General features: G+C 64.1%; 822 protein-coding genes, 16 tRNA genes, 2 other RNA genes, 3 pseudogenes, 1 CRISPR repeat array and 1 riboswitch (2 of these 845 only partly in view). Of the genes and pseudogenes, 417 read left to right on the top strand and 426 right to left on the bottom strand.

The window, feature by feature from the left end; all coding sequences use genetic code 11:
• On the top strand, positions 1-1,082 hold the 3' end of the coding sequence (gene ppsA, locus BXY53_RS05395) for a phosphoenolpyruvate synthase (RefSeq protein WP_119060847.1). It extends 1,342 nt beyond the left edge of the window; only the last 1,082 of its 2,424 coding nucleotides appear in the window; its start codon lies beyond the left edge, outside the window; its stop codon occupies positions 1,080-1,082.
• Between the two features lie 118 nt (positions 1,083-1,200).
• On the opposite strand, the gene BXY53_RS05390 is transcribed toward ppsA, so the two are convergent.
• A complete protein-coding gene (locus tag BXY53_RS05390; protein ID WP_119060846.1) occupies positions 1,201-2,364 on the bottom strand; it encodes an acyl-CoA dehydrogenase family protein in 1,164 nt (387 codons plus the stop codon).
• Between the two features lie 154 nt (positions 2,365-2,518).
• Between BXY53_RS05390 and BXY53_RS05385 the strand changes: the two genes are divergently transcribed.
• Both BXY53_RS05385 and ald read left to right on the top strand, forming a co-directional pair.
• The gene (locus BXY53_RS05385) at positions 2,519-3,472 is read left to right on the top strand and encodes a LysR family transcriptional regulator (protein ID WP_119060845.1); all 954 of its coding nucleotides are present in this window, start codon (positions 2,519-2,521) and stop codon (positions 3,470-3,472) included.
• A 102-nt stretch (positions 3,473-3,574) separates the two neighbouring features.
• Positions 3,575-4,699 (top strand): alanine dehydrogenase, encoded by a 1,125-nt coding sequence (ald, locus tag BXY53_RS05380; protein ID WP_119060844.1) that lies wholly within the window; start codon positions 3,575-3,577, stop codon positions 4,697-4,699.
• On the opposite strand, the gene BXY53_RS05375 is transcribed toward ald, so the two are convergent.
• Both BXY53_RS05375 and BXY53_RS05370 read right to left on the bottom strand, forming a co-directional pair.
• The gene (locus BXY53_RS05375) at positions 4,696-5,565 is read right to left on the bottom strand and encodes a hypothetical protein (RefSeq protein ID WP_119060843.1); all 870 of its coding nucleotides are present in this window, start codon (positions 5,563-5,565) and stop codon (positions 4,696-4,698) included. The genes ald and BXY53_RS05375 overlap by 4 nt on opposite strands.
• Positions 5,562-7,994 (bottom strand): Lon protease family protein, encoded by a 2,433-nt coding sequence (locus BXY53_RS05370; RefSeq protein WP_119060842.1) that lies wholly within the window; start codon positions 7,992-7,994, stop codon positions 5,562-5,564. Before BXY53_RS05370 ends, BXY53_RS05375 begins: the two co-directional genes overlap by 4 nt.
• A gap of 235 nt (positions 7,995-8,229) precedes the next feature.
• Here BXY53_RS05370 and ypfJ point away from each other — a divergent pair, with 235 nt between their 5' ends.
• Positions 8,230-9,237 (top strand): KPN_02809 family neutral zinc metallopeptidase, encoded by a 1,008-nt coding sequence (gene ypfJ / locus BXY53_RS05365; RefSeq protein ID WP_119060841.1) that lies wholly within the window; start codon positions 8,230-8,232, stop codon positions 9,235-9,237.
• Positions 9,238-9,242: 5 nt separating this feature from the next.
• Here the strand turns inward: ypfJ and BXY53_RS05360 are convergent, their stop codons facing one another.
• The 3 genes from BXY53_RS05360 to BXY53_RS05350 all read right to left on the bottom strand — a co-directional run bounded on the left by BXY53_RS05360 (position 9,243) and on the right by BXY53_RS05350 (position 10,661).
• Positions 9,243-10,097: a copper resistance D family protein gene (locus BXY53_RS05360; protein WP_119060840.1), complete on the bottom strand. Its 855-nt coding sequence runs from the start codon at positions 10,095-10,097 to the stop codon at positions 9,243-9,245.
• 1 nt (position 10,098) lies between these two features.
• Positions 10,099-10,413 carry a copper resistance CopC family protein gene (locus BXY53_RS05355; protein ID WP_245410424.1) on the bottom strand — a complete coding sequence of 105 codons (315 nt, stop codon included), beginning with the start codon at positions 10,411-10,413 and terminating at the stop codon, positions 10,099-10,101.
• Positions 10,414-10,584: 171 nt separating this feature from the next.
• Positions 10,585-10,661 (bottom strand) — tRNA-Pro (locus BXY53_RS05350).
• Between the two features lie 144 nt (positions 10,662-10,805).
• Here BXY53_RS05350 and BXY53_RS05345 point away from each other — a divergent pair.
• Positions 10,806-10,880: transfer RNA gene (locus BXY53_RS05345), tRNA-Gln, on the top strand.
• 15 nt (positions 10,881-10,895) lie between these two features.
• Here BXY53_RS05345 and BXY53_RS05340 read toward each other — a convergent pair.
• From BXY53_RS05340 to BXY53_RS05320, 5 genes are all read right to left on the bottom strand, one after another.
• Complete coding sequence (locus BXY53_RS05340; protein WP_119060838.1) at positions 10,896-11,630, bottom strand: DUF6969 family protein; 735 nt, start codon at positions 11,628-11,630, stop codon at positions 10,896-10,898.
• 66 nt (positions 11,631-11,696) lie between these two features.
• Positions 11,697-12,440: a protein tyrosine phosphatase family protein gene (locus BXY53_RS05335; protein WP_119060837.1), complete on the bottom strand. Its 744-nt coding sequence runs from the start codon at positions 12,438-12,440 to the stop codon at positions 11,697-11,699.
• Positions 12,441-12,482: 42 nt separating this feature from the next.
• Entirely contained in the window at positions 12,483-13,115 is a 633-nt protein-coding gene (locus BXY53_RS05330) for a DUF6691 family protein (protein WP_119060836.1), read from the bottom strand.
• A complete protein-coding gene (locus BXY53_RS05325) occupies positions 13,115-13,633 on the bottom strand; it encodes a YeeE/YedE thiosulfate transporter family protein (protein WP_119060835.1) in 519 nt (172 codons plus the stop codon). Before BXY53_RS05325 ends, BXY53_RS05330 begins: the two co-directional genes overlap by 1 nt.
• A gap of 135 nt (positions 13,634-13,768) precedes the next feature.
• Positions 13,769-13,969 (bottom strand): CsbD family protein, encoded by a 201-nt coding sequence (locus tag BXY53_RS05320; protein ID WP_119060834.1) that lies wholly within the window; start codon positions 13,967-13,969, stop codon positions 13,769-13,771.
• Positions 13,970-14,194: 225 nt separating this feature from the next.
• Here BXY53_RS05320 and BXY53_RS05315 point away from each other — a divergent pair, with 225 nt between their 5' ends.
• A complete protein-coding gene (locus BXY53_RS05315) occupies positions 14,195-14,542 on the top strand; it encodes a c-type cytochrome (protein ID WP_245410366.1) in 348 nt (115 codons plus the stop codon).
• Between the two features lie 62 nt (positions 14,543-14,604).
• Here the strand turns inward: BXY53_RS05315 and BXY53_RS05310 are convergent, their stop codons facing one another.
• Positions 14,605-17,190 (bottom strand): autotransporter domain-containing protein, encoded by a 2,586-nt coding sequence (locus BXY53_RS05310; protein WP_170144349.1) that lies wholly within the window; start codon positions 17,188-17,190, stop codon positions 14,605-14,607.
• 674 nt (positions 17,191-17,864) lie between these two features.
• On the opposite strand from BXY53_RS05310, the gene BXY53_RS05305 reads away from it, so the two are divergent.
• Complete coding sequence (locus BXY53_RS05305) at positions 17,865-18,914, top strand: hypothetical protein (protein ID WP_119060831.1); 1,050 nt, start codon at positions 17,865-17,867, stop codon at positions 18,912-18,914.
• Here the strand turns inward: BXY53_RS05305 and BXY53_RS05300 are convergent.
• Entirely contained in the window at positions 18,911-19,528 is a 618-nt protein-coding gene (locus BXY53_RS05300; RefSeq protein ID WP_170144348.1) for a TetR/AcrR family transcriptional regulator, read from the bottom strand. The genes BXY53_RS05305 and BXY53_RS05300 overlap by 4 nt on opposite strands.
• A 123-nt stretch (positions 19,529-19,651) precedes the next feature.
• On the opposite strand from BXY53_RS05300, the gene hlyD reads away from it, so the two are divergent.
• From hlyD to BXY53_RS05280, 4 genes are read left to right on the top strand one after another with little or no spacing between them, the layout of a single operon-like run.
• The gene (gene hlyD, locus BXY53_RS05295) at positions 19,652-20,659 is read left to right on the top strand and encodes a secretion protein HlyD (RefSeq protein WP_119060829.1); all 1,008 of its coding nucleotides are present in this window, start codon (positions 19,652-19,654) and stop codon (positions 20,657-20,659) included.
• Between the two features lie 5 nt (positions 20,660-20,664).
• Positions 20,665-22,404 carry an ATP-binding cassette domain-containing protein gene (locus tag BXY53_RS05290; protein ID WP_119060828.1) on the top strand — a complete coding sequence of 580 codons (1,740 nt, stop codon included), beginning with the start codon at positions 20,665-20,667 and terminating at the stop codon, positions 22,402-22,404.
• The gene (locus tag BXY53_RS05285; protein ID WP_119060827.1) at positions 22,401-23,534 is read left to right on the top strand and encodes an ABC transporter permease; all 1,134 of its coding nucleotides are present in this window, start codon (positions 22,401-22,403) and stop codon (positions 23,532-23,534) included. The genes BXY53_RS05290 and BXY53_RS05285 overlap by 4 nt, the downstream gene beginning before the upstream one ends.
• On the top strand, positions 23,534-24,658 hold the full coding sequence (locus tag BXY53_RS05280; protein ID WP_119060826.1) for an ABC transporter permease: 1,125 nt from the start codon (positions 23,534-23,536) through the stop codon (positions 24,656-24,658). Before BXY53_RS05285 ends, BXY53_RS05280 begins: the two co-directional genes overlap by 1 nt.
• 2 nt (positions 24,659-24,660) lie before the next feature.
• On the opposite strand, the gene BXY53_RS05275 is transcribed toward BXY53_RS05280, so the two are convergent.
• A complete protein-coding gene (locus BXY53_RS05275) occupies positions 24,661-25,467 on the bottom strand; it encodes a YdcF family protein (RefSeq protein WP_245410365.1) in 807 nt (268 codons plus the stop codon).
• A gap of 171 nt (positions 25,468-25,638) precedes the next feature.
• On the opposite strand from BXY53_RS05275, the gene BXY53_RS05270 reads away from it, so the two are divergent.
• Together BXY53_RS05270 and sseA are read left to right on the top strand one after the other, a co-directional pair.
• The gene (locus BXY53_RS05270; protein ID WP_119060825.1) at positions 25,639-26,679 is read left to right on the top strand and encodes a cysteine synthase A; all 1,041 of its coding nucleotides are present in this window, start codon (positions 25,639-25,641) and stop codon (positions 26,677-26,679) included.
• A gap of 32 nt (positions 26,680-26,711) precedes the next feature.
• Positions 26,712-27,578, top strand: coding sequence for a 3-mercaptopyruvate sulfurtransferase (sseA, locus tag BXY53_RS05265; protein ID WP_119060824.1), 867 nt, complete (start codon positions 26,712-26,714; stop codon positions 27,576-27,578).
• Positions 27,579-27,588: 10 nt separating this feature from the next.
• Here the strand turns inward: sseA and BXY53_RS13995 are convergent, their stop codons facing one another.
• The 3 genes from BXY53_RS13995 to BXY53_RS05255 all read right to left on the bottom strand — a co-directional run bounded on the left by BXY53_RS13995 (position 27,589) and on the right by BXY53_RS05255 (position 29,012).
• On the bottom strand, positions 27,589-27,789 hold the full coding sequence (locus BXY53_RS13995) for a hypothetical protein (protein WP_147361502.1): 201 nt from the start codon (positions 27,787-27,789) through the stop codon (positions 27,589-27,591).
• Between the two features lie 102 nt (positions 27,790-27,891).
• Positions 27,892-28,413, bottom strand: a complete 522-nt coding sequence (locus BXY53_RS05260) for a disulfide bond formation protein B (protein ID WP_119060823.1) — start codon at positions 28,411-28,413, stop codon at positions 27,892-27,894.
• 20 nt (positions 28,414-28,433) lie between these two features.
• Positions 28,434-29,012, bottom strand: coding sequence for a YqaA family protein (locus tag BXY53_RS05255; RefSeq protein ID WP_119060822.1), 579 nt, complete (start codon positions 29,010-29,012; stop codon positions 28,434-28,436).
• A gap of 155 nt (positions 29,013-29,167) precedes the next feature.
• Here BXY53_RS05255 and BXY53_RS05250 point away from each other — a divergent pair.
• Both BXY53_RS05250 and BXY53_RS05245 read left to right on the top strand, forming a co-directional pair.
• Positions 29,168-29,254, top strand: a tRNA-Leu gene (locus BXY53_RS05250).
• A gap of 47 nt (positions 29,255-29,301) precedes the next feature.
• Positions 29,302-30,258 carry a D-alanyl-D-alanine carboxypeptidase family protein gene (locus BXY53_RS05245; protein ID WP_119060821.1) on the top strand — a complete coding sequence of 319 codons (957 nt, stop codon included), beginning with the start codon at positions 29,302-29,304 and terminating at the stop codon, positions 30,256-30,258.
• A gap of 5 nt (positions 30,259-30,263) precedes the next feature.
• Here the strand turns inward: BXY53_RS05245 and metH are convergent, their stop codons facing one another.
• The 5 genes from metH to BXY53_RS05220 all read right to left on the bottom strand — a co-directional run bounded on the left by metH (position 30,264) and on the right by BXY53_RS05220 (position 36,175).
• A complete protein-coding gene (metH, locus tag BXY53_RS05240) occupies positions 30,264-32,960 on the bottom strand; it encodes a methionine synthase (protein WP_280985260.1) in 2,697 nt (898 codons plus the stop codon).
• A gap of 131 nt (positions 32,961-33,091) precedes the next feature.
• Positions 33,092-33,709 (bottom strand): tetratricopeptide repeat protein, encoded by a 618-nt coding sequence (locus BXY53_RS05235; RefSeq protein WP_170144347.1) that lies wholly within the window; start codon positions 33,707-33,709, stop codon positions 33,092-33,094.
• Positions 33,710-33,800: 91 nt separating this feature from the next.
• The gene (ykgO, locus tag BXY53_RS05230; RefSeq protein WP_119060818.1) at positions 33,801-33,926 is read right to left on the bottom strand and encodes a type B 50S ribosomal protein L36; all 126 of its coding nucleotides are present in this window, start codon (positions 33,924-33,926) and stop codon (positions 33,801-33,803) included.
• A gap of 128 nt (positions 33,927-34,054) precedes the next feature.
• Positions 34,055-34,981 (bottom strand): SEL1-like repeat protein, encoded by a 927-nt coding sequence (locus BXY53_RS05225; RefSeq protein WP_147361501.1) that lies wholly within the window; start codon positions 34,979-34,981, stop codon positions 34,055-34,057.
• 60 nt (positions 34,982-35,041) lie between these two features.
• Complete coding sequence (locus tag BXY53_RS05220; protein ID WP_119060816.1) at positions 35,042-36,175, bottom strand: TAXI family TRAP transporter solute-binding subunit; 1,134 nt, start codon at positions 36,173-36,175, stop codon at positions 35,042-35,044.
• Positions 36,176-36,549: 374 nt separating this feature from the next.
• Between BXY53_RS05220 and BXY53_RS05215 the strand changes: the two genes are divergently transcribed.
• Both BXY53_RS05215 and BXY53_RS05210 read left to right on the top strand, forming a co-directional pair.
• On the top strand, positions 36,550-36,948 hold the full coding sequence (locus tag BXY53_RS05215; RefSeq protein WP_119060815.1) for a hypothetical protein: 399 nt from the start codon (positions 36,550-36,552) through the stop codon (positions 36,946-36,948).
• Between the two features lie 131 nt (positions 36,949-37,079).
• Positions 37,080-37,553, top strand: a complete 474-nt coding sequence (locus BXY53_RS05210; RefSeq protein WP_119060814.1) for a copper chaperone PCu(A)C — start codon at positions 37,080-37,082, stop codon at positions 37,551-37,553.
• A 29-nt stretch (positions 37,554-37,582) separates the two neighbouring features.
• On the opposite strand, the gene BXY53_RS05205 is transcribed toward BXY53_RS05210, so the two are convergent.
• From BXY53_RS05205 to BXY53_RS05190, 4 genes are all read right to left on the bottom strand, one after another.
• Positions 37,583-38,488: a LolA family protein gene (locus tag BXY53_RS05205; RefSeq protein WP_170144346.1), complete on the bottom strand. Its 906-nt coding sequence runs from the start codon at positions 38,486-38,488 to the stop codon at positions 37,583-37,585.
• Positions 38,489-38,635: 147 nt separating this feature from the next.
• The gene (locus tag BXY53_RS05200) at positions 38,636-41,197 is read right to left on the bottom strand and encodes an FtsK/SpoIIIE family DNA translocase (protein WP_119060812.1); all 2,562 of its coding nucleotides are present in this window, start codon (positions 41,195-41,197) and stop codon (positions 38,636-38,638) included.
• A gap of 120 nt (positions 41,198-41,317) precedes the next feature.
• Positions 41,318-42,499 (bottom strand): aminotransferase class I/II-fold pyridoxal phosphate-dependent enzyme, encoded by a 1,182-nt coding sequence (locus BXY53_RS05195; protein WP_119060811.1) that lies wholly within the window; start codon positions 42,497-42,499, stop codon positions 41,318-41,320.
• Complete coding sequence (locus BXY53_RS05190) at positions 42,499-44,079, bottom strand: ATP-dependent DNA helicase (protein WP_245410364.1); 1,581 nt, start codon at positions 44,077-44,079, stop codon at positions 42,499-42,501. The genes BXY53_RS05195 and BXY53_RS05190 overlap by 1 nt, the downstream gene beginning before the upstream one ends.
• Positions 44,080-44,459: 380 nt before the next feature.
• On the opposite strand from BXY53_RS05190, the gene BXY53_RS05185 reads away from it, so the two are divergent.
• Positions 44,460-45,272, top strand: coding sequence for an exodeoxyribonuclease III (locus BXY53_RS05185; RefSeq protein WP_119060809.1), 813 nt, complete (start codon positions 44,460-44,462; stop codon positions 45,270-45,272).
• 1 nt (position 45,273) lies between these two features.
• On the opposite strand, the gene BXY53_RS05180 is transcribed toward BXY53_RS05185, so the two are convergent.
• Positions 45,274-45,759 (bottom strand): Crp/Fnr family transcriptional regulator, encoded by a 486-nt coding sequence (locus BXY53_RS05180; RefSeq protein WP_170144345.1) that lies wholly within the window; start codon positions 45,757-45,759, stop codon positions 45,274-45,276.
• A gap of 65 nt (positions 45,760-45,824) precedes the next feature.
• Positions 45,825-46,511, bottom strand: coding sequence for a response regulator transcription factor (locus BXY53_RS05175; protein ID WP_119060807.1), 687 nt, complete (start codon positions 46,509-46,511; stop codon positions 45,825-45,827).
• A 122-nt stretch (positions 46,512-46,633) separates the two neighbouring features.
• Between BXY53_RS05175 and BXY53_RS05170 the strand changes: the two genes are divergently transcribed.
• Positions 46,634-47,143 (top strand): L,D-transpeptidase family protein, encoded by a 510-nt coding sequence (locus tag BXY53_RS05170; RefSeq protein WP_342634963.1) that lies wholly within the window; start codon positions 46,634-46,636, stop codon positions 47,141-47,143.
• A 4-nt stretch (positions 47,144-47,147) separates the two neighbouring features.
• On the opposite strand, the gene BXY53_RS05165 is transcribed toward BXY53_RS05170, so the two are convergent.
• Positions 47,148-47,960 (bottom strand): hypothetical protein, encoded by an 813-nt coding sequence (locus BXY53_RS05165; protein ID WP_245410363.1) that lies wholly within the window; start codon positions 47,958-47,960, stop codon positions 47,148-47,150.
• Between the two features lie 210 nt (positions 47,961-48,170).
• Between BXY53_RS05165 and BXY53_RS05160 the strand changes: the two genes are divergently transcribed.
• Genes BXY53_RS05160 through BXY53_RS05150 form a run of 3 tightly spaced genes read left to right on the top strand, consistent with a single transcriptional unit; the run spans position 48,171 to position 50,714 of the window.
• Complete coding sequence (locus tag BXY53_RS05160; protein ID WP_119061782.1) at positions 48,171-48,836, top strand: SDR family oxidoreductase; 666 nt, start codon at positions 48,171-48,173, stop codon at positions 48,834-48,836.
• A 43-nt stretch (positions 48,837-48,879) separates the two neighbouring features.
• On the top strand, positions 48,880-49,662 hold the full coding sequence (locus BXY53_RS05155; protein ID WP_119060805.1) for a 3-hydroxybutyrate dehydrogenase: 783 nt from the start codon (positions 48,880-48,882) through the stop codon (positions 49,660-49,662).
• Positions 49,659-50,714 carry a patatin-like phospholipase family protein gene (locus BXY53_RS05150; protein ID WP_119060804.1) on the top strand — a complete coding sequence of 352 codons (1,056 nt, stop codon included), beginning with the start codon at positions 49,659-49,661 and terminating at the stop codon, positions 50,712-50,714. The genes BXY53_RS05155 and BXY53_RS05150 overlap by 4 nt, the downstream gene beginning before the upstream one ends.
• A gap of 165 nt (positions 50,715-50,879) precedes the next feature.
• On the opposite strand, the gene BXY53_RS05145 is transcribed toward BXY53_RS05150, so the two are convergent.
• Complete coding sequence (locus BXY53_RS05145; protein WP_119060803.1) at positions 50,880-52,454, bottom strand: 2-isopropylmalate synthase; 1,575 nt, start codon at positions 52,452-52,454, stop codon at positions 50,880-50,882.
• Between the two features lie 481 nt (positions 52,455-52,935).
• On the opposite strand from BXY53_RS05145, the gene BXY53_RS05140 reads away from it, so the two are divergent.
• From BXY53_RS05140 to BXY53_RS14090, 3 genes are all read left to right on the top strand, one after another.
• Positions 52,936-53,385, top strand: coding sequence for a curlin (locus tag BXY53_RS05140; RefSeq protein ID WP_119060802.1), 450 nt, complete (start codon positions 52,936-52,938; stop codon positions 53,383-53,385).
• Positions 53,386-53,450: 65 nt separating this feature from the next.
• A complete protein-coding gene (gene csgH, locus BXY53_RS14095) occupies positions 53,451-53,867 on the top strand; it encodes a curli-like amyloid fiber formation chaperone CsgH (RefSeq protein WP_170144344.1) in 417 nt (138 codons plus the stop codon).
• Between the two features lie 23 nt (positions 53,868-53,890).
• On the top strand, positions 53,891-54,292 hold the full coding sequence (locus BXY53_RS14090; RefSeq protein ID WP_170144343.1) for a curlin repeat-containing protein: 402 nt from the start codon (positions 53,891-53,893) through the stop codon (positions 54,290-54,292).
• Positions 54,293-54,313: 21 nt separating this feature from the next.
• Here BXY53_RS14090 and BXY53_RS05130 read toward each other — a convergent pair whose 3' ends face one another.
• Entirely contained in the window at positions 54,314-55,675 is a 1,362-nt protein-coding gene (locus BXY53_RS05130) for a cytochrome P450 (protein ID WP_119060800.1), read from the bottom strand.
• Positions 55,676-56,017: 342 nt separating this feature from the next.
• Here BXY53_RS05130 and BXY53_RS05125 point away from each other — a divergent pair, with 342 nt between their 5' ends.
• Entirely contained in the window at positions 56,018-57,307 is a 1,290-nt protein-coding gene (locus BXY53_RS05125; protein ID WP_147361500.1) for a hypothetical protein, read from the top strand.
• Positions 57,308-57,439: 132 nt separating this feature from the next.
• Here the strand turns inward: BXY53_RS05125 and BXY53_RS05120 are convergent, their stop codons facing one another.
• On the bottom strand, positions 57,440-57,988 hold the full coding sequence (locus BXY53_RS05120) for a tyrosine phosphatase family protein (protein ID WP_119060798.1): 549 nt from the start codon (positions 57,986-57,988) through the stop codon (positions 57,440-57,442).
• A 174-nt stretch (positions 57,989-58,162) separates the two neighbouring features.
• Between BXY53_RS05120 and acs the strand changes: the two genes are divergently transcribed.
• From acs to BXY53_RS05100, 4 genes are all read left to right on the top strand, one after another.
• Positions 58,163-60,112: an acetate--CoA ligase gene (gene acs, locus BXY53_RS05115; protein ID WP_119060797.1), complete on the top strand. Its 1,950-nt coding sequence runs from the start codon at positions 58,163-58,165 to the stop codon at positions 60,110-60,112.
• Between the two features lie 142 nt (positions 60,113-60,254).
• Positions 60,255-61,406, top strand: coding sequence for a site-2 protease family protein (locus tag BXY53_RS05110; RefSeq protein WP_119060796.1), 1,152 nt, complete (start codon positions 60,255-60,257; stop codon positions 61,404-61,406).
• A 79-nt stretch (positions 61,407-61,485) separates the two neighbouring features.
• Positions 61,486-61,560, top strand: a tRNA-Gly gene (locus BXY53_RS05105).
• Between the two features lie 210 nt (positions 61,561-61,770).
• On the top strand, positions 61,771-62,238 hold the full coding sequence (locus tag BXY53_RS05100) for a VOC family protein (protein ID WP_119060795.1): 468 nt from the start codon (positions 61,771-61,773) through the stop codon (positions 62,236-62,238).
• Here BXY53_RS05100 and BXY53_RS05095 read toward each other — a convergent pair.
• The gene (locus BXY53_RS05095) at positions 62,235-62,648 is read right to left on the bottom strand and encodes a hypothetical protein (protein ID WP_147361499.1); all 414 of its coding nucleotides are present in this window, start codon (positions 62,646-62,648) and stop codon (positions 62,235-62,237) included. The genes BXY53_RS05100 and BXY53_RS05095 overlap by 4 nt on opposite strands.
• A 255-nt stretch (positions 62,649-62,903) precedes the next feature.
• Between BXY53_RS05095 and BXY53_RS05090 the strand changes: the two genes are divergently transcribed.
• Positions 62,904-63,179 (top strand): hypothetical protein, encoded by a 276-nt coding sequence (locus tag BXY53_RS05090; RefSeq protein ID WP_119060793.1) that lies wholly within the window; start codon positions 62,904-62,906, stop codon positions 63,177-63,179.
• A 201-nt stretch (positions 63,180-63,380) separates the two neighbouring features.
• Positions 63,381-63,785 carry a RidA family protein gene (locus tag BXY53_RS05085; protein WP_119060792.1) on the top strand — a complete coding sequence of 135 codons (405 nt, stop codon included), beginning with the start codon at positions 63,381-63,383 and terminating at the stop codon, positions 63,783-63,785.
• A 55-nt stretch (positions 63,786-63,840) separates the two neighbouring features.
• Here BXY53_RS05085 and treY read toward each other — a convergent pair whose 3' ends face one another.
• The 8 genes from treY to BXY53_RS05045 all read right to left on the bottom strand — a co-directional run bounded on the left by treY (position 63,841) and on the right by BXY53_RS05045 (position 80,766).
• On the bottom strand, positions 63,841-66,525 hold the full coding sequence (gene treY, locus BXY53_RS05080) for a malto-oligosyltrehalose synthase (protein ID WP_119060791.1): 2,685 nt from the start codon (positions 66,523-66,525) through the stop codon (positions 63,841-63,843).
• Complete coding sequence (malQ, locus tag BXY53_RS05075; RefSeq protein WP_119060790.1) at positions 66,522-68,375, bottom strand: 4-alpha-glucanotransferase; 1,854 nt, start codon at positions 68,373-68,375, stop codon at positions 66,522-66,524. Before malQ ends, treY begins: the two co-directional genes overlap by 4 nt.
• Complete coding sequence (treZ, locus tag BXY53_RS05070; RefSeq protein WP_119060789.1) at positions 68,372-70,201, bottom strand: malto-oligosyltrehalose trehalohydrolase; 1,830 nt, start codon at positions 70,199-70,201, stop codon at positions 68,372-68,374. The genes malQ and treZ overlap by 4 nt, the downstream gene beginning before the upstream one ends.
• Positions 70,198-72,312, bottom strand: coding sequence for a glycogen debranching protein GlgX (gene glgX / locus BXY53_RS05065; protein ID WP_245410362.1), 2,115 nt, complete (start codon positions 72,310-72,312; stop codon positions 70,198-70,200). Before glgX ends, treZ begins: the two co-directional genes overlap by 4 nt.
• Before the next feature lie 13 nt (positions 72,313-72,325).
• Positions 72,326-74,524: a 1,4-alpha-glucan branching protein GlgB gene (gene glgB, locus BXY53_RS05060; RefSeq protein ID WP_210209150.1), complete on the bottom strand. Its 2,199-nt coding sequence runs from the start codon at positions 74,522-74,524 to the stop codon at positions 72,326-72,328.
• A 31-nt stretch (positions 74,525-74,555) separates the two neighbouring features.
• On the bottom strand, positions 74,556-77,819 hold the full coding sequence (treS, locus tag BXY53_RS05055; protein ID WP_210209198.1) for a maltose alpha-D-glucosyltransferase: 3,264 nt from the start codon (positions 77,817-77,819) through the stop codon (positions 74,556-74,558).
• Positions 77,820-77,890: 71 nt separating this feature from the next.
• A complete protein-coding gene (locus BXY53_RS05050; protein ID WP_245410361.1) occupies positions 77,891-79,909 on the bottom strand; it encodes an alpha-1,4-glucan--maltose-1-phosphate maltosyltransferase in 2,019 nt (672 codons plus the stop codon).
• A gap of 341 nt (positions 79,910-80,250) precedes the next feature.
• The gene (locus BXY53_RS05045) at positions 80,251-80,766 is read right to left on the bottom strand and encodes a helix-turn-helix transcriptional regulator (RefSeq protein WP_119060786.1); all 516 of its coding nucleotides are present in this window, start codon (positions 80,764-80,766) and stop codon (positions 80,251-80,253) included.
• A gap of 295 nt (positions 80,767-81,061) precedes the next feature.
• On the opposite strand from BXY53_RS05045, the gene BXY53_RS05040 reads away from it, so the two are divergent.
• Complete coding sequence (locus BXY53_RS05040) at positions 81,062-82,090, top strand: histone deacetylase family protein (RefSeq protein ID WP_245410360.1); 1,029 nt, start codon at positions 81,062-81,064, stop codon at positions 82,088-82,090.
• Here the strand turns inward: BXY53_RS05040 and dapE are convergent.
• Entirely contained in the window at positions 82,047-83,204 is a 1,158-nt protein-coding gene (gene dapE, locus BXY53_RS05035) for a succinyl-diaminopimelate desuccinylase (RefSeq protein ID WP_119060784.1), read from the bottom strand. The genes BXY53_RS05040 and dapE overlap by 44 nt on opposite strands.
• Positions 83,205-83,404: 200 nt before the next feature.
• Between dapE and BXY53_RS05030 the strand changes: the two genes are divergently transcribed.
• Positions 83,405-83,920: a hypothetical protein gene (locus tag BXY53_RS05030; protein ID WP_147361498.1), complete on the top strand. Its 516-nt coding sequence runs from the start codon at positions 83,405-83,407 to the stop codon at positions 83,918-83,920.
• Positions 83,921-83,922: 2 nt separating this feature from the next.
• On the top strand, positions 83,923-84,396 hold the full coding sequence (locus tag BXY53_RS05025) for a Dps family protein (RefSeq protein WP_119060782.1): 474 nt from the start codon (positions 83,923-83,925) through the stop codon (positions 84,394-84,396).
• Between the two features lie 178 nt (positions 84,397-84,574).
• Here the strand turns inward: BXY53_RS05025 and rpsI are convergent, their stop codons facing one another.
• From rpsI to BXY53_RS05010, 3 genes are all read right to left on the bottom strand, one after another.
• Entirely contained in the window at positions 84,575-85,072 is a 498-nt protein-coding gene (rpsI, locus tag BXY53_RS05020) for a 30S ribosomal protein S9 (RefSeq protein ID WP_119060781.1), read from the bottom strand.
• A 5-nt stretch (positions 85,073-85,077) separates the two neighbouring features.
• The gene (rplM, locus tag BXY53_RS05015; protein WP_119060780.1) at positions 85,078-85,542 is read right to left on the bottom strand and encodes a 50S ribosomal protein L13; all 465 of its coding nucleotides are present in this window, start codon (positions 85,540-85,542) and stop codon (positions 85,078-85,080) included.
• 161 nt (positions 85,543-85,703) lie between these two features.
• Complete coding sequence (locus tag BXY53_RS05010) at positions 85,704-86,153, bottom strand: PaaI family thioesterase (RefSeq protein ID WP_342634962.1); 450 nt, start codon at positions 86,151-86,153, stop codon at positions 85,704-85,706.
• A gap of 81 nt (positions 86,154-86,234) precedes the next feature.
• On the opposite strand from BXY53_RS05010, the gene BXY53_RS05005 reads away from it, so the two are divergent.
• Together BXY53_RS05005 and BXY53_RS05000 are read left to right on the top strand one after the other, a co-directional pair.
• Positions 86,235-87,068 carry an enoyl-CoA hydratase gene (locus BXY53_RS05005; protein ID WP_119060778.1) on the top strand — a complete coding sequence of 278 codons (834 nt, stop codon included), beginning with the start codon at positions 86,235-86,237 and terminating at the stop codon, positions 87,066-87,068.
• A gap of 5 nt (positions 87,069-87,073) precedes the next feature.
• Positions 87,074-87,493 (top strand): CoA-binding protein, encoded by a 420-nt coding sequence (locus tag BXY53_RS05000; RefSeq protein WP_119060777.1) that lies wholly within the window; start codon positions 87,074-87,076, stop codon positions 87,491-87,493.
• Here BXY53_RS05000 and BXY53_RS04995 read toward each other — a convergent pair.
• From BXY53_RS04995 to BXY53_RS04950, 10 genes are all read right to left on the bottom strand, one after another.
• Complete coding sequence (locus BXY53_RS04995) at positions 87,490-88,413, bottom strand: ABC transporter ATP-binding protein (protein WP_210209149.1); 924 nt, start codon at positions 88,411-88,413, stop codon at positions 87,490-87,492. The genes BXY53_RS05000 and BXY53_RS04995 overlap by 4 nt on opposite strands.
• Entirely contained in the window at positions 88,413-89,159 is a 747-nt protein-coding gene (locus BXY53_RS04990; protein ID WP_119060776.1) for an ABC transporter ATP-binding protein, read from the bottom strand. The genes BXY53_RS04995 and BXY53_RS04990 overlap by 1 nt, the downstream gene beginning before the upstream one ends.
• On the bottom strand, positions 89,156-90,223 hold the full coding sequence (locus tag BXY53_RS04985; protein WP_119060775.1) for a branched-chain amino acid ABC transporter permease: 1,068 nt from the start codon (positions 90,221-90,223) through the stop codon (positions 89,156-89,158). The genes BXY53_RS04990 and BXY53_RS04985 overlap by 4 nt, the downstream gene beginning before the upstream one ends.
• 18 nt (positions 90,224-90,241) lie before the next feature.
• On the bottom strand, positions 90,242-91,165 hold the full coding sequence (locus tag BXY53_RS04980) for a branched-chain amino acid ABC transporter permease (protein ID WP_210209148.1): 924 nt from the start codon (positions 91,163-91,165) through the stop codon (positions 90,242-90,244).
• 110 nt (positions 91,166-91,275) lie between these two features.
• Positions 91,276-92,508 carry an amino acid ABC transporter substrate-binding protein gene (locus BXY53_RS04975; protein ID WP_119060774.1) on the bottom strand — a complete coding sequence of 411 codons (1,233 nt, stop codon included), beginning with the start codon at positions 92,506-92,508 and terminating at the stop codon, positions 91,276-91,278.
• A 170-nt stretch (positions 92,509-92,678) separates the two neighbouring features.
• Entirely contained in the window at positions 92,679-93,863 is a 1,185-nt protein-coding gene (locus BXY53_RS04970; protein WP_119060773.1) for an acyl-CoA dehydrogenase, read from the bottom strand.
• 116 nt (positions 93,864-93,979) lie between these two features.
• Positions 93,980-94,831 carry an ABC transporter permease gene (locus BXY53_RS04965; RefSeq protein WP_119060772.1) on the bottom strand — a complete coding sequence of 284 codons (852 nt, stop codon included), beginning with the start codon at positions 94,829-94,831 and terminating at the stop codon, positions 93,980-93,982.
• Between the two features lie 30 nt (positions 94,832-94,861).
• Positions 94,862-96,127, bottom strand: a complete 1,266-nt coding sequence (locus BXY53_RS04960) for an ABC transporter permease (RefSeq protein ID WP_119060771.1) — start codon at positions 96,125-96,127, stop codon at positions 94,862-94,864.
• Between the two features lie 80 nt (positions 96,128-96,207).
• Entirely contained in the window at positions 96,208-97,305 is a 1,098-nt protein-coding gene (locus BXY53_RS04955; protein WP_170144342.1) for an extracellular solute-binding protein, read from the bottom strand.
• Between the two features lie 234 nt (positions 97,306-97,539).
• Positions 97,540-98,679, bottom strand: coding sequence for an ABC transporter ATP-binding protein (locus BXY53_RS04950; protein ID WP_245410423.1), 1,140 nt, complete (start codon positions 98,677-98,679; stop codon positions 97,540-97,542).
• A 245-nt stretch (positions 98,680-98,924) separates the two neighbouring features.
• Here BXY53_RS04950 and BXY53_RS04945 point away from each other — a divergent pair, with 245 nt between their 5' ends.
• Positions 98,925-99,788 (top strand): urea carboxylase-associated family protein, encoded by an 864-nt coding sequence (locus BXY53_RS04945; protein ID WP_119060769.1) that lies wholly within the window; start codon positions 98,925-98,927, stop codon positions 99,786-99,788.
• Positions 99,789-99,874: 86 nt separating this feature from the next.
• On the opposite strand, the gene BXY53_RS04940 is transcribed toward BXY53_RS04945, so the two are convergent.
• Positions 99,875-100,909: a glycosyltransferase gene (locus BXY53_RS04940; RefSeq protein ID WP_119060768.1), complete on the bottom strand. Its 1,035-nt coding sequence runs from the start codon at positions 100,907-100,909 to the stop codon at positions 99,875-99,877.
• Positions 100,910-101,126: 217 nt separating this feature from the next.
• Here BXY53_RS04940 and BXY53_RS04935 point away from each other — a divergent pair, with 217 nt between their 5' ends.
• Positions 101,127-101,861: a hypothetical protein gene (locus tag BXY53_RS04935; protein ID WP_210209147.1), complete on the top strand. Its 735-nt coding sequence runs from the start codon at positions 101,127-101,129 to the stop codon at positions 101,859-101,861.
• 64 nt (positions 101,862-101,925) lie between these two features.
• On the opposite strand, the gene BXY53_RS04930 is transcribed toward BXY53_RS04935, so the two are convergent.
• The 4 genes from BXY53_RS04930 to hslV form a co-directional block, all read right to left on the bottom strand.
• Entirely contained in the window at positions 101,926-102,597 is a 672-nt protein-coding gene (locus tag BXY53_RS04930) for a hypothetical protein (protein ID WP_119060766.1), read from the bottom strand.
• Positions 102,598-102,667: 70 nt separating this feature from the next.
• Positions 102,668-103,975 carry an ATP-dependent protease ATPase subunit HslU gene (hslU, locus tag BXY53_RS04925; protein ID WP_119060765.1) on the bottom strand — a complete coding sequence of 436 codons (1,308 nt, stop codon included), beginning with the start codon at positions 103,973-103,975 and terminating at the stop codon, positions 102,668-102,670.
• Entirely contained in the window at positions 103,972-105,048 is a 1,077-nt protein-coding gene (locus tag BXY53_RS04920) for a hypothetical protein (RefSeq protein ID WP_119060764.1), read from the bottom strand. Before BXY53_RS04920 ends, hslU begins: the two co-directional genes overlap by 4 nt.
• The gene (gene hslV / locus BXY53_RS04915; protein WP_119061776.1) at positions 105,038-105,598 is read right to left on the bottom strand and encodes an ATP-dependent protease subunit HslV; all 561 of its coding nucleotides are present in this window, start codon (positions 105,596-105,598) and stop codon (positions 105,038-105,040) included. The genes BXY53_RS04920 and hslV overlap by 11 nt, the downstream gene beginning before the upstream one ends.
• A 128-nt stretch (positions 105,599-105,726) precedes the next feature.
• On the opposite strand from hslV, the gene hisB reads away from it, so the two are divergent.
• A complete protein-coding gene (gene hisB / locus BXY53_RS04910) occupies positions 105,727-106,338 on the top strand; it encodes an imidazoleglycerol-phosphate dehydratase HisB (protein ID WP_245410359.1) in 612 nt (203 codons plus the stop codon).
• 173 nt (positions 106,339-106,511) lie between these two features.
• On the opposite strand, the gene BXY53_RS04905 is transcribed toward hisB, so the two are convergent.
• Entirely contained in the window at positions 106,512-107,264 is a 753-nt protein-coding gene (locus BXY53_RS04905; protein ID WP_119060763.1) for an MOSC domain-containing protein, read from the bottom strand.
• 265 nt (positions 107,265-107,529) lie between these two features.
• Here BXY53_RS04905 and clpB point away from each other — a divergent pair, with 265 nt between their 5' ends.
• Complete coding sequence (gene clpB / locus BXY53_RS04900; RefSeq protein WP_119060762.1) at positions 107,530-110,127, top strand: ATP-dependent chaperone ClpB; 2,598 nt, start codon at positions 107,530-107,532, stop codon at positions 110,125-110,127.
• A 3-nt stretch (positions 110,128-110,130) separates the two neighbouring features.
• On the opposite strand, the gene BXY53_RS04895 is transcribed toward clpB, so the two are convergent.
• Positions 110,131-110,727 (bottom strand): TetR/AcrR family transcriptional regulator, encoded by a 597-nt coding sequence (locus tag BXY53_RS04895; protein ID WP_119060761.1) that lies wholly within the window; start codon positions 110,725-110,727, stop codon positions 110,131-110,133.
• An 88-nt stretch (positions 110,728-110,815) separates the two neighbouring features.
• Between BXY53_RS04895 and BXY53_RS04890 the strand changes: the two genes are divergently transcribed.
• Together BXY53_RS04890 and BXY53_RS04885 are read left to right on the top strand one after the other, a co-directional pair.
• Positions 110,816-111,607 (top strand): crotonase/enoyl-CoA hydratase family protein, encoded by a 792-nt coding sequence (locus BXY53_RS04890; protein WP_119061774.1) that lies wholly within the window; start codon positions 110,816-110,818, stop codon positions 111,605-111,607.
• Positions 111,608-111,623: 16 nt separating this feature from the next.
• A complete protein-coding gene (locus BXY53_RS04885; RefSeq protein WP_119060760.1) occupies positions 111,624-112,085 on the top strand; it encodes an OsmC family protein in 462 nt (153 codons plus the stop codon).
• Here BXY53_RS04885 and BXY53_RS04880 read toward each other — a convergent pair.
• Positions 112,082-113,725: a glycosyltransferase family 2 protein gene (locus BXY53_RS04880; RefSeq protein ID WP_170144341.1), complete on the bottom strand. Its 1,644-nt coding sequence runs from the start codon at positions 113,723-113,725 to the stop codon at positions 112,082-112,084. The genes BXY53_RS04885 and BXY53_RS04880 overlap by 4 nt on opposite strands.
• A gap of 358 nt (positions 113,726-114,083) precedes the next feature.
• On the opposite strand from BXY53_RS04880, the gene BXY53_RS04875 reads away from it, so the two are divergent.
• Positions 114,084-114,938, top strand: coding sequence for a transporter substrate-binding domain-containing protein (locus BXY53_RS04875; RefSeq protein WP_170144340.1), 855 nt, complete (start codon positions 114,084-114,086; stop codon positions 114,936-114,938).
• Here the strand turns inward: BXY53_RS04875 and BXY53_RS04870 are convergent.
• Together BXY53_RS04870 and BXY53_RS04865 are read right to left on the bottom strand one after the other, a co-directional pair.
• Positions 114,903-115,760 (bottom strand): sterol desaturase family protein, encoded by an 858-nt coding sequence (locus tag BXY53_RS04870; protein WP_119060757.1) that lies wholly within the window; start codon positions 115,758-115,760, stop codon positions 114,903-114,905. The two genes, BXY53_RS04875 and BXY53_RS04870, sit on opposite strands and share 36 nt — an antisense overlap.
• A gap of 75 nt (positions 115,761-115,835) precedes the next feature.
• Positions 115,836-116,276 (bottom strand): tellurite resistance TerB family protein, encoded by a 441-nt coding sequence (locus BXY53_RS04865; protein WP_119060756.1) that lies wholly within the window; start codon positions 116,274-116,276, stop codon positions 115,836-115,838.
• A 182-nt stretch (positions 116,277-116,458) separates the two neighbouring features.
• Here BXY53_RS04865 and BXY53_RS04860 point away from each other — a divergent pair, with 182 nt between their 5' ends.
• Positions 116,459-118,099 carry a lysine--tRNA ligase gene (locus tag BXY53_RS04860; RefSeq protein WP_119060755.1) on the top strand — a complete coding sequence of 547 codons (1,641 nt, stop codon included), beginning with the start codon at positions 116,459-116,461 and terminating at the stop codon, positions 118,097-118,099.
• A gap of 130 nt (positions 118,100-118,229) precedes the next feature.
• Complete coding sequence (locus tag BXY53_RS04855) at positions 118,230-119,162, top strand: polyphosphate kinase 2 family protein (RefSeq protein ID WP_119060754.1); 933 nt, start codon at positions 118,230-118,232, stop codon at positions 119,160-119,162.
• 49 nt (positions 119,163-119,211) lie between these two features.
• Here BXY53_RS04855 and BXY53_RS04850 read toward each other — a convergent pair.
• Positions 119,212-119,288, bottom strand: a tRNA-Ile gene (locus tag BXY53_RS04850).
• Positions 119,289-119,430: 142 nt separating this feature from the next.
• Between BXY53_RS04850 and BXY53_RS04845 the strand changes: the two genes are divergently transcribed.
• The 3 genes from BXY53_RS04845 to ettA all read left to right on the top strand — a co-directional run bounded on the left by BXY53_RS04845 (position 119,431) and on the right by ettA (position 125,560).
• Positions 119,431-120,165, top strand: a complete 735-nt coding sequence (locus BXY53_RS04845) for an SIMPL domain-containing protein (protein WP_119060753.1) — start codon at positions 119,431-119,433, stop codon at positions 120,163-120,165.
• Between the two features lie 117 nt (positions 120,166-120,282).
• Positions 120,283-123,807 carry a hybrid sensor histidine kinase/response regulator gene (locus BXY53_RS04840; protein ID WP_119060752.1) on the top strand — a complete coding sequence of 1,175 codons (3,525 nt, stop codon included), beginning with the start codon at positions 120,283-120,285 and terminating at the stop codon, positions 123,805-123,807.
• A 97-nt stretch (positions 123,808-123,904) separates the two neighbouring features.
• Positions 123,905-125,560, top strand: coding sequence for an energy-dependent translational throttle protein EttA (gene ettA, locus BXY53_RS04835; protein ID WP_119060751.1), 1,656 nt, complete (start codon positions 123,905-123,907; stop codon positions 125,558-125,560).
• Between the two features lie 49 nt (positions 125,561-125,609).
• Here the strand turns inward: ettA and BXY53_RS04830 are convergent, their stop codons facing one another.
• From BXY53_RS04830 to metC, 5 genes are all read right to left on the bottom strand, one after another.
• The gene (locus BXY53_RS04830; protein ID WP_119060750.1) at positions 125,610-127,094 is read right to left on the bottom strand and encodes an ATP-dependent nuclease; all 1,485 of its coding nucleotides are present in this window, start codon (positions 127,092-127,094) and stop codon (positions 125,610-125,612) included.
• Between the two features lie 125 nt (positions 127,095-127,219).
• A complete protein-coding gene (lepA, locus tag BXY53_RS04825; protein ID WP_119060749.1) occupies positions 127,220-129,109 on the bottom strand; it encodes a translation elongation factor 4 in 1,890 nt (629 codons plus the stop codon).
• Between the two features lie 88 nt (positions 129,110-129,197).
• Positions 129,198-129,890: an NnrU family protein gene (locus BXY53_RS04820; protein ID WP_119060748.1), complete on the bottom strand. Its 693-nt coding sequence runs from the start codon at positions 129,888-129,890 to the stop codon at positions 129,198-129,200.
• Between the two features lie 100 nt (positions 129,891-129,990).
• A complete protein-coding gene (locus BXY53_RS04815) occupies positions 129,991-130,272 on the bottom strand; it encodes a YrhK family protein (protein WP_119060747.1) in 282 nt (93 codons plus the stop codon).
• 59 nt (positions 130,273-130,331) lie between these two features.
• Positions 130,332-131,528: a cystathionine beta-lyase gene (metC, locus tag BXY53_RS04810; protein WP_119060746.1), complete on the bottom strand. Its 1,197-nt coding sequence runs from the start codon at positions 131,526-131,528 to the stop codon at positions 130,332-130,334.
• Between the two features lie 208 nt (positions 131,529-131,736).
• On the opposite strand from metC, the gene BXY53_RS04805 reads away from it, so the two are divergent.
• On the top strand, positions 131,737-132,741 hold the full coding sequence (locus BXY53_RS04805) for a transporter substrate-binding domain-containing protein (RefSeq protein WP_245410358.1): 1,005 nt from the start codon (positions 131,737-131,739) through the stop codon (positions 132,739-132,741).
• Positions 132,742-132,766: 25 nt separating this feature from the next.
• Here the strand turns inward: BXY53_RS04805 and BXY53_RS04800 are convergent, their stop codons facing one another.
• Positions 132,767-135,994, bottom strand: a complete 3,228-nt coding sequence (locus tag BXY53_RS04800) for a hypothetical protein (RefSeq protein ID WP_119060744.1) — start codon at positions 135,992-135,994, stop codon at positions 132,767-132,769.
• An 828-nt stretch (positions 135,995-136,822) separates the two neighbouring features.
• Between BXY53_RS04800 and BXY53_RS04790 the strand changes: the two genes are divergently transcribed.
• Positions 136,823-137,143 carry a 2Fe-2S iron-sulfur cluster-binding protein gene (locus tag BXY53_RS04790; RefSeq protein ID WP_119060742.1) on the top strand — a complete coding sequence of 107 codons (321 nt, stop codon included), beginning with the start codon at positions 136,823-136,825 and terminating at the stop codon, positions 137,141-137,143.
• A gap of 59 nt (positions 137,144-137,202) precedes the next feature.
• Entirely contained in the window at positions 137,203-138,264 is a 1,062-nt protein-coding gene (locus BXY53_RS04785; protein ID WP_119060741.1) for an NAD(P)/FAD-dependent oxidoreductase, read from the top strand.
• Positions 138,265-138,269: 5 nt separating this feature from the next.
• Here the strand turns inward: BXY53_RS04785 and BXY53_RS04780 are convergent, their stop codons facing one another.
• From BXY53_RS04780 to BXY53_RS04755, 6 genes are all read right to left on the bottom strand, one after another.
• Positions 138,270-139,157: a 4-(cytidine 5'-diphospho)-2-C-methyl-D-erythritol kinase gene (locus BXY53_RS04780; RefSeq protein ID WP_119060740.1), complete on the bottom strand. Its 888-nt coding sequence runs from the start codon at positions 139,155-139,157 to the stop codon at positions 138,270-138,272.
• 28 nt (positions 139,158-139,185) lie between these two features.
• Positions 139,186-140,958: a tetratricopeptide repeat protein gene (locus BXY53_RS04775; protein WP_170144339.1), complete on the bottom strand. Its 1,773-nt coding sequence runs from the start codon at positions 140,956-140,958 to the stop codon at positions 139,186-139,188.
• 201 nt (positions 140,959-141,159) lie between these two features.
• Complete coding sequence (locus tag BXY53_RS04770) at positions 141,160-142,260, bottom strand: L,D-transpeptidase family protein (RefSeq protein WP_119060738.1); 1,101 nt, start codon at positions 142,258-142,260, stop codon at positions 141,160-141,162.
• Between the two features lie 168 nt (positions 142,261-142,428).
• Complete coding sequence (locus tag BXY53_RS04765) at positions 142,429-143,382, bottom strand: acetyl-CoA carboxylase carboxyltransferase subunit alpha (RefSeq protein ID WP_119060737.1); 954 nt, start codon at positions 143,380-143,382, stop codon at positions 142,429-142,431.
• Between the two features lie 101 nt (positions 143,383-143,483).
• Positions 143,484-144,515, bottom strand: a complete 1,032-nt coding sequence (locus BXY53_RS04760) for a site-specific tyrosine recombinase XerD (protein WP_245410357.1) — start codon at positions 144,513-144,515, stop codon at positions 143,484-143,486.
• Between the two features lie 52 nt (positions 144,516-144,567).
• Complete coding sequence (locus BXY53_RS04755; protein WP_119060735.1) at positions 144,568-144,708, bottom strand: histidine kinase; 141 nt, start codon at positions 144,706-144,708, stop codon at positions 144,568-144,570.
• Positions 144,709-144,872: 164 nt separating this feature from the next.
• Between BXY53_RS04755 and BXY53_RS04750 the strand changes: the two genes are divergently transcribed.
• The 3 genes from BXY53_RS04750 to BXY53_RS04740 are packed head-to-tail and all read left to right on the top strand — an operon-like array spanning position 144,873 to position 147,968.
• Positions 144,873-145,511: a shikimate kinase gene (locus tag BXY53_RS04750; RefSeq protein WP_119060734.1), complete on the top strand. Its 639-nt coding sequence runs from the start codon at positions 144,873-144,875 to the stop codon at positions 145,509-145,511.
• A gap of 19 nt (positions 145,512-145,530) precedes the next feature.
• A complete protein-coding gene (gene aroB, locus BXY53_RS04745) occupies positions 145,531-146,691 on the top strand; it encodes a 3-dehydroquinate synthase (RefSeq protein ID WP_119060733.1) in 1,161 nt (386 codons plus the stop codon).
• A complete protein-coding gene (locus tag BXY53_RS04740) occupies positions 146,688-147,968 on the top strand; it encodes an HlyC/CorC family transporter (protein ID WP_119060732.1) in 1,281 nt (426 codons plus the stop codon). The genes aroB and BXY53_RS04740 overlap by 4 nt, the downstream gene beginning before the upstream one ends.
• 113 nt (positions 147,969-148,081) lie before the next feature.
• Here BXY53_RS04740 and rimK read toward each other — a convergent pair whose 3' ends face one another.
• From rimK to BXY53_RS04705, 7 genes are all read right to left on the bottom strand, one after another.
• The gene (gene rimK, locus BXY53_RS04735) at positions 148,082-149,476 is read right to left on the bottom strand and encodes a 30S ribosomal protein S6--L-glutamate ligase (protein WP_119060731.1); all 1,395 of its coding nucleotides are present in this window, start codon (positions 149,474-149,476) and stop codon (positions 148,082-148,084) included.
• A 411-nt stretch (positions 149,477-149,887) separates the two neighbouring features.
• Complete coding sequence (locus BXY53_RS04730) at positions 149,888-151,048, bottom strand: thiolase family protein (protein WP_119060730.1); 1,161 nt, start codon at positions 151,046-151,048, stop codon at positions 149,888-149,890.
• Entirely contained in the window at positions 151,045-152,445 is a 1,401-nt protein-coding gene (locus BXY53_RS04725) for a class I adenylate-forming enzyme family protein (RefSeq protein WP_119060729.1), read from the bottom strand. Before BXY53_RS04725 ends, BXY53_RS04730 begins: the two co-directional genes overlap by 4 nt.
• The gene (locus tag BXY53_RS04720) at positions 152,446-153,000 is read right to left on the bottom strand and encodes a biotin transporter BioY (RefSeq protein ID WP_119060728.1); all 555 of its coding nucleotides are present in this window, start codon (positions 152,998-153,000) and stop codon (positions 152,446-152,448) included.
• A gap of 9 nt (positions 153,001-153,009) precedes the next feature.
• Positions 153,010-153,612: an energy-coupling factor transporter transmembrane component T family protein gene (locus BXY53_RS04715; protein WP_119060727.1), complete on the bottom strand. Its 603-nt coding sequence runs from the start codon at positions 153,610-153,612 to the stop codon at positions 153,010-153,012.
• Complete coding sequence (locus BXY53_RS04710; protein WP_342634961.1) at positions 153,609-154,301, bottom strand: energy-coupling factor ABC transporter ATP-binding protein; 693 nt, start codon at positions 154,299-154,301, stop codon at positions 153,609-153,611. The genes BXY53_RS04715 and BXY53_RS04710 overlap by 4 nt, the downstream gene beginning before the upstream one ends.
• On the bottom strand, positions 154,298-156,076 hold the full coding sequence (locus BXY53_RS04705; protein WP_119060726.1) for an SLC13 family permease: 1,779 nt from the start codon (positions 156,074-156,076) through the stop codon (positions 154,298-154,300). Before BXY53_RS04705 ends, BXY53_RS04710 begins: the two co-directional genes overlap by 4 nt.
• Before the next feature lie 161 nt (positions 156,077-156,237).
• Here BXY53_RS04705 and BXY53_RS04700 point away from each other — a divergent pair, with 161 nt between their 5' ends.
• Positions 156,238-157,197 carry an L-threonylcarbamoyladenylate synthase gene (locus BXY53_RS04700; RefSeq protein ID WP_245410356.1) on the top strand — a complete coding sequence of 320 codons (960 nt, stop codon included), beginning with the start codon at positions 156,238-156,240 and terminating at the stop codon, positions 157,195-157,197.
• A 75-nt stretch (positions 157,198-157,272) separates the two neighbouring features.
• On the top strand, positions 157,273-158,709 hold the full coding sequence (locus tag BXY53_RS04695) for an FAD-binding oxidoreductase (protein ID WP_119060724.1): 1,437 nt from the start codon (positions 157,273-157,275) through the stop codon (positions 158,707-158,709).
• A 244-nt stretch (positions 158,710-158,953) separates the two neighbouring features.
• Here the strand turns inward: BXY53_RS04695 and BXY53_RS04690 are convergent, their stop codons facing one another.
• From BXY53_RS04690 to coxB, 10 genes are all read right to left on the bottom strand, one after another.
• Entirely contained in the window at positions 158,954-159,901 is a 948-nt protein-coding gene (locus BXY53_RS04690) for a DMT family transporter (RefSeq protein WP_119060723.1), read from the bottom strand.
• A gap of 65 nt (positions 159,902-159,966) precedes the next feature.
• On the bottom strand, positions 159,967-160,818 hold the full coding sequence (speE, locus tag BXY53_RS04685; RefSeq protein WP_119061772.1) for a polyamine aminopropyltransferase: 852 nt from the start codon (positions 160,816-160,818) through the stop codon (positions 159,967-159,969).
• Positions 160,819-160,922: 104 nt separating this feature from the next.
• Complete coding sequence (gene speD / locus BXY53_RS04680) at positions 160,923-161,432, bottom strand: adenosylmethionine decarboxylase (RefSeq protein ID WP_119060722.1); 510 nt, start codon at positions 161,430-161,432, stop codon at positions 160,923-160,925.
• A gap of 189 nt (positions 161,433-161,621) precedes the next feature.
• Positions 161,622-161,987: a DUF983 domain-containing protein gene (locus BXY53_RS04675; protein ID WP_119060721.1), complete on the bottom strand. Its 366-nt coding sequence runs from the start codon at positions 161,985-161,987 to the stop codon at positions 161,622-161,624.
• A gap of 39 nt (positions 161,988-162,026) precedes the next feature.
• Positions 162,027-162,932, bottom strand: coding sequence for a cytochrome c oxidase subunit 3 (locus BXY53_RS04670; protein WP_119060720.1), 906 nt, complete (start codon positions 162,930-162,932; stop codon positions 162,027-162,029).
• Between the two features lie 74 nt (positions 162,933-163,006).
• The gene (locus tag BXY53_RS04665) at positions 163,007-163,651 is read right to left on the bottom strand and encodes a cytochrome c oxidase assembly protein (protein ID WP_119060719.1); all 645 of its coding nucleotides are present in this window, start codon (positions 163,649-163,651) and stop codon (positions 163,007-163,009) included.
• A gap of 25 nt (positions 163,652-163,676) precedes the next feature.
• On the bottom strand, positions 163,677-163,880 hold the full coding sequence (locus tag BXY53_RS04660) for a hypothetical protein (RefSeq protein ID WP_119060718.1): 204 nt from the start codon (positions 163,878-163,880) through the stop codon (positions 163,677-163,679).
• A gap of 13 nt (positions 163,881-163,893) precedes the next feature.
• Entirely contained in the window at positions 163,894-164,877 is a 984-nt protein-coding gene (locus BXY53_RS04655; protein ID WP_119060717.1) for a heme o synthase, read from the bottom strand.
• A gap of 68 nt (positions 164,878-164,945) precedes the next feature.
• Positions 164,946-166,544, bottom strand: a complete 1,599-nt coding sequence (gene ctaD / locus BXY53_RS04650) for a cytochrome c oxidase subunit I (RefSeq protein WP_210209146.1) — start codon at positions 166,542-166,544, stop codon at positions 164,946-164,948.
• Between the two features lie 40 nt (positions 166,545-166,584).
• Positions 166,585-167,484: a cytochrome c oxidase subunit II gene (coxB, locus tag BXY53_RS04645; protein ID WP_119060715.1), complete on the bottom strand. Its 900-nt coding sequence runs from the start codon at positions 167,482-167,484 to the stop codon at positions 166,585-166,587.
• 390 nt (positions 167,485-167,874) lie between these two features.
• On the opposite strand from coxB, the gene BXY53_RS04640 reads away from it, so the two are divergent.
• From BXY53_RS04640 to hisH, 9 genes are all read left to right on the top strand, one after another.
• Positions 167,875-168,423 carry an invasion associated locus B family protein gene (locus BXY53_RS04640; protein WP_119060714.1) on the top strand — a complete coding sequence of 183 codons (549 nt, stop codon included), beginning with the start codon at positions 167,875-167,877 and terminating at the stop codon, positions 168,421-168,423.
• A gap of 128 nt (positions 168,424-168,551) precedes the next feature.
• Positions 168,552-169,868, top strand: coding sequence for a serine hydroxymethyltransferase (glyA, locus tag BXY53_RS04635; protein ID WP_119060713.1), 1,317 nt, complete (start codon positions 168,552-168,554; stop codon positions 169,866-169,868).
• A 123-nt stretch (positions 169,869-169,991) separates the two neighbouring features.
• Positions 169,992-170,480, top strand: a complete 489-nt coding sequence (nrdR, locus tag BXY53_RS04630; protein ID WP_119060712.1) for a transcriptional regulator NrdR — start codon at positions 169,992-169,994, stop codon at positions 170,478-170,480.
• Positions 170,470-171,660 carry a bifunctional diaminohydroxyphosphoribosylaminopyrimidine deaminase/5-amino-6-(5-phosphoribosylamino)uracil reductase RibD gene (gene ribD, locus BXY53_RS04625; protein ID WP_119060711.1) on the top strand — a complete coding sequence of 397 codons (1,191 nt, stop codon included), beginning with the start codon at positions 170,470-170,472 and terminating at the stop codon, positions 171,658-171,660. Before nrdR ends, ribD begins: the two co-directional genes overlap by 11 nt.
• Positions 171,638-172,255 (top strand): riboflavin synthase, encoded by a 618-nt coding sequence (locus BXY53_RS04620; RefSeq protein ID WP_119060710.1) that lies wholly within the window; start codon positions 171,638-171,640, stop codon positions 172,253-172,255. The genes ribD and BXY53_RS04620 overlap by 23 nt, the downstream gene beginning before the upstream one ends.
• Before the next feature lie 52 nt (positions 172,256-172,307).
• Entirely contained in the window at positions 172,308-172,799 is a 492-nt protein-coding gene (ribH, locus tag BXY53_RS04615) for a 6,7-dimethyl-8-ribityllumazine synthase (RefSeq protein WP_119060709.1), read from the top strand.
• A gap of 20 nt (positions 172,800-172,819) precedes the next feature.
• Positions 172,820-173,317 (top strand): transcription antitermination factor NusB, encoded by a 498-nt coding sequence (gene nusB, locus BXY53_RS04610; protein WP_119060708.1) that lies wholly within the window; start codon positions 172,820-172,822, stop codon positions 173,315-173,317.
• 19 nt (positions 173,318-173,336) lie between these two features.
• Complete coding sequence (locus BXY53_RS04605) at positions 173,337-173,801, top strand: DUF2628 domain-containing protein (protein ID WP_170144338.1); 465 nt, start codon at positions 173,337-173,339, stop codon at positions 173,799-173,801.
• Positions 173,798-174,445 (top strand): imidazole glycerol phosphate synthase subunit HisH, encoded by a 648-nt coding sequence (gene hisH, locus BXY53_RS04600; RefSeq protein ID WP_119060706.1) that lies wholly within the window; start codon positions 173,798-173,800, stop codon positions 174,443-174,445. The genes BXY53_RS04605 and hisH overlap by 4 nt, the downstream gene beginning before the upstream one ends.
• 33 nt (positions 174,446-174,478) lie before the next feature.
• Here the strand turns inward: hisH and BXY53_RS04595 are convergent, their stop codons facing one another.
• Positions 174,479-174,646, bottom strand: coding sequence for a hypothetical protein (locus BXY53_RS04595; RefSeq protein WP_119060705.1), 168 nt, complete (start codon positions 174,644-174,646; stop codon positions 174,479-174,481).
• A gap of 269 nt (positions 174,647-174,915) precedes the next feature.
• On the opposite strand from BXY53_RS04595, the gene hisA reads away from it, so the two are divergent.
• The 4 genes from hisA to coaA are packed head-to-tail and all read left to right on the top strand — an operon-like array spanning position 174,916 to position 177,766.
• Positions 174,916-175,662: a 1-(5-phosphoribosyl)-5-[(5-phosphoribosylamino)methylideneamino]imidazole-4-carboxamide isomerase gene (gene hisA, locus BXY53_RS04590; protein WP_119060704.1), complete on the top strand. Its 747-nt coding sequence runs from the start codon at positions 174,916-174,918 to the stop codon at positions 175,660-175,662.
• Positions 175,662-176,438 carry an imidazole glycerol phosphate synthase subunit HisF gene (gene hisF, locus BXY53_RS04585; protein WP_119060703.1) on the top strand — a complete coding sequence of 259 codons (777 nt, stop codon included), beginning with the start codon at positions 175,662-175,664 and terminating at the stop codon, positions 176,436-176,438. Before hisA ends, hisF begins: the two co-directional genes overlap by 1 nt.
• Positions 176,439-176,470: 32 nt before the next feature.
• Positions 176,471-176,782 (top strand): phosphoribosyl-ATP diphosphatase, encoded by a 312-nt coding sequence (gene hisE, locus BXY53_RS04580; RefSeq protein ID WP_119060702.1) that lies wholly within the window; start codon positions 176,471-176,473, stop codon positions 176,780-176,782.
• A 30-nt stretch (positions 176,783-176,812) separates the two neighbouring features.
• Complete coding sequence (gene coaA, locus BXY53_RS04575) at positions 176,813-177,766, top strand: type I pantothenate kinase (RefSeq protein ID WP_119060701.1); 954 nt, start codon at positions 176,813-176,815, stop codon at positions 177,764-177,766.
• A gap of 153 nt (positions 177,767-177,919) precedes the next feature.
• Here the strand turns inward: coaA and BXY53_RS04570 are convergent, their stop codons facing one another.
• Both BXY53_RS04570 and nth read right to left on the bottom strand, forming a co-directional pair.
• Positions 177,920-178,915, bottom strand: a complete 996-nt coding sequence (locus tag BXY53_RS04570) for an adenosine kinase (protein ID WP_210209145.1) — start codon at positions 178,913-178,915, stop codon at positions 177,920-177,922.
• Between the two features lie 39 nt (positions 178,916-178,954).
• Positions 178,955-179,641, bottom strand: a complete 687-nt coding sequence (gene nth / locus BXY53_RS04565; RefSeq protein WP_119060699.1) for an endonuclease III — start codon at positions 179,639-179,641, stop codon at positions 178,955-178,957.
• A 94-nt stretch (positions 179,642-179,735) separates the two neighbouring features.
• Between nth and hisI the strand changes: the two genes are divergently transcribed.
• Positions 179,736-180,206 (top strand): phosphoribosyl-AMP cyclohydrolase, encoded by a 471-nt coding sequence (gene hisI, locus BXY53_RS04560; RefSeq protein ID WP_119060698.1) that lies wholly within the window; start codon positions 179,736-179,738, stop codon positions 180,204-180,206.
• Here hisI and BXY53_RS04555 read toward each other — a convergent pair.
• From BXY53_RS04555 to BXY53_RS04545, 3 genes are all read right to left on the bottom strand, one after another.
• Complete coding sequence (locus BXY53_RS04555) at positions 180,203-180,634, bottom strand: CBS domain-containing protein (RefSeq protein WP_119060697.1); 432 nt, start codon at positions 180,632-180,634, stop codon at positions 180,203-180,205. The genes hisI and BXY53_RS04555 overlap by 4 nt on opposite strands.
• Positions 180,635-180,809: 175 nt before the next feature.
• A complete protein-coding gene (locus BXY53_RS04550; RefSeq protein ID WP_119060696.1) occupies positions 180,810-181,175 on the bottom strand; it encodes a response regulator in 366 nt (121 codons plus the stop codon).
• A gap of 175 nt (positions 181,176-181,350) precedes the next feature.
• On the bottom strand, positions 181,351-181,995 hold the full coding sequence (locus BXY53_RS04545) for a histidine phosphotransferase family protein (protein ID WP_119060695.1): 645 nt from the start codon (positions 181,993-181,995) through the stop codon (positions 181,351-181,353).
• A gap of 312 nt (positions 181,996-182,307) precedes the next feature.
• Between BXY53_RS04545 and cysQ the strand changes: the two genes are divergently transcribed.
• The 5 genes from cysQ to BXY53_RS04520 all read left to right on the top strand — a co-directional run bounded on the left by cysQ (position 182,308) and on the right by BXY53_RS04520 (position 188,105).
• Positions 182,308-183,186 carry a 3'(2'),5'-bisphosphate nucleotidase CysQ gene (cysQ, locus tag BXY53_RS04540; RefSeq protein ID WP_245410421.1) on the top strand — a complete coding sequence of 293 codons (879 nt, stop codon included), beginning with the start codon at positions 182,308-182,310 and terminating at the stop codon, positions 183,184-183,186.
• Between the two features lie 135 nt (positions 183,187-183,321).
• Positions 183,322-184,125, top strand: a complete 804-nt coding sequence (locus BXY53_RS04535; protein WP_245410355.1) for a DUF1134 domain-containing protein — start codon at positions 183,322-183,324, stop codon at positions 184,123-184,125.
• Between the two features lie 143 nt (positions 184,126-184,268).
• On the top strand, positions 184,269-185,990 hold the full coding sequence (locus tag BXY53_RS04530; protein ID WP_119060692.1) for a hypothetical protein: 1,722 nt from the start codon (positions 184,269-184,271) through the stop codon (positions 185,988-185,990).
• 447 nt (positions 185,991-186,437) lie between these two features.
• Complete coding sequence (locus tag BXY53_RS04525; protein WP_119060691.1) at positions 186,438-187,589, top strand: hypothetical protein; 1,152 nt, start codon at positions 186,438-186,440, stop codon at positions 187,587-187,589.
• Between the two features lie 117 nt (positions 187,590-187,706).
• Positions 187,707-188,105, top strand: coding sequence for a DUF1489 family protein (locus tag BXY53_RS04520; protein WP_119060690.1), 399 nt, complete (start codon positions 187,707-187,709; stop codon positions 188,103-188,105).
• 57 nt (positions 188,106-188,162) lie between these two features.
• On the opposite strand, the gene panC is transcribed toward BXY53_RS04520, so the two are convergent.
• Entirely contained in the window at positions 188,163-189,029 is an 867-nt protein-coding gene (gene panC, locus BXY53_RS04515; RefSeq protein ID WP_342634960.1) for a pantoate--beta-alanine ligase, read from the bottom strand.
• A gap of 164 nt (positions 189,030-189,193) precedes the next feature.
• On the opposite strand from panC, the gene BXY53_RS04510 reads away from it, so the two are divergent.
• Complete coding sequence (locus BXY53_RS04510; protein WP_119060689.1) at positions 189,194-189,946, top strand: VWA domain-containing protein; 753 nt, start codon at positions 189,194-189,196, stop codon at positions 189,944-189,946.
• Positions 189,947-189,956: 10 nt separating this feature from the next.
• Entirely contained in the window at positions 189,957-190,694 is a 738-nt protein-coding gene (locus tag BXY53_RS04505) for a DnaJ domain-containing protein (protein ID WP_119060688.1), read from the top strand.
• A 3-nt stretch (positions 190,695-190,697) separates the two neighbouring features.
• Here the strand turns inward: BXY53_RS04505 and dut are convergent, their stop codons facing one another.
• The 3 genes from dut to BXY53_RS04490 all read right to left on the bottom strand — a co-directional run bounded on the left by dut (position 190,698) and on the right by BXY53_RS04490 (position 192,722).
• Positions 190,698-191,159: a dUTP diphosphatase gene (gene dut / locus BXY53_RS04500; RefSeq protein ID WP_119060687.1), complete on the bottom strand. Its 462-nt coding sequence runs from the start codon at positions 191,157-191,159 to the stop codon at positions 190,698-190,700.
• Positions 191,149-192,387 carry a bifunctional phosphopantothenoylcysteine decarboxylase/phosphopantothenate--cysteine ligase CoaBC gene (coaBC, locus tag BXY53_RS04495; protein ID WP_119060686.1) on the bottom strand — a complete coding sequence of 413 codons (1,239 nt, stop codon included), beginning with the start codon at positions 192,385-192,387 and terminating at the stop codon, positions 191,149-191,151. Before coaBC ends, dut begins: the two co-directional genes overlap by 11 nt.
• A gap of 98 nt (positions 192,388-192,485) precedes the next feature.
• Positions 192,486-192,722: a hypothetical protein gene (locus BXY53_RS04490; RefSeq protein WP_119060685.1), complete on the bottom strand. Its 237-nt coding sequence runs from the start codon at positions 192,720-192,722 to the stop codon at positions 192,486-192,488.
• Between the two features lie 381 nt (positions 192,723-193,103).
• Between BXY53_RS04490 and BXY53_RS04485 the strand changes: the two genes are divergently transcribed.
• The 8 genes from BXY53_RS04485 (at position 193,104) to lpxC (ending at position 201,190) form a co-directional block, all read left to right on the top strand.
• On the top strand, positions 193,104-193,712 hold the full coding sequence (locus tag BXY53_RS04485) for a DUF2062 domain-containing protein (RefSeq protein WP_170144337.1): 609 nt from the start codon (positions 193,104-193,106) through the stop codon (positions 193,710-193,712).
• Positions 193,713-193,824: 112 nt separating this feature from the next.
• The gene (locus BXY53_RS04480) at positions 193,825-194,094 is read left to right on the top strand and encodes a hypothetical protein (RefSeq protein ID WP_119060683.1); all 270 of its coding nucleotides are present in this window, start codon (positions 193,825-193,827) and stop codon (positions 194,092-194,094) included.
• A gap of 83 nt (positions 194,095-194,177) precedes the next feature.
• Positions 194,178-194,582: RNase P RNA component class A (gene rnpB, locus BXY53_RS04475), an RNA gene on the top strand.
• Positions 194,583-194,865: 283 nt separating this feature from the next.
• A complete protein-coding gene (locus tag BXY53_RS04470) occupies positions 194,866-195,465 on the top strand; it encodes a superoxide dismutase (RefSeq protein WP_119060682.1) in 600 nt (199 codons plus the stop codon).
• A gap of 318 nt (positions 195,466-195,783) precedes the next feature.
• Positions 195,784-196,677, top strand: a complete 894-nt coding sequence (locus tag BXY53_RS04465; protein WP_119060681.1) for a cell division protein FtsQ/DivIB — start codon at positions 195,784-195,786, stop codon at positions 196,675-196,677.
• 19 nt (positions 196,678-196,696) lie between these two features.
• The gene (ftsA, locus tag BXY53_RS04460) at positions 196,697-198,010 is read left to right on the top strand and encodes a cell division protein FtsA (RefSeq protein ID WP_170144335.1); all 1,314 of its coding nucleotides are present in this window, start codon (positions 196,697-196,699) and stop codon (positions 198,008-198,010) included.
• Positions 198,011-198,129: 119 nt separating this feature from the next.
• A complete protein-coding gene (gene ftsZ, locus BXY53_RS04455) occupies positions 198,130-199,746 on the top strand; it encodes a cell division protein FtsZ (RefSeq protein WP_119060679.1) in 1,617 nt (538 codons plus the stop codon).
• A 478-nt stretch (positions 199,747-200,224) separates the two neighbouring features.
• On the top strand, positions 200,225-201,190 hold the full coding sequence (lpxC, locus tag BXY53_RS04450; RefSeq protein ID WP_119060678.1) for a UDP-3-O-acyl-N-acetylglucosamine deacetylase: 966 nt from the start codon (positions 200,225-200,227) through the stop codon (positions 201,188-201,190).
• A gap of 179 nt (positions 201,191-201,369) precedes the next feature.
• On the opposite strand, the gene BXY53_RS04445 is transcribed toward lpxC, so the two are convergent.
• A tRNA-Leu gene (locus BXY53_RS04445) sits at positions 201,370-201,455 on the bottom strand.
• Between the two features lie 138 nt (positions 201,456-201,593).
• Here BXY53_RS04445 and lipB point away from each other — a divergent pair.
• A complete protein-coding gene (gene lipB, locus BXY53_RS04440) occupies positions 201,594-202,331 on the top strand; it encodes a lipoyl(octanoyl) transferase LipB (protein ID WP_119060677.1) in 738 nt (245 codons plus the stop codon).
• On the opposite strand, the gene BXY53_RS04435 is transcribed toward lipB, so the two are convergent.
• Positions 202,285-204,837, bottom strand: coding sequence for a hybrid sensor histidine kinase/response regulator (locus tag BXY53_RS04435; RefSeq protein ID WP_119060676.1), 2,553 nt, complete (start codon positions 204,835-204,837; stop codon positions 202,285-202,287). The genes lipB and BXY53_RS04435 overlap by 47 nt on opposite strands.
• Positions 204,838-205,142: 305 nt before the next feature.
• Here BXY53_RS04435 and BXY53_RS04430 point away from each other — a divergent pair, with 305 nt between their 5' ends.
• Positions 205,143-205,517, top strand: coding sequence for a flagellar biosynthetic protein FliO (locus BXY53_RS04430; protein ID WP_245410354.1), 375 nt, complete (start codon positions 205,143-205,145; stop codon positions 205,515-205,517).
• Positions 205,518-205,562: 45 nt separating this feature from the next.
• Entirely contained in the window at positions 205,563-208,160 is a 2,598-nt protein-coding gene (locus tag BXY53_RS04425; RefSeq protein ID WP_119060675.1) for a DUF3772 domain-containing protein, read from the top strand.
• Between the two features lie 5 nt (positions 208,161-208,165).
• On the opposite strand, the gene BXY53_RS04420 is transcribed toward BXY53_RS04425, so the two are convergent.
• Both BXY53_RS04420 and BXY53_RS04415 read right to left on the bottom strand, forming a co-directional pair.
• Positions 208,166-209,962 carry an NADPH-dependent assimilatory sulfite reductase hemoprotein subunit gene (locus BXY53_RS04420; protein ID WP_119060674.1) on the bottom strand — a complete coding sequence of 599 codons (1,797 nt, stop codon included), beginning with the start codon at positions 209,960-209,962 and terminating at the stop codon, positions 208,166-208,168.
• A 180-nt stretch (positions 209,963-210,142) separates the two neighbouring features.
• Positions 210,143-211,996 carry an assimilatory sulfite reductase (NADPH) flavoprotein subunit gene (locus BXY53_RS04415; protein WP_245410353.1) on the bottom strand — a complete coding sequence of 618 codons (1,854 nt, stop codon included), beginning with the start codon at positions 211,994-211,996 and terminating at the stop codon, positions 210,143-210,145.
• Between the two features lie 247 nt (positions 211,997-212,243).
• Here BXY53_RS04415 and BXY53_RS04410 point away from each other — a divergent pair, with 247 nt between their 5' ends.
• The gene (locus tag BXY53_RS04410; protein ID WP_119060673.1) at positions 212,244-213,200 is read left to right on the top strand and encodes an alpha/beta fold hydrolase; all 957 of its coding nucleotides are present in this window, start codon (positions 212,244-212,246) and stop codon (positions 213,198-213,200) included.
• 10 nt (positions 213,201-213,210) lie between these two features.
• Here the strand turns inward: BXY53_RS04410 and BXY53_RS04405 are convergent, their stop codons facing one another.
• The 3 genes from BXY53_RS04405 to BXY53_RS04395 all read right to left on the bottom strand — a co-directional run bounded on the left by BXY53_RS04405 (position 213,211) and on the right by BXY53_RS04395 (position 215,995).
• Positions 213,211-214,032 (bottom strand): IclR family transcriptional regulator, encoded by an 822-nt coding sequence (locus BXY53_RS04405; RefSeq protein WP_119060672.1) that lies wholly within the window; start codon positions 214,030-214,032, stop codon positions 213,211-213,213.
• Between the two features lie 324 nt (positions 214,033-214,356).
• Complete coding sequence (locus BXY53_RS04400; protein ID WP_119060671.1) at positions 214,357-215,481, bottom strand: zinc-dependent alcohol dehydrogenase family protein; 1,125 nt, start codon at positions 215,479-215,481, stop codon at positions 214,357-214,359.
• Between the two features lie 124 nt (positions 215,482-215,605).
• The gene (locus tag BXY53_RS04395) at positions 215,606-215,995 is read right to left on the bottom strand and encodes a c-type cytochrome (protein WP_119060670.1); all 390 of its coding nucleotides are present in this window, start codon (positions 215,993-215,995) and stop codon (positions 215,606-215,608) included.
• Between the two features lie 475 nt (positions 215,996-216,470).
• Between BXY53_RS04395 and BXY53_RS04390 the strand changes: the two genes are divergently transcribed.
• The 6 genes from BXY53_RS04390 to BXY53_RS04365 all read left to right on the top strand — a co-directional run bounded on the left by BXY53_RS04390 (position 216,471) and on the right by BXY53_RS04365 (position 221,195).
• Positions 216,471-217,487 carry an amino acid ABC transporter substrate-binding protein gene (locus BXY53_RS04390; protein ID WP_119060669.1) on the top strand — a complete coding sequence of 339 codons (1,017 nt, stop codon included), beginning with the start codon at positions 216,471-216,473 and terminating at the stop codon, positions 217,485-217,487.
• 102 nt (positions 217,488-217,589) lie between these two features.
• Entirely contained in the window at positions 217,590-218,774 is a 1,185-nt protein-coding gene (locus tag BXY53_RS04385; protein ID WP_245410351.1) for an amino acid ABC transporter permease, read from the top strand.
• A 3-nt stretch (positions 218,775-218,777) separates the two neighbouring features.
• Entirely contained in the window at positions 218,778-219,899 is a 1,122-nt protein-coding gene (locus tag BXY53_RS04380; protein ID WP_119060667.1) for an amino acid ABC transporter permease, read from the top strand.
• A gap of 11 nt (positions 219,900-219,910) precedes the next feature.
• Positions 219,911-220,705, top strand: coding sequence for an amino acid ABC transporter ATP-binding protein (locus BXY53_RS04375; protein WP_119060666.1), 795 nt, complete (start codon positions 219,911-219,913; stop codon positions 220,703-220,705).
• A gap of 29 nt (positions 220,706-220,734) precedes the next feature.
• A complete protein-coding gene (locus tag BXY53_RS04370; protein WP_119060665.1) occupies positions 220,735-221,010 on the top strand; it encodes a DUF6460 domain-containing protein in 276 nt (91 codons plus the stop codon).
• Between the two features lie 111 nt (positions 221,011-221,121).
• Positions 221,122-221,195 (top strand) — tRNA-Gln (locus BXY53_RS04365).
• Between the two features lie 222 nt (positions 221,196-221,417).
• On the opposite strand, the gene BXY53_RS04360 is transcribed toward BXY53_RS04365, so the two are convergent.
• The 3 genes from BXY53_RS04360 to BXY53_RS04350 form a co-directional block, all read right to left on the bottom strand.
• Positions 221,418-222,098 (bottom strand): aminotransferase class IV family protein, encoded by a 681-nt coding sequence (locus tag BXY53_RS04360; RefSeq protein ID WP_119060664.1) that lies wholly within the window; start codon positions 222,096-222,098, stop codon positions 221,418-221,420.
• The gene (locus tag BXY53_RS04355; protein WP_119060663.1) at positions 222,059-223,201 is read right to left on the bottom strand and encodes an aminodeoxychorismate synthase component I; all 1,143 of its coding nucleotides are present in this window, start codon (positions 223,199-223,201) and stop codon (positions 222,059-222,061) included. Before BXY53_RS04355 ends, BXY53_RS04360 begins: the two co-directional genes overlap by 40 nt.
• Before the next feature lie 333 nt (positions 223,202-223,534).
• On the bottom strand, positions 223,535-228,610 hold the full coding sequence (locus BXY53_RS04350; RefSeq protein WP_119060662.1) for a hypothetical protein: 5,076 nt from the start codon (positions 228,608-228,610) through the stop codon (positions 223,535-223,537).
• A gap of 342 nt (positions 228,611-228,952) precedes the next feature.
• On the opposite strand from BXY53_RS04350, the gene BXY53_RS04345 reads away from it, so the two are divergent.
• On the top strand, positions 228,953-229,438 hold the full coding sequence (locus BXY53_RS04345) for a fascin domain-containing protein (RefSeq protein WP_119060661.1): 486 nt from the start codon (positions 228,953-228,955) through the stop codon (positions 229,436-229,438).
• Positions 229,439-229,605: 167 nt separating this feature from the next.
• Here BXY53_RS04345 and BXY53_RS04340 read toward each other — a convergent pair whose 3' ends face one another.
• Positions 229,606-230,235, bottom strand: a complete 630-nt coding sequence (locus tag BXY53_RS04340; protein WP_119060660.1) for a hypothetical protein — start codon at positions 230,233-230,235, stop codon at positions 229,606-229,608.
• Positions 230,236-230,928: 693 nt separating this feature from the next.
• Between BXY53_RS04340 and BXY53_RS04335 the strand changes: the two genes are divergently transcribed.
• Complete coding sequence (locus BXY53_RS04335) at positions 230,929-232,083, top strand: tyrosine-type recombinase/integrase (protein WP_119060659.1); 1,155 nt, start codon at positions 230,929-230,931, stop codon at positions 232,081-232,083.
• Positions 232,084-232,553: 470 nt separating this feature from the next.
• Here BXY53_RS04335 and BXY53_RS14225 read toward each other — a convergent pair whose 3' ends face one another.
• Positions 232,554-234,077: a LysR substrate-binding domain-containing protein gene (locus tag BXY53_RS14225; RefSeq protein WP_280985259.1), complete on the bottom strand. Its 1,524-nt coding sequence runs from the start codon at positions 234,075-234,077 to the stop codon at positions 232,554-232,556.
• 164 nt (positions 234,078-234,241) lie between these two features.
• Positions 234,242-234,394, bottom strand: a complete 153-nt coding sequence (locus BXY53_RS14220; RefSeq protein WP_210209143.1) for a helix-turn-helix domain-containing protein — start codon at positions 234,392-234,394, stop codon at positions 234,242-234,244.
• A 184-nt stretch (positions 234,395-234,578) separates the two neighbouring features.
• Between BXY53_RS14220 and ugpB the strand changes: the two genes are divergently transcribed.
• The 15 genes from ugpB to cas2e all read left to right on the top strand — a co-directional run bounded on the left by ugpB (position 234,579) and on the right by cas2e (position 250,811).
• Entirely contained in the window at positions 234,579-235,889 is a 1,311-nt protein-coding gene (ugpB, locus tag BXY53_RS04320) for a sn-glycerol-3-phosphate ABC transporter substrate-binding protein UgpB (protein ID WP_119060658.1), read from the top strand.
• Between the two features lie 69 nt (positions 235,890-235,958).
• Positions 235,959-236,837: a sn-glycerol-3-phosphate ABC transporter permease UgpA gene (gene ugpA / locus BXY53_RS04315; protein ID WP_210209196.1), complete on the top strand. Its 879-nt coding sequence runs from the start codon at positions 235,959-235,961 to the stop codon at positions 236,835-236,837.
• On the top strand, positions 236,837-237,682 hold the full coding sequence (gene ugpE / locus BXY53_RS04310) for a sn-glycerol-3-phosphate ABC transporter permease UgpE (protein WP_119060656.1): 846 nt from the start codon (positions 236,837-236,839) through the stop codon (positions 237,680-237,682). Before ugpA ends, ugpE begins: the two co-directional genes overlap by 1 nt.
• Positions 237,683-237,689: 7 nt before the next feature.
• Positions 237,690-238,727, top strand: coding sequence for a sn-glycerol-3-phosphate ABC transporter ATP-binding protein UgpC (ugpC, locus tag BXY53_RS04305; RefSeq protein WP_119060655.1), 1,038 nt, complete (start codon positions 237,690-237,692; stop codon positions 238,725-238,727).
• A complete protein-coding gene (locus BXY53_RS04300; RefSeq protein WP_119060654.1) occupies positions 238,724-239,629 on the top strand; it encodes a glycerophosphodiester phosphodiesterase family protein in 906 nt (301 codons plus the stop codon). Before ugpC ends, BXY53_RS04300 begins: the two co-directional genes overlap by 4 nt.
• A 71-nt stretch (positions 239,630-239,700) precedes the next feature.
• Positions 239,701-240,458, top strand: a protein-coding gene (locus BXY53_RS04295) for an IS5 family transposase (protein WP_119060653.1) whose coding sequence is annotated in 2 segments (ribosomal slippage) — positions 239,701-240,037 and positions 240,037-240,458 — 759 coding nt in all. Because the reading frame shifts where the segments join, the coding sequence is not laid out codon by codon here.
• Positions 240,459-240,489: 31 nt separating this feature from the next.
• The gene (cas3, locus tag BXY53_RS04290) at positions 240,490-243,033 is read left to right on the top strand and encodes a CRISPR-associated helicase Cas3' (RefSeq protein ID WP_342634959.1); all 2,544 of its coding nucleotides are present in this window, start codon (positions 240,490-240,492) and stop codon (positions 243,031-243,033) included.
• A gap of 240 nt (positions 243,034-243,273) precedes the next feature.
• Positions 243,274-244,758: a type I-E CRISPR-associated protein Cse1/CasA gene (gene casA / locus BXY53_RS04285; protein ID WP_119060652.1), complete on the top strand. Its 1,485-nt coding sequence runs from the start codon at positions 243,274-243,276 to the stop codon at positions 244,756-244,758.
• Positions 244,755-245,273 (top strand): type I-E CRISPR-associated protein Cse2/CasB, encoded by a 519-nt coding sequence (gene casB / locus BXY53_RS04280; protein WP_119060651.1) that lies wholly within the window; start codon positions 244,755-244,757, stop codon positions 245,271-245,273. The genes casA and casB overlap by 4 nt, the downstream gene beginning before the upstream one ends.
• On the top strand, positions 245,270-246,358 hold the full coding sequence (cas7e, locus tag BXY53_RS04275) for a type I-E CRISPR-associated protein Cas7/Cse4/CasC (RefSeq protein WP_119060650.1): 1,089 nt from the start codon (positions 245,270-245,272) through the stop codon (positions 246,356-246,358). Before casB ends, cas7e begins: the two co-directional genes overlap by 4 nt.
• Positions 246,351-247,055, top strand: a complete 705-nt coding sequence (gene cas5e / locus BXY53_RS04270) for a type I-E CRISPR-associated protein Cas5/CasD (RefSeq protein ID WP_119060649.1) — start codon at positions 246,351-246,353, stop codon at positions 247,053-247,055. Before cas7e ends, cas5e begins: the two co-directional genes overlap by 8 nt.
• Positions 247,052-248,929 carry a DUF262 domain-containing protein gene (locus tag BXY53_RS04265; protein ID WP_119060648.1) on the top strand — a complete coding sequence of 626 codons (1,878 nt, stop codon included), beginning with the start codon at positions 247,052-247,054 and terminating at the stop codon, positions 248,927-248,929. Before cas5e ends, BXY53_RS04265 begins: the two co-directional genes overlap by 4 nt.
• Entirely contained in the window at positions 248,929-249,585 is a 657-nt protein-coding gene (gene cas6e, locus BXY53_RS04260; protein ID WP_210209142.1) for a type I-E CRISPR-associated protein Cas6/Cse3/CasE, read from the top strand. The genes BXY53_RS04265 and cas6e overlap by 1 nt, the downstream gene beginning before the upstream one ends.
• A 3-nt stretch (positions 249,586-249,588) precedes the next feature.
• Positions 249,589-250,512 carry a type I-E CRISPR-associated endonuclease Cas1e gene (cas1e, locus tag BXY53_RS04255; RefSeq protein WP_119060646.1) on the top strand — a complete coding sequence of 308 codons (924 nt, stop codon included), beginning with the start codon at positions 249,589-249,591 and terminating at the stop codon, positions 250,510-250,512.
• Positions 250,509-250,811, top strand: a complete 303-nt coding sequence (gene cas2e, locus BXY53_RS04250; protein WP_119060645.1) for a type I-E CRISPR-associated endoribonuclease Cas2e — start codon at positions 250,509-250,511, stop codon at positions 250,809-250,811. Before cas1e ends, cas2e begins: the two co-directional genes overlap by 4 nt.
• Positions 250,812-250,869: 58 nt before the next feature.
• A CRISPR array of direct repeats spans positions 250,870-253,461; the repeat unit is 29 nt; unit sequence GTGCTCCCCGCGCGAGCGGGGATGAACCG.
• A gap of 161 nt (positions 253,462-253,622) precedes the next feature.
• Here cas2e and BXY53_RS04245 read toward each other — a convergent pair.
• The 8 genes from BXY53_RS04245 to hisC form a co-directional block, all read right to left on the bottom strand.
• Positions 253,623-253,699 (bottom strand) — tRNA-Arg (locus tag BXY53_RS04245).
• A 19-nt stretch (positions 253,700-253,718) separates the two neighbouring features.
• Positions 253,719-254,021, bottom strand: a complete 303-nt coding sequence (locus BXY53_RS04240) for an ETC complex I subunit (protein WP_119060644.1) — start codon at positions 254,019-254,021, stop codon at positions 253,719-253,721.
• 29 nt (positions 254,022-254,050) lie between these two features.
• A tRNA-Pro gene (locus tag BXY53_RS04235) sits at positions 254,051-254,127 on the bottom strand.
• Between the two features lie 85 nt (positions 254,128-254,212).
• Positions 254,213-254,569, bottom strand: a complete 357-nt coding sequence (locus tag BXY53_RS04230) for a tRNA-binding protein (protein WP_119060643.1) — start codon at positions 254,567-254,569, stop codon at positions 254,213-254,215.
• Positions 254,570-254,584: 15 nt separating this feature from the next.
• On the bottom strand, positions 254,585-255,346 hold the full coding sequence (locus BXY53_RS04225) for a TetR/AcrR family transcriptional regulator (RefSeq protein ID WP_119060642.1): 762 nt from the start codon (positions 255,344-255,346) through the stop codon (positions 254,585-254,587).
• A 125-nt stretch (positions 255,347-255,471) separates the two neighbouring features.
• On the bottom strand, positions 255,472-256,047 hold the full coding sequence (locus BXY53_RS04220) for a gamma-glutamylcyclotransferase (RefSeq protein ID WP_119060641.1): 576 nt from the start codon (positions 256,045-256,047) through the stop codon (positions 255,472-255,474).
• Between the two features lie 3 nt (positions 256,048-256,050).
• Complete coding sequence (locus BXY53_RS04215; protein WP_119060640.1) at positions 256,051-257,004, bottom strand: prephenate/arogenate dehydrogenase family protein; 954 nt, start codon at positions 257,002-257,004, stop codon at positions 256,051-256,053.
• 4 nt (positions 257,005-257,008) lie between these two features.
• A complete protein-coding gene (gene hisC, locus BXY53_RS04210) occupies positions 257,009-258,130 on the bottom strand; it encodes a histidinol-phosphate transaminase (protein WP_119060639.1) in 1,122 nt (373 codons plus the stop codon).
• Between the two features lie 122 nt (positions 258,131-258,252).
• Positions 258,253-258,330, top strand: a riboswitch (SAM riboswitch).
• 117 nt (positions 258,331-258,447) lie between these two features.
• On the opposite strand from hisC, the gene metX reads away from it, so the two are divergent.
• Together metX and metW are read left to right on the top strand one after the other, a co-directional pair.
• Positions 258,448-259,566: a homoserine O-acetyltransferase MetX gene (gene metX / locus BXY53_RS04205; RefSeq protein WP_425359183.1), complete on the top strand. Its 1,119-nt coding sequence runs from the start codon at positions 258,448-258,450 to the stop codon at positions 259,564-259,566.
• 11 nt (positions 259,567-259,577) lie between these two features.
• Positions 259,578-260,204, top strand: a complete 627-nt coding sequence (gene metW, locus BXY53_RS04200) for a methionine biosynthesis protein MetW (RefSeq protein WP_119060637.1) — start codon at positions 259,578-259,580, stop codon at positions 260,202-260,204.
• A gap of 9 nt (positions 260,205-260,213) precedes the next feature.
• On the opposite strand, the gene BXY53_RS04195 is transcribed toward metW, so the two are convergent.
• Complete coding sequence (locus BXY53_RS04195; protein ID WP_170144333.1) at positions 260,214-260,954, bottom strand: class I SAM-dependent methyltransferase; 741 nt, start codon at positions 260,952-260,954, stop codon at positions 260,214-260,216.
• A gap of 135 nt (positions 260,955-261,089) precedes the next feature.
• Here BXY53_RS04195 and gloB point away from each other — a divergent pair, with 135 nt between their 5' ends.
• The 3 genes from gloB to BXY53_RS04180 all read left to right on the top strand — a co-directional run bounded on the left by gloB (position 261,090) and on the right by BXY53_RS04180 (position 264,028).
• Positions 261,090-261,848, top strand: coding sequence for a hydroxyacylglutathione hydrolase (gene gloB / locus BXY53_RS04190; protein WP_119060635.1), 759 nt, complete (start codon positions 261,090-261,092; stop codon positions 261,846-261,848).
• Positions 261,849-262,175: 327 nt separating this feature from the next.
• Positions 262,176-263,843 (top strand): NYN domain-containing protein, encoded by a 1,668-nt coding sequence (locus tag BXY53_RS04185; protein ID WP_119060634.1) that lies wholly within the window; start codon positions 262,176-262,178, stop codon positions 263,841-263,843.
• A gap of 109 nt (positions 263,844-263,952) precedes the next feature.
• Positions 263,953-264,028, top strand: a tRNA-Lys gene (locus BXY53_RS04180).
• A 269-nt stretch (positions 264,029-264,297) separates the two neighbouring features.
• Here BXY53_RS04180 and proX read toward each other — a convergent pair.
• On the bottom strand, positions 264,298-265,317 hold the full coding sequence (gene proX / locus BXY53_RS04175) for a glycine betaine/L-proline ABC transporter substrate-binding protein ProX (protein WP_119060633.1): 1,020 nt from the start codon (positions 265,315-265,317) through the stop codon (positions 264,298-264,300).
• A 685-nt stretch (positions 265,318-266,002) separates the two neighbouring features.
• Between proX and BXY53_RS04165 the strand changes: the two genes are divergently transcribed.
• The 3 genes from BXY53_RS04165 to BXY53_RS04155 all read left to right on the top strand — a co-directional run bounded on the left by BXY53_RS04165 (position 266,003) and on the right by BXY53_RS04155 (position 269,831).
• Positions 266,003-267,517, top strand: coding sequence for a BCCT family transporter (locus tag BXY53_RS04165; protein WP_119060631.1), 1,515 nt, complete (start codon positions 266,003-266,005; stop codon positions 267,515-267,517).
• A 333-nt stretch (positions 267,518-267,850) separates the two neighbouring features.
• Positions 267,851-268,321: a M20/M25/M40 family metallo-hydrolase gene (locus tag BXY53_RS04160; RefSeq protein WP_147361495.1), complete on the top strand. Its 471-nt coding sequence runs from the start codon at positions 267,851-267,853 to the stop codon at positions 268,319-268,321.
• Between the two features lie 778 nt (positions 268,322-269,099).
• On the top strand, positions 269,100-269,831 hold the full coding sequence (locus BXY53_RS04155; RefSeq protein ID WP_342634971.1) for a DUF1989 domain-containing protein: 732 nt from the start codon (positions 269,100-269,102) through the stop codon (positions 269,829-269,831).
• Positions 269,832-270,144: 313 nt separating this feature from the next.
• Here BXY53_RS04155 and BXY53_RS04150 read toward each other — a convergent pair whose 3' ends face one another.
• Both BXY53_RS04150 and BXY53_RS04145 read right to left on the bottom strand, forming a co-directional pair.
• Entirely contained in the window at positions 270,145-271,962 is a 1,818-nt protein-coding gene (locus BXY53_RS04150) for an ABC transporter ATP-binding protein (protein WP_170144332.1), read from the bottom strand.
• Positions 271,963-272,120: 158 nt separating this feature from the next.
• Positions 272,121-272,969: an ROK family protein gene (locus tag BXY53_RS04145; protein WP_119060627.1), complete on the bottom strand. Its 849-nt coding sequence runs from the start codon at positions 272,967-272,969 to the stop codon at positions 272,121-272,123.
• On the opposite strand from BXY53_RS04145, the gene BXY53_RS04140 reads away from it, so the two are divergent.
• A complete protein-coding gene (locus BXY53_RS04140; protein ID WP_170144330.1) occupies positions 272,949-274,037 on the top strand; it encodes a molybdopterin-containing oxidoreductase family protein in 1,089 nt (362 codons plus the stop codon). The genes BXY53_RS04145 and BXY53_RS04140 overlap by 21 nt on opposite strands.
• Positions 274,038-274,050: 13 nt before the next feature.
• On the opposite strand, the gene BXY53_RS04135 is transcribed toward BXY53_RS04140, so the two are convergent.
• Both BXY53_RS04135 and BXY53_RS04130 read right to left on the bottom strand, forming a co-directional pair.
• Positions 274,051-277,173 (bottom strand): efflux RND transporter permease subunit, encoded by a 3,123-nt coding sequence (locus BXY53_RS04135; RefSeq protein ID WP_119060625.1) that lies wholly within the window; start codon positions 277,171-277,173, stop codon positions 274,051-274,053.
• Positions 277,170-278,426: an efflux RND transporter periplasmic adaptor subunit gene (locus BXY53_RS04130; protein ID WP_119060624.1), complete on the bottom strand. Its 1,257-nt coding sequence runs from the start codon at positions 278,424-278,426 to the stop codon at positions 277,170-277,172. Before BXY53_RS04130 ends, BXY53_RS04135 begins: the two co-directional genes overlap by 4 nt.
• A 302-nt stretch (positions 278,427-278,728) precedes the next feature.
• Here BXY53_RS04130 and budC point away from each other — a divergent pair, with 302 nt between their 5' ends.
• Both budC and BXY53_RS04120 read left to right on the top strand, forming a co-directional pair.
• The gene (gene budC, locus BXY53_RS04125; protein WP_119060623.1) at positions 278,729-279,496 is read left to right on the top strand and encodes a meso-2,3-butanediol dehydrogenase; all 768 of its coding nucleotides are present in this window, start codon (positions 278,729-278,731) and stop codon (positions 279,494-279,496) included.
• Between the two features lie 143 nt (positions 279,497-279,639).
• Complete coding sequence (locus BXY53_RS04120) at positions 279,640-282,399, top strand: cation-transporting P-type ATPase (RefSeq protein ID WP_119060622.1); 2,760 nt, start codon at positions 279,640-279,642, stop codon at positions 282,397-282,399.
• Positions 282,400-282,429: 30 nt separating this feature from the next.
• Here BXY53_RS04120 and BXY53_RS04115 read toward each other — a convergent pair whose 3' ends face one another.
• Positions 282,430-284,739 carry a PHP domain-containing protein gene (locus BXY53_RS04115; protein ID WP_210209141.1) on the bottom strand — a complete coding sequence of 770 codons (2,310 nt, stop codon included), beginning with the start codon at positions 284,737-284,739 and terminating at the stop codon, positions 282,430-282,432.
• A 145-nt stretch (positions 284,740-284,884) separates the two neighbouring features.
• On the opposite strand from BXY53_RS04115, the gene BXY53_RS04110 reads away from it, so the two are divergent.
• Complete coding sequence (locus BXY53_RS04110) at positions 284,885-286,117, top strand: aconitase X (protein ID WP_119060621.1); 1,233 nt, start codon at positions 284,885-284,887, stop codon at positions 286,115-286,117.
• Positions 286,117-286,524 (top strand): aconitase X swivel domain-containing protein, encoded by a 408-nt coding sequence (locus BXY53_RS04105; RefSeq protein ID WP_119060620.1) that lies wholly within the window; start codon positions 286,117-286,119, stop codon positions 286,522-286,524. Before BXY53_RS04110 ends, BXY53_RS04105 begins: the two co-directional genes overlap by 1 nt.
• Before the next feature lie 62 nt (positions 286,525-286,586).
• Here the strand turns inward: BXY53_RS04105 and BXY53_RS04100 are convergent, their stop codons facing one another.
• From BXY53_RS04100 to BXY53_RS04075, 6 genes are all read right to left on the bottom strand, one after another.
• Positions 286,587-287,711, bottom strand: a complete 1,125-nt coding sequence (locus BXY53_RS04100) for a hypothetical protein (protein ID WP_147361494.1) — start codon at positions 287,709-287,711, stop codon at positions 286,587-286,589.
• Between the two features lie 51 nt (positions 287,712-287,762).
• Entirely contained in the window at positions 287,763-288,233 is a 471-nt protein-coding gene (locus BXY53_RS04095) for an invasion associated locus B family protein (RefSeq protein WP_170144329.1), read from the bottom strand.
• Positions 288,234-288,326: 93 nt separating this feature from the next.
• Positions 288,327-289,718, bottom strand: coding sequence for a beta strand repeat-containing protein (locus tag BXY53_RS04090; protein ID WP_147361493.1), 1,392 nt, complete (start codon positions 289,716-289,718; stop codon positions 288,327-288,329).
• 100 nt (positions 289,719-289,818) lie between these two features.
• Positions 289,819-290,610 (bottom strand): hypothetical protein, encoded by a 792-nt coding sequence (locus BXY53_RS04085; protein WP_119060616.1) that lies wholly within the window; start codon positions 290,608-290,610, stop codon positions 289,819-289,821.
• Between the two features lie 36 nt (positions 290,611-290,646).
• Complete coding sequence (locus tag BXY53_RS04080) at positions 290,647-291,039, bottom strand: hypothetical protein (protein ID WP_119060615.1); 393 nt, start codon at positions 291,037-291,039, stop codon at positions 290,647-290,649.
• Positions 291,040-292,842: 1,803 nt separating this feature from the next.
• The gene (locus BXY53_RS04075) at positions 292,843-294,285 is read right to left on the bottom strand and encodes a dihydrolipoyl dehydrogenase (protein ID WP_119060614.1); all 1,443 of its coding nucleotides are present in this window, start codon (positions 294,283-294,285) and stop codon (positions 292,843-292,845) included.
• 274 nt (positions 294,286-294,559) lie between these two features.
• On the opposite strand from BXY53_RS04075, the gene BXY53_RS04070 reads away from it, so the two are divergent.
• Both BXY53_RS04070 and BXY53_RS04065 read left to right on the top strand, forming a co-directional pair.
• Positions 294,560-297,595, top strand: coding sequence for a cation-translocating P-type ATPase (locus BXY53_RS04070; RefSeq protein ID WP_119060613.1), 3,036 nt, complete (start codon positions 294,560-294,562; stop codon positions 297,593-297,595).
• Positions 297,588-298,742: a methionine adenosyltransferase gene (locus tag BXY53_RS04065; RefSeq protein ID WP_119060612.1), complete on the top strand. Its 1,155-nt coding sequence runs from the start codon at positions 297,588-297,590 to the stop codon at positions 298,740-298,742. Before BXY53_RS04070 ends, BXY53_RS04065 begins: the two co-directional genes overlap by 8 nt.
• Before the next feature lie 29 nt (positions 298,743-298,771).
• Here the strand turns inward: BXY53_RS04065 and BXY53_RS13990 are convergent, their stop codons facing one another.
• From BXY53_RS13990 to BXY53_RS04030, 8 genes are all read right to left on the bottom strand, one after another.
• Positions 298,772-299,362, bottom strand: coding sequence for a hypothetical protein (locus tag BXY53_RS13990; protein ID WP_147361492.1), 591 nt, complete (start codon positions 299,360-299,362; stop codon positions 298,772-298,774).
• Between the two features lie 149 nt (positions 299,363-299,511).
• Positions 299,512-300,003 (bottom strand): hypothetical protein, encoded by a 492-nt coding sequence (locus BXY53_RS04060; protein WP_147361491.1) that lies wholly within the window; start codon positions 300,001-300,003, stop codon positions 299,512-299,514.
• Positions 299,996-300,328, bottom strand: coding sequence for a DUF5132 domain-containing protein (locus BXY53_RS04055; protein WP_119060610.1), 333 nt, complete (start codon positions 300,326-300,328; stop codon positions 299,996-299,998). The genes BXY53_RS04060 and BXY53_RS04055 overlap by 8 nt, the downstream gene beginning before the upstream one ends.
• A 33-nt stretch (positions 300,329-300,361) precedes the next feature.
• Entirely contained in the window at positions 300,362-301,897 is a 1,536-nt protein-coding gene (locus BXY53_RS04050; protein ID WP_119060609.1) for a phytoene desaturase family protein, read from the bottom strand.
• A gap of 95 nt (positions 301,898-301,992) precedes the next feature.
• Positions 301,993-302,625 carry a nucleotidyltransferase family protein gene (locus BXY53_RS04045; RefSeq protein WP_210209140.1) on the bottom strand — a complete coding sequence of 211 codons (633 nt, stop codon included), beginning with the start codon at positions 302,623-302,625 and terminating at the stop codon, positions 301,993-301,995.
• Between the two features lie 7 nt (positions 302,626-302,632).
• Positions 302,633-303,289: a hypothetical protein gene (locus BXY53_RS04040; protein WP_119060608.1), complete on the bottom strand. Its 657-nt coding sequence runs from the start codon at positions 303,287-303,289 to the stop codon at positions 302,633-302,635.
• Positions 303,286-304,194, bottom strand: coding sequence for a formate dehydrogenase subunit gamma (locus BXY53_RS04035; RefSeq protein ID WP_119060607.1), 909 nt, complete (start codon positions 304,192-304,194; stop codon positions 303,286-303,288). Before BXY53_RS04035 ends, BXY53_RS04040 begins: the two co-directional genes overlap by 4 nt.
• A 279-nt stretch (positions 304,195-304,473) precedes the next feature.
• Positions 304,474-304,758: an EF-hand domain-containing protein gene (locus BXY53_RS04030; protein ID WP_210209195.1), complete on the bottom strand. Its 285-nt coding sequence runs from the start codon at positions 304,756-304,758 to the stop codon at positions 304,474-304,476.
• Positions 304,759-305,015: 257 nt separating this feature from the next.
• On the opposite strand from BXY53_RS04030, the gene BXY53_RS04025 reads away from it, so the two are divergent.
• Positions 305,016-305,261: a hypothetical protein gene (locus BXY53_RS04025; RefSeq protein WP_119060606.1), complete on the top strand. Its 246-nt coding sequence runs from the start codon at positions 305,016-305,018 to the stop codon at positions 305,259-305,261.
• Between the two features lie 67 nt (positions 305,262-305,328).
• Here the strand turns inward: BXY53_RS04025 and BXY53_RS04020 are convergent, their stop codons facing one another.
• On the bottom strand, positions 305,329-305,910 hold the full coding sequence (locus tag BXY53_RS04020) for an OsmC family protein (protein WP_119060605.1): 582 nt from the start codon (positions 305,908-305,910) through the stop codon (positions 305,329-305,331).
• 145 nt (positions 305,911-306,055) lie between these two features.
• Here BXY53_RS04020 and BXY53_RS04015 point away from each other — a divergent pair, with 145 nt between their 5' ends.
• Positions 306,056-307,114 carry a GlxA family transcriptional regulator gene (locus BXY53_RS04015; RefSeq protein ID WP_119060604.1) on the top strand — a complete coding sequence of 353 codons (1,059 nt, stop codon included), beginning with the start codon at positions 306,056-306,058 and terminating at the stop codon, positions 307,112-307,114.
• A 1-nt stretch (position 307,115) separates the two neighbouring features.
• Here BXY53_RS04015 and BXY53_RS04010 read toward each other — a convergent pair whose 3' ends face one another.
• Positions 307,116-307,628 (bottom strand): MgtC/SapB family protein, encoded by a 513-nt coding sequence (locus BXY53_RS04010; protein WP_119060603.1) that lies wholly within the window; start codon positions 307,626-307,628, stop codon positions 307,116-307,118.
• An 85-nt stretch (positions 307,629-307,713) separates the two neighbouring features.
• A complete protein-coding gene (locus BXY53_RS04005) occupies positions 307,714-308,259 on the bottom strand; it encodes an SRPBCC family protein (RefSeq protein WP_119061764.1) in 546 nt (181 codons plus the stop codon).
• 267 nt (positions 308,260-308,526) lie between these two features.
• On the opposite strand from BXY53_RS04005, the gene BXY53_RS04000 reads away from it, so the two are divergent.
• Entirely contained in the window at positions 308,527-309,351 is an 825-nt protein-coding gene (locus BXY53_RS04000; RefSeq protein WP_119060602.1) for a cyclase family protein, read from the top strand.
• 50 nt (positions 309,352-309,401) lie between these two features.
• On the opposite strand, the gene BXY53_RS03995 is transcribed toward BXY53_RS04000, so the two are convergent.
• From BXY53_RS03995 to BXY53_RS03965, 7 genes are all read right to left on the bottom strand, one after another.
• Entirely contained in the window at positions 309,402-310,229 is an 828-nt protein-coding gene (locus tag BXY53_RS03995) for a DUF429 domain-containing protein (RefSeq protein ID WP_119060601.1), read from the bottom strand.
• Positions 310,230-310,245: 16 nt separating this feature from the next.
• Positions 310,246-311,082, bottom strand: a complete 837-nt coding sequence (locus BXY53_RS03990) for an MBL fold metallo-hydrolase (RefSeq protein ID WP_119061763.1) — start codon at positions 311,080-311,082, stop codon at positions 310,246-310,248.
• Positions 311,083-311,152: 70 nt separating this feature from the next.
• Positions 311,153-311,821, bottom strand: coding sequence for a thiaminase II (gene tenA, locus BXY53_RS03985; RefSeq protein WP_210209139.1), 669 nt, complete (start codon positions 311,819-311,821; stop codon positions 311,153-311,155).
• Positions 311,822-311,928: 107 nt separating this feature from the next.
• Positions 311,929-312,306: a DUF5368 family protein gene (locus BXY53_RS03980; RefSeq protein WP_119060600.1), complete on the bottom strand. Its 378-nt coding sequence runs from the start codon at positions 312,304-312,306 to the stop codon at positions 311,929-311,931.
• Between the two features lie 12 nt (positions 312,307-312,318).
• Positions 312,319-313,662 (bottom strand): NAD(P)/FAD-dependent oxidoreductase, encoded by a 1,344-nt coding sequence (locus BXY53_RS03975; RefSeq protein WP_119060599.1) that lies wholly within the window; start codon positions 313,660-313,662, stop codon positions 312,319-312,321.
• A gap of 160 nt (positions 313,663-313,822) precedes the next feature.
• Entirely contained in the window at positions 313,823-316,909 is a 3,087-nt protein-coding gene (locus BXY53_RS03970; protein ID WP_119060598.1) for an efflux RND transporter permease subunit, read from the bottom strand.
• A gap of 18 nt (positions 316,910-316,927) precedes the next feature.
• Positions 316,928-317,980: an efflux RND transporter periplasmic adaptor subunit gene (locus tag BXY53_RS03965; RefSeq protein ID WP_119060597.1), complete on the bottom strand. Its 1,053-nt coding sequence runs from the start codon at positions 317,978-317,980 to the stop codon at positions 316,928-316,930.
• 303 nt (positions 317,981-318,283) lie between these two features.
• Between BXY53_RS03965 and BXY53_RS03960 the strand changes: the two genes are divergently transcribed.
• The 3 genes from BXY53_RS03960 (at position 318,284) to BXY53_RS03950 (ending at position 323,667) form a co-directional block, all read left to right on the top strand.
• The gene (locus BXY53_RS03960; protein ID WP_119060596.1) at positions 318,284-319,411 is read left to right on the top strand and encodes an efflux RND transporter periplasmic adaptor subunit; all 1,128 of its coding nucleotides are present in this window, start codon (positions 318,284-318,286) and stop codon (positions 319,409-319,411) included.
• Positions 319,408-322,503, top strand: coding sequence for an efflux RND transporter permease subunit (locus BXY53_RS03955; RefSeq protein ID WP_119060595.1), 3,096 nt, complete (start codon positions 319,408-319,410; stop codon positions 322,501-322,503). The genes BXY53_RS03960 and BXY53_RS03955 overlap by 4 nt, the downstream gene beginning before the upstream one ends.
• 78 nt (positions 322,504-322,581) lie before the next feature.
• A complete protein-coding gene (locus tag BXY53_RS03950; RefSeq protein ID WP_119060594.1) occupies positions 322,582-323,667 on the top strand; it encodes a CapA family protein in 1,086 nt (361 codons plus the stop codon).
• A gap of 146 nt (positions 323,668-323,813) precedes the next feature.
• Here the strand turns inward: BXY53_RS03950 and BXY53_RS03945 are convergent, their stop codons facing one another.
• From BXY53_RS03945 to BXY53_RS03935, 3 genes are all read right to left on the bottom strand, one after another.
• Positions 323,814-324,467 (bottom strand): phosphoribosyltransferase, encoded by a 654-nt coding sequence (locus tag BXY53_RS03945; RefSeq protein WP_119060593.1) that lies wholly within the window; start codon positions 324,465-324,467, stop codon positions 323,814-323,816.
• Positions 324,464-325,162, bottom strand: a complete 699-nt coding sequence (locus BXY53_RS03940; protein WP_245410348.1) for a dienelactone hydrolase family protein — start codon at positions 325,160-325,162, stop codon at positions 324,464-324,466. Before BXY53_RS03940 ends, BXY53_RS03945 begins: the two co-directional genes overlap by 4 nt.
• Before the next feature lie 77 nt (positions 325,163-325,239).
• On the bottom strand, positions 325,240-326,124 hold the full coding sequence (locus BXY53_RS03935) for a helix-hairpin-helix domain-containing protein (RefSeq protein ID WP_119060592.1): 885 nt from the start codon (positions 326,122-326,124) through the stop codon (positions 325,240-325,242).
• Positions 326,125-326,231: 107 nt separating this feature from the next.
• Here BXY53_RS03935 and BXY53_RS03930 point away from each other — a divergent pair, with 107 nt between their 5' ends.
• Positions 326,232-327,206, top strand: coding sequence for a ribose-phosphate diphosphokinase (locus BXY53_RS03930; protein WP_119060591.1), 975 nt, complete (start codon positions 326,232-326,234; stop codon positions 327,204-327,206).
• Here BXY53_RS03930 and BXY53_RS03925 read toward each other — a convergent pair.
• The 6 genes from BXY53_RS03925 to BXY53_RS13985 form a co-directional block, all read right to left on the bottom strand.
• On the bottom strand, positions 327,151-328,185 hold the full coding sequence (locus BXY53_RS03925; RefSeq protein ID WP_210209138.1) for a hypothetical protein: 1,035 nt from the start codon (positions 328,183-328,185) through the stop codon (positions 327,151-327,153). The genes BXY53_RS03930 and BXY53_RS03925 overlap by 56 nt on opposite strands.
• Positions 328,186-328,252: 67 nt before the next feature.
• The gene (ggt, locus tag BXY53_RS03920; protein ID WP_119060590.1) at positions 328,253-329,992 is read right to left on the bottom strand and encodes a gamma-glutamyltransferase; all 1,740 of its coding nucleotides are present in this window, start codon (positions 329,990-329,992) and stop codon (positions 328,253-328,255) included.
• A gap of 19 nt (positions 329,993-330,011) precedes the next feature.
• Complete coding sequence (locus BXY53_RS03915; RefSeq protein ID WP_119060589.1) at positions 330,012-330,392, bottom strand: carboxymuconolactone decarboxylase family protein; 381 nt, start codon at positions 330,390-330,392, stop codon at positions 330,012-330,014.
• A 280-nt stretch (positions 330,393-330,672) separates the two neighbouring features.
• Positions 330,673-330,981 (bottom strand): hypothetical protein, encoded by a 309-nt coding sequence (locus tag BXY53_RS03910; RefSeq protein WP_119060588.1) that lies wholly within the window; start codon positions 330,979-330,981, stop codon positions 330,673-330,675.
• Positions 330,982-330,995: 14 nt separating this feature from the next.
• On the bottom strand, positions 330,996-332,222 hold the full coding sequence (locus tag BXY53_RS03905; protein WP_119060587.1) for a CaiB/BaiF CoA transferase family protein: 1,227 nt from the start codon (positions 332,220-332,222) through the stop codon (positions 330,996-330,998).
• Between the two features lie 82 nt (positions 332,223-332,304).
• Complete coding sequence (locus BXY53_RS13985; protein WP_147361490.1) at positions 332,305-332,508, bottom strand: hypothetical protein; 204 nt, start codon at positions 332,506-332,508, stop codon at positions 332,305-332,307.
• Positions 332,509-332,669: 161 nt separating this feature from the next.
• On the opposite strand from BXY53_RS13985, the gene polX reads away from it, so the two are divergent.
• Positions 332,670-334,388 carry a DNA polymerase/3'-5' exonuclease PolX gene (polX, locus tag BXY53_RS03900; RefSeq protein WP_119060586.1) on the top strand — a complete coding sequence of 573 codons (1,719 nt, stop codon included), beginning with the start codon at positions 332,670-332,672 and terminating at the stop codon, positions 334,386-334,388.
• A gap of 2 nt (positions 334,389-334,390) precedes the next feature.
• Positions 334,391-336,412: an NAD-dependent DNA ligase LigA gene (gene ligA, locus BXY53_RS03895; protein WP_119060585.1), complete on the top strand. Its 2,022-nt coding sequence runs from the start codon at positions 334,391-334,393 to the stop codon at positions 336,410-336,412.
• 715 nt (positions 336,413-337,127) lie between these two features.
• Here the strand turns inward: ligA and BXY53_RS13980 are convergent.
• The 6 genes from BXY53_RS13980 to BXY53_RS03860 all read right to left on the bottom strand — a co-directional run bounded on the left by BXY53_RS13980 (position 337,128) and on the right by BXY53_RS03860 (position 343,631).
• Entirely contained in the window at positions 337,128-337,478 is a 351-nt protein-coding gene (locus BXY53_RS13980; RefSeq protein ID WP_147361489.1) for a hypothetical protein, read from the bottom strand.
• Positions 337,479-337,949: 471 nt separating this feature from the next.
• Entirely contained in the window at positions 337,950-339,338 is a 1,389-nt protein-coding gene (ftsZ, locus tag BXY53_RS03885; protein ID WP_119061759.1) for a cell division protein FtsZ, read from the bottom strand.
• A 588-nt stretch (positions 339,339-339,926) separates the two neighbouring features.
• A complete protein-coding gene (locus BXY53_RS03875) occupies positions 339,927-340,127 on the bottom strand; it encodes a hypothetical protein (protein ID WP_119060583.1) in 201 nt (66 codons plus the stop codon).
• Complete coding sequence (locus tag BXY53_RS03870) at positions 340,094-340,486, bottom strand: cytochrome P450 (RefSeq protein WP_210209137.1); 393 nt, start codon at positions 340,484-340,486, stop codon at positions 340,094-340,096. Before BXY53_RS03870 ends, BXY53_RS03875 begins: the two co-directional genes overlap by 34 nt.
• Positions 340,487-340,891: 405 nt before the next feature.
• Positions 340,892-341,299 (bottom strand): hypothetical protein, encoded by a 408-nt coding sequence (locus tag BXY53_RS03865; protein WP_119060581.1) that lies wholly within the window; start codon positions 341,297-341,299, stop codon positions 340,892-340,894.
• Positions 341,300-341,312: 13 nt separating this feature from the next.
• Positions 341,313-343,631, bottom strand: coding sequence for an efflux RND transporter permease subunit (locus tag BXY53_RS03860; RefSeq protein ID WP_119060580.1), 2,319 nt, complete (start codon positions 343,629-343,631; stop codon positions 341,313-341,315).
• Positions 343,632-344,725: 1,094 nt separating this feature from the next.
• Between BXY53_RS03860 and BXY53_RS03855 the strand changes: the two genes are divergently transcribed.
• A complete protein-coding gene (locus BXY53_RS03855) occupies positions 344,726-347,059 on the top strand; it encodes an ABC transporter substrate-binding protein (RefSeq protein WP_245410419.1) in 2,334 nt (777 codons plus the stop codon).
• Positions 347,060-347,195: 136 nt separating this feature from the next.
• On the opposite strand, the gene BXY53_RS14085 is transcribed toward BXY53_RS03855, so the two are convergent.
• Together BXY53_RS14085 and BXY53_RS03850 are read right to left on the bottom strand one after the other, a co-directional pair.
• Positions 347,196-347,345 carry a hypothetical protein gene (locus BXY53_RS14085; RefSeq protein ID WP_170144328.1) on the bottom strand — a complete coding sequence of 50 codons (150 nt, stop codon included), beginning with the start codon at positions 347,343-347,345 and terminating at the stop codon, positions 347,196-347,198.
• Positions 347,346-347,576: 231 nt separating this feature from the next.
• A protein-coding gene (locus tag BXY53_RS03850) for an IS630 family transposase (RefSeq protein WP_119060578.1) occupies positions 347,577-348,523 on the bottom strand; the annotation gives its coding sequence in 2 pieces (ribosomal slippage) (positions 347,577-348,184 and positions 348,184-348,523; 948 coding nt in all).
• 46 nt (positions 348,524-348,569) lie between these two features.
• On the opposite strand from BXY53_RS03850, the gene BXY53_RS03845 reads away from it, so the two are divergent.
• From BXY53_RS03845 to BXY53_RS03805, 9 genes and pseudogenes are all read left to right on the top strand, one after another.
• A complete protein-coding gene (locus tag BXY53_RS03845) occupies positions 348,570-348,881 on the top strand; it encodes an Arm DNA-binding domain-containing protein (protein WP_210209136.1) in 312 nt (103 codons plus the stop codon).
• A 473-nt stretch (positions 348,882-349,354) separates the two neighbouring features.
• Positions 349,355-349,879, top strand: a pseudogene (locus BXY53_RS03840) (DUF1269 domain-containing protein).
• 46 nt (positions 349,880-349,925) lie between these two features.
• Positions 349,926-350,423, top strand: a complete 498-nt coding sequence (locus tag BXY53_RS03835; protein ID WP_119060576.1) for a Na+/H+ antiporter subunit E — start codon at positions 349,926-349,928, stop codon at positions 350,421-350,423.
• Complete coding sequence (locus BXY53_RS03830; RefSeq protein WP_119060575.1) at positions 350,416-350,676, top strand: MrpF/PhaF family protein; 261 nt, start codon at positions 350,416-350,418, stop codon at positions 350,674-350,676. Before BXY53_RS03835 ends, BXY53_RS03830 begins: the two co-directional genes overlap by 8 nt.
• Positions 350,677-350,922, top strand: coding sequence for a Na(+)/H(+) antiporter subunit B (locus BXY53_RS03825; RefSeq protein WP_119060574.1), 246 nt, complete (start codon positions 350,677-350,679; stop codon positions 350,920-350,922). It begins immediately after the preceding gene.
• Positions 350,919-351,260 (top strand): monovalent cation/H(+) antiporter subunit G, encoded by a 342-nt coding sequence (gene mnhG / locus BXY53_RS03820; RefSeq protein WP_119060573.1) that lies wholly within the window; start codon positions 350,919-350,921, stop codon positions 351,258-351,260. The genes BXY53_RS03825 and mnhG overlap by 4 nt, the downstream gene beginning before the upstream one ends.
• On the top strand, positions 351,257-351,946 hold the full coding sequence (mbhE, locus tag BXY53_RS03815; RefSeq protein WP_119060572.1) for a hydrogen gas-evolving membrane-bound hydrogenase subunit E: 690 nt from the start codon (positions 351,257-351,259) through the stop codon (positions 351,944-351,946). The genes mnhG and mbhE overlap by 4 nt, the downstream gene beginning before the upstream one ends.
• Positions 351,947-351,961: 15 nt before the next feature.
• On the top strand, positions 351,962-352,327 hold the full coding sequence (locus BXY53_RS03810; protein ID WP_119060571.1) for a sodium:proton antiporter: 366 nt from the start codon (positions 351,962-351,964) through the stop codon (positions 352,325-352,327).
• A complete protein-coding gene (locus BXY53_RS03805) occupies positions 352,324-355,401 on the top strand; it encodes a proton-conducting transporter transmembrane domain-containing protein (RefSeq protein WP_119060570.1) in 3,078 nt (1,025 codons plus the stop codon). Before BXY53_RS03810 ends, BXY53_RS03805 begins: the two co-directional genes overlap by 4 nt.
• On the opposite strand, the gene BXY53_RS03800 is transcribed toward BXY53_RS03805, so the two are convergent.
• Positions 355,398-356,000, bottom strand: coding sequence for a response regulator transcription factor (locus tag BXY53_RS03800; protein WP_119060569.1), 603 nt, complete (start codon positions 355,998-356,000; stop codon positions 355,398-355,400). The two genes, BXY53_RS03805 and BXY53_RS03800, sit on opposite strands and share 4 nt — an antisense overlap.
• A gap of 218 nt (positions 356,001-356,218) precedes the next feature.
• On the opposite strand from BXY53_RS03800, the gene BXY53_RS03795 reads away from it, so the two are divergent.
• Positions 356,219-356,926 carry a Crp/Fnr family transcriptional regulator gene (locus tag BXY53_RS03795; RefSeq protein ID WP_210209135.1) on the top strand — a complete coding sequence of 236 codons (708 nt, stop codon included), beginning with the start codon at positions 356,219-356,221 and terminating at the stop codon, positions 356,924-356,926.
• Positions 356,927-356,996: 70 nt separating this feature from the next.
• Here BXY53_RS03795 and BXY53_RS03790 read toward each other — a convergent pair whose 3' ends face one another.
• Complete coding sequence (locus BXY53_RS03790; RefSeq protein WP_245410347.1) at positions 356,997-358,688, bottom strand: MFS transporter; 1,692 nt, start codon at positions 358,686-358,688, stop codon at positions 356,997-356,999.
• A gap of 61 nt (positions 358,689-358,749) precedes the next feature.
• Positions 358,750-359,772 (bottom strand): glutaminase A, encoded by a 1,023-nt coding sequence (glsA, locus tag BXY53_RS03785; protein ID WP_245410346.1) that lies wholly within the window; start codon positions 359,770-359,772, stop codon positions 358,750-358,752.
• A 779-nt stretch (positions 359,773-360,551) separates the two neighbouring features.
• Here glsA and BXY53_RS03780 point away from each other — a divergent pair.
• The 3 genes from BXY53_RS03780 to BXY53_RS03775 all read left to right on the top strand — a co-directional run bounded on the left by BXY53_RS03780 (position 360,552) and on the right by BXY53_RS03775 (position 364,526).
• Positions 360,552-362,651, top strand: coding sequence for an alkyl/aryl-sulfatase (locus BXY53_RS03780; RefSeq protein WP_119060567.1), 2,100 nt, complete (start codon positions 360,552-360,554; stop codon positions 362,649-362,651).
• Positions 362,652-362,818: 167 nt separating this feature from the next.
• The gene (locus tag BXY53_RS14080) at positions 362,819-362,971 is read left to right on the top strand and encodes a hypothetical protein (RefSeq protein ID WP_170144327.1); all 153 of its coding nucleotides are present in this window, start codon (positions 362,819-362,821) and stop codon (positions 362,969-362,971) included.
• Positions 362,972-363,635: 664 nt separating this feature from the next.
• Complete coding sequence (locus BXY53_RS03775) at positions 363,636-364,526, top strand: patatin-like phospholipase family protein (RefSeq protein WP_170144326.1); 891 nt, start codon at positions 363,636-363,638, stop codon at positions 364,524-364,526.
• Between the two features lie 17 nt (positions 364,527-364,543).
• On the opposite strand, the gene BXY53_RS03770 is transcribed toward BXY53_RS03775, so the two are convergent.
• Positions 364,544-366,166 (bottom strand): alpha/beta hydrolase, encoded by a 1,623-nt coding sequence (locus BXY53_RS03770; RefSeq protein WP_119060565.1) that lies wholly within the window; start codon positions 366,164-366,166, stop codon positions 364,544-364,546.
• Positions 366,167-366,879: 713 nt separating this feature from the next.
• Between BXY53_RS03770 and BXY53_RS03765 the strand changes: the two genes are divergently transcribed.
• Positions 366,880-367,140, top strand: a complete 261-nt coding sequence (locus BXY53_RS03765; RefSeq protein ID WP_119060564.1) for a glutaminase — start codon at positions 366,880-366,882, stop codon at positions 367,138-367,140.
• 200 nt (positions 367,141-367,340) lie between these two features.
• On the opposite strand, the pseudogene BXY53_RS03760 reads toward BXY53_RS03765, so the two are convergent.
• A pseudogene (locus BXY53_RS03760) lies at positions 367,341-367,865 on the bottom strand (DUF1269 domain-containing protein).
• A 660-nt stretch (positions 367,866-368,525) separates the two neighbouring features.
• Here BXY53_RS03760 and BXY53_RS03755 point away from each other — a divergent pair.
• The 5 genes from BXY53_RS03755 to BXY53_RS03735 all read left to right on the top strand — a co-directional run bounded on the left by BXY53_RS03755 (position 368,526) and on the right by BXY53_RS03735 (position 375,452).
• A complete protein-coding gene (locus tag BXY53_RS03755; RefSeq protein ID WP_245410345.1) occupies positions 368,526-369,449 on the top strand; it encodes a substrate-binding domain-containing protein in 924 nt (307 codons plus the stop codon).
• Positions 369,450-369,641: 192 nt separating this feature from the next.
• Positions 369,642-370,904 carry a sensor histidine kinase gene (locus BXY53_RS03750; protein ID WP_170144325.1) on the top strand — a complete coding sequence of 421 codons (1,263 nt, stop codon included), beginning with the start codon at positions 369,642-369,644 and terminating at the stop codon, positions 370,902-370,904.
• Entirely contained in the window at positions 370,891-372,216 is a 1,326-nt protein-coding gene (locus tag BXY53_RS03745) for a sigma-54-dependent transcriptional regulator (RefSeq protein WP_119060562.1), read from the top strand. Before BXY53_RS03750 ends, BXY53_RS03745 begins: the two co-directional genes overlap by 14 nt.
• Positions 372,217-372,394: 178 nt before the next feature.
• The gene (locus BXY53_RS03740) at positions 372,395-372,919 is read left to right on the top strand and encodes an arsenate reductase (azurin) small subunit (RefSeq protein ID WP_119060561.1); all 525 of its coding nucleotides are present in this window, start codon (positions 372,395-372,397) and stop codon (positions 372,917-372,919) included.
• A 13-nt stretch (positions 372,920-372,932) separates the two neighbouring features.
• Complete coding sequence (locus tag BXY53_RS03735; protein ID WP_119060560.1) at positions 372,933-375,452, top strand: arsenate reductase (azurin) large subunit; 2,520 nt, start codon at positions 372,933-372,935, stop codon at positions 375,450-375,452.
• Between the two features lie 47 nt (positions 375,453-375,499).
• Here the strand turns inward: BXY53_RS03735 and arsH are convergent, their stop codons facing one another.
• On the bottom strand, positions 375,500-376,222 hold the full coding sequence (gene arsH, locus BXY53_RS03730; protein ID WP_119060559.1) for an arsenical resistance protein ArsH: 723 nt from the start codon (positions 376,220-376,222) through the stop codon (positions 375,500-375,502).
• Entirely contained in the window at positions 376,215-376,637 is a 423-nt protein-coding gene (arsC, locus tag BXY53_RS03725) for an arsenate reductase (glutaredoxin) (RefSeq protein WP_119060558.1), read from the bottom strand. Before arsC ends, arsH begins: the two co-directional genes overlap by 8 nt.
• A 66-nt stretch (positions 376,638-376,703) precedes the next feature.
• Here arsC and BXY53_RS03720 point away from each other — a divergent pair, with 66 nt between their 5' ends.
• The 3 genes from BXY53_RS03720 (at position 376,704) to BXY53_RS03710 (ending at position 378,905) form a co-directional block, all read left to right on the top strand.
• Complete coding sequence (locus BXY53_RS03720) at positions 376,704-377,030, top strand: ArsR/SmtB family transcription factor (protein WP_119060557.1); 327 nt, start codon at positions 376,704-376,706, stop codon at positions 377,028-377,030.
• Between the two features lies 1 nt (position 377,031).
• On the top strand, positions 377,032-378,063 hold the full coding sequence (locus tag BXY53_RS03715; protein WP_119060556.1) for a permease: 1,032 nt from the start codon (positions 377,032-377,034) through the stop codon (positions 378,061-378,063).
• Positions 378,064-378,287: 224 nt separating this feature from the next.
• Entirely contained in the window at positions 378,288-378,905 is a 618-nt protein-coding gene (locus BXY53_RS03710; RefSeq protein WP_119060555.1) for a tyrosine-type recombinase/integrase, read from the top strand.
• A 199-nt stretch (positions 378,906-379,104) separates the two neighbouring features.
• Here the strand turns inward: BXY53_RS03710 and BXY53_RS03705 are convergent.
• From BXY53_RS03705 to phaR, 3 genes are all read right to left on the bottom strand, one after another.
• Positions 379,105-379,195, bottom strand: a tRNA-Ser gene (locus BXY53_RS03705).
• An 87-nt stretch (positions 379,196-379,282) separates the two neighbouring features.
• Positions 379,283-379,840 (bottom strand): CAP domain-containing protein, encoded by a 558-nt coding sequence (locus BXY53_RS03700; RefSeq protein ID WP_245410344.1) that lies wholly within the window; start codon positions 379,838-379,840, stop codon positions 379,283-379,285.
• Positions 379,841-380,103: 263 nt separating this feature from the next.
• A complete protein-coding gene (gene phaR, locus BXY53_RS03695) occupies positions 380,104-380,763 on the bottom strand; it encodes a polyhydroxyalkanoate synthesis repressor PhaR (protein WP_119060553.1) in 660 nt (219 codons plus the stop codon).
• Between the two features lie 284 nt (positions 380,764-381,047).
• Between phaR and BXY53_RS03690 the strand changes: the two genes are divergently transcribed.
• Positions 381,048-382,232, top strand: a complete 1,185-nt coding sequence (locus tag BXY53_RS03690; protein ID WP_119061755.1) for an acetyl-CoA C-acetyltransferase — start codon at positions 381,048-381,050, stop codon at positions 382,230-382,232.
• Positions 382,233-382,370: 138 nt separating this feature from the next.
• Positions 382,371-383,096, top strand: a complete 726-nt coding sequence (gene phbB / locus BXY53_RS03685) for an acetoacetyl-CoA reductase (protein ID WP_119060552.1) — start codon at positions 382,371-382,373, stop codon at positions 383,094-383,096.
• A gap of 169 nt (positions 383,097-383,265) precedes the next feature.
• On the opposite strand, the gene BXY53_RS03680 is transcribed toward phbB, so the two are convergent.
• Positions 383,266-384,252: a DMT family transporter gene (locus tag BXY53_RS03680; RefSeq protein WP_119061754.1), complete on the bottom strand. Its 987-nt coding sequence runs from the start codon at positions 384,250-384,252 to the stop codon at positions 383,266-383,268.
• 103 nt (positions 384,253-384,355) lie between these two features.
• Here BXY53_RS03680 and BXY53_RS03675 point away from each other — a divergent pair, with 103 nt between their 5' ends.
• The 3 genes from BXY53_RS03675 to BXY53_RS03665 all read left to right on the top strand — a co-directional run bounded on the left by BXY53_RS03675 (position 384,356) and on the right by BXY53_RS03665 (position 387,367).
• Positions 384,356-385,648, top strand: a complete 1,293-nt coding sequence (locus BXY53_RS03675) for an adenylosuccinate synthase (protein ID WP_119060551.1) — start codon at positions 384,356-384,358, stop codon at positions 385,646-385,648.
• Between the two features lie 199 nt (positions 385,649-385,847).
• Positions 385,848-387,059, top strand: a complete 1,212-nt coding sequence (locus tag BXY53_RS03670) for an MFS transporter (protein WP_170144324.1) — start codon at positions 385,848-385,850, stop codon at positions 387,057-387,059.
• 65 nt (positions 387,060-387,124) lie between these two features.
• The gene (locus tag BXY53_RS03665) at positions 387,125-387,367 is read left to right on the top strand and encodes a CDGSH iron-sulfur domain-containing protein (RefSeq protein WP_119061753.1); all 243 of its coding nucleotides are present in this window, start codon (positions 387,125-387,127) and stop codon (positions 387,365-387,367) included.
• Positions 387,368-387,494: 127 nt separating this feature from the next.
• Here the strand turns inward: BXY53_RS03665 and BXY53_RS03660 are convergent, their stop codons facing one another.
• The 4 genes from BXY53_RS03660 to BXY53_RS03645 all read right to left on the bottom strand — a co-directional run bounded on the left by BXY53_RS03660 (position 387,495) and on the right by BXY53_RS03645 (position 394,675).
• Positions 387,495-388,622 carry a M20 family metallopeptidase gene (locus BXY53_RS03660; RefSeq protein ID WP_119060549.1) on the bottom strand — a complete coding sequence of 376 codons (1,128 nt, stop codon included), beginning with the start codon at positions 388,620-388,622 and terminating at the stop codon, positions 387,495-387,497.
• Complete coding sequence (locus BXY53_RS03655) at positions 388,619-390,571, bottom strand: acetoacetate--CoA ligase (protein ID WP_119060548.1); 1,953 nt, start codon at positions 390,569-390,571, stop codon at positions 388,619-388,621. Before BXY53_RS03655 ends, BXY53_RS03660 begins: the two co-directional genes overlap by 4 nt.
• A gap of 687 nt (positions 390,572-391,258) precedes the next feature.
• On the bottom strand, positions 391,259-392,623 hold the full coding sequence (locus BXY53_RS03650; RefSeq protein WP_170144323.1) for an extracellular solute-binding protein: 1,365 nt from the start codon (positions 392,621-392,623) through the stop codon (positions 391,259-391,261).
• Positions 392,624-392,761: 138 nt separating this feature from the next.
• Positions 392,762-394,675 carry an AsmA family protein gene (locus BXY53_RS03645; RefSeq protein ID WP_119060546.1) on the bottom strand — a complete coding sequence of 638 codons (1,914 nt, stop codon included), beginning with the start codon at positions 394,673-394,675 and terminating at the stop codon, positions 392,762-392,764.
• Between the two features lie 1,100 nt (positions 394,676-395,775).
• On the opposite strand from BXY53_RS03645, the gene BXY53_RS03640 reads away from it, so the two are divergent.
• The 5 genes from BXY53_RS03640 (at position 395,776) to gyrB (ending at position 402,871) form a co-directional block, all read left to right on the top strand.
• Positions 395,776-396,072, top strand: a complete 297-nt coding sequence (locus BXY53_RS03640; protein ID WP_119060545.1) for a hypothetical protein — start codon at positions 395,776-395,778, stop codon at positions 396,070-396,072.
• 196 nt (positions 396,073-396,268) lie between these two features.
• Complete coding sequence (dnaA, locus tag BXY53_RS03635) at positions 396,269-397,678, top strand: chromosomal replication initiator protein DnaA (protein WP_245410417.1); 1,410 nt, start codon at positions 396,269-396,271, stop codon at positions 397,676-397,678.
• Between the two features lie 233 nt (positions 397,679-397,911).
• The gene (dnaN, locus tag BXY53_RS03630; RefSeq protein WP_119060543.1) at positions 397,912-399,063 is read left to right on the top strand and encodes a DNA polymerase III subunit beta; all 1,152 of its coding nucleotides are present in this window, start codon (positions 397,912-397,914) and stop codon (positions 399,061-399,063) included.
• 53 nt (positions 399,064-399,116) lie between these two features.
• Entirely contained in the window at positions 399,117-400,337 is a 1,221-nt protein-coding gene (gene recF, locus BXY53_RS03625; RefSeq protein ID WP_245410343.1) for a DNA replication/repair protein RecF, read from the top strand.
• Between the two features lie 68 nt (positions 400,338-400,405).
• Positions 400,406-402,871 carry a DNA topoisomerase (ATP-hydrolyzing) subunit B gene (gene gyrB / locus BXY53_RS03620; protein ID WP_119060541.1) on the top strand — a complete coding sequence of 822 codons (2,466 nt, stop codon included), beginning with the start codon at positions 400,406-400,408 and terminating at the stop codon, positions 402,869-402,871.
• A gap of 169 nt (positions 402,872-403,040) precedes the next feature.
• On the opposite strand, the gene BXY53_RS03615 is transcribed toward gyrB, so the two are convergent.
• The 5 genes from BXY53_RS03615 to erpA form a co-directional block, all read right to left on the bottom strand.
• Positions 403,041-405,089, bottom strand: coding sequence for a TRAP transporter permease (locus BXY53_RS03615; protein ID WP_245410342.1), 2,049 nt, complete (start codon positions 405,087-405,089; stop codon positions 403,041-403,043).
• Between the two features lie 129 nt (positions 405,090-405,218).
• A complete protein-coding gene (locus BXY53_RS03610; RefSeq protein ID WP_210209134.1) occupies positions 405,219-405,716 on the bottom strand; it encodes a DUF1850 domain-containing protein in 498 nt (165 codons plus the stop codon).
• Positions 405,700-406,653, bottom strand: coding sequence for a TAXI family TRAP transporter solute-binding subunit (locus tag BXY53_RS03605; protein WP_119061750.1), 954 nt, complete (start codon positions 406,651-406,653; stop codon positions 405,700-405,702). The genes BXY53_RS03610 and BXY53_RS03605 overlap by 17 nt, the downstream gene beginning before the upstream one ends.
• A gap of 199 nt (positions 406,654-406,852) precedes the next feature.
• A complete protein-coding gene (gene xth / locus BXY53_RS03600; protein ID WP_119061749.1) occupies positions 406,853-407,635 on the bottom strand; it encodes an exodeoxyribonuclease III in 783 nt (260 codons plus the stop codon).
• Between the two features lie 127 nt (positions 407,636-407,762).
• On the bottom strand, positions 407,763-408,116 hold the full coding sequence (erpA, locus tag BXY53_RS03595; protein WP_119060540.1) for an iron-sulfur cluster insertion protein ErpA: 354 nt from the start codon (positions 408,114-408,116) through the stop codon (positions 407,763-407,765).
• Positions 408,117-408,249: 133 nt separating this feature from the next.
• On the opposite strand from erpA, the gene BXY53_RS03590 reads away from it, so the two are divergent.
• From BXY53_RS03590 to BXY53_RS03525, 14 genes are all read left to right on the top strand, one after another.
• A complete protein-coding gene (locus BXY53_RS03590) occupies positions 408,250-409,482 on the top strand; it encodes a deoxyguanosinetriphosphate triphosphohydrolase (RefSeq protein ID WP_119060539.1) in 1,233 nt (410 codons plus the stop codon).
• Positions 409,483-409,607: 125 nt separating this feature from the next.
• Complete coding sequence (gene argS / locus BXY53_RS03585) at positions 409,608-411,365, top strand: arginine--tRNA ligase (protein WP_119060538.1); 1,758 nt, start codon at positions 409,608-409,610, stop codon at positions 411,363-411,365.
• A gap of 97 nt (positions 411,366-411,462) precedes the next feature.
• Positions 411,463-413,406, top strand: coding sequence for an SPOR domain-containing protein (locus BXY53_RS03580; RefSeq protein ID WP_119060537.1), 1,944 nt, complete (start codon positions 411,463-411,465; stop codon positions 413,404-413,406).
• A 40-nt stretch (positions 413,407-413,446) separates the two neighbouring features.
• The gene (gene nagZ, locus BXY53_RS03575) at positions 413,447-414,475 is read left to right on the top strand and encodes a beta-N-acetylhexosaminidase (RefSeq protein WP_119060536.1); all 1,029 of its coding nucleotides are present in this window, start codon (positions 413,447-413,449) and stop codon (positions 414,473-414,475) included.
• Between the two features lie 63 nt (positions 414,476-414,538).
• Complete coding sequence (locus BXY53_RS03570; RefSeq protein WP_119060535.1) at positions 414,539-415,405, top strand: segregation and condensation protein A; 867 nt, start codon at positions 414,539-414,541, stop codon at positions 415,403-415,405.
• Positions 415,402-416,205 carry an SMC-Scp complex subunit ScpB gene (gene scpB / locus BXY53_RS03565; RefSeq protein ID WP_425359178.1) on the top strand — a complete coding sequence of 268 codons (804 nt, stop codon included), beginning with the start codon at positions 415,402-415,404 and terminating at the stop codon, positions 416,203-416,205. Before BXY53_RS03570 ends, scpB begins: the two co-directional genes overlap by 4 nt.
• Before the next feature lie 30 nt (positions 416,206-416,235).
• Positions 416,236-417,384 carry an ABC transporter ATP-binding protein gene (locus BXY53_RS03560; protein WP_245410341.1) on the top strand — a complete coding sequence of 383 codons (1,149 nt, stop codon included), beginning with the start codon at positions 416,236-416,238 and terminating at the stop codon, positions 417,382-417,384.
• Positions 417,385-417,494: 110 nt separating this feature from the next.
• Positions 417,495-417,731, top strand: a complete 237-nt coding sequence (locus BXY53_RS03555) for a twin-arginine translocase TatA/TatE family subunit (protein WP_119060533.1) — start codon at positions 417,495-417,497, stop codon at positions 417,729-417,731.
• Positions 417,732-417,841: 110 nt separating this feature from the next.
• On the top strand, positions 417,842-418,372 hold the full coding sequence (tatB, locus tag BXY53_RS03550) for a Sec-independent protein translocase protein TatB (protein ID WP_119060532.1): 531 nt from the start codon (positions 417,842-417,844) through the stop codon (positions 418,370-418,372).
• Between the two features lie 18 nt (positions 418,373-418,390).
• On the top strand, positions 418,391-419,188 hold the full coding sequence (tatC, locus tag BXY53_RS03545; protein ID WP_210209133.1) for a twin-arginine translocase subunit TatC: 798 nt from the start codon (positions 418,391-418,393) through the stop codon (positions 419,186-419,188).
• A 148-nt stretch (positions 419,189-419,336) separates the two neighbouring features.
• Positions 419,337-420,614 carry a serine--tRNA ligase gene (gene serS / locus BXY53_RS03540; RefSeq protein WP_119061746.1) on the top strand — a complete coding sequence of 426 codons (1,278 nt, stop codon included), beginning with the start codon at positions 419,337-419,339 and terminating at the stop codon, positions 420,612-420,614.
• 24 nt (positions 420,615-420,638) lie between these two features.
• Positions 420,639-421,415: a 5'/3'-nucleotidase SurE gene (gene surE / locus BXY53_RS03535; RefSeq protein WP_119060531.1), complete on the top strand. Its 777-nt coding sequence runs from the start codon at positions 420,639-420,641 to the stop codon at positions 421,413-421,415.
• A 30-nt stretch (positions 421,416-421,445) separates the two neighbouring features.
• Positions 421,446-422,084 carry a protein-L-isoaspartate(D-aspartate) O-methyltransferase gene (locus BXY53_RS03530; RefSeq protein ID WP_119060530.1) on the top strand — a complete coding sequence of 213 codons (639 nt, stop codon included), beginning with the start codon at positions 421,446-421,448 and terminating at the stop codon, positions 422,082-422,084.
• Between the two features lie 508 nt (positions 422,085-422,592).
• Positions 422,593-423,612, top strand: coding sequence for a LysM peptidoglycan-binding domain-containing M23 family metallopeptidase (locus tag BXY53_RS03525; RefSeq protein WP_170144322.1), 1,020 nt, complete (start codon positions 422,593-422,595; stop codon positions 423,610-423,612).
• A 3-nt stretch (positions 423,613-423,615) separates the two neighbouring features.
• On the opposite strand, the gene BXY53_RS03520 is transcribed toward BXY53_RS03525, so the two are convergent.
• The gene (locus BXY53_RS03520) at positions 423,616-424,632 is read right to left on the bottom strand and encodes a polyprenyl synthetase family protein (RefSeq protein ID WP_425359177.1); all 1,017 of its coding nucleotides are present in this window, start codon (positions 424,630-424,632) and stop codon (positions 423,616-423,618) included.
• 154 nt (positions 424,633-424,786) lie between these two features.
• On the opposite strand from BXY53_RS03520, the gene BXY53_RS03515 reads away from it, so the two are divergent.
• The 8 genes from BXY53_RS03515 to BXY53_RS03480 all read left to right on the top strand — a co-directional run bounded on the left by BXY53_RS03515 (position 424,787) and on the right by BXY53_RS03480 (position 432,004).
• Positions 424,787-425,017 (top strand): putative signal transducing protein, encoded by a 231-nt coding sequence (locus BXY53_RS03515; RefSeq protein ID WP_119060528.1) that lies wholly within the window; start codon positions 424,787-424,789, stop codon positions 425,015-425,017.
• The gene (locus BXY53_RS03510; RefSeq protein ID WP_119060527.1) at positions 425,007-425,792 is read left to right on the top strand and encodes a tRNA1(Val) (adenine(37)-N6)-methyltransferase; all 786 of its coding nucleotides are present in this window, start codon (positions 425,007-425,009) and stop codon (positions 425,790-425,792) included. The genes BXY53_RS03515 and BXY53_RS03510 overlap by 11 nt, the downstream gene beginning before the upstream one ends.
• A gap of 87 nt (positions 425,793-425,879) precedes the next feature.
• Positions 425,880-426,773 (top strand): S49 family peptidase, encoded by an 894-nt coding sequence (locus BXY53_RS03505; protein WP_119060526.1) that lies wholly within the window; start codon positions 425,880-425,882, stop codon positions 426,771-426,773.
• 137 nt (positions 426,774-426,910) lie between these two features.
• Complete coding sequence (locus BXY53_RS03500) at positions 426,911-427,855, top strand: glycine--tRNA ligase subunit alpha (RefSeq protein ID WP_119060525.1); 945 nt, start codon at positions 426,911-426,913, stop codon at positions 427,853-427,855.
• A complete protein-coding gene (locus BXY53_RS03495; RefSeq protein ID WP_119060524.1) occupies positions 427,852-428,283 on the top strand; it encodes a DUF6446 family protein in 432 nt (143 codons plus the stop codon). The genes BXY53_RS03500 and BXY53_RS03495 overlap by 4 nt, the downstream gene beginning before the upstream one ends.
• 29 nt (positions 428,284-428,312) lie before the next feature.
• The gene (gene glyS, locus BXY53_RS03490; RefSeq protein WP_119060523.1) at positions 428,313-430,544 is read left to right on the top strand and encodes a glycine--tRNA ligase subunit beta; all 2,232 of its coding nucleotides are present in this window, start codon (positions 428,313-428,315) and stop codon (positions 430,542-430,544) included.
• Between the two features lie 144 nt (positions 430,545-430,688).
• On the top strand, positions 430,689-431,591 hold the full coding sequence (locus BXY53_RS03485) for a ParA family protein (protein WP_119060522.1): 903 nt from the start codon (positions 430,689-430,691) through the stop codon (positions 431,589-431,591).
• Entirely contained in the window at positions 431,588-432,004 is a 417-nt protein-coding gene (locus BXY53_RS03480) for a hypothetical protein (protein WP_119060521.1), read from the top strand. Before BXY53_RS03485 ends, BXY53_RS03480 begins: the two co-directional genes overlap by 4 nt.
• Before the next feature lie 8 nt (positions 432,005-432,012).
• Here the strand turns inward: BXY53_RS03480 and BXY53_RS03475 are convergent, their stop codons facing one another.
• A complete protein-coding gene (locus BXY53_RS03475; RefSeq protein WP_119060520.1) occupies positions 432,013-432,657 on the bottom strand; it encodes a membrane lipoprotein lipid attachment site-containing protein in 645 nt (214 codons plus the stop codon).
• A 187-nt stretch (positions 432,658-432,844) separates the two neighbouring features.
• Here BXY53_RS03475 and trmFO point away from each other — a divergent pair, with 187 nt between their 5' ends.
• Entirely contained in the window at positions 432,845-434,269 is a 1,425-nt protein-coding gene (trmFO, locus tag BXY53_RS03470; RefSeq protein WP_119060519.1) for a methylenetetrahydrofolate--tRNA-(uracil(54)-C(5))-methyltransferase (FADH(2)-oxidizing) TrmFO, read from the top strand.
• Positions 434,270-434,413: 144 nt separating this feature from the next.
• Here trmFO and BXY53_RS03465 read toward each other — a convergent pair whose 3' ends face one another.
• The 5 genes from BXY53_RS03465 to yajC form a co-directional block, all read right to left on the bottom strand.
• Positions 434,414-435,307, bottom strand: a complete 894-nt coding sequence (locus BXY53_RS03465; protein WP_119060518.1) for a phytoene/squalene synthase family protein — start codon at positions 435,305-435,307, stop codon at positions 434,414-434,416.
• Positions 435,304-435,711, bottom strand: a complete 408-nt coding sequence (locus BXY53_RS03460) for an Mth938-like domain-containing protein (RefSeq protein WP_119060517.1) — start codon at positions 435,709-435,711, stop codon at positions 435,304-435,306. Before BXY53_RS03460 ends, BXY53_RS03465 begins: the two co-directional genes overlap by 4 nt.
• 74 nt (positions 435,712-435,785) lie before the next feature.
• Positions 435,786-436,766, bottom strand: a complete 981-nt coding sequence (gene secF / locus BXY53_RS03455) for a protein translocase subunit SecF (RefSeq protein WP_119060516.1) — start codon at positions 436,764-436,766, stop codon at positions 435,786-435,788.
• Positions 436,767-436,781: 15 nt separating this feature from the next.
• Positions 436,782-438,392 (bottom strand): protein translocase subunit SecD, encoded by a 1,611-nt coding sequence (gene secD / locus BXY53_RS03450; protein ID WP_119060515.1) that lies wholly within the window; start codon positions 438,390-438,392, stop codon positions 436,782-436,784.
• Between the two features lie 53 nt (positions 438,393-438,445).
• On the bottom strand, positions 438,446-439,066 hold the full coding sequence (gene yajC, locus BXY53_RS14380; protein ID WP_119060514.1) for a preprotein translocase subunit YajC: 621 nt from the start codon (positions 439,064-439,066) through the stop codon (positions 438,446-438,448).
• 326 nt (positions 439,067-439,392) lie between these two features.
• Between yajC and BXY53_RS03440 the strand changes: the two genes are divergently transcribed.
• Positions 439,393-440,286, top strand: coding sequence for an ATP-binding protein (locus BXY53_RS03440; RefSeq protein ID WP_119060513.1), 894 nt, complete (start codon positions 439,393-439,395; stop codon positions 440,284-440,286).
• On the opposite strand, the gene BXY53_RS03435 is transcribed toward BXY53_RS03440, so the two are convergent.
• Entirely contained in the window at positions 440,287-441,048 is a 762-nt protein-coding gene (locus BXY53_RS03435; protein WP_170144321.1) for a metal-dependent hydrolase, read from the bottom strand. It lies immediately after the preceding gene.
• A 313-nt stretch (positions 441,049-441,361) separates the two neighbouring features.
• On the opposite strand from BXY53_RS03435, the gene BXY53_RS03430 reads away from it, so the two are divergent.
• From BXY53_RS03430 to BXY53_RS03400, 7 genes are all read left to right on the top strand, one after another.
• Positions 441,362-442,414 carry a Fe(3+) ABC transporter substrate-binding protein gene (locus BXY53_RS03430; protein ID WP_119060511.1) on the top strand — a complete coding sequence of 351 codons (1,053 nt, stop codon included), beginning with the start codon at positions 441,362-441,364 and terminating at the stop codon, positions 442,412-442,414.
• 113 nt (positions 442,415-442,527) lie between these two features.
• Positions 442,528-444,297: an ABC transporter permease gene (locus BXY53_RS03425; protein ID WP_119060510.1), complete on the top strand. Its 1,770-nt coding sequence runs from the start codon at positions 442,528-442,530 to the stop codon at positions 444,295-444,297.
• A gap of 133 nt (positions 444,298-444,430) precedes the next feature.
• Positions 444,431-446,755 carry an efflux RND transporter permease subunit gene (locus BXY53_RS03420; RefSeq protein WP_119060509.1) on the top strand — a complete coding sequence of 775 codons (2,325 nt, stop codon included), beginning with the start codon at positions 444,431-444,433 and terminating at the stop codon, positions 446,753-446,755.
• Positions 446,733-447,257, top strand: a complete 525-nt coding sequence (locus tag BXY53_RS03415; protein ID WP_119060508.1) for a hypothetical protein — start codon at positions 446,733-446,735, stop codon at positions 447,255-447,257. The genes BXY53_RS03420 and BXY53_RS03415 overlap by 23 nt, the downstream gene beginning before the upstream one ends.
• A gap of 508 nt (positions 447,258-447,765) precedes the next feature.
• Complete coding sequence (locus BXY53_RS03410) at positions 447,766-448,854, top strand: TRAP transporter substrate-binding protein (RefSeq protein ID WP_119061744.1); 1,089 nt, start codon at positions 447,766-447,768, stop codon at positions 448,852-448,854.
• 47 nt (positions 448,855-448,901) lie between these two features.
• On the top strand, positions 448,902-449,501 hold the full coding sequence (locus tag BXY53_RS03405) for a TRAP transporter small permease subunit (protein ID WP_119060507.1): 600 nt from the start codon (positions 448,902-448,904) through the stop codon (positions 449,499-449,501).
• Positions 449,502-449,542: 41 nt separating this feature from the next.
• Positions 449,543-450,907 (top strand): TRAP transporter large permease, encoded by a 1,365-nt coding sequence (locus tag BXY53_RS03400; RefSeq protein WP_119060506.1) that lies wholly within the window; start codon positions 449,543-449,545, stop codon positions 450,905-450,907.
• Between the two features lie 25 nt (positions 450,908-450,932).
• On the opposite strand, the gene ispG is transcribed toward BXY53_RS03400, so the two are convergent.
• A complete protein-coding gene (ispG, locus tag BXY53_RS03395; RefSeq protein WP_119060505.1) occupies positions 450,933-452,186 on the bottom strand; it encodes a flavodoxin-dependent (E)-4-hydroxy-3-methylbut-2-enyl-diphosphate synthase in 1,254 nt (417 codons plus the stop codon).
• 243 nt (positions 452,187-452,429) lie between these two features.
• Between ispG and BXY53_RS03390 the strand changes: the two genes are divergently transcribed.
• The 3 genes from BXY53_RS03390 to BXY53_RS03380 all read left to right on the top strand — a co-directional run bounded on the left by BXY53_RS03390 (position 452,430) and on the right by BXY53_RS03380 (position 454,108).
• Positions 452,430-452,867, top strand: coding sequence for an Hsp20 family protein (locus BXY53_RS03390; protein WP_119061743.1), 438 nt, complete (start codon positions 452,430-452,432; stop codon positions 452,865-452,867).
• A 151-nt stretch (positions 452,868-453,018) separates the two neighbouring features.
• Positions 453,019-453,291 (top strand): BQ00720 family protein, encoded by a 273-nt coding sequence (locus BXY53_RS03385; RefSeq protein WP_245410340.1) that lies wholly within the window; start codon positions 453,019-453,021, stop codon positions 453,289-453,291.
• 130 nt (positions 453,292-453,421) lie between these two features.
• The gene (locus BXY53_RS03380) at positions 453,422-454,108 is read left to right on the top strand and encodes a zinc metallopeptidase (protein ID WP_342634958.1); all 687 of its coding nucleotides are present in this window, start codon (positions 453,422-453,424) and stop codon (positions 454,106-454,108) included.
• Between the two features lie 3 nt (positions 454,109-454,111).
• On the opposite strand, the gene phnE (BXY53_RS03375) is transcribed toward BXY53_RS03380, so the two are convergent.
• From phnE (BXY53_RS03375) to phnC, 4 genes are all read right to left on the bottom strand, one after another.
• Entirely contained in the window at positions 454,112-455,479 is a 1,368-nt protein-coding gene (gene phnE / locus BXY53_RS03375) for a phosphonate ABC transporter, permease protein PhnE (RefSeq protein WP_119060504.1), read from the bottom strand.
• 8 nt (positions 455,480-455,487) lie between these two features.
• Positions 455,488-456,336, bottom strand: coding sequence for a phosphonate ABC transporter, permease protein PhnE (phnE, locus tag BXY53_RS03370; protein WP_119060503.1), 849 nt, complete (start codon positions 456,334-456,336; stop codon positions 455,488-455,490).
• Positions 456,337-456,407: 71 nt separating this feature from the next.
• Entirely contained in the window at positions 456,408-457,322 is a 915-nt protein-coding gene (phnD, locus tag BXY53_RS03365; protein ID WP_119061740.1) for a phosphonate ABC transporter substrate-binding protein, read from the bottom strand.
• A gap of 61 nt (positions 457,323-457,383) precedes the next feature.
• Complete coding sequence (gene phnC, locus BXY53_RS03360; RefSeq protein WP_119060502.1) at positions 457,384-458,205, bottom strand: phosphonate ABC transporter ATP-binding protein; 822 nt, start codon at positions 458,203-458,205, stop codon at positions 457,384-457,386.
• Between the two features lie 182 nt (positions 458,206-458,387).
• On the opposite strand from phnC, the gene BXY53_RS03355 reads away from it, so the two are divergent.
• Genes BXY53_RS03355 through phnL form a run of 8 tightly spaced genes read left to right on the top strand, consistent with a single transcriptional unit; the run spans position 458,388 to position 464,409 of the window.
• Positions 458,388-459,323, top strand: a complete 936-nt coding sequence (locus BXY53_RS03355) for a LysR substrate-binding domain-containing protein (protein WP_119060501.1) — start codon at positions 458,388-458,390, stop codon at positions 459,321-459,323.
• Positions 459,324-459,337: 14 nt separating this feature from the next.
• Positions 459,338-459,940, top strand: coding sequence for a phosphonate degradation HD-domain oxygenase (locus BXY53_RS03350; protein WP_210209132.1), 603 nt, complete (start codon positions 459,338-459,340; stop codon positions 459,938-459,940).
• The gene (phnG, locus tag BXY53_RS03345; RefSeq protein WP_119060500.1) at positions 459,933-460,391 is read left to right on the top strand and encodes a phosphonate C-P lyase system protein PhnG; all 459 of its coding nucleotides are present in this window, start codon (positions 459,933-459,935) and stop codon (positions 460,389-460,391) included. The genes BXY53_RS03350 and phnG overlap by 8 nt, the downstream gene beginning before the upstream one ends.
• Positions 460,388-460,972 carry a phosphonate C-P lyase system protein PhnH gene (gene phnH, locus BXY53_RS03340; protein WP_119060499.1) on the top strand — a complete coding sequence of 195 codons (585 nt, stop codon included), beginning with the start codon at positions 460,388-460,390 and terminating at the stop codon, positions 460,970-460,972. Before phnG ends, phnH begins: the two co-directional genes overlap by 4 nt.
• Positions 460,972-462,087: a carbon-phosphorus lyase complex subunit gene (locus BXY53_RS03335; protein WP_119060498.1), complete on the top strand. Its 1,116-nt coding sequence runs from the start codon at positions 460,972-460,974 to the stop codon at positions 462,085-462,087. The genes phnH and BXY53_RS03335 overlap by 1 nt, the downstream gene beginning before the upstream one ends.
• On the top strand, positions 462,084-462,917 hold the full coding sequence (locus tag BXY53_RS03330) for an alpha-D-ribose 1-methylphosphonate 5-phosphate C-P-lyase PhnJ (RefSeq protein ID WP_119060497.1): 834 nt from the start codon (positions 462,084-462,086) through the stop codon (positions 462,915-462,917). The genes BXY53_RS03335 and BXY53_RS03330 overlap by 4 nt, the downstream gene beginning before the upstream one ends.
• 4 nt (positions 462,918-462,921) lie before the next feature.
• On the top strand, positions 462,922-463,698 hold the full coding sequence (gene phnK / locus BXY53_RS03325; protein ID WP_119060496.1) for a phosphonate C-P lyase system protein PhnK: 777 nt from the start codon (positions 462,922-462,924) through the stop codon (positions 463,696-463,698).
• Positions 463,699-463,701: 3 nt separating this feature from the next.
• Entirely contained in the window at positions 463,702-464,409 is a 708-nt protein-coding gene (gene phnL / locus BXY53_RS03320; protein WP_119060495.1) for a phosphonate C-P lyase system protein PhnL, read from the top strand.
• Here phnL and BXY53_RS03315 read toward each other — a convergent pair.
• The 3 genes from BXY53_RS03315 to BXY53_RS03305 are packed head-to-tail and all read right to left on the bottom strand — an operon-like array spanning position 464,406 to position 468,788.
• Complete coding sequence (locus BXY53_RS03315) at positions 464,406-465,479, bottom strand: FAD-binding oxidoreductase (protein ID WP_119060494.1); 1,074 nt, start codon at positions 465,477-465,479, stop codon at positions 464,406-464,408. The genes phnL and BXY53_RS03315 overlap by 4 nt on opposite strands.
• A 4-nt stretch (positions 465,480-465,483) precedes the next feature.
• Complete coding sequence (locus BXY53_RS03310) at positions 465,484-466,725, bottom strand: aromatic ring-hydroxylating oxygenase subunit alpha (RefSeq protein WP_119060493.1); 1,242 nt, start codon at positions 466,723-466,725, stop codon at positions 465,484-465,486.
• A gap of 32 nt (positions 466,726-466,757) precedes the next feature.
• Entirely contained in the window at positions 466,758-468,788 is a 2,031-nt protein-coding gene (locus BXY53_RS03305; protein WP_119060492.1) for an NADH:flavin oxidoreductase, read from the bottom strand.
• A 199-nt stretch (positions 468,789-468,987) separates the two neighbouring features.
• On the opposite strand from BXY53_RS03305, the gene BXY53_RS03300 reads away from it, so the two are divergent.
• Together BXY53_RS03300 and BXY53_RS03295 are read left to right on the top strand one after the other, a co-directional pair.
• Positions 468,988-469,623, top strand: coding sequence for a TetR/AcrR family transcriptional regulator (locus BXY53_RS03300; protein ID WP_119060491.1), 636 nt, complete (start codon positions 468,988-468,990; stop codon positions 469,621-469,623).
• Positions 469,624-469,652: 29 nt separating this feature from the next.
• Entirely contained in the window at positions 469,653-470,429 is a 777-nt protein-coding gene (locus BXY53_RS03295; RefSeq protein WP_170144320.1) for an NAD(P)-binding domain-containing protein, read from the top strand.
• Here BXY53_RS03295 and BXY53_RS14215 read toward each other — a convergent pair.
• From BXY53_RS14215 to gltB, 10 genes are all read right to left on the bottom strand, one after another.
• Entirely contained in the window at positions 470,426-470,941 is a 516-nt protein-coding gene (locus BXY53_RS14215; protein ID WP_119060489.1) for a thermonuclease family protein, read from the bottom strand. The two genes, BXY53_RS03295 and BXY53_RS14215, sit on opposite strands and share 4 nt — an antisense overlap.
• A gap of 19 nt (positions 470,942-470,960) precedes the next feature.
• On the bottom strand, positions 470,961-471,713 hold the full coding sequence (locus BXY53_RS03285; RefSeq protein ID WP_119060488.1) for a slipin family protein: 753 nt from the start codon (positions 471,711-471,713) through the stop codon (positions 470,961-470,963).
• 46 nt (positions 471,714-471,759) lie between these two features.
• On the bottom strand, positions 471,760-473,217 hold the full coding sequence (locus BXY53_RS03280; RefSeq protein WP_119060487.1) for an NfeD family protein: 1,458 nt from the start codon (positions 473,215-473,217) through the stop codon (positions 471,760-471,762).
• Between the two features lie 162 nt (positions 473,218-473,379).
• The gene (locus tag BXY53_RS03275; protein ID WP_119060486.1) at positions 473,380-474,171 is read right to left on the bottom strand and encodes an ABC transporter ATP-binding protein; all 792 of its coding nucleotides are present in this window, start codon (positions 474,169-474,171) and stop codon (positions 473,380-473,382) included.
• A complete protein-coding gene (locus tag BXY53_RS03270; RefSeq protein WP_119060485.1) occupies positions 474,168-474,923 on the bottom strand; it encodes an ABC transporter ATP-binding protein in 756 nt (251 codons plus the stop codon). The genes BXY53_RS03275 and BXY53_RS03270 overlap by 4 nt, the downstream gene beginning before the upstream one ends.
• Positions 474,924-474,935: 12 nt before the next feature.
• Positions 474,936-476,105, bottom strand: a complete 1,170-nt coding sequence (locus BXY53_RS03265) for a branched-chain amino acid ABC transporter permease (RefSeq protein ID WP_210209131.1) — start codon at positions 476,103-476,105, stop codon at positions 474,936-474,938.
• Between the two features lie 3 nt (positions 476,106-476,108).
• The gene (locus BXY53_RS03260; protein ID WP_119060484.1) at positions 476,109-477,137 is read right to left on the bottom strand and encodes a branched-chain amino acid ABC transporter permease; all 1,029 of its coding nucleotides are present in this window, start codon (positions 477,135-477,137) and stop codon (positions 476,109-476,111) included.
• A 96-nt stretch (positions 477,138-477,233) separates the two neighbouring features.
• Positions 477,234-478,598 (bottom strand): substrate-binding protein, encoded by a 1,365-nt coding sequence (locus BXY53_RS03255; protein ID WP_119060483.1) that lies wholly within the window; start codon positions 478,596-478,598, stop codon positions 477,234-477,236.
• 205 nt (positions 478,599-478,803) lie between these two features.
• Positions 478,804-480,222 (bottom strand): glutamate synthase subunit beta, encoded by a 1,419-nt coding sequence (locus tag BXY53_RS03250; RefSeq protein ID WP_119060482.1) that lies wholly within the window; start codon positions 480,220-480,222, stop codon positions 478,804-478,806.
• Positions 480,223-480,280: 58 nt separating this feature from the next.
• Positions 480,281-484,993, bottom strand: a complete 4,713-nt coding sequence (gltB, locus tag BXY53_RS03245) for a glutamate synthase large subunit (RefSeq protein WP_245410339.1) — start codon at positions 484,991-484,993, stop codon at positions 480,281-480,283.
• Positions 484,994-485,636: 643 nt separating this feature from the next.
• On the opposite strand from gltB, the gene BXY53_RS03240 reads away from it, so the two are divergent.
• The 9 genes from BXY53_RS03240 to BXY53_RS03200 all read left to right on the top strand — a co-directional run bounded on the left by BXY53_RS03240 (position 485,637) and on the right by BXY53_RS03200 (position 493,983).
• Complete coding sequence (locus BXY53_RS03240) at positions 485,637-485,975, top strand: BufA1 family periplasmic bufferin-type metallophore (protein WP_119061737.1); 339 nt, start codon at positions 485,637-485,639, stop codon at positions 485,973-485,975.
• A gap of 32 nt (positions 485,976-486,007) precedes the next feature.
• Entirely contained in the window at positions 486,008-486,910 is a 903-nt protein-coding gene (bufB, locus tag BXY53_RS03235) for an MNIO family bufferin maturase (RefSeq protein WP_119060480.1), read from the top strand.
• Positions 486,894-487,655: an HvfC/BufC N-terminal domain-containing protein gene (locus tag BXY53_RS03230; protein ID WP_170144319.1), complete on the top strand. Its 762-nt coding sequence runs from the start codon at positions 486,894-486,896 to the stop codon at positions 487,653-487,655. The genes bufB and BXY53_RS03230 overlap by 17 nt, the downstream gene beginning before the upstream one ends.
• A 54-nt stretch (positions 487,656-487,709) precedes the next feature.
• Positions 487,710-488,264 carry a DoxX family protein gene (locus tag BXY53_RS03225; protein WP_119060478.1) on the top strand — a complete coding sequence of 185 codons (555 nt, stop codon included), beginning with the start codon at positions 487,710-487,712 and terminating at the stop codon, positions 488,262-488,264.
• A gap of 46 nt (positions 488,265-488,310) precedes the next feature.
• Positions 488,311-488,772: a flavodoxin family protein gene (locus BXY53_RS03220; protein WP_119061736.1), complete on the top strand. Its 462-nt coding sequence runs from the start codon at positions 488,311-488,313 to the stop codon at positions 488,770-488,772.
• Positions 488,773-488,861: 89 nt separating this feature from the next.
• Entirely contained in the window at positions 488,862-489,461 is a 600-nt protein-coding gene (locus BXY53_RS03215) for a TlpA disulfide reductase family protein (protein ID WP_119060477.1), read from the top strand.
• A 16-nt stretch (positions 489,462-489,477) separates the two neighbouring features.
• Positions 489,478-490,503, top strand: a complete 1,026-nt coding sequence (locus BXY53_RS03210) for a DUF3179 domain-containing protein (protein ID WP_119060476.1) — start codon at positions 489,478-489,480, stop codon at positions 490,501-490,503.
• Between the two features lie 163 nt (positions 490,504-490,666).
• Positions 490,667-493,456, top strand: a complete 2,790-nt coding sequence (locus BXY53_RS03205) for a PAS domain-containing hybrid sensor histidine kinase/response regulator (protein WP_119060475.1) — start codon at positions 490,667-490,669, stop codon at positions 493,454-493,456.
• Between the two features lie 131 nt (positions 493,457-493,587).
• Positions 493,588-493,983, top strand: a complete 396-nt coding sequence (locus BXY53_RS03200) for a DUF6746 family protein (protein ID WP_119060474.1) — start codon at positions 493,588-493,590, stop codon at positions 493,981-493,983.
• A 34-nt stretch (positions 493,984-494,017) separates the two neighbouring features.
• On the opposite strand, the gene BXY53_RS03195 is transcribed toward BXY53_RS03200, so the two are convergent.
• Complete coding sequence (locus tag BXY53_RS03195; protein WP_119060473.1) at positions 494,018-495,073, bottom strand: COX15/CtaA family protein; 1,056 nt, start codon at positions 495,071-495,073, stop codon at positions 494,018-494,020.
• A gap of 128 nt (positions 495,074-495,201) precedes the next feature.
• Here BXY53_RS03195 and BXY53_RS03190 point away from each other — a divergent pair, with 128 nt between their 5' ends.
• Positions 495,202-495,435 (top strand): DUF2842 domain-containing protein, encoded by a 234-nt coding sequence (locus BXY53_RS03190; protein WP_170144318.1) that lies wholly within the window; start codon positions 495,202-495,204, stop codon positions 495,433-495,435.
• 69 nt (positions 495,436-495,504) lie between these two features.
• Here the strand turns inward: BXY53_RS03190 and BXY53_RS03185 are convergent, their stop codons facing one another.
• The 7 genes from BXY53_RS03185 to BXY53_RS03155 form a co-directional block, all read right to left on the bottom strand.
• Positions 495,505-497,346 (bottom strand): ABC transporter ATP-binding protein, encoded by a 1,842-nt coding sequence (locus BXY53_RS03185; RefSeq protein WP_119060471.1) that lies wholly within the window; start codon positions 497,344-497,346, stop codon positions 495,505-495,507.
• A 216-nt stretch (positions 497,347-497,562) separates the two neighbouring features.
• Entirely contained in the window at positions 497,563-498,300 is a 738-nt protein-coding gene (locus BXY53_RS03180; RefSeq protein WP_119061735.1) for a TlyA family RNA methyltransferase, read from the bottom strand.
• 1 nt (position 498,301) lies between these two features.
• Positions 498,302-500,245: a 1-deoxy-D-xylulose-5-phosphate synthase gene (gene dxs, locus BXY53_RS03175; protein WP_245410338.1), complete on the bottom strand. Its 1,944-nt coding sequence runs from the start codon at positions 500,243-500,245 to the stop codon at positions 498,302-498,304.
• A 196-nt stretch (positions 500,246-500,441) separates the two neighbouring features.
• Positions 500,442-500,702: an exodeoxyribonuclease VII small subunit gene (locus tag BXY53_RS03170; protein ID WP_119060470.1), complete on the bottom strand. Its 261-nt coding sequence runs from the start codon at positions 500,700-500,702 to the stop codon at positions 500,442-500,444.
• 27 nt (positions 500,703-500,729) lie between these two features.
• The gene (locus tag BXY53_RS03165) at positions 500,730-501,668 is read right to left on the bottom strand and encodes a histone deacetylase family protein (protein ID WP_119060469.1); all 939 of its coding nucleotides are present in this window, start codon (positions 501,666-501,668) and stop codon (positions 500,730-500,732) included.
• 31 nt (positions 501,669-501,699) lie between these two features.
• A complete protein-coding gene (locus tag BXY53_RS03160) occupies positions 501,700-502,566 on the bottom strand; it encodes an SDR family oxidoreductase (RefSeq protein ID WP_119060468.1) in 867 nt (288 codons plus the stop codon).
• Positions 502,567-502,774: 208 nt separating this feature from the next.
• Complete coding sequence (locus BXY53_RS03155) at positions 502,775-506,509, bottom strand: AsmA family protein (RefSeq protein ID WP_119060467.1); 3,735 nt, start codon at positions 506,507-506,509, stop codon at positions 502,775-502,777.
• Positions 506,510-506,713: 204 nt separating this feature from the next.
• On the opposite strand from BXY53_RS03155, the gene BXY53_RS03150 reads away from it, so the two are divergent.
• The 4 genes from BXY53_RS03150 to BXY53_RS03135 all read left to right on the top strand — a co-directional run bounded on the left by BXY53_RS03150 (position 506,714) and on the right by BXY53_RS03135 (position 513,204).
• Positions 506,714-508,420, top strand: a complete 1,707-nt coding sequence (locus tag BXY53_RS03150; protein ID WP_119060466.1) for a chloride channel protein — start codon at positions 506,714-506,716, stop codon at positions 508,418-508,420.
• 39 nt (positions 508,421-508,459) lie between these two features.
• Positions 508,460-510,787 (top strand): ATP-dependent helicase, encoded by a 2,328-nt coding sequence (locus BXY53_RS03145; RefSeq protein ID WP_119060465.1) that lies wholly within the window; start codon positions 508,460-508,462, stop codon positions 510,785-510,787.
• Between the two features lie 90 nt (positions 510,788-510,877).
• Entirely contained in the window at positions 510,878-512,293 is a 1,416-nt protein-coding gene (locus tag BXY53_RS03140; protein WP_119060464.1) for a TMEM143 family protein, read from the top strand.
• On the top strand, positions 512,290-513,204 hold the full coding sequence (locus BXY53_RS03135) for a 50S ribosomal protein L11 methyltransferase (RefSeq protein ID WP_119060463.1): 915 nt from the start codon (positions 512,290-512,292) through the stop codon (positions 513,202-513,204). The genes BXY53_RS03140 and BXY53_RS03135 overlap by 4 nt, the downstream gene beginning before the upstream one ends.
• 81 nt (positions 513,205-513,285) lie before the next feature.
• Here the strand turns inward: BXY53_RS03135 and BXY53_RS03130 are convergent, their stop codons facing one another.
• Complete coding sequence (locus tag BXY53_RS03130; protein WP_119060462.1) at positions 513,286-513,501, bottom strand: hypothetical protein; 216 nt, start codon at positions 513,499-513,501, stop codon at positions 513,286-513,288.
• A gap of 195 nt (positions 513,502-513,696) precedes the next feature.
• Here BXY53_RS03130 and BXY53_RS03125 point away from each other — a divergent pair, with 195 nt between their 5' ends.
• Positions 513,697-515,520 (top strand): aminopeptidase P family protein, encoded by a 1,824-nt coding sequence (locus tag BXY53_RS03125; RefSeq protein WP_119060461.1) that lies wholly within the window; start codon positions 513,697-513,699, stop codon positions 515,518-515,520.
• A 25-nt stretch (positions 515,521-515,545) separates the two neighbouring features.
• Here BXY53_RS03125 and BXY53_RS13975 read toward each other — a convergent pair whose 3' ends face one another.
• A complete protein-coding gene (locus BXY53_RS13975) occupies positions 515,546-515,851 on the bottom strand; it encodes a hypothetical protein (RefSeq protein WP_147361488.1) in 306 nt (101 codons plus the stop codon).
• Positions 515,852-516,439: 588 nt separating this feature from the next.
• Here BXY53_RS13975 and BXY53_RS03115 point away from each other — a divergent pair.
• Entirely contained in the window at positions 516,440-516,823 is a 384-nt protein-coding gene (locus BXY53_RS03115; protein ID WP_119060459.1) for a response regulator, read from the top strand.
• Positions 516,824-516,930: 107 nt separating this feature from the next.
• Here BXY53_RS03115 and BXY53_RS03110 read toward each other — a convergent pair whose 3' ends face one another.
• Positions 516,931-517,647, bottom strand: coding sequence for a hypothetical protein (locus tag BXY53_RS03110; protein ID WP_119060458.1), 717 nt, complete (start codon positions 517,645-517,647; stop codon positions 516,931-516,933).
• Positions 517,648-517,758: 111 nt separating this feature from the next.
• On the bottom strand, positions 517,759-519,189 hold the full coding sequence (locus BXY53_RS03105) for a multicopper oxidase family protein (RefSeq protein ID WP_119060457.1): 1,431 nt from the start codon (positions 519,187-519,189) through the stop codon (positions 517,759-517,761).
• 226 nt (positions 519,190-519,415) lie between these two features.
• Between BXY53_RS03105 and BXY53_RS13970 the strand changes: the two genes are divergently transcribed.
• Positions 519,416-520,234 (top strand): hypothetical protein, encoded by an 819-nt coding sequence (locus tag BXY53_RS13970; RefSeq protein ID WP_147361487.1) that lies wholly within the window; start codon positions 519,416-519,418, stop codon positions 520,232-520,234.
• A gap of 12 nt (positions 520,235-520,246) precedes the next feature.
• Here the strand turns inward: BXY53_RS13970 and BXY53_RS13965 are convergent, their stop codons facing one another.
• Positions 520,247-520,648, bottom strand: a complete 402-nt coding sequence (locus tag BXY53_RS13965; RefSeq protein ID WP_147361486.1) for a hypothetical protein — start codon at positions 520,646-520,648, stop codon at positions 520,247-520,249.
• A 32-nt stretch (positions 520,649-520,680) separates the two neighbouring features.
• Positions 520,681-520,757: transfer RNA gene (locus tag BXY53_RS03085), tRNA-Arg, on the bottom strand.
• A 160-nt stretch (positions 520,758-520,917) separates the two neighbouring features.
• Here BXY53_RS03085 and polA point away from each other — a divergent pair.
• Both polA and BXY53_RS03075 read left to right on the top strand, forming a co-directional pair.
• On the top strand, positions 520,918-523,881 hold the full coding sequence (polA, locus tag BXY53_RS03080; protein ID WP_119060453.1) for a DNA polymerase I: 2,964 nt from the start codon (positions 520,918-520,920) through the stop codon (positions 523,879-523,881).
• 32 nt (positions 523,882-523,913) lie between these two features.
• The gene (locus BXY53_RS03075; protein ID WP_119060452.1) at positions 523,914-524,588 is read left to right on the top strand and encodes a hypothetical protein; all 675 of its coding nucleotides are present in this window, start codon (positions 523,914-523,916) and stop codon (positions 524,586-524,588) included.
• A 3-nt stretch (positions 524,589-524,591) separates the two neighbouring features.
• Here the strand turns inward: BXY53_RS03075 and BXY53_RS03070 are convergent, their stop codons facing one another.
• From BXY53_RS03070 to BXY53_RS03055, 4 genes are all read right to left on the bottom strand, one after another.
• Entirely contained in the window at positions 524,592-524,819 is a 228-nt protein-coding gene (locus BXY53_RS03070) for an SH3 domain-containing protein (protein WP_147361485.1), read from the bottom strand.
• Positions 524,820-524,998: 179 nt separating this feature from the next.
• Positions 524,999-526,060 (bottom strand): homocysteine S-methyltransferase family protein, encoded by a 1,062-nt coding sequence (locus BXY53_RS03065; protein ID WP_119060450.1) that lies wholly within the window; start codon positions 526,058-526,060, stop codon positions 524,999-525,001.
• Between the two features lie 10 nt (positions 526,061-526,070).
• Positions 526,071-527,000 carry a methylenetetrahydrofolate reductase [NAD(P)H] gene (gene metF / locus BXY53_RS03060; protein ID WP_245410337.1) on the bottom strand — a complete coding sequence of 310 codons (930 nt, stop codon included), beginning with the start codon at positions 526,998-527,000 and terminating at the stop codon, positions 526,071-526,073.
• Positions 526,984-528,024 (bottom strand): ArsR/SmtB family transcription factor, encoded by a 1,041-nt coding sequence (locus BXY53_RS03055; protein WP_119060449.1) that lies wholly within the window; start codon positions 528,022-528,024, stop codon positions 526,984-526,986. The genes metF and BXY53_RS03055 overlap by 17 nt, the downstream gene beginning before the upstream one ends.
• Positions 528,025-528,157: 133 nt before the next feature.
• Between BXY53_RS03055 and BXY53_RS03050 the strand changes: the two genes are divergently transcribed.
• The 7 genes from BXY53_RS03050 to BXY53_RS13955 all read left to right on the top strand — a co-directional run bounded on the left by BXY53_RS03050 (position 528,158) and on the right by BXY53_RS13955 (position 532,503).
• A complete protein-coding gene (locus BXY53_RS03050) occupies positions 528,158-528,688 on the top strand; it encodes a prolyl-tRNA synthetase associated domain-containing protein (RefSeq protein WP_119060448.1) in 531 nt (176 codons plus the stop codon).
• A 76-nt stretch (positions 528,689-528,764) separates the two neighbouring features.
• Positions 528,765-529,676 carry a thioredoxin gene (gene trxA, locus BXY53_RS03045; RefSeq protein ID WP_119060447.1) on the top strand — a complete coding sequence of 304 codons (912 nt, stop codon included), beginning with the start codon at positions 528,765-528,767 and terminating at the stop codon, positions 529,674-529,676.
• A 58-nt stretch (positions 529,677-529,734) separates the two neighbouring features.
• Positions 529,735-530,409 (top strand): LON peptidase substrate-binding domain-containing protein, encoded by a 675-nt coding sequence (locus BXY53_RS03040; protein WP_342634957.1) that lies wholly within the window; start codon positions 529,735-529,737, stop codon positions 530,407-530,409.
• Between the two features lie 20 nt (positions 530,410-530,429).
• Positions 530,430-530,645 carry a Trm112 family protein gene (locus tag BXY53_RS03035; protein WP_119060445.1) on the top strand — a complete coding sequence of 72 codons (216 nt, stop codon included), beginning with the start codon at positions 530,430-530,432 and terminating at the stop codon, positions 530,643-530,645.
• Between the two features lie 298 nt (positions 530,646-530,943).
• Entirely contained in the window at positions 530,944-531,222 is a 279-nt protein-coding gene (locus tag BXY53_RS13960; RefSeq protein WP_147361484.1) for a hypothetical protein, read from the top strand.
• A gap of 158 nt (positions 531,223-531,380) precedes the next feature.
• Positions 531,381-531,869 (top strand): hypothetical protein, encoded by a 489-nt coding sequence (locus BXY53_RS03030; protein WP_147361483.1) that lies wholly within the window; start codon positions 531,381-531,383, stop codon positions 531,867-531,869.
• A 238-nt stretch (positions 531,870-532,107) separates the two neighbouring features.
• Positions 532,108-532,503 (top strand): hypothetical protein, encoded by a 396-nt coding sequence (locus BXY53_RS13955; protein ID WP_147361482.1) that lies wholly within the window; start codon positions 532,108-532,110, stop codon positions 532,501-532,503.
• 26 nt (positions 532,504-532,529) lie between these two features.
• On the opposite strand, the gene BXY53_RS03025 is transcribed toward BXY53_RS13955, so the two are convergent.
• On the bottom strand, positions 532,530-533,762 hold the full coding sequence (locus BXY53_RS03025; RefSeq protein WP_119060443.1) for an FAD-dependent monooxygenase: 1,233 nt from the start codon (positions 533,760-533,762) through the stop codon (positions 532,530-532,532).
• A 92-nt stretch (positions 533,763-533,854) separates the two neighbouring features.
• Between BXY53_RS03025 and tesB the strand changes: the two genes are divergently transcribed.
• From tesB to BXY53_RS03005, 4 genes are all read left to right on the top strand, one after another.
• Positions 533,855-534,730 (top strand): acyl-CoA thioesterase II, encoded by an 876-nt coding sequence (gene tesB / locus BXY53_RS03020; RefSeq protein WP_119060442.1) that lies wholly within the window; start codon positions 533,855-533,857, stop codon positions 534,728-534,730.
• A 248-nt stretch (positions 534,731-534,978) separates the two neighbouring features.
• Entirely contained in the window at positions 534,979-535,317 is a 339-nt protein-coding gene (locus BXY53_RS03015; RefSeq protein WP_119060441.1) for a P-II family nitrogen regulator, read from the top strand.
• Positions 535,318-535,342: 25 nt separating this feature from the next.
• The gene (locus BXY53_RS03010; protein ID WP_119061732.1) at positions 535,343-536,674 is read left to right on the top strand and encodes an ammonium transporter; all 1,332 of its coding nucleotides are present in this window, start codon (positions 535,343-535,345) and stop codon (positions 536,672-536,674) included.
• Between the two features lie 286 nt (positions 536,675-536,960).
• The gene (locus tag BXY53_RS03005; protein ID WP_119060440.1) at positions 536,961-537,854 is read left to right on the top strand and encodes an AAA-type ATPase lid domain-containing protein; all 894 of its coding nucleotides are present in this window, start codon (positions 536,961-536,963) and stop codon (positions 537,852-537,854) included.
• Between the two features lie 6 nt (positions 537,855-537,860).
• On the opposite strand, the gene BXY53_RS03000 is transcribed toward BXY53_RS03005, so the two are convergent.
• From BXY53_RS03000 to BXY53_RS02990, 3 genes are all read right to left on the bottom strand, one after another.
• Entirely contained in the window at positions 537,861-538,427 is a 567-nt protein-coding gene (locus BXY53_RS03000; RefSeq protein ID WP_147361481.1) for a hypothetical protein, read from the bottom strand.
• 163 nt (positions 538,428-538,590) lie between these two features.
• Positions 538,591-539,121 (bottom strand): hypothetical protein, encoded by a 531-nt coding sequence (locus tag BXY53_RS02995; protein WP_147361480.1) that lies wholly within the window; start codon positions 539,119-539,121, stop codon positions 538,591-538,593.
• 222 nt (positions 539,122-539,343) lie between these two features.
• The gene (locus BXY53_RS02990) at positions 539,344-539,736 is read right to left on the bottom strand and encodes a flagellar export protein FliJ (RefSeq protein WP_119060437.1); all 393 of its coding nucleotides are present in this window, start codon (positions 539,734-539,736) and stop codon (positions 539,344-539,346) included.
• Positions 539,737-540,386: 650 nt separating this feature from the next.
• Here BXY53_RS02990 and ctrA point away from each other — a divergent pair.
• A complete protein-coding gene (ctrA, locus tag BXY53_RS02985) occupies positions 540,387-541,082 on the top strand; it encodes a response regulator transcription factor CtrA (protein WP_119060436.1) in 696 nt (231 codons plus the stop codon).
• A gap of 12 nt (positions 541,083-541,094) precedes the next feature.
• Here ctrA and BXY53_RS14210 read toward each other — a convergent pair whose 3' ends face one another.
• Together BXY53_RS14210 and BXY53_RS14400 are read right to left on the bottom strand one after the other, a co-directional pair.
• Entirely contained in the window at positions 541,095-541,409 is a 315-nt protein-coding gene (locus BXY53_RS14210; protein WP_210209129.1) for an adenylyl-sulfate kinase, read from the bottom strand.
• 73 nt (positions 541,410-541,482) lie between these two features.
• A pseudogene (locus tag BXY53_RS14400) lies at positions 541,483-541,941 on the bottom strand (hypothetical protein); the annotation flags it as partial.
• Between the two features lie 412 nt (positions 541,942-542,353).
• On the opposite strand from BXY53_RS14400, the gene BXY53_RS02975 reads away from it, so the two are divergent.
• The 9 genes from BXY53_RS02975 (at position 542,354) to BXY53_RS02935 (ending at position 550,733) form a co-directional block, all read left to right on the top strand.
• On the top strand, positions 542,354-542,974 hold the full coding sequence (locus BXY53_RS02975) for a DedA family protein (RefSeq protein ID WP_170144317.1): 621 nt from the start codon (positions 542,354-542,356) through the stop codon (positions 542,972-542,974).
• Positions 542,975-543,036: 62 nt separating this feature from the next.
• Positions 543,037-543,699 (top strand): DUF1007 family protein, encoded by a 663-nt coding sequence (locus BXY53_RS02970; RefSeq protein ID WP_245410336.1) that lies wholly within the window; start codon positions 543,037-543,039, stop codon positions 543,697-543,699.
• A 121-nt stretch (positions 543,700-543,820) separates the two neighbouring features.
• Entirely contained in the window at positions 543,821-544,519 is a 699-nt protein-coding gene (locus BXY53_RS02965; protein WP_210209128.1) for an EF-hand domain-containing protein, read from the top strand.
• Between the two features lie 72 nt (positions 544,520-544,591).
• Complete coding sequence (locus BXY53_RS02960; RefSeq protein WP_119060434.1) at positions 544,592-545,623, top strand: nickel/cobalt transporter; 1,032 nt, start codon at positions 544,592-544,594, stop codon at positions 545,621-545,623.
• A 73-nt stretch (positions 545,624-545,696) separates the two neighbouring features.
• Positions 545,697-546,395 carry a haloacid dehalogenase type II gene (locus tag BXY53_RS02955; protein WP_119060433.1) on the top strand — a complete coding sequence of 233 codons (699 nt, stop codon included), beginning with the start codon at positions 545,697-545,699 and terminating at the stop codon, positions 546,393-546,395.
• Positions 546,396-546,457: 62 nt separating this feature from the next.
• Positions 546,458-547,546 carry a TRAP transporter substrate-binding protein gene (locus tag BXY53_RS02950; protein ID WP_119060432.1) on the top strand — a complete coding sequence of 363 codons (1,089 nt, stop codon included), beginning with the start codon at positions 546,458-546,460 and terminating at the stop codon, positions 547,544-547,546.
• Between the two features lie 115 nt (positions 547,547-547,661).
• A complete protein-coding gene (locus BXY53_RS02945; RefSeq protein WP_119060431.1) occupies positions 547,662-548,228 on the top strand; it encodes a TRAP transporter small permease subunit in 567 nt (188 codons plus the stop codon).
• Positions 548,229-548,250: 22 nt separating this feature from the next.
• Positions 548,251-549,873 carry a TRAP transporter large permease gene (locus tag BXY53_RS02940; RefSeq protein WP_119060430.1) on the top strand — a complete coding sequence of 541 codons (1,623 nt, stop codon included), beginning with the start codon at positions 548,251-548,253 and terminating at the stop codon, positions 549,871-549,873.
• Between the two features lie 200 nt (positions 549,874-550,073).
• Complete coding sequence (locus tag BXY53_RS02935) at positions 550,074-550,733, top strand: peroxiredoxin (RefSeq protein ID WP_119060429.1); 660 nt, start codon at positions 550,074-550,076, stop codon at positions 550,731-550,733.
• A 52-nt stretch (positions 550,734-550,785) separates the two neighbouring features.
• On the opposite strand, the gene BXY53_RS02930 is transcribed toward BXY53_RS02935, so the two are convergent.
• Together BXY53_RS02930 and BXY53_RS02925 are read right to left on the bottom strand one after the other, a co-directional pair.
• Positions 550,786-551,436 carry a uracil-DNA glycosylase gene (locus tag BXY53_RS02930; RefSeq protein WP_119060428.1) on the bottom strand — a complete coding sequence of 217 codons (651 nt, stop codon included), beginning with the start codon at positions 551,434-551,436 and terminating at the stop codon, positions 550,786-550,788.
• Positions 551,437-551,452: 16 nt separating this feature from the next.
• On the bottom strand, positions 551,453-552,088 hold the full coding sequence (locus tag BXY53_RS02925) for a LabA-like NYN domain-containing protein (protein WP_119060427.1): 636 nt from the start codon (positions 552,086-552,088) through the stop codon (positions 551,453-551,455).
• A gap of 139 nt (positions 552,089-552,227) precedes the next feature.
• Between BXY53_RS02925 and folK the strand changes: the two genes are divergently transcribed.
• From folK to BXY53_RS02885, 8 genes are all read left to right on the top strand, one after another.
• Positions 552,228-552,827, top strand: a complete 600-nt coding sequence (folK, locus tag BXY53_RS02920) for a 2-amino-4-hydroxy-6-hydroxymethyldihydropteridine diphosphokinase (RefSeq protein ID WP_170144316.1) — start codon at positions 552,228-552,230, stop codon at positions 552,825-552,827.
• Between the two features lie 122 nt (positions 552,828-552,949).
• Positions 552,950-553,357, top strand: coding sequence for a DNA-directed RNA polymerase subunit omega (gene rpoZ / locus BXY53_RS02915; RefSeq protein WP_119060425.1), 408 nt, complete (start codon positions 552,950-552,952; stop codon positions 553,355-553,357).
• A 121-nt stretch (positions 553,358-553,478) separates the two neighbouring features.
• Positions 553,479-555,704, top strand: coding sequence for a RelA/SpoT family protein (locus BXY53_RS02910; protein WP_119060424.1), 2,226 nt, complete (start codon positions 553,479-553,481; stop codon positions 555,702-555,704).
• 19 nt (positions 555,705-555,723) lie between these two features.
• Entirely contained in the window at positions 555,724-556,311 is a 588-nt protein-coding gene (gene pyrE, locus BXY53_RS02905) for an orotate phosphoribosyltransferase (RefSeq protein ID WP_119061729.1), read from the top strand.
• 312 nt (positions 556,312-556,623) lie between these two features.
• Positions 556,624-557,187 (top strand): DUF2062 domain-containing protein, encoded by a 564-nt coding sequence (locus BXY53_RS02900; protein WP_170144315.1) that lies wholly within the window; start codon positions 556,624-556,626, stop codon positions 557,185-557,187.
• Between the two features lie 12 nt (positions 557,188-557,199).
• Complete coding sequence (locus tag BXY53_RS02895) at positions 557,200-557,973, top strand: pyridoxine 5'-phosphate synthase (RefSeq protein WP_119060422.1); 774 nt, start codon at positions 557,200-557,202, stop codon at positions 557,971-557,973.
• 7 nt (positions 557,974-557,980) lie between these two features.
• Positions 557,981-558,397, top strand: coding sequence for a holo-ACP synthase (gene acpS, locus BXY53_RS02890; protein WP_119060421.1), 417 nt, complete (start codon positions 557,981-557,983; stop codon positions 558,395-558,397).
• A gap of 293 nt (positions 558,398-558,690) precedes the next feature.
• Entirely contained in the window at positions 558,691-558,906 is a 216-nt protein-coding gene (locus BXY53_RS02885; RefSeq protein ID WP_119060420.1) for a cold-shock protein, read from the top strand.
• A 22-nt stretch (positions 558,907-558,928) separates the two neighbouring features.
• On the opposite strand, the gene thiD is transcribed toward BXY53_RS02885, so the two are convergent.
• The 7 genes from thiD to BXY53_RS02850 all read right to left on the bottom strand — a co-directional run bounded on the left by thiD (position 558,929) and on the right by BXY53_RS02850 (position 566,364).
• Positions 558,929-559,747 (bottom strand): bifunctional hydroxymethylpyrimidine kinase/phosphomethylpyrimidine kinase, encoded by an 819-nt coding sequence (thiD, locus tag BXY53_RS02880; protein WP_119060419.1) that lies wholly within the window; start codon positions 559,745-559,747, stop codon positions 558,929-558,931.
• Positions 559,748-559,781: 34 nt separating this feature from the next.
• A complete protein-coding gene (gene soxA, locus BXY53_RS02875) occupies positions 559,782-560,573 on the bottom strand; it encodes a sulfur oxidation c-type cytochrome SoxA (RefSeq protein ID WP_170144314.1) in 792 nt (263 codons plus the stop codon).
• A gap of 205 nt (positions 560,574-560,778) precedes the next feature.
• Positions 560,779-561,513, bottom strand: a complete 735-nt coding sequence (locus BXY53_RS02870) for an HAD family hydrolase (protein ID WP_119060417.1) — start codon at positions 561,511-561,513, stop codon at positions 560,779-560,781.
• A gap of 17 nt (positions 561,514-561,530) precedes the next feature.
• Positions 561,531-562,610, bottom strand: coding sequence for a class II fructose-bisphosphate aldolase (gene fba, locus BXY53_RS02865; RefSeq protein ID WP_119060416.1), 1,080 nt, complete (start codon positions 562,608-562,610; stop codon positions 561,531-561,533).
• A gap of 18 nt (positions 562,611-562,628) precedes the next feature.
• The gene (locus BXY53_RS02860; RefSeq protein ID WP_119060415.1) at positions 562,629-563,831 is read right to left on the bottom strand and encodes a phosphoglycerate kinase; all 1,203 of its coding nucleotides are present in this window, start codon (positions 563,829-563,831) and stop codon (positions 562,629-562,631) included.
• Between the two features lie 25 nt (positions 563,832-563,856).
• Positions 563,857-565,863, bottom strand: coding sequence for a transketolase (gene tkt / locus BXY53_RS02855; protein ID WP_119061728.1), 2,007 nt, complete (start codon positions 565,861-565,863; stop codon positions 563,857-563,859).
• Between the two features lie 219 nt (positions 565,864-566,082).
• The gene (locus BXY53_RS02850; RefSeq protein ID WP_170144313.1) at positions 566,083-566,364 is read right to left on the bottom strand and encodes a PGPGW domain-containing protein; all 282 of its coding nucleotides are present in this window, start codon (positions 566,362-566,364) and stop codon (positions 566,083-566,085) included.
• A 524-nt stretch (positions 566,365-566,888) separates the two neighbouring features.
• Between BXY53_RS02850 and BXY53_RS02845 the strand changes: the two genes are divergently transcribed.
• The 10 genes from BXY53_RS02845 to BXY53_RS02800 all read left to right on the top strand — a co-directional run bounded on the left by BXY53_RS02845 (position 566,889) and on the right by BXY53_RS02800 (position 575,323).
• Positions 566,889-567,491, top strand: a complete 603-nt coding sequence (locus tag BXY53_RS02845) for a class I SAM-dependent methyltransferase (RefSeq protein ID WP_119060413.1) — start codon at positions 566,889-566,891, stop codon at positions 567,489-567,491.
• Between the two features lie 414 nt (positions 567,492-567,905).
• Positions 567,906-569,282 carry an OmpP1/FadL family transporter gene (locus BXY53_RS02840; protein WP_170144312.1) on the top strand — a complete coding sequence of 459 codons (1,377 nt, stop codon included), beginning with the start codon at positions 567,906-567,908 and terminating at the stop codon, positions 569,280-569,282.
• 247 nt (positions 569,283-569,529) lie between these two features.
• Positions 569,530-569,982, top strand: a complete 453-nt coding sequence (locus BXY53_RS02835; protein WP_147361478.1) for a hypothetical protein — start codon at positions 569,530-569,532, stop codon at positions 569,980-569,982.
• A gap of 95 nt (positions 569,983-570,077) precedes the next feature.
• Complete coding sequence (locus BXY53_RS02830) at positions 570,078-570,266, top strand: twin transmembrane helix small protein (protein ID WP_119060410.1); 189 nt, start codon at positions 570,078-570,080, stop codon at positions 570,264-570,266.
• 120 nt (positions 570,267-570,386) lie between these two features.
• A complete protein-coding gene (locus BXY53_RS02825) occupies positions 570,387-570,977 on the top strand; it encodes an acyloxyacyl hydrolase (protein ID WP_119060409.1) in 591 nt (196 codons plus the stop codon).
• 37 nt (positions 570,978-571,014) lie between these two features.
• On the top strand, positions 571,015-571,605 hold the full coding sequence (locus BXY53_RS02820; protein ID WP_119060408.1) for a cob(I)yrinic acid a,c-diamide adenosyltransferase: 591 nt from the start codon (positions 571,015-571,017) through the stop codon (positions 571,603-571,605).
• An 18-nt stretch (positions 571,606-571,623) separates the two neighbouring features.
• The gene (locus BXY53_RS02815) at positions 571,624-572,340 is read left to right on the top strand and encodes a rhomboid family intramembrane serine protease (protein ID WP_210209127.1); all 717 of its coding nucleotides are present in this window, start codon (positions 571,624-571,626) and stop codon (positions 572,338-572,340) included.
• Between the two features lie 281 nt (positions 572,341-572,621).
• Positions 572,622-573,380: an electron transfer flavoprotein subunit beta/FixA family protein gene (locus BXY53_RS02810; RefSeq protein ID WP_119060407.1), complete on the top strand. Its 759-nt coding sequence runs from the start codon at positions 572,622-572,624 to the stop codon at positions 573,378-573,380.
• 2 nt (positions 573,381-573,382) lie between these two features.
• Complete coding sequence (locus BXY53_RS02805; protein WP_119060406.1) at positions 573,383-574,336, top strand: electron transfer flavoprotein subunit alpha/FixB family protein; 954 nt, start codon at positions 573,383-573,385, stop codon at positions 574,334-574,336.
• A gap of 60 nt (positions 574,337-574,396) precedes the next feature.
• Positions 574,397-575,323, top strand: coding sequence for a 3-hydroxybutyryl-CoA dehydrogenase (locus BXY53_RS02800; protein WP_119060405.1), 927 nt, complete (start codon positions 574,397-574,399; stop codon positions 575,321-575,323).
• Positions 575,324-575,370: 47 nt separating this feature from the next.
• Here the strand turns inward: BXY53_RS02800 and BXY53_RS02795 are convergent, their stop codons facing one another.
• Complete coding sequence (locus BXY53_RS02795; RefSeq protein ID WP_119060404.1) at positions 575,371-576,141, bottom strand: metallophosphoesterase family protein; 771 nt, start codon at positions 576,139-576,141, stop codon at positions 575,371-575,373.
• A 330-nt stretch (positions 576,142-576,471) separates the two neighbouring features.
• On the opposite strand from BXY53_RS02795, the gene BXY53_RS02790 reads away from it, so the two are divergent.
• Positions 576,472-578,865: a hypothetical protein gene (locus BXY53_RS02790; protein ID WP_147361477.1), complete on the top strand. Its 2,394-nt coding sequence runs from the start codon at positions 576,472-576,474 to the stop codon at positions 578,863-578,865.
• Here BXY53_RS02790 and BXY53_RS02785 read toward each other — a convergent pair.
• The 9 genes from BXY53_RS02785 to BXY53_RS02750 all read right to left on the bottom strand — a co-directional run bounded on the left by BXY53_RS02785 (position 578,862) and on the right by BXY53_RS02750 (position 587,243).
• Complete coding sequence (locus tag BXY53_RS02785; RefSeq protein ID WP_119060402.1) at positions 578,862-580,091, bottom strand: OpgC family protein; 1,230 nt, start codon at positions 580,089-580,091, stop codon at positions 578,862-578,864. The two genes, BXY53_RS02790 and BXY53_RS02785, sit on opposite strands and share 4 nt — an antisense overlap.
• A gap of 47 nt (positions 580,092-580,138) precedes the next feature.
• Positions 580,139-581,497 carry a tetratricopeptide repeat protein gene (locus BXY53_RS02780; RefSeq protein ID WP_119061726.1) on the bottom strand — a complete coding sequence of 453 codons (1,359 nt, stop codon included), beginning with the start codon at positions 581,495-581,497 and terminating at the stop codon, positions 580,139-580,141.
• 281 nt (positions 581,498-581,778) lie between these two features.
• The gene (locus BXY53_RS02775; RefSeq protein ID WP_147361476.1) at positions 581,779-582,159 is read right to left on the bottom strand and encodes a hypothetical protein; all 381 of its coding nucleotides are present in this window, start codon (positions 582,157-582,159) and stop codon (positions 581,779-581,781) included.
• 149 nt (positions 582,160-582,308) lie between these two features.
• Complete coding sequence (locus BXY53_RS02770; RefSeq protein ID WP_119060400.1) at positions 582,309-583,274, bottom strand: 2-hydroxyacid dehydrogenase; 966 nt, start codon at positions 583,272-583,274, stop codon at positions 582,309-582,311.
• A 28-nt stretch (positions 583,275-583,302) separates the two neighbouring features.
• Positions 583,303-585,276: a threonine--tRNA ligase gene (thrS, locus tag BXY53_RS02765; RefSeq protein WP_119060399.1), complete on the bottom strand. Its 1,974-nt coding sequence runs from the start codon at positions 585,274-585,276 to the stop codon at positions 583,303-583,305.
• Between the two features lie 188 nt (positions 585,277-585,464).
• On the bottom strand, positions 585,465-585,815 hold the full coding sequence (locus BXY53_RS13950) for a hypothetical protein (RefSeq protein WP_147361475.1): 351 nt from the start codon (positions 585,813-585,815) through the stop codon (positions 585,465-585,467).
• A 132-nt stretch (positions 585,816-585,947) separates the two neighbouring features.
• Positions 585,948-586,313, bottom strand: coding sequence for a membrane protein insertion efficiency factor YidD (yidD, locus tag BXY53_RS02760; RefSeq protein ID WP_119060398.1), 366 nt, complete (start codon positions 586,311-586,313; stop codon positions 585,948-585,950).
• Positions 586,294-586,755: a cupin domain-containing protein gene (locus BXY53_RS02755; protein ID WP_119060397.1), complete on the bottom strand. Its 462-nt coding sequence runs from the start codon at positions 586,753-586,755 to the stop codon at positions 586,294-586,296. The genes yidD and BXY53_RS02755 overlap by 20 nt, the downstream gene beginning before the upstream one ends.
• A gap of 20 nt (positions 586,756-586,775) precedes the next feature.
• Entirely contained in the window at positions 586,776-587,243 is a 468-nt protein-coding gene (locus BXY53_RS02750) for an iron-sulfur cluster assembly scaffold protein (protein ID WP_119061725.1), read from the bottom strand.
• Between the two features lie 262 nt (positions 587,244-587,505).
• On the opposite strand from BXY53_RS02750, the gene folE reads away from it, so the two are divergent.
• Positions 587,506-588,183 carry a GTP cyclohydrolase I FolE gene (folE, locus tag BXY53_RS02745; protein ID WP_119060396.1) on the top strand — a complete coding sequence of 226 codons (678 nt, stop codon included), beginning with the start codon at positions 587,506-587,508 and terminating at the stop codon, positions 588,181-588,183.
• Positions 588,184-588,186: 3 nt separating this feature from the next.
• Here the strand turns inward: folE and BXY53_RS02740 are convergent, their stop codons facing one another.
• The 4 genes from BXY53_RS02740 to BXY53_RS02725 all read right to left on the bottom strand — a co-directional run bounded on the left by BXY53_RS02740 (position 588,187) and on the right by BXY53_RS02725 (position 590,626).
• Positions 588,187-588,690, bottom strand: coding sequence for an NUDIX domain-containing protein (locus BXY53_RS02740; protein ID WP_147361474.1), 504 nt, complete (start codon positions 588,688-588,690; stop codon positions 588,187-588,189).
• A gap of 26 nt (positions 588,691-588,716) precedes the next feature.
• Positions 588,717-589,208, bottom strand: coding sequence for a DUF302 domain-containing protein (locus tag BXY53_RS02735; RefSeq protein ID WP_119060394.1), 492 nt, complete (start codon positions 589,206-589,208; stop codon positions 588,717-588,719).
• A 37-nt stretch (positions 589,209-589,245) separates the two neighbouring features.
• A complete protein-coding gene (locus BXY53_RS02730; protein ID WP_425359176.1) occupies positions 589,246-589,608 on the bottom strand; it encodes a lipid-A-disaccharide synthase N-terminal domain-containing protein in 363 nt (120 codons plus the stop codon).
• Between the two features lie 148 nt (positions 589,609-589,756).
• A complete protein-coding gene (locus tag BXY53_RS02725; protein WP_119060393.1) occupies positions 589,757-590,626 on the bottom strand; it encodes a glycosyltransferase family 2 protein in 870 nt (289 codons plus the stop codon).
• A 194-nt stretch (positions 590,627-590,820) separates the two neighbouring features.
• Between BXY53_RS02725 and BXY53_RS02720 the strand changes: the two genes are divergently transcribed.
• Positions 590,821-592,347: an ArnT family glycosyltransferase gene (locus tag BXY53_RS02720; RefSeq protein WP_170144311.1), complete on the top strand. Its 1,527-nt coding sequence runs from the start codon at positions 590,821-590,823 to the stop codon at positions 592,345-592,347.
• 195 nt (positions 592,348-592,542) lie between these two features.
• The gene (locus tag BXY53_RS02715; RefSeq protein ID WP_119060391.1) at positions 592,543-593,058 is read left to right on the top strand and encodes a low molecular weight protein-tyrosine-phosphatase; all 516 of its coding nucleotides are present in this window, start codon (positions 592,543-592,545) and stop codon (positions 593,056-593,058) included.
• On the opposite strand, the gene thpR is transcribed toward BXY53_RS02715, so the two are convergent.
• Genes thpR through BXY53_RS02700 form a run of 3 tightly spaced genes read right to left on the bottom strand, consistent with a single transcriptional unit; the run spans position 593,030 to position 595,395 of the window.
• Entirely contained in the window at positions 593,030-593,587 is a 558-nt protein-coding gene (gene thpR, locus BXY53_RS02710) for an RNA 2',3'-cyclic phosphodiesterase (RefSeq protein WP_119060390.1), read from the bottom strand. The genes BXY53_RS02715 and thpR overlap by 29 nt on opposite strands.
• Positions 593,588-593,623: 36 nt before the next feature.
• A complete protein-coding gene (locus BXY53_RS02705; RefSeq protein ID WP_119060389.1) occupies positions 593,624-594,667 on the bottom strand; it encodes an aldo/keto reductase in 1,044 nt (347 codons plus the stop codon).
• Positions 594,668-594,693: 26 nt separating this feature from the next.
• Positions 594,694-595,395, bottom strand: coding sequence for an arylesterase (locus BXY53_RS02700; RefSeq protein ID WP_170144310.1), 702 nt, complete (start codon positions 595,393-595,395; stop codon positions 594,694-594,696).
• A 72-nt stretch (positions 595,396-595,467) separates the two neighbouring features.
• On the opposite strand from BXY53_RS02700, the gene BXY53_RS02695 reads away from it, so the two are divergent.
• The 3 genes from BXY53_RS02695 (at position 595,468) to BXY53_RS02685 (ending at position 599,686) form a co-directional block, all read left to right on the top strand.
• A complete protein-coding gene (locus BXY53_RS02695) occupies positions 595,468-596,187 on the top strand; it encodes an ABC transporter ATP-binding protein (RefSeq protein WP_119060388.1) in 720 nt (239 codons plus the stop codon).
• Between the two features lie 47 nt (positions 596,188-596,234).
• Complete coding sequence (locus BXY53_RS02690; RefSeq protein WP_170144309.1) at positions 596,235-598,760, top strand: ABC transporter permease; 2,526 nt, start codon at positions 596,235-596,237, stop codon at positions 598,758-598,760.
• A 152-nt stretch (positions 598,761-598,912) separates the two neighbouring features.
• On the top strand, positions 598,913-599,686 hold the full coding sequence (locus BXY53_RS02685; protein WP_119061722.1) for a Bax inhibitor-1/YccA family protein: 774 nt from the start codon (positions 598,913-598,915) through the stop codon (positions 599,684-599,686).
• Between the two features lie 153 nt (positions 599,687-599,839).
• Here the strand turns inward: BXY53_RS02685 and BXY53_RS02680 are convergent, their stop codons facing one another.
• The 5 genes from BXY53_RS02680 to BXY53_RS02660 form a co-directional block, all read right to left on the bottom strand.
• Positions 599,840-600,466: a DUF4167 domain-containing protein gene (locus tag BXY53_RS02680; RefSeq protein ID WP_119060386.1), complete on the bottom strand. Its 627-nt coding sequence runs from the start codon at positions 600,464-600,466 to the stop codon at positions 599,840-599,842.
• Positions 600,467-600,889: 423 nt separating this feature from the next.
• Entirely contained in the window at positions 600,890-601,831 is a 942-nt protein-coding gene (gene prmC / locus BXY53_RS02675; RefSeq protein ID WP_119060385.1) for a peptide chain release factor N(5)-glutamine methyltransferase, read from the bottom strand.
• Positions 601,824-602,915: a peptide chain release factor 1 gene (prfA, locus tag BXY53_RS02670; RefSeq protein WP_119060384.1), complete on the bottom strand. Its 1,092-nt coding sequence runs from the start codon at positions 602,913-602,915 to the stop codon at positions 601,824-601,826. The genes prmC and prfA overlap by 8 nt, the downstream gene beginning before the upstream one ends.
• A gap of 41 nt (positions 602,916-602,956) precedes the next feature.
• The gene (gene ptsP / locus BXY53_RS02665) at positions 602,957-605,221 is read right to left on the bottom strand and encodes a phosphoenolpyruvate--protein phosphotransferase (RefSeq protein ID WP_119060383.1); all 2,265 of its coding nucleotides are present in this window, start codon (positions 605,219-605,221) and stop codon (positions 602,957-602,959) included.
• A 196-nt stretch (positions 605,222-605,417) separates the two neighbouring features.
• Entirely contained in the window at positions 605,418-606,668 is a 1,251-nt protein-coding gene (locus BXY53_RS02660) for an aspartate kinase (RefSeq protein WP_119060382.1), read from the bottom strand.
• Between the two features lie 129 nt (positions 606,669-606,797).
• Between BXY53_RS02660 and ubiG the strand changes: the two genes are divergently transcribed.
• Positions 606,798-607,547, top strand: a complete 750-nt coding sequence (gene ubiG, locus BXY53_RS02655; protein ID WP_119060381.1) for a bifunctional 2-polyprenyl-6-hydroxyphenol methylase/3-demethylubiquinol 3-O-methyltransferase UbiG — start codon at positions 606,798-606,800, stop codon at positions 607,545-607,547.
• Positions 607,548-607,703: 156 nt separating this feature from the next.
• Here ubiG and BXY53_RS02650 read toward each other — a convergent pair whose 3' ends face one another.
• Positions 607,704-608,687 (bottom strand): ChaN family lipoprotein, encoded by a 984-nt coding sequence (locus BXY53_RS02650; RefSeq protein ID WP_170144308.1) that lies wholly within the window; start codon positions 608,685-608,687, stop codon positions 607,704-607,706.
• 11 nt (positions 608,688-608,698) lie between these two features.
• On the bottom strand, positions 608,699-610,003 hold the full coding sequence (gene carA / locus BXY53_RS02645; protein WP_119060379.1) for a glutamine-hydrolyzing carbamoyl-phosphate synthase small subunit: 1,305 nt from the start codon (positions 610,001-610,003) through the stop codon (positions 608,699-608,701).
• Positions 610,004-610,288: 285 nt separating this feature from the next.
• Between carA and BXY53_RS02640 the strand changes: the two genes are divergently transcribed.
• The gene (locus tag BXY53_RS02640) at positions 610,289-610,741 is read left to right on the top strand and encodes a GatB/YqeY domain-containing protein (protein ID WP_245410335.1); all 453 of its coding nucleotides are present in this window, start codon (positions 610,289-610,291) and stop codon (positions 610,739-610,741) included.
• Between the two features lie 4 nt (positions 610,742-610,745).
• On the opposite strand, the gene BXY53_RS02635 is transcribed toward BXY53_RS02640, so the two are convergent.
• The 3 genes from BXY53_RS02635 to BXY53_RS02625 all read right to left on the bottom strand — a co-directional run bounded on the left by BXY53_RS02635 (position 610,746) and on the right by BXY53_RS02625 (position 615,011).
• The gene (locus BXY53_RS02635; RefSeq protein WP_170144307.1) at positions 610,746-611,930 is read right to left on the bottom strand and encodes a peptidoglycan L,D-endopeptidase MepK; all 1,185 of its coding nucleotides are present in this window, start codon (positions 611,928-611,930) and stop codon (positions 610,746-610,748) included.
• Positions 611,931-612,115: 185 nt separating this feature from the next.
• Positions 612,116-613,726: a L,D-transpeptidase family protein gene (locus BXY53_RS02630; RefSeq protein ID WP_119060377.1), complete on the bottom strand. Its 1,611-nt coding sequence runs from the start codon at positions 613,724-613,726 to the stop codon at positions 612,116-612,118.
• A 112-nt stretch (positions 613,727-613,838) separates the two neighbouring features.
• Positions 613,839-615,011 carry a pyridoxal phosphate-dependent aminotransferase gene (locus BXY53_RS02625; RefSeq protein ID WP_119060376.1) on the bottom strand — a complete coding sequence of 391 codons (1,173 nt, stop codon included), beginning with the start codon at positions 615,009-615,011 and terminating at the stop codon, positions 613,839-613,841.
• Between the two features lie 197 nt (positions 615,012-615,208).
• Here BXY53_RS02625 and BXY53_RS02620 point away from each other — a divergent pair, with 197 nt between their 5' ends.
• The 6 genes from BXY53_RS02620 (at position 615,209) to aat (ending at position 620,638) form a co-directional block, all read left to right on the top strand.
• Positions 615,209-616,663, top strand: a complete 1,455-nt coding sequence (locus BXY53_RS02620; protein WP_119060375.1) for a M48 family metalloprotease — start codon at positions 615,209-615,211, stop codon at positions 616,661-616,663.
• A gap of 35 nt (positions 616,664-616,698) precedes the next feature.
• Complete coding sequence (locus BXY53_RS02615) at positions 616,699-617,454, top strand: DsbA family protein (protein WP_119060374.1); 756 nt, start codon at positions 616,699-616,701, stop codon at positions 617,452-617,454.
• Between the two features lie 121 nt (positions 617,455-617,575).
• Positions 617,576-618,025 (top strand): type II 3-dehydroquinate dehydratase, encoded by a 450-nt coding sequence (aroQ, locus tag BXY53_RS02610; RefSeq protein WP_119060373.1) that lies wholly within the window; start codon positions 617,576-617,578, stop codon positions 618,023-618,025.
• A 28-nt stretch (positions 618,026-618,053) separates the two neighbouring features.
• Complete coding sequence (accB, locus tag BXY53_RS02605; RefSeq protein ID WP_119060372.1) at positions 618,054-618,533, top strand: acetyl-CoA carboxylase biotin carboxyl carrier protein; 480 nt, start codon at positions 618,054-618,056, stop codon at positions 618,531-618,533.
• A 16-nt stretch (positions 618,534-618,549) separates the two neighbouring features.
• Positions 618,550-619,890 (top strand): acetyl-CoA carboxylase biotin carboxylase subunit, encoded by a 1,341-nt coding sequence (gene accC, locus BXY53_RS02600; protein WP_119060371.1) that lies wholly within the window; start codon positions 618,550-618,552, stop codon positions 619,888-619,890.
• Positions 619,891-619,945: 55 nt separating this feature from the next.
• Complete coding sequence (gene aat / locus BXY53_RS02595; protein WP_119060370.1) at positions 619,946-620,638, top strand: leucyl/phenylalanyl-tRNA--protein transferase; 693 nt, start codon at positions 619,946-619,948, stop codon at positions 620,636-620,638.
• On the opposite strand, the gene BXY53_RS02590 is transcribed toward aat, so the two are convergent.
• Genes BXY53_RS02590 through BXY53_RS02580 form a run of 3 tightly spaced genes read right to left on the bottom strand, consistent with a single transcriptional unit; the run spans position 620,554 to position 622,171 of the window.
• Complete coding sequence (locus BXY53_RS02590; RefSeq protein ID WP_245410334.1) at positions 620,554-620,958, bottom strand: DUF2155 domain-containing protein; 405 nt, start codon at positions 620,956-620,958, stop codon at positions 620,554-620,556. The two genes, aat and BXY53_RS02590, sit on opposite strands and share 85 nt — an antisense overlap.
• Before the next feature lie 35 nt (positions 620,959-620,993).
• Positions 620,994-621,776 (bottom strand): class I SAM-dependent methyltransferase, encoded by a 783-nt coding sequence (locus BXY53_RS02585; RefSeq protein ID WP_119060368.1) that lies wholly within the window; start codon positions 621,774-621,776, stop codon positions 620,994-620,996.
• Positions 621,773-622,171 carry an NADH:ubiquinone oxidoreductase subunit NDUFA12 gene (locus BXY53_RS02580; RefSeq protein WP_119060367.1) on the bottom strand — a complete coding sequence of 133 codons (399 nt, stop codon included), beginning with the start codon at positions 622,169-622,171 and terminating at the stop codon, positions 621,773-621,775. Before BXY53_RS02580 ends, BXY53_RS02585 begins: the two co-directional genes overlap by 4 nt.
• A 109-nt stretch (positions 622,172-622,280) precedes the next feature.
• Between BXY53_RS02580 and BXY53_RS02575 the strand changes: the two genes are divergently transcribed.
• From BXY53_RS02575 to BXY53_RS02570, 3 genes are all read left to right on the top strand, one after another.
• Positions 622,281-623,519 carry an MFS transporter gene (locus BXY53_RS02575; protein WP_210209126.1) on the top strand — a complete coding sequence of 413 codons (1,239 nt, stop codon included), beginning with the start codon at positions 622,281-622,283 and terminating at the stop codon, positions 623,517-623,519.
• A 12-nt stretch (positions 623,520-623,531) separates the two neighbouring features.
• On the top strand, positions 623,532-623,669 hold the full coding sequence (locus tag BXY53_RS14070; RefSeq protein WP_170144306.1) for a hypothetical protein: 138 nt from the start codon (positions 623,532-623,534) through the stop codon (positions 623,667-623,669).
• A 160-nt stretch (positions 623,670-623,829) separates the two neighbouring features.
• Entirely contained in the window at positions 623,830-625,728 is a 1,899-nt protein-coding gene (locus BXY53_RS02570; protein WP_119060366.1) for a propionyl-CoA synthetase, read from the top strand.
• 229 nt (positions 625,729-625,957) lie between these two features.
• Here BXY53_RS02570 and BXY53_RS14065 read toward each other — a convergent pair whose 3' ends face one another.
• From BXY53_RS14065 to BXY53_RS02500, 15 genes are all read right to left on the bottom strand, one after another.
• The gene (locus BXY53_RS14065; protein WP_170144305.1) at positions 625,958-626,095 is read right to left on the bottom strand and encodes a hypothetical protein; all 138 of its coding nucleotides are present in this window, start codon (positions 626,093-626,095) and stop codon (positions 625,958-625,960) included.
• 192 nt (positions 626,096-626,287) lie between these two features.
• A complete protein-coding gene (tolB, locus tag BXY53_RS02565) occupies positions 626,288-627,658 on the bottom strand; it encodes a Tol-Pal system beta propeller repeat protein TolB (RefSeq protein WP_119060365.1) in 1,371 nt (456 codons plus the stop codon).
• Positions 627,655-628,350, bottom strand: coding sequence for a MotA/TolQ/ExbB proton channel family protein (locus tag BXY53_RS02560; protein ID WP_119060364.1), 696 nt, complete (start codon positions 628,348-628,350; stop codon positions 627,655-627,657). Before BXY53_RS02560 ends, tolB begins: the two co-directional genes overlap by 4 nt.
• 74 nt (positions 628,351-628,424) lie before the next feature.
• Positions 628,425-628,892 (bottom strand): tol-pal system-associated acyl-CoA thioesterase, encoded by a 468-nt coding sequence (ybgC, locus tag BXY53_RS02555; protein ID WP_119060363.1) that lies wholly within the window; start codon positions 628,890-628,892, stop codon positions 628,425-628,427.
• Positions 628,885-629,391 (bottom strand): hypothetical protein, encoded by a 507-nt coding sequence (locus BXY53_RS02550; RefSeq protein WP_119060362.1) that lies wholly within the window; start codon positions 629,389-629,391, stop codon positions 628,885-628,887. Before BXY53_RS02550 ends, ybgC begins: the two co-directional genes overlap by 8 nt.
• A 14-nt stretch (positions 629,392-629,405) precedes the next feature.
• Positions 629,406-630,446 carry a Holliday junction branch migration DNA helicase RuvB gene (gene ruvB / locus BXY53_RS02545; protein ID WP_119060361.1) on the bottom strand — a complete coding sequence of 347 codons (1,041 nt, stop codon included), beginning with the start codon at positions 630,444-630,446 and terminating at the stop codon, positions 629,406-629,408.
• Complete coding sequence (gene ruvA / locus BXY53_RS02540; protein ID WP_119060360.1) at positions 630,443-631,057, bottom strand: Holliday junction branch migration protein RuvA; 615 nt, start codon at positions 631,055-631,057, stop codon at positions 630,443-630,445. Before ruvA ends, ruvB begins: the two co-directional genes overlap by 4 nt.
• Positions 631,054-631,560: a crossover junction endodeoxyribonuclease RuvC gene (ruvC, locus tag BXY53_RS02535; RefSeq protein ID WP_119060359.1), complete on the bottom strand. Its 507-nt coding sequence runs from the start codon at positions 631,558-631,560 to the stop codon at positions 631,054-631,056. Before ruvC ends, ruvA begins: the two co-directional genes overlap by 4 nt.
• Before the next feature lie 146 nt (positions 631,561-631,706).
• Positions 631,707-632,453 (bottom strand): YebC/PmpR family DNA-binding transcriptional regulator, encoded by a 747-nt coding sequence (locus BXY53_RS02530; RefSeq protein WP_119060358.1) that lies wholly within the window; start codon positions 632,451-632,453, stop codon positions 631,707-631,709.
• A gap of 124 nt (positions 632,454-632,577) precedes the next feature.
• Positions 632,578-633,432, bottom strand: coding sequence for a TIGR00282 family metallophosphoesterase (locus BXY53_RS02525; RefSeq protein WP_119060357.1), 855 nt, complete (start codon positions 633,430-633,432; stop codon positions 632,578-632,580).
• Positions 633,432-634,013: a 5-formyltetrahydrofolate cyclo-ligase gene (locus tag BXY53_RS02520; RefSeq protein ID WP_119060356.1), complete on the bottom strand. Its 582-nt coding sequence runs from the start codon at positions 634,011-634,013 to the stop codon at positions 633,432-633,434. The genes BXY53_RS02525 and BXY53_RS02520 overlap by 1 nt, the downstream gene beginning before the upstream one ends.
• Positions 634,014-634,041: 28 nt before the next feature.
• A non-coding RNA gene (ssrS, locus tag BXY53_RS02515) (6S RNA) lies at positions 634,042-634,202 on the bottom strand.
• A 54-nt stretch (positions 634,203-634,256) separates the two neighbouring features.
• Complete coding sequence (locus BXY53_RS02510; RefSeq protein ID WP_245410333.1) at positions 634,257-637,301, bottom strand: type ISP restriction/modification enzyme; 3,045 nt, start codon at positions 637,299-637,301, stop codon at positions 634,257-634,259.
• A gap of 198 nt (positions 637,302-637,499) precedes the next feature.
• Positions 637,500-637,919: a cell division protein ZapA gene (locus BXY53_RS02505; RefSeq protein ID WP_119060354.1), complete on the bottom strand. Its 420-nt coding sequence runs from the start codon at positions 637,917-637,919 to the stop codon at positions 637,500-637,502.
• A gap of 63 nt (positions 637,920-637,982) precedes the next feature.
• The gene (locus tag BXY53_RS02500; RefSeq protein ID WP_119060353.1) at positions 637,983-638,282 is read right to left on the bottom strand and encodes a DUF4164 family protein; all 300 of its coding nucleotides are present in this window, start codon (positions 638,280-638,282) and stop codon (positions 637,983-637,985) included.
• Positions 638,283-638,795: 513 nt separating this feature from the next.
• Here BXY53_RS02500 and gap point away from each other — a divergent pair.
• The 8 genes from gap to BXY53_RS02460 all read left to right on the top strand — a co-directional run bounded on the left by gap (position 638,796) and on the right by BXY53_RS02460 (position 646,535).
• Positions 638,796-639,803, top strand: a complete 1,008-nt coding sequence (gene gap, locus BXY53_RS02495; RefSeq protein WP_119060352.1) for a type I glyceraldehyde-3-phosphate dehydrogenase — start codon at positions 638,796-638,798, stop codon at positions 639,801-639,803.
• Positions 639,804-639,811: 8 nt separating this feature from the next.
• The gene (locus BXY53_RS02490; protein WP_119060351.1) at positions 639,812-640,435 is read left to right on the top strand and encodes a thiamine phosphate synthase; all 624 of its coding nucleotides are present in this window, start codon (positions 639,812-639,814) and stop codon (positions 640,433-640,435) included.
• A complete protein-coding gene (locus BXY53_RS02485; protein ID WP_119060350.1) occupies positions 640,432-641,376 on the top strand; it encodes a tetratricopeptide repeat protein in 945 nt (314 codons plus the stop codon). The genes BXY53_RS02490 and BXY53_RS02485 overlap by 4 nt, the downstream gene beginning before the upstream one ends.
• Before the next feature lie 78 nt (positions 641,377-641,454).
• Positions 641,455-642,444 (top strand): glutathione synthase, encoded by a 990-nt coding sequence (gene gshB / locus BXY53_RS02480; RefSeq protein WP_119060349.1) that lies wholly within the window; start codon positions 641,455-641,457, stop codon positions 642,442-642,444.
• A gap of 79 nt (positions 642,445-642,523) precedes the next feature.
• Entirely contained in the window at positions 642,524-644,059 is a 1,536-nt protein-coding gene (locus tag BXY53_RS02475) for a YifB family Mg chelatase-like AAA ATPase (protein ID WP_119060348.1), read from the top strand.
• 265 nt (positions 644,060-644,324) lie between these two features.
• Positions 644,325-645,308 carry a l-ornithine N(alpha)-acyltransferase gene (gene olsB, locus BXY53_RS02470; RefSeq protein WP_119060347.1) on the top strand — a complete coding sequence of 328 codons (984 nt, stop codon included), beginning with the start codon at positions 644,325-644,327 and terminating at the stop codon, positions 645,306-645,308.
• A gap of 63 nt (positions 645,309-645,371) precedes the next feature.
• Positions 645,372-645,632, top strand: coding sequence for a glutaredoxin 3 (gene grxC / locus BXY53_RS02465; protein ID WP_119060346.1), 261 nt, complete (start codon positions 645,372-645,374; stop codon positions 645,630-645,632).
• Positions 645,633-645,686: 54 nt separating this feature from the next.
• On the top strand, positions 645,687-646,535 hold the full coding sequence (locus BXY53_RS02460; protein ID WP_119060345.1) for a carbon-nitrogen hydrolase family protein: 849 nt from the start codon (positions 645,687-645,689) through the stop codon (positions 646,533-646,535).
• Positions 646,536-646,550: 15 nt separating this feature from the next.
• Here BXY53_RS02460 and BXY53_RS02455 read toward each other — a convergent pair whose 3' ends face one another.
• The 3 genes from BXY53_RS02455 to BXY53_RS02445 all read right to left on the bottom strand — a co-directional run bounded on the left by BXY53_RS02455 (position 646,551) and on the right by BXY53_RS02445 (position 647,845).
• A complete protein-coding gene (locus BXY53_RS02455) occupies positions 646,551-646,796 on the bottom strand; it encodes a hypothetical protein (RefSeq protein WP_119060344.1) in 246 nt (81 codons plus the stop codon).
• A gap of 124 nt (positions 646,797-646,920) precedes the next feature.
• Positions 646,921-647,424: a phasin family protein gene (locus BXY53_RS02450; RefSeq protein ID WP_119060343.1), complete on the bottom strand. Its 504-nt coding sequence runs from the start codon at positions 647,422-647,424 to the stop codon at positions 646,921-646,923.
• Positions 647,425-647,470: 46 nt separating this feature from the next.
• A complete protein-coding gene (locus BXY53_RS02445) occupies positions 647,471-647,845 on the bottom strand; it encodes a phasin (RefSeq protein ID WP_119060342.1) in 375 nt (124 codons plus the stop codon).
• Between the two features lie 280 nt (positions 647,846-648,125).
• Between BXY53_RS02445 and BXY53_RS02440 the strand changes: the two genes are divergently transcribed.
• Positions 648,126-649,583 carry an ATP-binding protein gene (locus BXY53_RS02440; RefSeq protein WP_119060341.1) on the top strand — a complete coding sequence of 486 codons (1,458 nt, stop codon included), beginning with the start codon at positions 648,126-648,128 and terminating at the stop codon, positions 649,581-649,583.
• A gap of 4 nt (positions 649,584-649,587) precedes the next feature.
• Here BXY53_RS02440 and BXY53_RS02435 read toward each other — a convergent pair whose 3' ends face one another.
• Positions 649,588-651,165, bottom strand: coding sequence for a peptide chain release factor 3 (locus BXY53_RS02435; protein ID WP_119060340.1), 1,578 nt, complete (start codon positions 651,163-651,165; stop codon positions 649,588-649,590).
• 303 nt (positions 651,166-651,468) lie between these two features.
• Between BXY53_RS02435 and BXY53_RS02430 the strand changes: the two genes are divergently transcribed.
• Both BXY53_RS02430 and cysG read left to right on the top strand, forming a co-directional pair.
• Positions 651,469-651,780 carry a 2Fe-2S iron-sulfur cluster-binding protein gene (locus BXY53_RS02430; RefSeq protein WP_119060339.1) on the top strand — a complete coding sequence of 104 codons (312 nt, stop codon included), beginning with the start codon at positions 651,469-651,471 and terminating at the stop codon, positions 651,778-651,780.
• An 8-nt stretch (positions 651,781-651,788) separates the two neighbouring features.
• A complete protein-coding gene (gene cysG, locus BXY53_RS02425; RefSeq protein ID WP_119060338.1) occupies positions 651,789-653,189 on the top strand; it encodes a siroheme synthase CysG in 1,401 nt (466 codons plus the stop codon).
• Positions 653,190-653,240: 51 nt separating this feature from the next.
• On the opposite strand, the gene BXY53_RS02420 is transcribed toward cysG, so the two are convergent.
• A complete protein-coding gene (locus BXY53_RS02420; protein ID WP_119060337.1) occupies positions 653,241-653,894 on the bottom strand; it encodes a hypothetical protein in 654 nt (217 codons plus the stop codon).
• Between the two features lie 255 nt (positions 653,895-654,149).
• Complete coding sequence (locus BXY53_RS02415) at positions 654,150-654,977, bottom strand: c-type cytochrome (RefSeq protein ID WP_210209125.1); 828 nt, start codon at positions 654,975-654,977, stop codon at positions 654,150-654,152.
• A 218-nt stretch (positions 654,978-655,195) separates the two neighbouring features.
• Between BXY53_RS02415 and BXY53_RS02410 the strand changes: the two genes are divergently transcribed.
• Together BXY53_RS02410 and BXY53_RS14060 are read left to right on the top strand one after the other, a co-directional pair.
• The gene (locus BXY53_RS02410) at positions 655,196-656,437 is read left to right on the top strand and encodes a metallophosphoesterase family protein (protein ID WP_119060335.1); all 1,242 of its coding nucleotides are present in this window, start codon (positions 655,196-655,198) and stop codon (positions 656,435-656,437) included.
• Positions 656,437-659,952 (top strand): YhaN family protein, encoded by a 3,516-nt coding sequence (locus BXY53_RS14060; RefSeq protein WP_170144303.1) that lies wholly within the window; start codon positions 656,437-656,439, stop codon positions 659,950-659,952. Before BXY53_RS02410 ends, BXY53_RS14060 begins: the two co-directional genes overlap by 1 nt.
• Here the strand turns inward: BXY53_RS14060 and BXY53_RS14275 are convergent.
• The 5 genes from BXY53_RS14275 to mutM form a co-directional block, all read right to left on the bottom strand.
• On the bottom strand, positions 659,933-660,037 hold the full coding sequence (locus tag BXY53_RS14275; protein WP_119060334.1) for a DUF2474 family protein: 105 nt from the start codon (positions 660,035-660,037) through the stop codon (positions 659,933-659,935). The two genes, BXY53_RS14060 and BXY53_RS14275, sit on opposite strands and share 20 nt — an antisense overlap.
• Positions 660,037-661,041: a cytochrome d ubiquinol oxidase subunit II gene (gene cydB, locus BXY53_RS02395; RefSeq protein WP_119060333.1), complete on the bottom strand. Its 1,005-nt coding sequence runs from the start codon at positions 661,039-661,041 to the stop codon at positions 660,037-660,039. Before cydB ends, BXY53_RS14275 begins: the two co-directional genes overlap by 1 nt.
• 30 nt (positions 661,042-661,071) lie before the next feature.
• A complete protein-coding gene (locus tag BXY53_RS02390; protein ID WP_119060332.1) occupies positions 661,072-662,481 on the bottom strand; it encodes a cytochrome ubiquinol oxidase subunit I in 1,410 nt (469 codons plus the stop codon).
• A gap of 142 nt (positions 662,482-662,623) precedes the next feature.
• A complete protein-coding gene (locus BXY53_RS02385) occupies positions 662,624-663,397 on the bottom strand; it encodes an enoyl-CoA hydratase (RefSeq protein ID WP_119060331.1) in 774 nt (257 codons plus the stop codon).
• A gap of 33 nt (positions 663,398-663,430) precedes the next feature.
• On the bottom strand, positions 663,431-664,330 hold the full coding sequence (gene mutM, locus BXY53_RS02380; protein ID WP_119060330.1) for a bifunctional DNA-formamidopyrimidine glycosylase/DNA-(apurinic or apyrimidinic site) lyase: 900 nt from the start codon (positions 664,328-664,330) through the stop codon (positions 663,431-663,433).
• 92 nt (positions 664,331-664,422) lie between these two features.
• On the opposite strand from mutM, the gene ubiE reads away from it, so the two are divergent.
• Positions 664,423-665,202 (top strand): bifunctional demethylmenaquinone methyltransferase/2-methoxy-6-polyprenyl-1,4-benzoquinol methylase UbiE, encoded by a 780-nt coding sequence (ubiE, locus tag BXY53_RS02375; protein ID WP_119061719.1) that lies wholly within the window; start codon positions 664,423-664,425, stop codon positions 665,200-665,202.
• A gap of 41 nt (positions 665,203-665,243) precedes the next feature.
• On the top strand, positions 665,244-666,818 hold the full coding sequence (gene ubiB / locus BXY53_RS02370) for a 2-polyprenylphenol 6-hydroxylase (protein ID WP_342634956.1): 1,575 nt from the start codon (positions 665,244-665,246) through the stop codon (positions 666,816-666,818).
• Here the strand turns inward: ubiB and BXY53_RS02365 are convergent.
• Positions 666,815-668,212, bottom strand: coding sequence for a Clp protease N-terminal domain-containing protein (locus BXY53_RS02365; RefSeq protein WP_119060329.1), 1,398 nt, complete (start codon positions 668,210-668,212; stop codon positions 666,815-666,817). The genes ubiB and BXY53_RS02365 overlap by 4 nt on opposite strands.
• Positions 668,213-668,419: 207 nt before the next feature.
• On the opposite strand from BXY53_RS02365, the gene argB reads away from it, so the two are divergent.
• The 5 genes from argB (at position 668,420) to BXY53_RS02340 (ending at position 671,999) form a co-directional block, all read left to right on the top strand.
• Positions 668,420-669,352, top strand: a complete 933-nt coding sequence (gene argB / locus BXY53_RS02360; RefSeq protein ID WP_119060328.1) for an acetylglutamate kinase — start codon at positions 668,420-668,422, stop codon at positions 669,350-669,352.
• A complete protein-coding gene (locus BXY53_RS02355) occupies positions 669,349-670,137 on the top strand; it encodes a pyrimidine 5'-nucleotidase (RefSeq protein WP_119060327.1) in 789 nt (262 codons plus the stop codon). Before argB ends, BXY53_RS02355 begins: the two co-directional genes overlap by 4 nt.
• Positions 670,134-670,970, top strand: a complete 837-nt coding sequence (gene dapD / locus BXY53_RS02350) for a 2,3,4,5-tetrahydropyridine-2,6-dicarboxylate N-succinyltransferase (RefSeq protein ID WP_119060326.1) — start codon at positions 670,134-670,136, stop codon at positions 670,968-670,970. Before BXY53_RS02355 ends, dapD begins: the two co-directional genes overlap by 4 nt.
• A gap of 30 nt (positions 670,971-671,000) precedes the next feature.
• Positions 671,001-671,447 carry a hypothetical protein gene (locus tag BXY53_RS02345; protein WP_147361473.1) on the top strand — a complete coding sequence of 149 codons (447 nt, stop codon included), beginning with the start codon at positions 671,001-671,003 and terminating at the stop codon, positions 671,445-671,447.
• Positions 671,448-671,570: 123 nt separating this feature from the next.
• Positions 671,571-671,999: a SufE family protein gene (locus BXY53_RS02340; protein ID WP_119060324.1), complete on the top strand. Its 429-nt coding sequence runs from the start codon at positions 671,571-671,573 to the stop codon at positions 671,997-671,999.
• A 2-nt stretch (positions 672,000-672,001) separates the two neighbouring features.
• Here the strand turns inward: BXY53_RS02340 and BXY53_RS13945 are convergent, their stop codons facing one another.
• Positions 672,002-672,868, bottom strand: coding sequence for a DUF6456 domain-containing protein (locus tag BXY53_RS13945; RefSeq protein WP_147361472.1), 867 nt, complete (start codon positions 672,866-672,868; stop codon positions 672,002-672,004).
• Positions 672,868-673,260, bottom strand: coding sequence for a helix-turn-helix domain-containing protein (locus BXY53_RS02330; protein ID WP_245410332.1), 393 nt, complete (start codon positions 673,258-673,260; stop codon positions 672,868-672,870). Before BXY53_RS02330 ends, BXY53_RS13945 begins: the two co-directional genes overlap by 1 nt.
• 172 nt (positions 673,261-673,432) lie before the next feature.
• Between BXY53_RS02330 and BXY53_RS02325 the strand changes: the two genes are divergently transcribed.
• From BXY53_RS02325 to BXY53_RS02300, 6 genes are all read left to right on the top strand, one after another.
• A complete protein-coding gene (locus tag BXY53_RS02325; RefSeq protein WP_119060321.1) occupies positions 673,433-673,999 on the top strand; it encodes a helix-turn-helix domain-containing protein in 567 nt (188 codons plus the stop codon).
• A gap of 87 nt (positions 674,000-674,086) precedes the next feature.
• The gene (locus BXY53_RS14200) at positions 674,087-674,503 is read left to right on the top strand and encodes a hypothetical protein (protein ID WP_210209124.1); all 417 of its coding nucleotides are present in this window, start codon (positions 674,087-674,089) and stop codon (positions 674,501-674,503) included.
• A 110-nt stretch (positions 674,504-674,613) separates the two neighbouring features.
• The gene (locus tag BXY53_RS02315) at positions 674,614-676,662 is read left to right on the top strand and encodes an AAA family ATPase (protein ID WP_119060320.1); all 2,049 of its coding nucleotides are present in this window, start codon (positions 674,614-674,616) and stop codon (positions 676,660-676,662) included.
• A gap of 90 nt (positions 676,663-676,752) precedes the next feature.
• Positions 676,753-677,610, top strand: coding sequence for an AraC family transcriptional regulator (locus BXY53_RS02310; RefSeq protein WP_170144302.1), 858 nt, complete (start codon positions 676,753-676,755; stop codon positions 677,608-677,610).
• A gap of 24 nt (positions 677,611-677,634) precedes the next feature.
• Positions 677,635-678,354 (top strand): AzlC family ABC transporter permease, encoded by a 720-nt coding sequence (locus BXY53_RS02305; protein ID WP_119060318.1) that lies wholly within the window; start codon positions 677,635-677,637, stop codon positions 678,352-678,354.
• A 2-nt stretch (positions 678,355-678,356) separates the two neighbouring features.
• The gene (locus tag BXY53_RS02300) at positions 678,357-678,650 is read left to right on the top strand and encodes an AzlD family protein (protein ID WP_342634955.1); all 294 of its coding nucleotides are present in this window, start codon (positions 678,357-678,359) and stop codon (positions 678,648-678,650) included.
• A 24-nt stretch (positions 678,651-678,674) separates the two neighbouring features.
• Here the strand turns inward: BXY53_RS02300 and BXY53_RS02295 are convergent, their stop codons facing one another.
• Positions 678,675-679,487, bottom strand: a complete 813-nt coding sequence (locus BXY53_RS02295) for a PfkB family carbohydrate kinase (protein WP_170144301.1) — start codon at positions 679,485-679,487, stop codon at positions 678,675-678,677.
• Between the two features lie 38 nt (positions 679,488-679,525).
• Here BXY53_RS02295 and BXY53_RS02290 point away from each other — a divergent pair, with 38 nt between their 5' ends.
• From BXY53_RS02290 to rpoD, 4 genes are all read left to right on the top strand, one after another.
• Positions 679,526-679,903 carry a thiol-disulfide oxidoreductase DCC family protein gene (locus tag BXY53_RS02290; protein WP_119060316.1) on the top strand — a complete coding sequence of 126 codons (378 nt, stop codon included), beginning with the start codon at positions 679,526-679,528 and terminating at the stop codon, positions 679,901-679,903.
• Positions 679,904-680,164: 261 nt separating this feature from the next.
• Positions 680,165-681,046: an HpcH/HpaI aldolase/citrate lyase family protein gene (locus BXY53_RS02285; protein ID WP_280985245.1), complete on the top strand. Its 882-nt coding sequence runs from the start codon at positions 680,165-680,167 to the stop codon at positions 681,044-681,046.
• A gap of 105 nt (positions 681,047-681,151) precedes the next feature.
• Complete coding sequence (dnaG, locus tag BXY53_RS02280) at positions 681,152-683,020, top strand: DNA primase (protein WP_119060314.1); 1,869 nt, start codon at positions 681,152-681,154, stop codon at positions 683,018-683,020.
• 310 nt (positions 683,021-683,330) lie between these two features.
• Entirely contained in the window at positions 683,331-685,370 is a 2,040-nt protein-coding gene (gene rpoD, locus BXY53_RS02275; protein ID WP_119060313.1) for an RNA polymerase sigma factor RpoD, read from the top strand.
• Here rpoD and BXY53_RS02270 read toward each other — a convergent pair.
• From BXY53_RS02270 to BXY53_RS14055, 5 genes are all read right to left on the bottom strand, one after another.
• A complete protein-coding gene (locus tag BXY53_RS02270; RefSeq protein ID WP_119060312.1) occupies positions 685,367-685,642 on the bottom strand; it encodes a hypothetical protein in 276 nt (91 codons plus the stop codon). The two genes, rpoD and BXY53_RS02270, sit on opposite strands and share 4 nt — an antisense overlap.
• A 66-nt stretch (positions 685,643-685,708) precedes the next feature.
• Complete coding sequence (locus BXY53_RS02265; RefSeq protein ID WP_119060311.1) at positions 685,709-688,819, bottom strand: type ISP restriction/modification enzyme; 3,111 nt, start codon at positions 688,817-688,819, stop codon at positions 685,709-685,711.
• A gap of 93 nt (positions 688,820-688,912) precedes the next feature.
• Entirely contained in the window at positions 688,913-689,710 is a 798-nt protein-coding gene (locus tag BXY53_RS02260; RefSeq protein ID WP_245410331.1) for a M48 family metallopeptidase, read from the bottom strand.
• Positions 689,711-689,896: 186 nt separating this feature from the next.
• Complete coding sequence (locus tag BXY53_RS02255) at positions 689,897-691,174, bottom strand: MFS transporter (protein WP_119060310.1); 1,278 nt, start codon at positions 691,172-691,174, stop codon at positions 689,897-689,899.
• Between the two features lie 125 nt (positions 691,175-691,299).
• Positions 691,300-691,467, bottom strand: a complete 168-nt coding sequence (locus BXY53_RS14055) for a hypothetical protein (protein ID WP_170144300.1) — start codon at positions 691,465-691,467, stop codon at positions 691,300-691,302.
• A 121-nt stretch (positions 691,468-691,588) separates the two neighbouring features.
• On the opposite strand from BXY53_RS14055, the gene BXY53_RS02250 reads away from it, so the two are divergent.
• Positions 691,589-691,663: transfer RNA gene (locus BXY53_RS02250), tRNA-Thr, on the top strand.
• 51 nt (positions 691,664-691,714) lie between these two features.
• Here BXY53_RS02250 and BXY53_RS02245 read toward each other — a convergent pair.
• Together BXY53_RS02245 and BXY53_RS02240 are read right to left on the bottom strand one after the other, a co-directional pair.
• The gene (locus BXY53_RS02245; RefSeq protein WP_119060309.1) at positions 691,715-694,846 is read right to left on the bottom strand and encodes an efflux RND transporter permease subunit; all 3,132 of its coding nucleotides are present in this window, start codon (positions 694,844-694,846) and stop codon (positions 691,715-691,717) included.
• A 12-nt stretch (positions 694,847-694,858) separates the two neighbouring features.
• On the bottom strand, positions 694,859-696,019 hold the full coding sequence (locus BXY53_RS02240; RefSeq protein WP_119060308.1) for an efflux RND transporter periplasmic adaptor subunit: 1,161 nt from the start codon (positions 696,017-696,019) through the stop codon (positions 694,859-694,861).
• A gap of 127 nt (positions 696,020-696,146) precedes the next feature.
• Here BXY53_RS02240 and BXY53_RS02235 point away from each other — a divergent pair, with 127 nt between their 5' ends.
• Entirely contained in the window at positions 696,147-696,785 is a 639-nt protein-coding gene (locus BXY53_RS02235) for a TetR/AcrR family transcriptional regulator (RefSeq protein ID WP_119060307.1), read from the top strand.
• A 35-nt stretch (positions 696,786-696,820) separates the two neighbouring features.
• On the opposite strand, the gene BXY53_RS02230 is transcribed toward BXY53_RS02235, so the two are convergent.
• On the bottom strand, positions 696,821-697,669 hold the full coding sequence (locus BXY53_RS02230; RefSeq protein ID WP_119060306.1) for an aldo/keto reductase: 849 nt from the start codon (positions 697,667-697,669) through the stop codon (positions 696,821-696,823).
• Positions 697,670-697,889: 220 nt separating this feature from the next.
• Between BXY53_RS02230 and BXY53_RS02225 the strand changes: the two genes are divergently transcribed.
• Entirely contained in the window at positions 697,890-699,095 is a 1,206-nt protein-coding gene (locus BXY53_RS02225; RefSeq protein ID WP_119060305.1) for a DegT/DnrJ/EryC1/StrS family aminotransferase, read from the top strand.
• Between the two features lie 93 nt (positions 699,096-699,188).
• Here BXY53_RS02225 and BXY53_RS02220 read toward each other — a convergent pair whose 3' ends face one another.
• Positions 699,189-699,956 carry a GntR family transcriptional regulator gene (locus tag BXY53_RS02220; RefSeq protein ID WP_210209122.1) on the bottom strand — a complete coding sequence of 256 codons (768 nt, stop codon included), beginning with the start codon at positions 699,954-699,956 and terminating at the stop codon, positions 699,189-699,191.
• Between the two features lie 256 nt (positions 699,957-700,212).
• Here BXY53_RS02220 and BXY53_RS14270 point away from each other — a divergent pair, with 256 nt between their 5' ends.
• Genes BXY53_RS14270 through BXY53_RS02200 form a run of 5 tightly spaced genes read left to right on the top strand, consistent with a single transcriptional unit; the run spans position 700,213 to position 704,004 of the window.
• Positions 700,213-700,317: a twin-arginine translocation signal domain-containing protein gene (locus BXY53_RS14270; RefSeq protein ID WP_245410330.1), complete on the top strand. Its 105-nt coding sequence runs from the start codon at positions 700,213-700,215 to the stop codon at positions 700,315-700,317.
• Positions 700,318-701,298 (top strand): TRAP transporter substrate-binding protein, encoded by a 981-nt coding sequence (locus BXY53_RS02215; RefSeq protein WP_245410329.1) that lies wholly within the window; start codon positions 700,318-700,320, stop codon positions 701,296-701,298.
• Positions 701,299-701,319: 21 nt separating this feature from the next.
• Positions 701,320-701,862: a TRAP transporter small permease subunit gene (locus tag BXY53_RS02210; protein WP_119060303.1), complete on the top strand. Its 543-nt coding sequence runs from the start codon at positions 701,320-701,322 to the stop codon at positions 701,860-701,862.
• Positions 701,852-703,174, top strand: coding sequence for a TRAP transporter large permease (locus BXY53_RS02205; protein WP_210209121.1), 1,323 nt, complete (start codon positions 701,852-701,854; stop codon positions 703,172-703,174). Before BXY53_RS02210 ends, BXY53_RS02205 begins: the two co-directional genes overlap by 11 nt.
• A gap of 5 nt (positions 703,175-703,179) precedes the next feature.
• Positions 703,180-704,004: a sulfite exporter TauE/SafE family protein gene (locus BXY53_RS02200; RefSeq protein ID WP_119060301.1), complete on the top strand. Its 825-nt coding sequence runs from the start codon at positions 703,180-703,182 to the stop codon at positions 704,002-704,004.
• On the opposite strand, the gene BXY53_RS02195 is transcribed toward BXY53_RS02200, so the two are convergent.
• On the bottom strand, positions 704,001-705,596 hold the full coding sequence (locus BXY53_RS02195; protein WP_119060300.1) for a gamma-glutamyltransferase family protein: 1,596 nt from the start codon (positions 705,594-705,596) through the stop codon (positions 704,001-704,003). The two genes, BXY53_RS02200 and BXY53_RS02195, sit on opposite strands and share 4 nt — an antisense overlap.
• A gap of 581 nt (positions 705,597-706,177) precedes the next feature.
• Here BXY53_RS02195 and BXY53_RS02190 point away from each other — a divergent pair.
• From BXY53_RS02190 to asnB, 13 genes are all read left to right on the top strand, one after another.
• Entirely contained in the window at positions 706,178-706,870 is a 693-nt protein-coding gene (locus BXY53_RS02190) for a sugar transferase (protein ID WP_119060299.1), read from the top strand.
• 14 nt (positions 706,871-706,884) lie between these two features.
• Entirely contained in the window at positions 706,885-707,628 is a 744-nt protein-coding gene (locus tag BXY53_RS02185) for a sugar phosphate nucleotidyltransferase (protein ID WP_119060298.1), read from the top strand.
• 58 nt (positions 707,629-707,686) lie between these two features.
• Positions 707,687-708,751, top strand: a complete 1,065-nt coding sequence (locus BXY53_RS02180) for a FemAB family XrtA/PEP-CTERM system-associated protein (RefSeq protein WP_170144299.1) — start codon at positions 707,687-707,689, stop codon at positions 708,749-708,751.
• Entirely contained in the window at positions 708,748-709,803 is a 1,056-nt protein-coding gene (locus BXY53_RS02175) for a polysaccharide deacetylase family protein (RefSeq protein WP_119060296.1), read from the top strand. Before BXY53_RS02180 ends, BXY53_RS02175 begins: the two co-directional genes overlap by 4 nt.
• On the top strand, positions 709,800-710,990 hold the full coding sequence (locus BXY53_RS02170) for a DegT/DnrJ/EryC1/StrS family aminotransferase (RefSeq protein ID WP_119060295.1): 1,191 nt from the start codon (positions 709,800-709,802) through the stop codon (positions 710,988-710,990). The genes BXY53_RS02175 and BXY53_RS02170 overlap by 4 nt, the downstream gene beginning before the upstream one ends.
• A gap of 36 nt (positions 710,991-711,026) precedes the next feature.
• Positions 711,027-712,289 (top strand): YncE family protein, encoded by a 1,263-nt coding sequence (locus tag BXY53_RS02165; RefSeq protein ID WP_119060294.1) that lies wholly within the window; start codon positions 711,027-711,029, stop codon positions 712,287-712,289.
• Positions 712,190-713,665, top strand: a complete 1,476-nt coding sequence (locus BXY53_RS02160; protein ID WP_119060293.1) for a polysaccharide biosynthesis/export family protein — start codon at positions 712,190-712,192, stop codon at positions 713,663-713,665. The genes BXY53_RS02165 and BXY53_RS02160 overlap by 100 nt, the downstream gene beginning before the upstream one ends.
• A 59-nt stretch (positions 713,666-713,724) precedes the next feature.
• A complete protein-coding gene (locus tag BXY53_RS02155; protein ID WP_245410328.1) occupies positions 713,725-715,029 on the top strand; it encodes a glycosyltransferase family 4 protein in 1,305 nt (434 codons plus the stop codon).
• Positions 715,022-716,938: an exopolysaccharide transport family protein gene (locus BXY53_RS02150; protein WP_119060291.1), complete on the top strand. Its 1,917-nt coding sequence runs from the start codon at positions 715,022-715,024 to the stop codon at positions 716,936-716,938. The genes BXY53_RS02155 and BXY53_RS02150 overlap by 8 nt, the downstream gene beginning before the upstream one ends.
• Positions 716,935-718,299, top strand: coding sequence for a lipopolysaccharide biosynthesis protein (locus BXY53_RS02145; protein ID WP_170144298.1), 1,365 nt, complete (start codon positions 716,935-716,937; stop codon positions 718,297-718,299). The genes BXY53_RS02150 and BXY53_RS02145 overlap by 4 nt, the downstream gene beginning before the upstream one ends.
• A 267-nt stretch (positions 718,300-718,566) precedes the next feature.
• Positions 718,567-719,691, top strand: coding sequence for an NAD-dependent epimerase/dehydratase family protein (locus BXY53_RS02140; RefSeq protein WP_245410327.1), 1,125 nt, complete (start codon positions 718,567-718,569; stop codon positions 719,689-719,691).
• Positions 719,692-719,737: 46 nt separating this feature from the next.
• The gene (locus tag BXY53_RS02135; RefSeq protein WP_147361471.1) at positions 719,738-721,108 is read left to right on the top strand and encodes an O-antigen ligase family protein; all 1,371 of its coding nucleotides are present in this window, start codon (positions 719,738-719,740) and stop codon (positions 721,106-721,108) included.
• A 15-nt stretch (positions 721,109-721,123) separates the two neighbouring features.
• Positions 721,124-723,112 carry an asparagine synthase (glutamine-hydrolyzing) gene (asnB, locus tag BXY53_RS02130; protein ID WP_119060287.1) on the top strand — a complete coding sequence of 663 codons (1,989 nt, stop codon included), beginning with the start codon at positions 721,124-721,126 and terminating at the stop codon, positions 723,110-723,112.
• Positions 723,113-723,197: 85 nt separating this feature from the next.
• On the opposite strand, the gene BXY53_RS02125 is transcribed toward asnB, so the two are convergent.
• The 4 genes from BXY53_RS02125 to BXY53_RS02110 all read right to left on the bottom strand — a co-directional run bounded on the left by BXY53_RS02125 (position 723,198) and on the right by BXY53_RS02110 (position 726,739).
• Positions 723,198-724,532, bottom strand: a complete 1,335-nt coding sequence (locus BXY53_RS02125; RefSeq protein WP_119060286.1) for a TldD/PmbA family protein — start codon at positions 724,530-724,532, stop codon at positions 723,198-723,200.
• Between the two features lies 1 nt (position 724,533).
• Complete coding sequence (locus BXY53_RS02120; protein WP_119060285.1) at positions 724,534-726,021, bottom strand: TldD/PmbA family protein; 1,488 nt, start codon at positions 726,019-726,021, stop codon at positions 724,534-724,536.
• Between the two features lie 184 nt (positions 726,022-726,205).
• Positions 726,206-726,475, bottom strand: a complete 270-nt coding sequence (locus BXY53_RS02115; RefSeq protein WP_119060284.1) for a hypothetical protein — start codon at positions 726,473-726,475, stop codon at positions 726,206-726,208.
• A 174-nt stretch (positions 726,476-726,649) separates the two neighbouring features.
• Positions 726,650-726,739: transfer RNA gene (locus tag BXY53_RS02110), tRNA-Ser, on the bottom strand.
• 196 nt (positions 726,740-726,935) lie between these two features.
• On the opposite strand from BXY53_RS02110, the gene BXY53_RS02105 reads away from it, so the two are divergent.
• Complete coding sequence (locus BXY53_RS02105) at positions 726,936-727,250, top strand: hypothetical protein (RefSeq protein ID WP_119060283.1); 315 nt, start codon at positions 726,936-726,938, stop codon at positions 727,248-727,250.
• 3 nt (positions 727,251-727,253) lie between these two features.
• Here the strand turns inward: BXY53_RS02105 and BXY53_RS02100 are convergent, their stop codons facing one another.
• Positions 727,254-728,000, bottom strand: a complete 747-nt coding sequence (locus tag BXY53_RS02100; RefSeq protein ID WP_119060282.1) for a hypothetical protein — start codon at positions 727,998-728,000, stop codon at positions 727,254-727,256.
• Positions 728,001-728,148: 148 nt separating this feature from the next.
• Here BXY53_RS02100 and msrA point away from each other — a divergent pair, with 148 nt between their 5' ends.
• Positions 728,149-728,799 carry a peptide-methionine (S)-S-oxide reductase MsrA gene (gene msrA / locus BXY53_RS02095; RefSeq protein ID WP_119060281.1) on the top strand — a complete coding sequence of 217 codons (651 nt, stop codon included), beginning with the start codon at positions 728,149-728,151 and terminating at the stop codon, positions 728,797-728,799.
• A gap of 27 nt (positions 728,800-728,826) precedes the next feature.
• On the opposite strand, the gene BXY53_RS02090 is transcribed toward msrA, so the two are convergent.
• The 11 genes from BXY53_RS02090 to BXY53_RS02040 form a co-directional block, all read right to left on the bottom strand.
• Complete coding sequence (locus tag BXY53_RS02090) at positions 728,827-729,879, bottom strand: hemolysin family protein (protein ID WP_119060280.1); 1,053 nt, start codon at positions 729,877-729,879, stop codon at positions 728,827-728,829.
• Positions 729,880-729,900: 21 nt separating this feature from the next.
• A complete protein-coding gene (gene ybeY, locus BXY53_RS02085) occupies positions 729,901-730,455 on the bottom strand; it encodes an rRNA maturation RNase YbeY (protein WP_119060279.1) in 555 nt (184 codons plus the stop codon).
• A gap of 4 nt (positions 730,456-730,459) precedes the next feature.
• Complete coding sequence (locus BXY53_RS02080) at positions 730,460-731,482, bottom strand: PhoH family protein (protein WP_119060278.1); 1,023 nt, start codon at positions 731,480-731,482, stop codon at positions 730,460-730,462.
• Between the two features lie 85 nt (positions 731,483-731,567).
• Positions 731,568-732,929 (bottom strand): tRNA (N6-isopentenyl adenosine(37)-C2)-methylthiotransferase MiaB, encoded by a 1,362-nt coding sequence (gene miaB, locus BXY53_RS02075; RefSeq protein ID WP_280985244.1) that lies wholly within the window; start codon positions 732,927-732,929, stop codon positions 731,568-731,570.
• Positions 732,930-733,009: 80 nt separating this feature from the next.
• Positions 733,010-733,804 carry a lyso-ornithine lipid O-acyltransferase gene (olsA, locus tag BXY53_RS02070; protein ID WP_119060277.1) on the bottom strand — a complete coding sequence of 265 codons (795 nt, stop codon included), beginning with the start codon at positions 733,802-733,804 and terminating at the stop codon, positions 733,010-733,012.
• A 33-nt stretch (positions 733,805-733,837) separates the two neighbouring features.
• Entirely contained in the window at positions 733,838-734,317 is a 480-nt protein-coding gene (locus tag BXY53_RS02065) for a Fur family transcriptional regulator (protein WP_119060276.1), read from the bottom strand.
• 29 nt (positions 734,318-734,346) lie between these two features.
• Entirely contained in the window at positions 734,347-734,844 is a 498-nt protein-coding gene (locus BXY53_RS02060; RefSeq protein ID WP_119060275.1) for a GNAT family N-acetyltransferase, read from the bottom strand.
• Positions 734,841-735,527: a tRNA (adenosine(37)-N6)-threonylcarbamoyltransferase complex dimerization subunit type 1 TsaB gene (tsaB, locus tag BXY53_RS02055; protein WP_119060274.1), complete on the bottom strand. Its 687-nt coding sequence runs from the start codon at positions 735,525-735,527 to the stop codon at positions 734,841-734,843. Before tsaB ends, BXY53_RS02060 begins: the two co-directional genes overlap by 4 nt.
• Positions 735,528-735,545: 18 nt before the next feature.
• Positions 735,546-736,139 carry a malonic semialdehyde reductase gene (locus BXY53_RS02050; RefSeq protein ID WP_119060273.1) on the bottom strand — a complete coding sequence of 198 codons (594 nt, stop codon included), beginning with the start codon at positions 736,137-736,139 and terminating at the stop codon, positions 735,546-735,548.
• 55 nt (positions 736,140-736,194) lie between these two features.
• A complete protein-coding gene (locus tag BXY53_RS02045) occupies positions 736,195-736,758 on the bottom strand; it encodes a NifU family protein (RefSeq protein ID WP_119060272.1) in 564 nt (187 codons plus the stop codon).
• 144 nt (positions 736,759-736,902) lie between these two features.
• Entirely contained in the window at positions 736,903-737,685 is a 783-nt protein-coding gene (locus BXY53_RS02040) for a ComF family protein (protein ID WP_245410325.1), read from the bottom strand.
• Between the two features lie 51 nt (positions 737,686-737,736).
• Between BXY53_RS02040 and BXY53_RS02035 the strand changes: the two genes are divergently transcribed.
• Positions 737,737-738,663 carry a methyltransferase domain-containing protein gene (locus BXY53_RS02035; protein WP_119060271.1) on the top strand — a complete coding sequence of 309 codons (927 nt, stop codon included), beginning with the start codon at positions 737,737-737,739 and terminating at the stop codon, positions 738,661-738,663.
• On the opposite strand, the gene BXY53_RS02030 is transcribed toward BXY53_RS02035, so the two are convergent.
• From BXY53_RS02030 to rpmF, 7 genes are all read right to left on the bottom strand, one after another.
• Positions 738,647-739,558: a dihydrodipicolinate synthase family protein gene (locus BXY53_RS02030; protein WP_119060270.1), complete on the bottom strand. Its 912-nt coding sequence runs from the start codon at positions 739,556-739,558 to the stop codon at positions 738,647-738,649. The two genes, BXY53_RS02035 and BXY53_RS02030, sit on opposite strands and share 17 nt — an antisense overlap.
• 15 nt (positions 739,559-739,573) lie before the next feature.
• The gene (locus BXY53_RS02025; RefSeq protein ID WP_119060269.1) at positions 739,574-740,203 is read right to left on the bottom strand and encodes a glutathione S-transferase N-terminal domain-containing protein; all 630 of its coding nucleotides are present in this window, start codon (positions 740,201-740,203) and stop codon (positions 739,574-739,576) included.
• A gap of 121 nt (positions 740,204-740,324) precedes the next feature.
• A complete protein-coding gene (locus BXY53_RS02020; RefSeq protein WP_119060268.1) occupies positions 740,325-741,251 on the bottom strand; it encodes an AEC family transporter in 927 nt (308 codons plus the stop codon).
• Positions 741,252-741,592: 341 nt separating this feature from the next.
• Positions 741,593-742,087 carry a bacterioferritin gene (gene bfr, locus BXY53_RS02015; protein WP_119061713.1) on the bottom strand — a complete coding sequence of 165 codons (495 nt, stop codon included), beginning with the start codon at positions 742,085-742,087 and terminating at the stop codon, positions 741,593-741,595.
• Positions 742,088-742,200: 113 nt separating this feature from the next.
• Positions 742,201-743,244 carry an NUDIX hydrolase gene (locus BXY53_RS02010; RefSeq protein WP_210209120.1) on the bottom strand — a complete coding sequence of 348 codons (1,044 nt, stop codon included), beginning with the start codon at positions 743,242-743,244 and terminating at the stop codon, positions 742,201-742,203.
• Positions 743,222-743,716 (bottom strand): hypothetical protein, encoded by a 495-nt coding sequence (locus BXY53_RS02005; RefSeq protein ID WP_119060267.1) that lies wholly within the window; start codon positions 743,714-743,716, stop codon positions 743,222-743,224. The genes BXY53_RS02010 and BXY53_RS02005 overlap by 23 nt, the downstream gene beginning before the upstream one ends.
• Positions 743,717-743,748: 32 nt before the next feature.
• Positions 743,749-743,934 (bottom strand): 50S ribosomal protein L32, encoded by a 186-nt coding sequence (gene rpmF / locus BXY53_RS02000; RefSeq protein WP_119060266.1) that lies wholly within the window; start codon positions 743,932-743,934, stop codon positions 743,749-743,751.
• Positions 743,935-744,151: 217 nt separating this feature from the next.
• Here rpmF and BXY53_RS01995 point away from each other — a divergent pair, with 217 nt between their 5' ends.
• Entirely contained in the window at positions 744,152-745,045 is an 894-nt protein-coding gene (locus BXY53_RS01995) for a polyprenyl synthetase family protein (protein ID WP_119060265.1), read from the top strand.
• A gap of 109 nt (positions 745,046-745,154) precedes the next feature.
• Here the strand turns inward: BXY53_RS01995 and BXY53_RS01990 are convergent, their stop codons facing one another.
• The 8 genes from BXY53_RS01990 to BXY53_RS01955 all read right to left on the bottom strand — a co-directional run bounded on the left by BXY53_RS01990 (position 745,155) and on the right by BXY53_RS01955 (position 751,051).
• On the bottom strand, positions 745,155-745,751 hold the full coding sequence (locus BXY53_RS01990) for a hypothetical protein (RefSeq protein ID WP_147361470.1): 597 nt from the start codon (positions 745,749-745,751) through the stop codon (positions 745,155-745,157).
• A gap of 105 nt (positions 745,752-745,856) precedes the next feature.
• Complete coding sequence (locus tag BXY53_RS01985) at positions 745,857-746,111, bottom strand: ribbon-helix-helix domain-containing protein (RefSeq protein WP_119060263.1); 255 nt, start codon at positions 746,109-746,111, stop codon at positions 745,857-745,859.
• Positions 746,108-747,499 carry a class II fumarate hydratase gene (gene fumC, locus BXY53_RS01980; protein ID WP_119060262.1) on the bottom strand — a complete coding sequence of 464 codons (1,392 nt, stop codon included), beginning with the start codon at positions 747,497-747,499 and terminating at the stop codon, positions 746,108-746,110. Before fumC ends, BXY53_RS01985 begins: the two co-directional genes overlap by 4 nt.
• Positions 747,500-747,531: 32 nt before the next feature.
• On the bottom strand, positions 747,532-748,044 hold the full coding sequence (gene rimM, locus BXY53_RS01975) for a ribosome maturation factor RimM (RefSeq protein ID WP_119060261.1): 513 nt from the start codon (positions 748,042-748,044) through the stop codon (positions 747,532-747,534).
• Between the two features lie 18 nt (positions 748,045-748,062).
• Positions 748,063-748,449 (bottom strand): 30S ribosomal protein S16, encoded by a 387-nt coding sequence (rpsP, locus tag BXY53_RS01970; protein WP_147361469.1) that lies wholly within the window; start codon positions 748,447-748,449, stop codon positions 748,063-748,065.
• Positions 748,450-748,486: 37 nt separating this feature from the next.
• Complete coding sequence (locus BXY53_RS01965) at positions 748,487-748,960, bottom strand: VOC family protein (protein ID WP_119060260.1); 474 nt, start codon at positions 748,958-748,960, stop codon at positions 748,487-748,489.
• 17 nt (positions 748,961-748,977) lie between these two features.
• Positions 748,978-750,549 carry a signal recognition particle protein gene (ffh, locus tag BXY53_RS01960; RefSeq protein ID WP_119060259.1) on the bottom strand — a complete coding sequence of 524 codons (1,572 nt, stop codon included), beginning with the start codon at positions 750,547-750,549 and terminating at the stop codon, positions 748,978-748,980.
• A complete protein-coding gene (locus BXY53_RS01955; RefSeq protein WP_210209119.1) occupies positions 750,542-751,051 on the bottom strand; it encodes an MAPEG family protein in 510 nt (169 codons plus the stop codon). Before BXY53_RS01955 ends, ffh begins: the two co-directional genes overlap by 8 nt.
• Before the next feature lie 260 nt (positions 751,052-751,311).
• On the opposite strand from BXY53_RS01955, the gene BXY53_RS01950 reads away from it, so the two are divergent.
• On the top strand, positions 751,312-752,646 hold the full coding sequence (locus BXY53_RS01950; RefSeq protein ID WP_119060258.1) for a polyhydroxyalkanoate depolymerase: 1,335 nt from the start codon (positions 751,312-751,314) through the stop codon (positions 752,644-752,646).
• Positions 752,647-752,774: 128 nt separating this feature from the next.
• On the opposite strand, the gene BXY53_RS01945 is transcribed toward BXY53_RS01950, so the two are convergent.
• The 3 genes from BXY53_RS01945 to BXY53_RS01935 are packed head-to-tail and all read right to left on the bottom strand — an operon-like array spanning position 752,775 to position 756,601.
• A complete protein-coding gene (locus tag BXY53_RS01945) occupies positions 752,775-753,209 on the bottom strand; it encodes a GlcG/HbpS family heme-binding protein (RefSeq protein ID WP_119061709.1) in 435 nt (144 codons plus the stop codon).
• Positions 753,210-753,241: 32 nt separating this feature from the next.
• A complete protein-coding gene (locus BXY53_RS01940; protein ID WP_147361468.1) occupies positions 753,242-755,050 on the bottom strand; it encodes an ArnT family glycosyltransferase in 1,809 nt (602 codons plus the stop codon).
• Positions 755,051-755,095: 45 nt separating this feature from the next.
• Entirely contained in the window at positions 755,096-756,601 is a 1,506-nt protein-coding gene (locus BXY53_RS01935) for a gamma-glutamyltransferase (protein WP_119060256.1), read from the bottom strand.
• 205 nt (positions 756,602-756,806) lie between these two features.
• Here BXY53_RS01935 and BXY53_RS01930 point away from each other — a divergent pair, with 205 nt between their 5' ends.
• The gene (locus BXY53_RS01930; protein ID WP_119060255.1) at positions 756,807-759,095 is read left to right on the top strand and encodes an NADP-dependent malic enzyme; all 2,289 of its coding nucleotides are present in this window, start codon (positions 756,807-756,809) and stop codon (positions 759,093-759,095) included.
• 214 nt (positions 759,096-759,309) lie between these two features.
• A complete protein-coding gene (locus BXY53_RS01925; protein WP_119060254.1) occupies positions 759,310-760,698 on the top strand; it encodes a hypothetical protein in 1,389 nt (462 codons plus the stop codon).
• On the opposite strand, the gene BXY53_RS01920 is transcribed toward BXY53_RS01925, so the two are convergent.
• The 3 genes from BXY53_RS01920 to BXY53_RS01910 form a co-directional block, all read right to left on the bottom strand.
• Positions 760,664-761,863, bottom strand: a complete 1,200-nt coding sequence (locus BXY53_RS01920; RefSeq protein WP_119060253.1) for a UbiH/UbiF family hydroxylase — start codon at positions 761,861-761,863, stop codon at positions 760,664-760,666. The genes BXY53_RS01925 and BXY53_RS01920 overlap by 35 nt on opposite strands.
• A gap of 69 nt (positions 761,864-761,932) precedes the next feature.
• Positions 761,933-762,232, bottom strand: coding sequence for a hypothetical protein (locus BXY53_RS01915; RefSeq protein ID WP_147361467.1), 300 nt, complete (start codon positions 762,230-762,232; stop codon positions 761,933-761,935).
• Between the two features lie 39 nt (positions 762,233-762,271).
• Complete coding sequence (locus BXY53_RS01910) at positions 762,272-762,607, bottom strand: hypothetical protein (protein WP_119060251.1); 336 nt, start codon at positions 762,605-762,607, stop codon at positions 762,272-762,274.
• Between the two features lie 212 nt (positions 762,608-762,819).
• On the opposite strand from BXY53_RS01910, the gene BXY53_RS01905 reads away from it, so the two are divergent.
• From BXY53_RS01905 to BXY53_RS01895, 3 genes are all read left to right on the top strand, one after another.
• Positions 762,820-763,077, top strand: coding sequence for a GlsB/YeaQ/YmgE family stress response membrane protein (locus BXY53_RS01905; protein WP_119060250.1), 258 nt, complete (start codon positions 762,820-762,822; stop codon positions 763,075-763,077).
• Between the two features lie 65 nt (positions 763,078-763,142).
• The gene (locus BXY53_RS01900; protein WP_119060249.1) at positions 763,143-765,134 is read left to right on the top strand and encodes a protein meaA; all 1,992 of its coding nucleotides are present in this window, start codon (positions 763,143-763,145) and stop codon (positions 765,132-765,134) included.
• Between the two features lie 134 nt (positions 765,135-765,268).
• Positions 765,269-765,760, top strand: a complete 492-nt coding sequence (locus BXY53_RS01895; protein ID WP_119060248.1) for a hypothetical protein — start codon at positions 765,269-765,271, stop codon at positions 765,758-765,760.
• 12 nt (positions 765,761-765,772) lie between these two features.
• Here BXY53_RS01895 and BXY53_RS01890 read toward each other — a convergent pair whose 3' ends face one another.
• Together BXY53_RS01890 and BXY53_RS01885 are read right to left on the bottom strand one after the other, a co-directional pair.
• Positions 765,773-767,317, bottom strand: coding sequence for a class I adenylate-forming enzyme family protein (locus BXY53_RS01890; RefSeq protein ID WP_119060247.1), 1,545 nt, complete (start codon positions 767,315-767,317; stop codon positions 765,773-765,775).
• On the bottom strand, positions 767,314-769,149 hold the full coding sequence (locus tag BXY53_RS01885) for an extracellular solute-binding protein (RefSeq protein WP_119060246.1): 1,836 nt from the start codon (positions 769,147-769,149) through the stop codon (positions 767,314-767,316). Before BXY53_RS01885 ends, BXY53_RS01890 begins: the two co-directional genes overlap by 4 nt.
• Positions 769,150-769,515: 366 nt before the next feature.
• Between BXY53_RS01885 and BXY53_RS01880 the strand changes: the two genes are divergently transcribed.
• Positions 769,516-770,181 carry an invasion associated locus B family protein gene (locus tag BXY53_RS01880; protein ID WP_245410324.1) on the top strand — a complete coding sequence of 222 codons (666 nt, stop codon included), beginning with the start codon at positions 769,516-769,518 and terminating at the stop codon, positions 770,179-770,181.
• Positions 770,182-770,248: 67 nt separating this feature from the next.
• Here BXY53_RS01880 and BXY53_RS01875 read toward each other — a convergent pair whose 3' ends face one another.
• Positions 770,249-771,205: an alpha/beta fold hydrolase gene (locus tag BXY53_RS01875; RefSeq protein WP_119060244.1), complete on the bottom strand. Its 957-nt coding sequence runs from the start codon at positions 771,203-771,205 to the stop codon at positions 770,249-770,251.
• A 44-nt stretch (positions 771,206-771,249) separates the two neighbouring features.
• The gene (locus tag BXY53_RS01870; protein ID WP_119060243.1) at positions 771,250-773,715 is read right to left on the bottom strand and encodes a lytic transglycosylase domain-containing protein; all 2,466 of its coding nucleotides are present in this window, start codon (positions 773,713-773,715) and stop codon (positions 771,250-771,252) included.
• A 235-nt stretch (positions 773,716-773,950) separates the two neighbouring features.
• Between BXY53_RS01870 and dapA the strand changes: the two genes are divergently transcribed.
• Both dapA and smpB read left to right on the top strand, forming a co-directional pair.
• Positions 773,951-774,823 (top strand): 4-hydroxy-tetrahydrodipicolinate synthase, encoded by an 873-nt coding sequence (gene dapA, locus BXY53_RS01865; protein WP_119060242.1) that lies wholly within the window; start codon positions 773,951-773,953, stop codon positions 774,821-774,823.
• 30 nt (positions 774,824-774,853) lie between these two features.
• On the top strand, positions 774,854-775,327 hold the full coding sequence (smpB, locus tag BXY53_RS01860) for an SsrA-binding protein SmpB (RefSeq protein WP_119060241.1): 474 nt from the start codon (positions 774,854-774,856) through the stop codon (positions 775,325-775,327).
• On the opposite strand, the gene BXY53_RS01855 is transcribed toward smpB, so the two are convergent.
• Positions 775,324-776,067, bottom strand: a complete 744-nt coding sequence (locus BXY53_RS01855; protein WP_119060240.1) for a Crp/Fnr family transcriptional regulator — start codon at positions 776,065-776,067, stop codon at positions 775,324-775,326. The two genes, smpB and BXY53_RS01855, sit on opposite strands and share 4 nt — an antisense overlap.
• 223 nt (positions 776,068-776,290) lie before the next feature.
• Between BXY53_RS01855 and BXY53_RS01850 the strand changes: the two genes are divergently transcribed.
• From BXY53_RS01850 to BXY53_RS01835, 4 genes are all read left to right on the top strand, one after another.
• On the top strand, positions 776,291-777,217 hold the full coding sequence (locus tag BXY53_RS01850; protein ID WP_119060239.1) for an ABC transporter ATP-binding protein: 927 nt from the start codon (positions 776,291-776,293) through the stop codon (positions 777,215-777,217).
• Positions 777,214-777,975 (top strand): ABC transporter permease, encoded by a 762-nt coding sequence (locus BXY53_RS01845; RefSeq protein WP_119060238.1) that lies wholly within the window; start codon positions 777,214-777,216, stop codon positions 777,973-777,975. The genes BXY53_RS01850 and BXY53_RS01845 overlap by 4 nt, the downstream gene beginning before the upstream one ends.
• Before the next feature lie 148 nt (positions 777,976-778,123).
• Positions 778,124-780,235 (top strand): transglycosylase domain-containing protein, encoded by a 2,112-nt coding sequence (locus tag BXY53_RS01840; protein WP_170144297.1) that lies wholly within the window; start codon positions 778,124-778,126, stop codon positions 780,233-780,235.
• Between the two features lie 83 nt (positions 780,236-780,318).
• On the top strand, positions 780,319-780,924 hold the full coding sequence (locus BXY53_RS01835; RefSeq protein ID WP_170144296.1) for an exopolysaccharide biosynthesis protein: 606 nt from the start codon (positions 780,319-780,321) through the stop codon (positions 780,922-780,924).
• Positions 780,925-780,929: 5 nt separating this feature from the next.
• Here BXY53_RS01835 and BXY53_RS01830 read toward each other — a convergent pair whose 3' ends face one another.
• Positions 780,930-781,688, bottom strand: coding sequence for an alpha/beta fold hydrolase (locus tag BXY53_RS01830; RefSeq protein WP_119061708.1), 759 nt, complete (start codon positions 781,686-781,688; stop codon positions 780,930-780,932).
• Between the two features lie 134 nt (positions 781,689-781,822).
• Here BXY53_RS01830 and BXY53_RS01825 point away from each other — a divergent pair, with 134 nt between their 5' ends.
• Both BXY53_RS01825 and BXY53_RS01820 read left to right on the top strand, forming a co-directional pair.
• Complete coding sequence (locus BXY53_RS01825) at positions 781,823-782,071, top strand: zinc-finger domain-containing protein (RefSeq protein ID WP_119061707.1); 249 nt, start codon at positions 781,823-781,825, stop codon at positions 782,069-782,071.
• 6 nt (positions 782,072-782,077) lie between these two features.
• Positions 782,078-783,268: an FAD-dependent monooxygenase gene (locus BXY53_RS01820; RefSeq protein WP_119060235.1), complete on the top strand. Its 1,191-nt coding sequence runs from the start codon at positions 782,078-782,080 to the stop codon at positions 783,266-783,268.
• Here the strand turns inward: BXY53_RS01820 and BXY53_RS01815 are convergent.
• A complete protein-coding gene (locus tag BXY53_RS01815; RefSeq protein WP_119060234.1) occupies positions 783,247-783,918 on the bottom strand; it encodes a hypothetical protein in 672 nt (223 codons plus the stop codon). The two genes, BXY53_RS01820 and BXY53_RS01815, sit on opposite strands and share 22 nt — an antisense overlap.
• 107 nt (positions 783,919-784,025) lie before the next feature.
• A complete protein-coding gene (locus BXY53_RS01810) occupies positions 784,026-786,098 on the bottom strand; it encodes a hypothetical protein (RefSeq protein WP_119060233.1) in 2,073 nt (690 codons plus the stop codon).
• Positions 786,099-786,334: 236 nt separating this feature from the next.
• Here BXY53_RS01810 and BXY53_RS01805 point away from each other — a divergent pair, with 236 nt between their 5' ends.
• Positions 786,335-787,489: a hypothetical protein gene (locus BXY53_RS01805; protein WP_119060232.1), complete on the top strand. Its 1,155-nt coding sequence runs from the start codon at positions 786,335-786,337 to the stop codon at positions 787,487-787,489.
• 124 nt (positions 787,490-787,613) lie between these two features.
• On the top strand, positions 787,614-788,024 hold the full coding sequence (locus tag BXY53_RS01800) for a phasin family protein (protein WP_170144295.1): 411 nt from the start codon (positions 787,614-787,616) through the stop codon (positions 788,022-788,024).
• Positions 788,025-788,046: 22 nt separating this feature from the next.
• Here BXY53_RS01800 and BXY53_RS01795 read toward each other — a convergent pair whose 3' ends face one another.
• A complete protein-coding gene (locus BXY53_RS01795; RefSeq protein ID WP_119060230.1) occupies positions 788,047-788,445 on the bottom strand; it encodes a DUF5330 domain-containing protein in 399 nt (132 codons plus the stop codon).
• A gap of 198 nt (positions 788,446-788,643) precedes the next feature.
• Between BXY53_RS01795 and BXY53_RS01790 the strand changes: the two genes are divergently transcribed.
• From BXY53_RS01790 to BXY53_RS01770, 5 genes are all read left to right on the top strand, one after another.
• Complete coding sequence (locus BXY53_RS01790; RefSeq protein ID WP_119060229.1) at positions 788,644-789,423, top strand: peptidoglycan-binding domain-containing protein; 780 nt, start codon at positions 788,644-788,646, stop codon at positions 789,421-789,423.
• A gap of 107 nt (positions 789,424-789,530) precedes the next feature.
• Positions 789,531-790,196 carry a response regulator transcription factor gene (locus BXY53_RS01785; protein WP_119060228.1) on the top strand — a complete coding sequence of 222 codons (666 nt, stop codon included), beginning with the start codon at positions 789,531-789,533 and terminating at the stop codon, positions 790,194-790,196.
• A gap of 311 nt (positions 790,197-790,507) precedes the next feature.
• Positions 790,508-791,206 (top strand): response regulator transcription factor, encoded by a 699-nt coding sequence (locus BXY53_RS01780; RefSeq protein WP_119060227.1) that lies wholly within the window; start codon positions 790,508-790,510, stop codon positions 791,204-791,206.
• A gap of 76 nt (positions 791,207-791,282) precedes the next feature.
• Entirely contained in the window at positions 791,283-793,079 is a 1,797-nt protein-coding gene (locus tag BXY53_RS01775) for a sensor histidine kinase (RefSeq protein WP_119060226.1), read from the top strand.
• A 4-nt stretch (positions 793,080-793,083) separates the two neighbouring features.
• Positions 793,084-793,566, top strand: a complete 483-nt coding sequence (locus tag BXY53_RS01770) for an HPr kinase/phosphorylase (RefSeq protein WP_210209118.1) — start codon at positions 793,084-793,086, stop codon at positions 793,564-793,566.
• Here BXY53_RS01770 and mfd read toward each other — a convergent pair whose 3' ends face one another.
• Together mfd and BXY53_RS01760 are read right to left on the bottom strand one after the other, a co-directional pair.
• Positions 793,567-797,064 (bottom strand): transcription-repair coupling factor, encoded by a 3,498-nt coding sequence (gene mfd, locus BXY53_RS01765; RefSeq protein ID WP_119060225.1) that lies wholly within the window; start codon positions 797,062-797,064, stop codon positions 793,567-793,569.
• 71 nt (positions 797,065-797,135) lie between these two features.
• A complete protein-coding gene (locus tag BXY53_RS01760; RefSeq protein WP_119060224.1) occupies positions 797,136-797,396 on the bottom strand; it encodes an FAD assembly factor SdhE in 261 nt (86 codons plus the stop codon).
• Positions 797,397-797,512: 116 nt separating this feature from the next.
• Here BXY53_RS01760 and recG point away from each other — a divergent pair, with 116 nt between their 5' ends.
• Positions 797,513-799,621: an ATP-dependent DNA helicase RecG gene (gene recG, locus BXY53_RS01755; RefSeq protein ID WP_119061705.1), complete on the top strand. Its 2,109-nt coding sequence runs from the start codon at positions 797,513-797,515 to the stop codon at positions 799,619-799,621.
• A 63-nt stretch (positions 799,622-799,684) separates the two neighbouring features.
• Here recG and BXY53_RS14355 read toward each other — a convergent pair whose 3' ends face one another.
• From BXY53_RS14355 to BXY53_RS14345, 3 genes are read right to left on the bottom strand one after another with little or no spacing between them, the layout of a single operon-like run.
• Positions 799,685-799,810, bottom strand: a complete 126-nt coding sequence (locus BXY53_RS14355; protein WP_280985242.1) for a hypothetical protein — start codon at positions 799,808-799,810, stop codon at positions 799,685-799,687.
• A 51-nt stretch (positions 799,811-799,861) separates the two neighbouring features.
• The gene (locus tag BXY53_RS14350) at positions 799,862-799,990 is read right to left on the bottom strand and encodes a hypothetical protein (protein WP_280985241.1); all 129 of its coding nucleotides are present in this window, start codon (positions 799,988-799,990) and stop codon (positions 799,862-799,864) included.
• 48 nt (positions 799,991-800,038) lie between these two features.
• A complete protein-coding gene (locus BXY53_RS14345; protein ID WP_280985240.1) occupies positions 800,039-800,170 on the bottom strand; it encodes a hypothetical protein in 132 nt (43 codons plus the stop codon).
• A 349-nt stretch (positions 800,171-800,519) separates the two neighbouring features.
• On the opposite strand from BXY53_RS14345, the gene BXY53_RS01750 reads away from it, so the two are divergent.
• Complete coding sequence (locus BXY53_RS01750; RefSeq protein ID WP_119060223.1) at positions 800,520-802,397, top strand: patatin-like phospholipase family protein; 1,878 nt, start codon at positions 800,520-800,522, stop codon at positions 802,395-802,397.
• A 318-nt stretch (positions 802,398-802,715) separates the two neighbouring features.
• On the opposite strand, the gene BXY53_RS01745 is transcribed toward BXY53_RS01750, so the two are convergent.
• Both BXY53_RS01745 and BXY53_RS01740 read right to left on the bottom strand, forming a co-directional pair.
• Positions 802,716-803,699 (bottom strand): prephenate dehydratase, encoded by a 984-nt coding sequence (locus BXY53_RS01745; protein WP_119060222.1) that lies wholly within the window; start codon positions 803,697-803,699, stop codon positions 802,716-802,718.
• A gap of 9 nt (positions 803,700-803,708) precedes the next feature.
• A complete protein-coding gene (locus tag BXY53_RS01740; protein ID WP_119060221.1) occupies positions 803,709-804,482 on the bottom strand; it encodes a 3-deoxy-manno-octulosonate cytidylyltransferase in 774 nt (257 codons plus the stop codon).
• A 172-nt stretch (positions 804,483-804,654) separates the two neighbouring features.
• Between BXY53_RS01740 and BXY53_RS01735 the strand changes: the two genes are divergently transcribed.
• The 6 genes from BXY53_RS01735 to BXY53_RS01710 all read left to right on the top strand — a co-directional run bounded on the left by BXY53_RS01735 (position 804,655) and on the right by BXY53_RS01710 (position 813,714).
• Positions 804,655-805,848, top strand: coding sequence for a c-type cytochrome (locus tag BXY53_RS01735; protein ID WP_119060220.1), 1,194 nt, complete (start codon positions 804,655-804,657; stop codon positions 805,846-805,848).
• 205 nt (positions 805,849-806,053) lie between these two features.
• The gene (locus tag BXY53_RS01730; RefSeq protein WP_119060219.1) at positions 806,054-807,919 is read left to right on the top strand and encodes an extracellular solute-binding protein; all 1,866 of its coding nucleotides are present in this window, start codon (positions 806,054-806,056) and stop codon (positions 807,917-807,919) included.
• Positions 807,916-809,784 carry an extracellular solute-binding protein gene (locus BXY53_RS01725; protein WP_210209117.1) on the top strand — a complete coding sequence of 623 codons (1,869 nt, stop codon included), beginning with the start codon at positions 807,916-807,918 and terminating at the stop codon, positions 809,782-809,784. The genes BXY53_RS01730 and BXY53_RS01725 overlap by 4 nt, the downstream gene beginning before the upstream one ends.
• Positions 809,785-809,852: 68 nt before the next feature.
• Positions 809,853-810,962: a microcin C ABC transporter permease YejB gene (locus tag BXY53_RS01720; RefSeq protein WP_119060218.1), complete on the top strand. Its 1,110-nt coding sequence runs from the start codon at positions 809,853-809,855 to the stop codon at positions 810,960-810,962.
• 6 nt (positions 810,963-810,968) lie between these two features.
• Positions 810,969-812,072 (top strand): ABC transporter permease, encoded by a 1,104-nt coding sequence (locus tag BXY53_RS01715; protein WP_119060217.1) that lies wholly within the window; start codon positions 810,969-810,971, stop codon positions 812,070-812,072.
• A 7-nt stretch (positions 812,073-812,079) separates the two neighbouring features.
• Complete coding sequence (locus tag BXY53_RS01710) at positions 812,080-813,714, top strand: ABC transporter ATP-binding protein (protein ID WP_119060216.1); 1,635 nt, start codon at positions 812,080-812,082, stop codon at positions 813,712-813,714.
• A 1-nt stretch (position 813,715) separates the two neighbouring features.
• Here BXY53_RS01710 and BXY53_RS01705 read toward each other — a convergent pair whose 3' ends face one another.
• Entirely contained in the window at positions 813,716-815,011 is a 1,296-nt protein-coding gene (locus BXY53_RS01705; protein ID WP_170144294.1) for a cyclic nucleotide-binding domain-containing protein, read from the bottom strand.
• A 342-nt stretch (positions 815,012-815,353) separates the two neighbouring features.
• Between BXY53_RS01705 and BXY53_RS01700 the strand changes: the two genes are divergently transcribed.
• The 9 genes from BXY53_RS01700 to purH all read left to right on the top strand — a co-directional run bounded on the left by BXY53_RS01700 (position 815,354) and on the right by purH (position 829,804).
• The gene (locus BXY53_RS01700) at positions 815,354-815,689 is read left to right on the top strand and encodes a hypothetical protein (protein ID WP_147361466.1); all 336 of its coding nucleotides are present in this window, start codon (positions 815,354-815,356) and stop codon (positions 815,687-815,689) included.
• 119 nt (positions 815,690-815,808) lie between these two features.
• Positions 815,809-818,214, top strand: a complete 2,406-nt coding sequence (locus BXY53_RS01695) for a hypothetical protein (protein ID WP_119060213.1) — start codon at positions 815,809-815,811, stop codon at positions 818,212-818,214.
• Positions 818,215-818,293: 79 nt separating this feature from the next.
• A complete protein-coding gene (locus BXY53_RS01690; protein ID WP_119060212.1) occupies positions 818,294-819,934 on the top strand; it encodes a cation:proton antiporter family protein in 1,641 nt (546 codons plus the stop codon).
• Between the two features lie 128 nt (positions 819,935-820,062).
• A complete protein-coding gene (gene carB / locus BXY53_RS01685) occupies positions 820,063-823,395 on the top strand; it encodes a carbamoyl-phosphate synthase large subunit (RefSeq protein ID WP_119060211.1) in 3,333 nt (1,110 codons plus the stop codon).
• Between the two features lie 95 nt (positions 823,396-823,490).
• The gene (gene greA, locus BXY53_RS01680) at positions 823,491-823,970 is read left to right on the top strand and encodes a transcription elongation factor GreA (RefSeq protein WP_119060210.1); all 480 of its coding nucleotides are present in this window, start codon (positions 823,491-823,493) and stop codon (positions 823,968-823,970) included.
• A 46-nt stretch (positions 823,971-824,016) separates the two neighbouring features.
• A complete protein-coding gene (gene htpX, locus BXY53_RS01675) occupies positions 824,017-824,928 on the top strand; it encodes a zinc metalloprotease HtpX (RefSeq protein WP_119060209.1) in 912 nt (303 codons plus the stop codon).
• A 33-nt stretch (positions 824,929-824,961) separates the two neighbouring features.
• Entirely contained in the window at positions 824,962-826,314 is a 1,353-nt protein-coding gene (locus BXY53_RS01670) for an RsmB/NOP family class I SAM-dependent RNA methyltransferase (protein ID WP_170144293.1), read from the top strand.
• Between the two features lie 88 nt (positions 826,315-826,402).
• Entirely contained in the window at positions 826,403-828,136 is a 1,734-nt protein-coding gene (locus tag BXY53_RS01665; protein ID WP_119060207.1) for a heparinase II/III family protein, read from the top strand.
• 45 nt (positions 828,137-828,181) lie between these two features.
• Positions 828,182-829,804 carry a bifunctional phosphoribosylaminoimidazolecarboxamide formyltransferase/IMP cyclohydrolase gene (gene purH / locus BXY53_RS01660; protein ID WP_119060206.1) on the top strand — a complete coding sequence of 541 codons (1,623 nt, stop codon included), beginning with the start codon at positions 828,182-828,184 and terminating at the stop codon, positions 829,802-829,804.
• On the opposite strand, the gene BXY53_RS01655 is transcribed toward purH, so the two are convergent.
• Positions 829,776-831,188 carry an MFS transporter gene (locus tag BXY53_RS01655; protein WP_119060205.1) on the bottom strand — a complete coding sequence of 471 codons (1,413 nt, stop codon included), beginning with the start codon at positions 831,186-831,188 and terminating at the stop codon, positions 829,776-829,778. The two genes, purH and BXY53_RS01655, sit on opposite strands and share 29 nt — an antisense overlap.
• Positions 831,185-836,041 carry an NAD-glutamate dehydrogenase gene (locus BXY53_RS01650; RefSeq protein ID WP_119060204.1) on the bottom strand — a complete coding sequence of 1,619 codons (4,857 nt, stop codon included), beginning with the start codon at positions 836,039-836,041 and terminating at the stop codon, positions 831,185-831,187. Before BXY53_RS01650 ends, BXY53_RS01655 begins: the two co-directional genes overlap by 4 nt.
• A 227-nt stretch (positions 836,042-836,268) precedes the next feature.
• Between BXY53_RS01650 and BXY53_RS01645 the strand changes: the two genes are divergently transcribed.
• Positions 836,269-836,673 (top strand): hypothetical protein, encoded by a 405-nt coding sequence (locus BXY53_RS01645; protein ID WP_147361465.1) that lies wholly within the window; start codon positions 836,269-836,271, stop codon positions 836,671-836,673.
• A 157-nt stretch (positions 836,674-836,830) separates the two neighbouring features.
• Entirely contained in the window at positions 836,831-837,367 is a 537-nt protein-coding gene (locus tag BXY53_RS01640) for a hypothetical protein (RefSeq protein WP_147361464.1), read from the top strand.
• Here BXY53_RS01640 and BXY53_RS01635 read toward each other — a convergent pair.
• Positions 837,364-838,167 (bottom strand): TrmH family RNA methyltransferase, encoded by an 804-nt coding sequence (locus BXY53_RS01635; RefSeq protein WP_119060201.1) that lies wholly within the window; start codon positions 838,165-838,167, stop codon positions 837,364-837,366. The two genes, BXY53_RS01640 and BXY53_RS01635, sit on opposite strands and share 4 nt — an antisense overlap.
• A gap of 128 nt (positions 838,168-838,295) precedes the next feature.
• On the opposite strand from BXY53_RS01635, the gene BXY53_RS01630 reads away from it, so the two are divergent.
• From BXY53_RS01630 to BXY53_RS01615, 4 genes are all read left to right on the top strand, one after another.
• Positions 838,296-838,381 (top strand) — tRNA-Tyr (locus BXY53_RS01630).
• A 71-nt stretch (positions 838,382-838,452) separates the two neighbouring features.
• Positions 838,453-839,100 carry an HAD family hydrolase gene (locus tag BXY53_RS01625; protein ID WP_119060200.1) on the top strand — a complete coding sequence of 216 codons (648 nt, stop codon included), beginning with the start codon at positions 838,453-838,455 and terminating at the stop codon, positions 839,098-839,100.
• Between the two features lie 9 nt (positions 839,101-839,109).
• On the top strand, positions 839,110-840,243 hold the full coding sequence (locus BXY53_RS01620) for an alanine racemase (RefSeq protein ID WP_119060199.1): 1,134 nt from the start codon (positions 839,110-839,112) through the stop codon (positions 840,241-840,243).
• A gap of 126 nt (positions 840,244-840,369) precedes the next feature.
• Positions 840,370-840,843: a GNAT family N-acetyltransferase gene (locus BXY53_RS01615; RefSeq protein ID WP_210209116.1), complete on the top strand. Its 474-nt coding sequence runs from the start codon at positions 840,370-840,372 to the stop codon at positions 840,841-840,843.
• A 4-nt stretch (positions 840,844-840,847) separates the two neighbouring features.
• Here BXY53_RS01615 and BXY53_RS01610 read toward each other — a convergent pair whose 3' ends face one another.
• The gene (locus tag BXY53_RS01610) at positions 840,848-842,077 is read right to left on the bottom strand and encodes an FAD-binding domain-containing protein (protein ID WP_119060198.1); all 1,230 of its coding nucleotides are present in this window, start codon (positions 842,075-842,077) and stop codon (positions 840,848-840,850) included.
• 117 nt (positions 842,078-842,194) lie between these two features.
• Between BXY53_RS01610 and BXY53_RS01605 the strand changes: the two genes are divergently transcribed.
• From BXY53_RS01605 to BXY53_RS01595, 3 genes are all read left to right on the top strand, one after another.
• Positions 842,195-842,602, top strand: a complete 408-nt coding sequence (locus tag BXY53_RS01605) for a DUF4149 domain-containing protein (RefSeq protein WP_119060197.1) — start codon at positions 842,195-842,197, stop codon at positions 842,600-842,602.
• Between the two features lie 16 nt (positions 842,603-842,618).
• Positions 842,619-843,260 carry an NAD(P)-dependent oxidoreductase gene (locus BXY53_RS01600; RefSeq protein ID WP_119060196.1) on the top strand — a complete coding sequence of 214 codons (642 nt, stop codon included), beginning with the start codon at positions 842,619-842,621 and terminating at the stop codon, positions 843,258-843,260.
• Between the two features lie 116 nt (positions 843,261-843,376).
• On the top strand, positions 843,377-844,408 hold the full coding sequence (locus tag BXY53_RS01595; RefSeq protein ID WP_119060195.1) for a threonine aldolase family protein: 1,032 nt from the start codon (positions 843,377-843,379) through the stop codon (positions 844,406-844,408).
• A 3-nt stretch (positions 844,409-844,411) separates the two neighbouring features.
• Here BXY53_RS01595 and BXY53_RS14050 read toward each other — a convergent pair whose 3' ends face one another.
• Positions 844,412-844,576 (bottom strand): hypothetical protein, encoded by a 165-nt coding sequence (locus BXY53_RS14050; protein ID WP_170144292.1) that lies wholly within the window; start codon positions 844,574-844,576, stop codon positions 844,412-844,414.
• A 37-nt stretch (positions 844,577-844,613) separates the two neighbouring features.
• Entirely contained in the window at positions 844,614-845,024 is a 411-nt protein-coding gene (locus BXY53_RS01590) for a universal stress protein (protein WP_170144291.1), read from the bottom strand.
• Positions 845,025-845,320: 296 nt separating this feature from the next.
• Between BXY53_RS01590 and BXY53_RS01585 the strand changes: the two genes are divergently transcribed.
• Entirely contained in the window at positions 845,321-846,559 is a 1,239-nt protein-coding gene (locus BXY53_RS01585; protein WP_119060193.1) for an MFS transporter, read from the top strand.
• Positions 846,560-846,562: 3 nt separating this feature from the next.
• On the opposite strand, the gene BXY53_RS01580 is transcribed toward BXY53_RS01585, so the two are convergent.
• The 4 genes from BXY53_RS01580 to BXY53_RS01565 are packed head-to-tail and all read right to left on the bottom strand — an operon-like array spanning position 846,563 to position 849,909.
• Entirely contained in the window at positions 846,563-847,510 is a 948-nt protein-coding gene (locus BXY53_RS01580) for a branched-chain amino acid ABC transporter permease (protein WP_210209115.1), read from the bottom strand.
• Positions 847,511-847,541: 31 nt separating this feature from the next.
• On the bottom strand, positions 847,542-848,408 hold the full coding sequence (locus BXY53_RS01575) for a branched-chain amino acid ABC transporter permease (protein ID WP_210209114.1): 867 nt from the start codon (positions 848,406-848,408) through the stop codon (positions 847,542-847,544).
• A gap of 9 nt (positions 848,409-848,417) precedes the next feature.
• Positions 848,418-849,122, bottom strand: a complete 705-nt coding sequence (locus BXY53_RS01570) for an ABC transporter ATP-binding protein (protein ID WP_210209113.1) — start codon at positions 849,120-849,122, stop codon at positions 848,418-848,420.
• Positions 849,123-849,144: 22 nt separating this feature from the next.
• Entirely contained in the window at positions 849,145-849,909 is a 765-nt protein-coding gene (locus tag BXY53_RS01565; RefSeq protein WP_119060191.1) for an ABC transporter ATP-binding protein, read from the bottom strand.
• 276 nt (positions 849,910-850,185) lie between these two features.
• On the opposite strand from BXY53_RS01565, the gene BXY53_RS01560 reads away from it, so the two are divergent.
• Complete coding sequence (locus BXY53_RS01560; RefSeq protein ID WP_119060190.1) at positions 850,186-851,379, top strand: ABC transporter substrate-binding protein; 1,194 nt, start codon at positions 850,186-850,188, stop codon at positions 851,377-851,379.
• Between the two features lie 33 nt (positions 851,380-851,412).
• On the opposite strand, the gene BXY53_RS01555 is transcribed toward BXY53_RS01560, so the two are convergent.
• The 8 genes from BXY53_RS01555 to doeA all read right to left on the bottom strand — a co-directional run bounded on the left by BXY53_RS01555 (position 851,413) and on the right by doeA (position 860,338).
• The gene (locus tag BXY53_RS01555; RefSeq protein ID WP_170144290.1) at positions 851,413-851,931 is read right to left on the bottom strand and encodes a DedA family protein; all 519 of its coding nucleotides are present in this window, start codon (positions 851,929-851,931) and stop codon (positions 851,413-851,415) included.
• A gap of 77 nt (positions 851,932-852,008) precedes the next feature.
• Positions 852,009-852,557 carry a DUF427 domain-containing protein gene (locus BXY53_RS01550; RefSeq protein ID WP_245410322.1) on the bottom strand — a complete coding sequence of 183 codons (549 nt, stop codon included), beginning with the start codon at positions 852,555-852,557 and terminating at the stop codon, positions 852,009-852,011.
• A 7-nt stretch (positions 852,558-852,564) separates the two neighbouring features.
• Entirely contained in the window at positions 852,565-853,500 is a 936-nt protein-coding gene (locus tag BXY53_RS01545; protein WP_119060188.1) for a pirin family protein, read from the bottom strand.
• A gap of 83 nt (positions 853,501-853,583) precedes the next feature.
• Entirely contained in the window at positions 853,584-854,795 is a 1,212-nt protein-coding gene (locus BXY53_RS01540; RefSeq protein WP_119060187.1) for an efflux RND transporter periplasmic adaptor subunit, read from the bottom strand.
• 1 nt (position 854,796) lies between these two features.
• Positions 854,797-857,181: an ABC transporter permease gene (locus BXY53_RS01535; RefSeq protein WP_119060186.1), complete on the bottom strand. Its 2,385-nt coding sequence runs from the start codon at positions 857,179-857,181 to the stop codon at positions 854,797-854,799.
• A gap of 4 nt (positions 857,182-857,185) precedes the next feature.
• Positions 857,186-857,911 (bottom strand): ABC transporter ATP-binding protein, encoded by a 726-nt coding sequence (locus BXY53_RS01530; protein ID WP_119061699.1) that lies wholly within the window; start codon positions 857,909-857,911, stop codon positions 857,186-857,188.
• An 86-nt stretch (positions 857,912-857,997) separates the two neighbouring features.
• On the bottom strand, positions 857,998-858,999 hold the full coding sequence (gene doeB, locus BXY53_RS01525) for a N(2)-acetyl-L-2,4-diaminobutanoate deacetylase DoeB (RefSeq protein WP_119061698.1): 1,002 nt from the start codon (positions 858,997-858,999) through the stop codon (positions 857,998-858,000).
• Positions 859,000-859,156: 157 nt separating this feature from the next.
• Positions 859,157-860,338: an ectoine hydrolase DoeA gene (doeA, locus tag BXY53_RS01520; protein WP_119061697.1), complete on the bottom strand. Its 1,182-nt coding sequence runs from the start codon at positions 860,336-860,338 to the stop codon at positions 859,157-859,159.
• Positions 860,339-860,459: 121 nt separating this feature from the next.
• Here doeA and BXY53_RS01515 point away from each other — a divergent pair, with 121 nt between their 5' ends.
• The 3 genes from BXY53_RS01515 to BXY53_RS01505 all read left to right on the top strand — a co-directional run bounded on the left by BXY53_RS01515 (position 860,460) and on the right by BXY53_RS01505 (position 864,371).
• Positions 860,460-861,836: an aspartate aminotransferase family protein gene (locus BXY53_RS01515; protein WP_119060185.1), complete on the top strand. Its 1,377-nt coding sequence runs from the start codon at positions 860,460-860,462 to the stop codon at positions 861,834-861,836.
• 187 nt (positions 861,837-862,023) lie between these two features.
• Complete coding sequence (locus BXY53_RS01510; RefSeq protein WP_245410321.1) at positions 862,024-863,679, top strand: MFS transporter; 1,656 nt, start codon at positions 862,024-862,026, stop codon at positions 863,677-863,679.
• 53 nt (positions 863,680-863,732) lie between these two features.
• Positions 863,733-864,371: a hypothetical protein gene (locus tag BXY53_RS01505; protein WP_119060184.1), complete on the top strand. Its 639-nt coding sequence runs from the start codon at positions 863,733-863,735 to the stop codon at positions 864,369-864,371.
• A gap of 3 nt (positions 864,372-864,374) precedes the next feature.
• Here the strand turns inward: BXY53_RS01505 and BXY53_RS01500 are convergent, their stop codons facing one another.
• From BXY53_RS01500 to BXY53_RS01490, 3 genes are read right to left on the bottom strand one after another with little or no spacing between them, the layout of a single operon-like run.
• Entirely contained in the window at positions 864,375-864,872 is a 498-nt protein-coding gene (locus BXY53_RS01500) for a dihydrofolate reductase (protein ID WP_119061695.1), read from the bottom strand.
• A gap of 26 nt (positions 864,873-864,898) precedes the next feature.
• A complete protein-coding gene (locus tag BXY53_RS01495; RefSeq protein WP_119060183.1) occupies positions 864,899-865,696 on the bottom strand; it encodes a thymidylate synthase in 798 nt (265 codons plus the stop codon).
• Positions 865,697-865,753: 57 nt separating this feature from the next.
• A complete protein-coding gene (locus BXY53_RS01490) occupies positions 865,754-866,674 on the bottom strand; it encodes an ion transporter (RefSeq protein ID WP_170144265.1) in 921 nt (306 codons plus the stop codon).
• 159 nt (positions 866,675-866,833) lie between these two features.
• Here BXY53_RS01490 and BXY53_RS01485 point away from each other — a divergent pair, with 159 nt between their 5' ends.
• Positions 866,834-867,544 carry a gamma-glutamyl-gamma-aminobutyrate hydrolase family protein gene (locus tag BXY53_RS01485; protein ID WP_245410319.1) on the top strand — a complete coding sequence of 237 codons (711 nt, stop codon included), beginning with the start codon at positions 866,834-866,836 and terminating at the stop codon, positions 867,542-867,544.
• A gap of 20 nt (positions 867,545-867,564) precedes the next feature.
• Here the strand turns inward: BXY53_RS01485 and BXY53_RS01480 are convergent, their stop codons facing one another.
• Positions 867,565-868,407 carry a thermonuclease family protein gene (locus BXY53_RS01480; protein WP_119060180.1) on the bottom strand — a complete coding sequence of 281 codons (843 nt, stop codon included), beginning with the start codon at positions 868,405-868,407 and terminating at the stop codon, positions 867,565-867,567.
• A 108-nt stretch (positions 868,408-868,515) separates the two neighbouring features.
• Between BXY53_RS01480 and BXY53_RS01475 the strand changes: the two genes are divergently transcribed.
• Positions 868,516-868,592 (top strand) — tRNA-Arg (locus tag BXY53_RS01475).
• A 9-nt stretch (positions 868,593-868,601) separates the two neighbouring features.
• On the opposite strand, the gene BXY53_RS01470 is transcribed toward BXY53_RS01475, so the two are convergent.
• The gene (locus BXY53_RS01470) at positions 868,602-869,390 is read right to left on the bottom strand and encodes a CPBP family intramembrane glutamic endopeptidase (RefSeq protein WP_119060179.1); all 789 of its coding nucleotides are present in this window, start codon (positions 869,388-869,390) and stop codon (positions 868,602-868,604) included.
• A 69-nt stretch (positions 869,391-869,459) separates the two neighbouring features.
• On the opposite strand from BXY53_RS01470, the gene BXY53_RS01465 reads away from it, so the two are divergent.
• Positions 869,460-870,641, top strand: coding sequence for a serine hydrolase domain-containing protein (locus tag BXY53_RS01465; RefSeq protein ID WP_119060178.1), 1,182 nt, complete (start codon positions 869,460-869,462; stop codon positions 870,639-870,641).
• 179 nt (positions 870,642-870,820) lie between these two features.
• Here the strand turns inward: BXY53_RS01465 and BXY53_RS01460 are convergent, their stop codons facing one another.
• The 13 genes from BXY53_RS01460 to BXY53_RS01400 all read right to left on the bottom strand — a co-directional run bounded on the left by BXY53_RS01460 (position 870,821) and on the right by BXY53_RS01400 (position 884,058).
• Positions 870,821-871,522, bottom strand: coding sequence for an XdhC family protein (locus BXY53_RS01460; RefSeq protein ID WP_119060177.1), 702 nt, complete (start codon positions 871,520-871,522; stop codon positions 870,821-870,823).
• Positions 871,523-871,525: 3 nt separating this feature from the next.
• Positions 871,526-871,855, bottom strand: a complete 330-nt coding sequence (locus BXY53_RS01455) for an XdhC family protein (RefSeq protein ID WP_119060176.1) — start codon at positions 871,853-871,855, stop codon at positions 871,526-871,528.
• Positions 871,852-873,081: a vWA domain-containing protein gene (locus BXY53_RS01450; protein ID WP_119060175.1), complete on the bottom strand. Its 1,230-nt coding sequence runs from the start codon at positions 873,079-873,081 to the stop codon at positions 871,852-871,854. The genes BXY53_RS01455 and BXY53_RS01450 overlap by 4 nt, the downstream gene beginning before the upstream one ends.
• The gene (locus BXY53_RS01445) at positions 873,078-874,022 is read right to left on the bottom strand and encodes an AAA family ATPase (RefSeq protein ID WP_119060174.1); all 945 of its coding nucleotides are present in this window, start codon (positions 874,020-874,022) and stop codon (positions 873,078-873,080) included. Before BXY53_RS01445 ends, BXY53_RS01450 begins: the two co-directional genes overlap by 4 nt.
• Positions 874,023-874,037: 15 nt before the next feature.
• A complete protein-coding gene (locus BXY53_RS01440) occupies positions 874,038-874,847 on the bottom strand; it encodes an FAD binding domain-containing protein (protein WP_119060173.1) in 810 nt (269 codons plus the stop codon).
• A gap of 17 nt (positions 874,848-874,864) precedes the next feature.
• Positions 874,865-877,237 carry a xanthine dehydrogenase family protein molybdopterin-binding subunit gene (locus tag BXY53_RS01435; protein ID WP_119060172.1) on the bottom strand — a complete coding sequence of 791 codons (2,373 nt, stop codon included), beginning with the start codon at positions 877,235-877,237 and terminating at the stop codon, positions 874,865-874,867.
• A 46-nt stretch (positions 877,238-877,283) separates the two neighbouring features.
• Complete coding sequence (locus BXY53_RS01430; RefSeq protein WP_119060171.1) at positions 877,284-877,763, bottom strand: (2Fe-2S)-binding protein; 480 nt, start codon at positions 877,761-877,763, stop codon at positions 877,284-877,286.
• Positions 877,764-877,904: 141 nt separating this feature from the next.
• On the bottom strand, positions 877,905-879,116 hold the full coding sequence (locus BXY53_RS01425) for a CaiB/BaiF CoA transferase family protein (protein WP_119060170.1): 1,212 nt from the start codon (positions 879,114-879,116) through the stop codon (positions 877,905-877,907).
• A gap of 2 nt (positions 879,117-879,118) precedes the next feature.
• The gene (locus BXY53_RS01420) at positions 879,119-879,895 is read right to left on the bottom strand and encodes an enoyl-CoA hydratase/isomerase family protein (protein WP_119060169.1); all 777 of its coding nucleotides are present in this window, start codon (positions 879,893-879,895) and stop codon (positions 879,119-879,121) included.
• A 9-nt stretch (positions 879,896-879,904) separates the two neighbouring features.
• Positions 879,905-881,185, bottom strand: a complete 1,281-nt coding sequence (locus BXY53_RS01415; protein ID WP_119060168.1) for a TRAP transporter large permease — start codon at positions 881,183-881,185, stop codon at positions 879,905-879,907.
• Entirely contained in the window at positions 881,182-881,697 is a 516-nt protein-coding gene (locus BXY53_RS01410) for a TRAP transporter small permease (protein WP_119060167.1), read from the bottom strand. Before BXY53_RS01410 ends, BXY53_RS01415 begins: the two co-directional genes overlap by 4 nt.
• A gap of 100 nt (positions 881,698-881,797) precedes the next feature.
• Positions 881,798-882,778: a TRAP transporter substrate-binding protein gene (locus BXY53_RS01405; RefSeq protein WP_119060166.1), complete on the bottom strand. Its 981-nt coding sequence runs from the start codon at positions 882,776-882,778 to the stop codon at positions 881,798-881,800.
• 77 nt (positions 882,779-882,855) lie between these two features.
• The gene (locus BXY53_RS01400) at positions 882,856-884,058 is read right to left on the bottom strand and encodes a pyridoxal-phosphate-dependent aminotransferase family protein (protein ID WP_119060165.1); all 1,203 of its coding nucleotides are present in this window, start codon (positions 884,056-884,058) and stop codon (positions 882,856-882,858) included.
• A gap of 164 nt (positions 884,059-884,222) precedes the next feature.
• Between BXY53_RS01400 and BXY53_RS01395 the strand changes: the two genes are divergently transcribed.
• Positions 884,223-887,138, top strand: a complete 2,916-nt coding sequence (locus tag BXY53_RS01395; RefSeq protein WP_119060164.1) for an FAD-binding and (Fe-S)-binding domain-containing protein — start codon at positions 884,223-884,225, stop codon at positions 887,136-887,138.
• The gene (locus BXY53_RS01390; RefSeq protein ID WP_119060163.1) at positions 887,125-887,802 is read left to right on the top strand and encodes a GntR family transcriptional regulator; all 678 of its coding nucleotides are present in this window, start codon (positions 887,125-887,127) and stop codon (positions 887,800-887,802) included. Before BXY53_RS01395 ends, BXY53_RS01390 begins: the two co-directional genes overlap by 14 nt.
• Positions 887,803-887,805: 3 nt before the next feature.
• Here the strand turns inward: BXY53_RS01390 and BXY53_RS01385 are convergent, their stop codons facing one another.
• The gene (locus BXY53_RS01385; RefSeq protein ID WP_119060162.1) at positions 887,806-888,324 is read right to left on the bottom strand and encodes a TetR/AcrR family transcriptional regulator; all 519 of its coding nucleotides are present in this window, start codon (positions 888,322-888,324) and stop codon (positions 887,806-887,808) included.
• Between the two features lie 68 nt (positions 888,325-888,392).
• Between BXY53_RS01385 and BXY53_RS01380 the strand changes: the two genes are divergently transcribed.
• Together BXY53_RS01380 and BXY53_RS01375 are read left to right on the top strand one after the other, a co-directional pair.
• A complete protein-coding gene (locus BXY53_RS01380; protein ID WP_119060161.1) occupies positions 888,393-889,328 on the top strand; it encodes a DMT family transporter in 936 nt (311 codons plus the stop codon).
• 52 nt (positions 889,329-889,380) lie between these two features.
• Complete coding sequence (locus BXY53_RS01375; protein ID WP_119060160.1) at positions 889,381-890,733, top strand: cytochrome P450; 1,353 nt, start codon at positions 889,381-889,383, stop codon at positions 890,731-890,733.
• Positions 890,734-890,792: 59 nt separating this feature from the next.
• Here the strand turns inward: BXY53_RS01375 and BXY53_RS01370 are convergent, their stop codons facing one another.
• Together BXY53_RS01370 and BXY53_RS01365 are read right to left on the bottom strand one after the other, a co-directional pair.
• The gene (locus BXY53_RS01370; protein ID WP_119060159.1) at positions 890,793-891,161 is read right to left on the bottom strand and encodes a hypothetical protein; all 369 of its coding nucleotides are present in this window, start codon (positions 891,159-891,161) and stop codon (positions 890,793-890,795) included.
• Complete coding sequence (locus BXY53_RS01365) at positions 891,161-892,474, bottom strand: sulfite oxidase (protein WP_119060158.1); 1,314 nt, start codon at positions 892,472-892,474, stop codon at positions 891,161-891,163. Before BXY53_RS01365 ends, BXY53_RS01370 begins: the two co-directional genes overlap by 1 nt.
• 206 nt (positions 892,475-892,680) lie before the next feature.
• Between BXY53_RS01365 and BXY53_RS01360 the strand changes: the two genes are divergently transcribed.
• From BXY53_RS01360 to BXY53_RS01350, 3 genes are all read left to right on the top strand, one after another.
• A complete protein-coding gene (locus tag BXY53_RS01360; RefSeq protein ID WP_119060157.1) occupies positions 892,681-893,400 on the top strand; it encodes a haloacid dehalogenase type II in 720 nt (239 codons plus the stop codon).
• A 36-nt stretch (positions 893,401-893,436) separates the two neighbouring features.
• Positions 893,437-894,084 carry an SOS response-associated peptidase gene (locus tag BXY53_RS01355; RefSeq protein WP_119060156.1) on the top strand — a complete coding sequence of 216 codons (648 nt, stop codon included), beginning with the start codon at positions 893,437-893,439 and terminating at the stop codon, positions 894,082-894,084.
• A gap of 153 nt (positions 894,085-894,237) precedes the next feature.
• The gene (locus BXY53_RS01350; RefSeq protein WP_119060155.1) at positions 894,238-894,612 is read left to right on the top strand and encodes a hypothetical protein; all 375 of its coding nucleotides are present in this window, start codon (positions 894,238-894,240) and stop codon (positions 894,610-894,612) included.
• Positions 894,613-894,631: 19 nt separating this feature from the next.
• On the opposite strand, the gene cueR is transcribed toward BXY53_RS01350, so the two are convergent.
• From cueR to BXY53_RS01325, 5 genes are all read right to left on the bottom strand, one after another.
• Complete coding sequence (gene cueR, locus BXY53_RS01345; protein ID WP_119060154.1) at positions 894,632-895,027, bottom strand: Cu(I)-responsive transcriptional regulator; 396 nt, start codon at positions 895,025-895,027, stop codon at positions 894,632-894,634.
• Positions 895,028-895,056: 29 nt separating this feature from the next.
• On the bottom strand, positions 895,057-895,680 hold the full coding sequence (locus BXY53_RS01340; RefSeq protein ID WP_119060153.1) for an ABC-type transport auxiliary lipoprotein family protein: 624 nt from the start codon (positions 895,678-895,680) through the stop codon (positions 895,057-895,059).
• Positions 895,681-895,759: 79 nt separating this feature from the next.
• A complete protein-coding gene (locus BXY53_RS01335) occupies positions 895,760-896,707 on the bottom strand; it encodes an MlaD family protein (RefSeq protein WP_119060152.1) in 948 nt (315 codons plus the stop codon).
• Positions 896,707-897,549, bottom strand: a complete 843-nt coding sequence (locus BXY53_RS01330) for an ABC transporter ATP-binding protein (RefSeq protein ID WP_119060151.1) — start codon at positions 897,547-897,549, stop codon at positions 896,707-896,709. Before BXY53_RS01330 ends, BXY53_RS01335 begins: the two co-directional genes overlap by 1 nt.
• Positions 897,549-898,727: an ABC transporter permease gene (locus BXY53_RS01325; RefSeq protein WP_119060150.1), complete on the bottom strand. Its 1,179-nt coding sequence runs from the start codon at positions 898,725-898,727 to the stop codon at positions 897,549-897,551. Before BXY53_RS01325 ends, BXY53_RS01330 begins: the two co-directional genes overlap by 1 nt.
• Positions 898,728-898,874: 147 nt before the next feature.
• Between BXY53_RS01325 and dgcA the strand changes: the two genes are divergently transcribed.
• The 7 genes from dgcA (at position 898,875) to BXY53_RS01290 (ending at position 905,783) form a co-directional block, all read left to right on the top strand.
• Positions 898,875-899,873: an N-acetyl-D-Glu racemase DgcA gene (gene dgcA, locus BXY53_RS01320; protein WP_245410317.1), complete on the top strand. Its 999-nt coding sequence runs from the start codon at positions 898,875-898,877 to the stop codon at positions 899,871-899,873.
• A gap of 96 nt (positions 899,874-899,969) precedes the next feature.
• Positions 899,970-900,227 carry a DUF4212 domain-containing protein gene (locus BXY53_RS01315; RefSeq protein ID WP_119060149.1) on the top strand — a complete coding sequence of 86 codons (258 nt, stop codon included), beginning with the start codon at positions 899,970-899,972 and terminating at the stop codon, positions 900,225-900,227.
• Positions 900,228-900,230: 3 nt separating this feature from the next.
• Positions 900,231-902,081 (top strand): VC_2705 family sodium/solute symporter, encoded by a 1,851-nt coding sequence (locus tag BXY53_RS01310; RefSeq protein ID WP_119060148.1) that lies wholly within the window; start codon positions 900,231-900,233, stop codon positions 902,079-902,081.
• A gap of 105 nt (positions 902,082-902,186) precedes the next feature.
• Entirely contained in the window at positions 902,187-903,161 is a 975-nt protein-coding gene (pip, locus tag BXY53_RS01305) for a prolyl aminopeptidase (protein WP_425359175.1), read from the top strand.
• Positions 903,162-903,179: 18 nt separating this feature from the next.
• Positions 903,180-903,794, top strand: a complete 615-nt coding sequence (locus tag BXY53_RS01300; RefSeq protein ID WP_119060146.1) for a methyltransferase family protein — start codon at positions 903,180-903,182, stop codon at positions 903,792-903,794.
• Between the two features lie 26 nt (positions 903,795-903,820).
• Positions 903,821-904,774: a penicillin-insensitive murein endopeptidase gene (gene mepA / locus BXY53_RS01295; protein WP_119060145.1), complete on the top strand. Its 954-nt coding sequence runs from the start codon at positions 903,821-903,823 to the stop codon at positions 904,772-904,774.
• A gap of 1 nt (position 904,775) precedes the next feature.
• Positions 904,776-905,783 carry an esterase-like activity of phytase family protein gene (locus BXY53_RS01290; protein WP_119060144.1) on the top strand — a complete coding sequence of 336 codons (1,008 nt, stop codon included), beginning with the start codon at positions 904,776-904,778 and terminating at the stop codon, positions 905,781-905,783.
• A gap of 5 nt (positions 905,784-905,788) precedes the next feature.
• Here BXY53_RS01290 and rpmB read toward each other — a convergent pair whose 3' ends face one another.
• The 5 genes from rpmB to BXY53_RS01265 form a co-directional block, all read right to left on the bottom strand.
• Positions 905,789-906,106 (bottom strand): 50S ribosomal protein L28, encoded by a 318-nt coding sequence (rpmB, locus tag BXY53_RS01285; RefSeq protein ID WP_119061693.1) that lies wholly within the window; start codon positions 906,104-906,106, stop codon positions 905,789-905,791.
• A gap of 131 nt (positions 906,107-906,237) precedes the next feature.
• Entirely contained in the window at positions 906,238-908,178 is a 1,941-nt protein-coding gene (gene ftsH / locus BXY53_RS01280) for an ATP-dependent zinc metalloprotease FtsH (protein WP_119060143.1), read from the bottom strand.
• A 188-nt stretch (positions 908,179-908,366) separates the two neighbouring features.
• Positions 908,367-909,647 (bottom strand): tRNA lysidine(34) synthetase TilS, encoded by a 1,281-nt coding sequence (gene tilS, locus BXY53_RS01275; protein WP_170144289.1) that lies wholly within the window; start codon positions 909,645-909,647, stop codon positions 908,367-908,369.
• A gap of 60 nt (positions 909,648-909,707) precedes the next feature.
• Positions 909,708-910,727, bottom strand: coding sequence for a tetratricopeptide repeat protein (locus BXY53_RS01270; RefSeq protein ID WP_170144288.1), 1,020 nt, complete (start codon positions 910,725-910,727; stop codon positions 909,708-909,710).
• 126 nt (positions 910,728-910,853) lie between these two features.
• Positions 910,854-913,007 carry a LysM peptidoglycan-binding domain-containing protein gene (locus tag BXY53_RS01265; protein WP_170144287.1) on the bottom strand — a complete coding sequence of 718 codons (2,154 nt, stop codon included), beginning with the start codon at positions 913,005-913,007 and terminating at the stop codon, positions 910,854-910,856.
• Between the two features lie 242 nt (positions 913,008-913,249).
• On the opposite strand from BXY53_RS01265, the gene BXY53_RS01260 reads away from it, so the two are divergent.
• Both BXY53_RS01260 and BXY53_RS01255 read left to right on the top strand, forming a co-directional pair.
• The gene (locus BXY53_RS01260) at positions 913,250-914,461 is read left to right on the top strand and encodes a lytic murein transglycosylase (RefSeq protein WP_119061692.1); all 1,212 of its coding nucleotides are present in this window, start codon (positions 913,250-913,252) and stop codon (positions 914,459-914,461) included.
• 62 nt (positions 914,462-914,523) lie between these two features.
• Positions 914,524-915,549, top strand: the 5' portion of a protein-coding gene (locus tag BXY53_RS01255) for an SGNH/GDSL hydrolase family protein (protein ID WP_170144286.1). The gene runs 177 nt beyond the window's last position; only the first 1,026 of its 1,203 coding nucleotides appear in the window; its start codon is at positions 914,524-914,526; its stop codon lies beyond the right edge, outside the window.

Genomic DNA, 915,549 nt, shown 5'->3' with positions numbered 1-915,549 from the left:
AGCTGGCCGACGCCGGCGAGGTCACGGTGTCCTGCGCGGAGGGCGATGTCGGCCGCGTGTATCAGGGTGCGCTCGCCTACGAAACGCAGGAGACCGACCTGAGCGGGCTGGCGCGTCCGGCCACGCATATCATGATCAATGTCGGCAACCCGGAATCGGCCTTTCAGCTCAGCTTCCTGCCGAATGACGGCGTGGGCCTGGCGCGGATGGAATTCATCATCAACGAATACATCAAGGTTCATCCGATGGCGCTGCTCCACCCAGAGAAGGTGGAGGACGAGCGCGCACGCGACGAGATCGCGCGGCTGACCCGGGGCTATGACAGGCCGGCGGATTTCTTCATCGAGCGGCTGTCCGAAGGTGTCGGGACCATTGCGGCGGCCTTCTACCCCGAGCCGGTGATCGTGCGCATGTCCGACTTCAAGACGAACGAATATGCGCGGCTCATCGGCGGGCGCTTCTTTGAGCCAGAGGAAGAGAACCCGATGCTCGGCTTTCGCGGCGCCTCGCGCTACGCCCATCCCGACTATGCCGAGGGCTTCGGGCTGGAGTGTGCGGCCATGAAGCGCGTGCGCGAGACGATGGGGCTGACCAATGTCCGGCTCATGATCCCGTTCTGCCGCCGGGTCGATGAGGCGGAGCGCGTGCTGGAGGCAATGGCTGAGCACGGCCTGAAACGCGGCGAGAACGGCCTGGAAATCTACGTGATGTGCGAGATCCCCAACAACGTGCTGCAGGCAGAGGCCTTCGCCGAGTTGTTCGACGGTTTCTCCATCGGCTCGAACGACCTGACCCAGCTCACGCTCGGCGTCGATCGCGATTCCGGGCTGGTCGCCTTCGACTTCGATGAGCGCGATCCCGGCATGCTCAAGCTGATACGCATGGCGGTCGAGGGCGCACACGCGAGCGGCAAGCACATCGGCATCTGCGGGCAGGCGCCGTCGGACTACCCGGAGATCGCGCGGTTCCTTGTCGAGATCGGAATCGACTCGATGAGCCTCAATGCCGACAGCGTACTGCAGACAACGCGCGACGTGCTGGAAGTCGAAAAGGAGCTGGGCCGCCCGCCCCGTAGCGACTAGCGGTCGCGGAGGCGCCACTTGTCATTGCGAGGCCGCCAGGCCGAAGCAATCTAGCCCCCGAGCGAGACATTAGACGCTGGATTGCGTCGCTTCGCTCGCAATGACGGGACAACCGTCGCTAAGCGACATCCTTCAGCCGCTTGGCGCGCTGCGTTATCAGCTCTTCACCGATCAGGTTGCGCTGCATCTCCGCGGTGCCGCCGCCGATGGCAAACATCCGCGCATCGCGTACCATCCGCTCGACCGGATAATCGCAGGAATAGCCGTTCGCGCCGTGGATCTGCAGCGCCGCGTTGGTCACCTCGATGGCTGCCTCGGCGGTCGAGACCTTGGCAAGCGCGGCGTTCACCTTGTTGGGGTAGCCATTGGTCAGCTCGCTCGCCGCGCGGTGCACGAGCATTCGACCGGACTCCAGCTTGATGTGCATGTCGGCCAGCTTCCAGCGGATGCCCTGAAAATCGCCGATGGGCTGACCGAACTGCTTGCGCGCAGCGGCGTAATCCACTGCGAGGTCGAGCGCCCCTTGAGCGATACCCAGCGCCACCGTCGCCGCACCGACCCGCTGCAGATTGTAGCAGCGCATGAGTTTCTTGAAGCCGTCCCCCGGCGGGACGAGCAGGTTTTCCGCCGGCACGCGGCAATGCTCGAAAACAACCTCGCCCTCCGGCATCCCGCGCAGGCCCATCATCATTGGCACGCGAGCCACGGACAGCCCCGGCGTGTCGGCGCTGACCAATACGCCGCCGATGCCCTCGGCGCCCGGCGTCTCGCCAAAGCGCGCGAAAACAAGGTAGGTGCGCGAAACGCCCGCGCCGGTGATCCAGCACTTCTTGCCGTTCAGGACGATATCCTCGCCCTCGCGCACGGCGCTGGTGGTCATGGACGTGGCCGCCGAGCCAGCCTCCGGCTCGGTAATCGCAATGGCCGGCTTGTCGCCCTTCACGATTTTCGGGAGCCAGGTCCGCTTCTGTTCTTCGGTGCCGTGTTCCAGTATGGCCTTCGGAATCGCGGTGTTGGCGTCCACCACGATGCGCGCGATCGTGCCGAACACCTTCGCGAGTTCCTCCACGACCACGACCATGTCCATCAGGCTCCGCCCGCCGCCGCCATAGGCTTGCGGGATGGTCATTCCCATGAACCCTTCGCGGGCGAGCCCTTCGACGATGTGCCAGGGATATTCGTTCGTCCGGTCCATCTCCGCGATGTGCGGCGCGACCTGATCATTTGCAAAATGCGCCGCGCGGGCACGCAGTTCGGTCTGTTGAGGCGTTTCCCGGTGCATCGTTCGTGACCCGTTGACTTGGTCTGATTGGCAGGCGCTGACGCGCCTGCGCCTTAAGTTCACGTTTTTGTGAACACGAGTGTGCTTGCAAGCCCAACTATTTGTCCAATGCAATTTTCTTCGCTGACCTATCGAATTCTGATATGAGTGGCCCATGGATTTGCGGCAGATGCGCTATTTCGCGGCGGTGGCCGAAGAGCTGAGCTACTCCCGCGCCTCGGAGCGGCTGAACATCAGCCAGTCCGCCCTTTCGCGCCAAATTCAGCTCTTCGAGGAGGAACTGGGTGTGCGCCTCTTCGACCGGCTCGGCCGCACGATTGCGCTCACCGCTGCGGGAGAGGAGTTGCTGCAGCGCTGCCAGACGGTGCTGAGCGATGCGGACGCCATCACGCGCCGCGCCGGCGAACTTTCGGGCGGCTCGGCGGGGCGGCTGCGCATCGGCGCGACACCGCAGACGCTGGAAAGCGTGCTTGCACCCTTCTTGCCCGGCTTTCAGGAAGACTTTCCTGACGTCGAGATCACCCTGGTCGAAGACGGCTCGGCACGCCTTTCCGAACAGATCGAACGCAGCCGGCTCGACCTAGCGATCGCCGGTCGTGTGGCGGGCTCGCCGCTGGCCGGACGGGAACTGTTTCCGCTTGGCGTGCTGGCGGTGTTGCCATCCGACAGCCCCCATCTGGGGCGTTCCTGGCTGGATGTGACCGCGCTTTCGGGCGAGAACCTCTTGCTGATGCGCCGGCACTTCATGACGCGCCAGCTTTTTGACAGCGCCTGCGAAGCGGCCGGCATCCAACCGGCAGCGATGATGCAAAGCGCCAGCCCGCACTGTCTCCTCGCCTTCGTGGCAGCCGGGCTTGGCACCGCGATCATTCCCTCGACCGTCCTGCTCGCACAGTTACACGCCAACGTCGTCCGGCTGTATCGCGGCGACAGACAGCTAGGCTGCGCGATGTCGGTCGTCTGGGATCCGCGCCGCTACATGGCCCCTGTAGCCGCCGCCTTCATTGAAGCGCTTCAGGCGGCAACGCGCGCAGATTTTCCCGGCAAGGAATTCGTCGCCGGCGAGGTGCCCTCCACCATCTCGCTGCCCGCCCGATACGGCGCTTAGCGCCACAAAATTGCCGCATCCACTGCGCGAACACCGCTCATTCGTGCTAGACTGCATGGCGCAAAACGAAACTGGCGGTCTCAAAAACGAAAAGAGGCAGGCATGCAGATCGGGCTCATCAAGGAAATCAAGAACAACGAGAACCGGGTCGCGCTGACGCCGGCGGCCGTGCGCACGCTCACCGATGCCGGTCACCAGGTCCTTGTCGAATACAGCGCGGGCGAAGGCTCGGCCTTCACGGATGCGGACTATGAGGCTGCGGGCGCGCGCATGGTCGACACGGCCGGGGCGTGGTCGGCGGAGCTGGTCTTGAAGGTCAAGGAACCGTTGGAAAGCGAATATGGCTATTTCCGGCCGGGGCAGATGCTGTTCACCTACCTCCATCTTGCCGGCGTCGATCCGAACCTCACGCACGCGCTGCTGGAGAACGAGGTGACCGCGATCGCCTATGAGACGGTGCGCGGGCCGGATGGCAAGCTGCCGCTTCTGGCGCCGATGTCTGCTGTGGCGGGTAGCATGTCCGCCAGCGTGGCGCGGCACTATCTGGCGAAATTCGCGGGCGGCAAGGGGGTCCTGCTTGGACGGATAATGGGCGAGCCGCATGGCAAGGTGGTCGTGATCGGTGACGGCGTGGTGGGCCAGCACGCAGCGCACGCAGCCGTCGGTGGCGGCGCGGAGACTTACATCTTCACCTTGTTCGAAGAGCGTTTCGATGAACTTCGCGAGCAGATCAGCCCGGACGTGATACCTGTTCTGTCATCCGAGGAGACGATACGCGAACATGTGCGTGACGCCGACGCCGTGATCGGCGCGGTGCTGCTCCCCGGCGGGGCGCGCGCGCCGCATGTGGTGAGCGAAGATATGGTCGCATCAATGCAGCCCGGCTCGGTGATCGTGGATGTCAGCATTGATCAGGGCGGCTGCATCGAGACAAGCCGGCCGACCTCGCATTCCGACCCCGTATATACCGTGCACGACGTCATCCATTACTGCGTGACGAACATGCCGGGAGCATATCCGATGAGCGCAACCCGCGCGCTGGTGAAAACGACGCTGCCCTACGTGCAGCGGCTGGCTGACAGCGGCATGGGCGCGCTGGCATCCGATCCGGACTTCGCCGAGGGCGTCAACACCCACGCCGGCACGCTCACCATCAAGTCCGTGGCCGAGGCGCTCGACCTGCCCCACCGCTACCGGCCATTCGCGGAGCTGATGGAGACGGCCTAGACAGAAACGACGGGAGCGGGTTCGCTCTCGCCGCGCTCCGGCTCCAGCACCAATACCGGCACGCGCCGCGCGGCAAGCATCGCCGGCGCGAAGGTTCGAGCTGCGTGCGTATGGCTCATCACCATCAGCCGTTCGCCGATCAGAGCCAGGGCCTCCACACACACGACGGGGTCGCTGATGCCAGCGGCCCCGACCTGCACCGCGCGGACCGTCAGGCCCGCCCCGGCAAGCACGTCGACCTGTCCGCCCGTTGCGCCGTCATAGGCCTGAAGCACCACGAGCGGCTCGCCCGCCATCGCCGCAATGCCAGCGGCCGTCTGGATACACGGATCATCCGGCTTGGCAGCGATCGCGACCACCGGACCGGTTCGTCGCGCGATCTCCGTCGGCACGAGCAGCACGGCCGCGGACGAGCGGAATGCGGCCTCGACCAGCGCCGAGAACTGGGCGGTCGCCCGCTCGGCGGCGCTCCCCGGCTCGGAGATCATCACGATGTCGTTCGTCTCGGACAGGCTGGCGATGGCGTCGGCAATCGGCCCGCGCCGCACCTCGAACTGATGCCGTCGCGCCATCCGATGCGCCGCGGCGAAGAAGGCCCGCTCCGCCTCGCGCGCCGCCTCGTCCAGATCGCGTGCCATCTGCTCTGCCCGAATGGGGCGCCAACCGCCCCCCAACGGGCGGAATTCTCGCGCCACCGAGATGTTGCCCAACTCGCGCAAGCCAGCATCCTCCAGAAAGAGGCCGAACAACTCGACATCGAGAAGTCGCGCCAGATCTGCCGCGGTTTCGGCCGAGTCCCGTCTACTGCCCGGCGACAGGCCGAGGATCAGACGCCTGAAGTGGTGCGTGTGGATCGTGACCGTCATTCGCTGGCCTCACGCGATTGCTGCCTGGCGAATTCCCGGCGGATCGTGGCGAAGTGGCGCAGCTTGTCCTCCACGCGCCGGTTGACGCTGTTCTCGGGGAAATGGCCGTCGTCCCCCCGCTCGCCGGCATCCAGGCCGGTGAGGAGGCTGATGCCCTCATCGACATGGCGGACGGGATAGATGGCGAACGCGCCATTCCGGCACGCTTCGATGACGTCTTCGCGCAGCATCAGGTGCTGAACGTTGGATTGCGGGATCAAGACGCCCTGCTTGCCCGTCAAACCGCGCGCCTTGCAGATGTCGAAGAAGCCCTCGATCTTGTCATTCACGCCACCGATGGCCTGCACCTCGCCGCGCTGGTTGACCGAGCCTGTCACGGCCAGGTCCTGGCGCAGCGGGGCGTCGGCAAGCGAGGATAGCAGCGTGTAAAGTTCCGCCGACGATGCGCTGTCACCCTCCACGCCGCCATAGGACTGCTCGAAGACCAGACTGGCGAACAGCGACATCGGGGTGTCGAGCGCATAGCGCCCGGCAAGATAGCCGGAGAGGATCATCACGCCCTTGGAGTGAACGGGCCCGCCGAGTTCGACTTCGCGCTCTATGTCCACGACCTTCCCGGAGCCGGGCCGCACCTGACAGGTAATGCGCGTGGGCCGCCCGAAGCTGAAGCCGCCGAGCTGCATGACGCTGAGGCCATTGATCTGGCCCGGCTTGGTGCCTTCGGTGTCGATGAGCGCGACGTCCTCGAGGATGGACTCCTGCATCCGGTCGCGGATGCGGGCCGCGCGCTGGATACGCGCATCAAGCGCCTGCTGAACATCCTCGCGGCCAATCTTCTCCCGCCCCGCCTGCTTGGCCCGGAAATCGGATTCGATCAGCACATCCTGCAACTGCTCAGTCAGCAGTGAAAGCTTTTCGGAATGCTCGGCCAGCCGCGCAGCATGTTCAAGCACGCGCGCCACCGCCTCCCGGTCAAGCGCGCGCAATTCCTTGCGCTCGGCGATCGCGGCCACGAGCCGCGCGAGCACGGCCTCATTCTCCGGGTTGCGGCGAAAGTCGTTCTCGAAGTCTGCCAGCACCTTGAAATGCTGCTGCACTTCGGGGTCGAACGCCGAGAGCAGGAAATAGAGCAGCCGGTCGCCGAACAGAATCACCTTCAGGTTCATCGGGATCGGATCGGGCTCCAGCGAAACCGTGCTGGTCAGCCCCATGAAGCGCGCCACGTCCTCAATGGCGATCTCACCGCGCTGCAGCGTGCGCTTGAGCGCCGCCCAGCTGAACGGCTCGGTGAGCAGCTGGCGCACATCGAGCAACAGATATCCGCCATTGGCCCGATGCAAAGCACCGGCCTTGATGAGCAGGAAATTGGTGATCAGCGCGCCCTGGACCGGAATGTGCTCGATCCGGCCGATCAGGTTGCTCAGCGTCGGATGAAACTCCTGGACGATCGGCACATCGCTTTCAGTGTCGCTTTGCGAGACGAGGACGTTGACCTTGTACTGGTCGAACGGACTTCCCGCGCGGGTCTCCGGCATCTGCCCCTGTTTTTCGCCCTCGGTATTCTGGACGAAGGTCTCGACGTTCTCGACGATATGATCGCGCACGGCGTCGATGTGCTCGACCACCTTGGGCAGGTCGCTGAAGTCCTCCTTCGTCTCCTCTATGAGCTGGTCCACCGCATAGCTTGCCGTCTCCCGGTTGAGCTTGCGCAGCTCCTCGCGCCGCTCCTTCTCCCATTGCGGGATCTGATTGACGATGTGCTCAAGTTCCTTTTCCAGCTCCTGGATGGTTTCCTTGATCTCCTCGCGCTTCTCCTCCGGCCAGTTGTTGAACTCCTCGGGCGGCACGACCTTGCCGTTCTGGCTTGGCGCCAGCGAAAAGCCCATCGGCGTGCGCAAGATGACGATGTTCTTTTCCGAGGCCTTTTCGCGCAACTCCGAGAACGCCTCGTTCTGTTTGTTCTGGAATTCCTCGTCGATCGCGCCCTTGCGCGTCTGATATTCCTCGCTCTGGAACACGGCCGGCAGCGCGCTTTTCAGGTCTTCGATCAGCTTGTCCATCGCGCGCTGAAACTTGCGTGCCCGGCCGCCGGGTAGCTCAATGGCGATGGGCTTTTCCGAGTCCTCGAAATTGTTGACGTAAACCCAGTCCGACGGTGCCGCTTGCGGCTCTTCCCGCTTTTCCTCGGCCAGCAGTTCCTTCACGGCCTCCTGCATGCGTGCACCGTGCGGGCCGATCACGAACAGATTGAAACCGTCGCGGTCGACCTGGGTGCCGAAGCGAATCGCATCCAGGGCCCTCTCCTGGCCTACGAGGCCCTGCGCGGGGTCCAGGTCGGCGGTCGTCGAGAAGTCGAGATTGGACAGATCGGCCTCTCGGTAAAGGCGCTCCGCGGGCAGCGGGTCGAGAGGCTTTGTCTCATCGTGCATGGGCTGATCCCCGTCTTTCCGGTTCGATTTCGCGACCAGTCTCGAACGAGAAAGTGACCGGCTCTATGATGGCGATCAATTCGGGGTATACCTTGCCAGCCTTAATCGCCCGCCAGGCCCCTCTCCACACAGCGATTTCGATTGACAGAACCACCGGAGCAGGCGCTGGCTTAAGTATGTGCGGTGTCCCGCCAGGATACCGGCGGTCAAGACTTGCAAGCGAGAGACGAAGGGCATGGTTCGCTGGCGCGGACGCAGGCAAAGCGAGAATATCGAGGATCGGCGCGGCCAGCCGGGGCGGCGCGGTTTTCCGTTTCCCTTTCCCGGCAGCCGGCGCGGGCGCGGGATGCGCATCCCCCTGCCCCGCGGACGGGCCGGACGCAGTTCGGGACTTGGCATCCTTGGGATACTGGTGATCCTCGGCCTGCTGCTGCTGTTGGGCGTCGACCCACGCGTGATCCTGACCGGCGGCGCGCCGGGTCCTCAAGCGGACCGGGAAGCAACTTTCCCGGACCTGAACATCCCGGGCCTGCCCGATGCGGACGAGACAACCCGCGCACAGCGCCAGGTCCCCAAACCCGGCACGGGCAGCCGCAGCGATGATGAGCTCGCCCGCTTCGTCGGCGTGATTCTTGCCGATACCGAGGATGTCTGGCGAAAGGCGTTCCAGTCGTTCGGTCGCACGTACCGCGAGCCAAAGCTGGTGCTGTTCTCCGGCTATACACGCACGCGCTGCGGCGCGGGCATGGCGGCAATGGGGCCGTTCTACTGCCCGCTGGACGAGACGGTCTACATCGACCTCAGCTTTTATCGGCAGCTCCGTCAGCAGTTCGGCGCGCCGGGTGACTTCGCGCAGGCTTATGTGATCGCCCATGAAGTTGGGCATCACGTGCAAACGCTGCTCGGCATCGCGGACACGGTGCGCCAGGCGCAGCAAAGTGTGGGCGGACGACAGGCCAACGCGCTTCAGGTCCGCATGGAGCTACAGGCCGACTGCCTCGCCGGGGTGTGGGCCAACCGCATAGACCGGGAGAAAGGCATTCTCGAAGAGGGCGATATCGAGGAAGGACTCCGCGCCGCGAGCGCCATTGGCGACGACACAATCCAGCGCCGTACCCAGGGCCGGGTCGTGCCGGATGCCTTCACCCACGGCACTTCCGAGCAACGGGTGCGCTGGTTCCGCCACGGGCTGGAGAGCGGCCAGCTCCAGGCCTGCGACACGTTCCGCGCCGCGCGTCTGTGAGCGAGCTAATGCCCGCCGGGCGGGAACGAGATGGCCAGCGCCGTCGCCAGCAAGATAAGCACGGAGACAACCATCTCGACGATGAGCGATGTCCGCAATGCTTCCCGGCCGGTCTCGGAATTGCTTTCCAGCGCAGGTGTCAGGCGCCACCTGTTGAGGGCTGCCGTCGCAAGGATCAGTGCCACCGCAGCCAGCTTCAGCAGGAACGATTGTTGATAGCCGCTGGCGAGATCGAGCCGCCAGCCGGTCAGCAAGCCCAGAAGAATACCGCCCGCGATCACCAGCGCGCCCACGGCCCACGCCGCGAAATTACCGAAGCGCCGGACTGCCCGGGCGAGGTCCCGGGCCGGTGCCGAGCCGCTGGCGGCGAACAAGCCTGGCAACCCTCCGATCCACCAATGAACGGCAAGCAGATGCACGAACAATAGCGGCGCGAGCAGGGCCCTTGGATCGCTCGAAGCCGTGTGCCCCTCGATCAGATACGCGCCGATCATCGCCCCTGTCGCAGCGAGCCCCAGCGCCCGCCAGCGCAAACCGGCAACCAGCATGACGACCACCGCGGCCACCCGAACGACCGCCGCCTGGCCCAGCGGCGTCTCCATGCCAATCCAGCGCATCGACGGCGAGAGGGCCAGCGCGAGATCGCCACCGGCGATTTGCTGGAGAAACAGGAGGTAGCGCAGCGGCTCACAGATGATGATAAGGCCCGCGCCAAACCAAAGCTGCTTCCGCAGCGCGGGATCGACCAGCAGTGCGGGAAAACTCAGCCGAAACAGCACCGCGCCTGCGGCGAGCACGGTGCCGCCATAGACCGCCATCCGCAGCAGGACAGCGAGCCCGTCCGCCTCGGCCAGCGCCATCTCAGTCCGCGACAGTGAAGGAGAACGCGCCGCTCATGACATGCCCATCCTGTGCCACGGCGGTCCACTTCGCGTCATAGGTGCCGGGATCCAGCGTGGGTACAGCGACCTCTACCGTCTGGACGAACGCAGCGGGAAGATCGGATTTCGGCTCCACCGGGTCGGCATCCTGCGACCTTACGCGCACCAGCGTGACCCGGACCGCCTGAGAGAACTTTAGTTTGATCCGAGAAACCTCACCCTTGACGGTTTTGCCGTCTGCCGGGGAACTTGCGACCAATCCAGAATGCGCGTGAACACCCGGCGCTAAGGCCATAGCCAGGACAATGAAGGCAGCAAGCGCGGCAGATTTCATGTGCTATCTTTCCGGGATCAAATTGCAGGACGTTGCAGAATGGAACAAATTCCCCCTGTTCTGACGCATTTGTTTCACGTTCGCCCGATCCGTTCAACGCTGAATCGGCGGTGGGGGGTCTGAAGGGGTGGATGGTCGGAGTGGCAGGATTCGAACCTGCGACCCCCTCGTCCCGAACGAGGTGCGCTACCAGGCTGCGCTACACTCCGGCTTTTGACGAAAGCGATGCGCTCGTTATAACTTTCCGCTCTCCGGCTCGCAAGCGGCGCGTTGACCGCTTTTCCAGATGCGGCTGCGCGGGCATTGTCTGCGGTGCCGTTCTTCGCTATGTCATCTGGTACATGGGGTTGCGATGGGGCGTAGCCAAGCGGTAAGGCAACGGGTTTTGATCCCGTGATGCGCAGGTTCGAATCCTGCCGCCCCAGCCACTTGACTCTTGGCGTTTATACAGTCTGCCGGATCCCCAGCGCCTCCTCGATCACGGTGATCTGATCGGCCAGATTGATGGGCGCGGCAGATGTCCGGTTCAGCGCGCGATCTTCGAAGATGTCCCCGCCTTTTTCTTCGTGCCAGGCTGCCACGCGTCTGTCGCGTTCGGTAATCAGCGCCTCGATCTGGGGGCGGAACAGCGTCATCATGCCTGCGAGCCAGGTGCGCGTCTGTGCGAACGGCTCTTGGGGCTGCATCTCAAAAGCGCGAACACGCTCAATCACGTCTTCGGCAGGCAACCAGGTCTCACCCGTCACCCAGCGGTTGGTGGTGAACAGACCGATCGGCTGGCTGTAAGCGTCCATCGAAATGCCGATGAGATGGCACAGACTCTGGCCTCCCGCCGGCAGGTGGCCATTGTCATCGGCGGGCTGCGGACCCTCTACGCCGGCCGGCGCGAAGACGTGGAAATGCCCGTGCTCGCCTGCGCCCCGGTCATGCTCAGGGTGGGCATGGTAATAGAACTGCACGCCGGTTGCCGGGTCGCGGATGTCCTGAGCAGGATAGTGCGCCCAGGCTTCGAGCGCCGCCTGGCCCGGCATCACCGCCGTAACGACCGTCTTCCCGGCTTCCGCCAGAGCCGCGCTCGCCGTGAGCACGCGCTCAGCGGCTGCATGCATCGCCTCCAGCTCATCCCTCGGGCGCGCTTCGATCAGGGCCCTCAGGTCGCTCTCGGTCGCTGTCGTCATACCAACTCCCCTCATGAAAAGGGCGGGCACGCGCGGCCCGCCCCTTCTCGTTTTTGATTGGACCGCTCAGCCCTGCTTCGGCAACGGATCCATGCCGAGAATTTCGCGCACCTTCCATTCGCGGCTCGGCTTCAGGCCGACATTCCGACCTTCCTGAACGGCGATCTTTTTCGGAATGCCTACCGAGGCGCGATAAAGGGCCCAAGCCGCGCCGACGCGATTCGATGACTGGCAGTGCATCAGAATCGGATAGTTCGCCGGATCGTTGATGATCTCGGCGATCTTCTCGACCTGATCGCTGGTGGGCGCACGCTCAGACACCGGCACGTTGACGAAGTTCAGGCCGGCCGCGTTGGCCCGCTCGCGCTCCTTGTCCGAGCCTTCTTCCGGCGTGTTCAGGCTGATGACGGTATTGAAGCCCAGCGCCTTGGCGATGGCGTAACCATTGTCCGAGACAACGCCGCCCGTGCCGACATAGGGGGCTGCGCGAAGATAGTTTTTCACGACTCCCGGCATCGAGTCACCATAGGCCGCCTGCGTGTAGCCGGCCGGCACGTCGAACGGGTTGTCAGCGGGAGTCTCAGCCGTGGCCGTATACTCGCCCTTCTCCTCGGGCTCGTCGGCTGCTGCGGCTGGAGCGCACGGGTTGACCGGGGCGCATGGGTTGGCCGGTCCGCACGGGTTCATCTGCGCATGCGCGGCAGACATAACCGGCGGCAGCTTCAGGTCCGCGTTCAGGGCCGCGGTTCCTGCGCCCGCGGCGACTGCCGCAGCGGGCAGCATGGCGACGAGGGATTTGCGTTTGGACATGGTGTCGCTCCTTCTCTCAATCTGTGTTGTGGGTTGCCAGACTCACTCGCCCGGCTGCATCTGGCCGATCGGTGTGCCTTCTCTCCGCTCAGGTTGCGGCGGGGCGAACGGCCCGCCAAACCGCCGCTCCAGTCGTGAGCCGAGCATCCAGCCGGCGATCGCGATCACGATGAGCACGCCCAGCACGACCCAGCTCGGGACGCCGAACAGGTCAGGCAGCGTTTGCCCCTGCGGCCCCTGCGCGGCGGTGTAAAATGGCTGTAGCGGCTCATAGACCCAGGCAAAGCCGGCCACCCCGATCACCATGCCGAGCATGAAAACCAGCGCATCGAGCCGGCCGGAGGCCAAGCCCGCGACCGACGTGCCTGGGCAGTAACCGCCAATGGCAAAGCCCGCGCCGATCAGCAGGCCGCCGGCGCCCATCGCCCAGAAGAACGTTGTTGGGACGTAAACCGCGTTCAGGCCGAAGATGCCGAACACCTCCAGCAGCCAGAGGCCGACGGCCGCGACGAGCACGGCGGTGAACATCACCTTGAACACCGCCCAGTCCTGCAGCCGGAACTGCGCCGTCAGCTTGCGCGGGCTCCCGAACCCGGCGGCTTCGAGGATATATCCGAACAGCACGCCGGCCAGCAGGCCCGCGGCCACTCCGTTGTCGTAAAGCGGCTGATCCATTACTCCCAGACCCTCCGTGTCAGCATCGAGGTGATGAAACCTCCGATGAAAAACGTGATCAGGAAGACGAAGCCGGCGACCGCCAGCGTCGCGCTGCCGGACAGGCCGAGACCGGATGTGCAGCCGCGCGCAAGACGCGCACCGAAGCCGGTCAGGATTCCGCCCGCGAGCGCGAAGGTCAGGCGTGTTCCCACGCCCGTGCTCGGGCCGCGCTCGATGCTCGGGTTGAAGCGCCGGGCGGTGACGCTGCCGATCAGCGCGCCGATCGCCAGCCCAACGATTTCCCAGGTAATCCACGCCAGGAGCGGCGCGCCGGCCTGGACATAGCCGCCCAGATAGGCATTGGCCGCCGTGGTGGCGGGCGCCACCCACGCGCCAACCGCCGCGGTCAGGCGCGTGAAGAAGCCGCTCGCGCCGAGGCCGTGCCCCGTGATGACGAAGGTCAGCAGCAAGACGAGGCCGAGGCCCACGCCGGCCGCAAGCGGCGGCCAGTACGGTTGTGGTTGGTCGTTCCTCATGGTCCCTCTTTCCAGATCCGTTTCCGAGACGTTCCGTTTACCGAGTTCGATTCGCGCAGAGACGGCGCCATCATCGGATGATGGTCATGACAAAATCGAACAAGGTCCGGGGAACTGCGCAGAATACATGCCGCGCTAGTCCATCTTCTCCAGCCAGTCATCGACCTGTTTTTCCGCCTCTTCGAGCGTGATCCCGTAACGCTCCTGGATTTTCCCGGCGAGCCACTCGCGACGGCCCTCGATCTGCTCGACCTCGTCGTCCGTCAGCTCGCCCCATTTTTCCTTCACCCGGCCCTTCACTTGGTGCCAGTTGCCTTTGACCTGTTCCCAATTCATAACGGTCCCCGATTGCCATTTATGTGAGTCCGTCACGCAGGCGGCGCCTGCTCACGCAGCGCCCGTGCCGCGTCCGGACGGTCTGCCCTATGGAACACAAATGCGCGGCGATGGTTCCGCACGCGGCTTGACAGCACCGCGCTCACGCGCCCACGACAGCGCGCGACCCGCGACGACATCGCCACATTTCCGGGCTAAGCGGAGGAACGCGCAGGGGAGGAAAACATGCTTGGATCACGGAACGGGATAAGCGCGCTTCTGGCCGCCATGCTGCTTGCGGGCGGGGCGGGCGCGCCGGCGCAGGCGAACGCGTTGGAAGAAGGGCGACAGCTCGCCGAAGACATGTGCGGCACCTGCCACGCGATCAGCCCGGAAGACGAGACCGAGAATCCGGAAGCGCCGACGTTCAGCGAGATCGCCGGGCGCTATTCGGTCTGGAACCTGCAGGAGGCGCTGGCCGAGGGCATCGTGGTCGGTCATGAGGACATGCCGGAGTTCACGTTGAGCCCGGAGCAGATCAACGCGCTACTGTCCTACATGGACACGCTGACGCCGGAAGACGCGGCGCAATAGCGCATAGAAAACCCGGCGGCCGCAGGGCCGCCGGGTCCATCCGTTGGAGGATTGCTGCCCCGCTAGTCGATCGCGGCGTAGCCGTTGTCGAGCGGGATGTTCAGCCAGGCCTTGGCGCTCCAGGCCTCGAAGTCGTCCCCGCCGATGCCGTCATAGGAGCCGGCCGCGCGGAACTTGTAGCCATCAGGCGTGGCGTAGATAAAGCCGCCCTCGACCTTGGCGCGGAAGTCATCGGTGGATTCCGTGCCGGTGGCAAAGTCGATTTCATTGCCGTCGAAGTTCCAGATGCCCTCTACGGCGAGGTGCGGCTCCAGCGTCGCCCCGCTTTCCAGCCTCTTCGTGTAACCGAACTCCGGCCCGAAGGTGAGCTGGCCGAGCGTCACGCTGCTCGATCCGACTCTCTGGCCGAGGCTGTTGGTGAAGGCATCCTGATCCTGCGTGCCCCAGGCCACGCCGACATGCGGCGAGATTCGCCAGCCGTCGTAGTAGTACATGCCGGTCAGCTTGCCGGTCACCAGCCAGCGCTCCATGTCGAAGTCGCCGGTGCGGTGTCCCCCATCGTCACTTTCCAGCTCGATGTCATTGTCGGACTGGCCCCAGGCCGCGCGGGCATCGAAGATCAGGTTGTCGCCGATCTTCGCGCCGAAGTACGGGCCGACCATCCAGCCGGTGCCTTCAATCTCGCCCCAGACATCGCCGTCAATATCCTGGTCGGTGTGATCGACCTGAACGAGCGCGCCCACGATGACGCCCGGCGCTACCGCGTAGTCCGCGCCGACATAGAGGATGCTGAAGGTACCGTCGCGGTCACGCCCGGCGGAGTCGTCGCTGTAGCGCGAGATCTGGCCCTCGATCCACAGATCCCAGCCCGGCCGCGTCATCATGTACGGCGCGATGTAGGGATCGTCGGCAAAGGAGGACGTCATGCCGTCGCCGTCCTGCGCCTTGCGGATTTTGCGGGCGTCCTCGGCCATCATCGAGGCGCGCAGGCCGCTGAGGCTCATGGAGAAGCTGCCCTGCATGCCCTCCGGCCCCATCTCGCCGGACATCTTCAGCGGCGGCAGCGGGCTGGTGTCCTTCAGGCTGAGCGGCTGCTCTTCCTGCAGACGCCGCACGAGGCGGGCGCGATCCGGCCCGTGGGTGAGGAGAAGCTTGAGCGTGGTCTCGTTGAACTTCTCGACCTCCTCTTCCATCTCCTCGTCGACGTCGTCGAACCTATTAGTGTATGTACAGCTAACGTTCTGATCAGGTTGGATGTCGAACGATAACGTGCCTGACAGCCCGCCCCCTTCTTCAAACGTCACGCTTTCACCGTTGTCACACGAGATCGACGTCAGGTCGTAGCCTCCGGGACCGCCAGATTCAGACAATACAACCGGCTTGGCATTGTCGTCATCAAAAGAGATCTGTTCAACATGACCGCTGTTCACCGTTTGGAATGAGCCATCGATGCCGAAGGTCAAGTCAAAGTCGCTCGAAACCGCGACGCCTCCTTCAACGACCTTGACCAACTCCAATGTAGCTTCCGGAACACCCCTGTTCTCGACGACGCATGCAGCGGTGTCCCCGCCTTCAAGATTAGTGAGCGAGCCCTTATCCGCGGATGCCGTTTCCCCATTCTCCCCCTGGCTTGTGATGGAGCAGGAAATGACAGGGTCCAAAAAGCCCTCGCCAGGATCATTTTCCGTCACTATGAAATCCCAAACGTTATCGCCTGCCTCGATTTCGACGATTTTCTGTTCGGAGGTTTCACCTGCTCCAAGATCGAACGTCTTGGAACCAGAAAAGGTAACGCCGTTGACGCCATCAACGTTGACAGTGAATTCTCCGGCCTTGTCAGTAACCTTCTGCAGACTAATCTGTATTATGTTTTCCTGCGGATCGGGAACGTCCGCTTCGTTAGTGACAACACAGCTCGTGGTTTTATCAGCCTCGACAGGGATATTAGATAGACTAAATCCCCCTGACCCGTTTTCCACAACGGTTTCGTCAAGCGTACAGGAAATGTCTGGATTCTCCAGGCCAGTCTGAGTGAGTTCCTCAAGGGTAACAGTTCCCGAGGTCAAATTGCCGAGGTTGATCTGCACAGTCTCAGTTTCATCATCCTTTAATGAAACCTGCAACGGAGTAGGCAGACCCGCTCCCGTAATTTCCAATAGGAACTCACGGTCTGAGTCGGAATCGAATTGTTTTTCAATCTCAAGAGACGCGAAATTATCCGTTCCGCCACCGTTATCCGTACAGGTGAATGCGAACAGATTCGACAAATCGGCCGGCGCCTGTTCCTTCCCCTGCTTGTTCGTGCGTGGCGGTGACTGCCACACTCCTGAGGAAGCTTCGGGGTCAATCTCAAAAATGCTGAATCCATTGCCCGCGTGAATACCGATCGCGCAAACGTCAGTCGGAGGGTCTGTGAGGGTCCATGTTCCCTCAGTGCAGTTTTCCTCATTGTTCACGACCTTGAATGCGTCCTCCAGAGCCAGGTCTTTTCCGGCGGCGTCAATAACTGCCTGGGCCGCTGTAATGGCGCTCTCTGTACTCTGAGGAATATTTGATTGAGAGTCGCCAATTTGAGTGTTTGAACCGGATACTGTCTCGCAGGTAAAGTTAAGCGTTTGAGCTGAAGCTTGGGAGCTGACTTCCATCATAAGCGGGCCCACAAGGAGAATGACAGCACCAAGCACCGGCGCGCCTGATACTCTCGCAAGTGACGTGAACAGCGAAGCTAGGCCTTTGAACGGGCCCGAATTTGTGTGCCGGCGTGCCAGCATGGTATCCCCCCATCTTGTTGTTGGCGTCGCGGCCCGCGCTGGCGGCGAGGTGCCCATTACCCCGCCTGTCACGGCCCCTGACGCGAAAGCGACCACCTGGGCGGCGCCGCTCCCCTCTCCTTGTTGTGTGCCCAAAACGCGCGCCGCGACGGATCCCACTTGCCGTCACAACGCGAAAATCCCCACGCCGCCTGATGTTACGCGGTTTCCCACGCGGCACCGGCGTACAATGCTTGAGATTTCAGACCGAGTCCGGCCGTTGTTACAAGAATGAAGACATTAACAACCGGGTTTTGCTTGGTGTTTGCAGGCCACTGTGGCTGACACGACACTGTATTTACACGTGATGCAACAATATCTGCCGGTTTTGCACCAAATGGTTGCAATCGGCAGGAATGGATTATGCTTAACGGCGAGCTATAGAGACCTCACAAGCCTCACCAATTTTGATGAGCCGGCCGCTCCACAAAACCGCCATCTACGCCCATTACGCGAATCAGCGATTTGCCCAGGCGCAACAGTCAAGAGAATTGCGGAGAACGCTAGGAAACATGCGCTGTTTAATCGCCCTTCTCCTGCTCATTCTGTCACTGCATCCCGCGCCGGCAGCCGCGACGCTGACCGAGGACAGCGACAAGCCCGAAGCCGGCCTGAAATGGATGAAGGACTATCACCACGACCCGAAGCCTCAGGACGTGCCCGCCTTGATCCGCAAGCTGAGCAAGCAGGGCGCTTTTGACGAGCCCCAGAAGTCGGGCGTTTATGTCGGCTTCCTCGCCGGGGTGCTGCGGGAGAACCCCGAGGAGGCGGTCCAGCTCGCGGCGGATTGCCTGCCCCTGCCCTTCAAGGACCAGTGGCTGGTTGTGCGCGCCATCGCCTATTCCGGGCTGGACAACTGGAAACAGGTGATGATCGACTTCGCGCCCAACCTGCCGGAGCGCAAGCACCTGATGCGCTACTACATCGCCGGCAAGCTGCCCACGCTCGAACAGGTTCCCTTCACGCCACCGAAGGCTTCGACGCTGGACAAGGTCCGCCGGGCCTTCCGATGGGAGACCTATTTCGGCCCGGAGAAGGCCAAACCGGTGCGGATCAGCTACGCCACCCATCCCGAGTTAATCGACGTGCAGTGGGGCCTTTACTTCGCCACCGGCGAAGACATGCCGATCGCCTGGATCGCCGCGCTCCTGCCCTGGTCCGAGGAGCGGGACAGCCTCGACAAGCTCACCGCGGGCGGGATGGCGAAGTTCACGCTGGCGGTCAACGCATCGCGCGATCCCGACCTGCTGACGGCGCTCCGCCGCATCCAGCCACACCAGCGCGAGACGGTCCGGCGCATTCTCACGGAGGTGATCATCGCGGCTGAGACGGCGGACACGGCCAGGCTTCGGGAAGACGTGGTAGGGGCGATCGACGAGCTGCGCCAGAAAGGCCCAGGCTCGCGCCGAGCGGCTGCCTGGTGGGCGGAGATGGGCCAGGTTGCCTTGTCGCTCGGCTGCGTGGGCGCCTCGGCGGTCGGGCAGGTTGCGCTCGGCGTGCCCTGCGTTGTCGGCGGCGCGCTGTCCAGCGCAGCGCTGCGCTATCTCGGCTCGGGCAGTTAGGCGGGCGCTTTGAGGCCCCGCAGCATGAAATCCAGATGCGCCTCGCAGTAGGCATCCAAGTCGATCGGCTCGATCTCCTCGAACAGGATCGTCCAGATCGCGGCCGTCAGCGCAGGGCCGAAGATGATCTGCGGCTGGTCGACCGCGGGCGAGCACCCGAACTCGCCCCGTTCCACGCCATAGGCCAGGACGCGCCTGAGCGCTGCCATGCTCCGCGCGATCAGTTCGTCGTGGTAGAAGCGCAGCAGCCGCTGAAAGCGCGGTCCCTGCGAGATAATCAGGCGGAGCAGGTTGCGCTTCCTGGGATCAGTGATGACCTCCCTGTAGAGCGTACGGATCATCTGGCGCAGGATCGTCTCGGCGTCCTCCTCCGGCGCGGCGGCCATCGACTCAAAGCGCGCGACCATCGGCCCGATCACCGCGCGCACCGCCTGCTCGAACAGCGTCTCCTTGGTATCGAAATACAGATAGATCGTGCCCTTGGCGACGCCCGCGCGCTCGGCGATCGAGTCAAGGCGGGCGGCGGCGAAGCCCTTGTCGACGAATTCGTCCAGCGCCGCGGCGAGGATGAAACGGATTCGCTGGCTTTTCGTTTCTTTACCGTCCGTCGCCATGCTTGTCTCAATCTGGTCGCAGAGCACCGCCGCTGGCGAAATGCCACCCCGGAAGCGCTTGACAGTCCCCCGAGACACCGACAAGTTTATGACTGACCAGTCAGTCATGCAAGGCGTTCGCGCATGAGCAAGCGTTTAGCCCTTTTGATCGCGATCGCGGCGATCGGTGTCGGCGGATGGTTCCTTTACCAGCGCTATGTGGTGGAGGACGGTCCGGCGGCAGTGTTTTACGGAAATGTCGATATTCGCGAGGTCACGCTGGGTTTTCGCGTCGCGGGCCGCGTCGAGCGCATGCTGTTCCATGAGGGCGACAAGGTGGAAGCCGGCGAGCTGCTCGCCCAGCTGGACACCGAGCCATTCGAGGAAGAGTTGGCGCTGCGCAAGGCGGAAGTCGCCGAGGCTCAAGCCCAGCTCGCCAAGCTGGAGGCGGGCACCCGGCCGCAGGAGATCGAGCGCGCCCGCGCGGACGTCGAAGCACGTGAAGCAGCGCTGGAAAACGCACGGGCGATCTACGGCCGGCAGGAAAAACTTGTGCGACGGGATTTCGCCTCGCAGCAGGCGTTCGACGATGCGCTGGAGCAACTGAAGCGCGCAAGAGCGGCGTTGCGATCCGCGAAAGAGGCCCTGAACCTGGCAATCGAAGGCCCGCGCAAGGAAGACGTTGCCGCCGCCGAGGCCGCACTGGAGGCTGCGCGGGCCCAGAAGGAAGCCGCCCAGACCGCGCTGGAGGACGCTTCGCTCCATGCCTCAGAGGATGGCGTGATCCTGACGCGCGCGGTCGAACCGGGAACCATCGTCTCGGCAGGCACGCCTGTCTACACGCTATCGCTGAGCGAGCCCGTCTGGGTGCGGGCCTATGTGCCCGAGCCGCAGCTTGGCCTTGTCAGCCCCGGCACGCCCGTCAAGGTCATCAGCGACACCAGGCCGGACGAGCCCTACGACGGGCAGGTCGGTTTCGTCTCGCCGGTCGCGGAGTTCACCCCGAAATCCGTGGAGACACCAGAGCTGCGCGCGGATCTCGTCTATCGCTTCCGCGTGGTGGTGAAGGATCCGGATGATGCGCTGCGCCAGGGGATGCCGGTTACGGTGCGCCTCGCCGGGGACGCGACCGACAGAGCCGCAAAGGACTGAGCGCAATGGCAGAGCCGCTCGTCAGCCTGTCGAAGGTGTCCAAAAGCTTCGGCGACACGCGCGCCCTGCGAGACATTTCGGCGGAAATTCGCGGCGGCGTCATCACCGGACTGGTCGGCCCGGATGGGGCGGGGAAGACCACGCTGATACGCCTGATGACGGGGCTGCTGGCCCCGGAAGATGGCCGGATCAGGGTGCTCGGCGCCGACACCCTCGAACAGGCGCAGACCGTCCAGTCGCATATCGGCTACATGCCGCAGCGCTTCGGTCTCTACGAGGACCTGAGCGTAATCGAAAACCTCAATCTTTACGCGGACTTGCGCGGCCTGCCTGAAGCGGAACGCGCCGACCGCTTCGCCGAACTGCTGCGCTTCACCGGCCTCTCGCCCTTTACCACGCGCCACGCCGGCAAGCTGTCCGGCGGCATGAAGCAGAAGCTGGGGCTGGCCTGCGCGCTGATCCGCACGCCGCGCGTGCTGCTGCTCGACGAGCCCAGTGTGGGCGTCGACCCGATCTCGCGCCGCGAGCTGTGGCGGATGGTTCAGGACCTCAAGGATGAGGGTATCGCGATCGTCTGGTCGACCTCGTATCTCGACGAAGCCGAGCGCTGCGACGACGTGCTGCTGCTCAATCGCGGCGAGCTCCTGTTCGCAGGTCCACCCGCGGACCTGACCCAGCGCGTGGAGGGCCGCACGTTTCTCGCCACCGAAATCGAAGGCGTGCGCCGCGCCGCACTCGCCGAGGCGCTTGATACCGAGGGCATCATCGACGGAGTCGTTCAGGGCAGCGCGCTGCGGCTTGTGACCGCCGAGAAGCCGGAAGACGGCACGGCGGGGCTGTCCAGAATGCTCGGCGACTGCTTTCACGGCGCGGACCTGCAACCTGTCGCGCCGCGCTTCGAGGACGCCTTCATCAACGTGCTCGGCGGCGTGGCGGGCGGGACCTCGAGGCTGGCACAGCGCATCGATAGCAAGCCCGATGGCAGAGCGATTATCGAAGCGCAAGCCCTCACCAAGAAATTTGGCGACTTCACCGCCGCGCGCGACATCACCTTTTCGATCCCGCCCGGCGAGATTTTCGGGCTGCTTGGCCCGAATGGCGCCGGAAAATCCACCACCTTCAAGATGCTTTGCGGCCTGCTGAAACCCACCGAAGGCATCGGCCGCGTCGCCGAATACGACCTGCGCAAGGCGGGCGCAACCGCGCGCGGACGACTTGGCTACATGGCGCAGACATTCTCCCTCTACGGCGATCTCAGCGTTTTGCAGAACTTGCGCTTCTTCGCCAGCGTCTATGGTTTGCCGCGCGGACGGCGGCGCGAGAAGATCGAGTCGATGATCGAGACCTTCGACCTGCCGGGCTATCTGGACATGAACGCGCGCGACCTGCCGCTGGGCATCAAGCAGCGGCTGGCGCTGGCCTGCGCGGTGATGCATGAGCCGGACGCGTTGTTCCTCGACGAGCCGACCTCCGGCGTCGATCCGATCACCCGGCGTGAGTTCTGGACACACATCAACGGCCTGGTCGCAAAGGGTGTCGCCATCCTCGTGACTACGCACTTCATGGACGAAGCCGAATACTGCGACCGCATCGCGCTCATGTATCGCGGCGAGACCATCGCGCTGGACTCGCCCGACGCGCTGAAAGCGCAGGCGCGGACCGATGAATGCCCCGATCCTTCGCTGGAAGATGCATTCATCCACCTCGTGCAGACGAGCGAGTCGGACCGGAAGGAGGCGGCATGAGCCCAGCGGCCAGCAGCGGGCGCTGGCGGCGTTTCGGCGCGCTGCTTGTGAAGGAGTCGATCCAGATCGTCCGCGACCCGAGCAGCATCCTCATCGCCTTCGTGCTGCCGCTGATCCTCCTGTTCCTGTTTGGCTACGGCATCTCGCTTGATACCAATCTTGTCCGTGTCGGTCTCGTCGTCGAAGCCACGGACGCGCCGTCGCAAAGCCTGGCAGGCTCCTTTCAGGGCTCCCGCTATTTCGAGATCGTTCCTGCGCAGGACCGGCGGGAGGTTATTCCGAAGCTGATTGCGGGCGATATTCGCGGCATCGTCGTCATCCCGGAGAATTTCGGCGCCGAGGTCGCGCATGACCCGCAGAGCGCTCGCATTCAGGTCATCACAGACGCCACCAACCCGAACACCGCGAAATTCGTGGAGAACTACGCCCGTGGCGTCTGGCAGACCTGGCTGGCGCTTCGCACGCAGGAGGCGCCGCCGCAGGCGCCGGTGACACTGGAGCCGCGCTACTGGTTCAACCCGGAGCTTACGAGTCGCTATTTCCTGGTGCCCGGCTCGATCACCATCATCATGGCGCTGGTCGGCACGCTGCTGACCGCATTGGTCGTCGCGCGCGAATGGGAGCGCGGCACCATGGAAGCCCTGATGGCCACGCCGATTTCCATCCCGGAGTTGATCTTCGGCAAGCTTCTGCCCTATTTCGCGCTGGGGCTGGGCGCGATGGCGATGTGCACCGCGATCGCGGTGTTCCTGTTCGGCGTGCCGTTTCGCGGCTCATTCCTCGCGCTGGTGATCATCTCCTCGGCCTTCCTTGTGCCCGCGCTGGGACAGGGGCTTCTCATTTCCTCGGCCACGAAGAACCAGTTCATCGCGTCGCAGGTGGCGCTGCTCACGGGCTTCCTGCCGGCGGTCCTGCTCTCGGGCTTCATTTTCGAGATCAGCTCCATGCCCCAGCTCGTTCAGTGGATCACCTATATCGTGCCGGCGCGCTACCTCGTACCGAGCCTGCAAAGCGTGTTCCTTGTCGGGGACATCTGGCCGCTGTTCCTGCGCGACATCGCACGGATGCTCGCCATCGGCGCGGTCTTCCTGATCTTCACCGCGCTTACCACAAGAAAGAGTCTGGAGTAATGTGGCGGCGTCTTTTCGCGCTCATCATCAAGGAGCTTCTTGCGATCTGGCGCGACCCGCGCAGCCGGTTTGTCCTGATCGCCCCGCCGATTGCGCAGCTCTTTCTCTTCAGCTACGCCGCAACGCTGGAAGTTACCAACGTGACGATCGGCGTGATCGACCGGGATGCCGGGCGCTGGAGCGCGGAGTTCGTGCAGCGTGTGGACGGCGCCTCCACCTTCACGGCGATCAGGCGGCTGCCCGATCTCGACGCCGCGCGCCGCGCGATCGACAATCAGGACGTGCTCGGCGTCCTGCATTTCGATGAAACCTTCTCGCGCGACATCAACGCCGGGCGGCCGGCGCAGGTGCAGGTGCTGCTCGACGGACGACGCTCCAACGCGGCGCAAATTGTGACCGGCTACCTCAGCGAGATCACCGCCGGGCTGACCGCAACCAGCCCCGTGACGCTGGAGACCGAACCACCGCAAGCCCCCGCCGCGGCCGAGCCTGTGGTCGTTCGGCACTGGTTCAATCCGAATCTCAAGGATTTCTGGTTCATCGTCCCTGGCCTGCTCGGCACGCTCACCCTGCTGATCGTTCTCGTTGTCACCGGCCAGACGGTCGCGCGCGAACGCGAGCTGGGCACCTTCGACCAGATTCTGGTTTCGCCCTTGCGCGTGCACGAAATCCTGCTGGGCAAGACGGTGCCCGCCATGATCGCGGGGCTGGCGCAGGCCACGGCCTTCATCGCCTTCGCGGTGTTTTTCTTCGAGGTGCCGTTTCGCGGCTCGCTCGCCCTGCTCTATCTCGGGACGTTCATCTACCTGCTCGCGGTGATCGGGGTCGGTCTGTTCATCTCCTCGCTGTCGCAGACCCAGCAGCAGGCGTTTCTCGGCGCATTCCTGTTCGCCGCGCCGGCGATCCTGCTGTCTGGCTTTGCCACGCCGATCGAGAACATGCCGGAATGGCTGCAGCACTTCACGCAGATCAACCCGCTGCGGCATTTCCTCGTGATCGTGCGCGGTGTGTTCCTGAAGGGGATGCCGGCGGGAGATGTATTGGCCAACACCGTCCCGCTGGCGCTAATCGCGGCGTTTACGTTGCTGATCTCGGGTTGGCTGTTCCGCGCGCGGATGGAGTAGCGCTAGCGCGGCCCGGGGAGGAAGGTGCTCGTGCGACCGGTGATGGAATAGGCGAGCAGGCCCGCCCACTCCTTCGCCGCCAGATCGACGCGGCGCAGCCCTTCCGAAGCGCGCGGGAAAAAGCGCCAGAGGTCGTCTTCGCCGCTGGTGCGGTAATCGACCGGCCAGGGCATCACCTCGAAGCCGACGGCGCGGAAACAGCCGACCGCGCGCGGCATGTGAAACGCCGAGGTGACAAGCAGCCAGCGCTCGCCTGGTCGCGGCTGCACGAGCTCGCGCGTGAAAGCCGCGTTCTCAGCCGTATTCCGCGAACGGTTCTCCAGCAGGAGGCGCTCCGGCGCGATGCCCAGCCGTGTGAACAGGCGCTTTGCACCCGCCGCCTCGGTCGTGCCGGAATAGAGGATTTCGCCCGACCCGCCGGAAAACACCAGCCGCGCATCGGGGAAGCGCCTCGCCAGCGCCGCGCCTTCGCTGAGCCGCTCAGCGGCCTCATTGAGCGCCGTCACCCCGCGCCCCTTGCTCACCAGCGTGTCGACCGCCCCGCCCAGCACAATGATTCCGTCGACCGGTGCGTCCAGTTTCGGGCGCGCGAAGCGATCCTCCAGCGGCATCATCAGCCAGTGGCCGAGCGGCGAAAAGCCGGCGATCACATACAGCAGCGCGCCCAGCGCGACGATCCGCAGCCCCCAGCGCCGCCGCCAGATTGCCAGCACCAGCCCGCCCAACAGCAGCAGCGCGACCAGGCTGGAAGGCTGAACGAAGAACCAAACCAGTTTGGAAACGTAAAAGAACAGCCCGCTGCCGGTCATCGGGGCATCCCGTGCGTGGAAACCGCGCGGAGCCTAGCCGCTCACGCACATATGAGGCAAGCGGCACCCGCGCGCTCTTGCGCCCCTGCACGCCGCTCAGTAATTTAGGATTTCCGAACGATTCCGGCGCGATCGCGCGCCGATCCATCCCGCACCAGAAGGACTGCCGCCTTGAACCTCAAGCACAATGCCCTGCAATGCATCGGCAACACCCCGCTGATCCGGCTGACGCGTGCCAGCCAGGAGACCGGGTGCGATATCTACGGCAAGGCGGAGTTCCTCAACCCCGGCCAGTCGGTGAAGGACCGCGCGGCGTTGTTCATAATCCGCGATGCCGAACGGCGCGGACTGCTGAAGCCCGGCGGCGTCGTGGTGGAGGGCACGGCGGGCAATACCGGCATCGGCCTGACGCTGGTGGCGAATGTACTGGGCTATCGCACGGTGATCGTGATCCCGGAGACCCAGTCGCAGGAGAAGAAGGACATGCTGCGCCTGATGGGCGCGGAGCTGGTCGAGGTGCCGGCTGTCCCCTACAAGAACCCGAACAACTATGTGAAATACTCGGCGCGGCTGGCCGAAGTGCTGAACGAGCGCGAGCCGAACGGCGCGATCTGGGCGAACCAGTTCGACAATGTCGCCAACCGCTCCGGCCACATCGAGACCACCGCCGCGGAAATCTGGGAGCAGACCGGCGGCAAGGTCGACGGCTTCATCTGCGCGGTCGGCACGGGCGGCACGCTCGGCGGCGTGTCGATGGGCCTGAAGGCCAAGCGCGAGGACATCGTGATCGGCATTTCCGATCCGCTGGGCAGCGCGCTGTATCACTATTACGCTCATGGCGAGCTGAAGGCGGAAGGCTCCTCCATCACCGAGGGCATCGGCCAGGGTCGTGTCACCGCCAACCTGGAGGGTGTCACGGTCGATCGTGCCTATCAGATCGACGACACCGAGGCGCTGAATGTCGCCTATGCCCTGCTGAGCGAAGAGGGCCTGTGCATGGGCGGCTCCAGCGGCGTGAACGTCGCCGGGGCGATACGCCTTGCGCGCGATCTCGGACCGGGCCACACCATCGTGACGATCCTGTGCGACTACGGCCAGCGCTATCAAAGCAAGATGTTCAACCCGGCCTTCCTGCGCGAGAAGGGTTTGCCGGTGCCCGGCTGGCTGGAGCGTGAGCCCAGTGTGCCCGAGGTTTTCGTCGACGCCGAATAGCGCGCATAATCAAAACAGCTTGGGGAAACGCCATGCCGCAACCAACCCGGAACTGGCTGGTCAGCACCGACTGGCTGGCCGAGCATCTGAACGCGCCGGACGTCAAGATCCTGGATGCAAGCTACAATCCCATGCCCGGCATGCCGCTCGATGCGCATTACAACATCGAGCACATTCCCGGGGCGCAGTTCTTCAACATCGACGAGATCGCCGATACCTCCAACCCGCTTCCGCACATGCTGCCCTCGCCGGAGAAATTCGTTTCGCGGATGCGCAAGATGGGCATCGGGGACGGCGACAAGGTCGTGGTCTATGACAACGCCGGCATGTTCAGCGCGCCGCGCGCCTGGTGGATGTTCCGCGTCATGGGGCATGATGACGTCGCGGTGCTTGATGGCGGGCTGCCGAAATGGAAGGCCGAGGGTCGGCCGCTGGAGAGCGATCCGCCGCCCAGGCCGCAGCCCAAGCACTTCACCGCGCGGATGCAGGGTGAGTTGGTGCGCGACCTGGATGATATGCGCCGCATCTCGGAGCAGGGCGGAGCGCAGATCGTCGATGCGCGTTCGCCCGAGCGTTTCCACGCCATCGCGCCGGAGCCGCGCCCGATGCCGCGCGCCGGGCACATTCCAGGGTCGCTCAATCTTCCCTATGCCGCGATACTCAATCCGGACGGCACAATGCGCCCGCCCGAGCAGATTCGGCAGCTTTTCGAGATGGCGCAGGTCGACTTGAACAAACCAGTCGTCACCACCTGCGGGTCGGGCGTGACCGCATGCATCCTCGCCCTGGGTCTGGCGACGACGGGCTATGAGCGCGCCGCCGTTTATGACGGCTCCTGGACGGAATGGAGCCAGGTACCGGATACGCCTGTTGCGACCGGCGAAGAACCGTCTTCATAACGACGTACGCCTAGACCAGTGGCAGCTCAAGCTGCCGCGGTGCCTCCACGGGTCTCTGGTTCGGGGCTGGCCACGCATTCGGGCGCTCGCGTGCTGCCGCACCCTGGGCCGCTTCCGCCTCACACAACTGGCTGACCGTCTGCTCCCGCGCTTCGGCCGCCTGGCGCAACACGCGATTCGCGAGCGCGCCCAACGCATTCCACTGTTCCACGACTCACTCCAGCTTACGCACGTTACCCTTACACCACGGCACAAGTAAAAGCTGGGAACGAACTGTGGTTTTTTCGAGATCGCGTGGCTGATCTGCACAGAATTACACGGCTGCGAGATGCCGCCTTGCGAAGCGCTGCAACCCAAGACCGGCCAGCACCGCCAGCCCCAGCGAGATCACCGCATTCCAGCCCGCAAACGAAAGCCCGAGGAAGCGGAAGGCGGGCTCATCACAGCGCACAGTCTGGCCATTGCGCAGGCTCTCGATAAGCGCGCCCGTATCGGTGGAGACCTGCACACCGCCGGAGCAGCCCGCCGGGCCGGGCCACCAGCCCCATTCGACGCCGGCATGATGGATGCCGAGCCCAGTGTTCAGCAGGAAGGCCATGCCAACGACGGCAAGTGCGCCCGCTGCCAGCGCCGGCCGGCTGCGCACGAACAGGGCCGCGACCAGAGCCGCTGGAATCCCGATGTAGTAGGCCCAGCGCTGACGATAGCAAAGCTCGCACGGCACATAACCGCCTATATGCTCATACGCCAACGCGGCAAGGATCGTTGCGCCCGCCAGCGCGAGCACGCCGAGCGCGGCTTTCCGCATGCCGATCCGGCCGATGATATCCTGCATGAGCCTGTCTCCACACCGCCTCAAATGTATCTGAGCGCGAGGAAGCCGCCGAACAAGGCCACGAAAAACGCGAACGTGACAAGGCCGAGCCGGCGCTCGATGAAGCTGCGGATTGGCGGGCCGAACCAGTAGAGCAGCGCGGCGACCAGATAAAAGCGCAGGCCGCGCGCCACGAGACTCGAGAGCATGAAGATCGGAAAGCTCAGCCCGGTGACACCTGATGCGATCGTGATCACCTTGTATGGAAAGGGCGTGATGCCGGCGAAAAGCACGATCCATGCCCCATAGGCGTTGTAGCCGGAGGCAAACTCGTCGAAGGCATCCGTTTTCCCGTAGAATTCAAGGATGGGCTGCCCCACCAGCTCGAAAAAGAAATACCCGATCGCGTACCCGGCGGCACCGCCAAGCACCGAGCTGATCGTGGTCATCGCGGCGTAGAACCACGCCTTCGCGCGCTTGGCCAGAATCATCGGCACCAGCATCACGTCTGGCGGGATCGGGAATACCGAGCTTTCGATGAAGGACACCAGCATCAGCCACCACACGGCGAGCCGATGGGCGGCGAGGGCCATCACGCGATCATAGAGGTTTCTGAGCATGACGTTTTGCTTATAGACGCGGGCTCGCTTTGTCCATCAAAGCTGCGCGTCGGCTGGCGCTTTCGCGCGGGCAAAGGCTTTGCTGGCCTCTTATATTGACGGTAACAAGGCGTCGGTTATGATCGGCCTGCAAAGAGGCAAGGTGTATTTGCGCGGCCCCAGTGGCGGAATTGGTAGACGCGACAGACTCAAAATCTGTTGCCCGCAAGGGCGTGCCTGTTCGAGTCAGGCCTGGGGCACCAACACGCCGTTAAGAGCGGACCTTCCGGCGAAACGGGGAAAATCGGCGATGCGTATTGGGGCTGTTGTCGGCGCGATGCTGGCGTTCCTGGTAGCGGGCATGGCATCGGAACCGGCACGTGCGGCGCCGGCCCTCGTCATCGACGCCGAAACAGGGCTTGTCCTCTACGCCGAAGACATCGACCGGCGCTGGCACCCGGCGTCACTCACCAAGCTGATGACCGCCTATCTCGCTTTCGAGGCGATGCGAGACGGCAAGCTGTCCATGGAGGACAAGCTCGTCGTGTCGGAAACCGCGCACGCCCAGCCCCCGAGCAAGATCGGCGCGCCGATCGGCACGGAGATGAGCATGCCGACGGCGCTGCGCGCGCTGATCATCAAGTCCGCAAATGATGTTGCCGTGATGTTCGCCGAGAAGATTGCCGGCAGCGTCGCGGCCTTTGCGGACAAGATGAATGCGACGGCCAAGCGCCTCGGCATGACGCGGACGCGCTTCGTTAATCCCCATGGCCTGCCGGATGCGCGCCAGATTTCCACTGCCCGCGACATGGCGATCCTCGGACGCACGCTTTTGAAGGAATTCCCGGAATACGCCTATCTCTATTCCGAGCGCTCCTTCCGCATCGGGAGCGCCTACATGCGCTCGCACAATGCGCTGCTGCGCGTTTACGACGGGGCGGACGGCATGAAGACCGGCTTCATCTGTGACTCCGGCTTCAACGTGGTGGCCAGCGCGACTCGTGGCGAACGCCAGCTCATCGCGGTGGTGATGGGCTCGTATAACAGCCGCTCCCGGACCGAGCGCGCCAAGGCGCTGCTCGATCACGGCTTTGCGGTCTATGACTGGAAAAAGATGTTCGCGCCGCGGCTGGAACACTATGGCTATGGCAGCGGGCTGGATGCGCCCGCGCCGAAGCTGCGCCCCCTGGTTTGCGGCAACCGCGCGGTGGCGTTGCGCAAGCGCAAGGAGCGCCGCGAACGCACCGCTGTCGCCACGATCGACTAGCAGGCTCAGGCCACTGCCTTTTCCATCGGGTCGTAATTGAGGATAGGCCCGAGCCAGCGCTCGGCCTCTTCCACACGCCAGCCCTTGCGCTTGGCGTAGTCCTCGACCTGATCGCGGTCGATCTTGCCCACGCCGATATAATGCGCCTGCGGATGCGCGAAGTAGAGCCCCGACACGCTCGCGGGCGGCGTCATCGCGTAGCTTTCGGTGAGCGCAATCTCGGCCTGCTTTTCCGCGTCCAGCAGGTCGAAAAGCGTGCGCTTCTCGGTGTGGTCCGGCTGAGCCGGATAGCCCGGCGCGGGGCGGATGCCGTCGTATTTCTCCGCGATCAGTTCCTGGATCGAGAAGTTCTCATCCGGCGCATAGCCCCATAGCTCCTTGCGGACCAATTCGTGCATCCGCTCAGCGAAGGCCTCGGCCAGCCGGTCGCACAGCGCCTGCACCATGATGCGCGAATAATCGTCATTCGCGCGCTCGAACCGCTCCGCGATCGCCATTTCGCCTATGCCGGCCGTCACCGCGAAGCCGCCGATGTAATCGGCGACGCCGCTATCCAACGGCGCGAGGAAATCTGAAAGCGCGGTGTTCGCCCGGCCGCTGTCGCGCGCGATCTGCTGGCGCAAAGTGTGCAGTGTGGCGAGACGTTCGGCGCGCGTCTCGTCGGTGTAGACCGCGATATCATCATCCCCGACCGTGTTCGCAGGCCAAAATCCGACGACACCCTGGGCGTGGACCCACTGCTCGTCCAGCATTTGCTTCAGCAGCGCCTGCGCATCGTCGAAGAGCTGGCGCGCTGTCTCCCCGTAGCGGTCATCTTCGAGCACGCCGGGATAGGTGCCCTTGATTTCCCATGTCGCGAAGAATGGCGTCCAGTCAATATAACGGGCCAGTTCGCGCAGGTCGAAGTCACGAAAGGCACGCGTCCCGATGAACTGCGGCTTGGTCGGCTGATACGCTGCCCAGTCAATGGCGTACTTGTTGCGCCGCGCGTCCTTGAGGCTCACCCGCGCCTTCTGCGCGCGCCCGCGCTGGTGCGCTGCCGTCACCTTGGCGTAGTTGTCGCGGATCTCCTGCAGGTAGTCCTCGCGCTCCTCTGACAGCAGGCGCGAGACAACACCGACCGCGCGGCTGGCGTCGGACACGTAAATCGCCTGGCCGCGCTTGTAGTTTGGGCAGATCTTGACGGCGGTGTGCACCTGGCTGGTCGTCGCGCCACCGATCAGCAGCGGGATATCGAACTCCTCGCGCTCCATTTCCGCGGCGACATGGCACATCTCGTCGAGGCTCGGCGTAATCAGGCCGCTCAGGCCGATCATGTCGGCGCCATGCTCGCGTGCGGTATCGAGTATCTTCTGCGAAGGCACCATCACGCCGAGGTCGATCACCTCATAGTTGTTACACTGCAAGACGACCCCGACGATGTTCTTGCCGATATCGTGCACGTCGCCCTTCACCGTCGCCATGACGATCTTGCCGGCGGCCGGCTGGTCCTCGATACCGAGGTCGCGTTTCTCCTGCTCCATGTAAGGCATCAGATAGGCCACGGCCTTTTTCATCACGCGCGCGGACTTAACCACCTGGGGCAGGAACATCTTGCCCTCGCCGAACAGGTCGCCGACGACATTCATGCCGTCCATCAGCGGGCCTTCGATGACATGAATCGGGCGGTCGAACTGCTGGCGGGCCTCTTCGGTGTCCTCATCGACATAGTCGGCGATACCGTGCACCAGCGCATGCGTCAGCCGCTCGCCCACCGGCTTTTCGCGCCACGAAAGGTCCTGCACGCGCTTCTGCTGGGGCCCGCCCTTGAACTTGTCCGCGGCTTCGAGCAGTCGGTCGGTCGCGTCGTCACGGCGGTTGAGGATTACGTCCTCGACCAGCTCGCGCAGCTCCGGATTGATGTCCTCATAGACGGCGAGTTGGCCCGCGTTCACGATGGCCATGTCCAGCCCGGCGCGGATAGCGTGGTAGAGGAACACCGAGTGCATCGCCTCGCGCACGGGATCGTTGCCGCGGAACGCGAACGACAGATTCGACACGCCGCCGGAGGTCTTGGCGTAGGGCAGTTCGGTCTTGATCCGTCGGACGGCCTCGATGAAGGCGTTGGCGTAGTCGTTGTGTTCCTCGATGCCGGTGGCGACCGCGAAAATGTTGGCGTCGAAGATCACGTCCTCAGGCGGGAAACCGACCTGTTCGGTCAGCAGCTTGTAAGCGCGGGCGCAGATATTGAACTTGTGCTCGGCCGTCTCGGCCTGGCCTTCCTCGTCGAACGCCATGACCACGACCGCCGCCCCGTAGCGCCGGATCTTGCGCGCCTGATCCAGGAAAGCCTCTTCCCCTTCCTTCAGGCTGATCGAGTTGACGATCGACTTGCCCTGCGCGCATTTCAGCCCCGCCTCGATGACGGGCCATTTCGAGCTATCGATCATCACCGGCACGCGGGCAATGTCGGGTTCCGCGGCGATCAGATTCAGGAAGCGCGTCATCGCCGCTTCGGAATCGAGCAGACCCTCGTCCATGTTGACGTCAATGATCTGCGCGCCGTTCTCGACCTGTTCGCGCGCCACCTCGATTGCGCGGTCGTAATTGTCGGCCTCGATCAGCTTGCGGAATTTCGCCGAGCCGGTGACGTTCGTGCGCTCGCCGATCATGATGAAGCTCTGGGCTGCGCTGCTGGTCAATAGCTTCTCCCTCTTCTGGATTTTCTCGAGCCGGCCCTCGCGCGCAAAAGACCGGGTTTAACCATGCGCTGCGCGGCGCGAGCCGCCAACGCGGGGCTTGGCGCGGCAATCGGCTGGATTGGAAACGTGGCCGGGCCGCTGCCGGATGCGCGCTAGATGTCCTGCCCCTCGACGTCGCGTCGAAGTTCCTCGACGGCGTCCCGCGCCTCTTTCTTCAGCGGATAGACTTCGAGGACACGGCGATAGGCTTTCAGGGCGCGTTCTTTCTCGCCGAACTCGTTGAGGATGACGGCGACACCCTGCATGGCGCGATAATGGTTCGGATCAAGCGCAAGCACACGCCGCAGATCGCGCAAGGCGGCACGGAAGTCGCGTTTCTGGAAGTGCACCATCGCGCGCTGGCTCCAGCCCTCGGCGAACTCGGGCTCGGAGATCACGACGGTGTCGAGGATCGCCAGCGCGAGATTGTATTCCTCGGCGCTGATGAGTGACATGGCGCGCGCCAGAAGCAGGTCGATCGAGGGGCTGCCGCTGCTCCGCCAGACGCGCTCGATGCTCTGGGCCACGGCCTTGGCGCGTTCGGGCGACTCGGCCTGTTGCAGGCGCTGGTAAAGCGTGTCGAGCAAGGCGTCACGGTCCGGCGCAATCGAGTCCGGGTCGATGACGCCGTCCTCGGCGCCGGGAGGCAGTGACGGGCCTGGATTATCGGGTTGCGCACGGGCGAGCGTCGGGGCGCACACCATGGCGAGCGCCGCGACTGCAGATAGCAAGCAGTGACGCGACCGGGGTTTACTCATGAGCGTAGGGTAACACCGAAAAGCGCGCGGTCAAAATGCCCACACGGCGGGCGCCGGCGCACCTTCAGCCCTGGCGTGCCTTGCAGCGCGGATTCGTCTTGTTAATGATGTAGATGCGGCCCTTGCGCCGGACGAGGCGGTTGTCCCGGTGGCGCTTGCGCAGCGATTTGATCGAGTTTTTGACTTTCATGGCTTTTCCCATAAAACATTCGGCCGCGCCAAGGCAGCCGGCTTTCAATTCATTGGAGACATACGTGGCAGGCCGGTTAATGTCAACGCACCGCACCGGCCGCGCGGGCGGGCGTGGCGGGCTTGCCGCTATTCCAGCGCCGTCAGCCGCGAGCGCGCGTCCGCGTTGCCCATTTCCGCTGCCCGGCGATACCATTCCCGGGCCTTCTCGACATTCGAGGGGTCCCCGCCACGCACGTAGATATCCTGCAGGAAGCCGGGGTCGAAGCTCTGGCCCATCGCGTAGGCCGCCCCAGCGACGCCCTGGTCGGCCAGATAGCGCAGGATCAGCCGCGCACCCGCGATGTCGCCGCCCGCCATCATCGCTTCGGCGCGGTCGAACATCGACTTCTGCATTTCCGGTGACAGGGATGATTCCTTCGCCTGCGGCTGGTCTGTCCCATTGGTCGCACTGGTTGGGACCTCGCGCTTCGGCTCAGGGCCGATGCGTACATTCACGATCTCCTGCTCGCGCGCATCCCCGTTGCCGCGGATGAACAGCACCTCCATTGAAAATTCACCGTTGTAGTCCGGCGGTGCGACCAGTGCGACGCTCGAGATCTCGGCGGGCGACAACGCCCATGCGTCATCCAGCGAGACACCTGCGGTCAGCTTGAAGTCGTCCGGCAGGCCGCGAACCATAATGACGCGGAACAGGTCGCCGTCCTCGGGCGGCAGGCTGATCTCGAGGGGCAGCGGCTCGTCTGGCGGTCCGGAGATATCGGTGACGGAGAAGCCGCTCTGCTGGGCAAGGATGATCGGCTGCAGCGCCATGGCGTCCGGTGTCGCGCGGTCGGCCAGGCGGCTGGCGTCGAGCGGCGGGGCGGCTGTCGGCGCTTCTGCGCGGGCTGGAGGAGACTGTGCTGGCGCGGCGGCCAGGGCGCAGGCCGGCCCGGCAAGCCCGGCCGCAACGAAGGCGGCGACAAGCTTTTCCATCGGCCGAGACCGCGTCAGGCTGGGCGGGACGGCCTCCCGGACAGGCTGCTCACGCTTACCGATCACCCGGCCCTGTCTCACGGCGTCACCTCATTATTATCCTGCGCGCGGACGCGCTTGTTATCGCTCTTGAGCGGTTAGTCAGTTCCCTGCCGCCTGACGCTGCTGTCGCCACCTGACGAACTCGGAGAAGAGTGCGTCTTTCTCCTCGTCGGAAAGCTGCGTCGCGCCGGTCTTCTCCACCAGGAAGGCGTTGAACTGCTGGCGCACTTCCGCCGAGGCCGTCTGGCGGTTGCGGTCGAGCCACTCACGCGCCGGCTGGAAGCGCGTCCAGCCGGGCAACTCGGCCGCGAGGTTCACTTCCCGCCATTTCGGGTGGCGCGGCGCCTGCAGGAACTTTTCGAAGTTGGAGAAGAAAGCATTGATGAAGCGCTCCACCTTCGCATAGCGCTCGCCCTCCGGGTTCCAGTCGTAAACGGCCATCACCGCGCCCACGGCGATCGTGCGCACCGGGGATCCCTCCGGCACCAAGCTTGGATAGTCCTCATGCGTGAAGGTGGTCGGTAGATAGGCCTGCTGCAGCGCGGGGTCATAATCGACGGTAACGAGGCGGTAGCCGTCCTCCCGGTTCAGCTCTTCGATGGCGCTGGTCGGCTTGCCGGCAACATAGAGCGTCGCGGCGATTTCACCGTCCTTGATCTTCTGCAGCGCGAGCGGCTGGTCGTGATAGACCGGCTCGACCTCGATGCCGAGGCTCTCGAAAACGGTTTCCGCCGTCATCGCCGTACCGCTGCCTTCGACGCCGAAATTCACCTTGCGCCCGGCGAGGTCCTCGATACTGCCGATCTCCGGCCCGCCCACCACATGAAGCTCCTCATTATAAAGCTTGGTGATGTAGGCGATGCGCTCCTCGACGCCCGGATACATATTGCGCCGCTTGATGAAGCTGAGCACGTCGGACTGCACGATGCCGATGTCGATGCCCTTCAGATAGAGCAGGTCGGTAATGTTCTGCACCGAGCCCTGCCCCACGATCGGCAGCACGCGCAACCGGTTCCCGTCATTCAGCACGGAGGCGAGGTCCGTGGCGATGCGGATGTAGGTGCCGCCAATTCCCCCGGAGATCACGCGGACGGTGCCGCGGTTCACGCGCTCGACCATCTCCTGGTAATCGGTTTCGGTCTGGGCGGAAAGGGGGCCGCTCGTGGCCAGGGAGGAACACAGGATCAGGATAACCGCGACCCACAACTTTCCGAGCGAAATACGCGCTGGCATGTTTGCACTCTCCCTGGATACCACTTCTACAAGGTTCTGTCTGACCGTTGGCAACCGCGCCGACGGGCGCGCACTGCACCGCGCAGGTGGTCCGTGGCGGGTGAAGGGCCGGGTCGATCCTTATTGCCTGTGGATGGGTCCATCCCCCCTTGCCCTGGAAACGGCGTCTCGGATCGGCACACTGCGGAGGCGCGCCTGGCGGGAAAAAGTCTCTGCAAGTTAGCTAAAAATAGCCCTCTTATGGAAGAAATGTGGCACACGCCGCAGATCACAGCGTAAAGGTTTGGTTAACGATCACGTCTGCGTGTTCGCCAACCGGTGCTGCGGCGCCGCGCCCGGTGGCACGGGCCGGCCGCGAGTGCTAGACGTTCCTCATGAAGCGGCTATCGCACGAAATCGCCGAACTCGGTCGCGGCTTGCCGGGCGCGTTGCTGATCGCGGGGATGATCTTTCAGGCCGTGGTCGGCAGCGCCCATCTTGCTTTCGCCGCCGCCGCGACCGACGGCTCCCGAACGCCTGTCATCTGCGCCCTTTACGGCGATACGCCACCTGGTGCGCCCTCTGAAAAGCCCGGCGGGCCCAGTATGCCCGGAACCATGGCCTGCCCGGTTTGCGCAAGCAACCATCACGTCGCTGGCGGCTTACTGCCGCAGCTCGCATCCATTCCGAAGGCCATCGCCCGGAGAGACTACGAGAGCCACAATCTCAACGACCAGTGGCCGAATGATCGTCAACCGCGGCTTGTCAATTGTCGCGCCCCGCCGCGTGCCTGAAGGCGGCACGGAAACTATCCGCCCCTCCTCTCAGTTTGACACCGAAAAGGTTGCTCTGACGCGCCGACCCGTGCGGCGCGCCGGTCGCGCAAGCAACCGAAACCGAAAGCCTTTTGCCAAGGAGAGCAAGAATGAAAACGCTCGTTCATATCCTCGCCGCCTTCGCACTCTGCGCCTTCGGCGCGGCCGCCCAGGCGCATGACTACAGCTTCGGCGATCTGCGTCTCACCCACCCCTGGGCCAAGGCCTCCCTCAAGGGCGTACCGAACAGCGCGGCGTACATGACAATTACCAACAATGGGGAAACAGACGACACACTGGTTGCCGCGTCCGCAGATGTCAGCGAAGCGGTGGAGCTGCACACGATGACGATGAAGGACGGCGTCATGCGTATGCGCCGGCTTGAAGACGGCGTCCCGCTCCCTGCGGGGCAGACGGTCGTACTCGCGCCCGGCGGCAAGCACATCATGCTGATCGGGCTGAAAGATCAGCTCAAGGCCGGCAGCAGCTTCGAGATGACGCTGACCTTCGAGAACGCCGGCGAACAGCAGATTAACGTGACCGTGCGCGATCGGCAGCCCGAAGCGGCAGAAGACGGAGCTTGAACTGGAAGGGGCGGCGCGCGCCGCCCTTCCTAGCGCCGGTTGAAGTCCGGCAGGCCGATACCGGAGAACTCGAACAAATCCGCCGAGAGCTGCACATCACGTTCCAGCTCGGCAATGTCGACTCGGGTGTCCACGCCCTGAGCGTCGGTAATGATCCAGGACGCAAGCTCCAGCTCGGGATCAGTGCGGAAAAACAGCCGGATCTGACCAGCCGACTCGCCGGTCTTGTCCTCCATGGTCAGGATCAGCACGTCTTCACCCTTGTCGATCGACAGGATGCGGGCATCCTCCAGCAGATTGACCTCTTCGGACAGCAGCAGCTTGAACGGCGTTGATTCCAGCGGATAGCGGTCGGCGGTGCGGAGGTCATGGTTTTCCACCGCGAGGTATTCGCCGTTGGAAATAATCTTCATCCGGCTGGGGCGATCATAGTCGAAGCGCACCTTGCCCGGCCGCTTGAAAAAGAAGTCACCGCTTTTCTTTTCGTTGTTCGCGTCGAACTGGACGAACTCGGCTTTCGCTTCCTTCAGGTTGTTGAAATACGCGTTCACCCGTTCGATGATCTCAAGCGCTTCGGCGTCCGTGATCTCCTCGTCCGCGGCTTCGGGACGGACCAGGGTCTCGGTCTCCCATGCGCCGCCGATCGGGCTAACCGTGCTTTCCTGCGGCGCCTTTTCGGGCGTCCCGGCCGTCGCTTCCGGCGCCGGCTCGGCCTTGGCGGTCTTCTCCGCAGGTTTTGCTGCTGGATCAGGGGTGCTTTCCTCAGCCGCCGGTGCGCTTGCCTGCTTCGGCGCGGACTTCTCTGTGCCCGGCACCGTCTTGGCATGCGTCGAGGAGCCAGCCTCCGCCGGTGGGGCCATCACAGCCGTCGCCGTTGCTGCCAGAAGGCCCAGGCCCAGCGCACGCCCAGCGGGCCGCCACGTCAAAGCTGCCAATCGTCCCCTCATGGTTCACCCCAATGCGTCTCGTGTTACCGGGTCGCCGGTTCGGCGCGCCACGCGCGCAACGCGGCGGGCCGCATCACCTCGTCACGGCCGCTTGGACCACAAAAGCGTCAAATTGGAGACATCGGCGCGAAAAATTCACGCGTCTTCGGCCTCGCCGATGAGGATTTCCCGTTTGCCGCCGCGCCCAGCCGGGCCGATGATGCCTTCGTCTTCCAGCCGCTCGATGAGCGACGCGGCGCGGTTATAGCCGATGCCGAGCCGGCGCTGCAAATAGCTGGTGGTGGCCCGGCGATCGCGGCGCACGATTTCGATGGCTTCATCGAGCAAGTCGTCACCCGAGGGCTTGCTATCGTTGCTCAGGCGCGGATCAACCGGATCATCCTGCGCCTCCAGAACGTCCGTTCGGTATTCCGGCGCCCCCTGCTGCTTCAGATGGTGCACAACCTTTTCCAACTCCTGGTCGGCGACAAAAGGTCCGTGTACGCGCGTGAGCCGGCCGCCAGGCGCGAGGTGCAGCATATCGCCAGCGCCAAGAAGCTGCTCGGAGCCCTGTTCGCCCAGGATCGTGCGGCTGTCGACCTTCGACGTCACCTGGAAGCTGATGCGGCTGGGGAAATTGGCCTTGATCGTGCCGGTGATGACATCGACGCTCGGGCGTTGCGTCGCCATGATGACGTGGATGCCGGCGGCGCGCGCCATCTGCGACAGGCGCTGCACGGCGAACTCGATGTCCTTGCCAGCGACCATCATCAGGTCAGCCATCTCGTCGATGACCACCACGATGTAGGGCATCGGCTCGGCGTCGATGTCCTCATGCTCGTAGATGGGCTGGCCCGTCGCCTCGTCATAACCGGTGTTGACCGTGCGCCCAAGCACGTCGCCGCGCGCCCGCGCCTCGGCAACGCGCTGGTTGTAGCCCTGGATGTTGCGGACACCGACCTTGTGCATCCGCTCATAGCGCCGGTTCATTTCCGCAACCGTCCATTTGAGCGCGGCGACCGCCTTCTTCGGGTCGGTGACAACCGGCGTGAGCAGATGCGGAATGCCGTTATAGACCGACAGCTCCAGCATCTTCGGGTCGATCATGATGAATTTGCACTGGTCGGGCGGAAGCCGATAGATCAGCGAAAGGATCATCGCGTTGATCCCGACCGACTTGCCCGAGCCGGTGGTGCCGGCGACCAGCAGATGCGGCATCCGCGCCAGATCGACGATTACGGGCGTACCGCCGATGCTCTTTCCGAGGGCCAGCGCCAGCTTCGCCTGGCTGTTGCGGAACTCCGCCGTCTCCAGCAGCGCGCGCAGATAAACCGTCTCGCGCTTTTCGTTCGGTAGCTCGATGCCGAGCGCATCGCGCCCGGGGATAACCGACACGCGCGCAGAAACCGCTCCCATCGACCGCGCGATGTCGTCGGACAGGCCGATGACGCGGGAGGATTTCGTCCCGCGCGCCGGGCGCAGCTCATAGAGCGTGATGACCGGGCCGGGGTGCACTTCCGTGATCTCGCCCTTGACGCCGAAGTCGCGCAGTGTGCCTTCAAGCTGCTCGGCCCGTTCGGTGAGTTCCTCATCGCTCAGCGCATGCTGAACCTGCGCACCAGAAGCTTGCGTGAGCAGGCTCGTGGGCGGCAGCGTGAAACTGCCCTTCGGATTGGTCTGGGGCGCCGGGGTCGCCGTGGATTTGGGCGCGAGAAATGGCGCGGCCCGAACCTGAGGCGGCGGTTCGCTGACCTGATGCGCGCGGTAATGCGCGGCCCAGATATCGTCCGACGACTCCTGCGCCGCGGGCTCCTGGCACGGGGGCGCAGAGCGCAGCGAATCGAAAAACGGTTCGATCCGCGCACCGAGATCCTGTGGCTCGACGTTCAGCGTCGGCTCCGTTCGCAGATCCGGCTCTTCACGGCGGCGCCCGATGCGGCGGAGCCGGCGGCGCTCGCGCCCATCCGGTTTCGGCTCATCCTCTGCGTCGGTCCAGCCCTGACCCATCCAGAACTCGCGGGGGCCTGCCGGCTCCTGTGCCTGCTCGCGCTCCGGCGCCAGCCCGCGCAAGACCTCCCCGATACCCGTTCCCGACCGCGTCGCCGCCCTTGCGGTTCGCTCGCTATCGAGCAACACGGCCATATCGCGCGGGCTGAGACCGCAGGCTGCCATCAGCGCCACGCCCCCGGCCAGACCGGCAACCGCTCCGGCTACAGCCTGTGCGAAGTGATCCGGGACGAAGCCAAGCGCATGAACGCCGCCGACCATCAGGAAATCGCCGATGATCCCGCCCAGGCCATGCGCCAGCGGCCAGGTTTCCGGCGCCGGCAGCGGGCTAAGGCTCATGGCAATCAGCGCCGTCGAAACCAGCCACAGCAGCGACATCAGCCGCAGCGGCCCGGCCGGATATTCGGCGGCAAGCCGAAACCCAAGCGCGGCCACGGGCAGGAACACCGTCACGGCAGCAAGGCCCAGCGACTGAATCATAAGATCGGCGACCGAAGCGCCATAAGCACCCAGCAGGTTCTCCGGGGGCTGCTCCGTGATGTGGTTGAGGCTCGGGTCGGCGACCGACCAGGTCAACAGGCTCGCCCAGCCGGCGAGCGCCAGAGAAAGCACGGCAACGCCCAGTCCACGCCGGAATAGCCTGGCAATTGCGGCTTCCATCGACGCGGGCAAAAGACGCCGGGAGGGTCGTGAAACGGTATAGGTGGCCATGGGTCCGCTCGTTGGACCGCCGCGATAGCGCGACGGTGAAACGTAAACGCGCGGTAAGAAACTGCCACCGCAGGGTTTACAAAGGGTTTCCAAAACGCAGAAAAACTGGCGAGTTTTGTATCAACTTGGTCCAAGGACCTCCGCGGTGCGCATCAGCCCTTCTCGGGTCGTGGCCGCGTCGCCGACCAGGGCAACGCGTATGCGCTCCGCACCGGGGATGGCGCCATCGGTCTCAACTGCCAGATAGGCACCGGGAATGACCTTCACGCCCGCCTCGCGCCAGAGGTGCAGCGCGGCCTCCTCCCCGCCGCCGAGCGCGCTGGCGTCAAGCCAAAGGAAGAACCCGCCCGCCGGCGCGCGGATACCGAGCGCCGACCCGGCGATCTCGAACTTTTCGCGGTAGAGCGCGCGGTTGGCCTCGACATGCGCCTCGTCGCCCCACAGCGCCGCGGAGGCGTGCTGCACGGGCAGCGGCATCTGCGGACACGCAACGTTGCGGAACCCGGCAAAACGCGAGATGAAGTCAGGGTCACCCGCGCAGAAGCCGGAGCGCAGCCCCGGGACATTGGATCGCTTCGATAGCGAGTTGAAGGAGACCACATTGGCGAGGCTGCCCGTCTCCGCGGCAACTTCCAATGCGCCAGGCGGCGGCGCGTCGCTGTAAATCTCCGAATAGCATTCGTCGAGGAACAGCATCACGTCCCAGCGACGCGCGAGCGCGATCAGTTCGTGCAAATAGGGCCGGCTGGCGACGACGCCCTGCGGGTTTGCCGGCGATGCGAGGAAGATCGCCGCACTCCGTGCCAGCACATCCTCAGGCACCGCTTCAAAGTCGGGCAGAAAGCCCGTCGCCTCGGTGGTCGGCAGGAAGCGCGGCTCCGCACCGCCAACAAGCGCCCCCGCCGCATAGGCCTGATAGAAGGGGTTCGGGATGAGCACGACGGGCCGGGCAACATGCGGCTTGCGCGCCAGCGCCAGGAAGGTCGCCGAGAACAGCCCCTCCCGCGAGCCGGAGAGCGGCAGGATATGCGCTTCCGGGTCGATCTGTTCCCTCAGCGACGGGTAACGCAGACCATGCCAGTTGGCGACTGCCTTGCGCAGACCGTCGGTGCCGCGAATTGGCGGATAGGGCTGCCAGTCGGCGGCATGGTCGTGGATGATGTCCGCGACGAAATCCGGCATCGGGTGACGCGGCGCGCCAATGCTCATGTCGATTGGTTCCGCACCCGGTTCGATGCTGCCGAGCAGGCTGCGCAGCCGCGCAAATGGTGAGCGAACCAGCTTACCCAGATCACAGACCATCAGATCAGCCCCAACTTGCGCATCCGCGAGCGGATCGCGCCCGGCTTGCGCCCCAGCGTCTCGGCGATCTGGCTGATCGGCGCCCCCTTGTCGAAGTAGGCCCGAAGGCGGTCTTCCTCATCGCGGCTCCAGGGTTGATACGCCTTGCTGCGCGCACCTCGGGTGTTGCCGAAGCGCGGCGCCGCCGGCGCGGGCGTCCGCCCGCCGGCATCGCGAATGAATTCGTCCTGGAGTCGGCTGATCTCACGGTCGTCGCGCTGCTGATGTGCGCGCAGCGCTGTCTCGGAGGCGCTGCGAAATTCCTCATCCTTGGCCAGGGCCTCCGGGTGAACGCGCAGCGCCCGCTCGTTCCAGCCCGCCAGATGCAGCCCCTCCAGCGACCGGACGCGCGACAGCGCCACGTAGCCCTGCCCGTAATCGAAGGCGTGCGAGAGATCGACCGCGGCGGCGTCAAGCGACATGCCCTGGCTCTTGTGGACGGTGATCGCCCAGGCGAGGCGTAGCGGCACCTGCGTGATCTTCGCCGCCGACTTGCCGTCCTCTTCCATCTGCCAGTCCACCGGCTCGGCCACGACCTTGCGCCCCTCGCGCGTGCGCACGACCGGCCACCCCTTGTTATCAAAGCCGGTGACAATCCCCAGCGTGCCGTTCACATAGCGGCCACCGGGATCGTTTTTGATGAACATGACCGCGGCGCCTTCCTTCAGGCCGAGTTCCTCGCCGGTCAGGCAACCGCGCTTGAGCGCCGCGACCAGCGGGTCGGGTCCGCGCGCCTTCATGTCGAAGACACGCGCGTCGCCGGGGACCTCGGCCAGTCGTGCAAGATTGATCCTGTCAACATCGCGATTGTGCGTGTAGAGGCGGGTGAGGTCGCGCGGCAGATCATTCTTGTCCACCCGGCGCTCCCCAAGCGCCTTGCGCTCTGCCGCACCGACGGTATCGGCACGGATCGCGCTCAGCAGTTCAAGGAAGCCGCCGTCATTCTGGCGGTGCTGCTCGGTCAGGTAGCAGACCGTGGGGTCGAGGTCGCGCCAGGCCTTCGATCCGTGCGCGAACAGCGGACCATCCTGGGGCCCATCCAGCCCGAGGCCGCCCGCCGGCTCATCCTTCCGCACGACCGGCGGGATCTGGAAAAAGTCGCCGACCAGCACGACCTGCAGACCGCCGAATGGCGCGGGCGAGCCACGCACATGCCGGCAGACCATGTCCACCGCATGCAGGACGTCCGGCCCGAGCATGGAGATTTCGTCGATGATGAGCACCGGGGCATTGCGGATGCGCTTGGCCGTGTAGCGGTTCTCGGCGATGCGCTCGATCTGCCCGCGCGAGATCGGCAGGCGCACGCCGATCCCGCTCCAGGAGTGGATGGTGCGGCCCTGAATATGCGTTGCGGCAATGCCGGTCGATGCGGTGATGGCCGGCTCAAGCCCGCAGGCGCGCAGGTAATCGACATAGCGGTTGACCGTGTGCGTCTTGCCGCTGCCCGGCTCGCCGGTGAGAAACACCGAGGCGCCGGTCTTGAGGATGTCGAGGGCGTCGTCCTGCTTCATGGATTTTATGGCCGGCTGGCGTTGCTGCATGCGAGCCTATCGACGGGTCGGGGCCTTGGCAATCGGACGTTGCGATCCCTGATCAGGAAAGATGCGGCCGTTATCGCCGCGCCACCGTCCGGATTGGCTGTTCGGACACTGTCAAGCCAAATTTTTTGATTTTTCCCCTTCCCAAGGCAAAAACTTTTGTGCTATTGTTTTCATGTCGATCGGATAAGCCAATCACCATCGGTAGTGCCCCCCCCCGTCTAGCCGACGGCTTATCCGTTCCCGCGCCGGCATCCCTCCCGGCGCACCGCGTAGTAACGCACATTGGCGCCCAACCATCGCCGGGGTTGGGCGCCCTTTTTTTGTGCGCATGCGCACTGCGGCTCTGGACGCAGGCCGTGGCCCGCCGTTAACTCACCCGCATGATCCTTCGGCTCGCAACCTGGAACATCAATTCCGTGCGCCTGCGCCTACCGCTCGTGAAGCAGTTTGTTGCGGCGTATCGGCCTGACGTGCTCTGCCTGCAGGAGACCAAGTGTCCGAATGAACTGTTCCCGCACGGGGAACTGGCCGAACTCGGGCTGGCGTATGTCGAGACGCACGGGGAAAAGGGGTACAACGGCGTTGCGGTCCTCTCGCGCGTCCCGATTGCGCGGGTGATGGCCGAAGACCTCGATGCCAGCGGGCACACCCGGCATCTCGCGGTCCGCTTGGAGGCGCCTGCGATTCAGCCGGTTCTCCATAACTTCTATGTCCCGGCAGGCGGCGACATCCCCGACCCTGAGGCGAATCCAAAATTCCGCCAGAAGCTCGATTATCTGCAGGCGATGCGCCGCTGGCTCGAACGCCCGGAGATGGCGGACAACGGCCCGATGATCCTCACAGGCGATCTGAACGTCGCGCCGCTGGAGACCGATGTCTGGTCCCACAAGCAGATGCTGAAGGTGGTTAGCCACACGCCGATCGAAGTGGATCATCTGACGGCGGTGCAAGAGAGCCGGCCGTGGGTGGACGTCGTGCGCCGCTTCATCCCGCCCGAGGAGAAGCTCTACACCTGGTGGAGCTACCGTGCCCGGGACTGGCGCGCCTCAGACCGCGGACGGCGGCTGGATCACATCTGGACGTCACCAGAGCTGGAGGAGCGGACGAAGGGCATCGAAGTCGTTAAAGACGCGCGCGGATGGGAGAAGCCCTCCGACCACGTGCCGGTCATTCTCGATATCGATCTGGGCTGACCTACGCAGCGTCGGCAATCCGCTGCAGCGAAATCTCCAGCGCCTCGAAGCGATCATCGACCGCCCGCAGTTCATCGGCAAGGCTGGACAGGCGCCGCACGAGCTTGGCCGAGAAGTGCTCGGCGATCGACGGGTCAGCCTCCATGACCTCGTACAGCGTGGCGCGCGTGATCGCCAGGGCGCGAACCGGCTCGGCCGCCACTACGGTGGCCGCGTAGGAGACCTCGGTCAGCATTGCCAGTTCGCCGACAAAAGTACCTGGCCCAAGCGGTTCCTGGAAGCCGTCAGGGGCCGACGTATCGGCGACCATCACCGATCCTTCGAGTATGACAAACGCCGCCGCGCCGGCCTCCTCGGCCTCCGTGATCGGCTGACCGCTGTCAAACCATGCGATGTCAGTAGCGGCTGCTATCGCGTCGATCTGCGCGTCGCTCAGCCCCTTGAACAGCTCCACATTTTCGAGAAGCGCCCGATCTTCGACGTGCATTTTGTCCCCCATCTGGGGAAACCATGATCTGAGTCGCTGCACTCGACAAGGGGGCCGCGGGCCGCCTACGGCATGAGTTTGTAGCCGCCGGCCTCAGTAACAAGCAGCTCCGCGTTCGACGGGTCCTGCTCGATTTTCTGACGCAGGCGGTAGATATGAGTCTCCAGTGTATGGGTGGTCACGCCGGCGTTGTATCCCCAGACCTCGTGCAGCAGCACATCCCGGGTGATGACGCTCTCACCCGCGCGATAGAGGTACTTGAGGATCGAGGTTTCCTTCTCGGTCAGGCGGATCTTGCGACCTTGCTGATCAAGCAGCAGCTTGCTAGCCGGCTTGAAGGTATATGGACCGATCGCGAAGACGGCATCCTCGCTCTGCTCGTGCTGGCGTAGCTGCGCGCGAATCCTGGCGAGCAGCACGGCGATGCGGAACGGCTTCGTGACGTAGTCGTTTGCGCCGGATTCCAGTCCCAGAATCATGTCGGCGTCGGTATCCTGCGCCGTCAGCATGATGATGGGGCCCTTGAAGCCGTTCTTGCGCATCAGCTTGCAGGCCTCGCGCCCGTCCATATCCGGCAGCCCGATGTCGAGCAGCACAAGGTCGACACGCTGGCTTTTCAGCTTGTCGATCGCGCCGCGCGCATCGCCAGCGATTTCGGTTTCGAACTCTTCGTGCAGCGCGAGCTGTTCGGCCAGCGAGTCCCGCAGATCCTCGTCGTCGTCCACCACCAGAATATGCCGCGGCGTGCTCATTCTGCGCTCTCCCGAAATCGCTTCTATCGCATTGCTTTACGATTTAGGCTCCGGCCAAACGCAAAGCAACATCCGGCACGGCTCACAGCAATGAAAGGTCGCTCGCGTAAATGCAAATTTGCGTGAATATCTATGGGCGTTCGCCGACAGCACAGCAGGGCATTGCGGTGGTGGGCCCGCTAAGGCTGCCCTGCGCGCTGGGTCGCGGCGGTCGACGGGCGCTGAAGCGCGAGGGCGATGGGGCAACGCCGATCGGGGTGTGGCCAATACGCGGAGTGCTTTACCGTGCGGACCGCGTTAAGCGGCCCACAACGGGCCTGACTGTCGCAGCCATCCGCCCGCATGACGGCTGGTGCGATGACCCACGCGACCGCAACTACAACCGTCTTGTTGCCCTGCCCTATCCCGCCGGCCACGAAGTGCTCTGGCGAGACGACCATCTGTACGATCTCGTCGTCGTGCTCGGCTATAATGACGTCCCGCGAAGCCGGAGCCGAGGCAGCGCGATCTTCATGCATCTCGCGGCACCCGGCTTCACGCCGACCGAAGGCTGCATCGCCTTCCGCGAAGCCGATCTGCGCAAACTTCTGGCCGCCGCGGGGCCAGGCGCTGCCGTGCGTGTGACCGTCTGAAACCTTACCGCGTGCGTCGCGGGTTCAGATACAGATCCGCTTCGTGGCTTTCGAGCTGAGGGCGCAATTCGCGCTTCTCCATGCGCTGCACCAGATCCTCGACATGAGCGCGACACGCCTTGTTGAAGCGCAGCATCGCGCAGAAAAGCTGCAGCACGCAGTTGAGAATGCGGTCGTCATGATCGGCGCGCAGCTTCACATCCCAGTGCCCGCCCAGTGTGACCAGCTTGCCGTTCAAAATGCCGATCCGCTCGTTGTTGTGGTCGTAGAGCGAGTAGTCCGGGCCGATGCTGATCCAGTGCCGGCGCAGCTTGTAGAGGAATGGCTCGCCATCCTTGAGGATGAAGAACGAGAATTTTTCAGGAAAGCCCGGCCATTTCCGCGCAGTGCGCTCGACATGGATAATCTGGTCGTGGCCCGAGACATTTACCGAGAAGGCCGTCACCGGGAAGCCGCCAGCCCCGAAGGAGAGTTGCAGGCTGCGCCCAATCATCAAGTCCATCGTCGCGCGCCAGGTCATCGAGTCCGAGAACAGCTTGATCACCAGCCGCCGGGCCATGCCCTCGCTCTCGTCCCAGGCGCCCTCGCGATAGCTGATGAGATGGGTGCGCTCGCCGTCCTCCTTCACCTCACCGAAGATGTCGCTGTCGGTTGTGAACTGGCGCGATTTTGCCCGGTAGCGCGAATGCTGGTAGATGCCGATCTCGGTGGTGTTGAGGTCGGTCCACCACAGATCGACCTCGTAATGCACCCAATCCTTCGTCGAGCCTTTCGCTGACGGGCCGGTCGCCTCCGGTGCTTTCTCGGCCACTGCCATGTGCCTGCTCCCCGCTGCCGTTGCCGAATCGCAGCAAGGATAACACGCCTCGGCCAGACACCCGCGCCGCGCGCGCTTTTCCACATGAGCGGCCGGTCACGGCTGCGTCATCGTCCCCGCTAAAGCTTTCATGCTGCAACGCGAAACGATAGACTCGCGTTGAGGAATTTCGATGCATTCGAGCACTGTACAATCACAAGGAGATCAATGATGGCGCGATACGTTGTCGTGGGCGCAAACCGAGGGATCGGGCTGGAACTGACCCGACAGCTCAAGGCGCGGGGCGAGGAGATCATCGCCGCCTGCCGCTCGGCCAGCCCGGAACTGCGCGAGACCGGCGCGGAGATTCACGAGCATGTCGATGTCACCGACGACGAGTCGGTGGAACGTTTCACGGCAGCGACGAAGGCGAATGGCCCGGTCGACGTCCTCGTCCACGTCTCCGGCATCCTCAAGGGCGACAATCTCGACACGCTCGACTGGGACACACTGCGCGAACAGTTCGAGGTCAACACGCTCGGTCCGCTGCGCGTGGCGCGGTCGTTCGCGCCGTTCATGAAGTCGGGCGGCAAGATCGGCATTCTCTCCAGCCGCGTCGGCTCGATGGCGGACAACACCTCCGGCGGCAACTACGGCTACCGGATGTCGAAGGCCGCCGTGAACATGGCCGGCGTGAACCTTGCGCATGACCTGAAATCACTCGGCGTCGCCGTCTTCCTGCTACACCCGGGCTTCGTGCAGACCGAGATGACAGGCGGGCGCGGGCATATCGGCCCGGACGAATCGGCACGCGGCCTCATCGCGCGGCTGGACGCGCTGGGCATGGATGAGACGGGCACCTTCTGGCACGCCGACGGTAGCCAGCTGCCCTGGTAGGGAATGCCTCATTGCGCAACGGAAAAGGCAAGGAAAACGAGCAATGCTGAAAGGAAAGAGTGCCGTCGTCACAGGCTCCACCAGCGGCATCGGGCTGGGCATGGCCGAGGCTCTGGCCGGCGCGGGCGTGAATGTCATGCTCAACGGGCTGGGCGACCCGGACGAGATCGAGAAGACCCGCGCGGAGCTGGACGGCAAATACGACGCGAAAGTCCTCTTTCACGGCGCGGACATGACCAAGCCGGACCAGATCGAGGACATGATTGAGACGGCCCGGCGTGAATTCGGCCAGATCGACATCATGGTCAACAACGCCGGCATCCAGCACGTCGCCCCGGTCGAGGAGTTCCCGGTCGAGAAGTGGGACGCGATCGTCGCCATCATCCTGTCCAGCGCCTTCCACTGCTCGCGGCTGGTGTTCGGCGAGATGAAGCAGCGCGGCTGGGGCCGCATCATCAATCTGGCTTCGGCGCACGGCCTCGTCGCCTCGCCCTACAAGTCGGCCTATGTCTCCGCAAAGCACGGGATGCTCGGCCTGACCAAGACGCTGGCGCTGGAAGGCGCGGAGCATGGCGTCACCGTCAACGCGATCTGCCCGGGCTACGTTCTGACTCCGCTCGTCGAAGCCCAGATCCCGGACACGGCCAAGGCCCGCGGCATCAGCGAAGAAGAGGTGAAACGCAACGTCATCCTCGAAGCGCAGCCGACCAAGGAATTTGTCACGACCGAGCAGATCGGCGCGATGACCGTTTTCCTCTGTCGCGATGAAGCCGCGCAGATCAACGGCGCATCACTACCGATGGATGGCGGCTGGACCGCGAAATGAGCGATCCGGCACCGGACGCCAAGCCGGTCAATCTGGCGCTGCAGGGCGGCGGCTCGCACGGCGCGTTCACCTGGGGTGTGCTCGATCGGCTGCTGGAAGATGGCCGCATCAGGCTGGACGCGATCAGCGGCACCAGCGCGGGGGCGATGAGCGGCGTGGTCATGGCCGATGGCTACATGCAGAACGGCTATGATGGCGCGCGCGAGAATCTGGGACGGTTCTGGCGAGCGGTCGCCGACAACGCGATGCTCAATCCGCTGAAGCGTTCGCCGATCGACGTGTTCATGGGAAACTGGAGCGTGTCGCAGTCGCCGGCTCTGATCTTCATGGAGATGTTTCAGAGCACGATCTCGCCCTACATGTTCAATCCGCTGAACATCAATCCGCTCGCCGACATCCTGGAGTCGGTCGTGGATTTCGAGCGGGTCCGGTCCTGTGACGATATCAAGCTGTTCGTCAGCGCCACGAATGTCGAAACCGGGCGCGTCAAGGTGTTCAACCGGCACGAACTGCGCTGCGAGATGGTCATGGCCTCCGCCGCCCTGCCCTTCCTGTTCCAGGCCGTCGAAGTCGATGGCAAGCCCTACTGGGATGGCGGCTACATGGGCAACCCGGCACTGTTTCCTTTCTACGACCATGAGGTGGAATCCGACGATATCGTCATCGTGCAGATCAATCCCGTGGAACGGCCGGGCACCCCGAAGACCGCGCGCGACATCATGGAGCGGCTGCGCGAGATCACCTTCAACTCCAGCCTGCTGAAGGAACTGCGCTCGGTCGACTTCATCAACCGGCTTATGGACGAAGGCAAGATGGCCGAGGACGGCTTCCGCCGGATGCGCATTCACATAATTGAAGCGCCGGAGGAGATGACTTCGCTCGGCGCTTCAAGCCGGATGAACCCACAGTGGGAGTTCCTTCACCACCTGTTCGAACTGGGGCGTGACGCTGCCGACACGTGGCTCGCGCAACATTTCGACGATATCGGCACGCGGGAGACCGTCGACATCCGAACGCTGTTCGGCGAGCTCGGCGCAACGCATGTCGGCTGACCCACAACCCCCTCGAAATATCATCCCGGGCGCCGCGCAGCACGTCCGTGATGCGCCGCTGACCCGGGATCAGGTTGGTTTCCCCTTGCAGCTACCCGGTCCCGTGTCGGCGTCGCGTCATTTGATGCCGCGCCGCGCACGGGATGACACACAACCGAGAGCGGATCAGGACGCCGCGCGGCTCTCCGGCGCGACGCGTTCGCGTTTGGCGATCAGCTTGTTAAGCGCCGAGACGTAGGCCCGCGCGGAGGCGACCATCGTATCGCTGTCCGCACCGCGACCGGTCACGGTCATGCCGTCCTCTTCGAGCCGCACGCTCACCTCCGCTTGTGCGTCGGTGCCCTCGGTCACCGCGTGCACCTGGTAGAGCGGCAGCCGCGCCTCGTGCGGGACGATCGCCTTGATCGCGTTGAAGATCGCATCCACCGGGCCGTGGCCAACGGCCTCGCGCGTCTCGTGCTGGCCGCCGACATCCAGCGTGATCGTCGCCCGCTGCTGACCGGTGCCCGCGATCACCGTCAGCGAGAGCAGCGTGATATTGTCGTGCGCCCTCGCAAGCTCGTCATCCACCAGCGCCTCGATGTCTTCGTCGAAGACGTGCTTCTTGTGGTCAGCGAGCACCTTGAAGCGGTAGAAAGTGTCCTCGAACGCGTTGTCGCTGAGTTCGTAGCCCAACTCCTGCAGCTTCTGGCGGAAGGCATGCCGGCCGGAGTGCTTGCCCATGACCAGCGTGGATTCCTTCAGCCCCACGCTTTCCGGCGTCATGATCTCGTAGGTCTGGGCATTCTGCAGCATACCGTGCTGGTGGATGCCGGACTCGTGCGCAAAGGCGTTCTTGCCCACGATTGCCTTGTTGTACTGCACCGGGAATGCGCTGACGGCAGAGACCAGCTTGGAGGCCCGCGTGATCATCGTCGTATCGATGCCGGTATGATACGGCAGCGTGTCCGCGCGTGTGCGCATGGCCATCACGACCTCTTCCAGCGCCGCATTGCCCGCGCGCTCGCCCATGCCGTTGATCGTGCACTCGATCTGCCGCGCCCCGGCGCGCACGCCCGCGAGCGAGTTTGCGACCGCCAGACCCAAGTCGTTGTGGCAGTGGGTGGACAGGATGATCTCGTCCGCGCCCGGCACACGCTCGCGCAGCATGGTGATGAGCGCGTAGAACTCCTCCGGCACCGTGTAGCCGACCGTATCCGGGATGTTCACCGTGGTGGCACCCGCCTTGATCGCGGCCTCCACGCAGCGGCACAGGAAGTCATGCTCGGTGCGCGTGGCGTCTTCGGCGGACCACTCGACATCATCGGTGTACTGGCGCGCCCGCGTAACGCTTGAGGTCACCGCCTCCAGCACCTCGTGCGGCTCCTTGCCCAGCTTGTACTTCATGTGCAGCGGGCTGGTGGAGATGAAGGTGTGAATGCGCCCGCGCTTTGCCGGGGCGATCGCCTCGCCCGCCCGGTCAATGTCCGCGTTCCCGGCACGCGACAGCCCGCAGATCACAGCGTTTTTCGCCGCCTTCGCGATCTCGCGCACCGACTCGAAGTCCCCCTGCGACGCCGCCGGGAAGCCCGCCTCGATGATGTCGACGCCCATCTCGTCCAGAACCGCGGCGACCTGGAGCTTTTCCTCGCGCGTCATGGAGGCGCCCGGAGACTGTTCGCCGTCGCGCAACGTGGTGTCGAAAATGAAGACGCGATCGCCCGGCGCGCCGGCCGTCTTGCTCGTGGTCTCTGTGCTCATTGTGATCCTGCCTCTTAATCCGATCCGGTGTCTTCGCCGGAGAAATCCTGTCGTCCCGTCGCAGTCATTATCCCCTAAGCACCCGTCCGGCTGGCCCGAACCGCCGATGCTCAGGGGCTGCTAAGGCTTAGAAGAGGCGTATTGAGGAGCGTTGGCAGAGCCGGACGCAGCGCAGCCGTCGCCGGGGAGAGGCGGCGGCGGTCAATCGCGAACGCGAAGGAAGCTGCTTGGTTCATGGCGAACACGTCGTGTCTCGGCACAAAACTCTGCGACTCCACTGTTTGTAATGCGCGCCAGGCGCGATGACAAGCCTTCGCAGCCCCATCCCCCGATGAACAACACCTGAATTCGCCGAACAGCCATCGTTCACGCGCGTGAACACAACCCAACAACGCGGTTCAAAACAGGTTCAGAGCGGGTTCGTTACAAAGATTTCGTCATCTCGGATGAGACGACACGAAAACCAAGGGAGATTTTCACAATGACGATCCGCAAAGTTCTGACGTCCAGCGCCATGGCTCTCGTTCTCGGTCTCGGACTGGCCGCGGGCGGTTCGGCCGCGATTGCCGGCGGCAATAGCGCCTCGATCGAGCAGTTCGGCAAGTTCAACCAGGCCGGTGGCGGTCAGAGCGGCTATGGCAACCGCATGAAGATCAAACAGTGGGGCTATGGCAACACGACCATCAGCACTCAGGACGGCTATGGCAACCGCACCTTCGTCGGTCAGAGCGGCAGTGGCAACTACGCCGACACTTATCAGCGCGGCAGCCGCAACGTGACCGGCGTCGCCCAGTTCGGCTCCGGCCACAGCGCCACCACGACCCAGACCGGCCGCGGCAACGCCGTGGGCGTTATCCAGGGCGGACACGGCAACCACGCCAACACCAGCCAGCATGGCAAGGGCAACGTGGCCGTGATCGTTCAGGACTAAGCCCTTTCTCTCATCAAGTCGGGGGGCGTGCGCGCCCCTCGCACCTGGCCCCATGGAGGCACGATATGACCAAACGCAACAGAAACATCCGGCGCGCGCTGGCCGGCGCCGCGCTGACCGCAAGCATGGCAGCAATGGGCGCGGGCTTCTCCGGCGACGACGCCAGCGCGGGCTGGTTCACCAGCGATCGCGTGCGCTGCGAGATCGAGGTGACGCCGCGGTCTTACGGCGTCGAGCTGCGCGGCGTGGTGTTCAGCGAGGAGAAGGTGTCCGGCCGCTACGAGCTGACGATCGAGCAAGAGGGCATGAGCGGCCAGTCGCATATCAACCAGGCCGGGGGGTTCGCGGCCTATCCCGGCAGCCCCGCCCAGCTCGGCATGGTGTCGCTCGGCGGCACGGGCACGGCCTATACCGCCAAGCTCAAGGTCCATGCCGGCGGCGAGACCTTCGTCTGCGCCAAGCGCATCGGCGGCCATATCTGAACGCGAACCAGGGGAGACGAGACATGAAACGTACCACACTTTGCGCCGCCGTGATGGCCGCAACCATCGGACTGGGTGGTCTGGCTGCACCGCAACCGGCCGAGGCGGGCGGCAGCTTCAGCATTTACGTTTCGCCGAAGAGCGAGAAGGGCCAGAAGAAGCTGTCCCGCGGGCTGCGGACCTTCTCCCACGTCCAGCGCCGCTTTGGCCTGTTCGGCGGCAACGACAACTCCGCCCGGGTAAGCCAGCATGGCAGCGGCAACCACGTCGGCGTCTACCAGCGCGGCGATGGCCATGACGCCAGCGTTGGCCAGTACGGCAACGACAACACGCTCGGCGTGTTCCAGTTCGGCAAGGACACGAACGCCAACGTCAACCAGTACGGGGACGGCCAGTCTGGCGTGCTGTTCCAGGGCGGCTGGTAAAAAACCACTTCTCCGGCGGCGTCAGGAGAGCGGCAGGATGCGGAATGGCAGCTTGCCGCCTTTTGGCGTGAGCGTCACCGTTGCGGCGATCTGCGCCGGCACCGGCCCGACATATTCCAGCCGGAACCGCCGCAAGAGCTGGGTCAGCGCCAGCGTGTTCTCGATCAGCGAAAGCGCCCCGCCAACGCACGCGCGCTTGCCCGCCCCGAACGGCAGATAGGCGTACTTGTCACGCGCCCGCGCCTTCTCCGGCTCGAAGCGGCCGGGGTCGAATTTTTCCGGCTCATCCCAGATACGCGGGTCGTGGTGAACGATATACGGGCACAGCACGATCTTGTCGCCCGGCTCGACCTTGTTGCCGTCCAGTTCGTCTTCTCCCGTCGCCTGGCGGATCAGGCTCCAGATCGGTGGGTAAAGCCGCATGGTCTCCTGCAGAACCGCGCGCGTGTAGGTCAGCGCCTGCATGTCCTCGAAGGTCGGCACACGGTCGCCATAGACCGCTTCGCCCTCGGCGCGGATGCGATCGGCCACCTCCGGGTAGAGCGAGAGCAGGTAGAAGCACCAGGTCAGTGTGAGCGCAGTCGTCTCCGTGCCGGCCCAGAGATACTGCTTCATCTCGTCCATGACCTGGCGCTCGTCGAACTCCGGCACGCTCGGATCCGCGGCGGCTTCGCGCATCATGGTCAGCAGCGTGCGCTCGCGATAGTCCCGCGGGTCGGCACCCAGCACCATCGGCGGGACGGAGAGCCAGTGCCCGATGGCGGTCGCCGCATCATCGTCGGAGGGAACCTCGGTCCACTCGCCCTTGACCTTCTTCAGGCGGACCTTCTTGTGGTTGAGCACGTCGGTGTAGCTCTTCACCGCCGAGAAGATGAGGTGCGGGTTGAACGGCACGTCCCGGTCGAACAGCGCCTTGCAGATCATGTTGGCCGCCAGCGACCAGGTCTCTTCCAGCAGGTTCACCGGCTCGCCCGTCTTCGCCAGTTCCGCCCAGCGGTCGCTGCGCTCGTTCACCGAGGCGAGCAGGTAGGGCATGTATTCGGTGTACATCTTCGGCTGGAACGCGGCCTGCTGCGGCATGCGGATCTTCTGCCAGAGCGCGCCGTCCACCGTGATCATGCTGTTGCCGAAGATCGGGCGCAGGCCGTCGAAATACTTGCCGTAGCAGTCGTAGCGCTTGACCAGCACCTGCTTGAACAGTTCCGGATCGCTCAGGAAGAAGATGCGCTCGTCGCGCAGATTGATGCGGATGCAGCCGCCGTATTTCTGGCCCATGCGCACCAGCGCGGGCATGGGGTCGTCCTGCTTGGCAAGCATCTGGAGCTTGAACCAGACCGTTTCCGCCTCGCCCAGCCCCTGAGCGTGAGTCTGCGCAGCGTCCATTGTCGTTGACCTTTCGCCGGTATCCCTCGTCGCGCGCACCGCGCGTGTATTCACCTGTCGGATACCACCAACCGCGCGCGCCTGTCCACTTGGCTGCCGATCGCGAAAATGCGGCAAAAATTGCCGTGTTCTCTATGCATCACCGCAACGAAAACCGTGAGCGCCGGCGCTGAATCCAGGTGGGTAGCGGGCTCTAGAGCCTTGCGATGGCGACACAAAATTCTTTCACTGTGAAGCGGACGCCGGATTTGGGCCCGGCGTTCCGGCCTGCGGTTTGCCGGCCGAATGGGGAGAGAACAAGGCACTAGAGTGTGGCGCCCTGCCGGTTCGCAGGCGCTGTTGATGGGGGAGAAAAACGTGTTGATGGGGGAAGTGCGTGTGCGGTCCCTGCTTGGGGCCGTGAGCGTTGCGGCGCTGTGCGTCGGTGCGCCGGCGGCGATGGCGGCCGATCTGCTGGATCGGGATGAAACCGCCAAAGGCGTTTACGAGACGCCGCATCAGTATTTCGTCGGCCTGAGCGCGCGGGGGCTGTACGGGCACATGGAGCGCGAGGGCAGCGACTTTTTCCGTGAGCTGCAGCTAGACGGAGAAACCGCGAAAGTCGTCGACCCGAACTTTGTCAGCTTCGACAACGATGAAGAGTTCTCGGGCTTCGAGGGCGAAGCGTTTATCGGCAAGCGCTACGGAGATTACGCGATCGCCTTCTTCGTCGGCGGTTCCGTGATTTCATCCGATGTCAGCGACAGCGGCTCGATCGAAGCCGAAGACCGAGACGACAGCTACTACCTCCACCTCGAAGCGCCGGAAGCCGACAAGAGCCGCGCTTTTGAGTGGGTCGACACAAACCAGTTCGACGTTAACGACTACGACTACGACAACGACTATGACCGGCGCGAGATCGCGTTCGGTATCCGCCCGACGTTCTTTTTCGGCAACGAACCTGCGCCGAGCATGAAGGACGTGAGCCTGAAAGACGCGCCCATGCCGGTCGAGGGCGGCTTGCAGCATATGCTTCAGCCGATGGTTTTCGCCACGCTCGGCACGGTCGAAGTCGACGAGCATTTCTCGGGCTTCACGGATAACGATCCACCTAACCAACTCCCGAACATTCTTACTAACGTTCCGGGGAACATCGAGTTCGCCTATAACAATGACATCGAGTCCGACTTCACGGGCATTGGCTTCGGCATGAGCGTGCGCGGACCGATTCATGGTGGCGGCCTCAAGATCGGCTATTTCGCCACGGCGAAAGCAACCGCCGAGTTCCATGACGCGTCAGCGACCGCTGACTGGTCCTATGAGCAGATCGGCGAGTCCGGCTTCGTGGTCATCACTTGCGAGGGTTCCCTTGATCCGGTTCCCGAGAACTGCCCCAAAAACATTAAAAACCAGTCGCAAGCAGGCTCCGAGAGCTCGACCGCGAAACTCAGCGAGGAGAAAACCGTCTGGACACTACATCTCGAAGGCGGCCTGACCTTCGGCGTGACGGAAGGCGTTAACCTCGAACTCGGCGGGCGCTACCGCCGCACCGAAGCGCCGCAGGTCATCATCGACGGCACGCAGGACGCCTACATCGCCTTCGAAGAAGCCGAGGAACTGGGCGGCTTCGTGGGGCTGACCGCGCAGTTCTAATCCTTGCGCCGAAGGCATCGGCGCAATTCGTTGTCATTGCCAGCCCGAAGCGCCGACGCAATCCAGCAGCAACCCCGTGTGCTGGATTGCGTCGCTCCGCTCGCAACGACTCAAACCGGTTCGGTGCCGCGCCTAGCCGCTCGCCGTCACGCGCACGGGCAAGGCGAAGGGGCGGGCCGGCTCCATCAATGCGCTCGCCGCGATGGCCTCAGCCGCCGCGATCATGCGACCTTCACGGCCCAGCACTTCGTCGGCGAAACCGACCAGCCGCGGGTTCGGCTGCGCGGTGGGCGAACTCTCGCGCAGGAGCCGCGCGATCCGGCGTTCATCCGTTTCCGGGTTGAGCGCACATACGATGGTGAAGGCGGCCGCAGTGGACCGGCTCACGCCCGCCAGACAGTTCACCAGGACCGGCGCGCCGCGGTCCCAGGACATCATGAAATCGACCAGCGCAGCGACATGCTCCGGCGATGGCGCGACATGCCCGTCGCGCGGTTGGGTGATGTCGTTCATGGTGAGGCGAAGGTGACGCTCACGCGGAACGCCCAAGGGGGTCGTCAGGTCGCGCATCACCTCGTCGTTGACCAGCGAGATCATGTGCCCGGGCCGGGCGCGTGCTACCACCTCATCAACCGCATCGAGGGGGCAGACATAAAGTGTTTCCGGCGATGGCGTATACATGATCTGGCCCGTTCGCGCCGATCAGCGTGTCACATCACCTGTTGAGCGCGCCCGGGCGGGCTGTCAAGCCCGAAACGCGCTTTCGACGAACGAGGCGTTGCACCTGACCGGCCACACCGACATAATGCGCGCATCGAACAAGCCTTGCCAGAATTTCCCGGGAGGAGCCCACAAATGTCCGACGACAAGATTTATCCGGTTCCCGAAGACTGGGCGAATAACGCTTACGTGAACCGGGCCCAATACGAAGAGATGTATCGGCAGAGCATCGAGAATCCGGACGAGTTTTGGCGCCACCACGGGTACCGGATTGACTGGATCAAGCCGTTCACAAAGGTCAAGAATACCTCATACGATCCGCACAACGTCGACATCCGCTGGTACGAAGACGGCACGCTGAATGTGTGCGCCAACTGCGTCGATCGCCACTTGGCCGCGCGCGGTGATCAGGTCGCCATCCTGTGGGAGGGCGACGAGCCGGATATGGACCTCAAGATCACCTACCGCCAGCTTCACGAGCGCGTGTCCCGCTTCGCCAATGTCCTGAAGAAGCTGGGCGTCAAGAAGGGCGACCGGGTCACCATCTACCTCCCGATGATCCCCGAGGCCGCCTATGCGATGCTGGCTTGCGCGCGCATCGGCGCGATCCACTCGGTTGTCTTCGGCGGCTTCTCGCCGGACGCGCTGGCGGGCCGCATCAACGACTGCGATTCCAACCTCGTGATCACTGCGGACGAGGGTGTGCGCGGCGGCCGCACCATCCCGCTGAAGGCCAACACGGACAAGGCGCTCAGCCACGCGCCGAGCGTGCAGAACGTGCTGGTCGTCAAGCGCACGAACGCCGATGTGCCCTGGACCGAGGGCCGCGACGTCTGGCTGCAGGAGGAAATGGAGCAGGTCTCGGCCGACTGCTCGCCTGAAGAGATGAGCGCGGAAGACCCGCTGTTCATCCTCTACACCTCCGGCTCGACCGGCAAGCCGAAGGGCGTGCTGCACACCTCCGGCGGCTATCTCGTCCACACGTCGATGACGCATCAGTACATCTTCGACTACAAGGACGGCGACATCTACTGGTGCACCGCCGACGTCGGCTGGGTCACGGGCCACTCCTACATCGTCTATGGACCGCTGGCGAATGGCGCGACCACGCTGATGTTCGAGGGCGTGCCCAACTACCCGAGCGCCTCGCGCTTCTGGGACGTGGTCGACAAACATCAGGTCAACATCTTCTACACGGCGCCGACGGCCATCCGTGCGCTGATGGGCGCGGGCAATGAGCACGTCACCAAGACCAGCCGCAAATCCCTCAAGCTGCTCGGCACGGTCGGCGAGCCGATCAACCCGGAAGCCTGGGAGTGGTTCTACAACGTGGTCGGCGAAGGCCGCTGCCCGATCGTCGATACCTGGTGGCAGACCGAAACCGGGGGCATCCTCATCAGCCCCTTGCCCGGCGCGACCGAACTCAAACCCGGCTCCGCCACCCTGCCCTTCTTCGGCGTGCAGCCCGCGCTGGTGGACAACCAGGGCAACCTTATCGAAGGCGCCGGCGCGGGCAACCTGGTGCTCCGCGACTCGTGGCCGGGCCAGATGCGCACGGTCTATCGCGACCATGAGCGCTTCGTACAGACCTACTTCAGCACCTATCCGGGGATGTACTTCACCGGCGACGGCGCGAAGCGCGACGAGGACGGCTACTACTGGGTCACCGGCCGGGTCGATGACGTGCTGAACGTCTCCGGGCACCGGATGGGCACCGCGGAGATCGAATCGGCACTGGTGGCGCATCCCAAGGTCTCCGAGGCGGCGGTCGTCGGCTATCCGCACGACATCAAGGGCCAGGGCATCTATGTCTACGTGACCCTGATGGCCGGCGAGGAGCCGAACGAGGACCTGCGCAAGGAACTGCGTGACTGGGTGCGTCAGGAGATCGGCCCGATCGCCTCGCCTGACATCATCCAGTTCGCCAGCGGCCTGCCCAAGACCCGCTCGGGCAAGATCATGCGCCGCATCCTGCGCAAGATCGCCGAGGACGACTTCTCCAATCTCGGCGACACCTCGACGCTGGCCGAGCCCGGCGTGGTCAACGAGCTGATCGAGCATCGTCAGAACCGCGCATCCGCGTAAAACCGGATCAGGCGGCGGCGGCTTCAGACCCGCCCCGCCGTTGGCGCGGCCCGCACCTGCGGGCCGCATCTTTATTTCGGCAGTTGAATCGCTACATCTGGCCTGCGGACGCTTAGGCGCCAGCGGCGCGCACGGAGGCATCATGTTCGGACGCAGTTATTACCTTTTTTCCCTGCTGGGTTTCCGCATCGGACTGGACGCCTCCTGGTTCATTCTTGCGTTCCTGATCGTCTGGTCGCTCTCGACCGGCTATTTCCCAGCCGTGATCGAGGGCCTGCCGCAAGTCACGTATCTCTGGATGGGCGTGCTTGGCGCGCTCGGTCTGTTTGCGTCGCTGATCTTCCACGAACTGGCGCACGCGGTCGTCGCGCGGCAATACGACCTGCGCATCTCCGGCATAACCCTGTTCGTTTTCGGCGGCGTCGCCCAGCTTGAGGAGGAGCCGCGCACGGCAAAAGCCGAGTTTCTTGTCGCCATCGCCGGGCCGATCGCGAGCATCCTGCTGTCCGCGCTGTTCTTTGGCGTCAGCGCGAGCGGCATTTTCGGCGGGATTGACCCGCTGTTGGCCGTTATCGGCTACCTGGCGATAATCAATTTCATTCTGGCGGCCTTCAACATGGTGCCAGCCTTCCCCCTTGATGGCGGCCGTATCCTGCGGGCGATCCTGTGGTGGTGGAGCGGGAACATGTCCCGGGCCACACGCATGGCCGCGACGGTCGGCGGGGGCCTGGGCATCGCGCTGATGGCGTTTGGCGCCTACAACGCCTTCACGGGCATCGTCGTGGCCGGCATGTGGCAGATCCTGATCGGCTTCTTCATCTACCGCGCTGCAGGAATGGCGCGCGAACAGGCTGGGAATCTTCCCGGCCCGGGCCACGCACATATCGGAGCGATAATTGATCGCGATCAGCCTCGGGTTCCCGCCGACGCCTCGCTGGAGACGGCCGCGCAGGACTATTTCTACCGGCTGCGCCCGCGCATCCTGCTTGTGGAAGACGGCGAACGGGTCGTCGGGACGCTCACCCTGGGCGACTACGCCCACGTCCCCAAGATGCAGTGGGGCGACATCCCGGTGCGACAAGTGATGCAGCCGCTGACCGATCAACCCATGGCCCAGCCGGCGGAACCGGCCAAAGAGGTGCTCAAGCGCATGGTCCGTGAAGGGCATACACATGTCGTGATCGTGGATACGGGGCGCGTGGTCGGTGTGTTGAGCCGGCGCGACATCATGAATTTCGTCGAGCCGCAGGAAGAGCGCAGCGCGAGCACGGCGACCGCGCAACAGGCGGAATGATGTTCGCAGGGCCTTGCATTCGCTGATCGTTTACGCCATAAAAAGGGTGAAGGTGCATAGCGCCGTCACCTCTCAGAATGCGGGTGTAGCTCAGGGGTAGAGCACAACCTTGCCAAGGTTGGGGTCGTGGGTTCGAATCCCATCGCCCGCTCCATTAAAATCAAGCACTTAGCCGATCGAGAGCGCCGCGCAGCTTCCTTAGGGTAGCAGCGAGAGCGCGGCAATGCGCGCAGGGGCGGCAGTAGGTTGCACCGACGTACGCCCCAATTCTCGTCCTGACAGAATACTGCAGACCCCGGCCCCGACACGCTTGACACGTCCAGGTCCACGCCCCGAGCATGGCAGCACGCTCAAGGAGAAGGCGATGACCGAGGCGAAGAAAGCGACGGCAGTGGGCATCAACCACGTAGCGCTGGAGGTCGGCGACATCGACGAGGCGCTGGCGTTCTACGGCAGCTTCCTGAACTTCACGCTGCGCAGCAAAAGCGAAAAGATGGCCTTCATCGACCTCGGCGACCAGTTCATCGCCTTGGCAGAGGCGCCTGATAGCGCGCGCGACCGAGAGCGGCATTTCGGGCTGGTCGTCGATGACAAGGATGCGGCGCGACGGGCGGTTGAGACGCTGGGCGTGGAGACCGTCTCCGACCGGTTTCTCGATTTCCTCGATCCCTGGGGCAACCGGATCCAGATCGTCGGCTACGAGGACATCCAGTTCACCAAGGCGCCGCACGTCCTGCGCGGCATGGGCCTGGAGAGCCTTTCAAAGACCGAAAGCGCGATCAGGGCGCTGGCCGAGAAAGGCATGGCGCCGCAGGGTCAGGATTCATCCTAGCCAGTCTCATCGTCCGTTCGCCGCCAGGAATAAAGGGTTTCGGTGCCCTCGGGCGTTTCAAATACGAGCACCTCGAACACCCCGCCTTTCCCGCCAACGAACAGATACTTGGCGCGCCTCGCATTCTCGTCGCTGTCTTCCTTGAGAGCACCCTTGTAGATCATAAGAGTGCGCTCGTACCACTCGCAGCGCGGTACCTCGGTGGTCGCGTTGAACCGCGAAAGGGCGGCGGCGCGTGACATCTTCGGATTGGTGGAGGCCAGATGCTGGAACTCCTCCGCATCAACGGGTTCCTGGCAAAGGTAGCCTTCGACATCGACTTCCGTGCTAGTTTGCGCGCTGGCCAAATGCGCGGCGAAAACTGCCAAAGCCACGAGCGGGAGCCACTTCAAGCCCGAATATCTGCTCACGGGGGCATCCTTTCTCTGAATGTTTCGCCGGGGTTTTAAAGCTATGCGTCCCACAAGCCCGACAAAACCGCGCCCCGTGCGCGTCGAGCTTCCGACTTTACTGTACCATAGATTTTCGCGGTCTTCAGGCGCACCAGAACGGGATCGCTTTGGCTGCCTCCCGCGTTCATCAGGCAGCCCCCTAAAATGCGGGCCTCTGCCGGACATGCCCCTTGGCTTTCGGCAGAACGGAATGACACCAGGGAGGAATTGCACATGCGCGTCTTGTTTTTCGCGGCAACGCTGACCCTTGCGGTCACCAGCAACGCCGAGAGCCAGGAGCTGAAGGGCGGTCCCGGAGATGCGGCGCGCGGCGAACAGGCTTATCAAACAACCTGCCTTCGGTGCCACGGACCGTCACAGCGCATCAGGTCGCGCATCCCCGGCGATACGGCGGCGGAAAAGGCGCGGTGGCTTGATGCGTTCCTCGGCAGGCACTATGCGGAAGACGACAAGTTGCGCGCAGACCTGATCGCCTTTCTTGCACAGTGAGTTCATGACGATGGTTGTCCGCTTCTGAACGATTGACCCCGGCGCTTCCAGCACGGACGTATCGCGCAGACGCACAACGGCGAAGCTGGGCCGCGAAGGGCTTCGGCTTGCGCAACGGTTCGGTGGTGGGCTTAGAGTCGCAGGTGGTTCCTGCGCTGCGTTCCGCATGACCTGTTCGGAAAATTGGAGACATTAAAGACGATGACAAAACAGCATTATCACGTCCCGACTGCTGCGCCTGCGCCGCCGACCGCTTGGTACAGTCACTGCGTGAAGGTTGGCAACTGGCTTTACGTGACCGGCCAGATCCCGGCCGACCCGGACAACCCGGACGCCCCCCTGCCCGCCGACATTGCCGAGCAGACCGAGCTGTCCTTCCGGAACCTAGAGCGCATCCTGACCCATGTCGGGTATGACCTCACGGACACCGTGTTTGCCCGCGTCTATCTCACGGACTTCGAGCGCGATTATCCCCGTTTCAACGAGGTCTACCGCCGCTACTACCCCGATGATGCCACCCTGCCCGGCCGGACAACCGTGGGGGTCTCGAAGCTGGCCCGCGATGCGCTGGTGGAGATCGACCTCGTACTCTACCGGGAGGGGTAGGCACCGCGGGGGCAAGCCGGCTCAGGGGGGTCACGCGGCCCAATCTGTAAGGCTGTCAGCCGGCGGACAGGAGCGCCCCGGGGAAGTTGGCGAGCAGCCGGTCGATCCGGACCGCCTCGCCGCTGAATCCCGCGCCGGGGTCGAGGAGGTTGCGCCAGCTACGCGCCCGGAGATCGTCGGGAAGCTGCAAGGCCGTATCCTCCCAGACCGCGGCCGGGATAAGTGGGCTTGATCGCCCCGCCAGCAAGCCCACCGACAGGAGCGGCACGATCACGACCACGGCCTCAGCGCCATGCACGCGGGCGAACGCGATGAGTTTATCCGCGCCCGGCCCGGCAAGCACGAGTGGCCGGTACGCTCCTTCAGCGAATAGCGCCGACTTGCGCGCGCGCAGGGAGAGCCCGGCTCGAAGCACATGCATCTTCGCCGCGCCGGAGCGCCAGTCGCGCATCAGCGCAGCGGGATCGTCCGAGCCATCTTTCTGTGCCAGCGCGTGCCGAATGCCGAAATCCACAGGGCGCCGGTTGTCGGGGTCCACCAGGCTGAAGTCCCAGAGCTCGCAGCCCTGATAGATGTCGGGGACTCCCGGCGCGGTCAGTTTGATGAGCGTCTGGCTCAGGCTGTTCAGCGCGCCCGCGACGAACAGCGGCTCGCAGGTGCGCAGGAAATCGTCGAGGAAAACCCGTGAGCGCACCGGGTCGAGCGCGCCACGCGTGAACCGCTCCACAACGCCTTCATAGTCGGCATCCTGCGCGGTCCAGCTCGTGAAGGACTTGGCCTCGCGCACGGCCTTGAGCATGAACTGCACCATGCGGTCGGCCAGCGCGTTCAGGCCCTCGCCGTCGTCCGGCATCAGCGTCGGCGGCCAGACGCCCAGCAACGCCTGGTAGAAGGCCCATTCCGTCTCGGGGTCGAGCGTCAAGCCATCCGCTTCGCGCAGTCCCGCGTTCATTCCCGACCAGCGCGCGACCGCCGCGGCCCAGCCGTCCGGCATCTCGCTGATCGCGTAAATGCGGGCGCGGGCATCCTCGGCGCGTTTCGTGTCGTGCGTGGATGTCGTGCTGAGGCCGAAGGGCTGGCGCGCAAGCCGGCGCGTCATCGCGCTGTGGAACTGCTCCGGGCGCGCCCCGAACCGTTCCGGCTCGCCGCCCACTTCATTCAGCGCAATCAGCCGGTTGTAGCGATAGAACAGCGTGTCCTCCAGCGCCTTCGCCATGACAGGCCCTGTGGTCTGCTGAAAGCGCGTGGCAAACTCCAGCGCCGTTGCCTGATCCTCCGGCTCGGCGAAGTCGAGCAACAGCATGCGCTTGAGGAAGTCCAGTGCGCCTTCGTTCTCAACCTCACGGGTGGTCTTCGCGGCTTCAGCGGCAGCTTCGATCAGATCGCGGTCGGCGTCGGCCGGGCCGGCCACGTTCACATAGGTGCGGTAGACCGGCAGCGCAGCGGTCAACTCGATAATCGCGCGGCGCAGGGTATCAGGGCCATAATCGCGCGTCATCGGGTCCTTGGCCGCCAGCGACAGCGCCATATCTTTCAGCCGATCAAGTTCCCCCGCCAGGTTGCGTGCGAGCAGGCGCCGTTTCGTCTCCAGAGCCAGCGCGTGGTAATCGGTCTGTTCGCCGAGGAAGGCGCTATAGGCGGCCGTCATGGCTTCCTCGCCACGCGGATCGACAAGAAGATTGGCAAGCGACAGGATGAACTCGTAGCCGGTCGTGCCATCGGCGGGCCAGTCGGCGCGCAAGTCTTCGTCGGGGCCGAGAATTTTTTCGACGAGCAGATACGTCCCGCCCGCTTCCTGCAGCTTCTCCAGATAGCTCTTCGGGTCGGCGAGGCCATCCACATGGTCGATGCGCAGGCCCTGAATGTCGCCAGCGGCGACCAGTTCCAGCAACCGCGCGTGCACGTCGTCGAACACGCTCGCGCGCTCGACCCGCAGACCGACCAGATCGGCGATCTCGAAGAAGCGGCGGTAAGTCAGCGTCTCGCGCGCCGCGCGCCAATGGGCCAGCCGCCAGACCTGCGCCTCGTGCAACTCGTGGATCGCGTCGAGGTCGGCCGCCGTTTCCGCCAGGACCCGTTCGACCGCGTCGCGCGTGGCAGGGTCCGCCGCGCAGGTGTCGGCCAATTCCTGCTTCAGCGCGCGCGACTCCGCCGGCTCGGCGACGATGAACCGGCGCGCCAGTTCGGCGAAATCCTCGCTCTCGATCCGCGAGAGAAGCTGCGCATAGGACGGCGGGGTGAGCGGCAGGCGCATCGGGCCGTAGCTGAAGCTGATGCCGCCATCGCTGCGGTCGAACGACAGACCGAACGCGCCGTTGTTTAGTTCCTCGCCGTAGTTCGCCGCAAGCGCGGGAATGATGAGTTTGGGCGCGGACCAGTCGATGTCGAAATGCTCGGCGTAGTTGCTCGCCTCGCCCCATTCGAGCACGTCAAGCCACCATGGGTTGTGCGTACTCGCGCCCATGTGGTTGGAGACGAAATCGACGATCAGGCCGAGACCGTGATCCTTCAACGCCCGGCACAGCGTCTTGAAGCCGTCCTCGCCGCCCAGCTCGGGCGCGAGCCGCGTAACATCGACCACATCGTAGCCATGGGTCGAGCCCGGCGCGGCGGCGAACAGTGGCGAGGCGTAAAGATGACTGATGCCCAGTTCGGCGAGATAGGGGACGAGTTCGGCCGCCCGCTTAAAGGTCATGCCTTCGCGGAACTGCAGGCGATATGTGGCGCGTGGCCTGGTCATGGCGTCCTCGGCCGCTCGGCGGCGACCGCTTGCGTGATCGTGCGGAAATCCGGCGCGCTTGCCAGCTCTTCCAGCGTCAGCGGGAGCTTGCGCTGCCAGTTGGGGTGGTCTTCCGTGGTGCCCGGCAGGTTTGCCCGGTCGATCGCGCCGGTCAGGTCTTCAAGCTGCAGCGCGACCAGCCGGCAAGGCGTGCGCGCCAGGAACCGGGAGACGGCGATGGAAAGCGCCTGCGTCAGCGTCTGGGGCGGCTCTGCCTCGCCGCGCGTGGCTGGCGCCAGTTCCTCGGGGAGCACGCCGCTGTCCGCGAGCGCCACCAGCAGCCGGACGCAGTCAGCCTCGCGTTCAGCGCGGTCCGCCGTCGCCGTTTCCCCATCGATCATGCCGAGCCCCTCGCGCATGTCGATATCGTGCGCGGCCCACCAGCCGCGCAGGGTCGGCAGGTCATGCGTCGAGATACAGGCCAGCGCGTCCCGCTCATATGCATGCGGCGGTTTGAACCGGCCATCCTCCTCGCGCTCGAAGAACAGCACGCGATAGCCGAGGATTCGCGCGGCGCGCATGACCTCGCGGAAGTTGGGCGGCACGGTTCCCAGGTCCTCGCCGATGACAACGGTCCAGGCTTCCTGCGAGGTGCGCGCGAGGGCTTGCAGCATCTTGTCGAGCGGATAATGGACATAAGCGCCGTCCATGCTCGGCAGGTCGCTGGGGATCAGGTAAAGCCGCATCAGCGCCATGGCGTGGTCGATGCGCAGCGCGCCCGCCGGCCCGATCGCCTCGCGGATGACCTGACCGAATAGCCGGCCTTGGTCGGCCTCCAGCGCCTGCGGCGAGAGCGGCGCGAGACCCCAATCCTGGCCTTGCGCGTTGAAGGCGTCTGGCGGACAGCCGATGCGCACGCCGCGGAGGACGTTCTCGGGCTCGCTCCAGGTCGAAGCCCCATCCGGCGCGACGCCGACCGCAAGGTCGAGATAAAGCCCGATCCGCATTCCGGCCGCGCGCGCCCGTGCCTGCGCGTCGGCAAGTTGGCGGTGTGCGATCCATTGCAGCCACATATGAAACAGGATGCGCTCGCCGTTCTCCTCGCGAAAGTGGCGCACAGCGGCGCTCTTCTTGTCGCGAAAGGCTTCCGGCCAGCCATGCCAGCCGCAGGGATAACCTTGTGCAACCATGGCTTCGGACAGCGCCTCGAACAGCGCAAAATCCTCAAGCGGCGCACCGTGCTCACGGCGAAAGGCCTCGAAGCCGGCGGACTCGGCGCTGTCGCCATTCAGGCCGGAGCCGCGGGCGCGGGCAAAGGCGGTTTCAAGCGCCGCCTGTTTCAGCCGGCTCACTTCCGGGTAGTCGACAAGGTCACCCGCGCTCACCGACTCCAGCGCGGAGCTACCAGGCATGTCGGCGCCTTCAAGCCGGTCCACCGCAATGTACAGCGGGTTGAGAAACCGCCGGCTGGAAGGCGCGTAGGGGCTGAAATGCCGCGGCTCGGCAAAGAACAGCGCGTGCAGCGGGTTGATGCCGATGAAATCCGCGCCGGACGGCCCGGCCAGCGCGGCGAGCCGGGCAAGGTCTTCGAAATCCCCGATCCCCCAGTTCCGCGCCGAGCGCAGGCCATAGAGCTGGCAGGTTATGCCCCAGGCGCGGTCATGCTCCAGCCACTCCGGGACATGACACGCCGGCGCTTCGATCGCGGCGAGGCTGCGGCGCACATCTTCGTCCGTCTGCGCGTCAACGCCCAGCACCCCGAGCAATTGGCGCTTGCAGTCGTCGCTGGGGAACCGCTCGGTGCCCATCTCGTCGGTGTAGGACAGGCTGATGCCATAGGCTTGGGCAAGGCGGTCGAGTTCCGCGGTCATGGCGTGCCCTCCGCCAGATGAAAAATGGCGGACCAGGGCGGCAGATGGCCTTCGCGCAGCGCATCTGCCGCGCCTTCAGGCTGCGCGAACAGGCGCCGCCCGCTTGGGGTCGCGGCGAACGGGGTCGGAGCGCCCCCGAGATTCGCGGTAACGCTCAGTTCGCTGCCATCGCCCAGCCGCCATGCCACGTGCAGGCAACGGCCATCCGTCTCTTGCCGGGTCGCGGCGTGCCCGCCGACGCTGTCCAGGCGCGGCGCGATCTCACGCTGCCGCAGCGCCAGCAAGTCCCGCGTGTAAGCCAGCCGCGCCCGATGCTCCGGCGCGTCGCGCTTGTCCCAGTCTAGCTTTGATTTATCGAAGGTCTCCACCGCGTTCGGGTCGGGAATTTCGGCGCGGTGATGCGCGTCCTGAAAGCTCTTCCAGCGCTTGAATTCATTGCGCCGACCCTCGCGCACCGCATCGCCAAGCTCGCCGTGAAAATCGGTGAAGAACAGGAAGGGCCGCGTCTCGCCCCATTCCTCGCCCATGTAGAGCAGCGGGATATGCGGGCTAAGCAGCAGGATGGCGGTGAGCGCCGCGATCGCCTCCGGCGCGGCCAGCGTGCTGAGCCGTTCGCCAAAGGCGCGGTTGCCGATCTGGTCGTGGTTCTGCAGGAAGTCGATGAACGCGACCGGGGGCAGATGCGCGCTCGGCTCGCCGCGCGGCGCGTCATGCAGGAACGTCGACCGCTCGCCCTGATAGACGTAGCCGGTCGCCAGCGCGCGGGTCATTTGCGCGGCACTGTCCGGCGGGTAGTCCATGTAGTAGCCCTCGGACTCCCCGGTGGCGAGGGTGTGCGCGACATGGTGCCAGTCGTCGTTCCACTCGGCGGTGTAGAGCTTCGGGCAGCCCTCCTCCCGCTCGAACAGGTCGACGAGGTTGCGGCTGTCCTCGGTCGTCAGGTGGACATGCCGGTCCGTGATGCGCGCGCGGACCTCCGCCGCAAGCGCCTCGATGATTGTCGGCTTGGACGGGTCGTGGATCTGGTCGATCGCGTCGAGGCGCAGCCCGTCGAAGCGGTATTCCTCCAGCCAATACAGCGCGTTGTCGATGATGAACTGTCGAACGGCCGGCTGCGTGTAGTCGATCGCCGCGCCCCAGGGCGTCTGCCGCTTCGGGTTGAAGAACTGCGGCGCGTAGAGGTGCAGGTAATTCCCGTCCGGGCCGAAATGGTTGTAGACCACGTCGAGCAGGACCATCAGCCCGCGCGCGTGCGCCGCGTCCACCAGCCGCTTCAGCGCATCCGGCCCGCCATAGACCGGGTGCGGCGCATAGGGGAGCACGCCGTCATAGCCCCAGCCGCGCGCGCCGGAGAACTGCGCCACCGGCATCAGCTCGACAGCCGTGACGCCCAGATCGGCCAGATAATCGAGCCGCGCCTCCACGCCCGCGAAGGTGCCGTCTTCGGTGAAGGTGCCGGTGTGAAGCTCATAGATGACCGCCTCGTGCCACGGCCGCCCGGTCCAGTCCGGCACAAGCCAGCTATAGGCGCGCGGGTCGATGAGCCGCGACGGCCCGTGCACATCATCCATCTGCGCGCGCGCGGCTGGGTCGGGCACGCGCGTGCCGTCCTCCAATTCGAACCAATAGCCGCTGTCGAGCGGGACCGCGTCTGTCGTGATCTCGAACCAGCCGTCATCCTTCGGCTGCATCTCGCGTTTCGCGCCCGTATCATCCGCGATCAGCGCGACTATGCCCTGCCCCGGCGCCCAGAGGCGGAACCGCGCCCGGCCATCGGCCAGCGGCTCGGCGCCCCAGTGGCGCGCGAAGGCGAAGCTGTGGCTCATCCCAAACGCCCCTCGAACAACAAGACACCGCGCCCCGGCACGGTGACGGCCTCGCCAGGCGCAACGTCCGGCGCCTCCGGCTCGATCAGGCCGCGCGCGGAATCCGCCAGCAGCGTCCAGCCCATCACCGCTTCCGGCTGAGTCGTTCGATAATCGATCGGCTCGTGATGCGCGTTCAAAAGAATCAAGTATGGCGCGCTGGCCGCCTGGGCGAGCATGAGGCCGATGCTGCGGGAATAACCATTGCTCCAATCATCCTCCTGCATTTCCGCACCGTCCGGCCGCAGCCAGGTCACGTCCTTCGTGCCGTCGGCCATCGCCGGCTCGCCGTGCAGAAAGTCCGGCTGGCGCAGCAGCGGGCAGCGCTCGCGCAGCCGGATCAGGCCCGCCGTATAGTCGAGGAAAGCCTGGTCGCGCTCGCCGATGCTCTCCCAGTCGAGCCACGAGATTTCATTGTCCTGACAATAGGCGTTGTTGTTGCCCTGCTGGGAGCGGCCGACCTCGTCGCCCATCAGCATCATCGGCGTGCCCTGGGACAGGAACAGCGCCGTCAGCAGGCCTCGGCGCATCTGCGCGCGCAGGCCAAGGATCTCCGGGTCATCCGTCGGCCCTTCGACGCCGCAATTCCAGCTCCGGTTGTCGTCGTGGCCGTCCTCGTTGTTCTCGCCGTTCGCCAGGTTGTGCTTGTCGTTGTAAGCGTAGAGATCGGCCAGCGTGAAGCCGTCATGCGCCGTGACGAAATTGATGCTGGACCAGGGGCGTCGGCCCTGCTTGTCGAACAGTCCCGCCGAGCCCAGCATGGCCGAGGCGACCGCCGGCAGATAGCCCTCGTCGCCGCGCCAGAAACTGCGCAGGTTATCGCGATACTGACCGTTCCACTCTGCCCAACCCGGCGGGAAGTTGCCGAGTTGAAAGCCATGGTCGCCGACATCCCAGGGTTCGGCGATCAGCTTGACCTTGGCGAGCGTCGGGTCCTGCCCGATAGCATCGAGGAAGGTCGCGTTCGGCTCGAAATCCCGTAATTCCCGTCCCAGCGAGGTCGCCAGGTCGAAGCGGAAGCCGTCAACATGGCACTCCTGCACCCAGTAGCGCAGGGAATCGAGGATCATCTGCAGCACGCGCGGATGGCGCTGGTTGATCGTGTTGCCGCAGCCGGTGGTGTCGAAATAATAGCGCGGGTCGTCCGCGAGCATGTAATAGCTCGCGTTGTCGATGCCGCGGAAGGATAGCGTCGGCCCGAGGTGGTTACCCTCCGCGGTGTGGTTGTAGACCACGTCGAGGATGACCTCGATCCCGGCTTCGTGCAGCTTGTGCACCATCAGCTTGAATTCGTCGATGTTCCCGCCGCGCTGAAGGTACGTCTCGCGCAGGGCAAAGAAACCGATGGTGTTATAGCCCCAGTAGTTGCTGAGGCCCCGCTCCTCCAGGAAGCGGTCATCGACCGACGCCTGAACGGGGAGCAATTCGATCGTGCTGACGCCGAGCTTGACCAGATGCTCGATCACGGCCGGGTGTGCCAGCCCGGCGAAGGTCCCGCGCGCCTTGTCCGGCACCAGCGGATGCAGCATGGTCATGCCGCGGACATGGGCCTCGTAGACAACCGTGTTGGCCCAGTCGACCTGCGGCCGCGTCTCGCGCCGCCAGGGAAAGCTGAAACGCTGCCGCGCGGGCGCCTCGGTCACAACGCATTTCGGCATGTACGGCGCGGAGTCCCGCTCGTCGAAGGACAGGTCCGCCTCGTCGTCACCGAGCCTGTAGCCGTAATGCGCATCGCTCCACTTCAATCGGCCCTTCATGCCCTTGGCGTAGGGGTCGAGCAGCAATTTGTTGGGATTGAAGCGGTGCCCCTCTTCGGGGGCGTAGGGACCGTGGACGCGAAAACCGTAAAGCTGGCCGGGGCGCAGCCCGTTCACATAGCCGTGCCAGACCTCGTTGGTGTATTCCGGCAACGTGAGACGGGCCTCTTCGGTCTTGCCGCGCTTGTCGAAAAGGCAGAGCTCCACCCGCGTCGCGTTGGCCGAGAACACTGCGAAATTGACGCCCGATCCATCATGTGTCGCGCCGAGCGGGTAAGGCAGCCCTGCTGCGACGCGCCCGATATCTATTGCCACTTGTTCACTCTTGTTACGTTGGATAAGGGGCCAGGACGATTGTCGCAAGCGGCGGCAGCGTCAACTCCAGTGAGGCGGGCAGGGAGTGCGCCGGCGTGTCGGTCGTGTGCACCTGCCCGAGATTACCGAGATTCGAGCCGCCATAATGCGCGGCATCCGTATTGAGACGCTCGCTCCAGGCACCGCCAAACGGCACACCGACCCTGTATCCATACTGGACGACCGGTGTGAAATTGCACACAACCAGCACCGGCGGCGTATCCCCTACGCCCTTGCGCAGATAGGCGAGCACGCTGCGGTTTGCATCGTTTGCCTCGACCCAGTCGAAGCCCGCCGGCTCGCAATCAAGCTCATGCAGCGCCGGCGTGCTGCGATACAGCCGGTTGAGATCGCGCACGAGGTCCTGCACGCCGCGGTGCTCCGGAAGCGAGAGAAGGTGCCAGTCCAGTTGACTGTCGTGGTCCCACTCGCGCTCCTGGGCGAATTCGCCGCCCATGAACAGCAGTTTCTTCCCCGGATGCGTCCACATGAAGGCGAGATAGGCGCGCAGGTTCGCGAATTTCTGCCAGCGGTCGCCGGGCATCTTCCCGATCAGCGAGCCCTTCCCGTGCACGACCTCGTCGTGGCTGAGCGGCAGGATGAAGTTCTCGCTGAAGGCGTAGAGCAGGCCAAATGTCAGCGAAGAATGGTGGTAGCGGCGGTGGATCGGGTCCTGCGACATATAGAACAGCGTGTCGTGCATCCACCCCATGTTCCACTTGTAGCCGAAGCCGAGCCCGCCCGACTCGACGGGGGCGGACACCATCGGCCAGGCGGTCGACTCTTCGGCCGCCGTCATGGCGCTGGGGAAAGCGCCGTAGACGCGCGTGTTCATGCCCTTGAGAAACGCGACGGCTTCGAGGTTTTCGCGACCGCCGTGGACATTGGGCACCCACTCCCCGTGCTCGCGGCTATAGTCCAGGTAGAGCATCGAAGCCACGGCATCCACGCGCAGCCCGTCAACGTGATACCGGTCGATCCAGAAAAGCGCGTTGGAGTCGAGGAAGTTGGCAACCTCGGGCCGCCCCAGATCATAGATCAGCGTGTTCCAGTCGGGATGAAAGCCGCGGCGCGGGTCGGCGTGCTCATAGAGCGGCGTGCCGTCGAAGCGCGCGAGGCCGTAGGCATCCGAGGGGAAATGGCCGGGCACCCAGTCGATGATCACGCCGATATCTTCCTGGTGGCAGCGCTCCACAAAGCGGGCAAAACCATCGGGCGCCCCGTAACGCGCGGTCGGGGCAAACAGCCCGAGCGGTTGATACCCCCATGAACCAGTGAAGGGATGTTCGCTGATGGGCAAGAGCTCAATGTGGGTGAAGCCGAGGTCCTTTACATAGGCAACCAATTCCCGGCTGAGCCGATCATAGTCGAAATACGCTCCGCCTTCGCCGCGCCGCCATGAGCCGAGATGCACCTCGTAAATCGAGATCGGCGCCGCCCGGTTCTGAGCGTCCCAGCGCTTCTCCAGCCACGCATGGTCGCCCCAGTTCTGCTGCACGGGCGCGACAACGCGCGAGGCATTCGCCGGCGGCGCTTCCATGGAAAACGCCATCGGGTCGGCCTTCTGCGGCAGCACTTCGCCGTTGGGGCCGATGATGTCGAACTTGTAGAGCGCACCGGCCTCGACCCCGGGAATGAAAAGATCCCAGATGCCGGCTGTGCCGTGCCGGCGCATCGGATGGCGGCGGCCGTCCCAGCCGTTAAAGTCGCCCACGACGCTGACGCGCTGGGCGTTCGGCGCCCACACGGCGAAAGCGACACCGGCCACGCCTTCCATCTCGATAGGGTGGGCGCCGAGCCTGGTGTAAAGCTCGCGATGCGTCCCCTCGGCCATCAGGTGGATGTCCGTCTCGCCGAGAATGGGTGGAAAGCGGTAGGGATCTTCCCTTTCCCAGCGATCATCGTCCCAGGACAGGCGCAGGCGGTAGCCGGGACGCATCGGCACATCGGGCAGCACACCGGCGAAGAACCCGCCGGCGTCCAGCTTCTCCAGCGGGGCAAGCACCTGGCCGGTTTCCCGGTTGATCGCCTCCACGCGCTGAGCTTCCGGCGCAAAGACGCTGAGGACACAGGTGTCCTCGGACGGCCATTGAGGGCCGAGCACAGCAAAAGGATTGCCGTGACGTCCGCTGACGATCGCCTCGATATCGCTTCTGGCCGGATAGGTATTCACGCAGTCACCTTTTGACTTTGGCGCGACCGCGTCACGCCCGCGAGATCAGTTCAAGCGCACCACGCACCGGGATCGACAGCCATGTCGGGCGGTTGGCCGCCTCATAGCCGACCTCATAAAAGACCTTTTGAAACAGGAAGATTTCGAGTTGCCGGGCGAAGGTCTCCGGGTCTTTGGGCAGACTCGGCATGTCGCCAGCCGTCGCCCTATAAATCTGCACGAATTCATCGCTCGCGCGCTTGCGCCAGTTTTCGGCGGCGGCGACCGTCCGCTCGGGAAGCTCCGGCACGCGGCTACTGACCCGATCGAGTGCGGCGAAGGCGGCATAGTCGATCGAGCGCAGCATCCCCGCCACGTCGCGCAGCGGTGACGTCTTCGCGCGGCGCTCCTCCAGGGCGCGACCCGGCTCACCCTCAAAGTCAATGATGACGACGTCGGTCTGGGAGACGAGAACCTGTCCCAGGTGAAAATCGCCATGGACGCGCGTCTTGGCGCCATCTGCCGGCGTATTGGTCAGCGCGCAGACGCGCCGCTCCACGTCCTCACGCGCATCCCGAAGTTCGGCGACGATGCCTTCGAGGCCCTCGTTATGCTTGGCCGCGCGCTCGAGCGCGAGAAAGCCGCGGCTCATCTCGTTCTGCAGATCGTCGACCCAGCGGGAGATATCCGCCTTGCTCAGCGCCTCGCGGCCGAAGGCGGGGTCCGTGGTGTCGATGGCGAAGGCCTGGTGCAACTCGGCAGTCCGCTTGCCAAGCACGCCCATCAGGTTGATCGGGAAAGTATAGGGCAGCGTGTCGGCGGCTTCGTCTTCGATACTCTCCACGGTTGTCAACGCGTGCTCTTCAAGCGCGCGGTCCAGCCCGTCGACGATCGCATTCCAGCAGTCGCCCTGGTTCTCGACAAAATCGAACAGCGCCGACAGCGCCACCGGCTCGCCCTCGTTCGGCTGATATTCGACGTAACCGCGCAGCGCCGGCGTGTTGTCGTAATGGGCAACATGGCTGAGGAAATGCGCAATCTCGACTTCGGGCTGAATACCGTGGCGCAGGCGGCGATAGACCTTGATCATCAGCCGCTCATCGACGATCGCGGACACATTGCTCTGCTCGGCCCCGACCACACGGACATTTGCGTCCGCCGGCACGGGCTTGAACGTGCTGACCGGCTTGAAAACCACGGTGCCATCATGCGCATCCAGCTTGCGGGACTGTTGGATCGCATTCACCACGCCGCGGGTGAAGCCGTCGGTCTGGGTCGCGTCGAGCAACGCGCCCATGCGCGGGCCACGCCGCAGCTTGGCCATCTTCGCACCCGGCTTGGCACCTGCACCGGCCGGCACTTCGCCCCACTGCGCGGCCAGGGGCAGGAAATATTCCTGGGTGTCGCCCGTATCAAGCTCGACCCGCACCGTACTCAGCGGATAGCTGTGACTGTCCGCGCTGAACACCGCCAGCGGCTGCAAGCGCGCGCTGGTGATGTCGGCGTCCTTAGCGCCGAACCAGCGCTGTTGCGGGAGAAAAGCGGGAAGACAGTCCGTCTCCAGATGCGCGCGCTCGCGCCCGTCCAGAACGCTTTGCCAGCTATCGGTGAAGACCACGGTGATGAACTCGTGCGGGGGTTCGACCGGGGTGATCCGCCAGTGCGGCTCCTCGCCCTGCTCGGTTAGGATGAACCAGTAGAATCCGTAAGCCGGCAGAGTGAGCATGTATGGCAGTTCGCCGATCGACGGGAAGGCCGAGCTACCGGTCAATTCCACGGGCACGCGCCCGCGATAGTCGGAAAGATCGAGTTCCACGGCCTGCGCCGAGCGCGCCAGATTGAACACGCACAGCAGCGTCTCGCCCTCATGCTCGCGCGCATAGGCCAGTACCTTGCGGTTGCGCGGATAGAGGAAGCGCAGGCCGCCGCGCCCGAACGCCAGATGCGACTTGCGCACGGCGATCATCTTGCGCATCCAGTTGAGCAGCGAGGAGGAATCGCGCTGCTGCGCCTCGACGTTGATCGCCTGGTACCCGTAGATCGGGTCCATGATCGGCGGCAGATAGAGCCTCTGCGGGTCGGCGCGGGAGAAACCGCCGTTGCGGTCGGCCGACCACTGCATCGGCGTGCGCACGCCGTCGCGATCGCCGAGATAGTAGTTGTCCCCCATGCCGAGTTCGTCACCATAGTAGATCACGGGCGTCCCGGGCATGGAGAGCAGCAGCGCGTTCAAAAGCTCCATCTTGCGCCGGTCGTTTTCCAGCAGCGGAGCGAGCCGGCGGCGGATACCGAGATTGATGCGCGCGCGCTTGTCGGTCGCGTAGGTCTGCCAGAGATAGTCGCGCTCATCGTCCGTGACCATCTCCAGCGTCAGCTCGTCGTGATTGCGCAGGAACAGCGCCCACTGGCAGTTGGCTGGGATGTCCGGCGTCTGGCGCAGGATATCCGTGATCGGATAGCGGTCCTCCCGGGCAACAGCCATGTAGATGCGCGGCATGAGCGGAAAGTGGAACGCCATGTGGCATTCATCGCCCGCGCCGAAATACGGTGCCGTGTCCTCCGGCCACTGATTGGCTTCGGCCAACAAGAGGCGGTCCGTATAGCGTTCGTCGACCGCAGCGCGCACGCGTTTCAATACCTCATGAGTCTCTGGCAGGTTCTCGTTGTTCGTGCCTTCGCGCTCGCACAGATAGGGCACCGCGTCGAGCCGCAGACCATCCACGCCCATGTCCAGCCAGAATTTCAGTACCCCGACGACCTCGCGGAACACTTCCGGGTTGTCGAAATTCAGGTCCGGCTGGTGCGAGTAGAAGCGGTGCCAGAAATAGGCTTGGGCGACGGGGTCCCAGGTCCAGTTGGACGCCTCGGTATCCAGGAAGATGATGCGCGTGCCCGCGTACTTCTTGTCGTCGTCGCTCCAGACGTAGAAGTCCCGCTCGGGCGAGCCGGCCGGCACCTGTCGCGCGCGTTGAAACCAGGGGTGCTGATCCGAGGTGTGATTGATGACAAGTTCGGTGATAACCCGGATGCCGCGCCGATGCGCCTCTTCCAGAAATGCCTGAAACTGCAGCAGGTCACCGTAGCTTTCATTGACGTTGAGATAATCGGCGATGTCATAACCGTCGTCGCGCAGCGGTGATGGATAGAAAGGCAGCAGCCAGATGGTGTTGACGCCAAGATCTTGCACATAGTCCAGCCGGCTCATCAGCCCCGCAAAGTCGCCGATGCCGTCGCCCGAGGCGTCCTGAAACGCCTTGACGTGAAGCTGGTAGATGATCGCGTCCTTGTACCAGTCGCTCTGAGTGCGATCGATCAGGCTTGCGCCGGTCTCGGCGGCGCTGGTCACCGCCTCGGCGAGCTTGGCGGCGAGTTCGGGCGTGGTCGTCATCAGGCTCCTCCCGGCGGCAGCAGACGCCAGGCCGCATAGGGTCGCACATTCGGGTCGAGATGGATGTGCTGGACCTTGCCGGTCCAGGTAAAGCGCTCGCCAGTGATCAGGTCCTCTACGCCGACGGACGCATCATCCGGCAGGCCGAATTCCCACAGTGGAACCTCGAAATGCGCGCCCTGCGGGTGGCAGAAGTCGAGATTCACGGCAAACAGCAGGACGTCCCGCAGGTCATCCGTCATCTTGCCGTAGTAGATGATGTTGTCGTTCCAGGCGTTGTAGAAGTTGAGGTTGAGGAACTGCTGCAGAGCCGGATGCTCGCGGCGCAGTCGGTTGATGAAGCGTATGTCGTCTTTGATATTCCCCGGCCGGTCCCAGTCCCAGGCGCGGATTTCGTATTTTTCCGAGTGGAGATACTCCTCCTCGCCGGGGATTGGGGTGCCCTCGCACAGCTCGAAACCGTTGTAGATGCCGTAGTTGCAAGCGAGCGTCGCCGCGAGGATCAGCCGCGCCTGATAGCCGGGCCGCCCGCTCGTCTGTAGCGGGATCGGGTTGATGTCCGGCGTGTTGGTGAAGAAGTTCGGCCGAAAATATTCACGGCTCTCTGAGCGCGTCAGCTCGGTCAGGTAATCGGTCAGCTCGGCCTTGGTGTTGCGCCAGGTGTAGTACGTGTAGGACTGGTTGAAGCCGAGCTTCGCAAGCCGCTTCATCACCTTCGGTCGGGTGAAGGCTTCCGACAGGAAGATCGTCTCTGGATAGCGCGCGCGGACATCCTCGATCAGCCACTCCCAGAACGGATAGGGCTTGGTGTGCGGGTTATCGACCCGGAAAATGCGCACGCCGTGGCCCGCCCAGAACAGCACGACATCGCGCAGCGCGAACCAGAGCGACGGCAGCGCCTCGCGGTAGAAATGAACGTTGACGATGTCCTCGTACTTCTTCGGCGGATTCTCGGCATGTTTCAGTGTCCCGTCGGGGCGCCAGTCGAACCATTCGGGATGCTCGGTGATCCACGGGTGATCCGGCGCACACTGGATCGCGATGTCGAGCGCGATCTCAAGTCCGTGCTGCTCGGCGGCCTTCACGAGGCGGTGAAAATCCGCGAACGTGCCGAGTTCCGGGTGGATCGCGTCGTGGCCGCCTTCCTCCGAGCCAATCGCGTACGGACTCCCCGGATCGCCCGGTTCGGCCTCAAGCGCGTTGTTCCGCCCCTTGCGGTCCATCTTGCCGATCGGGTGGATCGGCGTGAAATAAAGCACGTCGAAGCCGAGATCGCGCACATAAGGCAGCCGGGCGATCACATCATCGAAGGTGCCGTGCCGCTGCGGGTCGCCCGACTGCGAGCGCGGGAACATCTCGTACCAGGCGCTGAATGCCGCCTTCGGCCGGTCGACCCAGACGGACAGGGTCTTCTCGTAACGCGTCAGATGGGTCCGACGCGCGACCTTGCTCATCAGGTCAACGGCCCGGTCCGTCAACATAAGGTCCAACCGGTCGGCTTCGCTCGCCGCTTCTTCGATGTAGCCATGGAGCGCGCGCAGCGCGGTCCGCTCGGGCTCGGTCCCGTGCGCCGCGGCCTGGACCGCATCCTCGATCAGAATGCGGCCCTCTTCTATCTCGGTTGAAAGCGACTGACCGGCCGCGCGCTTCTTCTCGACCTCGTCGCGCCAGGTGGCGAACAGGTCGCGCCACGCGATGATGGTGTAGAGGTAGCGGGTGTTTTCGGTCAGGGAAAAGCTGCCACGCCAGCGGTCGTTCTCAACGAAGTCCATCCGCACTTCCGACCACTCGTTGTCCGCTGCACGGCGGAACAGAACGGCGGCATCCAGCTTGTCATGGCCGTCAACAAAGATATCGGCCCCGACCGTCAGCTCATCGCCGACAACACGCTTAACCTCGAATCGTCCGCAATCGATTTCCGGCCAGACGCCCTCGATCGCGACACGACTCTGCGCAAGGTCGTACAGCGCCTCCCGCGAGGCGGCGTCTTTTGGCCCGGATGCAGTCTCGAACTTCACAGCATTATCTCTTGCGCCGGCGACCGTGGCCGCCGGATTGGCTGTCTCACCGTTTCCTCTGGCGAGAACGTAAAAATGGAAGCTGCGTTCCAGATCGTGTCAGCACAGGCAAAACGGATTCAAAGGACACGAGTATAAGCCCGATCCACTGCTGACCGAAAGCACTGCCTTGATGAGACCGGGAAGGGGATGAATATCGTCCTGACAACGCAAGGCAATCCGACTGGCAAACCTTGCCAGAGGCCCTTGGGCCCACTCCGGATTTGGCGCGTATTTGACAACGGGCAGACATTAGCGCGCTCCGTATCGCGCGCAGAGCCCGGCGCCCAGTATCTGGTTGCCTAAGGCGACATGCGAAGCGGTGGAATAAGCCGCTCGACCGTCAGCAAAAGCTCGATCTGTGAACCGGCCTGCGTCTTCGACATGACACTACGCAGTTGGTTCCGCACGGTGTTGTAGGACAGACCGGCATCGCGCGCGTAGACCGTCAGGGTCTTGCCCGCCATCAGCGCGTGCACGAGTTTTCCCTCAGCCTGGCTGACCCCGAGCATGTCTGAGACCAGGTCGCTCCGCACCTCGGGCGGTGCCGTCGTTGTCAGCATGACCAGCGCCGCGGCGTCTTCGTCTTTCACGGGGACGATCCACACCGATCTCGCGCCGGCATCCTCATCCAGGCGCACGACGATCGGCGCGGCCGCTTTGCCAGAGTTGCCGGAGGCGTCCCTCAGGGCTCGGTCAAGCCGGTTATCCCTCCCCCGCAACGCGCCAACGCCATCCAGGTAGAGCGGCCCGTCGCTAGAGACGTCCGGCTCGGCCGCTGCGTTCATGAGAAGCGGCGCACCGCTGCTGTCAAGCAAGATAATCCCGCAACTGAAAGTCCCACAGACTGCAGAACCGACTCGCGCGAAAAAATCATGACCTCGCGTCAAGAAGTTTGACTCCCGCTCGTTATGCGCCCGCCCCATCCGAACCTGCTGTTAAGCCATACGCGCTTTCAATTCAAGAAAATTTTAAGCCAATTCCACTTCATGACAAAAATATAGCGCAAAGTCTGCCTATACTAGGGTGCTTCTGTCATAAACACCACGCCGCAAGCTCTTGCGTGAAACACGATCGAATGCGCCGTGGCGAGCGTATACGGATCCAAAGCAGGTGCATTCCACCACCTGCTGCGACCAGCCAGAGACTGGCATCGTTACCGGATTTGTGAAAGGCTCGACACTGATGCGCGCCTATTACTCCGACACGTTCAATCTACCGCTGCCCGAGGGCCATCGGTTTCCGGGGCAGAAATACGCGATGCTGCGTGAGCGGCTTTTGCACGAGGGGTTGCTCGCGCCCGATGAACTGCACCTCTCGCCGCTGGCGGAGGACGCCGACATCGCACGCGCGCACGATGCCGATTACATTGCCGCGTTCGAGAGCGGCTCGCTCGATCCAAGGAGTATGCGGCGCATCGGCTTTCCCTGGAGCGAACACCTTGTTCGGCGCACGCGCGCCTCGACCGGCGGGGCCGTAGCGGCGACCCGCGCAGCGCTTGCGGACGGCATCTCCGGGCAGCTTGCAGGCGGCACGCATCACGCTCACCGGGACTTCGGTGCGGGCTACTGCATCTACAATGACCAAGCCGTCGCGGCGCTGCGCGCGCTTGCCGACGGGTGGGCCGAGCGCCTGGCGGTGGTCGATCTCGACGTGCATCAGGGCGACGGCACCGCGGCGATCCTGGGCGCGAACCCGTCCGTCTTCGTCTTCTCGATGCACGGCGAGAAGAACTTTCCATTCCGAAAACGCGAGTCCGATCTTGACGTGCCGCTGCCCGACGGGATGGAGGATGCTGCCTATCTGCGCATGCTCGCCGAGCATCTTCCGGCCGTCTTCGCGTTCCGGCCTGATCTCGTGCTCTACCAGGCGGGCGTCGACCCGCTCGCCGAGGACAAGCTGGGCCGGCTGGCGCTCACGCATGATGGGCTGATGGCGCGCGACGAGATGGTCCTGCGCGAATGCGCGCGGCGCGGAATCCCCGTAGCGATGGCGATCGGCGGTGGTTATGCGAACCCGATCCAGCCCTCTGTCGCGGCTTATGCGAACACATACCGGATTGTGCGGCGCATCCACGGGCCGACGGGCGCGGTCGCCGTCAGGCGAAATACCGCTCAAGGAAGCGCCGATAGATTGCTGTGAGCTGATGGAGATCGTCCACGGGCACGCGCTCATCCACGGCGTGGATCAATCCGTAAGTCAGGCCGAACTCAACAACGGGACAGGTGTCCTTGATGAACCGCGCGTCCGAGGTACCGCCGCCCGTGTCGTAATGAGGCGTGCGCCCCGTAACCTCCGCGATCGCCGCGCTCAGCGCCTCGACCCATGGGCCCGGCTCGGTCAGGAAGCTGTCGCCAGACAGGCGGAATTGCAGATCGTGCGCGAGGCCCGTCCCCGCAAGCGCCTCGCCAATCCGCCCGGCGATCAACTCCTTGAGGCTCTCGGGCGTGTGCGCGTCGTTGAAGCGGATGTTGAACTTGGCCGTGACTTGGGCCGGAATGACGTTGTGGGCGGCGTTGCCCGCGTCGATGCTCGTGACTTCCAGGTTGGACGGGGCGAAATGCGTCGTTCCGTCATCAAGGCGTAGCTCGGTCAGCCAGTTCAACACGCGCGCCAGACCGCGGATGGGGTTGTTGGCCTGATCCGGATAGGCGACGTGCCCTTGCGTGCCGGTGATCACGAGCCGGCCGCTCAGGCTGCCACGACGTCCGATCTTGATCGTTTCACCGAGCGCTTTCGGGTTGGTCGGCTCGCCGAGCAGGCAGTGGTCCGGGCGCTCGCCCTGCTCCGCCATCCAGTCCAACACCTTGCGCGTGCCGTTGACCGCCGGGCCTTCCTCGTCCCCGGTGATGAGAAAGCTGATCGCGCCAGCAGGCGTACCGCGCGCAGCGAGGAAATCGAGCGCCGCAGCCATCATGCAGGCCACCCCACCCTTCATGTCGACCGCACCGCGGCCCCAAAGCTCGCCGTCCGCGATCACGCCCGAGAACGGCGGGTGCCTCCAGGCGGCCTCGTCGCCCGGCGGAACAACGTCGACATGCCCGGCGAAGCACAGATGCGGCCGTCCCGCGCCGATCCGCGCGTAGAGGTTGTCGACATCCGGCGTACCGGGCGCGCTGAACACCAGCCGATGGCAGGCGAAACCAGCCGGCTCGAGGGCGCCCTGCACCACGTCAAGCGCGGTGGCAGCGTCAGGCGTGACGCTCGGACAGCGGATAAGATCGGCAGCCAGAGCCAAAGGATCGGCGGCGCTCATGGGGCAACTCCTCGCGGTTCCTGCGGCTATAGGCGCCGGCGGCTCTCATTGTCAACGATCGGGCCCCGCGAGTTGTTGGACCTGGCGCGGCGACTTAAGTACCCTAGGAAAGCAATGGGTCATTCCCCGAGGCGCGACGCGCACTTTTTAGACTTGTTATAAATCTAAATTCGGGGTATCAACGTAGGACGAGCTGAATCGTGGAAGCAAGCCACGACGAACGTGAGGATCAGTGCAAGGTGGTCATGCTCCGCTCCGATGAGGCGGATGCACCGGTGATCAATCCGTGCGATGCATGCCCCACCTACGATCTGGTTCAGAGGCTGAGGGAATTGTTGCGGGACAGCATGTTACAGCCGCGGCAGGATCTGGACCATGCATGCATGGTGATCGCGGCTGATCCCTCGGTTTCTGTCGAACGTGTCTCGGCCGCCTTCTTCCATGGCCTCAGCCGCTACGCCAAACGGCGCATGGTGTTCTTCAACACCAAGTCCAGCGGCGTCAGCTCCGGCGAGAGATGGGTAGCGCGCCTGTTGCAGGTGGTCGCCGAGGACGACATGGCAAGTGCGCGTTACCTCATCGAGTCCACCATCGAGCCGGCCGGACGGCGCTGGATGTTGTTCCTCGCCCGCGAATTGGCGGCGCACCTGATGCCGCCGGCCAACGATAACGAGACATTACCCGTTGATACCCAATCGAACCCGAAGGAGAATTGATCATGAAGCAGACTTCCGTGGAAATTGCTCCCGATGCGAAGCAGGAAATCGTTGAGGGGCTCACCCAGTCGCTGGCCGAAACGGCCGTGCTCACCATGAAGGCCCAGAACTACCACTGGAACGTGACCGGCATGGCATTCGGCCCGCTGCATGAGCTGTTTCAGGAGATTTACGAGGACCATTTCGAGGCGCAGGACGAGCTGGCCGAGCGCATCAAGGCGCTGGGCGCGCACGCCGAGGGCCGTCACTCCGAATACCTGAAGCGCAGCGCCGTCAATGAGTGCGACGGCCACAAGTCGGACAAGGAGATGGTCGCCGCGCTGAAGGCTGACCAAGAGACCGTGTCCGCGACACTGCGCGCGTTGGCCGAACTGGCCGAAAAGCAGGGCGACGTCGTGACCAACGACATGGCGATCGGCCGGGCGCAGAAGCACGACAAGTTCGCCTGGATGCTCGGCGCGCATCTGAGCGACTAAGTCGGGCGACCGCTGACGAAATGAAAATGGCTGGCTTCGTGCCAGCCATTTTTTTGTACCTGATCGTAAAGCCGGCCCGGAGCCACATCCGTTCTGGTGAAATCGGGATGTGGCTCCTTCTTGCTGATTTGACGTGCGATCTTCTCCGAGAACCGGATCCCGGGTTTCGGGTTGCGCGCTAGCGCTTGGAGAACTGGAAGCTCTTGCGCGCTTTCGCCTTGCCGTACTTCTTGCGTTCCACCTGACGATCGTCACGCGTCAGGAAGCCCTGTTTCTTGAGAATCGGCCGCAACTCCGGCTCATAGCGGGTAAGCGCCAGCGAAATGCCGTGCCGCACGGCGCCAGCCTGGCCCGACAGGCCTCCGCCCGAAACCGTACACATGATGTCGTACTGACTGTCGCGATCGGCGGTCACCAGCGGCTGGCGCACCAACATTTGAAGCACCGGGCGCGCGAAGTACTCCGACATCTCTTTCTTGTTCACGAAGATCTGGCCCTTGCCTGGCTTCACCCAGACGCGCGCCACGGCGTTCTTGCGCCGCCCTGTGCCATAGGCGCGGCCGTGCTCGTCCAGTTTCTGTTCGTAAACCGGGGCGGCACCCAGCCCCTCGCCCGGCCCTTCCGCTTCCGTCGCGGTGCCAAGCTCTTCCAGAGACTTGATTTCCTGCTCGGACATGATCTCTAGTATCTCTTCGTGTTCTTCGGATTCAGCGACGCCACATCGAGCTGTTCCGGTTGCTGTGCCTCGTGGGGGTGCTCCGCGCCGGAATAGATGCGCAGGTTCTTGAGCTGCTGACGACCCAGCGGCCCACGCGGCAGCATGCGCTCGACGGCTTTTTCCAGCACCCGCTCGGGGAAGCGCCCGTCCAGGATCTGGTGCGCCTTGCGCTCCTTGATCCCACCCGGATAACGGGTGTGCCAGTAGTAGGTCTTGTCGTTGCGCTTGCGGCCGGTAAACACGACCTTGTCCGCGTTGATCACGATCACGTTGTCGCCGTCATCCATGTGCGGGGTAAAGGTCGGCTTGTGCTTGCCCCGGAGGCGGGCCGCGATAAACGCCGCGAGCCGGCCAACCACGAGGCCCTCAGCGTCAATCAGCACCCATTTTTTCTCAATATCCGAGGGCTTGGCCGAGAAGGTCTTCATGGCCTCTGCTCCAAATTGTCGGGAAAATCGCCCAAGCGCGGGCGGACCCGCGCGATCACTCGGCTCCGGCATGTATCCGATCCGCGCGCCCCGGTCAAGAAAAACCTGCGTTGCGGACCAAAAAACATGCAATAACAGTGCATTAGGATTGCGGTATTATTTTACCACTTGTGGTCGGGCGGCAGCGCATAGGTCGCCACCGCATGTGCCACGCAATCATCGCTGTCCGGTGCACGCAAGTAGATCTCGCCCACCGCCAGGCTCTTGCCCAGCTTCAGCAGATGCGCTTCTCCCAGCAGATCGCCTGGCTGCGGCCGGCGCAAGAAGTTGATGTTCAGATTGGTGGTCACTGCCAGCGCTGCAGGGCCGATGCTTGCCAGCACGGCGACATACAGGGCCACGTCCGCAAGCGTGAACATCGCCGGGCCGGAGATCGTGCCGCCGGGGCGCAGCATCTGCGGATCATAGCCCAAACGCAGCCGCGCGAAGCCTTGCCCGACCGCCTCGACCTTTAGCGTCGGCGTGGTGCGGCGGAGTTCGGCAAACTCCCGGTCAAGAAAATCATCCACCTCCCCGAGGCTCATCACGCCCGGTTGGCACTCGTCTGACACGTCTGCCCTCCCTCGTGCATCACACCGCAAAATCGGTTACCTTGCCACGGTGTAACCGACTACGAGGGACATTTGAACGCAATGACGGAAGTTGCTGCAAACCTTTCCACGAACGACCTGAGGGAGGAAAGCCCGCTCTTGATGGAGCGGCGCGGTTCAATCGTGCTGCTGACCCTGAACCGGCCGAAAGCCCGCAATGCGCTGTCCGATGCGCTTCTCGACGCGCTGAGCAAGCGGCTCACTGAAATCGCCGGCGACAGAACGGCGCAGGCCGTCGTGATCGACCACGCACCGCCAGTATTTTCCGCCGGACACGACCTGCGCGAACTGACCGCACACCGCGGCGACCCGGATGGCGGACGTGGATTCTACGAAAAGGTCATGCGCAAATGCGCCGAGGTCATGCAGCAGATCGTCCATCTGCCGCAGCCCGTCATTGCGGCGGTGAGCGGCACGGCCACGGCCGCGGGCTGCCAGCTCGTTGCGTCCTGTGATCTCGCGGTGGCGGCGGAGGAGGCGAAATTCGCCACACCGGGCGTCAATATCGGGCTGTTCTGCTCCTCGCCGATGGTCGCACTGTCCCGCAACGTCTCCCGCAAGCACGCCATGGAGATGCTGTTGACCGGCGAGATGATCGACGCGCATCAGGCGGCGCAGTACGGCCTCGTCAATCGCGTCGTCGAAGCCGGCGGCGTGCAGGAAGCCGCCTTCAAGCTTGCCGAAAAGATCGCGGCAAAATCGCCGGCCATCGTGGCAATCGGCAAGGAGGCTTTCTACCGGCAGGCCGAGATGCCGCTGTCACAGGCTTACGATTACGCTGCTGGCGTCATGGTCGCCAACATGATGGAGCCGGACGCCGAGGAAGGCATCGGCGCCTTCCTGGAAAAACGCAAGCCGGAGTGGAAAGGCCGCTAAGCCGCATGGCGCTGATCGACAGCGACGCCGCGCTGAGGGACGTTCTCACGCGATATCGCCGCTATGCGGTGATCATCGCGAGTCCCAATCCGGCGCGGCCAAGCCATGAGGTCATGCGCTATCTGCTTGACCACGGTTACGAGGTTTTTCCGGTGAACCCCGGGCGGCCGGGCCGCGAAATCCTTGGCCGGCCGGTGGTTGCGCGGCTGACCGATCTGCCCGAGCCGGTAGATGTCGTCGACGTGTTCCGGCACCCGGACGCGGTCGTGCCGATTGCCCAGGATGCAGTGGCGATCGACGCGAAGGTGCTGTGGATGCAGATCGGCGCTGTCAATATGGAAGCCGCGCGCATCGCCGAGGCGGCCGGGCTGCAGGTCGTCGCCGACCGCTGCCCGAAGATAGAGCACGCGCGCCTGCTGGGCTAACCGCCGAGGAAGAGCTGGCCGACCTTCGGATTCTCCAGCAGTTCGTCGCCCTTGCCGGCGATTGCGATCTCGCCGGAAACCAGAACGTAGCCGATATCCGCGAACTCCAGACCCTTCTTGGCGTTCTGCTCGACCATGACGATGGTCTTCCCCTCGACATGCTGCAGGTCGTGCAGAATCTCGAACACCATGTCGATGAAACGCGGCTCCAGCCCGATGGACGGCTCGTCAACCAGCAGGATTTCCGGGTTCATCACGAGCGCGCGGGAGATTTCCAGGAGCCGCCGCTCGCCGCCAGACAGTACCTTGGCCTGGTGCTTGCGCCGCGCGGCCAGGCGCGGATACTTGTCGAACACCCGCTCGGCCGCCGTCCGCGCCTCGGAAGGCTTGTCCATCAGGAAGCCGCCCATCCACAGGTTCTCTTCGACGGTCATGCCCGGGAAGACCGACTTGTCCTGCAGGATATAGGCGATTCCCGCCTGGCGCAGCTTCTCGTTCGCGGACAGTCCGGTTATGTCGCGCTTGTTGGCGCCGTCGCCAATCTTGATGCTGCCGGAGAAGATGTTGTTGAAGCCGAAGATCGCATGCAGCACGGTTGACTTGCCCGCACCATTCGGCCCGATCAGGCACAGCGACTGCTTCCGCGCCACCCGCAGATTGATCCCGTGCAGAATCTGCATCTTGCCGTAGCCGGCATCGAGATCTTCGACCGACAGGTAGGGGTCATGGCCCGCCAGCGCCTCCAGCTTGCTGACCGGCACCTCCTCGCTCAGCGACTTGGCCTGGCGCGTCACCTCGTCAACGGACAGCACCGTCTCCACGCCGCCCATGTGGTAGCCGGCCGAGCGCGCCCGCCGCGCGGCTTCGGCCGCCTGCGCCTCAGCCTTCTCCAGAGACGCGTCTCGCTCGTTGTTCGCCATCAGTGCGCTCCCAGATAGGCGTCTATCACGCGCTGGTCGTTCTGGATGTCCTCCGGCGTGCCGGAGGCAAGCATCTTGCCATGCGCGAGGCAGTAGATCGTGTCCGCCATGTTCATGATCACGCGCATGTTGTGCTCGATGATCAGAAGCGTGATGCCGAATTCGCTGTTCGCCTTCTTCAGCCGGTCGATCAGCCCGTTGATGAGCGTGGGGTTGATGCCTGCCGTCGGCTCGTCGAGCAGAAGCACCTTCGGCTCATTCATCAACGCCATGGCGAATTCGAGCAGCTTCTGCTGGCCGAAGGAGAGGCTGCCGGCAGTCAGCTTGCGCTTGCTGTAAAGTCCGACGAACTCCAGCAGCATCTCCGCGCGTTCCATCTCTTCGGGATTGGCGCGGTCGAACATGTCCAGCATCGTCATTTTGCGGTGGGGCACCGCGATGAGCATGTTCTCGACGCAGTTCATGTTCTTGAAGATGCGCGTCTGCTGGAAGGTGCGTAGCAGCCCCAGACGGGCAATCTGCTGCACGCGCAGCTTGGAAATCTCCCGCCCCTCGAAGCGGATCGAGCCTTCGTCGATCGGGTGATAGCCAACGATCGAGTTGAACAGCGTCGTCTTGCCCGAGCCGTTTGGCCCGATCAGGCCGGTGATCTTGCCGTCCGGGACGGTCAGGGAGATGTCCTTGTTCGCCTGGACGCCGCCAAACGCCTTGGAGACGCCGTTGACTTCAATGACATTCTGGGTCATTCCGCCGCTCCCGCCGGTTGGGCGCCAGTCGTGGGCTTGGCCCGCGCGCCGGTGTCCTCCTCAACGACGATGCCGAACCATTCGGGCTTCTGCCGCCGGACCCAGCCGACGATGCCCTCCTGGAAGTAGACCACGGTGACGACGATCAGCGCACCCAGCGCGACCCACTGCCAGCCGAGCAGATAGTTCCACGTTACCTCCTTGAAGACGTGGAACAGGATCGCCCCTACGACCGGCCCCCACAGCGTGCCCTTGCCGCCCAGCAGCGCGCACACGACCATGAAGATACCGAGGTTGATGGTCTGGAAGGCGGATTCCAGCGGCTCGAAGTGGATGAGCTGATACCCGGAGATGCCGCCGGCAATACCCACGAAGAAGGCCGCGATCGCCCAGGTGAACAGCTTGTAGCGCAGGGTGTCGATACCGAGACCTTCGGCCTTTTCCTCGTCATCCCGAATGGCGTTGATGGCCGCGCCGAATTTGGTGTTATAGAGCCAGGCCAGGAAGGCGAACAACGCCACGCCGACGCCCATGAACATGAAGTAGAAGACGTCTTTGCCCTGTTCGAGGTCGTATGGGTACACGGGCAGCGAGATGCCCTGCCCGCCGCCGATCCACTCCCAGTTTGCGACCAGTTCACCCGCTGCGACAGCGACGCCCAGCGTGCCGATGGCGAAATACGGACCACGCAGACCGAACAGCAGATAGCCCAGAATCAGCGCGGAAACCGAACAGAACACGCCTCCCAGCAGGCTGCCGACGAACAGTCCGACAAAATACTCTGTAGGTGTGAACTTGAAGACATCGCCGCTGAACGCGTTGTTGTAGGCCCCGACGTCATGGGCTATCCCGATACCGAACACCCCGGCGACATACATCCCCGCGCCGTAAAAGAAGATGTTGCCCAGCGAGTTGTAGCCCATCTGCCCGCCGGTCATGTCCCAGGTCAGCGAGACGATGATCATCAGCCACAGCGTTGCCAGCTGGGTCTTGTAGTCTGGAAACGCGAATGGCGCGATCAGGCTGATCGCGAGGATCGCGATGTAGAAGAGGGTTTTGCTCATCCCGGCTCTCCCGTCTTCCTACTGCAGCGCCTGACGGACCCGCTGCTGCTGGGCCAGTCGGATGATCAGCACGATGAGCAGCAGCAGAACGGCGATGGCCTGCTGATAGCCGATGCCGAAGATCAGCGCGCCATACTGTTCGAGTACGCCAAGTCCCAGCCCCGCGGCGATAACACCGGGCAGGTTTCCGAGACCTGCCGCCGTGACCACCACGAACGCCCGGATCGAATAGACGATGCCGTAGAATGGCTGAATAACCCAGGCCATCACGATGATCGCGCCCGCCGCCCCGCAGATCGCGGCGTTCAGCGAAAACGTGAAGGCGTAGATGCGGTCCGTGTTGATACCCAGAACGCGCGCCGCACGCGGATCCTGCGCGGTCGCCCGGATTGCCTGGCCGGTGCGCGAGTAGCGCATGAACAAGACCACGCCAAGAGCCAGAACGCCCGCGAGACCGACGCCGATCAGCTTGGCGATCGGCAGGTCGACGACGCCGCCGAACAGATGAAGCGTTTCATAAGGAAGCTGGATACTCTGGGTGTCCGAGCCGAACAGCAGGTTGAGGATTTGCGCCGTCATGATCGCGACACCGAAGGTGGCCAGCAGCGAAGTGAACAGGTCGCGCTCGATCACCCGGTTGATAACCAGCTTGTAGACGATCCAGCCAACGCCCCACAGCACAATGAACGCCAGGGGCACGCCAAGAAGCGGGTGGATGCTGTATTCGCCCATTTGGGTGCTGGAGAACCAGGCGACGTAACCACCGGCGATGACGAAGTCGCCCTGCGCCAGATTCTTCACGTTCATGACGCCCCAGACGAGAGCCAGGCCATAAGCGGCCAGAGCGAAGAGGGCGCCGACCATGACCCCGTCGATGATGATCTTCAGGTTCACCGTCGGGAACTGGAAGAGGAGATTGAAATTCGAGATAATCTGATCCATCGGCCTCGCCCGGTTGGCTGTGACGGCCGCGCACCTGGAGGGCGGCGGGGTACCGGGCGCACCGTTGTGCGAACGCCCGGTACCGCTTGTTCACGGGATTCCGCGCTCGATTACTTGCGCGGATAGATCAGGTCGTGAGACGCGAACTTTGCCGGCGCGACCACGTTGTACTGACCGTCCTGGATCTGGCGGAGCACCATTGGCTTGGCGATGTTGTTGCCCGCATCCGAGAACTTGATGCCACCATAGAAGGTCATCAGGTCGGTCTCGGCGATCGCATCGCGCACAGCATCCTTGTCCAGCGTGCCGGCACGCTCGAAAGCGTCCTTGAACACGTAGACCGCAGCGGCCGCCTGGGCGGACTGATACGGGACCGTCTTGCCCTGATACTCCGGATACGCTTCCTTGAACTCCTTCTCGAAGTTCGCGGCGGTACCGAAGATTGGATCCTCGTATTTCAGCGTCTCGGCCCACTGGGTGGCGCAGAGAATGCCGTTCGCGGCGTCACCATAGTTGCCGGTCACGTCGGCCGCCTCGCAGTGCGTCATCGCGACCATCGGGGTCTGGATGTTCTGCTCCTCGATCTGGCGCACGGCCGTTGCCGCACCTTTCGAGTGACCCGAAACAACCAGCAGGTCCGGCTTGATGAGCGACACCTTGGTCAGGATCGCACTCATGTCGGACAGGTCGCGCGGCAGCTTCTCGTCGATCACGACATCCATGTCGTACTTCGCCGCGTCTTCAAGCACGCCCGCGCGAATATCGAGCGAGAACGGGTCGTTCTCGACCGCAACGGCCAGCTTCACCTCGGACGGATCCTTGCCGTTCTCCTTCGCCACATCCGCGGCCAGATTAACGGCCTCGGCCAGGTACTGCTCAGAGGTTGACAGGACCGCAAAGAGATACTTGTAACCCTTGTTGAACAGCGAGCGAGACGCGCCCTCGGCCTCGATCATCGGGATCTTGTACTTCTCGGTGACCGGCGCGATCGCCTTCGTCATGCCCGAGGAGTACGGGCCAAGCATATATTGGACTTCGTCCTGCTGGATCAGGCGCTCAGCCAGCGTCGCGGCGCGGTCACCCTTGGACTCGTCATCGTAGTAGGTGACATTGAAATTGTAGCATTTGTCACCGATCTGAACGCCACCAGCTTCAGCGATCTTGTCGATCGCGAATTCGTATCCATTCTGCGTGTGCATGCCGTTGGTGGCATACTTGCCCGTCAGCGAGATCGCCGCGCCAAGCTCGATCGTATCGCAGTCCTGCGCGGACGCAGCCTGCGGGGCGGCCATCAGACCGACGGCGGCAAACGCCGATAGCGACCATTTCAACAATGGTTTCATAGGTTTCCTCCCTTTAAATGGCCAGCGGCTCTTTTATGAAGTGGGTATTGTTGTCACAGCCAGCTACGCCCTGCAACCGTTAACAACGATCAATCTATTGGACTTTTGTTGCGTAAGCTGACTGTTTTTGCCGAATTTTTAGGCACGCGTCACGCTTCTGACATGCTCCTTTAATGGCCCGTGAAAGCTTGAAGGCCCGTCTGGGCGCGGCCGAGGATCAGCGCGTGAATGTCATGCGTGCCTTCATAGGTGTTGACCGTTTCCAGGTTCATGAGGTGCCGCATGACATGATATTCTTCGCTGATGCCGTTGCCCCCGTGCATGTCGCGCGACGCCCGGGCGATCTCCAGCGCCTTGCCGCAAGAGTTGCGCTTGAGAAGCGAAATCGTCTCCGGCGTACAGGTCCCGTCATCCAGCATGCGTGAGGCTCGCAGGCAGCCTTGCAGGCCGAGCGCAATCTCGGTCTGCATGTCCGCAAGCTTTTTCTGGATCAGCTGGTTGGCCGCAAGCGGCCGGCCAAACTGCTCGCGCTCGAGCGTGTAGGCCCGCGCAGCGTGCCAGCAGAACTCCGCCGCGCCTAATGCGCCCCAGGCAATGCCGAAGCGCGCCTTGTTCAGGCAGCCAAACGGGCCCTTCAGCCCTTCCGCGTTCGGCAGCAGATTCTCCTCCGGCACGAAAACCTCGTCCATCACGATCTGGCCGGTGATGGAGGCGCGCAGGCTGAGCTTGCCCTCGATCGCCGGGGTCTCCAGGCCTGCCATGCCGCGTTCCAGGATGAAACCTCGGATTGCACCGTCCAGCTTGGCCCAGACGATCATGATATCGGCGATGGGCGAATTGGTGATCCAGGTTTTCGCGCCAGTGAGCCGGTAGCCGCCCGAAACCTTTTCCGCGCGCGTCGCCATGCTGCCGGGATCGGAGCCATGATCCGGCTCGGTCAGGCCGAAGCAGCCGACCAATTCGCCGGAGGCGAGGCGGGGCAAAAATCGCTCGCGCTGAGCGTCCGATCCATAGGCGTGGATCGGGTGCATGACCAGCGAGGACTGAACGCTCATCGCCGAACGATAGCCGGAGTCGACGCGCTCGACCTCCCGCGCGGACAGCCCGTAGCAGACATGGTTCGCGCCGGCGCCGCCGTATTCCTCCGGGATCGTCGAGCCGAGCAGGCCAAGCTCGCCCAACTCATACATGATTTCGCGGTCGAAGCGTTCCTCGCGAAACGCCGAGATAACGCGCGGCAGGAGCTTCTCCTGGGCATAGGCGCGTGCGGTGTCGCGCACAAGGCGCTCTTCCTCGCTCAGCTCTTCTTCAAGGAGGAGCGGGTCATCCCACTGGAACTCGGCCTTACCGGACATGGCTTTTGCTCAGACTTTCCGCGATGATGATTGGCGGAAAGGCTAACCGCTCGGCCGCGGAAGCGCAATTGCCCCATCCCCGTGAACACGCGCGCGGAAACGCCGCAACCCCGGCTCTAGCCGGGGCTGAGACCGCGGAGGCGCTCGCCGCGCCGGCGGATCATCTCCAGCGTGGTCAGAAGCGCGATGGAAATGCCAACGAGGATTGTGGCCAGTGCCAGGATCGTCGGGCTGATCTCTTCGCGAAGGCCGGAGAACATGCGCACCGTAATCGGCGTCTGCTCGGGACCCGCCAGGAACAGCACCACGACCACCTCGTCGAGCGAGGTGACAAACGCGAAGAGCGCCCCAGAGATAACGCCCGGCAGCACCAGCGGCAGGATCACCCGGAAGAAGGTCGTCGTCTGGTTTGCGCCGAGACTGGATGATGCGCGGATCAGCTGCTCGTCGAAACTGGCCAGCGCGGCGGTCACCGTGATCACCACGAAGGGTGTCCCCAGGACGACATGCGCCATGATGATGGAGAAAAAGGTCTGCGACAGCTCGATGCGCGCATAGAAGCTGAACAGCGCCGCCGCAGTAATGATGAGCGGCACGATCATGGGCGAGATGAGCAGCGCCGTGATGAAGCCGCGCGCAGGCATGTGCCGGCGGCTCAGTCCGAGCGCGGCGAGCGTTCCCAGGGTCGTGGCGATGACTGTCGAGGCAATCGAAATAATGAAGGAGTTGCGGATCGCACGCAGCCACTCTTCGCTGCTCAAGAGGTCGTCGTACCAGCGAAGCGAATAGCCCGCCGGGTCGAACTGGAGCATCTCGGTGGTAAACGTGAAATAGGGCTCCGCGTTGAACGACAGCGGCAGGATGACGAGGATCGGAAAGATCAGAAACAGGAAGATCAGCGCGCAGATCACGTGGTACGCGTAGTGCCAGACGCGCTCAAGCGTGCTTGCATAAGGAGGCAGCGCCATCGTTTCGTTTCCTTTCGTCCCGTCGCGTGCCTAGCCGAACTTCAACCGTTCCACGCCCACCAGCTTGTTGAAGAGCCAGTAGAACAGCATCACCAAGACCAGCAGGATCGTTGCCAGCGCCGCAGCCAGGCGCAGTTGCGCCGTGGACCCCTGCATGTTGCTGGCGATCATGTTGGATATGAAGATGCCCGTCTCGCCACCGACCAGGGCAGGCGTGATGTAGTAGCCAATTGCCAGGATGAAGACGAGCATGACTCCCGCGGCAAGCCCCGGCAATGTCAGCGGGAAATAGACCCTGAACCACGCGACCAGCGGGGTCGCTCCAAGTGAGCGCGCCGCGCGCAGATAGCTCGGGTTGATCGTCTTCATCACCGAATAGAGCGGCAGGATCATGAATGGCAGCAGGATATGCGTCATGGCCACGATCGTGCCGGTCTGGTTGTAGATCATTCGTAATCGGCCGTCGTCGCTGATGAAGCCGGCCCCGACAAGCAAGTCATTGATGACGCCCTCCTGCTGCAGCAGCACGATCCAGGCCGAGGTGCGCACCAGCAGCGAGGTCCAGAAGGGCAACAGCACCAGGATCATCAGGAGGTTCGAATATCGCAGCGGCAGCGTCGCCAGGAGATATGAAACGGGATAGGCCAACAGGATGCACAGCACCGTGATGAGCACACTCATCCAGGCGGTGCGGATGAACAGATCCGTGTAGACCTGATAGATTTCCGGCCGAGGCTCGATGTTCCCCTGCGGCGTATATTCGTAGTCGAGCGCAAGGAGATAGTAGCTTGGCGTAATCAAGCGGCTTTCCCGCTTGAGGATCCCCCAGAACTCCGGATTCGTCCAGCGGTCGTCCTCTGCGATGAACGCTTCCTTGTAGGGCGGCTGCATCTCATCGGCGTCGCGCGCGGTCCCCAGCATGAGGCTGCGCGCGCCAGGAAGCTCGCGGTTGATGCGCGCGGCGACCCGGCCGATGGTGCGGTCTTCCCGCCCCTGAACCATGTCCTTCGCCAGGGCGGCGAAAACATCTTCGCCCGGAACCCCTTCACCCTCCCATTCCTGCAGTGCTTCAGCAGTATTGGGAAGGTAGTTGACGACCTCCGGGTTATAAACGGATCGACCCATCATCGCCATGATGGGCACGATGAACGTGATGACGAGGAAAGCCAGCAGCGGCAGCACGAGCAGGAATGCGCGGATGCGCGCCCGACGTTCCGACTTGCGGATACTGTCCTTCAGCGGCGTGCCGTCGGCCGTCTTCAGGGTCTCGAGCTGCGCTGGTGTTGCGTCCTGCATGTCACCACTCGCCTTCTTTGGTCATGGCGGGGAGAGCGGCCCGCGCAGGACCGCTCTCCTCCAGGTTCTGGTATTCGCGCTTACTGCGCAACCCAGGCGTTGAAACGCTCTTCAAGCAGATCGCCGTAGTCCGCCCAAAATTCGGTGTTGAACTGAACGGCGGTCTTGAAGTTCTCCGGGCTGGTCGGCATGTGCGGCTTCATGTCCACGCCGGAGTCGGCATGTGTGCTGACCAGCGGAACGGACGACTTGCGCGCCGGGGCATACGCAATGTACTTGGCCTGGTCGGCCAGACGCTGCGTGTCCGTGGCGAAGTACAGGTAGTCCTTGATCAGGTCGAGCTGATCTTCGTTGCCACGCGGCACGACCCAACCGTCAACCTCGAACATCTGGTGGTCCCACATGATCTTGAACGGCTGGTTCTCGTTGACCTGCGCGTTGAAGATGCGGCCGTTGTAAGCCGTCGCGATCACGGCTTCCTCGTCGGCGAGCATCTGCGGCGGCTGAGCGCCTTCCGACCACCAGATCACGCTGTCCTTGATCTCGTCCAGCTTCGCAAAGGCGCGGTCCTGACCTTCTTTGGTGGCCAGCACTTCATAAACATTCTCGGGATCGACGCCATCGGCGATCAGCGCCCATTCCAGGTTCTTCTGCGGAATCTTCTGCAGGGCGCGGGTGCCCGGGAACTTCTCGAGGTTCCAGACATCCTCGATCGTCTGCGGACCTTCACCCTCGAAGGCTTCGGTGTTGTAAGCGAACATCGTCGCATACAGGATGCTCGGGACGAAGCAGTCACCCAGGGTACCCTCGATGAAGTCCTCCGTCGGAGGGGCACCATTCGGGGCGGGCGCGAACCACTCGTCATGGTCGATCTCCATGATCAGGCCCTCGTCGCAAGCGCGCTGCGCGTCAGCCTGAAGCATGTCGACGATGTCCCAGGTCACATTGCCCGCCTCGACCTGCGAACGGATGCCCGCCAGGGCCTGGGCCGACTTATCCTCGTTGTAGATCTGAACGCCCGTCTTCTCGGTGTAGGGCTCGTGGTACGCACGCACCTGCGATTCCGTATAGGCGCCGCCCCAGGAAACGATCGTCAGCGATTGATCCTGTGCATTGGCCACCACTGTCGAGGCGGCCATGACGCCCGCAGCAAGCAGGCCCAAGCTCTTGAGTTTCATTGGTTAGATCCTCCTGTTAACCAATCGGGTAAATACGTCGTCATGGTCTTGAGTTTGATTCCGAGCAACGAATGTCGCCTGGAACACGAGGAGGTGCGCTCCCCCCGGAGACGCACGAGATGGGCGTTGACCGCCTTCTTGTTATTACGGTCCCGCTCCGCCAGTGCCTGGCGACGCCCTGCTTCTTGGTGTGCATGGACCGCCCGGCATTGCGGCTGGGACCCGGAGAAACCGTCACAGTGGCATCGGGTCGAGGGCGCGGCAGTCCTGACTGGCCCAGCCGACCATAGCCGTTTCACCTTCCTTTATGATCTTGTGGCCGTGGGTGTTCGGCACCTTGACGATGAAATCGTCGTGGCCCGCCACGGACATGCGCGTGCGGATGTGATCGCCGAGATAGATCAGTTCCTCGATGCGGCCTTCCAGCCTGTTCGCCGTGGCGCCCTCATCCGGGTTGATCTCGACGCGCTCCGGGCGCAGCGACAGGGTCGTGGGCGCGCCAACCTGATCCACAGCGACGGCCAGGGCTTCGACGACATGGCCGCCCTCGATCTCGACCTGGCACAGCCCGTCGTTGCCGAGGGACTTCACTGTCCCGGTCAACTTGTTGTTCTCGCCGATGAACTGCGCCACAAAGCTGTTCTCCGGCTCCTCATACAGAACGTCGGGCGTGGAGAGCTGCTGGATCACGCCATCGTTGAACACCGCAACGCGGTCGGACATCGTCAGCGCCTCTGATTGGTCATGCGTCACATAGACGACCGTCACGCCAAGATTCTCGTGGATGTGCTTGATCTCGTACTGCATGTGCTCGCGTAGCTGCTTGTCGAGCGCGCCGAGCGGCTCGTCCATCAGGACGAGCTGCGGCTCGAACACCAGCGCGCGGGCCAGCGCGATGCGCTGCTGCTGACCGCCGGAGAGCTGCGCCGGGCGGCGTCCGCCGAACTGGCTCATCTGGACCATGTCGAGGGCGCGGCCAATCTTTTTCTCGATGTCGGACTTGGGCAGCTTGCGCACCTGCAGCGGAAAGGCGAGGTTCTCCCACACGGTCATGTGCGGGAACAGCGCGTAGTTCTGGAACACCATCCCGATCTCGCGCTTGTGCGGCGGGACGTTGTTGATCGGGCGCCCGTCCAGGAAAATCTCGCCATGCGTCGCGGGCTCGAACCCGGCCAGCATCATCAGGCAGGTCGTCTTGCCCGAGCCAGAGGGGCCGAGCAGCGTAATGAACTCGCCCTTGGCAATATCGAGATTCAGATCTTTGACGACGAGTGTTTCGCCGTCATAGCTTTTTTGTACGCGATCGAACCGGACGTAGGCGTCCTCCGGTTTCGTTTGCGAGACCTTTTCGGTTTCGGCCGTGGGTGTCGACAGCTGGTCCACGTCGGAAATGCCCTCCGCTCTAAAGCGTCTTTCGCCTTGGCCCATGTATAAGCATGACCCGTGCCAAGGACACGGACCATGCTCCCCGACTGCGAAAAACAAAGCTAGCCATGCTTATGGCTCGCATCAGATTTGCTGATAGGCTATAGCCCGGATTAACGATGATCAAGGCCAACTTTCGTGGGTAAGTGACGAAACCGCCTCGCGACGGCCATGAAAACAAAGCGGGATCGGCGATGACGACACGCGCACAGCACCCGGCCCCGGCCGATGCGGCGGAGCGGAAGGCGGTCCGCCCGGTGATCTGTTATCCCCCGGAAACGCTACCGCCATTCGATGCGGCATTTTACGACGCCGCGCGCGCCGGGATGACACAGATTGACGCCGTCACCGTGCCACCAAGGGATGCAGCGACCTTCTTCGTCCCGGCGGGACATTTCTTCCGCATCGCCATCACCGACGGACCGCAGGTCGGCGATCTGAATCTGTGGAACGCGGCTGATCTGTCCGAGCGATTCTTCAGCGGCAAGACTCGCGCGCTCCACGGGACTCACGTCACCACCGGCGACCGGCTCTGGAGCAACCTGCCCTATCTGCGCCCGATGGCGACAATCACCCGAGATACGCTGGACTGGTACGGCTGGGATGCAGATGGCGCCGGCGTGCATGACGTGATCGGCACGCGTTGCGATCCGTACACCAATCATCTGCTGAACGGCGAGGACTACGACCGCTGTTGCCACTCCAATCTGATCCGCGCCCTGGCGGAGTCGCGGAACATGACGCCCGAAGAGGCCGAGCGGCATGTGCATGACGTCCTGAACGTGTTCATGTGCACAGGCTTCACGCAGGACACCCAGCAGTATTTCATGAAGGCCAGCCCGGCGCGGCCGGGCGACTTCATCGAGTTTTTCGCCGAAATCGATCTGCTGGCCGCGCTGTCCGCCTGCCCCGGCGGGGATTGTGGCAGCGAACATTCGAGCGATGCCGCGGCGTGCTATCCGTTGCGCGCGGAGATTTATCAGCCCGCCTCCGGCACGCTTCGGGAGTGGCAGCCGCCCGTTCGTAACGGTTACACGGGTGGTCACGGGCTGCGGTGACGGCGGTGCTCACCTGTTCTGCTGTCACTCGTCAATCAAGAAAAGAGAGGCAGCGGTTATGCGCTACGCCGAGAGCACTGGAGCACCTATGCGCCGTTGCTGCGTCTCGCGTTTTCAAACAAGTCGATGTATTGATCGACAATCTTTTCCCGTCCGAAGTTCTCTGACAGATATCGATTGCCCTCGGCGCCCATGCGTCTACGTTCGTGGGGGCTTTCGATCAGCTGGTTAAGCGATTCCGCCAGGCTTTGCGGAGAACCGTTTTCAAAAAGGATGCCGGTTCTGCCATCCTCGATGAGGTGCTCGGGCCCCGGCGAACGCGCCGCCACGACTGGCGTGGATTGTGCCCATGCTTCCAGTATCACGTTACCAAGAGCTTCATGCCGGGATGCACATACGAATACGTCAGCCGCCTTGAGCAGGCTGAAAATATCTTCTCGCCAACCGAGAAAGCGGACGCGGCTTTCCAACTGACGCTGCCGGACAGCCGCCTCCAGCGCGTCCTGCATCTCCCCTGCGCCTGCCATCCAAAGATAGGCACCCGGCACGTCCGAAAGGGCCTCAACAACGACGTCAGGGCCTTTGCTGTGCGTCATCCGGCCCATCCAGAGGATCAATGGGGCATCCGGTGGTGTGTTAAAGATACTTCGATCTGCTGGTTTGGCCGGTTTTGTCTGAACGAAATTCGGGATGTAGCGGACACGACCGTCTTCCACCCCTTGGTCCAGAATATACTTCGTTATTTCTGGAGTATTGCCTATAAAATAATCGCAATTCTTGTAGTGCTTGAGCGGATAATAATTTCCAAGCCTTGTTATGTGAGGCGCCTCTGTCTCCGGCACGTGTTTTGCCGCTCGGCCCATCCAGCTTAATATCACATCTGGTTTTTCGGCTTTTATCAGGCGCTCCATTTTCCTTTTCGTCACGAAATCCAGCGCGCCACCGAAAGGAAATGAGACAAGTGGGATCCCCGAATCACCGAGCCTTTTTTCGACCCAGCCGCCTTTGCGAACCACAACGGATTGAGACACGCCTCTTTCTTGTAGCGCTTGGGCGTGTCGCACGAAAAACTGCTCCGCACCGCCTTTCTTGTTGCTCCCAATGACATTGAGTATTTTCATGTAGCTCACCTGACCTCGAACGCTTGTGCGCGACACCCCAAAACCGCCAAAGCGCCCGAACTGACTGCCCCTGACGCGTGTTTACCGAGACAGTTCATCATTATGACGCATTTATGTTGCGCAACCACAGCCATGGCAGGAGCGCCTGACACGCCTGTCTGATTGTCTTGGTCGGGCGGCACTCGGCGGGGAGATTGCAGTGCAAACGGTCGTATGCATGAAGTGGGGCACGCGTTACGGCCCGGAATACGTCAATCGGCTCTACTCCATGGTGAAACGCCATACACGGCGCCCTCTCCGCTTCATTTGCTTCACGGAAGATACGCACGGCATCGACAGCGGCGTGGAAACCCACGATCTGCCGCCCATCGACTTACCCGAGTTCATGTCCCGACGTCCTTGGCGGAAGGTCGGGCTCTGGCAGACAAATCTGGCCGGTCTCGAAGGTGACGTTCTTTATCTTGATCTTGACCTGATCGTGACCGGGAACATCGACGAGTTTTTCGACTACAGGCCGAACTCGACTTTCTGTGTCATTCGGAACTGGACCACGCGTAACAGGATCAAGAGTATTTATCGGAAGGTCGGGAATACATCCTGCTATCGCTTCCGTGTGGGCGCTCATTCGTATCTTTATGACAAAGTGCAAGACGATCCGATCGGCTTCTGGCGGAAATATCGAAACAGCCAGACGTTTATTTCAAACGAAATTTCAGAGATCACATATTGGCCCGATGAGTGGTGCGTCAGCTTCAAGCACTCTTTATTGCCGAACTGGCCGCAGCGCATGTTCCGGGAGGCGCAGCTTCCACCGGAAGCCAAGATTGTTGCCTTCACCGGAAAGCCGGATATCGATGATGTCATCGCCGGGAACTGGCCGGAGAAAATGATTCTCAAAAGGCCGTTCAAAAGGTTCGTCAAACCGGAATGGGTCGAAACGCACTGGCGGTGAACGCGCTGACTTGCGTTTCTTTATACCGGCGATGCGGGATGACCGCGAAACCACCCCGTGGCGATTAACGCCCCAACCCTGCTTCCTTGGCAGCCTGCGTTCGCCCTGTACGAAAACGCCGTTCGATCGCCTTCAGTCGCTCCTTTAAAGTCCGCGGTTTTCTGTCGGCGTGCGCGCTCTCGTGGTCGACCATGGCGGGTCTTCCGATCTGCGTAAAAGCCACACCCGGGACGGTCAGAAAGGCCTGCAGCATCGCCGCCTCGTCTCCGCTGTAATGGGTCTGCGCACACTGGCGCTCCCATTCTGATGCAAACCGCTTGGCCCCTTCTGTCGGATGAAAAACGGCGACTTGCGAGGTCGCCTTGAGAACGACACGCTTGTGCATCGGCCAAAGCAGCCGGGCTCTACGGGCATTGACGCGAATGCCCACGTCTCCGCCGATGCCCGTGAGCGGCGCGATATCGCCGTTCAGGATGCAATCCACGTCCATAAGGACAATCGTCTTATCCGGATAGACCGACATGGCTTCAAGCACGACGGACGGCTTGCGCCACGTGTTCCAACCTTTTTCCGACTTGGACTTGGAGAACAGATGAAAGGGCGTCCGATAAACCTCAAGGTTGGCAGCGAAGTTCTCCGCGAGGGCCCGATAGTCGGGCGTGAACCAGCCGACCACGAGCCAGTTATCGGCTTGGACGCTGCCCTTGATATCGGCCTCGGACGGATCGCTGGTCATCTGTTTTTTTCGTCTGTGAAACGGGTTTCCGAAATACCCTGTAGCGGAAATGGCGTGCGAACACGACCCTCTACAAAATAAACTTCGACAGGTCGGTATTCTTCGCCAGGTCGGCCACCTGCGCGCGAACATACTCGGCGTCGATCACGAACTTCCCGTCCACCCGGTCGGTCGCGTCGAAGCTGATCTCGTCCAGCACGCGCTCCATCACGGTCATCAGCCGGCGCGCGCCGATATTCTCGACATTCGCATTCACTTCAACGGCGATCTGCGCGATCGCGTCAATGGCGTCATCGGTGAACTCAAGTTCCACCCCCTCTGTCGCCATCAGCGCAACGTACTGCTTGATGAGACTGGCCTTGGGCTCGCGCAGGATTCGGCGGAAATCCTCCTCGGTCAGTGCGCGAAGCTCAACCCGGATCGGCAGCCGGCCCTGAAGCTCAGGCAGCATATCCGACGGGCTGGAGACATGGAAGGCGCCTGACGCGATGAACAGGATGTGGTCGGTCTTGACGGCCCCGTACTTGGTGCTGACCGTCGTGCCCTCGATCAGCGGCAGCAGGTCGCGCTGTACGCCCTCGCGGCTGACATCGCCGCCGGTCCGCTCGGAACGAGCAGTGATCTTGTCGACCTCATCGAGGAACACGATGCCGTTGTTCTCGACCGTCTGGATTGCTTCCTGGATGATCTGGTCCTCGTCGATCAGCTTGTCCGATTCCTCCTGGATGAGAAGGTCGTAAGAGTCCCGGACCGAGACCGTCTTCTTCTTCTTCCGCTCGCCGAACGCCTTGCCGAGCATGTCGCCAATATTGATCATGCCGACCTGCGCACCGGGCATGCCCGGCACGTCGAAGCTCGGCATCCCGCCGCCAGTGTCGGTGACCTCGATCTCGATTTCCTTGTCGTCCAGCTCGCCATCGCGCAGGCGCTTGCGGAAAGACTCGCGCGTTGCCGGCGAAGAATGCTCACCGACCAGGGCGTCCAGAACACGCTCTTCCGCCGCCAGATGCGCCGAGGACTGCACCTCCTTGCGCTTGGCCGCGCGCACGAGACCCAGGCCCGCCTCAAGCAGGTCGCGGATGATCTGCTCGACATCGCGGCCGACATAGCCAACTTCGGTGAATTTCGTCGCTTCGACCTTGATGAACGGGGCATTCGCGAGCTTCGCCAGTCGGCGTGAGATTTCGGTCTTGCCCACACCAGTGGGGCCGATCATCAGGATGTTCTTCGGCAGGACTTCCTCGCGCAGGTCCTCTTCAAGCTGCTGGCGGCGCCAGCGGTTGCGCAGCGCGATGGCGACCGCGCGCTTGGCATCCTTCTGGCCGATGATGTAGCGGTCCAGTTCCGAGACGATTTCGCGGGGACTGAAATTGGTCATGCGTGCTCCGGTTCAACGGTTGGCAGGCGCCGGGCGAGCGCGGCGGGCACAAGCTGGGAAACGACCTCCTGGCGCGTCCGGCGCCAGCCAACCCCCAGCAGCAGCAAGGCCGCGCCGAGCCCGAGAACGGTGAAGGCCGTCACCGAGGCCTCGTCCATGCCCGTTCTGTTGATGATCACCGACAGCGCCACGCCGAAATAGATCAGCCCGGCGACGAGGATTGCCCGCCGGTCAATGATCAGTGCGATGACGGCGAGCGCTGCAATCAAGATAATCGTGCTCACGGCATCGCCAAGGGCGAGGCTTGCCCGGTCGGTCGTCCAGACGAAGCCCATCGCGCTGTTCACGATCATCGGCGCGGCAGCGAGATGCAGCCAGAACGCGGCGTCGGAAAAGCGCGTGTGCCGGGCCGGATCGCGCAGATCATAGCGCATCGCAAGCGCGAACGTGCCGAGCCCGAGGGCAAGAAAGAGTGGTGTGCTCCAGGCCGTCGCCGTCTCCGGCAGCAGCACCTGCAGCAGAAAATAGGCTGTCGCAGCGACCGCCACTGCGGTTTGACCCAGCGTAAAGGGCAGCCGGAAATAAAGGTAGTAGCCGAACGAAGAAAGCGCGATCGCCGCGGAAATGCACAGGCCGGCATAGCTGTCCTTGTCGCCTCCGGCTGGGCCCGCGAATGGCCCCGGCGCGGCGGCCTCCCAGAGCGCAAGGCCGAACGTACCGACGAGATACCCCAGTGAAATCCCGAAGCCCAGCGACAGCGCGATGCTCGGCAAGGTCAGCCGTCGCCGCCGCGTGAAGTAAAAGGCAAGCGCGACCGCCACCACCGCGACGGCTGCGAACGCCAAGGTTCCGGCAACCAGGCCGACGGTATAGGCCACGCCGGTCAGCAGCAGAGCGATTCCGATCGTCAGGAAGATGTCGTGGAAGCCACGGACGAAACGGATGGCCTCCGCATCCTCCGGCTGCGCCGGATGAGCTTCGCGCCGCGCCAAAAAATCGGCCAGCCGGTCCGCCTCCGCGCGCCCGATGACGCCTGCGGCCACGGCCTCGTCCAGCTGGTCCCTAGTCGGCATCGAGCGCTTCCACCGTGATCGTGTCGTTCGTGTAGATACAGATGTCGGCGGCGATCTTCATGGCACGCCGCGCAATGTCTTCCGCGCTCATGTCCGTGTCGTACAGCGCGCGCGCCGCCGCCATTGCGTAGTTGCCGCCCGAGCCAATACCCACGAGGTGGTTCTCCGGTTCCAGCACGTCGCCAGTGCCGGTGAGCACCAGTGTGTTCGTGCGATCCGCGACGACCATCATCGCTTCCAGGCGGCGCAGGTAACGGTCAGTTCGCCAATCCTTGGCAAGCTCGACGCTCGCGCGCATGAGCTGCCCCGGATACTGCTCCAGCTTCTGCTCAAGCCGCTCGAACAGCGTGAAGGCGTCGGCCGTCGCCCCGGCAAAGCCGGCGATCACGTCGCCCTTGCCAAGCGCCCGGACCTTTCGCGCATTCGATTTCATGACGGTCTGGCCGATGGAAACCTGGCCATCGCCGGCGATGACGACCTTGCCGTCCTTGCGGACCGACACGATCGTGGTCGCATGCCAGCCCGGGAAAGATGTGGATTGCTCGCTCATGATCTGCCCCGCCATATACGCCGCGCTCTGCGCCTATGCAATGCGTGCGCCTTGTAGCAGGTTCGCGCCCGGCGAATAAAGCTGCTATACGCTTGTAAGGCCGTGGCTCAACAAGGCGCAGGACCGGAATGACCGACTCTGGCGACATGCGCGTTGCCGAATTGGCGCGCGAAACGAAGGAAACGCAGATCAGCGTGCGCGTCGCGCTTGACGGCACGGGGCAATACGACATCGCAACCGGCGTCGGCTTTTTCGACCACATGCTGGAACAGCTCGCGCGGCACTCGCTCATCGACGTCACCCTGCGCGCCAAGGGCGATCTGCACATCGACGCGCATCACACGGTCGAGGACTGCGGCATCGCGCTGGGCCAGGCGTTGGCCAAGGCGCTCGGCGAGCGGCGCGGCATCCGGCGTTATGGCGCGGCGGAACTGCCGATGGACGAGACGCTGAGCCGGGTGGCGCTGGACATCTCCGGGCGTCCCTACCTCGTCTGGCGTGTCGCGTTCCCGGTGGCCAAGATTGGCGAGATGGACACCGAGCTTTTCCGCGAGTTCTTCCAGGCGCTGGCGCAGAACGCCGGGCTGACGCTGCACGTCGAGACCTTCTACGGGGCGAACGCCCACCACATCGCCGAAAGCTGCTTCAAGGCGCTGGCGCGGGCGCTGCGCGCGGCCGTCGAGATCGACCCACGCATGGCGGACGCGATCCCCTCGACCAAGGGCCAGCTCGGCGGCTAAGCCGCATTCGCATCTGTCGGGCTTGGTTCACCTGTCGTCGTTGCCGGGCTTGCCTGTGCTCAGGCTCGACCCGAGCAACCCGGCAACCCAGAGAACGAATTCAACAGCCCGATATGATGGATGCCCGTATCAAGCACGGGCATGACGTGGTTCCAGACGGATCTTGACGTAGATTAAGCGGTGATCTCGTCGCCGACGCGCACCGTGCCGCCTTCGATCACGCGCGCATAGACGCCTAGCTCATTATGCCCGTACATGCGCATCATATCGGGCGGGATGCTGGTATCGCGCGCGGCGGTCTCGGGGTTGACGTCCGTGGCAGCACAGCGGTCAGTGCGCGCGAAGACGTCCAATGTCACCTCGCCAATGCGGATTTGCCCGTCCAGCCACTGCGCCTCCGCCCAGGGCGCCAGCCCGTCGAAATAGACGTTCGCGCGGAAGCGCAGCGGGTCCAACTCTTTGCCGATCTCCGCGCCCAGCGCGCGCACCGTCTCCAGATTCACCAGATGCAGGCACTTGTCCGCCACGTCGGAGAAGCTGTGGCCCGGCGCGGTGACGACCCGCGGCGCGCCCTTCAACTCGCCTGTCATGTAACCGGCGAAGAACTGCTCAATCATCTGGCGTCCCAGCCTGGTGCTCAGATCCCCGCGCGCGACCTGCTTACCGTCGCGGTAGATGGTGAGCATCTGACTGTCAGCATCGAAAGCGGTTTCCAGCGCCGCCAGCTTCTCGTGGCGCATCAGCATAAGGAAATTGATCTTGGGCAGATGCTTTGGCGCGGTCGGGTCGAACCGCCCCGGGCCGTTCTCGATCGCATAGGCGCGGTCAAAGGGAATTGTCTCGCCGGGCTCGAGCCGCACCTCGTCCAGCGGCTCCGGCGACAGGCCCTTGACCGGGTAACGGTAGAGATGACGGACGGTGATCATGGCGGTGAACCTGTCGCGCGGCCGGCGAAGCGTCAAGCGTCATGCGCCGCCCGCCGTGAAACCCGGCAGCGTCTTCGGGCGTTCTGCGAAAGCGTGGAAAATCGCAGCGAGTCATCAGGCTAGCGGCTTTCCAGGGCAGCCGCGCGACACTACATCCTGTGTCGCATCGCGGTACAGACCGGGTGCTTACTTGATGACTTGACTGACGAAGGCGTGGCCGGCGCGCCGCTTACGGGCGAAGGCTCACGCGCTTGAGGAGGACGATATGAATTTCGAGAAGTTCACCGACCGGGCGAAGGGCTTTCTGCAGGCCGCCCAGGGCATTGCGCTGCGCGAGAACCATCAGCGCCTGACGCCCGAACACCTGCTGAAGGCTCTGCTCGATGATGACGAGGGCATGGCCGCCGGGCTGATCACACGCGCTGGCGGCGATCCTGATGGTGCACGCCGGCGCACCGAGGAGGCGCTTGAAAAGCTCCCGAAAGTCTCGGGCAGCGCCGCGGGGCAGATCTACATGGCGCCGGAACTCGCCCGCGTGTTCGACCAGGCGGAAAAAGCCGCCGATAAGGCCGGCGACAGTTACGTGACTGTCGAGCGCCTGTTGCTCGCGCTGGCGATTGAGAAGGGTGCGAATACCGCAACGATCCTCGCCGACAGCGGAATTACGCCGCAGGGGTTGAACGCGGCGATCAATGATCTGCGCAAAGGGCGCACCGCTGACACCGCTACTGCCGAGGAGTCCTACGAGGCCCTGAAACGTTACACGCGCGATCTGACCGAAGAAGCGGCGAACGGCAAGCTTGACCCGGTTATCGGCCGCGACGACGAAATCCGCCGGACGGTCCAGGTGCTCTCGCGGCGCACAAAGAATAACCCCGTCCTGATCGGCGAGCCGGGCGTCGGCAAAACCGCGATCGCCGAAGGTCTGGCGCTTCGCATCGTCAATGGTGATGTGCCGGAAAGCCTGAAAGAAAAGAAGCTGCTCGCGCTCGACATGGGCGCACTGATCGCGGGCGCCAAATACCGCGGCGAGTTCGAGGAGCGGCTGAAATCCGTGCTGCAGGAAATATCCGCGGCCGAACGGGGTATCGTGCTGTTCATCGACGAGTTGCACACCATCGTCGGCGCGGGCAAAGCCGACGGCGCGATGGATGCCTCCAACCTGCTGAAACCCGCGCTCGCGCGCGGCGATCTGCACTGCGTCGGTGCGACCACGCTCGATGAATACCGCAAGCACATCGAGAAGGACGCCGCGCTGGCCCGGCGCTTCCAGCCGGTCTATATCGACGAGCCCACGGTCGAGGACACCATCTCGATCCTGCGCGGGCTTCAGGAGAAGTATGAGCTGCACCACGGCGTGCGCATCTCCGACAGCGCGATGGTGGCGGCGGCCGAACTCTCACACCGCTATATCACCGACCGCTTCCTGCCGGACAAGGCCATTGACCTGGTGGACGAGGCGGCCGCCCGGCTGCGGATGCAGGTCGACTCGAAGCCCGAGGAACTCGACGAACTCGACCGGCGCATCATCCAGCTGAAGATGGAGCGCGAGGCGCTGAAGCGCGAAGAGGATCAGGCATCCAGGGAACGCCTGTCCAACCTCGAAAAGGAACTGGCCGACCTCGAAGAAAAGGCCGAGGGACTGACCCAGCGCTGGCGCGAGGAGAAGGAGAAGCTCACCTCCGAGCAGAAGCTCAAGGAGGAGCTTGAACAGGCGCGCATTGAGCTTGAGCAGGCGCAGCGGCGGGGCGACCTGACCCGCGCGGGTGAACTCGCTTATGGCGTGATCCCCGACCTGCAGAACAAGCTGCAAAAGGCTGAAGGCGCCGAAGAAGCCGCCGGTATGGTGGAGGAAGTCGTCACGCCCGAGCACATCGCACAGGTCGTCTCCCGCTGGACCGGCATCCCGGTGGAAAAGATGCTGGAAGGCGAGCGCGACAAGCTGCTGCGCATGGAGGACGAATTGGCAAAGCGCGTGGTCGGGCAGGCCGAGGCGGTCCACGCCGTCTCGACCGCGGTCCGCCGCGCCCGCGCCGGTCTGCAGGACCCGAACCGGCCGCTCGGCTCGTTCATGTTCCTTGGCCCCACGGGCGTCGGCAAGACCGAGCTCACCCGGGCACTGGCCGAATATCTGTTCGACGACGAGCAGGCGATGGTGCGGCTCGACATGTCGGAATACATGGAGCGCCACTCGGTCGCGCGACTGGTCGGCGCGCCGCCGGGCTATGTCGGCTATGAGGAAGGCGGATCGCTGACCGAGGCGGTGCGCCGGCGACCCTATCAGGTGATCCTGTTCGACGAGATCGAGAAGGCGCATCAGGACGTGTTCAACATCCTGCTGCAGGTGCTGGATGATGGCCGCCTGACCGACGGACAGGGCCGCACGGTCGATTTCCGCAACACCATCATCATCATGACCTCGAACCTTGGCTCGGAATATCTCGCAGGGCTGGGCGAGGATCAGGAGGTCGACGAGGTCCGCGAGCAGGTGATGAATGTCGTGCGCGGGCACTTCCGGCCGGAGTTCCTGAACCGGATCGACGAGATCGTGCTGTTCCACCGGCTCAAGCGCGCCCAGATGGTCGAGGTGGTCGATATCCAGATGCAGCGCGTCCGCAAGCTGCTGGCTGATCGCAAGATCACGCTGGAGATGGACGACGCGGCCCGGCGTCTGCTGGCCGAGCGCGGCTATGATCCGGCCTATGGCGCGCGCCCGCTCAAGCGCGTGATCCAGAAATACGTGCAGGACCCGCTGGCCGAGAAGATCCTGATGGGTCAGATCAAGGACGGCCAGACCGTCAAGCTCAGCGCGAGCGGCAGCGAATTGATCATCGACGGGGCGCCCGTGCGCGTCGCGGCGTAAAGCTTAAGGGGCGGTGCTTCGGCGCCGCCCTTTTTGTTCGCGCGCTCTCACCAGTGCGGCGGCGGTCTCTCCGGCCACCCGGATATAATCCGACTCGCGGTGTATGAGCATGGTCGAGAAGGCGCCTTCCATCAGCAGGACGATTTGCCGGGCCAGTTCTGCCGGCTCCGCCGTATCCGCCAGAGCGTCCGTCAGCCACGCCTCAAACTTCTTCTTGTGCGCCGCGCCAACCTTCACGGCCGGATGGCCCGGCTTGTTCGCAAGTTCGGCCACCGTGCGCAGGAAGCCGCAGCCCTTCCAGCGCGGGCTGCGCGCGGCCTTCCCTAGCCCTTCGAACATCGCGGCGACCTTCTCCGGTAGCGTGTCGCCACCGGCCGCGAACCACTTGGCGAACTGGTTGAGATTTGGCTGGTCGCGCGATTCCAGATAGGCGGCGATCAGATCGTCCTTGCTGCGGAAATGGTAATAGAGCGTGCGCTTGGTCACGCCGGCTTTTTCCGCGACCGCATCGACGCTGACGCGCCCGATCCCCTCGCCGTAGAACAGGCGGTTGGCGGCGGTGAGGATCTTCTCGCGGGTCGGCTCGGGATTGCGGGGCATTCCGGCAATGTATACCCACCAGTGAGTGTACACAATCCTGGGCGCGCCCTACCCTCCAAGGCATCGCAACTGGCTCATGGAGATGCCGATGTCCGAGACTGTCCTGATGGAAACAAGCGGCCGCGTCGCGATGCTGACGCTCAACCGCCCGGAAAAACTCAACGCGCTCAACTACACGACCATCGACCGGCTGCTCAGCCTGCTCAACGCGGTCGAGACCGACCCTGCCATCGGCGCGGTGGTCCTCACCGGCGCGGGCGAACGCGCGTTTTCCGCCGGCGGCGACATCCCGGAATTCTCCGAATCGGTCCGCAAAGGCCCGGACGCGGCGCTGCGCGACTTTGTCCGGCGTGGACAGGCGCTGACCGCCCGGCTCGAAGCCTTCTCCAAGCCGGTGATCGTCGCGGTCAACGGGCTGGCCTTCGGCGGCGGCTGCGAAATCACCGAGGCCGCCCATCTGGCCATTGCCAGCGACCGTGCCGAATTTGCCAAGCCGGAGATCAATCTCGGAATGCCGCCCACCTTTGGCGGGACACAACGCCTGCCCCGGCTGGCCGGGCGCAAGCGCGCGCTCGCCCTGCTGCTGACAGGCGACCGCTTTTCCCCGCAAACCGCGCTTGAGATGGGGCTGGTGAACGCTGTGGTGCCGCATGAGCGGCTCATGACCGAAGCCTTCGCGCTGGCCGAGCGCATCCTGCGCCATTCGCCGCTGGCCGCATCGCGGATCATCCACGCTGTCACGCGCGGCATCAACACGACGATCGCCGAGGGCCTCGACATCGAGGCGGAGCAATTCGCGCGCATGGTGCCGACACACGACCTGCGCGAAGGGCTGGACGCCTGGATCGCGCGGCGCGAACCGCGCTATAGCGGCATGTGAACCATAGGAGGCCGCGATGGCTGCATCAGAGCACCGCTATCAAGTGCATGTGTCATGGTCGGGCGAGACGCGCAGCTATCAAAGCTATTCGCGCGCGCATCGCATCGCGATCAACGGGAAGCCGACGATCGCGGCGTCGGCCGACCCGGCCTTCCTTGGCGATGCGGACCTGCCAAACCCTGAAGATATGCTGCTGGCCGCACTCAGCGCCTGTCACATGCTGTGGTATCTGCACCTTTGCGCGGTAAATGGCGTCGTCGTGACCGCCTACGAGGATCGCGCCGAGGCGACGATGGTCGAGGCGCCGTGCGACGGCCGCTTCACCGACGTGGTGCTGCATCCGGTCGTGACGATCACGGCGGATAGCGATGCTGACCTTGCCCGCAGCTTACACGAGCGCGCGCACGCGGAATGCTTCATCGCGAATTCGGTGAACTTTCCGGTGCGGCACGTCCCGGTCATCAAGCGCGCTGGCTAAGCCGTTTTGCGCGGCACGTTGCTGACGCCATGCTGGGTTTTTTCCCAGTAGAACGGATCGGCGACGAGCTGATAGAGAGCGCGATAGGCGGCCACCGAGATGCATAGCCAGTAAACGGGGATCAGCAGAATTTGCGGCAGCAGGTTCGCCACGCCGCGCGCCCTCAGGGAAACCACCCCGAGCACGATCGCCGCGCCGTAGCCCGCAATGAGGTTAAACGTGGCGATCGCCCAGAAATGCAGGCCCAGAACGCTCTCCGCCTGTCGCATGAAACCACCATGGACCGAGTCGTAGGCAAGGAGAATGTAGAACAGCGGGTGCGCCAGCGTGGAGATCACCACCGCCGCGAACAGCCCCTGAAACGCCCAGAAGCCGCCCAGGCCCAGTTCGGCACGGAGCCGCTCCGGCTGACGCATATGGACCGCGTAGGTCTGCATCCATCCCTTAAGCCAACGCGTGCGCTGGCGCAGCCAGTTGCCCGGCTGGCACGCGGCTTCCTCCCAGGTCGTCGAGTCCAGCACCTTGCAGCGGTACCCCGCACGATAGATGCGCATGCCCAGATCGGCATCCTCGGTGACGTTGAAGGCGTCCCAGGCGCCAAGCTCTCGCAGCACCTCGATGCGGAAATGGTTTGACGTGCCGCCCAGCGGTATGGGCAGACGCAGCATGTCGAGCGCGGGCAGGATGCCCCAGAAGAGCGATGTGTATTCAATGGTGAACTGCTTGGCGAGCCAGTTCTCCGTGGCGTTGTCGAAATTGAGCTTGGCCTGCAGACAGACCACCTCCGTCGGGGCCTGGGCAAACGCCTCCACCGCCTTGCGCAACTGATCCGGCTCGGGCCGATCCTCGGCGTCGTAGATCACTGCAAAATCGCCCGTAGCGAATTCCAGCGCGAAGTTGCATGCCTTGGGTTTGGTCCGTGGCCGCCCGTCCGGCACGACGATGATGTCGAAAGTCCCGGGCAGGTCCATCGCCCGCGCCGCGGCGATGGTCTCCTTGTCGACGCTTTCGAGGATCAGCTTGATGTCCAGCTTCGTGGCCGGATAATCCAGCGCCCGCAGGTTCGCCACGAGTTGCGGCAGCACGTCGGCCTCGCGAAACAGCGGCACCAGGATGGTGTAGCGCGGCAGATCGGCATCGGCGATGCTCGGCGGGCCGGGGCGCCGGCCCAAAAGCCAGGTGCGGCCCGCCAGTTGAACGGCCGCGATCAGCCGCAACAGCACGGTGACCAGAAACACAAGCGACAGCGCCGCCGACAGCAGTGTCATCGTATCGCGGAAGGAGATCAAAGCCGCCCCCGTCACCAGCCCGGTAAACGCGAGCAGACAGAGCATCTGCCACAGGGCCACGCCGTCGGCCGCGGATTGGTCCGGGCGCAGTCGACGCAGCCGCCAGGTCGCAGCGCGCAACAGTGCCTGACCGCGGTGCCGGATGATGAGGTCGATCAGGTTCTGCCGTGTGAGCAGCGCCACCTGGGCCCGCCGTTTCCCCAGCGCGTGCGCCAGCGAATCGATGACGTGAGCGGGCATCGCCTCCACATTCAGTGCGCCCGATACGCCCTCGCCGCGCACGGGCAGCGGGGCTCGAGCTTCGAGCCAGTGTCGGGGCGGCACCCGACCCGCCGCGCCGGTCAGTCTCAAGCTCTCCATCGGCACCGAGGCGGCAAAGCCGCCGGTGCTCGCGAGTGCATCGCGGTACCGCTCCGGCGCGACTACGCCTTCCGCGAGTAAAACGACCGATGAATCAACCTTCCACGTTGCTGCCAGAAACTGCGCCCGGTATAAATCTGCGGAGGAGACGCCGAGTCGCCAGAAAAGCCGGTTTTGCCAGCGGCCACGATCCCGCGCCGGCAACCGCGAAGGAGGCGCAGCGGGCCTGGTGCGGTAACCTTGGAACAGAGCAGTCGATTGCACACGCATGACTTTCTCGGGACGCGAACCTCCAGAGCGGGATAATCACATATTTCGTGTCATGATAACATCAAAATTCACGCACTCAGTGAGTCAGTGGGCGGCATGCCTGCTGGCTGCACTGTTCATGGCTCTGGCGATGTTCGTGGGGCCTGCCGGGGCGCAAGACGAGATCCTGAGGGGGCCCGATACCGAGGCGGAGATAGACAGCACCGTCGGTCCACGGCCTGACTGGTCGTGGCTGGAACAGCTTCGTTTCGTAACGACCTCGGACTTTCCCCCGTTCAACTACTACGACGAAGACGGTGTCCTGACCGGTCTTAATGTCGATCTGGCGCGCAGCATCTGCCGAGTTCTTAGCGTCAACTGCCAGGTCAGCGAACTCGAATGGGACGATCTCACCGAGACGGTGAACGAGGGCGCGGCCGACGCCGCTCTAGCGGGCATCGCCATCACGCCGGAAACGGTGCAGCAACTCGACTTCACCGATATCTATCTACAGATCCCGGCCCGTTTCGCCGCGCAGAAGACTGCCGAGATCGAGACGATCACGGCGGAGAGTCTGGACGGCCAGAGCATCGGCGTCGCCCGCGACACGGCGCATCACGCCTTTCTCAAGACCTTCTTCCCGGATGCGGAACTCAGTTTGTTCGACAACCTCGGCGACGCGCGCGCAGCCCTGCGCGCGGGGGGCGTCGATCTAGTCTTCGCCGACGGGTTAAGCACTGTATTCTGGGTGAACGGCGCCGGCTCGCGTGGCTGCTGCAAGATGGTCGATGGTGGCTTCATGGAGCCCAGGTATTTTGGCCAGGGGTTGGCCATCGCAGTGAAACGCGGCAACGACAGGCTTGTCACCGTGCTCAATTATGCGCTGGCCCGGTTGCGGGCCGAAGGGCGTCTGGAGGAGCTAATGCTCCGCTACTTCCCGCTCAGCCTTTACTGACCGGCGCTTGCGCCGTTTAAACGGCAGCACCAAGCTCCAGGCGAAACGCGTCGGAGCCTCGCTCTGGTATTCGGACAGACCGATCGTCATGTCCGTGTGGCCTGCTTCAGGCTGGGGGCGGTAGGTCCTGAAAATCCGGTCCCAGATCGACAGGTTGAAGCCAAAATTGGAGTCTGTCTCGCGCGGGATCACCGAGTGATGCACCCGGTGCATGTCCGGCGTCACGATCACGCGGCGCACGATCCGGTCCAGCCAGCCCGGCAAATTGATGTTCGCGTGGTTGAACATCGCGCAGCCGTTCAGGATGATCTCGAACAGCACGACCGCAATCGCCGGCGCCCCCAGTGCCAGCACGACGGCGATCTTGATCAGCATCGACAGCGCGATCTCCACCGGGTGAAAGCGCAGTGCGGTCGAGACGTCGAAGTCCACATCCGCATGATGCACCTGATGCAGCCGCCAGAGGATCGGCACCTTGTGAAACACGACGTGCTGGGCATAGATGGCAAGGTCGAGCAGCACGAGCGAAATCAGGATTTCCAGCCAGAACGGCCAGCCAAGCAGGTTGAACGCGCCCCAGCCGGCGATGCGCGCCCATTCCGCCGCGGCCACGGCAGCGATCGGCACGGCCAGCATCGCCATCAGGCGCAGAAGCAGAGCGTTCAGCCCGGAAATGCTGAGATTGGTGAGCCAGCGACGTGGCTTCGAGTGATGCAGTTCGCGCCGCGGCGCGGCCAGTTCGATCAGCGCCATCACGACAAAAATGCCGATGAATGCACTGAGACGCAGGATCGTTTCGGTGGTCTGGCTTAGCTCGCCCATGCGCGTATCCGTTTACCGCTGCCACGCAAAATATAGAACGCGAGCGGCCCAATGGCGAGATGGTGCGCCTTTCTGTCAGACCACGACATGGCGTGCGCGCGCGCCGCGCTCGATTGCCACCGTGCTGAGCTTGTCCAGTTCCAGCCGGTCCGCAAGCATCTCCAGGAACCGCGCTTCTTCCTGGCTCACGGATAGGTCCGCGGCTGCGATCTCGACAGCCAGGGCGTAGGCCGTCTCGCGCAGGCGGTGCGGAATTGCGGTGCCAATCTTGTGCAGGACGTTTTCCAGCCCGTCCTCGCCGCTGAGCATGTTCCCGCACGCCTCAGCCGTCTGGACCAGCGAGTCCAGGTTGAAATCACGGAACACCGGCAGATTGCTGACGATGCGCCCGATGCGCTGCAATTCGTTGTCGGAAATCTCGCGATCCACTGCGGCGATCGTGACCATCGCGAAAATAAGGGCCTCATGAATTTCGGCGACCTTTTCGGCAGTGTAGCCGGTGGGTTTCTCGGACATCTCATTCCCTTTCGCTTGCGCGCCAGCGCGACCATTTTCTGCTGCGCCGACTTGTAACCCGTTCGCCCGCGTGATCAAGCGCGCAGACGCCGCCCCGGCCCGATTGACGCCTGAGCGCCCTGAGCCTAACTTGCGCGCGATTTCCATCACAACCGCTTCGGTGCAGCCAGAAGGCCCACGCCATGTCCACGACCTCAGACTCACCTGCGTTCGATCCGCTCGCCGCCGAGATGATCGAGGCGGCGCGCGAGAGCAAGGCCTGGCCATTCGAGGAAGCGCGCAAGCTCATCAAGCGGTTTGAGAAAAGCGGCGCGCCGGATGTCGTGCTGTTCGAGACGGGCTACGGGCCGTCCGGCCTGCCGCATATCGGCACATTCGGCGAGGTCGCGCGCACCAGCATGGTCCGCCACGCCTTCCAGGTGCTAACCGGCCTGCCGACCCGGCTGATCTGCTTCTCCGACGACATGGACGGCCTGCGCAAGGTGCCCGACAACGTGCCGAACCGCGAGCAGATGGAGCAGTATATCGGGCTGCCGCTGTCAAAGGTGCCGGACCCGTTCAGCGACGAGCACGAGAGCTTCGCCGCGCACAACAACTTGCGCCTGCGCCGCTTCCTGGATCGTTTCGGCTTCGATTACGAGTTCTATTCGGCGACGACCTGCTACCAGTCCGGCCAGTTCGACGATACGCTTCTGAAGATGCTGGAAGTCTATGACAAGGTCACGGACATCATCCTGCCGACCCTGGGCGAGGAGCGGCGCAAGACCTATTCGCCCTTCCTGCCGATCTGCCCGCGGACGGGCCGCGTGCTGCAGGTCCCGGTCATCGCGCGCGATGTCGAGGCCGGCACGATCACCTACGAGGATCCGGAGACCGGCGAGCGCGTGGAGACGCCCGTGACGGGCGGACGCGTGAAATGCCAGTGGAAGGCGGATTGGGCGCTGCGCTGGACCGCGCTGGGCGTGGATTACGAGATGGCGGGCAAGGACCTGATCGACTCGGTCACGCTGTCCTCGAAGATCTGCCGCGCGCTCGGCGGCCGCCCGCCGGAGGGTTTCAACTATGAGCTGTTCCTGGACGAGAACGGCGAGAAGATCTCCAAGTCGAAGGGTAACGGGCTGACGATCGACGAGTGGCTCACCTACGCCTCGACCGAGAGCCTGAGCATGTTCATGTTCCAAAAGCCGCGCTCGGCGCGGAAGCTGTATTTCGACGTCATCCCGAAGACCGTCGACGAGTATCTTACTTTCCTCACGAAATACCCGGACCAAACGGCGAAGGAGAAGGTCGGCAACCCGGTTTGGCACATCCATCTGGGCGACCCGCCGCGCGTCGAGGTGCCGATCAGCTTTTCGCTGCTGCTCAACCTCGTCAGCGCCTCGAACGCGGACAACAAGGAGACGCTCTGGGGCTTCATCCAGCGTTATGCGCCAAGCGCGACGCCGGAGAATGCGCCGGAGCTGGACCGGATGGTCGGCTATGCGCTCGCCTATTTCCGCGATTTCGTCGCGCCGACCAAGCAGTTCCGCGACCCGGACGCGCGGGAGCGCGCGGCGATCACCGAGCTCTACGAGCGGCTGGGTGAACTGGCTGAAGGCACGGCCGGCGAGGATATTCAGGCGGTGGTCTACGAAATCGGCAAAAAGCACGAATTCGAGCCGCTGCGCGACTGGTTCCGCGCGCTCTACGAAGTGCTCTTGGGCCAGAGCGCCGGCCCGCGCTTCGGCTCGTTCGTGGAGCTTTACGGCGTAGCCAACACCCGCGCGATGATCGCCGAGCGGCTGTGGGGCGGCATACAGGCCGAGGCGACTTCGCGATCCTGATCCGCGCCTCACCTTATTGGATTGCCTTGGCGCGCCTGGCCCCTTCCGACCGCGCAAGTTGACGCCCTGCCCGGGCCGGCAGAAGATGGGTGACAGCGCCTCACCGAGGCCGAACCGGAATCGGGTACAGATGCTGAGGCCAGACACCACCAATCAAATTCGCGCAGGCACCGATGGCGGGTTCAGCCTGAGCGATCACCAACCGTCATGGGAGGGCTCTGGCCGGGTCGACGGCCTCACTGGCGCGGGCCTCAAGAAGCGTGCCAAGAAATATGTGAAGGCGCAGCGGCGCTTGCTCGCCAAGGCCCAGGAGAAGCTCTACGCCGACGACCGCTTCTCCGTGCTCATCCTGCTCCAGGCGATGGACGCCGCGGGCAAGGATAGCACCATCAAGCAAGTCATGTCCGGTGTGAACCCGCAGGGCTGTCAGGTGTTCAGCTTCAAGCAGCCCTCGGCCGAGGAACTGGACCATAATTTTCTGTGGCGTTACTGGCGCGACGTTCCGGAGCGCGGGCGCATCGGTATCTTCAATCGCTCCTACTACGAGGAAGTGCTCGTGGTGCGCGTCCATCCTGAACTCGTGCAGCGCCAGCGCCTGCCGGCCGCGCCGAACGGCAGCGACTTCTGGGCGGCCCGATTCGAGGATATCAACGCCTTCGAGCGGCACATGACTCGCAACGGTACGGTCATCCTCAAGTTTTTCCTGAACGTCTCGAAGGAGGAGCAGCGGCAACGCTTCGTCCGGCGGCTGACAAAACCGAAAAAGCTCTGGAAATTCTCCGCGAACGACCTCTACGAGCGCGCGCATTGGGACGACTATCAACACGCTTATGAAGAGCTGATCACCGCGACCAGCACCGAATGGGCGCCCTGGTACGTCATCCCCGCCGACAACAAATGGCTCATGCGCGCGCTGGTCAGCCATGTCATTGTGGAGGCGGTCGAGGGCCTGGGCGTGACCTATCCGAAGGTGCCGCCGGGAAGGGAGGCGGAATTCCGCAAGGCGCTCAACGCGCTGCGCGCGGAGGGGGCGGCGTCCGGAAAGAAGGGTGGGATCGGCTGAGCCGATTATCTGGCAGCCGGTTCGGCAAGATTTTTCACAGTTTTGCAAATGGTGGGCCCGGCAGGACTCGAACCTGCAACCAGACGGTTATGAGCCGTCGGCTCTGACCAGTTGAGCTACGGGCCCGGTGTCGGCAGGTGCTCGACTCTATAGCAATTTTGTCCTATGCGCTAACCGTAGACAGCGTTTTTCGCAACTGGCGCGACCGCGGCCTCGACATGCTTTGCGGCCCGCGCCAGCAGGCAGATCATCCAAACGGAAGGCCCTCATGATCACCCGCAGTTCAGTCGTTTTCGCCGTTGTCACACTCCTCGCCGCCGTGGCCGCCATCAGCGAGTCGGCGCCCGCGGTCGCGCAGTCGGTTGATCCGGAGCAGCGCACCCTTTCACTCAGTGCAACGGGCAGCGTTAACGTCCGCCCCGATACGGCGCACATCACGGTCGGGGTCGTCAGCGAGGCTGAAAACGCCCGCAGCGCGATGGACGACAACAATGCGGCGATGGCCAAGGTGATCGAGGCGCTGAAGGAAAAAGACATCGCCAGCAAGGACATCCAGACGACGAATTTCTCCGTCCACCCGCGCTATCAGCATTTTGACGACGGCAAACCATCGGTCATTTCCGGCTACCGCGTGGTCAACTCGATCCGCATCACCGTGCGCGAGATCGGCCGACTCGGCGAGGTGCTCGACAAGGTCGTCAGCTTCGGGTCCAATCAGATCGGCGGCATCAGCTTCTCGGTCAGCGAGCCGGAGGCGCTGATGGACAAGGCCCGGGTCCAGGCGATCGAAACCGCCCGCGAACGGGCCGAGCTTTACGCGAAGGCCGCCGGCACCTCGGTCGGCGAAGTCCTCAAGATCGAGGAAGTCACCATGGACGGCGGTCCAGAGCCGCGCTTCCGCGCCATGGCCGCCAAGGCGGAAGGCGACGTGCCGATCGAAGCGGGGGAGACCGAGATCAAGGTGCGCGTGCGCGTCGTTTGGGCGCTCACAGATCAGGGCTAGCGCAACCACCGGAAAAATCGGTGTTTTCAAAGCAGCGGCCGCGCCTGTAAGCTTGCAACGTTGAAGTAAGAGTCTGTGCCGCCGCGGCTTTTGCGGCGCGCCAACCTTGGGACCGCCATGCTCGACGGCTGGATCATCGTCGCCGCCGCAATTCTTTATTTAGGCATCCTCTTCGCGGTTGCCTACTATGGCGACCATCTCGCCGCCAAGCGCCCGTCCCGGCGCGATCGCCCGACGATCTACGCGCTATCGCTCGCGGTCTACTGCACGTCGTGGACCTTTTTCGGCAGCATCGGCCTGTCCGCGCGCACCGGGCTTGACTTCCTGCCCGTCTATGTCGGCCCGATCCTCGTGCTCGCGCTGGGCGCCCCGCTCATCAGCCGCATCATCCGCATCGCCAAGAGCCAGAACATTACCTCGGTCGCCGACTTCCTGGCCGCCCGCTACGGTAAGAGCGCGCCGCTTGCCGCTGTGGTCACGGTGCTGATCGTGATGGGCACCCTGCCCTATCTGTCGCTGCAACTCGAAGCGGTTTCGGTCTCCGTGAAGACCATGCTGGGGCCGGCGAACCCTCTCAACGCCGGCAGCGGGCCACCCGATCACGTCGACATCGCCTTCATCATCGCGGTGTTGATGGCCGTGTTCGCCATCCTCTTCGGCACCCGCCATATCGACGCGACCGAGCACCAGGAAGGGCTGATGCTGGCGATCGCGATGGAGTCGGTCGTCAAGCTCGTCGCCTTCATTGTCGTCGGCGCCTACATCACCTTCGCCATGATGGGCGGTCTCGGCCCGCTACTGGACCGGGCGGCGGCCGACCCGCAGGTCTCGGAGCTGTTCAGCCGCGGCTTCAACGGCGGCACCTGGATGACCATCACGCTGCTCAGTGCAACCTGCATCATTCTGCTGCCGCGTCAGTTCCACGTCATGGTCGTCGAGAACAACACGCCGAACGAGGTGCACCGCGCGATCTGGCTGTTTCCGCTTTACCTGGTGCTCATCAACCTGTTCGTCGTGCCAGTGGCGATCGCCGGGCTAGTGACCTTCGGCCAGGGCGGGGCAAATGCAGACATGTATCTGCTTTCGCTGCCGCTGTCCGAGGGCGCGCACACGATCGGCATGATCGCCTTCGTTGGCGGCCTTTCAGCAGCGACGGCTATGGTGATCGTCGCCTCGGTCGCGCTGTCGATCATGATCTGCAACGACCTGATCGTCCCGCTGATCCTTCAGCGGCGCAAGGTCACCGTTTTCGACCGCAGGGACATGGGCCGGGTACTTCTGCATGTCCGGCGCGGCGCGATCTTCGCCATCCTTCTGCTGACCTATGTCTTCTACCGCATGATCGGCGGTTCCTCCGGTCTGGCGGATATCGGTCTGTTGTCCTTTGCGGCGATCGCGCAGCTCGGCCCGGCCTTCTTCGGCGGGCTGATGTGGCGCGGCGCGACGGCGCGTGGCGCGCTCGCGGGTATCTTCGCGGGCTTCCTGGTGTGGTCCTACACGCTGCTGCTCCCCTTCCTGGCCAAGGCCGGCGTGATCGGGCCGGAGCTGATCGAAACCGGCCCCTTCGGCATCAGCCTTCTCAGGCCGCAGATGCTGTTCAACATGAGCTTCGAGCCGCTGACACACGGGGTGTTCTGGAGCCTGATCTTCAACATCATGGCCTATATCTCGGTCTCACTGTTGCGTCCCCCCGAGCCGATCGAGCGCCTGCAGGCAACCCGCTTCATCGACGAGCGCCCCAGTGCGCCGGCCCACGGCCTGCGGCCCTGGCGGGAAAAGGTTAAGGTGGCGGATCTGCACGCCACGGTGGCGCGCTATCTGGGCGATGAACGGACGACGCGCTGCTTCGAGGATTATGCGCGGCGCCGCGGCGCCCCGCTATCGGAGGAAACGGTGGCCGACATTCACTGGGTGCGCTACTCCGAGAAGCTGCTGGCCAGCGCGATCGGCGCCGCCTCGTCACGGTTGGTGTTCTCGCTGGCGCTGCGCCGGCATGACGTCGGCAGCACCTCGGCCCTGAAGCTGCTCGACGATGCCTCGGAGGCGATCCAGTACAATCGGGATCTGCTCCAGCAGGCGCTCGACCAGGTCCGTCAGGGCATCGCCGTGTTCGACAAGGACATGCGGTTGATCTGCTGGAACCGCCAGTTCCGCGAGGTGCTGGGTCTGCCGCCCGAGGTGGGACAGGTCGGCGTGCCCCTCGACCAGATCGTTCGGGTAATGGCCCAGTCCGGTGATCTCGGCCCCGGCGAGACGGAGAGCATCGTCGCGGACCGGCTGCGCCGTTTCGTCGTGACGATGGAGACCTTTCAGGAACGGTTGCACAGCGACCAGCGCGTCATCGAAGTGCGCACCAATGCCATGCCTCAGGGCGGCATCGTCACCTCGATGACGGACATCACCGACCGGGTGGCGGCGGCCGAGGCGCTGGAGCGCTCCAAGGCCGAACTGGAGCACCGCGTGAAGGAGCGCACGGCCGAGTTGACCAAGCTGAACGAGGCGCTGAAAGAAGCCAAGGCGCGCGCGGATGAAGCCAACCTGGACAAGACGCGCTTTCTTGCCGCGGCAAGCCACGACATCCTGCAGCCGCTGAACGCCGCGCGGCTTTACGCGACCAGCCTGGTCGAGCGCGACATGCAGGGCGATTCGGGACGGTTGGCCGGGAACATCGACGCGGCGCTGACAGCGGTGGAGGACATCCTCAACACGCTTCTGGACATCTCCCGGCTCGACACTGGCGCGCTGCGGCCAGAGTTCGGCGCGGTATCGGTGAACGACCTGCTGAAACAGCTTCAGCTCGAATTCGCGCCGATGGCCGAAGAGCGCGGCCTCCAGCTGGTGATCATGCCATCAAGCGTCTGGGTGACATCGGATGCGCGCCTCCTGCGCCGGATACTGCAGAACCTGCTCTCCAACGCGATAAAATACACTGAGCACGGCCGGGTGCTGGTCGGCTGCCGCCGTGACGGCGAGACGGTTCGCCTGGAGGTGCACGATACCGGGGCGGGAATTCCGATGGCGCAGCAATCGCTGGTCTTCAAGGAGTTCCTGCGGCTCGACCAGCACGCCTCGACGGTGCGCGGGCTCGGGCTGGGCCTGTCGATCGTCGAACGCATGGGGCGGGTCCTGTCGCACCCGATCAAGCTCAAATCTCAACCCGGGCACGGCTCTGTCTTTTCGGTCACTGTGCCAGTCGCAGAGCCCGAGGCCATCCGCGCGCGGCCGGCCGCCGAAGCCCCGCGCCAGATCGGCGACATGCAGGGCGTGCGCGTGCTGTGCATCGACAACGAGGCCGCGATCCTTGAGGGTATGGAAGTCCTGCTGAAAAGCTGGGGCTGCGAGGTGATCACCGCGCTTGACGAGAACGAAGCGGCGGTGGTGCTTCACGCCCAGGGCGTCACGCCCCATATCATTATTGCGGATTACCACCTGAACGAGGGCTCGGGCTGCGAAGCAATCGCATCGCTATCGCGCAGCCTGAACCGCGAGACCGCCGGCGTGATCGTGACGGCGGACCGCTCGCCGGAAGTTCAGGACGAGGTGCGCGCGGCCGGCTACCGGCTGTTGCGCAAACCCGTGAAACCGGCCGCGCTGCGCACCGTAATCGCACAGGTGCGTGTGCCCGGCCTGGCCGCGGAATAACCGGCGATCCCCGCAGGCACGGCTGGCGATACTGCGCGCTGGCGTGCTATATCGCCGATTCAATCAGAACTCACGCAAGCGGAGACCTTATAAGTCCATGGCGCAACAGTATGTCTATGTGCTCAACGGCCTGTCGAAGAGCTATCCCGGCGGCAAGACCGTCCTGAACAACATTTCGCTGTCCTTCCTGCCCGGCGCGAAGATCGGCGTCGTCGGCGTCAACGGCGCCGGTAAATCGACGTTGCTGCGCATCATGGCCGGTCTCGACACGGAATTCACCGGCGAGGCCTGGGCCGCGGAAGGCGTGCGCGTCGGCTATCTGCCGCAGGAGCCGCAGCTCGACGAGTCAAAGGACGTCATGGGCAACGTCATGGAAGGCGTCGCCGACAAGAAGGCCAAGCTCGACCGCTTCAACGAGCTGGCGATGGATTATTCCGACGAGACGGCCGAGGAGATGGCCGCGCTGCAGGACGAGATCGACCGGCTCGACCTCTGGGATCTCGATGCCCAGGTCGAACAGGCAATGGACGCGCTGCGCTGTCCTCCTGGCGAAGCGGATGTCTCCGCGTTGTCAGGCGGTGAGCGGCGGCGCGTTGCGCTTTGCAAGCTGCTGCTGTCGAAGCCCGACATGATCCTGCTGGACGAGCCGACCAACCACCTCGACGCCGAGACGGTGGCCTGGCTCGAAAAATTCCTGCGCGACTATTCGGGCACCGTCGTGCTCGTGACCCACGACCGCTACTTCCTCGACAACGTCACCGGCTGGATCCTCGAACTCGACCGCGGCAAGGGCATCCCGTACCAGGGCAACTATTCCTCCTGGCTGGAGCAGAAGCAGAAGCGCATGGAGCTTGAGGGCCGCGAGGAAGAGGCGCGCAAGCGCACGCTGGCCCGCGAGCTGGAGTGGATCCAGGCAAGCCCCAAGGCCCGGCAGGCCAAGTCGAAGGCGCGCATCAAGGCCTATGAGGAACTCGCCGCGCAGGCCGGCAACGAGAAGGTGGGCCGCGCATATATCCAGATCCCGCCGGGTCCGCGACTGGGCAGCAGCGTTCTGGAGGCCGAGAATCTGCGCAAGGGCTTCGGCGACGAGCTGTTGATCGACGATCTCAGCTTCAAGCTGCCGCCGGGCGGCATCGTCGGCGTGATCGGCCCGAACGGCGCTGGCAAGACGACGCTGTTCCGCATGATTACCGGGCAGGAGACGCCCGATGGCGGCACGCTTCGTCTCGGCGACACGGTGCAGCTCGGCTATGTGGACCAGTCGCGCGACGCGCTCGACCCGAACAAGACCGTCTGGGAGGAGATTTCCGGCGGCAACGACGTCATCCAACTCGGCAAGCGCGAGGTGCAGAGCCGCGCCTATGTCGGCTGGTTCAACTTCCGCGGCGGCGACCAGCAGAAGAAGGTCGGCCAGCTATCGGGCGGCGAGCGCAACCGCGTGCATCTGGCCAAGATGCTGAAGGAAGGCGCGAACCTGCTGCTGCTCGACGAACCGACCAACGACCTCGACGTGGAGACGCTGTCGGCGCTGGAGGCCGCGCTGGAGGATTTCCCCGGCTGCGTGATGGTCATCAGCCATGATCGCTTTTTCCTCGATAGGATCGCGACGCACATGCTGGCGTTTGAGGGCGACAGCCATGTGGAGTGGTTCGAGGGGAATTTTGAGGACTACGAGGAGGACAAGCGGCGCCGATTGGGCGATGCGGCGGTCGAGCCGCACCGGATCAAGTTCAAGCGATTCGCGCGGGCGTAGGGGCGAGACGCTCCACTCGTCTCAGTCAATCGGCTAGGACGGTTACCGTTCATCCCGTAGTGCTCATCACATGCACCACCGGCTCTAAAATGGTGCGAACCGTATCAACATTACTTTGCGCCCAGATTGAACAAAAAGCATGTGCCACAGTCACTTCTGGTACAAATCCAAGTTTTTCGCCCAACTGCGCATAAAGTAAGTGCGCATCTCTGTTGTCTCGACGTATATCTCTGCAGAGTCTCATGACTTTGTCGTGATCTTCGTATCCTTGAAGAAGAGCCACCGATAGCTTCCCTCCAATAACATTTTCCATCGACATCACTTCGTCAAAGACATAGGACTCCGGCATTTCGCCTGGTAGTTTGTACACGTGATTTTCCGGATCTTCTCCGTACTGGGAATCTCCGTCTACAAAGCAGATGGAAGGCATGCGAACAGATGGATTTTTGTTATGGTAGTGGTTGATGGAGACAGCCATTCCATCTCCTTCCATTGCGTGCGTCTCAACCTCTCCCATGTCGAAATTCTCGAGCTCTCTGAGCATGCTTTCGACCCATATCTTGGCGAAATTATCTTCAACGAAAATGACCAGACGCGCTTCCACCTGCCCCGTGATCGCCCTAAGGGAACCCACCTCAAGCTTACCTTGAAAGGCTCGATTATTTTGCGCCACCCAAATAGCTTTATCAGGGAGCGACCTCAATGCATCATCAGAGTGAGTAGTAAATATTGTCTGCGTTTTCTTCCTTTCTGCTACGTCAATCAGATACTCAACCATCCTTTGCGTTGCCACCGGATGAAGTCCGTTCTCAATTTCCTCTATCAATATCAAACTATTATCTTCGGCCGACTCAATTTCCGCGATCATACGCATGATGCTAGATTCGCCAGCACCGAAATGGAATTCGGAATATTGATGCCCGTCTTCGGTTTTACCCGTCAGAAGTACGACCTTACCGTCATCATCAATGAGCAATCGTTGAAAGCTCGATACATCCTTACCTAGTATTCGAGAAACTTGCGAGCTAACCTCTCCTGGAAAGTCAAGAACTCTTTCTTTTGGGACGCTAAAGCTCCCCCTAGCGCATTTTGCCAACTCGCTTTTTTCGTTAGCCGGAACAGTACGACTAACGCCAAATATCAATACTGGTCTATCTGGCGCATCCCGATTCCATCGAAGGTTTCTGAAATTCGCGGTACGCCCGAATACGCCTTTTGGGTTAATTTCTCGGTCGATTATATCATATTGTATTTCCCAATCCTGCATGCTTTCGTCGTATATGCCGCTCTTTGCAAAAAATCTTCTTGGAGATACGGATTTATAGGCACATCCAGCGGCGCCCAGAATTGTGGTCTTCCCCCCTCCGTTGGGACCAATTAACGCAGTAACTGGAAAATCAAAAGAAACCGGTTCGCTCTCGAAGCCGCGAATCTTTACCAGCTCCATTTTCGGAAGGTACTGTTTGTAGTTCTGATTGGCCGCTTTCTCAAGTAGTTGATTAACTACGCTATCCCGAATTTCACTACGAGGCATCGTTTCTAACAGTGCGTTTTAGGTTTTTCTGCTATTGTTAACGAGAAAGTCTACGTAAGATCGCCAGCCTAAACTTATTCGCAGACATTCCTGTTCGAGGGAATATAATAGTTTGATTGAATTGTCTAATCCCCGTCCATCTTCAGCGCGGCGATGAACGCGTCCTGCGGGATCTCCACCTTGCCGAACTGGCGCATCTTCTTCTTGCCGGCCTTCTGCTTCTCCAGCAGCTTGCGCTTGCGCGTCACGTCGCCGCCGTAGCACTTCGCCGTCACGTCCTTGCGCATCGCCGCGATGGTCTCGCGCGCGATCACCCGCCCGCCGATCGCCGCCTGTACCGGGATCTTGAACATGTGCCGCGGGATCAGCTCCTTGAGCTTCTCGCACATCGCGCGCCCGCGCAGTTCCGCCCGGCTGCGGTGCACGATCATCGCCAGCGCGTCGACCGGCTCCTCGTTCACCAGTATCGACATCTTGACCAGCTCGCCCGTTTCATAGCCAATCCAGTTGTAGTCGAAGGAGGCATAGCCGCGCGTGACCGACTTCAGCCGGTCGTAGAAGTCGAACACCACCTCGTTCAGCGGCAGCTCATACACCACCATCGCCCGGTTGCCGGCATAGGTCAGCGTCTTCTGCCGCCCGCGGCGGTCCTCACACAGCTTGAGCACCGCGCCAAGATAGTCGTCCGGCACAAGGATGGTCGCCTCGATCCAGGGCTCTTCGACGTGGTCGACATGCACCGGGTCGGGCATGTCCGCGGGGTTGTGCAGCTCGCGCATCTCGCCGTTCGTCATGTACAGGTGATAGACCACGCTCGGCGCGGTCGTGATCAGCTCGATGCCGAATTCGCGCTCGATCCGCTCGCGGATGATCTCCAGGTGCAGCAGGCCGAGGAAGCCACAGCGGAAGCCGAAGCCCAGCGCGGCGGAGTTCTCCATCTCGAACTGGAAGCTGGCGTCGTTGAGCCGCAGCCGCCCGACCGCCTCGCGTAGCTGCTCGAACTGCGAGGAGTCCACCGGGAACAGCCCGCAGAACACCACCGGCTGGCTCTCCTTGTAGCCGGTCAGCGGCTTGTCGCAGGGGCGCTTGTCGTCGGTGATCGTGTCGCCGACATTGGTTTCCGCCACCTCCTTGATCGAGGCGGTGAGGAAGCCAATCTCGCCCGCTGCCAGTTCATCCACCGTCTGTTTGCCGGGACGGAAAATGCCCACCCGGTCGACCGTGTAGACCGCGCCGTTCGACATGAAGCGGATGCGCTGGCCTTTCTTGATCCGTCCATCGAACACGCGCAGCAGCACGACGACGCCGAGATAGGTGTCATACCAGCTATCCACCAGCAGCGCCTTGAGCGGCGCCTGATCGTCGCCCTCGGGCGGCGGCAGCCGGTGAATGATCGCATCCAGCACGTCTGACACACCCAGCCCGGTTTTCGCCGAGATTTCCAGCGCGTCATGCGCCTCCAGCCCGATCACATCCTCGATCTGCGCGCGCACCCGCTCCGGCTCGGCGGCCGGCAGGTCGATCTTGTTCAGGACGGGGATGATTTCGAGGTCGTTATCCAGCGCCTGGTAGACGTTCGCCAGCGTCTGCGCCTCCACGCCCTGGCTGGCGTCCACGACCAGCAGCGCGCCCTCGCACGCCTTCAGCGAGCGGCTGACCTCATAGGAGAAATCCACGTGGCCCGGCGTGTCCATCAGGTTGATCTGATAGGTCTGGCCGTCCGGCGCGGCGTATTCCAGCCGCACGGTCTGCGCCTTGATGGTGATGCCGCGCTCGCGCTCAAGGTCCATGGAGTCGAGCACCTGCTCGCGCATCTCGCGCTCGGTCAGGCCACCGCACATCTGAATCAACCGGTCGGCGAGCGTGGACTTGCCGTGGTCGATATGCGCGATGATGGAGAAGTTGCGAATGCGCTCCAGCGGTGTCGCGCCCGGCGGCGTGGCGGGCTCAGCACTCTTGCTGGCCTTGGCATCCTTGCCTTTGGCCTTGGCGGGCTTCGTCGTGGTCTCGGTCATACTGGGTGATCTAACACTGCCGGGTGATTGGTCAATATCGGATACGCGCGGCATCCGCGGCGGGATGAGCGCGGCGGTGGCTTGGTCTTCAGAAGCCAAGATAGGGCAAAACGTTCACGCCGAACAGCCAGGCGTGTCCGTGGAGGAAGCCGAGCCACAGCAGCACCGCGGCGACCAGCAGGTGATAGCCGATCGCGCGGAGGTTCAGTTCGTTACGCCCGGCTATGATTGCTGCGAACGGCCAGAATGAGGTCTTCGCGCGCCAACGCGCCCAGGCCTCCCCGAATTCCCGCGCCTTGCGCTGTTCCTGCATCCAGGAGCCCAGCAGGGCCACCACAATGAGCGCCCCGAAGAACAGAAGCGCGCGCAAGCTCGGCTGGGAGATGATGTGAGTCACGCCCCAGATACCAATGCCCCACATCACCGGGTGGCGCGTGACCGCGAAGATTCCCTTGGAGACGTCAACGCGCTGAACCGCCTTGCCCTGACCCACCGACGAGGGGTTGGGCCGCCCCAGCCCGCCCGCGATGAGCGCAAAGGCAAAGAGGAGCAATATCGCCTGAACCCAGACCCAGATCGGGCCGGGATACCAGAGCTGCGCGCCGCGTGGCACGTCATAAAAGGCGATCACGAGCCAGACAAGGGTGACAGTGGAGATGACCGAAAAGGCCAGCAGATAGACCGGTTCGCCAAAACGCTTCACCGCCCAGCCTCGGAGCGGCGAAGACGGTACCAAGTGAAAACCGACGAAGGCAAGCGCGGCGACCGCAAGCTCGATCATGGTCCTCCCCCCAGCGGCTTTAGTCCCTTAGGCGCGCGATTTATCCGAAAACCGGCTCCCATCCCGAATCGCGTCCGGGACAGGCTTCTCCGGATCGCGCTTACTCCCTCAGGCGCGCAGCCACATCATCGACATCGCCAATAGCGAGATACTGCAACTCCCTTACCAGCCGGATGGTCGGTTTCAAAGCGAAACAGATGGAGCCGATGAGAAACATCCAGGTGCCCGTGTAGGTCAGGCTCGCGTAGAAGAAGAACACCGAGCCGATGATGAACAGGAAGGCCGCGGCGAAGTCCACCACGGTGTAGAGGATTTCCCATACCGCCCAGATGCGAGCGTGGCGCGGCGTGCGCGTGCGGTTGGCAGGATCAAAAAGTCTCATGCCGGTCCCTCACTGGTTGCAGACCGGCTCAGGAATAACGGAACTGCGGTGCCATTTTCTTAACCGCGATATGCGTTGAGCCGTTCGAAGCCCGCGGCGAGATCCTTCTTGAGGTCGTCGACGTCCTCCAGCCCGATGTGGAAGCGCAACGCCGGACCTTCGGGGTTCCAGGTCGTCGCGGAGCGGTAAGACGAAGGATCGAACGGCACGACGAGGCTTTCGAACCCGCCCCAGGAAAAGCCGAGACCAAACAGCTTGAGACCGTCGAGCATTGCCGCGACCGCCTCGCGCGAAGCTGGGTGCAGGATCACCGAGAACAGACCGGACGCGCCGGTATAGTCGCGCTGCCAGATCGCGTGGCCGGGATGCTCCGGCAAGCCGGGGTGCAGCACGCGCGACACCTCCGGCCGCCCGGACAGCCAGCGCGCAATCTCCAGCCCCGCCTGCTGATGCCGCTCAAGCCGGACGCCCATGGTCCGCATCCCGCGCAGCGCGAGGTAACAGTCCTCCGGCCCGGGACACAGGCCGAAATCGGTATGGATCGCCTTGACCCGGTCAGCCGCGCGCGCGTTCGCCGTCATGGCGCCGAGCATCGCGTCGGAATGGCCGACGATGTATTTCGTCGCCGCCTGGATCGAGACATCAACACCGTGGTCGAACGGCTTGAAGTATAGCGGCGTCGCCCAGGTGTTGTCGGTGAGCACCCACGCGCCGCGCTCATGCGCCGCAGCCGCGATCGCCGGGATGTCCTGCATCTCGAAGCTCTGCGAGCCAGGGCTTTCGGTGAAGACCAGCCGCGTGTTCTCGCGCATCAGCGCTTCGATGCCTTTACCGATCACTGGGTCATAGTATTCGGTCTCCACACCGAGCCGCTTGAGCACACGGTCGCAGAAACGCCGCGTCGGCCGGTAGACGCTGTCGGTGACGAGGACGTGGTCGCCGGCCTCCACGAATGCGAGCAGCGCCGCGGAAATCGCCGCCAATCCGGACGGGGCGAGCCGCGTACAGGCGCCACCTTCCAGCTCGGCCAGCGCCTCCTCCAGCAGCCGGATTGTCGGCGAGCCGTGCCGGCCGTAGGTGTAGCGCGCATCGCCGGATGTCAGCGAGGCGACATCGGGGAACAGTACTGTCGAGCCGCGCACGACCGGGGGATTGACGAAGCCGAACTGTTCCCCGGCGTCACGCCCGGAATGCACCAGACGCGTCAGCGCGCTCTCGTCATGCCCGTTTTCGTCGTCGTCGTGATCCTCAGCCATGCCGTCTCCTTGCATCCTTGGCGTTTTGTGTGCCCGCCTGCAGCGCATCGGTCAAGACGCGGGGGAACGTGGCGATCCGGTGGCGCCGGCTGGAAACGCGCCGGGCCGACCTGTATTTGCCATTGCGGAGAGCGGCGCCGAGCCGTTATTCAGAGCGGGCGCCGGTCGGCGCGGTCTTCTCACCAATCCGACAAGAGGCGGTAAAGTGGTGGCACGGCTCGCATGGCTTGTGATGGCGCTCGTGCTCGGGATCGGCGCAGCGCAGGCGGGAACGCTTGACAAGGTGCGTGACAGGGGCGCGGTCACCTGCGGTGTGAGCGCGGACGGGCCAGGGCTTTCTGAATCGGATGGCGCAGGCAACTGGACAGGGCTTTTCCCCGATTTCTGCCGAGCGGTCGCGGCCGCCGTGTTCGCTGATCCGACGAGGGTCGCTTTCGTGCCGATCGAACGGGACGCGCCGTTCGAAGCGCTACGCGCTGGCGAAATCGACATTCTCGCGTCGCCCCATGCCTGGACTTTTAGCCGCGATATCGAGGCGGGTGTACGCTTGGTCGGTGCGCTTTATTATGCGTCGTACGGCCTGATGGTGCCGCGTCGTCTGGGCGTGGCCACCGCGCTGGAGTTGTCCGGCGCGGACATCTGCGTGACAGAAGGCGGGCCCGCTGCGCTGTATGTCGCCGATTATTTCCGACGCAACAACATGCCCCATACGCTCGTTTCCTTCGCGAACGCGCCCGACGCGTTGCAGGCCTACGAGGCAGGCCGCTGCGACGTGTACGCTGACGACCTCGCAAGTCTGGATCCGCAGAGGCAACGGCTCGACCGAGCGGACGCCCACCTCATCCTGAGCGACGTGGTTGGCATCGAGCCGCTCAGCCCGGCGCTGCGTGAAGGAGACCCGCAATGGGCGGACATCGTGCGCTGGACGCTGTTCGCCCTTATCGCTGCGGAGACGTTGTCGCTCAACTCGGATAATGTCGAAGATTCCGCGACCTCTAGCAGCCCTCTGGCCAGAGGCTTCGTGGGCGCCGACGGGGACAGCAGGCCGCTCGGCCTCGATCCGCAGTGGGCCTACAACATCATTGCAATGGTCGGGAATTACGGCGAACTGTTCGCGCGCAATCTTGGCGAAGACAGTCCCCTCGACGGTGAGCGCCGGTTGAACCGACTATGGCGCGAGGGCGGGCTTCTTTCGGCCCCGCCCATCCGCTAAAGCGCCTTACAGCCGGAGGCTGGACTTAATCGAGCCGCCCGCTGGCGTGCGCGAGCATCAGATAGATCTTGCCTGTTTCCGAGACGAGATAGTTCTGCAACGCCTTGCTGTCCTGCCCGGCCTGGCTGGCGTCTTTCAGCACCTTCTCGAAATCCGCCATGTAGCGGTCCGCGATGTGCCGGAACGCCGAGTCGTTGCGATAGCGCCGCTGCACCTGGTCAAAGGTCGACTGCCCCTGGCGGTTGTAAACGTCGCGGCTTATGACGCTCCGATCGCCGCGGTGGTACCGCTTCCAGACTTCGACAACGGTGTCCTGATCCACGGCGTCGGCAATGTCCTTCATGTTGAAGTCGGCGCGATCAGCCTCCGGGGCAGGTTTTTCCTGGCGCGGCGCCGGGTCTGGCGCCATCTGCGGCGGCCGGCCGTAGGATTGATCGTCGCCGCCGAAGCGCTCATCCGCGCCGAACCCATCATTATCGAATGAAAGCGCGTCGTCTTCCTCCGCCTCGGACGCCCGCGCCAGCAGATCACCCAGCGACCATTCACCGGCCGGTTTCGCGGCGGTCTCGTCGTCCTGTGGTTCCGGCGGTGCCGGCTGACGTGCGGATCCGCTATCGCGGGTCTCGCGCGCCGAAACCTCTTCCTCCGCGCCGAACCGCTCATCCATGTCTCGCTGCTGCCGCGGCTTGCCTTCGAGCCGCTCGATCAAACCTGCGGTCAGCGCGCTGAAATCGTCGTCGGGCCGCGAACCGGGACGATTGCGTCGCCCGCCTTGGGTGGCTTCTTCGTCCCACGTGCGCCGCTTCGGAAGCTGGGCCGAAGCACTGCGCTGCGTGGGCCAGGCGTCATCCTCACGGCCGCGCTGGCGCGCGGCGGGCGGCTGCGCCGGTGCGCTGCGGTAGTCGCCGCTGTCCTTGCGGACCGGCGCCGGACGCTCGCCGCCGCTGCGCGGTGCCTGCTCTTCGCTGCGAGATACGGCCGCGGAATAACGATGACGATTGGCGATGTCCGAAAGCGAATCGAGTGCGGCGAGCTGGTCCTGCAGCGCCTTGCGCATGGCAGTTGCACTCTCGCGGGTGGTCTCCGGGATTGCCTTTGCCTGCCGGCGGAGTTCGGAGTTCGTGGTCTCCAGGTCCATCGACGCGCGCCGGGTCGTGTCCTTGACCGTCTCGGATGTTTCCGAGAACCGCGAGGTGAGCGTGTTCAACTGTTCGCCGATCTGTTCCGACAGGGCCGAGAAGCGCGACTTCAACTCCTCGATCGCCTCGAAAGTCTGCGCCTGGGTCTCCGATCGCAGCTTCTCGATCTCGCGGACCGCAGACTGGCTCTTTTCGGCCGAGTCCTGCGCCAGCATCTCGGTCACGTTGCGTGCGCGGTTCTCCGCGCGGGAAAGCGACTCCTCAAGCATGCTGGAGTAGTTGTGCATCATCTTGTCGAGTTCAGAGGCGCGCTTGCCGATGGACTCGATCAGCTTGCCAAGCTGGGCCTGGCGCTGCTCCATGACGCTGTCGACCTTGGTGTTGGACACCTCCAGCGCCTTGGCGGACTTCATGATTGTCGCGCCCTGCTCCTCGAAGCGCTTGGTGAGGCTCTGTATCTGGTTCAGCATGCCGCTGGACATCTGGCGCAGCGTCTCGGCCTGAGCTTCCAGCGCCTCGGAACTGGCGCCCGTGCGCTCAGCCAGCTCGCTGACCGCGCGCTCGATATTCTCCGAACTCTGGCCGACCGAACGCTCAATATAGGCGGCCTGCCGCGACAGCGACTGCTCCATGGTCTGAGCATGCTGATCGAGCGTGTCGCGGATCGTGCCGGACTGGCGGCTGAGCGCCTCCTCAAGCGCCTGCGCACGCGAGACGATGGAGTCTTCGATCTGCTTGGTTCCGGCACCGATGGTGTTGTGGAACTCCTTTGCTCGCTGGCCAAGCAGCGCCTCAAGCGCGCGCGTGCGTTCGGAAAGCGAGCTGTCGATGGCCTGCGAATGCTCCGCCAGCACGCCCTGCAGCACCTTGGTCTTGTCATTCAGGCTGCTGTCCAGCGCCTTGGTCTTCTCTGAAAGCGCATTCTCGAGCGCAGAAAGGTTCGTTGTCGCGTCAGAGATAATGCTGTTCAGCCGCTGCTGTTCGCCGCCCAGGCGGTCGAGCAGCGCCGGGATCTCCTGAGCCACACGCTCACTCATACTCATGACGGAGTGAACCAGACTGTTACTCTTGGCCGAGATAGCCGCCGAAGCGCGGTCAGAGGCCTGCTGGATCGCGGTGGTGACCTGCAGACTCTGCTGGTGAATGTTGTCGACGGTCTTGGCGCTGTGTTTCGTGAGCTGCTCGTTCACCTGCGCGCCGCGCTCGGCGAGTTTGGCGTCGACCGCATCGCCGGCCTCCGTGACCGCGGTGGTGATCTTCTGCGCCCGGGCCGTGATCTGGTCGGACAGGCTGTTTGTGGCCTGCGCCAGCGATTGCGTGGCTTCCTCGCTGGCGGCGGCGATTTCGCGGCGAACATCCCCGCCGATACCGCGCAGCGCCTCACTCACCCGCGCACTATTATTGGCCAGCGCCTCACGTTCGCTCGCAAGCTCGTTGATGAGGCTGCGAATGCGGTGCTCGTTTTCGCTGTAGGAACGCTCCAGCGCCGTGACCTCGTTGTGCACCAGGGCCTCAAGCTCGCCCGCGCGGCCGAGAGCACGCGAGATGGCATCATTCATGGCCGCGACCTGACGCCGCACCGTCTGCCCCAGCGAGGCGACCGACTGCTCCGCCATTTTGTCCGGCTCGGCGAGGCGCACGGCGACCTCGGTCATTGCCGAGGACATCATCCGCAGTTCCTGCGCACGCCAGATCAGGTAGGCGAGAAACCAGAACATGGCGATCGGCACCACGGTACCGGCGACCGTGCCGAGCATCACCGGACTGGCGAAGAAATCGACGAATCCGTTGATCTCGCCGCCGTACTTGCTGAGCATCGACACGCCCACGACCGTCCCGAGGATCGCCCAGACCACCGAGGCGATACCCGCCACCATGAAGGGCGAACGCGACGGCTTTTGTTGCAGCGCATAAACCAGCCCGCCGATGGAGGGCATGTCATCATTGGCCGGGACGGGCGCCCGCGCTGCGGAGGCCGCATTACGGCGCGCCGGCGCCTGGTTGCGGGCGTCGCGCGCGCTCTGGCCGGCGGCGGCGCGACTGCTTTCGCTCGATGCATTCTGCGACGCGCCGCGTTCATCCGCACTGCTGCGCTGGGCCCGGCGCGAAGGCATTGAGATGGTCTTCGCGCTCTTGCTCTCGGTGGAGGAGTCAGATTTGGCGTTGCCGGAGGAGTCGGATTTTGCCCTACCGGGCGCCGCACCCCCCTTGGCTGCGGGGGTATCCTGGGCCGGAGCGGCCTCACTCTTCTTCGCTGCGGCAGAAGCGGATGCGCCGGTGCCCGGCGCCGTGGCATGCGGCGGCGGGGCGCTGGGTGTCTCAGCTGCGCTGCTGCCCTGCCCCGCGTCCTGTTTCTGGGCCGCCTGCGCACCACTTAGCTTGCCGCTCGACTTGAAGCCGCCGGCCTTGGCCGCGCTTCCGCCTGATCCGTGGGATTTCGATGGATTTTGAGCCATTCCGCGATCCGTTCAGGACGATTGTTGTGACGAAGCAAGGCAAGACAGAAACGTGAATACGCCCGCGCCCTCCCCCAGACGAGTCGCTGAAAGCCTACCACTGCCCATGAACAGCAACCAAATGCCTCGCCCCAAGAACCCGTCGAAGTTCACATTTTTCCTTTCCTGATGCAGCGCCGCATCAGGCATACTTCCCCTTATAGGTGTGCGTCTACCGCCTTTTTGCGGCCAAAAAAAGAAATCCTTGAGCGGACAGCACGCTGGCGCGGGATGAATCAATCTGCGCGAGAATCCGTCCCTTCGACTTCCAATCAGACGCAGAAGCGGTCCGCGCGGTTGGCAAACGACCCGCCCGTCGCTTATAGAGGCGGGCGAGCGCGTTGACGGTCCCCGAGCATCGCGGCAGGCCGCCTGCCGGCTTGCACTCGACCTCTGTCCGGCTCACATACATATGCGTGCAAAGCAAAAACTGAGAGCAGCGAGTGAATGCCGACCATCACCTTTATTCAACCCGACGGATCGAAGCAGGTTGTTGAGGCCAAAAGCGGGCAGACGGCAATGGAAGCCGCAATCGCCAACAGTGTCCCGGGAATTGTGGCCGAATGCGGCGGCGCATGTTCCTGCGCCACATGCCATGTCTACGTGGATGAGGAATGGACCGAGCGCGTCGGCGGCCCCTCCGAAATGGAAGAGGACATGCTCGACTTCGCCTTCGACGTGCGCCCGAATAGTCGGCTGAGCTGCCAGATCCGCCTTACCGACGAGATGGACGGGCTGGTGCTCCACGTTCCCGAAGAGCAGGTTTGAACCACGTCCGACCCTTATCGTATCCTTCGACAGCAGCAGTTTCAGACGGGGCCCACGGCATGTATCAGGAATTCAGCGGCAGCAACGGTTCAGGCGCGGTGAAGACCGACGCTCTCATCATCGGCGCCGGGCCCGTGGGCCTGTTCGCGGTGTTCGAACTGGGGCTGCTGGACATCAAGGCGCATCTGGTCGACATCCTTGACCGCCCGGGCGGACAGTGCACCGAGCTTTACCCGGAAAAGCCGATTTATGACATTCCGGCGCTGCCGGTCGTGACCGGCCAGGAACTGACCGATCGGCTGATGGAGCAGATCAAGCCATTCGAACCGGAGTTCCATCTCAGCCAGCGCGCGGAAACCCTGCGTCGGACGGACGACGGCTTCGTCGTCACCACGGACGCCGGCACGGTGATCGAAACGAAGGTCGTCATCATCGCCGCCGGGGGCGGCTCGTTTACGCCGAAGCGCCCGCCACTGCCCGGCATCGAGGATTTCGAAGGCAAATCGGTGTTCTATTCCGTGCGCCGGATGGAGGACTTCCGCGACGAGGACATCGTGATCGTCGGCGGCGGCGATTCGGCGCTGGACTGGACGCTGAACCTGCAGCCGATCGCCAAAAAGGTCACGCTCATCCACCGCCGCGACAAGTTCCGCGCCGCGCCAGACAGCGTGAACAAGATGTTCCAGCTCGTCGAAGAAGGGAAGATGGACTTCACCATCGGCCAGGTGACGGGCCTGAAAGGCGCGGACGGTCAGCTGGAAGCGGTGACCGTCAAAGGTCAGCGCGACGGCGAGACGGCGACCTTCGATCTGCCCGCTTCGCGCCTTCTGCCTTTCTTCGGGCTGACGATGAAGCTCGGTCCGGTCGAGGAGTGGGGACTGGAGTTGAAGGATAACCTGATCGTCGTGGACACCGAGAAGTTCGAAAGCTCGCAGCAGGGCGTGTTCGCCATCGGCGACATCAACACCTATCCGGGCAAGCTGAAGCTGATTCTGTCGGGCTTCCACGAGGCGGCGCTGATGGCGCAGCAGGCGCATCGCTATGTCCACCCGGACAAGAAGCTGGTGTTTCAGTACACAACGTCGTCCACGAGCCTGCAGCAAAAGCTGGGCGTACGATAAGCCGTTCAGGTCAAGCGGGTCGGCACGATCCACCAACCGGGACGATCTGCCGCGAGCGCGCGCGCCGCGCGCGTCGCTTCCTCGCGGGAGCCAAATAGCCCGTAGCAGGTCGGTCCGCTTCCCGATAGCCGTCCCATCAGGCAGCCGGGCGTTCCGGCAATCGCCTCAAGAACATCGCCGATCACTGGCACGAGACGGCGGGCGGGAGGCTCAAGGTCGTTCGCATGCTCGCGCAGGTAGCTCACGAGCGGTGCTCGCGCCCCAAAGCCTTGCGGCGTTTCGATGCCATTGGACGCCTCATCCAGCAACGGCGCGCCCAGCGCAGCGAATACCTCGCCGGTCGGCAGCGGCACGCCGGGATTGATCAGCACGGCAGGCAACTCTGGCATCGTCGAAAGCGGCGCGACCTTCTCGCCGATCCCGCGCACCCAGGCCGCCCGCGACTCAATGCAAACGGGGATGTCCGCGCCCAGCCGGGTCAGCGCCGGCAAAAGTCGCGCGCGCCAATCGGGACCGCAGCGATTCGCGCGCGCCAGAAGCCGCACAGCCGCAGCCGCATCGGCCGATCCGCCGCCGATCCCGCCGGCGACCGGCAGCCGCTTGTCCAGCACAAAATGCCCGCCCGGCACCTCCGGTTCGCTTTCCAGAAATGCCCGCGCGGCGCGCAGGACCAGATTATCCTGGTCGATTGCTTTTCCGAAAGGGCCCTGCACATCGAGGGTCACTTCGCGGGTTTCCGCGGGGTGGAGCGTCAGCGTATCCCCGACATCGGCGAAAGCGATGAGGCTGACGATCTCGTGGTACCCGTCGGCGCGGCGGCCGGGAATTTCCAGCGTCAGATTGACCTTCGCGGGCGCAAACTCCTGCAAAGCCGCCCCGGCGCCTTCCGACATGTCCGGTCGTCTCCCGCACGGGTCCGGGCTACTGCATGTTGGCCGCGCCAGCCTCGCCCAGTTCGGCCTTCTTGTTCACGTCGTCCTGCAGACCATTGGCCAGCTTGTCGAGGATTTCCTTGCGATCTTCCGGCTCAGGGTCGAGGCTCAGCGCATGGGACCACTGGAACCGGGCCTCCCGCTTGCGCCCGACCTTCCAGTAGGCATCACCCAGATGATCATTGAGGATCGGGTCCTCCGGGCGCAGTTCGACGGCCTTTTCCAACTGCTTCACGGCCTTCTCGAACTGGCCGAGCCTGTAATAAGCCCAACCAAGGCTGTCGACGTAGTAGCCATTGTTCGGCTCACGCCGCACGGCCTCGCGAATGAGGTCCATGGCCTTTTCCAGATGCATGTTCTGGTCGACCCATGAATAGCCGAGATAGTTCATGACCGACGCCTGATCCGGATTGAGTTCCAGCGCCTTCTGCAGATCAACCTCGGCCTTGTCCCACACCTTCATGCGCTCGTAGCAGATACCCCGCGCGTAGTAGTACAGCCAGTGTTCCGGGTCCGGCTCGCCAATAATCTGGATGGCCTGGTCGTAATATCGCGCCGCCTGCGCATACTCTTCCTCATCGCGCAGGATGTTTCCGATCGCTTGAAGCAGCCGCGGTTCCTCAGGGTAGTCGGCGACCATGGCGGTGAGCATACCGATACCCTCATCGCTGCGCTCCAGTGCATTCAGGATGAAGGCCCCGCGGATGCGCGCGTCGAGATAAAGTGCCGAGGAGGCTGCCACACTGCGGTAAGCCTCAAGCCCCGCCTCAAGCCGCTGATCCCGCGTCTCGATCTCGCCGAGCAGATAGTAGGCGCGATTGAATTCCGGGCGCAGGTATAGCGCCAGTTGCAGATAAAACCGCGACACGGCGGCCGCCTGCTCGCTGGACAGGACAGCACCGATTCCGAAATAGACCTCGGCCAGCCCCTCGCGCGCGTTGGTCACCAGCAGTTCCGGCTCGTCTGTCCCCCTCAACTCCGCATAGAGAGCGCGCAAGCCGCGGTCCGCGCCATCACCGCTCTGATACGGGCCGAGAATTTCTTTCACAAGCGCGTCGTCGCCGCGCACGGCGGCGTGGCGCGCATAGGCCTGAATCAGCCGGCGATTGGTGTTATGCCGTTCAAAGGCACGCTCGAAGAGGTCTCGGGCATCGTCGGGCCGCCCCGCAAGATCCGAGGCGAGCGCCATATGCATATGCTGAAAATACTGCGACCGATCCGCGCTTTGCGTCACCGACAGCGTGTCGATCGCCTGGGCCTTGCGCCCGCGCGCGAACTGAGTCCAGGCAAGCGCCAGGCGGTCGGTGAGTTGGATGATCGGGCTGTCGCCAACAGTGCGGAAGAGGCGCTCCGCCTCCGCATAATCGCCGCGCTTGAAGGCGTCGGTTCCGAGCAGCAGGTAAGCGAAGCCGTACTCCGAGCCACCGGCCGCCGTCAGGCGCCGTGCAAGACGGACCGCTTCGCGCATGTTGCCGGCGCCCAGCTCCGCCTTGAAGGCTTCGCCCAACATGTCCGCGTTATCCGGGTCGCGGGTGAGGGCGCGGCGATAGTATTCCGCTGCGGCTTCAAGGTTCTTGTCGCGGCTGGCAACCCGCCCGGCGAGGTAGCTGCCCAACAGCGAGAACCCTTCGGAAATTTGCAGCTGGGGGTCGGACTCCTGCGTGCTGCGCGCGGCGGCTGGCGACAAGCCCAGACCGATTGCGGCAACGATCCCAAGCGCCCAGGCGAACCGGACACCGAAAAGCGATTGAAGGCCAAGCAAACGAAACTCCTTTGGCTTTCTCGCGCGGCGGGCTGGTTTATGCCTCGTGAACCGCAACACGTTAAATTCTAAGTATAGCACTTTCTCGCGTATCTCAGCCAGCATGGCGTCAACGCGACTGCAAATGCAGCGCAGTTATCAGCAGGAATTCCCAAGCTGACTGCCAAATTGAAACGTCGTCGGTTATGCGCGGACCTTGTGTCACGTTGAGGAGCCGGGCGCGCGATCACCGTTGGCACCGGCGGGGGTTCCCTCCGGCACGACCCACGGTCCAGCATCGCCCGTGGGCTCGGTCTCCTCCGTGTCGCGCGGCGCCGGGTCGGCTGATTGCGTTTCGGCGGGTGCCGGCTCCTCGGCCGCGACCGACGCGGCAATCACCGGACGCTGCGACTTGGGCTCGGCCGTCCGCGGCGTCTGCGAAATGCTGGCTGTCGTCTCCTGAGGCTGACGCTTGTTGGTCGGGCGCGACTGGGCCGCCACTTCCGTCTCTTCGCCCGCCAGACGCGCAAGGATCGTCTCGGGGTCGAGGATGCGGTGCGGCGGACATTCCTTCTTCGGGTCCGGCTTCGCTACGTCTCCGAGAAACTCCGCGTTCACGAGATATCGCTTCTCACAGACCGCGATGCTTGGTTGAACGCGTGTCTGCTCAAAGGCGTCGTAGCCAGCCTTGAGCATCTGCCAGAAGCCATACCAACGATTCCCCTGATGGCGCGCCATGTTCTCTTCGGTCATGCGGAAAGGGAACGCGTGGACATGAAACCGGCGCTGCCCGCCCTCAAACGCTTCGCGCGCAATCGCGTAGATTTCCTCGATAAGCGCGTCCGTCATCGCGTAGCATCCTGCAGAACTGCAGTCGCCATGCACCATCAGATGTGCGCCGGTGCGCCCGTGCGCAGCATCAAAACGGTTCGGATAGCCGAGATTGAAGGACAGATGAAAATCGCTGTTCGGATTCATTCGGCCTGGGCTGACCGTATAGAAGCCTTCCGGGGCCTGCTTATCGCCCTCTTTAAGCTTCGGCCCCAGCTTGCCGGAGAAGAAGCATATCGGATAGGTCTTGAAGAGATGGAAGCGGCCGTCATCCTTCTTTTTCCAGATTTCGAGTTCCGCTTCTTCCTTGAAAATGCGCACGAGGATCGGCGCATCCGCCGTCATGCCCATCTTCGCCAGGCGGGCCTGGGCAGCGGCCGGTATCGGCTTGAGATGCGGGGCTGTCGCCTCACCAAGACAGCCGCTCAGGCTCACGGCAGCGAGCAGGAGCACGAGCGCCGTCAGCGCGCGCTGAGAGAAGGTGCCAGCCATATGCAAGTCCCCGGCAGTGAGCGATGCGCCGCGAGCCGACCGCGGCAGATGGTCCGTTCCGACACGTAGCACGCGATGGTTTCCCAGTTATAAACCAACCGTGTCAATTTTGTGAGGCGAATCACGGCCTTGGTCACACTCCCGTGAGGCGCTATTCCAAGGTGGGGCTTACAGATCGCGGCCAATGGCGAGGAATTTGGCTTCGCGGGCCTTGCGCAGGCGATCGCCGGGAACGTTGTCGCAGTCAGCCAGCGCGTTTTCCAGTGTGTCGCCTACGCGTGCAATGGTCTCTTCGCGGGCCCGGTGTGCGCCGCCGACCGGCTCGGGGATCACATCGTCAATGATGCCGAGATTGTGCAGATCCTGCGCGGTGATCTTCATGTTCGTGGCGGCTTCCTGCGCTCGCGCCGAATCGTGCCACAGGATCGAGGCGGCTGCCTCGGGCGAGGCAACCGTATAAATCGAGTGCTCCAGCATCATCACCCGGTTGGCCGTGGCGATGGCGACCGCACCGCCCGAGCCCCCTTCGCCGATCACGACCGCCATCATCGGCGTCTCCAGCGCAAGACAGCGCTGGGTCGAGCGCGCAATCGCCTCGGCCTGACCGCGCTCTTCCGCGCCGATGCCGGGGTACGCACCTGCGGTATCCACGAACGAGAGCACCGGCAGGCCGAATTTCTCCGCGAGGTCCAGCAGGCGCACCACCTTGCGATAGCCCTCGGGCCGGGCCATGCCGAAGTTGTGGTGCAACCGGGATTCGGTGTCGAAGCCTTTTTCGTTCCCGACGATCATCACGGGGCGGCCGCGGAACCAGCCCATCCCGGCGACGATCGCGGCGTCCTCGGCGAAGTAGCGGTCACCGGCCAGCGGCGTGAACTCGCTGATCAGCGCACGGATGTAGTCCATTGTGTGCGGACGGTCCGGGTGGCGCGCGACCTGGGTCTTCTGCCAGGGCGTGAGGGAGGAATAGGTTTGCTGCAGCGCATCCCGCGCCTTCGCCTCGAGCTGGGCCACCTCATCCTGGAACTCGACCGAGCTGTCCTCTTCTGCGAGCGACTTCAGTTCCTGGATCTTGTTCTCCAGCTCGGCGATCTGCTTTTCAAAATCGAGATAGGTACGCATGGACGTTTCAAGCCATTGGTCTTGGCGGCAATCGGGACGCGCGAACCTGCGCCGGACATTTTGGCGCTGTCAAGGCGATCCAGCACGCACGCTCGGCGCGCCTAGCTGGCCCGGTCGGTGGACAACACCGGATTCTTCGCCAGCGGGTGATGCATCTGCATGACCTCGCGCAGCCGCTCTTCGAGCACGTGCGTGTAAATCTGGGTCGTCGATATGTCGGCGTGGCCGAGCAGTTTTTGAACCGCGCGCAGATCGGCACCGCGCTCCAGCAGGTGGCTCGCGAAGGCGTGGCGCAGCACATGCGGCGACAGCTTCGCTGGATCGATGCCAACCTCGCGTCCGAGCGCCTTCAACTCCTGAGACAGACGCTGACGGGTCAGATGTCCTGCCCGCCCCCAGGACGGAAAGAGCCAGACCGACTCGCGATCCGCTGCGGGACTGCCGGCCAGATAGTCTTCAAGCGCCTCGATCGCAGCCTCGTTCAGCGGTACGAGCCGCTCGCGCCCGCCCTTGCCGCGGATCGTGAGCACCTGCCGATCCCCGGCCAGCGCGTTGCGGGGCAACGAAACCAGCTCGCTTGCCCGCATCCCGGTGGCGTAAAGCATTTCCAGCAGGCAATGCAGCCGTGCGGCGCGCTTGCGCTCTTTGCCCGTGGCCTCCAGCTTGCGGGACCTGGCAGTTGACAGCAGCAGGTCGACTTCCGCAACGCTCAATGTTTTCGGCAGCGGCAGCCGGCGGCGTGGCCCTTCCAGCAGCGCGGACGGGTCGTCATCGCGCAGGCTCTCGGCCAGGAGAAACGCGAAGAACTGCTTGATGGCCGACAGACGCCGCGCCCGCGAGGACATTGCCAGTCCGACCTCGCCCAGTCGGGTCATGTAACCGCGAAGATCACTGGCCTGGGCCCGACGAAAGTCCAGGCCCTGCGCGGCGAGAAACGCACCCAAGTCTGCGAGGTCATTGCGATACGCTACCAGCGTGTTGGCCGCAGCACCCTTTTCCGCGCTCAGCATGTCGAGAAACCGCGCGAGATCGCCGTCCTCAAACGCCTCTTGATCTGCGGCCGCGCGAGCTTTCACGCCATTTGCGACAGGCGCGCTATCGACATGGAGTTTATGCGGCGGTTCGGCCGTCAAGGGACGTCCATCCACGGTTGGCATCACCGGCGCGCAACAATCGACAGCAGACCTATTTCAGCTCGATATTGCGGACCGGCTTGGTGATTTCTTTTTGATCGGGCGGGAAATATTGCGGCAAAGCATACATTGCGCCATAGAACAAGGCAACGATCAATCCGACAATAAACAGGAACCTGAAAAGAGTCGGCATCCCGATCCCCCGATCATGCCCGGCACGGGCGCGTTTATGGCTGGCCCGGTCGTGTCTGATTTGTCAAGCGTTGGACTGAAAAAAATTGCCATGCGCGCGCAGTTATGGAACCGTTCGCTGCGGCCAAGCGATTGGTCGCCATTTCGTGTGATTTTCGATCAGTCATGTCCGCCAAGTCCAACGAATCCGATCGGTCCGCGAAATTGCCGCAGGACAAGACCGCCCGGCGCATCCACGACGCGCTCGGGTCGCGCAGCCTGGTACTGATCGGCCTGATGGGCGCAGGCAAGAGCGCGATCGGCCGGCGGCTCGGCAAGCGGCTCGGTCTCCGTTTCGTCGACGCCGACAAGGAGATCGAGGCGGCGGCCGGCAAGACCATTAACGAGATTTTCGCGGACCATGGGGAAGCCTATTTCCGCGACGGTGAACGTCGCGTTATCGCGCGGCTTCTCAGCGAAGGGCCGATCGTTCTGGCCACAGGCGGCGGTGCCTACATGAATGCGGAAACGCGTGCCGAAATCTCCGACAAAGGCCTGTCGATCTGGCTCAAGGCCGATCTGGACGTGCTGATGGAGCGCGTGTCCCGCCGCGACACGCGGCCGCTGCTCAAGGCCGGTGACCCCCGTGAAATCATGCAGCGACTCATGGGCGAGCGCTACCCGGTCTATGCCGGCGCGGACATCACGATTGAAAGTCGCAACGTGCCCCACGAAATCATCGTGGAGGAGATCGTCGATGCGATTGCCGCGCGCCTGCTGCCCCATGACGCCGACAGCACGGATGATGCAGCCCCCGGCCAATAATACCAATGTCTGAAAACAGATGAGCCAAGCCACGCCCGTTCCCGACGCGCCCGGCGGCAACAGCCGCACAGTCACAGTTGCGCTCGACCAGCGCAGCTATCCCATCCATATAGGCGCGGGGTTGCTCGGCCGCGCTGCGGAAATGGTCCGGGTCGCCGGCGACTGGCAGCGGTGCGCGGTAGTCACGGACGCCACGGTTGCGCGCCTGCACCTGGAGGCGCTGCAGGCCAACCTGTCGGAAGCACGGCTGGCGGTCGACCCGGTCGTGGTGCCGGCCGGGGAGTCCAGCAAGAGCTTCGAGCAACTCGCGCCGCTCTGCGAAGCGCTGCTCATGCGTGGGATCGAGCGCGGCGATGCGGTCATCGCACTGGGTGGCGGCGTGATCGGCGATCTGGCGGGCTTTGCCGCGAGCATCCTCCGCCGGGGAGTGGCGCTCGTGCAGGTGCCGACGACGCTGCTGGCACAGGTTGACAGCTCGGTCGGCGGCAAGACCGGCATCAACACGCCGCAGGGCAAGAACCTGATCGGCACGTTCCATCAGCCGCGGCTGGTCATCGCCGACACCGACACGCTCGACACGCTGCCCGCCCGCGAACTGCGCGCCGGCTATGCCGAGATCGTCAAATACGGCCTTTTGGGGGACGCGCAGTTCTTCGCCTGGCTGGAGGAAAACGGCCTCGCGCTCCTGCGCGGCGATGCCGAGGCACGCGCCTACGCCATCGAGAAAAGCTGCCAGATGAAGTCGGATATCGTTGCGGAAGATGAGCGCGAATCCGGCAAACGCGCCCTCCTCAATCTTGGCCATACCTTTGGCCATGCGCTGGAAGCCTGGGCCGGCTATTCCGGTGACCTGCTCCACGGCGAGGCGGTCGCGATCGGTGTGGGGCTGGCCTTCAAGCTTTCGGAACAGCTCGGCCTATGCCCGCCCGGCCGGCACGAGCGTGTCACGGCGCATCTGCGCGCGGTCGGCCTGCCAGTCGCCATCGGCGAACTCGGGGCTTGCGGTCGCGGGATTCCGGAGCCGGCCGAACTCATCACCCACATGATGCAGGACAAGAAGGTCACGGGCGGCCGGCTGACCTTCATTCTCGTGCGCGACATCGGCGACGCGTTCATAACCCGCGACGTCGCCATCGACGATCTGAAGCGCCTGCTGTCGGAGGAATGCCGGGGACCATGACGCTCGGGCTATTGCTGACAACTGCTGCGATCATCGGATTGCTGTTCCTGTCGGGTTTCTTTTCCGGCTCGGAAACCGCGCTGACCGCCACCTCGCGCGGGCGGATGCATGCCTTGGAGAAGGAGGGCGACAAGCGGGCAAAGGCGGTCAACCAGCTCGTGGAGCGGCGCGAGCGGTTCCTCGGCGCGATCCTACTCGGCAACAACCTCGTCAATATTCTCGGCTCCGCGCTGGCCACCAGCCTGTTCCTGCAGCTTTTCGGCCAGGCGGGCGTGGCCTATGCGACTCTCGTCATGACGGCGCTGGTGGTGATTTTCGCGGAAGTTATGCCGAAGACCTACGCGATCGGGAACCCGGACCGATTTGCGCTCGCCACTGCGCCGATCCTGACGGTGGTAGTCCGGCTTTTCTCGCCGGTCACCGCGGGCGTACAGGTCCTCGTCTCGCGGATGCTGACCTTCATCACCCGGCATCAGGCCGAGGACCATTTCTCGCCGCGCCAGGAGATACGCGGCGCGATCGACCTGCATCATCGCGCAGGGCGCGTGGTGAAGTTCGATCGCGACATGCTGGGCGGGGTGCTCGACCTGCCCGACCTGACGGTCTCCGACATCATGGTCCATCGCACAAAGATGGAAACCATCAACGCCGACGAACCGCCCGAACAGCTTGTCGAAAACGTGCTCCACAGCCCCCACACGCGCCTTCCGATCTGGCAGGACGATCTGGACAACATTGTTGGCATTGTCCACGCCAAAGCTTTGTTGCGCGCGGTGCAGCAGGCGCAGGGCGACATGAGCAGGATTGACATCCTGTCCGTCGCCGCCGAGCCGTGGTTCGTTCCCGAGACCACGAGCCTGAAGGATCAGCTCAACGCCTTCCTGCGCAAGAAGGCGCATTTCGCGCTCGTGGTCGATGAATTCGGCGAGGTCATGGGGCTTGTCACGCTGGAGGACATCCTTGAGGAAATCGTCGGCGAGATCTCTGATGAGCTGGACGTCACCGTCACCGGCATCCGCCCTCAGCCGGACGGCAGCCTCATCGTGGATGGCACCGTGCCGATCCGTGACCTGAACCGCCTGCGCGACTGGGAGTTGCCCGACGAGGAGGCGACCACGATCGCCGGGCTCGTCATCCACGAGGCCGAGACGATCCCGGACGAAGGGCAGGTTTTCCGGTTCCACGGCTTCCGCTTCGAAATCATCAAGCGCCAGCGCAATCGGATCACGCAGCTGCGCATCTCGCCAGTCAAGACGGCCAGGCTGCGGGAGGCCTAGGCCCCTGCCTCGATCACGTTACGGCCAGGCATGACCGGCAACTCGGAGGGGGCTGCGCCGGGCGTCCGCCTCTGCGAAAAAACGGGCCGGACATCACCCGCCCGGCAAGTCGCCTATGCGGCAGCGCTCTTCTTCTTGATCTTGGGTCGCTGATGGAAAGTGTTCTGCTCGATATATTTTATCACCGCCTCCGCGATCGTTTCGCCGACCACAGACTCGATGCCCTGAAGCCCAGGGCTTGAATTCACTTCCAGGATCAGCGGCCCGTTCTTTGAGCGCAACAGATCCACTCCGGCGAATTTCAGTCCCATCTTCTTGGCCGCCTTCACCGCAACCCGGCGCTCCTCGCTGGAAATCTTTACCGGCATGGCCGAGCCACCCGAATGCAGGTTCGAGCGGAAATCGCCAGTCCCGGAGACACGCCGCATGGCGGCAATGACCTTGTCGGCCAGGACAATGCAGCGGATATCCTGCCCGGCCGCGTCTGCGACGAATTGCTGGACGAGGAAGTTCGCTTCGGCATTGCGGAAAGCGTCAATGATCGAGCTGGCCGCCTTGCGCGTGTCGGCCAGCACCACGCCGCGACCTTGCGTGCTTTGCAGCAGCTTGATGACCAGCGGCGGCCCGCCCACCATGTCGATCAGGTCGTCTGTGCTGTGCGGCGAGCTTGCGAAGGCGGTGATCGGCATCGGAAGCTGGTTCTCGGCCATGATCTGATGCGCCAGCAGCTTGTTCCGGGCGTTGCTGATCGCGCGCCCCGAGTTGAGGCAGAACGCCTTGGTCAGTTCGAACTGGCGCACCAGCGCTGTGCCGTATTCGGTGATGCCCGAGCCGATCCGCGGGATCACTGCGTCGAACTCCTGCAGCGCCTTGCCGCGATAATGGACCGCCGAGGCAATCCGGTTGATGTTGATATAGCAGCCCAGCGTCTCCAGCGGCTCGATCACGTGCTCCCGGGCCTCACCCGCCGCCATCAAGCGGCGATTGGAGTAATTGTTTGGCTCCATCGTCAGGAGCGCGATCCGCAGAGGGCGATGCTCGACCGGCTGGCGGGCGACCGTGTCATAGACCTTGTAGTCCAGATGTCCCTGATAGAACTCGCCCCACGGCTTGATGACCGCCTCGATCGACTCCAGTGCAGTCCGCCCGATCAACATCCGGTGGGTCATCGTCTCCCGATTACACAGTGAGATCTCGATAGGCCACTCGCGGTCACCGATGCGGATCGGCGTGCGGATGATGTAGCGCAGTTCGGACACCCCGTTGGAGCTGACTACCTGCCGGCGGTCCAGCACCTTTGCCGTACACTTCACCTCAATGTCGTCACGACCTTCGACCGGATGCACCCAGAAGCGCACCCGAGGATTGTCCTCCGGCCCGAAGGTCTCCACCCTGAATGCGTGCAGCGCCGAGGTGCGCGCGCCCGTGTCGATTTTCGCCTTTATCGCCGGCAGACCCAGCTTGGGCAGGGCGGCCCATTCGCGCCAGCCGATCGCCAGATTTTCCATTCCCGACCCCGATTCACCAAATGCGTTCAAACGGCCCGTCCTGTGCGTTGATAAGGCGCGGTATCTTCAATGCGTATACAATTTTGGTCGGATAACGCGTTAACGCGCGGCAAATGGCGTGCCAAGCCTCCGTCGCAGCGCATCGGCAGATTGGCAAGCGTGAAGCAGCGGTGCTGGCCCACCGTCTTTTCGCAACGGCAGCCGGCATCTCGTAGGGCGTGACGTCATGGCCCGTCCTCGGTCACGCACGTGTTCAGGCGGGGCCCGAAAACGCATGTATTCAGCACGCAACGCCAATATTTGTATCAGCGTTATTTATAAGATTAACGCAGTCGTGGCGCCGAACGTCAAGCCAATATCCTGTGGGGCGTCACGTGAGGCATGAAAAAGCCTTTAACACAAGTGTCTTATTTATTTTTTCTGAGGCAGACATACCGTCGCAAACGCGGTTGCCACGCCTAACCCACCAGCCGCCGCCACCATCGCAAGCCCCAGCCCGCCAACGCCTTCGCGGGCCATCCGGGTGAATAGGCGCACCACCAAGACCGCCCCGCTCGCCCCATAGGGATGGCCGAGCGCGATTGCGCCGCCATGCGGATTGGTTACATCCACCGGAAGATCGAGTGCGGCCGTCGTGGCAAGCACCTGCGAGGCGAACGCTTCGTTGAACTCTATCGCCCCAAGATCATTCCAGCGTTCTCCGAGCCCGTCGCGTAGCCGCTCGACAGCCGGGATCGCGCCCAACCCGAGCCGCTGGGGATCGACGCCGCCCGCCGCTGAATCCACGAACGCCAGCCCTGGCGGGTGGCCCAGCCGCGCGTGCAGCCTGTGCGAGACCATCACGACCGCCGCCGCCCCGTCGCTCACCGGGCAGCTATTGCCCGCCGTGACGGTGCCATCGGGGAGCAACGGGACCGCGCGCGCCAGCGTCTCGGGCTTCAGACCGGGCTTCGGCCCTTCGTCACGCTCCGCCCCGCCGTCAGCGGCGACGATCTCTGCATCGAAGAGCCCGGCGGCCGCAGCAGCCGCAGCGCGTTCATGGCTGGCAAGGGCGTACGCGTCCTGCATCTCTCGGCTGATGCCACGCTCCAGTGCCACGCGCTCCGCCGCTTCGATCATATTCCGGTCGCCCGCTGCGCCCGGGGCGAACTGCGCCTCGCCGAAGAAGCGCGGCAGGCCGCGATAAAGCGACGCCGGCTTTTCCACGCGCCAGGGCGCTGTCGAGGGGCTTTCGGCCCCGCCCGCGATGACCGCCTCGACGGCGCCGGTCTGGATCAGCCGCGCACCCGCAGTGATCGCGTCCAGCCCGGAGGCGCATTGCCGATCGACCGTGATCGCCGGGACGGTGTCGGGCAGGCCCGCGCTGAGCGCGATAAGCCGCGCCGGGTTGCCGCCGCCGCCCGCCGCGTTGCCCATGATGACCTCACCGATATCGGCCGCACCCAGGCCGCTGTCGGCCAGCGCAGCCATAACCGCCGTCGCGCCGAGCGTTTCGATGGGCCGCGCGCGATGCATCCCGCCAACGTTGCCGATGGCCGTGCGCCGCGCCGCGATGATGATCGGCTGGTTCATTCCAGCGCCTCATAAGCCGGATCACCGCGCATCAGGGCTTGCCGAAGAGCATCGACCGCCACCTTGCCCGACCGGGTCTGAGGCAGGGCCTCCGCGGCAAAGAAATCCTGGGGCGTCAGACGCGGGCCCAGAGCCGTGCGGCAATGCGCGCTGAGGGAGGCCCGCGCCGCCTTGCCGCCGCAGGGTATGACCACGGCCGCCAGCCGCTGCCCGCGCTTTTCGTCGTCCAGACCGACGACCGCCGCGCCCGCGACGTCCGGGTGAGCCAGCAGCGCGTGCTCGATCACCTCCGGGTGCACCTTCAGCCCCTTGATGTTGATGATCCGATTGGCGCGCCCCTTAAGATAGAGGAATCCATCAGCCAGCACACCCGCATCGCCCGCTGTGACCCAGCCGCCCGTGGCGACCGCTTCCGGCCCGCCCACATAGCGCGCGAAGATCATTTCGCTGCGCACCCAGACCGTGCCGCTCTCGCCCGGCGCGCAGCGCTGCCCCTCCGCGTCGCGGATGTCGACCTCCACGCCGGGGAACAGCCGCCCCACGGAGCCTTGAGGCGCGGGCGCGCGCGTGCTGACATAACTGACATAGCTTGTTTCCGAAGACCCGTAACCCTCGACCAGATCGACGCCGGGCAGCGCCGTCTCTACGCCTGCGCGCATCTCGTCGCTCAGCTTCGCGCCGCTGGAGAAGATCAGCGGCAAGCTTTTGCGCCACGCCGTCTCGCGGCTCTTCATCAGCGAATCCAGCATCGCTGGCACGACGTAAAGAACGTTGGCGCGATGCGCCGCCAACTCTCGCGCCACGCGCGCCGGACGGAAGGGCGCGCACAGGATCGCCGGCATCCCCCGGCACAGCGCATGCACCGCCCCGAACAGAAACAGCGAATGGCTCAAGCTCCCGGGCAAAGCGACGCGATCCTCCGGCGCGAAGTCGAACAGGCTTTCAGCGGTCTCGAAGGTCGCGAGCCAGGAGCGGTGCGTGCGCGCGAAGATCTTGGGCGCGGCGGTCGTGCCGGAGGTGAGACCCCAATAGAATTCTGCCTCTGATGAGACTTCGGGCAATTCGGCCAGCTCGCCCGGTGGCGGCAGCGCGGTCAGATGCGCGGCCGGTTCGGCCTGCGCCAGCGCCTGCGCGATCCTCTCGGGAGGCGCGTGCGGATCGAGGACGAAAGCGGGCCGCCCGACCGCCGCAGCCGCGAAGAACGCCACCAGCGCATTGCTCGGGGAAGCAATCGACAGCGCAATCGGCCCGGGCGGCAACCCGTGAAAAGCGCCCGCGACGCCGCGAACGCGCCCCAGAAATTCACCGAAGCTTAGCGCGGCCTCGCCCTCGATCAGCGCGGGCTTTTGCGGGTTGGCCCGCGCCGCCGCCTCCAGCTCGGTAAAGATCGTCCTCATTTAAGAGCGCGCGCCCTCGATCAACGGATAGCCGCGCCGGACGAATACCGCTGCGAGCGCCGCAACTCCGGCCTTGATGAGATCACCGGGTATGAAAACCGCCGAACCCGCCGCCGCCTGTGCGAGGCTGAGATCGCCCATCAGTGCCACGCCGGGAATCCCGATCGCATACACGACCCCGATACCGGCGATCGCATTGATCAGGAACGCGCGCACAACGTCCAGCCGCCGCCAAAAACGCTCGGTCAGCCAGCCGACCACGAAAGCGGCGATCGGAAAGGCCAGCAGGAACCCGGCGCTCGGTGAAAACAGCAGCACGCCAAGCCCGCCGCGCCCGCCGGCCAGCACCGGCAGCCCCGCGGCCACGAGCGCGATGAACAGCAAGAGCGCCAGCCCGCCACGCCACGCCCCGAGGATCGACCCGGCCAGCATCACCCCGAGGAACTGCGCCGTGATCGGCACCGGGATGACCGGCAGCGTGATCGGCGGCAAGAGCCCCAGCGCGGCGGTGATGGCCGCGAACAGCGCGATGTAAACAATGTCCTTGACCCGCATGAACGCCTCTCATCTCCGGTTCTCGAAGCCGCGCGCCTCCACCGCGTCCGCCAGCGTGCCCGCCATGCGCAGCGTCTTGATGAGTAGCGGTCCGGCGGCGAACAAGCCCGGTGAGCGCGCCCCCCGCGCCTGCCGCGCCGCCTGTATCTCGCGATAGTCTGCGAGGAGCACCGGAATGAACCGCACGGCCAGCGCGGCGGCCAGCCCGACCTTGTGAGGGTTCACGCCGAGCGGGCGGGCGAATGCGGCGGCGCGCGCGAAGGTGTCGATCATCGCGGAGAATGGCGTGGTCAGTGTCACCAGCGCAGCGAGCAGCACGAGCGTGATGATGCGCAAACCGATCGTAGCGGCGGCCAGCGGGCCGGCGATGAACCACTGAAAAGCGCAGATCGCCGCGACCAGCATGATCACCGGCTTGAGCGCCCGCGCGATCTCCGCGACCGGGAGACGCGCCAGCGGGTAAAGTGCCGCGACAAGCAGCAGCGCGCCTGCCTGCCACGCCGACCCCGGCAGGAAGAAGACCGCCGCACCCGCAAGCGCCAGCCCGGCGAGCTTCGCGCCCGGCGGGAGCCGATGCAATGGGCTGTCGCGATGGATGTAGAGCGCGATCATGTTTCGTCCTGTTGCTCGTAGCGGGCTATGACTTCTTGCGGCGGCCCGTCTGCGACAAGTTCCCCGCCCGCGAGCAGAATGGCGCGATCGTAATCGACGATCAAATCGAGGTCGTGCGTAATGGTGATGAGCTGCTGCGGCAGTTCGGCCATCACGCGGGCAATGCGCGCGCGGTTCCGCCGGTCGAGCGAGGTCATCGGCTCGTCGAAAACAATGGTGCGCGGACGCATGATGACGACCGAGAGTATGCTGAGCAGCTTTTTCTCGCCCCCGCTGAGCAGATGCGCCGGCTGGGTACGCTTGTCGGCCAGACCATAGCGAACCAGGAGATCGTCAACGCGCGCGGCGATCTCCGCGCGCGGCAGGTTCAGGTTGCGCGGACCGAACGCGAGATCCTCCTCCACGGTCGGCATGATGATCTGATGCTCCGGGTTCTGGAAAACGAGCCCGATGGCCGCGCGCGCCGCCGCCGGGTCGTCACGGGTTGAGGCTCCGTCGATCTTGACCTCGCCAGCACGCGGCACGAGCAGACCGTTCAGCATTCGCGCCAGCGTGCTCTTGCCCGAGCCATTGTCACCGATGATGGCAATGCGCCGTTCCGCGAGCCGCAGGTTCAGCCCGCATAGCACCGGCACGCCGTCGAAGTCGTGCCGTACGTCGCGCAGTTCGATGACGGGCACGTCTGTCACAGCGGCCACACCATCAGGATCATCGGCAGACCGACAGCCAGCACGATCAGTTCCAGCGGCAGCCCAAGCCGCCAGTAATCGCCGAAGCGGTAGCCGCCCGGCCCCATGATGAGCGTGTTGTTCTTGTGCGCGATTGGCGTGAGGAACGATGCAGACGCCGCGACCGCGACGCCCATCAGGAACGCATCCGCGTTGACATTGAGCCGCCCGGCGATGTCGATGGCGAGAGGCGCGGCGATGACGGCGGTGGCAGTGTTGTTCATCACCGAGGAGAGCATGATCGTCACCACCATCAGGACGAGCAGGATCCACGCCGCCGACAGCCCGACGGACATGACCACGATCTGCTCGGCCAGCAGCGCCGTCGCGCCCGAGCTTTCCAGCGCCGCGCCGATGGGCAGCAGGCTGGCGAGCAGCACGATCACCGGCCATTCGATCGACTCGTAAAGCTCGCGCAACGGCACGATCCCCGACGCGACGAAGCCAACGCAGGCCCCGCCTAGCGCGATGGGCAGCGGCAAAAGCTCAAGACTGGCGAGCACGATGGCAGCAAGGAAGATGGACGTCGCCAGCCGCGCCTGCTGCGGGCGCACCGGCCGCGCCTCTCCCCCGGCCAGCCGCAGCACGCCCAGCCACTCCGCGACCGCCGGCAGGCGCTCCACCGGACCGTAAAGCAGTAGAATGTCGCCCGGCTGGATGTCCAGTCGGCGCACTTGCTTGACGAAGCGCCGGCCCTGCCGCGACACGCCCAGCAGCACAACGCCTTGGCGCGTCAGCAGGCGCATCCCCGAGGCCGAGCGCCCGACGATGCGCGCGCCTTCGGGCGCAACGACCTCGATAAAGCCGAGATCATTTGATTTGAGATGCTCTTTGTGTTTTTCGCCCTCCACGTAGCTCAGGCCAAGCTGGGCGGTGAACGTGTCGATGTCGCCCGGCCCGCCTTCGACCACCAGCGTATCGCCGGCTGAAATGACCGCGCGCCGCGCCATACCGGGCATCCGCCGCTTGTCGCGGAACAGACCAAGCACGGCAACGCCGGTTTTTTCGACAACCTCGTCCAGCTCGCGCACGCGCTTGCCGATGATCTCCGCGCCGTCCGGCACGCGCACCTCGGCGATGTAGTCATCGAGCGCGAAAGTTTCCTTACGCGTCTCGCGGCCCTGCCGGCCCTCGGGCATTAACCGCCAGCCCGCCAGCGCGATAAAGGCCACACCCACCAGCGAGATCGCCAGACCGACCGGCGTAAAGTCGAACATGCCGAAAGGTTCGCCGGTGACCTCCTGGCGGAAATTGGCGATGATGATATTCGGCGGCGTGCCGATCAGCGTTACCAACCCTCCGAGAAGCGTTGCGAATGAGAGCGGCATGAGTGTGAGGCCGGGCGCGCGCTTGGCCTGCTCCGAGGCCTGCAGATCCACCGGCATGAGCACGGCCAGCGCCGCAACATTGTTCATCACCGCCGAAAGCCCCGCGCCGACCGAGGCCATGATCCCGATATGCGCAGAAAGGCCGCGCCCGGCGTCGATCACATAGCGGGTAATGAGCTGCACGACGCCCGCATTCGTGAGCCCGCGACTGATGACGAGCACCAGCGCGACGATTATGGTCGCTGGATGGCCGAAGCCGTCAAAGGCGCGCTCGCTCGGCACCGCGCCGACGGCTACCGCCACGATCAGCGCACCGAAGGCCACGACGTCATACCGCCAGCGCCCCCACATGAGGAGCGCGACGACGCCGGCGAGCACTGCGACGACGAGCCATTGTTCCGTGGTCATGCTTCAATGCATCTCTTGAGCGGCAAGAAGATACGGTCTGGCTTTCTGCGACTTGACATGGCCGGTGGTCCGCTTCAGCTTTCTGTGCGCCTTAGTTTTTGTTCAAAGAGTCATTATCTGAAATCGATATGCAGCGGCACCTTTTCGATCAGAGGCGGAATTTGCAAGTTTTGTCGCCCAGCGACGAGAATATTGCCCTTGCCGCCAGCTTCCTGCGTGACGGCAGCCTCGTCGCGTTCCCGACCGAAACCGTCTACGGCCTTGGCGCGAACGCCAACGATGGCCGCGCGATTGCCCGGCTCTATGAAGCAAAGGGCCGACCGCGATTCAACCCGTTGATCGTGCACGTGGCGGACCGCGAGCATGCAGAGCGGCTCGGCGTGTTTGACGACCGTGCCCGGCTCCTGGCGGAACAGTTCTGGCCGGGGCCGCTGACGCTTGTGGTGCCGCTGGTCGAAGGCGCCCCGATCAATAGCCTGGTCACCGCCGGGCTCGATACCGTCGGGCTGCGCGTGCCCTCGCACCCGATCGCTCAGAAGCTCATTCAGTTTTCGCGCGTGCCTGTCGCCGCGCCGAGCGCCAACCGGTCCGGGCGCGTCAGCCCGACGACGGCTGAACATGTTGCCGGCGATTTCGAGAATGTGAAGGGCCTGATCGTGAATGGCGGGCGCTGCCCCGGCGGGCTGGAATCGACCGTGGTGGGCCTTGCCGGCGATGCGCCTTTACTGCTGCGGCCTGGCGGCATCCCGCGCGACGAGATCGAGACGGAGTTGGGCGAGCCGCTCCACCAGCCGGAACACAAGCCTGATGCGCCCGCCTCGCCCGGCATGTTGACAAGCCACTACGCGCCGCGCGCGCGGGTGCGGCTCAACGCGCAGCAAGCCCGGCCCGGCGAAGTCCTGCTGGGCTTTGGTCCGGACGCGCCGCCAGAGACCATTCTCAATCTCAGCGAGCGCGGCGACCTCACAGAGGCCTCGGCGAACCTCTTCGGTTATCTGCGCGCGATGGACACCTGCCGCGCCGATACCATCGCAGTCATGCCCATTCCCAACGAAGGGTTGGGCGAAGCGATCAACGACCGACTCGCCCGCGCAGCCGCGCCGAAGCGCAACGGGGGCTAGCATGCGGGATTTGGGTGTCGTGGCGTTTCGCGCTAGACTCATCGGGCGACGAAGCCACCCCACAGCGGAAAGCGCATGTTGCATCGACCCGGCACGACGCCGCCGACTCCCGATATTCTTGCGCGCCTGACCGAGATCGTCGGGGCGCATCACGTCATCACCGAGCAAGCTGAACTTGCCCCCTACATGGAGGAATGGCGCGGCCTGTATCACGGCCGCACGCCGCTGCTGCTCAAGCCGGGCAACACCGAAGAGGTGGCGCAGATCCTGAAAATCGCCAACGAGAGCGGCATCGCGGTCGTGCCGCAAGGCGGCAACACGGGCCTGGTGGGCGGCCAGATTCCGATGACGGCGGGCCATGAGATCGTGCTGAACCTGTCGCGGATGAACCGCGTGCGCACCATCGATCCGGCCAACAACACTCTGACGATCGAGGCGGGCGCGACGCTGGCGCAGGCGCAAGATGCGGCGGCGGAGGTGGATCGGCTGTTCCCGCTCAGCCTCTCGGCCGAAGGCTCCTGCCAGATCGGGGGCAATCTCGCGACCAACGCAGGCGGCATCAAAGTGCTCGCATACGGCAATGCGCGCGCGCTGACGCTGGGGCTTGAGGTGGTCCTGGCCGACGGGCGAATCTGGAACGGGTTGCGGGGCCTTCGCAAGGACAACACCGGGTATGATCTGCGCGACCTGTTCATCGGCTCGGAAGGCACGCTCGGCATCATCACGGCGGCGGTCCTGCGGCTGTTCCCGCGCCCGGCGGAGCAGGCGGCGGCGTTCGTCGCGCTGGAGTCGCTGGACGATGTTGCGCGGCTGTTCGAGATGGCGCAGGCGCAGGCTGGCCCCGCGCTCACGGCGTTCGAGTTCATCCCGCGCATCGCCATGGAGTTCTTCGAGAAGCATATGCCTGAGGTGCGCGATCCGTTGGAGACGCGGCACCCTTGGTACGTGCTGATGGAGGTCTCCGGCCCGCGGCCGGACGGCTCGGCGGAGCGCGTGCTGGAAGGGCTGCTGGCGCAGGCGTTCGAGGCGGAGATCGTCACCGACGGCGCTGTCGCCGCCTCCCTGGCGCAGGCGCAGGCTTTCTGGGATCTGCGGGAACGGCTGTCCGAGGTCCAGAAATACGAGGGCGGCTCGGTGAAGTGCGATGTCTCGGTGCCGCTCAGCAAGCTGCCGGAGTTCGTCCGCCGCGCGAACGCCGAGATGGAGCGCATCATGCCGGGCGCGCGGCCGTTCCCCTTCGGCCATTTCGGCGACGGCAACGTGCACTATAACGTCAGTCAGCCGGTGGGCATGGACAAGGATGCCTATCTCGCGCGGTGGGACGATATCGCAGGGGCAGCCTATGGGCTGGCGGTCGAGCTGGGCGGGTCGATCAGCGCGGAGCACGGTATCGGCCGGATGAAGCGCGAGCTGCTGCCCAGCGTGAAGGATGACACCGAGATGTGGATGATGCGCACGCTGAAGCAGGTGCTCGACCCGAACGGCATCCTCAACCCCGGCAAGGTGATTTAACGCGCGTTCCTCAGTCATCCCGTGCGCGATGCGGCGCAACCCGAGATGTCATCCCGGATGCGCTGCAGCGCGAAGCGGTGCGGCGCTGATCCGGGATCGCGCGGTGACAAGCCCGACGACGTTCCCGTGTCTGCGAAGCGGCACAATGTGCCGCATCGCGCACGGGATGACACATTCCGGACGATTGCTTTACTGCGCTCACCATGCCGGGGCTTGAACGGATTGGACCGGGCCCAAACGCGCTTCACCGCGCCGGGCGCTTCGTCGTTGCCGTCACGCCGCGCGCAGCCTGCCGTTCGCGATAGAACACGTACAGCCCGGCCGACAGGATCAGCGCCGTGCCCAGCCAGGTCAGCGCGTCGGGGAAGTCGCCGAAAATAAAGTAGCCCAGCGTCGTCGCGCCGACGATCTCCAGATACTGGAACGGCGCCAGCGCGCCCGCCTCGACCCGCTGAAAGGCCATCGCGAACATCATGTGCGCCAGCGCGGCAATCGCGCCCATCGCGGCAAGGTAATACCAGGTCCAGGCCGGCACCGGCTCGAAAGTGAAGATTGGCGTGTCGCCCCACGAGCCGAGCAGCACCACGACAAAAATGATGAGTGTCGCCCAGGTGCCGGACCACGCCTGCATAGGCAGCCCGGCGAGCCGTACCGACAAGCCGCGGATCGTCGCGACATAGCACGCGAAGAAGAACGCCGCGGCGGCGGGCAACAGGATCACCGGGCCGAAGCTCACCCAGTTCGGGCGAATGACGATCATCGCGCCGATCAAGCCGACGATGATGGCGCCGACCCGCCGCGCACCGATCTTCTCGCCCAGCGCAAGCGCCGCGATGATCGTCAGCAACAGCGGCTCGATGAAGAAGATCGAGATGGCGGTGGCGAGCGGCAGCAGACTCACCGCCCAGATCAGGCAGATCACCGCGCCGGCAGCGAATGCGCCCGCCAGCATCAGCCAGCCGGTCAGCGGCCCCGGCCAGAACAGCTCACGCCGCGCCGTCAGGATCGTCATCAGGATCACGCTCTGGAAGGCGAAGCGGAACAACGCGATCTGCCCCGGCGCCAGCCAGGCCGACAGATACTTGGAAAACGCGTCCAGCATCGGCACCAGGAACACGCCGGCAATCATGAACAGAATGCCGGAGGTGGTGCGCATGTCCTGATCGGATGCTGTTGGCAGCAGTGACGGCATGAACGACGCTCTGAGCTTTGATGGGTTATCAGGGGGCGCCGCCTGCCGTCCGGCGCGGCGCTTTTCTAACCGTGAACGTATCGCGCCACGTAGGCCGGCAGCGCGAAAGCAGCAAGGTGCACGTCGGGCGTGTAGTATTTCATCTCGCCCTTTATTTGGTCGACACGCGCCTTAAGCCTCTCGCGTTCCGGCATGCGCCGTGCAGGATCGTCGCAGCCCCAGGACAGTGCCATCGGCCCGCCAATATAGGTCGGCGTGGTCATCATGTAGGCGGCGGCGTCGGCGAACAGCGCGCGGAAGCTCTTCTGGACGTCGCGCAGTTCGTCACCCTGCAGAAACGGCAGGCCGGACTGTGCGATCAGCACACCGCCTTCGTTCAGTGCGCGCTTGCAACTGGAATAGAACTCCCGCGTGAACAGCGCGATGGCAGGGCCGATCGGATCGGTGGAATCGACCAGGATCGCGTCAAAGCGCTCGTCCGTCTCGGCGACGAATTTCGTGCCGTCTGCGATCACGACCTCCGCACGCGGGTCATCGAAGGCGCCTTGCGCGATGAAATCGAGATAGCGCCGCGACAGGTCGATGACGCTCTGGTCGATCTCGCACAGCACCGCGCGCTCCACACTGGGGTGGCGCAGGACTTCGCGCAGCACGCCGCCGTCGCCGCCACCGATGATGAGCACGCGCTTGGGCTCCGGCTGAGCCATCAGCGGCGGATGCGCCATCATCTCGTGATAGACGAACTCGTCCTCTTCGGTGAGCTGCACCACACCGTCGAGCATGAGCACGCGGCCAAAGGTGTCGTTCTCGAAGATGATCAGATGCTGGTGCTCCGTATGGCTTTCATAGAGCACGTTGTTGGTCTTGAAGGAAAAGCGGAAATGCTCGTGGAGCGTTTCGGGGATCCAGCGGGCCATGACGACCTCCTGCAGACAAGGGCAGATGAGCGTTTCAAGCGAAGCGGGCCGCAGCCATGTCATGACCGCGGCCCGAATCCCGTCTCCAGCGCAGTGAAGCCGCTTTAGGCAGCCTCCGCAACTTCCCAGACGTGGCGGCCGCGCAGATGCTCGGTCACCACGACTTGCTCCGGTTCGAAAGCATCGCGCAACACCGGAATCGCAGCATGCGGATCCGCTTCACCGCACATGAAGATATCCAGCGCAGCATAGCCGTATTCCGGCCAGCTGTGGATACTGATATGCGACTCGGCGAGAACAGCTACCCCCGTCACGCCGCCATTGGGCGTGAAATGATGCATGTTGATATGCAGCAGGGTCGCGCCCGCCTCTTCCACGCATCGTCGGAAGGTCTCCTCGACATGCGCGACATCGTCGATATGCTTCGCATTCATCAGATCGACGATGAGATGCGTGCCAGCGAAACGGACTCCGTCCCGCTCGCAGAAATAGTCCTTCCGATCGTCCGCTTCCGTTTCCGCGGAACGAGAGAGTGATTTTTCTTCCGTTTGGGCGGTGCTTGAACCAGGATCCAAGTCCATCCCCAATTGGAAGAGGGCGTCATCGTAAGCCATATGGCGTCCTCCCCAACCAGTAGATGACCGAACACACTGAGTGAACGAGGCAGGGTTCTGCCTGCCTCAAGCGCGAGATTCAAGTGAAAAATTTCTGACCGACAAGGCCCCCTGACCGCCCGGCGCAGATTTTCGCACGGGGCGGGACAAAATGCCACGCAACGGTCGCAAATCCCCCGCTTGTCAGTGTCACGAGCGCTCGGCGCTCTGACCTTCGCCGGCGCTGTGCCGGTATTGCAGGCCGATCAACAGGCCCTTCGTCGGTCGCAGCAACGCCAGCGGTATAAGCAGGGCCAGCGGCAGCCAGACCAGAGCGTGCACCCAATAGGGGGGCTGGTAAGCCAGCTCGGTCCACACTGCGCCGCCGCAGACCAGAAAGCCTGCCAGGAACGACACAAACACGGGAGGGCCGTCGCCCGCGTCCGCAAAGTCATAGCTCAGCCCGCATTTCGGGCATTCGCTGGCGAGCTCAAGAAAGCTCTCGAACAGGCGCCCGACGCCGCATCGTGGGCAACGTCCGAGCGCGCCATTCAAAGCTGGCCGTGTGCTTGCCATTGCCTTCCCGTAAAGCGCCTTTCAGCGCCGTCGCGTCCTCTAGTGCGCGCCTGGCGTGCCTGCGCCCCAAACGTAGATGCTGGCGAACAGGAACAGCCAGACAACATCGACGAAGTGCCAGTACCAGGCCGCCGCCTCAAAGCCAAAATGCTTCTCAGGCGTAAAGTGCCCGGCGAGCGACCGGATCAGCACAACGATCAGGAATATCGTGCCGATGATCACATGCGCGCCGTGGAAGCCCGTCGCCATGAAGAAGATCGAGCCGTAAATGAAGCCCGAGAAATCGAACGCGGCGTGCATGTACTCATAAGCCTGCAGAGCCGTGAAAAGCATGCCCAGCAGGATCGTCAACACAAGCCCCCAGATAAGTCCGCGCCGGTCATTCTGCAAGAGGGAGTGGTGCGCCCAGGTCACGGTCGTACCCGACAACAACAACACCAGCGTGTTGACCAGCGGCAGCCCCCACGGATCGAACGTGGAGACGAAGCGCCCGTCGCCCGTGGCCGCCGGCGGCCATTGTCCCCCCGTCGCCTCGTGACGGCCGACGACGCCGACCATCTGGTCTGTCCCGGGCAGCGTTTCCGCGGCCGGAAACAGCGCCGCGTCGAAATACGCCCAGAACCAGGCGACGAAGAACATCACCTCGGACGCGATGAACAGGATCATGCCGTAGCGCAGATGAAGCTGCACCACCGGCGTGTGCGCGCGCTCGACGACCGACTCGTGCACGACGTCGCGCCACCACCCGATCATCGTGACCAGAACGCCGAGCAGGCCGACGAAGAACATCCACGACCCCTGCACGCCGAGAAGGCCGCCCTGGCCGGTGCGCATCCAGGCGATGGCCCCGAGCGCCAGAACGAAGGCTGAAATCGACCCTACGAGCGGCCAAGGGCTCGGCTCGACCAGATGGTAATCATGCTGCTTGGTATGCGCTTCGGCCATGACGTCGTCTCTTCCCCTATCCTCTCCTGCAGGCGCCGCGCGCCTCTTCTTCTTGGTTGCGTTTTATACCCGCGCTATTGCGCCGCCGCGATCCTTTTCTCGGACCTGCCCTCGGCCGCGCCGGTCTGCGTTTCCCCCTTCATCGGGAAGAAGGTGTAGGACAGCGTGATCTCTTCGATCTCTCGGGCTTCCGGGTCGTCCATGATCGCCGGATCGACGAAGAAGCTCACCGGCATGTCCATGCGCCGGCCCGGCTCCAGCGTCTGCTCGGTAAAGCAGAAACACTGCACCTTGCTGAAGTAGTAGCCCGCGATCTCGGGCGTGACGTTGTACGTCGCCGTCCCTGCCAGCGGCTTGTCGGTCGGGTTGTGCGCCTCGTAGACCGCCAGCGCCGACTCGCCGATCTTCACATCCATCGAGGTCTGGGCAGGCTTGAAGTTCCAGTCCAGCTTCGGTGAGATGTTTGCGTCGAAGCGGATCGTGATCTTCCGGTCGAGCACCTCGGTCGACCCCGCATCCGCGACCTGAGTCGTGCCGCCGTAGCCTGTAACGCGGCAGAACAGGTCATATAGCGGGACCGCGGCAAAGGACAGACCGGTCATGCCGCCCACGATCAGCAGCAGCGGCAGCACAGTTCGGCGCAGGGCGCGCGTGTTGTGGGGGCGCGCCTGCTGTTCCGTTCTGACAGTCTCTCTCGTGTCGTTCCGGTTCTCGCTCATCGCTATTGACCGCCTCTCTTACGCGTCAAAGCGGGCGGTTGGCGACCATCGGCCCCAGCCGCACGATCGTGACAACGAAAAACAGGATCGCCAGCGCAACCAGCACCCAAGCCAGCGCGATCGAGCGCTTGCGCCGGCGCTCGCGGAGAATACGCTCTTCCTCCCGCGCCTGCGCGTCCCGCTCCTCCGCGCGTTCGTTTTCGGCATGGCTGGTCTCGCTCTCCGACATATAACCTCTTTCCCTAGATCGCCCATCCGGCAATGTGATCCACGACCAGCGCGCCGAAGATGCCGAACAGATACAGGATCGAAAACTTGAACAGCCGCCGCGCGGCGCGGTCCGCCGCCGGGCCTTCGCGCCAACGCCAGGTTTCAAGCGCGAGCGCGAGGAGACCCGCCCCCAGCGCGCCGGCGACGATCGCATAGCCAACAGAAGCGAAGCCGAACAGCGTAGGCGCAATGCCGAGCGGCGCCAGCAGCACGCTGTAGATCAGGATTTGCCAGCGCGTTGCGTCTGCGCCCGCGACAACCGGCAGCATCGGCACGCCCGCGCGCTGGTAATCCTGGCTGCGCACCAACGCCAGCGCCCAGAAGTGCGGCGGTGTCCAGAAGAAGATGATGGCGAACAGAACCAGGCTTTCGAGCGAAACCGACCCGGTGACGGCCGCCCAGCCGATCATGGGCGGGAACGCGCCCGCCGCGCCGCCGATCACGATGTTCTGCGGCGTGCGCCGCTTCAGCCACATCGTGTAGATAACGAGATAGAACAGGATCGTACCCGCCAGAAGTGCGCCGGCGACCCAGTTGACCATTGTGCCGAGGCAAAGGACCGAGCCTGCGCCGAGGACAATTCCCAGTGTCAGCACCTCGTCGCGCGAGACGCGTCCACGGGGCAGCGGGCGCTTGGCCGTCCGCTGCATCACGGCGTCGATGTCGGCGTCGTACCACATATTCAGTGCGCCCGCCGCGCCGGCGCCAGCCGCGATCGCCAGCAGCGCGGCAAGGGCGAGCACGGGGTGGATCGCCCCTGGCGCGGCGATCATGCCGGCGAAGGCCGTAAAGATCGACAGCGACATTACGCGCGGCTTGAGCAACAGCCAGTAATCGCGCAACTCGCCGGTTCCGACCGCCTGCGAACGCGCGGGCCCGTGGCGTCCGCTACCAAAGCCTTGCGGCTGCGGCGCCTCCTGGCGCGTGATGTCGAAAGGTACGCTCTGGTCCGTCATGCTTTGCTTTTATCGCGTTGGGGCGGGACCGCGCGTTCACGGTCCCGCCCTGCGTTCCCGTGCGCCGCCTACTTGATGCGCGGCAGCGTCTCGAACTGGTGGAACGGTGGCGGCGAGGACAGCGTCCACTCCAGCGTCGTCGCGCCTTCGCCCCAAGGATTGTCCGCAGCTTTGCGGCCCTGCGCGAAGGCGTGAACCACGCCGATCAGGAACACGATCGCAGCCGCGGCCGAGATGTACGAGCCGATCGAGGATACGTAGTTCCAGCCCGCGAAGGCATCCGGATAGTCCACGTAGCGGCGCGGCATACCCTGCAGCCCGAGGAAATGCTGCGGGAAGAACAGCAGGTTCACGCCGATGAAGGTCATCCAGAAGTGAAGCTTCCCGATGAACTCCGAGTAGTTGTAGCCGGTCATCTTCGGGAACCAGTAGTACCAGGCCGCGAAAATGCCGAACATCGCGCCCATCGACAGCACGTAGTGGAAGTGCGCGACCACGTAATAGGTATCGTGGAGCTGACGGTCGATGCCCGAATTGGCGAGCACCACGCCCGTCACGCCGCCGACCGTGAACACGAAGATGAAGCCGATCGCCCAGAGCATCGGCGTGCGGAACTCGATCGAGCCGCCCCACATCGTAGCGATCCAGGAGAAAATCTTGATGCCCGTCGGCACCGCAATAACCATCGTCGCGAACACGAAGTAAGCCTGGGTGTCGACGCTCAGGCCCGCCGTGTACATGTGGTGCGCCCAGACGATGAAGCCGATCACGCCGATGGCCACCATCGCGTAGGCCATGCCGAGATAGCCGAAGATCGGCTTGCGCGAGAAGGTCGCAACGATGTGGCTGATGATGCCGAACGCCGGCAGAATCATGATGTACACTTCGGGGTGGCCGAAGAACCAGAACAGGTGCTGGTAGAGCACCGGGTCACCGCCGCCGGCCGGGTCAAAGAAGGTCGTGCCGAAGTTGCGGTCGGTCAGCAGCATCGTGATGGCGCCCGCCAGAACTGGCAGCGACAGCAGCAGCAGGAAGGCCGTGACCAGGATTGACCAGGCGAACAGCGGCATCTTGTGCAGCGTCATGCCCGGCGCGCGCATGTTGAAGATGGTCGTGATGAAGTTGATCGCGCCAAGAATCGACGATGCGCCCGCAATATGGAGTGACAGGATGATGAGGTCCATCGCTGGCCCTGGATTCCCCGCGGTCGATAGCGGCGGATAGAGTGTCCAACCGCCGCCAAAGCCCGTTCCGCCCGCAGGCCCCGGCACAAACAGCGACATCAGCAGCAGCGCGAAGGCGAACGGCAGCAACCAGAACGAAATGTTGTTCATGCGCGGGAACGCCATATCCGGCGCACCAATCATGATCGGCACGAACCAGTTGCCGAACCCCCCGATGAGCGCGGGCATCACCATGAAGAAGATCATGATGAGGCCGTGCGCGGACACGAGCACGTTATAGGTGTGCGGGTTCGCGAAGATCTGCATGCCGGGCTCTTGCAGTTCCAGACGCATGCCCACGGACATCGCGCCGCCGATGAGTCCGGCGATGATCGCGAAGATCAGGTAGAGTGTGCCGATATCCTTATGGTTGGTCGAGAAGAGCCAGCGGCGGACGAAGCCCATCTGCTCTTCGTGATGTCCTGTAGCGTCAATGCTCGTCATGTCGCTTGTCGTCCCCTTTCACGATGCGCGAGTGCCGGCGTTACTCGCTCGCGGACGCGAGCCGCGTCTTGGCAGGCACGTCCAGCGGCTCCCCTGTCGCCAAAAGCGTCTCGTCCAAATGCCCCTTTTGTGCATATTCCTGCTTCGCCTGTTCGAGCCAGGCGTCGTATTCCTCCTGCGTCACGACACGCACCGCGATCGGCATGAAGGCGTGGCGCGTGCCACAAAGTTCCGAACATTGCCCATAGAATGTTCCCGTCTCGGTCGCCTTGAACCAGGTGCGGTTCACGCGGCCCGGGATGGCGTCGATCTTTGAGCCGAAGGCAGGCACGGTCCAGTTGTGCATGACGTCAGCAGCCGTCACCAACACTTGCACCGTCTTGTCGACCGGCACCACGACCTCGGCATCCACGGCAAGCAGGCGTGGCTGATCCGGCTGCAGATCAGCATCCTCGACCATGAACGAGCCGAACGAGAAACCCGGCTCGGGATATTCGTATTCCCAGTACCACTGGTAGCCCGTCGCCTTGATGGTCACGTCCGGCTTGGGATAGCTGTGCTGCGCGTAGAGCAGCCGGAAGGATGGGATCGCGATCACGACCAGGATGAGGATCGGCACCACCGTCCACAGAACCTCGAGGGTCGTGTTGTGATGGAATTTCGCCGGCTCCGGGTTCGCACGACGATTGTAGCGGATCATCGCCCAGACCAGCAGGGCCGTGACGAAGACCGTGATGGCGGTGATGATCACGAGCAGCAGGTTATGGAAATCGACCATCTGCTCCATGATCGGCGACGCCGCTTCCTGCAGGTTCAGCCCCCACGGCTCCGGCTGCGCCGCCATTGCAACAGGCGCGGCCAGGATGCTCATCAGCGCAGCAAGCGCACCGGCCCGCGGCAGGCTCCTCAGCGCCGTTTTCAACACAGCCCCGACTCTCATGCTTTCGCGATCTCCCTTGTTCTCCGGCCTGATCGTGCAACGGCTTATCTGCGTTTGCTTTTCTAACTTAACGCACGACGACCGCGTTTGTATCCCCTTGCAATAGCGGCAAAGGCGCGCGCCTCGCAACTATTCAAATTAACGCATCTGTACGTGATCCGGTAAGCCAACCCACCGGGCCGATGGATGCGGCATAACTACGCACCAGCGATCTGATCCAGCGGCGCTCTCCTCCGCAACGTCGCAATTCAGCCGCATTGAGCACGCAGTGACCCGCTCGTGCAAGTGAGGCTTGCGCGCATCGGTTCTGCGCCCTATAGCCGATGCCATTCAAGCCGACACAACGCCCCCGGAAGCCGGGGCGATGTTCAAGCCAACTTTCAGGACGTGATGGACCGTTTGAAAGCGCCAGTGACAGGACGGCTTGCCTTTTCCGCTTTTCTTCTTGCCGTTGCGACGGCCCTCGCGATGGCCGATGCCGGGAATACGCCCGCCAAGGCGCAGTTCAGCCAGAGCGAACTCAAGACCACGGTTGGGGCCTGGCAGGTGCGCTGCGGGCGCCCGCCAGGGGCGCGCGCCGAAAAGTGCGCTCTCGTCCAGAGCGTGAAGGCTGAAGACCGCAAGAACGTCTCGCTCACGATCATCTTCTTGCGCTCGTTCAGCGGGGACAAGAAGCTGTTGCGGGTTGTCGCACCCCTTGGCGTTCTGCTGCCCACAGGGCTTGGACTCAAGATCGACGGCGAGGACGTCGGCCACGCGCCTTTCCTTAAATGTGGACAAGTCGGGTGCGTCGCTGAGGTCGTGGCGGACGACAAGCTGATGGAGAAGATGCGCTCCGGCAAGAACGCCATCTTCATCATCTTTCAGACGCCGGAAGAAGGCATTGGCGTGCCCATTGACCTGACGGGTTTTGGCGACGGGCTGACGCAACTGAACTAGCGTCGCTGGCCCCCCGGGTTGTATCTTTTTGCGGCGGACCGTAAGCTCCCCACACGATGAGAGAGGCGTCGCGCTTCATTCCGGCGCTGAGGACGCCCGATCCCCAACATTTCAGCGAGGAGGCTCCCATGACCGTCAGCGATTTCGAGCCTGAGACGAAGTTTGCCACACCGGAACAGCAGGACTTCTTCACGAAGTCGCTGGCCGAGAGCGACCCCGAAATCGCCGAGGCGATCGGGCTTGAGTTGAAGCGCCAACGCGAGGAGATCGAGCTGATCGCCTCCGAGAACATCGTCTCGCAGGCCGTGCTCGAAGCGGTTGGCTCGGTGCTGACGAACAAGTATGCCGAAGGTTACCCGGGCAAGCGCTATTACGGCGGCTGCCAGTATGTTGATATCGCCGAGAACCTGGCAATCGAGCGGGCGACGCGCCTGTTCGGTTGCGGCTATGCCAACGTCCAGCCGAACTCCGGCAGCCAGGCGAACCAGGCGGTGTTCCTCGCGCTCATCAAGCCGGGCGACACCATCATGGGGCTCGACCTCAGCGCGGGTGGCCATCTCACGCATGGCGCAGCGCCCAACATCTCCGGTAAGTGGTTCAATGCCATCCACTACGGCGTGCGCAAGGAAGATGCGCTCATCGACTTCGACCAGGTCGAGGCGCTCGCTAAGGAACATCGCCCGAAGATTATCCTCGCGGGCGGGTCGGCCTATCCGCGCCAGATCGACTTCGCGCGCTTCCGCCAGATCGCGGACAGTGTCGGCGCCTACCTCATGGTCGACATGGCTCATTTCGCGGGACTGGTCGCAGCGGGCGTGCATCCCAGCCCGTTCCCGCACGCGCATGTCGCCACGACGACAACTCACAAGACTCTACGCGGTCCGCGCGGCGGCATGATCCTGACCGACGATGCCGACCTGGCGAAGAAGTTCAATTCGGCGGTGTTCCCCGGCATGCAGGGCGGTCCGCTGATGCACGTCATCGCCGGAAAGGCCGTGGCTTTCGGTGAGGCGCTGCGCCCGGAGTTCAAGGTCTATTCGCAGGCAGTGATCGACAACGCCAAGGCGCTCGGCGAAACGCTGAAGGGCGGCGGGCTCGATATCGTTTCGGGCGGAACGGATACCCACGTCGTGCTCGTGGACCTGCGGCCGAAGGGCCTGACGGGCAAGGCGGCGGAGACGGCGCTGGGCCGCGCACACATCACCTGCAACAAGAACGGCGTGCCGTTCGACCCGGAGAAACCCACCGTCACCTCGGGTATCCGCCTCGGCTCGCCGGCCGGCACGACCCGCGGCTTCCGTGTGCCCGAGTTCCAGGCCGTCGGCGAGATGATCCTCGAAGTGCTCGACGGGCTTGCGCGCAACGGTTCGGATGCAAATCAGGCCGTCGAGGCCGAAGTGAAGCGCCGCGCGGTGGATTTGTGCGGCCGGTTCCCGATATACTGATTAACGAGACATAACCCGATCCGGGCTGGCGCCTGCTGGCCCGGAGCGTCCTTTGCTAGTTGCCCGGATAACCTCCGTCAAATGCGCCGCAAACCCGGTTTTGACGGCGACAGGGTCGGTCAAATGAGATGTCCGTTCTGCGGAGCGCTTAACACGCAGGTTAAAGATTCGCGTCCTGCCGAAGACAACGGCGCCATCCGGCGACGCCGGTTCTGCGGCGAGTGCGGGGGGCGCTTCACCACGTTCGAGCGCATCCAGCTTCGCGAACTGACCATCATAAAGCGCAACGGCCGCCGGGTTCCCTTCGACCGTGACAAACTGGCGCGCTCCATCCAGATCGCCGCGCGGAAACGGGCGGTCGAACCTGAACGTATCGACCAGCTCGTAAGCGGCATCGTCCGGCGCATGGAAAGCTCGGGCGAGCCGGAGATCAGCAGTCAGCGGATTGGCGAACTGGTTATGGAAGGCTTGAAGACGCTGGATGATGTCGCTTACGTCCGCTATGCCTCGGTCTACAAGAATTTCCGCGAGGCCAGCGACTTCGCAGAGCTGCTAAGCGAGCTCTCGGAGAAGCAGCTCGCGTCGGTGGACGACCACACGGATGAGCGATAACACAAGCGCCCTTGCGGCGTTCACCCACCCGATCGACGACCTTGCCATGCGCCGGCGCACGCCGATGCGTCTGGCACTGCGTTTTGCGCGCGCGCCGTTGGGACAGACCTGGCCGAACCCGGCCGTGGGCGCGGTCGTGACCAATGAGGCGACCGGCGTGATCCTAGGCGTCGGCGGGACGGCGCCTGGCGGGCGCCCCCATGCCGAGGTCATGGCGCTGCGCATGGCCGCGACGGCGGCTCGGGGCGCGACGATGTTCGTGACGATGGAACCGTGCTGTCACTACGGCAAAAGCCCGCCCTGCGTCGAGGCCATCGCGGCGGCGGGCATCAAGCGGCTGATTTACGCCGTGGAGGACCCCAATCCGCTGGTCGCCGGGAAGGGCCTGGACGCCCTGCGCGCGCAAGGCGTGGAGGTGCGCCGCGCAGCAGACACCGACGAAGCGCACTGGATCTCGCTCGGCCATATCCTGCGGATGCGCGAGAACCGGCCCTTCGTTCAGCTCAAGCTGGCGGTCGGATCGGATGGACTGGTGCCACGCGGCGGCGGCAAGCCGGTGTTCGTCACCGACAAGATTGCGCAAACCCGCACCCATCTGATGCGCGCGCGCGCCGACGCGATCCTCGTGGGCAATGGCACGGTAAAGACCGACGACCCGTCGCTGACCTGTCGCCTGCCAGGCCTCGGCTGGCGGTCGCCGGTGCGCGTGGTGCTCGCGCGGCGGGCCGATCTGTCACATGATAGCAAGCTGGCGCGCACGGCAGCGAGCCATCCCGTCTGGGTGCTGCATGGCGTGGACGCGCCGCCGGACAACATCGCGCGACTGCGTTCGATCGGGGTCGAATGCCTGTCCTGCGCGCTGACGCCCGATGGCCGGCTCGCCCCGGGCAGCATCCTCCAGGTGCTGAGCGAGCGCGGCATCACCCGCCTGATGATCGAGGGCGGGCCGGCCGTGGCGCGCGCCTTCCTGGATGCGGGCTATGTCGACGAGATGGCGCTGTTCCGTGGTGCGCGGCCGGCGGGCGCGAACGGCCTTGCGCCATTCCCGCCGGACGGGCTCGACCTGATCCCTTCGCTTCCCCAACTCGTTATCCACGAATCGCGCGAACTCGGGCCGGACCGGCTCGCCCTTTATCGCAACACGCAGCGTATGGACCATGTTCACCGGGATCATCACTGACGTCGGCACGGTCGAGGCGCACGAGGATGGCCGCTTCCGCATCGCCTGCGCCTATCCGGCTGACGACATCGCCATTGGCGCGTCGATCGCCTGCGACGGCTGCTGCCTGACCGTGACGGAGGTCGCCCAGCGCGATGGCGGCGCAGTGTTCGCCGTGGATGTCTCGGCGGAAACGCTCTCGCGCACCACGCTGGGCGACTGGGTGCCGGGGCGGCGGGTCAACCTGGAGCGGTCGCTGCGCCTGAGCGACGAGCTGGGCGGGCACCTTGTCACGGGGCATGTCGACGCTGTCGCCGAGATCGTCTGCGCAACGCGGGACGGTGAGTCGACGCGCTTCGAGATCGAGGTGCCGCGCGAGGTGGCGCCGTTTATCGCGCCGAAAGGTTCGGTCGCGCTCGACGGCACGTCGCTGACAGTTAACGAAGTCAGCGGCACCCGCTTCGGCGTGAACCTGATCCCGCACAGCCTTTCTATCACCACCTGGGGCGAAAAACGTGCGGGGGACCGCTTAAATCTGGAAATCGACCTGCTGGCGCGTTATGTAGCGCGTCTGTTGGAGGCGCAGAAACAGGGCCTGACAGGGGCGAGCGCCTGAGCGACGTCGGTCCTGACCGCCAGCAAACCGCACGGCCGGAAAGACCATACCCATGAGCGCACAATCGCCCGGCAACGGGCAGCAAGCGCCCGCGATCCTGATCGTGGAAGCGCGGTTCTACGAGGACATCGCCGAGGAGCTATACAATGGCGCGGCTAGGGAGATCGCAAGCCGGGGCGGCACCTGCGAGCGCATTTCCGTTCCCGGCGTGCTGGAAGTGCCGCAAGCCGTTTCGGTTGTTCATCGCGCCGGCCTGCTGCCGATGCGCACGCATGCCGGCGGCTATGACGGCTGTATTGCGCTTGGCTGCGTCATCCGGGGCGAGACATCTCACTATGATATCGTGGCCGGCGAGAGCGCCCGCGCGCTCATGGATCTGGCCGTGCAGCACGCCATCCCGATCGGCAACGGCATCCTGACCGTGGAAAATCATGCGCAGGCAATGGAGCGGGCGAAGGTAGACCGGCGCAACAAAGGCGCAGACGCAGCGGCGGCGTGCATGGACCTGATTGCCCTGTCCAGGCGTTTGCATGTGACCCAGTAAGGTTCCCAGGCGAAGCCACGATGTCGGACCCCGCCAAACCGTCCCGAAAACGCGCGCTTTCGCGCAGCGCCGCGCGCCTCGCAGCCGTGCAGGCGCTCTATCAGATGGATGCCACCCGGATCGGCCTTGATGAGGTGATCGCCGAATTCGGCAAATACCGATTTGGCCTTCGTGACGGCCTTGGCGACCGCGCCGAGGGCGAGGTGCCTGCCGAACCTGATGAGGCCTTCTTCGCTGATCTGCTGCGCGGCGTCGTGCGCCAGCAGGATGAAGTCGACGGGCTGATCAGCGGGCATCTGCCGGAAGGCTGGCGGCTCAGCCGGCTGGACAGTACGCTGCTGGCAATCCTCCGCGCGGGCACCTATGAATTGATTGCGCGCAGGGATGTTCCGTTTAAGGTGGTAATCAACGAATACGTGGACATCACCCATGCCTTCTTCGCGGGTGAGGAGCCCGGCCTTGTCAACGGTATCCTCGACCGGCTGGCGCACGAGCTGGGCCGCGCGCATGGCAAATAACACGCACTGAGGATTGAGAGTGGCGGTCTACACGGTTCACGCACCTGACGAGAGCCAGCTCCAGACGACAGGCGATCTCGGCACCTATACCGAGCGCTTTGTGTTCATACCCGAGAGGTTCTCGCTGCTGGCAACGCTGTTCGCCCTGCCCTGGCTGCTCGTCCACCGTCTCTGGCTGGCCTCGCTGGGCTTCGTGGCGTTGGTCGTCGCACTCAACCTGATCGGCGCAGCACTCGGGCTGAACCAGCAGACGCTCGGCTTCTTCAGCCTCGCGCTTTCGGTGATCGTGGGGTTCGAGGCGCACAATCTGCGCCGGCTGTCTCTGGAGCGATCGGGCTATAGGCTGGCTGGCGTCGTGTCGGCATCGAGCCGGCAGGAGGCCGAGCGCAAGTTCTTTAGCGAATGGCTGCGCGAGCGGGGACAGGCGCTGGAAGCGCGCATCCAACAGCAAACCGGTAACGGCGAAGCCGCCGCAACGGCATGACGCTTATCATCGACTACGGCTCCGGCAATCTGCACTCAGCAGCGAAGGCGTTCGAGCGCGCCGCGCGCGAGACCGGCCTGTCCGCGCCGGTGCGTATCTCCAGTGACCCGGAAGAGGTGCGCCGCGCCGAACGCATCGTGCTGCCAGGGGTAGGCGCCTTCGCCGACTGTCGCGCCGGACTGGAGCGCATCGAGGGAATGCTGGAGGCGCTGGAGGAAACCGCGCGCCGTCGCGCCCGGCCATTCCTCGGCATCTGCGTGGGCATGCAGCTCATGGCCGAGCGTGGACTGGAGCATGGCGACTGGCCGGGGCTGGGCTGGATTGCCGGACCGGTGCAACGCATCGCGCCGGACGACCCGTCGCTGAAAATCCCGCATATGGGCTGGAACACGCTGGAGACACCGCACCCGCACGCGCTGTTCGAAGGCATCCCGACCGGGCCGGACGGCTGGCACGCCTATTTCGTCCACTCTTACGCGATGACGCCCGAAAACCCGGAGGTGGTGATCGCCACGACGGATTACGGCGGGCCGATCGTCGCCGCGGTGGCGCAGGACAATGTGGCCGGCACGCAGTTCCACCCGGAGAAGAGTCAGAAACTGGGCCTCAGGCTGATTGCCAACTTCCTGCACTGGTCGCCGTGACCAAGCCGTGCCGCCAAGGCCTGACGAGCGAACCTACACTACCATCTGGAACACCAGCCCCGCCAGCATCGCGCCGATCAGCCCGAGCAGGAAATACGCCGCGAACACGCGCGGCTTGACCAGCGACCAGACCGCGGCCATCGCCGGGACCGAGCTGACGCCGCCCGCGATGATGAAGGCCATCGCCGCTCCCATGCTCATCCCCTGTTCGGTCAGCCCGGCCAGCAGCGGCGGCGCGTCAATCAGCGCAGCATTTGAATTGTGCGGGGCCGCGTGCCGGACAGGCGGAACAAGGCCTCGAATCGGCTTTATTTTCGCGCTCGCTTGGGTTAGGTAACGATACGAGTTGACCTCTGACCAATCAGCGGCCGATGCGCAATGTTCAAGACCTTAAGCGCATTGCGTGCCGCCGTGATTCTCGAAACACGTTGCGCGTGACCGCCGGCTGGTTGCCAGAACCAAGAGGCGCCATGATCCTTTTTCCCGCCATCGACCTCAAGGACGGCCAATGCGTGCGCCTGCGCCGCGGCGAGATGGATCAGGCCACGGTCTATGGCGACGACCCGGCCGCGCAGGCCCGTGCTTTCGCCGATGAGGGGTTCGAATACCTGCACATCGTCGATCTGAACGGTGCGTTTTCGGGCACGCCGGTGAACGCCACCGCGGTCGAGGGCATCCTGGAGGCCGTGGACATTCCGGTACAGCTTGGCGGCGGTATCCGCGATATGGCGGGCATCGAGGCGTGGCTGAGCCGCGGCATCCGGCGCGTGATCCTCGGCACCGTGGCGGTGCGGGATCCCGATCTGGTCAAGGACGCCTGCCGGCAGTTTCCGGGCCGCATCGCGGTGGGCATCGACGCACGCGACGGCAAGGTCGCCATCGCCGGCTGGGCCGAGACCAGCGAACTGAGCGCGGTCGATCTGGCACGGCGCTTCGAGGATAGCGGCGTTGCCGCCATCATCCACACCGACATCGCGCGCGACGGGATGCTGGAAGGGCTGAACCTGGCCGCCACCCGCGAACTGGCCGAGGCGGTGGACATCCCCGTGATCGCCTCGGGCGGGCTGGCCGGAATGGAGGACATAGAGCGGCTCCTGCGCCCGGAAAACGCGAAGCTTGCCGGTGCGATCGCAGGCCGGGCGCTTTATGACGGCCGTCTCGACCCGCGCGCCGCGCTCGCGCGCATGACCGCAGCCGAACAGGAGCGCGCCAGCTAATGCTCAAGGTCCGCATCATCCCCTGCCTCGACGTCAAAGATGGCCGCGTCGTCAAGGGCGTGAACTTTGTGGATCTGCGCGACGCGGGCGATCCGGTGGAAGCCGCCACGGCCTATGATGCCGCCGGCGCGGACGAGCTCTGCTTCCTCGACATCACCGCCAGCCACGAACAGCGCGGCACGATCCTCGACGTCGTCCAGCGCACTGCCGAGCGCTGCTTCATGCCGCTCACCGTGGGGGGCGGCGTGCGCACCGCTGAAGATATCCGCAAGCTGCTGGAAGCCGGCGCAGACAAGGTCTCGATCAACACGGCCGCGGTGAAGAACCGCGACTTCGTGCGCGAGGCCGCCGACAAGTTCGGGCGCCAGTGCATCGTCGTTGCGGTGGACGCCAAGAAGGTTTCAGGCCCGGGTGAGCCGGACCACTGGGAAATCTTCACGCATGGCGGGCGCAATCCGACCGGCATCGACGCGGTGGAATACGCGCGCGAGGTTGTCGAACTGGGCGCGGGCGAAATCCTGCTGACCTCGATGGACCGTGACGGCACCCGCGCGGGCTTCGACATCGCTTTGACCCGCGCGATCAGCGACGCGGTGGAAGTGCCCGTGATCGCCTCTGGCGGCGTGGGCACGCTCGATCACCTTGTCGAAGGGGTGAAGGAGGGCGGCGCGAGCGCGGTGCTGGCAGCGTCCATCTTCCACTTTGGCGACCACACCATCCGCGAGGCGAAGCAGCACATGGCCGATGCCGGCATCGCCGTGCGGCTGGACGACTAACCCGCACCCAATGCAACAACGGGGGTTGTGACATGGCGGACGACACACTGTCGCAGTTGGCACGCATCATCAAGGAGCGGCGCGAGGCCTCCGCGGAGTCCTCGTACACGCGCACGCTGCTCGATGCCGGGCCGGCCTATTGCGCGCGCAAGATGGGCGAGGAAGCGATCGAGACGGTGATCGCCGCCTTGCACGACAGCGACGATGCGCTCAAGCTGGAATCCGCCGATCTGCTTTATCATCTGCTGGTCCTCCTCGAGGCGCGGGATATTCCGTACGAGGATGTCATGGCCGTGCTCGCCCAGCGCATGTCTGCGCCCACGCCAGCAGGCCCGCAGGAATAAGGCGTAACACCGGCGCAAGACCGGGACCGCATGACGACAGACCAATCCTCACCGATCTCGCCCTATCTCACGTTCGACAAGAAGGAGTGGGCGAAGCTGCGCGCGGAAACGCCCATGACCCTGGACGCCCGGGATCTGGAGCGGCTGTCCGGCGTGATCGAGCGCGTCTCCGAGCAGGAGGTCATCGAGGTCTATCTGCCCTTGTCGCGGCTGCTGAACTTTTATGTCGGCGCATCACAGGCGCTGCACGCGGCCACCTCGCGCTTCCTCGGCCAGAGCGAGAACAAGACGCCCTTCATCATCGGCATCGCGGGCAGCGTGGCGGTGGGCAAGAGCACGACGGCGCGCGTGCTGCAGGCACTTTTGTCGCGCTGGACCAATTCGCCGCGCGTGGACCTCGTACCCACCGACGGCTTCCTGTTGCCCAACGCGGTGCTGGAAGAGCGCGGAATCATGAACCGCAAGGGTTTCCCGGAGAGCTTTGACACGCGGGCGCTGTTGCATTTTCTCGCCGAAGTCAAGGCTGGCCGGCCGCAGGTCAAGGCGCCGGTCTACTCGCACTTTCATTACGACGTGCTGCCCGACAAGACGATCACCGTGGATCGGCCGGACATCCTGATCGTCGAAGGGCTAAATTTGCTCCAGCCGGCCAAGCTGCCGAGCAACGGCGAAGCGATCCCGTTCGTCTCGGACTTCTTCGACTTCTCGATCTACATCGATGCCGACCCGGAACTGATCGGGCAGTGGTACGTCGAGCGGTTCATGCGCCTGCGCAAGACGGCGTTCCGCGATCCGGCGGCGTATTTCTACCGTTACTCGAAGCTGTCCGACGACGAAGCGCAGGCGACGGCACGGCACATCTGGGAAACGATCAATCTCGCAAACCTGAAGGCCAACATCCTGCCCACGCGCCAGCGCGCGCGGCTGATCCTGGAAAAGGTGCAGGACCATACCGTGCAGACCGTGCATCTGCGCAAGATTTGAGCGCGGATAGGAATTTCCGAGCGGTTTGAGATCCGTCATGCCCGTGCTTGACACGGGCATCCAAGGTGCAACCGACCCTGATCGGCGAATGGATTGCCGGGACAAGCCCGGCAATGACGACCGATTTTCGAGCTACCTTGACGTATCGTGTCTTTAAGCCGCCAGGCCGTTGCTCTTGGCCAGATCGGCCAGCGAGGTCTCGGGCCGCGCGCCGATATGCGAGATGATCTCAGCCGCCGCCAGGCTCGCCAGCCGTCCGCACTCCGGCAGTGGCCGCCCGCGCGCCAGGCCGTGCAGGAAGCCGGCGGCGTACAGATCGCCCGCGCCGGTGGTGTCCACGACCTCATCGACATGCGCCGCCGGGATCTCGATGGTGTCTTCCGGTGTCATGATGATTGAGCCCTCCCCGCTGCGCGTCACTGCCGCCAGCGTGCATTCGGCGCGGAGTTGCGGCAGCGCGTCCTCCAGCGTGTCGGTCTCGTAAAGCGCACAAACCTCTTCCTGATTGCCGAACAGCACATCCACCCCGCCCTGGATCAGGCTGCGGAACGCGGCACGGTGGCGCTCGACGCAGAAGGTGTCGGACAGGCTCAGCGCGACCTGCCGGCCGGCCTCCGCGGCGATGCGCGCGGCCTCATGGAACGCCGCCTTCGCTTCCGGCGGATCGAACAGATAGCCCTCCAGGTATGTGACGCGCGCCGTGCGGATCACCTCGGGTACGATCTCACCGTTGCCCAGCTCGGTGGACGCCCCGAGATAGGTGCTCATCGTGCGCTCGCCGTCTGGCGTGACCAGCACAAGACAGCGCGCGGTCGGCGCGTTGCTGTGGCTCTGGGGCGTCTCGTACTCAACGCCGATCGAGCGGATATCGTGCTTGAAAATCGTACCGAACTGGTCATCGGCCACCTTGCCGATGAAGGCCGTACGCGCGCCGAGAGAAGCAAGCCCCGCGCAGGTGTTGGCGGCGGAGCCGCCGGACATCTCTGTGGCTGGCCCCATCTTGCTGTAGAGCCGGTCGGCCTCGCCCGCGTCGATCAGGCGCATACCCCCCTTCGCCAGCCCTTCGGCGGCGATGAAGTCGTCGTCACAGCGCGCGATGATATCAACGATGGCATTGCCGATTCCGACCACGTCAAGTTCCATACTCATAAGCGTACTCTCTTGGTTGGTGTTCGCGGGATGGCCGCCTCAGGCGGTCTTGTCGGGATAGAGGCACAAGTCGCGGATCACGCATTCGCCGCATAGCGGCTTGCGCGCCTTGCAGACATAGCGCCCGTGCAGGATCAGCCAGTGGTGCGCGTGGCGGGCGTATTTGTCAGGAACCACCGCCTCGAGACCGTGCTCTACATCCAGCGGCGTCTTGCCCGGCGCAAGGCCGGTCCGGTTGCAGACGCGGAAGATGTGGGTGTCGACCGCCATGGTCGGCGCGCCGAAAGCAACGTTCATCACGACGTTGGCGGTCTTCCGGCCGACGCCCGGCAGGCTTTCCAGCGCCGCCCGGTCGCGCGGCACTTCGCCGTCAAAGTCCTCGATCAGCTTCTGCGACAGGGCGATGACGTTCTTTGCCTTGTTGCGGTAAAGCCCTATCGTCTTGATCATGTCGCGCACGCGTTCCTCTCCCAGCGCGACCATCTTTTCCGGCGTGTCGGCGAGGTCGAACAGTTTTTCGGTCGCCCTGTTGACCCCAGCGTCCGTGGCCTGCGCGGACAGGACAACCGCGACCAGCAGCGTGAACGGGTTGCGATAATCCAGCTCGCTTTCCGGCGCGGGCTTCGCCTCCTGAAAGCGGCGGAACATCTCCTCGATCGCTTCCGGGGAGAGGCGCGACGGGCTGTCGGTGACTGGAGCGACGTGGGATGGCTTCGCTTGCACCATGGCCAGCGTTGTACAACATTTCGCGCTAATGTGTAGGGGCTTCCCCCGGGCGACGCTGTGGAAAGGCCACTATCACGCTGACAAGGAACGTGAAATGACGACAGAGGAAAAGCCCCGCTTCGCCGCGCGCGAGGGCGTGGACATCGAGGAAGGCGAGGTTTTCGCGCCGAAATTCGGCGACAGTGGCGTGCTGCCCGCGGTCGTGACTGACGTCGACACAGGAGAAGTTTTGATGCTCGCCTGGATGAACGCGCTGGCGCTCGCGCGCACGATCGAGACCGGCGAGGCGCACTACTGGAGCCGTTCGCGCGGCAAGCTCTGGCGCAAGGGCGAAACCAGCGGCAACACGCAGAACGTCGTGGAAATGCGCACCGACTGCGATCAGGACGCGATCTGGCTAAGAGTGCGCATGGCCGGCTCGGGCGGCTGCTGCCACACGGGCCGGCGCTCTTGCTTTTATCGCGCGGTACCGCTTGGGCAGACAGCCGGGGCCGACACCCGTCTGGAAATGCGTGATGGCGAACGCCTGTTCGACCCTGAAGCGGTCTACCGCAAGGGCGATTAACCCGTCGCAATGTATTCCTGCAGCGCCGCGTTCCGCGACTCGATCTCCGCGATTCGCCACTTTACGACATCGCCGATCGATATGATTCCGGCCAGCTTGCCGTCCTCTTTAACAGGCAGGTGGCGAATGCGGCTGCGCGTCATCTGGGACATGAGCTGTTCGGTGCTGTCGGATGGGCTGCAGGTAAAGACATCCCGCGTCATGATGCGCGATACCGGCCCGGCCAGCAGTTCGGCGTGTCCGTTGGCCAGGTTGGCGACAATGTCGCGCTCCGAAACGATGCCGGCGATGTCTCCTGCCTCGTCCACGACAACAAGGGCGCCAATGTTTTTCTCGGCCAGCATCCGCACAGCCTCCTGCACGGTCTGATTGCCGGTAATGGTCGCGCAATCGCGGCCTTTCTGCTTCAGGATGGACGCCACATTCATGACACACCTCCGACGCGATACGCCGCGCCCACAGCGGGCAAGCGCGGCACGTTTCCTCCAAGAAGCGCGCGTTTGAACCGCGTTCTCGTTCACGAATGCGTTATGGTGCGACGAAATGTCCACCTGTGCAAGGAGCGATTGCCGAAGCCGCCGCGTGCACGTCCGCGGCCCCTGATCAGGCCAGACCGAGCGTGACGAACTTGCTGGCCAGCAACTCCTTGTCGAACGGCTTGACGAGGTATTCGCTCGCGCCAGCGGACATCGCCCGAATGATCGGCGTTTGCTCGGCGCCAGTGGTGCAAAAGATCACTTTGGGACGCGTCCCGGTCGCAGCGTCCTGGAGTGCGTGGAGAAAGCCGAGCCCGTCCATCACCGGCATGTTCCAGTCCAGCAGGACCGCATCTGGCGCGCGGGCGCGGCAGCTGTCCAAGGCCTCAAGACCGTTGGCGGCCTCGTCCACTTCAAAGCCAAGTTCCATCAGGAGGCCGCGCACGACCTTGCGCATGGCCGGGCTGTCATCGGCGATCAGGCAGTAGGGCATGGGACGCTCACTCTTTACGCGGGACCGGCGTGAAGAGTGCGCGCCAGACTTTAATCAAACGCTAAGTGCTCAGGAAGGGAGCGCCGAAGCCACACCGCGGCAGGCCCGAGGCGGCAACAATCCAGCGTCAAGCCTTTGGCTGGATGGCATCGCCGCGCCGGCAATGACGAGAAAGTTAGGCAGGCGCAGCGGTGAAGACGACATCCTCACCCGCCTTGGCAACAGTGATCGTCATGCCGGCCTCGTCCGCCAGCCGTGCCGCGTAATACGGCAGAATCGAGCGCGGATCGAGACCTTCGAGGTCCGCCCCCGAGAGGATGCCGTCAACCTTGTCCGGGATGCGCGCATTCCGGCCGACACAGCGAACGGTCAGCGTCGGCGCGCCTTCCGCGGCGGCGACATCGACATGCAGCGCGCCTCCGACCGGTAATGCCGGAATCGCGATCGCGATAATGATCATCAGAAGCCGCGCATGGCTCTTGTCGAGTTGTATGTCCTTCGGCGCGTGCCACTGAAGGCGGTGCTTGCCCTCCTCGACGTAGCCGCGCGCGATCCGCTCGGCCTGGCCGATGTCGACGGCTTGGCCCATCCCCGAGGACGCGCCGAAGGCCAGCCGGGCGAATTCCAGCCGGGTCCATGCCGCCTGCGCGCTGTTGAGGATCACCTCCTGCGCATAGGCGCGCGCATCCTCATCGGTTTCTTCTTCCAGCAGTTCCAGACCGTTGTTGATCGCCCCTATGGGACCGACGAGATCATGGCAAATCCTGCTCGACATGAACGCCGTTAGCTGGATATCGGCCAAAGCCGGCTTCACTGTCATTGCGCCTCCTCAAGCATTCGTCCGTCTCGCAACCGCCCCGGCTCGGTGGTTCCGTGGCAGGTAAAATCGCCGGCATGGCACAATCAAGTCCGCTCCCTCAAAAGCCCCCGCTAACGGATGGGAAGCTGGCGCGTGCCCTGCCGCCACACCCTTAAGTGGTATAGGCGTTCGCCCGCGACTGCCAAGCGGCTTTGGGTGTCGCATCCCCCATCTTCGCTGATTCCCATGAATTTCGCGCTTTTCTCCGCACGCATTAGTGGAAAACACACGCCGCGCTCAATCCATCTTAGTGGCCCAGCCCGCTTGGCGATCGTGATTTTAGCTGATAAGCGTGGCCGCGAATATGACAGCCCGCGCGGAGACTGCCGTATGACGTCTGCTGACATCGATTTCGACGCGCTGGCTGCGATGCTGGCCGAGACCGCGCAACGCGCGGGGCAGGCAATCAGGAAAATCTACGCCGGCGGGCTGCAGGTGCGCGAAAAGGCGGATGCCAGCCCGGTGACGGATGCCGACGAGGCAGCGGAGAAGATCATCCTTGCGGATCTGGCACGGGTCGCGCCCAACGTGCCGGTGATCGCGGAGGAGGCGGTTGCCTCCGGCAGTGTCCCTGCAACGGATGACGTGTTTTTCCTCGTCGATCCGCTGGACGGCACCAAGGAGTTCGTGAGGGGCACGGGGGAGTTCACCGTTAACATCGCGCTCGTGCACGGCGATATCCCGCGTTTCGGGTTGATCCTCGCACCGGCTCTGGGCGAGCTTTTTCTAACCATCGCCGAGGATCGTGCCGTCAGGGCGGAAGTCGGGACCGACACGGTCAAACCGCTCGATTCCGTCTCCCACGAGCCGTTACAAACCCGTGACCCCGCTCCCGGCCGGCTGGTCGCGCTGGCCAGCCGTTCGCACATGAACGAAACGACCGAGCGCTTCCTCGAAACGCACGGCGTCACGGAAACGTTTCAGGCCGGCTCTTCCCTTAAATTCTGTCGGATCGCACAAGGCCTGGCGGATGTCTACCCGCGGCTCGGACCGACCTGTGAGTGGGACACTGCCGCGGGGGATGCGATTCTTCGCGCAGCCGGCGGCGTCGTGCTCACCGAGGACGGCACGCCGCTCCGGTACGGCAAGGCCGAAGACGGCTACCGCAATCCCGGCTTCATCGCCTGGGGCCGCCAGCCTGTGCAGGAGTGAGACCGCAAGTGCCGCCAATCTTGGCGGGCTTTAGCCACAGTTTACCATTATCCGCAAAGGTTGATGTGAGATGCCGATTCGCCACGGCGCCAGCGTTGGCGTCGGACGACGGCTTGAGAACGGGAGACCGATCTGATGACGGGGTTGATGAAGCCGCTGGCCTTCGTGGCCTTTGCGCTTGCCTTCGTGCTCCAGGCGCCGGCCGCAGGCGCAGAGCCGATCAAACTCGCCCAGAGCGAGCAGGAGGAAGGCTATCTGCCGCCATGGCAGGGCGAGGAGGATGAGGCTACCGGGCAGGATGATATCGGCAGCCGCGACGGCTACGAGCCAGAACGGCTGGCGCCGCCGCGCGAGGGCCGGCGCTACGATGACCGCTACGGTGACGAGCCGCCACGCCGGTATGATGACCGGCCGCGCCGCTATGACCCGCCGCCGCGCGAGGCCTATGACGAGGACGAGAACTACACGGCCGACGAGATTATCGCCGCGGGCCACCGCTTTTTCGGCACGGTGACCGAAGGGCTGGCGCGCGTCGTCGAATATGCCTTCTCGCGCCAGGGTTATCCGAACGGCTACATCCTCGGCGAGGAAGCCGGAGGCGCTTTCGTGGCGGGCCTGCGCTACGGCGAGGGCATGCTCTACACAAAGCATCTCGGCCGCCACAGGGTGTTCTGGCAGGGACCGTCGATCGGCTACGATTTCGGCGCTGAAGGCTCCAAGACCATGATCCTGGTTTACGACATCCAGCATCCGGGCGAAATCTATCACCGTTTCGCCGGCGTCGATGGCTCGGCTTATTTTGTTGGCGGCGTCGGCATCACGTTTCAGCGCCATGGGGAGGTGGTCCTGGCGCCGATCCGTTCGGGCATCGGCCTGCGGCTGGGCGCGAACGTCGGTTATCTGAAGTACACGCGCGAGCCGACCTGGAATCCGTTCTAGGGCCGCCCGTTCACAGAGCCTTCTTGTCTGTGGTGGTATAATCCGGCAAGAAGGTAAAGCTGGGGGCGCGATCGACGATCGCGGGCGGTGTTTTGTTGCCGCGTTTTGGGAGTCGCCATGCCTGATCGGGGAGCCGCTAGACCATGATCCTTTACGTCATGCTGGTCGCGCTGGGCTTCCTGATCGCGATGCTCATCGCGTTGTTGCTGGCGCCGGCCTTCTGGCGCCGCGCAGAGCGGCTGACGGCGCGTCGGCTTGAACAGAGCATGCCCATGTCGATCGCCGAGGCCGAGGCCGAGCGCGATCAGATCCGCGCCAGCTACGCCATCATCATCCGCCGGCTGGAAGCGGCGCTGTCCCAGGAAAAGATGCGCTCGGCCCGGCAGCTAGTGAAAATCAGCCGGCTGCAGATGGAAATCGCCGATCTCAACGACAGAACGCAGAAGCTGCGCTGCCAGCTCGAAGCCGAGCATAACGCCGCCTCAGTCCTGCGGCGAACGATCGCCACGCGCGTCCCGGAGCTCAATCGCGCAGCAGAGGACGCCAGGCAACTCGTCCATGTCCGCGATCGTGAGATCGATACCATCGTCAACCGGCTGCGCCATCGCGAAGAGGCACTCGCCATCGCCCAGCGCACCACCGAAATGCAGCAGGCCGAGATCGCGCGCCTGCGCCAGGCCATGGAAATGTCCGGCGCGCAGAATGCAGGCCGCTTCAAGCTGCGGCCGACGGAGTGGACCATCCACGATTACCGAGCGGAATACGACCGGCTGAATGTCGAGTTGTCGAAGCTGCGCGAACGGCTGGCCGTCGCCTATGACCGCGAGGCGAACCAGATCAAGGAACTCCGCACCGAGCTGCAGCAGCTCGCGGACCAGGTCGTGACAACGGCGTCCGCACTGCCCGAAAGCGAGCCGCAGCGAGCGATCGCGCATGACACTTCGGAGGATGAGCCGCGCCGGCTGAGCGCGCCGGCCCAGCACACGGATGCGTTGATGCGCTCGATCGATGCGATTATCGCCGACACCGCCGGCAGCTCCCGCGTACCGGCTCTTGCTGAACCGGCTGCGAAGACTGCGCGCGCGCCACGTTCGGGCAGTACCCTCGCCCGGGCGGCTGCCGCGCCCAAGCGTCTCGCTCGTGGCGCTATGCAGAAGCTTGCCGGGCTTGCGGGCGCAAACCGGAACGCAAAGACCAGCGCCGCTTCCGGCAGCGGACATAACCCGGACCCGGCGGCACCGACGCCGGGGGAGGTGAGCGCGGCCCGGCTGCTCGGTGGCGCGGCTTTGTCGGGCCATCCAGCGCAGCCTAGGCGCGTCGGCGATTTCGGCCCGAGCGAGCAGGAGTCGGAGCAGGAGCCGAAAACACTGGCGGGCGGAGTTTCAGGGGCCGGAGATCCCGGCCTGCAGGCGGATGTCGCCGCTACCGAGCCGCAATCGTTCCTCGAAACGAACAGACCTGCGCCAGAGGAAGGACCGGCGACCGAGCCTCAGGCGGAAGCGACGACGCAAGTGGGCGGCGAGGAACCTGATGAGGACAGCAGTCTCTATGACCGCTACCGCAGCGCCAAGCTCACCTCCGGCAAGCTGAGGGAGGATCCGGCCGGGCCCGAGACGCCTCCGTCCGGCAACGCTGACGCCTCGGAATCCGGCCCTTCGGCCACAGAGGGTGAAACCGGATCAGCCTCCGCGACACCAGAGGAAAGTGAGAGCACCAGCACGGCCGCGGGCGAAATGGCAACTTCGTCGGGCAATGGCGTGGCCACCCCCGAGTCGTCTCGGGCCAACGACAACGCTGAATCTGACGCCTCCCCGGGATCGTTGCTCCACCGCCTGAAGCAGATGCCCGAGAGCGAGACGCGCTGACTCTCAACCCCTTGTTCCCCGCCTGTGACCAAATGGGCGAAGTATTGGGGACAACGCCACAACATCTGGGCAAATCACCGCCTTTCCTTGACCGCCGCGAATCAGCTATCTTTTGGAGTGAGGGGGCCTGACTCACTTCAATTTTTCCGGCCCGCCGATTCGAACACTCTCGGTCAAACAAGAACGGCGAACGGGCGGCCGGGAGTGTGACGAGGCGGAGTTGGGGACAGATGCGGCAACATTGACGTCCCTGCCGGAAAAGCCTTCATCAGGCTAGCGCGTCGTGACTGGACACTCGCGACGGGGCAGTCGTTTTGCGTTCATCTGAATATTTCCGACCGGGCGCTGATGCGCGCCTGCACCGAGTCGCGTACGCCCGCGCAACGCCTTCGCCAGGCCCCCAAGGACGATAAGGCTGCATTAAGCGGCAGACAGGGGGCTGTTTCGATGAGACACGTTCTGGGGGTTCTCGGGGTTTTCGCCGCCACCATACTGCTTGTGGTATCCGCGGCGATGAATTGGCGTTTCGGCTTCAGTCTCGGCAAAACGGAATTTGACGCACACATCTACGGCGCCGCCAGCGCGGCATCCGATGTTCTCAAGGCGCTGATTCCATTCCTGATCCTGATCGCCTTCAGGCGCCGCCAGTGGTCGCAGGCGCTGGGCGCGATCCTGCTGCTCACCATCTGCGCGTCCTATTCGCTCACCTCCTCGCTCGGCTTCGCCGCGCTCAACCGCACGGACACCGTGAACGAGCGCGCCGTCACCGCCGCGGCCTACAAGGACCTGCGCTCGGAACTGCAGTATTTGCGCGACCAGATGGCGGGGCTGCCACAGCATCGGCCGGCCGGCGTGGTCGAAAGCAACATCGACCGTATGAAGCAGCACCGCCGCTGGGATTCCACGGTCGGCTGTACCAACGCGACAGTGCCGAAGAGTATCGCCTACTGCCGCGAATTCCACGCGCTGGAAGCCGAGCTGGCCGCGGCGAAAAAGGCCGCGAAGCTCGATGACCGGATCGTGGCGGTGCGTGCCGAGCTGAACGAGCTGCGAGGCGCCGGCCCGGCGACCGAGGCCGACCCGCAGGCGGCGATCCTCTCGAACATCTCGGGGCTGGGCACGGACCGCGTGCAGCTTGCGCTGATCATTCTCGTCTCGGTGCTGGTCGAGGCAGGATCGGCGCTCGGCTTCTATGTCGCGCTGAGCCACTGGAAGATCTTCGATGACAAGGCGCTGGGCGTGCCTGCGCCGGTCGAGACCGTGGCGCCGCCGAAGCGCACGCTGCCCGCCTTGGTCGCGCCGGACGAAGCGGAGCTGCCCTACGAGAAGACCGACGTGGAGATGTATTTCGACGAGCGGGTCGAGCAGTCCAAGGAATCCAGCGTCACCGCGTTGGCGCTGTTCGAGGACTACTGCAACTGGTGCGACCTGAAGGACAAGACGCCGGTCAGCCTGCCGATCTTCGGGCGGCAATTCGCCGATCTCGGCGTGCAGAAGGCCAAGATCGGCGGACGCATCCGCTATATCGGCATCCGCCTGCTCGACGAGGAGGACGTTGAGGCCGAGAAGGAGAAGGAAGGCGACGAAGCGTTCGCCTGACGCGACTGTGGATGAGCGCCCGCTTATCCCACGCGGATTGACGCCCCCGCCTTGCGCGTCGCGGCCAGACCGCCGATCCTCTGCGGTGGTCTGGCCGCAAGCGTTTGGAGGGCGAAATTGCATCTCATCAAGCTTTGCGTTGGAGTCGAAAGCATCGAGGATCAGGAGCGGCGGATCGCCCGGCGCGGCAGCGAGATCGTGCATCGAACGCGCCAGTTCCCGCGCCAGGCCGACGCGCTCAAGGACGGCGGCTCGCTCTATTGGGTGATCAAGGGAGTGATCCAGGCACGCCAGCCGATCCGCGACTTGCGCGCCGAAACCGACCATGACGGGCGAGCCTTATGCGCCATCGTGCTCGCGCCGGAACTGATCCCGGTGCAGCCGCGCCCCCGCCGCCCGTTCCAGGGCTGGCGCTATCTGAAGCCGGAGGATGCGCCGCCGGACCTCGCCAGCGGCGCGAATGATGACATCCCTCCGGGCATGCGCGCGGCGCTCGCCGAACTCGCTCTGATTTAGCCGTTTAAGATAGCTGCGTCATTGCTTCGGCCCGGCGGCCCTTGCAATGACCCGACGCTAAACAACCGGATCGTCGATCAGGTGGATCGGCACGTTGTCGATGAGCCGTGTCTCGCCGAGCCAGACCGCCGCGAAAATCCGCGCCGAGTCGACCACCTGCCCTTCCAGCGGGATCAGCGTGTCGTCGGTGCGCACATCCAGATAGTCGATGCGAAAACCCGCCCCGCGCAGCCGGTTGGCGCCCATCGCGAGCGTGCTCTCGACGTCACGCCCCGCACCGAGGTCTTCCGCCATGTCGCTCAGCACCTTGTAGAGCTGCGGTGCGGTCGCCCGGTCGGCCTCGCTAAGATACGCGTTGCGCGAGGACATTGCCAATCCGTCCGCCTCGCGCACGATCGGCCCGCCGATGATCTCGATCGGGAAATTCAGGTCCTTTACGAGCTGTCGGATGACCAGAAGCTGCTGATAATCCTTCTCGCCGAATACCGCGATATCCGGCAGGCTCTGCAGGAACAGCTTGGTCACGACGGTCGTCACGCCGGCGAAGAAATGCGGGCGCGAGGTCCCGCACAGGCACTGCGTCAGCTCGGCAACCTCGACGCGCGTGGCGAAGTCGTTCGGGTACATCTCCAGGATTGATGGCGCATAGACGAGGTCGGCCCCGGCCTTCGACAGAAGCCGGTTGTCGCCATGCTCGTCGCGCGGATAATTCTCGAAATCCTCATCCGGGCCGAACTGGGTCGGGTTCACGAAGATTGAGACGATCACGCGGTCCGCATTCTTGCGGGCGAGGCGCACGAGCGAAAGATGCCCCTCATGCAGCCCGCCCATGGTCGGCACGAGCGCGATCTTGCGGTTCTTGCGCCGCCAGCGGCGGACGGCGTCGCGCAGATGACTCACGGTGCGCACGACTGGCAATGCCACGGCAATCAACCCTTGTGCTGATGCGGAAATTCGCGCCGCACAATAGCAAGCTTTGGCAAAAACGAAAGCACGGGAAACGCGGCGAAACGCGCCAAAGCGCTGGAAAGTCCTGACACCGCGGGCGCGGCGCACTAATATACGCTCAACATCACGATTGGAGAGAGATGTCGACCAAGGACTCACCCGACAAGACGCGGCCGGCCCCGGCCGAGCAGACGCCGGACCCCGGCAAAGCGCCCGCGAAATCCAGCGCCGACGAGATTGATGCTTTCGTCGCGCAAGTCCGCAGCATGCCTGCGAACTCCGCCCAGCGCGGCCGGCTGATTTTCGCCATGGACGCCACCATGAGCCGCCAGCCAACCTGGGACATGGCGTTGCAGCTTCAAGGCGAAATGTTCGAGGCGGTGGCGCAGATCGGCGGGCTGGATGTGCAGCTCATGTATTTTCGCGGCTTCGACGAGTGCCGCGCGTCGAAATGGGTCTCGGATGCGCATGGCCTGACGCGCCTCATGACCAGCGTCGCCTGCCGCGGCGGCTTCACGCAGATCCGCAAGGTACTTAAGCACGCGCGCAGCGAGGCCGAGGCCAACGAAGTCAGCGCGCTGGTCTTCGTTGGCGACAGCATGGAAGAGGATATCGACGCGCTGGCCAACACGGCCGGCGAGCTGGGCATGCTGAAAGTTCCAGCCTTCATGTTCCAGGAGGGCGACAAGCCAAACGCCGCCACCGCCTTCAGGGAAATCGCCCGGCTCACCGGCGGCGCCTATTGCCGGTTCGATGCGGGCGCGGCGGATTCCCTGCGCGCGCTGCTGCAGGCCGTCGCCGTCTACGCTGCCGGCGGGCGACGGGCGCTGGAAGACCTCAGCCGATCAGGCGCGGGGCCGGGGCGCCTGCTGCTCGAACAGCTCAAATCCTGACGGGCGCGTCATGCAATTCCTGATTATCGGTGTCCTGCTTCTGCTGTTGCTGCTGCTTTACGCTGGCCGTGTCGCGCGAATGAGTCCCAAGGCAGGCGCGCGGGCAATCCGGCGCGGCGGGGGCTATGGGCTGCTCGGGCTGGCAATCGGGCTGGGGCTCGCCGGGCGCATTGGCATGGCGATCCCGCTTGCGCTGATCGGCGGGTGGCTGCTGGGCTGGCGACTGCCGTCAATCGGCGGGCAGACCGGTCCGATCCCCGGCAATGCGCGCCCCAGCGGCGGGCAGGCTTCAACCGTGCGGGCCGAGTTCGTCGAGATGACGCTCGACCACGACACAGGGAACATGGATGGCGAAGTTCTCGCGGGGCAATATGCCGGGCGAAGGCTCTCCAGCATGGAGACCTCGGAGCTGCTGACGCTTTTGCGGGAGACGCTTTCGCACGACGCGCAGAGTGCGAAACTGGTGGAGGCCTATCTGGACCGTGTTGCGCCTGACTGGCGCGATCAGCCCGGCGCGCGCGCGAGCGAAACGAGCGACGCCGCTGCTTCCGGACCGATGACCATCGCTGAAGCCTATCGCATTCTGGGCCTATGGCCGGGCGCCAAGCCGGAGGAAATTCGCCGTGCGCATCGCGAGATGATGAAGAAGTTTCACCCGGACCAGGGCGGCTCGACCTATCTGGCGATGAAGATCAACGAGGCGAAGGACACGCTGCTCGCGCAGTTCTCGCAGAAACAAGCCGGTTGAGCCTCAAGTCCCGCCGGTGGAGCCAAAGCCGCCAGCTCCACGCTGCGTCTCGGGCAGCGCCTCGACCAGCCGGAGCTGCGCGCGTGTCACAGGGGCGACGACAAGCTGGGCGATGCGCATTCCCCGCTCGATGAGGACATTCTCCCCGCCGAGATTGACCAACAGCACCTGGACCTCGCCGCGATAATCCGCGTCAATCGTACCCGGCGCGTTGAGTACGCTGATGCCGTGGCGATATGCCAGCCCCGAGCGTGGGCGTACCTGCGCCTCGTAGCCCGGCGGCAAGGCGATCGCCAGAGCAGTCGGCACCAAAGCGCGCGCCATCGGCCGCAGCGTCAGCGGCTCGTGCTCTGCCAGGGCAGCGCGCAGATCCATCCCGGCCGCATCGGCGGATTGATATTCGGGCAGCGGCAGGCCCGCGCCATGCGGCAGCTGCTGGACGGCAACCTCGATCTCAGGCGCCATGACCCGCCCTCGTCGGCAGATACGGCCGCCCCTCCAGCGCTTCCGCGATGCGGGTCATCAGTCGCCGGGCAACTTCCGCTTTTCTCATCCGCGGCCAGTCTTCCGCGCTTTCGCCCGTCACCAGCGTGACGTCGTTCTCGTCACTGCCAAACACGCCACTCTCTGGCGACACGTCGTTCGCCACGATCCAGTCGCAGCCCTTGGAGCGGCGCTTCTCCTGCCCCTTGGCAGCCGCGTCGCCCGTCTCCGCCGCGAAACCGACGACCAACGCGGGCCGGTCCTCGCGCGCGGCGATGGTCTTGAGGATGTCGGGGTTCTCGGTCAGGGCGAGCGTTGGCGCGCCGCCAGATTTCTTCAGCTTGGCCGAGGGATTTTCGGCAACCCGCCAGTCCGCAACAGCGGCCGCGAAGATCGCCGCGTCGGCCGGCAGCGCGTTCTCGACCGCAGCGAGCATCTCCTCGGCGGTTTCGACGTTGAGACGCCGTACGCCTGGCGGCGCGGCCAAGTCGGTCGGCCCGGAAACGAGCGTGACGCAGGCCCCCAGGGCCTCCGCCGCTTCGGCAATGGCGTAGCCCTGTTTGCCGGACGAGCGGTTCGCGATGAAGCGCACGGGGTCGATCGGTTCATGCGTTGGCCCGGCCGTGACAAGGATGTGCCGGCCAGCCAGCGGACGGGCTTCCGGTCCAAGCATCGCTTCGATCTTCTCGACAATCACTTCGACCGGCGCCATCCGGCCAAGCCCGTATTCGCCGCACGCCATGGCCCCCTCATCCGGGCCGACGAAATGGATGCCGTCTTCCGCAAGCTGGGCGAGATTGCGCTGCGTCGCGGTATGATGCCACATGCGCACATTCATGGCCGGCGCGCAGAGCACCGGCTTGTCGGCGGCCAGCAGCACGGTCGTCGCAAGGTCATCGGCCTGACCATGCGCCATTCGCGCCATGAGATCGGCCGTGGCCGGCGCCACGACGATAAGGTCCGCCTCGCGCGCCAAGCGGATATGGCCGATTTCGGTCTCGTTCTTGAGATCGAACAACTCTGTGAAGACCGGCGCTTCCGAAAGGGCGCCAACGCTCAGGGGCGTGACGAACTCAGCCGCGCCGGAGGTGAGGATCGTGCGCACATGCGCGCCACGCTCGCGCACGCGGCGCATCACATCGAGCACCTTGTAGGCCGCGATGCCTGCCCCGAGGATGAAGAGAATGTTCCGACCCGCTAGGCTGCTCATGGGACGCGCCTTCTACTGCTCATGCACCTACGACATAAGCATACACGACGCATCGCGCGAGCGTCGCGCGCGGCCTGATCGGTCGGCCTGCGGCTAGCTCAAGATGCCTCGCTGCATCCGGCGCGCCGCAGGTTCACGACGTTGAACGCCCCGCAGCTCGTGCAGATGAGATAGCGCTCCCGGCCCCGGCTGTGCGGCGGGCCATATTCCCGGTCACGCATCACCAGCGTGCTTTGGCCGCAATCCGGGCAAGCGGCGGATGTCGGCGCATTCCGGCAAAGTTGCTGGGCGATGGCGACCCATTCATTCAGATTGGCATTGCTGACCGCGCTCATGTTCGTTCTCGCTGATTGTGTCTTGCCGCGCACCCTTTAACGGGGCGGGCGGGATCGGCGTTCCCCCCGGCGACGCGAAAACCTGCGTGCCCCGCCTGCCAAAAAGACAAGCTGAATCTGCCTTGGAAGAAATCCTTGCCCCAATCAAGTTAAAATCCTTTTTGCAACAAGTTTTGAAAGACAATGTGATCATGGGGCCGCGCCATTAACCCTGCCGAAAGCGCAGCGGCCAGATCCGCGTGAACAATGCCCGGCGCCTTGACGCGCATATGCGCCTGCGCCTAAGTGCCAAGCGTGCCGGCGCAGATGGTTTGCCGGACCACCAAAACGGCAAACGAACGCGCATTTATGGCGACACACGATAAACCCATGGGGCCGCCGATGGCAGCCGGTCCGCGCTCCAAGCGCCGCAGCCCGCTTGCACGGCTGATTCGCTATCGCCTGCACATCCCGATGATCCGCAGCGGCCACCCCCCTGAGCACACCGCGCGCGGCGTGATGATGGGGCTCATCTGGGCGTTCGTGCCGCTGTTCGGCCTGCAGATGGGCGGCGTGTTGTTGAGCTGGACGATCGGCAGCCGGATGATCGGCTGGCGCTTTGCGCTGATCCCGGCGGTGGCCTTCACCTGGGTGACCAACATCCTGACCATCGTGCCGGTCTATTACGTCTATTACATCACTGGCCAGCTCATGCTCGGCCACTGGAACGACATCGCCGGTTATGACGCCTTCGCCGCCCTGTTTGCCAGCACCGCGCCGTCGGATGCCGGTTTCTTCGAGGCGGTGTGGGCGTGGATCGAAACCCTGCTGACCTACTGGGGCGTTCCGATCGTGCTCGGGTCGCTCCCATGGACCATTATCATTGCTGCGGGTGGGTATCGGCTGAGCCTGAATTTCGTGCGCGCCTATCGCCGCCGGCGCGCGGAGCGCATGGCCCGACGGGCGGGAAACACGGCGGAACAGAGAGGCGAAGAGGCCTCAGAGCCATAGCCGTTGCCCAACCCGTGGGCAGATCGCATTTTATGTAATCACAATTTCATGTTTCGATTATAAAGCTCATCGGCTGCGCACGCGGCTAGAGCCAACACAGGGGAGTGCACCAATGTTTTTACCCGCAGAATATTTCTGGCTGGAGCCGGTCCTGATCGCGTCCGGCGTCGTGTTCCTCGTTAGCCTGCTTGGCAACCTGATCGCCTTTGGCAACCGTCTCGCCAACGCGATCGTTACCGCGATCGTCTTCGGTCTGATCTTCGGCGCGCTGTCGTTCTATGGCTACGGCGACGTGCAGATGCGGGTCCAGACGACGCCGTCAGCCGATGCCCCGGCCAACGAAATGATGGACGGCGGCAACACCGGCGGCACCACGCAGTAAGCCGCAATAAAGGGGCGCGCGAAAAGGCGCGCTCCTTCCGCCCGCCCTTGACCTGCGCGCAAAATCCCCATTTATGGAATATGTCAGCCGGCCGGATGGCCGCCGCCGATCCGCTCATGTGGGGCGAATGCGCTCTTAGCGAACGGCGGAGGAAAGTCCGGGCTCCATGGAAACACGGTGCCGGATAACGTCCGGCGGGGGCGACCCCAGGGAAAGTGCCACAGAAAGCAAACCGCCCGCGGCCGCGCGGGTAAGGGTGAAAGGGTGCGGTAAGAGCGCACCGCGCGACCTGGCAACAGGCGCGGCACGGCAAACCCCACCGGGAGCAAGACCGAATAGGGGCGGCATGAAGGTTCGCCTTCAGGTCCGTTTCCAGACCGCCGCCCGGGTTGGTTGCACGAGGCGCGCGGCAACGCGCGTCCCAGATGAATGGCCATCACGCGGGCGAGCCCCGCGCACAGAACCCGGCTTACAGGCCGGCTGACATTTTCATTTTTGACACCCTGGTGCGAGTTGAGTGCCTGGGCCGTACCCTGAACGCGCGCCAAATCCACCATTCAGGCCGCGTTCATATCCGCGCTGGCATCCTCATAACCGTCAATCCCTGTGATCAACCATACCTTTCCTCGGCACGGTTGGAGGCGGCGCGGAATGCAGGGGTTCCGGGCCGTCTCCGCTCTCCACACCGTCGCGCGCGCCGCTTGCCTAACCCTCCGCTTGCGATTAGCTAGAGCATAGACTTCTCTCAACGCCAAACGCTTGGAGGGTTTTATGACTTTTACGCTGCCCGAACTTCCCTATGCCTATGACGCACTCGCGCCGTACATGTCGGCCGAGACGCTCGAATACCATCACGACAAGCACCACAACACCTATGTCGAGAAGTCCAACGACCTGATCCAGGGCACCGGCCTCGAAGGCAAGAGCATCGAAGAGGTGGTCAAGGGCGCCCACGGCACCAACCAGGGCCTGTTCAACAATATCGCCCAGCACTACAACCACATGCATTTCTGGCAGTGGATGAAGCCCGGCGGCGGCGGCACGAGTGTGCCGGGTGCGCTGGCCGCGAAGATCGACGAGGACCTGGGCGGCTTCGACAAGTTCCGCGCCGATTTCATCGATGCCGGCGTCACGCAGTTCGGCTCCGGCTGGTGCTGGCTGGCGATGAAGGACGGCAAGCTGCAGGTGATGAAGACGCCGAACGGCGAGAACCCGCTTGTGCACGGCGCGACGCCGCTGCTCGGCTGTGACGTCTGGGAGCACTCCTACTACATCGACTATCGCAACGCGCGGCCGAAGTATCTGGAGGCTTTCTTCGACAACCTCGTCAACTGGGAATACGTCGAGCACCTGTTCAATCAGGCCAGCTAAAGCGTTTCGCGCGTCCGGCAGCAGGCTGGACGCGCGCTTTAAAGCCCTCGTTCGGGACAAAGCGCGGTCACCGGCCGGGCTTTGTCGACTCTTGGGCAACTTCCGCTTAACCGCCCTGTCCCAAATCGGCATCCGCCACTTCAGCACGCCCTCACGGTTAAAATTTACCGAAATTTAAGGGATCAACCTCGAAAATTGCGGCCAATTCGGCGACCCGCGCCTCGTTCGCTAGTTTTAAAGCCTTCTAGTTGTGGAGTTGGGCGTTTGCAATCCTGGATTGATCCCGCGACTCGCCATAGTCTCGTATCTGGGGCGCGGATGCGCCGCCGGCGCAGAGCACCGCACACAACGGCGCGTCCAGGACGCGAAAGGCAAGGCTCGGCTGTATGGCGGCATTTGATTGCGCATGCTGACGAAGCGTCCCGCCTCGGCGTCTATTTGTCGGCGGCGTTTTTGTTGACTGTCGCGGTGTATGGGGCGGCGCTGGGCGGACATCTCGCGGCGTGGCAGCAATCGCTTACGACGCGCGCAGAGACGGCACTGATTGCGGGGGGATTCGGAATTAACGAGGTCATCGTCAAAGGGCGTGTTCACATGCCGACCGCACGCCTCCACGAGGCGCTGCAGATGGCGCGCACCCGCACAATCTTCAGCTATGACACGCGCGCGGCCAAGGCGCGGCTTGAGGACATCGGCTGGGTAAAGAGCGCGCGTGTGATGCGACTGTGGCCGTCTACATTGATCGTCGAACTGCGCGAGCGCAAACCTTTCGCGCGCTGGGAGATTCGCGGGCACACCGTGCTGATCGACCGCGAGGGCGAGTTGCTTGGTCCGGTGACGTCCGAGTTCGCCGATCTGCCGCGCATCGCTGGCGAGGGCGCCCATACAGCCGCCGCCGATCTGCTCGCCACGCTTGAACAGCACGAGGCGGTCGCGCGGCAGGTGGCGCTGGCGAAGCGCGTCGAGCTGCGGCGCTGGGACCTCGTCCTGGACGACGGCCTGCGTGTGCAGCTTCCGGCCCGCGATGCGGCCAAGGCGCTGCCGACGCTGACGCGCCTCCTCGGCGCTGATCTGCCCGCAGAGGTGACGGTGATCGACATGCGCGTGCCAGGGCGGATCGCGCTGCGCCGGGACGCGCCTAAAACGGATGCCCCCGGGCCGACCGCCCGGTTTTCGGATGGGGTCAAGCAAGCGCGGGCGCGGCCTCTGTGATCGGTTCGCGGAGCCAGGGATGTGGGACAATCGCAGCGCAGTAATCACGAAGGAGCGCACCACGGCGGTTCTCGATCTGGGAACGCGCAAGGTCTCCTGTATGATCGCGCGACTGCTGCCGCCGCCGAAATGGCTCGCGCAGAAGGTTGAGCACGCACGCATCAGCATCCTCGGCTTCGGGCAAACCGCGGCGCGCGGTATCTCGGGCGGGAGCATCGGCGATCTCGACGCGGCAGAAGAGGCGGTCCGCGCCGCCGTCGGGCGCGCGGAGCACAATGCCGGCGTCACGGTCGATGAGGTCTACGTGACCTTCGCCGGCGCGGGCCTGTCGAGTGAAAGCTTTACCGCCAGCGTGCCGATCGCCCGACGCACGGTCGACGAACTCGACATCCGCCGGGCGTTGCTCGCGGCTGAGCAGTACGCTCGGCGCAACGGCCAGTCGATCCTGCACACTGTCATCGCCGGCTATGGGCTGGACGACGTTCCCGAGATCGAGGATCCCTGCGGCCTCATCGGCGACACGCTCAAGGTGAACGTCCTCGCGGCTGGCATGGCGCCGCTGGCGGCGAAGAACATCGCGCTGTGCGTTGAACGGTGCCATCTGCATCTGGCCGGCCTCGTCGCCGCGCCGCTCGCAAGCGGTTTGGCAGCTGCCACAGCGGAGGAGCGCGACCTCGGCGTGACCTGCATCGACATGGGGGCGGGCACGACCTCGCTCGCCGCTTTCTGCGACGGTCAGGTGGTGCATATTGATTCGCTTTCGTCGGGCGGGGAGCATCTGACCCGCGATCTGGCGCGGATGTTGTCCACACCCCGCGCCGAGGCTGAACGGCTAAAGACCTTGTATGCCAGTGTTTTTAGCGATGCGGCACTCGATAACGATCAGGTTGTGTGTCCTTTGATTGGTGAAGATGGCGAAGAACGTTACATCTATCCGACAAAGGCGGATATTGCCGCCATTGTGCGCACACGATTGGAGGACATGTTCTCGCAGCTGCAGGAACGGCTCGAACATGCCGGCTGTGACCCGGCCGTGAGCGAACGCGTCGTGCTGACGGGTGGGGGCGCGCAGCTCATCGGTGCGACCGAGTTGGCCGAGCGCATCTTCGGCGGCGTCGCGCGGACCGGGAGACCCGAGGCAGTGACGGGGCTGCCGCCCAATGCAGACCCGTCGCTTGCGGCCGCGGTGGGGACGCTGAACTATCTCCTGCGCGCGCCCGTGGAGCGGCAAGCGAGCGTGCAGCAGCGGGCCGAGCCTCCTGCGATGTCGGCGCACGTTCCGTCCGGGGGGTATTTCGCCCGGGTCGGCCAGTGGCTGCGTGAGAATTTCTGAGTGCGAGGGCGGAGCATGATGCGGAATGAGCCGGTGCTCCGACAGGTTGGCGAGACAGAGCGGCGTCGCGCATCCGCGAGGGGGTGCGCCCGAGCAGAACGCGAATTTGTGAGGCTGCAATGAGCATTCATCTGAAGCCGGCGGAGCTGACCGAACTGCGCCCGCGCATCACGGTGATCGGCGTCGGCGGCGCTGGCGGCAACGCCGTGAACAACATGATTCAGGCCGGCGTCGAGGGCGTCGAGTTTGTCGCGGCCAACACCGACGCGCAGGCCCTGTCGATGTCGAGCGCGGGCGTGCGGATCCAGATGGGCGTCAACCTGACCGAAGGGCTCGGCGCAGGATCAAAGCCGGACATCGGCGCGGCCGCCGCGGAGGAGGCGCTGGACGACATCCGCAGCTATCTCGAAGGCGTCCACATGCTGTTCATCACTGCCGGCATGGGCGGCGGCACCGGAACGGGCGCGGCGCCGATCATCGCCCGGGCGGCAAAGGACATGGGCATCCTGACCGTTGCGGTCGTGACCAAGCCGTTCGAGTTCGAGGGGCAGCGGCGGATGAAATACGCCGAAAAGGGCATCGGCGAGCTGGCCGCGCATGTCGATACGATCCTGGTGATCCCGAACCAGAACCTGTTCCGCGTCGCCAACGAGAAGACCACCTTCGCCGATGCCTTCCAGCGCGCGGATGACGTGCTCCGCTCGGGCGTGTCGTGCATAACCGACCTGATGATTAAGGAAGGGCTCATCAATCTGGACTTCGCCGACGTGAAGGCCGTGATGAAGGACATGGGAACGGCCATGATGGGCACCGGCGAGTCCAAGGGCGACAGCCGCGCGCTGGAAGCGGCCGAGCTGGCGGTTTCGAACCCGCTGCTTGACAACGGATCGATGCGCGGCGCGCAGGGCCTGCTCATCAGCATCACCGGCAGCCACGAACACCTGACGCTCTACGAGGTGCAGGAAGCCGCCGAGCGCGTGCGCCGCGAAGTGGCGGCCGACAACAACCCGGACCTCAACATCATCGTCGGCGCGATCTTCGACCAGACACTCGATGACATTTTGCGCGTGTCCGTCGTGGCAACCGGCATCGACGTGGATCAAATCGCCGACAGCCCGCACCCCGCGCCCGGCCCGCGCCGCAGCGCCGAGACAGACTCACTTGGCGATCGGCTGCGCACGGCTCACCGCGGCGAAACAGGCGAGGCACCGGCGGCAGCCAAGGGCGGCCAGGTCTGGGAAGGCCCGGGCAGCGTGACGATTGAACAGCGCCCGCCCCGGCGGACGGCGCAGGAAAAGCCGCGCGGCGGCGGCAGCGAGCGCAGCCACCCACATTTCGAGCCGGTCGCCCCAACAGCCCCACGCCGGCGCCCGCGCCGTCCCCTGACGGATGAGGACTTTCCGGAACTCAGCGGGCGAGACGACAGCGACACCTCCGAAGGCGGGGAACGGCGCAAAGGCGGCCTGTTCTCATGGATGTCCGGGCGCAACCGCAGCCGCGAGGAGCGCGGCGGCCAGAGCGAAGCCCAGCCGCAGGAGCCTGTCTCAGATCGGGAGGAGCCGCGGATGCCCCAGCCCGAGCCAGCCCGCGAAACCGAAGAAGGCGCGGCCGAGACCGCCAGCGAAAATGGCAAAAAAGCGGCAAAACCACGTATCAACCGTGGCTCCGGGAACGGCACGGCAAATGCCGAAGAACCCTTTGATATTCCCGACTTTTTCAAGCGCCCGCTGAACTGACCACGACCTGCGAATCCGCACTTCCGGCCGCGATTTTTCGGCTGTCAAGTCGGCTGCGCGGCTTTTCGTGAGGCGCATGCCGTAAGTTGCTGATTTGGCACAGTTATCCGTAACAGAATGTAAACAAGCGTGATTTGTCGGAAAGAGGCCGGCTGGCTAGTCTCCTTTCCCAGATCACGGGCGTAAGGCGTCGGGAATGACGCGGACGCTGAGGGCCCCGGCCAGAAGAGGTCTCCGGCGAGACCTACCGGCATGTGAATTCCTGGTCGGGATTAGGGTGGGCGTCCACGCGTGATCGGGGTGCGGAGCGTCAAGCTGATAGCCATTTCGAGTTTCTTGCGCGTCAAATACATTTCAGCAGCGCTTCCAGAATGCCCCTCGCGCCTTGCCTCCGTGATCGACGATGGGGGGACAGACCGAGCTGCGTATCATGCCCGTTCTGTCCTTGAAGGGACAAAAATAACGGCGCGAGATAACAATGATCGCAGACTTTACGGGGGCACGACAGACCACGCTCAAACAGAGCGTGGTCATCTCCGGCACCGGCGTCCATAGCGGCCAAGCCGCTTCACTCATTCTCCATCCCGCAGATGCCGACAACGGCATCGTTTTCATCGTTAAGAATGACGCCCGGCACGAGGTGCGCATCCCGGCAGATTTCCGTGCCATCTCCAACGTCATGCTCTGCACCGTACTCAGCAACGGCGAAGGCGCCTGCGTGGCGACCGTCGAGCATCTGATGGCGGCGCTGCGCGGCGTGGGCGTCGACAACGTCGATATCGAAGTGGATGCGGGAGAAATCCCGATCATGGATGGCAGCGCGGAGCCGTTCGTCGAGGCCGTGCTTGAGGCCGGGGTCCGTCCGCTGGCGCGGCCACGCCGCTTCATCCGGGTTCTCAAGCCGGTGCATATCCAGGATGGCGATGCCTCGGCCGCGCTGGAGCCATATGACGGCTTTCATCTGGATGTCGAGATTGACTTCGACACGCCGGTCATCGGCCGGCAGCGCTGGGCCGGTGATCTTAACCCGCAAGTTTTCCTGCGTGCCCTGTCGCGCGCGCGCACCTTCGGCTTCATGAAAGACGTCGAGATGCTCTGGAAGGCCGGGCGCGCCCTGGGCTCCTCGCTGGAAAACACTGTGGCGATCGCGGATGATCGGGTGGTGAACCCTGAAGGCCTGCGCTACAAGGACGAATTCGTTCGGCACAAGGCGCTAGATGCGGTCGGCGATCTGTCGCTGGCGGGCGCCCCGTTGCTCGGCAAGTACCGCTCCTATCGCGGCGGGCATCGGATCAACGCGATGGTTCTCGAAGCCTTGCATGCCGATCCCAGCGCTTGGACGGTGGTCGAGACCGATGTTGAGCGTCCGCGTCATCGCGAGGTGTCCCACGCGGATATCTCTTGGGGTGCGACGATGCCGGCGTTTGCAGCCGATCGGAGCTGACGCACGGGCCGGCCCGGCGACCAGGACGTATCTTCCCCCAGAGCACGGCTCGGTGCAGGCCAAACTGCCGATTTCCGGTATCTTGGCATGCACCGAGCGTTTTGCGCGTCTTAGATGCGGCCTCGCAGATCGCTGTCGTCTAGGGAATTCGCGTCGGTCCCGACATATCCTGGGGAAATTGGTGCGGTCGAGAGGAATCGAACCTCCACGGGCAAAGCCCACAGCGCCCTCAACGCTGCGCGTCTACCAGTTCCGCCACGACCGCTAAAACGCATCGGTTTGATGCCGATATCGGCGAACCTCCTGCTACGAGGTAGCAAAGCCGCCCGCCCGGTGCAAGTGCACCCGCATCATCTTATATTGCGATTCACATACCCGAATTCAAAACCCCGATCCAGCGCCGATGACCGACGCCACACGACACGCGCAAAAGGCCCCTGTGGGCTGGGCAGTCAGCGCCGCCGCGGTAGCCTACCCCGACGCAATGGCCGCTATGGATGACCGTGTGCGTGCCATCCGCGATGGCCGTGCCGGCGAGTTGGTCTGGCTGCTGGAGCATCCCCCGCTTTACACGGCCGGCACCAGCGCAAAGGCGGACGATCTGCTGGCGCCCGACCGCTTCCCGGTTTACCAGACCGGACGCGGCGGGCAGTACACCTACCACGGGCCGGGCCAGCGCGTGGCGTATGTCATGCTTGATTTGGCACGCCGCAAGCAGGATGTCCGCTGGTTCGTCAGCAGCCTAGAGGAGTGGCTGATCACTACGCTGGCAGAGTTTGGCGTGCATGGCGCGCGTCGCAACGGTCAGGCCGGCGTCTGGGTCTCAACCGGGAATGGCCTCGATGGCGCACAGGCCAAGATCGCCGCCCTGGGCGTGCGGCTGCGGCGGTGGGTGTCATTTCACGGGATCAGCCTGAACGTCGCGCCCGATCTCACCCATTTCTCCGGGATCGTACCCTGCGGCGTGACCGACGCCGGCGTCACGAGCCTGGCCGCTCTCGGCGTGAAAGCAGAGCTCCAAGACGTTGATAGGGCGCTGCGCGCGACGTTCGAGCGGCAGTTCGGCTGCGTTACCGCCGATGCGCCCGCCCCGCTCACTGCGCCGCCAGAGCCTCTTTCACGGCCGAGGCCAAGTCCTTGAGCGAGAACGGCTTGGGCAGGAAGGTGAAGCTCTCGTCCTCCGCCAGTTCGCGGCGCAGAGCCTCCTCCGCGTAACCGGAGATAAAGATCACCTTCATGTCGGGAAGGGTCTTCCGCATTTGCTGAAGCAGCTTCGGCCCATCCATCTCGGGCATCATCACATCGCTGATAACGAGATCGACTTCCCTGCCATGCTCGGCGAGCACGTCCAGCGCCTCGACGCCGGTCGTCGCTTTCAGCACGTTGTAGCCACGTGACTCAAGCGCCCGGGCTGCAAAGCGGCGCACGGCCTCCTCGTCCTCGACGAGCAGAATCGTGCCTTGTCCCGTCAGATCCTTGCGCTTCTTGTCGGCACCATCCGCCTCGCCCTGCGCGCTGTCTTCGGCAGGCTCCTCGACGTGCCGTGGCAGATAGATGCTGAAGGTCGTGCCCTCACCTTCCCGGCTGTCGACGTAGATATAACCGCCGGTCTGCTTCACGATACCGTGGACCACCGACAGGCCGAAGCCCGTGCCCTCGCCGATCTCCTTCGTCGAGAAGAACGGTTCGAAAATCTTTTCCTGGACCTCCGGCGACATGCCGCAACCGGTATCGCCAACTTCCAGCAGCACGTACTCCCCGACCGGCAAACCCGGACGGTCAAGCTTGGCGGCGTCGCGCTCCGTCACGTTCGCGGTGCGGATCGTCAGTTCGCCGCCTTCGGGCATCATCGCATCGCGCGCGTTGACTGCCAGGTTCATCAGCACCTGCTCAAGCTGGTTGGCGTCGGCCTTCACCAGCCACAGGTCGCGCGCATGAATAATGTTGGAGGTGACCTTCTCGCCAATCAGCCTGTTCAGCAGCAGGCCGAAGTCCTCGATCACGTCGGTGAGTGACAGCACCTTGGGCCGCAACGTCTGCCGGCGCGAATATGCCAACAGGTGCCGCACCAGCGCGGCCGCGCGATTGGCGTTGTTGCGCACCTCCATGATGTCCTTGAAGGCCGGATCGCTCGGACGGTGGCTGGACAGCAGCAAGTCGGTGTAGCCGAGGATGCCTGTCAGCAGGTTGTTGAAGTCGTGGGCGATGCCGCCGGCGAGCTGGCCCACCTCCTGCATCTTCTGCTTCTGGGCGATCTGCTCTTCGAGCGCGCGCTGCTCGGTCGTGTCGATGGCATAGATCGTCGCCGCATCGGCGCCGCCGCGCCGACGCTTTCCAGGCGTGGGCACCACATAGAGCCGGCCTGCGCGCTTCTCGTCGCGGGCGAAGGCGATGTCCAGTGGCGCGCCCGCCGGTTTGCGAGCGGCGGCATCGGCGATCATCCGAGCCAGCGGCTCGCGCGCGGTCTCGTCCACCAGATCCAGCACGTTGAGCCGCCCGTTGCCGCGCTGCACCGGAATCGCGAAGGTCTGCGAGAAGGCATGGTTGCGGCTGGCGATCTTTCCCTTGGCATTGACGGTGGCCATCGCGATCGGCGCGCCGTGGAACAGCTCCTCGCCGTCAACCGATTCCGCGCGCGCCTCCGTCGCCTCGGCGCCGGTGCCGTTGAGCGCGGTGATCTGCAGCTTCGGCCGCACGCCCTTCTTTTCTGAGGCGGTGCGGAAACCTGCCCAGAGGGGCCGGATCTCCCCCGCCTCATCCAAAACTTCCAGCATCGCCGTGCGGGGTACCGCCCCGTTGCGCGGGCCGTTGAGGCGGGCCATCAGCAAGCTGACGCTCGCCTCGGAAAAGACCTGCGACAAATGCAGCGGATCAGCGTCCCGCACGGCCTCGGGGAGCCAGCTGCGCATCGTCGCGTTCATGTCCGTGATGCGGCCGGCGGCGTCGACGGTCAGGCGGGCGGCTGGATCGGCATCAAGCCATGCGCGCATTTGCTCCAGCCGCGCGTCCCGCTCCTGCAGCCGCTTTTTCTCGGCGGTCACGTCGCGGAACTGCCAGAGCATCAAGCGTCCCCTGGACACCCCCGACCGATAAAGCGGCTCCACACGCGCCTCCAGCCAGCGGGCGCACGGCGTACCATCCTTGCCCGGCTCCAGCCACCGCACGACCTCGCAGTGCGAGCCGTGGGCAGCGGCGGCCTGCGCGAAGCGGAAGGCGGCGGCGCCGTCATCGCCATTGGCCGCAAAGACCTGATGCGGATCTCCGGGCGCGCGTCCGGCTCGAGCGAACAAGCGGTCATAAGCCGCATTCGATTCGAGCAATTCGCCGCGCGGGGTCGCAACCGCTGCCCCGACGCGCGCGGTTTGCGCCAGTCCTTGCGCGAGCAAGCCGGCGCTGCGCCCCCGATCCGCCACCATGCGCCAGGTTCCGGCGCCCAGCAGACCGGCGAGAAACGCCGCCGCCGGCACGAGCCATGCCGTCTCCGACTGCGCTTCGGCATCCAGAACGAGGAAAAGCACGGTCGCCATCAGCCCGGCCACGGCCAGTCCCGACAGCGCAAGCGCGCCGGCACGCCATACACGCCCGCCGCCACGCTGCCGACGAGCGGATGTTTGCCCATCGCTCAGGACCGCTTGGGCCTCGCTCATGATGGATATTCCCTCCTGCTGTTCGCGCCAGGGATGCGCCGGTATTCGCTGGCACCGCGGTCGCAAAGAGAGGACGCCGCTCACGGCACTTCTCAAGCGAATCTCGACAGATTGCAACCTGAACGTTTAGAAAGGCTACAGTAAGACACACGGCAAAAATTGCCGACCGCGGGGTTAAAAAGAGGTTAATCAGCGGCTATACAGGAGCCTGCTGCACGACTTTTTCCGTTATCATCTGGCGCGTTCAGCGCGCAGCGGCGACGCGAAGGCCTCTCGTCGCTGCCCCGGGTCAATGGAGCCGTGTTGTGGAAATCGATCAGAGTTTTCTCAATCTGGCGTGGTACCTCGCCGCGGGAGCAGGGCTGCTCCTTTTTTTGGTCATTGCTTTGTGGATTTTCCGGGGCTTTATGACCTCTGGCGGCGCCTTGATGCTCAAAGGCCGGAACAAACGTCTCGGCGTGGTCGATCAGGCGGCTATAGATGGCCGGCGTCGGCTGGTGCTGATCCGGCGCGACGGGGTGGAGCACCTGGTCATGACTGGCGGGCCGATCGATATCGTAATCGAAACGGGGATCGGCGCAAACGGCCCGCACCCTTATAAGGATATTGAACGCGCGCCGTCTTCGCCGCTTGACGATGAGCGCATCCGCATCGCCGAAGCGCAAACCGGGCGTTCATAAGGCTTCGGGTATATCTTGCGCCGTAACGAAAGTGACGAGCCTCTCATGCGTCAGCGTCTCATCCTGATCCTTGCCGCACTGCTCTGCGGCGCTGTCTTCATATCCTCAAGCGCCGGCGCACAACAGCAGACGCCGACGCCCGCCGCGCCGCAGGAAGCGCCTGCGGCCGAGACCGAAACAGCGCCCGCGCAGTCCGAGCCGCCAGCCCAGGCCGAGCCTGAACCGCAACAGCAGGCTCCCTCGCGCGCTGCGGATCAGTTTGAGCGGCCGCACGACGCTGACCAGCTTCCCAAACGCATCGCCGAGATCATCGAGCGGCTCGACAAGGTCGAAGAGACCCTGACGCGGGAAAATCTGTCCAACGGTCAACTCGACCGGCTGCGCCAGAGCCTCGACGAATCGCTTGGGGAACTCGGGCAGCTGATCCAGGAAATCCAGCCGCGGCTACAGGCTATCAACAGCCAGCTCGAAAAGCTTGGCGACCCTCCCGGTGAGGGTGAGCCCGCGGAGCCCCAGGCCATCGCTGCGGAGCGCGCCTCGCTGCAGGCGCAGGCTAACCGGCTTCAGTCGACGGTGAAGGCGGCGGAGGCTTCGCAGGTGCGCGCGAACCAGCTCAACGAGCGCGTCCAGAACCGCCGCCGCGACCTGTTCACCAGCCAACTCTTCGAGCGGACAACAACGCCGTTGTCTCTCTCGCTGTGGCAGCGCGCCGCAGCGGAGAATGAAACGGCCCAGCGGCGCTTCCGTCTGCTGCTGGAGGACTCGGCGCGCGGACTGGAGAACAATGAAACGCTCTACGCCATCCTGTTCTTTGGCGTTGTCATCTTCGCGCTGCTGCAGGCCGGCTGCTGGATCGGGATCAAGAAGTTCCGGGACTGGGAGAGCGAGGCACCGCCACCCTTCTGGCAGCGGGCTTCCTCCGGCGCCTGGGTCATCATTCTGCGCGCCCTGCCCATCATGGCCACTGCCGGCGCACTTTACGGGATGCTCGCGGCGGCCGATCTTCTGGTCCCTCGCATGGAGGAGATCGTCCGTGCAGCCGCCATAGCCCTGATAACCGTTGCGATCGTGAGCGCGCTGAGCACCACGATCCTGGCACCCAACCGTCCGCAATGGCGCATCCTCCCGGTCAACGACGCGGGCGCGAAACGCGTCAACCGGCTGGTCCTGGCGATCGCAGCGGTGTTCGGTATCGACAAGGTCGTGAGCACGATCAACGAAGTGCTCTACATGCCGCTGGCGACGACCATCGCGCAGACTTCCGCGACCAACGTCCTGTTCGCGGTGCTGCTCGGCGCCGTGCTGATGACGCGGATGGGCACGGAAGACAGCGAGCAGGACGGTCACCTGAACTGGCTGCGCTTGCTGCGCATCCCGGGCTATGCCCTGGTGCTCACGATCCTGCTGGCCACGGCGGCCGGCTACGTGGCGTTTGGCCGCTTTCTCGCCGCGCAGGTGGTGATCACGGGCAGCATTCTTATTGTCGTCTATCTGATGCTGGTCTGGGTGAATGCTGTCGGCGACCGGATCCGCTCGGGTCAGACCGACGCACGCAGGATGCCTGCCCTGCCCAGCGACAACCGTCGGCGCGACCAGATCGCGCTGGTCCTAACGCTGGCGCTCAAGGCGCTGATATTTGTCGTGGCCTTCCCGATCATCCTGCTGCAGTGGGGCTTCGACTGGAAAGACCTCACAGGCTGGGCGGAAAAGGCTTTCTTCGGCTTCCAGGTCGGTGGTCTCAACATCTCGGTCGCCACCCTGGTTGGAGCACTTCTGGTCTTCATCGTCGCCTACGGCCTGGCGCGCGTGCTGCTGAGTTGGCTGGACAATCAAGTAATGGAGCCGGCCGGGCTGTCGGGCGGCGTGCGCGACTCTGTTCGCACAGGGCTCGGTTACGTCGGCTTCATCGCCGCCGTGCTGGTGGCCGCGTCCTATGCGGGGCTTGATTTCTCCAATCTGGCGATCGTGGCCGGCGCGCTCTCCGTCGGTATCGGCTTCGGCCTGCAGAGCATCGTCAACAACTTCGTCTCTGGCCTTATCCTTCTGGCAGAGCGCCCCATAAAGGTCGGCGACTGGGTCGTCGTCGGGCAGGATCAGGGCTTCGTTCGCAAGATCAGCGTGCGCTCCACCGAAATCGAAACCTTCGACCGCGCCAATGTGGTGGTCCCGAACTCGGTGCTGATCTCGGAGAAGGTGCAAAACTGGACGCTGCACAACAATGTCGGGCGGATCTCCATAGATGTCGGGGTGTCTTATGCCAGTGATCCCGAGCACGTGAAGGACATCCTGCTGGAGGTGGCACGCGAACATCCGCAGATCCTCACGCACCCGGAGCCCTATGTATGGTTTAGCGACTTCGGGAACAGCTCCCTGGATTTCCGGCTGTTCTGCTACGCGCTCAACATCACGCGTCAACTCGGCATTCAGACCGATCTGCGCATCGCCATCATGAAGAGGTTCCGCGAGGAAGGCATCGAGATCCCCTTCCCGCAGTCGGATGTGCACTTCCGCGATCTGGACTGGCTGAAGACGGCGCTGGCCGAGCAGATGGCGCGCATCCGCGAGGAGCGCGCGGGCGAAGGCGAAGCACCCGTTGATGGCTCGCCCTACCCTCAGGCGACCAGCCCGGAGGCGAAGAGCTAGCGGGTCTAGGAGCGCGTACCAGTGGCACCCGCTCCGGCGGCTTCAGGCTCCACCTCCGCGTTGAAGTCCGTCCCGTGATGCACCGCCGCGACATACCCCCTGCGGATGACGAAATCGCCGAATGCCTCGCCGTCTCGGCGCTTCTCGGCGTAGGCCGCGAACATTGGCCTGAGCGTCTGCAGGATCGTCTCCTCGCCAATGTTCTCCAGATAGGGCTTGGCGAGGCGCTGCCCGTAATAGCCACCACCGAGATACATGTTGTATTTGCCGGGCGCGCGGCCGGAAAAGCCGATCTCCGCCACATAAGGACGCGAGCAGCCGTTGTTGCACCCGCTCATGCGGATGACAATGCCCACATCGCCGAGGCCCGTTTCTTCGAGCAGCCCTTCGACCTTGGTGATGAGCGACGGCAGGTAGCGTTCACTCTCGGCCATCGCCAGACCGCAGGTCGGAAATGCCACGCAGGCCATCGAATGGCGGCGCAGCGTGCTGCGTTCTGAAGCCGCGATGATGCCGTGTTTCTCCAGCAGCTTCCTGATCCGCGCCTTCTGCCGCGCCGGGATGCAGGCGATGATCAGGTTCTGGTTTGGGGTGATGCGCAGATCGCCCTTGTGGACCTTCGCGATCTCGCGCAGCCCTGTCATCACCTGATGCGCGCCGTCATCCTTCACCCGGCCGTTCTCAATGAACGCGGTGTAGTTCCAAGTCCCTTCGGCGTTCTTGCTCCAGCCGAAGCGGTCGGTGCTGGTGTCGAAATGGTAATCGCGCGCGGGTTCGAGCTTCCAGCCCAGCCTCTCTTCCAGCTCGTCGACGAACCAGTCCAGACCGTTGCGGTCGATGGTGTATTTCATCCGCGCCAGCTTGCGGTCGACGCGGTTGCCGAAGTCGCGCTGGATGGTGACGATCTTTTCCGCCACCTCCACGGCCTTGTCAGGCGGGATGAAGCCGATCACGTCGCCGAGGCGCGGATAGGTGGACGGCTCGTTGTCCGTGCGCCCCATGCCGCCGCCCACGGCGACATTGAAGCCTGCTAGATCATCTTCGTCCGCGATGGCGATAAAGCCGATATCCTGCGTGAACACATCCACGTCGTTCACCGGCGGGATCGCGAAGCCGATCTTGAATTTGCGCGGCAGATAGGTCTTGCCGTAGACCGGCTCGACCTCGTCCTCCTTGTCGCCCTGATAGACCGGCTGCTCGTTCAGCCAGATCTCGTGATAGGCGCGCGTGCCGGGCAGCAGGTGCTCGCTCACCGCCTTGGCGATCGGGAACACCTGCGCGTGCAGCGCGGAAAATTCGGGGATCGGTGTCGCCATCACCCCGCGATTGACGTCGCCGCACGCCGCGATCGTGTCGAGCAGGCTGTCATGAATGCCCTGCATGGTCGTGGCGAGGTCGCGCTTCAGGACGCCGTGAAACTGGAACGTCTGGCGCGTCGTCAGGCGCAGCGTGTTGTTGGCGTAGTTCCGCGCAAGCTCGTCGAGCTGCAGCCATTGCTCCGGCTGGCACACGCCGCCGGGCAGGCGCACGCGGATCATGAAGGAATACGCGGGCTCGAGCTTGGAGCGGCGGCGCTCCTCGCGCAGGTCGCGGTCGTCCTGCTGATAGGTGCCGTGGAACTTGGTGAGCTGGTGGTCGTCCTCCAGCACCGCGCCGGTGATGCGCTCGGCGAGGCTGGCGTCGAGCGCGCCGCGCAAATAGCCGCTTTCCAGCTTGATGCGCTCGTTGGGGTGGAGCTTCTCGACCGGCTGGGAGCGATCCACGCTGCGGTCAATGTTGTGGCGCTCGGCTGCCTTGCTCATTGCTTTACCTTTTCGCCGTCATGCCCGGGCTTGACCCGGGCATCCAGATTTTGGCTTTCAACAAACGTGCTGGATTGCCGGATTACTCGGGTCAGGCCCGAGCACAGGCAAGTCCGGCAATGACGTTCACATTTATCGAACACTTGGACGACTCGGTTCCGACCTATCGAAAAAAGCATCCTAATAAACGTCGCGCTGATAGCGGCGCTCGCGCTGCATCTGCTTCAGGTACGTTTCGGCGTCTTCGGCCGAATAACCGCCCTGTTCTTGCAGGATACCGGCAAGCGCCTCATGCACGGCCGGGGCCATGCTGTCGGCATCGCCGCAGACATAGATCGCCGCGCCGTCGCTGATCCAGGCGTAGACCTCGTCCGCCTTCTCGCGCAGGCGGTCCTGCACATAGACCTTCTCGGCTTGATCGCGCGAAAAGGCCACATCCATGCGCGTAAGCACGCCGTCCTTCAGCCAGCGCTGCCATTCGGTCTGGTAGAGGAAATCCTCGCGGAAGCGCCGGTCGCCGAAGAAAAGCCAGCTCTTGCCCTGCGCACCCATTTCCTCGCGCTCCTGCATGAAGGCCCGGAACGGCGCGACACCGGTACCCGGCCCGATCATGATGAGCGGTTGGTCCGGATCGCTGGGCATGCGGAAGTTCTCGTTCTCGCTGACATAAAGGCGGATCTGCTCGCCCGGCGCGCACCGGTCGGCGAGGAAGGTGCTGGCGACACCGCTGCGCGCGCGGCCCCGCGGCGTCGTGCGCGTCACGCCGACGGTCAGATGGACCTCGTCGGGCAGCGCGGTGTGGCTGGAAGCGATGGAATACAGCCGCGGCTGGAGCTTGCGCAGCATCCCGGCAAAACGCGCCGCATCGAGGCCCGGGGCGGGCCAGCGCGCGACGACATCCGCGACTTGATGCTCCTTGAGAAAGGCTTGCAGCGCCGCCTCGTTGCCCTCGCGCGTGAGGTCGGCGAGTTCCTCGGCGCCACTCGCTTCGGCGTACGCTTTGAGGAAGCCCGGCGTGAGCATCGTCAGTTCCAGGTCGTCGCGCAGCGCCTCGGCCAGCGGCTTGTCCGCGCCGTTCACGCTCACGGGCGCATCAGGCTTGAGGTCAAGCGCGGTGGTCACCTCGTCGACCAGCGCGTCGTCGTTGCTGGCGATCACGCCGAGACTGTCGCCTGGCTGGAAGCTGATGCCAGAGCCTTCTAGCGACAGTTCGATATGCTGGGTCTCCTTGTCGGAATAACGCCCGTTGAGGCGGATGCTGTCCAGCACCTCCGCCTCGAACGGGTTCTTGCGCGTGTAGGTCGGCGCAGCCGGCGCAGGCGCGGGGGCCAGACCGAATGCGGCCAGCCCGGATGGCGCGGCGGTCGCCGCCTCGGCGGCTTGCGCGGGTGCGTCCGCCGCGAGCATGTCCGCGAGCGATGCGATCCAGTCTTCCGCCGCATCCTCATAATCGACATCGCAATCCACCCGCTCGGCAATGCGTTCCGCGCCCAGCTCTTCGAAACGCCGGTCCAGCATCTTGCCCGCTTCACAGAAATGCACATAGCTGGTGTCGCCCAGCCCGAGCACGGCGAATTTCACACCGTCCAGCTTCGGCGCCTTGCGCCCCGCCAGGAACTCGAAGAAGCCGGCCGCGCCTTCGGGCGGATCGCCCTCGCCATGCGTGGCGGCGACCATGATGACATGCGTCTCGCTCTTCAGGTCACGCTGCTTGTAATCGGCCATGTTGACCGCGCGCGCCTCCAGACCCGCCGCGCTGAAACGCTCGGCGGCCTGCTTCGCCACGCTCGCCGCATTGCCGGTCTCGGTCGCGTAGAGCACCGTGACCTTCGGCCCGGCGGCCGGCGCGCCCGCGGCTGGCCCCTGCGCCGGGACGGCGATCCCCTGCCGGCCAAGGCCCGCGAGGAAACCGCTCAACCACAAGGTTTGTTCTTGCGTGAGGGTGGGCAGCAGCGTGTTCAGCGCCTGCGCCTGCTGCTGGTCGAAAAGGCCGGCGAAGGCGGCAGCCTCTGGCATGTTGGCGTGATGGCCCATTGTCTCCTCGCCTCTTGCTGGGGCTCTAAACCGGCAAGATCGCGGACCATCCGCCTCACGGCAATCGGGCGAAGGCAATTGTGTCAGACGTTTTGCAGGAGCCGGCGTGTGCGGTATCGCGGTCGGCGCGAGCGCCGCGCAAACGATCACACGTCACCGACCGCGGCGTCGCGGCGCTGGATTTGCCCGCGGACGGGCCAATATCCAGGACGGGCGCGCAGAGAACCGCGCGCGAAAGGGGGGGGCTTTGACAATCTGGCTCTGGCTGGCGTTTGCGCCCGTGCTTCTACTGGTGGCGCTTGTGCTGTTCACGCGGGTGCATCAGTGGCGCGTGGAACGCCGCTATCCGCCGGTCGGCCGCTTCGTGCGGGCGGGCGCGGACGACCTGCACCTGCTTGAGGCGGGCGCAGGCACACCGGTCGTTATGATCCACGGCGCAAGCAGCAATCTGCGCGAATGGACGGCCTCGATCTTCGACGATGTCGCCGCGCGCCACCACGCCATCGCCATCGACCGGCCAGGCTTCGGCTGGAGCACGCGGCGCACGGAAAACGGGCACGACCCGCGTGTGCAGGCGCGGCTGTGCCGGGAGGTGTTCCGCGATCTGGGTCTGGAGCGGCCGATCCTCGTTGCGCATTCCTGGGCAGGCGCGCTCGCTCTCGCGCACGCGCTTGAATTCCCGCAGGAGACGGGCGGCATCCTGTTCCTCTCCGGTGTGTCGCATCCCTGGCCCGGCGGCGTGGGCTGGGAGCACGAAGCCGCCTCTTTGCCTGTGCTGGGCCGGCTGTTCGCCTGGACTCTCGTCGCGCCAGGCTATTTTGTTCGGGTCGATGCGGGAATCCGCAACGTGTTCCGACCTAACCACCCGCCCGACCATTACCGAGAATCGGCGGCCACGGCGCTCTACAGCCGACCGGCAACGTTCCTTGCCAACGCGGACGACCTGACCCGGCTCAAGCCGATCGTTCGTGAAATGGCCCCGAACTATCCGCTGATCGACACGCCGCTCATCGCGCTGACCGGGGATGAGGACCACGTCATTCTTACCGAGCTACACACACCGCCGCTGGTGGCAAAAGTTCCTGACGCAGAACTCGAAGTGTTACCCGGCGTCGGCCACATGCCACACCACGTCGCGCCAGAGACCGTGCTTGCGGCGATCGACCAGCTTGTTCGCCAGCGCAGGTCATCCCACACGGCTTAGGCCTGGACGTTCAGCGTGTCACGCGCTGGCTGGAGCTCTCGACGATCAGATTGCTGATGGTCTCGGCGGCCTCCTTGAGCTCGGGAACGATCGCGTGGGCACGCGCTTGCGTCAGCCGGGCATTAGGGCCGTGCATCGACAGTCCCGCCACGACCCGGCCGAGCGGATCCCAAACCGGGACAGCCACGGACAAAAGGCCGACAAGGTTCTCCTGATCGGCGATTGCGTAGCCCTGCTCCCGGACCTGAATCAGATTGTCCCGCAACATGTCGGGATCGGTGCAGGTGTTTTCTGTCCGGCGTTCCAGTGTGACCACCGAAAGATACTGATCGAGCGCTCTTTCCGGCAGATGCGCAAGCAAGACCTTTCCGATCGCGGTGCAATAGGCGGGCATGCGGGCGCCGATCTGGATTTGCCGGCGTAGCGGCCAATCGGACTGGACATGGTCGATATAAACGATCTCGTAGCCGTCCAGAATGGCGAGATTGCAGTCCTCGCCGATCTTGGCCACCAGTTCCTCCATGACGGCGCGCCTCAGCTTCGTGGCATGGTTGCCGGTTTGCGCGCGCAGGCCAAGCTCGACCAGCGCCGGTCCGATCTCGAAACGCTCACGGGCAACGTCGCGCCGGACTATCCCCAGGGCCTCGAGCTGGTTCAGCAGGCGGTGTACCGTCTGCCGGTTCATGTCGAGCTGTGTCCCGATATCCGGGGCGTTCATGGGGTGGCCTGAGTCTGCCAGTAGCTTGATGACCGCGAATGCTCTCTGGAGAGTGGAATGAGGTTCACGTCTGTCGGGCAAGAAACGTCTCCCGAACGAAATTTTTTCCGACATTCCGAGCGTTACCGGACGTGACGTCACGTTCCCTGCAACAACTCGACTGCCACAAAACGCACTCTGCAAATCGTCAGGTTACCATATGCAATTCGCTAGATATATCAACACGACAACCACCAAAAGTATTGCTTGCATCCAGAAAAAATTTGACGGGTTAAGCTGGAGGGAGCTGGCTTGGCCGCCCCTCTGGAGCCGCCGATACCTTGACTGACTGTGACGTGCGCCTTCGCTGAGCGTGTGGCCCCAAGCATTTCATGAACCGAAGACGATCCAGTCTGATACGCGTTGGGCGGACCTACGGGAGAGTCTTGACCACCGCGGTCACGGAATCAGGATTTGCCGGATCGTCTGGCCGTCGGCGAGGCGGTCGAAGGCGACATTCAGCTCCTCAAGCGAAACCCGCTCGCTCACGAGCCGGTCCACGGGCAGCAGTCCCTGGCGGAACAGCCGAATGAAGCGCGGCACGTCGCGGATCGGCGCGCAGCTTCCGATGTAGCTGCCTTTGAAAGTCCGCTCTTCGGAAACAAGGTGCGCCGCTGGCAGCGGCAGCCGGTCTTCAGGGTTGGGCAGGCTGGCCGTCACGGTTGTCCCGCCGCGCCGCGTCACCTGGTAAGCCATCTCCAGCGCGGGCACGACCCCGGCCATCTCGAAGCCGAAATCGACACCGCCACCCGTCGCCGCGCGCACCTTCTCCACGCATTCCGGGTCGCCGGCGTTGAACGTGTGCGTCGCTCCAAGCTGCGCGGCCGTCTGCAGCTTGGGCTCGGAAAGGTCGATCGCCACGATATCCGTACAGCCGGACAATTTCGCGGCAATCACCGCCATCAGCCCGACCCCGCCAAGCCCGACGACCGCGACCGACGCGCCCGGCGGCACCTTCGCTGTATTGACGACCGCCCCGGCGCCCGTCAGGACCGCGCAGCCGAACAGTGCGGCTTCGGTGAAGTCGAGATCGTCATCGACCTTGATTGCCGACTCGCGGGCGATCACCGCATACTCGGCGAAGCAGGATACGCCGATGTGGTGGTGCACCGGCTCGCCGTTCAGGCTGAGGCGGCGCGTACCAGTCAGCAGCGTTCCGGCGGCGTTGGCCTTTGCAGCCGGCTCACACAGCGCCGGCCGGCCCTCCGCGCAGGGCACGCAACGTCCGCAACTTGGCACAAAGATGAGCACGACCCGGTCGCCCGGCTTGAGATCGTCAACGCCCGGCCCCGGCTCCACGACCTCGGCGGCGGCCTCATGGCCAACGACCATCGGCACCGGTCGCGGCCGATCGCCGTTGATGACCGAGAGGTCCGAGTGGCAAAGCCCCGCTGCCCGGATCTTCACGAGCAGCTCGCCATCACCCGGAGGCGCCAGATCCACCGCCTCGATCGTCAGCGGATGACTTTCGGTATAGGGGCGCGGTTTCTCGCGCTCATGCAGAACGGCCGCACGGATCTTCATGCCAGGCTCCCGGCGCCTGCATCACTTTTGTGCATCGGCGCGCAACGCTTAATCAATCGACGCGCTGCGCATGATGCCCAACCTGGCGCGCGGAATCCAGACCCGACGCTGACCGATACAGGGGCTATTCGCGTTCCTGGATCGTGGCAAGATAAAAGGCCAGCGCGGCTATCTGCCCGCTTACGAACTCTTCCCGCGCAGAAGCCTCTTTTGGCGCATCGGCCCCTGCTCGGAAAGAATATCCCCAGACTGGCATATTTGTCTCACCGTGAGCGCGCACCGTTTCGCGGCCGTCTATGATGCGAAAGATCCTCGCATACGGGAAAATGCCATCGTTTTTTTGCGCGATCTTGGTCAGGTCGGTCGGCTCTATCGTCAGATACTTTGTCATGACGCCGTCGCCCGTACCATCCTTGCCATGACACGAGGCGCGGTTTTGCTCATACAATTCCTGGCCAACCGCTATCTCTTGCGAATAGGCAGATTCTTGCAGGTTCGTCGTCGCAAATACCACCCCTGCAAGTAAAACTCCAAGTTCCCGGCACCCTATCTCGCACCTCCAAATGCAAGTATTTATGTTAACCGGATCACAACTCTCAATCACGTCGCTCAGCCGTTCATATCGCATCATTTTTGATGAAGCGCGCCGATGGACAGATAACAACGGTCAACACCACCAAGACCGCCACCGGGCAAAACTTAATTTTTTCTTTTAGAGACCAGCAGATGAACCGGCGGTCCGCCGCACCCATTGCGCGAATACGTTAACCGGATGGGGGAAGACGCTCGACCATGATCGCCGCCTGGATGGCGCTCGGCGGAGACGATCCGGAGAATCATGATTTTGCATCCGGCACCTCGACCTAAGAACGAGACGCAATTGGCTTGTTTGTTAAGGAACGTTTTTGCTAGCTTCAGTTTCCGGCACGGAATGTGCCTGACCTATTGCGCAACACACTCATTTTAACCACCAACGAAAGGGGTTTGCGATGCGTGCTTTGGGACTCGCTATCAGCACGTTTGCTGCGCTGGCGCTGTCGGTCATGCCGGCGTCTGCTGCCACGCTCGACGAAGTGAAGGAACGCGGACACCTTCAGTGCGGTGTCGACGGCGGCATCCCCGGCTTCTCCGCGCCGGATGACGAAGGCAACATGGCCGGTATCGACGCCGACTACTGCTACGCTCTGGCTGCGGCGATCTTCGGCGACAGCAGCAAGGTCAAGTTCACGAACCTGACGGCGAAAGAGCGCTTCACCGCCCTGACCTCGGGCGAGATCGACGTGCTCTCGCGCAACACCACCGACACGCTGACCCGCGACGCGACGCTCGGCGTGAACTTCACGTACTACAACTACATCGATGGCCAGGGGTTCCTCGTGAAGAAGGACCTGGGCGTGACGAGCGCCACGCAGCTCAGCGGCGCGAAGGTCTGCGTGCAGGCCGGCACCACCACCGAGCTCAACCTGGCGGACTATTTCCGCGTCAACGACATGGAGTTCGAGCCGGTCGTCTATGACACCTCCGTGCAGACCCGCGAGGGCTTCGACGGCGGTGCCTGCGACGTGCTGACTTCGGACAAGTCCCAGCTGGCCGCTATCCGCACCGAATTGGCCGACCCGGAAGGCGCGGTCATCCTGCCCGAGACGATCTCCAAGGAGCCGCTTGGCCCGGCCGTGCGCCAGGGCGACGACCAGTGGCATGACATCGTCCGCTGGACCCTCTTCGCGCTGATCAACGCCGAGGAGCTGGGCGTCAACTCCGAGAATGTCGACCAGATGCGCGAGGAGAGCACCAACCCGAGCGTGCGTCGTCTGCTGGGTGTCGAGGGCACCATGGGCGAGAACCTGGGCCTGTCCAACGACTGGGCCTACAACGCCATCAAGCAGGTCGGCAACTACGGCGAAATCTATGAGCGTAACGTCGAGCCGCTCGGCCTGGAGCGCGAGGGCAGCGTGAACGCGCTGTGGACCGAAGGTGGCATTCTCTATGCCCCGCCGATCCGCTAATTGAGGAAATCGCCGGCGGCGTCTGCGCATCATGCGCGGATGCCGCCGCGCCCGACGTCATTCGCCCAGCGAACAGTGTTGCCCGGATCCCGAGGACGCGATTTGAGCCGTAACAACCGGATTCCGTTTTATCGCAATCCCGTCTATCGCGGCATAGCCGTTCAGATTACCGTTCTGGCGCTCGTTCTCTGGGCGCTCTACACGATATTCACCAACACCGTCGCCAATCTGAACGAGCGCGGCATTCAGACGGGCTTCGGATTTCTGACCGAGACGGCGCCCTTTGCCGTCGGCTTCTCTCCGTTCATTGATTACAAACTTGGCGAGACCCCTTACTGGGTCGTCTTCCTCATCGGCATTCAGAACACGATCATCGTCAGCGTGCTGGGGATCCTCGCGGCGACGATCCTCGGCTTCATCGTCGGCGTCGCGCGCCTTTCGCCAAACTTCCTGCTGTCGCGGTTTGCCTCGGTCTATGTCGAGATTTTCCGGAACACGCCGCTCCTCCTCCAGATCATGTTCTGGAACTTTGCGGTGTTCCTGCCGCTGTTTCCCGGCCCCCGCGAGAGCATCACGGTCGGCGAGGAGATCTTCCTCAACAATCGTGGGCTGTATCTGCCGAAACCGATTCTGACCGAGAGCGTGGGCGCCTGGGCGCTGCTTGCCGCCGTTGTCATGGGGATCTTCGCGATCTTTGCGTTCAACCGCTGGGCCAAGGCGAAGCAGTACCACACCGGCTACCGCCCGCCAGGACGTCTCTACGGACTGCTGACGCTCGTCGTGCTGGTGTTCCTAGTGTTCCTGATCTTCCCGGCGCCGCTGAGCTTCGAGATCCCGGAACTGGGCCGCTTCAACCTGACGGGCGGCATTCAGGTCCCGCTGCCGCTGTTCTCGCTGTGGTTCGCGCTGACGACATACACGGCGGCCTTCATCGCAGAGAACGTGCGTGGCGGCATCAACTCCGTGTCGAAAGGCCAGACCGAGGCCGCAGCCTCGCTCGGGCTGAAACGCCCGACCATGCTGCGCCTCGTGATCATACCGCAAGCGATGCGCGTGATCATTCCGCCGACAATCAGCCAATACCTCAATCTCACCAAAAACTCGTCGCTGGCCGTCGCCGTTGCCTATGAGGAGCTGGTGAATCTGTGGGCCGGTATCGCGCTCAACCAGACCGGTCAGGCGCTGGTCATCATCGCAATGACGATCCTGGTCTACGAGACGCTGAGCCTGCTCACCTCGGGCATTCTCAACTGGTACAACCGGCGCGTGCAGGTGGTGGAGAGATAGGCCATGGCCGAAACAGGCGTTTTCGAGCGAAAGGAAAGCCGGCCGCCGCCCATTCGCCAGACAGGGGCCTGGGAATGGGCGCGTGAACATCTGTTCGGCACCGTGACGAACACGATTCTCACGCTGCTGGGGCTGTACCTGATTTATCTGCTCATCCCCCCGATCGTGCAGTGGGCGATCCTGGACGCCAACATTTCCGGCTCGAGCCGCGCGGTGTGCGAGGCGAACCCGGACGGCGCATGCTGGACCTTCATCAAGGTCCGCTTCACCCAGCTCATGTTCGGGCTCTACTTCGGCGCCAACCCGGAACAGGTCTGGCGGCCCACCCTGGCCTTCATCGTATTCGCCGCTTTGATCGCCTGGCTGACGCTTCCGCCCACGCCGTACAAGCCGCAGGTGGCGCTGTTCACGCTGATCGGCTTCCCGATCTTCACCTACGCCGTCGTGCAGGGTGAGTGGCTGGGCCTGCCGGCGGCGAATGTCGAGGAATGGGGCGGCTTCCTACTCACGCTGACCCTGGCGAGCGTGGGGATCGTGATGGCGCTGCCGATCGGTATCCTGCTGGCGCTGGGACGAAGATCCCAGCTTCCGATCATTCGCGCGATCTCGGTCATCTATATCGAGTTCTGGCGCGGCACGCCGCTTATCACCATTCTGTTCATGGCCTCGGTGATGCTGCCGCTGTTCTTCCCCTCGGAAGTCGACTTCAACAAGGTCGTGCGCGCCATGGTCGGCATTACGCTGTTCCAGTCGGCCTACACGGCCGAGGCCATCCGAGGTGGTCTGTCAGCCATCCCACGCGGGCAGTACGAGGCGGCGGACGCACTCGGGCTCGGCTACTGGCAGAAAATGATCTTCATCATCCTGCCCCAGGCATTGCGGATTTCGATCCCTGGTATCGTCAACACTTTCATCGCCCTTTTCAAGGATACCTCGCTGGTGTCGATCATCGGCCTGCTCGATCTGCTGAATATGGCGCAGACGGCAAGCCGCTCGATCGAGTGGAAGGGCTACGACTTCGAGGCTTATGTCTTTGCCGCGCTGATTTTCTTCATCTGTACCTATGGCATGTCGCGCTATAGCCAGTATATCGAGCGCAAGCTGGACAGGGAGACCCAACGCTAGGAGCCGACCGCATGGCACTTTCGCAAGACACCCGGCCCGAGGCCGATCACGCGCCCGAGCGCCGGCTCGACCGCCCGATCATCGAGATCAGCGGGCTGAACAAGTGGTTCGGTGACTTCCACGTGCTCAAGGACATCGACCTGACGGTGGGCACGGGCGAGCGCATCGTGGTCTGCGGCCCCTCCGGCTCGGGCAAGTCCACGCTGATCCGCTGCATCAACCGGCTGGAGGTGCATCAGGAAGGCACCATCACTGTCGACGGCATCGAGTTGAACGACGACCTCAAGAACATCGAGGACATCCGCAAGGAAGTCGGGATGGTGTTCCAGCACTTTAACCTTTTCCCGCACCTGACGGTCCTCGAAAACTGCACGCTCGCGCCGGTCTGGGTCCGCAAGATCCCCAAGAAGCAGGCCGAGGAGACCGCCCACAAATATCTGGAGCGTGTGCGCATTCCCGAGCAGGCAAACAAGTATCCCGGCCAGCTTTCCGGCGGCCAGCAGCAGCGCGTGGCCATCGCGCGGTCGCTGTGCATGCAACCGAAGATCATGTTGTTCGACGAGCCGACCTCCGCGCTCGACCCGGAAATGATCTCCGAGGTTCTCGACGTGATGATCGACCTCGCGGAAAGCGGCATGACCATGCTGGTCGTTACCCACGAGATGGAGTTCGCGCGCAAAGTCGCCGACCGGATCGTGTTCATGGATTTCGGCCAGATCGTCGAGGTTCAGCCGCCCGATGGCTTCTTCAACAACCCGAAGAGCGATCGCACCAAGCTGTTCCTTAGCCAGATCCTTGGGCATTGATCGGCGCGCGCCGGGAACGGAGACACCGTATGGACCGATTTGCGGGCAGCCATGCTGCTGGCGTGGCGCTCCGGCTGGCGATCATCTCGATCGTCGTGGGGATCGTGCTGCAGGCGCTCGACCTGAACCCACTCGACCTGGTCGAGAACATTCGCGCGCTGATCCGCTACGTCTCCGAGGTCGGGCTGGACGCGCTGGAGTGGCTGGGCACGCGGCTGCTGATCGGCGCGGTGGTTGTCGTGCCTATCTGGGCGGTGGTACAGATCTTCCGGCTCATCTTCCGGCGCACGAGCGACGGGCAATAGGCGTGTAGCTGGGGTGATCCCCCCTTGCGTCGCGGCCCTCGCCTGACTAATCTTAAAGCCAACGCAGCGACGCACCGAGCGTCATACTTCGCTGCGTTTCTCATCGGCCAGTGGGGAATAGTTTAATGGTAGAACAGCGGACTCTGACTCCGTAGGTCCTGGTTCGAATCCAGGTTCCCCAGCCAACTCTGGCTTCGCGCGCTCGCCTGCACTGCTCCCTCGGAGAACAAACCAATTTCCGGCAACCTCGGTCAGCCACCCCGGCGTCTCGTCGTTGGTCGCGTGCCCTCGAAACTGTTTGGCAGGTGACTTTGTGAACCACGGTCTCCCATACCGGTGAGGCGAAGGTGCAGGCAGCCCCAAAGAACGCTCACCAGGGCTCCCCTGCCCGTCTTACCATTGCTCGGCTATTTGCCAGCGTTGGCGATCGGCGCAGATGCTTGGCCGACCAGACGGCAGTGGATCAGCCCGCGCACTGAGTTCCCGGCCCATATCGCTTCAGCGCTGTCCAGATCCGCAAGCTTCACCAGACCTTCGCGGCATTTGCCCTCCGCGAGCAACTCGGCGCGCAGCACGCCCGGCAGCACACCGGAGGAAACCGGCGGCGTGATCAGCCCATCGCCAAAGTCGAAAAACAGGTTGGTGATCGTGCCCTCGCAAATCTCGTCGCGCTCATTGGCGAAGATGATTTCGTTCAGATGGGCCGGCAGCTCGCGGCGCGCGCGGTCATAGATTTCGCGCTTGGTCGTCTTGACGCGAAGCCATGGGTCGCCCGCACGCAGCCTGTGGTCAGACAAGGCGATGCGCCACGGGGTGGCGGGGGGCTCGCCCGCAAGCTCTGTCGCCTTCACCTCAATCTGGCCGCTCAGGTCGATTGTCAGCCGGACCCGCATGTGCGCGCCGGTCGCTGCGCGATGAAGGGCGGCGCGCACGGCCTCAGCCTCGAAAGGAATGCCGAACTGCTGGCAGGTCGCCGCGCAACGCGAAAGATGCCGCTCAAACCTGGCAAAGCCTGAGGCGCGGTCCCAGCGCATGGTCTCGATGACTTTCAGGTCTGCGGGAGGCCGAGCGCGAACCGTGTCTTCCATAGCGCCTCCTCATACTCGCTCTCCGCCGTGCTGTCTGCCACCACGCCGCCGCCGACATTCAGCACCACATCGTCATCGGCATAGTGCATCAGCGTGCGGATTGCGACATTGAAGCGTGCGCGGCCATCCGGGGCGAGCCAGCCGATCGCGCCGCAATAGGCTTCGCGCGGACCGATTTCGACATCCCGGATCGCCCGCATCGCCGCGATCTTCGGCGCGCCGGTCACCGAACCGCAGGGGAACAGGCTGGCGAACACGTCGCCAATGCCGGCGTCGGCCCGCAGCCGCGCCGCCACGCAGGAAATCATCTGGTGAACGGTCTGATAACTCTCGACCTTGAACAGCTTCGGCACGTGTACGGTCCCCGGCTCGGCGATGCGCGAGATATCATTGCGCAGCAGATCGACGATCATCAGGTTTTCGGCGCGGTTCTTCGGGTCCGTTTGAAGCTGTTCGCGCAGCGCTTCGTCTTCCGCGGCCGTCGTCCCGCGCGGCGCAGTCCCTTTCATCGGCACGGTCCTGATGATGCCGTCACGCGTGATCTCAAGGAACAGTTCCGGCGAGCGCGAAAGCAGGATCGGCGGGCCAAGGTCCACGTATGCCCCATGTGCCACCGGGTTTCGCCGCCTGAGAGCACCGTAGAGCCCCAGAGGCGTGCCCTCCAGGCGCATCCGCAGCCGCATTGTCAGGTTGACCTGATAATAATCACCCGCCGCGATTCCGACGCGAATGACATCAAAGGCGTCGGCGTAATCGCCGTCGGACCAGTCACAGACGGGGTCCCGGAGCATGGCCTCTCCCGCTTGATGGGCGATCGTCGGGTCGAGGTCCGCCGCCGGACCAGGGACATCAAAAACACCGAAGCGCAAGAGCGGCGTCCTCCGCTCAGAGGGCAACAGCTCGCAGAGACTCGGTTCCAGCACATAGCCAAGCTCATAGCTGGCGAAGCCTGCCAGCCAGCGGCCCGCGCGTTGCGCCTGCCCGATCGCCGTCAAAGCCGGGGCGACCTCCTCGGGCGTATTGGCCTCGATAATCCGCAGGGGGTCACGAAACAGTGCGGGCTGCGCGCCGGGCCCCTTATCAAACAGAATGAAAGGCGTCATGGGCTGGCCCGGCTATCCTTGCTCCCGTTAAGATAGGGCGCCTGATTGATGTCTTTCCGGAACAGGCGCACGCGTGAAGCGCCGTCCATTCCGACTGGATCGGAAATCGCTCGCATCTCTTAGCGACTTTCCGGAGATATGCTCTCGCTCATGCGCCAAACGGCCCTGCCCGCAGGTTTCGTGCCGAGCCAGTTCACCTCGTCTCAATAGTGAATTGCGCAGATGCTCGCAACAGCGAGGCGATACGGCCTCGAAGCAGGGCGTTGACGCTGCGATCCGGCTCGCCGGGCCCCTCATGAAGGATGCCGAAGGAGTCGGGCTGAGCGCCCCTTGTCACTTTCCTTTTTGACCGCGCCCCGGCCGATGACTAGGGGGCGCAGACGATGAAGCGATAGGTCGTGAACGTCTTGGGCGCATTCTGGAAAACCGTACCGTCCGCGATTGCGATCGTCGCGGCAGCGTCCGCGACACGGTAGGATCCTCGATACCGCAGATATGCTTGTCGCCGAACTCTCCTCCGGTGCGGCTGCAGGTCCACTGTGACGGGGCGCATGTGTCAGGCGCGTCGACGATCTCGGCTTCGGGGAAATCGGAGCCGGGCGGAGTGTCGACCTCAATCCGGATCGGACCGCGATAGGCTTCTTCCCGCGCAGTGGCAGTGAACTGGTAGAAGGAGCAGTTTGGCGGCGTGCAGCTTCCGGTGCCGGTGGGGTCGTAGTCCCATTCGTTCAGATCCTGGAACGACAGGCGCATGCGGTAGCAGGATCGGTATGGCTCTCGCTCGATCTTCTTGCCGTCGACCAACAGATAGGAGCAGTTCCGAACCCATGGATGGCGGACATTTTTGTTGGCGGTATACCACGAGGTCGTCGGCTTGATCGTCAGGTTCAGCGTCGCTGACTGGCCTTTGGCCAGCGAGATGTTCGGATATTTGCATTCGACCGGGTTGCTGCCGGTGCATGTCCAGGTCGTAGCGCTTTTTGGGAAGTAATCGTCCAGGACCCAGCCTTTGGGAAGTTCCTCCCGCAGCGTGATAGGGCCTTGGTAGGGCTGGTCTCCGCCCGGCGAGACAATGATGTCGTAGCCGCAGCGATGTTCAAACCGGCAACCAAAGCCCTCGGCTGAGAGAAGTAGCTCGGAAGAAGGCCCTTCTTTCTTCACCGTAAGGTTCGGCATGACCTCGACGCTGTCGCAGGCCTCCAGAACATCTTTGCCGGATGCGTCGTCAGCGGACGGCGTCAGCAGCCCGAGGAACTCATCGGTGATCTCACCGCTGGTGTCGGAAAAGACGGGGTTCTTCGTCTTGTAGTCGGCGAGGGCCTTCTTTTCCTGGTCGCTCAGTCGGTCGTCAGCTTCCGGGGTCGTCTGGTAGCCCTGGCTCGTGAGAAATCGCCGGACGAGCCACGCCCGGTCGCTTTGCGAAAGTTTCCCGGGGTCCGACTTCGTCAGGTGCAGTTCGCCGCAGTTCTCGATCTCGCCAGTCTTCGCGGTTGCGTCCAGGCTGGCCTTGGCCGTGAAGATGACGGTCTCGCCAGGCTCGATGTCCCGGCCATAGCAGAGGAATCGTCCATGTTCTGTCCAGGACGGTTCCTGCTGATGCGTGCGGCATTCCCATCCCGGCGCAGTTACCGATTCCACCTCCAGAGCGTCATCACCGACACCGGCGCCGCCGGGCCTGTCCCACAGCGTGAGCAGCCCGTCATAGGGCCCTTTGCCCTCGTTCTTCACGGTCACAATGAAATTGCAGGCCCCGCCCGCAGAGCATGTGCTGCTGTCGAAATGCTTGGCGATGGTCAGCTTAGGCTGGTTCGCGATCAGCACGTCGGCGCAAACGACCTTGGTCGATTTGCTCATTTCGCCCGTGGCCGGCGGGGGGAAGGAGACTAGGACGCAGTTCTGGACGGTCCCGAGGGGCTGGCTCGGCGGCACATCAAAGGCGATATCAAAACCGACACGATCGTCCTTGGTCAGTCCCTCCGCCGGCAGGTTGGGGTTCTTCGCGATGTCATAGGTGCATGTCGTGTTCCCGTCCTTGTCCGAGTCACACGACCACAGGCCCAGCCTGCCGCCCCCGGCGAAGGTCCAGTGCTTGGCCTTGGGAATGTCCGTCACGGAGAACGCGCCCTCGAAGGGGATGTCGGTGGTTCCCTCGATGACGATGATGAACCAGCAGGGCTTGCCGGGTTCGCAGGAATCGGTCGCCGCGCGCTTGCGCACGTTGATGTCCGGCTCGGGGATCGGTGGCACGCCCTCTGCGTCCGCACCGGGCGGCGGCGACGGCGCGGCGACATCCAGGACAACCGGGGTGCAATCCCGGTCATTGTCGCTTCGCTCATCCGCTTCCGGTGGACCCGTCTTGCCGCGAGCCTCGTCAATGGCGGCCCAGTCGATCTCGACGCAGTTCTCGCCGGCGACCGGGTCGACCGGTACGCCAGCCATGGGTTCGAGTTGAACCGAGAGCGTTTCGGACTCGCCGGGGGCAAGGTCGATCTGGCCGGAACAAGCGAAACCTCCCCCGGCTTGCTCGTCGCATGACCAGCCCTCGCTGATACCACCGTAGCTCCAGCCCCCCTTCGACGTGTCCGTGAAGCTGAACGGCCCCTGGTAGGGTTTGACGCCCTGGTTTGTGATGGTCACGACGAACGGACAGGGCTTGAGCGGAGCACAGACGTACAGCGGCGCGGCGCCCGGTGCGGCGGCCTGCGCGGAATGCGGCGGGTCTTTCGTGATCCTTAAATCGTAACCGACGCTTTCGGGGCCGATGACCATGCCTTCGCCGGTCGGGGCGACAGGCGGTGCCCCGGGTGGCGGTTCAGGGGCCGGCGCGGGCGTCAGTTCGACCTCCGCGCAGGCGCTGTCATTCGTGGCGTCGTGGTCCTGCTCGATCTGGGTCCAGTCGATAGCGACACAGTTACGGGCGCGCCCCTCATGCGCGCCCGTCTGCCGTGGTATCAGCGTGACATTCAGGCTTTCCACCTCGCCCGGCTTCAGCGTGATATCGCGCCAGCAGGACACGAGCGGCCCGCCGCCTGCCGTGGTGAGGCACCACCAACCCGTGTCGAGACCGCCAAAGCGCCAGCCCTCGGGCATCGTCTCGCTAATCCGGAACGGGCCGCTGTACTCCACTGACCCCCTGTTGGCGATCTCCACCGTGAATGAGCACGGTACGCCGGGGGTGCAGGTTGGGTTGCCGGCCATCTTGCGCATCGCGAGATCGCGGCCATCGACGGGCTCTTTCGCCTCGGCGGGACCAAAGGCAATCGGCGCGCATCCCTCGTCATTCGTCGGGTCGTCATCCTCGGCGCCCATGGGGAATTCCAGAACGGCGCAGTTATCCCACTGGCCGGACACTTGTGCGGGCGGTACCACCAGTTCGATTGTCACCGCACCCGACTCGCCCGGGCTCAGGTCAGGATCAGGATGCATGCAAGACACCGCGGAACCATCCTGTTGGCATTCCCATGCCGAGCCCGCCGGCCCCCAGGCGGCCAGTGTCCATCCGTTGGCGAGCACGTCCGAGATCATGATCGGATCGGTGTAGGGCTGGTCGCCCGTGTTGGTCACGATGATGACGAAAGGGCATTTGCCCCCGGGAACACAGGGGGCCGGAATCGCCTTTTGAACGGACAGGTCGACAGGCGGCACGTCGTCGGGAACGGGCAGAGGCTCGGGCCACCACGGTTCTTCCACGACGCCTTCGGGGATACCCCAATCGACAAGCGGCGGCTCCGCCTCAGCAACCGCGACCGCGCCCGGGTAGGGACGGTAGAACGCGACATCGCCGATCCGGCTGGTGTCGTCGCGCTCGCCAGTGATCAGGATTGGCAGAACCGGGGTTTGAGGCTCGATCATGTATGACTGATCCGGCCCCTCGGGAGGATAGGCGGGACCGATCGTCGGATAAGGCTCGCTGGCAGCCTCCGGTGCGACCGCGTCCAGGGCTTCAACGGGTGTGGCCTGCAAGCCGTCGACTTGCGTGCGCTCCGTGCGCTGGCCGGTCTCCGGGTCGCGGCACGGGGCTTCCGGGGTGCAAAGGGCATCGCCGGTCATCCAGACCATCGCCTCGGGCCGGTCGGTGTCGATATCGCCGTCTTCCGTATAACCGAAACCGAAATCCACGCCGCCGGCGGCATTGGCGCGAATATGGGGCGGGCCCAGCCGCGCCCGGTCGTAGTAGCCGACGTCATAGCGGCCGGCGGGCTGCCAGACGCCGTCTTCGTCCTGTGCGTAGCGCAGCACGCGCGCGCCATGCGGGTGCGTGAACGCCGCCCGCGCATCAAGGCCGAGATTGCGCAGCCCGCCGCGCTCGGCAAGCAGCATGATGCTCGCATCCCTTGCGCGTGAAAAGGCGATATCCGAGACGGGATGGCTCACACCGAAAGCGTCAACATCCCTTTCCTGGGCGAAGAATGCCGGCAGGGCGAATTCCCGGCGGATGTCGTCCAGATCGAAGCCGCCATCTGCGGATATGGCCACGGACCAGATGGTGTTGAGGGTTTCTTCCGCGCTTGCCGCTTCGAAATCCTCGCTGCCCAGCGGCTGGCTCGACCAGACGCTGTAGTAGAGCCGAACCTCACCGGTCTCCGGATCCTGGTGAACGCCCACGCCCCAGACGCGCCGCCGGAAATCCGCCACGTTCCAGCACGCCGGCGTCTTGGAAAAGTCGCCGAGGGGACAGCCCTCCACGCGTGCTGCGCTTTCAGGATCGAAGGCAACTGGTGCAAGGGCGTCAGACCGACCCGTTCTGGCGTCGACGAAATTTCTTCGGGCATTCACGCCGTGGTCGTACCGCCCGATGATTTCGCCCGCCATATCGAGGCGGTGGATATATCCGGTCTCCAGGTCAGAAACGTAAAACTGGTGGTTCCAGGGGTCGAAGGCGATGTTGCCGAGCGCCGCGCCCGTGTTCTCCCGCCCATCGGCCGTGATCTGCGCGAAAACCTCCGGCGCGTAGCCCTCGTCCGCATTCAGCTTCCATACGGTGCCGGGCCCGGCGTCCCGGCCCCACATACCGGGCATCCAGTCGGTGCCATCGGCCGTGCGATGCAGCCCGAACGCCGAAGTCGCCGTCAGATACAGATTGGCTGGATCCGCATCATCGTAAGCGATCCCGAAAACCTGGCCAATTTCGCCTGCGGTCACGCCAAGTGGAACCTCGTCGACTGCGAGACTCTGGCCCTGCGCCGGGCCACCCAGTTCACTCACATCGAGCAGTTTGACGACAGAGCCCCTGACATCGAGAACACGTCTCGGCTCGCCCGTCTCGGCGGTTTCAGTCGTGACGCCTGAGAACTGCGTTACGATCGCAGTCCCTTCGCTGACCTCCGGCCCTTGGGCGTGGGCCATCGTTCCGAAAAGGAACAGGCAGATCAGGCTGGTCAGGACGGTTTGCAAGGCGCGCGAAGGCATCGTGGAATTTCCGGGGGTCACTGTTTTTCAGTGACCATAGCCGGACATGAGCGTCTGCCTAATTGATAAGAATCAACATGGCCGACCAAACGCGCGACGACTGCGCTTTCTATGCCTTCACTGCCAAAAACCCTGCGAGAATCTCGCTCGTTTTTTCGCCAGGAAATACCGAATGCTTTCGGTCAAAATTTATCCCGATCCACGACCGCTGAAATTCCTCTCCCTGGCGAAGGAGAAATCGTGGATTCATCGGTCTTGTGTCGCCGATTTGATCGTTGTGAATGCCGCTTCCCAACGCGCTGGCATGATCCAAATTGAAATGGCGCATCAGGAAGGCCAATCATGTTTCAGAACTTCTTCACGATCTTGCCAGGCCGAGCGTTTCTCCTAGCCGCCATCTTGGCCTTGTCGGCACTCGTGCCGGACACGCTTCACGCCGCTGAACGCATCGCGCTACAAGCATCAGATGGGACCTATATCCGTGCGGGGGTCACTAAGAACACACTGTTGGCAACCGGCAGCCCGCATATCAAAGGCTGGGAGACCTTCACGCTGATTCGGCTCTCCGACGGAAAGATTGCCCTAAGATCCGAACAGAACGGCAAATATGTACGCGCCGGCGTCGGGCAGAACAGCCTGTTGGCGGCCGTCAGTTCGCGTATTGGTGGCTGGGAGCAATTCGAGTTCGTTGGAAGCGGGAATACCGTCGCGCTCAAGTCAGTGCAGAGTGGAAAATGCGTTCGCGCCACGGAACAGGGCTATCTCTCCGCTACGGCGCGCGAATGTATCGACGCAGAGCCAAAGCTCAGTATCGTGCTCCTGCCATGAGGCGTTTCAACCGGGTTTGGCACGGGCCGTTTCGGTTCGCCCCGTGCCCGGCCAGATATGCAGAATGAGCGCCGCGGATTTACCTGCTCCGCGACCCTGTCGGAGGCACTTGATCGGCGTGTTGGCCTCCGGGCACCGCCAGCCGGCGCTGACCTGATCAATTGGCTTCATTGCCGGTCGGGCACGAAGCGCGTCCAGCCCCCCAGCACGGCAGCGCCGTCTGTTATCGTGATTTCCGCGATGTACCGGTACGTCCCCAGGACCCGGCCTTGCGCGTAATACTGCCCGCGAAACCGGGCAAGCAGAGTGTTTGCATCTTTCCATTCAACTGCATCAATCCAGTAACGATCAAGCGTCTCATAACTCGCCTGTTTGTCGAGCCTTTCGATGTCGGCTACAGCTTGGTCGCGGAGCCGGCTTTCCAGGTCATCTTCCGGTTTCCGGACGGCCTCGCCGTCTGACGTTGACAAGACCCAGAGATAGTCGCCGGAATTGGCCCGCCTGTTGTTGACGGCGACCCACCGTTCATCGGGACTCCAGAGAACGTCGAGGAGATACCCGAACGTGCGATGTTCGCGGAGCAACGATCCTTCGCGGCGGAGCTGGAGCAGCGTGAAGGTCCGCGGAGAGCTTTTTTCCTCTGCCGCCTGAGACGGGATGCGGACAGTGTAGGTGCCCGAGGGTGAGGCAGAGGTGCGGGCCTGGGTGTCTCCACGACTCAGCAAAATCCAACAGCAAACAGCCACGAACAGACAGTGCGGCAATGCTGCCGGTCTAACGAGCGCAGCCGTTCGCATCACTGTCGCCTTTTCTCTGCAGGCAATCGAATAGACCGCTGAGTATGCGCTGTTTCATCCATAGCTGCAAACCGGTGTTGTGCGTCAGTTGAAGGTAAGGAGGCGGGGGCAACCGGCCCTCTCAGAGCAGCCTTTGACAAATCTCAGGATGATGGCTTGGCGAAAATACCGCAGACGCTCCGGCCACTTGCCCTGGTCCGACACACAATGCTCAACCACAAGGCTCGCTGGGTGCTGGAAAAGGGGCGTCGCTGCTGCTCGGTCTTGGATTCCTTGGAAAGCAACAAACACCGAGACTCCCCTTCGGACAGACATGTCAGAGCGCTGCCTACCGAATCACGGTGTCCTCTTCGAACATCATGCGCATTTAGGGCTGAATCTTTCCGCCCCGCCGTTCAAGGGCGGGCGTGCTCCCCCCTGGTCGGTCACGCCAGTTCCACCCGGGCTCACAACCTAACCCCATTGAGTTTATTGGCGACCCCGGGACGACTCGAACCTCCGACCTACTGATTAAAAGTCTTATCCAAAACCGCACCAAGTCCTCTCATACGGTCACAAAAGCTTGGTTTTTCAGGCGGATCGGTATCACGCGTGATCCCATCCGTTGCGAAAAAATCTCCGACCAATGTGTGACCACAGCTACGGCCCGTGACCAGTGTGTGACCAGAAAACGGGCCCGGAACGAGAGGAAAAATGGCAACTGCAACGCTGACCAGAAAACGCATCCAGATCGCCAAGCCCGGCGACGTGCTCAAGGATGAGAAGGTGCCGGGTCTCCAGTTGCGCTGCTTCGAGAAGCGCAAGGCATGGTACTTCCTCTATCGCACAAAGGACGGGAAGCAGCGCAGGCCGAAGATCGGCGGCTATCCCGCTTTCTCGCTGGAGGATGCGCGCCGCGTCGCGCGCAAGATGCGCGAGCAGGTCGCGCTCGGCAATGATCCAGCAGAGAAGCGCCCAACCGAGCGCCCGGCGACGGTCGCCGATCTTGCGCAGCGTTACCTGAACGAATGGGCGTACCGCAGGAAAAAGAAAGGCTCGGCAGACGAGGACGCGCGGCTGATCGACACCTACATCAAGCCCGCGCTTGGCAAGAAGCCGGTGGCGGATGTGACGCTGGAGGATGTCGAGCGCGTGCTGGAGCGGATCACCAACGGCGACATGCCCGGCCAGCGCAAGCCCGCGCCGATCATGGCGAATCGTGTGCGCGCCCTGCTTCACAAGATGTTCAATCTGGCGGAGACGCGGTTTCGGCTCCGGCCCCAGCACACCAATCCGGTGCGCGGCACGATCCGCAACCGCGAGCGTCCACGGCGTCGGCACCTGACCGCTGCCGAGTTCCCGCGCTTCCGCGAGGCTGTGGACGAACTGGCCGCAGTCTATCCGGCGCGCGTTGCCGCGATCTTGACAATCCTGTTCACTGGCGCGCGCGTGAACGAGATCGTGCGGGCGCGCCACGAGCAGCTAGACGGCGATCGCATCTGGCTTGACGATCACAAAACGGCTGGCACCATAGGCGACAAGCCGGTGGTGATCCCGAAAAAGGCCCGCGCGCTGATGCAGCGTTACCGCGTCACGGACAGCCCGTACATCTTCGGCGGCTATGACCTACGGCCCGCGTGGGAAAAGCTGCGCGCGGCCATCGACGCGCGAGACCTCCAGCTTCGTGATCTGCGCCGGTCCTTCGCGTCCGTGGCGCTGTCCAATGGCGTCACGCTCGATCAAGTCGGCAAGCTGTTCGGCCACACCTCGACGCAGACCACGCAGGGCTACGCCTGGATGATGGAAGGCCAGTCGAAGGACGTGGCCGAGCGCACGGCTGAGGCGATGGAAATGCTGATGGAGGGGTGACCTTTCATACCCACACGATGTGAATGAAATATCGGTGGAGATGCAAAGCCGCCATAGCCTTTAAAGGCGGCCGTTCCTCCTCAAATCAACCTCATCTTCGGATAAAGTATCTGTTTCAGAGGTTTCAGCTCGAAGACCAACGAAAGGCGTTTTATTCCGAAGTCTGCCAAGATTGGCAGGCGGGCGCGTCGAGTGACCACTTCCGTTCCCTGGCGGCGTGCAATCCGACAAGGGAGCAAGAGCCGCTCGGCCCCGGCTTGCGCTCTGGGATGGCTGGGTGATCGGCGCGCTTGATGGAACCCTCGGCGAAAATCGGGATTCACGCCGCGCATGGCATTCGCTCCGGCGGGGTGGCTTTGGCAATGCCCGGGTGGGCGCGTATCTGAACCGGCTGGGCCTGTTGCGCATAGACGGGGCGTTCGTGGTGACACGGTTGATGGCTAGGTGCTGCGCTCGCGCGGCGCGATCAATCACTGATCCTTGCTCTGCGCGGCGATGACCTGGCGGAGGATGTCGCGCTGGGCTTCGCGCGGCATGTCGTCCAGCGGCGTGTCGATGCCGTTGGCCGTGAGGATCTCGGCGAGCTTGGCGCGAACCTGCGGGTTGGCGAGCATCTGATCGAGTTGCGCGTCGCTCGGGCCGGCGGGCTGCGCAGGCCGTTGCCGTTCGCGCTGCTGGAGGACGGCGGCGTAAGCGTCGTGGACGCGCCAGGCGGCGTCGGCCTTGCGGTGGTAGGAGGCAGCAGCGGCCTGCAGGCGGTCGAGGTCGGGGCGCAGGTCGTCAAAGCCGCCCGTCTCGATCAGCTCGGCAAGGTCGGGCAGCAGACCCCACCAGCCTTTCTCGCCGATCAGGCGGATGGCCTCGGCCAGCGCTGTGCGGGCGATCTCCGGCGCGCGTTCGGCCAGGGCGAGGCGCGCGCTGACAAGGGCGATATCGGCCTCGCGGCGCTTCAGGCCAGTAGCCTTGATGAGGGCGGCCGCCGCTTCAAGCGCGGAGTGAGCGTTAAGCGATGGCCGCTGATCGGGGCCGTCGGGCGGCAGGGTGAGCCATTGCAGCGCTTCTTCGATGCGCGCGTCGATGAGGTAGAGGCGCATCTCGCTGCGGGTGGCGGCGTCGAGCACGGCGCGCAGGTCGGCGCGGGCAGCGTCGGGGTTGCCGGACTGGCGGTGGAAGGCGGCGCGCGCGAGCAGCCCACGCACGATGTTTTCTCCGAGCCCCGCGTTGCGCAGGCCGTCGACCGCGGCGTCGAGCCGGGCGCGGCCCTTGTCGCGGTGCGCATCGGCGTCAGCCCCCGTCCCGCGCGCCAGCGCGGCATGGGCGCAGCCCTGCGACAGAGTGTCGAGCGCGATGTCCAGTAGCGACCCCTGACCGGTTTTCGCGTACAGTTCGAGCGACCAAGTGGCGCGCGCGTGCGACAGACTGGCCACAAAGGCGTCGATGAACTCCAGCCCGATCATCGAGGACCGCGACAGGCGCGACTGCAGGAAGTCGAGGTTGTGATGTAATCGCGGGAAGAACGGCCGGCTCACGATCCCGGTGCGGCCGAACTCGTCCGCGTCGAGTACGCTGACGATGGACACGCCGAACCCCTCGGCCACCAGCCGGCAGGCGGCGCCGAACTGGCGCGTTTCCATCCCGGTCGCGAGTGTCACGCCAAATTGCTGGAACGCGGTCTGCACCGACTGGAAGAAGGGGTCGTCGGCCTTGGTGTGGATCACGCGCTCATGGCGCAGGTCGGTAGGCACGATCTCGTCCTGCGCGGCCAGCGGGTGGCCGGGCGGCAGGATGCAGACCGTGCGCACCGGGATACGCCGCGCATGCACTGCAGGGTGGCCGGGGAAGTCCGCGGTCAGGCCAACGTCGCATTTCTCCGCGATAATCCAGTCCAGGATACGCTCGGGCCGGTCGGGTTCCAGCGTGACCTGCACCTGCGGCTGCGACTTGAAAAAACTGGCCAATACCCCGGGCAGATGCGTCGTCGCGAACCCCGGCAGGCAATGCGCAACTGCCCGGCGCGCTGTTCGAGGATGTCGCGGTGGAGCTGCTCGAACCTCGCCACCGTGTCAAGGACGCGGCCCGCCTCGGTCAGAAGCAACCGTGCCTCGGGCGTCGGCTCGGCCACGCCGGCGGCGCGGTTGAATAGCTTCAGCCCCGTTGCCTATGCCAGCGAATTCACAAGTCGGCTCACCGCAGGCTGCGAAATCCTCAGGAGCCCGGCAGCGCGCGTGTAGCTTCCGGTCTGGGCCACCGCCTGGAACGCCTCAAGCTGGCGCAGGCGCACCTCGGCGCCCAGGTCGGCGCGGTCGTCCATGCTTTCTCTCCAACACTTTCTGCATAACATCTTGTTATAGTTTATGTCATCAAACCTTCATTTGAAACATAGCTGGAGCGGCGCTACTCAGTCACGCGACTCCCTAGGCTCCTCATACCGATCCACCCGGAGGAGTCCATTCATGAAACAGACCTTTTCCGCGACGACCCGGAGGAGACCATTCATGAAACAGACCTTTTCCGCGACGGCCATCGCCGCGCTGATGGCGCTGGGCGCCAGCCCCGTCGCCGCGCAGACCGAAATCCAGTTCTGGCACGCCATGGGCGGTGCCCTCGGCGAGAAGGTTGAGGAAATCGCCACCGGCTTCAACGAGTCCCAGGATGAGTTTAAGGTGGTGCCGATCTACAAGGGTAATTACACCGAGACCATGACCGCTGCGATCGCCGCCTTCCGCGCTGGCGAACAGCCCCACATCGTGCAGGTCTTCGAGGTGGGCACCGCCACCATGATGGCCGCCGAAGGCGCCGTGAAGCCGGTTCACGCGCTCATGGAAGACGCTGACATCGACTGGAACGCCGACGCCTATCTCCCTGCCGTACGCTCCTACTACTCCACGCCTGAGGGAGAGCTGCTGTCGCTGCCGTTCAACAGCTCCACCCCGGTGCTGTGGTACAATGCCGACCTGCTGGAACAGGCCGGGATCGAAGAGGTGCCGAGCACCTGGGACGAGATGTTCGCCGCCGGCGAGGCCCTGCAGCAAATCGGCCACGACTGCGCTTTCTCCTTCGGCTGGCAGTCGTGGGTGATGATCGAGAACTATCTGGCTTGGCACAACGAGCCGATTGGCACGAAGCAGAACGGCTTTGCTGGGCTCGACACCGAGTTGGTCATCGACGAGTCGGAAAGCCTGACGAACCTGCTGCAGCGCATCGCCGACAGCACTGAGGACGGCACGTTCGAATATGGCGGCCGCCGCGGCGACTCGCTGTCGCTGTTCACCAGTGGTGAGTGCGCGATGTGGATGAACTCCTCGGCCTACTACGCCTCGATCAAGGACCAGGCGGAGTTTGCGTTCGGCCAGACGATGCTGCCGCTAAACACCGAGGCCGCTGAAGAGCCGCAGAACTCAATCATCGGCGGCGCGACGCTATGGGTGCTCGAAGGCCACGACGACAGCGAGTACCAGGGCGTGGCTGAGTTCTTCGACTACATGTCGCGGCCCGAGGTGCAGGCTGACTGGCACCAGTCTTCTGGCTATGTGCCGATCACAACGGCCGCTTACGAATTGAGCAAGGAACAGGGCTTCTACAAGGAAGAGCCTGGCACCGACACCGCCATCAAGCAGCTGTCGTTGAACGAGCCGACCGCGAATTCGCGCGGACTGCGCTTCGGCAACTTCGTCCAGATCCGCGACATCATTAACGAGGAGCTGGAAGACCTGTGGGCCGGCAACCAGAGCGCTGCCGAGGCGCTGGAGAACGCCGCCGACCGCGGTAACGACCTGCTGCGCGAGTTCGAGGACGCCAACTCCTGAGCCGACAGGCCAGTCACGGGGCGGGCTGGCGCGGCCCGCCCCTAAGACTCCCAGAGGCTGCCCTTGCGCATCAAAAAAGTCACCTTCCGTCACCGCTGGCTGCCCTACCTGCTGGTCGCCCCCCAGATTGCGATCACTCTGGTTTTTTTCATTTGGCCGGCCAGCCAGGCGCTTTACCAGTCGGTGCTGCGGCAGGATGCCTTCGGGTTGAAGACCGAGTTCGTCGGCCTGGCAAACTTCGCAAAGCTGTTCAACGACCCGCTCTACCTGGAAAGCTTCGTCACCACCGTCACCTACAGCGCGATGGTCGCGGGGTTATCGATGGGCGTGGCCCTCGTGCTGGCAGTGATGGCCGACCGCGTGGTCCGGCAGGCGACCACCTATCGCACGCTGTTGATCTGGCCCTACGCCGTGGCGCCCGCGGTGGCGGGCGTGCTGTGGTGGTTCCTGTTCAACCCCACCGTCGGCATCGCAGCCTACGCGCTCGACGCGATGGGCTACGACTGGAACCATTACCAGGACGGCGGCGACGCGATGATGCTGATCGTGATTGCCGCGGCCTGGCGTCAGGTCAGTTATAACTTCCTGTTCTTCCTTGCCGGACTGCAGGCGATCCCCCGCTCGCTGACCGAAGCGGCGGCGATTGACGGCGCGGGTCCGCTCAAGCGGTTCTGGACGATCCAGCTGCCGCTGCTGTCGCCCACCGCCTTCTTCCTGTTAGTCGTCAACGTGGTCTACGCCTTCTTTGAAACCTTCGGGATCGTGCATGCCACCACCTCGGGCGGCCCGGGCAACGACACGGTGATCCTCGTCTACAAGGTCTGGCGGGACGCCTTCGAGGGCCTCAACCTCGGCTCGTCGGCGGCACAGTCGGTGATCCTGATGGGCATCGTCATCGCGCTCACGGCGATCCAGTTCCGCTATATCGAGCGCAAGGTGGAATACTGATGGTTGAACGCCGCCCGCTCCTGAACGTCCTGCAGCATGCCGTGCTGATCTTGGGCGCGGCGCTCTTCGTCTTCCCGATCTATCTGGCCTTTGTGGCTTCTACCCATACCGCTCAGGAAGTGAATTCCGGCATCCCGCTGCTGCCTGGGGCTGAGATGCTGAGCAACTACGCGCAGGTTCTGGGCGAGGGGATATCCACCGCCGGCGCACCGCCGCTATGGCTGATGCTGATGAACTCCACCGTGATGGCGCTGTCGATCACCATCGGCAAGATCGCCATCTCGCTATTGTCGGCCTTCGCAATCGTCTATTTCCGCTTTCCCTTCCGCTTGCTGGCGTTCTGGACGATCTTCATCACGCTGATGCTGCCGGTCGAGGTGCGCATCCTGCCCACGTACGAGGTCGTGGCGCAGCTGGGGATGCTCAACAGCTATGCCGGCCTATCTATCCCGCTGATCGCCTCGGCCACCGCGACTTTCCTTTTCCGGCAGTTCTTCATGACCGTGCCGGACGAGCTGACCGAGGCCGCCCGTATCGACGGCGCCGGCCCGATGAAATTCTTCCGCGATATCCTCTTGCCGCTGTCGCGGACCAACATCGCCGCGCTGTTCGTGATTTTGTTTATCTATGGTTGGAACCAGTACCTCTGGCCGCTGCTCGTGACCACCGACGAAAGTTACTACACCATCGTGATGGGCATCCAGCGCATGGCCAATGCCGGAGAGGAGACGCCGCAATGGCACCTCATAATGGCCACGGCGATCCTGGCGCTGCTGCCGCCAGTGGTGGTGATTCTTGGGATGCAGCGCCTGTTCGTGCGCGGTCTGGTGGAAGTGGAGAAATAAAAACACCATGGCCGATATTCGTATCGAGAACGTGCGGAAGACTTATGCCGGCGGCGTGGACGCTATCCGCGGCGTATCGCTCGGGATCGAGGACGGCGAATTCTGCGTTCTGGTCGGACCCTCAGGCTGCGGCAAGTCCACTCTATTGCGCATGATCGCAGGGCTGGAGCACATCACCGAGGGCACGGTTGCTATCGGCGGGCGTCGCGTCAACGAGCTGGAGCCGGCGGAGCGTGACATCGCCATGGTGTTTCAGAACTACGCGCTGTATCCGCATATGTCGGTTTTCGACAACATGGCCTACGGGCTGAAGAACCGCGGCATGGCGCCGGCCGAAATCCGTCGCCTCGTGAACGAGGCGGCGGAGACGCTGGGGCTGTCAGACTACCTCGCGCGCAAACCGCGGCAGCTGTCGGGCGGCCAGCGCCAGCGTGTGGCGATGGGCCGGGCGATCGTGCGCGACCCGGCGGCTTTCCTGTTCGACGAGCCGCTGTCGAACCTCGACGCCAAGCTGCGCGTCAAGACGCGGGTGGAGATCCGCGACCTTCAGCAACGGTTGGGAACGACCTCTATTTACGTGACCCACGACCAGCAAGAGGCAATGACGCTGGCCGACAGGCTGGTGGTGATGAACGCGGGCCGGATCGAACAGATCGGCCCGCCAATGGAGGTCTACTCGCAGCCCGCTTCGCTGTTCGTGGCGGGTTTCATCGGCTCGCCGCCGATGAACATACTGTCGCCCGGGGCCGGCGCCGTCCTGGCCGAGGCCGTCGGGCTAGATTGCTTGGCCGGACGCGCCCTCGTCGGCGTGCGCCCCGAAGCATTGTACGCCGAGCCGGACGGCCCGCTTACGATGACCGTCCGCGTGGTCGAACGGCTCGGGGCGACGGCCAACGTGCACGGCTTGCTGGACGACGGCGAGACCGAGGTGATCGCCAGCCTCGCCGGCAACGAGCTGCCAGGGCCGGGCGACACCCTGCACCTCGGCGTGGATCCTGCCCATCTGCATTTGTTCAGTCGCGCCGATGGCCAGCGCCTGACATGAGCGGCAGTGCGCTCGCGCCCAGCCGCACGCTGGTCATCGGGCACCGCGGATCGCGCGGCACGCGGCCCGAGAACACGCTCGCGGCGGTGGATGACGCATTGACCGCCGGCGCCGATTTGGTGGAAATCGATGTGCAGTTGACCGCCGACGGCGTCCCCGTCGTCGTGCATGACCCCGTGCTCTCAAGCGACTTGGCGCGCGCGCCCGGCGGTGCCTGGGTAGCCGACAACGCTCCCAGGGTGGCCGATCTGACATGGGCGGAGATTGCGCGGTTTGATGTCGGCACCGCCCGGCCAGGTTCAGCCATTGCGCGTACCTTTTTCAGCCAATCCCCGTGCCCCGGCGCGCGGGTGCCGCGGTTGGCCGAGGTGCTTGAGCACATGGCGGATGGTCATGCCGGCCTGCTCATCGAGATCAAGAGCGACGCCGAGCGGCTCGCCCCCGGCGGGCCACCCGCGGCCCTGGCCGCGGCCGTGCTGGGCGAGGTCGCCGTGCAGCCCGACGCGCCCGGCGTGATCTACCAGTCATTCGACTGGCGCGTGCTGCGCGAAATCCGTGCGGTCCGGCCCGGCGCCCGCCTGTCGGCGCTGACCGCCGAGGCGCCTGGCCGCGAAGCGGCCCGCACGGTCTACGGCGGCTCGCCATGGCTTGCAGGGCTGGTGCGGTCCGCGGGCGGGCAGGGCGAACTGCTTGACGGGGCGGCGGCGCTGGGCTGCGAGATCTGGGCGCCGTTCTGGGGCGATCTGACCCGGTCGCGCGTGGCCGCTGCAAGGGCGCACGGCTTCGCCGTCTTCGCCTGGACGGTCAACGATATCTTCACCGCCCGGCGCCTGGCCGGCTGGGGCGTCGACGGGATCATAACCGACTACCCTGCCGCGATGGTCGCCGGGTTGGGCAACTAGGGTCTTTTGAGATTTAGGATTCACAAATCGCGCGAACAGTGATTCGTGCTTCCAAAACGCGGGAGGCATGAATGGACCAGAGCAGATTTATCATCACGGACGCACAGTGGGAGAAGATCGAGCCGCATTGCCGGGGGCGCAAGCAGGATCCCGGGCGCACGGGGAGCGATCCGCGGCTGTTTCTCGAAGCCGTGTTCTGGATTGCGCGAACCGGCGCGCAGTGGCGCGATCTCCCGCCGAAATTCGGCAAGTGGAACACGATCTACCGGCGTTTTCGGGACTGGTCGCGTGCGGGCGCGTTCGACATGATATTCAATGCTTTAAGCGATGAGCCCGATATGGAAGTGGCGATGATCGATGGCACGATCGTTAAGGTTCACCGCCACGGACAAGGCTCAAAAGGGGGACTCAAGCTCAGGCGATAGGCAAATCGAAAGGCGGATGGACGACGAAAATCCTCGCGCTGACCGACGCGCTTGGCAACCTTGTGCGGTTCATTCTCCTGCCCGGCCACCGCTATGACACGGTTGGCGTCGCGCCGCTGATCCGGGGGCTTCGCTTCGACGCCTTGCTCGCTGACAAGGCGTTCGATAGCAGTTGGATCATCGATGAGATGAATGAGCGGGGCGCGGGGATTTGCATCTCCCAGCGCCCCCAGCGCAAGACCCCGCTGGAGATCGACGGCGACATGTATACGTGGCGTCACCTGATTGAGAATTTTTTCTGCAAACTCAGGGAGTTCAAACGTATCGCCATGCGCAGCGACAAGACCGACACCAGCTTCGCCGCGATGATTAGCGCCTGCGCAGCGATCATCAATAGCCGGTGATTCTCAACAGACCCCAGAGCGCTCAGACCCTATGCGTTGTGACGTGCAAATGAGGAGCGGGAGCTTAGCACAAATAATCGAAGCCTGGCCGGGGAAAAGCGCTCACGAAGATGGCGGCATTTCGCAGCCTGCTGTGTACCATATGCTGGATGTGGCGGCGGTCGCCGAGCGCCTGATCGCTCCGGAGTCATTCCGTGAACCTGTTCGGCAGGCACTGATCTTGCTGGCTGCCCTTCATGACCTGGGGAAAATCAGCGCTGCCTTTCGGGCCATGCTCCGTCACGCCCAGCCGCAAGTTGCGGGACGGCACTGGGAAGTCACCGAAGCCTTCCTCCGCTTGCATGACGATCTGTTAGCACCGACGCTGGGCAGCGACCAGTTTGCCCGCTACGAGCTCTATGCTGCCACAGCTGGCCATCACGGCCGTCCGCCATCGCGAGATCTGCACCTGAACCGGCGGAATACGGGTCCCGGCGGCGAGTGGAAGGCGATGATCGATGCCGCGGGAGAGACCGCTGTTGCAGATGCGGCTGAGGTCATCCGGGCTTTCACTGAGCTTTGGCCGGACGCATGTCTTGGCAGTATGACCTCAGAACAGGCGCGTCGACTTTCTTGGCGCCTTGCTGGTCTCGTTACAACAGCAGACTGGATCGGCTCGAACCCCGCTTGGTTTCCTCCTAGTGCACCAGGCCCATTGCCTGCCGCCTATCTCGCCGAAACCAGAGAGCGCGCCGCCGATGCGATCGGCAAGGCCGGTATTGTCGCGCCGCCTGCGGCATCCGTGCGGCCATTCAATTTTGCCTTGCGCTCAATGCAGACCGCTTGTGAGCAGGTGGAATTGCCTTCAGGCCCGATGCTGGCACTGATCGAGGACGAGACCGGATCCGGCAAAACTGAAGCGGGCATCATCCTCGCGCAGCGCATGCTCCTTGAGGGAAAAGCGGAAGGCCTTTACTTCGCGCTGCCGACAATGGCGACAGCTGACGCCATGTTCGGCCGGGTTGCCGACGTCCTGAAATGTCTCTACGACACGGCCCCCAGCCTATCGCTGGCGCACGGTCGGTCGGGGCTTCATGAAGGCTTCCGAGAGCTTGCGCTGGCGCGTGACCGCAACCCGGACGAGCCAGGGCCAACTGAGTGGCTTCTCGATAGTCGCCGCAAGGCGCTGCTCGCCGATGTCGGGGTGGGAACCGTCGATCAAGCGCTTCTCGCAGTCGTCCGGGCGAAGTATGCGCCGCTACGCCAGTTCGGCCTTTCCCGGAAGATCTTGGTGGTCGATGAAGCGCATGAGATGGGCGACCCCTATATGGGCGAACTGCTGTCAGCGCTCTTGCATCTGCACGCGGCACAAGGTGGCTCCGCGATTCTCATGTCGGCGACACTCCCCCTGGAGCTCCGCTCTCGATTGGTGGCGGCATTTGAGACGGGCGCGGGGCGGGAAGCGCCCGCGATTGAGAACTCAGCCTATCCAGCGCTCACAGTCCCCGGTGTATCCACGCCTACAGTCTCAGCTAACCGCTCGGAGACGAACCGCGGGCCGGTCGCAGTCGAACGTGTCCAGTCTGCCGATCAGGCGCTTGATCTGCTCACCAAGACTGCCGGGGAAGGAGCTGCCTGCGTCTGGGTCAGGAACTCCGTAGACGAGGCCATCGCCGCGATTCACACCCTGCGCGCTAGGGGCGTTCCCGCCGAACTCTTGCACGCGCGCTTTGCACTCGTCGACCGGAAGCGACACGAGGCGAGGATACTGGAAACCTTCGGCAAGCATCGCTCGGCGCACCCAGGGCAGGTGCTCATCGCGACGCAGGTCGTTGAGAGTTCGCTCGACCTCGATTTCGATGTGATGGTGTCTGATCTCGCGCCCATGGCAGCGCTCATTCAGCGTGCTGGCCGGCTTTGGCGGCACATGGACCTGCGCCCGGCCGGGCTGCGCCCGGTGGACCGGCCAACGCTGCAGGTTCTGTCGCCCGATCCAGGGCTGGTGACTGGCGAGAACTGGGCCCGCCACGTTCTGGGCCAAGGAGCCTATGTCTATGCCTTACCCCTCCTCTGGCGCACGGCGAAAGTGCTGTTTGAGGCGGGCGAAATACGCGTGCCAGAAGGGCTACGCGATCTCGTTGAAGCCGCGCATGGCCGATCGCTGACCGTTCCTGAGGTGCTCCAATCCGCTGAGTTCCGCGCCGAGGGCGTGGACAAGGCCCAGGCCACGCACGCCGGGCAAAACCAGATTGACTGGCTTGCCGGTTATCGTGCAGGTGCCAGTGGCGCCGAGGATGCGGAATATCCAACACGGCTGGGTGCCAGGCAGAAGACCATGGTCTTGATGAGAGGAGACGCGCCTTGGTCTGGAGACCGGTGGAACGTCGAGAGTGCGCAGCTTTCGGAGGTCTCAGCATCCGCCGCACGGCTGGATCGTTTGGCGCTGCCCGAAGCGGTGCCCCCTGTCAATCTGCCGAGATGGCTGACCGCAACGCGGTGCTTCGTAACAGTACCCCCTGACCACCAGATCTGTCCTGGCTTGCGCTACGATCCCGAGATGGGTTTGATATTGTCGTCCTCTGTCAATCAGGCATGACCTTCCCATGGTTCGCTCATGTCGCAACGATCTCTGTTTTTCCACAAGGCCGAACTCCGGTGTTTGAAGTGCACAGAGAAATTTGCTTCAGTTTTCAAGATTAGCAGGGAGGAATAAGGTCCCCAAGGTAAAGCCGACAGATTTTGATACATTAAACTTGGTTCGCACGTACTGCAGTGGAAATAAATATCGTTTATAGATGAAATATTGTTCAGTTATCGTGTCAGATAATTTGTCCTGATGAGTACTTTTCTATCGCTGAACCTCATCACTGATGCTTGGATACCGGTTCGCCGCAAAGATGGTTCTCGCGCGCTGATAGCGCCCTGGCAGGTGGCGGATGATAGCCTTGCATTTCCCGACTGGCCGCGACCAGACCTGAATATCGCCTGTCTCGAGCTGCTGGCAGGGCTTGTGTTTCTGGCAGATCCGCCACGCGATAGCGATGACTGGCGCGCTCGCCAGCAACCTGATCCCGAGCGTTTGCGTGAGCGTCTGATGCCCTTTGCGCCCGCTTTCGAATTGATGGGCGACGGCCCGCGCTTCATGCAGGATCTGGAACCAATGGAGTGTGAGGTTAAGCCCAGCACACCCGACATGCTGTTCATCGACAGCGCGGGCGGCCAGACACTGCGCAATAATGCCGACATCATGGTCCGTCGTGGTCGCTATCTGGGGCTGGAGCCGCCGATTGCTGCAATGGCGCTGTATACGCTTCAAGCTCATGCGCCGGCTGGTGGGAGGGGCAACCGCACCTCAATGCGCGGCGGCGGGCCCATGGTCACGCTGGTTGATCCGGGGGTGGGGCTCTGGCAGCTCGTCTGGGCGAATGTTCCCGATGGTAAGCCAGCCAGTCCGGAAGCACTTCCCTGGATGTCCCCTACGCGCCTTTCGACCAATGGCGAGCAGGTATTTCCAGTCGACGCAGACCCCGCCGAAACGTTCTTCAGCCAACCACGGCGGCTCCGGCTGATTGCTGAGAATGGTCGCATTACCGGTGTCGCCCAGAAACCTTTCGGCGCCAATTATGCCGGGTGGGAACATCCCCTCACGCCACACTACCGGGTAAAGGCTGGGTCTGAACTGCTGCCGCGTCACCCCCGACCAGGGTCCTTTGGTTATCGCAACTGGCTTGGTGTGACTGCACGTCAGAAGACGACCGATGATACGGCGCGGCGGGCTAAGGTGATTGATCTGTGGGGACAGCGAACCCAAGCCTTCGCCGAAGTGATTGTGGCGGGCTGGGCCATGGATAACATGAAGCCGCGCGACTTTACCTTCTCCCGCGCGCCGCTCATTAATCTGCCAGATGAGCTGGTTGAACGGATGGAGGCCATGGTTGTTGCGGCTGAGAGTATTGCCCTGGCGCTGCGCGGCGCGATTCAGCCCCTTTTTGCCGAGGGTGAGGCGCGAGAGGCCTTCCGCGAGGCATTCTTTATCCAGACGCAAGCACCGTTTGAGTCGCGACTGACGAGTTTGAAGTCGTCCCCTTGGGAGGAGGTGGCCCGCGAGTGGCTAGCAGATTTGCGCGCAGCAGCGCTCGAGCTTTTCGAAGCGGAAGCGCTCCCGGGACTGGCGGAGCGCGACGTCAAGGAACAGGCCGAAATCGTTCGGGCGAGGCGGAATTTAACAGCGGCCTTCCAAGGGTATGGGAAGGAAGGGCGCGAGGCTTTCAAAGCGCTAGGCCTCCCGGTCCCTGAACAGAAGAAACGGAAAGCGGCATGAGCGAGGGCAAAACTCGAGGCGAGATTGCTGCAGGGTGGTGGCGAGAGGCGCTTGCGGACCGCGAGAGCAGTGCAGCGCGGGGTCTGGCGGCGAGGTTAAGGCGGTCCGGCGACATTGCTGTCCTGGCAGAGCCTGCCGTCCAGGATTTGGCGCGCCGGTTGGGATCGGGGCCGGCCGAGGCGGGACGCCTCGTGCGGTTGGTGCGGATATTGGCGGAGTTACGCGCTGATGATGGCGCACCTCTCGCGAGAAGAGTTGGTGGTGTCGAGCCGATCCTGTCCACGCTGCGCTTCCAGCGCCTTCTTCGTGCGCGTGACGAAGAATTTGTAACGGCGCTACGCCGCGCGGTTGTCCTGGCTGACCGTCGTGCCAACGTTGCGCGGCTCGCGAGCGATATCCTGCTTTGGGATCACCCAGAGTGGGGCGATCAGGTCCGCGCGCGCTGGTGCTTTGAATTTTTCGACGTGTCCTCGCAGGGCACCGAACCACAATCTTCAGCGGAGGTGTATTCATGAGCGTTTTCGTCCAGTTTCACCTGCTGACCCCTTATCCGCCGTCGAACCCAAACCGCGATGATCAGGGCCGCCCGAAACAGGCCATGGTGGGCGGACATCCGCGGCTTCGACTGTCCTCGCAATCGATTAAACGAGCAGTACGCGAGACCGCTTATTTCCTTCAGGATCTGGCTGGCAACCGCGGCACGCGAACCAAGCGCATTGCTGAACAGATCGAGGATCACCTCTCCAAGCAGGGCGTCCCAGCCGATAGCGCCCGGTCGGCGGCTACAACGGTGGCCAAGGTGTTTTCGAAGCTTGAAGCCGAAAACAATAGCCAGGCGCCCCTGACCACGACCCTCGCATTCGTATCGCCAGATGAATGGCAGCTCGCCAAGGACATGGCCGAGAAGATCGCCGCCGGGGAGCAGGTGGATGAGAAAGAACTGAAAAAGCAGGTCCTCCGGCACGCCGACGGCGCAGTCGATATCGCCATGTTTGGTCGCATGCTGGCATATGACCCGAACTTCAATCGTGAGGCAGCTGTCCAGGTCGCCCATGCCTTCACCACTCATCGGGCGCTTGTCGAGGATGACTGGTATTCGGCCGTCGATGACCTGAAAACGCGCGAAGAAGACGCTGGCGCCGGGCACATGGGGGAAACGGGGTTCGGCTCAGGCGTCTATTACCTCTATGCCTGTGTGAACGTGGACCTGCTGGTGGATAATCTGGGCGGCGACCGGGCGCTCGCCGCGAAGGGACTGGAATCACTGGCAAAAGCGCTCGCCACTGCGACCCCGAAGGGCAAGCAGAACAGCTTCGCTCACCATCCGCTCGCCCATTACATCCGCGCTGAACGCGGAAGCCGTCAGCCGCGCGACCTGTCAGGTGCGTTCTTCGCACCGGTTGACCTTCGCGCGAATGACCTCGTCCGTGCCTCAATCACGAGGCTCGAAGACCTGGCTGACCAGCTCGATCGGGCCTACGGGGCAATGGCGGACGAAACCCGCGTGATGAACTTGCGTGACGGTGAAGGAAGCCTGGACGACATTGCTGCCTTCGCTGCCGACGCTGCGGAACGCACAACTGCACCCGAACATGCCTGAGTACCTCGTCTTCACTTTGGCTTCGACGCTTGCGTCGATGGGCGATGTGGCCGGGCACGAGCGGCGGGGAACATGGACCTGGCCGGGCCGCTCCGCCATCCTCGGGCTTCTGGCGGCGGCGCGGGGCATCAAGCGCGACGGCGACTTCTCTGCACTCGATGCGCTTCAAGTCTCGGTCGCAGTGTTTGAGACCGGCAAGCCCATGCGCGACTATCATACGGTGCAGACGATCCCGACCGCAGCTGTGAAGCGGCCGCAATCGCGACCCGAAGCATTGCGGTTACTGGACGCGTATGAACTTCGGCAACAAAAGCCAGTGCACCCGGTTATTACCCTGCGAGACTATCGGCAGGGGGTGCTCTACGGGGCGGCGGTGCAAGGCCCGGCGTTGGAAACCCTACGCAGCGCGCTCGAACACCCTACCTTCCACCTCTATCTCGGCCGCAAGGCCTGCCCACTCTCGGCACCACTCGCGCCAAAGATTGTAGCTGCCGAAGCCCCTGAGGCCGCGCTCGCGCATTTGACTCTTCCTCCCTGGCAAGGGACGGCGATGGCAGAGACGCTGTACACCGAGGCAGGCCCGGCAGAGCGCATCGAGACGCGTCATGACGCCCCGACCGATCGACGGCTGTGGCACTTCTCACAGCGCCAAGTTCATGTGCGCACGGTGACGATTCGCCCGGAAGGAAAACCATGACCTTCGAAACCAATCCGCGTTTTCTGCGAGAACTTCTAACCAAGGGACACGCTGGAGAGCTTCAGCTGCCTGATTTCCAGCGCTCCTATGTCTGGGCCGATGACGATGTCCGGATGCTTCTCGCCTCCATTCTCAAGGGCTTTCCGGTCGGTGCGCTTCTAACGCTTACCACCGGTGGAGAGGTGAATTTTCGGCCGCGGCTTCTGGAAGGGGTAGCCGCAGCGCGACAGGCTGATGGCGAGCCGCCCGCTGCGGCGGCTGAGGAACTTCTGCTTGACGGCCAGCAGCGTATCACCTCGCTATACGGCGCGTTCATGAGCCCACTTCCGATGACCGTTCGCAAGCCAAAAAGCGAGCGCAAGACGCTCAAGCGTTTTTACTACTTGGACATTCAGAAAGCGCTCGAACCAGGTGAGGATATCGAAGACGCCATCCTCGGCCTGCCCGAGAGCCGCGTCCGGCGTGACGAGGTGCTGGGTATCGACCTATCGAGTCGGGAGGACGAGTTCCGGGAAGCGTGTTTCCCTCTCAACATCGCATTTGCCGATTCCGCTTTCGATTGGATCGACGAATTCCGCGACTATTGGAGAGATCGCGATCCCAACATGGCACAGCTTGGACGGAAATTTCGCCAAGAGATCCTTGATGCGGTCCGTTCGTACCAGATGCCTGTCATTAGCCTAGCGCGCGACACCAGCAGAGAGGCCGTTTGCCTCGTCTTCGAAAAGGTCAATGTTGGTGGAAAGAAGCTCGATGCCTTCGAACTGGTCACTGCGATCTTTGCGGGCCAACCTGACCCCCTGAACCTGCGAGACGACTGGAAGGCCCGGCTTCAAGCCATCCGTACTGGGCGAGATGGACGCGGCATGTTCAACCCCGTCTTCCACAATCTGCGCGGGTTCGACTTTCTCCAGGCGGTCTCGTTGTCCGTCACCCATGCTGCGCGCCGCGAAGCCTTACAGGTGAGAGGCTCTGAACCGCCCCAGATCTCGTGTAAGCGCGAGGCGCTTCTCAAGTTGGATCTGGCCGATTATCGCGCCCATGCTGACCGCGTGGAGGAGGGATTTCGCGCGGCGGGTCGGTTCCTAAACGAGCAGAAGATTCTCTGGGCGAAAGACCTGCCTTATCCAGCGCAGATGGTGGCGCTGGCAGCGATCTTCGCCGTTGCTGACTGTGGCCCATATCCGCCCCCGGTCACCAACAAGTTGAAGCTATGGTTCTGGCGCACGGCGCTTGCCGAAGATTATGGCACCTCTCCAGAATCGAAACTTGCCAAGGACGCGGAGGAAGTCACCCGCTGGATCGCGGGCGGTGAAGAGCCTTCACGGCTCAGGCTTCTCACTTTTAACCCGGAACGGTTGGATACGCTGACAACGCGCAATTCCGCAGCCTATCGAGCCTTCGCCGCGCTACTACTGCGCGAAGGGTGCCAAGATTTCATAACTGGGCAACCAGCGGATCTCTACGCGTTCGGGAACGACCCGATGGATGTCCATCACATCTTCCCACGCGCGTGGTGCAGAGACCGAAACATATCGGCCAACCAATATGATTCCATACTGAATAAGACTCCGCTCACCGCTGCCTCAAATCGGGAGATCGGCGGGCGCGCACCCTCAGAATATCTCGCTCGGATAGAGGACAGGTATGACCTGAGCGTCGCGCAGATGGACGAGATTCTCCGCAGTCATCTCATTGAGCCTTCATTCCTGCGCAACGATGACTTCGACGGCTTTATCGCTGACCGCAAGCAGAAGCTTGCGACTCTCGCGGCAAACGCTATGGGCCTTCCGCTGGTCCACCCCGACGAGCCCGAAGAGCCGGAAGGGGAAATCGATGAGGATCTGGAGAATGGCTCACAGGACGACGAGTGATGTATCTCTCCCGTCTCACGCTCTCGCGCAAGCCTGACATTGCGGCGCTCGGGCAACTGCTTGAGCCTGAGCACGATGGACGACGCATGGACGCTCACCACCGCCTTATCTGGTCGGCGTTCGCGGGCAACCATGACGCACGGCGTGACTTCCTGTGGCGGGATATGGGAAGGGGTCAGTTCCTGGTGCTTTCGCCGCGCGAGCCGAGAGAAAGCGCGCTGTTCGAGGAAATCGACACCAAGCCGTTCGAGCCTGACCTGCGATATGGTGACCGCCTCCAGATTCTTCTTAGGGCAAACGCCACGCGGACCGTGACCGATGCCGATGGCCGGAAGCGGCATCGCGACGTCGTGATGGAGGCGCTCCACCCAGTGCCGAAGGGGCAACGCGCTGCGGTCCGCATGGAGGTCGCGCAGGATGCCGGAAGGCAATGGCTCGCTGGCCAGGGCGCGCGCGCCGGTTTTGAGGTAGATGCAGCGACAGTAAGCAGCTACCGCGTCGCAGAGCCTCGCCGCAACGGTCCGCGGTTTGGCATTATCGATCTACAAGGCGCCATCAAGATTACCGACCCTGAAGCCTTCCTGTCCCGCGTCGCGCAGGGGTTTGGACGGGCAAAGGCCTTCGGCTGCGGGCTGATGCTGATCCGGCGGGGGTGAGACATGTCGGATATGCGAGGCCTCCCGCCGCCGCGGCCAATCCCGCTGAAGGACCGCGCGGCGCTCGTCTTTGTTGAGCGTGCCCGGCTTGATGTCGATGACGGTGCATTCGTGGCTATCGATGCTGAAGGTGTCCGGACGCACATCCCCGTTGGCGGCGTCGCTTGCCTATTGCTGGAACCGGGAATCCGCGTCTCTCATGCCGCCGTGGCCTTGGCCGCGAGGACGGGGACGCTGCTCGTGTGGGTTGGCGAAGCCGGCGTGCGACTCTATTCGGCCGGGCGTCCCGGCGGCGAGCGCTCCGACAAGCTTCTGTGGCAGGCTCAGATCGCATTGGACGATTCCGCACGGCTGCGGGTCGTGCGCAAGATGTACCAAATCCGCTTCGGCGAGGCCGCGCCGCAGCGCCGATCCATCGACCAACTCCGCGGGATCGAGGGTGCCCGCGTGCGTGAGACCTATGCGCTGCTGGCCCGACAACACGGTGTCGATTGGAAGCGTCGATCCTACGATCCAGGTGACTGGGAGGCGGCTGACACACCCAACCGATGCCTTTCCGCCGCGACAGCCTGCCTGCACGGGCTGACCGAGGCCGCGGTACTCGCGGCCGGTTATTCGCCCGCGATCGGCTTTTTGCATACAGGAAAGCGACTGTCGTTTGTCTACGACATCGCCGATCTCTGGAAGCTCCAGACGGTCGTGCCCGAGGCCTTCCGTGTCGCCGGGTTGGCGAAGAAAGGCAAGCTCAGCATGCCAATCGAACGCGCGGTGCGACAGGCTTGTCGCGACAGCTTCCGAAAGACGGGACTCCTGGCCAAGATAATCCCTCAGATCGAAGACGTTTTGTCGGCCGGCGACCTGCCGAAACCTGCGCCTCCGCCAGAAGCCGCCGAGCCGGCATTCTTCGACGCGGAGGAAGGGCCATGATGGTGATAGCCGTAACCAATGCGCCGCCACGCCTGCGCGGACGGCTGGCTGCCTGGCTGTTGGAGGTGCGGGCCGGCGTTTTCGTGGGGGACTATTCGGCGCGCACCCGCGAGCGCATCTGGGATCAGGTGGTGAACTACATCGAGGATGGTGACGCGGTAATGGTCTGGAAGGCGCCCACCGATCAGGGCTTTGACTTCGCCACTGTGGGGTCTAATCGCCGGATGCCAGTTGACTTTGACGGACTGAAATTGGTGAGCTTCTATCCGTCGGCGGAGTCGACCGATTCCGACGGCTGAAGCTGGTAAGCTCTTTGACTTGTGAAAAATCCTTGGGCATCAATGCTCTGCAGCAAGAGTGCTCCCCGCGCGAGCGGGGATGAACCGGATGAACAAAACGCCAGCGACAAGATCAACAAGTGCTCCCCGCGCGAGCGGGGATGAACCGACCACAAGCACGACGGGGACGGGGGATATAACGTGCTCCCCGCGCGAGCGGGGATGAACCGGACGAAGCCGAGCGCCTGCTGATCCGTGACCTGTGCTCCCCGCGCGAGCGGGGATGAACCGATGAGCGGGTTCATCTGAATGTCACCGCTCCCGTGCTCCCCGCGCGAGCGGGGATGAACCGTCGCCAACATTCGTGTTGGTGCCTTCAGCGGTGTGCTCCCCGCGCGAGCGGGGATGAACCGCTGGACGCCCCGGAACGCCTCGGAGACATACTGTGCTCCCCGCGCGAGCGGGGATGAACCGTCAAAGTCGGAAGCGGCCAAGCCGGAAAGTGAGTGCTCCCCGCGCGAGCGGGGATGAACCGCTCCGGTGCGGTCCGGCACAACGCCGCCGTTAGTGCTCCCCGCGCGAGCGGGGATGAACCGACGACACGCGGCGGACGATCCGCGAGGTGCGCGTGCTCCCCGCGCGAGCGGGGATGAACCGGACGTGAAGGCGGCCCGCGAGGCCGCCGCGGCGTGCTCCCCGCGCGAGCGGGGATGAACCGGCCTGCATCGCGGGCGGCTTCTGGGCCGACATGTGCTCCCCGCGCGAGCGGGGATGAACCGTGCTTCCAGCTTCGCCAGTTTTTCGTCTAGGTGTGCTCCCCGCGCGAGCGGGGATGAACCGAAGATCAGCGAGATGAATCTGGCCGAGCGCGTCGTGCTCCCCGCGCGAGCGGGGATGAACCGGCGGCGGCGGTGCTGGTCCTCGCCGCCGAGGAGTGCTCCCCGCGCGAGCGGGGATGAACCGATGGATAGTCTGGATTGGTGGCTAGTTCTATTGTGCTCCCCGCGCGAGCGGGGATGAACCGAAAACATGCTGGACCAGCTTCGGGAAGTGCTGGTGCTCCCCGCGCGAGCGGGGATGAACCGGTACCGCCATTCCCCGCGTGTATGGACGCGCCGTGCTCCCCGCGCGAGCGGGGATGAACCGGTGATTGGTCGCGTGGCGTGGTCGCGTCGCGGGTGCTCCCCGCGCGAGCGGGGATGAACCGGCCAAACTCCCGCCAGTTGTGGTCACGCAATTGTGCTCCCCGCGCGAGCGGGGATGAACCGACCAAGCGCGCCATCGAAAAGATCAACCGGCTGTGCTCCCCGCGCGAGCGGGGATGAACCGCGGACGCGCGACGCGCGTCCCCGAACGCCACAGTGCTCCCCGCGCGAGCGGGGATGAACCGCGGGAAAAGCACGCTGGCAAAGAAGATAATCCGTGCTCCCCGCGCGAGCGGGGATGAACCGCTCAAATCCAACACCTTGGCGCACATTGGACGGTGCTCCCCGCGCGAGCGGGGATGAACCGATGTACATATTCAGCGCATTTATTTAGGCGTCGTGCTCCCCGCGCGAGCGGGGATGAACCGAAACGCCGCCATACCGATTGCGACGTTCCTATGTGCTCCCCGCGCGAGCGGGGATGAACCGCGCCATACGGCCAGCGCGACATGTTGGAGCGCGTGCTCCCCGCGCGAGCGGGGATGAACCGCGCGCATCCGGCCGCGCGCGCAGATCATCCCGGTGCTCCCCGCGCGAGCGGGGATGAACCGTCTCGTAATCATCGACTTTGTCCCACGTCATAGTGCTCCCCGCGCGAGCGGGGATGAACCGAATACAATGCGGCGAAAGAATTGGGGCTTATCGTGCTCCCCGCGCGAGCGGGGATGAACCGGCCGCACCTGGCTCCAGCGCAACGGCGTCCCGGTGCTCCCCGCGCGAGCGGGGATGAACCGTTGACTCGCGGCGGAATATGGGAACCGGAAACGTGCTCCCCGCGCGAGCGGGGATGAACCGAGTGCATCGACGATTGCAGCGCGAGCGGCGACGTGCTCCCCGCGCGAGCGGGGATGAACCGCCTCGGGTCAACACTCGGAGCGCTGAGAGATCGTGCTCCCCGCGCGAGCGGGGATGAACCGTTTTTGCGATGAGGGGGTTGACACGGGCCGTAGTGCTCCCCGCGCGAGCGGGGATGAACCGCCCTACGCCGTGACGCAGACCGCCATCCCAGAGTGCTCCCCGCGCGAGCGGGGATGAACCTCCGCGCTCGCTGATCAATGCGCCCGAGGGGACGTGCTCCCCGCGCGAGCGGGGATGAACCGAAATCACCCTCTCCCAAGCGGTTTGCAGGATAGTGCTCCCCGCGCGAGCGGGGATGAACCGATATTTGGCTTGGCACGCAGAAGGTTATGGTTGTGCTCCCCGCGCGAGCGGGGATGAACCGATCGCGAACGTTACCGCCGCGATCCGCTTGAAGTGCTCCCCGCGCGAGCGGGGATGAACCGGTATCAGGACAGCCGCCGAAGCGACTGCCCAAGTGCTCCCCGCGCGAGCGGGGATGAACCGAGAATTTGAGAATACGCGCCGCCACCGCCACCGTGCTCCCCGCGCGAGCGGGGATGAACCGTTGCTCGGTGGCCGGCGGGCGGGTGTTCAGGTGTGCTCCCCGCGCGAGCGGGGATGAACCGACCTTTGTGGAGCTGGGCGAAACATCTCCGGCGTGCTCCCCCGCGCGACCAGGGATCCAGTGGGCACAACAACCCAAACATCTCGACGATCGAACTGTATCTCTGGTGTATCTACGTAGAGCAGATAGAACCGCTGGAAAGATGTAACCCTTTGAGTTTATTGGCGACCCCGAGAGGACTTGAACCTCTGACCTAGTGATTAGAAGTCACTCGCTCTATCCAGCTGAGCTACGGGGCCGCAGGCGGGTACGCGCCCGTCAATGCGTCCAGGTGCCGATGCGGCCGTAACGGAAGTTATCCGCATAGGCCTTCTTGACGCGCTTGCGCGGTGGTTTCTCGCGCACGCGATACGGAATGCCGTGGCGCTTGGCGTAGGCGATCGCCTCGTCCTTGGTGTCGAAGGAGAGCCTGACCTGCGCGCGGGTGTCGCCGCTGCTCGTCCAGCCCATGAGCGGGTCAGTCTGGCGCTTTTCTGCGCGCTCGAACTTCAACACCCATTTGTCCAGCGCGTGACCGGACTGCATTGCGGTCTTGGCAGGCTTGTATATCCACGCGACCATCCGGCTTTCCTCGTGACGCCCATCCAAAATGGTCGGGGCAGCAAGATTCGAACTTGCGACCCCCTGGTCCCAAACCAGGTGCGCTACCAGACTGCGCTATGCCCCGAACCTGCCTTCTCACATAGTGTATGAAGCGTCTGGCCGGTAGCGGTCAAGACCTCGCGCGCGCCTGCTCCACGCCATTGGGCGGCTTAGTGGAGACGACCGCCATCGGGAACCGGGCGCTCCGGCGCAATCAGGACCACCTCGCCATTCTCGTCGCTCAGCCCGAGCGTGAGCACTTCCGATTTAACAGGTCCGATCTGGCGCGGCGGAAAATTGACGACAGCAAGCACCTGCCGCCCGACGAGGTCTTCGGGCGTGTAGTTCGCAGTGATCTGAGCCGAACTTTTCTTTTCGCCCAGTTCCGGGCCGAAATCGATCTTCAGCTTATAAGCCGGCTTCCGGGCCTCGGGAAAAGGCTCCGCCGAAGTGATGGTGCCGACGCGGATGTCGACCGCGAAAAAATCTTCAATGCTGATGGTATGACTTGTTTTTGTCTCGGCCATCGGTATGCCCTGTTATTAAATTGTCGTTCCTCCGTTCGGCGACGCGCCCGCTGGACCCCGCGGCGGCGTCTGCGGCTCTTCCGGCGCCTGCGGCGTGGGCGGCGGCTGCGGTGGCTCTCCGCCCGGACCAGCGCCCGGGGACGGTTCTGCGCCACCCCGGCCGCCCGGCGAAAACGCGCCCATGATGCGCGACGCGGTATCGCAAAGCGAATTGGCCCGCTCGGCAAGCTGCTCCGCGCGGCGCAGCCGGCGGTCGAGCGCCGCCATCGTCTTGGCCATCGCCGGGTCGTCATCCTCCAGCCAGACCAGAAAGACCTGCGTGTGAATTGACATGAGGGCAGAGACCCTCGCAAAGCCGCTCGGCCCTTCAGCCTCGATGCCCGCCGCCTGCAACATCCAGTACTGGGTGTTGAGCGCCGGGCCGACCAGGGATGCCAACTCCGCGGGGCGCGCGCGCAGGTCTTCCGCAATGCGGCGCAGCGCGGGGCGCCAGGGCTGGATCATCTCGAACCGGGTCATCAGCACGTCGAACAGCCGGTCGCGCGGCGCCTCGCCCATCGTGGTCGTCGCGGTCTTCTCCAGCACCTTGTAGTCCACGTCGCGGCGGAACCCATCGAGGATCGCTGTCTTCGAACCGAACTCGCGGCGCAGCTCGGCCATCGTCAGCCCGGCGCGCCCGGCGATATCCGGCAGCCCGATCGCGTTCCAGCCGCGCTCTTCGGCGAGCGCCAGCGCCGCCTTGATGATCCTGCTGCGGTTGCTCATGTCTTCGAACATCGCGCGTTCTCCTGAGAAATTCGGCGCCAAATCTTTGGCGACATGTCATCTATTGCCGCGCAGCATATCGCGTCACGACGGTGTTTCAATGTCCGATGGAGATTCGGCCGCAGTGTCGCCGCGGATCAGTTCTGCGCGAGCCGGCGCTGCAGGCCGAGCCGCGCGACGAGACGCTCCAGCGGCGCGTCATGGATGCCCGCCTCGCGCAGGTGCCGTACGGTGTTGGCGACGTAGTCGATGTTCGGCCCGGAGCGGCCGTGGCTCCGGCGCACCAGATGCACCTGGCGCTCCAGCGGCAGATCGCCGGCATACTGCGGATGAGCGGTGTCGACCATGTAGCACAGCGCACGCACGCGCGGCGCGCCTTCAGTGTCAAGCTCAAGGATACCGGCGGCCTCACGGTAGACCATCGTCACTTGCTCGCGCGCCCGCAGATAGGCCCGCACCTCGCGCGCCCGCTCCGGCGCGACGCGAAAGGCCATCCCGTCGCACGACCCGCCCGGCTCCAGCCCGAGCACCAGCCCCGGCCGCCGCCGCGTTCCCCGATGCACCACCGAGTAGACGCACAACTGCCGCCGCCCGCCGATCATCCTTGCCGGGACCGCCTCCTCATAAGCGAAGCCGGGCCGCCACATCAGCGAGCCGTAGCCGAACACCCAGAGTTCGCCGCGCAAAGGCGAATGCGGCGCTTCCCCCCGCATGGCTCAGGCGGTCTTTTTCGCCGGCTTCTCGGTTTCCTGGCTGGGAACGCCATGCCGGCCGAAGTCGGGCGCCGGCGTATCCTGGCCAGACTCGATGATCGAGCGGCGGACCGCCCGCGTGCGCGTGAACAACTCTTCCAGCGCCTGCCCATCGCCCCAACGGATCGCGCGCTGCAAGCTGGCGAGGTCTTCAGTGAAGCGCCCAAGCATCTCCAGCACCGCCTCGCGGTTGTTCATGAAGATATCGCGCCACATCACCGGGTCCGACGCGGCAATCCGCGTAAAGTCGCGAAAACCCGAAGCCGAGAACTTGATGACCTCCTTCTCGGTCACCGTCTCCAGGTCCGAAGCCGTGCCGACGATATTGTAGGCGATCAGGTGCGGGAGATGGCTGGTGATGGCGAGCACGAGATCATGATGATCCGGGGTCATGATCTCCACTTCGCTGCCGCAGGCTTCCCAGAACGCCTTGAGCCGGGCCAGCGCGTCATCGTCGGTGTCCGGCAGCGGCGTGAGGATGCACCAGCGCCCCTCGAACAGCTCGGCAAAGCCGGCTTCAGGACCCGAGTATTCGGTGCCAGCGATCGGGTGGCCGGGAATGAAATGCACGCCCTCCGGCAGGTGCGGCTTGATGGCCTCGATCACCGAGCATTTGACGGAACCGGCGTCGGTCAGGATCGCGCCGGGCTTGAGTGCAGGCGCCATCTGCTCGGCCAGCTTGGCGAAGGTGCCGACCGGGGTGCACAGGATCACCAGATCGGCCCCGCGCACGCAGTCGGCCGGGTCTTCGTGGACGTCATCGACAAAGCCGATGCGCATCGCCGTCTCGCGGGTGGCCGCCGAGCGCGCCGTGCCGCTAACGCGGCGCGCCAGCCCGTGTTGCTTGATGACGTGGCCGAGCGAGGAGCCGATCAGCCCGAGGCCGATCAGCGCAACATGATCGAAATGCGGTTTCATCAGGTCAGCTTTCCATGAAGTCCTTGAGCGCACGGGCGACGGCGCGGTTGTCCTCATCGCGGCCGATGGAGATGCGCAGCGCGTGCGGCAGCCCGTAAGCGTCCAGCTTGCGCACGATGATGCGGCGCTCCTGAAGCCAGGCGTCGGCGGCTTCGGCGGTCTTTGCGCCAGTGGCATCGAAATGCGCGAGAATGAAGTTTGCGGCGCTGGGCGTCACCGGGATACCCGCCGCGCGCAGTTCCTTGATCAGCCAATCGCGCCATTTGGCGTTATGGGCGACCGCTGCGTCCGTGTGTGCTGTATCCTGAACGGACGCCACCGCCGCCGCCATGCCCGGCCCGGAGACGTTAAACGGGCTGCGGATGCGGTTCAGCACCGCCGCGATATCTGCCGGGCAATAGGCCCAGCCGACACGCGCGCTCGCCAGCCCGTGGAGCTTGGAGAAGGTGCGCGTCATCACCGTATTCGCGGTTTCGTCCGCCAGCGCCGCGCCGTCGTCGAAATCAGCGGCCGGGGCGTATTCGGCGTACGCGCCGTCCAGCACCAGCAGCACATGGCCGGGCAGGTCCGCGCGCAGCCGGCGCACCTCGGCTGAGGTCAGGTAGGTGCCGGTCGGGTTGTTCGGGTTGGCGAGGAACACCGCCTTTGTGCGCGGCGTCACCGCGGCCAGAATCGCATCGACATCGGCGCGGAACTCACGCTCCGGCGCGACCACGGGCGTCGCCCCGCTCGCCATGATGACGATCCGGTAGACCAGAAAGCCGTGCTCGGTGTAGATGGCCTCGTCGCTCGGCCCGAGATACGCCTGGGCCAGCAGGTGAAACAACTCATCGGAGCCGGCGCCACAGACGATCCGCGCGGCATCCAGCCCGTGATGCGCCGCCAGCGTTTCGCGCAGGTCAGTCGCGCCACCGTCCGGGTAGCGCTCCATCTTCTCCGCGGCCGCACGGTGCGCCTCCACAGCGCGGGGGCTCGCCCCCAGCGGCGTCTCATTGGACGACAGCTTGATGACCGGTCCGCCATCCGCCAGCTTGCTCTTGCCCGGCACGTAGGGCGGCACGTCCATCAGGCCCGGGCGCGGCTGCGGCGCCTGCGGCTTCGCTTTTTCTTTCAGATCCGTGCTCATGGGCCTGTGATAGGCGTATCGGGGCCATAAGACAATGGCAGAGCCGTCCATTCCTTGCATTGCGCGGTGGTCTGCCCTGCCCGGCAGGCGCGCGAATTGAAAAAATTACGCTACCAGCCTATTTTATGGATCGTGGTGATTTGGCCGGCCGGCTTGCAGCCACGTTAAACAACTCGCTAAAAGGCCGCCGCTTCCTGCGATCCGGCCCCTGCGAGACGAGCGCAGCCGGTCGCGCGGCCCTGGCGAGCCGAAACTGGGAAGCGGAGCGATAACCTGAATTGCAAACCGACCTGACACACCCGAAAGACCACGCACTCATTCCGGTCAGCGCGATCGAGGAGTTCGGCGAAAACGAGCCGATCCAGCTCGACTGCGGGCATGACCTTGCGCCCTTTTCGATCGCCTATCAGACCTACGGAAAGCTGAACGAAGCGCGCACGAATGCCGTGCTCATTTGCCATGCGCTGACCGGCGATCAGTATGCCGCCGACACCCACCCGCTGACCGGCAAGCCGGGCTGGTGGTCGCGCATGATCGGACCGGGAAAGCCGATCGACACCGATCATTACTTCGTTATCTGCACCAACGTCCTGGGCGGCTGCATGGGTTCGACCGGCCCGGCCTCACTCAATCCGGAGACGGGGCGTCCCTATGGCCTCGACTTCCCGGTCATCACCATCGCCGACATGGTGCGCGCGCAGGAGCGGCTTATCGAGCGGCTCGGCATCCCGTCGCTCTTCGCGGTCGTCGGCGGGTCGATGGGTGGAATGCAGGTGCTCGAATGGGCGGCGAGCTATCCGGAAAAGGTGTTCTCCGCGATCCCGATCGCCACGGCGGCTCGGCATTCCTCACAGAACATTGCCTTCCACGAGGTAGGGCGGCAGGCTGTGATGGCCGATCCGGACTGGCGCGGCGGCCGCTATCTGGAAGCTGGCGTGCGCCCGCGCAAGGGCCTGGCGGTCGCGCGCATGGCCGCGCACATCACCTATCTGTCGGACGAGGCGCTTCACCGGAAGTTTGGCCGCAACCTGCAGGACCGTGACTGCGTCACTTTCGGCTTCGACGCGGACTTCCAGGTGGAGAGCTATCTGCGCCATCAGGGGATGAGCTTTGTGGACCGCTTTGACGCCAACAGCTATCTCTACATCACACGTGCGATGGACTATTTCGACCTGGCGCAGGATCACGGCGGGCTCGCGCAGGCGTTCCGGAAAGCGCGTAGCCGGTTCTGTGTGGTATCGTTCACTAGCGACTGGCTCTATCCCACGCGCGAAAGCCGCGAGATCGTGCAGGCGCTGAACGCCGTGGCGGCGAATGTGAGCTTCGTCGAGATCGAGTCGGACAAGGGGCACGACGCCTTCCTGCTCCACGAGCCGGAGCTGTTCGACGCGGTATCGGGATTCCTGAGCGCCGCCGCCGAACGCCGCGGACTGTAGGGAGTAGCCGCATGGACGCACGCACACCCGGGACAGGCAGCCGCGTCGACCACCTGCTCATTGCGGACATGGTGGAGCCGGGCGCGCGCGTGCTCGACATCGGATGTGATACCGGCGACCTGCTGAAGTTGCTGGAAAATGTCCGCGACGTGGATGGGCGCGGCGTGGAGATCAGCCAGTCGGGTGTGAACTTCTGCGTGGCCAAGGGCCTGTCCGTGGTGCAGGGCGACGCCGATCGGGATCTGGAGAACTATCCGGATCAGGCGTTCGATTACGCTTTGCTGAGCCAGACCCTGCAGGCAACCCGCCGGCCGAAATACGTACTGGAGCAGCTTCTGCGCATAGGTCGCTATGCCATCGTATCGTTCCCGAATTTCGGGCACTGGCGCATACGCTTCAAACTGCTGTTCAACGGGCGCATGCCGAAGACCGAAAACCTGCCGGAAGACTGGTACGACACGCCCAACATTCACTTCTGCACGATCAAGGATTTCATCAGCCTGTGCGAGGAGGTGGACGCCAAGATCGTCAAGCCGGTGGCGCTCAACTCCTACGGCAAGCCGCTACGCATCGGTCTGCCGCTGAGCTGGCAGAATCTGTTCGGCGAGCAGGCGGTCTTTCTCCTGACGCGCAAGTAATTCCCGCGGCTAAGCTGCCAGCCGGGCCATCGCCGGCCGCGCCACGGCAGGCCGTGCCATCGCCGGGCGCAGCCGCACTTCCGCCGGTCCGATGACCCCGTGCAGTTCCTTGCGGGCCTCAATCACCAGGACGCCCGACAGTGCAGGCCAGACGCGTCGCCCGACCCGCTCCCAGGCCGGGGCGGAATGCAGCATGATGCGCCAGCTCACCGGCGGCACGAACAACGAAGGAAGACTTGCCTGCGGCGAAAACAATGCGGCCTCCAGCTTGCGCATGATTTGTCGTTCGCTGTAGGGATGCCCCGCGCCGAGCGGCGTGTGGTCGGCGCGCGCCCACAGACCCGTTCGGTTCGGCAAAACCAATATGAGCCGGCCTTCAGGGCGGAGAACCCGCCAGAACTCGCGCAGCAGCATGTCGCTGTCGTCGCTGAATTCCAGGCTATGTATGGCCAGCAGGCAGTCCATCGAATTGTCCGGCAGCGGCAGGTCCGGCTCCTCGAACATCGCGGCGACGTTCCCCGCTTCCTCGGGCCAGTAGGCAACACCCTGGGGCCGCGGCATCAGCGCAATGACCCGTTCGGCTTCGGTCCTGAGCGCGCGCAAATAGGGCGTGGCATACCCCACCCCGCAAACGCACAGGCCGCGCACATTGCGCCACCGGGAGCGGATACGCAGCGCGACCAGGTGCCGTGCCACGTGCCCCAGGGGGCTGGCGTAGAAATCGACCAGATCTTGCAGAGCCGGACGCATGACAGCTTCCCCACCCGCATGGCGAACGCCGCGCACGACTTGTCTGGCCGGCGCGACACGGCTTCTGCCCATTGCGCGCGATATGGCAGATGTTAGGTTTCGCCCAACCAGTTCGTCGCAAGAGGACCCACCGCAATGCTCGAAGTTTACCAGTTCATGTGCCGTTCGGACAATTTCGGCGTCCTGATCCACGATCCTGAGTCCGGGCTGACCGCTTCCATCGACGCGCCGGAGACCGATGCCGTACGCGAGGCGCTCGCCGCGAAGGGCTGGACGCTGACGCATATTCTGGTGACACATCATCACCCGGACCATGTCGCGGGCGTAGCCCCGCTCAAGAGCGAAACAGGCTGCACGGTGACCGGCCCGGCGAAGGGGCGGATCAGCGGCGTGGATGTCGGGCTGAGCGAGGAAGAGACCTACGCGTTCGGCCGCTACGAGGCGAAGGTGCTGGAAACACCGGGCCACACGCTCGATCACATCGTCTATTTCTTCCCGGAGCCAGGCCTGCTGTTCGCAGGCGATACACTGTTCTCCCTGGGTTGCGGCCGCGTGTTCGAGGGCACGCCGGCGCAGATGTGGCACTCGCTGCAAAAGCTCATGCACCTGCCCCGCGACACGGAAGTCTATTGCGGCCACGAATACACGCTCAGCAATGCCGAATTTGCCTTGACCGTCGAATCAGGCAATGACGCGCTTCAGGACCGCGCGGCCGAGGTGCGCCGCCTCCGCAACGATGGCAAGCCCACTTTACCCACAACTTTGGGTCGAGAGCTCGACACCAACCCGTTTCTGCGCCCGGATTCGTCCGAAATCCGCCAAACCTTGGGGATGGAAGACGCCTCGAACGAGGTCGTCTGGGCCGAACTGCGTCGGCGCAAGGACCGACACTGACTGCGGGCATCATGTGGATGAAGCCCGGACACAGCCCGGTCAGGCCGGTGAGTGCTTGCTCCGTTGAAGCGATTGGCCTTTAATAAAATACGCGGGAGCTAGTCCCGAGGGGCGCGGTTTTCTTATCCGTCGATAGCGAAAGATGCGGCACACTTTTCGCGATCAGGATTGAAGCCCCCAGAACGTTCGTTGACACCGGAGCCGTCCGAAGGGGCCAAGAGGGCGGATGATCGAGCGGCGCAAGCTGCTCGCGGCCATTGGCGACTCCGGGACAAATGAGGGACGCGGCGCGCCTGTGACGGGCTGGCGCAACAGTGGGGTAAGCTGATGCAAGCGGAGCAAAGGGGATCTTTCCTCTCCGCGTTATTTGTCGACTACGACAACGTCTACCTTTCGCTGAAACGACGCAGCGAAGAGGCGGCGGCGCGCTTTGCGCAGGCTCCGGCAAACTGGCTGCAGGCGCTGGTCTCCGACCGTCTCGTGCGCCGCAACACCGAAGCGCATGGCCTGCGCCGCCGGCTGGTCGTCAACCGCGTCTACGGTAACCCGGTGCCGCGGCGCTCCGGCCGGGACGGGCCGAATGACCCCAACTCCTTCATCTTCGTGCGTCATCACTTCATCCGCGCAGGCTTCGAGGTGATCGACTGCCCGCCGCTGACCGCGCAGCTCAAGAACGGCTCCGACATCCGCATGGCCATCGACGTGCGGGACATGATCGAACACCGGACGCGCTTCGACGAGTTCATCTTGCTCTCGGGCGACGCCGACTTCACACCTGTGCTGCACCGCCTGCGCGAATATGATCGCCAGGTCGTGATCTATTCCAACGACCACACCGCCCAGCCCTATACGGCGCTCTGCGACGGGCGCATCGAGGAAAAAGACTTCGTCGAGTTCCTGCTGTCCGATGCCCTCCCGGAACCCGAGTGGCAGGATCGGGGCAAGCTGGGCGGCGACGATCGGCATGCCGAGGCGGCGCGCGCCGTCGGGCAGGCGGTGCATCAGGCGCTCGGCCATGACCCGTCGGGGCGCATACCTGCGATGAGCGAGCGTGGTGAGGTGCAGCCGGCACGTGCGGCGTCCGGGCAGGCCGAGGAGCCGACCATCCGCGCGCTGATGGACGATTTCCGCGAGATCGGGGCGGAGATCCTCGACCTCGTCGTGCAAGCCGTGCGCGAGGCAGAGAAGCCGGTGCCGATTGCCTATCTCGCCAACCGTGCGATGAAGGAACTGGGCCACGCCAAGACGGTCGGCACGAACTGGGCTGGTTGCGGCGGCTTCCTGAACTTTCTGTCGCGCAACCTGCCCGATCATCTCCGCTTGACCGAAGCGCCACCACACTCGGTCTATGATCCGGCCCGGCATCAGGTCGAAGGTGCTGCCGCGGAAGACGAGCAGCGCCAGAGCGGCCTCCAGCGGACCTCGGCCCCGGCGCAACAGAACGGCAGCAGCAACCGGCTCTCCGATTTGCAGAACTCGATCACGCGCATCTATGAAGCCTCCAAGGCACCCCCGTTGCCGCCGAGCGAATACCAGCTGCTGTTCAATCTCATCGCGGCGGAGGTCAGCGAGCGCGGCTTTCAGCCAGGGCGCACTGTCGATGCCGTGCTGGCGCGGGCGGAGGAGAATGGCGTGCGCTTCGCACAGCAGGATGTCGCCTTCGTGGTGGGCGCGGTTGACGACATGGATCCCTGGCTGGAGCATTCGCGTACGCCGGCGGCGATTGCGCGGGCCTACCGGGACGTGATCCTCTCGCGCTGTCAGAAAGCGGGGCTTGAGCTGAGCGATGACGAGCATCAACTCATTCAGGTCTGGTTCGGCGCAGCGCAATGGGGTGGCGCGGCCAGCCAGTCAACGGAGTCACCTGGTCGCCCATCGCGGTCGGCCAGCAGCCGGCCGGACATCCCGCTGCCGCCGGATTTCGACGAGGCTCAAGGCGGGGCGCCGGGGCGCGAGCTGGGCGGCTACAATCGCAGTCTCAAGCGGCACGGTTGAGACCAGATCCGACGGTTGGCGTGATCGGATGCACACGCGGCGTCCGGCGTCAGAGGGCGGTTTGACAGGCCTCGGAAAGCGTGCCAAAAGCGTGGCGTAAAGCGCGCATGGGCCCATAGCTCAGCTGGTAGAGCAACTGACTTTTAATCAGTAGGTCGGAGGTTCGAATCCTCCTGGGCTCACCAAAACCTCAAAAAACCAACGATGTGGAGACGCCTCCGGAGAAGCGGTCCTGAGGCGCTTGTCTCACCTCCGCGCTCTGTCCGGATTTGGGTGGCGTCCGTGCGTCCATATGCGCGGGGGACGTGGTCGAGGCGGAGCCCTCAGCCGGGTCAGGCGGGGTATCTCGCCAGTGCTGGAGGATGAACCTGACCCAATCGCTCATTGTAATGAAAGATTGAAGGCCGCCAGACAGCGAGATTGCCGCTCCCAGATACGCGAACGGCCTCGACGGTCACTGTGCAGCGGCACGGGCCGTATCAAGCCACCCGTTGACGAGATCGGCGTTGGCCTCGATCCATTCGCTTGCGTGGCGGACGATGTTTGCCGGATCGTCCTCGCCAGCATGCATCCTGGCGTTCTGCTCAAAGATGTCTGCAATGGGAATACGCGCCTCTTTCAGCAACGTCTCAACCGCCGGATTGTTGGCCAGAAAGTTGTTGTTCGCCAGCGGGCGAATGTCATTAGCTTCCCAGCCCAGGGCACAGGGATCGTTCACGCACCCTTGAATATTGGCATGGGTCGTTTCCTCGGTGGCGTTCGGCATTTCGATCCACACAACATCCCTGCCAGGCTTCAAGACACCGACCGTCCAGTTCGGCGTCCAGGTATAGAACAGGATCGGCTCACCGGCCTTGTAGCGGCCCAGCGCGTCGGCCATCGCGGAGCTATAGCCGGCCTTGATCGGGTTGATATGATCGCGCAGATCAAGCGCATCCAAATGCTCGGCGATCCTCAGTTCACAACTCCAGCCGGGCGGGCACGCGACAAGATCCGCTTTCCCGTCGCCATTGGAATCAAAGGCTTGCCTGATCTCCGGCTTCCTGAAATCGTCGATGCTGGTAATGCCGAACCTTTCCGCTGATGCCTTGTCGACAAGGTAGCCCTGCATGGCGCCGCCCTTGGCGACATAGCCGATTTTCCTGGCACCGTCCTTGAAGGCGTCCTCGTAGACATTCGCGAAAGGAAACCAGGCGTTGACCCAGAGATCCACATCGCCCAGCCCGACAGCGCGGTAGAAAACCGGGTTATCGAGTGTCTCCAACTCCCCGACGTCATAGCCGAGCTTTTCGAGCATCTGTTTATAGATCTCGGCCTGAAACCAGCCGGTGTTCCAGGTGGGGCGCGCCATATTGATCTTCTTGCCGTTCCCCGGCTCCTGGGCACTCACGGCCCCGGCAACGCCCCCCACGGCGAGCGCGAGTCCGACCACCATGCAAAGAACAAACCGCGTGAGAAATGCAAAGACACCCATTTGACGCTTCCTGGATCCAGTTTTGTCGACCGAGAGGGCAGCGACGCAACCATTGCTTAACCAAGAACGACGCGCAAGCGTAACGAGGTGCCACCCCCACCCCGCTAGAGACTACGGACCTTGTCCGTTCTCGATTAGTCGCAGCGGAGCGGCGGAAAGCGTCCCTTCAGCTTCGTTGTTGACTTCGCCGCACGCTACCTTGAACCGTATAAACACGGCATGGTCTGGCGCCTCCAAGCGGATGCGCCCCTGATTGCCCGGCCTCTGCCAGACCTTCCCCAGCATTTCTCCCCTCTCAAACAGGTCGGACATCGCCGGGTTCCGTTGATCGACCTGATACCCTCGCATGACGCAGGCCATTCCAGTTCCCACGCCAGGTCCTGCCACGCTGTTCCGGCCTCGCAGAACGCGCAGAATCCATCGTGTAACCGAATACCGCCGAGCAGCGGGCCCATTTAAGCTACGGGAAAGCTTGCCGCATTAGACTTTTCCCCATCAGGCGGCGGGACAAGGCGGGACCCACGCACAACTCAAACTGGGGCTTGCGCGCGTCGCTGTCCGACGTGGCCCAAACCGCCTCGAAGCGGCTTCTCCCGTGCATCGGCGCATGGATGGATAGCCGCTCGCCTTCTGGCACGCCCAAGGCGAGATGTCGCCCCGAAACAACGCAGCGAGGGTCAAACCGATGAAAGGGGCAAAGGCGCTACTCGCGGCCTCCCTGATCGTTATTGCCGGCGTCGGGCTTTGGGGTGTCGTAGATCCCGAGGGGATCGTCGCTGTTGCCGACCGTGTCGTGAACACGTACTTCCGCAGCCGTGGCTGGTTCGTGATGCTGTCCGTCTCGGGGATGCTGATCCTCTGCATCGCGCTTGCCGCGTCCCCTTACGGGCGCATCCGGCTGGGCGCCGACGATGAGCGGCCCGAGTTCTCCGCGCCGTCCTGGATCGCCATGATGTTCGCGGCGGGGATGGGCGTGGGGCTGCTTTTCTGGGCGGTGGCCGAGCCGCTCACCCATTTCCGTTTTGTGCAGGATGCCCTCCCCGATCCGCTGGCTGCCGAACAGGCGCTACTGGCGACCAACTTCCACTGGGGCATCCACGCCTGGGCCATCTACGGTTCGACAGCCCTGGCCATCGCCTATTTCAGTTTTCGGCGGGGAACGCCGATGCTGGTCAGTGCGCCGATCCTTGATCTCTTTCCGCAGGAAAGCTGGGCAAAGTTCGTTGGCTGGCTCACCGATTTCGTGGCGATCGTCGCGATCGCCATTGGCGTGGGCGGCTCGATCGCAATGGGAGTCTTTCAGGTCGCGGACGGCGTCAACGTGATGATCGGCGGTGGTGCCGGCGCACCGCACTGGCTGATCGCTGCAGTGTTCGCCGTCATGGTCGCCAGCTATATCCCGCCCCTGCTGGTTGATCTGGGCAGCGGGATGGCGCGCTTGTCGAACCTGGCCATGTCGATCGCGATTGGCCTCGTCGTCTTCACCGTCGTCTTCGGGCCCACCCAGTTCCTGCTCAACTCCGTCGTCAACGGCTTCGGCGACTATGTAACACGCGCCATTCCCCGCGGTTTCGAGACCTTTACCTTCTTTGACGATGCGGTGGCGCGCTGGTTCAACGAATGGACGCTCACCTACATGGTCTGGTGGATCGCATGGGGGCCATTCGTCGGGGTGTTCATCGCGCGCATTTCACGCGGCCGCACCATCCGCGAGTTCGTGCTTGGCGTCCTCGTTGGCCCGGCCCTGTTTTCGGTGATCTGGTTCGGCGCGTTCGGCGGGATCGGCCTGTTCGAAGCGCTGCGCGGCCAGGGCGAACTGCTCAGCATGACGCAGACGAGCGTCGAGCGGGTGACCTTCGCCCTGCTCGATCGTCTGCCCTTCGCCGCACTGACAACCATCGCGACAATTATTGCCGCCTTCTTGTTCATCGTCACCAGCGTGGTCAGCGCGGCCTTTGTGCTCAGCACGTTCGCAACCGGCGGCGACCCGAACCCGCGCCCCTTTATTCGGCTTATCTGGGGTGGTCTGCTGGGCGTTCTGGGCGCGGCGATGATCCTCTCGGGGTCGATTGACGCGGTGAGACAGCTGATTGCGCTGGGCGCGTTACCGTTTGTCTTTATCCTTGTCCTTCTGCTGGTTTGCCTGATCCGGGCGCTCGGCGAGGAAAATCCTGGCGAGGCCGTCAATGCTCACCGGTGATCCGCTCGATACGATCCTGAATCTGGCCACTTTTACGTTCATCGGTGCCATGATCTGGCTGCTTAGGCGCGATTTGCCAAAGCGGGCTCCGGCCCCACCTGAAAAGCTGTAAGACACTTAAATGTGTTCAATGCCCGATCATAGTGGCTTTCGGCGTCGATATGGGCAATGGGCTTGCCCTTGTTGGATGCTGGAGTGAGCACCTCGCGTTTTCCCCGAAGTGCGGCGTCCGCAGTCTGCTTTGCCTACCGAGCCGACAACCTTGGCGGATTTCGGGTTCGATTGCGGATAGTGCTATAAGACTTAGATCCCGGCGGCGCGAAAAAGGTGGTCTTGATCACCGACTTCGATGTTGCGGCGACACGCAACGTGCTGCCCGGGCGTGTCACGCTGCGGGGTGATTGCCGGGCATTCCAGCCCAAACTGCAGGATCGTATCGAAAGCACCATGCGGCGGCTGGTGGACGCTATTTGCGCTGCGGGTGGCGCCAACGGGACGGTCGCGTACAACAGGGAATTCGCCGCCACGGTCAACACGCCAGACGAAGCTGACCTGGCCGCGCGCGTTATCGAGCGGAGCTTCGGCGCCGATCAGCTCGTGCCCGAGGCTGCGCCGCTGATGGCCTCGGAAGACTTCGGCTTCGTGCTGCATCACAGGCCCGGCGCTTACGTCCTTATCGGCAACGGCACCGACGGCCCGTCTGGACAGAGCCTTCATAGCCCTGATTACGACTTCAATGACGAGATACTGTCCGTGGGGGTGGCCTTTTGGACGGCGCTCGACCAGAGTTACCTCTCCGCATGAGAGCTTGGACCCACGCGATGCACATCCCCACGCCCCCTATCAACTGCTGTCCGGACCTGCCACACCCTGGCGGGGCCTGGCAACCTGGCCGGGACGAGGGTCGTTCCAGCGTCATGGCGGAAAACACCCCATGGCCCAACTGCGCGCCGACGCCGGTGCATGACCCATCCACGCTTGCGCCGGAAAGCCGGTCCTGGCCAGCAATCAAGTACTGGCGTGGCACATGCTGCGCCTTGCTGGAAACGGAGAGCTTCCTGCCCAGGCAGGACACCTTGCGAGCGTCCCGCTGCGCTGAGCTTTCGCTCGGGTGCCGAACCGGGCCTGGGGAAACCGCGCCAGACCTGTCCGCTGGTTGGTGAGCCCGGACGACGCGGTTGCACGCCTGAAAGGCTTCACGACGTCGCTTTGGTGGCCTAAGACGTCCACCCTTGGCCCTGACGTCCTGTCGCGGCGGCATAATTACTTCAGTGCGGGCCGCCAGAGACTGAACCGTTTTGAGATGGCTGATTTCCGAAGTCGGTTCTCCAGATACAGCAGCTTGTGGGTGAGCAGCCGATGTCACTGCCGATCTCGCCAAAATCGGCTCACGCGTTACCGGCTTAAGTTGCGCATGGTCCCTCGCCGCCCGGCATGGATCAAGGTTGGGTCATGGGCCAAAGGCGTGGCTCTGGCTGGCGAGACGCAATGACGCGCACGCCCGGCTTGGCCGGCTGCCTTGTGGTCCCAGTGGATTGAACGCTGGTGCGAGGCGCGATTTGATGCACCCGCTGGCGCTGGCATGACACGTCGGCCACTCCGGCTGATAGACTCTTTTGGTGGTGTTATCTTTTGGATGCGTTATTGTCGCGCTGCACGGACCACTCTAATTACAAAGGCATCATCTGTGGCCCCTAAGCCTTCTGATCGCGGCACGCCTCTATCCGACGAAGTCATCGCTCCGGGCCGGCCATGGTCAAGCGTGATGCCGCGCGACCACGTCTTGCGGATTGTCGATCTTGAAGGCAGCCAGGCGGTCGATTTCCTCTGCTACGCCGACGCCGACCGCGAGGAGCGATACCACGCGCCCAACACGCTCAAGGCTGCCGGGACGATCAAGCTGACAACAGGCCACAGCCTGTTCTCAGACCTCGGCCGTCCCCTGTTCACGATCATCGAGGACAGCTTTGTTGGCCACGATACGATTGGCGGGTGCTGCAGCGCGCCGAGCAACAAGATGCTGTACGGTGTCGACAATGCACCGGGCTGCCGCGAGAATTTCCTGGCAGCGCTGGCGGCATACGGCATGGGCCGGCGGGACATCGTTCCGAACGTCAACTTCTTCATGGAGGTGCCGGTCTCGCAGGATGCCGAATGCGGCGTCGCTTATGGCCGCTCGCAGCCCGGCGATTACATTGATTTGCGCGCCGAGCGCGACGTGCTCGCGGTGATCTCCAATTGTCCTCAGGTCAACAACCCGTGCAACGCCTTCAAGCCGACTGCGATCCGCCTGCTGGTTTATCCGCCGGCCTGAGAGGAATCCTCACTGCCACGTTGTACGTTGAGATATCCCTATGCATTGCGCAGGGGGCGGGAATGCTCGCGGTGCGCCAATTCAGGCGGAGCGGAGCCCGTGCTGGTCATTATCCCAACGCCTATCCCTCCATCAACGGGCACCCGCTCCGTCAGTGCCGAGCAGGAGACGCGCCAGTCCGGCGCGGGCTTTCTACCAGAACGGCTGCTTGGCAAATGGAATCTCCACCCGCGCAGCATCATTTCTTGCTGATTTCGCCTCAAAAAGCAGTTAGCGCCGGCGAGAGGCGGGCGAACCGGCGAGAGCGGCGAGCCTAGGCCGCGAACTGCAGCGCGACGATCTTCTCGTAGTAGGAATTGGTCGCGGCAAGCTCGTCGTGGCGGCCCTGGGCAGCGATCCGGCCGTCCTGAACCAGCGCAATGCGGTCCGCCTCCTTCACCGTCGACAGGCGATGCGCGATCACCAGCACGGTCTTGTGCTGTGCCTGCGCGCGGATGTAGTCCTTGATGAGCTGCTCGTTTTCCGCATCGAGCGCCGAGGTTACCTCGTCGAGCAGCAGAATCGGCGCGTCCTTGATGATCGCCCGCGCCATGTTCAGCCGCTGGGCTTGCCCGCCCGAGATCATCGTACCCAGTTCGCCGACGTCGGTGTCATAGCCCTTCGGCAGCGCGGCGATATCGTCATGCAGGCCTACCGCGCGGCAGGCGGCCTCGATCTGGTCCTGGCTGACCGTCGCGTTGCGCAAGCTCAGATTGTCGCGGATCGAGCCGGCAAATATGAAGTTCGACTGGCCGACAAAGGAGATGGCGCCGCGCAGCGCGGCGTTGTCCAGTTCGGCAACGTCATTGCCGAACAGCTCGACCCGCCCGGCATCTGGCGCATGGAACTTGAGCAGCAGCTTGAACAGCGTCGATTTGCCCGCGCCTGACGGCCCGACGAGCGCGACCATCTCGCCCGGCGCGATCTCCAGATCGAGGCCTGTCAGGATCGGCTTTTCCTTGTCGTAGGAGAATTCGATGCCGCGGAAGGCGATCGCCGGCGCCGTAGCTTGCCCCTCGCCCATGACCGGGCCGGGAAGCTCCCGCGTGCCGCTCGGCTCGCTGTCATCGTTGTTGAGCAGGTCGAAGACCATCTGCACGCCCATGAACGACCGGCGGAGCTTGACCCGCATCTGGCTGAGCCGGCGCGCGGGATCGGCCGCCAGCAGCAGGGCCGTCAGAAACGACATGAATGTGCCGGCGTCATACGCGCCCGAGATCATCCGAAACCCGGCATAGAGGATGGCCAGGGACACCGCGATGCCGCCGACGGTGTCGAGCAGCGGGATCGGCGCGGCCTGCAATGCCGCCATGCGGTCGCGGCGGTCCTGAATGCGCTCGATGACCTCTTGGGAATCGTCGCGCTGTGCCCGTTCCAGATTGTACGCTTTGATAACCGGTATGCCCTGGACCGTCTCGCGCACCAGCCGATTCAGATCGGAAAAGCCCGCAAGTTCTTCCCGAGAGAGGTCTTTCAGTTTCTTCACGAGGACCGAAACGCCGTAGAACACGACGGGCGCCACCGTGAAACTCACAAGTGTGAGAACGGGGTCCTGTATCACCATCACCGCAACAAGAGCGGCGAGCGTCATCACGTCCCGCAATCCGTTGACGAGCACCAGGTTCAGGATCTGGTTGAAGGCCTGTGCCCCCTGGTTGAAGCGCATCAACAGTTCGTCAGAGCCGTTCTGGCTGAAGAAGTCGAGCCGCTGCGTGAGCACGTGGTTCATCAGCCGCTTCTGAATGTCGGCCACCATCGCGTTGGAAATGCGCTGGGAGAGAACCGTCTGGAAATAAGTGCTGAGGCCCTTCGCCAGGAAGATCGCTAGCACCATCACCACCAGCGGGATCAGCAGGTCGGCGTTGCGGTCGACGAACACGCTGTTGACGATGTCCTTGACCAGCCAGGCCGTGACGGCCGTGGCGCCCGAGGCGATGCCGATCAGGATGAAGATGACGATGTAGCGCCGCCAGAAGCGGTGAAAATACTCCCGGAAGATCTGGAGAAACAGCTCCACGTCGCCCTGGCGTATCTGCTCAAGCCAGTTGGCGATCCGGGCCGCCCACCATTCCTTGCCCAGCAAGCGCGGCATGAATGTCTCACCTTTGTGCGTCAATCCGGTGCGCCGCCGTGTGTGGCCAGCGCAAGGCTCCTGCATAGAGGATCAATGCGGCAAACGCAAAATGGCGCTGTTCGTTTTCCGAAGGCACCATCCGGTGTCCGGCTCGGCCTTGTCCACGCGGACTATCTTCAAGAGTCGGCCGATGACACATTGGTCGGGGCGATCTGGGTCAGTCCCTCGACACCGTCGCGCGCCGAACCCAGGAGAAATGCTTCCAGCCCCACCAGTTCGGTCGCGCGGTGGTAGCTGATCTCGGCGATATGGGTCACGGGTCCTGCGCCAAACAGGTTGCAGAATGACATGCGGAAGGTTTCTTCTGCGCCTCGCGCGAATGCGCCGGCTTTCGACAGTGGTCCGGCCAGGATCAGGCGCTCAGGCTGAACCACAGCGGCGATAGCGCCGACCGCAACGCCGAGCTGGCGGCCGCTGTCGTGGAAGACCTCCGCAATCCCTGTGTTGCCTGCGTTGGCTTCCTTGACGGCCTGCAGCAGACGTGCACGGAAAGAACCTTCAGGCCAGTCGGATGCTTTATCGGGCGCGAGGCGCTCGATCCGTTGCAGGATGTGCTCGCCGCTGACGCGGTCGCTCAGCCTCACGTAGTCCTGCTGGTCCCCTTCCGGCGTGTCCACCAGCATCTGGTTGATCGCGCCTTCGTTGCCCGATCCGCGCGACAGGGCACCGTTGACCAGGAGACTCGCACCCAAGCCGCTAGCGCCGTGAATGAGAAGGCTGTTGCGAGCTGGCCCGCGTTCGCCGTAACGCAGTTCAGCGAGGTGCAGGACATTGGCGACATTATCAAGGACGACAGGGCAACTGAGCGCCTGCTCGATGCGTCCACCGAAAGCATCGCGATCCCAGCGGATAAGTGGCGCGGAGAGAATGGCCCGGTTACGGCTGTCGACCGCACCGGCGACGGAAATCGACACGCCACTAAGCCGCTTGGCGGCATTGGGACCGTGAAATCCCTGTCGTTCCATCTCGGCGACGACGAAGTCCGCAACCTCTTCGGGCTTGCCGAGGCGCTCAAACCCGACCTGTCGCCGCCGATCAAGGCGCTGTTCGTCTACAATTGCAACCCCGTTACGGCCTCCGCCGATCAGGAAGGGCTCGTCCGCGGCCTGAAGCGCGAGGACCTTTTCACGATCGTCAGCGAGATCTTCCCGACCGACACCACAGACTACGCGGACATCATTCTCCCGGCCACCAGCCAGCTCGAACAGCTCGACCTCATGTATAGCTGGGGCCACTTCAACATGCAGATCAACAACCCGGCGATCCCGCCGCGCGGCGAGGCAGTTTCCAACACCGAACTGTTCCGCCGGCTCGCGCGGCGCATGGGCCTTGATGACCCCGCCCTGCAGCGCAGCGACGAAACGCTCACCCGCGAAGCCGTCGACTGGGAAGCGGAGAATGTCGCTGGCATCGACCTGGATCGGCTCGAACGGGACGGCTATGCGCGGCTGAACGTTGGTGCGCCCAATGAGCGTCGCCCGCATGCCGAAGGCAACTTCCCCACGCCCTCGGGCAAATGCGAACTGGCCAGCGCCGTTGCGCATGAGGGCGGGCGCTTGCTGGAGGTATATCGGCAGGGTTATTCCGGCAGTGACACCGGCGGCGCAGTCGATCCGCTGCCGGGCTATCGGCCGGAGGCGCAGGCCGAAAAGGAACCGTTCGTGCTGGTCTCACCGAAAACGCATCACTTCCTCAATTCCGGGTACGCCAACATGACAACGAAGCCTGAAGGCTTCGCGGAACAGCGCGTGTGGGTTCACCCGGAGGATGCTCAGCGAAAAGGCATTTCGGACGGCGACCCCGTGTGCGTATTCAATGATCAGGGCGCGGTCGAGGCCAAGGCGTTCATCACGGATGACACGCTCGCAGGCGTGCTCGTCATAACCCGCGGCTTCTGGCGCAAGCACGTGGGTGGAGCGACGGTCAACAGTCTGGTGCGTCATCGTCCTGCGGAGATCGGACAGGCGCCGACGATTAATGAGACGCGGGTGGATATCTGCGCGGTGTCGACGCCGGGCCCTTGGATCCGCTGACCACGCCCACCGATCAAGCCTGCGCTGCGGCCTCGCCTTTGCGGCGAGCAAAAGAGGCGCGCAGCCGCTCGATCAGCACGTAGATCACGGGGACCATCAAGAGCGACAGGATGGTTGCCGCCAGCATCCCACTGACCACGGTGACGCCCAGCGAGATGCGCGCATTGGCCCCGGCGCCAGTGGAGATAATCAGCGGCATCACCCCGAGGATGAACGACAGCGCCGTCATCAGGATCGGCCGCAGGCGCAGGCGGGCCGCCTCGATGACCGCATCGACCGAGCCCATGGCTTCACCTTTTTGGGCGCGTGCGAACTGCACGATCAGAATGGCGTTCTTGGCGCTCAGGCCCACAAGCATCAGCAGGCCGATCTGCCCAAAGATGTCGAGGTCCAGTCCGGCGATCGCCAGCCCGGAAATGGCGCCGAACGCCGCGAAGGGCACAGCCAGCACGACCACGAAGGGCAAAGACAGGCTCTCGAACTGCGCGCCGAGCACGAGGAACACCAGCAGCACCGCCAGTGTGAAGATGATAGGCGACCAGCCGGCGGCCTGCTTCTGCTGGAACACCGCGCCGGTCCACTCATAACCGAAAGCGCCGGGCAGGTTCTCGGCCGCGGTTTCTTCCACGCCCGCCACCAACTCGCCGGAGCTGATGCCGGGCGCGGGCTGCGCCTGAATTTCCACAGCCGGATAAAGGTTATAGCGCGACACGGCCTGCGGACCGGTGGTGTATTCCGCGTCAATGAGCGTTTCCAGCGGGACCATGTCGTTGCTGGCATTCCGCACCTTCAGCATAGCGATGTCGGCGAGCGAATCGCGTGCTTCCGTATCGGCCTGCACGAAGACGCGGTAGGTCTGGCCAAACTTGTTAAACTCGTTCACGAAGGTCGAGCCGAGGAAAGCCTGCGAAGTGTTGAACAGCCGGCCGATGGGCACACCCGCCTGCTCCGCGCGTTCGCGGTTCACGGTAAAGTCGATCTGCGGAACCCCGGCGCTAAACGTCGTGAAGGCGCGGCCGACCTCGGGACGCTCGTTGAGCGCGTCGATGAAGCTCTGAGCCTGCGCGGCCATGACTTTCGGATCCTGATACTCCAGCCCCTGCAACTGTAGCCGGACACCGCCGGTGGAGCCGACGCCGGGGATCGGCGGCGCGTTGAAAATCTGCACCTGCGCGTCCTGATAGCCCGCGAATTGCTTGCGAAGATCGGCGATAATCGCATTGACGTTCTGGTCTGGCGGACGGTCGGTCCAGCTTTCCAGGATCGGGATAAGGAAGCCGAAATTCGGAGCGTTAACATTGCCGACGAAACTGCTCCCGGCGATCGCCACCACATCGCGCACGCCCGTGACCCCCTGAATCGTATCCTCGATGTCAAAGACGACGTCGCGCGTGCGCTGGAACGAGGCTGCCTCGGGCAACTGAACGTTGACGATGAAATAGCCTTGGTCCTCCGAGGGCACGAAGCCGGTGGGCCGGTTGACGAACAGCACGACCGTCACGGCGACGATGGCAATGAACGCCGCGAACACCAGCCAACTGAGCCGCAGGAGCCACCGCAACAGCCAGACATAGCCCGTCCGGATGGCGTCGAAGCCGCGGTTGAACCAGCGGAACGGCAACGCCGGCTCTTCGGTGGCGGGCTTGAGGATAACGCGCGAAAGCGCAGGCGTGAGCGTGAGCGACATCAGGGTGGACAGCCCCACGGCAATCGCCACGGTCAGCGAAAACTGGTTGTAGAGCAGCCCACTGATCCCCGGAATGAACGCCACCGGCACGAACAGCGCGAACAGCACGGCGGTGGTCGCGATGATCGGTCCGATCACCTCCGACATGGCCGATCGCGTCGCCGTCTCGCGCGCCTCGCCTTCTGAGAGGTGGCGATTGACGTTTTCGACCACCACGATCGCGTCGTCGACCACCAGTCCAACCGCCAGGATCAGCCCGAGCAGCGTAAGCTGGTTCACCGAAAAGCCGAGGAGATACATCAACCCGAAGCTGCCCATCAGCGCGATGGGGATGACGAGCGAGGGGATCATCGTCGCCCGCCACTTCTGCAGGAAGACGAACACGACGAGCACAACAAGCAGGATGGCGAAGCCGAGCGTCTTCACGACCTCCTGCACCGCAGCAGTCACGAAGCGTGAGGTATCGAAGCCGATCTCGTAGCGGATGCCGTCAGGGAACCGCTGGGAAATCTCCTCCATTTCCGCGTTGATCGCGCTCAGCAGTTCCAGCGCGTTGGCGTCCGGGGCCTGGAAGATGCCGATCTGGGCCGCCGTGTTGCCCGAGTAATGCGCCGCGCTGCCATAGCTCTCGGCGCCGAGTTCCACGCGGGCGACATCGCCAACGGTCACGACCGTTCCGTCCGGTCGCGCCCTCAGCACGATCTCCTTGAACTGCTCCGCCGTTTCCAGCCGGCCCTTCGTGCTGACGGTGTAGGAGAAATCCTGCCCCTCCGGCGCGGGCTCCGCGCCGATCGCGCCGCCGGCGAAAGGTGCGTTCTGCTCGCGGATGGCAGTGATGACATCGACGGGGTCGAGCTTGAAATAGTCGAGCTTGGCCGGGTCCAGCCAGATGCGCATGGCATAATCGCGGCGCGTGAAATTCACCACCCGGCCCACGCCCTCCAGCCGGCGGATTCGATCGACGATGTTGATGGTCGCGTAGTTCGAGAGGAACAGCTCGTCGAAGCGCTCCGTTTGCCCGACAAGACTAATCACGGCCGTGATTTGCGGCGAGGCCGTCTCGATCGTGATGCCGCGATCGCGCGCTGCTGGCGGAAGCTGCGGGCGCGCCTCGTTCACCTCTGTCAGCACGTCGACGGAGGCGATGTCCGGGTCGGTCCCGACGGCGAAGGTGGCCGATACCGTGGCGACGCCATCGTTGCTGCTGGTGGACTGGATATAGATCAGGTTGTCGACGCCGTTGATCGCCTGTTCCAGCGGCGTGGCGACCGTATCGGCCACCGTGGCAGCATCGCCTCCGGTGAAGGTGGCCGTGGTGCGCACCTGCGGCGGGATCACGTTGGGATAGCGCGAGACGGGCAGAACCAGCAGCGCAACGCCGCCGAAGATCACCAGGATCAGCGCAATAACGGACGCGAAGATCGGCCGACTGATGAAGAAATGGATCAATTCATGCGTCCTTTCGCCCCGCCGCGTCGGCGATCGCCGTTTTCCTCGCCCTGTTCCGCGATGACCCGGACGGGCCTGCCGGACCGCACGGACTGCAGATTCCCGGCAACGACCCGATCGCCCTCGGCAAGATCGCCCTGAACAACCACCCGCTTGCCAACGGTCTGGCCGATTTCGACCGGAACGATCTCCACGGTATTGTCCGCGCTGATGACGTAGAGGGCGCGCTTGTTCTGCTGGGTAATGAGCGCCGCGGTCGGTGCCATCAGGCTTGGCTGCGTGCCAAGCTGCACTCGCACGCGGGCGAATTGACCGGGCACCAGCGTCTGGTCAGGGTTAGGCACCTCGCCGCGGACGCGGACCGTGTTGGTCGCGTTCTGCACCGCCGGCCCGAGTGCGGTGACCTCCCCTGAAACCGTGGTATCACGACCGTCTGGCGAGACCGTCAGGCGCAGCGGATGACCCAATCGGGCGCGGGCATCCTTCATTCGCGCGAGTTGGTCCGCGTTCGGGCGGAACTCGATCTCGATGGGATGAAAGTCCACCAGTGTGGTCAGGGTGGTCTGACCTTGAACGACCAGATCGCCCTCGTCGACGTCGGAAAAGCCGATCTTCCCGGCGAACGGCGCTTCGACACTGGCGAATTCAAGGTCGAGCTGCGCCTGACGGAGCCGCCCTTGCAGTTCCTCGATCCGGGCGGCAGCCTGATCGCGCTGGCTTCTCAGCTCGTCCAGCCGGCTGGTTTCCGCGTACTCCTTTTCCTCGAGATTGGCTATGCGTTCCGTCTCGCGTTGAAGAAAGGCCAGGTTCGCTTTCGCGCCCTGCAATGCCCCTTGCAGCTCCTTCAAGCGCGCCTCGAACGTGCGGGGGTCGATGCGGTAGAGAACTTCGCCCTTCTCGACAATCTCGCCTTCCTTGAAGGTGACCTCGGACACATAGCCCGTGACCCGGGCGCGCACCTCGACCTCGCGCCGCGCGAGAAGCCGCCCGCTGAACGAGAGCGCGACCGGGACCGCCTCACGTCGGATGTGCGCGATTCGCACGGGGACCGCCTGGCGCTCCGCCTGAGCCGGCTGCTGGTTGGCCGATTCTTTCGAGCGAAAAAGCTGGCGGACCTGGTCCGGCAACCCAGTCCCGGCGAGCATACCGAAGAGCGGCTGGCCCGACAGATAGAGCGAAAGTGCCAGAATGCCGCCTGCAAGGATGACAATGGCGACCAGTCCCGCGAGAGCGCGTCCGAAAAAGTGCGTCATCAAGACCTCGGGTCAAATGAAAGCGTCGCGTCACGCGATGCTCGACCGAGGATTCCGTAACACACATTCGATTTTAAACCCAGCAGAGGCAAGATTAATGTTTCGTAAAGGATAAATTGATCTCTGAATACGTTCATCAAAGGTCCATATCATATTCAAAATACGTTGCAGAAAATCGCGTCCAAAGAGGGCAACCGCACAGTTAATTGATGTTATATCTTCCTGTGACCTGAACGGGCTATGACCTGCGATAGGTGGATTCGTTGACGCCAACGCGGCTCTTAGCCAGGGGATAAAGCGACATGGCCGACGCAACCAAGAAGGCCGCGATCGTGACGGGTGCCGGATCGGGCATCGGCAAGGCGACGGCCAAGCGCCTTGCGCGCGACGGCTGGGCGGTGACGCTCAACGGCTTGCGACCCGAGAAGCTGGAACAGACCGCCAGCGAAATCGCTGCGCCGGAGCGCACGCTGATCGCCAGGGGTGATGTCAGCGACCCCGACGACGTGGATGCCATGTTCAAAGCGCATATGGAAACGTTCGGCCGGCTTGATGCGCTGGTGAACAACGCAGGCGTCTACGCCGGCGGGCCGATCGACGAGCTTGACTTCAGCGAATGGCGCAAGGTGATGTCGGTCAACGTCGACGCGCATTTCCACACGATCTCGCGGGCGGTCCCGCTGCTGGAGAAGACGGGCGGCTGCATTGTGAACGTGTCTTCGGTCTCGGGGCTCGGCGGCGACTGGGGAATGAGCCCCTACAATGCGTCAAAAGGCGCGGTAAGCAATTTCACCCGCGCGCTCGCTCTCGACCTCGCAGCGCGAGGCATTCGCGTGAACGCCGTCGCGCCGAGCCTGACCGAGACTGAAATGACCGATGACGTTCTGGACGACGAGCACACCATGGCGATGTTCCGCCAGCGCATCCCCATGGCGCGCGCTGCCAAACCCGAAGAGATCGCCGACGTGATCGCGTTTTTGACCAGTCACGACGCGCGCTTTGTGAACGGCGTCGTCCTGCCGGTAGATGGCGGCCTGAGCGCCTCGAACGGACAACCACATTTCGATTAGCCAGCCGGGGCAGCACTTCCCCGCCACTGCCGTCCCGAAAATGGATTGCCAGAGGCATCGCCCATGCCTAACTAACGCTTGCGCACGACGTCCGCGCATATGTGTCCGGCAATCTGCGATGTCATAACTGCGATACGCCAATCATGAGAGGCCAGCGCGGGGCGCCCGCCCAGCAAGTTCAACAGACCGGGGATCAGCAGCCGGGCGCCGTCCACGCGCTTTCAAGCACGGACGCACTCCACGCCGTCGGCGCCACGGCCGGGGGCCTGACATCCGAGGAGGCTGCGCGCCGGCTGGCGAACTACGGACAGAACCGGCTGCCCGAGCCGCCCAAACGCACCCCGCTGTTACGCTTTCTCAGCCACTTCCACAATGTGCTGATTTACGTGCTGATCGCCTCTGCAGCCGTCACGGCGATCCTCCAGCACTGGGTGGACACGGGCGTGATCCTTGCCGTCGTCCTTGTCAACGCGATCATCGGCTTCGTTCAGGAGGGCCGCGCCGAGCGGGCGATGGAAGCGATCCGCGGGATGCTGGCGCCGCGCTCGGCTGTTCTGCGCAACGGCCAGCGCCAGCGCGTCGACGCGGCTGATCTCGTGCACGGCGATATCGTGCTGCTGGAGGCTGGCGACCGCGTGCCCGCCGATCTGCGCCTGATCGAGGCGCGCGGTCTCAAGGCCGAAGAAGCCATCCTGACCGGCGAATCCGTGCCGGTGGACAAGGACACCAGGCCCGTGGCGGAGGAGGCGGCGCTTGGCGACCGTACCTCCATGCTCTTCAGCGGAACGCTCGTCGCCGCCGGTGCTGGCCGCGGCGTCGTGGTGGCGACCGGCCCATCCACCCAGATCGGCCGGATAAGCGGGATGCTGTCGCGCGTGGAAATGCTGACCACCCCGCTCGTCCGGCAGATGGACATATTCGCCCGCTGGCTTACGGTTTTCATCCTTCTCGTTGCCGCGGGCATTCTCGTCTACGGCTATTTCGTCGGCCACATGCCGTTCGCAGAGTTGTTCATGGCCGTAGTCGGCCTTTCGGTCGCCGCGATTCCCGAAGGTCTGCCCGCCGTGCTGACGATCACGCTCGCCGTCGGGGTTCAGGCGATGGCCCGGCGCAATGCAATCGTCCGCCGTCTGCCCGCGATCGAGACACTCGGCTCGGTCTCGGTGATCTGCTCTGACAAGACAGGCACGCTCACCCGCAACGAGATGATGGCGGTGACGCTCGCGGCGGCTGGAGACCACCTGTATTCTGTCGAGGGCAAGGGTTATTCGCCGGAGGGCGCCGTTCGCTGGCGCGAGGCCGATGCCCACCCGTCCGAGCACGCAATCCTGATGGAATTCGCCCGCGCCGCAGGTCTTTGCAATGACGCGGTTCTCCACGGCTTCGAGGACGGCTGGCGCGTCGACGGTGACCCGATGGAAGGCGCGTTGCTGGCCCTGGCCGGCAAAATTTCCAGAAATGGCCCGGAGCCATTCCCGAACTGGAGCCGCACCGACGTCATCCCCTTTGACGCGGCGCATCGCTACATGGCGGTCGTTCATCACGACCACGAAGGACACGCCTGCATCCATGTGAAAGGCGCACCGGAGGTGGTGCTCGGCATGTGCGCCAACCAGCGCACGCCGCAGGGCGGGACTGCGCCGCTCGACCGCGATTACTGGCACGAGATGATCGACTGCCTGGCAGCCGAGGGCCAGCGCGTGATCGCCGTTGCCGCGCGTCCGGTGGCCCAAGACCACACAATCCTCAACACGGAGGATCTTCAAGGAAAGCTGACGCTGATCGGGCTGATCGGGCTGATCGACCCGCCGCGCGCGGAAGCCGTCGAGGCGGTCGCCGAGTGCCATGCAGCAGGCATCCGCGTGAAGATGATCACCGGGGATCATGCCGTCACGGCGCGCGCGATCGCTGCGCAGATTGGCCTGAAAAACGCCGAGCGCGTGCTGACGGGTGCCGACATCGAGGGGATGGACGATGCCGCCCTCGCCGATGCGGCGGTAACAACCGACATTTTCGCGCGGACCTCGCCCGCCCACAAGCTGCGGCTGGTGACGGCGCTGCAGTCGCGCGGGCTGACGGTGGCCATGACCGGAGACGGCGTGAACGACGCCCCCGCATTGAAGCGCGCCGATGCCGGCATCGCCATGGGCCAGAAGGGCAGCGAGGCCGCCAAGGAAGCCGCCGAGTTCGTACTCGCCGACGACAACTTCGCCTCTATCGCAGCGGCTGTGCGCGAGGGGCGGACCGTCTACGACAACATCAAGAAGGTCATTAGCTGGACGCTGCCCACCAACGCGGGCGAAGCCATGACCATCATCGTCGCGCTGTTCGCCGGAATGGCGCTGCCGATCACCGCTATCCAGATCCTCTGGATCAACCTGATCACGGCTGTCACGCTTGGCCTCTCGCTTGCCTTCGAGCCGTCGGAGCCCGGCACCATGCGCCGTCCACCGCGGCCGCGCGAGGAGCCGTTGCTGACCGGCGAACTGGTCTGGCACATCGTGCTCGTCTCGACGTTATTCCTCCTCGCCGTGTTCGGCGTCTACGCCTATGCGATCGACAAGGGCTATTCGCAGGTGCTGGCCCAGACGATGGCGATGAACATGCTGGTGGTGCTGGAGATTTTCCACCTGTTCTTCATTCGCAACATCTACAGCACCTCGCTGAACTGGAATGCCGTCAAGGCAACGCGGGTCGTCTGGGCCTCTGTGCTGACGGTGATCGCCGCGCAGTTCGCCATCACCTACCTGCCGCTCATGCAGGCGGTCTTCGGGACGCAGGACGTGCCGTTCCTCGATGGCGTGCTGATCGTGGCGATCGGCGCCGTCTTCTTCGCGCTGATCGAGACGGAAAAGCAGATGCGGCTCGCCTTTCGGCGCCCGGCCGAGTTGCAGCATGGTTGATTGGGTCATACCGTCGGCAACTGCCCGCGCCTAGCGATACACGTAGATCGGGCTGGTCCAGGCCAACGTGCCGTCTTCCTGGGTCAGGCGGATATAGATGATGTTGTCGCCTTGGTCCTTGAGCGGGATGTGCCGCGAGAGGGTGAGGCTACGGTGCGGATTGTCCGCCGGCAGCCGGAAGACACGGAGCTTGCGCTCCAGCGCCGCGCTTCGATCGAACACCGTGTCGTCGTAACCGATCTCGCTCAGCGGCACATCGCAAGAGACCAACGGCGTCTCGATAGCGAGGCGCCCGCCCTGCGGATCCGTAACCCACATGTCGAAGCCGCCGAGATTGCCGGTCGTCAGCGCCTTCCAGGCCAGTTCGCTGTCGCCGCGCTGCTCCAGCGTCTTGTCGCGGTTGAAGAAATTGATGGGCCGCGTTGCCGCGATGCTGTTGCCGGAGAGCCTTGCAGTACCGTCCCAGATCACTTGCCGGAAGCGTCCGCGATATTCCGCGCCCTGCCAGATCACGCGGATACGGTTCCCGAGTTCCTCCGGCGCATAGGGGCGGATCGTCTCGATCAACTCCTTGCCATTGAAGATGTCGAGCCGCTCGATGGGCGCGGCAGCGTGAATGTCGACATTGAGGGTCATGCCGCCCTGCGGCAGGTGCACGATATCGCCCATGATCGCCGAGCGCGCGGGGCGGCCTTCCACCGGGCCGAGCGCGGGATCATCGTGATAGAGCGTGCCTTCGGCGTCGAAGTCAGCCGATACATCAATCACCATGCGCCCACCGGGACCGCCGGTCGTGCCGTAATGGTGGCGCTTGCGGATGGCGTCGAGGATGCCTTCGCGGGTCAGCTCCTCCGCCAGGAAACAGGTTAGCCCGCCGATCGCGCCGAACATGGACGAGCCGGGGTAGCTCGCGCCGGGGCGGCCCTTGTGCCCGTCCGAATTGCAGACCACCCCGACCCGGTAGCCCATCTCGATGGCATCATGCAGGATCCATTCGAAGGTGCCCCAAGAGGAGTGCACCTCCACCGACTTCTCGAAGCGGCCGTCATGCGCCAGCTTGATATCGGCGTAGCGCCCGCCGCAATGGGCGTACATGACCACGTCCCACTCGCCCGCCTTCGCCAGCGCGTCGAACAGTTCCGCCGTCGTGTTAACGTCTGTCTCAACATCGCTCTCGTCCGGGATTAGCGCATGGGACGAGCGGCGGATTTGGCGGCCCTCGTTCGGGAAGTAGACGTTACGATCGCCGCCCATGCTGGTGTTGCCAGACCATTCGTAGCCGGGGATCGCCACGAACTTTCCGTCCTCGTTGAACGCGGCGCAGAGGCGGTCGAGTTCGGCATAGAAGGCGTTCGTGATTTGGAAATCGTTGCCCTGATGCGCGGCGACATCGACGAAAGCGCGGTCGCGCGCAAACGCGAAATATGCCCGCGCGCTGCCCGTGCCGATCGTCTCCTCGCTCTGGCCGTGCAGATCGCCCCACAAGTGCAGCAGCGGCGCGTCTTCGACGATACGCAGCGGGTTGGAGGTCGCGGCCACGCTGCCGTCGGGAGCGACCAGGTCGATGGTCAGTTCGCCCGTCGCAAAGACCTGCAAATCCTCGAGAACGGCAGCGAAAGCGCCGGGTGCGAGCACCACCTGTTCGGTCAGCCCTTCGACCGGCATGGAGGGCCGCAAGGTGAAGCGCGCATCGCAGCGGTCCGAGGGGTTGCCCCACTTGTCCTCGCCCTTGATCTTGAGCGCGAAGGGCTGGCCGGCGCGGCGCAGCGTCGGCAGCGTGGCGACATAACGCTCCGGTACGCCGGGCACCAGCTTGATCGCCGGCTGAACGGGCAGCGGCTGGAAGGTGTAGGTGGCGATCGGGTCGACCAGGACCTTGAACTCGAAGCTGTCCTCACAAAAGGTCTGCAAACGCATGCCCGGCGAGCCGCCATCGGTAACGCCGAAGCGCACGGTGATCGTGTCGCCCTCGGTCAGGTAGCCGTTGACGACCTTGATCTCCAGCGTCTTGTCCCACGGTCGCGTGTTGCCCTTCGGGCTGAAGCGGTACTCAAGCACCGCGTTGTTGGAGGCTTCGACGGTCGTGTAGCCCGGCGCCGCGGGGTCGTCGAACTGCGGCGGCGTCTGGTCGGCGGCGAAGCGAAACGAAATGCGCAGCGCGCCGGAATCGTCGATGCCGAACTTGCCGGCGGTATAGACCAGGGTAAAAGACTGATAGGAGCCCGCTTCGAAGGCACCGTCAGGCGTAAGGACGGCGGTCCCGAGGTCCTCGGGTGGTATCGGCGTGCCGATCACCACGCACCCAGTACCATCACTGTTCGGGATGTTTACGGTGGTCATCGGCACCCCCTTTGTTTATCGTTTTCACCGGACCTTACGTCACAAGAACCCAAAATCAAGCGAAAGTGCCCTCGGGGGCCAAGCCGAGGCAAGGCGCCGGGCTCTGCCCTGCCGGCCTGCGGTCAACGTCAAGAAGGAGTGTCGTTTGAAGCTCACGGAAGAAGAACAGGCCATGCTGGCCGGCGAGATGGGCGCGCCGCGCCAGTGGGCGATTGATCACATGATGAAAGTGGGCGCGATGTTCGACGCACCCGATCTCGTCGAGATCAGCCAGGCCCACATGATGGCCGATCCGGAATCGCTGGGCGAGGCGGGCGTCGCTTTCCTCGAAGGTCTGGCGGCGGGCGATGCCAAGGTGGTCGTGCCGATGATCACCGACCCGCGCGGCGTCGATCTCGACTATTACCGCCCCCTCGGCCAGACCGAGGAGATGGCCGACCTGGAGCGCCGCACCATCGCCGCGTGCGCGGCCATGGGCATCGCCATGACGAACACCTGCATCAACTATCAGACCATCATGCCACCGGTGCAGGGCGACCATGTCGCCTTTGGTGATACCGGCGTCGTGATCTACTGCAACAGCGTGCTGGGCGCGCGGTCGAATTTCGAGGGCGGGCCTTCGGCTCTGGCTGCAGCGCTAACCGGACGCACTCCACGCTATGGTCTGCACCTGCCCGAGAAGCGCCGGGCGACACGCCGCTTCCGCGTGCATGAGCAGCCGCAAGGGCTGACCGGCTGGGGCGTTCTGGGCGCGGTGATCGGGCGGGCATCGGGCTCATACTGGGAGGTGCCGGTGATCGAGGGGATCGACGTCATCCCGACCTCAGACGAAATCAAGCACTTCGGTGCGGCGATGGCGAGCTATGGCTCCTCGCCACTCTTCCATATCGTCGGCATTACGCCGGAGGCGCCGACGCTGGAAGCAGCGGGCGGGGCCAACTTGCCACGCGAGGAGATCACAGCGGATGATCTGCGCGCGCTGAAATCGAACTTTGGCGGGCGCGGCGACAAGGTGGATGTTGTGGTCTTCGCGGCGCCGCAGCTCTCGCTGGTCGAGATGCAGACACTGGCGGGTCTGCTTGAGGGCCGCAGGCGCCATCCCGGCACGGCCGTCATCGTGTGCACCTCGCCTTCGGTCTACGCGGACGCGCTGCGCCTCGGCTATGTCGAGACGATCGAGGCGTCCGGGGCGAAAGTCCTTCAGGGGACCTGCTTTTACAACCAGTACGCCCGAGAGATCGGCGAGGCCAATGGCTGGCGCCGCCTGCTGAGCAACTCCGCGAAAATCGTCAACATCCTTGGCGGCTATGGCTACGCACCGGCGCTGGCCAGCATGGAAGAGTGCGTCGAGTCCGCCTGTGCAGGGGAGATCGTCTGATGACCGTTCTGAAATGCCACCCGGGCATCGGCAGCCGCATCGAAGGCTATGCGCTCGTTTCAAGCGACAATTTCTCGGCTCGCTACGACCTGGACCGCCAGCAGGGCGTTTTCTCCCGGCCCGAGCACAGGCTGGCCGGGGAAAGTTACGTCGGACGCATTCTGGTGATGAACACGGCCAAGGGCGGCGTGGCCTCCGCCTGGATGCTGCACGAGATGAAGGCGCGGGGCATGGCGCCCGCGGCAATTCTGTTCAACCGGGCCAACACCATTCTCGCCCAGGGCGCGGCGCTCGCCGGCCTGACCATGTGCGACCGCTTCGAGGACGGCGACATTACGCAGCTGATCCAGAATGGCGACTACCTGATCGTGGAACCTGATGAGGGCCGCGTAACGGTCGCCCGGTAGGATCGCGGTCGCGCCGGCATGCACCATGAGTCCGAATGCCCTCTTATTGGCGCCAAGGTCGCCTAATTGCTACCGCGGACGAACGACGTGAAATTGCCGATGACAGCGCGGGGCTGCGCGGTCAGCGCGCTGCCTGTCATCACGGACGCATTCCGTTCAAGCGATGTTACGACCGATTGCGGACGGACCACTTGAACTCGCGCGCTGGCGCCATGGCCGTTTGACCCATAGCCCGCTTTGCCAGTTCCGCCGGGCATCAGGGCTTTGTAGGAGGGCCGTGCGCCGAGTCGGTCTGCGTTGCGGTCTTCGAACCGATCGAACACGGTCGGCAGACCGACCGGCTGCGCGATAACGTATCTGCCGACCCGCTCACCCTGGAATTGCGGCAGCGCCGACCGCGGCGGGGCGTTGTCCGGCTGATGACTGACAGGCTTGCCCCGCGCGAGAAAACGCAGAGTCCACAGCCGAGCATGGTTCGCGATCAGCGGCTCCGTGCGGATTCGGGACGACGGCAGGACGTCCGGCACGCCGGCAGGCATGGCACGCACGGGCGAATCGAGAATGAACGACAGCCCCGCCAGCATCAGCAGGTGGGGCTTTGGCCTTGCGGGGGGCCCTCCTGGGCGCGGCAGACGGGGACTCAGAAACGGCCTCGCCGAAGCGCTCGCCAGGTCGGGCAGGTAAACCAGATGCGCACCCGGCACGGACGGCGAGGTCAGCACGATCGGCGGCGATGCCATCAACTCAGGCAACATCCGTTCCCGGTAGAAGAACGCCAAATCAGGTTCGAAATCCAGGGCCGAAATGGGTCCCAGCGCAACGGGCGGCAGCGGCGGCAGCGTAAGCGGGAAGGGAAGAATGCGACCCTCGACTGGCGGTAGCACCCGGCTGTCCTTCTGCAAGGTGTTAGCCTCGCACCCGCCGGGCAGCGGATCCTCCAGCTTCGTGCAGCGGCTGCCGGGGCTCATGTAGAAGCGCGGGCGGATGCTCGTATCGCCGGTGGACGGGAACTCGGGGATGGTGTCCGGATTGATCTTCTGTTCGTCCGGGTCGACCAGCACCGCGCCCGGCACGTCATTCTGCCCGTCGAACCGGCTCTGTGCGGTGGAAGGCTCGCTGGCCACGGCCAGGGCTAGTGCGCAGACGGTTCCTGCGCACCCGAAAGTCAGGCGCTTCGACAAAGGCATGATCCGCGCTTTCCTCCTCTGACACCGACCCAGCTGCGGCGATGACCAGGATTACATCTTCGCCGAGAATTCTTCGTAAGCCTTTGTGAAACCCATGAGCGAAAAGTTAAAGGAGATCGCCCGGCGGCTGCGCCCGTCGACGATCGCGACCGACATCTCGCCGCCCATCTTCATTTCTTCGAGGATTTCGGGGGTGAGGTCGAACGCGGCGCGGCAGCCTTCATCCTCGCGGCATTCGAGAAGCTGGGCGCGGAAAACGTAATCGTCATCGACATCGACCGCGACGCCGGAGGGGATGTAAACGCCGAGCGGCAAGTTCACGAGCGCGACGACATTCGCATCCTGCCCGTCCTGCGCGAGGTTTTGCATGTAGAGCCGCGCGAGGGTCGTGCCCTCCTCGTTCCTGATCTCGCTGAAGAGCTGGCAACGGGTATCGTCGCAGGCGGTCTGCCAGTTGTCGTCCTGCGCGGCTGCGCTGTGCGCGCCGGAAAAGGTCCAAACCAGGGCGAGGCCTAAAATCATCAAAGCATGTTTCATCGGAAGACCCATAGCGCGAGCATCGGAAGGAAGGAGCCAGGCCCGAAGGCCCGGCTCCATAGTTCTCGAGTCCAGTGCTTACTGGATCGTCGATACAGACACAGCAGCGGAAGCGCCTGTGGCAGAGATCGACGCGCTGGTGCCGGTTGCAGTCAGGTTGCCGGCGGTAACGCTGCTAGTATTCGTGACTACGCCACTGCTTGAAGCCGTTTGCGAGATGTTGCCAGTGGTCGCGGTCGTCGCGCCGCCATTGATTTTCGACACGGAAACAACCGACGCAGCGCCCGTCGCACTCGTCGACGCAGAGGCCCCTTTACCCGAAACATTCCCAACATTGATACTGGTCTCATTGAACGTCTCGGTTGGGGTGTTCCGGTTCACGCCATTAGAGGCATTCTGCGTGATCGAATCGTCGCCATCAGTAGCAAGGCTGATCGTCGTGTCGTTGCCTGCATTGACGCCGGTGACACTCAAGACGTTGATCGCGCCGGTGGCGCTGGCCGAAACCGATGCGCCAGTACCACTGACGTTGTCGCCAGTGATAGTGCCAATCTGTACCTTCGTGTCCCGGCCTTCCTGGCTGGCGACCTGCTTCACGTTATCGATATCGGTCACCGTCGAGGTATTTTTCGTACCACCGATCCGCGTCACGGAGATGGCATTTTGAGCGCCGGTCGACGACACTGACGCCGAAGCGGCCGTGCCTGACACCGTGCCGAGGTCCATGCTGTTGGATTTGTTTGTGACTCTTTGATTGTCGACGGTTGACCTCTGATCGATATCGCCGAAAACCACGTTACCTAAGGATGTACTGGTGTTCTTGCCAATGCCGGTGACGGTGACAACGGACCCGGCACCGAGGGCCGAGTCGGAAACGGACGCGGCAACCCCGGTTATATCAATATCAGCACCGTTGATGCTTGCGTTGTTTTTGGTCCCCGAAGCGTTGAAGGAGTCAGCGGACGCTCTTTGCGTGATGTCCGCGTCCCCCGCCACGCTGCCGCCACCGTTCACGAAGCTGACCGACACGGCGTTGATCGAAGAGGTCGCCGAGACAGATGCCGACGAGGCTGTACCATTGAGGTTCCCGACACTCGCGTCAGCCTCGTTTAAGACGACGCCGTTTGCAGGCTCGGACCCAACCTTGCCCTCGCCGAAGTTGTCCGGGTCGACGCGCGTGTTGGAAGATCTCTGAGTGATGTCCCCGTCGAAAGTCAAGTTCGTGACATTGTTGACGAACGACCCTGCAACTGCGGCCGAAGCGCCGGTCACGGATGAACTCGCGGACGTAGAAGTGCCGTTAAGGTTGTTGACGTCGACTTCGCCTTCGCTTGGTTGCGAGACGAACTGGTCGTTCGAGACGTTCTGGTTGATTTCGCCAACCGTCACGTTGTCCTGCGCGAACGCCGCCGGCGCTCCCACAATCAGCGCCGCCAACGCGACGCCCGTCATCAGTTTTGCATTTCTCATCTTTGCTCTCCTGTTTGCTCAGTTCACAGCCCAAAAAGTCACTAACCGAAAGCCTCCAGGGCTTCAGAGACTTCCAACCTGTCGGCAGTTGCCCCCCGCTCTACGAAACGGTGTTGAGCAGGTCTGCCACCATCCCCCGGCACTGGTCCGCTGCATGGGGGAATTCCTTCATCACGACATCGGCCACGCCCAGCGCGATCGGCCCGTTCAGCGCCTCGAACTGCAGGCGCTCCTGGTTGCTGAACACGACGTTGCCGGTCACGAGCGTGTCACCGAGCACGTCGCCAACGCCCGCGCCGACCTGCTGATAGCGCACGGGCCGCTGGATCATGCTCATCTGCCGGTTCACGCGCGTCGCCGCCTGGTCAAGCTGGATCGACAGGGTGAGCTGGGCGAAGCCCTTGCCCAGCGTCGGCCCCCAGCCGCCAACGCGCACATCGGCTTCCGCCGGCTGGCCGAAGTCGAGGCTGTTGAAGATGCCGTTGATCGCGTAGTCCGCGCGGACCGCCTTGGCCGGCTTGCCGAAATAGGTCGAGATCGCGCTGCCGCCCATCTTGCTGATGGCGTCCGTGATGTAGGAGGAACTGCCCCCCTGCGGGACGAAGTTGCCGGTCGCGCCCTGAGCGACGGCGTTGATCTTGCCCGTGCTGTCCGCGAAGCTGCCGACAACGAAGGTCTTGCCGTGCAGCACGCCGGTATCGCGGACACACTGCAACACGCGCTCGATCCGCGGATAGGGCTGGACGGCTGTCGGCAGCGCCGCCTGAGAAACGTTTACTTGTGGCTGCGGCGCCGACTCGTCGATTTTTGGCGTCGCAGCGCAACCCGCCAGCGTCAAAGCCGCGAGGCTAGCGGTGGTGATCCCCTTCAGTGAACTCACAGTGCCCGGCATTACCAGAATCCCCCATCTCCAGCGCACCCGCGCAGGTCAGTAGTTGTTGTTCGTCGCGTTGTCCCCGGTGTTCACCTGGCCGTCGTTTGTCACGTCGCCGCTGTTCGTGCTGTCCTGATCGGCGTGCGTGTGGATGCTGTTGTCGTTTCCGGAGATGGTGCTGCTCACGACGGTCTGGCTCCCGATCGACTGGATGGTGATCGATCCCTCGGAACCGGTCGCCAGAAGCAGGCCTTCTTCGGCGGCGTTGACCTGCCCCGCGACGGTGCCGTTCTGGACGTGCGCCGCCGAAGATGCCGCGGCACCGCTGACCGCCACGCCGGAGCCGTCCGTGCCCCACATGGAGCCGGCGCTATAGCTGTCGCCCGCCATCGCGGGTGTGCCCAGTCCAGTGAACGTGACTGCGAGACCCGCAATCAGTTTTTTCATGTCCCTTCTCCTCTCTGTCCCAAAATGCCCAGTCACCATTGATGACTGATTCGCCCATAATTGGCGAATTGTTCATGAATTCGCTATCGACGACGCATTGTTGCTTGCTGCGCGGGTCATCGCGCAACACGACGTTTTCCTGACGTCTCGGCGTCGATGGATTCAAGACGTTAATTCCCGGCACCACGATGCAAATTCGGCGCGCGGCAATCCGCGGAGAGCCTTTTCGCGTCAATCCGCCTGGCTCGGACGGTTCCGACATTGTCAGATCCCCCATCTCGCCTGAGCGGGCCGGCTTGTCGTTGGATGTCAACCTAATTGGCGGTCACGCGTGCCCGAGCGTCCGCCAAACTTTTCCCACCGGCCCGTCTCGCGTGATGGGCAGCCGCTGACACCACCGTCAGTTGCGCTCCATCACCGTTGCGGGGATAATCACAAGCGCCGGATAAGACCGCATGACGCATTTGCACTAAATTGTAGCAATTGACTTTCCAGGGTGCATAAATGCAACAGTCACGGCGCAGCAGGTGTAGCAGAGATCTTTTTGTTCCGGACGTGGCGTGGTCGACTCTGCAATGAGGCGCGGGCGGACATGCGCTAACGGCGTGTATCCTTGGCGTACCGTTGTGTCCGGGGGCGCGTTGAGATCGGGGCGCAAGGCCGCGGCGAACAAATCGTTTCCCGCCTTGCAGGGAAGGCGGCAGACTTCCGCGAAAACAGCCCGAACAGATAGTCAAAAGCTCTACAGGCTGCGTGGCGTCTGCAGAGCGGGAGGGCGAAGCCGAAAGGCCGCCGGCATCATCTCTGGCAGGATAGGGGGTCCGGCTCACCGGAGCCAGAAAGTGACTGCACCGGCTACTCCCAGCCGGCGCAGTCCTTGATGCGGTCAAGGGCAATTCTGAAACGGTCGCTTCAGCGACCAAGTGTTTTCAGTGCAAGGAGAGCGGTACAGCGCGTGAACGCCTGCCTCCCGCACAATCTACAGCGCCAAAGCGGCGACTGCGCCTTGCATCCTTGAATGTCTGTGTGCCCAAAACGACCGGATCAAGCAAAGCCGCGACGGCCAATACCCCCGTTGCGCCGCAGCCGTCGAATGAATGATGCCGTGATGCGTTGTGCGCATCCACGGCTGGCGGATAGCGCCACACGGGAATACGCTCCCGCGCTCTATCCGACATGTACCGTTCTGCTATCATCTCTTCTCGTCCTTCCCCGAGCGTCCGAACGAACCGCCAATCCCGTTCGCGCCGTCGCGTAGTCGGGACACCCGCATGAAACCTCGCCGACGGCCCCGGCTTGGGCCGCCCCGCGAGCCCGAAGCGTCGGCCTCCGGGTCGCAACCAGTGGTAGAGTCTGAACGGGATCGCGCGCATCGCACAGACAGGTGAGACGCGTGCAGAATCTGGGAAAAACTACTCTGGATTGCGGCGTGTTGTAGTTTTGAGGCCACAATTGCGCGGCTTGGCCCGCCAGGGAGCGCGCGTTCATCCACAGGCCGGGCTATCGCCTCAGCGCAGCGCCCCGAGGCAGCGTCAGTCCACTTCTGCGACGACGAAAAAGATCGACCACACCCAGGCCGTCTCCGCGTCAGTCGGCAAAACCTCACCGCCGGTGTCACGTAGCAGCCAGGCCGGCCCGCGCGCGCCGTCACGGGGCCGGAAGAGCCAGCCAGACTTTCATTTTCCCCCCTCCTGTCCCGCGACGGCGGAGGCCGCGCCGCCAATGACGCAGGCTTTTGGCCGCGAGGACGAAGACGTGTCAAGCGACTGAGGGTTGGGGGCAGGCGGACTTCACCGGTCCCGATCACCCGCCTGGGCCGCAGTCCAGACAACGGCGCGGGCTCTCAGGCCCAATGTGCAGCTTGGCATTGACGTCACGCAGTGCGCTGCGCAGGCCCTCCTCCACGACCGGGTGATAGAAGGGCATATCCAGTATCTGGGAGATCGTCATGCGCTGCTGATACGCCCAGGCAAGCAGATGCGCGATGTGCTCCATCCGCGGGCCGACCATCTCCGCGCCGAGGAACAGACCGGTGCCGTATTCGCCGTAGACGCGCAGCAGGCCTTGGTTCTTGAGCATGACGCGGCTGCGGCCCTGTCCGCCAAAATCCACCTGGCCGATGGCGTAGTCGCATTGCAGGTTGTCGAGTTCTCGGTAGGAGTGGCCGACGGTGGCGATGTTCGGATCGGTGAACATGATGCTGAGTGGGGCGCGGCGCAGGCCGGTCCGGATATCGGGAAAGCGCCCCGCGTTGTCGCCGGCGATACGCCCCCCGTCGGCAGCCTCGTGCAGCAGCGGCACGTCGCCCGTCACGTCGCCGGCGATGAAGATGTGGCTGTCGCCCGCCTGCATCGTGTATCGGTCGAACAGCGGGATGCCCTTCTCGTCCAGCTCCAGCGAGGTGTTCTCCAGCGCGAGGCTGTCGACATTCGCTCGCCGGCCCGTCGCGGCGAGGAGATAGTCGAAATGCTCGTTGGTCTCGCGGCCCTCGGCGTCAGTGAAGGTGATCGAGACGCCATCGTCGACGCGCTCAATCGAGGTCACGTTCGCATCGGGATCGAAGGGAAACTCCGCCTGAAAAGCCTCAAGCGCCGACTGTTTGACCTCTGGATCGGACAGCGGGCCGACATCGCCGAACTTCCCGAACAGACGCATCCGCACGCCCAGCCGGTGAAGTGCCTGGCCCAACTCAAGCCCGATGATCCCGCCGCCGAAGACGGCGACCGCGCCGGGAAGCTCCTGCCAGTCGAAGACATCATCGTTGATAACCAGCCGGTCCCCGGCCGCCTCGAACTGCTTGGGATAGACGGGGCGCGAGCCGGTGGCGATGACGACGCGCTCGGCGATCACCCGGTCACCGTTGTCCAGCTCCAGTGTGTGGTCATCGAGGAACTTCGCCTTGCCCATGATGCGATTGTCTTCGGGCCAGTTCTCCACCGCCTCGATGACGAAGCTGACGAAGCGGTCGCGCTCGCGGCGCACACGGTCCATCACCTCGCGGCCGTCGATGCGCACATTGCCGTCGATATGCACGCCGAAGCCGGGCGCCTTGTCGATCTCGTGCGCGGCGTCTGCGGCGGCGATCAGCAGCTTGGATGGCATGCAGCCCACCCGCGCACAGGTGGTGCCGTATTGCTCGCCCTCGATCAGCACGACATTGTCGGTGTGTTTCGTCGCCGTGCGATAGGCCCCCATGCCGGCCGTCCCGGCGCCGATGATCGCAATGTCGACATGTCTCGTCATCATGTCTCCGCACCACTTTTCGCTTCTTCAACGCTTTGCCGGCCCCCTTGGGCACGGGTTAGCGGTTCCGCCATGCGCGCCAGTACAGTCTCCACGCTATCAGAGACCGCCGCCAGCGTTTTTCACGTTCGTCTCGCAGGCGCATAACATTCCGTGAAGGCGCAAGGTTCATAAGCGCGTCGTATGGGCGCGTTAAAAACGGTCATCGTCAGGTGCATTCTGTTATGCCACGCTTTCCGATGTCCAATATCATGCGGGTTTGCGTCCCCGGCCCCTCATGCTAAGCGATCCATCCGAGCTTCCCGATGATCCGCCAGGCGGTGTGCCGCGGCTGCGGGTCGTGAATGCGGGCGCGGCCGGCCGGCTGCGGCTGAACGTGGCCGGAACCAAGCGCGCACCGTCTGCGGCAGAGCGGGTCGAGGCGGTCCTGGCGGGCCTGCCCGATATGCGGATGGTGCGCGCCAATAGCCGCACCGGCAACGTCCTGCTGTGTTTCGATCCGTCGATTCCGCATCAGGTGATGATGAAGCGCGCAGCAGACGCGCTTGACGCCAACCCCGGAGCGACAGCCAAACCCCTCTCGGCAGCGCCAGCCGCTGCTTCCAGCGAGATTGGCGGCTGCCGGACCAGCGACTGGCACACGCGCGCTGCCGCCGACATCCTCGACGAGCTGGGGACCAGGGCCGACACCGGACTGGACGCCGAGGAAGCCGCCGCGGGCATCCGCCAGCATGGCCGCAACATCATCCCCGAAGCGCCGCCCAACAGCTCCCTGACGCTAATCATCCGCCAATTCAACAGCCTTCCCGTCTGGATGCTGCTCGGCGCTTCCGCCGCCTCCATCGTAACGGGCGGACTGCTCGATGCGGTGGTGACCATTGCGGTAGTGTCGGCCAACGCAGGAATTGGATACGTCACGGAAAGCGGCTCGGAGCGAACGATCCGGCGCATGACACAGAGGCGGCGCTATACCGTACCGGTTCTGCGAGGCGGGCACGAGATCGAGGTCGACAGCGCGCAGGTGGTACCAGGCGACATCCTCGTGCTGAAGCCGGACACGATCATCGCTGCCGATGCGCGCCTCATCGAAGCGCAGTCGCTCATGGTTAACGAGTCGCTCCTCACCGGCGAGAGTGAGCCGGTCCAGAAGGAGGCGGACACAAAGTGCCCTGCCCGTACGCCGCTCAGCAACCGTGTGAACATGATCTATCAGGGCGCGTTCATCGCTTCCGGCACGGGCAAGGCCGTTGTTGTCGCCACGGGCCGGAACACCGAAATCGGCCAGATCCAGACAGCAGCCACAGAGGTGGCCGTGCCGCGCACGCGGCTGGAAACCGATCTGGAGCAGCTCGGCACGCAGCTTTCCGCCGTATCGCTGGGCATTTGCGGAGCAACCTTCCTGGCCGGCTATCTGCGCGGGCGGCCAACTGCGCGGATGCTGAAAAGCGCGCTGGCGCTGGCCGTGGCCTCAATTCCCGAGGGGCTGCCAACAACCGCGACGACGACGTTAGCGCTGGGCCTGCGCGAACTGCGGCACAAGAAGATACTGGTGCGCCGCCTTTCCGCCGTGGAGGCGATGGGCTCGGTGCAGGCGGTATGCTTCGACAAGACCGGCACGCTGACCGAGAACCAGATGCGCCTGCATTCGGTGCATCTTGGCGGCGAGGCAGAGCCGCGAGAATTTGACGGCTCGGTCACCCCAGAGCGGCACGATCCAGTGCTGGCGCGCTTGCTGGAAATCGCCACGCTTTGCAGTGAGGTGACGGTCGAGCACGACGCGGGCGAAAGGCGGCTGGCCGGCTCGGCGACAGAGACCGCCCTGGTCGCCGCGGCGGAGCAATTCGGGCACGAACTCGAGACGCTGCGCAAACGCTGGCCGCTGGAGGAAATGCTGCATCGTGATCCAGCGCGGCGTTACATGGTCACGCGGCACGGGTCCGAGGATGGCCAACACGCGGCGATCGCCGCCAAGGGCGACCCGACCCAGATTCTCCAGCGCAGCCGCCACGCCATGATGGCCGACGGCTCCATCGCCCCGCTGGATGATGCCATGCGCCGGCGCATTCGTGGTGAAACCGATCGCATGGCGGGCCAGGGGCTGCGCGTGCTGGGTTTTGCCTATGCCGCAGACGGCGCGGTGGACGCGCTTGAGTCCGATCTCGTCTGGGTGGGCGCGGCGGCGCTGCGTGATCCCGTTCGCGCGGGCGTCCCGGAGCTGATCAGCCGGCTACAGGGCGCGGGCATCCGCCCCTTCATGATCACCGGCGATCACAGCGCCACGGCCCGCGCCATCGCCGAGGACATCGGCCTGAGCCACAACCAACCACTCAAGGTGCTGGACTCGACCGAATTCGACAGCCTGTCGCCCGAACTCCTCGCCGCGCTGGCGCCGCAGACGCATGTGTTTGCGCGGGTGCCACCGGAAAAGAAGCTCCGGCTGGTCCAGGCCCTGCAGCAAAACGGCATCACCGTCGGCATGACCGGCGACGGCTTCAACGACGCGCCGGCGCTGAAGGCCGCCGATCTTGCCATCGCCATCGGCGCCGAGAGCGCAAGCGTCGCCCGCGATGTGGCCGACATCATCGTCGATGGCGGCGAAATCCGCGCAATCGGTGACGGCGTCGAGCAAGGCCGGGCGATTACCTCAAACATTCGCAAGGCCGTTCACTTCATGATCGCCACGAACCTGAGCGAGATCATCGTCGTGCTGGCCGAGACAATAACGGGTGATCAGAGCGTTGAGTCGCCGCTGGAACTCCTCTGGCTCAACCTCGTCTCCGACGTATTCCCGGCGCTGGGGCTGGCGCTGGAGCCGCCGGAGCGCGACCTTATGCGTCGGCCGCCGCGCCCGTCCGGCGAGCCGCTGCTGCGCCCCCGCGACCTTCACCATGCCTTCTACGAGTCGCTCGTGATCGGCTCCGGCGCGCTGGCCGCGCACTTCTATGGCGTCCGCCGCTATGGGCCGACGCCACACACGCGGACGATCACCTTCATGAGCCTCGTGCTCGCGCAGCTCGCGCACGCGCTGACCTGCCGCCACGACCGTTTCGAGCCGCTGGGCGGCCGCGCGCTGTTCAGCAACAGCCGGCTCAACTGGGCGCTCGGGATATCCCTGGCGCTACAGGCGGTGCCGTTCCTGTCAGGCGCGTTGCGCCGGGCGCTGGGCATTTCGCCGCTGAAACCGGGCGACCTCGCCCTCGCCGGAGCGACGGCGATGAGCACCTTCGCAATCAACGAAGCCATGCTGGCCTATCGTACGCGTCGGCGCCTGCCCGCGGCTCAGCCCCCGGAAGAGGAGGCCGAAAATGCGTGATTTCGTGATGACGTCGACATCGTTGACCGAAGGCCACCCGGACAAGCTTTCCGATAGCATCAGCGACGCAATAGTCGATGCTTATCTGCTGCGTGATCAGGACGCGCGGGTATCAGCCGAATGCGCGGTCGCCAGCGGGGTGGTGTTCCTGTCGGTGCATGTCGCGTCGGAAGCGAGCGTCGACCTCTCGCAGATCACCCGCGATGTCATCGCCGAGGCGGGCTATGAAGACACGGATTTCAGCCCGGACAAGGTCGCCATCCTGTCCTCGGTCTCGCCGCATAGGCGCACCTCCCAGGCGATCGGCAGCCAGATCGAGAGCCTGAACGCCACCGTATTCGGCTACGCCTGCCGCCACACGCCCGAGATGATGCCATTGCCGATCGCGTTGGCACACCGGCTGGCGCGCCGGCTGTCATACGTGCGGCGCGAGGACGAGCGGTTCGCCGCTTTGCACCCGGACGGACAAGTGCAGGTGGCCGTGCGCTATGGGGACCGCCAGCCGCAGCGGCTGGAAACCGTGATGGTGTTCTCCGCGCTGAAGACCGGCGAGCGTTTTGCGCCCGTCGCGGAAGCGGATGTACGCAGCGCCGTCGTCGCGCCCGTTCTGGCGGAGCTGGATTTGCCGTCGGCTGACGCATCCATCGCCGTGTCACTGGAGAAAGCCGAGACCTCCGGCGGGCCGACCTGGCATGGCGGGCTCACCGGCCGGAAGAACCAGGTCGACTCGTACGGCGGTTATTGCCGACACGGCGGCGCGGCGCTCAGCGGCAAGGACCCCTGGCGCATCGACCGGCTCGGCGCATATGCCGCCCGCTATGCGGCGAAGAACATTGTCGCGTCCGGCCTGGCAACCGAATGCGAGGTGCAGCTCAGCTACACCATGGGAAAGCGCATGCCGCTCAGCGTCGAGATCGACTCCTATAACAGCGGCGCGAAACCTGACGACGTGATCGCCGACGCGCTCTCAGAGATCATCGACTTCAGCCCCGCCGGCCTGATGGAACGGTTCAAGCTGGCGCAGGTGCCTGCCGAGCGCGGTGGGCGCTTCTTTCAGGACCTTGCGGTGTTCGGGCATTTCGGGCGCACGGACCTGGATCTGCCCTGGGAGCACACCGATCTGGCCGAGCAGCTCCGTTCCGCCTAAATCCTTATGCGTTGAGTGGCGTATGCGACTTAGTCAAACGGATCACGATCAGGGACCGTCGAAGGAGTACGGAAGGGATCCCTTCCAGGCTGAGAAGACTGGAGCCCCGCTTGGGCCATTTGAACATGGCAGTTTGCTGTCTCCTTAAGAGCAGCAAAACTGTCTGTCAAACGCAGGTTTGCGATAACTTTTCCTTGGTAGGCCACCTGAACGCCATGTTTTCTCATGAATTCATCGACAAAATCCCAGCTTCCTACTTCAAAAAGTAAATATACAGACTGACCCATACGAAAACCTACCGCATTGACAGACCAAGGCTTTTCATTGTCAAACCTAAACGTGAGATTATAATCTTTTCCCTCTTGTATGGAATTCCAGTATGAATTTCCTAAAATAATATAAGGCACATTCGATGTGCTTTGCCCGCTGACAAATCCAATTCTTAATATTGTGCCTTGCTCCCACGATGCGATCATGAAGCATGCATTTCCTAGGCTCGGATCGACCCTGATCTGCCAGTTACCCACTCTTTTCCAAGCTACGGTCTCCCCGCTCTTTGCGACGTCGATCGGGCAAACCGCGAGAACAAACGCTATAGCAATTAAGGCTTCCTTGATCATCGCAAATCTCAGTAGCGTTTCTGACAAGTGCAATCCGGGACAGATCAAGGGTAACCGAATAGAAAATGTTAACGCAACCGTATTATTCACGGCTGAAACAAGTGATAATACGGCGATCTTGCTAATCCGGAGTGGGCGACTTGTATTGCTTACTCGCCGTTGCCGGGCGGCGGTGCGCCGCGGCCATTCGCAAGAAGCAGCGTAAGCCCGTACCACAACGCCGTTGTCGCCGGCACCGCAACGCGTCCGCGCGCGATCTGCAGAATACCCATCAGCACCAGCGCGAAGGCCCCCACCGCGCGCAGATCGAGTTGCCCGCCCGAAACCTGATAGAGGCGGGAATCCAGATCATCGCTGAGATGGTGCGCCTCCACTTCGGGGCGATGATCCTCCGGCCCGGGACGGATATTGCATACGCCCGCGTCGCGCAGGCGCTCCGCCAGCGTATCGAAATCGCTCTTGTGCCGAATGATGAGGCTGCCGGTCGCGGGGCGGCCCGTCGCGGTCAGAACGCCCTCGACGCCGAGCGCGCTTCGCTCCAGCTTCGTGAAGAAGTCGGCGTCACCGCGTTGGCGCGGAAACCGCAGCCGCAGCCGCTGGGCCGAGCGATGCGCGACCTCCGCACTTGGCAGATCAAACACCGGGCCCCCGCTGACCATTCCCAGCGCCGTCGCCGCTCATGGCGTGGCTGGGCTGCGACGCAGTCTCCTCGGCGGCTTCGGCAGCCTGCGCCTGCTTCTGCTTCGCCTCGCGCTCCAGCTCCTCCATCGCTTCGGCATAGGCATCTTCTGCCGTTTCCGCGAGCTCGGAAAGCTGTTCGCGGCCCTGTTCATAGGCCTTGATTCCCGCCTTCATAGCCTGGCGCATGGCCGGCTGTGCAGCGCGATACACGCCCGGCATGAAAACCGCCAGGGCGCCGACAGCAGCCGCACCGGCCAACACGCCCCGAAGAAAAGCCCCATTCATGACAACCTCTCAAATGTTCCCGTTAACCAGAAGTCATCGGGCTTCGCTCAGCGCCGCGCGCGCCGCTGTCGACCCGCCGAACATCGCGCCCGAAAATCCGCCGTACCACACATAACTGGATGCCAAGTAAAGACCCGGTACCGGCGTCTTCGCCTCGCCGAAGCCCTGCTGATCGTCCGGCGGCACCGCCGCGAAGCCGTAAACCGCGCCGCCCGGCGTATTCAGATAATGCTGCATGCTGCGCGCCGTGACCATTTCCTTGTAACAGACCGCATCTGCAAGACCGGGGTAATGGGCATCCAGCTCCTGGATGATGCGGTCGGTCCAGCGCGCGCGCCGGGCCTCGTAGGCGCCTTGGTCCAGATCGCGCCAGTTGTCTAGGCTGTCGAGACCGACAACGCTGACCGGATAGGCTCCCTCGGCCGTGATTCCGCTGTCGATCGCATCGTAATTCACCACGCCGAGCATCGGCATCCGCCCGCCCGGATCGCCGGCGAACAGGTCGGCGTTGAGCGGCAGCTTGCGCGCGGAGTCCATCCAGTCCGGAAAGATGAAGGTGGAATACCGGCTTAGGCCGACATTCGCCGGCGGCTCGCGCAGGCCGAGATAGAGCGCGAAATGCGAGTGCGAAAGCGGCCGGCCGGCGTAGCGCCGCTGGAAGTCGCCCCGCTGCTCGCTGGGGAGCATCTCCGCGAGAACATGCGGCGCGGCATTGCCGAAGATGAGCGGCGCGCGGGCTTCCTCCGATCCGCCGTCACCCTGATGGACGACGCCAGCCGCTGTCCCGTTCTCCGTGAGAATGCGCGTGACCATGCGCCCGGTTCTGGCTGCGCCGCCCTGCCCTTCGATGATCGCGACGAGAGCGCTGGCCAACTCCGCCGAGCCGCCCTTGACGTAGTGCGCGCCGCCGATGAGGTAGGAGGCTTGCGCCACCGCGAAGCCCAGGAACCAGAGCCGCGCCGGATCCTCCGTGAAGTAACTCATGTTCGGCACGAGGGCGAGCTTCACCGCCTCCTCATCGCCGAAATGGCGATCCATCACCTCCGCGGCTGTCGCGTTGCGGTTGCGCGCGAGGCTCCAGAAGCGGAACGGGTTGGACAGCGCTGTCGAGAGCCAGTTGCCAGCCGATCCCTGCTTGCCGAGTTCGTTGACGGCTTCGCGGATATCGCAAAGCAGATCGACGAATTCGCCGATGTTCCGCCGCTTGCCGGGAAAGCGCGCGCTCGCCGCCTCTTTGACCGCCTCCACCCCGCTTGGCAGCACGAAAGGCTCGCTGAGATGCTTGCTGCGCACCTCATGCAGTTCGGGGATCGGGACGGTCGTAATACGATCATTCAGGCCGAGTTCGTTGAACAAAGCGGTCTTGTGGTCAGCCGCGTCGAAACCGTCCAGTTCGTGCAGCGAGGCCTCGATGGTCAGGCCGTTGCGCCGGAACGTGGACGCGGCGCCGCCAAATTCGTCGTTGCGCTCCAGGACAAGGACCTTGCGGCCCTCTTTCGCCGCGAGCGCCCCGGCGGTCAGCCCGCCCAGGCCGGAGCCGATCACGATGGCATCGAAAGCCTCACTCATGGCACGCCCCTTCGCACTGCGTCGGTGTTGACCCCCGGCCTTTTTCGCGGCTGGTTTAATATATCCTTCAGGCCATGAACAGGACTTGCGATCCGTCAATCCCCAGAGGCATCGCGATCGTTTTCGGCCGGGCCGTCCGGGGAGGGCGCGGCGAAATCCGCTTCCGTGTCCAGATCGACCAGCACACCGGCCGAGGCGGCCGGGACACTGACCACATCCGCCGCTTTGCGGAGGATGCCGCGCGCCCCGACATCGCCCGTCAGCGCCGCAAGGTCGGCCAGATAACCCGCGCCGAAAAGAACCGGATGCCCGCGTCGCCCATCCCAGACCGGAACGCAGATTCGCGCAGGCCGCTGCTCGTGCGCCGTCGCGAGCCGGGCATAATCCTCCGCGGTGACCTCCGGCATGTCGCCCAGCACGACGAACACGCCGGCTAGCCCCTCGCGCAGCGCCCGCGCGCCCGCCGCGATCGAGCTACCCATGCCGGACGCCGCATCGGCGTTCTCGACCCGACGCAGCCCCGCCCCTTGCGCGAGGACAGCGACGCCCTCACGGTCATCGCCAGTGACGACGACGACGTCGCCCAGCCCGAGATTTGCCACGGCCTCCAGCACATTCGCCAACAGCGGGCGACCGCGGTACGCCTTCAGCAGCTTGTTCTCACCTGGCAGACGGCGGGAGAACCCCGCCGCCAGCACCACCGCACCATATTCCTCAAGCCGCGCCACACCCGGCTCACATGCGTGCGCCGCGGCGGCCCGCCAGCGCGCCCGTGGCCCCGCGCGAGAGCGGCCAGGTGAAGGTATGCATCAGGCTGGAGAACGGGAAATAGATCAGCCAGGCCTGCACCGTGAGCAGATGTGTCAGCCGCAGCGCTTCGCTCTGCTCGCCAAGCGCCATGCAGCCTGTCAGCATGACGATGAAGGTCAGCCCGGCGGCGATATGATCGTCGGGACGCGAGATCAGCCGTACCACCGGGTCGAGGAATCGCCGGATCCACAGCACCAGCAGCCCGGCAAAGGCGACCTGTGCCGAGATGATGAACGCGGTGCGGGACATGGGCGGCCAGCCCACGCCGAGGATGTGCTCTTCGATGAACGCAACATGGGGCGCGGCGAAGAACAGCAGTACAAACAGGCCGATATGGAAGGCGTAGCCTGCGATGGTCACGAACCAAACCTTAGCGCTGCCGGTGAAGGGCGAGCGCGGCGCGAAATGCTCAAGGTTGGTCCGCAGCGCGCCAAGCGCGGGGCTGCCCTTCGGCTGGGCCTGGGTGTGCGGCAAGCCGCGGCCGCTGAACAGGATATTGCCAAGCCGCCAGACCACGAAAATCACAAAAAACCACGCTGAGAAAATCCAAAGCGGCCCCTCGATGAACTCAACCAGGCTCATGACGTCTTGCCCTCCTGCGCCTTTACCTCCTTCAGCCAGCGATCATGGTGCGTGCGCGCCCAGTTCTCGTCGACGCTTCCCTCGACCATGCCCTTGAATGTGCCTTCAGTGCCAAGCGTGCCGAGGTAGATATGGCCGAAGCCAATGCCGATCATGACAAGCGCCGCCACCGCATGGACCAGATCGGCAAGCTGCAGCGTTGTCCGCGAGCCGAGCGCGTCCGGGAACAGCAGCAGGAAGCCGCTCCCGGTCAACGCGATCCCGGTGATGAATGCCGTCCAGAACCACATCTTTTCGCCGAAGTTGTAGCGACCCGCGCTCGCATGGACACCGAACATGCCGCCGCCACGCAGCAGCCAGCCGATATCCCTGAGCGATGGGAAGTTGCCGCGCACGAACAGCAGGAACAGCACGATGATGGCGACGCCAAAGATCGGCCCGAACAGATTGTGCGCCTGCATCGCCGCAGTGGCCAGAACACCGAAGGCTTCGGGGCCGATCAACGGGATCAGCACGGGCCGCCCGAAAAGGATGATAAGCCCGGTGAGGCCGAGCAGGATGAACAGCGAGGCCGTCATCCAGTGCGCGGTGCGCTGCGCCAGCGAAAAACGGGGCACCGACCGACCGGAAACTCCACCGTCGATGCGAATGGTGCCGCGAAGAAGATAGAACAGGGCGATCGCGCCAAGGATCACCAGCAAGGCTATGCCGCCATAGGTGATCAGCGTGTCTTGATGGACAACCGACCACCACTCTCCTGACGGGTTGATGAGAATGCCGGCTTCCGGGTCGGGCACTGCCGACTGCCCTTCCGTGCCCCGGCGTATCTGCAGCCAGATGTCCGCATCGCTTTGCCCGCCCAGCGTATTGGGCGGGCCAGCGGGACCGGTGTTGTTATCCGCCATGGTCCTCCAATCTCCCCTGATGTCCCTCCTGCGGGCGCACGCCAGCGGCCGCCGGTTCTTAACGCTGAACCTAGCGCGCCCGTTCCCGTCTGGGCACGGGCGAATTAAGAATTTTTAACGCTTTGATGGCTGGGGGAAAGGGCCGCTGACCACCGGCGCGCACCTGATGCCTGGCCTGAGGGAGGGCGGCCGGGAAGCGGACCGACGGCTTCGGAAGAACCCCGGGGGTGCGATGACGCTGAACAGGAAGCGGCGCACCGCTCCCTGCTCGCCAGTCGATTACCGACCGCTACCTTCAAGAGCTTCAACGAGCTGTTGCTCACAGGCAACGACCAGTTCCTCACTGGAGATGCGACCGTCACCGTCTGTATCAACACGGGTGCTGATGGTCATGTATTCGCCGACTTCGTCGTCGGTGAGATAACCGTCACCATCCGCGTCCAGCGCGCTCATTTCGGCCACACAGCGTTCCGGATCCTGATAAACGCTCGTCTGAGCGTTCAACGGAGTCATAAACGCTGCCAACATAAGTGGCATGAGCGCGTATTTCGTGAATGTGTACATCGGAACACCCTCATATTGGTTGAGTTAACCAAGGATCCGACTGATCAAGATCCTGCCAATCCAACGAATGCTTCGCCGAACGTGTTCCGTTAGTCTCGCCGTGTTTTCCATTAGACTGCCGCTATGATGGATAAAACGTATCGCCCCGAAACATGCAGCAGGTCACGAGCGCGCTGCGGCTTGACGCAGGATAATGCTTTGCCAGATCGGGGAGAGTACGCCCAGTTCAGGGCTCACTGATTTTTTCCGAGAGAGCAATGGCGCAAAAACCCACCCACGACGACGTGATCCGCCTCCTGGGGCCACTGAGCGACCAGGCGGTCGCCGACATCCTCAAGGTCGATGCCAGCTATAGCGATCTGGAGGCGGTCGCACTGCGGCTGGCGCAGGAGGACGATGTGCTTGGCGAAATGCGCCGTCCGCTGACCGGGTCCGCCGCGCAGGTCTACGACATCGTCAAAAGCGTGGAGGAGTACGGCGACGAGCGCGACCGGCGCGGCTGACGGGCCCGCGGCGCGGGCCTGACTTGCCGAAAGAGATACGACAGCGCCAGGCCCTGAAGCGGGTGTGTCAGTTCGCCATCCGCACGATCTCGACCGGCACGGGCCGACAGACCGTATTGCACACTGGCGAGTGCGCCTGCGTGAAGGCGATCAGGTCGGCAAGCTGCTCGTCGGAGCAGTCGGCCTTCACCTTCATGCCGATGCGGATGCGCTCATAGCCGGGCGAGACGCCGTCATCCAGCGCGAGCAGCCCCCGGACATCGAGGTCGCCTTCCAGCTCCGTCGACAACTCCTCGATCGTGATGCCGCGCGCCGTGGCATGCAGCACCAGGGTCGTCGTCACGCAGCCCGCGAGCGCGTGCAGCAGGAACTCCACGGGGTTCGCGCCTTCGTTATCGCCGAGCAGCACCGGCGGCTCGCCATTGGTGAACTCGAAGGACTCGGACCGCGAATCGTCTTCACGTCCCGCACCATAGAAGTCCTTGATGCTCGACAGGTTCACGCCGCCCGTGATCCATGTATTCCGCGCACGGAACTGGAATCGGGCAAGTGATTCATCTTCCTGGATGGCACCGATCGTTTCAACGGCGGCCTGAACGTCCAGACCGTTGAGCAGGTTCGGCTGTTGAACTGCGGCTTGCTGGGTCATCTGTGTCTCCTTTCGCTGAGGTTGGGCCGCGCAAGGTCTGCGTTTCGGCGCGGCTGACGGACGAAAACTAAAGCTGGACGCGCGCGGCGATCAGATCGATTCTGATCAGGAACGATCCATTCGTGCCAAAAAGCGAGGTTCCGGGATGGAAAAGGGAGGGAAAGCTGTCGACGCCCTGATCGTCGCCCTGCCGGAGACGGCGGGCTCGGCGCTCTACGGCATGGTCGACGTGCTCGCCGCCGCGGGCCGGCTTTGGCAGGACCTCGTCGGCGAAGCGCCTTTACATCCCCTGATCCGGCCGCGGATCGTGGGGCTGTCGCGCGACGCATTCCGCTGCGGCAACGGCATTCCGGTCACGCCCGATCTGAGCGTGGCGGATGACCCGGCGGCCGACCTCGTCATCCTGCCGGAGATGTGGTTGGCGACAGACGACGACATGCATGACCGCTATGAGGACCTCTGCGCCTGGGTCCGGCGGCGATACCGCGCCGGCAGCACCATCTACTCCGCCTGCTCCGGCACCGTGCTCCTTGCCGCAACCGGCCTGCTCGCCGGCCGGGAGGCGACCTCGCACTGGGGCTATCAGGATCTGTTCCGCACCCGCTTCCCGGACGTGAATTTCCGCCCGGAGCCGAACCTCGTTTTCGCCGACCCTGGCGGGCGGATCGTGACGGCGGGCGGGACGACCTCCTGGCACGACCTCGCGATCCACATCATCTCGCGTCATTGCAGCCCCGGCGAGGCACTGCGGATCGCCAAGGTCTACCTGCTCAAATGGCACGGCGAAGGCCAGTTGCCCTATGCCAGCCTTGTCCGCCGCCTGCCTCACGCAGACTCGGCTGTGCGGGCCGCCGAAGACTGGCTGCGGAAGCATTTCCGCGACGACGATGCCGTGGCGAGCGTGGTGAGTGCTGCAGGCATCCCGGAACGCAGCCTGAAGCGGCGGTTCAAGGCAGCAACGGGGACAACGCTTATCGGCTATGTGCAGAACCTGCGGGTCGAGGAAGCCAAGCGACTTCTGGAAAGCGGCGGCCGCTCCTTCGAAGACATCGCCTACGAGATCGGCTACGAGAACCCGGCGTTCTTCCGTCGGCTCTTCAAACGCGCGACCGGGCTAACGCCGGCTGCCTACCGACGCATGTTCCAGCCCATCACCCGAGCCGCCGAGGCTGCGCAGGAGGCCGGCGCCGCGGCGGAGCCATAGGTCAGGAGCCATCGCGCGGCTCCTCACCGCGCAGCGTCGGGCGCTCGATGAATTGCCGCTCGATCCACCGGATTACCGTCAGGATGACAAAGGTCACGACCGTCGCCATCACGGCAAGGACAAGATAGCCAGCCCCCGCGCTCACGCCGACCGCCCCTGCCGCCCACATCCCCGCGCCGGTTGTCAGCCCGCGCACCCGGTCCGCCGTGCGAATGATCGTGCCTGCCGCCAGGAACGCAACGCCTGCCGTCACCGCCTGGATGATGCGCAGCGGATCGACATTCGCGCCGGGCTTGCTGCTGGCATCGGCGAACATTTCGAAGGAGATGAGCGTGAAGGTCGCTGCCGCAACCGAGATCAGCATGTGCGTCTTGAGGCCCGCCTGACGCCCACCGACCTCGCGCTCGATGCCGATAACCGCGCCCAGCGCCGCTGCAACTACGAGGCGCAGCAAGGCTGCCAACGGCGGCGTCGAGGTACCGGCCCACCAGTCAATCCCGGCAGCAGTTTCCATGCGTTTGAGGTCTCTTGTCCGGCGACGCAAACGTCCTGTCGCCGATTGAGGCTAGCGCCGCAGCGTTAACGGCACAACCGGCGGTCTACCCGAACGCCAAAAACAGGAACAGCAGCGCGATCACCACCGCGAGCGCGATCCACACCCACGACGGCACGCTGACCGCCGAGGTGTGTACAGGGGCAGCGCCGGGCTGCTCGACCTCGTTGGCGAAGTTCGCGAAGAACTTCTCCGCCATGCTGCGCGCCGTCGCGTCGATCAGCCGATTGCCGAGCTGGGCGATCTTGCCGCTGACGCGCGCGTCGACATCGTAGGACAACTCGGTCTCGCCGCCATTCTCGGTGAGCCGGACATTCGCGCCACCGGAAGCCGAGCCAGCCTGTCCGCCGCTACCGCTGCCCTCGATGCGGTAGGATTCCGGCGGGTTCAGGTCCTTCAGCTCCACCTCGCCGTTAAACTTGGTGTTCATGGGCCCGATCTTGACGTTGACCACCGCCGCCAGCTTGTCCTCGCCGACACGCTCCAGGCTTTCGCAACCGGGAATACAGCGCTGGAGGACCGCCGGGTCGTTCAGCTTCTCCCAGACCTCCTGGCGCGGCGCTGGCAGCGTGTGCGAGCCGGACATCTTCATCGTCGTCTCCTCCCTCATGAGCGCCGGGCGCGGCGCGGCTCGGACCGTCACGCGTTCCCTTGGTGCGGGATCACGTAGTTGTCAATATCGCGCCCGCGGCCTTCCCGGCAACCGTGCCCCTGTTCGCACGCTTCGAAAGTCGGAATGGGCAGCGGCCAGTTTGGGCGGGACTTCCGGCATGCCGATTGCTACGCTTTTGCACGCGACGGCGGCTGCGGTCACGGCCGCGCCGTCCCAGATCAGCTCCGAAGAACAGGGAGGACAGCCATGTGTGTCCCGGGATGCATGGAAACCGTCACCGAGCGCCTGTCCCGGCGCAGCTTCTTCAAGGGCGCAGGTGCGCTCGCGCTCGCCGGCGGTGGAGCCGCTGCAGCTCCGGTCGCGCCGGCGCGGGCGGCAACGCAGTTCTCGCAGGTCATCGACCTCACCCATACGTTCAGCCCCGAATTTCCCACCTTTTTCGGCATCCCCGGCATTGAGCAGGAAACGATGTATACCTTCGATGAAGCCGGCTTCAACATGAAGCGCTGGTCGCTGGTCGAACACGCGGCCACGCACATGGACGCGCCGATCCACTTCTCGAAGGAAGCCCAGAGCGCCGAGGAGGTGCCGGTCGACAACCTTGTCGTGCCGCTGGCTGTCATCGACATCCGCGAGAAAGCCGACGGCAATCCCGACGCTCAGGTGACGCCGGACGACATCAAGTCGTGGGAAGCGGCGAACGGTCCCATCCCCGAACGCGCCTGCGTGGCGATGAACAGCGGCTGGGCGGATCATGTCGGAAATCCCGGCAAGTTCACCGGCAAGGACGATGACGGCGTATTCCACTTCCCGGGCATTCACGTCGAGGCGGCGCAGTATTTGCTGGAGGAGACCACGGCGATCGGCCTGGCGGTCGACACCTTGTCGCTGGATCACGGGCCGTCGCAGAGCTTCGACACGCATTATGCCTGGCTGCCGACCAACCGCTGGGGGCTGGAGAACCTGGCGAACCTGTCGGCGTTACCGCCGGTTGGCGCAACGCTTGTCGCGGGCACTCCGAAGGTCGCCGGTGCAACTGGCGGACCCAGCCGGCTGATCGCATTGGTCTGAGGGCTCATGACAATGAGGCGGCCGGACCTCCTGATGCGCCGGCCGCATCTTTACATCCGAGGTCGGCACGTCGCTGGCGGATCGACGATCCACCCTTCCAGCGGATCGACATGCTCTGGGGCGCCGTAGCTTTCGGCGCGATGGTTCCATGCCCAGGCCGCCTGAACCGCGCAGAGCAGCGCATCGAGCGCATCCCCGCCCGGATCATCGCAGAGGTCCTGATCGGCCACAACCGCGAAGCCAAGATCATCGCGCCGGGCGCCGGCCGTCAATTCTTCAAGGAGCTTGCGTCGCGCCTCATGCTGCGCCGGCGTCTGCCTGGCACGCATGTCGTTCTTGTAGCTGCTCCGCCCGATCAGCTTGCGCGCCAGCGCGCCGGGATAGGCTTCGACGACAATGCGGTCCGGGTCGCCATCCTGCATGTGCGGGATCGTCACGCCCGCGCGGACCAGCCGGGGCGCGCCCTCGAAGAACATCAGCGCGACCGGCGTGCCGTAAAGCTTCTGCGGACTGATCGACCCGGCAGCGATATCAGTTGTGCGACGGTGCTCCTTGTCACCTGGGGGCCGGTTGCGCCGGTAGTCCTCCAGCGCGGCGCGAAAGCCCGCCTTGCCGAGCCGCGCAGCATGTTCGACGTAGCCAGCCCAGCTTCCGGGCCAGCGGATCCTCTCGATGAATTTGCGCGGGAGGCCGAACGGGAAATCCAGTCCCGCGATCCAGGGGCCCGGCTTGTCGAGCATCGCCTCGAACGCGTCGAAATCCGTCAGCTCGTCGAGTCCCTGCGCTCGGAGCACACCGCCTTCCAGCCGGCAACGGAGGCGCGTGATCGGCTTGGCGGCCCTCGGCCGGCTGGTGAAGTCGACTCCGTAAACCTCCATCCTGCGGCCCAGCCGCTTAGTCCATGAAGCCGTGCAGTTCAGGTCCGGGCAGAACCATCACGGTCGGCTTTGCGGGCAGGCTGGCGGCTGTCACCGTGATAGACGATGACTCATTGACTTCGACATCGTAGCCGTCGCCCACCTGGTTCAGGAAGGTCTGCAGCCGGTTCTGGCTGAAATAATGCATGGGCAGGATGAGCCGGGCCTTCAGCAACTCAAGGACCTTCATCATCGCCGGCTGTGCCATCGTGTACGAACCGTCGACGGGCACCATGACGACATCGAGCTGACCGATCAGCCCGAGATATTCAGGCCCGAGCGTGTGGTGCAGGTGCCCGAGATGGCCGATGCACAGATCCGCCACCTCGAAAATGAAAATCGAGTTTCCATCCTTCTCGCGGACGCCGCCCCAGCCGCGAATGTCGGTCGTGACGTTGCGGATGAACACGTCCTTGACGGTCAGGCTGTGCTTGGCGGGTTTGCCATCGCTGCCCCAGCCGCGCAGCACATGGTCGATGGCCGGGTCGGGATTGTTCGTGTAGTGCGTGCTGTGCGCATGGTTCATCGTCACCACATCCGGCACTGGCCCCGGCCCGGCATAGCCCGCGTCGTCCGTGGCAATGATCACGCCGCCAGCGCTCTCGATTCGGAACGTGGCATGGCCCACGAAGGTGATCTTCACCTCGAACTGCGACAACGCCGCAGTATTCAGCGAGGCGTACTGGACGCGCGGCACGTTCTCGGCGAGGGCGAGGCACCGGCTGGCGGTCTGGGGCTGCTGCGCGATGGCGGGGGCGGATGGAGAAGCGAAAACGGCGACGACGAGACTGAGAACAAAAACACGAATACGCATACGCGGCTCCATGATTAAGGGGCTCATGGAGCATAGCACAAAAATTGTCGGATCGCCTGCCCGCGAAGTCTTACGGCTTCACGGGCCAATCCTCGCGGCGCCATGCGGCATCCCAAAACATCCACTCGTATTGCGTCGAGCGCATGAAAGCATGATGCATTGCCGCGACGGTGTCCGGCCCGGCAGCCTCGGCCGCGCGGTCGACATGGCGGATGACGGCCTGTACCGCCTCGCCGAAGCTCTCATCGGCATAGGTGTCGATCCAGGCACGATAGGGGTTGTCCGGCCCCGCCTCGGCGTCAATACGCTTGCCGACCTCCCAGTACACCCAGAAGCACGGCAGGATGGCCGCCACCAGTTCCGCGTACCCGGCTGTCTCGGCCAGCCCGAGCATATAGCTGGTGTAGGCCAGGCAGGTCGGCGAAGGTTCGGCCGCCTGCACCTGTGCCGGGTCGATGCCGAATTTCTCGAAATAGCTGGCGTGCAGCGCCCGCTCCACCTGTATCGCCTCCTGCGCGGAGCCGGTGAAGGTCAGCATCGCCTCAGAATCCGGTGCCTTGACGCCCGCGGCCGCGAGGGCGCGGGCATAGCCCGCCAGGTAGAGCGAGTCCTGGATGACGTAATACTTGAATACGTCTCGCTCGAGCGTCCCGGCGCTCAGCGCGCGGTTGAAGTCCATTTCCTGAATCGTGTCGATCAGACGCGCGTTGCGCTGCCATGCATCCGTGCTGAAAGCCATGCCTGCGTTCGCCCCTTGCTCGCGTTGAAATTCCCGAGCGCAAGGCTAAGGCATTGGCAGGGCGCGCGGCAAGGGGCGCTGGGTCGCGGCCGCCCTTCGGAGATGGCTCAGGCGCTGTGCGGCACGGCTTGGGCCGCGCCTCGACGCCGCCCCGCGAGCAGCGCGAACAGCGGCAGCAGAGCGAGGAACACCGCGACCCCCGCGCCAATACCAGCAAGGATCAGCGCCCCCCAATCCACAAGCCCGGCCAGATCGCGGTAGGTCGCCTGCGTGAACATCGGTGCAAGAACGATCGCAGCGACGCCCGCGCCGATGCCGAGCACGGAAGCGATTAAACGCGGCGCGCCGCCGAAGCGAACGCCCCGGGCGAAGGCGACGATATACAGAAGCACCACCAGCGCAGCGGCGGCGATGGCGACCCACAGCCAGATGCCCAGAGCTTCCTGGACGATGGCGAAAAGCGTCACCGGATGGAAATCTTTCATTGCTCCACCTCCTCAGGCAAGCCCGCGCAACATGGCAAAATATGTCGGCTTCAGGCCCTGCTCCTCGATCACCCAGGACAGCCACATCGGCTTCAGCGGGTCGATGAACGGGAAGGACGGCACGAGGTTGTTCTCGTAGTCGAACTCGATAAGCATGGCCTGGCCGACCCGCGTAACCATGGGGCAGGAGGTATAGCCGTTGTAGGTGGCAGTCATCTCCTTGTCCGCCGCGACCGCGACCATGTTCTCGACCGCCACCGGCACCTGCCACTTCACACTGGCCGCCGTCTTGCCCTTGGGGACACCGTTGACGTCGCCGACGCCAAAAACGTTGGGATAGCGCCGGTGCTGCAGCGTGACCTTGTCGACCTCGATCCAGCCGTCCGCCGCGAATGGCCCTTCCCTCCAGGGCAGCGGCGAGTTGCGCACGGGCTCTGGCGTGCGCATCGGCGGGATGACGTGGATGAAGTCGTAGCCGAGTTCAGTCGTCCCCTCCGGCGTCTCGAACGTGGCAATGCGCTGGCCGGGATCGATGGCGCGGAGCACGTGGCTCCTGTTCCATGAAATGTCGCGCTGAGCGAACAGCTCGCGCACCTTGCTGTCGACCGCCGGGACAGAGAAGGTCTCGTCGTTGTGGGCGTTGTAAATCAACTCGGCCTTGCTGCGATTCCCTGCGCGGCGGAGCCGGTCATCGGTGAGAAACGTGTATTTGAGCGGCGCGCCGGCGCATTTCATCTCCGTGGCCGGGCGCGTGAACAGGCCGGTCCCTCCGGATTCCACGAACCGCTGCATTGCTTGCCAAGATGCGGCGGCGGCTTCTGGGCTGGCATAGATGCTCGATATGCCCTCGCGGCCGATCAATCCTTCTTCCATGCCTTCGATGGCCGGATAATCAAGGATGCAGCCGGTCGCCACGATCAGGAAGTCATAGGGCACGTTCTGGCCCTCTGCAGTGACCACCTTGTTGCCGTCCGGGTCGAACTCGGCGACCGCCGATTTGATCCACTCCACGTCGCGCGGCATGTATTCTGCATTGGAGGAGATGACCCTGTCCTGGGTCCAGACCCCGCTGCCAACCAGCGTGTACCCCGGCTGGAAGTAATGATTTTCGCGCGCGTCGATGATGGTAATGCGCGCGCCTTCGGTCATCTGAGACAGGCGCGAGGCCGCGCTGATGCCGCCAGCGCCCGCGCCGGTGATGACGAAGCGCGCCCTGCTCTTGAACGGCTCGGCCCGCGCTTCACCTCCCGCGCCCGGCAGCATGGCGACACCTGCTGCGCCGGCGGCGAGCTTGATGAACTGGCGGCGATCTGGCCCAGCGCCCCTCTTCAGCCTGTCATCATCGTCTGCTGTCATGCGGTCCTCCCCGAAGCCGTTACGACTTGCACCCCATGCGCAGGTGCTGTGATAGCCGCGCGGCACGCTATCAAATTCTATTCAAATTATTGCATGGCGGGAGCGTAGCCGTCCTTGACGCCTATCAAGGCTGCAGTCTGCCCAGACCGTCGACGGCAGGCTACTCCGCCGGCTTCGGCGCGGGGCCGGGCGCGGCTTCCCCGGCGTCGGTGATCGGGCCGGGCATCGTCTTGCGGGCGAAGTAGGTATAGACCACCGGGATCACGAACAGTGTGAACAGCGTGCCAACCAGCAGGCCGCCGACAATCACCAGCCCGATATCCTGCCGGCTCTCGGCCCCCGCCCCGGTGGCGATCGCGAGGGGCACGGCACCGATGACCATCGCGCCGGTCGTCATGAGGATCGGTCGCAGGCGCAGGCCCGAAGCCTCCACGACCGCGTCGCGAATGTCGAGGCCGCGCTGGCGCATCTGGTTGGCGAACTCGACGATCAGGATGCCGTGCTTGGTAATCAGGCCGATCAGTGTCACCAGCCCCACCTGGCTGTAGATGTTCAGCGTGCTGCCCGTCAGATACAGCGCCAGCAAACCGCCGGTGATCGAGAGCGGCACGGTAAGCATGATCGTCAGCGGGTCGATGAAGCTCTCGAACTGGGCCGACAACACGAGATAGATGAAGGCGAGCGCCAGGATGAAGGTGACATATATCTCCGCGCTGGACTCCTTGAACTCGCGGGACTGGCCGGCATAGTCCACTTGCGCGCTCGGCGGGATGACCTCGCGCACGATCTCTTCCAGCTCGTTCAGGGCCTCTCCTAGCGTCGCGCCTTCGCCCAACGTGGCCGTGAACGTCGCGGAGCGTAGCTGGTTGAAGTGGTTGAGTTCCTTGGGCGCAACCGTCTCCTGAAGCCTGACAAGGTTGGAGAGCTGGATCATCGCGCCGTTTTCCGCGCGAACGTAGATTTTCTCCAGGTCCGCCGGCGTCACGCGGTCCTCGTCCTCGACCTGCACGACAACGTCATACTGCTGGCCCTCGCGCTTGAAGCGGGTGACCTGCCGCCCGCCAAGCAGCGTTTCCAGCGTGCGCCCCAGCGTCTCCACATCGACGCCCAGCGAGGCGACCTTGTCGCGGTCGACATCCACCTTGAGCTGCGGCTTGTTGAGGTCCAGGTCGCTGTCCAGGTTGCGCAGCGTCTCGCTGCCCTGCGCCTTCCCCATGATCTGCTCGACATAGCCGTTCAGCTTGGCATAGCTCTCCGAGGTCATCACCACGAGCTGGATCGGCTGGTCGCGTACGCTCTGGCCCAGCGGCGGCGGATTGACCGGGAATGCCAGCACGCCCGGCACGCCGAACATCTGGGGTTGCAACTCCTTGGCGATCTCCTGTTGCGTGCGCTCGCGCTCATCCCAGGGCGTGGTCTTAACGAAGCCGATGCCCTGAGTAACGGTCGGGAAGCCGGAGACGACGAAATAGCGCGCCACATCGTCCGTCTTTTCGTAGATCGCTTCGAGCTGACGGGCATACTTGTCCGTATAGTCGATCGTTGCGCCCTGCGGTGCGATGAAGATGCCGACGATCGTGCCCTGATCCTCATACGGCGCGAGTTCGGATTTGAGCTGGGTGAACAGAAAGACACCCGCGCCCGCCACGGCCAGCCCGACCAGCAGCACGAGCGGGCGGGCGCGCAGGCTCCAGCGCAACAGCACGCGATAACCGGCCGTGAGTGCGCGCAGCCCCCCTTCGATCAAGCGGATCAGCAGGTTCGGGCGCGGCTCATGCTTGAGCAGCTTCGAGCACATCATCGGCGACAGCGTCAGCGCGACGAAGCCGGAGACGAGCACCGCGCCCGCAAGCGTCCAGGCGAATTCCGTGAAGAGCTGACCGGTCTTGCCGGTCAGAAAGCCAATGGGTACGTAAACCGCCGCCAGAGTCAGCGTCATCGCGATAATCGCGAAGGAAATCTCCTTCGCGCCCCGGATCGCCGCGGTGAAGGGCGGCTCCCCATCTTCGACATGCCGGGCGATGTTCTCCAGCATGACGATCGCATCATCGACCACGAGACCGATTGCCAGCACGAAAGCCAGCAGCGTCAGCGTGTTGATGGTGAAGCCGAACAGGAACATCAGTGCGAATGCGCCGACCAGCGACAGCGGGATCGTCACCAGAGGAATTAAGGTGGCGCGCAAAGAGTGCAGGAAGAGGAAAATGATGAGAAGCACGAGCACGACCGCCTCGGCGATCGTCATGTAAACGTTGTCCAGCGACTCCTGAATGAAAACCGACTTGTCATGCGCGACCTCGACCTTCATGCCGTCGGGCAGCGTCTCCAGCACGCGCGGCAGGGCCCCACGCACCGCATCCGACACATCGAGCGGGTTCGCGGTTGCCTGCTTTATCACGCCAAGCGCAATCGCCGGCTCGCCGTTGAAGCGCACCACCCGCCGCTCGTCCAGCGCCCCCAACTCGGCACGGCCGATGTCGGACAGCCGAACGAGGTAGCCATCTGCCCGCTTGATCACGAGGTCATTGAACTGTTGTGGCGTGCGCAGATCGGTCTCGGACAGGACCGTGAATTCGCGCATGTCGCTTTCGATACGTCCGGCGGGCACCTCGACGTTCTGCCGGCGCAGCGCGTTCTCGACATCCTGCGGGGTCAGGTCATAGGCCGCCATGCGCAGCGGATCGAGCCACAGGCGCATTGAATACTCGCGCTCGCCGAAGATACGCACCTCCGCCACGCCCGCAAGCGTCTGTAGCTGGTCCTTCACGTAGCGGTCGGCAAAATCGGTGATTTCCAGCGCGGAGTGCTTGTCGCTGGAAAAGGCCAGATAGATGATCGGCTGCGCGTCAGCCTCGACCTTCTGGATGACCGGCTCGTCGATTTCCTCGGGCAGTCGTCCGCGCACGCGGCTCACCCGATCGCGCACATCCGCCGCCGCGGCGTCCGGGTCGCGGTCGAGCCGGAAATTGACGGTGATCTGGCTGGCTTCCTCGCGGCTGATCGAGCTGATGTAGTCCACACCCTCGATCCCGGCGAGCGACTCTTCAAGGATCTGCGTGACCTGCGTCTCGATGATCGCTGCGCTCGCGCCCTGATAGCTGGTCTCGACGTTGACGACCGGCGGGTCAATGTTCGGGTACTCGCGGACGTTCAAGCGCTCATAGGCCACCAGCCCGAGCAGGAAGACGATCAGGCTCAGCACCGTCGCGAAGACAGGCCGACGGATACAGATTTCCGAAATGCCCATGCGGCAATGCTCCTGCGGTCAGGCTCCTTGCGCGCTACCGACCGGCTGGACCGGCGCACCGTCGCGCACCTTCTGCTGGCCCGCGACGATGACGGTCTCGCCCGCGGACAGGCCATCCACGATTTCAACCTCGCCGGCCATGCGCCGGCCGACGGTCACCTCCGTGCGTTTCGCCTTGCCATCCACGACGCGGTAGACATAGGCGCCCTCGACGGTCGGCACGATCGCAGCCTCCGGCACGATGACAGCGTCCTGGCGCAGTTCCGTCACCAGGTTGACGCGCGCGAACAGCCCGGGCCGCAACAGGAGATCGGGGTTCGGCACGCGGGCGCGCACCTGAATACTCCGGCCATTGACGTCGACAACATTATCCAGGGCAAATACCTCGCCGCTGAATCCGCGATCGGGAAAGGCATCGACCCGGACCGTGATTTTCTGCCCCCTGCGCAGCACACCCAGAAACCGCTCGGGCACGCGGAAACTGACCTCGACCGGATCGGTCTTGACCAGCCGCACCAGGTCTGTCCCCGCCGAGACATAGGCCCCGACACTGATCTCCCGGAAGCCCACGATGCCGCTGAAGGGCGCCCGGATCTTCGTCTTGTTCAGCCGCGCCTTGGCCAGCGCGAGTTTCGCCTCGCTGCTCTGCATCTCGGCCAGCGCCTCGTCTCGCGTGCGCTCGGTCCCGACCTTGCGGCTGTAAAGCTGCTTGGAGCGTTCGAAATTGCGTTTGGCCAGCTCGTGCGCAGCCTTGGCCTCGGCCACCTCGGCGGTCAGGATTTCATCATCCAGCGAAAACAGCAGATCGCCGTCTTCGACGGTATCCCCTTCGCTGAAGTGGATTTCCTTGACCAGCCCGCTGATCTCCGGGCGAATGACGACCGTCTCGTCCGCGAGGATATTGCCGACGACCTCGACCTCGTCGCGCACGGCGCCGCTCTCCACGGTCGTCGCCTCGACGGGCACCGCGTTCTGGGCCCGCGCGCCAGGGGCGCCAAGCACAAAGGCGAACGAAATGAAAAAGGCCGTGAGCACGGAAACCGGCAAACGGCCGAACGATCCGGATAACATGTCGTGACCTAACTTCGGTCTGCTATTAAGTTAATGAAAGTAACACATCCCGGCAGCATGGCCAACGCAGCAGGGTTGCGACACGCTGCGAGCAGGTCTGCGCGGTGGCCGCGCGCTGCGCGCCGCGCCGATCCGGCACCGTTCATGTGCCGTACATCTTTGGCGATAGATAGACCAAAAGTTGAGTGCCTGTCATCCGTGCCGCTGACGGCATGTCGATGCGGTGGCGCCGCGATCTGAGCCATCGGCACCTGTCGGTTCTGTGCTAATCTCGCATCTTCAAGTGTTTTTTGCGGAGCGCCCATGACGCGCCAACTGGCCTTCTGGAAACAAATTCTCGTGATCGCGGTCGTTGCTGGCATCGGGTATGCAGCTTGGGATCAGCGCGCGCGGCTGTCCGAGCTGACGGGCATCTCGCTGAGCAAGGAAGCGCCGGAGCAACATCGCGGCGGCCGCACGAACGACGGCGTCCCGGTGATCGTCGAGCCGGTTTCGCTCATCCAGTCGGTTGATCGCGTGCAGGCCATCGGGGATGGACGTGCCAACCGCTCCATCACCGTTTACCCGGAAGTCTCCGGGATCGTTTCCGAAATCGACTTCGACGCCGGCGACCGGCTAAAGGAGGGCGATGTCATCGTGCGGCTAAACGACCGGGAGGCGCGCATCGCAGTCGGCATCGCCGAGGCCAAGCTGGCCGAAGCGCAGCGCACCGTGGAACGCTACGAGGCGCTTCTGAAGCGCAATGCCATTGCCATGGCGCAGGTCGATACCGCGCGAACAACAAGACGCACCGCCGAACTGGAGCTTGAGCAGGCGCGCGAGGCGCTCGCCGATCGGACGATCCGCGCTCCCTTCGACGGTGTTGTTGGCATCCCCCAGGTCGAGGTCGGCGACCGAGTGACCGACTCGACGGCGATCACCTCCTTCGATGATCGCAGCCTGATCCTTGTGGAGTTCGAGGTGCCGGAAATCTACCTCAAGCGCATCAAGGTCGGGCACCCGATTACCGCCACGACGCCGGGTTTTCGCGGGCGGACATTCGATGGCCGCATCACCGAGATCAACAGCCGTGTCGATCCCCAATCCCGATCCGTGCGCCTGAGAGCCGCGCTGGAAAACCCGGATGACGTTCTGCGCGGCGGCATGTCCTTCAGGGTCACGCTCGTGCTCGATGGCGGCGAATATCCGTCCGTTCCCGAGCTGTCGCTGCTCTGGGAGCGCGATGGCTCCTATGTCTGGGCGGTAGAGGATGGCAAGGCGAAAAAGGTTGCCGTCACCGTCGTGAAGAGGGCGGAAGGCCGCGTACTCGTTGCGGGCAACCTCGCACCGGGCCAGCTCGTCGTGGTCGAAGGCACCCAGCGTCTGCGGCCTGGCCGCGAGTTGAGCTTCGAGCGCCCTGACGCCACCGCACAGAACGAGGCTGGACTGTGAGCACATACGGAAGCGGCCTTCCGGGCCTGAGTGTGCGCCGCCCTTATCTGGCGGCCGTGCTCAACCTCCTCATCATCATCGCCGGTCTCGGCGCGCTGATGGCCGTTGAGGTGCGCGAGCTGCCCAACATTGACCGGCCGATCGTGAGCGTGCGGGCCGAGTACCCCGGCGGCTCCCCGGAGACAATCGACGCCGAAGTCACCAGCGTGCTGGAGCGCGCCGTGGCACGGGTAAACGGTGTCAAGGCGGTACGCTCTTCCAGCGAAGAGAACAACATGCGCATGCGCGTGGAGTTCTCGCCCTCCGCCAACCTGATCGACGCGGCCAACGACGTCCGCGAAGCTGTCTCGCGGGCCGAGCGCGATCTACCTGACGAGGTGGAAAACATCACCGTCATCAAGGCGGACAATGACGCCGAGCCAATCCTGCGGCTGGCGGTCACAAGCAGCGCGCTTCCGGTCGAGGACGTCACGCGCGTCGTCGAGGACCAGATCGTGCCGGAGCTGCTCGCCGTCGATGGCGTTGCTGACGCCCAGCTTTTCGGCGAACGCGAGCGGGTCTTACGTGTCGTGGTGGATCCCAACCGGCTGGCGAGCTATGGCCTGTCCATCCGCGATGTGTCGGACCTGATGGCCCGCGCGCGCTACGATGTGCCCGCCGGCAGCTTCGAATCCGCGCAGCAGGAAGTGCTGGTGCGGGCCAATGCCTCGGTCGTCGAGCCCTCGGAAATCCGCGATCTCCGCCTGCGCGACAACGTGCGGCTCGGGCAGGTGGCCGATGTCTATTTCGGACCGGCGGACGAAAGCTCGCGCGTGCGGCTCGACGGACGCACCGTGGTCAGCGTCGGCGTGATCCGTCAGGCGAAGTCCAACACGGTCGAGATTGCGGAAGGCGTGCGCGGGGCGGTCGACAGCCTGAACACGCGGCTTACCAATGTCGACATCGCCATCCAGTCCGACGATTCCGTGTTCATCGAGGGCGCGATTTCCGAGGTGCTGACCTCTCTGGCGCTCGCAACGCTGATCGTCGTCGCGGTCATCTGGCTGTTTTTCGGGCGGTTCCGCGCCACCATCGTGCCCGCGGTGGTGATCCCGGTCGCACTGATCGGCGCGGTGGCGGCGCTGTGGCTGTTCGGCTTCTCCATCAACCTCATCACCCTGCTCGCGCTGGTCCTCGCCACCGGTCTCGTAGTGGATGACGCCATCGTGGTGCTGGAAAACATCCAACGCCGGCAGGCGCAGGGCATCGGCGCGAAGGCCGCCGCGGTCATTGGCACACAGCAGGTTTTCTTCGCCGTTCTAGCGACGACGGCGACTCTGGTCGCGGTGTTCGTGCCGATCTCCTTCCTGCCAAGCACAGCCGGGCGACTGTTCCGCGAATTCGGCTTCATGCTGGCCGCGACAGTGCTGATCTCGTCCTTCGTCGCGCTGACGCTGTGCCCGATGATCGCCTCGCGCCTGCCTCTAGCGCAGGAGGGCGGCGGGTCGCGCTTCTCGCTCGGTGGCCTCGGCGAGTTATTGCAGCGCGCCTATGACAAGCTGCTGAGCATCGTGCTCGCCGCACCGTTGATCGTGCTGGCCGCGGCCTGCGGCGTCGGCGCTGTCGCGCTTGTCATATTCCATACGCTGGGCGAGGAGCTCGTCCCGCAGGAGGATCGCGGCGAGATCAATGTCTGGCTGCAGGCGCCGGACGGAGTCGGGCTGGATTACATGGATCTGCAGGTCGAAAAGGCCGAGGGCGTTTTCGACCCGCTGATCGAAGAAGGCACGGTGGAGCGACTGTTCTCCATCACCGGCCGCTATGACTTCAACCGCGGTTATCTGAGCGCCCCGCTCGCCCCCTGGGAGCAGCGCGCGCGGGCGCAACAGGAAATCGAGGCGACGATCCGCGGCCCGCTGAACGACATCCCGGGCTTCACCACCTACATCTCTCGCGGCAACAGCCTCGGTCTGCGCGGCCCTGGCGGTGGCGGTCTTGAGCTCGCGCTGACGGGCAGCAACTACCCGGCCATCGCCGCGGCGGCCGACGACTTCGCCCGCAAGCTGGAAACCGAGATCCCGGGCTTGAGCAACACCCGCGTGCAGTATCAGGCCACACAGCCACAAATCTCGCTTCGGATCGACAGGGAGCGCGCCGCAAACCTGAACGTGGATATCGACGATCTCGCCAGCACAATCCGCGTGCTGGTGGATGGTTTCGAGGTCGCGGAGCTGACTGTCGACGATCAGGCCGTGCCCATCATCCTGCAATCGGCGGCCGGGTCGGTGTCCTCGCCCGCCGACCTCGGCAATCTCTACGTCCGGTCACAGGACGACCGGCTTATCCCGCTCATCCAGATGATCTCGTTCAGCCAGGAAGGTGTCGCCGCCGAGCTTGACCGTCACGCGCAGCGCCGTGCGATTGAGATCGATGCCGATCTCTCGCCGTCGCTGCCCCTGCGCGACGCGGTGGAGCAAACGCGCGCGCTGGCGCAAGCCGAGCTGCCAACCGGAATCGGCCTGCTGTTCCTCGGAGAAGCGCAGACGCTCGAGGAAACTTCGCGCGAGATCGCCATAACCTTCGCCATCGCGCTCCTCGTGGTGTTCCTCGTGTTGATCGCACAGTTCGAGAGCGTGACGAGCGCGGCGGTCATCATGATCACCGTACCCTTCGGCATGGCAGCAGCCGTGTTCGCGCTCTACCTGACGGGCACGACGATCAACATCTACAGCCAGATCGGCGTGCTCGTGCTGGTCGGCATCATGGCGAAGAACGGCATCCTGCTGGTGGAGTTCGCCGACCAGCTCCGCGACCGGGGTGCAAGCGTGGTGGAGGCGGCGCGGGAGGCCGCCAGTGTGCGTCTGCGCCCGATCACCATGACGATGATCTCCACGATCTTCGCCGGGCTGCCGCTGATCCTGAGCGCCGGGCCGGGCTCGGAGTCACGCACGGCCATCGGCTGGGTGATCTTCGGCGGGCTTGGGCTTGCGGCGGTGTTCACGCTGTTCCTGACGCCGGCGGTCTATACGCTGGTGGCCCGGCTCTCGAAGCCGCGCGCCAGCGCGTCGGAAGAGCTGGCCAAGCAAATGCGCGAGAGCGAGCGGCTCCTCTGAGCGCCAGCAGGCCACGTTAACCGCTGTCAAGCACCGTCCCAGCCTGCCATGCCATGATCGCTCCGGAGGGTGGCTGCGATGCGGATCTTCCTGTGCGGCGACGTCATGACCGGACGCGGGATCGACCAGATCCTGCCGCACCCCTGCGACCCGGTGCTGTTCGAACCTTACATGACCTCGGCCATCAATTATGTACGGCTCGCCGAAGCGTGGACGGGCGACATCCCGCGCCGCGTGCCGCCGGACTATATCTGGGGTGATGCGCCTGGCGAGATCGAGGCGGCGGCCCCGAACCTGCGCATCATCAACCTGGAAACCAGCATTACCGCCGACGGCACGCCCGAACCGAAGGGGATCAACTATCGGATGCACCCGGACAACACGCCGGCGATCGCGGCCTTCAAGCCCGATGCCTGCGTGCTCGCCAACAACCACATCGCCGATTGGGGCCCGGAGAGCCTGACGGACACGCTCGATGCGCTGACGGCCGCTGGCCTCGCCTACGTCGGCGCGGGGCGCAACGCGGAGGAGGCTGCACGGCCCCTCACGGTGGAGACACAGGGCGCCCGCCTGCACCTGTTCGCCGTCGCCTGTCCATCCAGCGGCACGCCGGATCACTGGGCCGCCGGATCGGACACGCCGGGCGTCCACGTCCTGGCCGACATGAGCACGACCTCCTTCGAGCGTCTCGCGCGAAACATCGCCGCGTACAGCGCACCGGAGGATGTGGTGGTGCTGTCGATCCACTGGGGCGGCAACTGGGGCTACGAGATTTCCGAGCGGCACCGCGAATTCGCCCACGGACTGATCGAACACGCCGGCGTGGACATCATCTTCGGCCACTCGTCCCACCACCCCAAGGCGATCGAGGTGCATAAGGGCCGGCCGATCCTCTATGGCTGCGGCGATTTCCTCAACGACTACGAGGGCATCCGCGGCCATGAAAGCTACCGGCCGGAGCTGGTTCTGGGGTATCTGCTTGACCTCGACACGAACGGGGCGCTCACCCGCCTTGAGATGCTGCCGTTTCGTCTGCGCAAGTTTCGGCTCAACCGCATCTCGGCCGAGGAGGCCGAATGGTTGCGCGCGCGCCTGGACCGCGAATGCCGGAAATTCGGGCGCGGCGTCCGCCTCGCAGATGGTCGGCTGGTGTTGGAAATCTAGCGCCCTTTTCGATCAGACTGGGTCGACCCGATACTCGTCATTGCCGGACTTGATCCGGCAATCCAGCTTACAAGCGAGAAGGCTGCCACTATGGATGCCCGCGTCAAGCACGGGCATGACGTGGTTCCAACTGACCGACAATCGCTCTAGTCGGAAGTGGTGGCGCGGGCGCTGTCAAGAATGCGCGTCACCTCTTCGTCGCTCACCTGGCTGAATTCACGGTAATAAAGGCTGATCGCGTGGAACATCTCCGGCGCTTCCAGGCAGACGAGTTCGTCCACCTCCTCGCGCAGAGACTCGACGGTGCTCGGCGGCGCGACGGGCACGGCCAGAACAACCTTTGTTGGGTCCTTGCGCTTCAGGCCGCGGATCGCAGCACGAACCGTCGCGCCGGTGGCAATGCCGTCGTCGATTATGATGGCGACGTGATCCTTGATCGTCGGACGCGGGCGCTCGCCAATATAGCGCTTGCGCCGCCGCTCGATCTCTTCAAGCTCGCGCTGCGCGGCGGCGTCGAAGTCGCCCTCGGTGACATTCGCCAGCCCGATGATGTCCTCGTTGCGCACCGTGATCGGCTCCGCGCCGTCGATCACTGCACCCATTGCCAGTTCCGGCTGCCACGGCACGCCGACCTTGCGCACTAGCAGCAGGTCGAGCGGCGCATCGAGCGATGCCGCCACCTCCGCCGCCACCGGCACGCCGCCGCGCGGCAGCGCCAGCACCACCGCATCCTTGCCGCGATAATGACGCAGCGCCTCGGCCAGCTTCCGGCCCGCTTCGCGCCGATCGTTGAACGTCATGCGCGTTCGCCCTCTTGTGCCTTTCCGGCCGCCAGATGCCGGGTGAACCAGTCCTTCGCGCCATCGATGACCTTATCGAGCGTGCCCGGCTCCTCGAAAAGATGCGTTGCGCCCGGCACGACCATCAACTCCTTTTCGCAGTCGAGCTTGTCATAGGCCTCGCGGTTGAGCTGCAGCACCTGCGGGTCATTGCCGCCGACAATCAGCAGCGTGGGCGCCTTTACCCACTGAAACGCGCAGGCCGCCATATCCGGCCGTCCGCCGCGCGAAACGATCGCGCCGACGCGGTGGTTCTGCGTGGCCGCTGCCGCGACCAGCGCCGCCGCCGCGCCCGTGCTTGCGCCGAACAGACCGATGGGCAACGTCTTCGTGCGCGCGTCCTGGGTGGCCCACTTGATCGCGCTCACCAGCCGGTCGGACAACAGCGGAATGTCGAAAACATTGGCGCGGTCCGACTCCTCCTCCGGCGTCAGCAGGTCGAACAGAAGCGTGGCCAAGCCGGCCTCGCCCAGCCCTTCAGCGACGTAGTTGTTGCGCGGGCTGTTGCGGCCCGAACCGCTCCCGTGCGCGAAGATTACCAGGCCCGACGGCTGCGCGGGCAGCCGCAGATAGCCAGGCAGGCCCATCGGTTCGATAACGACCTCCTCGATATTCGAGGGGTCATCGCTAACGGTCATCTGTGCATTGAGTATCATCCGCCTACTCCTCCCCAATTCTCGAATTGTTCGGGAGAGCCAAGGTCCTGTCCTTAATCGTCATCAATTCGCGCCGCTCACGCCGCCGCGCCGCTTTCCGGCGTCTCGTCCTCGCGCCCGCGCACCACGCGCTGGCCCGCAAGCGGACCGCGCGTTTCTGTCACGACCGTGCACTGGCCTTCCGGGTGGCCATCCTTCTGGTAATAGATGACGACCCAGTCATCGGTCTTGTCGAGCTCGTGCGCGCGGGCGGTGTTGGAATAGAGCACGGTAAAGTGCCAGTCGTCGCGGCGCGCATGCATGATCGGCAGCCACGCCTCGCCGGAGGGGTTGAAGCGCTTCGGCGCGATCTTGCGCAGCCGCCCCGAATTTGCCCGCTTGCGGTATTCCTTGTCCACGTCGAGTAGCATCTCGACCGGCGGCTTGGGCGCTCTGCCGCCCGCGCGACGTCCGACCCGCGTGCCCAGCCGGTCCGCCAGCGTCGCCTCCAGCATGCGCTTGCGCCGCGGACCGATGCCGGTCACGTCGAGTTCCCCGAAGTGGAGCGCGTGTTCCAGCTCTTCCAGTGACTCGACCTCGCCTTCCTCGACGAGGCGGTGGGCCAGCTCCGGCCCGATGCCCGGCAGCGTCTGGAACAGCGCCTCCGGTACCAGTTCGCCCTGCAGCCGCTCGAGCTGCGACCAGTGCCCGGTTGCGATCATCTCGGCGATGGCGCCGGCGATACCCCGACCGATTCCGCGCAGCTTGATGAGGCCCTCGCGCCCCTCGTTCTCAAGAATATCCGCCAGCGAGCGGTCCAGCCCCTCGATGACATCCGCGGCGCGTTCGTAGGCCCGGCGGCGGAAGCCGTCATCGCCCTGCTGTTTCAGCAGATCGGCGTACTCGCGCAGCCGCGCCGCGATCGCGTGGTTCTCGCGCAGCTCTTCCCGGTCGTTTTTGCCCTGGGCGGATGGCTCGCTCATCTTTCTCGCCTCGAAGAAGCCGCAGCGGCATCAGCTTTCCATTTTCCCGCAGGAAAGCAGTTAATCGCGATCAAGTCTCAGCGCCCAGTCTATGCTAAGACAGGGGCATGCGCCTATTCGCCCTGAAAGCCTCCGAGGAGCTTGGCGCGTCGATTGCTGGCGCGCTGGACTGCGCGCTTGACCCGCACGAAGAGCGCGACTTCGAGGATGGCGAGCACAAGGCCCGTCCGCTCGTCAGCGTGCGCGGCGAGGATGTCTATGTCGTCCACAGCCTGAATGGCACGCCCGCAGCTTCGGCCAACGACAAGCTGTGCAAGCTGTTGTTCTTCATCGCCGCCTGCAAGGAGAACGGCGCGGCCAGCGTGACGGCGATAGCGCCCTATCTCGCCTATGCCCGCAAGGACCGGCAGACCAAGGCGCGCGATCCCGTGACGACGAAATATGTCGCCCAGCTTTTCGAGGCGGCGGGCGCGGACTGCGTGATGGTGCTGCAAGCGCATAACCTCGCCGCGTTCCAGAACGCCTATCGCTGCCGGACCTTGCATCTCGACACGCGCAAGCTGTTCACGCCGATCATCAAGGAGTTGGTCGCCGGCCAGCCCGTCGCGGTCGTCTCGCCCGACGGCGGCGGGATGAAGCGGGCGCAACTCCTTAAGGAGACCTATGAGGCCGAGACGGGCGAGAGCGCCGGCTTCGGCTTCATGGAGAAACGGCGCAGCCGTGGCGTCGTTTCAGGCACCCTGTTTGCCGGGGAGGTGAAGGACGCCAGCGTGTTCATCTTCGATGACATGATCGGCTCTGGCGGGACAATGGTGCGCGCGGCGCGGGCCTGTCGCGAACACGGCGCATCGCGGGTCTATGCGCTGGCCGCGCACGGGCTGTTTGGCGAAGGCAGCGAGGACTTGTTCGCCAGCGACGCGATAGACGGGGTCCTGGTCACCGACAGCGTCCGCACCGCCGTGGAAGCGAAGGTACGCACCGAGAAGCTGCGCATCGTGCCGGTCGGCCCGCTGATCGCCAACGCCATCAGGTGCCTGCGGGGGAACGGATCGCTATCTGATCTGCTCGGTATGGAAGATTGACCGCCTCGCGCTCCGCCAGCGCAAGGTAGCGGAAGGTCTGCGGGCCCCATTTGTCCGGCTTGCGGATCTCATCCTCCAACAGATGCGCCGCGCTCAGCCGGGCGCGCAGCAGCATGCGGAAAGTGCCATAGAGCGCCATGAGCGCCGGCTCGGGACGGCGGTCGATGCGCCGCTCCAGCACCTCGAGCAGCACCGGCCGAATCCAGGCAGCGCCCTCCATCTCGCATTCGAGACCGAGATAGTTGACCTCGTCAAAAGGGTCGATGATGCGCATCCGCCGGTTGAATTCGAGGCCGTCGATGATCTTCGGGCTGTCGTTCAGGCAGACATGCTCGGGCCGCAGGTCCCCGTGCCCCTCCACCATGCACCCCGCGGAGATGCGCGCTTCAAGCGCCAGGCGCAGCTCCTCGATAGCGTGGTCGAGCGCATCCAGCTGCGGCAGGGCCGTCTCGCGGAAGCCAAGCTCGGGCAGTTCCAGAACGGAGCGGTTGATCGGCTGCTCGCGCGCGAGATGATCGAGATAAGCTTCGTCGGTCTCCGCCGGGGTCCGCGCGTAGAAGTCGGCGAGGAAATTTGCGAGCTTCTCGATATCCGCGTGCGCGAGCCGGCCCTCGGCAATCCGACGGTCGAGCATGTCCGCCTCGGGCAGGCGGTTCATGTGCACGAGCCAGTCGACGATCTCGCCCTCACCGCCCAGGTGGAGCCGCTGCCCGTCCAGACGCAGCGCCACGATGCCGAGATAAACGCCATCGGCCAGCCGCCGGTTGAGGCGTACCTCCGCCTCGCAGTTGCGCCGGCGCTTTTCCGTGGTGCTGAAATCGAGATGCGGATAGATGACGGGCTTTTTCAGCTTGTAGACGTGGCGCTCGGTCAGGAACACCCAGGACATGTGGGTTTCGCGGACCTCGACGTTCTCGACATCGGGGCCGTAAGCTTCTGGCTGGCTCAGGAACCGGACTTTCTCCGCCACGTCTGTCATGCGTCGCCTCCTGCCCCGAGCTTACATGCGCCGGGCAGGTCGCGTCATGTGTTTGTGTCGAGGGCCACTAATCGGCGAGCGCCATGCCGTCGCGGCGCGGGTCGGCCCCGCCTTCGAGAACACCGTCGCGCGCGATGATCATGTGGATACCGGAGGTCATCGGCGTCTCGCGGAGATTGTGCCCCAACCCCCGCAGCCGTTCGGCCTGTGGCGTCCAGTCGTGGCCCGCCTCCAGGTCGAGCCGCCCGCCACGGCTCCCGAAGTTCGGCAATGACACTGCCTCCTGCGCGTCCAGCTTCCAGTCGATCGCGCCGATCAGGGATTTGAGCGTGTAGAGGATGATCCGGCTCCCGCCAGGCGAGCCAGTCACCATGGCCGGTTCCTCGTCCGCGAAGGCGACCGTCGGCGACATCGAGCTGCGCGGTCGCTTGCCGGCTTCGACCCGATTGGCGACCGGGCGCCCGTCGGCGTCAGTCGGCCGGAAGGAGAAGTCTGTCAGCTGGTTATTCAGCAGGAAGCCGCGCACCATCAGCCCGGAGCCGAATGCCCGCTCGATCGAGGAGGTCATAGAGACGACATTGCCCTGCGCGTCGATGACCGAGATATGGCTGGTGCCCGGCTGGTCGGCGCTCTCGCCGTTGCCGAAGACGCCTTCACTGCCCGGCGGATCTCCGGGCGCGGCGCGGTCCATCGCGCGGTGCGGCGAGATGCGTTCGCTGCGCGCGCGCAGATAGTCGCGGTCGATCAGCCCCTTGGGCACGTCGACGAAATCGGCATCCGCCATGTACTTGCCGCGGTCCGCATAGGCGAGCTTCTGCGCTTCAGCGATCAGGTGCAGCGCCCGGCCGTTCAGCGGCTCCTCCCCGAGATCGAACCGCTCCAGCATCATCAGCACCTGCAGCACGGTCAGCCCGCCAGACGTCGGCGGCCCCATCCCGCAGACCCGGTAGGCGCGATACGGCCCGCAGACCGGTTCACGCGCCTTCGCACGGTAGTCCGCAAGATCGGCCAGAGTCATGTCGCCGGGGTTTCGCGCGGCGCTCCGCACCGTCTCGACGATGTCCTGCGCGATCGGCCCGCGGTAGAACGCATCCGCTCCGCCCGCCGCGATCCGCCGGAAGGTCTCGGCCAGGTCCGCGTTGCGCAGCCGTCGGCCCGGCGCGACAGGTGCGCCCTGCGGTCCGAAGAAGTAGCTGCGCGCCCGCGGCCCCAGCCGCTCGGCGCTGCGGCGCAGCAGCATGTTCAGTCGTGCCGTGACCTCAAAGCCTCTGTCCGCCGCGTCGATCGCCGGGTCGAACAGCGCCGTCCAGTCCAGCCGGCCATGGGCGCGATGCGCCATCTCCAGCATCCGCAACAGCCCGGGCACGCCGACGGCCAGCCCGCCCGTGCTCGCCACGCCAAAGGGCAGCCTCGCGCCCTCCTCATCCAGGAAGCGATCAGGCGTCGCCGCGCGCGGCGCAACCTCCCGGCCGTCATAGGCGGTGAGCGTTTCGGTCTCGGCGTCCCAGTAAAGCAGGAAGGCGCCGCCGCCGATGCCCGAGGACTGCGGCTCGACGACGTTGAGCACCATCTGCGCGGCAATTGCGGCGTCCATCGCCGTCCCGCCCGCGCGCAGCATCTCGCGCCCGGCCCGCGATGCCAGAGGGTGCGCGGCGACCACCATCTGCTGCTGGCCGCGCACCAGCATTTTCTCCGCGCGCCCGGATGCTGCTTCCGGTTCGGCGCGCTGATCCTGCCCGAAGGCGGAGTTGGCCAGCGCCATCACGGCGATCGCGATGGCGAGGCCAAGCCAGAATGCCTTGCCCATCAGTGCCCCCGGGCAGACGCTAAAGCTTGCCGGCTTCTTCGAGCACCTTGCGCGCGGCGCGGAAGCATTCCAGCGCCTGCGGCACGCCGCAATAGATCCCGACCACATGGATGATCGCCCGGATTTCCTCGACGCTGACCCCGTTGTTAAGCGCGCCGCGCGTGTGGATCTGAAACTCCTCCATCTTGCCGAGCGCACCGATCATGGCGAGGTTCATCATCGAGCGGGTCTTGGCGTCAATCGTGTCGTCGCCCCAGCCGAACCCCCAACACCACGCGGTCATCGCCTCCTGAAACGGGCGGTTGAAGTCGTCGGCGTCAGCGAGGTTCTTCTCGACATAGGATGCGCCGAGCGTGGCCTTGCGCCGCTCCAGCCCCTTCTCGAACAGCTTGTCGTCCATGCATCTCCTCCCTGTCTGCACGCGCTGGCTTGTTATTGTGGTCTGGCACAGTGCACCACGGCGCAGGCCCGCTCAAGTAACAATTAAGACTCGACAGGGAGAAGCGCCGCACGGCAGTTTACTTGTGATTTGGCAATAAAGACATTATATTCGAGAAATGAACTCGGATAGCAGCCCCGCTGCAGGGTCAAACTTGAATAATATTTCTAGAGATATTTAAATATTTCACAGCCAAAAAAGACGAATGCTATAGCTATATTAGCTTTCTAGCCCACATTTGTCACTCGAAGATTGGACGCAAAAATAACCAATAAATAGGCCAAATATGTGCGAGGAATAAGTTAATTGGAATAATGAGAATCCAATTCCACCAATTATAAACAACGTCATCGAAAAACGTGAGGTATACGAATGTCGCAATACCGCCCACGCCGTAGGCGGTGGCAGCTACTTGCTCCCACTGTATCACCCGCCGCATCGCACCCCCAAGAACATCGACTTTTTGAATAATGATAACAGTTTCAGGCAAGCCTGTAAATCGGATGTGGTTACTTTGGCGCAAAGCTGAGAACTCGTTTGTATAACGCATATGCCGTTTCTACGCTAGATCACGCCAGCTTCGCGCAGCGCGCGGATGTCATCGTCGGACAGCCCGGCCATCTCGCGCAGCACCGTATCGGTCGCCTCGCCCAGCGCAGGGCCGCTCGCACGCACCTGGCCCGGCGTCTCGGACAGCCGGGCGACGACATTCGGCACCGTGATGGTCCCGCCCGCGCCGTCATCAACCTCCAGCAGCGTGCCGCGCTCGCGGATATGCGGATCGGCGAAGATGTCGGCGATAGTATTCACGGGCGCGGCGGGCACCCCGAAGTCGAGGCAGCGCGCCAGAAACGCCTCGCGCGGCTGCGAGCGGATATAGTCCGTGACGATGCCGTCCACCTCGTCGAGCGCGGCCAGCCGCTTTTGCACATTGCCGAAGCGATCCTCGGCCGCCAGTTCCGGCTGGCCCATCATCTCGGCGAAGCGTGCGAACATCCTGTCGGACGTGCAGGCGACCGCGACCCAGTGGCCCTCGGCGGTCTGGTACTGGCCATGCGGGCAGGCATAAAGCGTCTTCAGCCCCTCGCGCCCACGGACCCGCCCGGTGGCGGCGTAAGCCGGCGCGATCTCGTCGAGCACGCGGAAGATCGACTCGTAGAGCGAGACGTCGACCACCTGGCCCAGCCCATCGCGGTCCCGCGCGCGTAGCGCCACCAGCACGCCGACCGCGCCGAACAGCCCTGTGATGTAGTCCGCCAGCGAGGTCGAGCCGGGGGTGACAGGCGGGCCGTCCGGCATCCCGGCGAGGTGCGTCAGTCCGCCGAACGCGTGCGCGATCCGCGCGAAGCCCGGCCGGTCGCGGTAAGGTCCGGTCTGGCCGAAGCCCGAGACGCGCAGCAGGACAAGGCGCGGGTTGACCTCGCCGAGAGCGTCCCATCCAAGATCCCATGACTCCAGCTTCCCCGGCCGAAAGTTCTCCGCGACCACGTCCGCACTTGCCGCCAACCGCTTGAACACCTCGCGCCCGCGTGCATCGCCCAGATCCAGCGTCAGGGAGCGCTTGTTCCGCGACTCGCTCTTCCACGCCAGACTGTCGCCATCCTCGGTGGGCGTCCCATAGCGTCGCCACGGATCACCGCCCTTGGGATGCTCGATCTTGATGACCTCCGCGCCGAACTCGGACATGAGCGTGGCGGCAAACGGCGCTGCGACGAAGGTGGCGAGGTCGAGAACGCGGATGCCTTCGAGCGCGGGTTTACGCTTTTCCTGGTCATAGTCGCTAGGCGGCATGGCGGACTGTTGATGGGCTATTGACGATCAGCTGATCAGCGTAGCCGTGAGAACGCCAATGCGCCAGCCCATTGCCGTCTCTCTACCGTTGGCTGCTCAGCGTCAGATACATCAGCACCAGATAGATCACGGGTAGAATGACCAGCACGCCGAACTCGATGAATGTCGGCGCGGGACACTCCGTTGCCGTCCACCGGTAACCGATGAAGATCACAGCCGCCAGCACGATGGCCAATCCGATGAACCAGGGTGTCAATCGGTTTCGTTTCGGCGTGGTTTCAGCCATTCCTCCCCTCCGCTTCTGGTCCAGCGCGCCTTTCGATCCAAAAACGAACACAGCGCGTTTTGGTTGCGCCTTTGACAGCCATTAATGCGCGCTTATCCCCCTGCCACGGAAAATGATGCGACCTGCGCAATTTCGCCCAGCGCGGCCGTTGAGGAGGACCGATGCCCGTTCACAACTCGGACATCGCCGAAGCGTTTCGGCGGCTGGCCGACCTGCTGGAAATCGAGGGCGGCAACCAGTACCGCGTGCGCGCCTATCGTAACGCCGCCGCAACGGTTGAGGGGCTACCGCATGACGCGGCCCGGATGATCGAACAGGGGGCAGATCTGTCCGAATTGCCCGGCATCGGCGAGGACTTGGCGGGTAAGATCGAGACGCTGATCGAGACAGGCGAACTGCCGCTGCTCGAAGAGGTCGAGGGGCGGGTGCCAGAGGGGCTGGCCGAAATCACGCATGTCTCGGGCATCGGGCCGAAGCGCGCCTGGAAGCTTTACGAAGAGCTGGGTATCGAGACGATCGAGGCGCTGCGCAAGGCTGCCGAGGCCGGTGAGATCCGGGACATCGAAGGCTTCGGCGAGAAGACCGAACAGAACATCATCGACGCCTTGGGTCGCTTCGAAGGCGGCGAAAAGCGTCTGCGGCTGATGGATGCCGAGCACATCGCCGAGCCGCTTCTGGATTATGTCCGGGAGATCGACGGCGTGAAGCAGGCCATCATCGCCGGCAGCTACCGCCGTCAGAAGGAAACCGTGGGCGACCTCGACATCCTCGTCACCGCCAAGCGCGGCAGCGACGTGATGGACCGCTTCGTTAAATATGACGAGGTCGATGAGGTCGTCTCGAAGGGCGAGACGCGCTCCACCGTCGTGCTGCAATCCGGCTTTCACGTCGATCTGCGCGTCGTCGCGGAGGTCAGCTACGGCGCGGCGCTGTTCTATTTCACCGGCTCGAAGGCGCACAACATCGTGGTGCGCAAGCGCGCGATCGACCGCGGCTGGAAGCTCAACGAATACGGCCTGTTCGAGGATAATGAGCGCATCGCCGGCAAGACCGAGGAGGAGGTGTACGAGAAGCTCGACTTGCCGTTCATTCCGCCTTTGCTTCGCGAAAATCGCGGGGAGATCGAGGCCGCGGAGAACGGTGAACTGCCCGACTTGGTCCAGCTGGACGACATTCGCGGAGACCTGCACTGCCACACCAAGTGGAGCGACGGAAAATTCACCCTGCGCGAGATGGCCGAGGCTGCCAAGGACAAGGGTTATGCGTTCCTCGGCATCACCGATCACTCGAAGAGCCAGACGGTCGCCGGCGGGCTCAGCGAGGACGGCCTCGCCAAGCAGATCGACGAAATCGACGAACTCAATGAGGAACTGGACGGTATCCGCCTTCTCAAGGGCAGCGAGGTCGACATCCTGGAGAACGGCAAGCTGGACTTCAGCGACAATATCCTGGCGCAACTCGACTACGTCATTTGCGCGATTCACGGCGGCTTCAACCTGTCCCGCGAAAAGCAGACCGAGCGGGTGCTGCGCGCCATGGACAACAAGCACTTCAACATCCTCGCGCACGCTACGGGCCGGCTGATCAACGAGCGCGCGCCTTACGAGATCGACCTGGACCGGATCATGACCGAGGCGGAGGATCGCGGCTGTTTCCTTGAGCTGAACGCTCACCCGAACCGTCTCGATATCGACGATGCACGATGCAAGATGGCCCGCGACATGGGGCTGATGGTCCCGATCGGCACGGATGCGCATTCCATCAACGGGCTGGAGACCATGCGCTTCGGCGTGGCGCAGGCGGGTCGCGGCTGGCTTGAGGCGAAGGACGTGCTGAACACGCGCGCGCCCGACGAGCTGCTCAAGCTTATGAGGCGGTAGGCATGGCCCGGAAAGCGGTCGAAAAGCTGTCGAAGGACGAGGCGCGCGAAGAGGCCGACGACCTGCGCAAGGAGATCACGCATCACGACTACCTCTACTACGTGAAAAACCGGCCCGAGATTTCAGACGCGGAATACGACCGGCTGTTCGAGCGGCTCCAGAAGATCGAAGACCGGTTCCCCGACCTCGTGACGCCGGACAGCCCGACCCGCCGCGTGGGCGCACCGCCCGCCTCCAGTCATCCCACGGTCGAGCATGTCGCCCCGATGCTCAGCCTCAACGCCGTCCATGAGGCCAAGGAAGTGAAAGACTTCCTCACGTTCCTGGGCAAGGAAGTGGGCGATGACGCGCCGCTCGTGCTGGAACCGAAATTCGACGGGCTTTCGGTCGAACTGGTCTACGAGGATGGGGTTTTTGCGCGTGGCGTGACGCGCGGCGACGGGCAATCAGGCGAGGACATCACCGACAATCTGGCGACCATCGGCGCGCTGCCGCTACGGCTTCAGAATGCCGACGACGCGCCCGACCCGCTGGCCGTGCGCGGCGAGGTGTTCCTGCCCAAGGCCGACTTTCAGGACGCCAACAAGGAGCGCGTTGAGCGCGGCGAGGAGCCGTTCGCGAACCCGCGCAACGCGGCGGCCGGTCTTGCGCGGCGGCTGGATTCGGAGGCCGTGGCAAGATACCCGCTCGACATTTATGTCTACGATCTGCTCACCCCGGATACGGACGAGTGGTCAAGCCACTGGGCGCTGCTGGAACGGTTCCGCGACTGGGGCTTCCGCACCAACAAGGAGAACAGGCGCGTCGCCGGCTTCGAGGAGGTTGAGGCGGCTTATAACGACCTGCTCGATCAGCGCGACGACCTCGATTACGAGATCGACGGCGTCGTCCTCAAGCTCGACGACCTGGCCGCCCGCGAGCGGCTCGGCACCCGCGCGCGCAGTCCACGCTGGGCGGTGGCTTGGAAGTTTCCGCCGCGCGAGGAGCAGACGACCATCGCAGACATCGTCGTACAGGTGGGCCGCACCGGGATCCTCACACCCGTCGCGCTGCTGGAGCCGGTGGATGTCGGCGGCGTGACGATCTCCCGCGCGACGCTGCACAACGCCGAGGAGGTTGCGCGCAAGGACCTGCGGGTCGGCGACACGGTGCGCATCAAGCGCGCCGGCGACGTGATCCCCGAAGTGGCCGAGCGCGTGCCGCAGCCGGGCGTGGAGCGCGGGCCGGAATTCGAGATGCCCGACAAATGCCCCTCCTGCGGTACCGAGGTCGTCAAGGAGGGCGCCTATACCGTCTGTCCTGCCGGGATTGCATGTCCGGCACAACTCAAGGGTCATCTCACCCATTACGGATCGCGCGAGGCAATGGACATCGACGGGCTGGGCGAGAAGACGGTGCAACAGCTTGTCGAGCGCGGGATGGTCGAGGACCTTGCTGATCTCTACGACCTCTCAGAGGATGATCTGCGCACGCTGGAGGGCTTCGCCGAAACCTCCGCGCACAACCTCTACACGGCGATCCACGAGACGACATCGCCCCCGCTCGACCGCTTCTTGTACGCGCTCGGCATCCGTCACGTCGGCGGGCGGACGGCGCGGCTCATTTCGCGCGAGTTGGGGACTCTGGACGCGGTGGTCTCGGCGGATGCGGAGCGGTTGCAGTCCATCCCCGATATCGGCCCGGAGGTCGCGCAGAGCGTAGCCGACTTCTTCGACACCGAACGCAACCGGAAGGTGCTGAACCGTATCCGCGAGGCGGGCGTGAAACCGAAAGAGGTCGCCACGCCGGAGGCGACGCCGCTCGACGGCAAGACCTTCGTCTTCACCGGCGCGCTGGAGGGCTTCACTCGCGAAGAGGCCGAGCGCAAGGTGGAGCGTCTCGGGGGCCGTGCGGCCTCCAGCGTCAGCAGCAATACGGATTACGTCGTCGCCGGCAGCGACCCCGGCCAGAAGCTCGACGAGGCGCGCGACCTGGGCGTCGAGGTTATCGACGAGGAGGCTTTCGTGAAGCTGTGCGAAGGGTGAACGCCCGACCAGAAGGCGCAGAAGAGGAATGCAACGGCGGGCGGGCCTGACTGTGGCCAGCCGCGCAGGGCTGTCGCGCACCGCCTCACTGAACGCACGCTAGCCCGCGCCGAGTGTCTCGACCTTCGCCGCCTGATTGGGCACGAGGCGAACGCGATATGAGTGGTTTTCACAATCGAGGATCCAGACGGGTTCGTCCGGCCTTGAATGCTCGGGATCCCTTTGCGCGCCCCTCGGGTTCTCGCACCTGTATGCTTGCGAGCGTATCTGCGCGGCGATGATGTCCTTGGCTGTCTCCTCAATGTCCTGAGCAAGACCCGTTCGCGGCCCACCAAGACATGCGGCGCCCACGAGCCCTCCGCTCACAATAGCCAAGAGCCTCCATCGGGTTGCTGTCGCCAAGATCATGGGTGGCAATACTCCAGACTGTCGTCGTCGCCCCACCGCTCGCAGGAAGTGCGCCTTGGACGCACCGCTATTCGCTCGCCCGATGGCTGCCGGAGTTCGCGGCGCGCAGCCGCGCGATATCGGTTTCGGAGAGCTTTGGCCGATTGATATCCAGGGTGATCTTTTCGCTCGTCGCGGTTGAATCCGCCGCGCCGCGCTGACCGCGGGGCAGCCGCTGGCCCTCGGCTTGGTCAGGCCCGCTGCTTTTAATCCCGCTGGGTGCCGCTAAGGATTGGTTGCACGAAGGTCGGTCAGCCGTGCGCTCCCGCTATCGGCAGCGGTGATAACGCATGCAGCCGTAGTAATCTCGGCTGTGATATCCCCAATCCTCACCGCAGCGATAGTGCCAATAACGGCAGCTCCGGTAGCGACGTCGATAATATCTGTGTCTGTCGCCGTCGATGCCCTGGACGATCAGCGAACCAATAACCCCCACGGCAAGCCCGGAGATAAATCCGCCGTCAGCCAACCGGAGGTGATTAATATCGCTGTTCCGCGAGGACTCCCCAATACTTATCGCAGGTGCTTCGACGGGGACCTGATGGGTCGCGGCCAATGCGCCATCCGCTGAAAAGATCGCGAACAGAAGCACCGCACAGATGGCAGCCATGCCCCTCATGAATACCCCTCCTTCAAGAAGCGAACTGAGCCGCATGCAGTGGCCGTGATGTTTCTGTTATAATTTTAGATAATTTGATTGTAGCGACGCCGGACAGGAACGCCAGCCTCGTCCAATGATTTTGGTAAACGAGAAGTATCTCCCCCGCGTCTGCATCGTGCGGTCTGATGAACGTGGCGCGGCGACGATCTGGCCAGCCTGCCAGTTGCGGGTCCTTTCTCGCTCTGCTGGAGCCGCGCCTGTCCTCCGTTCGGCGGTCGCTGATGCGTCGTTCGTCTTTCCACCGCACTTCTGATCTCTTTGCGAGAAAGCAGGCCCCATTCCGAGCGGAGACCTAAGCCTCACACGCGGATCGCGCTGCTCCGGGCCGGGAGCAGTGTGGTCCCGTGCCCCCGGGGGTGACCCTATGCGGCCAGTTTTTCGGTTGCACCCGAACAGGGATGCTATTGTCGTCGCGACCTGGCTACGGACTCACAAGAAATAGTAAAGAGTTGCGACCAGGCACACCGCACTCATCTGCTTGGTCGCAGGGAATTCATTTCGCAACACCATGCGCCGGAAGTCGTGCAGCGGTGAAAGAATCCGCTCGATGGCATTCCGTGTCCTCTCACGGCGAGGTGAGCAGGCGTCGCCGAAGTCAGCAATGGCGTTGACAAGCTCCCCCCAGACCGGGCCGACGCTGCGCATGGTACGTGCGATCCGGTCCCTTTGCTCTGCAAGACGTCGTTCGACCCACGCGCGTAACGCCGCTTTGCGCGTGTTCGGCCGGGTTGCCGCCCCGGACAACGCGCGCTCGGTTGCCTGATCGTGCTGATTGCAGCTGACATCGGCGTGACTTGCCAGACAGTCATCGGCTTGCCGCCACCGATAGGGGGTGTCAACCCGGCCACCGGATGCCATGTCGTTGGAGACGTTCAGCCCCGTGCGCAGCGGCGATCCGTCATGCGCCGTCTCGTCGGCCTGGATGCTCGGGATATCGTCGGCCACAAGCTGACGTTGGACCACTTCCGCCGCCTCATGCGCCTGGTACAGGATGAGATGGTCCTGATTACCGATAATGCTGGTGAGCAGGCCCTCTGCAACGTTCATCGAGCCGTCTTCCAGCAACCAGTTCGACACCGCCAGCTCGGCGCTCTCCGTCGCGCCGAAGTCGTCTGCAGCGTCGCCTGCGCCGATCATGGTCGTGCCCATGTTCTGCATGACGGCCTTGATATCCGCAAGGTCCAGACGACTGAGTCCTTCGTTGATCATCAGCTCGGTGATGCAGGACACGCCGGAACGTAGCACGTCGTTCGCGCGGTCGAAGGCATCGGCAAAGGTCGTCGTTTTGCTAGCGACGCGGAAGAGGTTCTGGTTCGGGATTACCAGAACAGTGTCAACTTGCGCGGCGAGGGCGGCGATGCCCTTGTCGGCATATTTCATCCGCCGCTGCCCCTCGAACTTGAAGGGCTTGGTCACGACCGCAACGGTCAGGATGCCCATGTCCTTCGCCGCCCGCGCGATGACTGGCGCGGCGCCCGTGCCCGTGCCGCCGCCCATTCCCGCAGTGATGAAGAGGATTTGCACGCCTTCGAGATAACTGCGGATGTCGTCCAGCGCCTCCTCGGCGGCAGCTGCGCCGATTTCGGGTTTCAGCCCCGCGCCAAGCCCTTCCGTAATGTCGAGGCCCATCTGGATCCGGCCCCCAGCGATCGACATCGACAATTCCTGCGCGTCCGTGTTGGCCGCGATAAACTCGACGCCGTCGACGCCAGCCTCCACCATGTTGTTCACGGCGTTGCCGCCTGCGCCCCCAACGCCGATCACCATCATGCGGGGGTGTGCGTCGCTCAGCTCCGCTGGCTCGATATGAATGCTCATGGCAGCCTCACAAGTTCGCAATCCGCGGACGCTCATCGCGTCGCGGATGCGCCGCGGCTTTTCAGCCACGGCAAGCTGACCGAGCATTGTCCCCCAGACACCCCATGCTCCGGTCTCCCTCTCAAAACGTCTTACGCATCGAGTGCCAACCCGCGGCGACACAGTCGCGCGAGGGCTCACGAACCGCCATCTCCCGGGTCTCGATTTTCTGTGCGCTGGCTTGCCACTGCGCAGTTGCGCGCAGCAGATTGCTCAGCCCCCCAAACAGCACTCGAGACCAAAGCGGCGACAGTCTTCGGCGTGTCCGTTAACGAATCGGGACCGCCGGCACTCCTACTCACTAATAGTTTGTGGGGTTAACCTGTTAAATTTTAGTAAATTCCGCCACTTAATCGGGAATCGAGAGTCCGGGGCTGACCGCTGCTCTTGCGCTTGCCGAGCATGTGCGCGAGCGGCTGTCCTAGGCCGGAAAAAGGGGGCGCGGCCGGGGCTGTCCCGGACCTTTCGCTGATGTGGGCCAGATTCTCCGGCTTAAGCTGGAAGCGCAGGTCCGCTAGGCGGGGCTGGTCGGAAGCCGGCGGTAACAAGCTATAAGATGTTGCGCTGGACAAGGGCAATGGGCTTGGCGAGTTCGTCGGCGAATATTTGCGCCGTGTCTTCGCGCTGCGCGCGCCGGAAAAGATCAAGCGCGCGCTCATACCTGTCGCGCGCCCCGACCGTGTTCCTGTTACGGAACGCCTCATGCCCCTGCCGCATCACGTCACGGGCCTCGTCATAGAGGTCGGCCACACGCCTTTTGCTCTGTCTGTCGGCAGCCTGGCCGCGATGCGCGCTGCGGCGATTTCGGCGGCCTCCACCATCATCGGCGCGAGGTGGCCCATATTCCGAGACGCGAACACCGGGCCGATCGCTCTGCGCTGCCAGCGCCAGTCATCTCCCGAAGCCGTCATCAGGCTGTTGCCGGCGGCTGGCCGCAGCATGCGCACCATGACGCTGGATTTCGGGTAGTTCTCCACGTTGTCGAGAAAGATCCGCTTCATCGCCTCCGGCCCCTGGACCAAATGCCAGCGGCGCGGTCCCATCGTGCCGGAAACAATCTCTTCCTGATAAGCGGCATTGGGCAGAACTGACAGCGCGTTACGCCGCATGTCCCGAAGGGTCGCGAGAACGCCCGGCAAACGCGCCGGTGGTTCAATATGAGGCGGCGTGTACATTTCCCCGCGACCTCTCCCCGCGCCACCTGTATCGCTCGAAACCGGACAACACGGATACTTGTTGTCCTCGCACGCCGAGCGCGCAGATGTGTTGCGGCACACGGGGATGTTTGAATGTACTGCCGGACCGTTTCCCGTAACCGTCTAGTAAATTGCGCGCTTTATTCAGCGGAATGGGCAGTGGCTTTCGGGGTAAACAGGCCTGCTGAAAATTCCTTCGGGGAAAGGATGCTCGGCAAGTGCCGCCGTCTTACATGCTCGGATTGTCTGCGGTCACTGGAAGGGGCTGATATCCAGAGCAGCAGGAATGCGTGGGTCACGCGCGTAGCGTCGCCATGCTCATTCGCCCGATTTGCGCATGAGCACAAAGAGACGGCCCTCCTCAGATGCGGCCGTCACGGCAATGCGCTGACCCTTCGCGCGAACATCGAGCTTGCCGGAGCTCGCCTTACCCACAGTCATGCCTTTCACATCGCCGGTGTAGCGGCCCGCGCCGATCTTTTTCAGGGTGCCTTCGCCGGTCGTGGTGCCCTTGGAACTGCTGCACTTGCCGTTGAACTTGTATGTCCGCGCGCCGACAATGCGCACTTCCATCTTGCAGCGCACGCGGTAGGCCGATCCGTCCGATCCCAGGGCCTCTCCGTCCCCGCGCCACTTGCCAGATAATCGGATCTCCGCCGCCGCGCTGGTCGCGCAGCAGGCCGCCAGAAGCGCACTGGCCATAAAGCCGGTCAGCAACTTACGCATCCCGTCTCCCTCTTCATGTTGCACGGCCAGCCGGTTGCCCGGTGAAACGCCGTGCGCGCCGCTTCAGCCCTTCATAGACCATCAGAATCGCCGGCAACAAAATCACATCGCCGATCAGGGCAAGGATCAGCGTTATGCTGCAGAGCAGTCCGAACGTGCGCGTCGGCGGGACGTTACTCACGAATGTCGATGCCAGCCCGCACATGATGACGACTGTCGTCATGATCAGCACGGGGCCGATCGAGCGGACGGTCAGCCGCAAGGCGTTCAGGACCGGCAGGCCGGCAAGGCGCTGAAGGCGATACCGGTTCAGGAAATGCACGGTGTCGTCCACGGCGATGCCGAATGCGACCGTCAAGCCAACAACGCTCACATACTGCATTCCGATACCTGAAACGTACAGCCAGCTTCCCGCCAGCGCGATGGGAAACAGGTTTGCAACCAGGGACAACAGCGCAAACTCGACTGACCAGAAAAGAAGGCCCACCAGCACCATCACGAGGACAACCGCGAGCAGAAGAGCCCCGTTGAGGCTCGAAATCGTGTCGTTCGATCGCAGTGCGGAGACGATGGCCAGGCCGGTCAGCTGCATCTCAAGATGCGGGTATTTTTCGCGCACGCGATCGAGTTCGTCTTCGAGGTCGCCCGCAATACGCTTGAGGGTTAGCGCCTGAAGGTCCTTGGCTGAGGCGGACACGACCGTCGACCGGCCGTCAGCGCTGATATAGCGCGCCGTAATCGTCTCCGGTAGCGCCTCAAGCGACGCCAAGCGGCCTGTGGCGGTCTGCGCATCCCCGCCGACGATATCGTTCAGCGAGTGCGTGCTTGCGAGTTGCGGGTGGCTCTCGAGCAGCTCGTGCACCTCGGCGACCGCGGCGAAGACTTCCCGGGACTCTGACGTGATCGGCTTTTCGGCCGTGACGAGGACGCTGACTGGGTTGATGCCGCTGAAGTGACGGTCGAGCAACTGCGCCGTGTCCGCATGCTGGTTCTCGGGAATGACATCCGTCAGCCGGTAACTCGGCGAAAGCTGTGCGTACAGACTTCCGCTCGCGACGATCGCCATCAGGCCGAGGACAGCGACGGGACAACAACCCCCCACCACGCGTCTCGACAGGTTATTGAGGAAGGAACCCAGCTCGCGCTCGAACCTGAAGCCGGCGAGGGCCCTGGCCGAAGGGTCCTGCGTGCGCAGCAGCACATGCGCGAGGCACGGGATTACCGCCAGGACGACCAGGATGCTTATCAGGATCGCTGATGCGGCCGTCAGTCCGAACCTGCTGATGAGATGCGAGTCGGTCAGCGCCAGAGACGCCAAGGCAAGGGCGGTCGTGGCCGCCGAGAGTACACAGGCCGGGCCCACTTCACGCATCGCACGCTGGATGGCCGCGGGCAGCGCGCTTTGCGGTGACCAGGCGCGCATAATCGCGATGGACAGATGCATGCCGTTAGCGAGGCTAATGACCATCACCAGCGGGATGATGGTGTTCATCAGGGCGTTGAGCTGTATCCCCAGATACCCGATCAAACCGAGCGAAAACACGACCGCAAGGCCCGTCGGCAGGATTACGATGGCGACAACCCGCAAGCTGGGGAAAAGCAGGAGGCAGACCAGCAGCCCGATCGTGAACCCCGCAACGTTCAGACGCAGCGCGTCACGGCGGCCGGCCTCAAGAATATCGGCTTTCATGACCGGGGCGCCCGTGATGGACAGGGCGAGACCGGTGCTGGATTCGATTGCCTGCACTTCCTGTTCGATCGCGTCGACCATCGTTGTGACGCCGAGATCTTTCTCGGCTTGCCCGTCCAACGCGGCGACGAACAGCGCCAGCCCCTGCGAGTCATCGACGGGCTCGTAGAACCGGCCTGCGATATCCGGATGGCTTTCGATCAACTCACGCAAGCTGCCGGATTCCGGGGGGTTGGAGAGCGTGTCCGGGATCACCGGCAGGACCCGCCCGTCGGAGGAGTCCTGGCGGTGCACGGAGAACATCGACAGCACGTGGACCACATCATCCGCGAGACCGAGATCGAGATGCACGTCGCGGAGCTTGCTGATCGTTGCCGAATCCAGCGGACGCGGGACTTGGGCGACCACGAGCAAGTTGAGCTCGCTCGTCGGAAACAGGCTCCGCATCCGTTCGAAAGTTTTGTATTCCGCGGTGTCGGAGCGAAGGAGCCCGTCGATCGCGTCCTGAACCTGCAGCTTCGTTGCCCCGTTCAGCGCAATCGCTGTCAGGGCTGCAATAGCGAAAAGTGCGTGTAGCGGCGCCTTCAGCGCCGCCAGGCCTATCCGCTCAACCCCGGACGCCACAGCCCCCCGCGGCGTCATGGCTTGGCCTCAAGAAGACGGGTGGATAGATATTCAGGGTTCGTCGACACCCGCGGGTGCGGCAAAACGGTGACAGGTGTGTTCATCAGACATCGCTATTGGAAAAGCAATGTGCTTAACAGGGGCGCAAACGCTTTACAATGAGATGGGTCAGTATCGTTAAAATCGACGGCAGGTCCGCAGCATCGGCAGACGACGGGACTGAGGCGTGTGGTTGGCGGGCGGGGAATGGGGTGCGGCGCATGGATCAAGGCGGCGGCTATCGTATCGTGCTGAGTCTGACTTGAGCCCCACGATCGATACCGGGCCGGTCGTGGCCCAGACCGTCCCGCCGATACGCATTACGGGCTTCTCCGCAAGTGCTTCGAGACAAGTGATTCAACGATTGCCAGGGCCATCGAAATTGTCGGGGAACTGGACCAAAAGGGGCTCAGCCTACAGGCTTATGCCGGTGTCGCTACTACTCCTATCCGAAGCGCCGCCATGTGACAGCCTTCGCTCGCATGGGCTGAAAGTTCTTCTGACGAAATGGTTTGCCCGGGCAGTCGCCGGGACGTTGGGCTTTAGCGATGTCTTGCGCACTCCAAATCAGTTCAAAAACGGACACGGGGCCGGGCCGGGCAGAGACAAGCCTTTCTTTTCGCCAGATACAGCATGTCACCAGGGACCGCTGATCTGCTGGGATGCCGAAAAAGATTGCCGTCACGGGCGACACGCTCAGCAACGTCCGAAATGTAGCACGACCGTTTCTCTGCTTCAGAGCGCGACCGATCAACACGCCGCCTCCCTTTATCCCGCCTCGGCAATGTAACCGGCTATGCTCCGCGACGAAAAAGACAACCTTCTTGCCGCCGCACAGGGACGCAGGCTCACCGCGCCCCCCGATAAAGACGCGAAGATTGGCGGCCGGTCTTCCGCAGAGACTTAGAGCATCCCTGCCGCCAGCGTCAGCACTTCGAGCTACCTCCCGGCCCGGCCGTAACGGCCGCCCGAGGTAAGCAGACACTTAAAGGGCGTATCATCCCGGGACGCGAGAGACTATCATGACCCGATCAGCAACCGGGTCAGGCTGGGCGTAACAAGGGGTGGCGGTGATGGCATGTTTCCGATGGCGCGGCGCTTTGCGTCGAAACTGGTTGCTCGTTTCCGTCACCGTCACGGCACTGTTCGTACATGTCCTCAGCCCTCAAGAGGTGCGGGCACAAGAAGAGGCCCTGGCGGCCGCCGGTCCACCGGTTTCGATCGCGCTCCTGGTCGATTCCGATATCGGGAGGTGCTACGACCGCGGCTATGTTGCGGCCGTTGAGCGGTTGGTCCGTCTGCAGCAGGACAAGATCAACGCGCGCGGCGGGGTCAATGGGCGCGAGGTCGAGATCAGCATCCTGGACGGGCGACGCGACACGGAACAAACCATCGAGAACGTGCGCACGGCACTCGCCTTGCCTGATTTGCTCGCCATGATCGGTCTGTCGAGTGCATTTCGTGGCGAGAAGGTCTTCGCCGCTCTGGGCGATGAAATCCGGAACAGCGGCGTCCCCTTCATCTCCCATATTTCGGTCTCCGATGTTTTCGCCGGGTATCCGAATGTCTTTTCCACCCGCCCCTCGCAGGAGGCCGAGCGTGTGCCCGTCATGGCCGCCTTCATCGAAGAGATGGGCTTTCGCTCGATCGCCTTCCTCGGCCGTGCGGGACCGACCTATATCAGGGCGATCGGCGACAGCCTGAAGGAAAGCGCGATCGCAGATCGCCTCACCGCAGATCACCGGATCCGCCGCGCGGCGCGTCGAGGCGCGCAACTGGATGGACAAGCCCTCGAAAACGCCATCTCAGACATGAAGGCGAAACAGGCTGACCTTGTTGTCCTCGCCGTCGGCACGGTCACCTCGGACGATGTCATCAAGGCATTCGCAGAAGCCGCGTTCACGCCGGCACTTATGCTGGTCGGCAACCTGACCCGTGTGGCAGATGAACTGTCCGGCGATTACCCGAATGCGATCTACCAGCTGGACTGGGGCGCAGTGCCGGAGGTCGACCAGGATTCGGTGCGCAATGTCGTGGCGCGTAGCAACCCTGAGGAATGGCTGTTTGAAGGCGCCAAGTTGGCCGATGCGCCAGGCTGGCAGGAGGGCACATGCGACCCTGACTACGAGCCGGAACCCTTCTCACCGACAAATCTCAGGGCAATCGCTTTCGGGGCCCAGTTCGCGGATATGGTGTCGCTGGTGACCGAAGCTGCCCGCGACGCGGGGCGAAGGACCGAACTGACAGAGATGCGAAAAGCCGTTGTCAGAGCATTGGGAGAGACCTTCGCCGCCGGCAAAGGCGCCTTTCATGGACGGTTCGAGAACTGGTCCTTCTTCCCGGATACGCGGACGCGTGCGCAGACTCCGTTCGTGATTATCCTCCCGCATACGCTAGGCCGGACCCAGCTTGCGCCTATCCAGTTCGTTCGGACCCGCCAGGGAACGTTACGCCGCATCGACACGCTTTATGTGGATGTGGACATGCTGCGCACCTACGCGATCAACAATAATGAACGCTCGTTCTATGCGGATTTCTACTTGTCCATCCGGGCCTCAGAGCGGATCGGCCTTGACGATATCAAGTTCATGAACGCCTTCATTGATCCGCGCACCAATGGGCCGCACCTCACAATCGAAACCATCTACGGGGGCGGACCCACGGATGCCTACCCGGAAAGCATGCGCTTTTATCGCATTTCGGGGCGATTCCGCTTCAACCCGGACTTCGCCAACTATCCGTTCGATTCCCAGCGGTTCTCGATCGATATCCAACCGCGCAGTGGGGACAAGCAGTTCATCATCCAGCCGCCACCGCTTGCCCTGCGCGATCCGGCGGTCAGCGTCGAGAACTGGGATCTGGCAAGCCAGTATGTCTCCTATGCTCATGCATTCGTGCCTGTTGTGGACGCCTTTACCCACGAGCCCAGCATCGTGCCGTTTTACGAGACCCGCTTCGTCTGGCAAATGACGCGCGAGACGACGGATTACTACCTGCGGGTGCTGGTGCCGTTGATGTTCATTCTTATCGTTGCCTACCTGTCCATTTTCATTCCGCAGTCCCATCTTGAAGCGATCATCACACTGCAGGTCACTGCGCTGCTGGCGGCGGTTGCGCTCTACCTGTCGCTGCCACAGATCGATTCTGACACAGCTACTGTTTCCGATCGAATATTCGTGCTCGACTACATGATGGTCAGCCTGATGATTTTTATTTCAATACTTCGAATTAACGTGCGCTCTCACAAATGGCGGCTCATAAATAACGCGCTGGTGATTACGCATGCGGTCCTGATTCCCGTTCTCGTCGTTGTTTCAGCGGCGCTGATCCTCCAGGCTTTGCCGGTCGAAACGGTGAAGGAACTCGCGTCGTGGGAATACTGGCGCGCACTGATTGGCATCGCCTGAGGGCCGTCGGCGTGTCGCTCGCCGCGTCGGCGCGAAATTGACGTGCGCTGCCCCGGGGCGCTCGTTGCAGCCTGCATTCCGCTTGTGGCGTGGCTGGTCCGTGACGCGCCTTTGTGAAGGCCGGCAGGCGATCGAGCTACAATTGGCAAACGCGCAGCCGCAGAAAGCTGACGATCAACGCCCCCGCGGCAATGCGGATAAGGAACCGGAAGACGGGCAGGAGCCCCAGGAATTCTTGATACAAAGAGAGATGTTCAGTGAAAGTGGCGGAGAGGATGTCCGCCAATTTATTGTCCAGATACGTCCTCTAAGAACAAATCATCCTCATTCGTACAACACTTAGCGTCCTTGACCATCCAATTCTGTCCAGCCTAATCCGTGCGAAATGGGGGACGAGAAGTGGGACGCTATGCATGGCTCTGCACAAACTAACGGCGCGAAAGGTCGCCTCGGCCAAGCCAGGCGTTTACCAGGACGGTGGCGGCTTGAGACTGTTGGTCTCTAGAGCGGAATCCTATCAGTCTGGATCATAACCGGCTGCGGCGAAGTAGTTGGCGCATTCTTGAGGTGTGAAGGCGTCGATGAGTCGGCCAATAGCGGTCCAGAGGCCCTCGACGGTGCGCTCGGCGGCTTTGCGCAACAGCGCCTTGAGCTTGGCGAACGCGTTCTCAATTGGATTGAAGTCCGGACTGTATGGCGGCAGATAGAGCAGCCGCGCGCCCGCTGCTTCGATGGCCGCGCGCACGCCCGCGCCTTTATGGCTGGCGAGATTGTCCATCACCACAATATCGCCGGGCTGCAGTTCGGGCACGAGCACCTGATCCACGTAAGCCTGGAAGGCGCGGCCGTTGATCGGGCCGTCAAGCACCATCGGGGCAACCATGCCTGTCAGGCGCAACCCGGCAACGAAGGTCGTGGTTTTCCAATGCCCGTGGGGCAGCCCCATGCGCAGACGCTGTCCGCGCGGGGCGCGCCCATAAATCCGCGCCATGTTGGTCTTGGCCCAGGTCTCGTCGATGAAGACGAGACGCTCCGGGTCAAGCTCGAGCTGGCCGTCGAACCACGCCTCGCGCTGGCTCAGAATGTCCGGCCGGTTCTGCTCGCAGGCGTGCGCGGTCTTTTTTTACGCGTCAGCCGATGGCGTACCAGAAAGCGCTGGAGCGTGACGTAGCCGAACCGGTGGCCGCGCTCGGCCAGCGCCTGGCGCAACTCCTCGATGGTGATGTCCGGGGTATCCGCGACAAGCTGGCGGATCAGCGCTGCCTGCGCCTCGATGCGTGCGGTGCGACGGTCGCCGCCCAGCGGGCCTGGCCGGGCATCGCCATGTTTGCGGGCAAGCGCACGCCAGCGGCTGACACTCGCAGCGCTGACACCAAACCGCGCCCCCGCGGCGCGATGGCTGGCGCCGGCTGAAACCGCCGCCAACACCCGCTCGCGAAGATCAAGGGAAAGAGCCTTTGACATGTCTGCCGGCCTCCTCCTCCGGCAGACAGTTTGAATCACAACGCCCGTGATTCGTGAATCCCCAATCCGATTCAATCAGTTGGGACGCCGCTGTAACAGTGGCGCAAAGAAATGGGTCTACCGTTTCGCTGTGAATGGCCGACGCCGCGACATGGGCCTCGGCAGCTTTCCAGATGTCGAACTGGCCGAGGCCCGCGAGAAAGCCGCCAAGGCGCGAAAGCTCGTCAAGAACGGCGGCGATCCGTTTGCGGGACGCAATGCGGCTGAACGCCACAGACCGACTTTCACGGGACTTGCTGCTGAATACATTCGCGTGCATCGGCGCAGCTGGCGGAACCCCAAGCACGCCCGTCAATGAACCTCGACCCTAGCTCCCCATGATGTGTGGATAGATAAATCGGCCGTGCGATCGTTCACGCGTATCAAGAGCGAACTTGTAGAGGCGCCTCTTCTGCTTACCCGCGATCATCGGACCTCGGGCCTGGCCACGGCCGGGTTCGCGCTCTGCCACCTCTTGAGGGAGTTCCAGACAGGCCGCCTGCTTCTCCAGTGAGGTGGAAGCGGACGTGGTGTTTCGAATCGTCGGAGGCTCCGGAGGTCACTGTCCCTCTCAATGCAGGGTGTGGTCTTTGGCTTCGCATTCGATGACCGCGCGGACATGACACCCGCCCTGGCGGCACCAAAACCGACGCTGGCTTGATCGGTCCGATTCATCGAGTTGTCACCGTGTCGACGGTGAATGCTTGTTCGCCTCTGTCGTTCCGCGCACGCTCTCGAGTCTGTTCCAGGAAAGCAAGCTGACCGCAGGTCGGCCTCGAAGAGGATCGGATCATGAGCGATCTCATCGTACTCAGCTTCAACGGTGCCGATACCGCTGACGAAGTCTTGACCAAGCTCCGCGGCATGCAGAAGGAGCATTTGATCGATCTGGAGGACGCCTGTGTGGTCGTCCGCGATGCGTAGGGCAAGATCCACGAAAAGCAGGCCGTCAATCTGACAGCCATCGGGGCAATGAGCGGTGCGAGTTGGGGGATCATCTTCGGGACGCTGGTGGGCGTTCTTCTGCTCAACCCGCTCGCGGGTCTGGCGGTCGGCGGTTTGACCGGGGCCGGCATGGGCGCTCTTTCGGGCAGCCTCCAGGATCACGGCATTGACGATGAATTCATCAAGCAACTGGGCGAGACGATAACCGAGGATTCGTCCGCGCTTTTCGTGCTGGTGAGACGGTCAACGCCCGATAAGGTGCTTCCCGAGATCGAGCCGTTTAACCCCACAGTCCTGCGGACATCACTGTCGAATGAGCAGGAAGAAAAGCTGAAGGCTGCGCTCGCGCCCAAGGTGCCATCAGCCGCTTAGGCGGGCAGGTTGACTTTTATGGCGTTCAAGCCGTGGAGGGCGAGCAGTGACATCGCAAGGCATCTTCCCGCTTTGGCTTCTGCTCTTCGCGATCTGGATCGCCGCCGCTGGGGCGTCGCTTGAGCCTGCCAGCTTGGCCGCTGGCGTTGCGCTGGCGCTTGGCATCGCGATCGCCGTGGCGCGCCACAGCAACATATGGCGCGATGTGCGCCTGTGTCCGCGCCGCGCATTTGCGCTTTTGCGATATGCGGCCGTGTTCGTGCGCGAGATCATCAGGTCGAACCTCAAACTGCTGGCCTATATCTACGCGCCGCGGCTTCGCCTGGCGCCGGGGATCATCCCCGTCCGGACGAAGCTGGCCACGCCGCTGGGGCGGCTGGCGCTGACGAGCACGATCACGCTGACGCCGGGCACTCTCGCGATTGATCTCTCAGGCGAGACCTTCCTCATCCATGTCCTCGATCTGACGACCACCGATACCGAAGAAGCCACGGCCGAAATAACGGGCGCTTTCGAGCCGCATCTTGCGAGGGCCTTTGGCTGATTTCCTGATCCATGTCTCGGTGTTTCTGATCGGCTGCGGAATCGTTTTCTGCGTCATCCGCCTCGTGATCGGTCGAACCCTGGTGGATCGCATCGTGGCAGTCGACATGCTGACGATCATCGTGATCGTGCTGATCGCTCTCTATGCGCATGTTGCCGGCCGCGCGGCCTACCTCGACGTCGCGCTGGTCTACGGGCTTCTCAGCTTTCTCGCGGTCCTGGCCATCGCGCGCTTCATCGACAGGGGGCTGTGAATGCTGGAGCCGATGATCCTGTTGGTCTGCGCCTGCATCCTCACGAGCGGCGTGCTAGCGGTCGCCCTTTCCAGCCCGCTCGCGGCGATCGTCAGCGCAGGACTTGCCGGGCTGTTCGCGGCCATTTCCTTCCTGCTGCTCGCGGCTCCCGACGTGGCGATGGCCGAGGCCGCCATCGGGTCGGGGTTGTCGATCTTCATCTTTCTCTACGCATTGCGCAAAACCGGATACTGGGGCCAAGAATGACCGAGCTGGCAGGCAGTCTATGCATATTTCTCGGTGCGCTCTTCCTGTTTTCGGTAGGGCTTGGCCTCTTACGGATGCCAGACCCGTTCACGCGCATTCAGGCCGGCACAAAGGCGACGACGCTGGGCGCGGCGCTGGTGCTGGCGGGCCTTGCGATCTACCAACCGGCCTGGATTCCCAAGCTTGTGCTGATCGTCTTCTTCGTTTTCGTGAGCAACCCGGTTTCGTCGCATGCGCTGGCGCGCTCGGGCGTGCGCGCGAAAACGCCGATGGCCCCCAACACGCAAGCCGACCGGATCGACCTGCTCTCCGGGCCCGCTGACCGGCGGTCCGAATGAGCCGCGCCGCCCCCGGGCTTCTGGCGGTCGCGCTGCTCGGCATCGTCTTTGCGCGCGTGGTCGGGGCGCATGTCGAGCCTGATGGCCTGCGCGTGCTCGCCGCCACCTATGTCCGCCTGAGCCCCGAAGCGCTGACAACCCCGAACGTCGTAACGGGCATTCTGCTGGCCTATCGCGGCTTCGACACGCTGGGCGAGGTTGCGGTTCTCTTCATGGTCGCGGCAAGCCTGGGACCACTGCTCAAGCCGATCGGCGAGAATGGGCGCGTGCCGCGCTTTACGCCCACTGAAGCTGGCGAGATCGTCGAGACCGGCAAGGTGTTCATCCTGCCGATCATCCTGACATTCGGCGCCTATGTGGTCCTCAACGGACACCTTTCGGCGGGCGGCGGGTTTCAGGGCGGGGCCATCGTGGCGTCGGGGGTGATGCTGCTCCTGATCGCGAACCCGGGGACACCGCTCAACGTCGCCGCACTGAGCGTCGCGGAATCGGGCGCGGGCGTTCTGTTCGTCGTTCTCGGCATCCTGGGCATGATTTTCGCCGGCGGCTTTCTCGATCCGCGTTTTCTGCCGCAGGGCCAGCTTGGCGCATTTCTCAGCGCCGGCGCGATACCGCTGATTTCCGCGCTTCTCGGAATAAAGGTGGCGGCGGAACTCGGCGTCGTTCTAGACCGCTTCAGAAGCTGAACCGGAGCCCGTGAGATGACAGGCCTGCCGGTATCCACGATCCTGATGGCGGCGGGCTTCGGCCTCATCCTCATCGGCTTCGCGGGCGTCCTCGTCCACCGCAACATCCTGCGCATGGTGATCGGGTTTTCCCTGATCGACACCGGCGTTGCCGTGGTCATCGTCGCGTCCGGCTATGTGAAGGGCGGCACCGCGCCGATCCTCGATGCCGACGTCGATCCGGCCAGCGTCCAGTTCGTGGACCCCGTCACATCGGCGCTGACGGTTACCGCGATCGTGATCGGCCTTGCGGTGACGGCGGTGATGCTCGCCTATGCCATCCGGCTCTACCGGGCGACCGGCACCCTCGACATTGACGCCTTCCGCGAGTCGCGTGGATGAGCGCCGTTTTCCAGCCCATCGGCATTTTTCTGTTCGGCATCGGCGGCGGCTTTCTCATCCCGCTGCTCCACCGGCTGGGCAAGCCATGGCTCTACGCCGGCTTCTTCATCGCGCTGATCGGGCTGACGCTTTGCAGTCTCGTGCCATTGATCGCGGTCGTCGCCACCGGAACGCCATTCCAGATCCATACCGCGGGCGCCGAGCCGCCCGTTTCCATCAATCTGCGTTTCGGCCTTGCCGAAGGCGCTGTCGCGGCATGCGTCAACGCGGTGGCGATCCTCCTCGCGGTGGCGCTCTGGGACCGGCTGAAGGCGAGTTACGTTTGGCTACTGCTGTTTCTGCTCGTCGTCATGGGCATCAACGGCATGATCATGACGCGCGATCTGTTCAACCTGTTCGTCTTCCTCGAAATCGTATCGGTCGGCACGTATGGGCTACTCGGCATGGCCACCAGCCGCGCCGGGATCTCGGCGGGCTTCAAATACGTGATCGCCACCGTCATCGCGTCCAATCTGTTCCTGCTGGGCGCGATCCTGCTCTATCAGGCGACGGGGCATCTCAACATCGACCTGCTGACCCAAAGCCGCGCGGCAATGACGGGGCCGATCGCGGGCACGGCCATCGTGATGCTTCTTGCCTGCCTCATCGTGGAGTTGAAGCCCTGGCCCGCCAACGGCTGGGCGCTTGATGTCTACGAGACCGCGCCTTCGGCCCTCGCCGCCTTTCTCTCCGTTTGCGCTTCAGCGGGGATGCTGTTTGCGCTGTGGAACCTCATGCCGCTGTTTGGCCGGCATATCGACCTGATTGTCTTCTCGGCCGCGCTGACCTTCGTTGTCTCGAACCTCATCGGCCTGCGGCAGGAAAAGACGCAGAGGCTTCTGGGCTATTCCTCCATCGGTCAGATGGCGCTGATGCTGCTGGCCATTGCCGCGCTCACGCGTGCGGGCGCGGACGAGATCATGCCGCTCATCGCGTTCGGCCTGTTCGTCAATCACCTGCTGGCCAAGGCCGGCCTGTTCTGCCTCGCCAAGGCGGCGAAGGCGTGGCAAGTCTCGCAAGGACTGCGGACGCGCAGCCATCGGCTGCATCTTGTTCTGCTGGCGCTGTTCTTCGTCGCGATCGCCGGACTGCCCCCGTTTCCCGGTTTCTGGGCGAAATGGGAGCTTGTCATGCAGCTTGCCGCGTTCGCGGACTACGGCCTCATCGCGGCCATTCTCGCCGGATCGCTGCTGGAGGCGACCTATCTCTTCCGCTGGTTCATCCGGGGCCTTGCGCCCGCCGAAACGCCCGAGAGCGAGAGCGCGCCGCGGCATCTGATGCTGCCCATACTGGTATTCGCGGGACTGCTGGTCGCCGCCGGGGTGGCCGGGGCCTTCGTTTCCGGCGTCGGGATTGTTCCGGCTCTGTTGCCGGTGATCGTCGGGGCGGCGCTTGCCCTTCTGGAGGGCTTTCCGGCGCGCGTGAAAGGCGTCGCCGTGCTCGCGGCCATACTGCTTGGGACGCTGGCGATGCCGGAGGCCGACGGCCTTGCCGGCCTGTTCGCCGCCCTCCTTCTGTTCGGCGGCGTGGTCATCGCCGCTGCCGGCCTTCACCGTGTGGAGCCGCGCCCGGGGCACTATCCGCTGATGGCCGTTCTGCTTCTCGCGATTCAGGCGCTCGTGCGCGCGCAGACCGGGCTGGCGTTCTACGTCGCCTGGGAGTTCGTCACGCTTTCCTCGTTCCTGCTGATCGCGCAGGGCCGCGCATCGGGGCCTGAGCTTTTGCGGTTCCTCGTTTTTTCGCTGGCCGCCGCGTTTCTCCTTCTCGCGGGTTTCGCGATCGTCGCGGCGCAGACTGGCTCGCAAGACCTCTCCGCGCTCACGGCTGCGGGGCCGGACGCGACTTGGGGCATCGCGCTGATGACGGCCGGCTTCCTCGTGAAGGCGGCGGCGCTCGGGGTCCACGTATGGCTACCCGGCGCATATGCCGACGCCCCGGACGACGTTTCCGCGATGCTCTCGGCTGTCGTCAGCAAGGCCGCGATATTTGGCCTGCTGCTGGGCGGCTATGCGGTCTTGAGGTCAGGCGCAGATACTGATTTCGGCCCTGTGCTGGCCTGGATGGGCATGGCGACGACGGTTGCAGGCGCGCTTATGGCGCTGTCGCAGAACGACGTCAAGCGCCTCCTCGCCTATTCGAGTATGAGCCAGCTTGGCTACATCGTGACCGCCATCGGGCTGATGAGTCATCTCGGCTGGGTCACCGCGCTCTACCTGGTGGCGAGCCACATGCTGGTCAAAGGCATTCTCTTTCTTGCCGTGGCCGGCGTGATCCTGCGTTGCCCCGCGCGGCGGCTTGATCACCTCGGCGGTTTGCTGCGCGCGATGCCGGTGACGGCGGCGGCAACAGCCGTGGCGCTTCTGTCCATGTCGGGACTGCCGCCGCTGATGGGCTTCGGGGCGAAGTGGCTTCTGCTCAGTGCGATGATGGAAAAGGGCTGGAGCGCCCTTGCCGTCGCGGGCGCGCTCGCGACATTCCTCGGCCTTTGGTACATGCTGCGCCTGTTCGCGGCGATCTTCCTCGGCAGGCGCGCGGATACGGTATCGGAGCTGCGCGAGGCGCCGGTGATGCTTCTTCTGCCGCAGGCAATCCTGATCGGCGGCATCCTTGTGCTTTCGCTTTTTCCCAAGCTGCTCATGGACCCGGTCTCCGCGGCGATCGACCGGCAATTCGCCGCAACCCTCGTCTGGGAAGGCCAACCCCTCCAGACCATCTACGGCCTTTGGAATCCTGTGCCGGTCATGCTGACGACGCTCGCGGCGGCGGCGATTCTGGGCGGGCTTTGGTGGCTTGCGGCGCGGACGGGGGGCTTTCCGGGTGCCTTGCGCGACGCGATCCTGTCAATGCCCGCCCTGCCGGGCTGGGCGATGCCGAATCTCGCGCAATCGGGCTGGGCGGCAGCGGCTGCCGGAGCGCACTCACTGGCCGACCTCATTCGCGGGGTCTACACCGGGAATGGCCAACTCTATGCACTCCTTGTGCTCGCCTACTTCCTCGTCCTGTATTTTGCGTCGCGCGCAGTGCTGGCCGGCTAGGCATCTGATAACCAGCCATTCTCGATGCAAAGCCGGACCAGTTCCGCCAAGTTCCGGACATTGAGCTTGCGCATCAGCCGCGCACGATGAACTTCCACGGTTCTTTGGCTGATTCCGAGCCGATATCCGATCTCTTTGTTTGGGTGACCATTTATGGCCAGATGCATGACCTCGCGCTCGCGAACGGTCAAACGCTGATACAATTCCCGATCATGATGAAGGACCGCGCTGCGTGGTCTGTCTTGCGTCAGGCCGTTCATTCGTATCCGGTCGATCGCGTTCAACAGGGCTGACCGGCTGAACGGCCTGTTTATGTGGTGGATCGCGCCCAATTCCATCGCTTGGCGAGCAAGTGAACAGTCGGCGTCCGAAAGGATCAAAATCGGTGTTTCCGTAACACTGGCGGTGAAAAGATCCGCGACAGAAACGCCAGACATGTGCGTGTCAATCATGGCGCAGAATGCCGTCCGCTGTGCATGCGCTTTCATGAATGAACGGAATTCGTCATGGAACTCTATTTTCAACCCGGAGTCGGACAGAAGCGCGTCAATAACCTCAGGTTCATTTGTGAGGACGCTGACGATGTCTCGCTGGCGCATAAGGTCCCTCGTGGCCGCTACCTGCCTCGGCTTGGCAGTACGCTAGAGGTTGGACCCTAGCGCCAACGATGGACCAATAACGCCGTCAATTGATGGATTTTGGCGAAAATTTGATATGTCCGTGACCGAATGCAGTTTAGTCTCGACGTGGGATGAACCGGCTACAGACCCGCGGCGTACAGTCTTCGCAATATGGCTTAGGTGAATATGACAAACGCATGACAGAAGACTTGAGTGCCGCGCTGGCCGTGGTCGCCGAGCGTGGCTGGTTCGCTGGTCGTTCCCCTGAACATCGCGCCGCTTTAGCCAAACTCGTTCGCTTGCGCCGCTATAATCCGGGCGAGGCGCTTTACCATTACGGCGATCCGCCTAACGGACTGTTCGGACTTGTCAGCGGGGCGCTCGACATCGTGGTGCCGCGCTCTGACGGGCTGGAGGTCACCATCCACCGCGCCGAACCCGGCTTTTGGGTCGGTGAACTGGCAATTTTCACGAACAAGACCCGGCGGGTCTCGGTGTTTGCCGCAATGCCCACGCAGACGCTGCATATTCCCTACACGGCGCTCCGGCAACTGGTGCGGGATGAGCCGCGTTTCTACGAGGACTTCTACGAGTTGGTCGAGGCCAATTTCGGCAATGCGCTGCAGCTGCTGGCCAACCTCACGACCCCCACCTCGGTAGGCCGTGTCGCGAGCCGGCTCCTGCTTCACGACGCGCTGAAACCCGCGGGGGCATCGGCGCTCCAGATTTCGCAGGCAAAGCTTGCCGAACTGGTCGCACTATCGCTGCCCACGCTACAGCGGGTGATGCGGCGTCTGCAGCAGAAGGGCTTGATCGAACTCGGCTACGGCCAGATCCGCATTGTCGACCGACAGGGACTGGTGGCGCTTAGCACCGGCGATTTCCCGCCGGCTGATCCTGGATAAGTGACGCTCGCGGCGCTGATGAGGGCGTCAGTCAGCACCGCGACCACCAGAGATGCCAGCATTGGCAAAGTCAGGTGACCGCCTCCTTCTGTGCCAGATCCCGGACGATTTGCTTCTCTTCCTCGGGCGTTGGCTGTGGCGGGTTCACAGGAATCTCGCCGGGCTTGTAGTTTGGCAGCCGGCCGGCGGGCAGGATCGTCAACGCCGAAATGGCGGCGAGCAGCAGCATACCAACCTTCAAGGCCCTTAGCCGCATCTCCGTATTGATCCGCACGGCCTCGCTCACCTGCTCGGGCGTCGCGCCGATACCCTCCATGACGCCCAACAGCCTGTCATTGCTGACGAAATTGATGTTGTCGAGATTAAGCTGCGCCTGAACCTCGGGCGGGATGTAAGGGTTGTCGACCAGCATCCGCATGACGCTGACGCTGAGCAGGCCGACCATAAGCGCCGCCGCGACGGCGGTGCCCACGGCGCTGGCGAGGTTCTGCGTCGTTCCGCGCAACGACCCCACATCGCCCGCAAGCTCCTTGGGCGCCGCGGTCACGAGAACGTTGAAGACCAGCGTGACGAGCGCGCCCTGGCCGATGCCGAAGGCAATCAGGCCAATCAGCACGGGTATCGTGCTCCAGTCATTGTGCACCACCAGGGCGAGCCACAGCAGCGCCGCCGTGCAGATCATGAAGCCTGCGCGGCCGATCGTGCGCGGCGTCACCTTGTCGTAGAGGCGCACGACGAGGATTGCCGTGAAGAAGACCGTCAGCAGGAACGGCATCATCGCGATCGAGGTTGCCAGCGGCGACTGCCCCTGCACGATCTGGATGTAAAGCGGCACGGTGAAGTTGATCGCCCCTTCGAGGGCGACGATCGCGAACATGGTGATGACCGCCGCGCGCTCGGCCGGCGACATGACCACCCGAAGATCCAGAAGCGGCGTTCTCCCCGCGGCCGCGACCTGACGGCAGCGCCGCACGAAAAGCTGGAGCAGCACGATGCCGACGACGATCATGATCGGCGCCGGCGAGACGCCCGCGATCGTGAAGGGCGCGGCCGGCGTGGCAACGGCAAGGCCCCAGCCGTTCAGATTGTTGAAGCCGAAGCTGATGAAGGTGATGGAAACGGCTGTCAGCAAGACCCCGATCCAGTCAATCTCCACCTCGGGCCGGCCTTCATCGCGCTTGAGCTTGAAGCTCAGCGCAAGAATGATGATCGCGACCACCATCAACAGGGCGAATGTCGGCCGCCAGCTGACGAAGGTGGCAAGCAGGCCGCCGATGGTGAACGCGGCGACCCCCGCAATAGCCCGTGCCGAGCCCAGCATTCCAACGGCCACGGCTTGCTGCGGGCCGCTGTAATGAATGGCGATCAGCGCGACGAGTGACGGGACCAGCGCCGCAGCCGCCGCGCCCGCGAAGCCCTGGGCGGCGATCATCACCGTGGCGGTGGGGGCGAAGGTCATCATCGCCTGCGAGATGATGAATATCGCCGTCATGACCTGGAAGATGATGCGCGCGCCGAAGCGCTGCGTGAGCTTCGCGCCCAGCATGACGAGGGCCGCCACGGCGAGGCCGTACATCACCACGCCGGTTGCGATTGTCGTCGGCGGGGCGTTGAAACTTTCCACCATGCCGCTGAGCGACACGGGAATGGCGGCGACGTTGAACGACATCAGCACCTGGGCAAGCGAGATGGCGATCATCGGCGCCCAGGACGCGCTTTCCGCCTTGCCCGCGGCAGCAGGCGGCTGCGTTGCTGTGACCATGTGACTGACTCCTCCCGCTTACCCAGATCATCGCCTGCCGGGAGTCAGCCCCTCGGCGGGTTCATATGGCCGGACTTGAGGCGAACAGGTTCAGGCCCAGGCCCTCGGACAGGTACTTGGTGGCGCGTTGTCCCCGGATGCTGTTGCCGGCCGCGTCCAGCGGCGGGGCGAAGGTCCCGAGCGCTCCTTTGCCGGGCGCGACCGTGACGATGCCGCCGCTGACGCCGCTCTTGCCGGGCAGACCGATCTCGTACAGCCAGTCCCCGGAACGCTCGTAGAGGCCCGCCGTTGCGAGCGCCGCAAGCACGTGCCGGCAGTTCAGCGTATCGATCACGCGCTCGCCTGTGATCGGGTTGACGCCGCCGTCCGCGAGCGTCGCGCCCATCACCGCCAGGTCTTTCGCCGAGACATTCAGCGAACACTGCTTGGTGTAGATGTCGGTGGCCGCCAGCGCGTCAAAGTACATCTGCCCGTACCCTTCGAGCAGCTTGGCGATGCCGCGGTTGCGCAGGTTCGTTGCGGCTTCGGACTCGTAGACTTCCAGGTCCAGTTCCAGCGGCCGTCCGGCAAAGCGCGACAGGCCTTCGCGGATGAACCGCCACTTCTCCTCGGCCGTTGTGCCCGGCGCGAGGCTGGTGGTCGCGATCGCGCCGCCGTTGACCATCGGGTTCATGGTGCGATCGAAGTTCAGCTCGATTGCCATGACGGAATTGAACGGAAGGCCGGTGGCGTTGACGCCGATCTTCTCGCGCACCGGCTCCGCGCCGAGGGCCTGACAGACCAGGGCGAAGACGAAAGGCTTGGACACGCTCTGGATGGAGAATTCATGGTCGGCGTCGCCGGCCTCATGCACCCGCCCGCTCACCCCGACGACGCACATACCGAACAGAGCAGGATCGACCTTGGCGAGAGCGGGAATGTAGTCGGCAACGATCCCTTCATCGAGGTGCCGGTATTCCTCATAGGCCTCGCGCAGAAGACGCGACACATGCTCGGGATCCGGCAGATGCCCGGTCGATACGGCGGCGATGGCTTCTTCCGCGCTGACATCCACCGGCTCGAACATCGCAACGTCGTCAGGCATCGAAATTCCTCTAAGTCAGGATTTTCATAAACAAGTCGGAACTCCATTGGATCGAATTTGCCACGCGTCGGATCTGCAGAGATGTTTTGCCCAGAATTTAGTCAGACGCGAACGGATATTGCGGAATAGGTTGATAGTACATTTTCGTCATTCCCTTTTTTTGTGAATGTCAATTTTTATATATTTTTAATCTGACAATAAATTGATAAATATCAAAATTTAAATTATACAAATATTTATGTATTGTTTTCCTCCGCGGATCTACGCACAAGAGCTAACGAATGAAGCGAAGGCGGATCGAGCCCTGATGCCCTCTGCTTCGAGCCGCACTCGCGCGTGCACAGCCATTCCTTCATTGTCAGCTAGGCCGTGATTTCCAGACATCACGACCCGGCCGACCCTACCGTCGGGCGGCGAACGCGGACATTGGAGCCGTGCCGGTCGCAAGGCGGTGGCGACTGCATTCCTGTGCGCGGTGAGCCTATGGGTCGAAAAGGCTCACTTTCGCGAAAGCTGTATCGCCTAATGTTTGATATTTGAATTTTTTAAGAATGAACATTCATTCATAAGACCAAATTTATTCAGAATCGACACATAAGATGTCGCAATGTGATCTCTTTGTCTACAGCGCTCCGCTTCAAATGTAACCCAATTTTCATGCTTCCCATCGAATTGCACAGGCCCCTCGTCCTCGACGGATGATACTTTTTCCAGAGGTGGTGACCTCCGATCCACACGCTGATTTCCCCCCCCCCCCCCAACGACAAGGGACGCCCGACATGCCAACGAGACGAGACATCCTCAAAACGCTGCCCGCCACGGGCGCGGCATTTGCACTGAGCGGGTCCCTGTTCGCCGAAGGTCCGGCGCAGGCGCAGGAGGCGCGGCAGGCGCTTCCCGGCCATTTCCACCCCAAGGGCAAGGCGCCCTCGGAGCACACGATGCGCGTGATCGAGGCGGCGAAAGCGACGCTGCCCTTCGACGACACCCGCGATTTCGACGAACAGGCGCGCGGGCTGATCGCCGAGCGCTCGGAGCGCCAGATCATGGCCGATGCCGGCAACGTGGCCTTTGACCGGTCCGACTACGACTTTCTCGACGTGCCGGGCGAGTTCGATTCGATCCACCCGTCGATGACCCGCATTGGACGGCTCAACAACAATTTCGGCCTCTACGAGGTGGTGCCGGGCGTCTACCAGGTGCGCGGCTTCGACCTGGCCAACATCACCTTCGTGCGCGGCGCCACTGGCTGGATCGCCTTCGACGTGGGCACCGTCGTCGAGACGGCACGGGCGGCCTGGGAGCTTCTCCAGGAGCATGTGGGCGAGGGACTGCCGATCACCGCGGTGATCTATTCGCACACCCATGCCGACCACTGGGGCGGTGTCGGCAGCCTCGTCACGGAGGAGGATCTGACCGAGGGCCGCGTGGAGGTCGTCGCCCCCAACGGCTTCATGGATTTCCTGATCTCGGAAAACGTCTTTGCCGGCAACGCGATGAACCGGCGGCTGTTCTACCAGTACGGCCTGCTGTTGCCCTCGGGCCAGCACGGCTTCGTCACGCAAGGGCTCGGCCACCGCGTGCCCGCGGGCGTCAACAGCCTGCTCGCGCCGACACGTCTTGTCTCCGAAGCCATCGAGGAATTCGAGGTCGACGGCGTACGGATGATCTTCCAGAACACGCCCGACACCGAGGCGCCGCGGGAGATGAACACCTACCTGCCGGACCTCAAGGCGCTGTGGATGGCCGAGAACGTTACGGCGGTGCTGCACAACATCTACACGCTGCGCGGCACGCTGGTGCGCGACGCGCTCAACTGGTCGCAATACATCAACGAGGCGCTTTACCTGTTCGGCGGCGAGGCGGAGGTGATGTTCGCTTCGCACCACTGGCCGCGCTGGGGCAACGAACGCGTCCAGGAGGTGCTGCGCGACCAGCGCGACATGTATGCGCATTTCAACAACCAGGTGCTGCATTACGCCAACCAGGGCGTGACCATCAACCAGATCCACAACGTCTACGAGATGCCGGAGAGCCTTCAGCAGAAGTGGCACTGCCGGGGCTACCACGGCTCGCCCGAGCACAATTCGCGCGGCGTCATCCAGCGCTTTCTCGGCTTCTGGGACTGCAACCCCGCCACGCTGATCCCCCTGTCGCCAGAGGAGTCGGCCCCGCTCTATGTCGAGATGATGGGCGGCGCGGAACGCATCATGGCCCGGGCGGACGCGCTGCATCGGGCCGGCGACTACCTGCTGGAGGTCGAGATCCTCAACAAGCTCGTGCAGGCCGAGCCGGAGAACGGCGCGGCCAAGGACATGCTCGCGGACTGCTTCGAGCAGCTCGGCTACCAGCAGGAGAACCCGGGGTTGCGCAACAGCTTCCTCGCGGCCGCCTACGAGCTTCGCAGCGGGATACCGCAGGGGGCGGCGGTGGAGTCCGCGAGCCCCGACGTGATCCGTGCGATGTCGACGGAGCTGTTCCTCAACTTCCTTGCCATCAAGATGGACAGCCGCCGCGCCGAGGGGCTGGAGTTGAAGATGAACCTCGTCACGCCCGATAACGACGAACGCTTCGTGGTCGAGCTGTCGAACGCCACGCTCACAAACATTGCCGGGTATCAGGCCGAAGACGCCGAACTCACGCTGACGGTCAACCGCGCCGATCTGGAGACGGTGATGGCCGGGGAAGCCACCTTCGAGGCGCTGCTGGCCGACGGACGAGCGACGGCCGACGGCGACATCGGGGTGCTCGGCCAGCTCGCAGAGCTGATGGTCGAGTTCGACCCGCGCTTCGAGATCATGCCGGGCACGAAAGCCCGGACAGTCCGCGCCGAAATGGAGCCGTTCGAAGGCGACGTCGGGTCGATGATCGCCGAATGACCGACCGGCCGTGACTCGGACTCCAGGATCAACGATGTGTTCATCCGCGCGTCTGGCGACATGTTCATGCCGGGTGCCATGCTGCGGGGCCGCCGCATCATCCTTAACGACGCGATCGGCGACCGGACTCCGAGGGTCCCTCGAGAGCGGCGACAGCGCGATGACGCTTGTCATCCAGCACGAGAAACCGGCTGAACCGCACGCGCGCCAACTGGCTGACCGCACCGGCGCGGCCGTTCTACGTGGCGATGCGCCACGACTCCACGGAATCCGCGATCATCACCGGCGATGGGGCAGCGCAACCGGTCAGCGGCCGCTGAGACGAGGCGCCCCGTGGGCGAGGCCCTTCGCTGCATGGCCCACACATGCGCGCTTTCGATTTTTTCCATTAAAGCCAGCTTGTCAGACTCGGGACGAATACGGACACATCTTCTGTGTGAGGGCAACCATCTCTGCACGGCCGTACAGAACGAGCTAAGCGAGTCCGAGATTTCAAAACGCCTTCTCAGTTGTTCCAGTCCATGGCCTAAAGCGCTCTTGAGCCATGAGTTGAGTGTGGCACCTAAGTCCGCTTCGTTCATCAGCGGCCTGCCAGCTTATCTGATGAAAAATGGATCGGAACTGGTCTCAGTCACTTAATTAAGCGCGGAACCTTTTCGGGATGCGGACCGGATTGCGCTTGCAGCGGTTTCTGGGTGCTGGATCATGGAGGAGATGTCGAGGCCTCTAGCCTGACCTGAGACGGCCGCAACCCGGAGCACGCCGCGCGAAAAAATCAGGCGATTATTGAATGCAACTGGCACGGTGCCGGATAAGGCATTGGTTGTCCTGTTCAGGGCAACGCAAGCAACGAGATCTTAGCAACGCCGCCGCCGATATCGCATGGAAGGTGGATGCGCGCCCATGATGTCTCGAAGACAAATCTTGTTGTCATCAGTCGCCGCAGCAGCATTCGCCGTTACAGGTTCCGCGCCGCGGTCCGGCGTGCTGGCGGCGTTCGAGCTTGGAGGCGACGCACACTGGAGAGAAGCCCAGTTCGAAGCCGGGCCGAGGGACGGGTCGATCGCGCTGGCGTTGGGCGGCGGCGCGGCCAAGGGCCTTGCCCATATTCCGGTCCTGGAAGCCTTTGACGAAATGGGCATCCGCCCGCGCGTCCTCGCCGGCACGTCCATGGGCGCGCTGATCGGCGCTTGCTACGCGAGCGGGATGAGAGGCCGTGAAATCCGGCTCTATACCGCGGACCTGTTCAAATCACGTATTGAGGTTCTGCGCCGCATCTTCGGCGGACCCTCGACGTCATGGTTCCAGCTGCTGGCCTTCACGAAGGCGGCGGTGCTGGAGCCGGAGGCCCTGTTCGGCGCGGCCCTGCCTGACACCTTGCCGGGACGTTTCGAGGACCTCTCAACTCCGTTCAAAGCGATCGCGACCGATTTTCATGATCAGGAGCAGGTCATCCTGGATCGTGGTCCGCTCCTGCCAGCGATCTCGGCTTCCTCTGCGCTGCCTGTGCTGCTCAAGCCTGTCGAGCTGGGCGGCCGGGTGCTGATCGATGGCGGCTTCGTCAATCCGACGCCCTTCGACATCCTCATCGGCAGCGCGCAGTTTACCGTGGCCGTCGATGTGACGGGCAAGCAGGCCTCGCCGGATCGCGCGGTGCCGGGGCCGCTCGATGCGTGGATCGGCGCATGGCACATCGTCCACCGGTCCCTGGTGGATGCCAAGCTCCGCCACGTCCAACCGGATATCCTGGTGCGCCCGGACATCTCGGCATTCAACAGCATGGATTTCTATGAGATTGACGAAATTCTCGCCGCGGCGGAGCCAGCGAAGGACGTCATCAAGCGCCGCGTCGACGCGCTGCTGGCCGATCAATGATGGGCGAAGCGCCACGGTTAACGCGCCGGCCCGCGCTTCTCGAAGATCACCTTGAGTTCCGCCGCGCGTTCATCGCTCCAGTTCGGCGGATCGAGCACGGCAGCCCAGGCGTCGATGTAGTCGCGCGCGATATAGTCATGGCCGTAGCCGGGCACATCGAGCGCGATAGAGGTGTCGAGCGCCACCTGCAGCATGGTGACAATCGGGAACCATGTCAGCTCGTCAGACACATCCGGGGCTCTGGGATATTCCATCCAGGCCGGCCGCTGAAACGCCGAGCCATAGGTGAAGGCGACGATCGGGTCGCTGCCGTAGTTCAAAAACACGAACCGCATCGGCCCCCATGGCGCCGACGCCTCTTCCAGCCCCGCGCCGTTCTGGTTCGCCACTCGAAACAGCGATCCGTTGCCATATCGCGGACGCCAGTCGGGGCTGTCTGGATTGCGGCCTGTGCGCACCTGGTTCCAGACGGGGCTGAAGAACGGCGACCCGGCCCACAAGCCGCCGTCGATCGGCTCGCCGAGCATATCCAGAAGGGGCAGTGTTTTCTGGGAGTTGAAGGCGCCCTGGCTCAGACCGTGTACATATAGCTTCGGGCGCGCGTCCCCGGGCAAGCTCAGCCAGTGCTCATAAACGGCATTGAACAGCGTTCTGGCCTGATCGATGCCGTAATCGGGATGAGCGAGCAGAGCGAGGCCGCTGGTGAGATATGAGTATTGTACCGCGACCGTGGCAACGTCCCCGCCGAGGATGAACTCCAGCGTGTCGTGCCCGCCGGGATCGAGCCAGCCCGTACCGGTCGGGATCGCGACCACGAGCACCGAGCGATCAAACCCGCCGACCCGGATCAGCTCTTCCAGGGCAATATCGGCCCGCGCCTCCGGCGACCCGGCGGCGTGGCGGCCGACATAGACCCGCAGAGGTTCCAGCGCACGGTTAGGCCAGAATGCGGCGATTTCCTCGCGCGTCGGGCCGCGGGCGATGAAGTCACGCCCCCTGCGTCCTAGTTCCTGCCAGCTGACGAGGGAGCCCGGGCTGCCGGTCTTGCCGGGATCTTGCGGCTGGCGGATATCGGGTTCGATCAGCATTTCGGCGGCCGCGAATGAGGCGTCTGCCGCGCGAAACGCCGTGCGGACAAGCGCGCCGTCGATCACCGACCAGAAGAGGAACAGCGCAACCCCTGCCCCGGCCACGAAGGCTATGCGTTCGGGCAGAATCGTCCTTGCAAAGGCGCTGAGCTTCCTTGTGGAATAGGCGAACACATGCCCCAGTACCCAGAGGATGAGAAAAACGCCAAGAGCAATCAGCGCGATCTGGAACCGGTGCGTCTCCTCGACCGGGGCAAGCCCGACTGCCGCGCGCGTGATGTTCTGCCAATCGTTCGCTTTGAAAAGGCCATAGATCGCAATGGCCGCGGCCAGACCAGGGGTCGCCCAGTTGTAGATGGTTCGCCATTGATTCGGCAGTCGCGGGAGTAGCAGGTAGCGGGCGAGCGCGAGCAGTTCGGTCGCGATCAGATAGCCGACCGCCGCGGCGACGCCGCCAAGGAGCCCCTGCATGAGGGCGTCGCGCGGCATCAGCGATGGCGTAAGTGACGCCGCGAACAGGATGGCAGCCAGCAGCACGCTCGTTGCCGTCATGGTCGGCAGGCGACCCAGGAAGCTGGAACGGGTTGGTGATCGCTGCTTCGTCGAAGTGGTTGCTTTGGGCACGGGCCGCATGACGCGTCTTCCTTCGAGCATGATGCGCGGGGGCTTGCGGTGCTGTCCGCTCAGGGCCCAACGGGAAGCCAGGCAGGCTTGTCCCAGGCGATCCGTCACGACAGCTCGCGACTTTCGTGTCGTCGCGCCGCTGCCACCCGCCAAGGTCTCTTGAAGCTAGATGGCAGCTCTGCAGCCAGGCATCCTGGTTGCGCGGTGCCAACGGGCTGTCCGCCGGCAAGCGCGGGGGCCCGGAAGCGTGAATCGACTGCGCCCCGCCACAATGTCACAAACCACTTTACTTGGAGAGATCCCAAGAAAGCGTTTTCCCGCCTTCTCTCAATAAAGACAAAAAGACGGTCGCTGCCCTTTAAAAGCCAGGCGGACATTTCGCGACGATGAGACAATTTACCACTATACGCTGATATTGAAATTGTAATAAATTTTTACAATAAATAATATAGACACAAAAAACACAATTTATACTATCTTCGATTTATATAATTAGCAAAAATTTTCACTTATCAACCCATGTCTCAATATTTTTTTACATTTCGCGTCATATTAGACAAATATTATTCTGAACCGTGTTTTTTCATGATGGAGTCGATCCGAGTTCCTGTTCTTGAAAACCCTAACTTAACGCGATTTCGATGTCTGATGACGTTGCGATCTTCGAACCGGTGGATGTAAGGGCGGACGCCGCCATTGCCGCGGTATCGACCGGGCATCTGCCGGATCCCGAGCATGTCGCGCGTCTTCTGCGCGAGGCCTATGACGAATACCGCCACCTCGATAAAGGGGTTGTGGCGGACTACATTCCCGCGCTCGCCACGGTCGATCCTGCTCTGTTCGGCATGTGCGTCGTCGGGGTGAGCGGGGGGGTGCATGAGGCCAGCGACGCCGACCATTAATTCTCGATCCAGAGCGTCTCCAAGCCTTTCGTCTTTGCCCTGATCCGCCAGCGCAACGCCGGCGGCAAAGCTGGCAGGCTCAAGCGAAGCGCCGGCGGCCGTCCACACCGGGAAGAGCAGAAGCCACACTGGAACAATGCCTTGGGCTATCAGCGCGCGCCCCCAATCGGCCTGGACGACATGCCGCGCCGAAGCGCCCGCTAGGCAGCCGTCGCCACCTTCGGCGCGAGCGCGGCTTTCAGCTTTTCTTCCTGCTCATTCGACAGCGAGGTCCGCAGGACTGTCGGATTGAACGGCTCGATCTCCGGGAGCACCTTGTCTGGGTCGAACGCCTGACGAGAACGAACAGCGCCGCTGAGTTCTCGGTAATCGTCTCGCCCACCTGCCTGATGAACGCGTCATCGATACCGTGATCAGCAAGGCTGCCGGACAGAGCGCCCATGCCGGTTCCGGTCAAACCACCGACCGCCAGACCGGCGAGCGGGTTGAGCAAGAGCACACCCACCAGGGTCCCGAATATTGACACCCCAACTGGGGCCGCTCATTGCCCCGATGGCTGTCAGATTGACGGCCTGCTTTTCGTGGATCTTGCCCTGCTCGTCTCTGACCGCAACGCATGCATCTTCCAGATCGATCAGATGCTCCTTTTCCATGGCACGGAGTTTCCGAAACACTTCATCGGCGGTGTCCGTAGTGTCAACGCTCAGGACGATAAGATCGCTCATGATCCGATCCTTTTCGACGCCGACCAGCGGTCAGCTTGCTTTCCTGGAGCAGACTCAAGAGCGTGCGTGGATCGACACAAGCCAACAATCATTCGTGGTCCACACGGTGACAAGTCGATTAATCGAACCGATCAAGTCAGCATAGGCCTGTGTCGGCAGCGCGAGCAGCATGTCCGCGCGGTGTCGAATGCGAATCTAAAGACCACACACTACATCGATATGGGCAGCGAGTTCCCCGCCCTCCGAAGGGCAGAAACGCTATGCCCGCTTTCACCGCGTGGCAGAAGTCGTACCTGCCGCGCTGGGGGCTTGTGTTAGGGGATCAGTCGTGATTATGCCGTCATGATGAGGCGTCGGTTTGCCAACCAAATTCGGACTTGCGACCACCAATCCTCTTCAAGGGCAGTAGGGCGTCTTAGCAGCCGACAACGTATCATACGACTGGTCTGAATGCCTCGGAGCACACCCCCAAAATCGTTGCGAACCGGCGAACACCACGGTGCAATTCAAGCTCGCGTGGCCGGATGTCTTTCCTGGTGCATACCTCCTTCGATCGGCCCAACCTGCTTGTTCCGCCACTGCGCCATGCAGAGATATTTGCGCCCCATGCGAATATTCCCGATAATGACTGATTGAAAATAAGAATAAATGGGAAACGCCATGAACACGGGCATGGGCGCAGCGAGCGGCGGGCAGGAGCCCAGCTTCAATCGCTCGCTCCTGACACGTAGAGCTCTTCTGCGAGCGGCTGGAGGCGGCGTGGTCTGCGTTCTCGGCGGCACCGCCAGGGCCCGCGCCGAGGCAGCCGAAGAAGTAACACTTGGGCTGACGCCGGTTTTTCTGACTAATGATCTCGAATTGCTGTCCACGCTGCGAGACTACCTGACAACAGCGCTCGGACAGCCGGTCAAACCGGTGCTGCGCCGGACCTACGAGGAAATAACCACGCTGCTTGTCTCTGGCCAGCTCGATGCCGCCTGGATCTGTGGTTATCCTTATGTGGCTTTCCGCGACCAGCTTGGGCTCGTGGCTGCCCCCGTGTGGCGGGGAAAACCGCTCTACCAGTCGTACATCATTGCACGCGCCGATGATCCCGCGGGATCAATCGAAGAATTGCGTGGCCGTGTTCACGCCTTCTCCGACCCCAACAGCAATTCCGGCTACCTAGTCACGACAGCATTGCTTGCAAAAGCTGGGAAGCGGCCCGAACGTTTCTTCAGCCGCGTTTTCTTCACTTATGCCCACCGCAACGTTGTTCGTGCCGTTGCTTCCGGACTGGCCGAGAGCGGCAGCGTGGATGGCTATGTCTGGGAAGTGATGTCGAAGACGGAGCCTGAACTTACACGCCGGACACGGGTTATCCGCAAGTCAGAGTGGTTGGGCTTCCCGCCAGTCGCGGCGCCAGTGGAGGCCATCAGTGCGCCGCGGACCAAGGCTTTGCAGGATGCCTTCACCAGAATGCACGACACACCGAAAGGCGGAAAGGTCCTCAGTCTCCTGCGGCTGGACGGCTTCAGGCGGGTGCCGCCTTCGCTATATGACCCGATTGCCGCCAAAGCCAAGCTCGTTCAACGCTTCGGATAGTTCAGTATGCTGCGCTGTTACCGCCCGTCTGACTGGCCGATTACCATCCGCGTTCCACTACTCGTCATCACGCTTATGGTGGCGATAAGCGTTGTAATATCGAACACTGTTCTCACTCGGCTTGCGCAGACCCAGGAGACCCATATCCGGGCCGTCAGCCAGACCTATCTGGACGGGCTTGACGCCAGCCTGTTGCCCCACATCCTGCGCGAGGACGTGTGGGAAGTTTTTGATACGCTGGATCGGGCACGGCCAGATTCCGCCGGTCTGAACGTTGCCACCACTATTGTGCTGAACGCGGCTGGCGATGTGATAGCCGCCAGCGATCCGATCCGCTTCCCCACCGGCCGGCCGATCCCCGAATGGATGCTCAAAGGTTTGGAGGACGGCGCGCTACAAATCGACGAGACCAATGAGACGGCGCGATTGCGCCACCCAGTGCGCACGCAGGGCCAGCATGTGGGCAGCATCTACACTGAACTGGAGATTTCTCATCTGCTCGCGGAACGTCGCGCAGTCCTCTGGCAACTGATTTGGACAAACACCGCCATCACGCTTGCGCTCGCTGGGCTGGGCTACTGGGCGGTGCGCCGGATGGTCGAGCCGGTGCGCACTTTGGGCTCATATCTGGATCGCGCGAGCGGCGGGCCGGTCGAGATGATCCCGAATGCCGAATTGAGGGCCGCCTCCGGTGAGTTTCGCCAGCTTTTCGAGCGATACAACGCCATGGCGCAGGCCGCCAACGAGCGCGTGGAACTCATGCGGCGCCTTGCCCGGGAAGAGCGGCTGGCAAGTCTCGGCCGTCTGGCCTCAGGTATGGCCCATGAAATCAACAATCCTCTTGGCGGACTGTTCAACGCGCTGGACAGCCTCAAACGTTACGGCGACCGGGCCAGCGTCCGGCAAGCTTCGACCAACTTTCTGGAGCGCGGACTGAGCGGCATTCGCGACGTCGTGCGCGCAGCACTGATGACCTATCGCCAGCCGGGGGCGCGCCCTCTGCTGAACCGGGAAGCCATCGATGACCTGCGCTACCTGGTCCAGCCAGCGCTGCGCCAAAAGGGGCTCACGCTTGATTGGAATAACGAGATTGACCGCGAGCTTCATCTGGCGGGGCGTGGCGTGCGCGACGCCGCCCTCAATATCCTGCTGAATGCCTGTGAGGCCTCCCCGAGGGAAGGTACAATCAGGTTCAACGCCTGCCACGATACGCAGAGCCTGTTCATCGAAATCGCCGATCATGGACAGGGCATGCCGAATTTGTACCGGGAGTTTTTGGAAGTGGGTAATAGGGCAGTCGGCCCGCTGAAGCACGGCGACGGCCTCGGGCTGTGGATGGTGCGCCAGCTCCTCGACGAGGCAGGCGGCGGCGCCACGGTAGATGCCGGCGCGGATGGCACGCGCGTGCGCTTGGAGTTTCCACTCGGTAAGGAGCACCAACATGACGTCGCTTGACGGGAAGACCATTGCGATCGTCGAAGACGACGCGATCATGGGCGAATCGCTGATGCAAAGCCTTTGCCTGGAGGGTGCCATGGTGCGTTTGTTCGCATCGGGCGAGGCCATCCAGCGCGAGACGCGACTGCGCGATCTCGATCTCATCGTCTGCGACATCCGGTTGCCGGGTATCGACGGAGCCTGTCTTTTTGAGACGCTGCAGGCGCAAGTCGACGCGCCGCCGTTCCTGTTCATGACGGCTTACGGAGAGATCGACCAGGCCGTGGCGCTGATGCGCGAAGGCGCGGCGGATTATGTGACCAAACCGTTCGAAATGGATGACTTTCTGCGCCGCGTGCAGAGTTCCCTGCGCCCTGCCGGGCCTTCCGATGGCGGCGTTCTTGGTGTTTCGCCGGCAATGCGCGAAGTCGAGGCGCTGCTGGGGCGGATCGCCAATCTGGACAGCCCGGTCTTGTTGTCGGGCGAAACGGGCACGGGGAAGGAGGTCTGCGCCAGATTTCTTCACGGACTGTCCCGCCCGAAGGCGCCCTTCATGGCGGTGAACTGCGCCGCGATCCCGGCAGAGCTGCTCGAAAGCGAACTCTTTGGCCACGAGGCCGGCGCGTTCACAAGCGCACGAAAGCGCCATCTCGGCTATGCCGAACGCGCAGGCACAGGCACTCTGTTTCTCGACGAGATCGGTGAACTGGCCATGCCGCTCCAGGCCAAGCTGTTGCGATTGCTGGAGGACCGCCAGTTTTACCGCCTCGGCGGCGAAAGCCCGGTCCCGTTCCAAGCGCGGCTCATCGCAGCGACCAATGCCGATCTGGACGCGCTGATCCGCGACAAGCGGTTCCGCTCCGACCTCTATTACCGCATCAACGTGGTCGAAGCCCGCATTCCGCCGCTGCGTGAACGGCCCGAGGATATCTCGTGGCTCATCGAGCGATTCTTTGACGAGATGGCGACTGTTTCCCAGACGCTCGCGCGTGGCATTACCGCGCCGGCCGAGCAAACTGCGCGCGCGCATCCCTGGCCAGGCAATGTCCGCGAGTTGCGCAACAGGATGGAACGTGCGCTCGCACTCAATCTGACGGGCTGGATAGGCCCGCAGGACCTGTTTCCCGAGCAAGCTGCTGTGACGGCTGGGGACGGCGGTGCCCGCTCCCTCGCCGATGCGCGTGAGGCCGCGGAAAAGCAGCAAATCCAACTGGCGCTTTCCGAAAACGAGGGGCGGATCGGCAAGACGGCCGCTGCACTCGGGGTCTCGCGCACCACGCTTTGGGAAAAAATGAAGCGTTACGGCCTCACCGGCGATGCGCTTTCTTGAAGTACCGCCAATGTTCGAAAATCCGGACATCCAAGCCGCCAATGTTCGGAGTTTCGGACGTTGCGCATCTATGCCGAATCTCAGGCTATTGATAATAAAGGACTAAAAGCGTCCTCCCCGCTGGCACCGCAATTGCATTGCTGCGCATGCATCAATCAAATTGAACGGGAGGAAATTCATGAAACGTTGCCGAAACCTTGTCGACGTCGGGCGCCGGCAGTTCCTGCGTGGAACCGGTCTGGCGGCGGCCGGAGTCGCGACCGCCGGCGCGTTGCCGCAGGAAGCCAAGGCCGCGCCGCAGCTTGCCAGGGTCAGCTATCCGGCCAACCGGCTGGCGAATATCAGCGATCTGACAGTGAACGAACCGCTAAACGTGAGCTATCCCGACGAAGACGCCCCAGGCGTGCTGCTGAAGCTGGGCCAGCCTGTCGAAGGCGGCGTAGGTCCGGACGGCGATATTGTCGGCTTCACGACCGTTTGCCCCCATAAGGGCTTCCCGCTGGCCTACAACGCGGAAGACCGCACGCTGAACTGCCCTGGCCATTACTCCCGGTTCGATCCGGAAAAAGGCGGCCAACAGATCTGGGGGCAGGCGACGCAGAACCTCCCGCAATACGCGCTGCGGGTCGATGAGCAGGGCGATATCTACGCCGAGGGGCTGGATGAACTGCTCTACGGACGCCTGAGCAACGTGCTGTCCTAAGGGAGGAACAAAGATGGCTTACAAGCGCAATACCGATCGCCTGCCGATCATCCCGGCCAACGCAACGCGGAAGAACGTCGTCTGTCATTACTGCATCGTCGGTTGCGGCTATCATGCCTATACTTGGCCCGTGAATGAACAAGGCGGCACAGACGCCAGCGACAATGCGTTTGGCACGGACCTGTCACAGCAGCAAGGAGCCGAAACCGAGGCCTGGTACTCGCCGTCAATGTACAACATCGTCAAGCAGGACGGTCGTGATGTTCACATGGTCATCAAGCCGGATGTGAATTGTTCGGTGAACGGCGGGTTGGCCTCGATCCGCGGCGGGCGCATGGCGGAGATGAGCTATTCGACCGCGCGCCAGACCCAGCAGCAACGCCTGACCGATCCGCTGGTCTGGCGGTATGGCCAGATGCAGCCCACCTCGTGGGACGACGCGCTCGACCTTGTGGCGCGGGTGACGGCTGAGATCGTCAAGCAACGCGGCGAGGATGCCCTGTTCGTCTCCGCAGCGGACCACGGCGGCGCAGGCGGCGGCTACGAGTTCACCTGGGGCACGGGCAAGCTCTATTTCGGCGCGATGAAGGTCAAGAACATCCGCATCCACAATCGCCCGGCCTATAACTCCGAGGTGCACGCCACCCGCGACATGGGCGTCGGCGAGCTGAACAACGCCTACGAGGACGCGCAACTGGCCGACACGATCTTCGTCGTCGGCGCGAACCCGCTGGAGACCCAGACCAACTATTTCCTCAATCACTGGGTGCCGAACCTGCGCGGAACGTCGCTTGGCAAGAAACAGGAGATGATGCCGGACGAGCCGCATGCTCGCGGGCGCATCGTCATCGTCGATCCGCGCCGTACCGTGACGGTAAATGCCTGCGAGGTCGAGGCCGGCAAGGACAACGTCCTGCACCTGCCGATCAACGCGGGCACGGACATGGTACTGTTCAATGCGATCCTGACCCACATTGCCGATCAGGGCTGGGTCGATCAGGACTTCATCGACAACTACACCGCCGCGCCGGGCAGCGATCCGATCGGCGGGGACAGCGACGCCAAGCCCGCTGCGCTGGTCGATTTCCAGACGGCCGTCGAGGCGAACCGCACCAGCCTCGACGAGGCCGCCAAGATCACCGGCGTCAGCGCGGACGACATCGCCAAAGCGGCGGAATGGATCGCCCAGCCGAAAGATGGCGGCGCGCGCCGGCGCACCATGTTCTCCTACGAGAAGGGCCTAATCTGGGGTAACGACAACTATCGCACCAACGGCGCGCTGCTCAACCTCGCGCTCGCCACCGGAAATGTCGGACGGCTGGGCGGCGGCTGCGTGCGTCTCGGTGGCCATCAGGAAGGTTATGTCCGCCCGAACGAGGCGCATGTCGGCCGGCCTGCTGCTTATGTCGACAAGCTGCTGATCGAGGGCAGTGGCGGCGTCCATCACATCTGGGGCTGCGACAACTACAAGACGACGCTGAACGCCATGGAGTTCAAACGCGTCTACAAGCAGCGCACCGACAAGGTGAAGGACGCCATGAACAGCGTGCCTTATGGCGACCGCGAGGCGATGGTCAAGGCGATCGTCGATGCCATCAATGACGGCGGCCTGTTCGCTGTCGACGTCGATATTGTGCCGACGCGGATCGGCGAGGCCTGCCAGGTCGTTCTGCCCGCAGCGACGTCTGGCGAGATCAACCTGACCTCCATGAATGGCGAGCGGCGGATGCGGCTTACCGAGAAATACATGGACCCGCCGGGCCAAGCGATGGGCGACGGTATCATCGCCGCGCGGATCGCCAATCACATGGAGCGCGTGCTGCGCGAGATGGGCGACGACGCCTATGCCGATCAGTTCAAGGGCTTCGACTGGCAGACCGAGGAAGACGTCTTTATGGACGGCTACCACCAGAACGCGGCCGGCGGCGAATTCGTCACCTATGACCGGCTGCGGGCGATGGGCACCAACGGCTTCCAGGAGCCAGCGGTGGGATATGAAGACGGCAAGATCATCGGCAGCCCGCGGCTCTATACCGACGGCAAGTTCGGCACCGAGGACGGCAAGGCGCGGTTCTGCGTTGCCGAATGGACCGGCCTTCAGGCGCCCGGCAAGGAGGAGCAGAAGGCGAAATTCCCGTTCCTCATCAACAACGGGCGAGCAAACCAAGTCTGGCAGTCCGCCTATCTGGATGTCGACAACGAGCTGGTGATGGACCGCTGGCCCTATCCCTTCATCGAGATGAGCCCGGACGACATGAGCGATCTGGGCATCAACGAAGGCGATCTTGTCGAGGTCTTTAACGACAGCGGCTCGACGCAAGCGATGGCCTATCCCACGCCGACGGCCAAGCGCGGCGAGACCTTCATGCTATTCGGCTATCCGACCGGCGTGCAGGGCAACGTCGTGAACGATGGGGTGAACGAACTGATCATCCCGAACTACAAGCAGACCTGGGGCGACATCCGCAAGATTGCCGATGCGCCGCAGAGCGTGAAGCATCTGAGCTTCAAGTCGAAGGAATACGCGCTGTAGAAGACAACGCAGGGCCGGGCGGATGACCTTCCCACCGCCCGGCCAAATCAGATGCTGCGCTGATTGACGCGCCGGGAGACGTCCTCGGCGCTTTCCTTGCGTTCGCTGTAGCGGTCGGTGAGATAATCCGCCCGGTCGCGCAGCAGCAGCGTGAACTTCATCAGCTCTTCCATGACATCCACGATCCGGTCGTAGAGCGGTGACGGCTTCATCCGTCCGTCCTTATCGAATTCCAGATAGGCCTTGGGCACCGAAGACTGGTTCGGGATCGTGACCATGCGCATCCAGCGGCCCAGCACCCGAAGCTGGTTCACCGCGTTGAAGCTCTGCGATCCCCCGGAGACCTGCATCACAGCAAGCGTCTTGCCCTGCGTGGGCCGGACGCCGCCCAGCGCCAGCGGAATCCAGTCGATCTGCGCCTTCATGATGCCGGTCATCGCACCATGACGCTCCGGCGAGCACCAGACCATGCCTTCGGACCACGTCGCCAATTCGCGCAATTCCTGGACCTTGGGATGGCCCGGGTCGGCGTCGTCCGGCAGCGGCAGGCCGGACGGATTGAAGGTCTGCGTCTCTGCACCGAAGCGGCGCAGGATGCGCGCCGCCTCCTCGCTGGCCAGCCGGCTGTAGGACTGCGCGCGCAGCGAGCCATAGAGCAGCAGAATGCGCGGCGGATGGGCGGTACGTGGCGGCTCAAAGAGCGCATGGTCGTCGATCGCGCGGAACGCGCCCTCATCCAGGCTCGGAAACGTATCGAAGTCCTCAGCCAACGCGCTTTCCTTCTTGGTCGATCAGCACCCCTCCATCCTCATTGTAGTACGGACCGGCAGGCCAATGGTCGAGCAAATCAAGAACCGTCTCGCTCGGACGGCACAGGCGCACGCCATTGCGGCAGCACACAATGGGCCGGTTGACCAGAATCGGATGTGTGATCATCGCCTCCAGCAAAGTCTCATCCGGCACGCCAGGATCGAGAAGGCCGAGCTCTTCGGCCGGCGATTTCGTCTCGCGCAGCGCCTCGCGCGGCGTCAGGCCGGCGGCGGCGAACAGCCCGAGAAGCTGGGCGCGCGTCCACCCGGTCTTCAGGTATTCTATGACCGTGGGGGCATAGCCCGCCGCCTCGATGATCGCCAGCACGTTGCGCGACGTGCCGCAATCGGGGTTGTGGTGAATGACGATATCCATGCCGGGCGCGGCTCCTTCGTGAAAACGGCGATTGACAGGCTTTCATTTAACTATATAACTAGAAACATGGTTTCAAGCGAAAACGAACCCGCTGTTGAAGAGATCGCGCAGGGCTTCGCCGCGATGGGGTCGGAGGCCCGGCTGCAGGTCGTGCTTACGCTTGTGCGTGCCGGAACCGACGGCCTGACCATCGGCGACATCCAGAGCCGAACCGGAATGCCCGCTTCCACGCTCGCGCACCATCTCAAGTTCCTCACCTCCGCCGGGCTGATCGAACAGGAGAAGCAGGGCCGCGCCGTGATCAACCGGCCGTGCTTTCCACGCCTCGAGACGCTGGCGGGCTACATCCTCAAGCAGTGCTGCGCCGACCTGGACGGCGAACCGGGAGACTGACATGAGCGAGACGCTGCAAGCCGCCGCGGGCCGCATCGACTGGAAAGGCTGGCTGTGGACCCCGTGGACGCTGGTCGTGCTGCTGCCGCTGGCGGTTCTGGCGCTCGATCCGGCGAAGTTCGGGCACGTCACGGTGCTTGCAACCAGCGCCTTCGCCCGCACGCTGCCCTATATCGCCTTCGCCGTGATCCTGATCGCCTGGCTCAAGGCCGCGGGGGCCGAGACCATGATCGGCAATGCCTTCAAGGGCCGCGAGACGCACATGATCCTGCTGGCCGCGCTGTTCGGTGGGCTGGCGCCATTCTGCTCGTGCCAGGTGATCCCGTTCATCGCCGGCCTGCTGGCGGTTGGCGTGCCGCTTGCGCCGGTGATGGCGTTCTGGCTGTCCTCGCCGCTGATCGACCCGCCGACGCTGCTGATCACCGCCGGGGCGCTGGGCTGGACCTTTGCGATCGCCAAGGCGATTGCGGCCGTCGGCCTGGGCCTGATGGGCGGCTTCGCCATCAAGGCGATGATGGCGCGCGGCGCGTTCGCCGACCCGCTGCGCCCGCGCTCCTCTGGCGGCTGCTGCAAGAAGACATCCGGCTTTGACGGCCAGCCGGTCTGGCGCTTCTGGGGCGAGGCCGAGCGCCGGGACACGTTCCGGGCGGAGTTGACCAGCAACGCGCTGTTCCTCGTGAAGTGGCTGGCGCTGGCTTATGTGCTCGAAGCGCTGCTGGTTACTTACGTGCCCGCCGACCTGATCGCCGGCGTCGTTGGCGGCGACGGCCTGCTGCCGATTGCCATCTCGGCGGTCGTCGGTGTGCCCGCCTATCTGAACGCCTATGTCGCGCCGCCGCTGCTGGCCGGGCTGACCGAACAGGGCATGAGCATGGGCGCGGCGATGGCCTTTATCATCGCCGGCGGCGTCAGCTCGGTCCCGGCGATGGCCGCGGTCTGGTCGCTGGTCAAACCGCGCGTGTTCGCGGCCTATTTCCTGCTCGGGCTTGTCGGCGCGATGCTGGCGGGGCTGGTGTTCCAGATGGTAGTGTGAGGCGAGGTGCTTGAAGACAGCCAGTGTCCGCTTCCACCGCATCTGCGACTTGAGCGGGCTTTAGGTTGGGAAGCCTCTCGCCAGGGCACCCAAGATGCCAGTTTTACTCTCGGACGCCGAACCTGACCGCTTCGCCGTGTAACCGGACATGCCTGGTGCGCTGTGGCCATAATGGGCACTCCCTCAAAAAGTCAGGAGGTGACCATGACTGACCGTCTCTCTGATTGTCCTGCTCAGGAACAGACCGCCAACCCTGGAACAAGGGCAAGCTGATCGGCGCCAAGCCGTCGCTGCGCCTCAAGCACATCTGGGCGATCAGGAGCAGGCTCCAACTGGCGGGGCGCAAGCGCGACCTGACGCCGTTCAACCTCGCCATCGACAGCAAGCTGCGCGGATGTGATCTGGTTAGCCTCAGGCTGAGCGATATCGCGCCGCGTGGCTATGCGGTGGAGCGGGCCACTATTCGTCAGCATAAGACCGGGCGCCCGGTGCGCTTTGAACTCACCGAGCGGACCCGCGAAGCCGTCGACGATTATCTGAAGGCTATTCGAACCGGCGCCGCAGGCTACCTATTTCCAAGCCGCGTGCATGATGGCGCTCATCTCTCAACGCGCCAGTATGCAAGGCTCTTGCGCGACTGGCTTGGCGATATCGGCCTTGATCCGGCGATTTACGGCACGCATTCGCTGCGTCGGAACAAGGCGACCATGACCTACAAGCGTACTGGAAATCTGCGCGCCGTGCAGCTCCTGCTCGGCCACACCCGGATCAAAAGCACTGTCAGATATCCCGGCGTCGAGATCGATGACGCCCTGGCGATCGCCGAACAGACCGACGTCTGATAGTCGGGGGCAGAGCGGGCATGCTCTGCCTGCCTCTGGCTCTCCCGCACACGCGGGGATAGGGGATAGACGTCAGCCGGGGATCATCTGAACCGAATACAGGATCGCTTCAGCAATTCTTATCGGCGGACCAAAAGAGGCACAGGCGAACTATTCCGAGAGCCAAATATCTGAGATAGATGGGAAATTTTAATACCAGTGGCGGAGAGGATGGGATTCGAACCCACGATACGCGGTTAGCGTATACTCCCTTAGCAGGGGAGCGCCTTCGACCACTCGGCCACCTCTCCACCTGTAGAGATACTAACGCGAAGGGGGGTTTGACAAGGCGATGTTGAAAATTCTTGGAAGCGCCAAGGCCCATGAGCCGTCGCAGATCAGCTCGGCGCGCCGACTACCAGACTCCAGAACGTCTTGAACTGGGTGTCCGGGTTTTGAACCACCGCCACGCCCATATGCGTGGCATCGGGTAACAGGAGGTTGCTGTTGTGGTCCGGGCTGCGCTTCCACTCGCGGAACAGCTCGCCAAACGTGAGCTGGCCGGTGCCCACGTTTTCTGCGGCCACTTTAGGATCGTAGCCAGTCCGCTGCACCCGCTCCCATGGATCGGAGCCATCAGAGCCGAAATGCGAGATTCGGTCGTGGTCCGCGAGATCCTGCGCATGCGCGAGCGCGGCCTGCTCAAGCTGGGGATCCAGGTCAAGCGGCGGCAGACCGTTGTCCTCGCGATACCGGTTGACCAGGGCCAACGCCTCCGCCGGCTCGAAGCTCTCGGCCGGCGCAACGGTCTCCAGCTCATCGTCTTCAGACGAGGCCGTCGCGCGGTTCCATAGTGCCGAAAGGCGCTGTGACAGGGACGGTTCGGCGTCGTTCTCGGTCTTTTTGACCTGCTTGACCGCCTGCTGATCGGAAGTCTGATCGGCGAAACTGCCCATCAGCCCCGTGTTCACGGCGCATCCGCCAAGCGGCCCCGAAATGAGCAATACCGCGGCGAGCGGGACCAAGCGTTTTGCGCCCCGCATTGATTGGCCCTGATGGCTTGGCGCCTGCACGACCGTCTCCGTAATATCTGGCAAACTTTTCAGCAAGGTATCAGCAATACCGTTAAGAAACGGTTTCAGAATGTGCCTCGCGGAAACACCCGCCGCACCGCAGAAGTATCAGACAAGCTATGTGACCTAATGATGGCGCAGCCGGCTCAGGCGTCGCTGCCGCCGCCGTCGTTGGTGAGCTTGTCAAGGCGCGCGCGCATCTCGGCAAGCTGGGCCCGGAGTTGGGCGACCTCTTCGGCCGAAGCGGGGGCACTGTCGCCGGGGCTGTGATCGCCGGCTTCCGCGGCGCCTTGGCCGGTTTGCTCGCCCTCTCCCGCCCCGAACGGCTTGAACATGTTCAGCGCGTGCTCGAACATTTCCATGTTCTGCAGCGCCTGCTTCTGAATGGCCTCAAAGGCGGCGTTGCCGAATGGCGCGTTACCGAACGTCTCGGCAAGCTGCTGGGTGTATTTCTCCTGCTCGCGCGTCAGCGTGTTCATGCTGAACTCAAGGTAGCTTGGCACGAGCTTTTCCATGGAGTTGCCGTAGAAGCGGATGAGCTGGCGCAGGAAGCTGATCGGCAGCAGGTTCTGCCCTTTGCTCTCTTGCTCAACGATGATCTGCGTAAGCACCTGGTGCGTCAGGTCCTCGCCCGTCTTGGCGTCGTAGACCACGAAGTCGCGCTCCGAGCGGACCATTTCGGCAAGATTGTCGAGCGTCACGTAGGTGCTCGTGTCCGTGTTGTAGAGGCGGCGGTTGGCGTACTTCTTGATGACCGCTGGCTCCTTGTCGACCTTGGTGCTCGGGCGGGATGTATCGTCTGGCATGTCGGCTGTCTCGTCAGCTGTCGCGGGCGATCGCGGCATCACGTCCGTCCCGGATATCCAAATATCTTGTTCCAATATTGCATTGCGGAAGCCGGGGGACAAGCTTTGTGCTGGCCAAGAGACGGTTGGTGAATCAGGGAAAATCGCCGATACTCGAAAAAAGTGATGGTATGAGCGCGCGCGGCGGTTCACGCGGGCGCTTTGCATGCGCACAATGGCGCGGGAGTGGCCATAACGGCCCGAATGGCAACATCCGGCAGTTGGCCGGGAAACAGGAGGACGGCATGAGCAGTGAAGAGACCATTGTGATCGCGGGCGGCGCGCGAACGCCGGTCGGCGCGTTCAACGGCAGCCTGAGCAGTGTTCCCGCCCATTATCTCGGCGAGACGGTCATCCGGGAGGTGCTGGGCCGCGCGAAGGTTGAACCGGCCGAGGTCTCCGAAGTCATCATGGGACAAATCCTGACCGCCGCGCAGGGCATGAACCCGCCGCGCCAGGCCTCCATCAACGCCGGCATCCCGATCGAAACGCCCGCCTGGGGCATCAACCAGGTCTGCGGCTCCGGCCTGCGCTCGGTCGCGCTCGGCTACCAGCAGATCAAGGAGGGCGAGGGCAAGGTCGTCATCAGCGGGGGCCAAGAGAGCATGAGCCAGGCGCCGCACGCGGCCACCATCCGGCAGGGCCACAAGATGGGGCCGCTGGAGTTTGTCGACACCATGATCCGCGACGGTCTCTGGGACGCCTTCAATGGCTATCACATGGGCAACACGGCGGAGAACGTCGCCGAGAAGTGGCAGATCACCCGCGAGGAGCAGGACAAGTTCGCTGCCGAGTCGCAGAACAAGGCCGAGGCCGCCAAGAAGGCCGGCCGTTTCAAGGATGAAATCGTGCCGGTCACCATCAAGGGCCGGAAGGGCGACACCGTCGTCGAGGAAGACGAGTACATCCGCGAGGGCGTCACCGCGGAGAGCCTGTCCGGTCTGCGCCCGGCCTTCAGCAAGGATGGCTCCGTTACGGCGGGCAACGCCAGCGGCATCAATGACGGTGCGGCCGCGGTCGTTCTGATGAACGAGGCGGAAGCCGAACGGCGCGGCGTGGAACCGCTCGCGCGCATCGTGTCCTGGGCGCAAGCTGGCGTTGACCCCTCTATCATGGGCACCGGCCCGATACCGGCCTCGAAAATGGCGCTGGAAAAGGCCGGCTGGAAGCCCGAAGACCTGGACCTGATTGAATCCAACGAAGCCTTCGCCGCGCAGGCCTGCGCCGTCAACAAGGGTGTCGGGTGGGACCCCGAGAAGGTCAATGTGAACGGCGGTGCGATCGCCATCGGCCATCCGATCGGGGCGTCGGGCACGCGCATCCTGGTGACGCTGCTCCACGAGATGCAAAAGCGCGACGCCAAACGCGGCCTTGCCACCCTGTGTATCGGCGGGGGCATGGGTATCGCCATGTGCGTGGCGCGGGATTGATCCCGAGCATGGCGGAACGGCTCGCGCGGTGACAAGCAGGCGAACAGGAGGAGACGGCATACGGCCGCCGCGCCTCCCGGAAGTCTGCGCGCCGCATCGAGCTCGGTTAATGGATTGAACGGAGCGGAGGAAACAGTCATGGCACGGGTAGCAGTCGTCACCGGCGGCACGCGCGGCATCGGCCACGCCATCGCGGTCAGCCTGAAGGAGGCCGGGTACTCGGTCGCGGCCAACTACGGCGGCAACGATCAGGCGGCGCAGAATTTCCAGAGCGAAACGGGCATCCCGGTCTACAAGTGGGATGTCGGCGATCACAACGCCTGCGAGAGCGGGCTGAAGCAGGTCGAAAACGACCTCGGCCCGGTCGACGTGCTTGTCAACAATGCCGGCATCACACGCGATGCGATGTTCCACAAGATGACGCCGGAGATGTGGAACGACGTCATCCGCGTGAACCTGAACTCGATGTTCAATATGTGCCATCCGGTGCTCGGCGGGATGCGCGACCGCGGCTACGGCCGGATCATCAATATCTCCTCGATCAACGGCCAGAAGGGCCAGATGGGCCAGACCAACTACTCCGCCGCCAAGGCCGGCATCATCGGCTTCACCAAGGCGCTGGCGCAGGAGACCGCGCGCAAGGGCATCACCGTGAACACGGTCGCGCCGGGCTATGTCGACACGGATATGGTGGCGGATGTGCCAGAGGAGGCGCTGAACAAGATCATTGCGCAGATCCCGGTGGGCCGGCTCGGCAAGCCGGAAGAGATCGCACGCTGCGTAACCTTCCTGGCCAGCGAGGAGGCCGGCTTCATCACCGGCTCGACGATCACGGCGAACGGCGGGCAGTACATCCTCGGGTAGCGCGCGTTGTTCCATCCGTTGGAAAAACGTCATTGCGAGGCCTGAAAGGCCGAAGCAATCCAGCAGCAGATAACGCGAGTTCTGGATTGCTTCGCTACGCTCGCAATGACGGCCAAGGCGGCGTTTCAGTCAGATCTGATCGCGCTGCGAGCTTTGCGTGCGGTGGCGCCTACCGCGTCTCGCGCGACGGCCGCGTGGCGGGCGGCGGCGCTTTCGCCCGGACCTGCCGCGCGGCGATGGTCACGCCGGTGAGGATCAGCGCGAAGCCGACGCCGTGGGACCACAAAGGCTGCTCCCCGAGGATCAGGATGGCCAAGGTTGAGCCGAACAGCGGGATCAGGTGCAGGAACACCCCTGCCCGGTTCCCGCCGATTAACTCCACGCCGCGCGTATAAAATACATACGCCAGAATACTGGGGAAAATCGCCACATAGCCGATCGCCAGCAGCGCGTCCGTTGACAGCGTGAGCGAGCGGACATAGGCGTGCTCCCACGCGTGCAGCGGCCAGTTGATGACCGCAGCCACGGCGAAGAGGGTTGCTGCCAGGCTGAGCCAATGGATCGAGGCGGGGCGCTTGCGCAGGAAGGCGGTATAGACGCCCCAAACACACATCGCGCCCAGCACCCACAGGTCGCCGGTGTTGAACTCGAGCTGCGCCAGCACCTGCAGATCGCCCTTCGACACCACGACGATCACGCCGATCAACGACAGCCCAATGCCCAGGACCTGCCGCGGCGTCAGCCGGTCGCTGAAGAAAATGAAAGACGCAATCGCGATCATCACCGGCCCGGACGAATTGATGATGAGCGCGTTCAGCGCCGGCGTGTAGTTGAGGCCAATATAGGTCAGCGTATTGAAGCTGCCTGCGCCGGTCGCGCCAAGGAAGAGCAGCCATGGCCAGTGCTGGCGGATCTCTGGCCAGTCGCGGCGCAGATGCGGCAATGCGAACGGGAGAATGATGCAAAACGCGAGGGTCCAGCGGATCGAGGCGAGGGCTATCGGCGGGAAGAACTCGTGCACCCCGCGCCCAAGCACGAAATTGCCACCCCAGAACAGCGGGGTGAGCGTCAAAAGCACGTAAGGCTGGTTGAAAAGCGCGGTCAGTGCGCGGCGCACCAGTGACGGCGGCGCTTCGGTGTGCGATGGACGGCTCATGCGGTTCGGCATACGCTATCGCTCCAGGCGCGTAAAGCCGCGCAGCGCAAGTCAAATTCACGGCCGGCGCATACCGCCGGGCAAGTTTCGGAGATGAGAGAACATGGCCAATGTCGCAGTGGTCGGCTCGCAATGGGGCGACGAAGGCAAGGGCAAGATCGTCGACTGGCTGAGCGAGCGCGCGGACACCGTCGTGCGCTTCCAGGGCGGCCACAACGCCGGGCATACGCTTGTTATCGACGGGCAAACCTACAAGCTCTCGTTGCTGCCCTCGGGCGTGGTGCGACCGGGCAAGCTGTCGATCGTCGGCAACGGCGTGGTCATCGACCCATGGGCGCTCGTCGAGGAGATCGAGACGCTTCGCAGCCAGGGCGTCGACGTGACCCCGGAGCGCCTGCGCATCGCGGAGAACGCGACCCTGATCCTGCCACTGCACCGCGAACTTGACGCGCTGCGCGAAGCCGCCGCAGGCGCCGGAAAGATCGGCACGACCAAGCGCGGTATCGGTCCGGCCTACGAGGACAAGGTCGGCCGGCGCGCGATCCGCGTCATGGACCTGCAGAATCCCAAGACGCTGAAGGCCAAGCTCGATCGCATCCTTGCGCACCACAACGCGCTGCGTCGGGGCCTGAACCAGCCGGAGGTCGACCGCGACGAGCTGTTTGACAGTCTGTGCGAGATCCGGCCCAAGGTCCTGCCGTTCGTGGATACCGTCTGGCAACTTCTGGACCAGCAGCGCCGTGCCGGGAAGCGTATCCTGTTCGAGGGGGCGCAGGGCGCGCTGCTGGACATCGACCACGGCACCTATCCGTTTGTCACTTCCTCCAACACCGTCGCCGCGCAGGCCGCCACCGGCTCGGGCATGGGGCCGCGCGCGATCGGTTACGTGCTGGGCATCACCAAGGCCTACACCACGCGGGTGGGCGAAGGCCCGTTCCCCAGCGAACAGGAAAACGAAACCGGCCAGCTCCTTGGTGAGCGCGGGCGCGAATTCGGCACTGTCACGGGCCGGGCGCGCCGCTGCGGCTGGTTCGACGCGGCGCTGGTGCGCCAGACCATCAAGGTCGCCGGGATCGACGGGATCGCCCTGACCAAGCTCGATGTGCTCGACGGCTTCGACGAACTGAAGGTCTGCGTCGGCTACCGGCTGGACGGCAAGGAGATCGACCACCTGCCCGCCGCGCAAGGCGCGCAGGCGCGCGTCGAGCCGATCTACGAGGTGCTTCCCGGCTGGGCCGGCTCCACCGAGGGCGCGCGCAGCTGGGCGGAGCTACCGGCGCAGTGCATCAAGTATGTTCGCCGGCTGGAGGAACTCATTGAGGCGCCGGTCGCCCTGCTCTCCACCTCGCCGAAGCGCGAGGACACGATTCTCGTGCACGACCCGTTCGTTGATTAACGCTGCTTCGACTCGATGGAATTGGCACGACCGTCGTCATTGCCGGGCTTCACCCGGCAATCCAGACGGGGAATTCGACGGGCAGCGATAATGGATGCCCGTGTTCCCCGGATCACCTGGCCGGGGACAGGCAAGCACGGGCATGACGTGCTTAACTTTCTTCCACGCGCGCCAGCTTCAGGGCTCCCGAATGTTGAAAATGTACACTAGCCTTTTGCGCGACGAGCGCGGGCCGCTGGCCTTTGGCGCGGCCTGCACCTTCCTCTCCGCGCCGGGGCAGACCTTCTTCATCTCGCTGTTCATCGGCGCACTGAGCGACAGCCTGGGCTTCACTGCCGGCGATCTCGGCTCGCTCTATCTTGGCGCGACGCTCGGCTCGGCGGCGCTGCTGCCGTATTTCGGGCACTGGATCGACCGGATCGATCTGCGCCGCTACGCCGCCAGCGTGATGATCGGGCTGGCTGTGTCCTGCGCGGTCATGGCTTCGGCGGCGGGGCCGGTGAGCCTGTTCATCGCCTTTCTGATGCTCCGCCTGTCCGGCCAGGGCCTGATGTCACACACGGGCATGACCTCGGTCGGACGGTACTTCGTCAGCCGGCGCGGGCGGGCGCTGTCGCTGGTCGTGATGGGCTTTCCGCTGTCTGAAGCCGTGATGCCGGCGCTGGCGGTAATCCTGATCGGCGCGATCGGCTGGCGCGCCACCTATCTGGCCGTCGGCGCGGGTGTGCTGCTGATCGCGCTACCGTTGCTGCTCTGGTTGATCGCCGGACGACAGGCCTTCACCCAGCCCACGGCGCGGGAGGAAGGCGCGCGGCGGCCCTCCGCCTGGGACGGCGCGCGGATCGTCGGACGCACCGCCTACTTCTGGCTGGTCCTGCCGCTTTTGATCTACATGCCGCTGACCGCCACGGCGCTGATCTTCTACATCCAGCCAATCGGGGAAGCAAAGGGCTGGTCGCCCACGCTGATCGCCTCGGCCTTCACCAGCTATGCCCTGTTCCACGCGCTCGCGATCCTGCTCGGTGGCGGGCTGGTGGACCGCTTCACCGCGCGGAACGTGCTTGCCGCGACGGGCCTGCCGATGGTGACGGGTATCGTGCTGCTGGGCCTCATTGATGCGCCGTTGACCGCCTTTGCCTTCATGGGCCTGATGGGCGCGTCCACGGGGCTGGCACACACGGTGATCTCCGCCATGTGGGCAGAGGTCTATGGCGTCGAGCGGCTCGGTACGATCCGCAGTTTTTCGGTGATGCTGGTCGTCGCCGGAACGGCGGTTGGCCCCGCGCTGGTCGGGCCGATGATTGATGCGGGCTGGCCCATCGCGTTGATTGCGGGGCTGTTCGCCGTCTTTGGCACGGTGGCGACGGTGCTGGCTCTGGCCGGACGGTTCCGCGCGCGGTTGCCCGCCTGAGCGCAATCGGCTAGTTTTTGCCGAAAGTTGCACCTTCCACAGCACTCATTTTCGAGGAGACGCAGATGGCGGAAGACATCGTCCCGGCGCAGCTTGCCCCCTACCCTGTCGACCTGGAAGAAGGCCGGACCTACGCTTGGTGCCGCTGCGGACGGTCCCAACGCCAGCCGTTCTGCGACGGTGCCCACAAGGGCACCGGCATCGAGCCACTGCGATTCACTGCCGAGCGCAGCGAGACGGTCATGCTGTGCGGCTGCAAGGGCACCGACGACGCGCCGTTTTGCGACGGATCGCACAACCTCGCCTGAAAAACCTTATCCTCAGCGGACCGGATCACCACGAGCACAGCGACGCAATCCAGATGCACGCAGCACCGCTGGACTGCTTCAGCGCTTCCGGGCTTCGCCATGACGTCGCTTGACCTGCGGACGTGTGTCAGACGCCGCACCAGCGCCGGATGATGGCGGTGTAGAGCTCGGCCGCTTCAGTGATCTTGTCGACGTAGCAAAATTCGTCGGTCTGGTGCGCCATGCGCGGCTCGCCGGGGCCGAGGATGACCGTCGGGATTGGACCGTAGCCTTCGCGCAGGGACGCTGCATCCGTGAAATATGGTGCGGCGCCGATCTCCGCAGAGCTGCCCTCCTGTGGAGCCATCATCTCGCGCAATTCGACGATCCAGGAGTCGTCCGGCTCGGTCCAGACGGCTTCCGCCTCCGTGCCGAATGTCACTTCAATCTCTGGACCAACCGTTTCGCGCAGCCGCTCTTTCAGCACCGGCAAATCCACCTCCGGCGTCACGCGGATATCCACGCCGAAGGACGCGCGGTCCGGCACCGAGTTGACGTTCATGCCGCCGCGGACCCAGCCCACATTGAGCGTCGGCGAACCGAGATACGGGTGCGCGGCAACGCCGAATTCAAACGCCTCAAGCGCCTGGATCGCCCGGACGGCCGTATAAATAGCGTTTTGCCCCTCTTCGGGCATCGACGCGTGCGCCGTCACGCCCCGCGCCAGCCCCTCGAAGCGCAGCACGCCCTTGTGGCCCAGCCACAGCGCGTTGGAGGTCGGCTCGGCCACGACCATCGCCCCCGCGCGCCCGAGCAGCCGCTGCTCCGCCAACATCCGCGCCCCGTTCGTGCCGGTCTCCTCGTCGGCCGTGATGACCAGTTCGAGGCCGGGCGTACGCTCCAGCTTGTCGGCCAGCGCCACCGCCGCGCTGACAATCGCCGCGACCCCGCCCTTCATGTCCGTCGTGCCGCGCCCGAGCAGCTTGCCCCTGTCCAGCGCACCGCTGAACGGATCGAAGCTCCAGTCTGCGGCCCCGAGCGGCACGGTGTCGGTATGGCCGGTCAGGCATAGCGCCGGCTTGTCGGGGATGCCGCCGATCCGCGCGATGAGGTTGGGCCGGCCTTCGGCCAGCGGATGATAGCTGATGCGAAAGCCCGCCTGTTCCAGGATCGCGCCAATATGCTCCGCGCAGGCCGCTTCCTGGCCCGGCGGGTTCACGGTATCGAATCGCACCAGTTCCTGCGCCAGCGCGACCGGGTCCACATGCCGGCTCATCGGCTCAGTTCCAGCTGTGCGTAGTAGTCGAGCACATCGGGATTGGCGAGCGCCTCCTTGTTCTTGATCTCGCGGCCGTGGATGATGTCGCGCACGGCGATCTCGGTGATCTTCCCGGATTTGGTGCGTGGGATGTCGGGCACCTGCACGATCTTCGCCGGGACGTGGCGCGGGGTCGCGCCCTCGCGGATCTGGCGCTTGATGCGATCGCTCAGGGCGTCGTCAAGCTCAAGCCCCTCCTGCAAAACCACGAACAGGACGACGCGGACATCATTGTCCCAGTCCTGTCCGATAACGATCGACTCGCGCACCTCGGGCAATTGCTCGACTTGCCGGTAGATCTCCGCCGTGCCAATGCGCACGCCGCCGGGGTTCAGCGTGGCGTCCGAGCGCCCGAGGATGACCACGCCGCCATGCTCGGTCCACATCGCGAAGTCGCCGTGATGCCATATGTTCGGGAAGCGCGCGAAATAGGCATTGAAGTACTTCTCGCCGCTTGGATCGTTCCAGAAGCCCACGGGCATTGACGGGAACGGACGCGTGCAGACGAGTTCGCCCTTCTCGCCGCGCACGGGGTTGCCGTCCTGGTCGAAGACGTCCACAGCCATGCCCAGGCCCGGCCCTTGTATCTCCCCGCGCCAGACCGGCTTGTGCGGATTGCCCAGCACGAAGCAGGAGACGATGTCCGTTCCTCCCGAGATCGACGCAAGGTGGAAGTCGGACTTAATGGCATCATAGACGTAGTCGAAGCTCTCCGGCACCAGCGGCGAGCCGGTTGAGGCCATCGTGCGCAGCTTCGACAGGTCGTGCGTGTCGCGCGGCCGGAATTCGTTCTTCTTCAGCGCGTCGATGTATTTTGCCGAGGTCCCGAAGAAGGTCATGCCTTCGGTCTGCGCGTAATCGAACAGCACGTTGCCGTCCGGCGCGAAGGGCGAGCCATCGTAAAGCATGATCGTCGCTTCACAGGCTAGCGCGGCAACCAGCCAGTTCCACATCATCCAGCCGCAGGTCGTGAAGTAGAAGACGCGGTCGCCGGCCTTCACGTCGCAGTGCAGCGCGTGCTCCTTAACTTGCTGCAGGAGCGCGCCGCCGGCGGCGTGGACAATGCATTTCGGCACGCCGGTCGTGCCCGAGGAATACATGATATAGACGGGGTGGTTGAATGGCACGCGGGTGAATTCGACCTCGCCCGGGACATGCGCGCCCATTGCCGCGGCCAAAGTCTGCGCCTTGTCAAGCGCATCGGCAGTTTGTCCGCTCTGCCCGAGATAATCGGCGATCAGCACCGTCTCCAGCCCGGGGAGCTGCGGCACGATCTCGGCCAGCTTCTCGCCAATCTCAAAGCGCTTGCCGTTGTAGTAGTAGCCGTCGCATGCGATCAGCACCTTCGGCTCGATCTGGCCAAATCGGTCCATGACGCCCTTGACGCCGAAATCCGGGGAGCAGGACGAGAACACCGCGCCGATCGAGGCCGCCGCCAGCAGCGCCACCAGCGTCTCCGGCGCGTTCGGCATCATCGCCGCGACGCGGTCGCCGGGCCCGACGCCATGAGCGCGCAGCACCTGCTGGAGCCGGGAGACTTCTCCGTGCAGCTCCGCCCAGCTCATCCGGCGTTCGAGCTTGTCCTCTGCGCGGAATATGACCGCCGTCTGATCATCGCTGCGGCGCAGCAGATTCTCGGCGAAATTCATCTGCCCGTTCGGAAAGAACTGTGCGCCCGGCATCTTGTCGCCGTCGACCAGGTAGGGCGGCTCGCCCTTGTCTCCGATGAAGCCGAGAAAATCCCACAGCGCCGGCCAGAACACAGCGGGCGCGCGCACGGAAAACGCGTGCAGATCATCGGTGCCGCGGAAATACGCGCCATACTCACGGCGCAGGTATTGCATGAACTTGGTGAGATTGCTGTTTGCGATCGTCTCCGGGCTGGGACGCCACAAAGGCTCGCTCATTTTCCGGCTCCCTGCTGTCGCTGGATGGCACGCCGCACACCTTAGCGAATATAGGGCCCGGAAGGCTATGGGCTTTGCGATACGGGCCGCACACGTTCACCTGAATCCGTCGTGAGGTAGAAAAAGAAATCAGGGGCACTGCCTAGAGAAGTGGCAGTGCGCCCTGAGCCCCCGCTGCAAGCCACCGCTGCGACCCGAAGATCAGCGTCCGCAAATGCCGCATTTCACGCGGACGGGCAACTCGGACGTCGCAGCGAAACGGTATTGTTGTATCGCAAGCTTTCGCGCCGAGGCACGAGCAAGCTTCGGAGGAGCCTGCGCCTGATTTGCCGCCACCGCAAGATGCTGCAGCGCCGAAGCGGGGCATTCACGCCTGCAGCCGGTTAAGCCCATACATCCATATGTTGTGCCCTTGCGGACGCTGACACCGAGGCAGCCAACAAGTTCATCGCTTGCTTCGCGCGGCAGGCCCGAACTGCATTATGAAAGGCCAATGAAATTGGCCGAAATGACGCTTGACTAGGCAGGTGCGGCGCGCACGCCGCATTGCAAGCTGAAGTGGCAGACTGGTCGCGGCAGAGATAACCAGCGTGACAGATTTGTTACATGACAAGACAAACGGGTTGGGGAAATTGAGGCGCCGCCGATAGCGGACGTCAAGTTACTGAGTTGCCGGGATTCTTTGTGTCATTGCACTGTCAAGATATTCGCGCGCAGGGCTTTCACCGGCGTTGGCGGCACGAACTGATCCGCCGGGACCTGCGGGGTCGGCAACTTCAGCCATTCGGCAAACCGCGCCTTCAGCGCTTCGCCGTGCTCATCCCAGAACGCCTGGTCGAAGCGTAGCGCGCCCGCCATGTTGCGCGGCATTGTCGGCACGAAATCCGCCATGTCGAGATCAATCTCGGCATGCTGACCGACCAGCGGCAACGCGGATTTGCGCACCGGTCCGTAGGGGAACCAGCGCGTAAGACGCGCCTGCCGCTCGGGCAGCGACACGAAGCGCAGCAACCGCCTGGCCGCTTCGGCGTTCGGTGCGGATGTCGGCGTGGCCCAGTAGTTGAAGCGGTAAATCTGCCCATCCCAGAGAATCCGCAGCCACTGCCGCGCCCGCACCGCGCTGGTAAAGACGCGGCCGTTGAACGCCACGCCCATGACGACATCGTCAATGTCGTCCGGACCTGCCGAAGCGAACGGCTCCAAAGCCTTCGATGCCTCGTCCCACCAGACAATCGCGTGACGCACGGCCGAAAGCCGTGCGAAGGCGCGGTCCTGCCCCGCAGGGGTCGCCAGCACGTCGTAGATTTCCGAAGGCGGCACGCCGTCGGCCAGCAACGCCAACTCCAGAACATAAGGCGCTTGGCGCGGGAGCGCGCGCTTGCCCGGGAAACGCTCCAGAGCGAACAGGTCGGTGATGCGCTGCGGCGCCTCTTCAAAGGCAGCACGCGGATCATGGACGACGACGGCTGACCATGCCGCGCTACCAACTGCGCAGCTCATCAGTGCGCCGGGCAGGTAATCCGCGGCGGCCGGATCCCCCTCCACGCTGGCCGGGAGGTCGGCAGCGTCGATTCTGGCCAGCCAGCCTTCGTCGCAGCCCCGACGCGCCGTCTGCGCGTCCAACTCGACCAGATCCCAGCCTTCCGCGGTGACCATCTCGGCCGAGAGGCGCATCAAATCGCCATGTGAAACGGTCTCCAGGCTGTGACCGGTTTCCTCAGTGAATGGCGCGAACAATGCGCGCTGCTGGGCGGCGGTGTAGGCGCTATTCCATGTGGCGACCGTCAGCGTGATGTCCTCGGGGCGGCGCGCATTCTGGCTTGCTGGTTCCGGCTCCGGCTGCGCCAGAGGCGCGGTTTCATCCGCAGTCTCCTGCGCGGGGTCGCGCGCCAAATCCATCGGCGGCCTGTCGGTTCTGGCCGCTTCCTTCGATGGCGCCTCTTCGCTCGACGCCGGAGGATTTTCCTCGGGCGCACCGGATACCGTCACCGGTTCGGAGGCTTGCTCATCGACCAGCCCAGCATCATGCGGAGGCCGCGACTCGGCGAACACGGCCTCAGCGCCTGCGCAACACATCAGAACCAGGGCCGCAAGAAGGCCACGCCATCGGCACTCGCACATACCCGTCGTCTCCGCCCACACTCGGCCACTCGCGGCCATGTTCGTTCCCTGAAAGAGAGGTCAGCCTCGTCAAGGCCACCATGAAGAATTGCTGCCCGCGCTGCTCAGCGGCAGCTCAGGCATTGTGTAACTGACCCACGGCCGCTGCAACGTGCCTGTCACATGCAGGCTTATCGCGTCCTTGTCCGCGGCAGAAGCGTTGTTTCGCTCTGCCAACCCGGCCTGCGCCTGATCGCCATCGGGTGGCATTCGCGCGGCATCCAGCCGCCAGTCGAGGCGTTGTTGGGTCAGCTCCGCGCGCCCCCGTCCGCGGACAATCCAGCCGTTTTGCGCAAGGACCACCGGCGCAAGTCGCAGTTCCCGGTCTTTCAGAAGAAACGACGCTCGCAACATTTCGAAGTTAGCGCGCTCTGCCGTCATTTGCATTCCGGCCCGCGCGCCTTCGCCATTCAGGGACCGCTGACGCGCCTGCGACGCCATCGCACCAACGTCAAGCGCCAGTTCACCCCCCTGCAAGGCCATAAGTCGGCCGCCGACCTGCACGTTGCGGGCCGCGGCCGCAAGGGTCGATCCGGCTCCATCGACTGAAAAGGAGATGTCCGCCGCACCGGTGGCGAGCGGTGGCAGTTGGGCGCTGGACAGTACCCGCTCCAGGTCAATTCCAGCCGCCTTCCCCTTGCCGTTCAGCAGGAAGGCGCGATCGGCCCAGCGAACCGAGAACTGTCCATTCATCATCCCTTCGAAGATCAGCAACTCCGCCACGTCCAAAGTGGCGACACCATCGCTCACCGAAAGGAAGGCGGCCGTCTCGCCCGTTGACAGCCCGTCGAACTGCAAGCTTTCGGCCGAAAGTCTCAGATCGGCATCGAAGCGCTCGAGCCAGGCGCCGATGCGCTGCGCGTGCGACGACAGGCCGCCATGCCTCAGATTCCGCGGATCTTCGGCAACAAGGATCCCATCGCTCTGGCCGCTCAACGAGAGACCACGCAAGTCCACGCTGCTCAAGCCAAGCGTCCCCGAAAGCGTTGGTGTTTCACCGTCGACTTGCAGGTTGAGCAGGCCGGTCGCCCGCGTCTCGCCGACTTCCAAGTCGAGCTGCTGCAACGAAATCTTCCCTGCCGTTGCCTCCAACGCCGCTGTTGCCGTGTAGCGCCCGTCCGTCAACGCATCCCCCGCCGGAAGACCCAGCCAATCCGCCAATAAACTCAGCGGTGCGTTCTGCACGTCGATATTGCCAAGGAACCTGGCCCCATTCGCGCGGATGATGCGGCCGTCGACGGCAAGCCGTCCCCAGCCCTCGCTCTCGGTTACGAGGCGAAGGGGGGCTTCGAGCGTAGGCCCGGCTGGGCGAAATGGCCCGCGCTCAAGCGTGAACCGCAAGGGGTCGGAGTCGCCGTAGGCCTCGCCTCGGGCGACAACGGTATCAGCGCCCGATTCTCGGGAGATAACGACGGACCAAGGCGCAGCTTGATCGGCCGAGGATGCCCAGTTTACCCTGGCGTCCGTCAGTTCGATGTATTCGAAGGGCGCATCCCGGACCGCCGCAGCGAGATGCGCAACCGCCTCTCCCTCGTCGAGTAGCACCGTGCGCCACAGCTGCGCCGGCGTCGCTTCCGCAAGCGGATCGCGCAAGCTGATGACGGGCCGGTCGACCCACACCTTGGCGAAAACGATGCGCCCGTTCAGCAACGCCCAGAGATTGAGGCGCGCCGCGACCTGATCGACCCTGATCTCCGCGACCCTGGGAAAGCGGGACGGCGCTTCGATCCGAGCGTCCTCTGCCTCGATGGTCAGGTCGAAGAGGCTCGTCAGGCGCACGTCGCCCTTGACCCGAAGATCGCCCTCGGCCCAGCCGGAGAGCTTTGTGACCAACTGATCGCGAACCGTGCGGCCATCCACGAGATACGGCGCAGCAGCGGCCACCAGCAGCAGAAGGGCCAAGACAAGCGCCAGGCCCGCGATGACCCGTCGAAACAGACTCATGCCGGTGTCGCCGTTTCGCTCGCTGTTGCTAGGTAGTGACGCTGAATGGTCATCGATTCCGGCAATGTTTTGCGCCTTCCGGGCCACTGCGCAGGCGCAGGCACCTTACCCGCCGCGCCCGAGTTTGGACAACCCTTAACGATTGGGTCACTCGAAACAGGTGGGCAGACAAAGACGCCTGGTCGGTGAATGTTGCGCGTTTCGCGGGCAAAGACGCCGGTGCGACAATCCGTCAAATCCGCATGTGAGACTATATCTCGTGGCCAGGGCACGTAAGCGCACATCACTTTGAAAATTGTTACATCAGCGCGAGGCGCGAGGTCGGCAACTCTTTCCCACCAGTGTGACTGAAACGTCACAGCGCGCGGAGCGTTTGATCGATGCGCTTTTGCGCCGGGCGAGCCGAAATGACAGTCTTATTAAGGATTTGGGAAACTTATACAACTCAAGATTGAGTGTGGTGCTACCGCCAGATGCGAATGAAAACGCGCACCAATAGGCGAACCCGCTTGACAGAAGCTCACCCAGACGGGGTGTCACCATGCAAGATTTCTTCTCGTTAAATCAATAAGTTATTAACTCCCTCACCCAAGTTTGCGATTCGTTATTTTTCGTCATAATGCCGTCACAAAACGCCCCGGCGCCGGCCGCGCGACAACGCGGAAAGGTTGCAAATTGAGCCATTTTTGTTTAGACAAGAGGCTTCCGAACGGGGGCTGACCCCTCCTGAGAGTGTATCCATAACGAGTATTGCGTATCGCCACTCCCGGCCGGCGGAAGGTGTTTTGTCGGCAACGGCAGGGGTGTGTCTTGAACAGTCTGGAATATTTGCGGCCTGCCGCACCTGAGAGCCCTCAACCCGGCTTCGTTCGCCCACTGCGAGCGAGGCGGTTGACGTTCCCACAGGTGGCAGACAGGCATCGTAACAGGAGGACGACATGACAAACGCGCAAGGCCAGACTCGGGCCAGACGGTCGCGGATACTCGGCAGCATTTTTGAACGCACACCTCGCGATACGTCCGCTTCTTCCGATGAGCGCCCTGATATGCGCCGCCATCCATCCAGGAGTTCCACTCGCAACGACCCGCAGGCGCGGCCGATGAACTGGCGGGACGTCACCACACGCCATGCCCGCGAAACGCTGGCCGAGCGTATCTGTGCCCGCTTCTTTACGCGGGATGGGGCGGCAAGCTCCGACGCACCGGAAACTGACTTCGCCACGGCTGGACAACGGCTACAGGCCCTGAGCGGCGAGCGGGATATTGGGCCGCTCGGACAGCAGAACCTTGCGGCGATTCTGGACGCCTCGGCGCCCAAGGCCGGGACCCTGGCGGCGAAAGAGGATGAGAACGGCGAAGCACCGGCGCATGCCGGTCTCACGGCTAAGGCCGCGTAGGCGCCAAAAAACGGCAATCAAGACCGTCAGCGTTACAGCGCGGAAAAACACCGTCTCAAGGGTCGAGACGGCAACCGGATAATAGTGCCGCGTCTTGACTGGACAGCGGCGTGAACAGCGGGGGTTCATCGTGGAACTAGCAACAGAAGCAGGAGTCGGCGCGGCGCCTGCCGCTGGCCGGCATCAGTCCGCCTTGATGGCGCAGAAATGGCAGCGCATTCAGAAGCGCCTGCGAGCCGAACTGGGCGAGGATGTGTTCACAAGCTGGTTCGGCCGGGTCGAGCTGGAATCGCTTGAGGATGGCTGTCTTCAGGTCTCGGTGCCGACCAAGTTTCTCAGCAAGTGGCTGCGCTCACACTACTCGGAGCACCTTCTCAAGTGCTGCAGCGCCGAATTCGACAATGTCGAGCGGCTGGAGTTCCGGGTGCGACAGCCCCACGACGCCGTCCGCATGAAGCAGCAGCCCGCTGGTGGCACCGCGGAACGGCAACCCGCGCCCGCAGCTCAACCGTCGGCGGCGCGGCCCGCGGTCGATACTCGCACGGGGTGCGAAGGCTTCGAGGGCTCGCCGCTCGACACGCGCTTCACCTTCGAGTCGTTTCTCGTTGGCAACGCGAACCGGCTCGCACACGCGGCTGCGCTGCAGGTCGTCGAGAGCGCAGGGGAAGAAACCTCGCGGTACAATCCGCTCTACCTTCACGGCAAGGTGGGCCTCGGCAAGACTCACCTGCTCCATGCCATTGCCTGGGGCGTGAAGCAGCGCAAACCGAACGCCAAGCTCCTTTACCTGACGGCTGAGCGCTTCATGTACAGCTTTGCCGAGGCGCTGCAGTCGCGTGGCGGGCCGGCCTACAAGGACCGGCTACGCAACATCGACGTGCTGCTGATCGACGACATGGAGTTCCTGCAGGGCCGCACGTTCCAGCAGGAGTTCTGCCACACGCTCAACTCGCTGATCGACGGCGGCAAGCAGGTCGTCGTCGCTGCGGACTGCGTGCCGATGCAGCTCGAGGGCTTTGATGCCCGCATGCGCTCGCGTCTGGCCGGCGGACTGGTCGCAGAGCTTGGCGCGATGGACTATGACCTGCGCCACCAGATCCTGAAACGCCGGGTGCAGGACAAGGCCGCCGAAGATCCGGGCTTCCAGATTCCCGACGCGGTCATCGACTTCCTGGCCTCGGAGTTGACGGAAGGCGGCCGCGAGCTGGAAGGGGCCATCACGCGCATCCATGCCGCGTATAAGCTGACGGCCCAGCCGGTCACGCTGGAGACGGCGGAGCACATCATCGCCGATCTAGTGCGGGGCAAGGAGCCGAAGCGCATCAAGATCGACGACATTCTGCGTGTCGTCACGAAGCATTTCGGCGTGAACCGCTCCGATCTGCTGTCCTCACGGCGCAATCGGTCGATCGTCCGTCCGCGCCAGATCGGCATGTACCTTGCCAAGTCGCTGACCTCCCGGTCCCTGCCGGAGATCGGCCGCCGCTTCGGCGGACGTGACCACACCACCGTGCTCCACGCCATCCGTAAAGTGGACGAGTTGATCGAAACGGACACCGCGCTGCGCGAGGATGTCGAAATCCTCAAGCGGCTCCTGCGCGACTGATGACGGCAGCGCCGCTGCCCATTGCAACGGGCAGCGGCGCCGTTGCCCGCCCGCCGAGCGCATCCCGGCTTGGGACAATCGGCGAAAACCTCTTGTCAAACCCGTCAGCAAGCGCGAAAGTTCGCGCCCCGCGCTGGTGCCGGTCCGCGGGCGCACTGTATGCGTGCACCGGCGGGGTAGACCCGGTGCAGCATGCGCCGGGTTCTGGAGAGTGAGTTCCAGGGGAACCGACCATGCGACTGGCGATCGAACGGGCCGCGCTTCTCAAGGCCCTTCAGCATGTGACCAGCGTCGTCGAGCGGCGCGTAACCATCCCGATCCTGTCCAACGTCTACGTTGCCGCGCGCGAGGGCGTGCTGCGGCTAAAAGCAACGGATCTCGATATCGAGGTCAGCGAAACCATCCCCGCAAGCACTGACGCGCCAGGCGAGACGACTGTCTCCGCCCACATGCTGCATGATATCGTCCGGAAATTGCCCGATGGCACGCAGGTTACGCTGGCGATGGACGAGCGCGGGGGGCATGTGAACCTTTCAGCCGGTCCGGCGCGGTTTCAGCTCGCCTGCCTTCCCGGAACGGATTTCCCCGACATCGCTTCCGACGAGTTTACGCACAGCTTTTCGCTGCCTGCGAACGCGCTGCGGAAGATGATCGAGCGTACCCGCTTCGCCATCTCGACGGAGGAGACGCGCTACTACCTGAACGGCATATATTTTCATACCGTCACGACTGACGCGGGCGAGAAGCTCTGTGCTGTCGCCACGGACGGCCACCGGCTCGCCAAGACAGAACATCCGCTGCCCGACGGCGCGAAGGGGATGCCCGGCGTCATTATTCCACGCAAGACGGTGGCGGAGGTGTTCAAGCTGCTTGGGGACCGCGGCGCGCCGGTCCAAGTCGAGCTGTCGGGGGCGAAAATACGCTTTGTCTTCGACGCGGGCGAGGAAGAAGAGGCGACCGGGCCGGAGAGCGTTGTCCTGACGTCCAAGCTGATCGACGGCACCTTTCCCGACTACGGTCGCGTCATTCCAATGGGCAACGACAAGGTGATGACCGTCGACCGCAACGCCTTCGCCGCCGCGACTGACCGCGTCTCGACCCTTTCCAGCGAGAAGGGCCGGGCGGTGAAACTGAACATCGCGGACAACAAGGTGGTCCTATCGGTCAACAACCCGGACGCCGGCTCGGCCGAGGAGGAGATACCCGTCGAGTACCAGGGCGACCCACTGGAAATCGGCTTCAACGCTCGCTATTTAATGGATATCTGCGCGCAGATCGAAAGCGACAATGCCGTTTTCCGTCTGGCCGACGCGAGCGCGCCAACCTTGGTGAAGGACGCCGGTGACGACGCCGCGCTGTACGTCCTGATGCCGATGCGGGTCTGAGTAGGGCGATCCGCGACCCGTCGGCCGGCGCGCAGCAGCAGGAGATTGCCGAGTTGACAACGCCAGGCCGCATGTCCGGCGCCTTGGACGCGCAACCGCACGGCCATGAGGCCTCGGAGACGCCGCGCGCCTGGCTGTCGCGGCTGAGCGTTACGGCTTTCCGCAACTATGCCTCAGCAAAGCTGAACCTAGGGCCGGAACCCGTCGTACTCACCGGCCAGAACGGGGCGGGCAAGACCAACATCCTTGAAGCCGTTTCGCTGCTGTCACATGGCCGAGGCCTGCGCAGCGCGCCCTTCTCGGAACTTTGCCGCTACGGCACCCCGGATACCGGCTGGACGGTCAGCGGCCGGCTCCACATCGGCGACGCGGAGACGACGATCGGCACCGGGATCCGCCCGACGCCGGAAGAAAGCCGGGCAGCGCGCGCTGTGCGCATCGACGGCGCGCCAGCTCAGCCCGGCACGCTTGCGGAGTATGTCCGCATGGTGTGGCTGACGCCGGCGCTCTACAGCCTGTTCACCGGCGCAGCGTCGGAGCGGCGGCGCTTCCTGGAGCGGGTCATCATCAGTCTCGACCCGCACCACCGGCGCCTGACGGCCCAGTTCGAGCGCGCCATGCGCCAGCGCAACCGCCTGCTGGAAATGGGCGGCGAAGCGAGCCTGCTTGACGGGCTGGAACTGCAGATGGCAGAGGCGGGCGTTGCGATTGCTGCGGCGCGGCGCGATGCCCTGGCCCAGCTTTCCGCCGTGATCGCGCGGAAATGGCCGGACTGGGCGAACGCGGCCTTCCCCGCGGCCAAGCTCGAGCTTGACGGCCGACTCGAAAACGCGCTGGAAACGCAAGCGGCGGTCGACGTGGAGGACGCCTACGCGCGCGAGCTGGCCGCTACCCGCGATCGCGACCGCGCGGCAAAGCGCACGACGCTTGGCCCGCATCGCAGCGACCTGATCGTGACGCATGCGCCGAAGGGGCTTCCCGCCCGCATCTGCTCGACAGGAGAGCAAAAGGCGCTTCTGGTCGGGCTGGTACTGGCGCATGCCGAACTTGTGCGCGCGCTCTCCGGTGCGGCGCCACTCATCCTGCTGGACGAGATCGCCGCGCATCTGGATGGCGAACGCAGGTCGGCAATGTTTGCCGAGATCGAGGCGCTCTCGGCGCAGGCCTGGATGACCGGCACGGACCGTGAGGTCTTTGCGCCGCTGGACGGCCGGGCAAACTTTTTTGTGGTCGATCAGGGCCTCATCACACCGGAGCAGCCGGGGATGTGCTAGACTTCTCTGCTGTCGGCAGGCCCGCCAGACCGCACGAACGCACACGCAACAAAGGACGAAAACGAACCGTGGCCACTGAAACCGGCATCGAACCACATTACGATTCCCGCGATATCAAGATTCTGCGCGGGCTTGATGCCGTGCGCAAACGCCCGGGCATGTATATCGGCGACACCGATGACGGCTCGGGCCTGCATCACATGGTGTACGAGGTCGTCGACAACGCGATCGACGAGGCTCTGGCGGGCTACTGCGACCAGGTCAGCGTGACGCTGAACCCGGACAATTCCGTCACCGTGGAGGACAACGGACGCGGCATTCCGGTCGACATTCACGAGGAAGAAGGCGTGTCCGGCGCCGAGGTCATCATGACCCAGCTCCACGCCGGCGGCAAATTCGATCAGAGCTCCTACAAGGTGTCCGGCGGGCTGCACGGCGTCGGCGTATCCGTGGTGAACGCACTGTCCTCGCGGCTGGACCTGACGGTCTGGCGCGACGGCAAGGAGCATTTCGTACGCTTCGAGGACGGCGTTGCGCTGGCGCCACTGGAGCCGGTGGGCGACGCCGAGGGACGCACCGGCACGCGCATCACCTTCAAGCCGTCGGAAGAGGTCTTTACCGGGGTCGAGTTCAATCAGTCGACGCTGGAACACCGTCTGCGCGAATTGGCCTTCCTGAACTCCGGCGTACGCATCGTGCTGCGCGACGAACGCGGCGTGGAGACGCGTGAAGAGATCATGGAGTACGAGGGCGGCGTGAAGGAATTCGTCGCCTATCTGGACCGCTCGCGCCACGCGCTGCTGGCCGAACCGCTGCTCATCAAGGGCGAGCGGCTGCTCTCGGGCGCTCCCGTGACCGCGGACACCGACCCGAACGAGCCGCGCATCATCGTGGAAGCCGCGCTGTGGTGGAACGACAGCTACCACGAGAACGTGCTCTGCTTTACCAACAACATCCCGCAGCGCGACGGCGGCACGCATCTGGCCGGCTTCCGCGGCGCGCTGACCCGAACCGTCAACGCTTATGCGCACACCTCCGGCATCGCCAAGAAGGAAAAGGTGACGATCACCGGCGATGACGCACGCGAGGGGCTGACCTGCGTGCTGTCGGTGAAGGTGCCGGACCCGAAATTCTCCAGCCAGACCAAGGAGAAGCTGGTCTCCTCCGAGGTCCGCGCAGTCGTGGAGAGCATCGTCGGCGATGCGCTCGCCGCCTGGTTCGAGGAGCATCCGGGCGAGGCCAAGGCGGTCATGCACAAGATCGCAGAAGCCGCGGTCGCCCGCGAGGCCGCGCGCAAGGCCCGGGAACTGACGCGGCGCAAGGGCGCGCTGGACGTGGCAAACCTGCCCGGCAAGCTGGCCGACTGTCAGGAGCGCGATCCGGCCAAGGCCGAGTTGTTCCTGGTCGAGGGCGACAGCGCCGGCGGCTCGGCGAAGCAGGCGCGCGACCGCGCCACTCAGGCCGTCCTGCCGCTGCGCGGCAAGATCCTCAACGTGGAGCGCGCGCGCTTCGACAAGATGCTGTCCAGCCAGGAAATCGGCACGCTGATCACCGCGCTCGGCACAGGCATCGGCCGCGACGACTTCGATATCGAGAAGCTGCGGTATCACAAGGTCATCATCATGACGGACGCCGACGTCGACGGCGCCCATATCCGCACCCTTCTGCTCACCTTCTTCTACAGGCAGATGCCCGACCTGATCGAGCGCGGCAACCTCTATATCGCGCAGCCGCCGCTCTACAAGGTCAAGCGCGGCTCCTCGGAACAGTATCTCAAGGACGAGCGCGCGTTCGAGGACTACCTCATCGGCACGGGCATCGAGGACGCAGTGCTGGAACTCGGCACCGGCGAAAAGCTGGCGGGCAACGATCTGCGCGACGTCTGCGAGAAAGCCCGCGCCGCCGCGGGCGTGATTGACGGCATTCACAGCCGCTATGCACGCTTCGTCGTCGAGCAGGCCGCTATTGCCGGCGCCCTCAACGCCGATCTGCTGAGCGACCCTGCGGAGGCAGAAAAGGTCGCCACCGACATCGCCGCGCGGCTCGACCGCTGGTCGGAAGAGACCGAGCGTGGCTGGGAAGGGTCCGTAACGGATGACGGGCTGATGGTCACGCGCGAGGTGCGCAGCGTGCGCGAGGCGCACGTGATCGACAAGGCGCTGCTGGCTTCATCCGATGCGCGCAAGCTGGACGGGATGAAAGAGCATCTGGCCGAGATTTACGGTCAGCCGGCGACGCTGAAGCGCAAGGACACCGAGACGCCGATCTACGGCCCCCGCGGTCTGCTGGAAGAAATTTACGCCATGGGCCGAAAGGGCATCTCTGTCCAGCGCTACAAGGGGCTGGGCGAGATGAACCCGGACCAACTGTGGGAGACCACGCTCGACCCGGAGACACGCACGTTGCTGCAGGTGACCGTGCAGGAGCTGGACGAAGCGGACGAAACCTTCTCCGCGCTGATGGGCGATGTCGTGGAGAGCCGGCGCGAGTTCATCCAGCAGAACGCGCTCGAAGTCGCCAACCTCGACGTCTAAGCGCTTTTCAATCAGGATGAGACAGCTCGAAAATCGTCTTCACCGGACTTAATCCGGGAATCCAGCTTATAATGTCGATGGATCCGGCTATGGACGCCCGTGTGCCCCGGATCGCTGTCCGGGGACAGGCAAGCTCCGGCATGACGTCACGCTTATTGATCGAAAAGCTCTAGCGCGTCTGCTTTTCGACCGGAGCAGGCTGTTCGGCCTTGGCGCCAGCCGCGCCGCGCCCCTTCACCCAGTTCATAGCCAGGACCGCCAGCAGCACCGCCGCTCCGGCCGCTTCGACGGCGTAAACGGGATGGAAAACGGCGATGGTGGCCGGGACCACCAGCATCCGTGAAACAGGGTCCATGGGTGCAAACAGCCAACCCTCGATCGCAGCAGCGAACGCCACAAGCGCGAGGATCGCGATTGCCCCCGTCCAGAGAACGACGGGGATCGGACCGCCCAGAATAATCTCCGGATTATAGACCATGAAGACCGGGATCAGATACAGCCCCTTGGCGAACTTCCAGGCCTGAACGCTCGTCTCCATGGGCTTCGCTCCCGCGATCGCCGCGCCGGCGAAACCCGCAAGGGCGATTGGCGGCGTCACGTTGCTGTCCTGCGAATACCAGAACACCACCAGGTGCGCGATGATGAGCGGAATGCCGAACTCTTCCGTCAGCGCCGGACCGACGAGCACGATCAGCACGATATAGGCGGCCGTTACCGGCAGCCCCATCCCCAGCACCAGGCTCGCAACCAGCACGAGCGCCAGCGCGGCGACGAGATAGCCCCCCGAGAAGGCAACCATCATCGAGGAAAATTTCAGGCCAAGCCCGGTAAGGCCGACCACGCCGACAATGATCCCCGCCACCGCGCAGGCGACCGACACGCTGACCGCATTCCTTGCCCCCAGTACCAAGGCCGCTAGCATCATCTTCCCGCCATTCGCCAGCGCGCCGGAAATGCGGGCCATTGTGACGGGCGTGCCCGCCCGCGGCTCCAGGATGAAGATATCGATGGCCGCCCGTAGCGCGGAGACGCCGATCACCGACACGATCGCCCAGAAGCCCACCCGCATCGGCGACAAATCGTTGACGAGCAGCCAGATCAGGACACCCAGCGGGATGAGATATTGCCAGCCGCTGGCCAGCACCTTGGCCACCTGGGGAAGTTCATCGCGCGAAATGCCTTTCATGCCCGCCTTCATCGCGACAATGTGCACGAACAGGTACACGGTGCCGAGATACAGGACGGCCGGGAAGATCGACATGACAACGATGTCGATATACGGGATGCGGGTATATTCCGAGATCAGGAACGCGCCCGCGCCCATTAGCGGCGGCGTGATCTGGCCGCCTGTGGAGGACGCCGCCTCGATGCCACCGGCCTGCGCGGGCCGGTAGCCGAGCCGTTTCATCAGAGGGATTGTGAACGCGCCCGTGGTGACCACGTTGGCGATCGCCGAGCCGGAAATCGACCCCATGCCGGCGGATGCCAGCACCGCCGCCTTGGCCGGGCCGCCCGGCCGGCGCCCGACCGCGGCATAGGCAAGATCGATGAAGAACCGCCCGCCGCCCGTGACCTCCAGAAACGCGCCGAAAAGCACGAACATGAAGATGTAGGTCGCGGCGACTCCGAGCGGCAGACCGAAGATGCCTTCCTGCCCCAGATAGAGTTGGCCGACGAGCCGGTCGACCGAGTTGCCGCGATGCTCCAGGATGCCGGGCAGCCACTCCCCCAGCCCGGGGAGCGCGCCGCGCGAGCCAGCCAGCGCGTAGATGATCGCGGCGATACCGATCAGCGTCATGACGAGGCCGATGGCGCGGCGGCTGGCTTCCAGCACCGTGATGGTGGCGATGATCCCCATCAGGATGTCGGTTTCTGTCCAGAAACCGGCACGCATCACGATCGCGTCGATATTCCACGAGATGTAGCCGCCGCTGAGCGCGCCCGCCACAACCAGCGCCGCGTCGATGATCCAGCCAATGACGCCGCGCCCGCGCTGATGGCCCCAGATCGGATACAGGAGAAAGACGAGGACAAGGATGAAACCGAGATGGATCGGACGCTGATAGAACAGGCCAAGCGGCTCGACGCCCGCCGCGTAAAGCTGGAAGAGCGAAAGCGCGATTCCGACGGCGACGATGAGCAGCATTACCACACGCGGCTGATCGCTGCCGGGAAAGCGGATCTCAGCCGGGGGCGCCGATGTCGCGGTGTTGTCCAAGGCAGGCTCCTTCGGCGGAGACAGCGTCAGATGCAGGGTTAGAGCTTGAACAGCTTGGGCTGCGCCGGGTCAAGGCTCCTTTTGGCGAGGTGCCATCTGTCGGTGGCTTTCGCTTGCGCGCGCATTTTCTTAGCGAAGGTTCCGAAGCCTGATGGTGACGCGCTCGCCGGCCGCGATCGACGACAAGCGGTGTGTCTGGCCGCCGATTTCCAGACGGTGGCCGACCCGCTCCGCGCCGACGCGCAGCACCAACGCGTTGCCCGGAATTGGCTCATCTATCCCTTCGATCCAGTAGCCGCCCCCCGGTGCGGAAACGAGACGCCCGCCACGGCCTGCGACCGTGCCAAGACCAGCGGCGAAGTCGTGCAGGAAAGACCGCGCAAGGATCATTCGCCCGGCATCGTTGGTGAAACAGTCCGCGACCTTGCCGCCGGTGACGGAATGACGCCACCAAAGGCACCATTTGGCGCCAGCAGGGGCCGAGACTTCCACCAACGCGGCGCCATCAGCACGCTCGACCCGAAGCACCGTTTCGCCGTGGGCGGCCGTTGCGCCCGGCTCAGGGAGAAAAAGGGCGGCCGCAAGCAGCCGCCCCATGCCGTTCTTACGCTTACGGGCGAAGATCATCCGGGATGTCGGCGCCGATTTCCTCGTAGTAGCGCAGCGCGCCAGGGTGCATCGGAATCGGCGTGGAGTTGAGCGCGAACTCCACCGTGGTGTCGTTCGCCGCCGGATGCACCGCGATCAGTTCGTCGACATTCTCGAACATGTTCTTGGTGATCTGATAGGCGAGGTCTTCGTCCATCGCAGCATTGACCACCAGGACGTTCGGCACGGCGATTGTCGGGACCGGCTGCTCGATGCCCTCGTAAATGCCTTCGCGCAGCGTGTAGGCCGAGAAGACCGGCTCCGCCTCTTGCGCTGCAGCGACTTCTTGCTCGCTGAGCGGCACCAGCGCGATGTCGCGCGTGGCGGCGAGGTTCATTATCGAGCTGGTCGGCGGGCCGACGCTCCAGAAGCCGGCGTCGATATCGCCGTTGCGCAGCGCATCGGCGGTTTCGTTGAAGTTCAGGCGCTGCTCCTCGATGTCATCGTAGGTAATGCCATTGGCTTCCAGGATGCGGCGGGCATTGACCTCGGTGCCCGATCCCGGCGCGCCAACGGAGACCCGCTTGCCCTTGAGATCGCTCAGGCTTTCGATGCCACTACCTTCAAGGGTCACGATCTGGATCGCGTTCGGATAAATCGAGGCCAGCGCGCGCGCATCCACGGCGCGTCCCTCAAAGGCGCCAGTGCCCTCGTAGCCAGCCAGCACCGTATCGGCGAGCGCGATCGCCAGGTCGGCGTCCTGCCTCGAGATCAGCGCCATGTTTTCGACCGACGCTCCGGTCACTTCAGCCGTGGCGGATGCGCCCTCGACATGCCGGCCGATCAGTTCGGCCAGGCCGCCGCCATAGGGATAATACGTCCCGCCGGTGCCGCCAGTGGCGATTGACAGATCTTGCGCCTTCGCGGGCACGGCCATGGCCAGCGCGATGGCAACACTCATGAAGAGTCTTCTCATTGAGTGAAGTCCTCCCGTTTCGAAATAATTGCGGATTTGAAGCAATGCGGCCTCAGGGTGGGCGCCCAAATCGCCTGCCGCGCAGGCATGATCCATCGACCGCTGGCGCGATGTTATCGCCGCCAAGGGCTTGTGACAATGAATTCCTGACTAAAATATTCAACAATTCGGACGGGCAGCCGCAGCCGCGTCGAGGCGATCAGAACGCGAGTTCGGCCCAGATGGGCACGTGATCCGAGGGCTTCTGCCAGCTACGCGGGGCCTTGTCGATGTTGCAGGCCATAAGCCGGTCGGCCGCCTGAGGGGACAGCAGCAGGTGGTCGATGCGGATGCCGTGGTTCTTCTGCCAGGCGCCCCCCTGATAATCCCAGAACGTGTAGCGGTGCGGCTCGTCGCTGCTGGCGCGCCAGGCGTCGGTGAAGCCGAGATTGAGGATCGCGCGGAAGGCGCCTCGCGTTTCGGGGAGAAATAACGCGTCGTCGCGCCAGGCGTCGGGGTCGTGCACATCTTCCTCGGCGGGGATGACGTTGTAGTCGCCCGCCAGCACCAGCGGCTCCTCGTAGCTCAGCAGTTGTTCGGCGTGCGCCTTCAGCCGTGCCATCCAGTCGAGCTTGTAGTCGTATTTGGGGCTGTCCGCCGGATTCCCGTTCGGCAAGTAGATCGAGGCGACGCGCACCACGCCGCCGTCGCGCGAGATGACCGCTTCCAGATAGCGCGCCTGGTCATCCTCCGCGTCGCCGGGCAGACCGGGTCTAACGTCCTCCATAGGGAATTTCGAGAGGATCGCCACGCCGTTATACGTTTTCTGACCGTGTACGGCGACGTTGTAGCCCAGGTCCTCGAATGCCACGTGAGGAAACGCTTCGTCCGTGCATTTCAACTCTTGCAGGCAGGCGACATCAGGTTCCGCCTCACGCAACCAGCGCACGACATTATCGCGCCGGACCTTGATCGAGTTGACGTTCCAGGTGGCTATCTTCATGGCGAACAGCGGCGCTCTCCACAGGCGCGCGGCCATGGCGAACCGCGCGGGCAGTCGTCACACTAGACCTTGGCTGAACGCCGCGCTAGAGGTGGGATGAGAAAGCCACAGGCAACCGCAACGCGGCCTAGATGGAGAAGGATGTGCCGCAGCCGCAGGATGCCGTGGCGTTGGGGTTTTGGACGGTGAAGTGCGCGCCGATGAGATCGTCGACGAAATCGATCTCGGAGCCGCCCAGAAACTGGAGCGAGATCGGGTCGATCACGACCGTGGCGCCATCGCGCTCGATGACCAGATCATCCGGCTCCGGCTGGGAAACCAGGTTGAAGCCGTACTGGAAACCGGAACAGCCGCCACCGTCCACGCTGACCCGCAGGATCGGGGTCTCGGGCTCGGATGCGACGATCTGCGCAATGCGCTTCGCGGCGCGCGCGGAAAGCCCCACAGGTGTATTGGATTCGGTCTGTTCGAGCGTCGTCATGGGTGTTCAAATCGCATTCATACTGCCTCTATCACGTTAAAAATGGACGGGGGGCTGGAGCATGTCAATAATGGCCGGACGAGCAGGGACGGCTCCCGTCGGGCTGACCGCACCGCGGGAAAGGTGATCAACAATGCCAGTGGTTGATTATGCCGCAACAAACGCGCCGCCGTTGCCCTATCCGCATGAACTGGCACCGTACGCCACCGATGCGACCACCTCGCGCGGGCGTTTCCATCCCGAGCCGCCGAGCGCCGTGCGCACCGCCTTTCAGCGTGACCGCGACCGCATCATCCACTGCGCAGCTTTCCGCCGGCTCACCTACAAGACACAGGTGTTCGTCTATCATGAGGGCGATCATTTCCGCACGCGCCTGACCCATAGCCTGGAGGTGGCGCAGATTGCCCGGACGCTGGCGCGCTCCCTCAGGCTGGATGAGGATCTCGCGGAGACCATCGCGCTGGCGCATGATCTCGGCCATACGCCGTTCGGCCACGCCGGCGAGGACGCGCTGAACGCGGCGATGGCCGAATTCGGCGGCTTCGACCACAACGCCCAGAGCCTGCGTATCGTCACCAAGCTTGAAAGCCGCTATGCCAACTTCGACGGCCTGAACCTGAGCTGGGAGACGCTTGAAGGGCTGGTTAAGCACAACGGCCCGCTGCTCTCCCCAGGAGAGGCGGATGTTACAAAGGCGAACCTGCCCCACGCCATTGCCGTTTACTGCACAGAGCATGATCTCGAGCTGGAGAGCTATGCCGGGGCGGAGGCTCAGCTCGCAGCACTGGCCGACGACATCGCCTACAACAACCACGATATCGACGACGGCCTGCGTGCCGGACTGCTCACGCTGGATCAGGTCACCGAGGTTCCGCTCGTCGGCCGGCTGATCCGCGCCGTTCAGGGGGAATACCCCGACATCGCCCGCGACCGGCTGATCTACGAGGTGAACCGCCGCCTGATCACAGTGATGATCTTCGATCTGATGGAACAGACGCGCCGTCGGCTGGCCGATCTGGCGCCGCGCACCGCCGAGGACATCCGCCGTGCGCGGGAGCCGGTCGCCAGCTTCTCCGACCAGATGCTGACCGAGATCGCCGAACTACGCGCGTTCCTGCACGCCGAGCTCTACCGGCATCCGCGCATCGCCGGGACCATGGCGCGCGCGAAAACGGTGCTCAGCGAATTGTTTCATCACTATATGGACAAGCCGGAGGATCTTGAGCCCGGATGGCGCGAGAAGGCCTTCCAGAGCGCGTCGAAAGACCGGGCCCGCTGCGTCTGCGACTTTATCGCCGGCATGACCGACCGCTTCGCTCTCCACATGCACGGGCGCCTGTTTGACGGACGCACGGAATTGCGATAACCGAAGCCGCGAGCGGGCTTGAGGAAGGGCGAAGCGGGCGTCCCGATCCAATATGTATCTTGGACAGCCTTGATGCGCCAACCACGGCTCCGGCCGGCCCGGAGCCGAGTGAAACTTGTGATCCGATGAACATTTTCAGCCATTTCCAGGCGCGGGTGGCGGACGCGGCGAAGGCTCTCGAAGCCGAAGGCGTGCTACCCGCAGGAGCGAATATTGGCGCCGTCTCGGTCGAGCCGCCGCGCGATCCGTCCCATGGTGACCTCGCCACCAACGCCGCACTGGTGCTGGCCAAGCCGGCGGGGCTAAAGCCGCGCGACCTGGCCGAGTCCTTCAAGGCCAAGCTGGAGACGGGCGAAGGCGTCAAATCGGTCGAGATTGCAGGGCCGGGCTTTATCAACCTCACGCTGGAGAACGGCTTCTGGGCCGGGCTGGTGCGGGCGATCCTTGAAACCGGCGAAGACTACGCGCGCAGCGACATCGGCTCAGGCACCAAGGTCAACGTCGAATATGTCTCTGCCAACCCCACGGGGCCAATGCATGTCGGGCACTCGCGCTCGGCCGTGTTCGGCGACGCGCTTGCCAACCTGCTCGACTTCACAGGCTACGACGTCACCCGCGAATACTACATCAACGACGCCGGCGCGCAGGTGGAGGTGCTCGCCCGCTCGGCCTATCTGCGCTACCGCGAGGCGCTGGGCGAGGACATCGGAGAGATCCCGGAAGGCTTCTATCCCGGCGATTATCTCGTGCCGGTCGGCAAGGCGCTGGCGGAAGAGCATGGCGACGCCCTGCTTGAGGCCGACGAGGCGACCTGGCTGCCCATCGTGCGCGACAAGGCCGTCGGCATGATGATGGACACCATCCGCGATGACCTCGCGGCGCTGGGCATCCACCACGACGTGTTCTTTTCCGAGAAGTCGCTGACCGAAGATGGCGACAAGGTCGCTCAAACGATCGCGGATCTGGAAGCACAGGGCTACGTCTATCACGGCCGGCTGGCCCCGCCGAAAGGCAAGGTGCCAGAGGAGTGGGAGGACCGCGAACAACTCCTGTTCAAGGCGACCGAGTTCGGCGACGACACCGACCGCCCGCTGGTGAAGGCCGACGGCAGCTACACCTATTTCGCCGGCGACATGGCCTATCACCGCGACAAGTTCAAGCGCGGGTTCCGCCAGATGATCGACGTGTGGGGCGCGGACCATGCCGGCTACGTCAAGCGGATGCAGGCGGCGGTGAAGGCGCTCACGGGAGGCGAAGGCGAGCTGGACGTGAAAATCTGCCAGCTCGTGAAGCTATTCCGCGGCGGCGAGCCGGTGAAAATGTCAAAGCGCGCCGGCACCTTCGTGACGCTGCGGGATGTCGTGGACGAGGTCGGCGCGCCGTCAATGCGCTTTATCATGCTGTTCCGCAAGAATGACGCGCCGCTCGACTTCGACTTCGAGAAGGTTCAGGATCAGTCAAAGGACAACCCGGTCTTCTATGTTCAGTATGCGCACGCGCGGGCGCAGTCGGTATTCCGCAACGCGCAGGCCGACATCCCGGAATTGGACATCAGCCGCGAGGCGCTGCTGGGCGCTAATTTTAACCTGTTGAGTGATGATTTCGAACTGTCGCTGATCAAGCGGCTGGCCCATTTCCCGCGCACGGTCGAATCCGCGGCCCACGCGCACGAACCGCACCGAATCGCGTTTTATCTACATGACGTAGCAAGTGACTTTCATGCGCTCTGGAATCGTGGCAAAGAGTCGCCACAATCAAGATTCATTCTTGAGCGTAACAAAAATGTAACCATAGCGCGTCTGGCACTCGTTGCCGCCGTCGCGGATGTGCTGCGGACCGGTCTGGGAATACTCGGCGTCGAAGCCGTCAATGAAATGCGTTAACGGCGTTCTCGCGCGCCATCCGGCGCGGGCGTCTCGTTGATGCGCCCACAGGCGCAGCCGGACAGCTTCAAACCTTCTTCAAGGCGAGGGGAACAATATGCCACGATCAGACGACTCCAACGGATTTCCGCCAGGGCGTCTCCGCCGGCCATACCCTCGGCACGGCGGATCCGAGTGGGGTGGCGAAGAACCCTCGGGTAACGACTGGCGCTATCCCGATCCGGCGGAGCGCTACAGCCAGGGCTACGACAGCTTCGATACGCCGCCATCGCGGGATCCCTACGGCGATGAATGGCAGAGCGGCCCGGCGCATGACGAGCGTTTCGATACCTCTGGCGGCTTTCCGGGCGCAGGTCAGGAGCCGTCCTGGTCTGAGCAGCACGACCCGTTCGACTGGGATGCGCCGGACCCGCCCGAGGAGAGCGGCTGGCGCCCTGCCCCTTACCCAGGCGAAACGCAGGACTATGGCGGTGACACCTTCGCTGGCCGGGATCCGTGGGCCGCAGAGGACGAAGACTTTGAAGCCCCACGCCGTAGCACGCCGCATCAGCCGGCCGCGCGCGATGACAGCCTGTTTCGCCGCATCGACGGCTCGGTACAGGAGCCCGACCTCTCTGCCCTGACCAATCGCGCCGCTCCGGATGTCGACCCATTCGCCGCTGGCGCGGGCCGCGACCCATCCGAGCTGCGCGACCGCTTCTTCACACGCACCGGCGAGTTCGACGAGCCCGCCGCAGAGCCTCATGCAGACGCGCCGCGCGCCAACATCTTCGACTTCGAGGCGCACCGGGGTGACACGCGCCACGCCCAACTCGACGACCCGTATAGCTGGGACGCCTATGATGACGAGCCGGCGATGCCCGCCCCCGATGCGGCTGCGCCGGCGCACGATGATCCCTATGCAGAGGATTACGATCCTTATGACCCGTATGCGGAGGATCCGCATCTGCACGCCGAGGAAGACCTGGACGCGGATTTCCTCGATGACGAGCCGGAAGTCTACGAGGAGGAGCCGGTCCAGCAGCCCAAAAGCCGCCGAAAGCTGATGGTGGCGGGCGTTCTGGTCGCCGCGGTCGCGACCGGCGGGGCTGCCGCCTTCCTCTACAAAAGCTATCAGGATGGCAGCATCGGCTCGGGTGATGCGCCCACATTGCTGGCCGAGGACGGCCCGGTGAAGAGCAAACCTTCCGACCCCGGCGGCAAGGAGTTCCCGGACGGCAACAAGCAGATCTATGACCGCCTCACGGGCGATTCGCCCGAGCCGGCCCAAGATGCACAGGCGAGCGGGGGAGAGGAAAGCACCGGCACCACTTCAATTCCCGGGATCGTGACCACGGGCGCGGAAGCCCCGGCCGACACGCTGGATGAGCGGATCGCCGCAGCCTTACGGAAGTCGGGCAAGGCGGCGAATGACACACAGGCGGCGGCGCCGGCTGACCCGAACTCACCGCGCCCGGTCCGCACGCTGACCGTGCGCCCGGACGGCTCGGTGGTTCCGGCCCAGGGCGCCCAGGGCGCGTCCGCGAACACCGCGGAAAACCTTCCAGACGATTCGGAAACCGTGACGACGGCGGGTATCGTGGCGACGACCGGGAGCGGCTCCAGCGCAGAACCGGCGCCCGAGCAAAGGGAAGAGGCGAGCGCCTCTGAGCCGCAGACCGAAAGCGCCTCACAAGCGCCAGACCCGGCCCCGCGCCCGGAGCGCGCCGAACCGCGCCCGGAGGAAACGCAGGTCGCCTCGGCCGAGCCCGCGACGACGTCGAGCACACAGCCGTCGACGACCGCTGCGAACCCGTACTTCATCCAGCTTGCCGCGCGACGGGACCAGACGTCGGCGCTCGCCGCATTCGCCGATCTGCAGCAGAAATATCCGAACATCCTCGACGGCCTTGCCCCCACCATCAAGCGCGCCGATCTGGGAGACAAGGGCATCTGGTACCGGCTGTGGGTTGGGCCAATGGATTCGCGCGGGAATGCGCAGGATGTCTGCGACAAGCTGAAACAGGCCGGTCTCGGCGGCTGTTTCGTCCGCACGGAGTAACGCGCGTCACCATCCTCAGCGCCAGGGCGCGCCAACAGTTATGAAGACAAGTTCGGGCCTGCGGGCCTTCATCTGCGGATGCCGCGACGAGCGCCTCCGTCCTGGAGAGCGCGCCTTCTTCCGCGAGGCCCGCCCCTGCGGCCTTATCCTGTTCAAGCGCAACTGCCGCTCGCCCGAGCAGGTTCGTGCGCTTGTGGACAGCTTCCGCGACGCTGTGGGCAGGGAAGACGCTCTGGTGCTGATCGACCAGGAGGGCGGCCGCGTACAGCGCCTCGGGCCACCGGTATGGCGCGCCTATCCGCCCGCCCGCGCCTTTGATGCTCTTTATCGACGTAATCCGCAGACGGGATTGGCAGCCGCACGCGCCTGCGCCGAACTGATGGGCCGTGAGCTGGCCGCACTTGGGATCAACGTGGACTGCGCCCCGGTGCTCGACGTGCCCGTCCCTGGCGCGCACGACATCATCGGCGACCGCGCTTACGGCGATACGCCTGTGCAGGTCAGCGCCATCGGCCGGGCCGTCGCGGAGGGCCTCTTGCGCGCGGGTGTGTTGCCGGTCATCAAGCACTTGCCAGGGCATGGCCGCGCACGCGTCGACAGCCACAAGGCGCTGCCGCAGATCGAGGCCGATCTCGACACGCTGCGCCTGACCGACTTCGCGCCGTTCGCTGCCCTGCGCGACATGCCGCTGGGCATGACAGGGCATGTCGTGCTCACTGCGGTCGACCCGCACCGCGCGGTCAGCGTTTCGCCGGAGGCGATACGACGGATCATCCGCGGCGAGATCGGCTTCGAGGGGCTGCTGATGTCCGACGACATCGGGATGCGCGCGCTCACCGGCCGCGCCGGGCGCAAGGCCGAAGCCGTGCTCAAGGCCGGCTGCGACGTGGTCCTCCACTGCAGCGGCAATCGGCGCGAGATGGAGGCTGTCGCCGCTGTAACCCCCGAACTTCACGGCAACGCGCTGGCCCGTTTCCACGATGCGCGCGCCCGGATCGCGCCCGAACCGACGTTCAATGCCGACGCCGCCGAGGGTTATTTGCGAGAAGCGCTGGCCGTATCGGCGTGAATCGGCCAGAATGCGCAGCGAATCGCGTTGTCAAGCGTGCGCACAAGCAAGCAGGACAATTGAATGGCAATCGAAAACAGCTCCGCGTCGGACGCCGACGGCTGGGAGCAGGAGGCGGAGGACCGCGCCCCCGAAGAAGTCCTCGTCGTCGCACTGGATGGCTTTGAAGGCCCGCTCGACCTGCTCCTGAGCATGGCGCGCAAGCAGAAGGTCGACCTCTCCAAGATCTCCGTTCTGGCGCTGGCCGAGCAGTACCTCTCCTTCATCGCGCAGCTCCGGCAGATGCGCCTTGAGATCGCGGCCGATTATCTCGTGATGGCGGCGTGGCTTGCCTATCTCAAGTCGCGTCTGCTTCTGCCCAAGGAAGAGGAAAAGACCGACGAGCCGAGCGGACAGGAACTGGCGGCGCAGCTCGCCTTCCGCCTGAAACGGCTGGAGGCCATGCGCGAAGCGGTCAAGCAGATCATGAGCCGCAAGAAGCTGGGCGTGGAGGTCTTCGCACGCGGCCAGCCGGAGGGCATCCGCACGGTGCGCTCGCCGCGCTACACCGCCACACTCTACGACCTGCTGAAAGCCTACGCCGAGCAGCGCAGGCGCACGGCGACCATGCCGCATCAGGCCGGCGGGCGCACAGTCTGGTCGATCGGCGACGGGCGCAAGCTGCTCACGCGCCTGGTCGGGCCGATTGCCGAGTGGGCGCCGATCGAGCAGTACCTGTCCGACTATCTGCCCCGCGAGGACGAAGGCCGCTCGGCTCTGGCCAGCACATTCGGCGCGACGCTTGAACTCACGCGCGAGGGGTATCTGGAACTGCGTCAGGCCACGCATTTCGGGCCGATCCATTTGCGCTGGCTGTGCGAGCCGCCGAGCGAAGAGGATGCCGAGAAGGAGGCCGAAACGCCCCCCGAGCAAAGGGAGAAGATCGCTTGAACAACGATCAGATGCACGACCGCAGTGCGATGCTGCCGCTGGAACTGCCATCGAACGTCACGCGGCTGCCCTCGGCGGAGCGGCGGGAGAAGCTGCGGATTCTCGAGGCGCTGCTTTTCGCGGCAACCGAGCCCTTGGATATTCCGAGCCTGCGCCAATATTTCGATCAGGGTGAAGACATCGACGCGCTGATCTCTGAGCTGCAGGGGCACTATGCCGGGCGCGGGGTGAATATCGTGAAGGTCGCCGGCGGGTGGCAGTTTCGCACCGCTGAGGATCTGGCTTTCATCCTGGAGCGCCATTCGGTAGAGCAGCGCAAACTGTCGCGCGCGGCGCTGGAGACACTGGCAATAATAGCCTATCACCAGCCTTGCACCCGGGCGGAAGTCGAGGAAATCCGTGGGGTAAGCACCTCGAAAGGCACGCTGGACGTGCTGATGGAAACGGGCTGGATCAGGATGCGCGGACGCCGCCGTGCGCCGGGGCGGCCGGTGACATATGGGACGACGGATGCATTCCTGGAGCATTTCGGCTTTGACAGCATCCGTGACCTGCCGGGTCTGAACGAACTGAAAGGCGCGGGTCTGCTGGACAGCAACCTACCGCCCGGATTTACGGTGCCGGAGCCGGACGACTCGCTGACCCTCACGGCGGAAGAGGACCCGCTGGAAGAGGAAGACGAGCAGGACGGTGAGGACTACGGTGACGAGGAGCCGCTGGCCGAGGATGACGAACAGCCGGAGGACGCGGAGTCGAAGGACCGCCCGGCCGCTTCGGGACAGGCCGACGGCGCGGGGTAGCACTTTCGGGCGTATTGATGGAGTGATGCGTTGAGATCGCAGTTCATGTTCGCACAGCGCGCGGAACACGGCGTCGGGCTGTCGACGCATACCAACCGGCGGGCGACCGCGTCGTTCCCGGCCAGCGTCAAGCTGGAAAACGTCTGGCGACGGTTTGGTGATCTGGTCGCCGTGCGTGACGTTTCGCTGGACGTTGCCCCGGGCGAAATTCTCTGCCTTCTCGGCCCGTCGGGTTGCGGCAAGACGACGCTCCTGAGGCTCGTCTGCGGCCTAGAGACGCCCGATGAAGGCCGCATCCTCATTGACGAGCGCGAGATGTCCGGCCCGGCCGCCAACGTGCCGCCGGAAGCGCGCGGCGTCGGACTGATGTTTCAGGATTTCGCCCTGTTCCCGCACATGACGATTCTCGAGAATGTGGCCTTTGGCCTCCAGGCAATGGAGCGCAACACAGCGCTGGCGGAGGGGCGCAGGGCGCTGGAGCGCATGGGGCTCGGCGCCTATGCGGACGCATACCCGCATGTGCTCTCCGGTGGGCAGCAGCAGCGCGTCGCGCTGGCTCGTGCCATCGTGCCGCGGCCACGCGTGATGATGATGGATGAACCGTTCTCCGGTCTCGACCCGCGGCTGCGCGCCTCGATGCGCGAGGAGACGCTGGCGATCCTCCGCGAAACGCACACAACCTGTATCATTGTCACGCACGAGGCCGAAGAGGCCATGCTTCTGGGCGACCGCATCGCGGTCATGCGCGGCGGCGAGATCGTCCAGGCAGGCACGACGCAGGAGATTTTCGATCATCCGGCTGATCTGTTCGTCGCCGAAATGATGAGCGAGATCAACGTTGTGCCATGCAAGGTTTCAGGCGGTGTGGCGCGGGGACCGCTCGGCTCCTACCCGTCAAGGACCGAGGTCAGCGGCGACGCGCTGATGTGCTTCCGGCCGCGCGTGGTGCGTTTCAGCCATGAGGCTACGGCCATCCCCGCGCAGGTCTGCGGCACGCGTTCGCTTGGCGACGAGACGGTGGTGGAGCTGGGGGTCGAGGGCATCGACACGCCGCTGCTTGCCCGCACCAGCGCGCCATTCGAGGCCGAGCCGGGCGGCTGGGTCGGCATCGAGGTGCCGAGCGAGAAGGTGCACATCTTCCCGGCGAACCATCAGGTTCCTGCCAGCCTCGACCGATAGGTGTAGGCGAGTGCTGTTGCAGGTGTGCAGCCTTTCTGTTTAAGTGATGGTATATAGGGGACGTGCATGACACGTTCCTTGGACGAAGCGCGTTTAGGAGACAGACACGTATGGCGCCGAGTTGGTTTCAAATCCTGATCGTGGTGGTGCTGCTGGTGCTGCTGTTTGGTCGGGGCAAGATCTCTGAGCTGATGGGCGATGTCGCGAAGGGCATCAAGAGCTTCAAGAAGGGGATCTCGGAAGACGAAGAGAAGTCCGAAACGGCTCACAAGTCCATCGAGCACGACGCCGGAAGCGACGCCGAGACGAAGCGGCACACGCGTGAAGAGGCCAACACCAGCAGCTAGGGCTGACGCCGGCACCGGCCCCCGCGGCACGGGTGCACAACACGCGTTGGCGCTCCGGCGGCGACAGCCGTTCGGCGCGCGGATCGGTCTTTTAGCGGGTATCGCTCTTCATGTTTGACATCGGTTGGACGGAACTTCTGGTCTTGGCGGTCATCGCGATCCTGATCGTGGGGCCCAAGGACCTCCCGCGCATGCTCTATTCGCTGGGGCAGGCGGTCGGCAAGATGCGCCGACAGGCCGACGAGTTCCGTCGTCAGTTCAATGAATCGATGCGCGAAGCGGGCATGGACGAAGTCCGTAACGACATGAAGAAGATGAGCGATCTCAATCCGGCCAACCAGATCCGCAACGAGATCGAGAGCACCTTCAGCGACAACCCGACACGAAGCGCCGGTACCGCGAGTGGCGGGCAGACCGCGTCTTCAGGCGACACCAGCACCAGCCAGCCATCGGAAGGTGACCTTCTGGCGGAGCCGGAGAGCGCGGCCAAGACCGAGCAGCCCGCGCAGACGGACCAATCCGCTTCCGAGCCCGGTCCCGCCGAGCCGCAGCCGGCGCAAGAGCAGCCGCGCGGCGACCCGAAACCCGTCGGCAATCGCAACGCCAATGGCGCCGCCGAAGCCAAGGATGCGGTGAGCTAACCTTTCGGAGACAGGCCGGTGGCCCAGCGGGACGACATCAACGACATCGATGCCAGCAAGGCGCCGCTCATCGAGCATTTGATCGAGCTGCGCCAGCGGCTGATGTGGGCGGTCGTCGCGATCCTGGTCGGCTTCGTCCTGTGTTTCACGTTCGCCACGGAAATCTACAACCTGCTGCTGGTGCCGTATCAATGGGCGGTCGGTCGGGACGTGCCGATCGACATGATCTACACCGCACCGCAGGAGTTCTTCTTCACGCAGCTCAAGGTGGCGTTGTTCGGGGCGATCTTTCTCGCCTTCCCGATCATCGCCGTGCAGCTCTACATGTTCGTCGCGCCCGGCCTTTACCGGCATGAGCGCAAGGCCTTCCTGCCCTTTCTGATCGCAACACCGGCTCTGTTCCTCGTCGGCGCTGCGCTGGTCTACTTCGTCGTCATGCCGCTGGCGATGCAGTTCTTCCTGTCGATGCAGCAGACCGGCGATGCGCAGGTGAAAATTCAGCTCACCGCGCGGGTCAGCGAATATCTTTCGCTGATCATGACGCTGATCCTCGCCTTCGGCTTCTGCTTCCAGCTTCCGGTGCTCCTCACGCTGATGGGCCGGGCGGGGCTGGTCAACGCAGACGGCCTTCGCCGCAAGCGCAAATACGCCATCGTGGGCGTTTTCGCGGCCGCGGCTTTCCTGACGCCACCTGACCCGATCAGCCAGATCGGTCTCGCGCTGCCGACGATCCTCCTCTACGAGCTTTCGATCATCTCGGTCGCCTATGCCGAGCGCAAGCGCGCCGAGGCCGCGCCCGACGCGGACGTCGACTGATCCCGGATCGCGACCAAACCGAAATCCTGAACCCCGCTGGACGCGCGGCCTCACGCGGCTTATAGCTGTGGCCAAATTCGCCGGCCCGGCGCTTCTCGCGCGCGACGGGCCGCCACCGGTCCCACACAAAATCGAGGGGGCAAGAGACGTGTTCGATCCGAAATGGATACGGGAGAACCCCGAAGCGTTCGATGCGGGGCTCGCCAAGCGCGGTCTGGAACCCCATTCCGCCGAGATCATCGCGCTCGATGACGCGCGCCGGGGCATCGTCACCCGGCTGCAGGAAGCGCAGACCCGGCGCAACGCCGCCTCCAAGGAAATCGGCAAGGCAAAGGCCAGTGGCGACGAGGCACGCGCCACGGCGTTGATGGACGAGGTCGCCAGCCTGAAAACCAGGCTGCAGGAGGGCGAGGAAGAATTGCGCCAGGCTGAAGCCAGGCTCAACGAAGCACTCGCCGCGATCCCCAACCTGCCGCTCGACGACGTCCCGGTCGGCGAGGACGAGACCGACAACGTGCTCGTGCGCGAATGGGGCGAAAAGCCGGGGTTCGACTTCACGCCGAAGGAGCATTTCGACATCGGCGAGGGGCTCGGGCAGATGGACTTCGAGACCGCGGCGAAGCTCTCCGGCTCGCGCTTCGCCGTGCTGCGGCGGGATCTGGCGCGGATGGAGCGGGCGCTTGCCGCTTTCATGCTCGACATCCACACCGCCGAGTTCGGCTACAACGAGGTAATCCCGCCCTTTCTCGTGCGCGATGACGCGATGTTCGGCACGGGTCAGCTTCCGAAGTTCGCCGAGGACCTTTTCCACACGGAGGACGGCTATTGGCTAATCCCTACGGCTGAAGTCTCGCTGACCAATCTCGTGCGCGAGAGCACCGTCGGCGAGGACGAGCTGCCGATGCGCTTCACCGCATGGACGCCGTGCTTCCGCGCCGAAGCCGGCGCGGCTGGCAAGGACACGCGCGGCCTGATCCGCCAGCACCAGTTTTCCAAGGTGGAACTGGTCTCGATCACCACGCCGGACCAGTCGCTCGACGAGTTGGAGCGCATGACATCCTGCGCGGAGGAAATCCTCAAGCGTCTCGGCCTGCCCTACCGCATCATGACCCTGTGCACGGGCGACATGGGCTTTGCCGCGCGCAAGACTTACGACATCGAGGTGTGGCTGCCGGGGCAGGCGCGCTACCGTGAGATTTCTTCCTGCTCGGTCTGCGGCGAGTTTCAGGCGCGGCGCATGAACGCGCGCTACCGGGCCGGCGAGAAGGACTTGCGGTTTGTCCACACGCTGAATGGCTCAGGGCTGGCGGTCGGACGCACGATGGTCGCGATTCTGGAAAATTGTCAGGAATCGGATGGCAGCGTGCGTGTGCCGGAGGCGTTGCAACCCTATATGAACGGGCTGGATCGGATCGAAACGGCGTGACGCCGCGACTGCCCCGGAGAACAAATGCGAATTTTGCTGACGAACGATGACGGCGTGGAAGCGCCGGGTCTTGATGTGCTTCAAGCCATCGCGGGCGAGCTGAGCGATGATATCTGGGTGGTCGCGCCCGAAACCGACCAGAGCGGGGCGTCCCACTCCCTGACGCTTCACGAGCCGATGCGCCTGCGCAAGTTGCAGGAGCGAACCTATGCGGTCAAAGGCACGCCGACAGACTGCGTCATCATGGGGGTCCGGTTCCTGCTGAGCGATCACCGTCCCGACCTTGTTCTCTCCGGGGTCAACGCGGGCCAGAACATGGCCGACGACGTAACCTACAGTGGCACCATTGCCGGGGCGATCGAGGGTACGCTGCTCGGCATCCCGTCGATTGCACTGAGCCTGTCAATCAAGTTCAGCGAGCCGGGGACCGCACGCTGGGAGACGCCCATGAAGCTTGGCCCGGACCTGATCCGCCGGCTCCTGGAAATCGACTGGCCCAGGGGCGTCCTGATGAATGTGAACTTCCCCGACCGGGACCCGGAAGATGCCGGCGAGGTTGTTATCACCGAACAGGGCAAGCGGGACGCGGACTTCCTCCAGATTGAGGACCGGCTTGATACGCGCGGCAACCCGTATTACTGGCTCGGCTTCAAGGAGCGCCTGTCGCCGCCGGGCAGCGGCACCGATCTGCGCGCGCTCCAGCTTGGGCACATCTCCGTCACGCCCCTCAACGTCAACATGACGGATCAGCCGACCAAGGAGCGCCTGCGCGAGGCGTTTCGCAGCGGCGAAGAAGTCTGATGCGTTCGCCGCGTCAGAGGAGACAGGGCCATGACCGACGCCCTCACCCGTATGGAGTTGGTGCTGCATCTTCGCCGGCGTGGGATAACGGACGTGCGTGTGCTGAACGCCTTCGAGCGCGTCCCGCGCGAGATGTTCGTCTCGGCCGACTTCGCCGATAACGCTTACGGCGACACGGCTCTGCCGATCGCCTGCGGCCAGACCATCTCCCAGCCTTTCATCGTCGCCTACATGACCGAGAAGCTCGGTCCCGACTCGTCGCGCGCCGTCCTGGAGATCGGGACCGGCTCCGGCTACCAGACCGCCATCCTCGCGCACGTTTTCCGCGAAGTATTCACGCTGGAATACCACGAGCCGCTCTTGCGCGCGGCCGAGGCACGGTTCAAGGCGCTGGGCCTGACCAACATTACGGCACTTCTGGGCGACGGCTGGCAGGGCTGGCCAGACGGCGGCGAGTGCGAGCGGATCATCGTCACGGCCGCTGCGCCTGAGGTGCCCGCACCCCTTTTTGCCCAGCTTGCCGAGGGCGGACGCATGATCATTCCGCTGGAAAGCGAGGACGGCCAGTTCCTCACCGAGGTCTTCAAGGAGGGGGGCAAAGCGCGCCACACGCGCCTGCTGCCGGTCCAGTTTGTCCCGCTGTTGCGGGCCAGCCCTTCTTCAACTTGAAAGCGAATTCTGTTTCAAAAGAACGCGCCTTTTTAAACGCGTTTTAACCAATCGCCATTTTACTGCTCCCAGCGCATAGGAGTAGGCGGCGATGAGTAGATTTGGGGTGAGTTCAGGTCCTCGCGTAGCGGTTTGCGAACCCGGGTTTCGGTCCAAGGACGCGCGCATCCGGCCCTTCCGGCCGGCGAAGCGGCTGACTTGCGCGGCGATCATCGCGCTAGCCGTTGCGGGCTGTAGTCAGGAGGTCCAGCGCTTCGACTACGAAACCCGAGAATCGCGAACTGCCCAGCTCCATTACAATGAAGAGCGGTATGCGGAGGAGGGGTTTGCATCCTGGCGGGGCGCCGATCGCAGCGACCTGCGCAGCCGTCGCGCCCAGTGGAATGGCGACCCGGTTACGCGCAGCTTGCCTGACGATCGCGAGCCGCTGCGCGAATACGAACGACGTCGCAGGGCGGAGCCCGCCTACGCGCGCGACCCACGTCCGCCGCGCCGGACCACGCATACCGTGCGTGACGGCGACACGCTCTACAGCATCGCCCGCAGCTATGACGTCGGCGTCGACGAGTTGGCGGAGGTCAACGGACTGACCGATCCGGGCCTGATCCGCGTTGGCGATACGCTCTACATCCCTGACGAAAACTACGAACTCCGTGAACGCGAGCCCGATCGTCGTCGCACGGCCCGTCGCGCCCCTCGCCGTCCTGAAACGCGGGAGGCTCCGCGCGAGCGCCGCTATGCGGTACGCCGGGAGCGGCGCTACGACGATGAGGCGCTGTACGCCGACCCGCTGCTGCTCGGGCTCGAAAGCCGCGAGGATCGTCGCCGCTATCGCGCCGATCGGGGCAACGAGGAGCGCCGTAGCCGCGATCGCCGTCGCGCCGCGCGCGTCGAGCGTCAACCCGCGCCGCGCCGTGAACGCATCAGCAGCGCCCGTCCGCAGCGCGCCGCGCGCGTCACACCGCCGCCAGCACCTGAACAGCGTCCGGAGCGCCGGCAGCCCAGCCGCGTTGCGCGTTCCAACGATCAGCAGCCCGAGCGCGTCGCGCGCGCCGAACCGACCACGGAGCGCCAGGTCGCCAGCGAGCAAAAGACATCCGCCGCTGAGTGCAGCGCGCTGATGAAAAATCCGCCCGCGCGCAGCGGCGCCAACTTCCGCCGCCCGGCGAACGGCCTGATCATCTCGCGCTTCGGCGAGCAGTCGAACGGCGAGCGCAACGACGGCATCAACATCTCGGTGCCGCGTGGCACGCCAGTGAAGGCCGCCGAGAACGGTGTCGTGGTCTATGCCGGCGATGAACTCACGGGATTGGGCAAGCTGGTGCTGGTGCGCCATGCCGACGGCTGGGTGTCAGCCTATGCGCATAACGACCAGATCATGGTGAAGCGCTGTGACACCGTCGAGCGCGGCCAGATGATCGCCCGCGCCGGCGTCACCGGGGCGGTGACGAAGCCGCAGCTTCACTTCGAGCTACGCAAGAACGCGCGCCCGGTGGACCCTGAGCAGCATCTGGCGGGAACGTCGTAAGGCTCAGTTGGCGCGGGAAATCGAGAAGCCGACGGCGTCAAGCAGCGCGGACTTGATCGGCCCGTCAGGGAATACGTCCAGCGCGCGAGTCGCGCGCTCCCCGTGCGAGAGCGCCCGCTCCATCGTGCGGTCCAGGGCATTGTGACGGGCGATCAGGGTCATTGCGGTTTCCAGATCACCGTCCTGAATGTCGCCCTCGGCGATCGTGCGCTGCCAGAAAGCCTGTTCCTCCGGCGTGCCGTCCGCATGGGCGAGGATCACCGGGAGCGTCACCTTGCCTTCGGAGAAGTCGTCCCCGACATTCTTGCCCAGCCGCGCGCGTTCGCCCGAATAGTCCAGCACGTCGTCCATCAGTTGAAACGCCAGGCCCAGATGCCGCCCGAACTCGTGCAGCGCCAGCGCCTCCGTCTCCGGGCGCTCGGCGATTACGGCACCAACTTCTGCAGCCGCGGCGAACAGCGCCGCCGTCTTGGCATTGATGACGGCGTGATAGGTCTCTTCCGTGGTGGCGAGATTCTTGGCCGCAGCGAGCTGCATCACCTCGCCCTCGGCGATCACCGAAGCAGCGTTTGACAGCACGCGGAGTGCGCCGAGCGAGCCGACCTCGACCATCATCTTGAAGGCCTGGCCGAGTAGATAGTCACCCACGAGCACGCTGGCCTCGTTGCCCCACAGCAGGCGCGCGGCGGTCTTGCCTCGGCGCATCTCGCTTTCGTCCACGACGTCGTCGTGGAGCAGCGTAGCGGTGTGCATGAACTCGACACTCGCGGCGAGCGTCACATGCCCCGCGCCCTGATACTCGCAGAGCTTGGCCGCGGCAATGGTCAGCATCGGACGCAGCCGCTTGCCGCCGGAGTCGATCAGATGCTGGGCAAGCTTCGGGATCAGCTCCACGTCCGAGTGGGCCTTGTCCAGAATGATCTGGTTGACGCGCGCCATATCCTGATCGACAAGATTATGGAGGGCGTCAATGTCACGGCTGGCCGTGAGCGTCTTTTGGAGCGGAGCGATAGGGCCCACGTCGGCGGTCCTCCTTGGTGCGCTGCGAAGCGCCCTCACTATAAATGTCGCCGCGTTGCCCGGGTCAAGGCGCGCGTCCGGCTATATCGTCGCAAGCCCAGGTTAAGATGCTATAACGGCCGTACAAACGCGGCCAGAAACCCGAACGCCGCTTATGAAGATCCTCCTGCAAACCAACGACGCTGTGCTGATCTCGTTCGTCGAATCATTGCTCACCGAAGCCAATATCGACCACGCAGTCCTGGATGGTCACATGAGCGTGATGGAAGGCTCGATCGGTATTCTGCCGCGGCGCGTGATGGTCGAGGATGAGGACTGGCGCCGGGCGGTCGACCTCATGACGGAGGCCGGCATTGACATCAGCGCCCACCCGTATGAGCGATGACCACATCGAATCTTTAACGGATGACGCGTTTCTCGGCGGCGCGCTGCATCTGCTCCAGCCGCTCAAGGGCGCGCGGGCGGGAACGGATGCGGTCATGCTGGCGGCGAGCGTGGCGGCGGACGGCCCGGTGCGGGCGCTGGAGGCGGGCTGCGGTGTCGGCGCGGTGGCGCTGTGCCTGGCGTGGCGGCTGCCGCGGCTGCACGTCACCGGCGTGGAGATCGACGCCGCTCTGAGCGAACTCGCAAGACGGAACGCGGCCAGTAACGGTCTTTCCGATCGTGTGGAGATCATCAACGGCGACGTGACCGGCCCATTCCCTGCGCTGGAAGCGAAAGGCATACGCCGCGAAGGTTACGAGCATGTCGTCGCCAACCCGCCCTATTTGCCGGCCAAAAGCGCGCGGGCGCCGGGCAATGCTGACAAGCGCCGCGCCCATGTCATGACACGAGGCGGACTGGATGCATGGGTGCGATTCCTCGCGACCTGTGCCAGGCCGCGGGGACGTCTCTGGATGATCCACCGCGCCGATGCGCTGCCGGCCGTGCTGGCCGCGCTGGAAGGCCGCTTCGGCGGCGTCCGCCTTTTCCCGCTGTTCCCCCGAGCCGACGCGCCCGCCACGCGCATCATTATCAGCGCGACGAAAGGCAGCCGCGCCGCGCTGCAAATGCTGCCAGGCCTGACGCTGCACCGCCCCGACGGACGTTATACCGACACGGCCGAAGCTCTCTTGCGCTACGGTGCCGCCCTTCCCCTAGACGAGGCCGCTGAGCAGTAGACTTCACGTTCATGCTGATTATGTTAGGCGCACGGTCGGCGGGGCGCCCCGCCGCGCGCATGACCAACCGGCGAACAAGGACAGAAAATGGCGCGCATCAACGTTCTCGGCCCGCTGCGGGCCGTGCTCCCCGAGGCTTGGACCGCTGCGGGCACGCTCATCCCGGTGATCCGCCTGACCGGCACCATCGGCATGGCTACGCCGCTGCGCCAAGGCCTGTCGCTGAGCGTCGTCGCCGGCGTGATCGAGCGCGCGTTTTCCTTCAAGGACAGCCCCGCCGTCGCAGTCATCGTGAATTCGCCGGGTGGCTCGCCGGTTCAGTCGCGCCTGATCTATCAGCGCATCCGCGCGATGGCGCAAGAGGAGGCCAAGAAGGTCTATGTGTTCGCCGAGGATGTGGCGGCCTCCGGCGGCTATATCCTCGCGTTGGCGGGCGACGAGATTTTCGCCGACGCATCGTCCATCGTCGGCTCGATCGGCGTTCTGTCGGCCGGCTTCGGCCTGCATGAGGCGATCCAGCGGCTCGGCGTCGAGCGACGGGTTTACACCGCGGGCGAGAAGAAGATGACGCTCGACCCGTTCCAGCCGGAGGACCCGGAAGATGTCGAACGGCTCAAGCGCATCCAGAAGATCGTCCATCAGGACTTCATCGACCTCGTCAAGCAGCGTCGCGGCTCGAAGATCGAGCAGGCGGGCGACGACCTTTTCACAGGCGAGTTCTGGACCGGCCGACAGGCGCAGGAACTGGGCTTGATCGACGGCTTGAGCGATGTGCGCTCGCGCATGCGCGAAGTTTATGGCGAGGATGTGCGCCTGCGGCTGATCTCGCCGGAGCGCAGCCTGTTCTTCCGCCGCGCGCGCGGCGTTGGCGTCAGTCGTGCCGAGATGCCCGATCTTTCGCGCGGGCTCACGCATGGCTGGGCGGACGAGCTGGTCTCCGCTCTGGAGGAGCGGGCGCTGTGGGCGCGTTACGGGCTGTGATCGGGCCACGCCGCGCAAAAACCCTCTTGACCATTGGCCGGCCGCTCCCACGCCGCGTTGACCGATCCCGCGTGCGGGCGTAGGTTGCGCCGCGAAACGACCGCGCGGACGACGCGCCAGACCACCAGACATCACCCATGGAACAACGCACCGGACACACCGCCGCACCTGCTGCGTCCCATCTGCGGCCGAAGGAGTCCTTCCAGGACCTGATCCTGACGCTGCAGCACTACTGGGGCGCGCATGGCTGCGTGATCCTGCAGCCCTACGACATGGAGGTTGGCGCGGGCACCTTCCACCCGGCGACGACGCTGCGCTCGCTCGGGCCGCGCCCGTGGAAAGCGGCCTATGTCCAACCCTCGCGCCGACCGGGCGACGGCCGGTACGGGGAGAACCCCAATCGGCTGCAGCACTATTACCAGTTTCAGGTGGCCTGGAAGCCGTCGCCACCGGACTTTCAGGAGCTCTATCTCGGCAGCCTGCTCGCCATCGGCATCGACCCGCAGCGCCACGACATCCGCTTTGTCGAGGATGACTGGGAAAGCCCGACGCTCGGCGCCTGGGGCCTCGGCTGGGAGGTCTGGTGCGACGGCATGGAGGTGAGCCAGTTCACCTATTTCCAGCAAGTCGGCGGGTTCGACTGCAATCCTGTGACGGGTGAGCTGACCTACGGACTGGAGCGGTTGGCGATGTATGTGCAAGGCGTCGACAATGTCTTCGACCTGAACGTCAATGGGCGCACGGGCGATGAGCGCGTGCGCTACGGCGACATCTTCCTGCAGCCGGAGCAGGAATATTCCCGCTACAACTTCGAACATGCCGACACTGACAAGCTGTTCCAGCACTTCCGCGACGCGGAAGGCCAATGCCAGGCGCTGCTCGATGCGGGCGAGGCGGGCGAACGGCACCTGATGGCGCTGCCCGCTTACGACCAGTGCATCAAGGCCAGCCACATCTTCAACCTGCTGGATGCGCGCGGCGTGATCTCCGTGACCGAGCGGCAGAGCTATATCCTGCGCGTGCGCGAACTGGCGAAGAAGTGCTGCGCCGCGTGGCTGAAGACCGAGGGTGGCGGCGCATGAAGGGGCGCGTCCTGATTGTCGGCTTTCTCCTGTTCACGGTCGTGTTCGGCGCGGCCCTTTGGTACTTCCAGACGCGCGCCTATTACGAAGAGATCAAAGCCGACAGCGTCGAAATCGCCGGGCAGAGTTACCCGGTCAGCGACTGGCGCGGGATCGACGCGCCCACTTCGCCGCTGAAGCTGCGAGCGTGTTTCAACCTGGCCGAAGCGCCGGATGCGCCGGTGGCCGAAGACGCCGCGCCGCTGGTCGCGCCCGACTGGTTCGACTGCTTCGACGCCGAGGCCCTTTCTGGCGCGCTCAAGGCCGGCGAGGCGAAAGCCTATCTTGCGGCGCGCGACGAGTTCGGCGTGACCAATCGGATCGTGGCGCGCTTTCCGGACGGCCGGGCCTATATGTGGCGCCAGCTCAAACCCGACTTGGAAGAATGACGCGCCCAGCTCGCAGCACGGAATAAGCCATGCCTGATTTGCTGCTCGAACTGTTTTCCGAAGAAATCCCCGCGCGGATGCAGGCCCGCGCGGAAGCCGATCTGCAAAAGCTGGTCTGCGACGCTCTTGCGGAGGCTGATTTCACCTTTGGCGCCACCGAGACGTTTTCCACCCCACGCCGACTGGCGCTGACCATCGAAGGGCTGGCCGAGCGGTCGCCGCCCCGTCGGGAGGAGCGCAAGGGGCCGCGCGTCGGCGCGCCGGAAAAGGCCATAGACGGCTTCCTGCGCGCGGCGGGGCTTGAAGCCCTCGACCAGTGCGAGACCCGCGCCGACAAGCGTGGTGAATACTACGTCGCCGTAATCGAGCGGGCAGGCGAGACGGCCGCTGACGCTCTCGCGCGGATCGTCCCGCAGGTGGTGCGAAAGTTCCCCTGGCCGAAATCCATGCGCTGGGGCACCGGAGCCCTGCGCTGGGTGCGCCCGCTTCATGGGATCGTCTGCACGCTGGACGGCGCGGTCGTCGATCTGGAGGTCGACGGCATCCGCAGCGGCGACGTCACCCAAGGCCACCGCTTCATGGCGGCCGAGCCGGACAACCTTATTAGACCAAAGTCTATATCGATCGCGCGCGCGCAGGACTATGCAACCGCGCTGGAGAAGGTTAACGTCATAGTTGCAAGACCGAAGAGGGCGCAACTTATACGAGAAGAAGCAAGGCGCCTGGCTTCCGAGCAGGACCTTGAGTTAGTCGAAGACCACGGGCTGATCGACGAGAACGCAGGGCTTGTCGAATGGCCCGTGGTGCTGTCCGGCACCTTCGACGCGGACTTCCTGGACATCCCGCCGGAAGTCCTCATGACCTCCCTTAAAGAACACCAGAAATGCTTTTCGCTCCGCCGGAGCGACGGAACGCTGGCAAACCGCTTCATTGTCGTCGCCAACATCGAGGCAGATGACGGCGGCAGGGCGATCATCGAGGGCAATGAGCGTGTGATCCGCGCGCGGCTGTCGGACGCCAAGTTCTTCTGGGACAATGACCGAGCGCGCGGGCTGGAAGCGATGGCGCCCAAGCTCGACCAGATCACCTTTCATGACAAGCTGGGCACGGTTGGCGAGCGTGTGGACCGGATCGCCCGGCTGGCGCGCGCGATCGCGCCGGTGGTTGGCGCGGACGCGGACAGGGCGGAGCGCGCCGCGCGGCTCGCCAAGGCCGATTTGGTCAGCGAGACAGTCGGCGAGTTCCCCGAGGTGCAGGGTGTCATCGGCCGCTACATCGCGCTGGAAAGCGGCGAGGACGAAGCCGTGGCCGATGCTATCGCCATGCATTACAAGCCGGTCGGCCCGTCCGACGAGGTGCCCTCCGCGCGAGAATCGATCGCCGTGGCGCTCGCGGACAAGCTCGACATGCTCGCAGGGTTCTGGGCGATCGGCGAAAAGCCCACGGGTAGCAAGGACCCGTTCGCCCTGCGCCGCGCCGCGCTAGGGGTCGTGCGGATCATCCTCGAGAACCGTCTGCGGCTCAACCTGCTGTCCTATTTCGCGATGCCGATCGCCAATGTCTGGTTGCATGTCAGCCAGGAGCAGCACGAACGCTACGTTGCGGAAGCCTTTGATCTGGAAACGCATGGGTTGGCCCCGCAGGGCTATGCCGACCTGATCGCCGACCGGCTCGACACCTTCGAACACGCCGAGGCCTTCGCGGAAAAGACCAAGCAGGCGGCGCTTGCCGTCGCGCTGGACTTGCTCGGCTTCTTCGCCGACCGGCTCAAGGTGCATCTGCGCGAGCAGGGCGTGCGCCACGACCTGATCGACGCGGTTTTCGGCCTGGCCGGCCAGGACGACCTGCTGATCATCGTGGCGCGCGTGGAGGCGCTCGGCCGCTTCCTGGAGACGGAGGACGGCGCGAACCTGCTGGCCGGCGTCAAGCGCGCGGCGAACATCCTCCGCATCGAGGAGAAAAAGGACGGGCGCAGCTACGATGGCAAGCCACAGCCCAAGCTGTTCGCGCTGGATGAGGAGCGCGCGCTGCACGACGCCATCAAGGGCGTGAACCGCACGCTCGCCAAGGCGCTCCAGGCCGAGGATTTCGAAAAGGCCATGGGTGAGATCGCCAAGCTGCGCGCGCCGGTCGATGCTTTCTTCGACCATGTCACCGTCAATGCCGACGATCCGCGCCAGCGCGAGAACCGGCTGAAGCTGCTCGCGCAAATCCGCGCCGCCGCAGGCCAGATCGCTGACTTCTCGAAGATCGAGGGTTAAGACCAGAGCTCCTGCCCAGTAGCGCGCACCCTCAGCCCAGCGACTTGCCAATACCACCAAAATCCAGACAATTCTTCGCGCATTTTACACAAATGCACACTTCTTCTATTTTTCTGCAGGTTCTTGCAGCGAAGGGAGGGTGTCATGGGGACGATACTCGCCGTCGCAAACCGGAAGGGCGGTGTCGGAAAGTCGACCGTCGCTACAATGGTCGCGCACGCGTTCTCCGTCTGGGGCGAAATGCGTGTGCTGCTCATTGACGTGGATGCGCAGGCGAACGCCTCGCTTATCCTTATCGGCGGAGAGAATTGGGTGAAGGCGCGCAAAAGAAATGCGACCCTGGCCGACTACATATACGATTTCTTTCCGCTCAAACCTGTGGAGCCTGCTTCGTACATCCTCCCTGAGGCCTCTGATCTCCGCGCACAAGATGGCGGCGTCCCTCCCTTGACGCTCATGCCGGGCTCGCTGGAAATTGAAGACCGCGAGCATGAAATCATGGTGCGGCTTGCCTCCCAGGGAACGCCCTTTCATCAGGTCGAAGAAGCGGTGACTACCCGTTTCAGGACGCTTTTGCGCCATGCCGGAGACGGCTACGATCTCGTCATTCTGGACTGCCCGCCCGGCATTTCATTCTCCACCCGGGCATCCATCGCGGTCGCCGACATCGTCCTCGTACCCTTTCGCCCCGATTATGTATCCTTGTTTGCAGTTGACCGAATCGGCCGGATGATCGAGGAGTGCTACCCGCCGCGGCAGCTAAAGGACATCCCGATGGATCAGCGCCGCTATGTCACCCTTGCGAACATGTATCGCGAAACGTCAATCCACGACCGCTTGGTCGACGAAATGGCCGCGTTCCATCCGATAATGGAAACGCGCATTCCGCAGACTGCGGCGATTGCCAATGCTTTTGACTGGGAAGCCAACCGCCGGACAATCCGCCAGAAATACAAATCGGCGCTGCCGCATGTCGAAACGCTTTACAGTGAGCTGCTGCCCCTCGTTGAAAGACGCCGCAGCTCGGGCGAGGAGACCAGTGCATGACTAAATCCGAGAATCCAGTCCCCGCTGACCAGATCCTGGCGAAAATTTTCGAGGTCGTTCTCGAGGAGGCCCGTCAAAGGCCAGAGTTCGCGGAAAAGCTTGTGAATGCGCTCCCGCGCGGCGCGATTGCCGAAATTCAAAAGCCAGCGCGCGCGCGAAAGGCAAAAGCCGGCTTCGATCCCAATGCATTCAGCCTTGTGGCAGTGATGCAAACCGAAGGGATGGCGGGCGTGAAGCGCAGGCTCAACCCGATAAAGCGGAAGCAGGATTTGCGGGCGCTTGCGGAAGCGCAGCACATGCCTGTCGACCGTGAGACCTTCTATAGCGACAAGACAAAGTTGCAAGCGCTCAAGGACGAGCTGATCAGAGCAACCGAGGCACGGATCGCTGACCGCATGGCCGCGGCCAGCTGATCCATGAGTCAGGTCGTCGAATCCGGCAGGTTATCGAGATCTTCGAGGTACCATTCCTCGGCCTTCACGACCGCCGGATTCACGCCGTTATCATAGATCCAGCTGTCGACGGCGTAACGCTGGCCGGTCTCGTTTTCGACCAGCACCGCAGTCCAGTGCGGCCAGTATTTCACGCCCATGAGGATGTTTCCCTTTGAGAACGGGCGGGCCACACGGTGATGCTTCAACAGGTTGTTGTGCTGCATCACCATCAGGTAGCTGGTGGTGTTCGTTGCCTCGTCCACGCAATCCTGCTGTGTCGGGTCGCCGGATCCGGCGAACTCCATTCCCGCGCGGTCCTTGTCGGTGCCGATTGCCTTGCCGACGCGCTTTTCTATCCAGGCGATCGCGTATGCAACGCCGCGGCGCTCCTCATGGGGCGTGTCCGCCTTCTTCGTGGTGCGGATGATGTTGCGGATCTTGGCGATATCCGCGCTCGTGAATCGAAACTTGGTCTGCTCCTGGCACCCATAGGCATGGCACACCGTCACCGTGTTGCCGCGCGGGGGGACCGTCTTGAATTCGTTATAATGCAGCGAAGGCGAGCCCGTCCGCTCATAAGTGCAACCGGAAAGGACCACGACTGCCGTGGCGGCAAACAGCAACTTTCGCATCTCTGATCCGTTAGGGTGAAGCGTGCAGACCAGTGGCACGATCAAAGATTATCGGGAGATATAGCATCACGCCAATGAGCCGGGAATTGACAGGCCCGTGAACGCGCCGCGTTTTGCCCGGGTTGTCGCTGCGGTGCCACACTCGCGCACCTTGCCTCACCGGCAGGCCATAACTACGATCCGGGACATGACAACGGAAAAGCTCCAACCGATTCACGTCATCGGTGGCGGCCTCGCAGGCTCGGAAGCCGCCTGGCAGGCCGCGAACGCCGGTGTGCCCGTGATCCTGCACGAGATGCGTCCGACGCGCGAGACGGACGCGCACAAGACCGACGGGCTGGCCGAGCTGGTGTGCTCCAACTCCTTCCGCTCGGACGACGCGGAGACCAACGCGGTCGGCCTGCTGCACGAAGAGATGCGCCGCGCCGGCTCGCTCATCATGGCCGCAGGCGACCGGCACCAGCTCCCCGCCGGCGGCGCGCTTGCCGTGGACCGCGAGGGTTTTTCGGCCGATGTCACGCGCCACATTCACGAGCACCCGCTGATCACGGTGGAGCGCGGCGAAATCGCCGGCATGCCACCGGAGGACTGGGATAGCGTCATCATAGCAACGGGACCGCTGACCTCCCCGGCCCTGAGCGAGGCCATTCAGGCCCTGACAGGCGAGAGTGAGCTGGCCTTCTTCGACGCCATCGCGCCGATCGTGTTCCGCGACAGTATCGACTTCGACGTTTGCTGGTTCCAGTCGCGCTATGACAAGCCCGGCCCCAGCGGCACCGGCGCGGACTACATCAACTGCCCGATGGACAAGGCGCAGTATGACGCCTTCATCGATGCGCTGCTCGATGCCGAGACGGTCGGTTTCAAGGACTGGGAAAAGGACACGCCCTACTTTGACGGCTGCCTGCCGATCGAGGAGATGGCCGCGCGCGGGCGCGAGACGCTGCGCCACGGGCCGATGAAGCCGACGGGGCTGACCAATCCGCGCGATCCGGACACCAAGCCTTATGCGGTGGTGCAGCTTCGCCAAGACAACGCGCTCGGTACCCTGTGGAACATGGTCGGCTTCCAGACCAAGATGCGCTATGGCGAACAGACCGGCGTGCTACGCATGATCCCGGGATTGGAGAACGCGCGATTCGCACGGCTCGGCGGGCTACATCGCAATACTTTCCTGAACAGCCCCAAGCTGCTGGACGAGACACTGCGGCTCCGCGCCTGTCCGCGTTTGCGTTTTGCCGGGCAGATCACCGGCGTGGAAGGTTACGTTGAATCTGCCGCGATCGGACTACTCACCGGCCGCTTTGCTGCGGCCGAGCGGCTGGGCAAGACGATCACGCCACCGCCGGCCGTGACGGCGATGGGTGCGCTGCTCGCGCATATCACGGGCGGGCACATCGCCGCGCCGGACGATGGCGGCGGGGCGCGCAGCTTCCAGCCGATGAACGTGAATTTCGGCCTGTTCCCGCCGGTCGAGGTGCCGCGCACGGGCGAAGACGGGAGACGGCTGAAGGGCAAGGCGAAATCGCTCACGCGAAAGAAGGCGATGTCTGAGCGCGCGCTTCAAGCGATCGACGCGTGGCTTGGTCCGGCGCGTGCCGCGGCCGAGTAGGGCCGCTAGTCTCGGCGCGCATCTTGCCGGTCATTGCGAGCGCAGCGACGCAACCCAGCCCCGGACGGTGCGCCATGCCGTTGGATTGCTTCGGCCGGTTAGGCCTCGCAATGACCTTGCGTCCGCCGCATAGCGGAAAAATGCCTAGGGGATACGTCCAGTCGCGTTCGCAAGCCACATCCGCAGCAACCCGGTGAAGGGCTGGGGCTTCGGCACCTCGCGCAGCGGATCGCGCCCCGGCTTGGCCAGAGCGCGCAACTGCCCCCGCACGAGCGCCAGCGGCAGGAACGCTGGCCGCGCCTGGGCTGGCAAAGCGACGAACTCCTCCGCAGCCACGGCGCGATGTGCCTCGGCCGCTTTGCGCAAGCGGCCCAGCTCATCTACCAGCGCGTCACTCACCTTGCCCTGTCGCACATCGCCCGTCTGCACGCCCGCTGCCCCAAGCTCGGCGCGCGGCAGCATGAGCAGCCCCTGCGCGCGGTGCACGGGCAGCGCCCGCATGATCCCCGTCAACCCGAAGGCGATGCCGGCGTGTCGCGCCAGATGCGCGGTGCGCTCGTCGCGCTGGCCGAGAATGTAGCCGGCGAGTTGGAACACTGTGCCGGCCGTCCGGGCAAGATAATCCTCCAGGTGCGTCTGGTCCGGCATCGGCGTGGCGGCCAGATCACTCTGGCGCGCGTCGATCATGTCCGTGAGCAAGTCGTCGGGCAATACACAGCGCCGACGCGCCAGGGCCAGCGCATCGGCGACAGGATGCCCGACCGTCTCCCCGGCCTGCGCGCGCTCCAGGGCCTCGCGCCACCATTCGAGCCGGATTTCGCCCAGCATCGCCTCGCTGACCTCCTCGCGGACGCGCGCCAGCTCGATGTTGAACGCAAAGAGGCTGAGCAGGTGCTCCCGTTGTGGGCTGGGCGCGAACAGGGCGGCACGGTAGCGATCGCGGTCGAGGCGGCGAACCGTATCCGCGACGATCGCTGCGCGCTGCGCGTCATCCATCGCAGGGGCGGGTTCGGTCGGTTCGGCGTCGTGCGCGGTCATTCCGGCTTGGGCGCGGCCGCTTCGGCGCCCCGGCCCGCAGGCATGAGCGCGGCAGCAAACTGGCGATCCTCGGAGAGCAGAAGTGACAGCGTTCGGCAAGCCGGGCCCGTCGCCATAACCTCAAGCCCGAGACCGGCCTCGGCGCAGGCCGCATGCAGTTCTGGCGCGGGAAACACCTGATGCGCGCCGGTGCCAAGGATGATGAAGTCGATGCCCGGCGCGGCCGCCATTGCGGGCTCAAGATCCTCCGCCGTCAAGGCATCTGCCGCATGGCTCACGGGCCAGGAGAACACGCCTTCGGGAAGGATCAGGGTCGGCCCCTCGTAGCGGACTTCCCCGCCCCAGAACGCGAAGCCACTCTCGCTGTAGGCGTAAACCGGCGTTGTATCGCAGATCCTGTGCATGAACCATCAGGTGGGTAGACGCGGCCGGCCTTTCAAAGCCCCGGCGCGTCAGGGTCGCGAACGCGCGGGCGGCTTTACGACGCCGTCTCGCGGGCTTCCTGGCTTGCTGTGGCCTTGCCGGGCTCCTTGACTTTCGCGCCGCCCAGCCCGCTCCAGTCGCGCTTGACGCCCAGCATAAGAAGCAACGGCGCCCCCACGAAGATCGACGAATAAGTGCCGACAATCACCCCCCAGATCATTGCGAAGACGAAGCCGCGAATCACCTCGCCGCCGAGGATGTAAAGCGACAGCAGTGCGATCAGCGTCGTCACCGAGGTGACAACCGTGCGTGACAGCGTCTCGTTGATCGACTGGTTCAAGAGGTCTGAGAGCGGCATCTTCTTGTATTTGCGCAGGTTCTCGCGCACGCGGTCATAGACGACGACCGTGTCGTTCAGCGAGTAGCCGACGATGGTGAGGATCGCCGCGATGATCGGGAGGCCGAACTCGATCTGTAGCGCGGAGAACATGCCGATCGTCAACACGACGTCATGCACGAGCGCAATCACCGCGCCGACAGAGAACTGCCACTCGAAGCGCAGCCAGATATAGACCAACACACCGAAGATCGCGAGGATGACGGCCAGGGTGCCGGATTCGATCAATTCCTGCGAGACGGTCGGACCGACCACTTCGACACGTCTGTACTGCACATTATCCCCGAGCGCACCCTTCACCTTGTCGACCACGGCCTGCTGCGCCGACTCACCCCCGGGCTGCTCCTGCACGCGGATCAACACGTCGTCCGGCGCGCCGAAGGTCTGGATCTGCACATCGCCGAGGCCCAGACCGCCCAGCTTGTCGCGTAGCTCGCCAATGTCCGCCGGGCCGTCGGTCGTCTTGATCTCGATGAGCGTGCCGCCGCGAAAGTCGATGCCGTAGTTCAGGCCCACGCCGAAGAACAACACCACGGAAAGCAGCATCAGAACCGCCGACGCTACCATCGCGATGCGATGATAGGCCATAAACGGCACGTGTGTGTCAGCGGGGACCAGCTTGATCGGCTTGAAAGGCATGGCCGATTGAACCTCCTAGATCGGAACCGTGCGCGGGCGCGTACGCTGCAGCCACAGCACGATCAGCATGCGTGTGAACATGAGCGCCATGAACACCGATGTGAAAATGCCGATGGACAGCGTCACGGCGAAACCGCGCACCGGCCCGGACCCGAGCCAGAACAGGATCAGGGCCGCGATGAATGTCGTGATGTTGGCGTCGAGAATCGTTCCGACGGCGCGAGAAAAGCCGATATCGATTGCCGCAATGGGCGTCTTGCCTGCGCGCAGCTCTTCCCGGATGCGCTCAAAGATCAGGACGTTGGCGTCCACCGCCATGCCGACGGTGAGCACGATGCCGGCAATGCCCGGCAGCGTCAGCGTCGCTTGCAACGCGCTCAGGATACCAAGGATCATGCCGATATTGGCCAACAGCGCGATATTGGCGAACACGCCGAAGAGGCCGTAAGCGGCGAGCATGAAGATCACCACGCCGATCAGCCCGACGACGCCTGCGATTTCGCCCGCGGCGATGGAGTCGGCGCCGAGGCTCGGGCCAACGGTGCGCTCCTCGAGAATCGTCAGCGAAGCCGGAAGCGCGCCCGAGCGTAGCAGGATCGCCAGGTTGTTAGCTTCCTCCACAGAGAAGTCGCCGGAAATCTGCCCCGTGCCCCCCAGGATAGGCTCCTGAATGACCGGCGCGGAGATCACTTCGCCGTCCAGAACGATGGCGAAGGGACGGCCGACATTCTCCGAAGTCACATCCCCGAAGCGCCGCGCGCCCGAGGCGTTGAAGCGGAAGGTCACGATCGGTTCGTTCGTCCGCTGGTCGAAGCTCGGCTGCGCGTCGACAAGGTCCTCGCCGCTGATGATCGCACGCTTCTTCAGCAAGTACTGGTCTCGCGTCGAGCTGTCAGCGCCCGGATAGACGGCCGAGCCGGGCGGCGGCCGGTTGGCTTCGGCCTCTTCCGGCGACATCGACTGGTCGACGAGCTGGAAGGTCAGCTTCGCGGTCTGGCCGAGCAGATCCTTGAGCCGCTCTGGATCCTGCAGGCCGGGCACCTGAACGAGCACCCGTTCGACGCCCTGGCGCTGGATATTCGGCTCGGTGGTGCCCAGGGCGTCGATACGCCGCCGGATCGTTTCGATTGTTGAACCAACGGCGGAGCGCAACCGCTGGGCAAAGGCTTCCTCGGTCAGGTCGACAAACAGTTGGTCGCCCTCGCGCTGAACCTGGATATCCGTGCCACCGCCGACGCCGGTGAGCAGGTTGCCATCAATCGGTTGCGCCAGATCGGAGACGGCCTGGAAGGCTTCATCGACTCGCGCGGAGTCGCGAATGGTGACGGCCACGTGCTCATCAGTCACCCGCAGGTTTCGGTAGCCGATGCGCTGCTCGCGCAGGGCGATGCGTACGTCGTCGCGGATGGCCTCCAGCCAGTCGGTGCGCAACTCGTTGGTGTCGACCTCCAGCAGCAGATGCGAACCGCCCTGAAGGTCAAGGCCGAGATGCACCTGTTTCGTGGGCATCCAGTCTGGCAATCCGGAGAGCGTGTTCTTGGGCAGCGCGTTCGGCAGCGCATAGGCAATGCCAGCCAGCACGACCGCCAGCACGAAGACGATTTTCCAGCGCGAAAAATAAAGCATGAGGCCACCAGATTACGGCGAGCGCGGCGCCCGCGCCCGCCCGAACATTCCCTCTAGGCGTTGTCGCCGCCGGTCTCCTTCGACTGATCCGCCGAGGCACCGTTACCGCTCTTGGCGCGGCTGCGCCGGGTGCGGGACGAGCCAGACTTCGGGGTGCTGGACTTCCCGCCGGCGCTCTTGCGCGCGCTGCCACTGGCGCTTGCCGAGCGGGATTTGCGCTGCGCCGGCTTCTTCGTCGCGCCGTTCGCCGATTTTGCCGTGGCTGGGGTTTCCTCCTGCGCCTCGGCATCTTCGCTCTGGTCGGCGATCTCTTCGGTCTTCTTCTCAGCTTCCTTGGATGCCTTCGCTGCGCCGCGCACTTCACCCTTCGGTCGGACCTCGGAGAGCGTGTTGCGGACCACGCTGACGCGCACCCCATCGGCGATGTCGACCCTGATTTCATCGTCATCCACCACGCTCGCGACCTTGCCGACCAGCCCGCCAGCGGTCACGACGGTGTCGCCGCGCTTCACATTGGCGACCATCTCGCGATGCGCTTTCAGGCGCTTCTGCTGCGGCCGGATGATGAGGAAATACATGATCGCGAAGATCAGGATGAACGGCATCAACTGGAGGAGAATGTTCGATCCTCCAGGCGCCGTGGTGGTTTGGGCCAGGGCGGGCGTGATGAACATGCTACGGTCCTTTGACTTGGAGCTGGGGCTAGACGCTTCGCAGGTGACTTGATCAATTCAACCGCGCGGCCGATGCGAGGCGCACCGACGCGCGCAAATGACAGGCGAAACCGCGCTGCTCCCGCATTTGGCCGCGACTATAGCCGCACATGCATGCATTGCAACCGATTGCGGACAGCGCCCGCGCCTTGATGGCGAAATAATCACGGCCGTCACACTTTGCGACCCTGCGCGCGGAGGCTCATGGCAAAATTCATCGTGTCATGGCGACTGGACAAAGGCGGGGGCGGCGCTTACCACACGCGCAACACACAGGGGACCCGAACATGACCGCGCAGGATCAACAGGACCGGTTTCAACAATTCTCGCTGATCAAGCGCATCGCCGACGCGCTCGAGCGCATGGCGCCACCCCGCCCCGCGCCGGCGGATTTCAGCGGGGCCGAAGCGTTCATCTGGCATCCGTCGCCGGGCGAGTTCCAGCCGGTGCCGAAGGTCAACCGCGTGCCGCTGGAGCTGCTCCGCGCCATCGCGCCCATGCGCGACCGGCTGCTCGACAACACGGTGCGCTTCGCGCGCGGCCTGCCCGCCAACAACGCGCTGCTTTGGGGGGCGCGCGGCATGGGCAAGAGTTCGCTGGTGAAAGCGGTTCATGCGCGGGCGAGCGAAATGGTTGCCGCGGATGGGCCGGCCCTGAAGCTGGTGGAAATCCACCGCGAGGACATCGGCACGCTGCCCCAGTGCCTGTCCGCCATGCGCCGCGACAACAATCGTTTCGTCGTGTTCTGCGACGATCTCTCTTTCGATGATGGAGACACCTCCTACAAGTCGCTGAAGGCCGTGCTCGAAGGCGGTATCGAAGGGCGGCCCGACAACGTCATCTTCTATGCCACATCGAACCGCCGTCATCTGCTGCCGCGCGATATGGTGGAAAACGAACGCGCCACAGCGATCAATCCGGGCGAGGCGGTGGAGGAGAAGGTATCACTGTCGGACCGTTTCGGCCTTTGGATAGGCTTTCACCACTGCTCGCAGGACGACTTCCTCGAGATGGTGCGCGGCTATGCCGCCTATTACCGACTGCCAATCGAGCCGGAGGCGCTGGAAGCCCGTGCCAAGGAATGGGCGATGACGCGCGGCGGCCGTTCGGGCCGTGTCGCCTGGCAGTTCATTCAGGACTTGGCCGGCGAACTTGGAACGCAGCTATCCGACGCTGGCTGATTACGGCGCGGCGCGAATTTCGCTTGCCGTCTCCGTCGCGTTGGCTGAGGGCGGTGCGAACCACTCGCCTTCGGGCCACATCCTCTGCTGGAAGAACTGGTCGAGTTGCAGCGACGCCATCGTCTCCACGAACGGCGTGACAGTCGGCGCAAACGTGACGGCAGCAAGAAACGCCCCGGTCATCAGCAGCGACGCACGCGGCGAGTCATATTCCCATACTTTCAGCGCGCTGCCGAAAGACCGCTTGATGTAGGCGCCCTCGAAGTCAACGGAATAAATCTCGTCCAGCGTCAGATGCACCATGTAGCCGAGGAAGACGAACACCCCGCCGAGCCAACCGATGGCGGGATCACGCCCGAGCAGATGCGTGAGGATGATCGCGGTGAGCGCCATGAACAGCAACCCGGCGAGCACGGAATGGAAGATGCCGCGGTGTTCCGCGTGGCGATGGAAAAAGCGCCAGAGGCCGAGCCGTATCAGCGCATAGACGCCCAGCCAGATCGCCCAGAGTTCCGCGATGGAATAGGCTTCGTAATACTGAAACAGCGCGATGAAGGCGAAGAGGATACCCAGCGCGCCGAACAGCATCCGCGAGGGGTGGGACTTCTGCAGATCGATGTCCGGCAGAACGCTGCCGATGATCCCGGCAGCCGTAAGCGTGGCGAGTTCGCCCGGCGGGACGGCCCCGGCAGCAAGCGTCACCGAAGCGGCCAGACCACTCGCGACAGCGCCGACGCCGATGTGTGTCGAGAAATTCGCCACGCCTGCCTCCCAACAGATTAAGCAAACGCTATGTGATTCGGCGTGGCCCGGCGACGCGCTCAAGCATTTGACCACAGAGATCTTTTGCGAACGCCTGTCGGAATTCCTGACCGGAGAGTTTGGAATTAGAATTAGTCGATTTCTAAGTTATTGTTTTTCCAGCATTTTTGCGTTGACACATGGGCGAGAGCGCACTTACCTCAGCCTCAGGGGCTGCCCCTCATGCCGCGCGGCAGGGGGGAAAGCTCCCGAAAGTGAAAAGACCACAATCCAGTTCCGGGGCCTTGAACCCCGAGCTATTGGAGGAAGAAAAATGGCATACGGATTTGCCGGACGCGCTCTCGTTGGGGCGCTCGCCGCCGTAATGATGGCGGTACCCTTCTCGTTCTCCGCGAAAGCGCAGGGCGAAGTGAACGTCTACTCCTATCGGCAGCCCTTCCTGATCGAGCCGCTGCTCGACGCCTTCACCAAGGAAACCGGTATCGAGACGAATGTGATCTTCGCCGGCAAGGGCCTGGTCGAGCGCATGGTCGCGGAAGGCGCGAACAGCCCGGCCGACGTGCTGCTGACGGTGGACATCGGCCGTTTGCGCGGCGCAGTCGACAAGGACGTGAGCCAGCCCGTGCAGTCCGCGGTTCTGGAGAAGAACATCCCGGCCAAGTACCGCGGCAAGAACGACGAATGGTTCGGCCTCACGTTGCGCTCGCGGGTGGTCTATGCCTCCAAGGAGCGCGTGGATCAGGACAGCATCACCTACGAGGAGCTGGCCGATCCGAAGTGGCGCGGCCGCATCTGCATCCGCGACGGCCAGCACCCATATAACGTTGCGCTGTTCGCCTCGATCATCGCGCATCACGGCGAGGACGCCGCGAAGGAATGGCTGGCCGGGCTGAAGGAGAACCTCGCGCGCAAGCCGAGCGGTAATGACCGCGCGCAGGTCAAGGCGATCTATGCGGGCGAGTGCGACATCGGCATCGGCAACACCTATTATATGGGCAAGATGCTGACCAACGAGAAAGAGCCGGAACAGAAGGAGTGGGCCAAGTCGGTCAAGATCCTGTTCCCGAACGCCGACGGCCGCGGCTCGCACGTCAACGTCTCCGGAATGGTGATGGCCAAGCACGCGCCGAACCCGGAAAACGCCAAGAAGCTGATGGAGTTCCTGTCCAGCGAGAAGGCGCAGCAGCTCTACGCGCAGCTCAACTATGAGTACCCGGTGAAGCCGGGCGTTGAAGTGTCGGACCTTGTGGCCTCCTGGGGCGAACTGAACCCGGACGACCTGACGCTCACCGAAATCGCCGAGTTGCGCAAACGCGCCAGCGAGCTGGTCGACGAGGTCGGCTTCAACGAGGGGCCGAGCTCCTGAACGGCGTGACGCCGGCCGATCCGGCGTTAATGACGACACGGCGAGGGGCGCAACGCGGCGCCCTTCGCGCGGTTTCGACCCGCACTCGAAAAAGCGGGCACTGGGACGATTTGATGGCGGTGAATAGCTACCCAACGCGGGTATCGAACATTCGGGACGGGCGCTTGTTCTCCGGCGTCGGCGCATGGCAGGGCGCGGCTCTCGTCGCTGCCCTCATCGTCGTTTTGCCGATCCTGTCGATCCTGGTCATCGCTCTGACACCCACCGGCGACGTCTGGCACCACCTCTTCACGAATGTCCTGCCCTCGGCGCTGCGCCAGACGGGCCTGCTGATGCTGGGCGTCGGCCTCCTCACCGCCACGATGGGCACGCTGACAGCGTGGCTCGTCACGATGTACCGCTTTCCCGGACGGAACCTCCTCGACTGGCTGCTGGTCCTGCCGCTGGCGATCCCGACTTACGTGGCGGCCTACACCTATGTCGAGTTAATGGACTATGCCGGCCCGCTGCAGGGCGCGGTGCGCTGGCTGCTCGACGTCCAGAGCGTGCGGGACTACTGGTTCCCCGAGATGCGCTCAATGGAAGGCGCGATCTTCGTGATCGCGATGGTCCTTTACCCCTATGTCTACCTGACCGCGCGGGCGACCTTCCTGCAGCAGTCGGTCTGCGTGCTCGAGGTGGCGCGCACGCTCGGCCGCTCCGGCGTCGGCACCTTCTGGCAGGTCGGCCTGCCGATGGCGCGGCCGGCGGTCGTGATCGGCGTGGCGCTCGCGCTTATGGAGTGCCTCAACGACATCGGCGCCGTGCAGTATCTCGGCGTACAGACGCTGACGGCCACGATCTACGCGACATGGCTGGAGCGCTCCAACCTGGGCGCCGCGGCGCAGATCTCGCTGGTTATGATCCTGATCGTGATGTTCCTGCTCTGGGCGGAGCGCGCGGCGCGGCGGCAGCGCTATTTCCATCACACCACTGGCAAATATCGCGCCCTGCCCGAGGCGCGCTTGAGCGGCTGGAAAGGCTTGGCGGCAACGGTGGCCTGCGCCCTGCCCGTGCTGTTCGGTTTCGGCCTGCCGATGGTGGCGCTGGTGCAAGATACCCTCATCCATCTCGACCAGACGATGACACCCGCGTTCTGGGACGCAGCGCAACACAGCCTGATGCTGGCCGTCGGTGCCGCGGCCCTGAGCGTGACGCTGGTGGTGCTCATCATGTTCGGAATGCGCCTGGCGCCAAACCGGAGCCTGACGGTCGCCGCGCGGCTGGCCGGAGTTGGCTATGCGATGCCGGGCACGGTGATCGCCATCGGTCTGCTGATCCCGCTGGCTGCGTTCGATAACAGTGTTGACGCCTTCATGCGGGATAGCTTCGGCATCTCGACGGGGTTGATCCTGACCGGAAGTCTGGCGGCGCTGGTCTTGGCGCACACCGTACGCTTCCTGGCAGTGGCCCTCGGGGCGGTGGAGTCAGGCTTCCACACCATTTCGCCGAATATCGACGCCGCGGCCCGCGCGCTCGGCGCGAAACCCGCCCGGATGCTGATGAGCGTGCATCTGGGGATGCTGCGCCCGGCGATCGGCGCTGCCGCACTGCTCGTCTTTGTCGACAGCATGAAGGAGCTGCCCGCCACGCTGCTCCTGCGTCCGTTCAACTTCGACACGCTGTCGACGCACGTCTACACCTACGCCTCGCTGGCAATGTTCTCGGAGGCCGCGCCCGCGGCGCTGATGATCGTGCTCATCGGGCTTTTACCCGTCCTCTTCCTCCACCGTGCAATCACCGGAGGCCGGCCGGGCCATCGCCGGACGGTCGAGGCCGAAGCCGGCGCCCCGGCCATGGAAGGCGCTGCGCCGGTCACAGTCACACCGAAACCCGGCGAATAATGCATATTTTTGGTTGCACGGCCGCCTCCGACGCTCTTTAGATCGGGAAACGTGGACTTCACCTTTCTGTGACCATCCTGTGCGAAGGGCACGCCCCTTGAGAAGACGGCGCGCGGGCGCGACGGGAGCACGCATGGGACAGCACGGCTTCGGCCTGGAACGCTTCGGGCTCGTGACGCTGGCGCGTCCGCGAGTGACCGCTCTTGCCCTCGTCCTGGTGACTGCCTTCTGCGCGCTCGGCGTCTGGCGTATCGAAGCCACCGGTGTCCTCAGCGACTTCTTCCGCGGCGACAACAAGGACTACCGGCTCTACCAGCAGATGAGCGAGCGCTTCCCCACGAGCGAATTCGACGTTTTCGTCATCGTGGAGGGGCAGGACCTGATCACGCCGGACCGGCTGGAAGACCTGCGGATGCTGCACCTCGAGCTGCAGTTCGTCGAGGCGGTCAACGGTGTTCTGTCGATCTTCTCCATGCGCCAGGCGCCTGACGCAGAGGGCTATCCGCCGCCGATGTTCCCGGCAAACATGCCGCGGGGGGAGGCATTCGACGCCCTACAGGAGAAGGTCACCACGCATCCGCTGCTCGATGGCAAGCTGCTGACCACCCCGGACAATCAGGCGCCGCTGACAATTCTCATCGTCTCGCTCGATAAAGCGGCCGTCGCCGGGGACGGGCTCAATGCGGCCGTCAACGAGATCAAGACGCTCGCCAACGAAAGCCTGAGCGGGACCGGTCTCCAGGTCACGATGGCGGGCGTTCCGGTCATGCAGGCCGACTTGCGCTCGGCGATCGAATCCGACCGGCTGCTGTTCAATTCCGGCGGCGTACTGCTGGGAATGCTGATCGCAATCCTGTTTTTCCAGCGCGCGACGCTGATCCTGATCGCCACACTGTGTCCGATCATCGCCTCGGTCGTCACCTTAGGCATCATCGGCCACCTACAGATCGACCTCGACAGTCTCATAAACACGATCCCGCCGCTGGTCATGGTGATCGCGTTTTCGGACGCGATGCACATGATCTTTTCAGTCCGAAGACGGTTGGACAACGGCGACAGCAAATACGGCGCGATCCGCCACGCCGTGCTGACAGTGGGGCCCGCCTGCGCGCTGACCTCAATCACCACCGCGGTGGCGATGCTCAGCCTGACTTATGCGGACTCTGCGGTCATCCAGACCTTCGGCGTTTCGGCCGCGATGGGGACTTTGTCGGCCTTCTTCGTCGTTATGGCGGTTGTGCCGTCGCTCAGCTATCTGCTGATCGGCAACGAGGAACGCTTCCGCCAGACAGATGTGAGCCGGCTCGGCATGATGCACCGCGTCGACCGCTTCTGCCTCTGGCTGTCACGGCGGGTCGAGCCGCACCACGTGAAGCTCACGGCCATGGCCAGCGTCCTCCTGGTCGCGCTTCTGGCCACACACCTGCAGCTCGAGCCGCGCTACCGCCTCAGCGACCAGATCCCGCAGGACAAGGAAGCGATGGCCGGCGCCGAGCGGCTCGACCAGAAGCTGACGGGGGCGCAACCCGTCCACATCATGGTGCGCTGGGAGAATGGCAAGCGGCTGTTCGACAACGAGGTGCTCGGTGCCATCGCCGCGGCGCACCGCGTGATGGAAAACGGATCAAGGGTCGGCAATGTCTGGTCGCTGGATACCTTGAATCGATGGCTCGTGCGCAGCGGCGAGGACGCCCGCCAGTATCTCCGGCCCTATATCGAGATGCTGCCCGAGCATCTCACCAGCCGCTTCATCAATCCGGAGCAGAACGCCGCCCTGGTCACGGGGCGGATCGTCAATCTCGACGCGTCCGACACGCTTCCGATCGTCCGCGCGCTCGATGAAGACCTGGACACGCTGCGCCAGTCCTTCCCGCGAGTGAGTTTCGAGGTCACCGGTCTGCCCGTCGTCGCCGCGCTTCAGTCCGACAACATGATCCGCCAGCTGAACGACGGTCTTCTCATCGCCATCGTGTTGGTTGTCATCATGATCGGGCTGGCCTTCCGGTCAATGTCCATCGCGGCCATCAGCATTGCGCCAAACCTTTTTCCTCTGGTTGCAACCGGAGCCGTGTTATATGCGTTTGGCGGAGGACTGGAATACTCGAGCGTAATCGCCTTCACGGTCGCTTTCGGCCTTGCGGTCGACGACACTATCCATTTTCTCAACCGGCTGGCCGTGGAGGAGAGCCGCACCAATTCGGCGGAGAAGGCGGTGCGCCAGACGCTGTTCGTCGTCGGGCCGGTTCTGGTGCTCACGACGATCGTTCTGGTCCTGGGCCTGGCCGTTACCGTGTTCTCGGCCGTGCCGCCGACGCAGCTATTCGGCCGCCTGGCCATGACGATGCTGGTGGCCGCGCTGATAGCGGACCTTTTGTTCCTGCCGGCGATCATTTTGACGCTGCGCAAGTTGAGACCTGTTGGGAGGCGTGTTGAGGATGATGACGTGGTTCCGCTCTAGCGCGCTGGGCGTGTTTGTGGCGGCTGTTTCCGTGGTTTTCGTGGGCGTGCCCGCCGCTCAGGCCGCCTGTACCTCGGAAGGCGCACAGCTCATTGACCGGCTGGACGGCCAGTGGCGTGGCACCGGCACCGTCACCCCGATCGGCGGGCAGCCCGAGCGCATTCTCTGCCGCATCAGCTACGCCAAGACACGGGGGGGCCAGGGCCTTCGCCAAGTCATCAACTGCGCCGGCACCGACTATCGCATCCAGGCGAGCGCCAATGTCCGCTGCAACGGCAACACCATCAGCGGTTTGTGGACGGAAAACATCGCAAACAACACCGGGCGCATCAACGGACGGCTGGAAGGTCAGCGCCTGCGCGCCTCGTTCAAGGGGCCGAATTTTGAAGGGCGGCTTTCGGTCAACTTCGCCAGCCGCGGCCGCCACACCGTGACGATCTCCCAGTTCGACCCCGCCAAGGGCCGGCACGTGCCGGTTGCGCAGATTTCGCTGCGGAAATAGCGCCGCCGCGCGCAGAATGTCGAAACGCCGCGGGGATAGGCCACCGCGGCGTTTCCTTTTGTGCGTGAGTGTTGGTGATTGCCATCGGGCGCGCGCCCGACATCGCTAGATCATGCCAATCAGAACCGCTGCGACGAAGCCGAACGCGGCCACGATGGCGACAAGCCGCAATTGATTGGCGATAGTCATGCAACCCTCCTCGCTGGTTGTCGATGTTGCATGGGTCGCGAGTTGTTCCAGCGACAGAAAGCTATACCCTAAGAGAAAAATTCCATCTCTTTCCAGTTAAACGTGTGCTGCGCTGCAACATAGCCGCGCACTGCAGCATTCTTCTGTGATTTGACCAAGCAGAACCTCGCCAAAGGCCAGACATAGCTTGCGATTCCGAGGCCTGTGCCATAGCCTGCTAACGCCCGTTAAACGCTACGGGACGTGACACGCTGCACAGCGGAAAGGAGATGTTCTTCCGCCCGGCATGTCGCGCGGCAACGCTTTGGGAGGACTGTTGATGAGTTTTGCGAGACGGTTGAAACATGCTGCGGGCGCGCTCGCGCTCGGCGGCGCGATTGTGTCCGGCGCAGCCATGGATCATGCGGCCGCCGACCCGATCCGCTGGAAAATGCCTATTGCCTTCGCGTCCAAGCTGCCAGGGCTCGGCTCGCCCTCACAGTATGTCGCCAAACAGCTCGACGCGGCGAGCGGCGGTGACGTTCAGGTCCGCGTGTTCGAACCCGGCAAGCTGGTTCCGCCGTTCGACATCCTGCAGGCCGTGTCCGACGGCAAGGTCGCTGCGGGCTACACCTGGATCGGTTATGACCAGGGCAAGGTGCCAGCCGTGCCGCTGTTTGCCGCCGTGCCGTTCGGCCTGAAGCCATGGGCGTTCGCCTCCTGGTATTATTGGGGCGGCGGCCATGACATGCTGCAGGAAGTTTACGCCAACAAAGGCTTCAACGTATATGCCCGCCTGTGCGGCGTCATCGGCCCGGAGACGGCTGGCTGGTATTCCGAGCCGATCACCAGCCTGGAAGACTACAAGGGCATGAAGATCCGCTTCGCGGGCCTTGGCGGCAAGGTTCTGGAGAAGCTGGGGGCGTCCGTGACCATGATGCCCGGCGGCGAGCTCTATCAGGCGCTTCAGACCGGCACGATCGACGCGACCGAGTTCTCCATGCCGGCGATCGACCAGATCCTGGGCTTCAACGACGTCGTGAAGTACAACTTGTTCCCTGGCTGGCACCAGCCGTTCACGGCGCAGTACATGCTCATCAACAAGGATGAGTGGAATGCCGCGACGGATCAACAGAAAGCCCTGATCGAGACGACCTGCACGGCCGCCACGATGATGGGGCTCACGGAAGGTGAGTACAAGAACGGCACGGTGCTGCAGAACTTCCAGGAGAAAGGCGTTCAGGCCGATCAGATCCCGCGCGACATTCTCGTGAAACTGCAGGAGGTCACGCGCGAGGTGTTGCAGGAGGAGGCCGAAAAGGACGCCGACTTCAAGCGCGTTTACGAATCCCAGCGCGAATTCCAGGAAGCCTACAAGGTCTGGGACAAGCGGGCCTATCTGCCGGCTGATCTGGGCGAAGAACAATAAGCGGCAACGCCGCCTGACTCTCAGCGGCGGCGGACAAGGAGGTCGTGATGTCTGAACAGCAGGATCCGTCCACTCCGCCGCCGCACGGTGGGGTCCCGGCCCACCACACGGAATTCCCGAGTAACCCGATATCCGGCGCGATCGACACCGTGATCGACCGCGTCGGATTTCTGTTCTCGTGGCTCTGGGTCGTGGTCGTCGGGGTGATCCTCTACGCCGTTATCGGCCGATACGCCTTTGGTCAGGGCTCGGTCATGCTCGAGGAGATCGAGTGGCATCTCGCCGGCGCGGCTTGGCTGATCGGGCTGTCTTACACGCTCGTCAGCGACGATCACGTCCGCGTCGACGTGCTGCATGAGCACTTCTCGCTGCGCACGCAGGCCTGGGTCGAGATGCTCGGACTCCTGCTCCTGCTCATTCCGTTCCTGATTATCGCTCAGGACAGCATGATCCCCTATTTCTGGAGCTCATTCCTGCAGGGCGAGGAGTCCCAGGCGCCCGCCGGTCTGCCCGCGCGCTGGGCGCTCAAGTTCTTCCTGCCGCTCGCCTTCGGATTGCTGCTGCTGGCGGCCCTTTCGCGGCTGCTGAAATGCACGACGCTGCTGTTCGGCTGGCCGCGGCCAAGACGACAAGACAACACACGCTGACGAGACGACGAAAAGTATCGCCTTGAGGGAGGAACCCAGCGGTGGGGTTGGAGGAATATTTCGTCATCGGCATGTTCGCCACCTTCGGCGTGCTGCTGTTCACCGGCTTTCCCGTGGCCTGGGTTCTGGCAGGAACCTCCGTCATCTGGACGGCGGTTGGCCTGATCGCGGTTGACTACTTCGGCGCTGATCTCTGGTTCGACTACGGTAGCTCGCTGGGCCTGCTGGCCGAGCGCATCTGGTCCCTGGTCGACAACATCACGCTGGTGGCCCTGCCCATGTTCATCTTCATGGGAATCATGCTTGACCAGTCAGGCGTGGCCGAGAGGCTGATGACCAACATGGTCAAGCTGTTCGGCGCGGTGCGCGGCGGCTTCGCGGTCACGGTGATCGTGATCGGGGTGCTGCTGGCCGCGACCACGGGCATCATCGGCGCGTCGGTGGTGCTGCTCGGTATGCTGTCGCTGCCGGTGATGATGAAGCACAATTATTCCAAGGCGCTCGCGGTCGGCACGTCCTGCGCGACCGGAACCTTGGGCATATTAATCCCGCCGTCGATCATGCTGGTGCTGATGGCCGACCGGCTGGCGACGCCGGATGCTTCAGTGGGCGACCTGTTCCTCGGCGCGCTGTTCCCGGGCCTGATGCTCGGCGCGATGTATGTCGCCTATGTCCTTGGGCTGGCCTTCCTCAGCCCACGTAGCGCGCCGCTACCCGAGGATCTGCCCAAGATCACGCCAGAGGTCATCTGGAACGTGATCAAGGCGGTGGTGCCGACCGCGGCGCTGATCCTCGCCGTGCTCGGCTCGATTTTCTTTGGTTTCGCTACGCCGACCGAAGCCTCGGGCGTTGGCGCGGCCGGCGCCATGCTACTTGCCGCCATGAACCGGCGGCTGACCTTCAAGGTGCTCAAGGATTCCCTCAAGCAGACGACGCGCACAACCGCGTTCATCTTCGCGATCTTTGTCGGCGCGACGGCGTTTGCCGTGGTGCTGCGCGGGCTGGGGGGCGACCGTGTGATCGAGGATGCCCTGCTTGGCCTGCCGCTGGAACCTACAGGCATCCTGATGGTGATCCTGCTCGTGGTGTTCCTGCTCGGCTTCTTCCTCGACTGGGTGGAGATCACACTGATCATCCTGCCGCTCGTCGCGCCGGTGGTGCAGAGCCTGGGCTTCGACCTTGTGTGGTTCACGATCCTGTTCGCGGTCTGCCTGCAGACCTCGTTCCTGACGCCGCCGGTGGGCTTCGCGCTGTTCTACATCAAGGGGGTGGCGCCGCCGGAGATCAAGGTGACGGACATCTACAAGGGCGTGGTGCCCTTCATCATCCTTCAGTTGATCGGGCTTGCGCTCGTGTTCTCGTTCCCGGGCATCGTGACTTGGCTGCCGAGCGTCAGCTTCCAGTAAAGGGCGACGTTCCGCGACCGCCGGCTCAGGCGGAGCGTTTCGTTTCGTCCTGCCCGCCCTGGCCGAAGCGCTGCTCGATATAGTCGGCAACCATCGCCTTGAAGTCGTCGGCGATGTTCGGCCCGCGCAGCGTGGCGACCTTCTTGCCGTCGACGAAAACCGGCGCGGCGGGGCTTTCTCCGGTGCCCGGCAGGCTGATGCCGATATCAGCATGCTTCGACTCCCCGGGACCGTTCACGATGCACCCCATGACCGCGACGTTGAGCGTCTCCACGCCCGGATACCGCTCGCGCCACTCCGGCATCGACGCATTCAGATGGTCCTGAATGTCGCGCGCCAGCTCCTGGAACAGCGTGCTGGTCGTCCGCCCGCAGCCCGGACACGCCGCCACCACTGGCACGAAGGTGCGCAGGCCCATGACCTGAAGGATCTGCTGCGCCACCTCGACCTCGCGCGTGCGCGCCTCCCCCGGCGCGGGTGTCAGCGAGACGCGGATGGTGTCGCCGATGCCCTGCTGAAGCAGAACGCCGATCCCCGCTGTCGAAGCCACGATGCCTTTCGACCCCATGCCGGCCTCGGTCAGGCCCAGATGCAGCGCGTAATTGCTGCGCTCGGCCAGCATCGTATAGACGGCGACCAGGTCCTGCACCTGGCTGACCTTGGCGGACAGCACGATCTTGTCCGCCCCCATTCCCAGGTCCTGGGCACGCTCGGCCGAGAGCAGACCAGACTGCACCATCGCCTCGTGGAGCACGCCCTGCGCCGACAGCGGCTCCTCGGCCTCTGCGTTCTCGTCCATCAGCCGGGTTAGAAGCTCCTGATCAAGGCTGCCCCAGTTCACGCCGATGCGCACCGGCTTGTCGTAGCGCAGCGCCATTTCGATGATCTGGGAAAACTGCTTGTCGCGCTTGTCCTTGAAGCCGACATTGCCCGGGTTGATGCGGTACTTGTCCAGTGCCTCGGCGCAAGCTGGATGATCGGCGAGCAGCTTGTGGCCGATGTAGTGAAAGTCGCCAACGAGTGGCACGTTTACGCCGCGCGCCGCCAGGCGGTCGCGGATATGCGGCACCGCCGCCGCCGCCTCGTCCCGGTCGACCGTGATGCGCACCACTTCGGACCCGGCCCGCGCCAGTTCGGCAACCTGATCAACCGTACTCTGCACATCAGCGGTGTCGGTGTTCGTCATGGATTGCACGACGATCGGCGCGCCGCCGCCCACCGTCACGCCGCCGACATTGACGGGGACAGTCTGGTGCCTCGGTGCCGGTCCATAAGCCATAGGTCGACCCTCGAATAAGCTGGAAAAAAACCCTCACTCCCGCATGGACAATAGGCGTCCGGCCGGCCATTCGCAACGCGTTTCGGACCGGAATCGCCGCGGTCCCGGTCAACTTGAAACCTTTGCTGTTACGCCCATATCTCGAAGTGAAGCCGGTGCCATAATGGACCGGCAGAACGTGCGCAAATAGCGGCGTTCTTGCGACCGAAGCGCATGGTCGCTGACGACTCAGAGGGCTTTCATATGTCGCGTATGTCGGTGTTCGGCAGCGCGCTGTACCTGGGGTTCGATGAACTGGATCAGGTCATCAGCCGTCAGCCGAAAGGGGGGAGCGAAGGATACCCGCCTTACAACGTCGAACACAGAAAGGACGGCGAAAGCGGCGACGACTTCATCCGCATCACGCTCGCCGTTGCCGGGTTCACGCCCGAGCAGCTCGACATCACGCTGCAGGGCAACCGGCTTACTGTTGCGGGCGCGCAGACCGAAGAGTCTGACAAGACGTTCCTGCACAGGGGCATTGCCGCGCGGCAGTTTCGCCGCCATTTCGTCCTTGCAGCGGGGATCGAGGTTCGGCGCGCCGTCCTGCAGAACGGGCTGCTGTCGATCGAACTGGTCCGACCGAACGTGGAAACCACGGCGCAAAGCATCCCGATCGAGACGCCAGGACAGGCGCGATGACGGTGTCGCGCAAAGCGTTGCCCAAACGCACCGCCAACGCGACGGAATCCGGCTATACTCGGACAACCCGGGAATAGCCGAGGGGCCCTGGGCGGCACAGGCCGCCGCCAAGAGGGACCATGCGCTCCGGCTATGAAGGAGGATAATTGCTATGGCGAACCATCTGAAGGAAAGCGAAACGCGTGACCGGGCCATGAGCGCCCAGGAATTCGCAGTCCTCGGCGGTGGTGAGATCGCCTACATCAAGGCGGTCAAGGCCAAGGAGATGAAGAAGCTGTTTCCGCAGCTTGAGGACGTGCCGGAAGGCGTCGACCTTTACGCCGTCCATGCAGCGGACGGCACGCCGATCGCGCTGTCCGATAGCCATCCCGGCGCCGTGGCGAACGCCAAGGAGCAGGAACTGCGGGTCGTGAGCCTACATTAGTGCCGCGGGCGGAGCATCGCGCTCCGCTTCGCCGCCAAACCCGGCCGGTCTGGGCGCCTCGCGCCCGACATGGCCTTTGTTTTCAACGCCCTGTAGACGCAAAGACTGACAGCGGGGGAGCCAGACAGCGGTGATCGTTGCAGTCCTCGCGCTGATCCTTCTGCTGGCGCTGGCCACGCTGCCTCAGCTATGGGTTCGCGCGGTCATGTCGCGGCATAGTGGCGACCGGCCCGACTTCCCCGGCACCGGCGGGCAGTTCGCGCGGCATCTTCTCGATCAGATGAACCTTCGCGAGGTTCGCGTCGAGGAGACCGATATCGGGGATCACTACGACCCCGAGGCCAAGGTCGTCCGACTGACCCCGAACAATTTCGCGGGCCGCTCGCTGACGGCGGTGACGGTGGCCGCGCACGAGGTCGGCCACGCCATGCAGGACGCCACCAACTATCCGCCGCTGGTGGCGCGCACGCGGCTTGCGAAGACGGGCGCGGTCGTTGAGCGCGTCGGCGCTTTCGTGATGGTCGCCGCGCCGATCATGGCCGTCGTCATCAAGCATCCGGCCGGCATGCTCTTCCAGATGGCCGCGGGGCTGGCGCTGCTCGCCTACACTGTCCTGATCCACGTAACAACGCTGCCGGTTGAGTTTGACGCCAGCTTCAAGCGGGCGCTGCCCGTCCTGCGCGCCGGCCAGTATATTCCCGAACGTGACATGCCTGCCGCGCGCGGCATTCTCCGCGCCGCCGCGCTGACCTACGTGGCCGGCGCTCTCGTCAGCTTGATCAATATCGCTCGGTGGATGCGCGTGCTGCGGTTCTGAGCATCAGATCGCGCGCGGGGCCAGCCGCGGGTCATCGCCGCCCTTGATCAGCCGCCGGCGCAGATAGCCCGACAGCGAATCCATCGCGATAACGAGCAGGATCGTCAGCACGATCAGGTAGGCCACGTTCTCCCAGTCGCGCTGTGTGTTCATCGTCTCCACGAGCAAAAGGCCGATGCCACCCGCGCCGAGCGCGCCAATCACCGTGGCCGAGCGCGTGTTCGATTCCAGGAAATAGATCGTCTGCGACAGGAATACCGGCAGGATCTGCGGGATAATACCAAAGCGGTAGCGCTGGAGCGAATTGGCGCCGGTCGCGCGGACACCCTCGATCTGGTTTTTCTCGACATTCTCCAGCGCCTCCGAAAACAGTTTGCCGAGCGAGCCGGTGTCGGTAAAGGCGATCGCCAGCGCGCCGGTCAGCGGGCCGAGGCCGAAGGCGCGGATGAAGATCAGCGACCAGATCAGCATGTCGATCCCGCGCAGAAAATCGAACAGGCGGCGCACGAAGAACCGCAGCACCCGCGAGGGCGAAAAATTCGCCGCCGCCAGCATCGACAGCATCAGCGCCATGAGCGCGGCGGTCAGCGTGCCCAGCACGGCCATCAGCAACGTCTCCCAAAGCGCGATGAAGACGCGCCGATGCTGCCAGTCCGGGTTCTCCCAGAACGTCTGGAAGATGTATTGCCAGTTCGGCATCTCCGGGTTCAGCCGTTCGCCGCTCATCGCCAGCGACGCCAGCTCGCCCCAGGAATAGGCGTTCAACTCCGATCGGAACGGGAACCAGAAATTCTCCCAGCCGAAGAAATAGCGGTGCACCTCGATCTTCGAGCGCGTGATCTGCACGCGCCGGTCGATCGTCGGGCGCAAATCCACCTTGTAATCCGCAACCTTCGCCCAGTCCGGCAGCGGCCCGGGCGGCAGTTCCGCCGTGACGCCGTCTTCGGTCGCTCTGGCGGTGATCTCGCCATAACCGGGCGCGAACAGCGACACCTGCGGCCCCTCGATTTCGGCGCGATAGCCTTCCCCCAGGTCGATCCCGGCTCGGTCATCGCCCAGCACGACCCATTCCGGCGGCTCGCTATAGGTCGCCGTCCGCTCGCCCTCAACGGCGATCTCCAGCTCTCCGGTGCGGCTGCTGCGGAGCACATGAACCTTGTGCATGACCGCATCCGTGCCCAGCAGCACAGCGTTGCGCGGGCGCACCTCCTCGATCAGCTCGGAAATCTCGAACGCGTCCCAAGCATAAACGAAGTAGGCGAAGACGGCCGCGAGCGTCCCGAGGATCAACCATTTTCGCCGGTTGACCTGATTGCCGACACGCTTTCGCAGCTGCTCGTCCGCGCCTGCCGTGTCCGTCGTGACCGACATCGCCTCTCCTAATCCGTTCCGATCGGGCGCGTCAGCCGCAGCCGCAGGAAGGAGGAAAGCTGATCCACCGCCATGATGGTCAGGAACAACAGCAGGAAGATTGCCGCGGTCTCATCACCGGCGCCTCGGCCCCATCCGATGGTGCGGCGCAGCTCCACGCCGATGCCGCCCGCGCCGACGTAGCCGAGAATGGCCGAGGCGCGCACGTTGATCTCCAGGCGCAGCAGCAGATAGCTCAGATAGTTCGGCAGCACCTGCGGCAGCGCGCCAAAACGCATCCGCTCAACCCAGTTCGCGCCGACCGAGCGCAGCCCTTCGATCGGCTTCTGGTCGATGTTCTCGTTAACCTCGGAGAACAGCTTGCCCAGCGCGCCGGCGGTGTGAAACGCCACCGCGATCATCGCCGGGACCGGCCCGCCGCCAAGAACGTAAATGAGGAACAGCGCGATGATCAGTTCCGGGAAGGCGCGCATGATGTCCATCAGGCGCCTCGTGATCGGGATCAGGGGCGGCCAGACATCCAGCATCCGGGTGCTGGCGAAGGCGAGCACCACGGCGAGCGCCCCGCCGATCAGCGTGGAGACCAGCGCGATATTGATCGTCTCGATCAGCGCCGGCACAAATTCGAGGACGATGGCAAAAAAGCCCCAGCCCGCCTCGATGGCCTTGCTGACGATAGCACCGGGGTAGTCGAAAAATTTCTGAAGACCCAGCCAGAAACTGCCGGAGTTGAGGCTTTCGGCTTCCGCATAGCCGGCGACCAGGATCAGGACAATGATGAGGACCAGCAGCCCGGAATAAAGCCGGCGCTGGCGTTCAAGCGCAATGATCTGGGTTTCGAGCGCGGCGACCGACATGGGCGGGATCCTCAATAAAAGCGGCTCCGGGGCGCGGGCGCGCCGCCGGAACCTTGTCCCAAAGAGCCGGATTACTCGCCGATGGTGCGCCTGCGCGCCTCGACGATCGAGGTGTAGGCGCTGTGATCAATGGGAGCCATGCCCTTGATCTCGCCGGCCATCACGCCGTAGGCGCATTCCGGGTCCATCGATTCGAGCGACGCCATGAGGGCCACCACATCGAGCTTCACCCGGCTCGGCAGGTCTTTCCGCACGACAATCGGCCCCTCCGGAATGACCTCGGACTTCCACACCTGCACCAGTTCGGTCATGTCGACCAGGCCGGCATCGACCGCTTTGCGGAACGCGCCGGAATTGTAGCCGTCTTCCCAGTTGCCGAGGCCGTCAGCCCAGGAAATGCTGACGTCGATGTCACCGTTGTACACGCCGATGATCGACTGCTCGTGACCGCCGGAGAACGACACATCGCCGAAGAATTCCTCAACCGGCATGCCGAGCGCTTCCGGCATCTCGATCGACGGAATCAGGTAGCCCGAGGTGGAGTTCGGGTCGCCAAACGCGAAATCCGCGCCCTTGGCGTCTTCCAGCGTTTCGATGCCGGAATCGCGGCGGGCAAAGCCGAAGGAATGATAGCCGTAGCTGCCGTCGGTGTTGATCTTCACCAGCACGGGCTCAACCGCGTCCGGGTCTTCCAGGTAGACCTTCGCGTATCCGGAAGCGCCCAGCCAGGCCATGTCCAGGTTGCCGCCCAGCAGCCCCTCGATCACGCCGTTGTAGTCGGCCGGGGCGAACAGCTTGGTCGGAACGCCAAGGAGATCTTCAACCTTCTCGCGCAGGCACTCGTTCGAGCGCAGGCGATCCTGAGCGTTCTCACCGCCCAGCAGACCGATGCGGAACTCCTCGATCTGCTTGTCCTGGGCCTGAGCCGCGCCGGCGAAGGCGGCCACAGCAACCGCGCCCGCAAGCACCAGTTTCGTAAACTTCATCATCGTCTCCCGTGATATTCACCAACTTCACGCACATAACCGCGCCCGTGCGGGGCCACGGTCATCCTGCTGCCGCCGAGGCTCTTTCTTCCGTCTCCCCCGTGGCGGTCATCTCCAAGCTCGTCGAGGTCGCCGCCTCGTTCAGGTCTTCGTCCGCGCCGTAGATCTCGCGCACCGTGCCTTGTGTGAGCTGATCGGCCGTGCCATCGAACACGATCTCGCCCTCGCGCATCCCGATGATGCGGTCGCAATAGGTGCGCGCGGTATCGAGCGTGTGCAGGTTGCAGATGACGGTCTTGCCGTCGCGCTCATGGATCTCGCGCAGCGCCTTCATCACGATCTCGGCGTTCAGCGGGTCAAGCGAGGCGATGGGCTCGTCCGCCAGCACGAGCATCGGCTCCTGCATGAGCGCGCGGGCGATGGCGACGCGCTGCTGCTGCCCGCCCGATAGCGCTTCGGCGCGTTTCATGGCCTGATCGGCGATCCCGAGCCGTTCCAGCGCAGCCAGACCGTCGGCGATGTCCTGCTGGCCGAAGATGTTGAACAGGCTGCGCACTGTGCCGTGACCGTTCAGCCGGCCGAGCATCACGTTGGTAATGACGTCAAGCCGCGGAACGAGATTGAACTGCTGGAAGATCATGGCGCAGTCACGCTGCCAGCGGCGCAGCGCGCGGCCGCGCAGCGCCAGCACATTGCGACCGTCGATAAAAACTTCGCCGGCGGTGGCCGGTGTCAGATGATTGATGATCCGTAGAAACGTGGATTTGCCGGCGCCGGAGCGTCCGATGACGCCCACCATCATCGGCCGGTCTATCGTGAAGGAAACGTCCTTCACCGCGACGACTTGGCCGAACTCTTTGCGAACATTACGAAATTCGATCAAGACGGACCCTCGTCACTTGCCTTTCGCGCCCTATCAAACACAGGCGTGTTAGAGGTTTATGACAAACGGCTTCCGACAACGGCCGTCGATCGAATTGCTTTGTCCAATAATTTTGGCGCGGGTTATTGCATTTTTGGATGCCATCTGTATGAAGGCGTCAGGGAGAAGCGAACGGACCGAAAATGGCCGACACCGCAGACAAAGCCGCGCCGGTGCGCGTGAAGCTGTCGTTGAATGAACTGGAGGCGTTCGTCGCCGTGGTCGAACAGGGCAGCTTTTCGCGCGCGGCCCTCTGGCTGGGCCTGAGCCAACCAACCGTCTCGCAGCGTGTGCAGATGCTGGAAGCAAGCTGTGGCCTGCGGCTGCTGGACCGCGCGCACGGCGTTCGGCTGACCGCGTCGGGACGCGAGATCTACAACAAGGCCCGCGCCGTCCTGGCCGGGGCGCGCGACATCGAGGCGACGGCGCAGGAGCTTGGGGCGCTGGCCCGTGGACGCCTGAAGGTGGGCTTTTCAACGCCATCGGTGGCAATGCGGGTGCTGGCCCAGCTAAAGAGCGCGCACAAGGCCGTCGAGATCAGCACGCGGCAGGGTAATACCGTGGAACTGCTGCAGATGATCGCCGCCTGCGAGATCGATGTGGGCGTGATGACGCTGCTGGACGTGCCCGAGGGCGTCCGCGCGGAACTGATCGCACCGCAACGCCCGTTGCTCTGCGTAGCCGCAGACTCGCCGTTGGCCCGTCGCCGCACGGTCACGCTGGCTGAGCTGGCAGATCAGACGCTCATCCTGCGCGAAGACGGATCGCTGACTCGGCAGGTGGTCGAGACGGCGTGCCGGGATGCGGGGCTGACCTTGCGCGCGCCTCTGGTCATGCCCACGCGAGAGGCCGTGAAGGAAGCCGCCGCGGCGGGGCTGGGCGTTGGCGTCGTGCTCTCCGGGGAGATGGGCAGCGACACGCGGCTTGCCGCGCTGGAGATCACCGACTGTACCAGCGCCGGAGGAGTCTATGCCGTCGGCCTCAGCGAGACCGAGGGACTGCCCCTCATCGACGCATTCTTCGACGCCTGTGCGCAGGCCGATCTCGACAATGCCGAACCGACGCTTTCATCAACATAGAAGGAGGCCCAGACATGACGGATGCCAGCATCGCCACCGCGCCGGACGCCCCGCTCGGTAGCGTCCTGACCGAGATGGTCGAGAAGCACGGCAACGACCTCTATGGCGGCGAGCCGGTCACACAGCTCCAGCACGCGCTGCAATGCGCGCAACTCGCCGAGGACGAAGGCGCTTCGCCCGCGCTCATCACGGCCGCGCTGCTGCACGATGTGGGGCATCTGCTCGAGGACGACTTCGAGGACGCGCCGGCGCATGACGAGGACCGCCGCCACGAGGAGTTGGGCGATGCGTTCCTGTCCAAGTGGTTCGGCCCGAGCGTCACCGAGCCGGTCCGCCTGCATGTCGCCGCGAAGCGCTATCTTTGCGCCGTTGAACCGGGCTACTACGACACGCTCTCGCCGATGTCCCAGCATTCGCTGATGCTGCAGGGCGGCCCGATGAGCGACGCGGAAGTCGCCGAGTTCGAGGCCAACCCCCACGCCCAGGACGCCGTGCGCCTGCGCCGCTGGGATGATCGCGGCAAGGACCCGAACCGAAAGACCGCGACGCTGGGCTATTTCCTGAGCTATGCGATCCGCTGCGTGCGCATGAACGGCCCCGACCGGAGCAATGCCTGAGCAGGAAGCAACCGCCGCGCGCCAGGCCCTGATGCGCATCTGCGCCCAAGCGAGCGAGGCCGAGTTGGAGCAAGCGCTCGATGCGCTTGCCCCGTTGCCGGAGGCAGAAGACATCCGCGCGCCGGAGCAGGGGCTGGTCATGCTGAGGGGCCGAATCGGCGGGGACGGCGCACCGTTCAATCTCGGCGAGGCGACGGTGACCCGCGCAACGGTGCGGGTTGCCGAGACGCTGGGTCACGCTTATTTGCTTGGCCGTTGCGAGAAAAAGGCAAGGCTCGCCGCGATCGTCGATGCGCTTGGACAGGATGCGCAATGGCGGGCCCGGCTCGAAGACGCGCTTGTAACCCCGGTGACAACGCGGCGTATCGCCGAACAGCAGGCCCAGGCCGCGGAAACAGCCAAGACGCGCGTCAACTTCTTCACGCTTGTCCGCGGAGAGGATGACACATGAACATGGTCTTTCGCGCCTTCACGGATCCGGCGCACGAGAGCCAGCAGGCGTTTCGCGCCGTGATGAGCGCAATGGCGCAACCTGGTCAGATTGTCGACGTCGATGTCGGATTCGCCCCGCCCGCCCCGCTCAATGCGGCAGCCGCCGCGGTGCTGCTGACACTGGCCGACTACGAAACGAAGGTCTGGAGCGATACAGGCGTCGATGTCACGGCCGCACAGTTCCTGCGCTTTCATACCGGCGCGCGGCTGATTGACGATCCGGCGCTGGCCGACTTTGCTGTCATCACTGATACGCATAACGCGCCCGCGCTTTCGACCTTCGCGCCGGGCACGCCGGATTATCCCGACCGTTCCGCGACGGCGATTATCCAGGTCAAAGAATTCCAGCACGAGTGGCGCCTGACCGGCCCGGGTATCGAGGGCGAAACGCGGTTCAGCGCCGGCCCGCTCCCGGAGGATTTCATCAAGCAGTGGCGCGACAACCATGCGCGCTTCCCGCAGGGTGTCGATATCATTTTTGCGGGCAACGGCCAGATCGCGGCCCTGCCCCGCAGCACGGAGATCGTGGAGACGGGCTGATGTATGTCGCGGCCAAAGGCGGCGAAGCGGCGATCGCGGCAGCGCACGAGTTGCTGGCGAAGACGCGGCGGGGCGATCCTGCGGTGCCGGAGATCACGGTCGCGCAAATCCGCGAGCAGCTCAGCCTGTCGGTCGACCGAGTCATGTGCGAGGCGTCGCTGTACGCCCCCGACCTCGCCGCGCTGGCGATCAAGCAGGCGCGCGGCGATCTCATCGAGGCGATCTTTCTCGCCCGCGCGTTCCGCACCACACTGCCGCGCTTTGGCTATTCCGAGCCGGTCGACACCGCCGACATGTCGATCCGGCGACGCATTTCAGCGACCTTCAAGGACTTGCCCGGCGGGCAGGTGCTCGGGCCAACCTTTGACTACACGCACCGGCTGCTCGACCCGTCGCTCATGGAGGGCGAGAGCCAGGCCGCCGCGACCAAGTCGGAGCCTGCACCGGAGCCGCCGGAGCCCGCGCCGCATGTCTGTTCACTGCTCGGCCGCCAGGGGCTGATCGAGCAGAACGAGCCGCCGAGCGGCGCGGAGGTGAACGACGTCACGCGTGGCGCGCTCGACTTCCCCGCCCCGCGCGATCTTCGGCTGCAGGCGCTCGCACGCGGCGACGAAGGTTTCCTGCTCGCGCTCGGCTACTCCACACAGCGCGGCTATGGGCGCACGCACCCGTTCGCCGGGGAAATCCGCATGGGCACGGTCGAAGCGTCCTTCGTGCCGGAAGAGCTTGGCTTCGAGGTACCGCTCGGCGAGGTCACGCTCACGGAGTGCGAGATGGTCAACCAGTTCGCCGGCTCTGCGGAAGCGCCGCCGCAATTCACGCGCGGCTACGGCCTGACCTTCGGGCACAGCGAGCGCAAGGCGATGTCGATGGCGATGGTCGACCGCGCCCTGCGCGCCGAGGAACTGGGCGAGCCGGTGACCGCCCCGGCGCAGGACGCCGAATTCGTGCTCAGCCACGCCGACAATGTCCAGGCGACGGGCTTCGTCGAGCATCTCAAGCTGCCGCATTACGTGGACTTCCAGGCCGAACTCGCGCTGGTGCGCCAGCTCCGCAAGGAGTGGGAAGAGCGGCGCGCGGAAGGCGAACAGCCGAGCAGCGAGGCCGCCGAATGAGCGCCCCGGCCTACAACTTCGCCTATCTCGACGAGCAGACCAAGCGCATGGTCCGGCGCGCGATCCTCAAGGCGATCGCAATCCCCGGCTACCAAGTGCCGTTCGCCAGCCGCGAGATGCCGATGCCCTATGGCTGGGGCACGGGCGGCGTGCAGGTCACGGCGTCGGTGATCGGGCCGGACGACACGCTCAAGGTGATCGACCAGGGCGCGGACGACACCACGAACGCCGTCTCGATCCGCAAGTTCTTCGAGCGCACCGCCGGCGTCGCAACGACCACCCGCACCGCCGACGCGACCATCATCCAGACGCGCCATCGCATCCCGGAAACGCCGCTGGCTGCTGGCCAGATCCTCGTCTATCAGGTGCCGATCCCCGAGCCGCTGCGTTTCCTGGAGCCGCGCGAGAGCGAGACGCGCCAGATGCACGCGCTGGAAGATTACGGCCTGATGCATGTCAAGCTCTACGAGGACATCGCGCGCCACGGCCACATCGCCACCACCTACGCCTATCCGGTGAAGATCGCCGGGCGCTACGTGATGGACCCATCGCCCATCCCGAAATTCGACAACCCGAAGATGGACAATTGCCCGGCGCTGCAGCTTTTCGGCGCGGGCCGCGAGCAGCGGATTTACGCGCTGCCGCCCTTCACGCGCGTGGAAAGCCTGGATTTCGAGGATCACCCGTTCGAGCGCACCCGCTTCGATCAGCCATGCGCGCTGTGCGGGGCGGAAGGCGTTTATCTCGACGAGGTCGTGACGGACGACAAGGGCGGGCGCATGTTCGTCTGCTCCGACACCGATTATTGCGAGGCGCGGCGCGGGGAGTAGACCGATGGATGAGACGCCGCTGCTGCGGGCCGAGGGGCTGACGCGCTACTACGGCGCGCGGCTCGGCTGCGCGAATGTCGACCTAGAGGTCTATGCGGGCGAGGTGCTGGCGGTTGTCGGCGAGTCCGGTTCCGGCAAGACGACGCTGCTCGGCCTGCTCTCGACCCAGCTTGCGCCGACGCGCGGGCAGATCACCTATCGCGGCCGCGACGGCCAGACCCGCGACCTTCTCGCCTTGAGCGAAGCCGATCGGCGGATGCTGCTGCGCACCGACTGGGGCTTCATCCATCAGGACCCGCGCGAGGGCCTGCGGATGCGCGTTTCGGCGGGCGGCAATGTCGGCGAGCGGCTGATGGCGGTCGGCTGGCGGCACTATGGCAACATTCGCGGCGCGGCGGCGGACTGGCTCGGGCGCGTGGAGATCGACACCGGCCGCATCGACGACCGGCCCGAGACCTTTTCCGGGGGGATGCGCCAGCGCCTGCAGATCGCCAAGAACATGGTGACGCGCCCGCGCCTGGTGTTCATGGACGAGCCGACCGGCGGGCTTGATGTCTCGGTGCAGGCGCGGCTGCTGGACCTGATCCGCGGGCTGGCGAGCGAGACCGGGCTGGCGGCGATCATCGTCACGCATGATCTGGCCGTGGCGCGGCTCTTGTCCCACCGGATCATGGTCATGCGCGAGGGCCGCGTGATCGAGACGGGCCTCACCGATCAGGTGCTGGACGACCCGCGCGCGCCGTATACGCAGCTTCTGGTCTCCTCGGTGTTGCAGGGGTAGCGAATGGACGCGGCGATCCGGCTTGAGGGCGTGGCGAAGACCTTCACGATGCACTTGCGCGGCGGCGCGGAGTTGCCGGTTGTGCGGGGTGTGGCGTTCGCGGTCGCGCCGGGCGAGTGCGTGGCGCTGGGCGGACCGTCGGGCGCGGGCAAGTCGTCGATCCTGAAGATGATTTACGGCAATTACCGCGCGGATGCCGGGGCGATCTGGCTGCGCGACGGCAGCGAATGGGTCGACGTCGCGCGGGCCGATCCGCGCCGACTGCTGGCGCTGCGCCGGCGCACGCTCGGCTATGTCAGCCAGTTCCTGCGGGCGATTCCAAGGGTGCCGGCGCGCGAGCTGGTGGCCGCGGCCGCGCGGGATGCCGGGCTGGAGGCCGATGCGGCAATGACGCGTGCGGAGGGGCTGCTCGATCGGCTGAACGTGCCGGGACGGCTGTGGAGCCTGCCGCCCGCGACCTTCTCCGGCGGCGAGCAGCAGCGCGTGAACCTGGCGCGCGGGCTGGCGGCTGAGCATCCGATCCTGCTGCTGGACGAGCCAACCGCCTCACTCGACGCCGAAAGCCGCGACCGCGCCGTGGCGCTCATCCGCGAGCGGCGCGACGCCGGGGCGGCCATCCTCGGCATTTTCCATGATGCGCAGGTCCGTGACACCATCGCCGACCGCGTCGTCGACGTCACCCGCTTTTCCGCGCAGGCCCAGACCGCCTAGGCTTCGACCTCGACGCGCCCGATCGGGTTGGAGCAGCAAGCGAGGATATAGCCCGCCTCAATGTCTTCCTCGCTGATCCCGCCGTTGTGCACCATATGCACCTCGCCCGCGCGCTTCTTCACCTTGCAGGTGCCGCAAACGCCGAAGGTGCAACCAGACGGGATGACAAGGCCGGAGTTACGGGCCACCGCCAGGATGGTATCGGTCTCCAGACAGGTCGCCGTGTGACCCGACTCGGCAAAGACGATCTCGGCCTTGGCCTCCTCCTGCGGGACGATGTCCTCGATCTCCGGCGCCTCTTCCTCGCTCTCCACCGGCGCGTGGAAGCTCTCCTGGCGGTAGTTCTCCATGTCGTAGCCGAGCGAATAGAGCATCTCGCGCACCGACTGCATGAAACCTTCCGGCCCGCAGCAATAGACCTCCCGCTCCAGGTAGTCCGGGGCCATGATGCTGAGCATGAGCTGGTTGAAGCGCCCGCGATAGCCGGTCCAGACGTCGTAGGGGTCTTCCTCGCTGACGACGTAATGCAGCTTCAGCCCCGGCATCCGCTCGGCCATGTGCTCCAGCCGCCGACGGAAGATCAGCTCAGAGGGGCGGCGCGCGCAGACAATCAGCGTCACGTCGGGTTGCTCGCCCCGGTCGAACAGGTAACCGGTCATCGACATCATCGGCGTCACGCCGGAGCCGGCCGCGATGAACAGGTATTTCCCGTCCGGCTGGGGCGGTAGCGTGAAGATGCCCGCCGGCCCATAGGCGCGGATCCGGTCGCCTGGCTTGAGATTGTCGATCATCCAGCGCGAGCCGATGCTGTTCGGCTGCGCCTTCACTGTCACCGAGATCGACAGGGAGCGCGACGGGCTGGTGGAGATCGTGTAGGTGCGGTAGAGCGGGCCGCCGGGCACCGGGAGCTCCAGCGTGATGAACTGGCCGGCCTTGTAGCGGAACCACCGGCCCGAGGGCGCGCGAAACGCGAAGGTGCGCACGTTCGGCGCCTCCGGGATCACCATCACGCACTCCAACGGCTCGCTATCGTCCCAGGAGGGCGTGTCTTCGCGCGGCAGTGGGATCATCGGCTTACTCCGCGGCGATCACGGTCCGGCCGGTGAGGCGGCCGCGCAGCGTGGCTTCGTACCAGTCAACGAACTGCATCACGCCGCTTTCCTGCACGGGCGAATACGGCCCCGGTTCGTAGCCGGGCGAGTTCACCCCGAGCTGGTTTTCCTCGACCACTTTCCGGTCCTCGTCGTTGGTGGCGGTCCAGACCTCGGTCAGCCGCTTGAGGTCGTAGTCAACGCCTTCTTTGGCATCCTCATGCACCAGCCATGTCGTCGTCAGCTCAGTCTCGGTCGGACCGATCGGCATCATCCGGAAGGTCAGCGCGTGATCCGACAGGAAGTGGTTCCAGGTGTTGGGGTAGTGGAAGAACAGGACCGTCCCGGCGCGCTTGATCGGCATGTCTTCCAACAGCTTGCCCACGGCCAGCTTGCCGTCCATCGTGTAGCTCTCGGAGGTCCCGATGAGCGGCACCCGCACGAAGCGCCACTGGTTTGCCGGGTCGATGGTGAAGCGCGAGGGCAGCCCTGCCTCTTCACAGCGCTTGTGGTGCGCCGTGATCGCCGGATCTTCCATCGCGTCGCCGGCACCGGATCCGGCAATGTTCGGGTTATCGTCGAAGGTGCGGCAGAGCGACGGGTGCGCGCCCGAGCAGTGATAGCACTCCCGGTTGTTCTCCATCACCAGCTTCCAGTTGCCCTTCTCGACGATGCGGCTCTGGTGGGCGACCTTTGTCTTGTCGAGGCGATGCGGGCCGACGAAGCGCTGGGCCTGCTCGGCGAGCGCATCGAAAGGCGGCGCGACCGGCGCGAGGCAGATGAAGACTAGGCCCGCAGCCTGCCGGCAGTGAACCGGCTTAAGGCCGTACTGCGAATAGTCGAAGTCTGCCCCCATATCGCGCGCGAAGATCAGCCGGCCGTCCAGCTCATAGGTCCACTGATGATACGGGCAGACGAGCTTGGGCGCGGTGCCTTTGTCCTTCTGGCAGATGCGCGAGCCGCGATGCCGGCAGCTGTTGTGAAACGCGCGCACCTCGCCATCCGCGCCGCGGACCACGATGACCGAATAGGCGCCGATCTGCAGCGTGATGAAGCTGCCCGCCTTGGGCACTTCGGCGACAGAGCCGGCCAGCAGCCATTCCCGGTAGAAGATGTGACGCATGTCGGCGTCGAACACGCCGGGATCAGTATAGAACGCCTGGGGCAGCGTATGATCCGCCTTGCGCGTCATCAGTTCAGCGAGAACTTCGGCATCACGCAGCATCGTCTTTCCCTGTCATCCACCACGAGAACCGTTCAGATATCCTTGACCAGCCGGAGCGCGTCATAGATCGCGGCATGGGTGCTCCGCGAGGAGACGGCGTCGCCGATCCGGTAGAGCTGGAAGCCGTCCGCGCCATTCACCGGTTGCGGCCGGCCGGCGACCAGCGCCTCGTAATCCACCGCGCCGTTATTCGCCGAATGGGGCTTGAGCGCGAAGTAGATGTCGTCGAGCGGGATCGTCCCGTGATTGACGACAATCTGATCGAACTCCCGCGTCTCATGCAGCGGCATGTAATCGCTGCCGATATGCGCGCGGAGCTGGTTCCCGGACCGCTCGACGCGGTGCAGCCTGTAGGTCAGCGTGAAGGTCACGTCCTTGTCCTGCAGCGCGCGCATATAGGGCACCAGGTTCATGCCCATCACGTCCGCCGCCAGGCTGCGGTCGGGCGTCATGACTTCGACATGCCCACCAGCGTTCGCGATCGTCTCGGCGGCCTGCATGGCGGCATGATCGCCCGCATCGTCATAGAGCAGCACGTTGCGGCCCGGCTTGGCGTCGCCGGCGATGATGTCCCAGCTCGAAACCACCAGTTCGTTTCCGTCTTCCAGCACGTTGTCGGGAGGCATGCCGCCCGTGGCCACAATCACCACATCCGGCGACTCGCCGAGCACGTCTTCTTCCTCGGCCCATGAGTTAAACCGGAATTCGACGTCGCGCGCGGTGCATTGCGCCATCCGCCAGTCTATGATCGACATCATCTCGCGCCGGCGCTGGTTCTGGGCCGTCAGGCGGATCTGCCCTCCGGGATCGGGCGCGGCTTCGAAAACAACGACAGAATGTCCGCGCTCCGCCGCCACGCGCGCGGCCTCCAGCCCGGCCGGGCCAGCGCCGACGACCACGACGCGCTTCTGCTTCGTCGCCGGCGCGATCTCGTGCGGCATCTCCAGCTCGCGCCCGGTCGCGGCGTTGTGGATGCACAGCGCCTCGCCGCCCATGTAGATGCGGTCCAGGCAGAAGGTCGCGCCGACGCAGGGGCGGATGTCGTCCTCGCGGCCCTCGACGATCTTGCGCACGATGTGCGGGTCGGCCATGTGGGCGCGGGTCATGCCGACGAGGTCAAGCTTGCCCTCGGCAACTGCGTGGCGAGCCGTGGCGATGTCCGGGATGCGCGCGGCATGGAAAACGGGCATCCCCGTCTCGGCGCGGACGGCCCCGGCGAAGTCCAGATGCGGCGCGCTGCGCATCCCTTGCACCGGAATCACGTCCGTGAGTCCGGGGTCGGTGTCGATATGCCCGCGGATGACGTTGAGGAAATCGACCATGCCCGTGTCGCGCAGGCGCCTGGAGATCTCCAGGCCCTCTTCCGCGCTGATCCCGTCCGGGGCGACCTCGTCGGCGGTGTAGCGGAAGCCGACAATGAAATCCGGCCCGACGCGCTCGCGCACGGCGCGCAGCACCTCCATCGAAAAGCGCATCCGGTTGTCGAGATCGCCGCCATAAGGCGGATCGAGGTCGTTGGTGCGCGGCGACCAGAAGCTGTCCATCAGGTGGCCGTAGGCCTGCAGCTCGATGCCGTCCAGGCCGGCTTCTTTCATGCGCTCGGCCGCATCGGCGTAGTCGCTGATGATGCGGTCGATGTCCCAGTCCTCGATCTTCTTCGGGAAGGCGCGATGCGCCGGCTCGCGCGCATGCGACGGCGAGACGACCGGCAGCCAGTCGCCGTTGCTCCAGTGCGTGCGCCGGCCGAGATGGGTGAGCTGGATCATCACCGCGCAGCCGTGCTCATGGCAGGAATCGGCCAGTTCGCGCATCCACGGGACGACTTCGTCCTTCCACGCGGCGATGTTGTTGAAAGCCGGCGGGCTGTCCCGCGACACCGAGGCCGAGCCGGCGGTCATGGTCAGTCCGACGCCGGCGCGCGCCCGCTCCTCGTGATAGGCGCGGTAACGTTCTTTCGGCACGCCCTCCTCGGCATAGGCCGGCTCGTGCGCGGTGATCATGACGCGGTTCTTCAGCCGCAGATGCTTCAGTTGATACGGTTGGAGCAGCGGATCTGTCGTCATGCGTTTGCCCCCTTCGCATCCACGGCGGCCGGCACCGACGCAGGGCTAACGGCCCGACTCCTGCCGGCAATCCCGGTTCTCAATCGACTGTAGGAGAGAGAGGACGCCACCTTCCATCCTCGACTCGACATAAATGTCGACAAAAACGACATAGGTGTCAATTCGTTTGCTGCTCCCCGCCGATGCTGGTATTTCCTGAATGATGAACAAGGTAGCGGTCCAGACCCAGCGCGGTACCCGCGACATCTGGCTCGACGCCGCCTATGAGGCCCTCATCGAAGGCGGAGTGGAGGCGGTGCGTGTCATGCCACTGGCGGAATCGCTCAACGTCTCCCGAACGAGTTTCTACTGGCATTTCGAGGATCGGGAGGCGCTGCTCAACGCGCTAATCGCCTATTGGCGCGACAAGAACACCGGGAACCTGATCCGCCAGACTCGCCTGTTCGCCGAGACAATCTGCGAGGCGGTGCTTAACCTGTTCGATTGCTGGATCGACCCGGAATTGTTTGACGCCCGGCTCGAATTCGCCATGCGCAATTGGTCGCAGACCTCGCCGGAGCTGAAGGAGATTTTCCGCGAGACTGACAGCGAGCGTATCCAGGCCATCCGCGCGATGTTCGCCCGCTTCGGTTTCGACCCGTATCAGGCCGACATCCGCGCAAGCACGATCTACCTCACGCAAGTGGGTTACATCTCGATCAAGGCGGAAGAGGAACTGGCCGAGCGTATTCGCCGCATGCCCGCCTATGTCGAGACCTATACAGGCCGCGCGCCATCGCAAAGCGAGATCGACCGCTTCATGGCGCGGCACCGCGCCCGGCTGGACGGCGCTTGAGCGACCGCAAGAACAACAAGGAGAGAGTCTTGAGACTTGGCTTTATCGGCACGGGCGCGATTTCGGCTGCGGTTATCCACGGCATATCGAAAGCCTGGGGCGACGCGAACGCGATCGTCGTGTCGCCGCGCTCGGCCGAAATCTCGCAGGACCTCGCCCAGCGCTATCGCTGGGTGCGCCGCGCAGAGTCGAACCAGGAGGTCGTGGACAACAGCGACATCCTGTTCCTCGGCGTGATGCCGCAGCAGGCCACGGAGGTCCTTCGCAGCCTGCAACTGCGCGAAGGTCAGATTGTCGCGAGCTTTGTTGCGGGGCTGGAAGTGGCCACCCTGCAAGAGCTGACCGGACCGAGCGTCGAAGTCTGCCGGATTACGCCGCTGCCGCCCATCGCGCAGCTTGAGGGTCCGGTAATGCTCTACCCCGGGCTCGGACAGGTCCGCCAGCTCATCGCGCCGCTGGGCGTGCTGATCGAGCCGGAAAGCGACGCGGCGATGGCGGCGCTGAGCACGGCGAGCGGGCTGATGTCGAGCTTCTTTCGCCTGTCGCAGGAGGCGATTGGCTGGCTGGAGGAGCGTGACCTGCCACGCACGCAGGCGCGGGATTACGTGATGGCGATGTTCGCCGCGCTCTCGAAGACTGCCCTGCGGCACGATCCGGCCGCGCTGGAGGCGCTACCCCGCGCTCACGAGACGCCGGGCGGCATCAACGAGGCCTGCCGCGAGTTTCTGGAGCAAGAACGCTGGTTCGAGACCTTCGCGCTCGGCATGGACGCAATCGACGAGCGCGCGCGCAGCCTCTCCGATTAACCCGCCTCAAGACGGGCCACCGGCGCGTCCTGCTGCTTGCAGGTCCGCTCATCGACCACCGGGTAATAACGACAGATGTGATGGGCCTTATCATCGGGCAGCCCGGCGTGACACTCTTGCAGCATCCACGCGTTCAACTCGGTCTCACCGTGAAAGCACACGCCGAGAGGGCGATCAAATTCACCTTCGGCGGACAGTGCGCTGCTGCCCGTGATCCAGCACCGGACATGCTCGCCGCCCACCCGCCAATGCAGGGCATACGCGCTGCGCTCGATGCATTCGGTGCGCGAGAGCAGCTTGCGGCATTCCTTGCCGTTCCGCTCGGGCAGCTCCGGTGCGTCGATGCCGGCGAGCCGGATATTCATTCCCGCAATTTCGATGTTGTCGCCGTCGATCACCTTCGCCGGGCCGCTCACGTAAAGGGGGCCATAGTGCAGGCGCCACACAGCCGCGGCGCCCAAAATGGCTCCCAACGCGAGGGTCGTGAGCAACTTGACCACGGCATCGAGCATTCGGGGCGTTTTTCACCAATTACGTAACTTTCTTTAGCAACTCCATAGGCAATGGGAACACGATTGTCGAGGTCTTGTTGCCGGCGATGTCCTGTAGCGCCTCGAAGTAGCGCAACTGCATCGCGTTCGCCTCGCTGGACATGATCTCGGCCGCCTCGACCAGCTTTTGCGCGGCCTGCTGCTCGGCCTCGGCGTTGATGATGCGCGCGCGGCGATAGCGCTCCGCCTCGGCCTGGCGGGCGATGGCGCGGACCATGCTCTCGTCGATATCCACGTGCTTGATCTCGACGTTGGACACCTTGATGCCCCAGGCGTCGGTCTGCTCGTCGAGGATCTTCTGGATGTCGGCGTTGAGCTTGTCGCGTTCGGCCAGCATCTCGTCGAGTTCATGCTTGCCGAGAACCGAGCGCAGCGTCGTCTGCGCGAGCTGGCTCGTGGCCTTCATGAAATTCTCGACGTTGATGATCGCCTTCTCCGCGTCGACGATGCGGAAATAGATAACCGCGTTGACCTTCACCGAGACGTTGTCCTTGGAGATCACGTCCTGGGATGGGACGTCCTCGGTGTAGATCCGCAAGTCGGCCTTCACCATCTGCTGGATGACCGGAATGATGATGACCAGGCCCGGCCCGGCAACGCGGGAGAAGCGGCCAAGGGTGAAAACAACGCCGCGCTCATACTCGCGCAGAATGCGAATTGCGGAGCTGAGCAGGAAGATGATGAGGCCCGCCAGAACCAGAATGGCAACGGCGTCGATCTGGAGGAACTGCATGGAATGGCTCCTTTAATGGCAAAACTTAATGATCAACAAATGAGGCTCAGCCCGAGTTGCGCGCAGTCTGGCTCGGCCCGACAACCAGCGTCAGCCCATCGATCTGTTTGACCTCGACCTTGTCGCCCGGCTGGACGTCGATATCGCCCCGGGCGTGCCAACGATCACCCTGCGCGCGCACATACCCCTCGCCCTTCGACCATTCGAGCACCTTGACCGTTTCGCCGACATAGGGGTTTGGCCCCGCGGTCACCGCGCGGGTTTGGGATCGCCAGGCATAGCCGAGGACCACCACGAGCAGCAGTCCGCTGGCCAGCGCCGTGCCAACGATCACGCTGGTGCTGAGTTGATATTCGGGCACATCCGTGTCGATCAGGAACAGCGAGCCGATGATGAAGGCGGCAAGCCCGCCAATGCCCAATATCCCGAAGGATGGCGTGAAGGCTTCCGCCACCATGAACGCGAGCCCGAGCAAGACCAGCGTCAGCCCGGCGTAGTCCAGTGGCAACTGGTTGAGCGAATAAAGCCCGATCACGAGACAGATTACGCCAATCACGCCCGGACCGATCGTGCCGGGGTTGGCGAACTCGAAGATCAGGCCGTAAATCCCGACCAGCATGAAAATGAAGGCGACGTTCGGGTTCGCCAGGATGCCGAGGATCTTCGTCAGCGTGCTCGGCTCGAAGGTTTCAAGCTGAATCCCTTGAGTGTCGAGCCGGCGTTCGAGCCCGCCGATCTCCACGGTGCGGCCGTCCACTTGCTGCATCAGGTCAGTCATGCTGGTGGCGACAATCTCGATGACTCCTTTCTCGCGCGCCTCGCTCGCCGAGATGCTTGCGGCCTCGCGGACCGCTTTCTCGGCCCACGCCGCGTTGCGGCCGCGGAGTTCGGCCAGGCTGCGGATGAAGGCGACCGCGTCGTTTACAGCCTTCGCCTTGCCGGGGTCGTCGGGCTGGCTGGGACTCTCGGTCTGGTCCTCGCCGTCGCCGCCTTCCTCATCGCCCGACCCGTCCTTGTCGCCGCTGTCTTCATTCTGCGGCTCGGAGCCTGGCAGACCGGGCGCGCCACCCATCTGCACCGGAGTTGCCGCGCCGATATTCGTGCCGGGCGCCATCGCAGCGATATGCGTGGCGTACATGATGTACGTGCCTGCGCTGGCCGCACGCCCGCCGGAGGGCGCAACATAACCGACCACCGGCACGGGTGCGCCGATAATCGCCCGGATAATGTCTCGGGTGCTCGTAACGAGGCCGCCTGGCGTGTCGATGCGCAGCACGGCGAGCGTTGCGCCGCGGTTCTCGGCTTCCGCAAGCCCATTCTCGATCAGCCGCGTCGTGGCCGGGCCGATCGCGCCGTCGATTTCGATGATCAGGCCGCGCTTGGCCGAGAAAGGCTGGGTCTCGTCCTGTGCCCGGCTGGTCAGCGACGACGCGAACATGAGCGCGGCACCGATGGCGAGACAGGTGAGTGCCAGCGCGCGGAAGGCCGTGCCAGGCTTGCGCATGAGTGTCTCCCGATCCTGCGGGCGCCTTGTCGATGGAATTATAGGCTCTGCCGCATAGTCGGGAGTGTATGAGAGCGCGAAATTTTAGGCAACGCGCCTGAACGGGCGCAATTACCGCACCCGGACAAGATGACCGGCGTTGCTCGCTGGCCTGATCAGCGCCTAAAGCGCGAGATACTGCTGGCGCAATTCCTCGTTGTCGATCACTTCCTGCGCGGTGCCGTCGAACACGACCTGACCCATGTCGAGAATGATCGCACGGTCGGCCAGATGCAGCGCGGCAATGGCGTTCTGCTCCACGATGACCGTCGTGATGCCGAGTTTCTTGATATCCTCGAGAATGCGCTCGATCTCCTGCACGATCACTGGGGCGAGGCCCTCGTAAGGCTCGTCAAGCAGCAGCAGCTTGATGTCCTGCGCCAGCGCCCGCGCGATGGCCAGCATCTGCTGCTCGCCGCCCGAGAGCGTCACGCCTTCCTGCCAGCGGCGCTCGCCCAGACGCGGGAAGCTTTCGTAAATGCGCTCGAAGCTCCAGCCATGCGGCGCAGAGATTTGCGCCAGCCGCAGGTTCTCCTCGACCGTGAGACCGGGGATGATGCGGCGGTCTTCCGGTACCAGCGCAAGCCCTGCGCGGGATGCCTCATGCGCGCGCATCTCATGCAGCGGCTTGTGATCCAGCCAGATTTCGCCGTGCGTGAGTTGCGGGCTCTCGAGCCGGGCGACGGCTCGCAGCGTCGAGGTCTTGCCCGCGCCATTGCGGCCCAGCAATGCGAGGATCTCGCCCTCGCGGATATCGAAACTCACGCCCTGGACGATGTAACTTTCGCCGTAATAGGCGTGCATCTCCCAGGCGGAAAAGTAGGCGCGCTGGCCGCCTTGGCCGCGGACCGGCTCGACAGCCGGAGCGCGATCCTTGGCGAAATCGACGCCGAGCGGCGCGCTTTGCTCACTCATAGATGGGCCCCTCCGAGATAGGCTTCCTGCACTTTCGGATCGCCTTTGATCGCGGTCGGTTCGCCTTCGACGATCACGGTTCCCTGCGCCATCACCGAAATCTTCTGCGCCAGCGAGAAGACGACGTGCATGTCATGCTCGATGACGATCTTGGTGATGCCGCGTTCACCGATGCGTTTGAGCAGGTCGATGGTTGCGTTGGTGTCTGCCCGCGACATGCCGGCGGTCGGCTCGTCGAGCAGCAGCAGCTTGGGATGCTGGACGAGGCACATCGCCAGCTCCAGGCGCCGCTTGTCGCCGCGGGAAAGGCTGGCCGCGCTGAGGTCCTTGAACTTGATCAGACCGACCTCTTCGAGCACGCTTTCGGCCTCGTCCATGATGTCCTTCTGGGCATCGATGCGCTCCCACGCGTGGAAATTGAACGCACCGTCGCGCTTCGCAAGCGCCGGCACGATCACGTTTTCGACCAGCGTCAGGTCGGGAAAGATTTCCGGCGTCTGGAAAACCCGCGCAACGCCCAGTTGATTGATCTCGTGCGGCCGCAGGCCGAGCAGGGACTGACCGTTGAACATCACGCTGCCAGTGTCCGGCAACAACCGCCCGACCATGCAGTTCAGCAGAGTCGATTTGCCGGCGCCGTTCGGGCCGATAATCGCATGGACGCTACCGGCATCAACGCTCAGGTTGACATCGCGCAGGGCCTGCACGCCGCCGAAATTCTTGTTTACGTCCCTGACTTCGAGAGTAGCCACGGAACTTCCTCCCTACTCTGCAGGCTGGGCTTGCGCGGCGGGGGCCCGCTCGCTCTTCCCCTGGTCCGGCGGACGGGTAAACAGGTTCACAAGCCGGCGGAAGCCCTCCATCAGGCCGCCCGGCAGGAAGATCACGATCAACATGAACACGATACCGAGCGTCAGGTGCCAGCCCTTGCCGACGAAGAGGCTCAACACGGCGACCAGCGTTTCCTGCAGTCCCGCCGGCAGGAACGAGAAGGTCTCCATCAACAGCGCCTCGTTGAACGCTGAGAAGATATTCTCGAAATACTTGATGATGCCTGCGCCGAGAACCGGGCCGAGTAGCGTGCCCGCACCGCCGAGAATGGTCATCAGCACGACCTCGCCGCTCGCTGTCCACTGCATGCGTTCGGCCCCGGCGAGCGGGTCGGTCACCGCCATCAGCCCGCCCGCAAGGCCGGCGTACATACCCGAGATGACGAAGGCCACGAGCATATAGGGCTTTGTGTTGATGCCGACATAGTTCAGCCGGTTCTGATTGGACTTGATCGCCCGCAGCTTCATGCCGAACGGCGAGCGGAAAATGCGGATCGAGATATAGAAGGCAATGATCAGGATCACCCCGCAGAAGTAGAAACCGGGATAGCCGGTCATCTCGATTCCGAACAGGTCGGACACGGGCAGGGCGGCACCGTAATCACGGCCGAACAAGGCATCGATGGCGCGCGGGTCCTGTTGGCTGAGCTGTAGTCCCGTCTCACCGTTGGTTATGGGCGTCAGAACGGAATAGGCCAGGTTGTAGCTCATCTGCGCGAAAGCCAGCGTGAGAATGGCGAAATAGATGCCCGCGCGGCGCAGACAGATATATCCGATGGCGACCGCGAACACGCCGGCCAGCAGCATGGCAAAGAACAATGCCAGGATCGGATTCATCGAGAGCAACTTGAACGACCACACCGCTGTGTAGGAGCCGACGCCGAGGAAGGCCGCGTGGCCGAACGACAGGTAGCCGGTCAAGCCGAGCAGGATGTTGAAGCCGATGGCGAAGATGCCGAAAATTGCAAACCGCTGCAGCAGGTCCGGATAGCCCGCGCCAAACGGAGCCAGGATGTACGGCCCCAGCAGCACGACGATCGAAAAGGCGACGAGAAGGATCCAGTCGCTGCGCTTTGATTCGCTGCCTAGCAACACTTTGTTCATGGCTTAGGTCTCCATCACGCCCTTCTGGCCCATCAGGCCGCGCGGACGAACGAGAAGCACGACGACCGCCACGAGGTAGAGAATGATCTGGTCGATGCCCGGAAAGATCTGCTTCACCTCGTTGAGCGACGCGAAGCTCTGCAGAATGCCGAGCAGGAAGCCCGCGGCGACGGCGCCCGGAAGGCTGCCCATGCCGCCCACGACGACGACCACAAAGCTGATCACAAGGAAATCCATGCCCATGTGGTAATCCGGGCTCAGGATCGGCGTATACATCAACCCCGCAAGGCCGGCGACGATCGCCGCCAAGGCAAAGACAATCGTGAACCGCCGGTCGATGTTGATTCCCAGAAGCGTCACCGTCTCGCGGTCTGCCATACCCGCGCGGACGACCATACCGAAGGTGGTATAACGCAGGAACGCAAACACCGCGCCGATAACCACAGCGGAAAACAGGAAGTAGATCAGCCGCCAGTAAGGATAGACGATCTCGCCCGGCGGGAAGCCCAAAAGCCCACCAATATCAAGGGCTTGATCAACGGAGGGCGGCGCGGATTGCGGAATCGGGTTCGCGCCGTAGAAGATCTTGACGATCTCCTGCAGGACGATGGCGAGGCCGAACGTCACGAGAATCTGTTCAATGTGCGGGCGCTTGTAGAAATGGCGGATCAGTCCGCGCTCCATCGCAAGACCGATGAGCAGCATGACCGGGACTGCCAGCAGGATCGACACCGGCACCGAAAACTCGACCAGGAACCGCCCGAAATCGCCGAACCAGAGTTCGACATAGGGCGTCTTGATCTCGACAGGCGTGCCCCAGGCCGTTGTCTCGGTCGGGTGCAGGGTCACCTGCTGCATGGATACGAGGGCATTGAAAGTTACCGCGCAAAAGGCCCCCAGCATGAAGAGAGCGCCATGCGCGAAGTTCACCACGCCCAGCGTTCCGAAAATAAGCGTCAGCCCCAAGGCGATCATCGCATAAGCGCCGCCCTTGTCGAGGCCGTTCAAAAGCTGCAGGAGAAAAACTTCCATGGCTGCTTCATTCCCCGCTCAGGCCCGTCAGGCACCCGGCCCTAGGCGCCGGCCCCGCAAGCGGGACCGGCGCTGCATGTTGTGCGATTGTGCGGACTACACACCGTCGTTACACGGACCGAGCTGACCGCCGAAGATTTCCGGATCGTAGGTGACCTTTTCAACCGGCGTGACCTCGACGACTTCCAGGACGTCGAACTCGGATTCCGGGTTTTCCTTACCCTTCACGACCAGCACATCCTTGAAGCACTGGTGGTCGGCGCCGCGATACAGCGTCGGACCATTGCCAAGGCCGTCGAACTCGAAGTCTTCCAGCTCTTCGACAACAGCGCAGGGACGGAACGTGCCAGCACGCTGGCAGGCGTCGGCGTAGAGCAGCGCCTGCACGTAGCAGGTGTGCGCGGCCTGACTCGGCGGGAAGCCGTATTCCTGGCCGAAGGACTTGACGAACGCCTTCGAGCCCTCATCGTCCAGCGACCAGTGCCAGTTGGTCGAGCCGTAGATGCCTTTAACCGCATCGCCGGCGCCCTGAGCCATCAGACGGCTGTAGAGCGGCACGACGACCTGGAACTGCTTGCCGTTGACCTGCTTGTCGAGCAGACCGAACTGAACGGCCTGGGTCAGCGAGTTCACCATGTCCTTGCCGTAGTGGTTCAGCACCAGCACGTCGGCGTCAGAGTTGAGGACCGGCGTGATGTACTGCGAGAAGTCGCCAGCGCCCAGCGGGGTGCGGACGGCCGCGGCAGTTTCCCAGCCCTGAGCCTCGGTGAACTGCTTCACCGACTCCTCGGTGGTGTAGCCCCAGTTGTAGTCCGCTGTCAGGTGATAGGCGACGCGGTCGGTGCCGTAGGCATTGGCGAGCACCGGGCCGAGCGCGGCGCCGGACATGTAGGAGTTGAAGAAGTGGCGGAAGCCGTTGCGGCGCTTGTCCTTGCCGGTTGTGTCGTTGGAGTGCGTCAGGCCGGACATGAAGATCACGCCCATTTCCTGGCACAGCCCCTGCACCGCCACGGCCACGCCCGAGGACGATCCGCCGGTGACCATCACCACGCCGTCGGCCTCGATCATGCGCTTTGCGCTGGCGCGGGCGGCGTCGGACTTGGTCTGCGTGTCACCCGTGACGAACTCGACCTTCTTGCCGTTGATGCCGTTGCCATCAAGCGCGGTCTTCTCGCCATTCTTGTAGACGAAGGTGTTAAGCATCCCGCCATCACCTTCACCGTTCAGGTGCTTCGCGGCGAGTTTGAGCGCGCGCAGCTCGTCGGCGCCCTCGTCAGCATAAGGGCCAGTCTGCGGAACGTTGAAGCCGAGCGTCACTGTCGAGCCGGTCGGCGCATTGCGATAGTCCTGCGCCCAGGCGTCGCGGATGAAATGGAACGGCCCGGAACCCGCCAGCGCGAAGGCCGTTGTACCGGCGCCCGCCTTCAGAACAGTACGGCGTGACAGAGTCTTCTTGGTCATGAGCACTTTCCTCCCTTTGGATGATTGGCGGCCGGAAGCCGCTGAAGCTCTTTTTAGGGCTTCTTCAGCAATAAATCATCTGGCAGACGCGCGATATTGGCTATTAGGTCATTAGACTTTCGTCGCCATAACGCCGCCCGCAGTGACAGATGCCGGACCGAGCCGGACGAATGCTTCGACCGGACCGCAAACGATGGTCGACAGGTTAGCGCGGGAGCAGACTCTCGCCCATAAGAAATTCGTCGATAGCCCGCGCCGCCTGCCGGCCTTCCCTGATCGCCCAAACGACGAGAGATTGACCGCGCCGCATGTCGCCCGCAACGAATATCTTATTGCGAGATGTTAAATATTTGTGATCGTCGGCCATGACGTTCCCGCGTTCGGTGAGTTCCACGCCCAGTTGCGCGACCGGCCCATCATGGCGCGGATGCACGAAGCCCATCGCCAGCAGCACAAGATCCGCGCGCATCTGGAACTCGGTGCCGGGGATCTTTTGCGTGTTCTCGTCGACGCGCACGCAGTGAAGCTGCTCCACCTTGCCGTCCGAGCCGGTGAATTTCTCGGTCATCACGCTCCAGTCGCGGTGGGCGCCTTCTTCCTGGCTCGATGAAGTGCGCAGCTTGAGCGGCCAGTGCGGCCAGGTCAGCAGCTTGTCTTCCTTCTCCGGCGGCTTCGGCATGATCTCGAGCTGCGTCACGGAGGCCGCTCCCTGGCGGAAGGACGTGCCGATGCAGTCCGAGCCGGTGTCGCCGCCGCCAATCACGATCACGTGCTTGCCGGTCGCGGTGATCGGCTCAATTTCCCCAAGGGGTTCACCGGAGACGCGCCGGTTCTGCTGCGTCAGGAAATCCATCGCGAAGTGAACCCCGTCCAGTTCGCGACCGGGGATGGGCAGATCGCGCGGATGCTCCGCACCGCCGGCAAGCAGTACCGCATCGTGCTCGCGCTCAAGCTGATCGGCACCGATGTCCTTGCCGACCTCGGTGTTGCAGTGGAACACCACCCCCTCGGCCTCCATCTGCGCGACCCGGCGCTCGACGATGTATTTTTCCATCTTGAAGTCCGGGATGCCGTAGCGCATCAGCCCGCCGGGATGGGCGTTACGCTCATAGACATGGACCTCGTGGCCGGTGCGCGCCAGTTGCTGGGCCGCGGCCATGCCCGCCGGCCCTGAGCCGATGACGGCCACGCGCTTGCCGGTCTTTTGGCTCGGCGGTTGAGGCGTCACCCAGCCGGCATCGAATGCCTTGTCGGCAATGGATTTTTCGATCGCCTTGATGCTGACGGGGGCGTCTTCAAGGTTCAGCGTGCACGCGGCCTCGCACGGCGCGGGGCACACGCGGCCGGTCACCTCCGGGAAGTTGTTGGTGGAGTGCAGGTTGCGCGCCGCCTCTTCCCAATCGCCGTGATAAACGAGGTCGTTCCAGTCCGGGATCTGGTTATTGACCGGGCAGCCCGTGTGGCAATACGGGATGCCGCAATCCATGCAGCGCGCGGCCTGGCGCTGCGTCTCACCTTCCGGCAGCGGCACGATGAATTCGCGGAACGTCTTGATCCGCTCCTCCGGCGGCTCATAGCCCAGATCGCGCCGGTCGATTTCCAGAAAGCCCGTAACCTTTCCCATCTATTCGTCCCCTAAAGCGTTGCGACAGCGCGCGGGACTGCCCCGCGCGGCCGCCGTGTTACTCCGCGCTGCGCATACCGATTTCCAGGACATCCAGACCCGTGGTGTCCTCTTCCATCCTCTGCTGCATCTCTTCCAGCGCGCGGCGATACTCCATCGGCATGACCTTCACGAACTTCGGCCGGTAGGCATCCCAGTTTTCCAGGATGTGCTTGGCCCGCTCCGACCCGGTGTAGCGCCGGTGGTTCTCGATCAGCGTGCGCAAGCGTCGCTCGTCCATATCGCTAAGGTGATGGCCGACCTTCACCACGCCGTGACGTTCTTCGAGCTGGGCGTATTTGTGGCTGAAGGTCTTGACGGCCTCGTCCTCGGCCGGGACCGGCTCCAGATCGACCATGGCAAGGTTACAGCGGCGCTCGAAGTCTCCGTCCTCATCGAGAACGTAGGCGATACCGCCGGACATGCCGGCTGCGAAGTTCCGCCCGGTCGGCCCAATCACGCAGACCACGCCGCCGGTCATGTATTCACAGCCATGATCGCCCACGCCTTCAATGACCGCTGTCGCGCCCGAATTGCGCACGGCAAAGCGCTCGCCGGCGATGCCGCGGAAATAGCACTCCCCCGTGATCGCGCCGTAGAGCACGGTGTTGCCGACAATGATGCTCTCTTCCGGCACGATGCCTGAGCGCGGCGTTGGGCGAACGATCAGCTTGCCGCCAGACAGGCCCTTGCCCACGTAGTCGTTGGCGTCGCCGATCAGGTCGAGCGTTAAGCCGGCCGCGCCCCAGGCGCCGAAACTCTGGCCCGCCGTGCCGTTGAACGTTATCCAGATGGTGTCCTCCGGCAGGCCTTCGTGGCCGTAGCGCTTGGCGATCTCGCCGGAGAGCATCGCGCCAGTCGTCCGATCCGTGTTGTGGATCGGCAGCTCCAGCTTCACCGGCTCCTTACGCTCAATCGCCGGCTGCGCCAGCTTGATAAGCTTGCGGTCCAGCACCGTGGCCAGGCGGTCCGGCTGGGGCTCGGAGTTGTAGCGTTCGCTGTCCTCCTTCACCGGCGGCATGTGCAGCAGCTTCGACAGATCGAGGCCATGGGCCTTCCAATGGTCCACGGCGCGCTCGACGTCGATGAACTCGGTCTTGCCGATCATCTCGTCAAAGGTACGGAAGCCCATCTGGGCCATCAGCTCGCGCACCTCCTCTGCGACGAAGAAGAAGTAGTTGACCACATGCTCCGGCTGCCCCTTGAAGCGTTTGCGCAGAACCGGGTCCTGCGTGGCCACGCCCACCGGGCAGGTGTTCAGATGACACTTGCGCATCATGATGCAGCCGATGGCGATGAGCGGGGCAGTGGCGAAGCCGAAATCGTCGGCCCCGAGCAGCGCGCCGATGGCAACGTCGCGCCCTGTGCGGAAGCCGCCATCCACCTGCACCGCGATGCGGCTGCGCAGATTGTTGACGACGAGCGTCTGCTGCGTCTCGGCCAGGCCCAGTTCCCAGGGGCTGCCCGCGTGCTTGATCGAGGTCAGCGGGCTGGCGCCCGTACCGCCCTCGAAGCCGGCAACCGTCACGTGATCCGCGCCCGCCTTCGACACGCCGGCGGCGACCGTCCCGACGCCGATCTCGGAGCCGAGCTTCACGCTCACCTGACCGTCCGGGTTCACATTCTTCAGATCGAAGATGAGCTGCGCGAGGTCCTCGATCGAGTAGATATCGTGGTGCGGCGGCGGCGAGATGAGGCCCACGCCCGGCGTCGAGTGCCGCACCTTGGCGATGGTCGCGTCCACCTTGTGACCAGGAAGCTGACCGCCCTCGCCCGGCTTGGCGCCCTGCACCATCTTGATCTGCATGGCGTCGGAGTTGACGAGGTATTCCGTCGTCACGCCGAAGCGGCCCGAAGCGACCTGCTTGATCGCCGAGCGCATGGAATCGCCATTGGGCATGGGCTTGAAGCGGTCGGCCTCCTCACCGCCTTCGCCCGTGTTCGAGCGCCCGCCGATGCGGTTCATGCCGATCGCCAGCGTCGTGTGCGCCTCGCGGCTGATCGAGCCGAACGACATCGCGCCGGTGGCGAAGCGCTTGACGATCTCCTTGGCTGGTTCGACCTCCTCCAGCGGCACGGGCTTGCGCCCCATTTCCTCCGCCGTGCGGATTCGGAACAAGCCGCGCAGTGTCAGAAGCTGCTCGTTCTGCTCGTTGATGCGCTTGGCGTATTCCCGGTACTTGTCCGGCAGGTTGCCGCGCACCGCGTGCTGCAGGTCGGCGACGACCTCCGCGCGCCAGGCGTGCGTCTCACCGCGCACGCGCACGGCGTATTCGCCGCCGACATCCAGCGCGCCGCGCAGAACCGGATCGTCGCTGAAGGCGCGCTGGTGGCGCCTGATCGTTTCCTCGGCGATTTCGGGCAGCCCAACGCCCTCGATCAGGCCCTGCGTGCCAAAAAAGTATTTCTCCAGGAACTCGCTCTGCAGACCCACCGCGTCAAAGATCTGGGCGCCGCAATAGGACTGATAGGTCGAGATGCCCATCTTGGACATGACCTTCAGGATGCCCTTGTCGATCGCCTTGATGTAGCGGTGGATGGCGTCGTCCTCGGAGATTTCGCCCTCGAACTCGTCGAGGTTCTCGCGGATCGTCTCGAAGGCGAGATAAGGGTTGATCGCTTCTGCGCCATAGCCTGCCAGCGTGCAGAACTGGTGCACCTCATGCGCTTCGCCCGTCTCGACGACGATTCCGACAGTCGTGCGCAGACCCTTTCGGATCAGGTGATGATGCACCGCCGAAGTCGCCAGCAGCGCCGGTATCGCAACGCGCGAGGGCGAGACGTTACGGTCCGACAGGATGACAATGTTGTAGCCGTCCTGCACGCTCTGCTCCGCTTCGGCGCACAGCGCGTCGATGGCGGCTTCCATACCGTCAGCGCCGTTCTCGACCGGATAGGTCATGTCGAGTGTGACGGTGCGGAAATCGTTGCCGGCGACGTCACCAATTTGGCGAATGCGCTCCAGCTTCTCGTCGGTAAGGATTGGCTGGCCGACCTCCAGCCGCTTCATGCCGACCATCGCCTGCGGATCAAGCAGGTTCGGCCGCGGCCCGATGAAGGACACCAACGACATCACCAGCTCTTCGCGGATCGGGTCGATCGGCGGGTTCGTGACCTGTGCGAAGTTCTGCTTGAAGTAGGTGTGCAGCAGCTTCGGCCGGTTGGACAGCGTGGAGACAGGCGTATCCGTTCCCATCGAGCCGACCGGTTCCTCGCCGGCTTGCACCATTGGCGCCATGATGACGCGCCAGCTTTCCTCGGTGTAGCCGAAGGCCTGCTGACGATCGAGCAGCGCCACGTTCGAGCCTTGATGCTCCCGGCGCGGCTCGACTTCGGGAAGGTTCTCCACCTGGATCTGTCCCTGATCCAGCCAGCGCTGATAGGGATGCTCGCCCGCCAGCTCCGCCTTGATTTCCTCGTCAGAGACGATGCGCTTCTTGTCGAGGTCGATCAGCAGCATCCGGCCCGGCTGAAGCCGCCACTTGTGCACGATGCTCTCTTCGGGCACCGGCAACACGCCGACTTCGGACGACAGGATCACCTCGTCCTCGCTGGTGACGACGTAGCGCGCGGGGCGCAGCCCGTTACGGTCCAGCGTCGCGCCGATCTGGCGGCCATCGGTGAAGGCCACCGCCGCCGGACCGTCCCAAGGTTCCATCAGCGCGGCATAGTACTCATAAAAGGCGCGGCGCTTGTCATCCATGAGCGGGTTGCCCGCCCACGCCTCCGGGATCAGCAGCATCATCGCGTGGACGAGCGAATAGCCCGCACGCACCAGCAACTCCAGCGCGTTGTCGAAGCAGGCGCTGTCGGACTGGCCTTCGGGGATCAGCGGCCACAGGCGATCAAGGTCGGCGCCGAACACATCCGACGTCATCGCCGCCTGGCGCGCCGCCATCCAGTTGATATTGCCGCGCAGCGTGTTGATCTCGCCGTTGTGGCAGATCATGCGGAACGGATGCGCCAGCCCCCAGGAGGGGAACGTGTTGGTCGAGAAGCGCTGATGCACCAGCGCCATCGCCGAGACCATCCGCTCGTCCTGCAGGTCGAGGTAATACTCGGCAAGCTGCGGCGCGAGCAGCATGCCCTTGTAGTTCAGCGTCTGCGAGGACAGCGACGGGATGTAGAAATCCTCATGCCCGTCCGGCTGCTCGCGCATGACCGTCAGTTCGATCACACGGCGGATGACGAACAGGCGCAGCTCGAACGCGGTCGTGTCCTGGGTGTTCGGCCCGCGCTTGATAAACACCTGCGCCATGTGCGGCTCGGTCGGCAGCACAGAATAGCCGAGGTCGGAGTTGTCGACCGGCACGTCGCGCCAGAACAGGAGTTCCTGATCCTCCTCGCGAATCACGCGCTCGATCAGCGACATGTAGTAAGCGCGCGCTTCCGGCTTCTTGGGCAGGAACACCTGACCGACCGCATATGCGCCCGGCTCGGGCAGTGTTACCCCATGGTCGGCGGCCACACCGCGCAGGAACCCGTCCGGCATCTGGATCAGGATGCCGCAGCCGTCACCGGCTTTCGGGTCCGCGCCGACGGCCCCGCGATGCTCCAGGTTGCACAGGATCTTCAGACCTTTCTGAATGATCTCGTGGCTGCGCACGTCATTCATGTTCACCACGAAACCGATACCGCAGGCATCGTGCTCGCGGTCGGGGTGGTACAGGCCCTGAGCGCGGGATGGCCGATTGAGGCTGGCGCGCGCGGTCGTCGCGTTCGGCTTGGTCACTGACTTCCGAGTCCCCTGTTCGCGTTGTCGATGATGTCGGATGTGTGGCGTCAGCCGGACGTGGCGGGATGTGTCGCTGCCGCCGCCCCGGCGAGAACGATCAGCGAGCGCTTTCCAATCACCAGCGCCCGCCTCAGGCATGGTTTAGGTTTTCGACACGCCATCGCTTCGTCCCCTCCCGGTCCCGCAGCCGGTTTCGGCGGGTTTTCCACCCGCTTCGTGCCCTGCCGAAGCAGGACAATGCGGCGGATCCTTTTCCGGGTTCTCTACCCGGGTGCCGGTGCGCGTCATGGTGGCGCATTCGACCCCGGTGCGCCTGTCGCGCTGCGGCGTTCGTAGGCGCAGACGCGACACGACAAGGACAGCACTCCTGCCCTATCAGCCGCAAAGTTGACAGATTTTTGCCCCGAGCACAAGCCGAATGCACACGGCGGGCCGAAACAGGGCGTTATCAAGCGTTCTTAAACCCGCAATGAAATAAGCATCACATCACCCCGTTTTGAACGGATGTGTCCCAATGTTGGCTGAAAGGGCGATGCAATTCGCCTAGGCTTTGAAACATGCGGACGCCGTCACCGGCACTTCCTCGGCGATGGAGCCCGCAGGATGCACAAGCGATACCAATCTGGATGAGGACCCGACCATGAACAAGACGACAACCGCTTCGACCCTGGCCGTCGCCGGCGCCTTCGCCACGGCGCTGACCATGACCGCGCAGACAGGGCCTGCCGACGCGCAGGAAGCCGTGAAATGTTACGGCGTTTCCCTGGCCGGCGAGAACGACTGCGCCGCTGGCCCGGGCACAACCTGCGCCGGCACCTCCACGGTGGACTATCAGGGCAACGCCTGGACCCTGGTAAAGAAGGGAACCTGCGAGAGCAGCACGCCATACCTTGTCAATAAGGACCAGGAAGTCGAGCTTCCCGGTGATCGCGTGGGCAGCCTCGAGCCGCTGGATCGCGACCTGCCGCAGGAAAGCTAAGAGATTGCGCCAATGCGAAAGGGAGACGGCTCATGTCGGCGCTGACACCCCATGCGCATGACAGATCGGCCGTGTTCGCACCTGATCCGATCCCGGCCCGGGCCGGGGTCGGTCTCAAGGCCGAGCACTATGCCGACATCCTCGAAACACAGCCGGACATTGGCTGGTTCGAGGTGCATCCGGAGAACTATATGGGCGCTGGCGGTCCACCGCACGCCTACCTGACCCGGATCCGCGAGTTGTATCCCCTTTCACTGCACGGCGTCGGCCTGTCGATCGGCTCCGACGGCCCGCTGGATCAGGACCATCTGGCACGGGTCAAGGGGCTGATCGACCGCTATCAGCCGGGCCTGTTTTCTGAGCATCTGGCCTGGTCGACGCATGACGATATCTTCTTCAACGATCTGCTGCCGCTGCCGTACACACGGGAGACGCTGCAGCGCGTTTGTGAGCATATCGACGAGATCCAGAGCGTCACAGGGCGCCAAATTCTGCTGGAGAACCCGTCTACTTACGTCGAGTTCGCGCAGTCGGAGATGAGCGAGATCGAATTTCTAGGAGAAATCGCTCGGCGCACCGGCTGCGGCCTGCTGCTTGATGTGAACAACGTGTATGTCGGCGCGACCAATCACAACTACGATCCGGCAGCCTATATCGACGCGTTCCCGATCGAACATGTCGGCGAAATCCATCTCGGCGGGCATGCCGAGCAGGAGGACGACGCCGGCGAACCGCTACTGATCGACGATCATGGGCGCGATGTGGATGATGCGGTCTGGGCGCTCTACCGCCGGTTGATCGCACGGCGCGGCCAATGCCCGACGCTCGTAGAGTGGGACAATGACATCCCGGACTGGCCGACGCTGTTCGCCGAAGCGCAGCGCGCTGAGCGGATCATGCGAGACCGGCGGAGCAATGATGCCGCGCTTCACTGAGACGCAAGATAGCTTCGCTGAGGCCGTCCGGCGCGCCGATCACGCGTTGCCGCAGGGCGTGACGAGCCACAGCGCCGATCAGCCCACGCGCCGCTTCAACGTCTACCGCAACAACTTCTACGCCAGTCTCATCGACGTTGTGGCCGGGCGGTATCCCGTCGTGCAGCGGCTCGTCGGCGAAGAGTTCTTCCGGGCGATGGCGAAAGTCTACGTCGAGCAGGAGCCGCCGCGCTCGGCAATGATCCTGGCGTACGGCAGCGGCTTTCCCGACTTTCTCGCCGGATTTCCGCCCGTCGCGGACGTGCCCTATCTGCCCGACGTCGCGCGGATGGAATGGGCGCGGCACACCGCCTATCACGCCGCCGACGCCACGCCGCTGCGCGCGGAAGATTTCGCGGGCGTGCTGGCGGAACAGGTCGCCGCGCTCACGCTCTCGCTGCACCCGTCGCTGACGATCGTACCTTCGCCCTACCCGATCGTTTCGATCTGGGAGACGAATACCTTTGACGAGGAGGTCCGCCCCGTCAGCCCCGAGGCTCAGGATGCGATGATCGCGCGGCCCGAGATGACCGTCGAGGTCCGGCGGCTGCCGCCCGGCGCAGCGGCGTTCATCACGGCTCTCAGCAGCGGCAAAACGCTGGACGAGGCCGCAACGCAGGCCGCTTCGGCAGATGAGCGCTTTGACCTTGCGGGGAACATCGCCGGGCTGATCGACGCCGGTGTCATCGTGGGATACCGAAACTAGACGACTTTAGCCGATGTCGGCCGCCGGCGTCGGGCATTCACGGGGGAAAAAATCATGTCTGCCTTGATCAATTTGTATAACGGCATCTTCTGGGGTCTGCAGCGTCTGCTCGAAGACTGGTTTCTGGGGCTGGCGGCGCGGCTGATCTTCGCCAGTGTGCTGCTGTTCTATTTCCTGAATTCGGCGCTCACCAAGGTCGGTGCGGGCTTTCCCGGCTCGCTGATCCCGTCGACCGGCGCCTATGCGCAAATCCTGCCGAAGATGACCGAGTCGGTCGGCTACGACATCTCGCAGATCGCGTTCTTCCCTTACGGCCTGATCGTATGGGCGGGAACATATGCCGAGTTCATCCTGCCCATTCTGATTGTCGTCGGGCTGTTCACGCGCGCTGCGGCGCTCGGCATGATCGCTTTCATCGCCGTGATGACCTATGTCGACATCACAGCGCACGCGGTTGACGCCGAGACCATCGGCTCGTTCTTCGACCGCTTGCCCAACGCGCCCATCTCCGACCAGCGGCTGATGTGGTCGTTCCCGTTGCTCTATCTGGTTGTGCGCGGGCCGGGCGCGGTCTCGCTGGACTGGATTTTCGGTAAGATGCGGAGCTGACCGCGGAAGCCTTGAAACGGTGCCGGCGGGCGTGCAAGCTCATGGCATGAAACGCCTTTTGATCGTCGCGCACGCCCCCTCGCCCAACACCAAGCGCATGCTCGACGCCGTCATGCGCGGCGCGACCAGCGAGGATATCTCGGGCGTGGACGCGCTCGCCCTCAGCCCGTTCGACACCGGCCCGGATGATGTGAAGGCCGCCGGCGCACTCATCCTGGGCACCACCGAAAATCTCGGTTACATGAGCGGCGCGCTGAAGGACTTCTTCGACCGCTGCTATTACCCCTGCCTGGAAGAGACACAGGGGCTGGCCTACGCGCTCTATATCCGGGCCGGACAAGACGGCACCGGCACGCGCCGCGCGGTGGAGAGCATCACCACAGGCTTGCGCTGGCGCGCGGTGCAGGAGCCGCTGATCTGCCGCGGACAGTGGAACGACACGTTCCTGGAGCAGTGCGAGGAACTGGGCCAGGCGATGGCCGCCGGGCTGGAGGCCGGCATTTTCTGAGGCCTGTTCACGCGAATCTCACCACAAGCTGATTTGCCCGGAGCGGTTGGCGCGCGGAGAATTCTCCCGAGACGAATTGGGAGACCCGGATGCCCGCACCCTATCGCCATGCCCTCTGGCTTGCCGCCGCCCTGCTGAGCGCATCGCTGCTCGCCCCGACCTTGCTCGCCGCGGCGGAGAACGATCCGCCGGCGCTTGTCGGGCACAGCGGCCAGTTCACCGTCGTGCAGCCGCCGGAAGTCCCTGCGCCAGTGCCCTTCGAGAACGGCCTGGGCGAGGCCGTCACGCTTGAAGACTTCCGTGGCAGGGTGGTGCTGCTCAACTTCTGGGCCACATGGTGCGCCCCCTGCGTCCAGGAGATGCCATGGCTCGACCAGCTCGCACGCGACATGGCCGACCAGCCGTTCAACGTGATTGCGATCTCGCTGGATGAAGCCGGGCGCAGAAAGGTGATCCCCTTTTATCAGCGCCACGGCATCGAGACGCTTGAAGTCTACACCGACCCGGACCAGCGCGTCGGCGCGATCAACCCGCCGGCAGGCGTCAGCGCCCCTTTTTCGCTCTACGGAATGCCCACGACTTACGTGATCGGCAAGAATGGCGCAGTGAGGGGCTATATCCAGGGCGCGGTGGACTGGCGGTCAAATGAGGCCCGCGCGCTGCTCGATTATTATCTCGCGCAATCGTAACGTTAAGGAGCCGACCATGCGCGCCGTCACCGCCTTCCTGATTGCCGTCGTCACGGCCACGACCGCCACCGCCAACCCGAGCGCATGGAAGCGCCAGGGCTGGGCGGACACCAACTTTTCGAAGCGCGCGATTGAATGGAACGAGATCATGTCGGGCGGGCCGCCGAAGGACGGCATCCCCTCCATCGATGAGCCGAAGTTCCAGCCGGTCGCTGACGAGACCGAGGTCGCGGCGAACGAGCCGGTCATCGGCCTGGAGATCAATGGCGACGCGCGCGCCTACCCGCTGCGCATTCTCATCTGGCACGAGATCGTCAATGATACGGTCGGGGGTGAGCCTGTCGCGGTCACCTACTGCCCGCTCTGCAATTCGGCGGTGGTGTTCAAGCGCGCTGTCAAGGGTGAGACGACGACGTTCGGCACCACCGGAAAGCTGCGCAACTCTGATCTCGTGATGTATGACCGGCTGACCGAAAGCTGGTGGCAGCAGTTCACCGGCAAGGCAATCGTCGGCGAAATGACCGGTACGCAGCTCGAAATCCTGCCCGCGCGGCTGGAGGCGCTCGCCCAGTTCCGCGAGCGCCACCCGGACGGGAAAATCCTCGTCCCAAACAATCCGAACTTCCGCAACTATGGCCGCAATCCCTACGCCGGTTACGATTCCAGCGCGCGGCCGTTCCTGTTCCGCGGTGACCTCCCGGAGGACATCAACCCGATGGTCCGGGTGGTCATGGTAAGAACGGACCAGCCAACCATCCTCTCGCTCAACCTGTTGCGCACGCACGAGCGCATCCAGGCCGGCGACGTAACGCTGACCTGGGCGCCCGGTCAGGCCTCAGCGCTCGATGACAACAGCGTTGCGGGCGGCCGGGATGTCGGAACGGTCGCAGTCGAGCGTGAAACGGCGGACGGCGCCGAGGACGTTCCTTATGACGTCACGTTCGCTTTTGTTGCACACGCGTTTCATCCTGAAACGGCGATCGTCCAGCAGTGCCCGGATGATGACGACACCCTGAAATGCGTGGGCACCGCGAGCCGATAGCGCAATCTTCCAAGCAAAACTGCCGACGGCGCGCGGCGGATTCATGCGCCGTCTTTTGGTATTCGACCGCTTTCTCGCATATTTTTAACGATCTGAAACACGAAATGTTATCATCGGTGTTTTTTACTTTTTCTTGCGGGAAAAATGCAGGCGTGAGCAGGCCATGTTCGATGAGCAGATCGCCAATGCGTGTCCGGACGGCGTTCTGGTTGTCGACCGGCAGGGTCGCATCACGGCGATCAATGACGCGGCCCGACGCATGTTCGGCTGGCCCGGCGACACACTGATCGGTCAGCACGTCGATATTCTGTTGCCGGGTGGGGACCGGCGACGCGACGTCCTCCTGCGTCGGGCTGTGCACAAGGCTCTGCAAGGCCCCATCGAGATGAACAATTGGCGCAGTTTCCTGGCCCGGCGAAGTGACGGCATCCGTTTTCCCATCAACATCTGGCTGGCGGGCGACGGGACAGGGCCGGAACACCGCACCATCGCCTTCATCCGCGATATGAGCGACCCGACCGCGCGGGAAGCCGAGGTCGCCAAGGCCCAGGTCGAGCTGGAGATGCGGTGCCGGCACAGCGAACTGCTGGCCCTCGCCGCCGAGTACAGTGCCGATGGCGTGATAATTGCCGACGCCGAGGGCTGGACACTCTGGGTCAACAGCGCGCTCGGGAAGATAACGGGCTATGAGCCGGAAGACTTCATGGGCCGCAAGCTCTGGGACATGCTGCAGGGACCGGAGACTGACACAGCCACAATCAAGCGGCTGGATGCCGCTATCCGGGACGGCCGCGCCGCGCGGTGCGACATGTTCAGCTACAGCCGTAGCGGCGAAGGCAACTGGACGGAGATCACCCTCACCCCGATACACAAGGACAAAGGCCGACCTGCCAAATATGTCGCGAGTCTTCGGGATATCGGCTCCAGAAAGCGGAGGGAAACGCGTCTGGAGGAGGCCGCATGGGCCGCCGAGGTGAAGGAGGGCCGGCTGGCTTCCGCTATCGAGGCGGCGTCGACCGGCTTCATCATCTACGACTCCAGCAACCGGCTTGTCATGTGCAACACCGCCCTGCGCGAGCAGTTGCCCTTCCTTTCGGACAAGCTCGTCCCCGGTGTGACCTATGAAGAGCTGGTCCACGCAGCGGTCCTCGGCGGACATCTCGATACGGAAGGCGAAGACCCTGAAACCTGGATGCGCCATCAGATCGAAAAGCGCAACACGGAAACGAATGGCGAAGCGATCGTCCAGTTCGTTGACGGGCGCTGGATGATGCACCGCGCCCGGCGCACGCCCGCGGGCGAAATGATCGGCGTGATTACCGATGTCACGGAACTGAAACAGCAGGAAGAGCGCCTGCGCGAAGCCAAGCGGGAGGCGGAGCGGGCCGAAGCGCGCCTGTCCTCAGCCATCGAGAGCATCTCGGAAGGCTTTGTCGTCTATGACGAACGTGACCGCCTGGTGCGCGCCAACACGGCGTTCAGGAAGATACTCGGCGACGATTCCGACATCATTGTTCCCGGCGTGACTTTCGAGGAAATCGTCCGCGCGCTCGTTGCGCGCGGGCACTTCGACACCGAGGGCGAGGATCCCGAAGCCTGGATCCAGAGGCAGCTCGAGCTGCGCAAATCGGGGCCCGTCGTCGAGACAGTGGTCCGCTTTACGGATGGCCGGTGGATGCTGCGCCGCGATCGGCGTACGCCGCAGGGCGAAATGATCGGCATCCGGTCGGATATCACCGCCTTCAAACAACACGAAGCCGAACTCAAGAAGGCACACGCCGAAGCCGAGGCCGCCAACCGCGCCAAGAGTGAGTTCGTCGCCACTATCAGCCACGAGCTTCGCACGCCTATCAACGGAATCATGGGCTTCGCCCAGCTCATGCTGATGGACGAGTTGACGGAAAAACAGCGCGAGCGTGCGGAAATCGTCAAGTCGTCCTCGGAGCATCTGCTCGAACTCGTCAACGACCTGCTCGATCTCTCGCGCATTACGAGCGGCAGCCTGAAACTGGAAACCCAGCCGTTCGTCGTCGCACAACTTGTTGACGAGACCATCCGCCTGCTCAAGCCGATGGCATCGGAGAAAGGCCTTGAGCTGTTGGCCACGGTCGATCTCCCGCCGCGGGCGCAAATCACCGCCGATCCAGGACGGATCAAGCAGATCCTGATCAACCTTATCGCCAACGCGATCAAATTCACCGCAGAAGGACAGGTCGCATTGAGGGTCAGTCAAACGGCGGAGGGCATCGCCTTCGCTGTCGCGGATACCGGGCCCGGCCTGCGCGCTGAGGAAAAGGCAGCCGTTTTCGACAGATTCGCTCGCTCCGGGAAAGGCAGCTCTTCGCCGGAGGGCGCGGGACTTGGACTGGCGATCACGAAGGGGCTGGTGGAATTGATGGACGGCGAGATCACCGTGCAAAGCGAGGTCGGCGTCGGCTCGGTTTTCAGGGTCTACTTGCCTCTGCCCGTAACGGTCCCGGAGCAGGAAGCCTACGCGCCGTCAGCCAGCGAAAAAAAAAAGCCATCGGGGGAGAGGAGCCGGAAAATGTATGACGTCCTCGTCGCCGAAGATCACCCGGTGAACCAGCTTTTGATCCGGGAGATCCTTACCTCGATCGGCTGCCGCGTGACCATGGCCGACAACGGTGAGAAAGCGCTCGAGGAAATCGACGCGCGCGACTTCGACCTCGTCATCATGGACCACCAGATGCCGGTGATGACCGGGCTCGAAGCCATCACCCGTATCCGTGCGCGCAAGGACTGGAAGCAGCGCATCCCGATCATTGCCCTGACGGCCAGCGCGCTTGCCGGCGCCGAAGAAGACCACAAGGCGCGCGGGGTGGAAGCCTTCATGACCAAGCCTCTGGACATGAACGAGGTGATCGGAACCGTGAAACATCTTGGCCGCATTGGCCGCGAGCTGCGCGAAGCCGCGCATTCCACGGCACAATAGCCACGTTCAGGCGTTTGAGTCTGAAAGGTCGGAGTTTGATAACCATCATTTGGCAGCAAACGATTTGCGTGTAGTCTTGAAATTCTCACAACGTACGGAAGAGTGATCAAGAAATACCGAAAGGGAGAAACATGAGCATCAGGCTTGGCGTACTGACTCTGGCGGGCGCTATGGCGGCAGCAGCCTTTGCGGGTCCGGCTCTGGCCAGCGAAGACGAGAAAGAGGAGTACGAACACTACCGCGCTGAGAAGTCAGAAACGCTGGGACAAGCGGTGAAGAACTTCTCGGAATACAACAAGCGCATCGCCAAGGTGCTGGAGAAGGCCGAATTGTCGCCAGCCGATGTCGAGGAGATCCACGAGGCGACCTACACGCTTGAAGAGGCGCTGGAGCGCATGGAAGAAGGCATGGAGGAGCTGGAAGAGACCCTCGAAACACTCCACCGTGCCTCGGAAGCTCACCAGGAAGAGGCCGTGCGCGAGGCCGGAAAAGCGTACCTGGAAACGGCTGGCCAAATGGTGCCCTGACCCACGTTTCGCGCCAGGTTGAAGGGCTCGGCGCTCAGCCCTTCAATCCGCGCGACAGCCGGTGCAAGTGATATACAGCGATCGCAAGCACGATGAAGGCGCCAGCCTGATGCACCAGACCGAGGCTGAGCGGCACTTGCGCCACCAGCGTCCAGATGCCGAGCACCGCTTGCAGCGTCACCGCGCCAGCCAAAAACACCGCGGATAGCCGACCCGCCCGCTCCGTGCGCATCATCGCAATGGCATGGAGGATCGCCCAGCCGAACAGCATGTAGGCCGCCATGCGGTGGTTGAACTGCACGGTCAGCGCATTCTCGAAAAGATTGAGATGCCAGGGCTGCATGACAAATAGCCCATCAGGGACGAACTCGCCGTCCATAAGCGGCCAGGTGTTGTAGGCGAACCCGGCTTTCATGCCCGCCACGAATGCGCCCAGCACGATCTGGATGAATGAGAACACCACCAGTCCGGCGGCTGACAGCCACGCCCAGCTTCGCTTGATCGTCCGCGCCGGCTGGCCGACCCCAAGCGCCACCCATATCATCGCCGCGTAAATGATCGCCGCCAGCCCCAGATGCGCTGCCAGCCGGTACTGGCTTACCGACACGCGGTCGACCAGCCCGCTCTGCACCATGTACCAGCCCATGAAGCCCTGTAGCGCGCCCAGCGCGAACAGCACGATCAGGCTCGGCGCGAGATCGCGGCGGATGGTGCCGGCAAAGGCGAACACAAGAAACGGCAAGGCGAAGGCGACGCCGATGAACCGGCCAAGGAAGCGGTGCGCCCACTCCCACCAGAAGATGAATTTGAACTCCTCGAGGCTCATGCCCTTGTTGACGAGCTGGTACTGAGGGATCTGGCGGTATTTGTCGAACGCCTCCTGCCAGTCCGCTGCCGAGAGCGGCGGGATCGCCCCGAGGATCGGCTTCCATTCAGTGATCGACAGGCCCGAGCCGGTCAGCCGCGTCGCACCTCCCACCACGACCATCGCGAAGATGAGCGCGATGACGCAGCCCAGCCAGATACGGATGGCGATGTCCGCATTTGCGGGTTTGGCGCGTGACCCGTTGAGCGCGACCGCGTCGGTCATGTCCTGTCTCCGAAATCTTTTCCGCGATTTAGTCTGTCACGGACATACCGGCAAGCGCGCGCAGTGTCGCGGGGTGGGCAGCGTTTTTCCGTTGGCGCGCGGTCGGGCGTTTGAGTATGGTGCGCGCCATGTCGGATCGCACTCGCAAATTCATCGGCGTGATGGGAATGGTCGTGTTCACGGTGTTCTACCTGTGGTTCGCGATCACGGTGGCCATCATGCGCCTGCCGGGTACCTCGCTCGGCCTGCAACTCGCCTTCTACTTCGTCGTCGCGGCGATCTGGTTTGCCGTCTGCGCGGCGATCATCTGGTGGATGCGCCCACGCCACGCGCAGCACAGCGAAAAGGCGCCCGGCGGCTAGCCGCGCGCCTGAAATGCATTCCACGCAAGATGTTTCCGAAAAACCGGCTCCCGCTTTTCGGAACGCACTCTACGCAACCTTCCCCTCGAACAGGAAGCCGCCGGACTGTCGCGACCAGAGCTGGGCGTAGATGCCGCCCGTGCGGATCAGCTCATCATGCGTGCCCTGCTCGACGATCTGGCCCTGGTCCATCACCACGAGCCGGTCCAGCATCGCGATCGTCGAGAGCCGGTGCGCAATGGCGATGACCGTCTTGCCCTGCATCAGATTGTAGAGCTGTTCCTGAATGGCCGCTTCGGCCTCGCTGTCGAGCGCGGAGGTGGCCTCGTCCAGCACCAGGATTGGCGCATCCTTCAGCAACACGCGTGCGATGGCGATACGCTGGCGCTGCCCGCCGGAAAGCTTCACGCCTCGCTCGCCGACATGAGCGTCATAGCCGCGGCGGCCCTTCCAGTCCTGAAGGTCGGGGATAAAGTGATGCGCGTGCGCGCGGCGCGCTGCCTCGAAGACTTCCTGATCGCTTGCATCCGGCCGGCCGTAACGGATGTTGTCCATCACCGAGCGGTGTAGCAGCGACGTGTCCTGTGTAACCATACCGATCTGGTGGCGCAGGCTTTCCTGCGTGACATGCGCGATGTCCTGCCCGTCCACGAGGATGCGCCCGCCTTCCAGGTCATGGAAGCGCAGGAGCAGGTTCACCAATGTCGACTTGCCAGCGCCTGAGCGCCCGACCAGCCCCACCTTCTCGCCCGGCTGGATGGTCAGACTAAGATCCTGGATCAGGCCGCCTTCCTTGCCATAGTGGAAGGTGGCGTTCTCATAGCGGATTTCGCCACGCGTGACCTTGAGCGGACGGGCGTCCTCCGTGTCGACGAGCCGCAGCGGCTTGGAGATCGACTGGATGCCCTCCTGCACCTGTCCGATATTCTCGAAAACGTTGGTGACGACGGACATCGTCCAGCCGGACATGTTGTTGATCTGGATGACGAGACCCGCCGCGACGGCGATCGCGCCGAGCGTGACGAGCTGCTGGCTCCACAGCCACAACGCCAGCCCGACGGTCGTGACGATCATCACGCCGTTCATCGTCCACAGGATGCCCTCCATGACGGAAAGCAGGCGCATCTGGTCCCGGAACTTGCGGGTATGGTCGTCCAGCGCCTCGGCGGCGTAGTCGTCCTCCCGTTCGGTTCGGGCGAACAGCTTGACCGTCATGATGTTGGCGTAGCTGTCCACGACCCGGCCGGCCAGCGTGGAGCGTGCATCCGACTGGATCCACGATCGCTCCTTCACCTTCGGCACGAAGGAGTACAGCATGTAGCCGTAGGCTGCGAGCCAGATGAACAGCGGGACCATCAGCCACGGATCGGCCGAGAACAGGACCGCCATCGCCGAGATCGCATAGATCGTCACAAACCACAGGGAATCCGTGACTTCAACGACCGCCTGACGCAGGGCCGCTCCCGTCTGCATCACGCGGTTGGCGATCCGACCGGCAAAATCATCCTGAAAGAAGGATGGGCTTTGCCGCAGCATGTAGCGGTGCGACTGCCAACGGACCAGACCGGTGAAGGACGGATAGAGCGACTGGTTGATGATCGCGATATGCGCCATGAAGGTCAGCGGCCGCAGCAATACCGCGAACGCCGCCATCAGCAGCAGCGTGCTGCCATGCTCGGCGAAGAAGGCCTCAGGCGAATCGGCGGCGCGGGCGAGATCAACGATCTGCCCAACGAACGTAAACAGCGCGACCTCGATCAGCGCGGCGACCAGGCCGATAACGACGACGGCCAGCAATGTGCCCCAGATTTGGCGGCAATAATGCCAGAAAAACCGCGCCAGATTTTCGGGTGGCCGGTCAATAGAGGCACGTCGAAAAGGGGAAATACGTTGTTCGATCCAGCGTAACATGAAACTCGCTCGCGTGTGTTCTTGGTATCTTGAGAAAAATGATCACACGGCTGAGCGAGGCGGCCAAGAGGCCGAGCGGTTCAGCCGCGCGTGGTAACGACGGCGCGCTTTACCATTGGTTATGTCCTGCTGGTGTTGATCCCGGTCGCAGGCCCGCAGCCCGCTGACTCTGCAAGAGGTGGTGCAACATGGTGGCAACAGTGTGGCATATTCACCTTAGCCGTGCCAAGCGCCCAGCAGATATTCCTGGTTGCCGCTCTGCCCGCGTAACGGCGAGGGGATCGGAGTCCGCGTGTGCCAGCCGTGATCCGCCACGAGCTTACGGATGGTCTCCACTGCCAGGTCGCGCGCGTGCGCATCGGTCACGATGCCGCCCTTACCGACATGCTCCCGCCCCACCTCGAACTGCGGTTTGATCAGCGCCACCAGCCAGGCATCCGGCGCGGCGAAACGCATCACATTCGGCAAAACGAGCCGCAAGGAGATGAAGCTGACATCGACCGTGATCGCACCGACTGGCTCCGGCACATCCCCGGGTGTGAGGTCGCGCGCGTCCCGCTGCTCAAGCGCGATCACTCGCGGATCGGCAACGAGCTTCTTGTGAAGCTGCCCGGTGCCGACGTCGACCGCATAAACCCGGGAGGCCCCGCGCGCGATGAGCACCTGTGTGAAGCCGCCCGTCGACGCCCCGATATCGAGTGCCACGCGGCCAGCCGGATCAAGGTCGAAGGTGTCCAGCGCCGCGACAAGCTTGAGCGCCGCGCGCGAGACGTAAGCCGCTTCCTCGCCGATGACGGCAATTTCTGCGGTGTCCTGAACCAACGCGCCCGCTTTCGTCACGACCGCGCCGTCCACACGCACCAGTCCGCGCTTGATCAGATCGCGCGCCCGCGCGCGGGTTCCGACGAGGCCCCGAGCTACCAGCGTGATGTCGAGACGCGATGTCTCGGCCACCTTATCCTGCGTCGCCCTGGCCGGCCGCGCCAACGTCTTCGGGGGTCATCTCGCGGCCCAGCGCGCTGAACACGGTGCGCACGATGCCGCGGGCGTCGAGACCGTGATCAGCGTACATCTGCTCGGGCTTGCCCTGATCAACGAACTCGTCAGGCAAGACCAGAGTGCGGATTTTAAGGCCCTGATCGAGCAGCCCGTCCTGCGCAAGGAAGTGCAGCACATGGCTGCCGAAGCCGCCGACGGAGGCTTCCTCGATCGTCACGACCACCTCATGCTCGCGCACCAGCCGGCGGATCAGGTCGTGATCCAGCGGCTTCGCGAAGCGGGCGTCAGCGACCGTGGTGGACAAACCGTGGCGCGAAAGCTGATCGGCTGCCGACAGACACTCTTGCAGCCGCGCGCCGAACGACAAGAGCGCAACGCTATTCCCCTCCCGCACGACGCGTCCGCGCCCGATATCCAGCGGCTCGCCGCGCTCCGGCATCTCCACGCCCACGCCCTCGCCGCGCGGATAGCGCAGCGCGCTGGGCCGGTCGTCAATCTGCACCGCCGTCGCAACCATATGGCGCAGTTCCGCCTCGTCCGCCGCCGCCATCACGACGAAGCCGGGCAGGCACGACAGGTAGGTCACGTCGAACGACCCCGCATGGGTCGGTCCGTCAGCGCCGACAAAGCCCGCGCGGTCGATGGCGAAGCGCACCGGAAGCTGCTGGATCGCCACGTCATGCACGACCTGGTCATAGGCGCGCTGGAGGAAGGTCGAGTAGATCGCGGCGAACGGGCGGTAGCCTTCCGTCGCCAGCCCGGCGGCGAAGGTCACGCCGTGCTGCTCGGCGATGCCGACATCGAAGGTGCGCTCCGGGAACTCCTCGCCGAACAGGTCCAGCCCCGTGCCCGAGGGCATCGCGGCCGTGATGGCGACGATCTTGTCGTCGCGGCGCGCCTCATCAATCAGGCTGTTGGCGAACACCTTGGTGTAGCTCGGTGCATTGGGCTTGGGCTTGGACATGGCGCCGGTAATAACGTCGAACTTCGACACGCCGTGATACTTGTCCGCCGAGTTCTCCGCCGGCTCATACCCCTTGCCCTTCTGCGTGACGCAGTGAACCAGGATCGGCCCTTGCTCTGCGTCGCGAACATTGCGCAGCACGGGCACAAGGTGCTCCAGGTTGTGCCCGTCGATTGGTCCGACGTAGTAGAAGCCGAGCTCCTCGAAAAGGGTGCCGCCGGTCCAGAAATTGCGGGTGTATTCCTCTGCGCGGGCCGCGCGCCGCTCCCAGCCCTTCGGCAGGCGCTTGGCGAGCTGTTTCACGATGTCGCGCAGATAGAGATATGTACCCGAAGAGGTCAGCCGCGCGAGATAGTGGCTGATGGCGCCCACCGGCGGGGCGATCGACATGTCGTTGTCGTTCAGGATGACGATCAGGCGCTTGTCCATCGCGCCGGCATTGTTCATCGCTTCGTAGGCCATGCCCGCGCTGAGCGCGCCGTCACCAATCACGGCGATGACGTTGTTGTCCTTATCCTCGCTCAAGTCGCGGGCGACCGCCATACCCAGGCCTGCCGAGATGGATGTGGAGGAATGCGCCGCGCCAAACGGGTCGTATTCGCTTTCTGCGCGTTTGGTGAAGCCCGACAGACCGCCTGGCTGGCGCAGGGTGCGGATGCGGTCGCGGCGGCCGGTGAGAATCTTGTGCGGATAGGCCTGATGCCCGACGTCCCAGATCAGTCGATCCGCAGGCGTGTCGAACAGGTAGTGCAGCGCCACGGTCAGCTCGACCACCCCGAGACCCGCGCCGAGATGCCCGCCGGTGACCGATACGGCGTCGATCGTTTCCGCGCGCAGTTCCTCCGCGACCTGCTGCAGCTGGGATTCATCGAGCGCTCGCAGGTCGTCCGGGGTGATGATCTGATCGAGTAGAGGCGTCTTGCTGTCTGAACTCACGATCCTTGCGTCCCTCACGCGATTACCACGTAGGATGTCACAGGCTGGCGCCCGCTGTCATATAAAGTTTACACTTTCGTCCGCGTGTCGGCAAAACTTGCGTGCATATCATAAGGGATATGCGCTTTGAGAGGCTTTGGATTATCGCGCCTTGCATGACCGGCGCAATTTCATTCCACGTCCAAGGGCTGCGTGTTCACTCCACGTCCAAGGGCTGCGTGCCGGTCGGCTGGCCGTCTTCACTGAGATTGATCTTCTCTACCTTGGCCTCGGCGCGCTGCAGAAGCCGGTCGCAATGATCGCGCAAGGCTTCGCCACGCTCATAGATGGCGATGGATTGCTCAAGTTCCACATCGCCGCGCTCCAGACGCCCGACGATCTGCTCAAGCTCCTTGAGCGCCTGCTCGAACGACATGTCCTTGATGTCGGCGTTGGCCTTGTCTTGCTGTTTCGCCATGACCCCTCCAGCGATCTCGCTGCGCCATCACGATCCGTATTCCATCATTACGCGCAAATGCGCTTCCACGGATCGCGCCAGGCCGCCGAGATCGTAGCCGCCTTCAAGCACGGAAATAAAGCGCCCGTTCGCGTGTTTGTCGGCGACATCCAGAAGTTTCCGCGTCACCCAGGCGAAATCCTCCTCGCGCAGGCCCAGGCCGCCGATCGGGTCGTTGCGGTGCGCGTCGAAGCCCGCCGAGGCGATCACCAGATCGGGCGAGAAGTCGTGCAGCGCGGGCAGAATGCGGCTCTCGAAGGCTTCCTGGAAGTGATAGGTGTCGTCGCCCCGGCGCAGCGGCGCGTTGACGATATTGCCGGCGACGCCCTGCTCGCTCCACTCCCCCGTACCCGGGAACAGCGGCATCTGATGTGTCGAGCCGTAGAACAGGTTCGGCTCGGACCAGAACATGTGTTGCGTGCCGTTGCCATGGTGAACATCGAAGTCAATCACGGCGACCCTTTCCAGCCCATGCGCTGCGCGCGCGTGGGCCGCGGCAACGGCGACATTGTTGAAGAAACAGAAGCCCATCGCCTGACGAGTCTCGGCGTGGTGGCCGGGAGGCCGGGCCGCACAGAAGGCGTTACGCGCCGCGCCGGTGACAACCTGATCCACTGCCATGATCGCGGCACCCGCTGAACGCAGCGCCGCCTCCCAGCTTTTCGGCGACATCACCGTATCGCCGCCATCGACATATACATGCCCGCTTTCCGGCGCGGCCTTTTTCACCGCCGCGATGTAGTCCGGGCCATGCATCCGCGCGATGGCGTCCTCCTCGGCAAGCGGTGCCTCCTCCCTATGCAGAAACTGGAAGCTCTCGTCCTCCAGCACCTGCTCGATGGCGCGCAGGCGGTCCGGGCGCTCGGGATGGCCATAGCCCGTGTCGTGCTCAAGGAAGACGGGATGCGAAATCAGAAGTGTCGGCATGGGGTCTTTCAGCGCCCTTGTTGTCGTGTTCTCAGCGGCCCGGAGCAGTCAGCGGCGCGGGCGGTTCGCTGTCTTCGGGCACAAAGAAATCCGGCGTCAGGTCGACGGTCGGGTCGATCCGGTAGCGGTCGAAATCGCACACGCCGTGTTCGGCAAGCAACGTGTCGTCGATGCAGAAGTTCCCGGTGAAGTCGCCCGCCGGCTTGGTCAGGATCACGTGCGCGGCGTCCGCGACAATCTCCGGGCTGCGGCTGGCGCGCATCACATCTTCGCCACCCACAATATTGGCGATAGCGGCCGTGGCGATGGTCGTGCGTGGCCACAGCGCATTGACGCCGATGCCCAGCGGCTTGAGTTCTTCGGAAAGCCCCAGAGCGCAAAGGCTCATGCCGTATTTCGCCAGCGAATAGGCCAGGTGTCCCGCAAACCACTGCGGCTTCAGGTCCAGCGGCGGCGAGAGCATCAGGATATGCGGGTTGTCCGACCGGCACAGATGCGCGATGCAGTGCTTCGAGACCATGAAGGTGCCACGCGCATTCACCTGATGCATCAGGTCGAACCGCTTCATTTCCGTTGACCGCGTATCGGTCAGGCTGATCGCGCTGGCGTTGTTCACGCAGATGTCGATACCGCCAAAGGTCTGCACCGTCTGGTCGATCGCCGCCTGCACCTGCGCCTCGTCGCGGATGTCGCAGACGATGGGCAGGGCATTACCGCCGACCTTCTCGATCTCCAGAGCCGCGGTGTAGACCGTGCCGGGCAGCTTGGGATGCGGTTCGGCCGTCTTGGCCGCCAGCGCGACGTTCGCGCCGTCCCGTGCGGCGCGCAGCCCGATGGCCAGGCCGATGCCGCGGCTGCCCCCGGAAATGAAGAGGGTTTTGCCCTCTAGGCTGCTCATGCGCGGTATCCCTTCGACGTGTCAGCCCCGCGGCCGGGCATGATCGGCTTGCCGCATGGCCTGCGCGCGATAGTCGCGCCGTTACACGTCGTTACGGTTGCGTTTCCTCAAGCGCCGCGGGTTTCGTTGTCTTTGCGGCGAAGCGTTTCTTTCAGGGTACAGAATAAAACACGCGCCGCAACCGCCGTCTCGCGTGGAGCGGGGCGGCTCAGTTACTGAATATCTCGAAGAATCGGTCCTGCTCCGGCTGCGGCCGTCGTGGTGGCTCGCGCATGATCTCGCGGCGGGCATCTTCAACCACCTGCGGATCGTCGAGCGATGCTCCAGGCGTCGTTGAGTCCGGTGCAGGCTCGGACGGTGTCTCCGCGGTCTGCGCCTCTCCGGCATCGGGGGTGTCTGGCGGCGCAGGCGTCTCCTCGATCTCCGTGCTGAAGCCGGGCAAGGGGTCCAGCGTCTCCAGCGGAATGTCGCCGAGGCTGGTATCGTCCGGGGCCCGTGCGTCCGTCTCGGCAGGACTTGCAGCACTTAGGTCCTGTCCAGGCGCGCTTTCTTCGACGGGTGGCCCGTCGGTGTCGCGCTGGCGCCGCAGCTCCTCCAGCCGCTCGACGTTGCGCTCGACCCGGGCCACAGTCAGGAACTGCTCCAGGTCATCCGCGTCGATGCGCGGCTCCAACCTGCCGAAGTTCGTTAGTGGCCCGGCGAAGGTCACGCGTACATCCGGCAATTCTTCGCCGTTCAGCACCGCACCCACATCCCAGCGGCTCGTCAGCTCCATTTCGGTCAGGTCCACGCGCGCACGAGCCTCGACCGCCAGCCCCTCAGGATCGCTGAAAACCTGCGTGTCCAGCAGGCGCAACGCACCGTCTTTCAGGCGAAGTGCGGTCTGTGCCCCGTCGTGTGCGAGGCGGCTTTCACGCAGCGGCTGGGCCAGCTGCGCCGCGACCGTCTCTTCGGGCTGGTCTTCGGCTGCCAGATAGGCCCGCGCCGTGCGCGCAAGGACCTGCGGGTCCAGCCCGCGGATTTCACCCGCTCCGAGTTCGATCCGGCCCGTGCCGGACATCACTGTCATCAGCCCGCGCGGCGACAGGCCCTCACTCTCCGCCCGCAGGCTAACCTCCGCCCGCCCCGTCGCAAGCGGCGCGCCCTGGCCGTGCGGCAACTGTGCCAGATCGAGTTCGGTGATCACGATCTCGCCATCGAATACAGTGCGCCCGCGCGCCGGCCGCAGTTCGGCCGAGGCCACTGCCTCCCCGCCATAAAGTATCCCGGACACCATCGGGACGCGCAACGCGCCGTCCTCCAGCCGGGCCATGAGTGTCGCGTCTCTCAGGATCAGGCCCTCGGCCACGGCCAGTTCGTCCGCCGCCAGCGACAGGTTGCCGGACACTCGGCTCAGCGTGTCAATCGCGAAAGGCGCGTCTGGCCAGAAAGCTTGGGCTCCTTGTTCGCGGCGCTCGAGTATCAGCGCGCCTGCACGCGCCAGATTGAACCGCCCGGCGTTGAGATTGACCTCGACCTCCGGCACCGCGCCAGACACATCGAGCCGCGCATTGCCTGTTGTCGTGTGCTCCGCCAGATCCACGCGGAGGTCGCGCGCCCGGAACACGCTACCCTCGCTCGACACCGAGGCGCGCAGGGCCAGCGCCCCGCTCCCGGCCGCAGGCAAACCGGCCAGTGCAAAGGCCTGTTCGGCCGAGGTCGCCTCCACCGTCGCCTCGCCATCGAGCCGCAATGTCGCCGGCTCCGCCGAACCATCATAGGCCAGCCGCACCTCGCTGGTCTCGAGCGCGGCCGTGCCCGTCCATGGCTCGCCAGCCGCGCCCGCGAAGTCAGCGCGTAGCCGCGCCGGGCCGGTCGCCTCCTCGATGGTCAGCCAATCGGTCAGGTCTGGGGCAATCTGGCGTGCCAGCCCACGCAGCGTCCGGTTCTCGGCATTGATCACCAAGTGATAGCGCTCACCCTCATAGATACGCGCATTGGCCAGAAGCTCGGTCTGCGCGGCCCTGCCATCTATTCGCAGCCAGTAGCCATTCTCGACCTCGCTCGGCCGCAGACTCGCCGTGACATGCAGCGGGGCCGCCGCGCGCAACCGCGCCACATGCGGGGCGAGCCACTCCGCTGCGCCCGGGACCGCTCTGGCGACCTCCTCCACCCGCGCCGCGTTGTTCGCCGCAAGACTGAGGCGCAGCTCCGGCGCAGCTTGCGTTTTTCCAAGGGGATACCGCCCGCTGCCGGTCAGCCGAAGGCCGTCGGCGCCGTGCAGCGATACTGTCTCGACCACGATCCCCTCGGGGTCAATCCGCAACCGCGTCTGCACATCGCTCGCAGCAAACTCCGGCAGGATCAGCCGGTTCGCCCGCACAGCGACTTGCCACCTCTTTGCCTGCAGCGCCGTCAGGCCGTTTTCCCGGCCGAGGAGCTTGCCGACCATCTCCGCGGTCTCACCGCGGATGTAGGGACGCAGATCAAGCGTACGCGCATCCAGATCGAGGGTCGCCGAAGCCTGATCGAAGGCCAGCCGCACGTCGCCGCTCAAGCGCGACTTGCCGAGCCGCGCGGAAATCTCCGAAATGTTGAACGCGTCTACCGCCGACTCCACTTCGCCGCTGAGCGAAAATGATTTGGCCGCCGCATCGCGCTCCTCGAACATCTCCGGCGCTGCCCATTGAAGCAGCCGTCCGAGATTGCTGCCGCTCGCGCGCACCTTTCCCGCGAGCATCGGCGCGCCGTCCTTGCGCGCGAACTGCCCCTCGAATCCAAGGCTGCTGCCCCCGGGCAATCCAGCCTGTAGAGTCTCGACGCCCCAGCCGCCATCCCCGCGCCGCGCCACGGCGTGGACATCGCGGATCAGATCGCCGCCCAGGCTGACCTGCGCGATCCGCAAGTCGATGCGTGCCCGCCGCGCCGGAACCGGAACATCGGCAAGCAGGTCCGGCAGTTGCAGCAACACCTCGGCCGGCATCCGGTCCTGAACCTGCGCGCCGGCCAGCAGGTCAAGGTCGAGCCACTGCGAGCGAAGTTCCGCATCGAGCCGCAGCCCTTGCCCCCAGGTCAGCCGGGCCGTGCCGTTCAACGTCTGCGTGCGCTGTTTGCGCGTGATCGTCACGCTGAAATCGTCGAAGTTGGCGCCATCCAGCGTGGCGCGGCCCGTCGCCTCCGCACGCCATTGCGGCGCCTGCGCGCCCGCCTCCGGCGTTTGCGGCGCGCTTGCCTCCACGTCGCCGAGGAACTCTGGCCCGTCGGTCAAGTCGCGCAAATTGCCTTCCACGCGATAGACCACCACCTCGCCGCGCGAGACGGCTTTCACCGGCATCAGCCCCTCGGCGGTCATGCTGCCCACGGAAAGCTGCAGGTCGCGCACATGATCACCGATAACGGCCTGCCCGGCGAACTTGAACGGCCCGCCCAGCGTCTCCGCGGAGAGTTCGCCGCTGACGCCGTCGACGCGCCAGCGTGCCGGCTCGCCCGGCCGGGCAACGGCGAGCGACGCCTCATTCAGCGTTACCGATTTCAGCGAGATGTCCGCGGGCATGAACGGCAGCCCACCTGCTGCTTCGCCAATGCGGGGCCACTCGACCTGCCCGTTTTCATCCAGCCCAAGGCGAAGCGAAAGCCGATCCAACTCGATCTTCCGCGCCTCAATTTGCCCACGCAGCAGCGGTGGGATCGACAGGGCCATTCGGAACGCCCGCGCAGTTGCGGATGGCGAGTCGAAGCTGCCGTCGCGATCAGCGATGCTCACCGCCTCGAAGCGCACCTCCGGCACCGGCAGAATGGTCAGATCGACGTTACCCTCGACACGCACCGGCCGACCAGCGAGCTTGCTGGCCTGGGCCTCGAACACCGGACGATACTCGTTCCAGTCCACCACATAGGGCGCGGCGAACGCGGCCGCGAAAACGACGATCAGCAGCGATGTGAGGGCCGCAAGCAGGACGTTCACGCGTGACTCCGGAATCGCGTTTCAGATCGGTCTCGGTCTGCCCCATGCAGCCGCGAGACGCAAATCCTCGTGGGCCTATGGCCGGAGATTGGCCCGGTGCCTTGCGTCCAGCCTGCAAAGATGTCGTAGTGCATTGTGTTATCGTGATACCGTAGTGTGAAAAAGCCGCGGCGGCAAACACGCGCAATTTCCAGACAGCCGGAGATGACGACCACCAACGAGCAGCCAGGCGAGACGGATGCGAACGCGCAAGAAGGTCCCGACTCGCCTGCTGATCGGGTTTCGCTGTTCTCCGCTGCCAAAGAGCGGCTGCTGCTCTTCTTCTCCGACCGTTTCACCGCCAATGTGAGCGAATTCTTCGCCGAGCGCCAGCCACTCGTGTGGGTGATGGCCCTGGTCATCGGTATCGCGGCAGCCTATGCAGCGATCCTCTTCCGTCTGGCGATCCGCTTCTTCCAGCTGCCGTGGCTCCAGACGATGGACAAGGCCACCACCGCCGCGGCAATGCAGCTTCCGTGGTGGGTGATCCTGCTTGCGCCGGCTACCGGCGGGCTGATCGTCGGGTTCATCCTGCTGCGGTTTCAGCGCGGACGCCGCCCGCACAACGTGGCGGATGTCATCGAGGCGGTGGCGATCGGCAAATGTCGCATTTCCGCGCGGGACGGGTTCCTGAGCGCGCTGATTTCCGCACTTTCGCTGGGCACCGGGGCAAGCGCGGGTCGCGAAGGTCCTGTCGTGCATCTCGGCGCGACGATCGCCTCGCAACTGGAACAGCGCTTCGACCTTGCCCCCGGCGCGCAGCGCACGCTGCTTGGCTGCGGCGTCAGCGCGGCGGTGGCCGCCTCGTTCAATGTGCCGATTGCTGGCGTGCTGTTCGCGCATGAGGTGATCCTCCGGCATTACGCCCTGCGGGCTTTCGTGCCGATCACGATCTCCAGCGTCGTCGCCACGATCATCGCGCGGGTCCATCTCGGAAATTTCCCTGCATTTATCGTGCCGGAATACTATATCGCCTCACTATGGGAGTTTCCGGCCTTCGCGCTCCTGGGGCTGACCTCGGCGGCAGTGGCAATCGCCTTCCAGTTCGCCATTATCGGGGCGGACCGGGCCGCGACGGCAACGCCTATCCCGGTCTGGCTTAAGCCGGCCGTTGGGGGGTTGTGTGTGGGTGCGATCGCGCTGAGCTTCCCGCAGGTACTCGGCGTCGGCTACGACACGACGGACGCCGCGCTCAATAGCCAGCTTGGATTGTTGATCATGCTGGCGCTGCTGCTTGCAAAGACGGCGGCAACGGCGCTGACACTCGGCTTTCGCATGGGTGGCGGCGTGTTTTCTCCCTCGCTTTATCTGGGCGCGATGACGGGCGGCGCCTTCGGGCTGATCGCGGAGAGCATCTTTCCGGCGCTTGCCTCGGGTGAAGGGCTCTACGCCATTCTCGGCATGGGCGCGGTGGCCGCCGCCGTGCTCGGCGCGCCGATCTCCACGACGCTGATCGTGTTCGAGCTCACCGGCGGCTACCAGATGACGATCGCGCTACTTCTGACCGTTTCGATTTCGAACGGTCTGACGCAAGCGGTGCACGGCGTGAGCTATTTCCACTGGCTTTTGAACAATCGTGGCCTATTTCTCCATGAGGGGCCGCATCAACATATCGTGCACAGCGTGCGGGTGCGCGACATGATGACGCCGCTGGAAGCGGAGGAGGAGGCCACCAAGCCAGAGGAAGGCCCGTATCTACAGCCGGCGCACACGCTGCGCCACGCGCTGCGCGTGTTCGACGAGACAGGGCAGGAATGGCTTCCCGTGGTGGATGCGCAGAGCGAAGACCTTATCGGCTGGGTCCGGCATTTTGACGCCATCGACGCTTACAACAAGGCGCTGGTGGCCGCACATGTGGAAGAGCACAGGTAGCGCGTGGCTTGGCCAGCGCCTGTGGTATAGTTCGGGAACATGGCAAGGAATCACGCAAACGCCGTATCGGCTGAGGCCGCGCCTCGCGCCGCAAACAAGGTGCCGCTGTCGCAGCGCGCGCGAGCGCGCCCGCCGTATCTGCACGCGCTGAACCCGGAGCAGCGCGAGGCGGTTGAAACGCTGGATGGTCCCGTCCTGGTGCTCGCTGGCGCGGGCACGGGCAAGACGCGCGTGCTCACGACCCGCATCGCGCATATCCTCGCCACAGGCCGGGCGCAGCCCTACGAAGTACTGGCCGTGACCTTCACCAACAAGGCCGCGCGCGAGATGAAGCAGCGCGTCGGCGAGATCACGGGCGGTATTGCCGAGGGGATGCCATGGCTCGGCACGTTCCACGCCATCGGAGCGCGCATCCTGCGCAGCCACGCCGAACTGGTCGACCTGCAACCCTCTTTCACGATCCTCGACACCGACGATCAGCTTCGCCTCATCAAGCAGGTCATTCAGGCCGCGGGACTGGACGAAAAGCGCTGGCCACCCCGGGTGCTCGCGAGCCTCATCGACGGCTGGAAGAACCGTGGCATCTCCGCGGACAAGCTGCCGGAAGAGGATCAGTACAGCTTTGCCGATGGCCGGGCGGGCGAGCTTTACGCCGCCTATCAGCAGCGCCTCATCGACCTGAACGCGGTCGATTTCGGCGACCTGCTTCTACAGGGCCTTCGCCTGTTCCGCGAGAACCCGGAAGTGCTGGCGCGCTATCACCGCAAGTTCAAATACCTGCTCGTTGACGAGTATCAGGACACCAACGTCGCGCAATATCTCTGGCTGAGGCTGCTCGCGCAGGGCAACCACAATGTCTGCTGCGTCGGCGACGATGACCAGTCGATCTACGGCTGGCGCGGCGCGGAGGTGGACAATATCCTGCGCTTCGAGAACGACTTCCCCGGCGCGCAGGTTATCCGGCTGGAGCGCAACTACCGCTCGACCGGGCACATCCTCGGCGCGGCGTCGGGGCTGATCGCGCATAATCAGGGCCGGTTGGGCAAGACGCTGCATACGCAGGATGGTGACGGCGAGCAGCTCTCCGTCATGGGCGTGTGGGACGACGAGGAGGAAGCGCGGCTAATTGGCGAGGACATCGAGCAGCTGCAGCGCAATGGCCACGCCCTCAACGACATAGCGATCCTGGTGCGGGCGAGCTTCCAGATGCGCGCCTTCGAGGACCGCTTCGTCACGCTGGGCCTGCCGTACCGCGTGATCGGCGGCCCGCGCTTCTATGAGCGCCAGGAGATCAAGGATGCGATCGCCTATCTGGAGGTAACCCTCAACCCGGCCAACGACCTGAAGTTCGAGCGCATCCTGAACACGCCCAAGCGCGGGCTGGGCGAGGCGACGCTAAAGGTGCTGCGCGGCCATGCGCGGCGCGAGGGCGTGCCGCTGGCCCGGGCAGCGCGGACACTGCTGGAAACCGCCGAGCTGAAGCCGAAGCCGCGCAAGGCGCTGGCCGATCTGCTCGCGCAGTTTGACCGCTGGCGCGGCGCGCTGGAGCAGATGCCGCATACCGAGCTGGCCGAACTGGTCCTAGATGAATCCGGCTACACGGCGATGTGGCAGCAGGACAAGTCACCCCAGGCGCAGACCCGGCTGGAAAACCTGAAAGAGCTGATCCGCTTCATGGGCGATTTCGATTCGCTCGCCGGCTTCCTGGAGCACGTCTCGCTGGTGATGGACGCCGAGCAGGACAGCGACGGCGACCGCGTCAGCCTGATGACGCTGCACGCCGCGAAGGGGCTGGAGTTCGACACGGTGTTCCTCCCCGGCTGGGAGGAAGGGCTGTTCCCGCATCAGCGCGCACTGGACGACAGCGGGCTCGCCGGGCTGGAGGAGGAACGGCGGCTGGCCTATGTCGGTATCACGCGGGCGCGCAAACGCTCCAAGATCACCTTCGCACAGAACCGGCGCGTGCGCGGACTGTGGCAAGCCGCGATCCCGTCACGCTTCGTCGATGAGCTGCCGGAGGAGCACGTGGAGGCCGCACCGGCACCGACTGCTTACGGCTTCGCCGCGCCGGGCAGCGACGTCAACGTCTTCGGCATGGCGCAGGCCTCAGAGCGCGATACGCCGGGCCGCCGGCGCGCCCGCGCCTACCAGAATGGCAACGGTGGGAGCCGCGGGCCTGTAACGATCGACGGCAAGCTGCTCGCCTCGGAAACCGCGGACGCGCCGTCCTTCGACCTGGGCGAGCGGATCTTCCATCAGAAGTTCGGCTACGGCGAGATCGCCCAGATCGACGGCAACAAGCTGACGGTTGATTTCGACAAGGCGGGACGCAAGCGCGTCGTCGCCTCCTTCGTCGAGCGCCATTAACGCCCCTTGCGGCCGGCCGCCCTCCGCGCTTTCCATTCCGGTCCGGCAGGGGCATAATGCCGCCGCCGTGCCGAGCCTGGAGACAAGCCGATGAGCCAGAGCGCCGTTCCAGCCGAGGAATACCCCGGCGACGAATCGCGGTCCACCGCCGTCATTGAGGATGCGAACGCCGTCGAGCCCGGCAACGTCATAGAGATCGCTGCCATCCGCGACCTTGACGGTGACGAGAAGTTCATCCCCGTCTCGCAGTTCGCGCTGGTGGAGGCGCTCGCCGCGCCGCATCGTTGGCCGGGGCATGACGCCGCGCAGGTGCGGCTTTTGTTCGACTACATAACCCGCTGGCGCAACCTCTACTACTCCGACAAGCTCGACCGCCTGACCGAAAACTATCTGCCCTTCGACCCGGACGCCGATATCTGCGGCGTGGACGATTTGCCCGAGGCGCAACTCGCGGAGCATCAGGCACGCTTGTTCGAGGAATTGCGCAAGCTGATCGAGGGCGCGAATTACGACGAGATCACGCAGGACGAGGTCGACAAGATCCTCACCGCCAACTCGCCCTATGGCGTGGCCGTCCATGTCGAGCTGAGCGAGTTCGAGGATCTGATGCTTTACGCGCGGGGGGCCACCGTGGAGGAGCGGTGGGAGCGCGACTGGCGCTGGCTGTTCCTCAAGCACCGTTGCTACCGCGTGCCGATATTCCAGCGGCTGTTCCTGGCGCTCAAGTTCAAGTCGGAGGAGGCGCGGGCGCAGGAGATCATGCGCCGGTACGGCATCAGCGAAAAGAAGGCACTCAAGCGCGTCAAGAAGGAGCGCGCGCATCTGCCGCCGCATCTCTGTCCGCACAGCATCCACATCAAGGTATTCAAGCACATCCCGCAGATCGACCTGGAGATGCTGTTCCCGAACACGCAGGTGCGCCTGAAGCACATAGACAAGATCAAGCTGTGGGTGACCGGCGGCAGTGGCGGGGTGATCGGTCTTATCACCGCTGTGCCCAAGATCATGGCCTCGACCGCGACCGTGGCGACCAACCCGATCGGTCTGATCATGGCGCTGGGTGGCCTCGGCGCGGTATTCTTTCGGCAGGTGATGAACTTCTTCAACACTCGCAACAAATACATGATGCAGCTTGCGCAGAACCTCTACTTCCAAAGCCTGTCGAACAATCGCGGCGCGCTGACGCTGCTGATCGACCGCGCCGAGGAAGAGGACATCAAGGAAGACATCCTTCTCTATTCGCTGCTGCTCAAGGAAAAGGTCTATCGCGACCAGATCGAGGACGCGAAGCAGGCGATCGAGCAATTTCTCCAGCATGAATTCGGCGTGCGCGTCGGGTTTGACATCGCGGATGCGATGAACCGGCTGAGCCGCGACGGGCTCGTTTCAGAGATGCCCGATGGCGAGTTACGCCCCCTGCCGCTCAGCGATGCGCTTGATTTCTTGCGCGGCCGATGGAGTGAGGCACTGGACCGCGACCTGACCCGGCAGGGCTACGCCGCGTGACAGCGGATGTGACATACCGGCTGACGATCTGCCCCGGGGGCGAGCCGGAGGCCCTGCGCTTCTATGAGGTGCTCAACGCCGATCTGGAAGCGCGCGACGCCGCCGAGGCCGTCAGCCTCAGCTATTACGAGGATGAGCGCGAAGGTTGGATCGTCGAGGTTATTGGCGCGGAAGTGCCCGGCCTGCCAGTAATCCGCACAGCCGCGCGCAAGGCGTTCGGCGACCCGACCGGCTTTCCACCGTTTTCCGTCGCGCGGATGCCCGATATCGACTGGGTGGCGCACAGCCAACAGGGGCTTCCGCCGGTCCGCGCTGGGACCTTCGTCGTCCACGGAAGCCACGACCGCGACCGCGTACACGGCCGTCGGCTGGGCATCCAGATCGACGCGGGCCAGGCCTTCGGCACCGCGCATCACGGCACCACGCTGGGGTGTCTCATTGCGCTGGACTGGCTGTCGCGGCTCAGGCCGATCGAGAATGTGCTGGATGTGGGCACGGGAACAGGGGTGCTGGCCATCGCGGCGGCAAAACGCGGAGCGCAAGTGCTCGCGACCGACGTCGATGAGACTGCGGTGCGTGTCGCCCGGGCCAATGTCGAGCTTAACGGCGCCGCTCATGCGGTGACCTGCCTAGAAGCTGACGGCTTGCGTCACCCGGCGATCCATGCTGGCACGCCTTATCACCTTGTGCTTGCGAACATTCTCGCAGAGCCGCTCATGGGCATGGCGAACGACATCCGCCGCGTCGTCGCACCGGGCGGGGTCGTCGTGCTGTCGGGGATCCTGCGCAATCAAGGATGGCGGGTGACCCGGCGGTTCAATGCGGCCGGGTTCGCGCTGTGGCGGCGTATCGAACGGGCGGGCTGGACCACCCTTGTCATGATACGCCGCCGCGACCTGCCAGCACGTTAGCACGGAATTGCCCGGTCATTGCGTCCGCCCCGGCGTTGGGCTTCTGATGCAACACCGGATGCCGCATTTGCCGAAAGTGCTCTAAGCACTCAGCCGCACGCTCTTGCCGTGACGCAGACGGTCGATCTGCTCGGCGGAATAGCCGATGCGGTCGAGAGTCTCGTCGTCGAGACCGCGCAGATAGCTGTCGAGTATCTGCTGCTCTTCATCTTCGCGCGATACCGGGGACGCTTTCGGCACGCGCTTGAAAAGCTCCGACAGCCGCAGGAAATTCACCGGAACCTTAATTTCGCTCATCACACTTGCCCTCTTCACCACGAGTTCGCCAATCGGACCGGGCGCGTCGTCGCACCCTGCCCCGTGATTTGGATCAGACATGTCAAGCGGAAAAGCGCCGCGTGTGCATTGCAGTAATGACCTCGGTGCATGTGTTCATGGCATGGCGTTTCGTGGGCATTGATGGGGCCGTCGGCAGCGGCTACAACCTTGGTCATGTTCCAGAATTTCGAGGATAGAGGCGGCCCGGCCGCCGTCGCTCAGCGGGTCACGCGTCTGCGGGAGGTGCTGGCGGCGCGCGGGCTCGACGCCTGGCTGACGCCGCACGCCGACACCTATCAGAACGAGTTCCAACCGCCGTCCGAAGAACGGCTTTTGTGGCTGACCGGCTTTTCCGGATCCTGGGGCCTGGCGGTGATCTTGCCCGAGAGCGCGGTGCTGTTCGTCGATGGCCGCTACACGCTGCAGGCCGGACAGCAAACGGACCGCACGGTCTTCGAGATCATCAAGGTGCCGGACACCAAGCCGGATGACTGGCTCGCCGAAAACCTGCAGAAGGGGCAGCGGCTCGGTTATGACCCGCGCCTGCAGACGATCTCCGGGGCGCGCAAGCTGCGCGAAGCCGCAGAGCAGGCTGGCGCCGAACTGATCGCCGTGCCTGACAACCCGATCGAGGCACTGTGGACGGACCGTCCGGCGCCGCCCGAAAACCCGGTGACGCTGCATCCGCTGACCTTCGCCGGCGAGGCGGCACGCGACAAGATCGCCCGGGTGCAGGAGGCGCTCAAGAAGGCTGGCGATGACGCAGTCCTGCTGAGCGCGCCGGAGTCGGTCGCTTGGCTGTTGAACATTCGTGGCAGCGACGTCGCGCACACCCCGATCGCGCTGTGCCGCGCCCTGGTGTCTGCAGACGGTTCGGTGCGGCTCTTCATCGAACCGGACCGGCTTGGCGAAGACGTCCGCGCTGAGCTAGCCCGCATCGCCACGGTCCACCCGCCCGACGCAATGGCCAACGAACTCGCCGCCTTTGCAAAGGCGGGCAAGCCAACAATCCGGCTCGACCCGAATCACGCCTCACGCTGGCTGGCCGACCTGGTCGAGGCCAGCGGTGCGGAGATCAGCGAGGCGACCGACCCCTGCGTGCGGCTCAAGGCCATCAAGAACAAGACCGAGATTGACGGCGCGCGCGCGGCGCATCTGCGGGACGGCGTGACGGTGACGCGCTTCCTCGCCTGGCTCGACGCGTCCGCGCCGGGCAACGGCATTGACGAGATCAGCGCCGCCCAACAACTCGAAGCCTTCCGTGCCGAGACCGGCCAGCTTCAGGACATCAGCTTCGACACGATCTCCGGGGCAGGACCGAACGGTGCGATCGTGCATTACCGGGTGACGCACGCGACCAACCGGCCGCTGGAGCCGGGCACGCTCTATCTCGTCGACTCCGGCGGGCAATATCGCGACGGCACGACCGACATCACGCGCACGGTCGCCATCGGCCAGCCGACCGAGGAGATGCGTCGGCGCTTCACGCTCGTCCTGAAAGGGCATATTGCTATCGCTACCGCGCGCTTCCCGAAGGGCACGCGCGGCGTGGACATCGACGGGTTCGCGCGCCGCGCGCTATGGGCAGCCGGGTTGGACTACGATCACGGGACCGGGCACGGCGTCGGCAGCTTCCTCGGTGTGCATGAGGGCCCGGCCAGCATCAGCAAGCGCGGCATGATCGAACTGGAGCCGGGCATGATCCTCTCAAACGAGCCTGGCTATTACCGTGAGGGCGAATACGGCATCCGCATCGAGAATCTGGTGCTCGTGTTGCCGGCCGAGCCGGTCGGCGGCGGGGACCGCGAGATGCTGCGCTTCGAGACGCTGACGCTCGCGCCGATCGACCGGCGACTGGTCGTGCCCCAACTGCTGACCGAGGACGAGCGCGCCTGGCTCGACGCTTATCACGCGCATGTGCACGCCAGGCTTGCCCCGCATCTGCGGGGCGAGGAGCTGGCCTGGCTGGAGCAGGCGACGCAGCCCTTTGCAGGATAAGCGCACGCCGCTTCCGCGTGCGCCATCAACTGCGCCATGTCTGCGCACAGACTGGGCAAAGCCCGTGGCTGAGGCGAACGGCGTCAGTTCCGCCGCGGCGGTAGTACTCTTCGGGCTCGCACCAAAGGCCACCGTCCGCGTTTTCCATAAGGACCTTCAAACAGAGGCTGCACACCTGGAGTGTGGGAAGGCTGGCCTGCGCGCGATATGATCTGAGCAGGGCGTCCCGATCCATCAGCGTCACGCGCGGGCGCTCGGTTTCCGCAATCAGCTGGGAGTGAAACAGGTAGCCGATCAGGACGCCATCACGGCAAATGCTGGAGATACTCATCCGTATCTCGCGGCGGACCGACGGGGCGTCACAGCGGAAAGTGAAAGAAACCGCGCGTTGACCCCCGCAATCAAGGCGATCCATGCATTCTCGATAGAAATCCTGGGTCTCGCGGCCTAGGATGAAATCCCAGATCGCCCTCCCGCAGACGTACTGCCGCGCCACCTCACGCCCGCCCTCGTTCTCCGCCGCGAACCGCTCCCAGTCCGTGCCGCCGCACTCCTTTATGACATGCTCGGAGGATGTAATGTAGGCGCAGCCGTCAAGGGCGCTGAGAAGACCGGCCGCAGAGACTTGAAACTCCGATATCACGTCACTCACCGCTTCAGGCGGGGCAGCCGAGAACAACCCTCAACAGACTTCAAAGTCTATTGATTGACTCCCGCAGATATACACCAATAATCTTGCGTCTTTATTTATTTTTAACAAAAGGCGACGCAAAAATGCTTACCTGCTATTATCGGGCCCACCAATATGAGAGACTCCAAGCCGTTATTTGTCAGCCTCTAGGGGCGAAGCGCCGTGTCGCGCGGTCGACCTGACCAGCGTTCGCGAAAACGCGACACGCTAGCGCGAGGACGTTAACCAATGACAAATCGAGAAGGCGCAAAGCAATCTTGTCTGATCGTCGACGACAACGATGAATTCCGCGAAGTGATGCGCGATGTTCTGCTTAGCGCAGACTGGGAAGTGGAAGAGGCCGTCAACGGCGATGAGGCTCTGCAGAAGATCAACGATGACGGCTTCAGCGTCGTCCTTCTCGACATCCTTATGCCGCAGAAAGACGGGCTAGAAGTGTTACTGGAATTGGAGAAGCGGCCGCAATCTGCCCGACCCCGCATCGTCGCCATGTCGGGCGGCGGCAGCAAGGTGACGGGATCGCTCGCCCTGCAGCTCGCAAAGGGGCTGGGTGCGAAGAAGCTGCTGCTCAAGCCGTTTTCGCTGAAAGAGCTTCACGAAGCTATGGAGTAAGGCGGCAGCGTGCAAGCTGCTGCCGCGCTGCATTTGACGGTACGGCGAACTGGCTGGACAGCCAAGCGCGCGCCCGATGCATCGAGCCGGACGCGCGTCGACCGAAATCAGTTGCCTTCGGTTGGAGCCGGCTCTTCGGCACGGGCCTCTTCCGCCGCCTGCCGGGCGGCTTCGGCCTCGGCACGAGCTTCCCGGGCCGCCCGCTGCGCCGCCTGCATCTGCTCTCGGGCTTCTTCTGTAGCCGCCTTCTGCTCCTTCAGCGCCTGCTGCGTTTGCGAAAGCTCTTCCTTCGTTGCGGCCAGCTCTTCCTTGGTGGCAGCAAGGTCCTCCTGCGTCGAGGCAAGCTTCTCCTGTGCCGCAGCAAGGTCGCTCTTGGTCGCTTCCAGTTCGGTACGGGCGCTGGACAGTTCGTCCCTCAGCGCAGCTAACTCTTGGGACTCATCCCGCGTCTCCGCCCGCAGTTCCTCGGTGGTTGCGGTCAACTCTTCGTTCTGCGCGGTCAACTGCTCGTTTTGGGCAGCCAACTCTTCGTTCTGCGCGGTCAACTCCTCGATCTGCTGTTCCAGTTCACTGATCCGCGCCTGGCGCGCCTCAAGCTGGTCGCTGAGCCGGTCAACCTCGGCGCGGGCTTCCTCGGCGGCCTGCTGCGCTTCTTCCAGGCTGCTCTCGGCGGCCGCCCGCGCTTCTTCGGCCTCCTGCTGCGCGGTCTGCGCCGCGGCCAGCTCATCGGCCAGACGCGCCTGCTCGTTATACGCCCACACGGCCGCGCCGATGGCCACCACCGCGACGATCAAAAGGAGAAATGTCAGGACTGAACGGTTCATAAGGCTCCCCCGGACTGGTCATGCAAAACACCGTGACTTTGCTAGCGTATTTTGCCCACCGGGGGAATCAGCTTTTGGGCGGCCGCTGCGGCGAATGCAAGTCCGCGGCGCTCAGGTCACGCGGACCACGCCCATCATGCCCGCTTCCATGTGCTCGGGGATGTGGCAGTGGAACATCCAGTCGCCCGGGTTGTCGGCGACAAAGGCGACCTCGACCCGATCGTCCGGGGCCATCAGCACCGTGTCCTGCCAAGGCTTGTGCCGCACCGGCTCGCCATTGCGCGAGAGGACGCGGAAATGATGCCCGTGCAGATGGATCGGATGAAAGAAAGCGCTCTGGTTGACCATGTCGAGAATATGCGTCGTGCCGCGCTGCATTGTGACCATCGGCTCCATGACATGGCCATGCGCCGCTACGCCGTTGATCGCCCAAGCGAGGCCGGCGCGGACCATGCTGCGCATGTCGCGCCATTCGCCGCGGACTTGCGCCCCACGCATCCCGCCCATGGCGCCGCCGGTAAAGCTGATTTCGTGGCGCGTAGCGTTCGCAACGTCCGGTTCCGTCAGCGGGTTGGCGGGTAGCGCGAGAGTCCAGTCGGGCGGCGCGTCGCGCAGCGGTTCCTCGTCGTAGACGAAATCCACCAGCCGATAATCGCGCCCCTGATAGAAGCGGTCGACGACACGCGTGCGGCTGCCGGCTGGTTCCATCATGTCGAGGATCAGGTCGACGCGCATCGCGGGGCCGAGCACCACCATCCCGCCGCGCGGCGTATGGGGCTCCACCGGCTGGCCGTCCAGCGCGACAATCACCGGCGCGTGCGCCCCAAGGTCCAGCGCGAAGTTCCGCGCATTCGCCGCGTTGATGAGGCGCAGGCGGATGCGCTCGCCCCGGCGCACCTTGAAGGTCTCGGGGATCGCGCCGTTGATCGTCACCGTGTTGCCGATGCGCCCGGCATGGGTGATGTCGTGGAAGTGGCCGAAGTCCTCGGTGATCTGCGCGCTGCGCGCCAGCCGCCAGTCATCGAGCACCCAGGTGATGTCGCGGTCCACGCGCGGCGGGTCGCGCTCCTCGATGATCAGCGGACCGTAGAGGCCGCGCGCGGTCTGTTCGGCGCTGCGCATGTGCGGGTGATACCAGAATGTGCCGGCGTCCACGGCATCGAATTCGTAGACGAAGCGCCCGCCCGGCGCGATCGGCGCTTGCGTCAGGTGCGGGACGCCGTCCATCGCGTTGGGCAGGCGGATGCCGTGCCAGTGGACGGTGGTCGGCTCATCGAGCGTGTTGGTGACGATGACGCGCAGCCGCTCGCCCTGGCGCACGCGCAGTTCCGGGCCGGGCAGCGCGCCGTTGTAGCTCCAGATGCGGGTGGCGGGCGCGGGCTGCGGCGCGATCTGCACTTCGGCGGGGCCGATGTCGAGCGCAAATTCGCGCGCGCCGTCAGCCGCCAGCGCGGGCCAGCGGCCGCCAGCGAGCAGCGAGGCGGAGCCGAGTGCGCCGGCGAGAACCGCGCGGCGGGATGGGGTGCAGCGGCCTTCGCTCATGGCGTCCTCCTTGTGTTTGCATTAAAGGAAAAGGATAGCACCGACACACGCCAGCGCCAGCGCCTCCGCTGGGGGATCTCACACTCATTCCACCTTGAAACAAGACCTGAAGAAGGGATAGGCATAGGATCACGTTAGCTCGCGATGAATACGGCGAGCCATCAGAATTCAACGATCGCAGATTTTAAAATTTTAGGCACTCTTATACAATCGTCAGGGGGCTGCGATGGACTGGGCAACAATATTCATCGGCATCATCGCTTTGATTGGTGGGATTGCAATTGGGCTTAAGTTACAAGCCAACAATGATCGCCATAAAATCAAGGAACTTATGCGCTCACAGGCCCATGATCGCTTTCACTACCTTGCCACGCTCAGGCGTGAAATTGCGAACATTCTGATCTGGCAGAACCCCGATCGTTTCCTCGCGATGTATGAAAATATAATGTTGGAACTTCAAAACGTCTCCGATATGAATCGAGACGCCTTGAAAAAACGGTTTGATGATCTTGTCGAAAAATATCCACATTTTATTGATTTTGACGCCATCGGCACGAAAGATTACGTCTTATATCCAGATGCAATTGATTGGAAAACAAATAATGATCTGGAGGAATATTACAAAGATAACCTCCGATTTACATTTTATGCCACGGAACTCGTAAAGAGCTGGCAAATCTTTCGCTACTACCGCAATCCGCATGTTGATCATGCACGGCGTTATGCGCAACGCGTAAAAGACACACATCTAAAAGAAAAAATGCTACACGCCGTAGAGACTATCGACGTTGTGAAAAGATATGGCGATATAGATTTTGATTTCGAGCTCGACAGCGACAAATTTCACGCTAAAAGGCTTTTCCCAGATACCCCTGATCTTCAAATTGGCATTCACCTCAAAAAAGAGAATGAATACGGCATATACAGCGTGTTTGTGGATGACAAAATATTCAAAAATTACTATCGTTCTTGCCCTAATTTTGAGACTCAACAACCGCTCGATACAATTAACGATTGGAATAAGATTTTATATTTAGAAGAGTGAATATCAAAATTTTTATTCTTTCTTTGAGCACGAGCCCATAAACGCTTTGGCGCTCCCGTTAACATGCGCTTTAGAAGCAAAATAATCGCCATTTACTCTATTGATTATGTAGCTACTAACGATGGTTTTATCACTATAATTCTGCTTGCATCTATAAAAAATTTCGGTTTCACTAACTTCGATTTTTTCTTCACCATCCTCGCAATTGTTCGGCGTGTCCAAGTGTATCAAGTCTCTCCCTTGCATTTCGAGAACGAAGATATCGCTGATGCCTTCACCGTACCGAAATTTTCCATTTTTTGAACTCCAGATTGTCTTGACCTGACAATCGAGGAAAAGCGGTTCTGCCGCAACATGTGCGTATGGCAGAATCATAAGCAACGACAGAATACAAGACTTGAACAGGGTGCTCATGGGAAATCAAATGGGATCATTTGCCCAACATGTGGCGGTCCCGGCAGGATTCGAACCTGCGACCTCCAGCTTCGGAGGCTGGCGCTCTATCCAACTGAGCTACGGGACCGAACGCGCGCCAGCATAGCGCGCCCCTCAAAGAATTGCACGCTCACGCCCCGGCGATGCAAGAGATTTCTCGCCCCCCGGCGCAGCCGGCGCATCGCGGCTGCGGATGGCGGCGCAAACGGCTTTGCCCCATGCCGCTACACCCCATATAGTCGCGCATCATGTCGAAACGAAGCACATCCGCCAGCCCGAAACACGCGCCCGCGCTGGACGAAAGCGCGCATATCTACCTGATCGACGGCTCGGCCTACATCTTCCGCGCCTATTTCGCCATGTTCAAGGCCAGCCAGGCGCGCGGCGCGAGCTTCACCCGCTCCGACGGCACGCCCACCGGCGCGGTCATGACGTTTTGCAACATGCTGTGGAAGCTGCTGCGCGAGGGGCTGGATGATGGCAAGCCCACCCATGTCGGCGTTGTGTTCGACCATTCCGGCGAGAGCTTCCGCAACGAGATCTACGACGCCTACAAGGCCAACCGCGACGAGCCGCCGGAAGAGCTGGTGCCGCAGTTCCCGCTGATCCGTGAGGCGGTGCGCGCCTTCGGCCTGACGCCCATCGAGCAGGAGGGCTACGAGGCCGACGACCTGATCGCCACCTATGTGGCGCAGGCAAAGGGCACCGGCGCGGAGATCACAATCGTCTCCGGCGACAAGGACCTGATGCAGCTCGTGGGCGATGACGTTTCGATGTATGACCCGATGCCGGGCAACGAGCGGCGGATCGGCCGTGACGAGGTCGTCAAGAAGTTCGGGGTCGGGCCGGACAAGGTCGTCGAGGTGCAGGCGCTGGCGGGCGACAGCACCGACAACATCCCCGGAATTCCCGGCATCGGCGTGAAGACCGCGGCGCAGCTCATCGAGCAGTTCGGCGATGTCGAGACGCTGCTGGAGCGCGCCGGCGAGATCAAGCAGAACAAGCGCCGCGAGAACGTCATCCAATATGCCGAGCAGGCGCGCATCTCACGCAAGCTGGTGGAACTGGACAGCGAGGTGCCGCTGGAGCATCCGCTGGAAGAGCTGGGCTCGCCGGAGGTGGACGGCAAGAAGCTGATCGCCTTCTGCAAGGCGATGGAGTTCACGACGCTCACAAAGCGCGTGGCCGACGCTTATGGCCTGGACATGGACAAGGTCGCGGCGGATGAGAGCCTTGCCCCCGACGGCGAGCCCGCCGAGGACGCGGACGACGATGAAACAACCGACGGCGCGCCCGGCCCGGCGCATCTGGCCACGCACCGGGCCAAGGCGATTCGCGACATCCCGATCGACCGCGACGCCTATGAGACCGTCACGACGCTGGAGCGGCTGAACGAATGGCTCGCCCGCGCGCGGGAGCAGGGCTACTTCGCTTTCGACATCGAAACGACCTCGCTCAGCGCCATGCGCGCCGAGGTCGTCGGCGTGTCCATGGCGTTGAAGCCCGGCGAAGCCTGCTACGTGCCGATGGCGCACCGCAAGGCCGACGAACTCGACTTTGGCGACGCCAACGGGCTGGCGCAGGTGCCACGCGATGCCGCGCTCGAAGCGCTCAAGCCGGTGCTGGAAGACGATGGCATCCTCAAGATCGGGCAGAACCTGAAATACGACTATCTCGTTCTGCTCGGGCTGGGCATCGAGATGCGCGCCATCGACGACACCATGCTGATCTCCTACGCGCTCGACACGGGGCGCGGCACGCACGGGATGGACGAACTCGCGCGGCGGCACCTCGGCCATACCTGCATCACTTACAAGGAGGTCGCGGGCACCGGCAAAGCGCAGGTGACGTTCGACCTTGTGCCGATCGACAAGGCCACCGCCTATGCCGCCGAGGACGCCGACGTGACGCTGCGCCTGTGGCTGATGCTCAAGCCGCGCCTCGCCGCCGAAGGGATGACGGCGGTGTACGAGACCCTGGAGCGCCCGATGGTACCCGTGCTAGCGCGCATGGAGCATTACGGCATCAAGGTGGATCGCGACGCGCTTTCCCGCCTGTCCGGCGACTTTGCGCAGAAGCTTGGCGCGCTGGAATCCGAGATTTACGAACTGGCGGGCGAGGAATTTAATATCGGCTCCACGAAACAGCTCGCGGACCTGCTGTTCGGCAAGCTCGGCTATCCCGGCGGGCGCAAGACCAAGACCGGCGCATGGAGCACGGGCGCGCGCGTTCTGGAAGACCTCGTGGCGGACGAGTCGCTCACCGAGGCGCAGCGGCAGTTGCCCATCAAGCTGCTTGAATGGCGCCAGCTCTCCAAGCTGAAGAACACCTATACCGACACCCTGCCGGACTATATCCACCCGGACACGGGCCGCATCCACACCAGCTATTCGCTCGGCTCGGTCCGCACCGGCCGGCTCGCCTCGACCGAGCCAAACTTGCAGAACATCCCGATCCGCACCCGCGAGGGCCGGCAGATCCGCACAGCCTTCGTCGCACAGGACGGCCACAAGCTGATCTCGGCGGACTACAGCCAGATCGAGCTGCGCGTGCTCGCGCATATCGCCGACATTCAGGCCCTGAAGCGGGCCTTCGCCGAAGGGCTCGACATCCATGCGATGACCGCCTCGGAGATGTTCGGCTTCCCGATCGAGAAGATGCCGCCGGAAATCCGCAGCCGCGCCAAGGCGATCAATTTCGGCATCATCTACGGCATCTCGGCCTTCGGCCTGGCGCAGCAGCTCGGCATCCCGCGCTCTGAGGCCGGCGAGTACATCAAGAAGTATTTTGAGCGCTTCCCCGGCATCCGCGACTACATGGAAGAGATGAAGGCCGAGGCGCACGACAAGGGTTATGTGCGCACGATCTTCGGCCGCAAGATTCACTTCCCCGAGCTGGAAACGGCGACGCAGGCCGCACGCGGCAACTTCGAGCGCGCCGCGATCAACGCGCCGATTCAGGGGTCGGCCGCCGATATCCTGCGCCGGGCGATGATCCGGATGCCGGACGCGCTGGCTGAGGCGGGGCTGTCCGCGCGGATGCTCCTGCAAGTGCATGACGAGCTGATCATCGAAGCACGCGAGGACGAGGTCGAACCAACCATCGACACCGCAGTGCAGATCATGAGCGCAGCCAACGAGCCGGCCGTGGACGTCTCGGTGCCGCTCAAGGTCGACGCACGCGCGGCGGATAACTGGGACGACGCGCACTAAGGCGGGCGTGCGGCAGAGGGATCGGGACGGCCATGCCAGCGGATCTCCATCGGCCAGGCGTGCAGCAGCCGCAAGGCGGGCGTAGCTGGCAGCTGCTGGCGTTTATCGTTCTCGCGCTGGCGATGGCGGGCAGCCTGCCGACACTGCTGCGCATCTATCAGGTCATCGAGACGGGCGTTACATGGGAACAGGTTCCGTTCGCGCTGCATCAGCGGGCGCTATGGGAGCGCAACCGGATGTGCGCTGCCGGCCCCGGCGAGCAGGTCGCCTTCCCGGCCGAAGCCACGCCCGCTGATCTCGACCAGCCGCTCGGGCAGCCGCGCCGGGTCGCGGCCTTCACCGGCATGGCACTCCGGTTACAGGCCTGCTGGAATGGCGATGTGCTCGTGCGCACCGTGCAGGCGGATGGGCTGGGCCGCGCCGTCTGGATCGCAGCAGAAGGCTTCGAACTGCAGGACACCGCCTGGCTCACAGAGCAGGCGCTCGCGCAGGCGGATATCGCGTCTCAACCGGCTGCGCCGGACCAGACCTTCGATGTCATCTGTCAGGAATGGGACGGCGGAAGCATCGACAGCGGCCGCGTGATCCGCGTCATCGCCGTCGAGGGCGCGCGCACGCGGGAGATCATCAACATTCTGACCGGAGAAGTCGTCAGCGCGGACACCGTCTCACCCGATGTCGGCTGCAAGCCCGATGACGACGCGTGAGGGCTAGGGGCACTCGCTCGGACTCAGGAAGCGCCGCTTGACGAAGCCGTAGGATGTCCGGTCACCGTCATAATAGGCGATCTGGCACCAGCGCTCGGGCATGGGCCGGCTCAGCGGAAGACAGCGTCCCTCCTGGGCGATGATCCCATGCCCTTCGGGTGGGATGCGCGCGACGATCGGCGCGCTGGCCGAGGTCAGGGCGCGGATGTTCAGCACGTCCCAGTCCGGCACGTTCACGACCTGAAAACAGCCCGGTCCGCTAGTCGCCCAAGCGGGCGCTACCGCTGTCAAAGCGGCCGCAAAAATCGCTCCAGCGACAAATTTCGGTTTCGCGGACATCCCTTTCTCCCCTGCGATATTTGTCGAAAGCATGAAAGGGGATTACGCCTGAACCGGCAATGAACGGCTGCTCAGGCGTGCACGAACGGCTCCAGACCGGACAGGCGCAGCTCCGGCTTGGCCCTGGGGACCTCGCGCGGCGGATACGGCGCAACCGCCTCGGCGATGGCGCGAAGATGCTCCGGGGTCGTCCCGCAGCAGCCGCCGACAATGTTCAGGAAGCCTTCTTTCGCCCACTCTTCCAGCTTGCCGGCCATCTCCTCCGGGCTTTCGTCGTATTCGCCCATCTCGTTCGGCAGGCCCGCGTTCGGGTGCACGCTCAACAGTGTATCCGCGACGGCCGACAACTCGGCAACCACCGGGCGCAACTGATCCGCACCGAATGAGCAGTTCAGCCCAATTGCGAACGGCTTCAGGTGACGCATGGAATACCAGAACGCCTCGACTGTCTGGCCGGAGAGGTTGCGCCCGGACAGGTCCGTGATCGTGTCCGACACCATCAGCGGCAGTGAGAAGCCCACCTCGTCATAGACCTGAAGAATGGCAAAGCCTGCCGCCTTCGCGTTGAGCGTGTCGAACACCGTCTCGATCATCATGATGTCGACACCGCCCTCGATCAGCCCGCGGGCCTGGTCAGCGTAGGCTTCGACAAGCTCATCGAAGGTCACGTTCCGGTAGCCGGGGTTATTGACGTCCGGCGAGATCGATGCGGTGCGGTTGGTCGGCCCGAGCGACCCGGCGACGAAGCGCGGCCGGTCCGGCGTCCGGGCGGTCCAGTCGTCGGCGGCCTCACGGGCGACCTGCGCCGCGGCGACGTTCATCTCCCGCGCATAATCCTGCAGGTCGTAATCCTCCTGAGAGATCGCGTTGGCGTTGAAGGTGTTGGTCGTCGCGATGTCCGCGCCTGCCTCGAAGTAGTCCGCGTGGATCTGGCGGATCAGATCGGGCCGGGTGATCGCCAGAATGTCGCTGTCGCCCTTCAGATCGCGGTGATGATCCCTGAACCGGTCGCCGCGGAAGTCCTCTTCCTGCGGCTTGTGGTACTGGATCATCGTGCCCATCGCCCCGTCGAGAATGACGATTCGTTCTTCGGTCGCGCGCTTCAGCGCAGCGATACGGTCTTCGCGGTTCATCTATTGCCTCCTAAGCGGCGTTGGTGCGCGGCTCGGCCGGGCGTTCCGGCGTCTGGGGTTTCAGGCCGATCGAATGGCAAATGGCAGCCGTCAGCCCCGCGCGGTTCAGCGTGTAGAAGTGGAACTCGTTGATGCCGGCTTCCAGCAGCTCGGTAATTTGCTCAACCGCAACACCGGCGGCGACCAGCCGGGCCGTCTCGGGGTCGTCCTCCAGCCCGTCAAAACGCTTGGCGAGCCAGTCCGGAATACGCGCGCCGCAACTGCCCGCGAAACGCGCGACCTGCTTGAAATTGTGGATCGGCATGATCCCGGCCGTTATCGGGATGTCAATACCACGCGCCCGCACGCGATCCAGATAGCGGAAGAAGTCGGCGTTATCGAAGAAGAACTGCGTGATCGCGCGATCCGCGCCGGCATCCACCTTCGATGCAAGCATGTCCAGGTCGGCCTGAACGGACGGCGATTCCGGGTGCTTTTCCGGATAAGCCGCAACCGACACCTCGAACGGCCCGATGTTCTTGATGCCCCGGACCAGATCGACGGAGCTCTCGTATCCGCCCGGATGCGGTTCGTAGACCTCGCCAATGCCTTCAGGCGGGTCACCGCGCAGCGCCACGATGTGGCGCACGCCGATATCCTTGTGGGCGTGAACCACCTCGTCGATCTCCTCCCTCGTCGCGCAAACGCAAGTGAGGTGCGCGGCGGGCTCCAGCGCCGTTTCACGCAACACCCGCTCGACCGTGGTGTGAGTGTTGTTTCGTGTCGTGCCACCCGCACCGTATGTGACCGACACGAAACGCGGCGCGAACACCTCAAGCCGCCGGATTGTCTCCCACAGCGTACGCTCCATTTGCGCGTTCTTCGGCGGGAAGAATTCGAAGGAGACCTTGACGTCCGGCCCATCGGCCGCGCCGTCGGGTCTGTTATTCGCGTAATTCAACAGTCATCTCCTCGGAGGTTTGAGATGTGACAGGCGCAGCGGTTTCGGCTTGCGCCGGAGCGGCGAATTTCACGCCACCCCATAGACAAACGGTCAGGCATTCGCCGCTGGCGGCCTGATCCGCGGCCAGCTGGCGGTCATCCGCAAGGACGAGGCCGGCATCCTCCAGCCATTTCGCCATTTGCTCGCTGCTGAAACCCAGCCGACGATGGGCAAAGGTCTCGCGTAGTTCTTCAAGATCGTGCGACGCAAAATCCACGATCAGCAGCCGCCCGCCGGGCCGCAGCAGGCGCGCGGCCTCGTCGATCGCCGGCGCCGGATCGTCAAGAAAGTGCAGCACCTGGTGCAGCACCACTGCGTCTGCGCTCGCCTCGGGCAGCGGCACGTTGAACAGATCGCCCTGGCGAAGCTGGACATGCGACAGGCCCAGCCGGTCCATCCGCGTGCGGGCATAGGCCAGCATCTGACGATTCATGTCGATGCCAACGGCGCTTTTCGCCTGCGGCGCAAACACTTCCAGCACATGGCCGGTGCCCGTGCCCAGATCAACCAGCAGGTCGAGCCGCTCCGGCCCCATGATCTCGCGCATGGCACCCGTGACGACCGCCTCGGGCACGTGCAGCGCCCGAATACGGTCCCATTCCGCGGCGTTGTCGCGGAAATACGCTTGCGCTGCGGCGTCACGCTCCGCGCGGATCGCCTCGGCGCGTTGACGGTCGCGGGCCAGCAGTTCGTCGTCAACGTCGAGCGCATCGGCGATGATCCCGCGGATCACCTGTCCGGCGTGATCATCGCGCACGCGGAAGAACACCCAGCTGCCTTCCTGGTAACGCTCTACGAGCCCGGCCGCCGCCAACAGCTTCAGATGCCGGCTCACGCGCGGCTGGCTCTGCCCGAGGATGCGCGTTAGATCCTTGACGTTGAACTCGCCCCCCGAAAGCAGCGCGAGGATTCTCAATCGGGTCGTTTCGCCAGCGGCCTTGAGGATGGCGACGAGATCATGTGTCGAAAGCGTGCTGTTCATGCTATGCAACCGATCGAAGCTCACCGCGCGACGCGCGCGGCCTCAGAAAGATATAAACATATCTTTATGCACTTGGCGAGAGGCATGAGCCGATGCAAGCCAAAATGTGCCGAGACGACGAGCCGAGGGAGCAATGAGCGCGACACCCGATGATCTTTTTGCCAAGCTCGCGGAGCTGGGTATTGAAACGAAAACGCATCAGCATCCGCCGCTGCACACGGTCGAGGAATCGCGGGCCCTGCGCGGCGAAATCCCCGGCGCGCACACCAAGAACCTGTTTCTGAAGGACAAGAAGGGCGTGCTGTGGCTTATCACGGCGCTGGAGGATACGCCCATCGATCTCAAGACGCTGCACCGCCAGCTCGGCTCAGGCCGCCTCAGCTTTGGCAAGCCGGATTTGATGCGCGAGATACTTGGCGTCGAACCCGGGTCCGTCACGCCCTTCACGCTCATCAACGATTCGGCGCGCGTGGTGAACTTCGTGCTCGACGAAGCGCTCCTGGCGCACGAGACGCTGAATTTTCATCCGCTGGTCAACACCGCGACGACCAGCATCGCGCGGGACGACTTTCTGAAATTCGTTACCGCCTGCGGGCATGAACCTTTGCGCCTTCGCCTGGACGATGCGACCGCGAGCGGGCTTGAAACGGGGGCATCCGGCTGAGATATTCCAGTCAAGCAAAACTATTTGACCCCAGCCTGCGCCTTGCGCGCACTCGGACGGACAGGATTAAATCGCAATGTCATTCATCATCTCTGGCGCGGACAATCAGAACAACGCTGGCGGCGATCTGATCAAGGAGACAACCACCCAGACTTTCGTCGCGGACGTGATCGAGGCATCCAAGGAGGTGCCCGTCCTGGTCGACTTCTGGGCGCCCTGGTGCGGCCCTTGCAAGCAGCTTACGCCCCGGCTGGAACAGGCGGTGACAAACGCCGGCGGTAAGGTCAAGCTGGTCAAAATGAACATCGACCAGTATCCGGAGGTAGCCGGCCAGCTCGGCATCCAGTCGATTCCGGCGGTGTTCGCCTTCAAGGACGGTCGGCCCGTGGATGGCTTCATGGGCGCGGTCGGCGAAGGCGAGTTGCGACAGTTCATCGACAGGATCACGGCCGGTGAGGGAGGCGGCGTCGAGCAGCAGTTGGAGGCGGCGGAAACCGCGCTGGCTCAGGACAATGTGAACGAGGCGGCGAACCTGTTCGCCGAAGTGCTGCAGAGCGACAAGGAGAATGTGAACGCGCTGGCCGGGCTGGCAAAGTGCTACATCAAGAGCGGCGATCTCGACCGCGCCGAGCAGATGCTCGGGATGGTCCCGGCCGGCCAGCAGATGGACAGTGCCGTGACCAGCGCCAAGGCGATGCTCGATCTGGCACGCAAGAGCGAAGAGGCCGCCGACACCTCAGAACTTGAGCAGAAGGTGGCGGACGATCCGGCGGACCTGCAGGCGCGCTTCGATCTGGCGCTGGCGCTGCAAGCCAAGGGCAAGCGCGAGGCGGCGATGGAGCAGCTTCTCGAGATCGTGAAGCGTGACCGCGAATGGAACGAAGGCGCTGCGCGTCAGCAGCTCGTGGAGTTCTTTGATGCCTGGGGCGCGAATGATCCGCTGACCGTGAAGGGCCGCCAGCGACTCTCGGGCATTCTTTTCTCATGACACCGGGCGGTGGCGCAGGAGCGCCGGTGCCTTTATTCGGGGAGCCACACCAATAAGCGTGACAGACCAATACCGCCGGCCGGCAGACCTGCCCCAGCAGCTGCCCGTCTTTCCGCTGCAGGGCTGCATCATGCTGCCGCGCTCGACGCTGCCGCTGAACGTGTTCGAGCCGCGCTATCTGCAGATGGTCGCCGACATCCTTGCCGGCCCGCGCATACTCGGGATCGTGCAGCCGGAGCGGACGGATGCCGGGCAATCGCCGCCGGGCAAGAACGCTCCACTGCGCCGCGTGGGCTGCGCCGGGCGGCTTACGGCCTACACCGAGACAGACGAGGGCACGATCATCCTCTCACTGAGCGGGATCGCACGCTTCCAGATCGTCCGCGAAGTGGAGACCGGCAAGCCGTATCGCATATGCGAGGTGAACTACGCGCCCTTCGTCACCGACTTCGCCCGTGGCCACGGGCAGGAACAGGTCAACTTGACGCGCTTCATGCGCGTGCTGCGCTCCTATCTCGACACGCATAACCTCAGGGCAGACTGGGAGGCGCTCAACCGGTCGCCGGTCGAGTTGCTCATCAACACATTGGCAATGATCAGTCCCTATGGCCCGGAGGAGAAACAGGCGCTCCTGGAAGCGCCGGATCTGCGCACTCGGTCCGAGGTCCTGATGGCGCTGGCGGAGATGGATATGGCCTCGCCGGAAGGCGGCTCCGGCACAACGCTGCAATAAGTCCACGTGGGAGGGAGGCGATGAGCGAAGCGGACAGGGATCAGACATCCAACCAGACGGCGGGAGAGGTCGATCCGAAGCTCCTGGAAATCCTCGTCTGCCCTTTGACCAAGCAGCCGCTTGAATACGACCGCCAGGCGCAGGAACTCATCAGTCGCTCGGCGAAGCTCGCTTTTCCGATCCGCGACGGTATTCCGGTGCTGCTCGTTGACGAGGCGCGCCAGCTCGAAGACTGACCCGTCCCCGCACCGCGCGAAATCTCTCCGATCGCATCAAGGTGCGCCGCCGGTCATCAAGGATTTACCTTGACGGCCACACGGCAAATTTCGCTGGAACACGACCGGCCAAGAGTTCGTTTGCCGTGGTATGAGTACCTGCGTACCCACATCTGGGAGATCAATCATCTATCGTGCTCTGGCCGCCCTGAGGGTGCTAGCCTTCGTGACCGCCGCCCTCGCCGGGGGGGTCGCACTGGGCGCTGCAACCAGCGCGTCCGCATATGCGAGGACACTGCAGGGTGAGCGCGCTCCCGACGTGATTGACGTTCAGTATCGCAGCTACCTGGAAGGCCGTGACTTTCGCAGCTACCAGCAGGAGCGTGGGTTCGGCCGGCGTCAATTCGAGACGCCAGACCGCGGGGCGGAGCGCGGAGACGGCCCGAGCGCCGACCCGGACCGCCCCTCTCGGCTACAGCGGCGCTTCTATGGCTCAAGCGACAGCCGGTGCGCAGGCTGGAGCCGCCGCTGTGACCAACGCTGGGGTAGCGGCAATCCCGATTACTACGGCTGCATGCGCTACCACGGCTGTCGCTGATGAACGAAGGCGGGCCCTGGCCGGCCTCTACCGCGCTTCGGTACGTGCCTCCCTTCCCCAAAAAGATAAGGAACCTTTGCGTAACGTGAATCGTTTTGCCGCCCATGGGTAGGCACCGCGTCTACCCGGCAATGTTCCCGAATTGGGGAGGACTGGTTTTGAAACTCAACAGTGTCATGGCCGCCGCGGCCCTCGTCCTCGCCGCGGTATTCTACGGTTCGGGCAGCGCATCGGCCGCCGCCGTATCGCCCGTTCATGCCACGCTCGGCCAGCAAATCAATACGATCGCGGCCAAGGCCGTCATCGACGTGCAGGAGCGTCGGCGCGGTCGTCGCGATCGCAGCGAACGCCGGGAAGGCCGTCGCGATCGGGGTGAGAGACGCCGCCGTGCACGTCGCGAGCGCGGTGAACGACGCCGGAGCGCGCGCCGAGATCGGCGGGCATACCGTCGATATCGTCGCCATCGCAGGCGTGATCGCGGTCCCCGGTTCCGGCTCTACATTGATCCGCGACTCTTCGTTCAGCCGCGGTACTATGGCCGCCGCTATGGCGGACGCTGCGCCTACTGGCACCGCCGCTGTGTGCGCAACTGGGGCTACGGCAACGCCAACTACTACGGCTGCATGCGCTACCACGGTTGTCGGTGAGAGACGAGCCACCGGGCGGACCAATCTCCGCCCGGTCTTCGCGCTTCATGCGCGAGCTGTCGGGAATTCCGTGCGCCTGCTCAGTCCTGCCTGTCTAATATCCTGACTTCGTGTTAATCTCTCCGAAGAGGAAGGAAAAACAGCGTCCCCAGCCGGGCGCGGTATGGTTGATGCGAGCACCTGCAGCGCGCATGCGCCGCAGGTAGGTGAAAGCGTCTTTTGGGAAGGACGGAAACTCATGACGCGGATTTCACTCATAGTGGCCCTGGGCGTGATGATTGGCTTCGCCGGGCCCGGGTCGACGGATGCCAGGGCCGCATCGGCCATGTCTTCGCCGGCGCTTGCGCTTGGTCAGCAAATCGCCGGCGTGCAGCAGTCGAATATCGTGAATGCGGATGTTAACTTCCGCCTTTACATCGGACCGCGCTATCGCCGCTACCGGCATTATCGACGCTACCGCCGATACCATCGTCCCGGCTTCCGGCTGTATATCGGGCCTCGCTACAGGCACTATCGTCGGTACCGTCGCTACCGTGGACGTAGCTGTCGCCACTGGCATCGGCGCTGCGTGCGCAACTGGGGGTACGGTAACTCCAACTACTACGGCTGCATGCGCTACCACGGCTGCCGCTGATAAACGGGGGCGGGCCCAGGCCCGCCTCAGATGCGCTCGCCACGCATCAGACGGGGCAGTTCGCCCGTGGTGCCGGCCGCCTCGGCCACAAACAGGCGTTTGAGCGGGGCGAGCCGGTCGACCATGCCCAGCCCAAGCGTACGCACCATCCGCAGGGTCCGGTTGTCGTTGGCAAACAGCCTGTTCAGCGCATCCATCCCGGCCGCTGACATGCTCGAGTCGAAACGGCGCCAACGCTCGTAACGGCGCAGCACGTTCACTTGGCCGATATCCTCCCCGATCCGACGGGCCTCAACCAGCACTTCCGTCAGCGCCGCGACGTCGCGCAGGCCGTGATTCAACCCCTGGCCCGCAAGCCAGTGCAGGCCATGTGCCGCATCCCCGATTAGCGCCACGCCGGGCTTCACGAAATCCCGCGCCATGCTGAGCGAAAGCGGGAAGGTCTGCAGCGGCGAGATGACCCGCACCTCGCCCAATTCACCGCCAAAACGACGCGTGATCTCGGCGTTCAAACGGCCCTCATCCAGCGCGAGCATCCTCTCGGCATCCTTCGGGGCTTCCGTCCAGACCAGCGAGCAGCGCCGCCCCGTCATCGGCAGCATGGCAAACGGGCCGGCCGGGAGGAAATGCTGCACGGCGCGCCCCCAATGCGGATGTTCATGTTCCACGGTGGTGACGATGCCGACTTGCGGATAATCCCAGGTGATCGCCTTGATCCCCGCCATGCGGCGCAGCCGCGATCGCCGGCCATCCGCGGCGACGACGAGCCGTGCCGTGCTCTCCCGGCCGCTGCCCAGCCGCACGGCGACGCCCGATCCGCGCGTCTCGATGCCCTCAATGCTCTCAGGCGCGATGAGCGTTGCGCCGCTGTCCTCGACGGCCGTGGCCAGCGCACGCATCAGAACCGCGTTCTCGACGACATGGGCGGCCGGGCCGTCGGCGGTATCCACCGTGTCGAACTGCAGGACCGGCAGGCGCACGGGTGAATCCAGCGGCGTGTCGGTGATCTCGATGCGATTCACTGGCTGCGCGTCCTCGGCGACGTCCGCCCAGACGCCCAGCGTCTCGAGCATCCGGCGCGAGGCAGCGGAGATCGTCATCGCCCGGCCATCGTTATTGGGCGCGTGCAGCCGCTCGGGCGGCGCGGGATCGACCACGGCGACGCGGAACAGCCCCGGCGCGGCCACGCTGAGCGCGCGCGCCAAGGTCAGGCCGATGAACCCGCCGCCGCCTATGACGATGTCATAATCATGCGCCATGTTATTCCCCTTCGCGCCCCGCGCATGCGACTTGACAGATGAGAAGTCCGGACCTCACATGGACGCATGCCCGCCGACCACAAGGTATCCTGATGGTTGAGAACCCCGGAACGCTGTTCGACATCTTCGATCTGGAAACGTTGGAACTCAACCTGTTTCGTGGCCGCAGCCCAAAGGACGGCTGGCAGCGCGTGTTCGGCGGTCAGGTCATCGGCCAGGCGCTGGTGGCGGCCACGCGCACGGTGGAGGGCGACGACCGCGCGGCGCATTCACTGCACGGCTATTTCCTGCTGCCCGGCGATCCGCACACGCCGATCATCTACGAAGTGGACCGCATCCGCGACGGCAAGAGCTTCACCACGCGGCAGGTCACGGCACTGCAGCACGGGCAGGCGATCTTCTCGATGGGCGTGTCCTTCCACCGCGAAGAGCCGGGCTTTTCCCATCAGATCGAGGCGCCCGACGTCCCTGCGCCCGAGACGCTCCCCTCCGAAGCCGAGCTGGTTGAGGAACTGCTGCCGAAGCTGCCCGAGCCGATCCAGCGCTATTGGCGGCGCGAACGCCCGGTGGAGATGCGCCCGGTCGATGTGCGCAAATACATCTCCGCCGAACCGCGCGAGGCCAAGCGCAGCATCTGGGTGCGCTCCAACCTCAGCCTGCCGGACGACATCGGCCTGCACAAATGCGTGCTTGCCTATGCCTCGGACTTCTTCCTCCTCGACACGTCACTGGCACCGCATGGGCGCAACCTGTTCGACCCGCGCATGATGATGGCGAGCCTCGATCATTCGCTGTGGTTTCACCGGCCGTTTCGCGCCGATGAATGGCTGCTCTACGTGATGGACAGCCCTTCGGCCTCCGGCGCCCGCGGTTTCTGCCGTGGCTCGATCTTCCGGCGCGACGGGACGCTGATCGCCTCGGTTGCCCAGGAAGGCCTCATCCGCGAGCGCGACCCCGCCCGCCGTTAATCTTCTCTTCAACTTTCTGCCTCCCTTTTAAGCAAACAGCCTGTTCTGCCTATTTTCTAGGCAGATTCCCTGCCTCATCCGCGCGCAATCGTCTCCGACACCGCTTTGTGCAGCACGGCAGAAGTTTTGGCACGCCTTTTGAATCCCTCGTGATGTGCCGTCGGGGCAAGCGCGGCAAATGCGCTTGAGGGGCGGCCCCTTGCCACGACAAGAGCGGCAACAAAGAGAGCGATCGAAGGAGATCACGCATGAAACTGGTGACGGCTGTCATCAAGCCTTTCAAGCTCGACGAGGTGCGTCAGGCGCTCACCTCGCTGGGCGTGGAAGGTTTGACCGCCACGGAAGTCAAGGGATACGGGCGCCAGATGGGGCACACCGAAATCTACCGTGGCGCCGAATACGAGGTGACCTTCCTCCCGAAAATCAAGATCGAGGTCGCGGTCGACGACGATACAGCGGACAAGGTCGTCGACGCGATCCAGTCAGCGTCCAAGACCGGCCAGATCGGCGACGGCAAGATTTTCGTCATGCCGATCGACCAGTCCGTCCGCATTCGGACGGGCGAAACCGGCTCGGAAGCCCTTTAAGAGTTGAGGTGCAACGATGAATGACATGAAGAAATTGCTCACGCTGGGCGGCGCATCGGCGCTTGGCGCATTGCTGGTTGCGAGCCCGGCCCTGGCACAGGAAGCCGAAGCGGCGTCGACCGCCGTTGGGGCTGACGGCCAGTTCATTCTCAACACGCTGCTGTTCCTGATCGGCGGCTTCCTCGTCATGTGGATGGCCGCGGGCTTCGCCATGCTCGAGGCCGGCCTGGTGCGCAGCAAGAATGTCACCATGCAGTGCACCAAGAACATCGCGCTGTATTCCGTCGCGGGCCTGATGTTCTGGGTCGTCGGCTACAACCTGATGTACCTCAATGTCGATGGCGGTTATCTCGGCTCCTTCTCGCCGAAACTGATCCCGGAGCCCTCCGCGGAGACAGCCGACGCCGGATATGCCGCCGCTTCGGACTGGTTCTTCCAGATGGTGTTCTGCGCGACCGCTGCCTCTATCGTTTCGGGCACGGTGGCCGAGCGCATCAAGATCTGGCCGTTCATCATCTTCGTCGTCATCCTGACTGGCTTCATCTATCCGATCCAGGGTGCCTGGCAGTGGGGCGGCGGCTGGCTGGCGGAAATCGGCTTCTCCGACTTCGCCGGCTCCACGCTGGTGCACTCGGTCGGCGGCTGGGCCGCGCTGATGGGCGCAATCATCATCGGCGCGCGTAAGGGCAAGTACGGCCCCAATGGCCAGATCCATCCGATGCCGGGTTCCAATCTGCCGCTGGCCACGCTGGGCACGTTCATCCTGTGGCTGGGCTGGTTCGGCTTCAACGGCGGCTCGCAGCTCGCCATGGGCACGATCGCCGATGCCTCTGCCGTGTCGAAGATCTTCGTGAACACGAACCTGGCCGCCGCGGCCGGTGCCGTTGCCGCGCTGATCCTCACGCAGATCATGTATGGCAAGGTCGACCTGACCATGGCGCTGAACGGCGCGCTGGCCGGCCTCGTGTCAATCACGGCGGAGCCGCTGACGCCGTCTCCGGTGATGGCGATCCTGATCGGGGCGATCGGCGGCGTGATCGTGGTGTTCTTCGTGCCGCTGCTCGACAAACTGAAGATTGACGACGTGGTTGGCGCGATCCCGGTCCACCTGGTCGCGGGCATCTGGGGCACGATGGCGGTCCCGATCACCAACGGTGACGCAACCTTCTACGCTCAGGCCGTTGGCGTTCTGTCCATCGGCGCGTTCGTCGTGGTCGTAAGTTCGATTGTCTGGCTGATCCTGAAGTTCTCGGTCGGCCTGCGCCCAAGCGAGGAAGCCGAATACAACGGGCTCGACGCGACCGAGCTGGGGCTCGAAGCCTACCCCGAGTTCGGCACGGGCAGCCAGCGGATGTAAGCATTCGCGCCGGGGGTGCGCCGGGAAACCGCCTGGCGCACGCCGGTTCGTCCCTGTGGGCAGGCAAGGCACGCTTCTCCCGATCCTGCCGACATGCTCACCCTGCCCACGCTCCTGACTGCCCGGGACTTCGTGTCCCGGGCTTTTTTGTGGGCGTGCCCCATCAGACGGTTAAGCCTCTGTTTAGCCTCACGGCACATCCTTGCATCATCACAACAGCGATTCGCATGGGGTTGTGGCGCGCAGATCCTGTCAGCGCGACCAATCAGTGCGGTCTCGAGCAGGTATGCGGGGCGGTACCAAGATGCAGTGGCGCACGTTCATTTACCGAAATGCGGCGATGGCCGAGCTTGTCGTGCAGGCGAAAAAGGCGGCGCGCGGCTCGGCGAACATCCTCATCGAGGGCGCGCCGGGCACCGGCAAGGCCGCTCTCGCGCGCTTCATTCACGGCTGTGCCGAGGGGGCGGGAGAACTGACCTCGGTGTATTGCGCGGCCGGCGAGGATCCCGCGCAGGCGCTGGCGGCTCACGCGGAAACCGGGGGAACGCTCCTCCTTCACGATGTCGCAGAGCTAAGCGCTCCGGCTCAGGCAGAGCTGGCGATGGCGCTGCGCCGCAAGAGCCGCGCATGGATCATCGCCGCAAGCGCGCGCAGCCTGTCCGACGCCGTGGAGGCAGGGACTTTCCGCGCCGATGTTTACTATCGCCTGGCCGTCGTCACGCTTCAGGTGCCGCCGCTCGCAGAGCGGCCAGAGGACATCCCCGTGCTCGCCGCGCATTTCGCGAAGCGGTTCGCGCAGGCACACGGCATATCGCCACGCCCACTCGCAGCCGACGCCCGCGACAAGTTGGCGGGCTACGCGTGGCCGGGCAATGTACGCGAGCTTGAAAACGTGATGCAGCGGGCCGTGCTGTTCGCGGAGGGTGAGGCAATCCGAGCGGAGGATGTGAACCTGCTTGCGGCACCGGCCGGCGAGGGTGATCCGCTGTCCGCGGCACTGGTTGGCCGCACGGTCGCCGATGTCGAGCGCGAGTTGATCTTGCAGACATTGCGCCATTGCGGCGGCAACCGGACGCAAGCGGCGGAAATCCTCGGAATATCGGTACGCACGCTGCGCAACAAGATCCGGCAGTACCACGAGGAAGGCGCGGAAGTCCCCGCCTTCTCGCGCGCGGCCTAAGCGCGGTTATTCGATCGCTCCGCGCGCACGTAGCTCAGCCTGGTGCATATCGACGTCTTCGTCCTCGGCCTGCGCCACCTCTTCGTCCTCCAGCGGCGGCAGCTGCAATTCATCCTCGTCGGCGTCCGCCTGCTGCAAGCGCGGGTCCCACGGCGTTTCGCCGGCCACGGCGTCCTCGGAGAGGCGGCACTGCGAGGGCTCCAACAGCCACAATTCGACGCTGGTTTCCAGATCCTCGGCTAGCTCCTCGGGCAGGTCCAGATTGCGCGTCGCCACGACGGTGTTGTCGTTATGCGCGTAGAACTGCACCTGGAACACTTCCTCGCGCTCAGGCTGCAGCCGGAAAATGCTGATCAGAAACGGTCCGCCCGCCTCGGCAGCCGGCATCGTGAAGGTGTAGTCACCCTTCAGCGGCCCGGCTCCGGCGAACCAGCAGGTGCCAATCTGGCTGGCGAACTGTGTCCGCACAGCCTGCGGCGCGCCAAAAACCAACCGCTGCGCCTCCGAGGCTTGGTGAACCGGCATTCTTTCGGAATTCGTCGCGCAGCCCTGGGTGAGCAGCGCGGCAAACAAGACGAAACTGACGTTCAACCCACGCAAACGCCATACCCCCCATACCTGAAACGGAACTCTCCCCCTGCGCGAGCGACACTACGTCAGATGATGTCCGAAATGTGGGCCGAAGCACCCTGCTGAACCGCAGAGGTTATGACCGCCTGGAGGTGTGGCTCTGGCGCTACGCGTTGCTGCGGCCAGCGGCAGAACAGCTCGTTCCCCCGCGCACCCAGCGGGCGACGTCGGCGCGCAGCGTATTGGCCAGCTCGTCCTCCAGACGCCGATTGGTGCTGCGCACCAGTGACCCGCTGCCCTGCGGAGAAATCTTCACTTCGAAGGCGTAGGGGCCGTATTTGCGGCCCGGCACTTCCTTGTAGAGGTCAATTTCGGCTTCCCCGGTTTGCCCCGGCTTCGCCTCGGCGCGGAAGCCATGGCCGGGCAGACGGGGATCCTCAGGACCGAGCCAGCAACGACGGATTTGCCGCGCAAGGCGGACATAAACGTTGATCGGGGTGTCGTCGGCGACGATCGACCGGGGCGCGACCGCTTGGGCGGATAGGTCCATGTCGGGTAGCGCGGCGAGGAGGCCGCCGTCCTCGTCCGAGCGCTCTGTCCTCGGCTTGCGGCGGGCGGGTAGCGGCGGCGTGCCAGTCCTGGCACCATCCTTCGTAACCTGGGTGCCGGACAATGAGCCGGTTGTGACGTCCAACATCGAACTGGTCTGGGCGCAACCCGCGAGAATGGCCGCGCTCAGCGCGACAGCCGCCAACCGCTTCCCGATGCGTGATGTCTGCTCGTGCGACGGCACCGTACCTTTGCCCCATCTCTTTCAGCGTACCTGAAGCAATGGGTCAGGGCCGCCACGCTGTCAACGCGGCGCGCGTTCACGGGTGCAGTTTTACACCGGCTGATGCGAATCGAGCGCGCTCGCGGCTCAGTCGCGTTCCAAAGCCATATTGCCAGAGAAGCGATCGTCGCTACTACGGCGTGAGCGCAGGGCGTCGCGCGTGGCGAACATCTCGGCCGTCTGCAGCTCCGTCCGCGCCTGTTCCAGCCCGGCGCGCTCTTCCTCCAGCTTTGCATTCAGATCCCGGATCGACTCGAGCAGGTTGTCGCGCCGCTGCCGGGCGGCCTTGGCATAGATCGGATAGGCGAAATGGTTTGGGTCGGTGATGCCTGAGCGCTGCTCCTCGTAGCGAAGCTGCCGCTCCAGTTCGTCGGCTACGCGCGTGAAATCCTCGATCATGGCCTCGATGTCGGCCACCTTTTGTTGGCGCTCTTCCAGTTCGAACCGGCGCGAGCGGAAATTGCGCTGACGTGACGGCATTTTGATCCTCGTCCTGACTAGCGATACGCGGTGAGGTGTCAGTCCAGTTGCGGCATCCGCACGGGCCGCAGGTCTTTCGCAAAGAGCGTAGGCGCGGCGAATTAATCGCCGGTAAATCAACCCCCGTGACTCAGATGACACAGTTTCGCCATCAAATCTGGTGGCAGCGCGATGCAACCTAGGGCTGATCGGACGAATCGGCTAATGACAAGGGTGAAGCGCGGTTATTCACACCGAAGTGTTTCGTTCTCAACATCATGTTTGCGTCGAGACGCCGTCGCCATGTCGGCAGACAGGTGGCGTGCGCGCGCCTGCCCGCTCGTCTGATGCGCGGGGCTATACAACCTGGGATGGTGCGGCGACGGCGGCGGGCGTCGCTTTGACATAGGTTGCGCGTTAGCAACGGGCCGGCCGGAGAGGGCTGAGGCGAAGCATGTGACAGCGGCCTGCAGCGCGCCCGACGACGTGCTTCAGGGTCATTTGTATCAAGGGTTTGCGATTTGTGCTGGCGCAGCAATTTGCCCCGGCAAAGTGAGGTTTTGTTAACTTCGGGCTCTTATGGTTACTGCGGAGAGCTTAACCGATCGTGACAAAATGGCAACGCACCGCTAATACAACCGGCGCGGGCATCGCGGCAAAGAGGAATTGGGATGCGAGTTCTGCTGATCGAAGACGACAAGGCTCTGGCGCAAACGATCGAGCTAATGCTGATCTCCGAAGGATTGAGCTCGGACACGGTAGAAACCGGCGAGGAAGGGCTCGATTTCGTCAAGATTTATGACTACGATATCATTTTGCTGGACCTCGGCCTTCCGGATATGAGTGGCTACGACGTCCTTCGGAAACTGCGCAACAGCAAGAACAAGACCCCGATTCTTATCCTTTCCGGCATGGACGGCATTGAGGACAAGGTGAAGGGCCTCGGGTTCGGCGCCGACGACTATATGACCAAGCCGTTTCACAAAGACGAGCTAATTGCACGCATTAACGCTGTGGTCCGTCGCTCGAAGGGTCACGCCGAGTCCGTGATCAAGACCGGCGAACTGACGGTCAACCTGGAAACCAAGACGGTCGAGGTGAATGGCAAACGCGTCCCGCTGACCGGCAAGGAATACCAGATGCTGGAGCTGCTCAGCCTGCGCAAGGGTACGACGCTGACCAAGGAGATGTTCCTGAACCACCTTTATGGCGGCATCGACGAGCCGGAGGTGAAGATCATCGACGTGTTCACCTGCAAACTGCGCAAGAAGCTCGCGGCGGCGACGGGCGGCAAGCACTACATCGAGACGGTGTGGGGCCGCGGCTACGTGCTCCGTGACCCGGGTGACGAGAGCGCGGTCGCCTGAGGCACGGCATTGCTAATTCCGGATCAGCCCCATTGCCTCCAGTTTCAGTAAAAGCATATGCGCCGCCTCATCTGGCGACAGCTCCAGCGTATCGATCACGGCCTCGGGCGCTTCCGGCGCCTCATATGGATCATCAATGCCGGTAAAACCGGTGATCTTGCCTTGGCGCGCCAGCTTGTAGAGCCCCTTGCGATCGCGCTTCTCGCATTCCTCCAGCGGCGTTGCCACATGCACCTCCAGGAACCCGCCGAGCGGCTCGATCAGGTCGCGCACCTTGCGCCGGGTGGATGCATAAGGCGCGATCGGCGCGCAGATGGTGGAAGTCATAATGCACCGGCGGCTGGATGCCGATCACCCGCCCGCCGAGATAAACCTCGCCCGCTGTGTCGAACAGGTAGCGCACGCCGGGATGAGCGACATCGGTGGTGCCAAACACCGCCTGCGCCTCGCGCGTCTTGTCGGGGCGCCAGACCGACTCGACATCCATCAGCGCGAGAAGCACGCCCTCGGCGTCCCGCAACGCGATCCGCCCGGCGGCGCGGGCGCGATCGGCGAACTCGGCGCTCACATCGAGCGTCACCGGCATCGGCCAGAGCGCGCCGCTCTCCAGCCGCATGGTGTCACAGACGCTGTGATAATCAGCCTCGCGCAGGAAGCCGTCCAGCGGCGCAAAGCCGCCATTCATCAGCAGTTCGAGATCGCAGATCTGGCGCGCCGTCAGATCCCAGCTCGGCAGCTCCCCGGCCTCGCGCTTGAGGCCTTCAATTCGCTGCCGCTCCGCAAAAAGCTCCGCGTGCTCACGCTCTCCCGAAAATGGCGCTGCCGCCTTGTCTTGCCCCGATCCTTCTTGATACGCCATCACCCCGCCCGTCGCTGCAATAAACACTGCAATTTAATTTTTCGCGCAAAACCTAACCGGAATTGTGGCCACGACAAGACTTGATGTGAGCCAGAGCCGCGTCGATAAACCTGGTCTATCAAGGACTGGAATGGAGGCTTTCCAAAGCCGCACCAGCAGGCCGTGCCCAGGAGAAAGTGTTTGAGGGCTGTATGCCCCAACCATGGCCTTTGGAGGTTGCGGTAGCGGCAGCTTTTCTTGCGTACAACGCGGAGGGGCGCAAAATGACCAAAAAGCAGGCGCGCTGAACAACGGGATTGCAATTCCCTGCGCGTATGGGTTTTCTGCGCCGCGTCACATCCTAATTTCACAAGCGAAAGAGGCCGGCCGAGCGGCGCGCGCACCGCCCGGCGTGTATGAAGGATAACTGGCGTTGATCTCCGCCGATCTGAGCTCGATCGAGCCGTTCCTGTATCAGTATGGCGCGTTCACGGTGTTCGCCAGCGTGCTCCTGGAAAAGATCGGCGGGCCGACACCGGCGGAAACGCTTCTGGTCGTCGCGGCGTTGCTGTCGACGTCGCAGTCCTTCTGGGTCTGGCACGTCATTCTCGCGGGCTGGCTCGGCGGCGCGGCGGGCGGCATCATCGCCTATGTCATCGGGCGCTATGGCGGCTTGCCCGCGCTCAAGCGATACGGCCACCGTCTGCGGATCACTCCCGCCAGGATCGAGGAAACGCAGAGACGCCTGCGTGGCAACGGCATGAAGCTGGTGTTCTTCGCCCAGTTCTTCCCGTTCCTGCGCCAAATGAAAGGTGTCGCGGCCGGCGCAGCGGACATGTCCTGGCCCGCTTTTCTGATCGCCAATCTGCTGGGCAGCGGGCTGTGGGCGCTGGTCTGGGGCGGCGGTGCCTATGTGCTCGGTCAGCGGATCAGCGGGTTGCAGGCTTTCGTCAACGAGCACGCCCTCGTCATCTTGGCGGTGCCGTTCCTGCTCGCCCTGCTGGTCGCCGCGTGGGTTTACTGGCGCAGCCGGAGAGGCGCCAAGGCGTCGTAAGCCCGGACCCAATCTCGACAAAATGTCAGGCCAGTTATCGGATTCAGCGAGGAGTGCGAGAGATGACGATCTGGCGATATCTGGCTTCATTCGCGGCCATGGCCGTGCTGCTGGCGCCTGTGCCGGGGCAGGCCCATCCGCATGTCTGGGTGACAGTCGAGACCAAGGTGGTGTTCAACGACGCCGGCGCGATCACTGGCTTCCGGCACAAATGGGTCTTCGATGAGTATTATACCGCCTTCGCTCTGCAAGGCATGGATGCAAACGGCGACGGCGAATACAGCGCGGCGGAGCTTGAACCTCTGGCCCGCACGAACATCGAGAGCCTGGGCGATTTCGACTACTTCACCTTTGCCGAACTGGGCGAGCAGAAGCTGTTGCGGAACGATCCGGTCGACTACGACCTCGTCTATGACGGCACACTGCTGACGCTGCACTTCACACTGCCGCTGGCCGAGCCGGTGCCGCCGGAAAAGGCCGGCCAGTTCAGCTTCTCTGTGTACGACCCGACCTTTTTCGTGTCCTTCAGCCTCGCGGACGAGCAACCGGTCACACTCGCGGGCAACGTCCCAGCGGGCTGCACCACCGAGATCGGCGAGGCTCCGGCAGCATCGACCACAACGCAGACTCTTGGCGAAGCGTTCTTCGATTCGCTTGACCCGGCGCAAGACTGGGGCGCGCAATTCGCCCAGGACGTCGCGCTGCGTTGCAAGCCGGCATCATAGCCGCGAAATGCAAGTGGTAGCGGAGCCGTGCGGCGGCGCCACCGAGAAAAGTTAAGGAACGGCCAACTGCCTCCCATCGTTTTGACACCAGTGTCTTGCGTGCATCCCGAGGGGGTTGGATGTGGGGCGCCTGAAAAAACCTCGAAAATGGAGGACAAGAATGTACGGGAAAAGCTTAATCGCCGCACTTGCCGTTGCGACCATCGGACTGGCGGGTCTTGGCGGCCTCGCCGTCGCTCAGGACGAGAACGGTGAGGAGTCTAGTTATGGCCGGGGAATGGGCTATGGCATGGGGCCCGGCATGATGGGACGTGGCATGATGATGCATCACGGAATGACCCCTGGAATGATGGGCCGCGGCATGATGGGCCAGGGAATGTGGCCCGGCATGATGGGCCGCGGCTGGGGCATGATGCACGGCATGGGGCCCGGCGCGCGCATGCGTTTCAAGGAGATGGCCGACGCCGATGAGGATGGCCGCGTCTCGGAAGAAGAGGCCGCAAACTTCTGGAAACAGCAGGTGCAAAAATTTGACGCGGATGGCGACGGCAATCTGTCGCTGCAGGAATTCGCCGAAATGCATGCGGCACACACGCGGCCGATGATGGTGGACCGTTTTCAGTTCTTCGATGATGACGGCGATGCCACGGTGACCCTGTCGGAATTGCAGGCGCCGTTCGAGCGCATGAACCGGTTCATGGGCCGCAATGATGGTCGCGGCATGAGAGGTCGCGGCATGATGCGGCGCGGTATGCACCAAGGCATGGGTCGGGGCATGGGCCGTGGCTATGGGCCGGGCCAACAGGAGCGGACCGAGTAAAGCGCGCGCGGCGGGTGGGCCATCCGCCCGCCGCCTGACAATCCGCAGGTGAAGGCAGACGGGGGTGCTTTCATGACTGGGTGGACGAAATGGGCACTGACAGCCCTGGCGCTGATCACACTGCTTGTTGGCGCGTTCACCTCCGAAACGGCAGCGTCTCTTGACACCACCGTTGTCGCGCAGGCCGACGGCGCGCAGAATCCGTTCGGCACGCGCACGCCGCCGAGCGCCGCGCCCGCGCCGGGGAGCGAACCCGGCCCTTTCGGTCGTTTCTGGAACTGGATCCAGCAGACACAGCAACAGCTCTATCGCGAACTTGCCGGCGGCGTGCGTACACTGAAGGAGGAGCGCGCATTTTCCGCCGGTTTGGCTCTCGTCCTGCTCAGTTTCTTCTACGGCGTGGTTCACGCGATCGGACCAGGCCACGGGAAGGCCGTGATATCGTCCTACGCGCTTGCGAACGAGCGCACGGCGCGGCGCGGGATCATCCTGGCCTTCGGCTCGTCGTTCGTGCAGGCGCTGTCGGCCATCGTCCTCGTCGGCGTGATGGCGATCCTCCTGAACGCAGCAGGGCTCAGCATCCGTGAGCGGGTGGGTGAGTTGGAGACGCTCAGCTATGCGCTGGTTGCAGTCGTCGGCGCGGTGATGCTCGTCGCCGCGGTACGGCGCATCTTGCGGCGGCGCACGCACGCCGACCGGCACGACCACGCGCATGACGACGAATGCTGCGGCCACGCCCACATGCCCGACCCAAGCACGCTGCAAGGCACATGGTCCTGGCGCAGCGCAGCGGCGATCATGCTGGCGGTCGGCGTTCGGCCCTGCACCGGGGCGATCGTCGTCTTGGTCTTCGCGCTGACACAGGGCCTGTTCTGGGCCGGCATTCTGTCCACCTTCGCCATGTCGCTCGGCACGGCGATCACCGTTTCCGTGCTCGCGGCGGCTGCCGTGGGCTCGCGGGAACTGGCCGCGCGCGCCGGAGGGACTGGCTCTTTGTGGGCCGAGCGCGTGCAGACCGTCGCGGCGTTGGGCGGGGGCTTTGTGGTCATGATGCTGGGGGTGGTGCTGTTTGCCGCCTCCCTTGGTCCGGCCCGCCCGTTCTAAGCCTTCGCGCCTTGCGTCTCGCGGCGCGCACCGTGCATGATGCCGCCAGCATCAACAGCGCAGCAGACCCGGCATGAGCGACCCCGCCCCATCTCTCTCCGGCCTCAGGGCCGTCGCCTTTGACGCGTACGGCACACTGTTCGACGTGCACGCGCCAATGGCCCGGCTCGCTGGCGAGATCGGGCCTAACGCCGCGCTCGTCTCGGAACTTTGGCGCCAAAAGCAGCTTCAATACACCTGGCTGCGCAGCCTGATGCGCGACTACGCGAACTTCTGGCAGGTCACGTGCGATGCGCTGGACTACGCGCTGGAGGCGCACGGTATCGCCACTCCCGAGCTACGCGACAAGCTCTTGGCGCTCTACCGCGACCTCGACACCTATGACGACGCCGCGTCCGCTCTTTCCGCGCTGCGCGAGCGCGGCATCGCCACGGCGATCCTGTCCAATGGGGCGCCAGATATGCTGCAGCAGGCGGTGGCACACGCTGGTTTTCCAGACCTGCTCGACCATGTCATTTCCGTCGATACGGTGGGCATCTACAAACCCGATCCGCGAACCTATCAGCTCGCCGTCGACGCCTTCGACCTGCCACGCGAGCAGATCGGTTTCGTATCGGCCAACGGCTGGGACGTCGCTGGAGCCGCCCACTTTGGCCTGGCCGTCTGCCACCTGAACCGGTTCTCCCAGCCCCCCGAGCACTTGCCTGCCAAGCCCTTAGCTGTCATTAACTCTCTGTCCGACTTCCAGGACCTTCTGGCCCCGGCCGCGTAAAGGCCAGCCTGCAAAAGGCCCACGCGGCCGAACTGTGTGTGGAGGAACTTAGGAGAGCTTTGATGGATCGTCGTTCGTTTCTGAAGACTACCGGCGTCGCCGCCGGCGCGACCGCCGCCTCCGCGGTTGCCGCGCCCGCTATCGCCCAGGGCGTCAAGGAACTCAAGCTCGTGATGGCTTGGCCGAAGGGTTTCCCCGGTCTTGGCACCGCGCCCGAACGCTTTGCCCGGCGCTTCGAGGCCGCCACGGAAGGCCGCTACAAGATTCGCATCTATGGCGGCGGCGAACTTGTGCCGGCGCTCAAGGGTCTGGACGCCGTCCAGGAGGGCACGGCGGATATGTACCACTCCGCCGAATACTACTACCAGGGCAAGACCCCGGCCTTCTCGTTCTTCGCGGCCGTGCCGTTCGGTTTCCGTCCGGACGAGATGGATGCCTGGATCCATCACGGCGGCGGTCAGGAACTCTGGGACGAGCTTTCCGCCGACTTCAACGTCAAGCCGTTCCTTTGCGGCAACACCGGCTCGCAGATGGCAGGTTGGTTCAACAAGGAGATCACCTCGGCCGAGGACTTCAAGGGCCTGAAGATGCGCATTCCGGGCCTTGGTGGCGACGTGATCCGCGCCCTGGGCGGCTCGCCGGTGACCCTGGCCGGAGCGGAAATCCTGCCAGCCCTGCAGTCCGGCACGATCGACGCGACCGAATGGGTCGGCCCCTATAACGATCTGGCCTTCGGCTTCTACAAGGTGGTGAAGAACTACTACTATCCGGGCTTCCACGAACCGGGCGCGGCGCTCGGCCTTGGCGTGAACCGCCAGCTTTACGAAAGCATGTCGGACGCGGACAAGGCGGCACTGCAGGCGTGCGCCGTGGCGGAAAACAACATCGACCTCGCCGAGTTCAACGCCAAGAACGCCCAGGCGCTGAACACGCTCGTCAACGAGCACGGCGTCAACCTGCACGAGATGCCCGACGAGGTCTTCGTCCAGGCCAGCAAGGCCGCGAAAGACGTACTGGCTGACGCGGCGAACGCCGATGCGATCACCAAGAAGGTCTATGACAGCTATTCCGCCTTCCGGAAGATCGCCCTGGAGTGGTCGAAGCTGTCTGACCAGTCCTACATGCAGAAGCGTGCGCTGGCCGAAGGCTAAGCGCGACGACACGCGGGCGGTACGTTTACAACGTGCCGCTCGTCCGTGGGTCTGAACTCTAGGCAGAAACGGACGGACGGGCTCCGTCCCAGCCGTGCGACAAGGCGCGCCCCAGATGCAGACGCTTTACCGTATCGCCAACGCCATCGACGCGCTGAACACCCGGGTCGGCAACGTTATCGCCTGGGCGGCATTCCTCATGGTGCTGATCCAGTTCGGCGTCGTGATCCTGCGCTACGTCTTCGCCTTCTCGAACACGGCGCTGTCGGAGTCGATCTGGTATTTGCACGGCCTGCTGTTCATGATCGGCGCGGGCTACACACTGCTCTATGACGGCCATGTGCGGGTCGACGTGTTCTACCGCGAGGCCAGCCAGCGATATAAGGCTTGGGTCGATCTGCTCGGATCGGTCGTGTTCATCATCCCGCTTTGCATCCTCACCATCTGGCTGTCCTGGGGCTATGTCATCAATGCGTGGCGGGTGCTCGAAGGCTCGACCGAACTGGCGGGTCTCCCGCTGATCTTCCTGTACAAGACGGTGATCTGGGTCTTCGCCGCGTTTGTCGGGCTGCAGGCGCTGTCCACGGGCATCAAGGCGTTCCTGTTTCTCATGGGACGATGGCCGCGCTATTCCCCCGGCCCGATGAGCTGGGACCAGCCAGGCGCGGCAGAACAGTCATGATAGCGTAGGAGGCCCCGGCGACATGAGCTTCCTGCTCGACCCTGAAGTCCTCTGTCTCATCATGTTCCTCACCACGGTGGGGCTGCTGCTGACCGGTTTCCCGGTCGCATTCGTCCTTGCGGGCACCTCCGCCGCCTTCGCCTTCATAGGTTATGCGCTGGGCGTCTTCGATCTTGGGTTCCTGAGCGCCTTTCCGCAGCGCATCTTCCAGACCATGAGCAGCGAGGTGCTGGTCGCGGTGCCGCTGTTCGTCTTCATGGGCGTAATGCTGGAGCGATCGAAGGTCGCCGAGGAACTTCTGGACAACATGGGCCGTATGTTCGGCTCGCTGCCAGGCGGGCTGGCTTTCTCCGTGTGCGTGGTCGGCGCGCTCCTGGCGGCCTCCACGGGCATCGTCGGCGCAACCGTCGTGACGATGGGCCTGATCTCGCTACCGACCATGCTGCGCCGCGGCTACAGCCGGTCCTTCTCCTGCGGCACCATCGCAGCCTCCGGCACGCTGGGACAGGTCATCCCGCCCTCGATCGTGCTGGTGCTGCTGGGCGATCAGCTTTCCTCGGCCTATCAGCAGGCGCAGTTCGACATGGGCATCTTCGCCCCGGACACGGTGTCCGTTAATGACCTGTTCGCCGGCGCGCTGCTGCCCGGCCTCCTGCTGGTGGGCATGTACATGCTCTATCAGCTCGTGCTGACCTGGCTCCGCCCCGAACTCGCGCCGGCCGTGCAGATGGCGGACAGCGGGCGTACCCCGCGCGAACAACTCGTGCATCTGGCGGGTGTGCTGTTCGCGCCGATCATCCTGATTGTCGCCGTCCTGGGCTCCATCCTTGGCGGACTGGCCTCGCCCACGGAGGCGGCAGGGGTCGGCGCGGTCGGGGCAATGATGCTGGCTGGCTACAAGCTGCTGCCGTCGCGCTCCGGCCTGCTCATCGCGGGCGGGGTGAGCCTCGTCATCCTGCTAGTGATGAGCGCGTCGTTCGATTTGCGGCTGCAGCGCGACGTGATCCCGCAGCAGGAGATGATCGCGATCATCGTCGCCATGCTGCTCACGGCAGTGCTGTTCGCCGGCGTTGCGCTGGCCGCGTGGCGTGCCTACCAGACCCGCGACGAAAACGGGGAGCGCGTGCTGCTACTGGTCATGCGTTCGACCATGACGATCTCGTCGATGGTTTTCATCATCCTCGTCGGCGCAGGCATGTTTTCACTGGTGTTTCGCGGCTTCGGCGGCGACGAGTGGATCGAGGAGTTTCTGTCCAGCCTGCCTGGCGGCGCGGTTGGTGCGGTGCTTCTGGTCATGCTGACGATGTTTGTCATGGGCTTCTTCCTCGACTTCCTGGAGATCATCTTCATCGTCGTGCCCATCGTCGCGCCGATCCTGCTGCAGATGGAGATCGCTCCGGGCGAGCCGATCAACCCGGTCTGGCTCGGCGTAATGATGGCGATCAACCTGCAGACCTCGTTCCTGACACCACCCTTCGGCTTCGCGCTGTTCTACCTGCGCGGCGTGGCCCCGCCGGAGGTACGCACGATCGAGATCTACAAGGGCATCATCCCCTTTGTGATCATCCAGCTCCTCGCCCTGATCGTGCTGTGGTACACGCCCGAGATTGCCACGTGGCTCCCGGTTGCGCTGTACGGTCAGTAGGCTGAAAACAGCCTGTGGCGGGCTGTTTCACGAAACGCCCGCTGCGTAAAACAGTGTTTTCCGCCAGGCGTTGCGAGTGGCAACCGTTCATTGACGCAACGGGCGCCGCATCATCATTTCTGATATGTATCCTCGCTAATCTGTCCGGCGCCACAGGCGCTAACAGAGTCACACGCTCACGAGCGAAGGGAGACAGCACCATGTCACTGCAACTCGGCGATATCGCCCCCGACTTCGAAGCCGAAACAACCGAAGGCCGCATCCGCTTCCATGAATGGCTCGGCGATTCCTGGGGCATCCTGTTCTCGCACCCCAAGGACTTCACACCCGTCTGCACGACCGAACTTGGTACGATGGCCGGCCTCAAGCCGGAGTTCGACAAGCGCAACACGAAAATCATCGGGCTGAGCGTCGACCCGGTCGACCGCCACAAGGAGTGGGACCAGGACATCAAGAAGGTGACCGGCCATTCGGTGAACTATCCGATGATCGGCGATACCGACCTGTCGGTTTCCAAGGCCTACGGAATGCTGCCGGCCGACACGGGCGACACCGCGGAGGGCCGCACGCCGGTGGACAACCAGACGGTGCGCAACGTGTTCATCATCGGGCCCGACAAGCGAATCAAGCTGATCCTCGTCTACCCGATGAGCACCGGGCGCAACTTCAACGAGATCCTGCGGATTCTGGACTCTCTGCAGCTCACCTCCGAGCATCAGGTGTCCACCCCGGCAGACTGGCATCAGGGCGAGGAAGTCATAATTGCCCCGTCGGTGCCGGATGAGGAAGCGAAGAAGAAGTATCCGGAAGGCTGGAAGGAAGAGACGCCGTATTTGCGTCTTGTGCCGCAGCCGAAGTAACGCGCCGCGACAGGCGCATGAGAGCCGCCCGCCTCCCGCGCGGGCGGCTTCTTCATGAAAGTCCGAGATCCTCGCGAATCTGCTTCAGGACGTCGCGGAACATCTCGTCAGTCAACCGGCCAGTGTTCGTGTTGTAGCGCGAGCAGTGATAGCTGTCGTAGACGACCAGCCCGTCCGGCATCTCGTGGCGCGCGCCGTGTGAGAACGGAAAGTCCGCCTGTTTCTGATCCCGCGCCGATATCACCGAGTCATGGGCGATACGACCGAGCGCGAGGACCGCACGCAACTCCGGCAGATGAGCCATGCGCCCACGGAGGAATTGCCGGCACGCCTTGATCTCGGCGCCAGTAGGCTTGTTCTCTGGCGGCACACAGCGCACCGCATTGGTAATCATGCAGGATTTCAGGCGCAGACTGTCTTCAGGGTCGGCCTCGTACTCGCCCTTGGCCATACCAGTCTCCAGCAGCGTCTGATACAGGAGTTCCCCGGCGTAGTCGCCGGTGAAGGGCCGCCCTGTTCGGTTGGCGCCCTGCAGCCCCGGCGCCAGCCCCACGACCAGAAGTTGGGCGTCCTCAGGACCGAAGGAGGGGACCGGCGCATTGAACCACTCGGGGTGTTCCGCACGGTTGTCCTGGCGGTACGCGACCAGCCGCTCGCATATTTGGCAGTCACGCGGCGGCTCCGGCGTCAGGTCATCTGCCACCGCCTACCCGGTGCGCTCAGAGCTTGTGCGAACCTTCGGGCGCGGTGTCGATCTCGTCGTCGTCCTCATCGTCATAGAACTCCGGTTCCGCCTGGGGCGCGGGCGGCCGCCGGTCACGGCCGTTCGAGACGCGGCAGATGTCCTTCTCCAATTCCCGCAGATCAATAAACTGGTCCGCCTGGCGGCGCAACTCGTCGGCGATCATCGGCGGCTGGGTGGCGAGCGTCGACACCACGCTCACGCGGCGACCCTTCTGCTGCAGCGCCTCGACGAGGCTGCGGAAGTCGCCGTCCCCGGAGAACAGGACGATGTGGTCGAGATAACTGGACAACTCCATGGCATCGACAGTCAGCTCGATGTCCATGTTGCCCTTGATCTTGCGCCGTCCGCTCGGATCGGTAAATTCCTTGATCGGCTTGGTGACCATCGTATAGCCGTTGTAATCCAGCCAGTCGATGAGGGGCCGGATGGAGGAATATTCCTGGTCCTCCGCAAGCGCGGTGTAATAGAGGGCGCGCACGAGGTAGCACTTCGAGCGAAACAGCGCGAGCAGGCGCTTGTAGTCGATGTCGAAACCGAGCGCACGCGCGGCGGCATAGAGATTGGCGCCGTCAATGAACAGCGCAGCGCGCTCATGCGGGTAGAAATTCATCGTTTGACCTCGTCAATAAGGAAACCGCCGCAAGCCCGCTTATGACTTGCGAAAATGGCGGTCGTCATGTCGGTTTAGGCTGCAAATGGGGCCGCCACAGGGTTTTGCAATCGAAACGCGCAGAGAATCGTGCCGAATCATGAGGATCGTGCTTGGGCTTGGCGCAAATGTGAACAGCGTCTGGGGCGCGCCTTCTCAGACCATTCGACACTTCCTCAATTTATTTGGGGTGAACGGGATTTGCGTTGAAGCCCGGTCACCGCTTTATGAAAGCGCGCCGCTTGGCATTCAGGAGCAGGCCGATTTCGTAAACGCGGTCGTGGTCGCGCGCACAGGCATGCCGCCCGAGGCTTTACTCAGAACGCTCAAGCAACTGGAGCAAACGGCCGGGCGGCGCAAGACGCGGCGCTGGGGGCCACGCCCGCTGGATATCGACATTCTGGACTATGCCGGACGCGTCATCAACTGGCCCGGTCCGTTTTTTCAGACACTACGTCACGAAGCGAGGGCGCAGGCCGGCATTCATCTGTCGCCCGCTGAGCGTACCCGCGCGCGGGCAGCACTGGTCGCGCCGCATCCCCAGCTTCATCTTCGCCCCTTCGTGCTGCAACCTCTGATGGATGTGCTGCCGCGCTGGCATCACCCTGTCACGGGCGAGTCCGTCGGACAACTGCTCACAGGGCTGCCACGCGTTTCCGCCGAGGGCCATATTCAACGTTTGCTGGCGGACGCGGCTTGACTTGCAGCCACTGAATGCGTTTGTTCTGCAGATGAGGAGATCCGATCCGCGCGAGGGCCCGCCTCTTGTAACGCGATCGGTTTCATCTTACGCTCCCCGGCTTACAGAGGAGAACACGACGCATGGCCCGCGTTACTGTTGAAGACTGCATCGACAAGGTCCCCAACCGCTTCGAACTGATCCTGCTGTCCGCGCACCGCGCACGCGCGATCTCCGCCGGCGCCCCGATCACTGTCGAGCGCGACAACGACAAGAACCCGGTCGTCGCGCTGCGCGAAATCGCCGATGAGACGCTGTCGCCGGATGACCTGAAGGAAGACTTCATCCACTCCATGCAGCGCTATGTAGAGGTGGACGAGCCGGAAGGCGAAGCTGGCCCGACGATCGGCGGCGAGGAGACGACGCCGGCGCTGACCCGCGATGACATGGCAAACGACACCGAGATCGACCCGCTCTCAGAGGAGGAGCTGCTCCGTGGCCTTGAGGGGGGAACCATCGGCGGCGGCGCGCCGAGCGGGCGGTCGCGCTGACGATCGCAAAGATCCGCGACCACTGCGGACGAGGCAACGGCGCGCGGGCGGTTTGCTTGCGCGCCTTTTTCATGCCGCGCCGGAAGAGCGAACCCGGCGGCCATATCTGAGGGCATAAGCCATGCGGCAATATGAGCTTGTCGAACGCGTCATGCGGTATGACCCGAACGCGGACGAGGCTATGCTCAACCGCGCCTACATCTACGCCATGCGCGCGCATGGCAACCAGCGCCGCGCCTCGGGCGATCCCTACATCTCGCATCCGCTGGAAGTCGCTGCGGTGCTGGCGGACCTCAAGCTCGACGACGCCACCATCGCCGCCGCGCTTCTGCATGACACGATCGAGGACACGCAGGCCACCAAGGACGAGATCCAGGACCTGTTCGGCGAGGAAATCGCCGATCTCGTCGACGGTCTCACCAAGCTGCGCAAGCTCGATCTGGCCAGCAAGCGCGTCGAGCAGGCGGAGAATTTCCGCAAGCTGCTGCTGGCCATTTCCAGCGATATCCGCGTGCTGCTCATCAAGCTCGCCGACCGCCTGCACAACATGCGCACGCTGGAGCACGTCAAGCCGCACAAGCGCAAGCAGATCGCGGCGGAGACTATGGAGATTTACGCGCCGCTGGCCGGGCGCATGGGCATTCAGGAGATCAAGGACGAACTGTCCGATCTGGCCTTCTATTACCTCAACCCGAACGCCTACAAGACGGTCGTTTCGCGGCTGCAGACGCTACGCCAGCGCAACGAAGGGCTGATCGAGGACATCCGTTCAGAGCTTGAGGAACGGCTCACCGCCGAAGGCATCAGGGCGGAAGTCTACGGCCGCGAGAAGAAGCCCTATTCCATCTGGCGGAAGATGGAGAACAAGCAGATTTCGCTGGAGCAACTGTCTGACATATACGGCTTCCGCGTCATCACCGAGGATGTGCCGGACTGTTACCGCGTGCTCGGCTGCATCCATACGAAGTGGCGGGTCGTGCCCGGGCGTTTCAAGGACTACATCTCGACGCCGAAACAGAATGATTATCAGTCGATCCACACCACGATCGTCGGCCCGCAGCGCCAGCGCGTCGAGCTGCAAATCCGTACCCGGTGGATGCACAATGTTGCGGAATACGGCGTCGCCGCACATTCGCTTTACAAGGACGCGCCGGAGAAGTTGAACGGGCAGGCACGCCGGCCGCTGAGCGAAGAGAGCGCGCCCTATCAGTGGCTGCGCAAGCTGGTGGACAACTTGCTGGAGGGCGACAACCCGGAGGAGTTTCTGGAGCATACCAAGCTGGAGCTGTTCCAGGACCAGGTGTACTGCTTTACGCCCAAGGGTCGCTTGATCGCGCTGCCGCGCGGCGCCAACGCCATCGACTTCGCCTACGCGGTGCACACCGACATCGGCAACCGCTGCGTCGGCGCCAAGATCAACGGCCGACATATGCCGCTGGTCACGCAGCTCAAGAACGGCGACGAAGTCGATATCATTACCTCCGACGCCCAGACGCCGCCGCCGGCATGGGAGCGGATCGCCGTAACCGGCAAGGCACGCTCGGCCATCCGCCGCGCCACACGCGACGCCGTGCGCAAGCAGTACTGCGATCTGGGGCGCCAAATCCTGCGCAACGCCTTCGAGAACGTCGGGGTGGAATTCGACGAGGACGCGCTGGCGAATGGCCTGCACCGTCTCGCGCAGACCTCAACGGCGGATGTGCTGGCGGCGGTGGGCCGCGGCGAGTTGACCTCTTCCGAGGTGCTTAAAGCCGTACACCCAGGCCGCGAATGGACCGAGACGCCCAAGCGCAAGGCGATCCGGCGAGACGACGAAGGCTGGTTCAATCTCGGCTGGGTGCGCCACGTCAAATTCCGGCTGCTCGGCGGGCAGCAGTCCTCACCGCGAGAGCTTGTCGACGGCATGCCCATCCGCGGCGCGCAGGCGGGGGAGCCGATCCGCTTCGCGCCGGGTGGTGCGGTCCCGGGCGACCGCATCGTCGGCATTCTCGAGGACGACAAGACCATCACGATCTATCCGATCCATTCGTCCAAGCTGACCGAGTATGACGACCAGCTTGACCGCTGGATCGACGTCACCTGGGACATCGAGGAAGGCTCGAGGGCGCGCTTCCCGGTCGATATCACCGTGAACGCCATCAACGCGCCCGGCACACTGGCGCAAATCGCACAGCTCATCGGAGAATCCGGCAGCAACATCGACCGTATCGAGATGACCAACCGGCAGGTCGACTACACCCAGATGCACATCACGCTGGAGGTCTACGACCTGAAGCATCTGAACGACATCCTTTCCGGCTTGCGCGGCCTGAAGGTCGTCAGCAATGCTGAGCGGGCACCCTCCTGAGAACGAACAGACGCGGCCCATGAGCAGAGACGAGATTCTGGCGATCCTAAAGGACAGCGGCGCGCTGCGCACAGGGCATTTTATCCTCACCTCCGGTCTGCACAGTGACACCTACGTGCAGTGCGCCCAGGTACTCCAGTATCCCTGGCGGGCCGAGACGCTTTGCGCGGCGCTGGCCGAAAAGGTCCGCGCGCAGGCTACGGAGATCGACATGGTCGTTTCTCCGGCGATGGGCGGGGTGATCGTCGGCTACGAAATGGGCCGGCAGCTCGGTGTGCCGGCGGTATTCTTCGAGCGCGTGGACGGCGTATTCACCTTGCGCCGCGACTTTACGATCCCCGCGGGTGCCCGGTGTCTGATGGTCGAGGATGTCGTGACCACAGGGCTGTCGTCGCGCGAGTGCATGGCTGCCGCGCGCGCTGAAGGCGGTGATGTGGCCGCCGAGGCCTGCCTTGTCGACCGCTCCGGCGGACGCGCCGAACTGGGCGTGCCGCTCGTCTCACTCCTCGAACTGGACGCTCCGGCATACGATCCCGACGCGCTGCCGCCGCATTTGCGCGATATCCCCGCCGTCAAGCCGGGTAGCCGGAAACTGGGTGCGGCGTAGGCGCAACAGCCGCCAAACGATATTCAGCGCAGGAGCAGCCTAGCGTTTCGCGTGCAGGGCGGGCGCGATACAACCGAGGCCAATGAGGCGGTTGCAGGTTTCGGCGTAGCTGTGTTGCGTCCGACACAGTTGTCACCACAGCGCGCTTGCCTATATCCGCAAAGCAAATCATTTTTGCACCCGGCCAACATGCACCATGCGGCCGCTTGAGGTGGAGTTCAGGACGCAATGCTTTTTCGTCGCCGTGAGCGGCCGTCCTTTCTGGAAATGTTGCGGATCGCCGTTTGGCCGCGCCGATCATTCGCGCGATCGGTGAGATACGTGTTCTATCGGCTCTGGCGGCTGTCCGGCTCGCCCCACGCGATCGCCGTGGGCTGCGCGGCTGGCGTGTTCATCGGCTTCACACCGCTTTACGGTTTCCAGTTCGTGCTGGCGGCTCTGCTCGCATGGGTGCTTGGCGGCAGCATCGTCGCCGCGGCGCTCGGCACCTTCGTCGCCAACCCGATCAGCTTCCCGGTGATCTGGTATTCCACTTACAAGCTCGGCTGCGTCATGCTGACCGGCAATGTCCTAGGCTCCTGCGGCACTCTGCCGGAAGGTCTCGCCGGCTGGGGCAGCGCCGTGTTCGAGCGGCTGATGGATTTCTCCATGGAGGCGGCGTTGCTGGTTTTCGAAGGCATATGGCCGGTCATCAAGCCGATGGCGCTCGGCTCATTGCCAATCGGTGCATTGGCGGCCAGTGTGTCCTATATTGCTGTACGTCAAATGGTGGAACTGCGCCAACGGCGGCGGCGCGAGCGTATTGGTGCGCGTTCCGGCACCTCTTTAGCGGACACGCTGGGGCTACCGTCGGGTTCAAGTACCCAAAGCGTCTGAGTTTGCGAGCGAATGAGCATCCGAAGCGACATCCGTCTCGGCGTCAACATTGACCACGTGGCCACGATCCGGAACGCGCGCGGCGGCGTTCACCCGGACCCGGTGCGCGCGGCGCGGCTCGCCGCAGAGGCCGGTGCGGACGGCATCACGGCGCATCTCCGCGAGGATCGCCGGCATATCTGCGACGATGACATTGCGCGGCTGAAGTGCGAGACCGATCTGCCGCTCAACCTGGAGATGGCCGCGACGAACGAGATGCGCGATATCGCGCTGCGCCATCTGCCCCATGCGTGCTGCCTTGTGCCGGAGCGGCGCGCAGAGTTGACGACAGAGGGCGGGCTCGATGTGGCGACCCAACGCACGGCACTGGAGCCGGTGGTCGATTCACTGCGCCAGGCCGGCATCCGCGTTTCGCTATTCATTGACGCCGATCCCCACCAGATCGAGGCGGCGAGTACGCTGGGGGCCCCGGTCGTAGAACTGCACACCGGCGCGTACTGCGACGCGGCGATCAAGAGCGACCAACGCGCGCGCGACGCCGAACTGGAGCGCCTGCGCGAAGGTGCGCGGATGGCGGACACGTCGGGACTGGAGGTCCATGCCGGCCACGGCCTGACCTTCGATACGGTCGCCCCGATTGCCGAAATTCCCGAGATCGTCGAGTTTAACATCGGTCACTTCCTTATCGGGGAGGCGATATTCTCGGGCCTCGACTCCGCCGTCCGGCGGATGCGCGCGCTGATGCAGAAAGCCCGCGCGGGGGCGACCGGCAGCCTCAGCGCTTGAAACCGGCATGATTCTTGGACTTGGCAACGACATCATCGACATTCGGCGCATCGAGGCGACGCTCGATCGCTACGGCGAGCGCTTCATCAACCGCATCTTCACAGATATCGAGCGGCGGAAATCCGACCGTCGGCGGCTGCGCGCGGAGTCCTATGCAAAACGCTTCGCGGCCAAGGAGGCCTGCGCCAAGGCGCTCGGCACTGGCTTTCGCAATGGCGTGTTCTGGCGCGATATGGGCGTGGTCAACCTGCCATCCGGGCGACCGACAATGAAACTCACCGGCGGCGCCGCCCGCCAACTCGAAAGCCTCGTGCCGGAGGGCTACGAGCCGCGCATCGACCTCACCATCACCGACGACTATCCCCAGGCTCAGGCGGTGGTCATCATCTCCGCTGTGCCAGCCGGGCACACGTTAAGATCGTAACGGTCGCGCTTTACCGCTCGAGCGCAAGAAGAGCGGCCTCACGATCGCGTGAACACGAGACAGGCGCCAGATAAGCCGCGCATTTTCAACCGATTCTGCTTGTCGCAACGCCTGAAATCCTGCATATTACGCGCATCGGGCGGCATTCTCGACCCGGTGGATGAACTGAGCCTAACCCCGCGCTCGCGCGGGGCGCTGTAAAGTCTCTCCCCGTTTCCAGACGTGCCGGCCAAGTTTTTCTGGCGTGGCACGCGCCGCGTCATTCGAGTGTCGTGGGGACCAGGAGAGACGTCATGCAGCAAACCGGCACGGTCAAATTTTTCAACCAGACCAAGGGCTACGGCTTTATCACGCCTGACGAGGGCGGAAAGGACGTGTTCGTCCATATTTCCGCCGTGGAGCGGTCGGGCCTGCCCGCGCTCGACGAAGGTATGCGCGTGAGCTTCGAGACCGAACCGGATCCGCGCGGCAAGGGCCCGAAGGCGGTTAATCTGGCGATGTCGGCCTGAGCGGCCGACCCCGGCGGCCGGGCTATCCCTCGCCGGCCGCCCCCCACAGCGCGTAGAAGTGGTTGAGCGGCCCCGCGCCCTGGCCGACGCTGAGCTTGTCGGCTTCCAACAGGGCGCTGGTGAGGTACATCTTCGCCTCCCGCACCGCTTCGTGCAGCCTGAAGCCGCGCGCCAGAAGCGCAGCGATCGCGGATGACAGCGTGCAGCCGGTGCCGTGGACATTCTTCGTCGCCACGCGCAGCGCGGTGAAGCGGGCGAAGTCCTGGCCGTCGAACAGGATGTCCAGCGCCTCGTCGCCCGTGCCATGGCCGCCCTTGATGAGCACGGCCTTCGGCCCAAGCGCCGCCAGCGCCTCGGCCTGATCACGCATCGCCGCCTCTTCTTCCGCGCGGTCCCGGCCCAGTAGCCGCGCGGCTTCCGGCAGGTTCGGTGTCAGCACATCTGCGAGCGGAAGAAGCCGCGATTTCAGCACGGCCTCCGCGCCGGCTTCCAGCAGCGGATCGCCGCTTGCCGCCACCATTACCGGATCGAGCACGATCGGGACGCCCGACACGCGCTCCAATGCTGACGCCACCGCCTCGATCGCCTCTGCATTACCGATCATCCCGATCTTGACCGCCGCAATCTGCAGGTCTTCGAAAACCGCGGCAATCTGGGCCGTGATGAATTCCGGCGGCACCTGATGCACCGCGCGCACGCCTTGCGTGTTCTGCGCCGTCACCGCCGTGATCGCCGACGCGCCATAAGTGCGCAGCGCCGCGAAGGTCTTGAGATCCGCCTGAATGCCGGCGCCGCCTCCAGAGTCCGAACCGGCGATCGTCAACACGTTGGGTATCGTCATTGTGCGTTCCGTTTCTTCTCGGCTGTGTGCCCCGTCACCAGTTGCGCACCGCCGGCGTCTCCACCAGCAGTCCCATCCCGCGCCACGCGAGATACAGTTCAAGATTGACATATGGATCAGCGCCCAGCGGCAATGGCTCGGCACCGACGCGCTTGTTGCAGCGCTGGAACTGCCGGTGCAACGGTTCGACGCGCTCCGTGGCGATCTTGTAGGCCGGGAAGCCGTTGCTGTGCCCCTGGCTCAGCGTCGCGGCGTCGAGCTTCTTACCCGCCTTCCGCTCGTGGCACGCCGCGCAGGACAGGCCGCGCTCCCCGCGCGGGCTGTAGTAGTAGTCCCGCCCCTGTTCGAAGAACGGTTTGGCTTGCCCGTCTGTCTTCACGCGCACCGGCATCCCGCGGGACTGTGCGCTTACATAGGTGGTCATGGCGACCAGAGCACTGGAGCCCTGCGGCCAGGGTTTGGCTTTCATGTTGAGCGTCCGGCACAAATTGATCCGCTCGGAAAGCGTGATCGGCCGGCTCTCGGGCGGATAGAATTTCGGATAGCGCGCGCCAACGCCGTGCATCGCCTTTTCCGCAACGTTGTGGCAGTCGGCGCAGGACTTGCCCGCCTCGCCGTCGACCTGAGACCAGAGCCTGCGACCGTAATTGCGCCAGAGCGTGCCGGGATTCTTGATATCCTCGTTCTGGATTTCCCGCACGTATTCAGGCTGGTAGCGATAGCCGGAAAAAAGTTCGGGCAGCGGGTGCCCCGCAGGCGGCTGAACCGGCTGGGCCAACTGGGCCTTTTGCGCCAGGGCAGCAAGCGGAAGGACGACGGCCAGCATCAGCGTTAGTGCGAAGCGGGAACCACGCCTCGCCGCGCTCCTACGGCGTGCCGTCGCACACAAGTATGTCGGCCGGTTGCTCATCGGCTCCAGAATGCACGATTTCCGCGCACTGAGAAACAGATTGGCCGTGCAGGCCGGCACATGCGCCGGCGAACGGACGCCGCGTGAGTTGGGAACGACGGCCGGGACGTTCGCTTGGGGCTCAACCGCCTCCTGCCTGGAGCAATCCGCCAGGCACCACACCGTTGCGCAGCGCGTCGATCGCCGCCTGCGCTTCCCTCAGCGAGTCGATGAGCACATCCGCGGCCAGCTCCTCAGGTGCTTCCCTGCCGTAGCCCGAGCGCAGCACGATAACCGGCACCCCGAGCGCCCGCGCCGTGCCGACGTCCGAGGCGCTGTCGCCGACCATCAGGGCATCGAAAGCCGGCACCGCCAGCCGGTCGAGCGCCGCGCGAAGCATGGCGGGATCAGGCTTGCGCGGCAGATCAGGCGTCGTGCCGACCACAGCGCCGAAATGCGCGGCAATGCCCAAATCCGCGAGCACCAGCTCGGTGACCCCCTGCGGCTTGTTGGTGCAGATGCCGAGCCGGACGCCCGCTTCGCTCAGGGCGGCAAGCAGTTCGCGCGCGCCCTCGTAAAGCCGCGTGCGCGCGGCCGGCTGCGCCGAATAGCGTTCGACCAATTCCCGCACGAACGGCTTGATGTCGTCAGCAGGCACGCCATGCGCCGACAGGCCCCGGCGCACCAACTCCGGCACGCCCGCGCCGACCATCTGCTTGATCTGATCCTCAGGCAGGGCGGGCAGCCCGCGCGTCGCCAGCGTCGCGTTCAGCGCGTCAGCAATGTCGCCAATGCTGTCGATCAGCGTGCCGTCAAGGTCGAAGACCACGGCGCGCGGCCAGTGCGGGCCACGATCTGGCGCGTAACAAACATTCATGGCCCGCCTCTGGTGCCTCAGGCCGCGCGCGCCGTGCCGATCTGGGGATCAAGCGCGCCCTCGGCGTAGCGCCTGGCCATTTCCGCCATCGGGATCGGTTTGATCTTCGGCGCGTTGCCGGCTGTGCCGAACGCCTCGAAGCGCTCCGCGCAGACCTTCTGCATGGCTTCCATCGCGGGCTTGAGGTATTTCCGCGGATCGAACTCGGCCGGGTTCTCGTGGAAGACCTTGCGGATCGTGCCCGTGGCCGCCATGCGCAGGTCCGTGTCGATGTTCACCTTGCGCACGCCGTGGCGGATGCCGCGCACGATCTCCTCCACCGGCACGCCATAGGTCTCGCGCATGTCGCCGCCGTAGGCGTTGATCATGTCCTGGAGGTCCTGCGGCACCGAGCTGGAACCGTGCATGACGATATGCGTGTTCGGCAGGCGCTCATGAATCGCCTCGATCACGTCCATCGCCAGGATCTCGCCAGTGGGCTTGCGCGTGAACTTGTAGGCGCCGTGGCTCGTGCCGATGGCAACAGCCAGCGCATCCACCTTCGTCTCGGCGACGAACTGCTTTGCCTCGTCCGGGTTGGTCAGCAGCTTGTCGCGGCTCAGCGCGCCCTCGAAGCCGTGGCCGTCCTCGGCCTCACCCTCGCCCGTTTCCAGTGAGCCGAGACAGCCCAGCTCGCCCTCGACGCTCGCGCCGACCCAATGCGCCATCTCGGTGACCTTCTTGGTCACGCCGACGTTGTAGTCATAAGAGGCCGGCGTCTTGGCGTCCTCCTCCAGCGAGCCGTCCATCATCACCGAGGTGAAGCCGTGCTGGATCGCGGAGAGGCAGGTCGCCGGGTTGTTGCCGTGGTCCTGGTGCAGGCAGATCGGGATGTCCGGGTACAGCGCTTCCAGACCCTCGATCAGCTTGGCGAGCATGAAGTCGCCGGCGTATTTGCGCGCGCCGCGGCTCGCCTGGATGATCACCGGTGACTGCGTGTCCTGCGCGGCCTGCATGATCGCCAGGCCCTGCTCCATGTTGTTGATGTTGTAAGCGGGCACGCCGTAGCCGTGTTCTGCGGCGTGATCGAGAAGCTGTCTCAGTGTCACTCGTGCCATGATTGACCTCCGATTGCGTCAGGCGCTCTTGAGCGCAGCGACGCCGGGCAATTCGCGCCCCTCCAGCCACTCCAGGAAGGCGCCGCCCGCCGTTGAAACATACGAAAACGCGTCCGTGACCCCAGCTGCGTTCAGCGCCGCCACCGTGTCGCCGCCGCCGGCAATGCTGGTCACACCGCCTTCCTCTGTGAGCCGTGCGACCTCTCGGGCAACCGCAAACGTGCCTTCCCCAAACGGAGCGACCTCGAACGCGCCGAGCGGGCCGTTCCAGAGCGCCGTGTGGCAGTCGGCCAGACGCGCCGAAATCTCGGCCACGGTATCGGGTCCGATATCGAGGATCATAGCATCATCGGGGATATCCGTCACAGAGCGGACCTCGGTTGCCGCGCCCTTGCGCAGCTCTGGCGCGACGACCGCATCTTTCGGCAGCAGGATTTGACAGCCACTTTCGGTCGCATTGGTGATAATCTGCTCAACCGTATTGGCCTCGCCCGGCTCAAACAAGGAGTTGCCAATTCCGCGGCCCTCGACGTGCAGGAAGGTGTTGGCCATCGCCCCGCCAATGACCAGCAGGTTGACCTTTTCGACGAGGTTGGAGAGCACGTCGATCTTGGTCGAGACCTTTGCGCCACCGATCAGCGCCGCGACCGGGCGATGCGGCTTTTCCAGCGCAATGGTCAGGGCCTCGATCTCCGACATCATCGCCGGGCCGGCATAGGCGGGCAGCAGATGAGCGATACCCTCGGTCGAGGCGTGCGCGCGGTGGGCGGCGGAGAACGCGTCGTTGACGTAAATGTCGCCGAGTTCCGCCAGCGCGGCGGCGAAGGCCGCGTCGTTGGCTTCCTCGCCGGCATGGAAGCGCAGGTTTTCCAGAACGCAGACGCCGCCCGGCTCCAGCGCGTTGACGGCGGCTTTCGCCTCCTCGCCGATGCAGTCCGGCGCGAAGTGCACACTGATCGGCGCGAGCATCTCCGCAATCTTGTCGGCGACCGGCTTCAGCGACATCTCCTCGACGCGCTTGCCCTTGGGGCGGCCGAAGTGCGACATCACCACGACTTTCGCACCCCGCTGCGACAGATCACGGATCAGCGGCAGCACCTGCTCGATTCGCGTCGCGTCCGTGACCTTGCCGTCAGCCGTCGGTACGTTGAGGTCGGCGCGGACCAGCACACGCTTGCCATTAACCTCGGCGGAGTCGATCCGCTTGATACTCTCAAGCATCGCTCACTGCTCCCGTGTGACCGGCCTAACCCTTTCTAACGGCGGCGCGGGCTTCCTCGGCGACCCGCTCGGCCGTGATGCCGAAATGCTTGAACAGCTGTCCGGCGGGCGCGGAGGCCCCGAAGCTGTCCATCCCGACAAACCGGCCCGACGCGCCCAGCCATTCGTGCCAGCCGAGCGCCGCTGCCGCTTCGACGCCAACTCGCGGGGCCGCGCCGAGCACGCGCTCGCGGTACTCACGCGGTTGGGCCCGGAAAAGTTCCCAGCAAGGCATGGACACGACCGCCGCGCGGATTCCGTCCTGAGCCAGCATGTCCGCCGCCTCGACAGCCAGCGCGACCTCCGACCCGGTCGCCAGCAGCGTCACATCGCGCCCGCCATCCGCCTCGCGCAGCACGTAAGCTCCCCGGGCGCTCAGATTTGCATCATCATGTTCCGATCGCAGGATCGGCAGGCCTTGGCGCGTCAGTGCGAGGATCGACGGTGTATCCGCGCTGTTCAGTGCCAACTCCCAGACCTCCGCGCATTCAACCGAATCCGCCGGGCGGTAGACGTTCAGGTTCGGCATGGCCCGCAGCGCCGCCAGATGCTCGACCGGCTGATGCGTCGGGCCGTCCTCGCCCAGGCCAATGGAGTCGTGCGTCATCACGTAGATGACACGCTGGCCCATCAGCGCCGACAGCCGGATCGACGGGCGGCAATAGTCGGTAAAGACCAAGAAGCTGCCACCATAGGGAACAACGCCGCCGTGCAACGCCATGCCGTTCATCGCCGCGGCCATGCCATGCTCGCGCACGCCGTAGTGGATGTAATTCGCGGCGAAGTCCTCGGCGGAGACATCGCGGTGCTGCTTGGTCTTGGTGCCGTTGGAGCCGGTGAGGTCAGCCGAACCGCCGATCAGCGCAGGAAGGACCGGGACCAGCGCCTCAAGTACCTGCTGCGACGATTTGCGCGAGGCGAGCTTCTCACCGCCTTCGCTGAAGCCCGCCTTCACCTTGCGGATCACTGCGGCGATGTCCTCGCGCGCTGCGGCGTCGATCGGGTCATGCAGACGGGCGCGTTCCTGCGCGCCCAGTCGGCTCGCGGCTTCCTCCCACGCCTCGAATGCTGCGCGGCCACGCGCCCCGGTCTCGCGCCAGGCACTCAGAATGTGGTCCGGCACCTCGAAAGGCGGATAGGTCCAGCCCAGCTCGGCGCGCGCGGCTGCGATCTCGTCCGCGCCCAGTGGCGCACCGTGAGTGTCCGCGGTTCCCTGCTTGTTCGGCGCCCCGTAGCCGATAACCGTCCGGCAGGCGATCAGCGACGGCCGGCCGGTCTCCTCACGCGACGCTTCGATCGCCGCGGCGACCGCCTCGGGGTCGTGCCCATCCACGCGCGTCGTGTGCCAGCCGCAGGCGGCAAAGCGCGCGACCTGATCGTCCGACACGGCAAGATCGGTCGGCCCGTCAATGGAAATGTGGTTGTCGTCGAAAAGCACGATCAGCTTGCCGAGCTTCAGGTGGCCGGCCAGCGAGATGGCTTCGTGGCTTATCCCCTCCATCAGGCAGCCGTCGCTCGCCAGTACATAGGTGAAGTGGTCGACGATGTCGTCGCCATGGCGCGCGTTCAGCAGCCGTTCCGCCAGCGCCATGCCGACACTGTTGCCCAGCCCCTGGCCGAGCGGCCCTGTGGTTGTTTCGATCCCCGGCGCCTCGCCATATTCCGGGTGGCCCGGCGTGTGCGACCCAAGCTGGCGGAAATTCTTGAGCTGATCCAGTTCCATGCCGGGATAGCCCGTCAGATACAGCAGGCTATAAAGCAACATTGACCCGTGACCGGCGGAAAGGACGAAGCGGTCGCGGTCCGGCCAGTCGGGGTTCGCGGCATCAAACTTGAGAAACCGGCGAAACAGGACGGTCGCGACGTCGGCCATACCCATCGGCATGCCCGGGTGGCCCGAATTGGCCGCCTGGACGGCGTCCATCGAGAGCGCGCGGATGGCATTCGCCATGTCGCGATGCGCGACCTCCGGCGCTGTTTCCGGTTTTCTCATTGTTTCCGCCATGACTTCTTCTCCCGGCCGTTATGGCGCTGTGCCCCCGAACGCAAGGCACACAACCGACTGTGCAGGCGCTCGCGCGCCGGCTCCTTCTTAGCGTGTATTGGAAAGGAATGCACTTCCCGAAAACACACCTGTCGCCGTTCACGGCGCAGGGATCAACCCGGAATTTTGGCTGCAACGAATTTTTCACGCAGCGGAATAATCGGCGGGCTAGTCGCTGTCGTCAGGCGTGATGGCATTGCGTAGCGGACGCGGCAGGCGGTGCTCAACGGAGCGCAGCCAGTTGTCCATGCTCGTCCAGCGGGCGCGCAGATTGAGAAACTTGGTGCGGGCGAACTCGCTATTGACGATCAGCAGGGACAGCCCGATCAGGATCATCGCCGCGCCGAAAGGCAGCGGCAGGGGCAGGACGATCGCCCCGACGATCAGAAAGAACAGCCCCATGACCAACATCACGTAACGCCTGATCTCACCAAGAACGAAACGCGTCATACGAACCTCTTCGTCGGGCTGTCTGTCGTCCGGGCCAGGCCGATCGGACTCATGATCATTGTTTAGCATCTACGGGGCCGCGGGCACATCCATGCAGGCAAACATGCGAGAGATAGGCATGACCGTCGCCGAAATCCATGCCCCACGCGCATCTGCCCTTCGCCGTCGGCTCTTGTCCATCGGTTACGCTTGACGTATTTTCCGCAGATTGGAGACAGCCTATCATATTTGACTTTCTCGATGCCGAATATTCGTGCCAGGTCTGCCCGGATCGGTGACGGCGCAATGCCCCGCCCGACGGACCCAGCCTGCCTCAGGTCCGCTCGCGCATCCCGATCTGAGGGCGCTGGCCTTTCCCTCAAGGCAGTTCGAGGCGCCGTGTCATATCAGCGCTGTAGGCGAAAAAAGGTTTAGAGTTCAACACGTGAGGGGTCGCCGCCGGCACCATGACGCTCGCCTTTCGGGGGGCCGGCAAAACCAAGCCATGCGGTCCCTGACAGTTATGTCGAGAGGGTAAAGCGCGCATGAACGAGCAACTCGAACAACTGGCAACACGCGCGCAAGGTCCGCTGCTGTTCTGGGGGCGTTCGCTGCGCAATCCGCGGCAGATTTGCAGCCTTTTTCCGTCCAGCCCTTTTGTCGGGCGCGCCATGACCGATGCGATCGTGTCGCGTCCGGCGCCGCATGTGATCGAGCTGGGCGCGGGCACCGGCGCTGTCAGCCGGCAACTGATCCGCAACGGCGTGCGCGAGGACAACCTGACCCTCGTCGAACTCGACCCGGCCCTGGGCGGACATCTGCGCCGCAGCTTTCCGGGGGTCGACGTGATGATCGCCCCGGCGCAACAGCTTTCCGAGCTTTGGGCGGAGCGGCAGGGGCCGGATGTTGGCGCGATCGTCTCGACGCTGCCGATGCGCCTGTTCCCCAAGCCCATGATCCGCTCGATCATGAAGAGCAGCTTTCAGGTGATCGCGCCGGGCGGCATGTTCGTGCAGTTCACCTACCGGGAAAGCAGCCCGGTCCCGCTGCGGCTCGCCAAGGCGCTCGGGCTGACGGCGCAGCGCCGCTGCCTGGTCTGGGCGAACCTGCCCCCCGCGGCGATCTGGGTCTATGAGCGGGCCGAGTGACGGGACCTGACGCGCCTCGTCCCTCCCTTACCCTAAGGTCATGCAGCTCCCCAACGCGCCAAATTCGTTGCGCATGCGCCACAGCACGCACGAAAATGTCGGCCCTCGCTTGTGTCGGCGGCGAATCCGGAACAACCTCCGGTTGCTTGCAAGATGTTAATGACAGGGGCGCGCCACGGCCGCGGTGAGGTGGCGATTCGTTGTTGGGTGGCAATTGCGCAGCCTTCGTCACGCCCAACGCGGCTGTCATAATTTGCAACCCTGACGCGCAGTCTTCCGGCATCGACGGGAAAATCGGGCGCTTGGCAGGGCGCGATCGAAATGAAATACAATCATTACACAAGGAAAAATGGCGGTGTCGCACGCCGTCAAAGCATCTGTAAAAGCCCGAGTCCGAGGGGGAGAAGCTTTACCATGCCGGGAGGAAATGCTTTCAAGCGCTGGAGCGTCGCTGGTGCCGCTCTGTGCGCAGGTCTTGTCGCGAGCACGTCCGCCCATGCGGGCGCCTTCGCCATCCGCGAGCAGTCGTCCTACTATCAGGGGATGTCCTTTGCGGGTGCCGCGGCGGGCGATGATCTCAGCGCGATGTTCTGGAACTCCGCAGCGGCGGCAAGCGCGCCGGGGATCAATGTTTCGGCGCATGCGGCGCTGGTCGTGCCGCACCGGGAGATTGAGGCCACGGGGGGCGCGCTGGCAGCCGCTCTGGAAGACGATAGCGGCGAGATCGGCGATCCGACTTTCGTCCCGGCGACATACGCCAACTACCAGGTCAGTGAGCGGCTCTTCCTCGGTGTCGGCCTGAACTCGGGTTACGGCTTCAATACCAAACCTGATAACGAGGATTGGGCCGGAAGCGCTTTGGCGATCACCTCCGAAGTGTTTTCGGTGAACCTCAATCCGAACCTTGCCTATCAGGTTACAGATGAGTTGACGGTCGGCGTGGGCGCGCAAGTACAATATTTCGATGTGCGACTGCGCAGTGGTCCCGCGACCATCACCGATTCATCGGGAGCGGTAATCGATACGCTGCCCGGCCGCGAGACAGAAGGAGATGACTGGGGCGTTGGCGCGACGGCCGGCGTGATCTGGAACCCGATGCCCGGGACGCGACTGGGGGTCGGCTTCCGCTCCGCGATCGAGGTCGAACTGGATGGCACATGCGAGGGCGCCGGCCTGAGCACCTTTAAAGCGCAAGGCGGTGCGAGCGCCATCAGCTCCTCACCAGGTACCGGCAGCTTGGCCGCTTGTGATGCTCAGTCGCCGGACGTGACGGCAGACCTGACCCTGCCCGAACTGGTGACGGTGGGCTTGAGCCATCAGGTCAGCGATCGCTGGCGCGTGCTCGGCACGGTCGAGTGGAGCAACTGGAGCCGCCTCGGCACGGTCCAGATCGTCAACGACGAGTCCGGCGAGCCGGTGGACGCGCTTCCGCTCAACTATGACGACGGCTGGTTCTTCTCCGGCGGCGTCGAGTACGCTTACAGCCCGTCCACGATCCTGCGCACCGGCATCGGCTACGAGATTTCGCCGATCTACGACGAGACGCGCGACGTGCTGCTGCCGGACAATGACCGCCTGTGGCTGAGCGCGGGCTTCAGCACCAAGCTGAGCGAAAGCACCAAGCTCGACTTCGGCTACTCGCACCTGTTCATCGAGGACGGCCCGGTTTGCGAGGCGGAGCCGGACTGCGGTACCCTTGAGGCGGAAGGTACGGGTGACATCGACATCGTCACACTGGGTTTGACGCATAACTTCGGCGGCCCCGAGCCTGAGCTCGAGCCGCTGAAATAGCCGCTGGCCCGGCCTGAATGGGCACACTTGACAGACGGAGGCGTTCGCGCCTCCGTTTTTTCTTTCTGGCGGGGCATTCTATTGCCAAGACGTCATGCCCGTGCTTGACACGGGCATCCATGCCCTTAACAGCAGTGCCTATCGGCTGGGTTGCCGGGTCAAGCCCGGCAATGACGACTTTCAGAGCCAGCGAAAAGGGCAATGGATCATCCGGTCCAGCCGAAAAGCGATTCAGAAGGAGACGCCAATGATCTGGCCAGCGATCCGCCGGATCATCGCTGTCGTATTTGCTTTTACGCTCGCCTGCCTGACGGCGCTGATCGTGCTGTTCGCCGTGGGCGCGGACTGGGCGGCGCGCGAACTGGCCGCCCACTCGAACGAGCTGGCCGACCCGCGCGAGCCGCCAGAGGAGGTGTTCCTGCGCGGCATCGGATTCGTCGCCTTCTTCGTGACGGTCGCGCCGACGCTCAGCGTGCTGCCAGGGCTCGTCGCGGTGATCGTCGGGGAGGTGGCTAAAATCCGCGCTGCGCTTTACTATATAGTGGCAGGTGGCCTGGCGATGATCGTCATGCCTCTGGCATACATCGTGCAGAACGCGCCTGCGGAGGCGGTGCCGTCTGCGCAGTACCTCACGATCTATGCCACCGGCGGCTTCGCGGCCGGCCTGGTTTATTGGCTGATCGCCGGGCGTAACGCCTGAACCCGCGGCCTGACCGGCACGGTCGTTTCACCGCCACGCAGACAGATGCGCGCGTCAAACGGCGCAGCGCGAACAATCATGCAGGCACGCACGACATGGCAATGTTGACGCACAATCTGACCTATCTCGCCGTCGGGGCCGTCGCGGTGGTGCTCGTTGCGGGACTGGTCAACCTGTTCCGTCTCGGCTCCAGCGACACCAGCCAGAAGCTCATGCGCTGGCGCGTCGGTCTGCAGTTTCTCGCCATCGTCATCATCATGGCCGCGGTCTTCTTCTCCCGGTAAGCCCCCGCCTCTGTGTGGCTCGCGCCACAGGCGCTGTCACAATTTGGGCGAAATGCCGCAGGCTGTTTGACTTAGCCACCCCGCCGTTTCACACAAGATTAATAAATATCGGGGGGCGTGATGATTCGGCAGGCGGCGGCGCGGCTGCGCAGACTCTATTTTCCGCATTTCGTTTTCGGTGTTGCCGCGCTCGCGTGGTTGCTTTCGGTGGTCGCGGCCTTTGCGGAGCCTGCTCCGCGGGCGCCCGGTCTCGTTGACGAGGTCCGCCTGGGCGTGCTCGCGCATGACCTTGAAACCAACGACAACGAAGATGGCTGGGACATCAACGCCGAATTGCTTTTGCACCGGCTTGGCCCGCGCACGGGTGATCCGCTGGGCATCCTGCTCAGCCCGCGCCCTCATGTCGGCGCGCAGATCAACACCTCCGGCGATACCAGCCTGGCGTATTTCGGCCTGACCTGGGATGCCTGGCTGACGGATTCCGTCTTTATCGAAGGGAGTTTCGGCGGCGCGATCCACAACGGTCCGACGGGCGATTCCCACAACTCCTTCGGATGCACGGCCAATTTCCGCGAGTCCGCCGCGCTCGGCATCGCGCTCTCGCCGGAGTGGAAACTCCTCGCAACAGTGTCGCACATGTCCAATGGCGGGCTGTGCGACGAGAACCAGGGCTTGACCAGCGCCGGGGTGCAGTTAGGCTACCGCTGGTAATGGCGGCGTCTGACAGGCGCCCAGTAACAGGTAGCTTATGGTCGTCCTCACGAAAATCTACACCCGTACCGGCGACAGCGGCACGACCGCGCTCGGCACGGGCGCACGCGTCCCGAAGAACCATCTGCGGATCTCGGCCTACGGAACGGTCGACGAGCTGAACGCCTCGCTCGGCATGGCGCTGCTGTCGGTGCCCGATACGCCAGCCGACTATGCGCAGATGCGCGCCAGTCTCATCCGCATCCAGAACGACCTGTTCGATCTTGGCGCCGATCTCTGCGTGCCGGACACGGGCGAGGAACTCCCCTACGAACCGCTGCGCATGACCGACGAGCAGGCCGCCTGGCTGGAGAGCGAGATCGACCGGATGAACGGCGAACTGCAGCCGCTCACCTCCTTCGTGCTTCCCGGCGGTACGCCCGCCGCGGCGGCGCTGCACATGGCGCGGACCATCTGCCGGCGCGCCGAACGCCTGATCGTGGCGCTGGCGGCCACGGAGGACGAGCATGTGAGCGAGCCGGCGCTCAAATACATCAACCGGCTGTCTGACTACCTGTTCGTCGCCAGCCGCTACCTTAATGACAAGGGTGCCGGCGACGTGCTCTGGAAGCCGGGCGCCAACCGTTAGGGACTTGGGGAAAAGCGCGTGCCGTTCATTCCGGTCTGGGATCACAACCCCGTCGAGAAAATTCACTTCCAGGCCGTAACGCTGGCGCTAATCGCCGCGAACATCATTATCTACGTGGTGTTCCAGTCGGGCGCGGTATCGGTCGCGGATGTGTACAGCATCTGGGGCTACGCACTGATCCCGGCGGAACTGCTCAATGCCGGCTTTTTCGGCGACTCCACCTACCAGGTGTTCGGCGGGCAGGCCCAGGTGCCAGAGCGGCTGACGCTGGTCAGCTACATGTTCCTGCACGGCAGTATCCTGCATCTCGCCGGCAACATGGCCTTCCTGTGGGTGTTCGGCGATAACGTCGAAGACGCGATGGGCCACATCCGGTTCCTCCTGTTCTACATCATGTGCGGCGTCTTCGCCGGGCTGGCGCATACGCTGGCCGTGCCGGGCTCCGAACAGCCGCTGATCGGCGCGAGCGGGGCGACTTCGGGCGTCGTGGCCGCTTATCTGATGCTGCATCCCAAAGTGCGGTTATGGGTGCTGGCGCTGCCCTTCTTCCCGTTGCGGATCAGCGCTGGCGTCGCTCTGGGCATCTGGGTGGCGTTCCAGCTCTACAGCCTGTTCTTTTCGGCCGACAGCCACACCGCCTGGTGGGCGCATGTCGGCGGGCTCGGCGCGGGCGCAATCCTGGTGCTGTTCATGCGTCGACCGGGTGTTCCGCTGTTCGATCGCGCCGCTGCATAGTCCGCGCAGGAGCCCGGCACGCCCAAGGTTTTCGAGAGATTGACTTGCCGCGCGTGCGGGACTAGCGTTTGCAACTTCGCAGATGCGAGATGCGCGCGCTTGCGAGCCATCGGGCCGACGCGCAGAGGGCGTCAACGCGTCGCAGCAACGGCTTGTCCCAGAACGCTCTCGGAAGGTCGCGCGCGTCATTGTTGCCCTCGGTCTGTTCCGCTAATGTTGTCGGGTCGAGCGAACATCACTATCCACGGAATGGCAGGCAAAGCCCGGCACGGGAGACACGCATGAAGAAGATCCTCGTCCCGGTTAAGCGGGTCGTCGATTACAACGTCAAAATCCGCGTCAAGCCGGACGGCAGCGGCGTCGAGACCACCAACGTCAAGATGTCCATGAACCCGTTCGACGAGATCGCGGTCGAGGAAGCGATCCGGCTGCGCGAAGCGGGCGACAAGGGCGTCGAAGAGATCGTCGCGGTGTCGATCGGACCGCAGAAGGCGCAGGAAACCCTGCGCACGGCGCTGGCGATGGGCGCGGACCGCGCGATCCTCATCAAGACGGACGAGACCGTCGAACCGCTCGGGGTCGCCAAGACGCTCAAGGCGGTGATCGAGAAGGAAGCCCCGGAGCTTGTCATTCTCGGCAAGCAGGCGATCGATGACGACTGCAATCAGACCGGTCAGATGCTCGCCGCGCTGCTGGGCTGGCCGCAGGCGACATTCGCCTCCAAGCTGGAAGCGGTGGATGGCGGCCTGCATGTCACCCGCGAGGTCGACGGCGGTCTGCAAACGCTGTCGATGAAGCTGCCGGCGATCATCACGACGGACCTGCGCCTCAACGAACCGCGCTATGCCTCGCTACCAAACATCATGAAGGCGAAGAAGAAGCCTCTCGAGGAGATGGCGCCTGCCGATCTCGGCGTCGACCTCGCGCCGCGGCTCAAGGTGCTGAATACGACAGAGCCGCCGGAGCGCCAGGGCGGCGTGAAGGTCGAAAGTGTCCAGGAACTGATCGACAAGCTGAGAAACGAAGCGCGGGTGCTGTAACCATGAGCGTGTTGCTGATCGCCGAATTGACGAATGGAGAGCTGGACGCGGCCACGAGCAAGGTTCTCAGCGCCGCGCGCCAGATCGAGGACGACGTGCATGTCCTCGTGGCTGGCCACAACTGCGAGGCCGCCGCGGATCAGGCCGCACGGATGGAGGGTGTCGCCAAGGTATTGCACGCCGATGCGCCGCATCTCGACCACCAGATCGCCGAGGAAATGGCCGCGCTCGTCGTGCCGATGATGGATAGCTACGATACCGCTATCGCCGCCGCGACGAGCTCCGGCAAGAACATCATGCCGCGTATCGCCGCGCTTCTTGACGTCGGGCAGGTCTCCGACATCATCGCCGTGCACGGCCCCGACACCTTCGAGCGCCCGATCTACGCGGGCAATGCGCTACAGACCGTGCAGACGACCGACCCGAAAAAGATCGTCACGGTCCGCGGGACGGCTTTCCCGGATAGCGGCAAGCGCGCGGAACCAGCGCCGGTTGAAGCCGTCAACGCGCCGGAGCCGGTGGGCCTGAGTACCTTCGTCGACCAGCAGCTTACCGCCTCCGACCGGCCGGACCTGTCCAGCGCGAAGATCGTGATCTCCGGCGGACGCGGCATGCAGTCCGGCGAAAACTTCCAGATGCTGGAGCGCCTGGCTGACAAGCTCGGCGCAGCGATCGGGGCCAGCCGCGCGGCGGTGGACGCGGGCTACGTGCCGAACGACTATCAGGTCGGCCAGACCGGCAAGGTTATCGCGCCAGACCTCTATATCGCAGTCGGAATCTCTGGAGCGATTCAGCATCTGGCGGGCATGAAGGAATCCAAGGTCATCGTGGCCATCAACAAGGACCCGGAAGCGCCGATCTTCCAGGTTGCCGATTACGGCCTGGTCGCAGACCTTTTCGAGGCCATACCGGAAATCGAGCAGGAGCTGGACCGCGAACTCGCGCCGGGCGAATAACGCTCGGCCCCAGAGGGCTTTGGCGGGACGCTTCATCAAGGCGAAAGGACATCGCATCGCATGGCTGAGGACGCGCTTGAACGCAATCCCGAAGGCTCTTCTCGCGCCGAGCTGTCGATCCGCAAGGTCGGCGTCATCGGCGCTGGCCAGATGGGCAACGGTATCGCCCACGTCGCCGCGCTGGCGGGCTATGAGGTGGAGCTGAACGACTTGTCCCGCGCCCAGTATGACGCGGCGATCGAGATTATCTCCAACAACCTTGGACGCCAGCTTTCCAAGGGAAAGATCACCGAGGCGGAACGCGACGAGGCCCTGGCGCGGATCAGCTTCGCTGACGGCCTGGAGGCGCTCGGCGATTGCGACCTCATTATCGAGGCGGTAACCGAAGACGAGGACATCAAGCGGCGCATCCTCACCGACCTGTGCCCGCACCTGAAGGCCAGCGCGATTCTCGCCTCCAACACGTCGTCGATATCCATCACGCGGCTCGCCTCGACCACCGACCGGCCCGAGCAGTTCATCGGCATGCATTTCATGAACCCGGTGCCGGTCATGAAACTGGTCGAGTTGATCCGGGGCATCGCCACCGCAGACGATACCTTCCGCACCTCGCGCGCTTTCGTGGAGACCATCGGCAAGACGGTGGCCGTGGCCGAGGACTTCCCGGCTTTCATCGTCAACCGCATTCTGCTCCCCATGATCAACGAAGCGGTCTACACCCTCTACGAAGGCGTCGGCAATGTGGAAGCAATCGACACAGCGATGCGGCTCGGCGCGCACCACCCGATGGGCCCGCTCCAACTCGCCGACTTCATTGGGCTGGACACGTGCCTGTCCGTCATGCAGGTGCTGTACGAAGGGCTGGCCGACTCGAAGTATCGCCCGTGTCCCCTGATGGTGAAATACGTCGAGGCAGGTTGGCTGGGCCGCAAGGCCGGGCGCGGCTTCTATGACTACCGCAGCGACCCGCCCGTGCCGACACGCTGAGCCCTGCTGCCCTTTGGCCGGCGCAATGACGGCAAGCATTCTCGCACTCAGGTCTGCAGGAACCGGCGGTTTGCCCCTTCCAGCACCAGCGCGGTCAGCATCCCGCTGCGCCAGGCCAGCGTGTCGATATCGATGCGGTTCGCGCGGATTTCCGGCTCGGGCACGGGCGTGTGCCCGTGAATGACGACCTTGCCGAGATCCCCCTGGTAATCCAGGAACGGCTCGCGAATCCAGATCAGATCGCGCTCCAGCTGCGCATCGAGCGGCACACCTGGCCGCACACCGGCATGGGCGAACATGTAGTCGCCGATAATCACTGAGGTCTCGAGACTGCGCAGCAACTTCAGATGCTCATCGGGAATGGTCTCCAGCGCCATGTGGCGCAGCCGCTCTGGGCTATCCTCCGGCACCGCCGCGACGTCGATATCGTAGGATTCCAGGGTCGTCACACCGCCGTTGGCCGCCCACTGGAAGAACGCCGACGGCTCTGCCAGGAAGTCGAGGAACATCACCTCGTGATTGCCCTTCAGCAGATGCGTCTTGAACCTGTCGCCGCCCTTGAGCGCGACAAGCTGGTCGATCACGCCCGCGCTGTCCGCCCCGCGATCGACGTAATCGCCGACGAACACCAAAATCGTCTCTCGCACAGGCGGCGCAGCGTTGCTATCACGTGTGATGCGTTGCATCATCTCGGAAAGCAGGTCCGCCCGCCCGTGAATATCGCCAATCGCATAGACCCTGATGTCATCCGGAACGCGCGGGGTCTTCGGCCCTTCTTGCGCGCCGTCACCATTTTCCGAGCCGGTTTCGCTTGCCATGAAAGGTCTCCTGAGACGCGACGAGAGCGCGTGTTGATCAATGACCGTATCGCGATGTTTTTCGGCTTTGAATTTGCTCAGTGATGCCGTATTTCCCGGTTAAACAACGGTTTAAGTGGAGGCTCACTGACAACTGCAATCATTCGGTGTATTGGTTCGATCGCTTGCGGTCCTGTCCGGTTTCGGTCAACCGCTTCCGAAGATTTCTGCGGCGACCCGTGACGGGCCGCGGCGCGGTGACCCGCTGGACAAGGCACGACCACGCGGCGCGCACGGGCGATCCACGCTCAGTATAAGGCCATGATCCCTGTACGGGACAAGGAGTTCGACATGTCCAGCTCGACAAGCCCGAAAACCTCCGGTGATTCAAACGCTTCGCTGAAGACGGAACCCGAAGCGCAGACGCCCGAGGCACCCGCGCGGGCGAGCGAAACGGACAACGCCAAGGACGATACGACGCAAACGGTGAAAGACGAGAGACCAGCCGCGGCCGGCGAGCCGGATCGCGAAGAGGCCGCGACGGCCGCGAGCGCGGAGGCAAAGCCTACGAACCTTGAGGATGGGAAAAAGCCTGCGGGCGCGGAGGCGAAGCCCGATGGCGAGATTAAATCGGAAACGGCGGCTGAGGAGGAATGGGAAAAGGCTGAGGATCGGCCCGAGGACCGGGACGCAATGGGCAATCCCAACGCGGGCCAAACCGCGGGCAAGCAAACGTCCGAGCCCCCCGCGGAAGCGGAAGCCGCGGCCGAGAATGCCGAAGTCGCTGCGGCTGAGACAGACGGCGCGGCGACAGAAGCCAGCGTGGACGAGCAGGACGAGGAGGAGCCACTCGACCTGCGCGCGCTTTTCGCCAGCTCGGAACCGGAATTCGCCGACCCGACAGACACTTTCGAGTTGGCGCGCGAGGCCAAGCCAGAGACGCGGGCCGCCACACAGGCCTCGGGCGGTAGCGCATCGCGGAGCGGGGTGGAAAGCGACTCCGACGATGAGAGCGACCTGCCCTTCGACCTGCCTGTGGACGGTATGCTCAACGCGACTCCGGCGGACTCCCAGCCCGCGAAAGGCGCTGGCCTGACGGGGTTTGGTGAGGACGCCCCGCAAGCCGATACCAACGCGTTCGGCGGAGCACCCGGCGACCCGCTGGCCGACGCCGTCCAGTCGGCTCTGCGCAGCGTGTATGGCGACGACGAGAAGGGCGAAAATCACGGCTACACCCGCGAGGACGCGGAAGGCACGGCCAGCGGCCCAATCCTTCAGTGGGCAGGCGCGAACGTCCCCGATGAGGCGCACGATGCGGCGGTAGATGAGGAAAACTTCGACGCTGAGCCAGGCGATCCGCGGCAGGACACGGCGGCAATCGACGAGGAAACCACTGAAGCGGTCCTCAGCTATCTCTATGAGCACGTCGGCGACGAAGCGTCATCGCCGAACACGCCGCAGGCAGCAGCCGACGAGCCGCGCGCCCGTACGGATTTTGCGGCCGACGGTCCAGACGATGCCTGGGCCGCCCCGGAGCCGGCCGAGACGCCGGAGCCGTCCGTGAATGCAGCCGACTATCGCACTGACGCCATGGGAGCTGCCCATGCGCCTGAAAGCGCGCAACCGGCTGACCCGGCGCCCTCACCAGAGCCCGCGGGAACCTTCCACCCGCCAATCGACGTCGGCGCCGGCGAGTCTGAAGCGAGCGGAAAGCTGCTGGGCGCCGCCGGTCTGGGTCTTATCGGCGGTATTGCGGCGGCCGGCGTAGCCGCAGTATTCGTATTCAACTCCTTCGTGACGCAACAGGAGCCTGCAACCACCACGCCATCGACCTCGTCCCAGCTTGAAGAGACAGCGACGTCTGAACCGGAGCGCGGAGCACCGGCAAGCGACACGAGGGAGGATCAAGTGGCCGAAGCCGTGTCGGATCCCTCCGCCACGGGCCAGACAACAGAAGAGTCGACACAGTCCGCACCGGTCGAGCCTCGCGCGGACACGCAGAGCGAGACCGCGCAGACTGCCGCCGCCACTCAGCCTGATACCCCGGCAACGGCGCCAGACGCGGGCGGCGGAGAATCCAAAACAGCCGCACTGATTGATGCGAGTTCCGTTTCCGGTCGTGCCAACGAGGCGATCCCCCTGGCTCTGTCAGTGCCCAGCGGCGACGGCGACCGCTTCATCCGGATGACCGGCTTGCCGGACGGTGTGAAGCTCTCCGCGGGCGTGGACACTGGCAACGGAAGCTGGCTGCTTTCAGCAGGCCGCGCGAAAGATCTTACGCTGACCGTCCCCGACGGCTTCACAGGTGTGTTCACGCTCGACGCACAGCTTCTGGGCGCGGACGCCCGTACGCCGCTGGGCAAAGAGGTCGCGTTTGACGTTGAAGTCGCGGGCGCGCAGGTGGCCGAGGCCAGCGAGACGCGCACAGCCGCAGTGGGCGCGGAGACATCGCCAGCGGCGACCGAGCCGCAGCGATCCCCGATCGAACGCGCCGAGAACCTGATTCGTGAGGGCGACGTGCTGGCGGCACGTGAAATCCTCCGTTCTGAAACCGAGGACGGCAGCGCGGCGGCTGCCCTTGCGCTCGGCACATCCTACGATCCGCGCACGTTCACGGGCCTGACTTCGGCGAATGCCAGCCCCGACGCTACGGAGGCGTTCCGCTGGTATCAGCGAGCGGCGGAACTGGGCAATCCCAACGGCAGCAGCCAGATTTCCGAACTGAAAGCGTGGCTGCTGCGCTAGTCGCGGCGCGCGCCGGCCAACTCGGCCGATCTGGCCGAACCGCCCGCGAGCGGCGCCGTTTCGGTCGCAAAACTTGCCGGCTTCGGGCCACGCCAAGGCTGTGACTTGTACCACGCTGTCACGTAAGCGGTCACAATCAGCACGCCGAAGCCGGTAATGTTGACCAGCGCAAAGGTCACCGGCTCCCGCCCGATAAAGTCGAGCACAGCGCCGCTCATCTGGGCCAGGACCATGCTCGTCAGAAACACCGCCAGCGACTGCTGCCCGACCTTCTGCACGACACGGACGAACCGGCCCCAAACACCGCCGCCGAGCAACCGCCGTCCATGCTCACCCGCGGCCGCCCAGGCCAGATAGGCCAGCGCAAGAAAGTGCACATAGCGCAGGATGCCGAAGTCGGTCTTGGCAATCAGCGGCCCTAGCGCCTCGCGCCACCCCATGAACAGCGGCACCTCGGTATAGATGCGGTACCACGCCACCGGGACCGTCAGAACGACGACGGCAAGGGCGGCGACGATAAGCGCCCGGCTGACGGGCGGCGCGGGGATCCAGCCGCGCATGAAGGCAAAGCCCGTGAAGAACACAAGCTGCCAGCCGAACGGGTTGAAGAACCACTCGCGATCGCTCCAAGGCTCTGCCGGCAGCCAGAGCCACCCAAGGTTCGCGCCGAGCCACAATGCAGCGATAAACGCAGCCGCCAGATAGCGGCTTTGCCAACCAAGCATCACAACAAGCGGCATCAGCGCCAGAATGACGAGATACATCGGCAGGATGTCGAAATAGTTCGGCACGTAGGTCAATGTCAGCAGGCCAACGAGGTTGGTCGCGGTGTTATCGAAGAACCAGACGAGATTGAGCCGGTCGCGGAAGTGGTTTTCTTCCCCGTACCAGCCCGTAGCGTCGAGCCCCACGACCATCGCGGCGATGATGAGGAACAGCGCGATGTGCCCCCAATAGACCTGCCAGACGCGGTGGCTGACACGCGCCGTGCCCATCCACCAGCCGCGCTCATCGAACACCCGACCAAAGGCAATGGCCGAGGCCATGCCGGAGCAGAACACGAAGATCTCGGTCGCGTCGGAAAAGCCGAAGCGCGCCGGTATCCAGAGCGTCCAGACATTCAGGGGGATATGGGCGATGAAGATGATGAACATCCCCAATCCGCGGAAGAAGTCCAGGCGCGGGTCGCGCGGTCGACGTCCGGTTGGCGCGCTCTCGAAATTCATCTTCGTGCCCCCTTCTCCTCAGGCTGGACGCGCCGATCCCGGCCGTTTCAGACTGCTGTCTCCGGATGCCGTCGCGCTTCGTCAATCCAGGCAGCACGGGATCGCGAGAACCGATCCGTCGCGCCGCGCTCCCGCTCCCGCTGTTCGATCAAGCCGCGAGCCTCGCGGACCGCGCCGGCGCGGATGGCGGCGTCGATGGTTATTCGCGCGAACACATCCCGTTGCGCATGACTGCCACCGATAGACTCGAGATGCGGCCGAGCCTTGGCCAATAGCTGATAGGCGCCTTGGTAATCGGTATTTTTGAATGCCTGTAACCCCTCAGCCACGGGGACGCCCGCACGGGCAGCCACGGCGTCCATTTCGCCTGATGGCGCTGCGGCCGAAGAATCAAGCCGCTGGATCAACCGCTGCGCCGAGCCGGTGCGTTTGTCACCCGTCAGCGCAAGCATGTAGTGCAGATCCGCAAAGACCACGCTGGCGTCATTGATCCGCCGTTCGGCCAGATCGGCGAGTTCTTTCCAGCGTGCGCGCACGTCGACGCCTTCCAGTTCCAGGCGGGCCAGCAATGAGGTGGCATTTGCAATATCACGGTAATCGTCTGTGCCGTCGGCGCGAATGCGGTGATCGTAGAGGGTCAGGACGGCGTCATAATCGCCCATATCGAGATGGAATAGCGCCAAATGCCACCACACATGATAGCGAAAATTATTGCAGTGACCCCACGCGCTTCTGTTTTCCAGAACAAAGTCGGCCCCGTGAGATGACTGGCCGGTCATATCATAAACGTGCGTGACCGCATGCAGGGCCCAGGCATCATCCGGCGCGAGGTCCAGCGCGCGCCGCCCTTCCCCTTCGGCAGAGCGATAAGCGCCTGTCTCCTCGAGCGCAAAGGCGTAACAGCCATGCATAAATCCGGCGAGAGGATGATCCGGGCCGTAGACCCCCAGGGCATCCTCCAGTGCACCGCGCATCGCTGAACGCTGGCCGAGCATAAAGCGAATGCCGTGAGACAGTTTCAGCGCGAGCGCATCGCCGGGCCAGCGCCGATGCACGCCCTCAAGCTCGGCTGCGGCCGCGCTCGGCCGTCCGCGCAGCCATTCCTCAAGCGCCACCGCATAACGGCGCTCGCGTGCATCCAGCGCGCCCTGTCTCGCGAGGCTTTCGATTTCGGCGGCATTGCGTCGCGCCTCTTCTGTCAGTTCCGCGCGCCCAAGCAGAAGGAGGAAAAAGCTCATGGCTATCCTGGCCAGGGCGAAGCCGGGCGCTTCCTGCATGACCGTCTGGAGATACTCCGGTGTGCGGGCCGAATGCGCGAGGAACCCGCGCACCGTTGCGTTCCAGGCGTCCAGCGCCTTCTGCGACTCGAGCTGGACCGGATGACCGCCTTGGTCGTCGCGCGACATGGTGTCTCCGAAGCACTGCATATCGCTCAACGAGGATGCGCAGGCGGGTTCCGTCCGCGCGTCCTCCGAGAGCAACCATACAGGCGAGAATAGACGTCCCCCTTGCAGCCAACAAAATGACGGCTGTTCACGTCGGCTCAAGATTGTGTGTTGGTGGGGGAAAGATAGCCCCCGCAAGGGGGGATCGCGCTTGGGGACGGGTCGCCGCCGCGGGAACGTCACACAACGACCTGCCGCGCTGAAATGCGCGTCATGTCGTCTTACGGTCCCGCTGGCGGTCGCTACTGGTTCTGCTGCGACTGCTGGAGGGCCTCAATGAACTGGCGCGCGTAATGCCGCCGCTCATCTTCCTCCATCTCGTCAAGCGACTTGTCGATGCCGGCGGCCTGCAGGGCCTGTTCCAGGGCCGGGCGCATCTTCTCATCGCCGAGCAGCGCGTCCACCAGATGCTCAGGCACTTCGGACGCCTGCGCCTGCTGCTGTTGCTGATGGATAACCTGACGCAGAACGTCGCGCTGCGTCTCCTGCGTCATGTCATCGAGCGGGGTGTCGATGTCGTTCGCTTCGAGGATCTGCCCGAGCTTGGAGCGAATGCCCGGATCGGTCAGCATTTGGTCCAGTTCGGCATCAGTCGGAAGGTTGCCGCTATCATCTGAAGTCAAAAGAGGCTCCTGACGTTCGAGTACAAGGTTCGGCGGCCCGAAAACCGGAACACGCCAAGGTGGCGGTGTTTTCCACACCTCCCCTAGTTATCAGGCACAAGACGCCGCGCGTCAAACGCAGTCGGGACCGGCTCCACAGCGCGCCAGTGTCACGCCACGCGGTCGCGCGGCTCCTCTCCGGCGAAAAAAGCGTCCAGATTATCAAGAGCCCGAAAGCCCATCGCGTCGCGGGTCTCGCGCGTGGCGCTGCCGATATGCGGGAGCATGAAGATGTTGTCGAGTTCGGCAAAAGCCGGGTTGCCGCCCGGCTCGGTCTTGAACACATCCAGCCCCGCCGCCGCCAGCTTACCGGACTTCAGCGCGGCGATGAGCGCGTCCTCATCCACCAGCTTGCCCCGCGCGGTGTTCACGAGGATCGCGCCGTCGGGCAGCAAAGCAAGGCGCTCGGCATTCATCAGGTTCTCGGTCTCCGGCGTCGCCGGGCAGTGCAGCGACACGAAATCGCAGTGCGGCAGCAGGTCGTCGACCGTCTCGTGGTAGATCGCGCCGCGCTCCTGCTCGGGCGGCAGGCGACGGCGGTTATAATAGTGGATTTCCATGTCGAAGCCTTCGACCAACTTGGCGAAGGCCTGCCCGACGCGGCCCATGCCGACAATGCCGAGGCGCTTGTCGGTCATCTGCGTGCCGAGCATGAAGGACGGGCTCCAGCTATCCCACTGCCCCGCGCGCACCAGCCGGTCGCCCTCACCCGCCCGGCGCGCGGCGGCAAGCATGAGCAGCAGGGCGATCTCGGCGGTCGCCTTGGACAGCACGTCCGGCGTGTTGGTCACGACGATACCCCGGCCTTTCAGTGCGTCGAGGTCGCAGTGGTCCACGCCCACCGAATGGTTGGCGATGATCTTCACGCGCGGGTCGAGCCGCGCGACCGTCTCTGCGTCGAAGATCTCCGAATGGCACGGCAGGATCGCATCGACGCGCGAACTCATCTCCAAGATCTCGTCGCGGGAGAACACGCGGTCCTCCGGGTTGAGGATCACGTCATAGTCGCGCGCGGCGCGGGCCTCGGTATTGGCCGAGAGCTTGCGCGTGATCCACAGGACAGGCTTTTCGGTCATTCGGAACTCTTCTTGTTGGCGGCGATCGCTAAGCAGCCTGCCGCGCGCCGTTCTTCTTCGCCTTGCCGTTCGCGCTCTCCGCCTTCTTCATGTCCGGCGGCACGGCCTCGGCCTTCACCATCTTCACCGCGTCCTTCAGCGGCAGGACCTCCTGCCCCTTGCTGCCCAGCCGGCGGATCGACACGGTCTTCTCCTCCGCCTCGCGCTTGCCGACAACGAACAGCAGCGGCACCTTGGCGTGGGAGTGCTCGCGGACCTTGTAGTTGATCTTCTCGTTGCGCAAATCGACCTCGGCCTGAAGCCCGGCCTTCGCCAGCTCCCGCGCGACCTTCTCGGCGTATTTGTCCGCGTCTGAGACAATCGTGCAGACCATCACCTGCACCGGCGACAGCCACAGCGGCAGGTGCCCGGCGTGATGCTCGATCAGGATGCCGGTGAAGCGCTCCAGGCTGCCGAACATCGCGCGGTGGATCATCACCGGCGTGTGCTTCGCGCCGTCCTCGCCGATGTAAAAGGCGCCGAGCCGGCCCGGCAGGTTCAGGTCCACCTGCACCGTGCCGCACTGCCACTCGCGGCCGATGGCATCGCGCAAGGTGTATTCCAGCTTCGGCCCGTAGAACGCGCCCTCGCCGGGGTTCAACTCATAGTCCATGCCCGCCGTCTCGACCGCATAGCGCAGCGCGGCCTCGGCCTTGTCCCACACCTCGTCGGAGCCGACGCGCTTTTCCGGCCGGTCGGAGAACTTGATCTCGACGTCCTCGAAGCCGAAGTCGCGGTAGATCGCCAGCATCTGCTCATTGAGCGTCACGCATTCCTGGGTGATCTGCTCCTCGGTGCAGAAAATGTGCGCATCGTCCTGCGTGAAGTGGCGCACGCGCATGATGCCGTGCAGCGCGCCGGACGGTTCATAGCGGTGGACCTTGCCGAACTCGGCGATCTTCATGGGCAGGTCGCGGTAGGACTTCAGCCCGTTCTTGAAGATCTGCACATGGCCGGGGCAGTTCATCGGCTTGCAGCAATAGACGCGCTCGTCGGGCATCTCGACGGCGTACATGTTCTCGCCGAACTTTTCCCAGTGGCCGGAGGTCTCCCAGAGGCTGCGGTCGAGCATGTCGGGCGAGTTGACCTCCAGATAGCCCCACTCTTCCTGCTTGCGGCGCATGTAGCCGATCAGCGACTGGAACAGCCGCCAGCCCTTGGCGTGCCAGAAGACCGCGCCGGGTGCCTCGTCCTGGAAATGGAACAGGTCCATCTCGCGGCCCAGACGGCGATGGTCGCGGCGCTCGGCCTCCTCCAGCATCAGGAGATAGGCGTCGAGCTGCTTCTGGTTCGCCCAGGCGGTGCCGTAGATGCGCTGGAGCATCGGGTTGTTCGGGTCGCCGCGCCAGTAAGCGCCCGCGACGCGCATCAGCTTGAAGGCCTTGCCGACCTTGCCCGTCGAGGTCATGTGCGGCCCGCGGCACAGGTCGAGCCATTCACCCTGGCGGTAGATGCGGATGTCCTGATCCTCGGGGATCGCGTCGACAAGCTCGACCTTGTAGTGCTCGCCCTGTTCGCGGAAGAAGCGCCTGGCCTCCTCGCGGTCCCAGACCTCCTTCGTGAACGGCTTGTCGCGCTCGATGATCTCGCGCATCTTCGCTTCGATCTTGGGGAGGTCGTCGGGGTGGAACGGCTCGTCCCGCGCGAAGTCGTAATAGAAGCCGTTCTCTACGACCGGACCGATCGTGACCTGCGTCTCGGGCCACAACTCCTGTACGGCCTCGGCCATGACATGCGCGCAATCGTGCCGGATGAGCGGCAGCGCGTCGGGGTCGTCCCGGGTGATGAATTCGATTTTCGCGTCGCTCTCGATCGGATCCGCAAGGTCGCGCAGCTCGCCGTCGAGCTTCATCGCGACGGCCTTCTTGCTCAACGATTTCGAGATTTGCGCGGCGATGTCAGCGCCGGTGATACCGGATTCGTATTCGCGTTCAGCGCCGTCGGGGAAGGTCAGGTGGATCATGTCGTGCTCCTCTCACTCCCGCCAACAAAGCGGGTAAGACGTTACACAGATGTGGTGGCGAGTATGCCGCCCCGTGTCAACCGGAGACCGGCCCAGGCAACGAAAAAAGCCCGCGCTGAGGCGGGCCTGCCCGGCTTCGGATTGCCAAGTGGGACGCGGCCCGAACGGACCACGCCCTGTTTCAGCGATCAGTAGCGATGGTTGTACCGCCAGTAATGGTGCCGACGATAACGAGGCCGGTGATACCGGCGGTAATGGCGCCGTTTCCAGTAACGGTGCCGCCTCCGGTAATATGGCCGGGCATGGCGGTGATAGCGCCGGAAATGGCGGCGGAACTTGCGCCGCCAATGCCGCCTGAATCTGCGCCGGTGATAACGGCGATAGTAGACCTTATTGACCGTCTCGCTCGACACCCGATCCAAGAGGCCAGCAGGCTGGCCGAGTATCCTGGTCGATGGAACAGCCGAGGCCGGCGTGGCAAAGGCTGCCGTCAGCAAGGCTCCGGCCACGGCAAGAGCCGAGAGGAGTTGATAGCGCATCGTCTCACTCCTTTCCCCACGGCGCCAGGCGCCGGACGGGGTAACACCCTCCCTCGGACTTTGCGAGACTAACGCGGATTTGCGCGACTGTCAGCGAGCTTATTGGGACATGTGCGACTTTTTTGAGGAAGCTCAGCCTTTAAACTTCTGATTATCCTTCACTTTTTCAACCGACAGATCCATCTGCCGCCGTGTCCAGCGGCCGTAGCGCCATGGCGCGAAACGATGCCGCTCTCCGCGCAGATCTGGCACGGGGTCGAAGCCATCCGTGCCCCAGGGGTGGCAACGCAACAGCCGCGACAGGGTCAGCCAGCCGCCCTTCCATGCGCCGTTCTTGTCGATCGCCTCCAGCGCGTATTGCGAGCAGGTTGGCAGGTGGCGGCAGCGCGGACCAATCACGGGCGATATAACATACCGGTAGAAATGGATCGGCAGCTTTAGCCCCGCGCGCGCCAGACGCGCCAGCGGGCCGTGCTGCTCAATAGGGCGTGCCGTCATTCCGCGTGAAGACCCATTTGCCATCGACCTTGTGCGCCTTCATTTGCACATCGGGATAATAGGCCCGCTCATCCAGCGTGCGCGTGCCGATCTCCAGATAAACCACCGGCGTGTCCGTGTTGTTCGCCAGTCGGTGCGCATTTGCCTCGCCCGCCGGGAAGCCGGCGAACATGCCGGGGCCAAGCGTTTGCTCGCCATCATCCGTGACCAGCGTGGCTTCGCCGGTGAGGATGTAGACGAATTCGTCCTCTTTCTCGTGCCAATGGCGCTGCGAGGACCACGCGCCCGGCTCAAGCGTCACCAGGTTCACGCCGAACTGCCTGAGGCCCACGATATCGCCGAGCCTGCGTTTCAGCCTGCCTTCGAGCTGGTCGCGGAACGGATGCGGATAGACCGACCCGCGCCGCGCATCCACATGCCGGCTGTCAGCCACCTTGGCCATTTTGAAATGCCTTTCCCCGGCTATTGCCCGGCCGCTGCGGCGGGCGCATCGGTCTTGCCGGCTTCGTACTTGTCGATCGCCTCTTCGAGCGCGTCGAACACGAGCAGGGTGGACGCATGGCGCGCGCGATAATCGCGGACGGGCTCCAGCAGCGACAGATCGGCCCAGCGTCCGCCAGGCGGCTCACCGCCAGCTTTCAGCATCTCCCGCATCTGCGCGGCGACCTCGCGGAACTCTTCGATCGGTGTGCCGACGATCTCGCGCGCAACGACCGACGCTGTGGCCTGACCGAGGAGGCAGGCCTTCACCTCCTGCCCGAAATCCGTAATGCGCCCATCCTCGAAGCAGGCGTCCACGGCGACCGTCGAGCCGCACAGCTTCGAATGCGCCGAGGCGCTCGCGTCCGGCGCCGTCAGACGGTCGGTCCGGCTGATCGCCGCGGCAAGCGCGAGCAGTTTGTCGGCATAAATGTCCTCGAGATCGGTCATGTCACCTTCCGGCGTGCTGGCGAACAACGGCTCCGATTCATCCTTTTGCGCAGACCGCGCGTAACAATGAATGTGTGCTTGTGCACTTCACGCACAGGCGCGATTTTCCTATATCGCGGACAATCCGCGCTTGCGTTCACCTCGAAAAGAATGGGAACCCCGGGATGAGCATGTCAAGATGTGCCGGGGCCGCAGGACACCGGGCGGACCGATCCGATCAGGAACAACCGGCGTAACGAGCTGAGCTTTGGATAGACAGGACATGAAAGCTGCGTTGAACACCTCTACCGGCGATCTCGAGGCCCCGACGCGCAACAACGGCGCGGGCGACGGGGGCGCGGACAGCCATCTTGAGCCGGCGCCGACGCGTGAAGAGGCCGAGACCGCCGTGCGCACGCTCATCCGTTGGGCGGGCGACGATCCGGCGCGCGAGGGTCTGCGCGATACGCCGCGCCGCGTCGTGGACGCGTACCGCGAATATTTTGCCGGCTACCATGAGGATCCCTTCGAAGTGCTGTCGCGCACCTTCGAGGAGGTCCACGGCTATGATGATCTTGTGATGCTGCGCGACATCCGTCTGGAGTCCCACTGCGAGCATCACATTGCGCCGATCCTGGGCGTTGCGCATGTGGCCTATCTGCCGCGCGATCGCGTCGTGGGCATCTCGAAGCTCGCGCGTGTCGTGGAGATCTTCTCCAAGCGTTTGCAGACGCAGGAGACGATGACAGCTCAGATTGCCGAGGCCATCGAGCAGGCGCTGAAGCCCCGCGGCGTCGCGGTATTGGTGGATGCGCTTCATCAGTGCATGACCACGCGCGGCGTGCACAAGACCGACGTTTCGACCATCACCACGCGCTTTACTGGCGTATTCAAGGAAGACGGCGATTATCGCGACCGCTTCCTGAACATGGTGCACGGCCGCCGGCCGAGCGTCGGCTGACGCTCAGTGATCGTCCGCGAATTTCCCCGCCCGTAAGCACCGCTGTTCGCGCCAATCCGTCCGCGCCAGGACGTCGCGGAACGCGGTCGGATATAAGTTGGCGCGGCCAATCTCTGCAAACGGCAGGCGGTGCATTTTCAGGCCGTCCTCGCCTGCGCGGGGGCGGCCGTCGGGCGTAACGACGAAGACGTGTTCCACGCAGTGGTAAAGCCCAAGGTAGGTGTCGAACAAGTTCTCGATCGCAAGCAGGTAATCTGCCGTGGCGGGGCCAACGCAAAGCTCCTCGCGCAACTCGCGTTTCAGGGCATCCAGCATTGTCTCGCCATGCTCGATGCCACCGCCCGGCATGTGCAGCTTACCCGGCGCACTCAGGTTCTCGACCGCAACAATGTCGTCACCGTCGAGGACCAGTGCCCGCACGGACACACGCGGCAGCCGCGTGCCGGACTGCCAGTCGGGCATGTCACCGACTGATGGCGGCGCCCCGCTCTGCTCCCGATCGCTCACGACGCAAATCTCCGGGACCGGCGCAGCTACTCAGCGATCGCGGCGTTTGTGAGCCCGTCCAGGGCATCCGCCATTTTCTTGAGTCGTTCCGCCTGGCCCGAGACGCCGTACTGGACGGCGAACACTTCCGGCGACCAGTAGCCAACCCAGACCGAGCCGTCTTCGTCCTGCCAGGACGCGATACGCAACGGCAATGACAGCGCCATCCGTTGGTCAGCCTGCATAAGCGGTGTGCCGACCTTCGGATTGCCGATGACCAGCAACTGAGTGGGCCGCAGATCGAGACCGGCGGTTTCCGCGCCAGCCGCGTGGTCGACGCGGCTAAAGACCTTCAGCCCCTTTTCTTCGGCGGCAACGGCAAGTCGATCCAGGGTGTCCGCAACGCTGTGCGGGCTTTCCTTCACGATCAGGCTGTCCTGCGCCTGTACTCCACCAGCAAGAAAGCCGAGCGTCAGCGCGAAAGCAGCTAGAGCGCGAGACACTGCTGCAACAGGCCAGATGATTCCTCTCCGGCTCATGACCTCTCCTTCGGTCGTGGTGCGGCGCCGATCCGCGCTACTCGGCCGGAACCTTGGCGGCGGGGGCCGGAGTTCCTTCCTGAGCTGGCGGGGGCGCCATCTTCTTTGCCCGCCAGATAAAGTAAATGTTGCGGGAGTAGATGAACAGCCCCGTGCCCTGGCCGAGGATAAACACCGGATCCATTCGGTAAATCGCGTAGACGAACAGCATCAGGCCGCCCGCGAAGCTGTAATACCAGAACACTTCCGGCATGACGCTCTGACGCGCGCGCTCGCTGGCAATCCACTGCATGAGGAACCGCATGGAGAACATGGCTTGCGCCATGAAGCCGACGGCGAGCCAGCTCAGTTCGAGCCACGAAATATTCGCCCACCAGCCTGCGGCCTGGTTCATGTCCATCGTGTTGTGCCCCCAGGGCTGTCGCGCTTGCTGCGCGAATTCTTCGCCGTGTGCTCCGCGTTTCGCCGGTGGCGGAGCAATCGCGCCGTGCCGCGGCGCTGCCCTCGAAACTATTGGTTAAACGAAAACTTACGCCTCTTCAATCGGACTAGCCGTTTAGGGCCGTTTCGTGCCGCTGCGCGTTGCGCGCGGGTGACGTCGCCACCTCCGGTCGTGTTTCATCAATCCGCGGCTGCGCCCCGTAATCCAGCGACCAACGCCGCGCCGCCGCGCCTGTATCCATCGCGATCTGTGGAATTTTCGTCCGCCGGCGCAGCCAGACCACGCCGATCAGGTCATAGATCGCGATCATCAGCCGGCCGAAATTTGTGTATTTCGATTCGCCAGCCACGCGCGGGCGGTCATTGACCGGGTGCGTTGCCGTCTCGAACCCGTAGACGCGAAAAAGCATCGGCAAATAGCGGTGCATGCTGGTGAAGAACGGCAGCCGGAGGAACACATCGCGCCAGAACACCTTGATCCCGCAGCCGGTATCCGGGCTGTCATCCTTTAACAGCGCACCACGGACCCGGTTGGCCACGCGGGAAGCAAGTCGCTTCGCGCCGCTGGCCTTGCGCGTGACCCGGTGACCGCCGACGAGCGCCGGGCCAGCCCCGTGCGGCTGCCCCAGCTTCGACAGCAAGCTGACAATGTCGCGCGGATCGTTCTGCCCGTCGCCGTCCATCGTGGCGACAACGTCGCTTCGCGCCGCGAGAATGCCCGTGCGCAGCGCCGTGCTCTGGCCGCAACGCTCGCCGTGTCGGATTACGCGCAGGCGTGGCTCCCGTTCGGCCATTCCGCGGAGCACCTGAGGTGTGGAGTCGGTGCTGCCGTCATCCACGACGATGATCTCGGTCAGTGCGTGGGCCGGCACGACATCCAGCGTTTCCTGCACGAGCTTGGCGATGTTGCCCTCCTCGTTCAGCGCCGGAATGACCACAGAGACGGCCGGCAGCTCTGGTTGATCAACCGTTACCATAACAACTCGCTCTTCAATGAAATCCGCATAGCAGGCCGCGCCGGCGCGCTACAAGCTTGTTGATGCCACACTCCGCAGGCAAAACACGCAATCAAGGCTGATTTAAGCAAATACCCCGCGCGATGCTGCGAGGGAGGCGTAAGACGGGGCGGCGGTCCGACGTGCAAATCCATCCGCAAGACACCAGCGATCAATTGTCGGCGCATCCCCGCGCGGGCGGCAACGCGCCGCCGGGGGCGAGCGAGCCGCGCCCGATCTTTCCGGTCGACATGCTGCCCCAGGGGTTTGTCTGGCGGCTGGTGGTGTTTCTGGGCGCGCTGACAGCGGTCCGGCTCGCCACTGTCTACTTCGCGGGCACGGACTTCTTCTTCGACGAGGCGCAATACTGGGCGTGGTCGCGCGATCTCGACTGGGGCTACTATTCCAAGCCGCCCGTGATCGCCTGGCTGATCCGTGCCGCGAGCGAAATCTGCGGGAACGGCGAAGCCTGCATTCGCGCCATCTCCCCGGTCATGCATACGGCGACGAGCGTCATCGTCTTCCTGCTGACGCGCAAGCTGTTCGATGCACGGTTCGGCTTCTGGGCGGCCGTGGTGTTCGCGACGCTTCCGGGAATCTCGCTATCCTCGACGCTGATCTCCACCGATGTGCCGCTCCTGTTCTTCTGGGCGCTGGCGCTGTTGTGTCTCGTCAAGCTTCTGGAGACCCGGGCCTGGCGCTGGTCAGTCGCTCTCGGGCTCACAGTGGGGGTGGGGCTGCTTGCGAAATACGCGATGGTGTACTTCTTCCTCGGGCTGGCCGTTTACATGCTCCTCAGCCCGCGAGCGCGCTGGCTGCTCACCGATCTGCGCGGCGCGATGGTGCTGCTGCTCGCCGGTGCCTTGCTCGCGCCGAACGTCATCTGGAACCTGCAGCACGGCTTCGCGACCTTCTCGCACACGGCTGACAACGCCAACTGGAGCGGCTCGCTGGGCAATCCCATCGAGGCGCTGGAGTTCTTCGGTGCGCAGTTCGGCGTATTCGGGCCTTTGCTGTTCGGCATCCTGATCTGGGCGACATGGCGGGCGGTGCGCGAGGGCTGGAGTGATCCCTACCGGCTGCTGCTGTGCTTTGCGGTGCCGGTCATCCTGCTGATCACGGTGCAGGCGTTCCTGTCGCGCGCGCATGCCAACTGGGCGGCGGTGGCCTATGTCTCGGCGTCGGTACTTGTTGCGGCGCTGATGGTCGAACGCAGTGCGCGCGGCTGGTATGCGGCCTCGTTTCTGATCCACCTCCTTGCGCTTGCAACCATTTCCTTCGGAACGGTGTTCGCGGGGCAAATTTCGCTGCCAGGCGGGAAAGACCCGTTTGCGCGGGTTCTGGGGTGGCAGGCGATCGCGAAGGGCACCGAGGCACGATTCGCAGATGGGGATTTCGCGAGCGTGATGACTGACCGCCGCTCGCTCGCGGCCGAGCTGATCTACTACCTGCGCGACACGGACATCCCGATTGCGAGATGGCGGAATGAGGGACCGCCCAGCGACCACTTCGAGATGACACGGCCGATCACCGCGCAGACACCGGAGCCGGTGCTCCTGGTGACGCGCCGCGAACGCATCGGCAGTATCGGCGAGCGGTTCGACAGTGTGACGAAGCTCGGGCAGGAGCGCTTCTCCGCAGGCCCGACCGACAGCCGGGAGCTGCATTTCTATCGCCTGGAAGGCTTCCGCCCGGCCGACTGATGCGTGGCTGCACTGTCCACATACGACCAAAGGCGTACGACTTCACGCCGCATGCGTTAAGTCCCCTGCTTCATTAACTTTTCCGCGACAAATCCGCCGGGGTCATTAACCTGCGCCCCCGCCTTGTCTTGCCTGAGCGTGCCGCTTTGGTAAGCTGTTCATCCTTGAGTCATGATGAGTTGAAGGCGCCTGTTAATGCGGGACGCAGGGCAGCAGATCTCCGTTTTGTTCGTCTGCCTCGGCAATATCTGCCGCTCGCCGATGGCCGAGGGCGTGTTCCGCCAGGTGGTGGCCGATGCCGGTATGGCCGATCGCTTTCGGATCGACTCATCGGGCACCGGAAGCTGGCATGTGGGTCGTCCGCCGGACATCCGCGCGCAGCAGGCCCTCGGGATGCGTGGCATCGACATATCGACCCAGCGTGCGCGACAGGTCACGCGCGACGACTTCAAGAGCTTCGATCTCGTTCTGGCGATGGACCGGTCGAACCACGACCGGCTGATGAACCTCGCGCCGGATGTCTATGAGCCGAACATCCGCCTCTTCATGAAATACGCCCCGGAGATGGGGATCTGTGAGATCCCGGACCCGTTCTTCGGCGGCCCGGAGGGCTTCGATTACGTGCTCAACCTGATCGAAGTGGCCAGCCGCGGTCTGCTCGCCGCGCTGATGAAGGAAGAGTCTACGCTCGCTTACGCGCGCTCGGACTGACCAGCGGGAAGCGCTCCTCGACAACATAGGGGCCGCCGCCCGAACCTTCGCGCGCCGACATCAGCACGAATTGGTCCACCGGGAAGGGCTCAGCCTCGAACGCGCCCACTGCGGAGAGGTAATTGGCCACCGCCCCCTGCTCCGCCCCGCGCAGCCGCGCCAGCGTCACATGGGGAGAGAAGTTCCGCGTTTCGGGCGGCAGACCCGCCTGACGCGCAGCCCGCTCGTTCGCCCGCTGCAAGCGCATCAGCGGCTCGCACTCCTCAACACCGACCCACAGCGCGCGCGGCTTGCGCCCGCCGAAGCTGCCGACGCCCGAGAGCTTCAGCGAGAAGGGCTCAACCCAGATCTCAGACAGCGCCTCCACGAAATCATCTGCGTCCGGGGCCTCGACGTCGCCGATGAACCGCAATGTGAGGTGGTAGTTTTCAGGGTCGATCCAGCGCGCCCCCGCCAGCCGTCCGCGCAGCATTTCCAATTTTGGCACCAGCTCGCCGGGGATTTCCAGCGCCGTAAACAGTCGTGGCAAGAAAGTCTCCTGTTGTTATCGGCTCGCCCGCGCCGTTCAGGGACACGGGTTCGGATTATGTAGATGGATATTCTCGACCGCTTGTTCCAGCTCCTCCGTCCATTTCACGTGGATGCTGTCAATATCCGCGCGGAGCTGGTCCATCGTCGTCGCGCCTATGATGTTCGAGGTCACGAACGGACGGGTCGTCACGAACTGGATCGCCATCTGCGCCGGGTCGAGGCCGTGCTCGCGCGCGAGATTGACATAGGCGGTGATTGCGGCGGGCGCGCGCGGCGTCTCGTAGCGTTGCAAACGGTTGTAGAGCTGCTTGCGCGAGCCCCTGGGAAGCGCGCCGCCCTCATATTTGCCGGTCAGATACCCTTGGGCCAGCGGTGAATAAGCCAGCAACCCGACATCCTCGCGGTAGGCGATCTCGGATAGGCCGATCTCGAAGGTCCGATTGAGCAGGTTGTAGGCGTTCTGGATCGAGGCGATGCGCGGCAGACCCTTGGTCTCTGAAGCCATCAGATAGCGCATCGTGCCCCATGGCGTTTCGTTCGAAACGCCGACCGCGCGGACCTTGCCCGCCTTGACCAGTTCGTCCAGCGCGCCGAGGGTCTCTTCGATCGGAATCGAGTCGCCGCCGAGATGCGTATACTCGAGGCCTGAAAAAAGGCGCATCTGCCGATCAGGCCAGTGCGTCTGATACAGGTCGATGTAATCCGTACGCAGCCGCCGCAGGCTATCATCCACCGCCTCGAAGATCTTTTCCGGGCTGAGGTCCGGAAGGCGGCCGTCCTGGCGAACCCAGTCGATGCGCTGGCTGCGTCCCGTCACCTTCGTGGCCAGAATCACCTTGTCGCGGTTACGCCGGGAAGCCAGCCAGGAGCCAACGATCTCCTCGGACCGTCCCTGCGTCTCGGGCTTCGGCGGGATGGCGTATAGCTCCGCTGTGTCGATGAAGTTCACGCCCTGATCGAGCGCATAGTCGAGCTGCTCATGACCTTCGGCTTCAGTGTTCTGCTCGCCCATGTTCATGGTGCCCAGGCAGATCGCGCTCACGCGCATTCCCGTTCGTCCGAGCGGGCGATACTCCATGCTGACCCCCGTGATGTTCTTGCTTATCAGTTGACGTTTGCGGTGCGCTCGCGGGCGCGGGCGATCAGGTCATGCACCTTCGGCAGGATGTTCTCGACGATCACCGCGACGCCCTCTGCCGTCGGGTGGATGCCGTCCGGCATATTGAGTTCCGGCTCCAGCGCGACGCCCTTCAGGAAGAACGGATAGAACAGCGTCTCGTGCTTCTCCGACAGTTCCTGGTACATGTTGCGGAACGCTTTGGCATAATCCTCGCCGTAATTGCGCGGCGCCTCCATGCCCGTGAGCAGGACGGGGAGGTCGCGCGCTTTCAGCTTCGACAGGATTTCATCGAGCGCGCTTCGCGTCTCGGACAGCTCAAACCCGCGCAGCGCGTCGTTCGCCCCCAACTCGACGATCACCGCGTCCGCGTCATCTGGCAGCGCCCAGTCCAGCCGGGCAAGCGCGTCAGCCGTCGTGTCGCCGGACACGCCGGCGTTGACCACGCGCACGTTCCGGCCCTGCTCCCGTAGCGCATCCTGAAGCTGAGCCGGAAATGACTTCCCTGGCGCTAGCCGATAGCCCGCCATCAAGCTGTCACCGAAACCAACGATCACCACTTCCTCGCCGGCGCCCGCCTGTTCTGCCCGCGCGCGGTCCGGCCAAACCGCCGCCATCAGCGCGGCGTATATAACGATAAGTGCAAGGTTGCTCAGCGCGACCGGCCAGCCATGGATCGTTCGGCGCATGGTCATCTCCCGATGTTTACATTCTGCGCGCGCAGGACCAAATCCTGATCGCAACATAAGGAGCGATTTTCCGTGCAACAAACAAGTCCCGAGCCGCGCCCGCCGGTCATTGATCTGCAGGATGTCCACCTGTCGCTATCGAGCCGCGCCGGACGTGTCGACATCCTTCGCGGCGTCGATCTGCAAATCGCCACCGGCGAGGCGGTGAGCATCGTCGGCCCCAGCGGCTCGGGAAAGTCCACGCTGCTGATGGTGATGACCGGGCTGGAACGCGCCTCCTCGGGGCAGGTGCGGGTCGCCGGCCATGATTTCAGCGCGCTGGGCGAGGACGCGCTGGCGCGTATCCGGGGCGAGAACATCGGGATTGTGTTCCAGCAGTTTCACCTCGTCCCAACCATGACGGCGATCGAGAATGTCGCGCTACCGCTGGAGTTCATCGGCCGCGCCGATGCCTTCGATCGTGCGGGAGCGGTGCTGGGCGAGGTCGGGCTGGATCATCGCCTGACCCACTTCCCCGCGGAGCTGTCGGGCGGGGAGCAGCAGCGCGTGGCGCTCGCCCGGGCGCTGGCGCCGGAGCCGAAAATTCTTTTCGCCGACGAGCCGACCGGCAACCTCGATGGCACCACGGGCGAGGCGATCGTCGACATGATGTTCGCGCTGCGCAAGCGACATGGCGCGACGCTGGTGCTCATCACGCATGACCTGACGCTGGCACGGAAATGCGACCGGGTCGTGGGCATCGAGGACGGGCGCATGACCAAGGAAAGCCCGCTGATGGCTGCGGCGACATGACGAGCATCTCCACCAGCGCTCCGGCCGTTCGGCAAACACGGCTGCCAATGCCACTTTCAGTACGTCTTGCCCTGCGTGAGCTGCGCGGCGGCCTGTCCGGTTTCTATGTCTTCATTCTCTGCATTGCTCTTGGTGTCACGGCGATCGCCACGGTCGGCACCGTCACCGGCGCGCTCCAGGACAGCATTGCCCGCCAGGGGCAGATTATCCTCGGCGGCGACGTGGCGGCATCGGTCGTGCATCGCCGCGCCAACGAACAAGAGCGCGCGGTGTTCGCGCGCTTCGGCACGGTCAGCGAGGTCGGGACCATGCGGGCGATGGGGCTGCGGCCCGATGGCGACGCGCAGGTGCTGATCGGCGTAAAGGCTGTGGATAAGGCGTATCCCCTCTACGGCAACTTCGAACTTGAAGGCGATCGGTCGCTGCGCGAGGCGCTGGCCGAGCCCAACACGGCGGTCGTCGAGCAGGGGTTGCTGGACCGGCTCGATCTTGAAGTCGGCGATAAGGTCAAGCTGGGCGAGAGCCTGCTGGAGATCACCGGGGTGATCGCGCTGGAGCCGGACCGTCTGTCGGGCGGCGCAGCGTTCGGACCGCGACTGCTGACGACCATCCCGACCTTGCAAGGCACCGGCCTGCTCGCCCCCGGCACGCTCATCGACTGGCGCTACCGCGTCGCTTTCCCCGCGAGTGCGGACGAGGAACGCATCGCCGCTTTCCGCGAGGCCATCGACACCGAGCTTGAGAACAGCGGCTTTGAAGTGCGCGACCGCACCGACCCGTCGCCGCAGATCACCCGCGCGGTCAACCGGCTGTCGAGCTTCCTGACGTTGGTGGGGCTGGCGGCGCTGCTGATCGGCGGCATCGGCGTGGCGAATGCGATTTCGGCCTTCGTGGCCCGGAAGCGTAAGTCTGCCGCCATTTACAAGGCGATCGGCGCGTCAACCGGCCTGACGCTGACCTCGTTCGCCCTCCAAGTGCTGATGGTGGCAGCGCTCGGGATCGTCGTCGGCTTGATCGCCGGATCGCTGATCCCGATCGTGCTGGACCGCGCCTTTGCCGATTTGCTGCCGATCCAGATCGACCTGAGCTTACAGCCCGGGGCGCTCGTTTTGGCGGCGGCCTATGGCTTGTTAACGGCGCTTGCCTTCATTCTGTGGCCGCTGGGCCGCGCCGGGCAGATCCGGCCTGCTGAGCTGTTGCGCGAGGAAATCACCGAGCAGAAGAGCTGGCCGCCGCGCGCCTTCATCACAGGCTCGGTGATGAGCGCCCTGGCACTGGCCGGTCTGGCGATCTGGCTGTCGGAGGTCCGGCTGATCGCCGCGATCACGGTTGTCGGCATCGGGGTGGTATTCGCGATCTTTCTGGGCGTCGGACGGCTCATCCGCGGACTGGCAGCGCGCACCCCGCGTCCGCGCCAGCCCGAGATGGCGCTGGCGTTGGCCAATATCGGGGGGCCGGCCGGGCTGACCATCACGCTGGCGCTGTCGCTCGGTGCGGGGCTGGCGCTGCTGACCATGATCGCGCTGACCGACACCTCGCTGCGCGGCGAACTGCAGACTGATCTGCCCGAGAATGCGCCGAGCCAGTTCTTCCTCGGCATCCCGAAGGAGCGTTTCTCTGACTTCAGCCGCATCATTGCCGACAACGCGCCCTCGGCCGAGCTGAACACCGCCCCGATGCTGCGCGGGCGCATCACCGCGATCGACGGCACGCCGACAAGCGAGATCGACGCGCCGCAGGACGCGCAATGGGTGCTGGATGGCGATCGCGGCATCACCTATTCGGAAAAGCTGCCGGAACATTCCGAGGTTGTCGCCGGCGAGTGGTGGGGGCCGGACCATGAAGGCGAGCCGCTGGTTTCCTTCGAGGACGAACTGGCCCGCCAACTCGGGATAGAGGTCGGCGATACGCTGACGGTCAACGTGCTGGGCCGCGAGATCACCGCGCGCGTGGCCAACCTCCGCACCGTCGCCTGGGAGCGGCTGAGCATCAACTTCGTGATGATCTTCTCGCCGAACGCGCTGGAAAATGCACCCTACCGGGTGCTGGCAACCCTGAACTGGCCCGAAGGACGCAACGCGGAGGCCGAGAACGCGGCGCTTAGGGCGATCACGGCAAACTTCCCGACCGTCACGGCAGTGACCGTGCGCGACGTGCTGCAATCCGTCGGGCGCGTGCTGGAGCAGGTGATGACAGCAATCCGCGTTGCCGCGAGCCTGACCCTGATCGCCGGCGTGATCGTACTGGCCGGCGCATTCGCCACGGTGCAGCGACGGCGTGTTTACGAAGCGGTCGTGTTGAAGGTGCTTGGCGCGCAGCGGCGGAATATCGTCATGGCGCACATCCTGGAATACGTGCTCATGGCCGTTGCCGTGGCCGTGTTCGCGGCCGGCCTGGGCGCGGCTGGCGCATGGCTGCTGGTAACATTTGTGCTGGGCGTGGATTTCACCTTCTCGGCGCTGGCGCTGGTGCAGGCGGGCGTGCTTGCGGTTCTGCTGATGGTGATCTTCGGCTCGATCGGCACGCTACAGGTGCTCGGCGCCAAGGCGGCGCCCTACCTGCGGAGTGAATGAGCGGCGGCGGCATAAGACCTCCGTCGCAAATCGGCTGGTCTGCGGTGCGATGACACTTGTTTTTGACCTGGATCAAAACATATTAATAGCGCGAGCCAGTTTTCCCGGCCGGACGGCCACGTGACTTTGGTTTCAACAGGGGAATGACACAGATGGCGGATTTCGACAGGAACCAGGCGACTTACGCGCGCACTGGCGCTCAGGAGGCCATAGACGAGGGCCTCCGGTCCTATATGCTTCAAGTGTATAACTACATGGCCGCTGGCGTTGCCATCACCGGCCTCGTGGCTTATGCGCTCTATACCTTCGCCGTGCAGCCGACCGCCGCTGGCGCGGCCGCACAGGTGCGCGACGGCTTGTACCTGACCGATTTCGGCTACGCGCTGTTCGCCAGCCCGCTGAAGTGGGTGGTGTTCCTCGCGCCGCTCGGCATGGTGTTCTACCTGTCCGCGCGCGTGCACAAGATGAGCGTGTCCGGCGCGCAGACGGCGTTCTGGATCTTCGCCGCGTTGATGGGCGCGTCGCTGTCGTCGATCTTCCTTGTTTACGCGCACGGCTCGATCGCGCAGGTGTTCTTTATCTCCGCCGCCGCCTTCGGCGCGCTGAGCCTGTGGGGCTACACCACGAAGAAGGACTTGTCCGGCTGGGGTTCATTCCTGTTCATGGGCCTGATCGGCATCATCATCGCCGCGGTCGTGAACCTGTTCATCGGCTCGACGGCCCTGCAGTTCGCGATCTCGGTGATTGGTGTTCTCGTGTTCGCCGGCCTGACGGCCTATGACACGCAGCAGATCAAGGAGATGTACTTCGAGGGCGACAGCACCGCCGTCGCCGGCCGCAAGGCGATCATGGGCGCGCTGCGGCTCTATCTCGACTTCATCAACCTGTTCATCATGCTGCTGTCGCTGTTCGGTCAGCGCGAGTAGGCGCACCGGCCATCGTCGCCGGTGGTGCGGCCTTGGCGCGTTCACAGCGACGGACGCAGATTCGCGAGATCGGAAAGAGGGGCTGGTAACGGCCCCTTTATTTCATGCGCTGAAAAAGCAACGGCGCGCCGGTGAGCCGCCGTTCGCGCGGGACTACGCCGAGTAGCCTTCCGATGCGCTGTCGTCAGGGCTAGCGCTTGCGCCGTTCGCGCTGGCACCGTTGGCCTTGGCCGCCTTCTGGCGCGCGCCGGTCGATTCGACCTTCTGTCGCTTGCGCCGAGCCTGCGCGCCGCGCGATTGTTTCTGTCCCTCGCTGCCGCTTCCCTCAGCCTTCGCTTCGGAATTGCCGGAACCATTACCGGATTTGCGGCGGCGGTTGGCCTGCGGTTGTTCCGCCTCGGCGGCCGCAGACGGCTGTGCCGCGCCATCGCCGGCCAGCGCCGGCTCTTCCTCGGCGCTGTCCACATCGAAATCATCGCCGTGATCGCGACCGTTCCCACTCTGCTGCGCTGGCCGCTCGGCGCCGTTCTGACGCTCGGCCTGCGCCGCCATGATGATGCGGTTATAGTGCTCCGCGTGCTGGAAGTAGCTCTCGGCCACGATGATGTCGCCGGACGACAACGCATCACGCGCCAGCGCCAGATACTTCTCGGCGATGTGCGCGGCCGTGCCGCGGATTTTCACGTTGGGTCCGTTGGATTCGAAGTTGCGCGTCAGCGCACTCTGCGGCTTACGGCCGCTACGGTTGCGCCCCCTGCGGTTTTGCTGTCCTTGCCTCATGGGCTCCTGTCTTGGGTTGTTGCCACAAACGATCTGACGCGCTCGCGCAAAGCGCTCGACGCGCCAAGGTGAATGACGCCGGTCCCTGCCAAAAGGTGCAGGCGTGCGTTGGGATTACGGCTTGCTCACCGTTTCATGCCTTCGGGTGATGGCTTATGCATTCATCGTCGCCGGAACGTCCTGAAAGCTGGCTGCGTCACATGCCGCAATGGCGCGCCGTTACCCTGATCAGGTGCTGACAAACTTGTGGCGTTCGTCGGCCGCGTCATCCGATTGCCCGGGTCCGATCACCTCACGGCCGTTCTACAGCTCGCTCTGCTGAACACCGGTAACACGTTATCTTGGCGAATTGCTTGACCGCTCGGGCGGCGCTCGGGAACAGGGTCCATCGGGACCGCATGCGCAAATTGGCGCCCGCGATGTTTAGATTAGGCTAGCGCGAATGGCGCGGCTTTCCAACTCTTTTTTTGCCATTCCACCGCGTTCCGGCCGCTGCATGACGATCGCGCGTTCGATGCCGGCGAGATCGTGCACGACGGCCACACCATGGGGCAGCGCCGGCACGAGTCCGGCATCGGCCATCATCGCACTCACCGCTGCGGCCTGGCCCCGTCCCACTTCGAAAGCCGCAAAGCCGCCCGGTTTCAGCACGCGGTCAATGTCGCCAAGAATCGCTCGGTACGCATCCAGCCCGTCGGCGCCGCCATCAAGCGCAGCTTCAGGGTCATGCTCGCGCACCTCCCGGCTCAGGCCGGCAAGCTCCGCCCGCGCGATATAGGGCGGATTCGAGACAACCACGTCGAAACTGCCGCCGATCCCCCGCAGCCACTCCCCCTGCAGGAAGTGCGCCCGGCTCGCGACACCGACCCGCCGCGCGTTCTCGCGGGCGTTTAGAAGCGAAGCTTGGCTGATATCTGTCCCGATTCCAGTCGCGCCGGGACATTCGCTCAGGAGCGCGATCAGGATGCATCCCGTGCCCGTTCCCAGATCGAGAAGACGCAGCGGGGCGTCGCGCTCGGGCAGCGCAGCCAGTACGGCCTCGACCAGTGTCTCGGTGTCCGGGCGCGGATCCAGCGTTTCGGGTACCACGCGAAACTCCAGCCCCCAGAACGCGCGGCTACCGAGAATGCGTGAGACGGGCTCGCCGCCCAGCCGACGCGCGGCGCACGCCACGAGGCATGTGCGCTCATCCTCCGTCAGCACGCGCTCTGGATGGCGAATCAGCTCCGCATGGCTCACGCCGCAGGCCGCCATCAGCAGCAGCCGCGCGTCCAGCGCCGGGGTAACGATACCGCCTTCGCGAAACACCCGCGTGAGCGTCTGCCGCGCTGCCTCGACCGCGATCCCGGCCGCCAACTCACGCATAGCTTTCCTGCTGATCCATCGCCGCGAGCTGGCGCGTCTGGTAATCGGTAATCAGAGCGTCGATGATCTCGTCCAGCCCGTCGCCGGCCAGCACCTGCGACAGCTTGTGCACCGTCAATCCGATGCGGTGGTCGGTCACGCGCCCCTGCGGAAAGTTGTAGGTGCGGATGCGCTGGGAGCGGTCGCCCGAGCCGACCTGATCCTTGCGCTCGGCCGCGCGTTCCTGCTCGGCGCGCTGCCGCTCCTCGTCGAACAGCCGCGCGCGCAGCACCTGCATCGCCCGCGCCCGGTTCTGATGCTGCGACTTCTCCGATGATGTTACAACGATCCCGGTGGGCAGATGCGTGATGCGCACGGCGCTGTCGGTGGTGTTGACGTGCTGGCCGCCCGCGCCCGAAGAGCGCATGGTGTCGATACGCAAGTCCTCGTTGCGGATTTCGATATCGATCTCCTCGGCTTCCGGCAGCACAGCAACCGTCGCCGCCGAGGTGTGGATGCGCCCGCCCGATTCGGTCTCGGGCACACGCTGGACGCGGTGCACGCCGGACTCGAACTTCAGCCGCGCATAGACGCCTTTCCCGGAGATCGAAGCGATGATTTCACGGTAGCCGCCAACTTCCGATTCGCTCGCCGAGAGCACCTGAACGGACCAGCCGTGCGCCTCGGCGTAGCGTTGGTACATCCGGAACAGGTCGCCGGCGAACAGCGCCGCTTCGTCACCCCCGGTCCCCGCACGGACCTCGAGGATCACGTTGCGCTCGTCGGCGGCGTCCTTGGGCAGCAGCTTGATCTGCAGATCGCTCTGCAGCGCCTCGATACGTTCGCGCAGCTCGGCCTGTTCCGCGCGCGCAAGCTCTGCCATCTCCGGGTCGGTGTCCGGCGCGGCCAGCAATTCCTCGGTCTGCGCAAGCTCGTCCTCCGCGCCGCGCAGGTCACGGATCACCTCCACGATCGGGTCGAGTTCGGCGAACTCCCGCGACAGCGCCACGAAGCGTTCCTGCTCCGGTGCAGAGGCAAGCTCGGACTGGACCGCCTCCCAGCGTTCCACGAGCCTATCGAGCTTCTCGGACGAAATCTCTGGCATGTTTTCAGGTTGCGTCTCTAATGGCGCGTTCCACGCGCGGGTCAGCCAAGGGGAATGTTGTTGGCCTCGGCGAAGTCCCGCAGCCGTGCGCGAATGGATTGATTGCCGGTCTCCAGCCACTCGAGCACATAGCTTTCCAGCTTCTGCGCATCAAGCTCAAGCACCATCGCCTTGACCGGACCGATCGAGGCCGCCGACATTGAAATCGACCTGTAACCCAGCCCGATCAGCGCCATTGCCTCGATCGGGCGTCCGGCAATCTCACCGCACAGCGTCAGCGGCACCTTATGGCGCTCGGCGCTTTCCGCGATCTGGCGCAGCACGCGCAGACCCGGCAGCGACAGCGGATCGAACCGCGCCGCGACATTCGCATTGCCCCGGTCCGCAGCGAACAGGAACTGAAACAGATCGTTGCTGCCGACCGATATGAAATCCGCCTCGGGCAGAATCTCGTCAAGCTGCCATAGCAGCGACGGCACCTCGATCATGGCGCCCATATGCACTTCGCGCGGCAACTCATAGCCGTGGCGCTTCGCGTGCGCGAGTTCCTTGTTCAGGTAGCCGCGCGCCTCGCGCAGTTCCGCGACATCCGTAACGAAGGGGATCATCATACGCAGGTCGCGCCCTGCACAGGCGCGCAACAGCGCCCGCATCTGGGTGCGCAGCAGGGCCGGCCGATCAAGCGCAATGCGGATGGCGCGCCAGCCCAGAGCCGGGTTTGGCTCGTGTGTATGCCGTATATAGGGAAGAACCTTGTCCCCGCCAATATCAAGCGTACGGAACACCACCGGCTTGTCGTCCGCCGTGTCCATGATCTCCTGATAGGTTCGGATCTGCTGATGCAGCCGCGGCAGGTTCGACGAGATCATGAACTGCAGCTCAGTACGGTAAAGGCCGATCCCGTCCGCGCCGCTATCCACCAGGTGCGGTACGTCGATCGGCAGGCCCGCATTCATTCGCAGATAGATACGCTGGCCATCGAGCGTGCGGGGCTCCCGGTCGCGCAGCCGGGCATACTGCGCCTGACGCCGCGCGCGGAAGCGCACCTTGTCGGTGTAGGACTTGACCAGATCACCGCTCGGCCGAACGTGCAGCACGCCCTGCTCGGCATCGAGGATCGCTGCATCGCCCGGCGCGGTCATCGTCAGCACGTTCTCCGTCTCACCAACGGCCGCGATGTCGAGCGCACGCGCAACGATCGCCACATGGCTGGTGAGCCCTCCCTCTTCGAGTACCAGCCCGCGCAGCTTCTCGCGGTTGTAGTCGAGCAGTTCCGACGCGCCCATTGTGCGCGCGACCAGGATCGTGTCCTTCGGCAGTTCCTCGCTTGCCGCCGTCTCGTTGCGCCCGGCCAGCAGCCGCAGCAACCGGTTGGCGATGTCGTCCATGTCGTGCAGCCGCTCGCGCCAGAACGAGTCGCGGTGACGCAGCATCTGATCGCGCTGGACGTTCTGCACGCGCTTGACGGCGGCCTCGGCCGTCAGGCCGGCATTCACCGCCTCGCGCAGCCGGCGCAGCCAGCCTTCGTCATGGGCGAAGACGCGGTAGACCTCCAGGATTTCGCGGTGCTCACCCGTCAGGGGCACATCGCGGCGCTCCAGCATCTCGTCGACGCTCTTGCGCAGCTGCTCGACCGCCATCTCCAGCCGGCTCAGCTCACTGGCCGGATCGTCGGAAATCAGCCGCGTGACCATGACCTGCGGCTCGTGGAACACGATGTGGCCCAGCGCGATACCCTCAGACAGCACGACGCCCTCGGCAGACTGCGTCTGCGTGCGGCGCGGGTCGGCCTCGGTCGGGCTGACGCCTTCGATGGCGCCGGAGCCGATGATCTCCGCCAGCACCATGGCGATCGTCTGCAGCGCCTCGACTTCCTCGTCGGTGTATTTGCGCGGATGGACGTTCTGGATCGTCAGCACGCCCTGCGTCCGTCCACCGCGCAGCACGGGCACGCCGAGGAACGAGCTGTAACTCTCCTCGCCGGTCTCGGGCCGCAGCGAAAACGCGGGATGCGACTGCGCATCCGGCAGATTCACCGGCCGCGCGCTGGAGGCGATCAGGCCGACAAGGCCCTCATCCGGCTTCAGCCGCGTGTTATGCACGGCCTCCTGCTTCAGGCCCTGTGTGGCGTAAAGCTCCAGTGCCCCGTCTGACCGGCTGATATAAATGGAGCAGACTTCGGCAACCAGGTTCGCGGCAACCAACTCCACGATGGCATCGAGACTGACCTTGCCGCCGGGGGAATTGGCCATGGCCTCGCGCAGCCGCCGTAGCAGGACCCGTGGTGCGCTCAGTCTCCAAGGCATGCGCCCGGTGTCTCCTTGCGTGGAATTGGCCGCTGTCATGGCGGTCTGTCATCCAGGTCGCGAGCGCCGTCTGGCTTCGCCCGCCCCTAGACGCGGCCGAAACCTCACGATGCGGCAAATGCGCCGCCGCCCTTTCTTATCGTTGATATGGGAAAACACATGAGCGGGGCGAACGCTCAATAACTTCCGTCAAATTTTACGCCGTTTCCGTCGCATCCAGCCCATAGACGCTGTGCAGGGTGCGGATCGCGAGTTCGGCATAGTCTGCATCGATGAGAACACTGACCTTTATCTCCGAAGTCGAAATCGCTTCGATATTGATGCCTTTTTCCGCCAGCGCGCGGAACATCTGTGCCGCGACGCCAGCATGGCTGCGCATCCCCACCCCAATGATTGACAGTTTGGCAACATCTTCCGATCCGCGCAAATCCGAATATCCGATTTCGTCTTTCGCGGTCGCCAAAACGTCAAGCGTGCGGCGCAGGTCCCCCGCAGGCACCGTAAAGGTCATGTCCGTGTAGCGGCCGTCCTCCGAGACGTTCTGGACGATCATGTCCACGTTGATGTTCGCTGCCGCAAGCGGGCCGAACACACGCGCGGCAACGCCCGGTTTGTCCGCAACATTGAGCAGGGTGACCTTGGCCTCGTCCTTCGCATAGGCGATCGAGCTTACAACCTGCTGTTCCATGATCTCACTCTCATCACATACGAGCGTTCCCGGCCAGTCATCGCCGCCGGTCTCTGGCGGCGCGAAACTGGACCGCACCTGCAGCGGCACGCCGTGGACCATTGCCAGTTCGACCGAGCGGGTCTGTAGAACCTTCGCGCCGAGTGACGCCATTTCCAGCATTTCCTCATAGGAAATCTTCGGAATCCGGCGGGCTTTTGGCACGATGCGCGGGTCAGTCGTGTAGACGCCGTCGACATCGGTATAGATATCGCAGCGGTCGGCTTTCAAAGCTGCCGCGACGGCCACCGCGCTGGTGTCAGAACCGCCGCGGCCCAACGTGGCGATGCGCCCATCCCCGGCGATGCCCTGGAAGCCTGCAACCACCGCGACCTCGCCGCGACCCAGGCTCTCGCGCAGCGCGTCCGACTCGATATCCATGATGCGCGCCGCGCCGTGCGCTTCGTTGGTGCGGATCGGCACCTGCCAGCCGAGCCACGAGCGGGCCGGGATGCCCATGTCCTGGAGGATAATGGCCAGCAGGCCGCTCGTCACCTGCTCGCCGGCGGCGACAACATTGTCATACTCGCAAAGATCATGTCGCGCCGCAGCCTCGCGCACTAATCCGACGAGATGGTCTGTCTGCCCGGCCATGGCCGAAACAACGACGGCCACCTGATGCCCCGCCTGCACTTCGCGCCGGACATGCCGCGCCACGTTGCGGATGCGCTCCACATCCGCAACCGACGTCCCGCCGAATTTCATAACCAGTCGCGCCAAGACACCTGCCTCTTTCGCCCTGCACCGCGATCAAAATGCGTTCCGCTTATAGCATGCGCGGCGACTGCTGCAAGTGGGCCACAGCGGCCAAAGCTGCGGGCTCCGCGCACATCTGCTACCCTTCCGCGCATGAGCCAGTCAGACAGTACATTGGACGAACGCGAGGTCGAGCGGTTCCGCGCGCTCGCGGCGAAGTGGTGGGACCCGGAAGGCGAATTCGCGCCGCTGCACGCGATAGGGCCGGAGCGGCTGCGCTTCCTCCGCGAGCAGTTGGTGCTCCATTTCGCACGGGACCGCAACGCGCCGGAGCCGCTTGAGGGGCTGCGCATCGCCGATATCGGCTGCGGTGGTGGCCTTGTATCGGAGCCGCTGGCTCGCCTGGGCGCGTCCATCACGGGCATCGACCCGGCGGAGGAGAATGTCGCGGCGGCGCGCGCCCATGCCGCTGATAGCGGACTGGAGATCGACTATCGCGCCGCGCGGGTGGAAGACCTTGCGGCCGAGGGCGCGCAATTCGACGCGGTGATCGCACTGGAAGTCGTTGAGCATGTGCCGGATGTCCCGGCGTTCATCAACGTCTGCACCTCAATTCTCCGGCCCGGCGGGCTGATGCTGCTGTCGACCATTAACCGCACCGCCAGGGCATTCGCTCTGGCCATCGTCGGCGCCGAATACGTGCTGCGCTGGCTGCCGCGCGGGACGCATCAGTGGGACCGCTTCGTGACCCCGGATGAGTTGGCGGAAGCTCTGCGCGCGAGCGGGCTGCGCGTGGTGGAGACACGCGGGCTGACCTTTAACCCGCTGACGCGGGAATGGCGGCTGTCGGATGATACCGGCGTCAACTATTTCATGTCCGCCGCCAGGCCAGCGTCCGATTAGAACAGTTTTTGATCATAAGGAGCCACTAGATCAACGTCATGCCTGTGCTTGACACGGGCATCCATTACTGCGGCCAGTGAGCTTAGAAGCTGGATTGCCGGATCAAGTCCTGCAAAGACGAAATGTCGGGGCATTTCTGTCGGAGCGACAAGCGCTCTAATTGCCGCCGCTCTGCTGCTGCATCATCTGGCGCATCTGCTCACATGGGTCGGGGCGCTCGGCGCGCGGCGTCAGCCAAAAGAAATCCGCGATCGGCGTTCCGTCCGGGCCGGTCTCGACGTAATCGCGGGGCGCGGCGCGCTCGCCGTCCAGTTCCACCAGCGCCACCACCGCCACGTCGCTCTCAGGCGCGCGTCGGCGCAGATACCACGGCACCCCCCGGTCCGCGCGCACATGGCCGTTCCCGGCGATGAGCAAGGCCGTCTCGCGCTCCGCCGTAAGCATCCCCTCGGCCATGAAGGCGTCGCGCAGCCTCTGGACCTTCGCCATGGGCGCCAGCTTTTCGCGCGAAAGCATCTGGCAGTGGCCCTCGTAGAGTTCGTCCATCAGCGCGTCGGACAGCGCTGGGGAAAGCGGCTCGTCGAGCGCAAGTTCGGCCTTGCGCGCTTTGCCGAGACTGTCGAAGCCCTGCTCAGCCGTCTGGCGCGTCAAGTTGCTCGGCGGGTTTCCAGGCCCGATGGGCAGCCCGGCCGCGAACGCCGCCTCTGCGATCGGCTGATAGAATTGCCATTCCGGCCAGCCCGACTCGCCCCAGTTCAGCGCCGGGCCGAGCCCCGCAGCCGTGGGTTCCGGCTGCGCCAGATAGGCGGACAGCGCCTCTGCCTTATCCCGGGAAATCATCTCCATGACGACCGCCGGCGAGGCGCCCGCCATCGCCAGCCGCGCGATGATCCAGCCCTGCAGCCGGTGGTGGTCCGGGTTGTCGTGAATTTCACCGATCAGCACGAAGCGGGCCTGCGCCAGCCGGTCGATCAGCTCAGCCGGGTCGATCGTCGCGCCGGCGCGCGCATCCCACACCGTTCCGGCCATTTCGCTATCCGCGTGTATCGGCGCCTGCCAGTCGGTCCATGGTTCGGCGGCCTGCATCGGTGTCGCCATCGCCCATGTCAGCGCGAGGACGGCAAGAAAAGAGCGCAGCATGGGCGTTCTCGTCATTCTTGCGGCACGGCGGTCTCAGGGCCGGTACGGTGATCCCAGACCTCGGGCAGTTGTGGTTCCCCGCGGCCAGCGCGGATCATGTTCATGAAGCGCACGAAAAGGTAATGGCTGTCCTGCGGCCCAGGCGAACCTTCCGGGTGATACTGCACGGAGAATACGGGCCGATCCTCCACCCTTATCCCGCAGTTGCTGCCGTCGAACAGCGAAACATGGGTCTCCCTGATACCGGCGGGCAGGCTGTCGCGGTCCACCGCGAAGCCGTGGTTCATCGACGTGATCTCGACCTTGCCTGTGGTGTAGTCCATGACCGGATGGTTGGCGCCGTGGTGGCCCTGATGCATCTTCTTGGTGCGACCGCCCAGCGCGAGCCCCAGAAGCTGGTGGCCAAGACAGATGCCGAACAGCGGCTTGCCCGAGTCGATCAGCTTCTTGATCTCCGGCACCGCATATTCGCCCGTCGCCGCCGGGTCGCCGGGACCGTTGGAGAGGAAGATTCCGTCCGGTTCGCGCGCGAGGATATCTTCCGCGCTCGTCGTCGCCGGAACGATGGTCACGCGGCAGCCCGTCGTCGCCAGACAGCGCAGGATATTGCGCTTCAGCCCGTAGTCCACGGCAACAACGTGCGCCGTCGGCTGCGTTTGCCGGCCGTAGCCGTCCGGCCAGCGCCAGATAGTCTCGTCCCACTGGTAGCTCTGGCCGCAGGTGACGTTGCGCGCAAGGTCCATGCCCTCGATACCCGGCCAGGCCTCCGCCTCCGTCTTCAGCGCGTGCATGTCGAAGGTACCGGACGGGTCATGCGCGATCACGGCGTTCTGCATCCCGCGCTCGCGGATCAGTGCCGTCAGCGCGCGGGTATCCACGCCGGCGATACCGATGATGCCGCGCTGACGCAGCCAGTCATCAAGCGCGCGCGTCGCACGGTAGTTCGATGGGTCGGTGATGTTGGCCCGGAGCACGCAGCCGCGCACGCCGGAGCTGGCAGCCAGGTTGGACGTCTCAATGTCCTCGGCGTTGGTTCCGACATTGCCGATATGTGGAAAGGTGAAGGTAATGATCTGCCCGGCATAGGACGGGTCAGTGAGAATTTCCTGATAGCCGGTCATCGCCGTGTTGAAGCAGACCTCACCGCAGGCCTGCCCGGTGGCGCCAAGTCCCGCCCCGCGAATGACCGAACCGTCAGACAGCACGAGAACCGCAGTTGCGCGGACGGGAAGCCCATGTCTGGGCCGTGCAGCAGCGGGGCCGCTCGCAGGCAAATGGCCACCGAGCGGGGACGGATCGGTCGGGTGATCGGTCATGCGGTTTTCCTGCTACGGGTCTCTTAACGGTAGGCGCAACGCGCCCCTGAGACGGCTTGACCGGCGCGGCGAACGTCGCCATGTTCGCGCCATTCATCGGGCATTGTGGGGAAGGTACGTAGGGGACTGGACGGGGTCAAGGGCGCCAGAGCGCGCACCCGGACAACCATTTCAGCAGCGACGGCCTTGCGCCGCGCGCGGGCTCTTGCCGAATTTTCGGCAGCCGCGTACATCCCCCAATGTCAAGGCAAGAGAGAGGACTGGCTGTCGTCAGCCTGGACACCAATGATACGCGACGAAATCAACCGCGCGCTGAAGGAAGCCATTGCGGCCGGTGACAAGCGACGCATCCATACGCTGCGGCTGATCAACGCGGCCATCCACGATCGCTCCGCGGCGAAAGGCGCCAATGGCGAGGGCAGCCTGGACCAGGGCGATGTCGTCGAGTTGTTGCAGCAGATGGTCGAGCAACGGCGCCGGGCGGCGCACGATTACGAGCAATCCGGGCGGCTGGAGCTGGCGCAGCAGGAACTGGACGAGATCGAGATCCTCAAATCTTTCCTGCCGCAGGAGCTGGACGAGCCGCAGACCCGCCAAGAATGCCAGAAAGTGGTGCGGGAGATCGGAGCGTCCGGCCTGAAGGACGTTGGCCGCACCATGAACGCGCTCAAGGCGCGCTACAAGGACAAGATGAACTTCGCCAAGGCGAGCCGCTACGTGCGCGAAATGCTGAAGTGACGGCTCACCGTTGCGCCAGGCGCGCGCGCTTCGGCGACGGCGCTGCTTCGGCCCGGCGGTCCGTCAAGACACGGCTGACCGCGCGCCCGGAAAACCGGGACGCCCAGTACAACTCCCCATATTGCAGCCCGGACTCGAAGCCGATCGGCAGATTGCCGCTGCCGTCGTCGAAGAACATGTGCACCTTCTTCAGGATGCCGTCGGTGTCGCGGCTGAAATCCATCGACGCAATGCTCGCCTCCGCGATCATCGGCATGAGCGGGAAAGGCTGGTAATAAAGCTCGTCGGCGTGCTCTTCGTCATAAGCGGGCGCGCTGGCGACGCTGGCGCGGGCGATCGTGCGCGGTTCGGGCGCGGCCGGTATTTCTTCGGGCGGTGTCGGAACCGACGCCGTCTGAACCGTCTCTGGCTCTGTGGCCTCGCCGAGGTTGAAGCCCGAAACTGCGGGACCGAGACTGGCGAGGATCGGGCGCGGCGCGCGCTTGAGTTGCTGCCGTGTGGCCCAGGGCAGCGGCTTGCCTTCCTTTTCCAGCTTGGCGAGCGCGACCTTCACGTCTTTCTTGCGCAGCGGCCGGCCATCCGCAGGCACATGTTTCGTCTTGCCCGAAGGGAAGAGCAGCGCCAGTTCCTGCCGCGGGAGCCTTGGCCAGTGGCGCACGCGCGCAACGTCCAGATGCACGAACGGGATGGCCGAAGTCGGATAGTAGCCGACGCCGCCATACTGACGGATCAGCCCGGCGTTGCGCAACCGCTTGACCGGCACGTCCGGGAAATGAACATCCGCAGCGTTGCCGAGGATATGCTGGCTCTTGCGCGCCTGGCCGCCCTTGGTCCGTCGCAGCATGTTGTTCGTCTTCTGGGAGCGATAGCCCGATATCAGGTGTACGGGTTCCTTCGAGCCCACTTGCTGGTGCACTTCCCAAATCAGGTCGATCAGTTCCCGCGACATCTTTGTCTTTTCGTCGCGGCGCCAGTCGCGCATGATCCAGTCGATCTTGTCGAGCGCCTCGGGGATATACTCACCGTCGCGCTTGTAGACGACGTCGATGCTCTCTTTCGTGTTGACGCTGTAAATCTGCAGGCGGCGCTCGGTCGCGTCCACGCCAGCCGCCGCCGCCAGCAGGATGCCCCAAGCGGCAACAAGCGTCAGACAAATGGATTGGAAGAGCTTGCGAAACGCGCGGAACATCCGGTCCCCGTGGGCAACGCCGGCGCCTGCTCCCACTGCAAGCACCTGAATACCCATCGTTTTAAACGTTCATACTTAACGGGGAGTAATTGCCGCAAATTGCGGGGAAAACATGGCGGACGCCGCCACCCCGCCTGCCGCGACGGGGTGCCGCATCTCTCAGGGACACCGCAGGATTAGGGCGGCTAGCTCGCCTCCAGCGCCTCCAGAATGCGGTCGTCGTATTTGTAGATATCCGCGAAGAACCGGACCCCGCCATCCTCGGCGACTGCAGCCGTGAAGTAGGTCACGTGGACCGGCAGCTTCTGCTCCAACCGGATGGCGCGGTTGTTGCCGCGCTCGATGGCTCGCGAGATCGACTGCTTGCTCCAGCCTTCCGTGCGCATGATCGCGGCCGCGAAATCCCGCGGGTTACGTACGCGCATGCAGCCGTGGCTGTAAGCCCGCCGCGAGCGGTTAAACAGGTGCTTCGACGGCGTGTCGTGCAGATAGACCGAGTGCTTGTTGGGGAACAGGAACTTGATTTCGCCGAGCGCATTGCCTCGTCCCGGAGACTGACGCAGGCGCACCTTGCTCGCATCCACGCGGTCCCAGTCCACTTCGTACGGATCGACGCGGCGGCGCCCCCGCCAGAGCACCTGAAAATTCTGCCGCGTCAGATAACTCGGGTTGCGCTGCGCAATCGGCAGGATCTCGTTCTTCGTGATCGAGTACGGCACGTTCCAGTACGGGTTGAAGACAACCAGTTCCATCTCGTCGGAGAAGGACGGCGTGGCATGCCGCGGCTTGCCCACGACGATGCGCTCCTCGAACACCGTGTCCCCGTTCTCGACAAGGCGGACCTTGAATTCCGGGACGTTGACCCGGACATACCTCTCGCCCAGGTTGTTCGGGAACCAGCGCCAGCGCTCAAGGTTGACCCGAATGGTGTCGATCTTGTCAGCCGGGCTGCGGTTGAGCGCACGGCGCGTCGCCGGACCGATCAGTCCGTCGATATGCAGACCATTCTTTCTCTGAAATCTGCGGATCGCGGCGACGAGGGTCTCGTCATAGGTTTCGGGCGCAACGGTGTTCGGCACGTCCAGCCGCTTCCGTACGAGCGGTACATGCGGGTGCGAGTCGCCAGGTTCGATCAGGTCGCCGTCGGGAATCCGCACCGGCTCGCGCTGTGCAACGGTGCGCAGTTCACGCAGGCGCTCCAGCAACCCGACGAATTGCGGATGCGACGGGTGGAAGCCCTCCAGGTACGCCGCGACATCCGCGCTCGCCGCCAGCCCGCGCAGCACTTTGAGCGGATCAGGCGCGTCGGGCGTGATATCGAGGTTGCGGCTGATCGACCGCGGATCGAGATGGCCTGACTGCGCATGCCGCGCATATGCCAGCACTGAACGGCTGATGCGATATTCGGCGTTTGCCAGCCATTGCGCCTCACGCCCCTCGGCCGCGGCAAAGCCGTCCGCTTCGGGCAGCGGGTAATTTTCCGGGTTCAGATCAAAAGTTTCGGCGCGCGCGACGACATCCGCAACGGCCCGCGCGCGGTCGTTCAAACCCTGCTCGTTCACCCAGAGGAATTCGTAGCCGCTTTCGGCGTAGAACTCGGCCATACCGCCGCGTTCGCGCTTCTCGGCCTGGGAAATGTCCTTGAAGCGCTCGCTCAACCGTGCCTGCAGCTTGAAGGCCACGGCGTCCATCCGGCTGATAAGCTCTTTCGGCGCGCCCGGCTCCACGGCCTGCGCGGGCATCGCGCCAAAGGCAACCGCCGCTACGGCAAGGGCGGAAAAGAGACCTCTCAGCATCGCACCCCTCAATTTGCGTTTCGTCGGGACGATAGCCGATCGCTGCCCCGGCCGCTATCCGTCGCCGATAAATTGTGCGTGTTCGCCCCGGTCTGTGTCGCCCATGCACAGCTTATGCGCGCAGCGATCCAATCCACCCGCCGAGCTTCGCCGCCCCTTTCTGCATATCCGCCAGGTTGCCGGCATAGGATAGACGGACATAGCGATGGCCGCCCTCGGGGTCGAAGTCGATGCCGGGGGTTATCGCCACGCCAGCCTCGCTTAACGCTCGGGCCGCGAAGTCCCGGCTGTCATTGGTCAGGTGACTGACATCGGCGTAGATGTAGAAAGCGCCGTCCGCCGGGGCCAGTTCGCCGAAGCCGGCATCGCCAAGGACGGACAGAAGGTGCTCCCGGTTGCGCGCATAGCCCGCCTTGATCTGGTCCAGTTCTTCCGTGGCGTCGAAGGCGGCGGTCGCCGCGATCTGCGACAGGGTCGGCGCGCAAATGTAAAGATTCTGCTGAAGCCGCTCGGCCGTGCGGATCAGCCGTTCCGGCACGACCATCCAGCCGATGCGCCAGCCGGTCATGCAGTAGTATTTGGAGAGGCTGTTGATGACGATCGCATCGTCTGAGAAGCGCAGCGCCGTCTGCGCCTCGATCGTGTGCTCCAGCCCGTGATAGATCTCGTCGGAGATGAACCACATGCCCTGCGAACGGCAATAGTCGATCAGGTTGGCCATGTCCGATGGACCAAGCATGGTCCCGGTCGGGTTGGCCGGGCTGGCAACGATCAGGCCGTTCAGACCATCGACGCGCCCGGCCGCCTCCTCCAGCGCCCGCGGCGTCGGCATCCAGTGCTCGACCGGACCCGCTTCGACCGCGACGGGCCGCAGTCCGAGGGCGCTGGCGATGTGCCGGTAGCAGGGATAACCAGGCTGCGGCAGGCCCAGCGCTGCCCCATGGTCGAACAGCATCAGGAAGGCGAGAGAAAACCCCGCCGATGAGCCGGTCGTGACGATGATCCGCTCGGGCGCAACATCGACCGCATGGCGCTCGGCATAATACCGGGCGATCCGCTGACGCAGTTCCGGCAGACCGGGTGCATCTGTGTAGCCGTGCGCGCCGCTGTCCAACGCCTGCCGCACTGCCGCGCGCGCCTTTTCCGGCGCGGGACTGGCCGGCTGGCCGATTTCCATATGGATGACCTCCTCGCCCGCCGCATCGCGACGGTTCGCCTCGGCCATGACATCCATCGCCACGAAGGAGTCGATCTGCGCGCGCCTCGAGATTTGGGGATCGCTCATCGTCTTTCCGCTCCTAAGCGTTCACTGTTTTGTTACCCAAGCTGTCCGTCACGCTTTCGTCAATCTCGCCATGTTAATCGTCTGCGTATACTGCGCGCGGCGCGGAGCGCGTTGACCGGCGTAAAACCGTGCCCTAGGTTTTCGAGGACAAGACGCGGCGCGCAGATGCAATCCACACAATCTATTTCGAGATGCCCATGTTCGCTTATTTCGGCCGCTTACGGCGATGGTTCGGCAGAGGCGATCGTTTTGCCGCGACGCGCGTTTCGCGCGGTCCCGCACGGCATCGCTCGCTGAAACTCCGGACTGCCGCCATTCTGACGGCGGCTCTTACATTCACGGCCAGCGCATCGCCCGCCGCCGCGCAGGGACTGATCCGCGACGCCGAGATCGAAAATCTCATGCAGGACTATGCCGGGCCGATCCTCGAAGCGGCGGGGCTCGGTTCGCAGAACATCAACATCCATCTGGTCAATTCGGAGAGCTTCAACGCCTTCGTGGTCGACGGCCGCAACATGTTCATTCATGTCGGCGCGATCATGCAGGCCTCCACGCCGAACCAGCTCATCGGCGTGATTGCGCACGAAGCCGGCCACATTGCCGGCGGGCATCTGTCGCGGCTGCGCACGCTGATGCAGCGCGCCCAGAGCGCCTCGCTCATGCTCCAGCTTCTCAGTATCGCCGCGGCGGCCGCTGGCGCTGCGACCGGCGCAGGCGGTGACGCGGCCCAAGCGGGTCAGGCGCTCGCGCTGGGGGGACAGACGGCGCTCATGAACACGATCATGGCCTATCGCCGCGCTGAGGAATACGCCGCGGACCAGGCGGCGGTGACCTATCTGAACCGCACCGAGCAGTCAGGCCGGGGCATGATCGAGGTGCTCGAGTTTTTCGCCGAGCGCGAGCTTGCATCGGTCGGCGTCGTCAACCCCTATTCACGGACTCACCCGATCTCCCGCGACCGCATTCAGCAGATGAAACAGCTCGTGCGGCAAAGCCCTTATTACGACAAGCGCGACCCGAAGGAATTGCGCAGGCGCCACGCGCTGGCACGCGCGAAGCTCGACGGCTTCATGAACAAGCGCAATCCGCAGGCGGTCTTCAACAAGTATCCGCAATCCGATGACAGCTTGCCTGCACGTTACGCCCGCGCCATTGCCCGTAACTTCGCCGCCGGCGTCGACGCGGCGCTGCCGGAGATCAACGCCCTGATCGAGACGCAGCCGAACAACCCGTATTTCCGCGAGTTGAAGGGGCAGTTCCTGCTCGAAAGCGGGCAAGTCAAGCAGGCGATCCCGCCGCTCAAGAAGGCCGTGGAACTGGCGCCCGATGCCGGGCTGATCCGCATCATGCTGGCCCAGGCGCTGCTGGCCGAGGGCGGGAAGCCCAACCTCAACGCTGCCGTAGACCATCTGCGCAAGGCGCTGGTGACCGAGGACAAGTCCGCGACCGGCTATCGCCAACTCGCCATCGCTTATGGCCGGCTCGGCCGTATCGCCGATGCCGAACTTGCCTCCGCGCAGGCCTATTTCTACGAGGGCAAGCTGAAACTTGCAAAGGAACAGGCCGAACGCGCCAAGGCCGGCTTTCCGCCGCATTCGGCGTCCTGGGTCAAGGCCGACGACATCGTGAATTTCGAACCGCCTCAGCGGTAAGTGTTTGAACAGCGATCATTCCGAAAGGTCCGAGCATGAAGAAACTTGTGATTGCGGCTGCCGTCCTGGCCGTCTCCACCCTGTTCACCATTCAGCCGCGCGCGGCGACAACAGATCAGTTCAACGATGAACAGGAAAAGGCGATCCAGGAGATCGTCCGCTCCTACCTTCTCAAGAACCCGGAACTGCTCGAAGAGGTTATCGCCGAGCTGCAGAAAAAGCGCGAGGCCGAGGCCGCCGTGGCCCGCCAGGAATATCTGCGCGAACTCTACAGCGCCGACTCCAAATACAAGCGCTTCAGCATGGGTAAGGGTGATGTGGTCGTCGTGGAGTTCATGGACTACAACTGTCCCTTTTGCCGCAAGGCTTACGCAACCCTGCGCGACCTGATGGACGAAACCGACATCGAGGTCCGCCTCATCGAGTTTCCCGTGCTCGGCCCAGGGTCGACCGTGGCATCGCAAGCCGCGCTCGCTGCCGAGAAACAGGGCAAATATGTCGAGTTTCACGATGCCTTGATGAGTTTGAGTCAGCGCATCGAAAACGAGGAGACGATCTTCAAAGTCGCCGAGGAGGTTGGCCTGGACGTGGACCAGCTCAAGACGGACATGCAGGATCCCGAGATCAACGCGCTGATCGACGAGAATCTGCAACTTGCGGATGCGCTGGGCGTTCAGGGGACCCCGGCCTTCTTTGTCGGTGACACGTCGATCCCCGGCGCGCCGGAAAATCTGCGCGACGAGTTGATCACGGCGATTGCCGAAGCGCGCGAAGGCTGCGCGGCCTGCTGATCGCGGCAGGCATCGCCTGCTACGGTGCTTTGCAAGACCGGCAATATTTGCTAGGCAAAGCCGCGCGCCGACGCTGCCTCCAGGTCGCGCGCGGCCAGCCCGTTCTCTATCCGAGACCGAGATGCCCAAGCCCGTCTTTGTCCTCAATGGCCCCAACCTGAACCTTCTCGGCGAACGCGAGCCGGAGGTGTACGGTCACGAGACGCTGGACGACATCCGCGACCGGCTGGAGGCAAGCGCGGCTGGCAAGGGACTCACGGTCGATTTCCGGCAGTCCAACCGAGAAGGTGAACTCGTTGACTGGATTCAGGAGGCGCGCACTGCCGCATCCGGCATCATTATCAACCCGGCGGGCTATGGCCATACATCCATAGCGATCCTTGATGCCCTGTTAGCGGCCGCCGACATTCCTTGCATCGAGGTGCATCTGTCGAACATCTACAAGCGCGAGTCCTTCCGGCACCGGTCGCTGGTCTCGCAGGCGGCGACAGGCGTGATCTGCGGTCTCGGATCGCTGGGCTATGACCTGGCGCTGGAAGCGATGGCGACCCGGCTGAAGGTGGCGCCATGACGGGGAACAGCGAGGCAAACCAAGAACCATGAATGAAAAATCGAAATCTCCGCTTATCGATGAGGACGCCATTCGCGGTCTGGCGGAAGTGCTGAATGACACCGGCCTCAGCGAGATCGAGGTGGAACAGAAGGGTCTGCGCATCCGGGTGGCGCGCAACGTGACCGCGACGGTCAGCGCTCCGGCACCCGCGCCCGCGCCAGCCGCAGCCCCGGCGGAGACGACGCCGGCGCAGAAACCCGCCGCCGATCCGGACGCGGACCTCGCCACACATCCCGGTGCCGTCACCTCCCCTATGGTCGGCACGGCCTATCGCGCACCGGAGCCAGGCGCCGCGCCGTTTGTGGAAGTCGGCACCACCGTCGAACGCGGCCAGACGCTCATGATCGTCGAGGCGATGAAGACGATGAACCACATCCCCGCGCCGCGCGCCGGAACCGTTACCGCCATCCTCGTCGAAAACGGCCAACCCGTCGAATATGGCGAGCCGCTGATGATCATCGAATGACGGAGCGGAGCCCGGCATGTTCGACAAGGTCCTGATCGCCAACCGCGGCGAGATCGCTCTGCGCATCCAGCGCGCCTGCAAGGAGCTGGGTATCGCCACAGTGGCCGTCCATTCGACGGCCGATGCCGACGCGATGCATGTCCGGCTCGCTGACGAGAGCGTGTGCATCGGGCCACCTTCGGCGTCTGAAAGCTACCTGAACATCCCGGCGCTGCTCGCAGCCTGTGAGATTACAGGCGCGGATGCTGTCCACCCCGGTTACGGCTTCCTGTCCGAGAACGCGCGCTTCGCAGAAATCCTCGAAGAGCACGAGATCACCTTCATCGGCCCCAGTTCGGAGCATATCCGGCTGATGGGCGACAAGATCCAGGCGAAGGAGACCGCCAAGAGCCTGGGCATTCCGGTCGTTCCCGGCTCGGAAGGCGCGGTGACGACGGACGAACAGGCCTACAAGATTGCCGGCGAGATCGGCTATCCGGTGCTGGTGAAAGCGGCGGCGGGCGGCGGCGGGCGTGGCATGAAGGTCGCGCACTCGGAGGACCGGCTGTCGGTCGCGCTGTCGACGGCGCGCTCCGAGGCACAGGCAGCCTTCGGCGACGACGCGCTTTACATCGAGAGATATCTCGCCCAGCCGCGCCATATTGAAATTCAGGTGCTCGGCGACGGGCGCGGCAATGCGATCCATCTGGGCGAGCGTGACTGCTCGCTCCAGCGCCGCCACCAGAAGGTCTGGGAAGAAGCGCCCTCGCCCGCGCTCAACGACGAACAGCGCCGTGAGATCGGCGAGACGGTCGCTCAAGCGATGCGCGCCATGAAATATCGCGGCGCAGGAACGGTCGAGTTCCTCTACGAGAACGGTCAGTTCTTTTTTATCGAGATGAACACCCGGATCCAGGTCGAACACCCGGTGACAGAGATGATTACTGGCATCGACCTGATTATCGAGCAAATCCGCATCGCCTCTGGCGCGCCCCTTACGCTTGCGCAGGAGGACATCGAGTTCAACGGCCACGCGATCGAATGCCGCATCAACGCCGAGAACCCCACGACCTTCGCGCCGTCACCCGGCAAGATACGCTATTTCCACCCGCCCGGCGGGCTGTCCGTGCGCGTCGATTCGGGAGTCTACGCAGGTTATTCCATCCCGCCCTATTACGACAGCCTGATCGGCAAACTGATTGTCCACGGCCGGCATCGGAACGAATGCCTCATGCGGCTCAAGCGCGCATTAAGCGAGTTCGTGATCGACGGCATCGAAACCACGATCCCGCTTTATGCTATGCTGGTCTCCGAGCCGGACATCGTGGATGGCCTTTACGACATCCACTGGCTCGAAAAATTCCTCGACGAGCACTAAATCGTCGGCGATGAGGGGGCGCTAGCCCCGGGATAGCATCGAGCGGTGGAGTTGCATGGGATCGCCATCCGATCTCAATACGGAAATCACGCCCCAGGTCCTTCTCAAGGCCTATGCCTGCGGCATTTTCCCGATGGCCGAAAGCGCGCTGGATCATTCACTGTTCTGGGTTGAACCGGAGCTGCGCGGGATCCTGCCGCTCAACGAGGTCCATGTCCCGCGCCGGCTGGCCAGGACGATCCGTCAAGGACGGTTCGAGGTCCGCGTCGATTCGGACTATCACGGCGTCATTGACGGCTGCGCCAGCTCACGCCCGGGTCGGCGGACGACCTGGATCAACTCGCAAATCCGCCGACTCTACAGCCAGCTTTTCAAGATGGGGCACTGCCACACGGTCGAGACCTGGCTGGATGGAGAGCTTGTGGGCGGGCTTTACGGCGTGGAGCTGGGCCGCGCTTTCTTCGGCGAGAGCATGTTTTCCTATGAGCGGGACGCCAGCAAGGTGGCGCTGGTCTATCTGGTCGCGCGGCTGATTCACGGCGGCTTCACGCTGCTGGATACGCAGTTCGTTACCGAACATCTCAAGACTTTCGGCGCGCGGGAGATCGGCCGCGAACAGTTCCAGAGCCTGCTGGCGACCGCGGTGCGCGGCAAGGCCGACTTCTATCGGCTCTCGGAGGACACCTCGCCCTCGGGCATCTTGCAGTTGGTCAACCAGACGTCGAACACCGGGTGCTCAACCCCGTGAATGCCGGGGCTTTCGGCGAACATCCAGCCCGTGAAGATGCGCTTTTCCTTGCCGTCGAGTTGAATCTCGTCAATCTCGACGAACACGGAGGTGCGCGGTCGCTCGGTCGGCGGGCGGGTATAGCAGGCGCGCGGGGTGATCTTCAGAGCGCCGAAAACCGTGGTCTCGTCAATCGTGATCTCAAGCTTCGAGACCCGCGCTGTCACCTTATCGAGCGCGGCGAACACGGCGACATTGTTGGCGATCTTGGCGGCTTCCGCCGGCACGGCGGCGAGCGTCAGGAAGGCCGCTGCAGCAATCGCTCCCAGTCGTGCCATCATGCACAGTCTCATTGCCTAGAGGCGTCTCTGTTTGACTATTGGCGCGTTGCGGCCACGCGCAGGCGCATGTAATCGGCGAACCACTGGCCGTCGCTGGCGCGCAGCACCGGCTCCAGCAGATCGGTGACCCATTTGAGCACTTTGTCCTTCCGATGCCCGAACTGCTCGAAGAAAGGCGGGCGGAAGGTCATCAGCCACCCTTTCATCCCGGTCGGCAGCGGCGTCGGCCGCGCGACCAGCGCCGTGCGCTCGACCGTGAAGCCCGCGCCCTCCAGCCGCGCCTGGTATTCGCCCGGCGTCGGGAAGAACCAAGGCCCGGCCAGCGCCGCGTCGCCGCCGAATTTGTCGGCTGCCGCGCGCATGGCCGTTACGCAGGCCGCCACATTTCCGTGCCCGCCGAATTCGGCAACAAAGCGGCCGCCAGGCTTCAGCGCGCGCCTGACCCCGTCGATGACCGCATCGGCGTTGCGCATCCAGTGCAGCGCGGCGTTGGAGAACACCGCGTCGAACTCCTGGTCGAACGGAAGCGCCTCGCCATCTATGTGCCGCGCGTCAATACCCCGCTCGCGCGCTGCGCCCAGCAGGTCCTCGCTGGTGTCCGCGCCGACGACTTCCGCACCCGCCTCGACGATCTTCTGGCTGAGAACGCCATCGCCACAGCCCAGATCAAGAATGCGCTCGCCCGGCTGCGGCGCCAGCCAGTTCAGGATTTCCACGCCATATTCGGAAACGAAGCGGGCATTCCTATCATAACCCGCCGCGCTCCAGGTCTGCGCGCGTTCCGGCCGCGCCGCGGCTCCTGTCGTCTGTTCGCTCATTCTGCCTGCCAGGGTTCATAGTCCGGCTCGCCCTGGGGGCGCGGATGCGGACGCAAAATGCTTCCCGGCGGGCGATAGGCCTGCGGCGTGCCGGTCATGTTGGGGATGTGCGGCTTTTCCCACGGCTTGGCGCGGTAGGCCTCTTCGGTCGGGGGCGTGTCGACCGTGTAGTGCAGCCAGGCGTGCCACTCCGGCGGGACCTTGGAGGCTTCGGCCACGCCGTTATAGATGACCCAGCGGCGCGGCTTGCCGAGGGGGCCCTTGCCGTCGCGCTGTTCATAATACTTGTTGCCCCACTCGTCCTCGCCGACCAGCCGGCCGTGGCGCCGCGTGAACAGCTTCGTGCCCAGGGTCGCGCCGTTCCACCAGGTGAAGATATCAGAAATCAGGCTCATACCAGCGATCAACTTTTTTCATTTGTCGCGCAATATGGCACCGCCATAGACTCAAGTCCAGTTTACGGGCAGCGGACAGGCTCCGCTGCAAACAGCAGGATTCCCGATTTTGGCTTCTTCGCGCATCTCGGCAACGCCGTTGTTGTGGCTGATTGTGTTGGCGGCCGGCCTTGTGCTCGTCATCAACATGGGCATCCGCCAGAGCTTCGGGCTGTTCCTTAATCCGATCAGCCTTGATCTTGGGCTCGGGCGCGAATCATTCGCGCTGTCGATGGCGCTGCAGAACCTGATGTGGGGCCTCACGGCGCCCGCGGCTGGTGGTCTGGCGGATAAATATGGCGCCGGTCGGGTCCTGACTGTTGGCGCGCTCTGCTATGTTGGCGGTCTGCTCATCATGGCGAACGCAGCGGGCGAAGCGAGCCTGCTGACCGCCGGCGTGCTGATCGGTCTGGGCGTGAGCGGCACGGGCTTCACCACCGTGCTCGGCGTCGTCGGCCGCGCCGCGCCGGAGGAAAGCCGCGCCAAGGCGCTGGGGCTGGCCAGCATGGGCAGCGCCATCGGTATGTTCGCCGCGCTGCCATATGTCCATGTGCTGATCGACGCTTACGGCTGGTCCTGGAGCCTCGTGCTGCTGGCGCTCACCGCCGCGATCATGGCCCCGCTGGGCTGGATGCTTGCCTCGGGCGCCGGGCGCGAGGCTGCGGGCCGGGCAGCCAGTACAATCGCAGCCGGCGAGCAGACGATCCGCGCCGCGCTCACCTCAGCCATGCCCGACCGTGACTTCCGGCTGCTGTCCGTCGGGTTCTTCGTCTGCGGGTTTCACATCGCCTTCGTTGCGACACACCTCCCCGCCTTCGTGACCGATCAGGGCTTCAGCGCCGAGACCGGGATGCTTGCGCTGATGATCATAGGCATCGGCAATATCGCGGGCACCTATCTCTTTGGCCAGCTTGGCGGACGCTACGAGAAGCGTCACCTGCTCGTCTTCCTTTACGCTGCAAGAGCTGCGGTGTTCCTGGCCTTCGTGCTGCTGCCGATGACCTATTACAGCTTGCTGGCCTATTCGGCGGTGCTCGGCCTGCTGTGGCTGGCGACGGTCCCGCTGACGAGCGGCCTGGTCGCGGACATGTTCGGACCGCGGTGGATGTCCATGCTGTTCGGCATTACCTTGTTTTCCCACCAGATCGGCAGCTTCCTTGGCGCGTGGCTGGGCGGGTATCTCTATGATATTTTCCAGAGCTATGACATCATGTGGTGGATTTCGATCGCGCTGGGGCTGATATCGGCGATTGTGCACGGCTCCATCCGCCAGCGTCGGCCTGCCCCGGCCGGTCAAGCGGCATCCTGAAGGAGACCGCGAATGCCACGCTCGATGACATTGCTGGTTCTGTTGGCTGGCGCTTTCCTTATTGCCGGCGCGGCGGCCTTGTGGCTGGAGCGCGGCAACGCCATGCTGCTCGACTTGTCCTCTAGCGTCTCGTCCTTCATGTGCCTGTAACCGCGCGCCCCAGCCAGGATGTCGCGCCCTCGCCCCAACTCTTGCCAAGCCCGTCCGCCAATCTCAAAATAGCGCGCACTTCAGCGAAGTCGGGCCGCTATCGCGTCTTGTCGCGCCTCAACAAGCAAAAACGCCCGCCGACCCAGGGAGCGAAACACCGATGAGCCGCTATCACGACGTCTACCGCGAATGGCAAAATGACCCGGAGGGCTTCTGGGCCAAGGCTGCCGAGGAGATCGACTGGGAGAAGCCCGCGGACAAGATCCTCGATCCCGATATGGGCGTCTATGGCCGCTGGTTCGTCGGCGCGGAATGCAACACCTGCTACAACTGCCTCGACCGGCACGTGCCGACCCGCGGTGACCAGCCGGCACTGATTTATGACAGCCCGCTGGCCGGCGCGCAGCGCACCTACAGCTATCGTGAGCTTCGGGACGAGGTGGCGCTGTTTGCGGCCGTGCTGCGGGATATGGGCGTCGAGAAGGGCGACCGCGTCATCATCTACATGCCGATGATCCCGGAGGCGGCGATCGCGATGCTCGCCTGCGCGCGGCTCGGCGCAATCCACTCGGTGGTGTTTGGCGGCTTCGCGGCACACGAATTAACCACGCGCATCAACGACTGCAACCCCAAGCTAATCCTGTCGGCTTCCTGCGGTATCGAGCCCGGCCGGATCGTCAAATACAAGCCGCTCTTGGATGAAGCGATCGCGCACGCCGAGACCAAGCCGCAGGCGACGCTGATCTACCAGCGCCCGCAAGCCTATGCGCCGCTGTTCGCGCCGCGCGATCATGACTGGATGCAAGCAGTGGAGCGTGCGCGCCTGGCCGGGGAACATGCGGACTGCGTCACCGTCGCGGCGACCGACCCGCTCTACATCCTTTACACCTCGGGCACAACCGGGGTGCCGAAAGGCGTCTTACGCGACAACGGTGGCCACATGGTCGCGCTCAAATGGACGATGAAGAACCACTACAACATTGACCCGGGCGACGTGTGGTGGACCGCCTCGGATGTCGGATGGGTGGTCGGACACTCTTACATCGTCTATGCCCCGCTGCTGCACGGCGCCACGACGATCATGTACGAGGGCAAGCCGGTCGGCACTCCGGATGCTGCCGCCTTCTGGCGGGTGATCTCCGAACATGGGGCAAAAGCGCTGTTCACCGCGCCGACAGCATTCCGCGCCATCAAGCAGCATGACCCGAGCGGGCAGCTCGCCGGCAACTACGACCTGTCGAAGTTCGAAACGTTGTTCCTCGCAGGCGAGCGCGCCGACCCGGACACCATCCGCTGGGCAGAGAAGGTGCTCAACGTTCCGGTGATCGACCACTGGTGGCAGACGGAGACGGCCTGGGCCATCGCTGGCAACCCCGTCGGCCTGGGCATGCTACCGGTCAAATACGGCTCTCCGACCGTGCCGATGCCGGGCTACGACCTCCGCATCCTCGATGAGCAAGGCTATGACGTGCCGGCCGGGCAGAACGGCTCGATCTGCATCAAACTGCCGATGCCGCCGGGCTGTCTGCCAACGCTGTGGAACAACGACGAGGGCTTCAAGAAGTCCTATCTCAACGACTACCCCGGCTATTACAAGACAGGTGATGCCGGCTATCTCGACGAGGACGGCTATGTCTTCGTGATGGCGCGCACGGACGACATCATCAACGTTGCCGGACACCGCCTATCGACCGGAGGGATCGAGGAGGTCATCGCGAACCACCCGGACGTGGCCGAGTGCGCGGTCGTGGGCATATCCGACCCAATCAAGGGGCAGGTGCCGGCCGGCTTTGTCGTACTGAATGCCGGCGTGAATCGTGAGCCGGCGGAAATCGAGTCGGAGATCATTCAGCTCGTGCGCGACGAGATCGGCCCGGTTGCCGCGTTCAAGCTGGCGCTGACGGTGAATCGGCTGCCGAAGACGCGCTCTGGCAAAATCCTGCGCGGCACGATGCGCAAGATCGCCGATGGCGAGGAATACCGCGTGCCGGCGACGATCGACGATCCCGCGATCCTGGACGAGATCAAGGAGCGGCTACAGGCGCACAGCGCGCGCTAGTGAAATGGGTGCCGCCATCACCATTGGCGGTGCCCAAACGTCCTGTCAGAATTTGAGGAAATGCGATCCGGCTTTCGGTCAGCGGGCCGCGGGTGCGTCTTTCACGGCCCCAAAAGAAATGAACTGAAACGCTGCCGATCATGGGTCCCCCCGATAACCCAGCGTTTCAGTTCTAAGATCCAGGCGAAGTAACGCACTCCGCGCTGAAGCACTTCAAGTTTTGTGCCTCTTAGCGGACCACGGGCACAGCCACGTCAGAGGCGCCCAGCTTCAGAGACGGCTCGGCAACTTCCTTGCGGCAAGCGCTGACGGCCGCAGCGGTGGCGACCACGGTGGCCACAACGATAACGCCTTTCAGACCCTTCATGATGATATCTCCTCTGAATTTACGGCAATTGCCGTTTTCAGACGTACCGGGGGCACGGGGGCAGATCAAGCGCGGCCCCGCCAAGCGCCGCCGGATTTCGGCCATGATGATGCGAAAAAGACACGTCAGGGTGGCGGGCGAAAGGTCACACCGCACGGTTGTTAACCGACTGTAAACAGGGCCTGGCCGGGCCTAGCGCCGGCGCATCGAGCCGCGCGGCTCCAGCGGCGCCGACCATGAGGGATCGGTGGCCGGATGCGGCGTCTCGAGCACACGCTCGCCGTTGCCGTTGAGGGAAATCACGACAAGTTCCGCCTTCCCCTGTTCCCCCTGTTGCAGCCGCGAAAACACCAGCGCCCGGCCGTTCGGAGCCCAGGAAAGACCGCCGATGTCCGGCGCAGCCGTCAGCAGCCGCTCCTGCGAGCCGTCGGGCTTCATCACCCCGAGGAATGCCTGCCCCTGCAGACGCTTGACGAAGGCGATGAAGTCGCCGCGCGGCGACCACACGGGCTCGGCATAACGCCCCTCGCCCCGGCTGATCCGCTGCTGCGAACGGCCATTCGCCCGCATGACGTACAGCTGCCGGGTGCCGCTGCGCCCGGAGACGAATACGACATGCCGACCGGAGGGCGAGAAGCTTGGCGCGGTGTCGATCGCGGCAGTCTCCGTCAGGCGACGGAGAGTTCGCGTGCGCAGGTCGATCTCGTAGAGATTGGCGTTGCCGCCACGTCGAAGGCTCATCACGATGCGATGGCCGTCGGGGGCGAAGCGCGGCGGCGCCATCAGGCCGGGAAAATCCCCGATCGTCTCCGTAAGACCGCGATGCAGGTCCCGCAGGATAAGTCGCGGCGCACCACCAGTATCCACGACATAAATGAGCTGCTGGGCGACAGGGCTGAACCGCGGCGACAGCGCGGGTTGGACGCCCTTGGTCAGATATTCGAGGTTCCGGCCGTCCTGATCCATTACGGCCAGCCGCGTGACCGGCGGCTCGACGTCATTGCGCTGCTCGATAAAGGCGATGCGCGTGTCGAAATAGCCGGGTACCCCTGTCACATTGGAGTAGACAGCGTCTGCGGCCACGTGGGCCAGCCGCCGCCAGTGCTGCTGCGGCGCGTAGTATTGCGCGCCCACGCGCTGCTGGCCGGACGCCACATCCCACAGGCGAAACGCCAGCCGCAGCCGCCCGCCCGGCGCGGATGTCACGCGACCGACCAAAAGCGCCCTGGCGTTCGTGGCACGCCAGTCCGTGAAGCTGGGCATGGCATTCAGGCTCACGCGCTCACGCACCAGCGCGGTCTGCTCCAGCGGGATGAAGGCCTGCGAACGCGCGAGGTCCGCGGCCAGCACACGCGCGATGCGCTGGGCCCATTCTTCGGTCTCGGCCGTGTCACTGGAAAAGGTCGGGATGGCGATGCGCACTGGAAGTTCGGAACCGTCCTCCTGCGTCTGCGCGGATGCGGACGCCGCCAGCGCAACGAAGATGACCGCCAGCAACGAGACGAACGCGCGGCGCAGAAGGCGCCGGATGAGGGCATGCCGCTGGGTGGGGAGGCGTCTCATATGCTCGCGTCGATCTGGCGGGAAACGATGGCGGAAAACTCCTGCGCGAAGTCCTTCATGCGCTGCTCGTGGCGGCGCACGGCGCGCTTAAGCCCGCGATGAAAGATAACCGCAACCACGCCGACGAAAAGCCCCAGGGCAGCCGCCAGCAGCCCTCGCGCCGCCGCCGGCGCCAAGCCGGCGAAGTTCTCGGACGTCGTGAACCCCGCCATCAGCGCCCACAGCGCGCCCGCCAGCCCGAGCAGCGGCGCGGCCGCACTGATCATGCCAAGCGCGGTCAATCCCCATTCAAGCCGATCCGTCTCGCGCGCAATCGATACCGCCATCAGCCGTTCCATCCGCCCTTGTACCCCAGGCACCGCGCGCGGCGAGGTGTCCAGCGTGCGTCGCCACTCATACATCGCGGCCATAAAGATTGCCGACAAGGAACCGGTCCGTTTGCCGTTCATGGATGCGTAAAGCTCGTCCAGCGATGGGCCGGACCAGAACAGCCGCTCGAAGGCGTCCGCTTCCTGCCGGACGCGGGTCAACTCGGTGTATTTGCTGGCAGCAGCGACCAGTGTCCAGATCAAGGCCGCGACGAGCACCAGCACGACCGCCTGAACCACCAATCCCGCCTCGCCGAACAGCGCGAAGACCGACACATCGGCCGGTGCGGCGAGGAAGAGACTGGCTGGGCTTTGCGACTCCATGACGATGGGCGGTTCCGGCGCGGTTGAAGGACGTCCACCTTCCTTGATCGGGGACTGTGGAAAAGGCGTGGCGCTCAGCCCGACTGCATCCAGCGCGTGACGCTCTCGGGCAAGGCGGTGGCCAGGCGCTGTGGCCTGCCTGTTTCGTCGACGAGGACAATCTGCACCCGCGCGCTCACCAAACGCTCGCCGTCGCGCATCACGTTCTGCGCCAGCGTGAAGGCCGCGGCGGTCTGCTCCGCCGGCTCGGTGACGACTTCCAGCACATCATCGATCCGTGCCGGCCGCAGGAAATCGATCTCCATGCGCCGCACCACGAACACCAGCCGCGCGCCCTCGCCCGCCGCCAGCGCGCTGTGGTGCACGCCGAGCAGGCGGATCATGTCGGAGCGCCCCCGTTCCATGAAGCGCAGATAGCTGGTGTGATACACCAGACCGGAGAAATCGGTGTCCTCGTAATAGACGCGCACGGGCAGGACGTGCCGCCCCGCCTCCAGCCGGCCGGCGAGATCCGGCCAGTCCTGCGCGCCGGCCTCAGACATTCAGCGTCCCTTCCTTCGCGCGCCTGAAGACCTCTTCTTGTTGTTCCTTCAGGAATTGACGCTCATCCGTAACGGCAATCCCAAGATCGCGCGCACCAGCAATAAACCCACGCAACGTTTCCGGCTCCATATCTCCGGTGTCGACATTCTTTTGGTTGACGACAATGGCACTGAGAAGCGGCAGACCGTTCCGATAACTGTACTCAAGGAGATTCCACAGATGCGACGGCATCGCGTGACGCACCGCAAAAGACCACTTCAATCCGCTCGCTTCCGCGAGTTGTTTGTAGCTCAGGAATTGACCCCGCGAAGCGGCGTCCCTGATGGCAGCAAGAGACTTCTCGAATGAAAGCCCTTTGCCCTGGCGGCGAGCGTGTTCAGCCAAAATCTCAGTATATTTCGGTTCTTCAGTCTTGCCCGCCTTCCGATAGTTTTCCAAAAGGTTTGCGATTTGCTCATCGTCGAGTTTGTCCAGATCGAAATCTTTCAGTCCGGCCATGCAGCACCTCTTTCTCACTCATCGCTATCCCCGAACAGCGGCATGGAGGGCTGTGTCATCTGCGCGGGCGCGGCCATGCCGAGATGCTTGAACGCCTTGAGCGTGACGATGCGTCCGCGCGGCGTGCGCCCGATGAAACCCTGCTGAAGCAGGAACGGTTCGATCGTTTCCTCCAGCGCGTCTTTCGATTCGCTCAGCGCCGCGGCAATGGTGTCAATGCCGACCGGCCCGCCGCCGTAGGTGTCGGCGATGCAGCGCAGATAGCGATGATCGAGCGAATCGAGTCCCAGCGGATCGACTTCGAGCTGCGTGAGCGCACGGTCCGCAACGCCGTCGTCGATCTCCGCCGCATCCTCCACGGCGGCGAAGTCCCGCACGCGCCGAAGCAGCCGCCCGGCCACGCGCGGGGTGCCGCGGCTGCGCTTGGCGATCTCGCGCGCGCCGGCCGGCGTCATGGTCATGCCGAGCACGCCCGCGCCCCGCGTCACGATTTGCTCAAGCTCCTCGTCGGTGTAGAAGTCCAGCCGGACGGGTATGCCAAAGCGGTCGCGCAGCGGTGTGGTCAATAGCCCGGTCCGCGTGGTAGCGCCGATCAGCGTGAATTTCGCCAGGTCGATGCGCACCGAGCGGGCCGCTGGTCCCTCGCCGATGATGAGATCAAGCTGAAAATCCTCCATCGCCGGATAGAGGATTTCCTCAACCGCAGGGTTGAGACGGTGAATCTCATCAATGAAAAGCACGTCGCGCGCTTCGAGGTTGGTGAGCAGCGCGGCAAGGTCGCCCGGCTTGGCGATGACTGGGCCGGAGGTCATGCGGAAATTGACGCCAAGCTCGCGCGCCATGATCTGCGCCAGCGTGGTCTTGCCCAGCCCCGGCGGGCCGGCGAACAGGACGTGATCCAGCGCCTCGCCCCGGCCGCGCGCGGCGTCGATGAACACGCGGAGGTTGGCGCGGGCGCGCTCCTGGCCAATGAACTCGGCGAGCCGCTGCGGGCGCAGGCTCGGCTCGATGTCGTCCTGGTCGCTGCGCGCGCCCTCGATCAGCCGTTCGCTCACGTCGCAAGCTCCTTCAGGCCCAGCCGGATCAGCGTTTCTGTCGAGGCGTCGTCACCCGCCTCACGCATGGCGGTGGCGACTGCTGCGGCGGCCTGTGCGGCTGGATAGCCCAGATTCGTGAGCGCGGAAACCGCATCGCCCATCGCCGAGCCGTCCTGCGCGGCCCCGCCCTCCGGGAGCGCCGCAGCAGCCGCGCCGGCCTCCACCAGTCCCGGCGCCTTGTCGCGCAACTCGCCGATCAGCCGCTGCGCGACCTTCGGCCCGACACCGGGCGCGCGCGAAATTGCGCCCTTGTCCCCGAGCGCGATGGCGTTAGCGATCTCGTTCGGCTCCAGCGTCGACAAAATCGCAAGCGCCAGCCGCGTTCCAACGCCCTGCACGCCTTGCAGCAACCGGAACCAGCGCCGCTCCAGCTCGTTCGCGAATCCGAACAGGCGGATCGCATCTTCGCGCACATGGGTCTCGATGGCCAGCTCGACAGGCTGCCCGCGCGCCGGCAGCCGGGCCAGCGTCCGGCTCGCGCAGTGCACTTCGTAGCCCACGCCCCCAACATCGACAATCACCCAGCCATCGCCGGTGGCGTCGACGAGCCCTTTGAGCTTGCCGATCACCGCGCCGCTCCCGCCAGTATGGCGACCGCGCCGCGATGGTGCGCGTGCGTGATGGCGATCGCCAAGGCGTCCGCCGCGTCGTCGCTGTCCGGGGTCGCGCGCGGCAGCAGAACGCCGAGCATCGCGCGTATCTGCGCCTTATCGGCGTGGCCGGAGCCGACCACCGATTTCTTCACCGCGTTAGGCGCGTATTCGGAAATAGAGATGCCTGCACGGGCGGGCGCGAGCAGGGCGATCCCGCGCGCCTGCCCCAGCTTGAGCGTCGCGCGGGCATCCTTGTTGACGAAGGTCTGTTCGACGGCCGCCTCTGTGGGCGCCCAGGTCTCGATAGCGTCGCAGAGACCGGCGAAAAGGTCGGCAAGGCGTTCAGGAAGGCTTTGATCCTCGCGCGGGCGGATGGTCCCGGCGGCGATAAAGGTCACGCGTGACCCCGCGCTTTCGATCAGCCCCCAGCCGGTGCACCGCAGGCCGGGGTCGATGCCGAGAATGCGCGCCGCCGCCATGTCATGCCCCACACGAACACCTCAATCCGGCCCCTCGTCATGCCCGGACTTGATCCGGGCATCCATACTGCTGCGTCAGGGCGACTTCTGGATTGCCGGGTCACGCCCGGCAATGACGCCAGAACTGACGATGTGGAACGTCTTGCCTAGGCGGACAGCCGCTCCATCACCTCGTCGGAGACTTCGAAATTGGCGTAGACGTGCTGCACGTCGTCATGGTCTTCCAGCGCCTCCAGAAGCCGCATGACCTTGCCGCCGGTTTCCTCGTCGACCTCGATGGTGTTCTGCGGCTTCCAGATGATCTGCGCCGATCGCGCCTCGCCGAAATGCTGCTCCAACGCCTTGGCCACGTCGCCCAAGTCTTCCACGTCGCAATAAACCGTGTGTCCATCTTCGGACGATTCGCAGTCCTGCGCACCCGCCTCGATGGCGGCTTCCACCATTTCTTCCGCGCTCGCCGTCTCGACCGGATATTCGACCGAACCGATCCGGTCGAACACGCAGGAGACTGCGCCGGTCTCGCCGAGGTTGCCGCCGTTCTTGGAAAAGATCGCGCGCACATCGCCGGCCGTGCGGTTGCGGTTGTCGGTCAACGTCTCGACGATCACGCCGACGCCGCCCGCGCCGAAGCCTTCGTAGCGGATCTCCTCATACGCCTCGCCTCCGGCGTCCTGGCTCTTCTTGATGGCGCGCTCGATATTTTCCTTCGGCATGTTCTGCGCACGCGCCGCCTGAATGGCGAGCCGCAGACGCGGGTTCCAGTCCGGGTCGGGCGCCCCGAGCTTCGCCGCGACGGTTATCTCCTTGGACAGCTTCGAGAAAATCTTTGCGCGCTTTTTGTCCTGTGCACCCTTGCGGTGCATGATGTTCTTGAATTTGGAATGTCCTGCCATGTCGGTCCTGTGTCTTTCTGCCTGAGAGGCCCCGCGCACAGCCTGGTCTCGACTCGCATCTCGATGCGGCCGGTTTTCGCAAGCAATCGCCAGCGCGGGGCGTTCTGTTTGGCCGTTTTATAGCTTATTCGCCCGGGGCGTTGCCAGTGTTCGGCGGCGGGCGCCAGAAGTCCGGCTCACACGGGCGTAGCCGCCCGCCGGTGCGCACCGGCGCGATGTGCCGGGCGAGGCCCGTCGCGTCGTCAATGTCGATCGCCACGCCGCAAACCGTCGCCGCGCCGAGCGCCGGTTGGAAGCGCCCCGATCCAATCTGGCTTACGAAGCGATTGACCGGCTCCTCGCGCTCCATGCCGATGACCGAGTTGTAATCGCCACTCATGCCGGCATCGCTCAGATAAGCCGTGCCGCCAGGCAAGACCTGGTCGTCCGCTGTGGGCACGTGGGTGTGCGTCCCCACCAGAGCGCTCGCCCTGCCATCAATATAGTGTCCGGCCGCCTGCTTTTCCGAGGTCGCCTCTGCATGGAAATCGACGAAGATCGCATCGGCGGCGGACTTGAGCGGGCAGGCGCTCAGTTCGCGGTCCAGCGCCTGAAAGGGGCAGTCCAGGTCAGCCATGAAAAGCCGGCCCATGACGTTCAGCACGAGGACCTGCGCGCCGTTCTTCGCCGGGAACAGGCCGGCTCCGCGCCCCGGCGTACCCGGGGGGAAGTTGAGCGGGCGCAGCAGACGCTCCTGCCGTTCGATATAGACGAGCGTCTCGCGCTGGTCCCAGACATGGTTGCCCGTGGTGACAACATCCGCGCCGGCGTCGCGCAGGTCGTTGAAAATCTGCTCGGTGATGCCGAAGCCGCCGGCGGCGTTCTCGCCGTTGATCACGGCGAAGTCGATGTCGTAGCGCGCGCGCAGGTCCGGCAGCGTCTCCAGAACCGCGCGCCGGCCGGACCGTCCGACGATGTCGCCGATGAACAGGAACCGCATCAGGCGCGCCCTACGCGATAGGCGCCCTCAGGCATGAGCATCCAGTCGAGCGGTTGGTCGTGCGGCTCATTCGGCACGCGATCGACTCGCTGCTCGGCGAACGCCACGCCGACGGCCGTGACAGGCCCCGCCGCGCGCAGCTTTGCTAGCGTGCGGTCGTAAAAGCCGCCGCCATAGCCGATGCGATAACCCCGCTCATCGAAAGCCGCGAGCGGCACGAGCAACACAACGGGTGTTAGCTCGGGGGCCTCCTCCGGCGGAGTCGGAATGCCCAGCGCCCCGCGCACCATCTGCGTCTCAGGCGTCCAGGCGCGGAAGATGAGCGGCTGCCCCTTCCGCGTGACCGGCAGGCCGATGCTGTGCCCATCGTCAATCAATCGGCGCAACAGCGGCAAACAGTCCAGTTCGTCGCCGAACGGATAATAGCCGCTGATCACTGCTGGGCCAGGCAATTCGAGAAAGGACAACGCCCCTTCCGCGACCGCCGTGGCGGCCTGTTCGCGCGCTTTTTCGGGAATGGCAGCGCGCCGGGCGAGGCTCTCGCGGCGCAGGGCCTCCTTGTCGAGACTGGTGACGGTCATGCCTGCGGTCCTCGCCGGGCGAAATGGGAGTGGAGCCGCCGTAGCCGTGGGGGAGAATGATCCCTTGGGTCCCTACACTAGTAGGTGGGTGCCGATTGTCCGAGGCCACGGCCCCGGGCAGGGTCAGCTCCCTTGAGGATCGGTATCGGCCCCGGGAAACAGAGCCCCTCACGCGCTCGGCAGCCCCACACCGAGAATGTGATGTGTTCGCGCCGATTGTCCAGAGCGAAAGGCGGCGCGGCGTTATTCTTCCTCCGTGGCGTCTTCCGGCGGTTCCAGCGTCATGGTGATGGTCTGCATGATCCGGTCGGTTTCCGACAGGATTTTCAGGATGCGCTGATAGTGCTTGATGTCGTCGAAGGAGAGCGCGCGCCCCTTCCGGTCCTTGAGCCATTTCTGCGCCGGTTGATAGCCGCCGATGTAAAAGCCCCATGAGATTTCCGGCGCGTTGTCGAAATACTGGGTGGCGTTGATCCAGACCTTGCCGTCCGCAAAGGCGGGTTTGTCCACGACGTTGTCGCCCTCCCCCATGAAGGGATATGGCGTTTCGCCGATCGCCTCCGGCTCCATCAGGTGCAGCTTGCGCAGTTGCGCGCCCTTGGCCGAGATGTCCCAGAATTCGTCCGGGCTGGCGGGCCAGGGGATGCGCGGGAAGTCGATTTTCAGGAACTCCGCATAGGTCTCGCGGTAAGCGGGGCAGTGCAGCACGCCATAGATGTAATCGAAGACCTGCACTTCGTCCGGCGTGCCGTGTTTGGGGTGCTCTGCCAACCGTTGCAGGCGTTTGTAGAGCTTCGGGTCGAAATTTACGCGGCGGGTCTGGTCGAGGTCCTGATCGTCGGGATAGAGGTAGAGAGGAAAGTATGTATTGATGTCGTAAGCGCCATAAAGTTTATGGCCACCGATTGTTTTTACAGTAAAGCCACCGTAACCGTCCTTGGTTTGCCCATTAGTACAAAGTGCCAAGTTCTCTTGTTTTAAGTGACGCATTACTTCGTCGCGGGGACGGCACAAAAATCCTCGTGAATTCCCAGTATAGTAGGTCCAACGCGTGTCAAATGGACGATAGGCAATTGGAACAATGTTCTCCTGTGAAAGTTTGCGATTGACGTCTTCTTGCGCCCATGCCACTTTCCAATCCTGCACGTCTGGCCCCAGCCCATATTTTGCCCGAGCCGCCTCTGGTTCAAGAGCAGCAAAATCTTGAACGCGATTCCACAACCGTTCCTTGTCGTCGTCGAGCGTCAAGCGATCCCGTGCGGTCACAACCCCGGCAGCGTTAACGGGCATGAAATTACGAATTGCGAAGCCTTTCTCGTAGAGCGCTTGGATAGCAAGGTTACGCTTAACGAACGCATAGTGTGGCGCAGTGGTTTCCACGTCGGAAAACAGTGGCGCTGTCAGGTTCGTCTGTTCCAGCGCCTTATATTTGACCTCTCGCGCGCCCCACAGGTCGCCGTGCATGACCTCAGCAAGCGCTTCGCGACCATCCTTTGTCTTCACCGCAACGATGATCGCCACGCCCTGCTGAATATCGAAAACGTTCTTGTCCGGCTCGCCCTCAGGCGTCACCTCCTTCTTCTTGGCATTGCCATGCAGATCCAGCACCCAGATGCGGTCAAAGGTCTTTCTTAGGTGCCAGCGCATCCCCCGGAAAGTCGGATTGTCGAGATAGCCGTGATTGGTGATGAAGCCCAGCACGCCCTCGCCGTTTTTCTCGATCAGGTACGAGGACATGCGGATGAATTTCACATAGAGGTCATTGAGCCATTTCGAGTTGCGCTCATTGAGAGGTTGCTCGCCGCCCGGCTCTTTCTTGTAATCTTCCATCAGCCTGCCGATCCAGCCCTCGGATACGCCGCCTTCGCCCAGATACGGCGGATTGCCGATTACGCACATGATCGGCATGTCGCGCTTGACCGTGTTGGCCTGTTTGACCTCGTTCGACAGCCACTGCGCAAACGGCAAGGTCTGGTCTACCGGCTCGCCCTCTTCCAGCGAATTGGTGAGATAGACTGACAGACGCGGCGGCGCGCCCGTGGGCTGATAGCCCATCTCGGTCAGGATCATGTCCAGCTTCATGTGGCACATGGCATACGACGCCATCAGAATCTCGAAGCCGTGCAGCCGCGGGATCAACTCGGTTTCGACATACCGGTTCCAAGCCCCCGGTGCTGTCGCCTTCACGCGCGGCGCAATCTGCTTGATGACCTCGGCGAGAAAGGTGCCCGTGCCGGTGGCGGGGTCGAGAATCTGGACCTTGTGGACCTCTCGCTTAACGGTCGCGTTCTTACCGGACTTGCGCAGTTCACCCTTCTTGGTTGTTTCACGCTGGCCAGTATCCCAGTCGATAATGACTTTAGAGGTGTCGGCCAGCCCGTCTGCCAGCCCGAACTCCGTCCGCAGCACATCGTCCACCGCGCGCACGATGAAATTCACCACCGGCTCGGGCGTGTACCAGACGCCGCGTGCCTTGCGCTTGGCCGGGTTGTAGGCGGCCAGGAACGTCTCGTAGAAATGCAGGAAAGGGTCGTCCTTACCGGTCAGCTTGCCGAAGCCCTGCATGATCTCGAAGACATTGGCGGCCTGAAAGACCTTGGCCAGATCGTCGATGATCCATCTGATCCGATCATCGAGGTTCGGCCCGGCGATGTAGCTGAACAGGTTGCGCAGGAAAGGGTTTGACTTGGGCAAAAGGTCCATCGCCTCGGTGCGGCTGAACGTGTCCGGCGTCGGGTCATGCAGCCGCGCGGCGAACATGCCATAGGCGATGGTCTCCGCATAGATATCCGCGAAATCCTCCAGCGTTATGTCGTGGATCAGGTGTTCCTTGAAGGCGTTATACTGTTCCGCCAATTCGGTGTCTTGATCCCGGTCGGCGCGAAGGGCGTTCGTCAGCACATCCTTTATCAGCACTGCCTTGGCAGCCATCATCTTGGCCAGCACTTCCGGAGAGGTGATGGTCTGCGGTTTTTGCGCTATGAACTCTCGCAGCAGGTTTTCCAGCGCCTCGAACTGATCCGGGTGCGGCTGGATTCCCATCAAGTAATCCGCGATCGTCACGGAGGCGATGCGTTCTCCGTTCCTGTAGAAATCGAAGTCCAGCCCGTTTGTATAAATCAGATTGGGCAGCGCCTTGAGGTAGCGCTCCTGCTGTTCCTTGTTCGCCCCTTTCATGGCGCGCAAGTCCACGTCAGGCGCTTTGGCCTCGACATGGCCAATGACGATTTCGCCGCGCTGGATAATGAAGTCCGGAGCCCCGCATTCGACCCGTCTTGGCTCGTTCAAAGCCGCAACATCCGGGGAGACTGAGGCCAAGAGCCTTTGCAAGGCCGGACGATAGGTACTCTCCGTTGCCTTTCCAGTTGCATGAACCTTTTGAATATCGGCAATGAAATCAGCGACGATCGACATGATTCAGTAGCCAGGCTGTTGCTCCACGCAGACAAAGCCCAATAGCAGAGATTTGCCGAAAAGTTGAAGGGTTCAATCGCCGCCGGCGGCTTCGCCCGGCTTCGCGCCGCCCGCCGCGAGCGAGCCGGATTTCGGCGGGGCCGGCTTCTCGTTGCCCAGCGTGTTGAGGCGTGCGCTGGCATCCTTCACAATCTGCGCCATCTCTGAACCGCTCGGCCCGCGGGCACCCGACTTGTCGTTCAGCGCGTTGCCGAGCCGCGCGATCTGCTTGAGCGTGCCCTGCAGTTCTTCCCGCGCCTCGAACAGTTCGTCAGTCACGATCAGCGCCGCCATGAGGAAGAGCTGGTCCGACGGCATCCGCGGGAACCGCTCGCCTATCTCGTCGACCCGCGCGGCGAAATGCGAGGCCAGCGCATGAATGCGCGGCTCCTCGCCCTCCGCGCAGGACAAGCGATAGGTCTTGTTGCCGATTGTCAGGGTCACCTGAGGCATAAGCGCCTGCCTTTCCGGCGGCGACCGGATCCTACGCCGACTTGCCCGAGAACGCCGGACGGGTCACGACGCCAGAAGCGTCTTGATACGTCCGATCACGCTTTCGATCCGTTCTCCCGCCTGCTGGTTGATCCGTTCGAGCCGTTCGGCCCGCTCCTGTTCGCGGCGTAACTGTTCGCGCAGTTCAGCATTGATCTGCTTCAGTTCAGCCAGTTCCTGTTCCAGCTCCGCCTTGGTCCGCGACCTGGACGCCTTGCGCCGCGTTCCGCCTGACGCCTTGGCCCCCGCTGTGCTTTCTGCGCGCCCCGCTGCCCGCGCATTCCTCTGGCCACGCGCACTTGATGCTTTGCTCGGCTTGCTCACCACACACCGCGACGTTGAACCGCATTTTTCGCTTGAGACGCTAACGACTGTGCCCCTCAATCACCATAGGCGCCGCCCTCGAAAGGCGTCAAGCGCGCGTCCCCGGCCCGCACGGCCCGCGAAACCGTCGCCTCCCATTCGGCAAAGCGATTGCCCAGAGCATTGATTTCGATGCACTTTTCCGATGGCTCATCACTACACAGACAAGCGCAACTTTTGCGCGCATGTCGATAACCCCGGGCGCTCGTCAACGAATTCGCCCGGCCCGGCGCGTCGAAATGCGAATCACCGGGTGCATGTGGCGGACGCCGCAACCAGCTTTGCCAGTCTTGCACAGGCATTTTCGTCGAACCGCCCCAGCGCGCGAACCCAACGGCTTTTCCTTGCGTTTTATGTGTGCCGACATACAACGGTGTCGAATGGACATGGGTCGGCGAGCCGGCGCATCACGCTCTCGACCGCCGGAAGGCGCTGACGCCCCACCACAAATCAGGATGAACTCAGGAGGCGCGCATGGCTGTCAGGGTCGCTATCAACGGATTCGGACGTATCGGGCGCAATGTCTTGCGGGCGATTATCGAGGCCCGGCGCACCGATATCGAGGTGGTCGCGATCAACGACATCACCTCGGCGGAGACCAACGCCCATCTGCTGAAGTACGACTCCGTGCATGGCCGCTTCCCCGGCGAGGTGAAGGTCGAAGGTGATACCGTGGACGCCGGCATGGGACCCATGAAGGTGTTTGCTGAACGTGATCCGGCGCAGCTCCCGTGGGGCGATCTGGGCGTTGACGTTGCGCTGGAGTGCACGGGCATCTTCACCAACCGCGAGGGCGCCAGCAAGCATCTGGAGGCCGGCGCGAAGAAAGTGCTTATATCGGCCCCTGCCAAGGACGCGGACATCACCGTCGTCTACGGTGTGAATCACAACGCTCTGGGCGACGCCCACAAGATCGTCTCGAACGCCTCCTGCACCACCAACTGCCTGGCGCCGGTGGCCAAGGTGCTGCACGAGATGTGCGGGATCTCCCAGGGTTTCATGACCACGGTCCACGCCTACACCAACGACCAGCGCATTCTGGACGCACCACACAAGGACCTGCACCGCGCGCGGGCCGCCGGCGTGTCGATGATCCCGACGACCACGGGCGCGGCCCGCGCCGTCGGGCTCGTCATGCCCGACCTTGACGGCAAGCTGGACGGCACGGCGATCCGCGTGCCGACGCCGAACGTCTCGATGATCGACCTGAAATTCATTCCGACGCGCGAGACGACGGTGGACGAAGTAAACGCCGCAATGAAACGCGCCGCGGAGCAGGAACTGGCGGGCATACTCGCCGTGACGGACGAACCGCTCGTGTCGATCGACTTCAACCACAACCCCTATTCCTCGACCTTCGACACGACCCAGACGCAGATCGTCGATGGCCGGCTGGTGCGGGTACTGTCCTGGTACGACAACGAGTGGGGTTTCTCCAACCGCATGGCCGACGTGGCGATCGCGATGGCGAAAACCGGCTGATCGCGGGCATGGCAAGGGCCGAAGCGGATCACCCCTGCCAGATCTATCTGGCCATGCCGGCCGATGCGGACACTGGCCTCCTCGCCAGGCTGCTGGACGGTGACAGCGTGGCCGCGCTGTTGCTCTACTGCGAAGGTGAGCCACCGGAAGCGGTGGCGCGCGAGGTCGTGGCCACCGCTCACGCTCGGCGCTTGCCCGTTCTGCTCGCTGATACGCCGGAGCTGGGCCGCAAGGTAGGCGCAGATGGCGTCCACATTCCCGCCAATGAAGAGCGTTATGCGGCGTGCCGAAAGGTGCTCGGCGCGGAGGCCATCATCGGCGCGGGCTGCGGGACGTCGCGGCATGATGCGCTCGTGCTCGGTGAGCTCGGCGCGGATTACGTCGCCTTCGGCCCGGAGCCCGGTCGGACCGATAAGCAGGACGTCACCGAGCTGGTCAGTTGGTGGCAGGAGGTCTGCGAGCCGCCGGTTGTCGGATGGCACAGCGGCGGCTGGGAGGAGGCGGCCGCGCTGATCGACGCAGGCGCGGATTTCATTGGCGTCTCGGCGCTGATCTGGGACGCCAAGGATCCCGAAGCGGCTCTTGACCAGCTGAACAGCATGATCGCCGAAAGGCAGCGGGGAACCACATGAGCAAGGATGGGAGGCATTTCGGCCTGCGTCGCGCGGCGGCTGCGCTCAGCGTTGCGCTGAGCCTGACCTTCGGCGCTCATGCGGCGCTGGCCAGCACCGAGGACCCGGCTTACGCCGCGTTCTTCGAGGGCCGCTATCTCGAAGCCCTGGAATTGGCGAAGGAGGCCAGCGAACGCGGGGAGCCACAGGCCCCCACCCTCATCGGCCGCATCTACAGTGAGGGACTCGGCGTGCCGCAGAACAAACGCAAGGCCGCGGAGTGGTACGCCACTGGCGTGGAGCGCGGCGATCCGGATGCGCAGTTTGCGCTCGGCATGATGCGCCTGACCGGAGACGGCATCGGCCAGAACCTCCCGCAGGCGGCCGCGCTGTTGCAGCTTGCCGCGGAACAGGGCCATGCCAACGCCGCCTATAATCTCGGCCTCCTCCACGTGAATGGACAAGGTGTCGATTTTGACTTGGAGCGTGCCGCCGCCCTCTTCAAGCAGGCCGCCGAGAAGGACAATCCGCAAGCGCAATATGATCTGGGCGCCCTCTACGCGGCCGGTGAAGGCGTGCCGCCCGACCCGGAAAAGGCGGCATACTGGACCGCCAAGGCCGCCGAGGCCGGGCTGCCCGACGCGCAACTCGACTATGCCATCATGCTGATCCAGGGCCGCGGCGTCGAGAAAGACCACGACAAAGGCCTCGCAATGCTCAAGGCCGCAGCGGAGAACGGGAATCCCGTGGCGCAGAACCGGCTGGCCCGCGTGCTCGCCTATGGCGTGGAGGTGAAAGCTGACCCGATCGCCGCCGCGAAATGGCACCTGCTGGCGCGGGAAAGCGGAATTAGCGACGGCCGGCTCGACATCTTCCTTGCCGGTCTCACCAAGGAACAGCGGGCACAGGCCGAAGCTGCCGCCCGCAGGTGGCGCCGCACCGAGATGAGTGCCTTGCAGTAAGCGCGCCCCTCCCCGCCACACGGAAACATTGAGCCGCCCGCGCGTTTTCGTCTAAAGCTGATCCGAAACCGCGGCTGCATGCGCGCCGCCAAAGTCAGCAGACAAAACGAGGAGACCGTGGCGCTGAAGACCGCCTTCCAGATGGACCCGATCGACCGCATCGACATCCGCGGCGATTCCACCTTCGCCATGATGCTTGAAGCACAGGCGCGTGGCCATTCGCTCTTCTACTACACGCCCGACAGACTCGTTTATGGTGACGGCCACGTGTACGCGACCGGCTGCGAGGTCGAAGTCCGCGATGTTGAGGGCGACCACTGCACGCTGTCCGAGGAGAAGCGCGTCAACCTGCGCGACTTCGATGTCATCATGCTGCGGCAGGACCCGCCTTTCGACATGGCGTACATCACGACGACCTTCATTCTGGAGCAACTCGTCCCGGATGTGCTGGTTGTGAACGACCCGGCCAATGTCCGCAACGCGCCGGAGAAGATGCTGACGATGACTTATCCGGAACTGATGCCGCCCACGGCCATCGTCCGCGATCTGGACAGCGTACGCCGCTTTCGTGCCGAGCATGAGGACATCATCCTCAAGCCGCTCTACGGCAACGGGGGCGCGGCGGTGTTCCGGCTCGCTGCGGGCGACACCAATCTCGGCGCGCTGGTCGAGCTGTTTCAGGGCGTCTTCCGCGAGCCGTTCCTGGTCCAGAAGTATCTGCCGCAGGTCCGTGCCGGCGACAAGCGCATCCTGCTGGTGGACGGCGAGCCGGCCGGCGCGATCAACCGCGTGCCGGCCGACGACGAGACGCGTTCCAACATGCATATCGGCGGACGGGCCGAACCCACCGAGATGACCGAGCGCGAGCATGAAATCTGCGCGATCATCGGCCCGGAGTTGAAGCGCCGCGGGCTCGTGCTGGCGGGCATCGACGTGATCGGCCCCTATCTCACCGAGATCAATGTCACCTCTCCCACGGGAATTCGCGAAGTGAAGCGGTTTGGCGGTGCCGACATCGCCGCGCTGGTGTGGGACTGGGTCGAGGAGCGACGCGCGGTGCCGGTGTAGCGCGCTTTGTTCGCATATTGTTCTTGAAGTTTGGTTACGAAATGCGTAACCTCCTGCCTGTCAAGTTGCAGGAGGGGAAATGTTCGCGCGTATCTCCACGGTAGCGCTGCACGGCATCGAGGCGCGTCAGGTCGATGTGCAGGTCAGCCTCTCGGCCGGCCTGCCGTCCTTCACAATCGTCGGTCTGGCGGACAAGGCGGTGGCTGAAAGCCGGGAACGGGTGCGGGCCGCGCTGAGCGCCATCGGGCTTGGCCTGCCGCCCAAGCGCATCACCGTCAATCTGTCGCCTGCCGACCTCCCGAAGGAGGGCAGCCACTACGACCTGCCGATCGCGCTGGGTCTGATGGTCGCCAGCGGCGCGATCCCCGGCGATCTGCTTGAAAGCTACTGCGTAACGGGTGAGCTGGCGCTCGACGGTAGCCTGTCCCCCATTGTCGGGGCGCTGCCGGCAGCGATCGGCGCCAACGCCCTCGGCAAGGGGCTGATCTGTCCGGCCGCCTCGGGTTCCGAAGCGGTCTGGGCCGGCGAGACTGTCGATGTGCTTGCGCCGCCGGACATCCTCTCCCTGGTGAATCACCTCAAGGGCGAGCAGATGCTGGCCCGGCCCGAGCCGGCCCGTTCCGTCGAAAGCCGCGCGGCGAGGCTGGACCTGAGCGACGTGTATGGTCAGGAGACCGCGAAGCGCGCGCTGGAGATCGCCGCGGCTGGCGGGCACAACATGCTCATGATCGGACCGCCCGGCGCAGGAAAGTCCATGCTGGCGGAAAGGCTGCCCACCATTCTCCCGCCCATGTCGAGCGAGGAGATGCTCGAAGTGGCCATGATCCAGAGCATGGCCGGCCTCTTGTCCGAATCCGGCCTGAGCCGCGAGCGGCCGTTCCGCGCGCCGCATCACTCTGCGACCATGGCGGCGCTCGTCGGTGGGGGCACGCGCCCACGGCCCGGCGAGGTCGCGCTGGCGCACCGGGGCGTATTGTTCTTGGACGAACTGCCGGAGTTCGCGCCGCGGGTCCTGGACTCGCTGCGCCAGCCATTGGAGACCGGCGAGATCTCGATCGCCCGCGCGAACCATCGCATCTCCTATCCCTCGCGCATCCAGCTCATCGGCGCCATGAACCCTTGCCGCTGCGGCCAAGCCTTCGAGGGAGGACGCAGTTGCCGGCGTGGACAGAACTGCATGAGCCAGTACATGAGCCGGATATCCGGACCGCTGCTCGACAGGATCGACCTGCAGATCGAGATGCCGGCGGTCAGTGCACTCGATCTGACGCGGCCACAAACGCCCGAGCCCAGCGCCACAGTGCGCGATCGCGTGGTCGCGGCCAGAGAGCGCCAATGCAGCCGTTACCGAAGCCTTGGTCTGCAAGACGTGTGGACCAATGCCGAGTGCCCGGCCAGCAAGCTACCTGATGTTGCCGCACCGGACGACAGAGGCCAGACGATTCTGCAAGAGGCGACACAACGACTCGGCCTGACAGCGCGTGGCTATCACCGCACCCTCCGCCTCGCCCGGACGATCGCTGATCTTGATCAATCCGAGCGCGTAACGCATATCCACGTTGCCGAGGCGCTCGCCTATCGCGGCGAAGCCATGAACGCCAGCATGGCCGCCTAGCGCAACGCCTCACGAATCCGCGCAGCGTTGGCGACCTCGGTCGGGCCGTTGTGCTCGGACATTCGGCGTGCTGGCCGTTGGGGCAATAGACCGATCTTCTCAAGTCCTCCGTCAAAAGATCGAAAAGACCAACAGTGCAGGACACTCCAGGACTTTTCGAGCCTGGAGCAGAACGGTATGAAGATATGGCTAAGAAGGCGGCTGCGGTCGTGACAAGGCTTTTTCGGCAGGGCAGACTAATGGGGCATGTGTGTTGGGTAGGCCGATGAGACTTAACGTTCGACGTATTGCCAGCAAGTTCCGGCCGGCGCGGTCCGCAAGGCTGCCGCTCGCGCAGGGCGCTGCGTATCACCCGAGCCGCAGCAAGGCCCGCAGCTTCATGATGCGGCGCACGCCGGCCAAGGTCTATGGACAGATCGGCACGCTTGAAGTGCGCCTCGCGCGCTCGCGCGGCGATGTGCGCCGCGCCCAACGCCTCCGTTATCGCGTCTTTTACGAGGAGATGTCCGCCATCCCCGACGCGACCACGATGCTCAACCGGCGCGATGAGGATCCCTACGACGCGATCTGCGATCACCTTCTCGTCGTTGACCGGGGCGCCGTGCCCAAGACGCGCCAGCGATGGCCGCGCCGGGCGCGTGCGGTGGGCACCTATCGCGTGCTGCGCCAGGATATTGCCGAACGCCACGGCGGCTTCTACACGCAAAGCGAATACGATATTGCGCCGCTGATCGCCCGCAAGCGCGAGACCCACAAATTCATGGAGCTGGGCCGCTCATGCGTTCTGAAGCCCTATCGGAACCGGCGCACGGTCGAACTGCTCTGGCAGGGAATCTGGACCTATGTCCGGGAACACGGCGTTGACGTGATGCTCGGCTGCGCCAGCTTCGCCGGCACCGACCCGAACGAGCACAAGATGGCGCTGTCCTTCCTGCATCACTTTGCCAGCGCGCCGGACGAATGGCAGGTCCGCGCGCATGACCATCTCTACCGCGACATGAACCTTCTGCCCGCCGAGGAGGTGGACCAGCGGGCTGCGCTGAAGGCACTTCCCCCGCTGATCAAGGGCTATTTGCGGCTCGGTGCCTATGTGGGTGATGGCGCGGTCGTCGATCAGCAGTTCGGCACGACCGACGTGCTGATCATCCTGCCGGTGGAGGCCATCGACTCACGCTACTTTGACCACTTCGGCGCGCCGAATCAGTCGGCGGCGAGTGTGGCCATGCGCCCTCGCAGCGAAATGATCTGATGGGCGTCGACACTTTCCGCGCTTTGGATGCCCAGCCCGCATGTGATCAACCCGTAACAAGCGATGCCCAAAGTCGAAATCTACACCACCCTTTTCTGCCCCTTCTGTATCCGCGCCAAGCGGCTGCTGCGCCGCAAGGGGGCCAGCTTTGAAGAATTCGACGTCACGATGAAGCCGAACGCCCGCGCGGCTATGCGCGAACGTGCCGGCGGAGCGCATACGGTCCCGCAGATCTTCATCGACGGAGAGCACATCGGCGGGTGCGACGAGCTTCACGCGCTCGATGCCGCCGGCGGTCTGGATCCGCTGCTCGCGCGCGCCTGAGCGGCAACGCGCAGCCCGCGTCCCGGGCAGCGACCTTGAAGAGGAGCCTTCAACATGTCGGATCAGCCCGGTTCCTCGCGCGCCTTCCGATGCGCCCTGGTCCAGCTCCGCGCCAGCGGCGACCCCAAAACCTCGATCGACCATGCCGTGCCTCTGATCCGTGAGGCGGCATCGCAAGCCGACTACATCCTGACGCCCGAAAACACCTCGCTCATAGAGATGCGGACAGCGCCGCTGTTCGCCGCCATCGCGCCGGAAGAGGCCACGCCCGCGCTGCGCATCTTCCGCGAACTGGCGGCGGAACTGGCCGTATGGCTCCACATCGGCGGCATGCCCGTCCTCGTGGGCGACCGGCGGGCTGCCAACCGCTCCTTTCTCATCACGCCGCAGGGCGATATCGCCGCACGCTACGACAAGATTCACATGTTCGACGTCGATCTGCCGGGCGGCGAGAGCTATCGCGAATCGAAGAACTACCGGCCGGGGGAGGAAGCAGTGCTGGCGTCGCTGCCCTGGGGCATGATCGGGCTGACGACCTGCTACGACCTCCGCTTCCCGGAGCAATACATCGCGCTGGCGCAGGCGGGCGCCGATTTCATCACCGTTCCCTCGGCCTTCACCCGACAGACGGGCGCGGCGCACTGGCACATTCTCCTCCGCGCGCGGGCAATTGAAACCGGTTGCTTCATATTTGCGGCGGCGCAGGGCGGCGTACACGATACGGACCGGGAAACCTATGGGCACAGCCTGATCGTCGACCCATGGGGTGAGCTTGTGGCGGAGCGGTCCGGCGACAAGCCGGGCGTGATCGTAGCGGAAATTGATCCGGGGAAGGTTGCCGAGGCGCGGCAGCGCATCCCCGCGCTGCAGCACCGGCGCCCGTTCAGTATCCGAAAGGTCTAATGCGGGGACGCCGGCTTAATTGAACGCGCCAGCGGTCAAGTCCCGGCGGAATGCGTCTAACCAAGCTTGTCCTCGACCGCGGCGATAGGCGTGCCAGGCCTTGGTTACCTCGTTGCGCACAATGACCATCTTGGCCTTGGAAGATTGCTCGCTGCACTCAAGCTGGTCGGCGGTCGTGACCTCAACAGAAAAATCCTGGTGGAGATAGCCGACCTGCGCGACGGCGCGCTGAAGCGCATCCTGCTCGGGCTGCTGGCTCATCGCTGCTCCATTCCCTTGCCAGAAAAGCGGGGGAAAGGCTGCCAAACCAGGGTTATCGGGAGGTTAAGGCGGGAAAAGCGGGGCCGCGCCGGGAGACCGGCGCGGCCAAGCGGTGAGAAAGGCGTCAGGCGCTCGACGCGAAGCGGCTCACGGTGCGCGTGACCTGCTGCTGGAACGGCTGCGAGGCATCGGTGGCGATTCGCGCGCTCAGCTGCTGGATTTCTTCGGCCTGCGTCTTGATCGCGTTCATCTGCTCGCGCATGAAGCCGGCCTGCAATTCCATCGCCTCGGTCTGCGTGCGCACGCTCGCCAACTTACGGGCGAACTCGAAGCCAGCGTTGAGGTTCCGCTGCGTCAGCTCCATCACCTTGTTGTTCAGCTCCGTCGAGCCCTTGGTCGCCTGATCGAGCGAAGCCTCCATCGCCGCAGTCGCGTCTTCCATGGCCTGACGCGCCTGGGTGTAGGATTCGCGAAGCTGCGCGAGAGTCTTCTCCGCATAGGCGCGAATCGCCTCCGGGGTCTCGCCCACTTCGGCGCTGAAGTTCGGCGTCGGCGCGGCAACCTGTGCCGGCGAAAAGCCGGTGTCCTGAGCACCCGGCGCCGGCGTGTTTGTCCACTGCTCACTCATGGTCAGTCCTCCTTATGATGCCGAAAGGTCGAAGCGATCACGGACGTTACGCCTTCGGCTGCGCCTTCTGAGCGGCCTCGGCCATCATCTTGGAAATTTCCTGCGCCTGCTGGGTGTAGGATTCCATCTGCTGACGCGCAAACTGGGTCTGGATCTCCATGACCTCCTGCAGGTCCTTCGCCTTCACCAGGCGCTCGGCCAGATCGAAGCTCGCCTGCACGTTGGCCTCGGCGTACTGCATGGTCTTTTCCTGGATTTCCTTGCTGCCCATGCCCATGGCGTTCGTGGAATCAGCGAACATGCCCTGCGCCTGGCGCGCGGCTTCCAACAGGCGGTCATACGCCTGCTTGGTCTGCTCAACGGACTTTTCCGCCATCTGACGGACCGGAGCGGGAATATCGAAATTGGTAGCGTCGTTCATCTCAAGCTCTCCACGACTGGAAATTCCGAAAATTTTCTAAGCGGAGCCGGCAAGGGTGCAGATCGCTCCTGCGCCGGCTATGCCCTGTCCTAATATGAATTATGCTGCAATGCAACAATTTTTTGCAGCGCAACAATCCTGACCTCCGCGTACAACGGCCGGATGCAGTTGCAGCGCACAATTTCGACCCCGGCGCGGGTTGGGGGCAAATCGGGAATTTCCTTCAACCGACAGGCGGTTGGTGATAATTCTTTAACCATTTACGAACGGGCACATATCGATGGCGCAGACTGCAAGCGTTCCGGCGCCGGCCGCCCCGGCGGCGCGCGCGTTGCCGCTGGAGAGCTTTCTGGCGACCGACGACCCCGTCTGGGTGTGGGACGGGCAGGGGCGGCGTATTGTCTGGGCCAATGCGGCGGCGGCCAAGCTGTGGGGCGATGCGACGCCGGAGCGACTGAAGCGGCGGCGCACGGGTAAGACGCGTGGTGCGCCTGCCCGGCTGACAGAACTGGCGCGGTCCGGCAAGGCGCTCGGCGACCACGCCGAAACGCTGCGCGTGCCGACGCCGAGAGGCGATGTGCCCGTTTCCTGCGTGTTTCAGCGGCTGCAGCTTGCCGGAAATCGGCCTGGGCTGGTCGTGCGTGTGCTGACCGAACGGGAAGAAGCCGAAACGCCTGCGGAGATTGCGGTTCATCCGGCGGCCGAGCTGGCTGAAACGGCGCCGCAAAATCCGGCCCGCAAACCACCGCAACCACAGAAGACGCCGCGCAAGACAGCTACCCGCTCGGACATCGGCGCGCTGAAAGCCATCGCGCGGGACCTGGGCGACGCCAAGGGCTTGGCGCAAGCAAGCGCCGCGGGCACGCAAAAGCCTGCCACCAAGGCCCCGGCAAAATCTGCGCGAAAGCCCGCCAGCACGTCAGGCTCAGCGGGCCAGAGCAAACGCAAATCGCAGCGAAAAACGGAAAGCCCCGTCCCCGAGCCGTCGCCACCGTCGGGCGAGGAGATGACCGCGCTGCTCGCGCGCGTCAGCCACGAAATCCGCAACCCGCTGACGATCATCCTCGGCTTCGCGGAGATCCTTAAAAGCGACCGGGCCGACCGCCTGCCGCCGGGCAAGGCCAAGGAGTACGCCAGCGATATTCACCGCACTGCACAACTTGCTCTCGGACTTGCCGACGACCTGCTCGGCTTTGCCGAGCGCGCCAATGGAGAGCCGCCGCCGCATGACTGGTTCGACCTGAACGCGCTGATCGCGGACTGCCTGCACCTGCTGGAGCCCGTGGCTACCGCGCAAGGCGTGACGCTCATGCGGCGGCTTAAACGAGGAGCGCCGCTGCTGCTCGCGCATGAGCGCTCGGTGCGTCAGATCCTTCTCAACCTGCTCATGAATGCCCTGCGGCACGGCGACGGCGGCAAACAAATCCGCGTCATGACACGGCTGGATCGCGAGGGCGGGCTGATCCTCAGCGTGAAGGACGACGGGCCAGGCATGACGCCCGCGCAGATCGCCGCCGCGAAGGCACCAGAGGAAGCACAGGATGTAAAAGCTGCCGGACGACGCGGGCTGGGCCTGCGGCTGGTGCTCGGCTTCGTGCGTGACAATCAGGGCCAGTTGGACATCATCAGCAAGCCCGGCGAAGGCACCGATGTGCGCATTCGCTTCGAGCCGGAGCGGCTGCGAATGCCCAAGCCCAGAAAGGCGAAGCGAAGGCCGCAAAAAGGCAAGCGCAAATGACCGCCTACTCCATCTCCTTCGTCTTGGAGAAGCGAATCGCCGCGTTGCTCTCGATCTTGTAGTTCAGCTCCCAGGGGCTGGACGCCATGAAGACCGGATCGCCGTCGCGGTCGGTCATGATCGCGGATTTGTGCTTGCTGACGAAGGTGTTGAGCGCTCTCTCGTCGTCGGAACTGAGCCAGCGCGCCATCTGGTAGGGCGTCGGCTCGAACTCAAGAGCAACCTTGTATTCGCTCTTGGCCCGGTCGCTGACCACGTCGAGCTGAAGCTGGCCGATCACGCCGACGACCCATTGCGAGCCGATGTCGGGCTTCAGCACCTGGATCAGCCCTTCCTCGGAGAGGTCCTGCAGCGCCTGGCGCATCTGCTTCACGCGCGTCGAGTCGGTCAGGCGCACGCGGCGCAGGATTTCCGGCGCGAAGGCCGGCAGACCGGTGAAGCGCAGCTTCTCGCCCTCGGTGAAGGTGTCGCCGACGCGGATCGTGCCGTGGTTCGGGATACCGATGACGTCGCCCGGCCCGGCTTCATCTGCAATGCCGCGGTCCTGTGCCATGAAGATGATCGGGCTGTGCACGGTGATGTCCTTGCCCGTACGGACCTGGCGCAGCTTCATCCCGCGCTTGAAACGCCCAGAGCAAATACGCAAGAAGGCGATCCGGTCGCGGTGATTCTTGTCCATGTTCGCCTGGATCTTGAAGACGAAGCCCGACACCTTGTCTTCGTCCGGCGTGACATCGCGCGGCGTGGCAGGGCTGGGACGCGGCGGCGGCGCGTGCTCCGCGATCAGGTCGAGAAGGCTGGTGATCGAATAGTCGCGCAGCGCGCTGCCGAAGATCACTGGTGTCTGGTGCCCCTCGCGGAAGGCTTGGGGGTCGAAGGGCGGATAGGCCGCCTCGGCCAGTTCCGCCTCCTCCTGCGCCTGCGCAAGCACGCCGTCATCCACACGCTCTTCAAGTTGCGGATCGTCTAGGCCGGAGCAGTGGACAACGGTATCGAACGGCCCGCCGCGCCCCTGCGTTGAGGTATGGAACTCATTGCGCGCCAGGTCGTAACAGCCGTGGAACTGCCCGCCCATGCCCAGCGGCCAGACGCGCGGCGCGATGTCGAGTTGCAGCTCTTCCTGGATTTCGTCGAGCAGGTCGAACGCCTCGCGCCCCTTGCGGTCCACCTTGTTGATGTAGGTGATGATCGGGATGTCGCGCAGCCGGCAGACCTCGAACAGCTTGCGCGTCTGGCTCTCGATGCCGCGCGCCGCGTCGATCACCATGATCGCGCTGTCAACAGCCGTGAGCGTCCGGTAGGTGTCCTCGGAGAAGTCTTCGTGGCCCGGCGTGTCCAGCAGATTGAACAGCAGGCCGTTGTGCGTGAAGGTCATCACGGAGCTGGTGACGGAGATGCCGCGCTCCTGCTCGATCTTCATCCAGTCCGAGCGCGCGCGCCGCGCCTCGCCGCGCGCCTTCACCGCGCCGGCCATGTGAATGGCGCCGCCCTGCAGCAGCAGTTTTTCCGTCAGTGTCGTCTTACCGGCGTCCGGGTGCGAGATGATCGCGAAGGTCCGGCGCTGGTCGTAGGTTATGCTCATTCTTGCTCCGGGATTGTTGAAACGCGTGTGACCGGGCCGACTCCCAGACATATAAGGCCCGCGCCGGCGGCCCAACAGTCTATGCGCGCGACCATCGGTGAAACAAATTCCTGATACGGCTGCAAGCCGTTGCGCGGGGCTGAACCGCCGCTCATGCTCGCCATCGTGGCAGGGCAATCAAGTGTCAAATAAACCTGACACTCGAGTCGTCATGTGCTATCCATGGTGCCGTTAATTTCGGTTAAGCTGGCCATGAGCACGGCAACATGCCACGAGTGCTCGGCAAGGCGAAAGGAGGCACGGATGGCGCAAATCATCGTTACCGACCGCAAAGGCGAAACCCATGCGCTGGAGGCCGTCGAAGGCTGGCGCGTGATGGAAATCCTGCGGGACTACGGTGTCGGTGTGGCAGGAACTTGCGGCGGTGGGTGCGACTGCGCCTCCTGCCATGTGCTGGTGGATGAGGACTGGATGGACAGGCTCTATCCGCCGCGTGAAGAGGAAGAATTCAAGCTGGATGAACTGCCGATGGTGCAGCCGAATTCGCGCCTGTCTTGCCAGATCATCTGGGATGATTCGCTCGATGGGCTGAAGCTGACCCTGGCCGACTATTAGGATTTGAAATGCGTCACTTCCCCGTTTTCGTCGATCTGAAATGCCAGCGAGTCCTCGTGTCAGGCGCGAGCGAGACAGCGGCCGCCAAGCTGCGCCTGCTGCTCAAGACCGAGGCACTGATCGAGGTCTACGGGGAAGACGCGTGCGACGACGTGCGCAAGTGGCATGACGAGGGCCGCTTGCGCTGGTTTCCGAAGCCCCTCCCGGCCGCGGCGCTGTTCGGCGCGCGCCTTGTCTATTCGGCTCATGACAACGCTGAGGCGGATGCGCAGGTCCGGGCGATGGGCGAGCGGATGGGCGTGCTCGTCAACGTCGTGGACAATCTTGGGCTGTCGCAGTTCATCACGCCCGCGATCGTGGACCGCGATCCGGTTACGGTGGCTATCGGCACGGAGGGCGCGGCACCTGTGCTCGCGCGTCGGATCAAGGCCGACGTCGAAGAGCGCTTGCCCACGGAACTGGGACAGTTGGCGGCGATCGCGCGCCACTACCGAGAGGCGGCCGGAAAGCTGCCCGGCGGGCGTGTGCGCCGCGCGTTCTGGTCCCACTTCTTCGATACGGACGGGCCGGCTGCACTAGCCGAAGGCGGCGAAGAGGCCGCGCGGGCCGCGCTGGAGCGGCTGATCGCGAGTTACGCCGAGGATGCCCCCGCGTGCGACCCAGGCCGCGTGATCCTCGTCGGCGCGGGGCCCGGCGACCCGGAATTGCTCACGCTCAAGGCCCGGCGCGTCCTGCATGAAGCCGACGTCGTGCTCTACGACCGGCTGGTCGACCCGCGCGTTCTGGAACTGGCGCGGCGCGAGGCGGAACTGATCGAGGTTGGCAAGACGCCGGGCGGCCCGGCCTGGAAGCAGCACGACATCAACGCCGCAATGATCGAACACGCACGGGCTGGCGCACTCGTGGTGCGGCTGAAGTCCGGCGATCCCATGGTATTCGGCCGCGCCGATGAAGAACTGGACGGGCTGGATGCGGCCGGCGTGGAGTGGGACGTCGTCCCCGGCATCACGTCCGGGTCGGCCGCCGCCGCCTCGTCCGGGCGATCGTTAACGCGCCGCGGGCGCAACCAGGCCATCACCTTCCTGACCGCGCATGATGCGCAGGGCTATGCCGAGCATGACTGGCGTGCGCTGGCCCAGCCGGGCAACGCGTTGGCCATCTACATGGGCTTGCGCGCAGCGCGCTTCGTGCAGGGGCGGCTGATGCTGCACGGCGCAGCCCCGGAGACGCCGGTGACCATCGTGGAAAACACGTCCCGGCCCGAGGAAAAGCGTGTGAGCGCAACGCTGGCCAACATGTGCGAACGTATCAGCGAGGCGGGCATCGTGGGGCCGGCGATCATCTTCATTGGTCTGCCGGCGCGGCGCGCACAAACGCTTGAGACGGAACCCCGCCGTCAAGCCGTCTAGCACGCCGCGCCGCGGATCGGCGACCCATGGCGCGGCTGCTGAAACGTGATCTCAATGGCGTGTGGTGTTGTCACTGATACTCGGGATGGCCACTTCGCCGCTTTCGCGCTGATGCACGGCCATCGCCATGTCCGACAGAGAGTCGTACACTCGGCGCTTTTCCCCGCGCATCTGGCTGGTGCTGAGCGGCTTCGACGCCGCCCAGAGCGCCGAGAATGCAAGCGAGGCCCGGCGCACCGCATCCGGCGCGCATTCCTCAGCCATCTCTAGGGCCTGCGGACGCTGCGGGGAGCGGCGCATCGCGTCGCCCGACCAGCAGATAGAAGAGCCGAGCGTGAGTTGCTCGTGGGCATCCAAAAGCGCCGGATTGCGCGCCCAGCGCACGCGCGCGGCCACGGCCTCGCCGCGAAGCAACGGCCGAATAACGCTGAGCACGTCTTCGAGTGCATCGCTCGGCGCGGGCTTGGCAAAGATAATGTTTGCACTCACCTGCTCGGCGCCGAGTTCGTCCGCCTTCGCGGCCAAGGCTCCGGCGGCCGGGCTCGCCGGCGAACGCGCGACCAGCGTGACGACGTAGTCGCCGGCTTCTTCAGATGGCGCGCTGCGCAGGTGGCGAAGATAAGTCTCGATAAGTTCCACAATGCGGAGCGTGGCGCGGGCCGCATGATCGGTGGTGCGGTTCGGCAGATCTGAAAAGCGGCTCATCGTCTCAATCCTCAATCGTCTTCTTTCGGGACACCTCAAGGGATGCCCATGCGTGTTCAGCTTGCGTGACCCGGCTTACGTGCGGCGCGGGATAGCCGCCGATCTTTGCCGGCAGAGCGGAAAACGCGGCGTAAACCGGCCGCGCCGGCCCCTTGGCTACGCAGGGAACGATTGAGGCCGTTCGAGCTATTGATGGCCTGCTGGAATTAAAGAAGAATTGACCGAGCCACTTTTTCGCCACGATCTGGGATGGGTTCAGCGCGCGGATGGCGGAGTGTTGCTCGTTTGCGTCTGCATGGTCTGGCGCAGAGGCTGTTCCGGGCTACGCGCGGGGAAGCCGGCCCTCATATACGCGATGATCTGCCAGGCTTGTTCGGTGGTGAGTTCGTTCTTGAACGCCGGTTTTTCGGTTCCGAACGGCTCGCCGCCTTCCATGATCGTCCAGAGCAGATAGGCATCGGTGCTGTAGTCCTGCTCAAGCGTATAGGGCAGCGAGGGCATGGTCGGGCGGAGCGCCTGGGCGCGGGGGCCGTCGCCCTCGCCCGCCGCCCCGTGACACGACGCGCAGTTTTCGCGATAGAGCGACGCACCCGCCTCTATGGCCGTCAGGCTGTGGCCGACCGTGTTTTCAGCCTCCTGATAGCGTTCGGGGATCTCGCCTTCGACAGCCGCCCGGCGCCGCGGCTTCATTTCGACCGAGTCGCCTGACAGGTCGGTGTCGCCGTTCGCGCGTGGTGGTTCGTCCTGCCAATCTTGGTCCAGGCTATCGGCGTCAACGGTTTGCGTCGGCTCATTCGGCGGCGCTGGACGTCGCGCCGGCAGCGGCGGCTTCGCCTCGTCATGCTTGAGATAGTCGCGCCAGGCATGTTTTTCCGGCGTCCAGGGCTCCTCCGCCCGCCAGGGATGCCGCGGGGGCGGGTCCGCCGGGCCATAGTAGCAGGTCCTGCCATAGACGCAGCCGAGCTCGTAACAGTCATGGCGCACGCATTCCCGCCACGGCGGGCAGAACTCGTACGGCTCGCAAGCGCCATAAGCGTGCGCGGGCGTGACGTCCGGCAAAGCCAGGATACCGCCCAGCCCCATCAAGACAGCCAAAAGCCGACACATACGCAGCACGACCAATGCGCCACCCCCCTTGCAGCGCCGCATTATCGCCGCTGTTGCCGCCGCCGTAAAGCGATCCCGGCTCCCTATCGTGTCATTGGGGCACGTACCGCTGGCTGGGGACAGGCGCGGTGCGGGGTGGGCGCGCGTGCGCAAATCTATAGACTGAGCGCAAAAGTCCTGCCACGGATCGGGTGATGGGTTTCCGCTTTCTGCACACCGCCGACATTCATCTGGACTCGCCGCTCAAAACGCTCGCACTGCGCGATGCAGAACTGGGCGCGCATATCAGGGGCGCGACGCGCAGGGCTTTTGCCGGCATCGTGGACATCTGTCTCGAACAGCAACTCGACGCGCTGGTCATCGCCGGCGATCTCTACGACCGCGACATCCACGACATGAGCACGGCGCTGTTCTTCGGCCGGCAGATGCGCCGGCTGGCGGAGGCGGGCATACGCGTGTTCATCATACGAGGCAATCACGATGCCGAGTCGGTGCTCTCACGCGAGCTGAGTCTCCCCGAGAACGTCCTCGTCTTCGGCGCGGAGGGCGGGACCGAGCGGCTGCAGGATGCGGGCGTGGCAATCCACGGCGTGAGCTTCGCCTCAGCCAGCGTGCCGGAGAACCTGCTGAATCGCTACCCCGCGCCGGTGCCGGGATTAATCAATATCGGCTTGCTGCACACCAGCCTTACCGGCGCGGAGGGCCACGACGTCTATGCACCCTGTACTTTGGCCGATCTGCGCGGCCACGGATTCGACTACTGGGCGCTCGGGCATGTGCACAAGCGCGCGGTTCATGCGGAAGCGCCCTGGATCGTCATGCCGGGCATTCCGCAGGGCCGCGACATCGGCGAAGACGGGCCGAAATCCGCGACGCTCGTCACGGTGGGCGATGACGGCGCGATCTCGGTTGAGGCCGTCCCGACGGCAGTTGCTCAGTTCGAGCATGTGCCAGCCGACCTCAGCGGCGCAGAAACAATGGCCGACGCCGCGGGGGCGATGGAGCGCGCGCTGGCCGAGGCGCGGAAATCATTGGCCGCGCCCTGCCTCATCGCGCGGCTGACGCTGACCGGCGACACGCCGCTGGCAGCGCGGTTGCGCCGCGATGACGACCTGACGCTGAACGAAGCGCGGCAGGCGGCGGAGAGCGTCGGCGATACGCTGATCGACCGCGTGAAATTCGCCTTTGGCGGCGCGCGGCAGGCGGAGAGCGGCCCGCTGGCGGAGCTCGAGGCGCTGATGACGCCGGACAACCTGCCGCCGGAGGTCGTCGATCAGACGCTTGCTGCCGTCGACACCGTGCGCCGCGCCCTGCCGGCCGAGGCGCGCAAGAGCTTGCCTGATGACGAGGATGCGCGGCGGGCGCTCGCCGACCAGCTGATCGCGGAGGGCGGAAGCGACGTGATCGCCCGCCTGCATGGCGCGGAGGAAACCTGATGCGCTTTCGCAGGCTCGATCTCACCCGGTTTGGCGCCTTCACTGACCTGTCGCTCGACTTCGGCGCCGCGGACAGCGCGCCCGATCTGCACATCATCTACGGGCCGAACGAGGCCGGCAAATCAACGCTCCGCGCCGCGATCAACGACCTGCTGTTCGGTATCCCCCCGCAGTCGGACTACGCCTTTCTCCACGCTTACAAGGCGATGGAGGTGGGCGGGACGCTGGAGACCGGCGGGCAAAGCGTGGTATGGCGGCGGCTCAAGCGGCGCAAGGATGATCTGGTCACCCGCGACGGCCGGGCAGCCAATCGCACCCTGCTCGACGCCGCGCTCGGCGGGATGGACCGCGAGACCTTCGAGCTGATGTTTTCGCTCGACAGCGAAACGCTCAAGGAAGGCGGCGAGGAGCTTTATCGCAGCCGCGGGCGACTGGGCGAGGCCCTGTTCGCGGCGACATCGGGCCTGTCATCCATCAGCGCGAAACTGGAGGAGGTCCGCGGCGAGGCCGAAGACTTCTTCAAGCCGCGCGGCAAGAAACAGCGGCTGAACGATCTCAAGCGCGAACTCGAAGAGGTGGATACCGCGCTGAAGGAGGTGGCCGTCACTGCGCCGCAATACCGCAAGCTCGTCGAGGCATATGAGGAGGCACGCGCGGCGCACGGGGAAGCGAAAAGGGATGCCGAGCTGGTGCGAAAGCGGCTCAAGCAGATCGAGCGCTGGCAGGGCGCGATGCGCGACTGGGCCAAGCTGCGCATGGCGCGCGAACGCCTCGCCCCGCTTTACGATACCCCCGAGATTCCTGACGAGGCGGCCGCTCGCATCCATGATCTTGACGAGCAAGCCGGGCGGCTGCGGCGCGAGATCGAACAGGGCGAAACGGAACTGCAGCGGCTGAAGGAGGAGCGCGACGCGCTGGCGCCGGACGAGGCTGTGCTCGCCGAAGCCGAGCGTATCGACCGACTGAACCGGATGGAGGATCGCTACAAGGAGGCGCGCGACAGCCTGCCAGCCGCCGAAGCCGACCTCGCCGCCGAGCGCGGGCGCATCGGCGCGACGCTGGAGAAGCTGGGCGTCGATCCGGCGAGCGATCCGCGCGCCCTGTTGCTGCCCGCGCCGCTGACCAGCCAGCTCGACGAGATGATCCGCGCACATGACAGCATCTCGACGACGCTGGCGACAGCCAAGGAGGAGGCGGAGAAGGCAGGCGACACGCTTGCGGCGCTTGAGGAGAGCCTCAAAGCACTGGGTGATCCTGTCGACCCGGCCCTGCTGCATCAGCTCCGCGTGGCAGGGCGCGATGCGCGGGTCGCGCACGACACCACCGATCTGGAGGAGGCCGTCGCCAGCGCCGCGGCCAAGCGTGACGAAGCTTTTGCCGCGCTGACCCCGTGGAGTGGATCCGCGGACGCGTTGCGCGCGATGACGCCGCCGGCGACCGACCAGTTGACCGCCTGGGCCGAGGAACGCGCCGCGCAGAAAGACAAGCGCGCTCAGGCTGAGCGCCGCCGCGCGGAGCAGGCGGCGCGGGCGGCGGAGTTCCGCGAGACAATCGCCGCGCTCGAGCAGGCGACGGGGCTGGTCAGCGATGAGGAGCTTGAGCGGAAACGGACGGCCCGCGACGCCGCCTGGCGCACGCACCGCGAGGCTATCAGCGACGGCGACTTGGAGCAGATCGCCAAGACGGCCGACGCTTTCGAAGCCGTCATGATGGCCGACGATGCGGCACGGGCCAGGCGTGAGCGTCACGGTGACGAGGCCGCCCGACTGCGCCAGCTCACCATTGACGTCGCCCAGGCCGAGGCAGCCGCGAAACATGCCGCGCAGGAGCGGGACAGCGCCGAAGAAGCACTGGACGCGCTACAGGAGCGCATCGACGAAGCCGCCGCTGCGCTTGGCTTGCCATCTGGATGGGAACCGGGGCGCATCCAGCAGTGGCTTGAAGCCCGCACACATGCGCTCGCGGCGCAGGACGAGTGGGCATCTCTCCAGACCAAGCTCGACGCCCAGCGCGACAACCGGGCCGTGGTTCAAGAGCGGCTCAGCCAGGCACTGGCCGCCGCGGGTGCCGCGCCCGGCAACGGGATGCCGCTGGACGCGCTGCTCGAGTTTGCCGAGTCGGTCGCTCAGAAAGCCGATGCCCGCGAGGTCAAGCGCGAGCAGAAGCAGGAGGAATACGCACGGGCGAAAGCCCAATGCGAAGCGCGGCAGCGCCGACTCACCGAAGCGGAACAGGCTCAGGCGGAATGGACAGCGCACTGGCAAGAGCTGCTCGGTCAGTGCTGGCTCGCCCAGGAAGGGACTGCGCGTCAGCCAGGTGAGGTCCGCGACATCCTGCGGCTGCTGGATAGTCTACGCGACGCGGTGGAGCGCGCAGAGGCGCTGGAGCGGAACATTCAACAGTGGCGCGCGACGGAAGCGGACTTTCTGGCCCTTTGCCACGAAGTCTGCGCCGCGACGGAAACGCCCCTCAACGAGGACCACCCCGGCAACGCGCTGACCGCGCTGCGCGAACGCCTTGCGGCGGGGCGAGACCAGCGCGCGAAACGAGAGCAGACCGAGCAGGAACTCGCGCGAGAGCATGACAACCTCACGCGCGCCAAAGAGGATCTTGATACGGTCGCTGCGGAGCTCGGCGCGCTGTGTGAGCGCTTCGGCGCGGCCGACGCCGAGGCGCTGCGCGCCGCGATCGGGCAGGCGAAGGAAAAGGCGGCGATCAAGCGGGACATTGCCGAGCGCGAGGAGAACTTGCGCGCGGCCTTCGATGGTCGGCCGATCGCCGAGATCGAGCAAGAACTGCTCGGCTGCGACACGGACGAACTCGCCGCCGAGGCGCAGGCCCTGAGCGACGACATCACCGCGCGGGACGAGCGCCTGCAAGAACTCTATCACGCCATGAAGAAGGCTGAGGAACAGGTTGCGGCGGTCGGTACGGACGAGAAAGCGGCGGAACTCAGCGAGCGGCGGCGGGGACTTCTGCTTCAGATAGAAGAGGAAACACAGCGCTATCTGCGCCTGATGGCCGGCGTCGCCGCCGCCGAGGCCGCCTTGCGGCTCTACCGCGACAAGCACCGCAGCGACATGATGCTCAACGCCGCGCAGCGCTTCCGGCGTATCACGGACGGGCGCTTCACCGATCTGCAGGCCCGCCCGGACAAGGACGGCGAAACGCTCGTGGCGATCAAGGCGGATGGCGGCTCGCTGCTGGTGGAGGGCATGTCGGACGGCACGCGCGACCAGCTCTACCTCGCCCTGCGCATGGCCGGTTATCAGGAATTCGCGGCAACCCGCGAGCCGCTGCCCTTCATCGCCGACGACATCATGCAGAGCTTCGACGACGAGCGCGCCCGCGCCAGCTTCGAGATGCTGGCTGACGTCGCGCAAATGGGCCAAGTGATCTACCTGACCCACCATGCGCATCTGTGCGATCTGGCGCGCGAAGCGGTGGCCGGCGCCGTGAGGATCCACGAATTGCCGGCGCCGGCCGCGCAGCTGGTTATGTCAGAATCAGCCTGATAAGCAGGCCAACCGCCGCGACCGTGGCCACGCCTGCGGCCCACAGCCCCACGAACCACAACGCCCTGCGCAGTCCTTCGCGCATCAGTGATACCCTTCTCCGGGCCTCACCTTGCCGCGGAACACCCAGTAGGCGTAACCGGTGTAGGCGATGATCAGCGGCAGCAGGATGAGCGCGCCGACCAGCAGGAAGGCGAGGCTGTCATCCGGGGCCGCGGCCTGCCAGATCGTCAGGCTGGGCGGCACCATGTACGGATAAAAGCTGATACCGATGCCGATATAGCACAGCAGGAAGATGCCGAGCGAGGCAAGGAAGGGCTGCAGGTCATAGCCGCGGTTCAATCCCGAGAACAACAGATACGCACATCCAAGTACCAGCGCCGGGACGATTATGCTGAAGATCGCCGTCGGCCAGGCGAACCACCGCTCCAGGTAGACAGGGTTGAGATAAGGCGTCGCGAGGCTGACCACGCCGATCAGCACCAGCATCGCCACACCGGCGCGCACGGCGTAATCGCGAGCCTGCTGCTGAATCTTGCCCTCGGTCTTGAGCACCAGCCATGTGGCGCCAAGGAGCGAGTAGCCGACGACGAGTGCCACGCCGGTCAGCACGGAGAAGGGCGTCAGCCAATCCCACCAGCCACCAGCATAGGCACGGTTCTCGACCGGAATGCCCTGAACGAGCGCGCCCAGCGCGACCCCCTGAGCGAAAGCCGCGACCGTCGAACCGAGCGCAAAGGACCAGTCCCAAAGGAACCGCCCTCGCTCGGTACGCCAGCGGTACTCGAACGCCACGCCGCGGAACACGAGCGCCAGCAGCATGGCGATGATCGGCGCATACAGCGCCGGCATCACCACCGCATAGGCCAGCGGGAACACGGCGAACAATCCGCCGCCGCCCAGGATCAGCCAGGTTTCGTTCCCGTCCCAGACCGGTGCGACCGAGTTCATCGCGATGTCGCGCTGATGGCCGGACTCATAACCCAGGAACAGGATGCCGACGCCGAGGTCGAAACCGTCGAGCAGCACATAGGCCAGCACCGCGATCGCGATCAGCGCGGCCCAGATGAACGGAAGGTCGATGACCATGACATTTCCCTCCTGTGTCTCGGAGCCGGACTATTCCGCTGGCTTGGGTTGCTGGTCCAGGCTCTTGGCCGGTCCGGGCGTAATACCGCTGGTCCGGATCGGGCCAAGCTCCTCCACACCTTCGCCGCCCTCTGGCGTCTTGCCCATCAGACGAAGCAGGTAGAACGTGCCAGCGCCGAACACGATGAAGTAGACGACGATGAAGGCCAGTAGCGAGCTTGTAACCGCCGGTGTTTCGATGGGCGATGCACTCGCGGCCGTGGTCAGTTCGCCATAGATTGTCCACGGCTGACGACCGACCTCGGTCACAATCCAGCCCGCGACCACCGCGACGAAACCCATCGGCCCCATGACGACAGACAGCCGTTGCAGCGACCGCGCCTCAAAGAGATTGCCGCGCAGCCGCTCAAGGCCGCTCCACAGACCCACAAGGATCATCAGCACGCCGATACCGACCATGATCCGGAATGACCAGAAGACGATATCGAGAGGCGGCCATTCTTCCTTCGGCCACGCCTTCAGGCCCTGGACCTCGCCCTCGAAATCGCCCGTCAACACCCAGGAGCCGAGCTTCGGGATTTCGATCGCATTGTGGACCGTCTCCGCCTCGGCGTCGGGGTCGCCGAACAGGATCAGCGGCTGGCCACGCTTGGTCTCGAAATGCCCCTCCATCGCCGCAATCTTAGTGGGCTGATGCTCCAGCGTATTTTCGCCATGCGCATGGCCCGCGATGAGCTGCAGCGGTGCGACGATCAACGCCATCCACATGGCCATCGAGAACATGATCCGCGCGCCGCGGTTCTGCCGATCGCGCAACAGATGGAACGCACCGACCGCGCCCACGACAAACGCCGTTGTGAGGTAGGCCGCGAGCACCATGTGAACCAGGCGATAGGGGAAGGAGGGATTGAAGACGATCTCCCACCAATCCACCGGCACATACTGGCCCACCTCGTTAATCGCATAGCCCGCCGGGGTCTGCATCCAGGAGTTGACCGACAGGATCCAGAAGGCCGATAGCAGGGTGCCGAAGGCCACGACCAGCGTCGAGACAAAGTGCAGCTTCGGCCCGACACGGTTCAGGCCGAACAGCATGATCCCGAGAAAACCTGCCTCCAGGAAGAACGCTGTCAGCACCTCGTAGCCCATAAGCGGCCCAATCACCGGGCCAGCCTTGTCGGAAAATACCGACCAGTTCGTGCCGAACTGGTAGGACATGACGATGCCCGAAACGACGCCCATGCCGAACGCCACGGCGAAGATCGTCTTCCAGTAATTGAAGACCTTAAGGTAGGCGTCGTCCTTCTTCCACAACCAGAGACCTTCGAGCACGGCAAGATAGCTTGCCAGGCCGATCGTGAAGGACGGGAAAATGATGTGAAAGGCCACGGTGAAAGCGAACTGGAACCGGGCCAATTCGAGCGCTTCGAAGCCGAACATGTCTCTCGCTCCCCAACCGACGTATTCGCCTCATTTAGTGGCGCTGCAGGCCGGCAGGGTCAACAAGGTCCGGATGGGCGAATTGTCGCTTTGATCGATGTCAAATAACGGCCTGGGTCTGCCGCAACCTAACAGACACTTGTTACTTGTGCTTGAACTGCGGGCTCCGTTTTTCGGCGAATGCCGCCATGCCCTCCTTCTGATCCGCCGTGGCGAAGAGGCTATGGAAGAGCCGGCGCTCGGTCCGCGTGCCCGCGGTAAGGCTCATTTCCTGAGCGTTGTTCACGCTCTCCTTGGCCATCATCACCGCCGGCATGGACATATCGGCGATCTTTTCCGCCGTGCGGATCGCTTCCTCGACGAGGTCGCCACTTGCCACGATACGGCTGACCAGTCCGGCCCGCTCTGCCTCTTCGGCGTCCATGTTCCGGCCGGTCAGGCACATCTCCATCGCCTTCGCCTTGCCAACTGCGTGCGTGAGACGTTGGGTGCCGCCCGCGCCGGGGATGATGCCCAGTGTGATCTCGGGCTGTCCGAATTTGGCGGTGGGCGATGCGAGAATGAAGTCGCACATCATGGCCAGTTCGCAGCCGCCGCCAAGCGCATAACCGGACACTGCCGCGATCACCGGCTTGCGCGTACGCGTCACGCGATCCCAGTTGCCGATGAAGTCGTCGCGGTAGGTCGCGGGAAACACCTTGCCCTGCATTTCCTTGATGTCTGCCCCCGCGGCAAATGCGCGCTCGGAGCCGGTGATAACGATGCAGCCAATGTTTGCCTCGGACTCGAACGCATCGAGCGCGCGCCCGAGTTCGACCATCATCGCTTCGTTCAGCGCGTTAAGCGATTCGGGGCGGTTCAGGACGATGAGACCGACGCGTCCGCGCTTTTCGACGATGATTGTCTCGTAAGTCATGGAGAGTTCCCTCTTGTGATCGCGTGCCCCGCGTTATCGCTGGCAGCGCGGACAATAGAAGGTTGAACGACCGTTTTGAACCTCACGATGTACCGATCCACCGCAATCCGGGCGGGGACATGGGGCGCCCTCGCGGTCATACACGACGAACGCGTGCTGGAAATAACCAAGCGTGCCGTCCGCGCGACGATGATCGCGCAAGCTGGAGCCGCCGGCCGCGATCGCCTCGTGGAGAACCTCCGGGATCGCGGCCGCGAGCCGTTTCGCGCCCGCTGATGGCCGTCCGGTCGCCGTGGAGAGCCGGCCCGCCGGAGCGAACGGCGACAGGCGCGCGCGGTGCAGCGCCTCGCAGACATAAATGTTGCCAAGGCCCGCAACGTTCCGTTGGTCGAGAAGAAAACTTTTGAGCGGCTGGATACGGCCGCGACCGCACTCGGCCAGATAGGTGGGCGTCAGGTCGACGCCGACCGGTTCCGGCCCAAGATCCCGCAACAGGGGGTGCGACTCCAGATCCTCCGGCAGGATCAGCGTCATATAGCCGAAGCGGCGCGCATCGTTGTAGATGACGCGGGCGCCTGAATCGAAATCGAAAACCACGTGATCATGCGCCGGCAGGCCTCCCGCAGCATGAACAAACTCGCCCGGCTGGACGGGTGCGGCGCTCAGCGGCGCCGTCTTCGACGGCGAGAAGATGGAGAAGCGCCCGCTCATGCCGAGATGCATGGCCAGTACGATGTTGTCTGTGTGCGCCAGGAGATACTTCGCCCGGCGTTCCAGCCTGCGCACACGCTGGCCGACGAGGTGCTGCACAAAGCCATCCGGGAACGGGAACCGCAGATCGGGCCGGCGCAGTTCGACCGCAACAAAGCGCGCCCCTTCCATCACCGGCGCGAGGCCGCGGCGGACGGTTTCAACTTCGGGCAGTTCAGGCATCTCGTCACACGGCTCCGCTGTGCGTTTTCGCCTCTGGCGCGAGCGCGCGCGAACGATAGCAACAGGCGGCGCGCTGCGCTATGGTCGCGCACATGACCGACGATAATACGCCCAAATCAGTTACCTCGGATACGACGAGCTTCGGTTTCAAGCAGGTGCGCGCCGCCGAACGGCAGGCGCTGGTCAATAATGTGTTCGCGCGGGTCGCCGACCGCTATGACCTGATGAACGATCTCATGTCGGGCGGGCTGCACCGTCTTTGGAAAGACGACCTGATCGCCTGGCTTGCGCCGCCAAAGGACCGCCCCTTCCGCCTGATCGACGTCGCCGGCGGCACAGGCGACATTGCCCGACGGTTCCTCAATGCGACAGGACCACAGGCGACAGCGGTCATCTGCGACATTTCGGCAGAGATGATCGAGGCTGGGCGCCGACGCTTCGAGGGCACGGCGCTGGCGGGGCGGCTGAGCTTCGTCCAGGGCAACGCCGAGACGCTTCCATTCCCCGATCGCAGCTTCGACGCCTACACGATCGCCTTCGGCATCCGCAACGTCACCGACCGCGCCCGCGCTCTGCGCGAGGCCTACCGCGTGCTGCGGCCCGGCGGGCGCTTTCTCTGCCTCGAATTCTCTGAGGTGCAGGCTCCGATTCTGGACGATATTTACGAACTTTACTCCTTTCATGTCATACCAAGGCTCGGCGAAGTGGTCGCCGGCGAGCGGGAGGCATACCAGTACCTCGTTGAGAGCATCGCGCGCTTCCCGGATCAGGACACATTCGCCGATGAGGTCAGGGCCGCGGGCTTCTCGCGCGTGCAGTACCGCAACCTCACGGGCGGGATCGCCGCGATCCATTCCGGCTGGCGACTCTGAAACAACGAAAACCGCTTGAACGCGGGGGCAACGTTTAAGGCGTGAAGGCGATCCTACACCTCTACCGGCTGGCGCGCGCGGGCATCGTCCTGCTGCCGCATGTGATGCGGGCCCTGCCCGAGGACGAGGCAATTCCCGGCCCGTTGAAGCTGCTGCGGCGTACGCGCATCGGTCGCCCCCGGCCCTCAAAACCCGGCGATCTGTCGCGAGCCGTCGCCGCGCTCGGCCCCAGCTACATCAAGCTCGGCCAGTTTCTGGCCACGCGCCCGGACATTGTCGGCATGGAGCTGGCCAGCGAGTTGTCCGCGCTGCGCGACAAGCTGCCGCCTTTCCCGACCAAAGACGCCAAGCGCGCGATCTCGGAAGCCTTCGGTGTGGATGTCGATGCGCTGTTCGACAGCTTCGGACCGCCCGTCGCTGCGGCATCCATCGCCCAGGTTCACAAGGCAACGATCAACACGCCGGGCCGCCCGCCGCGCGACGTCGCGGTCAAGGTGTTGCGACCCGGCGTGGAGCGGCGCTTCCAGCGCGATCTGGCAACCTTCTATTTCGCCGCGCGGATGATCGAGCGGTTCCACGCCCCGTCGCGCCGACTGCGCCCGGTCGCCGTCGTCGACACGCTGGCGGAATGGGTCGAGCTGGAGATGGACCTGCGGATGGAGGCCGCAGGCCTTTCCGAGATGCATGACAACATCCAGAGGCACGGCGATAAGGATTTTCGCGTACCGGCGATCGACTGGATGCGCACCTCGCGCCGGGTGCTCACCGTCGAGTGGGTGGATGCGATCCCGCTTGGTGACGTCGCAGCGATTGAGCGCGCTGGTCTCGACCGCCGGCAGCTCGGCGTCAACATCATTCGCGCCTTCCTCAAGCACGCGATGCGCGACGGCTTCTTCCACGCCGACATGCATCAGGGCAATCTGTTCGTCGACCTCAGCGGCCGGATCATCGCCATCGACTTCGGCATCATGGGTCGGCTCGGCCCCAAGGAAAAACGTTTCCTCGCGGAGATCCTCTACGGCTTTCTCACGCGCAGTTATATGCGCTGCGCCCGCGTCCATTTCGAGGCCGGCTATGTGCCCCCGCACCAGGACGTGGCGACCTTCGCGCAGGCGCTTCGGGCGATCGGCGAGCCTCTCAAGGACCGGACGGCGGAGGAAATCTCGATGGGCCGCGTGCTCGGGCAACTGTTCGAGGTCACGGAGATGTTCGACATGCGCACGCGGCCGGAGTTGCTGCTGCTGCAAAAGACGATGGTCGTGGTCGAGGGGGTCGCCCGCTCGCTCGATCCACGTCTGAACATGTGGGAAGCGGCCGAACCGGTGGTGCGCGACTGGATGACCACGGAAATGGGCGCCAGCGCTCGGCTGCGCGACGCGGCTGAAGGTGCGGTCAGCCTGGCGGAGTTTCTCGCCGCCGTGCCGCAGCTCTCCGACCAGGCCAACCGGGTCGGCAAGAGCCTCGCGGAGATGAGCGAAAGCGGCGTGCGGCTGGATGACGAGACGGTTGCGCGGCTCAGTGCGGCGACGGACAGGGGCGCGCGCTGGGGACGGCTGGGAATCTGGGCGGGAGCGCTGGCGCTCGCGGCGATCGCATTTCAGATGTGGGCAGGCTAACCCATCAGGCCGGGGAAAAAGCGGGTCGCGATCTCTGCAAGCACACCGCCAGCGATCGCCAGCCCTGCCCACAGGGCGACCTTGCGCAAGCTGCGTGCCCAGTTGATCCGCACGCGCACGTCGATGACCTGCTCGGGCAGCGCCACGTCGCCAATCATCCCGTTCTCGTCCACGCTGCGCGCGGCGGCGATGAGCTGCAGCTTCCGGCTGCCGCGCTTCATCGGCAGGACGACCCACTCCCAGCGGCCGAACGGCTCGCTTTCAAGGAAGCTCGGGCGGTCGAACACCCACTGCGTTTCCGGCGTCAGCGGCTCGATCATGAACCCGCCATCCGGCGCGCGCAGGGAGAGACTCATGGCGCGGGTAACGGTGACGCCGTGGACATGCGTCGTGCCGCGCCCTTGAACGCCACTGAGGAGCTCTTCCGACGCCTCGCGGGCGATGCGAACTTCGATATGCTCTCGCTCGCCCTCACGCATGGTGCGCGGGATGCGCTCTACGAGTTTACCCAGCAATGCCGGGACTTTCGGCTCCGCGTCGGCCTCGGCGGCACGGCGGCGCTTATGCTGCGCCCCGGCGGCCCCGTTCGTTTTCCGGCGTCCACCCTTTCCACCCTTGTTCGGTGCCGGCGGGCGCGTTTCCGCGGGTTGACGGGCACCAGAGGGCGTGGGCGCCTGAGCGCCCGGTTTACGTGCGGGCGCACGCCGTTGCTCCGGCGCGGGCGGTGGCGCCTCCGCCTCTTCGTCTATGACGTCGCGGATCGTCGCCAGCATGTCTTCGAGGGTTGGCTCCGCGCCGTTCCGCTCGCGTGATTTGGTCGGCGGCATATCACGCTTCGCCGGCGCGGGACGCTGTGACGGCTGCGCTGCCGGGGATGGTGCGGCGCGGGGCTGTTCTTCCGGTTCGGGCAGCGGCGCAGCCGCTGATGCATCACGGGCGGTTTGCGCGTCAATCCAGCCCAGCGCCTTGCCAAAGCTTAGGCCGTGCCGGTTCAGCAGCCGCGCCACCGCCGTATCACTCTGCCCGACAAGCGCGGCCAGCGCGATCGCACCGTCTACTTCCGAACGCCCGGATTCCCGCGCGCCCTTCTGGGACACCTGCAAGACATGTCGAAGCCCCTTGCCGGCTTGCGGGGTTTCGTCCTTACCAAGCAGTTGGCGCGGCGTCGTCTTCTCTATCGCGGTACCCAACTCCACGCGGATAGAGGCGATATCGGCGTCGCACCCTTCCATCAGGGCGAGCGCATCGGGGTCATCGAGCAACGCATAGAGAAAATGCTCAAGTCCGACGATCGCGCTGCCGCGCCGCTGAGCGACCGAATACGCCCGCCGCACCGTGTGCGCGAAATAGGCCGAATGCGGCAGTTCGTTCACGGCCTTTGCCCGTTCCGTCATACGCAAACAGTCCTCTCCCGCCGGTGCGCCTTACCCCCTCGGCCACCGGACGCTTGTGTGTGGCATAATCCGCACGATTCCCCAAGACCGAAGCCGAAATATGTCAGCCCTCTGGGAACACGCGATTTTTGGGCGCGCAGACCCGGCGCTGTTGTCGCGCGGGCCAAGGCCGGATACTCAGTTGGGACGGAGCGTAAGGAGTCGAGAATGTCGGAAAGCGGTGAGGGAATCCTGCCGGCCTTGCAGGCCAAGGTGCTGTCGGAAGCGCTGCCTTACATGCAGCGTTATGATCGCCAGACGGTGGTGGTGAAATACGGCGGGCACGCGATGGGCGACCCGGCGCTGGGCGAAACCTTCGCGCGCGATATCGTCATGCTGAAGCAGTCGGGCGTCCGGCCCATCGTGGTGCATGGCGGCGGGCCGCAGATCCAGTCACTGCTCAAGCGGCTCAACATCGAGAGCCAGTTCGCGCACGGCCTGCGCATCACCGACCAGGAGACGGTCAACGTTGTCGAGATGGTGCTCGCCGGCTCGATCAATAAACAGATCGTGGCGATGATCAACCGCTTCGGCGGCAAGGCCTGCGGCATCTCGGGCAAGGACGCCAACCTGATGACCGCGCGCAAACTGCAGCGGACAGTGCGCGACCCGGAATCGCAGATCGAGAAGCTGGTCGATCTCGGCTTCGTCGGTGAGCCGGAGACCGTGAACCCGCATATCGTCGATGTCATTACCGAAAGCGACCTTATCCCGGTTGTGGCGCCGCTCGGGGTGGCGCGGGACGGCCTGACCTACAATATCAATGCCGATACTTTCGCCGGCGCTTTGGCGGGGGCAATGAAGGCGAAACGCCTGTTGCTGCTCACCGATGTTCCGGGCGTGCTGGACGCCAAGGGCGAACTGGTCACCTCGCTCACGACCGGGCAGGCGCGCGACATGATCGCCGATGGCACCATCACCGGCGGCATGATCCCGAAGATCGAGACCTGCATGGCAGCAGTGGAAGCGGGTGTCGAAGGCGTCGTCATCATCAACGGCAAGGTCCCTCATGCCGTGCTGCTGGAGTTGTTCACCGCGCATGGCGCGGGCACACTGATCAAGGCCGAAACCGGACAACCGGAGAAAACGGAACGCGAATGACATCAAGCGCGCGCGATTTGGCGGACTTCCGCAAGGTCGATACCTGGATTTTCGATCTGGACAACACGCTCTATCCGGCTGAAAGCAACCTGTTCCATCAGGTGGACCGCCGCATGGGCGAGTTCATTGCGAATTATCTGGAGGTCGTGCCCGAGGAGGCGCGCCGCATTCAGAAGCATTACTATCGCACCTTTGGCACCACGCTGGCCGGGCTGATGAAGCAGCACGGCGTTCGGCCGACCGACTTCCTCGATTACGTCCACGACATCGACCTCAGCCCGATCCAGCCGGCACCCGATCTCGCGAGAGCGGCCAGGGCGCTGCCCGGCAAGCGCTACATCTTCACGAACGGTTCCCGCCGCCATGCCGAGCGCGTCGCCGAGAAACTCGAAGTCCTGCACGTGTTCGACGATATCTTCGACATCGCCTCCTCAGACTATATCCCGAAGCCGACGCGCCACGCCTTCGACCGGTTCTGCAGCGCGCACGGAATCGCGCCAGAACGCTCAGCGATGTTCGAGGATCTGCCGCACAACCTGGAAACCGCGCATGCGCTCGGCATGGTCACGGTGCTGGTGCATTCGTCCTACCATGATCACCCGGCGCAGCGGACAATCAGCCCGGACCGCCCGTTGCCGCCGCATGTCCATCACCTCACCGACGACCTGACGGGCTTCCTGAACGCGCTCGGGCCGGTCATCGCCCCGCGCGACAGCGTTGACAACACAGGCGCGGACGGCGAAACAGGCGGCGAAAAGGAACTTGACCGAGGGACAAGCACATGACGGACATTCGCGGAGTCATCGAGCAAGCGTTCGAGCGGCGCGACGAGATCAGCGCCGAAACGCAGGGCGAGGTGCGCGAGGCGGTGGACACCGCGTTGAAAATGCTCGACTCCGGCGAGGGGCGTGTGGCCGAGCCGACCGCGAGCGGCTGGCAGGTCAACGAGTGGTTGAAGAAGGCGGTGCTACTTTCCTTCCGGCTCAACGACATGAGCACGATCCCTGGAGGTCCCGGCGGCGCGACCTGGTGGGACAAGGTTCCCTCGAAATTCGAAGGCTGGGACGATTCCCGCTTCCGCGAGGCCGGCTTCCGTGCCGTTCCGAACTGCGTCGTGCGCCATTCCGCTTATATCGCCCCGGGCGTCGTGCTGATGCCGTGCTTCGTGAACCTGGGCGCCTATGTCGACGAGGGCACGATGGTCGACACCTGGGCGACAGTCGGAAGCTGCGCGCAGATCGGCAAGAACGTGCATTTGTCCGGCGGCGCGGGCATCGGCGGCGTGTTGGAGCCGCTCCAGGCCAACCCGGTCATCATCGAGGACGGCTGCTTTATCGGCGCGCGCGCGGAAGTCGCCGAGGGCGTGATCGTGCGCGAAGGCTCGGTGCTGTCGATGGGCGTTTATCTCGGCGCGTCCACAAAAATCATAGACCGCACCACCGGCGAAGTTCATATGGGTGAAGTGCCGCCGTTCTCCGTGGTCGTACCCGGCACGATGCCCGGCAAGCCGCTACCCGACGGGTCGCCCGGCCCGTCGCTCTATTGCGCCGTGATCGTCAAGCGCGTCGACGAGCGCACGCGCGCCAAGACCTCGATCAACGAGCTGCTGCGCACCTGATCGCGCCGCATGGAACAGGGGGCGGGCGCGATGAAAAACACGGTTACCCTTGGCGTCCGCAAACTCTTTTTCCTGATTATCGCGCTGTATGCCGGCTACTGCGCGCTGTGCTGGCTGGTGCCCTCCGCGCGGCTCGGGAATATCACGCCGGCCGGTCTCACCTTCGCGATCTTCATCACGAATTTCATCGGCTGCCTGACGATGACAGTGCTCAACCTGCTGGAGATCGGGCTGCTGGCGATCGGCTTCGTGTTCGGCCTCGGCATGGTGCTCCACTCGCGCGAAAAGGATTATCGGAAGGGCGGCGAATTGGCCGAGCTTGGGGAGCTGAAATATACCGAGGCGTTTTTCGAAGTGCTGGCGGGTGCCTTCATCGTCTATCTTTTCTACATGGAGTTCGTGGAGCCGCCCGAAGCTCTCATGCCGCCGGTCTGGGAGCGGCTCTGGGACAGTGTGCGGTCCTGCGTGCCGTCCTGAAGGCTGGCAGCGCGATCCGAGCTGGGCGCCTTCGCGTAGCCCTGAGCAATTCGCGGTTGGCAAGCCGCCCGCCGCGCCCCTATCTCTAGGGGAGATCAGGACAATACAGCATTCGGCACGACCATGAGTATCGACGAGATCATCGAGAATTTTGAGTTCATGGACGACTGGGAGGACCGCTACCGCTACGTGATTGAACTCGGCAAGGAGCTCGAACCCCTCCAGCCGGAGGATTACACGGAGGATCACAAGGTCCGCGGCTGCGTCAGCCAGGTCTGGCTGGTGACGGAGCACGAGGGCGACGCGCAGCGCCCGGTCCTCAAGTTCCGTGGCGACAGCGATGCGCATATCGTACGCGGTTTGATCGCCATTCTGATCGCGCTCTACTCCGGCAAGCGCGCCGACGAGATCACACAGCTCGACGCCGAAAAGGTCTTCGATCAGATCGGCCTGCGGGATCACCTGACCCCCCAGCGCTCGAATGGTCTCGCTTCGATGGTCCAGCGCGTGAAGCAGGACGCCGCGGCGGCGCTAGGCACCGCCACGGCCTGATCTCAGCAATCCTGTATCTGCGGCTTGTAGTCCGGCGCGCCCCAATGCAGGAGCCGGCGCGACGTGTCGTGCGCGGCCTCCCCGGCGGAGCGGAGAAGCCCGTAATGCCGCGCAAGCTCCCTGAGCGCGATCTGCAACACCAGCTTGGCGGAACGCCGCGGCCAGCCCTTCGCCTTTTCGGTCTCCTCCAGCCCCTTGAGGTGACAGCATACGTCTACCAACAAGTCACCAAGGTCCGGCCCGACCGCCTCCAGCGCGCGGCGAATACGCTGCTGCGCCGCCACCGTCTGCTCGCGAAGGTTCGCCGAGACGCCAGGCGCCGCGCGGCGTGAGGCGCCGTCTCCCGGTATCCCGTCCCAGCTCGCGGTTACGCGCGGCGTCAGACCGGCGTGGAAAAAATCACGGCGCAGACGCTCACCGGCTTCGAACTGCGCGGCGTCAATCAACGGCTGGCCGCTCTTGTCCTTGCGCCGGCGCAGCCAGCCCAGGGGGCTTTCAGTCTCATTGACAAGCGCGGGCTTGCGAACACCCTCGATCTCCACGGTTTCCATGGCACGCTCCTGATGCTGCTGTTGAAATGCATCAGTGCGCGCAAGTTTTCGTTTTAAAAACGCCCGCCCGGTTTCCGAGAGCACAAACCCGCCATCATCTGACGTAATTAATTGTTGCCTCCAAAGCGCCGAAACCAGATCAGAAGAAATGCGGCGTGTTTTTTCTCTGCCCAAGGATGAACCCTGTGTCAAAATGAAGGCAGGATCAGATTCACCCTCTACTTCGTTTGTGCGACACCGCACGAGGCGCGTATTCCGTCGGCTCAGTTTACGCAGCAGTTTTTCTGCCTCCGGGGTCAGCGCGTCGGATTCACTCATCAATGATTTCCTCCAGACATTACGCCACGAAAAGGCGCTCTGCGCAGCGCGTTTTCGACGATGTTCAGAGCTCGATCGAGCGCGACGTCTTCGCGGCGGTCTTCGACCACCGCGCAACCGTGCGCGACCGTGGTGCGATCGCGGCCGAAGAGCTGGCCGACCCGGCTCAGCGTCAGGCCGAAAATGATGTGGGCGAGATACATGGCAACCTGTCGCGCGAATGCGACGCGGGCCTCACATCTCCGCCCCGCGCGAAGCTCGCAGCGCGGCACGGCGAACATCGTGCTGACCGCCTGTTCTAAAAGGCCGCCGAGAGCTGAAAACTGAATATATTGTGCTTGATAAGCGCTTGATATACCTATGTAGTGTTCGGGGAGAGGCACATCCTTCATGCACCGATCCTCAAACTCCCAACTCATACGCCGTCTACCCCCTTTCTGTTCGGGACAACAAAGGTCGTCGAAAACACCCGTGCGCTGACAATTTACATAAAAAGTAAAAATGCAGAACAAATCCCTGGTAAAAAATCTCGTATAGGGTGATCCAAAACAAGAGGATCCCGACATGGAAACCAGAATTCGCGAGTTCCGTAAGCTGCGCGGGCTGACGCTGAAAGAGCTGGCCGACAAGATTTCAACCACGCCGCAAACGGTCCAGCGCCTTGAGACGGCGAACATGACCGTTTCCACCGACTGGTTGGAAAAGATCGCCAACGCGCTGAACATCGAGCCGGCGGATCTGATCGCCCGGCCCGGAGGACGGGAAATTCCGGTTATCGGCCGCGTTATGCAGAACGGGCGCGTGCTCACCAGCGAGGGCAAGCAGGTCAACGTACTGCATCTGCATGTCCCGGCAGACAATCCGGTGGCAGTGCAACTCGATGCGCGGGTGGGCCTTTACGACGCCGGAACCATCCTCGTGGCCAACCGCCTGAAGGAGGCGGACTACACCAGGGCGCATGGGGCTGACTGCCTCGTGCAGATGAAGGATGGACAGATCAGGTTCACGCGCGTGATCCGCAGCAACGGCAACGGCTGGACACTCGTGCCGCACGATGCGGGCGCGGAGGTGGCCTATGATGCTGAGGTTTCCTGGATCGCCCCGGTTGTCATGAGCCTCAGATATTTTTAACGCCGTCGAACGCATACCCGAGACAAGTTATCCCCGCCCCGATACGGCGTGACAGCCTTGCGGTTCCGCGTAAAAGGAGCCGCAACGATGACGTATCATGTTCAACAAAGCCAGAGTGACAAGCGGCGCAGGCCCCGCATCCAAAGCTGGCATGCGCCCGAGCACAGGGATCGCGCGCCAGCCCTGTTTGCGGCAGATGCGCGCACGCGCCGCCTTGCCCGGTTGGTGCCGCTATGGCCGAGCGAGATTGAGTCGACCGACCCCGCCGATGCCGAGCGCGTTGTCGCGGCTCTGGAGCGGGCGCTGCGCGGCGAGCGGAAGCGCGGCCGGGCAGGCCACTGGAGCTATGACGTGAACCGGCATATGGCCCTGACCCGCGCGCTGCAGGACGAGCGGGCGCGGCTCGCGGCGCTGCGTCGGCAGGGTACCAAAAGCGAGAGGACAGGCACGCGCCCCGCTGCAAGACACATCGAGACCAAGGCCCTCTCGTCAAGCGGAAGCTGACGACCAACCCGCCGCCGCTTGCAGCACGGCACTTGCCCGACCCCGCGCGAAAGCAATACATACAGGGGGATGAGTGCGTATGTTCAGGCCCCCGGGGCGGCCGTGCCCTTATGAATGATACCGAACGCAGCCTTGTCGCGGGCTACCTGTCGCGCGTGCTCGCGCGGCCAGACCTGCCCCTGCGCGCGCTTCGGCATCTGACCCACTGGCTCAACGAACGCTCCGAAGTCCTCTCACTGCCGGTCCCGAAACCGCTGGCGAAGGTGATCGGCCATCTTTATGGCGGCGGGTTCAATGTCGCGGAGTTCGAGCGCGCCTATCGCACGCATGAGGCGCAAGTCCTTCAGGAGCTGCAAGCCGCTGCAAAGGCCACGCCGCCCCCCGAGCCGCTGACGCGTAATATCCAGATGCTTGTGCGCGAGTTGGGCCTGCCGCCCGCATCGGCGGATATCGTCGCGCTGATCGCTTATTACGCGCGCTTCGATCAGGTCGAATATCTTTGCGACTGCGTGGGCGAGGTCATCACACCGTTCAGCCGCACCATCGCCGCGATGACCGGCCAGCCCGCGCGCGTGGTCGAGCCGCTGATCGGGCCGGACGGCGACCTGATCGTCTCGGGGCTGCTGAAGCTGGATGAGGACGGCGACGAAATCTCCGGCTTCAACGGCCGCTTCCAGATCCCGCCGCGCGTCAACAACTGCCTGGACCGCGAATTCGCCGACTTCGCCGAGATGCGCAAGGCGTTCCTCGGCACACCGCTGAAGGCGGCGATCAGGGCGGACGACTACGATCACGTTGAAACCGACCGCGACCTGATCGCCGGCGTGCTGCGCGGGGCGGCGCGCGAGGGCGCGGCGGGCGTCAACATCCTGCTGTATGGCCAGCCCGGCTCCGGCAAGACTGAGCTGTGCAAGGTCACGGCCGAGGCCGCGGGCCTGACGCTCTACGGCGCGGGCGAGGATGCGGGCACACAGGCCGAGCAGGACCGCTCCGCGCGGCTGGCGGACCTCGTCTTCTCGCTGCGACTGCTGGCGGGGTCGAAGAACGCCGCGGTGCTGTTCGACGAGATGGAGGATGTCGCTTCGCAGCTCATCGGGCGCGGCGGCTCGAAGCTGTATCTCAACCGCGTTCTGGAGCGCAGCCCGGTCCCGGTACTGTGGACCTCGAACAACATCCACGAGATCGACCCGGCGGTGCTGCGCCGCATGACGCTGGCGATCGAGCTGCGCCTGCCGCCCGCGCGCCAGCGCGAGCGCATTCTGCGCCGGCTGTCGGACCGGCACGGCGTGAGCTTGTCGGAGCAGGAGCTTGAGGGCCTTGCCCGCAAGATCGACGCCACCCCGGCGATCATGGAGAACGCGCTGAAGGCGGCGCGCTACGCCGGGCAGGGCGCGGGCGCGGTGGAGCGAGCCGCCAGCGGCGTGGTGCGCGCGGTTTCCGGCGCGGGCGCGCGCGGTGTGTCCAGCGATGTCGACTTCGACCCCAAGCTCGCCAGCGCGGACTGCGACCTCGTCGCCTTCACCGAACAGGTCGCCGCCGGGCAGCGCCGCAACTTCTCGATCGTCCTGTCCGGCCCGCCGGGCACGGGCAAATCGGCTTACGCGCGCTATCTCGCCTCGCGTCTGGGCATGGACATCATCCAGAAGCGCGGCTCCGACCTGCTCGGCGCGTTCGTCGGCGAGTCGGAAAAGCGCATCGCGGAAGCCTTCGAGGAGGCGCGCGACGCCGGGGCGATGCTGGTGTTCGACGAGGCGGAATCCTTCCTGCTGGACCGGCGCGACGCCGTGCGCTCCTGGGAGGTCACGCAGGTCAACGAGATGCTCACCTGGATGGAGCAGCACCCGCTGCCGGTGTGCTTCACGACCAACCTGTTCGAGCGGTTCGACACCGCCTCGCTGCGCCGCTTCACCTTTCACATCACGCTGACCTATCTGGACAAGGCGGCGCTGGCGCATGCGTTCCGGGTGTTTTTCGGCTGGAGCGAGCCGCCGGAAGGCGGGCTGGCGTTTGACAATCTTACGCCGGGCGATTTTGCGCAGGTCTACAGCCGGGCGGACATGCTCGGCGCGAAGGGCGACAAGGCGCAGGTGGTGGAGATGCTCGGTCAGGTGAGCCGGACGAAGCCCGGCGCGGGCGCGGGGCTGGGGTTTGTGCGGTAGCCCTGGCTGATGAGTGCGGCGCACCGATCCGGAGACCGCACTTTCGTTCAAGCCAGAGGGCGCACAAACCGCTAATGTCGTTCCATGCAGATGCGCACCCAACAAGACATGCTGAGAGAAGCGCCACTGGCCCATGGCGAATCGGCGACCTTGTGGCGCGAACCGCGCTACGGCGATCTGGAATGTCTCACCGCGACGTTCCGCACCCATGTTTACGAGCGCCATACGCACGAGACATATGTAATCGGCACAATCGTCGCCGGTTGTGAGCGCTTCGAAATCGCGGGCGTAGCCCATGCGGCGCGACCCGGTGATCTTTGCTTCGTCAATCCGGATACCGTTCATGATGGGCGGCCCGAGGGTGCCGGCTATGCGTACCGGATGATCTATCCGAGCATCGACCTGATTACCGACATCGCCACGGACATCATGGGCAAATCCCCGAAAGGGACGTTGACTTTTGACGCGCCGGTAGTCCGCGATCCTGAACTGAGCACGGCCTTTCTTGACACGCATCAGGCGATGCAGGGCAGTGAGGACGCCTTGTGCGTCGATGAGGCGATGATCAGCGTCCTGCGGCGAATGCTCGTTCGCCACGCACGCCTCGACGCCGAAGATGAGCACCTCAGGAACGAGCGGGGCGCCGTCATCCGGACCAAGGACTATCTGGAGGCGAACCTGCCCGAGAACGTCGATCTGGCCACGCTCGCCCAGATTGCCGGCCTGTCGCGCTCACATCTCATTCGCGCCTTCAAGCAGGAAACGGGGCTGACGCCGCACGCCTTTCTCGTGGATCGGCGCGTGCGGCTTGCGCGGCGGCTGCTCCGCTCCGGCCTGACGCCGGTTGAGGTGGCGGCAGCCGCCGGTTTCGCGGATCAACCTCACATGACCCGGGCGTTCAAAGCGCGGATTGGCGTGACTCCCGGAGCGTTCGCGCGCATGACCTGACGCATCCGGTTTCGGGGACGAGCAATGCCAAGACCAGATGGTGACAGTCTTCGGCGAGAGTTTGGCCGGGGCGCGGCGGCAATGCTGCCGATCTGCATCGCCGCGATTTCGATTGCGCTGGTGTGGGGCACACTCGCCAGCGAGCGCGGTCTGTCGCTGGCCGAGATCGGCCTGATGAGCGCCACGGTGTTCGCTGGCGCGTCGCAGTTCGTCGCAATCGGGCTTTGGGCAACGCCGTTGCCGGCGGCGGCAATCGTCTTCGCAACGTTCATGGTCAATCTGCGCCATGTCATGATGGGCGCCTCTCTCGCGCGGCACATGGCCGCCTTTCGCGGAGCGCAACGCTTTGCCGCGTTCTATGCCTTGACCGATGAAGTCTGGGCGCTGGCCGAGGCCCGGGCAATGCATAGCCGTCTAACCCCCGCCTATTACGCCGGCCTCGTCATCCCGCTTTTCGTTTGCTGGATCAGCGGAACGCTGGCCGGCGGCGTGTTCGGTACCGGAATCGGCCGCCCGGAAGCATGGGGGCTCGACTTCGTTTTCGCCGCGATGTTCATTGCCCTGATTGTTGGTTTTCGCAAAACCCCGGCCTGGTTCCCCGTCGTCGCCACCAGCGCCGCCGTTTCGGCCCTGAGTTACCAGATCCTGCCCGCCCCCTGGTACGTGATCCTCGGTAGCCTGACGGCTGTCGGCCTCGCGGCTGTACTTAATCCGGGCGACCGCGCCCAACTGTCGAGGGCATGATCATGGATATGGCGAGCCTTCTGACGATCCTGGCCATGGCGGTGGTTACGTATCTGACGCGCATCAGTGGCTACCTGGTGATGCGCGAGCGGCATCTTGGGCCGCGAATGACGGCGGCGCTCAACGCCGTTCCGCCAGCCGTTCTGACGGCGATCATCGCGCCTGCGGTTCTGTCAGCCGGCGCGGCCGAAGCGATCGCCGGGGCGCTTACGGCTATTGCTGCGTTCCGCCTGCCATTGCTATTGGCCGTATTTGTCGGGGTTGCAAGCCTAGTCGTGCTTCGGTCGGTGCTATAACCAGCGCGCGCCGGGGAGGAACGCTCAGGCCTTGACGACAGGCCAGGGCTGGGGCGCGGTCCATAAGCCCTGCGTGCCGACGATGTCGATGCCTTCGCCGCCGCTCGCGGCGATCGCGGCTTCCGTCCCCGCCGTGGCCAGCGCCAGCGCCGTCACCCGGCTCTCGCCACGGAGCACATGCGCCAGCCACAGCGCGGCGAAAAAGTCCCCCGCGCCGGGGATCAGCCGCTCATGCGCGCCGACCTCCGTGCGCCACGCGCCCGCCCGCGCGACCAGCAAATTCGCGAGACGCCCATCCGCGGGGCACGACGTGGCCAGCACGCACTCCGCCGGCAGCACACGCGCCGCCGCCAGCGCGCCCGCCGCATCCGCGATCTCCGCGCCCGCGAACCAGCCCAGCTCGAAGCGGTTGGGCGTGGCGACATCGGCCAGCGGCAGCAGCTCCTCCGCGATCGCCCGCGCGCTCGCCTCCGGCAGATACAGCCCCGCCGGCTCGTCGCCGATGATCGGGTCGCAGACGTAAAGCGCGCCTTCGGCCTTCAGCCGCCGCACCCACTTCGCCGCCACGGCCACATGCGCGGCGCTGGGCAGATAGCCGGTCTGCACCGCGTCGAGCCGGTCGAGCCAGCCGTTCGCCGCCAGCGCGCCGAGCATCTCGTCGAGCTTGTCCGGGGCGATGTGCTGGATCGCGTGCGGGCTGATCGCCGGGTTGCTGGTCAGCACGATCGTCGGCACCGGCAGCACATGCACGCCCAGCCGGCGCAGCGCGAACGCGGCCGCCGAATTGCCGACATGGCCGAAGACGACCTGCGAGGAGATGGCGAGGACGGTGGGCATGGGCTGATCCAAACGTGCGCTTGGCGCGAATCTGTAGCATGGCGAACACGACGAACAAACCGACCGTCCTCTACGACGGCGCATGCCCGCTATGCGTCCGCGAGATCGCGTTTTACCGGCGCTTGCGCGGCGCGGACCGGCTGGAGTGGCGCGACATCAGCACCGCGCCCGACGGCGTCGAGGTCTGCGGCGTGAACGCGGCGAGCGCGAAGGCCCGCTTCCACGTCGTCATGCCGGACGGCACGCCGCGCGTCGGCGCCGCGGGCTTCATCGAGATCTGGAAGCACTTAAGCGCATTCCGCTGGCTCGGCTGGCTCACCGACAACGCCCCGAGCCGCTGGCTGCTCGACCGGGGTTACGACCTGTTCCTGCGCGTGCGCCCGCGGCTCCAGCGCTTCGTTGCCAAGCGCGTCTGATCTGCGCCCGTGTGTCGCAGGTCCACCAGCCGCCCCCGCCCGTTTTCCGCACGTCAAACGCAGTCCGGGACCCATATCATGATCGAACTTATCGCTGTCACGATCCTGATCCTCGTTGTCATCCCCGCCCTGATCTACGGCATCGCTTTTGTCCTGAACATTCTCTTCAACAACCGGAACCAGCAGAAGTAACCGCCCGGCCGGTTGCGCGCTCGCGTGCGGCTCCGTATTCTCGCGCCAACTGGCAGTGAGGAAGGGCGCGTGATCACACCCCGCAGAAGCGTTCTGTACATGCCCGGCTCCAACGCGCGGGCGCTGGACAAGGCGCGGTCGCTCCCGGCCGACTGCCTGCTGTTCGACCTTGAGGACTCCGTCGCGCCCGAGGAAAAGGCGCTCGCGCGGGATCAGGTCGTCGCGGCGGTGAAGCAGGGCGGCTATGCGCCGCGCGAGGTCATCATCCGCATCAATGCTCTGAACAGCCCGTGGGGCGCAGAGGACTTGCGCGCGGCAGCGTCCTCGGGCGCGGATGGCCTCCTGCTGCCCAAGGTGGACGGGCCGGAAGGGCTGGCCGAGGTGCGGGCGATGCTCGCGGATCACGGCGCGCCGGCCGAACTGACGCTCTGGGCGATGATGGAGACGCCGATGGCGATTATCCGCGCGAATGAGATCGCCGCCGCGGCCGCCAGCGAGCGCAACCCGCTCACCGTCTTCGTCATGGGCACCAACGACCTTGCGAAGGAAACGCGCGCGGCCCTCGCACCGGGGCGTGCGCCGATGCTGTCCTGGCTGTCGACCTGCGTGCTCGCTGCGCGGGCCTATGGGCTGGAGATCATAGACGGGGTGTTCAACGACTTCGCGGATGATGCCGGCTTCGCGGCGGAGTGCGAGCAGGGCCGCGAACTGGGCATGGACGGCAAGACGCTGATCCACCCGCGCCAGATCGAGCCGTGCAATCTGGCCTTCTCGCCCTCGGCGGATGAGGTTGAACGGGCGCGCGAGATCATCGCGGCATTCGACAGGCCGGAAAACGCCGGCAAGGGCGCGATTTCGATCAACGGACGGATGGTCGAGCGGCTGCACGCCGACATGGCGCGGCGCACCGTGGCACTGGCCGAGGCGATCGCCGCGCGCGAGCCATCCTAGCCTCTCCACATTGTCCCCGCAAGTCACAGGGACTGTCCACGCCGCCGCTCCCGCGCGCGAATCACCCCATCATCGCCGCGATCACCAACCGCATCCTGAGCGCCGATGAAGTTCCCGCAGCACCTGCTCGATGAAATCCGCGCGCGCCTGCCCGTCTCCGCCGTGGTGTCGCGGCGGGTCCGGCTCAAGCGCCAGGGGCGCGAGTTTGTCGGGCTGTCGCCGTTCAAGGACGAGAAGACGCCGTCCTTCACGGTCAACGACCAGAAGGGCTTCTATCACTGCTTCGCCACTGGGGAGCACGGCGACATCTTCACCTTCCTGATGAAGACGGAAGGGTTGTCCTTCCCCGAGGCGGTCCAGCAGCTTGCCGGCGAGGCGGGCGTGGACCTGCCCAAGCCCTCGGCGCAGGACGAGGCGCGCGAGGCCGAGCGCGACCGGCTGTTGCGGCTCACCGAGACGGCGTGCAAGTGGTTCGAGGCGCAGCTTCGCGGCAACGCGGGCGCGGCAGCGCTCGACTATCTCCACCGCCGCGGGCTGGACGCCGAGACGACCGCCGCCTTCCGCATCGGCTACGCGCCCGCCTCGCGCTCCGCGCTCAAGTCTCACCTCACCGCGCAGGGCTTCAGCGTGGAGGACATGGCCGCCGCGGGCATGGTCATCGCCGGCGAGGACATCGCCACGCCCTACGACCGCTTCCGGCACCGGATCATCTTCCCGATCACCGACCTGCGCGGACAGGTGATCGCCTTCGGCGGGCGCGCGCTCGACCCGGACCAGCCGGCGAAATATCTGAACTCGCCCGAGACCCCGCTGTTTCACAAGGGCGCGATGCTGTTCAACGCCGCGAACGCGCGCAAGGCGGCCCACGAGCGCGGTGAAGTGATCGTCGCGGAAGGCTACATGGACGTTATCGCGATAGCGGCGGCGGGCTTCCCGCAGGCGGTGGCGCCGCTCGGCACCGCGCTCACCGAGCAACAGCTCAAGCTGCTATGGCGCATGGCGGATGAGCCAATCCTTTGCTTCGACGGCGATGAGGCAGGCGGGCGGGCAGCCTATCGCGCGGCAGAGGCGGCATTGCCGCTGCTCGCACCGGGCAAGAGCCTGCGCTTTGCCTATTTGCCGGAAGGGCTGGACCCGGACGACCTGATCCGGCGCGACGGCGCGGGCGCGATGCGCAGCATTCTGGAACAGGCCAAACCGCTCATCGACGTGATCTGGCAGCGCGAGACCGGCGCGGGTGACTGGTCAACGCCGGAGCGGCGCGCGGCGCTGGAGGCCCGGCTGCGTACCCTGGCCGGCACGATCGGCGAGCCGACGGTGCGCAACTACTACACGCGCGCCTTCCGGGACCGGCTTTTCCAGATGTTCCGCACCGCGCCACGGCGTCGGGAGCAGCCGCCGCGGCATCGAACGAATGGTTGGCGGCAGCCCTCAGCGGGCTATGGCGATCGCGCCGGCGCCAGCGAAGCGCTGGCCAACAGCGCGCTGGTCCGCCGGCCGGATGGCGGCTCACCCGTGCGCGAAGCTGTGATCGTCCAGGCGCTCGTCCGCCACCCTTGGCTATTGGACACGGTCGCAGAGGATGTCGCCACCTTGCACCTGGAGAGCCAGGCCGCGCGGCGGCTGCTGGACGGCTTGAATGCTGCACATGTTACGATAAATCAACTTGACATAGACTCGCTGCGCCATCACCTGCACAACATGGGGTTGGACGGCGCGCTTAAGGAAACAGAAAGCCTGGCCGCGTGTGAGCTTGGCGCCCATTTCCGGGCAGACGCCTCACGTGCGGACATCGAAGCGGCGTGGCAGCACATCACCGCTTTGCATCGAAAGGCGTCCGCGTTAAGACAGGAGCTTGCAGCGGCGGAACAGGCATTTGCCGAGGAGCAATCAGAAGAAAACTTCATCCGCTTGCGCGCCCTGAACGAGGAATTGGCAAATCTGGATCACGGTGCGGACCTGCCTGACGCGTGAGGCGTCGGGGCCGCTTCGGGTTGATGTGCTCAAAATGCAACGCACATGTAGCCGAATAGAGCCGTGCGGATTATGGCGCGATTGTTTAAGACCTGATTAGCGTCGACGTCGTAAGCGGTGAGAATGGGAAAACGCGGGTTCCGAACTGGGTGATGAGCGCGGATTTTCTCGGAGAGACATCGCGACAGAACGCGCGAAAGCACGCGGCGGCGTCACGACGTCCGAGACGATTCATTGGTCTGTAGCGATCCAACAGCAGCCACATAACGTGCGGCATTGGCGGCGCGGGTGGCATCGTTTGGAGTAGGGTATGGCGACGAGCACTGCGAAGAACAAGGAACAGGAAGCCGGACAGGTGGACGGGCAGGACAGCCCGCTGCTTGATATGTCCGACCAGGCCGTCAAACGCATGATCAAGACGGCCAAGGCCCGCGGCTACGTCACCTATGATGAACTGAACGAGGTGCTCCCTTCCGAAGAGGTGTCCTCGGAGAAGATCGAGGACACGATGGCCATGCTTGCCGACATGGGCATCAACGTCGTCGAGGCGGAAGAGATCGAGGAGCAGGCCGAAGCCACCGGCGGCGAACTGACCGACGAGCGCGCGGTGCCCGCCAAGACGGAGCGCGCCGCCGAGCCGTCCGCCGACCGCACCGATGATCCCGTGCGCATGTATCTGCGGGAGATGGGCTCAGTCGAGCTCCTGTCCCGCGAGGGCGAGATCGCCATCGCCAAGCGCATCGAGGCCGGCCGCGAGGCGATGATCGCCGGCCTGTGCGAAAGCCCGCTCACCTTTCAGGCCATCATCATCTGGCGCGACGAGCTGAACGAGGGCAAGATCCTCCTGCGCGACATCATCGACCTGGAAGCCACCTATGCCGGCCCGTTCGCCGGCGGCGAGAGCAGCGCCGAGGAAACCCAGACAACCGACGGCGAGGACAAGAAGCCCGCCAAGAGCGCCTCAGGCAATGGCAGCGCGGCGACCACCGTTGCGGACAACGACAACGCCAGCGAGACAGCCGAAGCCCAGGACGGCGAGGAAGCCGTTGCCGAGGACGACGACGAAGAAGACTACGACAACAGCATCTCCATGGCCGCCATGGAGGCCGAACTTAAGCCGAAGGTTCTGGAGACCTTCGACCGCATCGCCGAGGACTACAAGAAGCTGCGCAAGCTTCAGGATCAGCTCGTCGAGAAGAAGATGGCGAACGAGGCGCTCAGCCCGCAGCAGCAGCGCCGCTACAAGAAGCTGCAGGACGCCATCATTGCCGATGTCAAGAGCCTGTCGCTCAACAACAACCGCATCGAATCCCTCCTCGAACAGCTCTACGATATCAACAAGCGGCTGATGGGCTATGAGGGCCGGCTGCTCCGCCTGGCCGAATCCCACGGCGTCAAGCGCGATGAGTTCCTGCGCGAATATTACGGCAGCGAGCTTGACCCGAACTGGCTCGACCGCGTCGCCGGGCTGAAGGGCCGCGGGTGGCAGAAATTCGTCGACCGGGAGCGCGACAAGGTCGAGGACATCCGCGAGCAGATCCGCCTGTTGGCGTCCGAGACCGGCCTGGATATCGGCGACTTCCGCCGCATCGTGAAGATCGTTCAGAAGGGCGAGAAGGAAGCCAGCGCGGCGAAGAAGGAGATGGTCGAGGCGAACCTGCGCCTGGTGATCTCGATCGCGAAGAAATACACCAACCGCGGGCTGCAATTCCTCGACCTGATCCAGGAAGGCAACATCGGCCTGATGAAGGCGGTCGACAAGTTCGAGTATCGCCGCGGCTACAAGTTCTCAACCTACGCGACGTGGTGGATCCGCCAGGCGATCACCCGCTCGATCGCGGACCAGGCGCGCACCATCCGCATCCCGGTGCACATGATCGAGACGATCAACAAGATCGTGCGCACCAGCCGCCAGATGCTCCACGAGATCGGCCGCGAGCCGACCCCGGAGGAGTTGGCGGAGAAGCTGCAAATGCCGCTGGAGAAGGTGCGCAAGGTGCTGAAGATCGCCAAGGAGCCGATCAGCCTGGAGACCCCGATCGGCGAGGAGGACGACTCCAATCTGGGCGACTTCATCGAGGACAAGAACGTCACCCAGCCGATCGACGCGGCGATCCAGTCCAACCTGCGCGAGACGACCACGCGCGTGCTGGCCAGCCTGACCCCGCGCGAGGAGCGCGTGCTGCGGATGCGCTTTGGCATCGGCATGAACACCGACCACACCCTGGAAGAGGTGGGCCAGCAGTTCTCGGTGACGCGCGAGCGTATCCGCCAGATCGAGGCGAAGGCGCTGCGCAAGCTCAAGCACCCGAGCCGCAGCCGGAAGCTGCGGAGTTTTCTGGATAATTAGCGGGGGGTGTCAACCAGCGGCTCGCCCAGCCGGGCGATTTCCGCGTCAATAAGATCGGACCAGCGCGCGGCCTCAGCCGGGTCGTGCAGTTGTTCATACAAATAGGGCAGCGTCAGGTCCCGATATTGCCGCACGATGACGGGCGGCCACGGCCAGCTATCTGCTGCGCGCAGCGTGTCGAGGATGCTTTGCAGCCGGTTGCGCACATGCTCTGGCTTGGGCACATAGCGCGGCGTGCCGAAACTCTCTCCGAACAGGTCGATCTGGTTCATCGTTGCACCTCTCAGTTATTCAAAAAGGTGCCTGATTCGCTCACGGCGCGGGGCGGCGCCGGCGCGTTATCCACGATCCGCGAAGGCGGCGAGGTAGGCCGCGTCGATCTTTTCCATCTGCTCGATGGTGAAGGCGAGGACGTTCGCGATGTTCTCCACGTTGGTAATCTCGTCGAGCGTTAGCGTCCGCCCCTTGCGATCTTTGAGGTACTTCTCCATCACCTGATAGCCGCCGATGTGAAAGTTCCAGACCTCTGGGGGCACTGGCTCGAACTTCTGCGTTTCGTTGATGTAAATCGCCTGCTCGGCCTCCGCGTAGCGCGGTCTCTCGACATGGTTCTCGCCCTTGCCCTGATACTTGCCAAGCCCCGTGTCCGGTATGTCGCGCAGCAGATGCTTTTGTATCAGGTCCCAGCCAAGCTCCGACAGCGCTTCAAAGTCAGCCTTGTCCTCGGGGAAGGGTATGCGCGGGAAGTCCATGCGCAGAAACTCGGCATATTCCTCTCGATAAGTCGCCGCATGCAGTATGGCGTATATGAAGCCCTGGATTTCCTCGGGCGTGTAGTGGTGCTCGTAGCGTTTGTCGATAAAGGCCCGGAAATCATGGGAAATATTTTCGTAGATTTTATAATCCGTATTCATATAGAGAGGGGCTAAAAATGCAGTACCTTTGCTACTCAAGAATGTACGATTATCAACGGGACTATCAGCAACAAGAGCGTAAGTCGAAATGTCTTGAGCAGCGTGAGAAATTTGTCGGACAAAGATTAAACCAAAATTCGGTCCAAGCATGTGGCTCATAACGCGCTCACGCCGATGAACGGCAACGTGACTATCCCAAATAGTCCATCTGACATCGAACGGACGGTATAAAATCGGAACAACCTTCGTGCGCCACGAACCGTCGGCAAGTTTTTTCTTTGCCTTTTCGTAGCTCCACTGTGATTGGGAGCAGAGCCTGAAAAGCTGCCGCGCTTCCGCCTCTGTTTTTGTGGCCAGCAGACGTTCCACTTTCTCTATCGCCTCTTCCCGAGTGAACGAGATCGCAAACTGATCGTGGGTCGTCACTATTCCCGGTGCGGGATCGCCAAGCGGCGCAAAGATCGCCGGAACGGACCAGAATTTTTCGTACTTTCGACCAATATCTTCATCCCAAGGGTGAAACAGGTATAGCGGAGCCGAAGGCGTAACTGCCTGCCAATCCATTCGCGAAAATTCGCCGCTCGCACAGGCTTCGTACTTCGACAGACGCTTGCCCCATAGATCGGCGTGCCAGACGCCTTTCTCGACTTCAGGCTTTTTGACGAAGAATGCAATGGCGACACCTTGCTGAATATCAAACACGTTCTGATCATCGCCTCCGTCGGGCGCCCGCTCCTGTTTTTTCGCATTGCCATGCAGATCAAGGATGTAGATTTGGTCGAACGTCTGCATGAGCGACTTGCGCATGCCCTTGAAGGTCGGGTTGTCGAGATAGGAGTGATTTGTGATGACCCCAACAATCCCTTCTTCGACTGCATCCATCTTCATCTGCGCAAAGCGGATAAACTTGACATAATCGTCCTGCAGCCACTTCCCCTGACCGGGCTTGTCGAGGTCCGGGAAACCCTTCTTGTATTCCTGTACGGACGCCCACGCATGAGGTCCCATGTTACGCGAATGCCCCGAATAGGGCGGGTTGCCTGTGATGACGAGGATGGGCTTATCCTTGACCCTCTGCGCCGCCTCGACCTCCTTGGTCAGCTCCGGCAGCAGCAGGTTCTTCTGCGGATCAATCGGTTCCAGCGTGTTGGTGAGATAGATCAGCAGCCGTTCGTCATCACTCAGTTCGTGTTTTTTGTCTTTCAGATATTGCGACAGCTTTAGGTGGGCGATGGTGTAGGGCGCGATGAGATATTCAAACCCGTAGATGTTCCTGAGCATATGCTCGCGCACGACCAATGCAGCCTTGCCAGAGTCCGGCCCGCCGATGTTTGAGAAAATGCGCTCGAACACCTCGACCAGGAAGGTGCCCGTGCCGCAGGCGAAATCGAGAACGGTGACGCTGTTGTGGTCCGCCAGCCCGGCTTTGATATTGAAAGTGTCCTTGTCCTTCAGGATGTCATCTATGGCGCGGACAATGAAATTGACCACCGGCGGCGGCGTGTAGTAGACGCCACGCGACTCCCTCAAGGTCGGATCGTAGCGGGAAAGATAGTCCTCGTAGAAATAGACGAACGGGTCGCGCTCAAACAGCCGCGCCTCATCCTCGCTCCGCGCCCTGACGCCGCGGCGCACCTTGCGCTGACGAAAAGACAGGTCCTCGTGGATGGCGGCGATGTCCGTGCCATTCACGATGGAAAGTATTTCCTCCACCACCCAGCGGATGTCGCCGTAGTTGGGATTGGTTAGTACAGGCAGGAAATCCACAAGCTCACGGATGAGCCGAAACGAACCCGGCACATGTTCGCGCGCATTATGCAGCGTAACGTTTGTCTTGCCTGAGTTCAGCCGGGCGAGGAAAAGGCCGTAAGCCAGCATCTGCGCGAAGGCGTCGGCGAACTCCTTAGCAGTAAGCTCTTGGAACACCTGATCGCGAAATACCTCGAACAGGCCATAGAGCTTTCCTGCTGCATCCTCGCGCTCTTGCCGCACCATTTCTTCGCCAATGAAGTCACGAAGGAGTTGACTGCGCGTGGCAAGCGCCAGAGCGAGGTCTTCGGCTGCCCCGATTTTCTTTGGCGCTGTGGAGAAGAAGCCGTTCAGCAACTTCGCGACCCCGGCGGCATCAGCCTCTGTTAGCCGGAAATCCAGTTTCTCAAGGTCGGTCGCATGACACAGCCGCGCGCGCTGAACGCTATCGCCGTTGATCCAGATAAACTGGAGATAGTCTGTAAGAAGTAGATTGCTCGACAGTTCGCGATATTTCTCGATCTGCTTTGATTTCAGGACCTTGTCGAGGTTTTCGCCTATCGGCTTCGTTTCGACATAGCCAAGGATCAACCCGCCCTTGGTGAGCTTGAAGTCAGGCGCGCCCTTGCCGGCTTCGCGTTTCGGTTCGTGCTGGACGGCGTACCCACCCTGGGCGGCGAAATTGCGCAAAAGCGCCTCAAGGGGGGAGCGACCGGTATATTCCGTGTGTTGACCGAGAGGAGTCTCACGAATTGCAGACAGGTAATCTCGGAAACTTTCGATCATGGCGTAAATTTTTACATAACCGAGGCCATTCTTGGCTTATTACGACCCAAGAATCAAAAGCGCCGCCTCGGCGGGCGGCGGACGGGCAGGCTGTCAGATCTGGAAGCGGTGGAGTTCGGCGCCATATTCGCGGAGCCATCGCCGCGCGGCGTTCATCTCCGGCATGGTGTCGCGTACCAGCCGCCAGAAACGCGGCCCGTGGTTCATCTCGCGCAGATGCGCCACCTCATGCGCGGCGACGTAATCCAGCACAAAGGCCGGCGCAAAAATCAGCCGCCAGGAAAACGACAGCGACCCTGAACACGAGCATGAGCCCCAGCGCGTGGACTGGTCGCGCACGCTGATCCGCTTCGGCGCCACATCGAGCGCGCCCGCATGATGCGCCACCCGCTCCGACAGATCCGCGCGGGCCTGCGCCTTCAGCCAGTCCGCGAGACGGCGCGGCGCGTGGTCCGGCTCGCCGCTCACGCGCAGGCGCGGCAGCGCCGCCTCCGTCACTTCGCGATCCGCCCAGTAGCCCTGCCAGACGCCGTCGCCCTCGCCTTCGGGCATCACGACGCTCTCCGACCGGACGGGGCCTATGAACTCCACCTTGTGCGCCATGCCGCGCAGCGGGATCACCGCCCCGCAAGCCAGCGGCACCGGCTGCGGCAGCTTGCGCGTCTGGTCGCGCAGCCAGTCAAGATGCCGGGCCACGAAGTCGCCCGCATCCTCCAGCCGCGCCCGGCGCGGCAGCGTCAGGATCGCCGCCCGGCGCGTGTGACTCACCTTGAGCGACAGGCGCGTCGCCCGCGGCGAGTGCCGGATTTCCAGTGGGCAATCAAGCCCCTTGATTTTTACCTGATTGGTTGCCGCGCCGCCCGCCACAGCGCCCGCGTGAAGCATGTCCATCGGATTTCCCCCCGTTTGAAAACCCTGATCGCCGTAAAGTTTGCCGCCAGACGCTCACGCTAACGCAGCCCCGATGTCCCCAGAACTCTTAAAATTTGTCATCGGGGATAAACTTTGAGATTACCACAGATGCGTGGCAGGTACAGATTTTTTTAACTGCAGGCAACCGTTGGCTGCAACCAATGGTTAACCTGCGGCCTGAGCACCAGCCTGCGGCGGCTGCTCTTCCCCAGCCTCCTCCTCATGCGTGAGCGGGTCGACCGTCGAGACGGTCTGGCCGACGCGCACGGCATCGAGGAACTCGCCGCGCTCCTCGGCCGGGCGCGCCTCGCGTTGGCTTATGCGGTAGACCGTAAAGGCCAGCAGGACAGCGTGCAGCGCGGCGGTGGTATAGAACAGACCGCCGAGCCCGACCGCGACGATGACGTTCGAGGCCACCAGCGGCCCGAGGACAGCGCCGGCGCCCCAGATCAGCAGCAGACCGCTTGCCGCCTCGACAAAGCCGTCATGCTCCACGGAGTCGTTCGTATGCGCGACGCAGAGCATATAGAGCGGGAACGACAGAAAACCGAAAATGCCGGTCAGGACAAGGGACAGCCGGCCGGTGTCGGTGCCGAAAAGGCTCATCGCCAGACCAGCCCAGATCGACAGGAACGCCGTCGCGGCGATGACGAGGCGGCGGTCCATCCGATCAGAAATCAGGCCCAGCGGCCACTGCCCGATCGCGCCTGTCAGGATCATGACCGTCATGAACACGGCTATGGCTTCCGTGCTGGCCGCGCCGCCACCGAAGAAGATCGGCGCCAGCGACCATATCGCACCGCTCGTCGCGCCCACGATGAAGCTGCCGGCCATGCCGACGGGCGAAATGCGATACAAGTGCACGAATCGGATGTGGATATACTCGATCGGCTCGGGTTGCGGCGACCGCGACAAGGCGACCGGAACCGCCGCCACGGACACGAGAATCGACGCATACAGGAACAGGGGGAACCCGGTCGGGCTGTCCACTGCGAGCAGTAGCTGCCCCATGCCGAGCATCCCGAAGCTGACGATGGCGTAGACGGCGAATATCAGGCCGCGCGTGACGTTCGAGGAGCGCGCATTCAGCCAGCTCTCAATGACCATGTAGAGGATCGCGAAGCACGCCCCGGAGCCGGCGCGGACGACCAGCCAGAACACCGGATCGACGACCAGCGGGTGGGTCAGCACCAGCGCGGACGCCAGGGCAACCATCGCGGTGAAGGTGCGGATGTGCCCCGAATTGCGGACGAGCCAGGGCCCGAAGTAGCAGCCGGCGACGAAGCCGAAGAAATAGGCCGAGCCGAGGGCGCCCAGCTCAAGCTGAGTGAAAGCCTCCACCTGCGCGCGCACGGGCAGCAGTGTGCCCTGCAGCCCGTTACCGAGCTGAAGGAGTGCGACGCCCAGCAACAATGCCGTAATAGGAGCGACGTTCGCCAGCATGATGTGTCCGCGCAAGCCGTTAAGCGCGCCGCTCGATCGGAAAGTCGGCGCAGGCGTCCTGCATATCGCACGACGCGTCCGCCATCAGGCAGGCCGCGCCCATTGTCAAATGAATTGTCCGCGGATCAGTCTTGTTCCGAGCGTCTGTCCGAAGGGCGCTCTCCCGAAGTGCGGCGCGCACGTGCCTGGGCCTTGCGCTTGCGCAGGTTGGCACGCAAGGCTTGCGCAAGCCGGGTCTGCCGGTCGTCGTTAGCTGGCGGTTTGTCCTTGCCGTTCTTGCCGTTGCCGCTCATGTGAAAATGGTCCGATGGCGCTTTCCTCCAAGATAGCGCGCGAGCCCGACCCGCGAAACCCGCACCAATTTGTTTTCACCCCTTGCCCCGGCGGCTTTGGTGACTTATTCAAAGCCTTAAGGCTGCTGTAGCTCAGAGGTAGAGCACTCCCTTGGTAAGGGAGAGGTCGTGAGTTCAATTCTCACCAGCAGCACCATCCCAAAGCTCTTGTTTGGTATACGACGGCGTCGGCCATTTCCGCGGAGGTTCAATTGGCGACTTGCGGGAACCGCTGACCATCAGTTTCGACGCCCAAGTGGCTATTGTGCGCGGCGCGATGCCGTGGAGCACGCCTGAGCAGCAAGAACATCGGCGGCGTAAAGTAGAACGACACGACGCTCGACAGCAGTACGCCGCCAGCGATCGACATCGCGAAGGGGGGCCAGAATCCGCCGCCTTCGAGGATCAGCGGAAGGAAGCCGCCGAAGGTCGTGATCGTGGTGGACATGATGTGCCGGCTCTGCGCCAGTACGATGGCACGGATTTCCGCCAGGTCGCCGGCCATCGCCGCCGGCGACTGCTGCAGCGCCGTCAGGATGATGATCGCCGCGTTGATCGATACGCCGATCGAGCCGATCACCCCGATCACCGCCTGGATGCCGAACGGATACTGGAACGTCGCCAGCGCCAGCAGGCTCAGCCCGATCGACAGCCCCGCGACCATCAGCGTGATGGCCGTCAGCCGGAATGAGTTGAAGGTGACCACGATGGCCGCAATGGTCAGCGCGACGATCAGGCCAAGCTGGGCCAGCAGGTTTGCCAGGACCTCGCTGCGCGCATCCGAGTCGCCGCCAACCTCCAGCCGGTAGCCATGCGGCAGTTCGAAATCACTTTTCTCGACGCTGGCGAGCACCTTTTGCAGCGCCTCTTCCGGCAGCACCTCGCGCTGGACGAAGCCCTGCACCGTGTTGATGCGCTCGCCGTCGCGCCGGTAGATGGGGGTATGCGCGGGCACGACCTCGACCTTGCCCAGCGCGGCAAGCGGAATGCCGGGATAGTCGCCCTGAAGCGCAGGCTGTCGCGCGTTCGGCCCGGTAATGTCCAGCGTACGCAAGGCCGAGGCGCGTTCGCGCACATCCTCGCCGACCCGCACGCGCACCGGAAGCTCCTCCGTGCCCTCGATCAGCGAGCCGCCCGTCGCTCCATCAAGCGTTGCCGATAGCTGCCGCGCGACGGCCCTGAAGTCGAGGCCAGCCAGCCGGACCTTCTCCTCGCTCAGATTGACCAGCATCTTCGGCTCGCCCGGCTCAAGTTGCGTGCGTACCTGCTTGATCTCCGGCTCCCGCGCCATGACCAGCCGCAACTCATCGCCGAGCTGGCGCAGCGTCTCCAAGTTCGGCCCGACGAGGCGCAGCTCGACCGGCGCGTTCACCGGCGGCCCCTGCACCAGCCCGCGCACCACGATGCGCGCTTCGGGAAATGCGCGGTCAACTTCCCGCTGCAGATCGGGCAGGATGCGCTCGGTCGCCTCGGGTGAGCGTGTCGTGACCAGCGCCTCGGCAAAGCTGGGCGTCTGATCCTGGTCGGTGATCATGTTGTAGTAGAAGGCCGGCGCGCTCTCGCCCACGACCCATTGCACTGCAGTGATTTCGTCGTTGGCGCGCACCTTTGCCCCGATCTCGCGGGCCAGCGCCGCTGTGCTGTCGATCGATGTGCCGCTCGGCAGCTTCACCTGAATGTAAAGCTGGTCGCGATCGACGCCGGGGAAGAACTGCGCCTTGAGCGTGGGAAAGGCGCCGAAGCCGATGACGGGCAGGATCAGCGCGGCCAGGATCGACAGGCGCGGGTGGCGCAGCGCCAGCGCGAGCGAGCCGCCGAAGGCGCGGCCCAGCGCACTCGACCGCTCCGGCGTCGCGCTGTCGCCGCCCGCCAGCAGCCAACCCGCCATCGCCGGGGTCAGCGTAAGCGCCAGCGCGAATGACGACAGCAACATCACGATCACAGCGATGGCGATGGAGCCGACGAAATCGCCTGCCGGGCCGGGCAAAAGCGCCATCGGCATGAATGCCAGTGCGGTGGTGATGGTCGAGGCGAGCAGCGGCGCGGCCAGCCGGTCGACGGACTCGCGCACGGCCTGCAAGCGCGTGGCGCCCGCGCGCAGCCGCCTCCCGATCGCGTCCGTCATCACGATCGCCGCATCCACCAGCAGCCCAAGAGAGACGATCAGGCCGGTCACGGACATCTGGTGGATGGGAATGCCCAGCGCCTTCAGGACAGGCAGCGCGATCAGGCTCGCCAGCGGCAGGACCGCTGCCACGACGATGGCCGCGCGCCAGCCCAGCGTGACGAGCAGTACGCCGACCACCAGCGCCACGCCGATCAACAGGTTCTGCGCCACGCCCGCGAGGCGCTCTTGGGTATATTCGCTTTGGTCGAACAGCAGCTCCAGCTTCAGCCCGGTGGGCAGTTCGGCGCGGAACGCGCCCACCGTGTCGCGCAGTTCCTCGGCCCACAAATCGACGCGCCGGCCCGTCTCCATGCGCGGGGCGATCAGAATCGCGCGCTCGCCGCCGGCAAACGCGATGCTCTCCGGCGGGGTCTTGACCTGCTTGATGACCTCGGCGACGTCGCTCACCCGTACGATCTGGCCATTCGCGCTCTCTGCGATTGGCACGCGCCGGATTCGGTCGAGCGAGCGGATTTCGCCTTCGACCTCGATCAGCAGTTCGGTGTCGCCGCGAAGCTGTCCCGCCTCGACCTTGGAGTCCGCCTGGGCGATGGCGCGTGAGACCGCATCGGCGCTAAGACCCAGCGAGGCCAGCTTGCGCCGGTCGATGCGCACCAGCACCTCTTCTTCGGGCATACCGTAGAGGCGCACCAGCTCGGTTCCAGCCTGCGCGCGCAGACGGTCCTGCAGCGAGAGGGCATAGCGCCGTGTAACCGCCTCCGCGCCTTGCCACCGATCCGGCACCAGCGCGGCGATGGCCGTGAAAGCGCCCGTGCGGTCGTTGTCGAACTCGGGGTCGGGCACCCCGTCCGGCAGGTGCATGGCCGCGTCGCCCAGCGCGTCGCGAATTTCCGACCAGGTCTGCTCGATCTCGGTTTCGGAGATAAACTCGGACAACTCGACCTGAATCACGGAGATGCCCGCGCGCGAGGTGGAGGTGATCTCGTCGATCTCCGCGATCTGCTCCAGTTCATCCTCGATCTTCTCGGTCACGAGCGCCTCGACGCGGGCCGGGTCCGCGCCGGGAAACGGCGTGACGACGGTGGCGAACAGGTTGCTGATCGTCGGGTCTTCATGCCGCGCGATGGTGAAGAAGGCGGACAGCCCGGCGGCGAGGATAAGCAGAACGGCCAGCGCGAACAGGCGCGGGTTCTTGTAGAAGGCGGCTTTCATCGGCGGCCCCGCTTAGTTTTCGGCGATTTTTTCGGAAAGGATCACGCGCTGGCCGGGGACCACGCGGTTGGTACCATCACGCAGGATCTGCTCGCCATCGGCGAACAGGCCACGAACGAAGGCGCGCCCGTTGCGACTGTGCAGAACCTCAACGGTGCGGCGCTGAACGGTCTTTTCCTCGCCTTCCCCGCGCACGCGGTAGACCGACCACAGGCCGCGCCGGTCTTCCACCAGCGCGGTGAGCGGAAGCCATGCGCCGGGCTGCTGGATCGTGCGGGTGCGGATCAGTTCGATAACCTCGCCCAGCGGCGCGCCCGGGTTGTCGATGGCGAACAAGGCGGTGACGGTGCGTGTGCCAGTCTGGATATCGGGGCGCTCGGCGACCAGCTTGCCGCGAACTGGCCGATCGCCGACGGCGAGCGGATAGCTCTGCCCGATGACCAACTCCTCGGCGACCGCCGCTGTCACGCCGATGCGCGCGTGGATGCGTGAGGTCTCCGCTAGGCCGAGCACCGGCGCGCCAGCCTGAACAACCGCGCCCTCATCGACGTGACGGGCTGTGACGGTGCCCGCGAAGGGTGCGCGCAACACCGACTTTTCAAGGTCGATATCAATCGCCTCGATCTGCGCGGCGATCTTCTCGATCGTAGCGTTCAGCTCGTCGACGGCAAAGCGCGCCTCGTCGAATCGCTGCTCGCTTTGCCAGCCCTGGCGCGACAGGGTCGATTGCCGTTCGAGCGTGCGCTCGGCCAGCGCCAGTCGCGCCTGTAGCTCGCGCTTATTCGCCTCCAGGCGCTTGCGTTCGGCTTTCAGCTTCGACTGGTCGAGTTCGGCGACCGGCGCGCCCGCCTGCACCTCGTCGCCCTCGTCGAACAGCACGCGATCAACCAGCCCGCGCCGCTCGAACGCCACACGGGTTTCGCGCGCGGCCTCGATGCGGCCGGCGAAACGCTGCTCGGTCGCATACTCGTCGCGCTTGTCCAGCGTCATCGTCCGCACCGTCAGCGGTGGATTGGCGTCCACCGGCGCTTCCGCGAGGGCGCGCATGTGAAGAACCGCGATCCCGCCTGCCGCGGCACTGACGATCACACCTGCCGCAATCAGGACCAGCAAATGCCTGCCCAGGCTGCGCCAGAGCCCCTTGGGCTGTGCGGCGCGGGCTTCATCTGTCATCTTTAATCTCCGTCGGCGATACGCTATGTTAATGGCCTTAACATGGTGCGCCCGACGTTATGTTAGTGCCGCTAACTTTTCAATGGAAAAGTTGAGCGCCGAGCGACAACGATAAAAAACAAGCGGAATGAAGAAGATGGAGGAGAACGAGCCGGACGGCGGACAGGCGCTGGGAAAGCGCAAGAGCTATCATCACGGACAATTGAAGGAGGCGCTGATTACCGCCGCGACCCAGCTCGTGGAGGAGAAGGGGCCGGACAATTTCAGCCTCGCGGATGCCTGTCGACGTGCCGGCGTCTCGACCGCCGCACCCTACCGGCACTTCCGGGATCGGAACGAGTTGCTCGCAGAGGTCGTTAATCGCGGCTTTCGCGGCCTGGCCGAAGCGAACCGGGCAGCGGTAATGCGCGTGGGCGAGGGCACGCGCGACGGCATTATCGAAATGGGCAAGTCATACGTGGGGTTCGCCGCGGGGCAGCCGGGCGTGTTTCGGATGATGTTCGGGCAAAACGCGCAGGTAAAGAAGGTCGAGGGCGTGCTGGAAACCGGCATGGACTGCTTCGGTGGGCTGATCCGGCAGGTCGAAATGTACTGCGCGGCCAATGGGCGTGATGACGACGCTCGTGACGTCGCGTTGCGCCTATGGACCTTCGTGCACGGCGCCGCCTCGTTGCTTATCGACGAGGACTACGCCCATGTCGCGCCGGGTATGGACGTCAACAAGCTGATCGAGACGGCGACCCCAAGGCTGCTCGGCGAGGGTTAGGGCGAGAGGGTGGGCACGATCCCGCGCCCCTTCGCTCAGATGATTTCCAGCGGCTTCTTCCCCCGCGGTGGCGGAAAAACCTGGTCGAGCGTGTCGAGATCTGCGTCGGTCAAGCAGAGGTCCAGTGCGCCGCGGTTCGCCTCGACATGTTTCGGCGTGCCCGCCTTCGGAATGGCCACAACTCCGTCCTGCCGCAGCAACCAGGCGATCGCCACCTGGGCTGCAGTTGCGTCGTGCCGCTCGGCCACGCTCTGCAAGCCGGGATTATGAAGAATCCGACCCTGTTCGATCGGAGAATAAGCCATGATCGGGAGTCCGCGCTTGCGGGCCCAGGGCAGCAGGTCCCACTCGATGCCGCGGCGCATGAGGTTGTAAAGCACCTGGTTGGTCTGGACGGCGCTCCCTCCTGGCAGGCTCAAGAGTTCGTCCATATCGGCCACGTCGAAGTTGCTGACGCCCCAGTGCCTTATCTTCCCAGCTTCGGTGAGCGCGGCGAAGCCTTCGAGCGTCTCCGCAAGCGGTGTCCCGCCGCGCCAGTGCAGCAGATACAGGTCGAGCCGGTCGGTGCCGAGCCGCCGCAGGCTCCGCTCGCAGGCGGAAATCACGCCCTTCTTGCTGGCGTTGCTCGGCAGCACCTTGCTCACCAGGAAGACCCTGTCGCGGCGACCGGCGATCGCCTCGCCGACCAGCTCTTCCGCGGCGCCGCCGCCATACATCTCGGCGGTATCAATCAACGACATCCCAAGGTCGAGACCGAGGCGCAACGCCTGGATCTCATCGTCTCGCTGGCGCGAGTCATCACCCATGAACCAGGTTCCTTGCCCGAGCGCCGGGATCTCGTCGCCGGACGGCAGCGTGCGCGTTCGGACGGCGGATACAGACATGCTCAACCTCCTTGGGAAAACCCTTGCGGTCCACTTGCGGTCACGTCCCTGCCCCTTTTGCGTGCACGGCCGGTGCGGCGCCCCCCACTCCAGTCTCGGAACCAGCTTACGCAGGATTGCCCATTGTGCGGAGGAGAGGATTTTATCGGAATGCGCTATCTCATGCAGTTCGACTGCGCTAGCCTGACAACCGAAGCAAAGTCACAGATGGTAGCCCGGAATGTCGCAAAAGCGCTTCTCAAAATCCTTCACCCAGCAGGAACCCCTTCCCGACGACGCCATTGAGAAAGCGGTCACCGTCATGCAGTCAGGCCGTTTGCATCGGTACAATACAAGCGGCGACGACTGGTCGGAAGCATCCTTGCTGGAGAAGGAGTTCGCCGACTATCAGGGGCGCAAATACTGCCTGGCTTGCACCTCCGGCGGCTACGCCATTCACGTTGCGCTTCGAGCCACGGGAGTTTCGCCGGGCGACGCCGTTCTCATGAACGCCTATACCCTGGCGCCGGTCCCCGGAGCCGTTTATCAGAGCGGCGCACGGCCCGTGCTGGTCGAGATCGACGAGCATTATCATGTCGATATCGGAGATCTGCTGGCAAAAGCACGGGAGTCCGGGGCGAAGTATTTTCTCATGTCGCATATGCGCGGCCACATCGCGGACATGGACGCGGTAAAGCGAGCCTGCGATGACGTTGGCCTCATCCTCATCGAGGACTGCGCCCACACCATGGGCGCTTCGTGGAACGGTACGCTGTCGGGCAACTTCGGCCGCGTCGCCTGCTTCAGCACCCAGACGTACAAGCACATCAATTCGGGTGAGGGCGGTCTCCTCGTCACCGACGATCCGGAAGTCGCTGCAAGAGCCATTCTCTACTCAGGCTCATATATGCTCTTCGAGAGGCACGGCGCGCGGCCGCCGAAGGAAACATTCGAGTCATTGCGGCTGAACATCCCCAACTTCAGCGGGCGGATGGACGACCTGCGCGCAGCAATCCTTCGGCCGCAACTCAGGCAGCTGGACGCGAATTGCGCGCGATGGAACGCGCTCTATCACGAGATGGAGCGATGTCTGCGGGAAATCCCCGGAATAGAAGTGCCAGAGCGCCATCAGCGGGAAGATTTCATTGGCAGTTCGATTCAATTCCGCGTTGGAGAGATTACGGAAGAGCAAATCTCCGGTTTTCTAGGTAAGTGCGAGGCGGATGGCGTCGCCCTGAAATGGTTCGGTGAAGACGAGCCGCGCGGTTACACGAGCCGGTTTGATAGCTGGCATTATCTGGGCGATTTGCCGGACTTGCCGCGGACCCGGGCAATCCTTTCGAACACGTTCGACATGCGCCTGCCGCTGACCTTTACGCCAGAGGACTGCCGTGTGATTTGCGAAATCATCGGCGAAAATCTGATCGCCGCGAAACAACGGAACTAGGTAACGAGCTGCCTCGTCCCGTCCGCTGCGGCGCGCCGCCGATCTATTGGCTCAGTCATGATGGACCGGTGAGTGCAACCGTGCACGACGCTTTCATGATGTGGGTTCGGTACGCACGCGCTCTTGAGGTCGGCTGTCCGGTGTTCCGGGCCGCTCGTCAAGCCGCGTTATCGCCGCGCGTCCCGATCGCGTATTCTGAACGCTGGCTTCGCTGACCGCGGAAAGCGACGCCTCCGCTGCGCTGAGCAGATGCTTGCGCAATTGCATCTCAGCCGCCGACGGATCACGCAGGATTATGGCATCGACGATCGCCTGATGTTCACTATGCGAGCGCGCGATCCGCTCGGCATTGCGGAACTGAAAGCGCCGGTAAGGCGACAGCTCCAACCGCAGCGACAGCGCCATGTTGGCGAGCGTTTCGTTGTGGGTGCCGTGGTAAATCAACTCGTGGAACTGCTCGTTGAGCGCCTCGTAGCCCGCCCGACCGCGGTCGCGCGAGGCATCGGCAAGTCGCTCGTTGATCCGGGTCAACTCAGCACGCTCCCATGTGGTCATTCGCTGCGCGGCGATGCGTCCGCACATCGCCTCGACCTCGGCCATCGCCTCGAACAGACCGTCCAGCCGTTCGCGCGATACTTCCGCAACCACAACCCCGCGATAGGGCTGGCGTATCGCGAGTGATTTGGAGACGAGTTGCTGTAGCGCCTCCCGCACCGGCGTGCGCGACATGCGAAATCGCGCGGCCAACGCCTTTTCCTCCAGCCGCGTCCCCGGCGCGAGCGCGCCCGAAACAATCTCGTCCTCCAGTTGGCGGCATACGATCTCCGCGCGCGTGGCCCTCTTCTCGCTGTTTTGCGGCACGTCTCCCATCCCTCGCTTTCAGGCGGCTTTTCCCGGCAGAGTGACACGATTTTGCCAGCAGGAGAACCGTCTTGTTTTTTGGAACGGACAATCTCGCCATTGTGTATACACGCTAGCCGTAGCGCGCATTCTATGTGCACAATCTTTGCATCATAATCACCGTCAGCTCGATTTATCCAAGAAATTCAGCGCTATGAGGCTCTGGCACGGCCGTTGCTACGCGGATTGCGTCGCAACAACCAAGGGAGACATCGGCATGAAACGACGGGATTTCCTGAAGACAGCCGGCGCCGCCTCCGCCGCCACGGCCGGCCTCGCCGCCCCCTCCATCGCACGGGCGCAGGAGACCTTCACGCTCTAGATGACGAACGCCTACCCGCCGGGCGCGCCGTTCTACACGGTCGGCCCCGGCAGCCCGACCGACTTCTGCAAGAAGGTCGACGCGATGTCCGGCGGCCGGCTCAAGATCCAGCATTTCGCCGCCGGCGAGCTGATCCCCGCACTTGAGGGCTTCGACGCCGTGCAGGCCGGCACGGTCGAGATGAACGCGGCCAACGCCTATTTCTGGGCCGGCAAGCTGTTTGCTGCGCAGTATTTCACCACGGTTCCCTTCGGACTCAACTTCCAGGGCGTGAACGCCTGGCTTTACCATGGCGGCGGTCTGGAGCTGTGGCAGGAGCTTTACAAGCCTCTCGGCCTGATCGCCTTTCCGATGGGCAATACCGGCGTGCAGATGACCGGCTGGTTCCGCGAGCCGATCGAGTCCGTCGAGGACTTCAACGGCCTGAAAATGCGCATCCCCGGCCTCGCTGGCAAAGTCTACAAGGAGCTGGGTGTCGACGTGAAGCTGCTGCCGGGCGGCGAAATCTTTCCCGCGCTGGAACGCGGCGTGATCGACGCGGCGGAGTTCGTCGGCCCGTATCAGGATCGCCGTCTCGGGCTGCAAAAGGCCGCGAAATACTACTACACCACCGGCTGGCACGAGCCGTCGAACGTCACCGAACTCCTGATCAACCTGCAGACCTGGGAATCGCTGCCGACCGATCTGCAGGAGATCGTCAAGGCCGCGGCGATGGCCTGCAACATCGAAAGCCATACCTGGTCCGAGGCCAACAACGCCGACGCGCTCGATGACCTGGTGAAGAATTATGACGTGAAGGCCGACGTTCTGCCCGCCGAGATCGTCAGCAAGATGCGCGAGATCACCTTCGACGTCCTCGAAGCCGAGGCCGCCAAGGACCCGCAGACCAAGAAGGTCCACGACGCCTTCATGGCCTTCCGCGACAAGCACCGGGCCTGGGCGACGATCAGCGAGAAGCCGTACCACGAATATCTGAGCTGATCAGCCTTCCCGGATCGCTCGATGAAAGGATCGCTCTCCGGCCTGATCGACCATGCGGACAAGCTGGTCGGTCAGGCTGGCCGGCTCACAGCCTGGCTCGGGCTGGGGCTGGTCCTGCTGGTCGCCTTCGACGTGCTGGCGCGGTACCTGTTCGCCTACGGTCTGGTGGCGCTGCAGGAGCTGGAATGGCACTTGCTGGCCGTCACCATGCTGATCGGCATGTCCTTCACGCTACATCGCGGCGACGAGGTGCGCGTCGACATCCTCTATGCGCGTTTCGGGCCGTGGACGCAGGCGCTGGTGCGACTGCTCTCTGCCGTGCTGACGCTCGCGATCTCGGTGATCGTCATCAAGCTGTCCCTGCCATATGTCGGTCAAAGCCTCGCCATGAACGAAGGCTCGCCGGATCCCGGCGGACTGCCATACCGCTTCGTGCTCAAGTCTTTCATTCCGTTGGGCTTCGCGCTGCTGGCGCTTCAGGCGCTCGTGCAGGTCGCGCGCACCGCACAGGCGCTGCTGCAGAGCCAAACGAACACTTCCAAGAGCGACCATCATGGAAACTGAGCTGCTGGCCATCGCCATGATCGGCGGCTTTTTCGTGCTGATCATCATCGGCGTGCCGGTGGCGATCAGCCTTGCCGTCTCCGGATTCGTGTTCGGCTATCTCGGCTTCGGCGCGACGCTGTTCAATCTGGTCCCCGCGCGCATCTACGGAGTCGTGACCAACTACACACTACTGGCGCTGCCCCTGTTCATCTTCATGGGCGTCATGCTGGAGAAGTCGCGGCTGGCGGAGGACCTGCTCGACGTGATCGGGCTGGCGATGGGACGGCTGCGCGGCGGGATGGCAATGGCGATCGTGGTTGTCGGCGTCCTGATGGGCGCGTCCTCCGGCATCGTCGGCGCGACGGTGGTGACCGCCGGGCTGATCGCGCTGAGCCCGCTGATCCGACGGGGCTACGACCACGGCGTAGCCTGCGGTGTGATCTGCGCCTCAGGCACGCTGGGGCAGATCATCCCGCCGAGCCTCGTGCTGATCCTGCTGGCGGACATCATGGGCGAGTCAGTGGGCACGCTTTTCGCCGCCGCGCTGATACCGGGCCTTATCCTCGCCGGGCTGTTCTTCCTCTATCTGATCCTGCTGGGCGTCTTTCTGCCGCACACCGTGCCGCCTATCCCGCTGGCCGAGCGCCAGGAGGTCAGCACCCTGCGGCTCATCCAGCGGATCATCCTGGTCGTGATCCCGCCCATCGGCCTTGTCATCCTCGTGCTCGGATCAATCATCGGGGGCGTGGCCGCGCCAACCGAAGCCGCGTCGATGGGCGCGATGGGCAGCATCCTGCTGGCCGCCGCTTCCGGGCGTCTGTCGCTGTCGGTGATGACTGAGGTCATGCGTTCCAGCCTCGCCACCAGCGCCATGTGCTTCTTCATCCTGATCTGCGCACAGCCTTTCGCGCTGGCCTTTCGCGGGCTCGGCGGCGAGCACCTGGTACAAGATGCCTTCGCCATGATCCCCGGCGGTCTGGACGGCCAGCTTCTGTTCCTGATGCTGATCCTGTTCGTTCTCGGCTTCTTCCTGGAGTGGATCGAGATTTCCTACATCGCGCTGCCGATGTTCCTGCCGATCTTCGTCGCCGCCGACGTGGACATGGCCTGGATCGCGATCCTGGTTGCGATGAACCTGCAGACCTCGTTCCTGACGCCGCCGTTCGGCTGGGCGCTTTTCTTCCTGAAGGGTGTCGCCCCACCACAGGTGACAACACTGGCGATTTATCGCGGGGTCCTGCCCTTCATCGGCATTCAACTTGTCGGGCTGGCTCTGCTATTCCTGTTCCCCGAGCTGGCAACCTGGCTGCCGGACGCGATCGGCTGGTGAGCGGGATGGACTTGGGGACATGGCAGGACCTGCTGGCGCTGGCCGCCGTGCTCGGCGCGTGCGGCGCAGTCGCCGGCGTGGTCGCGGGGCTGCTCGGCGTCGGCGGCGGGATCGTGATCGTGCCGGTCCTGTTCGAGATGCTGCCATTCGTCGGCGTGCCCGAGGCGCTGCGGATGCATGTGGCCGTGGGCACCTCGCTCGCCGTCATCATCCCGACCTCGATCAGCTCGGCGCGCGCGCATTACCGCCGCGGCGCGGTCGATACCGGCACGCTCAGGACGCTGGCGCCCTCGGTGTTCGCAGGCGTGATCACTGGAACGCTACTGGCGGCCTTCGTCGCCGGGGCGGTGCTGACGATCGTGTTTGCCACCGTCGCGCTGCTCGTTGCTGGGAACATGCTGCTGCGCCCAGAGGGCGCGCGACTCGCCGATAAGTTGCCGGGGGCCGTTGGCCAAAGCGCGCTGGGCCTGTTTATTGGCGGCGTGTCGGTGGTGATGGGCATCGGCGGCGGGACCGTCGGCGTGCCGCTGTTGAGCCTGTTCAACATGCCGATCCATCGGGCCGTCGCGACGGCCTCCGTGCTGGGGCTCATCATCTCGGTGCCCGGAGGGATCGGCTTCGTGCTCAGCGGCTGGTCGCAGACCGCGTTCGCGGACGGCTACCTGGGTTACGTGCTGCTGCCCGGCGCGGCGATCATCGCGCTTCTTTCCACGAGCCTCGCCCCGGTCGGCGCGCGCATCGCCCATGCGCTGCCGTCTGTCTGGTTGCGCCGGGCGTTCGGCCTGTTTCTGCTGATCACCGCGGTGCGGCTTTACACTTCCGCATTCTAGAGCGCGGCGACCGAACCGTCGCTGCGCGGATCGCTGGCGCCCTCCAGCGTGCCGTCCGGGCGGCGGACGATCGCGCCGGCATGGCCCATCATTTGCGCGAACCGCTCTGTGACCTCGACATCATGCCCCGCGTGGCGTAGACGCGCGATCAAGTCATCGCCAAAGCCGTCCTCGATCTTCAGGCTCGTGCTCTGCTCGCCCCAAGTCCGGCCTAGCAACCATCGCGGCGCGGTCACGGCGTGTTGAAGCGGCTGGCCATGCATGGCGTAACGCGAGAAGATCGCGGCCTGCGTTTGCGGCTGGCCCTCGCCGCCCTTGGTGCCGTAGGTCATCACGCGCCCATCACTGAAACGCGCGAGGGCCGGGTTCAGCGTGTGGAACGGCTTACGCCCGGGCTGAAGCGGGTTCCCTGCGCTCGGGTCGAGCGAGAAACTGATGCCCCGGTTCTGCCAGAGCACGCCCGTCGCGGGCGAGACGACGCCGGAGCCGTACTCCCAGTAGATCGACTGGATGAAGCTGACGACGCGGCCATCCGCGTCTACCGCGCCCATCCAGATCGTGTCGTTGCCGCCCGGCGCCGGCGCGGGCCAGGGCGCGGCGCGTTCGACGTCTATCGCTTCCGCCTCGGCGGCGATGCGCTCCGGCGTGAGGAAATCCGCCGGCGCGGCGCTGGCGAAGCGCGGGTCGGTGACATGCGCGTCGCGGATCAGGAAGGCACGCTTGGTCGCCTCGACGATCCGGTGCACATGGTCGAAACACTCGGCCTGCTCGGCGCGCAGCCGCTCGTAGATCGCGAGGATCAGCAGCGAGGCCAGCCCCTGTGTCGGCGGTGGCATGTTATAGAGCGTGCCGGCATCGAGCGCGACACTGATCGGCGCGACCCGCTGCGCGGCGAAGCCTTCAAGGTCGGTCAAGCGAACCGGGCTGCCCGCCGCCTCCAGATCATACGCGAGCGCGCGGGCAATATCGCCGTCGTAAAAGTCGCGCAGCCCGGCGCGCGAAAGCTGCGCCAGCGTGTCCGCCAAGCGCGGCTGGCGGAGCACGGCACCCGGCTGCAGCGCCTGTCCACCGAGCAAGAAAGTTTCCGCGAAGCCCGGTGCATGCGCGAGTTCGGCGCGCTTCGATTCCGTCAACGCCGCCATGCTGTCCGTGATGACAATGCCCTCGCGTGCGTAGTGGACGGCATCCGCAAGCAGCCGCTCGAGCGGCAGGCGCCCGCCCGCCTCCTGGGCCAAAGCGTGCGCCGCTTCCCAACCGGCAATCGTTCCCGCGACCGTCAGCGCCGCCAGCCCGCCGCGCGCCGGGATCGTTTCGGTGACGCCATGCGCTTCGTAAAAGGCCGAGTCGGCCAGCGCCGCAGCAGGACCGCAGGCGTCGATGCCTACGGGCGCTTGACCCGGCTCGGCGATCAGCCAGAAACCATCGCCGCCTATGGCGTTCATGTGCGGATAGATGACCGCTACCGTGGCGGCCGCCGCGATCATTGCCTCGAGGGCATTGCCGCCCTCACGCATGACCGCAAGACCGGACTGCGCGGCGAGATGGTGCGGCGCGGTGATCATCGCGCCTTTCGAGCGTAGTGTATCCAGCATTTGTCCTCGTTCTTGTATGCCGTGTTTCGGCGCGCCGCTCAAAGACGCGCGCCCCTCCGGCGTAATAGTAGCAAGGTCTGTGCCAGCGACAGAACGTCGGAACTGCGGCTGGGGCTGAAACGGATTCGGGCCATCGAAACGAGGCAAAGCCCTTTCGGCGCAAGCAGCACCTATTATCCCCCAGACCTCGCCGGAGACTCCAGGCGAAGCGGGCTGGCGCTTTCCTCTGCAACAGCGCCATCTCACGCCGAGCGCTCCGACGTTAAAGCGAGTCGCTCGTGACGCGTGAGGGGTGCGAACGACGCTGTTCGCGAGCCGGAGTGCGCGAAACCCCATCTCAAATACTATCTGCCCTGAATCATTTTTATTTAAAGATGGTCGCCACCATTCAAAATTTGCGCCCGGCGCTTCAGATCTACTTCACCATCATATATCCGAGCGCTTGATCCAGTCGGCATTCAAAAATACCGTTTTAATCACAAACACTTTGAGGCCGTTCGCGCGCTAAATTGTTTTTTATTTCTCGATAAAACGTTTTTTCTTTTCACTTCTTATGAAGTGCGGGTGCATGAGTGGGAACCATGACAGTCCAAAAGCGTCTGCTCGATATCGGCATTGCCGTCTTCGGGCTATTATTAAGTTTTCCACTGTTTGCCCTGATCGCCGTAGCGATTTGGTTTGACGATGGCCGACCTATTATCTTCCGACAACGTCGAATTGGTCGGAATGGACATATTTTTTACATCAATAAATTTCGAAAGTTTGCGAACGATGATTTTTCATCGGCACCGCATGTTACACTAGTCAACGATGAAAGATATAGTCGGGTCGGCAAATTCCTCGACAAAACAAAACTCAATGAATTGCCGCAACTCATCAATGTCTTGCGTGGCGACATGTCAATTGTGGGCCCCCGCCCTGAAATTCCTGCGTTCAGTCATTGTTTCGAAGGACAGCACAAGGCGCTACTCGAGATAACTCCAGGCATCTTTGGTCCGAGCCAAACGATGTTCCGCAATGAAGCGGATATGTATCCGCCGGGCCGAGACGCGAATGAGTTTTACGAGAGCGTTCTTTTTCCCCGAAAAGCGGAATTGGACATCGAATACTATGCGCGAGCGACAATTTTTTCGGATCTGTCGTGGGTTATACGGTCGCTCGTCGCCGTATTCATGCCACCCCCGATGAACATTGACGAACTATCCAAGGACGGGAGCAACGAACAGGGGCGCTCGATCAAAGAATCCAGGGTGCGTTTGAAATCAACCAACTAAAAGGAGCAGGTTTTATGCGGGCGGTTATTCTTGCGGGTGGAAAAGGCCGTCGTCTAGCACCGTACACCATCACGTTCCCCAAACCTATGGTTCCTGTGGGAGACATGCCGATACTGGAAATCGTGATCCGACAACTCAAGAACTATGGCGTGTCTCATGTGACCTTGGCGGTCGGACATCTTGCTGAGCTGCTGACAGCCTACTTCCAGGACGGGGCGCGATGGGGCGTCAAGATCGACTATTCGCGGGAAGAGCAGCCCTTGGGGACAACGGGTCCGCTTCTGCTCCTCAATGATCTCCCCGAGAACTTTATCGTGATGAATGGCGACGTGCTTACGACGTTGAACTACGGCGAGCTTTTTCGAACCCACCTCCGATCGCAGGCTGCGCTGACGATCGCCTGTTATCGGTGCAACACGCGTGTCGATCTCGGCGTGATCGAGTTTGATGGCCGAATGCAGGTCACCGGGTATCGGGAAAAGCCAAACATTCCCTACGACGTGTCAATGGGCGTCTACGTATTCAATCGCGATACGCTGGCGTCATATGCGCCCAATACGTATTTGGACCTGCCATCACTGGTTCAAGACCTGTTAGAACAAGGGAAAAAAGTCAAAGTCTATCTGAGTGATAGCGAATGGCTAGATATCGGGCGCCCGAGTGACTACGAGGTCGCCTCGCAACGATTCCAAATGCTCAGGGAGCACTTCCTGCAAGCAGAGCAGCCGCTCGAATCCCTGCCAGGTGTAGCGGAGTGACGGCGCGGCAGGTTCGCCTTACCCCGCCGGTCCTGTGCGGGTCCGATCGATGAAGGTCATGCATAAGCCACTCGACATTTCAACAACGGTGCACCGGCTCCCGGAGAGCGAAGACCGCTGGGCAAGCTGGCGTGACTTTCTACGCGCAAACGGCGAGCCGGCGATGTACTGCGATCCGGAAATCATCGAGGCCATTGCGACAGGTCTTCGCCAGGAGCCATTCATCATCGAAGCAACCCGGGGCGGCGATGTCGTCGGCCTTTTGCCGGCGATCTTCATGCGCTCGTCTCTGTTCGGCCGCTTCCTTGTGAGCGTGCCCTACGTCAACTGGGGCGGCGTCATCTGCGCCGACGAGGCCGTTGGCAGGAAAGTGCTTGGTACGGCGATCCGGCTCGCAGAGGAGCTGGACACGAACTACCTTGAGTTGCGCCAGCTTGAGCCGCTCGATGATGACCGGCTTGTCGTCGGAAAGAGTGCCAAGGTGCAGATGCGGCTTCCTCTCGGTGCCGAGGCCGATGAGAACTGGCGCGGCTTGAAGTCGGAAGTCCGAACCCAGATCCGCAAGGCCGCCAAACACGGGCTCCAGGTGTCGTGGGGCCGGGATGATGAGTCCATCCGCGCGTTCTACGAGGTCTTTTCCCGGAATATGCGCGACCTCGGAACGCCGGTGTTTCCTTTGCGCTTGTTCAGAAACATTGCGGCCGCGGCGCGCGACAATGCCGAATTCGGCGTTGTTCGCCTCGACGGCGCTCCGATCGCAGCCTGCCTCGCAATTCACGGTCCTGGACTCACCGAAATCCCGAGTGCCGCCGCGCTGCGTGCCTATCGCAAAACGGCGGCCAACTCGCTGATGTATTGGAACGCCATCGAGCGGGCGATAGAGCGCGGCCAGACTGAATTCGACTTCGGCCGGAGCACGCTCGGCGGGGCGACATATATCTTCAAGAAGAAGTGGGGTGCGACCGCCCGGCCGGTGACCTGGCAGTATTATCTGCGCCGCGGCGACACGCAGTCGATGCGCCCGGACAACCGGAAGTTCGCCTTGGCAATTCAGCTTTGGCAGCGGCTTCCGGTGGCGGCAACGCGCGTTCTGGGCCCCATGATCGTTCGGGGGATCCCATGATGCGCGGCGAACCGATCAGGTCGGACGACCTGAGCGCGCTTGCGACGGATGCGCTGCGTCCCGACTGCAAGCAGTCCGCGACGCCTGAGCTGGACTCCAGGCCTCCTCAGCTCCGTGGCGAGCGGAAGCAATGCTACTTCACGATCGACTTCGAGGATTTTCTGCACGACTTCCAGCGCGCCCGGGGTATTCGTGCTCCCCGGCAGGGCCCCGAAGCACTGACGGCCGGCTACGAGATCATCGACAATTTCGCGCAAGACGCACTGTCCGGCGCCCGATTGACTTTCTTCGTTACAGGTCAGGTCGCTCGGGACTATCCCGATATCGTGCGCCGCATCGCTGCCGACGGCCATGAAATCGGCTGTCACTATTACGAGCACGATCAGATCCGCGACCATGATCCGCCGACGTTTCGGCGCAACCTGGAGCGCGCCGTCGATGTCCTCAGCGCTGCGTCCGGTCAGCCCGTGAAAGGCTTTCGTGCACCAGATTTCTCCATCGACGCCCGATGTGCGCACTGGGCGTACAAGGTTTTGTCGGAAGTCTTCGTGTACGATTCCAGCCATGTGAGCACGCATCACGACGGCGCGCCCCACCACCCACAGCTGCGCCGATTTGCAGACAGCGAGCTTCACGAGTTCGCCATCTATTGGCGGCCGCTGACGCCGGGACTGGGGGTGCGCGTCGTCGGGGGAACCTATCTGCGCCTCCTGCCGGCAAAGCTGGTGACCTCCCTGCTAGACGAAGCCTGGGAAAAGGGATTTGTGCCGCAGGTCTACCTGCATCCGTACGACCTGCTCGCCGATTACGAACAGTGGTCCACCTACAGCGATCTGAGCGATCTGCCACAACCCGCCCGCCTCTATTGGTGGGTTCGGCAACATCAATGGCATTCGGTAGGCAATCGCGGAGTCATGCGCAAGCTGAGACACGTTTACCAGAAATTTGTCCATCCCGGACCGCTTGGCCACGCGCTGGAGCGCGATGCGCAACCCTGTGGGCCGGTCAAGCCATCCGTTGAGCCCCCAACACCGGCGAGGAGACCACAATGAGGTTCCTGCTTTCCGATATCGACATGGGCGAGGAGGAGGCCCGCGCTGTCGCGGACGTCGTACGCAGCAAGTGGCTGTCCATCGGCCCGCGCACTGCCGAGTTCGAAGCCGCCTTTGCCGAGATGATGGGGACCAAGCACGCCGTAGCCGTTTCAAGCTGCACCGCAGCCCTGCATCTCGCACTGAAAGCATGTGGCATCGGGCCTGGCGATGAAGTTCTGGTCCCGAGCTACACTTTCGTCGCGTCGGCGAACGCCATCCTCTACCAAGGCGCGACGCCGGTCTTCGTCGACATTGGCGGCCCCGACGATCTCAACCTCGACCTGAGCGACCTTGAAGCGCGGATCACGCCTCGCACGTCGGCAATCATCGTCGTGCACCTCGCCGGCTATGCGGCGGACATGGACCGCATCATGGCGCTCGCCGATCGGCACGGACTCGCGGTGATCGAAGACGCGTGCCATGCGATCGGCGCCACTTACGAGCTGGGCGCAGACCCACAGCTTACAGGACGCAAGCTCGGCACGATCGGGGCCGCCGGGTGCTTCAGCTTTTTCGCCAACAAGAACCTCGTCACCGGCGAAGGCGGAATGATCGTCACCGACGATGACCGCATTGCCGAGGACGCCCGTCGTTCGCGCGCCCACGGCATGACCAAGACGAGCTGGGACCGCGCCGCCGGGCGGGCATCGGATTATGACGTTGTCGACTTGGGCTACAACTACCGCGGCACCGAAATCACCGCGGCTCTCGGCCTCGTCCAACTCGGCAAGCTGCACGGCGCCAACGCGCGCCGGAAGGCGCTGACCCGGAGATACGAGGAGCGCCTGGCGGATTGTCCGAGCATGACATTGCCCTTCACCGACCGGATAGACGATGCCGGGCACCACATCATGCCCATCGTCCTGAAAGACGCCCGCTCACGCACGGCATTCCGCGAAGCGCTGAAGGCGCGCGGCATTCAGACCAGCGTTCATTATCCGCCGGTTCACCTCTTCACCCATTACCGGAAGAGATGCCCCGAGCAGGGACCGCTTCCGAAAACCCTCGATGTCGCCGCGCGGGAGGTCACGCTGCCGCTGCATCCGCTGCTAAGCGACGCCGACGTCGACACCATCTGCGACGAGGTTCTGAGCGCGGCTGGAGAGACCGAGGTTCTCGAATCTCAAGAAAGCCCTGGAGGCTAGAGCGACGTGCGGTGCGGGACCAACAAGCCATCAAGATTGCGCAGGGCCTTCTCGCCCTGGCTCGGCCTGGTCGTCGCGGTGACGATCACGGTCGTCGCCGTGGCGCAGGTCAGCCGCGCTTCAGAAAACCGGGACCTGCTGAAAACGGCACCTCTCCCGGTTCCGGACTATCTGGAAACTGTCACGGACCCCACCTTCAGCACGACATTCACGCGTGTCACCGACCCCGAAGCTCTCTTCCTGCCGGGCGTGGTTTGCGGACCGAAAGCCTGCCGGCATCGCTACTCCAGCACGCAGGCGTGGAACGCAGACCAGTCATTGCTGCTCATCACCGAAGGTTGTCCGGGCCTGTGCTTCGTCGACGGGCAGACCTATGAGCCGCTGTTCGTTCGGCAGGTGTCTGGCAGCCATGACTGCAAATGGCACCCGCGCGACCCGGACATCATGGTGTGCGTGTATCCCTCCGGGGTGTCGGCGTGGAACCCGAGAAGCAGGACATGGAAGAGCCTGTGGAAGACCGAAGACTATCGCGCGCTCGTTTTCGGTCCGTACAAAGGCAACCTGTCGGCCGACGGCGACCTGATCGTTCTGCGCGGCCTCGATGCCGAAGGCAAGCTCGTCGCGTTTGCCCTGGACCTGCGGGACGGCCAGAAACACCCCGACATAATGCTCGATGGCCTGGAAGGCGAGAACCACTACGCCACGATCTCCCCGAGCGGCCGCTACGTTTACGTCGCGCAGAGGACGGACGACGGTCATGAACCGGCTTATGTCTTCACGACAGACGGCAAGCTGATCCAGCACTGGCCGGAGCACCATCGGCCCGGTCACGGCGACATGACCATAGATGCCGACGGCGAGGATGTTTACGTCGGCGTCAGCAAATCCGAGCCGGACAAGTTCCACGTCGTCAAGCGCCGGCTTTCGGACGGCGCCGTGACCAGCCTGATCCCCTACAGCAACGCCAGCCACATCTCGGCCCGCAATATCAAGCTGCCGGGATGGGTCTTCGTGAGTTTCTCGGGGTCTTACGCCAACACCAGGAAGCTCGACTACCCGGCCCCGTACTACCAGGAGGTCGTTGCGCTGCGGATCGACGGCAGCGGCGAGGTCCACCGCCTGGCCCACACTTACGGCGCCGACGCCGAGTACCTGAGCGAGGCGCACGGCTCGCCCTCCCCAGACGGATCGCGCGTCATATGGGCCAGCAACTGGGGCAAGCCCGGCGCGCCCGTCTCGGCTTTCGTGACGACGTGGAATCCACCGAAGGCGACGTCCCGGACCTCGGAGGCACAATGAACCTGTCGCGGATCACAGCCAGAACAGTCGCTATCGCTCTCGGCGCCCTGCTGAGCGTGGCTGCGCCCGCCACGCTTGCCGGCGCAGAATACCGCACCGGTCCGGGCGATGTCATCGAGATCAACGTGTTCAGCATGCCTGACCTGGAGCGCCGCGTGCGCATAGAGACGGATGGAACGATCGCGATTCCGATTGCCGGCACCTTGTCCGTGGCCGGCCTCACCGTGGCCGAACTTCGCAGGCGCATCCAGTCGGCGCTGAGCGGCCAAGTCGTTACCTTCACCGCGACGGGCGGCAGGGAGAGAGCGGCCGCGATTGGCGTGGATGACGTGATCGTCAGCATAGCCAGCTATCGCCCGATCTACGTCAAAGGCGACGTAACGCAGCCCGGCGAGTATTCGTATCGCGGGCCGATGTCCATTCGCGAGGCGATTGCCCTGGCGGGCGGCTACATCAGCCTGCGCAATGATACGAATGTCAGCGTCGCGTTCAGCGCCCTGGATGCCTCGGCGGAACGCGAGGCGCATTGGCAGACCATCGCGCGGCAGCGCGCACGCATCTGGCGGATCAAGGCTGAACTGGGCAAGGCGTCGCCAAAGCCAGCGGCTGCGAAGAGCGCGATCCCCTCGGAGCTGCCGCTGCAGCCGGCCATCCGGGACCGGATCGCCGCTCAGGCCGTGACGCAACTGGAAAACCGCAACGCGCGCTTCGAGCGCGAGCGTACCGCCATCAAGAATTTTATCGAGCAGCTCGATGAAGAGATCGCGATCGTCGAACAGCAGGTGGCGGTCGAGGAGAAATCTTACGAGGCCGACAGCACCGATCTGGAGTCGCTCCGCAACCTCAGATCCGAAGGGATTGTCACGTCGAAGCGACTGTCCGATGCGCGCCGTGCCACGCTTTTCTCCTCCACGCGGCTTCTGCAGGCCCAGGCGCGACTGAGCGAAGCGAAGCGCCAGCGGGCGGAGCGCCAGTTGCAGTTGCACAAGCTGGAGGCAGACCGCAAGAGCGACCTTTACGACGAGCTGGAACAGGCAATGGCCGAGGAGGCTGCCGCGCGCATCGAGGCGCGGGCTGCGACACGCAAGCTGCGTTTGGCGAGGTCCGTCCCGCCGCAAAGGTCCTTTGGACCATCAAGCAATGGCCGCGACGGCACCGGTCCGAAGCTCATTGTGCACCGCCGGATGCCGGACGGGATCCAGCGTTATGTCGAAAACGAGGATTTTGAAGTCTTGCCGGGCGACGTCATCGAGGTCCGACTTGGCGATCCAGGGCCAATGGGCATAGGCGTCCTGCGCACTGGTGAACACTCCAGGGATGACGACAGCGTTGCCGATCTTGGCCTCACCCATCTGCAGCGGGAGGATGCCAGATGACGGGCGTCGCGCGGCAAACGGCTCAATCCTCATCAACGTCTGTCGCAGGGACCGACCGAGTGCGGCAACCGGTGCCACCGCGCATCCTGCTGGTCGGCGGGTCGGATCACGACCTGCGCATTCCGTTCTTGCTCGAACTCGCAAAAATGGGCTTCGACGTGGCCGCTGCGGGAACGTGCTCAAGCGACCCCTTCGCGCGCAACGGTATCCGGTATTACCCGTACAGCTTCGACCGATTTGCCAATCCGCTGGCCGACTGGCGCGCCCTGCGGGATCTCCGGCGCATCATAGCCGAGCATAAGCCCGATATCGTGCACAGCTTCGATACCAAGCCCGGCATCCTGGTGCCAGCGGCCGCGCGCGCCAGACCGGGAACCCACGTCATGCGGACGATTAACGGGCTTGGCTGGCTGTTCTCCTCACAGTCTTTGCCCGCTCGGGCGCTCCGGCCGGCTTTCAACATATTGCATCGGGCAACGGCGCCATGGACGACGCTGACCGTATTCCAGAACCGGAGCGATGAGGCGTTCTTCAAAGAACGGCACATGATCGGTCGCGGTGGAAGCTGCCTCATTCCTGGCTCCGGTGCAGATATCGCCAACTTCGAGAAACGGCGCAGCGAAGGACCATCAGCTGAAGAGTTGAGGACGGCCCTCGGTCTCGCGGACGCTGAAGTCGTCATCACCGTCACGCGTCTCTCGCGCATCAAGGGCATACCCGCCCTCCTGGAGGCCGCCGCGCTGGTGTATGCCGTACGGCCCGGCGTCCGCTTCCTGCTCGTCGGGTCGCGCGAGACAGAAGGCAAGCTGGCCGTAACGCAGGCCGAAATCGACCGTCACGCGCCCTACGTCATGGCGATCGGGCCAAGGTCCGACGTTCCCTCACTTCTAAGCATGGCTGACATCTTCGCCTTCCCCACCGAGCTTTGTGAAGGCGTTCCGCGCGTCCTGCTTGAGGCTGGCCTGGCTGGCCTGCCGATCGTCACGACGAACATGCCCGGATGCCCCGATGTGGTCGAGGACGGAGAAAGCGGCTTTGTCGTTACCGCCGGTCAACCGCGACAGCTCGCCGATCGCATCCTTGACCTCCTGCACGATCGGGACTCCGCGCACGAAATGGGACAGCGCGCCCGCCGGCGCGTTGTTCAGACTTTCAGCCTCGAGGCGATCGTCGACGCCTATGCGACCGCCTACGAGCGGCTCGCTGCGGGCGCCACCGCCCAAACCAAAACGGAGAGCGCCCAGACTGGCTCGGTAGACCACCCCGCGCGGCAGCAGGCGCACGCGATGATCCCCGAAAATTTGCCAACGGCCAACCCGAGCCGCTCAGAACATTTCGGAGGCAACAGGAACGCCAATGTATGAGCGGACGTCCGAACAGCGCCGCCCGAAGGCCGCCAACCCAGACAGACAGCCAGCGCAGAGTCTGACCGGTCGACAGTTCTCCAAGCTGGCCGCGACGCCACAGGCTGAGACCGGACAGGCAGCCGGGACGCAGGGTGAACCGAGCCTGCACCAGCTCTGGTCCGTGCTGTTGCGCCGGTGGTGGATAATACTTGGGGTGACCGTCATCGGCACGGTTCTGCTGGCGCTGGCGGCCAGACAGATCCCGCCAGATTATACGGCGATGGCACAAATCGAAGTCTTGCCGGGATGGGGACCAGAAGCCGGACAGACAGCGCCTGCCGATGCGGCTGACAGGCAGATGATCCTCGACACCCATATGGTGATGCTCCGGATGCCTGATTTCCTGCGGAAGGTCATCGCGCCGCTGCCCCAATTCGAAAACGGCAAGAACGAGCGTCTCGTCGAAAGGCTCGGCGAACGGATTTCCATCAACCAGCTCATGTCATCGCGCATCATCGCAATCCGCGTGACCCTGCCGGACCCGAACGAGGCGGCGAATCTGGCCAACCGCATGGCAGAGGTCTACCTCGCGCAGCAGGTCAGCCAGCAGGCAGATCAAATCCGAGACGAACTTGCGCGCGTGGACAGCGGAATCTCCCGACTTCGCAGCGACATTGATACCGCGCGCGAGCAGATGCGCCAGCAATTCGAACCCGAAACGCCGATCGAGGCAGGGGGCGGACCAGACGGTCGATCGCCAACCTCGGAGGCCGCGGAGTCCAAGGCGAGCGCAAGCAGCAAGGCACAGCTCCTGGTCGAACTGGAACAGCGCCGGCGCGAGCTGCAGCGCCAACTCGAATCCGTCGCTCCGAACCTGCGGATCGCCTCGCCCGCCAGTCCGCCCGTCGAGCCAAGTTCGCTGCATCCGATGCTGTTCGTTGTTCCGGGCGCCGTCTTCCTGCTGATCGCGACATCCTTCCTCGTGATCGCGCGCGACCGGCTCGATCAAAGCCTGCGCAGCGCGCAGGACGTCACCAGCGCGCTGTCGATCCCGTGTCTCGGACTTGTGCCGCGATCGCGGAGTCTCCGGTCCGGAGGAGCGCACGACTCGCTTCGTCAGGAGCCGTTCTCTGCTTTCGCCGAGTCGATCCGCTCAGTCGCAGCCGCAGGAGGCTTTGCGCAAACCTCCAGCGCTGCCGAGACCGTGATGGTCACGAGCAGCGAACCCGGCGAGGGCAAGACACCGCTGGCAGTAAGCCTTGCGCAGTATGCCGGCAGCATCGGAAGACGTGTCCTCCTGATCGACCTTGACCTTAGAACACCAAGCGTCCTGAAGGAGCTTGGCGTCGAAGCGCGCTATAGCCTGGTCGACCTGATGGCACAGCGCGTGGACCGGAACGCAGCCGTGCTGACCGACCCGGATCTGGACTTTCATGTGTTGCCGATGACGTCCGGTCAGGTCGATCCCGTGAGGCTGGTCTCAGACCCGTATTGGCAGACGACGCTCAACGATTTCCGCTCTCGCTATGATGTGATCCTCATCGACGGGCCGCCCGCGCTTGGGCGTGCCGAGGCTGGCTTGATCGCGCGGATGGCCGATCGGGTGATCTTCGCCGTCAAATGGGGGGCAACCCGCACGCGGATTGCCCGGAACGCAGTGGACGCGCTGATCGCATCGCGCGGCGAAGCGCAAGGGGTGAGCGCCGTGATTACCCAGGTGGCGCCCCGAGCCCATGCCCGGTACGGCTTCGGCGACGCGACGGAAGTCATGACCAGGCATGGGGCAAGGTTGCTTCCGCCCGCTCGGCCCGGCGGAGTCAAGAAAGCCATCTCGAAGGTCGTTCGTGCGCCTGCGTCGGCAGTGGCCGGGGCCACCGCATTCATTTCCGAATGGTCCCGCCGCGTCAGGAAGTGGGCAGTGGGATGATCAAGGGACGCCTTGCACTGGTTGTGGGGCGAAGCGCCAGCCTGTTGCGGGATGGTCCGCTGGGGGCCCGCCTCGCCACTGGCGGAGCGGCGGCTTTCGCCGTGTTCATTTTCGGCCACGGCCTGGCTTTCGTCACGCAGCTTTTGATCGCGAGGACTTTCGGCGCGGAGTCTTTCGGCATCTATGCCTATGTGCTCGCCTGGATGGTCGTCCTGTCCTACTTCGCCATGTTCGGTTTTAACACCGCTCTGTTGCGGTTCATACCGACATACACCGCGCAACAGGACTGGCCCCATCTGGCTGGCGTCATTGCATATGCCGAGCGGAAGGTTTTTACGGTCGCGCTGGCCCTGATTGCCGCGGGCGCGGCTGTCGTGCTGCTTTCTGGCGGAGCGATGACCCGGGAGTTGCGGCTGACCTTCCTGGTGGGGCTGCCGATTGTGCTGTTGCTGCCTTTGCTGACACTACGCAGTGCCGCTGTCCGCGGGTTTGGTGGCGTTGTGTCCGCTCTCGCTCCCGAAAGAGTGGTGCGCGAACCCGTCGTGACCATATGCGTGTTCGCTGTTCTGCTCTTCGGGGTCCAGCAGGCCGGAGCGCCTCTCGTAATGAGCGCGATGGTTGCGGGGACCGTGCTTGGCCTGGCTTTCGCCACCTACTGGATGCGCCGACTGCAACCGGCCCAGCTCTTCAGCGCCGCGCCCAAGATTGACGCCGGGACATGGCGGAAAGCCGCCCTGCCACTCCTCGTCGTCACGGCGGTGGAGGCCCTGTTTGACAAGACCGGCGTTCTCGTTCTCGGCCTCGGTGACATGCACCGCGAGGCGGGTATCTACGCTCTGATCTTCAGTATGGCCATGCTCGTCGTGCTCCCGCGAACCGCGATCGACACGATGTTTGCTCCGACCATCGCAAGGATGCATGCCGAGGGGCGACTGGCGGACGTGCAGAACCTTGTCGGGCGCGCCGCGCTCCTTTCGCTATTGGCGGGCGGTGGGATCGTACTGGTCCTCAGCGTCGCCGCAGGCCCGATTCTATCGCTTTTTGGCCCGGAATTTCGGGCTGGCGAAGTGCCGCTGCGAATCCTGCTTCTCGGGCAGTTACTGGCGGCAAGCGCCGGCTCGCAGCTTCTCCTTATGGCCATGACCGGGAACGAGACGGGGGCCGCAAGAATGCTTGTCATATCGGCGATATTCCACGGCCTGCTCTGCGCGGGTCTTGTCATCCCGTTAGGTCTGACGGGTGCCGCCATCGCGACCGCAGCCGCTCTTGTCGTCTGGAACGCTCTGATGGCCGTCGACATCTGGCGGAAATTGCAAATTCTTCCGGGCGCACTGGGCCTGCTTCGTCCGGTTCCAGCCTGAACATCGAGGAGAACTCGACGGATCGCGAAGGCACCTTATTTTTCTTCGTTCTTTAAGCTGTCCGTAAACGCGGCATTCACCGCACAAGCTTGACCGACTAGCTTTCCACAAGACGTTTTGATATCGTTGTTCTGTTTATTATTTGATTTTTGCTTACACATACTGTGTATTTCATATACAAAATTATTAATCAAAAATTAATGGGCTGTTTTATTTGTCATTCCGCAATTTTCACTTATGAAAACACGGACACATCAGGGAAAACCTATGCTGATAGATCACTCAGAATTGATGGTGCTGCCGCCAGGTATCCGGACCGAACTGTCTGAGGAGCAGAGCCGGTTCAGCGCGGCCCGAGGCGGTGATCCTGAAAGGCGGATCCTGATCATAGGGGGCGCCGGCTATATCGGCGCGCCGCTGACGAGCTATCTTCTCGCGGCCGGCGCATTTGTCCGCAACCTGGACTGTCTCGCCTACCATAACGGCGCGTCCGTCCTCGGATACATCTCGCATCCCCGTTACGAGCTGATGTTGGGCGATATGGGCGACCCCGAAACGATGCAGCAGGCGCTGGCCGGCATCACAGATGTCATTATTCTGGGCGGGCTCGTCGGCGATCCGATCACCAAGAAGTTCCCGGGGGCCGCAGAGCGCGTTAACGATCAGGCGATCCAGACTTGCATCCGCGCGCTGAACGGGCGAGGCCTGAACAAGGTCATTTTCGTATCCACGTGCTCGAATTACGGGATCATCGGCGACGATCAGATCGCCACCGAAGACTTCGAGCTGAAGCCACTCTCGAGTTATGCTCGTTCCAAAGTCGCCGCGGAGAAGTTCCTCCTCGGGCTTGAAGGACAGGTGGATTACGCGCCGACGATCCTTCGTTTCGCGACCGCTTTCGGTCTCTCACCGCGGATGCGGTTCGACCTCACGGTCAATGAGTTCACGCGGGACCTTTTCCTTGGCAGAGAGCTTTCCGTTTTCGATGCACACACCTGGCGACCCTACTGCCATGTGCGGGATTTCGCGCGCCTGATCACCCGCGTACTTGATTACCCGGTCGGCCGTGTCGCCTTCGAAGTCTTCAATAGTGGCGGCGACGCCAACAATCATACAAAGCAGGAGATCGTGGACCGGATCCTCCAGCGGCTTCCCGGCCGGCGGGTAAGTTACAAGCCTGACAGCGAGGACCGGCGCAATTACCGCGTGAACTTTGAAAAGGTCAAGCGCGAATTGCACTTCACACCGCTTGTGTCGATCGAGCAAGGCATCGACGAGATCATCTGGGCACTCTCCGCCCATATGCTCGACGACGTCTCAACGCGCGGAACGTTCTACGGAAATTACGAACTGCCGGGGCTGGAAGCGCACGCGCTGCGCTCCACGGCGTAGAGGGGTCGAAGATGGGAACTGATAACGCGGTGACGGGACTACAAGCGTGATCCGGGACGGCCTTCTCGCGATCGGATTGGTCGCAGCGATATTTACCCAATTACGCGTGTCAGGCGCGCCGATCGGCCCGGGCGAAGTATCGCTGCTCCTGTGGCTGCTCTTAAGCCTCGTCGGCAGCGCACACCGGCTGAACGCACCGCTCTCATCCGCTTCACAGCGGTTGCTGACGTTTTGGGCTCTGTTCGCGGCCGGCCTGTGCGTGGGACTGATAACGGCGTACGTTGTCGGCGAGCGCAACGACCCCACGCTGATGCGCCACGACACGATCGCATTTGCGCTGGTCGCCGCGATCAGCCTGATGGCCGCCATCCAGCATGACGCGCCAAGGCGACTGAACCGCGCGGCATGGCTTGCCGCGGCCTTCGGGTCGATCTGCCTTGGCGTCCAGTTGGCACAAGCGTTCGGCGCGCTGCCCACCTGGGGCCTGGAGGTCTGGTATTATGACCGTCTCTGCGGCTGGACCACGAATGCAAATCAGTTAGCCTTGTTGTGCCTGATCCTTTTCTTCCTGTCGCTCCACCTGTTGGAAACGGCTGCCAGCGGTTCGGCGAAGCTCGCAGCTATCAGCCTCGCGCTGCTTCCGCTGATGGCAGGCTTGCTGACCAAAAGCGACACCTTCCTGCTGTCCCTGGTGGCAGGCCTCCTCGTCCTGTCCGCCATCAGGCTATGGCATTGGCTGCGAACGCCCAGCGGCGCCGGGACCCGCAGCTCTGCTGGCATGCTGAGCGTGCTCGCATGCCTCGCGATGCTCCTCGCGTCGGCGCCTCTCGTTTACAGCCTCGTGACAAGCGAAACCCAGACCCTTCGCTCCGTTGACTCGCGGACAAAAGTCATCGAACGAGACGTCGCGTATCGGTCCCAGGCGCTGATGCGTGCGCTGGATCGCAGTGTCGAAAGTGGCTTCCTCGGGCTCGGACCCGGACCGCATCTCATGCGCCCCGCGAATTTGCGCGAGCCACGATACGAGGCGTATCCGAACTTCGAGGTGCACAATACCCTGGCGGACGTGATGCTTCAGGGCGGGCTGCTCGCCGTTATCGCGCTGGTCTGGCTGGGAGGCAAGGCAATCACCGGGACGATGTCGATCGGCCTGACATACCTGCCGACCCTGCTCGCCGCTGTCGCCACGTTCAGCATGACGCATTTTATCTTCCGACATCCGATCGTCTGGTTCGTTCTCACGCTCAGTCTGGTTCTTGGGAGTTACGCGCGTCCGCTCGTGCTGCGCCGGCAGACACCTCGCCCCCCCAAGGTCATGGAGGATCGCATCCTCCGGATGACCCGAGTCGGCTTGCAAGGCGTCGGTGGGAAGCGGCGAGTGAAGGCGACTGGCCGCCGGTCCGCTGGCAGTCATTAAGAAAGTTTCGCAACCATGTGCGGTATTGCCGGCATTTTCTCGGCCGCCCCTGCAACGGACCGGCTGGTCCAGCGCCGGGTCGCCATGGCCATGGCCAACCGCCTGGCGCATCGCGGCCCGGATGACGAGGGGGTCTGGCAGGAGGCCGAACGGCCACTTTGTCTGGCGCACCGGCGCTTGTCGATCATCGACCTGTCTGCGGAGGGCCATCAGCCCCAGGCCTCCCACAGCGGGCGCTATGTCATCAGCTATAACGGCGAGATCTACAACTTCCCGTCGCTGATGGCCGAGCTTGAAGCGGGGGCCGTCCGGTTCAGGGGTCATTCGGATACGGAGGTCATGCTCGCCGCGTTCGAGCGGTGGGGTCTCGACCGCGCGCTGGAGAAACTCAACGGCATGTTCGCCTTTGCCCTGTGGGATCGGCAGGCGAAAGTCCTGCATCTCGTCCGCGACAGGATGGGCAAGAAGCCCCTTTATGTCGGTTGGGCCGGCCGTGACCTCGTGTTCGCGTCCGAACTGAAGGCCCTCCGCGCACACCCCTCTTTTCAAGGAACGATTTCACGCCGGGCGCTGGCCCTTTATTCCCGCTATGGCGATATGCCGGCGCCGTTTTCGATCTACGAGAACACCTGGCAGCTTTTGCCGGGCTGCCGTGTGACGCTGGATCTGTCTGGCGGCCGTATAGCGCCGGGTGCCGATATCAGCGCCCTCATGGAACCCTACTGGGACATGATGGAGGTGGTCCAAGAGGCGCGCGCTCAGCAAGAGCCGGTGAGCGACGACGCGGCAATCGGCAGGTTGGACGGTCTGCTCCGCCAGTGCACGGCAGAACGCATGATCTCCGACGTCCCCTTGGGCGCTTTCCTGTCAGGCGGGATCGATTCCAGCGCCGTGGTCACGGCCATGCAGTCCCAGTCCGAGCGCCCGGTCAAGACGTTCTCCATCGGCTTCAGGGAAACAGGCTTTGACGAGGCAGTCCATGCCCGCGAAATCGCGGCGCATCTGGGGACCGAACATCACGAGCATTACATGTCCCCAAAGGAGGCGCTCGATATCATTCCGCGCCTGCCTACCATCTATGATGAACCGTTTGCCGATGTCTCGCAGATCCCGACCTTTATGGTGTCGCAGTTCGCGCGTCAGCAAGTCACGGTCGCTCTTTCCGGCGACGGCGGTGACGAGATTTTCGGCGGCTATCAGCGGCACTATGTCGTCCCGGCCTTGTGGCAGCGCATCGGGTGGCTGCCCCGCCGAGTCCGCGCAGCCATGAGCCGGGCAATCCAGCGTGTTTCCATCGAGCGCTGGAACCGGTTGGTGCCGCAGCACCCGCAGTTCGGCGAACGTCTTTACAAGTTGGCGGAACTGTTGCCGCTGGCCGACGCGGCGGAGATTTACGATCACCTGGTGGCGAAGTGGCCGGACGCGCAGACGCCCGTCCTCGACGCGGTTTTTTCGCGTATCCCCCTGACCGATCCCGGCCGGCAACCGCAGGGCCTGAACTTCGCCGAACAGATGATGTTCCGGGACGGGTTGTCGTACCTGCCGAATGACATCCTGACCAAGGTGGATCGCGCGTCAATGGCCGTTTCTCTGGAAGTCCGGGCACCCTTGCTGGATCCGCGTCTTTACGCGTATGCGTGGTCACTGCCCTATGCGATGCGGCTGCGCGGCGGCAAGGGTAAGTGGCTGCTCCGCAAATGGCTCGAACGGCATGTGCCGCGCGAGCTGATAGAACGGCCCAAGCAGGGATTTTCGGTGCCGGTGGGGGAATGGCTGCGCGGCCCGCTTCGCCCATGGGCAGAGGATTTGCTGAATCCCGACATGATAAGACGGCAGGGGCTGCTTGATGCGCAGGCGATCAGGACATGTTGGCAGGATCACCTGGCGGGCCGCGGCCGTCATGCTTACAAGCTGTGGACCGTGCTCATGTTCCAGGCGTGGTACGAGGAGTATGGCACCGTCGCGCAATGCGAGCCGTCCTTGCAGCAGGAGCCGATCGCCTAGGCGCTGCTGCGCTGATTTGGCCTGCCTCGTCCGCTGCCCCCTTTGTTCCCCTAACTGACTATAAGCTGGATACTGTGCCGGCTGTCTAGATTCCTGCCGAGCGGCTGGAGAAGGTGAAGTTGTTCACGAGAAGCGCCGGCACGGCCACCGGCGCTCCGTGGAGGTCACCGCCGTGGATGCGCTCGCTCGGGCCGATGGCTTCGATGTTGGACAGCATCGAAAGCAGACTTTCGTTGAAGCGGAAGTTGCGGACCGGACCGACGATTTCGCCATTCTCGATGAGGAAATTGCCGTCGCGCGTGAGCCCGGTGAGAAGCAGGCTCTGCGGATCGAGCATGTTCGTGTACCACACGCGTGTCACGAGGATTCCGCGGGCGGTCGCCCGGATCATGTCTTGGAGCGATGTCCAGCCGCCCGCCATCGTCAGGGCGGCAGGTGCGGGGCGGGCATCCCGCCCGGTCCTCTGCGCCCAGTAGCGCGAACACGCCAGGGTCTTCACGACGCCGTCCTCGACCCAGACCGTGGCTTGATGGGGAAGGCCCTCGCGGTCGAAGGTCGGACTGGGCGCGAGCGGATCGGCGGGGTCGGAGGTGATTGTGACGCTCGGATCCAGAAGCTGCTGCCCGATCTTCGACTGGCCGGCCGCGCTGCTCAACCAGCTTCGCCCCTCATCCACCGCACGGGCGTCCAGCGCCCACATCAGATAGCGCAGCAGTTCCCCGGCCGCTGACGGCTCCAGCAGCACCGTGTACTTGCCCGGCTCCAGGTCAAGCGGCGTCGCATCGTGCGCGGCTTTGGCGACGGCGTCGCGGGCGATTTGCTCCGGATCGAGCGCATCGAAGCGATGCTCCGAGCCGCCGGCCCAGCCGGACCAGCTTCCGTCCTTGCGCCGCGCGGTCACGGTAAAATCCGCGATGCTGTCGCGCTCGTAAGCGAACAGCCCCGCGCTGTTGGCGACCGCGCGGAAGCGCCCGCCCGCCTCGGCATACCCGGCTGCATCCACGCCTCCGGCCTCGGCGGCGGCGATGGCCGTCTGCGCGGCCTCGGCAAGCCGCGCGGTCTCCAGTTGGGCCGTGTCGGTGTCGTAGGCGGCGTTGGACGCGTAGCTCTGCGGGCTTGGCGGCGGCATCTGCTCCGGATCGGGCGGCGCTTTGCGCGCGATCTCTTCCGAGCGGCGCTGGGCGGCATCGAGCGCGTCCTCATCGAGGCCGTTCACCGTCGCGGAGCCAGACCGCTGCCCGAACTGCGAGGTGATCGTCACGCCCACGGCGCTTCGTGCGCCGTTCGAGGTCGCGCTGTTTCGGGCAAAGCGCAGATTGACCTTGTCGCTACCGCTCACATGGACAATGCAGCCGTCCGCGCGCGACGCCGCGAGCCGGCGTGACGTGATCCGCTCGACCTCTTCGCGCGACAGCAGCATCTCAGGCTTTCCGTTCGGTGTTCAGGATCGTCACGCCGCGAAAGCGCCCGGGCACGGCGCCATGCGATACGGGCGCAGGCTGCATCGGCTGTCCCTTGCCGCAGGTGAAGGTTCCGCCAAGAAAATAGGTCGAGCGGTCACCCAGCCCGTCGAGCGAATTCCAGAACGGCACCGTGCGCCCCTGATAGGCGACATCGCGCAGCATCGGCCCGAGCTTGCCGTTGCGGATTTCGTAGAAGAGTTGGCCGGAGAACTGGAAGTTGTCGCGTTGCTGATCGATGCTCCAGCTTCCCGCGCCGTTGATGTAGATGCCGCGCTCGACCCCGCCGATCAGGTCATCGAGCGAGCATGCTTCCGGGTTCGGCTGCAGTGAAATGTTCGGCATCCGCTGGATCGGGAAATCCGCCGGACTGGCGCAGTAGGCGCAGCCATTGGACCCGTCGCGGCCGATCAGCTGCGCTTGTCCCATCGCCATCTGGTAGTTCTTGAACACACCATTCTCGATGACCGGAAACTCCCGGCCGGCGGTGCGTACGCCGTCATCGTCGTAGGCGACGGAGGCGAGCCCTTCGTCCTGCGACCGCTCGCCGATCACCGTCATCATCGGCGCGCCGAATTGCAGCGTGTCCAGCTTGTCCGGCGTCAGGAAGGACGTGCCGGCGAAATCCGCCTCCCAACCCAGCGCCCGGTCCAGTTCCGTGCTGTGGCCGATAGTTTCGTGAATGGTGAGAAACAGGTTGGTCGGGTCAATGACCACATCGTACGCGCCCGGCTCGACGGGCTTGGCGTGCAGCTTCTCACGAACTTCCGCGCCGGCCCTGCTGGCCTCGTCAACAAGATCACAGCGTTCAACATAGTCCCAGCCGGCGCCGCGCGCGGCAGCCAGGCTGTCGCGGGTCACGAACCGGCCGGTATCCCTGTCCACGGCGGTCGCGCGGAAGAACGGATAGCTGCGAACGCGCGTCTGGCAAATCTCGCTGCCACGCGTGCTGGCGAAGAATTTCTGCTCGCGAACGAACTGGAACGTCGCCGCGCAATAGTCGGCGCCAGCTTTCATCGCCGCGTCATTGATCGCCAGTAGATGATCGGCCTTTACGTCGGTCGGAACACTGAACGGCTCGACACCTACGGGCATGGCCCACTCCGCCTGGTAGCTCGGCAGGTCCTCGATCGCGATCGGTCGTTTCTGGATGACCGCGGTTGCGCGCGCGGTCGCGACGGCTGCATCGACAAGCCGACCGATCTCGGTGTCGGAGACCATGTTGCTGCCGGCAAAGCCCCAGCTACCGTTCACAAGGACCCGGACGCCGACCCCTGTCTCTGTCGCGGTATTGACAGCCTTCAGCTTGTCCTCGCGGGCAAAGAGAAGCTCGCTCTGATTGGTTCCGATGCGAATGTCCGCGTAATCGACCGCTGCGAGCCGGGCCTTGCGAAGCGCGGTATCCGCGAGATTTGCGCAGGTGCTGCGGTCAAGAAGGCCGTCTGTCATGAACCTTCCACTGTCTGCATGATACGGGGACGGGTGATCTCGTCACCCCTCACATCCAGGATGCATCAGGCTCAACACCACACAAGGCTAGCCTGAGCCGTCGACTGATGCCAGTGCCGCACATCATTTCCGCCCGTGGCGCGGGGCCGGACGAGCCACGCTGCGCGCTACCGATGCCCAGGTTTCAGCCGGTCTTGAAACTGCCCGGCGGCAGGCGCCAACTCTTTCCCCAGAACACATCGGGATCGACCTCTGCGGCCATGGCGATAGCAGAAGATGTTCGGCCGTGAACCTCATCGAGGGACAGGTCCGGGCGATGCTCCTGATAGGCGGAGACCGCGGCCTGGTAGGCCGGACCGTCCATGCGGGCCCGCCAGTATGTCTGGACATAGACGCTCACTGCGGCGCGGCACGCGGCGATTTCATCCGGCCGGTTCAAATCGAGTGTGACCATAAGACGGAATCCTAACGCAAGCGTCTACCCAGCGGAAAGAATTTCTTACAAACTATCGGCGCGTTGTCCGTGCAGCCCTGAAAAAAATCGCGGGCAAACCCGAAACAGGGCGGACAGGGTTCGATGCGTAGCTGCCTGAGAAGGATGCTTGATCAGTTGTCCGGATATGCGAAATGGCGGAGGGAGAGGGATTCGAACCCTCGAGACGGTTTCCCGCCTACACGCGTTCCAGGCGTGCGCCTTCGACCACTCGGCCACCCCTCCGCGATGCCATCTCTAAGGTAATCATTCCAGCGCAGGCCCTGCAATATAACGAAGGTGCGCGCTCACACAAGACGCGCGTTGGATCCGGTAGCGGTCTGCGCCGGTGACCTGCTCAGCGGCCTTGAACCTGGCGCTGGGCAGGCGTACACATCTTCATAGTTATTGGTTCACCTCGGCCGAATGAAGGGGATTCGGCATGCTCATTCTGAGAGTGCTCGGCGTATGGCTGATGCTGCTCGCGGTCGTCGCGCTAGTCTATGACGGCACGCGGATGCTGGCCGACAACGGCGCGCTCGTGTTCACCTCGCTGGGCGAACACTGGTATTCGATCCACCCGGAAAGCCTGAACGCGGCGCAGGCGGGGATTGAGCGTCACGTGGCGCCGTTTCTTTGGGACCCGGTGATCACGACGATCCTGCTACTGCCGGCGTGGATCGTGGTCGGCGGACTGGGCGCTCTGCTCTATCTGCTGGGCGACAGGCGCAAGCGGCTCGACGTCTTTACCAACTGACATCTATCCCGTCAGGATATACAGCTCAGCAATCTGGAAGCCGATCGCCGCGATGACGGCAACCGCGAACACCGCGAAAGCCAGCATCCAGAGCCATTTCTCGCGCTTGCGGGCCTTTTCGACGTCGACCGGCGTGCATTCTGCCGAGTCCCAGCTCGGCTCATCCTGGACCATGACGCGGAAGCGATTGCCGCAGTCAACAACGCCGCGCTTGTTGATGCTCACGCCCGCCCGCTCGGCAATGCGTTCAGCCACCTCGTTGAACGGCACAGCCGGGTCGGTCGTGTTTTCGCGAATATAGCCCAGCGTGAACCGCTCGCCGTCCTTGCGCAGGATGCTGACCGAGCGCATCAGCGTTGGCATGACGAGATAGCGGTAGATTTCCCCGCGCGTCTCGACCGCCGCGATCTGGTCATAAGGAATCTCGATCTCTGTGTAGGGGAACAAGGGCATCGGCCCACGCCAGTTGGGCAGCACCATGCGCGCGCCATCCTCGCCGAGTTCCAGCCGCGTGTGGGAAGCGGCGAACAGGAAAATGCCGATGTAGAGCAGGATGACAAGGCCGAGGATGAACATCACGGCAAAAATCGCCGCCGTGCCCGGCAGATTGTGCGTGGCCAGCCAGACCGTTCCTGCCCCCGCATTGACGGCGAACAGCAGGAACAGGAAAAAGCCGATACTCAGAATGACGCGCAGTCCGCGCCCATGCGTGTAGGCCGGAACCTCGCCAGTCGCCGTCGCTTGCGCCATCTCCCCGTCTCCATCGCAAGTGGCAAAGCGTTAGCAAATTGCGCCGGGGGGCGGGGCTGGTCAACACGAAAGTGAACGGCGCGCGCTTTGCACGGGCGAGGGCGCGGATTACCTTCAGAGGGCCAGTCAACGTTCAGCGAGAGATGTCATGGGACTGTTCACGCCACGCAAGAAGCTCACGATGCCCGCGCCGGAGGAGGCGCTGCCGGGCCGCAGGGACCCGATCCCGACGGCCGAGCGCCATTTCGTCAACGGCAAGCCGCTCAAGGGGCCTTATCCTGAGGGGATCGAGACGATCGTTTTCGGTATGGGCTGCTTCTGGGGGGCCGAGCGGCTGTTCTGGCAGATCCCGGGCGTCTACGTCACGGCGGTGGGGTATGCCGCCGGCTACACGCCGAACCCGACCTACGAGGAAGTCTGCTCCGGTATGACCGGGCATAACGAGGTCGTGCTCGTTGCTTATGACCCGCAACAGGTTTCGCTGCAGAAGCTTCTGCGGGTGTTCTGGGAGAGCCACGATCCGACGCAGGTCATGCGCCAGGGCAACGATGTCGGCACGCAGTACCGCTCTGCGATCTATTACACCACGCCGGAGCAGAAGGAAGCAGCCGAGGCCTCGCGCGAGACCTATGCCGAGGCGCTGAAGACGCGCGGGCAGGGGCCGATCGCCACCGAGATTCTCCCCGCGCCTGACTTCTACTTTGCGGAGGACTACCACCAGCAGTATCTGGCCAAGAACCCCGCCGGCTATTGCGGCATTCGCGGGACAGGCGTCTCCTACCCGATGGCCGAGGCGTAAGCGGTTCGCGCGCGACCGCCGGGCGGCTTAGGACTCGCTTTCGCCGCTGCCGGTCGCGCCAGATATATCGGCGTGGCGCTTTACGTGCCGGGCCTCGTCCGCCTTTCTCAGGTGGATTTTCAGCTTCTTGATCCGGCGCGGGTCAGCCTCCAGCACTTCGAACTCGATCCCGCTCGGATGCGGCACCAGCTCGCCGCGCAACGGCACGCGGCCCAAAAGCGTGAAGACCAGACCGCCAAGCGTGTCGACCTCGTCCTCGTGCTCGGGCGCGACCAGTTCCTCCACGCCCAGCCGCTCGGCCAGGTCCTCAATCGGCGTACGCGCCGATGCGATCAGGCCATCCGTCGCCTCGCGGATCTCCAGATCCCCGTTGGTGTCGTGCTCGTCCTCGATATTGCCGACGATTTCCTCGATCAGGTTCTCGATAGTCACAAGGCCGTCGGTGCCGCCGTATTCATCGACCACGATGGCGAGATGGATCGGCTGGCTCTGCATCCGTAGCAGCAGGCTGACCACGGGCATCGACGGCGGCACGTAAAGCACATCGCGCACCAGAAGCGAAGAATGGATCGGCCGCGACAGGTCCACGGCACCAAGCTGCATGGTCTGTCCATCAGCCGCGTTGCCCTCCGCGGGTTGCGCTGCCTTTTCCGCCTGTGTGGCGATCCAGGTTAGAAGGTCCTTGATATGGATCATGCCGGTCGGCGCATCCAGCGTCTCGCGGTAGACCGGCATTCGGGAGTGCCCGGCCTCGCGGAACAGACGGATCAGGTCCGACAGGGGCGCGCTTTCGTCGATGGCGACGATATCCGCGCGCGGCACCATCACGTCCTCCACGCGCAGGCCGCCGAAGCGGAGGGTGTTGAGCAGCCAGGTCCGTTCCTGCCGATCGAAGGCCTGTGCTTCGCGTGTTTCGCCTTTCAGCGCGCGTTCAAGCCGGGTTCGCAGATCTTCCTCGCCTTCAAAGCCAAGCCGCTGCGCGAACTGGCTAAAGAAATTTGCACCGTTCCCCGAACTGTCGTCCTCGGGCTGTGTATGCGCCCCGTTTCCGTTGCGGGACGCTTGTGAAATCTCGCTCATCGTCTGTCTAAACTGGACTGGTTAGGTTTCCGCAAGTGTCGCCTCTGCGTAGGGGTCCGGCAGGCCGAGACGTTCGAGCGCCGCGACCTCCAGCGCCTCCATGCGTTCCGCATCGTCCTCGGCGTCATGCGTATAGCCGAGAAGATGCAGCACACCGTGGACCACCAGATGCGTGGCATGGTCCAGAAAGCTCTTGCCCTGCTCGCCGGCCTCGCGTGCCACTGTCTCCCGCGCGACAATCACATCGCCCAGGTAAGGCGGCGCGCCCGGCTCCGGCGCGGTGTACTCTGCAGGGAAGGACAGCACGTTGGTGGGCTTGTCGGCGCCACGGAAATGCCGGTTCAGCGCGCGCACCTCTTCGTCATTGCTCAGCACGACCGTAACCGCACCGGGGCCGGTCTCAGCCATCTCCAGCGCAATCTCTGCGGCGGCGCACAGGCGATTGGCAATTGCGCGCGTATCGTCGCATTCGGATTGATCTTCGGGTAAGACAACGTCGATCGCGTGACCAGAAGCGGCGGTATCCGTCGTCGCCGCGCCACTCGATCTTTGCCCAGGGTCCGGGTCGTCGCTCATCGCTCTATCGGGCTTTGTTGTAGGCCTCGACGATCCGGGCGGCCAGTTCGCTGCGCACGACGTCCTGATTGGTGAAGGCGATATGGTCGATGCCTTCCACACCATCCAGAACAGACGTCGCCTCGGCAAGACCGGATGTCTGGCCCGGCGGAAGATCGATCTGGGAGGGATCTCCCGTGACGATCATCTTGCTGCCTTCCCCGAGGCGAGTCAAAAACATCTTCATTTGCATGGTTGTCGTGTTCTGTGCCTCGTCGAGGATCACGACCGAGTGGCTCAGCGTCCGTCCACGCATGAAGGCCAGCGGTGCGATCTCGATCACGCCCGTCTCCATGCCGCGCTGGACGCGCTCCGGCGGCAGCACGTCGTAAAGCGCGTCGTAAAGCGGGCGCAGATAAGGATCGACCTTCTCGCGCATGTCGCCGGGCAGGAAGCCGAGGCGCTCGCCCGCTTCCACCGCCGGCCGCGAGAGAATCAGTCGCTCGGTCTCGCCACGCTCCAGCAGTGCCGCGGCATGCGCCACTGCGAGGTATGTCTTGCCCGTGCCCGCTGGTCCAGTGCCGAAAACCAGATCGCAATTCTGAAGCGCATTGATGTAGGCGGATTGCGCCGGCGTGCGTGCCGTGATGACACGCTTGCGGGTGGCGATCTCACCCGGCCGGTCCTTGCTGGGCGCCTTGCTGGTCGCAGGTGCCTGCGCCGCCTCCTTCGCGCGGCGTCCTGCCCGCGCGTGGCGCAGCGCGCCATCGACATCGCCCGCGCTCACCTGTCCACCCGCTTCCAGCCGCGAATAGAGCCCTTCGAGCACGTCCCGGGCCACTTCGCACGCGCCTGTCGGGCCGTCCAGCATCACCACATTCCCGTGGGCGACGGCCTCAATGCCCAGCTTGTCCTCGATCATCACGAGATGGGAGTCGAACTCGCCAAGCAGCGCAGCCAGAAGCCGGTTGTCTTCAAAATGCAGTTGGAAACGATCCTGCGTCGGCAACGTCGGGTGTACCTTCAAGGGCGAACGCTGTTGCGGCATGCGCGGTGGTGACCTCTCCGTCGGGGCTGTTGATGTGTCGGCGCCCAGTCCGTCATGCCAGATTCGATAAGACGGTATCGGGCTTTCACAGCGGTTTTATGACACCTTTCAAACTGTTCGCGCCGGCTTGGGTAATCTCCACATCCACGATCTGGCCGACGGCCTCGGCCGGCGCCTCGACATGAACCGGCTGCAGATACGGCGAACGTCCGGTGAGTTGACCGGCATTGCGCCCGCTGGCTTCAAACAACACCGGCAGCGTCCGGCCCACCATCGAATCGTTGAAGGCCCGCTGCTGCTCCGCCAATAGCGCCTGCAGGGTGTGGAGCCGGTCGAGCTTCACGTCCTCCGGCACTTGCTCGTCCATCTCGGCCGCGGGCGTCCCTGGGCGGCTGCTGTACTTGAACGAGAAGGCGCTGGCGAAGCCGATCTCGCGCACTAGCTGCATTGTGGCCTCGAAATCGGCGTCAGTTTCGCCCGGGAAGCCCACGATAATATCCGTCGAAAGTGCAATATCCGGTCGCGCTCCACGCAGCTTGTCGATCGCGCGGCGGTATTCGTCAGCCGTATGGCGGCGGTTCATCTTGGCCAAGATGTGGTCGCTGCCCGCCTGAAATGGAAGATGCAGATAAGGCATCATTTGCGGCAAGTCACGGTGCGCGGCGTAGAGATCATCCGTCATGTCGAGCGGGTGGCTTGTCGTATAGCGAAGCCGCTCGATACCCGGGATTTCCGCCAGCGCATGCATCAGCCGCGCAAGGGACCAGTCTTTCCCGTCCGGGCCTTCGCCGTGATAGGCGTTGACGTTCTGGCCCAGAACCGTCAGTTCGCGCACACCGAAGTCGGCCAGACGCCGTGCCTCGGCCAGCACCTCCTCCACGGGGCGTGAGAACTCCGCCCCGCGCGTGTACGGCACGACACAGAACGTACAGAACTTGTCACAGCCTTCCTGCACAGTGAGGAACGCGCTCGGCCGGCGCGTCGCCGCGCGCTTGGGCAGTTCGGCGAACTTGTCTTCTTCCGGGAATTCGGTCTCGACGACCTTCTCGCCGCGGCCGGCCCGGCCCAGCAACTCCGGCAGCCGGTGATAGCTCTGCGCCCCGACGACGATATCAACGGCGGGCGCGCGGCGGATGATCTCCTGCCCCTCGGCCTGTGCGACGCAGCCGGCCACCGCGATCAGCGTGTCACCTTCACCCGCCTCGCGGCGGCGTTCGCGTGCTTCGCGCACGCGCCCAAGCTCGGAATAGACCTTTTCGGCGGCCTTCTCGCGGATATGACAGGTGTTGAGGATGACCAGATCGGCATCGTCTATCGACTCGCTCTGCGCATAGCCCAGCGGCGCAAGCGCCTCTGCCATACGGTCGCTGTCGTAGACGTTCATCTGACAGCCGAAGGTCTTGATAAAGACCTTCCGGTTCGCGGTTGAATGCTGCCACTCAGACAATGGTTCTCACCCTGTGCCGGTCGGTTTCTGCGCCCCGAGATTGCAAGCATATCGCAATGCCCGCGCCCCGGCGCAATAGCTTATTCCGCCGCCGCGCGCGCAGTGAGCAATTCCGCGAAGTTGCGCCGGACTTGCGCCTCGGATATCGCAGCCAGCTTCTTGCGGTCGCGCACATTCTCCAGACGCAGCGGTGCGCCGATTCGCACCTGCGCATCCAGCGGCCCCTGCCGCAGCAGGCCCCAGACATGGCTCATCATGTCCATGTCGCCGTACCACGCCACATGCGTCCGCGCGACGCGCCCCATCGGCAGGCCATACATGCGGGTGTAGGCCAGCGCCAACGTCTGGACATCCGCACCGTCGCCCTCTTCCTCGGCGGCCAGCGCCGCCGCGCCGATGAGCGCACTCTTGAACGGCAGGATCTGGTTGCCGTCGCTGCTTGTGCCCTCCGCGAACAGGACGATGCGCTCGCCCGCATCAAGGCGCTCGGCGATCTCGTGCGCCGTGTCCTTCACCGTCGTGCGCCGCTCGCGATCGACGAATACGGTGCGCTGCAGCTTCGCCATCAACCCAAACAACGGCCAGTCCGCCACCTCGCGTTTGGCAACGAAATGCACCGGCGCGACCGCGCTGATGACGATGATGTCCAGCCAGGAGATGTGATTCGCGATCAGCAGCACCGGACGGCCGTGCGAAATCTCGCCTGTGATGTGTACGCGCACATCCAGCAACCAGCACATCAGGCGGTGGTAGTAATGCGGAAGCCATTCGCTCCAGCGCGAGCCAAGCTTCAGCAGCAACCACTGCACCGGGATGAGCAGAAGCGTGATCAGGAAGAAGACGCTCAGCAGGAGAGCCGCCCGAATCCGGTCCATCAGCGCACGCCTCCCAAGGATGCCCTGCCCGGGTCACGCATCGACTTCCTCATCTTCCTGATCGCTGCTTTCGTCCTGATCCGGCTCGCGCTCCAGCGGAACGCCATACAACTCCATCCTGTGGCCGACCAGTCGATAGCCAAGCTCGCGGGCCACTCGCTCCTGAATGCGCTCGATCTCGTCGTCACGAAATTCGATGACCCGGCCGGTGTCCATGTCGATCAGGTGGTCGTGGTGGCTGCCCTCGGCCTCCTCGTAGCGCGCGCGGCCGTCGCCGAAATCATGGCGCTCGACGATCCCCTGCTCCTCGAAGAGCCGCACGGTGCGGTACACTGTAGCAAGCGAAATACGCTCGTCGATATCGTTGGAGCGGCGATAGACCTCCTCCACATCCGGGTGATCGGTCGCGTTGGAGAGAACGCGCGCAATGACTCTGCGCTGGCCGGTCATGCGCAGGCCCTTTTCTTCGCAAAGCTCTTCAATACGGCTCCGGCGTTTCGGCTTGGCCGGCATTCTCCCCTCGACAGTCTATGGCTGCGAACCTACCGCGGCGCGGCATCGTCCAAGTCGCAGCGTAGCACAAGGGCCGCCGTGCCCGCGAGGCTGGGGGCGCCTGCGCCGCGATAATAGCCTTCGCGCCGGCCCACGCAAAAGAACCCTGTCTTTTCATACAGGTTGCGCGCGGCGAGGTTATTCTCGGCGACATCGACGAAGAAGTGCCGCGCGCCCCGCTGGCGCGCCTCTTCCATTGCGACGGCGAGCAGGCGTCGACCGCGCCCCTGACGGCGCCGCTCGGGCGTCACTCCGAAGGTCAGCACCTCCGCCTCGTCGGCCACCGCGCGGCACAGGATAAAGCCACTGAGTGGATCAGCGCCCGTGCCGAAGCCGAAGACCCTGGCCTCGCTGAGAAAGTTGCGAAAATCCGCCGCCGGCCAGCCGGGCGGGAAGGACAAGGCGTGAAGCGCGGCGAGCGCGGCCGCGTCGGCTGTGGTGAGCGGCGCGATTGTAAAGGGCGGCGCCTTCGCCCGTACGTGCCTCACCGGCCCAGGCGCGCCACGGCAAAGCCATCCTGCGGCTTCGCATCCGGCGCACGCAGATAAAGGGGCGACAGCGGCGAAGTCTCAGGCGCGCGGTCGGCACAGATGGCAGCGAGGTCGGCCGCATCCGGGAGGATATCCGGCTGAAGCGCGATCACGCGCCGGTCAGGCCCGGCTGCCTGCGCGAGGAACGGCGCGCCGCTGCCGACTGCCACGCAGTCTTCATGCGGCATTGTACGGGCGCAATCCTCGGGCGACAGCGCCTGCGCATCCGACACCGCGCGCCCACCCGCGAACTGCTGGCAATAAAGCTCGCCGCGACGCGCATCCATCGCGACAACGAACGGCTCGCGCGCCTGTTCTGGCGTCAACCGGGACGCTGCGCCATGCGCGATGACCTCAAGACTGGTCGCTGCGATGACGGGCTTGTCCGCCGCCAGCGCCAGCCCGCGTGCCGCCGCGACTCCAACGCGCACGCCGGTGAAACTCCCCGGTCCACGCGTCACCGCGATCGCGTGCAGATCAGCGAAGCTCACGCCCGCCTCGGTCATCACCTCGCGGATCATCGGGAAAAGCGCCTCGGCATGCCCGCGGCTCATCGCCTGAAAGCGGCGGGCTACGACGCCATCACGCCAGACGGCCGCGGAGCAGGCCGCCATGCTGGTGTCGAAGGCGAGCATTGTCATGCCCGCCTCCAGATATTGTCAGATGATGCTTGCGATCTCATCGAACTCGAAGCGCGGCAGCCGCGGGAACAGCACGCTCTCGTCACCATAGCCGATATTGCAGAGGAAATTCGACTTGTAGCGGCCGTCCGGGAAGAATTCGCGGTCCACGCCGTCATTGTCAAAGCCCGACATCGGGCCGCAGTCCAGCCCCAGTGCGCGCGCCGCCATGATGAAGTAGCCGCCCTGCAGCGTGCCATTGCGGAAGCCGTTCATGAACGTTGCTTCTTCGCTGCCGGTGAACCAGTCGCGGGATTCCGGCGCGTGGGGGAACAGCTTGTGCTGATACTCGTAGAACTGGGTGTCCCACGCGATGATCGCGCAGACCGGCGCGGCCATCGTCTTGTCGCGGTTGTTGCCCATCAGATGCGGCTTCAGTCGCTCCTTGGCCTCATGCGACTTGACAAAGACGAACCGCGCGGGCGAGCAGTTCGCGCTCGTCGGCCCCATTTTCATGAGGTTGATTATCGCGTGGAGCTGCTCGTCGGTGACCTCGCGGTCGTGCCAGGCATTATGCGTCCGCGCCTCGCGAAAGAGCTGATCGAGCGCGGCGTCATCCAGTGGCTCAGCCATGCTTCCCCCGATCTCCTTGTGTGAGTGGCACGCCGATTCTATCGGCGCGACCGGCTTACATCACCGGGCGAACCGCCTGAACCTCCGGGACAAAATGGCGCAGCAGGTTTTCAATCCCCTGCTGGAGCGTCGCCGTGGAGGACGGGCAGCCAGCGCAGGCGCCGCGCATATGCAGATACACCACACCGTCGCGATAGGCGTGGAACGTGATGTCGCCGCCGTCCTGCGCCACGGCGGGGCGTACGCGGGTCTCGAGCAGCTCCTTGATGGTCTTCACCGTGTCGGCGTCCTCTTCGGCGTAGCTCTCGTCGCCGGCCTGCTCCTCCTCCACGTCGGTGACAACCGGCGCGTCGGACATGAAGTGCTCCATGATCGCGCCGAGCACGGCCGGGCGCAGATGCTGCCAGTCCTCGCTGTCGCGCTTGCTTACCGAGATGAAGTCGGTCGCCAGGAACACGGCTTCCACGCCGTCAATGTCGAATAGCCGCGCGGCGAGCGGCGAAACCTCGGCCGCCTCGGACGCATCGCGAAAGTCGCGCGTACCGGAGGGAAGCACCTCGCGGCCGGGAATGAACTTGAGCGTCGCCGGATTCGGAGTCGCTTCGGTCTGGATGAACATCGTACACCTCGAAGTTGGCAGACGCCGGCCAACACGCCGGCTGATTTAGAACGTTTATAATCTGACCTCAGTTTGGGCTTGCCGGGCGCGAATTGCAACCCGCCGCGCATTGCGCTGGATCAAATTTCGGGAAAAATCGCCGCCCTAAGCGGTCGGGCGCTCAAGATCAGTGACGCGGGCAACAGCCAGGACATCCACTGCGGTGGCCCCCGCATCCTTGAGCGCCAGCGCGCAGGCCTCGACTGTCGCGCCGGTCGTGATCACGTCATCAATGAGCAGAACGTGCTTGCCAGCCAGCGCCTGCGCCCGTCCCGGCGGCACGCGGAATGCCCCCTCCACATTCGCGCGTCGCTCGCCGAAGGCCAGACCGACTTGCTGCTGTGTGTAGCGCACGCGTTTCAGGCCCAGGACCATCGGTTTGTCATGCGCCCGCGCCAGCCGCCCGGCCAGCACGGCCGACTGGTTGAAGCGCCGGCGCAAAAGCCGCCAGGGGTGCAACGGCACCGGCGCAATCACATCGGCTTCGGCGATGAGCGCGCGACCGGCGTCGCTCATCCATTGGCTGAACAAGGGAACCGCCTCATGCCTGTCGGCGTACTTGAAGGCATGGATCAACTCGCGCGCCACACCATCAAAGGCCAGCGCGGCACGCGCACGGTCATACAGGGGTGGATGCCGCAGGGCCATGGACGACACCGCCTGATCTCCGGCATCATAGGGCAGCGGAAGGCCGAGCCGGTGGCACAGTGGTGGGCGGATGAAGCGCAGCCCGTTCCAGCAGCGCGGGCACAGCGCATTGTGCCGGTCGAGCGGGTCGTGACAGACGATGCACACCGGCGGCAGCACGAGATCGCCAAGATAGCGCAGGCCGGCGGCGGCCCAGCTTCGCAGACCGCTCGTGCGCTCAATATGTGACGGAAGTGCCAACGTCTTTCACCCCTCACGCGAAACAGTCGGACTATATCAGGCCGAGCAACCATGACCAGCCCGTCAGACCTCTTTGACCGCAAGATGCTTGCCCGCCAGCGAAACCGCGCGGCGCAGCGCATCGGAGCGCATGATTTCCTGCTCCACCGCGCCGCGGAGGACATCGTCGAGAGACTCGGGGTGATCCAGCGCGCGTTTCCAGTCGCGGTGAATGTCGGCGCGCACCATGGCGTGCTTTCGCGCGCGCTCGTCGAACTGGAGAGCGTAGGTACCGTCATCAGCGTCGAGGAGAGCCCCGCCCTACTCCGCCAGTGCCCGGCGCCGCGCGTGCGCGCCGACATGGAGATGCTGCCTTTCGGCGGCGAGAAGCTCGATCTGGTGGTCTCGGCGCTGGCGCTCCAGTTCGCCAACGACCTCCCCGGAACGCTGGTCCAAATCCGCCGTGCGCTCAAGCCGGACGGCCTGTTCCTTGGCGCGCTACTGGGCGGGGCAACTCTGCAGGAGCTTCGGGCCGCGCTGATGGCTGCGGAGACCGAGATCACCGGCGGCGCCGCGCCGCGCGTGGCGCCCATGGCCGATGTCCGCGACTTTGGCGGGCTTCTGCAGCGCACCGGCTTCAACCTGCCGGTGAGTGACACGGATGTCGTGCAGGTCAGCTATGAGACGCCCTTCGCCCTGATGCATGAATTGCGCGGGATGGGCGCGGTCAACGCCCTGCGCGAGCGTTCAAGCCGCCCGCTGCGTCGGGATGTGCTTATGCGTGCGGCTGAGATTTACGCGGATCATTACGGCATCGCTGACGGCCGCGTTTCCGCGACCTTCGAGATCATCACGCTGACCGGTTGGGCACCGCACGAAAGCCAGCAGAAGCCACTACGCCCCGGTTCAGCCCAGGCGCGGCTCGCCGATGCCCTCGGCACCGAGGAGCACAGCGCGGGTGATAAGGCCAATCCCGGCCCAGTCAGAAACTCGGACTGAAGCCCGCCTCGTCCAGCGCGCGGATCAGCTTGGTCGCGGCTGCTTCACCCATGGAAAGCAGGGGCGGACGAACCGTGCGGAGCGAGGGCGCCTCGCGATAATGCGCCAGAACCGCCTTGAGCGCGGGAATGGTTCCGGCGTCGCGAATGACCTCACGGATTCTGGAAATCTGCGCCTGTATCTCCCCGGCGTCCGGCTCTTCCCATTTGTCGTAAAGCTCGGCGATCATCGGCGCGTTGATATTGGCCATTGCCGTGATCGTGCCGGCGCCGCCCGCGCGCCTGTTTTGCAGCAGGAAATCCTCGCTGCCGGAGAACACTGCGAAATCCGGGACGGATTCCAGCACCGCCTCCGTGTAGGACCAGTCGCCGGAGGAATCCTTCAGGCCAACGACTGTCTCGGGAAACTTGTCTGCCAGCCGCTTCACCAGATCGACCGACCATCCGACCTGGGCCACCGGCGGGATATGGTAGAGATAAATGTGCAGCGTGCTGCTCTCCATCCGGTCGATCAGCTCGCTGACGTATTGGAAAAGACCATCGTCGCTGACGTTCTTGTAGTAGAAAGGCGGCAGCAGAAGTACCCCGCGGCAGCCCAGTTCCACCGCCTGGCGCGTGAGCGTCAGCGTGTCCGCGAGCGAACACATCCCCGTTCCGGGCATGAGGTCATCCGGCGATATGCCGCTGTCAACCAGGCCGCGCAGAAGCTGCTTGCGCTCGGTCTGGCCGAGCGAGTTGGCCTCGCTGGTGGTGCCGAAGGGGGCGAGCGCGTCGCAGCCATTCGAGAGCAGCCAGTGGGCGTGCTCATAAAACCGCTCCTCGTCGACCGCGCCTTCGTCATTGAAGGGCGTGACCACCGGCGCGATCACGCCGCTCATCTGATCATTATTGGCCATGTTCCATCCTCGTGGTCAGGGCATCGGGATTTTCTGGTTGGATTCCGGAACGTTGTAGCCCCGCTTCACGGCCGGGCGCTCCGCGATTGTGAGGTACCACCGCTTGACGTTCGGATAATCGTCCAAATCGATCGTCTGATAATCGAAGCGCGCAATCCACGGGAAAATCGCCATGTCCGCGATCGTGTAAACGTCCGCCACGAATTCGCGTTCCGCGAGCCGCCGGTCAAGGACGCTGTAGAGCCGCTTGCCTTCCTTCAGGTATCGCTGCTCGGCGTATTCGCTCACGCCAGGGTTGAACTTGACGAAGTGGTGAACCTGACCGAGAAACGGGCCGGGCCCGCCCATCTGCCACATCAGCCATTCGACCGTGCGCCATTTGCCCTCGAAATCCTGGGGCCAGAACTGCCCGGTCTTCTCCGCCAGATACATCAGGATCGCGCCGGACTCCATGAGCGCCAGGCCGGTGTCATGATCGCGGATCGCGGGGATCTTGTTGTTGGGGCTGACCTCAAGGAACTCTGGCGAGAATTGCTCGTCCTTGCCGATGTTGATGGGGATGACATTGTAGTCGAGGCCCATCTCTTCCAGCGCGATGGACACTTTCCGGCCGTTCGGCGTCGCCCAGGTGTAAAGGTCGATCATGTGCTGTCCTCTGAGTGCGTCTGTTTCGCGCGGGTTATGACACGGGCGCGGGCAAGATGGCCAGCGGCTCTATTGGCGCGCCTTTGATCCGAAAAGCGGTTCTCACTTTTCGGAATGCGCTTTACGGCATCAGCCCGGCGAGCCGCATCGCGAAAATCCAGCCCGTCACCGTCAGCGCGCTGAGCACGGTCGTGAAGAACACGATCGCGGAGACGAACTGCGGCTGCGCGCGGTACTGCGCGGCGAAGATTGCCAGCATGATGCCCGTCGGCGTCGCCGTGCCGACGACGAAGAAGGCGACCATCGCATCAGGAAAGCCCGTCGCTACCGCCAGCGCCCATGTCACGGCCGGCGCGGCGAGCAGCTTTATGGCCGCCGTGCTCGCCAGCGGCCCGCGCGCGGTCTCGGTGGTTACGGTCGTCAGCTGCGCGCCCAGCAGGAACAGCGCCATCGGCGTAAGCGCATCGCCCATCAGCTCCAGCGGCGTCGCAATCGCGACCGGCAAACTGACCTCGAAGCCCTTGAGCGCCAGTCCGGCCGCCACGGCGGGGAGCACGGGCGAGCCGAACAGCAGCTTGGCCACGCTCGGCCCGTCCGGGCCGCCGCGCGCCATCAGCCAGATGCCTGCCGTGGAGACCAGCACCATGTGCGCGCTGACGGCGACGGTCTGATGCAGCAGGAAGTCGGAAGGAAAGGTCAGAGCAATCAGCGGCAGGCCGTAATTCCCGCTGTTGGGAAACGCGATCAGCCAGCCGAACATATGCCGCATCTCCGCGCCCTGGCCGAGGATCAGCGCGAGTCCATAGCCCATCACATAGTGCACGGCGAACTGCAGCAGCACGAACCAGGCCGTCGGCCAGATCTCGATAAGCGGGATTTCCGCAGATGTCAGGAAGTGGATGAGCGCCGCCGGCAAGATAACGTTCACCATCAGCCGGGACAGCGTGTCGAGGTCGAAAGCCAGCCGCCGCTGGGCGAACCAGCCCAGCGCGGCAAGCACGAGCACAGGCAGGGTAATGCCCGTCAGGATTTCCGTGAATATCGCCAAGGATCGGTCCTGCTGGAGTCAGGCAAAGCACGCGCTGGGGATTCAGGCCGCTGCTGCGCGGCTGTCAAGCTCGCAGGTGGAATTTGATGCGTAATGAAGCCTTGGCCGGCGCGCGCCTGCCATGCACCATGCGCTGACGGTGTGAGACGACCGTCCCAAGGGAAAGTTGCCGATCGCCCTACCGCGCGAGCCAAAGTGCCGGCCGGACGAAGACGGCAAAGAAATCATCGCGTATAATGCGAGGCCGGGGCCTCGCGCCAAGTCAGCCAGGAGCATCGCCCCAAATCATGCGGCTGGATCGCCGCGGCCCTCGTGATGAGGTTGCTTGGCGCGTGACCGCGCTACTCCTCATCCTCGTCGCCCCCGGACTTGCGGATCTGCAGCTGCGTGTAACCCTGTTCGCCGAGCCGGTCGAGCAGGCCGAGTTGGGTTTCCAGCCACTCGATATGGCCTTCTTCGTCGTGGACGAGGTTGGTGAACAGGTCGCGGCTCACCAGATCGCCCGCCTCCTGGCACGCCTGCGCAGCCTGGGTGTAGAACTTGCGCGCCTCGTGCTCGTCGCGCAGGTCGGCCTCGAACATGTCGCGCAAGGTCTGGGCCCGGTTGACCTTGTTCATTGAGGTCATGTCGGGATCACCCTCCAGAAAGAGCATCCGCTCGATCAACATGTTGGCGTGACCCTGCTCCTCCTGCATCTCCTCGTTCATTTTTTCGCTCAGACCGTCCAAGCCCCAATCCTTCAGCACATGCGAATGCAGCATGTACTGGTGGGCCGCCGTGAACTCCATCGTCAGGGCCTTCTGCAGATGCTCGAGAACGACCTCTTCGCCTTTCATGCCAGTCTCCATGTGTCTGCGGTCTTGGATATGCGCCGCTCAGCTTAACAGGACGCCTGCGGACGCGCCAAAGGATGCCGATCAATCGTTGACGAAACGCGGCGCGGCCCGCGTCAGTTCCCGCCGCGCGCCGGATTGACGCGGACTCCCGGCGCGGGGCGCTCCAGCAGCACCTCGCGGCGAAAGCGGTAAAGCTGCGCCGGTCGGCCGCCGGTCGCAGGCTCGACACCACCCGCCGGCTCCACCAGCCCGGCATTTGCGACCAGACGGCGGAAATTCTGCTTATGCAGGCGGCTGCCGAGGATGGCCTCGACCGTGCACTGGAAGGTCGACAGGGTGAACCTCTCCGGCAACAGCTCGAAGATGACTGGACGGTATTTGATCTTGCCGCGCAGCCGGCTCATCGCGGTCGCCAGGATACGGCGATGGTCGTAGCGCATCGGGCGGCCGGGGCGCACGGGGTTGTCCCAGCCCAGTGCGGCCTCGCGCCCATCCTGCAGGGCCTCTGTGACCAGCCCCGCTTCGTACAGCAGCTCGTAGCGCTCCAGCGCCTTCTCCTCGTCCCAGCCGCCGTCGCCCAGGCCGAAGCAGATGTTCAGCCGGTCGCTACGGCGCAGCGGCCGCGCGGGTTCGCCCGGCGTGGGTGCGCGGCCAGCCCAGTCTTCCAGAAGCGGGGCAAGCGCGCTCATGATCGCCGGCGTTTCCCCGCGCCGGTCCTCCCAAGGGAAATAGTCGTACCACGGCCGCCACACCGCGCCGCCGCCGCAGGTCAGGGTCTGGGCACGGGTCAGAGCAAGGTAGCCGATCGACATGACGTGCGGGCCGGTGTCGCCATACCGCGCATGGCGGCCGCGGTCGCCGAAGGTGTAAAGCTGTTCGACATAGCCGAGCTGCAGGCCGGTCTGCTCGGCCACCCATGATCGCAGGCCGATTTCCAGTGTGCGATGTGTCAGCGGGTTGAAGGGGCCGGAGGGTAGCGCGTCCAGCCCGTCCTCCTCGTCATTGCGGACGACGAGAATCTGCGGCTCCCCCTTGTGGACGCAAATTATCGCGGCGCTCAGCCCGATCTCGACGGATGGCGCTTCAAGCGCCTCGGTCGGCGCGCGTGTATCTGGCGCCGGGTCGGCAGGTTTGTTAACCGTGGGAGCCCTGACCAAGTTGGGATCCTTGCGTGGCCGTGTCGGACGGCCAGGATGACGCCTCCTGAGATGCGCGCGCCTGCGGCTTTGAGGTCCGGCGCGCAGGGCGCAACGCAATGAAGAAGCCGGCGATCACGTCAATAAACGCGGCGACGGTGATGAAGAGGAAGACCGACGTCGCCGCCTTCTCGACCATCAGGAACTGGATCACGCAGATGATCAGGATGATCGTCGATAGCGCCTGATCGGTGATCGAGATGCCGCGCCGTCTGGCCGCCTTCATCAACTCGACGAACAGGAACACCAGCGTCAAGAGAACGATCGCGTCACCCACGCCCAACGACCAGCGTGCTCCGGACATGAGCGGGATCGTTACGATCTCGCTCTGCATGACCGCCTGCGCGCCCGCGACACCGGCACCGGCAAAGCCGAACACGGCGATGTCATAGACGATCAGCGCGACCGCAATCCACGGCACTGCCGCGAGCATGGCGCTCTCCGTTCATCGATTGCCCGCGGCAATCAGTATTCTTCCTTCGGCTCAAGCACTTGGCGGCCGCGATACATGCCGGTCTTGAGGTCGATGTGATGCGGCCGACGCAGCTCGCCCGTGTCCTTGTCCTCGACATAGGTCGGCTTGTCCAGCGAGTCATGCGCGCGCCGGTTGCCGCGCTTCATGCGCGAAACTTTCCGTTTTGGGACTGCCATTGTCGTTCTCCTGAAATCCTGCGCGCGAGATACAACCCGCGCGATCGCGTTGTGTTGGTGTATAACGGTAATCGGGCCGGTTGGCCAGCATTTCACACGGCGCCGGCGCGCCCTGCGCTATACTGCGGAGCGCTTGTCGCCGCCCCGGAAATTTGCAAAACAAAACGTGACGGCTCGCGCCCCGTCAAGCCACCCCTGAAATGTAGAGCAGCGATCCATGTTTAAAGAGCGTCTGGAGGCGAATGCAAGACTTGTCGAAGACCGCCTCCAGGATTTGCTGAACGGCGAAGGAGAGGGCGACTTTGCGCCGCCCCAACGGCTTGCCGAGGCGATGCGGTATGGCTCGCTGGGCGGGGGCAAGCGGCTCCGCCCGCACCTGTTGATCGAGAGTGCGGCGATCTTCGGCGCCGAGCGGGAGGCGGCGCTCGACGCGGCGGCGGCGCTGGAATGCGTGCACTGCTACTCGCTCATTCACGACGACCTGCCGGCAATGGACGACGACGACCTGCGCCGCGGTCGCCCCACGGTGCACAAGGCCTTCGATGATGCCACTGCGATCCTGGCGGGCGACTCGCTGCTGACGTTGGCCTTCGAGATCATGGCGCGCGAGAGCACGCATTCCGATCCGGCGGCGCGGTCGCGGCTCACGCTCGGGCTGGCCCAGGCAGCCGGCTGGCGCGGCATGGCCGGCGGGCAAATGCTCGACCTGATGGCGCCGGGACAAACCCTGGACGCGGACGAGATCGCGCTTCTGCAGGCAATGAAAACCGGCGCGTTGCTGAAATTCGCCTGCGAGGCCGGCGGGATCATCGGCGGCGCGAGCGCGGACGACATGGCTGCGCTCAGCCGCTACGGCGCGACAATCGGGCAGGCGTTTCAACTTGCGGACGATCTGCTCGACGCCGAAGGCGACGCCGCAACGCTCGGCAAGGCGGCGGGCAAGGACGAAGCCGCCGGGAAGGCGACACTCATCACGCTTCTCGGGCTGGATGCGGCAAAGGCGCGGCTGCGCGAACTGGAGCAGAAGGCGGTGCGTGCGCTGGAGCCATTCGGCCCGCGCGGCGAGATGCTCGCCACCACGGCGGATTTCATCATCCGCCGCACGCACTGAGCGAAGATAAGGCCCGGCCCGAGGCAGCGCCTTTGTGCAAGGCGAAGCGAAGCCACCGATGTCCACGAACCGGCGGCTTCGCCCTCTCTCCTGCAAGGTCAGGCAAGATTCAGTCTTTACGGCACCGGATGAAACGGAAACCGTCGCAATGACCCTGATCGCACACCGCGCCTGTCGTAATGAGGCGTGTCGGCCGGCGGTTGCCGATATTTGAGGCCTTCTTGAAGCCAACCGCAGAGTCGAAGCCGCGCTTCTTGCAATATGCGTTGGCTGCCGGCTTGCCGCAATCGCGCCCCCAGTTGAGGCACCAGTCAAGACGGTCGCCTTGCCACTTCGGCCGCCGGAACGTCCTTATCGTCGGAGACGGCTTGAAGCAGGTGATCCGCCGGAAACCGTCACAGAAATCCTGATCGCAGACGGCGCCGGTTCCGATCAGGCGTGTTGAGATCGATTTGCCGATATTGCTGGCTTGCGAAAAATCGGTGGCCCTTTGAAACCCGCGTAATTTGCAATAGGCATTCGCCGCTTGCCGGCCGCATCCCTTTCCCCAGTTGAGACACCAGTCCAGGCGGTCACCTTTGTACGTCGGTCTCTCGAAGGTTTGGGTCCCGGCTGTGGCTGCAGCGAGAGAGGCCGCAAGCCCCACAAGCAGAGAGGCAAAAAACAAAGCAATTCCGCGGTAGCTCGGATGAACTTGTGTGTGCATGGCTTCCTCCCTTCGCCTTTTGTCGTCGGATCGCCATGATCCGATGGCCGAGGAAGCTAACATTCGCGCCGGGAATAGACACTGAACGAAGCGTTCATCTGACAGTTATCTTTGTCCCTGTTGCCAGGTTGCCTTTTGCCGATACCGCGACAAAACATAGACGCGGATGGCGCTCGACAGCCCGGACGCGCCGCGCGCGCCGTCGATCTCCGCGACGATGTCGCCCACCGGCCGCTGTTCTTCACGTGCGATCTCCCGTAGCGCGGTCCAGAACGCGTCCTCCAGCGAGATCGAAGTGCGATGCCCCGCGATGTTCAGCGAGTGCTTGCGCGGCCGCGCGTTATCGGTGAGCGCCGTCATGACGGGCCGATCATCTTCTCCGGGCGGACGATCTCGTCGAACTCGGCCGCGGTCACATAGCCGAGCCGGACGGCTTCCTCCTTGAGCGTGGTGCCGTTCTTGTGCGCCGCCTTGGCGATCTCGGTGGCCTTGTCATAGCCGATGTGCGGCGCCAGCGCGGTCACCAGCATCAGCGAACGTTCCATCAGCTCGCCAATGCGCGCGCGGTCCGGCTCGATGCCTTCGATGCAGTTGTCGGTCAGGCTCACGCAGCCATCGGCCAGCAGCCGGATGGACTGCAGCGCGTTATAGGCCATCACCGGCTTGAACACATTCAGCTCGAAATGGCCCTGGCTGCCTGCGAAGGTCGTCGCCGTATGATTGCCCATCACCTGCGTGCAGACCATCGTCATCGCCTCGCACTGGGTCGGGTTCACCTTGCCTGGCATGATGGATGAGCCCGGTTCGTTCTCCGGGAGCTTCAACTCGGCCAGCCCCGAGCGCGGCCCAGAGCCGAGCAGGCGGATATCATTGGCGATCTTGAACAGGCTGACCGCGAGGGTGTTGAGCGCGCCCGACAGTTCGACGATAGCGTCATGCGCGGCCAGGGCCTCGAACTTGTTGGGCGCAGTGACAAAAGGCAGGTCAGTGATCTCGGCGACGTGTTCGGCGAACTTCTGGGCGAAGCCATCCGGCGCGTTCAGCCCTGTGCCGACCGCCGTTCCGCCCTGCGCCAGCGCGTAGAGACGCGGAAGCGTGTCATGCACGCGCTCGATGCCGTTACGGATCTGCGCGGCATATCCGGAGAACTCCTGGCCCAGGGTTAGCGGCGTAGCGTCCTGCAGATGCGTGCGGCCGATCTTGATGATGTCGTACCAGGCCTCCGCCTTCCAGTGGAGCGAGTCGGCGATGTGGTGGAGCGCCGGCAGCAGCCGGTGATGGATTTCCTCGACCACGGCAATGTGCATGGCGGTCGGGAAGGTGTCGTTGGAGGATTGGGAGCGGTTGACGTGGTCATTCGGATGAACCGGGTCCTTGGTCCCAATCTGACCACCAAGCAACTGGATCGCCCGATTGGCGATGACCTCGTTCGCGTTCATGTTGCTCTGCGTGCCCGAGCCGGTCTGCCAGACGACCAGGGGGAAGTGGTCGTTGCGCTTGCCGTCGATGACCTCCTGGGCGGCCTCGGCGATGGCGTCAGCCAGGCGTGGCTCCAGCGCCTCAAGATCCCGGTTCGTGAGCGCGGCGGCCTTCTTGACGATTCCCAATGCGCGGATGAGCGGTGGCGGCATGGTCTCGCCGCCGATCTTGAAATTACCGAGGCTGCGCTGGGTCTGTGCACCCCAGAGACGGTCTTCGGGAATGTCGAGCGGGCCGAAGGAGTCGGATTCGGTGCGCGTGCCGGTCATGTCGCTTGCCTTTCGCTGGCGGGCCGCGCGACTTACAGCTCGTCGGCGTCGCGCAGCGGGATTACCGTGATCGTGCCATCTGCCAGTTTTATATCCGGCACGCACTGTTCGGTAAACGGCACCATGAAGGGTTTGCCAGACGGCGGCGCAATCTCGATGAGGTCACCCGCGCCGAAATCATGCACCGCGATGACGTGTCCGAGCCGATCGCCGTCGGGGTTAACGGCGACCAGGCCGATCAGGTCACTATAATACCATTCGTCCTCTTCGGGCGGGGGAAGCCGGTCGCGCGGAATGAACAGATCGCGACCGACAAGGGCCTCGGCCGTGTTGCGGTCATGGACGCCTTCGATGCGCGCGATGACCGCCGGGCCTTTGGCCGGACGAAGGGCAGAGAAGGTGAAGCTATGGCCGTCGGCGTCCTGAAGCGGACCGTAACCACCCACGTCCTCCGGCACCTCGGTGAAGCAGCGGATCTTCACTTCGCCGCGAACGCCGTGGGCGGCGGTGATCCGGCCGACGCGCACGCGTTCGCTTTCGGACATGGGCGATGCTCTAGCGGGTTATTCCGCCGCGGCCTCTTCGGCGCCGCCTTCGGCTTCGGCCTGAGCGGCTTCGGCTCTCTCGCGGCGCTCCTGCTCACGCTCCTTGGCCTTCTGGCCCGGCTCGGCCTTCTTCGGGTTGTGACGCGCAGGACGCTTGACGAGGCCGGCAGCGTCGAGGAAGCGCATCACCCGGTCCGTCGGCTGCACGCCCTTTTCCAGCCAGTATTTCACGCGTTCCTCGTCGAACACGACGCGGTCTTCGCGGTCGCGCGGCAGCATCGGGTTATAGGTCCCGAGCTTCTCGATGAAGCGGCCGTCGCGCGGCGCGCGGCTGTCGGCCACCACGATACGGTAGAATGGACGCTTTTTCGCCCCGCCCCTGGCCAGTCTCATCTTCAGTGCCATGTGCTCGTCTTCCTCACTGCTGTTCGTGTTACAGGTGTCAGGTGTCCCCCGCCGCCACTGCGGCGATCATTTCGTCCATGCGGTTTTGCATCTCCTGCGTGGAGAGCTTCTCCGTCACCGTCGCGACGATCCAGACATGCCCGAACGGGTCCTGGATGCGTCCGGCCCGCTCCCCGTAGAACCGGTCGCCGACCGGAACCAGCTCTTCCGCGCCACTCGCCTTGGCCCGCGCCACAACGGCATCGACGTCGGGCACAGTGAGCTGCATCAACACGGGTGCACCCCCGAGCGAGGTTGGCGCCAGATTGCCGTGATCCCGGTTCTCGTCGGCCAGCATCACAAGCGCACCGTGCACCAGCATCTGTGCATGGACGACCGCGCCATCGGGCATGGTCAGCCGGAACAACTCTTCGGCGCCCAACGCCTCGGCATAAAAGCGCAGCGCCGCATCCGTATCCGGTACGACCAGAAGCGGCGTCACGGCGCTGCGATATGCGTGCGGGTCTGTCATACCACGCTCCGACCGCTCTACCGCTTCCGCTTCGGGCGCTTCTTCGTCGCCGAGCGTTTATTGCGACCGCCGGCCGGCATTCTGCCGAGGCCTGGCAGTCCACCCGGCATACCGCCCATGCCGGCACCGCCGCCCAATCCCGGCAAGCCACCGGGCATCCCCGGCGAAGGCCCACCGGCCATTCCGCCCGGCGTCTGGCCGCTTTCCGCCATCTTCTGGGCTTCAGCCATGGCTTCGGGCGGCATGTCCGGCATCCCCCCGCCGCCCATCAACTGGCTGAGCATGCCCTTGTTCTTGCCCAGCTTCTTCATGGTATCGGCCATCTGCCGGTGCATCTTCAGAAGCTTGTTGACCTCCTGAACGCTGGTTCCGGAGCCGGCGGCGATGCGCTTCTTGCGCGAGGCGTTGAGCACCTTCGGGCTCCGCCGCTCGTGCCGCGTCATTGACGAGATGATCGCCCGCTGGCGCTTGATGAAGCTGTCGTCGAGGCCCGAGCTGTCGATCTGCTTCTTCATCTTGCCGATGCCGGGGAGCATGCCCATCACGCTCGACATGCCGCCGAGCTTCTGCATCTGGCCAAGCTGCGTCGACAGATCATCGAGATCGAACGCGCCCTTGCGCATCCGCTCGGCCATGCGGTCGGCCTGCTCCGCCTCGATCGTTTCGGCCGCCCGCTCCACCAGGCTGACGACATCGCCCATGCCGAGGATGCGCCCGGCGATGCGTTCGGGATGGAAGTTCTCCAGGCCGTCGAGCTTTTCGCCCGTGCCGATCAGCTTGATCGGCTTGCCGGTGACAGCGCGCATTGACAGCGCCGCGCCGCCGCGCCCGTCGCCGTCCACACGGGTCAGTACGATGCCGGAGATGCCGACGCGCTCATCGAAGGATTTGGCGAGATGAACGGCGTCTTGACCGGTCAGCGCGTCCGCCACGAGCAGCGTTTCATGCGGCTCGCTGATGTCGCGGATCTCGGCCATTTCGGCCATCAGCGCCTCGTCGACGTGCAAACGGCCGGCGGTATCGAGCATCACGACGTCGTAGCCGCCGAGTCGCGCGGCCTCCATTGCCCGCTTGGCGATCTGAGTCGGGGACTGGCCTTCGACAATCGGCAGCGTATCCACCTCGGCCTGCTCGCCCAGGATCTTGAGCTGCTCCTGCGCGGCCGGACGCTGGGTGTCGAGCGAGGCCATCAAGACCTTGCGCTTTTCCCTGTCCGTGAGGCGCTTGGCAATCTTGGCGCAGGTCGTCGTCTTGCCCGAACCCTGGAGGCCCACAAGCATGATCGGCACCGGCGCGGGCGCGTTGAGGTCAATCGTCTGCGCCTCGGAGCCCAGCGTGGCGACCAGCTCGTCATGGACGATCTTCACGACCATCTGACCGGGTGTGACCGACTTCACGACCTCCTGGCCGATGGCCTTTTCCTTCACCCGCTCGGTGAAGTCACGGACCACTTCCAGCGCAACATCGGCTTCCAGCAGCGCCCGGCGCACCTCGCGCATCGCGGCGCTCACGTCCTTTTCGCTGAGCGAGCCGCGCTTCGTCAGCGACTCGAAAACGCCGGAAAGCCGATCGGAGAGTGTTTCAAACATTCAGGACTCGCACAGGTGTAGAGTTGACGACGATCCAGCCGATCACGATGAAGCAGAGCACTTGCACGAGAAACAGCGCGAAGCGGAGCGCCGTCGTCACGTTCGTTTCGACAAAACCGATATGCGTGATCGATTGAGCCACCCGCGCACCGATCACGACGATCGCCAGCGTATTGATCAGGCCTTGCCGAATGCCGGCGGCCCAAGCAAGGAATACAAGCGGCGCATACAGTGCAATGTTTTCAACGCAGTTTCGGTGCGCGTTCATGGCCCGGCGATACCAATCCGCGCCCTCGATCTTGTCAGAACGAAACGTGCGGATGGCCTGCTGGCCGGTCAATATCCGGTGCCAGCGATAGACGCCAACCGCGCCTATCAGCACAAGCAGCGTCCATCCGGCAAACGCCAGCAGACTCCACATATAGATCGGCAACGGCTCAGTCGCCATGGCCCGGCCTTCGAAAACAAAAAGACAATAGCGTTCCCTCATCCGCGGGCGCAACGCGCTGGCGGATGGTCATCCTGCCTCCTCCCGGCGCGCTTGGCAGCCATGTGAGACCGGACGATTTTGGCACTCGCTGTCGAGATTTTCGCCAGATGTTTCCGGCAACCGAGCGCAAATGTCAAGCGTGCTCAGTGCCCCAGCCGGCATTTAACGCTGTTGCGGCACTGCAACAGAGGTCGTATTGCGTCGCCGAACAAACTACAGCATACTTTCACAAAAGTTAATGACCGGGCCGCGGGCAGGATCAGGGAGCGCCCATGAAATATCATGCCTATGAGCTGATGCACGCTTTTATTTCGCCGATGCGCTTCGGCGCCCGCAACCTCCGACACCAGATCGGCGCCCCTTTCAACCCTTGGGCGGAGACGCCCTTCGCCAAGAGCCTGTCAGCGGCCTGCGAGGTTTTCGAGGACGTAACGCGCCGCTACGGCAAGCCCGAATGGGGCATCCACGAGACGAAAATTCATGGCCAGCCGGTGCCGGTGAGCGAAGAGGTGATCCTTCGCAAGCCGTTCTGCAATCTTATTCATTTTGAGCGTGATGAAACCGTTATCGGGCAGCGGCATGACCCCAAGGTGCTGCTGATCGCGCCGCTTTCGGGGCACTACGCCACGCTGTTACGCGGCACCGTGAAGGCCATGCTGCCCGAGCACGAGGTGTTCATCACCGACTGGACGGATGCACGTGAAGTGCCCGTGTCGGATGGGCCATTCGACCTTAACGACTTCATCGACTACATTATCGAGTTCATTCAGTTCATTGGGACGAACACGCATGTCATCGGCGTGTGTCAACCTGCGGTCCCTGCCCTGATCGCCACGGCGGTCATGGCGGCGAATGACGATGAATGCCAGCCATCCTCGCTCACGCTGATGGGCGGGCCGATCGACACACGGCGTAACCCGACCGTCGTCAACAACCTCGCCGCACAACGCCCGCTATCTTGGTTCCGCTCGAACGTGATCTCCAAGGTGCCGTTCCCGAACCGGGGCTTCATGCGAGACGTCTATCCGGGCTTCATCCAGCTGACCGGCTTCATGACGATGAACCTCGATCGACACCTCAACGCCCACCGCGACCTGTTCAACAATCTCGTCAAGGGCGACGGCGACTCGGTTCGCCAGCACCGCGCCTTCTACGAGGAGTATATGGCCGTGATGGACCTGCCCGCCGAATTCTACCTCCAGACCGTCGAGGAGGTATTCCAGCGGCACTCGCTGCCGGATGGCCATTTCGTCCATCGCGGACAGCGCGTGGACTGCAGCGCAATCCAGAAGACCGCGCTGATGACGGTCGAGGGCGAGCGCGACGATATCTGCGGCCTTGGTCAGACCGAGGCGGCGCACGATCTCTGCGTCAACATCCCGATGGATGAAAAATACCATTATGTCCAGCCGAGCGTGGGCCATTACGGCGTGTTTAACGGCACTCGCTGGCGAACCGAGATCCAGCCGCGCATCCGCGAGATGATCCGCACGATCGAGATGAAGCGCCGGCTTGGGAACACCAGGATGTCCTTCGGCCTGCCGTATCGAAGCTTGCGCGATCAGCGCGAAGAGGAGATCGACTGGCGCACGCACAAGCCTAGTTAGGCAGGGGTTCACGTCGAAACCACAGAGCCTAGGTCATTGCGAGCGTAGCGACGCAATCCAGCCACTTGTCGCGTGCTGGTGGATTGCTTCGGCCTTGACGGCCTCGCAATGACGGGCTCCAAGTGCAGTCACGCGCCCGTGTCGGCCTGGAATCCGGCGGCTTCAATTCCGGCCAGCGCGCACGCTTCGTCATTCTCCGAGGTATCGCCCGTCACGCCGACCGCACCGACCGCGTTTCCCTGCGCATCGCGGATCACGACGCCGCCGGCAACCGGCACGAGGTTGCCGTCAGCCAGGGCATTCACCGCGTTGATGAAATAGGCCTGCTGCTCGGCCCGGGCGTGCAGCGCGCGGGAGCCAGCGCCCAGCGCGATCGAGCCGTAGGCCTTGCCAAACGCGATCTTCGGGCGCAGGAAGCTGGCTCCATCCGCCCGCTCGAACGCCTTGAGATGCCCACCGGAATCAAGCACGGCCACGGCCAGCGGCTTCAATCCCAGCTCACGCCCCTTGGCAAAGGCGGTCTCGATGATCGTTTTCGCCGCCTCAAGCGTCAGTTCGCTCATTTCTCTCTCCTTCTTCTTGAGCTTGGACCCCGTCACTTCAGCAGGCGGACCCAACGCGGATCCGGCCGCTGCGCACAGCGATACTCTTCGGGGATCGGACAGCTTTCCGTGGGCTCGCCAGACCCATAGAGCCGAAAGCGCAACACATCCCCGCCATTCATGTTGAAGCCGGTGAAACAGGCAATCGGGCCGCTGACCTTCGCACCGCTCTGCGCAAGTCCGCGCTCGAACTCCGCGTGCTCGTCCTGTGTCACGAAAGCCAGCCGCCCGCCCTGTTCACCGAGCCAGCGACCCGCACCCTCGCCGGCCAGTAGCGGCGTCTCCGTGCCGAGATGGAATACTGCGCTCGGCTCGCTGTAGCCGGCGAGTGCGGCCGGTCCGCCATAGCATGGCTTGAGCATCGTACGAAGCTCCGCGATACGCTCGCTGTTCCAGAGCGGCGTGAGCCGCGGCAGCACCTCTCCTATGATCCCGGCGTAGGCCGTGATCGCGCTGATCAGCGCCAACGCCAGCCCCGCATGAAACGCGCGGCGCCGCATCGCCAGCGCCGTCAGCGGCGCGGTCACCGCAAACACCGCCGCAAGCAGAACCGCAAGCAAGCTTGGCGGCGTCTCAAACAGCCAGAGCGCCCCGGCGAACACCGCCACCTGCAAGACGCCGATCACCAGCCAGAGCAGCGCAGCCTGCTTGTAGGTGCGGATCGGCACGATGCCGTGCGCGGTCTGCGTATGGAGCACCCAGGCCGCGGCGAGAGCAACCGCCGGATAGATCGGCAGCGCATAATGCGGAAGCTTGGTCGGCACGGCTTCGATCACCAGCCAGTAGGGTATGATCCAAGCCAGCAAAAACGCCGCGCGGCGCAGCGTGCGGTTGCGCCAGAGCCAGATGGCCGCGCCGCCGGTCGCCACCAACGCGGCCGGCCAGAACGTCCACCAGAAGAGGATGAAGTAGTATCCCGGCGGCCCCCAATGCGTCTCCTGCCCGCTTTGCAGCTTCGCACCGAAATCCTTGCCGAGCGAGAGAGCGTAGAATTGGCCCTCGGAGATCACACCGATGGCGATGAACCAGGGCAGCGTGACCGTCAGCAGAAGCGGGATGCCCCAGGGCGCATGAAGCCGGCGCAGCCAGTCGCGCGCGCCGCCGAAGAAGATCAAGGCGACGATGGTCACTGCCGCCACCGCCGGCGCGATCGGGCCCTTGATGAGGATGCCGACCGCAAGACTGATCCAGAACAGGGCCGCCAGCCCGACCGCCTGACTTAGCGGCTGGCGCACCAGATAAATCCGCATGAGTGCGCCCTGCATGAGCGCGATGGCCGCGATCAGCGCGCCGTCCGACTTGGCGATGCGCGCCTCAAGATTCATCGTCACCACCGCCGCCAACAGAGCCGCCGCGATCAGCGCCACTTCCCGCCCGAAAAGCGGCCGCGCCGCCCACCACAGCGCCAGCACCGCGACGATCGCCCCGAGCAGCGACGGCACGCGGTAGGTCCAGATCTCGCGCTGGTCGAGGTCGCCGAAGACCGAGGCGCTGATCGACTGTAGCCAGTAGATGCCGACGGGCTTCTGGTAGCGCGGCTCGTCCTGAAAGCGGATGTCGATGAAATCGCCGGTTTCCAGCATCTGCGTCGTGGCCTGAACGAAGCGGCCCTCGTCGCGGTCGGTGACCGGCATGTCAACGAAACCGGGGAGGTACAGAGCCAGACACAGCAGGATCAGCGCGCTTGCTGCGCGCCACCGCGTTGCCGCCAGCCACGCGATGAGCGCGCGCACCGCGGCGTCGAAGCGGGCGAGCCTGCCAGCGTCTTCGGCGCGAGCGGTCATGGGCGCGCGGTCCTGCACGTTGAACTCCTTACGCGGAATAGCGTGGGAATGATGCCGGCAACATTACGCGGTGAGCGATACACCACCGCGGCGCGGATCGCCAGCACCTTGCAGCACTCCGTCGGCCTGGCGCGCGGCCGCGTGCACGCCGCCGAAGAACAGGTTGCGCTCCGGCCACGGATGCGCCTCTGGGAAGGCGTCGAGCAGGGCGTCCCGGTCGACCGGATCGAACAGGTCCTCGAAGCTCACTTTGCCGCATTTCTCGACATGCAGGCGCGGCGCGGCGACGGCCTCGTCGATGGCCATCCTGCGGTCGATCAGGTTGAGCGCGACTTGGAAAATCGCCGACCGGATTCTGTTCGAGCCGCCCGTACCAAGCGCTGTCAGCCCGCCATCGGGCGCGGTGATGATCGTGGGCGCCATCATGCTGGAGAGCCGCGTGTCGGGTGTCCAGGCGTGGAAGCCGTCGGGGTGCAGGTCTTCCTCGCCGAGCATGTTGTTGAGCATGAAGCCGCAGCCATCGACGATATGGCCGTTGCCCTCACCGTTGGAGATACTCACGCTCGCGGCGTTGCCGTCGCCGTCGATGATGCTGATATGAGTTGTCCCGCGATGCGCCGGCTTGAGGCCGGCGAGCTTGGCGATTTCCGCGGCGATCGCCTCCGGCGCGACATCTTCCGTAAGCTTGTCCAGAAGATCGGGACGCGCGGCGTTTACCCTTTCCATGATACGGGCAATCGTGACCGGATCCGGCCTCGGCGCTTCATTCTCCGCGAAGGCCAGTGCCAGCGCAATCAGCGGCCCGCTGGCCGCCGGCGCTGCATTCAGCGAAAGTCGATGCTCGCGGTGCGTCCAGGTCAGAGGTTTGCGCCGCGCAACCTCATAGCCCCGCAGGTCGTCGATTGTCAGATGCCCCCCATGCTCTTTGGCCTGTGCGATGATCGCCTGCCCCGCCTTGCCGTTGACGAAGTAGTCCGCCCCTTCCGCCGCCAGAGCCTCATATGTCGCAGCCAGATCGGGGTTGGCATGCACGTCGCCGGTCTCTGGGAGCGCGCCTTTCGGCGCGAACAGCTCGCGGGACGGCTGCGTCGCCCAAATGATCGGCGCAACGACGGTGTAGATGTAAGCGTGGATCGGCTCGGTCTTCACGCCCTCGCGCGCAGCCTGTATGGCCGGCGCGGCAACCTTGCTCATCGGCAGCCGGCCCAGATCGCCGTGTACGGCGAACAGCCCCGGCACGAAGCCCGGCGTCGCGCTCGCACCGGCCCCGATGTGAAACTCCTGTGTGGCCGGTCCGAAATCCGCCTGGATCGCCTTGAACTCGACATCCTCCTGCGGGCGCTTATGCTTCGGTGTCTGAGCGAAGAAGTCGTAAAGCGTCGCCTCACCGTCCGCCGTCTGCGCCATGAGGAAGCCCCCGCCACCAGGCGAGGCCAGTACCGGCTCGCACACACAAGCCGTAAGCATCGCCGCGCAGGCTGCATCGAAGGCGTTGCCGCCTTCAGCCAACACGTCGGTCGCCGCCCGCGCCGTGACCACATGCCCTGCTGCCGCTACGCCCTTGACCATGACCTTATCCTGCTCGATCGCGCGCCCTTGGCCCTGGCTTACCGCTTTTGCACGCCCGCGCCAAGCATGGCGTCCAATCGAGCGCACGTGGAAAGTTTTGCCGGCAAGGGCGGTGGCGGTGTGGACCCGAACTGTCTATGTCTTAAGATGCGTAAGGCGCGTCATACGCCCAATGAGAACACTGACCGCCCAAGGATATGCCGTCATGTCCAACGATGCCTCCGAGGACCTGAAATCCGGCGCGCTGCATTATCACCGCCATCCGCAGCCGGGGAAGATTGAGGTCACCCCGACCAAACCGCTCGGCAACCAGCGCGACCTGGCGCTCGCCTACTCCCCCGGCGTCGCAACGCCCTGCGAGGCGATCGTCGAGGATCCGGAGGAGGTCGACAACCTCACCTCGCGCAGCAATCTTGTCGCTGTTCTGACGAATGGCACGGCCGTTCTGGGCCTCGGCAATATCGGCCCGCTCGCCTCCAAGCCGGTGATGGAAGGCAAGGCGGTCCTCTTCAAGAAGTTCGCCGGGATCGACGTGTTCGATCTGGAAGTGAAGGCCGACGACCCGGAAAAGTTCTGCGAGGTCGCGACCGCCCTTGAGCCCACCTTTGGAGGAATCAACCTCGAGGACATCAAGGCACCCGAGTGCTTCGAGATCGAGGAAGCACTCATTCAGCGGATGAACATCCCCGTGCTGCACGATGACCAGCACGGCACCGCGATCATCGTCGCCGCCGCAATTCAGAACGGGCTGTCGATTGCTGACAAACGCATCGAGGACGTAAAGATCGTTACCGCGGGCGCCGGGGCGGCAGCTCTGGCCTGCCTGAACATGCTTCTCCTCCTGGGCGCGCGACGCGAGAATATCTGGGTCACGGATATCGACGGCGTCGTGCATACCGGCCGCGCCGAGAGCATGGACCGCTGGAAGGCGAAATTCGCGCGCGAAACGGCGCATCGCACGCTCGCCGACGTCATCCCCGACGCGGATGTCTTCCTCGGGTTGTCGACCGGCGGCGTCCTGAAGCCCGAGATGCTCCAGCACATGGCCGAGCGCCCTCTCGTCCTGGCGCTGGCCAACCCGATCCCGGAGATCATGCCCGACGTGGCGAAGGAAGCCCGGCCGGATGTCATGATCTGCACGGGCCGGTCCGACTTCCCGAACCAGGTGAACAATGTCCTGTGCTTTCCCTACCTGTTCCGTGGCGCGCTCGATGTCGGCGCGACGCAGATCAACGATGAAATGAAGCTCGCGGCGGTCAAGGCGATCGCGGCGCTGGCGCGCGAACCGTCCTCGGATGTCGCGGCGCGCGCTTATGGCGGTCAGACCCGGCTGTTCGGCCCCGATTTCCTGATCCCGACGCCCTTCGATCCGCGCCTGATCCTGCGCATCGCGCCGGCCGTCGCGCGCGCGGCGATGGACAGCGGCGTCGCTCGCCGGCCCATCGAGGATTTCGACGCCTACAATGACCGGCTCAACCGCTTCGTCTTCCGCTCCGGCCTTGTCATGAAGCCGCTGTTCACGCAGGCGCGGACGGCGACCAAGCGGGTGATCTACGCCGAGGGGGAGGACGAGCGCGTCCTGCGCGCCGCGCAGGTCTCTATCGAGGAAGGGCTTGCGCAGCCGATCCTCGTCGGCCGGCCGGATGTCGTGCGGACACGGCTCGACCGTTACGGCCTGTCCATAGAGCCCGGCAAGGATTTCGAGCTGATCAACCCGCAGGACGACCCGCGCTACCGCGACTATGTCGACACCTATCTCCGGCGCACGTGGCGGCGCGGCGTCACGCCCGACCGGGCGCGAACGGTGGTGCGCACCTCATCGACCGTCATCGCGGCGCTCGCTGTGGAGCGCGGCGAGGCCGACGCCATGATTTGCGGGCTTGAAGGACGCTTCGACGCGCATCTGGCGCATATCCGCGATGTGATCGGCGTCGCGCCCGGCGTACGCGACTTCTCGGCGCTCAGCCTCATCATCGTGTCGAACGGTGCCTATTTTCTTGCAGACACGCATGTCACCACAGACCCCACGGCGGACGAAATCGCCGACATGTGCATCCTCTCGGCCAAGCAGGTCTGCCGCTTCGGCATGACGCCCAAGATCGCGCTTTTGTCTCACTCGGCGTTCGGGAGTCGCGACACTCCCAGCGCACAGAAGATGCGCGAAGCGGTCGAGCTGATCCGGCGAAAAGCACCGGAGTTGGAGGTTGAGGGCGAGATGCATGGGGACGCGGCCCTGGACGAGGCCTACCGTAAGCGCGTCTATCCACTCTCAACGCTCACCGGCGAGGCGAACATGCTGATCATGCCGAACCTCGACGCCGCGAACATCGTCTTTCACCTGCTCAAGACGGTAAGCAATGCGCTGCCCGTCGGCCCTATCCTGCTGGGCGCGGCGAAGCCGGCGCATATCCTTACGCCATCGGTAACCGCGCGGGGCGTGGTGAACATGACCGCGATTGCGGCAGTGGAAGCGCAGAGCTGCGAGGAAAGCTGAGAATGCCTCATCCCTAAAGGAATTTCTCTGCAGCTTCTTTAATTGCATCAGTATTTTACGCTTTTTTTACGCCGTCCGGCCAACGTGGTTTCCGGGAAGAATGCTTGCGCGGGCGCGGTCAGGCGGCGCGATCTGAAGGCGTGCGCCGCCAGCGCCTTTGTGCCGTTTTGCGCGAGGAGCGCAGGCGCCAGCCGGAAACCACGGGTCATGGGCGATGTCCACGTCTCATCCGCATATTGGCGCGACGCCGGAGGCCGACGCGGCCGAGGGGCGCGGTGCGTGGCATGCCCGGGCGGAGGCAGAGGATTTCCCCTTCACGCTGCGTGAGCTGCGCAATCATCTCGACCGGCTGGGCTACCGCGCTCAGACAGGGCAGGTCGGCGGCGAGGACGTGCGCGACATGCAAGCGCGCGTGGCGGCCTTTCGCGATTCCCTGGAGCATCGCGCAAGGCGGGATCCGCCGGAACAAGACGGAAGCCAGAACGACGAGGAACACGCCGCGCGCACGCGCTATTATGAGCGCCGCATTCAGGCGGCGCTGGCCGACATGGCCGCGCAACTCGGCGACAAAAGCTGGGCCGATAACGCCCCGCCGGGGCTGGACGTGGCGAGCCGCGCCTGGCTCGACCAGCGCTTTGCGGCGCTGCGCGGCCAGCTCGAAGAGGCCCTGACGCAACAGACGCCGTCCGCAAGCGCCGACGCCGCGCTGGAAGACGCCCGCGAGCGGCTGAACGCGATGGAGCGCAAGCTCGCCGACTCCGTGGAGCGCCAGCAGCAAGCCAACGACAAGATCCTCAGCATGGTCGACGCGCGCATCCGCGAAGCAATCGCGCCGGATGATGGGCCGCGCCTCGAGACGCTCGACACGCGCCTGCAGAGCCTCCAGCACGGTTTCGACCGTGCGATGAGCGAGTTGGAGTCGATGAAGAAGGGCACGCAGCGCCTCGCCATCCGCGCAAGCGCCACTGTTGCCCGCCAGACCGCGAAAGCCACGGCCCACCATGTGGCCAAAGCCGTGCGCGAGGCGGCCCCCGAGCATCGCTTCGCCCGGCTTGAGGAGGGCCTGAACGGTTGCATGGACGAAACCCGGACCCTGCGCCATGAGGCCGGCGTGATCCAGCAGACGCTGGAGGATGGGCTGGAGGACCTGCGCGGGCGGATCAACGAGTTGACGCTCATCACCCGCAAGGTGCTGACGCCGCAACCTGCCGCTGCCGGTGAGGCCGCAGGCGCTTCGGGCTGGTCTGCGCCGCTTCCCGAAAAGCGCAGCCCCTCCCCGCAACGTCGCTCAGGCCACGTGTCACGACCGCGCCTCTCGGAGCAGACCACGCGCAGCGCGCCCGCCCGTTCCGGCAGCAGCCTGATCTCACGGCTCGGGCTGGCGGTGGTTGTCGCGCTTTTGATCGCCGCGAGCTTCGCGATGCTTTATGCACAGCTTTCCGGTGGCGGCTGGCGCCTCCCGGCGATCACCGATCGTCAGCAGGCGCCGACCTCAACCTCAAAGGCGGACAAGAAGGAGCCGACTCCCGCGCGCAACGAAACCGAAGGGCGCGTGATCCTGCCCGGCATCATCCTGGCAGGTGACGGCTCCCAGCAGGTGTGAGCCCCTCCCGCATCAAAAGCCGGCGTAGCGGACCCACCGCGTTGACCAGATAAAGCCCCGCGCCGCGTGCAAGCTGGAACGGCAGAAAACCCGAATAGAGCGTGCGGTTGAGCATGTCGGCGGCCAGCGTGCGCGTCATGACATCGCCGCGCCGCGCCAGGTTATAGCTGCGCATGACGGGTTCGCCGCCGGGGTCGCCGCTCGCCTCTTTGACAGACCGCGTCAACGCCGCCACATCGCGATAGCCAAGGTTCAGTCCCTGCGCGCCAATCGGCGGGACGACATGCGCGGCCTCACCCACGAGCGCAATGCGGTTCTTCGCTAAATCCCGCGCCTGGAGGCCGGAAAGCGGGAAAGTGCCCCGGGGGCCAACTTCGGTCACGCGCCCCAGCGCATAGTGCAGAGACCGCTCGAGCTCGCGCGCGAAGCCTGCCTCATCAAGCTCGCGCAGCCGTTCAGCTTCCTCCGGCCGCTCGACCCAGACGAGGCTCGACCAGCCATCCGGCAGGGGCACAGCGGTGAGCGGCCCGCTGGCTGTGTGCAATTCGATGCAGGTGTCCCGGTGCGCACGGGTATGCTTGAAGTTGCACGCGATAGCGGTCTGCGGATAGTCCCAGCTCTGCGCCTTGATGCCTGCCCGCTTGCGGCAGAGCGAGCGGCGACCGTCCGCGCCAACGACAAGCCGCGCGTCAATCCTGGGCCCTTCGCTTAGCGTAACGCGCACGCCGTCTGCTCCGGGTGCGACATCGGTGACGGCTTGCGTGGGCTGGAACGTCACGTGTTCGCGCTCAGCGATGGCGCGATGCAGCGCCTGAACGAGCGCATGGTTCGGGATGTTGTAGCCGAACGGCCCGTCGCCCAGCTCCTCGGCGTGGAAGGCGGCATCCGGCGCGCGGAACAACCGACCGGTATCGTCGATCAGCCTGAGCGTATTGAGCGGCGCTGCCTCTGCCTGGCAGTCATCCCAGACGCCGATGTCGTCGAGCAGCTCGATCGAGGGCTGCAGCAGCGCTGTCGTACGCGTGTCGGTCGGCGCAAAAGGCTGCCCCGCGCAAATGACCTCATAACCCGCCTGCGCCAGCGACAGCGCGGCCGCCAACCCGGCCGGCCCTGCGCCGACAACCACGATCTCCGTCTGCCTGTCGGCGTGACTGGTTTCGCTCATGTCATCCTCCTGTGCCAGACCTAATGCGCGCGACGGGCGCGGCCAGATGACAATTCGCCGCCCGCGCGGCTAGCCCAGCATGAAGAGCAGCGCGGCCATGAATCCTCCGAGGATGAGCGTGAGCAGCACCAACCCGACCCAGACAAGGTTGCCTGCCGGGTCATGTTGCACAGGCAGTGGCTCCGCTGGCGGCTCCGGATCTGGCGCAGCATTCGGCTGCGGCTCTTCAACCTGCGGCGGGTCTTCGGCCGTTTCGGCCTCCGGTGCGGGCGCCGGCTCGCCCCTGCCGCGCCGGGCGGCCCGCGCCTGCGCCGCGCGCATCGCGCGTTTGCGGCTGTCCCTGCGGGCTTGTCGGTGGTGGTTCCACATAGGCCCGGCTCCGGAGATTCAGAGCGCGGCATGATCGGCTCAATCCCAGCCGGCGAACGGGCTCGGCTCGCGCACAGGGCGACGCCGCATCCCGAATCCAAAGATACTCCCGAGCAACCCGGCCAGCAGACCGACCACGATCCGCGCCGCAATCAGATAACCGATGAACACCAGCTTGTCGCCACCGAGCAGGATATCCACCCAGACGAGGTACTCATCTGACAATCCGGAGGCGGCGAAATGTTCGGGGACCCGTCGCGCGATGCTGAGGAATTCGCGCATGAGCGTAGGCTGCTGTATGGCTGTCGCCGCAAAGGCGAACGCGCCCAGCACGATGGTCAGGATGAATTTCAAGGATGCCGAAAAGGTCCCCATGCGCCCTCTCCGAGATGGCCGTCCCTATGCCGCGCGCATCAGTAGCGCGAAGGAACGCGTCACCGTCATTTACGAAAGGAAGTTTTGCGCTGCAACAATCTACGCTACACTTCGGTATGATATACGGCCAAAGCCAAATGGAGTGATATCATAAACAAAGAAGGGGTGCGCAGCGACAGATTGGGAGCGCATCGAAATATGGGGAGGTACGGATGCCCGTTACGCTGGAAGCGCTGATCGTCCTTGTGCTGGTCGGCCTGGTCGCCGGTTTTCTCGCCGGCCTGGTCGTCAAGGGCGGCGGCTTCGGTTTCGTCGGTAATGTCATTCTCGGCATTATCGGCGCGTTTGTTGGAAATTACGTTTTTGGATTCCTTGGCATTTCGCTCGCGCCCGGCCTGATCGGGACGATCATCACCGCCGCCATCGGCGCGATCATCGTGCTGTTCGTGATCGGACTGTTCCGAAGATAGCAATCCGCGCGCCGGCCAACGTCGGCGCGCCTGAGCGACGGACAAAGCATCATCGAGGGTGACGCATGACCCAGCCCACCGACGCTGATAAGCCCCGCGAGCGCGAGAAGCCCTGGATCTTCCGCACCTATGCGGGCCATTCGACCGCTGCCGCGTCCAACGCGCTTTTCCGCAGCAACCTGGCCAAGGGGCAGACGGGGCTTTCGGTCGCTTTCGATCTGCCGACGCAAACTGGCTACGATTCAGATCATCCGCTGGCGAAAGGCGAGGTCGGCAAGGTGGGCGTGCCGATCAGCCATCTGGGCGACATGCGGGTTCTGTTCGACCAGATTCCGCTCGACCAGATGAACACCTCGATGACGATCAACGCCACCGCGCCGTGGCTGCTGGCGCTTTATGCGGCGCTAGCCGACGAACAGGGCGTCAGCCGCGACAAGCTTACCGGCACGGTGCAGAACGACATCATCAAGGAATACCTCTCGCGCGGCACCTATGTCTTCCCGCCGGAGCCGTCGCTGCGGCTTATCAAAGACGTGATCGTCTACGCCTGGCGCGACATCCCGAAGTGGAACCCGACCAACACCTGCTCCTATCACCTGCAGGAAGCCGGCGCGACGCCGATGCAGGAGCTGGCCTACGCGCTGGCGATCGCCACGGCGGTGCTCGACACAGTGCGCGCCTCCGGCGAGGTGAGCGAGGCCGAGTTTCCCGAGGTCGTCGGGCGCATGTCATTCTTCGTGAACGCGGGCACGCGCTTCATCACCGAGATGTCGAAGATGCGCGCCTTCGTCGATCTGTGGGACGAAATCTGCCGGGAGCGCTACGGCGTCGAGGACCCGAAGAAGCGCCGCTTCCGCTACGGCGTGCAGGTCAACAGCCTCGGCCTGACCGAGCAGCAGCCGGAGAACAACCCTTACCGGATGCTGCTGTCGATGCTGGCGGTCACTTTGTCGAAACGCGCCCGCGCCCGCGCGATCCAGCTTCCGGCGTGGAACGAGGCGCTGGGCCTGCCGCGCCCGTGGGATCAGCAGTGGTCGCTGCGTCTGCAACAGGTGCTGGCCTATGAGACCGACCTGCTGGAGTTCGGCGACATTTTCGACGGCTCGGAAGAGATCGAGCGCACGGTCGAGGCGCTGAAAGACGAGGCGCGCGCGGAATTGGCGCATATCGACGAGCTAGGCGGCGCGATCGCGGCGATCCAGTACATGAAGCAGAAGCTGGTGGAATCGCATTCCGAGCGGGTGCGCCGGATCGAGAGCGGCGAGCTGACGATCGTTGGCGTGAACGCCTACACCGAGAGCGAGCCGTCGCCGCTGTCGGCGGGCGCGGACAACATCCTGACGGTGCCCGAGGCGGTCGAGCGCGAACAGGTCGAGCGGCTGAACGCCTGGCGCGCGGCGCGCGACGGCGCGGCTGTTGAGGCGGCGCTGGCCGAGTTGCGGGCCGCCGCCGGGGAGGGGCGCAATATCATGGAGCCGTCCATCGCGTGCGCCAAGGCGGGCGTGACCACCGGCGAATGGGGCGGCGCGCTGCGCGAGGTCTTCGGCGAATACCGCGCGCCGACCGGCGTGACGGCCGCGTCCATGCCGCCGCGCGGCAACATTGGCGAGGTGCGCGCCGAGGTCGAGGCGGTGTCGCAGCGGCTGGGCCGTCGGCTGAAGCTGCTGGTCGGCAAGCCGGGGCTGGACGGGCATTCCAACGGCGCGGAGCAGATCGCCGTGCGCGCGCGCGACGCGGGCATGGAGGTCGTCTACGAGGGCATCCGCCTGACGCCGGAGCACATCGTCAACACCGCGCTGCAGGAGAGCGTGCATGTCATCGGCCTGTCGATCCTGTCGGGCAGCCACATGCCGCTGGTGCGCGAGATCATGGAGCGGATGCGCGCGGCCGGCATCGACGATGTGCCGGTGATCGTCGGCGGGATCATCCCGGATGAGGACGCGCAGGCGCTGCGCGCGGCGGGCGTCGCGGCGGTCTACACGCCGAAGGATTTCCAGCTCAACGCGATCATGGCGGATATCGCCCGGCTCGCCGACCCGCAAGGCGCGGCGGCTTAATTCACCAGCCTGTGAATTGATTTGTGTCAAAATTGTAACTCTTGTGTTGACGCGATCACTGTATAGGTGTTCGGTTTGGTGCCTTGACGTAAACTTTGCCTAACACAAAACAATCAGCGTCTAGGGTATCGCCCATGAGTGCCCCATTCGGTATTGCGTTGGGGTCGACGCCGAACGCGTGGACCACGACCTACGCTGTCGCTTTCGATAGTATTCCAAAAGCGCACCCCGAGTTTCCGATCGTGTTGGGGCGCTGGTCGCCGAACAGCGGCTTGTGGAAGATTATCGGGTATTCTCACATTTATGGGAATGGACCCGAAGGACTCGACATCCGCTCCGGCTTTGCGAGGGTGACCAAGGAACTGGAGCAGAATTACGGCCATTGTGAAGAGCTTGACTACATCGAGTGTAAGAAGCTCTGCGATCCAAAGGCGCATATGTTCTCCGGCGGGGCCATGGCGGAGCCGACAACGAGCGTGTGCTGGACGCGGAACAGTGGCGCGACCCTGCCTGACGGCCTGAATTATATTCTGCTAACGATCGAGGCGCTCGTTTACCCCGAGGCGCGCATCTGCCTGACCTACGCCGCGCACACAGATGACTTCGAGCTGTCGGGCATCCTGTGACGCCTGGGCGGGTCACGCGGTGTGGCTCGCTCGCATCGCGGCGAGGGCGGCGCGGCGGAGCTTGCCGTTGGGCGTGCGCGGCAGCGCGTCGATGAAGATGTATTCGCGCGGGCGCTTGTAGCGGGCCAGCCGCTCCTCGGCGTAGGCGTCCAGCGCTTCGGCGCTCACCGCGTCGCCGGGTCCGCGTACGATGAACGCGGCGATGATCTCCACGCCCGGCCGCGCCTCGACCTGCGCGACCGCCGCCTCGGCCACGCCAGGGTGCTCGGCAAGGACGCTTTCCACCTCGACGGGCGAGACGCGATAGCCCATCGCGTTCATCAGCTCGTCCGCGCGGCCCTGATGCGCGATGTAGCCGTCTTCGTCCAACATGCCGAGATCGCCGGTGATGAACCAGTCGCCGCGTGTGGCCGCCGCGTCTTCCTCCGGGCGCTGCCAGTAGCCGAGCATCAGGCCGGGGTCGGAGCAATGCACGGCGATCAGCCCGCTCTCGCCAGCGGGCAGCGGCTCATCCCCGCCGTCTTGCGGCAGGATCGTCACGCGCCGTCCGGGCTGTGGCTTGCCCACGCGCTCCGGCTTCGGCGGCACGCTCGGCGATGACGAGATGAAGGTCGAGATTTCGCTCTGGCCCAGCGCCTCGTAGAGCACCGTGCCGGTGCGCTCGAACCACTCGCGCGCGACCGCCTCGGGCAGCGCCTCGCCCGCGCACAGGCCGTGGCGCAGGCTTGGCATCGTATCCGGCCCGGCCCCGGCATACTTCAGGATGCGGCGATAAAGGCTCGGCACGGCGGCGAAGATCGTTGCCTCGTATGCCGCGATCAGCTTCGGCCAGACCTCCGGGTCTTTCTCGCCCGTGTAGATGATCGCGGTCGCGCCGTTCGCCCACGGGTCGGTCAGGCCGGTTCCGAGCGTGTAGGTCCAGTTGAAGCCGCCCGCATGCATCACGCGGTCATCCGGCCCGATGCCGTACCAGCCCTGATACATCGGGCGGCGGCCCCAGGCGGCCCGCTGCGCGTGCAGCACCCCTTTTGGCTGCGCGGTCGTGCCGGAGGTGTAGATCAGGAAGGCGGGGTCGTCGGCGCGCGTGCCGGCGTAATCGGCGCGCGGGCTGTTGCGCAGCGCTGCGATGTCCTCCGGCGCGAACACCCGCACGTCTTCAGGCACCGGCTCGACCGGCAGCGCGGGGCTGAGCGCGATCGCCGCCGCGCCGCTGTCGGCCAGCAGGAAGCCCGCCTCGCGCGCACTCAGTTGGTCGGAGGCCGGCACGGGCACGACCCCTGCCGCGATCGCCCCGAAGAAGGTAAGCGCATAAGCACTGGTGTTCTCCAGCCGGATCAGTAGCCGATCGCCTGGCGCCAGCCCCGCCGTGCGGAAGCCGCCGGCCATGCGCAGGATCGCGTCCTCCAGCGCGGCGTAGGACCAGACTTCCGACGGCGTCCCGCACGCATCCGCCGCCACGATCAGCGCGGGCTTGTCCGGCGTCTCGCCGGCAGCGGCGAGGCAGTACCGCGCCATGTTGAAGCGTTCAGGGACCGGCGCGGAAGGATCGATACTCATTGCGCCTCGGCGAGGTCCGTCGCCATCCACCAGGTGTCGATATCGACGCCATTGAACGGCGGCGTCTCCGGGTGCTGAAGCTGGTGCCAATGCGCAACCCAAAGCTTCGGCAGATGGAATAGCGGGATCACGTAATGCCCCGACATCAGCACCCGGTCCAACGCGCGCACCGCCGAGACGAAATCCTCGCGCGACTTGGCCGACAGCATCGCGGCGATCATCGCGTCCACCGACTCATTCTTCACGCCCGCGTAGTTGAACGTGCCCTCGCGTTCGGCCGCCTTCGATGACCAGCGGAAGGTCTGCTCATTGCCGGGCGAGAGCGAGGATGGCCAGCGGTTCTGGATCATGTCGAAGTCATAGGTCTGCTTGCGCCGCTGATACTGGGCCGAATCAACGATGCGCACGGTCGCCTCGATCCCGGCCCGCTTGAGCGCGCGCGTGTAGGTGAGGAGCAACCTTTCCTGCTCCGGGTCCGCCGCCAGAATCTCGAACTGCATCGGCTTGCCGGTGCGGGCGTTCACCAGCCTGCCGCCCTTCAGCTCATACCCGGCCTCGCGCAGCAGCTTCAGCGCCGCGCGAAGCTGCTTGCGGTTGCGCCCTGACCCGTCGCTCTTCGGAAGGCTGTAGGTGCCTTTCATGATTGCTGGGTCCACAGCGTCGGGGAAGGGCGCCAATAACTCCTGCTCGCGCGGATCCGCCGGCTTGCCATGCGCGGACAGCTCGGAGCGGGCGAAGTAACTCTGGCTGCGCTCGTAAAGCCCGTGGAACAGCTTGGCGTTCATCCACTCGAAATCGAACAGCTTGATGAGCGCGCGGCGCACCCGCTCGTCGGCAAACACCTCGCGGCGCGTGTTGAACACCAGCGCGTTCATGCCCGCTGGCAGCTCCAGATCGAATTCCTTGCGCAGCACCTTGCCCTCACGCACCGCCGGAAACTCGTATTCCCGCGCCCATTGCCCCGGGTCGGCTTCGGTCATGAACATCGAGACGCCCTTCTTGAACGCCTCGAACATGGCGTTGGCATCGCGGTAAAAGTCGTACTGGATTTTATCGAAGTTGTAGTGCCCCCGATTGACCGGCAGATCGCGGCCCCAATAATCTGGATCACGCGCGAAAGTGATGCGGCTGCCGGGGTCCACCTCGCTGACCACATACGGACCGCTGCCGACCGGGGGCTCCAGCGTGGTCTCCTCGAACGTCTCGGGGTCGATGGCGTGCTCCGGCAGAACCGGCATCAGCCCCATGATGAGCGGCATCTCGCGGTCACCTTCATCGTTGAAGGTGAACTTCACGGTGCGCGGGCCGGTCTTTTCGACCTTCTCGACCTTCGCGTAGTAGAATTGGTGGTTGGGCCGGCCGCGATCACGCAGCAACGCATGGGAGAAGATCACGTCCTCCACCGTAACCGGCTCGCCGTCGGAAAAGCGCGCCTCTTCGCGCAGCGTGAACGCCACCCATGAGCGGTCCGGCGGTGTCTCGATGCTCTCCGCCAGCAAGCCATAGAGCGAGAACGGCTCGTCCTGCGCGCGGGCCATCAGGCTTTCATAGACGTACTGGCGCATCCCTGGCGCAGCCTCGCCCTTGATGATGAGCGGATTCAGGCTGTCGAACGAGCCCTGCACGGCGCGAACAAGCTTGCCGCCTTTCGGCGCGTCGGGGTTGACGTAGTCGAACGCCTTGAAGTCCGGGCCGTATTTGGGATCGCCATGCATCGCGATGCCGTGGCGTGGCTCCGCGGCGGCCGAAAGACCTAGACTCATCCCCGCAATGAGCGCGATGAACCCGGCCCAAAGCATGGATTGCGTGCGCTGCCGTGTGTGTGCCGTCATCCGAAGTGTCTCCGCCTGTCGCCAGGCCTTTTGCCTGCGTGAGAATAAAAACGCGATCGCCCGGGTACAACCGGATCGCGCGCGAGTGTTGGCCACAAAATGAGCAAAAAATCGATTACCGTGCAAAACAGCTGAGGGAAGTTCGGGGCGGCCTGCCCCGGCCATGACAGGCGCAGGGGGCGCGCGCCGCGCATTCGCATCGGCGGCGCCTGTGCATGAGGGACCGGCGAGCGCATCACGCGTCACGAAGTCGCCTCAATTCGACGTACGCAGGACAATCGTTGGGGGGCGCCAGCGCGGCGGCAGCAAAGCCGGAGCTAGGCCCGGAACAGTTCTTGAAAGGTTGATTGGATGTTGGACGTAACGATGAACAAGATCTGCCGTTCGGCTTTCGCCTTGTGCGGCCTTGTGGCCGGCGCCGCACTGGCTGGATCATTATTGATCAGCTCACACGCTGCAGCCCAGGAAGAACAGAAACAGAAGTCGCAGGCCGCCTGGGTGAAGCTCTGTGAAAAGGCGCCGAGCCTCCAGGAGGAAGGCAAGGAGCTGGATGTCTGCCTGACGCATCATGAGCGCATCGACGGCAACACCGGCCGCGTGCTCGTATCCGCAGCGATCCGCCAGGTTGAAGGCAAAGACACGCGCTCGCTGATGGTGATGGTGCCGCTTGGCATGGCGCTGCCGGCCGGCGTCCAGGCCAAAGTGGACGATAATGAGCCGATCAAGCTCAAGTATACGCTCTGCCATGTCGGCGGCTGCACTGCCGAGACCGAGGCGACGGACGAAATCATTGAACAGTTCCGGCAGGGTGAAAAGCTCGTTGTGGCAGCAATGAACCTGTCCGGCAAGCCGATCGGTTTCCCGGTTCCGCTGTCTGGCTTCACGAAAGCCTATGCAGGCGATCCGGTCGACAACGAGAAATATCGCGCTGCCCGTCAGCAGCTTATGCAGACGATCCGGAAGCGCCAGATGGCCATGATGAAGAAGGCGCAGGAAGAACAGCAGAACAAGCAGGAAGGCGAAGGCCAGTAGCACGGCCCGCCTGTCGCAATGACTTTTATGCTGCCGCCCGCCCCGCGCGGGCGGTTGTTTTTTGCCTTCACACCGCTGGATACAATTCGTAGGGAATCGGCCGGAAGGTCTCGCGCTGCGGGTCCGTGTTGGCCAGGAACCGGCCGACTTCGCCGATGCTGAAGCGGTCGAGAAACAGCACCGGGTGCCCCTGAGCCGGCACGGTCAACGCGGTCGGACCCGGGTGGCGCTGCTTCATCTCCTCGAAGGTCTCCGGCGCAAGCAGATCCGTGTTCTCACCGCGCAGGATCATCAGCGGCACGTGCTGCAGGGCATCGTAATACGTCCACATGTCCGGGATGCGCTTGGAAATGTCGATCTGCGACAGCGCCTTGGCGATCCGCTTGTCGTAGCTCGGAGCGGGCCGGCCATCCTCGGTTTCGTTGAAGGACTGGCGCGCCAGCGCCTCCCAGTCCTCCGCGCTCATGTCGGTGAAAAAACGCTCGTTGATCTGCCGGACCAGCGCCACTGCCTCGTTCCAGTCCGCAGGAACGGGGATCTTGCCCGCATATCCCATGATCCGCGCGAGACCAGCCGTGCCGATCTCCGGACCGATGTCGTTGAGCACTGCCGCTCCGATCATGCCCGGGCGCAGAACAGCCATCATCATGGCGATGATGCCTCCGCGCGAGGTGCCGACCACCGCCGCGTCCTGCAGGTTCGCGGTACCCATGAAGTCGAGCGTGTCGAGCAGTTCGATGAAAGGTGAATAGTTGCGCCAGTCAGGGTCGTGATCCGACAGCCCGCGACCGCGATAATCCAGCGCGTAGACCTCACGGGGCGCCTGAGCATCACCGGCGAGGTGCGTCGCGAGGTAGTGGAAGTCGCGGGAATTGCGCGTCAGCCCCGCAAGGCAGACAACGGGGCGCGTCGCCGGATTTGGCCGGCCATAATGGCGCACATGCAGCCTCAGGCCGTCGAAGGAGGTGTAATAGATATCGCGCCAAGCTTTGCGTCCGAAAAGGCGCGTGGTCTGTCGTGTCATGGGTCCTCGGGAACAGGCGATGTCACTGCGCAGCCCAAGCAGTGTTAATTCATCGCGGTGCCGGCGTAAATCGGGGCGGGCGGCGAGCCGGTGCGGCCGCGGTGCAGATCCGTCGCCAACGTCACGTCGCCGGCCTCACCTTGCGCCAGTACGGCCCGATAAACCTGCAGGCTCTCCATGATCTTGTGGACGTAGACGCGCGTCTGCGTGAAGGGAATGCGCTCGACCCAGTCCACCGGATCGACCCCGGGTCTGCGCGGGTCCCCGAACAGCTCGATCCACTGGTTCACACGGCCCGGGCCCGCGTTATAGCCCGCAAGCATCATGATGTAGGAGTCGTCGAAGCGGTTGAGCAACCGGCGCATGTAGGCGCTGCCGAGCTTGGCATTGTAAACCGGGTCGTTCAGGCTCGACAGACGGTAGCGTACATTGTTGATCCGCGCCATCATCCGTGCCGTGCCGGGCATCAACTGCAACAGGCCGCGCGCCCCGGCGTAGCTACGCGCTTCGGGGTTGAATTCGCTCTCCTGCCGGGCCAGCGCCAGCATCAATGCCCGCTCGACAGGCCGCGCGCCTGACAACATCTCGAATTCCGGGATGTCAGTCGGATAAGCATAAGCCTCGACGGGAAAGCCACGGTTGAGCGCCACCTTGCCGAAGCGCACCAAGACATTGGGCGGCGCAATCCGCCGAGCCAGTTCGGCGGCGAGCGTCATCTCGCCGGGCGACTCGAGGTCGCGCGCCATCTCGTAGATGAACAGTGACAGGAAGGAGTCGAAATCCGCCTGCTGCGCGATCGGCAGCGCGCGTACGACGTCGCGGGCGGCGAACCGTTCCATGTCTTCGCGAGTCGGCCTCGCGGGCTTGCGGAAGCGGATCGGCTCTGCCTTTTCGCCCAACGCCAGCCCCGCGAGCTGGCCGTAATAGACGTGAAAATGTTGCGCGGCGCGGGCAAAGAATTGCTCCGCCATCTCGAAATCGCCGAGTTGCAGGGCCGCGCGGCCCGCCCAGTAGTCGCTGCGGGCGAAGTCGGCGGGCAAATCCGCGCCCGTGCGCGAGGCGGCGAAGTGCTCCCTGGCCGCTTCCGGCTTGTTGAGGAAGCGCAGCGCGATCCAGCCGGCCAGAAATTCCGCTTCGTGGAGATCATCGCCGGTTGCGCCGCCGTGGCGGCTGGCGATCTCGTAGGCGATCTCTGGCTTGCCAGCATTCAGCGCCGTGCGCGTCTGTACGCGCCGCTCCTGCCACCACTCGTTCGGATCGACCAGCGCTTCAGGATCCTCCGGCGCCATCTTCATGAGGCGCCAGGCCTTCTCGTCATTGCCGTGCCGGCGCAGCCAGCGCACGCGGCTCAGCAGCACTTCCGGTTCGGTCTTGACCTTCTCATCAAGCTGCGTGAGAAGCCCGCCCGCCCGTCGGGAGCGGCGCACCTCGGCCACGCGCGCGTCCAGCGATTTCTGGTCGAGCTTGTCCAGCTCCTTTTTCAGCCTGCGTGCGTCATCGGTCAGGTCGCGATCGTCTTGCGCCAGAAGCCAATCCGCACGGGCCTTATGGTCCGCCTTGCGCAGCAGATTGTCGTACCGCTCGCGGATCGCCTCCTGCGCATCCTCGTTCAGCGCGTGCCGGCGCCATGCCTCACGGATCAGCGATGTGCCCTTCTCCTTGTCACCCGTGGCGAGGTAAGCCGCACCCAGCGCCGCCTTGCCGGTCCCGGTCCTGGGCGGCTCATCAGCGAAAAAGGCGAACACGTCTTGTGCCGGCGGCTCTTTTAAAAGGGCGGAGAGTTCCGCGTTGCGCCGCAGCACCTTCTTGCTCGGCCACATCGGATGGTCGCGCCGGAAGGCAACGAACTCGGCGAGGTCAGCATGGCCCTTGCTGGAACGCAGGTAATACCAGCGGGCCATACGCCGCGCCGTGTCGTCCTCGATGCGCTCAATCAACGGCTTTCCGGCGTCCAGTCGATCCTTGTAGAAAAGCCGGATCGCCTCTTTCAGCAGTTCCAGGTCGCTCTCGGAGATGCGGATGCGTTCGATCTGGTCGAGTCGGTCGTCGATCGCTTTCCGATCCAGCCCCCGCGGACGCTGCTGCAAGTCGTGCGCCCAGGGCGGCGCGGACGGCGATACGGTCGGGCGGGCAAGCGAGGCGATCTGCGGCTCTGTCCTGGGTGGTGGATGCTTGCGCACGGGCGGCGTTGGCACACCATCTTGTGCGGTCTGTTCGGCCTCTCCCGTGACCGGCGCTTCCGGCAGCGGCCGCACCGCGAAATCGCCCGCCTCGGGCGGTGGGCTCGCCGGTTTCGCGGGGGCGGGTTCCGGCCGGGCTGCCAGTTCCGGCTGCTCTGCGGGTGCGGGCTTTGCTGCAGGTTCCGGCGCCACGGCGGCAATGCGTTGGTCGTTTTCCGACCAGGGCGCCAAGCCGACCACAAGACCTGTCAGCGCGCCAACCACGGCCACGCCGGCCAGGACGAGCCCAAAACGCTCGCCACCCGCGCCATTATGAGATCCTGTCCCCATCCGTTCAGATGATCGCCTGTCTTGCCTGGCGTATACGCAACCCGCGCCCTCTCCTGCCCACAGGGGCTCACTCAGATCGCGCCGGATCATGCGCCCCGGCGACCCAGCCGCAATCGAGAGCGAAGCGGCAGGAATCCGGCATAATCATGGCCGTGCCATCCGGCAAGCAGCAGTGTTGCCCCGCCCCTGTCAACTCATTATCGTCGCGTTAAACATCATCAATCAAGGATCACCGATGTTCAGAGGCTCGTATACCGCGCTCATCACGCCGTTCCGCGATAATCGCGTCGACGAGGAGGCATTCCGCGCGCTTGTTGATCGCCAGATCGAGGCGGGCACGCATGGCCTTGTCCCTGTCGGCACGACCGGCGAGTCGCCGACGCTCAGCCATGATGAGCACAAAGCCGTTATCGAAATGTGCATCGACCAGGCGGCAAAGCGCGTTCCTGTGATCGCCGGTGCCGGGTCGAACAACACGGCCGAAGCGATCGAATTCAGCCAGCATGCCGCACAGGCAGGCGCCGACGGACTTCTGAGCGTCACACCATATTACAACAAGCCGACGCAGGAAGGACTTTACCAGCACTTCAAGGCAATCAACGACGCGGTGGACATTCCGATCATCATCTACAATATCCCGGGACGCAGCGTCGTCGACATGTCGGTGGAGACAATGGCCCGGCTTTATGAGCTGCCGAATATCGCCGGTGTGAAGGACGCGACCGCCAACATGGCGCGCGTCAGCCAGCAGCGCGCTGCGATGGGCGAGAGCTTCATCCAGCTCTCCGGGGAGGACGGTACGGCCCTCGGCTTCAATGCGCATGGCGGGCACGGCTGCATCTCAGTGACGGCGAACGTCGCGCCGGAGTTGTGCGCAAAATTCCAGAACGCCTGCGAGGCCGGCGATTATACCACCGCGTTGAAGCTGCATGATCGGCTGATGCCGCTGCATGAGGCGCTGTTCATCGAATCGAATCCGGCGCCGGTTAAGTACGCCGCTCAGGTGCTGGGGATCTGCCGCGAGGATGTGCGCGCGCCGCTGGCAACATTGCAAGCCGAGTCAAAGCGGGCGGTCGAGCGCGCGCTGGAACAGGCCGGCGTCGCGTAAACTGGGCAGCGACGGCCGCAAGAGCAAGCCATGAACAAGAAGAACGGACCGGCGCGCCGCGTCGTGGCGGAAAACCGCAAGGCGCGCCACAACTACGACATTCTGGAAACGTTCGAGGCCGGGATCGCGCTGGAGGGCTCGGAGGTGAAGAGCCTGCGCGAGGGCAAGGCGAATATCGCCGAAGCCTACGCCAGCCCGGAAGACGGCGAGCTGTATCTGATCAACAGCTCGATCCAGGAATACAAGCAGGCCAACCGCTTCAACCACGAGGAACGCCGCCCCCGCAAGCTGCTGATGCACAAGCGCGAGATCGCCCGACTCATTGGTGCGACCGAGCGGGAAGGCATGACGCTCGTGCCGCTGCGCCTTTATTTCAATGAGCGCGGCATCGCGAAGGTCGAGCTTGCGCTGGCGAAGGGGCGCAAGAAGCACGACAAGCGCGAGGCGGAGAAGGAGCGTGACTGGCAGCGCCAGAAGGCGCGGCTTCTACGCGAGCGCGGCTAAGCGCGTGTATCGCAGGGTGCGAGATCCGCGAGCTTCAGCAGTTGCCCCATGCTGGGCACCTGGACCTCACGGTTGCCGTGCAAACTGATGACACCGTCCCGCTTCATCTTGGTGATCTGCCGGCTGACACTCTCGGTCGTCAGGCCGAGAAAGTCGGCGATGTCCGAGCGCCCAAGCGGCAGCACGAAGGCGGCGCTGTCTTCGTTCGGGTCAGCCTTGCAGCCGAGATCCTGCGCGCGACGTGCGATCATCAGCAGGAAGCTCGCCACGCGCTCGAAGGCGTTCTTGCGGCCCAGCAGCAGCGTCCAGTCGTGACAGGCGTCCAGTTCGTCAAGCGTATGCGCCAGAAGCCGACTCTGCAGATCAGGATACCGGAGCATGATCCGCTCGAAATCCGCCCGCGGAAACAGGCAAAGCTCGACATCGGTCACGGCTTCGGCGCGGTAGGGGCTTTCTACCCGCATGGCCCGGCCCAGGAAGTCCGACGGGAACAGCAAGCCGACGATATGCTGGCGCCCGTCGGTCATGGTCTTCGTCAGCTTGACCACCCCGTTGAGAACGTTGCCAAAGCAATCCTGTTTTTCACCTTCATGCATGATGACCGCGCCAGCTTCGCAGTGCCGGCGGTGGGCGATCTGGTTCATCGCCTCGATCTCGTCCGCGGAGAGCGCGCCGCAGATCGAACGTCTGCGGATGGTGCAGACATCACAATGCTTCGGCAGGGCTTTTGATTGGAACATGCTTCCGATCCGCTTGCGCAATGCTCGAGATTATGCGGCATTCCAGCGGGCCGAACAACCGAAGCTTGCGGTGCGCTGACCCCGGTTCCGATACGCGCTTTCAATTTGGCCGCGTGCCACAAAACCTTTATGACATACGCGGTCAGAACAAGAACGGCTCACCGGGCATCCATCTCTGTCCAGTGCTGCGTCTGCCCCGTACATGCCGACGAAAGCCGCCACCATGCCGCACGCAATCGAAGTCTCAAGCCTGAGCAAGTCCTATGCGGACGGCTTCCAGGCACTGAAATCCGTCGATCTGACGATACGCGATGGCGAGATCTTCGCCCTGCTCGGCCCGAACGGCGCGGGCAAGACAACGCTCATCAACGCCATCTGCGGCATAGTGACGCCTACGGCGGGGAGCATAACCGTCAGCGGCTACGACAACCAGAAGGACTACCGTCAGGCCCGCGCGCTGATCGGGCTGGTGCCACAGGAACTGACCACCGAAGCCTTCGAAACGGTCTGGAGCACCGTAAGCTTCAGCCGCGGTCTGTTCGGCAAACCACGGGACGACGGCCATCTTGAAAGGGTACTGCGCGACCTTTCGCTCTGGAACAAGCGCAACAACAAGCTCATCACCCTTTCAGGCGGCATGAAGCGCCGTGTACTGATCGCCAAGGCGCTGTCGCACGAGCCACGCATCCTTTTCCTCGACGAGCCGACCGCCGGCGTTGATGTCGAACTGCGTCGCGACATGTGGGAGGTCGTCCGCGAACTGCGCGACACCGGCGTCACGATCGTGCTGACGACGCATTACATCGAGGAGGCCGAGCAGATGGCCGACCGCGTGGGCGTCATCAACGAAGGCGAACTGATCCTCATCGAAGAGAAGAACGAGCTGATGCAAAAGCTCGGCCAGAAACAGATCATCCTTGATCTCAACCAGCCACTGAGCGCGATCCCCGAGCACCTGCAAGATGACCGCCTGACGCTGGAAGCCAACGGCATGCAGCTCGTCTACACCTATGACACGCACGCGGAGCGCACGGGCATTACCGGACTCCTGCAACAGTTACGCGATGCTGGCATTCACTTTCACGACATCCACACCAAGCAGAGTTCGCTCGAAGAAATCTTCGTCGACCTGGTGAAGCGAAATCCATGAATTTTCACGCAATCAAGGCGATCTACCGATACGAAATGGCGCGGACTTTCCGCACGCTGTTTCAGAGCATTGTTTCGCCGGTGATCACCACCGCGCTTTACTTCATTGTTTTCGGCTCGGCGATCGGCTCGCGTATCGAGCAGATCGGCGGGGTGGACTACGGCTCGTTCATCGTGCCCGGTCTGATGATGCTGACGCTGCTTACGCAAAGCGTGGCAAACGCCTCGTTCGGCATCTATTTCCCGAAATTCACCGGGACGATCTACGAGCTTCTCTCCGCGCCAATCTCGGCCGTGGAGATCGTCCTAGGCTATGTCGGGGCGGCCGCGACCAAGTCGTTGATGCTCGGCCTCATTATTCTGGCGACCGCGAGCTTCTTCGTGGATCTGCGAATCGAGCATCCCCTGATGATGCTGCTGTTCATGGTGCTCACGGCCATTACCTTCAGCCTGCTCGGCTTCATCATCGGCATATGGGCCGACGGCTTTGAGCAGCTTCAGATTGTGCCGCTTCTGGTCATGACGCCGCTCGCGTTTCTCGGCGGCACGTTCTACTCGGTCGATATGCTACCACCGTTCTGGCAGACCGTGACGCTGTTCAACCCGGTGGTTTACCTCATCAGCGGCTTTCGGTGGAGCTTCTATGAAGTGGCGGATGTCAGCGTCTGGGTGAGCTTGGTGATGATCTTCGTGTTCCTCTCAGCGGGACTCACGCTCGTCTGGCGCATCTTCGAGACCGGCTACAAGCTCAAGAAATGATGATCGCGGCCTTATTAACGCGGTTTGTCGTGCTTCCGCCAAACTGGGACACTACACATGTTTGGTAAACTCTACCGCGGTATCATCTCCCATCGGCGGGGCACCGCGCAGGCTCGGTAATAAAGACTTTCCGACACCGATGGCCATTATGGACAAATTCAGGCGCTGGCGCCGGACCTTGGCGCGCCTGTCCGAACAGCAGGACGAACGCGCCCACGCGCGCGGTGAGAACGTGTTCCGGTTCGAGCCGGACCCGCCAAAGCAGAAGCCGCGCCGCTCACTCTCGTGGCGACTTACGCGGTTCCTGCTGATTTCAGGCACGATCACCGCAGCCGTCCTGGTGCTGATCGTCGCCGGCGCCGTCACGGTCTACTCCTACTTAGCCACGGATCCGCTCAAGGCTGGTCTGAGCCAGAACCCGGCCAAGCTCACGATCCTGTCCGAAGGCGGCGAGGTTATCACCGAAAAGGGTCTCAGGCGCACGCACGTGCCGTATGAGCAAATGCCCGAACATCTGGTGGACGCCGTCATCGCAACGGAGGACAGGCGCTTTTACTGGCATTTCGGTTTCGACCCCATCGGCATCGTCCGCGCAATGATCGCCAACCGCCGCGCCGGCCGAATCGTGCAGGGCGGCAGCACGATCACCCAGCAGCTTGCAAAGGTGCTGTTCCTGGAGCCGGAGCGCACCTATTGGCGCAAGATCGAGGAGGTACTGCTCGCCCTCTGGCTGGAATACCGGCTGGAGAAGGAGCAGATTCTCGAGCTTTATCTGAACCGCATCTATTTCGGCGCGGGCAACTACGGCGTCGAAGCCGCGGCGCAGCACTACTTCGGCAAGACCGTCTCGGAAGTGGGGTTGTATGAGAGCGCGATCCTCGCCGGGCTGATCCGCGCGCCGTCCTACTTCGCTCCGACACGCAGCCTGCGCCGTGCGCGCCAGCGTGGACAGCTTGTCCTGAGCCTGATGCTTGAGACCGATGCCATAACGCGCGAGCAATATGATGAGGCACTGCGCAACCCGCCGAAGCTGCGCGCCTTCCTGCCCTCGGAAAGCTACGGCTATGTTATCGACTGGGTGGTGAAGCAGGTCGCCGACTTCCGCCAGACACTCCAGGCCGATCTCGTGGTCCAGACCACCATCGACTACCGGCTACAGGGCGCGGCCCAGAACCTCTTGGCCGAAACGATGGCCGAAGAGGGTGACCAATACGACGCGGGCCAGGCGGCCGCCGTGATCCTCGACACGGACGGGGCCGTCAAGGCGCTGGTCGGAGGGCGCGACTACAAGGAAAGTCAGTTCAACCGCGCGGTCGCTGCAAAGCGTCAGCCCGGCTCGACCTTCAAGCCGTTCGTGTTTCTGGCCGGCCTGGAAAAAGGTCTGACCCCCGAGAGCCTGGTCCATGATGGCCCGCTTGAGGTCGAAGGCTGGGAGCCGAAGAACTACAACTCGCGCTATTACGGCGATGTGACGCTGCGAAAGGCACTGGCGCGGTCAATGAACACGGTCGCCGTCCGCGTATCTGAATGGGCCGGGCGCGAGAAGGTCATCGAGGTCGCTCGCCGTCTCGGCATTCAGTCATCGCTGACGCCGGAGCCGTCCCTGGCTCTGGGAACCTCGGAGGTCTCGCTACTGGAGCTGACCGGCGCCTATGTGCCCTTCAGCAATGGCGGCTTCCGCGCGGTCCCCTATGTCATAGAGTCGATTACCGATTCCGAAGGGCGCGTGCTTCTGCAGCATAAGGCCGGCGACAGCCGACGGGTGATCAGCCGGGAACATGTCGCCGCGATGAATGACATGCTCAGCGCCACGATCCAGGCGGGCACGGGCCAGCAGGCCGCGCTGCCGCCGCATCCGGCCGCCGGCAAGACAGGCACTGGGCAGCAGTATCGCGACGCCTGGTTCATCGGCTACACGGCCCATTTCACCACCGGAGTCTGGCTCGGCAACGACGATTTCAGCCCGATGAAGCGGATCACCGGCGGCTCGCTGCCGGCCACGATCTGGCGCAAGCTCATGGATGCCGCACACCGCACGAAGCCGCCCGCCGCGCTGCCCGGCGGCACCTGGGGTGAGGCCCGGTTCGAGGAGGAACGCCGCGAGCCCCGCTCCTTCTGGGACCAGCTCTTCGGAACCGGCCAGACCCGCGCTGACACCTCGCTCGGCATCCCCTCGACCCGCGAAACGCAGGAGCGACAACGGCCCGATCGCGGATTCGAGCCTGACACCTGGGCAAGGGACGCCTTCTTTAACGACTAGGAACGAACCTGGCGCGCGGTTGATCGTTCTCCGAATACACCCCACCCTCTTGTCCTCGACCTCGCACGGCCAAAGAGATAGTCGTGACCTCAGACGAAAGCGCCACCGACGACCAGCAGGACTATTCGCTCGCCGGGCTTTTCGACGACGTGCTCGCCAATGCCGAGGGCGATGAAGTCTCTTTTGGCGAGGCCGTGGCGACCTTCCGCCAGCAGGCTTACGGCCCGTTACTGCTCGTGCCTTCGATTGTGGCGTTGACGCCCATTATCGGCGCAATCCCGGGAATTTCCATACTCACCGCGACGCTCATCATCCTGATCGCCGCGCAGATGATCGTCGGGCGGAGCCACCCCTGGCTGCCCGCGCGCCTTCGCAATGTCTCGTTGAGCCGGGGGCAGCTCGAACAGGCCGTCGAGACCATGCGCCCCTATCTCGACGCAATGGATCGCTGGACGCGCCCGCGCCTGCTGTTCATGAGCGAATATCCGCTCTATCTCCTCATCCCGCTTGTCTGCATCCTGCTCGCGTTGCTGATGTATCCGCTGGCGCTGGTGCCGTGGGGCGTCACCCTGCCGGCGTTGGCCCTCACGATTCTGAGCGTGGGGCTAACGATCCGCGACGGCTACGTGCTCGGCGCGGGCTATGCCGTGACCATTATCTCGGTCCTGAGCGCCTTCTGGTTTTGGTAAGTCAGCTACGCGCGGCGTTGTTCAGCCAGGAATTCGAGCACGCCCTTCTTGTGGACCGGGTCACCTACCGCGCGCATGTGATCCCGCTTCGGAATGTCGAGCACCTGCGCGCCCGGCAATAGCGCCGCCAGTTCGCTGGCGGAGCCGGCCACGACATCGTCTGTTCCCACCGCGATCAGGATCGGCACGCTCACGCCGGCCAGCGCCTCGGCCGTGATCGGCTCGCGCGATGAGCGGATGCAGGCGGCAAGCGCGTGCCGGTCGCTTCCCGTCTGATCGGCGAACAGCCGGAAGCTGCGCGCCGCGTCGTCCTTGACCTCGTCTGGGCTGTCCGCCTCCAGCGCCGCCGCAATCGGCTTTGCGCCGCCCACTCCGCGCACGAGGTTGATGCCCATGCCGGAGATGACGAGGCTCTTGACGCGATCGGGGTGGTTGATCGCCAGGAACGAGCCGATCCGCGCCCCCATCGAGTAGCCCAACACATGCGCCTTCGCGATGCCGAGATGATCGAGCAGCCGCCGCGCATCCTCGGCCATGAGCGGCGCGCCGTAGGCAGCTTCGTCGTAGAGCTTCTCGCTCTCGCCGTGGCCGCGATTGTCGATCGCGATGGCGCGGTAGCCCGCGTCGGTCAGGGTCTGCATCCAGCCCGGATCGACCCAGTTGACCTTGCTGTTGGAGGCGAAGCCGTGAATTAGCAGGACTGGCTCGCCCGCGCCCTCATCGCGGTAAGCGATCTGAACGCCATCGGAATCAAAAAACTGCATCTGCATCAGCTACCGGGTTCGCTGTTGTCCGCGCCGCGGCTTTCGCCTATCACCACCGGGGCGATTGCGCAAACCGCAAATGCGCGGCCGCGCGGGAAGGAAAACACCGGAGGCGACGGGTTTTGGAGGCGATCATGGCAACACGGACTCCCCGGTTCTGCAACGACATCGGGGTGGAGAAGATCCACATCGGCGTGAAGGAGTTCGAGTGCATCGGCGCGCGCCCGCCCCAGGACCATCCGCACATCTATCTCGACATGGGCGAGCGCCAGCAGATCGTCTGCCCTTACTGTTCGACGCTCTACATCTATGATCCCAACCTTGCGAAGGATCAGACCGATCCGCCCTACTGCGCCTACACCGACGAGTCGGACGACCGCTGATCTCCGATGCTGAGCGATGACAAGCGGCGTATCCTGATTGCTGGCGGCGGCATCGGCGGCCTGAGCGCCGCACTCGCGCTGGCCCAGTCGGGAACGCCGGTCCAGGTGCTGGAGCAGGCGGCGGCGTTTTCCGAGGCCGGCGCAGGCATTCAGCTCGGGCCGAACGGCGTCCATGTACTGCGCGCGCTGGGTGTGGCCGATGCGCTGGCGCCCTGCGCCGTTACGCCGGAGGGCGTGCATCTGGTCGACGCGCGCGCCGGACAGTGCCTTACAACCGTGCCGCTGGGACCGTTGGCCGAGATGCGTTACGGCGCACCGTATTGGGTCGTGCACCGGGCGGACTTGCAGAGGGTTCTGCTGGATGCGGTGCGGGCGACCGACAACGTAGCCATCACGCAGCCGTTCCGGGTCGCCTCCTGCGCAGAGGAGGGGCAGCGCGTGCAGGTCACGAGCGACGCGGGCGACACGGTGGCCGGCGGCGCACTGATCGGCGCGGACGGTATCCGCTCGATTGTTCGGAGCCAGATTGGCGCGGCGGGCGAGCCTGTCCATTCCGGCAAGAGCGCCTGGCGGCTCACGGTCCCGCTGGACGAGGCGGCCGCGCCGATGCAGCAGAATGCCATCGGCCTGTGGCTTTCACCCGGCGCCCACATGGTCCATTACCCGGTCCGCGGCGGCGCGGAGGTCAATATCGTCGTGATCGTTGAGGACCGCGACGCACCCGAGGGCTGGAACGTGCCGGGGGCGGCGGAGGAATTTCTGCCCCATCTTGATGGCTGGCCTGAAAACATAACCGGATTTCTCGCGGGGCAGACGGGCTGGCGGCGCTGGGCGCTCTACGACATGCCGCCGCCGGGCCAATGGTCGGCCGGTCGTATCGCGCTGCTCGGCGACGCCGCGCACCCGGTTCTGCCCTTCCTCGCCTCGGGCGGCGTGCTGGCGATCGAGGATGCCGCGGCCCTGGCCCGATCACTCGCCTTCGCGAAAGGCCAGACGGAAGCCGCCTTCGCCGCCTATGCGCGACAGCGCCGGCCGCGGGCCGCGCGCGTACAGGCACGCTCGCGCCGGATGGGCCGCATCTATCACATGAGCGGGGTCATGCGCTGGAGCCGAAATCAGGTTCTGACGATGCAAAGGCCGCACGAGTTGCTGCGCCGCAACGACTGGCTCTACAGCTACCGGGCCGACGAAGCCTGAGGCTTGCTCGCCTGGAAGGGAACCTCGGGGATGACATCGGTCGCCTGCGCGAGCACGTCTTCCGTCGGTGCCGGCTGAAGCAGTGCGTTCCTTGGATAGCCGTTGCCGGAAAAACCCAGCCGGACGAAGCGGATCGGCGCCGCCCCTCCGCCGGTCTTGACGATCAGATCACGCCAGCCGGCGTTGCTGCCCGGCCCGACCTTGACCGGCCCGCGTACCCGTGTGGTCCGCGACACGGCCTCGTAACCGGTCTCGCTCTCGCGAAAGACAATAAAGGAACAGCCAGTGGTCACGCACCAGTCCGCCCCTGTAAATAGAACAAGTGCTTCTGGCTGACCGTCACCGGTCAGGTCGACCCCGGCGGTCTTCACGGGGCTTTCTTCGCGCTCCAGTTTGATCCGGTAGCGTTCGATGGCCTTGCGCAGTTCGGTTTCGTCGACCGCAGCCAACGTGATGCGGGTCTCCGCGCTCTCACCGGACGGCGGCGCGAGCTTGACGGGCCGGCTGGTCGAGAACTCGTCCGGGCCGCTCGTCGGCTGGGTCGTGCAGCCAAGCGTGAACGAAGCCGTGACAAGCGCCGCTGCGAGACCAGCGATCCGCGCACCCGTCTGCCATCGATCCCTGAATGTCCGTTCCGTAGCGTGCGGCATGCACCTGCTCATCAGCCCGTCCGCGAATCATGCGGATCATACCCTTGTTTGGGTTGCGGACAAATGCGCCACAGTTAAGGCGACAAGGCGTACGCCAGACGGCGCAATCAGAGACCGAACCAGCGCCGCCAACGGCGACGCTCGGCCTGCTCGCCCGCAGCGCCATCATTGGCGACTGACGCATCTTCATCCTCGTCGCCAATGCCGGAGAGACGCGACCGCAGTGAATCTCGCGAGCGCGCTCCGGCATCGGTTTCGTCGTAGTTGCCCGCCCGAGAGCCGCGGAGCGGGGGCAGGATTTGGGCCTTGGCCGAACGGCCCGTTTCGGCGTCCGCTTGCTTCTCTGCCTCGGCAGTGTCTTTGCCGTTGGAGGCATGCGCACCTCCGCGCGGTTGTTGCGCCGCCCCGTTTTCGCGGCGCTTGCCGGAGTCACGCTGCTTTTTCCGGTCGCGGATGCCGAACAAGCGCCGAACACGGCGCAGCGCCTGCTCGTCCGGGTCATTATCGGCAGCGGCCTCCCGCGTCTCTTCGATCTTTGGCTTGAGCTCCGAAGACGCTTCACGCGCTGCCGCAGGGTTCTCCTCCGCTTCGGACGCTTCCGTTGCAGTTGATCCGCTCTCCTCCGGCTCCGGCGTGACATCACGCAGCCGCCGCGCCGAACGCCCCCAGCCACGCGCCCAGGACCGCGCCTGCGCGCGCAAGCCGCCCGGAAAATCGGCGCCCGCCTCGCGTGGGGATGGGGGCGGCAGGAACAATCGGTGCAGCGGCGAAGTGAGCAGATTTGTGGTCTGTGCGGGCTGCGGCGGGGCATCCGCCAGCCGATCGCGCAGACGCTCCAGTACCGCAATCAAAAGGGTCAACAGCCGAACCAGTTCCAGTCGGGCGCGCCGGCGCAACTTCGCCGTGCCAAGCCGGAGGCGCTCCGACCGCTTTTCCAGTTCCAGTCGGGCGATGAATTGGCGGCCAGTCTCGGTCAGCTCGGGCGCGCGGCGCAGCATGTCGGCGTAGCGCTGGCGGAGGCTGTGCGCCTTGACGAGAAAGTCGTAATGCAGGCCCAGCTCGCCGGCCTCGAACTCGCGGGCGCGTCCGCTGGCGTGGAAGGTGGCGGCCTTTGCGCGGGCGCGCACGTCCCGGGCCATCTCGGCCGCCCGGCTCAGACCCTGGGCGACCTGATCGGGGAATCGATCGCCTGCCCGGCGCATCGATGCGGCGATGCGCTCCACGGCCGGATGATGCCGCACGCTGGCGACGCCACGCCCGGCGGCCTTGGCATACGCCGGGGCGCGTTTTGCGGCACTGCGCACTCCCGCGCCGATCGCTGCGGCCCGCCCTTCCGGGAATCGAACGGACGGCCGACGCGCAATCAGCGCGGAAAGCCCGCGTGCCGTTTTTGCGATCGCGCCGGGAACCTGCCGAACCACCTGCCACAGCGCCGCGCCAATGGCGCTTGCGATACGGCCCGCATTAACCGCCAGCCGTCCAAGCGCGCGGCCCGCGCGAGCCGTCATTCGCGCGCCCCACGCCAAACCGCGCGGCACCGCCCGCAGCCAGCTTACGGGGTAAGCGATGATCTCGCGCAAGGTGGGGAACCGCTCCCGCTCGCGCTCGTCGGCGATCTCGCCCTCAACCCCGCTAACGAAGGTCTGCATGTCCTCATCGGCCAGCGACAGACGTAGCGCTATGGGATCGTCCTTCAGCGGCGCGGCATCCAGAAACAGGAGATCCTCGGCATCGCGGCAGAATTCCTCGTAGGAGCCTGGCTCAGAAAACGCCTCGCCGAACACGGCCGGGTCGTCGATGAGCAGCACGTCGGCGGCCGCCCACATGTCGCGGCGGAGATTGAGGATTTCGGTCAGCGGCGGGCAGTCGTCGCGTTTCAGGGCGCGCGACAGTTCGGCCCGAAGGGCGCTCACGTCATCAAAGTAGTCGCTATAGTCCCGCACGCGGCTGAGCAGCGCATGCGTACGCGCCTGCCCATCGGCCGCGTCGATTGCCATGCCGGCCGCGCGGATATCCGCGAAAATCTCCGGGGCTTCGCGCACCCGCATCCATGCCTCGTTGGCCAGCGCGAGCTTACGGCGCTGTTTCCTATGCGCATACAGGCGGTGAAGCCACCAGGCGCCCACACTCAGGCCGAGCCAGACGGCGATGACGCCGATTACGGAAGTGATCTGCTGCATAAGGGCTGATTAGCACATGCGCGCCTCCGCGCCCACGCGCGCGATGGCTCCCGCACGGAACCATCCTCGGCAAAAGTGAACACGACACAACTTTTCGCGGGAATAAAGCAAAAATGAACGATGCGCTGTTGGATCGCCACGCGCGGAACGCTATGCTGACCACTGATACTCTTGGGGCGTTTGTCGTAACAACTGACTTTGGCCCGCCGCGCCAGCGCACCGCAGGGAGGTCAAGCATGACCGATCGCAATGACAAGTCCGACCGTTTCGACGTTCTCCGCCAACTGAACGAGATCAGCCGGCATAATCTGTCATATCTGACGGGGACGCTACCGCCGTTTGCCGCAGCCTTGGCGAAATGGAACCTGGAGATGTTGCGCTTCAGCGCACAGCGGGCGCTGGAATACCGCGAGCTGTCCACGCGCATGGCGCAGTGTCGCACCCCCGTCGAGGTGTGGAGCGAGCAGAAGCGCTTCTTCGAGCACATGCAGGAGGAATATGCCGAAGAGATGGGCCGGTTGCTCGACCTGATGAACGGCATTTCGCACGTGAAGCCGGAAGACGGCGAGACAAGCGCCGCGCCGCGCGAAGCGGCGAAGCCGGAAGAGCCGGCCCAGTCCGAGCCGTCTCCAGCACCGGAACGTTCGAGCGCGGCCGCAGAGACACCCGGATCGGCGAGCGCAGCGATGCAGCAATCCCCCGAGATCATGGACAAGACCACCGAGAGCGCGCGCGAGATGGCCGGGGTAGCGGCGGCCGCGGCCGAGCATGTCGCCGATGAAGCGCGCACGGCAATGGAGCAGGTGGACCAGAACGCACCGGGCGCCCCGCAGGCTCAGGCGGCGATTGACGCTGCCGAAGCCGCCGCCAAGACCATCGCGCGCCAGGCTGAGGCGACGGCCGCTCTTGTCGCGGGCAGCGCGGCGGTGATGGGTGCCACCAGCGCCGCCGACGTCCTCAGCGATACTGACGGCGAGAGCGAAGAGTCAGCGAGCGATGACGAAGATGCGGACATGGCCGCGTCCGTGATCGCCGAGTCGTCCCCGCCCGACGCTTCGGACGAGAGCGACGATGAGCTCGGCGCCAGCGCGGTGGAGGACGAGAGCCAGACCGCCGAAGCTATGCTGTCCGAACCCGCGCCCGAGCAGGAGGAGGACACGGCGGAGGACTCCGAGTCGGCCGCAGCCGAGGCGGCAATGTCCGATGTCGCCTTCGAGGCTGGCGATGAGCCAACCGGGGAACAGGATGAGCCAAGTGCGGAAGACGCCGAGTCGACGCCGACACCAGCGTCCGATGACGTGTCTGAAGGGCAGGCCGAGCCGGAGGAGGAGACGTCCTCACCCGCGACTGATCCGCAGGAGTCTTCGAGCTCTCACGAAGATCGCGCTTAGCGCGACACCGCTTGTGCCGAGCGCAGCGGGCAAAAAATAGCCGTCTTTGACCGTCTTTGTGCGCCTGTCCCATTTTGGGACCGCCCAGTAGAAACGTCCGAACCGTGAAATGAGGAGATTGGTGATGCAGGAGATGCCGAAAATGGGCGAAATGCCCGAGCCGATGCGGCAGGTCGTCAAGTCGAGCATCGAGCAGGCGCGCAAGGCATTCGAGACCTTTATCGCCGCAAGCCAGCAGGCGATGTCCAACATCGACACCAGCGCCGCGCCGGCCTCGCACAGCATGAAGATGCTAAATCAGAAGATCGCGGAGTTCACCAAGGCGAACGCCGAAGCAAACTTCGAGCTGGCGACGAAACTGGCGGACGCCAAGGATATGAAGGACGTCATCGAGCTGCAGAACCAGCACGTTCGCCAGCAGATGGACACCTTTGCGCAGCAGCTTGAGGAACTGCGCCGGCTGACGACCGAGGTCGTTACCGAAGCCGCCTCCAAGGCATCGACCCAGATGACCTCCGGCGGCTCCAGCTACTGAACCGCGCCTTGCGGATCAGCTCCTACGAAGCGCCGGGACCGCGCCAGGCTGGTGCCAGATCCTCCCGGCGCAGCGTATCGGTCGAGCGCGCGGGCTGCGTGCGGGCCCGCCCCTCATCCCGGCGGGAACTGCGCTCGATCTGAGACGGGTAGGGGCGCTCGCCGTTCCAGCCGCCCCGATCCTGTTGAGGCGCACCAATCGCAGCGTCATAAACCATCTGCGCGCCGTAGTAGGCCCGGTCCGCGAGAGCACTCGCAACCGTCCCGACACTGTCGCAGAACGCCGCGTTGCGGACGCAAAACGTCTGGACATTGTCGACCGCATTCGAAACGCCGCGATAGACCTGCTGCTTCTCCTCCGCCGAGGACGGGAGGAACATCGCGATGATGAGCAGCACAATACCAAGCCGAAGAATGAGCATGACCGACAATCCCGTTGGCGATGCGATGGACGTTATCCTCTGAGCGTGGAATACTGTCTATCAGTTGTTGGATAACGCGGCGGAAACCAGAGCGTGCAAAATTTAGCCGTCTTTTCGTAAAACCCGACTAATGTCGCGCGAGGGGGTCGTGTGGCCAGGTCTGCACATCGGCAAGTGCTGCAAGGGGAGCCAGGAGGGATGACGCCCTTTTCGGCGCGGCTGACCTTTTTCGGGTTCGTGTGTCTGGCGGGCGCGATCGCCACGAACGCCCTGTATTTTCAGGAGCCGCTCGAAAGGGATTCGCAGATCACCGGCTCCGTGTCTGAAGGTCGGGAGCAGCAACTCTCAGCCCGCACGCCGCAAAGCGCATCGGAAGAGCCAGCACAAGCCGCACCGAAAGGCGACCTCCAGCCGATCGCCGGCAGCAAAGATCAGGAGCGCCCAAGCCTGCGAAGCGCACCGCCTCAACGGACGCCCGCCGAGCGCGCGGCTCCGCCCAGCGCCGGAACCATGCCGGCCGAGGAGGTGATCCGCGCCATCCAGCGCGAACTGGCTTATCGCAACTATCTGGTCAATCGCCGCGATGGCAACCTGGACACATCCACGCGGATCGCAATCCTCAACTATCAGTATGACAACCGCATGATCTTGACTGGCCGGCCTTCTGAGAGTGTATTGAAGCACATTCTCTTCGGCCCGTTCCAGGCTGCACCCGAAAGTGGCCGCATCGCCCGCCTGGAAGCCGACCGGGCACTCGTGGCCCGTGTCCAGCGGCTCCTGTCCCGCCTCGGCTTCGGCAATCTGCCAGAGAGCGGCCGCGTCGGGGCGGACACGCGCGACGCGCTGCGCGAGTTCGCCGCATTTCGCGATCTCCCGCGCGACGGCCGTCTTTCGCCGCGCCTGCTCCTGGAACTGGCCGATGTAACGGATAAGCCGCTTGCTGGCGGAGGTGTTGCGGTGTCCGGTGACGTCAACTGATCCGGATGACCATTGTGGACGCCGCCGTCCATATGCGTCTAAAGTCTTAGGATGACATGCTTTCACCTCCCGGCAGCGCCGGGGTCAACGCGGGATCGCCGTCGCCGATGAAGGACCATCATCTCATCGTCGTTGACGACCATCCGCTGTTCCGCGACGCTCTAAAGCAGATTCTCCGAGGCTCGATCCCGGGGCTCAAGATCAGCGAGGCCGGCTCATTCGACGATCTGACCCAAGCGATCGAGTCGGGCACAGATTTCGACCTTGTCCTGCTTGATCTGGCGCTGCCCGGTGCCGATGGGCTTTCGGCCCTGATCCAGCTTCGTGTACGCTATCCCGAGCTGCCGGTGGTCGTTGTCTCAGCGAGCGAGGCGCCGCCGACCGTGCGCCGCTGCCTGCAGCTAGGCGCGCTGGGCTTCATCCCGAAGAGCCTCTCGGCTGAGCGCATCCGCGAGGCGGTCGAGGCGGTGCTGGACGGCCGCGTCTGGACGCCGGCGGAAATCGACCTCGATGGCGCCGAAGCCGAAGAAGTCTCCGAACTGCTCTCGCGAATGGCCACACTGACGCCGCAGCAGGTCCGTGTGCTCGCCATGTTGTCCGAGGGGCTGTTGAACAAGCAGATCGCCTACAAGCTCGGCGTTTCGGAGGCGACCGTGAAGGCGCATGTCTCCGCGATCCTTCAGAAGCTGGGAGTCGACAGCCGGACGCAGGCGGTCATCGCCATGAACAAGATCGACAGTCTCGACCCGCGCACAGCCGATACGGATAGTTAACAGGTTGGGCACGCGGGCGCCGCGGAAACGCCTGATTCCCGGTGTTACCCATCAGCATCAATCGCGCCGGAATCCGCGGATTTTGCCCACGAATCGCGCCTGACACGGCGTGTGTTCATGCACATGTTTACGTGTGAAGCAGGTGAGGCATTGCCGCTTCAGTCAAGCACTTTTCCCGCTTGCTTTGCGCCCGCAAATGGCTACGATCGCAGTTCGCGGGGGTTCGTGGCCTTATCGCCACAATTCGTGCAGATTTCGGTCGTGATTGTCCTTTCGGAGTCATTCAAGAAAGCCGTGGAGGCACAAGCCAGATGGCAACCATCGCACTGGTTGACGACGACAAGAACATTCTCACCTCGCTGCGAATGCTGCTCGAATCCGAGGGGTACAAGATCGACGCCTACACTGACGGCATGTCCGCGCTGGACGGCCTGAGCGACGCCCCGCCGGATCTCGCGATCGTGGATATCAAGATGCCCCGCATGGACGGCATGGAACTGCTGCGCCGCCTGCGCCAGAAATCTGACATGCCAGTCATTTTCCTCACGTCAAAGGACGAGGAAATCGATGAGCTGTTTGGCCTGCGCATGGGCGCGGATGATTTCATCCGCAAGCCGTTCTCGCACCGGCTCCTCGTGGAGCGAGTGAAGACCGTGCTGCGTCGCTCCGAACCGCGCGCCGGCGGCGCCGGTATTGTCGAGGGCAAATCGGTTCTGGAGCGCGGCAAGCTCAAGATGGACCCGGAGCGGCACACTTGCCTCTGGGACGGCAAGCCCGTGACACTCACGGTGACGGAGTTCCTGATTCTCCAGGCGCTGGCGCAGCGGCCCGGCGTGGTAAAGAGCCGTGACGCGCTGATGGACGCGGCCTATGATGACCAGGTTTACGTCGATGACCGGACGATCGACAGCCACATCAAGCGCCTGCGAAAGAAATTCAAGATGGTCGATAGCGATTTCGACGTGATCGAGACGCTCTACGGGGTGGGCTACCGCTTCAAGGAAGCCTAGGCATCCCGTCGTCTCACGCTAACGGCCAGAATGCAGCGCGCATCGCGCGCCATAAAAGCAAGACGGGTGGGACAGCATGGCCGTTGATACAAGCAGGGCGTGGCCAGGGGGCGCCGCTTTCCGGTTGCCGGCGCTGAGTTGGCGCGGGATTTACCGGCAGATCGACCGACTGGGCCTCAAGCTCAGCTTCCATTCGATCGCGTTGCGGATTCTCGTTCTGAACTTCGTCGCCCTGCTCTTCCTGGTGGGCGGAATCATCTGGCTCAACGATGTGCGCGAAGGTCTCGTGGAAGCGCGGATCAACAGCCTTGAGACGCAAGGCAAGATCATGGCGCAGGCCATAGCGCAGACCATCCCGGAACCTGCCACGGCCGCGCAAGGCGCAAGTGGTATCGACGTCGGCACGGCGAGCTTCGACGGACAGGAGGGCGACCTTTCCGGCATGGGCTTCAAGCTTGATCCGGAGCAGATCGCACCGTTCCTGCGCCGCATGGTCGAGCCGACCCGAGCGCGCGCCCGCGTGTACAACGCCGACGGAAATCTTCTCGTGGACAGCCAGAGCCTGTATGCGCGCGGGGAGATCATGCGCTATGACCTTCCGCCGGTGGAAACCGAAGAAGCCGGCGTGTTCGAGCGCGCGTGGAACTGGATACAGGCGCAATTCCGCAGCCAGCAACTTCCGCTTTACAAGGATCTCGGCGCCGAGAACGGCCGCGCCTATCACGAGGTCCGAATGGCCCTCAACGGCGTCTCGATGCCCATTGTCCGTGTGGACGAGCACGGTGAAACGATCATAAGCGTCGGTGTGTCGATCCAGCGTCTCCAGCAGGTGACCGGCGCGCTGATGCTGTCCACCCGCGGCGGCGATATTGACAAGGTTATCGCGGATCAGCGCGCCTCCATCATTTACATGGCTGGCTTTGTGAGCTTCGTGACGCTGGTGCTATCGCTGGTTCTGGCTGCGACGATCGCGGGGCCGATGCATCGGCTCGCCAAGGCGGCCGAGCATGTTCGCCGCGACGTCAAGACCAAGCGCAAGATCCCCGATTATTCTCACCGTCGGGACGAGATCGGGCACCTGTCGCGTGCCCTCAACGACATGACGGCGGCAATCTACCGACGCATGGAGGCCATCGAGACTTTCGCCGCCGATGTGGCCCATGAGTTGAAGAATCCGCTTTCCTCGTTGCGCAGCGCTGCAGAACTGCTTCCTCGCGCCAGAACTGAGGAGCAGCGCAACGAACTCGTTCACGTGATCGGCGATGACGTGCGGCGGCTGGACCGGCTTATCACCGAGATTTCCGACGCCTCTCGCCTCGACGCGGAGTTGGCGCGCGAGCGGGCAAAGCCGCTCAATGTCGCCAATCTGCTGATGGGCGTTTCGAACGTGAACAACGGATTCCACCGCGATGATTACCCGCCGATCGAACTGAAGATCGACGGCGTCACGAATGACTCGGCAGCCCGCAAATCCCGCACCTTCATGGTCAACGGGCATGAGACCCAGCTCACGCGGGTCCTGACGAATCTGCTGGACAACGCGGCGTCCTTCTCGCCGGAGGACGGGAAGATCATGCTGTCGATGCGCCGCGTGCCCAAGACTCGGGAAATCGAGATTCTCGTCGAGGACGAGGGGCCGGGCATCAACAATCAGGACTTGGAGAAGATCTTCAACCGCTTCTATACGGATCGGCCGGAAGAGCACGGATCCGGCAAGAACTCCGGACTGGGCCTGCATCTGGCGAGACAGATCGTGGAGGCGCATGGCGGGCGCATCTGGGCGGAGAACCGCACGCTGCCCCGCGGGCAGACCGGTGCGTCCCGCGAGCCGCAGCGCGGGGCCCGGTTCGTGATCCGTCTGCCGGCCGCGTGATGCCATGGCTGCCGCGACCGCAGATGGCGGCAGCGCGCTGCAGATGCATGCGACCTGCGTGGCGATCGGCGGCAAGGGGGTTCTGTTGCGCGGGCCGCCCGGCGCCGGCAAATCCGACCTCGCGCTGCGGGTGATTGCCGGGCCACCGCCAGAGGGGCACCGTTCGGCTTTTCTCGTCGCCGACGATCAGGTGGGGCTCAGTCGCGAAGACGGCCGCCTGATCGCCCGTCCGCCTCAGCCCATCGCCGGACTGCTCGAAGTTCGCGGGGTGGGCATACGTCGCGTGAGATCAACGGAAGCAGCGCAGGTTGCGCTGATCGTCGATCTGGTATCGCCGGACGCTGTTCTTCGTCTGCCGCCTCACCCGCTCCCGACCGAGGACGTGCTCGGTGTGACGGTGCCGACCGCCAAGCTCGCACCGTTCGAGGCATCTGCGCCCCTCAAGCTCCGCGCGCTCCTGGGCGGCTGGGGCACCAGCGCGGTATGACTAGGCGGCCTGCTTCGCCTGGCCGGCGAGGTTCGCCAACTCGCGGGCAAGCCACCGGGCCCCTTTCAACCGGTCCTCGATGCTGTCCCAATCGGCTTTGTAGACCAGCTTATGGTCGGCTTGCAGCTTCGTCCGCGCGGAATTGGCGTTGATGAAGTTCACCAACCCGGCCGGATCGGCAAAGCTGTTGCCACGGAAGCCGACAACCGCTCCCTTCGGCCCGGCCTCCAGCGTGGCGATGCCGGCGGCGCGGCACAGAGCCTTCAGCTTGACGACCTCCAGCAGTTGGTTCACCTCGTCCGGCAGCGGCCCAAAGCGGTCGGCCAGCTCGGCAGCGAAGCTGTCGATCTCCGTCTGCTCGGTGAGGTTCGCCAGCCGGCGATAGAGCCCCAGCCGCACCTGCAGGTCGGGCACGTAGTTCTCCGGGATCAGCACGGCCATGCCGAGCGAAATCTGCGGCGACCACTGCTCGCCTGTGTCCGCTGTCGCCTCGCCATCGCGCAGCTTGGCGACCGCCTCTTCCAGCATCGACTGGTACAGCTCGAACCCGACATCGCGGATGTGGCCCGACTGCTCCTCGCCCAGCAGGTTCCCCGCCCCGCGAATGTCGAGATCGTGACTCGCGAGCGAGAAGCCCGCGCCAAGCGTGTCGAGTGAGTGCAGAACCTTCAGCCGCTTTTCGGCGGTCGGCGTCAGCTTCCCGTTCGCCGGGATCGTCAGCATCGCGTAGGCCCGCGTCTTCGACCGGCCCACACGCCCGCGCAACTGGTAGAGTTGCGACAGGCCGAACATGTCGGCGCGATGGACGATCAGCGTGTTCGCACTTGGCACGTCCAGACCGGATTCCACGATTGTCGTGCAGACCAGCACGTCAATCTTCTGATCATAGAACGCGCTCATCACGTCTTCGAGCTGCGTCGCACTCATCTGACCATGCGCGATCTGGAATTTGAGTTCCGGCACATGCTCGCGCAGAAACGCCGCGACCTCCTCCAGATCGGAGATGCGCGGGCAGACATAGAAGCTCTGGCCGCCGCGATAGCGTTCACGCAAGAGCGCCTCGCGCAGCACCAGCGGATCGAACGGCGTGACGAAGGTGCGCACGGCCAGCCGGTCCACCGGCGGCGTGGCGATGATCGACATCTCGCGCACGCCAGTGAGCGCAAGCTGCATCGTGCGCGGGATCGGCGTTGCGGTCAGCGTCAGGACGTGCACGTCGGATTTCAGCTCCTTAAGCCGCTCCTTGTGGCGCACGCCGAAGTGCTGCTCCTCGTCGATGATCAGCAGTCCGAGATCGTTGAAGCCGACATTCTTCGACAGGAGCGCGTGCGTCCCGATCACGATGTCGATCTGGCCGGATTTCAGGTCGGCGCGGACCTGGCTCATCTCCTTGCCGCTGACGAGCCGCGACGCCTGCGCGATGCGCACGGGCAGCCCGGCGAAGCGCTCGGTGAAGGTCTTGTAGTGCTGGCGCGCGAGCAGCGTGGTCGGCACGACGACCGCGACCTGCTTGCCGCTCATCACGGCCGTGAGCGCAGCGCGCAGCGCCACCTCGGTCTTGCCGAAGCCGACATCGCCGCAGATGAGACGGTCCATCGGGGTGCCCTTCGACAGGTCTTCGAGCACCGCGTCGATGCTGGACTGCTGGTCCTCGGTCTCGTCGAAGCCGAAGCGCGCGCAGAACTCCTCATAAAGCCCGTCGGGCGGTGACATGACCGGGGCGCTGCGTGTGGCGCGCTCTGCCGCGACCTGGATGAGCTGGCCGGCCATCTCCAGCACGCGCTTCTTCAGCCGCGCCTTGCGAGCCTGCCATGCGCCGCTGCCCAGACGGTCGAGGGCCACGCCCGCTTCGTCTGAGCCATAGCGGCTAAGCAGTTCGATGTTCTCGACCGGCAGGAACAGCTTGTCGCCGCCGTGGTATTCCAGTTCCAGGCAGTCATGAGGCGCGCCGGCGGCGTCGATGGATTTCAGGCCGATGAACCGGCCGATGCCGTGATCGGCGTGTACGACCAGATCGCCCGGGCTGAGGCTTGCGGCCTCGCTGATGACCTCCGAGTGCTTGCGGGCCTTGCGCCGGCGGATCAACCGGTCGCCGAGGATGTCCTGCTCGGCGATGACCGCGAGGCCCGGCATCTCGAAGCCGCTCTCCAGCCCCAGCACCGCGAGCGCAGCGTATTTCGGCGGCAGCGCCTGGGCTTCCGGGTAACTGTCGGCGGGCGCACGCAACTCCAGCCCGTGACTGCTCAACAACTCGCCCAGCCGCTCGCGCGAGCCGCGGGTCCAGCCCGCAACGATGACGCGCTTATTCGCCTTCTGCAGGCCTCGGATATGCGCGGCGACCTCGTCAAACAGCCCTTCAGCGTTGCGTGCGCGTTCCGGCGCGAAATTGCGACCGCCCTTACCTTCGAGATCGACGACCGGCACGCCACTTTCCGTCTCGGGCGCGCTGTAAGGGGCGATGATGCGGGTAGCGCGCTCGGCCAGTTCACCGTCCCACTGCGCCTGATCAAGAAACATGAGCTTGGGCGGCACGGGCTGATAGCGCGCCGCGCCGAACGCCCTCTGCTCCAGCGCGCTGAGGCGGGCGTCGTAATGATCGTTGATCTGCTCGATGCGCTGGTTCACCGCGTCCTCGGACAGGTGGTCAAGGCTGACCATCGCGCCCAGCAGATAGTCGAAGATGGTTTCCAGCTTATCGTAAAACAGCGGCAGCCAATGCTCGATGCCCGGATAGCGCTGCCCCGCCGAGACGGCCTCGTAGAGCGGGTCGTCCCCCGTGACAGCTCCGAAAAGTTCGACATACCGCTTGCGGAACCGCCGCGAGACATTCTCGCCCGCCGGCACCTCACTCATGGGCAGCAGGACGAGCTGCTTGCGGTTGCCTTCGGTGCGCTGGGTCGCAGGGTCGAAATTGCGGATGGTTTCGATCGTGTCGCCGAAGAAGTCGAGCCGGGCGGGCCGCGCATGGCCCGGCGCAAACAGGTCGATGATGCCGCCGCGCACGGCGTACTCGCCCGGTTCCATGACCGTGCCCGTGCGGACGAACCCATGACTTTCCAGCCGCTTGAGCAGCGCGTTACGGTCCGCGCGGCCGCCAGCCACCAGCTTCACGGCGCCGCGGCGCATGTGCTCGCGCGGGGGCACGCGCTGAAGCGCGGCGTTCACGGTCGTCAGCACGACGGTCGGGCCGCCCTTGCCCCCGCCCTTCATGGTGGCGAGGCGCACCAGCGTGGTGATGCGCTTGGCGATAATCTCCGGGTCCGGCGAGACGCGGTCATAGGGCACGCAGTCCCAGGCCGGCAGCGTCAGCACGCGCAGATCGGGATCGAAAAACTGAAGCGCCGAGGCGAGTGTCGCCATCCGCCGGTCATCGCGCGCGACATGCAGCAGCGCGGCGGGCGCATCCTTCGGCTGATGCGCGCGCGCCATATGTGCCAGCGCCAGCGCGTCCACGCCGTCCGGCGCGCCGCCCACCAGCAGCGGCCCGGGCTCGTTCATCAGACGGTCCCAGCGTTCCGCGATTTTTTCAGAGGGTTTTGTCTTTACGCTTGTCGCCATTTAACGTTGTATCAGAAGCGGTGAAACGCGCGAATCCGCTCGATCAGGTCGGCGAATATCTCTGGTGGCTGGTCGCCGCGGATCCAGCCGTCGAGCTGCGGGTCGGGCAGCGCCAGCATCTGCTCGAAGAGGACCAGTTCGCCAGCCGTCATCTGCTCCAGCGTGGCATCGGCGAACCGGCCGAGCAGGATATCCATTTCCTTGGTGCCGCGATGGTTGGCGCGGTACTGCACGCGCCGCCGCCGAGCCTGTGGATCAATTTCCTGCGGCATCAGTCGGGCCTTTCAGGCTGTGGATGCGGCGCGCGCGGTTCTGGGCAGGCTGTCCCGTTCGCCCTACGTTCCGAAAACAGATGCCGAGCCCGCTGCCGAAAGGTGCCGACGTGAAAATGCGACCAGCTTCGCTCAACCCGTTGTTCGCCAGTCTCCGCGACCTGAACGGCGTGGGCGAACGGCTGGAGGAAGCGCTTGGCCGGCTCACCGGCGCGACCCCGGACCAGCCCCCGCGGGTGATCAACCTGCTCTGGCATTTTCCAACTGGTGTTATTGACCGGCGCGAACGCCCCGCCATCGCCGATGTCGTGTCCGGCAACCTCGTGACTTTGAATGTGGTTGTCAAGGCGCATCGGGCCCCGCCGCCGAGCGTCACGCGCGCGCCCTACAAGGTGATTTGCGAGGATGACACAGGCCGCATCGAGCTGGTGTTTTTCCACGCGGACCGGCGCTATCTGCAGCGGATGCTGCCGGTTGGGGAACGGCGGATCATCTCGGGCCGCGCGCAGGCTTACGGCAAGCATCTGCAGATGACCCATCCCGACCACATCGCCCCCGAGAGCGACCAGGAGGCCATTCCGCTGCTGGAGCCGGTCTATCCGCTGGGCCAGGGCGTGAGCCAGCGCGCGGTGCGAAATGCCGCGCGCCAGGCAGTCGCCCGCGTGCCTGATTTGCCGGAATGGCTCGACCGCGATTTTGTCGCGGCGCAGGACTGGCCAGCTTTTCGGCGGGCACTCGAAATCCTGCATATGCCGCGCGATGATATCGATATGGCGGCGGCCGGGAAGGCCCGCAAGCGGCTTGCATGTGACGAGCTGCTGTCGAGTCAGCTTGCGCTCGCGCTGATGCGTCGGCGATTCCGCCGGCTTAGCGGCCGGGCCACTACCGGGACGGGCGAGCGCGCGAGCCAGATCCGCGCGGCGCTGCCCTTCAAGCTCACGGGGGCGCAGGAACGGGCGGTTGCCGAAATCCTTTCCGACATGGCGGCACCGCACCGCATGCTGCGGCTTTTGCAGGGTGATGTCGGCAGCGGCAAGACCCTTGTGGCGCTGCTGGCGATGGCGGGGGCGGTGGAGGCCGGCGGACAGGCCGCGCTTATGGCCCCGACGGAGGTATTGGCGCGCCAGCATTACAAGACAATCGCGGAAATGGGCGCCGCGGCCGGCCTGCGTGTGGCGCTGCTGACCGGGCGAGAGAGCGGCCCCGGCCGGGAAACGACGCTCAAGGCGATCAAGCAAGGCCAAGCAGACATCGTCGTCGGCACCCACGCGTTGTTTCAGGCCGATGTGGAATTCCGCGACCTCGCGCTGGCCGTTATCGACGAGCAGCATCGCTTCGGCGTCTATCAGCGGCTGGCGCTGCAGGCGAAGGGCAACGGCGGCGTCGACATCCTCGTGGCGACGGCCACCCCGATCCCGCGCACGCTGATGATGACGCATTACGGCGATATGGACGTGTCCGTGCTCGACGAGAAGCCGCCGGGCCGTAAGCCGGTGACGACCCGCGCGCTGCCCGTAGAGCGGATACATGATGTCATCGAGGCGGTGCGCCGCACGTTGAAGTCGGGCGCGCAGGTGTTCTGGGTCTGCCCCCTCGTCGAAAGCTCGGATGTTGCGCCAGCCACTGCCGCCGAGGAGCGCGCTGCGCATTTGCGCCAGCATTTCGGCGACCAGGTCGGCCTCGTTCACGGGCGTATGAAGGGCGCGGACCGCGACGCGGTGATGAACGCTTTCGCTGCCGGAGAGTTGGGCGTCCTCGTCTCGACCACGGTCATCGAGGTGGGCGTCGACGTGCCGAACGCCTCGGTCATGGTGATCGAACATGCCGAGCGGTTTGGCCTTGCCCAGCTTCATCAGCTTCGCGGCCGCGTCGGACGCGGGGCAGCGCAGGCGACCTGCCTGCTCCTGTATCAGGGCCCGCTGAGCGAGACGGCCGAGGCGCGGCTGAAGGCGCTGCGGGATACGGACGATGGTTTCAAGATCGCAGAGGAAGACCTGCGTCTGCGCGGGGGCGGCGAGATTCTCGGCGCGAAGCAGTCGGGCGATCCGGGCTTTCGCGTGGCGCGCTTGCCGGAAGACAGCGAAGTGCTGGAAGCCGCGCGGGATCAGGTGAAGCTGCTGCTGGAGCGCGATCCGAGACTTGAAGGGCCGCAGGGCGCGGCGGCGCGGGCGTGTCTTTATCTGTTCGAGCGGGATGCGGCCATTCGGACAGTGCGCGCCGGATAAAAGAAGGGGTGGACCGGAGTGCCGGCCCACCCTCAGACAGGGAGGTACATTTTCAACCAGCGCTTAGTTCTTGTTCTGCTGTTCCCACCAGGCAAGGCTTCCGAACTCTTCGGCGTTCGGTGCTGCCGAGGCGGCAGAGACAGTGCCCAAGAGGGCGATAGCGGACAGGACAGTGACGAGGGTCTTCATGTTTATTCTCCTTGTTTCACAGGTTTGATGTTTCGGTTCTGGCGCAGACGCTTAGTTGCCGTAGAGCGACTGCTGTTCCCAAATCGTCTGCCCCTTGTCGTTGGTCACCGGCGCGCCCGAAGCGGCGGAGACAGCGCCCAGCAGGGCGAGGGCGGAGAGAACAGTGACGAAGATTTTCATGATCATTCTCCTGTTTCCTAGAGTGTTCATCTTGTTGGGAACTCTTGATTACCGGCCCTTGTCTGCAATGCTTTCCCAGAAGGCGCGGCTACCGAAGTCTTCATCAGCAGGAGCTGCCGAAGCGACAGATGCAGCGCCAACAAAGGCCAGAGCAGAAAGCAGTGTAAAGATGGTCTTCATGGTCCTTCTCCATTGAAAAATCGAGTTTTCACTCGGTACTTGTTATGCCGTTCCATTTTTTGTCGGCATGATTGGAATATAGATCAATTACTCCAAAAAGGAAATGGGGTAACACTGCGTCGTTACTACAGATGAAAAGTATGTGAACGGGTGTGAATACATGAATCGGCTTGTGCGCAAAAATGGCTGTTTTCGGCCAATCCGGGCCCACGAAAACGCCATTCACGGTGAGCGGATCGGGCTTTAGGATGAGGGCGGGAGGCCGAACCATCCGCTGGACCGACAGATCCCGCCGCCAAGTGCGTTCGCGTCGATCGTCCCAACCGCTAGCCGCAGGCCCGGAGCACCCATGACGCCGCAGCCGCCCTTTCTGCTCCTCAAAGCTGTCGACGCCTTTCAGGAGTTGGCCGCGGACGATCTGCGCGCGCTCTATGCAGCGGCGCATGTCATGTCCCTCGCCACGGGCGAGAAACTCGCCGCAGCGGGCGCGCCCGTGGAGGCGCTCAATATCGTGATGTCCGGGCGGCTGATCGCTACCGCGGATGAAGCCTGGCAGCCCGAAGAGCAGGCGGCGAAGGCGGTATTCGGTCCCGGCGCGGCAGTGGACGCCTCTGACTTTTTCGGCTTCGGAAAGCATGCCTGGCAAGTGACGGCGGCGCGGCCGAGCACGGTGCTACGCCTGTCACGCGAGGACTTCCGGGAGGTGATGGCGGGAATGCCACATCTGTGGGAGACGCTCCTCTCCGGCCTCGTCAAGGGCGGCGGGCGCGTGTCGGCCACCGTGCCGAAGCCCGCGGCGCGAACAATTGCCATCTGCCCAGGGGCGAGCGGCGAGGTCCCGAAGGATTTTCTGCGCGCGCTTGCCGAAGCGCTGGAGGAGCTGGGCGCTTGCCAAATCCTGTCGGCGGCGGGACTCGGCCAGAACCAGCCGGGCGGCATCGCGCTCGACGACCCCGAGGTGGCGCAGGAGCTGGAAGAGAGCGAGCGGCGCAACGACGTCGTGCTCTATGTGGCCGACGGTACGCTGAGCCCCTGGACGCGGCGCTGCATCGACCGGGCCGATGAAGTGCTCATCGTAGGCGTGGATGACGGGGACCCAGCCGGCCCCCGGATCCCGAGCACCGACGTGGAGCGCTGTGGATTGGGTATGGCCGGCGGGCGAACTTCGCGGCTGGCGATTGTGACGGGCCGGCTCTCGGGACGGCTACAAGGCGGGGCGGAGCGCTGGCTCGCCGCACGACCGGTGCAGGCGCATCATTTTGTGGCGCTGGGCGACAAGGCATCGTTTGCCCGGTTGGCCCGTTTCCTCATGGGCCGCGCCAATGCAGTGACCTTGTCAGGTAGTGGATTGTGCGGCGCGGCGCATTTGGGCGTGATTACCGCGCTGGAAGCCTCGGGCGTGCCCATAGACGCGATCGGCGGCACAGGCGCCGGCGCAGCGGTCGGCGCTCTGCTCGCCTGCGGGCTCGGGCCGGAAGACATCAACGGGCTGGCCAAGACCATCTTCACCCAGCGCGGCGTGCTGACCAGCGCGCGCCGACAAGCGGCATTCTTCGGCGGCCGGCTGGGTCTGTACGGTCATGCGCGTTATGACCGTCTGATCGACCGGCACATCCCGCATGGCACGGCGGCCGACCTCCGCCTCCCATTCCACGGATTCGCGGCGAACATATCGCGCGCCCGGCTCTGGACGCATGAGCGCGACAGCCTGCAGGCGATCGTGCGCACCAACTGGACACCGCCGGGCGTGCTCGCGCCCTTCATCTCGGTCGATGGCGATATGCTGGTCGATGCCTCGGGCGCTGCGCCGCCGCCCGTGGACGATTTGCGCGCGCTGGGTGTGGGGCGCTGCTTTGCCGTGCAGCCGCTGGCCGGGCCGCTGGGTCGTGCGCCTGCAGCCTATCGCGATTTGCGGCGGCTGACGATGCGCGGCGGGCGACGCAAGGGGCTGGCCCAGGACGCGGCGCTGCCCACCATCCCGGATATCGCACTCCGGGCGCAGACGCCGCGCTGGTTCACCGGCGAGGATTTGCCTGACGATTTGGTTGTGTTCCAGCCGCCAATGCCGCGGGGTATCTCGCTCCTCGACTTTGCCCGCCACGCGCGGATCATGGCGCTGGCGCGTGACTGGGCCCTGCGCGAAATCGAGCATCTGCGCGAGGAAGGCGATCCAGTCTTTGCCGCCGTCGCCGCATCGGTCGAGCAGATCCTGGAAGAAAATCGGTGAACCGGCCGCGCCGGTCCACCGAGTCAGGGAGAGGAGGAGGATCTAACGCCCTGACCGCCTCAGGCGCATTCCTGGCAGGGCGCGGTCAGCATGTTCTTTGCAGGTGGCCCCTTGGGAAGATCCGCGTGTGTCGCTGTCGCCCCAAAGACCATCATCGCAACAAGGATTGTCACGATACCCTTCATGCCTTGCTCGCTTGCCGTAGAGCTGCGCTGAGACCGTTCGGCCGTTGACAACCACGAGGATAAGGCTTGCCGTCTCGGGAGGGAATGGGCGGTCACCGCCCTGTGACAAGGCATGAAAAACGGTGAACCGCGCTCAGTCGGCCTCGTTCAGGCGCCCGTTCGCCTCTTCCGCCAAAGTCTCGCGCAACGGGCTGGCCGGATAGGTGCCGAGGAACGTCACCTTTGAGGAAAAGAAGTGCAGTTCTTCCAGCGCGAGCTGGACGCGGCGCTCGTCCGGATGCCCCTCGATGTCGGCATAGAACATCGTGGCGTGGAAGCTACCTTCGAGTTGGTAGGATTCCAGCTTGGTCATATTCACGCCGTTCGTTGCAAAGCCGCCTAGCGCCTTGTAGAGCGCAGCGGGCACGTTGCGCACCCGGAACACGAAGGTGGTGATGACCGGACCATTCCCGGCCGGCACCGACACCGGCTCACGCGCGAGCACGAGGAAGCGCGTCGTATTATGCGAGGCGTCCTGAATGTCGCGGCGCATGATCTGGAGGTCATGAACCTCCGCCGCCAGCTCGGAAGCGATGGCCGCCTGGGTGATATCGCCCGCCCGGGCGATCATACGGGCCGCGCCGGCGGTGTCTGCCTGCGTGACCGGCTCCAGCCCAAGGCTCTGGATCACCTGGCGGCACTGGCCGAGCGCCTGAATATGGCTGTGCACCGTGCGCAAATCGTCGATCCGCGCGCCCGGCAGCGCCAGAAGCTGATGCGAAATGCGCTCGAAGTGCTCGCCAATGATCTGCAAGCCGGAATCCGGCAGCAAGTGATGCACGTCGGCCACACGTCCGGCCACCGAGTTTTCGATGGGGATCATGGCACAGGAGGTGTCGCCACGGCGCACCGAATTCAGCGCATCCTCGAAGGTCGCGCAGCCGACCGCCTCCATTTCCGGGAACTGGTCGCGGCAGGCAATGTGCGAATTTGCGCCCGGCTCGCCCTGGTAGACGATCCGGCCGGCGGCCCGGCGGGGGGCAGTCGCGCTCGCGGCGGTGTTCGGCTGTGCGTTGGAAGTACGTTGCGGCGCCTGCGCCGTGTTGCGGCGGCGCCTTTTCACTTTCGTTTCGGTCATAACGGATTGTCAGCCTTGTGCGCCGACCGGCGCGTGGGCCGCGGTTTGCTGGGCGGCGAAGATGGCCCGCGCGCGATCAAGATCAGCTGGTGTGTCAACCCCCAGCGGTACGCTGTCAACCACGCGCACGCCGAACTTCATCCCGGCTTCAAGCGCGCGGAGCTGCTCCAGCCGCTCACGCTTCTCCAGCGTCGAAGTCGGTAAAGAGACGAAGCGTGCAAGCGCCTCGCGCCGATAGGCATACATGCCGATATGGTGCAGGAAAGGCCCATAACCAGCCGGCGCAGCCGCCCTCGTGAAATAGAGGGCGCGAAGCGTCGCGCCATCGCCCGCCGGCGTTGCAACGACCTTGACCACATGAGGGTCGATAACCTCGCCGGCGTCGTCGATCTCCGCCGCAAGGGTGGCGATGTCGATCTCCGGGTGCTCCAGAGGCGCGACACAAGCGCGCACCAGCGCAGGGTCGAGCGTCGGCAGATCGCCCTGAATGTTCACGATGATATCCGTCGGATCGTCGCCCCCGACCTGGCACGCGGCTTCGTACACCCGGTCCGACCCGCTGGGATGATCCGCGCGTGTCATGATCGCCTGGCCACCGGCCGCACGCACCGCATCGGCAATGGCCTGATCATCAGTTGCGACAAAAACGTCGCCCGCATTGGCCGCTACGGCGCGGCGCCACACATGAACAATCATTGGTTCGCCGCCGATCTCCACCAGAGGCTTCCCCGGCAGGCGGCTGGCTTGCATCCGCGCTGGAATGATGATTAACGAGCGTGTCATTGTCGTTTTTGGTTGGTTGGCGGATCGGGCTGGGCCGCCCCCGAGGCCGTGCCGATCCAAGTTGCACAGCGCAACCAAGAAAAGCTATATCATGCTGGCCGGTCAACCGATTTCCACCCGCGCGACCGCGGCGGCACCCGTTCTCAGCGTAAGAATTTGAGGATCGCAGCACATGGATCTCTGGACGTTCAACAAACTGGCGGCGGCCGTACTGCTCAGCTTGCTCGTGATCATTGGGGGCAACACGGCGATTTCGATTCTGTATCCCGAAGGCGGGCCGGGCGAGTACCAGGTCGTCCAGGTCGAGGAGGAGACCCAGACAGCCGAAGCCGGGCAGAAGGAAGAAGAAGCGCCGAAGGTCGAACCGCTTCCGGTCCGGCTGGCAGCCGCAGACCCGGCGGCTGGCGAGACGGTATCGCGCCAATGCACGGCTTGCCATGTGTTTGAGGAAGGCGGTCCCAACCGCGTCGGCCCAAATCTCTATGCCGTGCCGGGACGCGACGTCGCCTCGGTGGATGGCTTCTCTTACTCCAGCGCGCTTCAGGAATATGGCGGCGAATGGACCTATGAGAAGCTGGACTGCTTTCTGAAGAATCCCTCGGATTGCGTGCCAGGCACCAGCATGGGCTATGCGGGAATCAAGGACCCGCAGGACCGCGCGGACATGATCGCTTATCTCGCGTCACTTGGTGATACGCCGCCGTACCCGGAACCGGAGGAGACCGCCGAGGCGCCGGCCGAGACCGAACAGGCTGCCGCGCCTGAGGCTGCGCCGGCTGAAGAGGGCGAAGCCGCCGGCGAGGAACAGGCTGCTCAGGCCGAGGAGCCGGCGGGCGAGGAAGCCGCGACCGAAGAAGCTGCCACGGAAGAGGCCGCGGAAACCGCGGAAGCTCCTGCAGGCGAAGACAAGCTGGCCGCCATGTTCGCCGATGCCAGCGCGGCTGAGGGAGAAAAGGCGATTCGCGTCTGCTCTGCGTGCCACACTTTCGAGGAAGGCGGTCCCAACCGCGTCGGGCCGAATCTCTACGGCATCATGGGCAGCGACATCGCTGCAGTTGATGGCTTCGGCTACTCCAACGCGCTCAAAGGGCTTGACGGCAAGTGGACCTACGAGCGGATGAATGAATGGCTCGCCAACCCGATGGATTACGTGCCCGGAACTACCATGGCCTATCAGGGTGTGAAGGACGATGCCAAGCGGGCCGACATCATCGCCTATCTCGCCTCGCTTGGCGAAGCGCCTCCGCTCCCCGGAACCGAGCAGGATACCGGCCAGGCGGAGACCGGCGAGGATGCGGCTCAGGCCGATGGCGCCGGATCCGAAACCGAGGCCGCGAGCCTGGAAGGCGATGCCAGCGCGAACTGATGCTGGCTGGGCGCGTCCTTGCGTGGCGCGCCCGCCATTCTCGACGAGATTTCCGTGAGCTTCTTGAACCAGAAAACTGGCGATGGAGGTTTTTTAATTTGCCGCTGGATGCGCTGACGGGGCATGTTAAAAGACCTCTCAGAGCGAGGTCGGCGCAGGTTAATCGCCCGGCCTCTTGGCGCATTCAGCATCGTCCGGGAGTATCATGGTTTGCCGTAGCCTTGCCGTTTTCCTTGCCCTTCTTGGGCTGATCCTGTCCGCCCCCGCGGCTTTTGCCGAAACGTCTTCGGACACGGCCCGGAAAAAGCATCACGGCCTCTCGCTGATCACCCCGGAACCGCAACTTCCGCCTGATTTCCCCCATTTCCCATATGCGAACCCGGACGCGCCGAAGGGCGGCGACGTCAATCTATGGGCATTCGGCACATTCGACTCGGTCAACCCGATCCCCCTCAAGGGCAACAAGGCGCAAGGGCTCGGCCTCCTGTTCGAGCCGCTGATGACCACCAGCCTCGATGAAGCCTCCACCGAGTACGGGCTCATCGCCGAGTGGGTGTCTTATCCGGAAGATTATTCTTCCGCGACGTTTGGGCTGCGCGCGGAAGCGCGCTGGCATGACGGCGAACCGATTACGGCGGAAGACGTGATCTTCTCCTTCAAGACTCTGAAGGAAAACAACCCGTTCTACACGGCGTATTACGCCAACGTGACGCGCGCGGAAAAGACCGGCGAACGTGAAGTGACGTTCTATTTCGACGTCAAGAACAACCGCGAATTGCCGCTGATCATCGGACAGCTGCGCGTGTTCCCGAAGCATTATTTTGACGGCTCGGAAGGGCGTGATCCCGCCGAAACCACCCTGAAGCCGCCGCTCGGATCCGGGCCTTACCGCATTGTCGAAGTCGAGGGCGGCCGACGCATCGTCTATGAGCGCGTTGACGACTACTGGGCGCAGGACCTGCCGGTGCGCAAGGGGCATTACAACTTCGACCGGGTCAAATACGAGTATTACCGCGACTCGACCGTGGCGTTCCAGGCGTTCACCGCCGGCAAGATCGATTTCTATGTCGAGAACAGCGCGAAGAACTGGGCCACCGGCTACGACTTCCCCGCCCACAACCGCGGGGATGTGATCAAGCGCGCGGTGGAGTTGGACACGCCGCAGCCGATGCAGGCTTTTGTCTTCAACACGCGGCGCGACCAGTTCGCCGACCCGCGCGTGCGCCGGGCGTTCAACTATGCCTTCGACTTCGAGTGGACGAACAAGACGCTGTTCTACGGCCAGTACGAGCGCACGGACAGCTACTTCGAGAATACCGAGCTGGCCTGGCAGGGTCTGCCCGAGGGGCGCGAGCGCGAAATCCTTCAAAAGCTCCGCGAGAAGTACCCCGAATACGTGCCGGAAGAGGTGCTGACCAAGGAATACGTCAACCCGGAAGGCGGCGGCCGCCGCGCCATGCGGCGCAACCTGCGCGAAGCGCTGTCTCTCCTGCGCGAAGCCGGCTGGGAGACGAGCCAGGGCCAACTCGTCAACACAGAGACGGGTGAGCCATTTACGGTCGAGTTCCTGCTGCAATCGCCCGCGATGGAGCGGGTCGTCCTGCCCTACACGCAGAAGCTCAAGCGCATTGGTATGGATGTTTCCGTGCGGGTCGTCGACTCCTCGCAGTACCAGGAGCGCACCAACAATTTCGATTTCGACGTCATCGTCGACAGCTTCCCGCAGTCGGAATCACCGGGCAACGAACAGCGCGACTTCTGGGGCTCACGCGCGGCAAAGACACCGGGCAGCCGCAATACGATCGGCATCAAGAACCCCGCGGTCGACGAACTGATCGACAAGATCATCTTCGCCAAGGACCGGGCCGAGCTTGTCGCGGCGACGCGCGCACTGGACCGCGTACTGCTCTGGAACCATTACGTCGTACCGCAGTGGTTCTCTCCGGCGGTCCGAATCGCCTATTGGAACAAGTTTGACCACCCTGACCCCTTGCCGGACCGCGCCATCGGCTTCAATCAGATCTGGTGGTACGATCCTGACGGCGGGCAGAGCGCGCAGGCGGCACAATGAGCGGTGCGATGATGCGCGGCGGTTTGCGGCCTCTGCTTTTACTGTTCGGCCTGCTCGCGGTTGCTGTCGCCGGGCCGGCACCCGCGATGGCGGGCGACACGCCTGAGGGGGCGCGGCATGGCCTCTCGGCATTTGGCGAACTGAAATATCCGCCCGACTTCAAGCATTTCGACTATGTCAACCCGGACGCGCCGGTGGGCGGCAGCCTGTCGATGATCGGAACGGCCGGCGTCATCACGTTCAACAGCTTCAACCCCTTCATCATCAAGGGTGACGCGGCGCAGGGCATGGCGCTCCTGTTCGACAGCCTGATGACACGCGCCTATGACGAACCGGACGCTGTCTACGGCCTTGTCGCCCATTCAGCCAAGCTGGAGCCGGACCGTAGCGGCGTGACCTTCTACATGCGACCCGAGGCGGAGTTCGCCGACGGCTCGCCGGTGACGGCGGAGGACGTTGTCTTCACCTACGAAACGCTGAAGCGCAACGGTCGCCCGATCTACAACGCCATGCTGCGCGATGTCGAAAAGGCCGAGGCGCTGGACGATCACACCGTCCGCTTCACCTTCAACGCCCCGGGCAAGCGCCGCCTGCCGATGATGATCGCGGAACTGCCGATCCTGTCGAAGGCGTATTATCAGGAGCAGCCCTTCAACCAATCGACGCTTGAGCCGCCACTTGGCTCTGGGCCGTATGAGGTCGTCGACTTCAAGCAGGGCCGCTTCGTCACCCTGCGCCGCCGGGAGGGGTACTGGGGCTGGCATTTGCCGGTCAATCAGGGCCGGTACAATTTTGGCGAACTGCGCTATGAGTACTTCCGCGACCGCACCGCTGAGCTGGAGGCCCTGAAAGCCGGGGAGTTCGACCTGCGCGAGGAGTTCACGTCGAAATCCTGGGCGACGGAATACGATATCCAGCAAGTTCGTTCAGGACAGATGAAGCTGCTCACGCTCGAAGATGGTCGTCCGTCCGGCGCGCAGGGCTTTTTCATCAACACGCGGCGCGAGAAATTCGCTGACCGGCGCGTGCGCCTGGCGCTCGACTATGCGTTTGACTTCCAGTGGACGAACAAGCACCTGTTCTATGGCCTGTATGAGCGTACGGCGAGTTACTTCGAAAACTCCGCGCTGAAGGCGCAAGGAAAGCCGAGCGAGGCGGAGCTTGCGCTGCTGGAGCCTTATCGCGACCAACTGCCGGAGAGCGTGTTCGAAGACGCCTATGTGCCGCCGAAGAGCGACGGCTCGGGGCGTGATCGCCGACTGCTGCGCCAAGCTTCCCGCCTGCTAAACGAGGCAGGCTGGGTGATCCGCGACGGCCGGCGCGTGAATGCGGAAACCGGCGAGCCGCTGGAAATCGAGTTCCTGATCTTCTCGCCGACGTTCGAGCGCGTGATCGGTCCCTATGTGAAGAACCTGGAGATGATCGGGATCGACGCGCGCATCCGCCGGGTCGACCCGTCGCAATTCCAGGAGCGGATGAAGAGCTTCGATTTCGACATCACCACGCAGCGCTTCGTGCTCAACCAGACACCGGGGCCGGAGCTTCGCAACTACTTCGGCAGTGACGCTGCAGGGGCGAAGGGCAGTTTCAATCTCGCCGGAGTTTCCTCGCCCGTGGTCGATGCGCTGATCGACGAAGTTCTGGCCGCCGAGACGCGCGAGGAGATGCAGACGGCCGCACGGGCGCTGGACCGGGTGTTGCGCGCCGGCCATTACTGGGTCCCGCAATGGTATAAAACCTCGCATCACCTCGCGTTCTGGAACAAATTTTCCTGGCCGGAAACAAAACCGCCTTATGATCGTGGCGTGATCGAAACCTGGTGGTATGACGAGGACAAAGCGGCCCGGCTGGAGGATGCGCGCTAGAAAAGCTGCGCGCGACGAGCGCGCCCCATTGACGCGCCCTCGATTGGTCCGCAAAAGGTTCACGCATCATGACAGCCTATATCATTCGTCGTCTGCTGCTGATGATCCCAACGCTGTTCGGGATCATGGTCGTGAGCTTCATCATCGTGCAGTTCGCGCCCGGCGGCCCGGTCGAGCGCGTCATAGCCCAGCTCACCGGCACGGATGTCGCGGCCACGGCCCGCGTCGGCGGCACGGCGGAGGGCGATTTCGGCGCGGCTGCGTCCGGTGAGGCTGGTGGCGGCGATACCTCGTCGCAGTATCGGGGCGCCCAGGGCCTCGACCCCGAATTTATCGAGAAGCTCGAAAAGCAGTTCGGCTTCGACAAGCCGCCGCACGAGCGCTTCCTGATGATGATGTGGAACTACATCACCTTTGATTTCGGGGAGAGCTATTTCCGCGACGTGGGCGTCATAGACCTGATCGCCGAGAAGTTGCCGGTTTCGATCTCGCTCGGTCTGTGGATGACGCTTATCTCTTACGGCATTTCGATTCCGCTGGGTATCCGCAAGGCCGTGAAGGACGGCACCAGCTTTGACGTGTGGACCAGCAGCGTGATCGTGATCGCCTACGCGATCCCGGGCTTTCTGTTCGCGGTCCTGCTGATCGTACTGTTCGCGGGCGGCACGTTCCTCGACTGGTTCCCGCTGCGCGGCCTGACATCGGACAACTGGGATGAACTCAGCCTGCCGATGAAGATCGTCGACTATTTCTGGCACCTGACGCTGCCGCTGCTGGCGCTGTCGCTGTCGGCGTTTGCGACCACCACGTTCCTGACGAAAAACTCGTTTCTGGACGAGATCAAGAAGCAGTACGTGATGACTGCGCGCGCCAAGGGCCTGAGCGAAACACGGGTGCTCTATGGCCATGTGTTCCGCAATGCGATGCTGATCATTGTCGCGGGCTTCCCCGGCGCGTTCATCGCGGCGTTCTTTACCGGCTCGCTTTTGATCGAGACGATCTTCTCGCTGGACGGGCTGGGGCTGCTGTCATTCGAGTCGATCGTGAACCGTGATTACCCGGTGGTTTTTGCCACCCTGTACATCTTTTCGCTGATGGGGCTGATCATCAATCTGATCTCGGATCTGACCTATACTTGGATTGATCCGCGCATTGACTTCGAGTCGCGGGAGGTCTGATCGACCATGGAACAGAAGGTCAGCCGCGAACTGGAAGGCTACATCGAAGCTGGCGCGGCGGTTCCGCCGCGGCGCCGCTGGTTCGAGTTGTCGCCGCTCAACAAGCGCCGCTGGAACAACTTCAAGGCGAACCGGCGCGGCTTCTGGAGCCTTTGGATCTTCCTGATCCTTTTCATTCTCTCGCTGTTTGCCGAATTCATCGCGAACGACAAGCCGATCCTCATCCGCTACGAGGGCGACTTTTATACGCCCATCTTTGAATTCTACCCGGAGACGGCGTTCGGCGGCGAGTTCACGACCGAGGCGGACTACCGCGACCCCTATGTCCAGGACCTGATCCACGATGCCGGCGGCTGGATGATTTGGCCGCCAATCCGCTACAGCTACGACACGATCAATCTGGACCTTCCGGTGCCGGCGCCGGCGCCACCATCCTCCGAGAACCTGCTCGGCACAGACGACCAGGGGCGGGACGTGCTTGCGCGCGTGATCTATGGCTTCCGAATATCCGTCCTGTTCGGGCTGACCCTGACCTTCTTCTCGTCGATCATCGGCATCACCGCCGGCGCGGTGCAGGGCTATTTCGGCGGATGGACGGACCTGATCTTTCAGCGTGTTATCGAGATCTGGCAGGCGATCCCGTCACTCTACCTTCTCATCATCATCGCGGCGGTAATCGAGCCGAACTTCTGGATACTGCTCGGAATATTGCTGTTGTTCAGTTGGGTCGCGCTCGTCGGAGTTGTGCGAGCCGAGTTCCTCCGAGGACGCAATTTCGAGTATATCCACGCGGCGCGCGCGCTGGGGCTGAGCGATGGCAAGATCATGTTCAAGCATCTGCTGCCCAACGCGATGGTCGCGACGATCACCTTCATGCCGTTCCTTCTGAACGCCTCGATCACGACGCTCACCTCCCTCGACTTCCTCGGCTTCGGGCTGCCGCCAGGCTCGCCGTCGCTGGGCGAACTGCTTGCGCAGGGCAAGAACAACCTTCAGGCGCCATGGCTGGGCATCACGGCGTTCATGGTCATCGCGATCATGCTGAGCCTTCTGATCTTCATCGGCGAGGCGGTGCGCGACGCGCTCGACCCGCGCAAGACTTTCCGATGAGGGCAGCATGAACGATTCCACGAAGCTGCTGGATGTGCGCAACCTTTCGGTGAACTTCACCTCCGACGAGACAGAGGTGGAGGCGGTCAAGGGCGTGTCCTTCAGCATGAATCGCGGAGATACCGTGGCCCTCGTCGGCGAGTCGGGTTCGGGCAAAACGGTCTCCGCGCTCTCCATCATGCGGCTCCTGCCCTATCCGGCCGCATCGCACCCGACCGGCGAGATCTACTTCAAGGGCCGCGACGTCCTCAAACTGCCGCTCACCGAGATGCAGAAGCTGCGCGGGCGCGACATCGGCATGATCTTTCAGGAGCCCATGTCCTCGCTGAACCCGCTGCACAGGGTCGAAAAACAGATCGGCGAGGTGCTCAAGGTGCATCACGGCATGTCGGACACGAAGGCGCGCGTTCGCGTCCTCGAATTGCTGGACAAGGTCGGCATCCCCGACCCGGAAACGCGGCTGAAATCCTATCCGCACCAGCTCTCCGGCGGGCAGCGTCAGCGCGTCATGATCGCCATGGCGCTCGCAAACGAGCCGGACTTGCTTATCGCTGACGAGCCGACCACCGCACTGGACGTGACAATCCAGGCGCAGATCCTGGAGCTTTTGCAGCGGCTGAAGAAAGAGCTGGGCATGGCGCTCTTGCTCATCACGCATGACCTCACGGTCGTGCGCAAGATGGCGGAGCGGGTCTGCGTAATGAACAGCGGAGAGATCGTCGAGGCGAACGAGACCGAAAAAATCTTCACGGAGCCGAAGCACGCCTACACCAAGCATCTGCTCGCCGCCGAACCGAAGGGGGAGCCGCCCGCGAGCGATTCCAGCGCGCCCGTCATCATCCGCACCGACAACCTGCGGGTGTGGTTCCCCATCAAGCGCGGCCTGCTCAAGCGCACAGTCGGCCATGTGAAGGCGGTCGACGGCCTGTCGCTGCAAATCCGCGAGGGGCAGACCGTCGGCGTGGTCGGCGAGTCCGGCTCCGGGAAGACGACGCTCGGCCTCGCGCTTCTGCGGCTGACTTCCAGCGACGGCCCCATCATCTACATGGGCCAGAACATCGACGGGCTGACCTTCAAGAAGATGCGCCCGTACCGCCGCGACATGCAGATCGTGTTCCAGGACCCGTATGGTTCGCTTAGCCCGCGACTTTCGGTCAGCCAGATCGTCGAAGAAGGCCTCATCATCCAGCACCCGAAGATGCGGCCAGAGGAGCGGCGCGCGCGCGTCTCCAAGGCGCTCAGCGAAGTCGGCCTCGACCCCGCGACCCAGGACCGCTATCCGCACGAATTTTCCGGCGGCCAGCGCCAGCGCATCGCCATCGCCCGCGCCATGGTGCTGGAGCCGAAATTCGTGATGCTCGACGAGCCGACCAGCGCGCTGGACGTCTCGGTGCAGGCGCAGATCGTCGATCTTTTGCGCGATCTGCAGGACCGGCACAATCTCGCCTACATGTTCATCAGTCACGACCTCCGCGTGGTCCGCGCGTTGTCCAACTACGTCATCGTCATGAAGGATGGCAAGGTGGTGGAGCAGGGCGAGGCGCGCGAGGTCTTCACCAAACCGAAGACGGATTACACCAAGGCGCTGATGGCCGCGGCCTTCGAGCTGGAAACGGCCCACACCGGCGCGGTCTCGACCTGATTCAGAACAGTGCGGCGAGGAAATCCTCGATCCCGAACAGGAAAATCCCCGCACCGCCGATCATCACATGCGACACTGACACCGCCAGCAGCGAGTGCGTCCGCGCGAACAGCCAGCCCCAGAAGATGCCCGGCAGGAACGTCGCGAGCGCAAATGTCGGGTTGGTATGCGCATGCGCGGCGGCAAAGGCGAAATTCGATACCAGGATCGCCCAGGTCCGCCGCGTGAATTCCGAACCGTCCAAGAAGGCGTAAAGCGGTGCCTGAATGCCGCAGCGGGCCACGAACTCCTGAGCCGGGACGAACAGCGCGTAAAGCGCCGCGACGCCGGCATAAACCGCCCACGACATCTCCGGCGGCCCTGCGCCGCCGATCGGCGCGGGCGTGAGCAGGGAGAAATGGCCGAGGGCGGGGACGGTGGCGATCAACAGCCATTTCGCGGCGGCCATTCCGGCCAGAAAGATCAGCGACGCCTTGACCGCCAGGCTCAGGGCCGGCCGCCAATTGTCGAGGCGCAGACCGTAGAAAGCGGGGGGAAATCGGCTGAGACGGATGACCGAGAGGAACGCAGCCGCGAACATCAGGATCACCAGCGGCGTGATGCCGATCCGCGCCTCCGGGGGCAGATCGAGGCCGGCGATTGCGCCCAGCGCCAGCGTGTAGACCGACAGCATCGACAGCGCGCCGACCAGTACCAGCGCGATCGCGTTGCGGTAGCCAGCGAGCTCGGCCTCGTGCCGCAGCGCATCCACACGGGCGTCGAGGTTGTCGCGCAGCCGCGTGGCCAGATGGAAGGCGAGCTGGTTTTCCAGCGCTCGGCGGACTTTGCGCGGCAGTGATCCGCAGGGGATCGCGTCGAGGTCAAGAACGGCGGCAATAACGTCTGTCCGGCAGCGCGCGGTTGCGGAGGCAGGGCGCCGGTCCAGCAAAGAGACGGAGCCGACGATCTGCTCAGGTCCGCGCACGGCAACCTCATATTCCAGCGGCGCGCGGCTTACCGGATCATGGCCGCATTTGCAGATCGACACCTCGCCCGTAACGATGATGTAAAGCCGTCCGCCTGTCCGATCCCCTTCGCGAAACAGCGGCTCTCCGGCGCGCAACGCAATACGACGGAGGTAGGTCCGCAGCACGGCGTTCACTTCGCCGCGCAGGCTGGAGAACGGCTTTATGCGTTCGAGCTGGATGCCCGGCCAGACCGTAGCGACCGGGAGTACGGGCTGGGTCGGATCGGGCCGGTCTGCCTGTTGATCGGTGCCTACGCCACCGACGAATGAGGCTGTGGTATCTGCTGCCATGTCCATCCGTTCCGCGCGGCTCCGAACTTCGAAGATGATACCGATCAAGTATTGATATTGGCTCACCCACCCTGTCTCGAACAGGCACGGTTGCACGGCTTTGAGGCGTCGTGATCCAACGTGAAGGCGGCTGGCGAAAAAGACACAAGGGCATCCCGCCCGCATGAGGGCGAGCCCTATTCAGTTGCATGCGGCATCCCGGTTCGGCACAGTCGCCGTCGGAGCTGTTGGCCGCTTTCCTGCGGTTGCTGGCGGGTTTCGGCCGCGCTTGCCCGCGTATTCAGCGCCTATTCATTTGCCATGTCGCATGGTTAAGCCGAATAGGCAGGTTGGGAGGCACTCATGACTGCGAAACTGTCACGCATGGGACGGGCGCTGCTACTGGGACCGCTCATCGGGTGGGCGTCGGTGACGGGCGCGGCGGCCCAGGACTTTTCCAAGCTGCAATGCCCGACGCTGACCGAATTGCGCATGGAGCTGCTCGTCCGTCACGGCTACTGCCCGCGCGACCGCTTCTACGCCCGCATGTTCAGCAAGCAGGTCGAGGGGTGCGACCCAACGCTCAGCGATTTGCAGGTGCAGGACAAGATTTTGAACAGCCCGGACACACCCGAAGCGGACAAGGAACGTTACGAGAAATTGCTCCGCTTCCTTCAGCGGAACAACTGCGAAATCTGAAGATTGGGGACACGCGGATCGCGGACAGGGCACAACGGCTTTCAGGCGAACGCGTCCGCGTGGTATTCAGCGTTAACAAACGGTCAACAGGGCCGGAGTAGCCGGGGGGGTACCAAGGCATGTCGCAACGCGAAACTGCCCAGTTGCCGCTGGTCTGGCGAGTATTCAAGATCATCGGCGACATCATCTGGGACATGCGCGCGCCGCTGCTGGTTTCGGTCGGCGCGTTCATCGTTTTCTACGTGCCCGGTCAAACCCGCGAAATCTACCGCGTGCTCGCGCTGGAGGTGGAAACGGCGCCCTACCGACCGATCATCTCGCTGATCCTCCTTGCGGGTCTCAGCTATTTCCTGTGGTCGATGTCGCGCTCGCTCTGGAAGAACTCCGTTGACATTGACCCGCACGTAACCTTCAGCCCTCTGGCGCGGTTCATCTCCCACGTCTTTTCGATGCTGATCGCGCTTTTGCCGATCATTGGCGTACTCATGGCGATGATGCCGTCCGGCGTGGGCTCGACCGTGGAGCTGATCGCAGAGGTGGGCATTCCCGGCGCCGAGGATCGCGAAACGGTCGGCGGGCAATTCGCGGTCGTCTCGCGCGACATCGTCCAGAGCTTGCGGGGGCAGAACGATTTTCCTCCCTATATCAGCGAGATCGTCGACAACTATAACCAGGTGGCGGTCTATCTGCTGATCGCCATCCAGGCGACGGCGGCACTCCTGCTGGTTATGTTCCTGTTCCTCCTGTGGCGCGCGTTTCGCCCCGGGTCGCACTTCGCCAAGCAGCCGTTCTCGCTGTGGTATTTCGTTCCGATCGTACTTGCTCTCGGCGCGATTATCGCGCTGGTGGCCGCGCAGCCCATCATCCGCTCGCTCGGCGGGGGCCCGTTGCTCGTCACATGGATCATCACGGGCGTCGGCAGCTTCGCCATCATCTGCCTCTTCCTGATGGCGCTTACCTATCTGCTCGCTGGCTGCACGCGAATCTATGACGTGATCGGCATTCCGGCTGTCACAATCCTCGTCTCCGCGGCGCTGATCTTCGCGTTCTTCAACTGGAACAACAATCACAAGGTCCGTCTGCAGCCAGCCAATCCGGAAGCTGAGGCGCAGCCGGACGACCTCTACATCGCCTTTCTCGATTGGCTCGATAACCGGCCGGATGACCGCAAGCGGCTTTATGCCGATATCGGGAACCAGAAATATCCTGTCTATGTGGTCGCGGCGCAGGGCGGCGGCGTATATGCGGCCAATCTGGCTGCGCTGACCATGGCGCGGCTGTACACGGCGTGCCCGGCACTGCGCCATCACGTCTTCGCCATCAGCGGCGTGTCCGGCGGCAGCCTCGGCGCGAGCGCGTTCAATGCTTTCTGGATGCAGGCCCGCCGCAACCAGAGCCCGGAGGTGATGGGAGATCACTGCCAGCTCCAGGCCAAGACGGACGGACGCATCAGCGCGCTCGAGCAGAACATCCGCACCTACCTCGGCCACGACTTCCTGTCGCCGGTGCTGTCGGGCGCGCTGTTCCCGGACTTCTTCCAGCGTTTCATCGTGCCGGGCTTCGGCGTGCTTGACCGCGCCCGCGCTTTCGAGGCGAGCCTGAACCACGCCTGGATCGACACGAACCGCAAGCTGGGCAACGAAACGGCGGACAACGCGCCGACTCCATTCGAGCGGAATTTCCTCCGCGCCTCGGCCGATTTCCGCGATCCGCAAGTGCAGGCGCCCTCGCTGGTCCTCAACACGACCAGCGTGGAGACTGGCGAGCGCTTCGTCGTGGCACCGTTCCTGAAAGACCCGATCGTGCCAATGGAGTTCGTGTACCCCATCATGGCGCAGGGCGACGACGGGATGCCCGCCGAGCACGACATCTCCCTTGCGACGGCGGTGAGCCTGAGCGCGCGCTTCCCGATCATCCTGCCGCCGGGTGCCTACCCGCGGCAGATCTCGCCGTTTCACTTCTCACAGAAGAACCTCGTGGACGGCGGTTACTTCGAGAGCTCGGCCATCGAGACGGCGATCGACCTCGTCAACGGAATCAAGCAGCGATTGCAGCGCCTGTCCGACACGCTTGATGTTCAACCGGAATTCCGCATTATCATCCTGAACGAGGATTTTACAGCCGATCTGGAGCCAGCCGGGCTGACCGAGTTCGGCGCGCCGGTGATGACGCTGGACAAGACGCGCCGCCGGCGCGGCCAGTTGGCGAAGTGGCGCGTAAAGACGGGTGAGGCGTTCGAGCGATTCTATGCCGTGGAGCTACAGCACGATTATTTCTACATGCCGCTGGGCTGGCATCTGTCAAAGACGACGCAGAACATGATCGCCGAGCAGATCGGATTCCCGAGCGAGTGCAGGATCCCGGCCTACACCCCGGATTCAGAGACCGCCGCGATCTTCGGACGCAGCCCTTCGTTCCGCAACTTCATTCAGTTGGTGAACGAACTGAACAACAACCGCTGCAGTCTCGCCGACATCATCACCGAGCTGCCGCCCGCCCGGGCGCAGGCCGCCGTGGCGGAATGAACCGGCGCAGGTCGCCGGCACGCCGTCCACACGGCGCGCGGTTTCCGGACGGGGCTCGATCTGTGAAAATGCCGGTCTTATGAACCTGACGTCATCCGCATTGTTCCCGGGCATCTCGGACTTTTCCGTCGCGCTGGCGCTGGCGGCTATTCTCGGTTTCCTGGCGCAGATGATTCGGCTGCCGCCGCTGGCCGGCTTTCTGTTGGCCGGATTCGCGCTCAACGCGATGGGCATGCCGCACTCGCCTTTTATTGAAGAGATTGCCGATCTGGGCGTCATTCTCCTTCTGTTCACAATCGGCCTGAAACTCAAGCCCAGCGCATTGATGCGCCCGGAAATCTGGGGCGGCGCCTCGGCGCATGCGATCACGATCATCGCGCTGTTCTCCGTGCTGTTCTATCTGGCGCCGATATCCATGCTGACGCTCCTCGGCGTCGGAGACATCGGCGAGATCGTGTTGCTCGCCTTCGCGCTCAGTTTCTCCAGCACGGTGTTTGCGGTGAAGGTGCTGGAAGAGCGCGGCGGCGCCCGTTCGGTCGACGGTCGCACGGCCATCGGCATCCTGATCTTCCAGGACATCCTCGCGGTGGCATTCCTGACCTTCTCGACGGGAAAGCTCCCGTCGATCTGGGCGTTCGCGCTGGTCGGGCTCGTCCTGCTGCGCCCACTGTTGAGCTACCTGCTGGAGCGCGCGGGCAGCGGTGAACTGCTGCCGATGTTCGGGCTGTTCGCGGCGGTCGTCGTCGGCGCGACAAGCTTTCAGCTGGCCGGCCTGAAACCCGACCTGGGCGCGCTCGTGCTCGGCATGATGATGGCCAATCACCGTCGCGCGGGCGACGTGGCCGACTCGCTGTTCACCATCAAGGAGGTGATGCTTGTCGGCTTCTTCCTGAATATCGGCCTTATCGGCGCGGTCAAACTTGATCACCTTTTATTGGCGCTCGGGCTCGTGCTGCTGGTGCCGATCAAGTCGGCCCTGTTCTTCCTGATCCTGTCGCGCTTCCGGCTTCGGGCGCGCTCATCCTTCCTCGCCGCGGCCAGCCTGTCGAGCTACAGCGAGTTCGGCCTGATCGTTGGCGCGGTCGCCTATGAAAGCGGCTGGTTGGCGGCAGACGCACTGACGGTCATCGCGCTAGCGGTCGCGATCTCGTTCGTCGGCGCTTCCGTGCTGAACCTCAATGTCAACCGCGCCTACGCCAATCTGAGCGGCGTGCTCAAGCGCTTCGAGACCGTAACCCGGCGCTCCGGCGATCAGCCACTCGACACGGGCGGCGCACAAATTCTGGTCTTCGGCATGGGCCGCGTTGGCACCGGCGCCTACGATTTTCTGCGGGAACGCTACCGCGACAACATCGTTGTGGGTATCGAGAGCAATTCCGAGAAGGTGGCCAGCCACCGGGAGGCAGGCCGGAACGTGTTGCTCGGTGATGCAGCGGACAGCGACTTCTGGGAACGCATGGAGGCGGCCGGGAAGGACTTCCGCGTGGTGATGCTGGCCATGCCCGACCATCAGGTGAACATGTATGCGCTGCAGCAGATCAGGCGGGCGGGCTTCGGCGGCTTCATCGCCGCGCTGGCGAAGTACCCGGAGGACGCGACGGCGCTCAAGGAGGGTGGCGCACATTGCGTCTTCAACATGTATGCGGAGGCCGGCGCGGGCTTTGCAGCCAGCGTTGCCGAACTGCTCGAAGGCAGCACGGCAGATCTGGCGGCCCAATGATACATTCCTTCGCGCGACGATCTTGTTGAATCACGCGCCATATCCTTTATAAGCGCGGGAGCCGCAGTTGCGGGCGCGGACGCGCGCCCCGACGCTTTTCTGGCCAACAGGCGCACGGCGCGAGCTGAATGCCCAAACGCACCGACATTGACTCAATTCTGGTGATTGGCGCCGGACCGATCGTGATCGGCCAGGCGTGCGAGTTCGACTATTCCGGCACGCAGGCGTGCAAGGCGTTGAAGGCCGAGGGTTATCGGATCGTTCTGGTCAACTCCAATCCGGCCACGATCATGACTGACCCGGAGCTGGCCGACACGACCTATGTCGAGCCGATCACGCCGGACTTCGTCGCCAAGATCATTGCGCGGGAACGGCGCGAGCGCCCGAACGAGCGCATGGCGCTCTTGCCCACCATGGGCGGGCAGACCGCGCTCAACACCGCGCTTGCGCTGGATCGCGACGGGACGCTGGCGAAATACGGTATCGAGATGATCGGCGCGAACGCCGCTGCCATCGACATGGCCGAGGATCGCCAGTCCTTCCGCGAAGCGATGGACCGGATCGGCATCGCAACGCCGCGCTCGATGCTGGTGCACAGCCTGAACGAGGCGCTGGGCGCGCTGGACTATGTCGGCCTGCCCGCAATCATCCGCCCAAGCTTCACCCTTGGCGGAATGGGTGGCGGGGTTGCGTACAATCGCGAAGAATACCTGCACATCATCGAGCGCGGGCTGGACGCCTCCCCGGCGAACCAGGTGCTGGTCGAGGAATCGGTGCTCGGCTGGAAAGAGTACGAGATGGAGGTCGTCCGCGACAAAGCGGACAACTGCATCATCGTCTGCTCCATCGAAAACGTCGACCCGATGGGCGTGCATACCGGGGACTCCATCACGGTCGCCCCGGCGCTGACGCTGACCGACAAGGAATATCAGCAGATGCGCAACGCCTCGATCGCGGTGCTGCGCGAGATCGGCGTGGAGACCGGCGGCTCCAACGTGCAGTTCGCCGTCAACCCCGAGACGGGCAAGCTCGTGGTCATCGAGATGAACCCGCGCGTGTCGCGCTCCTCCGCGCTGGCGTCAAAGGCCACGGGCTTCCCGATCGCCAAGGTAGCCGCGCGGCTGGCGGTCGGCTATACGCTTGACGAGCTGGACAACGACATCACGCAGGGCGCCACGCCCGCGAGCTTCGAGCCGACGATCGACTACATCGTCACGAAAATCCCGCGCTTTGCCTTCGAGAAGTTCCCCGGCAGCGAAGAAACGCTGACGACCTCCATGAAGGCGGTCGGCGAAGTTCTCGGCCTCGGTCGCAGCTTTCCCGAGAGCCTGCAGAAGGCGCTGCGCTCCATGGAAACAGGGCTGACCGGGCTGGATGACATCACCCTTGAGGGGCTTGGCCGCGGCGACGACAAGAACGTCATCCGCGCCGCGCTCGGCACGCCGGCGCCCGATCGCATCCTGAAAGTGGCGCAGGCGCTGCGCCTCGGTGTCGACCACGAGCAGGTCCAGGCGTCCTGCAAGATCGACCCATGGTTCATCGAGCAGCTCCAGGCCATCATTGACTGGGAGAACTGGGTTCGCGAAAACGGTCTGCCGGAAGACCCGGCCCATTTCCGCACGCTCAAGAGCGTGGGCTTTTCCGACGCGCGGCTCGCCACGCTGACGGGTACGACGCCGCAAGAAGTCACGGCGAAGCGACGCGCGCTCGGCGTCAACCCGGTGTTCAAGCGCATCGACACCTGCGCGGCGGAGTTCGCCTCGCCGACAGCCTACATGTACTCAACATACGAGAGCGGCCTGTTCGAGGAACCGGTCTGCGAGGCGCAGCCGTCGGACCGGCAGAAGGTCGTCATCCTCGGAGGTGGCCCAAACCGAATCGGCCAGGGCATCGAATTCGACTACTGCTGCTGCCACGCGGCTTATTCGCTGTCGAATGACGGCTACGAGACCATCATGGTCAACTGCAACCCCGAGACTGTCTCGACCGACTACGACACCTCCGACCGCCTCTATTTCGAGCCGCTGACCGACGAGGACGTGATGGAGATCATCCGCGTCGAGCAGCAGGCCGGCACGCTCAAGGGCGTGATCGTGCAGTTCGGCGGCCAGACGCCGCTGAAACTGGCCAAGGCGATCAAGGAGGCCGGCGCACCGATCCTCGGCACCCCGCCGGAATCCATCGACCTCGCAGAGGACCGCGACCACTTCAAGATGCTCGTGGACCGGCTTGACCTTCGTCAGCCGAAGAACGGCATCGCCTCCAGTGTCGAGCAGGCGCAGATGGTCGCCGAGGACATCGGCTATCCGCTGGTGATCCGCCCATCCTACGTCCTGGGCGGTCGCGCGATGGCGATCATCTATGACGAGACCGATCTGCAGGATTATATCGACCATACGCTGGCCGGTTTCGTCCCGCCCGATCTCCGCCACAAGTTCCAGGAGAGCAGCGCCCGCGTGAATGCCCTGCTTGCAACCAATGCGCTGCTGTTCGACACTTATCTGCGCGACGCGATCGAGGTTGATGTCGACGCCATCGCCGATGGCGAGGATGTGTTCATCTGCGGGATCATGGAGCACATCGAGGAGGCTGGTGTGCATTCGGGCGACTCCGCCTGTTCGTTGCCGCCGCACTCGCTCCCGGCGCATCTGATCGAGGAATTGAAGCAGCAGACCCGAAAGCTCGCTCAGGAGCTTGCCGTCGTCGGGCTGATGAACGTGCAGTTCGCCATCAAGGATGGCGAGGTCTATCTGCTTGAGGTCAACCCGCGTGCCAGCCGCACGGTCCCCTTCGTTGCCAAGGTGATCGGCCTGCCGATCGCAGGGTTGGCCGCAAGCGTCATGGCGGGCAAGAAGCTCGCCGATCTGAGGATCGAAGCACCGGCGTACAGGCATATCGGCGTGAAGGAAGCGGTGTTCCCGTTCTCGCGTTTCCCCGGCGTCGATCCGGTTCTCGGCCCGGAAATGCGTTCAACCGGCGAGGTCATGGGACTGGACGACGACTATGCGGTGGCCTTCGCCAAGAGCCAGATCGGCGCGGGCAACATGCTCCCGGCCTCTGGCACCGTCTTCATCTCGGTCAAGGATGCCGACAAGGAACGCATCCTCGGCCCGGCGCGCGACCTCGTCGCTATGGGCTTTCGAATCGTCGCCACGCGCGGCACGAAGCGCCACCTCGAAGCGAACGACATTCCCTGCGAAAAGATCAACAAGGTGCTCGAAGGTCGTCCGCACATTGTCGACGCGATGAAGAACGGCGACGTGCATCTGGTTTTCAACACCACCGAGGGGGTGCGCGCGCTGGCCGACAGCGCTTCTATCCGCCGGACTTCGCTGCTTTATCACATCCCGTACTACACAACGATCACCGGCGCCCTCGCCGTTACACAGGCGATCAAGGCCATGCGGGCGGGAATCCTTGAAGTTGCACCGCTGCAGGAATATATCGCCCGTCAGCGCTAGGCGGCGGGCATTGCATTACGACCCGAAACGCTGCTTCAATCACAAATGCACTCAGTGAAATCCGGCACTGAACCGGAATCAGGAGACGGCTGGAAATGTCGCAAGAAAAAATTCCTATGACTGCTGAAGGTTACGCCTCGCTTGAGCGAGAAGTGAGACGCCTGAAGTCGGAGGAGCGACCGCGCATTATCCAGGCCATCGCCGAAGCGCGCGAACACGGCGACCTTTCGGAGAACGCCGAATACCACGCTGCGAAAGAGCAGCAGAGCCTGAACGAGGCGCGCGTAGCCGACCTTGAAGACAAGCTTTCGCGCGCGCAAGTTATCGACGTCTCGAAACTTTCCGGCGATACTGTGAAATTCGGCGCGACGGTAACGATCGTCGACGAGGAAACCGAGGAGGAATTGCGGTATCAGATCGTCGGTGACGACGAAGCCGACGTGAAGCAGGGCCGCATCGCCATCAGCTCGCCGATTGCCCGCGCCCTGATCGGCAAGTCCGTCGGCGACAGCGTCGAGGTTGTCACGCCCAAGGGCAGCAAGGACTACGAGGTCCTCAAGGTCGAGTTCATCTAGGCGCGCAGCCGGTGCCGGCGCAGCGACCTGAAAAGGAGTGGGAGACATGAACTACGTGCGTACAGCGATGCTGCTGGCATTGCTGACCGCTCTTTTTGTCCTCGTCGGCTACGCCATCGGCGGTCAGTCGGGCATGGTGATCGCCTTCGTGATCGCTGCCGGCATGAACTTCATCAGCTACTGGAACGCCGACAAGATCGTGCTGCGCATGAGCGGCGCGCAGGAGGTCGATGAACGCACGGCGCCGGAGCTGTATGACATCGTCCGCCAACTCGCGCGCAACGCGAACCTGCCGATGCCAAAGGTGTATCTGATCCACGAAGACCAGCCCAACGCCTTCGCGACGGGACGCAACCCGGAAAATGCGGCCGTGGCCGCGACCGTCGGGCTTTTGCGGAATCTGAGCCGGGAGGAGGTTGCGGGCGTGATGGCGCATGAGCTTGCGCACGTCCAGAACCGCGACACGCTCATCATGACGATCGCCGCGACGATCGGCGGCGCTATCTCGATGCTGGCGCAATTCGGTCTGCTGTTCGGCGGCTCGCGCGACAACAACAGCCCCTTCGGGATCATCGGCATTCTGCTCATGGTAATCCTTGCACCGATCGCCGCCGCGCTGATCCAGATGGCCATCAGCCGCTCGCGCGAGTATCAGGCCGACCGCCTCGGCGCCGAGATTTGCCAGCGACCGCTGTGGCTGGCCTCCGCGCTGGAGAAAATCGCTGGGGCGGCCAAGCGCGTTCAGAACCAGCATGCCGAGCGTAATCCAGCAACCGCGCACATGTTCATCATCAACCCGCTGGCCGGACTGCGCATGGACAACCTGTTCTCGACGCACCCGCCGACCGATGAGCGCATCTCCCGACTGCGCGCCATGGCGAGCGAGATGGGCCAGGGCGGCGTCAGCGCGGCCGAGGGCGGTCCATGGGGAACGCGCCAAGAAGGCCCGTGGGGCTAGATGGCGAATAGCGCCGGTCAGGGCGCGACATCCGTGAGCCAGGCGACCAAACGAAAATCCGGCGCGCACGCCCTCCCCACAGGCTTCGCTGCGCGCGACCTCTGCGCGCGCATTCTCCGACAGATCCTCGCCAAATATCAGCCGCTCGACGAGACGCTCGGTCTGCTCGACGGGGCCGAAACACCGCTCGCGCCGAACGACCGGGCCTTCGTCCGCGCGATTGTCAGCACGGCGCTGCGCCGCAAGGGCCAGATTGACGATGCGCTGGCGCGCTTCATCACATCACCGCTACCCGACAAGCGCGGCCTGCTCGATGAAATCCTGCTGACGGGAGGGGCACAGCTCCTCTTCATGGAGACGCCCGCGCACGCCGTCATCAACATCGCCGTGGAGCAGACCCGACGCGACAAAGGGGCACGGCGCTTCGCTTCGCTCGCCAACGCCGTGCTACGTCGTGTGGCCGGCGCGGGCGCCGACATCGTCGCCGCGCAGGATGCCGCCCGACTCAACACGCCGGATTGGCTCTGGAGCCGCTGGGCCGCGCATTACGGCGACGCCGCCGCCCGCGCGATCGCGGAACAGCACCTGATCGAGCCGCCGCTTGACCTCACCGTGAAGGCCGACCCGGAGCGATGGGCCGAGCGGCTCGGCGGCATCGCGCTGCCGACGGGGAGCGTGAGGCTCGCGGCGCGCGGCCGGGTCGAGGCGCTAGACGGCTATGGCGAAGGCGCATGGTGGGTCCAGGACGCCGCGGCGGCGCTGCCCGCGCGCGTGCTCGGCGACATCGCAGGGCAACGCGTGGCCGATCTGTGCGCGGCGCCGGGCGGCAAGACCGCGCAACTGGCCCGAGCCGGCGCACAGGTCATGGCGGTAGACCAGTCGACCAAGCGGCTCGAGCGCCTGCGCGAGAACATGGCGCGGCTGGGCCTGACAGCCGAGACAGTCGCCGCCGATGTGACCACGTGGCGACCAGACGCGCCCTTCGACGCTGTTTTGCTCGACGCGCCCTGCACCGCGACCGGCACGATCCGCCGCCACCCGGACATCCCGCATCTGAAGCGCCCCGCCGACCTGGAAAAGCTCGCCGACCTGCAAACGCGTCTGCTCGACAACGCAGTGACGATGCTCCGGCGCGGCGGCGTCCTGGTCTACTGTACTTGCTCGCTGGAACCGGAAGAGGGGATCCGACAGATCGACCGGCTTCTTGCGCAGCGCGACGACCTCTCACTCGAACCAATCGACCCGGCCCCGCTCGGCGCGCGCCCGGAATGGACCCGTTCGCCCGGCATCCTTCGCACACTGCCGCATCAACTGCCGGCGGAAGACCCGGCCATGAGCGGCATCGACGGGTTTTTCGTCGCCCGGTTGCGCAAGAGCGGTGCATAATCAATAGTTGCAGCGCGTCTCTATTCCGCCGCGAAGGCGTTGAAAGGTATACTCCGCGCGAAAGACAAACACCGGTAACGCAGCCGCCATGGCCACCAACGACGTGACCGAGAAAATGCGCCTGGCCGCGATGGCCGCCTCCCATGCGGGGCGCGCTGCCATGAAGACCGTGATCGGCTCAGCCCCGCTACGCTGGATCGCCGGTCCGCCTCCGGCCCACCAGTTCGTGCTGATCCCGCAGGACCTGCGCACGGCGGACCCTTCGCTTTCGGCGGAAATGTATGACGGCTACTTCGGCCTCGCCGGTGCCGTGGCGCCCATTGGTTCGGAGTCGCCATTTCGCGTGCGCCCACCCTCGCAGCCGTGGCTGCGCGAGCTGCACGCCTTTTCATGGCTGCGGCACCTCCATGCCGCGCAAGACGATGTCGCGCGTGAACGCGCCCGTGCCTTGGTCCGCGATTGGCTGGCCCTGGGCACGCGCGCGCCTGATCTGACCTGGGAGACGGATATCGCGGCCCGCCGGCTGATCGCCTGGCTGTCTCATGCCGGCTTTGTGCTGGAGCGCGCGGATGCGGATTTCTACGACGCCTACATGGCCGGGCTCACCCGTCAGCTTCACGCGCTCTCTCTTAGCGGACGCGACGAAGGTCAGAACGTTGCCCGGCTGCGCGCGCTGATCGCCTCGACGCTCGCGACACTGTGCATCGCCGAGTTCGAATCGCACCTGTCATCGTACACGCCCTCGCTGGCATCCGAGCTGGACCGGCAGATCCTGGCCGACGGCGGGCACGTTTCGCGCAATCCGGGCGCAATCATCGACGTGCTGCTTGATCTGCTGCCGCTGAGGCAGTGCTTCGTCAGCCGCGGCTTCGACGTGCCAGACGCGCTGAACGAGGCGATCTCGCGCATGGTACCGATGCTGCGCTTCATGCGGCTCGGGAACGGCGCGCTGGCCCGATTTAACGGCATGGCGGCCACCCGCGTCGACGAAATCGCGAACATCCTCGCCTATGACGACTCGCTGGTGCCGTCAGAAAACCTGACGACGAGATCAGGCTACGCGCGGCTGGCGAAGGGCGATACCGTGGTGATTGCGGATGTCGGCGAGCCGCCGCCGCTGTCGGCCAGCGAAGGCGCCTGTGCCGGCTGCCTCGCCTTCGAGTTCAGCTCCGGCGAAAACGAGATTGTCGTCAACTGCGGCGCGCCGGGCGACGAGGAGAGCGAGTGGCATATCGTCTCGCGCGCGACCGCCGCGCATTCCACGCTGACCGTTAACGACGCATCTTCCTCACGGCTCATCAAACGCCAGCTCCTGCAGCCGCCGCGCGAAATCTATCTGCTTTCCAACCCCAAGGCCGTGCGCAGCGAAATCTCCATCGGGAACGAGCAGGTGACGTTGCGCGGCGCACACGACGGTTACCGCGATCGCTTCGGCCTCTTGCATCAGCGCCTTCTGAAGCTGTCTAATGACGGGCAGCGGCTGGATGGCGTCGACCAGCTCCTTGACCCGCGGAAGAACGCCTCAAGCGCCTCGGCCGACACGATGTTCGCCATTCGCTTTCATCTGCATCCGCGCGTCAAGGTGAGCCTGTTGTCGGAGGAACGCGGCGCTGCGCTGATGCTGCCGAATGGCGAGCGCTGGCAGTTCAAGGCCAACGGTGCGACGCTGGAAATCGAGGAAAGCATTTTCCTGGCCGACCCGATTTTCCGCCGGCGCTGCCTGCAAATCGTGTTGACAGGGCCTTGCTATCCGCCGCCCAACGTGGAATGGAGCTTCCAGAGAACCAAGTCCGCGCCGGCCAAGCCCAGCCCCTTCGAGTGAGGTGAGCGGCCCGGCGACGGACCTCAGCCAACGCTGGGACCGCATATGCCTGACACAGAACCCGTTATCCGCCGTGCCCTGATTTCTGTCTCCGACAAGACGGGGGTGGTCGACTTCGCCTGCGAGCTGGCCGGCCTGCGCGTCGAGTTGATTTCGACTGGCGGCACCGCCTCGCTGCTGCGGGAGGAGAACCTGATCGTCCATGACATCTCCGAGGTGACCGGCTTCCCCGAGATCATGGATGGCCGCGTCAAGACGCTGCACCCGAAGGTTCACGGCGGCCTGCTGGGAACGCGAGATAATCCCCAGCACGCCCAAGCGATGGACCAGCACGACATCGCGCCCATCGACCTGCTTGTGGTCAACCTCTACCCATTCGCGCAGACGGTCGCGCAGGGCGCGGACTTCGCCACCTGCATCGAGAACATTGATATTGGCGGGCCAGCGATGATCCGGGCGGCGGCGAAGAACCACGCGCATGTCACCGTCGTCGTCGATCCGGCCGACTATCCGCTTGTGCTGGACGAGATGCGCCAGCACGGGCATGTCCGCGCGGGGACGCGCCGCGCGCTGGCGGCGAAGGCCTACGCACGCACCGCTGCCTATGACGCTGCTGTCAGCACCTGGTTCGCCGATCAGCTCGGCGAGACGGCGCCGAAATGGCGCAGTTTTTCGGGCGAACTCAAGCAGACGCTGCGCTACGGCGAGAACGCCCACCAGAAAGCTGCATTCTATGTAGGCGGCACTTCCCCTGCGCGCCCCGGCGTGGCGACCGCCCGGCAGGTGCAAGGCAAGGAGCTGAGCTACAACAACATCAACGACACCGACGCGGCCTATGAGCTTGTCGCTGAATTCGACCCCTCCGCAAGTGCGGCCGTGGCCATCATCAAGCACGCCAACCCCTGCGGCGTCGCGCTGGGCGACACGCTGGCCGAAGCCTATGACAAGGCGCTGATGAGCGACCGGGTCAGCGCGTTCGGCGGCATCATCGCGGCGAACCGCACGCTCGACGCCGAAGCCGCGGCAAAGATGATCGAGATTTTCACCGAGGTCATCATCGCGCCCGACGCGGATCCAGAAGCGCTCGACATCATCGCGCAGAAGAAAAACGTGCGTCTTCTGCTCGCCGGAGGCCTGCCCGACCCGTCAGCCCAGGGCCTGCATCTGCGCAGCGTCGCGGGCGGGCTGCTGGTCCAGACGCGCGACAACGGGCGCATTGGGCGGGACGATGTCCGCGTGGTGACCAGACGCGCTCCGACTGAACGGGAGTTGGACGACCTGATCTTCGCCTTCCGCGTCTGCAAGCACGTCAAGTCGAACGCCATCGTGTATGCGCGCGACGGCGCAACGGTCGGCATCGGGGCGGGACAGATGAGCCGCGTGGATTCCGCACGCATCGCCGCGCACAAGGCAGAGGAATCGGCGCGCGCCAAGCGCGAGTCCGGTCTCGATGACGAAAAACCGAAACCCGCGGAAATGCCACAGGGGATGGTGGCCGCGTCAGATGCCTTCTTCCCCTTCCCGGACGGCCTGCTGGAGACGGCCAAGGCCGGGGCAACGGCGGTCATCCAGCCAGGCGGGGCGCAGCGCGACGACGAGGTGATCGCGGCGGCTGACGAGCACGACCTGGCGATGGTGTTCACCGGGATGCGCCACTTCCGCCACTGAGCGGGGCGGGCTTGACCCAAAGCATGGCGATAAACCCGGCGACAAGGAACACGCCGATACTGGCGATGCCTATCCGCTGACTGTCGCTGAGTGCCGTCACGCCCGCGACCAGAAGCGGTGCCGCGAAAGCGGTGATCTTGCCGGAAAACGCGAATAATCCGAAGAACTCACCCGACTTGTCCGGCGGCGCGATGCGCGCCATGAAACTGCGACTCGCCGACTGCAGCGGCCCGGCCGCAAGCCCGATAAGGATAGCGAAGCCGAGATAGGCCTGCTCCGCGAAGCTGGCCAAGCCCCCCAACTCCGGGCCGTTCGGGATCGGCACGACAAACAGCACGGAGTCGCGGTCGATCGACAGCGCACCGACCGCGCCAGTAATGAGCAACAGCAGAGCAGCGAGGATCACGGGTTTTGCGCCGACCCGGTCATCCAGCACGCCGCCGAGCGCCGCACCGATGCCCGCCGTGGCGGCGAGCACAATGCCGAACAGCCCCAGCGTGGCCGAGCCCCAGCCGAAAACCGACACTGCATAAATCCCGCCGAACGAGAAGATCGCCGTCAGGCCATCCGTGTAGAGCAGCCGCGCAAACAGGAAGCGCACAACATGCTTGTATTGCCAGACGTTTCGGACGGTCTGGGCGAACTCGCGCCAACCGCCACGCGCCGCCGCCGAGAGCGAACGCCGCGACCCGCGCAAATCCGGCGTGAACAGGAACAGGGGCAGCACGAACACAAGATACCACGCCGCCGCGAACGGCCCGGTGAAGCGCGCGCCCTCGCCCGCCTGCGGGTCAAGCGGCAGCACTGGCGCTAAACCCAGCATCGTCTCATCCCCGCCGTCCCGGACCAGCAGGAACGCTGCAAAGATCACCAGCGCCAGCAACCCGCCGGCATAGCCCGCGGCCCAGCCAAAGCCCGAAAGCCGTCCCTGCGCGCGCGGACCGACCAGTGACGGCATCATTGCGTTGGTGAGCACGGTCGAGAACTCGGCCGCCAGGATCGCCGCGACGATGGCCGCGATGATGAGCGGCAGTGCGCCCATCTCGCCTGGAACGGCGAACCACAGCGCCGCCTGCGATACGATGAACACAACCGACCAGCCGAAAATCCACGGCTTTAACCGTCCGCTCGCATCGGCCATGGCCCCGAGCACCGGGCTGAGCAGCGCGACCGCGACGCCCGCCGCCGCCGTCACGAAGCCCCAGAGCGACTGCCCGGCGACCGGATCGGTCATGAAGCCGTCGACGAAATACGGCGCAAAAAGGAAGGTCGTGATGAGCGTGTAAAACGGCTGCGCGGCCCAGTCGAACAGCACCCAGCCGCCGATGCCGAGTGGACCGGCGCGGGTCTGCGCAGGCGCTGCGCCACCGGCGACGCTGCTCATCCGGCAAGATCACGCAGCTGCGCGACGGCCACGGTCAGCTTGGCCAGTGTCGGCTCGCCGCCCTCGATCAGCGCGAGAATGCCGTTGCGAGTCCGCGCTACCGCCGCACTCGTCTGCTCGAACCAGGCATCGAAATCCGGATCGGTCTGCTGCACCTGTGCCTCGGCCAGAATGCGCAAGGTGAGCGCGCGCAGCGCCACCGCCGCAAGCTCCATCGTTGTATTGACCGCCAGCCGGTCATAATAGTCGGTCTGTGCCAGCTCTTCGGCAACGCGGCGCAGCGCGTCCATGCAGAAATAGCCGGACAACTGGTAATAGACCCGCGCGGTCTGGAGCAGATCATAGCCGCCCTCCTCAGCGGCCAGGATGATGTCCGGCGCATCGCCCAGCGCGCCAAGCTTGGCCAGCTTCCCGGCAAGGCTTTCCGGCACGCCGCCGGTGACGTATTCCGCCTGCGTCACCTCCACATGCTGTGCCTGCTCTCTCGGCAAGACCGCGTGCAGGTTGTCGGAGATGCGCGCGATACCATCGCGGTAGCGCGAGATGACCGGCTCCAGCCCGCGCTCGAACTTGCCGTGGCGGAGGAACCAGGCGGTCTGGCGGCGCAACTCGTCTTGGAGCCGGAGATAGAGATCAAGCTGGCGCGCGCCGTCGATCTTGTTGTCGATGGCGTCGATGGCGTCATAAAGCCGGCGGAACCCGTAGCTCTGCATCACCGCCGCGAAGGCATAGGCGATCTCGTCGGCGGAGTTGCCGGTCTCCTGGATGAGCCGGACGATGAAGGTCGAGCCGCCGCGGTTGATGATCGCGTTGGCGAGTTGCGTTGCGATGATCTCGCGACGCAGCGGATGCGCCTCGATCTCGTCGGCGAATCGGGTGCGGAGCGTCTCGGGGAAATAGTCCTGCAGCGCGTAACTCAGATGCGGATCCCGGCAGACCGGCGAGTCAACCAGGCGGTCGTAGAGGTCGATCTTCGCCCAGGCGAGCAGCACTGCCAGTTCCGGCCGGGTTAGCGGCTGGTTCTGCTGGCTGCGGCCGCGGATTTCCGCATTGCTTGGCAGATCCTCGACGTCGCGGTTGAGTCCGTTGTCCTCAAGAGCCTCAATCAACCTTGCCTGAAAGCCGAGATCGGCCAAGCCGCGGCGCGCGCCAAGGCTGATCGCCAGTGTCTGCAGGTAGTTGTTGCGGAGGCAGTCATGCGCAACTTCGTCCGTCATGCTTGCGAGGATCTGGTTGCGCTCCTCCCGCGTGATCTTGCCGGCGCGTTCGGCCTTGCCCAGCGCGATCTTGATATTGACCTCGAAGTCCGACGAGTTCACCCCGGCCGAGTTGTCGATCGCGTCGGTGTTCACGTGACCGCCGCGCATGGCGAACTGGATGCGCGCGCGCTGGGTGATGCCCAGATTTGCGCCCTCGCCGATCACGCGCACGCGCAGCTCGCTCGCGGTCACCCGGGTGGCGTCGTTGGCGCGGTCATTGACGTCGGCGTTCGTCTCACTGTCTGCTCGCACGAACGTGCCGATGCCGCCGAACCACAGCAGGTCGGCTTTCATGCGAAGGATCGCATTGATGAGCTGGTTCGGCGTAACCTCTTCGGCTTCCAATCCCGTCAATTCGCGGATTTCCGGGGTGAGCGGAATCGCCTTGGCGCTGCGGCTGAAGACCCCGCCGCCTTTCGAGATCAGACTTCGGTCATAGTCCTGCCAGGTGATCCGCGCGAGGTCGAACAGGCGTTTGCGCTCGGCCCAGCTTGTCGCCGGGTCCGGGTCAGGGTCGATAAAGATATCGCGGTGATCGAACGCAGCGAGCAGGCGGGTCTGTTTTGACAGCAGCATCCCGTTGCCGAACACGTCACCCGACATGTCCCCGATCCCGATCGCTGTGAACGGCTCGTTCTGGATGTCGTGGTTCAGCTCGCGGAAATGGCGTTTCACCGCCTCCCAGGCGCCGCGCGCGGTAATACCCATCTCCTTGTGGTCATAGCCGGCGGAACCACCCGAGGCGAAAGCGTCATCGAGCCAGAAGTCGTTCTCCTGGGCGATCGCGTTGGCGATGTCGGAGAAGGTCGCCGTGCCCTTGTCGGCCGCCACGACCAGATAGGCATCGTCCCCGTCGCGACGCACCACGCGCTCAGGCGGGATAACGAGGTCTTCCTTGAGGTTGTCGGTGATGGACAGCAGGCTCGAGATGAATTGCTTGTAGCAGGCAACGCCTTCTTCCATCCGCGCTTCCCGGCCGGCATTGGCCGGAATTTGCCGCGGATAGAAGCCACCTTTGGCCCCCTGCGGCACGATCACGGCGTTCTTCACCTGCTGCGCCTTGGCCAGCCCCAACACTTCGGTGCGGAAATCCTGCGCCCGATCCGACCAGCGGATGCCGCCGCGCGCGATCGGCCCGCCGCGCAGATGCACGCCCTCAACGCGCGGCGAATGGACGAAAATCTCGGCATAGGGATGCGGCAGCGGAAGCCCCTCGATCTGCTTGCTGACCAGCTTGAAAGCAACGGTTGCCGGGCCGCCATCAACCGGGCCTTGACGATAGAAGTTGGTGCGCATGGTCGCCTGAATGACGTTCAGGAAGCGCCGCAGGATGCGGTCTTCATCGAGGCTTGCGACATCGTCGAGAGCGTCCTCAATCCGAGCGGCGATCGCGTCCGGGTCTTCTGCCTCGGCCGGGTTCAGGTCGGGGTCAAAAAGCCGGTGGAACAGCGCGATCAGGTCGCGCGCTATCTCGGGATGCCGCTGGAGCGTGCCGGCCATATAGCCCTGGCCGAACGGCGCGCCGATCTGGCGGAGATAGGAGCCATAGGCGCGGAACACCGCGGCCTCCCGCCAGGTCAGCCCGGCGCGAAGGATTAACCCGTTATAGGCATCGTTGACGGCCTGCCCGTACCAGACGCGAAGGAAACCGTTCTCCAGACGCTCGCGCACGGAGTCGATTTCGATTTCACCTCTGGTACTGGGCTCCAGCAGGATATCGTGCAGATAGACGGTGCGCCGTTCGCCGCCGTCCTGCGGCTCGACCGTGAAGGTCCGCTCCGAACTGGCGGCAAAGCCCATGTTCTCGAAAATGGGAACGCGGCGGCTCAGAGAGATCGGCTCATCGAGCTGATACAAGCTAACGCGAACCTGCCTCGGCCCGCAGCTTTCGTCCTTGCAGAACTCGACCGTAATCGGGGAGTCTGCACTCAGCTCTTCGAGCTTCTGGATGTCGCCGAGCGCGCGGTTCGTGGAGTTGTATTCTTCGTAGCCCGCCGAAAAGGCATCGCCGTAGCGGGCAATCAGGGCACTGGCGCGTTCGCCGTAGTTTTCACGCAGCCGGTCGCGTAGCGTCTCGCGCCAGGATCGAACGATATTCTCGATCTGCTGTTCAAGGTCTTCGGGCGCCGCGCCGATCGGCTCCGCGCCGGTGCGCCAGACGATGACGTGCAGACGCACCAGCGGCGCGTTGGTGAAGAACGGCGTGGCCTTCGTCACCTCCCCGCCGAACGCCTCGGCCAGGTACTCGCAGATGCGCACGCGCTTTTCCGTCGAGAAGCGGTCACGCGCGACATAGATCAGGACCGAGGCGAACCGGCCGAACGTGTCATAGCGCACGAAGGCGCGCGTCTGTGGCTTGAGTTCGAGCGAGAGGATTTCTGTGGCGAAGGAGAGGAGCTGATCCACGTCGATCTGGAACAGCTCGTCGCGCGGATAGGTGTCCAGAACCGTCCGCAGCGCGCGCCAGGAGTGGCTCTGCTCGGGAAAGCCCGATCGGTCGAGCACGAGTTTCGCCTTGCGCCGAAGAAAGGGAATATCCTCGACCGACCGGGTATAGGCCGAAGCTGTGAACAGGCCTGCGACACGGATTTCGCCGACCGGATGCTCTTCCCGGTCGTAAAGCTTCAGGCTGATGGTGTCCATGTTCACGCGCCGGTGGACGCGCGAGCGCAGATTGCCCTTGGTAATGATGAGCGGCTCAGGGCGCAGAAACACATCGACCGCCTCGGAGCGCATGCTCGTGCCCTCGCCAGGCTGGCGCAGCAGCTTGGCGTTGATGTCCCGCAGGATTCCGAGGCCGGATTCCGGGTCCGGGATCAACTCGGGCGGCTCGCTGTTCGGCTCGAACCGGTAATTCCGCATCCCGAGGAACACGAAGTTGCGATCCGAAATCCATTCCAGAAAGCGGATCGATTCTTCGCGCTCATCCTCCGGCACGGGCGGGTGGCCCGTCTTGTAACGCTCGACAGCCTCGCGGAAGCGGCCCATCATCGGCTTCCAGTCCCCAACGACCGCCCGCACGTCCTCCAGCGTCTGGATGATTGCCTTTTGCAGAACATTCCGCTCGGTCTCCGACGGAATGTCCTCAAGCTGGATGACCATGACGCTTTCCAGCCCGGCTTCCGGCATCTCCTCAACCGGCGGCTCCTGCGCCGTGTGGTCGTCCAGATAGAGCAGGCGACAGTCCGGGTCGCGCCCGACATGCAAGATCGGGTGGGCGATCCAGTCGAGCTTCAGGCCGCGGTCGATGATCTCGCCGAGCACCGAGTCGACAAGGAACGGCATGTCGTCATTGACGATGTGCACCACCGACCGGGTCGCACCGTTCGGACCTGTCGGCGCGCGGCCTATACGGACATTCGGCGTACCGCGCTGACGCTGATAGAAAAACGCGAAGGCCTCGCGCGCCAGAGCCGCCAGCGCCTGCGGGTCCGACTGGCGCAGATCCGCCTCGTTCAGGTCGGCGTAGAGCAGCCGCGTGAACGTCTTGAGGTTCTCGATGTCGGTGACATGGGCGGAGGCCGCGATCGCCTCGAGCGCCGCCAGAACGTCATCGAGGCTGGAGGTGGAAAGAGGCTCGACGGCGGAGACCATGACGCATCCTGTTTTTATGTGGGTATCCGGAAGTTCTGTCACGTGCGCGACAGGTAATGATCGTGCGCGTCGTTAAGCAGCGTGCCGCATAATTAGGCATAGAACAAGGCCCGCCGCAGCACCGCACACAGTGCGCATCAATCTGTTTACGATTTTCGCCGTCCAGCTTTGCCGCCCCTGACGCGAGCGGATAGTGTGGGTGTATCAAGCTGAAACGGTGATCCCTCATGAAACATTTGAGTTTGTTTGTTGCTCTCGGCGTTCTCGCGTTTGCCTTCGGGCTTTCGGGGGATGTTCAGCCCGCCCATGCCTTCGGCGATTGGTGGCGCGGTGACGGCGGCTGTACCGTCAAGCATGAGCCGCGTGTACGTCATCGCGTTGTGCGGAAGCATGTCGTCAAGCGCCCCGGTATCTACGAAATCCACCGTCGCTCCGGCGTGTACGGTTACCGGAAGGTAAAGGTGCGCACGCGCTCAGGCCGCATTGTCTACCGCAAAAAGCGGGTTCTGCTGAAACCGTATGAAAACATTGTGCGCTATCACGAGCCCAAGGAACGCTGGGTCTACAAGCGGCAACGCATCTACGCGCCGGCGCCATCGCGGCCCCGCGGCGCCTGGCCCGACAGCTGCTGAGCCGCGTTAAGTCGACGTTTACCGCAACCATGATCCCTTATTGCGCCGCACATTTTTGTTGCGGCGCAACATTTACCTGATTATTATTGCAAAAGTGCATTTCAGGTATGGGATCAAAGCGGTGTTCTGGCTCTGGCCTTTGATGACTGTTGGGACGATGACCGCAGCGCCCGCACGGGAGAGCGGCGGCGGTGGTGCTACGCGCACTCTCGCGCTCGAGACCGCGCGTCAGGAGCCGGAAACACGATCCCGCACTGCTACGAAGATCGTCGACCACGCCGCGCGCGAAATGGCCCTTCATGTCACAACCACGCTCAGTCGTTCCTGGACTGATCTCAGCCGCGTGTTCGGCCGGATGCGAGACGCTATCGCGTATGAGCGGCTGATGCATGCCACCTTCGGCTGGGCGCTTTCCCCGATGCAGCGGCTTATGCCTTCCGCGACCTGGCCGCTGGTTCATGCGCAACAGGCCGGCCATTGGGGGCATCCGCCGCGCCCAACCGAAACAGCGACAGGCGGAGATATTTTCTCAATGGCCGCCGCCTGGTGGCGGGGTCTTGCCACGCCCTTCACAGCGACCGGATCCGGCTGGCGTCCACATGCTGCGCCTGCCAACCCGCCGGCCTTTGCTTTCGCGCCGATGTTCGGCGCTGCGGCCATGATGCCGGCAATTGGCTTCGGCCTGTTCCTCTAATTGCGCGCCCGTCGTGTCAGCCAGGCGTGATGCAGCGCGATCGCCGCAGCATTCGATACGTTGAGGCTCTGGATCGCCCCGGGCGCGGCAAGAGCACTGACCACGTCGCAGTGCTCGCGGGTGAGCCGGCGCAGCCCCTTGTCCTCTGCACCCAGGACGAGCGCCAGCCGCTGGAAGGCCGGCAAATCCTCGAAAACCTGATCACCTGCCGAATCCAGTCCAATTCGCATGACGCCAAGGTCGCCGAGTTCTTCCAGCCCGCGCGCGAGGTTGGTGATCAGCGCCACGGGCACGTGCTCCAGCCCACCTGACGCCGCCTTTGCCAGTGCGCCTTCCAGCGGCGGCGAGTGCCGCGCGGTCATAACCAGACCGTCCGCGCCGAAAGCCGCGGCACTTCGCAGGATCGCGCCGACGTTCTGCGGGTCCGTCACCTGATCGAGCACTATGATCACGCTGAAGGCGTCAAAGCTGGCGATGTCGCGCGGCGGCAGTGGATCAGCTTCCACGACGACGCCCTGATGCACAGCGCCCGTGCCGACGCGCGCAGCGAGATCGTCGGGCCGCACAATCCGGGGCGACACCCCGCGCGCAGCGAGCACGTCGCCCATTCGTTCGGCGGCGTTCGTTGTCGCCAGGACCGAGCGGATTTTGCGCTTGGGGTTGGCGATGGCTGCGCGCGCGGCATGCAGGCCGTATATGAGCACGCCTCCGCGTTTCGGCCCAGACTTGGCACCGCTGTGCCGAGCGTTACCTTGCCCGGACTTCGCGCCGGGCACGCCTGATTTCTTCTGTCGGCTCATGCGCGAGCAACGTTTGGCTGCGGTTGACAGAACGATCACAGGCTCCCATAACACAAAAAATCGTGCGTGCGATCCGCGCGCGACCTTTTCCCGCCACGGCCGTTTGAGCCGGAAGGCCTTGCGATTTTGGAGGAGTGCCCGAGTGGCTAAAGGGGGCGGACTGTAAATCCGCTGGCTAACGCCTACGTTGGTTCGAATCCAACCTCCTCCACCAGCTCCCCTCTATGATAACCTTCTCTGCCGCAACCGGTTCACCTCCAGAGGGCAGGAACGAGGGCGCAGCGCATGGCCAACCCCGACTCGCCACGATTTGACGCCGTCGTTTTCGATCTTCTCACGGCGCTCCTCGACTCCTGGACACTCTGGAACGACGTGGCCGGTAGTCGAGAGGCGGGCCTCCACTGGCGCAGGCGTTATCTGGAAATCACTTACGGCTGCGGCGGCTATCGCCCGTATGACGACCTCGTCGCCGAAGCGGCGCGCGACACAGGGCTTTCGCCGAACGCCGCGTACGAACTGCATCACCGCTGGCATGACCTGAAGCCATGGCCGGAAACACCCCGCATTCTCGAGAAACTCGGCGCTCAGGTTCCGCTGGGAATCGCAACGAACTGTTCCCAGGAAAAGGGGCTTTCGGCCGCATCGTTGACAGGTAAAACATTCGCCGCCGTCATCACCGCCGAAAAGGCCGGCTTCTACAAGCCGCGCGCGGAGGTCTACCGTGCGGCCCTGGACGCGATGGGGACTGATCCTGCTCGCACCCTCTTCGTGGCAGGCTCGGCTGCAGACGTTCCGGGCGCAAAAAATGCCGGCATGCCCGTTTACTGGCATAACCGCATCGGGCTGCCGTGTCCTGAAGGCGGGGTGCCGGATTTTCTCGAGTCCACGCTGGACCGGCTACCGGGAATCGTCTTGGGCGATCCCGAAACTTGAGAGGTCGTCATGCTGTCCCTGGACTCGCTGGAAACGCCCTGCCTGGTGGTGGACCGGCACCGGCTTTTGCGCAATGCCCAGACCATGCTGGCGCGCGCCCGCGACCTGGGAGTCGCGCTGCGCCCCCACGTCAAGACGCCGAAATCCGTTGAGATCGCCCGCCTGTCGCTCGGGGCCGATAACGGTCCAATCACAGTTTCGACCTTGCTGGAGGCGGAGCATTTCGCGGCGCATGGCTTCGACGACATCCTCTACGCCGTCGGTATTGCACTCGGCAAGCTGCCCCGACTGGCGGCGCTGCAAGGGCGCACCGGCGCCACGATCCGCTTCGTCCTCGACAGCGTCGCGGTGGCCGAGGCGGTGGCGGCTTTCGCGCAACAGGGCCACTCCGGCTTACAGGCGCTCATCGAGATCGACAGCGGCGAACATCGCAGCGGCCTGCTGCCGGATGACCCCGCGCTTCCCGAAATCGCAGCGGTACTCGCGGACGCACCCGGCGTCGAGCTGGTTGGCGTGATGACCCATGCCGGCCACTCCTATGGTACCGATGACCCGGCGAAGATTCGCGCGATCGCGGACGCGGAACGCGACGCCGCCGTCAGCGCCGCCGAGACGCTGCGAAGCCACGGCCACGCATGTCCCGTGGTCAGTGTCGGCTCAACGCCCACCGTCCTGCACGCGGGGCATTTGCACGGTGTCACCAAGGCGCGCGCCGGCGTCTACGTCTTCTGGGATCTCGCCCAAGCCTCGCGCGGCGTCTGCGGCCTCCACGACATCGCCGCGACAGTTTTGTCCACCGTCATCGGGCACAATCGTCAGGCCGGACGGTTGATCCTTGATGCGGGCGCTTTGGCGCTGTCGAAAGACGTGGGCGCCAACAACTTCATGCCCGACGCGGGCTACGGCTTCGTCTGCGATGCCGCAACCGCCGAGCATTTGGCGCCGCTGGCCGTCACGGAGGTGCATCAGGAGCATGGGGCTGTGCCAGTGCCGGATGCGTCGTGGTTCGACCGGCTGCCCATCGGCTCGCTGGTCCGCGTCATGCCCAACCACACCTGCATGACCTGCGCCGCCCATCGCGGCTATCACGTGCTGGAAAACGGCGAGGTCGTCGCCGAATGGCCGCGCGTCAACGGCTGGTGACGCAAGCTGGCGAGAGCCATTGTCGACCGTGCAATGACGCTACCCTTCGAAGCGGAAAGTCGCTGAATCACGATCAGTCCGGCGATACCCTGGACGCGCGACTTTCATCAGGAGCAGCGGATCCAGTTGAGCGCCGACATCACCATCCGCAAGGCCGAGGCTGACCACGCCCGCGAGGTGGAGGCCTGCGCGCGTGCGGCCTATGAGAAGTTCGTGCCCCTGATCGGCCGTGAACCGGCTCCGATGGTGGCGGACTTCGCGCGCCAGATTGCCCGTGGCATCGTTGAGATCGCGGTTGATCCGGCAGGGCGGGTTGCCGGCTTCATGGTCCGCTACCCTCGCGGCGCACATCTGCACATAGAAAACCTGGCAATCCACCCGGCCTTTCAGGGGCAAGGGCTTGGCACGCGGTTGCTCCGGCGCGCGGAAGACACCGCCCGCGAGCTCGGTCTGACAACACTCGAACTTTACACAAACGCGAAGATGAGCGAAGCCCTGGCCTTCTATCCCGCGCGCGGCTTTGTCGAGATCGACCGACGGTGGGAAGCGGGGTTCGACCGGGTGTATTTCCGCAAGGACCTGCCGGACCGGACTTCCTGAACTGTCAGCGGGAAGGCGACAACCCAGCCGCATCGATCAATGCGGGGATCTGCTTCTTCAGCTTGAAGAAGCCCTTGGTGGCGTGGGGCCACGCCGCCTTGTCCCAAGGCCGCAGGATCTGGATCAGCGAAACGCCGTTTTCCGCCAGCGTCGCGCGCGCAGCGGCAAGCCGCTCGGCCACCGGACCGACTGGCGCATAGGCCGTCATCACGCCGTCCAAGTCATTTGCGCGCGCCCAGTTCAACAAAGCCGCGCCCCAATCCTCGGGGTCCGATTGCTGGCCCTCCACGCCGAAATGCGCGGCGCCCCGAGCGAGCGCGTCAGAGACCGCGCCGTGCGCAAAGTGGCAAGCCGCGTCCGAGACCGGCAGGGGCGAGCGCCCGGCCGTCGCCGTCAGACCGATCTCCGCGGTCGGCGCAGCCGGCAGGTCCAGCGTCTCAGGCGCGCAGTCCTCCTCCGTCACCACCAGCCCCGCCCGCTGTGGCTTGACCGCCACGTCCGGCTCCGGCAGAGGCATCAACGGATGCTCCTCCTCCTCGCGCAGCGGTGGCGCGGCGGTCGCGAGTTGTCCCGCCGGGTTGAACCGGCCTTCGGTATACTTCGCGATATTGTCGGGCCGCGCGAGATAGGTCTTGCCCTTGGTGTGCAGCCCGCCGACCCAGCGCCAGCCAAGCGTATTCGAGGCGGGGTCACCGTCCAGCAGGTGCCGCAGAAAGAAATCCGCGCCGAGTTCCCAAGGCAGGCGGAGCGTGAAAATCCAGATGCTGGCGAACCACATGCGCGCATGGTTGTGCAGATAGCCGGTCTCGACGAGTTCCCCCGCCCAGGCGTCGAAACAGTCGATGCCCGTGCGCCCGTTGACCGCCGCATCATAATCCGCGCGCAGGCCCGGCTCGGCCTCCAGCCGTCCGGCGAGCGCCGCCACATCCCTGCGATACGCCTGCCAAATACTGGGCCGCTGCTCCATGAACCCCTTGAAGTAGCTCCGCCAGACCACCTCCTGCACGAACTTCTCCGCTGCCGAGAGGCCGTGCGCGCCGAGCGTTTGGGCGATCACCTCCGGCTCAAGCACCAGCCGGTGCCGCAGCCACGGCGATAGGCCGGAAACCTGCGCGTGTCGTCCCGGCCCGAAGTCGAAGTTCCGCAAACGCGCATAATTGCGCCCGGCGCGGGGCATGAACGCCGAAAGGTGCGCAAGGCCCGCCTCGCGCGTCGGTTCGGGGTGCGCGGCCATGTCTCCGATCCATCTCAGGTGCGATGCGTAATGAAGGTACGCACCGCGCGATACGCGGATTGTTAACGTCTGCGCTCGCCAATCGCTTCATACTGCCGCACACGAAAGGCGGAAGAGATGGACAGTTTTGCCCTCATCGACATTGCCGCCCTGCTCGCCGCCGCCGTGCTCGGCGCGATGCTGTTCTTCGCGGGCGTCGTGGCGCCGCTGGTGTTCGCGCAGTTCCCGGAGGAACAGGCGGGCGCTTTCATCCGGCGTCTGTTTCCGCGCTATTATGATGTGCTGGCGATTGCCAGTGCGTTGGCCGCGGTGCTGGCGCTGGGCACGCTGGAGGGTGCCATTCTCGCCGCAGTCGCTGCGCTGTTTGTCGTATCGCGCTTCTGGCTGATGCCCCGGATCAACGCGGCGCGGGACGCGGGCGCGGCGGCGGTGCAACGCTTCGAGACGCTGCACCGCACGAGCGTCATCATCAACCTCGTGCAGATGGTCGCGCTGATCGTGGTGATCGTGCTGGCGCTGGCCTGAACGAAAGGACCGCGAATTGAAGGTTGTCATTTTCGGCGCAAGCAAGGGGATCGGCTTGGAGACGGTCCGCCGCGCGCTGGAGGCCGGCTATCAGGTCCGCGCCTTCGCCCGCAGCGCATCGGCCATCCCGGACACGCACCCGAACCTGGAGAAAGTGGACGGTGACGCGCTCGACCCCGAGGCGGTCCGCGCGGCGATCGGGCCGGGTGACGTGGTCATTCAGGCGCTCGGCGTCTCGCTAACGCCGCAAAACGTCATCAGCCCGGTCACGCTGTTCTCGAACGCAACGCGGGTTCTCGTCGACGCGATGAAAGAGGTCGGTGCGACGCGGCTCATCTGCGTCACCGGCTTCGGCGCGGGCGACAGCGCGGGGCGCGGCGGTTTCTTCTATCAGGCGTTCGGCCGACAAGGGCTGCTCAAGCGCGCCTACGACGACAAGGATATTCAGGAGTGGATCATCCGCCGCAGCGGTCTGGACTGGACGATCGTCCGGCCCGGCATCCTCACCGATGGGCCGCACACCGGCCGCTACCAGGTGCTAAACGACCCACGCGAATGGCGGGTTGGAAAAATTTCGCGCGCAAACGTTGCGGATTTCCTCGTAAAGCAGGTCGAAAGCGACGCGCATATCTGCGATACGCCCGTTCTGATCGAATAGCCTCACGCGCGGATCGCGGCAGTGACTGGCGCATCGACAAGACGCGCAACGCTCTCTAGCGTGTCTCCGCAAATGGCCGTTTCAAGGCGTGCCGGGCCGTTGAGCGAGGAAATGATATGGAGCCGCCCCGGATCGAGCTGTCCAGCGATACCCAGACCCGCCCGACGGCTGGTATGCGGGAGGCGATGGCGAACGCCGAAGTCGGCGACGAGCAGCGCGGCGAGGACCCCACGGTGAACGCCCTTTGCGCGCGCATGGCCGAACTGATGGGCAAGGAAGCGGCGGTATTCCTCCCTTCGGGCACGATGGCGAACCAGATCGCGTTTCTGGTGCACTGCCGGCCGGGCGATGAAATTCTCGCGGAGGAGCGGTATCACGTCATCAACCTGGAAGGCGCCGGGGCCGCCGCGCTGGCCGGAGCCTTCGTGCGGCCGATCTCCGCGCCGCGCGGAATCTTCACCGCGGAACAGCTCGAAGCACGCATCCGCAAGCCGCGCCGCGAGACGCCGCGCCCGCGCGTCGTGACCATCGAGCAGACGGTCAATTTTGGCTCAGGCGCAATCTGGCCTGTTGAGGCGATCCATGAGGTGGCCGCTGTAGCGCGGCGTCATGGACTGCTTATGCACATGGACGGCGCGCGGCTGCTGAACGCCGCGGTCGCTTCGGGCGTGTCAGCGGCGTCGTATTGCGAAGCATTCGATTCGGTCTGGCTGGATCTCAGCAAGGGGCTCGGCTGCCCGGTCGGGGCAGTGCTGGCCGGTTCGGAACCTTTCATCAGCGAAGCGTGGGTATGGAAGCAGCGGCTGGGCGGGGCGATGCGCCAGGCCGGCGTTTTGGCGGCCGCAGGGCTTTATGCGCTGGCCCATCATGTTGAGCGCATGACTGAGGACCACGATAACGCGCGGCTGTTCGCAGAGCGCATTGCCGGGTTGCCCGGCGTCCATGTGGCCGAGCCGATTGAAACGAATATCGTCCTGTTCGACATCAACGGGATGACCGCCGAGGCGTTGGTCAATGCGCTCGCGGCGAAAGGCATTCGTCTCGACGCGATCGACACGCAGAGGCTGCGCGCCGTCACGCATCTGGACGTGAACCGCGCGCAGGTGGAGGAGGCCGCCGCCGCCGTCGCCGAGATCATGGGCGGGTGACGCCTACTCGTAGTCGCCGCCGCGATAGCCGCCTTTCAGGCCGTCCAACTCGCTGCGTAGCCAGCGCACCTCATGCTCCAGAAACTCGATCCGCTCTTTCAGCTTCATGAAGATCCAGATCACGGTGCCGGCGATGAGCAGGATCACGACGTTCTGAAGGGCGTCCATTTGAAATCCTTTCCTGTTGGCGGCGGCACGCACCGCTCTAGCGCAGAACGAGCACCGCGCACTTCGCGTGCCGCACGACGCGATGCGCCGTGGAGCCGAGCAGATAATCGCTCAGCCCTGGCTGGTGCGACGCGATGATGATTGCGTCGGCGTTCTTTTCCTTGGCCGTGCCGAGGATGCCCGCGGAGGGCTGGCCGCTGCGTACGACGATCTCGACTTCGAGGCCGGACTCGCGGGCGATTTTCGACAGCGCGTCATGCGCGTTCTTCTTGGCCCTGTCCATGTAGCCGCCGGGCAGCTCGGTGGCGACATAGGTTGGAATATCCTCGATGACGCTCATGAGCACGATATGCGCGTGCTCGCCGCCAAGCTGCCGGGCAGCGTTGAGCATGCGATCGGCTTTTTCGACTTCGGACAGTGCTACGGGGACAACAATTGTTTTAAACACGGGCGATCCTTCCTCTTCGTGAATGGTCTCCACGGGGCGAGTTTAGATCAGCGCGATCTTCGCAGCATTCATTTTACGACTGCCGCGCGCAGACTCTTGTGCAGTTTTGGCCGGCTCGGCGGTCTGCCCGGAACGGCCCGAGCCGTTGGTCGGGTCGCATGACCCGCCGCCGCTTAAGGAGATGGTGCGGCCCGAGCACCGGCAAATAGCTGACTTGAACGCGCGTGCCTTGTTGTCCGCGACGCAAAGCGCCTAACATCGACCGGCCCAGCAGTCCGGCCAAGGATAAAGAAAAAATGAGTCGAGGCATTCTCGCTTCCGTTTTTGTCGCAAGAATTTTTCTCTTCCTGCCCTTCATGACGGTCGCCGGGTGCATCCCGGTCCTGATGGAAGCCTGGGAGATTGGCGCGGCCAAGGTCAGCTCGATCGTTTCCGGCTTCTACTTCGCCTATGCCTTCTCGCTGCTGGGGTTTTCGTGGCTCGCGGGGCGCATCGGCGCGAAACGGGCCGTAACGCTTTCCGCATGGGCAACCGCGATCTCCTCCGCGGCCTTTGCCCTGTTTGCGCGGGACTACGCCTCCAGTCTGGTGCTCTATGCGCTGGTCGGGCTCTGCCAGGGCGGCGTCTACACTCCCTTGATCATGCTGTTCCGCGAGAATGCGCCGCCAGAAAAGCTCGGCGCGGCCATCGGCGCGCTCATCGCCTCGACGTCGGTCGGCTACGCCGCGTCCATCGCGGTCACCGGCATGGCGCTCGGCGTATCCGGCTGGCAAACCGCCTTTCTCGTGAGCGGCACGCTGCCGTTGGCGGGAACCCTGATGCTGCTCACCGCAATCCGCAACCTGCCAAACATCATCCATCCCACAGCGCTCGAGAGCGGTCTCTGGCGTCAACTTCGCGACAATCGCAGCGCGCGACGTCTCCTGCTCGGCTACACCTCCCATAACTGGGAGCTGATCGGCATGTGGACCTGGGCACCGGCGCTCATCGCGACGAGCTTTGTGCTCAGCGGCCAATCGACCGTCGCGGCCAGCCAGTCGAGCGCATCGTTCGTCACCATCCTGCATCTGGTCGGAGCCTTCGCGGCTTTTTCGATGGGCAAGCTCTCTGACCGGATCGGCCGGCGACAGATCCTCATCTGGTCGGCAGCCGTGGCCACCGCGTTCTCCTTCGGGGTCGGCTGGCTGGTCGCCTTCACGCCCTATCTGATCGCGACGCTTGTGATCTTCTACGCTTTCTTCGCGCTGGGCGACTCGCCGGTTTTGTCGACCACTTTGGCGGAGCGCGTGGAGCCAGCCTCGCTGGGCACCGTGCTTGCGGCGCGTTCGACGGCAGGCTTCGTCTCCGGCGCAGTGGCCCCGATCGTCTTCGGTTGGGTGGTGGATGCGCTGCGTGCCGCGGACGCGAGCGAGCCGGTCATCTGGGGTACGGCGTTCGGGACGCTGGGCCTCGGCGGTCTGCTTGCGATCCTGTTCGCGGTCCGCCTGCCCCCGAGAGCCGAGCCCGGCCCGCAAGGGGCGAACCAGAGAGCCTGACGCTTAACTGTCCCCGCGCGGGATGGGCTTCGGCCGCTCCTCAGGCAGGACCCCCTGCCGCCGAGTCAACAGCACGATCTGAAGGAGCACGCCGATCATCAGAACGCGCGCCGCGCTGGCCTGCGTCGCCATGTCGGCGGGCAGCAGCCGCGTGAAGATTTCGGTGCCGGACCATACCAGCCAGACCAGCACAGTACCGAGCAGCGCGCCCTTGTTGTTGCCGCTGCCCCCGACGATCAGCATGGCCCAGACGATGAAGGTGCCGAACACAGGCTGGAACGCTTCCGGCGAAATGAAGCCGAAGAAATGCGCGTACAGCCCGCCCGCAAAGCCCATCAGCGCCGAGCCGACCACGAAGGCCTGCAGCCGGAAGCTGACTACGTTCTTGCCCGCCGCCTTGGTCGCGTCTTCATTGTCGCGGATCGCGCGCAGGACGCGGCCCCAGGGCGAGACGCGCGCGCGCTCCACCAGGAAATAGGCGATCGCAACGCAGATCAGCGCGACCACCAGAAAGACCGGCCCCGCAAGCGGCCCGCTCTCCACCAGCGGCCGTGGGATTTCGGCGATACCGCGAACGCCGTGTGTGACCTGCTCTTCGTTCTTGATGAGGAAGCGGATGATCTCGGCGAGCCCGATTGTGGCGATGGCCAGATAGTCCGACCGCAGGTTCACCGTGATCATGCCGATGAGCACGGCGAGCAGGCCGCTGACGATGACGGCGCCGATCAGCCCGACGATCACGGGCAAGGCGAACCCGCCGAGATGCTCCGGCGTGGGCGGCGTCGTCAGGATCGCCGATGTGTAAGCGCCGACCGCGTAGAATCCGGCCACGCCGATATTGATCTGGCCGGTCATCCCCCACTGGATGTTCAGCCCGAGCGCCATGATCGCGTAGATACAGGCGAAGGAGGCGAAGAACACGAAATAGCTGAGCAGGCCGGCAAGCTCCATCAGCGGTCCTCCCCCTTTGCGCGCGCGACGATCATAGCGAACTCCCGCGGAAAATGCCGGTCGGCCGGACGATCAGCGTCGCCACCATCAGCGCGAAGGCCACCGCCTGCTTGTAGGCCGGGTTGATGACCATCGTGGACATCTCCATCGCCACGCCGATCAACAGCCCGCCCGCCATCGCGCCGTAAGGCCGGCCGATGCCGCCAACGATCGCCGCCGCGAACACCGGCAGCAGAAGCTGCCAGCCCATGACCGGATGCAGGCGCGTGTCCATCGCCAGGAAGATGCCGGCCATTGCCGCCAGCCCGCCGGCGATGATCCAAGCAATCATGATCACCCGACTGGTCGGAATGCCGCTGATCCGCGCTAGGTCAACATTGTCGGCCATCGCGCGCATCGCCTTGCCGAACTTTGTGTATTGCAGGAAGACGTGCAGCGCGGCGATCAGCCCGAGCGTGCCGGCGATGATCCAGAGATGGTCAGGCTTGATTGCAATGCCGCCGACGCGAATGGGCAACTGAATTCCAGAGGCATAGACCTGGTTGCCGGTGCCCCAGATGAGCTGTACCGCGCTCCGCAGGATGAGCGCCATCCCGAACGACGAGATCAGCAGCACGATCGGGGAGCTTTCGCGCAACGGGCGATAGATCGAAAGCTCGATGGCGATCGCCACAACTGCGACGACCAGGACCGCGAACGGTGCGGCGACGATGATCGGCATGCCCAGTCCGGCGACGATCACCAGCGCGGCATAGGCGCCGACCGTCATGAGGTCGCCATGCGCGAAATGCGCGAACCTTAGGATCGAGAAGACGAGCGACACCCCGATCGCGCCGAGCGCGAGAATGCTGCCCGTCACGATGCCGTAGATCAGGAGCTGGATGATGTCGCCGATCATGTGCACCCTTTACCCGCCGAGGAACATCTCGGCGATTTCCTTGTTCTGCAACATCTGGTCCGCGCGGTCCTCGAAGCGGTTGCGCCCCATCGCCAGCACATAGCCGCGATCGGAGACCGCCAGCGCCTGCTTCGCGTTCTGCTCGACCATGAGGATGCCGATGCCGAGCGCGTTGATTTCCTTCACTTGCTCGAAAACCTGGTCCATGAACAGCGGCGACAGGCCCGCCGTCGGCTCATCGAGGATAAGCAGCTTGGGCTCCAGCATCAGCGCGCGCCCCATCGCCACCATCTGCCGCTCGCCGCCCGACATCTGCCAGACCGGCTGCGACCGCCGCTCACGCAGGCGCGGGAATAAGGTGAAGATCCTTTCGAGCTGGCCGCTGTAGTCGTCGCTGCGCAGGAATGCGCCCATCTCCAGGTTTTCCATGACCGTCATGGACGTGAAGACGTTGCGTTCCTGCGGCACATAGGAGATCCCGATGCGCGGCGCCTGCTCCGGGGGGATATTCGTGATGTCGCGGCCCTCGAAGCGCACATCGCCCAACCGGATGGTGACCAGCCCGGCGAGCGCCTTGATGAAGGTCGACTTGCCCGCACCGTTTGGCCCGACGATGGTGACGATCTCGCCGGGCTCGACGCGCAGGCTGACGCCGTTGAGGATGTCGACGCCGCCGTAGCCGCCGTAGATGTTGCTTGCCGCCAGCAGGCTCACGCCGCCCCCTCCATCGAATGCCTCATGCCGGCTCGGTGTGGCCAAGATAGGCCTCGCGCACCGCCTCATTGGCCCGGATTTCTTCCATCGTTCCCTTGGCCAGAACGGTGCCCTGCGCCATGCAAATGACCGGGTCGCAAAGCTCGGCGATCATGTCCATGTCATGTTCGATCAGGCAAAAGGTATAGCCGCGCTCGCGGTTCAGCCGGCGGATCGTCTCGACGATCTGCGCCAGCAAAGTGCGGTTTACGCCCGCACCCGGCTCGTCGAGCAGCACGACCTTCGCGTCGGTCATCATGGCGCGGCCGATGTCGAGCAGCTTCTTCTGACCACCCGAAAGCCGCCCCGCAAGCTCATCGGCCAGATGGGCAAGCTGGAGAAAGTCGAGCACCTCGTCCGCCTTGTCGGCGATCTCTACCTCCTGCTGCCAGACAGCGCCCCAGCGGAGCCACGAGGTCACGAGGCTCTCGCCCTTCTGCGCCGCCGGAACGAGCATCAGGTTTTCGCGCACTGTCATGCGACTAAATTCGTGCGGGATCTGGAAGGTACGGATCAGCCCCAGATGAAATAGCCGGTGGGGCTTTACGCCGGTGATGTCGCGCCCATCAAGCAGGATGCGGCCGGAGTCCGGTCGGATGAACCCGGCGATGATGCCGAACAGCGTCGACTTGCCCGCGCCATTCGGCCCGATCAGCCCGGTAATGGAGCCGTCCGCGACCTCCAGCGAACAGTCATGCACCGCCTTCAGCCCGCCGAAGGCCTTTGACACGTTCTCGACGACAATCACGCGATATGCCCCTGCCTGCCGTGCACGCTTGCGCCCCGGAAAGGTTCAATATGAAAATGCGCTGAATGTCCATGCCCGAAGCGACGCGGGTGATCCATGAAACAAACGGCGCGGGATTGCAACGGGTGGCAAGGACGCTGTGCTTCCCCGGGCTGACGTCGGGGGCTTGGACTCGTTCCGATTGAAAACGCGCTTTCTGGCTCAATTTGAAAGGTCGTGGTAACGTTCGCGCGCTGTTCGACCCCGTTCTGGGGAGACACGAAGGGAGGTGAAAGCATGAGGACACGTTTCTTTCAGGCGCTTGCTGCGGCGGCCTTCGGCGTTGCGCTGGCGGCACCGGCGCAGGCCGAATCGCTGAAGATCGGCGCGCTGATGCCGATGACGGGCGATCTGCAGGCCTACGGCGAGGCAGACGTTACCGGCGTCCAGTTCGCCGTCAAGCAGATCAACGCAGCCGGCGGAGTGAACGGCGAGGAGGTCGAAATCGTCATCGCCGACACGCAGACGAAGCCGCAGGCCGGCGTCGATGCGGCGCAGAAGCTGATCAACGTTGACGGTGTTCACGCCATCGTTGGCGCGCTTTCCTCGGGCGTGACAATCCCGGTCGCCAAGACCGTCACCAGCCGCGAGGGCGTTCCGCAGATTTCCAACGCGTCTACGTCGCCCACGATCACCAAACTGCAGGACAACGACTTCCTGTTCCGCTCCGTGCCGTCGGACGCCTATCAGGGCGTCGAGCTGGCTAAGCTGGTGCAGGAAAAGGGTTTTTCGAACGTTAGCATCCTGTATGTGAACAACGACTACGGACAGGGCCTTGCCGATGCCTTTGCCGAGGCGTTTGAGGGCGAAGTTTCCGCGTCCATCGCATTCGAGCAGGGGCAGGCGTCCTATCGCGGCGAGTTGCAGCAGGCGGCCGGCGGCGGCGCCGAGGCGCTGGTGCTGATCGGTTATCCGGAAAGCGGCAGCGTGATACTCCGCCAGTCACTTGAAGGCGGCTATCTCGACAAGTTCATTTTCACCGACGGCATGAAGGCGCCGGAGATCATCGAGCGGGTCGGCGCGCAGTTCCTGAACGGCGCATTCGGTACGGTCCCGCAGGCGAAGGATACCGAGGGCCTGCGCGTCTTCCGGGAAGCCTACACTGCGGAATATGGCGATCTGCCGCCGAAGCCGTACTACGACACCGCCTATGATGCGGCAATGGTCATCGCGCTGGCAGCGCAGAAGGCCGGTTCGAGCGACCCGGAAGCGATCCGCGACAATCTGCGCGACGTCGCCAACGCGCCGGGCGAGACGATCCTGCCGGGCGAGTGGCAGAAGGCCGTGAAACTTCTGGCTGACGGCCAGGACATCAACTACGAAGGCGCCTCAGGCTCCGTCGACTTCGACAAGAACGGCGACGTGCCGGGCACAATCGGCCACTGGGAAATCCAGGATGGCAAGATCGTGGATGTTCGCGTCCTCAACTAAGCCTTTGCGGGCGGGGTGATCGCACCCCGCCCCTCACCGGCCCAACAGGAAGCCCGCCCCGATCCCGGTCGGCGCCAGCACCGCCGCCGCCCAGATAAAGGCCGAGGCCACGCTGGCCAGCGCAAAAGGCAAAAGCGGCATCCGGCAAATCCCGGCGACCAGCGGCGTGAACGAGCGCAGCGGCCCCATGAACCGCGCCAGAAACAGGCTTGCCCAGCCCCATTGCGCAAAGAACAGTCGCCCGCGCGCGATCGTCCTGCGGTTCTGGTAAAACGGCCAACGATGATGCAGGCGGCGGTAGGTGACCCGGCCAAGCCCGTAAGAGACCCAGTCACCCAGAGCTGCGCCAAGGCCGGCGGCAATCCATAGCGTGGCGATGCCGACGCCGCTTGCACCAAGCAGGGTCGAGGAAGCCAGCAGGATGATCGTGCTCGGCACGAAAAGCGAGACGACGATCACTGACTCGGCCATGCAGATCAGAAAGGCGATCGGCAGCAGATAACTCTCGTGATCGCGTACGAAAACGAGCACGGCCTCCCAGATGCCGGACAATGGCATTTCTCCCCGAAACCGGATTCGCCGACACTATGACCGGAAGCCGTGTATCTTGTATGACGGCGGCGCCGCGCTCACCAGCTTTCACTGCCTGGCGCGCCCTTGATTGGCCCGACAATGTCCGCCGTGACCCAGCCGCCGTAATAGCCGCCGGGCTGGCTGCCCGCGCGCTCCTCACCGACAAAACAAGCCAGCTCCTGCGGATAGAAGGCATACCAGCCGAGCAGCTCGCGAAATTCTGGATAGGCCTGCGTCAACACCCAGCCCGCGGGATCGACGCCGTCGGCGGCAAGCTCCTTCGAGATGCCTTTCCACTCGCAGTGATAGCTGCGGCCGGTATGACACAGCCGTTCAGTCGTCACGTCCTCCGGGGGAAAGTACAACGTCGGTGCCCCCGCCGTCTCCAGCACGCGCATCCCGCGCGTCGTGCGCGCCAGCTCCTTTTCGCCCAGCATGACGCGCAGAGGCTTGTCCGTCGGCTCGATTCGCGGCGGACGCGGATAATCCCACACTGATTCCTGATCCGCCCCCGGTTCCTCGGCGAAGGGCGGACGCGCGCTCCCGTCATAACGCCAGTGCTGGCGCGCGCGCTGAACCATTGTGCTCGGCTGAATGATCGTCATGGCCCCCTCATTCGGGTAGCGGGATGAATTCCTCGGCATCGCCCGGCGGCAGCTGAAAGCGCCCATGCGCCCAGTCGCCCTCGGCCCAGGCGCGCTTCGCGTGCTCGATCTTTTCTCGGGACGACGCGACAAAATTCCACCAGATGTAGCGCGGCCCGTTCAGCGTCTCTCCGCCCAGCAAAATCAGCCGCGCTCCCTGCGGTCCGGCCTTTACGCTGATCCGGTCGCCGGGGCGGAACACCATCATGCGCCCGTTTTCGAAGGTATCACCGCCGACCTCGATGGAGCCTTCAACGACATAGACGCCGCGGTCCTCGTGGTTGTCTGGCAGCGGCAGCAGCACGCCGGAATCGAGCGCCGCGTCGGCGTAGAACATCTCCGAAAACGTCTTGACCGGCGCGCGCTTGCCATAGGCCGCGCCGATGATGAGCCGGACCTTCTTCCCCTCGGCATCGAAATAGGGCAGCACCTCCTTGCCGTGATGCTCAAAGACCGCGCCGGTCTCTTCATAATCTTCCGGCAGCGCCACCCAGGTCTGGATGCCGAACAGCTTGTGCGGTTGCGCGCGCGTTTCGTCACTGGTGCGCTCGGAATGTGTCACGCCGTGCCCGGCAATCATCCAGTTGACCTCGCCCGGGTAGATCATCTGATCCGTACCGAGCGAGTCGCGATGCTGGAACTCGCCGCGATAGAGATAGGTCACCGTCGCCAGCCCGATATGCGGATGCGGGCGCACATCGATGCCGTTGCCAGTCAGGAAATCGGCCGGACCCATGTGGTCAAAGAAGATGAACGGCCCGACCATTTGCCGCTTTGGCGACGGCAGCGCGCGGCGTACCTCGAACCCGCCGAGATCGCGCGAGCGCGGGACAATGACGGTTTCAATGCGTTCGAGATCGTCGGCCGATGGGCAGACAGGCTCTAGGGCGGGGTTCCAGCTCATGAGGGGCTCCGGTAAGGCTGCCAAACCCCGTATTCTAGCAGCCATCGCGCCGTCGGTCTGCCATTCTCGACTTGTTTTATGGGTTATTCGGCCTGCCTCTGGACGACGCGCACGCCCTCGCTGAGCCGGTCGCTGGGATAGAGAATGACCTCGTCCCCCTCGGACAGCCCGTCGGTCACTTGCGCCCAGTCGAAATTGCGGGCACCGAGTTCAATCCGCCGGAGTCTCGCGCGGTCGTCCTCACGCACGAACACCGCCCAGTCCTCGCCACGGCGGAACAGCGCGCTGACAGGCACGCGCAGCACGTCGGTCTGCTCGTTCACCACGATGCGCACGATCACACGGTAATCGTGGCCGAGCTGAGCCCATTTCTCCGGCGGGTCGGCAATATCAAGCCACACCTTCACGCGCTGCTCCTCGATGCCGAGCGCGGAGATTTCCTCGAAGCCCGAGCGGTCGACGCGCCGCACCGTTGCCTCCAGCGGCGGTCCACCCCACTCCGTGATGATCGCGCGCGCGCCAACGCGGACCTGCACGGCATCGCGCGACAGCAACTCCGCAACGATCTCCAGATCACGCGGATCGCCGATGTCCAGAAGCGGTGCGCCAGCCTGCACGACGGTCTCGCTCTCCTTATGGATTTCGAGGACCACGCCGCTCTCCGGCGCCGGCACGCTCAGGCAGCAGCGCCCCTTGCCGCCCGAATACACAGCCGGCGGGTCCAATAGCGCCGCCTTGGCCTGCTCCAGCTCCTTCTCCCGCAGATTGACCTCGGCCTCGGCGCTGCGCACCTCCGCGAGACGCGCCTTCGCCTCCATTCGCGTCTCGTCGACAGTGCGCTGGGTGACCGTGCGGCCAACTTCCAGATTCTCGACCCGTTCTAGCTGGGTAGTCCAGTACTCGGCCATACTCTTGGCGCGCTCGAGCTTTGCCTCCGCGAGCCGCAACTGGGCCTGGGCGGCCTTTACCGCGGCCTCGCGCATCTGCACCGTGCGGTCGTCGAGAAAGCCGGAGACGGTCGGGAGGACTGACGCCACGATCGTTTCGCCCTTCTGGACCTCGTCGCCGACCTCGACAGGAGAGCGCTGCACCGTCCCGGCCACAGGAGAAGAAACGCGATAAACCTCGCGCACCTGCGAAATTCCCTCGTCCTCGACGGTGACGATAACATCGCCGCGCCTGATCTTCGCCGTATCGACCGGCACTGCATCGGGCCAGAACCCATAGGCGATCAGCGCAGCCGCGCCGGCCGCGAGCACCGCCCAGGCGATGCGTTTGCGCCAAACCCGCCCCATCTCACGCCCTCGTCTTCAGCACCGCGATAAGGTCCATCCGCGCGATCCGCCAGCGCATGATCACCGCCGACGCCAGCGTCGACACGATCGCCACGAGCGCCGCCTTCGCGTACGTGTCCCGATCGACAATCAGCGGGACGCGGTAAAGCTCCGTCTCCATGCCGGCGGCGACCATGCCGGCGAGAATATAACCGGCGATCCAGCCAATGGGTAACGCGATCAACAGCAACACGATGATCTCGCCGAACAGGATCAGCATCACCTCTCCCTGGGTGAAGCCCAGAATGCGAAGGCTTGCCAACTCCCGCCCACGCTCGGAGAGCTGGATGCGCACGCTGTTGTAGACCACCCCAAAGGCAATAGTGGCCGACAGCGCGATGAACATCGCGGTCATGGTGTTGATGTTTTCGGCCAGCGTGTCGCGGAATGACTGCCGCGATTTGTTGAGCAGGGCGATCGAAGACACCGCCGGCGTCTCCTTCACGGCGTTGTAGAGCGCCGGCAACTTGGTCTCGTCGACCTTGAGGTGCGCGCCGGAAACCACCCGCCCGTCGCCCATCAGGTCGTTCAGCAGGTCGAGGTCCATATGCGCGGTAAGCCCGAGATAGGCCTGGCTAATGCCCGTGACCGGCAGCAGGACCTCGCGCTGCCGGCCCGTCTTGAACTCGACACGCACCATCTCCCCGCGCCGCACATCGAGGATATCTGCGAGCATCTCCGACAGCACAATGCCGATGTCGGGCACCTTCATCGGCCGGAAATCGGGATCGAGAAGCTGGGTCAACTCCGTGCGCGGCGGCAGGCCGGTCACGCCCACCCGCTCCTCCTTCAAACCCTTGCGCAACGTCACCGGCACGGTGCGGTACGCCTCCGCCCGCATGACCCCGGGGAGGTTGGCGACGTCATGGCGCACGCGGTCATTCTTGATCTCATTGAAGTTGAGCGAGATGTCCTGGCGGCTTGTCTGGGAAAAGGTCACGTCGATGACGTAGTTGACCGAGTCCATCCCGAAGAATGAGACGATCAGCAGCGCCACCGATGCGGCAATGCCGGTCGTGGTGAGGATGCTGCGCACCGGAAAGCGGATGATATGCCGGCCGATCATCAGAGTAGACTGGCGCACATACCGCGTGAGGCCACTGCGACTTAGCCAGGTCTTGGCGTAGCGGGTTGGCGGCGGCGGCTGCATGGCCACCGCTGGCGGCAGGCGCACCACGCTGCGCACCGCCTGAAGCGTGCCGAGGAAAGCTGCGGCGAAGCTGACAGCTGCCGCAATGAGGTAGATATTGGTGGGCAGCAGAAACACGAGAAACGGGAAGTTGAAAAACTCCGTGTAGAGCTGCGTCAGCTCGTGCCCGAGCCATGTCCCTGCCGTGAAGCCGATCGCCACGCCCAGCACTGTCACCAGGCTTACGAACTTGAGGTAATAAAAACCGACCTCACGGGAAGGATATCCGAGTGCCTTCAACAGCCCGATCTGCTCGCGCTCAAGGGTGATGAGCCGCGACAGTGTCATGTTGAGCAGAAAGGCCGACACGGCGAGGAAGATCGGCGGGATGATATACGCCATAGCGCCGAGCTGCTGCAGTTCGGCGTCGATGAAAGCATGGGAGAGCTGGTCATCGCGTGTATAGCTGTCCTGCCCGCCGTATGGCTCCAGGAGCCGGTCAACCCGGTCCATGACCGCCTCCGGCTCCGCGCCGCTCATCAGCTTGACGCTGACATCGTTGAAGGCGCCTTCCAGGTCCATCGCCGCAGCGGCAGCATCGTAGCGCATCCAGAGCACGCCGGTGCGCCGATCGTCCGGTACGATGTCGCCTGGCCCGATGGTGTAGATGAACTCCGGCGAGAGAACCACGCCGACGATGATTAACTCCCGTTTACGACCATTAATGATCGCGCTGAGCCGGTCGCCGGCCCGGAAACCGTGAGCGTCTGCGAAAGATTCGTTGACGGCGATCTCGCGTGTCGAAAGCGGCTCGGGCAGGCGGCCCTCGCGGATATGCACGCGGTTGAGCGCCGGGTGCCCCGTTTCGGGGATCGAGATCAGCTTGCCCGTCGCCGGCTCGGGCATGCCCTGGATATCCAGCAGCACCGATGAAACCGCGCGAGTCTCGACATCCGCGACGCCCGGAATTCGGGCAATTTCGTCTTCGACGTACTGGGGGGCGCGCTTGGCGGTGGCGAAGATGTCGGCAAAGCGATAGCGCTCGTAGTAGGCGCGGCGTGTTTCCTCCAGCGAGCCATAGGCGCCAAGCGCGAGGATCAGCGTGGCGACGCCCGAGGCGATCACCATCGCGATCGCCAGCACCTGCCCGCGCGCGTGCCACAGATCGCGCAGCAGCTTGCGGTTCAGAGGCGAGAGTGAGAGGAAGGTGCCGCGCATCGCCTCACCACCTCAGCTCGGACGGCTCGATCTTCTCCCCGATCTGCTCGATCTCCTGAACCTGGCCGTCGCGGAAATGGATGACGCGGTCGGCAATCTTGCGGATGGCGACGTTATGGGTGATGAGCGCGGTCGTGGTGCCAAGCTTCTCGTTCACATCGACCAACGCTTGAATGACGACGATGCCGGTTTTCGAGTCGAGTGCGCCGGTCGGTTCGTCGCACAGCAACACGCGCGGGCGCTTGGCGATGGCGCGGGCGATGGCGACGCGCTGCTGTTCGCCGCCCGACAGCTCGGAGGGGAAGTGATCCATCCGCTCCTTCAGATTGACGATGCCCAGCGCCTCTTCCGGGGACATTGGATTCTCCGCGATCTCGGTGACGAGCGCGACGTTCTCCAGCGCCGTGAGGCTCGGGATCAGGTTGTAGAACTGAAATACAAAGCCGACGCTTTCGCGCCGGTAAGCCGTCAGGCCCGCCTCGTCCAACTCGTTCAGTTGTTGGTCCTCGAATGACACGTAGCCAGAGGTCGGCTTGTCCAAGCCGCCGATGATATTGAGAAACGTGGACTTGCCGGAGCCGGACGGGCCCAGCAGCACACTTATCTGCCCCGCATAAAGCTCCAGCGTCACGCCGCGCAGCGCGTGCACCTCGCTGGGTCCACTGCCGTAGACCTTTGTCACGTCATGAACGTCGAAGACGACGTGGCGCGTTTCGGTTTCAGTGGCCATCATGAGCGGATGCTGCGGCGATACGGATGACAAGCATCCGTTTATGATAGGGCCGCAAGGACGTCATTGATAGCGCGCAAAAGGGCTCAGTAGAGCACTTCGGCAACAACGGCCATGCAATCCCCCGCCTTGACGAGGCCCTGGAAATGCCGTGCGGCCAGGATGCCATCGCGCTTCGCTGCATAGCTGACAGGTGGCACGCCGGTACGGTCGGTCGGCCAGACCCGCGCGACCTCCTCGCCCTGGCGGACATAGTCGCCAAGGTCGGCGGTCGGCTCGATCAGCCCGTCATGCTCGGCGAAGACGAAGCAATCGCTGTCCGGCATGTCCATCTCGATGCTCGGCGCCATCTCCGGCGTGCCCTTGAGGATGCCGGCGTGGATCAGCAGGTTGCGCGCGCCCTTTCTTGCGATGCGGATCAGCCGTGCGGTCGCGGTGCCGCCACCCCCCAACTCCGTGGTGACGAACACCTTGCCCTGCGATTCGACGTCTGTGTCGTACATCCCGGCGCTGTCGATCTCCAGAAGCCGCATGCTGTAGGGCGCATTGAACGCGCGCATCGCGGCCATGCAGGCGGCCTCCTGCGCCTTGTCCTCCAGGATATGCGCCGCGGCAAACGGGATGAAGTCGAGCGTCTTGCCGCCGGAATGGAAGTCGAGCACGACATCTGCCATGGGCACCAGCGTGCTGTGGAAGTAGTGCGCGATCTTCTCCGTCACGGTTCCATCCGGCCGGCCGGGGAAGCTGCGGTTCAGGTTGCCACCGTCGATCGGCGAGGTGCGGGTGCCTGCGCGGAAGGCGGGGGTGTTGAAGGCCGGCACGATGATGACGCGGCCCGTGATGCTGGCCGGATCGAGCGTCGCGGCCAGGTTCTGCAGCGCGACCGGTCCTTCGTATTCGTCACCGTGATTGCCACCGGTGAACAGCGCGGTCGGCCTGTCGCCGTTTCGGATCACGCTGATCGGGATCATCACCGAACCCCAGGCAGAGTCGTCCCGGCTGTAGGGCAGGCGCAGGAAGCCGTGATGCGCGCCGTCCTCATCGAACGGGATCGTCGGGGTGATGGGGTTTCGCTTGGACTGCATCATGTGTTCCTTCGTCATTGCCGGGCTTGACCCGGCAATCCAGCCAAGCGACGCGAGAGCTTGAGGTAATTGATGCCCCTGTTCCCCGGATCACCTGTCCGGGGACAGGCAAGTACGGGCATGACGTTGATCGGGGGTGTGGGATTGCGCGGCGGCATGTCTATGACTTCACGAACATTCGGCGGGGGGTCTCCGTAAAGCACTCCACGCCGTCCTCGGTGATCAGGATCGGCTCGGTGATTTCCAGCCCGCCGTCATCGAGCCACAGCGCCGGCATCAGGTGGAAGGTCATGCCAGGTTCCAGAACGGTCTCGTCCCCCCTGCGGAAGGACATCGTACGCTCGCCCCAGTCCGGCGGATAGGAGAGGCCGATCGGATAGCCGCACCGGCTCTCCTTTACGAAGCCGAAGCGGTTGAGCGTTTCGTTGAACGCGATGGCGACATCCTCGCAGCGGTTGCCGGGCTTCGCAACCTCCAGCGCGGCCTCGATGCCCGACAGCACGGCGATCTCCGCGTCGCGGTATTTCTGCGGCGGCTCGCCAAGAAATAGCGTGCGTGACTGCGGGCAGTGATAGCGGCGATGCACCCCGGCGATCTCGAAGAAGGTCGTCTCGCCTTCGCGCATGGGCGTGTCGTCCCAGGTCAGATGCGCAGCCGTCGCATCCAGCCCTGATGGGACGATCGGCACGATGGCCGGATAGTCGCCCCAATGGCCATCCGCACCGCTGATCGCTGCATGGTAGATGTCCGCCACCAGCTCATTCTTCGGCAGTCCCGGCTCGGCGCGCTCAAAAATGACCTCGTGCATCTGCTCGACGATACGCGCGGCGCGGCGCATGTATTCGATCTCGACCGCACTTTTGACCGCGCGCTGCCAGTTCACCAGAGCGGTTGCATCGCGGAATGTTGCATCGGGCAGATGCTTGACCAGCGTGAGGTAGGCGGCGGCAGAGAAATAGTAGTTCTCCATCTCCACGCCGATGACGGCCTGACCCCAGCCAAGCTCGTGAATCAGCGCGGCCAGCGCCTCCATCGCGTGCTTTTCCGGGTTCTGCACGTAGGTGTCGTCATAGCCGACGATGTTTTCGGGACTCATTGTCACCGTGCGTAGAGCGCCGGGCAAATCCATGCTACGACCCCACCAGACCGGCTCGCCCTCCATGCCGAGCAGCACGCACTGGTGGGTGTAGAACGACCACCCGTCATAGCCTGTAAGCCAGGCCATGTTGGACGGGTCGGAGACGACGAGCACCTCAATCTGGCGCGCCTGCATGGCGGCACGGGTCTTTGCAACGCGGGCCGCGTATTCTGCGCGCGAAAAAGGAAGCACGGGTTCGGTCATTGTCATCGGATCCGGCTGGCCCTCACGATGCGGGCGATGCGGCGGGTTGCGAAACGCCGCTGATCCGGCGTTAAATGCCGCTTTATCAAAACCGGCGGCCCCGGGAAAGAAGGAACGGCACATGCTCAAGAACGACCAACTCGACCAGTGGGACCGGGATTATTTCTTTCATCCCTCGACGCACCTGGCGCAGCACGCGCGCGGCGACAGCCCGAACCGGATCGTAAGCAGCGGCTCCGGCGTCTATATCGAGGACCGCGACGGCAACAAGCTGCTGGACGCCTTCGCAGGGCTCTATTGCGTGAACGTCGGCTATGGCCGTCAGGAAATTGCCGACGCCATGGCGCAGCAGGCCCGGGACCTGGCCTTTTATCACGCCTATGTCGGCCACGGGACCGAGGCGTCGATCACGCTGGCGAAGATGATCCTCGATCGTGCGCCGAAGAACATGTCGAAGGTCTATTTCGGACTGGGCGGCTCGGACGCGAACGAGACCAACGTCAAGCTGGTCTGGTACTACAACAACGTTCTCGGCCGCCCGGACAAGAAGAAGATCATCTCCCGCTGGCGCGGCTATCACGGCTCCGGCCTGATGACCGGCTCGCTGACCGGGCTGGAGATGTTTCACAAGAAGTTCGACCTCCCGCTCGACCGGGTCATTCATACCGAGGCGCCCTACTACCTGCGCCGGCCCGATCCGGACATGAGCGAAGCGGCCTTTAGCGAATACTGCGCGCAAAAGCTGGAAGAACTCATCCAGGCCGAGGGCCCGGACACCATCGCCGCGTTCATCGGCGAACCGATGCTCGGAACGGGCGGGATCGTGCCGCCACCCGAGGGCTATTGGGAGGCGATCCAGCCCATCCTGAAGAAATACGACATCCTTCTGATCGCAGACGAAGTCGTGACGGCGTTTGGCAGGCTCGGCTCCATGTTCGGATCGGAGCATTACGGCCTGGAGCCGGATATCATCGCCATCGCCAAGGGGCTGACCTCGGCTTACGCACCGCTTTCCGGCTCCATCGTCTCGCAGAAGGTCTGGGACGTGCTGGAGCGTGGAACCGACGAATTCGGGCCATTCGGCCACGGGTGGACCTATTCGGCCCATCCGGTCTGCGCGGCGGCGGGCGTCGCCAATCTGGAGCTGATCGACCGGATGGCGCTCGTCCCCAACGCGCGCGAAGTCGGCGCCTATTTCAACGCGCAACTGAAAGAGGCGCTGGCCGATCACCCCAATGTCGGCGAGGTGCGCGGCGAAGGACTGCTCGCGGCCGTCGAGTTCGTTGAGGACAAGGCGTCCCGCACGTTCTTCGATCCCTCCAAAAAGGTCGGACCGGCGGTCACCAGCGCGCTCGCCCGGCACGGCGTCGTCGCGCGGGCCATGCCGCAGGGCGACATTCTCGGCTTCGCCCCGCCGCTGTGCATCACGCATGCGGAGGTCGACGAAGTTGTCACGGCCACCAAGCGGGCCGTCGAGGAAACGCTGCCGCGTATCTGAGCGCGGCAGCGTTCCAACTTTGACGGGCGCGAGGCAGATCGTCTCGCGCCTAAGACGAAAGCCTTATTTTTGATTTATTTCTATACAACGCCTCGGTGTTTCAAAGCTGGAATGCAATGAGAACCGGCATCCCGGCCGCCGCAGAATATCGCCTTGGAAAAAGAAAAATTTTCTGGGAGGGGCGTCCGTGGTTCAGGTCATCCGTACGCGGCACCAAGGTGTCCCGGACATCATTCATATCCGTCCGAAGGAGTTGCGGAAGGTCACTTTTGCGTCCTCTATCGGCACGGTTTTTGAATGGTATGACTTCTTTCTGTACGCGACCCTCGCCCCGTTTTTCGCGTTCCTGTTTTTCCCGCCGGGCAACGAGACCGCGGCCCTACTGGCGGCTTTCGCGACTTATGCGGCGGGCTTCATCGTCCGGCCCTTTGGCGCGATCCTGTTCGGCCGGTTCGGCGACACGGTCGGCCGGAAATATGTGTTTCTCGTCACGATCCTGCTCATGGGCGGGGCAACATTCGCGGTTGGGCTGCTACCCACCTTCGAGCAGGTCGGCTGGCTCGCCCCGGCGCTGCTTGTCACGCTGCGCATCACACAGGGCCTCGCGCTCGGCGGCGAATACGGGGGCGCGGCTACCTATGTCGCGGAGCACACTGTCAGCGAGCATCGCGGCTACGTCACCAGCCTCATCCAGACAACGGCGAGCGGCGGCTTCCTGCTGTCGCTGATCGTCATTCTGCTGTGCCGGCTGGCCATCAGCGAGGAGGATTTCGCACAATGGGGCTGGCGGATTCCGTTCCTGCTTTCGCTGGTGCTGCTGATCCTGTCGATCTACATTCGACTAAGCCTGAGCGAATCCCCGCTGTTTCAATACATCAAGTCGCGGGGGCAGGCCTCCAAGCGTCCGCTGTTCGACGCCTTCTTTCGCTATCCGAACAACAAGAACGCGCTGCTAGCCCTGCTCGGCGCGGCGGCGGGCCAGGGCGTCATCTGGTACACGGGCCAATTCTATGCCCTGTTCTTCCTGCAGATCACGATGAAGGTCGATTACCTGATCGCCTACGGCATCATGATCTCGGCCCTTTTGATCAGCGTGCCGCTGTTTCTTTTCTTCGGCTGGCTGTCGGACCGGATCGGGCGCAAACAGGTGATCCTCGCCGGCTGCCTGCTGGCGGCCATGACGTATTTTCCCCTGTTCCAGATGCTGGCTCAGGCGGTGAACCCCGACCTCGTCGCCTTTCAGGAGCGCACCGAGGTGACGCTGCGCGCGAACCCGGATAACTGCCAGCTGCATGTCTTCGTCGGGCCGTGGTCGAACTTCACCGACTGCGATCAGGCGCGCGACTTCCTGACCGATCGCGGCGTGTCCTTCAACATCGTGAATGTGGGCCCCGAAGCCGCGCAAACGATCACGGTGGCCGGCGGCGAGCCGATCCCGATAGAGAACTGGCAGCGCGGCACAAACGGTGAGGCCGTGCTGTCGGCGCTGAGGGAGGCCGGCTTCCCGGAGCGTGCTGACCCGCGCGACATCAACCTGCCGCTTGCGGTATTCATCATCGTCGTGATGATCGGCTACGTGGCAATGGTCTACGCCCCGATCGCCGCGTTGCTGGTCGAGATGTTCCCGACCCAGATCCGTTACACCTCGGTTTCGCTGCCCTATCACATCGGCAACGGCTGGTTCGGCGGCATGCTGCCGCTCATCAGCACAGCGGCGGTCGCGGCGACGGGTAACATCTACTACGGTCTGTGGTACCCGATCATCATTGCCGTTATGAGCATTGTCATAGGCGGCCTGTTCCTGCGCGACACGCGCGGCCGCGAACTGACGGAGACGTCTTAAGCCGATGCAGACACCGCCGTTGTGGCCGGAACGCATCGTTCGGGAAGGACGGCATGGCTGAATTTCACGCCTGGGCGGCCACAGGAACGATCCAGAACCTCAAATCCTGGATGGAGGCGTTTGGCAACTCGTCCGAACAGCCGATTGCGCCAAAGGGCCGGGTCGTCGTCGCCGAACGGGTGGTCGAGCATCTGGAATTCACGCTGCAGCAGCCAGACGGCCCAGACATGGAGGTCAGTCTGAGCAACGCGGGTATCCCGCTGGATAACGGCCAGAAGGTCACAGTCGTCTGGGCTGCGCCTGAGGACAAGCCGCAGGAGAAAACGTACTGCATCGCCCTCGTGAACCAGACTACCGGCGCCGTCGCGCGGCTGTCGCACAACCTCCCGCGCCTGCGGGGCGAGCCGGGCCTGAAAAATGCGCTCGGATTCGGGTTGCTGTCGACGGTGCCGGCGCTGTTCGCCGCTCTGGCGTGGCAAGTCGCGCCGCTCGGATCGCTGCCTCTCGAACGCGGGACCATGTTCATGTTCACCGCGATTGGCGCGGTGCTGCTGTTCGGCCTGGGGGCGCTGATCTCCCGCTGGATGATGGACATGCGCGCACAGGACGACGACCGGAAGATCTGGTCTGCAGCGAGCGAGGCGCTGGAAGCCGCCGGCGCGGGCCGGCATGACCTCGCGGGAACACCGTAGGGCTCAGGTCTCGACCCGATCGAGGATCGTGAAGGTGAAGGCGTAATCATCGCGCGCGCCGGCGCCATAATGCTCGCTCAGCGTCGTTCGCCACTCCTCTGGCGGCAGGGCGGGGAAATAGGTATCGCCGGTTAGATGCGCGTGCACCCGCGTGAGATAAATACGCGATGTATGCGGCAGGAACGCCTCGAAGATATCCGCCCCGCCGATCACCATGATCTCGCTGGCGCCGCGCGCCCGCGCGAAGCCGCGCGCCAGCCACAGCGCCGCCTTCGGGGACTGGGCAACATCCACGCCTTCGGACGCAAAGGTCTTGTTGCGCGTGATCACGATGTTGTCGCGGCCCTCCAATGCTTTGCCGATTGACTGGAACGTCTTGCGCCCCATGATGAGCGGCTTGCCCATCGTCAGGCGCTTGAACAGCTTCAGGTCGGAGGACAGCCGCCACGGCAGCGCCCCCTCGCGGCCGATGACGCCGTTCTCATCCATGGCGACGATCATCGCCACTTTGGCCTCGCTCTCCGCCACTAGACTGCAACCTCCGCCTTGATGTGGGGATGAGGTTCGTAGCCGTGCAGGTGGAAGTCATCGTAGGTGAATTCGAACAGCGAGGTGACCTCCGGGTTGAGCGTCATGGTCGGCAGCGGCCGCGGCTCGCGGCTGAGCTGCTCGCGCGCCTGGTCGAGATGGTTGAGATACAAATGCGCATCGCCCAGCGTATGAATAAAATCGCCGGGGCGCAGGCCCGTCACCTGCGCCGTCATCATCGTCAGCAACGCGTAGGAGGCGATATTGAATGGCACACCCAGGAAGATGTCGCCCGAGCGCTGATAGAGCTGGCACGACAAACGGCCCTCCGCCACGTGGAACTGGAACAGGCAGTGGCACGGCGGTAACGCCATCCGGTCGAGATCCGCGGGATTCCACGCGGTCACGACATGTCGCCGCGAATGCGGGTTAGTCCTGATCTGCTCGACGACCTCTCCGATCTGGTCGATCGTCCCACCGTCCCGCGCGGGCCAGGAGCGCCACTGGTGGCCATAGATCGGGCCAAGATCGCCATTCTCGTCCGCCCACTCGTCCCAGATGCGCACCCCGTGGCGCTTCAGATAAGCGATATTGGTGTCACCCGACAGAAACCACAGCAGCTCGTGGATGATCGACTTCAGATGCAGCTTCTTGGTCGTGACCAGCGGGAAGCCATCGGCCAGATCGAAGCGCATCTGGTGGCCGAACACGCTCAGCGTGCCGACGCCGGTGCGGTCGTTCTCGATGCGGTCACCCTCTTCGAGAGCGCGGCGCATGAGGTCGTGATATTGCTTCATGACATCGAGTCTTACGCCGATTCCGCAGGTCCGGGCCAGCGACCGTCCGCACCTTCCTCAGCTTTCCGTGGATCCGCCGCGCCGCTCGCCGTCGAGCTGCGCGCGCAGTGACGCCACCTCGGCCCGCACAGACTTGAGCTCCTCCATGAGCTTGCGGAACTCCTGCGCCTGCCAGTCGTGTTCCTCTTCCGCGGCCTGGCGCTGGCTTTCCACATCCACAATGCCCTGTTCCTGCAGCGCCTCAAGCCGCTCTCTGGCCTGCTCCTGCATCGAGTCAACGATGATGCCGATAAACAGGTTCAGCACGGCGAAGGACGTGACGAGAATGAACGGAATGAAAAACAGCCACGCCATCGGGTGCACGTCCAGCACCGGGCGGACGATACTCTCCGACCAGCTTTCCAGCGTCATGATCTGGAAGAGTGAATAGGCCGACCGGCCGATCGTCCCGAAGTACTGCGGGAAGGTGTCCCCGTAGAGCATCGTGGCCATGACCGAGAACACGTAGAAGATCAGCGCCAACAGCATCACCACCGTCGTCATGCCCGGCACGGCGGCGAAAAGCCCGGTGACGACCCGGCGCATCGACGGCACCGCCGAGATCAGGCGCAGAGCACGCAGGATGCGCAGCGCCCGCAGACCGGACAGGCTTTCCGTTGCGGGGATCAGCGCAACGGCCACCACGGAGAAGTCGAACACGCTCCAGGGGTCGCGCCAGAACCGCGCGCCGTGGGCGATCAGACGCGCCGCGATCTCGACCACGAAGATCGTCAGGAAGATCGCATCCAGCGCCAGCAACAGCGGCCCGACCTGTCCCATCACGCTGTCGCTCGTTTCCAGGCCGAGCGTGACGGCGTTGAGGATGATGATCGTGAGGATCGTGCGTTCCCAGGCCGGATGATCCACGAGCGTGCGCACCCGCGCTCGCCATTCCGAAGCGTCGCGCTTCCAAGCAGGCTTGGCACTGGTTTCGCTCAAAGGCACTCCTCCAGGGTGAGGGATTGCGGCGCGGCCCGCGGCACCGGCTGGCATGGTGCGCCGCCACGTGATATCGCCTTGGCGAGTCATTTTGGCAAGATCATCACGCCTGTCCCTGGCGGGGCCACTCAGGCGGGAAACAGGAGTTTCGCAGGGATCGTGGCACAGGAGCAAGAACGCCGGCCGTTGATCGGCGTGTCAACGTCCCGACATCGCGGGCGGTGCAGCTACGCCGCGAATGCTCTGGCGCTGCGGCTTGCCGGCGCGCGGCCGAAACGGCTCGGCGCGGATCAGCCCCCGGAAGTCGTGGATGAACTGGACGGCCTGCTGATTGGCGGTGGCGACGACATCTCCGCGCGCGTCTACGAGGGCGATTTTACTCTGGACGTGCGCATCGACGAGGAGCGTGACCGCTTCGAGTTGGCCGCGCTGGAGCGAGCCGTTCCGCGCGGGCTGCCGATCATGGGCGTTTGCCGCGGCGCGCAGATGCTCAATGTGTTCTTCGGCGGTACGCTGCACCATGACCTCGACGAAAAGCTCTGGCGCACGAATCGCCGGACTGTCATGCCGCAGCTGCGCATCGAGCTTGTCCCGGGCACGAAGCTGGCCCGCCTGATCAAACACCCGCGTGTCTTCGTGAACGCCATTCACCATCAGGCGATCGACCAGCTTGCGGACAACCTCGTGGCTGCCGCGCATGACGAGGAGCACATTATCCAGGGTATCGAGGATCGCCAGCGGCCGTTCCTGATCGGCGTGCAGTGGCACCCCGAACTGCTTATCTATCACAGCCACCAGCGCAACCTGTTCCGCGCGCTTGTCGACGCCACCCGCACGCATATGCGGGAAGATGTGGCACCTGCCTCCTGAATGAAGGCTTTCCTGAGCGGTCACTCCGTTTGGAGTGCAGCGCTGTCGCCAACGCCAACGCGTTCGATCTGTTCCGGGTGCGTGACCTCGATCATCGGGCCGTTGCGGCGCTCCAGCCAGCCGCGCACCCGGATTACGCGCCCCTCCAGATCAGGCAACTCAAGGCCGGAGTCATTGAAGCTGTCGCGGTCCGAAGGCGCGACCGTCGCTGTAAAATCGGTTCGCCAATCCTCGCCGAAATTGAGATAGATACGCCCGCGGCTCTCAGCGACATCCTGCACACGGCCCTCGACGATCTGAAAGCTGTAGGCAAGGCCGTCCAGACTGTCGAGATCCGTGGCGTCGCGCACGCGAAACACGCCCTGCTCCCAGAAGCCGGCACCCGCCTCGCGCGCCGCACGTTCCGCGGCCTGAAGCTCACGAACACAGTCGCGGTTATCCGCGAAGGAATACACCATCGCCAACCCGTCGCGCACGAGCCCCTCCTGCACCCAGACCGGCTCGTTGTCGCCAGAAAAGACGTGCGTCAGCAAACGTCCGTAGCGGTCACGCTCCCGCGCGCCAACGCGCAGTCGGACCTCTTTGCCCAGCAGCCGTTCTTCCAGGGCGCCGATGATCTTGTCCTCCAGGCCCATGGCTTGCGCCCAGCGCGTTTCGGTCCGCGGGGCCAGGGCCCCTACCAGGCGAATGGCCCGGCCATCCTCCAGCAGCAGCGACTCGGTATTGAGGATCTTCACGATCGTCGCCCTGCCGGCGTCCTTTAGATCACACGCCGCCTGAGCCATGTCCGCAAAGACCAGCACCGCTGCCGCAGCGGTCATAGCCAGTGCCCGCCGGAAAGCACTGTTCGATCGCATACGCATACGCAACTCTCCCGACCAAATTTTTACGCATTATGTGATACGCGTGATCCCGACGCAAGGCTTGGCAAGGCTGTTCTGCCGCGCGAAATATGATACATCTCGGACAGAGGCCCCGTAGCTCAGCAGGATAGAGCATCAGATTCCTAATCTGAGGGTCGCAGGTTCGAATCCTGCCGGGGTCGCCACGCCCGCTTTCATGCCAGCGCCGGGCGACGGAGCCCGCCGGACGCCATGACCACGGCGACGACCAGCGTTGTGAGGATGGTGGCGATCATATCGCCGCTATCGGATGGGACCACGATCTCCTCGGAAAAGTTCCCCATGAAGTGAAACAACACCGCGGCCAATACGCTACGGCCCGTGTGGTTGAAAATCCATGTCATGAGCAGGGTCGTCAGCAGGATGTCATAAGCAAACTGAACAGGCGGCGGCGGTCCGCCGAACGGCGCGTAATAGCCGTCCATCAGAAACAAGGGGGCGTGCCATGCGCCCCAGCCCGCGGCAAGAATGAGCGAGGCGAGGATCGGAGCAAACCGCGCCTGAAGCGCGTCGAGGGCGAAGCCGCGCCAGCCGATTTCCTCGGGCAGCGGGCCAAGCAGCAGCGTAAAGCCGGCCAGCGCCAGGAACGCCGCGGGGTCGGCGAGATTTCGCAGGAGCGGCGCGAAGACCATGGGTGGCGCAGCCGAAACCTTCCCGGCGATGAGCGCCGCAGCCGCCTCGATCAGCGGGATCAGGCCGAGGACGACCAGCCACCACATGGTGCCGATCCGCCGAACGCCGGTCAGCCGCGCGCCAAGGTCCCGCAGGCCGTACCGGCCACCGCGTGCGTACGTGAACACCAGTCCGCCCAGCAACGGCCCGGCCCCGCCCGCATAGATGAAAGCCACATTCGGCATCGCCCAGGGGTCGCCGCCGAGCACGACCGGCACGCTCCAGAAGCTCCAGCTCCAGCCCAGTACGAAAGCGAAATATCCGAATGCCATCTGCCTTCACACCTGACGGCCCTTGCCGCTAAGCTGCCGGCGACGCCATCGCCTCCAAGGTTACCCCCTATGTTCCGCGCCGCGCGCGACGTCAACCTGATGCTGTGCTGGCTGCTCGCTGTCGCGCTGGCCCTGGCGACGCCAGCGGCCGCTACGCCCACGGACGCACTGCAGGCCGAGCTCGAAAAGTTGCGGCAGGAAGCCGCCTTCCCTGGGGCGGTCGCGGCGGTGGTGATGCCAGACGGTACGCCCCATACGGCGGCGGTCGGAGAGGCGGACGTCCAGCGCAAGCTGCCGATGACACCCGACCATCGGATGCTTTCAGGCAGCACGGGCAAGTCGTTCGTCGCGGCGGTCGCGCTGGCGCTGGCGCAAGAGGGGCGACTCAACCTGGATGCGCCGATCGCCCGCTGGCTGGGCGACAGGCCGTGGTTCCCGCGCCTTCCGAACGGCGCGGCGATCACGACGCGGATGTTCTTGCGCCATCGAAGCGGCCTGCCCGATCATATCCACCTGCCCGCGTTTCAGGCGGCGGCCAAGCGCAGGATCACCGGCCGGGAGGGCGACGCGGATTACGCCTTCCCGCCTGAAGCGCTCGTAGGGTTCGTGCTGGATGCCGAACCGCTCTTCGCGCCCGGCGCGGGGTACGCCTATTCGGACACCAACTACATCCTTGCGGGGCTGGTCATCGAGGCGGTGACGGGACGCGACTACGAGGCGGAGCTGCGCGAGCGGTTCCTCACGCCGCTTGACCTCAGCCAGACCGCGCCGGCCGAAGGCCGCCGCTTCGACCGGCTGGCCAGCGGCTATATCCGCGGCGAAGCGCCATTCGGCCTGCCCGAAAAGGTCGCCAAGGGCGGCGTGCTCGCCTACAATCCGGCGACGGAATGGACAGGCGGCGGCCTCATCACGAACGCGCGCGATCTGGCCCGCTGGGCGTGGCGGCTCTATGCGGGCGCGGCGATGCCGGGCGACTATCGCGGGGAACTGCTTGACGGCGTGCCGAAAGATGCCAGCCAGCAAGCGCGTTACGGAGAGGCAGTGCGCTACGGGCTGGGCGTGACGATCCGGCAGACGCCGCTCGGCCCGGCTTATGGGCATCGTGGCTGGACGCCGGGCTATCTCTCGGTCTTCGAGTATTATCCGCGCCACCGGCTGGCCGTCGCGCTCCAGATCAACGAGCTTGGCGACCATGACATGAGCCACTATGCCGTGCGCCTTGCGCGGGCGATCATCGCCGCGCGCGATTAGACTGCTTTCGATCAGACTGAAACAGCTGGGCCTTCGTCTTTGCCGGACTTGATCCGGCAATCCAGCGCATGAACTTAGTCGCGCTGCAATGGATGCCCGTGTTCCCCGGATCAACTGTCCGGGGACAGGCAAGCACGGGCATGACGTGGCTCAGACTGGCAGCTAAGTGGAATAGCCGGTCAGCCAAGCTCCGGCTTCTTGCCGCGCAGCGTTGCCGTCATCTCCGCGAGGATCGACACGGCAATCTCCACCGGCCCAACCGCGCCAATCGCCAAGCCCACCGGCGCGCTGATCCGCGCGATGCCCTCCTCGCTCATCCCACCCTCGCGCAGCCGCTCCACCCGCTTGGCGTGCGTGCGCGTGCTGCCCAGCGCGCCGACATAGAAGGCGGGTGAAGCAACCGCCAGATGCAGCGCTGGATCGTCCAGCTTCGGATCATGCGTTAGCGCCACAAGCGCCGTGCGCGTATCCAGCCCGATCTCCGGCAGCGCGACATCCGGCCAGCGGGTATCAAGCCGCTCGCGCTCGAACCGCTGCACCGTGGCGAAGGCCGTGCGCGGGTCCACGATCACCACATCATAGCCCGCCTGCTCGGCCATCGGCGCCAGCGCCTGCGCGATATGGACCGCGCCGACGATGATGAGACGCAGCGGGGGGTTGTAGATGTTGATGAAGACCGCGCGCCCGTCGATCTCGACGGTCCGACTCTTGTCAGTACGGAAGCCATCTTCCAGCGCCTCCGCAAGCGCGGCGGGCGTGTCGGCTCCGATCTCGTCGCGGCGAATGATCTGCTGCTCGCCGCTATCCAGCCAGGTCAGAAGGGCCGCCGGGCGGCGCGCGGCCATGTTCTCGGAAAGCGTGTGCAGGTGTGCCGCCTTCATCGCTTAGTCCCGCGTGATCGGCTCAACGTAAATGCGGATTCGCCCGCCACAGGCGAGGCCCGCGCGCCAGGCGGTCTCGTTGTCCACGCCGAATTCGAGCATCTCCGGCTTGCCGCTGTTGATGGCGTCCTCCGAAGCGACAATTACGTCGCCCTCCACGCAGCCACCGGAAACGGATCCCTCGAAGTTGCCATCAGCGTCGATGACGAGTTGGCTGCCCGTGGGCTGCGGCGCGGAGCCCCACGTCGAAACCACGGTGGCGATGGCAACCTTGCGCCCTTCATCCGTCCAGTTGCGCGCCGTCTCCAGAACCGATCCCTTGACCGTGCTCATACCATCCTCCTTCCTGCAGCCGTGTCCCCGGAAAGCGCCGCCGCGAGCGCGGTCAGACTGTTCAGATTGTGACACTCGCGCGTTTCATGCACATGCGGGGCGAGCGCTTTCGCGCCCTCGGCCAGCGGCGCATAATCCGTGCTGCGCAGCAGTGGGTTCAGCCAGATCAGCCGGCGGCTGTTCGCCGCGAGCTTGCGCGCCGCGCGGTCCAGCCCCTCGCCGCCGGCGCGGTCCAGCCCGTCGGTGAATAATAGCACCGTCGCGTTCTGCGCGGAAATCCGCCGGGCCCAGTGTTGGTTGAAGTCGCGCAGACAGTCGCCGATGCGCGTGCCGCCCGACCAGTCTCGCACGCGCTGTGACACGCGTGTGAGCGCTGCGTCCGGGTCCCGGTGCTTGAGCAGACGCGAGATCGGCGTCAGCTCGGTGCCGAACAGAAAGGCGTGGACGCGGTCGCGATCGTTGGTCAGCGCGTAGATGAAATGCAGGAAGATGCGCGCATATGTGTCCATCGAGCCGGAAATGTCGCACAGCACGATGATCGGCGGACGCACCCAGCGGCGGCGGCGGAAGGCGGGGCGCAGATAATCCGGCCCCCGCGCCGACATATCCCGCAGCATTCGCCGCATATCGAGCCGGCCCCGCCTCGACACCTGGGCGAAGCGACGGCTGCGCAGTCGCTCAAACGGCAGCGTCAGGGCGGCGATCTGCCGGCGCGCCTCGCGCAACTCGGCCGCGCTCATTTGCTCGAAATCTTTTTGCTGGAAGCGCTGCTGGCCGCTCCACGAACCCGTCGCGTGGACCTCGATCTCCTCCTTGGCGCGCGGTGCTTCGCCGCCTCGGCTGGCGAACAGCGCCTCGGCCATGCGCCGCGAGAGCGCCTTGTCGTCCTGCGCCTGGTTTGACCGCGCAGTCGGCAGCATCAGTGACATGAGCTGGTCGAGAAAGCCGGGGTCGCGCCAGAACATGACGAAGGCCTGGTTGAACAGGTCGTGCTCGGCGCGGCGTGCGACAAAAACCGAATGCAGCGTCCAGTAGAAGCGCTTGGGATCGTCAATGCCGACGGCCAGCACAGCCTGCGTCGCCAGCGTCGTCTTGTCCGGCCCGGCGGGCAGACCGGCCGCGCGCAGCAGGCGGGCGAACATGGCGATATTGTCGGCGATGCGTCCGCCGTCGACTTGCGAGGCGACGATGTTCGCCTGAATATCCGCCCCGCTGCCGGAGGTCATGTCGCCTGCTCCCCGCCCGCGCGCGCATCGGCCTTGATCTTGTCGAGCACACGCGCGGCCTCGCTGCCTTCGATGCGGGCGATGTCATCCTGGTATTTCAGGAGCGTGCCGAGCGTGGTGTCCACGGCGTCGGGGTCGAGCGCGACATGGTTGAGGGCGGTGAGCGCCTGCGCCCAGTTGATCGTCTCGGCGATGCCGGGGTTCTTGTAGAGATCCATCGTGCGGATTTCGTGGATGAAGGCGATCACCTGACGGGTCAACTCCTCGCCGGCTTCGGGCACCTTGAGTCGCAGGATCGCCAGCTCGCGCTCGACGCTCGGATACTCGACCCAGTGATAGAAGCAGCGGCGGCGGAGTGCGTCGTGCACCTCGCGCGTTCGGTTTGAGGTAACGATCGTCAGCGGCGGCTTGTCGGCCTTGATCGTGCCGAGTTCCGGGATCGTCACCTGGTAATCCGAGAGCAGTTCTAGCAGGAACGCCTCGAATGGCTCGTCGGCGCGGTCCAGCTCGTCGATCAGCAGGACGGGCGCTTCGCCCTCCGCCGAAAGCTCCAGAGCCTGCAAAAGCGGGCGTTTCAGCAGGTAGTCAGGTGCGTAGATGTCACGTTCGACGCCCTCGGCGGTCGCCGCTTCACCGGCCGCCTCCGCCGCGCGGATGTGCAGAAGCTGGCGTGAATAGTTCCAGTCGTAGACCGCCGAGGCGAGGTCGAGCCCCTCGTAACACTGTAGGCGGACCAGCGGACGCCCAAGGGCCTCCGCCAGCACCTTGGCGAGTTCGGTCTTGCCGACGCCGGCCTCGCCTTCCAGCAGGAGCGGCCGCTCCAACCTCAGCGCGAGGAAGGTCGTCGTCGCCAGCGCCTCGTCGGCGATATAGCCGTGATCGCGCAGCAGGGTCTTGATGGCGCTGACGCTTTCCGGGGTGTTCGGCGCGGCGCTATCCAAGGGTCGCCCGTCTCCTCACCCGGCGCTCTCGACCGCGCGCTCGGCCATCACCGGGATCAGCGCGGCGCGATATTCGGCGCTGGCGTGCAGGTCGCTGAGCAGACCGCTATCCGACATCTTGAGGTCGCGCACAGCGTCCGCCGACCAGTTACTCTTGAGCGCCTGCTCCAGCTCGGACGAGCGGAACACACCGTCCGCGCCCGCACCCGTGACGGCCGCGCGGACCGAGGTCGAGAACATGCCGGACGACTGCGAGACGAACACGCCGACCAGCGCATACCGCGAGGCCCGCTGTTCGAACTTGGCGTAGCCCGCCTTTCTGGGAATCGGAAACCGCACCTCTGTGATGATCTCGCCGGGCTGAAGCGCGGTCGAGAACAGGCCGGTGAAGAACTCATCGGCGCTGATCTTGCGCTTGTCCGTCACGACCGTCGCGTCGAGGCCAAGGATCGCCGCCGGGTAGTCCGCCGCCGGATCGTTGTTGGCGATCGAGCCGGCGATGGTGCCAGCGTGGCGCACCTGCGGGTCACCAATCCCGCCGGCCAGTTGTGCCAGAGCGGGGATTTCCCGTTGCACATCGGGGCTGCTGGCCACCTGCGCGTGGGTCGCCATCGCGCCGATGACGATATTGGAGCCGGATTTCTCAATCTTGCGCAGATCGCCGATGCCGCGCAGATCGACCACCTCCGACGGGGCAGCGAGGCGCTGCTTCAGTGTCGGGATCAGCGTCTGTCCGCCCGCGAGAAGGCTCGCTTCCGGCTTCTGCGAGAGGATCTGCACCGCCTCGGCGACCGAATTCGGGCGATGATAGTCGAATGCATGCATCGTGAACCTCCCTCGCCTTATTCCGCCGCCGCTGCCGGGCGCCCGGCCTGGATCGCGCGCCAGACTTTCTCGGGGGTCGCCGGCATGTCGATGTGATCGACGCCGTAATCCCGCAACGCGTCGCAGATGGCATTAATCACCGCCGGCGGCGCCCCGATCGCCCCGGCCTCGCCACAGCCCTTCACGCCAAGCGGGTTGTGCGTGCAGGGCGTGCTCGTTGTCGTGATCTTGAAGGACGGCACATCATCCGCGCGCGGCATCACGTAATCCATAAGCGAGCCGGTCATCAGCTGGCCGTTCTCGTCGTAGACCGCGTGCTCCAGCATCGCCTGGCCGATGCCCTGCGCCAGGCCGCCATGCACCTGCCCCTCGACGATCATCGGGTTGACGATGTTGCCGAAGTCATCCGCCGCGACGAAATTGACGATCTTGGTCTCGCCGGTGCGCGGCTCGATCTCGACCTCGCAGATGTAGGTGCCCGCGGGGAAGGTGAAGTTCTTCGGGTCGTAGAAGGCCGTCTCCTCCAGCCCCGGCTCCATTTCGTCCAGCGGGAACTGGTGCGGGACATAGGCCGCCAGCGCAACCTCCCCGAACGCCTTTTCCTTGTCCGTGCCCTTCACGCGGTAGACGCCATCGCTGAACTCGATGTCGCCCTCCGAGGCCTCCAGCAGATGCGCGGCGATCTTCTTGCCCTTTTCGATGACCTTGTTGAGCGCGTTGACCACCGCCGTGCCGCCCACCGCGAGCGAGCGCGAGCCATAGGTGCCCATGCCGAAGGGCACCCTGTCGGTGTCGCCGTGAACGATCTCGACATTGTCCGCAGGTACGCCCAGCCGGTCGGCAACGACCTGGGTGAACGTCGTCTCATGGCCCTGACCATGGCTGTGCGAGCCGGTGAACACCGAGACCGAGCCGGTCGGGTTCACGCGTACCGTCGCCGCCTCGTACAGCCCGGCGCGCGCGCCGAGCGCCCCGACGAGGTTCGACGGCGCGATGCCGCACGCCTCGATGTAGGACGAAACACCGATACCGCGCAGCTTCCCGCGCGCCGCCGCCTCGGCCCGGCGCTGCTCGAAGCCGGCATAGTCCGCCAGCTCCATCGCCGCGTTCAGGCTCGCCTCATAGTCGCCGGTATCATATTCGACCGCGACCGGCGTCTGATACGGGAACTGCTCCGGCTGGATGAAGTTGCGCCGGCGGATTTCCGCCTGGTCCATGCCAAGCTCACGCGCCGCCTTGCTCATCAGCCGCTCAAGGATGTAAGTCGCTTCCGGCCGCCCGGCCCCCCGGTAGGCGTCGACGGGAACCGTATTCGTGAACACCGCCTTCACGTTGGTGTAGATCGCCGGCGTTGTATATTGCCCCGCCAGCAGCGTACCGTGCAGCCACGTGGGGATGCAGGGCGCGAAAGTGGACAGGTAGGCGCCCATATTCGCCAGCGTGTCGCAGCGCAAAGCGATGGCCTTGCCGTTCTCGTCGAACGCCATCTCGGCGTGGGTGACATGGTCGCGGCCCTGCGCGTCGGACATGAAGCTTTCGGTGCGTTCCGCCGTCCACTTCACCGGCCGGCCGATCTTCTTCGCGGCAAAGGTGACAGCCGCTTCCTCGGCGTAGTGGTAGATCTTCGAGCCGAAGCCGCCGCCGACATCCGGCGCGTAGACCCGCAGCTTGTGCTCCGGGATGCCGAGCACGAACGCGCCCATCAGCAGGCGGATCACATGCGGGTTCTGGCTGGTGGTGATGAGCGTGTGCTCGTCGCGTCCGGCGTCGTATATGCCGATCGCCGCGCGCGGCTCGATGGCATTGGCGACCTGACGGTTGTTGACCAGGTCGATCTTCGTGACGTGATGCGCGCGGGCGAAGGCTTCGTTGACCGCTGCCTCGTCGCCAAGCTCCCAGTCGAAGCAGAGGTTGTTCTCAGCTTCCGAGTGCACAGGCTCGCCGCCGCCCTCCAGCGCTTTGCGCATGTCGACGACTGCCGGCAGCTCGGTCAATTCCAGGTCGATCAGCTCCGCCGCGTCCTTGGCTTCGCGCAGGCTCTCCGCGATCACCGCCGCGATCGGGTCGCCGACGTGCCGTACCTTGCCCTCCGCGAGGATCGGGTGCTTCGGCTCCACCATGGGGCCGTCCTTGCCGGTCACCTGCCAGCCGCAAGGCACGCCGCCAACGTCCTTGAAGTCCTCCGCCGTCAGGACCGCGACCACGCCAGGCGCGCTCGCCGCGCGGGACGTGTCGAGCTTGTCGATACGCGCATGCGCCACACTGGAGCGCAGGAAATAGCAGTAGGTCTGGTTGCGCTCGTTGATATCGTCGGTGTACTGGCCGATGCCCTTGAGGAACCGATCGTCCTCGCGCCGCTTCATCGCCGCGCCGATGCCATCCGCTGCCATGGTGCTGACCTCTTGAGTTCCGCCTGGTTTCGCCTGAGCTATCGCGCTAAGCTGCCGCTTCCGTCTTGCTTTGCTGCGCGACGCTCTGAATCGCCTTCACAATGTTGTGATAACCGGTACAGCGGCAGATGTTTCCCTTCAGCCAACCGCGGATCTCGTCTTCGGTCGGGTTCGGGTTCTTCTGCAGGAGGTCGACCGCCGACATCACCATGCCCGGTGTGCAGAAACCGCATTGCAGGCCGTGCGCTTCGCGGAATGCCGCCTGCATCGGGTGCAGATTGTCGCCCTGAGCCAGCCCTTCGATCGTCGTGATCTCGGCACCATCAGCTTGGGCGGCAAGGAGCGTACAGGCCTTCACCGAGTTTCCGTTCACGTGAACGACACACGCACCGCACTGGCTGGTGTCGCAGCCGACATGGGTGCCCGTGAGACCCAGATTCTGGCGGATAAAGTCAACGAGAAGCGTATGGCCGGGCACCTCCTCCGACACGGCGTTCCCGTTCACCGTCATGGTGACATGCGGCATGGTTTCCTCCCTGGCTCGCGGCTGCGGGCATTGCTCAGCCCGTCTGTTTGACGCCGATCAATTTAATAGGTGAGAGTAATGCAATTCAGTTTTTCAGCCAACCGGCAAAAGGTCGGAATGCGACGATCCCCAGCCGGTGAATCAGTCGCCAGCGAGCGCGGCTCCGTCCGATACGAGCTGCTCGATTTCCTCAGGCGCATAACCCAGTTCGCCCAGCACCTCGCGCGTATGCATCCCCAGCGTCGGGGCGCAGCGCCACACGCCCCCCGGCGTCTCCGAGAACTTCACGGGCAGGCCGATGGTCTCGACCTCTCCGGCCACCGGATGGTCCGTCGCTACGACCATCTCGCGCGCCCGCGTCTGGGGATCGGCGTGCATCTCGGTGATGGAAAGCACCGGTCCGGCAGGAACCCCCGCCTCGTCCAGTGCCGTCAGCCATTCCTCAGTCGTGCGAGCGCGGAAGATTTTATTGAGCGTTTCAGACAATTCATCGAGATGGGCCATCCGCGCGGCATTGGAGGAAAAACGCGGATCGTCGTTCAACTCGGGCGCGCCCAGGACCGCGATCAGCCGCTCCCAGTTTGCCTGATTGGCCGCGCCGATGTTGATCCAGCCGTCCGCCGTCTCGAACGCCTGATAGGGCGCGTTGAGCGGATGCGCCGAACCCATTGGCCCGGGTGACTCGCCCGTGGCAAAGGCGATGGCGGACTGCCAGTAGGTCTGCGTGATCGCGGCCTCGAAGAGCGACGTGTCGATCTTTTGGCCCTCGCCGGTCTTCAGCTTATGCGCATAGGCCGCCGAGACACCCATCGCCCCGAGAATGCCCGCCGTGATGTCCGAGACCGGCGGCCCGACCTTCACCGGCGGCCGGCCCGGGCCCTCTCCCGTGATGGACATCAGCCCGGACATGCCCTGCGCGATCAGGTCAAACCCGCCGCGCCCGGCGTAGGGTCCGGTGCGGCCGAAGCCGGAAATCTCGACATAGATCAGGCCGGGGTTGTATTCGCGCAGCGTCTCGTAGCTGAGGCCGAGCTTTTCCATCGTGCCCTTGCGGTAGTTCTCGATCAGGACATCCGCCTCGGTGAGCAGCCGGAACAGCACCTCGCGCGCTTGCTCCTGCTTCAGGTCGAGTGCGATGCCGCGCTTGTTCCGGTTCATCATCATGAAGGCGGCGGATTCGCCTTCAATCTCTGGCGGCACGAAACGGCGCGTGTCGTCACCCTGCGGCTTTTCCACCTTGATAACGTCCGCGCCCATATCGGCCAGCATCAGCCCGCAGACCGGGCCGGCCATGATGTGGGCCAGTTCGATCACGCGCACCCCGGCGAGCGGACCTTTCGACTCCTTAGCCATCGCTATTTGCCCTGCCAGGCCGGCTTCCGCTTCGACAGGAAGGCGTCCAGCCCCTCGCGGAAATCGTCGCTCATGTAGCACATTTCGATCAGATCGCGATCATCGACATGCGCCGCGGCGACGCGCAGACGGCGCAGCCCTTCCTTCGTCGCGCGCAGGGTCAGCGGCGCGTGGCCCGCGACCGTCTCCGCGAGTTCCTGCGCCCGAGCGTCCACGTCTTCGGCGATTTCCGAGACCAGCCCGATCGCCTTGGCCTCCTCGGCTTCGACAAGCCGCGCCGTCATGATGACGTCGCGCACCCGCGCCGCGCCCATCAGCTCGCTCAGCCGCGCGAGATTGGACACCGACAGGCAGTTGCCGAGCGTTCGCGCGACAGGGAAGCCATATTTGAGCGTTGGGCTCGCGATGCGCAGGTCGCAGGCCGCTGCAATGGCCGCGCCGCCGCCGGTGCACGCGCCGTTTATCGCCGCGATGGTTGGCAGCGGGCAGCTCTCGATCGCCTCGAACACGCGCTCCATGCGGTCCTCGTAGGCCCAGGCGTCCTCCGGCTTGGAGAACGCGCGGAACTGCGTCATGTCCGTGCCCGCGCCGAAGGCCTTACCACCCGCGCCCCGCATCACGAGCACGCGCGCTTCGCCGCCCGGTTCGGCGTTCGTGCAGATTTCCTGCAACCGCTCATACATTGCGAAGGTGAAGGCGTTGCGAGCTTCGGGGCGGTTGAACGTGATCCAGCCGATCCCGTCGCGCACCTCGTAGATCAGTTCCTGGGTTTCGCTCATGGATCGCCTCTAGCGGTACAGCAGTTCGACGAGGAACAGCGGCACGACCGGCACGTAGGTGCACAAAAGTAGCACAAGCAGCAGCACCGCAATGAAGTAGATATTGATCTTGCTGACGTCCCAGACATTGGCCCGCGCAATCGAGCACGCCGTTATCAGCACACTCGCCACAGGCGGAGTCTGCTGGCCGATCGCCAGGTTGAGCGTGACGACCAGCCCGAAATGCACCGGGTCGATGCCGACCTGCGTGATCAGCGGCACCACGATCGGCACGACCAGGATGATCGCTGCGGCCGAGTGAAGGAAGAAGCCGATCACCAGGAAGAACACGTTGAGGATCGCAAGGATCACCCACTTGTTGTCCGTGATGTCGAGCAGCGCGGCCGCGAGGTCTTGCGGAATCTGCGCGCGGGTCAGGAAGCCGCCCATCAGCACGGACGCGGCGACCAGCACCATGACGACAGCGGTCTGCATCGCACCGTCGAGCATGGCGCGGCGAAGCTGCTTGAAGTCCGTCTCGCGGTACCAGAAGCCGATGATGATCGCCGCAAGAACAGCCAGACCGCCGGCCTCCGTCGCGGTGACGAAGCCTCCGAAGATGCCGCCGAGGATGATGACCGGCAGCGCGAAAGTCGGCAGCGCAGCGATGAACGTCTCGCGCAGACGCTTGGTATCGAAAGCCGCCTCGACCGGCAGGTTATAGCGCCGCGCGAAATACCAGCACAGCAGCATCAGGCCCGCACCGCCGATGATCCCGGGAACGACGCCGGCAACGAAAAGCTGCTCGATGGAGGTCTGTGCCGAGACCGCGTAGAGGATCATCGGGATTGACGGCGGAATGATGATCGCCAGCGACGCGGAGGACGAGGTCAGCGCGGCGGCGAACGGGGCCTTATAGCCGCGCTTTTTCATCTGCGGAATCATCACCGAGCCGAGCGCAGCGACGTCGGCCACGGCCGAACCTGAAATTTCGGCGAAGAACAGCGAAACCCCGACATTCACCATCGCCAGCCCGCCGCGAACGAAGCCAATCAGCGCGGAGACAAAGTCAATCAGCCGCTGCGTGATGCCCGAGGCGTTCATGATCGCGCCGGCCAGCACGAACATCGGGATTGCGATGAGCGAGAACTTGGTGGCGCCGTTGTACATGTCGAGCGCGACCGTCACCAGCGCGCCCATGCCTTCGGCGGCGACAATGCCGATCACCCCTGAGATCGCCAGCGCCACGGCGATCGGCACGTTGATGAAGATCATGAAAAGCAGGGCGAGGAAGATAACGAGTACGATCATGCCGGTTCTTCCTCGACGATCTCGGGATGCTCGAACGAATGCCCGGCCATGGTCAGCTTGTAGTAGTCCGGGAAGCTGAGCAGGCTACAGATGATGAACAGTGCGCCGCCGATGGGTATGACCGACTGCGTGAGCTGCACCGGCACCCAGGTCAGGCTGATGAGGGACATGCCTTCAAGAACTTGCAGCACCTCCCAGCCCGACCAGGTGAGTAGCGCGAAGAACCCGATGACCAGCGCTTCGCTGAGGATGACCATGACGCGGCGGATCGGGATGGGCAGCGCCAGCAGGACGCCATCGAACCCAATGTGACGACGGCGCAGAGCGGCAAGCGCGGCGCCGTAATAAGTAATCCAGGCGAGCTGGATGGCCGCGATCTCGTCATACCAGCTCAGCGACGCGCCCATCTTTCGAGAGATCACCGCATAGATGACCACGATCGACAGCGCGAACATCTGAATGATCAGAAACCACTCCAGCAGAAACGCAAGCGCACGGGCGGCCTGACGCATTTTTGCTCAACCTCGGGCATGGATCACGCAACCGACGGCAGCCGGCCGCTGAGAAAGGCGGTGCGCCCCGCCCGAAGGCGAGGCGCAGTGTCGACAGGGATTAGTTGGTGGGGGCGAGGCTCATCACCCGCTTGACCAGCTCGTCGCCGCCTTCCACGGTTGAACCAAACTCGTCATAAATCGGCTGAGACGCCTCGATGAAGGCCTGCTTGTCGGCCTCATTCACCTCCATGTCCTTTTTCAGCTCTTCCAGCAGCTCGTTTTCGAGCCGGGCCGCCGTCTCATAGACGTATTCCTGCGTCTCGAGCGCGGCTTCCTGCAGAGCGGCCTGGACGTCCTCCGGCAGGTTTTCGAAGGTGCGCTTGCCCGTCAGAATGTAGCCCGGCGTGTAGACGTGGCCTGTGATGGACAGGTACTTCTGCACTTCCTGGAATTTGGCCGACGCGATCTGCGCATACGGGTTTTCCTGGCCGTCGATGACGCCGGTCTTGAGCGCGGTGAACACGTCGGAAAAAGCCATCGGCGTCGGGTTGGCGCCATAAGCCTTGAACATCTTGACGCGCCACTCACCCTTCGGCGTGCGCAGCTTGATGCCTTCCAGATCCTCCGGCTTGTTGATCGGACGGACATTGTTGGTGATGTTGCGGAAGCCGTTTTCCCAGAACGCCAGGATCTTGTAGCCGTTGCGCTCGGCAGCCGGCTGGAAGGTGTCATCCAGCATTTCCTTGGAAACAGCCCGGATGTGATCGCGGTTCTGGATGATGTACGGCATCTCGAAGACGCCGAACTCCGGCGCGACCGAGGACATCACAGAGGACGGCAGCGAGAAGTGAACCTGGCCGAGTTTCAGCTTCTGCAGCAGTTCGGTGTCGTTACCGAGCTGCGAAGAGCCGAACACCTTCACCTCGGCCTTGTCGCCGAGCTTCTCATTGGCACGGCGGGCAAATTCCTTGGCCGAAAGATCGAATAGCGAGCCCGGCTTGCCGACATGGCCAAAGCGCAGCACCATGTCCGCGGACATTGCCGGCGTCGCCGTCATTGCGAGCGCGGCAAGGCCGAGAAGAACGTGCCTTAGTTTCATGTTGTTTTCTCCTCCCTATAGAAAGCGGTTTCAGAGTTATGCCATAGCGGTGTTACTGGACGCACCAACTAAGGCTCTTATTCGGCAGCCGTCTTGATCGGCTCCCGATAAGGCGAAGTTTCGGCCAGGTAATCGAGCGCCGCCTGCGTGCCCCCCTTGTTATGCGGAACACCGGCGATCGCCAGCCCCATTTCCACGCCCGACAGCGTACCCGTCAGGCTGAGTTCGTTGAAATCGCCCAGATGGCCGATACGGAAGACACGGCCCGCAAGCTTCGACAGGCCCGCGCCGAGCGACATGTTGAAATTCCTGAGCACCGCATCGCGGAAGGCGTCGGCGTCGTGGCCTTCCGGCATAACCACGGCCGTCAGCGAGCTGGAGTAATGCCGCGGCTCCTGGCACAGAAGCTCCAGCCCCCAGGCCCGGACCGTTCGGCGGGTCGCCTCGGCCAGCCGATCGTGGCGCGCAAAGACGTTCTCGAGCCCTTCCTCTTCGAGCATTGCTATGGCCTCGACCAACCCGTAGAGCATGTTCGTGGCTGGCGTGTAGGGAAAGAAGCCCTTGGCATTCGGGCCGCGCATGTCCTCCCAGTCCCAGTAGGACCGGGGCAGCCCGGCCGCCTTGTTCACTTCAAGCGCCTTAGGGCTGACGGCGTTAAAAGAGATGCCAGGTGGCAGCATCAAGCCCTTTTGCGAGCCGCCGACAACGACATCCACGCCCCATTCATCCATCCGCATATCGATAGAGGCGAGCGACGAGATCGTATCGACCATCAGAAGCGCCGGGTGGTCCGCCGCGTCGATCGCCTTGCGAACTTCGTCAATCCGCGAGGCGCAGCCCGTGGAGGTTTCGTTCTGGACGACGCAAACCGCCTTGATGTCCTTGCCGGCATCTGCGCGAAGGGCCTGCTCGATCGCGTTCGGGTCCGCGCCGTGGCGCCAGTCGCCCTCCAGCACGATCGGCTGCAGCCCGATTCGCTCGGCCATCTTGCGCCAGAGCATGGCGAAATGGCCGGTCTCATACATCAAAACCTTGTCACCAGGCGACATCGTGTTGACCAACGCGGCCTCCCACGCACCCGTACCCGAGGCGGGATAGATGATGACTTCGCCCTTTTCGGTCTTGACGATGCGCTTCATGCCTTCCAGCGCCTGCTGGCCGATTTCGGCGAAGCGTGGGCCGCGGTGGTCGATAGTCGGGAAGTCCATCGCGCGCAGAACGCGATCGGGGACATTGGTGGGGCCGGGAATCTGCAGGAAATGGCGGCCGCTTGTGTTCATCGCCAATGCTCCCTCGCTTCAGTTCGACAGTCTGCGCGTGATCCTCAGGTACAAACCGTTTCCACGATGCGGCACAGAAACGCTTGTCCGGCGCATCGCGCGGGTATAATGATTAATTTTGAATTCATAATGCGAGTCAAGAGAAAAACCGCGAGCGGGACGGCATGAAGGAACTGGCCGAGCGGCTGAGTCATGAGATTGAAGGTGAGGTACTGTTCGATGCGTTTTCGCGTGGACGCTATTCGACGGACGCATCGATCTACCAGATCAGGCCGGCGGGCGTGGTCGTGCCCAGGCGCTTCTCGGATGTCGAGGCAACGCTGGCGTTAGCGCGCGAGCATGATGTGCCGATAACCGGACGGGGCGGCGGCACGGGCCAGTGCGGGCAGACCATCAACCGCGGCATCGTCATCGACTTCTCGAAGCATCTGAACGGCATTCGGGAAATGGACGTCGAGAACCGCCGCGCCGTGGTGGAGCCGGGACTGGTGCTGGACGATCTGAACCGCCAGCTGAAGCCGCACGGCCTCTGGTTCCCTGTCGATGTGTCGACCGCCTCACGCGCGACCATCGGCGGAATGACGGCCAACAACTCCTGCGGCTCGCGCTCGATCCGCTACGGGATGATGCGCGAACATGTCCACTCCGTAGAGGCGCTGCTGGCGGATGGCACGCGGGCGACGTTCGGCCCCGTGGATCGCGCGGACACGCTCAGGAACGAGCAAACGGCGCTCCAGCGGCTGTTCCGTGACATGCTTGCGCTCGGCGCGCGCGAGGCCGACGAGATCGCGGCGCGCTGGCCGCAGACCTATCGCCATGTCGCCGGCTACAACATCGACGCGATGGTCCCGAACGGGCCGACCAACAACATGGCGACGCTGCTCGTCGGCTCCGAAGGCACGCTGGCACTGAGCGAAAGCATCGAGATCAAGCTGTCGCCGACGCTCGATACCAAGGCGCTGGGCATCTGCCACTTCCCCAGCTTTCGCGAGGCGATGGAAGCCGTCCAGCATATCGTGACGCTCGACCCCGTCGCGGTCGAGCTGGTCGACGAGAACATGATCCGCCTGGCCCGTGACATCGCGATCTTCCGCGATACCGTGAACCAGTTCGTCAAGGGCGAGCCGGAGGCGCTGTTGCTCGTCGAGTTCGCGGAGCCCGATCAGGAAGAGAATCTGCGCCGGCTGGCGGCGCTTCACGACCTGATGGCCGACCTGGGCTTCCGCTGGGACGATCCCGGCAAGAAGGATGGCGGCGTGATCGACGCACCCGACCCGGCCTTTCAGGCGCGCATCTGGAACGTGCGCACCCAGGGCCTCAACATCATGATGTCGATGAAGGACGACGCGAAGCCGCTCGCCTTTATCGAGGATTGCGCTGTTCACCTGCCCGACCTGCCGGACTTCACGGCCCGGCTCAACGACGTGTTCGCGCGCAATGGCACCAGCGCGACGTGGTATGCCCACGCCTCTGTCGGCCTGCTGCATGTTCGGCCCGTGCTGAACCTCAAGCAGGAAGCGGGCGTGAAGGCGCTGCGCGGGATCGCCGAGGAAGCCTTCGACATCGTTGCGGAATACAAGGGCTCGCATTCCGGCGAACACGGCGACGGCATCATCCGCTCGGAGTTCCACGAGAAGATGCTCGGCTCACGGCTCGTGCGCGCCTTCGAGGAGGTCAAGCAGCGCTTCGACCCAGACGGCGTGCTGAACCCCAACCGCATCGTGCATCCGCCGAAGATGGATGACCGCACCCTGATGCGCTATCCGCCGGACTACGCCCATGTCCCGCGCGAGACCGTGTTCGACTGGGGCGCATGGCCCGCCGGGCTGCACGGCGCGGTCGAGATGTGCAACAACAACGGCGCGTGCCGCAAGCTCGCGGGCGGGGCGATGTGCCCCTCCTACCGCGCGACGCGCAACGAACGCGACCTGACACGCGGACGCGCCAACACGCTGCGGCTCGCCCTCACCGGCCAGCTCGGCCCGGACGCCTTTACCTCCGACGAGATGATGGAGACGATGAAGCTGTGCGTCTCCTGCAAGGCGTGCAAGCGCGAATGCCCCATGTCCGTCGATATGGCAAAGATGAAGATCGAGGTGCTGGCGGCGCGCGCGGAAAAATATGGGGTGGGCCTGCGCGACCGGCTGGTGGCCGAGTTGCCGCGCTATGCGCCGTGGCTGTCGAAGGCGCCGTTCCTGGCGAATGCGCGCGATACCCTGCCCGGTGCGGCCTGGCTTTCGGAGAAGCTGCTGGGCCTGAGCGCGAACCGGCGGCTGCCGCGGTGGCGCAGCGACGTGTTCCGCGAACCGAATGGCGCGATGGATGCGGACGTTCTATTCTTCGCGGACACCTTCAACCGCTATTTCGAGCCGGACAACGCGCGCGCCGCCGTCGAGGTTCTGCGCGCGACCGATATCCGACTAGGCTTTCCCCAGACGGCTGGCCGCCCTCTCTGCTGCGGGCGCACCTATCTGTCGGCCGGGATGACCGATCGCGCGAAGGCCGAGATGCAGCGCACCGCCGAGGCGATCCGTCCGACCATCGAAGCGGGCGGCGCGGTCGTTGGGCTGGAGCCGTCCTGCGTGCTGACCTTCCGTGACGAAGCGCCACGTCTTATCTCCAACTGGAACGCGGAGATGGGAGCGCGGGTCATGCTGCTGGAGGAATTTCTGGCCGAGCATTTCGCCAACGGTGGCACGGTTCCGGCATTCGGGCCCATCGGCGAGACGGCGCTGCTGCACGGGCACTGCCATCAGAAAGCCGCCGACGTCATGGGGCCGGTGCAGCGGGTGCTGGCGCAGGTGCCGGGGCTGGAGGTCAAGCCGATCGAAAGCTCGTGCTGCGGGATGGCCGGCGCCTTCGGCTATCAGGCTGAAACCTACGATGTCTCGCAACAGATGGGTGAGCTGAGCCTGTTGCCTGCCGTGCGGGCGGCCAGTGACGATGCGTTCATCGTCGCGGACGGCACCTCCTGCCGTCATCAGATTGGCGACGGATCACACCGCGAGGCCGTTCACGTGGCGCAGATCTTGCATCGCGCGCTGAAAGCTGGAGGGACAGCATCTCATGGCAACGCTTGAGGGGCCGACACCGATTCAGCGCCGCTCGCTGCACGCCGAGCTGGCGGACCGGGTGCGCGAGATGATCGTGCAGGGCGAACTGGAGCCGGGCGCAAAAATCCCTGAACGCGAACTGTGCGAGGCGTTCAACGTGTCGCGCACGCCGCTGCGGGAGGCGCTGAAGGTTCTGGCCAGCGAGGGCTTCGTGATCCTGACCCCGAACCGCGGCGCGGCGGTCTCGAAGCTGACCCGCTCCGACATTGAGGAAGCGTTCCCAGTCATCGGCGCACTGGAATCGCTTGCGGGAGAACTGGCCTGCGCCAACGCCACGGATGAAGAGATCGCGCATATCGCGCAACTGCATGACCGCATGGCCGCGCATCATGCCGCGGGGGAGCGCACGCCTTATTTCCGGCTGAACGAGCAGATCCACGACGCTATCGCCGCCGCCGCGCGCAATCCGACGTTGCGCCAGATGCAGATGAGCCTCGCCAGCCGAGTCCGCCGGGCGCGCTACTTCGCCAACATCTCCCGTTCGCGCTGGGACCAGGCGATGGCCGAGCACGAAGAGATCAACGACGCGCTCAAGGCGCGGGACGGCCAGCGCCTCGCCGCGATCCTCAAGCTGCATCTGGAGCACAAGCTCGAAGCGGTCAGCGCCGCGCTCGAAGGGCTTTCGGAGTAGCACCTAGTCCGTTCTCAGGCGCTTCGCCAACGCCTTCGCACACTCCACGGCGCGCTCACGCATGAGGGTGAAGCCCTGCGTAAGCCCCTCATGCAGCAGCAGCAACTCGTCCTCCCGCTCAGGCAGGTCGCCCGCCTCGGCCATACGCGCGGCGATGTCCTTCTTGTTCCGACCGAGCATCTCGGCCAGTGCCTCATTCCTCGGGTGAGCGGCAACTGCTCCGTGAAACATGCAGCCGGTCGGCGATCTGGTCCGCATCCATTCGCCGACCCGGTCGAAAACGGTATCGAGGGCCGCCTCCGGGTCTTCCGGCAGATCAGCGAACAAGAACGCCACATAGCGGGCGTGCCGGTTGTTGAGCGCGCCAATCACCATGTCCGAGCGTGAAGGAAAATACTTGTAGAGCGTGCGCAGGCTGACGCCGGCAGCCGTGCGCAGGTCATCCACACCCGGCTCCGCGAACCCCTGCTCGGCGAACGCCTCTTCGAGTTTCGCAGCGATTCTGGCCTTGGTCGAATCCATGATTGACAGTGTAGAACGATCGCTTTACACACGCAAGTAGAACGATCGCTTTACATGGGAGTCCGGTCATGAATATCCGCCAACGCGTGCGGCAAACGGACGCGACCCCGGCCTTCGAGGTCGGCCTCGTCATCTGCTGGAGTTCCGGTTTCATCGGCGGCCTGCTGGCGTCGGAAACCTCCTCGATCTATCTCGTGCTGTTCTGGCGGTTCCTGCTGTTGGCGCTCTTGTTACTGCCGTTCACGGTCCTGGCCTTAACCCGGCTGGACCGGAGGCAGCTTACCGTTCAAACCGGCGTCGGCCTGCTGGGCATGTTCGGCTATACAGCCTCGGTCATCAGCGCCATCAAGTTCGGCGTGCCCGCCGGCACGGTCGCGCTGATCGCCGCGCTCCAACCGCTCGCCGCAGCCGCGCTGGCCGGCACGGTGCTCTCGGAGATTGTCTCACCGCGTCAATGGTTGGGTTTGGGAGTCGGGTTCTTCGGCGTCTTCCTCGCGGTGAGCGGTGCAGTCGATGCGGCACCGGTCTGGGCCTATGCACTTGCTTTCCTGAGCATGCTCTGCCTCGTGGTGGCGACCCTGGTGGCGAAGGCGCAGAGTTGCCCCGTTCCGGTGTTGTCGTCGCTCACGATCCAGTGCGCGGTGTCCGCCGTGCTCTATCTGCCGCTGGCCATCGCTGCAGGCGAGTCGGTCCTGCCGGAGGCGAACTGGTCATTCGTCTACGCGGTTGCGTGGTTCATCCTGTTCTCGACACTGGGCGGATTCGGGCTGTACTGGGCCACGCTGAGGCGCACCTCGGCGACCCGCGTCTCCAGCCTGATTTACCTGACCCCACCAGTGACGGCCATCTGGGCATGGGCCATGTTCGGCCAGCCGCTTACGCTTGGCGCTGCGCTGGGCTTCGTCATCTGCCTGCTGGGCGTGCACCTGTCAAAAGGCATGGGCAGCAGGCCAGCTGCGCCAATCCGTCCGGGGTGCTCCGACGCTGGGGTCTCGTCCTGCTAGGCTCATCGGCTGTATAATCGTCAGAGCCTGACAGCCTGGAGCGCCGCGAAGCATGTACATCCCGCCGACCGTCGAACCGCCCGCCCGCCCGCTGGGCGTCTTCGGAAGCCTGCGCGCCGCGCGGCGCAACTCGTTGAGCGTTATCCCGCAGATCGCCTACACGCAGGAGATCGTCTCGGGCACGACCGGGCCGGGTCGCTGGCACATGGTCCAGGGGCCGGAAGGGATGCGCCGCGTGTTCCTCGACAATGTCGGGAACTACCCGAAATCCGAAGTGATGATCCGCATGTTGCGCCCGGCGGTGGGCCGCAGCCTGTTCACCTCCGAGGGCGACGAGTGGCGCTGGCAGCGCCGGGCGATCGCGCCGGTGTTCACCGCGCGCAACGTCAAGGCGCTCGCGCCGATGATGACGAAAACCGCTGAGCGCGCGGCGCAGCGGATCGGTGAGAGCGCGCATCCCGTCGAGATCGTGCGCGAGATGCTCTCAGCCACGTTTGATGTCATCTGCGAAGTAGCGCTGTCGGGTCGCGAACATTTCGATGCCGAAGCCTATGGCGAAGCGATCACCAGATATTTCCTGACCGTCGGCCGCGCCTCGCTGCTCGACTTCCTTGATGTGCCGTACTGGGTGCCGCGGCCCGGCGAGATCCTGGGGCGCGGCGCGGTGCGGACCATGCACCGGATGGTGGCAGAAGCGATCGAGGCGCGCCGTCGAAACGGGCCGCGCGGCGACAGCGACCTGCTCGACTACATGCTGGCCGCAGAGGACCCGAACACGGGCCGACGCATGGATGAGACAGATCTCTTGCACAACATGCAGTTCTTCATTGTCGCCGGGCACGAGACGACCGCGCTGTCGCTGGCCTGGGCGCTGCACCTCCTCTCACACGATCAGGAGGTGCAGACGCGCGCCAATGTCGAGGCGCGCGCGGCCGTGGGCGACCGGCCGGCTGGTGCCGACGATCTGGCGAACGCGCCTTTCATCGAGCAGGTGCTGGAAGAGTCGATGCGGCTCTATCCGCCGGTCGGGCTGCTGGCGCGGAATGTCTTGGCGCCCGACGAGCTCTATGACCGCACCATTCAGCCGAACGACACGGTCTTCCTTAACATGTACGCCATGCACCGGCATCAGCTACTCTGGGACCGGCCGGAGGCGTTCAACCCGGACCATTTCGCGCCGGAAGCCAAGAAGGCGCGCGACCGCTACCAGTATCTGCCGTTCGGTGCAGGGCCTCGTGTGTGCGTTGGGGCGAACTTTGCGATGATGCAGGCGCAGATCATTCTCACGACCCTGCTGGCGCGCTTCAATTTCACGCCAGCCGGGCCGCCGCCGACGCCAGTCATGCACATGACAATACGCCCCGAGCCGGGCGTCCGGCTCAGGGCGCAGCTGCAGGGCGTGTGACCCTGCTGTCATCGTCCGAATGAGTGGTCGAATGCCGGCAGATACGCCGTCCCGGGAGGTTATTGCGGCGGCATCAGCGGCCGAACGGTGCCGAACGGACTTGGCGTGTCCGGCTGCCCGCCGTCTTTCTTCTGCTCAACGTTGAAGTGCTCAGCCAGGTAATCGAGCACCTTGGACTCCGTCTCTTCGTCGAGCCGAGGCATGCCCTGCTGTTCGTACATCCACTCAAGCGTCGAATCCCACTTCTTGCGGGTCATGCCCTGTTGCATGACGAGGTTCACCGAGTGGCAGCCACTACAAACGCCGTAGACAAGATCCTTGTTCTCACCCTCGGGAAGGGCTTCATAGTCGTCTTGGGCCGCGGCGGGAAGAGTCCCGCCGAGGCCGATCATCAGAGCGAGCACGGCTCGCCGCAACACACTTCCCATTAGACCTCCACGCGCACCGCGATCCGGTGCATCGAGTTATTGAGGTAGCCTTTCGGGTTCCAGTTGACCGTGAAGGGCTGCATACGCCCCTTGCTGTCGGTCGCGCGGGCCCAGATCTCGTAGTAGCCCCTTGTCGGGAAGTTGAGTTGCGCCCGCCAGGTCTGCCACGAATGGCCGTTCATCGGCGGCATCAGCTCGGCCGGCTGCCACGTGGCGCCGAAGTCAGTGGACAGGTCCACCGCCGTCACGAGTTCGTCGCCTGCCCAGGCGTGACCGCGCACTTCCAGCGTACGGTGATCCACCGGCAGAACGTGGCCGCTCTTCGGCGACGTGATGAGCGACTTGACCGGCATGGATTCGATGATCTGGAAATCCTCGTCCGGAACCTCCTCGCCCGGCGCGACGGGATAGCGCGGGACGCGATAGCTGCGCGGACCCATCTTCTGGCCGTCGTGCACCTGGTCACGAATCCAGATGCGGGTGAGCCATTTCTGCGAGGTCGAGCCCGGCCAACCCGGCGCAACGAGACGCAGCGGGGCACCGTTCATCGGGTGGATCGGAGCGCCGTTCTGCTCAAAGGCGATAATCGTATCCGGATCCATCGCCTTCCAGATCGGCATACCGCGAGACACCGCATCCTTCTCCGGGTCGCCCGAAAGGTGCGAGTCGGCGCCGTAATGGGCGGTGTAGACCGCATCGGGCTGGACGCCGGCGGCCATCAACACGTCGCGCAGACGCACACCTGTCCACTCGGAGTTGGCGACGGCGCCAACAGTCCACTGGTTGCCGCTTGCCGGCGGGTTGAAGGCCGCGCGGCCATTGCCGCCGCATTCGAGCTGCAGCGCGAGGCGGACGACCTCGAAACGATCCTTCAACTCGTCGATGGTCATTTCCATCGTGTTGTTGACCAGACCGTCGATCTTCAGGGTCCAGCCTTCGGCAGCGGTGTTCTGCGGCGGGATGCCGTTGTTGCGGATGAAGTGCCGCGCGGTTGGCGTCACATCGTCGTTCAGCAGGTGTGCGGGGGTTTCCGCATTCACCGGCCGGTCATTCAGGACGGTCAGCCCGTCCTTGCCTTCGATCGTGAATTCCTGCGTTTCCTCGGCGAGCGCGGCGGGAATCAAGCCGCTCGGCATATTGCGATGGAACGGGATGGTCGCGCCGACCACGCCGGCCATGGTGGCCAGCCCCGCGCCACGGAGGAAACCGCGCCGATCCGAGCAGGCCTCGCGGCCAAAGATCAGCCAGTCCGCGCGCTCTGGATCCTGCTCATAGAGCTCACAGATGCCGCGTTCAGGTTTACGCTGTGTCATGCTCCTCTCCTCCCTTTGAAAGGCCGGTGTGCGGAACGTCATCCCATGCCAACGTTGTTGGACGAATTTTTGTTCCAGCCAGCCCAGTATTGATGGAGTGTGCGGAAACCGATCCCAGGCGTCAAGAAGAACGGACATACGTCAATGGTCGGTTAAGCTGCTGGCAAAACTGCAATTTTTAGTTGTTGGGGAGGACTGTCAAAGCAATGCCACTGTGCAATTTCGACACACTGACATTCGACGTTTACGGCACACTCATTGATTGGGAAAGCGGCATGATCGCGGGCCTGCGCCCCCTCACCGACCAACTCGACAAGGCACTGTCCCGCAACGACATTCTGCAAGGTCACGCCTACCACGAGTCGACCGCCCAGGCGCAGACGCCGCACATGCGTTATGACCGGCTACTCGCTGTGGTGTACAAGCGGTTAGCCGAGGAGTGGGGCGTTTCGGCAACATGGGACGAGGCACTTGCCTACGGGCGCAGTGTGCGCGACTGGCCCGTTTTCGCCGATACGGTGGAGGCGTTACGCGACCTCAAGCAGCATTACAGGCTCGTGGTGCTTTCCAACGTCGATAACGACAGCTTCGCCGCGAGCAATGAGAAGCTGGGCGTGACCTTTGACGCGGTCTACACGGCCGAGGACATTGGCTCCTACAAGCCGGCGCTGCGAAATTTCGACTACATGCTGACCCAGCTCGGTCGGCGCGGCATCCTGAAGGAAAAGATCCTGCACGTCGCCGAGAGCCTGTTCCACGATCATCAGCCGGCCAGGCAATTCGGCCTGGCCAATTGCTGGATCTATCGCCGCCACGATCAGGAAGGCTTCGGTGCGACCATGGACCCCGGCGCGCGGCCGCACTGTGACTGGGTGTTCAACAGCATGGCCGAGCTTGTGGAAGCGCACCAGCGCGAACTGACGTGAGGTGCCGCGGGTGAACCAGCGCATTAAGTAGGAGCCATGTGCAATCTCTACAGCGAGCTGAAGCCGCGCGAGGCGGTGCGCGACATCTTCGGCGTGTCGGACAACCGTGCGGCGGCGTTCGAGCCGCTACCGGCGATCTTTCCGGGCAACACCGTGCCGGTGATCCGGCCCGCGGAAGACGGCGACCGCGAGATCGTCATCTCAAGCTGGGGCTTCCCGCTGCCGATGAAGGGCAAGGCGCCCAAGCGCGTGACCAACATGCGCGACGACAAGCTGACCTCGCCATTCTGGGCGGACTCTTTTCGCCGCCGGCGCTGCCTCGTTCCGGTCACGTCCTTCGCCGAGCCGAAGGGGCGCAGGCCCGCAACCTGGCACTGGTTCGCGCTGGGGGAGGATCGCCCGCTGTTCGCCTTTGCCGGGGTGTGGCGGCGCTATAACGGGCCGCTGAGCGCGGGCGGCGAGAGCGTGTCGGTCGATGTGCACGCCTTCATGACGACCAAGCCCAATCCGCTCGTGGCGACGGTTCACCCGAGCCGGATGCCGGTGATGCTGACGCGGCCGGAAGAGTGGGACTGCTGGCTGAACGGCACGGCGGAGGAGGCGCGGGCGCTGATCGGGCCGTTGCCGGCGGAAGAGATGGCGATGGTGCAGTCCGGCCCGGAGCGGCGGGATCTTGCAGCATGACGCGTTCAAATATGGCGCGAGGCTGATCGCTCAAAGGGTGCCGCCTCTTGGTTCCCGCTAGGGTGGATCAAAGCGGCCAATCCTGACCAACTTGAATTTTCCGCGAACGCGCCTCTCTTCACCAACTGACTGCAGATCAGATAAGGATGGGCGATGATCTCGCCGACGCCAACGCCGCCTCAGTATCGCATACAACGCTGGCTCGTACGCCGCGGCCCGCTCATCGCCGCCGTCGTGATCACGGCGGGCGTCGCCGCGAAAACCTTGTCGCTGATCTTCGCCATCCTCGGCTTGCCGCTCACCCAGGCGGAACTCGTGGGCGTGCTTGCGACAGTGGATCAAGTGCCGTGGCCGGTAGCGATCTTCCTGCTGTTGGCGTCGTGGATGACAGTATTTCTCGGCGTACCGCTCTGGCTGAAGTACCTGTCATATGAGTATCGGTGGCGGCGGTGGGACGCGGGCGAGCCGGAGGATGAACGTCGCGGGGCCGATTCATCCAGAGGTGCGCGCACGAAGCGGTCGCAGTAACGTCCACGGCCTCCGAGCCTCAATCCCCCGCGCCGGCCAGCTCCTCCAGGATCGCGCATTCGGGATCGTCATCGCCCGGACACGCCGCCGCCAGCGCCGCCAGCTCGCCGCGCATGTGCTGGAACTCCGCGATCCGGCGGTCGATCTCGGCGATCTTCGCCTGCGCAAGTGCCTTCACGTCGCGGCTGTGGCGGTTCGGGTCGCGGTACAGCGCCACAAGCCTGCGGCACTCCTTGATCCCGAAGCCGACCGCGCGCGCGTGGCGGATGAATCTCAGCAACTCCACGTCGCTTTCGGTGTAATCCCGATAGCCGTTCGCGCCGCGATTCGCCGCGGCGATCAGGCCGATATCCTCGTAATAGCGGATGGTCTTTGCCGGCACGCCGCTCTGGCGCGCCGCCTCACCGATATTCATCGCTCTCTCCGGTAAATCTGTCGCGCGGCCTAAGAGCCCGCGCCGAGCCGCGAGCGGCGGCTGCCGTTCGTCATCCAGCGCATCAACTCACGGCTGACATCATGGAACGCCGTGGTGATTGCCGCAACGCCTTCGCTCACCGAATCGGACTTCGCCCGAACGCGCGTCTCGAAACGCCGGCTCGCCACCACCTTGCCGGCGCGCTCGTCCACGATCTTCGCCGACAGCGCCACATGCCCCTCCGGCGGCTTGCCGTTCACGGACATCTCGAAGGCACGGATAGCGATCTGCAGCGAATACGCGCTTGTCACGCGGTCATCCTCGGTCACGACCGCGTTGAAATGCCCGCTGTCCTCCAGCGCCTCGGTCAGGCGGGCGCGGATGAGCCGCGGGAGCCGATCGCTCCACGCAGCGTCCGGATAATAGCTGATGCGCTCATGCGCCGGTCGGACGAGAATACGCTCGGTGTTCAGGGCGCGGACGGCCGTGGGCGTGCGGACGACGAGCTGTACGGGTAGCGGCTGGCCGCGAACCGGCTTGACCTCCGGCGCGACCAGATCATAGGTCTGCGGCGGCGCGCCATTAACGGCGAGCGCACAGCCGCTCATGGCCAGCGCCAGACACAGCCCGATGATGTTACGCGCAGCACGCATTGATAGCGCCAGATTTCCGCCCCGCCCCGACTCTCGCACAGTAGAAGGAGGTACTATGCCATGCTGTAATGTCAATCGGCTACTGTGAGGGCTCGTATTCAGGGACTTGTGATCCGCCGAGCAGCATTTGTTGCGGATTTTCTTCAAGTTTGCGAACCACGCGATCGAGACTGTCTGCTAAACGCCTGCCATCTCTCATGAAAAGCTCGAACTGGCGGATGCCGCGCTCCGCCGAAACGGTCAATTCATCCGCGCGATCGCCCAGCGAGCGGTCCAGCTTCTCCGCAAGCTGGCGAAAGGATTGAGCCGCTTGTTGCGCCTCGGCCACAACGGAGTCCTCGTCATCCGCAACATATTTGGAAAACTTGTCGATGGTGGTCTCCAGCTTCGTCGCCATACGGGAGACGCGCTCGGACACGTCGCGGGTGTTCTGCATGATGATGCTGACATCCTCGCCATGATCGTTCAGCGTCGCCGTGAAGGTCTCGACATTCTTTATGGTCTGGCTGATGGCCTTTTCGTTGGCGGCAACCAGATCGTTGAGCCGGCGGATAAGCGCGCGCGCCTCGCCCAGCGCTTCGGGCGCCGCGCTCAGCAACGACTTGGAGGAAGCCACATCCGCATAGATTGTCGGATACTGCTCGTCCGCCTTGGCACGCAGCGGCGGCGAATCCGGCGCCCCCGGCGTAATCTCCAGCGCAACGACCCCGGCCAGGCCCTGCTGCACCACTTTCGCGCGCGAGGTCTCGCGGACCGGCGTCGTCTGCTTCACCGAGATCAGCCCGCGCACCTTGCGCGTGTCCTCCGGCATAATCTCCAGCCGGTCGACCTCGCCCACGCGGATGCCGTTGAAAAGCACCGCGCTTCCCTCACCGAGTCCCTGAACCGAGCCGGCGAAGATGACGTGATAGCGCTGCGCGTTCGCACCGCCTGCCGAATTGTTCACCCAATAGACGAAGGCGAAGCCGAGCCCCAGCAGCGAAATGACGAACAGCCCGATCAGAAAATGGCTCGCGCGTGTCTCCATCAGTCGTAACCTTCCTGGCTGCGGTGCACGCGGGCGCGCTCGCCGCAGAAATACTCCGCCACCCAAGGATGGCCGGGATCATCCACCAACTCGGATGGCGTGCCCTCGCGCACGATCACCCGATCGGCGAGCACCGCAACGCGGTCGCAGGCGGTGAAGATGCTATCGAGATCGTGCGTGATCATGAACACCGTCAGGCCCAGCGTCTGCTGCAGGCTGAGGATGAGCTGGTCGAACGCCTCCGCGCCGATCGGGTCGAGGCCGGAGGTCGGCTCGTCGAGAAACACGATCTGCGGGTCGAGCGCCAGGGCGCGAGCCAGCCCGGCGCGTTTTCGCATTCCGCCCGACAGTTGGGAGGGGTATTTATTCGCCGCGTCCGCCGGCAGCCCAACCAGCGCGAGCTTCAGCATCGCCAGTTCACGGCGGACCTTGCGCGGCAGTTGAAGCTGCTCGCGCATCGGCACTTCGATGTTCTCGCGCACGGTGAGCGATGAGAACAACGCACCATCCTGAAACAGGATGCCCCAGCAGTTCGTGCGCGCCAGTTGCTGCTTGGCCTTTCGGCCTGTCGCGCTTGTTTCAAAGATACTGATCTCTCCGGCATCTGGCCTCAGCAGGCCGGTGATGCAGCGCAGCAGCACGGATTTACCTGTGCCGGAGCCGCCGACAACCCCAAGGATTTCGCCGCGATAGACGTCCAGATTCAGGCCGTCGAAAATCTGCTGGCCGCCAAGGCGCTTGCGCAGACCGCGCACGCGAATGACCACATCACGCGGAGCCGGCGCTGCGCGCGGCGCGGTCCGTTCAGCATCGGGCGTGAGTTCGGTCTGGCTCATCGGCATCAATATCCGGCGGCGGACAGGAAGATCGCGAACACGGCGTCCATGATAATGACAAGGAAAATTGCCTTAACGACGGCACGGGTGACCTGAAGGCCAAGCGACTCGGCGCTGCCCTGCACGCGTAGCCCCTCCAGGCAGCCGACCAGCGCGATAATGAGCGCCGCAAACGGCGCCTTGACGATGCCCACGAGGAAGTGGCGAAGGTTGATCGCGTCATGCAGGCGCTGCGCGAAGATATCAAGGTCATAGCCGAGATAGATCGACGCCATCGCGGCGCCCCCGGCAAGACACATCAGATCGCCCCAGAAGGTCAGAAGCGGCATCGCCACGAGAAGCGCGAGCAGGCGCGGCATCACCAGCGTCTCCATCGGGTCGATCCCCATGGTGCGCATCGCGTCGATCTCCTCACGCATCTTCATGGTGCCGATTTCGGCAGTGAAGGCGGAGGCAGAGCGGCCCGCGACGATGATCGACACCAGCAGGATACCGACCTCGCGCAGACTGAGAATGCCGAGCATGTTGACCGAAAACGTCTCGGCCCCGAAGGCGCGCAGCTGCACGATGCTCTGCTGCATCACGACCGCGCCGATCAGAAAGCAGATCAGTGAGATGATCGGGATCGCGCGCAGGCCGACGTGCTCCAGATGATGGACGAAGGAGACCGCGCGGAACCGCCACGGCATGGCCAGAAGCCGCAGGAAAACGGCGGTCGCTGTGCCGAGAAAGGTCGTCAGCCCGGCCGCGTCGCGGAAAAAGCCGCTGGCCCCGCGCACCACGTCGCCCGCTATTTCGATGATGCCGGGCCGGTGAGGCGGCGGCGCGTCTTCGGTTGTGCGCCGAGCGTGAATTTCGCGAAGCAGCTTGCTGTGGGAGTCCCGGATACGCCGGAGTGTAACCTCGTGACCCGCGGCCGTGAGTTCGTTGATGAGCTTGAGCAGCCGCCATGCACCGGCGGTGTCGAGCGCCCCCAGCCCGCCCAGGTCGAGATCAAGCGGACGGCCTTTCGCGCTGGGAGGAGGCGGCGTCGCGGCGGCGAGATCGCGTTCGATCCGGGAGAGGGAACGCACGGTCCAGTCACCGGACAGCGCGAGCCGCGCCCCGCCATCACTCGAAAACCTGACGAAGCGTGCGTCCTTCGCGCTGGGTCGCCGTTCTTCGCTGGACGTAACCGCAGTCATGCCCGCATCGGGCTCCGTCTTGTGCGCAAGCGCCGGATGCGCGCCAGCTCACTTTCCATTTCCGCGCGCAAACTATCGCCCGGCCCCGCGCTTGGCAATCGCCGGTTTACCTTGACATACGGTGTGCGGGCACGAACAAGCAGAAACATGGAGACCATCTCGCTCAATGACGGCCGCACGGTCATGGTGCGCGGGGAACGCTGGCCGATTGCCGGGGCGTTCACGATCTCACGGGGGGCGAAGCGCGCGGCGGAAGTCGTGGTGGTCGAGATCAGCGGAGCGGCACGCGGGATCGGCGAGTGCGTCCCCTATGCGCGGTATGGGGAGAGCGTTGCGGGCGTCATGGCACAGATCGCCGAGGCAGCGCGAACGCTCGGCGGAAGCCTGAGCCGCGAAACATTGGCGCAGGCGCTTCCGCCGGGCGCGGCGCGGAATGCGCTCGACTGCGCGCTTTGGGACTACGAGGCGAAGGCGGCGGGCGTGCCGGTGCACGCGCTGGCCGGGCTGGATGTGCCCAGACCGGTGCTGACGGCCTACACGATCGGCCTGGAATCGCCGGAGGCGATGGCTGCCAAGGCCGCTGGCTGCGGCCACCCCTTGCTCAAGCTCAAGCTGGGCGGGGAAGACGACGAGTCGCGGCTGCGCGCCGTCCGTACGGCCGCGCCGGATGCGCGACTCATCGTGGATGCCAACGAGGGCTGGCGAGCGGATGGTCTTGCGGCTCTGCTCGATATGTGCGCCGAAGCGGGCGTCGAACTCGTGGAACAGCCCCTGCCTGCGAGCGAAGACGCAGCGTTGGCGAAGATCACGCGGGCCGTGCCCGTTTGCGCGGACGAATCTGCGCATGACTCCGCCGGACTTGCCGGCCTGCGCGACCGCTACGACGCCGTCAACATCAAGCTCGACAAGACCGGCGGACTTACCGAAGCGCTCACCATGCGCGCAGCGGCAAGGCAGCTCGGGTTCAGCATCATGGTTGGCTGCATGGTCGGCACCTCGCTGGCGATGGCACCGGCGCTACTCGTCGCGCAGGGGGCTGACTGGGTCGATCTTGACGGTCCGCTGCTCCTCGCCGAGGACCGCGAATGCGCTCTGAGCGTGGATGGCGCGCTGCTCCACCCACCTTCTGCCGCCCTGTGGGGATGAGCGCCAAACACCCGTGACAGCCTTGAGTTGTCCCAATTTTGCTGAAAGATTGCGCAACCAAATCGGAAACACACGTCACAAAGCGGGAAACCGACCATGATCGACCATCAGCGGCAGATCCAGTGGCGCGCGAATTCGCGGCTCGCGATCCTTGCGCTCGTGCTGCTCGGCGTCTTTTTCATCGTGCTGCCAGTGGTCGGACCGCTTCTCTATGACAGCTATGTTCTGCGCTTTCCGCTCGGATATCTGCTGGCTTCGATCGGCAGCGTGGTTGGCCTGGTCGCGCTGATCTACTGGGTCGCAGGGCGGCAGGACCGTCTGGATGCGCGCTACAACGTCACCGGCGAGTACTAACGGATGGCTCTCAACTACCACTACCCGGTCGTCAATCCCCGCCTCGGCGCCAGCTTTGCGATCTTCGCCAGCGCCTATGTCTCGCTCGTGCTGACACTTCTCATTCTTGAGCAACTCGGGCTGGCGTCATTCTGGGTGAACCAGGTGATGATCCTCGGCCCGGCGCTGTTCTACCTCATCATCGGGCTGATGGTGCGAACCACAAACCTTGAAGACTTCTTCGTTTCCGGCGAGCGCGTGCCGGCGCTCTACAACGGACTCTCGGTCAGCGCGAACGTAATGGGCGCAAGCGCTGTCGCGACGGCACTCGGGGCGCTGGTATTCCTTGGTTATGACGGGCTGCCGCTGGTGTTGGGCTGGTGCGCGGGGCTGGCGCTTCTGACAATCCTCTTCGCGCCGTATTTGCGCAAGGCCGGCAGCTTCACCATGCCGGGTTTTCTGGGGATGCGGTTCTGCTCGCGCCTCCTGCGCGCCGTTGCGGCGGTGCTGATCCTGGTTCCCTCCGTGATGCTGCTTGCGGCGGAAGTGAAGATCGGGGCGATGATCGCCGCGCTGTTCCTGCCGCTGCCGGAGCAGATGCTGATTGCCATCGCGGCAGCCTTCGCGATGCTGACGGTGCTGTTCGGCGGGATGCGCTCCCTGACATGGGTGCAATGCGCACAGATCATCGTTGTGCTGCTGGGCATTTCCGCGCCGCTGGTGATCGTGGCGCTGCAGGTGACGAACCTGCCGGTGCCGCAGCTTAGCTATGGCGCGATCCTCGAGACGACCGCTGCGGCAGAGCAGGCCAAGGGGATCGAAGCGGCCAGCCCGCAACCGCTGTCCGAGGCGCTGCCCGGCATGGCGCCGGAGTCAATCACCAAGCCGTTCCTGCAGGCTTTCGGCGCCATGAGCGCGCTGGATTTCGTGCTGCTGAGCCTGTGCATGATGCTCGGCACCGCCATGCTGCCAGCGGTCCATTCACGGCTGAGCACGACCCCGACGATCGCTGCCGTACGCGGCTCAATGGGCTGGGCCGGGCTGGTCGCGGGTTTCATGGTGCTCAGCCTCGTCGCATATGCCGCCTTCCTGCATTCGGCAATCGTGCAACAGGTGGTCGGTACGCCGATGGCCGAACTGCCCGCATGGGCGCGCTACGCGGCGGATCTCGGGCTGATGCGGGTAGAGTCGGACGGGTTCGATCCAACCTTGGGCGCGGCGCAAGCCTTTATCAGCCGCGACTTGAGCGCCCTCGTGCTGCCGGTGGCAGGCGGGCTGCCGCAGGTGTTCGCAGGCGTGGCGGCCGCGGCGCTGCTGGCGGCCATGCTGGCCGGAGCCGCAGCACACATAACGATCATCGGCAACGTCTTGAGCAACGACCTGTTCCATCCCTGGCTACGCCGGCCCTCAACAGCCGCGCAGAGGCTGGCTGTCGCGCGCCTCGGGATGATCCTGGCCGCCCTCGCCGGGGCGTGGCTGGCGCGCTCGCTCTTCGTCGATCCGCTGCGGTGGATGCTGCTGGCATTCTCGCTGCTGGCCGGAGGCTTTTTCGCGGTTGTCGTGCTTTCGATCTGGTGGCGGCGGATCAATGTGGCCGGGGCAATGGCCGGGCTGCTGGCGGGCTTCGGCCTAACGGCGATCTACATGATCGTTATGGGACCGGCCGCCGGCGGCGTAGCGTTGCTTGATCCCCTGACAGCGGGACTTATCGGCGTTCCCGTGGCGTTCATCGCGGCGATTGCCGTGAGCCTGATCACCCCCAAACCGGACGACCTGACCGCGGAGATCGCCAGCGAAATCCGCGTCTCCGGCGGGGAGACGCTGCATGCGCGCCTGACCCGCCTCTCGGCCCGGGGCAAAGCGCCACGCCCCTGACCCAAAGCGACGTTGACAGCCGCGCCGCGATACGCTCCTTTTTCTGGATGATCGCCCGCCGTCCGGGCAAATGCGTGCGTCGCAGCCATTTTCAGGTGTAACGCCTTGGACTTTCCGCCCCCCGAAGAGCGTCTGGACCTCTACCCGCCGATCGACCAGACAAACGCCTGTGGCTTTTTGCCCGAACAGGACGGCCACGAAGTGTATTACGAGGAGTGCGGTAACCCGCGCGGCATTCCGGTGGTGCTGCTGCATGGCGGACCGGGCGGCGCCATCTCCGACGTCATGCGCCGGTTCCACGACCCCGACCGCTACCGCATCATCCTGTTCGACCAGCGCGGTTGTGGCAAGTCACGCCCGCGCGCCAGCCTGGAGCACAACACCACCTGGCATCTGGTCGAAGACATGGAGCGTCTGCGCAAGCACCTGGGCGTGGAAAGCTGGCAGGTGTTTGGCGGCTCCTGGGGGTCGACGCTCGCGCTGGCCTATGCGCAGCGCTACCCCGAGCGAGTCACGTCGCTGATCGTGCGCGGCATTTTCACGCTGCGGCGCTCGGAGTTGTTATGGTTCTATCAGAGCGGCGCGTCATGGCTTTTTCCCGACGCCTTCGAGAAATTCCTCGCCCCGATCCCGCCGGACGAGCGCGGCGATCTGATCGCAGCCTATTACAAACGCCTGACCGGCCCAGATCAGCAGGTGCAGCTTGAGGCTGCCCGCGCCTGGAGCGTCTGGGAAGGCTCGACGCTGGCGCTCCAGATCGACCCGGCCACTGTCGAGAAGTTCAGCTGCAGCAGCTACGCACTCGCCTTCGCGCGTATCGAGTGCCACTACTTCTACCACGGCGGATTCTTCGAATATGACGGCCAGCTCTTGAACGAGATGGACAGGATCAGGCATCTACCGGGCGTGATCGTGCAGGGTCGGTATGACCTCGTGACGCCGCCGGCAACGGCGTGGCAGCTCGCCAAGCTATGGCCGAAGGCGCCGCTGCAGATCGTGCCGGATGCGGGCCATGCCATGACCGAGCCGGGCATCGTGGACCGGCTGGTGCGCGCAACCCGGAAATTTGCGGAACAATAACAGCGTTCGGGAGGGGTAATGGGGGTCATTTCGACGCTTGGACCGATCGTGGCCGCCATCGTCGCGGTTGCGCTGATTGTGCTCGCTATCCTGATGATCGCGACGATCACCTCTGACAGCTTCCGGCTATGGCCGACGCCAGGCAAGAATAGCTGGCAGAACTACACCTTCTGGCCCCTGTTTCGTACGGGCATGGGCGGGCTGCCGGTCGCGGCGGCGCTGCTCGCGGATTTGAGCGGACCGCTCTGGTGGCTGCAGCTTGTGATCGGTCTTCCGCTGATCGTCGTCGGCTTCGGCGTCACCTTCTACGCCTATTTCGATCTCGGCATCGAAAACACCTACGGCGCAGATGAAAGCCTCGTGACCGATGGTCTTTATCACTACAGCCGCAATCCCCAATACGTCGCCTCGATCATGGGCTATATCGGCATCGGCGCAGCGGCCGGGTCGTGGATCATCTGGGGGCTGGTGGCGCTGGCCGTGCTGGTCTATTCGCTCATGCCGCTGGCGGAAGAGCCCTGGCTGCGCAAAAAGTTCGGTCGCGCCTACGACGATTACATGAAGTCGACGCCGCGTTTTCTGAGCTGGCGCAAGCTCCCCTTCATACATATGCCGCAAGAATCCCGTAACTAAGCCGGTCGATAACCGCGGAGGATACGATGCAGGCATTCCGCCGATCTGGTTTCGCAGCTCTGGCGTTTGGCGCGCTATTAGCGGTCGACGCGGCCGACGCGCAGGAGCGGCCAGCGAAGCATGTCTTCGGCTTCGTCCATGACCCGGTGCCGATGGAAGCGCGGGCGATCGGTTCTTACGCACGCGGCTGTTTGGCGGGCGCGCGGGAACTGCCCGTCAACGGGCCGGCCTGGCAGGCAATGCGCCTGTCCCGCAACCGCAACTGGGGTCATCCGGCGCTGCTGGACTACATCGAGCGGCTGGCGCGTGAGGCGCAGAAAAAGGATGGCTGGCCCGGCTTGCTCATCGGCGACCTGGCCCAACCGCGCGGCGGTCCCATGCTCACGGGCCACGCCAGCCACCAGATCGGTTTGGATGCGGACATCTGGCTCAAGCCCATGCCGGATCGGCGGCTGACCTGGCGGGAACGCGAGCGAATGTCCGCCGTCTCCATGCTGGCCGAGGACGGCTTGTCCGTCGACCCCGATGTGTGGACCTCCGGCCATGTCAAGCTGCTCAAGCGCGCGGCATCCTACGCCGAAGTGGCGCGCATCTTTGTCCACCCGGCAATCAAGAAGGCGCTTTGCGAGGCGGCTGGCAACGATCGCGGCTGGCTGCGCAAGGTGCGGCCGTGGTGGGGCCATCATTACCATTTTCATGTCCGCCTGAAATGCCCGCCGGGGTATCAGGGGTGTCGGAACCAGTCGCCGCCACCGCGCGGAGATGGCTGTGGCAAACCGCTCGACTATTGGTATCGCCTGCTGACCGCGCCACCCAAGCCGGACAAGCCGAAAAAGAAGAAGGCGCCGATGACGCTCGCGGACCTGCCTGCGGCATGCCGGCGTATCGTCAGCCGGGAAGGAGCACGGCTCGGTCCGCCCGATGGCGACGTGCCCGTTCCCGCGCCCAAGGCGCAGACGGTCAGCATGAGCGGAGGCTAACATGGCGCGGCACTGGCTCTGGGCAGCCGCCCTTCTGATCACGCTGACAGGTGGCAATGCAACCGCCGAGCCGCGTGATGTCCGCGTCGACACGCGGCCTCTGATCCTCGATTATGCGAACCCGCAGCGCAAACGCTTCGGCAAACTCACCTGGCTTGGCGGACTGGTCCTGCGCTCTTCCGCCGGCCCGTTCGGCGGGTATTCAGGGTTGGCCGTAAGCGCCGACGGCTCCGAACTGCTCGCAATTTCCGACCGCACCTCATGGCTGAAGATGCGTGTCGAGGAGCGCGGCGGACAGCTCATCGACGTGCGCGACGCGGTGATCGGCAAGCTTGTGCTGCGCGATGAATGGGATAACCCGGAAGTCGGGCGCGGGCTCAATGACGCCGAGGGGCTCGCCGCCCTCGAGCCGGGCGTGCTTGCTGGAGATTACTACATTGTTTTTGAGGGCAAGCACCGTATCCACCGCTACGAATTCGACGGAACCAACTTCTCTGCGCCGGTCGGCGCGCTTGAGCTTCCGCCGGCGGCGCTCCGGCTGCCCGATAACAAGGCGCTGGAATCTCTGGCCATTCTCCGCGACGGGCCGTATGAGGGCGCGGCGATCGCGTTCTCCGAGCGGCGTGCGCATATCAGCGGCGACAGCCTTGGCTGGCTGTTCCACGAAGGCAGGGTCGAGCAGATCCGGCTCAAGCGCAGCCGCATGTTCGATATCACGGACGCCGCGGCGCTACCCGATGGCGGCCTTGTTGTGCTGGAGAGGAATTTCGCCGGCATCATGCGCGGCGTGTTCATGCGTATCCGGCGCATCGACGCGGCAGACATCAAGCCCGGCGCGCGGCTCGACGGGGAGGTTCTCTACGAGACGGAGGACGGGCGAATGGTCGACAATATGGAGGCCATCGCCGTGCATACCGATGCCGAGGGCCGCACCATCCTTACCGTGATGTCGGACGACAATTACAACCCGGTGCAGCGGACGTTGCTAATGCGCTTTGCGATGGAGTAAGGGGCTTACGACGCCGCTTCAGCCCCGCCGGCGGTTTCCCGCTCCGCCAGAACCTTACGCAGCTCGCGCTTGAGCTTGAGCGCCTTGGGCGAAAGCTGCGCATCCGGCGCTTTCAGCAGGAACGCATCGAGACCGCCGCGATGATCGACCGTGCGCAGGGCGTGCGCACTGATCCGCAACTGCACGCTGCGCTGGAGCGCATCGCTCATCAGCGTCACATCGCACAGGTTCGGGAGAAAGCGCCGACGCGTCTTGTTGTTCGCATGGCTGACATTATGACCCGTCTGCGCGGTCTTGCCTGTTAGCTCGCAACGGCGGCTCATCACGGTCTCCCGAAAATTGGTGAGATGAAACGAAAATGCGCGCAACTGCCGCGCGCGAAGCCCTGTTATTAGCCTGTGAAGCCAGACGCGTCAAGAGAGGCGGAGACCCAAAGCCTCCGCCTCGCCGTTACTTAACCCTGGGGTTGCGGCTCCATGCCGCCTGTGTCCGGCTCTTCGCCGCCGCGCGATTTCCGGCCCGCGCTCGGCACGGCTGACGACCGCTTGCGCGGCTCGCTTGCCGGCTGGGCCGCCTGGAACTCACGGATCGGAGGCTTACCCTCCAGAAGGTCCTTGATCTCCTGTCCGGAAAGCGTCTCGTACTCCAGCAGCCCCTTGGCGATGATATGCAGCTTGTCGACGTTTTCCTCGATCAGCCGCTTGGCGAAGTCATAGCCCTCATCCACGATGCGGTAGATTTCCTCATCGACGACCTTCTGGGTTTCGTCGGACAGGTGCTGCTGCCGGGCGACGGAATGCCCAAGAAACACCTCGTCCTCGTTCTCCCCATACGCCAGCGGACCGAGCTTGTCGGACATGCCGTACTGCGTGACCATCGCACGGGCCATCTGGGTCGCCATCTTGAAGTCCATCGCGGCACCCGAGGTCACCTTGTCGTAGCCGAACACGACCTCCTCGGCGATACGTCCGCCCATGGCGACCGCGATGTCCGCCTTCATCTTCTGGCGGGTGACGGACAGGTTGTCACGCTCCGGCAGCCGCATGACCATACCGAGCGCGCGACCACGCGGGATGATCGTCGCTTTATGGACCGGGTCGGAGCCCTCGACCATCAGGCCGATGAGCGCGTGGCCACCCTCGTGGTACGCGGTGAGCTTCTTCTCCTCGTCGGTCATGACCATCGAGCGGCGCTCCGCACCCATCATGACCTTGTCCTTGGCGTCCTCGAACTCCTGCTGGGTGACCAGCCGCTTCGAGCGACGCGCGGCCAGGAGCGCGGCCTCGTTCGTCAGGTTTGCCAGATCGGCACCCGCGAAGCCGGGCGTACCCCGCGCGATAACACGGATATCGACATCCGGCGCCAGCGGCACCTTGCGCGTGTGCACCTTCAGAATTTTCTCGCGTCCCATTACGTCCGGCGCGGGCACCACGACCTGCCGGTCGAAGCGGCCGGGGCGCAGTAGCGCGGGGTCAAGGACGTCCGGACGGTTCGTCGCGGCAATCAGGATCACGCCTTCATTCGCCTCGAAGCCGTCCATCTCGACCAGCAACTGGTTCAGCGTCTGCTCGCGCTCGTCATTGCCGCCGCCGAGGCCAGCGCCACGGTGCCGGCCAACCGCGTCGATCTCGTCGATGAAGATGATGCAAGGCGCATTCTTCTTCGCCTGCTCGAACATGTCGCGCACGCGGCTCGCGCCCACACCGACGAACATTTCAACGAAGTCCGAACCCGAGATCGTGAAGAACGGCACATTCGCTTCACCCGCGATCGCGCGGGCCAGCAGCGTCTTACCGGTGCCCGGCGGGCCGACCAGCAGCGCGCCGTGCGGAATGCGACCGCCGAGGCGCTGAAACTTCTGCGGATCGCGCAGAAACTCCACGATCTCTTCCAAATCTTCCTTCGCTTCGTCGACGCCCGCGACGTCGTCAAAGGTGACGCGATCCGTCCGCTCGGTGAGCAGCTTCGCCTTGGATTTGCCGAAACCCATCGCGCGGCCGCCGCCGCCCTGCATCTGCCGCATGAAGAAAATCCACACGGCGATCAGAAGCAGCATCGGGAACCAGGAAATCAGGATGCTCAGCAGCGTGGGCGAACTGTCGTCCTGCGGCTCGACCGAAATGCCGACGCCTTGGTTCTCCAGCCGCTCGACCAGCTTCGGATCATTTGGCGCAAAGGTCTCGAAGCTGCGCCCGTCGGTGTATTGACCCACGATCTTGTCGCCCGAGAGCGTCACGGAGCGGACATTGCTGTCCTCAACGGCGCTCAGGAACTGAGAGTAACTGATGCTGTTCTCGGCGGTCTGACGGCTTGGGCTCTGAAACAGGTTGAACAGAGCGATCAGGAGCAGACCGATGATGATCCAGATGGCGAAGTTACGGAAATTCGAATTCATCTGACGTCCTTGCCTTTCGCTGCCTCGCGTGCGCAGCGGACGTGCCCGGCGGGGGGCCGAGCGATACGCAGTGCAGACGAGTACCTCACGCGATTTTCAGCCATGCGCGGCATTACGACAAACATATGGTTGGTGGTTCTCTTTGCCAAGCATTGCGCGGTCTGGTCGCGGCTGAAAACCTTTCCGTTTCATGCATATCCCGTGCCGCCACCGTGCCAGATGAACGCGGCCGCACAGTTTGCGGTATCGGGATGCTGATCGGTGAGGGCGAAGCCACGCACGGGGACGCCCAGGAGTCGGGTCTCTGCGTAAAGAGCGGGCAGCGCGGCCAAGGCGGGCGCAGGGTGCTGCTCTCGGACCGCTTTGGGCAATGCCGTAACATTGTCTTCACCGAGCGCGGCGACACGGACCGGATGGCGCAAGTGACGGCACATGATCCGAAAGCGCCGGTCCCAGAGCGCGGTTTCGCCGGGGCGGAGTGTCAGGGGTGCCGCGCGCAGCCTTCCCGGCTCGCGGCAGAACACTAGCGTGCCAGGCTCCGGGGCGATAACGCAGCCGCCCAGCGTCATCGAAGCCTCGAGTCCGGCGCGAAGTTGAGCGGCCAGCATCTCCAGCTTGCGCAGGCGCGGCGCGCGAAGCTGCCCGCCCACGGCCAAAAGCACCCGCTTGAGCACGTGAATGGCCACTTCTTCCGGAAGCCCGCGCAATGCCTTGGCATCAATTCGGACATAGCCCGCCGGGCTGACTGTGATGTGTCCATTGATGAAATCAGCGGCGGCCGTGTCGATCGCCTCGCGCGCCCGCCTCAGCCGTTCGGCGCTTTCGACCATCCGCGCCCGCGTCACACCGAGCTCGGCGAGCGTATCCAGAGCGCGGCGTATTCTGACACGTTCAAACCGCGCCTCGGCGTTGCTCGGGTCTTCCAGCCATACGGCCGTGCGTGCATCGAGCTCGGCGCGAAGCGCAGCCCGCGAAACGCCGAGGAACGGCCGGAGCACAGCCACGCCGTCCCAGGCCGTTTCGGAAGCCATCGCTGCCAGCCCGTCCACGCCGCTGCCGCGCGCCAGCCGCATCAGGAACGTCTCGGCCACATCATCGGCTGTATGCGCGGTGACGATTGCGCCGATACCTTGCGCGCGAGCGAAGTCGGCCAGCAGCGTGTAACGCGCCTCCCGCGCTTCGGCCTGCGAGGCTCCCGGCGGGGCGGTTTCCCAAGTCAGGATGTGATGCGGCAGATCGAGCGCATCGGCCTGCTCCCCGACCCATTCCGCCTCCTGCCGTGACTCCGGGCGCAAGCAATGATCGACCGTCAGAACGATCAGCGCCGGCGGGGACGGGATTTGCTGCGCCCATTGGTGCGCTAGCCGCATCAAAGCCGTGCTGTCGCCTCCTCCGGAAACAGCGAGCGCAACACGCGAAAAGCGCGTCAGCGGTGCAAACAACGCGTCAATGTCTTGATGAGTCAGCACGCCGGACACCTTAGCCCCATATGCCGGCGAAGCGCTGAGGTCGCACGCGATCGCGGTTAACTATCCGCAGCCCGAACGGCGGCGTTCGTCAGCGACGCGATCCTGAAACGTCTCGGGCATTCCGTCCAGCCGGCCATCGAGACGGCTCAGCGCGTCGCATGCCGACTCCGGGCGGTCCAGCCGGCGCAGCACCACCGCCAGCTTCAAAAGCGTCTCCTCGGATTTTTCCCCGGTGGGCGCGGTGTTGTAAACCTTCACGAAGTTGTTGGCCGCCACGACGTAGTCGCCTTCCGCGAAGGCAGCATCAGCGAGCCAGTAGCGCGCATCGTTGGCCAGCGGATCGTCGGGATAAGTCTCGAGAAACTGCTGGAACCCGTCGCGCGCGGCTGCATAGTCCTGCGCCTGCAGCGCGTCATAGGCCTGGGTGAACATGGCCTGAGCATCCGGGTTCCCGGCCTCGTCGGTCGGCGCGCTCATGGTTTCGTCTTCCCACGCGCCAAAATCGTCATCAGGCGCAGTGGGCGTCTGCACGGTCGTCGTGCCGAAGCCCGTTTCCGTGTCCGGCTCGGTATCTTCCGCAGCCATATCCGTCGCATCGTCCTCGGCGGGCGGCTGCGCCGTCACGTCCGTTTCGCCGGTAGCACCCTGCCCGATCGCAGCTTCCAGCCGATTCAGCCGTTTCACTGTCTCCGAGAGCTGGGCGGACAGCGCTTGCACCTGGATTTCGAGCTGCTGAAGTTCCGGGCCAGGACCTGTCGATGGCTGTGGCGCCGATTGCGCGAGCGGATCTTCGCCCTGGCCAAAGGGTTCGCTCGACATGTCGGCTTCCGGCTCTGGACTCTCTTGCCCCGGGGCGACGCCATCACCCGGCGCAAAGCTCTGCAGCGCGCCGATCATTGCGCGCATGTCGATGAGGCTGTCCTCGATCCGCCGCAGCCGCTTTTCCACGCTCGACGGCGCACTTTGCGCCTCGCTGGCGGCCTCTTCGCTGTCCTGGGCGCGCGCCGGCGCCACAACGACCGCGCTAAGCAGCAGCGCGAGGCAAACGGATTGGACAAGTCTCGAAAAAAGAGTTGGCATCATATGGTCCCAAACACGCGAGCGGCCGCAGGCATCGCAGCCGACGCTCTCGTTGCGCCGCAATCGCGACAGGACTGCGGCAAATCGCGTGTTGGTTGCGCCATGCCGGCGAGCTTGTCAAGCCGCTCACCGCAGCGCGACGGCAACGCCTGCGTCGATCAGCAGATTGCGCAGCAGATACCGCTCGCCGAGTTCGCCGCTGTTGCCACGCGCGCGAGTGAGCGTGAAGCGGTCGCGTTCTCCGTATGCGCTGGCGCCGATCGGCGGGCGATAGCCAAGGCCCTTGCCGGTCTTGATTGCGTAGTGCTCTGCCAGCCCGATGAGCACCTCCCCGACGATTGTACCGCCCACGGGACCGAGGGTGTGGCCTCCGCGCATACGAGGCTGGCCGTCGGATACGCTGTCGCCCGCCGCTGCGTAGCGGGCGCCGTCGGGGGAGGCCGCATAGGCACTGGTGTCCGGGCCGATGCTGGTGGGGGCGCCCATCGCGTCGGCTTCCTGAAGTACGTAGTACCAGAGCGGCGTTTCGCCGGATATGGTTTCGCGCGTGGGTCGGTCGGGCGGTAGGATATAGCCGCGCCATGGCTCATCGGCTTCGCCCGCCTCCTGGCGCGGCTCCCAGAGGTAGAGAACGCCGCGCTTGCGTAGGTCGGGAAGGATCTTTTCCGCCACGGCCTGACCCGACCGCAGTCCGGCACGGGCACCAGCCAGCAGGATCGCCTCCGCAGTGCTCCGCGTCCGACGGTTCTCGTGCCAGCCGCGGCGCACCGACGCCAGGTATGGGTCGATCAGTCGGGCACGATTAAATCCCTCCGGCGGTTGGGGAAGAACGTCGACAAAATACCGCCAGTCCGCGAGGTCGTCGGAACGCAGCCGTTCGTGCTGCCCGCCGTTTGCGGCCAGCCACCTCGGATCGAAGCGCCGGGCGCGTTCGCCTTCGCGCATCTTGTAGCTCGTTCGCAGTTGGCTGGCGGTAAACTGATAGGCCGCCAAGGCAAATTCGTTCGGAATAAACGGCTGCTTGATCTCTTCGCCGTCCCGGAAACCGGCGGCGAAGAACAGATCGCGACCGTTGGTGACGATGTCCTGCGTGCGCTCATCGCCGATCAGGCGTGGCACCAGGTCCTCCACGATGACGCGGTGATAGTAGTGGATGACCGTTTCCCGCGCGTCGTTGAAGAGAAGCAGTTGCTTCGACTTCGGCAGCGCCCGCGCCAGCTCGACGTTTGAGCAGTCATCGCTTTCGCAAAAGCGGCTCTTCTCGCTCGCCAGATGCCGCTCGATCAGCATGTCGACCGCGCGGTTGTGCAGTTCGATCAGCGCGGCCTGAAGCTGGGTGACGAAGATGTGACCCGCGGGCGGCATGTGCCGCGACAAGGCATACCGCTTGCCGGAGCGGTTCAGGCGCGGGCCGGTGCGGATATAGGGCACATAGAACCTTTCAGGGTTGGCCCGTGGCCCATCCCCATAGATTATGTCGAGGTCGAGTTCGGCTGAGACGCGCCGGGCGCCGCCCCCGTCTCGCCAGCCGTCAAGCATCTGATCGACTTGCAGATCGGCGCCGACGAGTTGAGCGAAGAAGGTATAGCCGGCGGGAATTTCGCTGTCCTGACCGCGGCCCGCTGGCTCGGTCATCGTTTCCGCAAGGCGGCGCAGGGCGGCGCGGCCCGACCCTGCACGGCGGTCCTGAGGCTGCCTGCGCGCCCTGGGGCGCTCTTCGGGAGTGTCAGGGGCATAGTCTCGGCGTGGTTCACCGTATCTGGATGACTCGTGGTCAGGAGACGGGCGCGGCTCGGTATAGCGCCGCCGTTCAGGGCGCTCCGCGCGATCGCGCTGGAGGACTGGTGAGCTGGTTCGCGCGCCGGCTTCGGGGATGGTCAGGCGCTGCCCAACGCGCAGTTCACGCGGATCGGAAACACCATTCGCACGCATCAGCGCTTCCACCGATACGTGATAGCGCTTGGAAATGCGAAAGAGCGTTTCACCACTTTCGACAGTATGATACCGGCCGGCCTGCTCTTCCTCCCGTGGCTCCCGCCAGGACCGGTTTCGCGGTTCAGGCGCGTACCGCTCGTGGCTCCGCTCCTGCCGATAATCCGCACCGCGGGCGTTATGCCAGTGCTCGAACCTATCGGCGAAGGTCGACATCTGCGCCTGGACATCTGTCGCCGCTCCCGCCATTACGCCGGCAGCGATAACAAAGCCAACAAGGCAAACAAAACGCCGACCATCCGCGAACGCCAGCGCGTTGCGGGATACCCAACCCAATTCGATCCTCATGGCCTCTATGTGCCCTTGCCGATGACGCAGGTTACTGAAAGCTTGATCGTGGGTTGGAGAGGTGAAGCAAAAATTAAACGCGAATTGCGCCGACATTTTTCACGATCCGTTAGTTAACAATATCTCAACGAATCGGGGATGCTGACTCGCTGGTGCGCCGCCGGCCTTGAGTTCGCGCTGGCGCGTGGTAAGACGAAAGCGCAGAGAGGGGCTTCGGGGTTGAGATGGATAAGGTGTCTTGCATGAGGTGGGTTCAGCGCGCCTTGCCCGCGCTTTTTGCGTTCGCGGTTAAGGTGCTGGTGGTTTTGCCGGCGCAGGCCGATGAGGCCTTTTCCGACTGGCTCAAGGGCTTCCGCGCGGACGCAGCCGCGCAGGGAATTTCGCAGAGAACGCTGGACGCGGCTCTGAGCGGACTGACGCCCGATCCTGAAATCCTCGAAGCCCAGAACAACCAGGCAGAATTCGTCAAACCGATCTGGGATTATCTGGGCAGCGCTGTCTCGCAAGCCCGCATCCGCAAGGGTCGCGCGCAGCTTCGCCGTTACGCCGATCAGTTTGCCGCCATCGAAAAGAAGTACGGTGTCGACCGTCACTACCTCGCCGCGATCTGGGGCATGGAGACGAGCTACGGCTCCTTCATGGGCAACAAGAGCGTTATTCGGTCGCTTGCAACGCTGGCTTACACGGGCGACCGGACACAGTTCGGTCGGACCCAGCTTCTCGCCGCACTGAAGATCCTCGACAGCGGTGACATCGATGTCGCCAACATGGAAGGCTCGTGGGCCGGGGCGATGGGCCACACACAGTTCATACCCACCACCTACCTCGACTACGCCGTCGACTTCACCGGCGATGGCACGCGCGACATCTGGCGAGCGATTTCCGATGCGCTGGCCTCCACCGCGAATTTTTTGAAGGAGAAAGGCTGGAATACTGGCGAGACATGGGGCTATGAGGTCATCCTGCCGGACGGCTTCGACTACGCGCTGGCCGACGGGCGCACGCAGCGCACGCTCGCCGAATGGACGAAGTTCGGGATCAAGCGGCCCGGCGGCAGACCGTTTCCGCGTCCATCTGATCCGGCGCGGTTGATCGTACCGGCAGGCGCGAACGGGCCGGCGTTCCTGCTGATTAATAACTTCTACGTCATCAAGCGCTACAATAATGCAACGGCTTATGCGCTGGCTGTCGGGCATTTGGCGGACCGGCTGATGGGCTTCGGGCCGATCCAGCAATCCTGGCCCACCAGCGAGCAGCCTCTGGCGCGCAGCGAGCGCAAAGAGCTCCAAAAAATGCTCGCTGAGATGGGTTTCCTGCGCGGAAAGATCGACGGCATCGTAGGTCCGAACACGAAATCAGCAGTGCGTGCGTTTCAACGGTCGCGCAACATGGTTCCGGACGGTTTTCCGACCAAGCGGCTGCTGAAGAGGATGCGTGCGGCCCAGGCCGGTTAGGGTAAAACGTCCGCGTTTTGCCGCATTTTTTCGTCAGGTGTTTCAGTATGGTACGTGGGCGAGTGAATTGGCATTGGATCGGTGTTCGTGCGGCGAAGCTCGCGGTTGGGTTGGCCGCTCTCGCCTTCGCCCTCACCGCCACAGCCCACGCGCAGGACGATGACGCACCGTTCGTCCCCGCCTGGACGCAAAGCTACATCAACCCCTTCCCGGAAACCGACAAATACAAGCTCTATGTCATTGGCGACTTCCTGGCTGCCGGGCTCGCGACCGCCCTGCCGGAAGCACTGGACGAGTCTGCAAGCATCGAGATCGAACAGGAGACTCGGAATTCCAGCGGACTGGCCCGACCCGATCGTTACAACTGGTCGCGCCGCATCGAGGACATCCTCGAAGACCAGACAGTGCACGTGGCGGTCATCATGCTCGGCACGAATGACCGGCGCCGGATCCGCGCGGCCAGCGGTTTCGAGGATTTCGGTACCGAAGCCTGGGCGGAAGCCTACAGGCTGCGGGTCGACTCGATCATCGAGAAGCTGACCAAAGCGAAGGTCGCGGTCTACTGGATGGGCCTCCCGATTGTCGCGGACGAGGAGGGCCGGGCGGAGTATGAGCAGATCAACAGCATCATCCGCGAGCGAGCCTATATCGGCGGGGTGAAGTATATCGACACCTGGAACGGCTTTTCCGATCAATTCGGGAATTTCAGCGCCTACGGCCCGAGTGTCGAGGGCGTCACCAAGCGGCTGCGCGACAACAACGGGATCGGCTTTACCGCCGAGGGCAACCGCAAGCTTGCCGAGTTTGCCGCCTCTGTCATCAAGCGCGACCTGGCCGCGGCACGGCGCGAGCGCAGCATTCCGCTGGCCGGCGATGAGCAGCAACAGGCGCAAATCGCACGCATGTCGCAGGAGCAAAGGCCCGACGAGCAGGATAATGTGGACGAGGCGACGGCGGAGACGGGCGATGCGGTCGCGCCAGTGCCCGGAGATATTACTGTCGCCGAGGAGAATGCTGAAAATGGCCGGGGTAACCGTGCCGTGTCGTTCTCCGATTATTCGCCGCCGGGTGAGCAACTGGCCATCGAC

Source organism: Dichotomicrobium thermohalophilum (genome assembly GCF_003550175.1).
Classification (GTDB): domain Bacteria; phylum Pseudomonadota; class Alphaproteobacteria; order Rhizobiales; family Rhodomicrobiaceae; genus Dichotomicrobium; species Dichotomicrobium thermohalophilum.
Note: the sequence above shows the minus strand (reverse complement) of the source record. Positions and strands in the feature narration are given on the sequence as shown.

What these genes read in the sequence shown, in the direction of transcription:
- hisB (WP_245410359.1), top strand. Translation starts at nt 105,727, where the DNA reads ATGACCGACTCTGGCGACATGCGCGTTGCCGAATTGGCGCGCGAAACG.
- BXY53_RS02870 (WP_119060417.1), bottom strand. Translation starts at nt 561,513, where the DNA reads ATGAATGTTTGTTACGCGCCAGATCGTGGCCCGCACTGGCCGCGCGCC.
- BXY53_RS01995 (WP_119060265.1), top strand. Translation starts at nt 744,152, where the DNA reads ATGTTTAAAGAGCGTCTGGAGGCGAATGCAAGACTTGTCGAAGACCGC.
- BXY53_RS01710 (WP_119060216.1), top strand. Translation starts at nt 812,080, where the DNA reads ATGAACGATTCCACGAAGCTGCTGGATGTGCGCAACCTTTCGGTGAAC.
- BXY53_RS02690 (WP_170144309.1), top strand. Translation starts at nt 596,235, where the DNA reads ATGCCACTTTCAGTACGTCTTGCCCTGCGTGAGCTGCGCGGCGGCCTG.
- BXY53_RS14345 (WP_280985240.1), bottom strand. Translation starts at nt 800,170, where the DNA reads ATGAAGACCATCTTTACACTGCTTTCTGCTCTGGCCTTTGTTGGCGCT.
- BXY53_RS03755 (WP_245410345.1), top strand. Translation starts at nt 368,526, where the DNA reads ATGAACACGGGCATGGGCGCAGCGAGCGGCGGGCAGGAGCCCAGCTTC.
- BXY53_RS04155 (WP_342634971.1), top strand. Translation starts at nt 269,100, where the DNA reads ATGACACGTCGGCCACTCCGGCTGATAGACTCTTTTGGTGGTGTTATC.
- BXY53_RS04375 (WP_119060666.1), top strand. Translation starts at nt 219,911, where the DNA reads ATGGCACTTTCGCAAGACACCCGGCCCGAGGCCGATCACGCGCCCGAG.
- BXY53_RS01965 (WP_119060260.1), bottom strand. Translation starts at nt 748,960, where the DNA reads ATGACAGACCCGCACGCATATCGCAGCGCCGTGACGCCGCTTCTGGTC.
- BXY53_RS03110 (WP_119060458.1), bottom strand. Translation starts at nt 517,647, where the DNA reads ATGAACCGTTCAGTCCTGACATTTCTCCTTTTGATCGTCGCGGTGGTG.
- BXY53_RS02355 (WP_119060327.1), top strand. Translation starts at nt 669,349, where the DNA reads ATGACATCAAGCGCGCGCGATTTGGCGGACTTCCGCAAGGTCGATACC.
- BXY53_RS03150 (WP_119060466.1), top strand. Translation starts at nt 506,714, where the DNA reads ATGACGACCACCAACGAGCAGCCAGGCGAGACGGATGCGAACGCGCAA.
- BXY53_RS02435 (WP_119060340.1), bottom strand. Translation starts at nt 651,165, where the DNA reads ATGAGCATAACCTACGACCAGCGCCGGACCTTCGCGATCATCTCGCAC.
- BXY53_RS04145 (WP_119060627.1), bottom strand. Translation starts at nt 272,969, where the DNA reads ATGGAACGACAGGGATTTCACGGTCCCAATGCCGCCAAGCGGCTTAGT.
- BXY53_RS04165 (WP_119060631.1), top strand. Translation starts at nt 266,003, where the DNA reads ATGAAAGGGGCAAAGGCGCTACTCGCGGCCTCCCTGATCGTTATTGCC.
- BXY53_RS01440 (WP_119060173.1), bottom strand. Translation starts at nt 874,847, where the DNA reads ATGCATGCATTCGACTATCATCGCCCGAATTCGGTCGCCGAGGCGGTG.
- BXY53_RS02800 (WP_119060405.1), top strand. Translation starts at nt 574,397, where the DNA reads ATGGCTGAGGACGCGCTTGAACGCAATCCCGAAGGCTCTTCTCGCGCC.
- BXY53_RS01400 (WP_119060165.1), bottom strand. Translation starts at nt 884,058, where the DNA reads ATGAACACAAGCGGCCGCCATTTCCTGCAGATTCCCGGCCCCACCAAT.
- phnG (WP_119060500.1), top strand. Translation starts at nt 459,933, where the DNA reads ATGCCTGAGCAGGAAGCAACCGCCGCGCGCCAGGCCCTGATGCGCATC.
- folK (WP_170144316.1), top strand. Translation starts at nt 552,228, where the DNA reads ATGAGGATCGTGCTTGGGCTTGGCGCAAATGTGAACAGCGTCTGGGGC.
- phnK (WP_119060496.1), top strand. Translation starts at nt 462,922, where the DNA reads ATGGATGAGACGCCGCTGCTGCGGGCCGAGGGGCTGACGCGCTACTAC.
- BXY53_RS04725 (WP_119060729.1), bottom strand. Translation starts at nt 152,445, where the DNA reads ATGAGGACGATCTTTACCGAGCTGGAGGCGGCGGCGCGGGCCAACCCG.
- cas5e (WP_119060649.1), top strand. Translation starts at nt 246,351, where the DNA reads ATGCCTGAGTACCTCGTCTTCACTTTGGCTTCGACGCTTGCGTCGATG.
- ubiG (WP_119060381.1), top strand. Translation starts at nt 606,798, where the DNA reads ATGAGCCAGTCAGACAGTACATTGGACGAACGCGAGGTCGAGCGGTTC.
- BXY53_RS02410 (WP_119060335.1), top strand. Translation starts at nt 655,196, where the DNA reads ATGGGTTTCCGCTTTCTGCACACCGCCGACATTCATCTGGACTCGCCG.
- ald (WP_119060844.1), top strand. Translation starts at nt 3,575, where the DNA reads ATGCAGATCGGGCTCATCAAGGAAATCAAGAACAACGAGAACCGGGTC.
- BXY53_RS02115 (WP_119060284.1), bottom strand. Translation starts at nt 726,475, where the DNA reads ATGGTCACACTCGATTTGAACCGGCCGGATGAAATCGCCGCGTGCCGC.
- BXY53_RS03510 (WP_119060527.1), top strand. Translation starts at nt 425,007, where the DNA reads ATGAGCGATGACCACATCGAATCTTTAACGGATGACGCGTTTCTCGGC.
- doeB (WP_119061698.1), bottom strand. Translation starts at nt 858,999, where the DNA reads ATGATGCAGTCCAAGCGAAACCCCATCACCCCGACGATCCCGTTCGAT.
- BXY53_RS04660 (WP_119060718.1), bottom strand. Translation starts at nt 163,880, where the DNA reads ATGTCGGAGAGCGAGACCAGCCATGCCGAAAACGAACGCGCGGAGGAG.
- BXY53_RS05140 (WP_119060802.1), top strand. Translation starts at nt 52,936, where the DNA reads ATGACGATCCGCAAAGTTCTGACGTCCAGCGCCATGGCTCTCGTTCTC.
- BXY53_RS02830 (WP_119060410.1), top strand. Translation starts at nt 570,078, where the DNA reads ATGGCAATGTTGACGCACAATCTGACCTATCTCGCCGTCGGGGCCGTC.
- BXY53_RS01420 (WP_119060169.1), bottom strand. Translation starts at nt 879,895, where the DNA reads ATGAGCGAAACCCAGGAACTGATCTACGAGGTGCGCGACGGGATCGGC.
- ugpB (WP_119060658.1), top strand. Translation starts at nt 234,579, where the DNA reads ATGAAACAGACCTTTTCCGCGACGGCCATCGCCGCGCTGATGGCGCTG.
- BXY53_RS03990 (WP_119061763.1), bottom strand. Translation starts at nt 311,082, where the DNA reads ATGCGTATTCGTGTTTTTGTTCTCAGTCTCGTCGTCGCCGTTTTCGCT.
- BXY53_RS04830 (WP_119060750.1), bottom strand. Translation starts at nt 127,094, where the DNA reads ATGCCTCGTAGTGAAATTCGGGATAGCGTAGTTAATCAACTACTTGAG.
- BXY53_RS05025 (WP_119060782.1), top strand. Translation starts at nt 83,923, where the DNA reads ATGAAGCAGACTTCCGTGGAAATTGCTCCCGATGCGAAGCAGGAAATC.
- BXY53_RS04005 (WP_119061764.1), bottom strand. Translation starts at nt 308,259, where the DNA reads ATGAAGATGTCCGGCTCGCACACGCTGCCAGCGCCGCGCCAGGAGGTC.
- BXY53_RS02030 (WP_119060270.1), bottom strand. Translation starts at nt 739,558, where the DNA reads ATGGCCAATAATGATCAGATGAGCGGCGTGATCGCGCCGGTGGTCACG.
- BXY53_RS03555 (WP_119060533.1), top strand. Translation starts at nt 417,495, where the DNA reads ATGGCGCCGAGTTGGTTTCAAATCCTGATCGTGGTGGTGCTGCTGGTG.
- BXY53_RS01585 (WP_119060193.1), top strand. Translation starts at nt 845,321, where the DNA reads ATGAGTCGAGGCATTCTCGCTTCCGTTTTTGTCGCAAGAATTTTTCTC.
- BXY53_RS03125 (WP_119060461.1), top strand. Translation starts at nt 513,697, where the DNA reads ATGTTCCAGAATTTCGAGGATAGAGGCGGCCCGGCCGCCGTCGCTCAG.
- BXY53_RS01595 (WP_119060195.1), top strand. Translation starts at nt 843,377, where the DNA reads ATGGAGCCGCCCCGGATCGAGCTGTCCAGCGATACCCAGACCCGCCCG.
- BXY53_RS03225 (WP_119060478.1), top strand. Translation starts at nt 487,710, where the DNA reads ATGTCTGCCTTGATCAATTTGTATAACGGCATCTTCTGGGGTCTGCAG.
- BXY53_RS04370 (WP_119060665.1), top strand. Translation starts at nt 220,735, where the DNA reads ATGGACCGATTTGCGGGCAGCCATGCTGCTGGCGTGGCGCTCCGGCTG.
- bufB (WP_119060480.1), top strand. Translation starts at nt 486,008, where the DNA reads ATGTCGGCGCTGACACCCCATGCGCATGACAGATCGGCCGTGTTCGCA.
- BXY53_RS03430 (WP_119060511.1), top strand. Translation starts at nt 441,362, where the DNA reads ATGGCATACGGATTTGCCGGACGCGCTCTCGTTGGGGCGCTCGCCGCC.
- tolB (WP_119060365.1), bottom strand. Translation starts at nt 627,658, where the DNA reads ATGAGACGCCTCCCCACCCAGCGGCATGCCCTCATCCGGCGCCTTCTG.
- ispG (WP_119060505.1), bottom strand. Translation starts at nt 452,186, where the DNA reads ATGGCTTATGGACCGGCACCGAGGCACCAGACTGTCCCCGTCAATGTC.
- BXY53_RS04380 (WP_119060667.1), top strand. Translation starts at nt 218,778, where the DNA reads ATGGCCGAAACAGGCGTTTTCGAGCGAAAGGAAAGCCGGCCGCCGCCC.
- BXY53_RS01930 (WP_119060255.1), top strand. Translation starts at nt 756,807, where the DNA reads ATGTCCAACGATGCCTCCGAGGACCTGAAATCCGGCGCGCTGCATTAT.
- ctaD (WP_210209146.1), bottom strand. Translation starts at nt 166,544, where the DNA reads ATGACGAGCATTGACGCTACAGGACATCACGAAGAGCAGATGGGCTTC.
- BXY53_RS01370 (WP_119060159.1), bottom strand. Translation starts at nt 891,161, where the DNA reads ATGGGAAGTGTGTTGCGGCGAGCCGTGCTCGCTCTGATGATCGGCCTC.
- casB (WP_119060651.1), top strand. Translation starts at nt 244,755, where the DNA reads ATGAGCGAGGGCAAAACTCGAGGCGAGATTGCTGCAGGGTGGTGGCGA.
- BXY53_RS02235 (WP_119060307.1), top strand. Translation starts at nt 696,147, where the DNA reads ATGAAGAAGATGGAGGAGAACGAGCCGGACGGCGGACAGGCGCTGGGA.
- BXY53_RS02315 (WP_119060320.1), top strand. Translation starts at nt 674,614, where the DNA reads ATGAATGATACCGAACGCAGCCTTGTCGCGGGCTACCTGTCGCGCGTG.
- BXY53_RS13990 (WP_147361492.1), bottom strand. Translation starts at nt 299,362, where the DNA reads ATGATCAAGGAAGCCTTAATTGCTATAGCGTTTGTTCTCGCGGTTTGC.
- BXY53_RS05145 (WP_119060803.1), bottom strand. Translation starts at nt 52,454, where the DNA reads ATGAGCACAGAGACCACGAGCAAGACGGCCGGCGCGCCGGGCGATCGC.
- BXY53_RS04990 (WP_119060776.1), bottom strand. Translation starts at nt 89,159, where the DNA reads ATGACCCAGAATGTCATTGAAGTCAACGGCGTCTCCAAGGCGTTTGGC.
- olsA (WP_119060277.1), bottom strand. Translation starts at nt 733,804, where the DNA reads ATGGACCGGATTCGGGCGGCTCTCCTGCTGAGCGTCTTCTTCCTGATC.
- BXY53_RS02300 (WP_342634955.1), top strand. Translation starts at nt 678,357, where the DNA reads ATGGATATGGCGAGCCTTCTGACGATCCTGGCCATGGCGGTGGTTACG.
- BXY53_RS03645 (WP_119060546.1), bottom strand. Translation starts at nt 394,675, where the DNA reads ATGAGTCTGTTTCGACGGGTCATCGCGGGCCTGGCGCTTGTCTTGGCC.
- BXY53_RS04340 (WP_119060660.1), bottom strand. Translation starts at nt 230,235, where the DNA reads ATGCGAACGGCTGCGCTCGTTAGACCGGCAGCATTGCCGCACTGTCTG.
- BXY53_RS01720 (WP_119060218.1), top strand. Translation starts at nt 809,853, where the DNA reads ATGACAGCCTATATCATTCGTCGTCTGCTGCTGATGATCCCAACGCTG.
- BXY53_RS03605 (WP_119061750.1), bottom strand. Translation starts at nt 406,653, where the DNA reads ATGAGAAGACTCTTCATGAGTGTTGCCATCGCGCTGGCCATGGCCGTG.
- BXY53_RS02050 (WP_119060273.1), bottom strand. Translation starts at nt 736,139, where the DNA reads ATGGCTGAGCCACTGGATGACGCCGCGCTCGATCAGCTCTTTCGCGAG.
- BXY53_RS03140 (WP_119060464.1), top strand. Translation starts at nt 510,878, where the DNA reads ATGAGCCAGAGCGCCGTTCCAGCCGAGGAATACCCCGGCGACGAATCG.
- BXY53_RS03905 (WP_119060587.1), bottom strand. Translation starts at nt 332,222, where the DNA reads ATGCCGCCTAGCGACTATGACCAGGAAAAGCGTAAACCCGCGCTCGAA.
- BXY53_RS04490 (WP_119060685.1), bottom strand. Translation starts at nt 192,722, where the DNA reads ATGAGCGCGGTCAGCAATGCCAATCTGAATGAATGGGTCGCCATCGCC.
- BXY53_RS01425 (WP_119060170.1), bottom strand. Translation starts at nt 879,116, where the DNA reads ATGGCTAAGGAGTCGAAAGGTCCGCTCGCCGGGGTGCGCGTGATCGAA.
- ftsH (WP_119060143.1), bottom strand. Translation starts at nt 908,178, where the DNA reads ATGAATTCGAATTTCCGTAACTTCGCCATCTGGATCATCATCGGTCTG.
- BXY53_RS01330 (WP_119060151.1), bottom strand. Translation starts at nt 897,549, where the DNA reads ATGCCGATGAGCCAGACCGAACTCACGCCCGATGCTGAACGGACCGCG.
- BXY53_RS01820 (WP_119060235.1), top strand. Translation starts at nt 782,078, where the DNA reads ATGCTGAGCGATGACAAGCGGCGTATCCTGATTGCTGGCGGCGGCATC.
- BXY53_RS02260 (WP_245410331.1), bottom strand. Translation starts at nt 689,710, where the DNA reads ATGGACATGCTTCACGCGGGCGCTGTGGCGGGCGGCGCGGCAACCAAT.
- BXY53_RS03115 (WP_119060459.1), top strand. Translation starts at nt 516,440, where the DNA reads ATGACAAATCGAGAAGGCGCAAAGCAATCTTGTCTGATCGTCGACGAC.
- BXY53_RS05355 (WP_245410424.1), bottom strand. Translation starts at nt 10,413, where the DNA reads ATGGCCTTAGCGCCGGGTGTTCACGCGCATTCTGGATTGGTCGCAAGT.
- BXY53_RS01840 (WP_170144297.1), top strand. Translation starts at nt 778,124, where the DNA reads ATGGACAAATTCAGGCGCTGGCGCCGGACCTTGGCGCGCCTGTCCGAA.
- BXY53_RS02415 (WP_210209125.1), bottom strand. Translation starts at nt 654,977, where the DNA reads ATGGGGCTGGGCGGTATCCTGGCTTTGCCGGACGTCACGCCCGCGCAC.
- BXY53_RS02210 (WP_119060303.1), top strand. Translation starts at nt 701,320, where the DNA reads ATGAAAGGATCGCTCTCCGGCCTGATCGACCATGCGGACAAGCTGGTC.
- aat (WP_119060370.1), top strand. Translation starts at nt 619,946, where the DNA reads ATGGGATCGCCATCCGATCTCAATACGGAAATCACGCCCCAGGTCCTT.
- BXY53_RS01495 (WP_119060183.1), bottom strand. Translation starts at nt 865,696, where the DNA reads ATGAAGCAATATCACGACCTCATGCGCCGCGCTCTCGAAGAGGGTGAC.
- BXY53_RS03570 (WP_119060535.1), top strand. Translation starts at nt 414,539, where the DNA reads ATGGCAATCGAAAACAGCTCCGCGTCGGACGCCGACGGCTGGGAGCAG.
- phnE (WP_119060504.1), bottom strand. Translation starts at nt 455,479, where the DNA reads ATGTCGGTCACGACGGACACGGCAGGCGCGGACGAGCAGCTGCGAAAG.
- BXY53_RS02215 (WP_245410329.1), top strand. Translation starts at nt 700,318, where the DNA reads ATGACGAACGCCTACCCGCCGGGCGCGCCGTTCTACACGGTCGGCCCC.
- BXY53_RS03465 (WP_119060518.1), bottom strand. Translation starts at nt 435,307, where the DNA reads ATGACCGCGCACGACGCCGAACCGACCGAACCCGCCCCTGCGATGGAT.
- BXY53_RS03805 (WP_119060570.1), top strand. Translation starts at nt 352,324, where the DNA reads ATGAGCGCCGTTTTCCAGCCCATCGGCATTTTTCTGTTCGGCATCGGC.
- BXY53_RS02330 (WP_245410332.1), bottom strand. Translation starts at nt 673,260, where the DNA reads ATGAAGGATGTGCCTCTCCCCGAACACTACATAGGTATATCAAGCGCT.
- BXY53_RS01945 (WP_119061709.1), bottom strand. Translation starts at nt 753,209, where the DNA reads ATGAGCGAACTGACGCTTGAGGCGGCGAAAACGATCATCGAGACCGCC.
- BXY53_RS03780 (WP_119060567.1), top strand. Translation starts at nt 360,552, where the DNA reads ATGCCAACGAGACGAGACATCCTCAAAACGCTGCCCGCCACGGGCGCG.
- BXY53_RS04740 (WP_119060732.1), top strand. Translation starts at nt 146,688, where the DNA reads ATGACGCTCGGGCTATTGCTGACAACTGCTGCGATCATCGGATTGCTG.
- BXY53_RS02805 (WP_119060406.1), top strand. Translation starts at nt 573,383, where the DNA reads ATGAGCGTGTTGCTGATCGCCGAATTGACGAATGGAGAGCTGGACGCG.
- BXY53_RS03810 (WP_119060571.1), top strand. Translation starts at nt 351,962, where the DNA reads ATGACAGGCCTGCCGGTATCCACGATCCTGATGGCGGCGGGCTTCGGC.
- BXY53_RS04080 (WP_119060615.1), bottom strand. Translation starts at nt 291,039, where the DNA reads ATGAAAAAACTGATTGCGGGTCTCGCAGTCACGTTCACTGGACTGGGC.
- BXY53_RS02180 (WP_170144299.1), top strand. Translation starts at nt 707,687, where the DNA reads ATGCATAAGCCACTCGACATTTCAACAACGGTGCACCGGCTCCCGGAG.
- BXY53_RS04230 (WP_119060643.1), bottom strand. Translation starts at nt 254,569, where the DNA reads ATGGCCGAGACAAAAACAAGTCATACCATCAGCATTGAAGATTTTTTC.
- hisH (WP_119060706.1), top strand. Translation starts at nt 173,798, where the DNA reads ATGACGCTTATCATCGACTACGGCTCCGGCAATCTGCACTCAGCAGCG.
- clpB (WP_119060762.1), top strand. Translation starts at nt 107,530, where the DNA reads ATGAATTTCGAGAAGTTCACCGACCGGGCGAAGGGCTTTCTGCAGGCC.
- BXY53_RS04035 (WP_119060607.1), bottom strand. Translation starts at nt 304,194, where the DNA reads ATGGCGGATAACAACACCGGTCCCGCTGGCCCGCCCAATACGCTGGGC.
- BXY53_RS02490 (WP_119060351.1), top strand. Translation starts at nt 639,812, where the DNA reads ATGGCAAGGGCCGAAGCGGATCACCCCTGCCAGATCTATCTGGCCATG.
- mfd (WP_119060225.1), bottom strand. Translation starts at nt 797,064, where the DNA reads ATGAACGAGCCCGGGCCGCTGCTGGTGGGCGGCGCGCCGGACGGCGTG.
- BXY53_RS04480 (WP_119060683.1), top strand. Translation starts at nt 193,825, where the DNA reads ATGTTTTTACCCGCAGAATATTTCTGGCTGGAGCCGGTCCTGATCGCG.
- BXY53_RS04525 (WP_119060691.1), top strand. Translation starts at nt 186,438, where the DNA reads ATGAGACACGTTCTGGGGGTTCTCGGGGTTTTCGCCGCCACCATACTG.
- BXY53_RS04215 (WP_119060640.1), bottom strand. Translation starts at nt 257,004, where the DNA reads ATGAAACCGCATTTCGATCATGTTGCGCTGATCGGCCTCGGGCTGATC.
- BXY53_RS04085 (WP_119060616.1), bottom strand. Translation starts at nt 290,610, where the DNA reads ATGCCGGGCACTGTGAGTTCACTGAAGGGGATCACCACCGCTAGCCTC.
- proX (WP_119060633.1), bottom strand. Translation starts at nt 265,317, where the DNA reads ATGGGTGTCTTTGCATTTCTCACGCGGTTTGTTCTTTGCATGGTGGTC.
- BXY53_RS03005 (WP_119060440.1), top strand. Translation starts at nt 536,961, where the DNA reads ATGCGGGGCGGTACCAAGATGCAGTGGCGCACGTTCATTTACCGAAAT.
- BXY53_RS04975 (WP_119060774.1), bottom strand. Translation starts at nt 92,508, where the DNA reads ATGAAACCATTGTTGAAATGGTCGCTATCGGCGTTTGCCGCCGTCGGT.
- BXY53_RS02560 (WP_119060364.1), bottom strand. Translation starts at nt 628,350, where the DNA reads ATGGAGTCGCAAAGCCCAGCCAGTCTCTTCCTCGCCGCACCGGCCGAT.
- ftsZ (WP_119061759.1), bottom strand. Translation starts at nt 339,338, where the DNA reads ATGAGCATTCATATCGAGCCAGCGGAGCTGAGCGACGCACACCCCCGC.
- rpmB (WP_119061693.1), bottom strand. Translation starts at nt 906,106, where the DNA reads ATGAGCCGCCGTTGCGAGCTAACAGGCAAGACCGCGCAGACGGGTCAT.
- BXY53_RS03680 (WP_119061754.1), bottom strand. Translation starts at nt 384,252, where the DNA reads ATGAGCCGTCCATCGCACACCGAAGCGCCGCCGTCACTGGTGCGCCGC.
- metC (WP_119060746.1), bottom strand. Translation starts at nt 131,528, where the DNA reads ATGGCTGAGGATCACGACGACGACGAAAACGGGCATGACGAGAGCGCG.
- BXY53_RS02255 (WP_119060310.1), bottom strand. Translation starts at nt 691,174, where the DNA reads ATGCTGGCGAACGTCGCTCCTATTACGGCATTGTTGCTGGGCGTCGCA.
- BXY53_RS04885 (WP_119060760.1), top strand. Translation starts at nt 111,624, where the DNA reads ATGGCTGCATCAGAGCACCGCTATCAAGTGCATGTGTCATGGTCGGGC.
- BXY53_RS01480 (WP_119060180.1), bottom strand. Translation starts at nt 868,407, where the DNA reads ATGCGTATGCGATCGAACAGTGCTTTCCGGCGGGCACTGGCTATGACC.
- BXY53_RS04955 (WP_170144342.1), bottom strand. Translation starts at nt 97,305, where the DNA reads ATGAAACTCAAGAGCTTGGGCCTGCTTGCTGCGGGCGTCATGGCCGCC.
- BXY53_RS05315 (WP_245410366.1), top strand. Translation starts at nt 14,195, where the DNA reads ATGCTTGGATCACGGAACGGGATAAGCGCGCTTCTGGCCGCCATGCTG.
- BXY53_RS01830 (WP_119061708.1), bottom strand. Translation starts at nt 781,688, where the DNA reads ATGCAGTTTTTTGATTCCGATGGCGTTCAGATCGCTTACCGCGATGAG.
- BXY53_RS01640 (WP_147361464.1), top strand. Translation starts at nt 836,831, where the DNA reads ATGACCGCAGCGCCCGCACGGGAGAGCGGCGGCGGTGGTGCTACGCGC.
- BXY53_RS01450 (WP_119060175.1), bottom strand. Translation starts at nt 873,081, where the DNA reads ATGACCTCCGGCAGCGGGGCGGATATTCAGGCGAACATCGTCGCCTCG.
- BXY53_RS03670 (WP_170144324.1), top strand. Translation starts at nt 385,848, where the DNA reads ATGTACACTAGCCTTTTGCGCGACGAGCGCGGGCCGCTGGCCTTTGGC.
- BXY53_RS01290 (WP_119060144.1), top strand. Translation starts at nt 904,776, where the DNA reads ATGGCGCGGCACTGGCTCTGGGCAGCCGCCCTTCTGATCACGCTGACA.
- BXY53_RS14090 (WP_170144343.1), top strand. Translation starts at nt 53,891, where the DNA reads ATGAAACGTACCACACTTTGCGCCGCCGTGATGGCCGCAACCATCGGA.
- BXY53_RS03165 (WP_119060469.1), bottom strand. Translation starts at nt 501,668, where the DNA reads ATGCCGACACTTCTGATTTCGCATCCCGTCTTCCTTGAGCACGACACG.
- BXY53_RS02460 (WP_119060345.1), top strand. Translation starts at nt 645,687, where the DNA reads ATGTCGGATCAGCCCGGTTCCTCGCGCGCCTTCCGATGCGCCCTGGTC.
- BXY53_RS01790 (WP_119060229.1), top strand. Translation starts at nt 788,644, where the DNA reads ATGACGCCCTTTTCGGCGCGGCTGACCTTTTTCGGGTTCGTGTGTCTG.
- BXY53_RS01855 (WP_119060240.1), bottom strand. Translation starts at nt 776,067, where the DNA reads ATGTTCCAATCAAAAGCCCTGCCGAAGCATTGTGATGTCTGCACCATC.
- BXY53_RS01340 (WP_119060153.1), bottom strand. Translation starts at nt 895,680, where the DNA reads ATGCGTGCTGCGCGTAACATCATCGGGCTGTGTCTGGCGCTGGCCATG.
- BXY53_RS04820 (WP_119060748.1), bottom strand. Translation starts at nt 129,890, where the DNA reads ATGATCGAGCTTGCGGTCGCCGCGCTTGCCTTCGTCGGTTTTCACTTG.
- BXY53_RS04465 (WP_119060681.1), top strand. Translation starts at nt 195,784, where the DNA reads ATGCGCCGCCGGCGCAGAGCACCGCACACAACGGCGCGTCCAGGACGC.
- dapE (WP_119060784.1), bottom strand. Translation starts at nt 83,204, where the DNA reads ATGAGCGCCGCCGATCCTTTGGCTCTGGCTGCCGATCTTATCCGCTGT.
- mutM (WP_119060330.1), bottom strand. Translation starts at nt 664,330, where the DNA reads ATGCCTGAACTGCCCGAAGTTGAAACCGTCCGCCGCGGCCTCGCGCCG.
- BXY53_RS05245 (WP_119060821.1), top strand. Translation starts at nt 29,302, where the DNA reads ATGCGTATTGGGGCTGTTGTCGGCGCGATGCTGGCGTTCCTGGTAGCG.
- phnL (WP_119060495.1), top strand. Translation starts at nt 463,702, where the DNA reads ATGGACGCGGCGATCCGGCTTGAGGGCGTGGCGAAGACCTTCACGATG.
- BXY53_RS05375 (WP_119060843.1), bottom strand. Translation starts at nt 5,565, where the DNA reads ATGACGGTCACGATCCACACGCACCACTTCAGGCGTCTGATCCTCGGC.
- BXY53_RS03865 (WP_119060581.1), bottom strand. Translation starts at nt 341,299, where the DNA reads ATGCGTAAGTTGCTGACCGGCTTTATGGCCAGTGCGCTTCTGGCGGCC.
- BXY53_RS02340 (WP_119060324.1), top strand. Translation starts at nt 671,571, where the DNA reads ATGAGTATCGACGAGATCATCGAGAATTTTGAGTTCATGGACGACTGG.
- BXY53_RS05285 (WP_119060827.1), top strand. Translation starts at nt 22,401, where the DNA reads ATGAGCCCAGCGGCCAGCAGCGGGCGCTGGCGGCGTTTCGGCGCGCTG.
- BXY53_RS04530 (WP_119060692.1), top strand. Translation starts at nt 184,269, where the DNA reads ATGATCCTTTACGTCATGCTGGTCGCGCTGGGCTTCCTGATCGCGATG.
- BXY53_RS04675 (WP_119060721.1), bottom strand. Translation starts at nt 161,987, where the DNA reads ATGGCAAGCACACGGCCAGCTTTGAATGGCGCGCTCGGACGTTGCCCA.
- BXY53_RS04535 (WP_245410355.1), top strand. Translation starts at nt 183,322, where the DNA reads ATGACGGGGTTGATGAAGCCGCTGGCCTTCGTGGCCTTTGCGCTTGCC.
- BXY53_RS02960 (WP_119060434.1), top strand. Translation starts at nt 544,592, where the DNA reads ATGACTGGGTGGACGAAATGGGCACTGACAGCCCTGGCGCTGATCACA.
- BXY53_RS04240 (WP_119060644.1), bottom strand. Translation starts at nt 254,021, where the DNA reads ATGGTCGCGTGGATATACAAGCCTGCCAAGACCGCAATGCAGTCCGGT.
- ettA (WP_119060751.1), top strand. Translation starts at nt 123,905, where the DNA reads ATGGCGCAACAGTATGTCTATGTGCTCAACGGCCTGTCGAAGAGCTAT.
- BXY53_RS04570 (WP_210209145.1), bottom strand. Translation starts at nt 178,915, where the DNA reads ATGAGTATGGAACTTGACGTGGTCGGAATCGGCAATGCCATCGTTGAT.
- hslU (WP_119060765.1), bottom strand. Translation starts at nt 103,975, where the DNA reads ATGACCAATTTCAGTCCCCGCGAAATCGTCTCGGAACTGGACCGCTAC.
- BXY53_RS01610 (WP_119060198.1), bottom strand. Translation starts at nt 842,077, where the DNA reads ATGGCCGCGCACCCCGAACCGACGCGCGAGGCGGGCCTTGCGCACCTT.
- BXY53_RS04015 (WP_119060604.1), top strand. Translation starts at nt 306,056, where the DNA reads ATGGAAAAGGGAGGGAAAGCTGTCGACGCCCTGATCGTCGCCCTGCCG.
- BXY53_RS02635 (WP_170144307.1), bottom strand. Translation starts at nt 611,930, where the DNA reads ATGTTCCGCGCGTTTCGCAAGCTCTTCCAATCCATTTGTCTGACGCTT.
- ubiE (WP_119061719.1), top strand. Translation starts at nt 664,423, where the DNA reads ATGACCGACGATAATACGCCCAAATCAGTTACCTCGGATACGACGAGC.
- BXY53_RS04350 (WP_119060662.1), bottom strand. Translation starts at nt 228,610, where the DNA reads ATGCCTTCGCGCGCCTTGCAAACCGTCCTGACCAGCCTGATCTGCCTG.
- BXY53_RS02345 (WP_147361473.1), top strand. Translation starts at nt 671,001, where the DNA reads ATGAAAAACACGGTTACCCTTGGCGTCCGCAAACTCTTTTTCCTGATT.
- BXY53_RS05005 (WP_119060778.1), top strand. Translation starts at nt 86,235, where the DNA reads ATGACGGAAGTTGCTGCAAACCTTTCCACGAACGACCTGAGGGAGGAA.
- BXY53_RS05185 (WP_119060809.1), top strand. Translation starts at nt 44,460, where the DNA reads ATGATCCTTCGGCTCGCAACCTGGAACATCAATTCCGTGCGCCTGCGC.
- BXY53_RS13965 (WP_147361486.1), bottom strand. Translation starts at nt 520,648, where the DNA reads ATGAGCACCCTGTTCAAGTCTTGTATTCTGTCGTTGCTTATGATTCTG.
- BXY53_RS04555 (WP_119060697.1), bottom strand. Translation starts at nt 180,634, where the DNA reads ATGAATGTGGCGTCCATCCTGAAGCAGAAAGGCCGCGATTGCGCGACC.
- BXY53_RS01760 (WP_119060224.1), bottom strand. Translation starts at nt 797,396, where the DNA reads ATGCCGCAGGAAATTGATCCACAGGCTCGGCGGCGGCGCGTGCAGTAC.
- BXY53_RS02570 (WP_119060366.1), top strand. Translation starts at nt 623,830, where the DNA reads ATGAGCCGCTATCACGACGTCTACCGCGAATGGCAAAATGACCCGGAG.
- BXY53_RS02700 (WP_170144310.1), bottom strand. Translation starts at nt 595,395, where the DNA reads ATGCGCCGAACGATCCATGGCTGGCCGGTCGCGCTGAGCAACCTTGCA.
- BXY53_RS04400 (WP_119060671.1), bottom strand. Translation starts at nt 215,481, where the DNA reads ATGAAGATCCGTGCGGCCGTTCTGCATGAGCGCGAGAAACCGCGCCCC.
- treZ (WP_119060789.1), bottom strand. Translation starts at nt 70,201, where the DNA reads ATGAGCCACAGCTTCGCCTTCGCGCGCCACTGGGGCGCCGAGCCGCTG.
- BXY53_RS02995 (WP_147361480.1), bottom strand. Translation starts at nt 539,121, where the DNA reads ATGTTGGACGTCACAACCGGCTCATTGTCCGGCACCCAGGTTACGAAG.
- BXY53_RS03055 (WP_119060449.1), bottom strand. Translation starts at nt 528,024, where the DNA reads ATGAACAGCACGCTTTCGACACATGATCTCGTCGCCATCCTCAAGGCC.
- surE (WP_119060531.1), top strand. Translation starts at nt 420,639, where the DNA reads ATGCGAATTTTGCTGACGAACGATGACGGCGTGGAAGCGCCGGGTCTT.
- BXY53_RS04695 (WP_119060724.1), top strand. Translation starts at nt 157,273, where the DNA reads ATGTTGCATCGACCCGGCACGACGCCGCCGACTCCCGATATTCTTGCG.
- hlyD (WP_119060829.1), top strand. Translation starts at nt 19,652, where the DNA reads ATGAGCAAGCGTTTAGCCCTTTTGATCGCGATCGCGGCGATCGGTGTC.
- BXY53_RS04960 (WP_119060771.1), bottom strand. Translation starts at nt 96,127, where the DNA reads ATGCAGGACGCAACACCAGCGCAGCTCGAGACCCTGAAGACGGCCGAC.
- BXY53_RS01605 (WP_119060197.1), top strand. Translation starts at nt 842,195, where the DNA reads ATGGACAGTTTTGCCCTCATCGACATTGCCGCCCTGCTCGCCGCCGCC.
- BXY53_RS05175 (WP_119060807.1), bottom strand. Translation starts at nt 46,511, where the DNA reads ATGAGCACGCCGCGGCATATTCTGGTGGTGGACGACGACGAGGATCTG.
- BXY53_RS02430 (WP_119060339.1), top strand. Translation starts at nt 651,469, where the DNA reads ATGGCGCAAATCATCGTTACCGACCGCAAAGGCGAAACCCATGCGCTG.
- ugpC (WP_119060655.1), top strand. Translation starts at nt 237,690, where the DNA reads ATGGCCGATATTCGTATCGAGAACGTGCGGAAGACTTATGCCGGCGGC.
- BXY53_RS01880 (WP_245410324.1), top strand. Translation starts at nt 769,516, where the DNA reads ATGAACAAGATCTGCCGTTCGGCTTTCGCCTTGTGCGGCCTTGTGGCC.
- lepA (WP_119060749.1), bottom strand. Translation starts at nt 129,109, where the DNA reads ATGACCGAGACCACGACGAAGCCCGCCAAGGCCAAAGGCAAGGATGCC.
- lipB (WP_119060677.1), top strand. Translation starts at nt 201,594, where the DNA reads ATGACCGACGCCACACGACACGCGCAAAAGGCCCCTGTGGGCTGGGCA.
- BXY53_RS04405 (WP_119060672.1), bottom strand. Translation starts at nt 214,032, where the DNA reads ATGTCGGAAAAAATTTCGTTCGGGAGACGTTTCTTGCCCGACAGACGT.
- BXY53_RS03385 (WP_245410340.1), top strand. Translation starts at nt 453,019, where the DNA reads ATGGCGAACCATCTGAAGGAAAGCGAAACGCGTGACCGGGCCATGAGC.
- BXY53_RS02170 (WP_119060295.1), top strand. Translation starts at nt 709,800, where the DNA reads ATGAGGTTCCTGCTTTCCGATATCGACATGGGCGAGGAGGAGGCCCGC.
- BXY53_RS04020 (WP_119060605.1), bottom strand. Translation starts at nt 305,910, where the DNA reads ATGACCCAGCAAGCCGCAGTTCAACAGCCGAACCTGCTCAACGGTCTG.
- BXY53_RS14065 (WP_170144305.1), bottom strand. Translation starts at nt 626,095, where the DNA reads ATGAAGGGTCTGAAAGGCGTTATCGTTGTGGCCACCGTGGTCGCCACC.
- BXY53_RS03515 (WP_119060528.1), top strand. Translation starts at nt 424,787, where the DNA reads ATGAAGATCCTCCTGCAAACCAACGACGCTGTGCTGATCTCGTTCGTC.
- BXY53_RS03960 (WP_119060596.1), top strand. Translation starts at nt 318,284, where the DNA reads ATGACGCGCCAACTGGCCTTCTGGAAACAAATTCTCGTGATCGCGGTC.
- BXY53_RS04030 (WP_210209195.1), bottom strand. Translation starts at nt 304,758, where the DNA reads ATGTACACATTCACGAAATACGCGCTCATGCCACTTATGTTGGCAGCG.
- BXY53_RS04505 (WP_119060688.1), top strand. Translation starts at nt 189,957, where the DNA reads ATGCAATTCCTGATTATCGGTGTCCTGCTTCTGCTGTTGCTGCTGCTT.
- msrA (WP_119060281.1), top strand. Translation starts at nt 728,149, where the DNA reads ATGGGACTGTTCACGCCACGCAAGAAGCTCACGATGCCCGCGCCGGAG.
- BXY53_RS03440 (WP_119060513.1), top strand. Translation starts at nt 439,393, where the DNA reads ATGACCGCGCAGGATCAACAGGACCGGTTTCAACAATTCTCGCTGATC.
- BXY53_RS03415 (WP_119060508.1), top strand. Translation starts at nt 446,733, where the DNA reads ATGATGACGTGGTTCCGCTCTAGCGCGCTGGGCGTGTTTGTGGCGGCT.
- coaA (WP_119060701.1), top strand. Translation starts at nt 176,813, where the DNA reads ATGACGACAGACCAATCCTCACCGATCTCGCCCTATCTCACGTTCGAC.
- BXY53_RS04670 (WP_119060720.1), bottom strand. Translation starts at nt 162,932, where the DNA reads ATGGCCGAAGCGCATACCAAGCAGCATGATTACCATCTGGTCGAGCCG.
- BXY53_RS03580 (WP_119060537.1), top strand. Translation starts at nt 411,463, where the DNA reads ATGCCACGATCAGACGACTCCAACGGATTTCCGCCAGGGCGTCTCCGC.
- BXY53_RS04195 (WP_170144333.1), bottom strand. Translation starts at nt 260,954, where the DNA reads ATGCGTCCGGCTCTGCAAGATCTGGTCGATTTCTACGCCAGCCCCCTG.
- BXY53_RS04000 (WP_119060602.1), top strand. Translation starts at nt 308,527, where the DNA reads ATGTGTGTCCCGGGATGCATGGAAACCGTCACCGAGCGCCTGTCCCGG.
- BXY53_RS03285 (WP_119060488.1), bottom strand. Translation starts at nt 471,713, where the DNA reads ATGCAGTTCCTCCAGATCGACGCCGTTGCCATTCTGGTTCTGGCGGGC.
- BXY53_RS03130 (WP_119060462.1), bottom strand. Translation starts at nt 513,501, where the DNA reads ATGAGCGAAATTAAGGTTCCGGTGAATTTCCTGCGGCTGTCGGAGCTT.
- dgcA (WP_245410317.1), top strand. Translation starts at nt 898,875, where the DNA reads ATGGAGACCATCTCGCTCAATGACGGCCGCACGGTCATGGTGCGCGGG.
- cas6e (WP_210209142.1), top strand. Translation starts at nt 248,929, where the DNA reads ATGTATCTCTCCCGTCTCACGCTCTCGCGCAAGCCTGACATTGCGGCG.
- BXY53_RS01750 (WP_119060223.1), top strand. Translation starts at nt 800,520, where the DNA reads ATGACGCCGCAGCCGCCCTTTCTGCTCCTCAAAGCTGTCGACGCCTTT.
- BXY53_RS05215 (WP_119060815.1), top strand. Translation starts at nt 36,550, where the DNA reads ATGAAGCGGCTATCGCACGAAATCGCCGAACTCGGTCGCGGCTTGCCG.
- BXY53_RS04815 (WP_119060747.1), bottom strand. Translation starts at nt 130,272, where the DNA reads ATGAGACTTTTTGATCCTGCCAACCGCACGCGCACGCCGCGCCACGCT.
- BXY53_RS02270 (WP_119060312.1), bottom strand. Translation starts at nt 685,642, where the DNA reads ATGAACCAGATCGACCTGTTCGGAGAGAGTTTCGGCACGCCGCGCTAT.
- BXY53_RS01335 (WP_119060152.1), bottom strand. Translation starts at nt 896,707, where the DNA reads ATGGAGACACGCGCGAGCCATTTTCTGATCGGGCTGTTCGTCATTTCG.
- BXY53_RS14350 (WP_280985241.1), bottom strand. Translation starts at nt 799,990, where the DNA reads ATGAAAATCTTCGTCACTGTTCTCTCCGCCCTCGCCCTGCTGGGCGCT.
- BXY53_RS04335 (WP_119060659.1), top strand. Translation starts at nt 230,929, where the DNA reads ATGGCAACTGCAACGCTGACCAGAAAACGCATCCAGATCGCCAAGCCC.
- gap (WP_119060352.1), top strand. Translation starts at nt 638,796, where the DNA reads ATGGCTGTCAGGGTCGCTATCAACGGATTCGGACGTATCGGGCGCAAT.
- BXY53_RS05300 (WP_170144348.1), bottom strand. Translation starts at nt 19,528, where the DNA reads ATGGCGACGGACGGTAAAGAAACGAAAAGCCAGCGAATCCGTTTCATC.
- BXY53_RS05335 (WP_119060837.1), bottom strand. Translation starts at nt 12,440, where the DNA reads ATGTCCAAACGCAAATCCCTCGTCGCCATGCTGCCCGCTGCGGCAGTC.
- BXY53_RS02190 (WP_119060299.1), top strand. Translation starts at nt 706,178, where the DNA reads ATGACAGTCCAAAAGCGTCTGCTCGATATCGGCATTGCCGTCTTCGGG.
- rpmF (WP_119060266.1), bottom strand. Translation starts at nt 743,934, where the DNA reads ATGGCAGTCCCAAAACGGAAAGTTTCGCGCATGAAGCGCGGCAACCGG.
- BXY53_RS02895 (WP_119060422.1), top strand. Translation starts at nt 557,200, where the DNA reads ATGAGCATCCGAAGCGACATCCGTCTCGGCGTCAACATTGACCACGTG.
- cas3 (WP_342634959.1), top strand. Translation starts at nt 240,490, where the DNA reads ATGCGTTGTGACGTGCAAATGAGGAGCGGGAGCTTAGCACAAATAATC.
- BXY53_RS02580 (WP_119060367.1), bottom strand. Translation starts at nt 622,171, where the DNA reads ATGAGCCTGATTTCTGATATCTTCACCTGGTGGAACGGCGCGACCCTG.
- BXY53_RS01775 (WP_119060226.1), top strand. Translation starts at nt 791,283, where the DNA reads ATGGCCGTTGATACAAGCAGGGCGTGGCCAGGGGGCGCCGCTTTCCGG.
- accB (WP_119060372.1), top strand. Translation starts at nt 618,054, where the DNA reads ATGAATGAAAAATCGAAATCTCCGCTTATCGATGAGGACGCCATTCGC.
- BXY53_RS05125 (WP_147361500.1), top strand. Translation starts at nt 56,018, where the DNA reads ATGGGGGAGAAAAACGTGTTGATGGGGGAAGTGCGTGTGCGGTCCCTG.
- BXY53_RS04095 (WP_170144329.1), bottom strand. Translation starts at nt 288,233, where the DNA reads ATGATTTTAGGCCTCGCCCTGGTTTGGACCTTTTCCGGCGCGCACAGC.
- BXY53_RS04485 (WP_170144337.1), top strand. Translation starts at nt 193,104, where the DNA reads ATGGCAGCCGGTCCGCGCTCCAAGCGCCGCAGCCCGCTTGCACGGCTG.
- BXY53_RS01915 (WP_147361467.1), bottom strand. Translation starts at nt 762,232, where the DNA reads ATGTGGAACCACCACCGACAAGCCCGCAGGGACAGCCGCAAACGCGCG.
- BXY53_RS03230 (WP_170144319.1), top strand. Translation starts at nt 486,894, where the DNA reads ATGCCGCGCTTCACTGAGACGCAAGATAGCTTCGCTGAGGCCGTCCGG.
- nrdR (WP_119060712.1), top strand. Translation starts at nt 169,992, where the DNA reads ATGAGATGTCCGTTCTGCGGAGCGCTTAACACGCAGGTTAAAGATTCG.
- BXY53_RS02825 (WP_119060409.1), top strand. Translation starts at nt 570,387, where the DNA reads ATGATTCGGCAGGCGGCGGCGCGGCTGCGCAGACTCTATTTTCCGCAT.
- BXY53_RS14215 (WP_119060489.1), bottom strand. Translation starts at nt 470,941, where the DNA reads ATGCTCGATGCCGTGGTCAAGTTGCTCACGACCCTCGCGTTGGGAGCC.
- BXY53_RS01435 (WP_119060172.1), bottom strand. Translation starts at nt 877,237, where the DNA reads ATGGCAGCGGATGGCATCGGCGCGGCGATGAAGCGGCGCGAGGACGAT.
- BXY53_RS03105 (WP_119060457.1), bottom strand. Translation starts at nt 519,189, where the DNA reads ATGAGCGAAGGCCGCTGCACCCCATCCCGCCGCGCGGTTCTCGCCGGC.
- BXY53_RS03260 (WP_119060484.1), bottom strand. Translation starts at nt 477,137, where the DNA reads ATGGAAGTTTTTCTCCTGCAGCTTTTGAACGGCCTCGACAAGGGCGGC.
- BXY53_RS03590 (WP_119060539.1), top strand. Translation starts at nt 408,250, where the DNA reads ATGCCAGTGGTTGATTATGCCGCAACAAACGCGCCGCCGTTGCCCTAT.
- ybeY (WP_119060279.1), bottom strand. Translation starts at nt 730,455, where the DNA reads ATGAGCGACGACCCGGACCCTGGGCAAAGATCGAGTGGCGCGGCGACG.
- BXY53_RS03300 (WP_119060491.1), top strand. Translation starts at nt 468,988, where the DNA reads ATGATGAACAAGGTAGCGGTCCAGACCCAGCGCGGTACCCGCGACATC.
- BXY53_RS01885 (WP_119060246.1), bottom strand. Translation starts at nt 769,149, where the DNA reads ATGACGGCACACACACGGCAGCGCACGCAATCCATGCTTTGGGCCGGG.
- BXY53_RS01800 (WP_170144295.1), top strand. Translation starts at nt 787,614, where the DNA reads ATGCAGGAGATGCCGAAAATGGGCGAAATGCCCGAGCCGATGCGGCAG.
- BXY53_RS02840 (WP_170144312.1), top strand. Translation starts at nt 567,906, where the DNA reads ATGCCGGGAGGAAATGCTTTCAAGCGCTGGAGCGTCGCTGGTGCCGCT.
- BXY53_RS02590 (WP_245410334.1), bottom strand. Translation starts at nt 620,958, where the DNA reads ATGATGGCACGACTGGGAGCGATTGCTGCAGCGGCCTTCCTGACGCTC.
- BXY53_RS02785 (WP_119060402.1), bottom strand. Translation starts at nt 580,091, where the DNA reads ATGAATTTCGAGAGCGCGCCAACCGGACGTCGACCGCGCGACCCGCGC.
- BXY53_RS02045 (WP_119060272.1), bottom strand. Translation starts at nt 736,758, where the DNA reads ATGTTCATCCAGACCGAAGCGACTCCGAATCCGGCGACGCTCAAGTTC.
- rpoZ (WP_119060425.1), top strand. Translation starts at nt 552,950, where the DNA reads ATGGCCCGCGTTACTGTTGAAGACTGCATCGACAAGGTCCCCAACCGC.
- BXY53_RS02625 (WP_119060376.1), bottom strand. Translation starts at nt 615,011, where the DNA reads ATGAGCGATCCCCAAATCTCGAGGCGCGCGCAGATCGACTCCTTCGTG.
- argB (WP_119060328.1), top strand. Translation starts at nt 668,420, where the DNA reads ATGTCGGAAAGCGGTGAGGGAATCCTGCCGGCCTTGCAGGCCAAGGTG.
- BXY53_RS01805 (WP_119060232.1), top strand. Translation starts at nt 786,335, where the DNA reads ATGACCGATCGCAATGACAAGTCCGACCGTTTCGACGTTCTCCGCCAA.
- ybgC (WP_119060363.1), bottom strand. Translation starts at nt 628,892, where the DNA reads ATGTCTGAGGCCGGCGCGCAGGACTGGCCGGATCTCGCCGGCCGGCTG.
- BXY53_RS01505 (WP_119060184.1), top strand. Translation starts at nt 863,733, where the DNA reads ATGGCTGAATTTCACGCCTGGGCGGCCACAGGAACGATCCAGAACCTC.
- BXY53_RS01875 (WP_119060244.1), bottom strand. Translation starts at nt 771,205, where the DNA reads ATGACACGACAGACCACGCGCCTTTTCGGACGCAAAGCTTGGCGCGAT.
- greA (WP_119060210.1), top strand. Translation starts at nt 823,491, where the DNA reads ATGTCGCAAGAAAAAATTCCTATGACTGCTGAAGGTTACGCCTCGCTT.
- BXY53_RS01260 (WP_119061692.1), top strand. Translation starts at nt 913,250, where the DNA reads ATGAGGTGGGTTCAGCGCGCCTTGCCCGCGCTTTTTGCGTTCGCGGTT.
- BXY53_RS02780 (WP_119061726.1), bottom strand. Translation starts at nt 581,497, where the DNA reads ATGTCGCGCGACGACCAAGGCGGTCATCCGGTCCAGCTCGAGTCGCAG.
- BXY53_RS04360 (WP_119060664.1), bottom strand. Translation starts at nt 222,098, where the DNA reads ATGGAAGACACGGTTCGCGCTCGGCCTCCCGCAGACCTGAAAGTCATC.
- BXY53_RS01315 (WP_119060149.1), top strand. Translation starts at nt 899,970, where the DNA reads ATGATCGACCATCAGCGGCAGATCCAGTGGCGCGCGAATTCGCGGCTC.
- BXY53_RS03265 (WP_210209131.1), bottom strand. Translation starts at nt 476,105, where the DNA reads ATGAACAAAGTGTTGCTAGGCAGCGAATCAAAGCGCAGCGACTGGATC.
- BXY53_RS02730 (WP_425359176.1), bottom strand. Translation starts at nt 589,608, where the DNA reads ATGGACATGAACCAGGCCGCAGGCTGGTGGGCGAATATTTCGTGGCTC.
- tatB (WP_119060532.1), top strand. Translation starts at nt 417,842, where the DNA reads ATGTTTGACATCGGTTGGACGGAACTTCTGGTCTTGGCGGTCATCGCG.
- BXY53_RS03460 (WP_119060517.1), bottom strand. Translation starts at nt 435,711, where the DNA reads ATGCACAGGATCTGCGATACAACGCCGGTTTACGCCTACAGCGAGAGT.
- BXY53_RS04995 (WP_210209149.1), bottom strand. Translation starts at nt 88,413, where the DNA reads ATGGCGAACAACGAGCGAGACGCGTCTCTGGAGAAGGCTGAGGCGCAG.
- BXY53_RS04620 (WP_119060710.1), top strand. Translation starts at nt 171,638, where the DNA reads ATGTTCACCGGGATCATCACTGACGTCGGCACGGTCGAGGCGCACGAG.
- BXY53_RS03965 (WP_119060597.1), bottom strand. Translation starts at nt 317,980, where the DNA reads ATGTTATCCGGATCGTTCGGCCGTTTGCCGGTTTCCGTGCTCACGGCC.
- BXY53_RS03930 (WP_119060591.1), top strand. Translation starts at nt 326,232, where the DNA reads ATGCGCCTATTCGCCCTGAAAGCCTCCGAGGAGCTTGGCGCGTCGATT.
- BXY53_RS03675 (WP_119060551.1), top strand. Translation starts at nt 384,356, where the DNA reads ATGGCCAATGTCGCAGTGGTCGGCTCGCAATGGGGCGACGAAGGCAAG.
- BXY53_RS04945 (WP_119060769.1), top strand. Translation starts at nt 98,925, where the DNA reads ATGACGACACGCGCACAGCACCCGGCCCCGGCCGATGCGGCGGAGCGG.
- gloB (WP_119060635.1), top strand. Translation starts at nt 261,090, where the DNA reads ATGCTCGAAGTTTACCAGTTCATGTGCCGTTCGGACAATTTCGGCGTC.
- acpS (WP_119060421.1), top strand. Translation starts at nt 557,981, where the DNA reads ATGATTCTTGGACTTGGCAACGACATCATCGACATTCGGCGCATCGAG.
- cas7e (WP_119060650.1), top strand. Translation starts at nt 245,270, where the DNA reads ATGAGCGTTTTCGTCCAGTTTCACCTGCTGACCCCTTATCCGCCGTCG.
- ctrA (WP_119060436.1), top strand. Translation starts at nt 540,387, where the DNA reads ATGCGAGTTCTGCTGATCGAAGACGACAAGGCTCTGGCGCAAACGATC.
- thiD (WP_119060419.1), bottom strand. Translation starts at nt 559,747, where the DNA reads ATGACGATACCCAACGTGTTGACGATCGCCGGTTCGGACTCTGGAGGC.
- mnhG (WP_119060573.1), top strand. Translation starts at nt 350,919, where the DNA reads ATGACCGAGCTGGCAGGCAGTCTATGCATATTTCTCGGTGCGCTCTTC.
- BXY53_RS01405 (WP_119060166.1), bottom strand. Translation starts at nt 882,778, where the DNA reads ATGAAACTAAGGCACGTTCTTCTCGGCCTTGCCGCGCTCGCAATGACG.
- csgH (WP_170144344.1), top strand. Translation starts at nt 53,451, where the DNA reads ATGACCAAACGCAACAGAAACATCCGGCGCGCGCTGGCCGGCGCCGCG.
- BXY53_RS04765 (WP_119060737.1), bottom strand. Translation starts at nt 143,382, where the DNA reads ATGCGTACCTATCTCGATTTTGAAAAGCAGATCGCCGAGCTGGAGAAC.
- BXY53_RS02845 (WP_119060413.1), top strand. Translation starts at nt 566,889, where the DNA reads ATGAACGAGCAACTCGAACAACTGGCAACACGCGCGCAAGGTCCGCTG.
- BXY53_RS02485 (WP_119060350.1), top strand. Translation starts at nt 640,432, where the DNA reads ATGAGCAAGGATGGGAGGCATTTCGGCCTGCGTCGCGCGGCGGCTGCG.
- BXY53_RS04225 (WP_119060642.1), bottom strand. Translation starts at nt 255,346, where the DNA reads ATGTTCGAAGACATGAGCAACCGCAGCAGGATCATCAAGGCGGCGCTG.
- BXY53_RS04415 (WP_245410353.1), bottom strand. Translation starts at nt 211,996, where the DNA reads ATGGGCCATCACGCCAACATGCCAGAGGCTGCCGCCTTCGCCGGCCTT.
- BXY53_RS03720 (WP_119060557.1), top strand. Translation starts at nt 376,704, where the DNA reads ATGGTTTCAAGCGAAAACGAACCCGCTGTTGAAGAGATCGCGCAGGGC.
- BXY53_RS01355 (WP_119060156.1), top strand. Translation starts at nt 893,437, where the DNA reads ATGTGCAATCTCTACAGCGAGCTGAAGCCGCGCGAGGCGGTGCGCGAC.
- coxB (WP_119060715.1), bottom strand. Translation starts at nt 167,484, where the DNA reads ATGAGAGTCGGGGCTGTGTTGAAAACGGCGCTGAGGAGCCTGCCGCGG.
- BXY53_RS03935 (WP_119060592.1), bottom strand. Translation starts at nt 326,124, where the DNA reads ATGAGCGAGCCATCCGCCCAGGGCAAAAACGACCGGGAAGAGCTGCGC.
- trmFO (WP_119060519.1), top strand. Translation starts at nt 432,845, where the DNA reads ATGACAACGGAAAAGCTCCAACCGATTCACGTCATCGGTGGCGGCCTC.
- BXY53_RS02225 (WP_119060305.1), top strand. Translation starts at nt 697,890, where the DNA reads ATGTCGCAAAAGCGCTTCTCAAAATCCTTCACCCAGCAGGAACCCCTT.
- BXY53_RS02365 (WP_119060329.1), bottom strand. Translation starts at nt 668,212, where the DNA reads ATGACGGAACGGGCAAAGGCCGTGAACGAACTGCCGCATTCGGCCTAT.
- speE (WP_119061772.1), bottom strand. Translation starts at nt 160,818, where the DNA reads ATGGCCCGCTGGATCCCCGAAACGCTCCACGAGCATTTCCGCTTTTCC.
- BXY53_RS03275 (WP_119060486.1), bottom strand. Translation starts at nt 474,171, where the DNA reads ATGAGTGAGCAAAGCGCGCCGCTCGGCGTCGATTTCGCCAAGGATCGC.
- BXY53_RS02120 (WP_119060285.1), bottom strand. Translation starts at nt 726,021, where the DNA reads ATGACAGACGGCCTTCTTGACCGCAGCACCTGCGCAAATCTCGCGGAT.
- BXY53_RS03950 (WP_119060594.1), top strand. Translation starts at nt 322,582, where the DNA reads ATGCGGATCTTCCTGTGCGGCGACGTCATGACCGGACGCGGGATCGAC.
- BXY53_RS03790 (WP_245410347.1), bottom strand. Translation starts at nt 358,688, where the DNA reads ATGGTCACAGCAACGCAGCCGCCTGCTGCCGCGGGCAAGGCGGAAAGC.
- BXY53_RS01430 (WP_119060171.1), bottom strand. Translation starts at nt 877,763, where the DNA reads ATGCCGCATGTCACCATGACGGTGAACGGGAACGCCGTGTCGGAGGAG.
- BXY53_RS05190 (WP_245410364.1), bottom strand. Translation starts at nt 44,079, where the DNA reads ATGCAGCAACGCCAGCCGGCCATAAAATCCATGAAGCAGGACGACGCC.
- BXY53_RS03765 (WP_119060564.1), top strand. Translation starts at nt 366,880, where the DNA reads ATGTCTGATGACGTTGCGATCTTCGAACCGGTGGATGTAAGGGCGGAC.
- tenA (WP_210209139.1), bottom strand. Translation starts at nt 311,821, where the DNA reads ATGGCTTTCAGCACGGATGCATGGCAGCGCAACGCGCGTCTGATCGAC.
- rpoD (WP_119060313.1), top strand. Translation starts at nt 683,331, where the DNA reads ATGGCGACGAGCACTGCGAAGAACAAGGAACAGGAAGCCGGACAGGTG.
- pyrE (WP_119061729.1), top strand. Translation starts at nt 555,724, where the DNA reads ATGAGCAGAGACGAGATTCTGGCGATCCTAAAGGACAGCGGCGCGCTG.
- BXY53_RS01380 (WP_119060161.1), top strand. Translation starts at nt 888,393, where the DNA reads ATGAATATCCGCCAACGCGTGCGGCAAACGGACGCGACCCCGGCCTTC.
- BXY53_RS02525 (WP_119060357.1), bottom strand. Translation starts at nt 633,432, where the DNA reads ATGCGGTTCCTGTTCATCGGCGACATCGTCGGACGGTCCGGCCGGCGC.
- BXY53_RS05275 (WP_245410365.1), bottom strand. Translation starts at nt 25,467, where the DNA reads ATGACCGGCAGCGGGCTGTTCTTTTACGTTTCCAAACTGGTTTGGTTC.
- BXY53_RS03330 (WP_119060497.1), top strand. Translation starts at nt 462,084, where the DNA reads ATGAGCGCCCCGGCCTACAACTTCGCCTATCTCGACGAGCAGACCAAG.
- BXY53_RS04920 (WP_119060764.1), bottom strand. Translation starts at nt 105,048, where the DNA reads ATGCCGACTAGGGACCAGCTGGACGAGGCCGTGGCCGCAGGCGTCATC.
- BXY53_RS05200 (WP_119060812.1), bottom strand. Translation starts at nt 41,197, where the DNA reads ATGGCCACCTATACCGTTTCACGACCCTCCCGGCGTCTTTTGCCCGCG.
- BXY53_RS04940 (WP_119060768.1), bottom strand. Translation starts at nt 100,909, where the DNA reads ATGAAAATACTCAATGTCATTGGGAGCAACAAGAAAGGCGGTGCGGAG.
- BXY53_RS02990 (WP_119060437.1), bottom strand. Translation starts at nt 539,736, where the DNA reads ATGCCGTCACGTCAGCGCAATTTCCGCTCGCGCCGGTTCGAACTGGAA.
- BXY53_RS03025 (WP_119060443.1), bottom strand. Translation starts at nt 533,762, where the DNA reads ATGGCGCATGATTATGACATCGTCATAGGCGGCGGCGGGTTCATCGGC.
- BXY53_RS01455 (WP_119060176.1), bottom strand. Translation starts at nt 871,855, where the DNA reads ATGAGCACGGTCAAGGGATCGGTTCTGGAGACGGCGCGCAACTGGACG.
- BXY53_RS04965 (WP_119060772.1), bottom strand. Translation starts at nt 94,831, where the DNA reads ATGGCGCTGCCTCCTTATGCAAGCACGCTTGAGCGCGTCTGGCACTAC.
- BXY53_RS03495 (WP_119060524.1), top strand. Translation starts at nt 427,852, where the DNA reads ATGAAGGGGCGCGTCCTGATTGTCGGCTTTCTCCTGTTCACGGTCGTG.
- BXY53_RS01705 (WP_170144294.1), bottom strand. Translation starts at nt 815,011, where the DNA reads ATGGCAGCAGATACCACAGCCTCATTCGTCGGTGGCGTAGGCACCGAT.
- BXY53_RS04715 (WP_119060727.1), bottom strand. Translation starts at nt 153,612, where the DNA reads ATGATCGCGCTCTACATCCATCGCGACAGCCCATTGCATCGGCTCCCG.
- BXY53_RS02205 (WP_210209121.1), top strand. Translation starts at nt 701,852, where the DNA reads ATGGAAACTGAGCTGCTGGCCATCGCCATGATCGGCGGCTTTTTCGTG.
- carB (WP_119060211.1), top strand. Translation starts at nt 820,063, where the DNA reads ATGCCCAAACGCACCGACATTGACTCAATTCTGGTGATTGGCGCCGGA.
- thrS (WP_119060399.1), bottom strand. Translation starts at nt 585,276, where the DNA reads ATGATCCACCTGACCTTCCCCGACGGCGCTGAACGCGAATACGAATCC.
- malQ (WP_119060790.1), bottom strand. Translation starts at nt 68,375, where the DNA reads ATGACCGCGGAACTCGACCGCCTTGCCCAAGCCTATGGCATCAGCCTG.
- coaBC (WP_119060686.1), bottom strand. Translation starts at nt 192,387, where the DNA reads ATGAGCAGCCTAGCGGGTCGGAACATTCTCTTCATCCTCGGGGCAGGC.
- BXY53_RS14055 (WP_170144300.1), bottom strand. Translation starts at nt 691,467, where the DNA reads ATGAGCGGCAACGGCAAGAACGGCAAGGACAAACCGCCAGCTAACGAC.
- BXY53_RS01325 (WP_119060150.1), bottom strand. Translation starts at nt 898,727, where the DNA reads ATGACTGCGGTTACGTCCAGCGAAGAACGGCGACCCAGCGCGAAGGAC.
- BXY53_RS13970 (WP_147361487.1), top strand. Translation starts at nt 519,416, where the DNA reads ATGGACTGGGCAACAATATTCATCGGCATCATCGCTTTGATTGGTGGG.
- BXY53_RS04470 (WP_119060682.1), top strand. Translation starts at nt 194,866, where the DNA reads ATGACTTTTACGCTGCCCGAACTTCCCTATGCCTATGACGCACTCGCG.
- BXY53_RS04025 (WP_119060606.1), top strand. Translation starts at nt 305,016, where the DNA reads ATGGCGCAAAAACCCACCCACGACGACGTGATCCGCCTCCTGGGGCCA.
- BXY53_RS04040 (WP_119060608.1), bottom strand. Translation starts at nt 303,289, where the DNA reads ATGAGCCTGGTTGAGTTCATCGAGGGGCCGCTTTGGATTTTCTCAGCG.
- BXY53_RS03315 (WP_119060494.1), bottom strand. Translation starts at nt 465,479, where the DNA reads ATGATCCCACTGCCGCGCGAAGACACGCCCTCCTGGGACGATAGCGAG.
- argS (WP_119060538.1), top strand. Translation starts at nt 409,608, where the DNA reads ATGAACATTTTCAGCCATTTCCAGGCGCGGGTGGCGGACGCGGCGAAG.
- BXY53_RS02885 (WP_119060420.1), top strand. Translation starts at nt 558,691, where the DNA reads ATGCAGCAAACCGGCACGGTCAAATTTTTCAACCAGACCAAGGGCTAC.
- BXY53_RS05100 (WP_119060795.1), top strand. Translation starts at nt 61,771, where the DNA reads ATGACCGAGGCGAAGAAAGCGACGGCAGTGGGCATCAACCACGTAGCG.
- hisC (WP_119060639.1), bottom strand. Translation starts at nt 258,130, where the DNA reads ATGAGCACGGATCTGAAAGAAAAAGCGAAGCCGCAGGCGCCGCAGCCG.
- BXY53_RS03795 (WP_210209135.1), top strand. Translation starts at nt 356,219, where the DNA reads ATGACAGAAGACTTGAGTGCCGCGCTGGCCGTGGTCGCCGAGCGTGGC.
- BXY53_RS04935 (WP_210209147.1), top strand. Translation starts at nt 101,127, where the DNA reads ATGAAGTGGGGCACGCGTTACGGCCCGGAATACGTCAATCGGCTCTAC.
- dapD (WP_119060326.1), top strand. Translation starts at nt 670,134, where the DNA reads ATGACGGACATTCGCGGAGTCATCGAGCAAGCGTTCGAGCGGCGCGAC.
- BXY53_RS01985 (WP_119060263.1), bottom strand. Translation starts at nt 746,111, where the DNA reads ATGACGGCGCTCACCGATAACGCGCGGCCGCGCAAGCACTCGCTGAAC.
- BXY53_RS01415 (WP_119060168.1), bottom strand. Translation starts at nt 881,185, where the DNA reads ATGATCGTACTCGTTATCTTCCTCGCCCTGCTTTTCATGATCTTCATC.
- BXY53_RS04355 (WP_119060663.1), bottom strand. Translation starts at nt 223,201, where the DNA reads ATGACGCCTTTCATTCTGTTTGATAAGGGGCCCGGCGCGCAGCCCGCA.
- BXY53_RS03700 (WP_245410344.1), bottom strand. Translation starts at nt 379,840, where the DNA reads ATGGGCAGTTTCGCCGATCAGACTTCCGATCAGCAGGCGGTCAAGCAG.
- BXY53_RS03995 (WP_119060601.1), bottom strand. Translation starts at nt 310,229, where the DNA reads ATGGAGGTTTACGGAGTCGACTTCACCAGCCGGCCGAGGGCCGCCAAG.
- BXY53_RS05130 (WP_119060800.1), bottom strand. Translation starts at nt 55,675, where the DNA reads ATGGACGCTGCGCAGACTCACGCTCAGGGGCTGGGCGAGGCGGAAACG.
- BXY53_RS02630 (WP_119060377.1), bottom strand. Translation starts at nt 613,726, where the DNA reads ATGCTGAGAGGTCTCTTTTCCGCCCTTGCCGTAGCGGCGGTTGCCTTT.
- polX (WP_119060586.1), top strand. Translation starts at nt 332,670, where the DNA reads ATGCCCGTTCACAACTCGGACATCGCCGAAGCGTTTCGGCGGCTGGCC.
- BXY53_RS01620 (WP_119060199.1), top strand. Translation starts at nt 839,110, where the DNA reads ATGCTGTCCCTGGACTCGCTGGAAACGCCCTGCCTGGTGGTGGACCGG.
- BXY53_RS04010 (WP_119060603.1), bottom strand. Translation starts at nt 307,628, where the DNA reads ATGGAAACTGCTGCCGGGATTGACTGGTGGGCCGGTACCTCGACGCCG.
- glsA (WP_245410346.1), bottom strand. Translation starts at nt 359,772, where the DNA reads ATGCCTGACGACGTTGCGATGTTCGAGCCGGTGGATGTCAGCGCGGAA.
- BXY53_RS01265 (WP_170144287.1), bottom strand. Translation starts at nt 913,007, where the DNA reads ATGAGGATCGAATTGGGTTGGGTATCCCGCAACGCGCTGGCGTTCGCG.
- BXY53_RS02750 (WP_119061725.1), bottom strand. Translation starts at nt 587,243, where the DNA reads ATGACCGATCTCGAGGACATTTATGCCGACAAACTGCTCGCGCTTGCC.
- BXY53_RS01810 (WP_119060233.1), bottom strand. Translation starts at nt 786,098, where the DNA reads ATGCAGCAGATCACTTCCGTAATCGGCGTCATCGCCGTCTGGCTCGGC.
- BXY53_RS02715 (WP_119060391.1), top strand. Translation starts at nt 592,543, where the DNA reads ATGCGGGACGCAGGGCAGCAGATCTCCGTTTTGTTCGTCTGCCTCGGC.
- BXY53_RS02705 (WP_119060389.1), bottom strand. Translation starts at nt 594,667, where the DNA reads ATGGAGTATCGCCCGCTCGGACGAACGGGAATGCGCGTGAGCGCGATC.
- BXY53_RS03975 (WP_119060599.1), bottom strand. Translation starts at nt 313,662, where the DNA reads ATGACAGCAGACGATGATGACAGGCTGAAGAGGGGCGCTGGGCCAGAT.
- BXY53_RS02080 (WP_119060278.1), bottom strand. Translation starts at nt 731,482, where the DNA reads ATGCCGCAACAGCGTTCGCCCTTGAAGGTACACCCGACGTTGCCGACG.
- BXY53_RS05310 (WP_170144349.1), bottom strand. Translation starts at nt 17,190, where the DNA reads ATGATGGAAGTCAGCTCCCAAGCTTCAGCTCAAACGCTTAACTTTACC.
- BXY53_RS02445 (WP_119060342.1), bottom strand. Translation starts at nt 647,845, where the DNA reads ATGAACGACGCTACCAATTTCGATATTCCCGCTCCGGTCCGTCAGATG.
- accC (WP_119060371.1), top strand. Translation starts at nt 618,550, where the DNA reads ATGTTCGACAAGGTCCTGATCGCCAACCGCGGCGAGATCGCTCTGCGC.
- BXY53_RS05220 (WP_119060816.1), bottom strand. Translation starts at nt 36,175, where the DNA reads ATGCCAGCGCGTATTTCGCTCGGAAAGTTGTGGGTCGCGGTTATCCTG.
- BXY53_RS05385 (WP_119060845.1), top strand. Translation starts at nt 2,519, where the DNA reads ATGGATTTGCGGCAGATGCGCTATTTCGCGGCGGTGGCCGAAGAGCTG.
- BXY53_RS02440 (WP_119060341.1), top strand. Translation starts at nt 648,126, where the DNA reads ATGGCGCAGACTGCAAGCGTTCCGGCGCCGGCCGCCCCGGCGGCGCGC.
- ribH (WP_119060709.1), top strand. Translation starts at nt 172,308, where the DNA reads ATGAGCGCACAATCGCCCGGCAACGGGCAGCAAGCGCCCGCGATCCTG.
- BXY53_RS03665 (WP_119061753.1), top strand. Translation starts at nt 387,125, where the DNA reads ATGGCGGAAGACATCGTCCCGGCGCAGCTTGCCCCCTACCCTGTCGAC.
- BXY53_RS05160 (WP_119061782.1), top strand. Translation starts at nt 48,171, where the DNA reads ATGGCGCGATACGTTGTCGTGGGCGCAAACCGAGGGATCGGGCTGGAA.
- doeA (WP_119061697.1), bottom strand. Translation starts at nt 860,338, where the DNA reads ATGACCGAACCCGTGCTTCCTTTTTCGCGCGCAGAATACGCGGCCCGC.
- BXY53_RS01385 (WP_119060162.1), bottom strand. Translation starts at nt 888,324, where the DNA reads ATGGATTCGACCAAGGCCAGAATCGCTGCGAAACTCGAAGAGGCGTTC.
- htpX (WP_119060209.1), top strand. Translation starts at nt 824,017, where the DNA reads ATGAACTACGTGCGTACAGCGATGCTGCTGGCATTGCTGACCGCTCTT.
- ykgO (WP_119060818.1), bottom strand. Translation starts at nt 33,926, where the DNA reads ATGAAAGTCAAAAACTCGATCAAATCGCTGCGCAAGCGCCACCGGGAC.
- BXY53_RS01465 (WP_119060178.1), top strand. Translation starts at nt 869,460, where the DNA reads ATGTTCCGCGCCGCGCGCGACGTCAACCTGATGCTGTGCTGGCTGCTC.
- BXY53_RS03500 (WP_119060525.1), top strand. Translation starts at nt 426,911, where the DNA reads ATGGAACAACGCACCGGACACACCGCCGCACCTGCTGCGTCCCATCTG.
- gshB (WP_119060349.1), top strand. Translation starts at nt 641,455, where the DNA reads ATGCGCGCCGCCAAAGTCAGCAGACAAAACGAGGAGACCGTGGCGCTG.
- erpA (WP_119060540.1), bottom strand. Translation starts at nt 408,116, where the DNA reads ATGACGACGCTCGAACAGACCGAATCCAATACACCTGTGGGGCTTTCC.
- BXY53_RS04390 (WP_119060669.1), top strand. Translation starts at nt 216,471, where the DNA reads ATGCGTGCTTTGGGACTCGCTATCAGCACGTTTGCTGCGCTGGCGCTG.
- BXY53_RS04720 (WP_119060728.1), bottom strand. Translation starts at nt 153,000, where the DNA reads ATGCGGGTCAAGGACATTGTTTACATCGCGCTGTTCGCGGCCATCACC.
- BXY53_RS05110 (WP_119060796.1), top strand. Translation starts at nt 60,255, where the DNA reads ATGTTCGGACGCAGTTATTACCTTTTTTCCCTGCTGGGTTTCCGCATC.
- BXY53_RS03505 (WP_119060526.1), top strand. Translation starts at nt 425,880, where the DNA reads ATGGCGCGCATCAACGTTCTCGGCCCGCTGCGGGCCGTGCTCCCCGAG.
- prfA (WP_119060384.1), bottom strand. Translation starts at nt 602,915, where the DNA reads ATGCCAGAGATTTCGTCCGAGAAGCTCGATAGGCTCGTGGAACGCTGG.
- BXY53_RS02955 (WP_119060433.1), top strand. Translation starts at nt 545,697, where the DNA reads ATGAGCGACCCCGCCCCATCTCTCTCCGGCCTCAGGGCCGTCGCCTTT.
- BXY53_RS03980 (WP_119060600.1), bottom strand. Translation starts at nt 312,306, where the DNA reads ATGAAAGATTTCCATCCGGTGACGCTTTTCGCCATCGTCCAGGAAGCT.
- BXY53_RS14070 (WP_170144306.1), top strand. Translation starts at nt 623,532, where the DNA reads ATGCCACGCTCGATGACATTGCTGGTTCTGTTGGCTGGCGCTTTCCTT.
- BXY53_RS03185 (WP_119060471.1), bottom strand. Translation starts at nt 497,346, where the DNA reads ATGTTACGCTGGATCGAACAACGTATTTCCCCTTTTCGACGTGCCTCT.
- ugpE (WP_119060656.1), top strand. Translation starts at nt 236,837, where the DNA reads ATGGTTGAACGCCGCCCGCTCCTGAACGTCCTGCAGCATGCCGTGCTG.
- BXY53_RS03480 (WP_119060521.1), top strand. Translation starts at nt 431,588, where the DNA reads ATGACTAAATCCGAGAATCCAGTCCCCGCTGACCAGATCCTGGCGAAA.
- BXY53_RS04865 (WP_119060756.1), bottom strand. Translation starts at nt 116,276, where the DNA reads ATGTCCGAGAAACCCACCGGCTACACTGCCGAAAAGGTCGCCGAAATT.
- BXY53_RS02910 (WP_119060424.1), top strand. Translation starts at nt 553,479, where the DNA reads ATGCGGCAATATGAGCTTGTCGAACGCGTCATGCGGTATGACCCGAAC.
- BXY53_RS03190 (WP_170144318.1), top strand. Translation starts at nt 495,202, where the DNA reads ATGTCGGATCGCACTCGCAAATTCATCGGCGTGATGGGAATGGTCGTG.
- BXY53_RS03010 (WP_119061732.1), top strand. Translation starts at nt 535,343, where the DNA reads ATGAAGAAATTGCTCACGCTGGGCGGCGCATCGGCGCTTGGCGCATTG.
- BXY53_RS01470 (WP_119060179.1), bottom strand. Translation starts at nt 869,390, where the DNA reads ATGGCATTCGGATATTTCGCTTTCGTACTGGGCTGGAGCTGGAGCTTC.
- BXY53_RS05260 (WP_119060823.1), bottom strand. Translation starts at nt 28,413, where the DNA reads ATGCAGGATATCATCGGCCGGATCGGCATGCGGAAAGCCGCGCTCGGC.
- BXY53_RS03925 (WP_210209138.1), bottom strand. Translation starts at nt 328,185, where the DNA reads ATGACAGACGTGGCGGAGAAAGTCCGGTTCCTGAGCCAGCCAGAAGCT.
- BXY53_RS03870 (WP_210209137.1), bottom strand. Translation starts at nt 340,486, where the DNA reads ATGCGGCGTAACGCGCTGTCAGTTCTGCCCAATGCCGCTTATCAGGAA.
- ffh (WP_119060259.1), bottom strand. Translation starts at nt 750,549, where the DNA reads ATGTTTGAAACACTCTCCGATCGGCTTTCCGGCGTTTTCGAGTCGCTG.
- glyA (WP_119060713.1), top strand. Translation starts at nt 168,552, where the DNA reads ATGACCGTCAGCGATTTCGAGCCTGAGACGAAGTTTGCCACACCGGAA.
- BXY53_RS01655 (WP_119060205.1), bottom strand. Translation starts at nt 831,188, where the DNA reads ATGAGCAGCGTCGCCGGTGGCGCAGCGCCTGCGCAGACCCGCGCCGGT.
- BXY53_RS04300 (WP_119060654.1), top strand. Translation starts at nt 238,724, where the DNA reads ATGAGCGGCAGTGCGCTCGCGCCCAGCCGCACGCTGGTCATCGGGCAC.
- BXY53_RS14270 (WP_245410330.1), top strand. Translation starts at nt 700,213, where the DNA reads ATGAAACGACGGGATTTCCTGAAGACAGCCGGCGCCGCCTCCGCCGCC.
- BXY53_RS02310 (WP_170144302.1), top strand. Translation starts at nt 676,753, where the DNA reads ATGCGCACCCAACAAGACATGCTGAGAGAAGCGCCACTGGCCCATGGC.
- fumC (WP_119060262.1), bottom strand. Translation starts at nt 747,499, where the DNA reads ATGACCGGCACGCGCACCGAATCCGACTCCTTCGGCCCGCTCGACATT.
- BXY53_RS04070 (WP_119060613.1), top strand. Translation starts at nt 294,560, where the DNA reads ATGCTAAGCGATCCATCCGAGCTTCCCGATGATCCGCCAGGCGGTGTG.
- BXY53_RS03335 (WP_119060498.1), top strand. Translation starts at nt 460,972, where the DNA reads ATGTATGTCGCGGCCAAAGGCGGCGAAGCGGCGATCGCGGCAGCGCAC.
- BXY53_RS04690 (WP_119060723.1), bottom strand. Translation starts at nt 159,901, where the DNA reads ATGCCGTCACTGCTGCCAACAGCATCCGATCAGGACATGCGCACCACC.
- BXY53_RS01895 (WP_119060248.1), top strand. Translation starts at nt 765,269, where the DNA reads ATGAGTGCCCCATTCGGTATTGCGTTGGGGTCGACGCCGAACGCGTGG.
- BXY53_RS03215 (WP_119060477.1), top strand. Translation starts at nt 488,862, where the DNA reads ATGCCCGCACCCTATCGCCATGCCCTCTGGCTTGCCGCCGCCCTGCTG.
- BXY53_RS05155 (WP_119060805.1), top strand. Translation starts at nt 48,880, where the DNA reads ATGCTGAAAGGAAAGAGTGCCGTCGTCACAGGCTCCACCAGCGGCATC.
- BXY53_RS03485 (WP_119060522.1), top strand. Translation starts at nt 430,689, where the DNA reads ATGGGGACGATACTCGCCGTCGCAAACCGGAAGGGCGGTGTCGGAAAG.
- BXY53_RS04105 (WP_119060620.1), top strand. Translation starts at nt 286,117, where the DNA reads ATGACCGTTCTGAAATGCCACCCGGGCATCGGCAGCCGCATCGAAGGC.
- BXY53_RS03425 (WP_119060510.1), top strand. Translation starts at nt 442,528, where the DNA reads ATGGCGGTGAATAGCTACCCAACGCGGGTATCGAACATTCGGGACGGG.
- BXY53_RS02520 (WP_119060356.1), bottom strand. Translation starts at nt 634,013, where the DNA reads ATGACCGTCACCAGTCTCGACAAGGAGGCCCTGCGCCGCGAGAGCCTC.
- BXY53_RS02195 (WP_119060300.1), bottom strand. Translation starts at nt 705,596, where the DNA reads ATGCTGGATACACTACGCTCGAAAGGCGCGATGATCACCGCGCCGCAC.
- BXY53_RS02650 (WP_170144308.1), bottom strand. Translation starts at nt 608,687, where the DNA reads ATGCTGCGCTCTTTTCTTGCCGTCCTCGCGCTGACATGGGCGATGGCG.
- BXY53_RS03740 (WP_119060561.1), top strand. Translation starts at nt 372,395, where the DNA reads ATGAAACGTTGCCGAAACCTTGTCGACGTCGGGCGCCGGCAGTTCCTG.
- BXY53_RS02305 (WP_119060318.1), top strand. Translation starts at nt 677,635, where the DNA reads ATGCCAAGACCAGATGGTGACAGTCTTCGGCGAGAGTTTGGCCGGGGC.
- BXY53_RS04510 (WP_119060689.1), top strand. Translation starts at nt 189,194, where the DNA reads ATGTCGACCAAGGACTCACCCGACAAGACGCGGCCGGCCCCGGCCGAG.
- BXY53_RS02850 (WP_170144313.1), bottom strand. Translation starts at nt 566,364, where the DNA reads ATGACGCGTTTCGTTCTTGGTGAGATCAGGCGTTACGTGATGTTGGTC.
- aroB (WP_119060733.1), top strand. Translation starts at nt 145,531, where the DNA reads ATGAGCCAAGCCACGCCCGTTCCCGACGCGCCCGGCGGCAACAGCCGC.
- ggt (WP_119060590.1), bottom strand. Translation starts at nt 329,992, where the DNA reads ATGGGCAAGGCATTCTGGCTTGGCCTCGCCATCGCGATCGCCGTGATG.
- BXY53_RS02420 (WP_119060337.1), bottom strand. Translation starts at nt 653,894, where the DNA reads ATGAGCCGCTTTTCAGATCTGCCGAACCGCACCACCGATCATGCGGCC.
- trxA (WP_119060447.1), top strand. Translation starts at nt 528,765, where the DNA reads ATGTCATTCATCATCTCTGGCGCGGACAATCAGAACAACGCTGGCGGC.
- sseA (WP_119060824.1), top strand. Translation starts at nt 26,712, where the DNA reads ATGCCGCAACCAACCCGGAACTGGCTGGTCAGCACCGACTGGCTGGCC.
- BXY53_RS04640 (WP_119060714.1), top strand. Translation starts at nt 167,875, where the DNA reads ATGGACCGTTTGAAAGCGCCAGTGACAGGACGGCTTGCCTTTTCCGCT.
- BXY53_RS01890 (WP_119060247.1), bottom strand. Translation starts at nt 767,317, where the DNA reads ATGAGTATCGATCCTTCCGCGCCGGTCCCTGAACGCTTCAACATGGCG.
- BXY53_RS03475 (WP_119060520.1), bottom strand. Translation starts at nt 432,657, where the DNA reads ATGCGAAAGTTGCTGTTTGCCGCCACGGCAGTCGTGGTCCTTTCCGGT.
- BXY53_RS03205 (WP_119060475.1), top strand. Translation starts at nt 490,667, where the DNA reads ATGTTCGATGAGCAGATCGCCAATGCGTGTCCGGACGGCGTTCTGGTT.
- BXY53_RS13950 (WP_147361475.1), bottom strand. Translation starts at nt 585,815, where the DNA reads ATGCGCTATCAACTCCTCTCGGCTCTTGCCGTGGCCGGAGCCTTGCTG.
- BXY53_RS01300 (WP_119060146.1), top strand. Translation starts at nt 903,180, where the DNA reads ATGGGGGTCATTTCGACGCTTGGACCGATCGTGGCCGCCATCGTCGCG.
- BXY53_RS04265 (WP_119060648.1), top strand. Translation starts at nt 247,052, where the DNA reads ATGACCTTCGAAACCAATCCGCGTTTTCTGCGAGAACTTCTAACCAAG.
- bfr (WP_119061713.1), bottom strand. Translation starts at nt 742,087, where the DNA reads ATGAAAGGCGAAGAGGTCGTTCTCGAGCATCTGCAGAAGGCCCTGACG.
- secD (WP_119060515.1), bottom strand. Translation starts at nt 438,392, where the DNA reads ATGCTTTATTTTTCGCGCTGGAAAATCGTCTTCGTGCTGGCGGTCGTG.
- BXY53_RS04550 (WP_119060696.1), bottom strand. Translation starts at nt 181,175, where the DNA reads ATGCCCTACTGCCTGATCGCCGATGACAGCCCGGCCATGCGCAAGGTC.
- BXY53_RS05370 (WP_119060842.1), bottom strand. Translation starts at nt 7,994, where the DNA reads ATGCACGATGAGACAAAGCCTCTCGACCCGCTGCCCGCGGAGCGCCTT.
- BXY53_RS04115 (WP_210209141.1), bottom strand. Translation starts at nt 284,739, where the DNA reads ATGACCACCGTAAACATCCCGAACAGTGATGGTACTGGGTGCGTGGTG.
- BXY53_RS01990 (WP_147361470.1), bottom strand. Translation starts at nt 745,751, where the DNA reads ATGCACACACAAGTTCATCCGAGCTACCGCGGAATTGCTTTGTTTTTT.
- BXY53_RS02065 (WP_119060276.1), bottom strand. Translation starts at nt 734,317, where the DNA reads ATGCCGGCCAAGCCGAAACGCCGGAGCCGTATTGAAGAGCTTTGCGAA.
- xth (WP_119061749.1), bottom strand. Translation starts at nt 407,635, where the DNA reads ATGAAGATAGCCACCTGGAACGTCAACTCGATCAAGGTCCGGCGCGAT.
- BXY53_RS05120 (WP_119060798.1), bottom strand. Translation starts at nt 57,988, where the DNA reads ATGTATACGCCATCGCCGGAAACACTTTATGTCTGCCCCCTCGATGCG.
- BXY53_RS13980 (WP_147361489.1), bottom strand. Translation starts at nt 337,478, where the DNA reads ATGAGGGGCATGGCTGCCATCTGTGCGGTGCTTCTGTTCGCGATCTTT.
- BXY53_RS02105 (WP_119060283.1), top strand. Translation starts at nt 726,936, where the DNA reads ATGCTCATTCTGAGAGTGCTCGGCGTATGGCTGATGCTGCTCGCGGTC.
- treY (WP_119060791.1), bottom strand. Translation starts at nt 66,525, where the DNA reads ATGACCAGGCCACGCGCCACATATCGCCTGCAGTTCCGCGAAGGCATG.
- BXY53_RS01950 (WP_119060258.1), top strand. Translation starts at nt 751,312, where the DNA reads ATGAAATATCATGCCTATGAGCTGATGCACGCTTTTATTTCGCCGATG.
- BXY53_RS03390 (WP_119061743.1), top strand. Translation starts at nt 452,430, where the DNA reads ATGTCGCGTATGTCGGTGTTCGGCAGCGCGCTGTACCTGGGGTTCGAT.
- BXY53_RS03655 (WP_119060548.1), bottom strand. Translation starts at nt 390,571, where the DNA reads ATGAGCGAGCCTTTGTGGCGTCCCAGCCCGGAGACGATCGCAAACAGC.
- BXY53_RS03195 (WP_119060473.1), bottom strand. Translation starts at nt 495,073, where the DNA reads ATGACCGACGCGGTCGCGCTCAACGGGTCACGCGCCAAACCCGCAAAT.
- BXY53_RS02160 (WP_119060293.1), top strand. Translation starts at nt 712,190, where the DNA reads ATGGGCCAGCAACTGGGGCAAGCCCGGCGCGCCCGTCTCGGCTTTCGT.
- dnaG (WP_119060314.1), top strand. Translation starts at nt 681,152, where the DNA reads ATGAAGTTCCCGCAGCACCTGCTCGATGAAATCCGCGCGCGCCTGCCC.
- aroQ (WP_119060373.1), top strand. Translation starts at nt 617,576, where the DNA reads ATGCCCAAGCCCGTCTTTGTCCTCAATGGCCCCAACCTGAACCTTCTC.
- BXY53_RS02005 (WP_119060267.1), bottom strand. Translation starts at nt 743,716, where the DNA reads ATGCTCGCGGCAGTGCCGTGGATTGCGGTCGCGCTGATCGTCTATGAC.
- BXY53_RS01500 (WP_119061695.1), bottom strand. Translation starts at nt 864,872, where the DNA reads ATGATCGTCGCCATGGATGAGAACGGCGTCATCGGCCGCGAGGGGGCG.
- BXY53_RS04985 (WP_119060775.1), bottom strand. Translation starts at nt 90,223, where the DNA reads ATGAGCAAAACCCTCTTCTACATCGCGATCCTCGCGATCAGCCTGATC.
- phbB (WP_119060552.1), top strand. Translation starts at nt 382,371, where the DNA reads ATGGCACGGGTAGCAGTCGTCACCGGCGGCACGCGCGGCATCGGCCAC.
- BXY53_RS05150 (WP_119060804.1), top strand. Translation starts at nt 49,659, where the DNA reads ATGAGCGATCCGGCACCGGACGCCAAGCCGGTCAATCTGGCGCTGCAG.
- BXY53_RS01515 (WP_119060185.1), top strand. Translation starts at nt 860,460, where the DNA reads ATGCTCAAGAACGACCAACTCGACCAGTGGGACCGGGATTATTTCTTT.
- BXY53_RS03915 (WP_119060589.1), bottom strand. Translation starts at nt 330,392, where the DNA reads ATGGACGACAAGCTGTTCGAGAAGGGGCTGGAGCGGCGCAAGGCCACG.
- BXY53_RS13955 (WP_147361482.1), top strand. Translation starts at nt 532,108, where the DNA reads ATGACGCGGATTTCACTCATAGTGGCCCTGGGCGTGATGATTGGCTTC.
- nth (WP_119060699.1), bottom strand. Translation starts at nt 179,641, where the DNA reads ATGGTGCAAGCGAAGCCATCCCACGTCGCTCCAGTCACCGACAGCCCG.
- BXY53_RS04055 (WP_119060610.1), bottom strand. Translation starts at nt 300,328, where the DNA reads ATGAATGGGGCTTTTCTTCGGGGCGTGTTGGCCGGTGCGGCTGCTGTC.
- BXY53_RS01360 (WP_119060157.1), top strand. Translation starts at nt 892,681, where the DNA reads ATGCCACTGTGCAATTTCGACACACTGACATTCGACGTTTACGGCACA.
- cas2e (WP_119060645.1), top strand. Translation starts at nt 250,509, where the DNA reads ATGATGGTGATAGCCGTAACCAATGCGCCGCCACGCCTGCGCGGACGG.
- BXY53_RS03240 (WP_119061737.1), top strand. Translation starts at nt 485,637, where the DNA reads ATGAACAAGACGACAACCGCTTCGACCCTGGCCGTCGCCGGCGCCTTC.
- BXY53_RS01650 (WP_119060204.1), bottom strand. Translation starts at nt 836,041, where the DNA reads ATGGTCTCCGCCGTCGAGCCTCTTTCCACCTCCAGCCTCGATGACGTT.
- BXY53_RS14200 (WP_210209124.1), top strand. Translation starts at nt 674,087, where the DNA reads ATGACGTATCATGTTCAACAAAGCCAGAGTGACAAGCGGCGCAGGCCC.
- lpxC (WP_119060678.1), top strand. Translation starts at nt 200,225, where the DNA reads ATGATCGCAGACTTTACGGGGGCACGACAGACCACGCTCAAACAGAGC.
- metW (WP_119060637.1), top strand. Translation starts at nt 259,578, where the DNA reads ATGGACGCACGCACACCCGGGACAGGCAGCCGCGTCGACCACCTGCTC.
- tkt (WP_119061728.1), bottom strand. Translation starts at nt 565,863, where the DNA reads ATGAGAAAACCGGAAACAGCGCCGGAGGTCGCGCATCGCGACATGGCG.
- BXY53_RS01550 (WP_245410322.1), bottom strand. Translation starts at nt 852,557, where the DNA reads ATGACGATCATTCAGCCGAGCACAATGGTTCAGCGCGCGCGCCAGCAC.
- BXY53_RS03530 (WP_119060530.1), top strand. Translation starts at nt 421,446, where the DNA reads ATGACCGACGCCCTCACCCGTATGGAGTTGGTGCTGCATCTTCGCCGG.
- recG (WP_119061705.1), top strand. Translation starts at nt 797,513, where the DNA reads ATGCGACCAGCTTCGCTCAACCCGTTGTTCGCCAGTCTCCGCGACCTG.
- BXY53_RS03355 (WP_119060501.1), top strand. Translation starts at nt 458,388, where the DNA reads ATGGCCGACACCGCAGACAAAGCCGCGCCGGTGCGCGTGAAGCTGTCG.
- BXY53_RS04890 (WP_119061774.1), top strand. Translation starts at nt 110,816, where the DNA reads ATGTCCGAGACTGTCCTGATGGAAACAAGCGGCCGCGTCGCGATGCTG.
- BXY53_RS01545 (WP_119060188.1), bottom strand. Translation starts at nt 853,500, where the DNA reads ATGAGCTGGAACCCCGCCCTAGAGCCTGTCTGCCCATCGGCCGACGAT.
- BXY53_RS14275 (WP_119060334.1), bottom strand. Translation starts at nt 660,037, where the DNA reads ATGCGCGAAGGACTGCGCAGGGCGTTGTGGTTCGTGGGGCTGTGGGCC.
- BXY53_RS04860 (WP_119060755.1), top strand. Translation starts at nt 116,459, where the DNA reads ATGTCCACGACCTCAGACTCACCTGCGTTCGATCCGCTCGCCGCCGAG.
- rimK (WP_119060731.1), bottom strand. Translation starts at nt 149,476, where the DNA reads ATGGAAAATCTGGCGATCGGCTGGCGCGAATGGGCCGCCCTGCCCAAG.
- BXY53_RS03350 (WP_210209132.1), top strand. Translation starts at nt 459,338, where the DNA reads ATGACGGATGCCAGCATCGCCACCGCGCCGGACGCCCCGCTCGGTAGC.
- BXY53_RS04705 (WP_119060726.1), bottom strand. Translation starts at nt 156,076, where the DNA reads ATGACCACGGAACAATGGCTCGTCGTCGCAGTGCTCGCCGGCGTCGTC.
- BXY53_RS01735 (WP_119060220.1), top strand. Translation starts at nt 804,655, where the DNA reads ATGGATCTCTGGACGTTCAACAAACTGGCGGCGGCCGTACTGCTCAGC.
- BXY53_RS03050 (WP_119060448.1), top strand. Translation starts at nt 528,158, where the DNA reads ATGAGCGCGACACCCGATGATCTTTTTGCCAAGCTCGCGGAGCTGGGT.
- BXY53_RS04750 (WP_119060734.1), top strand. Translation starts at nt 144,873, where the DNA reads ATGTCCGCCAAGTCCAACGAATCCGATCGGTCCGCGAAATTGCCGCAG.
- BXY53_RS02735 (WP_119060394.1), bottom strand. Translation starts at nt 589,208, where the DNA reads ATGAGCCGGAGAGGAATCATCTGGCCTGTTGCAGCAGTGTCTCGCGCT.
- BXY53_RS02325 (WP_119060321.1), top strand. Translation starts at nt 673,433, where the DNA reads ATGGAAACCAGAATTCGCGAGTTCCGTAAGCTGCGCGGGCTGACGCTG.
- casA (WP_119060652.1), top strand. Translation starts at nt 243,274, where the DNA reads ATGAGTACTTTTCTATCGCTGAACCTCATCACTGATGCTTGGATACCG.
- BXY53_RS01780 (WP_119060227.1), top strand. Translation starts at nt 790,508, where the DNA reads ATGGCAACCATCGCACTGGTTGACGACGACAAGAACATTCTCACCTCG.
- BXY53_RS02790 (WP_147361477.1), top strand. Translation starts at nt 576,472, where the DNA reads ATGTCCAGCTCGACAAGCCCGAAAACCTCCGGTGATTCAAACGCTTCG.
- BXY53_RS01850 (WP_119060239.1), top strand. Translation starts at nt 776,291, where the DNA reads ATGCCGCACGCAATCGAAGTCTCAAGCCTGAGCAAGTCCTATGCGGAC.
- BXY53_RS02455 (WP_119060344.1), bottom strand. Translation starts at nt 646,796, where the DNA reads ATGAGCCAGCAGCCCGAGCAGGATGCGCTTCAGCGCGCCGTCGCGCAG.
- grxC (WP_119060346.1), top strand. Translation starts at nt 645,372, where the DNA reads ATGCCCAAAGTCGAAATCTACACCACCCTTTTCTGCCCCTTCTGTATC.
- dnaA (WP_245410417.1), top strand. Translation starts at nt 396,269, where the DNA reads ATGGCGCAGAAATGGCAGCGCATTCAGAAGCGCCTGCGAGCCGAACTG.
- yajC (WP_119060514.1), bottom strand. Translation starts at nt 439,066, where the DNA reads ATGTTCATCACGCCCGCCCTGGCCCAAACCACCACGGCGCCTGGAGGA.
- rpsI (WP_119060781.1), bottom strand. Translation starts at nt 85,072, where the DNA reads ATGTCCGAGCAGGAAATCAAGTCTCTGGAAGAGCTTGGCACCGCGACG.
- BXY53_RS02390 (WP_119060332.1), bottom strand. Translation starts at nt 662,481, where the DNA reads ATGTTCGGCTTCGAAGCGCTCGAATTGGCCCGGTTCCAGTTCGCTTTC.
- BXY53_RS02770 (WP_119060400.1), bottom strand. Translation starts at nt 583,274, where the DNA reads ATGACCGAAAAGCCTGTCCTGTGGATCACGCGCAAGCTCTCGGCCAAT.
- BXY53_RS05390 (WP_119060846.1), bottom strand. Translation starts at nt 2,364, where the DNA reads ATGCACCGGGAAACGCCTCAACAGACCGAACTGCGTGCCCGCGCGGCG.
- BXY53_RS02945 (WP_119060431.1), top strand. Translation starts at nt 547,662, where the DNA reads ATGCAGACGCTTTACCGTATCGCCAACGCCATCGACGCGCTGAACACC.
- BXY53_RS01540 (WP_119060187.1), bottom strand. Translation starts at nt 854,795, where the DNA reads ATGGGGCGGGTTTGGCGCAAACGCATCGCCTGGGCGGTGCTCGCGGCC.
- BXY53_RS01870 (WP_119060243.1), bottom strand. Translation starts at nt 773,715, where the DNA reads ATGGGGACAGGATCTCATAATGGCGCGGGTGGCGAGCGTTTTGGGCTC.
- BXY53_RS04665 (WP_119060719.1), bottom strand. Translation starts at nt 163,651, where the DNA reads ATGAGCGAGAACCGGAACGACACGAGAGAGACTGTCAGAACGGAACAG.
- BXY53_RS02925 (WP_119060427.1), bottom strand. Translation starts at nt 552,088, where the DNA reads ATGAATTTCTACCCGCATGAGCGCGCTGCGCTGTTCATTGACGGCGCC.
- rpsP (WP_147361469.1), bottom strand. Translation starts at nt 748,449, where the DNA reads ATGGCACTGAAGATGAGACTGGCCAGGGGCGGGGCGAAAAAGCGTCCA.
- mepA (WP_119060145.1), top strand. Translation starts at nt 903,821, where the DNA reads ATGCAGGCATTCCGCCGATCTGGTTTCGCAGCTCTGGCGTTTGGCGCG.
- BXY53_RS03065 (WP_119060450.1), bottom strand. Translation starts at nt 526,060, where the DNA reads ATGAACCGCGAAGACCGTATCGCTGCGCTGAAGCGCGCGACCGAAGAA.
- BXY53_RS01815 (WP_119060234.1), bottom strand. Translation starts at nt 783,918, where the DNA reads ATGCCGCACGCTACGGAACGGACATTCAGGGATCGATGGCAGACGGGT.
- BXY53_RS02640 (WP_245410335.1), top strand. Translation starts at nt 610,289, where the DNA reads ATGATACGCGACGAAATCAACCGCGCGCTGAAGGAAGCCATTGCGGCC.
- dapA (WP_119060242.1), top strand. Translation starts at nt 773,951, where the DNA reads ATGTTCAGAGGCTCGTATACCGCGCTCATCACGCCGTTCCGCGATAAT.
- arsC (WP_119060558.1), bottom strand. Translation starts at nt 376,637, where the DNA reads ATGGATATCGTCATTCACCACAACCCCGATTGCGGCACGTCGCGCAAC.
- BXY53_RS04790 (WP_119060742.1), top strand. Translation starts at nt 136,823, where the DNA reads ATGCCGACCATCACCTTTATTCAACCCGACGGATCGAAGCAGGTTGTT.
- BXY53_RS02245 (WP_119060309.1), bottom strand. Translation starts at nt 694,846, where the DNA reads ATGAAAGCCGCCTTCTACAAGAACCCGCGCCTGTTCGCGCTGGCCGTT.
- BXY53_RS01395 (WP_119060164.1), top strand. Translation starts at nt 884,223, where the DNA reads ATGAAGGAACTGGCCGAGCGGCTGAGTCATGAGATTGAAGGTGAGGTA.
- BXY53_RS14220 (WP_210209143.1), bottom strand. Translation starts at nt 234,394, where the DNA reads ATGGACGACCGCGCCGACCTGGGCGCCGAGGTGCGCCTGCGCCAGCTT.
- BXY53_RS04100 (WP_147361494.1), bottom strand. Translation starts at nt 287,711, where the DNA reads ATGCCTTTGTCGAAGCGCCTGACTTTCGGGTGCGCAGGAACCGTCTGC.
- BXY53_RS02795 (WP_119060404.1), bottom strand. Translation starts at nt 576,141, where the DNA reads ATGGCAAGCGAAACCGGCTCGGAAAATGGTGACGGCGCGCAAGAAGGG.
- ftsZ (WP_119060679.1), top strand. Translation starts at nt 198,130, where the DNA reads ATGAGCATTCATCTGAAGCCGGCGGAGCTGACCGAACTGCGCCCGCGC.
- BXY53_RS01350 (WP_119060155.1), top strand. Translation starts at nt 894,238, where the DNA reads ATGATCTCGCCGACGCCAACGCCGCCTCAGTATCGCATACAACGCTGG.
- BXY53_RS05325 (WP_119060835.1), bottom strand. Translation starts at nt 13,633, where the DNA reads ATGAGGAACGACCAACCACAACCGTACTGGCCGCCGCTTGCGGCCGGC.
- BXY53_RS04075 (WP_119060614.1), bottom strand. Translation starts at nt 294,285, where the DNA reads ATGATGACGAGACATGTCGACATTGCGATCATCGGCGCCGGGACGGCC.
- BXY53_RS05195 (WP_119060811.1), bottom strand. Translation starts at nt 42,499, where the DNA reads ATGGTCTGTGATCTGGGTAAGCTGGTTCGCTCACCATTTGCGCGGCTG.
- BXY53_RS04120 (WP_119060622.1), top strand. Translation starts at nt 279,640, where the DNA reads ATGAGAGGCCAGCGCGGGGCGCCCGCCCAGCAAGTTCAACAGACCGGG.
- BXY53_RS13975 (WP_147361488.1), bottom strand. Translation starts at nt 515,851, where the DNA reads ATGAGTATCTCCAGCATTTGCCGTGATGGCGTCCTGATCGGCTACCTG.
- BXY53_RS04930 (WP_119060766.1), bottom strand. Translation starts at nt 102,597, where the DNA reads ATGACCAGCGATCCGTCCGAGGCCGATATCAAGGGCAGCGTCCAAGCC.
- BXY53_RS02680 (WP_119060386.1), bottom strand. Translation starts at nt 600,466, where the DNA reads ATGAGGCAAGGACAGCAAAACCGCAGGGGGCGCAACCGTAGCGGCCGT.
- BXY53_RS01910 (WP_119060251.1), bottom strand. Translation starts at nt 762,607, where the DNA reads ATGGGGACCTTTTCGGCATCCTTGAAATTCATCCTGACCATCGTGCTG.
- BXY53_RS03610 (WP_210209134.1), bottom strand. Translation starts at nt 405,716, where the DNA reads ATGATCTTCGCCCGTAAGCGTAAGAACGGCATGGGGCGGCTGCTTGCG.
- BXY53_RS03715 (WP_119060556.1), top strand. Translation starts at nt 377,032, where the DNA reads ATGAGCGAGACGCTGCAAGCCGCCGCGGGCCGCATCGACTGGAAAGGC.
- BXY53_RS14210 (WP_210209129.1), bottom strand. Translation starts at nt 541,409, where the DNA reads ATGACTTCCACCATCTGCGCGCCGATCGCGCCTTATGCATCCACCCGG.
- BXY53_RS02265 (WP_119060311.1), bottom strand. Translation starts at nt 688,819, where the DNA reads ATGATCGAAAGTTTCCGAGATTACCTGTCTGCAATTCGTGAGACTCCT.
- BXY53_RS03280 (WP_119060487.1), bottom strand. Translation starts at nt 473,217, where the DNA reads ATGCGCAAGCCTGGCACGGCCTTCCGCGCGCTGGCACTCACCTGTCTC.
- BXY53_RS05280 (WP_119060826.1), top strand. Translation starts at nt 23,534, where the DNA reads ATGTGGCGGCGTCTTTTCGCGCTCATCATCAAGGAGCTTCTTGCGATC.
- BXY53_RS01460 (WP_119060177.1), bottom strand. Translation starts at nt 871,522, where the DNA reads ATGAAGGCGGCACACCTGCACACGCTTTCCGAGAACATGGCCGCGCGC.
- BXY53_RS02620 (WP_119060375.1), top strand. Translation starts at nt 615,209, where the DNA reads ATGTTCGCTTATTTCGGCCGCTTACGGCGATGGTTCGGCAGAGGCGAT.
- BXY53_RS02685 (WP_119061722.1), top strand. Translation starts at nt 598,913, where the DNA reads ATGGCGGATTTCGACAGGAACCAGGCGACTTACGCGCGCACTGGCGCT.
- BXY53_RS02145 (WP_170144298.1), top strand. Translation starts at nt 716,935, where the DNA reads ATGATCAAGGGACGCCTTGCACTGGTTGTGGGGCGAAGCGCCAGCCTG.
- BXY53_RS03015 (WP_119060441.1), top strand. Translation starts at nt 534,979, where the DNA reads ATGAAACTGGTGACGGCTGTCATCAAGCCTTTCAAGCTCGACGAGGTG.
- cydB (WP_119060333.1), bottom strand. Translation starts at nt 661,041, where the DNA reads ATGGTCATCGACCTTCCGTTCATCTGGGCCGCGCTGATCGCGATCGCG.
- BXY53_RS03745 (WP_119060562.1), top strand. Translation starts at nt 370,891, where the DNA reads ATGACGTCGCTTGACGGGAAGACCATTGCGATCGTCGAAGACGACGCG.
- cas1e (WP_119060646.1), top strand. Translation starts at nt 249,589, where the DNA reads ATGTCGGATATGCGAGGCCTCCCGCCGCCGCGGCCAATCCCGCTGAAG.
- BXY53_RS05360 (WP_119060840.1), bottom strand. Translation starts at nt 10,097, where the DNA reads ATGGCGCTGGCCGAGGCGGACGGGCTCGCTGTCCTGCTGCGGATGGCG.
- dnaN (WP_119060543.1), top strand. Translation starts at nt 397,912, where the DNA reads ATGCGACTGGCGATCGAACGGGCCGCGCTTCTCAAGGCCCTTCAGCAT.
- BXY53_RS04655 (WP_119060717.1), bottom strand. Translation starts at nt 164,877, where the DNA reads ATGACGGACCAGAGCGTACCTTTCGACATCACGCGCCAGGAGGCGCCG.
- BXY53_RS03940 (WP_245410348.1), bottom strand. Translation starts at nt 325,162, where the DNA reads ATGATACTCAATGCACAGATGACCGTTAGCGATGACCCCTCGAATATC.
- BXY53_RS04220 (WP_119060641.1), bottom strand. Translation starts at nt 256,047, where the DNA reads ATGCGGGGGGAAGCGCCGCATTCGCCTTTGCGCGGCGAACTCTGGGTG.
- BXY53_RS03825 (WP_119060574.1), top strand. Translation starts at nt 350,677, where the DNA reads ATGCTGGAGCCGATGATCCTGTTGGTCTGCGCCTGCATCCTCACGAGC.
- BXY53_RS01365 (WP_119060158.1), bottom strand. Translation starts at nt 892,474, where the DNA reads ATGACACAGCGTAAACCTGAACGCGGCATCTGTGAGCTCTATGAGCAG.
- rplM (WP_119060780.1), bottom strand. Translation starts at nt 85,542, where the DNA reads ATGAAGACCTTCTCGGCCAAGCCCTCGGATATTGAGAAAAAATGGGTG.
- BXY53_RS01700 (WP_147361466.1), top strand. Translation starts at nt 815,354, where the DNA reads ATGACTGCGAAACTGTCACGCATGGGACGGGCGCTGCTACTGGGACCG.
- BXY53_RS02240 (WP_119060308.1), bottom strand. Translation starts at nt 696,019, where the DNA reads ATGACAGATGAAGCCCGCGCCGCACAGCCCAAGGGGCTCTGGCGCAGC.
- BXY53_RS02725 (WP_119060393.1), bottom strand. Translation starts at nt 590,626, where the DNA reads ATGGTAACGGTTGATCAACCAGAGCTGCCGGCCGTCTCTGTGGTCATT.
- BXY53_RS01905 (WP_119060250.1), top strand. Translation starts at nt 762,820, where the DNA reads ATGCCCGTTACGCTGGAAGCGCTGATCGTCCTTGTGCTGGTCGGCCTG.
- BXY53_RS01795 (WP_119060230.1), bottom strand. Translation starts at nt 788,445, where the DNA reads ATGCTCATTCTTCGGCTTGGTATTGTGCTGCTCATCATCGCGATGTTC.
- BXY53_RS01920 (WP_119060253.1), bottom strand. Translation starts at nt 761,863, where the DNA reads ATGAGCGAAACCAGTCACGCCGACAGGCAGACGGAGATCGTGGTTGTC.
- BXY53_RS02150 (WP_119060291.1), top strand. Translation starts at nt 715,022, where the DNA reads ATGTATGAGCGGACGTCCGAACAGCGCCGCCCGAAGGCCGCCAACCCA.
- BXY53_RS05000 (WP_119060777.1), top strand. Translation starts at nt 87,074, where the DNA reads ATGGCGCTGATCGACAGCGACGCCGCGCTGAGGGACGTTCTCACGCGA.
- BXY53_RS03075 (WP_119060452.1), top strand. Translation starts at nt 523,914, where the DNA reads ATGCCAGCGGATCTCCATCGGCCAGGCGTGCAGCAGCCGCAAGGCGGG.
- BXY53_RS03145 (WP_119060465.1), top strand. Translation starts at nt 508,460, where the DNA reads ATGGCAAGGAATCACGCAAACGCCGTATCGGCTGAGGCCGCGCCTCGC.
- BXY53_RS05330 (WP_119060836.1), bottom strand. Translation starts at nt 13,115, where the DNA reads ATGGATCAGCCGCTTTACGACAACGGAGTGGCCGCGGGCCTGCTGGCC.
- BXY53_RS05290 (WP_119060828.1), top strand. Translation starts at nt 20,665, where the DNA reads ATGGCAGAGCCGCTCGTCAGCCTGTCGAAGGTGTCCAAAAGCTTCGGC.
- BXY53_RS04840 (WP_119060752.1), top strand. Translation starts at nt 120,283, where the DNA reads ATGCTCGACGGCTGGATCATCGTCGCCGCCGCAATTCTTTATTTAGGC.
- BXY53_RS03800 (WP_119060569.1), bottom strand. Translation starts at nt 356,000, where the DNA reads ATGCGCCAGCGAGACATCGTCAGCGTCCTCACAAATGAACCTGAGGTT.
- BXY53_RS02940 (WP_119060430.1), top strand. Translation starts at nt 548,251, where the DNA reads ATGAGCTTCCTGCTCGACCCTGAAGTCCTCTGTCTCATCATGTTCCTC.
- BXY53_RS04780 (WP_119060740.1), bottom strand. Translation starts at nt 139,157, where the DNA reads ATGTCGGAAGGCGCCGGGGCGGCTTTGCAGGAGTTTGCGCCCGCGAAG.
- BXY53_RS01725 (WP_210209117.1), top strand. Translation starts at nt 807,916, where the DNA reads ATGAGCGGTGCGATGATGCGCGGCGGTTTGCGGCCTCTGCTTTTACTG.
- purH (WP_119060206.1), top strand. Translation starts at nt 828,182, where the DNA reads ATGCCTGACACAGAACCCGTTATCCGCCGTGCCCTGATTTCTGTCTCC.
- BXY53_RS02970 (WP_245410336.1), top strand. Translation starts at nt 543,037, where the DNA reads ATGACGATCTGGCGATATCTGGCTTCATTCGCGGCCATGGCCGTGCTG.
- asnB (WP_119060287.1), top strand. Translation starts at nt 721,124, where the DNA reads ATGTGCGGTATTGCCGGCATTTTCTCGGCCGCCCCTGCAACGGACCGG.
- BXY53_RS03420 (WP_119060509.1), top strand. Translation starts at nt 444,431, where the DNA reads ATGGGACAGCACGGCTTCGGCCTGGAACGCTTCGGGCTCGTGACGCTG.
- hisE (WP_119060702.1), top strand. Translation starts at nt 176,471, where the DNA reads ATGGCGGACGACACACTGTCGCAGTTGGCACGCATCATCAAGGAGCGG.
- BXY53_RS01645 (WP_147361465.1), top strand. Translation starts at nt 836,269, where the DNA reads ATGAAACATTTGAGTTTGTTTGTTGCTCTCGGCGTTCTCGCGTTTGCC.
- BXY53_RS01665 (WP_119060207.1), top strand. Translation starts at nt 826,403, where the DNA reads ATGGCCACCAACGACGTGACCGAGAAAATGCGCCTGGCCGCGATGGCC.
- BXY53_RS13985 (WP_147361490.1), bottom strand. Translation starts at nt 332,508, where the DNA reads ATGGCTGAAACCACGCCGAAACGAAACCGATTGACACCCTGGTTCATC.
- olsB (WP_119060347.1), top strand. Translation starts at nt 644,325, where the DNA reads ATGAGACTTAACGTTCGACGTATTGCCAGCAAGTTCCGGCCGGCGCGG.
- BXY53_RS04130 (WP_119060624.1), bottom strand. Translation starts at nt 278,426, where the DNA reads ATGACGCACTTTTTCGGACGCGCTCTCGCGGGACTGGTCGCCATTGTC.
- phnH (WP_119060499.1), top strand. Translation starts at nt 460,388, where the DNA reads ATGAACATGGTCTTTCGCGCCTTCACGGATCCGGCGCACGAGAGCCAG.
- BXY53_RS03735 (WP_119060560.1), top strand. Translation starts at nt 372,933, where the DNA reads ATGGCTTACAAGCGCAATACCGATCGCCTGCCGATCATCCCGGCCAAC.
- BXY53_RS01560 (WP_119060190.1), top strand. Translation starts at nt 850,186, where the DNA reads ATGAGGACACGTTTCTTTCAGGCGCTTGCTGCGGCGGCCTTCGGCGTT.
- BXY53_RS04755 (WP_119060735.1), bottom strand. Translation starts at nt 144,708, where the DNA reads ATGCCGACTCTTTTCAGGTTCCTGTTTATTGTCGGATTGATCGTTGCC.
- BXY53_RS01270 (WP_170144288.1), bottom strand. Translation starts at nt 910,727, where the DNA reads ATGCCAACTCTTTTTTCGAGACTTGTCCAATCCGTTTGCCTCGCGCTG.
- BXY53_RS03660 (WP_119060549.1), bottom strand. Translation starts at nt 388,622, where the DNA reads ATGAGCCGGCATGTGGACCCGGTCGCGCTGGCGCAGGAACTGGTGCGA.
- BXY53_RS04980 (WP_210209148.1), bottom strand. Translation starts at nt 91,165, where the DNA reads ATGGATCAGATTATCTCGAATTTCAATCTCCTCTTCCAGTTCCCGACG.
- BXY53_RS01845 (WP_119060238.1), top strand. Translation starts at nt 777,214, where the DNA reads ATGAATTTTCACGCAATCAAGGCGATCTACCGATACGAAATGGCGCGG.
- BXY53_RS02175 (WP_119060296.1), top strand. Translation starts at nt 708,748, where the DNA reads ATGATGCGCGGCGAACCGATCAGGTCGGACGACCTGAGCGCGCTTGCG.
- BXY53_RS05180 (WP_170144345.1), bottom strand. Translation starts at nt 45,759, where the DNA reads ATGCACGTCGAAGATCGGGCGCTTCTCGAAAATGTGGAGCTGTTCAAG.
- BXY53_RS03860 (WP_119060580.1), bottom strand. Translation starts at nt 343,631, where the DNA reads ATGACGCCGCGGGGGGCTGTGGCGTCCGGGGTTGAGCGGATAGGCCTG.
- BXY53_RS01535 (WP_119060186.1), bottom strand. Translation starts at nt 857,181, where the DNA reads ATGCGCGGCACCTTCCTCTCACTCTCGCCTCTGAACCGCAAGCTGCTG.
- ribD (WP_119060711.1), top strand. Translation starts at nt 170,470, where the DNA reads ATGAGCGATAACACAAGCGCCCTTGCGGCGTTCACCCACCCGATCGAC.
- carA (WP_119060379.1), bottom strand. Translation starts at nt 610,003, where the DNA reads ATGACCGATCACCCGACCGATCCGTCCCCGCTCGGTGGCCATTTGCCT.
- BXY53_RS03770 (WP_119060565.1), bottom strand. Translation starts at nt 366,166, where the DNA reads ATGACGGCAACGAGCGTGCTGCTGGCTGCCATCCTGTTCGCGGCGTCA.
- BXY53_RS05320 (WP_119060834.1), bottom strand. Translation starts at nt 13,969, where the DNA reads ATGAATTGGGAACAGGTCAAAGGCAACTGGCACCAAGTGAAGGGCCGG.
- BXY53_RS04185 (WP_119060634.1), top strand. Translation starts at nt 262,176, where the DNA reads ATGCAAGCGGAGCAAAGGGGATCTTTCCTCTCCGCGTTATTTGTCGAC.
- BXY53_RS01935 (WP_119060256.1), bottom strand. Translation starts at nt 756,601, where the DNA reads ATGGTCAAGGGCGTAGCGGCAGCAGGGCATGTGGTCACGGCGCGGGCG.
- ypfJ (WP_119060841.1), top strand. Translation starts at nt 8,230, where the DNA reads ATGGTTCGCTGGCGCGGACGCAGGCAAAGCGAGAATATCGAGGATCGG.
- nagZ (WP_119060536.1), top strand. Translation starts at nt 413,447, where the DNA reads ATGAAGACAAGTTCGGGCCTGCGGGCCTTCATCTGCGGATGCCGCGAC.
- ftsA (WP_170144335.1), top strand. Translation starts at nt 196,697, where the DNA reads ATGTGGGACAATCGCAGCGCAGTAATCACGAAGGAGCGCACCACGGCG.
- BXY53_RS03310 (WP_119060493.1), bottom strand. Translation starts at nt 466,725, where the DNA reads ATGCTGCGTGATGCCGAAGTTCTCGCTGAACTGATGACGCGCAAGGCG.
- BXY53_RS04730 (WP_119060730.1), bottom strand. Translation starts at nt 151,048, where the DNA reads ATGAACCAGCCGATCATCATCGCGGCGCGGCGCACGGCCATCGGCAAC.
- folE (WP_119060396.1), top strand. Translation starts at nt 587,506, where the DNA reads ATGAAAGCTGCGTTGAACACCTCTACCGGCGATCTCGAGGCCCCGACG.
- BXY53_RS03200 (WP_119060474.1), top strand. Translation starts at nt 493,588, where the DNA reads ATGAGCATCAGGCTTGGCGTACTGACTCTGGCGGGCGCTATGGCGGCA.
- BXY53_RS03640 (WP_119060545.1), top strand. Translation starts at nt 395,776, where the DNA reads ATGAACTGGCGGGACGTCACCACACGCCATGCCCGCGAAACGCTGGCC.
- ruvC (WP_119060359.1), bottom strand. Translation starts at nt 631,560, where the DNA reads ATGGCGGCGGCGCGCATTCTCGGCATCGACCCCGGCCTGCGGTGCACC.
- BXY53_RS02100 (WP_119060282.1), bottom strand. Translation starts at nt 728,000, where the DNA reads ATGGCGCAAGCGACGGCGACTGGCGAGGTTCCGGCCTACACGCATGGG.
- BXY53_RS02140 (WP_245410327.1), top strand. Translation starts at nt 718,567, where the DNA reads ATGCTGATAGATCACTCAGAATTGATGGTGCTGCCGCCAGGTATCCGG.
- BXY53_RS03170 (WP_119060470.1), bottom strand. Translation starts at nt 500,702, where the DNA reads ATGGCGAAACAGCAAGACAAGGCCAACGCCGACATCAAGGACATGTCG.
- phnE (WP_119060503.1), bottom strand. Translation starts at nt 456,336, where the DNA reads ATGTCGGTCGCCGCGCTCGAAACCCAGATCATTGCGCTTGAACGCCAG.
- BXY53_RS01410 (WP_119060167.1), bottom strand. Translation starts at nt 881,697, where the DNA reads ATGCGTCAGGCCGCCCGTGCGCTTGCGTTTCTGCTGGAGTGGTTTCTG.
- BXY53_RS04090 (WP_147361493.1), bottom strand. Translation starts at nt 289,718, where the DNA reads ATGAGAAATGCAAAACTGATGACGGGCGTCGCGTTGGCGGCGCTGATT.
- BXY53_RS05305 (WP_119060831.1), top strand. Translation starts at nt 17,865, where the DNA reads ATGCGCTGTTTAATCGCCCTTCTCCTGCTCATTCTGTCACTGCATCCC.
- BXY53_RS03210 (WP_119060476.1), top strand. Translation starts at nt 489,478, where the DNA reads ATGCGCGCCGTCACCGCCTTCCTGATTGCCGTCGTCACGGCCACGACC.
- BXY53_RS02450 (WP_119060343.1), bottom strand. Translation starts at nt 647,424, where the DNA reads ATGAGTGAGCAGTGGACAAACACGCCGGCGCCGGGTGCTCAGGACACC.
- soxA (WP_170144314.1), bottom strand. Translation starts at nt 560,573, where the DNA reads ATGCTGGCCGTCGTCCTTCCGCTTGCTGCCCTGGCGCAAAAGGCCCAG.
- BXY53_RS04905 (WP_119060763.1), bottom strand. Translation starts at nt 107,264, where the DNA reads ATGATCACCGTCCGTCATCTCTACCGTTACCCGGTCAAGGGCCTGTCG.
- BXY53_RS02950 (WP_119060432.1), top strand. Translation starts at nt 546,458, where the DNA reads ATGGATCGTCGTTCGTTTCTGAAGACTACCGGCGTCGCCGCCGGCGCG.
- hslV (WP_119061776.1), bottom strand. Translation starts at nt 105,598, where the DNA reads ATGAGCGAGCAATCCACATCTTTCCCGGGCTGGCATGCGACCACGATC.
- smpB (WP_119060241.1), top strand. Translation starts at nt 774,854, where the DNA reads ATGAACAAGAAGAACGGACCGGCGCGCCGCGTCGTGGCGGAAAACCGC.
- BXY53_RS02290 (WP_119060316.1), top strand. Translation starts at nt 679,526, where the DNA reads ATGGCGAACACGACGAACAAACCGACCGTCCTCTACGACGGCGCATGC.
- BXY53_RS01730 (WP_119060219.1), top strand. Translation starts at nt 806,054, where the DNA reads ATGGTTTGCCGTAGCCTTGCCGTTTTCCTTGCCCTTCTTGGGCTGATC.
- glyS (WP_119060523.1), top strand. Translation starts at nt 428,313, where the DNA reads ATGCCTGATTTGCTGCTCGAACTGTTTTCCGAAGAAATCCCCGCGCGG.
- BXY53_RS05255 (WP_119060822.1), bottom strand. Translation starts at nt 29,012, where the DNA reads ATGCTCAGAAACCTCTATGATCGCGTGATGGCCCTCGCCGCCCATCGG.
- BXY53_RS14050 (WP_170144292.1), bottom strand. Translation starts at nt 844,576, where the DNA reads ATGGACGCCCTTCAGAACGTCGTGATCCTGCTCATCGCCGGCACCGTG.
- cueR (WP_119060154.1), bottom strand. Translation starts at nt 895,027, where the DNA reads ATGAATATCGGTGAGGCGGCGCGCCAGAGCGGCGTGCCGGCAAAGACC.
- BXY53_RS03160 (WP_119060468.1), bottom strand. Translation starts at nt 502,566, where the DNA reads ATGAGCAGCCTAGAGGGCAAAACCCTCTTCATTTCCGGGGGCAGCCGC.
- BXY53_RS01740 (WP_119060221.1), bottom strand. Translation starts at nt 804,482, where the DNA reads ATGACACGCTCGTTAATCATCATTCCAGCGCGGATGCAAGCCAGCCGC.
- cysG (WP_119060338.1), top strand. Translation starts at nt 651,789, where the DNA reads ATGCGTCACTTCCCCGTTTTCGTCGATCTGAAATGCCAGCGAGTCCTC.
- BXY53_RS04345 (WP_119060661.1), top strand. Translation starts at nt 228,953, where the DNA reads ATGTTTCAGAACTTCTTCACGATCTTGCCAGGCCGAGCGTTTCTCCTA.
- BXY53_RS04425 (WP_119060675.1), top strand. Translation starts at nt 205,563, where the DNA reads ATGCGTCAGCGTCTCATCCTGATCCTTGCCGCACTGCTCTGCGGCGCT.
- BXY53_RS01530 (WP_119061699.1), bottom strand. Translation starts at nt 857,911, where the DNA reads ATGGCCACTGAAACCGAAACGCGCCACGTCGTCTTCGACGTTCATGAC.
- fba (WP_119060416.1), bottom strand. Translation starts at nt 562,610, where the DNA reads ATGGCACGAGTGACACTGAGACAGCTTCTCGATCACGCCGCAGAACAC.
- BXY53_RS04050 (WP_119060609.1), bottom strand. Translation starts at nt 301,897, where the DNA reads ATGAGTGAGGCTTTCGATGCCATCGTGATCGGCTCCGGCCTGGGCGGG.
- BXY53_RS05340 (WP_119060838.1), bottom strand. Translation starts at nt 11,630, where the DNA reads ATGACGACAGCGACCGAGAGCGACCTGAGGGCCCTGATCGAAGCGCGC.
- BXY53_RS01390 (WP_119060163.1), top strand. Translation starts at nt 887,125, where the DNA reads ATGGCAACGCTTGAGGGGCCGACACCGATTCAGCGCCGCTCGCTGCAC.
- BXY53_RS05165 (WP_245410363.1), bottom strand. Translation starts at nt 47,960, where the DNA reads ATGGCAGTGGCCGAGAAAGCACCGGAGGCGACCGGCCCGTCAGCGAAA.
- BXY53_RS01695 (WP_119060213.1), top strand. Translation starts at nt 815,809, where the DNA reads ATGTCGCAACGCGAAACTGCCCAGTTGCCGCTGGTCTGGCGAGTATTC.
- BXY53_RS01925 (WP_119060254.1), top strand. Translation starts at nt 759,310, where the DNA reads ATGTCCACGTCTCATCCGCATATTGGCGCGACGCCGGAGGCCGACGCG.
- BXY53_RS01310 (WP_119060148.1), top strand. Translation starts at nt 900,231, where the DNA reads ATGGCTCTCAACTACCACTACCCGGTCGTCAATCCCCGCCTCGGCGCC.
- BXY53_RS02810 (WP_119060407.1), top strand. Translation starts at nt 572,622, where the DNA reads ATGAAGAAGATCCTCGTCCCGGTTAAGCGGGTCGTCGATTACAACGTC.
- BXY53_RS03855 (WP_245410419.1), top strand. Translation starts at nt 344,726, where the DNA reads ATGGCATGTTTCCGATGGCGCGGCGCTTTGCGTCGAAACTGGTTGCTC.
- BXY53_RS02505 (WP_119060354.1), bottom strand. Translation starts at nt 637,919, where the DNA reads ATGCCTCAGGTGACCCTGACAATCGGCAACAAGACCTATCGCTTGTCC.
- polA (WP_119060453.1), top strand. Translation starts at nt 520,918, where the DNA reads ATGTCGAAACGAAGCACATCCGCCAGCCCGAAACACGCGCCCGCGCTG.
- BXY53_RS03250 (WP_119060482.1), bottom strand. Translation starts at nt 480,222, where the DNA reads ATGGGAAAGGTTACGGGCTTTCTGGAAATCGACCGGCGCGATCTGGGC.
- BXY53_RS01625 (WP_119060200.1), top strand. Translation starts at nt 838,453, where the DNA reads ATGGCCAACCCCGACTCGCCACGATTTGACGCCGTCGTTTTCGATCTT.
- acs (WP_119060797.1), top strand. Translation starts at nt 58,163, where the DNA reads ATGTCCGACGACAAGATTTATCCGGTTCCCGAAGACTGGGCGAATAAC.
- hisI (WP_119060698.1), top strand. Translation starts at nt 179,736, where the DNA reads ATGACGACAGAGGAAAAGCCCCGCTTCGCCGCGCGCGAGGGCGTGGAC.
- nusB (WP_119060708.1), top strand. Translation starts at nt 172,820, where the DNA reads ATGTCGGACCCCGCCAAACCGTCCCGAAAACGCGCGCTTTCGCGCAGC.
- BXY53_RS02475 (WP_119060348.1), top strand. Translation starts at nt 642,524, where the DNA reads ATGTTCGCGCGTATCTCCACGGTAGCGCTGCACGGCATCGAGGCGCGT.
- hisA (WP_119060704.1), top strand. Translation starts at nt 174,916, where the DNA reads ATGATCCTTTTTCCCGCCATCGACCTCAAGGACGGCCAATGCGTGCGC.
- BXY53_RS04065 (WP_119060612.1), top strand. Translation starts at nt 297,588, where the DNA reads ATGCGTGATTTCGTGATGACGTCGACATCGTTGACCGAAGGCCACCCG.
- BXY53_RS02615 (WP_119060374.1), top strand. Translation starts at nt 616,699, where the DNA reads ATGAAGAAACTTGTGATTGCGGCTGCCGTCCTGGCCGTCTCCACCCTG.
- BXY53_RS01635 (WP_119060201.1), bottom strand. Translation starts at nt 838,167, where the DNA reads ATGAGCCGACAGAAGAAATCAGGCGTGCCCGGCGCGAAGTCCGGGCAA.
- BXY53_RS03255 (WP_119060483.1), bottom strand. Translation starts at nt 478,598, where the DNA reads ATGACCAAGAAGACTCTGTCACGCCGTACTGTTCTGAAGGCGGGCGCC.
- BXY53_RS02385 (WP_119060331.1), bottom strand. Translation starts at nt 663,397, where the DNA reads ATGACTTACGAGACAATCATCGTCGAAAAGCGCGGACGCGTCGGTCTC.
- BXY53_RS02185 (WP_119060298.1), top strand. Translation starts at nt 706,885, where the DNA reads ATGCGGGCGGTTATTCTTGCGGGTGGAAAAGGCCGTCGTCTAGCACCG.
- BXY53_RS01785 (WP_119060228.1), top strand. Translation starts at nt 789,531, where the DNA reads ATGAAGGACCATCATCTCATCGTCGTTGACGACCATCCGCTGTTCCGC.
- BXY53_RS14060 (WP_170144303.1), top strand. Translation starts at nt 656,437, where the DNA reads ATGCGCTTTCGCAGGCTCGATCTCACCCGGTTTGGCGCCTTCACTGAC.
- BXY53_RS02550 (WP_119060362.1), bottom strand. Translation starts at nt 629,391, where the DNA reads ATGGCCGGACTGAAAGATTTCGATCTGGACAAACTCGACGATGAGCAA.
- mbhE (WP_119060572.1), top strand. Translation starts at nt 351,257, where the DNA reads ATGAGCCGCGCCGCCCCCGGGCTTCTGGCGGTCGCGCTGCTCGGCATC.
- secF (WP_119060516.1), bottom strand. Translation starts at nt 436,766, where the DNA reads ATGCCTTTCAAGCCGATCAAGCTGGTCCCCGCTGACACACACGTGCCG.
- BXY53_RS14355 (WP_280985242.1), bottom strand. Translation starts at nt 799,810, where the DNA reads ATGAAGACCCTCGTCACTGTCCTGTCCGCTATCGCCCTCTTGGGCACT.
- BXY53_RS03405 (WP_119060507.1), top strand. Translation starts at nt 448,902, where the DNA reads ATGTCTGAACAGCAGGATCCGTCCACTCCGCCGCCGCACGGTGGGGTC.
- BXY53_RS02860 (WP_119060415.1), bottom strand. Translation starts at nt 563,831, where the DNA reads ATGCTTGAGAGTATCAAGCGGATCGACTCCGCCGAGGTTAATGGCAAG.
- prmC (WP_119060385.1), bottom strand. Translation starts at nt 601,831, where the DNA reads ATGCGTGAGTTGGCGGCCGGGATCGCGGTCGAGGCAGCGCGGCAGACG.
- BXY53_RS04895 (WP_119060761.1), bottom strand. Translation starts at nt 110,727, where the DNA reads ATGCCCCGCAATCCCGAGCCGACCCGCGAGAAGATCCTCACCGCCGCC.
- BXY53_RS01690 (WP_119060212.1), top strand. Translation starts at nt 818,294, where the DNA reads ATGAACCTGACGTCATCCGCATTGTTCCCGGGCATCTCGGACTTTTCC.
- BXY53_RS02585 (WP_119060368.1), bottom strand. Translation starts at nt 621,776, where the DNA reads ATGAGCGAACAGACGACAGGAGCCGCGGCGCGGCCGGAACGCGCGCAG.
- BXY53_RS01825 (WP_119061707.1), top strand. Translation starts at nt 781,823, where the DNA reads ATGGCAACACGGACTCCCCGGTTCTGCAACGACATCGGGGTGGAGAAG.
- BXY53_RS02125 (WP_119060286.1), bottom strand. Translation starts at nt 724,532, where the DNA reads ATGCTGCTGTCGCGCGAAGAGGTCGAGCGGATCACGTCACGCCGGCTC.
- rimM (WP_119060261.1), bottom strand. Translation starts at nt 748,044, where the DNA reads ATGTCCGAAAGCGAACGCGTGCGCGTCGGCCGGATCACCGCCGCCCAC.
- BXY53_RS04150 (WP_170144332.1), bottom strand. Translation starts at nt 271,962, where the DNA reads ATGCCGCGCTTGCTGGGCAAGGAATGGTGGGCGGCCCGGATCGCCAAC.
- BXY53_RS02295 (WP_170144301.1), bottom strand. Translation starts at nt 679,487, where the DNA reads ATGCCCACCGTCCTCGCCATCTCCTCGCAGGTCGTCTTCGGCCATGTC.
- BXY53_RS03305 (WP_119060492.1), bottom strand. Translation starts at nt 468,788, where the DNA reads ATGACGACAGATCCGCTGCTCCAACCGTATCAACTGAAGCATCTGCGG.
- budC (WP_119060623.1), top strand. Translation starts at nt 278,729, where the DNA reads ATGGCCGACGCAACCAAGAAGGCCGCGATCGTGACGGGTGCCGGATCG.
- BXY53_RS04845 (WP_119060753.1), top strand. Translation starts at nt 119,431, where the DNA reads ATGATCACCCGCAGTTCAGTCGTTTTCGCCGTTGTCACACTCCTCGCC.
- BXY53_RS03970 (WP_119060598.1), bottom strand. Translation starts at nt 316,909, where the DNA reads ATGGGCATTTCGGAAATCTGTATCCGTCGGCCTGTCTTCGCGACGGTG.
- hisF (WP_119060703.1), top strand. Translation starts at nt 175,662, where the DNA reads ATGCTCAAGGTCCGCATCATCCCCTGCCTCGACGTCAAAGATGGCCGC.
- BXY53_RS02835 (WP_147361478.1), top strand. Translation starts at nt 569,530, where the DNA reads ATGATCTGGCCAGCGATCCGCCGGATCATCGCTGTCGTATTTGCTTTT.
- BXY53_RS01575 (WP_210209114.1), bottom strand. Translation starts at nt 848,408, where the DNA reads ATGATCGGCGACATCATCCAGCTCCTGATCTACGGCATCGTGACGGGC.
- phnD (WP_119061740.1), bottom strand. Translation starts at nt 457,322, where the DNA reads ATGAAGTTTACGAAACTGGTGCTTGCGGGCGCGGTTGCTGTGGCCGCC.
- BXY53_RS02820 (WP_119060408.1), top strand. Translation starts at nt 571,015, where the DNA reads ATGGTCGTCCTCACGAAAATCTACACCCGTACCGGCGACAGCGGCACG.
- BXY53_RS04595 (WP_119060705.1), bottom strand. Translation starts at nt 174,646, where the DNA reads ATGAGCATGGGAGCGGCGATGGCCTTCATCATCGCGGGCGGCGTCAGC.
- BXY53_RS13945 (WP_147361472.1), bottom strand. Translation starts at nt 672,868, where the DNA reads ATGAGTGAATCCGACGCGCTGACCCCGGAGGCAGAAAAACTGCTGCGT.
- BXY53_RS02025 (WP_119060269.1), bottom strand. Translation starts at nt 740,203, where the DNA reads ATGATCGACCTTTACACCTGGGCGACGCCGAACGGCCGGAAAGTGTCC.
- BXY53_RS03410 (WP_119061744.1), top strand. Translation starts at nt 447,766, where the DNA reads ATGAGTTTTGCGAGACGGTTGAAACATGCTGCGGGCGCGCTCGCGCTC.
- BXY53_RS03035 (WP_119060445.1), top strand. Translation starts at nt 530,430, where the DNA reads ATGAGCGAAGCGGACAGGGATCAGACATCCAACCAGACGGCGGGAGAG.
- BXY53_RS03690 (WP_119061755.1), top strand. Translation starts at nt 381,048, where the DNA reads ATGAGCAGTGAAGAGACCATTGTGATCGCGGGCGGCGCGCGAACGCCG.
- BXY53_RS01580 (WP_210209115.1), bottom strand. Translation starts at nt 847,510, where the DNA reads ATGGAGCTTGCCGGCCTGCTCAGCTATTTCGTGTTCTTCGCCTCCTTC.
- BXY53_RS04785 (WP_119060741.1), top strand. Translation starts at nt 137,203, where the DNA reads ATGTATCAGGAATTCAGCGGCAGCAACGGTTCAGGCGCGGTGAAGACC.
- BXY53_RS01375 (WP_119060160.1), top strand. Translation starts at nt 889,381, where the DNA reads ATGTACATCCCGCCGACCGTCGAACCGCCCGCCCGCCCGCTGGGCGTC.
- BXY53_RS04800 (WP_119060744.1), bottom strand. Translation starts at nt 135,994, where the DNA reads ATGCCTTCGCGCCGGGCCCAGCGCAGCAGTGCGGATGAACGCGGCGCG.
- BXY53_RS02230 (WP_119060306.1), bottom strand. Translation starts at nt 697,669, where the DNA reads ATGTCTGTATCCGCCGTCCGAACGCGCACGCTGCCGTCCGGCGACGAG.
- BXY53_RS01770 (WP_210209118.1), top strand. Translation starts at nt 793,084, where the DNA reads ATGGCTGCCGCGACCGCAGATGGCGGCAGCGCGCTGCAGATGCATGCG.
- BXY53_RS04870 (WP_119060757.1), bottom strand. Translation starts at nt 115,760, where the DNA reads ATGGGCGAGCTAAGCCAGACCACCGAAACGATCCTGCGTCTCAGTGCA.
- BXY53_RS02755 (WP_119060397.1), bottom strand. Translation starts at nt 586,755, where the DNA reads ATGGCCAAGGTGGCTGACAGCCGGCATGTGGATGCGCGGCGCGGGTCG.
- BXY53_RS04970 (WP_119060773.1), bottom strand. Translation starts at nt 93,863, where the DNA reads ATGTCCGGTAAGGCCGAGTTCCAGTGGGATGACCCGCTCCTCCTTGAA.
- BXY53_RS03220 (WP_119061736.1), top strand. Translation starts at nt 488,311, where the DNA reads ATGAAACGCCTTTTGATCGTCGCGCACGCCCCCTCGCCCAACACCAAG.
- BXY53_RS01715 (WP_119060217.1), top strand. Translation starts at nt 810,969, where the DNA reads ATGGAACAGAAGGTCAGCCGCGAACTGGAAGGCTACATCGAAGCTGGC.
- BXY53_RS05210 (WP_119060814.1), top strand. Translation starts at nt 37,080, where the DNA reads ATGAAAACGCTCGTTCATATCCTCGCCGCCTTCGCACTCTGCGCCTTC.
- BXY53_RS01900 (WP_119060249.1), top strand. Translation starts at nt 763,143, where the DNA reads ATGACCCAGCCCACCGACGCTGATAAGCCCCGCGAGCGCGAGAAGCCC.
- dut (WP_119060687.1), bottom strand. Translation starts at nt 191,159, where the DNA reads ATGGCGCCTGAGATCGAGGTTGCCGTCCAGCAGCTGCCGCATGGCGCG.
- BXY53_RS02935 (WP_119060429.1), top strand. Translation starts at nt 550,074, where the DNA reads ATGTCACTGCAACTCGGCGATATCGCCCCCGACTTCGAAGCCGAAACA.
- BXY53_RS01745 (WP_119060222.1), bottom strand. Translation starts at nt 803,699, where the DNA reads ATGACCGAAACGAAAGTGAAAAGGCGCCGCCGCAACACGGCGCAGGCG.
- tesB (WP_119060442.1), top strand. Translation starts at nt 533,855, where the DNA reads ATGGTTGAGAACCCCGGAACGCTGTTCGACATCTTCGATCTGGAAACG.
- tsaB (WP_119060274.1), bottom strand. Translation starts at nt 735,527, where the DNA reads ATGACAATGCTCGCCTTCGACACCAGCATGGCGGCCTGCTCCGCGGCC.
- BXY53_RS02035 (WP_119060271.1), top strand. Translation starts at nt 737,737, where the DNA reads ATGACCAGCCCGTCAGACCTCTTTGACCGCAAGATGCTTGCCCGCCAG.
- BXY53_RS02530 (WP_119060358.1), bottom strand. Translation starts at nt 632,453, where the DNA reads ATGGCAGGACATTCCAAATTCAAGAACATCATGCACCGCAAGGGTGCA.
- ptsP (WP_119060383.1), bottom strand. Translation starts at nt 605,221, where the DNA reads ATGCCTTGGAGACTGAGCGCACCACGGGTCCTGCTACGGCGGCTGCGC.
- BXY53_RS05090 (WP_119060793.1), top strand. Translation starts at nt 62,904, where the DNA reads ATGCGCGTCTTGTTTTTCGCGGCAACGCTGACCCTTGCGGTCACCAGC.
- BXY53_RS04545 (WP_119060695.1), bottom strand. Translation starts at nt 181,995, where the DNA reads ATGACAGTGAAGCCGGCTTTGGCCGATATCCAGCTAACGGCGTTCATG.
- ligA (WP_119060585.1), top strand. Translation starts at nt 334,391, where the DNA reads ATGGCCCGGAAAGCGGTCGAAAAGCTGTCGAAGGACGAGGCGCGCGAA.
- BXY53_RS03945 (WP_119060593.1), bottom strand. Translation starts at nt 324,467, where the DNA reads ATGACGTTCAACGATCGGCGCGAAGCGGGCCGGAAGCTGGCCGAGGCG.
- BXY53_RS04770 (WP_119060738.1), bottom strand. Translation starts at nt 142,260, where the DNA reads ATGGCTGGCACCTTCTCTCAGCGCGCGCTGACGGCGCTCGTGCTCCTG.
- BXY53_RS04435 (WP_119060676.1), bottom strand. Translation starts at nt 204,837, where the DNA reads ATGAGCGAGGCCCAAGCGGTCCTGAGCGATGGGCAAACATCCGCTCGT.
- BXY53_RS04420 (WP_119060674.1), bottom strand. Translation starts at nt 209,962, where the DNA reads ATGAGCAAGGCAGCCGAGCGCCACAACATTGACCGCAGCGTGGATCGC.
- BXY53_RS05085 (WP_119060792.1), top strand. Translation starts at nt 63,381, where the DNA reads ATGACAAAACAGCATTATCACGTCCCGACTGCTGCGCCTGCGCCGCCG.
- speD (WP_119060722.1), bottom strand. Translation starts at nt 161,432, where the DNA reads ATGGCTTACGATGACGCCCTCTTCCAATTGGGGATGGACTTGGATCCT.
- phaR (WP_119060553.1), bottom strand. Translation starts at nt 380,763, where the DNA reads ATGCCAGACGATACATCCCGCCCGAGCACCAAGGTCGACAAGGAGCCA.
- BXY53_RS02200 (WP_119060301.1), top strand. Translation starts at nt 703,180, where the DNA reads ATGGACTTGGGGACATGGCAGGACCTGCTGGCGCTGGCCGCCGTGCTC.
- BXY53_RS04855 (WP_119060754.1), top strand. Translation starts at nt 118,230, where the DNA reads ATGCTGAGGCCAGACACCACCAATCAAATTCGCGCAGGCACCGATGGC.
- BXY53_RS02090 (WP_119060280.1), bottom strand. Translation starts at nt 729,879, where the DNA reads ATGAGCGAGATTTCACAAGCGTCCCGCAACGGAAACGGGGCGCATACA.
- yidD (WP_119060398.1), bottom strand. Translation starts at nt 586,313, where the DNA reads ATGACGGCACGCCCTATTGAGCAGCACGGCCCGCTGGCGCGTCTGGCG.
- BXY53_RS03910 (WP_119060588.1), bottom strand. Translation starts at nt 330,981, where the DNA reads ATGCGTTATACAAACGAGTTCTCAGCTTTGCGCCAAAGTAACCACATC.